At 66.3% G+C, this 706,688-nt stretch carries 617 protein-coding genes, 8 tRNA genes, 3 pseudogenes and 1 riboswitch (1 of these 629 cut by a window edge); of the genes and pseudogenes, 356 read left to right on the top strand and 272 right to left on the bottom strand.

Annotated features, from left to right (window positions below):
- Nucleotides 1-722: 722 nt before the first annotated feature.
- The 10 genes from metC to ACF8NF_RS05005 form a co-directional block, all read right to left on the bottom strand.
- Nucleotides 723-1,946, bottom strand: coding sequence for a cystathionine beta-lyase (gene metC, locus ACF8NF_RS05050; protein WP_392450186.1), 1,224 nt, complete (start codon nucleotides 1,944-1,946; stop codon nucleotides 723-725).
- Entirely contained in the window at nucleotides 1,943-2,614 is a 672-nt protein-coding gene (locus ACF8NF_RS05045; protein WP_046240582.1) for a cysteine dioxygenase family protein, read from the bottom strand. Before ACF8NF_RS05045 ends, metC begins: the two co-directional genes overlap by 4 nt.
- A gap of 26 nt (nucleotides 2,615-2,640) precedes the next feature.
- Nucleotides 2,641-3,519: an amino acid ABC transporter ATP-binding protein gene (locus tag ACF8NF_RS05040; protein WP_046240583.1), complete on the bottom strand. Its 879-nt coding sequence runs from the start codon at nucleotides 3,517-3,519 to the stop codon at nucleotides 2,641-2,643.
- Entirely contained in the window at nucleotides 3,506-4,327 is an 822-nt protein-coding gene (locus ACF8NF_RS05035) for an amino acid ABC transporter permease (RefSeq protein ID WP_016454423.1), read from the bottom strand. The genes ACF8NF_RS05040 and ACF8NF_RS05035 overlap by 14 nt, the downstream gene beginning before the upstream one ends.
- Nucleotides 4,317-5,066, bottom strand: a complete 750-nt coding sequence (locus ACF8NF_RS05030; protein ID WP_392450185.1) for an amino acid ABC transporter permease — start codon at nucleotides 5,064-5,066, stop codon at nucleotides 4,317-4,319. Before ACF8NF_RS05030 ends, ACF8NF_RS05035 begins: the two co-directional genes overlap by 11 nt.
- Complete coding sequence (locus ACF8NF_RS05025; protein WP_392450183.1) at nucleotides 5,063-6,334, bottom strand: aminotransferase class I/II-fold pyridoxal phosphate-dependent enzyme; 1,272 nt, start codon at nucleotides 6,332-6,334, stop codon at nucleotides 5,063-5,065. Before ACF8NF_RS05025 ends, ACF8NF_RS05030 begins: the two co-directional genes overlap by 4 nt.
- On the bottom strand, nucleotides 6,331-7,902 hold the full coding sequence (locus tag ACF8NF_RS05020) for an FAD-binding oxidoreductase (protein WP_392450181.1): 1,572 nt from the start codon (nucleotides 7,900-7,902) through the stop codon (nucleotides 6,331-6,333). The genes ACF8NF_RS05025 and ACF8NF_RS05020 overlap by 4 nt, the downstream gene beginning before the upstream one ends.
- On the bottom strand, nucleotides 7,899-8,717 hold the full coding sequence (locus tag ACF8NF_RS05015) for a transporter substrate-binding domain-containing protein (protein WP_012207564.1): 819 nt from the start codon (nucleotides 8,715-8,717) through the stop codon (nucleotides 7,899-7,901). The genes ACF8NF_RS05020 and ACF8NF_RS05015 overlap by 4 nt, the downstream gene beginning before the upstream one ends.
- Nucleotides 8,714-9,637 carry a transporter substrate-binding domain-containing protein gene (locus tag ACF8NF_RS05010; protein ID WP_126311005.1) on the bottom strand — a complete coding sequence of 308 codons (924 nt, stop codon included), beginning with the start codon at nucleotides 9,635-9,637 and terminating at the stop codon, nucleotides 8,714-8,716. The genes ACF8NF_RS05015 and ACF8NF_RS05010 overlap by 4 nt, the downstream gene beginning before the upstream one ends.
- A gap of 101 nt (nucleotides 9,638-9,738) precedes the next feature.
- Nucleotides 9,739-10,599 (bottom strand): transporter substrate-binding domain-containing protein, encoded by an 861-nt coding sequence (locus ACF8NF_RS05005; protein ID WP_392450180.1) that lies wholly within the window; start codon nucleotides 10,597-10,599, stop codon nucleotides 9,739-9,741.
- 224 nt (nucleotides 10,600-10,823) lie between these two features.
- On the opposite strand from ACF8NF_RS05005, the gene ACF8NF_RS05000 reads away from it, so the two are divergent.
- The gene (locus ACF8NF_RS05000; RefSeq protein WP_016454419.1) at nucleotides 10,824-11,237 is read left to right on the top strand and encodes a lysozyme inhibitor LprI family protein; all 414 of its coding nucleotides are present in this window, start codon (nucleotides 10,824-10,826) and stop codon (nucleotides 11,235-11,237) included.
- Between the two features lie 15 nt (nucleotides 11,238-11,252).
- On the opposite strand, the gene ACF8NF_RS04995 is transcribed toward ACF8NF_RS05000, so the two are convergent.
- The 6 genes from ACF8NF_RS04995 to ACF8NF_RS04970 all read right to left on the bottom strand — a co-directional run bounded on the left by ACF8NF_RS04995 (nucleotide 11,253) and on the right by ACF8NF_RS04970 (nucleotide 16,951).
- Nucleotides 11,253-12,359 carry a fimbrial protein gene (locus tag ACF8NF_RS04995; RefSeq protein ID WP_279494223.1) on the bottom strand — a complete coding sequence of 369 codons (1,107 nt, stop codon included), beginning with the start codon at nucleotides 12,357-12,359 and terminating at the stop codon, nucleotides 11,253-11,255.
- A gap of 319 nt (nucleotides 12,360-12,678) precedes the next feature.
- Nucleotides 12,679-13,647, bottom strand: a complete 969-nt coding sequence (locus tag ACF8NF_RS04990; protein ID WP_392450178.1) for an ADP-ribosylglycohydrolase family protein — start codon at nucleotides 13,645-13,647, stop codon at nucleotides 12,679-12,681.
- Complete coding sequence (locus ACF8NF_RS04985) at nucleotides 13,644-14,225, bottom strand: NADAR family protein (RefSeq protein ID WP_392450177.1); 582 nt, start codon at nucleotides 14,223-14,225, stop codon at nucleotides 13,644-13,646. Before ACF8NF_RS04985 ends, ACF8NF_RS04990 begins: the two co-directional genes overlap by 4 nt.
- Entirely contained in the window at nucleotides 14,222-14,941 is a 720-nt protein-coding gene (locus ACF8NF_RS04980) for a DUF4291 domain-containing protein (protein ID WP_392450176.1), read from the bottom strand. Before ACF8NF_RS04980 ends, ACF8NF_RS04985 begins: the two co-directional genes overlap by 4 nt.
- A 17-nt stretch (nucleotides 14,942-14,958) precedes the next feature.
- The gene (locus tag ACF8NF_RS04975; protein WP_088163604.1) at nucleotides 14,959-15,891 is read right to left on the bottom strand and encodes a sugar kinase; all 933 of its coding nucleotides are present in this window, start codon (nucleotides 15,889-15,891) and stop codon (nucleotides 14,959-14,961) included.
- Nucleotides 15,878-16,951, bottom strand: a complete 1,074-nt coding sequence (locus ACF8NF_RS04970; RefSeq protein ID WP_392450174.1) for an SPFH domain-containing protein — start codon at nucleotides 16,949-16,951, stop codon at nucleotides 15,878-15,880. The genes ACF8NF_RS04975 and ACF8NF_RS04970 overlap by 14 nt, the downstream gene beginning before the upstream one ends.
- Before the next feature lie 88 nt (nucleotides 16,952-17,039).
- Here ACF8NF_RS04970 and ACF8NF_RS04965 point away from each other — a divergent pair, with 88 nt between their 5' ends.
- A complete protein-coding gene (locus ACF8NF_RS04965) occupies nucleotides 17,040-17,774 on the top strand; it encodes an NUDIX domain-containing protein (RefSeq protein ID WP_016448794.1) in 735 nt (244 codons plus the stop codon).
- A gap of 31 nt (nucleotides 17,775-17,805) precedes the next feature.
- Here the strand turns inward: ACF8NF_RS04965 and ACF8NF_RS04960 are convergent, their stop codons facing one another.
- Together ACF8NF_RS04960 and ACF8NF_RS04955 are read right to left on the bottom strand one after the other, a co-directional pair.
- Nucleotides 17,806-18,768: a threo-3-hydroxy-L-aspartate ammonia-lyase gene (locus tag ACF8NF_RS04960; RefSeq protein ID WP_392450173.1), complete on the bottom strand. Its 963-nt coding sequence runs from the start codon at nucleotides 18,766-18,768 to the stop codon at nucleotides 17,806-17,808.
- 44 nt (nucleotides 18,769-18,812) lie between these two features.
- Nucleotides 18,813-19,466 (bottom strand): transcriptional regulator, encoded by a 654-nt coding sequence (locus tag ACF8NF_RS04955; protein ID WP_392450172.1) that lies wholly within the window; start codon nucleotides 19,464-19,466, stop codon nucleotides 18,813-18,815.
- Between the two features lie 81 nt (nucleotides 19,467-19,547).
- Between ACF8NF_RS04955 and ACF8NF_RS04950 the strand changes: the two genes are divergently transcribed.
- The 11 genes from ACF8NF_RS04950 (at nucleotide 19,548) to ACF8NF_RS04900 (ending at nucleotide 34,373) form a co-directional block, all read left to right on the top strand.
- On the top strand, nucleotides 19,548-20,039 hold the full coding sequence (locus ACF8NF_RS04950) for a YbaK/prolyl-tRNA synthetase associated domain-containing protein (protein ID WP_016448791.1): 492 nt from the start codon (nucleotides 19,548-19,550) through the stop codon (nucleotides 20,037-20,039).
- Between the two features lie 57 nt (nucleotides 20,040-20,096).
- A complete protein-coding gene (locus ACF8NF_RS04945; protein ID WP_392450171.1) occupies nucleotides 20,097-20,987 on the top strand; it encodes a CHAD domain-containing protein in 891 nt (296 codons plus the stop codon).
- 54 nt (nucleotides 20,988-21,041) lie between these two features.
- Nucleotides 21,042-21,326: riboswitch (cobalamin riboswitch) on the top strand.
- Nucleotides 21,327-21,454: 128 nt separating this feature from the next.
- The gene (locus ACF8NF_RS04940; protein ID WP_392450170.1) at nucleotides 21,455-23,686 is read left to right on the top strand and encodes a TonB-dependent receptor; all 2,232 of its coding nucleotides are present in this window, start codon (nucleotides 21,455-21,457) and stop codon (nucleotides 23,684-23,686) included.
- Nucleotides 23,687-23,875: 189 nt separating this feature from the next.
- Complete coding sequence (locus ACF8NF_RS04935) at nucleotides 23,876-24,817, top strand: ABC transporter substrate-binding protein (protein WP_392450169.1); 942 nt, start codon at nucleotides 23,876-23,878, stop codon at nucleotides 24,815-24,817.
- The gene (locus ACF8NF_RS04930; RefSeq protein WP_126310995.1) at nucleotides 24,814-25,836 is read left to right on the top strand and encodes an iron ABC transporter permease; all 1,023 of its coding nucleotides are present in this window, start codon (nucleotides 24,814-24,816) and stop codon (nucleotides 25,834-25,836) included. The genes ACF8NF_RS04935 and ACF8NF_RS04930 overlap by 4 nt, the downstream gene beginning before the upstream one ends.
- Entirely contained in the window at nucleotides 25,833-26,600 is a 768-nt protein-coding gene (locus ACF8NF_RS04925; RefSeq protein ID WP_392450167.1) for an ABC transporter ATP-binding protein, read from the top strand. The genes ACF8NF_RS04930 and ACF8NF_RS04925 overlap by 4 nt, the downstream gene beginning before the upstream one ends.
- 4 nt (nucleotides 26,601-26,604) lie before the next feature.
- Nucleotides 26,605-27,627: an LLM class flavin-dependent oxidoreductase gene (locus tag ACF8NF_RS04920; RefSeq protein ID WP_392450166.1), complete on the top strand. Its 1,023-nt coding sequence runs from the start codon at nucleotides 26,605-26,607 to the stop codon at nucleotides 27,625-27,627.
- Between the two features lie 26 nt (nucleotides 27,628-27,653).
- Nucleotides 27,654-28,703: a cobalamin biosynthesis protein CobW gene (gene cobW / locus ACF8NF_RS04915; protein ID WP_392450165.1), complete on the top strand. Its 1,050-nt coding sequence runs from the start codon at nucleotides 27,654-27,656 to the stop codon at nucleotides 28,701-28,703.
- A 29-nt stretch (nucleotides 28,704-28,732) separates the two neighbouring features.
- On the top strand, nucleotides 28,733-32,563 hold the full coding sequence (gene cobN / locus ACF8NF_RS04910; RefSeq protein WP_392450164.1) for a cobaltochelatase subunit CobN: 3,831 nt from the start codon (nucleotides 28,733-28,735) through the stop codon (nucleotides 32,561-32,563).
- Nucleotides 32,560-33,702 (top strand): ATP-binding protein, encoded by a 1,143-nt coding sequence (locus ACF8NF_RS04905; protein ID WP_392450162.1) that lies wholly within the window; start codon nucleotides 32,560-32,562, stop codon nucleotides 33,700-33,702. Before cobN ends, ACF8NF_RS04905 begins: the two co-directional genes overlap by 4 nt.
- Before the next feature lie 209 nt (nucleotides 33,703-33,911).
- The gene (locus tag ACF8NF_RS04900; RefSeq protein ID WP_227468489.1) at nucleotides 33,912-34,373 is read left to right on the top strand and encodes a VWA domain-containing protein; all 462 of its coding nucleotides are present in this window, start codon (nucleotides 33,912-33,914) and stop codon (nucleotides 34,371-34,373) included.
- An 18-nt stretch (nucleotides 34,374-34,391) separates the two neighbouring features.
- On the opposite strand, the gene ACF8NF_RS04895 is transcribed toward ACF8NF_RS04900, so the two are convergent.
- Complete coding sequence (locus ACF8NF_RS04895; protein WP_016448780.1) at nucleotides 34,392-35,465, bottom strand: ATP-binding protein; 1,074 nt, start codon at nucleotides 35,463-35,465, stop codon at nucleotides 34,392-34,394.
- Nucleotides 35,462-36,196, bottom strand: coding sequence for a response regulator (locus tag ACF8NF_RS04890; protein ID WP_016448779.1), 735 nt, complete (start codon nucleotides 36,194-36,196; stop codon nucleotides 35,462-35,464). The genes ACF8NF_RS04895 and ACF8NF_RS04890 overlap by 4 nt, the downstream gene beginning before the upstream one ends.
- 380 nt (nucleotides 36,197-36,576) lie before the next feature.
- Here ACF8NF_RS04890 and ACF8NF_RS04885 point away from each other — a divergent pair, with 380 nt between their 5' ends.
- Both ACF8NF_RS04885 and ACF8NF_RS04880 read left to right on the top strand, forming a co-directional pair.
- Nucleotides 36,577-39,717 carry an efflux RND transporter permease subunit gene (locus ACF8NF_RS04885; protein WP_016454400.1) on the top strand — a complete coding sequence of 1,047 codons (3,141 nt, stop codon included), beginning with the start codon at nucleotides 36,577-36,579 and terminating at the stop codon, nucleotides 39,715-39,717.
- A 375-nt stretch (nucleotides 39,718-40,092) separates the two neighbouring features.
- Nucleotides 40,093-41,712, top strand: a complete 1,620-nt coding sequence (locus ACF8NF_RS04880; protein ID WP_392450161.1) for an ABC-F family ATP-binding cassette domain-containing protein — start codon at nucleotides 40,093-40,095, stop codon at nucleotides 41,710-41,712.
- Here ACF8NF_RS04880 and ACF8NF_RS04875 read toward each other — a convergent pair.
- Nucleotides 41,709-42,416 (bottom strand): Crp/Fnr family transcriptional regulator, encoded by a 708-nt coding sequence (locus ACF8NF_RS04875; RefSeq protein ID WP_252653343.1) that lies wholly within the window; start codon nucleotides 42,414-42,416, stop codon nucleotides 41,709-41,711. The genes ACF8NF_RS04880 and ACF8NF_RS04875 overlap by 4 nt on opposite strands.
- Nucleotides 42,417-42,532: 116 nt before the next feature.
- On the opposite strand from ACF8NF_RS04875, the gene ACF8NF_RS04870 reads away from it, so the two are divergent.
- From ACF8NF_RS04870 to ACF8NF_RS04860, 3 genes are all read left to right on the top strand, one after another.
- Complete coding sequence (locus ACF8NF_RS04870) at nucleotides 42,533-44,185, top strand: adenylate/guanylate cyclase domain-containing protein (RefSeq protein WP_252653342.1); 1,653 nt, start codon at nucleotides 42,533-42,535, stop codon at nucleotides 44,183-44,185.
- A gap of 163 nt (nucleotides 44,186-44,348) precedes the next feature.
- Entirely contained in the window at nucleotides 44,349-44,720 is a 372-nt protein-coding gene (locus ACF8NF_RS04865; protein WP_016454396.1) for a DUF4148 domain-containing protein, read from the top strand.
- On the top strand, nucleotides 44,707-45,162 hold the full coding sequence (locus ACF8NF_RS04860) for a DoxX family protein (protein ID WP_337193890.1): 456 nt from the start codon (nucleotides 44,707-44,709) through the stop codon (nucleotides 45,160-45,162). The genes ACF8NF_RS04865 and ACF8NF_RS04860 overlap by 14 nt, the downstream gene beginning before the upstream one ends.
- Nucleotides 45,163-45,330: 168 nt before the next feature.
- On the opposite strand, the gene ACF8NF_RS04855 is transcribed toward ACF8NF_RS04860, so the two are convergent.
- The 4 genes from ACF8NF_RS04855 to ACF8NF_RS04840 all read right to left on the bottom strand — a co-directional run bounded on the left by ACF8NF_RS04855 (nucleotide 45,331) and on the right by ACF8NF_RS04840 (nucleotide 49,367).
- Entirely contained in the window at nucleotides 45,331-46,005 is a 675-nt protein-coding gene (locus ACF8NF_RS04855) for a GntR family transcriptional regulator (protein ID WP_016448773.1), read from the bottom strand.
- 70 nt (nucleotides 46,006-46,075) lie between these two features.
- Nucleotides 46,076-47,131, bottom strand: a complete 1,056-nt coding sequence (locus ACF8NF_RS04850; RefSeq protein ID WP_016454394.1) for a low specificity L-threonine aldolase — start codon at nucleotides 47,129-47,131, stop codon at nucleotides 46,076-46,078.
- Entirely contained in the window at nucleotides 47,131-48,132 is a 1,002-nt protein-coding gene (locus ACF8NF_RS04845) for a tripartite tricarboxylate transporter substrate binding protein (RefSeq protein WP_160852790.1), read from the bottom strand. The genes ACF8NF_RS04850 and ACF8NF_RS04845 overlap by 1 nt, the downstream gene beginning before the upstream one ends.
- Before the next feature lie 68 nt (nucleotides 48,133-48,200).
- Nucleotides 48,201-49,367, bottom strand: a complete 1,167-nt coding sequence (locus tag ACF8NF_RS04840) for an ABC transporter substrate-binding protein (RefSeq protein WP_016448770.1) — start codon at nucleotides 49,365-49,367, stop codon at nucleotides 48,201-48,203.
- 406 nt (nucleotides 49,368-49,773) lie between these two features.
- On the opposite strand from ACF8NF_RS04840, the gene ACF8NF_RS04835 reads away from it, so the two are divergent.
- The 6 genes from ACF8NF_RS04835 to ACF8NF_RS04810 are packed head-to-tail and all read left to right on the top strand — an operon-like array spanning nucleotide 49,774 to nucleotide 56,310.
- A complete protein-coding gene (locus ACF8NF_RS04835) occupies nucleotides 49,774-50,523 on the top strand; it encodes a DUF969 domain-containing protein (protein ID WP_016448769.1) in 750 nt (249 codons plus the stop codon).
- Between the two features lies 1 nt (nucleotide 50,524).
- A complete protein-coding gene (locus ACF8NF_RS04830; RefSeq protein ID WP_016454392.1) occupies nucleotides 50,525-51,478 on the top strand; it encodes a DUF979 domain-containing protein in 954 nt (317 codons plus the stop codon).
- A gap of 16 nt (nucleotides 51,479-51,494) precedes the next feature.
- Complete coding sequence (gene pcp / locus ACF8NF_RS04825) at nucleotides 51,495-52,163, top strand: pyroglutamyl-peptidase I (protein WP_016454391.1); 669 nt, start codon at nucleotides 51,495-51,497, stop codon at nucleotides 52,161-52,163.
- Nucleotides 52,164-52,196: 33 nt separating this feature from the next.
- A complete protein-coding gene (locus ACF8NF_RS04820) occupies nucleotides 52,197-52,955 on the top strand; it encodes a LamB/YcsF family protein (protein WP_016454390.1) in 759 nt (252 codons plus the stop codon).
- A gap of 9 nt (nucleotides 52,956-52,964) precedes the next feature.
- The gene (locus ACF8NF_RS04815; protein ID WP_392450159.1) at nucleotides 52,965-54,572 is read left to right on the top strand and encodes a carboxyltransferase domain-containing protein; all 1,608 of its coding nucleotides are present in this window, start codon (nucleotides 52,965-52,967) and stop codon (nucleotides 54,570-54,572) included.
- 10 nt (nucleotides 54,573-54,582) lie between these two features.
- Complete coding sequence (locus ACF8NF_RS04810; protein WP_013800623.1) at nucleotides 54,583-56,310, top strand: biotin carboxylase N-terminal domain-containing protein; 1,728 nt, start codon at nucleotides 54,583-54,585, stop codon at nucleotides 56,308-56,310.
- Nucleotides 56,311-56,421: 111 nt separating this feature from the next.
- Here ACF8NF_RS04810 and ACF8NF_RS04805 read toward each other — a convergent pair whose 3' ends face one another.
- Nucleotides 56,422-58,332 (bottom strand): bifunctional metallophosphatase/5'-nucleotidase, encoded by a 1,911-nt coding sequence (locus ACF8NF_RS04805; protein WP_392450156.1) that lies wholly within the window; start codon nucleotides 58,330-58,332, stop codon nucleotides 56,422-56,424.
- Nucleotides 58,333-58,481: 149 nt separating this feature from the next.
- Here ACF8NF_RS04805 and ACF8NF_RS04800 point away from each other — a divergent pair, with 149 nt between their 5' ends.
- On the top strand, nucleotides 58,482-61,001 hold the full coding sequence (locus ACF8NF_RS04800) for a heavy metal translocating P-type ATPase (protein WP_392450155.1): 2,520 nt from the start codon (nucleotides 58,482-58,484) through the stop codon (nucleotides 60,999-61,001).
- Nucleotides 61,002-61,014: 13 nt separating this feature from the next.
- On the opposite strand, the gene ACF8NF_RS04795 is transcribed toward ACF8NF_RS04800, so the two are convergent.
- From ACF8NF_RS04795 to ACF8NF_RS04785, 3 genes are all read right to left on the bottom strand, one after another.
- Nucleotides 61,015-61,719, bottom strand: a complete 705-nt coding sequence (locus ACF8NF_RS04795; RefSeq protein ID WP_012207520.1) for a riboflavin synthase — start codon at nucleotides 61,717-61,719, stop codon at nucleotides 61,015-61,017.
- Nucleotides 61,720-61,819: 100 nt separating this feature from the next.
- Nucleotides 61,820-62,695: a hypothetical protein gene (locus ACF8NF_RS04790; protein ID WP_026062924.1), complete on the bottom strand. Its 876-nt coding sequence runs from the start codon at nucleotides 62,693-62,695 to the stop codon at nucleotides 61,820-61,822.
- Between the two features lie 152 nt (nucleotides 62,696-62,847).
- Nucleotides 62,848-62,997: a hypothetical protein gene (locus ACF8NF_RS04785; RefSeq protein ID WP_164474686.1), complete on the bottom strand. Its 150-nt coding sequence runs from the start codon at nucleotides 62,995-62,997 to the stop codon at nucleotides 62,848-62,850.
- Between the two features lie 196 nt (nucleotides 62,998-63,193).
- Here ACF8NF_RS04785 and ACF8NF_RS04780 point away from each other — a divergent pair, with 196 nt between their 5' ends.
- From ACF8NF_RS04780 to ACF8NF_RS04770, 3 genes are read left to right on the top strand one after another with little or no spacing between them, the layout of a single operon-like run.
- Entirely contained in the window at nucleotides 63,194-63,829 is a 636-nt protein-coding gene (locus ACF8NF_RS04780; protein WP_392450153.1) for a DUF2760 domain-containing protein, read from the top strand.
- A 2-nt stretch (nucleotides 63,830-63,831) separates the two neighbouring features.
- Complete coding sequence (locus tag ACF8NF_RS04775) at nucleotides 63,832-65,697, top strand: Hsp70 family protein (protein WP_343739296.1); 1,866 nt, start codon at nucleotides 63,832-63,834, stop codon at nucleotides 65,695-65,697.
- Between the two features lie 58 nt (nucleotides 65,698-65,755).
- Complete coding sequence (locus ACF8NF_RS04770) at nucleotides 65,756-68,608, top strand: Hsp70 family protein (protein ID WP_392450152.1); 2,853 nt, start codon at nucleotides 65,756-65,758, stop codon at nucleotides 68,606-68,608.
- A gap of 81 nt (nucleotides 68,609-68,689) precedes the next feature.
- Here the strand turns inward: ACF8NF_RS04770 and ACF8NF_RS04765 are convergent, their stop codons facing one another.
- Entirely contained in the window at nucleotides 68,690-70,642 is a 1,953-nt protein-coding gene (locus tag ACF8NF_RS04765; RefSeq protein WP_074921550.1) for a trypsin-like serine protease, read from the bottom strand.
- A 203-nt stretch (nucleotides 70,643-70,845) separates the two neighbouring features.
- Here ACF8NF_RS04765 and ACF8NF_RS04760 point away from each other — a divergent pair, with 203 nt between their 5' ends.
- Entirely contained in the window at nucleotides 70,846-72,288 is a 1,443-nt protein-coding gene (locus ACF8NF_RS04760; protein ID WP_016448756.1) for an NAD-dependent succinate-semialdehyde dehydrogenase, read from the top strand.
- Nucleotides 72,289-72,332: 44 nt separating this feature from the next.
- Here ACF8NF_RS04760 and ACF8NF_RS04755 read toward each other — a convergent pair whose 3' ends face one another.
- The 4 genes from ACF8NF_RS04755 to ACF8NF_RS04740 form a co-directional block, all read right to left on the bottom strand.
- Complete coding sequence (locus tag ACF8NF_RS04755) at nucleotides 72,333-72,854, bottom strand: GNAT family N-acetyltransferase (protein WP_310044406.1); 522 nt, start codon at nucleotides 72,852-72,854, stop codon at nucleotides 72,333-72,335.
- Between the two features lie 81 nt (nucleotides 72,855-72,935).
- The gene (locus tag ACF8NF_RS04750) at nucleotides 72,936-74,921 is read right to left on the bottom strand and encodes an FUSC family protein (RefSeq protein ID WP_392450149.1); all 1,986 of its coding nucleotides are present in this window, start codon (nucleotides 74,919-74,921) and stop codon (nucleotides 72,936-72,938) included.
- Nucleotides 74,918-75,379, bottom strand: coding sequence for a MarR family winged helix-turn-helix transcriptional regulator (locus ACF8NF_RS04745; RefSeq protein WP_016448753.1), 462 nt, complete (start codon nucleotides 75,377-75,379; stop codon nucleotides 74,918-74,920). The genes ACF8NF_RS04750 and ACF8NF_RS04745 overlap by 4 nt, the downstream gene beginning before the upstream one ends.
- A 157-nt stretch (nucleotides 75,380-75,536) precedes the next feature.
- Complete coding sequence (locus ACF8NF_RS04740) at nucleotides 75,537-76,619, bottom strand: YeiH family protein (RefSeq protein WP_392450147.1); 1,083 nt, start codon at nucleotides 76,617-76,619, stop codon at nucleotides 75,537-75,539.
- A gap of 132 nt (nucleotides 76,620-76,751) precedes the next feature.
- On the opposite strand from ACF8NF_RS04740, the gene ACF8NF_RS04735 reads away from it, so the two are divergent.
- Nucleotides 76,752-77,657, top strand: coding sequence for a LysR family transcriptional regulator (locus ACF8NF_RS04735; RefSeq protein WP_043790029.1), 906 nt, complete (start codon nucleotides 76,752-76,754; stop codon nucleotides 77,655-77,657).
- Between the two features lie 7 nt (nucleotides 77,658-77,664).
- On the opposite strand, the gene ACF8NF_RS04730 is transcribed toward ACF8NF_RS04735, so the two are convergent.
- The 3 genes from ACF8NF_RS04730 to cphA (ACF8NF_RS04720) form a co-directional block, all read right to left on the bottom strand.
- Nucleotides 77,665-78,174, bottom strand: coding sequence for a CreA family protein (locus ACF8NF_RS04730; protein WP_392450145.1), 510 nt, complete (start codon nucleotides 78,172-78,174; stop codon nucleotides 77,665-77,667).
- Nucleotides 78,175-78,290: 116 nt separating this feature from the next.
- Nucleotides 78,291-80,870, bottom strand: coding sequence for a cyanophycin synthetase (gene cphA / locus ACF8NF_RS04725; RefSeq protein WP_017407310.1), 2,580 nt, complete (start codon nucleotides 80,868-80,870; stop codon nucleotides 78,291-78,293).
- 66 nt (nucleotides 80,871-80,936) lie between these two features.
- Entirely contained in the window at nucleotides 80,937-83,138 is a 2,202-nt protein-coding gene (cphA, locus tag ACF8NF_RS04720; protein ID WP_392450144.1) for a cyanophycin synthetase, read from the bottom strand.
- Nucleotides 83,139-83,356: 218 nt separating this feature from the next.
- Between cphA (ACF8NF_RS04720) and ACF8NF_RS04715 the strand changes: the two genes are divergently transcribed.
- From ACF8NF_RS04715 to ACF8NF_RS04705, 3 genes are all read left to right on the top strand, one after another.
- The gene (locus ACF8NF_RS04715) at nucleotides 83,357-85,651 is read left to right on the top strand and encodes an ABC transporter ATP-binding protein (RefSeq protein ID WP_016448747.1); all 2,295 of its coding nucleotides are present in this window, start codon (nucleotides 83,357-83,359) and stop codon (nucleotides 85,649-85,651) included.
- A 3-nt stretch (nucleotides 85,652-85,654) separates the two neighbouring features.
- Nucleotides 85,655-86,158, top strand: a complete 504-nt coding sequence (locus tag ACF8NF_RS04710) for a DUF1854 domain-containing protein (protein ID WP_016448746.1) — start codon at nucleotides 85,655-85,657, stop codon at nucleotides 86,156-86,158.
- Nucleotides 86,159-86,313: 155 nt separating this feature from the next.
- Nucleotides 86,314-86,748, top strand: a complete 435-nt coding sequence (locus tag ACF8NF_RS04705) for a hypothetical protein (protein WP_016450864.1) — start codon at nucleotides 86,314-86,316, stop codon at nucleotides 86,746-86,748.
- Between the two features lie 24 nt (nucleotides 86,749-86,772).
- Here the strand turns inward: ACF8NF_RS04705 and ACF8NF_RS04700 are convergent, their stop codons facing one another.
- The 17 genes from ACF8NF_RS04700 to gspG form a co-directional block, all read right to left on the bottom strand.
- Entirely contained in the window at nucleotides 86,773-87,246 is a 474-nt protein-coding gene (locus ACF8NF_RS04700; protein WP_016448744.1) for an EF-hand domain-containing protein, read from the bottom strand.
- Nucleotides 87,247-87,308: 62 nt separating this feature from the next.
- Entirely contained in the window at nucleotides 87,309-88,229 is a 921-nt protein-coding gene (locus ACF8NF_RS04695) for a 5'-nucleotidase (RefSeq protein WP_047218876.1), read from the bottom strand.
- A gap of 16 nt (nucleotides 88,230-88,245) precedes the next feature.
- Nucleotides 88,246-89,472, bottom strand: a complete 1,227-nt coding sequence (gspF, locus tag ACF8NF_RS04690; protein ID WP_016448742.1) for a type II secretion system inner membrane protein GspF — start codon at nucleotides 89,470-89,472, stop codon at nucleotides 88,246-88,248.
- Nucleotides 89,473-89,614: 142 nt separating this feature from the next.
- Nucleotides 89,615-90,259, bottom strand: coding sequence for a glutathione S-transferase family protein (locus tag ACF8NF_RS04685; protein WP_016448741.1), 645 nt, complete (start codon nucleotides 90,257-90,259; stop codon nucleotides 89,615-89,617).
- An 88-nt stretch (nucleotides 90,260-90,347) separates the two neighbouring features.
- The gene (locus ACF8NF_RS04680) at nucleotides 90,348-91,037 is read right to left on the bottom strand and encodes a YafY family protein (protein WP_016448740.1); all 690 of its coding nucleotides are present in this window, start codon (nucleotides 91,035-91,037) and stop codon (nucleotides 90,348-90,350) included.
- A 4-nt stretch (nucleotides 91,038-91,041) separates the two neighbouring features.
- A complete protein-coding gene (locus ACF8NF_RS04675; protein WP_016448739.1) occupies nucleotides 91,042-92,043 on the bottom strand; it encodes an LLM class flavin-dependent oxidoreductase in 1,002 nt (333 codons plus the stop codon).
- An 85-nt stretch (nucleotides 92,044-92,128) separates the two neighbouring features.
- Nucleotides 92,129-92,413, bottom strand: a complete 285-nt coding sequence (locus ACF8NF_RS04670; protein ID WP_223275171.1) for a hypothetical protein — start codon at nucleotides 92,411-92,413, stop codon at nucleotides 92,129-92,131.
- Between the two features lie 63 nt (nucleotides 92,414-92,476).
- Nucleotides 92,477-93,838 carry a GspE/PulE family protein gene (locus ACF8NF_RS04665; protein ID WP_016448738.1) on the bottom strand — a complete coding sequence of 454 codons (1,362 nt, stop codon included), beginning with the start codon at nucleotides 93,836-93,838 and terminating at the stop codon, nucleotides 92,477-92,479.
- A gap of 14 nt (nucleotides 93,839-93,852) precedes the next feature.
- Nucleotides 93,853-96,222, bottom strand: coding sequence for a type II secretion system secretin GspD (gene gspD / locus ACF8NF_RS04660; protein WP_126310979.1), 2,370 nt, complete (start codon nucleotides 96,220-96,222; stop codon nucleotides 93,853-93,855).
- A gap of 3 nt (nucleotides 96,223-96,225) precedes the next feature.
- A complete protein-coding gene (gspN, locus tag ACF8NF_RS04655) occupies nucleotides 96,226-97,029 on the bottom strand; it encodes a type II secretion system protein N (protein ID WP_016450868.1) in 804 nt (267 codons plus the stop codon).
- A gap of 2 nt (nucleotides 97,030-97,031) precedes the next feature.
- Complete coding sequence (gene gspM / locus ACF8NF_RS04650; RefSeq protein WP_016448735.1) at nucleotides 97,032-97,574, bottom strand: type II secretion system protein GspM; 543 nt, start codon at nucleotides 97,572-97,574, stop codon at nucleotides 97,032-97,034.
- On the bottom strand, nucleotides 97,571-98,815 hold the full coding sequence (gene gspL / locus ACF8NF_RS04645) for a type II secretion system protein GspL (protein ID WP_392450143.1): 1,245 nt from the start codon (nucleotides 98,813-98,815) through the stop codon (nucleotides 97,571-97,573). The genes gspM and gspL overlap by 4 nt, the downstream gene beginning before the upstream one ends.
- Before the next feature lie 44 nt (nucleotides 98,816-98,859).
- Complete coding sequence (gene gspK, locus ACF8NF_RS04640) at nucleotides 98,860-99,837, bottom strand: type II secretion system minor pseudopilin GspK (RefSeq protein WP_392450141.1); 978 nt, start codon at nucleotides 99,835-99,837, stop codon at nucleotides 98,860-98,862.
- Entirely contained in the window at nucleotides 99,834-100,541 is a 708-nt protein-coding gene (locus tag ACF8NF_RS04635; protein WP_016448732.1) for a prepilin-type N-terminal cleavage/methylation domain-containing protein, read from the bottom strand. The genes gspK and ACF8NF_RS04635 overlap by 4 nt, the downstream gene beginning before the upstream one ends.
- Nucleotides 100,542-100,940: a type II secretion system minor pseudopilin GspI gene (gene gspI / locus ACF8NF_RS04630; protein ID WP_016448731.1), complete on the bottom strand. Its 399-nt coding sequence runs from the start codon at nucleotides 100,938-100,940 to the stop codon at nucleotides 100,542-100,544.
- Nucleotides 100,937-101,392: a GspH/FimT family pseudopilin gene (locus ACF8NF_RS04625; RefSeq protein WP_034364466.1), complete on the bottom strand. Its 456-nt coding sequence runs from the start codon at nucleotides 101,390-101,392 to the stop codon at nucleotides 100,937-100,939. Before ACF8NF_RS04625 ends, gspI begins: the two co-directional genes overlap by 4 nt.
- 82 nt (nucleotides 101,393-101,474) lie before the next feature.
- Entirely contained in the window at nucleotides 101,475-101,951 is a 477-nt protein-coding gene (gene gspG, locus ACF8NF_RS04620) for a type II secretion system major pseudopilin GspG (protein ID WP_016448729.1), read from the bottom strand.
- Nucleotides 101,952-101,973: 22 nt separating this feature from the next.
- Here gspG and ACF8NF_RS04615 point away from each other — a divergent pair, with 22 nt between their 5' ends.
- Nucleotides 101,974-102,447, top strand: coding sequence for a type II secretion system protein N (locus ACF8NF_RS04615; protein ID WP_016448728.1), 474 nt, complete (start codon nucleotides 101,974-101,976; stop codon nucleotides 102,445-102,447).
- Nucleotides 102,448-102,453: 6 nt separating this feature from the next.
- Here the strand turns inward: ACF8NF_RS04615 and ACF8NF_RS04610 are convergent, their stop codons facing one another.
- From ACF8NF_RS04610 to ilvA, 3 genes are read right to left on the bottom strand one after another with little or no spacing between them, the layout of a single operon-like run.
- Nucleotides 102,454-103,047, bottom strand: a complete 594-nt coding sequence (locus tag ACF8NF_RS04610) for a histidine phosphatase family protein (protein WP_392450139.1) — start codon at nucleotides 103,045-103,047, stop codon at nucleotides 102,454-102,456.
- Nucleotides 103,044-103,856, bottom strand: a complete 813-nt coding sequence (locus ACF8NF_RS04605; RefSeq protein ID WP_392450138.1) for an adenosylcobinamide-GDP ribazoletransferase — start codon at nucleotides 103,854-103,856, stop codon at nucleotides 103,044-103,046. The genes ACF8NF_RS04610 and ACF8NF_RS04605 overlap by 4 nt, the downstream gene beginning before the upstream one ends.
- A 22-nt stretch (nucleotides 103,857-103,878) precedes the next feature.
- The gene (gene ilvA, locus ACF8NF_RS04600; protein WP_392450137.1) at nucleotides 103,879-105,432 is read right to left on the bottom strand and encodes a threonine ammonia-lyase, biosynthetic; all 1,554 of its coding nucleotides are present in this window, start codon (nucleotides 105,430-105,432) and stop codon (nucleotides 103,879-103,881) included.
- Between the two features lie 366 nt (nucleotides 105,433-105,798).
- On the opposite strand from ilvA, the gene ACF8NF_RS04595 reads away from it, so the two are divergent.
- Nucleotides 105,799-106,251, top strand: a complete 453-nt coding sequence (locus ACF8NF_RS04595; protein WP_016448724.1) for an OsmC family protein — start codon at nucleotides 105,799-105,801, stop codon at nucleotides 106,249-106,251.
- A 118-nt stretch (nucleotides 106,252-106,369) separates the two neighbouring features.
- Here the strand turns inward: ACF8NF_RS04595 and coq7 are convergent, their stop codons facing one another.
- Entirely contained in the window at nucleotides 106,370-106,987 is a 618-nt protein-coding gene (gene coq7 / locus ACF8NF_RS04590; protein ID WP_392450136.1) for a 2-polyprenyl-3-methyl-6-methoxy-1,4-benzoquinone monooxygenase, read from the bottom strand.
- Nucleotides 106,988-107,318: 331 nt separating this feature from the next.
- Here coq7 and ACF8NF_RS04585 point away from each other — a divergent pair, with 331 nt between their 5' ends.
- The 3 genes from ACF8NF_RS04585 (at nucleotide 107,319) to ACF8NF_RS04575 (ending at nucleotide 111,066) form a co-directional block, all read left to right on the top strand.
- Complete coding sequence (locus tag ACF8NF_RS04585; protein WP_016448722.1) at nucleotides 107,319-108,374, top strand: porin; 1,056 nt, start codon at nucleotides 107,319-107,321, stop codon at nucleotides 108,372-108,374.
- A 182-nt stretch (nucleotides 108,375-108,556) separates the two neighbouring features.
- Nucleotides 108,557-109,705, top strand: coding sequence for a porin (locus ACF8NF_RS04580; RefSeq protein ID WP_016448721.1), 1,149 nt, complete (start codon nucleotides 108,557-108,559; stop codon nucleotides 109,703-109,705).
- Nucleotides 109,706-109,839: 134 nt separating this feature from the next.
- Complete coding sequence (locus ACF8NF_RS04575; RefSeq protein WP_017404582.1) at nucleotides 109,840-111,066, top strand: M20 aminoacylase family protein; 1,227 nt, start codon at nucleotides 109,840-109,842, stop codon at nucleotides 111,064-111,066.
- Nucleotides 111,067-111,081: 15 nt separating this feature from the next.
- Here the strand turns inward: ACF8NF_RS04575 and ACF8NF_RS04570 are convergent, their stop codons facing one another.
- Nucleotides 111,082-111,684: a TetR/AcrR family transcriptional regulator gene (locus ACF8NF_RS04570; RefSeq protein ID WP_392450135.1), complete on the bottom strand. Its 603-nt coding sequence runs from the start codon at nucleotides 111,682-111,684 to the stop codon at nucleotides 111,082-111,084.
- A gap of 205 nt (nucleotides 111,685-111,889) precedes the next feature.
- Here ACF8NF_RS04570 and fabF (ACF8NF_RS04565) point away from each other — a divergent pair, with 205 nt between their 5' ends.
- Nucleotides 111,890-113,176 carry a beta-ketoacyl-ACP synthase II gene (gene fabF / locus ACF8NF_RS04565; protein ID WP_392450134.1) on the top strand — a complete coding sequence of 429 codons (1,287 nt, stop codon included), beginning with the start codon at nucleotides 111,890-111,892 and terminating at the stop codon, nucleotides 113,174-113,176.
- Nucleotides 113,177-113,204: 28 nt separating this feature from the next.
- On the opposite strand, the gene ACF8NF_RS04560 is transcribed toward fabF (ACF8NF_RS04565), so the two are convergent.
- Nucleotides 113,205-114,050, bottom strand: coding sequence for a MurR/RpiR family transcriptional regulator (locus tag ACF8NF_RS04560; protein ID WP_016448717.1), 846 nt, complete (start codon nucleotides 114,048-114,050; stop codon nucleotides 113,205-113,207).
- Nucleotides 114,051-114,258: 208 nt separating this feature from the next.
- Between ACF8NF_RS04560 and tal the strand changes: the two genes are divergently transcribed.
- The 3 genes from tal to ACF8NF_RS04545 all read left to right on the top strand — a co-directional run bounded on the left by tal (nucleotide 114,259) and on the right by ACF8NF_RS04545 (nucleotide 117,970).
- Nucleotides 114,259-115,212, top strand: coding sequence for a transaldolase (gene tal, locus ACF8NF_RS04555; RefSeq protein ID WP_343739305.1), 954 nt, complete (start codon nucleotides 114,259-114,261; stop codon nucleotides 115,210-115,212).
- Nucleotides 115,213-115,216: 4 nt separating this feature from the next.
- A complete protein-coding gene (gene pgi, locus ACF8NF_RS04550; RefSeq protein WP_343739306.1) occupies nucleotides 115,217-116,839 on the top strand; it encodes a glucose-6-phosphate isomerase in 1,623 nt (540 codons plus the stop codon).
- Between the two features lie 231 nt (nucleotides 116,840-117,070).
- Entirely contained in the window at nucleotides 117,071-117,970 is a 900-nt protein-coding gene (locus ACF8NF_RS04545; protein WP_016448714.1) for a transporter substrate-binding domain-containing protein, read from the top strand.
- 18 nt (nucleotides 117,971-117,988) lie between these two features.
- Here ACF8NF_RS04545 and ACF8NF_RS04540 read toward each other — a convergent pair whose 3' ends face one another.
- Nucleotides 117,989-119,500 carry a PLP-dependent aminotransferase family protein gene (locus ACF8NF_RS04540; protein WP_343739307.1) on the bottom strand — a complete coding sequence of 504 codons (1,512 nt, stop codon included), beginning with the start codon at nucleotides 119,498-119,500 and terminating at the stop codon, nucleotides 117,989-117,991.
- Between the two features lie 242 nt (nucleotides 119,501-119,742).
- On the opposite strand from ACF8NF_RS04540, the gene ACF8NF_RS04535 reads away from it, so the two are divergent.
- From ACF8NF_RS04535 to ACF8NF_RS04505, 7 genes are read left to right on the top strand one after another with little or no spacing between them, the layout of a single operon-like run.
- Complete coding sequence (locus ACF8NF_RS04535) at nucleotides 119,743-121,344, top strand: ABC transporter substrate-binding protein (protein ID WP_343739308.1); 1,602 nt, start codon at nucleotides 119,743-119,745, stop codon at nucleotides 121,342-121,344.
- Nucleotides 121,345-121,361: 17 nt separating this feature from the next.
- Nucleotides 121,362-122,339, top strand: a complete 978-nt coding sequence (locus tag ACF8NF_RS04530) for an ABC transporter permease (RefSeq protein WP_392450133.1) — start codon at nucleotides 121,362-121,364, stop codon at nucleotides 122,337-122,339.
- Nucleotides 122,340-122,343: 4 nt separating this feature from the next.
- Nucleotides 122,344-123,252, top strand: a complete 909-nt coding sequence (locus ACF8NF_RS04525; RefSeq protein WP_392450132.1) for an ABC transporter permease — start codon at nucleotides 122,344-122,346, stop codon at nucleotides 123,250-123,252.
- Nucleotides 123,252-124,280, top strand: coding sequence for an ABC transporter ATP-binding protein (locus ACF8NF_RS04520; RefSeq protein ID WP_065346774.1), 1,029 nt, complete (start codon nucleotides 123,252-123,254; stop codon nucleotides 124,278-124,280). Before ACF8NF_RS04525 ends, ACF8NF_RS04520 begins: the two co-directional genes overlap by 1 nt.
- On the top strand, nucleotides 124,277-125,299 hold the full coding sequence (locus ACF8NF_RS04515; RefSeq protein WP_013800674.1) for an ABC transporter ATP-binding protein: 1,023 nt from the start codon (nucleotides 124,277-124,279) through the stop codon (nucleotides 125,297-125,299). The genes ACF8NF_RS04520 and ACF8NF_RS04515 overlap by 4 nt, the downstream gene beginning before the upstream one ends.
- Nucleotides 125,300-125,318: 19 nt before the next feature.
- Nucleotides 125,319-126,983: an amidohydrolase gene (locus ACF8NF_RS04510; protein ID WP_312841147.1), complete on the top strand. Its 1,665-nt coding sequence runs from the start codon at nucleotides 125,319-125,321 to the stop codon at nucleotides 126,981-126,983.
- A gap of 1 nt (nucleotide 126,984) precedes the next feature.
- Nucleotides 126,985-127,944: a CobW family GTP-binding protein gene (locus ACF8NF_RS04505; protein ID WP_392450131.1), complete on the top strand. Its 960-nt coding sequence runs from the start codon at nucleotides 126,985-126,987 to the stop codon at nucleotides 127,942-127,944.
- Here the strand turns inward: ACF8NF_RS04505 and ACF8NF_RS04500 are convergent.
- Nucleotides 127,919-128,839 (bottom strand): LysR family transcriptional regulator, encoded by a 921-nt coding sequence (locus tag ACF8NF_RS04500; protein ID WP_012207461.1) that lies wholly within the window; start codon nucleotides 128,837-128,839, stop codon nucleotides 127,919-127,921. The two genes, ACF8NF_RS04505 and ACF8NF_RS04500, sit on opposite strands and share 26 nt — an antisense overlap.
- 165 nt (nucleotides 128,840-129,004) lie before the next feature.
- Here ACF8NF_RS04500 and ACF8NF_RS04495 point away from each other — a divergent pair, with 165 nt between their 5' ends.
- Nucleotides 129,005-130,420, top strand: coding sequence for a VOC family protein (locus ACF8NF_RS04495; RefSeq protein ID WP_160852860.1), 1,416 nt, complete (start codon nucleotides 129,005-129,007; stop codon nucleotides 130,418-130,420).
- A 123-nt stretch (nucleotides 130,421-130,543) separates the two neighbouring features.
- The gene (locus ACF8NF_RS04490; protein WP_016450889.1) at nucleotides 130,544-131,821 is read left to right on the top strand and encodes a PLP-dependent aminotransferase family protein; all 1,278 of its coding nucleotides are present in this window, start codon (nucleotides 130,544-130,546) and stop codon (nucleotides 131,819-131,821) included.
- Nucleotides 131,822-131,929: 108 nt separating this feature from the next.
- On the opposite strand, the gene groL is transcribed toward ACF8NF_RS04490, so the two are convergent.
- Together groL and groES are read right to left on the bottom strand one after the other, a co-directional pair.
- Nucleotides 131,930-133,573, bottom strand: coding sequence for a chaperonin GroEL (gene groL, locus ACF8NF_RS04485; protein WP_252652893.1), 1,644 nt, complete (start codon nucleotides 133,571-133,573; stop codon nucleotides 131,930-131,932).
- Between the two features lie 48 nt (nucleotides 133,574-133,621).
- Nucleotides 133,622-133,912, bottom strand: coding sequence for a co-chaperone GroES (gene groES / locus ACF8NF_RS04480; protein WP_016445456.1), 291 nt, complete (start codon nucleotides 133,910-133,912; stop codon nucleotides 133,622-133,624).
- A gap of 1,059 nt (nucleotides 133,913-134,971) precedes the next feature.
- Here groES and ACF8NF_RS04475 point away from each other — a divergent pair.
- From ACF8NF_RS04475 to arsC, 8 genes are all read left to right on the top strand, one after another.
- A complete protein-coding gene (locus ACF8NF_RS04475; protein WP_016445457.1) occupies nucleotides 134,972-135,493 on the top strand; it encodes a sigma-70 family RNA polymerase sigma factor in 522 nt (173 codons plus the stop codon).
- Nucleotides 135,490-136,491 (top strand): FecR domain-containing protein, encoded by a 1,002-nt coding sequence (locus tag ACF8NF_RS04470; protein ID WP_392450130.1) that lies wholly within the window; start codon nucleotides 135,490-135,492, stop codon nucleotides 136,489-136,491. Before ACF8NF_RS04475 ends, ACF8NF_RS04470 begins: the two co-directional genes overlap by 4 nt.
- Nucleotides 136,492-136,672: 181 nt before the next feature.
- A complete protein-coding gene (locus tag ACF8NF_RS04465; protein ID WP_392450129.1) occupies nucleotides 136,673-139,108 on the top strand; it encodes a TonB-dependent siderophore receptor in 2,436 nt (811 codons plus the stop codon).
- 677 nt (nucleotides 139,109-139,785) lie between these two features.
- Nucleotides 139,786-140,109, top strand: a complete 324-nt coding sequence (locus tag ACF8NF_RS04460) for an ArsR/SmtB family transcription factor (RefSeq protein WP_392450128.1) — start codon at nucleotides 139,786-139,788, stop codon at nucleotides 140,107-140,109.
- 12 nt (nucleotides 140,110-140,121) lie between these two features.
- A complete protein-coding gene (locus tag ACF8NF_RS04455; RefSeq protein ID WP_046988451.1) occupies nucleotides 140,122-140,622 on the top strand; it encodes an ArsI/CadI family heavy metal resistance metalloenzyme in 501 nt (166 codons plus the stop codon).
- A gap of 6 nt (nucleotides 140,623-140,628) precedes the next feature.
- Nucleotides 140,629-141,135 carry an arsenate reductase ArsC gene (locus ACF8NF_RS04450; RefSeq protein ID WP_016445462.1) on the top strand — a complete coding sequence of 169 codons (507 nt, stop codon included), beginning with the start codon at nucleotides 140,629-140,631 and terminating at the stop codon, nucleotides 141,133-141,135.
- Nucleotides 141,136-141,189: 54 nt separating this feature from the next.
- Entirely contained in the window at nucleotides 141,190-142,479 is a 1,290-nt protein-coding gene (locus tag ACF8NF_RS04445; RefSeq protein ID WP_016445463.1) for an arsenic transporter, read from the top strand.
- A 24-nt stretch (nucleotides 142,480-142,503) separates the two neighbouring features.
- The gene (gene arsC / locus ACF8NF_RS04440; protein WP_016450895.1) at nucleotides 142,504-142,935 is read left to right on the top strand and encodes an arsenate reductase (glutaredoxin); all 432 of its coding nucleotides are present in this window, start codon (nucleotides 142,504-142,506) and stop codon (nucleotides 142,933-142,935) included.
- Between the two features lie 101 nt (nucleotides 142,936-143,036).
- Here the strand turns inward: arsC and ACF8NF_RS04435 are convergent, their stop codons facing one another.
- Nucleotides 143,037-143,615, bottom strand: coding sequence for a TetR/AcrR family transcriptional regulator (locus ACF8NF_RS04435; protein WP_160852866.1), 579 nt, complete (start codon nucleotides 143,613-143,615; stop codon nucleotides 143,037-143,039).
- A gap of 84 nt (nucleotides 143,616-143,699) precedes the next feature.
- On the opposite strand from ACF8NF_RS04435, the gene ACF8NF_RS04430 reads away from it, so the two are divergent.
- The gene (locus tag ACF8NF_RS04430; RefSeq protein WP_392450126.1) at nucleotides 143,700-144,167 is read left to right on the top strand and encodes a DUF1348 family protein; all 468 of its coding nucleotides are present in this window, start codon (nucleotides 143,700-143,702) and stop codon (nucleotides 144,165-144,167) included.
- 71 nt (nucleotides 144,168-144,238) lie between these two features.
- Here the strand turns inward: ACF8NF_RS04430 and ACF8NF_RS04425 are convergent, their stop codons facing one another.
- Nucleotides 144,239-144,565, bottom strand: coding sequence for a DUF4148 domain-containing protein (locus ACF8NF_RS04425; protein ID WP_016450897.1), 327 nt, complete (start codon nucleotides 144,563-144,565; stop codon nucleotides 144,239-144,241).
- A gap of 140 nt (nucleotides 144,566-144,705) precedes the next feature.
- Complete coding sequence (locus tag ACF8NF_RS04420; RefSeq protein WP_392450125.1) at nucleotides 144,706-146,205, bottom strand: efflux transporter outer membrane subunit; 1,500 nt, start codon at nucleotides 146,203-146,205, stop codon at nucleotides 144,706-144,708.
- A gap of 89 nt (nucleotides 146,206-146,294) precedes the next feature.
- Between ACF8NF_RS04420 and ACF8NF_RS04415 the strand changes: the two genes are divergently transcribed.
- From ACF8NF_RS04415 to ACF8NF_RS04400, 4 genes are all read left to right on the top strand, one after another.
- On the top strand, nucleotides 146,295-146,912 hold the full coding sequence (locus ACF8NF_RS04415; protein ID WP_046240240.1) for a TetR/AcrR family transcriptional regulator: 618 nt from the start codon (nucleotides 146,295-146,297) through the stop codon (nucleotides 146,910-146,912).
- 77 nt (nucleotides 146,913-146,989) lie between these two features.
- Entirely contained in the window at nucleotides 146,990-148,177 is a 1,188-nt protein-coding gene (locus tag ACF8NF_RS04410; RefSeq protein WP_392450124.1) for an efflux RND transporter periplasmic adaptor subunit, read from the top strand.
- Nucleotides 148,170-151,238, top strand: coding sequence for an efflux RND transporter permease subunit (locus ACF8NF_RS04405; RefSeq protein WP_392450123.1), 3,069 nt, complete (start codon nucleotides 148,170-148,172; stop codon nucleotides 151,236-151,238). Before ACF8NF_RS04410 ends, ACF8NF_RS04405 begins: the two co-directional genes overlap by 8 nt.
- A 76-nt stretch (nucleotides 151,239-151,314) precedes the next feature.
- Nucleotides 151,315-151,902 carry a peroxiredoxin gene (locus ACF8NF_RS04400; RefSeq protein ID WP_392450121.1) on the top strand — a complete coding sequence of 196 codons (588 nt, stop codon included), beginning with the start codon at nucleotides 151,315-151,317 and terminating at the stop codon, nucleotides 151,900-151,902.
- A gap of 18 nt (nucleotides 151,903-151,920) precedes the next feature.
- On the opposite strand, the gene ACF8NF_RS04395 is transcribed toward ACF8NF_RS04400, so the two are convergent.
- A complete protein-coding gene (locus ACF8NF_RS04395) occupies nucleotides 151,921-152,295 on the bottom strand; it encodes a DUF779 domain-containing protein (protein ID WP_047326464.1) in 375 nt (124 codons plus the stop codon).
- A gap of 67 nt (nucleotides 152,296-152,362) precedes the next feature.
- Entirely contained in the window at nucleotides 152,363-153,886 is a 1,524-nt protein-coding gene (locus ACF8NF_RS04390) for an aldehyde dehydrogenase family protein (RefSeq protein ID WP_012207447.1), read from the bottom strand.
- A 322-nt stretch (nucleotides 153,887-154,208) separates the two neighbouring features.
- On the opposite strand from ACF8NF_RS04390, the gene ACF8NF_RS04385 reads away from it, so the two are divergent.
- The gene (locus ACF8NF_RS04385) at nucleotides 154,209-156,170 is read left to right on the top strand and encodes a sigma-54-dependent Fis family transcriptional regulator (protein WP_392450119.1); all 1,962 of its coding nucleotides are present in this window, start codon (nucleotides 154,209-154,211) and stop codon (nucleotides 156,168-156,170) included.
- A 15-nt stretch (nucleotides 156,171-156,185) separates the two neighbouring features.
- Here ACF8NF_RS04385 and ACF8NF_RS04380 read toward each other — a convergent pair whose 3' ends face one another.
- Entirely contained in the window at nucleotides 156,186-157,604 is a 1,419-nt protein-coding gene (locus ACF8NF_RS04380; protein ID WP_392450118.1) for an RtcB family protein, read from the bottom strand.
- 531 nt (nucleotides 157,605-158,135) lie between these two features.
- On the opposite strand from ACF8NF_RS04380, the gene ACF8NF_RS04375 reads away from it, so the two are divergent.
- A complete protein-coding gene (locus ACF8NF_RS04375) occupies nucleotides 158,136-161,966 on the top strand; it encodes a hypothetical protein (RefSeq protein ID WP_392450117.1) in 3,831 nt (1,276 codons plus the stop codon).
- Nucleotides 161,967-162,071: 105 nt separating this feature from the next.
- Here ACF8NF_RS04375 and ACF8NF_RS04370 read toward each other — a convergent pair whose 3' ends face one another.
- Complete coding sequence (locus tag ACF8NF_RS04370) at nucleotides 162,072-162,836, bottom strand: IclR family transcriptional regulator (RefSeq protein WP_392450116.1); 765 nt, start codon at nucleotides 162,834-162,836, stop codon at nucleotides 162,072-162,074.
- A 70-nt stretch (nucleotides 162,837-162,906) separates the two neighbouring features.
- Here ACF8NF_RS04370 and ACF8NF_RS04365 point away from each other — a divergent pair, with 70 nt between their 5' ends.
- Both ACF8NF_RS04365 and ACF8NF_RS04360 read left to right on the top strand, forming a co-directional pair.
- A complete protein-coding gene (locus ACF8NF_RS04365) occupies nucleotides 162,907-164,094 on the top strand; it encodes a M20 family metallopeptidase (RefSeq protein ID WP_016450904.1) in 1,188 nt (395 codons plus the stop codon).
- A 50-nt stretch (nucleotides 164,095-164,144) separates the two neighbouring features.
- Nucleotides 164,145-165,149 (top strand): tripartite tricarboxylate transporter substrate binding protein, encoded by a 1,005-nt coding sequence (locus ACF8NF_RS04360; protein ID WP_046240062.1) that lies wholly within the window; start codon nucleotides 164,145-164,147, stop codon nucleotides 165,147-165,149.
- Between the two features lie 16 nt (nucleotides 165,150-165,165).
- Here the strand turns inward: ACF8NF_RS04360 and ACF8NF_RS04355 are convergent, their stop codons facing one another.
- Entirely contained in the window at nucleotides 165,166-166,020 is an 855-nt protein-coding gene (locus ACF8NF_RS04355) for a LysR substrate-binding domain-containing protein (RefSeq protein WP_392450114.1), read from the bottom strand.
- Between the two features lie 131 nt (nucleotides 166,021-166,151).
- Here ACF8NF_RS04355 and ACF8NF_RS04350 point away from each other — a divergent pair, with 131 nt between their 5' ends.
- Nucleotides 166,152-166,565: a VOC family protein gene (locus tag ACF8NF_RS04350; protein ID WP_012207434.1), complete on the top strand. Its 414-nt coding sequence runs from the start codon at nucleotides 166,152-166,154 to the stop codon at nucleotides 166,563-166,565.
- Nucleotides 166,562-167,533, top strand: a complete 972-nt coding sequence (locus ACF8NF_RS04345) for a glyoxylate/hydroxypyruvate reductase A (protein WP_272206545.1) — start codon at nucleotides 166,562-166,564, stop codon at nucleotides 167,531-167,533. The genes ACF8NF_RS04350 and ACF8NF_RS04345 overlap by 4 nt, the downstream gene beginning before the upstream one ends.
- Nucleotides 167,534-167,550: 17 nt before the next feature.
- Here the strand turns inward: ACF8NF_RS04345 and ACF8NF_RS04340 are convergent, their stop codons facing one another.
- Nucleotides 167,551-168,441 (bottom strand): LysR substrate-binding domain-containing protein, encoded by an 891-nt coding sequence (locus ACF8NF_RS04340; protein WP_392450112.1) that lies wholly within the window; start codon nucleotides 168,439-168,441, stop codon nucleotides 167,551-167,553.
- Between the two features lie 156 nt (nucleotides 168,442-168,597).
- Here ACF8NF_RS04340 and ACF8NF_RS04335 point away from each other — a divergent pair, with 156 nt between their 5' ends.
- Nucleotides 168,598-168,993 (top strand): RidA family protein, encoded by a 396-nt coding sequence (locus ACF8NF_RS04335; RefSeq protein WP_016445482.1) that lies wholly within the window; start codon nucleotides 168,598-168,600, stop codon nucleotides 168,991-168,993.
- Between the two features lie 86 nt (nucleotides 168,994-169,079).
- On the opposite strand, the gene ACF8NF_RS04330 is transcribed toward ACF8NF_RS04335, so the two are convergent.
- Nucleotides 169,080-170,024, bottom strand: coding sequence for a LysR family transcriptional regulator (locus ACF8NF_RS04330; protein ID WP_017406769.1), 945 nt, complete (start codon nucleotides 170,022-170,024; stop codon nucleotides 169,080-169,082).
- 155 nt (nucleotides 170,025-170,179) lie between these two features.
- On the opposite strand from ACF8NF_RS04330, the gene ACF8NF_RS04325 reads away from it, so the two are divergent.
- The 11 genes and pseudogenes from ACF8NF_RS04325 (at nucleotide 170,180) to ACF8NF_RS04275 (ending at nucleotide 182,676) form a co-directional block, all read left to right on the top strand.
- Nucleotides 170,180-171,040 (top strand): fumarylacetoacetate hydrolase family protein, encoded by an 861-nt coding sequence (locus ACF8NF_RS04325; RefSeq protein ID WP_392450110.1) that lies wholly within the window; start codon nucleotides 170,180-170,182, stop codon nucleotides 171,038-171,040.
- Nucleotides 171,041-171,054: 14 nt separating this feature from the next.
- A complete protein-coding gene (locus tag ACF8NF_RS04320) occupies nucleotides 171,055-173,151 on the top strand; it encodes a hydantoinase/oxoprolinase family protein (RefSeq protein WP_016450909.1) in 2,097 nt (698 codons plus the stop codon).
- Nucleotides 173,148-174,938 carry a hydantoinase B/oxoprolinase family protein gene (locus ACF8NF_RS04315; RefSeq protein ID WP_392450109.1) on the top strand — a complete coding sequence of 597 codons (1,791 nt, stop codon included), beginning with the start codon at nucleotides 173,148-173,150 and terminating at the stop codon, nucleotides 174,936-174,938. The genes ACF8NF_RS04320 and ACF8NF_RS04315 overlap by 4 nt, the downstream gene beginning before the upstream one ends.
- Before the next feature lie 8 nt (nucleotides 174,939-174,946).
- On the top strand, nucleotides 174,947-175,312 hold the full coding sequence (locus ACF8NF_RS04310; protein ID WP_392450108.1) for a hypothetical protein: 366 nt from the start codon (nucleotides 174,947-174,949) through the stop codon (nucleotides 175,310-175,312).
- The gene (locus tag ACF8NF_RS04305; protein ID WP_392450107.1) at nucleotides 175,309-176,394 is read left to right on the top strand and encodes a CobW family GTP-binding protein; all 1,086 of its coding nucleotides are present in this window, start codon (nucleotides 175,309-175,311) and stop codon (nucleotides 176,392-176,394) included. Before ACF8NF_RS04310 ends, ACF8NF_RS04305 begins: the two co-directional genes overlap by 4 nt.
- 46 nt (nucleotides 176,395-176,440) lie before the next feature.
- On the top strand, nucleotides 176,441-177,439 hold the full coding sequence (locus ACF8NF_RS04300; RefSeq protein ID WP_392450105.1) for a tripartite tricarboxylate transporter substrate binding protein: 999 nt from the start codon (nucleotides 176,441-176,443) through the stop codon (nucleotides 177,437-177,439).
- 60 nt (nucleotides 177,440-177,499) lie between these two features.
- Entirely contained in the window at nucleotides 177,500-178,618 is a 1,119-nt protein-coding gene (locus ACF8NF_RS04295) for a porin (RefSeq protein ID WP_392450103.1), read from the top strand.
- 131 nt (nucleotides 178,619-178,749) lie between these two features.
- On the top strand, nucleotides 178,750-179,730 hold the full coding sequence (locus ACF8NF_RS04290) for a quinone oxidoreductase (protein WP_216293969.1): 981 nt from the start codon (nucleotides 178,750-178,752) through the stop codon (nucleotides 179,728-179,730).
- The gene (locus tag ACF8NF_RS04285) at nucleotides 179,727-180,734 is read left to right on the top strand and encodes a LysR family transcriptional regulator (RefSeq protein WP_192368425.1); all 1,008 of its coding nucleotides are present in this window, start codon (nucleotides 179,727-179,729) and stop codon (nucleotides 180,732-180,734) included. Before ACF8NF_RS04290 ends, ACF8NF_RS04285 begins: the two co-directional genes overlap by 4 nt.
- Nucleotides 180,731-181,620, top strand: a pseudogene (locus ACF8NF_RS04280) (DMT family transporter). Before ACF8NF_RS04285 ends, ACF8NF_RS04280 begins: the two are co-directional and overlap by 4 nt.
- A gap of 84 nt (nucleotides 181,621-181,704) precedes the next feature.
- Nucleotides 181,705-182,676 carry a LysR family transcriptional regulator gene (locus tag ACF8NF_RS04275; RefSeq protein ID WP_016450917.1) on the top strand — a complete coding sequence of 324 codons (972 nt, stop codon included), beginning with the start codon at nucleotides 181,705-181,707 and terminating at the stop codon, nucleotides 182,674-182,676.
- 48 nt (nucleotides 182,677-182,724) lie between these two features.
- On the opposite strand, the gene ACF8NF_RS04270 is transcribed toward ACF8NF_RS04275, so the two are convergent.
- Nucleotides 182,725-184,992 carry a molybdopterin cofactor-binding domain-containing protein gene (locus ACF8NF_RS04270; RefSeq protein ID WP_392450102.1) on the bottom strand — a complete coding sequence of 756 codons (2,268 nt, stop codon included), beginning with the start codon at nucleotides 184,990-184,992 and terminating at the stop codon, nucleotides 182,725-182,727.
- Between the two features lie 14 nt (nucleotides 184,993-185,006).
- Nucleotides 185,007-185,480, bottom strand: a complete 474-nt coding sequence (locus ACF8NF_RS04265; protein WP_012207419.1) for a (2Fe-2S)-binding protein — start codon at nucleotides 185,478-185,480, stop codon at nucleotides 185,007-185,009.
- Between the two features lie 252 nt (nucleotides 185,481-185,732).
- Between ACF8NF_RS04265 and ACF8NF_RS04260 the strand changes: the two genes are divergently transcribed.
- Both ACF8NF_RS04260 and ACF8NF_RS04255 read left to right on the top strand, forming a co-directional pair.
- A complete protein-coding gene (locus tag ACF8NF_RS04260) occupies nucleotides 185,733-186,014 on the top strand; it encodes a CopG family ribbon-helix-helix protein (RefSeq protein WP_043822143.1) in 282 nt (93 codons plus the stop codon).
- A complete protein-coding gene (locus ACF8NF_RS04255) occupies nucleotides 186,011-186,292 on the top strand; it encodes a type II toxin-antitoxin system RelE/ParE family toxin (RefSeq protein WP_133073906.1) in 282 nt (93 codons plus the stop codon). Before ACF8NF_RS04260 ends, ACF8NF_RS04255 begins: the two co-directional genes overlap by 4 nt.
- Nucleotides 186,293-186,337: 45 nt before the next feature.
- Here the strand turns inward: ACF8NF_RS04255 and ACF8NF_RS04250 are convergent, their stop codons facing one another.
- From ACF8NF_RS04250 to ACF8NF_RS04235, 4 genes are read right to left on the bottom strand one after another with little or no spacing between them, the layout of a single operon-like run.
- Entirely contained in the window at nucleotides 186,338-187,528 is a 1,191-nt protein-coding gene (locus ACF8NF_RS04250; protein ID WP_392450101.1) for a c-type cytochrome, read from the bottom strand.
- A 12-nt stretch (nucleotides 187,529-187,540) separates the two neighbouring features.
- Nucleotides 187,541-188,377, bottom strand: coding sequence for an ABC transporter ATP-binding protein (locus ACF8NF_RS04245; protein ID WP_392450100.1), 837 nt, complete (start codon nucleotides 188,375-188,377; stop codon nucleotides 187,541-187,543).
- Nucleotides 188,371-189,426 carry an ABC transporter permease gene (locus ACF8NF_RS04240; protein WP_392450099.1) on the bottom strand — a complete coding sequence of 352 codons (1,056 nt, stop codon included), beginning with the start codon at nucleotides 189,424-189,426 and terminating at the stop codon, nucleotides 188,371-188,373. Before ACF8NF_RS04240 ends, ACF8NF_RS04245 begins: the two co-directional genes overlap by 7 nt.
- Nucleotides 189,423-190,529: an ABC transporter substrate-binding protein gene (locus ACF8NF_RS04235; protein WP_392450097.1), complete on the bottom strand. Its 1,107-nt coding sequence runs from the start codon at nucleotides 190,527-190,529 to the stop codon at nucleotides 189,423-189,425. The genes ACF8NF_RS04240 and ACF8NF_RS04235 overlap by 4 nt, the downstream gene beginning before the upstream one ends.
- Nucleotides 190,530-190,747: 218 nt before the next feature.
- Between ACF8NF_RS04235 and ACF8NF_RS04230 the strand changes: the two genes are divergently transcribed.
- The 7 genes from ACF8NF_RS04230 to ACF8NF_RS04200 all read left to right on the top strand — a co-directional run bounded on the left by ACF8NF_RS04230 (nucleotide 190,748) and on the right by ACF8NF_RS04200 (nucleotide 197,573).
- On the top strand, nucleotides 190,748-192,163 hold the full coding sequence (locus tag ACF8NF_RS04230; RefSeq protein ID WP_392450096.1) for an O-acetylhomoserine aminocarboxypropyltransferase/cysteine synthase family protein: 1,416 nt from the start codon (nucleotides 190,748-190,750) through the stop codon (nucleotides 192,161-192,163).
- 35 nt (nucleotides 192,164-192,198) lie between these two features.
- Nucleotides 192,199-193,302: an isopenicillin N synthase family oxygenase gene (locus ACF8NF_RS04225; protein ID WP_043790067.1), complete on the top strand. Its 1,104-nt coding sequence runs from the start codon at nucleotides 192,199-192,201 to the stop codon at nucleotides 193,300-193,302.
- Nucleotides 193,303-193,335: 33 nt separating this feature from the next.
- Complete coding sequence (locus ACF8NF_RS04220) at nucleotides 193,336-194,148, top strand: MetQ/NlpA family ABC transporter substrate-binding protein (protein ID WP_199135822.1); 813 nt, start codon at nucleotides 193,336-193,338, stop codon at nucleotides 194,146-194,148.
- A 13-nt stretch (nucleotides 194,149-194,161) separates the two neighbouring features.
- Entirely contained in the window at nucleotides 194,162-195,304 is a 1,143-nt protein-coding gene (locus tag ACF8NF_RS04215) for a methionine ABC transporter ATP-binding protein (RefSeq protein WP_392450094.1), read from the top strand.
- Nucleotides 195,282-195,947, top strand: coding sequence for a methionine ABC transporter permease (locus ACF8NF_RS04210; protein WP_013800725.1), 666 nt, complete (start codon nucleotides 195,282-195,284; stop codon nucleotides 195,945-195,947). Before ACF8NF_RS04215 ends, ACF8NF_RS04210 begins: the two co-directional genes overlap by 23 nt.
- Before the next feature lie 111 nt (nucleotides 195,948-196,058).
- Nucleotides 196,059-196,547, top strand: a complete 489-nt coding sequence (locus ACF8NF_RS04205; RefSeq protein ID WP_198041259.1) for a VOC family protein — start codon at nucleotides 196,059-196,061, stop codon at nucleotides 196,545-196,547.
- An 87-nt stretch (nucleotides 196,548-196,634) separates the two neighbouring features.
- The gene (locus tag ACF8NF_RS04200) at nucleotides 196,635-197,573 is read left to right on the top strand and encodes a CysB family HTH-type transcriptional regulator (protein ID WP_013800726.1); all 939 of its coding nucleotides are present in this window, start codon (nucleotides 196,635-196,637) and stop codon (nucleotides 197,571-197,573) included.
- Between the two features lie 7 nt (nucleotides 197,574-197,580).
- Here ACF8NF_RS04200 and ACF8NF_RS04195 read toward each other — a convergent pair whose 3' ends face one another.
- From ACF8NF_RS04195 to ACF8NF_RS04175, 5 genes are all read right to left on the bottom strand, one after another.
- Entirely contained in the window at nucleotides 197,581-198,072 is a 492-nt protein-coding gene (locus ACF8NF_RS04195; protein WP_047326490.1) for a GNAT family N-acetyltransferase, read from the bottom strand.
- 64 nt (nucleotides 198,073-198,136) lie between these two features.
- Complete coding sequence (locus ACF8NF_RS04190; RefSeq protein ID WP_043782881.1) at nucleotides 198,137-199,255, bottom strand: bifunctional nicotinamide-nucleotide adenylyltransferase/Nudix hydroxylase; 1,119 nt, start codon at nucleotides 199,253-199,255, stop codon at nucleotides 198,137-198,139.
- 46 nt (nucleotides 199,256-199,301) lie between these two features.
- Nucleotides 199,302-201,002 (bottom strand): NAD+ synthase, encoded by a 1,701-nt coding sequence (locus ACF8NF_RS04185; protein ID WP_392450092.1) that lies wholly within the window; start codon nucleotides 201,000-201,002, stop codon nucleotides 199,302-199,304.
- A 39-nt stretch (nucleotides 201,003-201,041) separates the two neighbouring features.
- The gene (pncB, locus tag ACF8NF_RS04180; RefSeq protein ID WP_012207404.1) at nucleotides 201,042-202,241 is read right to left on the bottom strand and encodes a nicotinate phosphoribosyltransferase; all 1,200 of its coding nucleotides are present in this window, start codon (nucleotides 202,239-202,241) and stop codon (nucleotides 201,042-201,044) included.
- A 56-nt stretch (nucleotides 202,242-202,297) separates the two neighbouring features.
- Nucleotides 202,298-203,131: a cysteine hydrolase gene (locus ACF8NF_RS04175; RefSeq protein WP_392450091.1), complete on the bottom strand. Its 834-nt coding sequence runs from the start codon at nucleotides 203,129-203,131 to the stop codon at nucleotides 202,298-202,300.
- A 319-nt stretch (nucleotides 203,132-203,450) separates the two neighbouring features.
- On the opposite strand from ACF8NF_RS04175, the gene ACF8NF_RS04170 reads away from it, so the two are divergent.
- From ACF8NF_RS04170 to ACF8NF_RS04090, 17 genes and pseudogenes are all read left to right on the top strand, one after another.
- Nucleotides 203,451-203,819 (top strand): DUF2304 domain-containing protein, encoded by a 369-nt coding sequence (locus ACF8NF_RS04170; protein ID WP_034397028.1) that lies wholly within the window; start codon nucleotides 203,451-203,453, stop codon nucleotides 203,817-203,819.
- Complete coding sequence (locus ACF8NF_RS04165) at nucleotides 203,816-205,282, top strand: mannose-1-phosphate guanylyltransferase/mannose-6-phosphate isomerase (protein WP_392450090.1); 1,467 nt, start codon at nucleotides 203,816-203,818, stop codon at nucleotides 205,280-205,282. The genes ACF8NF_RS04170 and ACF8NF_RS04165 overlap by 4 nt, the downstream gene beginning before the upstream one ends.
- 2 nt (nucleotides 205,283-205,284) lie before the next feature.
- Nucleotides 205,285-206,088 (top strand): ABC transporter permease, encoded by an 804-nt coding sequence (locus ACF8NF_RS04160; protein WP_392450089.1) that lies wholly within the window; start codon nucleotides 205,285-205,287, stop codon nucleotides 206,086-206,088.
- On the top strand, nucleotides 206,088-207,395 hold the full coding sequence (locus tag ACF8NF_RS04155; RefSeq protein ID WP_392450088.1) for an ABC transporter ATP-binding protein: 1,308 nt from the start codon (nucleotides 206,088-206,090) through the stop codon (nucleotides 207,393-207,395). Before ACF8NF_RS04160 ends, ACF8NF_RS04155 begins: the two co-directional genes overlap by 1 nt.
- Nucleotides 207,392-209,578 (top strand): methyltransferase domain-containing protein, encoded by a 2,187-nt coding sequence (locus ACF8NF_RS04150; RefSeq protein ID WP_392450087.1) that lies wholly within the window; start codon nucleotides 207,392-207,394, stop codon nucleotides 209,576-209,578. The genes ACF8NF_RS04155 and ACF8NF_RS04150 overlap by 4 nt, the downstream gene beginning before the upstream one ends.
- Complete coding sequence (locus ACF8NF_RS04145; RefSeq protein WP_392450086.1) at nucleotides 209,562-213,221, top strand: glycosyltransferase family 4 protein; 3,660 nt, start codon at nucleotides 209,562-209,564, stop codon at nucleotides 213,219-213,221. Before ACF8NF_RS04150 ends, ACF8NF_RS04145 begins: the two co-directional genes overlap by 17 nt.
- Nucleotides 213,211-214,653, top strand: coding sequence for a hypothetical protein (locus ACF8NF_RS04140; protein ID WP_392450085.1), 1,443 nt, complete (start codon nucleotides 213,211-213,213; stop codon nucleotides 214,651-214,653). The genes ACF8NF_RS04145 and ACF8NF_RS04140 overlap by 11 nt, the downstream gene beginning before the upstream one ends.
- A gap of 26 nt (nucleotides 214,654-214,679) precedes the next feature.
- Nucleotides 214,680-215,774 carry a DegT/DnrJ/EryC1/StrS family aminotransferase gene (locus ACF8NF_RS04135; protein WP_392450083.1) on the top strand — a complete coding sequence of 365 codons (1,095 nt, stop codon included), beginning with the start codon at nucleotides 214,680-214,682 and terminating at the stop codon, nucleotides 215,772-215,774.
- Entirely contained in the window at nucleotides 215,771-216,700 is a 930-nt protein-coding gene (locus ACF8NF_RS04130) for a glycosyltransferase family 2 protein (protein WP_392450082.1), read from the top strand. The genes ACF8NF_RS04135 and ACF8NF_RS04130 overlap by 4 nt, the downstream gene beginning before the upstream one ends.
- Before the next feature lies 1 nt (nucleotide 216,701).
- Nucleotides 216,702-216,908: pseudogene (locus tag ACF8NF_RS04125) on the top strand (isomerase); the annotation flags it as partial.
- A 102-nt stretch (nucleotides 216,909-217,010) separates the two neighbouring features.
- Nucleotides 217,011-217,163 (top strand): annotated as a pseudogene (locus ACF8NF_RS04120) (DapH/DapD/GlmU-related protein); the annotation flags it as partial.
- Between the two features lie 60 nt (nucleotides 217,164-217,223).
- Entirely contained in the window at nucleotides 217,224-217,664 is a 441-nt protein-coding gene (locus tag ACF8NF_RS04115) for an FdtA/QdtA family cupin domain-containing protein (RefSeq protein ID WP_392450190.1), read from the top strand.
- Nucleotides 217,665-217,666: 2 nt separating this feature from the next.
- On the top strand, nucleotides 217,667-218,059 hold the full coding sequence (locus ACF8NF_RS04110) for a GtrA family protein (protein WP_392450081.1): 393 nt from the start codon (nucleotides 217,667-217,669) through the stop codon (nucleotides 218,057-218,059).
- A gap of 17 nt (nucleotides 218,060-218,076) precedes the next feature.
- Nucleotides 218,077-220,368: a DUF7024 domain-containing protein gene (locus tag ACF8NF_RS04105; protein WP_392450080.1), complete on the top strand. Its 2,292-nt coding sequence runs from the start codon at nucleotides 218,077-218,079 to the stop codon at nucleotides 220,366-220,368.
- Nucleotides 220,369-220,415: 47 nt separating this feature from the next.
- Nucleotides 220,416-221,450 (top strand): GDP-mannose 4,6-dehydratase, encoded by a 1,035-nt coding sequence (gene gmd, locus ACF8NF_RS04100; RefSeq protein WP_043822185.1) that lies wholly within the window; start codon nucleotides 220,416-220,418, stop codon nucleotides 221,448-221,450.
- 19 nt (nucleotides 221,451-221,469) lie between these two features.
- Complete coding sequence (locus ACF8NF_RS04095; protein WP_392450079.1) at nucleotides 221,470-222,384, top strand: NAD-dependent epimerase/dehydratase family protein; 915 nt, start codon at nucleotides 221,470-221,472, stop codon at nucleotides 222,382-222,384.
- Nucleotides 222,385-222,393: 9 nt separating this feature from the next.
- Nucleotides 222,394-223,542, top strand: coding sequence for a glycosyltransferase family 4 protein (locus tag ACF8NF_RS04090; RefSeq protein ID WP_392450077.1), 1,149 nt, complete (start codon nucleotides 222,394-222,396; stop codon nucleotides 223,540-223,542).
- Here the strand turns inward: ACF8NF_RS04090 and ACF8NF_RS04085 are convergent.
- The 3 genes from ACF8NF_RS04085 to metK form a co-directional block, all read right to left on the bottom strand.
- Nucleotides 223,539-225,395 carry a glycosyltransferase gene (locus ACF8NF_RS04085; RefSeq protein WP_392450076.1) on the bottom strand — a complete coding sequence of 619 codons (1,857 nt, stop codon included), beginning with the start codon at nucleotides 225,393-225,395 and terminating at the stop codon, nucleotides 223,539-223,541. The genes ACF8NF_RS04090 and ACF8NF_RS04085 overlap by 4 nt on opposite strands.
- A gap of 12 nt (nucleotides 225,396-225,407) precedes the next feature.
- Nucleotides 225,408-227,414, bottom strand: a complete 2,007-nt coding sequence (locus ACF8NF_RS04080; protein ID WP_392450075.1) for a tetratricopeptide repeat protein — start codon at nucleotides 227,412-227,414, stop codon at nucleotides 225,408-225,410.
- 235 nt (nucleotides 227,415-227,649) lie between these two features.
- Nucleotides 227,650-228,831 (bottom strand): methionine adenosyltransferase, encoded by a 1,182-nt coding sequence (gene metK / locus ACF8NF_RS04075; protein ID WP_392450073.1) that lies wholly within the window; start codon nucleotides 228,829-228,831, stop codon nucleotides 227,650-227,652.
- A gap of 135 nt (nucleotides 228,832-228,966) precedes the next feature.
- On the opposite strand from metK, the gene ACF8NF_RS04070 reads away from it, so the two are divergent.
- Together ACF8NF_RS04070 and ACF8NF_RS04065 are read left to right on the top strand one after the other, a co-directional pair.
- A complete protein-coding gene (locus ACF8NF_RS04070; RefSeq protein ID WP_392450072.1) occupies nucleotides 228,967-229,818 on the top strand; it encodes a lysophospholipid acyltransferase family protein in 852 nt (283 codons plus the stop codon).
- Nucleotides 229,815-230,681, top strand: a complete 867-nt coding sequence (locus ACF8NF_RS04065) for a lysophospholipid acyltransferase family protein (RefSeq protein WP_392450071.1) — start codon at nucleotides 229,815-229,817, stop codon at nucleotides 230,679-230,681. Before ACF8NF_RS04070 ends, ACF8NF_RS04065 begins: the two co-directional genes overlap by 4 nt.
- Here ACF8NF_RS04065 and ACF8NF_RS04060 read toward each other — a convergent pair.
- The 3 genes from ACF8NF_RS04060 to zwf form a co-directional block, all read right to left on the bottom strand.
- Nucleotides 230,675-231,586, bottom strand: a complete 912-nt coding sequence (locus ACF8NF_RS04060; RefSeq protein ID WP_392450070.1) for an alpha/beta fold hydrolase — start codon at nucleotides 231,584-231,586, stop codon at nucleotides 230,675-230,677. The two genes, ACF8NF_RS04065 and ACF8NF_RS04060, sit on opposite strands and share 7 nt — an antisense overlap.
- A gap of 45 nt (nucleotides 231,587-231,631) precedes the next feature.
- Nucleotides 231,632-232,393 (bottom strand): ribosome biogenesis GTP-binding protein YihA/YsxC, encoded by a 762-nt coding sequence (gene yihA / locus ACF8NF_RS04055; protein ID WP_017403957.1) that lies wholly within the window; start codon nucleotides 232,391-232,393, stop codon nucleotides 231,632-231,634.
- A gap of 218 nt (nucleotides 232,394-232,611) precedes the next feature.
- A complete protein-coding gene (gene zwf, locus ACF8NF_RS04050; protein ID WP_213757736.1) occupies nucleotides 232,612-234,066 on the bottom strand; it encodes a glucose-6-phosphate dehydrogenase in 1,455 nt (484 codons plus the stop codon).
- Nucleotides 234,067-234,220: 154 nt separating this feature from the next.
- On the opposite strand from zwf, the gene pgi (ACF8NF_RS04045) reads away from it, so the two are divergent.
- Nucleotides 234,221-235,765 carry a glucose-6-phosphate isomerase gene (pgi, locus tag ACF8NF_RS04045; protein WP_034364876.1) on the top strand — a complete coding sequence of 515 codons (1,545 nt, stop codon included), beginning with the start codon at nucleotides 234,221-234,223 and terminating at the stop codon, nucleotides 235,763-235,765.
- A gap of 23 nt (nucleotides 235,766-235,788) precedes the next feature.
- On the opposite strand, the gene ACF8NF_RS04040 is transcribed toward pgi (ACF8NF_RS04045), so the two are convergent.
- Entirely contained in the window at nucleotides 235,789-236,691 is a 903-nt protein-coding gene (locus tag ACF8NF_RS04040) for an SMP-30/gluconolactonase/LRE family protein (protein ID WP_203400987.1), read from the bottom strand.
- Nucleotides 236,692-236,922: 231 nt separating this feature from the next.
- Here ACF8NF_RS04040 and ACF8NF_RS04035 point away from each other — a divergent pair, with 231 nt between their 5' ends.
- From ACF8NF_RS04035 to ACF8NF_RS03980, 12 genes are all read left to right on the top strand, one after another.
- Nucleotides 236,923-238,233 carry a sugar ABC transporter substrate-binding protein gene (locus ACF8NF_RS04035; RefSeq protein ID WP_017403960.1) on the top strand — a complete coding sequence of 437 codons (1,311 nt, stop codon included), beginning with the start codon at nucleotides 236,923-236,925 and terminating at the stop codon, nucleotides 238,231-238,233.
- A 35-nt stretch (nucleotides 238,234-238,268) separates the two neighbouring features.
- A complete protein-coding gene (locus tag ACF8NF_RS04030) occupies nucleotides 238,269-239,126 on the top strand; it encodes a carbohydrate ABC transporter permease (RefSeq protein ID WP_016445524.1) in 858 nt (285 codons plus the stop codon).
- A 4-nt stretch (nucleotides 239,127-239,130) separates the two neighbouring features.
- A complete protein-coding gene (locus ACF8NF_RS04025; RefSeq protein ID WP_026062016.1) occupies nucleotides 239,131-239,952 on the top strand; it encodes a carbohydrate ABC transporter permease in 822 nt (273 codons plus the stop codon).
- 23 nt (nucleotides 239,953-239,975) lie between these two features.
- On the top strand, nucleotides 239,976-241,028 hold the full coding sequence (locus tag ACF8NF_RS04020; protein WP_047473565.1) for an ABC transporter ATP-binding protein: 1,053 nt from the start codon (nucleotides 239,976-239,978) through the stop codon (nucleotides 241,026-241,028).
- A 62-nt stretch (nucleotides 241,029-241,090) separates the two neighbouring features.
- Nucleotides 241,091-242,530, top strand: a complete 1,440-nt coding sequence (dalD, locus tag ACF8NF_RS04015) for a D-arabinitol 4-dehydrogenase (protein WP_212644819.1) — start codon at nucleotides 241,091-241,093, stop codon at nucleotides 242,528-242,530.
- Between the two features lies 1 nt (nucleotide 242,531).
- Complete coding sequence (locus ACF8NF_RS04010) at nucleotides 242,532-243,500, top strand: carbohydrate kinase (RefSeq protein ID WP_016445528.1); 969 nt, start codon at nucleotides 242,532-242,534, stop codon at nucleotides 243,498-243,500.
- Nucleotides 243,501-243,561: 61 nt separating this feature from the next.
- Nucleotides 243,562-244,494 carry an AraC family transcriptional regulator gene (locus tag ACF8NF_RS04005; protein ID WP_392450069.1) on the top strand — a complete coding sequence of 311 codons (933 nt, stop codon included), beginning with the start codon at nucleotides 243,562-243,564 and terminating at the stop codon, nucleotides 244,492-244,494.
- 279 nt (nucleotides 244,495-244,773) lie between these two features.
- Nucleotides 244,774-245,424 (top strand): cytochrome c, encoded by a 651-nt coding sequence (locus ACF8NF_RS04000; protein ID WP_016445530.1) that lies wholly within the window; start codon nucleotides 244,774-244,776, stop codon nucleotides 245,422-245,424.
- A 139-nt stretch (nucleotides 245,425-245,563) separates the two neighbouring features.
- Nucleotides 245,564-247,747 (top strand): cytochrome c biogenesis protein ResB, encoded by a 2,184-nt coding sequence (locus ACF8NF_RS03995; RefSeq protein WP_034364832.1) that lies wholly within the window; start codon nucleotides 245,564-245,566, stop codon nucleotides 247,745-247,747.
- Nucleotides 247,744-249,081 (top strand): c-type cytochrome biogenesis protein CcsB, encoded by a 1,338-nt coding sequence (ccsB, locus tag ACF8NF_RS03990; protein ID WP_209799732.1) that lies wholly within the window; start codon nucleotides 247,744-247,746, stop codon nucleotides 249,079-249,081. The genes ACF8NF_RS03995 and ccsB overlap by 4 nt, the downstream gene beginning before the upstream one ends.
- 192 nt (nucleotides 249,082-249,273) lie before the next feature.
- The gene (gene msrP, locus ACF8NF_RS03985; RefSeq protein ID WP_016445533.1) at nucleotides 249,274-250,254 is read left to right on the top strand and encodes a protein-methionine-sulfoxide reductase catalytic subunit MsrP; all 981 of its coding nucleotides are present in this window, start codon (nucleotides 249,274-249,276) and stop codon (nucleotides 250,252-250,254) included.
- A gap of 13 nt (nucleotides 250,255-250,267) precedes the next feature.
- Nucleotides 250,268-250,888 (top strand): sulfite oxidase heme-binding subunit YedZ, encoded by a 621-nt coding sequence (locus tag ACF8NF_RS03980; RefSeq protein WP_392450067.1) that lies wholly within the window; start codon nucleotides 250,268-250,270, stop codon nucleotides 250,886-250,888.
- On the opposite strand, the gene ACF8NF_RS03975 is transcribed toward ACF8NF_RS03980, so the two are convergent.
- Together ACF8NF_RS03975 and ACF8NF_RS03970 are read right to left on the bottom strand one after the other, a co-directional pair.
- Nucleotides 250,885-251,712 carry an MBL fold metallo-hydrolase gene (locus tag ACF8NF_RS03975; RefSeq protein ID WP_074921487.1) on the bottom strand — a complete coding sequence of 276 codons (828 nt, stop codon included), beginning with the start codon at nucleotides 251,710-251,712 and terminating at the stop codon, nucleotides 250,885-250,887. The two genes, ACF8NF_RS03980 and ACF8NF_RS03975, sit on opposite strands and share 4 nt — an antisense overlap.
- Before the next feature lie 91 nt (nucleotides 251,713-251,803).
- A complete protein-coding gene (locus ACF8NF_RS03970; RefSeq protein ID WP_082254145.1) occupies nucleotides 251,804-252,085 on the bottom strand; it encodes a lipoprotein in 282 nt (93 codons plus the stop codon).
- A gap of 12 nt (nucleotides 252,086-252,097) precedes the next feature.
- On the opposite strand from ACF8NF_RS03970, the gene cyaY reads away from it, so the two are divergent.
- Nucleotides 252,098-252,436, top strand: a complete 339-nt coding sequence (gene cyaY, locus ACF8NF_RS03965; protein ID WP_017406663.1) for an iron donor protein CyaY — start codon at nucleotides 252,098-252,100, stop codon at nucleotides 252,434-252,436.
- Nucleotides 252,437-252,506: 70 nt separating this feature from the next.
- Here cyaY and ACF8NF_RS03960 read toward each other — a convergent pair whose 3' ends face one another.
- Nucleotides 252,507-254,831, bottom strand: coding sequence for a penicillin-binding protein 1A (locus ACF8NF_RS03960; RefSeq protein ID WP_017406662.1), 2,325 nt, complete (start codon nucleotides 254,829-254,831; stop codon nucleotides 252,507-252,509).
- 371 nt (nucleotides 254,832-255,202) lie between these two features.
- Here ACF8NF_RS03960 and ACF8NF_RS03955 point away from each other — a divergent pair, with 371 nt between their 5' ends.
- The 11 genes from ACF8NF_RS03955 to ACF8NF_RS03905 all read left to right on the top strand — a co-directional run bounded on the left by ACF8NF_RS03955 (nucleotide 255,203) and on the right by ACF8NF_RS03905 (nucleotide 266,572).
- Nucleotides 255,203-256,282 carry a pilus assembly protein PilM gene (locus tag ACF8NF_RS03955; protein WP_026062715.1) on the top strand — a complete coding sequence of 360 codons (1,080 nt, stop codon included), beginning with the start codon at nucleotides 255,203-255,205 and terminating at the stop codon, nucleotides 256,280-256,282.
- The gene (locus tag ACF8NF_RS03950) at nucleotides 256,279-256,890 is read left to right on the top strand and encodes a PilN domain-containing protein (RefSeq protein WP_392450065.1); all 612 of its coding nucleotides are present in this window, start codon (nucleotides 256,279-256,281) and stop codon (nucleotides 256,888-256,890) included. The genes ACF8NF_RS03955 and ACF8NF_RS03950 overlap by 4 nt, the downstream gene beginning before the upstream one ends.
- Nucleotides 256,890-257,567, top strand: coding sequence for a type 4a pilus biogenesis protein PilO (locus ACF8NF_RS03945; protein ID WP_212644825.1), 678 nt, complete (start codon nucleotides 256,890-256,892; stop codon nucleotides 257,565-257,567). Before ACF8NF_RS03950 ends, ACF8NF_RS03945 begins: the two co-directional genes overlap by 1 nt.
- On the top strand, nucleotides 257,564-258,112 hold the full coding sequence (locus ACF8NF_RS03940) for a pilus assembly protein PilP (protein ID WP_026062714.1): 549 nt from the start codon (nucleotides 257,564-257,566) through the stop codon (nucleotides 258,110-258,112). Before ACF8NF_RS03945 ends, ACF8NF_RS03940 begins: the two co-directional genes overlap by 4 nt.
- Complete coding sequence (gene pilQ, locus ACF8NF_RS03935; RefSeq protein ID WP_212644826.1) at nucleotides 258,109-260,256, top strand: type IV pilus secretin PilQ; 2,148 nt, start codon at nucleotides 258,109-258,111, stop codon at nucleotides 260,254-260,256. The genes ACF8NF_RS03940 and pilQ overlap by 4 nt, the downstream gene beginning before the upstream one ends.
- A 23-nt stretch (nucleotides 260,257-260,279) precedes the next feature.
- Nucleotides 260,280-261,890: an Ig-like domain-containing protein gene (locus ACF8NF_RS03930; RefSeq protein ID WP_252651414.1), complete on the top strand. Its 1,611-nt coding sequence runs from the start codon at nucleotides 260,280-260,282 to the stop codon at nucleotides 261,888-261,890.
- An 8-nt stretch (nucleotides 261,891-261,898) separates the two neighbouring features.
- Nucleotides 261,899-262,444 carry a shikimate kinase gene (locus ACF8NF_RS03925; RefSeq protein WP_174538850.1) on the top strand — a complete coding sequence of 182 codons (546 nt, stop codon included), beginning with the start codon at nucleotides 261,899-261,901 and terminating at the stop codon, nucleotides 262,442-262,444.
- A 129-nt stretch (nucleotides 262,445-262,573) separates the two neighbouring features.
- Complete coding sequence (gene aroB / locus ACF8NF_RS03920; RefSeq protein ID WP_074921486.1) at nucleotides 262,574-263,692, top strand: 3-dehydroquinate synthase; 1,119 nt, start codon at nucleotides 262,574-262,576, stop codon at nucleotides 263,690-263,692.
- Nucleotides 263,693-263,756: 64 nt separating this feature from the next.
- Nucleotides 263,757-264,935, top strand: coding sequence for a deoxyguanosinetriphosphate triphosphohydrolase (locus tag ACF8NF_RS03915; protein ID WP_252651416.1), 1,179 nt, complete (start codon nucleotides 263,757-263,759; stop codon nucleotides 264,933-264,935).
- Between the two features lie 138 nt (nucleotides 264,936-265,073).
- On the top strand, nucleotides 265,074-265,694 hold the full coding sequence (locus ACF8NF_RS03910; protein ID WP_016445546.1) for a DUF1415 domain-containing protein: 621 nt from the start codon (nucleotides 265,074-265,076) through the stop codon (nucleotides 265,692-265,694).
- Nucleotides 265,691-266,572: an SAM-dependent methyltransferase gene (locus ACF8NF_RS03905; RefSeq protein ID WP_017406651.1), complete on the top strand. Its 882-nt coding sequence runs from the start codon at nucleotides 265,691-265,693 to the stop codon at nucleotides 266,570-266,572. The genes ACF8NF_RS03910 and ACF8NF_RS03905 overlap by 4 nt, the downstream gene beginning before the upstream one ends.
- A gap of 19 nt (nucleotides 266,573-266,591) precedes the next feature.
- On the opposite strand, the gene ACF8NF_RS03900 is transcribed toward ACF8NF_RS03905, so the two are convergent.
- Complete coding sequence (locus ACF8NF_RS03900) at nucleotides 266,592-267,689, bottom strand: MBL fold metallo-hydrolase (RefSeq protein ID WP_047326518.1); 1,098 nt, start codon at nucleotides 267,687-267,689, stop codon at nucleotides 266,592-266,594.
- A 194-nt stretch (nucleotides 267,690-267,883) separates the two neighbouring features.
- Here ACF8NF_RS03900 and ACF8NF_RS03895 point away from each other — a divergent pair, with 194 nt between their 5' ends.
- The 3 genes from ACF8NF_RS03895 to ACF8NF_RS03885 all read left to right on the top strand — a co-directional run bounded on the left by ACF8NF_RS03895 (nucleotide 267,884) and on the right by ACF8NF_RS03885 (nucleotide 271,901).
- The gene (locus tag ACF8NF_RS03895; RefSeq protein ID WP_034364801.1) at nucleotides 267,884-269,299 is read left to right on the top strand and encodes an alkaline phosphatase; all 1,416 of its coding nucleotides are present in this window, start codon (nucleotides 267,884-267,886) and stop codon (nucleotides 269,297-269,299) included.
- Nucleotides 269,300-269,490: 191 nt separating this feature from the next.
- The gene (locus ACF8NF_RS03890) at nucleotides 269,491-271,008 is read left to right on the top strand and encodes an alkaline phosphatase (RefSeq protein ID WP_016445550.1); all 1,518 of its coding nucleotides are present in this window, start codon (nucleotides 269,491-269,493) and stop codon (nucleotides 271,006-271,008) included.
- Nucleotides 271,009-271,103: 95 nt separating this feature from the next.
- Nucleotides 271,104-271,901 carry a hypothetical protein gene (locus tag ACF8NF_RS03885; protein WP_392450063.1) on the top strand — a complete coding sequence of 266 codons (798 nt, stop codon included), beginning with the start codon at nucleotides 271,104-271,106 and terminating at the stop codon, nucleotides 271,899-271,901.
- A gap of 226 nt (nucleotides 271,902-272,127) precedes the next feature.
- Here the strand turns inward: ACF8NF_RS03885 and ACF8NF_RS03880 are convergent, their stop codons facing one another.
- From ACF8NF_RS03880 to ACF8NF_RS03860, 5 genes are all read right to left on the bottom strand, one after another.
- Nucleotides 272,128-273,135, bottom strand: coding sequence for a tripartite tricarboxylate transporter substrate binding protein (locus ACF8NF_RS03880; protein ID WP_017407531.1), 1,008 nt, complete (start codon nucleotides 273,133-273,135; stop codon nucleotides 272,128-272,130).
- Nucleotides 273,136-273,310: 175 nt separating this feature from the next.
- Nucleotides 273,311-274,051 carry an SDR family NAD(P)-dependent oxidoreductase gene (locus tag ACF8NF_RS03875; RefSeq protein WP_126310916.1) on the bottom strand — a complete coding sequence of 247 codons (741 nt, stop codon included), beginning with the start codon at nucleotides 274,049-274,051 and terminating at the stop codon, nucleotides 273,311-273,313.
- Between the two features lie 7 nt (nucleotides 274,052-274,058).
- Nucleotides 274,059-275,270: a 3-oxoadipyl-CoA thiolase gene (pcaF, locus tag ACF8NF_RS03870; RefSeq protein WP_126310915.1), complete on the bottom strand. Its 1,212-nt coding sequence runs from the start codon at nucleotides 275,268-275,270 to the stop codon at nucleotides 274,059-274,061.
- A gap of 74 nt (nucleotides 275,271-275,344) precedes the next feature.
- Entirely contained in the window at nucleotides 275,345-276,004 is a 660-nt protein-coding gene (locus ACF8NF_RS03865) for a 3-oxoacid CoA-transferase subunit B (protein WP_026062883.1), read from the bottom strand.
- Between the two features lie 26 nt (nucleotides 276,005-276,030).
- Complete coding sequence (locus ACF8NF_RS03860) at nucleotides 276,031-276,732, bottom strand: 3-oxoacid CoA-transferase subunit A (RefSeq protein WP_012207359.1); 702 nt, start codon at nucleotides 276,730-276,732, stop codon at nucleotides 276,031-276,033.
- Between the two features lie 86 nt (nucleotides 276,733-276,818).
- Between ACF8NF_RS03860 and ACF8NF_RS03855 the strand changes: the two genes are divergently transcribed.
- The 4 genes from ACF8NF_RS03855 to ACF8NF_RS03840 all read left to right on the top strand — a co-directional run bounded on the left by ACF8NF_RS03855 (nucleotide 276,819) and on the right by ACF8NF_RS03840 (nucleotide 284,888).
- The gene (locus ACF8NF_RS03855; protein WP_392450062.1) at nucleotides 276,819-277,658 is read left to right on the top strand and encodes an IclR family transcriptional regulator C-terminal domain-containing protein; all 840 of its coding nucleotides are present in this window, start codon (nucleotides 276,819-276,821) and stop codon (nucleotides 277,656-277,658) included.
- A gap of 55 nt (nucleotides 277,659-277,713) precedes the next feature.
- Entirely contained in the window at nucleotides 277,714-278,424 is a 711-nt protein-coding gene (locus tag ACF8NF_RS03850) for a transposase (protein ID WP_392450060.1), read from the top strand.
- Nucleotides 278,425-278,612: 188 nt separating this feature from the next.
- Nucleotides 278,613-283,343 (top strand): glutamate synthase-related protein, encoded by a 4,731-nt coding sequence (locus ACF8NF_RS03845; RefSeq protein WP_016445556.1) that lies wholly within the window; start codon nucleotides 278,613-278,615, stop codon nucleotides 283,341-283,343.
- Between the two features lie 69 nt (nucleotides 283,344-283,412).
- Nucleotides 283,413-284,888, top strand: a complete 1,476-nt coding sequence (locus tag ACF8NF_RS03840; protein WP_016445557.1) for a glutamate synthase subunit beta — start codon at nucleotides 283,413-283,415, stop codon at nucleotides 284,886-284,888.
- Nucleotides 284,889-285,098: 210 nt separating this feature from the next.
- Here the strand turns inward: ACF8NF_RS03840 and tatC are convergent, their stop codons facing one another.
- The 10 genes from tatC to galE all read right to left on the bottom strand — a co-directional run bounded on the left by tatC (nucleotide 285,099) and on the right by galE (nucleotide 291,773).
- Complete coding sequence (gene tatC / locus ACF8NF_RS03835; protein WP_017406166.1) at nucleotides 285,099-285,923, bottom strand: twin-arginine translocase subunit TatC; 825 nt, start codon at nucleotides 285,921-285,923, stop codon at nucleotides 285,099-285,101.
- A 150-nt stretch (nucleotides 285,924-286,073) separates the two neighbouring features.
- A complete protein-coding gene (gene tatB, locus ACF8NF_RS03830) occupies nucleotides 286,074-286,571 on the bottom strand; it encodes a Sec-independent protein translocase protein TatB (protein WP_016445559.1) in 498 nt (165 codons plus the stop codon).
- A gap of 21 nt (nucleotides 286,572-286,592) precedes the next feature.
- Nucleotides 286,593-286,832, bottom strand: coding sequence for a Sec-independent protein translocase subunit TatA (gene tatA / locus ACF8NF_RS03825; RefSeq protein ID WP_016445560.1), 240 nt, complete (start codon nucleotides 286,830-286,832; stop codon nucleotides 286,593-286,595).
- A 155-nt stretch (nucleotides 286,833-286,987) separates the two neighbouring features.
- Entirely contained in the window at nucleotides 286,988-287,350 is a 363-nt protein-coding gene (locus ACF8NF_RS03820) for a histidine triad nucleotide-binding protein (protein WP_392450059.1), read from the bottom strand.
- 42 nt (nucleotides 287,351-287,392) lie between these two features.
- Entirely contained in the window at nucleotides 287,393-288,424 is a 1,032-nt protein-coding gene (locus tag ACF8NF_RS03815; RefSeq protein WP_016445562.1) for a patatin-like phospholipase family protein, read from the bottom strand.
- A 19-nt stretch (nucleotides 288,425-288,443) separates the two neighbouring features.
- Nucleotides 288,444-288,836 (bottom strand): membrane protein, encoded by a 393-nt coding sequence (locus tag ACF8NF_RS03810; RefSeq protein ID WP_013800783.1) that lies wholly within the window; start codon nucleotides 288,834-288,836, stop codon nucleotides 288,444-288,446.
- A complete protein-coding gene (locus ACF8NF_RS03805) occupies nucleotides 288,833-289,246 on the bottom strand; it encodes a phosphoribosyl-ATP diphosphatase (protein ID WP_016445563.1) in 414 nt (137 codons plus the stop codon). Before ACF8NF_RS03805 ends, ACF8NF_RS03810 begins: the two co-directional genes overlap by 4 nt.
- Nucleotides 289,243-289,641, bottom strand: a complete 399-nt coding sequence (gene hisI, locus ACF8NF_RS03800) for a phosphoribosyl-AMP cyclohydrolase (protein ID WP_174538852.1) — start codon at nucleotides 289,639-289,641, stop codon at nucleotides 289,243-289,245. The genes ACF8NF_RS03805 and hisI overlap by 4 nt, the downstream gene beginning before the upstream one ends.
- 244 nt (nucleotides 289,642-289,885) lie before the next feature.
- Complete coding sequence (hisF, locus tag ACF8NF_RS03795; protein ID WP_013800786.1) at nucleotides 289,886-290,686, bottom strand: imidazole glycerol phosphate synthase subunit HisF; 801 nt, start codon at nucleotides 290,684-290,686, stop codon at nucleotides 289,886-289,888.
- Nucleotides 290,687-290,762: 76 nt separating this feature from the next.
- On the bottom strand, nucleotides 290,763-291,773 hold the full coding sequence (gene galE / locus ACF8NF_RS03790) for a UDP-glucose 4-epimerase GalE (RefSeq protein WP_017406261.1): 1,011 nt from the start codon (nucleotides 291,771-291,773) through the stop codon (nucleotides 290,763-290,765).
- Between the two features lie 234 nt (nucleotides 291,774-292,007).
- Between galE and ACF8NF_RS03785 the strand changes: the two genes are divergently transcribed.
- The 28 genes from ACF8NF_RS03785 to hisA all read left to right on the top strand — a co-directional run bounded on the left by ACF8NF_RS03785 (nucleotide 292,008) and on the right by hisA (nucleotide 320,981).
- On the top strand, nucleotides 292,008-294,827 hold the full coding sequence (locus ACF8NF_RS03785) for a bifunctional glycoside hydrolase 114/ polysaccharide deacetylase family protein (protein WP_392450058.1): 2,820 nt from the start codon (nucleotides 292,008-292,010) through the stop codon (nucleotides 294,825-294,827).
- Entirely contained in the window at nucleotides 294,793-298,641 is a 3,849-nt protein-coding gene (locus ACF8NF_RS03780) for a tetratricopeptide repeat protein (RefSeq protein ID WP_392450056.1), read from the top strand. Before ACF8NF_RS03785 ends, ACF8NF_RS03780 begins: the two co-directional genes overlap by 35 nt.
- Before the next feature lie 25 nt (nucleotides 298,642-298,666).
- Complete coding sequence (locus ACF8NF_RS03775; protein ID WP_016445568.1) at nucleotides 298,667-299,218, top strand: hypothetical protein; 552 nt, start codon at nucleotides 298,667-298,669, stop codon at nucleotides 299,216-299,218.
- Nucleotides 299,219-299,240: 22 nt separating this feature from the next.
- Nucleotides 299,241-300,620, top strand: coding sequence for a PelD GGDEF domain-containing protein (locus ACF8NF_RS03770; RefSeq protein WP_016445569.1), 1,380 nt, complete (start codon nucleotides 299,241-299,243; stop codon nucleotides 300,618-300,620).
- On the top strand, nucleotides 300,613-301,635 hold the full coding sequence (locus ACF8NF_RS03765) for a hypothetical protein (protein ID WP_016445570.1): 1,023 nt from the start codon (nucleotides 300,613-300,615) through the stop codon (nucleotides 301,633-301,635). Before ACF8NF_RS03770 ends, ACF8NF_RS03765 begins: the two co-directional genes overlap by 8 nt.
- A complete protein-coding gene (pelF, locus tag ACF8NF_RS03760) occupies nucleotides 301,632-303,188 on the top strand; it encodes a GT4 family glycosyltransferase PelF (protein ID WP_392450055.1) in 1,557 nt (518 codons plus the stop codon). The genes ACF8NF_RS03765 and pelF overlap by 4 nt, the downstream gene beginning before the upstream one ends.
- A complete protein-coding gene (gene pelG / locus ACF8NF_RS03755) occupies nucleotides 303,188-304,561 on the top strand; it encodes an exopolysaccharide Pel transporter PelG (protein WP_016445572.1) in 1,374 nt (457 codons plus the stop codon). The genes pelF and pelG overlap by 1 nt, the downstream gene beginning before the upstream one ends.
- Before the next feature lie 208 nt (nucleotides 304,562-304,769).
- Nucleotides 304,770-305,576, top strand: a complete 807-nt coding sequence (locus ACF8NF_RS03750) for an amino acid ABC transporter substrate-binding protein (RefSeq protein WP_016445573.1) — start codon at nucleotides 304,770-304,772, stop codon at nucleotides 305,574-305,576.
- A 131-nt stretch (nucleotides 305,577-305,707) separates the two neighbouring features.
- On the top strand, nucleotides 305,708-306,361 hold the full coding sequence (locus ACF8NF_RS03745; RefSeq protein WP_012207336.1) for an amino acid ABC transporter permease: 654 nt from the start codon (nucleotides 305,708-305,710) through the stop codon (nucleotides 306,359-306,361).
- Nucleotides 306,342-307,130 (top strand): amino acid ABC transporter ATP-binding protein, encoded by a 789-nt coding sequence (locus tag ACF8NF_RS03740; RefSeq protein ID WP_275405950.1) that lies wholly within the window; start codon nucleotides 306,342-306,344, stop codon nucleotides 307,128-307,130. Before ACF8NF_RS03745 ends, ACF8NF_RS03740 begins: the two co-directional genes overlap by 20 nt.
- Nucleotides 307,131-307,348: 218 nt before the next feature.
- Nucleotides 307,349-308,188 carry an ABC transporter ATP-binding protein gene (locus tag ACF8NF_RS03735; RefSeq protein ID WP_154833601.1) on the top strand — a complete coding sequence of 280 codons (840 nt, stop codon included), beginning with the start codon at nucleotides 307,349-307,351 and terminating at the stop codon, nucleotides 308,186-308,188.
- Nucleotides 308,185-308,967 carry a lipid asymmetry maintenance ABC transporter permease subunit MlaE gene (gene mlaE / locus ACF8NF_RS03730; RefSeq protein ID WP_016445576.1) on the top strand — a complete coding sequence of 261 codons (783 nt, stop codon included), beginning with the start codon at nucleotides 308,185-308,187 and terminating at the stop codon, nucleotides 308,965-308,967. The genes ACF8NF_RS03735 and mlaE overlap by 4 nt, the downstream gene beginning before the upstream one ends.
- Before the next feature lie 43 nt (nucleotides 308,968-309,010).
- Nucleotides 309,011-309,496: an outer membrane lipid asymmetry maintenance protein MlaD gene (gene mlaD / locus ACF8NF_RS03725; protein WP_016445577.1), complete on the top strand. Its 486-nt coding sequence runs from the start codon at nucleotides 309,011-309,013 to the stop codon at nucleotides 309,494-309,496.
- On the top strand, nucleotides 309,493-310,293 hold the full coding sequence (locus ACF8NF_RS03720; protein WP_267178054.1) for a VacJ family lipoprotein: 801 nt from the start codon (nucleotides 309,493-309,495) through the stop codon (nucleotides 310,291-310,293). The genes mlaD and ACF8NF_RS03720 overlap by 4 nt, the downstream gene beginning before the upstream one ends.
- 115 nt (nucleotides 310,294-310,408) lie before the next feature.
- Nucleotides 310,409-311,050: a phospholipid-binding protein MlaC gene (locus ACF8NF_RS03715; protein ID WP_016445579.1), complete on the top strand. Its 642-nt coding sequence runs from the start codon at nucleotides 310,409-310,411 to the stop codon at nucleotides 311,048-311,050.
- A 20-nt stretch (nucleotides 311,051-311,070) separates the two neighbouring features.
- On the top strand, nucleotides 311,071-311,358 hold the full coding sequence (locus tag ACF8NF_RS03710; RefSeq protein ID WP_016445580.1) for a lipid asymmetry maintenance protein MlaB: 288 nt from the start codon (nucleotides 311,071-311,073) through the stop codon (nucleotides 311,356-311,358).
- Nucleotides 311,359-311,431: 73 nt separating this feature from the next.
- Entirely contained in the window at nucleotides 311,432-312,361 is a 930-nt protein-coding gene (locus ACF8NF_RS03705; RefSeq protein WP_013800798.1) for an ABC transporter ATP-binding protein, read from the top strand.
- The gene (locus ACF8NF_RS03700) at nucleotides 312,358-313,113 is read left to right on the top strand and encodes an ABC transporter permease (protein WP_016445581.1); all 756 of its coding nucleotides are present in this window, start codon (nucleotides 312,358-312,360) and stop codon (nucleotides 313,111-313,113) included. Before ACF8NF_RS03705 ends, ACF8NF_RS03700 begins: the two co-directional genes overlap by 4 nt.
- 126 nt (nucleotides 313,114-313,239) lie before the next feature.
- Nucleotides 313,240-313,488 carry a BolA family protein gene (locus ACF8NF_RS03695; protein WP_012207326.1) on the top strand — a complete coding sequence of 83 codons (249 nt, stop codon included), beginning with the start codon at nucleotides 313,240-313,242 and terminating at the stop codon, nucleotides 313,486-313,488.
- A 104-nt stretch (nucleotides 313,489-313,592) separates the two neighbouring features.
- Nucleotides 313,593-314,861: a UDP-N-acetylglucosamine 1-carboxyvinyltransferase gene (gene murA / locus ACF8NF_RS03690; RefSeq protein ID WP_016445582.1), complete on the top strand. Its 1,269-nt coding sequence runs from the start codon at nucleotides 313,593-313,595 to the stop codon at nucleotides 314,859-314,861.
- A complete protein-coding gene (gene hisG / locus ACF8NF_RS03685; RefSeq protein ID WP_016445583.1) occupies nucleotides 314,858-315,502 on the top strand; it encodes an ATP phosphoribosyltransferase in 645 nt (214 codons plus the stop codon). The genes murA and hisG overlap by 4 nt, the downstream gene beginning before the upstream one ends.
- Nucleotides 315,503-315,515: 13 nt before the next feature.
- Nucleotides 315,516-316,832 (top strand): histidinol dehydrogenase, encoded by a 1,317-nt coding sequence (hisD, locus tag ACF8NF_RS03680; protein ID WP_034364866.1) that lies wholly within the window; start codon nucleotides 315,516-315,518, stop codon nucleotides 316,830-316,832.
- Between the two features lie 77 nt (nucleotides 316,833-316,909).
- Entirely contained in the window at nucleotides 316,910-317,215 is a 306-nt protein-coding gene (locus ACF8NF_RS03675; RefSeq protein ID WP_174538854.1) for a hypothetical protein, read from the top strand.
- Nucleotides 317,212-317,649 carry a PIN domain-containing protein gene (locus tag ACF8NF_RS03670; RefSeq protein WP_133072255.1) on the top strand — a complete coding sequence of 146 codons (438 nt, stop codon included), beginning with the start codon at nucleotides 317,212-317,214 and terminating at the stop codon, nucleotides 317,647-317,649. Before ACF8NF_RS03675 ends, ACF8NF_RS03670 begins: the two co-directional genes overlap by 4 nt.
- Nucleotides 317,650-317,702: 53 nt before the next feature.
- The gene (gene hisC / locus ACF8NF_RS03665) at nucleotides 317,703-318,827 is read left to right on the top strand and encodes a histidinol-phosphate transaminase (RefSeq protein ID WP_017405474.1); all 1,125 of its coding nucleotides are present in this window, start codon (nucleotides 317,703-317,705) and stop codon (nucleotides 318,825-318,827) included.
- Nucleotides 318,824-319,429 (top strand): imidazoleglycerol-phosphate dehydratase HisB, encoded by a 606-nt coding sequence (gene hisB, locus ACF8NF_RS03660; RefSeq protein ID WP_016445588.1) that lies wholly within the window; start codon nucleotides 318,824-318,826, stop codon nucleotides 319,427-319,429. Before hisC ends, hisB begins: the two co-directional genes overlap by 4 nt.
- Before the next feature lie 81 nt (nucleotides 319,430-319,510).
- On the top strand, nucleotides 319,511-320,179 hold the full coding sequence (gene hisH, locus ACF8NF_RS03655) for an imidazole glycerol phosphate synthase subunit HisH (RefSeq protein ID WP_017405475.1): 669 nt from the start codon (nucleotides 319,511-319,513) through the stop codon (nucleotides 320,177-320,179).
- Nucleotides 320,180-320,240: 61 nt separating this feature from the next.
- Nucleotides 320,241-320,981, top strand: coding sequence for a 1-(5-phosphoribosyl)-5-[(5-phosphoribosylamino)methylideneamino]imidazole-4-carboxamide isomerase (gene hisA / locus ACF8NF_RS03650; protein ID WP_016445590.1), 741 nt, complete (start codon nucleotides 320,241-320,243; stop codon nucleotides 320,979-320,981).
- 85 nt (nucleotides 320,982-321,066) lie between these two features.
- Here the strand turns inward: hisA and ACF8NF_RS03645 are convergent, their stop codons facing one another.
- Nucleotides 321,067-322,251: a spherulation-specific family 4 protein gene (locus ACF8NF_RS03645; protein WP_043790009.1), complete on the bottom strand. Its 1,185-nt coding sequence runs from the start codon at nucleotides 322,249-322,251 to the stop codon at nucleotides 321,067-321,069.
- A gap of 85 nt (nucleotides 322,252-322,336) precedes the next feature.
- On the opposite strand from ACF8NF_RS03645, the gene ACF8NF_RS03640 reads away from it, so the two are divergent.
- Nucleotides 322,337-323,239, top strand: coding sequence for a D-hexose-6-phosphate mutarotase (locus ACF8NF_RS03640; protein ID WP_241150306.1), 903 nt, complete (start codon nucleotides 322,337-322,339; stop codon nucleotides 323,237-323,239).
- Between the two features lie 70 nt (nucleotides 323,240-323,309).
- On the opposite strand, the gene ACF8NF_RS03635 is transcribed toward ACF8NF_RS03640, so the two are convergent.
- Nucleotides 323,310-324,461, bottom strand: a complete 1,152-nt coding sequence (locus ACF8NF_RS03635) for a S1C family serine protease (RefSeq protein WP_016445593.1) — start codon at nucleotides 324,459-324,461, stop codon at nucleotides 323,310-323,312.
- Nucleotides 324,462-324,760: 299 nt separating this feature from the next.
- On the opposite strand from ACF8NF_RS03635, the gene ACF8NF_RS03630 reads away from it, so the two are divergent.
- The 3 genes from ACF8NF_RS03630 to pdxA all read left to right on the top strand — a co-directional run bounded on the left by ACF8NF_RS03630 (nucleotide 324,761) and on the right by pdxA (nucleotide 328,074).
- Nucleotides 324,761-326,086 carry an MFS transporter gene (locus tag ACF8NF_RS03630; RefSeq protein WP_046238480.1) on the top strand — a complete coding sequence of 442 codons (1,326 nt, stop codon included), beginning with the start codon at nucleotides 324,761-324,763 and terminating at the stop codon, nucleotides 326,084-326,086.
- Between the two features lie 74 nt (nucleotides 326,087-326,160).
- Nucleotides 326,161-326,922: a Nif3-like dinuclear metal center hexameric protein gene (locus ACF8NF_RS03625; RefSeq protein ID WP_016445595.1), complete on the top strand. Its 762-nt coding sequence runs from the start codon at nucleotides 326,161-326,163 to the stop codon at nucleotides 326,920-326,922.
- A 90-nt stretch (nucleotides 326,923-327,012) separates the two neighbouring features.
- Nucleotides 327,013-328,074, top strand: a complete 1,062-nt coding sequence (gene pdxA / locus ACF8NF_RS03620) for a 4-hydroxythreonine-4-phosphate dehydrogenase PdxA (protein ID WP_016445596.1) — start codon at nucleotides 327,013-327,015, stop codon at nucleotides 328,072-328,074.
- Between the two features lie 92 nt (nucleotides 328,075-328,166).
- Here pdxA and mscL read toward each other — a convergent pair whose 3' ends face one another.
- Nucleotides 328,167-328,595, bottom strand: a complete 429-nt coding sequence (gene mscL / locus ACF8NF_RS03615; protein WP_012207302.1) for a large conductance mechanosensitive channel protein MscL — start codon at nucleotides 328,593-328,595, stop codon at nucleotides 328,167-328,169.
- Between the two features lie 149 nt (nucleotides 328,596-328,744).
- Here mscL and petA point away from each other — a divergent pair, with 149 nt between their 5' ends.
- The 6 genes from petA to ACF8NF_RS03585 all read left to right on the top strand — a co-directional run bounded on the left by petA (nucleotide 328,745) and on the right by ACF8NF_RS03585 (nucleotide 333,076).
- The gene (petA, locus tag ACF8NF_RS03610) at nucleotides 328,745-329,341 is read left to right on the top strand and encodes a ubiquinol-cytochrome c reductase iron-sulfur subunit (RefSeq protein ID WP_016445597.1); all 597 of its coding nucleotides are present in this window, start codon (nucleotides 328,745-328,747) and stop codon (nucleotides 329,339-329,341) included.
- A gap of 14 nt (nucleotides 329,342-329,355) precedes the next feature.
- The gene (locus ACF8NF_RS03605; RefSeq protein WP_016451018.1) at nucleotides 329,356-330,771 is read left to right on the top strand and encodes a cytochrome bc complex cytochrome b subunit; all 1,416 of its coding nucleotides are present in this window, start codon (nucleotides 329,356-329,358) and stop codon (nucleotides 330,769-330,771) included.
- A 17-nt stretch (nucleotides 330,772-330,788) separates the two neighbouring features.
- Nucleotides 330,789-331,544 carry a cytochrome c1 gene (locus tag ACF8NF_RS03600; RefSeq protein WP_016445599.1) on the top strand — a complete coding sequence of 252 codons (756 nt, stop codon included), beginning with the start codon at nucleotides 330,789-330,791 and terminating at the stop codon, nucleotides 331,542-331,544.
- 104 nt (nucleotides 331,545-331,648) lie between these two features.
- On the top strand, nucleotides 331,649-332,260 hold the full coding sequence (locus ACF8NF_RS03595) for a glutathione S-transferase N-terminal domain-containing protein (protein ID WP_012207298.1): 612 nt from the start codon (nucleotides 331,649-331,651) through the stop codon (nucleotides 332,258-332,260).
- Nucleotides 332,261-332,370: 110 nt separating this feature from the next.
- The gene (locus ACF8NF_RS03590) at nucleotides 332,371-332,901 is read left to right on the top strand and encodes a ClpXP protease specificity-enhancing factor (RefSeq protein WP_016445600.1); all 531 of its coding nucleotides are present in this window, start codon (nucleotides 332,371-332,373) and stop codon (nucleotides 332,899-332,901) included.
- Between the two features lie 99 nt (nucleotides 332,902-333,000).
- Nucleotides 333,001-333,076, top strand: a tRNA-Thr gene (locus ACF8NF_RS03585).
- Nucleotides 333,077-333,145: 69 nt separating this feature from the next.
- Here the strand turns inward: ACF8NF_RS03585 and ACF8NF_RS03580 are convergent.
- Nucleotides 333,146-333,451 carry a hypothetical protein gene (locus ACF8NF_RS03580; RefSeq protein WP_016445601.1) on the bottom strand — a complete coding sequence of 102 codons (306 nt, stop codon included), beginning with the start codon at nucleotides 333,449-333,451 and terminating at the stop codon, nucleotides 333,146-333,148.
- A 310-nt stretch (nucleotides 333,452-333,761) separates the two neighbouring features.
- On the opposite strand from ACF8NF_RS03580, the gene secA reads away from it, so the two are divergent.
- The 4 genes from secA to ACF8NF_RS03560 all read left to right on the top strand — a co-directional run bounded on the left by secA (nucleotide 333,762) and on the right by ACF8NF_RS03560 (nucleotide 339,571).
- Nucleotides 333,762-336,509 (top strand): preprotein translocase subunit SecA, encoded by a 2,748-nt coding sequence (gene secA / locus ACF8NF_RS03575; RefSeq protein ID WP_154833618.1) that lies wholly within the window; start codon nucleotides 333,762-333,764, stop codon nucleotides 336,507-336,509.
- Nucleotides 336,510-336,659: 150 nt separating this feature from the next.
- Complete coding sequence (argJ, locus tag ACF8NF_RS03570) at nucleotides 336,660-337,892, top strand: bifunctional glutamate N-acetyltransferase/amino-acid acetyltransferase ArgJ (RefSeq protein WP_016445603.1); 1,233 nt, start codon at nucleotides 336,660-336,662, stop codon at nucleotides 337,890-337,892.
- 165 nt (nucleotides 337,893-338,057) lie between these two features.
- Nucleotides 338,058-339,014, top strand: a complete 957-nt coding sequence (locus tag ACF8NF_RS03565; RefSeq protein WP_154833619.1) for an ATP-binding protein — start codon at nucleotides 338,058-338,060, stop codon at nucleotides 339,012-339,014.
- 50 nt (nucleotides 339,015-339,064) lie between these two features.
- Nucleotides 339,065-339,571, top strand: a complete 507-nt coding sequence (locus tag ACF8NF_RS03560; protein WP_016445605.1) for a (deoxy)nucleoside triphosphate pyrophosphohydrolase — start codon at nucleotides 339,065-339,067, stop codon at nucleotides 339,569-339,571.
- Nucleotides 339,572-339,581: 10 nt separating this feature from the next.
- Here the strand turns inward: ACF8NF_RS03560 and ACF8NF_RS03555 are convergent, their stop codons facing one another.
- From ACF8NF_RS03555 to ACF8NF_RS03520, 8 genes are all read right to left on the bottom strand, one after another.
- Nucleotides 339,582-339,836, bottom strand: coding sequence for a DNA gyrase inhibitor YacG (locus tag ACF8NF_RS03555; protein WP_016451023.1), 255 nt, complete (start codon nucleotides 339,834-339,836; stop codon nucleotides 339,582-339,584).
- Complete coding sequence (zapD, locus tag ACF8NF_RS03550; RefSeq protein ID WP_016445607.1) at nucleotides 339,836-340,591, bottom strand: cell division protein ZapD; 756 nt, start codon at nucleotides 340,589-340,591, stop codon at nucleotides 339,836-339,838. Before zapD ends, ACF8NF_RS03555 begins: the two co-directional genes overlap by 1 nt.
- An 89-nt stretch (nucleotides 340,592-340,680) precedes the next feature.
- Entirely contained in the window at nucleotides 340,681-341,319 is a 639-nt protein-coding gene (gene coaE, locus ACF8NF_RS03545; protein ID WP_154833620.1) for a dephospho-CoA kinase, read from the bottom strand.
- A 14-nt stretch (nucleotides 341,320-341,333) separates the two neighbouring features.
- Nucleotides 341,334-342,227: an A24 family peptidase gene (locus tag ACF8NF_RS03540; protein WP_154833621.1), complete on the bottom strand. Its 894-nt coding sequence runs from the start codon at nucleotides 342,225-342,227 to the stop codon at nucleotides 341,334-341,336.
- Entirely contained in the window at nucleotides 342,227-343,444 is a 1,218-nt protein-coding gene (locus ACF8NF_RS03535) for a type II secretion system F family protein (RefSeq protein WP_017405526.1), read from the bottom strand. The genes ACF8NF_RS03540 and ACF8NF_RS03535 overlap by 1 nt, the downstream gene beginning before the upstream one ends.
- Nucleotides 343,445-343,482: 38 nt before the next feature.
- On the bottom strand, nucleotides 343,483-345,225 hold the full coding sequence (gene pilB, locus ACF8NF_RS03530) for a type IV-A pilus assembly ATPase PilB (RefSeq protein ID WP_034364744.1): 1,743 nt from the start codon (nucleotides 345,223-345,225) through the stop codon (nucleotides 343,483-343,485).
- A gap of 128 nt (nucleotides 345,226-345,353) precedes the next feature.
- A tRNA-Pro gene (locus ACF8NF_RS03525) sits at nucleotides 345,354-345,430 on the bottom strand.
- A gap of 31 nt (nucleotides 345,431-345,461) precedes the next feature.
- Nucleotides 345,462-346,391: a polyprenyl synthetase family protein gene (locus ACF8NF_RS03520; protein ID WP_043789750.1), complete on the bottom strand. Its 930-nt coding sequence runs from the start codon at nucleotides 346,389-346,391 to the stop codon at nucleotides 345,462-345,464.
- 230 nt (nucleotides 346,392-346,621) lie between these two features.
- Here ACF8NF_RS03520 and rplU point away from each other — a divergent pair, with 230 nt between their 5' ends.
- The 4 genes from rplU (at nucleotide 346,622) to proB (ending at nucleotide 349,703) form a co-directional block, all read left to right on the top strand.
- Nucleotides 346,622-346,933 (top strand): 50S ribosomal protein L21, encoded by a 312-nt coding sequence (gene rplU / locus ACF8NF_RS03515; protein WP_012207284.1) that lies wholly within the window; start codon nucleotides 346,622-346,624, stop codon nucleotides 346,931-346,933.
- A 15-nt stretch (nucleotides 346,934-346,948) separates the two neighbouring features.
- Nucleotides 346,949-347,206, top strand: a complete 258-nt coding sequence (gene rpmA / locus ACF8NF_RS03510) for a 50S ribosomal protein L27 (RefSeq protein ID WP_012207283.1) — start codon at nucleotides 346,949-346,951, stop codon at nucleotides 347,204-347,206.
- A 149-nt stretch (nucleotides 347,207-347,355) separates the two neighbouring features.
- Nucleotides 347,356-348,471, top strand: a complete 1,116-nt coding sequence (gene cgtA / locus ACF8NF_RS03505; protein WP_392450053.1) for an Obg family GTPase CgtA — start codon at nucleotides 347,356-347,358, stop codon at nucleotides 348,469-348,471.
- An 83-nt stretch (nucleotides 348,472-348,554) separates the two neighbouring features.
- Nucleotides 348,555-349,703 (top strand): glutamate 5-kinase, encoded by a 1,149-nt coding sequence (proB, locus tag ACF8NF_RS03500; RefSeq protein ID WP_016445651.1) that lies wholly within the window; start codon nucleotides 348,555-348,557, stop codon nucleotides 349,701-349,703.
- Between the two features lie 71 nt (nucleotides 349,704-349,774).
- Here proB and ACF8NF_RS03495 read toward each other — a convergent pair whose 3' ends face one another.
- The gene (locus ACF8NF_RS03495) at nucleotides 349,775-350,461 is read right to left on the bottom strand and encodes an RNA pyrophosphohydrolase (RefSeq protein ID WP_016445652.1); all 687 of its coding nucleotides are present in this window, start codon (nucleotides 350,459-350,461) and stop codon (nucleotides 349,775-349,777) included.
- A gap of 93 nt (nucleotides 350,462-350,554) precedes the next feature.
- Here ACF8NF_RS03495 and ACF8NF_RS03490 point away from each other — a divergent pair, with 93 nt between their 5' ends.
- Both ACF8NF_RS03490 and ACF8NF_RS03485 read left to right on the top strand, forming a co-directional pair.
- Nucleotides 350,555-352,300 carry a proline--tRNA ligase gene (locus tag ACF8NF_RS03490; RefSeq protein ID WP_392450052.1) on the top strand — a complete coding sequence of 582 codons (1,746 nt, stop codon included), beginning with the start codon at nucleotides 350,555-350,557 and terminating at the stop codon, nucleotides 352,298-352,300.
- Nucleotides 352,297-352,950, top strand: a complete 654-nt coding sequence (locus tag ACF8NF_RS03485; RefSeq protein WP_016451028.1) for a lytic transglycosylase domain-containing protein — start codon at nucleotides 352,297-352,299, stop codon at nucleotides 352,948-352,950. The genes ACF8NF_RS03490 and ACF8NF_RS03485 overlap by 4 nt, the downstream gene beginning before the upstream one ends.
- Nucleotides 352,951-353,002: 52 nt before the next feature.
- Here the strand turns inward: ACF8NF_RS03485 and ACF8NF_RS03480 are convergent, their stop codons facing one another.
- The 5 genes from ACF8NF_RS03480 to hemA all read right to left on the bottom strand — a co-directional run bounded on the left by ACF8NF_RS03480 (nucleotide 353,003) and on the right by hemA (nucleotide 358,430).
- Nucleotides 353,003-354,376, bottom strand: a complete 1,374-nt coding sequence (locus tag ACF8NF_RS03480) for a hemolysin family protein (RefSeq protein ID WP_016445655.1) — start codon at nucleotides 354,374-354,376, stop codon at nucleotides 353,003-353,005.
- A gap of 212 nt (nucleotides 354,377-354,588) precedes the next feature.
- Nucleotides 354,589-354,912 (bottom strand): Grx4 family monothiol glutaredoxin, encoded by a 324-nt coding sequence (gene grxD, locus ACF8NF_RS03475; RefSeq protein WP_012207276.1) that lies wholly within the window; start codon nucleotides 354,910-354,912, stop codon nucleotides 354,589-354,591.
- A 116-nt stretch (nucleotides 354,913-355,028) separates the two neighbouring features.
- A complete protein-coding gene (prmC, locus tag ACF8NF_RS03470; protein WP_016445656.1) occupies nucleotides 355,029-355,886 on the bottom strand; it encodes a peptide chain release factor N(5)-glutamine methyltransferase in 858 nt (285 codons plus the stop codon).
- 10 nt (nucleotides 355,887-355,896) lie between these two features.
- On the bottom strand, nucleotides 355,897-356,979 hold the full coding sequence (gene prfA / locus ACF8NF_RS03465) for a peptide chain release factor 1 (protein ID WP_016445657.1): 1,083 nt from the start codon (nucleotides 356,977-356,979) through the stop codon (nucleotides 355,897-355,899).
- Nucleotides 356,980-357,104: 125 nt separating this feature from the next.
- Nucleotides 357,105-358,430, bottom strand: coding sequence for a glutamyl-tRNA reductase (hemA, locus tag ACF8NF_RS03460; RefSeq protein WP_017405531.1), 1,326 nt, complete (start codon nucleotides 358,428-358,430; stop codon nucleotides 357,105-357,107).
- Nucleotides 358,431-358,502: 72 nt separating this feature from the next.
- Between hemA and ACF8NF_RS03455 the strand changes: the two genes are divergently transcribed.
- Nucleotides 358,503-358,778: a hypothetical protein gene (locus ACF8NF_RS03455; RefSeq protein WP_012207272.1), complete on the top strand. Its 276-nt coding sequence runs from the start codon at nucleotides 358,503-358,505 to the stop codon at nucleotides 358,776-358,778.
- A 55-nt stretch (nucleotides 358,779-358,833) separates the two neighbouring features.
- Here ACF8NF_RS03455 and ACF8NF_RS03450 read toward each other — a convergent pair whose 3' ends face one another.
- Nucleotides 358,834-359,757 (bottom strand): LysR substrate-binding domain-containing protein, encoded by a 924-nt coding sequence (locus tag ACF8NF_RS03450; RefSeq protein WP_012207271.1) that lies wholly within the window; start codon nucleotides 359,755-359,757, stop codon nucleotides 358,834-358,836.
- A 148-nt stretch (nucleotides 359,758-359,905) separates the two neighbouring features.
- On the opposite strand from ACF8NF_RS03450, the gene ACF8NF_RS03445 reads away from it, so the two are divergent.
- Together ACF8NF_RS03445 and ACF8NF_RS03440 are read left to right on the top strand one after the other, a co-directional pair.
- Entirely contained in the window at nucleotides 359,906-360,898 is a 993-nt protein-coding gene (locus ACF8NF_RS03445; protein ID WP_012207270.1) for a tripartite tricarboxylate transporter substrate binding protein BugE, read from the top strand.
- Complete coding sequence (locus tag ACF8NF_RS03440) at nucleotides 360,898-361,803, top strand: N-formylglutamate amidohydrolase (RefSeq protein ID WP_016451031.1); 906 nt, start codon at nucleotides 360,898-360,900, stop codon at nucleotides 361,801-361,803. Before ACF8NF_RS03445 ends, ACF8NF_RS03440 begins: the two co-directional genes overlap by 1 nt.
- On the opposite strand, the gene ACF8NF_RS03435 is transcribed toward ACF8NF_RS03440, so the two are convergent.
- The 6 genes from ACF8NF_RS03435 to ugpB form a co-directional block, all read right to left on the bottom strand.
- Nucleotides 361,800-364,226, bottom strand: a complete 2,427-nt coding sequence (locus ACF8NF_RS03435; RefSeq protein ID WP_310041519.1) for a DUF3772 domain-containing protein — start codon at nucleotides 364,224-364,226, stop codon at nucleotides 361,800-361,802. The two genes, ACF8NF_RS03440 and ACF8NF_RS03435, sit on opposite strands and share 4 nt — an antisense overlap.
- 150 nt (nucleotides 364,227-364,376) lie before the next feature.
- The gene (ugpQ, locus tag ACF8NF_RS03430) at nucleotides 364,377-365,141 is read right to left on the bottom strand and encodes a glycerophosphodiester phosphodiesterase (RefSeq protein WP_016445664.1); all 765 of its coding nucleotides are present in this window, start codon (nucleotides 365,139-365,141) and stop codon (nucleotides 364,377-364,379) included.
- Between the two features lie 90 nt (nucleotides 365,142-365,231).
- On the bottom strand, nucleotides 365,232-366,242 hold the full coding sequence (gene ugpC, locus ACF8NF_RS03425; RefSeq protein ID WP_016445665.1) for a sn-glycerol-3-phosphate ABC transporter ATP-binding protein UgpC: 1,011 nt from the start codon (nucleotides 366,240-366,242) through the stop codon (nucleotides 365,232-365,234).
- 86 nt (nucleotides 366,243-366,328) lie between these two features.
- A complete protein-coding gene (gene ugpE, locus ACF8NF_RS03420) occupies nucleotides 366,329-367,177 on the bottom strand; it encodes a sn-glycerol-3-phosphate ABC transporter permease UgpE (RefSeq protein ID WP_016445666.1) in 849 nt (282 codons plus the stop codon).
- Nucleotides 367,178-367,179: 2 nt separating this feature from the next.
- Entirely contained in the window at nucleotides 367,180-368,061 is an 882-nt protein-coding gene (ugpA, locus tag ACF8NF_RS03415; RefSeq protein WP_016445667.1) for a sn-glycerol-3-phosphate ABC transporter permease UgpA, read from the bottom strand.
- A 123-nt stretch (nucleotides 368,062-368,184) separates the two neighbouring features.
- Entirely contained in the window at nucleotides 368,185-369,489 is a 1,305-nt protein-coding gene (gene ugpB / locus ACF8NF_RS03410) for a sn-glycerol-3-phosphate ABC transporter substrate-binding protein UgpB (RefSeq protein WP_012207263.1), read from the bottom strand.
- Nucleotides 369,490-369,910: 421 nt separating this feature from the next.
- On the opposite strand from ugpB, the gene ACF8NF_RS03405 reads away from it, so the two are divergent.
- From ACF8NF_RS03405 to ACF8NF_RS03305, 21 genes are all read left to right on the top strand, one after another.
- Complete coding sequence (locus ACF8NF_RS03405; protein ID WP_016445668.1) at nucleotides 369,911-373,825, top strand: DUF3683 domain-containing protein; 3,915 nt, start codon at nucleotides 369,911-369,913, stop codon at nucleotides 373,823-373,825.
- Nucleotides 373,825-374,280: an HIT family protein gene (locus ACF8NF_RS03400; protein ID WP_016445669.1), complete on the top strand. Its 456-nt coding sequence runs from the start codon at nucleotides 373,825-373,827 to the stop codon at nucleotides 374,278-374,280. The genes ACF8NF_RS03405 and ACF8NF_RS03400 overlap by 1 nt, the downstream gene beginning before the upstream one ends.
- A gap of 10 nt (nucleotides 374,281-374,290) precedes the next feature.
- Nucleotides 374,291-374,713, top strand: coding sequence for a gamma-butyrobetaine hydroxylase-like domain-containing protein (locus ACF8NF_RS03395; RefSeq protein ID WP_392450050.1), 423 nt, complete (start codon nucleotides 374,291-374,293; stop codon nucleotides 374,711-374,713).
- A gap of 239 nt (nucleotides 374,714-374,952) precedes the next feature.
- Nucleotides 374,953-375,684 (top strand): bifunctional demethylmenaquinone methyltransferase/2-methoxy-6-polyprenyl-1,4-benzoquinol methylase UbiE, encoded by a 732-nt coding sequence (ubiE, locus tag ACF8NF_RS03390; RefSeq protein ID WP_012207259.1) that lies wholly within the window; start codon nucleotides 374,953-374,955, stop codon nucleotides 375,682-375,684.
- 53 nt (nucleotides 375,685-375,737) lie between these two features.
- Entirely contained in the window at nucleotides 375,738-376,760 is a 1,023-nt protein-coding gene (locus ACF8NF_RS03385) for a Tim44 domain-containing protein (RefSeq protein WP_016445672.1), read from the top strand.
- Between the two features lie 30 nt (nucleotides 376,761-376,790).
- Nucleotides 376,791-377,429: an SCP2 domain-containing protein gene (locus ACF8NF_RS03380; RefSeq protein WP_026062830.1), complete on the top strand. Its 639-nt coding sequence runs from the start codon at nucleotides 376,791-376,793 to the stop codon at nucleotides 377,427-377,429.
- The gene (gene ubiB, locus ACF8NF_RS03375) at nucleotides 377,426-378,991 is read left to right on the top strand and encodes a ubiquinone biosynthesis regulatory protein kinase UbiB (protein WP_392450048.1); all 1,566 of its coding nucleotides are present in this window, start codon (nucleotides 377,426-377,428) and stop codon (nucleotides 378,989-378,991) included. The genes ACF8NF_RS03380 and ubiB overlap by 4 nt, the downstream gene beginning before the upstream one ends.
- Before the next feature lie 58 nt (nucleotides 378,992-379,049).
- Nucleotides 379,050-380,498 (top strand): sodium:solute symporter family protein, encoded by a 1,449-nt coding sequence (locus ACF8NF_RS03370; protein WP_016445675.1) that lies wholly within the window; start codon nucleotides 379,050-379,052, stop codon nucleotides 380,496-380,498.
- Between the two features lie 176 nt (nucleotides 380,499-380,674).
- Nucleotides 380,675-383,026 (top strand): hypothetical protein, encoded by a 2,352-nt coding sequence (locus ACF8NF_RS03365; RefSeq protein ID WP_392450047.1) that lies wholly within the window; start codon nucleotides 380,675-380,677, stop codon nucleotides 383,024-383,026.
- Between the two features lie 219 nt (nucleotides 383,027-383,245).
- Entirely contained in the window at nucleotides 383,246-383,563 is a 318-nt protein-coding gene (locus ACF8NF_RS03360; RefSeq protein ID WP_016445677.1) for an FmdB family zinc ribbon protein, read from the top strand.
- 16 nt (nucleotides 383,564-383,579) lie between these two features.
- Nucleotides 383,580-384,203, top strand: coding sequence for a DUF502 domain-containing protein (locus ACF8NF_RS03355; RefSeq protein WP_016445678.1), 624 nt, complete (start codon nucleotides 383,580-383,582; stop codon nucleotides 384,201-384,203).
- A 41-nt stretch (nucleotides 384,204-384,244) separates the two neighbouring features.
- Nucleotides 384,245-386,047: an aspartate--tRNA ligase gene (aspS, locus tag ACF8NF_RS03350; RefSeq protein ID WP_392450046.1), complete on the top strand. Its 1,803-nt coding sequence runs from the start codon at nucleotides 384,245-384,247 to the stop codon at nucleotides 386,045-386,047.
- A 79-nt stretch (nucleotides 386,048-386,126) separates the two neighbouring features.
- Nucleotides 386,127-386,948 carry a CsgG/HfaB family protein gene (locus ACF8NF_RS03345; RefSeq protein ID WP_392450044.1) on the top strand — a complete coding sequence of 274 codons (822 nt, stop codon included), beginning with the start codon at nucleotides 386,127-386,129 and terminating at the stop codon, nucleotides 386,946-386,948.
- 8 nt (nucleotides 386,949-386,956) lie between these two features.
- A complete protein-coding gene (nudB, locus tag ACF8NF_RS03340) occupies nucleotides 386,957-387,433 on the top strand; it encodes a dihydroneopterin triphosphate diphosphatase (protein ID WP_250438420.1) in 477 nt (158 codons plus the stop codon).
- A gap of 27 nt (nucleotides 387,434-387,460) precedes the next feature.
- Nucleotides 387,461-388,231 carry an endonuclease/exonuclease/phosphatase family protein gene (locus ACF8NF_RS03335; RefSeq protein WP_016445682.1) on the top strand — a complete coding sequence of 257 codons (771 nt, stop codon included), beginning with the start codon at nucleotides 387,461-387,463 and terminating at the stop codon, nucleotides 388,229-388,231.
- Nucleotides 388,232-388,360: 129 nt separating this feature from the next.
- Nucleotides 388,361-389,083: a GTP cyclohydrolase I gene (gene folE, locus ACF8NF_RS03330; RefSeq protein ID WP_016445683.1), complete on the top strand. Its 723-nt coding sequence runs from the start codon at nucleotides 388,361-388,363 to the stop codon at nucleotides 389,081-389,083.
- Nucleotides 389,084-389,188: 105 nt separating this feature from the next.
- Entirely contained in the window at nucleotides 389,189-390,070 is an 882-nt protein-coding gene (locus tag ACF8NF_RS03325; protein WP_016451038.1) for an EamA family transporter, read from the top strand.
- 14 nt (nucleotides 390,071-390,084) lie between these two features.
- Entirely contained in the window at nucleotides 390,085-390,939 is an 855-nt protein-coding gene (locus ACF8NF_RS03320) for a DUF429 domain-containing protein (RefSeq protein ID WP_203400989.1), read from the top strand.
- A 42-nt stretch (nucleotides 390,940-390,981) separates the two neighbouring features.
- Nucleotides 390,982-391,626, top strand: coding sequence for a LysE family translocator (locus ACF8NF_RS03315; protein ID WP_016445686.1), 645 nt, complete (start codon nucleotides 390,982-390,984; stop codon nucleotides 391,624-391,626).
- Nucleotides 391,627-391,723: 97 nt separating this feature from the next.
- Nucleotides 391,724-392,749 (top strand): AraC family transcriptional regulator, encoded by a 1,026-nt coding sequence (locus ACF8NF_RS03310; RefSeq protein ID WP_223275108.1) that lies wholly within the window; start codon nucleotides 391,724-391,726, stop codon nucleotides 392,747-392,749.
- Nucleotides 392,750-392,891: 142 nt separating this feature from the next.
- On the top strand, nucleotides 392,892-393,905 hold the full coding sequence (locus tag ACF8NF_RS03305; RefSeq protein WP_034364067.1) for a tripartite tricarboxylate transporter substrate binding protein: 1,014 nt from the start codon (nucleotides 392,892-392,894) through the stop codon (nucleotides 393,903-393,905).
- Here ACF8NF_RS03305 and ACF8NF_RS03300 read toward each other — a convergent pair.
- The 6 genes from ACF8NF_RS03300 to ACF8NF_RS03275 all read right to left on the bottom strand — a co-directional run bounded on the left by ACF8NF_RS03300 (nucleotide 393,892) and on the right by ACF8NF_RS03275 (nucleotide 400,859).
- Nucleotides 393,892-395,343 carry an amidase gene (locus tag ACF8NF_RS03300; RefSeq protein WP_016445689.1) on the bottom strand — a complete coding sequence of 484 codons (1,452 nt, stop codon included), beginning with the start codon at nucleotides 395,341-395,343 and terminating at the stop codon, nucleotides 393,892-393,894. The genes ACF8NF_RS03305 and ACF8NF_RS03300 overlap by 14 nt on opposite strands.
- A 100-nt stretch (nucleotides 395,344-395,443) precedes the next feature.
- The gene (locus ACF8NF_RS03295; RefSeq protein ID WP_034364072.1) at nucleotides 395,444-396,937 is read right to left on the bottom strand and encodes an ABC transporter substrate-binding protein; all 1,494 of its coding nucleotides are present in this window, start codon (nucleotides 396,935-396,937) and stop codon (nucleotides 395,444-395,446) included.
- Nucleotides 396,938-397,073: 136 nt separating this feature from the next.
- A complete protein-coding gene (locus tag ACF8NF_RS03290) occupies nucleotides 397,074-397,916 on the bottom strand; it encodes an ATP-binding cassette domain-containing protein (RefSeq protein ID WP_034364074.1) in 843 nt (280 codons plus the stop codon).
- Nucleotides 397,913-398,968 (bottom strand): ABC transporter ATP-binding protein, encoded by a 1,056-nt coding sequence (locus tag ACF8NF_RS03285; protein ID WP_074921104.1) that lies wholly within the window; start codon nucleotides 398,966-398,968, stop codon nucleotides 397,913-397,915. The genes ACF8NF_RS03290 and ACF8NF_RS03285 overlap by 4 nt, the downstream gene beginning before the upstream one ends.
- Before the next feature lie 14 nt (nucleotides 398,969-398,982).
- A complete protein-coding gene (locus tag ACF8NF_RS03280) occupies nucleotides 398,983-399,900 on the bottom strand; it encodes an ABC transporter permease (protein ID WP_016445693.1) in 918 nt (305 codons plus the stop codon).
- Entirely contained in the window at nucleotides 399,897-400,859 is a 963-nt protein-coding gene (locus ACF8NF_RS03275) for an ABC transporter permease (protein WP_016445694.1), read from the bottom strand. Before ACF8NF_RS03275 ends, ACF8NF_RS03280 begins: the two co-directional genes overlap by 4 nt.
- Before the next feature lie 290 nt (nucleotides 400,860-401,149).
- On the opposite strand from ACF8NF_RS03275, the gene ACF8NF_RS03270 reads away from it, so the two are divergent.
- Entirely contained in the window at nucleotides 401,150-401,413 is a 264-nt protein-coding gene (locus tag ACF8NF_RS03270; protein WP_016445695.1) for a YfhL family 4Fe-4S dicluster ferredoxin, read from the top strand.
- Nucleotides 401,414-401,417: 4 nt separating this feature from the next.
- On the opposite strand, the gene pth is transcribed toward ACF8NF_RS03270, so the two are convergent.
- The 7 genes from pth to ACF8NF_RS03235 all read right to left on the bottom strand — a co-directional run bounded on the left by pth (nucleotide 401,418) and on the right by ACF8NF_RS03235 (nucleotide 407,357).
- Entirely contained in the window at nucleotides 401,418-402,041 is a 624-nt protein-coding gene (gene pth / locus ACF8NF_RS03265; protein WP_016445696.1) for an aminoacyl-tRNA hydrolase, read from the bottom strand.
- Between the two features lie 124 nt (nucleotides 402,042-402,165).
- Nucleotides 402,166-402,795 carry a 50S ribosomal protein L25/general stress protein Ctc gene (locus ACF8NF_RS03260; RefSeq protein WP_046240492.1) on the bottom strand — a complete coding sequence of 210 codons (630 nt, stop codon included), beginning with the start codon at nucleotides 402,793-402,795 and terminating at the stop codon, nucleotides 402,166-402,168.
- A gap of 172 nt (nucleotides 402,796-402,967) precedes the next feature.
- Nucleotides 402,968-403,927: a ribose-phosphate pyrophosphokinase gene (locus tag ACF8NF_RS03255; protein WP_026063011.1), complete on the bottom strand. Its 960-nt coding sequence runs from the start codon at nucleotides 403,925-403,927 to the stop codon at nucleotides 402,968-402,970.
- 44 nt (nucleotides 403,928-403,971) lie between these two features.
- Nucleotides 403,972-404,048 (bottom strand) — tRNA-Gln (locus ACF8NF_RS03250).
- Between the two features lie 29 nt (nucleotides 404,049-404,077).
- Nucleotides 404,078-404,941, bottom strand: coding sequence for a 4-(cytidine 5'-diphospho)-2-C-methyl-D-erythritol kinase (gene ispE, locus ACF8NF_RS03245; RefSeq protein ID WP_017405119.1), 864 nt, complete (start codon nucleotides 404,939-404,941; stop codon nucleotides 404,078-404,080).
- A 71-nt stretch (nucleotides 404,942-405,012) separates the two neighbouring features.
- Nucleotides 405,013-405,525 carry an outer membrane lipoprotein LolB gene (locus ACF8NF_RS03240; protein ID WP_047326560.1) on the bottom strand — a complete coding sequence of 171 codons (513 nt, stop codon included), beginning with the start codon at nucleotides 405,523-405,525 and terminating at the stop codon, nucleotides 405,013-405,015.
- 44 nt (nucleotides 405,526-405,569) lie between these two features.
- On the bottom strand, nucleotides 405,570-407,357 hold the full coding sequence (locus tag ACF8NF_RS03235) for a tetratricopeptide repeat protein (RefSeq protein ID WP_026062311.1): 1,788 nt from the start codon (nucleotides 407,355-407,357) through the stop codon (nucleotides 405,570-405,572).
- A 62-nt stretch (nucleotides 407,358-407,419) separates the two neighbouring features.
- Between ACF8NF_RS03235 and mutM the strand changes: the two genes are divergently transcribed.
- From mutM to mutY, 3 genes are all read left to right on the top strand, one after another.
- Nucleotides 407,420-408,247, top strand: a complete 828-nt coding sequence (mutM, locus tag ACF8NF_RS03230; RefSeq protein ID WP_016445702.1) for a bifunctional DNA-formamidopyrimidine glycosylase/DNA-(apurinic or apyrimidinic site) lyase — start codon at nucleotides 407,420-407,422, stop codon at nucleotides 408,245-408,247.
- A gap of 337 nt (nucleotides 408,248-408,584) precedes the next feature.
- Nucleotides 408,585-410,582 (top strand): dynamin family protein, encoded by a 1,998-nt coding sequence (locus ACF8NF_RS03225; RefSeq protein ID WP_017405122.1) that lies wholly within the window; start codon nucleotides 408,585-408,587, stop codon nucleotides 410,580-410,582.
- A 4-nt stretch (nucleotides 410,583-410,586) separates the two neighbouring features.
- A complete protein-coding gene (mutY, locus tag ACF8NF_RS03220) occupies nucleotides 410,587-411,657 on the top strand; it encodes an A/G-specific adenine glycosylase (protein ID WP_017405123.1) in 1,071 nt (356 codons plus the stop codon).
- Between the two features lie 22 nt (nucleotides 411,658-411,679).
- On the opposite strand, the gene ACF8NF_RS03215 is transcribed toward mutY, so the two are convergent.
- The 7 genes from ACF8NF_RS03215 to ACF8NF_RS03185 form a co-directional block, all read right to left on the bottom strand.
- On the bottom strand, nucleotides 411,680-411,940 hold the full coding sequence (locus ACF8NF_RS03215) for a hypothetical protein (protein ID WP_016445705.1): 261 nt from the start codon (nucleotides 411,938-411,940) through the stop codon (nucleotides 411,680-411,682).
- Nucleotides 411,937-413,370, bottom strand: a complete 1,434-nt coding sequence (gene creD, locus ACF8NF_RS03210; protein WP_016445706.1) for a cell envelope integrity protein CreD — start codon at nucleotides 413,368-413,370, stop codon at nucleotides 411,937-411,939. Before creD ends, ACF8NF_RS03215 begins: the two co-directional genes overlap by 4 nt.
- 124 nt (nucleotides 413,371-413,494) lie before the next feature.
- Entirely contained in the window at nucleotides 413,495-414,955 is a 1,461-nt protein-coding gene (gene creC, locus ACF8NF_RS03205; protein ID WP_016451046.1) for a two-component system sensor histidine kinase CreC, read from the bottom strand.
- 16 nt (nucleotides 414,956-414,971) lie between these two features.
- Entirely contained in the window at nucleotides 414,972-415,694 is a 723-nt protein-coding gene (gene creB, locus ACF8NF_RS03200; RefSeq protein ID WP_392450043.1) for a two-component system response regulator CreB, read from the bottom strand.
- Nucleotides 415,695-415,724: 30 nt separating this feature from the next.
- On the bottom strand, nucleotides 415,725-416,627 hold the full coding sequence (rapZ, locus tag ACF8NF_RS03195) for an RNase adapter RapZ (RefSeq protein ID WP_016445709.1): 903 nt from the start codon (nucleotides 416,625-416,627) through the stop codon (nucleotides 415,725-415,727).
- Nucleotides 416,628-416,631: 4 nt separating this feature from the next.
- Nucleotides 416,632-418,407, bottom strand: a complete 1,776-nt coding sequence (gene recN / locus ACF8NF_RS03190; RefSeq protein WP_046986090.1) for a DNA repair protein RecN — start codon at nucleotides 418,405-418,407, stop codon at nucleotides 416,632-416,634.
- Between the two features lie 2 nt (nucleotides 418,408-418,409).
- Nucleotides 418,410-419,306 (bottom strand): NAD kinase, encoded by an 897-nt coding sequence (locus ACF8NF_RS03185; protein WP_016451050.1) that lies wholly within the window; start codon nucleotides 419,304-419,306, stop codon nucleotides 418,410-418,412.
- A gap of 30 nt (nucleotides 419,307-419,336) precedes the next feature.
- Between ACF8NF_RS03185 and hrcA the strand changes: the two genes are divergently transcribed.
- The 3 genes from hrcA (at nucleotide 419,337) to ACF8NF_RS03170 (ending at nucleotide 420,742) form a co-directional block, all read left to right on the top strand.
- Nucleotides 419,337-420,341 carry a heat-inducible transcriptional repressor HrcA gene (hrcA, locus tag ACF8NF_RS03180; protein ID WP_016445711.1) on the top strand — a complete coding sequence of 335 codons (1,005 nt, stop codon included), beginning with the start codon at nucleotides 419,337-419,339 and terminating at the stop codon, nucleotides 420,339-420,341.
- 67 nt (nucleotides 420,342-420,408) lie between these two features.
- A tRNA-Ile gene (locus tag ACF8NF_RS03175) sits at nucleotides 420,409-420,487 on the top strand.
- A gap of 178 nt (nucleotides 420,488-420,665) precedes the next feature.
- Nucleotides 420,666-420,742, top strand: a tRNA-Arg gene (locus tag ACF8NF_RS03170).
- 79 nt (nucleotides 420,743-420,821) lie between these two features.
- Here ACF8NF_RS03170 and ACF8NF_RS03165 read toward each other — a convergent pair.
- The 5 genes from ACF8NF_RS03165 to ACF8NF_RS03145 all read right to left on the bottom strand — a co-directional run bounded on the left by ACF8NF_RS03165 (nucleotide 420,822) and on the right by ACF8NF_RS03145 (nucleotide 427,869).
- On the bottom strand, nucleotides 420,822-423,200 hold the full coding sequence (locus tag ACF8NF_RS03165) for a CHASE2 domain-containing protein (protein ID WP_392450042.1): 2,379 nt from the start codon (nucleotides 423,198-423,200) through the stop codon (nucleotides 420,822-420,824).
- A 27-nt stretch (nucleotides 423,201-423,227) separates the two neighbouring features.
- Nucleotides 423,228-425,018, bottom strand: coding sequence for a FecR domain-containing protein (locus tag ACF8NF_RS03160; RefSeq protein ID WP_392450041.1), 1,791 nt, complete (start codon nucleotides 425,016-425,018; stop codon nucleotides 423,228-423,230).
- A complete protein-coding gene (locus ACF8NF_RS03155) occupies nucleotides 425,015-425,728 on the bottom strand; it encodes a response regulator transcription factor (protein WP_016445714.1) in 714 nt (237 codons plus the stop codon). Before ACF8NF_RS03155 ends, ACF8NF_RS03160 begins: the two co-directional genes overlap by 4 nt.
- Nucleotides 425,729-425,823: 95 nt before the next feature.
- The gene (locus ACF8NF_RS03150) at nucleotides 425,824-427,116 is read right to left on the bottom strand and encodes a tryptophan--tRNA ligase (RefSeq protein WP_017404606.1); all 1,293 of its coding nucleotides are present in this window, start codon (nucleotides 427,114-427,116) and stop codon (nucleotides 425,824-425,826) included.
- A 75-nt stretch (nucleotides 427,117-427,191) separates the two neighbouring features.
- Nucleotides 427,192-427,869 carry a site-2 protease family protein gene (locus ACF8NF_RS03145; RefSeq protein WP_016445716.1) on the bottom strand — a complete coding sequence of 226 codons (678 nt, stop codon included), beginning with the start codon at nucleotides 427,867-427,869 and terminating at the stop codon, nucleotides 427,192-427,194.
- Nucleotides 427,870-428,045: 176 nt separating this feature from the next.
- Here ACF8NF_RS03145 and ACF8NF_RS03140 point away from each other — a divergent pair, with 176 nt between their 5' ends.
- The gene (locus ACF8NF_RS03140) at nucleotides 428,046-429,371 is read left to right on the top strand and encodes a methyl-accepting chemotaxis protein (RefSeq protein ID WP_046988665.1); all 1,326 of its coding nucleotides are present in this window, start codon (nucleotides 428,046-428,048) and stop codon (nucleotides 429,369-429,371) included.
- A 74-nt stretch (nucleotides 429,372-429,445) separates the two neighbouring features.
- Here the strand turns inward: ACF8NF_RS03140 and ACF8NF_RS03135 are convergent, their stop codons facing one another.
- Both ACF8NF_RS03135 and ACF8NF_RS03130 read right to left on the bottom strand, forming a co-directional pair.
- Nucleotides 429,446-430,090, bottom strand: coding sequence for an L-threonylcarbamoyladenylate synthase (locus tag ACF8NF_RS03135; protein WP_016445718.1), 645 nt, complete (start codon nucleotides 430,088-430,090; stop codon nucleotides 429,446-429,448).
- A gap of 25 nt (nucleotides 430,091-430,115) precedes the next feature.
- Nucleotides 430,116-430,979, bottom strand: coding sequence for a 3',5'-nucleoside bisphosphate phosphatase (locus tag ACF8NF_RS03130; protein ID WP_016445719.1), 864 nt, complete (start codon nucleotides 430,977-430,979; stop codon nucleotides 430,116-430,118).
- Nucleotides 430,980-431,190: 211 nt separating this feature from the next.
- Here ACF8NF_RS03130 and ACF8NF_RS03125 point away from each other — a divergent pair, with 211 nt between their 5' ends.
- Entirely contained in the window at nucleotides 431,191-432,963 is a 1,773-nt protein-coding gene (locus ACF8NF_RS03125) for a methyl-accepting chemotaxis protein (protein ID WP_046984442.1), read from the top strand.
- Nucleotides 432,964-433,020: 57 nt separating this feature from the next.
- Here the strand turns inward: ACF8NF_RS03125 and ACF8NF_RS03120 are convergent, their stop codons facing one another.
- The 7 genes from ACF8NF_RS03120 to ACF8NF_RS03090 all read right to left on the bottom strand — a co-directional run bounded on the left by ACF8NF_RS03120 (nucleotide 433,021) and on the right by ACF8NF_RS03090 (nucleotide 440,022).
- Nucleotides 433,021-433,683 carry a DUF799 domain-containing protein gene (locus ACF8NF_RS03120; protein WP_017407772.1) on the bottom strand — a complete coding sequence of 221 codons (663 nt, stop codon included), beginning with the start codon at nucleotides 433,681-433,683 and terminating at the stop codon, nucleotides 433,021-433,023.
- A 1-nt stretch (nucleotide 433,684) separates the two neighbouring features.
- Nucleotides 433,685-434,059 carry a DUF4810 domain-containing protein gene (locus ACF8NF_RS03115; RefSeq protein WP_016445722.1) on the bottom strand — a complete coding sequence of 125 codons (375 nt, stop codon included), beginning with the start codon at nucleotides 434,057-434,059 and terminating at the stop codon, nucleotides 433,685-433,687.
- Entirely contained in the window at nucleotides 434,056-434,736 is a 681-nt protein-coding gene (locus ACF8NF_RS03110) for a CsgG/HfaB family protein (RefSeq protein ID WP_016445723.1), read from the bottom strand. Before ACF8NF_RS03110 ends, ACF8NF_RS03115 begins: the two co-directional genes overlap by 4 nt.
- A 98-nt stretch (nucleotides 434,737-434,834) precedes the next feature.
- Nucleotides 434,835-436,553 carry a single-stranded-DNA-specific exonuclease RecJ gene (recJ, locus tag ACF8NF_RS03105; protein WP_016445724.1) on the bottom strand — a complete coding sequence of 573 codons (1,719 nt, stop codon included), beginning with the start codon at nucleotides 436,551-436,553 and terminating at the stop codon, nucleotides 434,835-434,837.
- Between the two features lie 10 nt (nucleotides 436,554-436,563).
- Nucleotides 436,564-437,562, bottom strand: coding sequence for a hypothetical protein (locus ACF8NF_RS03100; RefSeq protein ID WP_017406863.1), 999 nt, complete (start codon nucleotides 437,560-437,562; stop codon nucleotides 436,564-436,566).
- A gap of 67 nt (nucleotides 437,563-437,629) precedes the next feature.
- Nucleotides 437,630-438,955, bottom strand: a complete 1,326-nt coding sequence (locus tag ACF8NF_RS03095; protein ID WP_392450039.1) for a sulfatase — start codon at nucleotides 438,953-438,955, stop codon at nucleotides 437,630-437,632.
- A gap of 44 nt (nucleotides 438,956-438,999) precedes the next feature.
- Complete coding sequence (locus tag ACF8NF_RS03090; protein ID WP_392450038.1) at nucleotides 439,000-440,022, bottom strand: tripartite tricarboxylate transporter substrate binding protein; 1,023 nt, start codon at nucleotides 440,020-440,022, stop codon at nucleotides 439,000-439,002.
- Nucleotides 440,023-440,201: 179 nt separating this feature from the next.
- On the opposite strand from ACF8NF_RS03090, the gene ACF8NF_RS03085 reads away from it, so the two are divergent.
- From ACF8NF_RS03085 to lolD, 3 genes are all read left to right on the top strand, one after another.
- Entirely contained in the window at nucleotides 440,202-440,672 is a 471-nt protein-coding gene (locus ACF8NF_RS03085) for a MarR family winged helix-turn-helix transcriptional regulator (RefSeq protein ID WP_016445728.1), read from the top strand.
- Nucleotides 440,673-440,733: 61 nt separating this feature from the next.
- The gene (locus tag ACF8NF_RS03080) at nucleotides 440,734-441,987 is read left to right on the top strand and encodes a lipoprotein-releasing ABC transporter permease subunit (RefSeq protein WP_034347641.1); all 1,254 of its coding nucleotides are present in this window, start codon (nucleotides 440,734-440,736) and stop codon (nucleotides 441,985-441,987) included.
- Nucleotides 441,980-442,696 carry a lipoprotein-releasing ABC transporter ATP-binding protein LolD gene (gene lolD, locus ACF8NF_RS03075; protein ID WP_392450036.1) on the top strand — a complete coding sequence of 239 codons (717 nt, stop codon included), beginning with the start codon at nucleotides 441,980-441,982 and terminating at the stop codon, nucleotides 442,694-442,696. The genes ACF8NF_RS03080 and lolD overlap by 8 nt, the downstream gene beginning before the upstream one ends.
- Before the next feature lie 43 nt (nucleotides 442,697-442,739).
- Here lolD and ACF8NF_RS03070 read toward each other — a convergent pair whose 3' ends face one another.
- The gene (locus tag ACF8NF_RS03070; RefSeq protein WP_133072223.1) at nucleotides 442,740-444,206 is read right to left on the bottom strand and encodes a methyl-accepting chemotaxis protein; all 1,467 of its coding nucleotides are present in this window, start codon (nucleotides 444,204-444,206) and stop codon (nucleotides 442,740-442,742) included.
- Nucleotides 444,207-444,420: 214 nt separating this feature from the next.
- On the opposite strand from ACF8NF_RS03070, the gene ACF8NF_RS03065 reads away from it, so the two are divergent.
- The 9 genes from ACF8NF_RS03065 to ACF8NF_RS03025 all read left to right on the top strand — a co-directional run bounded on the left by ACF8NF_RS03065 (nucleotide 444,421) and on the right by ACF8NF_RS03025 (nucleotide 456,110).
- The gene (locus ACF8NF_RS03065) at nucleotides 444,421-445,242 is read left to right on the top strand and encodes a TatD family hydrolase (protein WP_043789797.1); all 822 of its coding nucleotides are present in this window, start codon (nucleotides 444,421-444,423) and stop codon (nucleotides 445,240-445,242) included.
- Between the two features lie 75 nt (nucleotides 445,243-445,317).
- A complete protein-coding gene (locus ACF8NF_RS03060; RefSeq protein WP_392450034.1) occupies nucleotides 445,318-445,863 on the top strand; it encodes a DNA-deoxyinosine glycosylase in 546 nt (181 codons plus the stop codon).
- A gap of 20 nt (nucleotides 445,864-445,883) precedes the next feature.
- Complete coding sequence (locus tag ACF8NF_RS03055) at nucleotides 445,884-446,684, top strand: hypothetical protein (protein WP_016445733.1); 801 nt, start codon at nucleotides 445,884-445,886, stop codon at nucleotides 446,682-446,684.
- 69 nt (nucleotides 446,685-446,753) lie between these two features.
- The gene (locus ACF8NF_RS03050; protein ID WP_016445734.1) at nucleotides 446,754-448,556 is read left to right on the top strand and encodes a GspE/PulE family protein; all 1,803 of its coding nucleotides are present in this window, start codon (nucleotides 446,754-446,756) and stop codon (nucleotides 448,554-448,556) included.
- A gap of 196 nt (nucleotides 448,557-448,752) precedes the next feature.
- On the top strand, nucleotides 448,753-449,241 hold the full coding sequence (locus ACF8NF_RS03045; RefSeq protein WP_016445735.1) for a tripartite tricarboxylate transporter TctB family protein: 489 nt from the start codon (nucleotides 448,753-448,755) through the stop codon (nucleotides 449,239-449,241).
- Between the two features lie 15 nt (nucleotides 449,242-449,256).
- Entirely contained in the window at nucleotides 449,257-450,768 is a 1,512-nt protein-coding gene (locus ACF8NF_RS03040) for a tripartite tricarboxylate transporter permease (protein ID WP_016445736.1), read from the top strand.
- Nucleotides 450,769-450,921: 153 nt separating this feature from the next.
- Complete coding sequence (locus ACF8NF_RS03035; protein WP_016445737.1) at nucleotides 450,922-452,238, top strand: DUF3422 family protein; 1,317 nt, start codon at nucleotides 450,922-450,924, stop codon at nucleotides 452,236-452,238.
- A gap of 140 nt (nucleotides 452,239-452,378) precedes the next feature.
- Complete coding sequence (locus ACF8NF_RS03030; RefSeq protein WP_016445738.1) at nucleotides 452,379-453,176, top strand: SDR family oxidoreductase; 798 nt, start codon at nucleotides 452,379-452,381, stop codon at nucleotides 453,174-453,176.
- 183 nt (nucleotides 453,177-453,359) lie between these two features.
- Nucleotides 453,360-456,110 (top strand): EAL domain-containing protein, encoded by a 2,751-nt coding sequence (locus tag ACF8NF_RS03025; RefSeq protein WP_016445739.1) that lies wholly within the window; start codon nucleotides 453,360-453,362, stop codon nucleotides 456,108-456,110.
- Here the strand turns inward: ACF8NF_RS03025 and ACF8NF_RS03020 are convergent.
- Nucleotides 456,085-456,996: a DMT family transporter gene (locus ACF8NF_RS03020; protein ID WP_016445740.1), complete on the bottom strand. Its 912-nt coding sequence runs from the start codon at nucleotides 456,994-456,996 to the stop codon at nucleotides 456,085-456,087. The genes ACF8NF_RS03025 and ACF8NF_RS03020 overlap by 26 nt on opposite strands.
- Before the next feature lie 141 nt (nucleotides 456,997-457,137).
- Between ACF8NF_RS03020 and ACF8NF_RS03015 the strand changes: the two genes are divergently transcribed.
- Together ACF8NF_RS03015 and ACF8NF_RS03010 are read left to right on the top strand one after the other, a co-directional pair.
- Nucleotides 457,138-458,118, top strand: coding sequence for a quinone oxidoreductase (locus ACF8NF_RS03015; RefSeq protein WP_016445741.1), 981 nt, complete (start codon nucleotides 457,138-457,140; stop codon nucleotides 458,116-458,118).
- Nucleotides 458,115-458,939, top strand: a complete 825-nt coding sequence (locus tag ACF8NF_RS03010) for an NUDIX domain-containing protein (protein WP_392450033.1) — start codon at nucleotides 458,115-458,117, stop codon at nucleotides 458,937-458,939. Before ACF8NF_RS03015 ends, ACF8NF_RS03010 begins: the two co-directional genes overlap by 4 nt.
- Before the next feature lie 21 nt (nucleotides 458,940-458,960).
- Here ACF8NF_RS03010 and ACF8NF_RS03005 read toward each other — a convergent pair whose 3' ends face one another.
- From ACF8NF_RS03005 to ACF8NF_RS02990, 4 genes are all read right to left on the bottom strand, one after another.
- Nucleotides 458,961-460,625 carry a Na/Pi cotransporter family protein gene (locus ACF8NF_RS03005; RefSeq protein WP_392450031.1) on the bottom strand — a complete coding sequence of 555 codons (1,665 nt, stop codon included), beginning with the start codon at nucleotides 460,623-460,625 and terminating at the stop codon, nucleotides 458,961-458,963.
- A gap of 253 nt (nucleotides 460,626-460,878) precedes the next feature.
- Nucleotides 460,879-461,394 carry a signal peptidase II gene (gene lspA / locus ACF8NF_RS03000; RefSeq protein ID WP_016445744.1) on the bottom strand — a complete coding sequence of 172 codons (516 nt, stop codon included), beginning with the start codon at nucleotides 461,392-461,394 and terminating at the stop codon, nucleotides 460,879-460,881.
- An 18-nt stretch (nucleotides 461,395-461,412) separates the two neighbouring features.
- Nucleotides 461,413-464,268: an isoleucine--tRNA ligase gene (gene ileS / locus ACF8NF_RS02995; protein WP_047217419.1), complete on the bottom strand. Its 2,856-nt coding sequence runs from the start codon at nucleotides 464,266-464,268 to the stop codon at nucleotides 461,413-461,415.
- Between the two features lie 105 nt (nucleotides 464,269-464,373).
- Nucleotides 464,374-465,423, bottom strand: coding sequence for a bifunctional riboflavin kinase/FAD synthetase (locus ACF8NF_RS02990; protein WP_392450029.1), 1,050 nt, complete (start codon nucleotides 465,421-465,423; stop codon nucleotides 464,374-464,376).
- A 157-nt stretch (nucleotides 465,424-465,580) separates the two neighbouring features.
- On the opposite strand from ACF8NF_RS02990, the gene ACF8NF_RS02985 reads away from it, so the two are divergent.
- Entirely contained in the window at nucleotides 465,581-466,189 is a 609-nt protein-coding gene (locus ACF8NF_RS02985) for an HNH endonuclease (protein ID WP_016445747.1), read from the top strand.
- Between the two features lie 9 nt (nucleotides 466,190-466,198).
- On the opposite strand, the gene ACF8NF_RS02980 is transcribed toward ACF8NF_RS02985, so the two are convergent.
- From ACF8NF_RS02980 to ACF8NF_RS02970, 3 genes are all read right to left on the bottom strand, one after another.
- The gene (locus ACF8NF_RS02980) at nucleotides 466,199-467,515 is read right to left on the bottom strand and encodes a methyltransferase domain-containing protein (RefSeq protein ID WP_392450028.1); all 1,317 of its coding nucleotides are present in this window, start codon (nucleotides 467,513-467,515) and stop codon (nucleotides 466,199-466,201) included.
- A 113-nt stretch (nucleotides 467,516-467,628) separates the two neighbouring features.
- Nucleotides 467,629-469,698 (bottom strand): ATP-binding protein, encoded by a 2,070-nt coding sequence (locus tag ACF8NF_RS02975; protein ID WP_017405185.1) that lies wholly within the window; start codon nucleotides 469,696-469,698, stop codon nucleotides 467,629-467,631.
- A complete protein-coding gene (locus tag ACF8NF_RS02970; RefSeq protein WP_392450027.1) occupies nucleotides 469,686-471,665 on the bottom strand; it encodes an ATP-binding protein in 1,980 nt (659 codons plus the stop codon). The genes ACF8NF_RS02975 and ACF8NF_RS02970 overlap by 13 nt, the downstream gene beginning before the upstream one ends.
- Nucleotides 471,666-471,833: 168 nt before the next feature.
- Here ACF8NF_RS02970 and ACF8NF_RS02965 point away from each other — a divergent pair, with 168 nt between their 5' ends.
- From ACF8NF_RS02965 to ACF8NF_RS02955, 3 genes are all read left to right on the top strand, one after another.
- Complete coding sequence (locus ACF8NF_RS02965) at nucleotides 471,834-472,535, top strand: response regulator transcription factor (protein WP_016445751.1); 702 nt, start codon at nucleotides 471,834-471,836, stop codon at nucleotides 472,533-472,535.
- A gap of 407 nt (nucleotides 472,536-472,942) precedes the next feature.
- Complete coding sequence (locus ACF8NF_RS02960) at nucleotides 472,943-475,198, top strand: IPTL-CTERM sorting domain-containing protein (RefSeq protein ID WP_392450025.1); 2,256 nt, start codon at nucleotides 472,943-472,945, stop codon at nucleotides 475,196-475,198.
- Between the two features lie 124 nt (nucleotides 475,199-475,322).
- On the top strand, nucleotides 475,323-476,270 hold the full coding sequence (locus ACF8NF_RS02955) for a bestrophin family protein (RefSeq protein WP_016445753.1): 948 nt from the start codon (nucleotides 475,323-475,325) through the stop codon (nucleotides 476,268-476,270).
- A gap of 102 nt (nucleotides 476,271-476,372) precedes the next feature.
- On the opposite strand, the gene ACF8NF_RS02950 is transcribed toward ACF8NF_RS02955, so the two are convergent.
- The 3 genes from ACF8NF_RS02950 to ACF8NF_RS02940 form a co-directional block, all read right to left on the bottom strand.
- On the bottom strand, nucleotides 476,373-477,488 hold the full coding sequence (locus ACF8NF_RS02950; RefSeq protein ID WP_392450024.1) for an acyl-CoA dehydrogenase family protein: 1,116 nt from the start codon (nucleotides 477,486-477,488) through the stop codon (nucleotides 476,373-476,375).
- Between the two features lie 69 nt (nucleotides 477,489-477,557).
- Nucleotides 477,558-478,739 (bottom strand): acyl-CoA dehydrogenase family protein, encoded by a 1,182-nt coding sequence (locus ACF8NF_RS02945; RefSeq protein WP_017405188.1) that lies wholly within the window; start codon nucleotides 478,737-478,739, stop codon nucleotides 477,558-477,560.
- A gap of 109 nt (nucleotides 478,740-478,848) precedes the next feature.
- The gene (locus tag ACF8NF_RS02940; RefSeq protein WP_392450023.1) at nucleotides 478,849-479,529 is read right to left on the bottom strand and encodes a YceH family protein; all 681 of its coding nucleotides are present in this window, start codon (nucleotides 479,527-479,529) and stop codon (nucleotides 478,849-478,851) included.
- 96 nt (nucleotides 479,530-479,625) lie between these two features.
- On the opposite strand from ACF8NF_RS02940, the gene purN reads away from it, so the two are divergent.
- Entirely contained in the window at nucleotides 479,626-480,204 is a 579-nt protein-coding gene (gene purN, locus ACF8NF_RS02935; RefSeq protein WP_016445757.1) for a phosphoribosylglycinamide formyltransferase, read from the top strand.
- Between the two features lie 7 nt (nucleotides 480,205-480,211).
- Here the strand turns inward: purN and ACF8NF_RS02930 are convergent, their stop codons facing one another.
- Entirely contained in the window at nucleotides 480,212-480,484 is a 273-nt protein-coding gene (locus ACF8NF_RS02930) for a DUF1653 domain-containing protein (RefSeq protein WP_016445758.1), read from the bottom strand.
- A 92-nt stretch (nucleotides 480,485-480,576) separates the two neighbouring features.
- Between ACF8NF_RS02930 and ACF8NF_RS02925 the strand changes: the two genes are divergently transcribed.
- Nucleotides 480,577-481,905: an RsmB/NOP family class I SAM-dependent RNA methyltransferase gene (locus ACF8NF_RS02925; RefSeq protein ID WP_017405190.1), complete on the top strand. Its 1,329-nt coding sequence runs from the start codon at nucleotides 480,577-480,579 to the stop codon at nucleotides 481,903-481,905.
- 116 nt (nucleotides 481,906-482,021) lie between these two features.
- The gene (locus ACF8NF_RS02920) at nucleotides 482,022-483,245 is read left to right on the top strand and encodes a fatty acid desaturase (protein ID WP_392450021.1); all 1,224 of its coding nucleotides are present in this window, start codon (nucleotides 482,022-482,024) and stop codon (nucleotides 483,243-483,245) included.
- Here the strand turns inward: ACF8NF_RS02920 and ACF8NF_RS02915 are convergent.
- Nucleotides 483,220-483,588 (bottom strand): hypothetical protein, encoded by a 369-nt coding sequence (locus ACF8NF_RS02915; RefSeq protein WP_312841382.1) that lies wholly within the window; start codon nucleotides 483,586-483,588, stop codon nucleotides 483,220-483,222. The two genes, ACF8NF_RS02920 and ACF8NF_RS02915, sit on opposite strands and share 26 nt — an antisense overlap.
- Nucleotides 483,589-483,799: 211 nt before the next feature.
- On the opposite strand from ACF8NF_RS02915, the gene ACF8NF_RS02910 reads away from it, so the two are divergent.
- Nucleotides 483,800-485,284, top strand: coding sequence for a PLP-dependent aminotransferase family protein (locus ACF8NF_RS02910; RefSeq protein ID WP_392450019.1), 1,485 nt, complete (start codon nucleotides 483,800-483,802; stop codon nucleotides 485,282-485,284).
- A gap of 66 nt (nucleotides 485,285-485,350) precedes the next feature.
- Here ACF8NF_RS02910 and rpmG read toward each other — a convergent pair whose 3' ends face one another.
- The 3 genes from rpmG to trxB form a co-directional block, all read right to left on the bottom strand.
- The gene (gene rpmG / locus ACF8NF_RS02905) at nucleotides 485,351-485,521 is read right to left on the bottom strand and encodes a 50S ribosomal protein L33 (RefSeq protein ID WP_012207164.1); all 171 of its coding nucleotides are present in this window, start codon (nucleotides 485,519-485,521) and stop codon (nucleotides 485,351-485,353) included.
- Between the two features lie 20 nt (nucleotides 485,522-485,541).
- Nucleotides 485,542-485,775: a 50S ribosomal protein L28 gene (gene rpmB, locus ACF8NF_RS02900; RefSeq protein ID WP_012207163.1), complete on the bottom strand. Its 234-nt coding sequence runs from the start codon at nucleotides 485,773-485,775 to the stop codon at nucleotides 485,542-485,544.
- A 268-nt stretch (nucleotides 485,776-486,043) separates the two neighbouring features.
- On the bottom strand, nucleotides 486,044-486,997 hold the full coding sequence (trxB, locus tag ACF8NF_RS02895; protein WP_016445763.1) for a thioredoxin-disulfide reductase: 954 nt from the start codon (nucleotides 486,995-486,997) through the stop codon (nucleotides 486,044-486,046).
- A gap of 260 nt (nucleotides 486,998-487,257) precedes the next feature.
- On the opposite strand from trxB, the gene ACF8NF_RS02890 reads away from it, so the two are divergent.
- The 3 genes from ACF8NF_RS02890 (at nucleotide 487,258) to ACF8NF_RS02880 (ending at nucleotide 491,979) form a co-directional block, all read left to right on the top strand.
- On the top strand, nucleotides 487,258-489,621 hold the full coding sequence (locus tag ACF8NF_RS02890) for a DNA translocase FtsK (RefSeq protein WP_016445764.1): 2,364 nt from the start codon (nucleotides 487,258-487,260) through the stop codon (nucleotides 489,619-489,621).
- Nucleotides 489,622-489,649: 28 nt separating this feature from the next.
- A complete protein-coding gene (gene lolA / locus ACF8NF_RS02885; RefSeq protein WP_203400474.1) occupies nucleotides 489,650-490,285 on the top strand; it encodes an outer membrane lipoprotein chaperone LolA in 636 nt (211 codons plus the stop codon).
- A gap of 167 nt (nucleotides 490,286-490,452) precedes the next feature.
- Entirely contained in the window at nucleotides 490,453-491,979 is a 1,527-nt protein-coding gene (locus tag ACF8NF_RS02880; RefSeq protein ID WP_154833652.1) for a methyl-accepting chemotaxis protein, read from the top strand.
- On the opposite strand, the gene brnQ is transcribed toward ACF8NF_RS02880, so the two are convergent.
- On the bottom strand, nucleotides 491,966-493,279 hold the full coding sequence (brnQ, locus tag ACF8NF_RS02875) for a branched-chain amino acid transport system II carrier protein (RefSeq protein ID WP_016451105.1): 1,314 nt from the start codon (nucleotides 493,277-493,279) through the stop codon (nucleotides 491,966-491,968). The genes ACF8NF_RS02880 and brnQ overlap by 14 nt on opposite strands.
- Nucleotides 493,280-493,720: 441 nt before the next feature.
- Here brnQ and ACF8NF_RS02870 point away from each other — a divergent pair, with 441 nt between their 5' ends.
- The gene (locus tag ACF8NF_RS02870) at nucleotides 493,721-495,031 is read left to right on the top strand and encodes a replication-associated recombination protein A (RefSeq protein ID WP_016445768.1); all 1,311 of its coding nucleotides are present in this window, start codon (nucleotides 493,721-493,723) and stop codon (nucleotides 495,029-495,031) included.
- Between the two features lie 38 nt (nucleotides 495,032-495,069).
- Here ACF8NF_RS02870 and ACF8NF_RS02865 read toward each other — a convergent pair whose 3' ends face one another.
- Entirely contained in the window at nucleotides 495,070-495,519 is a 450-nt protein-coding gene (locus ACF8NF_RS02865; RefSeq protein WP_016445769.1) for a helix-turn-helix domain-containing protein, read from the bottom strand.
- Nucleotides 495,520-495,610: 91 nt separating this feature from the next.
- On the opposite strand from ACF8NF_RS02865, the gene ACF8NF_RS02860 reads away from it, so the two are divergent.
- Nucleotides 495,611-496,339, top strand: a complete 729-nt coding sequence (locus tag ACF8NF_RS02860) for an SDR family oxidoreductase (protein ID WP_016445770.1) — start codon at nucleotides 495,611-495,613, stop codon at nucleotides 496,337-496,339.
- 52 nt (nucleotides 496,340-496,391) lie between these two features.
- Nucleotides 496,392-496,997 carry a 2-hydroxychromene-2-carboxylate isomerase gene (locus ACF8NF_RS02855; protein WP_392450017.1) on the top strand — a complete coding sequence of 202 codons (606 nt, stop codon included), beginning with the start codon at nucleotides 496,392-496,394 and terminating at the stop codon, nucleotides 496,995-496,997.
- An 8-nt stretch (nucleotides 496,998-497,005) separates the two neighbouring features.
- Here ACF8NF_RS02855 and ACF8NF_RS02850 read toward each other — a convergent pair whose 3' ends face one another.
- Nucleotides 497,006-497,353, bottom strand: coding sequence for a GFA family protein (locus tag ACF8NF_RS02850; protein ID WP_016445772.1), 348 nt, complete (start codon nucleotides 497,351-497,353; stop codon nucleotides 497,006-497,008).
- A gap of 305 nt (nucleotides 497,354-497,658) precedes the next feature.
- Here ACF8NF_RS02850 and ACF8NF_RS02845 point away from each other — a divergent pair, with 305 nt between their 5' ends.
- The 7 genes from ACF8NF_RS02845 (at nucleotide 497,659) to ACF8NF_RS02815 (ending at nucleotide 503,679) form a co-directional block, all read left to right on the top strand.
- The gene (locus tag ACF8NF_RS02845; protein WP_016445773.1) at nucleotides 497,659-498,588 is read left to right on the top strand and encodes a branched-chain amino acid ABC transporter permease; all 930 of its coding nucleotides are present in this window, start codon (nucleotides 497,659-497,661) and stop codon (nucleotides 498,586-498,588) included.
- Nucleotides 498,589-498,598: 10 nt separating this feature from the next.
- On the top strand, nucleotides 498,599-499,678 hold the full coding sequence (locus ACF8NF_RS02840; protein ID WP_277848896.1) for an ABC transporter ATP-binding protein: 1,080 nt from the start codon (nucleotides 498,599-498,601) through the stop codon (nucleotides 499,676-499,678).
- Between the two features lie 17 nt (nucleotides 499,679-499,695).
- Nucleotides 499,696-500,490, top strand: coding sequence for an ABC transporter ATP-binding protein (locus tag ACF8NF_RS02835; RefSeq protein ID WP_016445775.1), 795 nt, complete (start codon nucleotides 499,696-499,698; stop codon nucleotides 500,488-500,490).
- A gap of 3 nt (nucleotides 500,491-500,493) precedes the next feature.
- On the top strand, nucleotides 500,494-501,240 hold the full coding sequence (locus ACF8NF_RS02830) for an ABC transporter ATP-binding protein (protein WP_047326590.1): 747 nt from the start codon (nucleotides 500,494-500,496) through the stop codon (nucleotides 501,238-501,240).
- A 252-nt stretch (nucleotides 501,241-501,492) separates the two neighbouring features.
- Complete coding sequence (locus ACF8NF_RS02825; RefSeq protein WP_016445777.1) at nucleotides 501,493-501,855, top strand: DMT family protein; 363 nt, start codon at nucleotides 501,493-501,495, stop codon at nucleotides 501,853-501,855.
- Between the two features lie 143 nt (nucleotides 501,856-501,998).
- On the top strand, nucleotides 501,999-502,646 hold the full coding sequence (locus ACF8NF_RS02820; protein WP_016445778.1) for a DUF47 domain-containing protein: 648 nt from the start codon (nucleotides 501,999-502,001) through the stop codon (nucleotides 502,644-502,646).
- A 22-nt stretch (nucleotides 502,647-502,668) separates the two neighbouring features.
- Nucleotides 502,669-503,679, top strand: a complete 1,011-nt coding sequence (locus tag ACF8NF_RS02815; protein ID WP_016445779.1) for an inorganic phosphate transporter — start codon at nucleotides 502,669-502,671, stop codon at nucleotides 503,677-503,679.
- Between the two features lie 76 nt (nucleotides 503,680-503,755).
- Here the strand turns inward: ACF8NF_RS02815 and ACF8NF_RS02810 are convergent, their stop codons facing one another.
- Complete coding sequence (locus ACF8NF_RS02810) at nucleotides 503,756-504,259, bottom strand: NINE protein (RefSeq protein ID WP_016445780.1); 504 nt, start codon at nucleotides 504,257-504,259, stop codon at nucleotides 503,756-503,758.
- 7 nt (nucleotides 504,260-504,266) lie between these two features.
- A complete protein-coding gene (locus ACF8NF_RS02805) occupies nucleotides 504,267-504,791 on the bottom strand; it encodes a GNAT family N-acetyltransferase (RefSeq protein ID WP_016445781.1) in 525 nt (174 codons plus the stop codon).
- 145 nt (nucleotides 504,792-504,936) lie between these two features.
- Between ACF8NF_RS02805 and rpsP the strand changes: the two genes are divergently transcribed.
- The 6 genes from rpsP to ACF8NF_RS02775 all read left to right on the top strand — a co-directional run bounded on the left by rpsP (nucleotide 504,937) and on the right by ACF8NF_RS02775 (nucleotide 509,032).
- Nucleotides 504,937-505,191: a 30S ribosomal protein S16 gene (rpsP, locus tag ACF8NF_RS02800; protein WP_012207143.1), complete on the top strand. Its 255-nt coding sequence runs from the start codon at nucleotides 504,937-504,939 to the stop codon at nucleotides 505,189-505,191.
- Nucleotides 505,192-505,314: 123 nt separating this feature from the next.
- Nucleotides 505,315-505,884: a ribosome maturation factor RimM gene (gene rimM / locus ACF8NF_RS02795; protein WP_016445782.1), complete on the top strand. Its 570-nt coding sequence runs from the start codon at nucleotides 505,315-505,317 to the stop codon at nucleotides 505,882-505,884.
- 12 nt (nucleotides 505,885-505,896) lie between these two features.
- Nucleotides 505,897-506,667 carry a tRNA (guanosine(37)-N1)-methyltransferase TrmD gene (gene trmD, locus ACF8NF_RS02790; RefSeq protein ID WP_392450016.1) on the top strand — a complete coding sequence of 257 codons (771 nt, stop codon included), beginning with the start codon at nucleotides 505,897-505,899 and terminating at the stop codon, nucleotides 506,665-506,667.
- Nucleotides 506,668-506,777: 110 nt separating this feature from the next.
- Nucleotides 506,778-507,158, top strand: coding sequence for a 50S ribosomal protein L19 (gene rplS, locus ACF8NF_RS02785; RefSeq protein ID WP_016445784.1), 381 nt, complete (start codon nucleotides 506,778-506,780; stop codon nucleotides 507,156-507,158).
- Between the two features lie 87 nt (nucleotides 507,159-507,245).
- Entirely contained in the window at nucleotides 507,246-507,974 is a 729-nt protein-coding gene (locus tag ACF8NF_RS02780) for a CoA pyrophosphatase (protein ID WP_016445785.1), read from the top strand.
- Between the two features lie 68 nt (nucleotides 507,975-508,042).
- Entirely contained in the window at nucleotides 508,043-509,032 is a 990-nt protein-coding gene (locus ACF8NF_RS02775; RefSeq protein WP_026062341.1) for a CobD/CbiB family protein, read from the top strand.
- Between the two features lie 90 nt (nucleotides 509,033-509,122).
- Here the strand turns inward: ACF8NF_RS02775 and rsgA are convergent, their stop codons facing one another.
- Genes rsgA through ACF8NF_RS02760 form a run of 3 tightly spaced genes read right to left on the bottom strand, consistent with a single transcriptional unit; the run spans nucleotide 509,123 to nucleotide 511,760 of the window.
- A complete protein-coding gene (gene rsgA / locus ACF8NF_RS02770) occupies nucleotides 509,123-510,091 on the bottom strand; it encodes a ribosome small subunit-dependent GTPase A (protein WP_016451111.1) in 969 nt (322 codons plus the stop codon).
- Between the two features lie 18 nt (nucleotides 510,092-510,109).
- Nucleotides 510,110-510,442 carry a 4a-hydroxytetrahydrobiopterin dehydratase gene (locus ACF8NF_RS02765; RefSeq protein ID WP_016445788.1) on the bottom strand — a complete coding sequence of 111 codons (333 nt, stop codon included), beginning with the start codon at nucleotides 510,440-510,442 and terminating at the stop codon, nucleotides 510,110-510,112.
- 16 nt (nucleotides 510,443-510,458) lie between these two features.
- Nucleotides 510,459-511,760 carry a M48 family metallopeptidase gene (locus ACF8NF_RS02760; protein WP_209799598.1) on the bottom strand — a complete coding sequence of 434 codons (1,302 nt, stop codon included), beginning with the start codon at nucleotides 511,758-511,760 and terminating at the stop codon, nucleotides 510,459-510,461.
- Nucleotides 511,761-511,790: 30 nt separating this feature from the next.
- Between ACF8NF_RS02760 and orn the strand changes: the two genes are divergently transcribed.
- From orn to ACF8NF_RS02745, 3 genes are all read left to right on the top strand, one after another.
- Nucleotides 511,791-512,396: an oligoribonuclease gene (gene orn / locus ACF8NF_RS02755; RefSeq protein WP_016445790.1), complete on the top strand. Its 606-nt coding sequence runs from the start codon at nucleotides 511,791-511,793 to the stop codon at nucleotides 512,394-512,396.
- A gap of 330 nt (nucleotides 512,397-512,726) precedes the next feature.
- On the top strand, nucleotides 512,727-514,778 hold the full coding sequence (locus ACF8NF_RS02750) for a DEAD/DEAH box helicase (protein WP_047326592.1): 2,052 nt from the start codon (nucleotides 512,727-512,729) through the stop codon (nucleotides 514,776-514,778).
- Between the two features lie 150 nt (nucleotides 514,779-514,928).
- The gene (locus ACF8NF_RS02745) at nucleotides 514,929-516,398 is read left to right on the top strand and encodes a diguanylate cyclase domain-containing protein (protein WP_016451114.1); all 1,470 of its coding nucleotides are present in this window, start codon (nucleotides 514,929-514,931) and stop codon (nucleotides 516,396-516,398) included.
- A 28-nt stretch (nucleotides 516,399-516,426) separates the two neighbouring features.
- Here ACF8NF_RS02745 and ACF8NF_RS02740 read toward each other — a convergent pair whose 3' ends face one another.
- Nucleotides 516,427-517,659 carry a Bcr/CflA family efflux MFS transporter gene (locus tag ACF8NF_RS02740; protein ID WP_017405207.1) on the bottom strand — a complete coding sequence of 411 codons (1,233 nt, stop codon included), beginning with the start codon at nucleotides 517,657-517,659 and terminating at the stop codon, nucleotides 516,427-516,429.
- 267 nt (nucleotides 517,660-517,926) lie between these two features.
- Here ACF8NF_RS02740 and ACF8NF_RS02735 point away from each other — a divergent pair, with 267 nt between their 5' ends.
- A complete protein-coding gene (locus ACF8NF_RS02735) occupies nucleotides 517,927-518,925 on the top strand; it encodes a TRAP transporter substrate-binding protein (RefSeq protein ID WP_016451115.1) in 999 nt (332 codons plus the stop codon).
- A gap of 36 nt (nucleotides 518,926-518,961) precedes the next feature.
- Here the strand turns inward: ACF8NF_RS02735 and ACF8NF_RS02730 are convergent.
- The 4 genes from ACF8NF_RS02730 to ACF8NF_RS02715 all read right to left on the bottom strand — a co-directional run bounded on the left by ACF8NF_RS02730 (nucleotide 518,962) and on the right by ACF8NF_RS02715 (nucleotide 520,447).
- Nucleotides 518,962-519,037, bottom strand: a tRNA-Lys gene (locus tag ACF8NF_RS02730).
- A 47-nt stretch (nucleotides 519,038-519,084) separates the two neighbouring features.
- A tRNA-Lys gene (locus tag ACF8NF_RS02725) sits at nucleotides 519,085-519,160 on the bottom strand.
- Nucleotides 519,161-519,215: 55 nt separating this feature from the next.
- A tRNA-Lys gene (locus ACF8NF_RS02720) sits at nucleotides 519,216-519,291 on the bottom strand.
- A gap of 178 nt (nucleotides 519,292-519,469) precedes the next feature.
- Complete coding sequence (locus tag ACF8NF_RS02715) at nucleotides 519,470-520,447, bottom strand: GMP reductase (RefSeq protein ID WP_016445795.1); 978 nt, start codon at nucleotides 520,445-520,447, stop codon at nucleotides 519,470-519,472.
- A gap of 318 nt (nucleotides 520,448-520,765) precedes the next feature.
- Here ACF8NF_RS02715 and ACF8NF_RS02710 point away from each other — a divergent pair, with 318 nt between their 5' ends.
- The gene (locus ACF8NF_RS02710) at nucleotides 520,766-523,234 is read left to right on the top strand and encodes a UvrD-helicase domain-containing protein (RefSeq protein WP_034366354.1); all 2,469 of its coding nucleotides are present in this window, start codon (nucleotides 520,766-520,768) and stop codon (nucleotides 523,232-523,234) included.
- A gap of 24 nt (nucleotides 523,235-523,258) precedes the next feature.
- Here ACF8NF_RS02710 and ACF8NF_RS02705 read toward each other — a convergent pair whose 3' ends face one another.
- The 5 genes from ACF8NF_RS02705 to ACF8NF_RS02685 all read right to left on the bottom strand — a co-directional run bounded on the left by ACF8NF_RS02705 (nucleotide 523,259) and on the right by ACF8NF_RS02685 (nucleotide 528,790).
- A complete protein-coding gene (locus tag ACF8NF_RS02705) occupies nucleotides 523,259-523,894 on the bottom strand; it encodes a hypothetical protein (protein WP_016445797.1) in 636 nt (211 codons plus the stop codon).
- 259 nt (nucleotides 523,895-524,153) lie between these two features.
- Nucleotides 524,154-526,106 carry a PhoX family phosphatase gene (locus ACF8NF_RS02700; RefSeq protein WP_047326594.1) on the bottom strand — a complete coding sequence of 651 codons (1,953 nt, stop codon included), beginning with the start codon at nucleotides 526,104-526,106 and terminating at the stop codon, nucleotides 524,154-524,156.
- Nucleotides 526,107-526,352: 246 nt separating this feature from the next.
- Complete coding sequence (locus ACF8NF_RS02695; protein ID WP_016445799.1) at nucleotides 526,353-527,186, bottom strand: BPSS1780 family membrane protein; 834 nt, start codon at nucleotides 527,184-527,186, stop codon at nucleotides 526,353-526,355.
- Between the two features lie 146 nt (nucleotides 527,187-527,332).
- Complete coding sequence (locus ACF8NF_RS02690; RefSeq protein ID WP_016445800.1) at nucleotides 527,333-528,289, bottom strand: homoserine kinase; 957 nt, start codon at nucleotides 528,287-528,289, stop codon at nucleotides 527,333-527,335.
- A gap of 126 nt (nucleotides 528,290-528,415) precedes the next feature.
- Nucleotides 528,416-528,790, bottom strand: a complete 375-nt coding sequence (locus ACF8NF_RS02685) for a hypothetical protein (RefSeq protein WP_016451118.1) — start codon at nucleotides 528,788-528,790, stop codon at nucleotides 528,416-528,418.
- A 72-nt stretch (nucleotides 528,791-528,862) separates the two neighbouring features.
- On the opposite strand from ACF8NF_RS02685, the gene polA reads away from it, so the two are divergent.
- From polA to ACF8NF_RS02670, 3 genes are all read left to right on the top strand, one after another.
- On the top strand, nucleotides 528,863-531,706 hold the full coding sequence (polA, locus tag ACF8NF_RS02680) for a DNA polymerase I (protein ID WP_392450015.1): 2,844 nt from the start codon (nucleotides 528,863-528,865) through the stop codon (nucleotides 531,704-531,706).
- 57 nt (nucleotides 531,707-531,763) lie between these two features.
- Nucleotides 531,764-532,660, top strand: coding sequence for a dienelactone hydrolase family protein (locus ACF8NF_RS02675; RefSeq protein ID WP_392450014.1), 897 nt, complete (start codon nucleotides 531,764-531,766; stop codon nucleotides 532,658-532,660).
- Between the two features lie 303 nt (nucleotides 532,661-532,963).
- Nucleotides 532,964-533,797: a ZIP family metal transporter gene (locus ACF8NF_RS02670; RefSeq protein WP_016445804.1), complete on the top strand. Its 834-nt coding sequence runs from the start codon at nucleotides 532,964-532,966 to the stop codon at nucleotides 533,795-533,797.
- A gap of 17 nt (nucleotides 533,798-533,814) precedes the next feature.
- Here ACF8NF_RS02670 and ACF8NF_RS02665 read toward each other — a convergent pair whose 3' ends face one another.
- The gene (locus ACF8NF_RS02665; protein WP_034366318.1) at nucleotides 533,815-534,477 is read right to left on the bottom strand and encodes a response regulator transcription factor; all 663 of its coding nucleotides are present in this window, start codon (nucleotides 534,475-534,477) and stop codon (nucleotides 533,815-533,817) included.
- Nucleotides 534,474-535,886, bottom strand: coding sequence for a cache domain-containing protein (locus ACF8NF_RS02660; RefSeq protein ID WP_016445806.1), 1,413 nt, complete (start codon nucleotides 535,884-535,886; stop codon nucleotides 534,474-534,476). Before ACF8NF_RS02660 ends, ACF8NF_RS02665 begins: the two co-directional genes overlap by 4 nt.
- 638 nt (nucleotides 535,887-536,524) lie before the next feature.
- Between ACF8NF_RS02660 and ACF8NF_RS02655 the strand changes: the two genes are divergently transcribed.
- Together ACF8NF_RS02655 and ACF8NF_RS02650 are read left to right on the top strand one after the other, a co-directional pair.
- Nucleotides 536,525-536,995, top strand: a complete 471-nt coding sequence (locus ACF8NF_RS02655; protein ID WP_016445807.1) for a Rid family detoxifying hydrolase — start codon at nucleotides 536,525-536,527, stop codon at nucleotides 536,993-536,995.
- 27 nt (nucleotides 536,996-537,022) lie between these two features.
- Nucleotides 537,023-538,510 carry an aminotransferase class V-fold PLP-dependent enzyme gene (locus ACF8NF_RS02650; RefSeq protein WP_016451122.1) on the top strand — a complete coding sequence of 496 codons (1,488 nt, stop codon included), beginning with the start codon at nucleotides 537,023-537,025 and terminating at the stop codon, nucleotides 538,508-538,510.
- A gap of 157 nt (nucleotides 538,511-538,667) precedes the next feature.
- Here the strand turns inward: ACF8NF_RS02650 and ACF8NF_RS02645 are convergent, their stop codons facing one another.
- Together ACF8NF_RS02645 and ACF8NF_RS02640 are read right to left on the bottom strand one after the other, a co-directional pair.
- Nucleotides 538,668-539,429 (bottom strand): LytTR family DNA-binding domain-containing protein, encoded by a 762-nt coding sequence (locus ACF8NF_RS02645; RefSeq protein ID WP_047326600.1) that lies wholly within the window; start codon nucleotides 539,427-539,429, stop codon nucleotides 538,668-538,670.
- Nucleotides 539,410-540,564: a sensor histidine kinase gene (locus ACF8NF_RS02640; protein ID WP_016451124.1), complete on the bottom strand. Its 1,155-nt coding sequence runs from the start codon at nucleotides 540,562-540,564 to the stop codon at nucleotides 539,410-539,412. The genes ACF8NF_RS02645 and ACF8NF_RS02640 overlap by 20 nt, the downstream gene beginning before the upstream one ends.
- Nucleotides 540,565-540,805: 241 nt before the next feature.
- Between ACF8NF_RS02640 and argH the strand changes: the two genes are divergently transcribed.
- The 15 genes from argH to pbpC all read left to right on the top strand — a co-directional run bounded on the left by argH (nucleotide 540,806) and on the right by pbpC (nucleotide 563,953).
- Nucleotides 540,806-542,287 (top strand): argininosuccinate lyase, encoded by a 1,482-nt coding sequence (gene argH, locus ACF8NF_RS02635; RefSeq protein WP_012207114.1) that lies wholly within the window; start codon nucleotides 540,806-540,808, stop codon nucleotides 542,285-542,287.
- A gap of 25 nt (nucleotides 542,288-542,312) precedes the next feature.
- On the top strand, nucleotides 542,313-543,311 hold the full coding sequence (locus tag ACF8NF_RS02630) for a Bug family tripartite tricarboxylate transporter substrate binding protein (RefSeq protein ID WP_016451125.1): 999 nt from the start codon (nucleotides 542,313-542,315) through the stop codon (nucleotides 543,309-543,311).
- A gap of 450 nt (nucleotides 543,312-543,761) precedes the next feature.
- Nucleotides 543,762-549,824, top strand: a complete 6,063-nt coding sequence (locus tag ACF8NF_RS02625; RefSeq protein WP_392450012.1) for an alpha-2-macroglobulin — start codon at nucleotides 543,762-543,764, stop codon at nucleotides 549,822-549,824.
- 89 nt (nucleotides 549,825-549,913) lie between these two features.
- Nucleotides 549,914-550,441 (top strand): DUF2867 domain-containing protein, encoded by a 528-nt coding sequence (locus ACF8NF_RS02620; RefSeq protein ID WP_016445816.1) that lies wholly within the window; start codon nucleotides 549,914-549,916, stop codon nucleotides 550,439-550,441.
- A gap of 206 nt (nucleotides 550,442-550,647) precedes the next feature.
- Nucleotides 550,648-552,735, top strand: a complete 2,088-nt coding sequence (locus tag ACF8NF_RS02615; RefSeq protein WP_026062436.1) for a BCCT family transporter — start codon at nucleotides 550,648-550,650, stop codon at nucleotides 552,733-552,735.
- Nucleotides 552,736-552,830: 95 nt separating this feature from the next.
- Nucleotides 552,831-553,775, top strand: coding sequence for a helix-turn-helix domain-containing protein (locus ACF8NF_RS02610; RefSeq protein WP_061287404.1), 945 nt, complete (start codon nucleotides 552,831-552,833; stop codon nucleotides 553,773-553,775).
- Between the two features lie 131 nt (nucleotides 553,776-553,906).
- A complete protein-coding gene (locus tag ACF8NF_RS02605) occupies nucleotides 553,907-555,307 on the top strand; it encodes an amidase (RefSeq protein ID WP_034396725.1) in 1,401 nt (466 codons plus the stop codon).
- A 111-nt stretch (nucleotides 555,308-555,418) separates the two neighbouring features.
- Nucleotides 555,419-556,486: an ABC transporter ATP-binding protein gene (locus ACF8NF_RS02600; protein ID WP_047217398.1), complete on the top strand. Its 1,068-nt coding sequence runs from the start codon at nucleotides 555,419-555,421 to the stop codon at nucleotides 556,484-556,486.
- A gap of 91 nt (nucleotides 556,487-556,577) precedes the next feature.
- Nucleotides 556,578-557,873: an ABC transporter substrate-binding protein gene (locus tag ACF8NF_RS02595; RefSeq protein ID WP_160855509.1), complete on the top strand. Its 1,296-nt coding sequence runs from the start codon at nucleotides 556,578-556,580 to the stop codon at nucleotides 557,871-557,873.
- 21 nt (nucleotides 557,874-557,894) lie between these two features.
- Complete coding sequence (locus ACF8NF_RS02590; protein WP_392450010.1) at nucleotides 557,895-558,791, top strand: carbohydrate ABC transporter permease; 897 nt, start codon at nucleotides 557,895-557,897, stop codon at nucleotides 558,789-558,791.
- Nucleotides 558,788-559,636 carry a carbohydrate ABC transporter permease gene (locus ACF8NF_RS02585; protein WP_209799583.1) on the top strand — a complete coding sequence of 283 codons (849 nt, stop codon included), beginning with the start codon at nucleotides 558,788-558,790 and terminating at the stop codon, nucleotides 559,634-559,636. Before ACF8NF_RS02590 ends, ACF8NF_RS02585 begins: the two co-directional genes overlap by 4 nt.
- Before the next feature lie 48 nt (nucleotides 559,637-559,684).
- The gene (locus ACF8NF_RS02580) at nucleotides 559,685-560,074 is read left to right on the top strand and encodes a glyoxalase/bleomycin resistance/dioxygenase family protein (protein ID WP_016447842.1); all 390 of its coding nucleotides are present in this window, start codon (nucleotides 559,685-559,687) and stop codon (nucleotides 560,072-560,074) included.
- Nucleotides 560,071-560,940 carry an endonuclease/exonuclease/phosphatase family protein gene (locus ACF8NF_RS02575; protein ID WP_212644961.1) on the top strand — a complete coding sequence of 290 codons (870 nt, stop codon included), beginning with the start codon at nucleotides 560,071-560,073 and terminating at the stop codon, nucleotides 560,938-560,940. The genes ACF8NF_RS02580 and ACF8NF_RS02575 overlap by 4 nt, the downstream gene beginning before the upstream one ends.
- Nucleotides 560,941-561,034: 94 nt before the next feature.
- The gene (locus ACF8NF_RS02570) at nucleotides 561,035-561,595 is read left to right on the top strand and encodes an HdeD family acid-resistance protein (RefSeq protein ID WP_012207099.1); all 561 of its coding nucleotides are present in this window, start codon (nucleotides 561,035-561,037) and stop codon (nucleotides 561,593-561,595) included.
- Nucleotides 561,596-561,628: 33 nt separating this feature from the next.
- Nucleotides 561,629-563,953 carry a penicillin-binding protein 1C gene (gene pbpC / locus ACF8NF_RS02565; protein WP_070080912.1) on the top strand — a complete coding sequence of 775 codons (2,325 nt, stop codon included), beginning with the start codon at nucleotides 561,629-561,631 and terminating at the stop codon, nucleotides 563,951-563,953.
- 38 nt (nucleotides 563,954-563,991) lie between these two features.
- On the opposite strand, the gene ACF8NF_RS02560 is transcribed toward pbpC, so the two are convergent.
- Nucleotides 563,992-564,963 (bottom strand): GNAT family N-acetyltransferase, encoded by a 972-nt coding sequence (locus ACF8NF_RS02560; RefSeq protein ID WP_392450009.1) that lies wholly within the window; start codon nucleotides 564,961-564,963, stop codon nucleotides 563,992-563,994.
- A gap of 155 nt (nucleotides 564,964-565,118) precedes the next feature.
- Nucleotides 565,119-566,777: an L-lactate permease gene (locus tag ACF8NF_RS02555; RefSeq protein ID WP_046985630.1), complete on the bottom strand. Its 1,659-nt coding sequence runs from the start codon at nucleotides 566,775-566,777 to the stop codon at nucleotides 565,119-565,121.
- A gap of 219 nt (nucleotides 566,778-566,996) precedes the next feature.
- Here ACF8NF_RS02555 and ACF8NF_RS02550 point away from each other — a divergent pair, with 219 nt between their 5' ends.
- Nucleotides 566,997-568,172 carry an alpha-hydroxy acid oxidase gene (locus ACF8NF_RS02550; protein WP_016447837.1) on the top strand — a complete coding sequence of 392 codons (1,176 nt, stop codon included), beginning with the start codon at nucleotides 566,997-566,999 and terminating at the stop codon, nucleotides 568,170-568,172.
- 64 nt (nucleotides 568,173-568,236) lie between these two features.
- Here ACF8NF_RS02550 and ACF8NF_RS02545 read toward each other — a convergent pair whose 3' ends face one another.
- The gene (locus ACF8NF_RS02545; RefSeq protein WP_016451139.1) at nucleotides 568,237-569,937 is read right to left on the bottom strand and encodes a 2-isopropylmalate synthase; all 1,701 of its coding nucleotides are present in this window, start codon (nucleotides 569,935-569,937) and stop codon (nucleotides 568,237-568,239) included.
- Nucleotides 569,938-570,233: 296 nt separating this feature from the next.
- Here ACF8NF_RS02545 and ACF8NF_RS02540 point away from each other — a divergent pair, with 296 nt between their 5' ends.
- The gene (locus ACF8NF_RS02540; RefSeq protein WP_016451140.1) at nucleotides 570,234-571,091 is read left to right on the top strand and encodes a helix-turn-helix transcriptional regulator; all 858 of its coding nucleotides are present in this window, start codon (nucleotides 570,234-570,236) and stop codon (nucleotides 571,089-571,091) included.
- Nucleotides 571,092-571,110: 19 nt separating this feature from the next.
- On the opposite strand, the gene ACF8NF_RS02535 is transcribed toward ACF8NF_RS02540, so the two are convergent.
- Nucleotides 571,111-571,659, bottom strand: coding sequence for a DUF3455 domain-containing protein (locus ACF8NF_RS02535; protein ID WP_016447834.1), 549 nt, complete (start codon nucleotides 571,657-571,659; stop codon nucleotides 571,111-571,113).
- A 304-nt stretch (nucleotides 571,660-571,963) separates the two neighbouring features.
- On the opposite strand from ACF8NF_RS02535, the gene ACF8NF_RS02530 reads away from it, so the two are divergent.
- The 5 genes from ACF8NF_RS02530 (at nucleotide 571,964) to ACF8NF_RS02510 (ending at nucleotide 577,691) form a co-directional block, all read left to right on the top strand.
- Entirely contained in the window at nucleotides 571,964-572,548 is a 585-nt protein-coding gene (locus ACF8NF_RS02530) for an RNA polymerase sigma factor (RefSeq protein ID WP_016447833.1), read from the top strand.
- A 37-nt stretch (nucleotides 572,549-572,585) separates the two neighbouring features.
- Nucleotides 572,586-573,413: an anti-sigma factor domain-containing protein gene (locus tag ACF8NF_RS02525; RefSeq protein WP_016451141.1), complete on the top strand. Its 828-nt coding sequence runs from the start codon at nucleotides 572,586-572,588 to the stop codon at nucleotides 573,411-573,413.
- A 232-nt stretch (nucleotides 573,414-573,645) separates the two neighbouring features.
- Nucleotides 573,646-574,584, top strand: coding sequence for a DMT family transporter (locus tag ACF8NF_RS02520; RefSeq protein ID WP_017404187.1), 939 nt, complete (start codon nucleotides 573,646-573,648; stop codon nucleotides 574,582-574,584).
- Between the two features lie 42 nt (nucleotides 574,585-574,626).
- The gene (locus ACF8NF_RS02515; protein ID WP_016447830.1) at nucleotides 574,627-575,940 is read left to right on the top strand and encodes a DNA polymerase IV; all 1,314 of its coding nucleotides are present in this window, start codon (nucleotides 574,627-574,629) and stop codon (nucleotides 575,938-575,940) included.
- A 191-nt stretch (nucleotides 575,941-576,131) separates the two neighbouring features.
- Nucleotides 576,132-577,691 carry a PAS domain-containing methyl-accepting chemotaxis protein gene (locus tag ACF8NF_RS02510; protein ID WP_046239606.1) on the top strand — a complete coding sequence of 520 codons (1,560 nt, stop codon included), beginning with the start codon at nucleotides 576,132-576,134 and terminating at the stop codon, nucleotides 577,689-577,691.
- 85 nt (nucleotides 577,692-577,776) lie between these two features.
- Here the strand turns inward: ACF8NF_RS02510 and ACF8NF_RS02505 are convergent, their stop codons facing one another.
- From ACF8NF_RS02505 to ACF8NF_RS02410, 20 genes are all read right to left on the bottom strand, one after another.
- The gene (locus ACF8NF_RS02505; protein WP_217649255.1) at nucleotides 577,777-578,481 is read right to left on the bottom strand and encodes a hypothetical protein; all 705 of its coding nucleotides are present in this window, start codon (nucleotides 578,479-578,481) and stop codon (nucleotides 577,777-577,779) included.
- A gap of 595 nt (nucleotides 578,482-579,076) precedes the next feature.
- Nucleotides 579,077-579,622: a hypothetical protein gene (locus ACF8NF_RS02500; protein ID WP_254787892.1), complete on the bottom strand. Its 546-nt coding sequence runs from the start codon at nucleotides 579,620-579,622 to the stop codon at nucleotides 579,077-579,079.
- Nucleotides 579,580-584,871 carry an RHS repeat-associated core domain-containing protein gene (locus ACF8NF_RS02495; protein WP_392450007.1) on the bottom strand — a complete coding sequence of 1,764 codons (5,292 nt, stop codon included), beginning with the start codon at nucleotides 584,869-584,871 and terminating at the stop codon, nucleotides 579,580-579,582. The genes ACF8NF_RS02500 and ACF8NF_RS02495 overlap by 43 nt, the downstream gene beginning before the upstream one ends.
- Complete coding sequence (locus tag ACF8NF_RS02490; RefSeq protein ID WP_151019794.1) at nucleotides 584,871-585,803, bottom strand: TadE/TadG family type IV pilus assembly protein; 933 nt, start codon at nucleotides 585,801-585,803, stop codon at nucleotides 584,871-584,873. The genes ACF8NF_RS02495 and ACF8NF_RS02490 overlap by 1 nt, the downstream gene beginning before the upstream one ends.
- Before the next feature lie 59 nt (nucleotides 585,804-585,862).
- On the bottom strand, nucleotides 585,863-587,026 hold the full coding sequence (locus tag ACF8NF_RS02485; RefSeq protein WP_392450005.1) for a hypothetical protein: 1,164 nt from the start codon (nucleotides 587,024-587,026) through the stop codon (nucleotides 585,863-585,865).
- Nucleotides 587,027-587,183: 157 nt separating this feature from the next.
- Nucleotides 587,184-587,564 (bottom strand): DUF192 domain-containing protein, encoded by a 381-nt coding sequence (locus tag ACF8NF_RS02480; protein ID WP_227468440.1) that lies wholly within the window; start codon nucleotides 587,562-587,564, stop codon nucleotides 587,184-587,186.
- 5 nt (nucleotides 587,565-587,569) lie between these two features.
- Entirely contained in the window at nucleotides 587,570-588,502 is a 933-nt protein-coding gene (locus tag ACF8NF_RS02475; RefSeq protein ID WP_017407675.1) for a type II secretion system F family protein, read from the bottom strand.
- Between the two features lie 10 nt (nucleotides 588,503-588,512).
- A complete protein-coding gene (locus ACF8NF_RS02470) occupies nucleotides 588,513-589,382 on the bottom strand; it encodes a type II secretion system F family protein (protein WP_016451158.1) in 870 nt (289 codons plus the stop codon).
- The gene (locus tag ACF8NF_RS02465) at nucleotides 589,379-591,136 is read right to left on the bottom strand and encodes an ATPase, T2SS/T4P/T4SS family (RefSeq protein WP_392450004.1); all 1,758 of its coding nucleotides are present in this window, start codon (nucleotides 591,134-591,136) and stop codon (nucleotides 589,379-589,381) included. The genes ACF8NF_RS02470 and ACF8NF_RS02465 overlap by 4 nt, the downstream gene beginning before the upstream one ends.
- Nucleotides 591,133-593,376: a pilus assembly protein N-terminal domain-containing protein gene (locus tag ACF8NF_RS02460; protein WP_392450003.1), complete on the bottom strand. Its 2,244-nt coding sequence runs from the start codon at nucleotides 593,374-593,376 to the stop codon at nucleotides 591,133-591,135. Before ACF8NF_RS02460 ends, ACF8NF_RS02465 begins: the two co-directional genes overlap by 4 nt.
- Before the next feature lie 36 nt (nucleotides 593,377-593,412).
- Nucleotides 593,413-594,429: a Flp pilus assembly protein CpaB gene (cpaB, locus tag ACF8NF_RS02455; RefSeq protein WP_126310831.1), complete on the bottom strand. Its 1,017-nt coding sequence runs from the start codon at nucleotides 594,427-594,429 to the stop codon at nucleotides 593,413-593,415.
- A 10-nt stretch (nucleotides 594,430-594,439) separates the two neighbouring features.
- A complete protein-coding gene (locus tag ACF8NF_RS02450) occupies nucleotides 594,440-594,619 on the bottom strand; it encodes a hypothetical protein (RefSeq protein ID WP_016451162.1) in 180 nt (59 codons plus the stop codon).
- Nucleotides 594,616-595,347 carry a hypothetical protein gene (locus ACF8NF_RS02445; RefSeq protein ID WP_223275335.1) on the bottom strand — a complete coding sequence of 244 codons (732 nt, stop codon included), beginning with the start codon at nucleotides 595,345-595,347 and terminating at the stop codon, nucleotides 594,616-594,618. The genes ACF8NF_RS02450 and ACF8NF_RS02445 overlap by 4 nt, the downstream gene beginning before the upstream one ends.
- Nucleotides 595,348-595,361: 14 nt before the next feature.
- A complete protein-coding gene (locus ACF8NF_RS02440; RefSeq protein WP_392450002.1) occupies nucleotides 595,362-596,174 on the bottom strand; it encodes a hypothetical protein in 813 nt (270 codons plus the stop codon).
- Nucleotides 596,171-597,646 carry a pilus assembly protein TadG-related protein gene (locus tag ACF8NF_RS02435; protein WP_046987435.1) on the bottom strand — a complete coding sequence of 492 codons (1,476 nt, stop codon included), beginning with the start codon at nucleotides 597,644-597,646 and terminating at the stop codon, nucleotides 596,171-596,173. The genes ACF8NF_RS02440 and ACF8NF_RS02435 overlap by 4 nt, the downstream gene beginning before the upstream one ends.
- A 12-nt stretch (nucleotides 597,647-597,658) precedes the next feature.
- Complete coding sequence (locus ACF8NF_RS02430) at nucleotides 597,659-597,925, bottom strand: Flp family type IVb pilin (RefSeq protein ID WP_016447810.1); 267 nt, start codon at nucleotides 597,923-597,925, stop codon at nucleotides 597,659-597,661.
- Nucleotides 597,926-598,673: 748 nt separating this feature from the next.
- The gene (gene queF, locus ACF8NF_RS02425; protein WP_016447808.1) at nucleotides 598,674-599,522 is read right to left on the bottom strand and encodes an NADPH-dependent 7-cyano-7-deazaguanine reductase QueF; all 849 of its coding nucleotides are present in this window, start codon (nucleotides 599,520-599,522) and stop codon (nucleotides 598,674-598,676) included.
- Between the two features lie 155 nt (nucleotides 599,523-599,677).
- On the bottom strand, nucleotides 599,678-600,562 hold the full coding sequence (locus ACF8NF_RS02420; RefSeq protein ID WP_016451167.1) for a 2OG-Fe(II) oxygenase: 885 nt from the start codon (nucleotides 600,560-600,562) through the stop codon (nucleotides 599,678-599,680).
- A 78-nt stretch (nucleotides 600,563-600,640) separates the two neighbouring features.
- A complete protein-coding gene (gene yaaA, locus ACF8NF_RS02415) occupies nucleotides 600,641-601,426 on the bottom strand; it encodes a peroxide stress protein YaaA (protein ID WP_016447806.1) in 786 nt (261 codons plus the stop codon).
- Nucleotides 601,427-601,533: 107 nt separating this feature from the next.
- The gene (locus ACF8NF_RS02410) at nucleotides 601,534-604,647 is read right to left on the bottom strand and encodes an Rne/Rng family ribonuclease (RefSeq protein ID WP_392450001.1); all 3,114 of its coding nucleotides are present in this window, start codon (nucleotides 604,645-604,647) and stop codon (nucleotides 601,534-601,536) included.
- A 535-nt stretch (nucleotides 604,648-605,182) separates the two neighbouring features.
- On the opposite strand from ACF8NF_RS02410, the gene ACF8NF_RS02405 reads away from it, so the two are divergent.
- The 4 genes from ACF8NF_RS02405 to ACF8NF_RS02390 are packed head-to-tail and all read left to right on the top strand — an operon-like array spanning nucleotide 605,183 to nucleotide 608,421.
- Nucleotides 605,183-606,244, top strand: a complete 1,062-nt coding sequence (locus ACF8NF_RS02405; protein WP_016447804.1) for an RluA family pseudouridine synthase — start codon at nucleotides 605,183-605,185, stop codon at nucleotides 606,242-606,244.
- A 24-nt stretch (nucleotides 606,245-606,268) separates the two neighbouring features.
- On the top strand, nucleotides 606,269-606,955 hold the full coding sequence (locus tag ACF8NF_RS02400) for an HAD family hydrolase (RefSeq protein WP_016451169.1): 687 nt from the start codon (nucleotides 606,269-606,271) through the stop codon (nucleotides 606,953-606,955).
- A gap of 49 nt (nucleotides 606,956-607,004) precedes the next feature.
- Nucleotides 607,005-607,373, top strand: coding sequence for a Rieske 2Fe-2S domain-containing protein (locus ACF8NF_RS02395; RefSeq protein WP_016451170.1), 369 nt, complete (start codon nucleotides 607,005-607,007; stop codon nucleotides 607,371-607,373).
- Between the two features lies 1 nt (nucleotide 607,374).
- The gene (locus tag ACF8NF_RS02390; RefSeq protein ID WP_016451171.1) at nucleotides 607,375-608,421 is read left to right on the top strand and encodes a S49 family peptidase; all 1,047 of its coding nucleotides are present in this window, start codon (nucleotides 607,375-607,377) and stop codon (nucleotides 608,419-608,421) included.
- 81 nt (nucleotides 608,422-608,502) lie between these two features.
- Here the strand turns inward: ACF8NF_RS02390 and ACF8NF_RS02385 are convergent, their stop codons facing one another.
- A complete protein-coding gene (locus ACF8NF_RS02385) occupies nucleotides 608,503-609,294 on the bottom strand; it encodes an SAM-dependent methyltransferase (RefSeq protein ID WP_016447800.1) in 792 nt (263 codons plus the stop codon).
- Nucleotides 609,291-609,911 (bottom strand): Maf family nucleotide pyrophosphatase, encoded by a 621-nt coding sequence (locus ACF8NF_RS02380; RefSeq protein ID WP_046985931.1) that lies wholly within the window; start codon nucleotides 609,909-609,911, stop codon nucleotides 609,291-609,293. Before ACF8NF_RS02380 ends, ACF8NF_RS02385 begins: the two co-directional genes overlap by 4 nt.
- Nucleotides 609,912-609,936: 25 nt before the next feature.
- Here ACF8NF_RS02380 and ACF8NF_RS02375 point away from each other — a divergent pair, with 25 nt between their 5' ends.
- From ACF8NF_RS02375 to purT, 24 genes are all read left to right on the top strand, one after another.
- Nucleotides 609,937-610,494, top strand: a complete 558-nt coding sequence (locus ACF8NF_RS02375) for a DUF177 domain-containing protein (protein ID WP_034363818.1) — start codon at nucleotides 609,937-609,939, stop codon at nucleotides 610,492-610,494.
- Nucleotides 610,495-610,631: 137 nt separating this feature from the next.
- Nucleotides 610,632-610,814: a 50S ribosomal protein L32 gene (gene rpmF / locus ACF8NF_RS02370; RefSeq protein WP_012207072.1), complete on the top strand. Its 183-nt coding sequence runs from the start codon at nucleotides 610,632-610,634 to the stop codon at nucleotides 610,812-610,814.
- 113 nt (nucleotides 610,815-610,927) lie between these two features.
- Nucleotides 610,928-611,968, top strand: a complete 1,041-nt coding sequence (gene plsX, locus ACF8NF_RS02365; RefSeq protein ID WP_016451174.1) for a phosphate acyltransferase PlsX — start codon at nucleotides 610,928-610,930, stop codon at nucleotides 611,966-611,968.
- Nucleotides 611,969-611,973: 5 nt separating this feature from the next.
- Nucleotides 611,974-612,951, top strand: a complete 978-nt coding sequence (locus ACF8NF_RS02360) for a beta-ketoacyl-ACP synthase III (protein WP_016447796.1) — start codon at nucleotides 611,974-611,976, stop codon at nucleotides 612,949-612,951.
- 57 nt (nucleotides 612,952-613,008) lie between these two features.
- A complete protein-coding gene (gene fabD, locus ACF8NF_RS02355) occupies nucleotides 613,009-613,953 on the top strand; it encodes an ACP S-malonyltransferase (RefSeq protein ID WP_392449999.1) in 945 nt (314 codons plus the stop codon).
- Complete coding sequence (gene fabG / locus ACF8NF_RS02350; protein WP_016447794.1) at nucleotides 613,950-614,696, top strand: 3-oxoacyl-ACP reductase FabG; 747 nt, start codon at nucleotides 613,950-613,952, stop codon at nucleotides 614,694-614,696. Before fabD ends, fabG begins: the two co-directional genes overlap by 4 nt.
- 149 nt (nucleotides 614,697-614,845) lie before the next feature.
- Complete coding sequence (gene acpP, locus ACF8NF_RS02345; protein ID WP_003058049.1) at nucleotides 614,846-615,085, top strand: acyl carrier protein; 240 nt, start codon at nucleotides 614,846-614,848, stop codon at nucleotides 615,083-615,085.
- A 39-nt stretch (nucleotides 615,086-615,124) separates the two neighbouring features.
- Nucleotides 615,125-616,369 carry a beta-ketoacyl-ACP synthase II gene (gene fabF, locus ACF8NF_RS02340; RefSeq protein ID WP_016447793.1) on the top strand — a complete coding sequence of 415 codons (1,245 nt, stop codon included), beginning with the start codon at nucleotides 615,125-615,127 and terminating at the stop codon, nucleotides 616,367-616,369.
- A 644-nt stretch (nucleotides 616,370-617,013) separates the two neighbouring features.
- Complete coding sequence (rpoE, locus tag ACF8NF_RS02335; RefSeq protein WP_016447792.1) at nucleotides 617,014-617,643, top strand: RNA polymerase sigma factor RpoE; 630 nt, start codon at nucleotides 617,014-617,016, stop codon at nucleotides 617,641-617,643.
- Nucleotides 617,644-617,716: 73 nt separating this feature from the next.
- Nucleotides 617,717-618,430, top strand: coding sequence for a sigma-E factor negative regulatory protein (locus ACF8NF_RS02330; RefSeq protein ID WP_043791440.1), 714 nt, complete (start codon nucleotides 617,717-617,719; stop codon nucleotides 618,428-618,430).
- Between the two features lie 305 nt (nucleotides 618,431-618,735).
- The gene (locus tag ACF8NF_RS02325) at nucleotides 618,736-620,205 is read left to right on the top strand and encodes a DegQ family serine endoprotease (protein WP_026062374.1); all 1,470 of its coding nucleotides are present in this window, start codon (nucleotides 618,736-618,738) and stop codon (nucleotides 620,203-620,205) included.
- 429 nt (nucleotides 620,206-620,634) lie between these two features.
- On the top strand, nucleotides 620,635-622,443 hold the full coding sequence (gene lepA, locus ACF8NF_RS02320; protein ID WP_016447789.1) for a translation elongation factor 4: 1,809 nt from the start codon (nucleotides 620,635-620,637) through the stop codon (nucleotides 622,441-622,443).
- Complete coding sequence (gene lepB, locus ACF8NF_RS02315; protein ID WP_016451178.1) at nucleotides 622,443-623,420, top strand: signal peptidase I; 978 nt, start codon at nucleotides 622,443-622,445, stop codon at nucleotides 623,418-623,420. Before lepA ends, lepB begins: the two co-directional genes overlap by 1 nt.
- Before the next feature lie 70 nt (nucleotides 623,421-623,490).
- Nucleotides 623,491-623,844, top strand: coding sequence for a DUF4845 domain-containing protein (locus ACF8NF_RS02310; protein WP_212644970.1), 354 nt, complete (start codon nucleotides 623,491-623,493; stop codon nucleotides 623,842-623,844).
- A 9-nt stretch (nucleotides 623,845-623,853) separates the two neighbouring features.
- Nucleotides 623,854-624,537: a ribonuclease III gene (gene rnc / locus ACF8NF_RS02305; RefSeq protein ID WP_012207060.1), complete on the top strand. Its 684-nt coding sequence runs from the start codon at nucleotides 623,854-623,856 to the stop codon at nucleotides 624,535-624,537.
- Nucleotides 624,534-625,568, top strand: a complete 1,035-nt coding sequence (era, locus tag ACF8NF_RS02300; RefSeq protein WP_392449998.1) for a GTPase Era — start codon at nucleotides 624,534-624,536, stop codon at nucleotides 625,566-625,568. The genes rnc and era overlap by 4 nt, the downstream gene beginning before the upstream one ends.
- A 27-nt stretch (nucleotides 625,569-625,595) precedes the next feature.
- Entirely contained in the window at nucleotides 625,596-626,366 is a 771-nt protein-coding gene (gene recO / locus ACF8NF_RS02295) for a DNA repair protein RecO (RefSeq protein WP_016451180.1), read from the top strand.
- Nucleotides 626,363-627,136 (top strand): pyridoxine 5'-phosphate synthase, encoded by a 774-nt coding sequence (locus ACF8NF_RS02290; RefSeq protein WP_017405343.1) that lies wholly within the window; start codon nucleotides 626,363-626,365, stop codon nucleotides 627,134-627,136. The genes recO and ACF8NF_RS02290 overlap by 4 nt, the downstream gene beginning before the upstream one ends.
- A gap of 20 nt (nucleotides 627,137-627,156) precedes the next feature.
- A complete protein-coding gene (acpS, locus tag ACF8NF_RS02285; RefSeq protein ID WP_016447783.1) occupies nucleotides 627,157-627,552 on the top strand; it encodes a holo-ACP synthase in 396 nt (131 codons plus the stop codon).
- A gap of 49 nt (nucleotides 627,553-627,601) precedes the next feature.
- Complete coding sequence (gene nagZ, locus ACF8NF_RS02280; protein ID WP_016447782.1) at nucleotides 627,602-628,693, top strand: beta-N-acetylhexosaminidase; 1,092 nt, start codon at nucleotides 627,602-627,604, stop codon at nucleotides 628,691-628,693.
- Nucleotides 628,694-628,802: 109 nt separating this feature from the next.
- A complete protein-coding gene (locus tag ACF8NF_RS02275) occupies nucleotides 628,803-629,900 on the top strand; it encodes a 6-phosphofructokinase (RefSeq protein ID WP_252651906.1) in 1,098 nt (365 codons plus the stop codon).
- A 7-nt stretch (nucleotides 629,901-629,907) separates the two neighbouring features.
- Nucleotides 629,908-630,567, top strand: coding sequence for a cold shock and DUF1294 domain-containing protein (locus ACF8NF_RS02270; RefSeq protein ID WP_016447780.1), 660 nt, complete (start codon nucleotides 629,908-629,910; stop codon nucleotides 630,565-630,567).
- An 18-nt stretch (nucleotides 630,568-630,585) separates the two neighbouring features.
- Entirely contained in the window at nucleotides 630,586-631,248 is a 663-nt protein-coding gene (locus tag ACF8NF_RS02265) for a hypothetical protein (protein WP_016447779.1), read from the top strand.
- 110 nt (nucleotides 631,249-631,358) lie between these two features.
- On the top strand, nucleotides 631,359-632,576 hold the full coding sequence (purT, locus tag ACF8NF_RS02260; protein ID WP_392449995.1) for a formate-dependent phosphoribosylglycinamide formyltransferase: 1,218 nt from the start codon (nucleotides 631,359-631,361) through the stop codon (nucleotides 632,574-632,576).
- Nucleotides 632,577-632,643: 67 nt separating this feature from the next.
- Here the strand turns inward: purT and ACF8NF_RS02255 are convergent, their stop codons facing one another.
- The 5 genes from ACF8NF_RS02255 to ACF8NF_RS02235 all read right to left on the bottom strand — a co-directional run bounded on the left by ACF8NF_RS02255 (nucleotide 632,644) and on the right by ACF8NF_RS02235 (nucleotide 638,201).
- Complete coding sequence (locus ACF8NF_RS02255) at nucleotides 632,644-633,312, bottom strand: mechanosensitive ion channel family protein (protein WP_174538860.1); 669 nt, start codon at nucleotides 633,310-633,312, stop codon at nucleotides 632,644-632,646.
- 108 nt (nucleotides 633,313-633,420) lie between these two features.
- Nucleotides 633,421-634,494: a diguanylate cyclase domain-containing protein gene (locus tag ACF8NF_RS02250; protein ID WP_016447776.1), complete on the bottom strand. Its 1,074-nt coding sequence runs from the start codon at nucleotides 634,492-634,494 to the stop codon at nucleotides 633,421-633,423.
- A gap of 119 nt (nucleotides 634,495-634,613) precedes the next feature.
- On the bottom strand, nucleotides 634,614-635,630 hold the full coding sequence (locus ACF8NF_RS02245) for a hypothetical protein (RefSeq protein WP_046239858.1): 1,017 nt from the start codon (nucleotides 635,628-635,630) through the stop codon (nucleotides 634,614-634,616).
- A gap of 91 nt (nucleotides 635,631-635,721) precedes the next feature.
- Nucleotides 635,722-637,281, bottom strand: a complete 1,560-nt coding sequence (lysS, locus tag ACF8NF_RS02240; RefSeq protein WP_016447774.1) for a lysine--tRNA ligase — start codon at nucleotides 637,279-637,281, stop codon at nucleotides 635,722-635,724.
- A 245-nt stretch (nucleotides 637,282-637,526) separates the two neighbouring features.
- Nucleotides 637,527-638,201 carry an LON peptidase substrate-binding domain-containing protein gene (locus tag ACF8NF_RS02235; protein ID WP_043789834.1) on the bottom strand — a complete coding sequence of 225 codons (675 nt, stop codon included), beginning with the start codon at nucleotides 638,199-638,201 and terminating at the stop codon, nucleotides 637,527-637,529.
- Between the two features lie 90 nt (nucleotides 638,202-638,291).
- Here ACF8NF_RS02235 and ACF8NF_RS02230 point away from each other — a divergent pair, with 90 nt between their 5' ends.
- Complete coding sequence (locus ACF8NF_RS02230) at nucleotides 638,292-638,849, top strand: YggT family protein (protein ID WP_016447772.1); 558 nt, start codon at nucleotides 638,292-638,294, stop codon at nucleotides 638,847-638,849.
- Nucleotides 638,850-638,926: 77 nt separating this feature from the next.
- Here the strand turns inward: ACF8NF_RS02230 and accD are convergent, their stop codons facing one another.
- From accD to ACF8NF_RS02170, 12 genes are all read right to left on the bottom strand, one after another.
- On the bottom strand, nucleotides 638,927-639,802 hold the full coding sequence (gene accD / locus ACF8NF_RS02225) for an acetyl-CoA carboxylase, carboxyltransferase subunit beta (RefSeq protein ID WP_016447771.1): 876 nt from the start codon (nucleotides 639,800-639,802) through the stop codon (nucleotides 638,927-638,929).
- Between the two features lie 65 nt (nucleotides 639,803-639,867).
- The gene (gene trpA, locus ACF8NF_RS02220; protein WP_016447770.1) at nucleotides 639,868-640,677 is read right to left on the bottom strand and encodes a tryptophan synthase subunit alpha; all 810 of its coding nucleotides are present in this window, start codon (nucleotides 640,675-640,677) and stop codon (nucleotides 639,868-639,870) included.
- Complete coding sequence (gene trpB / locus ACF8NF_RS02215; RefSeq protein ID WP_016447769.1) at nucleotides 640,674-641,930, bottom strand: tryptophan synthase subunit beta; 1,257 nt, start codon at nucleotides 641,928-641,930, stop codon at nucleotides 640,674-640,676. Before trpB ends, trpA begins: the two co-directional genes overlap by 4 nt.
- Nucleotides 641,908-642,630, bottom strand: coding sequence for a phosphoribosylanthranilate isomerase (locus ACF8NF_RS02210; RefSeq protein ID WP_016447768.1), 723 nt, complete (start codon nucleotides 642,628-642,630; stop codon nucleotides 641,908-641,910). Before ACF8NF_RS02210 ends, trpB begins: the two co-directional genes overlap by 23 nt.
- A 32-nt stretch (nucleotides 642,631-642,662) precedes the next feature.
- On the bottom strand, nucleotides 642,663-643,511 hold the full coding sequence (truA, locus tag ACF8NF_RS02205; RefSeq protein ID WP_392449994.1) for a tRNA pseudouridine(38-40) synthase TruA: 849 nt from the start codon (nucleotides 643,509-643,511) through the stop codon (nucleotides 642,663-642,665).
- 115 nt (nucleotides 643,512-643,626) lie between these two features.
- Nucleotides 643,627-646,518 carry a FimV/HubP family polar landmark protein gene (locus ACF8NF_RS02200; protein ID WP_392449993.1) on the bottom strand — a complete coding sequence of 964 codons (2,892 nt, stop codon included), beginning with the start codon at nucleotides 646,516-646,518 and terminating at the stop codon, nucleotides 643,627-643,629.
- A gap of 367 nt (nucleotides 646,519-646,885) precedes the next feature.
- Nucleotides 646,886-647,998: an aspartate-semialdehyde dehydrogenase gene (gene asd / locus ACF8NF_RS02195; protein ID WP_012207038.1), complete on the bottom strand. Its 1,113-nt coding sequence runs from the start codon at nucleotides 647,996-647,998 to the stop codon at nucleotides 646,886-646,888.
- Nucleotides 647,999-648,373: 375 nt separating this feature from the next.
- Entirely contained in the window at nucleotides 648,374-649,444 is a 1,071-nt protein-coding gene (gene leuB, locus ACF8NF_RS02190; protein WP_016447764.1) for a 3-isopropylmalate dehydrogenase, read from the bottom strand.
- 96 nt (nucleotides 649,445-649,540) lie between these two features.
- Nucleotides 649,541-650,194, bottom strand: a complete 654-nt coding sequence (gene leuD / locus ACF8NF_RS02185) for a 3-isopropylmalate dehydratase small subunit (protein ID WP_016447763.1) — start codon at nucleotides 650,192-650,194, stop codon at nucleotides 649,541-649,543.
- A 20-nt stretch (nucleotides 650,195-650,214) separates the two neighbouring features.
- Complete coding sequence (locus ACF8NF_RS02180) at nucleotides 650,215-650,340, bottom strand: entericidin A/B family lipoprotein (RefSeq protein WP_012207035.1); 126 nt, start codon at nucleotides 650,338-650,340, stop codon at nucleotides 650,215-650,217.
- A 27-nt stretch (nucleotides 650,341-650,367) separates the two neighbouring features.
- Nucleotides 650,368-651,789: a 3-isopropylmalate dehydratase large subunit gene (gene leuC, locus ACF8NF_RS02175; RefSeq protein WP_016447762.1), complete on the bottom strand. Its 1,422-nt coding sequence runs from the start codon at nucleotides 651,787-651,789 to the stop codon at nucleotides 650,368-650,370.
- A gap of 65 nt (nucleotides 651,790-651,854) precedes the next feature.
- Entirely contained in the window at nucleotides 651,855-652,799 is a 945-nt protein-coding gene (locus ACF8NF_RS02170; RefSeq protein WP_016447761.1) for a LysR substrate-binding domain-containing protein, read from the bottom strand.
- Nucleotides 652,800-653,040: 241 nt separating this feature from the next.
- On the opposite strand from ACF8NF_RS02170, the gene ACF8NF_RS02165 reads away from it, so the two are divergent.
- Nucleotides 653,041-654,297 carry a tetratricopeptide repeat protein gene (locus ACF8NF_RS02165; RefSeq protein ID WP_223275145.1) on the top strand — a complete coding sequence of 419 codons (1,257 nt, stop codon included), beginning with the start codon at nucleotides 653,041-653,043 and terminating at the stop codon, nucleotides 654,295-654,297.
- 69 nt (nucleotides 654,298-654,366) lie between these two features.
- On the opposite strand, the gene dnaJ is transcribed toward ACF8NF_RS02165, so the two are convergent.
- The 3 genes from dnaJ to grpE form a co-directional block, all read right to left on the bottom strand.
- Nucleotides 654,367-655,506, bottom strand: a complete 1,140-nt coding sequence (gene dnaJ, locus ACF8NF_RS02160; RefSeq protein WP_016447759.1) for a molecular chaperone DnaJ — start codon at nucleotides 655,504-655,506, stop codon at nucleotides 654,367-654,369.
- Between the two features lie 100 nt (nucleotides 655,507-655,606).
- Nucleotides 655,607-657,556 carry a molecular chaperone DnaK gene (gene dnaK, locus ACF8NF_RS02155; protein ID WP_016447758.1) on the bottom strand — a complete coding sequence of 650 codons (1,950 nt, stop codon included), beginning with the start codon at nucleotides 657,554-657,556 and terminating at the stop codon, nucleotides 655,607-655,609.
- Between the two features lie 114 nt (nucleotides 657,557-657,670).
- On the bottom strand, nucleotides 657,671-658,216 hold the full coding sequence (grpE, locus tag ACF8NF_RS02150) for a nucleotide exchange factor GrpE (protein ID WP_016447757.1): 546 nt from the start codon (nucleotides 658,214-658,216) through the stop codon (nucleotides 657,671-657,673).
- Nucleotides 658,217-658,518: 302 nt separating this feature from the next.
- Between grpE and rpsF the strand changes: the two genes are divergently transcribed.
- The 5 genes from rpsF (at nucleotide 658,519) to dnaB (ending at nucleotide 661,532) form a co-directional block, all read left to right on the top strand.
- Nucleotides 658,519-658,881, top strand: coding sequence for a 30S ribosomal protein S6 (gene rpsF, locus ACF8NF_RS02145; protein ID WP_012207028.1), 363 nt, complete (start codon nucleotides 658,519-658,521; stop codon nucleotides 658,879-658,881).
- A 26-nt stretch (nucleotides 658,882-658,907) separates the two neighbouring features.
- Nucleotides 658,908-659,198, top strand: a complete 291-nt coding sequence (gene priB / locus ACF8NF_RS02140; protein ID WP_016451191.1) for a primosomal replication protein N — start codon at nucleotides 658,908-658,910, stop codon at nucleotides 659,196-659,198.
- 18 nt (nucleotides 659,199-659,216) lie between these two features.
- The gene (rpsR, locus tag ACF8NF_RS02135; protein ID WP_012207026.1) at nucleotides 659,217-659,498 is read left to right on the top strand and encodes a 30S ribosomal protein S18; all 282 of its coding nucleotides are present in this window, start codon (nucleotides 659,217-659,219) and stop codon (nucleotides 659,496-659,498) included.
- A gap of 12 nt (nucleotides 659,499-659,510) precedes the next feature.
- Complete coding sequence (gene rplI, locus ACF8NF_RS02130; protein ID WP_016447755.1) at nucleotides 659,511-659,963, top strand: 50S ribosomal protein L9; 453 nt, start codon at nucleotides 659,511-659,513, stop codon at nucleotides 659,961-659,963.
- Between the two features lie 132 nt (nucleotides 659,964-660,095).
- Entirely contained in the window at nucleotides 660,096-661,532 is a 1,437-nt protein-coding gene (gene dnaB / locus ACF8NF_RS02125) for a replicative DNA helicase (RefSeq protein ID WP_016447754.1), read from the top strand.
- Nucleotides 661,533-661,606: 74 nt separating this feature from the next.
- Here dnaB and ACF8NF_RS02120 read toward each other — a convergent pair whose 3' ends face one another.
- The 4 genes from ACF8NF_RS02120 to ACF8NF_RS02105 form a co-directional block, all read right to left on the bottom strand.
- Nucleotides 661,607-662,005, bottom strand: coding sequence for a hypothetical protein (locus ACF8NF_RS02120; protein ID WP_016447753.1), 399 nt, complete (start codon nucleotides 662,003-662,005; stop codon nucleotides 661,607-661,609).
- A gap of 3 nt (nucleotides 662,006-662,008) precedes the next feature.
- Complete coding sequence (locus ACF8NF_RS02115; protein WP_074921047.1) at nucleotides 662,009-663,820, bottom strand: PhoH family protein; 1,812 nt, start codon at nucleotides 663,818-663,820, stop codon at nucleotides 662,009-662,011.
- A gap of 176 nt (nucleotides 663,821-663,996) precedes the next feature.
- Nucleotides 663,997-664,482, bottom strand: a complete 486-nt coding sequence (locus ACF8NF_RS02110; protein ID WP_012207021.1) for a peroxiredoxin — start codon at nucleotides 664,480-664,482, stop codon at nucleotides 663,997-663,999.
- 138 nt (nucleotides 664,483-664,620) lie between these two features.
- Entirely contained in the window at nucleotides 664,621-664,989 is a 369-nt protein-coding gene (locus ACF8NF_RS02105; RefSeq protein WP_017407848.1) for an Mth938-like domain-containing protein, read from the bottom strand.
- Between the two features lie 171 nt (nucleotides 664,990-665,160).
- Between ACF8NF_RS02105 and ACF8NF_RS02100 the strand changes: the two genes are divergently transcribed.
- From ACF8NF_RS02100 to ACF8NF_RS02070, 7 genes are all read left to right on the top strand, one after another.
- Nucleotides 665,161-666,396: a pyridoxal phosphate-dependent aminotransferase gene (locus tag ACF8NF_RS02100; protein ID WP_016447750.1), complete on the top strand. Its 1,236-nt coding sequence runs from the start codon at nucleotides 665,161-665,163 to the stop codon at nucleotides 666,394-666,396.
- A 110-nt stretch (nucleotides 666,397-666,506) separates the two neighbouring features.
- Nucleotides 666,507-667,856, top strand: coding sequence for a homoserine dehydrogenase (locus ACF8NF_RS02095; protein ID WP_016447749.1), 1,350 nt, complete (start codon nucleotides 666,507-666,509; stop codon nucleotides 667,854-667,856).
- A gap of 140 nt (nucleotides 667,857-667,996) precedes the next feature.
- Complete coding sequence (gene thrC, locus ACF8NF_RS02090; protein ID WP_392449991.1) at nucleotides 667,997-669,424, top strand: threonine synthase; 1,428 nt, start codon at nucleotides 667,997-667,999, stop codon at nucleotides 669,422-669,424.
- Between the two features lie 46 nt (nucleotides 669,425-669,470).
- Nucleotides 669,471-670,031, top strand: a complete 561-nt coding sequence (mobB, locus tag ACF8NF_RS02085; protein ID WP_392450189.1) for a molybdopterin-guanine dinucleotide biosynthesis protein B — start codon at nucleotides 669,471-669,473, stop codon at nucleotides 670,029-670,031.
- Nucleotides 670,032-670,041: 10 nt separating this feature from the next.
- On the top strand, nucleotides 670,042-671,277 hold the full coding sequence (gene glp / locus ACF8NF_RS02080; protein ID WP_212644974.1) for a gephyrin-like molybdotransferase Glp: 1,236 nt from the start codon (nucleotides 670,042-670,044) through the stop codon (nucleotides 671,275-671,277).
- Nucleotides 671,274-671,549, top strand: coding sequence for a molybdopterin converting factor subunit 1 (moaD, locus tag ACF8NF_RS02075; protein WP_074921045.1), 276 nt, complete (start codon nucleotides 671,274-671,276; stop codon nucleotides 671,547-671,549). Before glp ends, moaD begins: the two co-directional genes overlap by 4 nt.
- Nucleotides 671,550-671,554: 5 nt before the next feature.
- Nucleotides 671,555-671,908, top strand: coding sequence for a recombinase family protein (locus tag ACF8NF_RS02070; protein ID WP_074921044.1), 354 nt, complete (start codon nucleotides 671,555-671,557; stop codon nucleotides 671,906-671,908).
- On the opposite strand, the gene dapA is transcribed toward ACF8NF_RS02070, so the two are convergent.
- The 3 genes from dapA to ACF8NF_RS02055 all read right to left on the bottom strand — a co-directional run bounded on the left by dapA (nucleotide 671,854) and on the right by ACF8NF_RS02055 (nucleotide 673,681).
- Complete coding sequence (dapA, locus tag ACF8NF_RS02065) at nucleotides 671,854-672,789, bottom strand: 4-hydroxy-tetrahydrodipicolinate synthase (RefSeq protein WP_392449989.1); 936 nt, start codon at nucleotides 672,787-672,789, stop codon at nucleotides 671,854-671,856. The two genes, ACF8NF_RS02070 and dapA, sit on opposite strands and share 55 nt — an antisense overlap.
- Nucleotides 672,790-673,073: 284 nt before the next feature.
- Nucleotides 673,074-673,418, bottom strand: a complete 345-nt coding sequence (locus ACF8NF_RS02060) for a hypothetical protein (protein ID WP_043789837.1) — start codon at nucleotides 673,416-673,418, stop codon at nucleotides 673,074-673,076.
- Between the two features lie 8 nt (nucleotides 673,419-673,426).
- Complete coding sequence (locus ACF8NF_RS02055) at nucleotides 673,427-673,681, bottom strand: hypothetical protein (RefSeq protein ID WP_016447741.1); 255 nt, start codon at nucleotides 673,679-673,681, stop codon at nucleotides 673,427-673,429.
- 99 nt (nucleotides 673,682-673,780) lie between these two features.
- On the opposite strand from ACF8NF_RS02055, the gene moaE reads away from it, so the two are divergent.
- Complete coding sequence (gene moaE / locus ACF8NF_RS02050) at nucleotides 673,781-674,242, top strand: molybdopterin synthase catalytic subunit MoaE (RefSeq protein ID WP_017404080.1); 462 nt, start codon at nucleotides 673,781-673,783, stop codon at nucleotides 674,240-674,242.
- A gap of 9 nt (nucleotides 674,243-674,251) precedes the next feature.
- Here the strand turns inward: moaE and ACF8NF_RS02045 are convergent, their stop codons facing one another.
- Nucleotides 674,252-675,145 (bottom strand): DMT family transporter, encoded by an 894-nt coding sequence (locus tag ACF8NF_RS02045; RefSeq protein ID WP_392449988.1) that lies wholly within the window; start codon nucleotides 675,143-675,145, stop codon nucleotides 674,252-674,254.
- 104 nt (nucleotides 675,146-675,249) lie between these two features.
- On the opposite strand from ACF8NF_RS02045, the gene ACF8NF_RS02040 reads away from it, so the two are divergent.
- The 6 genes from ACF8NF_RS02040 (at nucleotide 675,250) to ACF8NF_RS02015 (ending at nucleotide 682,981) form a co-directional block, all read left to right on the top strand.
- Complete coding sequence (locus tag ACF8NF_RS02040; protein WP_250438435.1) at nucleotides 675,250-676,158, top strand: AraC family transcriptional regulator; 909 nt, start codon at nucleotides 675,250-675,252, stop codon at nucleotides 676,156-676,158.
- 133 nt (nucleotides 676,159-676,291) lie between these two features.
- Nucleotides 676,292-678,904, top strand: a complete 2,613-nt coding sequence (gene clpB, locus ACF8NF_RS02035) for an ATP-dependent chaperone ClpB (RefSeq protein ID WP_392449987.1) — start codon at nucleotides 676,292-676,294, stop codon at nucleotides 678,902-678,904.
- A gap of 30 nt (nucleotides 678,905-678,934) precedes the next feature.
- Entirely contained in the window at nucleotides 678,935-679,294 is a 360-nt protein-coding gene (locus ACF8NF_RS02030; protein ID WP_016447736.1) for a hypothetical protein, read from the top strand.
- Nucleotides 679,295-679,504: 210 nt separating this feature from the next.
- The gene (locus ACF8NF_RS02025) at nucleotides 679,505-680,941 is read left to right on the top strand and encodes an aldehyde dehydrogenase family protein (protein ID WP_016447735.1); all 1,437 of its coding nucleotides are present in this window, start codon (nucleotides 679,505-679,507) and stop codon (nucleotides 680,939-680,941) included.
- 256 nt (nucleotides 680,942-681,197) lie between these two features.
- Nucleotides 681,198-681,719, top strand: a complete 522-nt coding sequence (locus tag ACF8NF_RS02020) for a GNAT family N-acetyltransferase (protein ID WP_026062042.1) — start codon at nucleotides 681,198-681,200, stop codon at nucleotides 681,717-681,719.
- 50 nt (nucleotides 681,720-681,769) lie between these two features.
- A complete protein-coding gene (locus ACF8NF_RS02015; RefSeq protein WP_047326630.1) occupies nucleotides 681,770-682,981 on the top strand; it encodes a class I SAM-dependent methyltransferase in 1,212 nt (403 codons plus the stop codon).
- Nucleotides 682,982-683,008: 27 nt separating this feature from the next.
- On the opposite strand, the gene ACF8NF_RS02010 is transcribed toward ACF8NF_RS02015, so the two are convergent.
- Entirely contained in the window at nucleotides 683,009-683,554 is a 546-nt protein-coding gene (locus tag ACF8NF_RS02010) for a hypothetical protein (protein WP_126310788.1), read from the bottom strand.
- A gap of 228 nt (nucleotides 683,555-683,782) precedes the next feature.
- Between ACF8NF_RS02010 and ACF8NF_RS02005 the strand changes: the two genes are divergently transcribed.
- Nucleotides 683,783-684,760, top strand: a complete 978-nt coding sequence (locus ACF8NF_RS02005; protein WP_016447731.1) for a tRNA-dihydrouridine synthase — start codon at nucleotides 683,783-683,785, stop codon at nucleotides 684,758-684,760.
- A gap of 13 nt (nucleotides 684,761-684,773) precedes the next feature.
- Here the strand turns inward: ACF8NF_RS02005 and ACF8NF_RS02000 are convergent, their stop codons facing one another.
- A complete protein-coding gene (locus ACF8NF_RS02000; RefSeq protein ID WP_392450188.1) occupies nucleotides 684,774-686,519 on the bottom strand; it encodes a phospholipase D-like domain-containing protein in 1,746 nt (581 codons plus the stop codon).
- A gap of 119 nt (nucleotides 686,520-686,638) precedes the next feature.
- Between ACF8NF_RS02000 and ACF8NF_RS01995 the strand changes: the two genes are divergently transcribed.
- The 7 genes from ACF8NF_RS01995 to ribD are packed head-to-tail and all read left to right on the top strand — an operon-like array spanning nucleotide 686,639 to nucleotide 696,338.
- Nucleotides 686,639-687,343 (top strand): GspH/FimT family pseudopilin, encoded by a 705-nt coding sequence (locus ACF8NF_RS01995; protein WP_392449986.1) that lies wholly within the window; start codon nucleotides 686,639-686,641, stop codon nucleotides 687,341-687,343.
- Between the two features lie 27 nt (nucleotides 687,344-687,370).
- Nucleotides 687,371-687,976 (top strand): type IV pilus modification protein PilV, encoded by a 606-nt coding sequence (gene pilV, locus ACF8NF_RS01990; RefSeq protein ID WP_167368397.1) that lies wholly within the window; start codon nucleotides 687,371-687,373, stop codon nucleotides 687,974-687,976.
- A gap of 3 nt (nucleotides 687,977-687,979) precedes the next feature.
- A complete protein-coding gene (locus ACF8NF_RS01985) occupies nucleotides 687,980-689,050 on the top strand; it encodes a PilW family protein (RefSeq protein ID WP_392449985.1) in 1,071 nt (356 codons plus the stop codon).
- An 11-nt stretch (nucleotides 689,051-689,061) separates the two neighbouring features.
- Nucleotides 689,062-689,772, top strand: a complete 711-nt coding sequence (locus ACF8NF_RS01980; protein WP_392449984.1) for a PilX N-terminal domain-containing pilus assembly protein — start codon at nucleotides 689,062-689,064, stop codon at nucleotides 689,770-689,772.
- A 12-nt stretch (nucleotides 689,773-689,784) separates the two neighbouring features.
- On the top strand, nucleotides 689,785-694,677 hold the full coding sequence (locus tag ACF8NF_RS01975) for a pilus assembly protein (RefSeq protein WP_074921035.1): 4,893 nt from the start codon (nucleotides 689,785-689,787) through the stop codon (nucleotides 694,675-694,677).
- On the top strand, nucleotides 694,674-695,165 hold the full coding sequence (locus ACF8NF_RS01970; protein ID WP_074921034.1) for a type IV pilin protein: 492 nt from the start codon (nucleotides 694,674-694,676) through the stop codon (nucleotides 695,163-695,165). Before ACF8NF_RS01975 ends, ACF8NF_RS01970 begins: the two co-directional genes overlap by 4 nt.
- Nucleotides 695,166-695,201: 36 nt before the next feature.
- Nucleotides 695,202-696,338 carry a bifunctional diaminohydroxyphosphoribosylaminopyrimidine deaminase/5-amino-6-(5-phosphoribosylamino)uracil reductase RibD gene (ribD, locus tag ACF8NF_RS01965; RefSeq protein ID WP_392449983.1) on the top strand — a complete coding sequence of 379 codons (1,137 nt, stop codon included), beginning with the start codon at nucleotides 695,202-695,204 and terminating at the stop codon, nucleotides 696,336-696,338.
- Between the two features lie 26 nt (nucleotides 696,339-696,364).
- Here the strand turns inward: ribD and ACF8NF_RS01960 are convergent, their stop codons facing one another.
- The 7 genes from ACF8NF_RS01960 to ACF8NF_RS01930 all read right to left on the bottom strand — a co-directional run bounded on the left by ACF8NF_RS01960 (nucleotide 696,365) and on the right by ACF8NF_RS01930 (nucleotide 702,694).
- Nucleotides 696,365-696,790 (bottom strand): type IV pilin protein, encoded by a 426-nt coding sequence (locus ACF8NF_RS01960; protein ID WP_074921032.1) that lies wholly within the window; start codon nucleotides 696,788-696,790, stop codon nucleotides 696,365-696,367.
- Nucleotides 696,791-696,798: 8 nt separating this feature from the next.
- Nucleotides 696,799-699,285, bottom strand: a complete 2,487-nt coding sequence (locus tag ACF8NF_RS01955) for a pilus assembly protein (protein ID WP_392449981.1) — start codon at nucleotides 699,283-699,285, stop codon at nucleotides 696,799-696,801.
- A gap of 15 nt (nucleotides 699,286-699,300) precedes the next feature.
- Nucleotides 699,301-700,065 (bottom strand): PilX N-terminal domain-containing pilus assembly protein, encoded by a 765-nt coding sequence (locus tag ACF8NF_RS01950; protein WP_016447720.1) that lies wholly within the window; start codon nucleotides 700,063-700,065, stop codon nucleotides 699,301-699,303.
- Nucleotides 700,062-700,937 (bottom strand): PilW family protein, encoded by an 876-nt coding sequence (locus ACF8NF_RS01945; RefSeq protein ID WP_392449980.1) that lies wholly within the window; start codon nucleotides 700,935-700,937, stop codon nucleotides 700,062-700,064. Before ACF8NF_RS01945 ends, ACF8NF_RS01950 begins: the two co-directional genes overlap by 4 nt.
- Nucleotides 700,934-701,572, bottom strand: a complete 639-nt coding sequence (pilV, locus tag ACF8NF_RS01940) for a type IV pilus modification protein PilV (RefSeq protein WP_392449979.1) — start codon at nucleotides 701,570-701,572, stop codon at nucleotides 700,934-700,936. Before pilV (ACF8NF_RS01940) ends, ACF8NF_RS01945 begins: the two co-directional genes overlap by 4 nt.
- A complete protein-coding gene (locus ACF8NF_RS01935) occupies nucleotides 701,563-702,126 on the bottom strand; it encodes a GspH/FimT family pseudopilin (RefSeq protein WP_016447717.1) in 564 nt (187 codons plus the stop codon). The genes pilV (ACF8NF_RS01940) and ACF8NF_RS01935 overlap by 10 nt, the downstream gene beginning before the upstream one ends.
- Before the next feature lie 253 nt (nucleotides 702,127-702,379).
- Nucleotides 702,380-702,694, bottom strand: a complete 315-nt coding sequence (locus ACF8NF_RS01930) for a hypothetical protein (protein WP_203400510.1) — start codon at nucleotides 702,692-702,694, stop codon at nucleotides 702,380-702,382.
- A 281-nt stretch (nucleotides 702,695-702,975) separates the two neighbouring features.
- On the opposite strand from ACF8NF_RS01930, the gene rpsO reads away from it, so the two are divergent.
- The 3 genes from rpsO to ACF8NF_RS01915 form a co-directional block, all read left to right on the top strand.
- Nucleotides 702,976-703,242 carry a 30S ribosomal protein S15 gene (rpsO, locus tag ACF8NF_RS01925; RefSeq protein ID WP_012206984.1) on the top strand — a complete coding sequence of 89 codons (267 nt, stop codon included), beginning with the start codon at nucleotides 702,976-702,978 and terminating at the stop codon, nucleotides 703,240-703,242.
- 206 nt (nucleotides 703,243-703,448) lie between these two features.
- A complete protein-coding gene (gene pnp, locus ACF8NF_RS01920) occupies nucleotides 703,449-705,710 on the top strand; it encodes a polyribonucleotide nucleotidyltransferase (RefSeq protein WP_016447715.1) in 2,262 nt (753 codons plus the stop codon).
- Between the two features lie 122 nt (nucleotides 705,711-705,832).
- Nucleotides 705,833-706,688 carry the 5' portion of an NAD(P)H-quinone oxidoreductase gene (locus ACF8NF_RS01915; RefSeq protein WP_016447714.1) on the top strand. It continues 146 nt past the right edge of the window, so 856 of the gene's 1,002 nt are visible here — the first part of the coding sequence; it begins with the start codon at nucleotides 705,833-705,835; the stop codon falls past the right edge of the window.

Below are 706,688 nucleotides of genomic sequence, written 5' to 3'. Positions count from 1 at the left end.
CCCAAACTGCCCACGACCCCTGCGCTGCGCTCCGGGGCGACCTGCGTTGGGCGGGATGCGGGGTGTGCCGCAGAACTCGCTTTGCGCTTCGCGCGCCGCTCAAACAACTGCGGCAAGTCAGATGACTAAGCAAGCCTGTCCTTCGGCAGGCTTGCCACCCCGCATCCCGCCCAACGCAGGCGTGGGCAGAAGGGGGGAGGCTTGGGAACAGCCAACAGCCAACAGCCAACAGCCAACAGCCAACAGCCAACAGCCAACAGCCGGCGCTATCGATTCGCTCGGCTTCAAACGGGGGCCGAGCGAAGCGAAGGCCCGCACCACCTCCCCGTATGTCAGCGCCTGCGGCGTGGTGGTTGCGGGGTTGCAGTCCTGCCGAAGGACAGGACTGCTTCGTGATCTGACTCGCCGTGATGTTTGAACGTAGCGCGCAGCGCGAAGAGAGTTTCACGGCGAACCCCGCAACCGCCACGACGCAGGTTGCCCCGCAGCGAAGCGAAGGGGTCGCGGACATTCGGGTCGCCTTTGCTTTGCCTACTTTCCTTTGGCGAAACAAAGGAAAGTAGGTCGGCCGCCGGGCCGAGACCCGGCCTCGAAAAGAAACCCCCCGGCAGGGCCAGAACCAGCAAGCGCAGCACCACGCAGCACCACGCAGCAAACGCAGCGCACGCAGCAAACGCAGCGCACGCAGCAAACGCAGCAAACGCAGCAGAGACCAAAAAATCTCAGGCAGCCAACCTGAACCGCTCCACCACCCCCCCAAACCCCCTCTCCAGATCCGCAATCAAATCCAAAGGATCCTCCAGCCCCACATGCAGCCGCACCACAGGCGCAGTCCCCGCCCACACACTGTGCTCCCGCAACCTCTCAGGCTGCGCCACCAGCGCCAGGCTCTCGTACCCGCCCCAGGAAGCCCCCTGCGCAAACTGCCGCAACGAGTCAACGAACACGGCGCCGGCACCGGCGTCCACCCCTTCGGCAAACGCAAACGAGACCAGCCCGCTGGCCCCGCTGAAGTCCCGCTTCCACAGCGCATGGCCGGGATCGGAGGGCAGGGCCGGGTAGAAGACGCGGCCGACCTGGGGCTGCTGCTCCAGCCACTGGGCGATTTCGGTGGCGTGGCGCTGGTGCTGGGCCAGGCGCACGGGCAGGGTGCGAAGGCCGCGCAGGGCCAGGTAGGCGTCGTCGGCGCCTATGGTCAGGCCCAGGGCCTCGTAGGCGGTGGATATCTTCTTCGACAGCGCGGGGCCGTCGGTGATGACGATGCCCTGCATCACGTCGGAGTGGCCGGCGATGTACTTGGTCGCGGCCTGGATGGAGAGGTTGGCGCCGTGTTCCAGGGGCTGGTAGAACCAGCCGCCGCTCCAGGTGTTGTCGGTAGCCACGGCAATGCCGTGCTGGCGTGCCACGGCGGCCAGGGCGGGCAGGTCCAGCACTTCGTAGAGCAGGGAGCTGGGCGATTCCAGGTAGACCAGGCGGGTGTTGGGGCGGATCTTGCCGGCCAGATCGTCGCGCGAGGGCGAGAAGTACTCCAGCGTGATGCCCAGGCGCTGCAGCAAGGTGGCGTCCACGCGGCGCACGGGAGAGTAGACGCTGTCGGCCACCAGGGCATGGTCGCCGGGCGAGAGCAGGGCGATGAGCACCAGGGTGATGGCGGACAGGCCCGAGGGCGTGAGAAATGCGCGGTGCCCGCCCTCCAGCGCGACCACGGCGTCTTCCAGCGCGCGGTGCGTGTCCAGGCCGTGGCGGCCGTAGGAGGCCACGCGCTCGCCGGCCTCGCGGCGGTGGTGCAGGTCGGCGTAGGCGGCGCTGTCGGCAAAGCGCACGGTGCTGGTGCGCACCACGGGCACGTTGACGGGGCCGGAGCCGCCCTGCAGCGGCGGCGTGCCTGCGTGCAGCAGGCGGGTCGACGGGCCCAGCGGCCGGTGCTTGTCTTGGGGGGTGCTCATGCCACGGCCTCGCTGGGACGGAAGTAGGCGGCGTTGTAGTTCTTGACTTCGCCGGTGTCGGGGTCGATGGCCACGCGGCCGCTCAGGGCTTCCAGCGGCTGGCCGTAGAGGTGGAAGTGCAGCGTGGGCTGCTCGCCCACGACGGCAATGCTGTGGATGTCATCGGGCAGGAAGGCGATGGAGGCGCCCGGCTGCACGGTGAATTCGCGCGCCAGGTGGATGCTGGCGCGTGCGGGGTTGCTGCGGTCGTCCGTGCGCTCGTAGAGGCGGTTGAGCTCCTGGCCTTCGACGGCAACGATCACGGCCCAGGTTGTGTGGTTGTGCGGGGCCGTGGTCTTGCCGGGGTTGATGGAGTTCAGGTACAGGGCCAGGCCCGCATCGCCATCGGCCGGGTTGAGGCGGTAGCGCGTGGAGGCACCCACGCCTTCGGTCTGCGCGGGCGGGGGAAAGTCCGCGCGGCTGAACAAGGCCTTGTGCGCGGCCAGCTGCTCCAGGCGTGCGGTGATGGCCGACAGGGTGCTGCGGTCGGGCGCGCCGGCCTGCAGCAGCTGGCGCACGTCGGCCAGGGCGGCGTCCACGGCCTGGCGGCGCCGGGCGACGGCGTCTGTATGGGTGCCTGTATCTGCGCCTGTGCCGGCCGGGGTTTCAGTCGTTGTTTCTGCGGTCATGGGGATGTGCTCCTGGAGGTGTGGGATCAAAGGGCAAAGCGCAGGCTGTTGAAGGGCAGCGGCGTTGTGGCCGGGGCGGCTGGCGCAGGCCTGGGCCGTGCACCATCGCCCAGGGCGCGCTGCAGGAATTCGCGCGTGCGCTCGCTGCGCGGGCTGCCGAAGATCTGGGCGGCCGGGCCGTGCTCGACGATGCGGCCGGCCTCGGTGAAATACACCTGGTCGCTGACCTCTTCGGCAAAGCGCATTTCGTGCGTGACCAGCACGCAGGTCATGCCGTCCCTGACCAGGTCGCGGATCACGGTCAGCACCTCGCCCACGGTCTCGGGGTCCAGGGCCGAGGTCACTTCGTCGAACAGGATCAGCTCGGGCCGCATGGCCAGGGCGCGCGCAATGGCCACGCGCTGCTGCTGGCCGCCGGACAGCTCGCCGGGGTAGGCGGATTCCTTGTGGTCCAGGCGCACCTTCTGCAGCAGGGCGCGGGCCTCGCGCTCGGCCGTGGCGCGGTCGCGGCCGACCACGCGCGTGGGGGCGATGACCAAGTTCTCCAGCACCGACAGATGGGGGAACAGGTTGTACTGCTGGAAGACGAAGCCCACGCGCTTGCGCAGGGCGATCAGCTCGGCCTCGGTGCGCAGCTGGTCCACGCGCGTGCCCGCCACCGAGATGGCGCCGCGCTGGGGCCGCAGCAGGCCGGTGATGCAGCGCAGGATGGTGGACTTGCCCGAGCCCGAGGGCCCGATGATGGTCACCGCCTCGCCGCGCCGCACCTGCACGTCGATGCCTTGGAGCACCTGGTTGTCGCCAAAGGACAGGTGCACATCCTGCAGGTGGACCAGTGCGGGCGCCGTGCCTGCGGGGGCATCGGCCGTGGCGAGTTGGGAGAGAAAGGAGTCAGTGGCGTTCATGGCGTCGCTCCAATGCCCGGGTTGCCCGGGCAATGGGATAGCAATAGGCAAAGAAAAGCGCGAGCAGCGTGAAGTACACAAGGATGGTGAAGTCCGTGCGTGCCACGGTGTTGCTGGCGATCTGGGCGGTGTCCACCACGTCGTGCACGCCCACCAGCGAGGCCAGCGAGGTGCTCATGGTGATGCTGGCGTAGAGGTTCATCCACGGCGGCAGCATGCGGCGCACGCACTGCGGCAGCACGATGAGGCGGAAGATCTCGCTGCGGCGAAAGGCCAGCGACTGGGCCGCCTCCCACTGCGCGCTGGGAATGGACTGGATGGCGCCCCGGAAGATCTCGGCCACGTTGGCGCTGGTGGGCAGGGCCAGGCCCAGCACCACCTTGACCCAGTCGGGGAACGGAAAGGTCCAGCCCACCAGCTTCAGCTCGAACGGGAACACATAGGTGGTGAAGTAGATGAGCACCAGGATGGGCGCATTGCGAAACAGCTGCACATACCAGCGCACGCCCATGCGCACGGCCGGCGTGGGCGACAGCGACAGGGCGCCCAGCACCAGGCCGGCTACGGTGCCGATGGCCACGGCCAGCACGCTGATCTCGATGTTGACCAGGAGGCCGCGCAGCAGCGCGGGCAGCCATTTCCACAGGTGCACGAAGGCGGGCGGGGCGCTGTCCGTGGCGGCCCAGCAGGCGCACAGGGCCAGCAGTGCGGCGCCCGCGATCAGCCAGGGGCTGCGCGCCGCGCGCAGCAGGGCGGCGGGCAGCGGGCGGGGCGCGGCGCCGGTGTTCAGGGTGGCTTCATTGGCCATAGCCGGGCATCCTCAGGTGTTGTTCCAGCCAGCGGCCCGCCAGGCTGACCAGCCAGGTCAGCAGGCCGAACCACAGCAGGATGAGCAGCAGCAGCTCCAGCACGTTGTCGCGCTGCGACCAGATCATGATGGACTCGTAGGTCACGTCGCCCACGGCGATGGCCGAGGCCACGGCCGTCATCTTCACCAGGTCCACCAGGTTGTTGGTCAGCGAGGGCAGGGCAAAGCGCACGGCCAGCGGCAGCTGCACGCGCACCAGCAGCTGGCGCTGCGAAAAGCCCAGCGAGCGTGCCGCCTCCAGCGTGGTGGCGGGCACGGCCTCGATGCCGGCGCGCAGCGCCTCGGCATGGAACACGCCCTTGTGCAGCGAGACCACGATCACCACCCAGACAAAGGGCGTGAGCGGGTTGTTGCCCGCGCCCCAGTCGCGCAGCTGCTGGGTGATCAGCATGTTGAGCACCAGGAAGGCGCAGTACAGCTGCACCAGCGTGGGCGTGTTGCGCGTGACCTCCACAAAGGCGCGCGCAGGCCGTGCCAGCCAGGCGCGGCCCGAGGTCAGGGCCGCCGCCAGCGCCACGCCGGCCGCCAGGCTGCCGGCAATGGTCAGCAGGGCCAGCTGCACGGTCACGATCATGCCGCGCACAAAGGCCTGGCGCTCGGCCACGTCCAGCACGAAGGCGTAGTTCAGGCCCAGGCCCTTGAGCGCTTGCACGCCCTGGGCAAGCAGGCTGTCGTTCATGGCACGGCCTCCAGGGCGGCCGGCTGTGCATGCGCTTGCGCTTGCGCAGCGGGGTCTTTCAGCGCGGCCACGGCGCGTGCGATGCGGGCCGTGGCCTCGGCCAGCACCTCGTCGCTGGCGGCGGTGGAGATGCGGAAGTACGGCGACAGGCCGTAGGCCCCGCCATCCACGGCAGCCACGCCTTCGGACTCCAGCAGCCATTCGGTCAGGTCGGTGTCGCTGGCGATGGGCTGGCCGTCCGGGCGCAGGTGGCCTATCAGCGCGCCGCAGTGCACAAAGGCAAAGAACGATCCGCCCGGTGGCAGCAGGGCCAGGCCCGGCACCTGGGCCAGCGCCTGGGTGACCTGTTGCGCGCGCCGCGCATAGGCGTTGCGGGCCTGCTGCACAAAGCTCTGGTCGGGCGACTGCAGCGCCGCCGTGGCTGCGGCCTGGGCCACGGAATTGGGGCCTGACGAGGCCTGCGACTGGATCACCACCATGGCCTGCACCAGCGCGGCCGGGCCTGCGCCCCAGCCGATGCGCCAGCCGGTCATGGCATAGGTCTTGGAGACGCCGTTGACCAGCAGCGTGCGCTCGCGCAGGTCGGGGGCCACGGCCAGCCAGTGCGCGGGGGCCTGGGGCGTGAACCAGATGTGCTCGTACAGCTCGTCCAGCAGCACCAGAACCTGCGGGTGCTGGCGCAGCACCTGGGCCAGCGCGGCCAGTTCCTCGCGGCTGTAGACGGCGCCCGAGGGGTTGCCCGGCGTGTTCAGCACCAGCCAGCGCGTGCGCGGCGTGATGGCGGCCTGCAGCGCGGCCGGCGTGAGCTTGAAGCCCTGCTCAATGCCGCAGTCCACGATGACCGGCGTGCCGTCGTTCACGCGCACGATGTCGGGAAACGAAGGCCAGTACGGCGCGGGCACGATGACCTCGTCGCCCGCGTCCAGCGTGGCCGCCATCGCGTTGTAGATCACCTGCTTGCCGCCGTTGCTGACGATGATCTGCCCGGCGTCGAAGTCCAGCCCGTTCTCGCGCCGGTACTTGGCGCTGATGGCCTGGCGCAGCGCGGCCGTGCCGGGCGTGGGCGTGTACTTGGTTTCGCCACGGGCCAGGGCCGCGATGGCGGCCTGCTTGATGGGCTCGGGCGTGTCGAAATCGGGCTCGCCCGTGGTCAGCGCAATGATGTCGCGGCCCTGGCGGGCCAGGGCCGTGGCCCGCGCGCTGGCCGCGGCATTGGGCGAGAGCCTGACGCGCTGCACGCGCTGCGAAAGGGGAAAGGGCGTGGTCATGGCGTGGGGCCTTCCTGGAATGCGGCGGCTGGCGTTGGAGAAACCTGCGGCAAGTCGTGCGGCAAGTCATGCGGCAAATCGTCCGGCAGGGCTTGCAGCACCTTGCCGGGATTGAGCAGGCCCAGCGGGTCGAAGGCCTGCTTGAGACGCCGCATGAGCTGCAGCTCCACGGCGCTCTTGTAGCGGGGCAGCAGGTCGCGCTTGGTCTGGCCCACGCCGTGCTCGGCGCTGATGGAGCCGCCGTGGGCGTGCACGCTGTCGTGCACCACCTCGTGGATGGCGTCTTCCTGGGCAAACAGCTGCGCGGGCGTGCTGTCCGGCGCGTGCGACACGTTGTAGTGCAGGTTGCCGTCGCCCAGGTGCCCGAAGGCCACGGGCCGCACGGCGCCAAAGCGCGCCTGCAGCAGCGCGGCCGTGGCCGCAAGAAAGTCGGGGATGCGCGAGATGGGCACCGACACGTCGTGCTTGATGTTGCGGCCGTCGCGCCGCTGGGCCTCGCCCAGGGCCTGGTCGCGCAGCCGCCACAGGGCCTGGCTTTGCTGCAGGCTCTCGGCAATGGCGGCATCGGTGACCAGGCCGTCCTCGAAGGCCTGGCCCACCACGCACTCGAAGCGCTGGCGCGCATGGTCCTCGCCCTCGCTGTCGGACAGCTCGATCAGCGCAAACCAGGGCGCCTTGAGCGCCAGCGGTATCGGCTGCTCGGGCACATGGCGGGCTATCAGGCCCAGGGCCGTGTCCGACATCAGCTCGAACGCCGTCAGGCTGGCGCCGAAGCCCGCCCGCGCCTGGCTGAGGAAGGCCACCGCACCGCGTATGCAGCCAAAGGCCAGCAGGGCCGTGTGCTGGGCGCGGGGCAGCGGATGCAGGCGCAGCGTGGCCGCCGTGATGATGCCCAGCGTGCCTTCGCTGCCCACGTACAGGTCGCGCAGCGCATAGCCGGTGTTGTCCTTGCGCAGCCCGCGCAGGCCGTCCCAGATGTCACCCTCGGCCGTCACCACTTCCAGGCCCAGCACCAGCTCGCGCGCGTTGCCGTAGCGCAGCACCTGGGTGCCGCCCGCGTTGGTGGACAGGTTGCCGCCAATGGTGCAGCTGCCCTCGGAGCCCAGGCTGAGGGGAAACAGCCGGTCCGCATCGCGCGCTGCCTGCTGCACATGGGCCAGCACGGCGCCGGCTTCCACGGTCAGGGTGTCGTTGTCGGTGTCGATGGCGCGCACGCGGTTCAGGCGCGCCAGCGACAGCAGCACGGCGCGGCCCGAGGCGTCGGGCGTGGCGCCGCCCATCAGCCCGGTGTTGCCGCCCTGGGCCACGATGGGCGTTCGGTGGGCGCGGCACAGGCGCACCAGCTGCGCCACCTGGGCCGTGTCGGCAGGCCGTGCCACGGCCAGGGCCTGGCCCGTGAGGCGGCCATGCTGGTCGGTCAGGTAGCCGGCCGCATCGGCACCCGTGAGCACATGGGCATCGCCCAGGGCGTGGCGCAGCGCGGTGACCAGGTCGGCGGGGCCGGTGATGTGGCCGCTGGTGCTGGTGCTGGTGTTGGTGCTGGTGTTGGTGCTGGTGTGGGTGCTCATGCGGGCGCCTTCCTGAACTTGTCGTGCAGCTGGTGCAGCAGCGGCGTGGGCGTCATGCCGTTGCGCTGCTCCACCTCGATCAGCCAGCCCGTGCGGTGCCAGTCCTGCACGATGCGGTCGATGGCCGCCTGCGTGTCGGACTCGCCCTTGCGCAGCCAGATCACCGAGGGCGAGGGAATGATGTCCGCGGGCGAGACGATCTCGTAGTCCTTCCAGTCCGCATTGCTGGCCACGAGTTCGCGCAGCGTGGGGCTGACATGCACGGCGGCCGCGCAGTTGCCGCCCTTGAGGGCCAGCAGCGACTCGGGCTGGCCCCGGAAGGCCTTGATCTGGGCGCCGTATTGATCGGCCAGCGGCTTGGTGAAATTGCTGCCCTGCGACACGCACACGGGCTTGCCGCGCAGGTCGTCCCACTGGCGCACGCCGCTGCTCTTCTTGGCGATGGCGGCGCCGCCGACTTCCTCGAACGGCGTGGGCACGAAGGACAGGATCTCGCTGCGCTCCTGTGTCCACTGCATGTTGGCGATCAGGATGTCCACCTTGCCCTGCTGCAGGAACTGCACGCGGTTGGACGGCTGGACCTGCACGGTCTCCACCCCCACGCCCAGGCCCTTGGCCACGCCTTCGGACAGCTGCACGTTGTAGCCCACGTGCCTTTGCGTGACGGGGTCGATGGTGCCGAACGGCGGCCCCGAAAGCATCACCCCCACCACGATCTTGCCGCGCTGCTTGATGCGGTCCAGCGTGGCGTCGGCATGGGCTGCCAGGGCCGTGAGGGCGAGCAGGGCCGCCAGTGCGGTGCGGGTCGGCTTCATGGCTTGGCTCCCTTGGCGGCGGGCTGGGTTGCCTGCGTCGCCTGCACTTGTGCCTGCGCTGCCGCATACACCGCGAAGTCGTAGGGCGCGCGGTCGAACTGGCCCTTCAGCGCGCGTTCGTGGCGCTCGGCGATCCAGGTGTCGGGCACGCCGCTGGCGCGGGCCACCTTGAGCAGAAAGCCCGTGCGGTGCCAGTCCTGTATGGCCTTGTCCACGAAGGCCTGGGTGTCGGCCTCTCCACGGCGCGTCCACACCACGGTGGGCGAGGGAATCAACTGGTCCTGCGTGCCCAGCTCGAAGTCCTTCCACTCGGCCGCATTCGGGCCGGTGAGCTTTTCATAGAGGGCGGGCTGGATATGGACCGAAGCCGCGCAGGTGCCGCCCTTGAGCGCCAGCAGCGACTCGGGAATGCCGCGCAGGCCCTTGACCACGGCGCCATAGCTCTCGGCCAGGGGCTTGGCGAAGTTGCTGCCCTGCGACACGCAGGCCACCTTGCCGCGCAGGTCTTCCCAGCGCTTGATGCCGCTGGCCTTGGCCACCAGGGCGCCGCCGCCGATCAGGTCATAGGGCGTGGGCGCGAACGAGAGGATCTCGCTGCGCTCCTGCGTCCACTGGATGTTGGCGATCAACAGGTCCACCTTGCCGCTTTGCAGGAACTGCACGCGCGTGGAGGCCGTCACGGGAACCGTCTCCAGCGGCACGCCCAGGCGGCGCGCGATGTCGGCGGCCAGCTCGGTCTGGTAGCCGCCGGTCTTGCCGGTGGCGGGATCCAGCACGCCGAACGGCGGGCTGGCGCCATCAATGCCCACGGACAGCTTGCCGCGTTGCTTGATCTTGTCCAGCGTGGCATCGGCGTGGGCGGCACCGGCGCCCAGCAGCAGGGCCAGGGCGGCGGCAAGGGGGGAAAGAAGGCGGGGCATGCGTGAATCCATCAGGGAACGGAAGGCCCGGCCCCGTCTTGCGGGGCCTGGGCCTGGGTGGTCGAAAAAAAGCAGGGGTGGACCGCCGTGGCGGTCGGCGGTCAGCTGGCGGACTTGAACCTGGCCTGCAGCTCGGGCAGCAGCGGGTTGGCCGGCTCGATGCCCACGCGCTTTTCGGCGGCGATCAGCCAGCCCGTGCGGTGCCAGTCCTGCACCACCTTGTCCACGGCGGCGATGGTGTCGACCTCGCCCTTGCGGGTCCAGACCACGGAAGGCGCGGGCAGCACCTCGCCGGCGATGGGGGCCGAGTACTGCGCCCATTCGGGGTTGCTGCGCAGCAGCGGGTAGATCAGCGTGCTGTCATGCACGGCGGCCACGCAGTTGCCGCCCTTGAGCGCCAGCAGCGAGTCCGACGAGCTCTTGTAGCCATGCACCTGGGCGCCGTACTCGCTGGCCAGCGGCTTGGCAAAGCTGCTGCCCTGGGACACGCACACGGGCTTGCCGCGCAGGTCTTCCCACTTGGCGATGCCGCTGCCCTTGCGCACGGCGGCAGTGCCGCCCACGCGGTAGAAGGGTGTGGGCGCGTAGCCCAGGGTCTCGGCACGGTCGGGGTTCAGCTCCATGGAGGCGATCAGCAGATCCACCTTGCCGGCCTGCAGAAACTGCACGCGCGTGGCGGTCTGCACCTGGACCAGCTCGGCCTCCACGCCCAGGCCCTTGGCCAGGGCGCGTGCCAGCTCGGGGTTCCAGCCCACGAGCTGCTGGGTGGACGGGTCGATGGAGCCGAAGGGGCCGCCATTGACCAGCACGCCAATGGTGACCTTGCCGCGCTGCTTGATCTTGTCCAGCGTGGCATCGGCCCGGGCCTGAGTGCAGGCCAGGGCCAGCGCGGCGGCGATGAAGGTCAGGGATGCGGAAAGGGTGGCGCGGGGCTGGCGGCGCAGGGTGGGGCTTGTGTGCATGGCGGGAGCGGGGCGGTCGGGACGAACGAAAGATGCGTACGCCTGCATCTTCTGGCCGCCCTTGACCCACGGCAACAAAGCTTTGGGAGCATGTTTATGCGCTTTGCGTCGCTGCATCAGGGTGATCACCAGGGAAATGTGGGCCCGAGGCAGGGCGGGTCGATGGTGTAATCGCGACGGCCGGGGTGCTGCGCCCACCGGCACCTCCCAGCGAGCCCTCTTCCATGCACCAAGCCCTAGCGTCCCTACTCGCCCCTCTCGCCTGCGCTGCCCTGTTGTGTGGCAGCCCCGCGGCCCGGGCCGCCAATCCCACGAGTTCTGGCAATTGCGAGGAAAGCTCCACCAACATGTCCGAGGTGCGTGCCTGCCTGCAGGAGCAGAACGTGGCCCTGGTCAATGCCGCCTACGTCTCGCTGTCGCTCAAGCTCAAGGCGCGCATGCCCCAGGCTTCGGAAGAGCTGGAAGTGGCGCAGAGAAACTGGGTGCAGTACGCGCGCAGTGCCTGCGAGTTCCTCTCTGAATTCAACTCGGCTAGCTTTGCCAAGGACGATGCGCGCACCAACTGCTGGAGCGACTTCGCCCGCGCCCGCGCCAAGCAGCTCAAGTCCTGGGAAATGCAGCTGGACAAGAAGCCCTGAGGGCGGGGACGCTGCTCACTGGTAGTTCAGCGTGAAGGTGGCCCTGCCGTTGGCCTGCCCCGTCGTGACTGCCGCAGCGGTCTGCACGTATTTGGCAGTCAGCGGGATCTTGAACTGGGCAACGCCCTGAACGATGGTTCCCGCACTCCATTGGTTGGTGTTGCCAGGCACGTTGGAGTCGGGGCCGTATGCGAGTGCGGTGCCATCCTTCAGTATCTGTATGCCTATTCCGGTGGCAACCGGTTTGCCGCCTGACGTGGCCTGGCTCAAGGTCAGGACGGTGCTCCGATTGCTGGTGTCGTTGGCATCGGTGAGCGTGACGTGGGGGTGCAGAACGCTTGCGGGCGCGCCGCCCTTGCATTCCAGCGTGATGTCGAAGTGCTGGGGGATGGAGGTGGATTGGAGGCCCGTGAATCGCAGGATGGGCACAGCGCCCATGGGTACGGAGATGGCCGAGGCGGCCACCGAGCAGGAGGGACCGACCACCACCCTGGTACGGCCGGACAGGTTGACGTATCCTGCGGTGCAGCCGGGGCACTGGAATCGCATCTCGACGTTCATCCCGGAGCCCGTTAGCGTGCCAGCGGAAACGTTGCCGGTTTTCACCAGCTCGATCCAGACATCCTGGCGGGATGAAGCATTCCAGAAATAACCCAGCGCGCCCGAATTATTTTCTGATTCGGTGGTAATGGGCATGGTTCTGCCACTGGGAGCGCCGGGGCCGCGCCATGTGGCCCACCAGCGGATTCCAATGCCGGGAATATTGGTGCTGTAGACATTATTGTATCCGGGCGTCTTGCTTCCGGATTGGACATTGGCAGCTACAACGGCTTTTTCAACATCGTACTCGAATGCCGTGTTCAGCACTGCTCGCAGATTAAATACGGTTACCGCAGACTTCCATAGCGTCGATCCGTTGGCGTAATTTCCGGGTACTGTTATTTCCTCGGGCAGTGAAATGTTGGAGCTGGTGGGGGAGAATACGCCGCCGGCAAAGGCATTGGTGTTCATCGTTGCCGCTGAAAAGGCGATGAGAAATGGAAGGGCGATCAATGCAAGGCGGCGTACTTGCGAAGGAAATGAGGGAATGAAAGAAAAATGCATGATACTGATTCGGTCCATTGTTGAAGTATGATTCTCGAAAATATCACGCAATAGTTTTATCGAACTTTTGAGTGACTAAGGAGGGGTGGAAATGAAAGCATCGAATCATTCGATGTGTGGCCTCTTAGGTATTTCACACTCTACGCCGAAGATATGAGTTGATGCAATCAGATTGTTCTGAAAATGGAGCGTGGCTCAGTCAAAAGCCGCCCATGCACGCCATTCGTAAAGAGCAAGGCCCGCGTGTCACGCAGCTCGGGCGTGTGGGTTGTCGCGCAGACAAGCCTGGTTCAGTCCGCTCGCGGCCCCGGCGACTGTCGTGAGCGCACCAGGCCGCTCAGGTGCTGAGAGGTGCGGTCGGAGAAGCGTCCCTGGCACCTCTGGCGGCTTGCCAGAGCGCATCGGCCAGGGCTGTGATCTCAGGGGCCAGGTGCAGGCGTTCCAGCCAGCGGCCCGCAATGCCGCTGGCGCCGTGGAAGGCTCCGGCCAACTGGCCCGTGATGGCTGCCGTGGTGTCGGCGTCATCGCCCAGGTTGGCGGCCTGCAGCACTGCGCCTGCAAAGCTGTCATGCCTCGCAAAGCACCACAGGGCCGCCTCCAGGCTGTCCACCACGTAGCCGCTGCCGCGAATCTGCGTGGCTGGCTTGTTCAGATAGCGGCCACGGGCAATCTCTTGCAGGCGCGGGCTGGCGCTGTCTTGCAGAACGCCGCCCAGGTCCAGAACCTGCGACCGGGGCAGTCCCTGCAGCGCCCGGCACAGCGCCACGGCGAACAGGCGGCAGGCCTGCAGGCATTCAGGTGCGGCGTGGGTGGTGCGTGAGCTGAGTTCAGCCATGCGCTGCACCAGGTCCTCGTCGGGGCCGAAGAACATGGGCACGGGCGCCAGCCGCATCAGGGAGCCGTTGCCGGCCTGGTCCGGGTCGGGCGATCCGGCCAGCGGATCGCCGGTGGCCAGGAAGCGCTGGATGGCCGCTCTGGTGGCCATGCCGATGTCAAAGCAGTTGCCGGTGGAACTCCAGTAGCCCCATTCGTACCAGTTGGCATAGCGCGCCATCTGGTCCTGCGGGTCGCAGCCTCCGCGCTGGAGCAGGCTTTCGGCCAGGCACAGGGCCATGGAGGTGTCGTCGGTCCACTTGCCTGCGGGCAGCGAGAAGGGGCCGCCGCCCACCATGTCGGTCAGCGGCGCAAAGCTGCCGCGCGGCTGGAATTCCAGCGTCGTTCCCACGGCGTCGCCACAGGCCAGGCCCAGCAGGGCGCCACGGTATCGGTCCAGCGTGTCCATGGCCATGCCCGTGCTCCCGCTCATGGTCGGTCAGGAGCGGTGCTGCGCAGCCGCGCGCGCACCTGCATGAGGGCAAAGCCCAGCAGGTTCAGGCCCTGCCAGCGCGCGGGGTCGGTGGCGCGCACATCGTCGGCGGCCAGGCCAATGCCCCAGATGGCGTCCACGGGGCTGGCTTCCACCAGCACGCGGTCGCCCGTGTTCAGCAGATAGCGGGCCAGGGCGGGGTTCTGGGAGAACTTGGCCTCGTTGGCGCGCACCACGATGTCCATGCGCGCGGCCACCCAGGCCGCTTCATCGAAGCCCTGGATGCCACGCCCCAGCTTCTTGGCCTGGCCCGGCGTGCGGCAGCGCACGATGGCCGCGTGCGCCGCCTCGTCGCCAAACAGCCGTGCCTTGCCCGCCATCATGAAATGCTCGGCCGTGGGGTAGTGCTGGCCATCGACCTCGAAGCCCGCCTCGAACCACTGGCTCATGCAGGTCTTGCCGATGGAGCCATCGGCCGCAGGCTGGTGGCCCCAGAACGGCAGGAAGCGCGGGGTGAGACCCTGGGCCATGGCGTGCTGGAGGTCTTGCAGGGAGGCGATGTGGCCTGTGGTGGTCATACGGAGTTCTCAGGTGCGCAATTCTTCCTGTCGAGCCGCACGTAGACGCGCTCCACGGGAGTCATGAGCATCGGATTTCCATCCTGGGCACGGGCCCGCTGCTCGATGACGAAGGATGTCATGTCAATGACCTCCAGCAGTTCCTCCGTGGCGAAACGGCGTAACAGCTTGCCACGCAAGCCCAGCTGGATGGCGCGCAACGGCAGCTTGGCGCCGCTGGGGGCATGGTCCGGATCCCATTGCTGGCGCACTTCGGAGGTGGCCACCGCTTGCTGCCACTCGGGCAGGCCAGCGTAGAGCCGGGGGTTGAAGGTGGAAGGTACGGCGGCATCCAGCAGGCTCTCGAAGAAAGTCCGGCGTATGCGCAGGCCGAGGATGACTTCCTGGCCGGCCTTGGTCGCCCAGCCGCAGCGATACATCATCCAGAGGAAATTGGGCTTGATCCAGCTCATGCGCGTGAAGCTGAAGTCCGGGCCGCCGAACCGGCCATGCTCCAGCGCGTGAAGGCCGATGGCCGGGCGATAGGCCTGGTAGACCACCACGGTGGAGTCGTCGTAGTGGGCGAGGATGTGCTCTCCCTCGGAAGGCCAGGTGGCAGATTGCTGCAGGTAGGGTGCTGTTGCGAGATTCATGGTCTGTTCGTTGTCGTTGTCGTTGTCGCTGTCGTTGTTGTTGTTGTTGTTGTTGTTGTAGGTGTTCTGAGGGCGCTGCGCCACGCTGCAGGGCCGGTCCTTCACACCACCAGGCAGCCCTGCCGGTCCGACAGGCCGATGGTGGCCTGCATGCCCGCCGTGAACTGCAGGTAGTCGGCCTCCATGCCGTCCGAGAAGATGACGCCATGGTCGGGCATGCGCGAGCGCAGGGTCAGCGGCTGGCCGGCGGTGACCTGGCCGTAGACCAGCTCGGCCGTGGAGGAGCGGCTGGGAAAGGGCTCGCGCACGGCGAAGTCCAGGCGTGGCGCATCCCAGGCGAAGGGCTGGTAGTCGAAGTCGGTGGATGCGCCGCGCACGGCGCGGGCAATGCCCATCGATCCCGTGACGATGCTCTTGATCCAGGCCGACGAGCCCAGCCCCGTGGCGACGATGAGGCCGGAGGACGACTGGGACTCCTGCCGCTCGCCCAGCGTGATGTCGTACAGGGCCGAGGTATGGCTGCGCGGGCCGATGAACAGGTCGTTGGCGGCGCGCAGCACCTGGCCGTCGCTCAGGCGCGCTTCGGCCAGGGTGACGGCGCGCGTGGGGCGGCGGTTGGCGGCCACGTCGCCCAGCAGGGCGGCCAGGTCGGCGGGGGCGAAGGGCAGCAGCAGGCCGTCCCAGCGCGCGGGCTCGGGGTTGACGCCGATGAGCGGCTGGCCGTCCAGGTATTTCATGGTGTTGGCCACCATGCCGTCCTGGCCCAGTGCCACCACGATGTCGTCGGCGCCGAAGACGAAGTTGGGCACCAGGGCGCGGTCCACGATCTGGTAGCGGCCGCGCGCCTCCAGCGCCTGCACCACGGCCTGCAGGGCGGCGGCGTAGGCGGCGCTTTCGCGCAGGTAGTCGCCGAAGTCTGCACCCAGGTGCTCGATGTAGAAGCGCGCCTGGGACAGCGTGTGGTACCTGGCCACCAGCTCATCGAGCCGCGTGCGCCGCACCACCAGCACGGTCTTGCGTTCATTGGCGTTCACGGCGGCTCCTTGCGGGTTCGGGATCGGCCACGGCAGCTGCATGGCCTGCACCGGCGCCCATGAGCGACTGCAGCAGCTCGGGCGAGACGTTGAGCTGGCCGATGCGCTCGGCCTTCTCGGCAATGCCGCCAAAGGCCTGGGCGATGAGCTGGCCCGGCTGCATGCCCACGGCGGCCAGCGATTGCACGATGCGCGGGTCGGCCTTTTCCAGGGCCTGCATGACGGCGCCCACGCGGTAGGCCTCGGCCTCGGCCAGGATGCGGCTGTTGGCGGCCTGGCCTTCGACGAAGTCGCGGCGGCTGGTCTCCAGCGCCACGTCGGCGGACATCTGTTCGGCGCGCAGCTCGTTTTCCTTGCGCATCTGGGCGGCCTTGGCTTCCAGCTGGGCCTCGCGGATCTGGCGCTTTTTCTTTTCCACGGCCACATCGGTATCGAGCTCGTTCTGGCGGATGGCGCGCTCGTTTTCCACGGCAGCCATGCGGCGGGCATAGACGGCGTCGTCCGCGGCCTTGAGGTTGGACTCGCGCGCCTCGGCTTCCAGGGCGCGGGCGATGTCGGGCGTGGGTTTGACGGCCATGACCGAGACACCCAGGATCTCCAGCCCCAGCGCCTCGATCTCGGGCTGGGCGGCCAGCTCCTGCTGGGCCGTGCGCGCAATGAGTGCCGAGGAGCGCAGCGCCTGCTTGAGCTCCAGCGCCTGCACGGCCTGCTGGATGATGACCTCGGCCTGCATGGTCACGCGGTCGCCCAGGCGCTGCGGGTCTTCGGACAGGTATTTCTGGCCGTCGCGCGCCAGGGAGAAGTCCATCAGCGTGGCGGTCTGGCGCGGTGTGCTGATGCGGTAGGTGACCTGGCCCTGCACGGTGACGCTCTGGAAGTCGGCCGTCACCAGCTCCAGCATGAAGTGGCAGTCCTGGCTGCCCACGGGCACCGCGACCAGGGTGGTGGTGGGCGCGTAGTAGAAGAAGGACTGGCCCGCACCCTCGCGCACCACCTTGCCGGCGCGGAACTGCATGAGGTGGACCGTGGGTTGGGACTTGATGAAACGGATGCCGAACATGGTGCTTCTCCTTTTAAGTTGTTCTGTACAACTCTTATGGGTTGCATAGTGCAACTTAAAATCCGGCACGTCAAGCACAATCCATCCCATGGCTGAAAAAAATTCCCCATCCCCGCAGGGCGCGCTGGACTTCCCGCGCCCGTTCACCACGGTGGACGTGGTCATCTTCACGGTCGCAGACGATGCCCTGCAGGTGCTGCTGGTGCAGCGCCCCACGGCGGGCAGCGAGCCGTTTCCGGGACTGTGGGCGCTGCCCGGCGGCTTTGTGGATGTGCGCCAGGACGCGGACCTGCTGGCCTGCGCGCGGCGCAAGCTGCTGGACAAGACGGGTGTGGACAGCCCCTACCTGGAGCAGCTGGGAAGCTGGGGCGGCGCGGCGCGCGACCCGCGTGGCTGGTCGGCCACGCATGTGTATTTCGCGCTGATCCCGGGGCACGACCTGATCCTGGCCAAGGGCGCGAATGCGGCCGATGTGTCGTGGTTTGCCGTCGATGAACTGCTGCGCGCGCCTGCGCTGGCCTTCGACCACGGCGAGATCCTGCGCGCAGCGGTGGAGCGGCTGCGGGGCAAGGTGGAATACACCTCGCTGCCGGCCTTTCTGCTGCCCGAGCCTTTCACACTGCCGCAGCTGCAGCAGGCCTACGAAGTGGTGCTGGGCCGCCCCGTGGACAAGAGCGGTTTTCGCACGCGCATGATGGCGGCCGGCTTTCTGGTGGAGGCCGGCCAGGTGGAGGGCACGTCACGCCGCCCCGCCATGGGCTACCGCCTGGCCGACCGCAGCGCGCCCGTGGTGTTTCCGCGCACCTTCAGCCCGCGCGGGTGAGGGCGGCCTTCGATCAGGGCCAGGATCAGGATCAGGCGCCCAGCAGGCTGCAAAAGCGCTGCATGTCCACGTTGCCGCCGCTGAGGATGATGCCTACGCGCCGTCCGCGCAGCTCCTCGCCTTTCTGGCGCGCGGCGGCCAGGCCCAGGCAGCCGGTGGGCTCGACCACGAGCTTCATGCGCGTGGCCAGGAAGCCCATGGCATCGACCAGCTCGGCATCGCTGGCGGTGAGGATGTCGGTCACGTCGCGCTGGATGATGGGGAAGGTGATGCCGCCCAGGTGCTGGGTCTGGGCGCCGTCGGCAATGGTCTTGGGGGTGTCTATGTGGACGATGCGGCCTGCGCGCAGCGACTGCTGGCCGTCGTTGCCGGCCTCGGGCTCCACGCCGTAGAGCGCGCACTCGGGGCTGAGCGCACGCGTGGACAGGGCGGTGCCCGACAGCAGGCCGCCGCCGCCCAGCGGCACGAAGAGGGCGTCCAGCGGGCCGGTTTCCTCGAACAGTTCCTTGGCGGCCGTGCCCTGGCCGGCCAGCACATCGGCATGGTCGTAGGGCGGGATCAGGGTCAGGCCGTGGCGCTCGGCCAGGTCGCGGCCGATCTGCTCGCGGTCTTCGGTATAGCGGTCGTAGACCACCACCTGGCCGCCATAGCCCTTGGTGGCCGCCACCTTGGCGGCGGGCGCGTCATGCGGCATGACGATGGTGGCGGGAATCTCCAGCAGCCTGGCAGCCAGTGCAATGGCCTGGGCGTGGTTGCCCGAGGAAAACGCCACCACGCCGGCCTTGCGCTGCGCGGCGCTGAAGCGAGACAGGGCGTTGAACGCGCCGCGGAACTTGAAGGCGCCCATGCGCTGCAGGTTCTCGCACTTCAGGAAGACACGTGCGCCCAGCGCCTCGTCCAGCGTACGCGAGGTGAGCACGGGCGTGCGGTGGGCATGGCCCTGGATGCGTTGGGCCGCTGCGGCCACGTCGTCATAGGTGGGAAGGCTTGTCATCGGTACGGGAGAGAAGGAGTTGCAGATCGGCGGGGTGCCGGGAGCTACTTGGCGTAGCTGTAGACCGTGGCGCGCGACACGCCCAGGTGGGCGGCAATGGTCTCCATGGAGCGGCGAAGGTCCAGCAGGCCGTCGCCCTTGAGTTCACGGACCAGGGCGCGCCTCTCCTCGGGCTTGAGGGCGCGCGGCGTGGTCGCCAGGCGCGCCGCGAACTGGTCGATGCGGGCGCGCACCGTGTCGGCACCGGCACCGGCCCCGGCCCCGGCGCCCATGGGCGCCAGCATTTCGCGGGCCGGCGTGTCGCCGCTGACGGCGGCAAAGCGGTTGAGCATGCTCTGGAAGCCCTGGAACATCGTCAGGTCCACATTCATGCACAGGGCGGCGATGTAGCGGCCCTCGGAGTCGCGGATGCCGATGGACGTGCTCTTGGCCTGGCGGCCATCGGCGAACTGGTTGGGGTAGTTGGCGATGACCTGCTCGTAGCCGGGGTCCTGGATGCGGGCCAGCCCCAGCTCCGTCGCGCCCTGGCCGACCTCGCGGCCCGAGAGATTGTTGTGGATGGCCAGCACCGCATGGGACGGGTCGAGCAGGTCATGCACCACCACCTCGCAGAACGGGGCAAGGGTCTGGCCCAGGCCTTCGGCGATCTTGGCCACCTGTTCCAGCAGTTGGCGCTGCTCGGGAGTGCGTTGTGTCATATTGGACATTTTGTTTTGAATTGGACAAAATGTCAAAACCCAGGCGACCTGCCTTCTTGTCCGTTTCTTGTGCTCCCTGCCATGTTCGACACCCTTGTTCACCTGCTGCAATCCCAGGACGCGCGCTTTCGCGTGATCGAGCACCCTGCCGAGGGCCGCTCCGACCTCGTCGCCGAAATCCGGGGCACGGCACCCGGCCAGGGTGCCAAGGCCATGCTCTGCAAGAGCCGCGATGCGGCCGGTGCGGGCGATCCCCAGCTGTTCCTGGCCGTGCTGCCCGGCGACCGCAAGCTGGACTTCAAGCGCCTGGCCCAGGCCGTGGGCGTGCGCAAGGCCACGCTGGCCTCGCCCGAGGAGGCCCAGGCCGCCACCGGCTGCGTGATGGGATCGGTGCCGCCGTTCTCCTTCAACCCGCAGGTGCGCCTGGTGGTGGACCCGGCACTGGTGGAGCGCTTTGCCGAGATCGCCTTCAATGCGGGCCGGCTGGACCGCTCCATCGTGCTGGACTCGGCCGACTATGTGCGCATTGCCCGGCCCGCGCTGCACAGCCTGAGCGGGGATGGCGCCGATTGACCCGGGGGCCGGGCGGTGCCCACAATCGCAGCAACGCCCGCACATCCTTTCCTGACCATGACCACCCCTGCCAGGCAGTTCCCCGACCGGCCCGATGCGGCCGGCTTTGTGCGTGCGACGCTGGCTGCCGCACTGGCCCAGGTGCAGTCGCATATGGATGCCGTGGATGCCGTGGACGCCGGCAGCGGCGAGGCCGAACGCATCCACCAGCTGCGCGTGGCCCTGCGGCGCCTGCGCACCCTGCTGCGCGAATGCGCAGGGCTGGCGCCCGGCATGCGCGCCGAATGGGATGCCCCGCTGGCCCTGGCCTTTGCGCGCCTGGGCACGCTGCGCGATGCCGGCACCCTGGCCGACGTGGTGCGGCCGCTGCTGCAGGACGCCGATGCGCCCTTGTGCGAATGGGCCGTGCCGGATGCCGGGCAGGCCGACGCGGACGCGGCCGCTGCGGTCCGCGAGCCGCAGTTCCTGCAAACGCTGGCCGAGATCCATGCGCTGGCGCAGGCGCCTGCAGGCAAGCGGCAGCCCGGCCTGGTCAGCCTGTCCGCCGCAGGCACGCGCAAGTACCTGGCACGGCGGCTGGCGCGCCTGCACCGCCAGGTGCTGCGCGACGGCCGGCACTTCGACCGCCTGCCGCTGGCGCAGCAGCACCGCGTGCGCAAGCGGCTCAAGCGTCTGCGCTACCTGGCGGACTTCGCGCGAGAATTCGCGCCTGGAATGTGGCCCGGCAAAAAGGGGCGGCGCTTTGCCGAGGCGCTGGTGCCCGCCCAGGACGCGCTGGGCCTGCACAACGACATGGCCGTGGCGGCCGCGCTTTTTCGTGACCAGGCCGGCACGGATCCGCGCGCCTGGTTTGCCGCCGGCTACCTGCAGGCCCGCCTGGCCACCAGCGCGCGCAGCAGCCGCCGCGCGCTGCGTGCGCTGGCCCGCGTGCCGGGCTTCTGGGCCTAGACCGCATCAGCGATAATCCGCCGCTGGCGCACCGCCGCAGCCCCTGGGCCGTGGCGGTGCGCTGTTGCTGAAGGTGCCCCATGCCGCTTGCCGGCCAGGGGTTCAACGGGAAGCAGGTGCGCGATGCCATCGAGGTGGCCGCTCGCAATGCCTGCGCTGCCCCCGCAACGGTCAGCGGAATACAACTCCCCACGCTGGCGCGCCACCCACCGGTTGCGCGCCGCAAGCCACTGTGTCTGGACGGACATGGGAAGGCGGGGATGCCTGCTGCAGCGCGCCCACGATGCGCGCCGCAGCGTTCCGCAAGCCCGGATACCGGCCTTCTGCATTGCTTTCGGACGCCGCGGGAGTGCGCCTGTCCGGTCCGGCCCCAGCCTGCGCTGGCGTGGCCGGCTCCGGCGTGCGCGCCGTGCGGCGTGGTTCAGACGATAGGCCCCACGGGTGACTGGGGCAGTTGGATTCAACGCATGCGCTTCGCTTCTTTGGCCGCCGATTGTTCCGGCCCCTTTCCCCTTCCTCCCTTCCTGCGCCCGGCCACCGCTGCGGCCGTGCTGGCCTGCTGCGCCGCGGCGGCCGGCGCCGCACAGGAACCGGCGGCCGGCAAAGCCGGTGCATCCGCCGACGATGCGCTGGACGCCGTCTTCGTGACCGCCACGGCGCGGCCCGAGGCGCGCAGCCGCATCGCGGGCACCACGCAGACCATCGACCGCGAGGCCATAGAGCGCTCCAGCGCGCGCTCGGTCACCGACCTGCTGGCCGAGAACGCCGTGGGCTTTCTCAGCGAATGGACGGCGGCCCAGACCTCGATGAACCTGCGCGGCGCCTCCACCGACGGCCAGGGGCGCGACTTCCGCAGCCAGGTGCTGGTGCTGGTCAACGGCCGGCGCGCGGGCACGGCCAACCTGTCCAAGCTCAGCCCCTCGGATGTGGAGCGCATCGAGATCGTGCGCGGCCCGTCCTCGGTGATCTACGGCAGCCAGGCCATGGGCGGGGTGGTCAACATCATCATGAAGACGGGAGCGACAGCGCCCGGCACGCGCGCCCAGGTCCAGGCCGGTTCATGGGACCTGTGGCGTACCGATGCGCAGACGGCCGGCGCCAATGACCGCTTCGACTGGTACTTCGGCGTGAGCGCAGGCGGGCGCGGCGACTACGAGTCGGGCGATGGCGGCACGCGCATGGAGAACACGGGCTGGAAGCGGCGCGGCGCCAGCGGCGCCCTGGGCTGGCAGCTGCACGAGCTGCACCGCGTGGAGCTGCAGCTGCGCACGGACGGCATCTACAACGCGGGCTTTCGCGGATCGGGCGCCAACATCTACAGCCGAGACAACCGCAGCAACCGCTCGCTGGACCTGACCTACGAAGGCGCACTGCCCGGCCAGCGCCTGAGCTGGACGACCCACCTCTACAGCCTGGTCGATACCGATGAGTTCAACTGGGCCTCGCCCGTGATCCGCTCGGGCAACAGTGCCGTGCCCGGCACGGCGCGCGACTACAACCACCGCCAGCTGGACGCCACGGGCCTGCGCTTTCAGCCGCGCCTGCGTGTCAGCCAGACCAATGACCTGCTGATGGGCTTCGACTGGGAGCGCAGCAAGCTGCGCTCCGACCGCCTGCGCGTGGCCATGCCGGGCGGCCCGGCGGGCCAGGTTGCGCCCTACGACAACAACCAGACCGAGCAGGTGCACGCGCTGTACGTCGAGGACGCGCAGACCCTGTTCGACGACCGCCTCACGCTGCGCGCCGGCCTGCGCAAGACCTGGGGCACGACACGCTTCGACGAGACGCCCAACCTGGCCCTGGCCCAGGCCAGCACGCGCGACTACGACAACCACACCTGGTCGGCCGGCGCCACCTGGAAGGCCACGGACCGGCTCACGCTGCGCGCTGCGGCCTCCACGGGCTTTCGCGCGCCCACGGCCACGGAGCTGGCCTCGGACTTCACGGCCGTCGGCGGTGGCCGCACCTTCGGCAACCCCAACCTCAAGCCCGAGACCAGCCGCCAGATCGAGGTCGGCGCCGCGCTGCAGCAGCCCGGCTGGCGCGTGGATGCGGCCCTGTTCCAGAACACCATCAGCGACCGCATCATCACCGTCTCGCGCGGGGCCACGACCAATACCTCGGACTACGCCAACAACGCGGCCGACATCGTGGCGCGCGGCCTGGAAATGCAGGCCGACATGGACCTGGCGCGGGCGCTGAACCTGACGGGCCACCAGCTCAAGGCCTGGGCTGGCGGCTACTACCACTTCAGCATGCGGGACAAGGGCTCGGCCGCCTCGGCCAATACCGACAAGGTGCAGCGCATGTACCGCTACGAGGCCTCGGCCGGCGTGCGCTACGGGCGCGGCAGCGGGCGGCTGCAGGGCGACTGGAGCCTGCAGCTGTCCACGCTGCTGCGCGGTCCCATGTGGTACGACACGGAAGAGGCGCTGCTCATCCCGCAGGGCGAGCCCCGCAGCACCTTCATCCACCGCAAGGGCGCCTTCACCATCTGGAACCTGCGAGCCGACTACCGCGTGTCGCCGGGCGTCAAGCTGTTCGCAGCCGTCAACAACCTGTTCGACCTGAACCGCCATCCCATCTTCATCGCGCTGGACCGTGCGCCCTGCATCGCCAACCCGGCGTACCAGAACGGCGGCTGCGGGACGTCGATGGCGGGCCGCGAACTCATGGTCGGCCTGCAGGCAGAGTTTTGATGAAGCACCCCCTGAGTCGCTTCGCGCCTTCCCCCGTGTGCACGGCGCCCTCTCTCGCTTCGCGGGAGGGGGACGACACCCTCGGGGCGGGGCGGCGCGGCCGGCATAGGCCCTTCCTCGGTGTCCCTCGCTTTGGACTGCGCCGGTTTCATAGGTCATGTACGGCGCCTTGCGTCATGGAACACTGAGATGAAGGCTGTCTGCACACCACGCCGCCAGTTGCTGCGCCAGGGCGCGGCGGCGGCCCTGGGCTGCGGCTTGCCCGCGGCCTGGGCCGACACCGTCGCTTCAGGCGGTCCGGTGGTGCTGCAGGATGCGCTGGGCCGGCGCGTGGAGATTGCCGCGCCGCCGCAGCGCATCGTCTCCATCTTTGCCTCCAACACCGAGCTGGTGGCCGCGCTGGGCCTGCTGGACCGCGTGGTGGGCGTGGAGGATTTCACGCGCTTTCCACCGGGCGTGGAGCGCATTCCCAAGGTGGGCGGGCGGCTGGGGTTCTCGGTGGACGCCGTGGTGGCGCGCCAGCCGGACCTGGTCATCGTCACGCCCGCGCGCCAGGCGGCGCACCAGCTGGTCGATCCCATGGAGCGCATCGGCGTGCCGGTGATGGTGCTGCTCAGCCGCTCGCTGGCCGAGGTGATGGACAACCTGCGCCTGGTGGCCCGCGCCACGGGCGTGCAGGCGCGCGGCCAGGCGCTGGCCACGGCCCAGGAAGCGCGGCTGCTGCGCGTGGACCGGCAGGTGGCCGGCCAGCCCCGGCCGCGTGCCCTCATGGTCACGGGCCGGCTGGGCAACGGCATGCTGCTGGCGGCCCGGCCGGGCACCTATACCGGCGAGGCCATGGTGCGCGCGGGCGCTTCGTTCGCGCTGGACGGCCTGGGCACCGTGCCCCAGGTCTCGCCCGAGGCCGTGCTGGCCGCCGACCCCGACGTGCTGCTGTTCGCTGGCACGCAGGAGGCCATGCAGGACCTGATCGGCCAGCGCGGCTGGCGCGACCTGCGTGCCGTGCGCGGGGGCCGGGCCACCACGGTGGCGCGTGCCGAGTTCCTGATTCCCGGGCCGCGCACCTTTGGCGGCGTGGAAAAGCTCTCGCGCTGGCTGCACCCTGCGGCCTGGGCCGGGGAGGCCGCATGAATTCCCTTTCACGGACACCCGCGTGGCGCCCCTGGGCCGGTGCGGTCCTGCTGCTGCTGGCCAGCCTGCTGATCGCCGCCTGCGCGGGCCACCAGTGGGCCAGCCCGGCCGACCTGCTGGCCGCGCTGGGCGGCGAAGACAGCCTGCGCAGCCGGCTGCTGCTGCAGTGGCGCGTGCCGCGCGTGCTGGCAGCCGCCCTGGTGGGCGCGCTGCTGGGCCTGTCGGGCGCCATCTTCCAGGGCGTGTTCCGCAATCCGCTGGCCGAGCCCTATCTGCTGGGCGCCTCGGGCGGCGCGGCGCTGGGGGCGACTGTCGCCCTGCTGGTTCCCATGCATTTATTGTTCGGCCTGCCCCAGGCATGGACGCTGCCCGTGCTGGCCTTTGCGGGCGCCTGGGGCTCGACCGTGCTGGTGCTGGCCGTCTCGCGCGTGGCCGGTGCCACCGATGCGGCCGGCATGCTGCTGGCCGGCGTGGCGCTGGCGGCCGTGCTGGGCGCGCTGCGCTCGTTCCTGATGCTGGCGCTGTCCGATGAGACGGTGAGCCTGCAGGTGGTGCTCAGCTGGGTGCTGGGCGGCATACAGACGCCGTCGTGGAGCGGGCTGGGCCTGCTGGCCGGTGCCTCCCTGGCCTGCCTGGCCGGGGCCATGGCGCTGGCGCGCGGGCTGGACCTGCTGGGCCTGGGGGCCGATGCGGCCCAGGGCTTCGGCCTGGACGTGGCGCGCTTCACGCCGCTGGCCGTGCTGGCCGGCTCGCTGGTGGTGGCCGTGGCCGTGGCCTATGGCGGGCTGGTGGCCTTCGTGGGGCTGGCTGCGCCGCACATCGCGCGCTGGATGGCGGGACCGCTGCACCGCGCGGCCCTGCCGGCGTCGGCGCTCACGGGCGCCATCATCGTCACGCTGGCCGATGCCATTGCGCGCAGCGTGCTGCCGCCGGCCGAGATCCCGCTGGGCCTGGTCACGGCCGTGGCCGGCGGGCCCTTCTTCATCGTGCTGCTCGCGCGCAGGCTGAGGTCCGCATGAACGATCAAGCCATGGACGGCGCCGTGCCACGCCTGCAAGCCCGGTCCCTCACGCTGCGCCATCGTGGCCGCAGCGTGCTGGACGCCGTCTCGCTGCAGCTGCCCGCCTGCGGCGCCGTGGCCCTGGTGGGACCCAATGGCGCGGGCAAGTCCAGCCTGCTGTCCCTGCTGGCGGGGCTGCAGGCGCCTGCATCCGGCAGCGTGCTGCTGGACGGGCAAGACATTGCAACCCTGCCCGTGGCCGAGCGCGCACGCCGCGTGGGCTACATGCCCCAGCGCTTTGCGCCGCACTGGGACCTGACGCTGGCCGAGCTCATGCACATGCGGCTGGCGGGCCGGGGTGATGTCGAGGCGGCCATTGCGAGCGCCGGGCTGCAGGATTTCACGCGCAGGCGCTGGTCCACGCTGTCGGGCGGCGAGCAGGCGCGTGCCCTGCTGGCCACCGTGCTGGCCACCGACCCGCCCGTGCTGCTGGCCGACGAGCCCGGCGCCGCGCTGGACGTGCGCCACCGCCTGGCCCTGGTGCAGGCGCTGGCGCAGCGTGGGCGCGAGCGGCTGGTGCTGGTGGTCATGCATGACCTGGACCTGGCGCTGGCGCACTTCGGGCGCGTCATCGTGCTGGACCAGGGGCGCATTGCGCTCGATGGGGCCCCTGCCGAGCTGCTGCATGCGCCGGGGCTGGATGCCGTGTTCGGCGTGGATTTCGAGCGCATCGACGCACCCCCGCAAACCTTGCTGCGCGCGCGGCTGAAACAGGAGAACTGACCCCATGCGCATCGATCTGGCCGGCTGGACGCGCGACGCCACGCGCGGCGGGCACCGTGAATTCCTGGCGCTGTTCGAGCGCGCCGAGCGCCTGGGTTTCGAGGGCGTGTGGTTCAACGAATTCCGCGTGCCCGATACCGCCTGGCCCTATCCCTCGCCCCTGCTGCTGGCCGCCGCCGTGCTGGCGCGCACCGAGCGGCTGCGCGTGGGCACCTCGGTGCTGGTGCTGCCGCTGCACCATCCGCTGATGCTGGCCGAGGAGATTGCCCAGCTGGACCTGCAAAGCGCGGGCCGCATCGACGTGGGCGTTGGCAGGGGCACGGAGCCGGCCGCGCTGCGCGCCCTGCAGATCGATGCGGACAGCACGCGCGAACGCTTCGAGCAGTCCTGCCGCATCCTGGTGGAGGCGCTGTCCGGCAAGCCCATCGCAGCGGGGCAGGGGCCGTGGCGCTTCGAGGACCGGCCCGCCCTGCCTTCGACCGTGCAGCGTCCGCATCCTCCCTTGTATGTGGCCGGCTCCACGGCTGAGACCCTGGGCTTTGCCGTCGATCAGAATCTGCCCCTGCTGCTGAGCCTGGAGCCGCCCGAAGGCATGCAGCTGGAGCGCCTGGAGGCCGCTGCCCGGGAGCGCGTGCGCGATGCCTCCGCGCTGCGTGCGCGTTCATCGCTGGCGCGCTATGTCTGCATCGGTGCCGATGAGGCCGCCGTGCAGGCCCAGCTGGCCACGCTGTGGCCGCAGCTGTACCAGCGGCGCGTGTACTTTGCGGGCAAGCGCGGCGTGCCGGCCGACCAGGTGCTGCCCATCGATGTGCCGCGCGTGCTGGCCGAGCAATTCATCCATGGCACGCCCGAACAGTGCCATGCGCAGATCACCGCCTTGCGCGAGCGCACGGGCATTGGCCAGCTGCGCTGCGTCTTCAACGCCAACGGCCTGTGGTGCGATGCCCAGGCCCTCGCCGGCATGGAACTGTTTGCGCAGGAGGTTCTCCCTTCATTGCGCAGCGCCGTGCCTTTCGCCACCGTCTGACTTCCTCTTTTTCTGGAGAACCTTCCATGCAAACCGCCAAGATTCCCGCCACCATCGTCACCGGCTTCCTGGGCAGCGGCAAGACCACGCTGCTGCGCCACATCCTGGACAACGCAGATGGCCGGCGCATTGCCGTCATCGTCAACGAGTTCGGCGAGCTGGGCATCGACGGCGAGATCCTCAAGGGCTGCGGCATCGGCTGCGACGACGAGGGCAACGAGCGCGAAGGCGCGCTGTACGAGCTGGCCAACGGCTGCATGTGCTGCACGGTGCAGGAAGAGTTCTTCCCCGTGATGCGCGCGCTGGCCGAGCGCCGCGACCAGATCGACGCCGTGATCATCGAGACCTCGGGCCTGGCCCTGCCCAAGCCCCTGGTCCAGGCCTTCCAGTGGCCCGAGATCGCCAACGTGTTCACCGTGGACGCGGTGGTCACCGTGGTGGACACGCCGGCGGCCGCCAGCGGCCAGTTCGCCGCCAATCCCCAGGCCGTGGACGAGCTGCGCCGCGCCGACCCCAACCTGGACCACGAATCGCCGCTGCACGAACTCTTCGAGGACCAGCTGGGCGCGGCCGACCTGGTGGTGCTCAACAAGACCGATCTGGCCGATGCCGATGCCCTGGCGCGCGTGACCGCCCTGGTGCGCGAGGAGCTGCCGCCCGAGGTCAAGATCGTGCAATCGTCCCAGGGCCGCCTGCCGCTGGACGTGGTGCTGGGCCTGGCCAAGGCGGCCGAGACCACCGTTGACCAGCGCGTGAGCCACCATGACCACGACGAGGACCATGACCACGACGACTTCGACTCCTACGTGATCGACCTGCCCGCCGTGGACCGCGACCGCCTGCTGGCCGCGCTGGAGACGCTGGTGGAGCAGCACAGCATCCTGCGCGTCAAGGGCTTTGCCGAGATCCCGGGCAAGCCCATGCGCTGGCTGCTGCAGGGCGTGGGCCGCCGCTTCGACCACCACTTCGACCGCGCCTGGCGCGAGGGCGAGGCACGCGGCACGCGCCTGGTGTTCATCGGGCAAGACCTTGACGAAGCAGCGCTGCGCAAGGGCCTGGAGAATGTGGCCGCCTGACCTTCCGATTCCGCACTGAAACCTGTTCCATGCACCTGCTGTCCACGCGCCCCGGCGGCTTCGTCGAGGACGAGAGCATCGTCACCCGCCTCGACCAGACGCCGGCCGACATCGTCATCCTGAGCTCGGCCGACACCACGCTGGCCCTGCTGTCCTCGGCCGTGGCCGCGCTGGCCGGGGCGTCGGCGGACTTTCCCTCGGTGCGGCTGGCCAATCTGCTGTACCTGCGCCAGCCGGCCTCGCTGGACCTGTATGTGGACGAGGTGCTGCGCCATGCGCGCGTGGTCATCGTGGACCACCTGGGCTCGGAATCGGCCTGGCCCTACGGCATCGAGCAGATCGGCTCTCTGGCGCGCCGCAAGGGGCAGCGCCTGGCCATGTTCTCGGGTGACCTGCAGGAGGACCCGCACCTGCTGGCGCGCAGCACGCTGCCGGCCGCCGCCTGCCGCCAGCTGTGGCAGTACCTGCGCTCGGGCGGCGCGGCCAATGCGCGCGAATTCCTCAAGGCCACCGTCTACCACGGGCTGGACCGGGGCGATGCGCCGCTGCCGCCGCGCACCCTGCCGCAGGCGGCTGTCCACGTTCCCCCGGCGCTGTTCGCTGCCAGGAGCCATGCCCAGATGCAGGCCCAGGTCCAGGCCCATGACGTGGCCGGCATCGACGACCTGCAGCGCGCCTGGACGCCGGGCGCGCCCACCGTGGCCCTGGTGTTCTACCGCTCCCACCTGCTGGCGGGCAATACGGCGGCCTTCGACGCCATGGCCCTGTCGCTGCAGCAGCGCGGCATGAACCCGCTGCCCGTGGCGCTGGACTCGCTCAAGGACCCGCTGTGCCTGGCCACGCTGCGCCAGCTCTGCGAAGACCATGCCGTGCAGCTGGTGCTCAACACCACGGCGTTCTCGGCGCTGGAATCGGGCACGGCCCTGGCCGGCGATGCGCCCGTGCTGCAGGTCATTGCCAGCGGCGGCAACCGCGAGGACTGGTGGGCCGACAGCCAGGGCCTGCGCCCGCGCGACATCGCCATGCAGGTGGTGCTGCCGGAGATGGATGGCCGCATCATCACGCGCGCCATCAGCTTCAAGGGCCTGTCCCACCGCTGCGCCTTCACCCAGGCCGACGTGGTGGCCTACCAGCCCGAGCCCGACCGCGTGGACTTCGTGGCCGACCTGGCCTGGCGCTGGTGCCGCCTGCGCAGCCTGCCCGCGCGCGACAAGCGCCTGGCCCTGGTGCTGGCCAACTATCCGGGCAGCGAAGGCCGCATCGGCAGCGGCGTGGGGCTGGATACGCCGGCCTCGGTGATCGCCATCCTGCAGCACCTGGCGGCCGAAGGCCATGAGCTGGGCGACCCCGCGCAGCTGCCCGCCGATGGCGAGGCGCTGATGCACACCCTGCAGCAGGGCATTGCCAACGACCCGGCCCAGTGGCCGCTGCGCCCGGCCTGGCAAAGCTATGCGCTGGACGAGTACCTGGCACGCCTGGCCGCGCTGCCGGACGGCATGGCCGACGCCATCACGGCGCGCTGGGGCGCGCCCGAGGCCGACCCGCTGCTGCGCCAGGGCCGCTTCATGATCGCGGGCCTGCGCCTGGGCCATGTCTTTGTCGGCATACAGCCGGCGCGTGCATTGGTCGGTAAAGGCATGGGCGCGCAGGACTATGCGAGCTACCACGATGCCGAGCTGGTGCCGCCCCACGGCTACCTGGCCTTCTACTTCTGGCTGCGCGACCGCTTTGCCGTGGACGCCATGGTCCACGTGGGCAAGCATGGCAACCTCGAATGGCTGCCGGGCAAGAGCCTGGCGCTGTCGGGCGCGTGCTGGCCCGATGCCATCCTGGGCCCGCTGCCGCACCTGTACCCCTTCATCGTCAACGATCCCGGCGAAGGCGCCCAGGCCAAGCGCCGCAGCCAGGCCGTGATCATCGACCACCTGATGCCGCCGCTGACGCGCGCCGAAAACCACGGCCCGCTGCAGGACCTGGAGCGCCTGGTGGACGAGTACTACGACGCCCTGCTGGTCGATGCGCGGCGCGGCGCGCTGCTGCGCCGCCAGATCCTGGACATCGTGCGCCGCCAGCACCTGGACCAGGAGCTGGACCTGGCGCCCGGTGCCGCGCAGGACGACGATGCCGTGCTCGAACGCATAGACGCCTACCTGTGCGAGCTCAAGGAAACCCAGATCCGCGACGGCCTGCATGTCTTCGGCGCCTCGCCGCAGGGCCGCCAGCGCCGCGACACGCTGCTGGCGCTGGCGCGCTTCCCGTCGGACGAAGGCCAGGGCCTGATCCAGGCGCTGGCCGCCGACCTGCTGGACAGCCCCGGGTTCGACCCGCTGCGCATGGAGCCTGCACGTCCCTGGACCGGCGCGCGCCCCGCCGCCCTGCAGGCCGTGAGCGACGAGCCCTGGCGCCATGAAGGCGACACGCGCGAGCGCCTGGAGCTGCTGGCGCAGCAACTGCTGGAAGGTGAGGCCCCGGCCGGTGACTGGCCGCAGACACGCGCCGCGCTGCAACAGGTGCATGCCGTGCTGGCGCCCGCGCTGGATGCCTGCGGCGGCGAGGAACTGCGCCAGCTGCTGCGCGGCCTGCAGGGCCGCTTCGTGCCGCCCGGGCCCAGCGGATCGCCCTCGCGCGGGCGGCCCGACGTGCTGCCCACGGGGCGCAATTTCTACACGCTGGACACGCGCGCCATTCCCACCCAGGCCGCCTGGGAGCTGGGCCAGCAGGCCACGCTCAGGCTGCTGGAGCGCTATCTGCAGGAGCATGGCGAGTACCCGCGCACCCTGGGCCTGTCGGTCTGGGGCACGGCCACCATGCGCACGGGCGGCGATGACATCGCCCAGGCCTTTGCGCTGATCGGGGTGCGCCCCAAATGGGCGCCCGGCAGCCAGCGCGTGGTGGACTTCGAGGTGGTGCCGCGCGTGGGCATGGGCCGGCCGCGTGTGGATGTGACGCTGCGCATCTCGGGCTTTTTCCGCGATGCCTTCCCGGGCGCCGTGCAGATGTTCGACGCGGCCGTGCAGGCCGTGGCCGCGCTGGACGAAGACGCCGAGGACAACCCCATACGCGCGCGCATCCTGGCCGAGGTCGAGCAGCTGCAGGCGCAGGGCATGGACGCCGTGCAGGCCCGCCTGCAGGCCGGCTGGCGCGTGTTCGGTGCGCCGCCCGGCCACTACGGCTCGGGCCTGGGCGGACTGTTCCAGAGCGGCGACTGGCAGGGCGATGCCGACCTGGCCCAGGCCTACCTGGGCTGGAGCCAGCATGCCTACGGCCAGGACGCCGAGGGCGTGCCCGCAGGCGATGCGCTGCGCCGCCGCCTGGGCGAGCTCGACGTGGTGGCCCACAACCAGGACAGCCGCGAGCACGACATCCTCGACTCGGGCGACTACTTCCAGTTCCAGGGCGGCATGGCCTCTGCCGTGCGCCACCTCTCGGGCCGCCAGCCCGCGCTCTACCACGGCGACCATGCCAACCCGGCCCAGCCGCGCGTGCGCTCGCTCAAGGAGGAGATTGCGCGCGTGGTGCGCTCGCGCGTCACCAATCCCAAGTGGATGGACGGCGCCAAGCGCCATGGCTACAAGGGGGCCTTCGAGATGGCGGCCACGGTGGACTATCTCTTCGGCTTCGACGCCACCACGCAGCAGGTGGGCGACCACCAGTACGCCCTGGTGGCCGACGCCTATGTGCTGGATGCGGCCACGCGCGACTTTCTCGTGCAGCACAATCCGCAGGCCCTGCGCGACATGCTGGAGCGCCTGCTCGAAGCCATGCAGCGCGGCCTGTGGGAGCAGCCCGGCGACTATCGCCAGCAGCTGGAAGACCTGCTGCTGGAACATGAAAACCACCTCGAAGGATTGCGCGCATGACCGCATCTCCTGACCTGGGCAGCGGCGCCCCGCCCGCGCTGCCGCCGCTGTTTCCCTTTGCCGCCATTGCCGGCCAGCCCCTGCTGTGCCAGGCGCTGCTGCTGGCCGCCATCGACCCGCAACTGGGCGGCGTGCTGATCGAGGGGCCGCGCGGCACGGCCAAGTCCACGGCCGCGCGCGCCCTGGCCGAGCTCATCGATGCCGCGCCCTTCGTCACGCTGCCGCTGGGCGCCTCGCTGGAGCATCTGGCCGGCTCGCTGGACCTGGGCCAGGCAATGGCCGGCCATGCGCTCAAATTCGCGCCCGGCCTGCTGGCACGCGCCCATGGCGGCGTGCTCTATGTGGACGAGATCAACCTGCTGCCCGATGCCCTGGTCGATGTGCTGCTGGATGCCGCCGCCAGCGGCGTCAACGTGGTCGAGCGCGACGGCATCTCCCACCGCCATGCGGCGCGCTTCGTGCTGGTGGGCACCATGAACCCCGAGGAAGGCCAGCTGCGCCCGCAGCTGCTGGACCGCCTGGGCCTGTGCGTGCGCCTGGCCAATGTGCAGGATGCGGCCCAGCGCCAGGCCATCGTGCGCGCGCGGCTGCTGTTCGATGCCGACCCCGCAGCCTTTCGCGCCCGCCATGCAGACGCCCAGGCCGCGCTGGCCGCGCAGCTGCGCACGGCACGCGAGCGCCTGCAGCCGGCCGGCGCGCTGCCCTGGTCCGACGCGGTGCTGCAGGCCGCCGGAGCGCTGTGCATTGCCGCCCAGGTGGACGGCCTGCGCGCCGACCTGGTGCTGCTGCGTGCTGCACGCGCCTGGGCCGCCTGGCTGGGCGATGCCGAGGCCACGCCCGACCATGTGCAGGCCGTGGCCGAGCTGGTACTGGTGCACCGCCGCAAGCCGGGGGCGCCGCAGCAGCAGCCACAGCAGCCATCCCCACAGCAGGCGCCATCGAATCCGCCTTCGCAGTCGTCGGCACAAAGCCGGCCGCCTGCGGAATCCACGGCCAACGGCGCAGGCGACAGCCCGCCCTCCGAGGCCGACTGGGGCGCCATGCCGCCCGAGCCCGTGGGCCTGCTGCGTGTCGCCGTGCCTTCGTTGCTGGCCCGCGAGGCCGCAAAGCCCGGAGCGCCCGCCGCAAAAAAAGCCTGAGCCCTCGCGGCCCCGCGCCACAGGCAAGGGATGCGAGGGCGGGCCAGCAGGCGGCCAGCCAGCCCCGGCTGGCCCAGGCGCAAGGCGGGCCGCCCACCGGCAGCTGGGACTGGCCGCGCACGCTGGCCGCGCGCGGCGCCCAGGCGCTGGCGCCCGAACATCTGCAGCGCCGCCGCGAGCCGCCCCAGGCCACGCGGCTGCATTGCTTTGTGCTCGATTGCTCGGCCTCCATGGCCGCCAGCGGCGCACTGGCGCGGGCCAAGGGCGTGCTGCTGTCGCTGATGGAAGAGGCCTACCGCCGCCGCGAGCAGATGGCGCTGATCTGCTTTGCGGGCACGCGCGTGGAATTGCGCCTGCCGCCGCGCAAGGCTGCGGCCTGGAATGACGACTGGATCGCGCCCATCGGCGGGGGCGGCGGCACGCCGCTGCAGGCGGCCGTGGAGCAGGCGGGCCAGTTGCTGCAGCGCCATTGCGGCGCAGAGGCCTCCTGCCAGGGCTGGCTGTGGCTGCTCACCGACGGCCGCACGCGCGAGCGGCCCGCGCGGCCTGCGGCGGCGCAGGAGGCAGGCATCGTGGACTTCGAATCAGGCCGCGTGCGCCTGGGCCGGGCGGCTGCGCTGGCCGCCGCCTGGGACGCACGCCATGTGCGGGCCGATGATTTCGCAGGCTGATCTGCGGCTTTGACGAGGTCAGGCCGGCCAGCTCAACTCGAACAGCGCGCCGCCGCGCTCGCCCGGCAGGCATTGCGCCCGCCCGCCATGGGCCTGGGCAATGGCCTGGACCACGGCCAGGCCCAGTCCGCTGCCCTTGCTGGCCCCCACGCCGGCGTTTTTGCGGCTGCGGGCGCCTTCGCCGCGCTGGAAGGCGTCGAAGATGCGCGGCGCAAGGTCCGCCGCCACGCCGGGGCCGCTGTCTTCCACGCGCACGGTGCACAGGCCCTGGCGCACGCGCGCGGCCACCAGCAGGGGGCCGGGCTGCGCATACAGCATGGCGTTCTCCAGCAGGGCCAGCAGGGCCTGGCGTATGCGCACGGGGTCGCAGACCACGGGCTGCTCGTCCAGCTCCAGCGCCAGTTGCAGGCCCGCCTGCTCCAGCGCCGGCCCCACGGCCAGGGTCACCGATCGCACCTCGCCGGCCAGGCAGGTCTGGCGCAGCTCCAGATGCAGGTGGCCGTTGTCCTGCAGGCCCAGCAGGCGCAGATCGTCGATCAGGCGGGTCAGCCCCTCGACCTGGGTCATCAGGCTGGCCAGCATGTCCTTGCTGGGCAGGAAGACGCCGTCGGACAGGCCTTGCAGCCGTCCGCTGAGGATGGTCACGGGCGTGCGCAGCTCATGGGCGATGGCCGCGCTCCAGAAGGCGCGCTCCTGCGCCATGCCTTCCAGGCGCTGGGCCAGGCTGTTGAAGTCGTGCACCAGCTGGGCGGCCTCGTGCAGCGCGCTGTCGTCGGTGTGCGCGCGCGCCGAGAGGTCGCCCTGGGCCAGCTGGCGCAGGCTGATGGCCACCGAGTCCAGCGAGGGCAGGATGCGCCGCGACAGCCGCGTGGCCACGAAGATGGCGATCAGCAGGGCGATGACCAGGGTCAGCAGCACCCAGGCCAGCTCCACGCTGGAGGGCATCCAGCCGTCGGAGACGCTGGCCGGGTGAAAGGTCAGCAGCAGTGCATAGAAGGCGTACGAACCCAGCACGCACAGCACGACCACGGCCAGCGTGACGGCCGACATGGTCAGCACCACCTGCCGGCGCAGGCCCGGCACTGCGCTCATGGGTCCATCCCCAGCCGGTAGCCCACGCTGCGCACGCTGTCGGGCATGCCCTGCAGGCCCAGGCCTTCGAGCTTCTTGCGCAGCTTGCTGATGTGGCTGTCCACGGTGCGTTCCAGCGTGTGGCCTTCGGGCAGGCAACTGAGCAGCAGCTCGGCGCGGCTGAACACGCGCCGGGGCGAACGCACCAGGCTGGCCAGCAGGTTGAATTCGGTCACGGTGAGTTCGGGCACATGCGTGGCGCCCTGCACCTGCACGCTGACCTCGCGGCTGTCCAGGTCCACGCGAAAGGGGCCGGCCTGCAGCAGCTTGGTATCGCGGAGCCGGCCCTGGCCGCAGCGGCGCAGCACGGCCTGCACGCGCGCCACGACCTCGGCCGCATTGAAGGGCTTGCCCACGTAGTCGTCCGCGCCAATCCGCAGGCCGATGAGCTTGTCCACGTCCTGGTTGAGGGCGGTGAGCATGATGACGGGCGTGTCGCCGCGCCGGCGGATTTCGGACAGCACCTGCCAGCCGTCGAGGCGTGGCATCTGCACGTCGAGAAGAACGAGATCGGGTTTCAAGTGGTGGTGCAGTTCAAGGGCCTGCTGGCCATCGGCGGCATGGACGGTGCGCAGGTCGCTGCGGGCCAGGTAGGCGCACAGGATGTCTGCGATCTCGGGCTCGTCCTCGGCAACGAGGATGAGCGATGTCGATGGCTGGAAAGGCAAGGGCTGGGCAATGATAGAAGCCATTTTGGGTCGCGGCGGCGGCTGTGTTCATCTCCATCGTTCTTCCACATTTCCCGGGCCGAAATGCCATCGAAAGAACGCAAGCTGTTTCCCTGTGCCGCCGCCATTGGCCGGCATGCGAAACAAAGCGATGAATATGAAGTCACAGCGGCAGTGCCGTATGAGCGGGTGGAGCGGTCAGCTTTTGCAGCGGCTCCCTGAGTGAATGGCCCTTGCGGCAACACGCCGCAGGCCGAAGCCGCACCGGCAGGAGTTTCCTTCATCCCCATGCCTCCTGGCAATCTGGATTTGCATCCGGATGGCCCCTCAGATGATTCGGCGCCAGGCGCCGTATTTTTTCCGCAGCGCGCCCTGGCGCGCATTGAAAACCAGACCTCGCGTCCATGCCACAGTTCTTCATTCACCGGCCCGTCTTTGCCTGGGTCATCGCGCTGTTCATCGTGCTGCTGGGCGTGCTCGCCATCCCGCAATTGCCGATATCGCGCTATCCCACGGTGGCGCCGCCCACGGTGAGCCTGTATGCCACCTATCCGGGCGCCACGCCCAAGACGCTCAATGATTCCGTGGTCTCGCTGATCGAGCGCGAGCTGTCCAGCGTCCGCCACCTGCTGTACTTCGAGTCCTCGGTGGACACCTCGGGCTCGGCCGAGATCAAGGCCACCTTCAAGCCCGGCACCAACCCGGAGCTGGCCCAGGTGGATGTGCAAAACCGCATCAAGGCCGTGGAGCCGCGCCTGCCGCAGGCCGTGCGCCAGAACGGGCTGCAGGTGGAGTCGGCCACGTCGAGCTTTCTGCTGCTGGTGGGCCTGATCTCGCCGGGCGGCGAGTTCGACGAGCTGGCACTCAATGACTACATGGCGCGCAACATCGTGGAGGAGCTGCGCCGCATCGAGGGCGTGGGCCGCGTGCAGCTGTTCGGTACCGAGCAGGCCATGCGCGTCTGGGTCGATCCGGCCAAGCTGATTTCCTACGGGCTGTCCATGGGCGACCTCACCCAGGCCATACAGCAGCAGAACATGCAGATCGCCCCGGGCCGCGTGGGCGATGCGCCGACCGCGCCGGGCCAGCGCGTGACCACGCCGCTGACGGTGCAGGGCCAGCTGACCTCGCCCGCGCAGTTCGCGGCCATCGTGCTGCGCGCCCATGCCGACGGCTCCCGCCTGGTGCTGGGCGACGTGGCGCGCGTGGAGCTGGGCGCGCAGTCCTATGCCTTCTCCAACCGCGAGGACGGCAAGCCCGCCACCAGCGCCGCCGTGCAGCTGTCGCCGGGCGCCAATGCCGTGCGCACGGCCGCTGCCGTGCAAAAGCGCATGGCCGAGCTGGCCTCCATCCTGCCGCAGGGCATGCAGCACACCATCTCGTTCAACACCGCGCCCTTCGTCAAGATCTCCATCGAGAAGGTGGTGCAGACCCTGGTCGAGGCCATGGTGCTGGTCTTCCTGGTGATGTACCTGTTCCTGCAGAACCTGCGCTACACGCTGATCCCGGCCATCGTGGCGCCCGTGGCGCTGCTGGGCACCTTCGCCGTGATGCTGGTGGCGGGCTTTTCCATCAACGTGCTGACCATGTTCGGCATGGTGCTGGCCATCGGCATCATCGTGGACGACGCCATCGTCGTGGTCGAGAACGTGGAGCGCCTCATGGCCGAGGAGGGCCTGTCGCCGCGCGATGCCACGCTCAAGGCCATGAAGGAGATCACGGGCGCCATCATCGGCATCACCCTGGTGCTGACGGCGGTGTTCATTCCCATGGCGTTCGCCAGCGGCTCGGTGGGCGTGATCTACCAGCAGTTCACGCTGTCCATGGCCGTGTCCATCCTGTTCTCGGCCTTCCTGGCCCTGAGCCTGACGCCGGCGCTGTGCGCCACCTTGCTCAAGCCGGTGGCGGCAGGCCACCATGAGAAGAAAGGCTTCTTCGGCTGGTTCAACCGCGGCTTCGAGCGGCTGACGAACCGCTACGAGGCCCATGTCACGGGCCTGGTCCGGCGCACGGGCCGCATGATGCTGCTGTTCGCGGCCATCGTGGCCATCCTGGTGTTTGCGCTGCGCCAGCTGCCCTCGGCCTTCCTGCCCGAGGAAGACCAGGGCTACTTCATGACCTCCATCCAGCTGCCGGCCGATGCCACGGCCGAGCGCACGCTGGACGTGGTCAAGCGCTATGAGGAGCATGTGGCGCAGCGCCCCGGCATCGCCTCCAGCATCTCGGTGCTGGGCTTCAGCTTCGCGGGCTCGGGCCCGAACGCGGCCATGGCCTTCACCACGCTCAAGGACTGGGACCAGCGCAACGGCGCCACGGCCGGCGAGGAAGTCTCGCTCGCGCAAAAGGCCATGGAACACGCGCCCGAGGGCGCCATCATGGTGCTGCAGCCCCCGGCCATCGACGAGCTGGGCACTTCCTCGGGCTTCACCATGTACCTGCAGGACCGCACGGGCCAGGGCCATGCCGCGCTCAAGTCGGCCACCGACCAGTTGCTGGCGCTGGCCGGCAGCAGCAGCGTGCTGGGCTCGGCCTACCAGGACAGCCTGCCTTCGGGCACCAGCGTGCGGCTGGAGATCGACCGCCAGAAGGCCCAGGCCCTGGGCGTGGGCTTTGCCGCCATCAGCGAGACGCTGTCCACGGCCATGGGCTCGCTGTACGTCAACGACTTCCCCAACGCGGGACGCATGCAGCAGGTCATCGTGCAGGCCGACGCGCCCGCGCGCATGCAGATCGATGATGTGCTCCGGCTGAACGTGCGCAACGCTGCGGGCGGCATGGTGCCGCTGGCCGAGTTCGCCACGCCCGTGTGGTCCGAGACGCCGCTGCAGCTGGTGCGCTACCAGGGCTTCCTGGCGTCGCGCATCTCGGGCACGCCTGCGCCCGGCACATCCAGCGGCGCGGCCATGGCCGAGATGGAGCGGCTGGTGGCCCAACTGCCGCCCGGCTTTGCCGTGGCCTGGACCGGCCAGTCGCTGCAGGAGCGCCAGTCGGCCGCGCAGGCGCCCCTGCTCATGGCCCTGTCCATGCTGGTGGTCTTCCTGGTGCTGGCCGCGCTGTACGAGAGCTGGTCCATCCCGCTGTCGGTGATGCTGGTCGTGCCCCTGGGCCTGCTGGGCGCGGTGGCCGCCGTGCTGCTGCGCGGCATGCCCAACGACGTGTTCTTCAAGGTGGGCCTGATCACCATCATCGGCCTGTCGGCCAAGAACGCCATCCTGATCGTGGAATTCGCCAAGCAGCTGCGCGAGGAAGGCCAGGACCTGCGCGAGGCCGCCATCAAGGCCGCGCGCCTTCGGCTGCGGCCCATCCTCATGACCTCGCTGGCCTTTGCGCTGGGCGTGGTGCCGCTGATGCTGGCATCGGGCGCCAGCGCCGAGACCCAGCACGCCATCGGCACGGGCGTGTTCGGCGGCATGGTCAGCGGCACGGTGCTGGCGGTGTTCTTCGTGCCCGTCTTCTTCGTCTTCGTCCTTGAATGGCAGCGGCGCATCGCCGGGCCGCGCGGCAGCGCGCGCCGGCCGCCGCCTGCTGCCGACCCCGGAACATAAACACATGCCCCTCTGGATCGCGCTCAACGCCCTGTGCTTTCAGGGCCGCCCGCCGGCACAGTCTTCGAACCCTTGCGCGCCATCGGCGCCTGCAGCCCCCGCGCGGCAGGCCGGGTCCACCGGACCCGAGCCGCCGCGTGCAAACGCAGGTGCGCATGCCGGCCCCCTTGGCCCCGACGGCGCCGATGGCGCCCCCTTCGGCACGGCCAGCACGTCCGTCCCATGATTTCTATAATGGCGGCTTCGTTCGCCATTGCAGGAGGTATTCGTCCCATGCGCCATTGATGCTGCCGCTGTCCCAGCGGCCCGCTTTTCCCGACCCTGCCCACGGCATGCGCAATGCATGCAAAGCGGCAAGGAACTGCGTTGGCATCCATGAACCGCGATATGACGAATACCACGATCACGCTCGACGGCGTTTCCTGCGTGCTGCCCGATGGCAGCCCCCTTTTCTCCGATCTTTCCGAAACCCTGGACCACCGCCGCACCGGCCTGGTGGGGCGCAACGGCGTGGGCAAGTCGCGGCTGGCGCGCATCCTGGCCGGGCTGGATGCGCCCTCGCAGGGCCGCTGCCTGCGCTCGGGGCAGGTGCTGTACCTGGCCCAGCGCACGGACTGGCACGGCCAGCCTTCGGTGGCGGCGCTGGCCGGGCTGCAGCCCGCGCTGGAGGCGCTGGCGCGCATCGAGGGCGGCAGTTGCGAGCCCCGCGACTTCGAGCTGCTGGCCGACCGCTGGGACCTGCGCCAGCGCCTGCAGGCCCAGCTGGAGCTGGCGGGCCTGGGCCATCTGCGTGCCGATACGCCGGGCCACGCCCTCAGCGGCGGCGAGGCCATGCGTGCGGCCCTGGCGGGCGCGCTGCTGTCGGGCGCCGACCACCTGGTGCTGGACGAGCCCAGCAACCACCTGGACCGCGAAAGCCGCCAGGCCCTGGCCGCGCAACTGCAGCGCTGGCCCGGTGGCCTGGTCGTGGTCAGTCATGACCGCAGTCTGCTGCAGGGCATGGAACGCATCGTGGAGCTGTCGCCGCAGGGGCTTCGCAGCTACGGCGGCGGCTACGCCTTCTATGCCGAAGCCAAGGCGCGCGAGATGGCCTCGACGGTGCAACTGCTGGAGCAGCGCAAGCTGGAGCGCCGCCGCGAAACGCAGCAGCTGCGCGAGCAGCAGGAGCGCCAGCAGCGCCGCGAGGCGCGCGGCCGCCGCCAGGGCCTGGAGGCCAACCAGGCGCGCATTCTGCTGGACCGGCAAAAGGAGCGCAGCCAGGCGTCGGCCGGCCGCCTGCGCCGCCAGCAGGCGGACACGCGCGAAGCGCTGGACCAGCGCGTGCGCGAGGCGGCGCGCCAGATCGACCTGCAGGCCGACATCCGCTTGCAGGCGCCGCCACCGGTAGGTGCTCCCTGCGACGTGGTGGCGCTGCTGGACGATGTGCTGCTGCCGTTTTCCCCGGGGCCGCGCCTGAACCTGTCTCTGTACGGCGGCCAGCGCCTGGCCGTGACCGGTCCCAACGGCTGCGGCAAGACGCGCCTGCTCGATGTGCTGGCGGGCCGCCTTGCGCCCCAGGCGGGCGAGGTGCGCCGCATGCAGGCCTGTGCCTACCTGGACCAGCGCCTGTCCCTGTTGCAGCCGCAGCGCACGGTGATGGAGCAGTTGCAGGACGCCTGCCCCGGTACCCCTGTGGATGTGTTGCGCACGCGCCTGGCCTGGCTCGGGCTGGCGGCCCGGCAGGTGGAGCAGCCCGCGGGCCGGCTCAGCGGCGGCGAGCAGCTCAAGGCCGCCCTGGCCTGTGCGCTGCATGCCGAGCCGCCCGCGCCCCTGCTCCTGCTGGACGAGCCCTGCAACCACCTGGACCTGCCTTCCCTGCAGGCGCTGGAGGCCATGCTGCGCGGCTACGCCGGCACGCTGGTCGTGGTCTCGCATGACGAGGATTTTCTGCAGGCCATCGGGCTGACCGAACGCCTGGTGTCGTCGCCGCAGGGCTGGCGAATGGAGCCCGCCTAGCTTTCCTGCGCTATCAGCGCCTGCAGTGCGCGCACATCGGTCACCAGCAGCGCCTGGCGCCCCTCCTTGCGCAGCAGGCCGCGCCGGGTGAGGGCGCCCAGCTCGCGCGTGACCTGCTCGCGGTTGGTGCTGATCTTGCTGGCCAGCACCGAGTGCGAAGGCACGGGGCTGATGAGGGCCGTGTGCTCGGGCGATACGCCCGCCTCCCGGGCCAGGCGCAGCAGCTCCCTGTGCAGGCGCGTGGGCACGCCCAGGGTGCTCAGTTCCATGACGCGGTCGGTCAGCCGCCGCACCAGGCCGGCCAGACCTTCCATCATGCGCAGGGCAACGGCGGGCTCGCGCGCCAGCAGGGCCAGGAAGTCCTGGCGCGAGAGGCTGGCCAGCAGCGAGGATTCCAGGGTGACCACATCGGTGGAGCGGGCCTGGCCGTCAATGGCCGCCAGGTCGCCGAAGTGCTCGCCGGGCCCGTAGTCGCGGAAGCTGACCTCGCGCCCGCCCGGCGAATAGGTGATGATGCGCACGCGCCCGCTGACCAGGAAGAACACGTCGCTGCCCGTGGAGCAGCGGCTGAACACGGGCTGGCGGGCCTGCAGCGGGCGCCATTCGCAGTCGGCGGCGATGCGGTCCAGGCTGGCGGTGCCCAGGCCCTCGAACAGGGTGATGCCGCGCAGGGCGAAGCTGGAAGGCTGGGTAGGGTGGGCCATGGAACCAATAACGGGCGGAATGTACAAAGATTCTGGATCGGGCTGCGCTGTCCCAAGTTCCTTCAAGCCGCCATTGTTCCTGTCTTGTCCTGCCGTCGGGCGCATCATCCGTTTCCATGGCCCGTGTCCTTCCTCCGTCCCTGCCGTCCCTGCGCAGTCTCCACTGGTCCACCGGCCTGGTGCTGTGGACCTATGCGGCGCTGCACCTGTCCAACCATGCCCTGGGCCTGGTCTCGCTGGCCACGGCCGAGGCCGTGCGCGAGGTGATCCACGGCGTGTGGCGATCCCTGCCCGGCAGCCTGCTGCTCTACGGCGCGCTGGCCGTGCACATGGGGCTGGCGCTGCAGGCGCTCGCGCGGCGGCGCAGCCTGCGCATGCCGGCGCTGGAGGCCGTGCGGCTGCTGCTGGGCCTGGGCCTGCCGCTGCTGCTGGCCCTGCATGTGCCGGCCACGCGGCTGGCGCAGGAGGCCTGGGGCGTGGACCCCTCGTATGCGCGCATCGTGCGTTCTTCCTGGAATCCGTCCAGCATGGCCATCCAGCTGCTGCTGATGGCGGCCGCGTGGACCCACGGCTGCATGGGCCTGCACATGGCCCTGCGTGCGCGCGGCTGGTGGCGGCGCTGGCAGCCGCTGCTGCTCACGGCCGCCGTGCTGCTGCCCGTGCTGGCGGCGCTGGGCATCGTCTCCATGGCGCGCGAGATCGCGGCGGCCGGTGTGCCCGCGCCGGCCGGGCCTTCGCCGCAGGCGGCGCAGCTGCTGCGCGATCTGACATCGGGGCTGCGTCAGGGCTGGCTGGCCGGCCTGGCTGCCTTGCTGGCCGGCCCCTGGCTGTGGCGGCGCATGCGCCTGCGCGGCGCCCGCCAGGTGCTGCTGCACTATCCGGGCCGCACGGTGCAGGTGCCCCAGGGCATGAGCGTGCTCGAAGCCAGCCGCGAGCATGGCATTGCCCATTTGTCGCTGTGCGGCGGCAGGGCGCGCTGCTCCACCTGCCGCGTGCGCGTGTCCGGCCCGGCGGCCCACCTGCCTGCGCCGGGGCGGGACGAGCGCCTCACGCTGGAGCGCGTGGGTGCGCCGCAGGACGTGCGGCTGGCCTGCCAGCTGCGGCCCACGGGCGATGTGCAGGTGGCGCCGCTGTTCCGCTCGCCGGCAGCCGCCCAGGCCGGGCGCGCGGGCCAGGAGCGCGAGGTCCGCGAAGTGCGCGAGGTGGCCATCCTGTTCGTGGACCTGCGCCGCTGGTCCGGCCTGGCCGAGCGGCAATGGCCCGTGGACCTGTCCTGGGTGCTGGACCAGTATTTCGAGCGCGTGGGCCAGGCCGTGCACGACAGCGGCGGCATGGCCAACCAGTTCATCGGCGACAGCGTGATGGCCATCTTCGGCCTGGACACCGACCTGGACACGGCCTGCCGCCAGGCCGTGCAGGCCAGTGCCCTGATAGACCGGCGCATGCAGGAGTGGAGCGCGAGCTTCGAGGCGCAGTTCGGCCAGCCGGTGGATTTCGGCATGGGCCTGCATGCGGGGCGCGCCGCCGTGGGGCGCGTGGGCTTCGAGCACACCACCACCTTCACGGCCGTGGGCGAGGTGGTCAACACGGCCAGCCGCCTGCAGGAATACACCAAGAGCGCCCAGGCGCGGCTGGTGCTGTCGCTGGAGGTGGCGCGCCGCGCGGGCGTGGCCGATGGCCTGGGCGAAGTCCGGCAGGTGCAGGTGCGCGGGCGCTCCGAGTCCTTGCAGGCCCTGCATGTGGCGCGGCCCGGCCTGCAGTGGCCGTGAGGGTGGATGGTGGGCGTGGACGATGAGTGTGGACAGTGAGCGCGGGAGCCGGAGAGTTTGCGCAAAGCTGTGCGTTTAGGCACTGACGTGCAGGCGGGCGAAGACGAGACTGCAGCCATGCAGAACGCAATCACGCGCTGCAGGATTTGACAAAGGATTCGCCATGAAGCACGCAAAGACCCTCTTCGCCATCACCGCCCTTTCTGCCGCACTTTCCTCCGCGTTGTGGCCGGGCATGGCCTCGGCCGCACCGGCTGCCACGGTATCTGCAGAAACCTGGTTCGGCGCCGAGCCCGCCAGCTCCGGCCCTGCGCTGTCGCGCGCCGAGGTTCAGGCCGACCTGGCCCTGTGGAACCGCGCCGGCCTCAACGTCTACCGCGAGTCCGATGTGAACCACTGGGATGCCGACTACCAGCAGCGCCTGGCCCAGTACCAGCGCATGCGCAGCGGCCCCGAGTACCTGGCCGAAGTGCAGCGCCTGGGTGGCTCGGTGAAGGCGGCCGAAGGCCAGGGTTCCGGCCGTGTCCCGGGCTGATGCGATGACGCGCGCCGCCACGCATTCCACTGCCCATGCCGCCGCATCGCCCTGGGCCGACTTCGCGCCGCTGCTGGCCCGGGTGCTGCTGAGCCTGCTGTTCATCTACAGCGGCATCGGCAAGCTGATGGGGCCGGAGGGCACCATGGCCTATATCGCCAAGGCGGGCCTGCCGCTGCCCATGCTGTCGTATGCCATGGCGCTGGTGGTGGAGCTGGGCGTGGCCACGGCCCTGCTGCTGGGCTGGCGCACCCGCGAGGCCGCGGCCGTGATGGCCGTGTTCAGCGTCATGTCGGCGCTGATGTTCCACAACCAGTTCGGCGACAAGGGCCAGCTGGTGCAGTTCCTGAAGAACCTGGCGATCGCCGGGGGATTCGTGCAACTGATGCTGGCGCCCGTGGCGCGCTGGAGCCTGGACGCACGGCGCAAGGCCTCGCGTTGAGCACGAGCCAGTGATTCCTGGCGCTGTGTGCAACACACAGCCCATGAAACCGGCGCTGCCCAAAGCGAGGGACACCGAGGAAGGGCCGCCCCGCACCGAGGGTGTCGTCCCCCTCCCGCGTAGCGAGAGAGGGGGAAGGCGCGAAGCGACTCAGGGGGTGTCTTTGTCTCACACCTTGATGCCCTTCTCAGCCAGGCGTCGGGCATAGGCGGCCAGGATCAGCCGCTCCGAATGCACCAGGTATTCATTGAGCGCGGCAGCGGCCTCGGCCGGCTTGCCGTCCTCGAACTGCTGCAGGATGCGCGCATTCATGTCCACATAGGGCGCATGCAGGAAGTGCGGGTCGCGCAGCAGGCCGAAGGCCAGGCGCAGCTCGGCCAGCAGGTGCTCGAACATGGTGTCCAGGCGCTCGCTGTCGGCCAGCTGCACCACGGCCTTGTGGAAACTCATGTTGGCCGTGCCCACGCCGGACCAGTCCTGGGCCTCGCGGTGGCGCTGTGCCGCTTCCACGGCTTCGCGCATCAGGCTGCGCGCCGGGTGCATGGGATAGGCCTGGGCCAGGGCCTGGCACTCCACCATGCGGCGCACGCGGTAGATGTCGATGATGGAGGCGATGCTGGGCGCCGCCACCGACACGCCCTTGTTGGGCTCGTGCACCAGCAGCCCCTCCTTGGTCAGCAGCCGGAAGGCCTCGCGCAGCGTGTTGCGCGAGATCTGCAGGCTTTCGCTGAGCGAGGCTTCCGACAGCTTCTGCCCGGGCTCCCAGGCACCATCGATGAGCTTGCTGCGCAGCTGCTCGGTCACGCGGTCGGTCAGGTTGAGGATGTCGGTGCTGCGGGTCATGGTGGTCGGGATGCAAGGGCCAGAGCGCAGTGTAGCCAGCGCCGGGCCGGTCGCCGGTTTCGTGCAGTGCTCAGGTGGGGTGTTGCAGCCGGGCGAAGGCCTGCAGCGTGCTGTCCACGGCGGCATCGTCGATATGGCGGTGCGTGACCAGGCGCAGCAGGCCGGCGCTGCCCGTGCGCACCAGCACGCCGGCCTGGGCCAGGCGTGCTTGCCACAGGCGCGCTTCGGCCGCGCTGGTGTCAACGCGAACCTGGACGATGTTGGTCTGCGGCAGTTCGGCCGCGCACCAAGCCGGGTCGATGGCGCGCAGGCCCTGGTGCAGGCGGCAGGCGCGCGCATGGTCGTCGGCCAGGCGCTCGACCATGTGCTCCAGTGCCACCAGCCCTGCCGCCGCAATCACGCCGGCCTGGCGCAGGGTGCCGCCGAGCATGCGCCGTATGGTGCGCGCCCGCGCGATGAAGTCGGCCGGCCCCATGAGCACCGAGCCCACGGGCGCGGACAGCCCCTTGGACAGGCAGACGGTGACCGAGTCCGTGTGCGCAGCCATCTCGCGGCAGGACAGGCCCAGGGCCACGGCGGCATTGAACAGGCGCGCGCCATCGGTGTGCACGGGCACGCCATGGCGGCAGGCCAGCGCATGCACGGCGGCCAGCGCCTGGGGCCCGGCGACGGTGCCGCCCCGCGCATTGTGCGTGTTCTCCACGGCCACCACCGCGCTGGGGCAGCGTGCGGAGATGGCGGTGTCCAGCGCCGCCTCCAGCGCGGGCAGGGCGATCAGGCCGCCGTCGCCGGCCAGGCTGCGGTAGTGCATGCCGGTCAGGCCCGCGGCGGCGCGCTCGGCGTTCAGCAGATGGCTGCCGGCCTCGGCCAGCACCTCGCCGGGCATGCGGCCATGGGCGAGCACGGCCACCAGATTGCCCATGGTGCCGCTGACCACGAACAGGCCCGCAGCCTTGCCGAAGCGCTGGGCTGCGGTCTCCTCGAGCGCGCGCACGGTCGGGTCGCCGTCCAGGCCGTCATCGCCCAGCGGGGCGCGGGCCATGGCTTCGAGCATCTGCGGCGTGGGGCGCGTGACGGTATCGCTGCGCAGGTCGATGGCGTCGGGAAGAGGGTGCAGGCTGGACATCAGTCGGCCTTGATGTTGCGTTCCTTGACGACGCGCGCCCAACGCGCCGCGTCGGTCTCCATCTGGGCGCCGAACTCTGCCGCAGTGCGGGGCGTCAGCTCCAGCCCCAGGGACTGCAGCTTGGCCTGCAGCGTGGGCGTGGCCATGGCGCGGGCCACGGCATCGTGCAGCGTGGTCTGGATGCCGGAGGGCAAACGGGCAGGCCCCAGCAGGCCGAACCAGTGCAGCACGGTCAGGCCGCGCACGCCGCTTTCGCCCAGCGTGGGAACCTGGGGGAGGGCCGGCGAGCGTTGGGCGCTGGTGGTGGCCAGGGCGCGCAGCGCACCGCTTCGGATATGCGGGATCACGGTGGGTGCCGAGGCGAACATGCTCTCGGTATGCCCGGCAACCACATCGGCAATGGCCTGCCCAGAGCCCTTGTAGGGGATGTGGGTGATGAAGGTGCCGGTCTGCTGCTTGAACAGCTCACCCGCCAGATGCGTGGCCGTGCCCGTGCCGCCCGATGCAAGGTTGAGCCGGCCCGGCTGCGCCTTGGCCAGGGCCACGAATTGCTTCACGCTCTGCGCCTTGAAATTCGGGTTGACGGCCAGCACCAGCGGCGATGATCCGATCAGGGCCACGGGCGTGAAGTCCTTGAGCGCGTCGTAGGGCGTCTTGTACAGGCTGGGCGTGATGGTGTGCGGCATGTCGGCCATCAGCAGCGTGTAGCCGTCAGGCGCGGCCCGCGCCACCATTTCTGCGCCCAGCATGGCCGAGGCCCCGGGCCTGTTGTCCACGACCACGGGCTGGCCCAGTTCACGCGACAGTTCCGTGCCCAGCGCGCGGGCGATGTTGTCCGAGCCGCCACCGGCCGTGTAGGGAACGATGATGCGCACGGGCTGCGCCGGCCATTTCTGCGCCGGCGCAAGGCCGGGCAGGGCAGCGGCGGCCAGGATGAGCAGGCGGCGTGGCACGCCGCGGTGGGAAGCGCAGGGCACAAGGCGGTGGCGTTCGGCAGGCATGGCGAGAACTCCTTGGTGCGGCGAGAGAAAGAGACCATCGCGGCCCGGCCCGCAAGCCGCCACCGGCATCAACCGATGAAGCGCCCCGCGTTGCCCAGTACGCCCAGGTCGATGAAGCTGGAGCCCACATGCGGCGGCTGGCCGCTGTAGTCGATCACAAAGCCGCCCATGTCCCAGTTGCGCATGCCGGCCAGCGCTGAGCGCAGCCTGGCCTGGGTGGGGTCGCGGCCGGCGCGTTCCAGGCCCTCGGCCAGCACGCGTGCATTCACATAGGCTTCCAGCGAGCCCATGGAGAACTCCTGCTGGCCGTGGGCGCGCAGGGCCGATTGGTAGTCGCGCACCAGTTGCAGCCGGGCCTGATGGGGCGCGGGGACGACCATGGTCATGGCAAGGCCCCGGGCATCGTCGCCCAGCGGCTTGAGGCTGTCGTTGGGCAAGGTCACGCTCAGGCCCGTGAGCAGCACGCCGGGCACGCTTTTGCGCAGGCCGCGCACCAGCGCGACCGACACCGTGCCGGCCGTGGCCAGCAACACGGCGGACGGACGGGCCGCATGCACTTTGTTCAACACTTCGGCCAGGTTCTTGCCATCGGTGGCAATGGCCGCCTGTACGGAGGGGGCCATCTTCCCGGCTTCCAGTGCGCGTGTGGCGTCTTCCAGTATTTCCCGGCCGTAGGCGTTGTCCAGGTAGACGATGCCGATGCCCTTGAGGCCCATGCCTGCAAGCCGCTGTATCAGTCGGTGGACCTCATTGGTGTAGCTGGCCCGGACATGGAAGACGTTGCGCGCGCCCTTGCGCAGCGACGAGGCGCCCGTGATCGGCGCCACGTAGGGAACGCCAGCCTCTTCGATCAGCGGAATGATGGCCGCATTGTTGGGCGTGCCGTTGCACGACAGCAGGGCGAAGGCCGTGCCCTTGGACAGCATCTGCCGCACGTTGTCGGCCGAGCGCTGGGGCACATAGCCATCGTCCACGATCTGCAGCTGCAGCGTGCGGCCGTGAATTCCGCCGCGGGCATTGATCTGCGCCATGGCCGCTTCCGTGCCCAGCTTGATGTCGGTGCCGTATGCGGCCAGCGGGCCGCTCAGGGACACCGTGGAGCCGATGGTGATGGCCTTGGCGGACAGGCCGGCCTCGTCGGCAAAGGCATTGCGCACGAAGGCCGGCGCCAGGGCCGGGACCGCTGCGATGGCCGCAGCGCGGGGAACCAGGGAAACAATCTGACGGCGTCGCATGGATTCAGGGCTCGGGCAAGGTGGGTTGGGAGCAGGAAGGGCCATTCACGACGCCTGCCGCGCATGCGCCCCGCGCTGGGAGCGCGGCCCATTGTAGGAGGCGGCCTTGCCGCAGGCGATACCGGCGCAGGGGCATTGTTGCATTCATGTCTTCTATCGGTATTCAATCATCGATAGTTTTCATGACTTTGGCAAGAACCCTGTCAGTGCACATTGCGTAGGCAGGTGTATGCGGGTTTGTACTATCAGTATGCGTTGATTGTCTTAATCACAATTCGTTTCTGTAAGACAAATTACTAGTTTTGTTGAACAAAACCAGGTCGGCAGCGCACTCCTTGCCACCGGGTTGGGCATGCGGGGTGGCTCGACGGCCGTCGCGCACCGGGGGTGTGAAGGGGGAATCAACATGCTGACTGACGTCAATCTCTGGCCGCTTATCGGGGTGGCCATCATCGTTGCGGGCTTCGTGCTGCGCTTCAATCCCATGCTGGTCGTGATCGTCACGGCCATCGGCACGGCACTGGCGGCGGGCTTTCCCGTCGACAAGGTGCTGGCCACCATCGGCACGGGCTTCATCAAGACGCGCAACCTGCCGCTGATCATCCTGCTGCCGCTGGCCGTGATCGGCTTGCTGGAGCGCCATGGCCTGCGCCAGCATGCGCAGAACTGGATCAGCTCCATCAAGTCGGCCACCGCTGGCCGCCTGCTCATCGTCTACCTGGCGGCGCGCCAGCTGACGGCCGCCGTGGGCCTGACCAGCCTGGGCGGGCATCCGCAGATGGTGCGTCCGCTGCTGGCGCCCATGGCCGAAGGCGCGACCCAGTCGCGCTTCGGCATCCTGCCCGCCAAGGTGCGTGACAAGCTGCGCGCCTACTCGGCCGCCACGGACAACGTGGGCCTGTTCTTCGGCGAGGACATCTTCGTGGCCTTCGGCGCCATCGTGCTGATGACCACCTTCCTGAAGGAAGCCGGCATCGAGGTCGAGCCCATCCACGTCGCGCTGTGGGGCATTCCCACGGCCATCTGCGCCTTCGTGATCCACGCCTGGCGCCTGGGTCGCCTGGACCGCATGCTCGAGCGCGAGCTGGCCCAGTACAAGGCGGGCGTCGCAGCCGACGCGGCCAATGCCAACGCCACCCAAGCCAAGGGAGCCTGAAATGACGCTGACCATCCAACACCTGTACTACCTGGTCGGCTTCGTCCTGGCCGTCACGGCCGTGATGACGCTGCGCGATGCCAGCAATCCCAAGCGCTGGTCCAGCGGCCTGTTCTGGGCGCTGTATGCGGCCGTCTTCCTGGTGGGTCATGAGCTGCCCCCCATGGTGGTGGGCGTGATCGCCGTGGCCATGGCGCTGATCGCCGGCTTCGGTGGCGTGGGCAGCGGCCGCCACGCGCCGCGCAGCGATGCCGAATACCTGGCCAGCGCCAAGCGCCTGGGCAACAAGCTGTTCGTGCCGGCCCTGGCGATTCCGCTGATCACCATGGTCGGCACGCTGAGCGCCTCGCACCTGGTCTTCGGCGGAACGCCCCTGCTGGACCCCAAGGCCACCACGCTGGTGAGCCTGGGCGTGGGCTGCGTGCTGGCGCTGGGCCTGGCCTGCTGGCTGACCCGCGAGACGCCGGCCCAGGGCATGCGCGAATCGCGCCGCCTGACCGATGCGCTGGGCTGGGCCCTGGTGCTGCCCCAGATGCTGGGCATGCTGGGCCTGGTGTTCTCGGACGCCGGCGTGGGCAAGGCCGTGGCCTATGTGACCACCACCTATATCAACATGGACATCCGCTTCGTGGCCGTGGCCGTCTACGTGCTCGGCATGGCGCTGTTCACGGTGGTGATGGGCAATGGCTTCGCGGCCTTCCCGGTGATGACGGGCGGCGTGGGCGTGCCCATTCTGGTGGGCGTCTACCATGGCGACCCGGCCGTGATGGCGGCCATCGGCATGCTCTCGGGCTACTGCGGCACCCTGCTGACGCCCATGGCGGCCAACTTCAACCTGGTGCCCGCCGCGCTGCTGGAGATCGACAAGAATGCCGTGATCCGCGCCCAGGTGCCCACGGCCCTGGCCCTGCTGACGGCCAACGTCTTCCTCATGTATTTCCTGATGTTCCGTTAAAGGACGGACTGTTGCCATGACCGATTCCACTTCCCCGCGCATCCTGGTGACCGGCTTCGAGCCGTTCGAGCAGGACCCTGTCAATCCCTCGTGGGAAGTGGCGCGTGCCCTGCATGGCGAGATCGTGGAGGGCGCCACCGTCCACGGCCTGCAGCTGCGCTGCGTGTTCGGCGAATCGCTGCGCCAGCTGCAGGAGGCGCTTGCGCAGCTGCAGCCGGTGCTGGTCATCAGCCTGGGCCTGGCCGGCGGCCGCAGCGAGTTCACGCCCGAGCGCGTGGCCATCAATATCGACGACGCCCGCATTCCCGACCATGCGGCGCGCCAGCCCGTGGACCAGGTGGTGATCCCGGGCGCGCCCGCCGCGTACTTTTCCACGCTGCCCATCAAGGCCGTGGTGCACAACCTGCGTGCGCGGGGCATTCCGTCTTCCGTGTCCAACACGGCGGGCACCTTTGTCTGCAACCACGTGTTTTTCGCGCTCATGCACTGGCTGGCCCAGGGCAAGGCTGCGCCGGGTGCGCGGGGCGGCTTCATCCATGTGCCGGCCCTGCCTGAGCAGGCAGCGCGCAAGCCGGGCATGCCCAGCATGTCGCTGGCCGACCAGGTGGCTGCCGTGCGCGAGACCATCCGCACGGCCCTGACCGTGTCCCAGGATCTGAAGGAAAACGCCGGCCAGCTGCACTGAACCCCGTGCACCGAGTCCGGTGAGGAGAGAACGATGAAAATTGACCTGAACAGTGATCTTGGCGAGAGCCTGGGTGGATGGCGCATGGGCGACGATGCCGCCATGCTCGATATCGTCAGCAGCGCCAACGTGGCCTGCGGATTCCATGCCGGCGACCCGGCAGGCATCCTGGAGACGCTCAAGGCCGCCCGCGCGCGCGGCGCCATCGTCGGCGCCCATGTGTCCTATCCCGACCTGGTCGGCTTCGGCCGGCGCAACATGGACGTGGCCAGCGCCGACCTGGTGGCCGGCGTCATCTACCAGATCGGCGCGCTGCAGGGCCTGGCCCGCGTGGCTGGCACCGAGGTGCGCTACGTCAAGCCGCACGGCGCGCTCTACAACACCATCGCCCACGACAGGCGCCAGGCCACCGACGTGATCACGGCCATGCGCGCCATCGACCCCAGCCTGGTGCTGGTGGCGCTGGCCGGCTCGCCCCTGATCGACTGGGCGCGCGACGCAGGCCTGACCGTGGTGGCCGAGGCCTTTGCCGACCGGGGCTACACGCCCGAGGGCACCCTGGTCTCGCGCCGCGATCCGGGCGCCGTGCTGCACGACGTGGACCAGATCGCCGCGCGCATGCTCATGCTGGTGCGCGAAGGGGTGGTCGAGGCCGTGGACGGCAGCCCCGTGCGCATTGCCGCCGACTCCATCTGCGTGCATGGCGACAGCCCGGGAGCCGTGGCCATCGCACGCCATCTGCGCGAGCGTTTCGAGCAGGAGGGCGTGCGCATTTCCTCCTTCGCAGGTTGAGGAGTGGCCATGCGCTTTCTACCTGTCAACCGCCAGGCCCTGCTGGTGGAGCTGGTCGACCTGGATGAAACCCTGGCCCTGCTGGGCTCGCTGCAGCGCGAGCCCATCGCCGGCGTGCAGGAGCTGGTGCCGGCCGCGCGCACCGTGCTTGTGCAGTTCACCCCCGCCCAGGTGGGCGTGGCCGAGCTGGTGAACCGCATCGCCGCGCGTGACCTGAGTCAGCGCGCCGAGCGCAGCGATGTGCTGGTCGAAATCCCCGTGCACTACGACGGCGAGGACCTGGCCGATGTGGCGCAGCTGCTGGGCATCACGCCCGAGGAAGTCGTGCGCCGCCACACGGGCAGCGAGTACGCCGTGGCCTTCACGGGCTTCGCGCCCGGCTTTGCCTACCTCAGCGGGGGCGATCCGATCTTCAACGTGCCGCGCCGCACCACGCCGCGCACGCGCGTGCCGGCCGGCTCCGTGGCGCTGGGCGGCACGTTCAGCGCCGTCTATCCCCAGGCCAGCCCGGGCGGCTGGCAACTGATAGGCCGCACCTCGGCGCGCATGTGGGACCTTGCGCGCGAGCTGCCTGCGCTGCTGCAGCCCGGCTACCGCGTGCGCTTTGTCGATGCCGCAGGCATGGAGCAGGCGGATGCCGAACCTGCACCCGCTGTCGTGCAGGCCGAACTGCCAGAGGGCAACGCGCTGCGCGTCAAGGCCACCGGGCTGATGACGCTGTTCCAGGACCGGGGCCGCCTGGGCCAGGCCGGGCAGGGCGTCTCGGCCTCGGGCGCCATGGACCAGGCAGCCTTCAAGGCCGCCAACCGCCTGGTCGGCAATGCCAGCGACCTGGCCGTGCTGGAGACCGTGGGCGGTGGCCTGTCGCTGCAAAGCCAGGGCGAGACCGTGGTCGCCATCACGGGCGCCGATGCGCCCCTGACCGTGACCACCGGGTCCGGCCAGCGCTGGAGCGTGCCGCGCTACCAGGCCGTGGCCCTGGCCGATGGCGACCTGCTGACCATTGCCCAGCCCGTGGCCGGCGCGCGCTGCTATGTGGCCGTGCGCGGCGGCTTTGCCGTCACGCCCGTGCTGGGCAGCGCCTGCACCGACACCCTGGCGAATGTCGGCCCAACCGCCCTGGCCGTGGGCCAGATCCTGCCCGTGCGGGCTGCGGACCGCACGGCCGTGTCCGCACCCGAGCTGCCGCCCGAGTCCCTGCCCATCGCCGGGCAGGACGTGGTGCTGGACGTGGAGCTGGGCCCGCGCACCGACTGGTTCACGCCCGAGGCCGTGGCCCTGCTGGCCGCGCAGCGCTGGCAGGTCACGCCGCAATCGAACCGCGTGGGCCTGCGCGTGGCGGGCGAGCGGCCCCTGGCGCGCGCCGTGGCCGGCGAGCTGCCCAGCGAAGGCACGCCGCTGGGCGCCATCCAGGTGCCTCCCAGCGGCCAGCCCGTGCTGTTCCTGGCCGACCATCCGCTGACGGGCGGCTACCCTGTCATCGGCTGCGTGGCGCCGCACCACCTCGATCTGGCCGGCCAGATTCCCGTGGGCGCCTGGATCCGCTTCAACCCCATCCGCGCCTTCGAGGAATATTCCCCCGGCGCGCAAGGCGCCCAGCGCCTGCAGAACAATTGAAGGTATTGCGATGAAAAAAGTCCTGATTGCCAACCGTGGCGAGATCGCCGTCCGCATCGCCCGCGCCTGCGCCGACTACGGCGTGAAATCCGTGGCCGTCTACGCCGATGCCGACATCGACGCCCTGCACGTGCGCATGGCCGACGAGGCCTATGGCCTGGACGGCGAGCGCCCGGCCGACACCTACCTGAACATCGCCAAGCTCATCGCCATCGCGCACAAGAGCGGCGCCGACGCCGTGCACCCCGGCTACGGCTTCCTGTCCGAAAGCGAAGCCTTCGCGCGCGCCGTGCTGGATGCGGGCCTGCGCTGGATCGGCCCCACGCCCGAGACCATCGCCAAGCTGGGCGACAAGGTCGAGGCGCGCAAGATCGCCCTGCAGGTCGGCGCTCCCCTGGTGGCCGGCACGCCCGACCCCGTCAAGGATGCCGGCGAAGTGCTGGCCTTTGCCCAGCAGCACGGCCTGCCCATCATCATCAAGGCCGCCTTCGGCGGCGGCGGGCGCGGCATGAAGATCGCGTGGCGCATGGACGAGGTCGAGGAGCTCTTTCACTCGGCCGTGCGCGAGGCCGTCACCGCCTTCGGCCGCGGCGAATGCTTTGTCGAGCAATTCCTGGACCGCCCCCGCCACATCGAGGCCCAGGTGCTGGCCGACACCCACGGCAACGTGGTCGTGCTGGGCACGCGCGACTGCTCGCTGCAGCGGCGCAACCAGAAGCTGGTGGAAGAGGCCCCGGCGCCCTTCCTCAGCGACGAGCAGCGCGCCCGCATCCACAGCTCCGCACGCGACATCTGCGCGGCGGCCGGCTACGTCAGCGCGGGCACGGTGGAATTCCTGTTGAGCCAGACGGGCGCCATCTCCTTCCTCGAAGTCAACACGCGCCTGCAGGTCGAGCACCCCGTGACCGAGCAGACCACGGGCGTGGACCTGGTGATCGAGCAGCTGCGCGTGGCCGACGGCCTGCCCCTGTCCATCACCGAAACCCCGGCGCCGCTGGGTCACTCCATCGAATTCCGCATCAACGCCGAAGACGTGGGCCGGGGCTTCCTGCCCACGCCCGGCCCCGTGGTGCGGTTCGACCCGCCCTCGGGCCCCGGCGTGCGCCTGGACACGGGCGTGCAGACCGGCTCGGTCGTGCCCGGCAGCTTCGACTCGCTGATGGCCAAGCTCATCGTCAGCGGCGCCACCCGTGAACAGGCCCTGGCCCGCGCACGCCGCGCCCTGGCCGAGTTCCGCATCGAAGGCCTGTCCTCCGTCCTGCCCTTCCACCGCGCCGTCATCGGCCATGCCGACTTCGTGGGCAACGACGGCTTCAAGGTCCACACGCGCTGGATCGAATCCGACTTCGCCGAACCCCTGGCCGCCGCCGTGCGCGCCGAGCCGCTGCCCGACGCCAGCCTGGTGCGCTGCGCGGTCGAGATCGACGGGCGACGGGTGTCGCTGGGCCTGCCTGCGGTGCTGCTGCAGGGGCTGGCATCGGCTGGCGGCGGTGTGGCTGCCGCGCCGGCTGCCGAATCTGCCGTGGACCCCGCTGCCGTCACCTCACCCATTGCAGGGAATCTGCATGCGTGGAAGGTGGCCGATGGCGACACCGTCCAGGAAGGCGATGTGATTGCCGTCATGGAGGCCATGAAGATGGAGATGCAGGTGACTGCGCATCGCAGCGGGGTGGTGGCTTTGGTGGCTGAGGCGGGGAAGGCGCAGGTGCTGGGGGCTGTGATTGCTCGGATTGGCTGATTTCTGGTTGACCTGTTTTTGATTGTGTTGTGCCTCTGGGGCAGAGGCCGGGCCGAGACCCGGCCTCGAAAAACACCCCCCGGCAGGGTCTCAAAAAAGAGCGTGAACTAATCAGCGCCCACCCTGAAAACTACGCGTACTGTACAGATCCGTCGCCAGCCGCGACAGCAGCGGCAGACCAGACACCGCATCCACCGGCTGCCTCTCGATGTAGTTGAAGAACACATCGGAATCGAGCACGCCAATGTCCAGACGGCGCGCATCAGGCACGGCCGCCAGCGTCTTGTAGCCATCGCCACCCGTGGCATTGAAGCTCAGCACGAACAGCTTGTATGTGCGCGCGGTATCCAGCGGCTTCCACGTCTTGCTCGCGTTGTCATACACCTCGATGCCCGACACGCGCTGGCCGGCCGCCGCTGCAGCGTTCACGTCAAAGCGCAGGCCGCCCGTGTAGGGGTAGGGGCCGGTCGTGCCGCTGGGGCCGTAGACGGCCTGCAGGCCGTCCTCGAGCATGCCCTTGACTTCCGTGCCGGTGATGTCGAGGCGGAACAGCTTGTTGCCGAAGGGCAGGACCTGGATGACCTGGGCGGCCGTGACCTGGCCCAGCAGCGGGATGCGCACGCCGCCGCCGCTTTGCAGGGTGATGTCGGCGCCGCCGTAGTGGCGGTTGGCTTCTTCCAGGTAGGCCTGGGCCACGAGCTGCTGGATGTCGCCGCCGCGCACGCTGACGCTGCCTTCGGCATTGCATGCGGCGCTGGACTGGCTGTAGTTCATGGTGCCGACGCCGCCGGGCACGCGGCGCGAGCACAGTTCCCGGGGCACGGTGGCGACCTGCTTGAGGTTGAACTGGGCGACCTTGTCCTTGAAGGGCTGCAGCGCGGCGGTGGCCTTGGCTGAGGGCGTGGTCACGCGCAGCACGCCGGTGGCGGCGGCGCTAGCCTTGAGGGCGGTCTTTTGCGCATCGGTGGCGGCCTTGCCGGCGATGGTGAAGCTGTCGCCGATCAGCACATGGGGCGTGCCCGTGCACTGGGTGACGCGGCCGTCGGCGTCGAACTGGACCTTGAGGTCGCCGACGACCTGGGCGTACTCCCAGGCCTGGACCACGCAGACGGGGCTGCCGTCCCTGTCGGTCAGGCGCGTGGGGTAGGCGCCGCCGGGCGTGCCCACGCCGGTGGTGTTGAGCACGTCGGGGCCGAGCAGGGTGTGCGAGTCGCCGCCCACGACCACGTCCACGCCGCTGAGCTTGGGCACGATCTGGCGGTCGTACTCATAGCCCACGTGGCTCATGACGATGATCTTGTTGATGCCCTTGGCGCGCAGCGCGTCGATTTCGCGCTGGGCTGCGGTGGCCTCGTCCTCGAAGGTGGTGTCGGTATCGGGGCTGGACGATGCCTTGGTCTTGCCCGCAATGGTCAGGCCGACGATGCCGATCTTCTGGCCGCCTCGCTCCACCACGGTGGAGGGGTTCACATAGCCGGGCGCCTTGGCCGCGTTCAGGGCCGAGTTGGCGCCAAAGCGCACGTTGGCGCTGAGCACGGGCGTCTTGCAGGTGCCGGCGCGCAGGCGGTCCAGGAAGGACTTGAGGCCGCTGTCGCCCTTGTCGAACTCGTGGTTGCCCAGCGTGAAGGCGTCAAAGCAGACGGTGTTCATGAGTGCGGCATCGGCCTCGCCGTCGGCGCCTGCGCGGTTGAAGTACAGCGTGCCGGTGAGCGCGTCGCCGGCGTGCAGCTTGAGCACGTTGGGCGACTGCGCGGACAGCTCCTCGATGGCCTGGGTCACGCGCGCAAAGCCTGCGGCGTCCACGGCCACGGCTTCGGCCTTGCCCGTGCCGGCGTCCAGCTGCAGGGTCTTGCTCTTGGACTCCAGCGTGGAGTGGTGGTCGTTGATGTGCAGAATGCGCAGCTCCAGCGGCTGGCCTGCGGGCGTGTCGTTGCCGGAGCCGCCGCAACCGGCGATCAGGGCGGAGGCAGCCAGGGCCACGGCCAGCGGGCGCAGGGCGGGGCGATGGGAGGTCAAGGACATGAACGGGTTCTCTCTGTATCGGTTTGTCACGGCCGCCGATGCTGGGCAAGGCAGATGACATGGCGATGAAAGCGCCCTGCAGGGGGCTTGACCTTGACATGGTGGCAATCTCTAAAGTGCCTCCAATGCGAGAACAAAGGAGTCAGGCAATGAATGCATCGACCAAGGCCGGCATGGCCATAGACCTGCCCGTTCAGGGCATGACCTGCGCCTCCTGCGTGGGGCGTGTGGAGCGCGCGCTCAAGAAGCTGCCGGGCGTGCAGGAGGCCGTGGTCAACCTGGCCACCGAAAAAGCCAGCATCCGCTTCGAGGGCGCGGCCGATCTGCCCGCCGCCATTTCCGCCATCGAGAAGGCCGGCTACGAGGTGCCCCAGTCCAGCGTGGAACTGGAAGTGGAGGGCATGACCTGCGCCTCCTGCGTGGGCCGCGTGGAGCGGGCGCTGAAAAAGGTGGAGGGCGTGCAATCGGCCAGCGTGAACCTGGCCACCGAACGCGCAGTGGTGACGCTGGCTGGCAGCGCAGATGTGGCGGCCCTTGTGGCAGCTGTGCACAAGGCCGGGTACGAGGTGCGTCCGCTGGGCGCCAGCGCGAACCCGGCCAGTGAAGGCGGCGCAGCGCAGTCGCCGGCCGAAGACGGCACGGAGCAGCGCCAGGCGCGCGAGCGGGCCTCGCTCAAACGCTCGCTGATCGTGGCCACGGTGTTTGCGCTGCCGGTGTTCGTGCTGGAGATGGGCGGCCACATGGTGCCGGCCTTCCACCACTGGGTGGGGCAGGCCATCGGCACCCAGAACAGCTGGTACCTGCAGTGCCTGCTGTCGGCCATCGTGCTGTTCGGGCCGGGCCTGCGTTTTTTCCAGAAAGGCATTCCCGCGCTGCTGCGCGGCGCGCCCGACATGAATTCGCTGGTGGCCGTGGGCACCTCGGCGGCGTTTGCCTATTCGCTGGTGGCCACCTTCGTGCCGCAGTGGCTGCCGGCCGGCACGGTGAATGTGTATTACGAGGCGGCGGCCGTGATCGTGGCGCTGATCCTGCTGGGCCGCTTCATGGAGGCGCGCGCCAAGGGCAATACCTCCGAAGCCATCCGCCGCCTGGTGCGACTGCAGGCCAAGACGGCGCGCGTGCGCAAGGACGGCGCCGTGCAGGAGGTGGACATTGCCGCCGTGCGTGCGGGCGACACCATCGAGGTGCGGCCCGGCGAGCGCATTCCCGTCGATGGCGAGGTCATCGAGGGCAGCAGCTTCGTCGATGAATCCATGATCAGCGGCGAGCCCGTGCCGGTCGAGAAAACCCCGGGTGCCGAACTGGTTGGCGGCACGGTGAACCAGAACGGCGCGCTGGCCTTTCGCGCCACCAAGGTCGGTGCGGACACGCTGCTGGCGCAGATCATCCGCATGGTCGAGCAGGCCCAGGGCTCCAAGCTGCCCATACAGGCGCTGGTGGACCAGGTCACCATGTGGTTCGTGCCGGCCGTGATGGCCGTGGCCCTGCTGACCTTCGGCGCCTGGCTGGCCTGGGGGCCGTCGCCCGCGCTGAGCTTTGCGCTGGTCAATGCCGTGGCCGTGCTCATCATCGCCTGCCCCTGCGCCATGGGCCTGGCCACGCCCACTTCCATCATGGTGGGCACGGGCCGGGCCGCGCAGATGGGCGTGCTGCTGCGCAAGGGCGAGGCGCTGCAGACCTTGAAAGACGCCCGCGTGGTGGCCGTGGACAAGACGGGCACGCTGACGCGCGGCCGCCCCGAGCTGACCGACCTGGTGCTGGCCCCGGGCTTCGAGGGCGAGCGCAGCCGCGTGCTGGCGCTGGTGGCGGCCGTGGAGGACCGCTCCGAGCACCCGATTGCGCGCGCCATCGTGGATGCTGCCAAGGCCGAGGATCTGCCGCTGGGTGCCGTGGATCGCTTTGAATCGGTGACAGGCTTTGGCGTGCGCGCCCAGGTGGACGGCGTGCGCGTGGAGATCGGTGCCGACCGCTTCATGCGCGAATTGGGCCTGCAGGTGGACACGCTGGCAGACGAGGCCGCGCGCCTGGGCGACGAAGGCAAGACGCCGCTGTATGCCGCCGTGGACGGTCGCCTGGCAGCCATGATCGCCGTGGCCGATCCCATCAAGGACAGCACGCCGGCCGCCATTGCCGCGCTGCACGCCTTGGGCCTGAAGGTGGCCATGATCACCGGCGACAACCGCCGCACGGCCGAGGCCATTGCGCGCCAGCTGGGCATCGACGAGGTGGTGGCCGAGGTGCTGCCCGGCGGCAAGGTCGATGCCGTCAAGCGCCTGAAGGCCGAGCACGGCACGCTGGCCTATGTGGGCGACGGCATCAACGACGCGCCGGCCCTGGCCGAGGCCGATGTGGGCCTGGCCATTGGCACGGGCACGGACATCGCCATCGAGGCGGCCGACGTGGTGCTGATGTCGGGCGACCTGGGCGGCGTGCCCAATGCGATTGCGCTGTCCAAGGCCACCATGGCCAACATCCGCCAGAACCTGTTCTGGGCCTTTGCCTACAACGTGGCCCTGATCCCCGTGGCCGCTGGCCTGCTGTACCCCGTCAACGGCACGCTGCTGTCGCCCGTGTTCGCGGCCGGGGCCATGGCGCTGTCCAGCGTCTTCGTGCTCAGCAACGCGCTGCGCCTGCGGCGTTTCAATCCGCCGCTGGCGGCGGGGCGTTGAACGACGAAGGCAGTCAGCCGGGCAGCTTGGGGACGTCTATGAAGTCGTCCAGGCTCAGGCCTTTTTCCTTGAGCAGGGCTTCTAGCACGGGCTGCAGGCGGCCCAGGCTTTGCTGCACGGTCTCGCGCACCGTGTCCACCACGACCTGGGTGCTGCGGTCGATCTCCACATTGAGCAGGTCGCCCACGCCCTTGGACTCGAACACGGTCATGCGGCGCGTCTCGGGGATCAGCCAGACCTCGAACCAGCCGGCCTGGCGGTCCACCTCGGACACCGTGAGGCTGGCGCCGTTGATGGCGATGTAGCCCTTGGCGAACACGTAGTGGCGAAAGCCCTCGGGAATGCCGAAGCGGATGCGGTGGTTGGTGTCGCTGGAGGCCACTTCCAGCACGGGCGAGGTGAAGTCCACGTGGCCCGACAGCGGATGGCCGCCGATCTCGGCGCCGTCCTTTGCCGCGCGCTCCACATTGACGCGCCCGCCCACGGCATAGCCGCCCAGCGTGGTGATGTTCAGGCTTTGCAGCATCACGTCGAAGGTGGCGCGCGTGGGCGAGAGGATCTCCGTCACCGTCAGGCACACGCCGTCGGTGGAGACGCTGGCGCCGATGGCCAGGTCCTGGCAGAAGCCTTCGGGAAAGTCGAGGGTGAAGGTGCGCAGGCCGTTCTGGTCGCGCAGCGCGGCAATGCTTGCCACGGCCTGGATGATGCCGGTGAACACGATGTGGGATTCCTTGGAGCCGCCCGGTCGGCGGCGAAGCGGGTATTTTGCATCGCGGCGCTGCGCTGCGGGGGCGCAGGCCGGCGTGTCCCTGCGGGCATCAGGCCGGTGCCGCGGCCTCTTCCCACCAGCCGCTGAGGAGGGCGGGCGGCCGCTGCGCCGCATGCACCCAGGCACAGGACGGCCAGGCATCCTGCTGCACGTTCATGCCCGCATAGATGCCGTAGCCGGGGCCGGCCGCGATCTCGCCTTCGGCATGCAGGGTCTCGCCCGCGCGGATGCTGCAGGCCGCACGGATGTCGCCCAGCGCGCGCATGCCCCAGTCCACCTCGATGTGGCTGCCGCCTTCCACGTCGGCGCCAGCGTACAGGCCGTGGCCCAGCTCGATCAGGCCGCTGGCGCGGATGCTGCCGCCCGCGCGCAGGCCCTTGCCGCAGCGGATGGCGCCCTGCACCTCGATGTCCTGGCCGGCCTGGGCCCCTCCGCCCAGGCGCAGGTCGGCGCCGCAGCGCAGCTCCCAGCCGGCGCGCACGTCTTCGGCGCGCAGTTCCTCGTGCACGTCCACGCTCCAGGCGGCCTTGACCAGGCCGCCGGCCTGCAGCGGGCCGCTGCAGAAGATGGCGCCGCCGCTGTGCAGGTCCTGGCCGGCCTCGATGCGGCCCGCGTGGATGCCGGCGCCGGCCTGCAGCGTGCGGCCCACGGCCAGCAGGCCGGGCACGCGCAGCTCGCCATGCACGACGACGCTGCCCGAGAACACCAGGGCATCGGCCTCCAGGTGATCGACCTCCAGCACGGCATCGGTGGGGCCGAACTGGTTCATGAGCCAGCGCGCGTCCTCGACGCGGCCATCGCCCACCAGGGCGTCGAGCACGCGCTGGTAGTCGTTGCCGTCATGGCGGTTGCGCACGAACCAGCGAAAGCCCGCCGCGCAAGGGCTTTTGGCGCGCAGAAAGTTTTGGGAGAGTTCCATGTCCATCGTCAGCTCCTGGGTCACAGCGGCTGTGCCATGCGGCGGCGCAGCCTGAAAGGCGTGCAGGCCAGGGCGATGCGGGCGTGGGCCGGCAGCTCCTGGCATGCGTTTGCATGCGGATTCGCTGCGGGGGCCGTGCGGGAAGCTGGGGTTGGACCTCAGGCTTTCCGCACGGCGGCGGAAAGCAGGGCCGTGAAGCCGCACAGGCTGATGAAGGCCGTGGGCACGCCGTGCACGCGCTGCGGCCGCTGCGCGCGCAAGGCGGTGCAGCGGGTCGGGGCGTGGCGGAAAAGGCGTGTAGGGGCCATGGACAGGGGGATGAGCAGCCGCGATTATGCCGCCAGGCCATTTGCGCACGGGGGCATGGGGGCGTGTACAGGACGGGGCTTCGTTGCTTTGGGTAACATCACGGACCCTGCGGGCGCCCGGTGGAGGACCATCGGCGCCCGGTTGCCCTGCTGCGCGGCGATCGGCCCGGCAGGGTCCTCTCGCCAAGAGAAGCCCATGAATTCCAAGACTCCCCCCTCGTTCCTGAGCCGCATCGCCATCGCGATCGGCAGTTTCTTCGCCATCCTCGGCAACGGCCGCCTGGCCGCCGATGTGTCCCGGCTGCGCGACGGCGAGCCGCTGGCCGCCGACGTGCCGCCGCCCGCACCCAAGGAGGTGCGCGTGGAGGTGCCCGTGGACCGGATCGTCGAGGTCCGCGTCGAGGTGCCGGTCGAGAAGATCGTCGAAAAGACCGTCGTGGAGCCGGCCGCACCCGCTGGCACCGCCGCGCTGCAGCTGCTGGGCCTGCTGCAGCGCGAGGCGCGCTTCGTGGACTTCGTGCAGGAAGACGTGGCCGGCTACGCCGACGCCGAGATCGGCGCCGCCGCCCGCGTGGTGCACGAAGGCTGCCGCAAGGTGCTGCGCGAGCATTTCAGCATCGCCCCCGTGCGGACGGAGGCCGAAGGCAGCCGCGTCACGCTGGCCGCAGGCTTTGATGCCGCCGCCGTGCGCCTGACGGGCAACGTGGTCGGCCAGGCACCCTTCACGGGCACGCTGGGCCACCGTGGCTGGCGCGTGGACGATGTCCGCCTGCCCCAGCTCACCGATCACAAGGCTGCCGCCATCGTGGCCCAGGCCGAGGTGGAGCTGTGAGCATGGACCAGTCCCGTCAATCCTCCCAGGCGCGCTACAGCATTGGCATCGACCTGGGCACCACGCATTGCGCGCTCTCCTATGTGGACCGCCAGGCCAGCGATGGCGAGAAGGTGGTGCAGGGCGTGCTGGACATTCCCCAGCTCACCGGCCCCTCCAGCGTGGAGGCACGCCCGCTGCTGCCGTCCTTCCTCTACCTGCCGCATGAAAGCGAGCTGACTGCGGCCGACATGGCCCTGCCCTGGGGCGCCAGCCAGGACTTCGTGGTGGGCGAGTTCGCGCGATCGCGCGGCGCGGCCACGCCGATACGGCTGGTCTCCAGCGCCAAGAGCTGGCTGTGCCATCCGGGCGTGGACCGCCGCTCGCCCCTGCTGCCGGCCGATGCGCCCGAGGAGGTGCACCGCGTCTCGCCGCTGACCGCCTCCATCCGCTACCTGTCGCACCTGCGCTGGGCCTGGGAACAGGCCCATCCCGAGGCGCCGTTCGACGCCCAGGACGTGACGGTGACCATTCCCGCCTCGTTCGACCCGGCCGCGCGCGAGCTGACGGCCGAGGCCTGCCGCGCCGCGGGCTTCCAGAGGCTCACGCTGCTGGAGGAACCCCAGGCTGCGCTGTACAGCTGGATCCAGGCCAGCGGCGGCCAGTGGCGCAAGCAGGTACAAAGCGGCGAGATCATCCTCGTCGTGGACGTGGGCGGCGGCACCACCGACCTGTCGCTGATCGCCGTGCTGGAAAAGGACGGCGGCCTGGAGCTGCAGCGCGTGGCCGTGGGCGAGCACATCCTGCTGGGCGGCGACAACATGGACCTGGCCCTGGCCTACGGCGTGGCCCGCAAGCTGGCCCAGGAGGGCAAGCAGCTCGACGCCTGGCAGACCCGCGCCCTGGCCCATGGCTGCCGCCAGGCCAAGGAGCAGCTGCTGGCCGACGCCTCGCTGCAGTCCGTGCCCGTGGTCGTGCCCAGCCGGGGCAGCAAGCTCATCGGCGGCAGCATCCGCACTGAGGTCACGCGTGACGAGGTGCTGCAGATGCTGGTGGAAGGCTTCTTCCCGCGCGCCGCCGTCGCCGACAAGCCCCAGACCCGCGCGCGCGCCGCGCTGACCCAGCTGGGCCTGCCCTATGCGCAGGACGCAGCTGTCACGCGCCACCTGGCGGCCTTCCTCTCGCGCCAGGCCGGCGCCACCGAGCAGATCGAAGGCCTCCAGGGCACGCAGCCCGAGGGCGCGTCCTTCCTGCATCCCTCGGCCATCCTGTTCAACGGCGGCGTGCTCAAGGCGCCGCAGATCGAGCAGCGCATCCTGGAAGTCGTCAACGGCTGGCTGGCCGGCGAAGGCGCGCAACCCGCGCGCCTGCTGGACGGCGCCAACCTCGACCTGGCCGTGGCGCGCGGCGCCGCCTACTTCGGCCATGTGGCGGCTGCGGGCCGTGGCGTGCGCATCCGTGGCGGCACGGCGCAGAGCTATTACGTGGGCGTGGAAAGCAACATGCCCGCCATCCCCGGCATGGAGCCGCCCATCTCGGCCCTGTGCCTGGCGCCCTTCGGCATGGAAGAGGGCACCGAGGTGGCGCTGGACACGCAGGAATTCGGCCTGGTCGTGGGCGAGCCCGTGCGCCTGCGCTTCTTCGGTTCCTCCGTGCGCCGCGCCGACCAGGTCGGCACCGTGCTGGACTTCTGGGGACCCGAGGAACTGGTCGAGCTGCAGGAAATCGAGGCCCACCTGCCCGCCGAAGGCCGTGCGCCCGGCGAGATCGTGCCCGTCACCCTGCATGCGCGCGTGACCGACATCGGCACGCTGGAACTCAACGCCGTGCCCGTGGGTGGTGACGAACGCTGGAAGGTGGAGTTCGACGTGCGGGCCGATGTAGCGTAGCCCGCCCCGGCGGCAGGCCCGGTCCGGGCCGCGCACCGTGCCCTGTATGACTGCCGATATGCCTGATACTGCCGCCCCCGCCTCCGCCACCCCCTTCGCTCCCGACGCCGCCCACATCGTGGGCATCGACCTGGGCACCAGCCACACCGTGGTGGCGCATGTGCCCGTGGGCGGCACGGCGGCCGACATCGCCTTGCTGCCCGTGGCGCAGCGTGTCTCGGCTGGCGAGGTCGCTGCCCAGGTGCTGCTGCCTTCTGCGCGCTACCAGGCGGCGCCCGGCGAACTGGGCGATGCCTGGCAGCAGCCCTGGGCGGCACTGGGCGCCGATGCGCAAGCGCCCGCTGTCAATGGCCGCTGGGCGCGTGATCTGGGCGCGGCCGTGCCGTCGCGCCTGGTGGCCAGTGCCAAGAGCTGGCTGTCGCACGCGGGCGTGGACCGCACGGCGGCCATCCTGCCCTGGGGCGCGCCCGAAGAGGTGGCCCGGCTGTCGCCGCTGCAGGCCTCGGCCAGTTACCTGGACCATGTGCGCCAGGCCTGGGACCGCACGCACCCCGGCGCGCCGCTGAGGGACCAGCTGGTCGTGCTGACCGTGCCGGCCTCATTCGACGAAGGCGCGCGCGCACTGACGCTGGAGGCCGCGCGGCTGGCCGGCCTGCCTGCGGTGCAATTGCTGGAGGAACCCAAGGCCGCCTTCCACGACTGGCTGGTGCTGCAGGGCGAACGCCTGGCGGCCGAGCTGGCGCACTGCCGCCTGGTGCTGGTGGTGGATGTGGGCGGCGGCACCACCGACCTGACCCTGATCCGCGTGCAGCCCGCTGAAGCTGGAGGCCTGCCCGTGCTGACACGCACGGCCGTGGGCGAGCACCTGATGCTGGGCGGCGACAACATGGACCTGGCGCTGGCCCATCGGCTGGAGCCGCAGTTCGCCCCGCCCGGCGAGCGTCTGCCCGCCGCACGCTTCGCCCAACTGGTGCAGCGCTGCCGCATGGCCAAGGAACAGTTGCTGGCCAGCGAGGCGCCCGAGTCCGTGGCCGTGACCCTGCTGGGCGGCGGATCGAAGCTGCTGGCGCAGACGCGCACGGCCATGCTGCGCCGCGACGAGGTGCGCGAGGCCGTGGTCGAAGGCTTCATGCCGCTGGCCGGCCTGCAGGATCTGCCCACCCGGCGCCAGGGCGCTTTGCGCGGCCTGGGGCTGCCCTATCCTGCCGATGCGGCGATCACACGGCACCTGGCGCAGTTCCTCGCGCAGCACGCGGCTGGGGAGTTGCCCGATGCGGTTCTGCTCAATGGCGGCGTCTTCCACGCCCATGCGCTGGCCCAGCGGCTGGTGGCGCAGCTGCAGGCCTGGCGCGGCCAGCCGCTGCGCCTGCTGCACAACCCGCATCCCGACTGGGCCGTTGCACGCGGCGCAGCGGCGCATGGCCTGGCCATGCATGTCCAGAGCCGTCCGTCTGAGGATCTGCCGGAATCGGAAGATGCCCGGACTGTGCCCGCCCCGGTACCGCGCATCGGCGGTGGCTCGCCGCGCAGCTACTGGCTGGTCCTGCCCGAGAAGGCGGGTGCCGCACCACAGGGCATCTGCCTGCTGCCGCGCGGCACGGAGGAGGGCGTGCGCATCGTGCTCTCCGGCCGGCGCTTTGCGTTGCGCCTGGGCCAGGCCGTGCGCTTTTCGCTGGTGGCCAACAGCCTGGCGGCGGCGCCTGCGCAGGCCGGCCGTATCGCGGCGCTCGACGGCGAGGGCTGGGTCGAGCTGCCCGCACTGTCCACCGTGCTGCCCGCGCCCGAAGGCCGGGACAAGGCCCAGGTCGAAGTGCAACTGCAGGCCTGCATGACCGAGGTCGGCACGCTGGAGGTGCGCTGCGTGGCCGCCGACGATGCGCAGCGCCAGTGGCTGCTGCCGTTCAGCGTGCGTGGTGCGCTGGCCGCAGATGCGCAGGACACCGGCGATCGTTCTGCCCGGCAGGGCCGGCTGGCGGACGCCGTGGCCCTGATCGAGCGCATCTTCGGCAGCCAGGCCCAGGAGGTGACGGCCAAGGAGGTCCGCCAGCTGCGCCAGTCGCTGGAGCGACGGCTGGGCCCGCGCGAGGACTGGGACCTGCCGCTGCTGCGCGCACTGTTCGACGCCTTGCTGGCCCGCGCCAGGCGCCGCCGCCGCACGGCCGAGCACGAGCGCGTCTGGCTGAACCTGGCAGGCTGGTGCCTGCGCCCCGGCGTGGGCGCCGAGCTGGACGGCTGGCGCATGCAGCAGGTCTGGCAACTGCATGGCCAGGGCCTGGGCCATGGCGGCGAGGCGGCCAACCGCACCGAATGGTGGGTGTTCTGGCGCCGCGTGGCCGCAGGCCTGGATGAGGCCCGGCAGATGGAGCTGCTGGAAGAGGTTGCCGGCCACATGCAAAAGGCCGTGCAGCAGTCCACGCAGCGCAGCCAGGGCAAGTCCGCCCATGGCAGCTACGACGACATGCTGCGCCTGTTCGCCGCCATGGAAGCTGTGCCCTGGCAGTACCGCCAGGAAATGGGCCAGTGGATGCTGCAGCGGCTGAAGCACCCCGGTGAATCCGTGCAGACCTGGTGGGCCATAGGCCGGCTGGCCGCGCGCATGCCGCTGGCCGCCAACGCCCACCGCGTCATGCCGCCCGAGGCTGCGCAGGAGTTCCTGGACGCCACCCTGGCCCAGGACTGGCGCCGCAATGAAACCGCCATGTTCGCTGCCGTGCAGATGGCCCGCATGACGGGCGACCGTGCGCTGGACCTGTCCGATGCCCAGCGCGCCCTGGTGCTGGAGCGGTTGCGCGGCGCCGGTGCACCGCAGCGCTGGATCGACCTGGTGGAACAGGTCCAGCAGATGGACGCCCATGATGCGAAGCGCAGCTTTGGGGATAGCCTGCCGCCGGGGCTGGTGCTGGTGGGGTGAGTGTGGTTGTTCAAAAAGAAGGCCCCGCACTGCGGGGCCTTCTTTTTGGGGAGGCACTGCAGCAGGTGCAGTGCGCTGTGCTTACTGCGAGTTCCAGACGTAGTAGGCGACACCTTCGTACTTGAAAACGGGATAGCTGGCGATCACGAAATCGCGTTCAGCCGCGTTGGCTGTGTAGAAGTGCGTGCCTGTCTGCACGTTGAAGAAGCGGAACATGGGAACGGTGCCATTGCCGGCGGCCGTCTGGGCATACCAGGACGTGCCCTCGCTCTTGAAGCTGGGATAGGTTGCGAGCACGTAGTCACGTTCAGGCTGGCTGATGGTGAAGAAGTGTGCGCCGGAGGCCGTGTTGAAGAAGCGGAACACCGGGTCCAGGCCCTGCTGCGGCTGGGTGGACGCATAGAAGGCCACGTTCTCGTACTGGAAGGCCGGGTAGGTGGCCACCACATAGTCGCGCTCGGAGGCGCTGGCGGTATAGAAGTGAGCGCCGGTCTGGCGGTTGAAGAAGCGGTAGATGGCGGTGCGGGCCTGTCCGGTGCCGGTGTCCACGCCGCCCGTGCCCGTGTCTGCAGCAAGCCACTTCTGCACATTGGGGAAGAGCAGGTCAAAGCGCCCATAGATCGAGTTGCCACCCGTGCGCGAACAGGTCTGGTCGTCGCCGCCGTAGAGCGTGCCGACCAGCAGGCCATTCAGGAACAGGCCCGAACCGCTGCTGCCCGGCTGCGTCAGGCCCTGGTCCCAATTCACGCTGAGGTAGCCGCCATCGCGGTACCGGCAGGTCATGGTGGCATCGCTGGAGGGTTCGCAGGCCAAGGAGCGGTCATAGGTGCCGAAGCTGATCTTCTGCAGGTCGCCGCGCGGGTGGTGTATGCCTACCACCTTGGCGCCACTGGTCAGGGCCTGGGTGGACCAGCCGGCAAAGACGGCGCCTGCAGGGGCGGCTTCGTTGAGCCGCAGCAAGCTGCCGTCATAGGTGGCGGTGGCGTACAGCAGGGTGGCGCCGTTGCGCAGCGTGCGCGAGGCCGACGACAGCGTGCGGCTGTTGCACGAGGGCGTGCGATAGAACCACGAAGTCTCCAGCGTGGAGGCCACGGTCTGGGTGCTGATGCAATGGTTGGCCGTGAGGAAGTAGGGCGTTCCGGAGCCTGCCTTGTCGTTGATCAGCGTGCCCGAGCACACATAGCCCTGGCCGTTCTGGACATAGAACATGCGCGCCACGGCGTTGCGCTGCGCGCTGTAGGCGTCATAGCAGGTGGAGTCCAGGTGGCATGACAGGGACTCGTTGAGCTGGGCCGAGAACACGTTCTCGCCCTCCAGCGGCAGCGACAGGTTCTCGTACACGTGCATGACGCGCGGAATGGCCAGTCGCAGCGCATCGGCAGGCGTGCCGGGCGGCAGGTCGATCTCCAGGGTGACCTCGTCGCCGCCGCTGTCGGGAGTCCACCAGGTGCGGCCGTCGGCGCTGGCATCGCCTGCGTCCTTGTTGGCCTGCAGCAGCTGCAGCACGCGCTGGCCCGAAATTTCATAGGCGCCGGCGCGGTCGCCCTGGGCATAGATGCGCAGCAGGGCGCTGCCGGGCAACTGCTCGATTTCCACACCCAGGCGAATGCCGTAGGCACCTTCGGAGCGCACGCTGACTGCGGCAATCAGCCCGCCGTCGGCCGAGGTCTGCCATTGCAGTTGCCCGCCCAGGGCCTGGGTGGTGGCGGTCTGGCTGCTGGGGCGCTGTGCGCCCACCTGCAGGGCGCCGCCCACAGTGGCCGAGGCGGCTCGCACATCCTTCCAGGTGCCCAGTTCCACGCGCAGCGGCGTGGGGGTGACGGCTGCGGGGGAAGACATGCTGCGCGAAGCCAGGAACTCCCGAGGCGTGTCCTGCGGCTGGACGCGCGAGTCCACGCTCATGCGGGGGATGAACTGAGGCACATCTGTGGCGCCCTCCTGCCCCCATGCCAGCCCCAGGCTGCCGGCCAAGGCGAGCGCCAGCGCGACGCTGCGCAAGCCCCTGCGCGCAGTGGTGTCGAAAAGATCGGTCATGAGCTCCCTCTCAACGGATTGGTGGATATTGCGAAACCCGGGCATTTTAGGTGTTGTGTGCGTGACAGCCCGGTGACGGCAGGGCCGTCCGGCGCTTCCTAGAATGGTCGCTGCGCTGCAGCGGCAGCCGGGTGCGTACACTGCGAGCGCCGTGCCTGCCCCACACATCTGCCCCCTGTCATCTACCAAGGATCTGATCCAGCATGAGCCACTCCTACTCCGACACCCAACTCCTGATCGACGGCCAATGGCAGGACGCCGCCAGCGGCAGGAAGATTCCCGTGCGCAATCCGGCCAGCGGCGAGGTCATCGGCCATGTGGCCCATGCCGACGTGGCCGACCTGGACCGTGCGCTGGCCGCCGCTCAACGCGGCTTCGAGACCTGGCGCAAGGTCTCCGCCCATGAGCGCGGAGCCGCCATGCGCCGTGCCGCAGCCCTGCTCAAGGACCGGGCCGACGAGATCGCCGCCCTGCTGACGCAGGAGCAGGGCAAGCCGCTGGCCGAGGCCAAGGGCGAGATCCTGGCCGGCGTGGGCATCATCGAATGGTTTGCCGACGAGGCGCTGCGCGTGTATGGCCGCATCGTGCCCTCGCGCCGTCCCGAGGTGCAGCAGCTGGTGATCAAGGAGCCCGTGGGTCCCGTGGCCGCCTTCACGCCCTGGAACTTCCCCGTCAACCAGATCGTGCGCAAGATCGGCGCGGCGCTGGCCACAGGCTGCTCCTTCCTGTGCAAGGCGCCCGAGGAAACGCCGGCCGCGCCTGCCGCCCTGTTCAAGTGCTTTGTCGATGCCGGCGTGCCCGCCGGGGTGGTGGGCCTGGTGTTCGGCGATCCGGCCCAGATTTCCTCCTACCTGATCGCCCATCCCGTGATCCGCAAGGTCACGTTCACGGGTTCCACGCCCGTGGGCAAGCAGCTGGCGGCGCTGGCCGGCCAGCACATGAAGCGCTCGACCATGGAGCTGGGCGGCCACGCGCCGGTCATCGTGGCCGAGGATGCCGATGTGGCGCTGGCCGTCAAGGCGGCGGGGGCGGCCAAGTTCCGCAATGCAGGCCAGGTCTGTATCTCGCCCACGCGCTTTCTTGTGCACAACAGCGTGCGCGAGGAGTTCACACGCGCCATGGTGGCGCATGCCGAAGGCCTCAAGGTCGGCGATGGCCTGGTGCAGGGCACGCAGATGGGCCCGCTGGCCAATCCGCGCCGCGTCACCGCACTGGCCCATTTCATCGAGGACGCGCAAAAGCAGGGCGCCAAGCTGCTCACGGGCGGCGGCTCCCTGGGCGACAAGGGCAACTACTTTGCACCCACGGTGCTGGGCGATGTGCCGCTGAGCGCCGAGATCTTCAACCAGGAGCCTTTCGGCCCCGTGGCTGCCATCCGCGGCTTCGACGATCTGGGCGATGCCATCGCCGAGGCCAACCGCCTGTCCTATGGCTTGGCCGCCTATGCGTTCACGCGCTCCATCAAGACCGCTCACCAGCTGGCGCAGCAGGTCGAGGCCGGCATGCTGTGGATCAACCAGCCGGCCGTGGCCTCGGCCGAGATGCCGTTCGGCGGCATCAAGGACTCGGGCTACGGCTCCGAAGGCGGCCCCGAGGCGCTGGAGGCCTACCTGGTCTCCAAGGCCGTGTCCATTGCCGCCGTGTGATCATGGCCGGCTGAACGATGAACGGCCCCTGAGGGGGCCGTTTTTCATGGGTGCGGCTTGCGCGCGGGAATGCGGTAGATGACGGCCGCGTACTTGGGCCGTTGCTGTTGCTCCACGACGACCCCGCCCAATCCTTCGGCGATGCGCCGGCTGGCCGTGTTGGCCTCGGCCACCGGGTAGCTGAAGGACTGTGGGGCGAAGGTTTCCGCGGCCCAGGCGGCCAGGGCGGCAACGGCTTCGCGGCCATGGCCCTGGCCATGCGCGTCCTCGCGTATCCAGATGCCGAGTTCGGGCTCGGCATCGCGCGCGCGGTGCAGGCCCAGCAGGCCGGTGAATCGGCCTGACGCGCGCTCGCGCAGCGTGAAGTTGAAGTCCGTGCCGGCTGCGATCTCCCGCAGCCATCCGCGCCAGACCGCCTCGAAATCGGCAGGCGCCGATGGCGGCTCGAACGACAGGTAGCGCGTCAACGTGGGCGTGATGCAGGCAAAGGCCTCATCGGCATCGACGGCAGTGAAGGGGCGCAGCGCCAGGCGCTGTGAGGTGATGGTGGTGTCGCTCCACGACATGGATGCTTTCCTTGCAACAGGGGGACAGGGAGCGTGGGGCGCTGTCGGCCTGGGCTGGCCATTCTGGCATGGGTCCGTGCTTCAGCCGGCATTGCGGAAGAAGGCTTCGTGCTGCGCGATCTCGTGCGCGGCATGGCGCAGCTGGCGGGCCTGGTCTGGATGGCGTTCGGCCACGCGCTGCGCCAGTGCGCGCAAAAGCGGCGGGCACTGGCCGGGCGCCTGCTGCAGCCGCTGCAGGCGCAGCAGCGCGGCGCGCACGGCGCGGGCGGTGCCGTCGCCCAGGGCCGCTTCCCCGGACAGTTGATGAAGCGCCTGGATGGCGCGGCCCACATGCAGTGCGGCCAGGCCGCACTCGGCCGCCTGCGCGCCCAGCTGCCCTCCAGCCTGCTCCGACATGCGCACCAGGCGCAGCAGCCGGTGGTACAGGCGGGCGCGCCAGATGCGGCCATCGCGCGCATGGCCCGGCGTGGCGGCCATGTCCTGCAGCTCGTGGACCATCATGGAGCGCAGGCCCTGCAGCCGTCCCTGCAGGGTGACCGGCAGGATGAATCGGTAGGCAGCCCAGCCGGCCAGCGGCCCGGACACCACCGCCAGCCCCAGGGCCAGCGCATGGCCGAAGCTGGCCGTCTGCGGGTAGTGGGGCTGCAGCAGGAGCAGCAGCACCATGTTGCAGTCATAGCCCGAGAGCGCGGTGCGCTGGTGCGAGAACAGCAGTGCGCCCACGTAGACAAAGGGCAGCATCAGCCACACCAGGCCCGCCTGGCTGCTGGCGAACGGCCAGACCAGCCACTGGCAGGCCAGGGCCACCAGCACGCCCATGGCCTGGCCCAGGGTCACATGGCGCATGGTGGCCGACGGGTTCTCGAAGCCCGAGAACACGGTCAGCATGATGGACATGCCCAGCAGCATGTAGGCACCGCCGCTCCAGCCCGTCACCACCCACAGCAGGCCCACGATGGCGATGGCCGCGCTGGCACGCAGCATGGCGCGGCGCGCGCCCAGCCAATCGCTGTGCAGCACCACGGGCCATTGGCGGGCGCGGTGGCCGGGCGGCAGGGCCACGTCATGGGTGGCGGCCAGGTGAGCCTGCAGCGCAAAGCCCATCGGGGCCAGCATGTCGGCTGCGCCGGGCCAGGCCACAGCGGCCTCGCGTGCGCGTACCAGGGCCGCCGCGGCCTCGTGCAACTGCACGCGCGTCTCCAGCGCCACGGCGGCTTCGCGCAGCGCCTGCGCGGCGGCCAGGGCCTGCGCCTCGCCAAAGGCCGCAGGCGGCTCCTGCGACGGTGCATCGCGCAGCCACAGCAGGGCCGAGATCTGGGCATTCATGAGCCGGCGCAGCGCGTGCACGGCCTCGCGCGAGCGCTGCGATCCTGCGGCGTGCGGGTCCAGCCCCTCCTCGATCACCGCCATGGCCAGCAGGCGGGCGGCGATCTCCTGCGAGCCCAGTGACGAACGGCCGCGCGCCTGCAGGCTGTCGGCCAGATCGCGCAACAGCCGGGCAAACAGCTGGCGTACCTCGGCATTGCCGGGAATGCCGCTGCCCTTGGGCGTGAACAGCCAACCCACGAGCAAGGCTGCGAATACGCCGGTCAGCGCGGTGAACAGCCGGTCCCAGCCCAGGGCGAAGACCTGCTCGGGATGGGCGAAGTCCAGCAGCGCGACCATGGCCGCCGAATAGCCGGCCAGCATGGTGCCGTAGGCCACGAAGCTGCGCTGCAGATTGCCCACGCCCGCACACAGGCCCAGCCAGACGGCCAGGCCCAGCACCAGCCACAGCAGGTTTCCCTGGGCCAGCAGCACCAGGCCCACGCCCACGGCCGTGCCGGCCACGGTGCCTGCGACCCGGAAAAAGCTTTTCTCGACCAGTTGCCCGCGCAGCGGCTGGGATGCGGCCCAGGTGGCCATGGCGGCCCACTGCGGATGCTCCAGCCCCAGCTGCCAGGCGGCCAGCAAGGCCAGGCAGGCGGCGAAGGCCGTGCGCAGGTGCTGGCGCAGGCGCACGGGGTCGAAACCCCAGCGGGCCGAGGCCTGCAGCAGGCGGCCATAGGCATCGTGGAGGGCGCTCATGGCGCGCCTTCCGTGCGCAGCGCGCCCATGCGCGCCTGGATCTTGGCCATGCCGGCCAGCATGGCCTCGACCTCGGCATCGTCCAGGTCCTGCAGCATGGCCAGCTCGGCCTGCAGCATGGTGGCGCGCACGCGGTCCACGGCGCCGTTGCCTTCATCGGTCAGGAAGATGCGCTTGCTGCGCCGGTCACCGGGGTCGGCGCGGCGCTCCACCCAGCCGTGGCCTTCCAGAATGTCGAGCAGGCGCACCAGGCTGGAGCCGTCCAGGCCCACACGCTCGGCCAGTTCCTTTTGCGTGACGCCATCGCCCCAGGCGCGCAGGTGGATCAGCGGCGCCCAGGTGGCGTCGGTCAGGCCGTCGGCCAGCAGTTGCTCCTCGACCTGGCGGCGCCATTGGCGTACCAGGGTGACCATGAGAAAGCCGAGACGGGCGCGGGGAGGGGCAGAGGCAAAGGACATGCCTCGATTATCTTTGTAGTTCAATTAATTTGCATTGCAAATTAATTGTGCCTGCATTTGATTTAAGGGTATTCCCTTGTTCTGGAAGGCAGGCCGTCCATGAAAAAGGCCCTGCGAGACGATGCCTCGCAGGGCCGGTCGATGGATGCTGGCAGCTTCAGAGCAGGCCGGGCACCCAGCGGTTGAAGAGCAGGCCCGCTACCAGCAGCCATGCGAAAAGCAAGGCGGCCAGCAGCAGAGGCTTCGTGCCTGCGGCACGCACGGCGCGGACATGGGTGGTCAGGCCCAGGGCCGCCATGGCCACGGCCAGCAGCGCGTTGTCCAGCTGCACGCCCACCTGCACCACGGCAGCAGGCAGCACGCCCAGCGAGTTCACGCCGGCCATGGCGACGAAGCCCAGCGCGAACCAGGGAATGGTGATGCGGCGCGGCTGGCCGTCGCTCACCTGGCTGCTGCGGTTGCCGCGCGCCACCGCCATGGACAGCAGCAGCAGGAAGGGGGCCAGCATCATCACGCGCACCATCTTGGAGATCACCGCCACGTCCGCAGCTTCGGGCGCAATGGCTTCGCCGGCGGCCACGACCTGGGCCACCTCGTGCACGGTGGAGCCCACGTACAGGCCGTACTGCGCGGGCGACATGTCCAGCCAGCCGTGGGAAGCGTTCCAGTGGAACAGCGCGGGGTAGAGAAAGGTGCCGACGGTGCCGAAGACCACCACGGTGGCCACGGCCACGGCCACGTCTTCGGCACGTCCCTTGATCACGGGTTCGGTGGCCAGCACGGCAGCGGCGCCGCAGATGGAGCTGCCCGCGCCGATCAGCACCGTGGTGCGCGCATCCAGCCCGAAGACGCGGCGGCCCAGCCACTGCGCCAGCAAAAAGGTGCTGCCCAGCACCAGGGCATCGACCACCACGCCGGCCATGCCCACATGGCCTATGTCCTGGAAGGTCAGCCGCAGGCCGTAGAGCACGATGCCCGCGCGCAGCAGGCGCTGCTTGGCCAGGCCCACGCCGGCATGGCAGCTGGGCGCCAGGCGCGGATAGACGGTGTTGCCGATGACCAGGCCGATGCAGATGGCCAGCGTGAGCGCGCTCAGGCCCGAGCCGGCCAGCAGGGGCTGGCGTGCGCCCCAGGTGGCGGCTGCGGCAATGGCGCCTGCCAGCAGCAGGCCGGGCGCAAGCTCGGTCAAATGGCGAAGCCAGCCAGGGAGGGAGGAGCGTGGGAGGGAAGTGGTGTTCATGGTGCCTGCGCGCCGCGTCAGGAGCGCGGTGCATGGGAGGCACTTTAGATTTCTTGGCTATATTCGTATAACGAATAGTTTTTGTAGCATCAACCGGGGAAACAGGTTGATGCCTCGTCCAGACTGCACGCCATGCTGCATCTCACCCTGCGCCAACTTGAAATCTTCTGCGCCGTTGCCCAGGCCGGCTCCACCGTGGCGGCGGCCGATGCCGTGGCCCTGTCGCAGTCGGCCACCAGCGCCGCGCTGCAGCAGCTGGAGCAGGCCATGGGCGCCCAGCTGTTCGAGCGCGTGGGCCGGCGGCTGGCGCTCAACGACGCGGGGCGCGCCCTGCTGCCCGAGGCGCTGGCGCTGCTGGAGCAGGCCAGGGGCATAGAGCAGGCGTTTTCGGTGCGGGCCGCCAGCCTGCCCGTGCGTCTGCGCGTGGCAGCCAGCACCACCATAGGCACCTATGCGCTGCCGGCTGTGCTCGCGCACCTGGCGCGCAGCCAACCGCACCTGAGCGTGGACCTGCAGATCGCCAACACGCGCGAGGTGGGCCAGGCCGTGGAATCGCTGGACGTGGACCTGGGCCTGATCGAGGGCACCAGCCACTGGCCCGGGCTGGAGGTCGAGCCCTGGATGCGCGACGAACTCGTCATCGTGGCTGCAGCACAGGACCCGCTGGTGCAGGCCGCGGGCCAGCGCCCGCTGGGCGTGGCCGCCTTGCGCGGTGCGCGCTGGCTGCTGCGCGAGCCGGGCTCGGGCACGCGCGAGATGGTGGAGCATGCCTTGCTGCCGCATCTGCACCAGCTGCCGGCCGCCGCCACGCTGGGCAGTTCGGAGGCGATTGCGCGCTGCGTGGCCCAGGGCCTGGGCATCAGCTGCCTGTCGCGCGTGCTGGTGCAGGCCCTGGTCGCCTCGGGAGAACTGGCCGTGCTGCCGACCACGCTGCCGCGCATGTGGCGCGATTTCTCGCTGGTGCAGCGGGCAGGCAAGCGCCGCTCGCCGGCGCTGGCGGCCTTCGTGCAGGCCTGCAGGTCCCAGGCGCAGGAATGAGCCCAGGCTACTTTTGCAGCGGTATCGGCGTGTTGCGCGGCACGGGCACGGCGGTGACGCTGTTCTGCGGCGAGCCTTCGATCACGCGGTCCGAGTAGGTCATGTAGACCAGGGTGTTGCGCTGCGCATCGACCATGCGCACCACGCGCAGACGCTTGAACAGCAGCGAGATGCGTTCGGTGAACACCTCGTCCTGCTGCTTGAGCGGCGCAGGGATCTGGATGGGTCCGGTATGCACGCAGCTGATCGAGGCTTCGGCGCGGTCCTCGGCCAGGCCCAGCCCGCCCTTGATGCCGCCGGTCTTGGCGCGCGAGACATAGCAGGTCACGCCCGCCACCTTGGGATCGTCATAGGCATCGACCACGATCTTGTGGTCCGGGCCTATGAACTTGAACACCGTGTCCACCGCGCCGACCTGCTCGGCGCGCGCACCGCAGGCGCCCAGCAGCAGCGTGGCCAGAGCGGCCGTGAGCAAGGCCCGGCCTCGCGGGAAATACTTCGCACTGGGTTTGATCATGGCGTTGCGTATGAGAGTGGCGCGGCCCAACTCAGGGACACCGAGGAAGGGCCGCCCCGCCCCGAGGGTGTCGTCCCCCTCCCGCGAAGCGAGAGAGGGGGAAGGCGCAAAGCGCCTCAGGGGGTGTTTTCACCCGCCACATGGCGGCGAAGATGCTCCAGGGCTTCCTCGACCTGATCCACCAGCACCAGGCACAGGTCGCCGGGCGTCAGCCGCGCCAGCGCGTGGTCGATGGCGTTGAACTCGCCCTGGATCTGGGTCACGTAGCCGGTGCGCGGTGCGCCTTGCAGGCCTTGCTGCAGCAGGGCCAGGACTTCACCGTCGGCGCGGCCGCGCTGGCAGGCATCCTGGTAGAGGATGACGTCGTCGAAGGCGCGGCCCAGGATCTGGGTCTGCTCGGTGATGTCCTGGTCGCGGCGGTCGCCCGCGCCGCTGATGACCACGCTGCGGCGCTGGGCCGGCATGGCATCCACGGCCTGCACCAGGGCGCGGATGGCGTCGGGGTTGTGGCCGTAGTCGGCGATCAGCGTGGCGCCACGGTAGTCCATGACGTTGAAGCGTCCGGGGGCGTTGTCGCTGTCGTTGACGAAGCCGGCCAGCCCGCGGCGGATGGTCTGCCACGGCAGGCCCACGCCCCAGGCGGCGGCGATGGCGGCCATGACGTTCTCCACCTGGAAGGTGATGGTGCCGTTGCGCGTGATGGGGATCTCGCGCAGGGCGATGGTCTCGCGCCACGAGCTTTCGGCCGCAACGATGCTGTCGCCGTCCACGTAGACCACGCGGTTGCCCTGGGCGCGGTGCGTGGCCATCACGGGGTGGTGGCGGTCGGCCGCGAAATAGATGACCTTGCCCGGCGAGGTGGAGGCCATGGCGGCCACCAGCGGGTCGGCGGCGTTGAGCACGGCATAGCCGTCGGCGGCCACGTTCTGCACGATGACGCGCTTGAGCACGGCCACGTCTTCCACCGTGGTGATGTAGTTCAGGCCCAGGTGGTCGCCCGCGCCCACGTTGGTGACCACGGCCACCTGGCAGCGGTCGAAGCCCAGGCCTTCGCGCAGGATGCCGCCGCGCGCGCATTCGAGCACGGCCGCATCGGTCTCGGGGTGGGCGAGGGCGTTGCGCGCGCTGCGCGGGCCCGAGCAGTCGCCGCTGTCGATCTGGCGGCCGTTGACGTAGACGCCGTCGGTATTGGTCATGGCCGTGCGCCAGCCATGCGAGGTGAACAGGTGGGCGATCAGGCGCGTGGTCGTGGTCTTGCCATTGGTGCCGGTGACGGCCACCAGCGGGATGCGGCCATCCTGGCCGGGTGCGAACAGCTCATCGACCATGGGCACGCCCACGTTGCGGGGCTTGCCGAAGGACGGCGCCAGGTGCATGCGCAGGCCCGGTGCGGCGTTGACTTCGACGATGCCGCCGTTTTGCTCCTCCAGCGGGCGCAGCATGGTCTCGCAGACCACGTCCACGCCGCAGATGTGCAGGCCGATGGTCTGGGCGGCCTCGACGGCGCGCGCGGCGATGTCGGGGTGCACGTCGTCCGTCACATCGGTGGCGCTGCCGCCGGTGGACAGGTTGGCGTTGTTGCGCAGCACCACGCGCTGGCCCTGGGCCGGCACGGATTCGGGCGTGAGCCCTTCGGTGGCGATGCGCGCGATGGCGATGTCGTCCAGGCGGATCTTGGTCAGCGCCGTGCCGTGGCCCGAGCCGCGGCGCGGGTCCTGGTTGACCAGCTCGACCAGTTCGCGGATGGTGTGCTGGCCGTCGCCCAGCACCTGGGGCGGCTCGCGGCGCGCAGCGGCCACCAGCTGGCCGCCGACCACCAGCAGGCGGAAGTCGTGGCCCGGCAGGAAGCGTTCGACCATGATGTCGTCGCCGAATTCCGAGGCGGTGGCGAAGGCGGCCTTGAGCTGCTCGTGCGTGGTGATGTTGACCACCACGCCCTTGCCCTGGTTGCCGTCCTGGGGCTTGACCACCACGGGCAGGCCCACTTCCTGGGCCACGAGCCAGGCTTCTTCCACGTCCTTGACGGGGCGGCCCAGCGGCACGGGCACGCCTGCGGCGTGCAGCAGGCGCTTGGTCAGGTCCTTGTCCTGGGCGATGGATTCGGCCACGGCGCTGGTCTGGTCCAGCTCGGCGGCCTGGATGCGGCGGGCCTTGGAGCCCCAGCCCAGTTGCACCAGCGAGCCCGAGGTCAGGCGGCGGATGGGAATGCCGCGCGCCACGGCCGCATCGACGATGGAGCCTGTGGAGGGGCCGATGCGCTCGTCCTCGTCGAGTTCACGCAGCTCGGCCACCACCTTGTCGGCGTCGAAGGGCGTGTCGGCCAGTGCCGACTGCAGCAGCGCACCGGCCTGTTCCATGGCCAGGCGGCCCACGGATTCCTCGGTGTACTCCACCACCACCTGGTAGGTGCCGGCTTCCACGGTCTCGTGCGTGCGGCTGAAGGTCACGGGGCAGCCGGCCTGGGCCTGCAGCGACAGGGCCGCCACTTCCAGCACATGGGCCAGCGACAGGCGCTGGTCGGCACCGTGCGGCTGCAGCGTGCCGATCTTGGGAAAGCGTGCGCGCAGCCGGTCCTCGAACCCTGCCAGGGCCGAGTAGTCACAGTCGCCGGGCTCGCATTGCACGATGGCTTCGATGGCGGTGCTGCGGGTCCAGAGATTGGGGCCGCGCAGGGCTCGGATGCGGGTGATCTGCATAGTGTCTTCTTTCGGAGGGCAGGCCCGCGTCGCCGGGCCTGCCTGCATGTCATCGTGTGGTCGGGCTCAGGCGGCGGCGGTGGAAACCGCAGCGGCGGCCGGCGTGTAGTCGAAGGTCTTGATGCCGGCGACGATGAGGTCGGGGGCAATGTCCATGGACCACGCCGCGGCAATGGCAGCGAGCAGGGCCGGCGTGTCCGGGCGCAGGCCGCCGGGCAGGCTCAGCGCGTCCAGCGTGCCCAGCACGCGCTCGGCGGCGCCCGTGGCCAGGATCAGCTGGTTGCCGCGCACGAAGACGGCACGGCCTTCGCTCTCGCAACGGTGGGCCGCTACCACGGGGCTGTCTGCCTGCATCGAATAGAACAGCACCTCGCCGTCGCACAGGCGGGCCAGGTCGGCCACCTGTTCGATGTCGGCATTGAGGACGCCCGCGCCTTCGTCCAGCACCACGTCGATCTGGGTGCGCATCACGCGCGTCATCTGCGACTGTTCATGCACGTCATGGTCGGGCAACTGCTCGAAGCCGTCCATGTCGGTGACCACGCCGACCAGGCAGCGGTCGTAGGCCAGGCCTTCCTCCAGGATGGAGCGGGCCGTGGTCTGGATGACGGCGGCCTGGGCCAGGCGGTTGGTCAGCAGGCGGTGGGCGCCGGCCCAGTTGGCGGTGTTGGTCTTCTGGGTCTGGCGGTTGGACAGGAACATGCCCTCGCTGCTGGCCACGCCCGTGAGCTTGCCCGACAACTGCAGCAGCCAGCCCACCAAGCGGGCCGTGAAACCGTTGTTGCGCGTGCCGGCAATGCCGACCAGGGGGATGCGGCCGGCGCCCGTGCCCTCTTCGGTGCGCGGGAACAGGTGGTCGGCGATGGCCATGCCCACGGGGCGCGGCGCGCCGCTGGTGGGCTTCAGATGCATCAGCAGGCCGGGGCCGGCGTTGACTTCGAGGATGGCGCCGCCCTGCTCCTTCATGGGGCGCGAGACGTCCTGCAGGATCATGTCCATGCCCGCGATGTCCAGGCCCACGATCTTGGCGGCCAGCGTGGCCATGTAGGCCACTTCGGGATGGACTTCGTCGGTGCAGTCGATGGCCATGTTGCCGTTGCGCTGCAGCAGCACGCTGGTGCCCTGGGCAGGAATGGTGTCGGGCGTGACGTTCTGGCGCTTGAGTTCCAGCTTCACGGCCGGGGCTTCGAGGTTGATCCAGTCCAGCGGGTATTCCTGCTCGGGGCCGCGACGCGGGTCCTGGTTGACCACGGCGACCAGTTCGCGAACCGTGGACTTGCCATTGCCGGCCACGCTCACGGTCTCGCCACGGCAGGCGGCAACCACCTTGCCGCCCACCACCAGGATGCGGTGCTCGGTGCCGTCGATGAAGCGTTCGACGATGACGTCCGAGCCTTCGGGCTGGGCCAGCGCGAAGGCGGCCTTGATGTCGGCCTCGTCGCGCAGGTCCAGCGTCACGCCGCGTGCGTGGTTGCCGTCCGAGGGCTTGACGGTGACGGGAAAGCCGATGTCCTGCGCCACTTCCCAGGCTTCCTCGGGGCTGTGGACGATCTGGCCTTCGGGCACGGGCACGCCGCAGGCGGCCAGCAGGCGCTTGGTGAAGTCCTTGTCCTGGGCAATGCCCTCGGCGATGGCGCTGGTCTGGTCGCTCTCGGCGGTCCAGATGCGGCGCTGCGCGGCGCCATAGCCCAGTTGCACGAGGTTGCCGTCATTGAGGCGGATGTGGGGGATGCGGCGCTCGCCGGCCGCATCGACGATGCAGCCCGTGCTCGGGCCCAGGTAGCGGTCGTTGATCTCGGTCTTGATGGCCTTGATGGCGGCCTTCAGGTCGAAGGGCTCGTCATTGATGGCGGCCATGATCAGCCTGTGGCCATGGGCCAGGGCCGTGCGCGCCACGGTTTCCTCGGGGCAGCGGAAGACCATGCGGTACACGCCGCGCTGCGAGATCTCGCGGGTCTGGCCGAACTCGGCAGGCATGCCCGCCAGGTTCAGCAGCTCGATGATGATGTGCTCCAGCACGTGGCCGCACCAGGTGCCGCCTTCCAGGCGCTGGATGAAGCCGCCGCGCTCGCCCACGCCGCAGTGGTGCTCGACCAGGTCGGGCAGCCAGGCCGTCAGGCGCTCGTTGAAACCGGGAAGCTTGTTCGAGGGATAGTCCTCCAGCTCGCCCAGATCCAGCCAGACCTCCAGCACGGGACGGTAGGTCCAGACGCTGGGTCCACGCAGGTAGGTGGTGCGCAAGAGTTGGATGTCTTTGAATTTCGCCATGTCGGTCAACGGGTAAGCGTGAACGACGACCCGGATTCGGATCGCCGGAGAATGGGAGAGGATTGTGCGCCCAGAAAACCCATGCGCAGTGTTGTCAGCCTAAACCAGGGTTGGCGCGTTGAGCAGGGTATGCCGTGCAACGCGCGGGATATCCACCGGGGAGCTGCGGTTGCCCGCATGACACCAGGAGCCGCCAGGGGCGGGAAAAACAACTCAACATGCAAGAACACCATTCTGTGGACGTTTCGGCCTTCCTTGCCAGCCCCCGCGGGGCTGAGCTGCGAGCCAGGCTCGCTTCCAATGAAAACGTGCTGGCCCTCGCCACGGTTGACCTGACCCTGGATATGCGCTTCGGCGAAGGCTGGGTTGTCCTGACCAACCAGCGCCTCATCGCCTGTGATCCTGAGGATCAGCGATGGAGTGAGTGGATACTCTCGGTCGATCAGAATTTGCGTACGCTGGACCACGGCGGCGTGGGCAACCTCGAATTGCATGGTCCTGCGGCTCGGCTGGCGCTGTGGCGCTTCACCCTGCGCCACCAGGCGGGCGTATTGCGCCTGCTGCAACAGTTCGATCACCAGCGTGAGCGCATGGCGCGTGGCGAGGACTTCGACGGGCCCGAGGACGATGTGCCCCGCTGCCCGGCCTGCCAGACCGAGCTGCCGCCTGAGGCCGACGAATGCCCGGCCTGCGCGCGCCAGCAGGGTCCGCAGACCTCCACCTGGGTGCTGCTGCGCCTGTGGCGCTTTGCCCATCCCTACCGGCACCAGCTGCTGCTGGGCTTTTTGCTGACCCTGGCCTCCACGGGCGCCACCCTGGTGGCGCCCTACCTGACGATTCCCATCGTGGACAAGATCCTGATCCCGTTCCAGAACGGGCAGCAGATCGACAGCAGCCTGGTGGTCTTCTACCTGAGCGGCCTGCTTGCGGCGGCGCTGGTGGCCTGGGGCCTGGGCTGGGCGCGCACCTTCGTGCTGGCCAAGGTCTCCGAGCGCATTGGCTCGGACCTGCGCACGACCACCTACAACCACCTGCTGACGCTGTCGCTGGACTACTACGGCAGCAAACGCACGGGCGACCTGATGGCGCGCATCGGGGCGGAAACAGATCGCATCAATTTGTTTCTATCCTTGAACGCGCTGGATTTTGCGACCGATGTGCTGATGATCGTGATGACCTCGGTCATCCTGTTCTCCATCAATCCATGGCTGGCCCTGGTCACCCTGGTGCCGCTGCCCTTCATCGCCTGGATGATCCACCTGGTGCGTGACCGCCTGCGCACGGGCTTCGAGAAGATCGACCGCGTCTGGTCCGAGGTGACCAATGTGCTGGCCGACACCATTCCCGGCATCCGTGTGGTCAAGGCCTTCGCCCAGGAAAAGCGCGAGGCCGACCGCTTCGCCCAGGCCAATCTGGTCAACCTGCAGGCCAACGACAAGGTCAACAAGACCTGGTCGCTGTTCACGCCCACGGTGACGCTGCTGACCGAGATCGGCCTGCTGGTGGTCTGGGGCTTCGGCATCTGGCTGGTGGCGGGCGGCCAGATCACGGTCGGTATCCTGACGGCCTTCATCGCCTACATCGGCCGCTTCTACAGCCGCCTGGATTCGATGAGCCGCATCGTCTCGGTCACACAGAAGGCGGCAGCCGGCGCCAAGCGCATCTTCGACATCCTGGACCACGTGAGCAACGTGCCCGACCCGGTCAACCCGGTCAAGCTGCCGCGCGTGCAGGGTGCCATCACGCTGGACAACCTGACCTTCCGCTACGGCAGCCGCGCCGTCATCAAGAACCTGGATCTGCAGATTCGCCCGGGTGAAATGATTGGCCTGGTCGGCCACAGCGGCTCGGGCAAGAGCACCCTGGTCAACCTGATCAGCCGCTTCTACGACGTGAGCGAAGGCTCCATCCAGCTCGACGGCGTGGATATCCGCCGGCTCAAGGTGTCGGACTTCCGCAGCAACATCGGCCTGGTGCTGCAGGAGCCCTTCCTGTTCTTCGGCACCATTGCCGAGAACATCGCCTACGGCAAGCCCGACGCCACGCGCGAGGAAATCGTGGCGGCCGCGCGTGCGGCCCATGCCCATGAATTCATCCTGCGCCTGCCGCACGGCTATGACTCCCTGGTCGGCGAACGCGGCCAGGGCCTGTCGGGCGGCGAGCGCCAGCGCATCTCCATCGCGCGCGCGCTGCTGATCGACCCGCGCATCCTGATCCTGGACGAGGCCACCTCGGCCGTGGACACCGAGACCGAGAAGGAAATCCAGAAGGCGCTGGACAACCTGGTGCAGGGCCGCACGACGATTGCCATCGCCCACCGTCTGTCCACGCTGCGCAAGGCAGACCGCCTCGTGGTCATGGACCGGGGCGAAATCGTGGAAGTGGGGCCGCACGACGAACTGATGGAAAAGCAGGGCGCCTACTGGCGCCTATACCAGGCCCAGGCGCGGCGCGCCGAAGAGGATGCCCAGGCCGCAGGCCTGACCCTGGTCGCAACCACCATCGAGGAATAAGCCATGTCCACTGCCCAACATTGCGCCGCCGGCGCCGATCTGAGCCGCGTACGCGTGGAGCGCAACGCCCATGGCCGCCTGGTGCTGATCCTGGCCGACGGCACGCGCCATGAATCCGTGGTGCCCGTGCGCGCCTTTCCCATTGCCGCGCCGCTGCAAGGCCTGTCCCTGGTCTGTGCCGATGGCAAGGAGGCGCTGTGGGTGGACCACATGGACCACCTGCCCGCGCAGGCCCGCACGCTGATCGAGCAGGATCTGGCCGTGCGCGAGTTCGTGCCCGTCATCCAGCGCATCCGCAAGGTGTCCAGCTATTCCACGCCCAGCACCTGGGACCTGGAGACCGACCGCGGTCCCGCGCAGCTCGTGCTCAAGGCCGAGGAGGATATCCGCCGCCTGTCGGGCCGCACGCACCTGATGATCACCAGCCAGGACGGCGTGCAGTTCAGCGTGCCGGACAGCACGGCGCTGGACCGTGCCTCGCGCAAGATGCTGGAGCGTTTCCTCTAGCGCCTGGTCAGGGTGGTTTCGGGGTTTACCCTTGGTTTGAGGCAGGCCTGGGCGTCTTTCAAAAAAAGCGCTTCAGTTCTTTCAGGTTCTGTCGATGATGAGGCGACGGCGGGAAATTCCCGCCCACAGCACACATCCAGCAAGAGGGTCGAGCCATGCCAATTCCACCTGTTGACCGATCGCCCATACCGTGGCGCCCGCAAAGCGCCGATCTGTACTCCACCGGCGCGTCGGGCGCGGTGCCCGTGCGTCCCGTGAACGCTGCCAATCCTGTCGAATCCACGGACCGCATCGGCGAAGGCCGTGTGATTCGCGATCCTGAAAAACCGTCCGTGGTGGACCAGGAAAACCGCGACTGGACGCTGGCCGAGGAGATCAAGCAGAAGGAAGAGGTCGAGGAGCCGCCCAAGGAGCCGATTTCCAAGCAGCTCATCGAGTTCATCCAGTCCATGTGGCGCGCCAGCGCCATGGCCGTGGAGCAGGCCCAGGAGGTCAGCAAGGCCGATGACGTGGCCCGCAACAAGCTGCAGGTGCGCGAGGAGCCGTTGACCTATTCGGAACCCAAGGTCAAGCGTACCGGCGGACTCTGAGTGTCAGTGGCTGAATGCGCAGGCTCAGTCCTTTGAGCCTTCGCCTTCCTTCGTGTCCCTGGCAGCGGACACGGCTGCGGCATGCTCGGCGGCCTTTGCCTCTTCGGCCTGCGCCTTGGCCTTCGCCTTGTCGCGCTCGGCGCGGTACTTGACGGCAAAGGCCTGCACTTCCGCATAGGAGACGTAGCCGTCCTTGTCGGTGTCGGCCTCGTCGAAGGCCGCCGCCAGGCGCGGGAACAGCGCCACTTCGGTGCGGCTGAGCTTGCCGTCCTTGTTGAAGTCCAGCATCTTGAATTCGCGCTGGGCCTTGATTTCCCCCTTGGTCAATGGCGCCGGGCTGGCCGAGGCCTGTCCGGTGGACGCCTTGTCGGCCGTCTCGGCCGCCTGCGCGCGCGCGGCGGGCAGCATGAAGGCGCTGGTCAGCAGGACGGCAGCGGCGGCCTGCAGCACAGGCGGCCGGCGCAGCAGGGCGGAGCGGTTCATGAGGGGAAAATGCATGGCACCTATTTGGGCATGGAACCGGTGTCTGCAAGCCAGGGCTGTGCGCCCTTTGCAATTGTTTACTTCAGCGGATCGGCGTCCGGATTGGAGACGCCGCTGTTCACATGGCCTGCGGGCACATGGCGGGCCGCCGAGCTGACATGGCCCGATTGGTCGTCGAAGAAGAAATCCGGCTCGAACTCGCGCAGGAAGGGGCCTTTTTCCAGGCCGCCGAGGAACATGGCCTCGTCCACGGTGATTCCCCAATCGAGCAATGTGCGGATGGCGCGCTCGTGCGCCGGCGCACTGCGCGCCGTCACCAGGGCCGTGCGAATGCGCATGGTCTGGGACGAGTCCGCCTGCTGCTGAAGCCGGTGAAGGGCTTGCAGCAGGGGTTTGAACGGCCCTTCTCCCAGGGGCGTGGCGGCATGGGAGACCTCATGGCGCAGAAAGGCCGGCAGCCCGCCTTGCTGGTAGATGCGCTCGGCCTCGTCGGAGAACAGCACGGCATCGCCGTCGAAGGCAATGCGCACTTCCTGCGGGTAGCGGTCGCCTGCGGGCGTGGAGTCGACCATCACGCGCGCCGCGGGAAAGCCGATGGACAGGGCCTTGCGCACATCGACCTCGTTGGCCGAGAGGAACAGGTGGGCGCCCAGCGGCCGCAGGTAGGAAAACGGATCGCGCCCGCGCGTGAACACGCCGCGCTCTATGTGCATGTCGGCCGCCTTGGCCGAGGCGAACACGCGCATGCCGCTGGCCGGGTCGTTGCGCGACAGCATCATCACCTCCACGCGCTGCACTTCGGGCGTATTGAAGGCCAGCAGCTTGCGCACCAGCGGGAAGGCGATGCCCGGGCGTGCCGGCTGGTGCACCAGGTCCAGCTGGCGGCGCATGTAGGCCTGCTCGTCGCCCGCATCGAACAGCCGGTTCTCTTCCTCGAAGTCGAACAGTGCGCGCGATGAGATGGCAACGACCAGCTTGTCTTGCAGGGTCACGGGCATGGCTTGGCGCTTGTCGCTATTTGACGAACTGGTTGAGCTGGATGATGGGCATTAGCACGGCCAGCACGATCAGGGCCACGACCATGCCCATGGCCACGATCAGCAGCGGCTCCAGGATGGTGGCCAGGTGCATGGCGCGGCGCTGCACCTCGGTGGACAGCTGGTTGGCCGCGCGCTGCAGCATCACGGGCAGCTGGCCGGTCTGCTCGCCCAGGCGGGCAAACATGGAGATCAGGCCCGGGAAGCGCTTTTTCTGCGCCAGGGCCGAGGCCAGCGGCGCGCCCTCGCGCACCAGGGCCAGCGCGTCCATGGCATCGGCGCGCAGCGCGCGGTTGCCCAGCGTTTCGGCGGCGGCCTGCAAGGCCTTGAGAATGGGCACGCCCGCGCCAGCCAGCATGGCCAGCGTGCCGGCAAAGCGTGCCGCGTTGTAGTTGCGCGCCAGCCGGCCGATCAGCGGCAGGCGCAGCCACCAGGCGTCGAAGCGCTCGCGCAGCACGGGGTTCTTCATGGACAGCCGGAATCCCACGGCGCCCAGCACCAGGGCGATCAGCGCGGCCCAGCCATAGCTGCGCACAAAGTCGCTGAGCGCCAGCATGGCCACGGTGAGCCAGGGCAGGGCGCGCTTGGTGCCCGCGAACACGCTGGCCACCTGGGGCACCACGTAGCTGACCAGGAACAACACGATGACGATGGCCACCAGGGTCACGATGGCCGGGTACAGGGCTGCGCCAATGAGCTTGGACTGCAGGGCCTGGCGCGATTCCAGGTCGTCGGCCAGCCGCTCCAGCACCGGGCCCAGGCTGCCGCTGGCCTCGCCGGCGCCGATCACGGCGCAGTAGATGTCGGAGAATTCGCGCGGGTGCTGGGCCAGTGCGCGGGCAAAGGTGGAGCCTGCGTTGACCTCGGCGCGCAGCGCGGCCACCAGGTGGTGCTGGCGCGGGTCGTCGGCTTCTTCGGACAGCGCGGCCAGTGCGCGCTCTATGGGCAGGCCTGATCCGACCAGCCCCGCCATCTGGCGCGTCCACACGGTGAGCCCTGTGGAGCCAAGGACGGGGCGGGTCAGCCAGCGCGAGGCGCCACCCTGCGGGCCGGACGCCGACCCCGAGGCCACGATCTCCACGGCCATGGGCACCAGGGCCTGGGCCCGCAGCTGGCTGCGCGCGGCGCGCGCGTTGTCGGCTTCGATCGTGCCCTTGCGGGTCTGACCTTGTGCATCCAGGGCTTCGAAGGAAAAGGCAGGCATGCGCGGCGGGAGTCGGGAGGGGCTTGGGAAGGATGGCGTTCAGGAAACGCCAGGCGGCGATCCAACCCCCGATGGTAGCCGCTGCCGGTGACGGCTGGATGGCGAGGCCGTCTCGGGCCTCGCCCCCAGGTCCCGGAGGTGCCTATGCCGGCTGGGCGGCCAGGTCCGCTTCGTTGAGCTGGATGGAGCGCAGCGAGGCCGGGCGTTCCATCAGCGGCTGGCCGTAGTCGCTGAACTCGGGCAGCGCGGGCAGCAGCTTCATCATCGTCCCCCAGCGCAGGTAGCTGGCCATGAGCACGTCGGCGGCGGTGAACTGGTCGCCGCACAGGTAGCGCCTGCCGGCCACGGCCTGGCGCAGCGTCTGCACCACGTCGTCATAGCGGCCATAGCCGGCGGACATGGCCTGGTCGGCCGTCTGCTGCTCCAGGTGGCCCTGGCTCTTGGCTGTCATCAAGGCGTCGACGGGGCCGGCCAGGAAGAACATCCAGCGGTGGTAGACGCCGCGCAGCGGGCTGTCCACGGCCGGCGCGAGCCTTCGTTCGGGGAAGATGTCGGCCAGATAGGCAAGGATGGCGGCCTGTTCGGTGATCACGGTCTCGCCGTGCACCAGGGCGGGGACCTTGCCCATGGGGTTGATGGCCAGGTAGTCGGCAGCCTTCATGGTGCTGCCGAATTCCAGCCGCACGGGCTCATAGCGGGCGCCGCATTCCTCCAGCATCCAGCGCGCGATGACGGCGCGCGAGCGGGGGTGGAAGTAAAAGCGCAGAGGCTTGATCGAGTCGTTCATGAAGGCTCCCAGTGGTTTGAATGCATGGCGAGAAGGCCATGGGAGCGACTGTAGGAGGCCATGCTGACAGTTTTTGTCAGCAGTGGTGTCAGCGGACCGTGTAGCCCAGTTGCCGCGACCAGCGTTCGATCAGGCCGCTGCGGTGGTCGGGATAGCGTTCCTGCAGATCGGTGACGGAGCGCACGCGGTCGGCGCGGAAATGGCGGAAGTCCTGGCGCAGTTCGCACCAGGCCGCAAGAATGCGCCGCTGGTCGAAGAAAGCCATGGCAAAAGGCCAGATCCGGCGCTCGGTCGGCTGGCCCTTCTCATCCGTGTAGTGCAGCAGCACCCGGTGCTGGCGCCGTATCGCCAGGCGCAGCGCGGTCTGCCAGGGCTCGGTCACGGATTCGTGGCAGATGGGCGGCACCAGCAGGCCGCTGGTGTCCACCTCGATGCGCAGCTCCAGCGGCAGCGCGCTGCGTATGCGGTCCAGCGCGGCGGTGGCGGCCTGGGCGAGCTCGGGGTCGGCCTGGCGGCTGGCCCAGCGCGCGCCCAGCAGCAGGGCTTCCAGCTCATCGGGCGTGAACATCAGCGGCGGCAGCAGAAAGCCGGGCCGCATCTCGTAGCCCACGCCCGGGTCGCCCGCAATCGCGGCACCCTGTTCGCGCAGGGTGGCGATGTCGCGGTAGAGGGTGCGCAGGCTCACGTCCAGCTGCCGGGCCAGCACCGGCCCGGCCTGGGGCAGGCGCGCGCGGCGCAGCAGGTCGATCAGCTGCAGCAGCCGGGCGGAGCGGCTCATGCCTTCAGCGGCCCATGACGCCGGCCGTGATCTCCAGCGAGCGCAGGCGCAGGTCGCGGTCATACACGTCGCTGACCAGGATCAGCTCGTCGGCCTCGGTGTCGGCCTGCAGCTTCTGCAGGCGCGTGCGCACCTTGTCCGGGCCGCCGATGGAGGCCACGGCCAGGAAGTCGCCGATGGCGCGGCGCTCCTGCTCGCCGAGCTGGGCCGCGTAGTTCTCGATGGGGCGCGGCAGCAGTCCGCGCCGGCCCGTGATGATGCCCAGCACGCGCTGGTAGGTGCTGCTGGCAAGGTACTCGGCCTCGTCATCGGTGGGCGCGGCGATCACGGGTGCGCCGACGATCACGTAGGGCTTGGCCAGTTGGGCCGACGGCTTGAACAGGCTGCGGTACAGCTGCACGGCCTGGTAGAGCATGCGCGGCGCGAAGTGCGAGGCAAAGGCGTAGGGCAGGCCCAGATGGGCTGCGAGCTGGGCCGAGAACAGGCTGGAGCCCAGCAGCCAGATCGGCACGTTGGTGCCCGCGCCGGGCGTGGCCACCAGCTTTTGATCCGGCGTGGCCGGGGCCAGCAGGCGCTGCAGCTCCATCACGTCGCGCGGGAAGTCTTCCTCGGTCTCGACGCGGTCGCGGCGCAGGGCGCGCATGGTGGCGCCATCGGTGCCGGGCGCACGGCCCAGGCCCAGGTCGATGCGGCCCGGGTACAGCTCGGCCAGCGTGCCGAAGGCTTCGGCCACCACCAGCGGGGCATGGTTGGGCAGCATGATGCCGCCCGAGCCCACGCGGATCTTCGAGGTGCCGCCTGCAATGTGGCCGATCAGCACGGCCGTGGCCGAGCTGGCGATGCCGGGCATGTTGTGGTGCTCGGCCAGCCAGTAGCGCTCGAATCCCAGTGCCTCGGCCTTGCGGGCCGTGGCCAGCGCGATGTCCAGGGCCTCGGCGACGGTGCCGCCTTCGCGCACGGCCACGAGGTCGAGCATGGACAGACGGACTTCATTGAATGATGTCATGGCAGGTTCCAACTTCCAGTTCACGGTGGGTGGGGGCGGCGCGGGCCTTGCCGCGCCAGGGCATTCCTGGTGCGCGTTCGCGCACTCAGTTTCTTCTGGACATTTCCCGCGCGCAGGTGATGCCCAGCACCACGCACCAGACCAGGGGGAGGATGGCTGCCGCCAGATGGTTCTCGCCCTGCTGGATGGCCAGCCAGGACAGCGGCAGCGCCACCAGCGCCGACAGGCGGATGACGCGGCGCAGCTGGCTGGTGGACAGCCGTGACTTGAACCACCACAGGGCGATGTAGCTGATCAGGCTCAGCGTGGCGACCCACAGGAACAGGTCGCCGCCATAGGGAGCGCTCCAGGCGCGTAGGGATTCCAACATGCCGACCATTGTGGCAAACAGGGATGCCCCGTGCTGCGCAGGGTCGGGCGTGGCCGCCTGCGCCTAGTCGCGCGTGACGCGCAGCACTTCCTCGGGCGTGGTGATGCCCTCGCGCACCAGGCGCTCGCCGTCGTCGCGCATCAGGCGCATGCCCGCGGCCAGCGCGGTGTCGCGGATCTCGGCCTCGCTGGCCTGGCGGTGGATCTGCGCGCGGATGGTGTCGTCCACCACCAGCATCTCGAAGATGCCGGTGCGCCCCCGGTAGCCGCTGGGCTCGGTGGTGTCGATCTTGCGCACCAGGCGCTGGGCCAGCACACCCAGCAGGGAGGACGACAGCAGGAAGGGTTCCACCCCCATGTCGATCAGGCGCGTGACGGCGCTGGAGGCATCGTTGGTGTGCAGCGTGGCCAGCACCAGGTGGCCGGTCAGCGAGGCCTGGATGGCGATCTGCGCGGTCTCGAAGTCGCGGATTTCGCCGATCATGATCACATCCGGGTCCTGGCGCAGGATGGCGCGCAGGGCCTTGGCGAAGGTCAGGTCGATCTTGGCGTTGACCTGGGTCTGCCCCACGCCGGCCAGCTCGTACTCGATGGGGTCCTCCACCGTCATGATGTTGCTGTGGCTGGCGTCCATGCGCGACAGTGCCGCATACAGCGTGGTGGTCTTGCCCGAGCCCGTGGGGCCGGTGACCAGCACGATGCCGTGCGGCTGGGCCGTCAAGTGGGTGAATCGCCTCAGCGTCTCGCCCTGCATGCCCACGGCCTCCAGGCTGAGCTTGCTCTCGCTCTTGTCCAGCAGGCGCAGCACGGCGCGCTCGCCGTGGGCGCTGGGCAGGGTGGAGACGCGCACGTCGATGGCGCGCGTGCCCAGGCGCAGGCTGATGCGGCCGTCCTGGGGCAGGCGCTTTTCGGCGATGTCCAGGTCGGCCATGATCTTCAGTCGCGAGATCAGCGCTGCATGCAGTGCGCGGTTGGGCTGCACGACTTCGCGCAGGTCGCCGTCCACGCGAAAGCGCACGCTGGAATGGCGCTCGTAGGGCTCGATGTGGATGTCGCTGGCGCCGTCGCGCGCGGCCTGCGTGAGCAGGGCGTTGAGCATGCGGATGATGGGCGCGTCGTCGGCCGTCTCCAGCAGGTCCTCGACCGCAGGCAGCTCCTGCATCATGCGCGAGAGGTCGGCGTCGGACTCGACCTCGCTGACCACCAGGGCCGCGCTGGACTCGCCCTGCGAGTAGGCGGCGCTGATGCGGTGGGCCAGCGTGCCCGCGTCCAGCATCTGCCAGCGCTGCACCGCATGCCTGCGCTGGACTTCGGACAGGGCCTGCCAGTCCGGCGAGGGGCCGTGCCAGAGCAGGGGCTCGTGGCCGTCGTCCTCGATCAGCAGCTGGCTGGTGCGCGCAAACGCATAGGGCAGGGGATAGCGCATGGGGCCTTCCTGCCTCAGAGCGCGCCGGGCGCGGCCGGCACGGGGGCGGGCGCGGCGGGCTGCGGCTGGGTGAAGTCGATCAGCTCGGGCCTGGCGCCCGGCACGTTGACGATGGCGGCCGGGTTGGTGAACGAGCCGGGGTCCGGCTGCGGCGTCAGCGTGGGCAGCACGGGCGCGGCATTGACCGAGCGCAGCAGGGCGCTGGGCTCGGGCTGCAGGCTCTGTTGCTGCGCGCGGATGGCTTCGTAGCGCTCGGAAGAGACCTGGTTGGTCGCAGTCGCATCGCGCATCACCACGGGGCGCAGGAAGACCATCAGGTTGGTCTTGTTGCGCTTGCGGTTGGTGTTGCGGAACAGGTTGCCCACGACGGGAATGTCGCCCAGCAGAGGCACCCGGTCCTCGGCCTGGGAGTAGTTGTCGTCGATCAGGCCGCCGAGCACGACGATGTTGCCGTCCTCGACCAGCACGTTGGACTCGATGGAGCGCTTGTTGGTGGTCAGGCCGTTGGTGTCCTTGCGCGTGGACTCGTCCACCGAGGAGACTTCCTGGAACACGGCCAGCTTCACCGTGCCGTTCTCGTTGATCTGCGGGCGCACGCGCAGCATCAGGCCCACGTCCTTGCGCTCCACGGTGGTGAAGGGGTTGACCGTGCCGCCCGTGGAGTTGCTGGCGTACGAGCCCGTGACCATGGGCACGTTCTGGCCCACGATGATGCGCGCCTCCTCGTTGTCCAGCGTCATCAGGTTGGGCGTGGACAGGATGTTGGCGTCACCGCTGTTTTGCAGGAAGTTGGCCAGAAAGCCCAGCGTGTCCTTGCCGTTGACGCGCTGCGTGAAGCCGAGGTTGGTGCCTCTCAGGCTGGACAACGTGTCTCCCGTGATGGCGCTGCCGTCCAGGCCTCCATCCTTGACCAGGCCGAGCAGGTTCAGGATGTTGGCGCCCGCCACATTGGAGTTCGTGCCCAGGGTGCCGATCACGCGGCCGTTGTTGCTGAGCATGGCCTGCCACTGGATGCCGAACTGGGCCAGCCGGTTGTCCTTGATTTCGACGATCAGGCTTTCGATCAGCACCTGGGCGCGGCGGCCGTCGAGCTTGTCGATCACGGCGCGCAGTTGGCGGTAGACGGGCGGCGGTGCCGTGATGATCAGCGAGTTGGTCGAAGGATCGGCCTGGATCATGCCGCCCGTGGAGGGCTGCTGGGCCACGCCCAGCGCGCCGCCCCCGCCGCCGCTGCCCAGGCCCGAGGACGAGCCCATGCCCATGGATGCCGTGCCGCTGGAGTCGCGCGATACCACGGGCTGCGATGTGGGGATGGAGGACATGCCGCCGCCCTGCGGCAGGGTGCCGCCCGCACCGGGCTGGCCGCTGGCCGTGCCGGCGGCCGTGGCCTGGGCGCCGATGGCGGCGCGCAAGGTGGCGGCCAGCGCCACGGCGTCGGCGTTCTTGAGATAGACCACGTGGATGTTGCCCTGGTCGCCGCCGCCGTTCATGGCGGGCTGGTCCAGCCGCGCGATCAGCGAGCGCACCTGGGCCAGGCGTGCCGGGTTGGCCGCGCGCAGCACGATGGAGTTGCTGCGCGGCTCGGCCATCAGCGAGGTCTTGAAGGCGTTGTCGCTCTGGCCCGGAATATTGGCGCCGCCTGCGGTCACGGTGAGGCCGCCGGGGCTGGCCGTGCCGCCTTCGATCAGGCGCGAGACCAGGGCCACCATGTCGGTGGCCACGGCATGGCGCAGCGGGATGATTTCGACATCGGTGGCGTTGGACACATCCATGGTCGCCACGATGCGCGAGATGCGCTGCAGGTTGTCAGCGTAGTCGGTGATGACCAGCGAGTTGTTGCCCGGGTTGACGTTGATGGTGTTGTTGGGGCTGATCAGGGGGCGCAGCACGGGCACCAGGTTGGCCGCGTTCTCGTAGTTGAGCTTGAAGATCTGGGTGACGATCTGGCTGCCCGCGCTGCTGCGGCTCGCGCCCACGGCCACTTCGCTGGCCTGCAGCTTGGCGTCGGCCTCGGGGATGACCTTGTACAGCCCGGCCGATTCGACGATGGTGAAGCCCTGCAGGCGCAACGCGGCCAGGAACTGCTGGTAGGCGGTGGCGGGCGGCACGGGCTTGTCGGTCAGCAGCGTGATCTGGCCCTTGACGCGGGGGTCGACCACCACGTTGCGGTTGGTGATGGCGCCGATGGCACGCGAGACGGCCTCGATGTCGGCACCCGAGAAATTCAGCGTCACAGGCTCGCCCGGACGCAGGCTGGGCGTGGCGCCGGCCGGTGCATTGGTCTGCTGGGCCTGGGCGGTGCCAGCGGTGCAGGCCAGCATGGCGCTGACGGCCAGCGTGTGCAGGGTGTTGCGCCAGAACGGGGTCGTGTGCTGCTGAGTCATGGATCAACCAAAGGAAATGATGGACCGGGGCCCCTGGCGCCGTCCCAGAATGTTGAGCAAGTTGGACAGCGCGGTTTCGCGCTCGGGGCTGGCCGAGGCCTCGCCCTGGAAGTGCAGCCGCTGGCCTACCCATTGGCCCTGGCCGCTCAGGCGCAGGTCGCCGGTCAGGGTACTGAGCTGCAGCTGCGGACTGTCGCCCCCGAGGATGTCGAGCCGGTAGCTGCCCAGCGGGCGCAGAGGGGACAGCCGCGAGGATACGGCCAGCGCCTCCAGCCGCGTGCTGCCGTCGCTGCGCCAGCGCCCCGATTGCCACAGCAATTGCAGTTGCAGGGCCTGCGTGGCCAGCCGCAGCTGGCCTTGCAGGTCCACCGTGTTCCAGGGCGTGCCCAGGCCGGACAGCAGCGAGGCAGGCCAGCGCGTGTCGCTGTCGTGCACCACGGCGCTCAGGCCCTGCCAGCGCGGCAGCAGGTCCAGCACCACGGGCGTGGGTGTGCAGCATTCGCTGCGCAGCTGAATGCGGGCACCGTCCAGGCGCGGGCGCAGCGTCCATTCCAGCCGCGTGGGCAGGGCCGTGCGGTCGCGGCTGCCGGCGCCTCCGGTGAAGGCCAGGGAGGCCGAGCCGTTCCACAGCGTGCCGCGCGGTTGCAGCAGCAGTACCTGGCCCTGTGTGGCGGAATCCACGCCGCGTGCCAGCCAGGCGGCGGGTGCCCAGACGACGGTGGTGGCCACCAGGCCGCACAGGGCGCCTGCCAGCGCCCACCCGCGCGGTGAGCGCAGGACAGGCTGGGAGCGGGGCTGGCGGCGCATGCTCAAGGTGCCCGCGACGGATCGACAGGCAGGTCCAGCACCAGGCTGCCATCCCAGCGCACGGCATCGGCAGCGCCTGCGGCGCTTGCAGATGCACTGCGGGCCAGCTTCATCTCGGCGGGAACGGCGTGCGTGTTGCTGCGGACCTGGGCCAGCCAGCGCGCCAGCGCGGCGGCGGGCGCGGCCTTGAGCGTGATCTGTGCGCGGTCGCCCATCCAGTTCAATTGGGCGGAGGCGCCCAGTTCGGCGGACAGCGAGCTTTGCAGCAGCGCCTTGGCATCGCCGACCACGGGGCGTGCGTTGCTGCGCAGCTGCTCGGCCTCGGCCTGCAGCAGCTGCATCTGGCGCAACTGGCGGTCTGCCTGGGCATGGCGTTCGGGCGCGGTGCGCAGGCTGTGCAGGGCGGGGGCCAGGGCCAGCCACCACAGCAGGGCCAGTGCCACCACACCACCGGCCAGCAGCGTCATGTTCTGTTCACGCGGCGCCAGGGCATTCCAGCGCGCGCGCAGTGGGGCCAGGCTTTGGCGGGATGCGCGCATGTTCATGGCCGGGCCTCCTGGGCAAGCAGCAGGTCGGCACCGTCGCGCTGCAGTCGCAGGCCGCTGCCGGCCAGATGTTGTTGTGCCTGCTCCAGTGCCTCGGCCTCCAGCGAGACGCCCTTGAGGCGCAGCTGACGGTCCTGGTAGTCCATGGCCTGCGGCAACTGGCCGGCAGGCAGGGCCCGGGATGCGGCGGCCAGCAGGGGTTCCAGGTCGCCCTGCGTCAGCGCGCCGGCGCTCTGGCGCAGCGTGGCGACTTCGCGCTGCATTTGAACGGGCGCATCGACGATGACGGGAACGCGCGGAAAGCTGGTGGCCAGCGTGGAGCGCACCTGGACCTGCTTGGCCGCGATGGCGCGGTTTTCGGTCCAGGCCCAGGCATTGAGGCCCACCACCTGGGCCAGCAGTGCGAGCGCGGTACCCCAGCGCGCGGCCTTCCATTGCGGCGCGCGCAGAAAGCTCTGCCAGCCGTCGAGCATGCGTCGGCGGGTGCGGCTGCCGCCGCCCAGGTCGAGGTCGAACTGCGCCAGGTCCCAGTTTTGTGCGCGGGCCGCCAGGCCGCGCTGGGCGTCCGTCAGCAGGCTGACGGGGCGCTGCAGGGCCTCGGCGGCGCGGGCCAGCGCCGGGTCCGCCTGGATCGGGGTGTCGGGGGGCAGGGCCTGCAGCAGGGCGGCCAGCATGGCGGGGTCGGCACTGTCGGTGCGCAGCGGCAGGCAGGCCAGCGAGTCCATGCCTTGCGGGGCCGTGCTCAGGCCGGTGGCCAGCAGCCAGGCCGATTCAGGCGTGCCCACGGCCCACAGCTGGGGCGTGGACTGGGGCGGGCATTCGGGCACGATGCGGCCCACGGGCCGGCCTGCGGACTCCAGGGCCTGCAGATGGGCATGGAGCCAGGCCTTGTCGCAGGCGGCAACCCAGCAGGGCTCGCCCGCGCGTGCCTGAGGCTGCAGCGCCAGATGCAGTTGGGAGGGGTCGTCGAGCAGGCGCTCTTCCAGCAGCCCGTCGAGCACGGCACGCAGGCGCACATGTCCACGCCGGCTCCCCGTAGGCACGCCATGGGGGAGGCTGACCAGATGCCAGGACAAGGCCTGGTGCGGCACCACGGCAACCGTCTGGCCGGTGCGGCCAGGATCGGGCAGCAGGCCTGCTGCGGCGTGGCCATGCCGGTCGGCGCGCAGGCCGTCGCTGCTGAGTGCGTAGGCGTATTCGCCAGCGGGGCCCGCAGGCAGATGAAGAATCAAGGTGCTCATGGACGGAAGCGGGCATTGTAGGGGCCGAGTGTGACAGGCATCTGTCACGGCGCGGGAGCTTCGGGCAATCCCCAGTCCCCCCTCTCGCGCCAGATGGTAGTGACTGTCATGTTGTTGCGCCGCAACATGGAGCGTTCGCTGGCCACGATCTCGCCCAGGCGCATGCGGCCACGCGCCTCGAAGAAGCTGCTGGCGACCGACAGGTTCTGTCCCTCGAATTTCTGCGGCAGGCCCAGCGCGTTGGAGGCATCGGCCAGGCTGCGCAGCGGGCGCGATGCGCGCAGCTGCACCAGCTGGCTGGCCTGGGACCAGGTCAGGTCCTCCACGCTGGCCCAGATGACTTCGGCGCTGGCGGTGTTGAGGTTGACGGGCGTGTTCTCGGGCAGCAGGGTGATGTAGGGCTCCAGGCGCGAGACGACCTCGGGCGGCAATCCCAGCCAGCCGAACTGGCTCAGCGTGCGCGGCATCAGGAACTGCGCGCCCTCGCCGGCGGTGGCCGCTGCGCGCAGGGCCTGGACGATCTGGGCGGCATAGGCAGGGGGCAGGTTCAGGCGTTCCAGCAGGCGTGCCAGCGGGCGCAGGGTTTCGGGCTTGTCGGGCGCGCCCAGCAGGTTGCGCAGGTTCAGGCGCGACTGCAGGTCGATGATCTGGCCTGAGAGAAAGGCGTCCTGCATGTCGGCCATGCCGTCATCGACCTGGCTGACGTTGTTCTGCGCCGCCAGGAAGGTGGACAGGCGCGCCTCCTGCAGCGGCACGGCCCAGGGTTCGGCCAGGTGGTCCACCTGCAGGCTGGTGCGCGCATCCTCGGCCAGCACCACGCGCGACCAGTCCAGCGCACCCAGCAAAATCCAGGCGGCCTGCATGCGGTTGCGCTCGGCGGTCTCGACCTCCACGCTGCGCCACTGCTGCCACAGCGCGGTGGCGGCAAAGGTGGCGACCAGCGTGACCGTGAGCATGGCGGCCAGCAGGGCCACGCCGCGATGGCGGCGGCGGACGGGCAGGGTGCGGGGTGCGCGCATCATGATCGGCTGTTGGATCGCAGGGGGTTGACCCAGTCCATGGTGACGCGGCCGGGGACGGCGCTGTCGGGCGGCAGGGTCAGTTCGACGCGTATGCCGTCAGGAATCGTGGGCAGCTGTGCGCTGCTGTTGGTGCCGCCGGATGGTGGATTGGGCGTGCCCGTGCCGTTGTCCGAGCCGCTGGACTGCGGGTTGCTCCAGGCGTTGTCGCGGTAGTAGTACAGGCGCCACTGGTCCAGGGGCAGCAGCACGGTTTCGCGGCGGCGCTGGTCGTCCGAAGGATTGCGTCCCCATTGCGCCCCCTGGTTCCAGGCCTCGCGCCACTGGGCGCGCGTGCGCAGCGGTGGCGACTGCCAGCGCAGCCACTGGTCGCGTCCGGCTGTCTGGCGGCGGGCCCAGGCCACGACCACGGCGCCATCGTCCACGGCGGCACTGCTCTTGCGGGTCATGCGCAGCACCTGGCCATCCCAGTCGATGACCTGGGCGTGCTCCAGCGGCATCAGGGCTTCGAGGTCGGCATTCCACTGGGCGATCACGGTCTGCAGCACGATCTGCTGCTCGTTGCGCGCGCGAATGGTCTCTTGCGAGCGCACCATGCTGTCCAGTCCGCGCCAGCTCACCAGGGCCAGCAGGGCCATGACGGCGATGGCCACCATCAGCTCCACCAGGGTGAAGCCTTGCGCGCGGGAGAAAGGGCGCAAACGCATCTAGAAGCGGCCCACAATGGTCGATACCCGCAGCACCGGATGCTCGGCCGTGACGACCAGGGCATCCACGCGGCGGAAGCTGGGGTTGGGCGTGGGGCGCACGCTGAGCTGGACCTGCAGCTGCCGGCTGCCCTGCTCGCAAGTGAAGCTGTTGTCGCCCACGGGCGGCATCTGGCGCGACAGGCGCAGGCGCACCAGTTCGTTTTGCGCGCACAGCTGGGCCAGCAGCACCTCGGACTGGCGCTCGGCATTGCGAGTCAGGGCCGATGTGGCCTGCAGGCCTGCCATCAGGGCAATGCCCACGATGCCCAGGGCCACCAGGACCTCGATCAGCGTGAAGCCGTGCGGCAGGCGCCTTGGCGCGCCGTGCCTGCGGCGTGGTCCGTGGATGCCTGTCATGGCAGGGATTGCACGGCAAAGGGCCGCAGTCCATCCGTGGCCACGCGCAGCGGCGGGCTGTTGGAGTCGCGCAGCGTCAGCGTGACGGACTGGGGAGGAATCAGTGGCTCGGGGCCGAGGATCAGCGGCGTCGCCGGCTGTGCCTGCACCCCGGGCTGCAGCCATTGCGAAGGCAATTGCGCGCTGGCCGGCAGGCCCTCGAAGCGAAAGCCCTGCGGCATGGGCCGCCAGCGCACGGGCACGCCGTTGGCTCGTGCCTGTGCGCGGGCCGATTCCAGCAGTGCGGCCAAGCGCTCGGCCTCGCGTTCCAGCTGGGCCTGCCCGCTGTCGCGCAGAGACAGGCTTGCGCCGGCAGCGGCAATCGCCATGATGCTGATGACCACCAGCAGTTCCAGCAGGGTGAAGCCGCGGGAAGGAATGGTCAGGGTGGGTGCAACCGTCTGGCGGGGCATGAGAGCAGGCAGGCCCGCTGGGAGTGCGGGCCTGTGGTGCGGTGCAGCGCGGCGCTTGCGGGCCATCGCCCGGGCCATCGACTTACTGCCAGCTGCCGATGTCGGCATCCTTGCCCTCTCCGCCGGCCTGGCCGTCGGCACCGAAGGACATGATGTCGATGGGGCCCTTGATGCCCGGATTCAGGTACTGGTACGGACGGCCCCAGGGATCATTGGGCAGCTTTTCCAGATAGGGCTTCCAGTTGTTGGGCAGCGGTCCGCTCGTGGGACGGATGATCAGCGCCTGCAGGCCCTGCTCGGCCGTGGGATAGCGCTGGTTGTCGAGGCGGTAGAGCTTGAGCGCCTGGGAGATGTTGGTGATGTCGGTGCGTGCAGCCGTGACGCGGGCATCGTCGGCGCGGTCCAGCACGTTGGGCACGATCAGGGCTGCTAGCACGCCGATGATGACCAGGACCACCATCAGCTCGATCAGCGTGAAGCCGCGCTGGACGGCGGTGCGCAGGGCAGGCAGCGGACGGCGGGGAAGGCTGGTCATGGAACGGTGCAGCAAATTGGACATATCGCTCCATCATAATCGCGCGATGGTGACACTTTCATTGAACCGGGGCCAGGCCCGGACCTGGCACGTCAAGGCGGCCACATTCGTGCTCTGGCTGCTGGCGGCTGGCATCGTGGCTTTCTGGGCCATGCGCCTGGGCAATGGCGGCGCGGGGGCGCCCGTGCCACCGGCTCCCCCCGAGGCACTGCAGGTCGATGCGCCCGCGCTGGCGCAGGCCCTGGGGGGCGTGGCCGCTGCTCAGGGTGTTGCTGTGCCCGTCGCGGCGCCTGTGGTCTCGCGCTATGCGCTGGTGGGTGTGCTGGCCGGTCGCGACAGCGGCGGCGGCGCGGCGGTCATCGCCGTGGGCAACCAGCCGGCCAAGCCGTTTCGCGTGGGGCGTGCCGTGGAAGAGGGCGTGGTGCTGCAGTCGGTCTCGGGCCGCGAGGCGCGCCTGGGGCCCAGCGTCGATGGCCCCGCCTCCATCACGCTGCAGCTGTCCCTGCCCGACAAGCGCTGAGTCCGGTCAGTGCGGCGGCTGCAGTTCCAATACCAGCCAGCCGCCAAAGTCAGGCGCCGGCAGCGACCACTGGGCCGCCTGAGGCAGGGCGTTCCCTTCACGCATCAGCCATTGCACGCAGCGCGTCACGCCGGCATGGGTGATCCAGACGATGTCGCGCCCGGCGCCGTCGTCCTTCGAGTACATCCTTGCCTGCTGCAAGGCCTCGTCCACCCTGCGCAGCATGGCGGCCAGGGACTCTCCCCGGCCCGGCGCGTGCCCGGCAAGGTCTGCCGCCCAGGCATCGATGGCGCTGCGGTCCAGCGCATCCCATGGCTGGCCTTCCCACTCGCCGAAGTCCATCTCCAGCAGGCGGCTGTCCGCCGCCGATGCCAGGCCGGGCCGCAGTGCCTGCAGGGCCTGTGCCAATTGATGGCATCGGCGCAGTGGCGAATGCGCCAGCAGACAATCCGCAGGCAGGGCGAGGTGCAGGGCCTGCGCCGCATCGGCCGTGGCCTGGGCGTCGGCCTCCATGTCGAGCCGGCCATAGCAGATGCCGGGCTCCACCAGGGGGCGGGCATGGCGTACCAGCCAAAGGCGCGGCGTTGGGAGAGCGTTCATTGCATGCGCATCAGCACAGCGGCGGCGCCCAGCAGCATGGCCAGTTCACAGACCTGCTGGGCGGCGCCCAGGCAATCGCCCGTCATGCCGCCCAGGCGACGGCGCAGCCAGCGCACCATGGCCGCCGTGACCAGGGCGCCGGGCAGGACCAGGCCGATGACGAGTGGCAGGCCCGCCAGCCACGCCGGCAGCGCCAAAGCGGGGAGACTCCAGAGCATTGCCGTGACCAGGCCTTTGGCGCTCAACGGCCTGCCAGCCGCATGCAAGGCCTTGGAGTGGGCGGCCTGGCCCAGATAGGGCAGGCATTGCATGAGGGCCAGCGGCGCCATGCGCGACAGCACATGGATGCTGCACAGCAGCAAGGCCGCCCATTGCACGCGAATGTCGACCAGCAGCGCGACCAGGGAGATCCTGGTCATCAGCGCCATCACCAGCGCCATGGCGCCGTAGGCTCCCAGGCGCGAATCCTTCATGATTTCCAGCGCGCGCTGGGGCGGGACAAAGCCGCCCAGGCCGTCGGCCACATCGGCCAATCCATCCTCGTGCAAGCCCCCTGTCATCCATAGCGTGGCCACGGTGGACAGCACGGCAGCCACCAGAGGCATCCAGGGGCTGGGTGCCAGCAGCCAGCCTGCGGCCAGCAGCCACGCCGCGCCCCAGGCGCCGACCAGCCAGCCCACGCCCGGCAGATGGGCCACGCTGGCGTGCTGCATTGCCGGACTCCAGCCGGCCCAGGCCGCAAGCCGCCCGGTGACCGGAATGCGGCTGAAGAACTGCAGGGCCAGCAGGAAATGGCGTATGGGCTGCATGTCTGGACAGCCGAGGCGGGGCCTACTTCAGGAAGAGCTGGTAGGCAGGGTTACCGGTTTCCTCGACCCAGGGGTAGCCCAGATTGCTCAGGAAGGCGTCGAATTTACGGCCATCCTTGGCGGGCACCTGCATGCCGACCAGGATGCGGCCGTAGTCCGCGCCCTGGTTGCGGTAATGGAACAGCGAGATGTTCCAGGTCGGCGCCATCAGGCTGAGGAACTTGAACAGTGCGCCGGGGCGCTCGGGGAAGACGAAGCGCAGCAGGCGCTCTTCCTGCGCCAGCGGCGAATGGCCGCCGACCATGTGGCGCAGATGCTCCTTGGCCATGTCGTCGAAGGTCAGGTCCAGCGCCTCGAAGCCCTGCTTCTCGAAGTTCCTGGCGATCTTCTCGGACTCGCCGCGCGCTGCCGTGGTCAGGCCCACGAAGACATGGGCCTTGTTCTCGTGGCTGATGCGGTAGTTGAACTCGGTCACGTTGCGCGGGCCGCCAGGCAGCTTGCCCACGACTTCGCAAAAGCGCTTGAAGCTGCCGCGTTCCTCGGGGATGGTCACGGCAAAAAGCGCCTCGCGCTCCTCGCCCACCTCGGCACGCTCGGCCACGAAGCGCAGCCGGTCGAAGTTCATGTTGGCGCCGCACAGGATGGCGGCATAGGTCTCGCCCCTGGTCTTGTTCTTCGCGACGTACTGCTTGATCGCCGCCACGGCCAGGGCGCCGGACGGCTCGACGATGGAGCGCGTGTCCACGAAGATGTCCTTGATCGCGGCGCAGACGGCATCGGTATCGACCACCACGTAGTCGTCCACCAGGCCCTGGGCGATGCGGAAGGTCTCCTCGCCCACCAGCTTGACGGCCGTGCCGTCGGCGAACAGGCCCACGTCGGCCAGCTCCACGCGGCGGCCAGCGCGCACGGACTGCAGCATGGCGTCCGAATCCTTGGTGTGCACGCCGATCACCTTCACGTCGGGGCGCACGGCCTTGATGTAGTTGGCCACGCCCGAGATCAGGCCGCCGCCGCCGATGGCGACAAATACGGCATCCAGGCGCGGGCTGCCCAGCTTTTGCAGCTGGCTCAGCATTTCCATGGCAATCGTGCCCTGGCCGGCGATCACATAGGGATCGTCGAAGGGGTGCACAAAGGTCAGGCCCTTTTCCTTTTGCAGCTTGACGGCGTGCTTGTAGGCGTCGGAATAGCTTTCCCCTGCCAGTTCCACCTCGCCGCCCAGCGCCTGTACCGCATCGATCTTGACCTGCGGCGTGGTGGTGGGCATCACGATCACGGCGCGGCAACCGAGCTTGCGTGCGCCCAGCGCCACGCCTTGCGCATGGTTGCCGGCCGAGGCGCAGATCACGCCCTTTTCCAGCTGCTCGGCGGACAGGTGTGCCATCTTGTTGTAGGCGCCTCGCAGCTTGAAACTGAACACCGGCTGCTGGTCCTCGCGCTTGAGCAGCACCTTGTTGTGCAGGCGGCGGCTCAGCGCCTTGGCGGGCTCCAGGTCCGACTCCACGGCCACGTCGTACACGCGCGCGGTAAGGATCTTGGTCAGGTAGTCGGCAGGGGTCAGGGGGTGGTTCATCGTCGGCGAAAGGCTGGAGAGCAGCAGGCCGGGAGGCGGCCCGTCGGTGTCAGGCGGCCATCATAGGCGCTTGTGACTCATGCTGCAGTGCAGCGTCCAGGCTGGGCCAGGGACGACAAAGGCAAAAAAAAGCCCCAGGCTGTAAAGCCGGGGGCTGAATCCACCAATAGAGGAGGTGGAGGAGACAACTGGTGCGATGCAGAGTGAAGTTGGTTCACAATCTGCAGTCCATCTGGAGGGCTGTCCGGGTTAACCCTTCAGATAACGCTTGGGTGCATTGTATGCACGGCAGGTGCTGCGTTGCAACAAAATCAGGGTTTTTGTGTAGTTGATGCAAAATAGCAACAGTTTTTTGAGGACGCAACAATGGAATGCACAGTGAGTTGGACAGGCGGCACGACCGGCATGCGCTCGGGCATGGGCTTCGTGGCGGAAACGGGCAGCGGCCATGTGGTCAATATGGACGGGGCGCCGGATGCGGCCAATCCTGCCAATGGAGGCCAGAACCAGGCACCCCGCCCCATGGAAATGCTGCTGGCAGGCGCAGGCGGCTGCACGGCCTACGACGTGGTGCTGATCCTCAAGCGCGGCAGGCACGCGGTCAAAGGCTGCAGCGTCAAGCTCACTTCGGAGCGCGCGGACACCGACCCCAAGGTGTTCACCAAGATCCACATGCAGTTCACCGTCAGCGGCACCGGCCTGCCAGCGGGCGCGGTGGAGCGGGCCATTGCCATGAGCCACGACAAATACTGCTCGGCCACCATCATGCTGGGCAAGACGGCCGAGATCACCACGGGGTTCGACATCGTCGAGGCCTGAGGTATCTGGTGCTTGGGTCCGTGCCTCGACAGGGACTCGGCAAGAATGAAGAAAGCGGGCCGGGCCCGCTTCTTTTTTTGGCTGGATGCAGCTCCCGTCGTTTCAGAAGCTTCGGATCTCAGATGCGGTGAGCGGTCGTCGTCATGACCTTGGCGGCCAGGCGCATCAAGGCGCGGGCGGGCGGCGGCAGCTCCAGCGCGCCGGCTTCACGCGCAGCGGCGGCATGGCGCTCCTCATCGTCCTTCATGCGGGCCACCACGGCCAGCGAAGGGCGGTCCTCCTCGGGCAGACGGCCCAGATGGGATTCCAGGTGGGCGGAAACCTGCTCCTCGGTCTCGACCACGAAGCCCAGGCTGGCGGCGTCACTGATCTTGGCGGCCACCACGCCGATGGCGAATGCCCCGGCAAACCACAGCGGGTTCAGCAGGCTGGGCCGGTCGCCCAGGGCGTTGAGCCGGTCGCGGGTCCATGCCAGGTGATCGGTTTCCTCGCGGGCCGCCTCCAGCAGATGCTCGCGCAGCACCATGTCGCGCGTCACCATGGCCTGGGCGTTGTACAGCGCCTGGGCGCAGACCTCTCCGACATGATTGACGCGCATCAAGGCGCCCGACAGGCGGCGCTGTGCCTCGGTCAGCTCTCCCTCCGCGATACCGGCGGCCGGGGAGCGTTCGGCGGCGGAAGGCTGTGCAAACAGGGTGCGAAGCGCCGCATCGGCGGCAGTCAGTATCTTGTCCATGGGCGGTCCCTAGAGCGGAAAATCTTGGCAAATTCAGGGTCTGAACGGTACACCAGGACGACATGCCCTCTCTTTGTGCAAGCGCAACAAGGCCGGCGCGATGTTCGGGTTGGGCCTGATTGTGTTGGTCTGCAGGTTTGTTGCGGCAGTGCAACGAAAAACGGGGGTTCAAGCCCGTTTGTGGGTGAATTTCTTTGCATGGGCAGCGGCGGTCTGGTGCAATAGGCCCTAACTTCCCCACCAGGAGGTTGGCGCGGGAAACCGGTGGAGCCTCAGGCCAAGCCTCTCTTCCTCACGACCGGCGCCCTTCTAAACCTTGGAGTAACTCGTAATGAAAAAATCTCTGATTGCCCTGGCAGTGCTGGCTGCTTCCGGCGCCGCAATGGCTCAATCCTCCGTGACCCTGTTCGGTATCGTGGACACCAACGTTGCCTACGTGAACAAGGACGCAGCTGGCGACAGCCGTTATGGTCTGGGCACCAGCGGCGCTTCCACGAGCCGTCTGGGCCTGCGCGGCACGGAAGACCTGGGTGGTGGTCTGAAGGCTGGCTTCTGGCTGGAAGGCGAAATCTTCGGTGACGATGGCAACGCCAGCGGCTTCAACTTCAAGCGTCGTTCCACCGTGAGCCTGTCGGGCAACTTCGGTGAAGTGCGCCTGGGCCGTGACCAAGTTCCGACCTTCCAAAAGCTGACCTCCTACGACCTGTTCAGCGCCACCGGTATCGGCCAGTTCATGGGCTTCCGTAACTGGGCTGCTGGCCAAGGCGCCGACGACAACGGCATCCGCGCTAACAACCTGATCTCGTACTACACCCCCAACTTCGGCGGTTTCAACGCCGGCTTTGGCTACGCTTTCGACGAAAAGCAAACCATCGGTACTGCTGACAGCGTCGGCCGTTACATCGGCGGTTACGTTGCATACGACAACGGCCCCCTGAGCGCCAGCCTGGGCGTTGCCCAGCAAAAGACTGCCGTTGGCGGCCTGGCTACCGACCGTGACGAAATCACCCTGGGTGCTTCGTACAACTTCGGCGTTGCCAAGCTGAGCGGCCTGCTGCAACAGACCAAGTTCAAGCGCGACATCGGCGGCGACATCAAGACCAACTCCTACATGCTGGGCGCTTCGGCTCCCGTGGGCGGCGTGGGCGAAGTCAAGCTGCAGTACGCTCTGTACGACCAGAAGGCCATCGACTCCAAGGCTCACCAGATCACTCTGGGCTACGTGCACAACCTGTCCAAGCGCACCTCTCTGTACGGCAACCTGGCATTCCTGAAGAACAAGGATGCTTCGACCCTGGGCCTGCAAGCCAAGGGCGTGTACGCTGGTGGCGTGCAAGCTGGCGAAAGCCAGACTGGCGTGCAAGTCGGTATCCGCCACGCTTTCTAATGAACGGCTGGCGTAAGCCAGTTGCCATTTGAAGCAAAAAAGAGCCAGTCTTCGGACTGGCTCTTTTGTTTTGTGCTAGGGAAAGACCTGTGTTGTGCTTGTGCCAACGGTGACGAGGCGGGAAAAGCGTTTCTAGAATGAAATTTCCACCAACCAATCGTTAACAAGAGAGAGACAACACAATGAATTCTTCATTCGTGAAAAAGAGCGTGGCACTGGCGGTGTTGGCAGCAACGGCACCCTTGGCAGCATTCGCCCAGCAAAGCAGCGTACAGCTGTACGGCATCGTCGATGCCGGCGTGCGCCACACCACCAATGAAGGCCCGACCAAGAGCGGCAAGACCCAGATGATCGGCGGCGGCATGTCGCAAAGCCGCTGGGGCATCAACATCACCGAGGACCTGGGCGGCGGTCTGGCAGCCATTGCCAACCTGGAAGCCCGTTTCCTCACCGACACCGGCGAGCAGGCTGCGGCAAGCTACTTCCAGCAATCCTGGGTGGGCCTGCGCAGCAAGAGCTTCGGCCAGATCACCCTGGGTCGCCAGTACAACATGCTGTTCGACCTGGTGACGTCCACCTATGCCTCCTTCCCGTATTCGCCGTACATGGAGGCCTACAAGCCTGAAATCGGCATGTCCATGGGCGCGCGCGCCAGCAACATGGTCAAGTACCTGGCCGAGTTCGGCCCCGTGCGCGGCGCATTGCAGTATTCGTTCGACGAGAACAACACCTTCGACAAGGTCGGCACTGGCGTGGTGCCCGGTGGCGCCATCAAGACGGCTGGCGGCTATCTGCGCTACTCGCAAAGCGGCATTTCCGCAGGCGCCGGCTACCTGGGTACGACGCTGCCGGCCGGCACCAAGGTCGATGCCTATACCCTGGGCGGCTCCTACCGCGTGGGTCCCTGGTACGTCAACCTGGGCTACGGCCTGAACAAGCGCAAGGACGCATTCCCGGCGGCAACCGCAGGCGGTGGATTCGACCAGGCCATCCTCAACTCCTTCTGGACGGGTTCGTCCAACGGCGGCTTCGTGGCCGGCGACGCCAACAAGCGCCAGATGTACAAGATGGGCTTCGGCTACCAGATCACGCCCCAGATCAATGTGGGCGCGCATTACTACCATGCCAAGCAGTCGGGCTCGGGCACGGGCAATTTCAATGGCAAGGCAGACTTCCTGGTGGCGGTGCTCGACTACGCCTTCTCCAAGCGTACGGATGCCTATGTGGCCCTGGACCACACCAAGACCAGTGGCGGCTCGGGCGTGATGCTCGACGCCAATGGCGCCACCAAGCGCACGGGCTTCACCGTCGGCCTGCGCCATCGCTTCTGAGCGCGCGGCGTTTGCGCAACGGATGGCCTCCTTCGGGAGGCCTTTTTGTTTCCTGTCGATGGGCTGACGGTGGGCGGGCGCGATTTCCTGCGTTAAGGTAATGCACAGGCCAATGAAGCGAAAGAACCAAGGCGATGGAAGCCACTCGATACAAGGCAGGCGGTCGGGTCTTTGCCCAGATCGCTCAGTACCACCCCGAGCTGACGGCGCTGCGCCGCGAGCTGCATGCGCATCCTGAGCTGGGGTTCGAGGAGCGCTTCACGGCTGCGCGCGTCAAGGAGGCCTTGCGGCAATGCGGCGTGGACGAGATCCACGAAGGCCTGGGCACCACGGGCCTGGTGGCCGTGATCCGTGGCCAGGGGCACAGCTCGGGAGCGATGGTGGGCCTGCGTGCCGACATGGATGCACTGCCCATGGTCGAGCACAACGAATTTCCCTGGAAATCGGGCAAGCAGGGGCTGATGCACGGCTGCGGGCATGACGGCCATACGGCCATGCTGGTGGGCGCCGCCCGCTACCTGGCTGCGACACGGCGTTTCGACGGCTCGGCCGTGCTGGTCTTTCAGCCTGCCGAGGAAGGGCGCGGCGGCGCGCGGGCCATGATTGCCGATGGTCTTTTCGACCGCTTTCCGATGCAGTCCGTGTACGCCATGCACAACTGGCCCGCCATGCGCGCCGGCACCGTCGGTATCAACATGGGCGCGATGATGGCGGCTGCCGACCGCATCACCATCGAGATCACGGGGCGCGGCGGCCATGGCGCCCATCCCTACCAGACGGTGGACGTGGTGCTGGCGGCCGCGCACATCACCACGGCGGTGCAGAGCATCGTCTCGCGCAATGTGCGCGCCATCGACAGCGCCGTCATCAGCCTGTGCGCCGTGCAGGCCGGGGACCTGGGCGCCTTCAGCGTGATGCCGGGCACGGCAACGCTGGTGGGAACCGTGCGGACCTTCGATCCCGCCGTGCAGGACCGTGTCGAGCAGCGACTGCAGGAGTTGTGCAGCGCGGTGGCGCTGGGGCTGGGTGCCACGGCCAAGGTCAACTACGAGCGCATCTATCCCGCCACCATCAATTCCCCCACGGAGGCCGCCTTTGCGGCCGACGTGGCCCAGGCGCTGGTGGGCGTGGAGAACCTGGACCGGCAGCTGGAGCCCAGCATGGGCGCGGAGGATTTTTCCTTCATGCTGCAGCACAAACCCGGCGCCTACCTGCGTCTGGGGCAATCCACGGGCGCCCAGCCCGGGGTGCCGCTGCACAGCAGCCGGTATGACTTCAACGACGAGGTGCTGCCGCTGGGCGCTGCCCTGCACGCCAGCCTGATCGAGCAGGCCATGCCGCTGCCTTCGCAGGACGTATAGCGCAGGCGGAGCCGGTCAGCGGGGCTGTCCCTCGGTCGCAAGAAGGTGGGCCTTTACCGTTTCCAGGATCTCGTCGGACAAGGCTGGATTGGCGGCGACCGTGGCACGTGCCAGGACCAGGGCGCCCACCATGCTGCTGAGCATGGCCATGGCCTGGGCGCGCTGTGCGGCATCGGGTGCCTCATCGTCGCCAAGTTTGCCGATCACGCGCGCAAACCTGCCGATGTTGCGTTCCACCCCTTCGGCGAACACCGCTGAAAGATCACCGCCTGCCCGGGCCACGTCCACGGCCAGCGCCGCAGCGGGGCAGCCCTCGCCGGGGCTGTCGCGGTGCTGCGGCGACAGATAGGACTGCACGCGCGCGGCAAGGCTGCCGGCCTGTTCACCCTGCAGGCCGTCCAGCGGCGCGATGGACCAGTCGAAGGCGCGTGCGCAGGCTTCGCGCACCAGCGCGTCCTTGGATTCGAAGTGGCGATAGAGCCCGCCGTGGGTGAGTCCCGCGCCGCGCGTCACCTCGGCCACGCCGACGCCGTCCAGCCCGTGCTCGCGGTACAGCCGCGCAGCGGCTTCGAGGATGTCCTGCCGGTTCTGCGCGGCCTGGGCTTTCGTGACTTTCATGTGCACTGTCCAATGATTATGGTTGTCATCAAAATGCGTTTATGATGACGACCATCATCATAAGTCCGTGCCTGCAGGCAATGCTCACCATCTGCGGCAGGGGCTGTGCACTCTACAGGGAAGAACCGATGAACGCCTCTTCAATCCCGAGCAGCCTGTGCCCCGTGCGCGCTGCAGTCTCTGCATGGTCCATCAGGGAGCGTTCATGAGCACGGGTCCTCTCGCACGCCGCGTGGTCATCACGGGCATGGGCATGGTCTCGCCGCTGGGGCGGGGCACTGAATTGGCCTGGCGGCGGCTGCTGTCCGGCGCATCGGGCCTGAGCCGGCTGCCCGAGGATCTGGCGCCCGATGTGCCGGGCCAGGTGGCAGGCCAGGTGCCCGACCTGGCCCGCGACCCGGAAGGCGGCTGGGACATTGATGCCGTGGTCTCGCCCAAGGACCAGCGCAAGATGGACCGCTTCATTCCGCTGGCACTGGACGCTTCGGACCAGGCCCTGGCCCAGGCCGGCTGGCAACCGGCCAGCGAGGACGAGCGCACGCGCACGGCCTGCATCATTGGCTCGGGCATCGGCGGCTTTGGCGCCATTGCCCAGGCCGTGCGCACCACGGACAGCCGGGGGGTGTCGCGCCTGTCGCCCTTCACCGTACCGTCTTTCCTGGTCAATCTCGCGGCCGGGCATGTGTCGATACGCCATGGGCTCAAGGGACCGCTGGGAGCCCCCGTCACCGCCTGCGCAGCCAGCGTGCAGGCCCTGGGCGACGGCCTGCGCATGATCCGTTCGGGCGAGGCCGACGTGGCGCTGTGCGGCGGCGCCGAGGCAGCCATCGACCGCGTGAGCCTGGGTGCGTTCGCGGCGGCCAAGGCCCTTTCCACGGGATACAACGACCGCCCCGAAGAGGCCTCGCGCCCCTTCGACACAGGCCGCGACGGCTTTGTGATGGGCGAGGGCGCGGGCGCCCTGGTGCTGGAGGGGCTGGACCACGCCCTGGCGCGCGGCGCCGTGCCGCTGGCGGAAGTCGTTGGCTACGGCACCAGTGCCGATGCCTATCACATCACCTCGGGCCCGGAAGATGGCGACGGCGCGCGCCGCAGCATGGCGCAGGCGCTGGCCATGGCCGGGCTGTCGCCGGATCAGCTGCAGTACCTCAATGCCCACGCCACCTCCACGCCCGTGGGCGACCGCGGCGAGCTGGCGGCCATGCGCTCCCTGTTTGGCGAGGGCAGCGGCGTGGCGATCAGCTCCACCAAGTCGGCCACGGGCCATCTGCTGGGCGCGGCGGGCGCGGTGGCGGCCATCTTCACGGTGCTGGCGCTGCGCGACCAGATGGCGCCGGCCACGCGCAATCTCGTGGAGCCCGATCCCCTGGCCCAGGGGCTGGACCTGATCGCCGGCGCGGCAAGGCCCTGGGCCATGGAGCATGCCCTGGTCAACGGTTTCGGCTTTGGCGGTGTCAACGCCTCGCTGGTGCTCAGGCGCTGGCAGGGCTGAGCGAGGCGGGTGGGCCTGGGGGCCGGTGCTACGTGTAGCGCTTGGCCCGCAGGTTGTTCTTCATCTGCTCCAGCGCAGGCTGCAGGGCCGGGCCGATGCGCAGCGCCACGCAGGTGGCCAGCACGTCGATGACCAGCAGGTGCAGCAGGCGCGACACCATGGGGCTGTAGCGGTCGTAGCCCTCGGGATGGTCGGCTGCCAGATGGATGTGGCAGGCCGAGGCCAGGGGCGAGCCGCTGGCGGTGATGGCAATCGTGGTGGCGCCGTTCTTGCGCGCGATGTCGGCCGCGTCCATCAGGTCGCGCGTGCGGCCCGAGTTGGAAATGATCACCGCGCAGTCGCCGGGTCCCAGCAGGGTGGCGCTCATCACCTGCATGTGGCCGTCGCTGGTGGCCAGGCTGGTCACGCCCAGGCGAAAGAACTTGTGCTGTGCATCCTGCGCCACGATGCCCGAATTGCCTGCGCCGTAGAACTCGATGCGCCGCCCCGTCTGCCAGGTCGAGGCGATGGCCTGCGCCGCCTGCTCTATGGCCGTGGTGCTGGCGGCATTGCGGTACTGCAGGAAGGCGGCCACGGCGTTGTCCACCACCTTGACCATCACGTCGCTGGTCTTGTCGTCGGTGTCCACGCTGCGGTGGATGAAGGGCACGCCCTCGCTGACGCTGCCGGCCAGCTTGAGCTTGAAGTCGGCCAGGCCGTCGTAGCCCATGCTGCGGCAAAAGCGCACCACCGTCGGCTTGCTGACATGGGCACGCTCGGCCAGTTCGCGCACCGGCTGCCGTGCGAAGGCCCGAGGATCGGCCAGCACCAGGCGGGCCACGCGTTGTTCGGCGGGAGCAAGCGAGGGCAGCGAGGCGGTGATGCGGTCCAGCATTAGGCGGTGGGCGTTGTTCTATGGGTAAAGGGAAGCGGTTGCCGCAAGGCAGGTCCAGCGCGCATTTTGCATGAGCGGCAGCCTTCGCTTACTTTCCTGACGCCAATGCAAACCATGCGGGCGCATACACTCGGAGGATTTGCCGGTACAACCGCACCGCCCTGGTGCGATGCCGCCCCTCGCCAGGCTCCCGCCCAAAGGATGTTCCATGAACCAGCTTGATGCGCTTCGACAGTACACGACCGTGGTGGCCGATACCGGCGACTTCCACCAATTGGCCCAGTTCCAGCCGCGGGATGCGACCACCAATCCCTCGCTCATCCTCAAGGCGGTGCAAAAGCCCGAGTACGCGCCGCTGATGCGCGCCACCGTGGCCCAGTACAAGGGCCGCCGCCTCGACGAGGTCATGGACCGCATGCTGGTGCGCTTCGGCTGCGAGATCCTGAACACCATTCCGGGCCGCGTCTCCACCGAAGTCGATGCGCGCCTGTCGTTCGATACCTCGGCCACCGTGGCGCGTGCCGAGCGCCTGATCGAGCTGTACCAGGCCGAAGGCGTGCACATCGACCGCGTGCTCATCAAGATCGCCTCCACCTGGGAAGGCATCGAGGCGGCGCGCCAGCTGGAGCTGCGCGGCATCCACACCAACCTCACCCTGCTGTTCTCGTTCTGCCAGGCCGTGGCCTGCGGCCAGGCCAAGGTGCAGCTGATCTCGCCCTTCGTGGGCCGCATCTACGACTGGTACAAGAAGCAGGCCGGCGCCCAGTGGGACGAGGCCGCCATGGCCGGCGCCAACGATCCCGGCGTGCGCTCCGTGCGCGCCATCTACGAGCACTACAAGCACTTCGGCATCGCCACCGAGGTCATGGGCGCGAGCTTTCGCAACACGGGCCAGATCGTGGCGCTGGCGGGCTGCGACCTGCTGACCATCGCCCCCGAACTGCTGGCCCAGTTGGGCGCCAGCGATGCGCCCCTGGCGCGCGCCCTGGACCCCGAGGCCGCGCGGACCCTGGAGCTCGATCCCGTGCACTACGACGAGGCCGGGTTCCGCCTGGCCCTCAACGAAGACGCCATGGCCACCGAGAAGCTGGCCGAAGGCATACGCGCCTTCGCTGCCGACACCCGCAAGCTCGAAGCATTGATGCAGCAGGCCGCAGACTGATTGGATGAAGATCTTGCCCGTTTTGTGCAACACCTTGCCGGCCTGGTCGGCACTTGAACGCCATTTCAACGAAGACATCCGGTCCCTGGATCTGCGCCAGGCCTTTGCCGCGGACGCGGGCCGGCTGGACGCGCTGAGCCAGCAGGCCCCGCATGTCTTCGCCGACCTGTCCAAGAACCTCTGGACCGAAGCCACCGAGACGCTGCTGCGCGAGCTGGCGCAGCAGGCCGGCGTGCTGGCCCAGCGCAACGCCATGCTGGCCGGCGAGCCCGTCAACTGCACCGAGGGCCGCGCCGTCATGCACTGGCTGCTGCGCATGCCGCGCGACGGCGGCCAGCTGCGTCACTGCGCCACCGTGCAGCAGTGGCAGCCGGCCATGCACGAGGCGCTGGCACAGGTGCACGAGACGCTGGATGCCATGCTGGCCCTGGCCGAGCAGGTGCGTGGCGACGGGGGCATCACCGACATCGTGAACATCGGCATCGGCGGCTCGCACCTGGGCCCCGAAGTGGTGGTCAATGCGCTGGAGGACTGGGTCGATGCGGGCAAGAATTTCCATTTCGTCTCCAACGTCGATGGCCATGAGCTCGGCCATGTGCTGCGCCGCGTGCGCCCGCACAGCACGCTGTTCCTGATCGCCTCCAAATCCTTCACCACGGCCGAGACCATGCTCAACGCGCACTCGGCGCGCCGGTGGTTTCTGGAGCAGGGCGGCAGCGAGGACCCGCAGGCCGCGTGCTCCATCGACCGGCACTTCGTGGCGCTCACCACCAATGTGCAGGCCGCAGCCGACTTCGGCATCCGCCGCACGCTGGGATTCTGGGACTGGGTGGGCGGGCGTTTTTCGCTGTGGTCGGCCATCGGCCTGCCGGTGGCCATCGCCATCGGGGCGGCGCAGTTCCGTGCGCTGCTGGACGGCGCCCATGCCATGGACGCGCATTTCTTTTCCTCCGGCGTGGAGGGCAACCTGCCGCTGCGCCTGGGCCTGCTGGATGTCTGGTACCGCGATTTCTGCGGCTTCTCCAGCCGCTGCATTGCCCCCTACAGCCATGGCCTGCGGCGGCTGACCGCCTATCTGCAGCAGCTGGAGATGGAGAGCAACGGCAAGGGCGTGACGCGCGACGGGCAGACACTGCCCGTGCGCACGGCGCCCGTGATATGGGGCGAGCCCGGCACCAATGGCCAGCATGCCTTCTTCCAGATGCTGCACCAGGGCCAGGACGTGATTCCCGTGGAATTCATCGCGCTGCGCGACGGCGGCAAATACCTGGGTGCCCATCACCAGAGCCTGGTCGTCAACGCCATTGCCCAGGCCCAGGCCCTGATGGAGGGGCGCCACTGCGAAGAAGGGGCAGAGCGCCATTGCGCGGGCAACCGGCCCAGCAGCTTCCTGCTGCTGCAGCAGCTGGACCCGGCATCGCTGGGCGCCCTGATCGCGCTGTACGAGCACCGTGTCTTCTCGGCCGGTGCGGTCTGGGGCATCAACAGCTTCGACCAGTGGGGCGTGGAGCTGGGCAAGCACCTGGCGCGCCAGCTGCATGCGCGCCAGGACAGCGGCGACTGGCAGGGCGTCGATGCCTCGACGCAGGGCCTCATGCACCGGCTTGCGGCAGGGTCGGCCGGCTGACCGGGCGCGGCGGGCCTGTGGCCCCCGCGGCGCACCAGCAGGGTGCCGGGTCATGTGGGTGGAGCATGACCTTCTTCCATTTCATCGTTATGCACAGGCGCCTGATTGCTCGATAGTTGATGCAATCGCCTTGACGGCGGCCCTGCTTGCATGCAGCCAGTGACGGCGGCTCGGCAGGGTGGAGGCGCAGCGCGCCTTCGGATCTGCAACAACTATCCAAGGAGACCCTCGATGCGATTCGTACTGGCCCATGTGGCGATGGCATGTGTGGTGGCGGCAACTGGCGCTGCCCATGCACAGGAAGCGGCCGGCACGCTGGACAAGATCCAGAGCACAGGCAAGGTGGTGATGGGCGTGCGCGAAAGCTCGGCGCCCATGGCCTATGCCTTCGGGACCACGCAGAAGTACGTGGGCTACCACGTCGAGCTGTGCGAGAAGGTGCTGGCCCAGATCGTGCCCAAGGCCAAGATCGAGTACATGGCCCTGACCTCGCAGAACACCATGCCCCTGGTGCAGAACGGCACCGTGGACATCGGCTGCGGCCCGACCACCAACAACCTCGCGCGCCAAAAGCAGGTGGCCTTTGCCGTGACCACCTACGTGAGCCAGGTGCGCATGGCCGTGCGTGCCGACTCGGGCATCACCTCCTTCAAGCAGCTCGACGGCAAGCCCGTGGCGGCCTCGGCCGGCACGACTGCCGTGCAGCTGCTGCGCAAGTACGGGCGCGACAATGGCGTGAACCTGCCCACCTCGCTGGGCAAGGACCATTTCGAGAGCTTTCTGATGCTCGAATCGGGCCGTGCCGATGCCTTCGTGCTGGACGACAACCTGCTGGCCGGCGTCATCGCCAACTCCAAGAACCCTGCAGGCTTCAAGATCGTGGGCGAGGTGCTGGGCTCCGAACCCATCGCCATCCTGTTTCGCCGCGACGATCCCGCCTTCAAGAAGGCCGTGGACGACGTGCTGGTGGGCATGATGGCCTCGGGCGAAGTGGCGAAGATCTACGACAAGTGGTTCGTGCAGCCCATTCCGCCCAAGAATGCCCCGTTGAACCTGCCCATGAGCGACATGCTCAAGCAGCTGCTGCAAAAGCCCAACGACAAGCCGCTGGAGTCCTACGCGCAGCAGTGACCACGGGCCCGGACCCGGTCATCGCGACCGGGCCAGTTCGGCCACCGCCTGTGCCAGTGCCGCAATGCCTGCATCGATCTGATCGATGGCAATGGAGGACAGGCGCAGCCGGAAAAAGGGGCAGGGCTGGCGCGGCGTCGCAAAGAACGCGCTGCCTGCCTCGATCAGCACGCCGTGGCGGCGCGCCACGGCGGCCAGCGCATCGGCGTCCAGCCACGCCGGTGCCTGCACCCACAGCGATGCGCCGCCCTGGGGCTGGCGGAAGATGAAATCCGGCAGGTGCGCGCGCAGCGAGCGGTCCACCTGCGCCACGCGTTCCAGCATGGCCTGGTTCACGCGGCGCGCATGGGCCTCATGGTGGCCCAGCGACAGGAACAGCGCATAGGCGTGCTGCAGAAAGGCGCTGGGGTGGCGCACCATGGCATGGCGCAGCACGCGCAACTCGTCGATCAGCGCGCGCGGCGCGACGATATAGCCCAGCCGCAGCGCGGGCGACAGGCTCTTGGACAGCGACCCCACATAGATTACGCGCCCACCCTTGTCCAGGCTCTTGAGCGCGGGCATGGGCGTGCCCTGGTAGAGGTTCTCGGCCTCGTAGTCGTCCTCGATGATCACGAAATCGCCCTGCTCGGCGCGGCGCAGCAGTTGCTCGCGCCGCTGCAGGCTCAGCGTCACGGTGGTGGGGCTCTGGTGCGAGGGCGTGACGAACAGATAGTCCAGCGGCGGCAGGCCCTCGACCACCACGCCTTCCTCGTCCACGGCCACGGGCACCCAGTGCGGGCGGCGCAGCGAAAAGGTGTTGCGCGCATGCGGGTGGCCCGGCTCCTCGAAGCCCAGCCGCTGCGAGGGGGCCAGCAGCGCGTCGGCCAGCAGGTAGAAGGCCTGCTGCGCGCCCACGGTGACCAGGATCTCTTCCTTGAGCGCGAACACGCCGCGCCGGGGCAGCAGGCGCAGGCGGATCTGCTCGATCAGGTCGGGCACATCGTCGGTCTCGAAGTCCGGCGTCCAGTGGGGCAACTGGGCGCGCGCCAGGCTGCGCGTGCAGCATTCCCGGAAGCCTTCGGTGGGAAACAGCGCGGGATCGTGCATGCCGTAGACGAAGGGGTAGGGGTACTCGCGCCACTGCAGCGGCTTGGACAGCGTGTGCCTGTCCGTCAGCGAGCGCAGCACGCGTGCAGACCAGTCCGGTGCGGGCTCCCCGGGACTTGCCGCAGGCAGGGCCAGGGCGCCGTCCACACCAGCCAGGCGCGAATCCCGGGCCACGAACACGCCGCTGCGCGGGCGGGCTTCCAGAAAGCCTTCATCCACCAGCTGCTCATAGACCGTGGTCACGGTATTGCGCGACACCTCCAGCAGGCGCGACAGCTCGCGCGAGGGCGGCATGGCCGCGCCGGGCGGCAGGCGGCCTTCGAGGATGGGCTGGACCAGGGCCAGGCGCAGGCGGTCCTTCAGGGGAAGGCCGGGCTGCTCGGGCAGCGCGAACAGGCGGGCCCACTGGTGGCGTGGGTCTGTGGCGGAAGGGGTGCTCATGGCGCAACGGAGGCAATCGGGGGGCGTTCTTGGCGCGGCCGGGCAGAGGGCGCGCGGTCGGCGCCATGTTGCGGTGCGGGTGCGGGCAAGTAAAGGTTTGGGCCGGCTGACGCGGGTAAACACCGGGCCTCTGGCTCCTACGTTTGGACGGCTGTGGCCCCCGCGGCCCGCGCCCTTGTTGCGTATTCTGGATTGAAGGCAGCGAGCCGCGCGGCCTGGCGATCCAACGAGGGAGACAGTCCATGCACACCATCACTTTCCGACGCTGCGCCCTGGCGGCCCTGGCCCTGGCCGGCGCGCTGGCGGGCCTGGCGGCCACGCCGCTGCAGGCCCAGGCCCAGGAGCCGCAGCGCGGCGGCACCCTGATCGTGGGCAGCACCCAGGTGCCACGGCACCTGAACGGCGCCGTGCAATCGGGCATTGCCACGGCCATGCCTTCCACCCAGCTGTTCGCCAGCCCGCTGCGCTTCGATGACCAGTGGAAGCCCCAGCCCTACCTGGCCGAGTCCTGGAAGCTGGCCGAGGACGGCAAGTCGCTGACCCTGAACCTGCGCAGGAATGCCGTGTTCCACGACGGCAAGCCCATCACCTCGGCCGACGTGGCCTTCTCCATCATGGCCATCAAGGCCAACCACCCGTTCCAGACCATGCTGGGGCCCGTGGAGAAGGTGGACACGCCCGACCCCTACACGGCCATCATCCGCATGAACGCGCCGCATCCGGCCATCCTGCTGGCCATGAGCCCGGCGCTGGCGCCCATACTGCCCAGGCACATCTATGGCGACGGTGCCGACCTCAAGACCCATGCGCGCAACAGCGCCGACGTGGTGGGCTCGGGGCCGTTCAAGCTGACCGAGTTCCGCGCGGGCCAGCGCATCGTGATGGAGCGCTTCGACAAGTTCTTCCTGCCCGGCCGCCCCTATCTGGACAAGCTGGTCTTCAACATCGTGCCCGACTCCTCCAGCCTGCTGCTGAGCCTGGAGCGCGGCGACGTGCAGATGGTGCCCTACCTGCAGGCCTCCATCGACCTGAAGCGCCTGTCCACCAATCCCCAGATCACGCTGACCGGCAAGGGCTTCGAGGGCATAGGCTCGATCAACTGGCTGGCCATCAACACCGACAGGAAGCCGCTGGACGATGTGCGCGTGCGCAAGGCCATTGCGCATGCCATCGACAAGAACTTCATCACCAAGGCGCTGATGGGCGGCTTCGCCAGCGTGGCCGACGGCCCCATCGTGGCGGCCAGCCCCTTTGCCTCGGCCGACCTGGTGCGCTATCCGCTGGACCTCAAGAAATCGGTGGCCCTGCTGGACGAGGCCGGCCTCAAGCCCGGGGCCAATGGCGAGCGCTTCAAGATCACCATCGACTACCTGCCGGGCACGGACGAGCAGCAAAAGAACGTGGCCGAGTACGTGCGCGCCCAGCTCAAGAAGGTGGGCATCGCCGTCGATGTAAGGGCCTCGGCCGATTTCCCGGCCTGGTCCCGGCGGCTGGCCACGCATGACTTCGACCTGTCCATGGACATCGTCTTCAACTGGGGCGACCCGGTCATCGGCGTGCACCGCAGCTACCTGTCCACCAACATCAAGCCCGTGGTCTGGACCAACACCCAGTCCTACCGCAATCCCAAGGTGGACGAGCTGCTGAACACGGCCAGCAGCACGCTGGACACGGCCGAGCGCAAGAAGCTCTATGCGGCCTTCCAGAAGACCGTGACCGACGAGCTGCCGGTGATCTTCATCAACAACTCGCCCTACCACACGGCTGCGCGCAAGAACGTGGGCAACCTGCCGACCACGGTCTGGGGGCCGGCCTCGCCCTACGACGAGATTTTCTTGAAGTAATCCAGGAGGACCCGGCCATGGCATTTCTCCGCACACTCCTCAAGCGGCTGCTGCAGGGCCTGGCGCTGGTGCTGGCCGTGGTGGTGCTGAACTTCATGCTGGTGCATGCGGCGCCCGGCGATCCCGTGGAGACCATTGCCGGCGCCAGCGGCGGCATGGAGCCCGAGCTCATGGCCGAGCTGCGCACACGCTACGGGCTGGACCGGCCGCTGCCCGTGCAGCTGGGCATCTACCTGGCGCGCGTGGCCAGTGGGGATCTGGGCTACTCCTACTTCTTTAACCTGCCGGTGGCGCAGATGATTGCCGAGCGCGTGCCCGCCACCTTGCTGCTGGTGCTGGCCGCCGTGCTCACGGCCTTCGTGGTGGGCACGCTGCTGGGCGTGCTGTCCTCGCGCCGGCCCAACGGCCTGCTGTCGCAGTGCATCACCGTGCTGTCCCTGGTGGGCTTTGCGGCGCCCGTGTTCTGGACCGGCATGCTGCTGGTGCTGGCGTTTGCCTCCTGGTGGCCGATCCTGCCGGTGTCGGGCATGCGCTCGGCCGATGCCGCAGGCGGCGCAGGCCTTGCCGACCTGCTGGACGTGGCCCGGCACCTGGTGCTGCCCGCGCTGACACTGGCCCTGGTCTACCTGGCGCAGTACAGCCGGCTGTCGCGCTCGTCCATGCTGGACGTGCTGGGCGCCGACTACATCCGCACGGCGCGCGCCAAGGGGCTGGCCGAGCATGTGGTGCTCTACCGCCATGCGCTGCGCAACGCGCTGCTGCCCGTGGTGACCATGCTGGGCCTGCAGTTCGGCAACGTCATGGCCGGCGCCATCATCGTGGAGACGGTCTTCAACTGGCCGGGCCTGGGCCGGCTGGCCTTCGACTCGGTGCTGCGGCGCGACTACCCGACCATCCTGGGCGTGCTGCTGTTCTCCTCCATCGTCGTGGTCGTGATGAACCTCGTCACCGACCTGTGCTACCGGCTGATCGATCCCCGCATCAAGGCGGCCTGAGACCATGAATGCCATCACACCACCTTCCGTGTCCGTGCCGACCGTCGCCGCGCCGCAGGCCGCAGCCCATGCCGAGCACCCGGCCCGTGAGGCGCTGCGCATGTTCGTGCGCAACCCCTCGGCCATTGCCGGCATGGCCATGCTGCTCATCGTGCTGCTGGTGGCCATCGCCGGCCCCTGGATCTGGCCTGCGGACCCGTTCGAGATCCGCACCATGCCGCTGAGCCCGCCGTTCAGCGAGGAGGCCTGGCTGGGCAGCGACCAGCTGGGGCGCGACGTGCTCACGGGCATCATCCACGGCGGCCGCGCCACGCTGATGGTGGGCGCCTTCGCGGCTTTGCTGTCGGTGTGCATCGGCGTGACGCTGGGGGCGATGGCCGGCTACTACGGCGGCCGCGTCGATGCGCTGCTGATGCGCGTGACCGAGTTCTTCCAGGTGCTGCCTGCGCTGCTGTTCGCCATGGTGGTGGTCACGCTGTTCTCGCCCTCGCTGGTGACGGTCACGCTGGCCATCGGCAGCGTGAGCTGGCCGGCCACTGCGCGGTTGACGCGGGCCGAGTTCATGCGCATCCGCCAGCTCGAATTCGTGCGCGCGGAGAGCGCCATCGGCGCGCGCCACGGCCGCATCATCTGGAAGGTGATCCTGCCCAATGCGCTGCCGCCGCTGGTGGTGTCGGCCACGCTGGCCGTGGGCGCCGCCATCCTGTTCGAGGCCGGCCTGTCCTTCCTGGGCCTGGGGGACCCCAACCAGATGAGCTGGGGCCTGATGATCGGGTCGGCCCGCCAGTACCTGCTGTCGTGCTGGTGGGCCGTGGCCTTTCCCGGTGCCGCCATCTTCGTCACCGTGCTGGCCGTCAGCCTGATCGGCGATGGCCTCAACGATGCACTCAACCCCAAGCTGAGGGAGCGCTGATGGATACCGACACCCCCCTGTTGCAAGTCAGCGGCCTGCGCGTGGCCTTCCAGGGCCGGCGCGGCCAGGCGACGGTGCTCAACGGCGTGGATTTCGATCTGCGCGCGGGCGAGACCCTGTGCGTGGTCGGCGAATCCGGCTGCGGCAAGAGCATGACGGCGCTGGCGCTGCTGCGCCTCATTCCCTCGCCTCCGGGCCGCATCACGGGCGGGCAGGTGCGCTTCCAGGGCGAGGACCTGGTGGCCGCCGGCGAGGCCCATATGCGCCAGGTACGCGGCAACCGCATCTCCATGATCTTCCAGGAGCCGATGACCTCGCTGAACCCGGTGCTCACCGTGGGCGAGCAGATCGCCGAGCCGCTGCGCCTGCACGCTGGCCTGGACGCGGGCGCCGCGCGCCAACGCGCCGTGGAAATGCTCCGGCAGGTCGGCATCCCAGCACCCGAGCGGCGCGTGCACGAGTACCCGCATCAGTTGTCGGGCGGCATGCGCCAGCGCGTGATGATCGCCATGGCCCTGGCCTGCCGGCCCGACATCCTGATCGCCGACGAGCCCACCACGGCGCTGGACGTGACCGTGCAGGCGCAGATCTTCGATCTGCTGCGCGAGCTGCAGCGCGACAAGGGCACGGCCATCGTGCTGATCACGCACGACATGGGGGCCGTGGCCGAGATGGCCGACCGCGTCATGGTCATGTACGCGGGCCGCGTGATCGAGCAGGGCCGCTGCGAACAGGTGCTTTCAGCGCCCGCCCATCCGTACACGCGCGGCCTGATCGCCTGCCTGCCCGAGCTGGGCAGCAGCCAGGCAGGCGGGCGCACCGAGCTGCCCGAGATCCCCGGCGTCGTGCCCTCGATCTGGGAGTTGGGCAGCGGCTGCGCCTTTCGTGCGCGCTGCCGCGAGGCCCAGCCGCGCTGCGCCAGCGAAGCTCCGCCGCTGACCGCGCTGGATGATCCATCCCACGGCGTGGCCTGCTGGCTGCACGCTCCCGCTTCCCGCATCCGCGCCCACACGGAGGCCCTGGCATGAACGCACGCATGGACGAAACCCTCTTGCAGGTGGACGATCTCCAGGTCCACTTTCCGCGCCCGGGCAAGGGCCTGTTCGGCAGGCCCGAGGTGGTCAAGGCCGTGGACGGCGTGTCCTTCAGCCTGCGGCGCGGCAGCACGCTGGCCGTGGTGGGCGAGTCGGGCTCGGGCAAGACCACCACGGCGCTGGCCGTGATGCGCCTGGCGCCCGTGACGGCAGGCCGCATGCAGCTGGGCGATACCGACCTGGGTGGCCTGTCGGGCGAGGCCCTGCGCCAGGCGAGGCGGCGCATGCAGATCGTGTTCCAGGACCCGTTTTCCTCGCTGAATCCGCGACAGCGCGCGGGCGATGCGGTGCGCGCTCCGCTGGACCTGATGGACGTGGGCACGCCGGCCGAGCGCGAGGCGCGCGTGGCCGAGCTGTTCACCCAGGTCGGCCTGCGGCCCGAACAGCGCCAGCTGTTCCCGCACCAGTTCTCGGGCGGCCAGCGCCAGCGCATCAACATCGCGCGCGCCCTGGCCACGCGGCCCGAACTCGTGGTCTGCGACGAACCCGTGTCGGCGCTGGACATCGCCATCCGCGCCCAGATCCTCAACCTGCTGGCGCGGCTGCAGCGCGAGCTGGGCCTGAGCTACCTGTTCATCTCGCACGACATGGCCGTGGTCGAGCACATCTGCGACGACATCGCCGTCATGTACCTGGGCCAGATCGTGGAGCGCGCACCGCGCCAGGCCTTCTTTGCGCGGCCGCTGCATCCCTACAGCGTGGCCCTGATGTCGGCCGTGCCCACGGTGCGCGGCGGGCGCGAGCGCGCGGCGCGGCGCATCCGGCTGGCCGGCGACCCGCCCAGTCCCATCGACCCGCCCGCGGGCTGCCGCTTCGCCGGGCGCTGCCCCGTGGCCGTGCCTGCGTGTTCGGCCGAGGCGCCACCGCTGCGCGAAGCCGCCCCCGGCCATTGGGTGCGCTGCATCCGCGTGGACCACATCGATGGCGTGCCGCGCGCGCCGCTGGCCCTGTGAACCCGGAGCACCCGCCACCATGAGCATCACCGTCTACGCCGCCCGCAAGATCATCACCATGAACCCCATGCAGCCCGAGGCCACGCACGTGGCCGTGCGCGACGGGCGCATCCTCGCTGTCGGGGACCTGGCGCGCTGCACGGCCTGGGGCGAGTGCCGCATCGACGAGCGCTTCGCCGACCAGGTGCTGCTGCCCGGGCTGGTGGAGGGCCACTGCCACCTCAAGGAGGGCAGCATGTGGGACTGGACATACACGGGCTGGTTCGACCGGCGAGACCCCGATGGCAAGACCTGGCCCGGCCTGCGCTCCATGGATGCCGTGGTGGACCGCCTGGCCGAGGTGGCGGCGCGCATGGATGCGCAGGGCCTGCCGCCCGGACAGCCGCTGATCGCCTGGGGGTTCGATCCCATCTACTTCGGCGGCGAGCGCATGACGGTGGAGCACCTGGACCGGGCCGCCGCAGGCCGTCCCGTCGTGATCTCGCATGCCAACGGCCATTTGATGAACGTCAACAGCGCCATGCTGCGCCTGGCCGAGATCACGCGCGACAACGAGGTCGAGGGCGTGGTGCGCTTTGCGCCCGGCCACGCCCTGGCCGGCGAGCCCACGGGCGAGCTGCAGGAGCCGGCCGCCATGTTCCTGGTGCTGCGCAAGATCGGCAACGCCGGGCTGCTGGCGCCCATGACCGAGGCTGGCGTGCGCTCCTTTGCCCGCCTGGCCTGCCGCCAGGGCGTGACCACGGCCACCGACCTGGTCAACAAACTGGGTGAGCAGGACTGCCGCGTGCTGGAGGCCGCGCTGGGCGACGACCAGGTGCCCATCCGCATCCTGCCCGCCTTCCAGGCCTTCCACGGCACGCATGGCGCCGAGGCCGGTGCCGAGCATGTGCGCACGCTCATGGCGCGCAACACCGACCGGCTGCGCTACGGCCTGGTCAAGATGATGCTGGACGGCTCCATCCAGGGCTTTTCGGCACGCCTGCGCTGGCCCGGTCACTACAACGGCGCGCCCAATGGCATCTGGGTCACCGCGCCCGCGCAGTACGAGGCCGATTTCGAGACCTACCACCGCGCAGGCCTGCTCATCCATACGCACACCAATGGCGACGAGGCCAGCGAGGCCGCCATCGACGCCATAGGCCGCGTGCTGGCCCGCGCCCCCCGGCCCGACCATCGCCACACGCTGCAGCATGGCCAGATGATCGATGCGCCGCTGTTTCGCCGCATGGCGGCGCTGGGCCTGTGCGCCAACCTGTTCGCCAACCACCTCTGGTACTGGGGCGACCAGCACTACGAGATGACCATGGGGCCGGACCGCGCCATGCGGCTCGATGCCTGCGCCAGCGCGCTGTCTGCCGGCGTGCCGCTGGCCATTCACTCGGATGCGCCCGTCACGCCGCTGGGGCCGCTGTTCACCGCCTGGTGCGCGGTCCACCGGATCACGCCCAAGGGCCGCGTGCTGGGCGCGGCCGAGCGCCTGACCGTGGCCCAGGCCCTGCATGCCGTCACGCTGGGCGCGGCCTGGACACTGAAGCTGGACCACGAGATCGGCAGCATCGAATGCGGCAAGCGCGCCGACTTCTGCGTGCTGGAGGACGATCCGCTGTCCCTGGACCCCATGGTGCTCAAGGACCTCCGGGTCTGGGGCACGGTGCTGTCGGGGCGCGTCTTCAAGGCGGCATGACATGGGACAGCGGTTGCCGTTCACGGTCATCGGCGGCTTCCTGGGCGCCGGCAAGACCACGCTGCTCAACCACTGGCTGCGCCATGCGGATGGCCAGCGGCTGTCCGTGCTGGTCAACGACTTCGGCGCGCTCAACATCGATGCAGGCCTGATCAAGGACCACAGCGGCGACACCATCGCGCTGACCAATGGCTGCGTGTGCTGCCAGATCGGCGATGACCTGTCCATGGCCCTGATCGGCGTGCTGCAGCAGCGCGAGCGCTTCGACGCCGTGGTGGTCGAGGCCAGCGGCGTCTCCGACCCCTGGCGCATTGCCCAACTGGGCCTGGCCGATCCCGCACTGGCGCTGGACGGCGTCATCGTGGTCGTCGATGCCGCTGCCCTGCCCGGGCAGGCGGCCGATCCGCTGCTGGCCGACACGCTGCAGCGCCAGGTGGCCCGGGCCGATCTGGTCATCGTCAACAAGACCGATCTGGCCGATACCCGGACCCTGGAGCGCGTGCACGGCTGGATAGCCAGCCACGCGCCAGCCGCGCAACGCTGCGATGTGCACGAAGCCCGGGTGCCCGTGCAACTGCTCAGCGGCGCAGCCCTCCTGCGTGGTGCGCGGGAGGTCTCATGGGGTACTGGCACTGCGCGCCCCATGCATGGCCGGCAGTTCGAGACCTGGTCCTGCCAGCCGCCCGGGGGGCTGTGCGAGACGGCCCTGCAGGCGTGGCTGCAGGCCATGCCGGCTGGCGTGCTGCGGCTCAAGGGCGTGGTGCAGACCGGGGCGGGCCAGTGGAGCGAGCTTCAGTTTGCCGGGCGCAGCGGCCGGCTGCGTGCCGCATCAGCGCCCGTGCAGCAGCAGCAGGTGCCCGCCATCGTGGCCATCGGCCTGGCCGGGCAGCTTCCGGTGGCCGCGCTGCAGGCGCTGGTGGCAGGCGCTGCGGGCGTCAGGGCTGCGGGCCGTCCCGCATGAAATCCTGGGCCGCCTGCTGCAGCCACTCGCGCAGGCTTTGCAGCGGCGGATAGTTGCCGCGGCTCGTGGGCCAGGCCAGGTAGTAGCGCTCGGCGCTTTCCATCTCGGGCAGATGGGGCAGGGCACGCACCAGATCGCCCTGTGCGAGTTCGCGCTCGATCAGAAAACGCGGCAGCAAGGCCACGCCCACGCCGGCGATGGCGGCCTGGGCGGCGGTGGCGAACTGGTCGAACAGCATGCCCTGGCCCTCGGCCATGGGCGCGTGGTGCACGGACAGCCAGCGCTGCCAGGCATCGGGGCGCGATGCCAGGTGCAGCAGCGGCGCCTGCAGCAGGTCCTGGGGCTGGGCAAAGCCATGCTGGGCCAGCAGGGCGGGGCTGCAGGCAGGCACCACGGTCTCGCTCATCAGAAAGGCCAACTCGGCGCCCGGCCAGTGCGGCAGGCCGAAATGGATGGCGGCGTCCACGGCTTCGAGCTGGAAGTCAAACTGGGACAGCCGCGTCGTCAGGTTGATGGTGATGCCCGGGTGGGCGCTGAAGAACTGCGGCAGGCGCGGCGCCAGCCAGCGCGTGCCGAAGGTGGGCAGGATGGCCAGGTTCAGGCTGCCGCCGCGCGGGTTGGCCCGAAAGCCCAGCGTGGCCGTGGAGATGCGCATCAGCGCGCCCCGGATTTCCTGCGCATAGGCCTGGCCGGCCGGGCTCAGGCGCACGGTCTGGCGCTCGCGCACAAAGAGCTCCGCCTCCAGCCGCTCCTCCAGCGCTCGGATCTGGCGGCTGACGGCGCTTTGCGTCAGGTGCAGCTCGGCCGCAGCTGCCGTGAAGCTCTGGTGCCGGGCCGCCGCCTCGAAGGCGCACAGCAGGGACATGGGGGGCAGGAAACGGCGGGACAGCAGCATGGCAGGGAGCGGTGGGGCAATCGTGGGAGGGGCATTCTGTTTGGGAATGACCTATGGGCCCGATTATCGTTTGACCAGGCTCAAGGCGCAGACCTAGCATGCGTGCCAGGAATTCACCATGCCGCAGGCTGATCTGCGGCCCCACCATCAGTCCCCACAAGCACCATGTCTTCTACGTCCGCCAACGCCTTCGTGCCTTCCGACGAGATCCGCGCGCGCTTTTCCAGCGCCATGTCCGAGATGTACCGCGATGAAGTGCCCCAGTACGGCACGCTGATCGAACTCGTGGCCGACATCAACCAGCGCACGCTGCAGGCCGAGCCTGAGCTGCTGGCCCGGATGCAGCGCAGTGGCGAGCTGGCCCGCCTGGGCGTGGAGCGCCACGGCGCCATCCGCGTGGGCACGGCTGCCGAGCTGTCCATGCTGCGCCGCCTGTTCGCCATCATGGGCATGGAGCCCGTGGGCTACTACGACCTGTCGGTGGCCGGCGTGCCTGTGCACTCCACGGCCTTCCGTCCCGTCAGCGATGCCGCGCTGCTGGCCAACCCTTTCCGCGTCTTCACCTCGCTGCTGCGCCTGGACCTGATCGCCGACGAGGCGCTGCGCGCCCAGGCCGCCGCCATCCTGGCGCGCCGCAACATCTTCACCGAGCGCGCGCTGGCGCTGATCGCCCAGTCCGAGGCCAACGGCGGCCTCACCGATGCCGAGGCCGATGAATTCGTCGGCGAGGCGCTGGAGACCTTCCGCTGGCACAGCGAATCCACCGTGGACGGCACCACCTACGACGCGCTGCACAAGGCCCACCGCCTGATCGCCGACGTGGTCTGCTTCAAGGGCCCGCACATCAACCACCTGACGCCGCGCACCCTGGACATCGATGCAGCCCAGGCCGCCATGCCCGCACGCGGCATGGACGCCAAGGACGTGGTCGAAGGCCCGCCGCGCCGTGCCTGCCCCATCCTGCTGCGCCAGACCAGCTTCAAGGCGCTCAAGGAGACCGTGCGTTTTGCCGGCGATGCCACGGGCGCAGGCTCGCACACGGCGCGCTTCGGCGAGATCGAGCAGCGCGGCGTGGCGCTCACGCGCAAGGGCCGCGCGCTCTACGACCAGCTGCTGGCCCAGGTGCGCGACATGGGCAGCGCGGGCAGTGCCGCACCCGACTACGGCAGCCGCCTGGCCCAGGTCTTCGAGGCTTTCCCCGACACCCATGAGCAACTGCGCCGCCAGGACCTGGCCTTCTACCGCTTCACGCTGAGCGACGAGGGAGCCGCCCTGGCCGCAGGCGAGGCCGCCGCGGCCGCCGCCTCGGACCTGGACGCCCTGATCGCCCGTGGCCTGGCCCAGGCCGAGCCCATCGTCTACGAGGACTTCCTGCCCGTGAGCGCGGCCGGCATCTTCCAGTCCAATCTGGGCGGCGAAGAGCAAAAGCAGTACGCGGCCCATGCGGCCCAGCAGGCCTTCGAGGCCGACCTGGGTGCGCGCGTGCATGACGAGATCGCGCTGTACGAGCAGGCGCAGCAGCGCTCCATCGACCAGCTGCGCAGCGCGCTGCGCACCCAGGCCGCCCAGGCTGTGGCCTGACCGGCTGCCTGGAGGCCGGCTTTGGCCGGCATCCACCCTGTATCCCCTTTCCCGGGGCGCATGCGCAGGCGCCAGGCCTGTGCACGCGCCCCTTTGTTTTTTGCAAAGCCGCAAGAGGCCTTCATGAGCACTGCAGACCTGGGCATTCAGTCGCCCACCGCCCATCTGTTCAACCCGCTGTTCGCGCACCCCGAAGGCTCGCCCATACGCGAGCTGTTTCCCTATCTGAGCCGCCCCGGCATGCTCTCGCTGGCGGGCGGCTATCCCTCGCCCAGCCTGTTCGATGCCGAAGGCCTGCAACAGGCCGCGATGGCCGCTTTGCAGCAGGACGCTGCCGCCAGCCTGCAGTACGGCGCCAGCGAAGGCCAGCTGCCGCTGCGCGAAGCCCTGGCCGCGCTGTGCGCCACGCGCGGCATTGCCTGCACGCCGGCCGACATGATCGTGACCACGGGCTCGCAACAGGCCTTCGACCTGCTGGTCAAGGTGCTGGTGGAGCCTGGCGATCCGGTGCTGGTCGAGGTGCCCGCCTACCCGGCCACGCTGCAGACGCTCAAGCTGGCCCAGGCACAGGTCGTGGCCGTGCCCACGGATGAACACGGCCTGGACACCGGTGCCCTGGCCAGCCTGCTGGCCCAGTGGCCCCATGCGCGCCGCCCCAAGCTGCTCTACACCGTGCCCAACTTCTCCAACCCGGGCGGCACGCTGCTGCCCGCGGCGCGGCGCGAGGCCCTGGTGGCGCTGGCGCGCCAGCACGGCTTTGTCATCGTCGAGGACGACCCCTATGGCGAGCTGCGCTTTACCGGCCAGCGCGAGCCGTCGATCTACGAAACGGGCCTGGCGCAGTGCGGTGCCCAGTCCAACCCCGTGGTCTACCTGTCCAGCCTGTCCAAGACCGTGGCGCCTGCGCTGCGCATCGGCTGGATGCTGGCCGACGCCCAATTGCTGCGCCGCTGCACCATCGCCAAGCAGACGGCCGACCTGTGCACCTCGCCGCTGGCGCAGATGATCGCCGCGCACTATCTGCGCTCGGGCCGCTATGCACCCCAGCTGGCCCAGGCCTGCGCCGAGTACGCGGCGCGCATGGATGCGCTGTGCTCGGGCATGCAGTCGGCCCTGGGCGAGCAGATCCGCTTCGTGCGGCCTGCGGGCGGCATGTTCGTCTGGGCGCAGTTGCTGCCGCCACAACGGCATGCGGGCGAGCCCGAGGCCCTGGCCCGGGCGCTGTTCACGGCCGCTGTGGAGCAGGGCGTGCTCTATGTGCCAGGCAAGGCCTTCTTCCCGGCCGAGGCGGCGCAGCAGGCCGGCCTGTGCATGCGCCTGTCGTATGCGGCGCCCACCGTGCCCCAGATCACCGAGGCCGTGGCGCGCCTGGGCCGGGCCTGGGGCCAGGCCGTGTCCTGAAGACATCGGCAACAGCGTTCATGCAATGAAAAAGGCCGCCCGAGGGCGGCCTTTTTCTTGCGGGGCAAACCGGGCATGGCGCAAGGCCTGCCCGGTTGCGGCGGGCAATTACATGCCCATGCCGCCCATGCCACCCATGCCGCCCATGTCGGGCATGGCGGGGGTGCCTTCAGCCTTGGGGGACTCGGCGATCATGGCTTCGGTCGTCAGCAGCAGCGATGCCACGGAAGCGGCATTCTGCAGGGCCGTACGCGTCACCTTGGTCGGGTCCAGGATACCCATTTCCAGCATGTCGCCGTAGGTGTCGTTGGCGGCGTTGAAGCCGTAGTTGCCCGAGCCGTTCAGCACGGCGTTGACCACCACCGAGGGCTCGCCACCGGCGTTGGCCACGATTTCGCGCAGGGGCGCTTCGATGGCCTTCATGATCAGCTTGATGCCGGCGTCCTGCTCGGCGTCGCCGGTCTTCAGTTCGCCCACGGCTTGCTTGGCACGCAGCAGAGCCACGCCGCCGCCGGCCACGATGCCTTCTTCCACAGCAGCGCGGGTAGCGTGCAGGGCGTCTTCAACGCGGGCCTTCTTTTCCTTCATCTCGACTTCGGTGGCAGCGCCGACCTTGATCACGGCCACGCCGCCGGCCAGCTTGGCCACGCGCTCTTGCAGCTTTTCGCGGTCGTAGTCGCTGGTGGCTTCTTCGATCTGGATGCGGATCTGCTTGACGCGGGCTTCGATTTCAGCAGCTTGGCCAGCACCGTCGATGATGGTGGTGTTTTCCTTGCCGATTTCGATGCGCACTGCCTGGCCCAGGTCTTCCAGGGTCACCTTGTCCAGCGCCAGGCCCACTTCTTCAGCGATGACCTTGCCGCCCGTCAGGATGGCGATGTCTTCCAGCATGGCCTTGCGGCGGTCGCCGAAGCCAGGAGCCTTGACAGCCACAACCTTCAGGATGCCGCGGATGGTGTTGACCACCAGCGTTGCCAGGGCTTCGCCTTCGACGTCTTCTGCAATGATCAGCAGGGGACGGCCGGCCTTTGCCACGGCTTCCAGCGTGGGCAGCAGGTCGCGGATGTTGCTGATCTTCTTGTCGAACAGCAGCACGAAGGGGTTGTCCAGCAGGGCAACCTGCTTTTCGGGGTTGTTGATGAAGTAGGGCGACAGGTAGCCGCGGTCGAACTGCATGCCCTCGACGACGTCGAGTTCGTTGGCCAGCGACTTGCCTTCTTCAACGGTGATCACGCCTTCCTTGCCGACCTTGTCCATGGCTTCGGCAATGATGCTGCCCACGGATTCGTCGGAGTTGGCGGAGATCGAGCCGACCTGGGCGATTTCCTTGGAGGTGGTGGTGGCCTTGGATTGCTTCTTCAGCTCTTCCACCAGGGCGGCGACAGCCTTGTCGATGCCGCGCTTGAGGTCCATGGGGTTCAGGCCGGCGGCCACGTACTTGATGCCTTCGCGGACGATGGCCTGTGCCAGCACGGTGGCGGTGGTCGTGCCGTCACCGGCGATGTCGTTGGTCTTGGAGGCCACTTCCTTCACGAGCTGGGCGCCCATGTTCTGCAGCTTGTCCTTGAGTTCCACTTCCTTGGCGACCGACACGCCGTCCTTGGTCACGGTGGGGGCGCCGAAGGAGCGCTCCAACACCACGTTGCGGCCCTTGGGGCCCAGCGTGACCTTGACCGCGTTGGCCAGGATGTTCACGCCTTCAACCATGCGGGCGCGTGCTTCGCCGCCGAAAACTACGTCTTTTGCTGCCATTTCAATTCTCCGGATTCAGTTGGAAAGTGCGGTTTCGAAGCGCGTGGATTACTTTTCGACGACCGCGAACAGGTCGTCTTCCTTCATCACCAGCAGTTCGTCGCCATGGACCTTGACGGTCTGGCCGCTGTACTTGCCGAACAGAACGCGGTCGCCGACCTTCACGTTCAGGGCGATCACTTCACCCTTGTCGTTCTTCTTGCCGGGACCCACTGCCAGCACTTCGCCCTGGTCGGGCTTCTCGGCGGCGTTGTCGGGGATCACGATGCCCGAAGCCGTCTTGGTTTCGTTTTCGAGGCGCTTGACGATCACGCGATCGTGCAGGGGACGCAGGTTCATACCAACTCCTAAATCATCAACAAAGTTGAAACAAAGACTTGCCGGCCCGGCGGGCCGGCATTCGAAGCAATGTGGGACAGAGGATTGTTAGCACTCATACCCAACGAGTGCTAATAATAAGGCAATTCGGCCAGGTTTCAAGGGGTAGGGCCGGATGTGCCGCAAGACGGCACATCCGGCGCGGAGTGCGGAACGCCACTGATCTTTAGTTTTTTCGGGGCGCGCCCGCGCTGGCCAGCGGCGAAGCGCGGCCTGCAGGAGCACACAGAACTTCCGGCGAAAGGCTGTCGCTGAATCACCATGCAGCCTTGCGGGCTGTGACCTAACGTCGCATCGAAGGCGCCCTGGCCGTGGTGCTGAGCGCACCCAAGATCAGCCAGCCGTGCAGACTGACTGCCCTTGATCAGGCGCGAACTAGACCGAGGCCTCGTCTGGTGACCTCTGTGGTCAGAGGGAGAAAAGCTCCGCCTTCGTGGCACGATGACGGGCCAGTCCTAAAGGGGAGCTTCACCAGGTCGGGTGCGGATGAGGAGCGAAGCATCTGGCGATGCCGCCAGCCCTGAAGCTTGGATGACCACCATGTGGCTGCAACTGATAGGTCACGAGGTGGCCGTGAGCAGCAGCAATCGCTGCGGAGCAGATGGCAACTGCAGACTTTCTAACGATGGCCTCAGGCTGATCTACGCCCTTCACTGTGCAAAGCGAGAGTGACAGGGACGACCAACACCGGCCGTTGAAGGCTTCCATTGTTGGACGACCGCTTCACCGTTTGGAAGTGGCCAGTCGATTCTTCGGTGCGCCGTGCCTCGCCTCGAAGGCCCCATTTCGCGCTGCACCGCTGATTCCTGTCGACTCAATGCCGTCGCTCCGACTGGTTTCAACGAAGTTGGAATCAGCCCACGATGGTGCTCGCGCCGAGCGTCCGCACTCAGGCGTTGGTGCGCAGGTTGGTGCAATGACGATGTAGGATTTGGATACAATGAAAATAAGAAGCATTCTTGTTTGCCGCTGCATATTGCCCCGGTGCCTTTCCTCCTGCTTCACTCGTGCCGCTTTCCCATGCCCGCCGCCGACCGCGCCCTTGTTCCCGATGTCGCCACTCTCTACTCCGACCACCACGGCTGGCTGCTGGGCTGGCTGCGCAAGCGCCTGGGCAATGCCTTTGATGCGGCCGATCTGACCCAGGACACCTATGTGCGCCTGCTGGGTCGCAGCGGCGCCGAGATCCAGGCCATTCGCGAACCGCGTGCCCTGCTGATGACCATTGCCCAGGGTCTGGCCGCCAACCTCTACCGCAAGCGCTGCGTGGAGCAGGCCTATCTGGACGCCCTGGCCCTCATGCCCGAGGCCGTGGCCCAGTCCCCCGAGCACCGCGCCATCGTGCTGCAGACCCTGGTCGAGGTGGACCGCCTGCTGGCCCTGCTTCCACTGCCCGTGCGCCAGGCCTTTTTGCTGTCGCAGATCGACGGCATGAGGCAGGCCGACATCGCGGCTGAACTGGGCCTTTCCGTGCCCACCGTGCGCCGCCATATCGCGCGGGCCGTGGTGCAAGTCTGCTTTCTGGACGACGACGGCGCATGAGCCTGCCCATTCCTCTTGCGGTGCGCGAGCAGGCCGCCGAATGGCTGGTGGAGCTGCAGTCCGATGATCACAGCGCCGGCACGCGCGAGATGCTGGTGCAGCGCCTGCAGCACTGGCGCGAATCCCATCCCGACCATGAGCGCGCCTGGTTGCGCATAGAGGCCATGGGCGCACGCCTGCAGCCGCTGTCCGGTACGCCGGCCAGCTTGGCCCTGGCCCAGGCCGCGCGCACGGCACGCGGGCGCGGGCGGCGCTTGGCGGTGCGCAGCCTGGCCGTGCTGCTGTTCACGGGCGCGGGTGCCTGTGCCGTGGCATGGAGAGGTCCGGCATCCTCGGGCGACTGGCTGGCCAGCCTGGGGGCGGACCTGCGCACGGGCACGGCCCAGCGGCGCAGCCTGCGCCTGCCGGACGGCACCCAGCTGCAGATGAATGCCGACAGCGCGGTCGACCTGGATTTCAGCCCGCAGCAGCGCCTGGTGCGCCTGCGCGGCGGCGACATCGAGGTGGCCACGGCCCAGGGCCTGAAGGATAGTGCGCCGCCCTTGCTCGTCGAAACCCGCCATGGCCGCATACGTGCCCTGGGCACGCGCTTCGTCGTGCGCCAGCGCGGCCAGGGGCCCAGCCGGGTTGCGGTCTTTGAAGGCGCCACGGAGATCGCGCCCCGCGAACGGCCCGGCCACCTCCATCTGCTGCAAACAGGCCTGCAGGCGCAGTTTGACGCTCAGGCCACCACGCCGGCCGGGCCCGCCGATCCGGCCCTGGCAGCCTGGACGCGCGGCATGCTGGTGGCCCAGGACATGCCGCTGGCCGAGTTCCTGGACCAGCTGTCGCGCTACCGGCCCGGCCACCTGGGCTGCGATGGCGCCGTGGCGCAGCTGCCCGTCAGCGGCACCTATCCGCTGGCCGACACCGACCAGGTGCTGGCCATGCTGCTGGCCACCCTGCCGGTGCGCCTGCGCACGGCCACGCGCTACTGGGTGGTGGTCGAGCCGGCCTGATTTCCTGGCTCTTGTCGATCCTGGCTGATCGCTTTTCGCGTCTCGCGGGGCAATGGAGATGAAGCGCTTTTTTCTGCGTCCGCATTCCATTGCCAACCATCCAGGACCGAGGGACACGCACACCATGGGCCATCACCCGACTTTTCGCGCCACACGACTGGCATTTCAACTGCGGCAGGCCTTGCGCCCCGCCGTTCTGGCACTGCCGCTGGTGGCGGTGCTTGCCCCGGCGCAGGCCCACGCACAGGCACAGCCCCACGCCCAGGCAGTGCAGCGCTACGACATTCCTGCCGGGCCGCTGACCGCCACGCTCAATCGCTTTGGCGCCCAGGCGGGCATCCTGCTGTCCTTCTCCACCGCCCAGACCGCAGACAGGACCAGCCCCGGCGTGCAGGGTGATCGAACCGTGGACCAGGCCCTGTCCGCGCTGCTGGCCGGCACGGGCCTGCAGGCCCTGCCGCGCGAGGGCGGCGGCTTTGTGGTGCGACCGTCCCTGGCCGTGGGAACGCCCACCGGCGCGGCCACGCTGGCCGAGGTGCGCGTCACCGCCCAGGCCGAGCGCAGCGCCGTCACCGAGGGCACGCAGTCCTACGCCGCCAGCGAATCGCGGGCCGCCACGGGCCTGTCCCTGTCGCTGCGCGAGACGCCGCAGTCGGTCAGCGTGATCACGCGCCAGCGCATGGACGACCAGGGCATCGTGCTGCAGGAAGACATCGCCCGCCAGACCACGGGCCTGAGCTATGCGCAGTACGGTCCCACGGGCGGCGACACCAACCAGTTCTTCGCGCGGGGCTTTCAGATCAAGAACTTCCAGGTCGATGGCGTCAACCGCCTGTTCAGCGACTACCCGGCCATCTTCCAGACCAGCGACATGGCCATGTTCGACCGCGTCGAAGTCGTGCGCGGCGCCTCGGGGCTGATGAGCGGCGCGGGCACGCCCGGCGCCACCATCAACCTGGTGCGCAAGCTGCCCACGGCCGAGTTCCAGGGCAGCGCCAGGCTCACGGCAGGCTCCTGGGATTTCGCACGTGCCGAGGTGGATCTGTCATCTCCGCTCAACGCCTCCGGATCGGTGCGCGGGCGCATCGTGGCCGTGTCGCAGAACCGCCATTCCAAGGTCGACTACGAGCAGGACCGCAGCCGCTCGCTGTACGGCGTGGTGGAGGCTGACCTGTCGCCGTCCACGCTGGCCACCGTGGGCTTTTCCGCGCAGGACTACGACGCTTCTGGCGTAGGCCGTGGGGGCCGGCCTTTCTTCTACACGGATGGCACGCGCATCGATTGGAGCCGCTCCGCGTCCTCGGGCGCGCGCTGGGCCTCGGCACGGCGGGACTACCGCAGCGTCTTCGCCTCGCTCGAACACCGCATGGCCAGCGACTGGCGCCTGAAGGCCATCTACACGCTCGACCGCAGCAGCTATGACGAGATTCCGGGCTGGACCAATGAACAGCCTGTGGACCGCACCACCGGCGCAGGTGCCGGCCTGTGGGCCGCCTGGTGGACGGGGCGGCCTCGGCAGGACACGCTGGACCTCACGGCTTCCGGTCCCTTCCAGCTGCTGGGACGCCAGCACCAGGCCGCCTTCGGCGCCAGTGTGGCACGCACGCGCAACGACAGCGGCTCGCATGGCCGCTGGGCCTTCCCCGGCTGGGACAACACCATAGACAACCTCTTCACCTGGGATGGCCGCACGCCGGTGCAGCCCGACAACCCGGTACTAGGCCGCAGCGCGGCCGTGGAACGCAGCAGCAGTGCTTACGGATCGCTGCAGCTGCGCCCCACGGACCGGCTGTCCGTCATCGCGGGGGCACGCATCACGAACTGGAAGCGTCGCGACAGCTACACCGATTTCGCCAGCGGCGAGACCAGCGGCAGCGCCATGGCCGAAAACGGCAAGCTCACGCCCTTCGCCGGCCTGGTGCTGGACGTGGGCCGCGATTGGTCGGCCTATGCCAGCTATACCGATATTTTCCAGGCGCAGAGCAGCCTGGACATCCACGGCAAAAAGCTCGATCCCCTACTGGGCCGCAGCTACGAGCTGGGCCTCAAGGGCGAGCTGCAGGACAAGCGCCTGCAGGTGGGCGCCGCCGTCTACCGCCTGCTGCAGGACAACGTGGCCCAGGCCATCACGGGCAGCTACGCGCCCAATGGCGAGCAGGCCTACCGTGCCGTCAAGGGCGCCGAAACGCGTGGCTTCGAGGTGGAGATGACCGGCGAAATCCGCCGCCACTGGAACGCCTCCGTCGGCTTTGCCCGCAACATCGCGCGCGACGCCGAGCGCAACCGCCTGAACCCCGAAATCCCGCGCAACACCCTCAAGCTGTTCACCACCTACCGCCTGCCTCACATAGGCCACGGCCTGACCGTGGGCGGCGGCGCGCGCTGGCAAAGCGGAACCTGGAGCGACCTCTCCTTCCTGGGCCTGCCCAACGTCAGCCGTGTCGAGCAGAAAAGCTATGCTGTGGCCGACCTGATGGTGCAATACGCCATCAATCCGAAGCTCACGGTCTCGGCCAACCTCTACAACGTCTTCGACCGCAAGTACCAAGGGGTTTCGACCTCGTCGTACTACGGGGAGGCGCGGAATATGCGCGTGGCGGTGTCTATGAAGTTCTGAAATGTTTTCAGCTGCGCCCCGTGTGAACGTCGTCAGCATCAGTGGATGTGCTGTCCGCCGTTGATGGCGATGTTTGCGAGGGTAGAGCTGTCAGGGTGTCATGGCGAGCCTGGCCGTCCATCCGTGTTTCGGGACTGCAAGTTTGAGTGGGGGTGAGACGATCACTGGCACGGGGCGAGCGCCCGGAGAATGTCCTAGCCTTCGAGTAGCCCCACCATTTGGGCCAGCGCTTGTCGCAGGGGCTAAGGACTGCTTGGCGCCATGCAGCGTGAGTTCGCCCGGCGGCGGGGGGCGGCAGCTGCCGAGGCAAAGCCGACACCGACAGGCCTGCGACAAACGACTGCAACGGGTAGCTGCCACACAAGAGCCCATGGCAACCCGCGACGCCGCCGCACATCGGCCCTGAGCCCTTGCGCCTCGGCCGATAGCTCGCTCCTCAGCCTTGCTGGCCAAAAAACTAAAGTGCAGTGGCGCGTTTTCCGTACAGACGAAAGTTCAGTGGCGCATCTCTCTAAGGATCGATGGCGCATGGCTTGCAAGGACGTGAGAAATCAACGAGTTATCTGCGTGACGCGCTGCGTGTTCAGTGGCGTTCCGCACGGAGCTTGCGCAATGGAGCCGCACGGCCGCCCTCATTTTTTTCAACAACAATTCAACAATAGTTGTATTATTGATGCATGCAAGAAACCCAAGTCATCCGATCGCTTTCGGCCCTGGCCCATGACGCGCGCCTGCGCGTTTTCCGCGCCCTGGTAGTCGCCGGCCCTGCGGGGCTTACGCCCAGCGCCTTGGCCGAACAGTTGGGTATCGCACCCAACGCGCTGTCGTTCCACCTCAAGGAGCTGTCCCATGCCGAGCTGGTCAGCCAGGAGCGCCTGGGCCGCAATGTGCTGTACCGGGCGTCCTTTGCGGCGATGAACGACCTGCTCGCCTACCTCACCGAAAACTGCTGCCAGGGCGCCGCATGCGCCACGGTGGATGCCTTGCCCTGCAACTGCTGAACGGAGTCCACGATGAAACGCTTCCATGTCCATATGCACGTCGACGATCTGGCCAAGAACATCGCGTTCTATTCCCAGCTGTTTGGTGCCGAGCCCGCCCGCGTGGAAAGCGACTACGCGAAGTGGATGCTGGACGAGCCCCGGGTGAACTTCGCCATTTCGACGCGAGGCGAGAAAGCCGGCCTGGACCACCTGGGCTTCCAAGTGGATGAGGCCGAGGAGCTGGATGCGCTCAAGGCACGCGCCAGGGCCGCCGACCTGGCGATGCTCGACGAAGGCGCCACCACCTGCTGCTATGCACGCAGCGACAAGCACTGGATCACCGATCCCCAGGGGATTGCCTGGGAGCACTTTCATTCGCTGGAGAACATTCCCGTGTTTCACGAGGCCCCTGATGCAGCCGTCGAAGCCAGCGGCGCGTGCTGCGCGCCGACGGCCCCGCGCCAGGCGGCCGCATCTGCCTGCTGCGCCCCAGGCACCGTAGCTGCCTCTTCCTCCAAGTCCTGCTGCTAAGCCACCATGTCTGATTCCATCACCCCCCTGAATGTCCTGTTCCTGTGCACTCACAACTCGGCACGCAGCATCCTGGCCGAAGCTTTGCTCAACGACATGGGCAATGGGCGCTTCAAAGCGTATTCGGCCGGCAGCAGCCCCCGCGCGAATCAGCAGCCCAATCCCTTGAGCTTGCAGGTGCTGCAACGTGCCGGCGTATCTGTGCAGGGGCTGCGCAGCAAGAGCTGGGATGAGTTCGCGGCCCCGCAGGCGCCGCAGATGGACCTGATCATCACCGTCTGCGACAACGCAGCTGGCGAGGTCTGCCCGATCTGGCCCGGCCACCCCGCCACCGCCCACTGGGGATACGCCGATCCCTCGCAGGGAGACGCATCTGAAGAGGTCAAGCTGGAAGCATTCCGACAGACTCTGCACATGATGCGTCGTCGTCTGGAGCTGCTGGTCAACCTGCCCGACGACAAGCTGGAAAAGGCAAGGCTACAGGGCACCGCCCGCGAACTGGCCTCCCACTGACGCCCCCCTTCGTCCACGAATGCGCGCCTTCTGAAACCCGAATCTCCCAGCACCATGCTCATGGCAGTCCTGATCTTCATCTCCACCCTTGTGCTGGTTATCTGGCAGCCGCGCGGCCTGGGCATTGGCTGGAGCGCCTCGCTGGGCGCGGTCGTTGCCCTGCTGGCCGGCGTGGTGCATCTTTCCGACATTCCAGTGGTCTGGGGCATCGTGTGGAATGCGACCGCCACCTTTGTAGCCGTCATCATCATCAGCCTGCTGCTTGACGAGGCCGGCTTCTTCGAATGGGCCGCGCTGCACTTCGCACGCTGGGGCGGCGGCCGGGGCAGCAAGCTGTTCGCGTTCATCGTGCTGCTGGGTGCGGCTGTGTCCGCCTTGTTCGCCAACGACGGCGCCGCCCTGATTCTCACGCCCATCGTGATGGCCATGCTCGTGGCGCTGGGCTTTTCGCCCTCCGCCACGCTGGCATTCGTCATGGCAGCAGGCTTCATCGCCGACACGGCCAGCCTGCCGCTGATCGTCTCCAACCTGGTCAACATCGTCTCGGCCGACTTTTTCAACATCGGCTTCAACGAATACGCCTCGGTAATGGTGCCGGTCAATCTCGCCTCGGTGCTGGCCAGCCTCGCCATGCTGATGCTGTTCTTTCGGCGCGGCATTCCCGCAACCTATGACCTGGCCCAGCTCAGGCGCCCGGCCGATGCGATCCGCGATCCGGCGACCTTTCGCGCGGGCTGGGTGGTTCTGGTCCTGCTGTTGGTCGGCTTCTTCGGGCTGGAGCCGCTGGGCGTGCCTGTCAGCGCGGTCGCGGCCGCAGGTGCCGCCCTGCTGCTGGCCGTGGCGGCACGCGGCTGCGTCATCAGCACCCGCAAGGTACTGCATGGCGCGCCGTGGCAGATCGTCGTGTTCTCGCTGGGCATGTATCTGGTGGTCTACGGATTGCGCAATGCCGGGCTGATCACCTCTATCGCATCCGTTCTGGACCGCTTTGCCCAAGGCGGCGTCTGGGGCGCAGCCATCGGCACGGGGGTGCTCTCGGCCCTGCTGTCGTCTGTGATGAACAACATGCCCACCGTGCTGGTGGGTGCGCTGTCGATCGATGCCTCCAGTGCCACCGGCGTGGTCAGGGATGCCATGGTCTATGCCAACGTGATCGGCTGCGACCTGGGCCCGAAGATTACGCCCATCGGTAGCCTGGCCACGCTGCTGTGGCTGCATGTGCTGGCCAGCAAAGGCATGACCATCGGATGGGGCTACTACTTCAGGGTCGGTACGGTTTTGACGGCCCCCGTGCTGCTCATCACGCTTGCCGCCCTTGCGCTGCGCCTGAGCGTGGCTGCCTGAATTCCCTCACAGAACCCATCTGCCATGAGCACCATCACGATCTATCACAACCCCGCCTGCGGCACATCGCGCAACGTGCTGGCCCTGATCCGCAACAGCGGCGAGGAGCCCGCCGTCATCGAATACCTCAAGACACCGCCCGACCGGGCCACGCTGGAGCGGCTGCTGGCGGACCTGGCCCTGCCTGTGCGGGAGGTTCTGCGGCAAAAAGGTACGCCGTATGACGAGATGGGCCTGGGCGACCCGGAATGGACCGATGCCCAGCTGATTGACGCCATGCTCCGGCACCCTATCCTCATCAATCGCCCCATTGTGGTGACGCCACTGGGCACGCGCCTGTGCCGGCCATCCGAGGTGGTGCTGGACATACTGCCGCGTCCCCAGCAAGGGGCATTCTCCAAGGAGGACGGCGAAGCCGTCATCGACGCGGCAGGACAGCGTGTGGCAAAGCACTGACTTGCCAGATCCGGCCCCTGCGTGGCCAAAGGTGGCGAGGCAGCAACGACCTGCCGCTGTGGCGCGCCGAAGCCTCAGCGGCGCCCCGCTCCTGAGCCTGCTCACCACCCGGGGCGGCTCACGATCCCTTCGGCCGCTGCCTTGAAGTTCGCCATGACTTCATCGATCGGCTGACCCATCTGCGCATGGACGATGGCGCCATCCGCCACCAGGGTGAGCGCAGCGCCCACGGACACGGAACGGCCACCGAACAGGCGATCCAGCACGGACGACATTTCCTGCTTGTGCCGCCGGACCGTCGCCAGGATCTCAGGGTCGGACGAGCCCAGTTCGGCAGCGGCATTGAGAAAGGCGCAGCCCCGAAAGTCGGGCTGGCCGAACCAGCTCCTGAGGGTGGTGGACAGGGCATCCAACGCTGACGAGCCCCCGGCGGCCTCTTGCGCCAGGCTGGCCTGGAACCAGGAAATCCACCGTTCATGGCGGTAGTCGAGGTACGCCCGGATCAGGTCGTCCTTGCTGGCGTACTGGCGGTAGAAGGTGACTTTGCTGACCGACGACCGCTCGATGATCCGGTCCACGCCCGTGGCCCGGATGCCCTCTGCGTAGAAAAGGCCATGGGCTGCCACCAGGATGCGCTCGCGGGGCGGCAGTGACTCGAGAGATGGCTGGGAAGTTTTCATGAAGACATTGTAGACAGATCGTTCCACCTCCGTTAGAGTGGCGCATGTAGACAGATCGTTCTACATCTTTTCAAAGGTCACATCATGGAAACTCGCCCACCCCTGCCCCCGTTCTCTCTCGCAAGCGCCGTCCAAAAGGTCCGTTTGGCCGAGGATGGATGGAACACACGCGATGCGGCCAAGGTCGCGATGGCCTATACCCACGACACGAAATGGCGCAACCGGGCGGAGTTCGCCAACAGCCGCGCCGAGGCCCAGGCCCTTCTTGAGAGGAAGTGGAAGAAGGAGCTGGACTACCGGCTGATCAAGGAGCTTTGGCTGTACGCGGAAAACCGGATCGCAGTCCGCTACGCCTATGAGTGGCACGACGATGCCGGGAACTGGTTCCGGTCGTACGGCAACGAGAACTGGGAATTCGAGGCCGACGGTCTCATGCGCCGGCGCTTCGCATGCATCAACGACATGCCCATCCAGGAATCGGAGCGCAAGTTCCACTGGCCGCTGGGGCGTCGCCCCGATGACCACCCCGGTCTGTCCGACCTGGGCCTGTAGGCAAAGCCCCGGGCCACGTCCCCAGGCAGCCAGCCGCTGCCGCGATGGCCTGGGCGGGAAGGCGCTCCGCCTTACCGACTCAGCGCCTTGCGGACCTCCGCCTGGAACGCCTCGCTGTTGCGAAGGCGCAGATACTCCTGGTATGCGGCCCGATATTCCTGCGTTTCGACTCCGTAGGAGATCGATATCTCCGCATGGCGGTCCAATCCGGCGCGGCGCCAGAGTGCGAGATCGGCGATGACTTCGGCGCGGGAAAGCGCTGCGTCCGATGTGGCTGCCGAGGCGTCTTGCGGCTGCGAATGGGCTGCGAAGCAGCTTGAGAAGGCGATGGCCGCAAGCGCCGGCTTCAGGATGCGTGCGGCTGCAGCAACGGTGGGGGAGGGGGTTGTGTTTGGCATGGTTTGACGGATGGGGGTGGGTGGAGCCGGGCCATGGCTTGGGCCGCCTGCTTGGGCAGGTCGCCTGGGCCGCATGTCCCGCAGGGGTGTTCGGTTGCTTTGCTGTGTGGAAAGGGGGCTCCTTTCGGGAAGTGGCAGGTTCAGGGGGCAACGCTGGCGGGCAGACCGTGGCTGGCGGCTGCCAATGCCCTGGAAGGCTCCGGCGTCCAGCCGCCGCCCAGCGCCTTGAAGATCGCCACCGTCGAGCGCGCCGACTCCATCCGGGCCTGCGCCTGTGCATCGAGCACGCCCAGCAGGCTTTCATCTGCCTGCAGCACCTCGATCAGGCTGACCACGCCCTTGTCGTAGGCGGCGCCTGCGGCCTGCCGGGCTCGCGTGAGCGCAACCGCGCCCCTGGCGAGCACGGCCATCAGCTCCTGCCGCTTGTCCTGAGACACCAGGGCGTTCTCCACTTCTTCCGTGGCGCGCAGTACCGACTGCCGGTAGGCGGCAAGGCTTTCCGCCTCCTGTGCCTGCGCCTGGTGGATCTGGGCGTTGATGCGACCGAAGTCGAACAGCCGCCAGCGCAGGCCGCCCACAACGCTGGCCTGCGATGCGCCGGCGCTGAAGAGATTGCCCGCGGAGATGGAGGTGGCGCTGCCGATCAGGCCGCTGATCGACAGCTTCGGGTAGTACTCGGCGATCGCCACGCCGATGCGTGCGTTCGACGCTGCCAGGCGCCGCTCCGCCGCGATGAGGTCCGGGCGTCGCCGCAGCAGATCGCCGGGCGCCTCCGCCAGGGAAAGGGTTGGCAGCACGGGGACCGGGCGGGGATCGGCCAGCTCTGCCCGGTGCGTGCCGGGTGCCGTGGCCAGCATCACGTCCATGGCGTTGAGCGCGGCTTCGAGCGCATTTTCCAGCGGCGGGACGGTGGCTTGCGCCCGCGCAAGTGCCCCCTCGACCTGGCGCAATTGAAGTTCTGATGCCAGTCCTTTGCTAAACCGCAGGTCGACGATGGAGCGCAGTTGCTGCTGGGTTTGCACTTGCGAGCGTGCCACTGCCAGCCGCGCCTGCAGGCCGCGAATCTGGATATAGATGTCCGCAGTCTGGGCGGCCACCGCGAGCCGCAGGGCAGTGGCGCCGGCTTCCGATGCCTGGTACTCGGCCAGGGAAGCCTGCCTGGCCCTGCGCAAACCACCGAAGAGATCAAGCTCCCAGCTGGCTCCGAGGTTGACCTCCTGGGCGCTGCCGTAGCGATCGAATCCCGGCATGGAGTCGAGCACCCGGCCCAGCGGAGTCTCGACCGACTGATAGCTCCTGGCCGTTTGCGCCGAGACCTGGGCCGACGGCAGCAACGCAGCTGCCGCCGCGTCGAGTCCGGCGCGTGCCTGAAGCACGCGGCCAGCGGCCTGGGCAACATCCAGGTTCTGCTGCAGTGCCGCCGTGACGAGGCGCGCCATTTGCGCATCGCCAAAGGCTGCCCACCAGGCTGCAAGGTCCGTGGGGGAGTCCGGCGATGGAGGCTTGCCCTCACCCAGAGCGCGGCCCCCCATGTAGGCCTGGGGCAGGGCCGTGGCGGGCGGCTGGTAGTCAGGGCCTACCGCACACCCTGCACAAAGGCTGGCGAGCATCAGAAAAACGGGGGCGGCAAGACGCGGCATGTTCAACAGTCAGAAGCGTGGTGACGCTGTGACTATATTCCAAAATGGTCACTTGCATAGTATTTTTTTGATGGAGTAAGCTAGGCCGCATGAGCACCACCAACGTCTATCCGACCTCTGCGCGCGGCCCGGTCGAACACGATGTCCGGCAACAGATCGTGACTGCGGCGAAAGCGCATTTCAGCCGCTACGGCTACGAGAAAACCACGGTGTCCGACCTTGCCAAGGCCATCGGCTTTTCCAAGGCCTACATCTACAAGTTCTTCGAGTCCAAGCAGGTCATCGGCGAGATGATCTGTTCCAACTGCCTGATGGAGATGGAGGCGGAGATCCGCCAGGCCGTCGCCAGCACGGATGCGCCTCCCGAGCAGCTGCGGCGCCTGTTCAAGGCGATCGTCGCTGCCACGCTGCGGCTTTTCTCCGAGGACCGCAAGCTGTACGAGATCGCCATTTCGGCGTCGGCCGAGCGCTGGCAGGCAGCGCAGGCCTATGAGGAACGCATGCATCAGCTGCTGCTGCAGGTGCTCGACGCCGGGCGCCAGCGGGGCGATTTCGAGCGCAAGACGCCGCTGGATGAAACCGGGCGCGCCATCTTCCTGGTCATGCTCCCCTATCTGAACCCGGTGATGCTGCAGCACAGCCTCGACCATGCGGACGAGGCGCCCGCACAACTGGCCGGATTGGTGCTGAGAAGCCTGTCGCCCTAAATCCTGCAATTGTGACCATTGACATAAATGGTCACTAATCACAGAATCGGGTCCTGCTCATTGATCGGGACCCCCTCATGCTTCGGCACCGCCATCTGTCCATCGCCGCTGTCGGCGCACTGTCACTTGCACTCGCAGCCTGCGGCAAAAGCCCGCCGCCGGATCCGCGCACCCAGCCACCCCTCGTTCGCACCACCCTGGTAGCGCCAGGCAATGCTTCCGAGCGCGTCTTCACCGGCACCATCGCGGCCAGGGTGCAGGGCGATCTTGGATTTCGCGTGGCCGGCAAGGTGCTCGAGCGCCTGGTGGATACAGGCCAGACGGTCAGGCGCGGCCAGGCATTGCTGCGCCTCGACCCGGTGGACCTGAAGCTGGCCGCCCATGCCCAGCAGGAGGCCGTCGCAGCCGCCAGGGCACGGGCTCAGCAGACCAGCGACGAGGAGCAGCGCTACCGTGACCTGCAGGGAACGGGTGCCGTTTCGGCCTTGGCCCATGAACAGATCAAGGCGGCCGCGGATGCTGCCCGCGCCCAGCTCAGGGCGGCCGAAGCGCAGGCCGCCGCAGCGCTGAACGCCAGCCGCTACGCCGAACTGCTGGCCGATGCCGATGGCATCGTGATGGAAACACTTGCCGAGCCTGGCCAGGTCGTCAGTGCCGGCCAGGTGGTCGTGCGCCTCGCCCATGCCGGCAGGCGCGAAGCAGTCGTCCAGTTGCCCGAGACACTGCGGCCCGCGCTGGGCTCGGCGGCCCAGGCCCGCCTGTTCGGCAGGGAGGAGGTGGTCATCCCCGCCAGACTGCGCCAGCTGTCCGATGTGGCCGACCGGGCCACCCGCACCTTTGAGGCCCGCTATGTGCTGGACGCCGGCGCGGCGGCCAGCGCCCCGCTGGGCAGCACGGTCACGCTCAGGATTGGCGGGACATCGACATCGACATCGACATCGACATCGACATCGACATCGACAGCGACGGCCGGCAAGTCAACCCTGCAGGTCCCCATCGGCGCCATCCTCGATGAGGGCAAGGGCGCCGCTGTCTGGGTGGTGCAGGGCGATCAGGTCAGGCGCCAGCCCGTCACCGTGGTTCAGGTGCAGGACGGCAATGCCCAGGTGGTGGGTGCGCTCGACCAGGGGGACCGGATCGTCGCGCTCGGCGCGCATTTGCTGAGCGAGGGTGCGCAGGTGCGGCTGGACAGCGAGGCGCCGGCGCCTTCAACGGCAACAACGTCCACGGCGTCCTCCGTGTCCAAGGGAGCGTCCCGTGAGTGAAGGCCGTTTCAACCTGTCGGCGCTTGCCGTCCGTGAGCGCTCCATCACGCTGTTCCTGATCCTGCTGATTTCGCTGACGGGTGTCTTTGCCTTCCTCAAGCTGGGCCGGGCGGAAGATCCGGCCTTCACCGTCAAGGTCATGACCATCATCACGGCCTGGCCTGGCGCCACCCCGCAGGAAATGCAGGACCAGGTGGCAGAGAAGCTGGAAAAGCGCCTGCAGGAGCTGCGCTGGTATGACCGCACCGAAACCTTCGTCAGACCGGGGCTGGCCTTCACCACGCTGACCCTGCTCGACTCCACGCCCCCCGGCGAGGTGCAGGAGGAGTTCTACCAGGCCCGCAAGAAGCTCGGTGACGAGGCCCGCAACCTGCCGGCGGGCGTGATCGGCCCGATGGTGAACGACGAGTACGCCGACGTGACCTTTGCGATCTACGCCCTCAAGGCGCGCGGCGAGGAGCCCCGGGCGCTGGTGCGCGATGCCGAAGCCTTGCGCCAGCGTCTTTTGCATGTGCCGGGCGTCAAGAAGGTCAACATCGTCGGCGAGCAATCCGAGCGGATCTACGTGGAGTTCTCGCACGAGCGCCTGGCCACGCTGGGCATCAGTCCGCAGGACGTCTTCGCGGCATTGAACAACCAGAACGCCCTCACGCCTGCCGGGTCGGTGGAGACCCAGGGTCCGCAGGTGTTCATCCGCATCGACGGGGCGTTCGACGCGCTGCAGAAGATCCGCGACACGCCCATCGTGGTCCAGGGCCGCACGGTCAAGCTGTCCGACATCGCCACCGTCCAGCGCGGCTACGAAGACCCCTCGACCTTCATCATCCGCAACGGTGCGGAGCCTGCCTTGCTGCTGGGCGTCGTCATGCGCGACGGCTGGAACGGGCTGGACCTGGGCAAGGCGCTGGACCGGGAGGTGGGCGCCATCAACGCAGACATGCCGCTGGGCATGGGCCTGACCAAGGTGACGGACCAGGCCGTGAACATCAGCGCCTCCGTCGACGAGTTCATGCTCAAGTTCCTGGCCGCGCTGCTGGTCGTGCTGGTGGTGTGCTTCGCCAGCATGGGCTGGCGCGTTGGCGTGGTGGTGGCTGCGGCCGTGCCGCTGACGCTGGCGGCCGTGTTCATCATCATGGCTGCCACGGGAAAGAATTTCGACCGCATCACGCTCGGCTCGCTGATCCTTGCGCTGGGCCTGCTGGTGGACGACGCCATCATCGCCATCGAGATGATGGTGGTGAAGATGGAAGAGGGCTACGACCGCGTGGCCGCGTCCGCCTACGCCTGGAGCCATACCGCGGCGCCCATGCTGTCCGGAACGCTGGTGACGGCGGTGGGCTTCATGCCCAACGGGTTCGCACGCTCCACGGCGGGCGAGTACACCAGCAACATGTTCTGGATCGTCGGCATCGCGCTCATCGTGTCCTGGGTGGTGGCCGTGGTGTTCACGCCCTATCTGGGCGTGAAGATGCTGCCCCCTCTCAAAAAGGTCGAAGGCGGACATGCGGCGATGTATGGCACGCCCCGCTACGAGCGCCTGCGGCGCGTGCTGGGCAAGGTGATCGCCCGCAAGGGCATGGTGGCCGCAGTCGTGGGCGGGCTCATGGTGGCTTCCGTGCTGGGCATGTCCATCGTGAAGAAGCAGTTCTTTCCCATCTCCGACCGGCCCGAGGTGATGGTCGAGGTGCAGATGCCCTACGGCACCTCCATCGGCCAGACGAGCGAGACCACCCGCACGGTGGAAGCCTGGCTGCTGCAGCAGCCCGAATCGGAGATCGTGACCGCCTATATCGGCCAGGGCGCACCGCGCTTTTTTCTGGCCATCTCCCCTGAGCTGCCCGACCCGTCGTTCGCCAAGATCGTCGTGCGCACCGCCAACCAGGCGCAGCGCGACGCACTCAAGCTCAGGTTGCGCGAGGCCATCGCCCAGGGACTGGCCCCGCAGGCGCAGGTGCGCGCATCGCAGATCGTGTTCGGGCCGTACTCCCCGTTCCCCGTGGCGTATCGCGTCTCCGGCCCCGACCCGCAGCGGCTGCGCGACATTGCCGGCCAGGTGCACCAGGTGCTGCACGACAGCCCGATGATGCGGACCGTGAACTCCGACTGGGGCGTGCGCACCCCCGTCATGCGCTTCACCCTGGACCAGGACCGGCTGCAGGCCATGGGCCTGACCTCCGCGGCAGTCGCGCAGCAGCTGCAATTCCTGCTCAGCGGCGTGCCCGTGACCACCGTGCGCGAGGACATCCGCACCGTGCAGGTGATGGCGCGTTCTGCGGGCGGCACCCGCCACGATGTGGCCAGGGTCGGCGACTTCACGCTCACCAACGCCACTGGCCAGCGCATACCGCTGTCGCAGCTGGGCGAGGTCACCGTGCAGATGGAGGAGCCCGTCATGCGCCGCCGCGACCGCATGCCCACCATCACGGTCCGCGGAGACATCGATGACAGCCTGCAGCCGCCCGATGTCTCGGCGGCCATCACCCGGCAGCTGGAGCCCATCAGGAAGGCGTTGCCTGCGGGCTACCGCATCGACGAGGCCGGCTCCATCGAGGAATCCGGCAAGGCCATGACGGCCATGCTGCCCCTGTTCCCGATCATGATCGCCATCACGCTGATCATCATCATCTTGCAGGTGCGGTCGATATCGGCCACGGTCATGGTGTTCCTGACCAGCCCCCTGGGATTGATCGGCGTGGTGCCGACGCTGATCGTCTTTCAGCAGCCCTTCGGCATCAATGCACTGGTGGGGCTGATCGCGCTGTCGGGCATCCTGATGCGCAACACGCTGATCCTGATCGGGCAGATCCAGCACAACGAGCAGGAGGGGCTTGCGCCGTTCCAGGCGGTGGTGGAGGCCACCGTCCAGCGCGCCCGGCCCGTGATCCTGACCGCGCTGGCGGCGATCCTGGCCTTCATCCCGCTGACCCAATCGGTGTTCTGGGGGACGCTGGCCTATACGCTGATCGGCGGCACGCTCGCCGGCACGGTGCTGACGCTGGTCTTCCTGCCCGCCATGTACTCGATCTGGTTCAGGATCAGGCCCGGCGAAGCACGGCGCTGATGCACGGCACACGCGCCCAGGGCTTTGGCCGATTGGCCACAATGGGGCATCCCGTTCCAGGCTCAGGAGGCCATGCATGTCCGATATCCGCTGCGGCGATTCCATCCACCCACGCGCATCCCTGGGCCGCCGCTGCGCGCGCGCCGCCGCTCCCCTGCTGGCGGCGCTGCTGCTGTCGCCGCTGGCCCAGGCAGCGCTCAAGGTGGGCGACACCGCGCCGCGCTTCACCACGCCGGCTGCGGTGGCGGGCAAGGCCTTCGATTTCGACATGGCCGCCACCCTCAGGAAGGGGCCGGTGGTGCTGTATTTCTTCCCCAAGGCCTTCACCCAGGGCTGCACCATGGAAGCCCACGCCTTTGCCGAGGCCACGCCGCGTTTCGCGGCCATGGGCGCCACGGTGGTGGGCATGTCGCATGACGACATCGATACGCTCAAGCGCTTTTCCACCGAGGCCTGCCGCGACCAGTTCGCCGTGGCATCGGACCCGCAGGCGCAGACCATCCGCGCCTACGACGCCTCGGCCGCCGCCAACCCCCAGCGCGCCGACCGCATCTCCTACGTGATCGGGCAGGACGGCAAGGTCCGCTTCGTGCACATGGGCTCGGACCCGGACGAGCATGTGCGCCAGACCGAGGCCGCGGTCAAGCGGCTGACCGGAAAGTAGCCCGCCGCGCGGCCCCTGTCAGGGGCCGTTGCCCTCGCCGGCCAGGATCTCGGCGTATTCCTCGTCCGTGAACAGCCTGGAGCGTGTGTGGAAGGCCTTGCCCGTGCTGCCCTCCAGCGAGAAGGTGCCGCCCTGGCCCTCGATCACGTCCAGGATGAGCTGGGTGTGCTTCCAGTATTCGTACTGCGACTTGCCGATGTAGAAGGGCGCGCCGCCCACCTGGCCCAGCAGCACGTCCTGGGCGCCTATCGTCAGCTCGCCGGGCAGGTAGCAGTTGGCGGCGCTGTTGTCGCAGCAGCCGCCGGACTGGTGGAAGAACACCGGCCCGTGCTGCGCCTGCAGGTCGGCGATCAGCGCCAGCGCGGCCTCGGTGGCAATCACTTTGTCAACCATGGGGTGGTCCTTTCCTGGACGGCCGGCCGCGCTGCGCGCCGCCGGCCGCATTCACCTGGGAAGAACTTCAGAAGAAGCCCAGCTTGTTCTCGCTGTAGCTGACCAGCAGGTTCTTGGTCTGCTGGTAGTGGTCCAGCATCATCTTGTGGGTCTCGCGGCCGATGCCCGATTCCTTGTAGCCTCCAAAGGCCGCGTGCGCCGGATAGGCGTGGTAGCAGTTGGTCCACACGCGCCCGGCCTTGATGGCGCGGCCCATGCGGTAGGCCACGTTGCCGTTGCGGCTCCACACGCCCGCGCCCAGGCCGTAGAGCGTGTCGTTGGCAATGGCCAGGGCCTCGGCCTCGTCCTTGAAGGTGGTCACGGCCAGCACGGGGCCGAAGATTTCCTCCTGGAAGATGCGCATCTTGTTGTGGCCCTTGAACAGCGTGGGCTGCACGTAGTAGCCGCCTTCCAGGTCGCCGCCCAGATGGGCCTGGCCGCCGCCGGCCAGCACCTCGGCGCCCTCCTGCTTGCCCAGGTCCAGGTACGACAGGATCTTGGTGAGCTGCTCCTTGGACGCCTGCGCGCCCATCATGCTGTCGGTGTCCAGCGGGTTGGCATGCCGGATGGCGGCCACGCGCTGGAGCACGCGCTCCATGAAGCGGTCGTAGATGCTTTCGTGGATCAGCGCGCGGCTGGGGCAGGTGCAGACCTCGCCCTGGTTGAAGGCGAACAGCACCAGCCCTTCGACGGCCTTGTCGAGGAAGGCATCGTCCTTGTCCATCACATCGGCGAAGAAGATGTTGGGCGACTTGCCGCCCAGCTCCAGCGTGGCCGGGATCAGGTTGTTGGCGGCGGCCTGGGCGATCACGCGGCCCGTGGAGGTGGAGCCCGTGAAGGCGATCTTGGCGATGCGCTTGCTGGTGGCCAGCGGCATGCCGGCCTCTCGGCCGAAGCCATTGACGATGTTGAGCACGCCGGGCGGCAGCAGGTCGGCAATGAGCTCGGCCAGGATCAGGATGCTGATGGGCGTGGACTCGGCCGGCTTGAGCACCACGCAGTTGCCTGCGCCCAGCGCGGGCGCCAGCTTCCAGGCCGCCATGAGGATGGGGAAGTTCCAGGGAATGATCTGGCCCACCACGCCCAGCGGCTCCTGGATGTGATAGGCCACCGTGGTCTCGTCGATATGGCTGAGCGCGCCTTCCTGGGCGCGCACGCAGCCCGCGAAATAGCGGAAATGGTCCACGGTCAGCGGGATGTCTGCATTCAGCGTCTCGCGGATGGCCTTGCCGTTGTCCACGGTCTCGGCATAGGCGAGCAGCTCCAGGTTGGCCTCGATGCGGTCGGCGATCTTCAGCAGAACGTTCGCACGCTCGGCCGCGCTGGTGCGGCCCCAGGCGTCGCTGGCGGCATGGGCGGCGTCCAGCGCCAGTTCGATGTCCTCGGCCGTGGAGCGCGCGGCGCGGGTGTAGACCTTGCCGCTGATGGGGGTGACCACGTCGAAGTACTGCTCCTTGACCGGAGGTACGAACCTGCCGCCGATGAAGTTGTCGTAGCGGGCCTTGTAGGCGATCTTGGCGCCAGCGGCGCCGGGTGCTGCGTAGACGGTCATGCTGCTTGTCTCCTGAGGATGCTTATGGGTCTGTTGTGATCGGGTGTGGATCGGGATATCCGGCCATGGCCGGACGGCAGACATGATTCAAAAGCCGTGCCAGCCCGCAGGCCGCAGGGCAGGTGCCCGCAAAGGCGCGCGGGACGTGGCTGCTGCGGGTATTCCCGTGCGCGTTCGCCCTGTGCCGTGACGTTGCGCAACAGGACAACTGTCCAGAAATGGAACAGTCGGGCGCCTGACCCGCCACTTGGCTTGCCCGGTGCCCGCCGGCCCCGCATACTGGCCCGCAACGCGGCGCAATGACGCCCGAGCAGGAGACAGCATGCAATCGAGAGCCTCCCTTGTGGCCTTGCGCCAGGCCCGTCACAGCCTGATGGAGTCGGGCCGCTGCCCCAGCGGCCTGGTGGACGAGCGCCTGGCGCGCTCGTGGCAGCGCTGCATCGAGCAGGGACTGCGTCCCACCGGGCGCCTGGGCGCCGCCGACAACCTGGAGCAGCATGCGCTGGGCGTGCTGCGCAGCCGCCACCATGCGCTGCTGGCGCATTCACGGCCCGTCATGGAATACCTGTCCGAGCAAGTGCGCGGCAGCCAGAGCGTGGTGGTGCTGGCCGGCCCCTGCGGCACCCTGGTGGATACCTGCGGCGACCCCTTCTTTCTGGGCAAGGCCGAGCGCGTGGCCCTGGCCAGCGGCGCGTCCTGGCATGAGGCGCAGCGCGGCACCAATGCCATCGGCACGGCACTGGCCGAGATGGACTCCATCGAAATCCAGGGCGGCGAGCATTTCCTGGAGCGCAACGGCTTTCTCACCTGCGCGGCCGCGCCCATCCTGTCGGGCACGGGCCAGCTGCTGGGCATCCTGGACATCTCCAGCGAACATGGCCGGGGCAGCCCGCACACGCTGGGCCTGGTCGGCACGGCGGCCCGCATGATCGAAAACCGCCTCATGGCCTGCGACGGCCAGCGCCACATCCGCCTGCACCTGCACGCGCGGCCCGAAGGCATTGGCACGGTGGCCGAAGGCATTGCGCTGATCTCCGCGGACGGATGGCTGGTGGGCGCCAACCGCGCCGCTCTGGCCTTGCTGCGCCTGTCGCACGCGCAGCTGGGCAGCGTGGCGCTGGACCAGGTGCTGGACGCCAGCCTGCAGGAGCTGCTGTCACGCCAGCACCGCCAGCCCGATGCGGCCCAGCCGCTGCGGCGCCATGACGGCACGGCGCTGTTCGGCCAGCTGGTGCCGGACCGGCGCACGGTCCGGTCCTCGGTCGTGGAGCGGGTTGCAGAACAACAGCAACGGCAACAGGCGCCGCAGCAGCCGGCGCGCGATGCGCTGGCGCGGCTGGACACGGGCGATGCGCGCTGGCGTGCGGCGGCCGACAAGGCCCGGCGCGTGCTGGGCAAGCCGATTGCGCTGCTCATCCAGGGCGAGTCCGGCGTGGGCAAGGAATGGTTTGCGCGCGCGGCCCACGACAGCGGGCCGCGCCGCGACGGCCCCTTCGTGGCCATCAACTGCGCGGCCATGCCCGAGTCGCTGATCGAGGCCGAGCTGTTCGGCTACCGCCAGGGCGCCTTCACGGGCGGGCGGCGCGAAGGACAGGCGGGCCTGCTGCGCCAGGCGCACGGCGGCACCCTGTTCCTGGACGAGATCGGCGACATGCCGCTGTCGCTGCAGACCCGGCTGCTGCGCGTGCTGCAGGAGCGGCAGGTGGTGCCGCTGGGCGGTGGCACGCCCGTTGCGGTCGATTTCGCGCTGGTCAGCGCCTCCAACCGCAGGCTGCGCGAGGATGCCGACCAGGGACGTTTTCGTGCCGACCTGTACTACCGCATCAACGGCCTGGCCGTGGAGCTGCCTCCGCTGCGCGAGCGCGGCGACTTCGAGGCGCTGGCCGCGCGCATGCTGGCCGACATCGAACCCGCGCGCCCGCTGCGCATGGCACCGGCCCTGCTGGCGCAGCTGGCCGGCCATGGCTGGCCCGGCAATCTGCGCCAGTGCGCCAGCGTGCTGAGAACGGCGTGCGCCATGCTCGATCCCCATGAGGACTGCCTGCAGTGGCAGCATCTGCCAGACGACTTCCAGGCCGAGCTGGCGCAGACCGCCCGCAGCGGCCCCCGGCTCGACGCTGCGCCGCAAAGCCTGGATGAACTCTCGCGCTCGGCCGTGCGGCAGGCGCTGGAGAACTGCCGGGGCAATGTCACCCAGGCCGCGCGCATGCTGGGCATCAGCCGCCAGACGCTGTACCGCAAGCTGGCCCAGGACCGTGCGGCGGACGGCTTGCGGCTGCAATGAGGCGCCTGCCGGTGCTCAGGCCTTGAAGGTGATCCAGGGCCTGAGCTTCACGGCGGCGTGGATCAGGCCGGCCGCCTCCTGCGACTCGATGACCGGGCCGATGGGCTTGTAGGCTTCGGGCGCCTCCTCGATGCGGCGCTCCTCGCGCAGCGTCACGCATTGCCAGCCCTGTTCGCCCGAATGGCCTGCACGGGCTTCGGGCCGGAGCGCGCGCACGGCCTGGCGGCGCATGCGCCGCCCCGCGCCATGACTGCAGGACCAGAGCCAGTCGGCCGCGCCCAGGCCCGTGACCAGGTAGGAGCCATCGCCCATGGACCCCGGGATCAGCGCGAAGTCGCCCACGTTGGCCGGTGTGGCGCCCTTGCGGTGGATGTTCATGCCGCCTTGCTGCAAGACCACGTTGTGCGGCACATCGACCACCAGGCGCGAATCCGCTGCGCCCACGATCTGCTCCAGGTCCTTGCGCACCAGCTCGGCCAGCACCACGCGGTTGGCCCAGGCATAGCGCGCCGCCACGCCCATGGCCTGCAGGTACTCGCCGGCCAGCGGACCCGACAGGCCGTACAGGCCGCTGGCCGGGTGCTTCACGCCTTGCGGCCACTCGGCCCGGGCGCGGTCCATCCAGGCCTGGCCCACGTAAAAGCCCAGGTCGCGCGATCCGCTGTGGATCATCACCACCACGTCGCCTGCGCGCAGGCCCGCGCGGTAGGCCGCGTGGCGGTCCAGCACCTCGTCGACCACCTGCAGTTCCACGAAATGGTTGCCCGATCCCACCGTGCCCAGGCACGGGTCGCGGAACACGGCATGGCGCTCCTGCAGATAGGCATGGGGCGCGTGGCGGGCGCTGCCAGCGAAGCTGTCCAGGCCGATGCAGGCGGCCAGTTCGCGGTGCAGGCGGTCCCTGTCGACATGGCCCCACAGGCCCTGGCCGTTCAGCCGGTCCACAAAGGCGGCCGGCCCGTGGTCGAACAGCGCGCGGAAGGCGGCCGTGGTCACGGGCACGTCGCGCCCGCTGCCCAGCAGGCTGGCGCTCAGCAGTTCCACCAGCCGGCCCTTGTGCGGCGCCAGCTGGTCCAGCCGGGCGCCCGTGGTCAGCAGGCGCACGCTGCAGTTGATGTCCGTGCCGATGGCGGCCGGAATGACGAAGTCCGATGGCGTGGCCACCACGCTGCCCACGGGCGCCACCGTGCCCGGATGGAAGTCGGGCGTGGCGCAGGCACGGCAGACGGCGCCGTGGCTGCCCTGGCCGTCATGCCGGCGCACGGCCGCAAAGGCCAGCAACTGGCGAACGGCCTTGTCCTCCAGGGGAAGGCTGTCGGGAAGAAGAATGTGGGCCTCGGCCTGGCCATCGCGCACGTGGTAGATGCCGTCGCGATAGTCGAGAGAGATGCCCGTGCGTGCAAAGGCACGCTGGAGTCGTTGAGGAGTGCTCATGGCTGCAGATCCGCGAGGCCTGGTTGGCGCTCGCCGCGTCCGGTGGGTGTACGGACGATGAAAGACACCCGGGCGGCAAAGGCCCGGAAAACGTCTTTCCTGCAGCAGCTCGTTCAAGAAAGAAGGGGCGCAGTATAGCGGCAGATTTTCGAATCGTCTGCAGTGTCGATGGTTATTAATAAATTTGTATTCATTTCAATAGAAAATAATAATGATTGCTATCCTGCCCGGAAATCCGCGTAAACACCCATGCGCGGACTACTGAATCAAAGGTATCCGCAGCATCTGAAAGAAGATGTAATTTAAATAATCAAAAACATCCTACAAGTTGTTTCGGCGCGTCCGGGATGATGTGGTTGATTGGCCCGGTGGTCAAGTCAATCCATTCATTTCATCTGTACTCCATGTATTCCTTTTAAGAGGGAGCGCGCCTTTATGGTTTCGGATCTCGGAATTGCCTATTCCCGGCGCCAGGGAAAATCATCTCCCGATTGGTGGAAACTGATTGGCATACTATCTCTGGCGGCGCTGATGCCCGTCGCGGTGCAGGCTGGGGTCATCTTCGACAATTTCCGTGGACAGGTTTCGGTGCCTGGTGGATCGCCGGCTCCCAACTACCTGAACTATTCCGGTGGAAATTCGGTGGTACAGCTGCAGAATCTGGTGAGCTTTGCCAGCTCCACCACCAACATCGCGTCTTCAGGCACTGCGCAGAATATCGATTGGAATATTGCCAGTGCCACGCTGTGCAACAGCGCGGCCGGCAGCGGCTGGCAGTCTTCCGCCGCATGCCAGCAGTGGCTGCAGGGCCGCGTGGTGTATGCGCTGGTTGTATTTCCCACGGCGGGAACCTATGGATTTTCCGCTGCGCACGATGATGAGGTGAAGGTGGAGTTCTCCACCAATTTCACCAAGGCCAACGCGGCGCATTACAGAACCTTCGACTACAACGTACCTGTGGGGCAATTGGGGTCGTTTACCTCGGGCGATACGCAGTTCGAGAACATTCCCGGCAGCTTCGTGGTGGCACAGAACAACACTTGTTATGCCATGCGCGTGCACTGGAACAACCAGGGCGGGCTCAACCACCTGCGCCTGCGCTGGACGCCGCCGGGGCAGTCCGCACAGATCATTCCCGCCGCCAACCTGCGCGATCCCAGCGATCCGGCATCCTATGACGGCTGTGCCAACTTCAATACGGACATCGGCATTTCCAAGACTGGGCCGGACACCTTCGACAATGCCACGCCGTTCGACTACGAGCTCAAGGTCTGGAACTACGGACCCAACGCGGCCGGCAATGTGACCGTCGCCGACCTGCTGCCGGACAACGTCAGCCTGACATCGCCCATTGCCTGCATCTCCTCCGGTGCCGCCGTGTGCGGGACGCAGGCGGCCAACGGCAGGGCACTGTCGATGAGGACCGGCGTGCTGCCGGTGAACAGCAGCGGCGGGGCGGCGCATGTGCCGCCCACCTCGGGCGACTACCTGGTCTACCGCTTCCAGGTGACGCCGGCATCGGGGACGAACAGCATCACCAACACGGCCGCCATCACCATCAACGACACCAATCCGGCCAACAACTCCAGCACATTCGTGAACCAGCGCCAGGGCCAGGTCGTGGTGGAAAAGTCAGGCCCGAACTCAGTCCTCGTAGGCCAGGGCTTTGCCTACCAACTCACGCTGACCAACTACCGCACGGGCGGCACCGCCGCGATCAGCAACCCCGTGGTGCAGGACCAGCTGCCGCCGGGCGTGGCGGCCACGACCTCCACCGCACCGGTCGCTTGCGCGCCGCTCAATGTGCCGGGTGCCCTGCTCACCTGCACGCTGCCGGGCACGCTGGCCGGTGGCGGCGCGAGCCAGACCTTCAGCATCCAGGTCAACGCGCCCGCTGTGGGCTCCATCGTCAACTACGCTGCAACGCATCCCGCGCCACCTGCGACCTCGGCCTTGCCGCCGTCGCCGCCCGGGCCGCAGTGCGACGCTGTCACCACCAGCTGCACCAGCGCCAAGACCACCGTCGTGGGCCAGCCCAGACTCAAGGTGGGCAAGTCGGCTTCCATGGATTCCTTCATCGTCGGCCTGCAGGCCAGCTATGCCATCACTGTCGAGAACGTGGGAACGGGTGCGACGCCGCAGGCCACCGTGGTGACTGATACGCTCGACAGCAGCCTGACCATCGGCAGCCTGCCGGCGGGCTGCACGCGCAGCGGCCAGGCGGTCAGCTGCACCATTGCCGCAGGGCTGGCGACCCACAGCCAGGTCAGCTTTGCCATTCCCGTGACGCCTACCGTGGCCAATATCCTGCTGACCAACACCGCAACGGCCACGGGCGGCGGCGATCCGCTGTGCCCCAGCGCCTGCAGCAGCCAAGTCCAGGTGCCCGTGAAGGCGCCCAGGCTGGCCATTGCCAAGTCGGCCTCCATGGAGTCCTTCGTCGTGGGCCTGAACGCCAGCTATGTGCTCACCGTGCGCAACACGGGTACGGCGGCAACCACGGCGCCCGCCACGGTCACCGACACGGTGGCGGCCAACCTGCTCATCAATTCCGTGTCTGCAGGCTGCTCGTTCGCGGGTCAGCTGGTCAGCTGCACAATTCCTGCGGGCATGGCGACCAGCAGCCAGGTGAGCTTTGCCATCTCGGTGACGCCCCAGCCGGCGGCGGCCAACACGGCGATCTCCAACGTGGCCCAGGTCGGTGGCGGCGGCGATCCTTCCTGTGCGGCTGGCTGCACCAGCAACGAGGTGCTGGTGCCCGTCAACGCCTCCAGGCTGCGGATCGTCAAGCGCGCTTCCGACGATGCCTTCATCGTCGGCCAGCCTGCGCGCTATGTGCTGACCGTGACGAACACGGGCATGGCGGACACCATTGCCGAGACCCGCATCACCGATGTGATCTCCACCACGCTGACCATCGGCACGCTGCCGGGCCCTTGCACGGCGGCGGGCCAGTTGGTCACCTGCACGATAGCGGCGGGCCTGGCTCCCGGCGGCCAGGTGAGCTTCACCATTCCCGTGACGCCCATGACGACCGCCGGCAACACCACCATCTCTAACACGGCGCGCGTTGACGGCGGGGGCGACCCGTCCTGCTTATCCGGATGCAGCAGCAACGAGGTGGTGGAGCCGGTGAACACACCGCAACTGCAGATCGCGAAGACGGCGTCCAGCCCGGTGTTTGTGGTGGGGCAGGCGGCCTACTACACCATCACCGTGAGGAACACAGGTACGGCGGCCACCACGGCGCCGACCCTTGTGCGCGATGTGATCGCCTCCACGCTGACCCTGGGCACCCTGCCGGCAGGGTGCTCGGTGATGGATCAGGTGCTCAGCTGCACCGTGCCCGCCGGGCTGGCGACGGGCGGGCAATGGAGTGCGGTGATCCCCGTCACGCCGCAGGCCGCAGCGGCCAACACCACGCTGGCCAATACGGCCAGTCTGACGGGCGGTGGCGACCCTTCCTGCGTGGCCCGTTGCGACAGTGGCACCGTGACCACGCCGGTGGAGTCACCCAGGTTGGAGGTGAGCAAGACGGCGTCGGCCGGAGCCTTCGCCGAGGGGCAGGCCGCCAGCTACGTGATCACGGTGCGCAATGTGGGCACGACGGCCACCACGCAGGACGCCGTGGTGCGCGACGAGATGGCGTCGGGCCTGATGGTGACGGGCGTCTCTGCCGGGTGCGCGTTCTCCGGCCAGACCGTCCTGTGCACGGTGCCTGCGGGGCTGGGCGTGGGCGCGTCCGCGACCTTCACGCTTTCGGTGGTGCCCAGGTCCGGCACGGCGGGCTCCTCCATCCTCAACACGGCCCATGTGACGGGGGGCGGCGATCCGCTGTGCCTGGCCAATTGCGACAGCCCCACGGTGGTGGTGCCGGTGAACGCGCCCAAACTCTCGCTCGCCAAGACCTTCTCGTCGGGCCATTTCCTGGCCGGGCAGTCCGCCAACTATGTTTTCACGGTGACCAACACCGGCACGACCGCCACCACGGCGCACGCCACGGTGCGCGACGTGCTGTCCACCAGCCTGGCGCTGGGTACCATGCCTGCCGGCTGCACGGCCAGCGGGCAGAGCGTTGCCTGCATCGTGCCGGCGGGCCTTGCTGTGGGGCAGTCGGCCAGCTTCACCATCCCGGTGACGGCCAAGGCGTCCGCAGGCAACACCACGCTCGTGAACACGGCCAACGTGACGGGGGGCGGGGACGCTTCCTGCGAGACCGGCTGCACCGGCACCGTCACCACGCCCATAGGCCCGTCGCCCTCGCCGGCCTCCATCCCCGTGGATTCGCCCTGGATGCTGGCCCTGCTGGGCGTTCTGCTGGCCGCAGGGGCCGCGCTGCAAGAGCGGCGCCTGCGCGGCTGATGCCCGCAGCGCGCTGGCATGGGCCATGTCGGCGCGCCTGTGGGAGCACTTTTAGGCGTCCCTTCAGCGTCCCTTCAGCGCCCCTTACAGCGCATCTTTGCGGCCTCAGGCGTTGCGCCGCTCGTACTGGGCGATGGCGTTGAGCAGCAGGGGCGAGAACTTCTTCGCGTAGTCGGCGCCGCTCCACTGGCTTGACGATCCGCTCAGGTGCAGGGCGCCCAGCGGCACGCCGTCGGCATCGACCACGGCGGCAGCCAGCGCGACCTCGCCCATGATGAATTCATCGACCACCATGGCGTAGCCGCGCTCGCGCACCTTCTTCAGTTCCGCCTGGACGGCCTTGGCGGTGGTCAGCGTCCGGGGCGTGCTGGCCACCAGGCGGCCGGGGGCCAGCAGCTGCTCCACCTGCGCCTCGTCCAGCCGTGCCATCACGGCGCGCCCGCCTGCCGTGCATTGCAGGGGCACGCGCCGCCCGACCAGGGAGGCATGGTAGTGCTCGGTGCTGGTCTGGTGGCGCAGCACATGCACCAGCCAGTCGCCGTCGCGCAGCGACAGGCTGATCTTCTGTTCCGTGTCCTTGGACAGCTGCAGCAGCAGGGGGTTGAGCGCCTCCGCCAGCGCATGGGTGCGCAGGAAGTGGAAGGTCAGGTCCAGCACGCCCGGGCCCAGCCGGTAGCGGCGGGTCTGGCTGTTTTGCTGCAGGTAGCCCTCGGCGCTGAGGGTGTAGGCGTAGCGCTGGGCGGCGCTCTTGTCCAGGCCGCTGCGCTCCATGATTTCCGTGAGGCTCAGGTCGCCCGCCGCGCACTTGAAGCAGTCCAGCACGCGGAATGCCTTGCCCACGGAACCCACATACAACGCGTTTTCGATCATCGTTTTACCTGATTGTGAATCTGAGGTATTAAATAACAATACCAAGTATTGAAAAATACGGAGGCAGCGGATGCCACAGCAAGCCATTGTCAGTGCGGACCGGGCGGTCGGCGCGTCGGAGTGGATCAAGGGCCAGCGGGAGAACATGCTTTCGCTGCTGGCGGACATCGTCAACATCGACTCGGGCAGTTTCGACAAGCCCGGCGTGGCGCGCGTGTTCCGGCGCCTGGAGGCCTTCTTCCTGGGCCAGGGGCTGCAGGTCAGCCCGCATTTCGTCGATGGCGTGGAGGCCGCGATCTCGGTCACCGTGAACGCGGGCAGCACCGTGGGCAGGCCCGTGCTGCTGATGGGGCACTGCGACACGGTCTTCCCTGAAGGCGAGGCCGCGCGCAGGCCGTTTCGCATCGAAGGCGGCAGGGCCTACGGCCCGGGCGTGGCCGACATGAAGTCGGGCATCGTCATGAACGCCTTCCTGCTGGCTGCGCTGGCCCACAGTGCGGAGCCTGCGCCCGAGGTCACGGGCCTGTTCACCTGCGACGAGGAAATCGGCTCGCCCCTGAGCAAGTCCGTCATCGAGCCCTTTGCGCGCAAGGCGGGCTTTGTCTTCAATGCGGAGCCGGGCCGGCCTTCGGGCAACGTGGTCACGGGCCGCAAGGGCGGCGTGTTCTTCGGCGTGGAGATCGAGGGCAAGGCGGCGCACTCGGGCGCCAACTTCGCCGAGGGCATCAGCGCCATCTCGGAGCTGGCGCACAAGGTGGTGGCGCTGGACGCGCTCACCGACCTGGACAAGGGCGTCACCGTCAACGTGGGCCTGGTGTCGGGCGGCCTGTCGGTGAACACGTCGGCGCCGTCGGCCAAGGCGGCCATCGACCTGCGCATCTTCGACCTGGACCAGCGCGAGTCCCTGGTGGGCCGCATCCGCTGCATCTGCGACAAGTCCTTCATCCAGGGCACGCGCTCCACGCTGAACATCACCGGCGAGTTCCGCCCCTTCGTTCCCACGCCACAGTCGCAGCAATTGTTCGAGCTGTACCAGGCCGAGCTGGGCGCGCTGGGCCACAAGGCCGAGGGCGAGTTCAGCGGCGGCTGCGCGGACTCGGGCGTGACCTCCAGCCTGGGCGCCATCACGCTGTGCGGCACCGGCCCCGTGGGCGGCAAGTTCCACACCACCGACGAGTACTGCGAGGTGGACACCATCGTCCCGCGCGGCCTGGCGGTGCTCCACACCATTGCGCGCCTGCCCCACGCCCGGTGGTAGGGCGCGCCTGATTCCCGCCTTCCCCTCAAGCCACTGCCTGGTGCACTTTCATGAATCCACTTGCCTTGCCCACACGCCGCTCGCTCCTGAAAATCGCCGCCGGCCTGCCGCTGGCGCCCCTGCTGCTGCAGCCTGCCGCGGCCTCGGCGCCCGGCCCGGTCAGCCTGATGGTGCCCTACCCGGCAGGCGGGCCCAGCGACGTCAGCGCCCGCATTTTGAGCAAGCCCATAGGCGAGGGACTGGCGGCCAAGGTGATCGTGGAAAACCTGGGCGGCGCCACGGGGACGATTGCTGCATCCAAAGTGCTGGGCGCCAGGGCCGACGGCAGCATGTTCTTCCAAGGCACGCAGAACGAACTCATCCTGCCGCCGCTCACCAACAAGGCCGTGCGCTACCAGCCCGATGCGTTCGAGAACCTGCAGTACATCACCGTCACCCACCTGGTGCTGCTGGTGCGCTCGGGCCTGCCGGCCCGGGACATGCAAGAGTTCCTGGCGCTGGCGCGCTCGCGCAACGAAAGCAATTCGCTCACCTATGGCTCGGTGGGCGTGGGCTCGCTCTACCACCTGATCACCGAGTACATGGGCAAGGTGGTGAAGGTGCCGTTCACGCACGCGCCCTATGCGGGCACGGCGCCCGTGATCCAGGACCTGGCCGGCGGCCAGATCGACTTCAGCATCATGCCGTTCCAGGCGTCCATGCTGGAGATGATCCGCACCGGCCGCTTCCGGGCGCTGGCCGTGCTGTCGCGCAACCGGCCTGCCGTGCTGTCGGCCGTGCCCAGCATCACCGAAGTGCCGGCGCTGCGCGATTTCGAGTACGCCAGCCTGGCGGGCTACTTCGTCAAGCGCGGCACGCCGCAGGACGTCAAGCAGCGCCTGAACCAGGCCATCGGCCAGGCCCTGCTGGACCCGCAGGTCATCGCCAAGCTGGAGGCCGACGGCCGTGATGTCGCCAAGCCCATGGGCCTGGACGATGCGGCGGCCGCCTATTCTCGCGAGATCGCCAAGTACCGCGAGATGATCCGCGTCACGGGCTACGTGCAGGCGGATTGAGAACGGAAGCCGCAACCTACGCGAGTGCGCCCTCCAGCAGCTCGGCCATGCGCGGCAGGTCGGGATCGGCGCTGGTCACCAGCCAGATGGCGCGCTCATAGGCGGCGCCCGCAATGGGCAGCATTCGGCAGTCGCCCATGAAGCGCTCCAGGCCTGTCCAGTGCGGCACCAGGCCCACGCCCATGCCGTCGGCGGCCAGCATGGCAATGGCCTCCAGCGCGTCCAGGTCGCACAGCACCGCAGGCTCCAGCCCCTGGTCGGCCAGCCAGTCGGCCGCATGGCGGCCTCCCCAGGCATCGGGGTCGTAGCGTATGTAGGGCAGGCTGCGCAGCAGCGCGGCAGGCCGGCCGCGTGCCTGGGGCGGGGCCAGCAGCACCAGCGGCTCGCGGCGCAGCTGCACGCTGCGCAGCGCCTTGGGCAGTTCAAAAGGGGGCGCCACGATGACGGCGGCATCGAGCTCGCCGGCCTGCAGCATCTGGAACAGCGCGCGCGAGGTACCCGGCACGATGACGGGCCGGCACTGTGGCGCCGCCTGCGTGAGCTTGCGCAGCGCGGCCGGCAGCATGCCGGTGAGCGCGGTCGAGATGGCGCCGATGCGCAGCGTGCCGGCCAGGCCATCGGCGCTGGCATCGCTGCCCAGCAGCGCGGCCTCGCGCACCAGGCGCCGCGCGCGCGGCAGCAGGGCCAGGCAGGCCTGGGTGGGGCGGGCCGCATGGCCGCTGCGCGAAAGCAGGGCAAAGCCCAGTTCGCGCTCCAGCGCCTGCACGCGCTGGCCCACGGCGGCGGCGGTCAGGTGCTCGGCGCGCGCCGCATCGGCGATGGAGCCGCTGTCCACCACGGCGATCAGGCTCTTGAGATAGCGGGTCTCCAAAAGATTTCCTTGGGGATTGCAAAGAAATCAACGCTATCACTTTTGAAAAGCCTCTGCTAGGCTCGCGCCACCCACGGCAGGCCACGGCCTGCGAACCTGCCTGCACCACAAGCACAACCAAAGGATCAGCCATGCGCACCAGCTTCCACCTTGCCTACCATGTCCGCGATCTGGACGAAGCGCGCGCCTTCTACGGCACGCTGCTCGGCTGCCAGGAAGGCCGCAGCACCGAGACCTGGGTGGACTTCGACTTCTTCGGCCACCAGATCTCGCTGCACCTGGGCGAGCCCTTCCCGGTCACGAACACCGGCCGCGTGGGCGACCACATGGTGCCCATGCCCCACCTGGGCCTGGTGATGGCCATGGACGACTGGAAGGCCCTGGCCGCGCGGCTGTCCGGCGGCGTGGTGGACTTCGTGCTGCAGCCCGGCATCCGCTTCGAGGGCGAGCCCGGCGAGCAGGCCACCATGTTCTTCCGCGACCCCAGCGGCAATCCCATCGAGGTCAAGGGCTTCGCCGACCTGGACAAGGTCTTCGCCAAATGAGCGGCTCGCTGTCTCCTCGCGCCTCGCTCCCCCCGCTTCCTTTCGTCTGCGCACCCGGCTATCCGGCCGCCCAGGCCTGGCTGCAGGCCCTGCAGGCGGCCCTGCCCGAGGAGCGCGTGGTGGCGCTCGATACGCTGGATGCCGACCAGCGCGCGGCCTGCGAGGTCGCCATCGTCGCCAACCCCCAGCCCGCTGACCTGCGCACGCTGCCGCGCCTGCAATGGGTGCACAGCGTCTGGGCCGGCGTGGAGCGCCTGGTGGCCGACCTGGGCGATACCGACCTGCGCATCGTCCGCCTGGTGGACCCGCAACTGGCCGCCACCATGGCCGAGGCCGTGCTGGCCTGGACCCTGTACCTGCACCGCGACATGCCGCGCTATGCCCGGCAGCAGGCCGCGCGCCAATGGCTGGCGCATGACGGCGTGCGCGCGCAGGACAGGACGGTATCGCTGCTGGGCCTGGGCGCACTGGGCAAGGCCGCCGCGCAGCGGCTGCTGTCGGCCGGCTTCCAGGTGCGCGGCTGGAGCCGCACGCCCAGGCAGATGGACGGCGTGCAATGCCATGCGGGTGATGCCGAGCTGCCCGCCATGCTGGCGCAGACCGACATCCTCGTATGCCTGCTGCCGCTCACGCCGCAGACGCGCGGCATCGTCGGCGCGCAGGCGCTGGCCGCGCTGCCTGCCCATGCCTCGCTGATCAACTTTGCGCGCGGCCCCATCGTGGACGATGCCGCGCTGCGCACCGCCCTGGACGGCGGCCGTCTGGCCCATGCCGTGCTGGACGTGTTCGACCAGGAGCCCCTGCCAGAATCGTCCTGGCAATGGGCGCACCCTGCCGTGACCGTTCTGCCCCACATCTCGGCACCCACGGACCGCGCGACGGCATCGGCCATCGTGGCGGGTAACATCCGGCGCTGGCGCGCCAGCGGCGAGCTGCCGCAGGCGGTGGACGCGGCACGGGGCTACTGAGGGCGGCTGCGGTTCGGCTACGGCAAGGCCATGGACTGGCTTCTGAGCCAGTCCATGACGGCGCGCACATGGGGACCCGGCTTCCGTTGCTCGCCCACGGCCAGATGGTAGGTATGGCCGGTGATCGAGGGGCCGAAGGGCTGCAGCAGGTGGCCGGCCGCAATGTCTTCGGCCACCAGGGCCAGGCTCACCAGGGCAATGCCATGACCGGCAATGGCCGCCTGGATGGCATGGCCCTCGTCGGAAAAGCGCAGTTGCCCCGCCGGTGAATTCCAGACCAGGCCTGCCTCGTCAAACCAGCGCTCCCAGGTGGGATTGCTGGCGTGCGCCGTCTTCCAGTCAAAGCGGATCAGCGGCAGGCGGGCCAGGTCGGCCGGACCCAGCACGCCCAGCCGGGGATTGGCCACGGGCGCAAAGCGGTCGCTGAACAGGGGCTCGGCCACCAGGCCCGGATAGGGGCCGCGCCCGTAGCGCACGGCGATATCGACGGCATGGGAGCGCAGGTCCACCACATCGTCCGAGGCCTGCAGTTGCAGGTCCACCTCAGGGTGCAGCGCGCGGAAGCTGGCCATGCGCGGCACCAGCCATTTCACGGTGAACGCATTGGTGGCCGAGATGCTGACCTGGGCGCGCAGGCGCTTTTGCAGCAGGCGCTCCAGCGTGGCGGCAAAGGCGTCGAAACCGTCGCGCAGCACCGGATAGAGCTGGGCGCCGGCCTCGGTCAGCACCACCTTGCGTACCTGGCGATCGAACAGCGCCAGGCCCAGCTGTTCCTCCAGCGCGCGGATCTGGTGGCTGATGGCCGTGGGGGTCACGGCCAGGTCGTCGGCGGCCTGCTTGAAGCTGCCCAGGCGGGCGGCGGCCTCGAAGGCGCGCAGTGCGGAAAGCGGCAGCTGGTTGCGTTGCATGAGGGCTGGAGGACGCAAGGGGCGGGTGAGGAATGGGGTGAGGAAAACTCATCTTATGCCTGACAAATGAACCTTTGTCGCAATCATCCGGCTTCCCTATCGTCCACCCATTCCCCAAGCGCGATCCTGCCGGGGATGGATGAAGGAAATGAAACCATGCTGCACCGTGTCACCACACAACCCGACCCCTACGAGCCGTTTTTGCTGTCGCAAGGCATTCGCTTTGGCGAGCTGCTGTTCATCTCCGGCCAGGCCGGCGCCGGAGACGATGGCCGCATCGTGCCGGGCGGCTTCCTGGCCCAGGGCCGGCAGGCGTTTGCCAATCTGCGCCGCGCGCTGGAGGCGGGCGGCTCCAGCCTGAAGGACGTGATCAAGGTCACCATCTTCGTCACCGACATGGGCCACTTCGACGAGGTGGTCGCCCTGCGCCGCGAGTTCTTCGGCGCCCCCTATCCGGCCGACACGATTGCCCAGATCCAGGCGCTGTACGACCCGGCGGCCATGATCGAGATCGAAGCCATTGCAGCCGTGCGTGATGGGCAGGCCCGCTGACATGGTTGCGGCCGTTCTGTTCCGATGGCCTGGCCACGGCGTGCATGGCCGACGACTGGAGCCGATGGGGCCGATATCTGATCCCTTCAACCGCCGAGCAGTCCCGAGGTGCTCAGCGGCCCCGGCGACAGCTGCTGTCCCCATGCCTGCGTCAATGCCTCGATGGCATCGCCCACCACGCGGCAGGCCTGGGTGAGCTTGCCGTGCCGGGGCAGGGCCAGCGTCACATGGCGCACCAGGCCGGGGTTGACCAGGCGGCTGGCCTGCAGCCGGCCCTGGCGCAGTTCGGCATCGATGGAGTACGGGCCGATCACCGAGTAGAGGCCGGTCGCATGGGCCACGAGTTCCTTTTGCACGGTCAGCGAGTCGGCCTCGGCCGCCGCCGCGAGCCGAAAGCCGTGGCTGTGCGCGGCCTCATCGAGCGCATCGCGCCAATGGCTGGGGCGTCGCGGCAGCACCAGTTGCAGGCCGTCGAGCGCGGCGAACTCCGTGGTGGGCGCCAGGGTCAAGGGATCGCCAGGGCGCGACACCAGATAGCTGTGCGCGGTGCTCAGCAGCCGCTCGTCGCCGCCGGCCGGGCGCGCGAAGCGAAAGAGGATGGCCAGGTCCACTGCGCCGCTGTCCAGCAGCGCGTCGAGCTCCGTGCCCTGGGCCTCGGTGATGTTCAGGCGTATGCCGGGGTGCTCGCGCTGCAGCCAGTCGAACACATGCGTCATCAGCGGGTGCGCGGCCGAGGGCACGATGCCCAGCCGCACCTCGCCCCATAGCTGGCCTGCGTCCGCACGCAGCGTTTCCTGCAATTGCTCGGTTTCCTGCAGCCAGCTGCGCAGCCGCAGCGCGGCCCGCGCCCCCAGCGGCGTCAGCGTGACGCCCCTGCCCGTGCGCCGCAGCAAGGGGCCGCCCAGAGACGCTTCGAATTCGCTGATCTGCCGGCTGATGTGCGACTGCACGGTGTGCCGCCGTGCCGCGACCTTGCTGATGCTGCCGGCTTCGGAGACCTCGAGGAAGAGCTTGACGCTGGGCAGGTGCATGGTGGTTACCCGGTTGAGGTATGCCTGATGAGGCAATTCTGAAAGCCTGAAATTCTATCTATTCAGATATCAACGGGATTTCTACAGTGCAGTCATGCCTTGCCAGCGGCCTTGCCGTGGCAGGTTTTCCAGACACCGAACCTAAGGAAAATCCGTTGAAACTCGCCAGCTTCATCCATGCCGGACAGCCCCGCTACGGGCAGGTTCTGGCCGAGCGCTTCCTGCTGCCGCCCGCCGACTTTCTCGCCCGCCATCCCGACCTGCTGTCCGTGCTGCGCGCACAGGCGCTGGGCGAGCTGAAGCAGGCCCTGCAGGCCGGCGCCGTGCCCGTCGATGCGGCGCAGACCCAGGCGCTGCCCGTCATCCCCAACCCCGGCAAGCTCATCTGCGTGGGCCTGAACTACAAGACCCATGTGGCCGAGACGCGGCGCGCCGACAGCGAGCACCCGTCGCTGTTCCTGCGCTTCAACGACAGCCTGGCCGCCGATGGCGACGAGCTGCTGCGCCCGGCCTTCTCGGAGCGTTTCGACTGGGAGGGCGAGCTGGCCTTCGTCATCGGCCGGGGCGGGCGCCACATTGCAAAGGAAGATGCCTTCGACCACATCGCCGGCTATGCCTGCTTCAACGATGTGAGCGTGCGCGACTGGCAGCGCCATACGCACCAGTTCACGCCCGGCAAGAACTTTCCCGGCACGGCGCCCTTCGGCCCCTGGCTGGTCACGCGCGACGAGGTGGCCGACGTGCGCAGCCTGGCGCTGCAGACCCGCCTGAACGGCAGCGTGATGCAGCAGGCCAGCCTGGGCGACCTGATCTTCGACATCCCCACCATCGTGGCCTATGTGTCGCGCTTCACGCCGCTGTCGCCCGGCGACGTGATCGCCACGGGCACGCCGGGCGGCGTGGGCGACCGCCGCGAGCCGCCTCTGTACATGAAGCATGGCGATGTGGTCGAGGTCGAGATCACGGGCCTGGGCGTGCTGCGCAACCGTATCGGCACTGATAGCGCTGCCGTCTGACTCCGGAGAAATTCATGGACAACCAACAAGCGATTTCGCAGCGGCCCCGGCTGCGCATTGCCGTCGATATCGGCGGCACCTTCACCGACATGGCGGCGTTCGACGAGGCCAGCGGCCGGCTGCTGTTCGGCAAGGCCCTGTCCACGCATGGCGAGCTGGTCAACGGCATCCAGGCCACGATAGACAGCGCGGGCATCGACTGGCGCGACGGCCATCTGTTCCTGCACGGCTCCACCATTGCCATCAACACGCTGCTGGAGCGCAATGGCGCCCACACCGCGCTGCTGATCACCGAGGGCTTCCGCGACATCTACGAGATCGGCCGCGTGAACCGGCCCGATGCCTACAACCTGTTCTTCAACAAGCACCAGCCGCTGGTGCGGCGCTCGCTGCGCCATGAGGTGTCCGAGCGCCTGCGCGCCGACGGCAGCCTGCACAAGCCGCTGGACGAGGCAGCCGTGCGCGAGCTGGCCCGCGAGCTGGCAGGGCAGGGCGTGGAGGCCGTGGCCGTGCTGCTGCTGCACTCCTACCGCAACCCGGCGCACGAGCAGCGCGTCAAGCAGATCCTGCAGGAAGAGATGCCGGGCGCCTTTGTCTGCGCCTCGCACGAGCTGTCGCAGGAGTACCGCGAGTTCGAGCGCGTGTCCACCGCCGTGGCCAATGCCTATGTGGGGCCGCGCGTGTCGCAGTACCTGGGCCAGCTGGAGAACCACCTGGGCGGCAAGGGCTTCGAGGGCGACTTCTACATCGTGCAGTCCACGGGCGGCCTGTTCCCGGTCGAGCATGCCAAGGTGGGCTGCGTGCGCATGCTCGAATCGGGGCCGGCGGCCGGCGTGATCGGCGCCCAGGCCATCTGTGCGCAGCTGGGCATGGGCGACGCCATCGCCTTCGACATGGGTGGCACCACGGCCAAGGCCGGCGTGATCAGCGAGGGCCGGCCGCTGACCACGGGCTCGGCGCTGATCGGCGGCTATGAGCAGGCCCTGCCGATACAGATCCCGATGATGGATATCCACGAAGTGGGCACGGGCGGCGGCTCCATCGCCCGCGTGGAGACGGGCAACGCGCTGCGCGTGGGCCCGCAAAGCGCCGGCTCCATCCCCGGCCCCGTGGCCTATGGCCGTGGCGGGCTGGAGCCCACGGTGACCGACGCCAACCTGGTGCTGGGCCGGCTGGACGCGGAGCATTTCCTGGGCGGCGAGCTGCAGCTGGACATGGACGCCTGCCAGCGCCAGATGGCCGAGCGCGTGGCGACCCCGCTGGGCCTGGAGCCCACCGAGGCGGCCGACGGCATCCTGCGCATCGCCGTGACGCAGATGTCGCATGCCGTCAAGGCCGTGACCACCGAGCGCGGCCTGGATGCGGGCAGCTTCACCATGGTCGTCTACGGCGGCGCGGGGCCGCTGCACGCCTCGGCCATTGCGCGCGAGATCGGCATCCGCAAGGTGCTGATCCCCTATGCGCCCGGCTATTTCTCGGCCTACGGAATGCTGTTCTCCGACCTGCGCTACGACTACGTGCGCTCGGTGTTCCGCAAGCTGGGCGAGGTGTCCTTCGAGGAGATCGAGGCCGCCTACCAGAGCATGGAGGACGAGGGCCGCGCCGCGCTGGCGCAGTCCGGCATCGCGCCGGACGGCATCGTGATCGAGCGCGCCGCCGACATGCGCTACGTGGGCCAGGAGCATGCGGTGACCGTGGACCTGCCCATGGCCTTCTTCGAGGGCCGGGACCGCTCGGCCATCAAGCGCCAGTTCGACGAGCTGCACAAGGTGCGCTACGGCACCTCGGCCCCGCAGGAGCCGGCCGACCTCGTGAGCCTGCGCGTCACGGTGCTGGGCACGATGAAGAAACCGCCCAGGCACAGCGTGGAGCGCGGCAGTGCCGAGCCCAGCCGTGCCTCCGTGCGCACGGTCAAGCCCGTCTATTTCCGCTCCAGCGGCTGGGTGGACACGCCGGTGCATCTGCGCGAGCGCCTGCTGGCGGGCAACGAGATCGCGGGGCCCGCGCTGATCGAGGAACACGCATCCACCACCGTCGTGCAGCCCGGAGACCGGCTGCGCGTGGACGAACTGGGCAATCTGCAAATCGACATCGGGAGCGACCGCACATGAACCACCCCACTGACTCCAGGCCCGTCGATCCGGTCACCGTCGAGATCATCCGCAACGGCCTGTACGCCGTCACGGAGGAGATGAAGACCAACCTGACGCGCACGGCCTACAACCTCATCATCTACGAGGCGCTGGACTTCACGGTCGGCCTGTTCACGCGCGAGGGCGATACGGTGTCCATCGGCCTGGGCCTGCCCATGTTCATCCGCGGCATGTCGGAGACGGTCAAGGCCAAGATCCGCCACTTCGGCTACGAGAACATCCTGCCCGGCGACATCCTGGTCACCAACGATGCCTACACCACCGGCAGCCACCTGAACCACTTCACGTTCACCATGCCGGTGTTCCATGAGGGCCGGCTCGAAGGCTTCACCTGCTGCATGGCCCACTGGCTGGACGTGGGCGGCACGCTGGGCAACGTCACCACGGACATCTTCAGCGAGGGGATACAGATCCCCATCATGAAGTACCAGCGCCAGGGCGAGGTCAACCAGGACCTGATCGACATCATCGCGATGAACGTGCGCCTGGCCGAGCGGGCCCTGGGCGATCTGCGCGCGCAGATCACGGCCATCACCACGGGCGAGCGCCGCTATGTGGAACTGCTGCAGCGCTATGGCGTGGGTGCGGTCAACGGCGCCATCGCGCAGATCATGGATTCCAGCGAGGCCGTGGCGCGCAAGAACACGCTGTCGATTCCCGATGGCGTGTACGAGGCCGAGTCCTTCATGGACGACGACGGGCTGGACATCGGCAAGCGCATTCCCATCCGCGTCAAGGTCACGGTGCAGGGAGACGAGATGACGGTGGACCTGTCGGATGTCTCCAAGCAGGTGCGCGGCTTCTACAACTCCGGCTTCACCACGGGCATCGCCTGCGCGCAGGTGGCCTACAAATGCCTCACCACGCCGACCGACTACCCGGTCAACGACGGCAGCTTCCGGCCGCTCAAGGTGATCATGCCCATGGGCACGGTGATCAGCGCCGAGAGGCCCTATCCCATGCGCGTGTGGATGACCTTCCCCATGACGGTGATCGACACCATCTTCAAGGCCCTGGCGCCGGCGATTCCCGATCGCTCCATCGCGGGCCACCATGCGGACCTGGTGTTTCCCAACATCCATGGCATCTCGCCCGAGGACGGGCGGCTGTTCATCGTCGGCATCGGCCCGCTGGGCGGCGGCTGGGGCGCCAAGAGCCGCGAGGACGGCGTGTCCGTCACCGTCTGCATCAATGACGGCGACACCCACAACAGCCCCACCGAGCAGCTCGAGGCCAAGTACCCGGTGCTGGTGGAGAAGTACGAGATCCGCCAGGACTCGGCCGGCGCGGGCCAGTACCGGGGCGGCCTGGGCGCGGAGATGGTGGTGCAGGCGCTGTCGCCCTTCACCGTCACCACGCGCATCGACCGCGTGCACTGCAAGCCCTGGGGCCTGGAGGGCGGCGGCGACGCCATGGGCAACGGCCTGGCCGTGCGCCACAAGGGCGAGTGGAAGACCGACCATGCCAACGCCAAGATCTTCAACGTGCGTCTGGAGCGCGGCGATGCCTACCGCATGCTGTCGGGCGGCGGCGGGGGCTTTGGCGACCCGCTGGCGCGCGAACTGGACAAGGTGGCCGAGGACGTGCGCGAAGGCTATGTGAGCGCCCAGGTGGCCCGCGAGGTCTACCGCGTGGCGCTGGATGGCCAGGGACAGGTGGACCACGAGGGCACGCAGGCGCTGCGCAGCGGCAGGTCTCCGTCGGCCGCAACGGCAACCTCAGCCGTTGCCTGGGACGGGCAGTGAGCACGGCCATGGCCTCCGACCACGCCCTGCAGGCCGAGCGGCTCTGGGACCTGTGGTGCGCCCTGGCGCTGCGCCATGTCGCCCTGGGCAGTGCCTGCGCCTGCGGGGCAGGCGGCATCAGCCTGCGGCTGGAGGACTTCGAGCTGGATATCGTGGACTACCTGCAGGACGGAGGCGAGCGCTGCGAGCAGCCCGAGGTGGCGGCCTGGTTCCGTGCCCGGCCCGCACCCGGGCAGGGCGCGCAGCCGCTGCGCGGCCTGCTCGATGCGCTGGGCTCGGACGAGGTGCCGCAGGCCGTGGCGCAGTGGGCGCTGGCGCGGCTGGAGCGCACGCTGCGCTCGTTCGCAGAGGTGCATGGTGGGGTGGCGTCATGAGCGGGCATTTCTCCAGCCTGCTGGCCCTGCCCGAAGCGGCGGGCCAGCGCATTCCGGTCACCGTGCTCACGGGCTTCCTGGGCAGCGGCAAGACCACGCTGCTCAACCGGCTGCTGGCGCTGCCGGACCTGCACGGGACGGCCGTCATCGTCAACGAGTTCGGTGCGGTCGGCATCGACCAGGACCTGACCAGCCTGGCCTGCGAGGACACGGTGCTGCTGGCCAATGGCTGCCTGTGCTGCAGCGTGCGCGGCGATCTGGTGGAGGCGCTGGAGCGCCTGGCCCTGCGCGGACAGGGCGCGCCGCTCCGCGTGCTGATCGAAACCAGCGGCCTGGCGGACCCGGGGCCGATACTGCGCTCCTTCCTGGGCGAGCCCGCCGTGCGCGCGCGCTATGCGCTGGCCGGCGTGGCCTGCACGGTCGATGCCGTGCTGGGCAGCGCCACGCTGGCAGGCTATCCCGAAGCCGTGCGGCAGCTGGCTGTGGCCGACCTGGTGCTGCTGACCAAGACAGATTTGCTGGGCGGCGCACAGCCCGCTGCGCAACTGCTGGCCCAGGTGCAGGCCATCAACGGCGAGGCGCCGCAAGGCATGGACCCCGCCCACCATGTGGCGCTGCTGCAGCGGCTGATGTCGGAAGGCGCGACGGGGCAGCAGGACGCCGCTGCGGGCATGCTCCAGGCACCCGGCTACCGGGCCATGGCTCCGGTGACAGCTCCGGTGACTGCGCCGGCAGGCACGCACCGCGACGGCATCTCGTCCTTTGTGCTGCAGCGCGACGAGCCCCTGCCCGCGCAGGCGTTCGGCGAATGGATGGACTGGGTCACGGCCATGCGCGGCGATGACCTGCTGCGCGTCAAAGGCATCGTGCACCTGCAGGAGCACCCGGACCAGCCCCTGGTCATCCATGGCGTGCAGCACCTGTTCGCCCCGCCGCAGACGCTGCCCCGCTGGCCGGGTGCCGACCGGCGCACGCGCATCGTTTTCATCACGCGGGGGCTGGATGCCCAGGCCCTGGACGACACGCTGAGCGTGCTGGTGCGCAGGCACAGGCGGCGCGCGCCGATTCAGGACCCGGGCTGAGCCACGCAACGGCCGGCCCATTTTCAAAAGAAACAGGAGACAAAGCATGAAAACTCTGACACGGCTGAAGGGGCCGGTGCTGGGCGCCTTACTGGGTGCGCTGGCTGCCTTGCCCATCGCCAGCATGGCCTCGTCCAGTGCGCCCGCCGCCTTTCCCGAGCCGGGCAAGATGGTCAAGGTCATCGTCCCGTTCGTGGCGGGCGGCGGCGTGGACAGCGCGGCGCGCCTGTTTGCCGAGCAGTTGCGCAAGCAGCTGGGCACGACGGTCATCGTCGAGAACCGTGTGGGCGGCAGCGGCGTGGTGGGCGGCCGTGCGGTGCTGGCGGCTGCCCCCGATGGCTACACCCTGCTGTTCTCGGCCGCCACGCATGTGCTGGCCAAGCAGGTATTGGCCCATCCGCCCTATGACCCGCAGACCGACTTTGTCCCCGTGGCGCGCGTGGGCGAGGCCCCGCTGATGCTGGTGATCTCGCCGCAGCTGCCCCACAGCAAGCTGGGCGAGGTGCGGGCCGCAGGCGCCAAGAGCACGTGGACGGCGGCCATTCCCGCCGTGGGCGCACCCAGCCACCTGGCCACGCTGCTGCTGGCCCAGCAGGGCCGCATGCGCCTCGAGTACGTACCCTACAAGGGCACGCAGCCCGCGCTGGTGGATGTGGGCGGCGGCCATGTGGACCTGCTGCTCGACTCCATGGTCTCCGTGCTGCCGCTGGCCAAGGCCGGCAAGGTGCGGCCGATTGCGATCACCTCCGGCAAGCGCAGCCCGCTGGCGCCCGAGGTGCCCACCATGCAGGAAAGCGGCCTGCCGCGGTTTGCCTACACCTCCTGGTACGGACTGTGGGCGCCCAAAGACACGCCTGCCGACCGGGTGCAGCGGCTGAACCAGGCCTCCAACGCGGCGGTGGCCGAGCTGGCCAGGTCCGGCGCCTTCGCGAGCCTGGGCATCGACACGGTTTCGGAGAGCACCGAGCAGTTCAAGCGCTTCATCGCCGCCGATGTGGCGCAGAGCGCCGCGCTGCTCAAGGGCGCGGGCTTCAAGCCTGAGTAGCCGGGCAGACCCCGGCAAACATCCGAGAAAAAGCAAAGCAAAAAACCACAAGGAGACAACATGCAGGTATTCATACGCCAGGCCCTGGCCGCCTCGCTGGGGCTGGCCGCCGCGCATGCGGGCGCGCAGTCCTCGGTATCGATCTCGGGCACCGTCGATGTGAGCGTCAGGCAGGTGCGCAACCAGGGCCTGGGCACGGTCACCTCGCAGGCCAGCGGCGCCAATTCCACCAGCAAGCTGGTATTGCGGGGGCAGGAGGACCTGGGCGACGGCCTGAGCGCGGGCTTCTACCTGGACGGCAGCCTGCTGGCCGACACCGGCGCCATGGGCGCCAGCGGCCCGTTCTGGGACCGGCGCTCCACGGTCAGCCTGGCCTCGCGCCAATGGGGCGAGCTGCGGCTGGGGCGGGACTGGGTGCCCACGCACCTGGTGTGGAGCGGCTTCGATCCGTTTGCCACGCTGGGCATCGGCAGCGCCAATGGCTTTCGCTCGTTCACGGCTTCCCGCGCGCTGGGCCAGGCCTTCGGCACGGCGCCGGAGTCGCAGGCGGCCAATCCCACGCTGCGCGTGAGCAATGCGGTGGAGTATTTCCTGCCGGCCGGCCTGGGCGGGCTGCAGGGCGTGTCCGGCAGCCTGATCGCCACCTTGGGCGAGAAGGGCGCCACGGCGGCAGGCCAGACGCGCGGCAACGGCTTTCGGCTGGGCTGGGCGGACGCGGGCTGGAACGTGGCGGGCGCGCAGTTCACCACGCGCAACACCCTGAGCGGCATCCATTTCAAGGACCAGAGCTACGGTGTCTCCTACGACTTCGGCTGGCTCAAGGCCAGCCTGGCCCAGCGCCGCTGGGTGCATGGCGTGGACCGCACGGTCAACACCCTGGTGGGCATGAGCCTTCCCGTGGGCAGCGGCGTGGTCAAGCTCAGCTATGTCAAGGCCGACCAGAAGGGCGCAACGGCGGCGCAAAGCGCCAGCGATGCCGACCTGTGGGCGCTGGGCTATGTGCACTCGCTGTCGCGGCGCACGGCGCTGTACGCGCATGCGGCCCGCATGTCCAACCGCAATGGGGCGACCTTCGCCATTGCCGGGGGTGCGGCTGTCAGCGGCAATCCGGCCGCGGCCAATTACTTTGGCGGGCGCGCTTCCACGGCCTTCGAGCTGGGCCTCCGGCACGACTTCTGACGGGCAGCGTGGGCGGCGTGCGCGCTGGTTCGTGGTCATTGCTGCACCCCATGCAGCAGTGAACTGCACGCCGGCCTATTGCTGCCCTCAATCGCTTCTTCTACGCTGCACCCATTTCACGGAGCAGCGAGATGAATCCATTGATCAAGGTCCGCATGGACGCCGCAGGCACCCCCGACGCCATGCGCCTGGAGCCGGTCGAGGTGCAGGCGCCCGGCCCCGGCCAGGTCTGGCTGGAGCAGACGGCCATCGGCGTGAACCCGCTGGACGTGAGCCAGCGCAAGGGCGCTGTCGCCATCGCCTTTCCCTCGGGCCTGGGGCTGGAGGGCGCGGGGCGGGTGGCCGCCGTGGGCGAGGGCGTGACGAATGTGGCCGTGGGCGAGCGCGTGGGCTACGCCACGGGGCCGCTGGGCGCCTATGCCAGCGCCCGCCTGTACCCGGCCGAGCGCCTGGTGAAGCTGCCCGATGCGCTGGCGGACGACGCGGCGGCGGCCGTGCTGTTCAAGGGCATCACGGCGCAGTACCTGCTCAAGACCACCCATGCCGTGGGCCCCGGCAGCCGCATCGTGATCTATGGCGCCGCCGGTGCGCTGGGCCAGTTGATGTGCGCCTGGGCCAGGCACCTGGGCGCCCTGGTGATCGGCGTGGTGTCCAAGGCAGCCAGCGTGGAGCGCGCGCGGGCGGCCGGCTGCGACGAGGTCTTCGTGTTCGATGCGGCCACGCTGCCGGGCCAGGTGCTGCAGGCCACCGGGGGCCTGAAGGCCGACGTGGTCTACGACCCCATCGGCCGCACGACGCTGGGCGCCTCGCTGGACTGCCTGCGCCCGCGCGGCCTGCTGGTGTCCTTCGGCGCGACCTCCGGCCTGCCCGATCCCATCTCGGTGGCCACGCTCAATGCCAAGGGCTCGCTGTTCCTCACGCGCCCCTCGCTGGCCGCGCACACGGCCACGGCGGCCGAGTACCAGGAGCGCGCACGGGATGTGCTGGCCGCCGTGGCGGCCGGCATCATCGTGCCCGGCGTCTGGCGCCGGTATGCGCTGGCGGAGGTGGCGCAGGCGCATGGCGATCTGGAGCAGGGACGCTCCCAAGGTGCGATCATCCTGACCCCATGAACCTTCTGGACAGCCAGCACGCCGATGAACTGGCGGCCCTGGTGGCGCTGCATGAACAAGGCTCCTTCGCTGCGGCGGGGCGGGCCTTGCTGCGCCATCCGTCCGTGCTGTCCAAACGCCTGAACGCGCTGGAGACCCGGCTGGGCGTGCGGCTGGTGGAGCGCAGCACACGCCATCTGCACCTGACCGACGAGGGCCTGCGCCTGGTGGACAAGGTGCGCCAGGCGGCCGGCCTGATTGCCGATGCCCAGAAGGAGGCCGCCCAGGGCGCCTCGCAGGCGCGGGGCCGGCTGCGGCTGTCGCTGCCGGCCGCCATGGGACGGCGCTGGCTCAGCCCGCTGCTGGCCGAGTTTGCGCTGGCCCATCCGCAGATCGTGCTGGAGGTGGAGTATGCGGACCGCTTCGTGGACATCGTGGGCGAGCGCTTCGACGCGGCGGTGCGCATAGGCCGGCTGGCGGACAGCCGGCTGGTGGCGCTGCGGCTGGGCGGGCACCAGCGCATCCTGGGCGCCGCGCCCGCCTATCTGCAGGCCCACGGCACGCCGGTGCACCCCGAGGACCTGGCGGCGCACCGCTGCCTGGGCTTCACGGGACTGCAGTCGTTTCCGCAATGGGAGCTGGTGCACGGAGGCGCATCGGGCGATGTGCCTCAGGGCCAGGCCCGGCACACCGTGCTGGTGCGCGGCCCCATGGTCAGCAATGACAGCGAGGCCCTGCTCACGGCCGCCGTCATGGGCGTGGGCATTCTGGCCGGCGGCGACTGGCTGATGAGCGAGCACATGGCCGCAGGCCGGCTGGTGCGGGTGCTGCCGCAATGGCGCCTGGATGGGGCCTCGGGCATCTACTTCGTGCGGCCCTCGGCGGCGTTCAGCAGCGCGGCCATGACGGCGCTGCGCGACTGCCTGGTGCGGTGGTTTGCCACGCGCAGCCCCTGGCGCACGGGGCATGACACACTGGCGCCGCCCCCACCCCTGCCCCCGCCCTTTTCCGCATCCGCTCCATGACCCAAAGACCCTCGCCGCCCGCCTTGGCGGCCGCCTTGCTTCCCTGGCTGTTCGTGCTGCTGTGGAGCACGGGCTTCATCGGCGCCAAGTTCGGCCTGCCCTATGTGGAGCCGCTGACCTTTCTGACGCTGCGCTATGCCATCGTCCTGGTGCTGATGGCGGCGGTAGCCCTGGTGCTGCGCGCGCCCTGGCCGCGGTCGGCACGGCAGTGGCTGCACATTGGCGTGTCAGGGCTGTTCGTGCATGGCGTGTACCTGGCCGGCGTGTTCACGGCCATCGCCCACGGCCTGCCTTCGGGCGTGACGGCCCTGGTGGTGGGGCTGCAGCCGCTGATCACGGCGCTGGTGGCCGGCACCTTGCTGGGCGAGTCCGTGCGGCCCCGGCAGTGGGCCGGGCTGGCGCTGGGCTTCACGGGCGTGGCCCTGGTGGTGGCGGGCAAGATCGCCTCGGTGCCGGTCCATGCCCTGCTGGCCATGCTGGTGCCGGCCGTGGTGGCGCTGGCCGGCATCACGGCCGGCACGCTGTACCAGAAGCGGTTCTGTCCCTCGTTTGATCTGCGCACGGGCTCGGTCATCCAGTACCTGCCCTGCCTGGTGGCGACGGGGCGCTGGCCCTGGCCACCGAAACCATGCAGGTGCGCTGGAGCGGCGAGTTCCTGTTCGCGCTGGGCTGGCTGGTGCTGGTGCTGTCCGTGGGCGCGGTCAGCCTGCTCAACCTGCTGATACGCCGGGGCGGCGCCGTGCACGTGGCCAGCCTGTTCTACCTGACGCCGCCGGCCACGGCCCTGATCGCCTGGGCCATGTTCGGCGAGACGCTGGGCGGCCTGGCGCTGGCGGGCATGGCCTTGACGGCAGCCGGCGTATGGCTGGCGCGCCAGGGGCGCTAGCTTGCCCCGCAAGCCGCGGGCAGGGCATGCGCAAAGGCGGGATACTGCGGCACTGTCAGCCCACGAATACCGGATTTCCGCACCATGCCCATCAATGAACTGCGCGCCATCGCCACCTTTGCCAAGGCGGTCGAGCTGGGCAGCCTGCGCCAGGCGGCGCTGTCCCAGGGCGTGAGCCCCCAGGCCGCCAGCCAGGCGGTGGCCCATCTGGAGCAGCACCTGGGCGTGCGCCTGCTGCACCGGACCACGCGCAGCCTGGCGCTGACCGAGGAGGGCCAGCGTTTCCTGCAGGACACCCAGCCGGCGCTGGCCGCGCTGGACCGCGCACTGAACCTGGCACGCGACAGCCGCGAGGGCATTGCGGGGCCGTTGCGCATCGTGGGCCCCAAGTCCTGCTTTGCGCCCGTGCTGATGCCGCTGCTCGATGAGTTCTGCCGCCTGCACCCGGGCATCGTCCCCGATGTGCGGCTGGACGACGGCATAGGCAACTGGGTGCTGGACCGGGTCGATGCGGGGTTTCGCATCGGCGCCTCGCCCGATGAAAGCGTGATCGGGCGGCGGCTGTTTCCCGTGCAGCTCATCGTCTGCGCGGCGCCGCAGTACCTGCAGCGCCATGGCGTGCCCCGGTCGCTGGACGAGCTGGCCGCGCACCGCTGCAGCATGTTCCGCCATGCGGCCACGGACACGGTGATGCCCTGGTACCTGCCGGTCGATGGCGAGCTCACGCACCGCTACCTGCAGCCGGCCCTGTCCACCAACGATGCCGAGCTGGAGCTGCATGCCGTGCTGGCCGGCCAGGTGCTGGGCCAGCTGTCCAACATCTGCGCGGCCGCGCACATCCGCGCGGGGCGCCTGGTGCCCGTGCTGCTGGCGCATGTCAGCGAGCACATCGGCCTGCATGTCTACTACGGCAGCCGCGACGCGCTGCCCCGGCGCGTGCGTGCCTTCATCGACCTGGCCGTGCAGCGGCTGCAGGACTGCCCGGACTATCTGCTGACCATGGAAGAACTGGAAAGGGCGGCGGCCGCAGGTGCCGCCGCCCTTTCGGGGGGCTGACCGGGATCAGGTCCGGCCGTTCAGGCCAGATCGATCACGCCAGATCGATCACGCCAGGTCGAACGGCAGCTTGCGCACGGGCTTGCCCGTGAGCTGCGCCACGGCGTTGGCGAAGGCCGGGGCCAGCGGCGGCAGGCCGGGCTCGCCCATGCCCGTCGGCGGCTCGGCGCTGGGCACGACGTGGACGGCGATCTCGGGCATGTCGGTGATGCGCGGCACGGCGAAGTCGCCGAAGTTGCTCTGCTCCACCACGCCGTCCTTGAGCGTGATCGCCGCGCCGGGCAGGCACATGGACAGGCCCATCAGCGCCGCGCCCTGCACCTGCGCCTCGATGGTGCGCGGGTTCACGGCCAGGTTGCAGTGCACGCCGGCTGTGGCCTTGTGCAGCACCGGGCGGCCGTCCTTGACCGAGGCCTCCACCACATAGGCCACCACCGTGTCGAAGGACTCGTGCACGGCCACGCCCCACGCCCGGCCCGCGCGCAGCTGGCGCTTGCCGTAGCCGCTCTTGTCCACGGCCAGCTGCAGGGCCAGGCGATGGCGCGGGTGCTTGTCGCCGAACATCTGCATGCGGTAGGCCACGGGGTCCTGGCGGCTGCTGCGCGCGATCTCGTCGATCAGCGTTTCCATGACGAAGGCCGTGTGGGTCGATCCCACGCTGCGCCACCACAGCACGGGCACGTTGACCTTGGGGTGGTGCACGGTCAGGCGCATGGGCAGCGGATAGGGCTCGCGCATGCCCTCCACGGCCGTGGCGTCGATGCCGTTCTTGATCATGCCGCCCTCGAACATGGTGCCCGCCGTGATGGACTGGCCCACGATGGCGTGGTCCCAGCCCAGCACCTTGCCGCGTTCGTCGAAGCCGATCCTGGCGCGGTGCAGGTGCATGGGGCGGTAGTAGCCGCCCTTGATGTCGTCCTCGCGGCTCCAGACCATGCGCACGGGGGCGCTCAGGCCGGCGCGGCGCGCGGCCAGCGCCACCTGGCAGGCCTCGACCACATAGTCGCTGGTGCCCACGCCCCGGCGGCCAAAGCCGCCGCCGGCCATCTGCACGTGCACGCGCACCTGCTCGGGCTTGAGGCCCAGCACGCGCGCGGCGGCCATGCCGTCCACGCCCGCGAACTGCGTGCCCAGGTAGAGGTCGGCTCCGGCCTCGCCGGTCTCGCCCATCTGCACCGTGCAGTTGAGCGGCTCCATGGGCGCATGGGCCAGGTAGGGGAAGCTGAACTCGGCCTCGATATGGCGCGGCGCCTTGTCCAGCGCCGAGATATCGGCGTCGAAGTGGCGCGCGCCGGGCTGCGCGGCCAGTTCGCGGTACTGGGCCAGCTGGCGTTCGCTGTCCACCTTCTCCACGGCGTCGGTGTTCCATTGCGCCTTCAGCGCTTCGCGGCCCTTGCGCGCAGGCCAGTAGCCGGTGGCGATCACGGCCACGCCTTCGCCGCCGCCGTCCACGGGCACGCGCAGCACGGCCTTGACGCCGGGCACGGCACGCGCCGCAGCGTCGTCCAGCGAGGCCAGCTGTGCCTTGAACACGGGCGGGTGTGCAATCACCGCCGTCAGCTGGCCCGGCAGGTGCATGTCGATGCCGAAGCTCTGCTGGCCGCTGCTCTTGGCCCGGGCGTCGATGCGGCCCGTGGGCTTGCCGATCAGGCGGAAGTCCTTGGGATTCTTCAGCACGACGGTGGCCGGCACGGGCTGGGCCATGGCGGCCTGGGCCAGCTCGCCATACGACAGCTTCTTGCCGTTGGGGCCGAGCACGAAGCCCTCGCGCGTGCGCAGCGTGGCGGCGTCCACCTTCCACTGCGCGGCGGCGGCGGCCACCAGCATGGCGCGCGCACGGGCGCCCAGCTCGCGGTACTGGGTGTAGCTGTGCTTGAGGGCGGTGGAGCCGCCCGTCATCTGGATTCCGTAGCGCGGATCGGCATAGGCCGCATCGTTGCCGCCCAGGCGGGCGCGGACCTTGCTCCAGTCGGCGTCCAACTCCTCGGCCAGCACCAGGGGCAGGGCGGTGTGCACGCCCTGGCCGAACTCCAGGCGGTTGATGGCCACGGTGACTTCGCCGCTGGGCGAGATCTCCACGAAGGAGGCGGGCTGCTCGGTGGGCTTGAGGCCGGCGGCCTCGCCCTTGCCCGGCGCCTGCGCCATGGCGGGAAACACGCCCAGGGCCAGCGAACCGGCCCCGGCGATCTTGAGGAAGCTGCGGCGGGGGATCTGTGCAAGGGTGGGCGCGTCGGCGATGGCAGCAGCGGCCTCGTCACGGTCCAGGATGTGCTGCAGGGCGCGCGGCAGTTCGGCGGGGTTGAAGGTGGTCAGCATGCGGCGTTCTCCATTCAGCCCAGGGTGCGCGCGGCATCGGCCACGGCCGTGCGGATGCGCGCATAGGTTCCACAGCGGCAGATGTTGCCGGCCATGGCCGCGTCTATCTCCTCGCCGCTGGGCTTCTTGCCCTTGGGCAGCGACTTGAGGAAGGCCGTGGCGCTCATGATCTGCCCGCTCTGGCAGTAGCCGCACTGGGCCACGTCGTGGCGCACCCAGGCATCGCGCACGGCGGTGCCCACGCGGTCGGAGCCCGAGGTCATGGCCTCGATGGTGGTGATCTTCTGGCCCGCGGCCGCCGAGATCGGCGTCACGCAGGAACGTATGGCCTGGCCGTTCATGTGCACCGTGCAGGCGCCGCACAGCGCCGCGCCGCAGCCGAACTTGGTGCCGGTCATCTCCAGCGTGTCGCGCAGGGCCCACAGAATGGGCGTCTCGGGGTCCAGGTCCATGGAAACGGTCTTGCCGTTGATGGTGAGATCGGTCATCGCAGTCTCTCCTTGTTGTGGGTCAGTCAGGCAGGGGTGGGGTCCCCGCAGTAGTGTCGTGCGCAGCGGCGGCCCATGGAAGCCGGGCGCCGTCGAGGCGCGAATATAGAAAGAGGCCTTGCTTGCAACTAGTCCTGATTTGCTTGATGCATTGGCAAGTGCAAGTTGCGAATGGGGTGAAGCGGTTGAGTCTCTGGAGTGTTTGGTACTGACGATGTATATACTTTGTTGGTATCTTCACAGGAGTCAATCATGCCCAAGGAAGCCGTTTTCACCATGAAACTGGAAGCCGAGCTGCGCGAAGACTTCATGGCCGAAGCCGCAGGCGAGGACCGGCCCGCATCCCAGGTCATGCGGGAGTTGATGCGCGACTACATTGAGCAGCGCCGCAAGGCCCGCGAATATGACGGCTATCTTCAGCGCAAGGTCGAGGAGGGACGTGCCTCCATGCGCGCTGGACTTGGCCGCTCGAATGAGGAAGTCGAGGCCGAGTTCGCTGCCCGGCGCCGTCAGGTTGCGGCAGACCGTGCGTGAAAGTCATCTGGACGCCGCAGGCGCAGCAGGATCGCGCCGATATCTGGGACTACATCGCAGCTGACAATCCTCGCGCAGCCTTGCGCATGGACCTGCTTTTCAGCGACGCAGCGGCTCGGTTGGCCGCGTATCCCAAGATGGGCAAAACGGGCAGGATTGCCGGCACGCGCGAGCTGATTCCCCATGGAAGCTACCGCCTTGTCTATGAGATCAATGGCACGACGGTCTGGGTGCTGTCCCTGGTGCACACCGCGCGCCAGTGGCCGCCAGCGCGGTGACGATAACTGCATGCCAGGCCGGGATGGCCCTGATCAATGCACAACTCAATGCACAAACCCACCCTTGATGAACCGCACGGGCTCGGCGTCCATGCGTGCAATCAGCGCGCCCAGGCCGTCGGCCACGGGGCCAGCGCCGGAGGTGGTCTTGGCCGCCGTGTCCGTGCGGCAGACCAGGTCGTCCTCCGACCAGCCCTGGGCGCCCGGACGCGATAGCGCGCGCAGCCAGCCGCTGCGGTCGCCCAGCCATTGCATGCCCTGCAGCTGCTCCGAGCCGCTGAGCAGGGCCATGGCCTGCCAGGCGCGCGGGTCGTTGACGGTGCAGTCCAGGGCGCTGGCGGCGCGGTTGCCGCCATCGGGCGACAGCTGAAGGCTGACCAGGCGCGGGTCTTCCTGCACCGGGCCGCTGCCTGCCACCACCCTCAGCCGCTGCTGGCGGCTTTGCCATGTGCTCAGGCGGCGTGCGGGCTGGCCTGCGCACTGCACGGCCATGTCGGGAAGTCCCACGGGATAGGGCCAGCTGCCGGCGATCTGCAGCATCTGGCCTGCGGCGCGGGCCTTCATGAAGTCGATCAGGGCCCAGGCGTCGTCGCTGGACAGCCGGTCGGCTTGGCCGTGTGCCCGTGCGCCGTCGCCAGACTCCACGGGGCGGCGGTCATGAAGAATGGCCCAGAGCAATTCCCCATCGGCGCGGCGCCACAGCAGCGGGCTGGTGAAGTTGGGGGGCCAGACCGGCTGGCTGGCGGCCAGCGGGCCGTGGCCCCGGCCATCGGCACCGTGGCAGGCCGTGCAGTGCTGGGCATAGACCGCGCCGCCGCGCGCAATGCTCTCCACGCTGAAGCCCGTGGGCGAGGCATGGAAGCTGGTGGCATGCGCGGGCACCAGGATCAGGTCGGCACGCGGCCAGGGGGCCAGCAGCAGGGCGAGCGCGGCCAGCGCGGTCAGCACCAGGGCCGGCAGGCGGATGCGGCGCAGAACCAGGACCAGCACCAGGGCCAGCAACAGCAAAACGATGGCGGTGGCCACGGCCGCCAGCGACCACAGCAGGCCCCGGGCCTGGCCCAGGTCGATCAGCAGGTTTTCGCCGGACAGGCGCACGGCCCAGGGCCAGGCGGGCTGCCCATCCACCGTGCCGGCCAGGCCCAGGCCATGCAGCAGCTGCAGCAGGCCGACCTGGGCCTGCTGCATGGCGCCGATCAAGGGGTTGAGCCAGTCGGGGGAGTCGCTGCGTTGCATCGGAGGCGGGCGCTACCAGGTCTGGTCCAGGCCCAGGTGGCGCAGGGCCTTGTGGCGCAGCTCGGACAGGCGGGCGTGGCCGCGCTGGCGCGGGTAGGGCAGGTCCACATCGATCTCGGCCACGATGCGGGCGGGCCGCTGGCTGAAGACCAGCACGCGGTGGGCCAGGAAGAGGGCCTCTTCCACATCGTGGGTGACCAGCAGCACGGAAAAGCCTGCGCGCTGCCAGATCTTGAGGATCTCGCTTTGCATGGCCAGCCGCGTCAGCGAGTCGAGCTTGCCCAGCGGCTCGTCCAGGATCAGCAGGCGCGGGTCGTTGACCAGGGCGCGCGCCAGGGCCGCGCGCTGGGCCATGCCGCCCGACAGCTGGTGGGGATGGCTGTCCGCGAAATCCTCCAGCCCCACCAGGCGCAGGGCCTCATCAATGCGGTGGGACTGGCTGTCCAGCAGGCCGCGTGCCTGCAGGCCCAGGGCCACGTTGCCGCGCACCGTGCGCCAGGGAAACAGCGTGGGGTCCTGGAAGACGACGATGCGCGAGGGATCGGGCTCGGTGATGGCCGTGCCGTCCTGCGCCACGGCGCCGGCCGTGGGGGCCTCCAGCCCGGCCACCAGGCGCAGCAGCGTGGACTTGCCGCAGCCGCTGGGGCCCAGCAGGGCGACGAACTCGCCGGGCCGCACCTGCAGGCTGACCTCGTCGAGCACCTGCAGCGCGCCCTGCCCCTGGCCGAACCAGTGGCTGACGGCCTGCACATCGATGGCCGCGCCGGCTAGGGCCGCCCCGGCTAGGGCCGCCCCGGCGATGGCGGGCGTGGCTGCGGCGTTGGCGGCGTGTTCTGCGGCAATCACCATTTGACGGTTCCCTTCTGCCACGACAGCGTGCGGTCGCGCACGGTGAACAGGAGTGTGATCAGGCCCGAGCACAGCACGGCCATGACCAGCAGCGCCGTGTACATGTTGGCGTAGGCTGCCCAGCCCTGGGCCCACTGCAGATACCAGCCCAGGCCGGCCTTCACGCCCATCATCTCGGCCGTGATCAGCACCGAGAACGAGGCGCCCAGCCCCATGAACAGGCCCACGAAGACCTGGGGCAGGGCGGCCGGGATGGCCACGCGCAGCACCAGGAACCAGGGCGATGCGCCCAGCGTGCGCGCCACGTCGTAGTAGCTCTTGCTGACCGAGGCCACGCCCGACCAGGTCAGCACGGCCACCGGGAAGAACGTGGCCAGCGCCACCAGGAACACGGCTGCCGAGTAGCTCGACGGCGCGAAGAAAAAGGCCAGCGGCAGCAGGGCCGAGGCCGGCACCGGCCCCAGGAAGCGCAGCAGCGGATGCACCCAGTAGCCTGCGATGCGCGACCAGCCTATCCACACGCCCGTGAGAAAGCCGATCACCGCGCCGAACACGATGCCGTTGAGCAGCAGCCGCAGCGAATACAGCGTGGACAGGCCCAGGCGCTGCCAGTCCTCGTGCACCACGTCGATCAGGCTTTGCGGTGGCGCGAAGAACGGCGGCGGCAGCGCGCCGAGCTTGGCCGTCAGCGTCTCCCACAGCGCCAGCAGCAGCGGCGCCGCCACCAGCCAGGCACCGGCCGGGCGCAGCCAGAGGTCGATGCGCCGTGCTGCCCGTATGGGGCGCACAGGCAGCGCTGCCGATGCCAGCAGCAAAAGGGCCACGGCCAGGGCGGCAATGCCGAATTCCTGCGTGAATGCCCATTCGCTGAAGCCGATCTCCTTGTTGGGCCACAGCAGGGTCAGCATGCCCAGGCCGGCCCAGGCGGCGGCGGCCAGCAGGCCGGTGCGCCAGGGGCCTGGCTTGCGCGAGTCCTGCGCCTGTTCCCGTTCCAGGCCGGGTGCGGCATCCGTGGCGCCCAGGCGCCAGCGTGGTCTTGCGGTGCTCATGCGAGGACGTCCAGCGTGATGTGGCTGGCAAAGCGGCCAGGGTCGGTCTGCTTCTTGAGCACGCCGGCCGTGCGGAAGTCGGCCGCAAAGGCCTGGACTTCGTCGCGCAGCGGCTTGCCGTGCGGATGGTGTTTGAAGGTCAGCTCGGCCAGCAGGCGCTGCAGGTCCTCGACGGGAACCTTGGGCGAGTACCTGGCAAAGATCTTCGCCGTTTCGTTGGGGTTCTCGGCGATGTAGTCCGAGGCCTGGGTCAGCGCGCGCACCACGCTGGCCGCTGCGGGCTTGTTGGCCCGGGCGAACTTTGCGCCTGCGCCGATCACGCAGCAAATGCTTTCGGCGTATTCGTTCTTGGCGCTGTTGCCCAGTTCGAGGAAGGTGCCGGGGTTGCGTTTCTCGATCAGGTAGAGATTGGGGTCGCCGTCGGCAATGGCCTGGATTTCGCCCTTCTTGGCGGCCACATCCAGCAGGTCGGCCGGGTAGACGCGCCATTCGATGTCCTTGTCCACATCCAGGCCGCGCTTGGCCAGGTGGATGGAATAGAACTGCTTGGCCGGGCTGTTGAGATCGGCCACGCCGATGGTCTTGCCCTTGAGCGTGCTGGGGTCCAGCGTGACGCCGGCCGACTTCAGGCCCACCAGGCGCAGGCAGCCGCCATGCACGCTGCCGATGAGCTTGACATCCAGCCCCGCCTCCAGCGGCTTGATCCAGCGGTGGATCAGGCCCGCGCCCGCATCGGCCTTGCCCGTGGCCAGCGCCTCCAGCAACTGGTCGGCCGAGCCGCCCCAGTTCAGCAGTTCCACGTCCAGGCCGTTGCGCTCGAAAAAGCCGCGCTCCAGCGCCACGGGAATGGGCGAATGGCAGAAGCTGGCCTGGCTCCAGGCAAAGGTGATCTTCTGGCGCGGCTGCGCCCCGGCGCGGCCGCTGAACCAGGCGGCCGATCCCAGCGCGCCGGCTGCGGCGCCGGCGCGGATCAGGGCGCGGCGCGAGAGCGAGGGCTCGGTCGCCTCGGGAGCATCGAGCACCCCGAAAGCACCGCAATCGGCGCCATGGGCGCAGCGGCTGTCCTGGGTCCTGTCGATCTCGGTCTGGGTCTTGCGGGTCATGGAACTCCCTCCAAAGCAGTTTCGGGACTGCCGATGCTGTCCGCTGGGTGCCGTGTTTCCAACGACGCAAAACGCGCATCCATATGTGCGTGGCAACTAGGAAGGGCGCGGCCCGGCGACATGCGCAAACCGAATAAGCGAACGCGTTTTTCTTCGTAGTGCGCAGGGCGCGGGCTTCGAATAATGGGCTGCATCGACCACTCATACGGAGTCCATGCATGACCTCAGCGACCGGCACCGAGTCCGCCCCGCACGACGCAGCCAGCGATGCGCTGTGGCAGCAGGACACCCAGGCCTTGCACGCCGGCTACCGGGGGCGCGAGCAGCAGCGCAGCGCGGCCGTGCCCATCTACCAGAGCACCTCCTTCGTGTTCGACAGCGCCCAGCACGGCGCCAACCTGTTCGGCCTGGTGGAGGAGGGCGATGTGTACTCGCGCACGGCCAACCCCACGCTGGCGGTGCTGGAGCAGCGCATTGCGGCTCTCGAAGGCGGCGTGGCCGCGCTGGCCCTGGCCTCGGGCATGGCCGCCATCGATGTGGCGCTGGCCACGCTGGCCAGTGCGGGCGACCATGTGGTCGTGGCCTCGCAGCTGTATGGCGGCACGCACAACTTCATCGCCCATGTGCTGGCCTCGCGCGGCGTGCAGAGCACGGCCGTGGCCAAGGATGATTTCCAGGCGTTGCGCCGGGCGATAGGGCCACGCACCAAGGCCGTGTTCGTGGAGTCCGTGGGCAATCCATCGGGCGGCATTGCCGACCTGCGCCAGCTGGCCGATATCAGCCATGCGGCGGGCGTGGCCCTGGTGGTGGACAACACCGTGGCTTCGCCGCTGCTGCTGCGGCCCTTCGACTGGGACGCCGACATCGTCGTGCATTCGGCCACCAAGGCCATTGGCGGACACGGCAATGTGCTGGGCGGGCTGATCGTGGACAGCGGCCGCTTCGACTGGGTGGCGCACGCGGGGCGCTACCCGCAGTTCAGCGCGCCCGAGCCGGCCTACCAGGGCTTTGTCTTTACCGAGAAATTTCCCGACCGCGCCTTCATCGCGCGGGCCCGTGCCGTGCTGCTGCGCAACTGCGGCGCGGCGCTGGCGCCGCACAGCGCCTTCCTGCTGCTGCAGGGCCTGGAGACGCTGGGCCTGCGCCAGGAGCGCGCCAGCCGCAACACGCTGGCCGTGATCGATTTCCTGCAGCGCCATCCGCTGGTGGAGCGCATACACCACGCCAGCCAGAGCGGCCACGCCGACCACGCGCTGGCCCTGCGCCAGCTGCGCGGCGGGCATGTGCCGGCGCTGCTGGGCTTCGAGCTGCGCGGCGGCCGGCAGGCGGCGCGCGCCTTCTATGACGCGCTGCGCCTGTTCCTGCGCCTGGTCAACATCGGCGACAGCAAGTCGCTGGCCGCCATTCCTGCCGAGACCACGCACAGCCTGCTCAGCGACGAGGAGCTGGCACGCGTGGGCATTGCGCCCGGGCTGGTGCGCCTGTCCATCGGCATAGAGCATCCGCAGGACCTGCTGGCCGACCTGGCGCAGGCGCTGGAGCAGGCGCAGGGCCATGCGGTGTTGGCTGCCGAACGCGAACAAGACCGCGAACAAAACCGCGAGCAAGACCGCGATCAGCGCCTGGCGGCCTGAGCGCCCCTTCCTTCCCCCTTCCCTGGCAGCACAGCATGAGCACCTTGACAGCATCCACTCTCGAAGCGCCCGCCGCCACAGCGGCAACCCCGGCCCTGCCCGTCATCGATCTGCAGGCCCTGCGCGACCCGGCCACGCAGGCCCAGGCGCTGCGCCAGCTGGCGCGCACGGCACGCGACACCGGCTTCTTCTACCTGGAAGGGCATGGCATAGGCCGGGACGCATGGCAGGGCATACAGCGGCGCGCGCGCGAATTCTTTGCGCTGCCGCTGGCGGACAAGCAGGCGCTGGCCATTGCCAACACGCGGCACTTCCGGGGCTATACGGCCGTGGGCATGGAGATCACGCGCCAGCGGCCCGACCAGCGCGAGCAGATCGACCTGGGCGAGGAATCGCCCGAGATTCCCGCAGGCCCCGGCGTGCCGGACTGGAAGGGGCTGCAAGGCCCCAACCAGTGGCCGCAGGCCCTGCCCGGGTTCCGCGAGGAGGTGCTGGCCTGGCAGGCGGCAGCGCATGGCGTGGCGCTGGAGCTGCTGCGCCACTTCGTGGCCGCGCTGCAGCTGCCCGAGGGCGCGCTGGACGCCCTGGTCAGCGGCCTGCCTGCGCACCGCATCAAGATCATCCACTACCCGGGCAGCGAGCTGGGCGCAGCAGGCCAGGGCGTGGGCGCACACAAGGACGGCGGCCTGCTGACCCTGCTGCTGCAGGACGAGGTGGGCGGGCTGCAGGTGGAGACGCCGGCTGGCTGGGTCGATGTGCCGCCGCGCGACGGGGCCTTCGTCATCAACATCGGCGAGATGCTGGAGCTGGCCACCAACGGCTATCTGCGCGCCAACGTGCATCGCGTGCTGGTGCCGCGCGCGGGCGTGCAGCGCTACTCCATCGCCTACTTCCTGGCGCCGCGCCTGGACCTTGGCCAGGTGCCGCTGCTGACCCTGCCGCCCGAGCTGGCCGTGCTGGCCACGGGGCCGCAGAGCGACCCGGACAACCCGCTGTTCAGCCATGTGGGCGAGAACGCGCTCAAGGGCCGCGTGCGCTCCCACCTGGATGTGGCCCAGCGCTTCTATCCCGAGCATTTCGCCCGCCTGCAGGCCCAGGCCCGCGCCGCTGGCCGTGAGTTGCACCCCGGTGCCTATTGATCGACTCCTGTTGATTCTTGAAAGGACTGTGCGATGGACAAGCGAGTATTTCTGCGGAGACTGGCGGCGGGGGCCTCGGTGGCGGCGATGTCAGGCGCCATCCGGGCCGCGCAGGCCGGCCCGCTGCGCGTGGGCGTGCGCGGCGGCGTGGACGAGGAAATCTGGGAGGTGGTGACCCGCGTGGCGCGCGAGCAGGGGCTGCAGGTCAAGCCCGTGGTCATCAGCGGCGCGGCCAGCCCCAACGAGGCGCTGAACAACGGCGACATCGAGGCCAACTCCTTCCAGCATGTGCCGTTCCTGCGCGACCAGAACCAGCAGCGCGGCTACCGGCTGGTGGCGGCCGGCGACACCTACATCTCGCCCATCGCCTTCTATTCGAAAAAGCACAAACGCCTGGCCGACCTGCCCGCTGGCGCGCGCCTGGGCATTCCCAACGATCCCAGCAACCAGACGCGCGCGCTGGTGGTGCTGCAGGACCAGGGCATCCTGAAGCTGCGCGAAGGCTTCGACCCCTTCAAGGGCACGGCGGGCCTGGCCGACATCGCCAGCTACCAGAAGAAGGTGCAGCTGGTGGAGGCCGCTTCGGTGGTGCTGGCGCGCTCGCTGGACGATCTCGATGCCTCGGCCATCGTCAACAGCTTTGCCTACCAGGCCGGGCTGATCGCCACGCGCGATGGCATTGCCGTCGAAAGGCGCGAGCGCAATCCCTACGTGAACATCATTGCCGTGCACGAGCGCGACCGCGCTGCACCCTGGGTCGCGGCCCTGCTGCGCGCCTACCAGTCCGAGCCCGTGCGCCAGTTCATCGTGAGCAGGTACCAGGGCTCGGTGCTGCCGGCCTTCTGAGGCGTGTAAGGCAATGAAGGTGGAACAGGCGGCGGCCGGCGAGCCCCATGCAAGCGATGCGCTGCAGCGGCCGCACATCGTCTTCGAGGGCGTGCGCAAGCAATACCCGGGCACGGGCACGGGAAGGAGCGCGGGCGAGCCCGTGCACGCGCTGCAGGCGCTGAGCTTCGAGGTGGCGCGTGCCGAGGTGTTCGGCATCATCGGCCGCAGCGGCGCCGGCAAATCCACGCTGCTGCGCACCATCAATGCGCTGGAGCGGCCCAGCAGCGGCCGCGTGCTGGTGGACGGCACCGATGTCGCCACGCTGGACGAGGACGCGCTGGTGGCGCTGCGCCGGCGCATCGGCATGATCTTCCAGCACTTCAACCTCCTGTCCTCGCGCACGGTGTACGAGAACGTGGCCCTGCCGCTGCAGGCCGCGGGCTGGCGGCCCGCGCTCGTGCGCGCGCGGGTGGACGAGTTGCTGGCCCTGGTGGGGCTGGCGGACAAGAGCGGCGCCTATCCGGCCCAGCTCTCGGGCGGGCAAAAGCAGCGCGTGGGCATTGCGCGCGCGCTGGTGCACGAGCCCGAAATCCTGCTGTGCGACGAGGCCACCTCGGCCCTGGACCCCGAGACCACGCAGTCCATCCTGGAGCTGCTGCGCGAGATCAACCGCAAGCTGCAGCTGACCATCGTGCTCATCACGCACGACATGGCCGTGATCCGCGAGGTCTGCGACCGCGTGCTGGTGCTGGACCAGGGCCGGCTGCAGGAGATCGGCGAGGTCTGGAAGCTGTTTGCGGCACCGCGCTCGGAGGCGGCGCGTGCGCTGCTGCGGCCGCTGCGGCAGGCCTTGGCGGCGGACCTGGAACTGGTGGCGGCGGCCGATGGTCCGGAGGCCGTCGCCGTGCTGGCCATCGGATGGGCCGACGGCGGCAGCCAGCAGGGCCTGCCGCTGGCGCAGCTTCAGGTGCTGGGCCCGCGTGCCCGTTTGTTGCAGGGGGGCCTGGACTGCATGCGCGGGCGTTCGCAGGGCCGCCTGCTGGTGGGCGTGCCGGTGCAGGATCTGCCGTCGGCACCCTCGCCGCTTTCACCGGCCGCGCTGTCCTCCCTTCAACAGGCGCTGGGCGCCGATTCACTGCAACTGCTTGGCCATGTCCCTGCCCCCGCTCGATAAATACCTGCAGGCCTTTCTGGAAACCCTGCTGATGGCGGGCGCGTCCTCGCTGATCGCCATCGTTGCCGGGCTGGCGCTGGCCATCGTTCTGCACACCACGGCGCCGGGCGGGCTCTACGCCAGGCCGCGCCTGTACCGGGGGCTGTCGGCGGCGGTGAACATCGGCCGGGCCATTCCCTTCATCATCCTGTTGGTGGCCCTGCTGCCGGTGACGCGCGCCATCGTGGGCACCACGCTGGGCACCTGGGCGGCGGTGGTGCCGCTGTCGGCCAACCTGATCCCGTTCTTTGCGCGCATCGCCCAGGTCAGCCTGGGCGAAGTGGACGGCGGCCTGGTGGAGGCGGCGCGCGCCATGGGCCTGCGCCGCCCGCAGATCGTGCGCCAGGTGCTGCTGCCTGAGGCGCTGCCGGGCCTGATCGGCGGCATGACCGTGAGCGTGATCGCCATGGTCAATGCCTCGGCCATGGCGGGCGCCGTGGGGGCGGGCGGCCTGGGCGACCTGGCCATCCGCTACGGCTACGAGCGCTATGAGACGCGCGTGATGTTCGAGGTCATCGTCATCCTGGTGGCCCTGGTGTCGGTGCTGCAGTTCGGCGGCGAATGGCTGGCGCGCCGTGCCGACCACCGGCGTTCGATCTCTTGAGATGATTTGGAAATAACAGACTGAATTTTTATTATTTTTGGTTTTTTCGACTTGTCTCGACAATGGCCTGCAGCAGCATTCGGGCTGCTGATTCTTTTTCGAGACGCTTCGATGACCCACACCACACGCCCCGCCTGGCCTTCCCCTCTTGCCGGCCGCACTGCCATGAAGCCGGGCGTGGCCATCGTCTGTGGCGTCCACCATGTCCAGCTGTCCTTCCCGGCGCGTGCCCAGGCGGCCATGGAGCGCTTTTATGGCGAAGTGCTGGGCCTGTCTGCCCTGACCGTTGCCGGGCGTCCGGGCCTGAGCTTTCTGGCCGGCGGGCAGCGCATCGATCTGGTGCCCTACAAGGGGCAGTCCGGCGGCACCGAGCGCGCGGCGGGCAACCTGGTGCACCTGGCGCTGACGGTCAGCGACGTGGATGCGCTGCGCCAGCAGTTGCTGGTGCACGGCGGCCTTGCGCTGGAGGTGGCGCCCGTGAGCGAGGGCCGGCGCTGCTATGCGCGCGACCCCGCAGGCAATCTGATCGAGCTGCTGGAGCTGCCCCGCGAGGCAGCGGCCGATGCCCCGGATGAGCCGGCCGTGGCCTGCCCGGCCTGAAGCCTCTCGCCGTCCCCCTCTCTCTTTCCTTCCTGCTTTTGCCTTTCACAGGCCCGGGCCGCACCGGCCCCGGGCGGAGCCTTGCCCATGAACTTCCAGCAACTGCGCTATGTGCGCGAAACCGTGCGCCGCGGCTACAGCCTGACCGAGGTGGCCCACACGCTGCACACCTCCCAGCCCGGCGTGAGCCGTCAGATCCGCGAGCTGGAGGAAGAACTGGGCGTGGAGATCTTCATCCGCGCGGGCAAGCGGCTGACCGGGCTGACGCCGCCCGGCGAGGCGCTGCTGCCCATCGTCGAGCGCCTGATGCTGGAGGCCGACAACCTGCGCCGCGTGGGCGCCGACTTCAGCGCCAGCGAGCAGGGCCGGCTGTCGATTGCCGCCACCCACTCCCAGGCTCGCTATGCGCTGCCCCATGTGGTGCGCGACTTCCGCCAGCGCTATCCGCAGGTGCGCCTGCACCTGCACCAGGGATCGCCCGAGCAGGTGGCGCAGATGCTGCGCAGCGGCGAGGCCGACATCGGCGTGGCCACCGAGGCGCTGGCCGGCTATGAAGGCCTGGTCGCGCTGCCCTGCTACCGCTGGACGCACGGCGTGGTCGTGCCGCCGGGCCACCCGCTGCTGCAGTCGCAGCAGGCGCTGACGCTGGAGGCGCTGTCGCGCTTTCCCATCATCACCTACGAGCAGGGCTATACGGGCCGCGCCCACATCGACGAGGCCTTTGCGCGCGAAGGCCTGGAGCCCGACGTGGTGCTCACGGCCATGGACGCCGACGTGATCAAGACCTATGTGGAGCTGGACATGGGCGTGGGCATCGTCGCCTCGGTGGCGCTGGATGCCGAGCGAGACCAGGGCCTGCGCACGCTGGACGCCGGCCACCTGTTCGAGGTCAACACCACGCGGCTGGGCCTGCGCAAGGGCGCCTGGCTGCGCGGCTATGCCTATGCCTTCATCGAGACCTTCGTGCCCACGCTGACGCGCGAGGTGGTCGAGCAGGCCGTGCGCCAGGGCGTGGAGCCAGAGTAGGCCGGCCTCAGCCCGGCTCGCGCGCCATCTCCAGCAGGGTGTCGCCGGTCACGCGGTAGCGGATCCACTCGGTCTGGGGCAGGGCGCCCAGGCGGTCGTAGAACTCGATGGAGGGCAGGTTCCAGTCGAGCACGCTCCACTCGAAGCGGCCGCAGTCCTTCTCGACGGCGATCTGCGCCAGCCGGCGCAGCAGCGCCGTGCCCGCGCCCAGGCCGCGCGCCTCGGGCGTGACGTAGAGGTCTTCGAGGTACAGGCCGTGGCGGCCCTGCCAGGTCGAGTAATTGAAGAAGTAGACCGCAAAGCCCACGGGCTGGTCGCCATGCAGGCAGATCAGGCCGAAGACGGCGGGGTTGTCGCTGAACAGGGTGCGCTTCACATGCTCTGGCGTGGCCAGGACTTCATGCTCGGCTTTTTCATAGACGGCGAGTTCGCGCACGAAGCGGACGATGAGCTCGGCGTCATCGGGGGTGGCGGGTCGGATCTGTAGGGTGGTAGTCATTCAAACGCGGGGGAACACGGGAAACACGGTATTGCGGCGCAAGATGGCGCCGCAATCTCCGGTTTTAGCCGATTTTCGCGCCCGTGTCCGCCAGGGGCTGTTGCACCGGAAGGGGCAGGAACTGGCGCAGGATCTGGAAGTGGTCCTCGAAGAACGCGCTTTCCATGGCGGGCAGGTCGCAGACGGCCACCCAGCGCGCCAGTGCCGCATCGTCGCCGCCCTGCACGGGCGGCAGCGAGGGCAGCACGCCCAGGTCCAGATAGTGCACATGGGTGATGGTGCGCCCGCGCAGGCTGCGGTCGGGATGGTCGAAGACCTGCACGGACTGCAGGGCCGCCTGCAGGTCGGCCTCGCTGAGCGTGGAGCAGGTCTCCTCGCGCAACTCGCGCAGGCAGGACTGCCACAGCGTGTCGCGCGGCTCCAGGAAGCCGCCCGGCAGCGCCCACAGGCCCAGGCCCGGGGCATGGCCGCGGCGTATCAGCAGGATGTGGTCCTGTTGCGCGCCTTCGTGCGGCACGCGGCAGCGCAGCAGTGCGTCCACGGTCACGAAGACGGGCGGGTAGGGCGCCGCAGCCCAGGCCTGGCGGTACCGGGCCAGCATGCGCCATTCCTCGCACATCTGCGCATGGACGGGCGTGGTGGCCCATTGGCGCAGGAACTGCAGGGTGGCGGGCGGCACCTGGGCGGCCAGGGCCTCGAAGTCCACGCCGGATTCGCCGAAGTAGATGTCGCGCAGCGGCGTGGCGTCGAACTGGCCCAGGCGCGGCAGGCTGATCAGTTGCCAGCGCGGAAAGCGCGCCAGGTAGCCGCTGGTCGCGTCCTTGAAATGGCCGACCAGGGCCACGCTGGCGCCTTCGGGCACGCAGGACTGCACGGCCTGCTGCACTGCCTGTACCCACAGCGGCTCGTTGTAGTAGTCGCGCACGGGCACGCAGTGCAGGCGGGCTGCGTCCGCGGGCGGCAGCGCCTCGCGCAGCATCTGCGCGCGCTCCTGCCAGCTGAAGGGGTTCTTGGGATTGGGCGCCTGCCAGGCGCTGCCCAGCACGACGACGATCTGCTCGGCACGCTCCAGCGCCGCGCGCAGCAGGGCCATGTGGCCGTTGTGCAGCGGCTGGAAGCGCCCGATCAGCACGGCGGTGTGCACGCGCTCGCTGGTGGCCGGGGTTTCGGTGGGGGCGTCCATGGCGGCAGTCTCTTGCATAAACAGGCTCGGTGGCTTCACTCTGGCTTCATTCGTAGTGGGCGGCAATGGGCATCTGGCGGCCCGTGCCGAAGGCGCGCGGGCGCACGCGCAGTATGGGCGGGGCCTGGCGGCGCTTGTACTCGCTGCGGAAGATCATGCGCTTGACGCGGTCAACCAGCTCGGCACCGCCGGGTTGGCCCAGCAGCTGGGTCACAAAGCGCTCGGCCGTGCCGTATTCGGCGGTGGACAGGTGCCGGCCTTCGATGGCGTATTTGAGGATTTCGTCCAGCACCGCATAGGGCGGCAGGCTGTCCTCGTCCTTCTGGTCGGGCGCCAGCTCGGCCGAGGGCGGCTTGTCGATGATGGCCTGGGGAATCAGCTCGCGGCCGGCACTGCGGTTGATGTGGCGCGACAGCTCGAAGACCTCGGTCTTGTACAGATCGCCCAGCAGGCCCAGGCCGCCGTTGGTGTCGCCATACAGCGTGCAGTAGCCCACCGAGATCTCGGACTTGTTGCCCGTGGTCAGCAGCAGGTGGCCGAAGGCGTTGGAGTACTCCATCAGCGTGGTGCCGCGGATGCGTGCCTGCAGGTTCTCCAGCGGCAGGCCCTGCAGCGGCTGGCCGAAGCTGGCCTCGAACTGGCGCGCATAGCCGTCGACCAGCTCGCGGATCGGGTGCTCGTGCAGCGTGATGCCCAGGTTGCGGCACAGGATCACCGAGTCATCGACCGAGCCGCTCGACGAAAAGCGCGAGGGCATGGTGACGGCCACCACGTTGTCCGCGCCCAGGGCCTCGGCCGCCAGGGCCAGTGTCAGCGCGCTGTCTATGCCGCCCGAGCTGCCGACCACCGCGCGCGTGAAGCCGCAGCGGCGCGCATAGTCGCGAAGGCCCAGCACGATCTGGCGGCGGTAGAACTCCATGGTGGGCAGGCCTTCGGCCGGCACGCTCATGCAGGGCTGGCCGGCTGCGTCGAGGAAGCGTCCGTCGTCGAACTGCAGCGTGCGCAGGTCTTCGACAAAGCGCTCGGCCTCGAAGACCACGCCGCGCCCGGGCTCCACCGCGAACGAGGCGCCGTCGAACACGATCTGGTCCTGGCCGCCGATCTGATTCACATAGAGGATGGGCAGGCCGTGGCGCGTGGCCGCCTGGCCGAAGATCTCGTGGCGCTGCTCGCGCTTGCCCAGGTGGCTGGGGCTGGCGTTGATGCTGACCACCAGGTCGGGCGCGGCGTCGGCCATGCGCGCGAAGGGGTTGGTGGCGTAGTCGGCACCGGCGTCGTTCCAGCCGTCCTCGCACACCAGAAAGCCCACCTGGGCCTGGCCTATGCGCAGCACCTTGGCCGCGTCGGGGCCGGGCTCGAAGTGGCGGCGCTCGTCGAAGATGTTGTAGGTGGGCAGCAGCTGCTTGTCGTAGCGCAGGCGCACGGCGCCGTCCTTGAGCACCAGCAGGCTGTTGTGCAGCGGCTTGCCGGGCCCGCTGGCACGCGTGGGCGCGCCGATGACCCAGTGCAATTGCGGCCACTGGCGCGTGGCCTGCAGCAGTTGCTGCAAGCCTTGCTCCAGGCGCTCGCGAAAGGCAGGCTCGTCCAGCAGGTCGCCAGGGTAGTAGCCGCACAGCGACAGCTCGGGAAAGACCAGCAGGTCGGCCTGCTCGTGCGCGGCGCGGGCAGCGGCCTCGGCCATACGGGCCACGTTGCCGGCGATGTCGCCGACGGTGGGGTTGAGTTGGGCAATGGTGATGCGCAGCATGAATGGAGCTTTGGCGGTGTCAGGCGGTGTCGGGCGGTGTCAGACGGCGACAGGCTGGGCCAGGCCGAAGACCTGGCGCAGATAGGCCAGATAGGTTTCGTCGTTGCACAGCGTCTTGCCCGGCGAGTCCGAGATCTTGGCCACGGGCTGGCCGTTGGCGTGGGTGAGCTTCATCACGATGTTGATGGTTTCCAGCCCCATGTCGTTGGTCAGCCGCGTGCCGATGCCGAAGCCCAGCTGTATGCGGTCGGCAAAGCGCTGGTACAGGGCCAGGGCCGTGTCCAGGTCCAGCCCGTCGGAGAACACCAGGCGCTTGGCCTGGGGGTCTATGCGCAGCTTCTGGTAGTGGGCGATGGCCTTCTCGCCCCAGGCATACGGGTCGCCCGAGTCGTGGCGCAGCCCGTCGAAGAGCTTGGCGAAGTACATGTCGAAATCGGCCAGGAAGGCATCCATGCCCACGGTGTCGGTCAGGGCCACGCCCAGGTCGCCCCGGTACTCCTGTACCCAGTCCTCCAGCGCGGCGATCTGGAAGTCGCGCAGGCGCACGCCCTGGGCCTGGTAGCTCTGCAGGTACTCATGGGCCATGGTGCCGATGGGCACGATGCCAAAGTCGCGCGCTAGCAGCACGTTGGACGTGCCCTTGAACCACTGCGCCGTCTGCGTGGCAAAGGCCTGGACCACCTCGCGCTGCCAGGCGCCCGAGAAGCGCCGGCGCACGCCGAAGTCGAACAGCTCGAAGGGATTGCGCAGCCTGGCCTCGCAGGCCAGGTGGCGCAGGCGCTCGATCTTGCCGGCCAGGCGCCTGCGGCCTTCGGCCAGCGCCGCCTCGGCGTCGAAGCGCCGGAAATACAGCTCGTTGACGATGGCCAGCACATAGATCTCGAAGCCCATCACATGGACCTGGGGGCCCTTGGCCTCGATGTGCAGGGTGTCGCCATCGGCCCAGGCACGGATGAAGGCGCGCTGGAACTGGAAGATGCGCAGAAAGTCGATGAAGTCGCTCTTCATGAAGCGCAGCCCGCCCAGGTAGGCCAGGTCTTCGGGCGTGAAGCGCAGCGCGCACAGGGCGTCCAGCTCGCGCTCCACCTCGGGCAGCAGCTCGGCCAGCGGGAAGGCCGTCTTCGTGCGGCAGACGAATTCGTATTCGGCCTCGGTCTGGGGATTGCGGTGCAGCATGGCCTGCCACATCGTGAATTTGTAGAGATCGGTGTCGAGCAGGCTGGTGATGATGGGAGCCATGGTGCGATGCTGGGGAAACAGGAAAGGGGGCTGCGTGCGGGAAGGCGGTCCGGCCCCTACAGGTGGAGTTCTTGGCTGGAGGCCAGCCGCAATCCGCGGGCCTGCATGGCTGCCAGGAAATCATGGTGCGCAGACTCGAAGCCCGGCACCGGGCTCATGGCGTCGTGCATCAGCACGATGCGCTCAGGATGGGGAAGGTGCTCGACCAGATGCTCGACCGTGGAGCGCACGCAGTGGCTGCTGGCCTCGCCAGCAACGACCAGCAAGTCGGCCCGGTCCAGCCGCTCCAGCAAGGCAGTGTTCAGCAAGGTCGCCGGATCGGCCGGGTCCGGCACCTCGGCCTGCAGGGCGCTGTAATGCTCGGTCCAGGGATTGAGCCCCTTGAAGACGTTGTACACGGCGCGCTGGCGCTGCTGCTGCCAGTCGCCGCAGGCCGCCAGCACATCGGCATGGATACCGTGGCCCCAGCTGCCCACCTCGCAGTGCACGGGCCAGACCATCAGCGTGTAGCGGCTATTGGCTTCGAGTGCATCCAGATAGTCCAGGCTGCGCTGCAGCGCCTCGGCGTTGCGCGGCCGGAACACCCCCGCCCGCACCTGCGCCGCCGTGATCGCGGTGAACGGCGCTACATCGCCGCTGTCGTCGCCATTGCCCTGTTGCCAGAAAGCCGGATGGGCGATGTCGTAGCGCTGGTGCGAGTCCAGCGTCACCGTAATCGCATCGAGTTTCAGTCCCTCGCGCCGTATCCAGCCGGCCAGCCGCTGCATGTCGGCATGTGCGCCCGCCACGGGAAGGCTGGGACGTTGCCCGCCAGGACACCAGTCCTCAGGCAGATCGCAGAAGTCGTTCTGGGGGTCTATGACCAGGAGCTGGGTGGTGGAAGATGGCATATATGAAGGTGCACGCAAGCAACAGTGCGTGGTCGGTGCATCAGGTCAATGCTTCAGTGTAGTGCTGCAGGAGCGTCGCCTGTCACCAAGGCTTGATCCTTCCGCTTCTGCAGGGGCTGTGAAATACGGCGCCACATCCCTGTCAAGGCCAGGGCGAAACGAGAGGGGGAAGCGACTTCGGAACATGATGCGGAACCTACAATGGGAGGTTTTACGTATTTCGTTGGCGGCTTGGCCTGTTTCAGACCGCCATTGCGCTGTTTTCAGGCGTGCCCTGCATCAACCGAATGGGTTCATTCGGTAGCTTTTGATTATCAATATGGCATCCCTTCAGGTAACAACGACTTTCATGGGCATAGGGTTGGCCGCGCTGATCCTGTACCTGATCCGGCGCGACCATCTCTACCTTATGCACGGCCTGTTCTGGGTGGTCGTTGCCGTGGCTGCCGTCGTGCTGGGCGTCTGGCCCGGGATGATCAACCGCCTGGCAGCGGTGCTGGGCATCAGCTATCCACCGGCCATGCTGCTGCTGCTGGCCAGCATCGTCCTGCTCATCAAGGCCTTGCATGCCGACATGGTCAACACCCGCATCGAGCGTGATGTGCGGCGGCTGAACCAGCGATTGGCAATGCTGGAGGCCGATGCTGAGAATCTTCGTCACGCTTCTTCTGACTCCTCGTCCTCATGACCTCTCCTCTGCTTCCCGTTATTTTGTGTGGGGGCTCCGGCACCCGGTTGTGGCCGCTCTCGCGTGAAACCTATCCAAAGCAGTTCCTGGCACTTAGCGGGGACGGGGTATCCATGCTGCAAGACACAGCGAAGCGATTGGATGGTGTGGCCTCCCATATCCCGAAGGCCCCTCCTATCGTGATCTGCAATGGCGAGCATCGCTTTCTGGCTGCTCAACAGTTGCATGAAGCAGGTATCGAAGGAGCCAGGCTGGTGCTGGAACCTGTGGGCCGCAATACGGCTCCCGCGTTGACGCTTGCCGCCCTTGTGGCAGAGCCGCACGCGGTAATGCTCGCCATGCCCGCCGACCATGTTATGAACAATCTGACCCAGTTGCATGAAGCTGTGCAGACAGCCTGGCAACTGGCCAAGGACGGGGCCATGGTGACCTTCGGCATCGTGGCCAATCGCCCGGAAACAGGTTACGGCTACATCCAGAAGGCTCAGGCGATTGAAGGCCACGCAGCCTTTGCCATCAAGAGCTTTGCTGAGAAGCCCAGCCTGGAGGTGGCACAAACCTACCTTGAAAGCGGCAACTACCTGTGGAACAGCGGACTGTTCATGGTCCGCGCAGACCAGTGGCTGAAGGCCATGGCCGCACTGCAGCCTCAGATGCTGCAGGCCTGCCAGGCTGCCATCGAAAAAAGCAGCCAGGATCTGGACTTCATCCGTCCCCACAGCGAAATCTTCGCCAGTTGCCCCGCCGACTCGATCGACTATGCGGTCATGGAGCACTTGCCTAGCAATCAGGACCTGGGAATTCCCGCTCGCGTGGTGCCCCTGGATGCCGGCTGGTCCGACCTTGGCGCCTGGGATGCCTTGTGGGACGTGCTGCCGCGCGATGCCCAAGGCAACGCCCACACCGGTCAGACATTGGCGATCGATACGCAGAACAGCCTGCTGTTTTCCGAGACATGCCTTGTGGCTACTGTGGGTGTGGACAACATCGTCGTGGTGGAAACCGCCGATGCCATCCTGGTGGCGGACAAGCGCCGGACACAGGATGTCAAGAAGATCGTGGCGGAACTGAAGGCGCAAAAGCGCAAGCTGGCCTCCTCGCATCGCAAGGTACACCGTCCCTGGGGCTGGTACGACAGCATTGACAGCGGCGAGCGCTTCCAAGTCAAGCGCATCGTGGTCAACCCGGGTGCGCAGCTCAGTCTGCAGATGCACCATCACCGGGCCGAGCACTGGGTGGTGGTCAAGGGCACGGCGGAGGTGACCAATGGGGACAAGACCTTCCTGCTGGCGGAAAACGAATCCACCTTCATCCCGTTGGGCCATACGCATCGCCTGGCCAACCCCGGCAAGGTTCCGCTGGAAATCATTGAAGTCCAGTCGGGCAGTTATCTGGGGGAAGACGATATCGTTCGATTCGAGGATACCTATGGCCGATTAGCGACGGCATTGGAGAGTAATTGAGTATGCCAAGCCTTGCCATGCTACGAGCCCTATGGGCGTATCGCGGCTTTGTATGGAGCAGCGTCATGCGGGAATTTCATGGGAAATATCGTGAGTCGCTGCTGGGTGCGTTCTGGTCAGTGGCCAATCCACTGACCATGATCATCATCTATACCGTGGTGTTTGGTCAGCTCATGCGTCCGACGCTTCCCGGGCATGAGCAGATGCCCTTTGCTTTCAGTATTTATTTATGTGCAGGAGTGGTCACCTGGAATCTGTTTGCGGAAATGCTTGGTCGCTTGAATGGCGTATTTCTTGAAAATGGAAATCTGATCAAAAAATCTAATTTCCCGAGAGTTTGCCTACCTGTCATTGTTACGATTTCCGCACTTATAAATTTTGGAATTGTCTTCGGATTTTATTTAATATTTTTGATGATTATTGGGCATTGGCCAGGTTGGGTCATATTGGCATTCTTACCCTTGCTTTTGCTTCAGTTGTTGTTTACCTTGGGATTGGGGATATTTCTTGGTACGCTCAATGTTTTCTTTCGTGATGTAGGACAATTCACCGCCGTGATCTTGCAGTTTTGGTTCTGGCTTACACCAATAGTTTATACATTGCCAGCATTGCCTGAAAAATTCCGCAGATTGATTCAATACAATCCCATGCAGGCGCTGATATCAGCATATCAGGATATTTTCCTTGCCAAAGCTATGCCAAATCTGCTTTCATTGCTTCCGTTGGTAGGCTTTACGGTGATATTTCTGCTGCTCGGATCGTATTTTTTTCTCACCCGCTCAGGTGAACTCGTGGATGAACTCTGATGGAAATCTTAGTCGTTTCCAATGTGGGAAAAGCATACAAGCGTTATGCAAGAAAATGGTCTCGTGTGCGTGAATGGTTGACCGATAAGCCAAATCATGAGAAAAATTGGGTTTTGCGCGATCTCAATTTCAGCATTAATCCCGGAGAGTCTGTAGGTATTTTGGGTGTCAATGGTGCTGGTAAAAGCACTTTGTTGAAAATCATAACAGGAACCACTCAACCAACAACGGGCACCGTCACTATTCATGGCCGGGTTGCCGCATTGCTTGAGCTTGGCATGGGTTTTCATCCTGATTTTACTGGGCGGCAGAATGTATTCATAGCTGGTCAATTGCTGGGTCTGCGTTCCGATGAAATTACAGCAAATATGAATAATATAGAAGCATTTGCCGAAATTGGTGACTATATTGATCGACCAGTAAGAACATATTCCAGTGGAATGCAGATGCGATTGGCGTTCAGTGTTGCGACTGCTGTAAGACCTGATGTGCTTATCGTAGATGAAGCGCTGTCCGTGGGAGATGCATACTTTCAGGCAAAGTGTTTCCAGCGCATTGCGTCTTTCAAGGAGCAAGGCATGACATTGCTCCTCGTATCCCACAGTCCGGGTGATGTTGTCAAACACTGTGAGCGCGCCATTCTTCTCAAAGATGGTCGCATAGAACAGGATGGCTCCTCCCGGTCGGTAACAAATGCGTATCTCGATGAGCTATTTGGTAGAAAAAAAGACATCGGGATGCAATCATCGGTGGTGGCTGAGGATTCTGCACAGAAATTGGTGAGCGGTGAAAATCTTGACGTTTTTCATACACGTCCTGGATACCATAAACAAGAACATCGCTGGGGGCACGGTGGTGCCGTTATTCTGGATTATTTATTTTCATCTAATGGGGAAGATTATTCTTCAAGGTTAGAAAGTAATTCTGTCACTGACTTTTATTTTAAGGTTAGATTTGAATCGGATTTTGATAGTGTCGTTCCTGGGTTCCTGATAAAGACCTTGGAGGGAATTTTCCTGTATGGGACCAATTCCTTTGTTTCCACTGGAGGAGAAGAGAGTATTTCCGTTTCTGCTGGTGAGATCAGGATATTTCAATTCTCACTGCCGTTGTCGCTCAATGAAGGACACTATATGGTGTCCTTTGGTATTTCATCTGGCCTCCCTTTGCAAGAATTGACTCCCCTTGACCGTCGCTATGACGCGCTGATGATCAACATTGGGCGGCCACTGAAGTTCTGGGGAATTGTTGATTTGAAAGCCTCGTTCCATTGCCATGAATCGAAATCGGAGGCATTTGTCGCATGATTGAGCAGCTTGTATCGCGACTCCCAGAAATTTATCAGCCTATATTTGGGCACCCAGAATTATCAGGGCAGGTGTCTCGTCCTTGCATAGATAGACTGGCCAAGATAGTGCAAATCCATGATGGATTGTGCCATGTACTTGGTAGACAGCTAAATGTACTTGATCTTGGGTGTGCGCAAGGTTATTTCAGTCTTAGTTTGGCCAAACAAGGCGCTAATGTCTGTGGCATTGATTTTCTTGATAAAAATATAGATGTCTGCAACGCCTTGGTAAAAGAGAACCCAGGGTTGCAGGCTAGATTTGAAACTGGCCGTGTGGAAGATGTTGTGGACCGGCTGGAATCAGGTCAGTATGACTTGGTTCTGGGTCTTAGTGTCTTTCATCATATTGTTCATGAAAAGGGAATTCCTACAGTTAAAGCCCTATTGGAGCGTATTGCAGCTCAAAGCGGGGCTTTGATTGTTGAGCTGGCATTGCGGGAAGAGCCGCTGTATTGGGCGTCGACGCAGCCGGATGACCCATATGAGCTAATAGAGGGGATAGCATTTGTGCATGAAGTGGCTCGTTATGCCACTCATCTCGCTCCAATCCCACGGCCACTATTCGTTGCCAGCAGTCAATATTGGATTCTTGGCGACAAGGTAGAAAAATTTGAAGATTGGGCCTGCGATCCACACGCTTTGGCGAATGGAACCCACCAAGGTAGTCGCCGCTATTTCTTTGGTAAGAATAACTTCTTGAAAACATATCGGATTAATCATTCGAGAGGCGAATTCAATAGATCTGAATTCAACAAAGAGGTTAAATTCATAAGTAGTCCCCCTTCAGGGTTTCTTGTTCCGAAATGCCTATATGTAGGGGAGAATGAGAGCGCCGCATGGATTGTCACGGAGCGGCTCCAGGGTGAGTTACTGTTGGATCTTTTGCGCAAAAACGTAGATTTTGATCGAAAAGCTCTGTTGATGGCGGTACTTGAGCAACTATCGATATTGGAAAACTCTGGGCTTTATCATAATGACGTGCGCGCCTGGAACATAATGAGAAGAGAAGACGGTGTTGTCTATTTAATCGATTGTGGCTCTATAACTTCCGAAGCGCGGGATTGCGTATGGCCAAGCAATATTTTTCTTTCCTTCTTTATTTTTGTGAAAGAAGTTGCTACGGGGTTAGTAGAAAATCCGAATGACAGTTTGCGGGAAATTTCCATTAGCCCATTTGGTCTGCCGCAGCCCTACCGTACCTGGGCTGAGGGAATATGGAGATTGCCGCCATCCGAGTGGTCCTTTGGAAAGATGTCTGAAACACTGTCGGATTTGAAAATAGATAATCTGCAAGTCCTTGCCTTGCAAGATTCTATGAGTATATGGATGAAGGCTATCGAAGATGCGATACAGGAACAAAAGGTATTAAATAAGCGTATTGCATCCAGATCGGATGACGACAAGCAGCGGCTATATGATGAAATTAAAAAGCTCATCGACGCCCAAGCGGCAGAGATAAAAGGTGTAAGTGATTCCTTAGCAAAGTTCGAGATATTTTTAAGAGGCCAAATTCCGGAGATAGGTATTCTTCAACAGCGTATGGCCGTTACGCAGCAGCGATTTGAAGATGCTGAGGTAAAGCTTAGTGCCATAAAGCAAGAATCTGGCGAATTTGAGCGACGTGCCATTTTTGCGGAAAAAAGTGTCCAAGAACAAGCCGAAAAAATCGATGAACTTGCGGTAAGTTCCCATTATTGGTGGGAGCAATGCAATGTTTTAAAAGAGAGTTGGTCTTGGCGTATTACAGCACCCTTGCGATGGATGGCTTCCGGTCGTATTTCCGTCGTGATTAATCAGGCGTTTCGTAAGGTTGCAAACGGTTTTGTCCGAAAATCAATTATTCTCTTCCGCAAGCCTATATCCTGGTTGATGGCACTTGTACTGCGCCATCCTCAATTGAGCTATCGCATAAATCGTTGGTTGCTGAATGAATATCCGGCACTACACCAGCAATTGCTTGGTGTGGCAAGACGCGATGGTGTAGTTTCTCCAGCTTCTGACCATCCTTCTCTGCCAAGGATGGTTGCAAGTCCTAGTGGCGAGCATCTGGTGAACGTCTCTCCATATGCCTGTCAGATATATATGGATCTTCAAACGGAAATTAAAAAAACAAAAGGGACGATTGATGCGAATTGTAATTGATATGCAGGGGGCTCAGACTGAGAGCCGATTTCGCGGTATTGGCCGTTATACGCTTGCATTCTCGCTGGCAATCGCAAGAAATCGCGGAAAAAACGAAGTAATTTTGGCGCTGAATGGCATTTTTCAGGAGTCAATAAATACTATACGTGCAGCATTTGAGGGCGTACTGCCCCAAGAGAATATCCGTATCTGGAATGCGCCTGGACCGGTTCGAGACGACTCTGATGAAAATCAGAATCGTCGTGAAGTCGCTCAAATAATTCGTGAAGAATTTTTGCTTTCATTGCGGCCTGATATTATCCATGTGTGCAGCCTCTTTGAGGGATATGGAGATGACGCGGTTACTAGCATAGGGCTCTTCGACAAAAAAACAAAAATTAGTGTAACTGTTTTTGATTTTATTCCGCTACTGCACTCTGATCAATACCTTTTGCCGAATCAGAGCTATAAGAGTCATTATTTTAGGAAAATTGACTCCTTACGCAAGGCTGCGTTATTTCTCGCTATCTCGGAATCTTCAAAAGAAGAAGCATTGACTAATATGAATTTGCGAGAGGCCGTGGTGTTTAACGCCAGTCTCGGAGCCGATGCTATTTTTCAAGTCAGAGAAATCAATACTCTTGACGCGAAGTCATTGCAAGAAAAAATCGGAATCACTCGACCTTTTGTTTTGTACACAGGTGGGGCTGATGAACGAAAGAATTTAAAGCGTTTGATTGAAGCTTGGTCTTTACTTCCCACTGAATTGAGACAGCATCATCAGCTGCTTTTTGCAGGACGTATGCCAAGTGGTTTGATGCTCGAACTACGGGATGCTGCAAAGACATATGGATTGGCTTCAGATGAATTGCTATTCAGTGGGTATGTGGATGATGAAGAGTTAGTCAAACTTTATAATCTTTGCAAATTATTCGTCTTTCCCTCTCTGCATGAAGGATTTGGTCTTCCTCCACTAGAGGCCATGGCATGTGGAGCTGCTGTAATTGGATCTAATAGCACAAGTATTCCAGAAGTCATTGGACTAGAAGCAGCCCTATTTGACGCGTCTGATGTCATGGATATACAGCGTAAGATCAGTGAAGTGCTTGTGGATGAAAATTTTTTAAAGAGTTTGCGCCAGCATGGATTGATTCAATCCAAGAAATTCACCTGGGATCGTTCCGCCGAATGTGCTATGAAAGCCTGGCAGGATGAATTGAATAAAAAAGACAGCCAACCAGAATATCCGTATACACGCGTTGATCTTCTGAGTTCGATTGCCCCCTTTCTGGGCGCGGCAAAAAATGAAGAGTTGCTGCGTTTGGCAACACAGATTGCAGAGAATCGGGCTGCTGGAGATGAGCGTCAGCTATTCTTGGATATTTCCGAACTTTGTAAAAATGATGCGGCTACTGGTGTTCAGCGCGTTGTACGAAGCTATCTGCTTCATCTCTTGAATAACCCTCCACCGGGATTTCGGGTGGAGCCTGTTTATGCCGTGATCGGAGAGAATTATCGCTACGCGTATTCCTATACTGCAAACGTTCTGGATCGACCTGCACCAATTGAGCAAGATCCACTTTTGAGATGGCAGCGTGGAGATATTTTTTTTGGTTTGGACATGCAACACCATGTTCAGCTCGAGCAAGCCGATTTCTATTCTCAACTAAGGAGAAATGGGGTCGTTGTAAAATTTCTTGTTTATGACTTGCTTCCAATTCAGTTGGCAGATTTGTTTCAGGCAAACGAATTGAAAATATTGCATGAGCAATGGCTGGAGATGATTGCGTCTCAGGATATGGCGATATGCATTTCCAAGGCTACAGCCAATGCCTATAAAAACTGGATAAAAGAAAAAAATATCCTATGTAATCCCGCACTTGTCATTGACTGGGTACACATGGGGGCAGATATTGATGGCTCTCTTCCTTCCAAAGGAATTCCAAAAGATGCCCAAAGTGTTTTGCAAAAACTGAAAACTCGCCCAACTTTCCTTTCTGTATCCACACTTGAGCCACGTAAGGGGCAAGCGCAGATTTTGGATGCAGTGGAAAAATTATGGGCTGAAGGTGAAGATGTCAATTTGGTCTTTGTTGGTCAACTGGGATGGAAGGTTGAATCACTTGCTTCGCGCCTTAAATGTCATCCACAGAATGGTCAGCGACTTTTCTGGCTTAAAGGCATTAGTGATGAGTATTTGGATCAAATATATGCATGCAGTACTTGCTTAGTTGCAGCTAGCCTCAACGAGGGTTTTGGTCTACCACTTATTGAGGCCGCACGCCATGGTATTTCCATTGTTGCAAGAGACATCCCTATTTTCAGAGAGGTTGCAGGAGAAAATGCTCATTATTTTGAAGGTCTGACTGGTGATCATCTTGCTTCTTCTTTGAAGATATGGTTGAGAGATCATAAAAATGATGACGTCCCGAAATCTACGGCTATAGAGTGGCTGTCTTGGAGTGACAGTACAGCGGTACTCAAGAATAAACTCGTTCACGAAAACTACAAGCGAAAGCAGTTGTTAGTAGATATTTCCGAGCTAGTTCAGCATGACGCCAGAACAGGCATTCAACGAGTTGTCCGAGCCATTCTTGGTGAGTGGCTACGCAATCCACCAGAAGATTACCGAATCGAGCCGGTGTATGCAACATCGGAGCAGGGGTACCGCTATGCTCGCATATTCACCTCGAAATTTACCGGTCAATCGGATAGGAAATTGGTAGATGAGGTTATAGATTATTCGCCAGGAGACATATTTTTCTCACTTGATCTTAATCATCATATTCCTAGAATACATCAGCCTTATTTGGAAAAGTTATATGCATCTGGGGTTGATGTTCGTTTCATGGTCTATGACTTGCTGCCAATTCAATTTCCACAATTCTGGGATCAAAAAAACAGCATCTATGAAATCGTAGAAGATTGGATGCTATCAATTGCGGGTTTTGGCGGAGTGGTCTGTATATCCAGAACCGTTGCCGAAGAAATGAGTGAATGGATTCGCAAGAAAGCAATTAGCCGTAGCCGCTCATTCAAAATTGACTGGTTCCATTTGGGGGCGGACGTGAGTTGTTCATTGCCAACTAAAGGTTTGCCAACGGATGCCGAAGCAACTCTAGAGTTAATTCGCTGTCGTACCAGCTTTTTAATGGTTGGAACATTGGAGCCTCGAAAAGGACATGTTGAGATAATTGATGCATTCGATGCGATATGGAAATCCGGTCTTGCGGTGAATTTAGTCATTGTCGGAAAAGAGGGGTGGATGGTTAGCTCTCTGATAAGTCGATTAAAAAATCATCCGCAACGCGGTAGGCAATTGTTCTGGTTGGAAGAGGTGAGCGATGAGTATTTGGAAAATATTTACGATAGCAGCAGCTGTTTAATCGCAGCTTCCTACGGAGAGGGGTTCGGTCTCCCTTTGATTGAGGCTGCTCAGCATGGCTTGCCGATCCTTGCTCGCGATATAAAGGTTTTTCGTGAAGTTGCCGGAGACTATGCTTCTTATTTCGAATCTGGAAATACTCAAGAACTGAGTAATACTATTGTTCGGTGGATGGATTTGTTTAGTAAAAAATTACATGTCAGCTCTGAAAATATGCCATGGCTGACATGGCATAAAAGCGCGAAGCAATTGATGGAGATTTTAAAAAATGCGGGCTAATAACAAGATATTCGCATTTTTTATTTTTCTATGCTCGTTAGCTTTTTATTATTTGGTTTATTTTTTTGTTGGCTTTATTCCTATAGCGGGGGGCTCTGGATTTGATGGATCTGTGTATGTTGACTATATATTAAAGATTGCATCTGGGACGCAAATTTCTAATGACCCCTATCGGTTGATACGAGTTTCTGGATTTTTACCAGCCATCCTTGGTGCATATTTAGGATTGGGTGCAAGCGGAATTGTGGTATTTCAAGCCGTGGTAAATGCATTAATGCTATCTGTCGCTGCGGCGATGTTTTATAGCACCATGCATGAATTGACTGGGCGAAAATCAGTTGCAATTACTGCCACGGGGATAATGGTGTTCAGTTGGCCATATTTGGTCATGCCAATATATTATCCAGTGTTGAGTGACCATGTTGCACTGTTTATGTCTGTGATATCCATTTGGGCATGGGAAAAGTCGCGAAACTTGTTGCTTTGCGTCGTGACAATTATTTCTGTATGGATCATGCCTGGAATTTTCTTGATTCCATTGATGTTGTCGATATTTCCGCATCAAAAAGGAGATCAAGCATACAGGCTTGGCGCTAGACATAAATTTATCTTCGCATTCCTTGCTTGCGTGATGCTATTTTTTATCGGCTATATTCTATATCGAATGCTTTCCATGACGGATGCTGAGGTTGTTCAGCATCCACCAGGATTGAGTATAGGAATGGCCGATTTACGCAGTTGGTCGACTTTTTTTGTTTCGATTTTTTTGTTGTGCATTGGTTGTGTCATCTCCTGGGTAGTGGCAATGCCTGTTGTATGGGAGAGATTTTCTATGAGGAATATGCTCTCAAGTTCTATTGCATTGATTGTTGGCGTTTTATCAGTTAATTGGGCTATTGACTGGACATCCGGAAATCATGGGCCACCATTAATTCACTTCCTACTATCTCAGGCAATTTCTGCGCCAATTAAACCAATAGTTTCTCATTTTCTTTATTTTGGACCTGTACTTGTAGTTGCATTAATTTCGTGTGTTTCAATAAAAGATAATTTAACACGAAAAGAATATTTTCCACTATTTTTCATTATTTTGGCTTATTCCCCAATATTGATTTTGGGTTCTGAGAGTAGACAGTGGGTTTCAGTATTTCCAATTGCGGTTGCATTTGTTGCTGCAAGAGAGGATAATCTAAAGATTTGTTTAGTGTTGTTATTTTTTGCTATGATGCTTTGCTTGCCCATGATATTCCTGCAATCAGAAACTAGCCTGGCAGTAAAAAATGGATTTGCTTATATCAGCAAAGAGTGGCAGCTATATTTTGGCCGACAAGGTCCATGGATGTCTCATCGAACCTACACCATAGGACTTGTCTCCATGTTGGCTTTTTTTATCCTGTATTCCGTTATGCAGAGAAAAAGAATACCAGATTAAATTTACTTACTGACGTTGGAGATTTTATGCAAATCAATAATTTGGCTGATAAAATTAATGCCTATAAAGAGCAGATAAAATCTGCTACGGACCGTGTTATAGATAGTGGTTGGCTTGTTCTAGGTCCGGAAGTCAAAAATTTTGAGCATGTTTTTGCCAGATATCTTGGCGCAAATCATTGTATTAGTTTGGCCAACGGTACAGATGCAATTGAGCTCGCTCTAAAAGCGCTTGGAATTCAGCAGGGCGATACTGTAGCTACGGTCGCAAACGCTGGAATGTACACAACGACCGCAATGCTTGCGATCGGAGCAAATCCATTTTTTATGGATGTTGACTTGATAACAAGAAATACAACACTTAGCGAAGTGGCGCGTGCAATTAATGCGGGCGTCAAAGCAGTTGTTGTGACGCATCTTTATGGTTTGGCCGCACCAGAAATAAGAGAAATTTCCCAGCTTTGCAAAAAGTCAGGTGTTCCATTGTTGGAAGATTGCGCCCAATCGCATGGTGCATTGGTCGATTCTCAGCGGACTGGTACATTCGGCGATGCAAGTAGCTTTAGTTTCTATCCAACGAAAAATCTAGGGGCTCTTGGAGACGGTGGTGCCGTCGTTACTAACCGCCAAGACATTGCAGAAAAAGTTAAGCGCTTACGCCAGTATGGTTGGTCATCCAAATACCGCGTTGAGGATGGTGGCGCTCGCAATAGTCGATTGGATGAAATGCAAGCCGCTATACTGACTGTTTTTTTAGCGGATCTTGATGCAGCTAACTCTCGCCGGCGCGATATCGCAAATAGATATTCCTCAGAAATAAAGCACGATGCAATCGTTGTGCCAGATCGAGGAGGAGAAGACTACGTGGCACATTTGTATGTTGTCCGTAGTATTCAGCGAGATTCGTTGAAAATGCATTTGCAGAAATCTAATATATCCTCAGATATTCATTATCCTATACCCGACTATAGACAGCCGGTGTTTGGTGAAAGATTCTCCGAGATTAGATTGGAAAACACAGAAGTTTTGAGCCAGGAAATATTAACACTCCCATGTTATCCTGAAATGTCCGATGCACAATTGAATGAAGTGATATCTGCCGTGAATGCATGGGAATTATGAAGTACTCTGTTGTTATTCCTGTGTATAAAAACGAAGCCTCTATACCCAGGTTAATTGAAGCTTTGTCAAAAATGAATAATGAACTCGGCCGAGATATTGAAGCCGTGTTTGTCGTTGATGGGAGCCCTGATCGATCATTCGAAATATTGCGTGAAGCGATTGAGGAGATGGATTTTCCTGCTCAATTATTACTGCATTCTCGTAATTTTGGCTCATTTCCCGCGATTCGTAGCGGACTTGCAGCTGCGCGTGGTGAATACTTTGGGGTAATGGCTGCAGATTTGCAAGAGCCACCTGAGTTGCTCGTGAATTTCTTTCTTTCGTTAGAAAATAAAGAATGTGATGTGGCTATTGGTACGCGCAGCGGGCGTAGAGATCCTTATTTTTCAAGAATAGCGTCCAACATATTTTGGACGTTATATAGGAAAATGGTCGTTCCAGACATGCCTGAAGGTGGTGTGGATGTATTTGGATGCAATCGTATCTTTAGGGATCAATTGTTAATGCTTGAAGAGTCTCGTTCCTCGTTGATTGCATTAATTTTTTGGTTAGGATTTCGAAGGAAATTTGTTAGCTATGAACGACTAGAACGGCAAGAGGGAAAATCAAGCTGGACATTTCGTAAGAAAATAGACTATATGTTGGACAGTGTATTTGCGTTTACTGACTATCCTATTAGACTTTTAATAAAAATTGGGATGTTTGGATGTCTTTTCTCTGTCTTTCTCGGCGGGGCTGTCTTTATTGCGCATTTTCTTGGCCGGATTCAAGTTCCCGGATATGCTGCAACAATACTGGTTGTCTTGTTTTTTGGGATGCTTAATTTATTCGGCTTGGGACTGGTTGGAACATATGCTTGGCGTGGGTATGAAAACAGCAAAGCTAGACCACTTGCCGTACTGGCCTTGAAGATTGAAAGAGACTAAAATGATTTCTACTCAGAAATTTCACGAAACTGCGGATGTACAGAGTAAAAATGTTGGAGCTGGCACAACAGTATGGCAATCTTCGGTGGTATTGCCTGGTGCAAGAATAGGGGCAGATGTCAATATTTGCGCACACTGCTTTATTGAGAATGATGTAGTAATCGGTGACAGATCGACTATCAAGTCCGGCGTTTATCTTTGGGATGGAGTTAGATTAGGCGATGATGTTTTTGTTGGGCCTAATGTAACCTTTACTAATGATAAGTTCCCCCGTTCCAAACAGCACCCCAAAGCTTTTTTAGAGACGTATATAGAGCAAAACGCATCAATTGGTGGTGGAGCAGTCATTCTTCCTGGTTTGATTATTGGCCGAGGTGCAATGGTTGGTGCCGGTGCCGTAGTAACAAAATCTGTTCCACCCTATGCGATAGTTGTGGGAGCTCCAGCTCGAATTGTTGGATATGTAGAAAACTCATCAGGAGCGCTTGATCAAACGGGTTTTTCCAAATTCGAAAGCTCACCATTGCCGGAAGATGCGGTTGTCCGAATTGGGGTTGGTGATGTCTCATTGCATCGTCTGAAAATGGCACGGGATATACGAGGTGACCTTTCTGTTGGGGAGTTCCCTAGGGATATACCATTCTCTCCCAAGCGCTACTTCTTGGTTTTCAATGTTCCTAGTGAAAAGACGCGAGGGGAGCATGCTCACCATCAATGCCACCAGTTTCTAATTTGCGTAAAAGGAAGCTGTGCGGTGGTCGCGGATGACGGAAAATCGAGACGTGAGGTTTTGTTAGACTCTCCAGAAAAGGGGATTTATCTACCGCCAATGACTTGGGGCATACAATACAAATATTCGAGCGATGCTGTACTGCTTGTTTTTGCGTCTCATCTCTATGATTCCGAAGACTATATTCGAGACTATTCAATTTTTTTGGAAGTGGTAAATAAAAAAGGTAAATAAAAATGCGCTGGACAAAAAATAAAGACGTCCAGCGTTTGCTCCTTTTTGTCATTGGAGGGGCTATAAATACTGGATTGACTTATGCGCTGTATTTGCTACTAAAGCTGTTGATTAATTACCAAGTGGCATATGCAATTGCTTATGCGTCGGGTATCGTCTTCTCTTACTGGTTTAACTCGGTTTTTGTTTTTCGAGTGTCACTTTCATGGCAGGGAATTTTTACTTATCCATTGGTTTATATTGTTCAATACTTGGTCGCCGCTTTTTTTCTTGGCGGGCTAGTTGAGTATTTCGATGTTGATGAGAATATCGCGCCGATTATGGTCATGGTTGTGATGTTTCCCGTTACATATTTAATGTCTAAATTTTTCTTGATAAGAAAAGTTTCCCGGTAAAAAATGAATCTTTTTTCATGATGAAAATAGTTGAAGCCAATGGTTTCGAAGTGCGAATTTCGCCATGGCGAATTCTTGCTTCAGAATGGAAATGGTGGGTTTTTGGCGCTATTTTTTCTTTTGTTTTGGCCAGCCTTCTGATGACGGGATGGCCCGAGGGAGTTTTGCCCAATCTGTCTTATCCCTATACATATTCCGGCGATGGCTTGAGCCATTCCTGGATGACCCTGAGAGTGATAGAGGGATGGGTCTTTGAAAATGCTCGAAGCGGCTATCCGTTCGGTTCTTCTTTTTTTGACTACCCTGGCTCGGATTTCGGGAATTTGGTGATTTTGAAGATTCTTGGATGGATTACTGGAGAGTATCACTCTGCAATCAATCTATTCTTCCTGTTCAGTTTTTCCATAGTATTTGTCTCTTCATTTTGCGTTTTGCGTGCTTTTGGCTTGCGTCAGCTATTGGCAGTATGCGCCTCTCTGTTGTTTTCTTTTTTGCCATTTCATTTTCTCAGGTTGGGTCATTTATTTTACCTCTGGTATTTTGTTGTTCCTTGTTTTTTTTATATTTGCTTTGTCTTGTTTTTTCGTGCCGATGAAACATTTGCTTCCTCGACGTTAATCAGAAAAAAATTATTCTTATGGTCGATCATAATAGTGTTGGCCAGCTTTGGCGTCTACTACGCACTCTTCGGTGTTCTGATGCTGGGCATCGTTGCACTTTCCGTTGGAATAAGAACGAGTAGCATGCGAAAAATGGCCCCAGCCCTGTTGGCCGCGGTTATTATCACAGTGGGCGTCATCATAAATGTGGCTCCTAATATAGTCTATAAGAAGCAAAATGGAACGAATACCGAGGTGGCTGTGCGCTCTCCGTCGGAAGCAGAGGTATATGGATTCAAGCTGATGCAGCTTCTTATGCCACGACCCGGGCATCGCAGCGAATATCTTGCAAGTTTATCGGCTACTTACGGCCGTGACTATCCATTGGTTAATGAGAATTCAACGGCATCTCTGGGACTCGTTGGTTCTTTAGGTTTTATTTTTGTATTTTTTATCATGCTTGCCAGATTCTCTGGAAAAGCGGTGGACATCAGACTGTCATTTTTATCATTGATCGTCATTTTTCTTTTTCTTTTGGGGACGATTGGTGGGCTTGGTGCGTTTTTTTCTGCATTTTTATCATCCTCCATTCGTGGGTGGAACAGGATTAGTGTTTTCATTAGTTTTGGGGTGATTACAGTTTTTTTTCTGGTTGTTCAGAATTTTATAGAAAGAAATTTTTCTCCTAGACGTTCAAGTTTTGTAATATCTATTTTGGCTTTTGGTCTATTGATTTTGGGTATGTTCGATCAGACAACGCCAGCGTGCCATTCCTGTAATGAGAAAACAAAATTAGCTTTTGACGCTGATAGGAATTTCATTGAGAAAATAGAAGGTATGCTTCCTGTCGGCGCTGCTGTTTATCAATTACCATATATGCCATTTCCAGAAGTCGCTCCGAAAAATAGGCTGCACACCTATGATCTGGCTGCTGGCTTTCTGCATTCCAAGAGCTTGCGTTGGAGCTATGCCGGCATGAAAGGTCGAGAGGGAGATCTTTTTTACAGAGCTCTCGCTCAGGAGTCTATTGAGAAGCAGATTGATGTGATTAGTCGACTGGGATTTTCCGGCGTGTATATAGATCGGCGCGGCTTTGAGGACAACGGAGACTCTTTGATAGCTCGACTGACTGTGTTGTTGGGCGGAGCACCTTCTCTGCAACGAGCGGATGGAGAGATAGTTTTTTTTAAGCTGAAATCTAATATAATAAAAAATACTCAGGGACTGAGTGCGGCAGCGATTTATAAAATCGCTGGATTCACTGTGGATCATTTGGGGGCCCGCTATGCGGCCAGTTTATCCGAGGGAATAAATTTCACCAAGAATAATTGGCCTGAATTTCTGCGTGATGTTAAAGGTGTTTCTGGATCGGAGCCTTGGGGGCGTTGGTCGGATGCGAATTTACATTCGAGTGTGGAATTCCATTTTCTTGATCCTCTCCCGAATCAATTTGATTTGATTTTATATGCCAAGCCTTTCGGGCGATCGGGTTCGCAAGAGATTACTGTCCGAGTTGGAAAAAAAGAATATCATATAATTCTTAAACCAGAAGGTGGAGAGATACGTGTTCCTGTGAACTTGTTTGGAGAGCGGGTGGATTTGTTGGAATTCATTCCCAACAATCCCGTTTCACCGTATGAGTTAGGGATGAGTGCAGACTCGCGAAAATTGGGTATAGGCTTTGTTTATTTGAAATTTCAATATAATTAGAGAAATTTCTGACGATTATTCGAAATCTAGTCGAGGAGAGTTTTTCAATGAAACGTGCAATTGTTACAGGAATTACAGGGCAGGATGGCGCATATCTTGCTCAGTTACTTCTAGAAAAAGGGTACAAGGTTTTCGGCACCTTTCGTCGTACCAGTTCCGTTAACTTCTGGCGTATTGAGGAGTTGGGGATACAGAACCATCCCAACCTGAATTTGGTTGAGTACGATCTGACGGATCTGTCTTCCAATATTCGTTTGCTGCAAGCGACTGAAGCCTCCGAGGTCTACAATTTGGCCGCTCAAAGCTTTGTTGGCGTCTCTTTTGAGCAGCCAGTGACAACGGCGGAGATCACCGGACTAGGTGCTGTGAATTTGCTGGAAGCTATTCGTATCGTCAATCCAAAGGTACGCTTCTACCAAGCCTCTACTTCCGAGATGTTTGGCAAAGTTCAAACCATTCCTCAACATGAGTCCACCCCGTTCTATCCACGCAGCCCCTACGGCGTAGCCAAGCTGTATGCGCACTGGATGACGGTGAATTACCGTGAGAGCTACGGTATCTTCGGCTCCAGTGGTATTTTGTTCAACCATGAGAGCCCTCTGCGCGGTCGCGAGTTCGTCACCCGCAAGATCACCGATTCCGTGGCCAAGATCAAGTTGGGCAAGCTGGATGTTCTGGAGCTGGGCAACCTGGATGCCAAGCGCGATTGGGGATTCGCCAAGGAGTATGTGGAGGGCATGTGGCGCATGCTTCAGGCCGATGAACCCGACACCTTTGTTCTCGCTACAAATCGTACCGAGACTGTGCGCGATTTCGTCAGTATGGCTTTCAAGGGTGCTGGAATTACCGTGGATTTCAAGGGAGAGACCGAGAATGAAACGGCCGTGGACGTGGCAACGGGAAAGACGGTGATGCGTGTCAATCCTAAGTTCTATCGTCCCGCGGAAGTGGAGCTTTTGATTGGTGATCCTGCCAGGGCTAAGGAAAAATTGGGCTGGGCGCCAACCACAACCCTTGAAGAGTTGTGCCAGATGATGGTTGAGGCTGATTTGCGCCGTAATCAAGCCGGATTTTCTTTCTGACAGATTGGACCGGTAATTTATGAATCAACAGCAAAGCGGCGCAAACAAGCGGGCCCTGGTGACCGGAGCTGCCGGCTTCACTGGACGTTATCTTGTTCAAGAGCTTGAGCAACACGGTTGGGAGGTTTGGGGGGTGGGGCACGCTCCTCAACAAGGCATTGCCAATTATCGGGTTGCCGATCTTGATGACTATGCTCAGTTGCATTTGGCCGTGCAGGAAATTGCACCGCACGCTGTTTTCCATTTGGCGGCCATCGCCTTCGTGGGTCATGGTTCGCCGCTGGATTTTTATCGCGTCAATGTGGGGGGATCCCGCAACCTGCTTCAGGCGCTTGCGAGCCTGCCGAAAGTGCCGGAGAGCGTATTGCTCGCCAGTAGTGCCAACGTCTACGGCAATACGGCAGAAGGAAAGCTGAGTGAGGCAACGCCCCTGAATCCAGCCAATGACTATGCAGTAAGCAAGTCGGCGATGGAGATGATGGCCCGGCTGTGGATGGATAAATTGCCCATTGTGATAACAAGGCCGTTTAACTACACCGGTGTTGGGCAATCCAGGGATTTCCTTATCCCCAAGATCGTGGATCATTTCCGTCGCAAGTCACTCCAGATCGAGCTGGGCAACCTTCAGGTCTGGCGTGATTTTTCCGATGTGCGCGATGTGGTGCGCGCCTATCGTTTGCTGGCCGACAGACGGGTGACTGGCACCGTGGTAAATGTGGGTTCGCAACAACTCAATTCTCTGCAAGAGGTGCTGGAAAAATGTGTTCGACTGACGGGGCACGAGATGCAAGTCCAGGTTAATCCAGCCTTTGTAAGGGCGAATGAAGTCAAGACCTTGTGTGCAGACACATCAAGACTTGAGGCTTTGATAGGAGACAGGCCGCTGACACCTTGGGATGAAACGCTGGACTGGATGCTTCATGACGGTTTGTGAGGCGTTGTGATGGGTTTGGACGTGATTCTGGCCACCGATGTTCTCAGCCCGCCGCTGACTGGTATTGGTCGATACAGTTATGAACTGGCAAAGCGCCTCGCTAGCCATTCGGACGTGGAACGCTTGCGTTACTTTGCAATGGGGCGTTGGGTTGCTGATCCGTTGTCGGGTCTCGACCAGCCTGTCCATGAGCGGGCGACCTTGCGTACGCGCCTTGCTGCCAACCGCTTAGCGGTCCGTGCCTATCAAGCCCTGACGCCAGGCATTTATGGCTGGCGTCTACGGGGGAACAGGCACGCGGTATATCACTCTCCGAATTACGTCGTGCCTCCATTCGATGGCGCGGCCGTTAGCACCGTTCACGATCTCTCGCATGTGCTGCACCCTCAGTTCCATCCAGCAGCACGTGTCGATTTCCTTAATCTTGCATTTGGTGCCAGCATGAAGCGCACGCACCATGTGATCACTGATTCGGAGACGGTCCGACAAGAGTTTCTTGAGCGCTATGACTGGGCTCCCGAAAATGTGACTGCAATAGGTCTGGGCGTCGATCCGGTGTACCGCCCCAGATCACGAGAAGAGGTTGAACATGCGCTGGCGCAATGGAATCTGCGATATCGCGGATATTCGCTTTATGTCGGGACGATCGAGCCCCGTAAGAACCTGGAGCGGCTACTGAGAGCATATGGCAGCTTGCCTCTTGAACTACGGCGCGGTTTTCCCTTGGTAGTGGCTGGGTCGAAGGGCTGGAACTCCGACGAGATGCATCGGCAGATGGCCGTAGCCCACGACGAGGGGTGGATGCACTATCTGCGCTTTGTGGACCAAGCTCAGTTGCCCTTGCTGTATGCCGGAGCGCTATTGTTTGCCTATCCATCGTTGTATGAAGGATTTGGCCTGCCGTTGGTTGAGGCGATGGCCAGCGGAGTGCCGGTTCTGACCTCCAGCTCGTCGTGCATGCCGGAAATTACGGCAGGAGCAGCCCGTCTGGCCGATCCGATGCAGGTGGAAGATATCGCGTATCAGCTAAGGGCTTGCCTGAGCGATACCCAGTGGCAGGATTCAGCACGGGCCAAGGGGCTGGTTCGGGCCGCACAGTTTTCCTGGGATCAGTGCACGGAGCAGACTGTGGGCGTGTACACGCGAGTACGCCGCTAAATCGAGGGAGGGCAAGCAGAGCCGCTTCGGGTTTTGCCATGGGCGATGCTCAACAGCGAAGACACTGCCACGTAGCGCACCGCGTTACCCCATGACTGGAAGATCTTCGATCTGTTGACCCTGGCCGTGTGCAGAGGTAGTGCCACCTCTGCAACATTCAAGCCTTGGCGGCGCATGAGCAGCAAAGTCCCGATGTCCTGGTAGTCGAGCATGGTGGCTTCGGTGGAGGTCGCAACCTCCAGCGCCTGCCGGTTGTACAGCCTGAATCCAGAAACGAAATCCCGCAGGCCAAAACCTGTCAACCAGCGGAACCATTGCCACGCGATGCGGCGCACCAGGCTGTTGCGCTCGGCGAAGTAGGCTACGACCATGTCCGCCTGCTGGCGTTGTGCCAGCAGCGTGGGCAGCTCCTCCACCTCATAGCGACCTTCAGCGTCGATGGTGACGACGGTCTGGAACCCATGGGTCTGCGCGTAGCGCAGGCCGGTCTGCAGGCTGCCCCAATTGGTCATTGCCAGCAAGGGGCGCAGTACCCTGGCGCCGCATTGCTCGGCTTCATGGCAGGTGGCATCCGTGCTTCTGTTGTCCACGACGAGCACGCTGGCCTCGACCAATGCATGCACGCGACGTATCAGGTGCGCAATCTCGGCTTCGTTATTGCGCGTGGAAATGACAACCAGCAAGTCCTGGCGTGCTCTTGCCGGGCGGGTGTCGGGTGCCAGGCTGCGGTAGTGGCGTGCCACGCTGCGTTCGCAGGGACCGATGCTGAAAAACCGATGCAAGGCCTTGTGGCCCGATTGGCCCAGTCGTTGCCTGAGGGCCGTGTCGTGCTGCAGGCGAGCAATGCTGCTGCGCCAGGCATCAATGTCTTCAAACGGTACATGCAGGCCGGCGTGTGAGTGGGCGACCACCCAGGGCATGCCCGAACCGGGAAGGTCGGTGACCAGGCAGGGCCTGCCGTGCAGCATGGCCTCCAGCAATACGATGCCGAAAGCTTCCGTGCGTTCGCGCGAGGCAAGGCAGAAGATGTCGCACCCTGCGAACAAGGCATGTTTTTCCTCGTCCGAGACCGAGCCCACCAGTCGCACGCAGGCCTGTCTGCCCTCTGGAGTGCATTGGCGTATCAGCTCTTGCAGGGATGCTCGCAGCTCGCCTTCTCCCGCAATCAGCAACTCCACGCCAGGCATGGCCGAGACGGCTCGGATCAAGGTCTCGAAGCCTTTGTAGTAGGTAAGCCGCCCGATGGACAACAGGCGCAGCCGGGTGTCGGGGCGCCAGCCTTGGCCGTGCTGCAGCGATGCTGGTGCAGGAATGGTTTCGAGGTTCAGGCCCAGCGGAACGATCTCGCATTTGCTGCGCCAGGTGCGCAGGGCATTGCTGGCCTCAAGATAGGGCGGCGACGTTGCGAATACCTGTTGGGCGCGCTCCAGCAAGGCCTGCTCGAACGGCCGATAAAGCATGTAGGCCAATGCCACGGACCACTTGATGTTGGATACCACCACATCGGAGTGCCAGTGGATGACCCAGGGCACGCGCCGCGCGATGGGCAGGGTCAGTGCCCAAAGCGCCGAGTTGTTGGGCAGGTGCAGGTGCAGTACGTCGGGCTGAATGCGTTCGATGGCGCGGCCCAGTGCGCGCCGGAATCCCATGGCCATGGGGGCATAGACCAGATTGAATTGAACGGGTACGCGTTCCAGCCAGGCGGGATCATCCGGCTCCGGATCACCATGGACCAGGGCATGGGCATCGACACCCTGGCGTCGTTGCTCGTGTATCAGGTCGGCCAGAAAGACTTCCATGCCGCCCCGGTAGGGAGGGAAGAATTTACCGACGTGAAGTATGCGCAGGGCCATGGCGGACAGCGCCTACTTCGTCGTCTGAGGCTTTGCGGTAGCCGGGCTCAGCTGATTGCGGACCTGCCGGTACTGCGGATTCTGTGGCTCCAGGCGTATTGCCTGATCCAGACTCTTCAGTGCTTCCGGCAGGTTGCCCAGGCCGTGATAGGCCATTGCACGCCCGTAGAAAGCGGGCGCGCTGGGGCTGCGAGCAACCAGTGGTTCCAGCAGCTCTTTGGCTTGAGCGCTATCACCCTGGCCAACAAGGGCCAGCCCCAATCCGACGATCAGGCGAGGGGCGTTTGGCGAGGTCTGCAGCAGAGTTCGGAAGTCGTCGGCTGCAACTTTGTATTGCTGCGCACCTATGGCCGCCTCTGCGCGTTTCAGGCGCAGGGTCTGCTCCATTTGCTCGGCGTTGGCACTGTCTCCAGTGGGCTCGCCCAGGGCGCGCGAGTATTCCTCGAATGCTGCGCGCAACTGGCCTGTGGCCATCAACGCTTCGGCTTTCTGGTAGTACAGGGCTTGGCCGTTGAAGCCTTTGGCCTGGGCTGCGGCAAAGGCATTGAGGGCTTCGGGGAATTTCTTTTGCTGGGACAGAACGGAACCCATATTGAACAGCGCATTACCGCCCAAGTCTCCAAGTGCGTTGGCCGTGGCGAAGTCTTGCAGCGCTTGGTCGAGCATGCCCTTGTCTGCGTGTGCTGTTCCTACGTTCAGGAAGGCACGGCCACGTCCCACGGCATTGGCGGCGGCTTTTTTGTCGATTTTTTCAGCGGCATCGGCCCAGGATGTGCCTACATCCTGAAGAGAGAGCACGCGTTCGAAAGCGAGGGCCCCGAACACCATGCCGATGACGATGCCGACGATGTAGATGGTGCGTGGCTTGACCCCCGTCAGCGCAATGGCCGCCAATCCCGGGATGGCCACGGCCCACAGATAGCTGCGATACAGAACGAAGGGGTCCTGCAGCCAGACCGTGGCGAATTCGGTCGCATACCAGAGCAGGGGAAACAGGAGGCAGAGCGCGACCAGGCCGATGACACCGGGGCGCTTGAGCAAGGCCCAGATGGAGCAGGCCAGCAGGGCCAGGTAGCCCAGCGCGCCGGCCAGATGCCAGATCGATCCGAAGCCGAGAGGGAATGCCGGTCGCAGATCGATGGACATCCAGCCCACATAGGGAACGATCCACAGGAAACCATAGGCAAAGAAAAGGGCTGCCTCGTTAAGGATGCTCAGGGGATAGATCCGAGAGGTGATCCCGGGCTGAAGGGCTTCCAATTGCCTTGCATAGCCCTGGGATTGCTCATCGAAAATCTGGCCCATCAGACTGCCGAAGAAATGAAAGACGGCAGCCGAGGCAACGGCCAGCAGCAGCAGGGCCATGCCCACAATGACCATGGCAGCCTTCAGGCCGGGGCGCTTCACAAAAATGTAAAGCGGCACCACCATGGCGACTGTCAGAAAAGCATGTTCCTTGGACAGTACGGCAAGCACATAGCAGATCAATGCCGCGACATGCCAGAGGGCTCGCCCGCCCTGAAGCCCGCGCACAAAGGCCCAGCATGCCAGAACGGCAAAGAGGGTTGCCATGACGATGGATCGCTGCACCAGGTATCCAACGGCGTAGACCGCGACAGGGTTGAGCGCGAAAAGGACCAGGCCCAGTTGCAGGGCTGCATCGCGCGACGCGTGGAAGTGGGGTTGCTCCTCGATGTCGTGCGGAAAGCGCGTCTGTGTCAGCAGTGCCTTGAACAAGGCATAGAGAGCCGCCACGGTCGCGAGATGCAAGGCGATATTGAAGACGCGCTGCTTCCACCAGCCGTCTCCGAAAATCTGTTCGATCCAGACGAAGCTGCCATACGACAGCGTGCGCTGCTTGAAGTCCAACAGGCTGCCATAGTTGCCGAAAATCGTTCCATCCGTCAGACGCATATCGTCGAACAGCAGCCCGTTGTTCAGGCCGGGCAGATACACCCCCAATATGGCCAGCAAAAGAAGGGCACTGAACCAGTAAATCGCTTTGGAGGGGGCAGCCATTGCTTCTTGTCTTGTCTCGGATGTGGCGGAACTTGGAATGGTGGGCCGGGAAATGGCCGCTCTTGGGAAGAGCGCAGGCAGTTTACCAGCCGAGCAACCCGCTACCGCAGCCTGCTGCGCCGGTTGGACGTGAGTGTTGTGAGAAGGCTCGAGATGAAAAAAGCCCCATGCTGCGTCAGGCGCGGCATGGGGCCGGGAGGCCATCAGATGGGCGTGAACGCCCCTGGCATTTTGCTTACAGGCCGGCCGCAGCGCGCAGTACGGCTGCCTTGTCCGTCCGCTCCCAGGTGAACTCGGGCTCTTCACGGCCGAAGTGGCCGTAGGCGGCGGTCTTGCTGTAGATCGGGCGCAGCAGGTCCAGCATCTGGATGATGCCCTTGGGACGCAGGTCGAAATGTGCGGCCACCAGCTTGGCAATCTGGGCGTCGGGGATGACGCCCGTGCCTTCGGTGTAGACCGTGATGTTCATCGGGCGTGCCACGCCGATGGCGTAGGCCACCTGGATCTGGCACTGGCGCGCCAGGCCGGCGGCCACGATGTTCTTGGCCACGTAGCGCGCGGCGTAGGCGGCGCTGCGGTCCACCTTGGTCGGGTCCTTGCCGCTGAAGGCGCCGCCGCCATGGGGGCAGGCACCGCCGTAGGTGTCGACGATGATCTTGCGGCCGGTCAGGCCGCAGTCACCCTGGGGGCCGCCCACGACGAAGCGGCCCGTGGGGTTGATCAGGTACTTGGTGTCCTGCAGCCACTCGGAGGGCAGCACGGGCTTGATGATTTCCTCGATGATGGCTTCGGTGAAGCTGGACTTCATCCTGGTGGCCGATTCCGACTGGTCGGGGCTGTGCTGGGTGGACAGCACCACGGTGTCGATGCTGTGGGGCTTGCCGTCCACGTAGCGCATGGTCACCTGGCTCTTGGCGTCAGGACGCAGGAAGGGCAGGCGGCCGTCCTTGCGCAGCTGGGCCTGGCGCTCGACGAGGCGGTGCGCGTAGTAGATGGGCGCGGGCATCAGCTCGGGTGTCTCGTCGCAGGCGTAGCCGAACATCAGGCCCTGGTCGCCGGCGCCGGTGTTGAGCTCGTCATCGCTGGCCTTGTCCACGCCCTGGGCGATGTCCTGGCTCTGCTTGTCGTAGGCCACGAGCACGGCGCAGCCCTTGTAGTCGATGCCGTAGTCGGTGTTGTCGTAGCCGATGCGCTTGATGGTGTCGCGTGCGACCTGGATGTAGTCGACGTTGGCGCCCGTGGTGATCTCACCTGCCAAAACCACCAGGCCCGTGTTGGTCAGTGTCTCGGCCGCCACGCGGCTGTACGGGTCTTGGGCGAAAATGGCGTCCAGGATCGCGTCAGAGATCTGGTCGGCCACCTTGTCCGGATGGCCTTCAGAGACGGATTCCGAGGTGAAAAGAAAATCGTTCGCCATGTGAATAAACTCCTTGGTTGCAGCTTTTTTTGATGGGCGTTGCCCAAGCTGCAGGAGCCCTGGCGAACGCTTTAGCAGACTTGTTTTACGTCGCTCTGCAAGTTGCTCAGTTAACTCAGCGACCCGCACATTTTAATGCCTTCCTTGTTCCGACTGTTTGCTGCACTGCCTTTGTGGCTATTGCACCCCCTTGGCGCGCTCATGGGCTGGATGGCTTTCGTGGCCTCCGGCACGTACCGGCGCCGCTTTCTGGCCAATGCCCGCCAGGCCGGCTACGGCTTCGGCTCAGTGGCGCCGGCCGTGGGGCACGCGGGGCGCATGGTGGCGGAGCTGCCGCGCATGTGGATGGGCAGGCAGCCGAGCTGCCAGATGCACAACGAGGAATGCGTGCGCCGGGCCTACGCCGCCGGGCGCGGCATCATCTTTCTGACGCCCCACCTGGGCTGCTTCGAGCTGTCGGTGCAGCATGCGGCACGGCAATGGTCGGCCGAGCATGGCGAGATCACCATTCTCTATCGCCCCGCGCGCCAGCCCTGGCTGGCCCGCGTCATGGAGACGGCGCGCAACCGCCCCGGCGTGCAGGCCGTGCCGACCACGCTGGCCGGCGTGCGCCAGATGATCAAGGCGCTGCGCAAGGGCGCGGCTGTGGGGCTGCTGCCAGACCAGGTTCCGCCCGAGGGGCAGGGTGTCTGGTCGCCGTTCTTCGGCCGTGATGCCTATACGATGACGCTGGCGGCGCGCCTGGCGTTGCAGACGGGGGCCGCTGTGATCGTGGCCCGTTGTGAGCGCTTGTCCTGGGGGCGGGGCTATGCGCTGTATCTTGAGGAGTTGCCCGTGCCCTTGTCCGAGAATCTGGAAGCTGCGGTGCAGCAGATCAACGAGGCGATGGAACACACCATCCGCCAATGCCCGCAGCAGTACCTGTGGGGCTATGCGCGCTACAAGCAGCCGCGCCGTGAAGCAGCTGCCAACGAGGTGCATGCATGAGCGGGCGCATCGGCGTGTGGCTGATGCGGTCGCTGGCTTGGATGCCGCTGCCGTGGCTGCGGGGTCTGGGTGCGTTTCTGGGGCGTGTGATGTTCGTGCTGGCCGCGCCGCGCCGCAAGGTGGCGCTGCGCAATCTTGCGCTGTGCTTTCCCGAGCTGACCGAGGCGCAGCGCGTGGATCTGGCGCGCCGCAACTTCATCGTCTTTTGCCAGACCTGGCTGGACCGCAGCTGGCTGTGGGCGGCGCCGCGCGAGGTGGTGGCCGAGCGCGTGAAGCTGCAGGGTGCCGTGCATGAGCTCGATGGCGACACCCCGACCATCCTGTTCGCGCCGCATTTCTACAGCATGGACGCGGGCGGGCTGGCCTTGCCGCTGCACACCACGCGGCCCTTCACCTCGATCTTCTCCACCCATCCGGACCCGGCGGTCGATGAGTGGTTCATGTCGGGGCGCCAGCGCTTTGGCGACGTGCGCATGCTCAACCGCGCCGACGGGGTCAAGCCCATCATCTCCAGCCTGCGCAAGGGCGGTTTGCTGTACCTTTTGCCCGACATGGACTTCGGTCGCAACGACTCGGTCTTCGTGCCTTTCTTCGGCGTGAACGCGGCCACCATTCCCTCGCTGTCGCGCTTCGCGCGCCTGGGCCGGGCCAAGGTGCTGGGCATGTACACGCGCATGACGCCCACGGGCTATGTGGCCGAGATCACGCCGGCCTGGACGGATTTCCCCACCGACGATGTCGAGGCCGATACGGCCCGCATGAACCATGAGCTGGAGGCGGCCATCCGCACCATGCCCGACCAGTACTACTGGGTGCACAGGCGCTTCAAGACCCGGCCCGAGGGCGAGCCCTCGGTCTACTGAAGGGGGCGGGACAGGAACTGCTCCAGCGCTTGCCGCACCGCATCGGGCTGCTCGTGCACGACCCAGTGCGAGGTGCCGGCTAGGTGCTGCACCGTCAGGCGCGGCACCCACGGCTCCAGACCTTCGACCAGTGCAGGCTGCAGCGCCGGGTCGCTGTCGCCCCAGAGCACATGCGTGGGCACGCCGATGTCCAGCATCTCGGGCGGCAGCCTCAGGTTGCGCAGTGCGTCGGCTGAGTCCGGATCTTCGGGCCGGGGCGGCACCAGGGGACTGGCGCCGTAGTAGTGGCAGGAGCCTTGCACGCCCAGGTCCCAGTGCTCGCGGTAGCGCTGCTGCAACTGCGGCGTGAGCCATCCGGGCAACTCGCCCTGCGGTGTGCGGAAAAATCCCAGCATGCGCTGCCAGTCGTTGTCGGCCAGCAAGGCGGGCGCGTCGGGGCGGCGCAGAAAATGCATGTACTGGCTTGCGGCCTGCTGCACGGGGTTGTGCAGCAGTTCGCGCAGAAAGGCGCCCGGATGCGGGGCGTTGAGGATCATCAGCCGCTGCATCAGCCCGGGATGGCGGTTGGCCAGGCCCCAGGCCAGGGCACCGCCCCAGTCGTGGGCGATCACGCAGGCTGCGGGTGCGCCAGGGCTTTCGATGGCGATCAGCGCCGCCAGATCCTGCAGCAGGTGCTTGGCCTTGTACTGCTCCACGCCGGCCGGCTGGCTGGAACGGCCAAAGCCCCGCAGATCGGGGGCGACGCAACGCCATTGCGTGCCGAACTGCTCCAGCATGCCTTCCCAGATGAAGCTGCCTTCAGGAAAGCCGTGCAGGAACAGCAGCAGTGGCTGGCCGGGTTCGCCGCTGACGCGGCAGTGCAGATGGATGCCGTGAGGCAGCTCGCGAATGCAGGTGTTCACCATGTTGCGCTCCTTGCGGGGCGCTGGCTACACGAGCGCCTCCAGGCGCTAATCTTGGGGGCTGTCGGTCGCGGCGGGCGTCGCAGTTGCGACGTTCGCGACGTCGGCGGGTCCGTCCGTGGCCGCCGGCGGATTCAGGCCTTCGGGATGACTCCAGTGCCACAGCAGCTGGGCCACCTCGTCCACGCCCTGCTTCTTGAGCGCGGAGAACATGCGCACTTCGCCACCACCGGCGTTGAGCCGCGTGATGGACAGCACCTTGGCCTGCTCGGCACGCGTGAGCTTGTCGGCCTTGGTCAGCAGCACGAGGAATTTCAGGCCTTCCTGCACGCGCGGGCGCATGGCGTCGAGCAGGGCTTCGTCCAGCTCCGTCAGGCCCAGGCGCGGATCGCACAGCAGCACGATGGCCGACAGGCTCTCGCGGCTGACCAGATAGTTCAGCATCACGCGCTGCCAGCGCTGCTTGTCCGTGCGCGAGACGGCGGCATAGCCGTAGCCGGGCAGGTCGGCCAGCACGGCGTCGGTCACGCCCTGCTTGCCCAGGGAAAACAGGTTGATGTGCTGTGTGCGGCCAGGCTTCTTGGAGGCGAAGGCCAGCTGCTTTTGTTGCGTCAGCGTGTTGATGCAGGTGGACTTGCCGGCGTTGGAGCGGCCCACGAACGCGATCTCGGGCACATCGACCTTGGGAAGATGGTGCAACTGCGCAGCCGTCGTCAAAAAGCGCGCCGTGTGCATCCAGCCCATGGCCAGCTTGGGATCGATCAGGGAGGAAGTGGGGGCGGCATCGCCAGCCGGCGCAGCAGGATTCATGGTGTGGTCAGTTTCTCGGGGCCTCATTGTAGGTTCCCCCATGGAACCGGCGCGCCCAGCGGGCTATAGGCAACGGTGCTGACAAAGCGTGGCGCATGAAACTGGCGCACTCCAAAGTCGGAGACAGCGAGCAAGGGCCGCCCCGCCGCGAAGCTGTCGTCCCCCTCCCCCGCGAAGCGGGCAGAGAGGGGGAAGGCGCGCAGCGCCTCAGGGGGAGCCTAAACCTCTTCGCTCCAGCAAAAGCCATCCCTCGCAATCATGGCGCTGGCTGCGCTGGGCCCCCAGCTGCCCGCCGCATAGCCGCGCGGCCCCGAGGTGTCGCTGCGCCAGTGCTGAAGGATGGGTTCCACCCAGCGCCAGGCCTGCTCCTGCTCGTCGCTGCGCACAAAGAGGTTCAGCCTGCCGGCGATCACGTCCAGCAGCAGGCGCTCGTAGGCGCCCACGCGCTTGGCACCGAAGCGCTGGTCGAAGTCCAGGTTCAGGTGCACGGGGGCCAGCGAAGGCTCGGCCTGCTGCTGGGTGGCGCCCTGTGCCAGCAGGTGCAGCTCCAGCCCGTCCTTGGGCTGCAGATTGATCACCAGGCGATTGGCTTCGGACAGGGGTGAGCGGAAGATCGGGTGGGGCACGGGCCGGAAGTTCACGACGATGCGCGCGTCCCTTCCTGCCAGCCGCTTGCCGGTGCGGATGTAGAAGGGCACGCCGGCCCAGCGCCAGTTGCAGATCTCGGTGCGCAGGGCGACGAAGGTCTCGGTCTGGCTGCCCGCCGCCACGCCTTTTTCCTGCTGGTAGGCGGATACGGGCTGGCCCTGGCTGGCGCCGGCCAGGTACTGGCCGCGCACCACGTGCTGGCTCAGGGTTTCCGGCGTCCAGGGCCTGAGCGACTGCAGCACCTTGAGCTTTTCGTCGCGGATGGCATGGGCCGATGCGTTGATCGGCGGCTCCATGCCGATGGCGCACAGCAGCTGCAGCGCATGGTTTTGCACCATGTCGCGCAGCGCGCCGGTCTGGTCGTAGAACGCGCCCCGGCTTTCCACGCCCAGTTCCTCGGCGATGGTGATCTGGATGTTGGCAATGGTCTCGCGCCGCCACAGCGGCTCGAACAGCGCATTGCCAAAGCGCAGCGCCAGAAGGTTCTGCACAGAGGGCTTGCCCAGGTAGTGGTCTATGCGGAACACCTGCTCTTCGCGCAGCACCTTGCGCAGCGTGGCATTGATGGCCTGGTTGGAGGCCAGGTCGTGGCCCAGCGGCTTTTCCAGCACCACGCGGGTGCGCGGGCCGTTCAGGCCCACGGCGGCGATCTGCTCGCAGACCGTGGTGAACAGGCTGGGGGCGGTGGCCACGTACATCACCACCGTTTCTGCGTCGCGCGCGGCCAGCGCCTGTGCCAGCTTCCCGTAGTCGGCGGGCTGCGACAGGTCCATGCGCAGGTAGTGCAGCAGGTCTGCGAAGCGGGCGAATTCCTCGGGGCTGGGGCGCTTGGACAGCTCGACGCCGTCAAAGCGCGACTGGATGAGGGCGCGGTACTGGTCGTCGCTCAGGTCATCGCGGGCCACGCACAGGATGCGGCCGCCCTCGGGCAGGGTGCCGTGGCGAAACGCCTGGAACAGCGCCGGCATGAGCTTGCGCCATGCCAGATCGCCCGTGCCGCCAAACAAGACCAGATCGAAACCCATGTTGCCTCCCGAGGTGAATATTTTGGTAACTGAGTTACCAATTTTTGAGGAAATCGAATAAATTATAGAGGCACCACGTCATTTGATTGAAGCTTCAGATGATGATTGTTGTAATTTGATTACTTCTCTGCAAGCAGCCCTGTCGGTGAACCCCATGCTTATCCGTTGCGATCACGCCCTCGCCTGGCCTCTTTTGCAAAACCACGCCCGGGCCGTGATGCCCGATTTCGACCTGCGCGGTGCCTTCGCCTCTGACCCCGCCCGGTTCGCGCGCTTCAGCCAGGAGGCTCCGCACTGCTTTGCGGACCTGTCCAAGAATCTGTGGGACGCGCAGGCCGAAGACCTGCTGCTGCAGCTGGCCCGCGATTGCGAGGTGGAGCGCCAGCGCGACGCCATGTTCGCGGGCGAGGCCGTCAACTCCACCGAGGGGCGTGCGGCGCTGCACACGCTGCTGCGCCATCCGCCCGGCAATGCGCCGCCGGGCCTGGCCTGGGCGCTGGCCCAGGTGCACGAGACGCTGGATGCCATGCTGGCCTATGCCGAGCGCGTGCGTGCGGATGCGGACATCACCGACGTGGTGTGCATGGGCATAGGCGGATCGGGTCTGGGGCCGCAGATGGCGGTCCAGGCGCTGCAAGGCCTGGGCGATGCGCGCCGGCGCATGCACTTCGTCTCGAACGTGGATGGCCACGCGCTGCAGGCCGTGCTCGTGGGCCTGCAGCCGCGCAGCACGCTGTTCATCGTGGCCTCCAAGGTGTTCAACACGCAGGAGACGCTGACCAATGCGCGCAGCGCACTCGACTGGTTCCACGCAAACGGCGGCAGCGAGGTGTCCCGCCATTTCGTCGCGCTGACCACCCATGCCGCTGCGGCGGCGCAGATGGGCATCACCACCACCTTCGGCTTCTGGGACTGGGTGGGCGGGCGCTATTCGCTGTGGTCGTCCATCGGACTGCCGGTGGCCGTTGCCGTAGGCGCTGCCGCGTTTCGCGCCATGCTGGCCGGTGCGCACGCCATGGACATGCATTTCCGCACGTCGCCGCTGCAGGCCAATCTGCCCGTGCGCCTGGGCCTGCTCGACGTCTGGTACCGCAATCTGCTGGGCTTTGGCAGCCGCTGCATCGCGCCCTACCACGCAGGCCTGCGGCGCCTGCCGGCCTATCTGCAGCAACTGGAGATGGAGAGCAACGGCAAGCGCGTGGACCGGCAGGGCCGGCCGCTGGCGCTGGGCTCGGCACCCGTGCTCTGGGGTGAGCCCGGCACGGATGGGCAGCATGCCTTCTTCCAGATGCTGCACCAGGGCAGCGACATCGTGCCGCTGGAGATCATTGCGGTGAAGCAGGCTTCGCACACCTTGCCAGGCCACCAGGAACAGTTGCTGGCCAACGCGCTGGCCCAGGCCCAGGCCCTGATGCAGGGGCGCGCCAGCGAGGACGGGCACCGCCATTTCCCCGGCAACCGTCCCAGCAGCTTCCTGCTGCTGGACGCGCTCACGCCTGCGGCGCTGGGCGCGCTGGTTGCGCTGCAGGAGCACCGCGTGTTCGTGGCCGGCGCGCTGTGGGGCATCAACAGCTTCGACCAATGGGGGGTGGAGCTGGGCAAGCTGCTGGCGCGTGACCTTCAGCTGCGCCTGGGCAATGGCGACATGGCGGGGCTGGACGCCTCCACCGCCGGCCTGCTGCAGCGGCTGCGGGCCTGATGGCCTGAGGGCCTGGCCCCGCTCTACGCCTCCCGGAAACAGTTGACCGGCAGCCCTGGCACCTCGACGCGGCAATGCATCAGCGCCCCGGCAGGCACGGCGGCCCGGCGTTCTTCCTCGGGGCGGCCGTGCGAGGCGGAGGTGATGTAGAGCGTGCGCAGGTCTTCTCCGCCCAGGCAGACCATGGTGGGGCAGCGCACGGGCGTCTCGATGCGCTGCACGACTTCGCCCTGCGGGTCCAGCCGCAGCACGCAGCCGCCTTCGTACATGGCCACCCAGTAGTGGCCCCGGGTGTCGACGCAGGCACCATCGGGCCGGCCGCCGTACAGGCGCCCTTGCGTGCGGGGCGCGAAGGCCTTCCACAGTGCGCGGGCCCCCAGCGTGCCGGTGTCCAGGTCGAAGGCAAAGCGGTCTATGCGGTGTGCGGGCGTGTCGGCCCAGTACAGCCATGCGTCGTCGGGGCTGAAGGCCAGCCCGTTGGCCGTGGTGCAGTCGCCTGCCATGCGCTGGACCGCGTAGCCGCCGTTGTCCACCGCGCGCAGGCACCACAGTGCCGCCTCGGGCGCGGTCTTGGGCGCGAACAGGGAGCCCGCCCAGAAGCGGCCGGCTCGGTCGCAGCGGCCGTCGTTGAGGCGGAACTGGCGTGGATCGTGGTCCAGGCCGGCCAGCATGGTGATGTGGCCGGTGGCCGGCTCCAGCAGGCCGAAGCCGTCTCGCAGGCCGATGACGATGCGGCCCTGGTCCGTGGGCGCGCAGCAGCCGGGCTCGCTGGGCGTGGCCCAGCTTTGCTGCTGGCCGCTGGCCGGGTCCCAGGCATGGATGCGCAGGCCCTGGATATCGCACCAGTAGAGCCGGCGATCAGCGGGGTGCCAGAAGGGCGATTCGCCCAGGGCGCTGGGAGGAACCGGGGCGATCTGCATGGCCATGGTCTGCTCGCTGGAAGTCATGGCCAGCATTCTAGGAGCGGCTCCCGCCAGACCGCTGCTCGCAGATAGTGTGTTGCGCAGATCAGGGATATCTCTAGCCAGGCATGTGCATAGAAGTATCAGCGGCCGGGCTGCCCGTACCAATGCACCCGCAGGCCTGTCCCCACAATCGGTCACCAGCGGCAGGGATGGACCGCGAAGACCACAGCATTCATTGCGAAGGAGACAGACATGCACAGCTTGCTCAGGGCGGGCGCGGCGCTGGCGGTGGCCGCATCGGCCGCCGGCGCACAGGCCGACACCGAACTCGTGATTGCGACCGTGAACAACGGCCACATGATCGAGATGCAGAAACTCTCTGCCCGCTTCGAGCAGGCCCATCCCGGCATCACGCTCAAATGGGTCACGCTGGAAGAGGGCATGCTGCGCCAGCGCGTGACCACCGACATCGCCACCAAGGGCGGCCAGTTCGACGTGATGACGGTGGGCCTGTACGAGGTGCCGATCTGGTCGAGGAATGGCTGGCTGCTGCCGATTGCCACCGATGCCGCCTATGACGCAGACGACTTGCTGCCTTCCATCCGCAAGGGCCTGTCGCACGAAGGCAGGCTCCACGCCCTGCCGTTCTATGGCGAGGCATCGATGCTCATGTACCGCCGTGATCTGGCCGAAAAGGCGGGTTTCACCATGCCCGCGCAGCCGAGCTGGGAGCAGGTGCGGGAATTTGCCGCCAAGGCCCATGATCCCAAGGCTGGCGTCTACGGCATCTGCCTGCGCGGCAAGCCGGGCTGGGGTGACAACATGGCCCTGGTCACCACCATGGTCAACACCCACGGCGGCCAGTGGTTCGACATGCAATGGAAGCCGCAGCTGGACACACCGGCCTGGAAGAAGGCGGTGGGTTTCTATGTGGAGCTGCTGAAGGCCTACGGGCCGCCCGGCGCATCGGCCAACAGCTTCAACGAGAACCTGGCGCTGTTCAACGAGGGCAAGTGCGCGGCCTGGGTCGATGCCAGCATTGCGGCTTCGTTCGTGGGCGATCCACGGCAGTCCAAGGTGGCCGGCAAGGTGGCGTATGCGGCCGCTCCCGTGGCCTCCACGCCCAAGGGGGCGACGTGGCTGTGGACCTGGAACCTGGCCATTCCCGCCAGCTCCAGGAAGGTGGATGCGGCCCAGGCCTTCATCAAATGGGCCACTTCCAAGGAGTATGTGCAGCTGGTGGCGCGCGAGCATGGCTGGCGCGCCGTTCCCACGGGCACGCGGCAGTCCACCTATGCGAGCGCCGAGTTCCAGAAGGTCGCGGACTTTGCCGGCGCCGAGAAAAGCGCCATCGACAGCGTGAGCCTGAGCGATGCGACCGAGCCGCGCTCACCCTACATCGGCGTGCAGTACGTGGCCATCCCCGAGTTCCAGGCCATAGGCATTGCCGTGGGGCAGCAAGTCAGTGCGGCGCTGTCGGGCAAGGCCACGGTGGAGCAGGCGCTCAAGACCTCGCAGACCCTGGCGGACCGCGAGATGAGGAAAAGCGGCTACTACAAGTGATGGCTGCCTCGATGCTTCGACCAAGCCCCGCGCCCATGACGCGCCTGCTGCCCCGCGCGCTCATGGCTCCCGCCGTGGCCGTGCTGCTGTGCTGGATGCTGGTGCCGCTGCTGATGACGGTGTATTTCTCGTTCGTCGACTACAACCTCATGCAGCCGGGCGGCCACCCCTTCGTGGGCCTGCGCAACTACGAGTTCTTCGTCACCGACCCGGACTTCATGCCCGCCGTGCGCCAGACCCTGGTGTTCCTGGCCAGCGTGGTGTCGATCACCGTGGTGCTGGGCGTGCTGCTGGCGCTGCTGGTCAACGAGCCATTTCCGGGCCGCGGCATGGTGCGCGTGCTGCTGATCTCGCCCTTCTTCGTGATGCCCGCCGTCAACGCGCTGCTGTGGAAGCACATGATGATGAATCCCATCTACGGCGTGCTGGCCAGCCTGTGCAGGGCGCTGGGCCTGGAGCCTGTGGACTGGCTGACCGAGGTGCCGCTGCTGTCCGTGGTCATCATGGTGTCCTGGCAGTGGCTGCCTTTTGCCTGCCTGATCTTCATCACCTCGCTGCAGTCGCTGGACCGCGAGCAGATGGAGGCGGCGCGCATGGACGGCGCCAATGCCCTGCAACGTTTCCACCACCTCACGCTGCCCCATCTGGCCCGCCCGATGGCGGTGGTGGTGATGATCGAGATGATCTTCCTGCTGGGCGTGTTTGCGGAGATCGCCATCACCACGGCGGGCGGCCCGGGCAACGAGAGCACCAACCTCACCTATCTCATCTACAAGCAGTCGCTGATGCATTTCGACGTGGGCGTGGCCTCTGCGGGGGCATTGTTCGCCGTGGTGCTGGCCAACATCGTTGCCGTCTTCCTGATCCGCATCGTCGGCAAGAGCCTGGACTGAGCGCATGACGGCCCCTTCACTTTCCACCGCCTTGCGTGCCGCCGCGGCCTGGGCGCTGGCGCTGCTGCTGTTCTTTCCGCTGGGCTGGCTGTTCCTGACCGCGTTCAAGACCGAGCTGCAGGCCATTGCCGTGCCGCCGCTGTTCGTGTTCGAGCCCACGCTGGCCAACTTCGGCGAGGTGCAGCAGCGCAGCAACTACCTGCTGCACGCACGCAACTCCTTGGTCACCAGCCTGGGGTCCACCCTGGCGGGCCTGGCCATCGCCGTGCCCGCAGCCTATTCGATGGCCTTCTTTCGCACGCGGCGCACACGCGATGTGCTGATGTGGATGCTGTCCACCAAGATGATGCCCGCCGTGGGCGCATTGCTGCCCATCTACGTGCTGGCCCAGGGCGCCGGCCTGCTGGACACGCTCACGGTGCTGACCGTGGTCTTCACGCTGTCCAACCTGCCCATCATGGTGTGGATGCTCTACAGCGCGTTCAAGGACATCCCGCACGAGATCCTCGAAGCCGCGCGCATGGATGGCGCCGGCCTGTGGGCCGAGTTCCGCCATGTGGTGCTGCCGCTGGCGCTGGGCGGCATTGCCTCCACGGGCCTGCTGTGTCTGGTGCTGAGCTGGAACGAGGCCTTCTGGTCGCTCAACCTCAGCAGCGCGCGCGCCGGCACGCTGGCCACGCTGATCGCCTCCTACTCCAGCCCCGAGGGGCTGTTCTGGGCCCGTCTTTCGGCCGCCTCGCTTTTGGCCATCGCGCCCATCGTGGTGTTCGGCTGGTTCAGCCAGAAGCAACTGGTGCAGGGCATGACCTTCGGCGCCGTCAAGTAGCCGCTCTTCCAACCAAGAAAACCATGGCCTATCTGCAACTGCAAGACATGCGCAAGAGCTTTGGCGAGGCGCACATCATCCGTGGCGTGGACCTCGCCATCGAGCGCGGCGAGTTCATCGTCTTCGTCGGCCCCTCGGGCTGCGGAAAATCCACGCTGCTGCGCCTGATCGCGGGGCTGGAGTCCGTCAGCGCGGGCCATCTGCTGCTCGATGGGCGCGACATCACGCACGCGCCCTCGGGCCGGCGCGATCTGGCCATGGTGTTCCAGAGCTATGCGCTGTACCCGCACATGAGCGTGTACGACAACATGTCCTTTGCGCTGCGCCTGGCGGGCGTGCCGCGCAAGGAGATACTGCGCAAGGTCGGCCGGGCGGCAGAAACGCTCAATCTCACGGCCTGCCTGGAGCGCCGCCCGGGCGAGCTGTCGGGCGGGCAGCGCCAGCGCGTGGCCATCGGACGCGCCATCGTGCGCGAGCCCAAGGTCTTCCTGTTCGACGAGCCGCTGTCCAATCTGGATGCGGCGCTGCGCGGCAACACGCGCGTGGAAATCCTCAAGCTGCACCGTGCATTGGGCGCCACCACCATCTATGTGACGCACGACCAGGTGGAGGCCATGACCCTGGCCGACCGCGTGGTGGTGATGCGCGACGGCGCCATCGAGCAGGTGGGCTCTCCTCTGGAGCTCTATGACCGCCCGGCCAACCGCTTTGTCGCGCAGTTCATCGGCATGCCGCCGATGAACCTGCTGGCGGCCCATGCCGTGCCGGGCCTGTCGGCCAGCACGCAGGGGCGCTTGCCGCGGGACGGCACGCTGGGCATACGCCCCGAGGCGCTGCGCCTGTCCCGGGCAGATGCAGGTCCCGGTGATGGGGCTGGCGTCCAGGGGCGCGTGGACCTGATCGAAGCCTTGGGTGCCGACACGCTGGTCCATGTGGATGTGGCCGGCGTGCCGCTGGTGGCGCGCCAGACCGAGCGCATGCCGCTGGCCGTGGGCGATGGGGTGAGGGTGTCCCTCGACCCGGGCTGCATGCTCCATCTGTTCGACCGCGATGGCCGTGCGCTGGCGGCCTGCTGAGCCTGGCGGCCGAGCCCTGCCTTCTTCTTTCCGTCTCTTCCCATCCCTTTGTCCGGGACACCATGAACGCGACTGCCCCCTCCCTTTCCCGCCCCACGGTGCTGCACCTGGGGCTGGGCTCTTTCCATCGCGCGCACCAGGCTGCCTACCAGCAGCGATTGATGGATGCGGGCGACACGCAGTGGGCGCTGGTGGGCGCCAACCTGCGCCCTGACATGGCGCAGACGCTGGACGCCCTGGTGCGACAAGGCGGTGCCTACACGCTGGAGACGATTGCGCCCAACGGCACGGTGCATTACCAGTGGATGGATGCCTTGAGCGAGGTGATTCCGTACGCGCCCGGGCTGGCCGCCGTCGTGCAGCGGGGCGCCTGGCCGGCCACCCGCATCATCTCCTTCACGGTCACCGAGGCCGGTTACTGCCTGGATGGTCAGGGAGCGCTCGACGCCGCGCATCCCGATCTGGCGCAGGACCTGGAGCGCGCACGCCGGGGCGAGGCGGGGACCACCCTCTATGGCGTGCTCTGCGCCATCCTGCAGGCGCGCCGCGCCACCGATGCCGGCCCCGTCACGCTGCTGAGCTGCGACAACCTGCGCCACAACGGCGACCGCCTGCGCGCCGGCCTGCTGGCCTTCATGCGCCAGGCACAGCTGCATGGGCTGGCCGACTGGGCACAGCGGCATACCAGCTGCCCCAACGCCATGGTCGATCGCATCACTCCCCGCCCGCCACCGGAGCTGCGCGCGCGCGTGCTGGCCGCCACTGGCCGCGACGACGAGGCCGCGGTGATGGCCGAGCGCTTCACGCAATGGGTGATCGAGGACCGCTTCATTGCCGGGCGCCCCGCCTGGCAGACCGTGGGCGTGGAGCTGGTGCCCTCGGTGGCGCCTTACGAAGAGGCCAAGATCCGCATCCTCAACGCCAGCCACAGCTGCATCGCCTGGGCCGGGACGCTGGCGGGCCTGGAGCATATCCACGAAGGCTGCGCCGTGCCCGCGATACGCCAGATGGCCTGGGACTACGTGACCCGGGATGTGATCGCCTGCCTTTGCGCACCGGGCCGGCCCAGCCCGCTGGACCTGCCGGCCTACCGTGACACGGTGCTGGAGCGCTTTGGCAATGCGGCCCTGCGCGACACCAACCAGCGCGTGGCGGCCGATGGGTTTGCCAAGATCCCCGGCTTCATCGCGCCCACGCTGCGCGAGCGGCTGGCGGACAACGCCGCCATCGATGCCGCGGCCATGCTGCCAGCGCTGTTCCTGGCCTTCCTGCAGCGCTGGCACCAGGGCACACTGCCCTATGCGTACCAGGACCAGGCCATGGACCCGGCGGTGGCGCATGCCATCTGCGCGGCGCCCGATCCCGTGGCCTCGCTGTGCGCCGAGCCGCTGCTGTGGGGCGAGGTGGCAGGCCATCCGCAGTTGGTGGAGTCGGTGCGCCGGGCCTCGGAGCGGGTACGGGCATTTGTGGACAGAACCGAAACATGCACAAGGCGGAGCTGACATGCGCATAGCCATCGTGGGCGAGGCCCTGATCGATTTCACCGCCACGGGCGGCCTGGCCTTCCAGGGCCATGAGGGCGGGGCGCCCGCCAATGGCGCCATCGCGGCGGCGCGGCTGGGGCAGGCCACGGGCCTTGTCTCGCAGCTCTCGGAGGACCTCTTTGGCGAGCGCCTGTTCGCGCACCTGCAGCGCAACGGCGTGGACATGCGCCTGGTGCAGCGCTGCAGCGCGCCCAGTACGCTGGCCTTTGTGGAGCGTGGCGAACACACCAACCGCTATGCCTTCTACATGCAGGGCACGGCCGACACGCTGTGGGCGCCTGCCGAGCTGCCGAAGTTGCCGGACGAATGCCGCATCCTGCAGTTCGGCTCCATCGCGCTGCTGCATGCGCCGGCGGGGCCGCGCATCCTGGATCTGGTGGCCGCGCAGCGCGGTCGGCGCCTCATCGTCTTCGACCCCAATGTGCGTCCCACGCTGATCCGCGATGCGCAGGCCTTCCGGCGCGACTGCCTGGCCTGGCTGGCCCTGGCCGACCTGGTCAAGCTCAGCGACGAGGATGCGGCCTTCATCGCGCCCGGTCAGCCGGTGCTGGAGGCTGCCGGGAGCTGGCTGTCGCGCGGGCCCAGGGCCGTGGTGCTCACGCAGGGGGCCGAGGGCGCCACCTTGCTGCGCGCAGGCCGCGCTCCGCTGTCGGTGCGCCCGCCTGCAGTGCCGCTGGCGGACACCATCGGCGCGGGCGACACCTTTGGCGCGGCACTGTCCGTGGCGTTGCTCGAGCGCGGCGTGGAGCAGGCGCAGCAGTTGCAGTCCCTGCCAGATGCCGCGTGGCGCGAGGTGCTGCGCTTTGCGGCCACGGCTGCCGCGCTCAACTGCACGCGCGCCGGCGCCCAGCCGCCCTGGCGTGCGGAGCTGGATGCCGCGCTTGCGGGCCTGGATGCTGCGCAGGCGCAGCAGCACCACAGGGCGTAGCGGCCGCCGGTGTTACCGTGCGCCCTGTGCCCGTCTCATCGTCCCTGATTGACCGACTGCCATGCCCAGCACACGCCGCCGCCCGCCGCGCCAGCGCCATCCCGAACTGGAGCGCGACTTTGTCCGCACGCCCGCCCTCGGCTATGAAGACGTGGAGGGCAGTGGCCTGGTGCGCTGCCTGGCGCATGGTTTCCCGAGTCCGCTGGTGCGCTGGCATTTCCATGACGAGTACGAGCTGCATCTCATCACCCACACCTCGGGCCGTGCCTTCGTGGGTGACTGGATAGGGCCGTTCGAGCCGGGTCACCTCGTGCTGTGCGGGCCGCGCCTGCCGCACAACTGGATATCGTTCGACGTGCCCGAGGCCGGCGCGCCCGAACGCGATCTCGTCATCCTGTTCAACCACGATCCCATTGCCCGTGCGGCCGAGCAGATCCCCGAGATGCGCGAGGTGCTGCAGCTGCTGGACCGCGCGCGCCACGGCATCGAGTTCTTCGGCATGGCCGAGGCAGCGCGCGCGCACTGGGAGGCGGTCCGGGGTGCGCGCGGCATGCGCCGCTTCGCGGCCTTTTGTGATCTGCTGTCCGATCTTTCCGAATGCACCGACTACCGGCTGCTGTCGGCCGTGCAGATGCAGGGCGTGCAGGCCGAGGCCCAGGTGGACCAGATCAACGAGGTGGTCAACCGCATCATGGCGCGCGTGAACGAGCCGCTGAGCCTGGCGGACGTGGCGGCCGAACTGGGCATGAGCGAAAGCCGCTTCAGCCGTTTCTTTCGCCGTGCCACAGGCAACAGCTTCACCGACTTTGTCAGCCGCGTGCGCATCAACAGTGCCTGCCATCTGCTCATGCAGACCGATTGCTTCATCGCCGATATCTGTTTTCAGGTCGGCTTCAGCAATCTGGCCAACTTCAACCGGCGCTTCCTTGAAATCAAGGGGATGACGCCCTCGGAATTCCGCAGGCAGGCCGAAAGCCGCTTCGGCGCGGGCTGAGGCGGGCGAGGGACCTGGAATCCGGGAAAGAAGGGGTGTGGTATTGCGCGCCACATGGGTAGAGCCCTTATTGCCGCGCTGGCACAGATCGATATGCTGGGTTGCGAAAAACACATGTTCCGCATCGGATCCGTGGCCAGTTTGTGACCACGATCAAGGAATGTGTCTTCCTCTGCGCGCAGGGGCGAAAGCAGGGTTCCTGACGATATCAATCACAGGGGGCCCCATTGTAGAATCCGCCGAATTTTGCGCTTTCAACAACAGAACCACGCCCTCGATATGAAGTTGCTTGCCTCTTTGCTGACGGCTGCCATTCTTGCTGCAGCCCCCGCCTTTCCCGCTTTCTCCGCTGGCGAGGCACCTGCTGCCCCGGCTCAGCCGAAGGCGGCCAAGGCCGATCTGGCGAAGGGCGAGGCCAGCTACACCGCCGTCTGCGCGGCATGCCATGCGGCCGACGGCAATTCGACGGTGCCCATCCAGCCCAAGCTGGCCGGCCAGCATCCCGAGTACCTGGTCAAGCAGTTGCTGGAGTTCAAGGACGACAAGCGCAAGGACCCGGTGATGAAGGGCTTTGCCAGCATGCTCAGCGAGCCTGACATGAAGAACATCGCCGCCTGGCTGCATGCGCAAAAGCCCAAGGACGGCTTTGCCAAGGACAAGGACCTGGTGGCCATGGGCGAGCGCATCTACCGTGGTGGCATCCAGGAGCGCAACATCGCCGCCTGCGCAGGCTGCCACAGCCCCAACGGTGCCGGCATCCCGGCCCAGTACCCGCGTCTGGCCGGCCAGCACGCCGACTACACCACCACCCAGCTCACGGCCTTCCGTGACGGCAAGCGCGGCAATAGCATTCAGATGACGCAGGTTGCTGCCAAGCTTAACGATCGCGAAATCAAGGCCGTGGCAGACTACATCGCTGGCCTGCGTTGATGTGCTCCCGGAACCGATGCGGTTCCCAGGGTAATCACCGGGAACCTATTGCCCTATAGACGCCCCAAGCCAAGCGGGTCCATCGCATGAATGCAGATGGTCCCGCTTTTTTCATTCGGGTTTTGGTTTTTCGCTCTTCATGTCAGACAACTCTTCCGGTGCCGCTCTTGCCTCTCCCCGCCCGCAGGCCGCGCGCGCGATGCTGGAGCTGCTGGCATCGATGCGCTTTGCGATCTCGCTGCTGACGGTCATCTGCATTGCCTCGGTGATCGGCACCGTGCTCAAGCAGCATGAGCCGGTGGGCAACTACGTCAACCAGTTCGGACCGTTCTGGGCCCAGCTGTTTCTTGCGCTCAAGCTCAATGCGGTCTACAGCGCCTGGTGGTTCCTGCTGATCCTGGCCTTTCTGGTGATCAGCACCTCGCTGTGCGTGGCACGCCATGCGCCCAAGTACCTGGCCGATCTGCGCAGCTACAAGGAAAACGTTCGCGAACAAAGCCTCAAGGCCTTCGGCCACCGTGCGCAGAACGTGGTGCCCGGCAGCACCGAGGAAGCCGCCAGGCGCCTGGGCCAGCAGCTGGTGTCGGGCGGCTGGAAGGTGCGGCTGCAGCAGCGCGATACGGCGGCCGGTCCCGGCACGGGCTGGATGCTGGCGGCCAAGGCGGGCGCGGCCCACAAGCTGGGCTACATCGCCGCCCATGGCGCCATCGTGCTGATCTGCCTGGGGGGGCTGTTCGACGGTGACCTCATCGTGCGTGCGCAGATGTGGCTGGGAGGCAAAACACCTTATACCGGCGGTGGCCTGATCTCCGAGGTGTCCGAGCAGCACCGGCTGAGCGAACGCAACCCCACCTTCCGCGGCAACCTGCTGGTGACCGAGGGCGGCACGGCGGGCACGGCCATCCTGTCGCAGTCCGATGGCGTGCTGCTGCAGGAGCTGCCCTTTGCGGTGGAGCTCAAGAAGTTCATCGTCGAGTACTACTCCACGGGCATGCCCAAGCTGTTTGCCAGCGAGGTCGTCATCCACGACAAGGCCACGGGCGAGAAGCTGGAAAAGCGCATCGAGGTCAACCACCCGGCCAGCTACCGCGGCATCGAGATCTACCAGTCCAGCTTTGATGACGGCGGCTCGTCGGTGAAGCTGCATGCCGTGCCGCTGGAGGCCGGGACCAAGCCCTTCGATGTCGAAGGCGTGATTGGCGGCTCCAGCCAGTTCACGCGCAAGCTCGCCGACGGCAAGGACGAGGCGCTGACGCTGGAGTTTGCCGAGCTGCGCACCATCAACGTCGAGAACTTCGGCGGTGCGGGCGGCGCCAGTGGCAGCGCCACCGATGTGCGCAAGGTGGACCTGAAGCAGGCCATCGACGAGCGCCTGGGCGCGGCCCACAAGACCGTGACCAAGAAGGAACTGCGCAACATCGGCCCCAGCATCCGCTACAAGCTGCGCGATGCCGCGGGCCAGGCGCGCGAGTTCCAGAACTACATGCTGCCCGTGGACACGGGCGACGGCCAGCGCGTGTTCCTGCTGGGCGTGCGCGACAACCAGGCCGACGCCATGCGCTATCTGCGCATTCCCGCCGACCCCGAAAGCGAAATGGACACCTTCCTGCGCCTGCGCAGCGCGCTGCAGGATCCCAAACTGCGCGAGCAGGCGGCCCGGGCCTATGTGGCCAAGGCCATCGATTCCTCGCGCTCCGAGCTGAGCGGTGCGCTGGCGCAGTCGGCCACCAAGGCGCTGGAGCTGTTCGCGGGACAGACCGACAAGAAGGGTCCCGATGGCAAGCCGCTGGGCGGGCTGCAGGCCATCTCCGATTTCATGGAAAGCAATGTGCCCGCGGCCGAGCGTGAACGCGCGGGCGAGGTGCTGGTGCGCATTCTCAATGGCGTGCTGTTCGAGATGGCCCAGATCGTGCGGGCCCAGGCCGGCCAGGCACCGCTGGAGCCCAGCGAGCAGACGCAGTCCTTCATGACACAGGCCGTGTTCTCGCTCAGCGACGCGCAGTTCTACCCCGTGCCCATGGTCTTCATGCTGCAGGACTTCAAGCAGGTGCAGGCCAGCGTGTTCCAGGTGGCGCGTGCACCGGGCAAGAACGTGGTGTATCTGGGCTGCCTGTTCCTCATCATCGGCGTGTTCTGCATGCTGTACGTGCGCGACCGCCGCATCTGGATCTGGCTCACGCCCCGCGATGGCCAAAGCCATGCCGAAATGGCCTTGTCCACCAATCGCAAAACGCTCGATGGTGATAGAGAATTCGCCATGCTGGCCGGCAAGCTGATAGGCGCCGAGCCCATCCACAAGAAACCCCCCGGAGGTTCCGCATGAACACCGCCACCACGACGACTTTGACGCTCAACGAGGGCTTCTTCGCCCGCCGCAACTGGTTCGACTGGGTGTTTGCGGCCCTCGTGGCGGCGGGGCTGCTCTATGCGCTGCAGCGCTATGGCGAGTACATGGATGTCTACGAGAAGTGCATCCTGGTCGGCACCATTCCCGCGGCCATCTGGCTGGGCTGGTTCTGGCGCTCGCTGCGGGCGCTGATGCTGGTGGTGGCCGGGCTGTCGCTGCTGGCCATCGGGCTGTACCAGGGGCCGGAGGGGGCGCAGCTGGCGCGCTCGGACACGGTGTTCGGCCTCAAGTACTTCCTGTCCAGCCAGTCGGCCATCCTCTGGATGAGCATGGTGTTCTTCATCAGCACCGTCTTCTACTGGATCGGCATGTTTGCGCGGGGCGAGGGCACGGCGCTGTCGCTGCTGGGCTCGCGCCTGGCCTGGCTGGCCGTGACGCTGGCGCTGGTGGGCACCATGGTGCGCTGGTACGAGAGCTATCTGATCGGCCCTGACGTGGGGCACATCCCGGTCAGCAACCTCTATGAAGTGTTCGTCATGTTCTGCTGGATGACGGCGCTGTTCTATCTGTACTACGAACAGCACTACGACACGCGCGCCCTGGGTGGCTTCGTGATGCTGGTGGTCAGCGCGGCCGTGGGCTTTTTGCTGTGGTACACGCTGGTGCGCGAGGCGCACGAGATCCAGCCCCTGGTGCCGGCGCTCAAGAGCTGGTGGATGAAGCTGCATGTGCCGGCCAACTTCATCGGCTACGGCACCTTCGCGCTGGCGGCCATGGTCTCCTTCGCCTACCTGATCAAGCAGCAGGCCACGGAGACGCGCTGGTACAAGCTCGCCCCGCTGTGGATGCTGGGCGTGGTGCTGTGCTTCGAGCCCATCGTTTTCCGCAAGGGTGCGACCGACAACGGCGGCAGCTACTGGATGGTGTACTTCGGCGTCTCGGCGCTGATCGTGGCCGGCATCCTGCTGGCGCGCAAGCGCATCGCCGAGCGGCTGCCCAGCTTCGAGCTGCTGGACGATGTGATGTACAAGTCCATCGCCGTGGGCTTTGCCTTCTTCACCATCGCCACCGTGCTGGGCGCGCTGTGGGCGGCCGAGGCCTGGGGCGGCTACTGGAGCTGGGACCCCAAGGAAACCTGGGCGCTGATCGTCTGGCTCAACTACGCGGCCTGGCTGCACATGCGCCTGGTCAAGGGCCTGCGCGGCACCGTGTCCGCCTGGTGGGCGCTGGGCGGGCTGGCCATCACCACCTTCGCCTTCCTGGGCGTGAACATGTTCCTGTCGGGACTGCACAGCTACGGCGAGCTGTGATCCGCTGCTGATTCGGACTGCCGCCGAACAAAGGGCTGCATGCGCCGGCGCGCATGCAGCCCTTTTTGTATCCGGCTCTTTTTCATGGCAGTTGAGGCTGGGGCGTAGCATGGAACTTGCGCGGGCCTGCAAGGCTCCCAATCGTCATGCCGCCCGGCACCCATGCCTCAGCAGGCACTTTCGGAGATTCCCATGCTGATCCGCTCCCACGACAACGGCTTCCAACATCCGCAAGGCAGCGAAATCACGCCCCGGGCGAGCTACCTGCAGCGCCGGGCCTGGCTGCAGTACCTGGCCGCAGGTTCGGCCGGTGCCGCCTTGCCGGGCTGGGCGGCAGGCGTGCAGCGCCCCGGCAAGCTGGCGGCGCTGGCTTCCGTGCCTTCGCAGGTGCCGGGCGCGAACTCCATGGAGCGCGTCACCGCCTATGCCGATGCGTCGCAGTACAACAACTTCTACGAATTCGGCCTGGACAAGGACGATCCTGCCAAGAACGCCCACACGCTCAAGACGCGGCCGTGGACAGTGAAGATCGAAGGCCTGGTCCAGCAGCCGCAGACACTGGACCTGGATGCGCTGCTCAAGCTCGCACCGCTGGAAGAGCGCATCTACCGGCTGCGCTGCGTGGAAGGCTGGTCCATGGTGATTCCCTGGGTCGGCTATTCCCTGGCCGAGCTGCTGCGCAAGGTGCAGCCGCTGGGCAGTGCCAAGTACGTGGAATTCGTGACCCTGGCCGACAAGGCGCAGATGCCGGGCCTGCGCAGCGGCGTGCTGGACTGGCCTTACACCGAGGGGCTGCGCCTTGATGAAGCCATGCACCCGCTGACGCTGCTGGCCTTCGGCATGTATGGCGAAGTGCTGCCCAACCAGAATGGCGCGCCCGTGCGGCTGGTCGTGCCGTGGAAATACGGCTTCAAGAGCGCCAAGAGCATCGTTGCCATCCGCCTGACCGACAAGGAGCCGGGCACGGCCTGGAACAAGGCGGCGCGCAACGAGTACGGCTTTTATTCCAATGTGAATCCGGACGTGCCGCACCCGCGCTGGAGCCAGGCCACGGAGCGGCGCATTGGCGAGGATGGCCTGTTCGCCAAGAAGCGCAAGACGCTGCTGTTCAACGGCTACGAAGCCCAGGTCGGCCAGCTCTACACGGGCATGGATCTGAAGAAGTTCTATTGATGCGGCCCATGCAATGACGGTGTTACAGCGCCTTTTGCTGCACCGGGCGGCCAAGCCGCTGGTGTTTCTTGTGTGCCTGCTGCCGTTTGCGTGGCTGCTGGCCGGAGCCATCCTGAACACTCTCGGCGCCAATCCGGCCGAGGCCCTGCTGCGCTCCACGGGGGACTGGACGCTGCGCTTTCTGTGCGTGGTGCTGGCCGTGACACCGCTGCGCCAGGCGCTGGGGCTGACGGCGCTGGCGCGCTTTCGGCGCATGCTGGGCCTGTATGTGTTCTTCTACGCCGTGCTGCACCTGCTGTGCTATGCGTGGTTCGACATGGGGCTGGACTGGGGCGAGATCGTGCTCGACATCCCCAAGCGCCCGTTCATCCTCGTGGGCTTTGCGGCCCTGCTCTTGCTGACCGCGCTTGCCGCCACATCGCCGCACCGTGTGCTCCGGGCCATGGGCGCAAAGCGCTGGCAATGGCTGCACCGCTGCATTTATGCGGTGGCGCCGCTGGCCCTGCTGCATTTCTTCTGGATGCGCGCGGGCAAGAACAACTTCGCCGAGGTCGGCGTATACGCCGCCATTCTTGCGCTGCTGCTGGGCTGGCGTGTGGCCCATGCACTGCGCCGCCGGCGCGCCAGAGGCTAGCCGGCGACGGCGCGCAGGGCAGGGCGCAGCTGGCGGGTGACGGGGTCGATGTCCGCCATGGGCAACTGGTAGTTGCGCTGGTCGAACAGATCAATGCCGCACTGCAGGCCTTCCAGCCAGTTGAACAGGTCGGCAATCGCCTTGGCGCCCATGATGGGCGCGCCGTGCTGGGGCACGATCATGTCGATGGGCAGCTGGCGCGCCATCTGCACCCACAGCCGCAGGATCTTGTTGGAGACCATGTAGCGGCGGTGAAAGCCTTCCATGCGCACGATGTGCGGCACCAGATCGGTCACCGGCACCTGTGCCTCGATGCCGTTCATCAGGGACACGCCCAGGTCGCCCGTAAACAGGATGCGGCTGACGGGATCGTAGAAGTGGAAGTTGCCCTCGGCATGCAGGAAGTGGGCGGGCAGCAGGTGCAGCTCATGGCGGCCCAGCGGCAGCCGGCCGCCGGCGTCCGGCACGCCGATCACGCGGTTCTCGGTCTTGCCGACCTTGGTGAAGTGGGGCGCGAAGCGCTCCCAGATGCGCGAGATCACCAGCTGGGCCTTGGTGCTGGTCATCCAGCGATCCAGCGAGGCAATGATGTCGGGATCGGCGTGGGAGGCAATCAGATAGGAAAGCTTGTGCGGCGCGAAATGCCGAGACATGCCCATGAACAGCTCGTTGAACGCGAGATTGCCGCCCGGATCGATGATGGCGCCCGTGTCGTCATCGACGATGAGGAACTGGTTGGCCTGGATGGCCTGTCCATCTTCCTCGATGAGGTCGGTGAACATCAGGCAGGCGTGGTTTTTGTCTCGGTAAAGCTCTACGGGCATGGCGGGTTGTCGAGGGACAAGATGCGGTCACTCTAAGCGCCATGCCATGCAGCGGGGTTGACGTGCATCAAGCCGCAGTGCGGCTGCCGCGTCAGTCGGCCTGTGGCCTGCGGGAGTCCGAGGCGCCCGTGGGCGTGGAGCTTTCCTCGACGGCTGCATTGGAGGGGCCGGTCGGCAAGGTGGTGGGCGCCGGTGCGGGCGTTGCCCGCTCGGCCGGGCTGGAGATGCCCAGGGTCTGCGGCAGCGTGGCGCGGTGGCTGGCGGCTGGCGAGCTGGGCAGGAACAGAGGCCCCTTCTGCCCACAGGCCGCAAGGGACGCCGCACAGGCCCCAAGGGCAATGCACCTGACTAGAATTTGCGAGGCTTTCAACATAAGCGAATTGTAATGACCGACCAAGAATTTCTGGACCTTGCCGAACGACTGCTGCTGGCGGTGGAGCAAGACTGCGATCGCATCAACGATGAAACCGATGCCGACCTCGATGCCCAGCGCGTGGGAGGCATGGTGACCCTGGTCTTTGCCAACCGCAGCCAGATCGTGATCAACCAGCAAAAGCCGCTGCACGAGATCTGGCTGGCCGCCAAGGCCGGCGGCTTCCACTACCGCTACGACGCGTCGCAGGGCGCCTGGCTCGATACCAAGGGCGCGGGCGAGTTCTTCGCCAACCTGAGCCGCTACGCCACCGAGCAATCGGGCCTGGCGCTGCAGTTCTCGGCGCGCTGAGACCCCGGCTTTCGGCTGGCTCCAAAAGAAAAGCCCGGCATGGCCGGGCTTTCTTGCGTGGTCGACCGCCTCAGTTGCGGAACAGGTCGAGGATGCGGTTGCGCTCCTCGGTGGCGGGCGGGGGCGTGGCGCCTGCGGCGCTGCCCGTGGATGCACTGTCCATGCCCAGGCTGCTGACGCCGCCGTTGCGCGCGTTTTCCTCGTAGTACCACTCGCCGCCCATGTTCACGACGCCGGGCGGCACGGGCATCTCGGCCACGGGAACGCCCTTGAGCGCGTGCTGCATGAAGCTGATCCAGATCGGCAGGCTCAGGCCGCCGCCGGTCTCGCGGCTGCCCAGGTTGCGCGGCGTGTCGTAGCCGATCCAGGATACGGCGGCCAGCGTGGGCTGGAAGCCCGCAAACCAGGCATCCACCGAATCGTTGGTCGTGCCGGTCTTGCCATACAGGTCGGGGCGCTTGAGCGTGGACTGCGCGCGCGCTGCCGTGCCCACGCGCGCCACGTCCTGCAGCAGGCTGTCCATGATGAAGGCGTTGCGCGCGTCGATGGCCTGGGGCAGTTCCTGCACCGGGGGCGGTGTGAATTCGGACAGGATGCGGCCCTTGTGATCGGTGACGCGGGAAATCAGCCAGGGATTGACGCGGTGGCCGCCGTTGGCGAACACGGAGTAGCCGGCCGCCAGCTGCAGCGGCGTGACGGCACCTGCGCCCAAAGCCATGGTCAGGTAGGCCGGGTGCTTGGCGGCGTCAAAGCCGAAGCGCGTGACCCACTCCTGGCCCTGCTTGGGGCCCACGGCCTGCAGCAGCCGGATGGAGATCATGTTCTTGGACTTGTTCAGGCCCGTGCGCATGGTCATCGGCCCGTCGTAGCGGCTGTCGTAGTTCTTGGGCTCCCAGGGCTGCCCCCCCGTCACGCCCGCACTGAAGAACAGCGGCGCGTCATTGATCATGGTGGAGGGCGAGAAGCCCTTTTCCAGCGCCGCGGAGTAGATGAAGGGCTTGAAGGCCGAGCCGGGCTGGCGCCAGGCCTGGGTCACATGATTGAACTTGTTCTTCTGGAAGTCGAAGCCGCCGATCAGGGCGCGCAAGGCGCCCGTCTGGGGAACCAGGGCCACGAAGGCGCCTTCCACCTCGGGCAGCTGCGTGATTTCCCAGGTGTTCTTGGGCGTCTTGACCACGCGGATCACGGCGCCGGGACGTATCTTGATGTTGGGCGGTGCCTTGGGGTTCAGGCCCGATTCGGCAGGCTTGAGGCCTTCGCCCGTGATCTCGATCTGCTCGCCGTCGGCACGGGCCGCCAGGATCTTGCGCGGGTTGGCATCCAGCACCACGGCGGCGAGCACGTCTCCGTTGTCGGGGTGGTTGGCCAGGGTGTCGTCGATGGCGTCTTCACGGTCCTCGGCGTCGGCGGGCAGGGCCACGAACTTCTCGGGGCCGCGGTACTTCTGGCGGCGCTCGTAGTCCATGATGCCGCGGCGCAGCGCGGCGTAGGCGGCTTCCTGTTCGCCGGCATTGATGGTGGTGTAGACGTTCAGGCCGCGCGTGTAGGCCTCGTTGCCGTACTGGGCAAAGATCAGCTGGCGCGCCATTTCGGCCACGTACTCGGCATGCACCCGGGTGTTGAAGGAGCCTGTGCGGATCTTCAGCGGCTCGGCCTTGGCTTCAGTGGCCTGGGCCGCCGTGATGAAGCCGTTTTCCTCCATGCGCTCGATGATGTAGAGCTGGCGCGAGCGGGCGCGCTTGGGGTTGCTGATCGGGTTGTAGGCCGACGGCGCCTTGGGCAGGCCGGCCAGCATGGCCGCTTCGGCGACGGTGATGTCCTTCAGTGGCTTGCCGAAATAGGCTTCACAGGCGGCGGCAAAGCCATAGGCCCGATTTCCCAGATAAATCTGGTTCATGTAGATCTCGAGAATCTGGTTTTTGCTCAGCAGATGCTCTAGCTTGAAAGTCAGTAAGACTTCGTAAATTTTGCGTGTAAAAGTTTTCTCGGAAGACAGATAGACATTGCGTGCCACCTGCATGGTGATGGTCGATGCGCCCTGGCTTTTCACGCGGCCCAGATTGGCCAGCGCGGCGCGGGCCATGCCCTTGTAGTCGACGCCACCGTGCTCGAAAAAGCGGGTGTCTTCAATGGCCAGCACCGCGTCGGTCATCACTTTGGGGATGTCCTGAATGGGCGTCAGCGTGCGCCGCTCCTCGCCGAACTCGCCCAGCAGGGCGCCTTCGCTGGAGTACACGCGCAGCGGCAGCTTGGGTCGGTAGTCGGCCAGCTCGGACACGTCGGGCAGGTTGGGGTAGGCCATGGCCAGGGCCACGGCCACCGTCAGCATCAGGGCCAGCGCGCCGGCGACGGCGATGCCCGCCAGCCATAGCAAGGCCTTGGGAAACCAATGCATGGGCTTGGACGGAGCGGAGCGAGGCTTTCCAGCCTGGGGTTCTCGGGAGTCTGAGGACGGCATGTCGCAGGGAGTGCTGAGGAGTGCCGCATTATAAAAATGCGTTCCCCAGGGGGTCGGTAGGAGGCGGCTGCACACGGTTGCCAGCATGGCCGCAAGCCTCGCATCCTAAGCCAGGCGTACAGGCCGACATGCAAGCAGGGGTGCATTCCTGTCGCATTTGATGGCCCGCAACAATGTCTGTTTTTGGCCACTACCGTCAACCATGCTCCGGCAGGCATGGTGAGTTGCGCGCAGTCTTGCTGATAGCATTCAACCTATATGTGAAGGTTTGTTGCGTTCTTTACATACACAAGAAGAGGGAGGGCAAGTTGATTGCTATGGGATCCTTATTCAGTCGCCAGCCCGCACCTTTGCTAGGCATCGACATCAGTTCTTCGAGCGCCAAGCTCGTTGAGCTGTCTCGTGCCAGGTCGGGCGAACTGTTGCTGGAGCGCTGTGCCATCGAGCCGCTGGAGCGGGGATGGATTACGGATGGCAACATCGAAAAGTTCGACGAAGTGGCAGAGGCTGTACGGCGGCTGGTCAAAAAAAGCGGCACGCGGACCAAGAACGTGGCCATGGCATTGCCGGCTTCGGCCGTGATCACCAAGAAGATTTCGCTGCCCGACGGCATGAGCGAGCAGGAACTGGAGGTCCAGGTCGAATCCGAGGCCAATCAGTACATTCCTTTTTCGCTCGACGAAGTGAGTCTGGACTTCTGTGTCATAGGCCCGTCATCGAATTCGCCTGGCGACGTGGATGTGCTCATTGCCGCCTCCCGCCGCGAAAAGGTGCAGGACCGCCAGGGTCTGGCCGAGGCGGCCGGCCTCAAGCCGATGGTCATCGACATCGAGCCCCATGCCTCCCGCATGGCCGCCGGACGGTTGATCGAGCGCCTGCCCAATCAGGGCAACAACGCTTTGGTGGCGCTGTTCGAGGTAGGCGCCATGACGACCAGCATGCAGATCCTGCGTGACGACGAGGTGCTGTATGACCGTGACCAGGCCTTTGGTGGCGCCCAGCTGACGCAGCTGATCGCGCGCCAATATGGTTTCTCCCTCGAAGAGGCCGAGTCCAAGAAGCGCAACGGCGAACTGCCGGAGGACTACGCCTCCGCCGTGCTCAAGCCCTTCGTGCAGAGCATGACGCAGGAAGTGTCGCGTGCACTGCAGTTCTTTTTCACCAGCACGCCCCACAACCGCATAGACCACATCCTGCTGGCTGGCGGCTCGGCACCGCTTTCCGGCCTGTCGGAGGCCATCACGCAGCAGACCGGATTTGCCTGCAGCCTTGCCAATCCCTTCGATGGCATGGAAGTCGGCAGCGGCGTGCGCCTCAAGCGCATGTCGCGCGAGGCCCCCGCCTATCTGACCGCCTGCGGTCTGGCCATGCGGAGGTTTGTGTCGTGATCCTGATCAATCTGCTTCCTCACAGAGAAGCCACACGCAAGCGACGCAAGGAAGCATTCCAGGCCACCATGGTTCTTTCGGCCCTGATAGGGGTTTTGATCATTGGTGCTGTCTACTGGTGGTACCAGATGATGATCGAAGCCCAGCAGGCAAAGAACAGCATGCTGCGCACCGAGATCACGGTGCTGGAGTCCCAGATCAAGGAAATCGCCGGGCTGGAGGATGAAATCACGGCCCTGCGCGCCCGGCAAAAGGCCGTGGAAGACCTGCAGTCCGATCGCAATCTGCCGGTGCACATGCTCAACGAGCTGGTGGCCCAGCTGCCCGATGGCGTCTACATCACCAGTATCAGGCAGGAAGGTCTGGCCGTGACCATGCTGGGCACGGCACAGTCCAATGAGCGGGTGTCCGAGATGCTGCGCAATCTGTCCGAGGGAACGCCCTGGATCTCCAAGCCGGAACTGGTGGAGATCGTGGCCAGGACGGTCAACGTCACGCCCAAGGACCAGCGCCGTGCTGCAGCGTTCAATCTGCGCTTCCAGCTCACGCGCGCCAGCGTTGCAGAGAAAGGCCTTCCGACGGCAGCCAACCCAGGAAAGTCCCAGTGATGGCCAAGAAGAAAAAGAACGACATCGACTTCTCCGCACTGCAGGAGAACATCCAGCGCCAATTCCGTGGTCTTGATCCCAATGATCCTTCGCGGTGGCCCTTGCTGCCGCGTTTTCTGTTGTGCGTTGCCATTGCGTTGGGCGTCGCCGCCTTGCTCTGGTACGTACTGATCAAGGACTATGAGGACACGCTGGAGCAGGAGCGCAACACCGAAGTCACGCTGCGCCAGGACTTCAGCCAGAAGCTGTCCAAGGCGGTCAGCCTGGATGGCCTGAAGAAGCAGCGTGAACAGGTGCAGCAATATGTGACACAGCTGGAAAAGCAGTTGCCCAGCAAGGCGGAAATGGCTGCGCTGCTCTCGGATATCAACCAGGCCGGATTGGGGCGCAGCCTTCAGTTTGAAACGTTCCGCCCCGGGGCAATGGTGGTCAAGGAGTACTACGCCGAGCTGCCCATTGCTTTGAAGGTCACAGGGCGATTTCATGACATCGGTTCATTCGCTTCCGACGTGGCCTACCTGTCGCGCATCGTGACCTTGAACAACTTGTCGATTGTCCCTGTGGGCAAGGAGGGCAGCGAGGTCTTGAGCATGGAGGCGACGGCGCGAACCTTCCGCTACCTGGATGCCGAGGAAGTGCAGGCGCAACGTGCGGCCGCCGGGAAGGGCAAGAAATGAGGCAAATGCGTTTTCGCGGCTGGCTTGTGCTGGCCGCCTGTCTGTCGCTGGTGGCGTGCACTTCATCCGAGCATGAGGAATTGCAGACCTGGATGGCGCAGGAGCGTGCCAATGCAAAGCCTCGCGTCAAACCATTGGAAGAGCCGAAGTTATTCACGCCTCAGGCCTACCTGGGTTCGGAGGGGATGGATCCCTTCAACCCTTTGAAGCTGATGCAGGTGTTGCGCAGAGAGTCCGTGCAGTCCAACGCGAATACCAGCTTGATGGCTGCAGAGCTCAACCGCCGCAAGGAGCCGCTGGAAGCAGAGCCCCTGGATGCAATGACCATGGTGGGCAGCCTGGACAAGAAGGGTGTGCCCACGGCCTTGATCAGAGTCGGAACATTGCTGTATCAGGTCCGTGCAGGAAATTACCTGGGCCAGAACTACGGAAAGATCACCCGGATCACGGAGACTTCCATCCAGTTGCGCGAAATCGTCCAGGATGGCAGCGGCGACTGGATAGAAAGAAATAGCACACTGGAGTTGCAGGAGGGAAGGAAATGATGGGCACACATCGCAGCATGTCTCACAAAGCTCGCTGGGGAATCGCCTTGGGCGGTTGGTTGCTGGGCTCCTTTGCATGGGCGCAGTCCGCGATAGAGTCGGTCTCCGGTTCCATCCAGGGGGGCACTGAGGTGGTGCGCATCGAGCTTTCCGAAGCGCTGGCTGCGGACCCGACCGGATTTGCGATCCAGTCGCCTGCGCGGATCGCACTGGATTTTCCTGGCGCAACCAATGCCACGGGCAAATCGATGGTCGAACTCAACCAGGGCAACCTGCGTTCCATCAATATCGTGGAAGCCTCTGGCCGTTCCCGGCTGGTGCTGAATTTGAAATCGGCGACTTCCTACCGCACTGAACGCCAAGGCAAGGCGTTGCTGATCCTGCTGGATCCTGTGGCTGCATCTGCTGCGGTGAAGCCTTCTGCACAGCAGGGTGTGTTTGAAGCCAAGACAGCCGTCGGTAGCGATGTCCAACCCATTAGGGATGTTGATTTCCGTCGTGGCAGCGATGGCTCGGGCCGCATCGTCGTGGGATTGAGCAATAGCCAGGTTGGCGTGGATCTGCGCCGCGAAGGCAAGGAACTTGTCGTCGATTTTCTGCGTTCTTCCCTGCCTGAAGGCTTGCGCCGCAAGCTGGATGTTGCGGATTTCGGAACCCCGGTGCAGACAATCTCTTCGGTGCAGCAGGGGGAATCCGTGCGCATGCGTATCGCTCCCGTCGGCGACTGGGAGCACAGCGCCTACCAAAGCGACAGCCAGTTTGTGATCGAGGTCCGCCAGAAAAAGGTGGATGTGAGCAAGCTCACGCAGGGTCCCGGCTACAGCGGTGAAAAGCTGTCCCTGAATTTCCAGAACATCGAAGTGCGGTCCCTGCTGCAGGTGATTGCCGACTTCACGAACTTCAACATCGTGACCTCGGATACGGTTTCCGGGGCGCTGACCCTGCGTCTGAAGGATGTTCCCTGGGACCAGGCGCTGCAGATCATCATGGATGCCAAGGGCCTGGGCATGCGCAAGTCGGGCTCGGTGCTCTGGATTGCGCCCAAGGATGAGATCGATGCGCGCACCAAGCGTGACTATGAAGCCGCGATGGAAATCCAGAAACTGGAGCCGCTGCGCACCCAGGGCTTTCAGCTGAACTATGCGAAGGCGGCCGATATCCTGTTGCAAATTACGACGAACACCAGCTCTGCCGGGGCTGGCGGAACTGCGACGAGATTTCTGTCCGAGCGCGGGTCCGCAATCTCCGAGCCTCGAACCAACCAACTCTTTGTGACGGACACCCCTGCAAAGCTTGAGGCGATGAAGGCATTGCTGGCCACGCTGGATGTGCCAGTGCGGCAAGTGCTCATTGAAGCGCGTATTGTGGAAGCCCGTGACACGTTCGGTCGTGCCCTGGGGGTACGCCTCGGCGGCGGGGACTTGCGTGCCCAGCGTGGTGGTGATGGTGGCTACAGCATCGGCGGTGACAATCGTGTTGTCTTCGGTACGGGGTTCGATAACGCAAATGCTTCCGCCGGTGCTGGAGGCACGGTCAACACTTCGGGCAGCTTCGTGAATCTTCCTGCCTCTGTGGCAGGTGTTGCAGGGTCTGGCACGTTTGCCATGTCCATCTTCAATGCTGCAGCCAATCGCTTCCTTACGCTGGAGCTTTCGGCAATGGAGGCCGATGGACAAGGCAAGATCATTTCAAGCCCTCGTCTCATGACCGCTGACCAGACCAAGGCGCTGATCGAGCAGGGTACTGAATACCCATATTCAGTCACTGCACCCAACGGAGCGACCACCATAGCCTTCAAGAAGGCGGTGTTGAAACTGGAAGTTACGCCGCAAATAACTCCTGAAGGCGATATCATCCTGGATCTGGATATCAACAAGGATTCTCGCGGTGAAACAACGACCCAGGGGGTTGCTATTGATACCAAGCATATCAAGACGCAGATCCTGGTGCAAAACGGTGGCACTGTGGTGATTGGCGGTATTTTTGAGTTGGAAGAAACCAATCAGGAAAACAAGATTCCTTTGTTGGGTGATGTACCTGTTCTGGGTAATCTTTTCAAGAGCCGCTCCAGGGCCTCTTCCAAGAGAGAAATGCTGGTATTCATTACACCAAAAATGATTTCTGATAGCGCTGCAAAACGCTGAGTGAAAATTTAGGGAGATATTTGATGAAGAAAATATGGTTGGCTACTTTGACGGCCTTTGCTCTGGTTGGGTGCGGGGGGGGAGGAGGGAACCCGGGGACACCTGGAGGAGGTACGGGGGGCGGTACGACACCGGATGTAGCCAGTGTCGAGTTCCTTCTCGACAAGACTGTTGTCGCCAATTCGGGAAGCGACTCCGCTACCTTGACGGTCACAGCATTGTCCGCGAGCAGGAATCCTGTAGCCAATGCGCCTGTCTCCGTTGTGCTGGATTCGGGTGTTTTTACACCCAACGCCAATGTGACGGATGCCTCTGGCCGTGTTACTGGAAAGATAGAGATCGGTGGTGATCGTTCCAACCGGGATATCCGCTTCAACCTGAAGGCTGGTAATCAGTCGGGGACAGGTGTTGTGGCTGTCACCGGCAGCCAGATCGCCTTGACTGTGGTTCCCTCTGCTCCTTCGCCGGGACAACCAGTGGAGGTCACGGCAAAAATCTCGGATGCGAATGGCGCAGGAATTTCTGGCATTCCTGTTGTGCTTTCCGGATCGGTTCTCAGTGCTGCGGTGACGGCCCAGACGGACACATCTGGCGTGGCGAAGTTTGCAGCATTCAATGCACCAGGCACTGCCCAGATCTACTCTCTGCAAGCCAAGGCTTCAGGAGTGGTCTCGAACGAGCAGATCACTGTGGCAGGCGGCGCTGCCCAAGTTCCTGACGCGGTGGGCGTGGTCAGTGCGGCGAGCCTGTCCATTGTGCCGAATACCGTCAAGCCAAATCTGGATGGCGGTCGCACCAATATGGCGCAATTGCGAGCCCTGTTCCTGGATAAGGACAATCGCGCGATTCCAAATATGCGAGTCCGCTTTGAGATCGTTCCGCCTGGACTGGGCTCTGGGGAAGCTATCTCGACAGGTAGTCAATCCGTGATATCCAATGCCAGCGGAGTTGCCTTGGCGCAATATATTCCTGGCGCGCGTATCAGCCCGACAGATGGGGTCAGCATCCGCATGTGCTATGGCAGTTCTGACGCAGCTGTGTCCAATGGGAAATGCCCCAATTCGCGTATCAGTACGCTGACTGTTGCCAGCGAACCTGTCTCCATCACTATCGGCGACAACAATGAGTTGGAAAAAGGTGCCAATAACCTCACCTATATCAAGAAGTTTGATGTGGCCGTTGCCAATGCTGCTGGTGAGGCCGTTGCGGATGCGGATGTTTCAGTAAGCGTGGATATTCTGCGATACGGATTTGGTAGCTATGACAACGTCAAGAATTCACACGTCGCTGGATCCGGTTTTTGCTTGAATGAGGACATCAATCGCAATGGAAATCTGGACAGCGGTGAAGACGCCAATGGCGATGGCCGCTTGACGCCGCCCAAGGCAGACATCGTGGTTTCCTATTTCAATGGCCGCAAAACGGGAGCCAATGGCCGCGTGATCGTGCAGACGGAATATCCGCAGAACGTAGCCACCTGGCTGATCTACAAGCTGACGGTGAGCTCCAATGCGGCTGGTTCCGAAGGTCGTGCCGAGCGCCTCTTTGTGACCTCGTTCGTCGAGGGCGACCAGAAGAACGGCTCCTTCCTGACCTCGCCTTACGGAGTGACATCCGTCTGCCTGCCCGAGTGAACAAGTCGGTGAATCCCGATCAAGGTCCTGCCTCGCTCCGTGCACCGGTGGTGGCCCTGATCGGCCTGCCCGGCTCCGGCAAATCGACCATAGGGCGCCAGCTGGCGCGCCTGTGGTCGATGCGTTTTGTGGATTCGGACCATGTGATCGAGCAGCGCCTGGGCTGCAGCATCCGGGAGTTTTTCGAGCGTGAGGGCGAGCAGGCTTTTCGCGACATGGAGTCGCAGGTCATTGATGAGCTGTCGGCCTCCACATCCAGCCTGCTGTTGTCCACGGGCGGCGGCGTGGTGCTGCGCGAGCAAAACCGCCGCCATCTGCATGAGCGCACCCAGGTCTTCTACCTGGATTGCACGCCAGAGGATATCGCCGCACGGCTGCGCAACGATGTGACGCGGCCCTTGCTGCAGGTGGAGGATCCGGCGTTGCGCCTGCGCGAGTTGCTGTTGCAGCGCGAGCCCCTGTATCTGGAGACGGCGCACTTCGTGATCCAGACATCCGGCCTGTCTGTGGCGCAGGCCGCCCAGCGCATACGCATGCAGGCGGAACTGGCCTGAACGCTGCCTGCTGGAACACCAAAGGCCTCGGCACTTGCCGGGGCCTTTTTCTTTAAGATCGGCAGTTGCCGGGCGCGCTGCCGTGTCGCGGAAACCTTTTCATTCTTTCTCCCCTGGAGCGACATCATCTTGCCCCACGCCTCCTCCTCGCCTGCTGCCCAGGTCGTGACCATTGACCTGGGTGAGCGCTCCTATCCGATTGCCATCGGCACCAGCCTGCTGGACCAGGCAGCCACCTATGCCGCGCTGCCTTCTGCGGCACAGGCCGTCATCGTCAGCAACGATGTGGTCGCACCGCTCTATGAGCCCGCACTGCGCCGCGTGCTGGAGCAGCGCTACCGCAGCGTGCGGACCGTGGTGCTGCCCGATGGCGAGGCCCACAAGGACTGGCAGACGCTGAATCTGATCTTCGATGACCTGCTGTCCGGTGGCTGCGACCGCAAGACCGTGCTGTTCGCGCTGGGCGGCGGCGTCATTGGCGACATGACGGGCTTTGCTGCCGCCAGCTACATGCGCGGCGTGCCCTTCGTGCAAGTGCCCACCACGCTGTTGTCGCAGGTGGACTCGTCGGTGGGCGGCAAGACTGCCATCAACCATCCGCTGGGCAAGAACATGATCGGCGCCTTCTACCAGCCGCAGCTGGTGGTTTGCGACCTGGCCTCGCTGGACACGCTGCCCGCGCGCGAGCTGAGCGCCGGCCTGGCCGAGGTCATCAAGTACGGGCCCATCGCCGACATGGACTTCCTGGCCTGGCTGGAGGAGAACATGGACGCCTTGCTTGCCCGCGACCGCACTGCACTGGCGCACGCGATCAAGCGCAGCGTGGAGATCAAGGCCTGGGTCGTGGGGCAGGACGAGAAAGAGGCTGGGCTGCGCGCCATTCTCAATTTCGGCCACACCTTCGGGCATGCGATCGAAGCCGGCATGGGCTACGGCAACTGGCTGCACGGCGAAGGCGTGGGCGCCGGCATGGTCATGGCGGCCGAGCTGTCGCAGCGCCTTGGCCTGGTGGATGCCGCCTTTGTGCAAAGGCTGCGCGTGCTGATCGAACGTGCGGGCCTGCCGGTGCGCGGCGCCGTGCTGGATGAGCGTGACAACGCTGACCGCTATCTGGAGCTGATGCGCGTGGACAAGAAGTCCGAGGCGGGCGAGATCCGCTTCGTTCTCATTGACGGGCCGGGAAAGGCCGTCATGCGCTCGGCGCCCGATGCCTTGGTGCGCGAAGTCATAGACGCCTGCTGCGCCTGACGCGCGGCGCTGTGGGCAAGCCGGAACTGCTAGAGTGCCCTTGTCAGCATGATGAGGCGATCGAATGCAGAAACAGGCCCTGGCCCCCTATGCCTGCAACCCGGCGTTCAGCCGGGGGCGGCGTTTCCCGGAGGCGCCTGCGCCCACGCGCAGCGACTTCCAGCGCGACCGGGACCGCATCGTCCATTCCTCGGCCTTCCGGCGCCTGGTCTACAAGACCCAGGTCTTCGTCAACCATGAGGGCGACCTGTTCCGCACCCGCCTGACGCACTCGCTGGAAGTGGCCCAACTGGGCCGCTCGGTGGCCCGGTCGCTGCAACTGGACGAGGATCTGGTCGAGGCCATCTGTCTGGCCCACGACCTGGGCCACACCCCCTTCGGCCATGCGGGCCAGGACGCGCTCAATGCCTGCATGAAGCCGCATGGCGGCTTCGAGCACAACCTGCAAAGCCTGCGCGTGGTGGACCGGCTGGAAGAGCGCTATCCAGCCTTTGACGGCCTGAACCTGAGCTTCGAGACGCGCGAGGGCGTTCTCAAGCATTGCTCGCGCACCAATGCCGAGCACCTGGAGGCGCGCGAGCCCGGCGGGGTGGCGCAGCGTTTTCTGCTGGGCCGGCAGCCTTCGCTGGAGGCCCAGCTGTGCAACCTGGCCGATGCCATTGCCTACAACGCCCATGACGTGGACGATGGCGTGCGCTCCGGCCTGATCACCATGCCCCAGCTGTGCGAGGCTGTTCCCCTGTTCGCGCGCTATCACGACGCAACACTGGCCGAGCATCCTCAACTGGGCATGCCCCTGGCCGAGCGGCGCCTGCTGTACGAAAGCATCCGCCGCATGCTCAGCGATCAGGTCTATGACGTGATCGCCGCCACGCAGCAGCGCATTGCGCAGGCGCGGCCCTGTTCGGTGGACGAGGTGCGCGCCCAGCCTGGCCCTCTGGTGGGCTTCAGCGATACCATGAGGCAGCAGTCGCAGCAGCTCAAGCAGTTCCTGTTCCGCAATCTCTACCGCCATGAGCAGGTGGTGAAGACCATGGAAGGCGCGCAGCAGGTGGTGGCCGAGCTGTTTGCGGCCTACATGGTCGAGCCCGACCGCATGAAGCCGCGCTTCGTGCAGCGGGCCATGCTGGCCGAGGACGTATCGGCGCGTGCGCGGGTGGTGGCCGACTTCATCGCCGGGATGACGGACCGCTACGCGGCCCGCGAGCATGAGCTGCTGACAGGCCTGCGCCTGCTGGGCTGAGAAATCCGAGCAACGGCGTCGCCGGGGCGGCGCGGCTAGAATGCGGACCCTGCGTGACAGGGCAGGGAAGGGTTCCTGGACGGTTTCGCAATGTCTGGGGGCGCAGTGCCCCCGTTCGCATTTTTGAAGGGCACAGCCATGACCGATACCAACCACGAGATTCGCGCGGCCGAGTTTCCGCCTGTCACCGTGATCGAGGATACGGTGCACTGGCTCGAAAAGGCCGTGATCGGCCTGAACCTGTGCCCCTTCGCCAAGGGCGTGCACATCAAGGGCCAGATCCACTACACGGTCAGCCAGGCCACCGACGCCGAAGGCGTGGCGGCAGACCTGCACCGCGAGCTGGAAGCCCTGGCCGAGGCCTCCCCGGACAAGCGCGACACCACGCTGCTGATCCTGCCGCACGCATTGCAGGACTTCCTGGACTTCAACGACTTTCTCGAAGTGGCCGACGCCATGGTCGAGGAGCTGGACCTGGGCGGCATACTGCAGGTGGCCTCGTTCCACCCGCAGTTCCAGTTCGAGGGCACCGAAGCCGACGACGTCACCAACTGCACCAACCGCTCTCCCTATCCCACGCTGCACCTGCTGCGCGAGGACAGCATAGACAAGGCGGTCGAGGTGTTCCCCGAAGCCGAATCCATCTACGAGCGCAACATGGAGACGCTGGAGAAGATCGGCATCGAAGGCTGGCTGGACCTGGGTGTGGGCGCGCGCTGCCCTATGGCGCACGCAGCCAAGCCGGGCGCTGCCGAATGAAGGCGCGCCAGGGCAAGCCTGCCGCAAAGCCCGAGCAGGATGTGACCGCGCAGCTGGGCCTCAAGCCCGGCCAGTCCATTGAACTGCTCAAGGCACTGCACATCCTCACGCGCGAAGGCAAGATCAACCAGGATTCGCGCCGCAAGCTCAAGCAGGTCTACCACCTCTACCAGTTCATCGCGCCCATCCTCGAAGAACTGTCGGCCGACGGCCATGCGGTCACCCTGGCCGACCACGGCGCCGGCAAGTCCTACCTGGGATTCATCCTCTACGACCTGTATTTCAAGCCGCTGGGGCGCGGCCATATCTACGGCATAGAAACGCGCGCGCCGCTGGTGGAGGCTTCGCAGAAGCTGGCTGCCGAGCTGGGCTTCGAGCGCATGGGCTTCCTCAACATGTCGGTGGCCGAGTCCACGCATGCCGACTTCATGCCTGCGCAATTCGACGTGGTCACGGCCCTGCACGCCTGCGACACCGCCACCGACGACGCCATCGCCTTCGGCCTGGAGAAGAAGGCCAAGGCCATGGTGCTGGTGCCCTGCTGCCAGGCCGAGGTCGCAGCCTGCCTGCGCCAGACCAAGGCGCTGAGCCTGACGCGCACGCCGCTGGCCGAACTGTGGCGCCATCCCATACACACCCGCGAAATGGGCAGCCAGCTCACCAACGTGCTGCGCTGCCTGTACCTGGAGGCCTGCGGCTACCAGGTCACCGTGACCGAGCTGGTGGGCTGGGAGCACAGCATGAAAAACGAACTGATCATTGCGCGCTACACGGGGCAGAAAAAGCGCAGTGCGGTCGAGCGCATGCGCGCCATCCTGGCGGAGTTCGGCCTGCAGGATGCGATGGCACAGCGCTATCCGCTGCTGCAGGCAGCCTGAGCCGGCTGCCGCTGCAGTCTCAGGCCCCCGCCACGGCGCGGTACCAGGCGATGCCATCGGCATCGATGCTGCGCTTCACCTGCCCCGCATGCATCAAATGATTCAGGCAGGCCAGGCTTTCGCCCGTGGCCATGCCCAGCAGGGCGGGGCTGGATTCGCTGATCGGGCGTGAGAAGAGGGCGCCGAAGACATCGACGGCGCGACGCGGCTCGGCCAGGGCGGCCAGCAGCCGGTCGCTGGCACGCTCCTGGCCTGCCACCAGCGAATCGATGCGCGCATGCAGGCCGCGAAAGCAATCGCCGTGCGCGGGCAGGACGAGCACATCGTCGGGCACTTCGCGCCTGACCTTTTCCAGAGACTCCATCCAGTCGGCCATGGGGTTGGCGTCGGGTTCCATGGGGTGGACCGAGACGTTGGACGAGATGCGCGGCAGCACCTGGTCGCCCGAGATCAGCAGCTTGAGATCGGGGCAGTACAGGCTGGCGTGCTCGGGCGAGTGGCCGCTGCCGACCACCACGCGCCACAGGTGTTTTCCTATGCGCAGTTCCTCTCCATCGTGCAGGCGGCGGTAGCTGTCGGGCAGGGCATGGATGTGCTTGCCGAAGTTGCCGAAGCGGGCGCGGTAGGACTCCAGTGCGCTGTCGCTCCAGCCTGCGCGGCGGTAGAAGGCGATGGCGTCGGGCGGGGCCTCGCGGCTGCAGTCCGAGACCACGACGCGGCAGTTGAGGTACTCCAGGCGCGTCATGTACAGGGGCACATGGAACTTGCGCGTCAGCCATCCGGCCAGGCCCACATGGTCGGGGTGCATGTGGGTGACGAAGACGCGCGTCAGCGAGCGGCCATCGGTGGATTGGGAGAACAGCGCGCGCCAGGTGGCCACGCCTTCGTCGGTGCGCGCACCCGTATCGACGATGGCCCAGCCCTGGCCGTCATCGATGGCCCAGAGATTGATGTGGTCCAGCGCATAGGGCAGGGGCATGCGCAGCCAGAGCACGCCGGGCGCCACCTCCAGCGTCTGCCCGCGCTGCGGCGGCGCCTCGAACGGGTAGTCGAGCACCGGCCTGGGCGGCGCTTCCGGGGCCTGCGAGGCGTTCGGGTCTTGGGCTGTCTGGTTCATGGGGTTCCTTGTTCCGTCGCTGGGTTGGCCGCAATGCTATCCGGCCCTCAGCGCCTTGCCTGCAACGATACGCCTGCCGGCCTGGGCTGACTGTCACTGGCTCGTCACGGGCTGTTCCTACAGTGCACAAATCAATCAACAGGGGGAGGGCGCGGCCTTGCCGCGGGGTCCCCTGCCTACAGAGGGATATCCGCATGAAACTGAAGATGTTGTGCAGCGCGCTGGCCGGTGCGTCGCTGCTGTTGAGCGCCTGTGGCGGCAGCGATGGATCGTCCGCTGCCACCCCGACCAAGAACGTGCTGTTCTTCCTGGGTGACGGCATGGGCATCACCACCATGACCGCCGCGCGCATCTACAGCGTGGGCGAAGACGGTGAGCTGACCATGGACAAGCTGCCCGAGACGGCCTTCGTCCACACCTTCTCGAACGACGCCCAGGTGACGGACAGCGCACCCTCGATGGCCGCCTACATGACCGGCGTGAAGATGAACAACGAAGTCATCTCCATGACGCCCGACACCAAGGCCACGGATGCCAGCGGCAAGGCCTATCACACCAACTACGACAGCACCTGCCCCAGCGGCAACGGCCAGGCCGTTCCCACGCTGCTCGAGCAGATGAAGTCCGCCGGCTACGGCACGGGCGTGGTCTCCACCGCGCGCATTACGCATGCCACGCCGGCAACCACCTATTCGCATGTCTGCCACCGCGATGCGGAGAACACCATCGCCGCGGCCCTGGTGCCCGGCGGATCCGGCTACAACAGCAAGCTCGGCGACGGCGTGGACGTGATCCTGGGCGGTGGCTCGTACTACTTCACGCCCAAGGCCGACGGCGGCCGCCGCAACGACAGCCGCAACCTGATCGCCGAGTTCAAGACGCAAAAGTACAGCTACGCCGCCAACAAGAGCGAGTTCGACAAGCTGCCCGTGGACGGCAGCAAGATCGCCGGCCTGTTCACCAAGGACCACATGGCCTATGACCTGGACCGCGACGCGACCAAGGAACCGAGCCTGGCCGAGATGACGGGCAAGGCCATCGACGCGCTGTCGGCCAAGAAGAAGGGCTTCTTCCTGATGGTGGAAGGCGGCCGCATCGACCATGCGCTGCACGCCACCAACGCGCGCCGCGCGCTGCAGGATACCGTGGCCTTCGACAACGCCATCCAGACCGCGCTGGACAAGATGGCCAAGCTCGATCCGGGCCTGAAGAACACGCTGATCGTCGTCACAGCCGACCATGACCACACGCTGCACCTGAACGGCTATGCCGCGCGCACCGGCAAGACCGAGGCCGGCAAGCCCGGCGTGCTGGGCCTGGTCAAGAACTACGTGGACGGCAAGGCCTCCACCGATGTGGATGGCAATCCCTACACCATCCTGGGCTTCGGCAACGGTCCCAAGCGCCTGGCCACGCGCGGCCCCATCGACGCGGCTTCGCTGGAGAGCCCCGACTACCTGCAGGAGGCCGTGGTGCCCCTGGCCTCCGAAACCCACGGCGGCGGCGACGTGTTCCTGGGGGCTCAAGGCATGGGTGCCGATACGTTCTCGGGCGTGATCGACAACACGGCCGTGTTCAACCTGATCAAGAAGAGCATCGGCTTGCAATGAAACACCCCCTGAGCGACTGCGTCGCTTCCCCCTCTCTCGCTTCGCGGGAGGGGGACGACGCCCTCGCTGCGGGGCGGCCCTTGCTCGGCGTCCGCCGCCTGGGCCACGCCGGTTTCATGCGGTCCTAGCACGCTGTACGACCAGGGTCTTGTACCGCAATCAAGGCATTCAAAGTATTCAAGGAATTCCACATGCATCCGATCCTCCAAAAGACCTCCCTCGCCCTGGCGGCGGCCGGCGCGCTGGCGCTGCTGGCGCCTGCAGCCCATGCGGCTGGCGAGGCCAAGAACGTCATCTTCTTCCTTGGCGACGGCATGGGCCCGGTCACCGTGACCGCCGCGCGCATCTACAAGGGTGAAAAGCAGCTGGCCGAAAAGGCCGGCTCCCTGGCCAGCAGCGAACGCGCCACGCTGACCATGCAGTCCCTGCCCTACGCCAGCCGCATCAAGACCTTCTCGCGCGATGGCCAGACCACGGACAGCGCGCCCTCGATGGCCGCCTACATGACCGGCGTGAAGATGAACAACGAAGTCATCTCCATGTCGGCCGAGACCATGGCCTACGCGGCCAACGGCCAGCAGTACATCAACGGCGAGGACACCACCTGCCCGGCCGGCAACGGCCAACCCGCGCAGACCCTGCTGGAACTGTCCAAGGCCAAGGGCCGCGCCGTGGGCGCCATCTCCACCACGCGCGTGGGCCATGCCACGCCTGCGGCCACCTATGCCCATATCTGCAACCGCAATGGCTACAACAGCATTGCCGAGCAGTCCGTGCCCGGGCATGCCAACTACAACGCCAGGCTGGGCGACGGCATCGACGTGCTCATGGGTGGCGGCCAGCGCAACTACCTGCCCAAGTCGGTCAACCCCAGCAGCAAGCGCACGGACACGGCCAACCTCGTGGACATGATGAAGGCCAAGGGCTACGCCTATGTCGCCAAGGGCAGCGAGCTGGCGGCCCTGGACGCGACCAAGGCGCCCAAGCTGCTGGGCCTGTTCACGCAAAGCGAAATGGCCTACGAGCTGGATCGCGTCAAGCAAAGGCTGGACGAGCCCAGCCTGTCCGACATGACCGGCAAGGCGCTGGATGTGCTCAGCCGCAACGACAAGGGCTTCTTCCTGATGGTGGAAGGCGGCCGCATCGACCACGCACTGCACGGCACCAATGCCAAGCGCGCGCTGGAAGACACGCTGGCCTTCGACCGCGCCATCGAGACCGCCATGGCCTACATGGAAAAGAAGGATCCGGGCCTGAAGAACACGCTGATCGTCGTCACCGCCGATCACGACCACAACATGGTGTTCAACGGCTACTCCAGGATCGGCAACCCCATCCTGGGCAAGGTGCAGGACTACCAGAGCGGCCAGATGGCCAAGGCCCAGGACGGCAAACCCTACACCACGCTGGCCTTCGGCAATGGCGGACGTCCCAACGCCACGGCCTCCAGCCAGGTCAATGCCGAAGATGGCAACAAGCCCTGGATCGCGCCCACGCGCGGCGCTGAGCGCCAGGACCTCAGCGGCGTGGACACCACGGACGACAACTACCTGCAGGAGGTGGGCCTGAACCTGGGCACGCCGGGCTCCGAGACCCATGGCGGTGGCGACGTGATGCTGTTCGCCGGCGGCGCGGGAGCCAGGATCTTCAAGGGCACGATGGACAACACCAAGGTGTTCTCCAAGGTCCGCGAAGCCGCTGGCCTGTAATTGTTTTCTCCTTCGTTGGCTGCTTGCCAACCCCTGGCCGGAGCCGTGGCGCATGCGTGTGCCCGGCCCCGGTTTTTTCGCATTGGCTGGATTCCATGACGCTCTCCCTTCCGGCGCCGCGCGCGGCGCGCCACATCTACGCGGCCGCGCTGCTGGCCTGTTCCGTCTCCGCAGCATGGGCCGCCGAGCCAGCCAAGGCGGCGGCACCCGTACCCACGGCCGCAGTCCCCGCGGATTCCGTGGCGCGCACCACGGCCGCCGTACAGGCCACGCCCGAGGCCGACCTGCGCATCACCTACGAAGCCATGAGCGTGGGCAGCGACGGCGTGCAGCGCAGCAGCGTCTATACCAACCGCGTCTACCGCCGCAAGGCCCAGCTATGGATAGAGCGCGAAATGCCCGCCGCCCTGCGCCAGAGCCAGGAGCACGGCCATGACCACGCCCACGGCCCGCACGCCGGCCACGCCCATGACGAAGCCCGCGCCGCACCCCTGTCCATCCGCCGCGCCGATGACGGCAAGGTGGGCGTGGAAGTCATCCTGGCCAAGCTGCGCCGCGTCATCAGCGTGGACCTGGCCCACCACGGCAACGTGGGCTACGGCGGCTCCTTCGACAACGTCTACTGGATCGTGCCACCCACCGCGCTGCAGGGCATGGAGCGCGTGGGCAAACCGCACAACGGCGTGCAGCGCTACCGCGGCACGGCCAATGAACAGACCACCGTCATCGACTGGGACGTGGCCAACCAGTTCGCCCGCCGCGTGGAGCGCAGCGACTCCCACGGCACCGAGCGCATCGTCGTCACCGCCACCAAGCTGCCCGCACCGCTGGCCCAGCCCTGGAAGGCCATCGAAGGCTACGACAAGGGTGACTACTCCGATCTGCTGGATTGAAATGATTACCCCCTGAGTCGCTTCGCGCCTTCCCCGTTGCACGGCGCCCCTGAAGGGGGACGACACCCTCGGTGCGGTGCGGTGCGGCGCGGCCGGCTCAGGCCCTTCCTCGGTGTCCCTGAGTTGGGCCGCGCTCGTTCGTGCGATGTGGGCGGTGCTTCGCAACAGGTCGGTGCTCCAATGAAAAAGAGCTGCACGCAGCAGCTCTTTTATACGGAAACGAGGGTCAGACTTGCGCCCCGGAATCCTTGACGACCTTGCTCCACTTCGTCGATTCGGCCTTGATGTAGGCGAGGAATTCGGCCGGCGTGTCGATCACGACATCACCGCCCTGGTCGTTGATCTTCTTGACCACGGCCGGGTCCTTGAGCACCTTGGCAATGGCCGTGTACAGGCGCTGCTGCACGGCGGCGGGCGTCTTGGCCTGGGTCCACAGGCCGAACCAGGAGGTGGCCTCGTAGCCTGGCACACCGGCTTCGGCCACGGTGGGCACATCGGGCAGTTCCGGCGAGCGCTTGGCCGTGGTCACGGCGATGGGACGCAGCTTGCCCGAGCGCACATGCTGGATGGCCGAGGGCATGTTGTCGAACATGATGGCGATCTGGTTGCCCAGCAGGTCGGTGATGGCCGGGGCGCTGCCCTTGTAGGGCACGTGCACCATGTCCAGGCCCGTCATGGAGCGGAACAGCTCGCCCGACAGGTGGATGGAGCTGCCGCTGCCCGAGGAGCCGTAGTTCAGCTTGCCGGGGTTGGCACGCGCATAGGCGATCATTTCCTTGACGGTCTTGAACGGCTGGCTGGGGTGGGCTACCAGCAGGTTGGGCACGTTGGCCACGCGCGTCAGGGGCGAGAAGTCCTTGATGGGGTCGAAGCCGGGCTTGGCGTAGAGCGCGGCATTGATGGCATGCGTGCCCACGGTGCCCATGAACAGCGTGTAGCCGTCGGCCGGCGCACGTGCGGCGGCCACGGCGCCGATGTTGCCGCCCGCGCCGGGCTTGTTGTCCACGATCACGGTCTGGCCCAGCTCCTGCTGCAGCGCCTGGGCGACGATGCGCGCCAGGATGTCGGTGGTGCCGCCAGCGGCGAAGGGCACGAGGATGGTGATGGGCTTGCTGGGGAAGCCGTCCTGGGCCAGGGCGGCGGTGCCGGACAGGGCGCCGAGCGCGGTCAGGGATGCGGCGGCCAGCGCCTGCAGGCCACGGCGGCGGGTGAAACGGGTGGTTTGATCAAACATCGAGAGGTCTCCTGATTCGGCAATAAGGTGGATGGCCGGGCCCGGCAACGCCGGGCTGGGCCAGGGCAATGCCCTGTGTGGCGCACGCCTGTGCAGGCGGGCGCTTCCAGTGGTTCTTCTTGAAGGGGGTTGTGCCTGGGAAGGCGTTCGGTCAAACGGTTGGTCCGACGTTCGTTCAGACGGGCGCCACGCCCAGCGTGGTGCCGCCACAGATGTAGAGCACCTGGCCGGTGACGAAGCCGTTGTCGGGCGACAGGAAGAACAGCGCGGCGCGCGCCACGTCTTCCGGTGTGCCCATGCGGCCCACGGCAATGCTGTTGAGGATGCGCTGGGTCTGCGGCGCGCCTTCGGGGTTGCTCTTGGTGAACAGCTCGGTGGCGATGGGGCCGGGGCCCAGGGCATTGACCGTGATGCGGTCGCGGCCCAGCTCCATGGCCAGGGTGCGCGTCAGGCCGATCAGGCCGGCCTTGGTCGCCGAGTAGACGATGCGGTCGGGCTTGCCCAGCGCGGCGCGCGAGGACATGTTCACGATACGGCCCTCGCCGCAGGCACGCAGCGTGGGCAGGAAGGCCTGCACCAGCAGCATGGGCGCGCGCAAGTGCAGTCCCACCACATCGTCCAGATGCCGGGTGCTGGCGTTGTCGATGGTGCCGGGACGCGTGGCGCCCGCGTTGTTGACCAGGGCCACCACGTTGTGCGCGGCGGCAATGCGGGCCGCCGCCTCGGCGGTGGCCTGCTCGCTGGTCAGGTCGGCCTGGTAGCTCACCAGCAGCGGATGGCTCCATTCGGGCAGCACGTAGTCGAGGTTGACCACGGTGCGGCCCTGGGCCAGCAGGGCCTCGGCGATGGCGCGGCCGATGCCGTTGCTGGCGCCGCTGACCACGGTGACGGGTGTCTTGTTGTCCACGGTGCTCATCGCTGTCTCAGACCTTTTCCAGGATCACGGCAATGCCCTGGCCCACGCCGATGCACATGGTGCACAGCGCGTAGCGGCCGCCCAGCGTGTGCAGCTGGTTCACGGCCGTGGTAGCCAGGCGGGCACCGGAGGCGCCCAGCGGATGGCCCAGCGCAATGGCGCCGCCCCATTGGTTGACGCGGCGGTCATCGTCGGCAATACCCAGATCGCGCAGCACGGCCAGGCCCTGCGCGGCGAAGGCTTCGTTCAGCTCGATCACGTCCATCTGCTCCAGCGTCAGGCCGGTCAGGGCCAGCACCTTGCGCACGGCAGGCGCGGGGCCGAAGCCCATGATGCGCGGGGCCACGCCGGCCACGGCCATGCCGACCACGCGGGCGCGGGGCACCAGGTTGTATTGCCTGGCGGCTTCCTCGTTGGCCAGCAGCAGGGCGCAGGCGCCGTCGTTCACGCCGCTGGCATTGCCGGCCGTCACCGTGCCATCCGGGCGCACCACGCCCTTGAGCTTGGCCAGCGCCTCGATGGTGGTGGCGCGCGGATGTTCGTCCTGGCTCACCACGATGGCGTCGCCCTTCTTCTGGGCAATGGACACGGACACGATTTCCTTGGCCAGGTAGCCGGCCGCGATGGCGGCGGCCGCCTTTTGCTGGCTGGCCAGGGCCATGCGGTCCTGGGCTTCGCGCTCGATCCTGAAGTCGTCGGCCACGTTCTCGGCCGTCTCGGGCATGGAGTCCACGCCGTACTGCTGCTTCATCAGCTTGTTGACGAAGCGCCAGCCGATGGTGGTGTCGTACACGGCGTTGCTGCGGCTGAAGGCGCTTTCGGCCTTGGGCATGACGAAGGGGGCGCGGCTCATGCTTTCCACGCCGCCCGCGATCATCAGGCGGGCCTCGCCCGCCTTGATGGCGCGCGCGGCCGTGCCCACGGCGTCCAGGCCCGAACCGCACAGGCGGTTGATGGTGGCGCCCGGCACATCGATGGGCAGGCCGGCCAGCAGGGCGGACATGCGCGCCACGTTGCGGTTGTCTTCGCCGGCCTGGTTGGCGCAGCCGTAGAGCACGTCGGCCACGGCCGTCCAGTCCACGCCGGGGTTGCGCTCCATCAGCGCCTTGATCGGCACGGCGCCGAGGTCATCGGCACGCACCGGGGACAGGGCGCCGCCGTAGCGGCCGAAGGGGGTGCGGATGGCGTCGCAGATGAAGGCCTGGTTGGACTGGCTCATGGTGTCTCCTGGAAAAAGAATGAAGAGGTGCCGGGGTGCGCCGCAGCGCACCCACTGGGTGGGGAGCTGAGGGATCAGGCCGTGGCCGTCGCGTCCTTGATGGGCAGGCCCACGATGGACTGCAGCTCGGCGTGCGAGAGGCCGGGCACGGTGTCGATCAGGCGCAGGCCCTCGGGCGTGCATTCCAGCGTGCACAGGTCGGTGTAGATGCGCTTGACGCAGGACAGGCCCGTGAGCGGATAGCTGCAGGCCTCGACGACCTTGCATTCGCCGGTCTTGGTCAGCAGGTCCATCATCACCCAGGTCTGGCGTGCACCCACGGCCAGGTCCATGGCGCCGCCCACGGCGGGAATGGCACCGGCCTCGCCCGTGCTCCAGTTGGCCAGGTCGCCCGTGGCCGAGACCTGGAAGGCGCCCAGCACGCAGATGTCAAGGTGGCCGCCGCGCATCATGGCGAAGCTGTCGGCATGGTGGAAGTAGCAGCCGCCCGGCAGCAGGGTGACGGGCTGCTTGCCGGCATTGGTCAGGTCATAGTCCTCCTGGCCTTCGGCGGGCGCCGGGCCCATGCCCAGGATGCCGTTCTCGCTTTGCAGGATGACCTCGCGGCCGGCCGGGATGTGGTTGGCCACCTGGGTGGGCATGCCGATGCCCAGGTTGACGTAGGCGCCGTCGAAGATGTCTTCGGCCACGCGCCGGGCCAGCTCTTGCTTGCTGCGTTTCTGGTAGCTGCTCATGCTCTTGCTTTCGGCGGTTGGGGCGCTCATGCGGTTTTCTTGAAGCCGCCGGCCTGGGTGGCCACGCGGTCGATCTTCACGATCTGGCTCACGTAGATGCCGGGCGTGACCACGGCCTCGGGGTCCAGCGCGCCCAGCTCCACGATCTCGTGCACGGTGGCGATCGTGTGCTTGGCCGCCGTGGCCATCACGGGCCCGAAGTTGCGGGCCGACATGCGGTAGGTGAGGTTGCCCCAGCGGTCGCCCTTCTCGGCCTTGACCAGTGCCACGTCGCCGTGGATGGGATGCTCCAGCACATAGTGCTTGCCGTTGATCTCGCGCGTTTCCTTGCCGTTGGCCAGCTCCGTGCCATAGGCCGTGGGACAGAAGAAGCCGCCGATGCCGGCGCCGGCGGCGCGCAGGCGCTCGGCCAGGTTGCCCTGGGGCACGAGTTCCAGCTCGATCTTGCCGCTGCGGTACAGGTCGTCGAACACCCAGCTGTCCACCTGGCGGGGGAAGCTGCAGATGATCTTGCGCACCTGGCCGCTCTTGAGCAGGGCGGCCAGGCCCTGGTCTCCGTTGCCCGCGTTGTTGTTGACCACGGTCAGCTCGCGTGCGCCCTGGGCGATCAGGCCGTCGATGAGTTCGGTGGGATTGCCCGAGGTGCCGAAGCCCCCGATCAGCACGGTGGAGCCGTCCTGGACGCCCGACAACGCCTCGGCGATGGTGTCGGTGATTTTGTTGATCACTTGCTTGTCTCCGGTATGCAGGCCGCTGGCGCTGCGCTAAAATGTTCGTATGTAGAACAAAAGTTCGCAGAAAGAATTATAGGGCCATGGAAAAAAAAGCCGCTTCCGTAATTTCCACAGGTGGGGTTGAAGAAGAGGGCGGCACGCCGCGCCCCGGCGACAGCTATGTGCAGTCCTTCGCGCGCGGCCTGGGCGTGATCCGCTCGTTCAGCGCCGAGGCGCCTGCGCAGACGCTCAGCGAGGTGGCGGCGCGCACGGGGCTCACGCGCGCCGGGGCCCGGCGCATCCTGCTGACGCTGCAGACGCTGGGCTATGTGAAGAGCGACGGCAAGCTGTTCCAGCTCACGCCGCGCATCATGGAACTGGGCTTTGCCTACCTCAGTTCCACCCCGGTCTGGAACCTGGCCGAGCCCGTGATGGAGAACCTGGTCGACGAGGTCAAGGAGTCCTGCTCGGCCGCCGTGCTCGATGGGGGTGACATCGTCTATGTGCTGCGCGTGCATACCCACAAGATCATGAGCACCAACCTCAGCGTGGGCTCGCGCCTGCCGGCCTGCTGGACTTCGATGGGGCGCGTGCTGCTGGCCGGCGAGAGCGATGAATCCCTGCAGGCCCTGCTGGATGCACGCGAGCGCCGGCAGTTCACGGCCCTGACCGAGCAGGATGATGACCGCCTTCGCCAGCGCATTCTGGAGGTGCGCGTCCAGGGCTGGGCCCTGGTGGACCAGGAACTGGCCGAAGGCCTGATCTCCATCGCGGCGCCCGTGAAGAACGCGGCCGGGCGCACCGTGGCCGCGCTCAACATCAGCGGCCAGGCCAACCGCAACAGCGCCGAGATGATGCGCGGGCAACTCCTGCCCCGGCTGCTGGCCGCCACGCAGCTGGTAAGCCAATTGCTCAGGGCCTCATCGCGGCTTTCCCTGTAGGGCGGCGGGCGGCGCGGCGCTCCATAATTGCCGATCCACGCCCCGCACTCGCACCATGGCCCGCCTGCCCCGACTCACCCTTGCGGATCTGCCGCACCACATCATCCAGCTCGGCAACAACGGCGGGGACATCTTCATCGATGCCCAGGACCGGGAAACCATGCTGGGGCTGCTGCGCGAGATGGCGCGCAGCTGCGAGCTGGCCGTGCATGCCTACGTGCTGCTGCCCAGCCAGTTCCACCTGCTGGCCACGCCCCGCACCGGCGATGGCCTGCCCAGGTTCATGCAGGCCGTGGGCCGGCGCTATGTGCGCTACTTCAACGACCGACACGGCCGCAGCGGCACGCTGTGGGAAGGCCGCTATCGCGGCACGGTGCTGCAGCCCAGCTGGCTGCTGCCCACCATGGTCTTCATGGACGACAGCCCCGTGCGCGCCGGCCTGGTCCAGCGGCCGGCCGACTGGCCCTGGTCCAGCTACGCGCACAACGCCGGACTGCGCAGCGACGCGCTGATCCAGCCGCATGCCGTGTTCTGGGAGCTGGGCAACACCCCGTTTGCGCGGGATGCGGCCTATGTGGAAGCCGTGGAAAAGGGGGTTGGCACCGATGACGGCGAACGCATCAGCCAGTCGGCGCTGAGGGGCTGGGCGCTGGGCGATGAGCAATTCATTGCCGATTTACAACAGCGCACCGAGCGCCGCGTGACCCGCCAGCGCGCCGGCCGTCCGCCAGGACGGACCAATGAGCGCACCACAACAGTGCGTTAGTACCCACTGATGGACTGCAAGTGCTTGATTCCTCATCGCAGGCCTCTGTGAAATAAATATGTCCCTTATTAATTTCCGATTTTTTTGTTCTGGAATTAATTGGGATCTGACCCTTATATAAATTTATTGCATGAGGTGATGCATTGCCTTAATCTTGCGTTCCCTGCGAAAAATTTGAGGATTCCGCCATGACGACGGCTGCCGAGATCAAGCATCTCCAAGACCACGGTCTGTACTCCAAGAGCAACGAGCACGACGCCTGCGGCCTCGGCTTTGTTGCACATATCAAGGGCGTCAAGCGCCATGACATCGTCACCGGCGCGCTCAAGATCCTCGAAAACATCGACCATCGCGGTGCCGTGGGTGCCGACAAGCTCATGGGCGATGGCGCGGGCATTCTGATCCAGATTCCCGACCAGCTCTACCGCGAAGAGATGGCAAAGCAGGGCGTGGCCCTGCCGCCCGCGGGCGAGTACGGCGTGGGCATGATCTTCCTGCCCAAGGAACACGCCTCGCGCCTGGCCTGCGAGCAGGAGATGGAACGCGCCATCAAGGCCGAAGGCCAGGTCCTGCTGGGCTGGCGCGATGTGCCCGTGAACCGCGACATGCCCATGTCGCCCACGGTCCAGGAAAAGGAACCCATCCTGCGCCAGGTCTTCATCGGCCGCGGCGCGGACGTGATCGTGCAGGACGCGCTGGAGCGCAAGCTGTACGTGATCCGCAAGACGGCCAGCGCCGCCATCCAGAACCTCAAGCTCAAGCACAGCAAGGAATACTACGTTCCCAGCATGAGCAGCCGCACCGTGGTCTACAAGGGCCTGCTGCTGGCCGACCAGGTGGGCGTGTACTACAACGACCTGTCCGACGAGCGCTGCGTCTCGGCCATCGGCCTGGTGCACCAGCGCTTTTCCACCAACACCTTCCCCGAGTGGCCGCTGGCCCACCCCTACCGCTACGTGGCCCACAACGGTGAAATCAACACCGTGCGCGGCAACTACAACTGGATGCTGGCGCGCGAGGGCGTGATGGCCTCGCCCGTGCTGGCCGAGGACCTCAAGAAGCTCTATCCCATCAGCTTCGCCGGCCAGTCCGACACGGCAACGTTCGACAACTGCCTGGAACTGCTGACCATGGCCGGCTACCCCATCAGCCAGGCCGTGATGATGATGATTCCCGAGCCCTGGGAACAGCACGAGTCCATGGACGAGCGCCGCCGCGCCTTCTATGAATACCACGCCGCCATGATGGAGCCCTGGGACGGCCCGGCCTCCATCGTGTTCACCGACGGCCGCCAGATCGGCGCCACGCTGGACCGCAACGGCCTGCGCCCCTCGCGCTACGTGATCACCGATGACGACCTGGTCATCCTGGCGTCCGAAGCCGGCGTGCTGCCCGTGCCCGACAGCGCCATCGTGCGCAAGTGGCGCCTGCAGCCCGGCAAGATGCTGCTGATCGACCTGGAGCAGGGCCGCCTGATCGAGGACGACGAGCTCAAGGCCAACATCGTCAACACCAAGCCCTACAAGCAGTGGATCGAGAACCTGCGCATCAAGCTGGGCAGCGTGGGCGGTGACACCCATGCCGGCCCCGAGGCCGCCAGCCTGCCGCTGCTCGAGCGCCAGCAGGCCTTCGGCTTCACGCAGGAAGACATCAAGTTCCTGCTGGCCCCCATGGCCAAGAACGGCGAGGAAGGCATCGGCTCCATGGGCAACGACAGCCCGCTGGCCGTGCTGTCGGACAAGAACAAGCCGCTGTACAACTACTTCCGCCAGATGTTCGCGCAGGTGACCAACCCGCCGATCGACCCCATCCGCGAAGCCATCGTGATGTCGCTGGTGTCCTTCATCGGACCCAAGCCCAACCTGCTGGACATCAACCAGGTCAACCCGCCCATGCGCCTGGAAGTGCACCAGCCCGTGCTGGACTTCGCCGACATGGCCAAGCTGCGCGACATCGAACGCCACACGCAGGGCAAGTTCAAGAGCGCAACGATCGACATCACCTACCCGCTGTCCTGGGGCAAGCAGGGCGTGGAAGCCAAGCTGGCATCGCTGTGCGCGCAGGCCGTGGACGCCATCAAGGGCGGCGCCAACATCCTGATCATCAGCGACCGCCATGTGAGCGCCACCCAGGTGGCCATCCCCGCGCTGCTGGCGCTGTCGGCCATCCACCAGCACCTGGTGCGCGAGGGCCTGCGCACCACGGCCGGCCTGGTCGTGGAGACGGGCACGGCGCGCGAAGTGCACCACTTCGCCGTGCTGGCAGGCTACGGCGCCGAGGCCGTGCACCCCTACCTGGCCATGGAAACCCTGGCCGACATGCACAAGGAGCTGGGCGGCGACCTGTCGGCCGACAAGGCCATCTACAACTACGTCAAGGCCATCGGCAAGGGCCTGTCCAAGATCATGTCCAAGATGGGCGTGTCCACCTACATGTCCTATTGCGGCGCCCAGCTGTTCGAGGTGATCGGCCTGAACAGCGACACCGTGGACAAGTACTTCACCGGCACGGCCAGCCGCGTCGAGGGCATCGGCGTGTTCGAGATCGCCGAGGAAACCATCCGCAACCACCGCGCGGCCTTCGGTGACGATCCCGTGCTGGAGACCATGCTGGACGCCGGTGGCGAATACGCCTGGCGCGCCCGTGGCGAAGAGCACATGTGGTCGCCCGACGCCATCGCCAAGCTGCAGCATTCCACGCGCTCCAACAACTGGAGCACGTACAAGGAATACGCCCAGCTGATCAACGACCAGAGCAAGCGCCACATGACGCTGCGCGGCCTGTTCGAGTTCAAGTTCGACCCGGCCAAGGCCATCCCGCTGGACCAGGTCGAGTCGGCCAAGGAGATCGTCAAGCGCTTTGCCACGGGCGCCATGTCGCTGGGCTCCATCAGCACCGAGGCCCATGCCACGCTGGCAGTGGCCATGAACCGCATCGGCGGCAAGAGCAACACCGGCGAAGGCGGGGAAGATCCCCAGCGCTACCGCAACGAGCTCAAGGGCATCCCGATCAGGAAGGGCGAGACCCTGGGCTCCATCATCGGCGCCGACAAGGTCGAGGCCGACATCGAGCTGCAGGACGGCGACTCGCTGCGCTCCAGGATCAAGCAGGTGGCATCGGGCCGCTTCGGCGTCACGGCCGAGTACCTGTCGTCCTCGGACCAGGTGCAGATCAAGATGGCCCAGGGCGCCAAGCCCGGCGAGGGCGGCCAGCTGCCCGGCGGCAAGGTGTCCGACTACATCGGCAAGCTGCGCCACTCCGTGCCCGGCGTCGGTCTGATCTCGCCCCCGCCCCACCACGACATCTACTCCATCGAGGATCTGGCCCAGCTGATCCACGACCTGAAGAACGTGGCGCCGCACGCCGACATCTCGGTCAAGCTCGTGTCCGAAGTGGGCGTGGGCACCATCGCGGCCGGCGTGGCCAAGTGCAAGAGCGACCACGTGGTCATCGCAGGCCATGACGGCGGCACGGGCGCATCGCCCTGGTCGTCCATCAAGCATGCGGGCTCGCCCTGGGAAATCGGCCTGGCCGAGACCCAGCAGACCCTGGTGCTCAACCGCCTGCGCGGCCGCATCCGCGTGCAGGCCGACGGCCAGATGAAGACCGGCCGCGACGTCGTCATCGGCGCGCTGCTGGGCGCCGACGAGTTCGGCTTCGCCACGGCGCCCCTGGTCGTCGAGGGCTGCATCATGATGCGCAAGTGCCACCTGAACACCTGCCCCGTGGGCGTGGCCACGCAGGACCCGGTGCTGCGCGCCAAGTTCTCGGGCAAGCCCGAGCATGTGGTGAACTACTTCTTCTTCATCGCCGAGGAAGTGCGCCAGATCATGGCCCAGCTCGGCGTGGCGAAGTTCGACGACCTGATCGGCCGCTCCGACCTGCTGGACACCCGCAAGGGCCTGCAGCACTGGAAGGCCCAGGGCCTGGACTTCTCGCGCCTGTTCGCCCAGCCCGAAGTGCCCGCAGACGTGGCGCGCTTCCATGTCGAAAAGCAGGACCACCTGCTGGACAAGGCGCTGGACGTGAAGCTCATCGAGCGCTGCAAGCCCGCCATCGAGAACGGCGAGCGCGTGCGCATCATGGAAGTGGCGCGCAACGTCAACCGCTCCGTGGGCGCCATGCTCTCCGGTGCCGTGACGCGCGTGCATCCCGAAGGACTGCCCGATGACACCATCCGCATCCACTTCGAGGGAACTGGCGGCCAGTCCTTCGGCGCCTTCCTGTGCAACGGCATCACGCTGAACCTGCGCGGTGACGCCAACGACTACACGGGCAAGGGCCTGTCCGGCGGCCGCGTGGTGGTGCACGCCAGCCATGAGTTCCGTGGCGATACCACCAGCAACACCATCGTGGGCAACACCGTGATGTTCGGTGCCACCAGCGGCGAGGCCTTCTTCGGCGGCGTGGCCGGCGAGCGTTTCGCGGTCCGCCTGTCTGGCGCCACCGCCGTGGTCGAAGGCGTGGGCGACCACGGCTGCGAATACATGACCGGCGGCACCGTGGTGGTGCTGGGCAAGACCGGCCGCAACTTCGCCGCCGGCATGAGCGGCGGCGTGGCCTATGTCTACGACGAGGATGGCCGCTTCGCCGAGCGCTGCAACAAGGCGTCTGTCTCGCTGGACCAGGTGTTGCCCCACGACGAGCACCTGGCCCAGGTCTCGCCCGCCGTCTGGCACCGCCGCGAAACCGACGAGCGCCAGCTGCGCGCGCTGATCGAGGCGCACAGCCGCTGGACGGGCTCCAAGCGCGCCCGCGATCTGCTGGACAACTGGGCGGCAGCCCGCTCCAAGTTCGTCAAGGTCTTCCCCAGCGAGTACAAGCGTGCCCTGTCCGAGATGTACGAGCGCCAGGTGATGGAAGAGCCCGCCACGCCCGAGGTCGAGGAACACGCCAAGGAGGCGGTGGCCGCCAAATAACAAGGAAGCGAAGGATGCGGGCAGCAGCCCGCATCCATCCCTGCACCCCACACATCAGGACAACGAATCATGGGAAAGACCACCGGCTTCATGGAATATGAGCGCCTCGAGGAGGGCTATGCGCCCGTCGCCGAGCGCGTGAAGCACTACAAGGAATTCGTCATCGGCCTCGATGACAGCCAGGCCAAGATCCAGGGCGCGCGCTGCATGGACTGCGGCACGCCGTTCTGCAACAACGGCTGCCCGGTCAACAACATCATTCCGGACTTCAACGACCTGGTCTTCCACGGCGGCTGGAAGAGCGCCAGCGCCGTGCTGCACAGCACCAACAACTTCCCCGAGTTCACCGGCCGCATCTGCCCCGCCCCCTGCGAGGCCGCCTGCACCCTGAACATCAACGACGACGCCGTGGGCATCAAGTCCATCGAGCACGCCATCATCGACCGTGCCTGGGCCGAAGGCTGGGTCAAGCCGCTGCCCAGCAGCCGCAAGACCGGCAAGAAGGTGGCCGTGGTCGGCGCCGGCCCCGCAGGCCTGGCGGCCTCGCAGCAGCTGGCCCGCGCCGGCCACGATGTGACGCTGTTCGAGAAGAACGACCGCGTCGGCGGCCTGCTGCGCTACGGCATTCCCGACTTCAAGATGGAGAAGTCGCACATCGACCGCCGCGTCGAGCAGCTCGTGGCCGAAGGCGTCAAGATCCGTACCGGCGTGCTGGTGGCGGGCAAGGACGGCCTGGGCGAAGACTCCAAGGTCACCAACTGGGCCAAGGAAACCGTCAGCCCCGAGCAGCTCATGGCCGAGTTCGATGCCGTGCTGCTGACCGGCGGTGCCGAGCAGTCGCGCGACCTGCCCGTGCCCGGCCGCGAACTCAAGGGCATCCATTTCGCCATGGAGTTCCTGCCGCAGCAAAACAAGGTCAACGCCGGCGACAAGCTCAAGGGCCAACTGCGTGCCGATGGCAAGCATGTCATCGTCATCGGTGGCGGCGACACGGGCTCCGACTGCGTGGGCACCAGCAACCGCCACGGCGCCGTCAGCGTGACCCAGTTCGAGCTGATGCCCATGCCGCCCGAGCAGGAGAACAAGCCCCTGGTCTGGCCCTACTGGCCGATCAAGCTGCGCACCAGCTCCAGCCACGAGGAAGGCTGCGAGCGCGAGTTCGCCATCGCCACCAAGGAGTTCATCGGCGAGAAGGGCCAGGTCACGGCCGTCAAGACCGTGCGCATCGAAATGAAGGATGGCAAGATGGTCGAGGTGCCCGGCAGCGAGCAGGTGCTCAAGGCCGACCTGGTGCTGCTGGCCATGGGCTTCGTCAGCCCCGTGCAGGCCGTGCTCGATGCCTTTGGCGTGGACAAGGACGCACGCGGCAACGCCAAGGCCACCACCGACTTCACGGGCGGCTACGCCACCAGCGTGCCCAAGCTCTTCGCCGCCGGCGACGTGCGCCGCGGCCAGTCCCTGGTGGTCTGGGCCATCCGCGAAGGCCGCCAGGCCGCTCGCTCCATTGACGAGTTCCTCATGGGCACGTCCGACCTGCCTCGGTGAGATGCCAACCCCGGAAGGGGCTTGGCCATAGACAAAGAAAAAGCCCTTGGTTATGAACCAAGGGCTTTTTATTACAAATTCCTCGTGTTTCAGCGTAGGCCCTTGGAACTGGCGCGCCCTAAAGCGAGGGACACCGAGGAAGGGCCTGGGCCGGCCGCGCCGCCCCGCACCGAGGGTGTCGTCCCCCTCTGGGGGAAGGCGCGAAGCGACTCAGGGGGAGGGTTTATCCTCTGCGGGCTTGTCCACTGCGGTGCCGGGCTCGGCTTCTTCTTCCGGCGCCTTGGAGACGCGGCTGAACCAGCCGGCACCCAGGATGCCGATCTCGTAAAGAATGCACATGGGCACGGCCAGGGCCAGCTGGGAGATCACGTCGGGCGGCGTGACCACGGCGGCGATGATGAAGGCCACCACGATGAAATAGCCGCGGAAGGACTTGAGCTTGGCGATGTCCACCAGGCCGAAGCGCACCAGCAGCATGACCACGATGGGCACCTGGAAGGCCAGGCCAAAGGCCAGGTACAGCGACAGGATGGCCTCCACATACGATGCAATGTCCGGCGTGGCCGCCACGCTGTCCGGGGTGAAGCCCTGGATGAAGGCGAACATCTTGTCGAGCACGAAGAACTGCACGAAGGCGATGCCGATATAGGCCAGCAGGCTGCCGAAGATGATCAGCGGCAGCGCAAAGCGCTTTTCATGGCTGTACAGGCCGGGCGCCACGAAGGCCCACATCTGGTACATGATCCAGGGCAGCACGGCCAAGATGCCCACCATCATCAGTACCTTGAGCGGCACGAAGAAGGGGGTGAACACGCCGACTGCGATGAGCTTGGCATCGGGCGGCATGTGGGCCTTGATCGGGTGGGCGATGAAGTCGATGAGCCCGTTGGGGCCAGGCCATATGGCCAGCACGGCGATCGCCAGACCGATGCCGTAGATGCAGTAGAGCAGGCGGTCGCGCAGCTCCATCAGGTGCTGGACGAAAGGCTGCTCGGTGCCTGCCAGCTCGTCGTCTTTAGGTGGAATGTCGGACATGGTGCGAAACCGCGGCGGGCCGCAAGGGCGTCCACGGACCTGGTATGAAAAGCAGAAAGCCCGACGGATCGGGCAGGGTGGGGCGATGGCGGGTGCCCGGGTGGCAGAGGCTGGGCCGGTTGCCTCGTGGCCCGCTGCGCGCCAGCATCTTCAGCGGGACTTCTGGGGACGAAAGCGCGCCACGCGCGCCGCGCCCGACTGCGCCTTGGTGCGCACGCCGGCACGGGCCTTGTACCACTGGGGCACGGCAGCACGCTTGAGGCGCCAGTTCTTGCCCGGGTGGCGGTAGGCCGGCGCCACGGCGCTGTACGTATCGCTGCCTGAATCGTAGGAAGAGGAGTCGTACGAGGAAGACGTGCCGTTGAGCGATGCCGTGGACTCGTTCCAGTCCTTCTCGAAATTGGCGGCCGAAGTGTGGATGGACTGCTCGACGTCACGCGCCGCGCCTTCCACCGTGTCCTTCATCTTGCGCAACTCGTCGAGTTCCATCGAACGGTTGACCTCGGCCTTCACATCGGAGACGTAGCGCTGGGCCTTGCCCAGCAGGGTACCGACGGTGCGCGCCACGCGCGGCAGCTTCTCGGGGCCGATGACCACGAGAGCCACGGCGCCGATCAGCGCCATCTTGGACAGACCGATATCAAACATGGAGGCTTGGCGTGCGGAGCATCAGCTCTTTTGCTTGGCTTCGACGTCGATGGTGGCCTTGTCGGTGGCTGTCTGGCCTGCAACCTGGCCAGGGGCAGCTGCGGGGGTGTCGGTGGAGGTCGAGCCGTCCTTCACACCGTCCTTGAAGCCCTTGACTGCACCGCCAAGGTCGGAACCGATGTTCTTCAGCTTCTTGGTTCCGAACACCAGAACCACGATGGCCAGGACGATCAGCCAATGCCAGATGGAAAACGAGCCCATGAGAATCTCTCCTAAGAATTGCAGATCATTTTAGACGCCGGGCCATGGCGGCAGTTCGCAAGGCCCCACAAAAGCCGTTCGGCCGGCGCATGTACGCAGAAGTCGCAAGCAAGAGGCGGGCCATCTTGCGCGCAAGCCTGCGTCCAGCAAAGGCTTCAGCCCTTCAGCCAGGGGCGGGGGCCGCCCATGACATGGATGTGCAGGTGGTGGACGTCCTGTCCGCCCTCGGTGCCCGTGTTGACCACCAGACGGAAACCGCCGTCGGGATACGGATTGCAGCCTTGCTCGGCGGCCAGACGGGGCGCCAGCACCATCATGCGGCCCAGCAGCGCAGCGTCGTCGGCCTGGACCTGGGCCATGGAGGGGATGTGCTTCTTGGGCACCATCAGAAAGTGGATGGGCGCGCCGGGATGGATGTCGTGGAAGGCGAAGACTTCATCGTCTTCATAGACCTTGCGGGAAGGGATCTCGCCTTTGATGATGCGGCAAAACAGGCAGTTCGGGTCGTGATCGTGCATGGCGCTACGGGAGTCCTGGGAAGCTGGCGGTGGATCGAAAAATCAGGGTGAATTGTCGTTGATGTGCAGTGTCTGGCGCACGCCGATGTCGCTGCGGTGCTGCTGGAGCCAGTGCTGCCCCTGCTCGCGCCCCAGCTCGAACAGCTCGCGCACGAAACGCATGTCCGAGCGCGTCTTGGTCGAGGCGCCGTAGCCCTTGAGCACCGCGCCGCCGTCCACGCGGTGCAGCAGCACCTTTTTGTAGCGTGCCGGGTCCAGCTTGCCCTGCTCCAGCAGGCGCTTGACGAACTCGATGGCGCGCAGCTCGGACAGCAGGCCGGCGTTGAAGGTGACCTCGTTCATGCGGTCCATGATGTCGGCCGCCGTGTTGGGCAGGTCGGTGTGCTCGATGGGATTGATCTGCACCAGCAGGATGTCGCTGGACGCCGTGCCGTAGATCAGGGGATACAGGGCGGGATTGCCCGAGAAACCGCCGTCCCAGTAAGGCTCGCCATCGATTTCCACGGCCTTGAACAGCTGGGGCAGGCAGGCCGAGGCCATGACCGCGTCGGCACTGAGCCTTCTGCCCGAGAAGATGCTTCCCCGGCCCGTGCGCACATTGGTGGCGCAGACAAAGACCTTGGGCACCACGCCCTCCACGGGCGGACGCGTCAGCGCCTCGAAATCCACGACCCGTTCGAGCAGCTTGCGCAGCGGGTTGATGTCCAGCGGGTTGGTCTGGTAGGGCGAGAAGAACTGGTTGAGCACGCCCATGAAGGGGCTGCCCGGCAATGGCGCGCCCCACATCAGGCTGCCCATGGTGCCCACGCCTTCCCACAGTTCGGTCAGCGAGGCGCGGGCCAATTGGGCGCCCAGCGCCTGGGCGGCCACAGGGTCGCTTTCCTGGCGCGCGGCCTGGGCAAAGCCCTGTGCCAGGGCCACGGCATTCATGGCGCCGGCGCTGGTGCCGCTGATGCCGTCGAAGACAAGGCTGCCGTCTTCCAGCAGTGCGTCCAGCACGCCCCAGGTCAGGGCGCCGTGCGAGCCCCCGCCCTGCAGGGCGAGGTTGATCTTGCAGGTCGGGGTGGAGGACATGGCGGGCGGGCCGGCGGCTTCAGCGGTCCACGGCCTGGTTGCGGTTCATGGCGACCATGCCGCGCACGATGCGGTACAGGAACCAGATGGAGATCACCGTCCAGGCGATCCAGCCGGGCACGAAGAACAGCAGCCACAGAGGTGCCGTGACCAGGTACAGGATGCCGGCCCAGATCACGCTGCGGATGCGCCACGAGAAATGGTTGGCCATCCAGCTGCCTTCGGCGTCGCCGCGCTTGACCAGGTCGATGATCAGGGCGATCACCAGCAGCGCGATGCTGGGCTGGGCGCCGGGCACGACGGCGGCCACGGCCACCACCAGGTGCAGCAGGTAGCTGACCCAGCCCCAGGCCTTGAGGCCTTCGATGCGGGACTGGTCCAGGGCACGGACTTCGATGTAATCGTCATTCATGGCAGCGGTCCTTTCTCGTTCACATCACGTTCCTGGGCCTTGCGCAGCGCCTTTTCCTCGATGCCGCTGGTGCCTTCGCGGCGCTCCAGCTCGGCGACGACCTGGGCGGGCGTCAGGCCATAGTGGGCCAGGGCGATCATGCTATGGAACCACAGATCGGCCACTTCGTAGAGGATTTTGCCGGCGTCCCCGCCATGGTCTGCGTCCTTGGCGGCCATGACGACTTCGGTGGCCTCTTCGCCGATCTTCTTCAAAAAGGCATCCGGGCCCTTGTGCAGCAGGCGGGCGACGTAGCTCTTGTCGGGGTCGCCGCCGTTGGCGGGCTTGCGGCTTTCGATGACGGCGGCCAGGCGCGCCAGGGCGTCCTGCGAGGAAGTGCTTGCGGTGTCGTTCATGTTCGTGGAATTCATTTGTAGATCGATTCGGGGTCTTTCAAGACCGGATCGACGGCCTGCCACTGGCCATCGCGCAGCACGCTGTAGAAGCAGCTGTGGCGCCCCGTGTGGCAGGCAATGCCGGGCTCGTGGCCGGTCTGGGTGATCTTGAGCAGGACCACGTCGTTGTCGCAGTCGATGCGCACCTCGTGCACGGTCTGCACGTGGCCCGATTCCTCGCCCTTGAACCACAGCTTGTTGCGCGAGCGGCTGAAATAGACGGCGCGGCCCAGCTCGGCCGTCTTGGCCAGGGCCTCGCGGTTCATCCAGGCGAACATCAGCACGTCGCCCGTGTCCTTTTCCTGCGCGATCACGGGCACCAGGCCCTGCGCATCCCATTTGACTTGATCTAGCCAGTTCATTGCCTGCATTGTGAATATCCTGGGTTGGAATCCCTGTGACAGCATTGTCAGGAATTGCCTGGATTGAAAATACACCCCCTGAGTCGCTTCGCGCCTTCCCCCTCTCTCGCTGCGCGGGAGGGAGACGACAGCCTTGCTGCGGGGCGGCCCTTGCTCGCTGTCCCTGGTCCCTTGGGCCGCGCCGGTTTCATGGGTTGTGGGCGGCGCGAGCGCCATGGAAAACTGAAATGAAGGAGTCCGCCGAAGCGCCGTATCAGAGGCGCACGGGCACGCCGCGCTCGGCCATGCGCTGCTTGGCCTGGCCCACGGTGAATTCGCCATAGTGGAAGATGCTGGCGGCCAGCACGGCGTCGGCGCCGCCCAGGGTCACGCCATCGGCCAGGTCGTCCAGCGAGCCCACGCCGCCGGAGGCGATCACGGGCACGGGCACGGCGTCGCTGACGGCGCGCGTGAGCTTCAGGTCGAACCCGGACTTGGTGCCGTCGCGGTCCATGCTGGTCAGCAGGATCTCGCCCGCGCCGCGGCGCGCCATTTCGGCGGCCCACTGCACGGCGTCCAGGCCGGTGTTCTTGCGTCCGCCGTGGCTGTAGACATCCCAGCCGGGGCCGGCGGCGCGGCCGTCGGCGCCGATGCGCTGCTCGTCTTCGGCGGTGCGGCGCTTGGCGTCGATGGCCACGACGATGCACTGCGCGCCGTACTTGTCGGAGGCGGCATTGATCACATCGGGATTGGCGATGGCGGCCGAGTTGAAGCTGGTCTTGTCGGCGCCCGCGTTGAGCAGGCGGCGCACGTCCTCGACGGTGCGCACGCCACCGCCCACGGTCAGCGGAATGAAGACCTGGCTGGCCACCGATTCGATGATGGGCAGGATCAGGTCTCGGCCATCGCTGGTGGCCGTGATGTCCAGGAAGGTCAGCTCGTCCGCGCCCTGGGCGTTGTAGCGCGCGGCGATCTCCACCGGGTCGCCCGCATCGCGCAGCTCCACGAAGTTCACGCCTTTGACGACGCGCCCTCCCGTGACGTCAAGACAGGGGATGATGCGTTTGGCAAGCATGGGCAGACTCGTGGCTAGGGCGTGAAACAAGGGCGAAAAGATACCACGCCCTCGGCGCCCGCAGGTGCTGCGGGGTTCAGCGCTTGAGACCTGCGGCCTGGCTTTGCCAGCGCCATGCGTCCTCGCACATGCGGTCCAGGTCCAGCATGGCCTTCCAGCCCAGCAGGCGCTCGGCCTCGGCGGGGTCGGCCCAGCACTGGGCCACGTCGCCGGGGCGGCGCGCCACGATCTGGTAGGGCACGGGGCGGCCGCTGGCGCGCTCGAAGGCCTTGACCATCTCCAGCACCGAGACCGGGCGCCCCGTGCCCAGGTTCACGGTCAGCAGGCCCTGCTGCTCGCGCAGATAGCGCAGCGCCGCCAGGTGGCCGCGCGCCAGGTCGGTGACGTGGATGTAGTCACGCACGCCTGTGCCGTCCGGCGTGGCGTAGTCATCCCCATAGACACTGAGCTGCTGGCGCTGGCCGATGGCGACCTGCGACACATAGGGCATGAGGTTGTTGGGGATGTCGCGCGGGTCCTCGCCGATCAGGCCGCTTTCATGGGCGCCCACGGGATTGAAGTAGCGCAGCCGTGCCAGGCGCCACTGGCCGGGCTCGGCGCGGTCCAGGTCGGCCAGCATTTCCTCGATCCACAGCTTGCTGCGGCCGTAGGGGTTGGTGGCAGACAGCGGGAAATCCTCGCGGATCGGCAGGCTGGCCGGGTCGCCGTAGACCGTGGCCGAGGAGGAGAACACCAGGCTGTGCACGCCCGCCGCCTGCATGGCTTGCAGCAGGGCGACCGTGCCGCCCACGTTGTGTTCGTAGTAGCGCAGTGGCTGGGCCACGGATTCGCCCACGGCCTTGAGTGCGGCGAAGTGGATCACCTCGCGGATGGAGTGCTCGGCAAACAGCCGGTCCAGCGCGGCGCGGTCGCGCACATCGCCTTCCACGCACAGCGGGCGCCGGCCCGTGATGCGTTCCATGCGGTCGAGCACGTCGGCGCTGCTGTTGCTGAAGTTGTCGTAGATCAGGTAGGGCTCGCCTGCGGCGGCCAGCTCCACGCAGGTGTGGGAGCCGATGAAGCCGGCGCCGCCTGTGACCAGGATCATGAATACCTCTCATTGGTGATTTTTTGGCGTGCCTAGTATCGCAATAACCCAGCTTTTCCCCGGGTTCAAGTGGGCTGAGCACAAAAGTAGGGAGAAAACACATTTGTAGACAAACAACGTTATGCTCGGCCCGCTTTTCGTCGGATTGACGATAGCTTTCATCAAATTGTTAAGAAATTTGATGCATAAAAACTATGAATTGATGGGGCATCACCACGCCCTGAGGAGAAGGCCATGAACGGTTTCCTGCGAAGCTGCCTGGTCTGCTGGGGGTTGCTGTGCGGCTGGGTGGTGCAGGCTGCCGAACCCGCGGTGGCTGTCTATTACGGGAACAAGGCATCGCTCAGTGAATTGAGCCTCTACGACATTGCCGTCGTGGAGCCGGGCCATGGCTATGACCCGGTCCGGTTCCGCAAGCAGGCCCCGGGCAGCGAGCTGTATGCCTACGCTTCCGTGGCCGAGGTGCTGCCCGAGCGCGCCTACTTCGGCAAGATTCCCGAGGCCTGGAAGATGGCGCGCAACGGCGCCTGGCAGTCCATCGTCCTGGACCAGACACCCGCGCAGTGGCCCGCCTTCTTTGCCGACGAGGTGATCGCGCCGCTGTGGAAGCAGGGCTTTCGCGGCTTCTTCCTGGACACGCTGGACTCCTACCGCCTGGCCACGAATTTCGACGAAAAGGCCCAGCAGGACGGCCTGGTGCGCGTCATCGAGACGCTGCACCAGCGCTATCCCGGCATCCGCCTGATCCTGAACCGGGGCTTCGAGATCGTGCCGCGCGTGAGGGACAAGGTACAGATGGTGGCGGCCGAGTCGCTGTTGCGGGGCTGGGATGCCAGCCTCAAGCGCTATGTGAACGTGCCCGAGAAAGACCGCGAATGGCTGCTGCAGCAACTGCAGACCATCCGCGAGCGCGACCGCCTGCCGGTGCTGTCCATCGACTACGTGGCCCCGCATGACCGCGACGCCACGCGCGAGACCGCCCGCCGCATTGCGCAGCTGGGCATCATCCCCTGGGTTTCCGATGCCGGGCTGCAGACCCTGGGCATAGGCCAGGTGGAGGCGGTGGCGCGCAGGGTGTTGATTCTCTACAACGGTGCCGACTATCCGTCCATCAACGGCGCATCGGCGCACCGCTTCCTGGAAATGCCCCTGAACTACATGGGCTACGTCGCCGACTACGCCGATGTGCGCGAGCCCCTGCCCGAAGGCGTGTCGCGCGACCGCTATGCCGGCGTGGTGAGCTGGTTCGGCGGCGCGGTGCCCGAGATGCGGGCCAAAAGCGTGCGGCAGTGGCTGGCCAACCAGGTGCAGCAGGGCATGCCGCTGCTGGTGCTCAATACGCTGGGCCTGTCACAGGACCGCACCATGTCGGCCGCCCTGGGCACGCGCAGCACGGAAGCGGCACCCGTGTTCCCGCTGCGGCGCGCCGAAAAGGCGCCGGTCATGGGTTTCGAGATACAGCCGGCCGAGCCAGCGCACGATTACGAAGGCTGGGAGTTCACGCCGCAGATGGCCAGGGGCAGCCGCGAGTTGCTGTCCTTCGACGACAAGCGGGGGCGCCGCTTCGTGTCGGCCGCCATCACGCCCTGGGGCGGCTTTGCACTCATGCCCTATGTGGTGGTGGGCATGCCGGGCACCGACCAGTCGCGCTGGGTGATCGACCCCTTCGCGCTGTTGCGCGAGGCGCTGCGCCTGCAGGACTTTCCGGTGCCCGACGTCACCACCGAGAACGGCCGCCGCCTGCTGCTGGCCCATGTGGACGGGGACGGCTTTCCTTCCAAGGCCGAGCTGCCGGGCACGCCCTTCGCGGGCGAGGTGCTGCGCCGCGAGATCCTGGAGCGCTACAGGATTCCGCACACCATCTCGGTCATCGAGGCCGAAGTCTCGCCGCAGGGCCTGTATCCGCAATGGGCCGACCAGCTGGAGGGCATTGCCAAGCGCATCTTCGCCATGCCCCATGTCGAGATCGCCAGCCATTCCTATTCCCATCCCTTCTTCTGGGAGCCCGGGGCAGCGCCCGACGGGGATGACAGCAAGGAAGTGAACCTCAACCTCCACATCCCCGGCTACCAGATGGACATGAACCGGGAGATCAATGGCTCGGTCGACTACATCCGCAAGCGCCTGGCGCCGCCCGGCAAGCCGGTGGACGTGTTCCTGTGGACCGGCAACACGGCGCCCAGCGCCGAGGCCCTGGCCATCTCCGACGCGGCGGGACTGCTCAACATGAATGGCGGCGACACGGCCATCACGCGCAGCAATCCCTCGCTGACGGAGGTGCGCAGCTGGGGCCTGCGCAAGGGCGGCCATCTGCAGATCTATGCGCCCGTCACCAACGAGAACATCTACACCAACCTCTGGCACGGGCCGTTCTACGGCTTCGAGCGCGTCATCGAAACCTTCGAGATGACCGACGCGCCCCGGCGCATGAAGGCCGTGGACATCTACTACCACTCCTACTCCGCCAGCAAGCAGGCCAGCATCAAGGCCCTGCACAAGGTCTACCAGTGGGCGCTGGCGCAGCGGCTGAACCCGGTCTACAGCTCCGAGTACATCCGCAAGGTGCAGGATTTCTACGAATTCGCCATCGGCCGCGACGCGCAGGGCTGGCGCCTGCGGGGCCCGGGCCAGTTGCGCACGCTGCGCATGCCGCCCGGCATGGCCCTGCCGTCCATGGCTGCCAGCCGCGGCATCGCCGGCTATGCCAAGGGCACGGACGGAAACTACCTTCACCTGGCCGGCGGCGCCGGATACCTGGTGCCGCAGGATGCCGCAGGCGCGGCCGCCTCCGCGGCGCGCCCCTATCTGGTGGATGCCAATGCCCGGCTCACGCAATGGCTGCCCCAGGCCGATGGCGGCGTGCGCTTGACCCTGCAGGGCCATGTGCCGCTGGAGCTGCGCATGCACCTGCCGTCCGGCTGTGCGCTGAGTTCCCTGAACGCCGCCAATCCCCTCATTGCCGTGGCGGGTGCCGATACGGGCAGCTCCAACCTCCGTTCCTTCAGAAGTACCCATCACAGTGTTGAACTCCAAGCGCAATGCCGGGGGCTCTGAGCGCCCCGTCACGGTTCCCTTCTGGCTGATCGTGCTGCTGGCGGTACTGATCGGCGGCGCCCTGTGGATGCTGTTTCCCAAGCAGGATCTGGAGCGCCGGCTCTCCGTCACCGGAGATGATTCCGAGCTGTCCTACAACTACCTGAGCAACCTGCTCAAGAGCGACCCGGGCAATGAAAACCTGCGCGCCCTGCTCAAGGCCAAGGAGGAGCGCCTGAAAGCCATCAAGCTGGCGCGCGAAGAGGCAGCCAAGCAGGCGCTGCCCAGCGCCGCCGTCCAGGCCTGGGAGCGCTGGCAGGCCGCCTACCAGAACTATCTGGAGGCGCAAAAGCAGGACCATCGCGCCGGAGGGCAGGCCGATGCCCTGGCGCTCCAGGTGATGCAGGCGCTCAAGGAGGTCCCGCTGGCGGGTCTGACCCAGGAGCAGGCGCTGTACCTGGCCTCTTCGGCGCTGGTACTCAAGGACGCACCGCTGGCCCTGGGCATCTACGACGACGTGGCAGAGCGCCAGGCCGATCCCGCGCGCAAGGCGCAGGTCTATGAGTCCGCTGCGCGGCAGGCGCTGGGCATGTCCCTGTACGAGGAATCGGCCCGGCTGCTGCGTCAGGCCAGCGCCACGACCGAGGACGTCCAGCAGTCGCGCGCCTATCTCTGGCAGGCCCTGCAGGTGCTGCAGTCCGGCAACCGTGCCAGCGAAGCGCTGGCGCTGGCGCGCCAGCAGGAAGAACTGTTGGGCAGCGACCCGGAAACGCTGCGAAGGCTCATCGGCCTGGCGCGTGCGGCTGGCAACCGGGCCGAGGCCGAGCGCTATGCCAAGCGGCTGCTGCAGCTGTCCCTGCTGCAGCAATGGCAGGTGCAGGTGGCAGGCGCTTCGGGAGCAGGCCCGGCCTTAGCGTCCACAGTGGCCGACGACGGCGCCTGGGCACTGCAGCCCGTGGCCTGGACCGCCCCGGGCTGGCGCATGCTGCGCACGGCCGACCCCGCACGCAAGCCGCCGCCGGGCCTGCCCTTTGACGACAAGACCTACCAGCTGGGCTACGAGGTGTTCCTCGAAAACCGCAACCTGCAAGATGCCTGGCGCGTGGCCACGGCCGCCGTGCGCCAGGCGCCGCAGGACATGGCCTGGCGCGAGCGCCTGGCCCAGGTGTCCGAATGGATGGGGCAGCAGCAGCAGGCCCTGGACAACTGGCTGGTCATTGCGCAGAACACGGGCCGTGAAGATGCCTGGAAGACGGTGATGCGCCTGGCGCCGGGCCTGTTCGACGACCGCGCCCTGATTGCCGGCCTGCGCCACCAGTTGAGCCGCCGTCCCCAGGATGCCGCGCTGCTGCAGGCGCTGGTCCAGGCCTATGAGCGCCAGGCCGAGCCGGGCGCGGCCATCGACTATCTGCAAAAGCACGGCAGCACGCCGCAGTCGCAGATTCTGCTGGCCCAGCTGGCCGAGCGCGCAGGCCGTTCGCCGCTGGCGCTGCAGGCATGGAAGCGCGTGCTCAGCGATCCCGAGCAGCGCACGCCGGCCCATGTCATGCCCGCCGCCGTGCTCGCGCTGCTGCAGGGCGAGCCGGCGCTGGGCCTGCGCTGGCTGGAAGACGCACAGACGCGCGTTCCGGCCGGCATGCAGGACGAAGGCGAGTACTGGCGCCTGCTGGGCGACCTGGCCCAGGACCAGCGCCAGGAGGCGCTGACGCTCAAGGCCTACCGCCGCCTGCTGCAGACGCCGCACGCCGGCATCAGCGACTACGACGAAGTGATCCGCCTGCTGCAGCGCACCGACCGGCGCGAGGCGGCCCAGATGTCCCTGCATGCCTGGGAGCAGTTCCAGGACGTGCGCCATCTGACACAGGCCTTCTACCTGCTGGAGGACCAGGAGGACTGGACGCAGATCGGCCGCCAGGTCGAGCGCATCATGGCCGACCCGGCCTTGCTCAAGCGCCTGATGGGCCAGCCCACCTTCTTCCAGATCCTGGGCGCCTACTACCAGCGCACTGCGCAGCCGAAAAAGGCCATGGAAGCCTTCGAGAAGGGCCTGGCGCTGGACCCCGGCTCCACGCCGCTGCGCCAGGGCCTGATGTGGCTGCTGATCGACACGCAGAACGCGGCGGCCCTCAAGCTGCTGCTGGCGGCGGCCGAGCCCGTGTGGGCACGTGATGCCGACATGCACGGCGCCCTGGCGGCGGCCTACATGACGCTGTCGCGCCCGGCCGTTGCGCTGGAGCGGTATCTGAAGCCGCACCGCACGGAGCATGCCGACGACTTCCTGTGGATGATGCAGTACGCGGATGCGCTGGAGCAGAACCAGCAGGCGGACCAGGCCTGGAACCTGAGGCAGCAGCTGTGGCAGCGCGAGAAGGCGCGCACGCGTGCGCAGCAGGGCCCTTCGGCCGATGCGGCCCGCCGCTGGCTGACCGCCGAGGGCCTGGACGAGGTCCAGCGCCAGGCACGCAGCCGGCTCATGCTCTTTCATACCCAGGGCGATGCCGAATTCGCCCTGATGCGCGAGCTGCTGCGCATGGACCTGGAAGGCGGGCGCCGCGAGCATTCCGCCGCTGCGGCCGAGCTGGCCATCGCCTGGCTGCAGGAGCGCGGCGAATACCAGGCCGAGCGCGGCTACCTTTGGCAGCAGTACGCGCGCAGCCGCAGCAAGAGTGCCAGCGCACCGCTGTGGGCCGAGATCACGGTGGCCCTGGCGGAAAAGGATGTGGCCCAGGCCGGGCAGCTGCTGCAGCGCCATGACGAGGCACTGCCGCGCTACGACCGCATCAACGCGGCGGCCATGGTGGGCGATGTGCGGCTGGCGCAGACCGCGGGCTTCGAGAGCATGGCCTACCAGCCCGACGACGATCCCCTGCACCTGGGGCTGACCGAGCAGTTGCTGGCCTTCAGCGACTACGGCGGCCTGCAGTTGCGCAATCGCCGCATGGACGCCATCGACGAGCAGGTCTCGCGGCTGCGCTGGCATGTGGGTCTCAACCCCCGCTGGGCGCTGGACCTGGATGCCGAGGACGTGCGCCGCACGGTCAACAAAAGCACCCTGGTGCGCGGACCCTCCCAGGAGCGTGGCATCGGCCTGCGCCTGACGCGCAAGACGCAGTCGGCCTCCAGCGAGTTCATGCTGGGCCGGCGCGAAAGCCTGGAGAGCTACACGCCGATGCAGTTCACGCAGACCTACAACGTGGACAGCCGCTGGAGCCTGCAGGCATCGCTGGGCCGGCACCTGGCCACGCAGGAAACGCTGGCCATGCGCATGGGCGGCATGAAGGACCGCGTGTCGCTGGGCAGCAGCTACCAGCTCTCGCGCCTGGACCAGATCACACTGGAGCTGGCATCGGAGCGCTACCGCGTGCAAAGCGGCGCCCGCGTGGGCTCCGGCAACCATGCGATGCTGCAATACCTGCACACCTATCGCAGCGAGGCACCCACCCTGCAGTTCGGCGCCTTCACCTCCTGGCACCGCTACAGCCGCACCGACCCGGCGCTGCTGCAGGGCAGGGATGCGGCCATCCTGGGCTACCTGCCTGCGTTCAACGATCCCACCATCGACTATCTGTTGCCGCGCAGCTTCCGCTTCTCGGGCCTGCAGATGATGTTCAACACGGGCTACGAGCAGCAATACACGCGCGCGCTGCGGCCCTATGCCAGCCTGGCCCTGACGCACCACAGCATCAACGGCGCGGGCTACGAGCTGGGCATGGGCCTGGCCACCAGCCTGTTCGGCGCGGACCACCTCGCGCTGGGCTTGAACCTGTCCAAGTCGGGCATCAACACCGTGGGCAATACCCGCGAGCTGTTGCTCACCTACCGCCTCCACTACTGATCCGAAGACTTCAAGGAGCCTTTCCATGACACACCGCACTTCTTTTGCCTCCCGCCTTCGCGTGCTCACGGGTATGGCCCTTGTCGGCCTGCTGTCTGCCTGCTCGACCATCGACCGGGGCACGGCGCCCGCTCTGGAGACGAACGCCAGCTGGGCCGTGCTGCCCTTCGAGAACCACACCGAGACACCCATGGCCGGCAACCGCGCCGCCGCCATCGCCACGGCGCTGATCAATGCGCGCGGCGTGGGCCAGGTCAAGCGCTACACGGGCGATGCGCTGCAGGAGACGCTGTTCGACGGCCGCGACGCCAAGCGCCGCGAGGACGCCCTGGCCTGGGCGCGCGGCGAAGGCGTGCGCTATGCGCTGACGGGCGCGGTGGACGAATGGCGCTACAAGGTCGGAGTGGATGGCGAACCGGCCGTGGGCGTGACGCTGGAGATCGTGGACGTGGGCACCGGCGCCACCGTGTGGAGCGGCGCGGGCGCGCAAAGCGGCTGGAGCCGCGAGGCCCTGGCCGCCGTGGGCCAGAAGCTGATCCGCAATCTGCTGGGCACGGGCCTGGCCAACGCCCGATAAGCGCATCGAGGAACGATTTTCCATGCCAGACCAAGCCACCACGCCCAAGGCGGCACCGCATCCCGATGCACCGCGCCGAGCCGGCATTGCCGCGGAATTCAGGGGTTCGCCCCTGGGCCTGCTTGTGCAGACAAGCGCCAAGCCCTGGGTGGTGGTGGGAGAGACGCTGCTTTTGCCGTTGCTGGCCCTGTTGGTCGGCATGTGGGCCAACCCCGCCAATCCCCTGTGGGTGGAGGCGGAGTTTCCCTGGGCCTGGCTGGCGCCCGTGGTCGTGGCCCTGCGCTACGGGCCCGTTGCCGGCCTGTCGGCGTCCGGTGTGCTGCTGCTGGCATGGCTGGGCGTCAACCAGCGGGATCTGTCGCTGTTTCCCGAACAGTATTTCCTGGGCGGCCTGATCCTGGTCATGGTCGTGGGCGAAATCTCCAGCCTGTGGCGCGCGCGCATACGCCGTGCGCGCACGGCGCAGAACTACATGGACCAGCGCACCGAGCAGCTGATCCGCCAGCATTACCTGCTGCGCTTGTCGCATGACCGCCTCGAGCAGGAGCTCATAGGCCGTCCCGTGTCCATGCGCGACGCCATCAACGTGCTCAGCGGCCTCAGCGGCGCCGAGGGCGATGCGCAAAGCCTGCTCAACCTGCTGGCGCGCTTCAGCCAGATCAGCGTGGCCAGCCTGGTGCCCGTGCGCAACGATGTGCTGGACCCCACGCCCATTGCCCAGCTGGGCGGCGAGCGGCCCATCCATGTCCATGACCCGCTGGTGCGCCAGGCGCTGGACAGCCATGTGCTGTGCCATATCTCGCAAAGCATGGCGCAAGGCCAGCAGACGCAGTACATCGTCGTGGCGCCCATGCTGGACCTGGAAGGCGAGATCTACGGCCTGCTGCTGGTCGAGGAAATGCCTTTCTTCGCACTGCAGGAAGAAGCGCTGCAGACCATCAACCTGCTGCTGGGCTACTACACCGACAGCGTGGCCGCCAACAGCCTGGCCGCACCGCTGCTGCAGGCCTATCCCGACTGCCCGCCGCACTTCGCCTTCGAGGTGCAGCGCATGGAGCATGTGAACCGCAGCGCGCGCCTGAGCAGCGTGGTGGTGGCGCTGGAGCTGTCGCCATCGGCCGTCCAGGCGCAGATGGCCCAGCAGATCATGCGGCTGGAGCGCATGCTGGACCGCTCCTGGCTGCAGGAGCGCGATGGCCGGCAGCTGCTGGCCATCTTCATGCCGCTGGGCACCAACGCCACGGCCGAGGGCTACCTGAACCGCATCGAGGCCTGGCTGGCCCAGCGCGGCGTGGCCTCGCTGGCCGATGCGGGCATCTTCCCGCGCACCATCTTGCTGGACCGCTGCTCGGCCATCAGCGTGCTGGAGCGGCTGCACCAGATGGGGCAGGGCCATGCTTAACCTCAAGCTGGCCCTGGGCGCGCTGGCCGCGGAAATCGCCTCCTGGAGCAGCCTGTGGCTGCTGCGCAGCCAGTCGGATGCCGCCCTGCTGGGCTATCTCATGGCCCATGGATTGGCCAGCGGCCTGCTGGCGCTGTGCCTGGCGCCGTTCCTGGCCACCTCGGCCAGGTCGGTGCGCCAGCGCCTGGCCCTGGTGGCGCTGATGGGGCTGTTTGCCTATGCCGTGCCGGTGGCCGGCATCCTGGGCGCCGTCGTGGCCACCATTGCGCTGCACACGCAGCGCGGCCCGCGCGGTGGCCAGCGCTTTCCGGTGATGCCCCTGCCCGATTTCGACCCGCACCAGCAGTCCGGCACCAGCCGCCGCCAGGCGGGCCTGCAGTCCTTCCTGGCCAATCCCAATGTGCCCGTCGCCTCGCGCATGCGGGCCATGGTGGCGCTGGGCAGCGTGCCGGGGCGCATTGCCTCGCCCATGCTGCGCACGGCGCTGGGCGATTCCAGCGAGGACCTGCGCCTGCTGGCCTACAGCATGCTGGACGCCAAGGAGCGCGAGATCAGCAAGACCATCCACCAGGAGCTTCAGCTGTTCGAGCATGCCCGCCAGTCCGAGGGCGATGCGCCCTGCGGGCCGCGCGGACTGCAGGCGGCTCGGGCGCTCACCGACCTGTATGCGGAGCTGGTCTACCAGGGCGTGGCGCAGGGCGATGTGCGTGACCACGCCATCCAGCAATCCCTGCACTACTGCGACCTGGTGCTGGCCCAGCGGCCCGACAACGCGCTGCTGCTGTTGCGCCGTGGCCGGCTGTTGCATCTGCAGGGCAGGCAGGTGGAGTCGCTGGCCTGCTACGAGCGCTCGCTGGCGCTGGGCATGGAGCCCGCGCGCGTCGTGCCCTACCAGGCCGAGCTGCTGTTCGAGCGGCGCGAGTTCGCCAAGGCGCAGGCGCTGATGCGATCGCTGGACATCGAGCATGCCCTGCCGCGCCTGAAGCCCAGCATCCGCTACTGGAGTGCCTCATGAGCCGTGCGAGCCAGTTCCCCACGGCTGCCAGTGCGGACATCGCGCTGCTGCTGGAGGGCACGTTTCCCTATGTCAGCGGCGGCGTGTCCAGCTGGGTCAACCAGATCCTGCAGGCCTATCCCGAGCACCGCTTCGCCATCGTCTTCCTGGGAAGCCGGCGCGAGGACTATGGCGATTTCCGCTACGCGCTGCCGCCCAACGTGGTGCACTTCGAGCAGCATTTCCTTTTTGACGCCCTGCACTCCAACATCCAGCCCGCGCCCTCGCGCGGCCATCCCGAAGCCCTGGCCAAGGCCCGGGAGTTCCTGCAAGCGCTGGAGGCGCATGACGGCAGTGACGAAAGCCGGGCCAAGGTGCTGGCGGCCATGCGCTCGATTGCGCTGGAACTGCAGCCCGGCGGCAGCCTGCCGCTGGAGGATTTCCTGCACAGCGAATTCGCCTGGGACCTGATCCGCGACAGCTACCGGCGCCACTGCACCGATCCATCGTTCGTGGACTTCTTCTGGACCGTGCGCATCATGCTGCAGCCGCTGTGGCTGATGGCGCGCATCGCCCACGGGCTGATTCCGGTGCGCGTGCTGCATACGGTCTCCACGGGCTATGCGGGGTTTCTGGGGGGGCTGCTGCACCATTCGCGCGGCCTGCCGCTGGTGCTGTCCGAGCATGGCATCTATACCAAGGAGCGGCAGATCGACCTGCTGCAGAGCACCTGGATCCGCGACAACCGCAACATCTTCCAGCGCGACCCCATGGAGGTGTCGTTCTTCCGGCAGATGTGGATACGGTTTTTCGACTGGATGGGGCGCTTTTGCTATGGCGCGGCCGATCCCATCATTGCGCTGTACGAGAACAACCGCCTGCGCCAGGTGGCCGATGGCGCGGCGGCAGAGCGCACGGTCAGCATTCCCAACGGCATCCGCATAGAGCGCTTTGCGCCGCTGCGCGCCCAGCGGCCGGCCGAGACGCCGCCCGTGCTGTGCCTGATCGGCCGCGTTGTGCCCATCAAGGACATCAAGACCTTCATCCGCGCCATGCGCCGCGTGGTCAACCGGATGCCCCAGGCCCAGGCCTGGGTGGCCGGCCCCACGGCCGAAGACCCGGCCTATGCCGATGAATGCCAGAACCTCGTGGACAGCCTGGGCCTGCAGGCCAACGTCCGCTTTCTGGGCATGCAGAAGGTGGAGGAGTTGCTGCCCACGGTGGGCGTGGTCGTGCTGTCGTCCATCAGCGAGGCGTTGCCCCTGGTGATTCTCGAAGCACAGGCCGCCGGCGTGCCCGTGGTCAGCACCGACGTGGGCTCGTGCCGCCAGCTCATCGACGGGCTGGGGCCCGAGGACCAGGCCCTGGGCTCGTGCGGGCGCGTGGTCGGCATTGCCAACCCCGAGGCACTGGCCGATGCCTGCCTGGAGCTGCTGGCATCGCCCGGGCAATGGCAGGCCGCCAGCGCGGCCGGGATTGCGCGCGTGGAGCGCTACTACTCCGACCGGCTGCTGTTCGAGCGCTACAGGCAGGTCTATGACAGGGCGCTGCAACAGTCCGAGGAAAAACACTGATGGCCGGCATTGGATTCGAACTGCGCCACCTGCTGCGCAAGAACACGCTGACCAGCGTGCTCCAGGCCTACGCCTATGCGGGCGTCATCGGCTCGGGGCCGTGGGTGTTCTCCATCATCGGCATCCTGCTGGTGGGGGTGTTCAGCGTCAGCGTGGTGGCGCCGCCGCTGCTGGTCACGCAGTTCCAGACCTCGGTTACCTACCTGGTGGCCAGCAGCCTGATCCTGACCGGGGCGGCGCAGCTGGCATTCACGCGCTTTGTCTCGGACCAGCTGTTCCTCAAGAAGGACGAGAGCATCCTGCCCAACCTGCATGGCCTGCTGCTGGTCGTGGTGGCCACTGCCAGCGCGCTGGGCACGCTGGCGCTTTTCGTGGTGCTGCCGGGCCAGGGCCTGCTGTACCGCGTGCTGATGCTGGCGGGCTTCACGCTGATGTGCGTGGTCTGGGTCATGACCGTGCTGCTGTCGGGCCTCAAGCACTACCGGGCCATTGCCGGGCTGTTCGGCGCCACCTACCTGCTCATCGTGCTGCTGGCGCTGCCGCTGCGGTACTGGGGGCTGGAAGGGCTGCTGGCCAGCTTCGTGATCGGCCACGTGCTGCTGCTGGCCGGCATGTGGCTGATCGTGCTGCGCAGCTTTCCGCTGCAAAAGCGCTGGATCGCCTTTGACTTCACGCAGCGCTCGCTGATCTTTCCGGCGCTGATCGCCATCGGCGTGCTCTACAACCTGGGCATCTGGATCGACAAGTTCATGTTCTGGTACTACCCGCCGACCTCGCAGCAGATCATCGGCGGGCTCAGGGCCTCGCTGATCTACGACCTGCCGGTGTTCCTGTCGTACCTGTCCATCATTCCGGGCATGGCGGTCTTTCTGGTGCGCATCGAGACCGACTTCGTCGAGTACTACGACAAGTTCTTCGATGCCGTGCGCGGCGGTGGATCGCTCGAGTACATCGAGTCCATGCGCAACGAAATGGTCTACGCCATCCAGGCGGGCCTGGGCGAGATCGCCAAGGTGCAGACGCTGGCCGTTCTCGTCACCCTGGTGGCCGGACCGGCCATCCTGCAGTTGCTGGGCATCTCCCAGCTGTACCTGCCGCTGCTGCATGTGCAGGTGGTCGGCGCCGGGCTGCAGGTGGGCGTGATGGCCGTGCTCAACGTGTTCTTCTATCTGGACGAGCGGCGCATCGTCTTCATGCTGTGCCTGCTGCTGGTGGTGCTGAACATCGCCTTCACGGGCATTTCGCTGGCGCTGGGCGCCGCGTTCTATGGCTACGGCTTTTGCCTGGCCATGCTGGTGACGCTGTGCGTGGGCCTGTTCATGCTCTCGCGCGAACTCAACCGGCTCGAGTACAAGACCTTCATGCTGCAGTGACCGGCAGGCATCTCTCGCCCTTTGCCGATTTGCACGGTCTTGATCCAGCGTGTTGGCGGGGGGCGCCGGTCTGCGCGACAATACGGGATTCGGCGCCGGCACCCAACCGAGACAAAGGTTCCGCCAAGGAACCATTCATTACAACGATTGCGCACCTTGCGTGCAGCGGCCGCCGCCTTTCGCTTTTTCCACTCCAAAGCTTTAAGCCATGAAAAAACGCACCCTCTTGGCCATGGTGGCCCTGTCTGCACTGCTGGCAGCCTGCGGCAAGAACGAGTCCGCATCGACCGCCGCCGCGCCGGTTGCCGCCCCCGTGCCGGCAGCCATGACCAAGTTGGTGATCGGCCTGGACGACAACTTCCCGCCCATGGGCTTTCGTGACGACAAGAACGAGATCGTCGGCTTCGACATCGACATGGCGCGTGAAGCCGCCAAGCGCATGAACGTGGAGGTGGACTTCAAGCCCATCGACTGGAGCGCCAAGGAGGCCGAGCTGGTCGGCAAGCGCGTCGACGCGCTGTGGAACGGCCTGACCATCACCGAAGAGCGCAAGAAGAACATCGCCTTCACCGCGCCCTACATGGAGAACCACCAGATCATCATCGTGCGCGCCGACTCCGACATCAAGGACAAGGCTGGCCTGGCCGGCAAGGTCGTGGGCGCGCAGGATGGCAGCTCGGCCGTGGACGCCATCAAGAAGGACGCCGCCGTGGCCGCCAGCTTCAAGGACCTGAAGACCTTCGGCGACAACATCACCGCGCTGATGGACCTGTCGGCCGGCCGCCTGGACGCCGTCGTGGTCGACGAGGTCGTGGGGCGCTTCCACGTGGCCAAGAAGGCTGGCGAGTACCTGGTGCTCGAGGACAACTTCGGCACCGAGGACTACGGCGTGGGCCTGCGCAAGGAAGACACTGAAGTTCTGGGCAAGCTCGAAGCCGCGCTGGCCGAGATGAAGAAGGACGGCAAGGCCGCCGAAATCGCCTCCAAGTGGTTCGGCAAGGACATCATCAAGTAAATCCGGCACACCATGCGACCGGCAAGGCCAGCCTGGCATTGCCGGTCTTTTGCGTTCTGGGACGCACGCGCCCGTGGCTGCCCGGATCCTGCCGATGCCGGCGGGGCCGCGCACCGCACTGAGGCCATTCGATGGAATATGTAATCTCGCTCATGGGGCCGCTGTCCGCCGGCGCCCTGGTCACCCTCAAGCTCTTCGTCATCACCCTGGCGCTGTCCATTCCCCTGGGACTGTCGCTGGCGCTGATGCGCATCTCCCGCTTTCCCGCCCTGAGCCGGCTGGTCGGCGGCTACATCTGGCTGATGCGCGGCACGCCGCTGATGCTGCAGATGCTGTTCATCTACTTCGCGCTGCCCTTCGTGCCCGTGATCGGCGTGCGCCTGCCCGATTTCCCGGCCGCCGTGGTCGCCTTCGCGCTGAACTACGCCGCCTACTTCGCCGAAATCTTCCGCGCGGGCATCCAGTCCGTGGACCGCGGCCAGTACGAGGGCGCCAAGGTGCTGGGCATGAGCTACGGCCAGACCATGCGCCGCATCATCCTGCCGCAGATGTGGGCGCGCATCATCCCGCCTGTGAGCAACGAGACCATCACCCTGGTCAAGGACACCTCGCTCATCTACGTGCTGGCCCTGAACGATCTGCTGCGCGCGGCGCGCGGCATCGTGCAGCGCGATTTCACCATCACGCCCTTCGTGGTGGCCGCAGGCTTCTATCTGGTCATGACTCTCGTGTTGACCTGGATCTTCCAATACCTAGAAAAACGCCATGCCAAATACGACGCGTGATAACGCGCCCGAGACCATGATCTCGGCGCAGAACATCTGCAAGGGCTTTGGCGGCGTGCCGGTGCTGCGCGGCGTTTCGCTGGAGCTGGCGCGTGGCGAGGTGGTGGCCATCATCGGTCCCTCGGGATCGGGCAAGAGCACCTTTTTGCGCTGCCTCAACCACCTGGAGACCATTGACAGCGGCCGTGTCGCCGTTGAAGGCGAAGTGCTGGTGGACAGTGGCGCCGACGGCCGCGCCCACTACGTGCCCGAGGCGCAGATCCGCCAGATCGGCCGCAAGATGGGCATGGTGTTCCAGTCCTTCAACCTGTTCCCGCACCTCACGGTGCTGGAGAACGTCATCGAGGCGCCCATCATCGTCAAGGGCCTCAGGCGCGAGCAGATCGTGCCCAAGGCCGAGGCGCTGCTGCACAAGGTGGGCCTGCTGGAAAAGCGCGATGCCTATCCCAACCGTCTGTCGGGCGGGCAAAAGCAGCGCGTGGCCATTGCCCGGGCCCTGGCCATGGAGCCCGACATCCTGCTGTTCGACGAGCCCACCTCCGCGCTGGACCCCGAGCTGACCGGCGAGGTGCTGCGCACCATGCGCGAGCTGGCGCAGGAGCACATGACCATGCTGGTCGTGACCCACGAGATGGGCTTTGCCCGTGAAGTGGCCAATCGCGTGATCTTCATGGACAAGGGGGAGATCGTCGAGCAAGGCCCTGCGGAAGCATTCTTTGCGGCGCCGCAGCACACGCGGACCCAGGCATTCCTGCAGAACATGTTGTAAAAAAACATCTGTCCAGTCCGGATTTTCCCCAGGTCCAGAGAGCGTGCAACGCTTGTGTAGCAAGCAAAGCATGCTCTTTTTTTTATGGCGGTTTCTGCCATGACTTTTTGAGAAACATACACGGATGTATGTTTATCTCGGGCGGTGGTGAGCAAGCAGCGGCACCTGTCTGCACAATAGCGGGCTTGCCTGCGAACATTTATCGACCGCACCACAGCATGATCCCAACCGCCTCTTTCGTGGAGTTGCGCAACGTCACCTTCGGCTATGGCGAGCGTGTGATCCTGCGCGACCTGTCGCTGCAGGTGCCGCGCGGCAAAGTCACGGCCCTGATGGGCGCATCGGGCGGGGGCAAGACCACCGTGCTGCGCCTGATCGGCGGCCAGCAGCATGCCCAGCAGGGGCAGGTGCTGTTCGATGGCAAGGACGTCACCACCATGGACGCCGCGGGCCTGTACGCTGCGCGCCGGCGCATGGGCATGCTGTTCCAGTTCGGCGCCCTGTTCACCGACATGAGCGTGTTCGACAACGTGGCCTTCCCGCTGCGCGAGCACACCGACCTTCCCGACGAACTGGTGCGCGACATCGTGCTCATGAAGCTGCATGCCGTGGGTCTGCGCGGTGCGCGCGACCTCATGCCCAGCGAGATATCGGGCGGCATGGCCCGCCGCGTGGCGCTGGCGCGGGCCATTGCACTGGACCCCGAACTGGTCATGTACGACGAGCCCTTCGCCGGGCTGGACCCCATTTCCCTGGGCACCGCTGCCCAACTGATCCGAGAACTCAACGACGCCATGGGCCTGACCTCCATCCTGGTGTCCCATGACGTGGAGGAAACCTTCCATGTGGCCGACCATGTCGTCATCCTGGGCAACGGCGGTGTCGCCGCCCAGGGCTCGCCCGAGGAAGTCAAGGCCAATCCCGATCCGCTGGTGCAGCAGTTCATCCACGCACGCGCCACCGGCCCCGTACCCTTCCATTACCCCGGCGTGAGTGCCGAAGAGGATTTCGGCACGCCTGAAAGCCCGGTCAAGGCCAGCGGCCGGAGGCGCGCATGAACCGGCTGCATCCCGCTCGCATAGGCGCGGCCGTGCGCCACCAGTTGACCCAGCTGGGCATGGGCACCCGCCTGTTCGGCCGCCTGCTCGCGCTGATGGGGCCGGCGCTGGGCAGGCCGCGGCTGATTGGCGACCAGATCCATTTCCTGGGCAACTATTCGCTGGCCATCATCGGCGTGTCCGGCCTGTTCGTCGGTTTCGTGCTGGGCCTGCAGGGCTACTACACCCTGCAGCGCTACGGCTCGGCCGAGGCGCTGGGCCTGCTGGTGGCGCTGTCCCTGGTGCGCGAGCTCGGCCCCGTCGTCACGGCGCTGCTGTTTGCCGGCCGTGCCGGCACGGCGCTGACGGCCGAGATCGGCCTCATGAAGGCCGGCGAGCAGTTGTCGGCCATGGAAATGATGGCTGTGGACCCCGTGCGCCGCATCCTGGCGCCGCGCTTCGTGGCCGGCCTGATCGCCATGCCGCTGCTGGCCGCTGTCTTCAGCGCCGTCGGCGTGATCGGCGGCTGGCTGGTGGGCGTGGTCATGATCGGCGTCGATGGCGGTGCCTTCTGGGGCCAGATGCAAAACGGCGTGGACTGGTGGTATGACCTGGGCAACGGCGTTCTCAAGAGCCTGGTGTTCGGCGTGGCGGTGACCTTCATCGCGCTGCTGCAGGGCTATGCAGCCAAGCCCACGCCCGAAGGCGTGTCCCGCGCGACCACGCGCACGGTGGTGATGGCCTCGCTGGCCGTGCTGGGGCTGGACTTCCTGCTCACGGCCACGATGTTCAGCCTTTGACCCGGCACCGAAGCCACCCCCGCAAAACAAGGAAAAACAAACCATGCAGCAATCCAAGAGTGATGTCTGGGTCGGACTGTTCGTGCTGATCGGCGCTGCGGCGCTGGTGTTCCTGGCGCTGCAGTCGGCCAACCTGCTGAGCCTGAGCTTCCAGAAAACCTACACGCTGACCGCGCGCTTCGACAACATCGGCGGACTCAAGCCCAAGGCGGCCGTGCGCAGCGCGGGCGTCGTCGTGGGCCGCGTGGAATCCATCACCTTCGACGATCAGGTCTTTCAGGCCAGCGTGACCATGGCCATGGAAAACCGCTACGCGTTTCCCAAGGACAGTTCCCTGAAGATCCTGACCAGCGGCCTGCTCGGCGACCAGTACATCGGCATCGAAGCCGGCGCAGATGACCACAACCTCAAGGATGGCGACCGCGTCGTCGCAACCCAGTCGGCCGTTGTGCTGGAAAATCTGATCGGACAGTTCCTCTACGGCAAGGCCGAGCAGGGTGGCAGCTCCGGTGCAGGAGGCAAAGAATGACAACCAACCATGAACAGGCGACCGCGGGTCGCCCTGCAGTCCAGGCAGCATCCTGGCAGCGCGCAGCCATGCTGGGCACATTGGCCGCCGCTTCGCTGCTCGCCGGCTGCGCCACCGCGCCGGGCGAGGCCCGCAATCCCCAGGACCCGTTCGAGCCGTTCAACCGCAGCGTCTACTCGTTCAACGACGGCCTGGACCGTGCCGTCCTGAAGCCGGTGGCCACGGTCTACCGCGACGTCACTCCGCGTCTGGCCCGCGATGGCGTGAGCAATTTCTTCTCCAACCTCAGCGATGTCTGGTCCTTCGTGAACAACGCGCTGCAGGGCCAGGCCGAAGGCGCCTACAACTCCGTCGTGCGGTTCTCGGTGAATACGGTCTTCGGCCTGGGCGGCTTGCTCGACATCGCCAGCGAGGCCGGCATCGAGCGCCAAAAGCAGGACTTCGGCCAGACCCTGGGTCGCTGGGGCGTGCCCACCGGGCCGTACCTGGTGCTGCCGCTGCTGGGCCCGTCCACGGTGCGTGACACTGCGGCTCTTCCGGTGGATGCCTGGGGCAACCCCATGTCGGCGATCAACGACATCCCGGTTCGCAACAGCCTGTATGTGCTGCGACTGGTGGATACACGTGCCCGCCTGCTCAATGCCTCCGACACGCTGGACTCCGTCGCGCTCGACCGCTACAGCCTGACGCGCGATGTCTACCTGAACCTGCGGCGTGGCAAGTCGGGTGATGACGGTCGCATCGAGGATTACGACGACGATGCCGGCAAGCTGCCACCCGAAGACGGCGCGAAGTAAGCAGTTCGTAACATCCCGAGATGAAAAACGGCCGCTGCCTGACATGGCGCGGCCGGAAAAATGTGCAATATCAACCCGGTCCGGGGCATGAGGCCCTGCTGGGAAAGGAAGAGTGATGATCAATCGACGTGCCTGGAGCGCTGCCGCTGCAGCCATGCTGGCCATGGGAACCCTTGGCGCGGCACTGCCGGCCCGCGCAGCCGGCGAGACCCCCGATGCGCTGATCAAGCGTGTCTCCACCGACGTGCTGGAAACCATCAAGAAGGACCCCTCGCTGCGCGAGGGCGATGTCTCCAAGGTCAATGCGCTGGTCAATGACAAGGTCATGCCGTATGTGAATTTCCGCCGCATGACCTCCGCCTCGGTGGGGCCGGCCTGGCGCCAGGCCACGCCTGCGCAGCGCGAGAAGCTGGAGACCGAGTTCAAGGCCCTGCTGATCCGCACCTATTCGGGCGCGCTGACGCAGGTCAGCAACCAGACCATCAACGTCAAGCCCCTGCGCGCGGCAGCCGGCGACACCGATGTGCTGGTGCGCACCGAAGTGCTGGGCCGCGGCGAGCCCGTGCAGCTGGACTACCGGCTCGAGAAGTCCGGCGACGGCTGGAAGATCTACAACCTGAACGTGCTGGGCGTGTGGCTGGTGGAAACCTACCGCAACCAGTTCAGCCAGGAAATCAATGCCCGCGGCATCGACGGCCTGATCGAGACCCTGGCCACGCGCAGCAAGATGCCGGCCACGCCGCCCTCCAAGGGCTGACAGCCGCGGACGCACGCGCCATGCTGCAGCTCCCCCGTGAACTGACCTACCGCCAGGCGCGCAGCTGTCTCGTGCAGCTGCGGCCCCAGGTGCAGGCCTTCGATGGCGCCCAGGTGCGTGTCGATGCCAGCGGTGTCGAGGTCTTCGACTCGTCCGCACTGGCCGTGCTGCTGGCCTGCCGCCGCACCGCGAAGGCGGCAGACAAGCAATTGGTGGTCGTGGGCCTGCCGCAGGGCCTGCAGTCCATGGCAGCGCTGTATGGCGTCGACGGGCTGCTGGCCGACACGGCCGCATCCTCCCCCTCCTGAGCCGGCGCAGCGCGCCGCTGCAAAGAGCCCTGCAAGGCAGGTTTGGCTGCAAGGGCCTAGAATCGCGCCTCGCATGTCTGCCGTCTCATTCCAATCCATCTCCAAGACCTACCAGACCCCCAAGGGGGCCTTCCAGGCGCTCAACCACGTGAGTCTGGACATCGAGGAGGGCGAGTTCTTCGGCCTGCTCGGTCCCAATGGCGCTGGCAAGACCACGATGATCAGCATCCTGGCCGGCCTGTCGCGCGCCACCAGCGGCCGCGTGCTGGTCCAGGGCAGCGACGTGCATGCCGACTACTCGGCTGCCCGGCGCAAGCTGGGCATCGTGCCGCAGGAGCTGGTCTTCGATCCCTTCTTCAATGTGCGCGAGGCGCTGCGCTTTCAGTCCGGCTATTTCGGCGTCAGGAACAATGACGACTGGATCGACGAACTGCTGCACAGCCTGGGGCTGACCGACAAGGCCAATTCCAACATGCGCCAGCTGTCCGGCGGCATGAAGCGCCGCGTGCTGGTGGCCCAGGCGCTGGTGCACAAGCCGCCCATCATCGTGCTCGACGAGCCCACGGCCGGCGTGGACGTGGAGCTGCGCCAGACGCTGTGGCACTTCATCGCGCGCCTGAACCGCGAAGGCCATACCGTGCTGCTCACCACCCACTACCTGGAAGAGGCCGAGGCGCTGTGCAGCCGCGTGGCCATGCTCAAGCAGGGCAACATCGTCAAGCTCTCGACCATGTCGGATCTGCTCAAGTCCGCCTCCTCCAACGTGCTGCAGTTCAAGACCGATACCGCCTTGCCGCCGGCCCTGGCCGCGCGTGCCCGGGTGACCGGCCGCATCGTGCAGATACCCGCCAACGACGCCAGCGATGTGGAGCGCCTGCTCGCCGCGCTGCGCGAGGGCTCCGTCGTGCCCGAGGACGTGGAAATCCGCCGTGCCGATCTGGAGGATGTCTTCATCCATGTGATGAATGAGCAGGGACAGACTTCGCAGGGAGCTTCGGCATGAACGGCTGGCAGACCCTGCTCAAGAAGGAAGTGCTGCGTTTCTGGAAGGTCAGCTTCCAGACCGTGGCCGCACCCGTGCTCACGGCCGTGCTCTATCTGCTGATCTTCGGCCATGTGCTCGAAGGCCGGGTGCTGGTGTACGACCGCATCAGCTACACGGCCTTCCTGATCCCTGGCCTGGTGATGATGAGCGTGCTGCAGAACGCCTTCGCCAACAGCTCCTCCAGCCTGGTACAGAGCAAGATCATGGGCTCCATGGTCTTCGTGCTGCTCACGCCGCTGTCGCACTGGGCCTGGTTCGGGGCCTATGTGGGAGCGTCGGTGCTGCGCGGGCTGCTGGTGGGCGCGGGCGTGTTCGTCGTCACGCTGTACTTCGCCATTCCCGAATTCACGGCGCCGCTGTGGATTCTGGTCTTCGGCCTGCTGGGCGCGGCGCTGCTGGGCACGCTGGGCGTGATCGCCGGCCTGTGGGCCGACAAGTTCGACCAGATGGCGGCCTTTCAGAACTTCCTGATCATGCCCATGACGTTCCTGTCGGGCGTGTTCTATTCGATCCAGTCCCTGCCGCCTTTTTGGCAAAAAGTCAGCCATCTGAACCCGTTTTTCTACATGATCGACGGTTTCCGCTACGGCTTCTTCGGCCAGAGCGACGTATCGCCCTGGGTCAGCCTGGCCATCGTCGGCTCGGCCTGGCTGGCAGTGAGTGCCCTGGCCGTGCATCTGCTGCGCATCGGCTACAAGATCCGCGGCTGAGGTTTTTCCTCAGGCTGCGGCGGGCGCTGTGCCGGCATTTTCGAACCCACCCATGAACAGGCGGCCGGCGCCCGGCGCCGCCGCCAACCAAGGCCATGCCGCGATGCATGGCAGGAAAGCTTCCCCATGACTGCAGACCAACTCAAGGAACTGATCGCCACCGGCCTGCCTTGCGAACACATTGCGCTGGAAGGCGACGGACGGCACTGGTTTGCCACCATCGTCTCGGCCCAATTCGAGGGCCAGCGCCTGCTGCAGCGCCAGCGCCTGGTCTACGCCACGCTGGGCCAGCGCATGCATACCGACGAGGTCCATGCGCTGTCCATGAAGACCTACACGCCCGCCGAGTGGGCTGCCCAGGCCGGCCAGGCCTGAGCGCACAGCCCGGTCACGACGCCTCAGACTTTCTGCCGCAACTGGTCGATACGGCCCGTGCGGCATCTCCTTTTTCCCGATTTCCAGATTCAAGTCTGTCAGCCATGGACAAACTCCTGATTCGCGGTGGCCGAGCGCTGCATGGCGAGGTGACGGTCTCCGGCGCCAAGAATGCCGCCCTGCCCGAGCTGTGCGCCGCGCTGCTGTCGTCCGAGCCCGTCACCCTGCGCAATGTGCCGCGCCTGCAGGACGTGGCCACCATGCTCAAGCTCATCCGCAACATGGGTGTCGGCGCCGAGCACGATGACAGCGGCACCGTGCGCATCCACGCCGGCTCGCTGTCCAACCCCGAGGCACCCTACGAACTGGTCAAGACCATGCGCGCCTCGGTCCTGGCCCTGGGCCCGCTGCTGGCCCGATTCGGCCAGGCCCGCGTGTCGCTGCCCGGCGGCTGCGCCATCGGCTCGCGCCCCGTGGACCAGCACATCAAGGGCCTGCAGGCCATGGGTGCCGAGATCGTTGTCGAGAACGGCTACATGCACGCGTGCCTGCCCGGGCATCTCAAGCGCCTGCAGGGCGCCCGCATCACCACCGACATGGTGACGGTCACGGGCACCGAGAACTTCCTGATGGCCGCCGTGCTGGCCGAAGGCGAGACGGTGCTGGAAAACGCCGCCATGGAGCCCGAGATCGGCGACCTGGCCGAAATGCTCATCAAGATGGGCGCAAGGATCGAAGGGCACGGCACCAGCCGCATCGTCATCCAGGGCGTGGAGCGGCTGAGCGGCTGCGAGCACCAGGTGGTGGCCGACCGCATCGAGGCCGGCACCTTCCTGTGCGCCGTGGCGGCCACGGGCGGCGAGGCGCTGCTGCGCAATGGCCGTGCCGACCACCTGGGCGCGGTCATCGACAAGCTCAAGGACGCTGGGGCCGAAGTGTCCGCCGAGGAGGGCGGCATCCGCGTGCGCGCTGCCGGCAAGCTCAAGGCCCAGAGTTTCCGCACCACCGAGTACCCGGGTTTTCCCACCGACATGCAGGCGCAGTTCATGGCGCTGAACCTGGTGGCCGAAGGCTGCAGCATGGTCACCGAGACCATCTTCGAGAACCGCTTCATGCACGTCGACGAGATGCTGCGCCTGGGCGCGCAGATCACCACCGACGGACGCGTGGCCACCATCACCGGCAGCCAGTCGCTGTCGGGCGCGGCCGTCATGGCCACCGACCTGCGCGCTTCGGCCAGCCTGGTCATCGCCGGCCTCGTGGCCAAGGGCGAGACCCTGGTCGATCGCATCTATCATCTGGACCGCGGCTACGATCGCATGGAAGACAAGCTGCGCGGCCTGGGTGCCGACATCGAAAGAGTTTCCCAATGACCATCACGATTGCCCTGTCCAAGGGCCGCATCTACGACGAAACCGTGCCGCTGCTGGCCGCTGCCGGCATCTCGGTCACCGAAGACATTGAAAAGTCGCGCAAGCTGATCTTCGAGACCAACCAGAGCCACGTGCGCGTGGTGCTGGTGCGCGCCTCCGACGTGCCGGTCTACGTGCAGTACGGCGGCGCCGACCTCGGCGTGGCCGGCCTGGACTCGCTGATCGAGCATGGTGCCCAGGGCCTGTACCAGCCCCTGGACCTGAAGATCGCGCGCTGCCGCGTCAGCGTCGCCGTGCGCAACGGCTTCGACTACGCGCTGGCCGTCAAGCAGGGCGCCCGTCTGCGCATCGCCACCAAGTATCCCGAGATCGCGCGCAACTTCTTCGCCACCAAGGGCGTGCACGTGGACATGGTCAAGCTCTACGGCTCCATGGAACTGGCCCCGCTGACCGGCATGGCCGACGCCATCGTCGACTTGGTGTCCACCGGCAACACGCTCAAGGCCAATGACCTGGTCGAGGTCGAGCCCATCATGGAGATCAGCTCGCGCCTGGTGGTCAACCAGGCCTCGCTCAAGCTCAAGCAGGCCCCTCTGCGCAAGATCATCGATGCCTTCGCATCGGCCATTCCCCAAGACTGAAGCCCTCTGCACCATGGAATACCAAGCCGCTCCCGCCCGCCTGTCCACGCTTGACGCCAACTTCGAACACGATTTTGCGCAGCGCCTGCATTGGTCGGCGGACACGGACGCGGCCATCGAGCAGCGCGTGGCCGACATCCTGGCCGATGTGCAAAAGCGCGGCGATGCGGCCGTGCTGGAGTACACGGCGCGTTTTGACGGATTGCAGGTGGACGGCATGGCAGCGCTGGAGCTGACGCAGGCCGAGCTCAAGGCCGCCTTCGACAGCCTGGGCGACGAGCAGCGCGATGCGCTGACGGCCGCTGCCCAGCGCGTGCGCACCTACCACGAGGCACAAAAGCGCGCCAGCGGCGAGAGCTGGAGCTACCGCGACGCCGATGGAACCCTGCTGGGCCAGAAGGTCACGCCGCTGGATCGCGTGGGCATCTATGTGCCCGGCGGCAAGGCCGCCTATCCGTCCAGCGTGCTGATGAATGCCATTCCCGCCCATGTGGCTGGCGTGCAGGAAATCATCATGGTCGTGCCCACGCCGCGCGGCGAGAAGAACGCCCTGGTGCTGGCGGCTGCCTATGTGGCGGGCGTCACGCGCGGCTTCACCATCGGCGGTGCCCAGGCCGTGGCGGCCCTGGCCTACGGCACGGCCACCATCCCCAAGGTGGACAAGATCACCGGCCCCGGCAATGCCTATGTGGCCAGCGCCAAGAAGCGGGTGTTCGGCACCGTGGGCATCGACATGATTGCCGGCCCCAGTGAAATCCTGGTGCTGGCCGACGGCAGCACGCCGCCCGACTGGGTGGCCATGGACCTGTTCAGCCAGGCCGAGCATGACGAGCTGGCGCAAAGCATTCTGCTGTGCCCCGATGCCGACTACATCGCCGCCGTCCAGCGCGAGATCGACCGCCTGCTGCCCGAGATGCCGCGGCGCGCCATCATCGCCAAGAGCCTGAGCGACCGGGGTGCCCTCATCCTCACGCGCGACATGCAGGAGGCCTGCGCCATCAGCAACCGCATCGCGCCCGAGCACCTGGAAGTCTCCAGCAACGATCCCCACCAGTGGGAGCCGCTGCTGCGCCATGCAGGCGCCATCTTCCTGGGGGCCTACACCAGCGAGAGCCTGGGCGACTACTGTGCCGGCCCCAACCATGTGCTGCCCACCAGCGGCACGGCGCGCTTTTCCTCGCCGCTGGGGGTCTATGACTTCCAGAAGCGGTCCAGCCTCATCGAGGTCAGCGAGCAGGGCGCCCAGACCCTGGGCCGCATCGCCTCGGTGCTGGCGCATGGCGAAGGCCTGCAAGGCCATGCGCGCGCTGCCGAAATGCGCCTGAAGTAGACACTCGCTTCCTGCTGGACGAAGGCGCCGTCACCGAAAGGGGCGGCGCTTTTTGCTGCCTGAACGCTAGAGCAAGTATGTCAAGAATCGACACGAAATCAGTGGAGCACGAATTTCGTGTAGACTTGCACCCTGTGAAGAACCTCACCATCACCGTCGAAGACAGCGTGCTCGAATGGGCACGCATCGAGGCCGCGCGCCGCGGCACCAGCGTCTCGCGCATGGTGGGCGACTTCATGGCCGAGATGCAGCGCCGCGAGGACGCCTACGAGCGCGCCTACCTGGCCTGGCGCACCGACGAGCGCGGCTGGGACGGCGGCCAGCCGTCATCCACGCAGCCCGCCCAGCGCAGTGCCGCGCTGCGCCGCGAGGGCCAGGCATGAACACCGTCTTCGTCGATACCTCCGTGCTGGTCGCTGCCGAAGACACGGGGCAGGGCGCCTTGCATGCCGCCGTGCTGCAGTGGCTGGACCTGCTGTGGCGCACGCGCAGCGGGCGCACCGGCAGTCAGTCGCTGTGCGAGTTCTATGAACAGGTCACCACGGCCGCCCAGCCTTTGCCGCAGGGCGATGCGCGCGCCGCCATCCGCCGCTACCAGACCTGGACGCCCTGGAAGACCGATGCCGCCACGCTGGAGACCGCCTGGGCCGTGCAATCGCGCCACCAGCTGGCCTTTGGCGACTGCCTGGCCGTGGCCTGCGCCCAGCACAGCGGCTGCGAGCAGATGCTGACCCTGCACCTGCCGCACGGCGCCCAGTTCGGCGGCGTCGCCATGGTGCACCCGCTGCACCAGGCGCCGCAGCAGCAGCAGGCCTGAGCGGCTTCGCTGATGGATTTCTTCCCCCACTGACTCGTGAAAGTGTGCATGCCATGACAGCTTCCATTCCGCAGGTTCAGGCCCTCGCCCTGGAGCGCATCCGCGCCGATGTCCGCTCCATGCATGCCTACCATGTGCAGCCCTCACAAGGCCTGCTCAAGATGGACACGATGGAGAACCCCTTCCGCCTGCCGCCCGAGCTGCAGGCCGCGCTGGGCGAGCGCCTGGGCCGGCTGGAGATCAACCGCTACCCTGGCGAGCGCCAGGAAGTGCTCAAGGACATGCTGGCCCGCTACGCGCAGGCGCCGGCCGGCAGCGCCGTACTGCTGGGCAATGGCTCGGACGAGATCATCACGCTGCTGGCCCTGGCCTGTGCCCAGCCCCACGCCGAGGGCCGCGCCACCATGCTGGCGCCCATGCCGGGCTTCGTCATGTATCCCATGAGCGCCAGGCTGCAGGGCCTGGACTTTGTGGGGGTCGACCTGACGGCCGACTTCGAGCTGGACGTGCCCGCCATGCGCGCCGCCATTGCCGAGCACCGCCCCGCCATCACCTATATCGCCTATCCCAACAATCCCACGGCCACGCTCTGGGCCGAGGCCGATGTGCAGGCCGTGATCGACGCGGTCGGCGCCATCGGCGGCCTGGTCGTCATGGACGAGGCCTACCAGCCCTTCGCCCGCCGCAGCTGGGCAGAGAACATGCGCGCCGACCCGGCCCGCAACGCCCATGTGCTGCTGATGCGCACGCTCAGCAAGTTCGGCCTGGCCGGTGCGCGCCTGGGCTACCTGATCGGCCCGGCCGCCATCGTCGGCGAGATCGACAAGGTGCGCCCGCCCTACAACATCAGCGTGCTCAACTGCGAGACGGCCATCTTCGCGCTGGAGCACGAGGCGCTGTATGCGCAGCAGGCCGTGGCCATCCGCGCCGAGCGCCAGCCGCTGATCGACGCGCTGACCGCGCTGCCGGGTGTGGAAAAGATCTGGCCATCCGAGGCCAACATGGTCTTGCTGCGCGTGCGCGATGCCGCGCGTGCCCAGGCCGAGATGAAGGCCCGGGGCGTGCTGGTGAAGAACGTCAGTGCCATGCACCCGCTGCTGGCCAATTGCCTGCGCCTGACCGTGGGCACCCACGAAGAAAACGCCCAGATGCTGGCGGCCCTGAAGGAATCCCTATGAGCAATGCAGTCCCCGCACGCACCGCCGAAGTGCAGCGCAACACCGCCGAGACCCGGATCAAGGTCGCCATCAACCTGGACGGCACGGGCAAGGCCAGCCTGCACTCGGGCATCGGCTTTCTGGACCACATGCTCGACCAGATCGCGCGCCATGGCCTGATCGACCTGGACATCGAGTGCGAGGGCGACCTGCACATCGACGGCCACCACACGGTGGAGGACATCGGCATCACCCTGGGCCAGGCCTTTGCCAAGGCCGTGGGCGACAAGAAGGGCATCCGCCGCTACGGCCACGCCTATGTGCCGCTGGACGAGGCCCTGAGCCGCGTGGTCATCGATTTCTCGGGCCGTCCCGGGCTGCATATGGACGTGAAATTCACGGCCGGCAGCATCGGTCAGCTCGACACCCAGCTGGTCTACGAATTCTTCCAGGGCTTCGTCAACCATGCGGGCGTGACCCTGCACATCGACAACCTCAAGGGCTTCAATGCCCACCACCAGTGCGAGACCATCTTCAAGGCCTTCGCACGCGCCCTGCGCTTTGCGCTGGAGCATGACGAGCGCATGGCCGGCGTCATCCCCTCGACCAAGGGCGCTCTGTAAAGAGAAGCGATTGGCATCGGCCAGAACTTGATCTGACCGGGCAATCCCGCCGAAAATCCGACAGAACACGCGCCACACGCTATGAGTTTGACTGACAACACCGTCGCCGTCGTCGATTACGGCATGGGCAATCTGCGCTCGGTTTCACAGGCCGTGCGCACGGCCGCCGCCGATTCCGGCTGGCAGGTCGTTGTGACCTCCGATCCCGAGGTGGTCCTGGCCGCCGACCGCGTCGTGCTGCCGGGCCAGGGCGCCATGCCCGACTGCATGCGCGAGCTGCGCGAATCCGGCCTGCAGGAAGCCGTGCTGCATGCCGCTGCCAACAAGCCCCTGTTCGGCGTCTGCGTGGGCATGCAGATGCTGCTGGACCACAGCGACGAAGGTGACGTGCCCGGCCTGGGCCTCATCCCCGGCAACGTGCGCAAGTTCGATCTGGCGGGCCGCACCCAGGCCGATGGCAGCCGCTTCAAGGTTCCGCAGATGGGCTGGAACCGCGTGCACCAGACGCACAACGCCGGCCATGCCCACCCGCTGTGGCGTGGAATTCCCGAAGACAGCTTCTACTACTTCGTGCACAGTTTCTATGCCGTGGTGCAGCAGCCGCAGCATTGCGCTGCGCAGGCCGACTACGGCGGGCGCTTTGCCTGCGCCATCGCGCGCGATAATATTTTCGCCACGCAGTTTCACCCCGAAAAAAGCGCTGACCAGGGCCTGGCCCTGTTCCGCAACTTTCTGGGCTGGAAGCCCTGAATCCCCTTTTCTTCCCCGCACCGGCCGCTGAATCCCAGGCCTTCATTGCTCGCAAACCATCATGCTGCTCATTCCTGCCATCGACCTCAAGGACGGCCACTGCGTACGCCTCATCCAGGGTGATATGGACCAGTCGACCACGTTCGGCGAAGACCCGGCCATCATCGCCCGCCGCTGGCTCGACGCCGGCGCGCGCCGCCTGCACCTGGTGGACCTCAATGGCGCGTTTGCGGGCCAGCCCAAGAACCTTGCGGCCATCAAGGCCATCCTCAAAGAGGTGGACGGCCGGATTCCGGTGCAGCTCGGCGGAGGCATCCGTGACCTGGATACCATCGAGAAATACATAGATGCCGGCATCAGCTACGTGATCATCGGCACCGCTGCCGTGAAGAACCCCGGCTTTCTGCAGGACGCCTGCAGCGCCTTCGGCGGCCATGTGATCGTCGGGCTCGACGCCAAGGACGGCAAGGTCGCCATCGACGGCTGGAGCAAGCTCACGGGCCAGGACGTGCATTCGGTGGCCAAGCGCTTCGAGGACTGGGGCGTGGAGTCCATCATCTACACCGACATCGGCCGCGACGGCATGCTCACGGGCATCAACATCGATGCCACCGTCAATCTTGCCCAATCGCTGAAGATCCCCGTCATCGCCTCGGGTGGCCTGGCGGGCATGGCCGACATCGAGGCGCTGTGCAAGGTCGAGGACGAAGGCATCGAGGGCGTGATCTGCGGTCGCGCCATCTACTCGGGCGATCTCGACTTCGCCGCAGCGCAGGCTCGCGCCGACGAACTCACGGCCTGAGCGGCCTGCGCCTTCTCGATATTCGCGGGCGCCTGTCCCTGACAGGCGCCCGCGCTGCATTCAGCGCCGGGGTTTCAAGCGGCCTCTACGAGCAGGCGGGAAGGGCTTGCCCGGCATTGGTGGCGCGCACGGTCTGCACAAAGGCATCCCAGTAATTCGGCAGCCCGGCCCAGGGGTTGCCCACGCCGGTGCTGGGCTCGAACTCCAGCTGGGTCACATAGATCCATCCCGCCTGGTAGCGTGCCGAGGCGGCCGACTGCACGGCCGTCTGCATGGCCGCGCAGCCCGACACGTTGTGCACCAGCGAGGCCTGGTGGCTATTGGCCAGCCCGTACAGCCAATCGAAACTGGTCGTGCGCGGATCGTAGGTGGCGTACGTGGAGCCCTTGCCCTCGAACGTGGTCAGCACATCGGCCACATCGGCATAGCCGGCCACGGGCACGAGGCCCGGATTGCCGATCACGATCAGGTCGGGATTCTTGGCCTTGATGTACTGGTAGATGCTGCGGTAGAAGTCCAGCCGGTTGGCGGTGGCCGCCATCTCGTCAATGAAGAAGCCCTTGACCAGGCCTGCGCCGTAGTGCGTGAAATAGTTGTCGATATTGGCCTGGATGCTGGCCAGCGATCGCGTGCCCGTGCCATAGCTGGAGCTCACATAGCCCACCAACTGCCCGCCCGCGTTGGCAAAAGCGGTTGCGGCGCGCGTGATGTTCGCATCCGGGCCACTGAAAATGCCGTTGGCCGGGTTCAGGATGGCCGTCATCTGCACGGTCGGATTTGCCTGGGCGCTGGCTGCCAGCGCATTCCAGGCCGTGGCCCCCGCGCCCGTGGGATAGAAATACGCAGGCACCAGCACCCGCAGCGGCGCAGGAGCCGGGCGCAGATAGAAGGTCTGCGAAGCGCTGCCCGTGCGGCTTCCCACGGTGGCGCTGGCCTGCACCTGCTGGCGGCCCGGCGTGGCGCCGGTCAGGGAGGCAGTTGCCACGCCGGAGCTGGTCAGCGCCGAGGTGCTGACGCCTGTGGCTGCGCTGAAGCTCACCACGGTTCCATCGGCGGCATTCACGCCATCTGCGAGAACACCTGCGCGCAGGGTCAGTGCCGAGCCTGCAGTCACCACATCCCTGGCGGCAGGGGCCGTCCATTGCACGGTGACCGAGGTCACTCCGGGCTGGCCGGTGCCGCCGCCATCGCCCCCGGTGCCGCCGCCAGCGCTGCTGTCACCACCACCGCCTCCGCCGCAGGAAGCCAAGGAGGCGGCCAGGGCGAGCATGCCGAGTCGCAGGACAAGAGGAGAGGGAGCGTGGGAGCGTTGCATGACAGAGGAAGGCTGGGCGGGGGAAAGGCTATATTCAAGCATGAAAGTTACATCTTCCTTTCCCGCAGTAACAGCTTTACCTGCGGCCGCGCAAGCTCCCGGCGCCTGCGCTGATGCATGGCAGGGCCTGCCCGCCATCCGCCTGCGCCTGGCCTGCGGCGATGCTGCCCTGGTGGCCTTGCAGGGGGCGCAACTGCTGTCCTGGCAGGCAGGTGGCGAGGAGCAACTGTTCCTGAGCCCTCATGCCGCCCATGACGGCCACACACCCATACGCGGCGGCATTCCGGTCTGCTTTCCCCAGTTCAACCAACGCGGCCCGCTGGTCAAGCACGGCTTTGCGCGCACCCTGCCGTGGCAGGCTGATGCAGCACAGGCCGAGGTTCTTGCCGGCGATGGCTTGTTCCTGCGGCTCAGGCTCGCCGACACGCCGCAGACGCGCGCCGTCTGGCCGCATTCCTTCGAGACCTGGCTGGAGGTGACGCTGTTGCCCGGCCGGCTTGACGTGGAGCTGGTAGTGCACAACCGGGGCGACACGCCTTTGGCTTTCACTGCCGCCTTGCACAGCTACCTGCGCGTGGCGGACGTGGAGCAATGCCGGCTGCAAGGCCTTGACGGCCTGCCTTACTGGGATGCCGTGGCCGACACCCATCCCACGCAGCACGGTGACGTGCGCTTTGGCGAAGAGCTCGATCGCGTCTACCCCCGGCCCGGGAACGCCATGGAGCTGGCCGCACTTGGCGGCGGCTTGCGGATCTCGCAGGATGCCGCCTGGACCGAGACCGTGGTCTGGAACCCCGGCCCCGCGCTGTGTGAACGTCTGCCCGACATGCCGCCGCAGGGGTGGCGGCAGATGCTGTGCGTGGAGGCCGCCGCCATCGATGCGCCCGTGCATGTGGCGCCCGGCGCGCAATGGCGCGCGGCCCAGCGCCTGCACAAGCTGTAGCTCAGCACCGGCCCTGCAATGAAAAAGCGCCTGTGAACAGGCGCTTTTTTCGTTGGGGCGGGGGGCCGGGTCAGCGGCGCTGCATGCGCTGTGCCGACTGCGCAGGGCGCAGGCCCGGGGTGATCTGCAGCTCCACGGGGCCTTCGCCACGGCGCACATCGAATTTCGCGGCCTCGCCGGGCTTGAGCGCGGCCACGGCGGTCAGCAGTTCGGACACATTGCGGATGGGCTTGTCGCCCACCTGCACGATCACATCGCCCGGGCGCATGCCGGCCTGGGCAGCGGGGCCTGCCTGCAGCACGCCGGTGATGATCACGCCGGAGTCGGCCTTCACGCCAAAGGTCTCTGCCAGCTCCGGCGACAGCTCATTGGGCTCCACGCCGATCCAGCCGCGCACCACGCGGCCGTCCTTGACGATGCCGTCCAGCACCAGCTTGGCCGTGGACACGGGAATCGCAAAGCCGATGCCCATGCTGCCACCCGAGCGTGAATAAATGGCGGTATTGATGCCCAGCAGATTGCCGCTGGCATCCACCAGCGCGCCGCCCGAATTGCCGGGGTTGATGGCGGCGTCGGTCTGGATGAAGTTCTCGAAGGTATTGATGCCCAGCTGACTGCGGCCCAGTGCACTGACGATGCCGCTGGTCACCGTCTGGCCCACGCCGAAGGGATTGCCGATGGCCAGCACGCGGTCGCCCACGTCGATCTGGTCGGAATTGCCCAGAACGATGACGGGCAGCTTGTCCAGGGCGATCTTGAGCACGGCCAGGTCGGTCTCGGGATCGGTACCGATCACCTGGGCCTTGGCCTGGCGGCTGTCGGTCAGCGTGACCTCGATGTCATCGGCGCCCTCGACCACATGGTTGTTGGTCAGGATGTAGCCGTCCGGGCTGATGATCACGCCGCTGCCCAGGCCTGCCTGCTCCTGCGTGCCCTGGTCGCCGAAGAAGAACTGGAACCACGGATCGTTGCTGCGCGGATGCCGTACCGCCTTGCTGGTGTTGATGCTCACCACGGCCGGCGCTGCCTTCTTGGCCGCAGGTGCAAAGCTGCCCGGGCTGACTTCTCCGACGGGCGTGGCCGGCGCCTCCAGCAACGCAATGCCCGCGTTGCTGCGCACGGCGCCGCGGCGCAGCCAGTCCGGCTGCAGGGTGGCAACGACGAAGTAGGCAGCCACCAGGATGGTGACCGCCTGCGAAAACAGCAGCCAAGTGCGTTTCATGAAGTGTGGTGTTCTGTGCGGGAGGACAAGGCCCCATTGTGAGGCATGTCGTGAGCGGGGCGGTGGGCCGGCGGGCGAGCACCAAAGCCGCGCTCCCCACACAGCTACAGTACAAACCCTAGAATCCCCCGACGACTGCGCCACGCCGCGTTCGCTGTTGCGCCGGCTCACAAGCCGGCCCCAAGAGAGAGCCAAGTCCTCCGATCCCGAAGTCTTGCAGAACGATCTGCCGCCGCACGCCCATCCGTTGCCGTGGCATCCACCGCGCCGTCCTGCTGTTCGATCCCTGGAAAAAAACCATGACTACGCTTGACCAAGCGCAGCCGGGCATGGCCCCTGCTGTTGCGACCGCACGTCCTCTCAACCGACAGGACTACAAGACCCTGGGCCTGTCGGCCCTGGGGGGCACCCTGGAGTTCTACGACTTTGTCGTTTTCGTTTTCTTCGCCAACGTCATCGGCAAGCTGTTCTTCCCGGCAGAGATGCCGGACTGGCTGCGCCAGCTGCAGACGCTGGGCATTTTTGCGGCGGGCTACCTTGCCCGGCCCATCGGCGGCATTCTGATTGCGCACTTTGGCGACATCCTGGGCCGCAAGAAGATGTTCACGCTGTCCATCTTCCTGATGGCCGTGCCCACGCTGGTGATCGGCCTGCTGCCCACCTATGCCTCCATCGGCATTGCCGCGCCGATTTTGCTGCTGGCCATGCGCGTGCTGCAGGGCGCGGCCATTGGCGGCGAGATGCCGGGCGCCTGGGTCTTCGTGGCCGAGCATGCGCCGGCGCGCCACTACGGCTTTGCCATCGGCTCGCTGACTTCGGGCATCACGGGCGGCATTTTCCTGGGCTCCATCATCGGTGTCTGGCTCAACAGCACCTACAGCGCCGAGGAGATCCACGACTGGGCCTGGCGCATGCCCTTCATCCTGGGCGGCGTGTTCGGCCTGGTGTCGGTCTATCTGCGCAAGTTCCTGCACGAGACACCCATTTTCCAGGAGCTGATGGCGCGCAAGCAGGCCGACCGCGAACTGCCGCTCAAGACCATCGTGCGCGACCACCGCCAGGCCTGTGTGCTGGTGGCGCTGATGACCTGGGTGCTGTCCACGGCCATCGTGGTGGTGGTGCTGTTCACACCGGCCTATCTGCAGAAGGTCTTCCACATCGACGCGGCCCTGACCATGAAGGCCAATGCTGTGGCCACGGTGACGCTGACGCTGGGCTGCGTGTTCTGGGGCTGGCTGTCCGACCGGATGGGCACGCGTGTGGCCATGGTCACGGGCTGGCTGGGCATGACAGTGACGGCCTATGCGTTCTATCTGAACCTGCCGGGCACGGCGTCCTCGCTGGTGTGGAGCTATGCGCTGGTGGGCTTTTTCGTGGGCAGCATTGCGCTGCTGCCGGTGGTGGGCGTGCGCGCCTTCCCGGCCGAGGTGCGTTTCACGGGCCTGTCCTTTGCCTACAACATGGCCTATGCGGTGTTCGGCGGCATGACGCCCATGCTGGTGTCCGTGTGGCAGCAGGTGGATGTGATGGCGCCTGCGCACTATGTGGCGGCCATGGGCATCCTGGGCGCGGCCATCGGCTTCTGGCCCCTGGCCTGCCGTGGTTGGCAACCCAGGCGCGGCTGAGCTTGGCAGTGGAATGAAGGGCAGCATGGCTGCCCTTTTTCCTGGGCGCCGCATGGATCGCTGACAATCCTTTCATGAGCACCACGCGACAAGAACTCCTGGCCCACTTCGACGGTTTGCTGCAGCCCGAGCGCTTCAAGGACTATGGTCCCAACGGCCTGCAGGTGGAGGGGCGCGGCGAGATCCGCCGCATCGTCAGCGGGGTGACGGCCAGCCGCGCGCTGATCGAGGCGGCCATCGAGGCGCAGGCCGATGCCATCTTCGTGCACCACGGCCTGTTCTGGCGCGGCATGGATGGCCGCATCACGGGCTGGCTCAAGGAGCGCATCCGCCTGCTGCTGGCCCACGACATCAATCTCTTTGCCTACCATCTGCCGCTGGATGCCCATCCGCAATGGGGCAACAACGCGCAGTTGGGCGTGCAGCTGGGGCTTGAGGGCCAGGCAACGTTTGGCGAGCAGAACCTGGGCTGGATGGCGGCAGCGGATTTTGCCGATGCGGCTGCGTTGGGCAGGCATGTGGAGCAGGCGCTGGGGCGCACGCCTGTCTGCGTGGGGGGAGAGCGCCTGCGCCCCAATCACCCCATTCGCCGCATTGCCTGGTGCACGGGCGGCGCGCAAGGTTTCTTCGAGGCCGCGATTGCCGCTGGGGCCGATGCCTTCATCACGGGCGAGATTTCCGAGCCGCAGGCGCATCTGGCCCGGGAAACGGGCGTGGCCTTCCTGGCGGCAGGCCACCATGCCACGGAGCGCTACGGCGCGCCGGCCCTGGCGGGTCAGGTGGCATTGGAGCTGGGGCTGGAGCACCGTTTCATCGAGATCGACAATCCGGCCTGATGCAGTTCCATCCTTGGCGCATCCCTTTGGCGGAGCCTTTTGCCGCAAGCGTGGTGCGAATAACCGGCTTGCCTGATCCGGATACTGAAAATGCCTGATTCCACACAGTCCACGGCCTTGATGGCCATCACCCAGGGCGACTCTGCCGGGGTGGGGCCCGAGACCATTGCCAAGGCGTTCATGGACGCGCCCGAGCAGATGCGCGGCTGCTTCGTTGTCGGCGAGTTGCAGACGCTGCGCCGGGCAGCCGCCGTGGCGGCGCGTGCGCGCGATGGCGACAACGCCATTCCCATGCCCGTGGCCGTCATCGAGTCGGCCGAGCAACTGTGGCAGGTGCCGCCCCATTGCGTCCCTTTGCTGGAGCTGCCCGGGCTGCCCGGTCCTGCGCCCTGGGGGCAGGTGAGCGCCAGCGCCGGTGACGCGGCCGCGCGCTGCGTGGTCTGGGCTGCGCGGGCTGCCTTGCGAGGCGAGATCGCGGCTCTGGTCACGGCGCCCCTGCACAAGGAGGCGTTGCATGCTGCGGGCGTGGACTTTCCTGGTCATACCGAGCTGCTGCAGTTCGAGGCTGCGCAGTATGCGGGTGTGGGCCTGGACCGCATGCCGGTGCGCATGATGCTGGCCAACGATGAGCTGCGCACGGTGCTGGTCAGCATCCATACCTCGCTGCGCAAGGCGATCGATGCGGTAACGAAGGACAACCTGCTGCAGACCTTGCGCATCACGCATGAGGCCCTGTCTCGCAGCCTGGGCCGCCCGCCGCGGATCGGTGTGGCAGGGCTGAACCCGCATGCGGGCGAGGGCGGCCTGTTCGGCAGCGAGGAGGTGGAGATCATTGCCCCGGCCATCGCCCAGGCGCGCGCCGAGGGCCTGGACGCCCACGGACCTTTTGCGCCCGATACGGTGTTCATGCGCGCCCGCAATGCTCCCGGCCATCCCGGCGAGTTCGACGCGGTGCTGGCCATGTACCACGACCAGGGACTGATTCCCGTGAAGTACCTGGGCGTGGAAAAAGGCGTGAATGTCACATTGGGGCTGCCGCTGGTACGCACCAGTCCGGACCACGGCACGGCTTTCGATATTGCGGGGCAGGGTGTTGCAGAGGCCGGAAGCCTGATTGAGGCCGTGCGAATGGCGCGCAAATTGGCGGCTTGAATGGCTAGCCCAAGCATCGGGAATCTGCAGTAATGGAAAACGCCCGTGGCAACCATGCCACGGGCGTTTTGATTTGCGTCAAAACACGGATTTCAGCGCTTGAGGCTGTCGCGAATCTCGCGCAGCAGCACGATGTCTTCGGGGGTGACGGGCGCGGGAGCGGGGGCTGCCGGTGCCTCGCGGCGCAGGCGGTTGATCTGCTTGACCATCATGAAAATGATGAAGGCCAGGATGATGAAGTTCACTGCCACCGTGATGAAGTTTCCATAGGCAAATACGGGGACGCCGGCCTTCTTGAGCGCATCGAGCGTCATCGCCGTTCCGGGGGGTACGCTGCCCAGCACGACGAACAGATTGGAGAAGTCCAGCTTGCCGAAAACCAGGCCCACGACCGGCATGATCAGGTCGTTTACCACGGAATCGACGATTTTGCCAAACGCTCCACCAATGATGACGCCCACGGCGAGATCTACCACGTTTCCCTTAACTGCGAACTCACGAAATTCCTGCATCATGCCCATGGCTGGCTCCATCTGGAAAGAGTTTGAGATAGCGCAGTATTGCGCGGCTTTGGAGCCTGTCAACGGCACAAGCAGCATGGAATAACCATACTCGCCCCGCTACAATTTATTGTTGACCCCAACTCAAGCGACGTAGTTCGAGGAACCCCATGAGTGACACTCCAATCGACTCCAGCAAGCGGACGTGGATCATCACGTCGGCGTGCGCTGGTGCGGTGGGCGGCGTGGCGACAGCCGTCCCGTTCGTGAGCACCTTCCAGCCATCCGAGAAGGCCAAAGCCGCCGGGGCTGCAGTGGAGGTCGATATCTCCGCCCTCAAGGACGGCGAGAAGCTCACGGTCGAGTGGCGCGGCAAGCCCGTCTGGATCATCAAGCGCACGCCTGACCAGATCAAGGAGCTGCCCGAACTGGACAGCCAGTTGGCCGATCCCCAATCCAAGCGCCACCCTGAAGAGTTCACGCCGCCCTATGCGATGAACGAGGCCCGCTCGATCAAGCCCGAAGTGCTGGTCGTCGTCGGCATCTGCACGCATCTGGGCTGCTCGCCTTCCGACAAGTTCCAGCCGGGCGCCCAGCCCTCGCTGCCCAGCGACTGGAAGGGCGGCTTCCTGTGCCCCTGCCATGGCTCGACCTTCGACATGGCTGGCCGTGTCTTCAAGAACAAGCCGGCTCCCGACAACCTGCAGGTGCCGCCGCACATGTACCTGTCGGAGACCAAGCTCCTCATTGGTGAAGACAAGGCTTGAGGGAGACAAGAACAATGGCCCACGAATTCAAGGACATCGATCCGAATGCGCCCGCCGGCGCCAAGCTCACGAACTGGTTCGAGAACCGTTTTCCCACGGCTTTCGACGCCTATCGCGTGCACATGTCGGAGTACTACGCTCCGAAGAATTTCAACTTCTGGTACATCTTCGGCTCGCTGGCGCTGCTGGTGCTGGTGATCCAGATCGTCACCGGCATCTTCCTGGTGATGCACTACAAGCCCGACGCCGAAAAGGCGTTCGCCTCGGTGGAGTACATCATGCGCGATGTGCCCTGGGGCTGGCTGATCCGCTACATGCACTCCACGGGTGCGTCGGCCTTCTTCGTCGTGGTCTATCTGCACATGTTCCGCGGTCTTCTGTACGGTTCGTACCGCAAGCCGCGCGAACTGGTCTGGATCTTCGGCTGCGCCATCTTCCTGGTGCTGATGGCCGAGGCCTTCATGGGCTACCTGCTGCCCTGGGGCCAGATGTCGTACTGGGGCGCCCAGGTGATCGTGAACCTGTTCTCGGCGATTCCCTTCATCGGCCCTGACCTGGCGCTGCTGATCCGTGGCGACTACGTGGTGGGCGATGCCACGCTCAACCGCTTCTTCAGCTTCCACGTGATCGCCGTGCCCCTGGTGCTGCTGGGCTTGGTCGTGGCCCACTTGCTGGCGCTGCACGATGTGGGCTCCAACAACCCGGATGGCATCGAGATCAAGGGCCCCAACGCGCCCAAGGACGCCAAGGGCCATCCGCTGGACGGCATTCCCTTCCATCCCTACTACACGGTGCACGACATCTTCGGCGTGACGGTGTTCCTGTTCCTGTTCTCGGCCGTGGTGTTCTTCGCGCCCGAGTTCGGCGGCTACTTCCTGGAGTACAACAACTTCATCCCGGCCGATCCGCTGAAGACGCCTTCGCACATTGCGCCGGTCTGGTACTTCACGCCGTTCTACTCGATGCTGCGTGCCATCACCAGCGAGATGATGTACGTGCTCATCGCCTGCGTGGTGCTGGGTGCGGGCTTTGGCGTGCTCAAGTCGCGCCTGCCGGCCGCCGTCAAGGGCGTGGTCGCCATCGTGGCCCTGGGCGTCATCGCCATGATGCTGTCCATCGATGCCAAGTTCTGGGGTGTGGTGGTGATGGGCGGTGCCGTGATCATCCTGTTCGCGCTGCCCTGGCTCGATTGCAGCCCGGTCAAGTCCATCCGCTACCGCCCGAGCTGGCACAAGTATCTCTACGGCATCTTCGTGATCAACTTCGTGATCCTGGCCTATCTCGGCGTGCAGCCGCCTTCGCCCATCGGCGAGCGCGTGTCCCAGGTCGGAACGCTGTTCTACTTCGGCTTCTTCCTGCTGATGCCCTGGTGGAGCCGTCTGGGCAAGACAAAACCCGTTCCCGATCGTGTGACGTTCAAGCCGCACTGAAGCTGGAGAGAACAACAATGAAGAAACTGATTCTCACGTTGATCGCGGCCCTGGGCATCGTGACCGGTGCACAGGCTGCCGAAGGCGGCATCGCCTGGGACAAGGCCCCGGGCAAGACGAATGACACGGCATCGCTGCAAAACGGCGCCAAGCTGTTCGTCAACTACTGCCTGAGCTGCCACTCGGCCGCATTCATGCGCTTCAACCGGCTGCAGGACATCGGGCTGACCGAGCAGGAAATCAAGGACAACCTGCTTTTCACCACCGATAAGGTCGGCGAGACCATGAAGGCGGCCATCAACCCCAAGGAAGCCAAGGAGTGGTTCGGCGCCAATCCTCCGGACCTGACGGTGATCGCACGTTCGCGTGCCGGCCACAACGGCACGGGCGCCGACTACCTCTACACCTTCCTGCGCACCTTCTACCGCGACGACACCAAGGCCACGGGCTGGAACAATCTGGCCTTCCCCAGCGTGGGCATGCCCCATGCGCTGTGGCAACTGCAGGGCGAGCGCCGCGCTATCTTCGAAGAAGCCGAGGAGCACGGTGTGAAGACCCAGGTTTTCAAGGGGTGGGAGCAGGTCTCTCCTGGCAGCATGAGCGCAGTGCAGTACGATCAGGCAGTTGGCGATCTGGTGAACTACCTGCAATGGATGGGTGAGCCGGCACAGAACAGCCGCACCCGCATTGGCGTGGGTGTGCTGCTTTTCCTGGCGGTCTTCATCTTCATCGCATGGCGCCTCAACGCCGCGTTCTGGAAAGACGTCAAATAAAACCGTGACTGCAGAAGGCCGTGCAAGCAATTGCTGCGGCTGAACTGTGTGCAGAGTGGGCGCCGCGAGCGACCCACTCTTTTTGATTTTTAGGAGCCTCCACCATGATGGTGCTTTATTCGGGAACGACCTGCCCCTTTTCACACCGTTGCCGCTTCGTCCTGTTCGAAAAAGGCATGGACTTCGAGATCCGCGATGTGGACCTGTTCAGCAAGCCTGAAGACATCAGCGTGATGAATCCGTACGGCCAGGTGCCCATCCTGGTCGAGCGCGACCTGATCCTGTACGAATCGAACATCATCAACGAGTACATCGACGAGCGCTTCCCGCATCCCCAGCTGATGCCCGGCGACCCGGTGGACCGCGCCCGCGTGCGCCTGTTCCTGCTGAATTTCGAAAAGGAACTGTTCGTCCACGTGAGCACGCTCGAGGAGCGCAACGTCAAGGGCAACGAAAAGGCCATCGAGAAGGCCCGCGCCCACATCCGCGACCGCCTGACGCAGCTGGCTCCCGTGTTCCTCAAGAACAAGTACATGCTGGGCGAGAACTTCTCCATGCTGGACGTGGCCATCGCCCCGCTGCTGTGGCGCCTGGACTACTACGGCATCGAGGTGTCCAAGAACGCCGCCCCGCTGCTCAAGTACGCCGAGCGCATCTTCTCGCGCCCTGCCTACATCGAAGCGCTGACGCCTTCCGAGAAGGTGATGCGCAAGTAATTCGCATCGGTTGACGACTGATTGCGCGGGCAGGGAAGGCGGTCAACCGGTCGCCATCCTGCCCGTTTTCGTGTTCCGACCACTCAGACCACTCATTTCCTGGGATCGTCATGACTGCCCCCGAAGCAACTTCCACCCGCCCCTACCTGATCCGGGCACTGTACGAGTGGTGCACCGACAACGGCTTCACGCCCCACATCGCCGTGCGTGTGGACCGCAATGTGCAGGTGCCGCGCGAGTTCGTGCGCGACGGCGAGATCGTGCTCAACGTCAGCTACGACGCCACCAGCGGCCTGCAGATGGGCAATGACTTCATCAGCTTCACGGCCCGCTTTGGCGGCAAGCCCCGCGAAATCATGGTGCCCGTGGAGCAGGTGATGGCCATCTACGCACGCGAGACCGGGCAAGGCATGGCTTTCCCGGCGCCGGAGCCCGAGGCCGAAGCCGACAACGATGTTTCGCCCGGGCAGGAGTCCGATGAGCCTGTGCCACAGGACGCCGCCGCTGAGGTGCCGGCCGAGCCTGCATCCGACGAGCGCGTGGTGCAGCTGGTGAGCATCCACAGCGAAGGTGATGACGAAGAGCCCCCGCGCACGCCGCCGCCTTCGGGCACGCGGCCTTCGCTGAAGCTGGTCAAGTAGGTTTTTCGCATCGGCGCGCATGCCGTTGCTCCCGCAAGCGTGCTTGGCTCCATCGGGAAAGTCCGAAGCAGCATTTTTCTGCGCTAGAATGCGTGCTTCGCCGGTTTAGCTCAGTTGGTAGAGCACCCGCCTTGTAAGCGGTAGGTCGTCAGTTCGAATCCGACAACCGGCACCAGAAGGTCTCCTCAGGAGGCCTTTTTTCATTTCCGTGCCCCGATTCCGGCAGCCGCTCTTCAGTGGCCGGTCAGGCCTGGACCTTGAGGCGGATCTCGGCCACATCCCAGCCCTTGGTGCGCAAGTGGGCGGCCATGGCCGGCAGCAGCTGGCGTATCTTGGCCGCTGCCGCGTTGTTGCGCACCAGCAGGCACCAGGTGCTGCCCTCGATGGGGCCTGCCTGCAGGCTGTCGCGCAGCAGCGGTGGCACCAGGGGCAGGATGGCCGTCAGGCGATTGCTGGAGTCGCGTGTGAGCTGGGCGAGCCGGGCCAGTGTCGGCGAGTTCTCGACAGCGTGCAGGGCGGTGACGGCGTGATTGCGGCGTGTGAAGGTCATGGGCTTGAAGGCTGGTCAGGCAGCGTAGGCATGCGCCAGCCGGGACCCTCGTTATAGCAGCATCTGCAGGGCGGCGCGGGTCCGGGAATTCGGGTTCAGGGCTCTGCGGCCGCATGCGTCGGCCTGCCTGGAAGAGGGTTGGACAGAGACAGTTAGAATCAATTGTTCGGTTCTCGCTTCAGCCCGGCCGCATGTGTTCTCCAGCAGGGTACTTGCAGGCAGGTGGAGCGGCCCCATCTGAAATCCAACAATCTAGGGATTCCAGGCACACCGCAGTCCGCTTCAGCGGGTGGCGGTGTGTCTTTTTCGCATGGCCACCAACTTCCTCACCAAACTATTCGGCAGCCGAAACGATCGGCTTCTCAAGCAATACCGCAAGACGGTCGTTCGCATCAATGCGATGGAGCCCGACTACGAGAAGCTCAGCGACGAGGATCTGCGCGCAAAGACGCAGGAATTCAAGGAGCGTGTGGCCAAGGGAGAGTCGCTGGACGACCTGCTGCCCGAAGCCTTCGCCGTGGTGCGCGAAGGGTCCAAGCGTGTCATGAAGATGCGCCACTTCGACGTCCAGTTGCTGGGCGGCATGGCACTGCACTACGGCAAGATCGCGGAAATGCGCACCGGCGAAGGCAAGACGCTGACCGCCACGCTGCCGGTCTACCTGAACGCACTGTCGGGCAATGGCGTGCACGTGGTGACGGTGAACGACTATCTGGCCAACCGCGATGCCACCTGGATGGCCAAGCTGTACAACTTCCTCGGCCTGTCGGTGGGCATCAACCTGCCCAACATGCCGCGCGAGGAAAAGCAGGCCGCCTACAACAGCGACATCACCTACGGTACGAACAACGAATACGGCTTCGACTACCTGCGCGACAACATGGTCTACGAGTCGGGCGACCGCGTTCAGCGCGTGCTCAACTACGCCATCGTCGACGAGGTGGACTCCATCCTGATCGATGAGGCCCGCACGCCGCTGATCATCAGCGGTCAGGCCGAGGACCACACGGCCATGTACGTGGCCATGAACAAGATCGTGCCCAACCTGGTGCGCCAGGAAGGCGAGGCTGATCCCCGCACGGGCGAAGGCGTGACCAAGCCCGGCGACTTCACGGTGGACGAAAAGAGCCACCAGGTATTCCTGACCGACCAGGGCTACGAAGCCGCCGAGCGCCTGCTGGGCCATGCCGGCATGATTGCCGAGGGCGCCTCGCTCTACGACCCGGCCAACATCACCCTGGTCCACCATCTGTATGCGGCGCTGCGCGCCAACAATCTCTACCACCGTGACCAGCACTACGTGGTGCAGAACGGCGAGATCGTCATCGTTGACGAGTTCACGGGCCGCCTGATGGCGGGCCGGCGCTGGAGCGATGGCCTGCACCAGGCTGTCGAGGCCAAGGAAGGCGTGACCATCCAGGCCGAGAACCAGACCATGGCCTCGATCACCTTCCAGAACTACTTCCGTCTCTACGGCAAGCTGGCGGGCATGACGGGTACGGCCGATACCGAAGCCTACGAATTCCAGGAAATCTACGGCCTCGAAACCGTGGTGATTCCGCCCAACCGTCCCAGCAAGCGCGACGACCAGCTCGACCGCGTCTACAAGACCACGCGCGAGAAGTACGAGGCGGCGATCCGCGACATCCGCGAATGCCATGAGCGCGGCCAGCCCGTGCTGGTGGGTACGACCTCGATCGAGAACTCGGAAATCATCGACGAGCTGCTCAACAAGGAAAACCTGCCCCACCAGGTGCTCAACGCCAAGCAGCACGAGCGCGAGGCCGACATCGTGGCCCAGGCCGGCCGTCCCGGCATGATCACCATCGCCACCAACATGGCCGGTCGTGGTACCGACATCGTGCTGGGCGGCAACATCGAAAAGCAGGTTGCGGCTGTCGAGGCCGATGAATCCCTGTCCGAAGCCGAACGCCAGCAGCGCATCGAACAGATGCGCGCCGACTGGAAGATCGAGCATGACAAGGTTTCGGCCCTGGGTGGCCTGCGCATCATCGCCACGGAGCGCCACGAATCTCGCCGTATCGACAACCAGCTGCGTGGCCGTTCGGGCCGCCAGGGCGACCCCGGCTCCTCGCGCTTTTACCTGAGCCTGGACGATGCGCTGATGCGCATCTTCGCGGGCGACCGTGTGCGCGCCATCATGGACCGCCTGAAGATGCCCGATGGCGAAGCCATCGAAGCCGGCATCGTGACCCGCTCCATCGAAGGCGCTCAGCGCAAGGTCGAGGCCCGCAACTTCGACATCCGCAAGCAGCTGCTCGAATACGACGACGTGTCCAACGACCAGCGCAAGGTGATCTACCAGCAGCGCAACGAGATCCTCGACGCCTCGGACCTGCACGAGATGATCACGGTGATGCGCGATGACGTGGTGTCCGACCTGGTGCGCCAGTACGTGCCCGCCGAGTCCATGGAAGAGCAATGGGATCTGGCCGGCCTGGAAAAGGCGCTGGAAAGCGAATGGCGCATCCAGCTGCCGCTGCAATCGCAAGTGCAGTCCGCGCATGCCATCACCGACGAGGAGATCCTCGAGAAGGTGCTGCAGGCTGCCCGTGAAGTGTTCGAGGCCAAGGTCGAGCTGATCGGACGCGAGAACTTCACTCAATTCCAGCGCGCCGTGCTGCTGCAAAGCTTTGATACCAACTGGCGTGACCACCTGTCCGCGCTGGACTATCTGCGCCAGGGCATCCACCTGCGTGGCTATGCCCAGAAGCAGCCCAAGCAGGAATACAAGCGCGAGGCTTTCGAGCTGTTCCGCCAGCTCATCGACCAGGTCAAGACCGAAGTCACGCGCGTGCTGATGACCGTGCAGGTGCAGTCGCGCGAACAGGTGGAGCAGGCCACCGAGGCCATGGAGCAGCGCAGCGCCCACAGCCTGGAGCACATGACCTATGGCGCTCCCTCGGATGGCGACATCGGTGGCTCCCTCGAAGACGAGCCGCTGGAGTTGCCCGAAGGCGCTCGCGTGGGCCGCAATGATCCCTGCCCCTGCGGCAGCGGCAAGAAGTACAAGCAGTGCCACGGCAAGCTGTCGTGATGCGGCCGGCGTCGTAAGACGCCGCAAGACACGGAAAACGGCACGGATGCACTCCGTGCCGTTTTCTTTTTTAAGGTCGATGAAATACGTGCCGCCCCGGTTTGTTCCGATAATGGAGCGCGTTTTTCTTTCACTGTAGGAAGCCCCTCAATGCCTGTGAATCTCTCCGCTCCCGTGCACGCCGACCTGTTGGCGATCAACGGCGTTCGCATCGGCGTCACCGAAGCCGGTGTGCGCAAGGCCAACCGCAAGGACCTGTCCGTGTTCCTGCTCGACGAGGGCGCTTCGGTGGCGGGTGTGTTCACGCAGAACCGTTTCTGCGCAGCGCCCGTGCAGGTCAGCCGCGAGCACCTGGCCCAGACGTCCGGCGCCATCCGTGCCATGGTCATCAACACAGGCAATGCCAATGCCGGCACCGGCGCTGACGGACTGGCGCGCGCGCGCCGCACCTGTGCGGATCTGGCTGCGCTGCTGCAGCTCAAGCCCGAGCAGATCCTGCCGTTCTCCACTGGCGTGATCATGGAAGAGCTGCCCGTGGATCGCATCGCCGCCGGCCTGCCAGCTGCCATCGCAGCAGCCAAGGCCGACAACTGGGGCACGGCCGCCGAAGGCATCATGACCACCGACACCCTGCCCAAGGCCTTCAGCCGCGCCGTGGACATTGGCGGCAAGCGCGTGAGCATTACCGGCATCAGCAAGGGTGCGGGCATGATTCGCCCCAACATGGCGACCATGCTGGGCTTTCTGGCCACCGACGCCGCCATCGCACCTGAACTGTTGCAGCCTCTGGTCAAGGAGCTGGCCGACGGATCGTTCAACCGCGTGACCATCGACGGCGACACATCGACCAACGATTCCTTTGTGTTGGTCGCCACGCACAAGGCCGGCAATGCGCAGATCACTTCGCTGACCAGTGCCGAAGGCCAGGCCCTGAAGGCTGCATTGCTGGATGTGTCGCGCCTGCTGGCCCAGGCCATCGTGCGCGACGGCGAAGGCGCCACCAAGTTCATCACCGTCAAGGTGGAGGGCGGCAAGACCGAGGCTGAGTGCCGCCTCGTGGCCTATTCCATCGCGCATTCACCCCTGGTCAAGACGGCGTTCTTTGCCAGCGATCCGAACCTGGGCCGCATCCTTGCGGCGGTGGGCTATGCTAGCATCGACGATCTGGACCAGACCAAGATCGACCTGTACCTGAACGATGTGCATGTCGCAGTCAATGGCGGCCGCAACCCTGCCTATCAGGAGGAAGACGGCCAGCGCGTGATGAAGCAGCAGGAGATCATCGTGCGCGTGCTACTGGGCCGAGGGCAGGCCGAGCAGACCGTGTGGACCTGCGATCTGAGCCACGACTACGTGAGCATCAACGCCGACTACCGCTCCTGACTCTCCACCCACCGTGCCGCCGGCAGCCGCAGGCCTTGTGCCTGGCTGCTGCCAGCTTTCAATGGCGGCCGGCGCGCAAAAGCTCTGGCGTTGGCATGAGATCCATCTCGATTCCCGGGCATATCCAGCGTCGGTGGCCGTGAGATCCGTATTCGAGAGACATCCATGACATTGCCCACAGAAGCCGTCGCCGCCCCCTTGCTGCAACTCGTGCAGCGCGCCGAGCAACTGATGCAGCGCATCGAGGCCATCCTGCCCCAGCCGCTGCAATCCCCCGCAGACTGGAATACCGCCATCGCCTGGCGCTATCGCAAGCGCGCCAACGGCTGCGGTTTGCTGGAGCCCGTGCGCCATGTCGGCGCCATGCAGCTGTCCGACCTGCAGAACATCGATGTGCAAAAGGACAAGATCGCGCGCAACACCGAGCAGTTCGTGACCGGCCGCACGGCCAACAACGTGCTGCTCACCGGCGCGCGCGGCACGGGCAAATCCTCGCTGATCCGTGCCTGCCTGCATGCTTTTGCTTCGCAGGGCCTGCGCCTGATCGAGGTGGACAAGGCCGATCTGACCGACCTGCCCGACATCGTCGATGTGGTGGCCGGCCGGCCCGAGAAGTTCGTCATCTATTGCGACGATCTGAGCTTTGAGGAAGGCGAGCCTGGCTACAAGGCCATGAAGTCCATTCTGGATGGATCGGTCAGCGCCGCCAGCCCGAACGTGCTGGTCTATGCGACCAGCAATCGCCGCCATCTGCTGCCGGAGTACCAGTCCGAGAATCTGACCTACCAGCGCGGCGAGGATGGGGAGCTGCATCCCGGAGAGGTGATCGAGGAAAAAATCTCGCTGTCCGAGCGTTTCGGCCTGTGGGTGAGCTTCTACCCGTTCAGCCAGGACGAGTACCTGCGCGTGGTGGCACAGTGGCTGGAGGCCCTGGGCCTGGACCAGGCCACGATCGAGGCGGCACGCCCGGAGGCCCTGGTCTGGGCGCTGGAGCGCGGTTCACGCAGCGGTCGCGTGGCCCACCAGTTTGCGCGCGACTATGCGGGCCGTGCCGAGCGCCCGAGTCAGCGCCAGACCGGCATCGCCGATGTCCAGGGGTTGGCTGAAGAGGCTGAACTCTGAGCACCTGCTGCCTGGCCCTGGGCTGGGCAGACTTTTTTGCGAAAGATCAAGTGACTGAAAAAGAAATCTCCCCCAAGGCCCGCGCTGAGGCGGCCGAGTCGCAGGCGCCAGTGCGGCGCAAGCACACCGAAGTCGCCGTTGGCGTGCTGCTTCGCGAGTCCGATGGCGCGTTGCTGATCACCAGCCGTCCGCCGGGCAAGCCGTATGCAGGCTACTGGGAGTTTCCGGGCGGCAAGATCGAAGCCGGTGAGACCGTGGAGCAGGCCTTGCGCCGCGAGATGCAAGAGGAACTGGGCGTAGAGATCGCGGCCGCTGAAGTCTGGAAGGTGACCGAGCATGACTATCCGCATGCCCTGGTGCGCCTGCACTGGTGCAAGGTCACGCGCTGGAGCGGGGAGTTCGAGATGCGTGAAGGCCAGCAGATGGCCTGGCAGCAACTTCCGCTGCAGGTGCATCCGGTGCTGCCAGGTGCCTATCCGGTGCTGCAGTGGCTGAGCGAGGAACGCGGGCTGCCTTTCGATGCCGGGTTCTACGAGGCAGGCCAGCCGAAAGCCTGATCGGGCCTGATCAAGGCTCGGTGCGAGGATCGCCGAAGGGCGCATCCTCGGGCGGCATCGGTGCAGGCACGCGGAATTCCTCATTGGCCCATGCGCCCAGGTCGATCTGGCGGCAGCGTTCGCTGCAGAAGGGGCGGAAACGGTTGGCTGGTGCGAACAGGCTGGGGCCTGCACAGGTCGGGCAGCGCACCGTGGGGCCGGCAGAAGAGAGGCTGGCGGGCTGGGGGGCGGGGGCGCTCGAGGGCATGTCGGCCGTCTTGTCCATCAGCTGCAAAGCGTGACCTCGAACGAGGCATCTTCGCTGCAGGGTTGAGGCTTGGCGCCGTTCTCGGGGCGGAGCAGGCGCACCGAAACCAGTAGGCGGTTGCCGCTGATCTCCGGAACCAGATTCAACGACGGGTCTATGCGCAGGCGCAGCAGCTGAAAGCTGCGGCCGGGCGGCATGGCCTGCTGGAACACGCCTTTTTCGGCAGCCACCCATTGCGGCACGCCGGTTTCGCGCAGCAGCTTGAGCAGCAATTGCAGCGACTGACCCAGCGGGGTCAGGGTGCTGGCCCAGTCCTCCAGATCGCGCAGGCGTATCTGGGGATCATGGAACTGCCAGGCGTGATAGGCCGGAAGGTCGAAGCCGCAGGTGCCGCCGGGGATGCCGATGCGGCTGCGCACGGCCATCAGCCACTCGTTTTCAGTCAGGGTCTGGCCGGCCTTGCCGTTCTGGGCATTGAGCTGGGCAAAGCACTGCTCCACATGGCGTGAGACCTGGTCAAGCATGTGCTCGGCAATGTCGGGATTGCCGCGCAGGCTGTCGAGCAGGCTTTTGTGGCGCTCAAGGTCCTTGAGCACGTCCGTCTTCAGGTCGGTACGTGCCGCCACGTCCATGATCTCGAAGATGGTGACCAGCGCAAAATGGTGATCGATGGAATGAGCGCGCGACAGCAACTCGCTCAGGCGGCGATATAGCTGTTCCAACCGGAGGTAGGTCCTCAGGCGCTCATTGAAAGGATATTCGTACAGGATCACGCTTGCTGGGCTCCTCGGGGTGCACAGGAATCAGCTGTCTACGTCGTGCACATGCTGAATTACACGCACAGGCCAAGCCATGGCGTGCATCATAGCCCGAACCATGCAGAGATTCGATCGGTGCATGCGCGCAAAGCCTCTATCGTCATGGCCTCGTCGTTGTAGAGCACCCAGTCGGCGGCTGCCAGCCGTGCCGCACGTGTGGCCTGGGCCGAGATGATGGCCTGCACCGCCTCGCGTGGCAATCCGTTGCGCGCGATCACGCGAGCGATCTGCGTTTCGGTGCGGCAGTCAACGACCAGCACCGCATCAAGCATGGCAGGCCAGCGGCCGGACTCCACGAGCAAGGGAATGTCATGCACGATGAGTCGGCACCCAGCCACTGTGGCCTGCTCCACTTGCCGGGCCGTCTGCTGCGCCACGAGGGGATGGACGATGGCCTCCAGCTGCTGTCGTGCCGAGGGCTGCTGAAAGACCAGTTCGCGCATGCGCGTGCGGTCCAGGGCGCCGCTGGCATCAATCAGTTCGGGCCCGAAGACGCGCGCTATCTCGGGCAGAGCAGCACCTTCGGGGGCGGTGAGGCTGCGAGAGATCTGGTCGGCATCGATCACGGCCGCTCCGCGCAAGCCCAGTTGCGCTGCGACGGTGCTCTTGCCGCTGCCAATGCCGCCCGTCAGGCCCAGCCGAAACGGGCGTGCAAGCAAGGGCGGGGCGATGCTGGGGGCCATGCCGCAGTGTTGAATCAAAGGCCCAAGGCCGCCAATAGGGATTGCAGCATCTGCTGCGGTCCGAACACCATGGCTGCAAAGCCGGCGCCCGCCAGAAAGGGGCCGAAGGGAACATAGCCGCCCTCACGCAGGCGGCTGTTGATCTTCAACGCGATGCCCACGATGGCGCCAATCACCGACGAGATCAGGATGATGGGCACGAGTGCCTGCCAGCCGAACCAGGCGCCCAGCGCGGCAAACAGCTTGAAGTCGCCGTAGCCCATGCCTTCCTTGCCGGTGGCCAGCTTGAAGGCCCAGTAAACCAGCCACAGCGAGAGATAGCCCGCTGCAGCGCCCCATACCGCGTCGGCCAGAGGCACGGCGGTCCAGTGCAGCGCCGACGACAGCAGTCCGGCCCACAGCAAGGGCAGGGTGATGTCGTCGGGAAGCAGTGTGGTGTCCCAGTCGATCAATGCCAGGCTCAGCAAGGCCGCACTGAAAAGGCACCAGGCAGCGCCTGTGGGCGTGATGCCCCATTGCGCCGCACAGTAGGCAAACAGCGCGGCGCAGGCCAATTCCACCAGCGGATAGCGGATGCTGATCGACGCCTTGCATTCGGAGCACCGGCCTCGCAGCGCCAGATAACTGAGCACGGGAATATTCTCGTACCAGTGGATGGCATGGCCGCAATGCGGGCAGCGCGAGCGGGGGCGGCTCAGGCTCAGGGGCGCCTCGGCAGGCGGCGGCGCTGTGGCGGGCGATGGCGTGGCGGAGGATGAAGATTTCTCTTGCGCCCATTGGGCGCATTCCGCATTCCATTGCTGTTCCATCATGCGGGGCAGCCTATGCACCACCACGTTGAGAAAGCTGCCAACCAACAGGCCCAGCAGGCCGCCCAATGCAGCCTGCATCCAGAGTTCCAAAACCATCAGACCACCTGGCCCAGCTTGAAGATGGGCAGATACATCGAAACCACGATGCCGCCGATGAGGGTGCCCAGGAAAACAATGATGATGGGCTCCATCAGGCTGGACAGGCCAGCCACCATGTCATCGACCTCTTCTTCATAGAAATCGGCCGCCTTGCCCAGCATATGGTCGATGGAGCCGGATTCCTCGCCGATGGCGCACATCTGCAGCACCATGGACGGAAAGACATTGGCATTGGTCATGGCCACGGTGAGACTGGTGCCGGTGGAGACTTCCTGCTGGATCTTTTCCGTGGCATTGGCATACACGGCATTGCCGGATGCGCCGCCGACAGAATCCAGTGCCTCGACCAATGGGACGCCCGCGGCAAACATGGTCGACAGCGTGCGCGTCCAGCGTGCGACGCAGGATTTCTCGATCAGCACGCCAAAGACCGGCACCTTCAGCAGCGTACGGTCCATGAATTGCTGCATGCGCTCGTTGCGCTTCCAGGCCTGCATGAAGAAGTAGAGACCGCCGCCAATCACGCCGAAGATCAACCACCACCATTGGACAAAGACATCGCTGATGCCCATAACGAACAGCGTCGGCGCCGGCAGGTCGGCGCCGAACGAACTGAACACTTCCTTGAAGGCCGGGATCACGAAAATCATGATGATGGTCACGACGATGAAGGCCACGACGATGACCGAGATCGGGTACATCAGCGCCGATTTGATCTTGGACTTGATGGCCTCGGTCTTCTCCATGTACGTGGCCAGGCGGTCCAGCAGGGCTTCCAGGATACCGGCCGCTTCGCCCGCCTCCACCAGATTGCAGTAGAGGCTATCGAAGTACATGGGGTGCTTGCGATAGGCCGCGTTCAGCGAGGTGCCGGTCTCCACGTCGGCGCGAATATCGGCCAGAAGGCGCGTCACGCTGGGGTTGGTGTTGCCCCGTCCGACAATGTCGAAGGCCTGAAGCAGCGGGACGCCCGCCTTCATCATCGTTGCCATCTGGCGGGTGAACAGCGCAATGTCCTTGGGCTTGATCCTCTTGCCCCCGCGTGTGCGGCGCTTCTTGATCTTGCTGGGCAGCACGCCCTGGCGGCGCAGCATGGCCTGGACCTGGTTGATGCCCCCGGCCCGGGTCTCGCCTCGGATGATCTTGCCGTTGCGATCCTTGCCTTCCCATTCGAAGACAAATTCCTTGATTCCCTTGGACGCGGCTGTGGCCATCGTGCTCCCTCGTTTGTTGTCTGCGCTGTCCGCGCTATTTACTCATTGGTGACTGCCAGCACTTCTTCGAGCGAGGTCAGTCCCTGTCTGGCCTTGTGCAAACCCGAGCCACGCAGCGACCGCACGCCTTCGCGCTTGGCCTGTGCGGCGATCTCCAGCGCACTGCCGTCCTGCAGGATGATGCGCTGGATTTCCTCGCTGATAGGCATCACCTGATAGATGCCTACGCGGCCCTTGTAGCCGTTGTTGCATGCCGGACAGCCGACGGGCCTGTAGGTGACCCAGCTGCCGTCAATGTCCGCATCGTCGTAGCCTGCATCGATCAGGGCCTCCCGCGGAATGTCAGCCGGCTCCTTGCATTGAGGGCACAGGCGCCTGGCCAGGCGCTGGGCGGTGATCAGGATCACGCTCGATGCGATGTTGAAGGGCGCAATGCCCATGTTGCGCATGCGCGTCAACGTGGTCGGTGCGTCATTGGTGTGCAGCGTTGACAGCACCAAGTGGCCGGTTTGCGCTGCCTTGATCGAGATGTCGGCGGTTTCCAGATCGCGGATTTCACCGACCATGATGATGTCGGGATCCTGGCGTAGAAAAGCCTTGAGCGCAGTGGCAAAGGTGAGGCCGGCCTTTTCGTTCACATTGACCTGGTTGACGCCGGGCAGGTTGATTTCCGAAGGATCTTCCGCCGTGGCGATGTTCACGCCGGCCTTGTTCAGCAGGTTCAGGCAGGTGTACAGCGACACTGTCTTGCCAGAGCCGGTGGGGCCTGTGACCAGAATCATTCCGTAGGGGCGGCTGATGGCTTCAAGCAGGCGTGCCTTCTCCTCGGGTTCATAGCCCAGGGCGTCGATGCCCATCCTGGCCGAGCTCGGGTCCAGGATACGGATCACGATCTTCTCGCCGAAAAGCGTGGGCAGCGTGCTGACGCGAAAGTCGATGACGCGGTCCGGGCCGACCTTGAGCTTCATGCGCCCGTCCTGCGGGACACGCTTTTCCGAGATGTCCATGCGCGAGATCACCTTGATGCGCGAGGCCAGCTTCTCCTTGATGGCAATGGGCGGCGATGCAATTTCACGCAACTCGCCGTCAATGCGAAAGCGCACGCGGTACTGGTGCTCGTAGGGTTCGAAATGCAAGTCCGACGCGCGCATGTTGAAGGCGTCGAGCAGCATTTTGTGCAGGAACTTGACGATGGGCGCATCTTCGACGTCTGCTGCGGCCGAGTTGTCCTTTTCCTCTGCCACCTCATCAGGCTTGAGGTCGCCGAACTCGAAGTCGCCGCTGCCGCCATAGCTGTCCATGGCCTCGCTGGCGCTTTTGTTCTGCTGCGCGATCAGCCGCTCCAGCTTGTCGGCCTCGACGATGATCCAGTCCACGCCCAACTGGGTGGTGAACTTGATCTGCTCGGCGGCTTCCTGCTGCGTCGGGTCGGCGGTGGCCACCGTGAGGCGGTTGCCGCGCTTGCTCAGAGGCAGGACGCGATAGGTGCTGATGATCTTGGCGTCCAGCAGATCCTGCGGCAGGCGCATGGCGTCGACCGCATCAAGATCGAGCAGCGGCGCGCTGAACATGGTGGAAACCGTCTCCGCCACTTCCAGGGCAGAGAGGGTGCCGGCGACGCTCAGTTCTGCAATGAACGAGGTGCGATTGGTGGCGGCCTTGCCGGCAGCCGCTTCCGCTGCCTGTTGCGATACCTTGCCTGCTGAAATCAAGGCCCGCCCGATGCCGGGAAGCGATGCGACAGCGGATGCATTCTTGAGCGAGGAGTCAGCAACAGCCATGTAGCAAGACGTGTGAGAGGAAAGGACATTTATCCTATCATCACTGAGCACTTGGAATGCCAGACACACTGTTACACGCCTGGGTCTTGAACCTGGCGCAATGGTGTGATGGAGATGGAATGACCAGATGGTCGGGGTGAGAGGATTCGAACCTCCGGCCTCTACGTCCCGAACGTAGCGCTCTACCAGGCTAAGCTACACCCCGTTGCTTTTGTAGAAAAAGCGAGCAGCCTGAATCAGGTGCGTCGCTCCAAAAGCTGAGACGCCAATTGTAGCAAACTTGCCGTATGCAAATTGCTTGGGAGCACATTTATTGCGTCGATGGCGCGGCGTGCCTCGGCATGTGCGGCCTCGCGTGCCACGTCCAGCGCACCTGTGCTGCGCACGATATCCACTACAGCGGTCAGTTGCTCGGTGGAGCCCTGTTCGATGGCGGCGCGCACGATGGCGGCCTGCTCAGGCGTGCCGCGTTGCATGGCGGCAATCAGGGGGAGGGTGCATTTGCCTTCGCGCAGGTCATCGCCCAGGTTCTTGCCCATTTCCTGGGCATCGCCTGCGTAGTCGAGTACGTCGTCAATGATCTGGAAGGCCGTGCCCAGCGCCTGGCCATAGCTGGCGCAGGCCTGCTCGATTTCGCGGGGCGCGTCGGCCAGCACGGCGCCCAGCTGGGCGCTGGCCTCGAAGAGCTGGGCGGTCTTGGAGCGGATGACGTGCAGGTAGCCGGCTTCGTCCAGCGAGGCATCGTGCGTGTTGATCAGCTGCTGGACCTCGCCCTCGGCGATCACGTTGGTGGCATCCGAGAGGATCTTGAGCACGCGCATGCTGCCGACTTCCACCATCATCTGGAAGGAGCGCGAGTGCAGGAAGTCGCCGACCAGCACGCTGGCCGGATTGCCGAAGGTCTCGTTGGCCGTCGGGCGGCCGCGACGCAGCGTGGATTCATCCACGACGTCGTCGTGCAGCAGGGTGGCTGTATGAATCAGTTCGACCACGGCAGCCAGGACATGCCTGTCCTTGCCTTCGTATCCCAATGCATTGCAGACCATGAGCAGCAGGGCGGGCCGCAGGCGCTTGCCGCCTGCAGCGATGATGTACTGGGAGATCTGGGCAATCAGCGGGACGGTGGTCGTCAGGCGCTGGGCAATCACATGATCCACCTCGCGCATGTCGTCAGTGATCAGGGCAAGCGGATTGGGGGTGGAGAGAGCTGTGGTCAAGGTACTGCGGGCGCCAAGTGGAGCGTCAATTATAGGAAGAGCGACCCTGCCTGCGACCCGCTCTGGCGGTTGTTTGGGCGAAGGAGGGGAGCGCTTCATGCAAGGAATGTGAGTGCGTGCTAGAATCTCCGGCTTCCGTGGAAATTCGTTCGCGGAACTCTCAAATTCAAGAGGTTTAAATGTACGCAGTCATAAAAACCGGCGGCAAGCAGTATCGCGTTGCAGCTGGCGAAAAGATCAAGGTAGAACAGATTGCTGCGGACGTAGGCCAAGAAGTTGTGATCGATCAGGTTCTGGCAGTCGGCAACGGCGCTGAAATCAAGGTCGGCACACCTCTGGTGTCCGGTGCGTCTGTCAAGGCAACCGTGGTTGCTCACGGCAAGCACGACAAAGTGCACATCTTCAAGATGCGCCGTCGTAAGCATTATCAGAAGCGCCAAGGCCATCGCCAGCAGTTCACCGAGCTGCAGATCGTGGCGATCGCTGCTTAATCCAGGAGCTGAGTCATGGCACAGAAAAAAGGCGGCGGCTCTACGCGAAACGGGCGCGATTCCAAGCCCAAAATGCTCGGCGTGAAGGCTTTTGGTGGTGAGTTGATCACCGCCGGCTCGATCATCGTGCGCCAACGTGGCACCAAGTTCCACCCCGGCGACAACGTCGGCGTGGGCAAGGACCACACCCTGTACGCTCTGGTGGACGGCCACGTGTCGTTTGCTGTCAAGGGTGCACTGTCCAAGCACACGGTCAACGTGACGGCTGCCTAAGCTCTGTCACTTCGACGCTCGAAGCCCCGACCTGTCGGGGCTTTGTCGTTTCAGGAGGGCGGTGCATCGTGCGCTCGTCCCCTTTTCCGTCTCTGAGGTGTGGCCTGGGGCTGTCTGGTGCACACTGCTTTTTGTAAACTGGATGCCTCATGAAGTTCGTCGACGAAGCTTATATCGACATTGCTGCCGGTGATGGCGGCAATGGCTGCGTGTCATTCCGGCACGAAAAATACAAGGAATTCGGTGGTCCCGATGGAGGAGATGGCGGCCGTGGAGGCCATGTCTACGCGGTGGCCGACGTCAATCTCAACACCCTGGTGGACTACCGCTTCTCGCGTCGCCACGATGCCACGCGCGGCGAGCACGGCAAGGGCTCGGACATGTTCGGTGCCGCAGGCAACGACATCACGCTGCGCATGCCGGTTGGCACCATCATCAGCGATGCCGAAACCGGGGAGGTGCTCTACGAACTGTTGACGCCCGGCGAGGTGGTGACCATTGCCAAGGGCGGGGATGGCGGCTACGGCAACCTGCGCTTCAAGAGCGCCATCAACCGCGCGCCACGGCAAAAGACGCCTGGCTGGCCCGGTGAGCGCAAGAACCTCAAGCTGGAGCTCAAGGTTCTGGCCGACGTGGGTCTGCTGGGCATGCCCAATGCGGGCAAATCCACCTTCATCGCCGCAGTCTCCAATGCGCGTCCCAAGATTGCCGACTATCCGTTCACCACGCTGCATCCCAATCTGGGCGTGGTTCGTGTTGCCGCCGAGCAAAGCTTTGTGGTGGCCGATATCCCCGGGCTGATCGAAGGCGCGTCGGAAGGTGCCGGCCTGGGCCACCAGTTCCTGCGTCACCTGCAGCGCACCCGATTGCTGCTGCATGTGGTGGACCTGGCGCCGTTCGATGACAGCGTGGATCCTGTGGCCCAGGCCAAGGCCATCGTGGGCGAGTTGCAGAAGTACGATGCCGAGCTGTACAACAAGCCGCGCTGGCTGGTGCTCAACAAGCTGGACATGGTGCCGGCCGAGGAGCGCGCCGCACGCGTCAAGGACTTCGTCAAGCGCTTCAAGTGGAAGGGTCCGGTGTTCGAGATTTCCGCCCTGACGCGCGAAGGCTGCGAAGTGCTGATCCGCACCATCTACAAGCATGTGCATGAACAGCAGCAGATCGAGGCCGGTCCCAAGGAAATCGACCCACGCTTCGTCGAACTCGAGGGTGATGGCGTGGATCTCACCGACCCGCGTTTTGCTCCCCGCGATTCCGAGTAAGAGCGGCCTGTCCCACCCATTGCCTTGATCACAACAGCGGCGGGGTCTGCCTCGACCTGCGCTGCAAGAATCACTATCCATCCATGTCTTCCAACTTGTTGCGTGATGCCCATCGCATCGTGGTCAAGGTCGGCTCCAGCCTGGTGACCAATGAAGGTCGCGGTCTTGATGAGGCCGCGATCCAGGAATGGAGCCGCCAGCTGGCGGCCCTGGTGCGCGGGGATGAAAGCCATGGAGGCCGGCGGCGCGAGGTAATCATGGTCTCCAGCGGCGCGGTGGCCGAAGGCATGAAGCGTCTGGGCTGGATTGCACGGCCCAAGGAGATTCATGAACTGCAGGCCGCTGCGGCCGTGGGGCAGATGGGCCTGATACAGATGTACGAGTCCAAGTTGCGCGAACAGGGCATGGGCAGTGCGCAGGTGCTGCTCACGCATGCCGACCTCGCGGACCGCGAGCGCTATCTCAACGCGCGCAACACTTTGCTGACGCTGCTGGAGCTGGGCATCGTGCCGGTGATCAACGAGAACGACACCGTGGTCAACGACGAGATCAAGTTCGGTGACAACGATACCTTGGGCGCTTTGGTTGCCAATCTGATCGAGGCCGATGCCCTGGTCATCCTGACCGATCAGCGAGGCCTTTACAGCGCCGACCCGCGCAGCAATCCCGATGCGCGTTTCATCGATGTGGCCAATGCCGGCGACCCGGCGCTGGAGGAGATGGCCGGAGGCGCGGGCTCGTCCATTGGCAAGGGCGGGATGATCACCAAGATCCTCGCGGCCAAGCGCGCGGCGGGCTCGGGTGCTTCAACCGTCATCGCCTGGGGGCGTGAGCAGGACGTGCTGGTGCGTCTGGCGGCAGGCGAGTCCATCGGCACGCTGCTCCTGGCGCAGACGCACAAGAACCAGGCGCGCAAACAGTGGATTGCAGACCATCTGCAACTGCGCGGCTCCGTGTCCGTGGATGCTGGCGCCGTGGCCAAGCTGCGCGACGAAGGCAAGAGCCTGCTGCCCATCGGCATGGTGAATGTGGATGGCGAGTTCGCCCGTGGCGATGTGATCGCGGTGCGCGATGCCCTGGGTATTGAGGTGGCGCGTGGGCTGGCCAACTATGCAAGTGCCGAGGCGCGGCTGCTGTGTCGCAAAAGCTCGGTGGAGATCGAGCGCCTGCTGGGCTATTCCGCAGGCCCGGAGATGGTGCACCGCGACAACATGGTGATTGCGGGGCACTGAGGCGCCAGACCCTCAAGGCCAAGAAAAAGCGCACCCTCGGGTGCGCTTTTGCGTATGGCTCTGGCCCGGTTTCAGGCCTTGCCTGGATCGGGTTGCAGGGCTTGCTGCCCCGACTGTGGATCAGGATCGAAACAGGCGCCAGGCGGCAACTCCATGCCGGGATTGACGCGAAAGCTGCCTGAGCGTGCTGGATGCAAACCCGGCGCAGTGTATGTCTCAGGACCCTGTTCATGGGCTTCCCTGGGGCGCATGCCGCTGCGCAGATAACGGTTGCGTTGCTGTTCGCCGCGCGGCAGGAACCGGGCCAGCTCGGTCAGGGCCATCTCATAGACGCCGCGCTTGAACTCCACCACCACGTCCAATGGCACCCAGTAGTCATTCCAGCGCCAGGCGTCGAATTCGGGGTGGTCGGTGGCACGCAGGTTCAGATCCCAGTCGTGACCCATGAGCTGCAGCAAATACCAGATCTGCTTCTGGCCTTTGTAGTGTCCGCGCGCATCGCGGCGGATGTACCGGTCTGGCACCTCGTAGCGCAACCAGTCCCGGGTGCGGGCGACCACGCGAACGTGGTTGGGCATCAACCCCACTTCCTCATGCAGTTCCCGGAACATGGCCTGTTCGGGTGTCTCCCCCCGGTCAATGCCGCCCTGTGGAAACTGCCAGCTGTGGGTGCGGATGCGTTTGCCCCAGAACACCTGGTTCTTTTGGTTGAGCAGGATGATGCCGACGTTCGGGCGAAATCCGTCCCGGTCAAGCATAATCGAACCCCAATTTTCTGAATTGTGTCCATTATGCACGGTGCCTTGCCAGCGGCAAGCACGCTGCCCCGATTCCCGCGAAGCCCCTGATCCATGAAAGCCTCCCAATTTTTCATCTCCACCCTCAAGGAAGCTCCGGCCGACGCCGAAGTGGTCAGCCACAAGCTCATGACGCGGGCCGGCCTGATCAAGAAGCTGGGTGCAGGCATCTACAACTACATGCCCATGGGGCTGCGCGTGATCCGCAAGGTCGAGGCCATCGTGCGCGAGGAAATGAACCGTGCCGGTGCAGTGGAAGTGACCATGCCCGTGGTCCAGCCTGCAGAGATGTGGGAGGAGACCGGCCGCTTCGAGAAGATGGGCCCCGAGCTGCTGCGCATCAAGGACCGCCATGGCCGCGACTTCGTGATCCAGCCCACCAGCGAAGAGGTGGTGACGGACATTGCGCGCCAGGAGCTCAAGAGCTACAAGCAGCTGCCCAAGAATTTCTACCAGATCCAGACCAAGTTCCGCGACGAGCGCCGCCCGCGCTTTGGCCTGATGCGTGGCCGCGAGTTCATCATGAAGGACGCCTATTCCTTCGACAAGGACCGTGATGCGGCCCAGGTCAGCTACCAGACCATGCGCGCGGCCTACAAGCGCATCTTCGACCGCTTCGGCCTGCAGTACCGTGCCGTGCGTGCAGACAGCGGTGCCATCGGCGGCGATCTGAGCGAGGAATTCCAGGTCATCGCTTCCACGGGCGAGGACGCCATCGTCTACTGCCCAAGCAGCGACTATGCCGCCAATATCGAAAAGGCCGAGGCCCTGGCGCCTGCGGGCCCCCGTCCCGCTGCGGCCCAGGCGATGACCAAGGTGGCGACGCCCGGCAACAGCACCTGCGAATCTGTCGCAGCCCAGCTGGGCCTGCCGCTGTCGCAGACGGTGAAGTCCCTGGTGCTGGCCACCGACAAGCTCGACGACAAGGGCGAGGTGGCAGGCAGCCAGATCTGGCTGCTGCTGCTGCGCGGTGATCATGAAATGAACGAGATCAAGGTGGCCAAGGTGCCGGGCCTGGACGTGGGCTTCCGCTTTGCCACTGTGGCCGAAATCGAGGAGCACTTCGGCTGCCAGCCCGGCTATCTGGGGCCCATCGGCCTGAAGCAGCCCGTGAAGCTGGTCGTGGACCGCGAGGTGGCCGTGATGGCCGACTGGGTCTGCGGCGCGAACGAGGCCGACTTCCACATCACCGGCGTGAACTTCGGCCGCGACCTGCCCGAGCCTGATGTGGTGGCCGACCTGCGCAACGTGGTGGCTGGCGACAAGTCTCCTGATGGTGCGGGCGAGCTGGCCATCGAGCGTGGCATCGAAGTGGGCCATGTGTTCTACCTGGGTACCAAGTACTCCCAGGCCATGAACGCCACCTTCCTGGCCGAGAACGGCAAGCCCTCGCTGTTTGAAATGGGCTGCTACGGCATTGGCGTGACGCGCCTGCCCGCTGCAGCCATCGAGCAGAACCATGACGAGCGCGGCATCATCTGGCCCGACGCGATTGCGCCCTTCACCGTGGTGGTCTGCCCCATCGGCATGGACCGCAGCGAACCCGTGAAGGAAGCTGCCGAGAAGCTGCATGCCGAATTGCTGGCACTGGGTGTGGACGTGATCCTGGACGATCGTGGCGAACGTCCGGGCGCCATGTTTGCCGACTGGGAGCTGATTGGCGTGCCGCACCGCGTGGTGCTGTCCGACCGGGGCCTCAAGGAAGGCCAGGTCGAGTACCAGCATCGCCGCGACACGGAAGCGACCAAGATGGCCGCTGCCGATGTGCTGGGCCATCTCAAGCAGAGGCTGGGTCTGTGAGCCAGGCCCCCGTGATAGCGCGCCGCGATTGCCTGCGCCTGGCGGCTTCGCTGGGTGCTGCGCCCTTGCTGGGCGCGGTGGCCGCGCCCGCCTGGGCCGGTGGCCAGCTGGAGGAGCCGCTGGCCGATTCGGTGCGCACTGCGCTGAGTTCCGCCGTCACGGGATCGGCGCCGCCCGAGCTGCGCTTTGCCTCCACCGAGGCCCGGCTGGACTACCTTCGCTGGCTCACGGCCAGCAGCGAGCGCCTGCGTTCGCGCAAGCCGGAGCTGGCGACGAGGCTGGAGTTCCTGCAAACCGTCTGGTACGAGTCCAAGCGTGCCGGCCTGGAAGTCTCTCTGGTGATGGGGCTGGTGCAGGTGGAGAGCGCGTTCCGCAAGTTCGCCATCTCCAGCGTGGGTGCACGCGGCTACATGCAGATCATGCCGTTCTGGATGCGGCTGATCGGCGATGGAGACATCGGCAAGCTGTTTCACATGCAGACCAATCTGCGCTTTGGCTGCGTGATCCTGCGCCACTATCTGGACCGCGAAAAAGGCGATGCCTACATGGCGCTGGGCCGCTACAACGGCAGCCGGGGACAGCCCCAGTACCCGAATGCGGTGTTCGCTGCGCAGCGGCGCTGGGAGATAGAGCCCTCGCGCTCGGCTTGAGGGCCGCGCAGCGCCGCCGAGCGGCTTCGCGGCTGCTGTTCTGCGTTGTCCGTCAGGACGACGTCTCCGACGACATGCTGGACACCTTGGCCACGGCCGCTGCCGTGTCGCCGGCGTTGGGCGGCGCGGCCGGGCTGCTGGCGGACATGCGCGTGACCAGCACCTGGTCGATGCGGTAGCTGTCCACGTCCATGACCTCGAAACGGTAGCCGCCCCATTGCACGGTGTCGGTGCGCCTGGGAATGCGGCGCAGCATCACCATGAGGAAGCCGCCCAGGGTCTCGTAGTCCTCGGCGTGGGGCAGCTCGTCGAGTTCCAGGGCCTGCATCACATCCTCGACCGGCGTGACGCCGTCGATCAGCCAGGAGTTCTCGTCGCGGCGCAGGATCTGCTCCTCGTCGCCCGGGCTGACCAGGCCGCCCATCACCGTGCTCATCACGTCATTGAGCGTGACCACGCCGACCACCAGGCTGTATTCGTTGACGATGACGGCAAAGTCCTCATGCACCTGGCGAAACTGCTCCAGCACCTCGGCCAGCGTCAGGCGGTCCGGCACGACCAGCACCTTGTGGACCAGGGAGTCGTCCATGAGCGACAGGGGCTGGTTGTTCAGCGCGCGCTGGAACAGGTCCTTGGCATCGACATAGCCGACGATGTGGTCGATGTCGCCATCGCAGACGGGGTAGGTGGAAAAAGGTTCTTCGGCAATGCGGACCCGGATCAGTTCGTCGGGGTCGTCACGGTGGAAGTAGGCGATGCGGTCGCGCTGCGTCATGGCCGAGCCGATGGTGCGCGAGTCCAGCTCGAACAGGTTGGCGATCACCTGCTGCTCCTTCGCGGCCAGCACGCCGGCGCGCGCGCCAGCTTCGGTCATGGCCAGGATGTCTTCGTGCGTGATGCGGTCGTCGCGCACCGTGGGCAGGCCTAAGAGCTTGGCAACGGCGTCCGCCAGGTGGTTGAAGCACCAGACCAGGGGCTTGAGCACGGCCATGCACCAGAGCATGGGGCGCAGCACGCGGATGGCCAGGGCTTCGGGCTCGGCCATGCTCAGGCGCTTGGGCAGCAGGTCGGCAAAGAGGATGAACAGCGAGGTGACGGTGGCGAACGAGAGCAGAAAGCCCACGGTCTGTGCCCGGCTCTCGGGCAGCCAGAGCATGAGCAATTCGGCCAGATAGGGCGTCAATGCCCCTTCGCCCACCACGCCGCCCAGGATGGCGACGGCATTCAGCCCAATCTGCGTGACCGTGAAGTACTCGCCCGGCTGGGCCTGCATCTTCATGACCTGTTCGGCGCGTGGCTCCCCGTCCTCCGCCATCTGCCGAAGCCGCAGGCGCCGCGAGGCGGCCAGCGAGATCTCGGCCACGGAAAAGAAGGCACTGGTCAGTATCAGTGCGACGATCAACAGCAGACTTTGGGACAGACTCATAGGCAAGGCGGAGAAGCGGGCGCAGGCGCGGTTTTCCGGATGTGAAAGATGTGTCCATTCGACCACACATCACATGCCCCTGGCCTTGTGGCATGCCCGGGCAGTGCGCTGGCAGTCCGGCACGGGCGAAAAAAAGCCACCCGAAGGTGGCTTGATTTTGCGCAGCAGCGGGCGCAGGCGGGTTGCTGCGCGCGAGTCGCAAGCCTTCGAACTCAGGCCTTGGGTGCCAGCAACTGCTGCAACTCGCCGGATTCGTACATCTCCATCATGATGTCCGAGCCGCCGATGAACTCGCCCTGCACGTAGAGCTGGGGGATCGTGGGCCAGTTGCTGTAGTCCTTGATGCCCTGGCGGATTTCCTGGTCCTCGAGCACGTTGACGGTGGAGATGTCCTTGGTCTCCACGCCGCAGGCCTTGAGAATCTGGATGGCGCGGCCCGAGAAACCGCACATGGGAAAGCTGGCGCTGCCCTTCATGAACAGCAGGATGTTGTTGCTTTTGACCAGTTGGTCGATGCGTTGCTGGGTGTCGCTCATCTGTGTGGTGCTCCGGGGTCGTGGTGGGCGCCGCAGGCGCGGCGGCATGGTTGGGATTATTTCACTCTCGGCGCGGACTTTGAAAGCATGCGGGAATGCTGCGCCCGGACCCGAGCTCAGGCTTGCGCTGTCCATTGCCCGCCCGTGCAGCGGGCGATGCCGCCCAGGTCGTGGCGGTGTTGCACGCTCTCAAAGCCGGCGCTGCGCAGCAGGGTGGCCACGGCATCGGCCTGGTCCCAGCCATGCTCGAGCAGCAGCCAGCCGCCGCTGGCCAGCAGCGCAGGCGCCTGCGCGACGATGGCGCGGATGTCGGACAGGCCATCGGCGCCGCTGGCCAGAGCCGACAGCGGCTCATGCTCCAACGCCAGCAAGTGCGGATCGTCGTCGCGGATATAGGGCGGATTGCTGACGATGAGGTTGAACGGCGCCTGGCCTGCCAGCGGCTCCAGCCAGCTGCCATGCGCAAACCGCACGCCCAGCTGCAGGCGCGTGGCATTGGCGCTGGCCACGGCCAGCGCGTCGGCACTGGCATCCACGGCCCACACGGTGGCGCCGGGGCGCTGGCTCTGCAGGGCCAGGGCAATCGCTCCGCTGCCGGTGCCCAGATCCGCCACACGGCATGCGGGGCCGCTCGGGGCCTGGGCGGGTATCAGCTCCAGCGCCCAGTCCACCAGGGTTTCGGTATCGGGGCGAGGGTCGAGCACGCGTGCGTCCACGGCCAGATCCAGCCCGTAGAACTCCTTGTGGCCCACCAGGTAGGCGACGGGCTCCCCGCTCAGTCGGCGTGTGCACAGCGCGGCATAGACGCCGGCCTGGGGCGCGGTCAGCGCGTCCCCGTCGTGGGTGAGCAGCCAGGCGCGGCCGCCGGCCTGGCGTCCGAGCACATGCAGCAGCAGCATTTGCGCGTCGATGCGCGCAAGCCCCTGGGCCTGGGAGTGCTGCAGAGCCTCTTTGATGGTGGGTAGGTTGGCCATGGCCCGCGCCTCAGCTGTTGACCTGCAGCTCGGCCAGCAGTTCGGCCTCGCGTGCGGCCTGCAGCGCGTCGAGCACGTCGCCCAGGTCGCCTTCCATCACGGCCAGCAGCTTGTAGATGGTGAGGTTGATGCGGTGGTCGGTGAGCCGGCCCTGGGGGAAGTTGTAGGTGCGGATGCGGTCGCTGCGGTCGCCGCTGCCGATCAGGCCCTTGCGCAGCGCGGCCTCCTTGGCCTCGCGCTCGCTGCGCTCCTTTTCCTGCAGGCGCGCCTGCAGCACCTGCAGGGCCTTGGCCTTGTTGCTGTGCTGGCTGCGGCCGTCCTGGCACTCGGCGACGATGCCCGTGGGCAGGTGGACCACACGCACGGCCGAGTCGGTCTTGTTGATGTGCTGGCCTCCGGCGCCGCTGGCACGGAAGGTGTCGATGCGCAGGTCGGCCGGGTTGAGCGTGATGGCCTGGGTTTCGTCGGGCTCGGGCATGACGGCCACGGTGCAGGCACTGGTGTGGATGCGGCCCTGGGTCTCGGTGGCAGGCACGCGCTGCACGCGGTGGCCACCGGATTCGAAGCGCAGGCGGCCATAGACGTCGGTGCCTTCCACGCGCAGCACCACTTCCTTGTAGCCGCCCAGCTCGCTTTCGTTGGCGCTCATGATCTCGACCTTCCAGCCCACGGCGTCGCAGTGGCGCGTGTACATGCGTGCCAGATCGCCTGCGAACAGGGCAGATTCATCGCCACCCGTGCCCGCGCGGATTTCCAGGTAGGCGTTGCGCGCGTCATCGGGGTCCTTGGGCAGGAGCAGGCGCTGCAGTTCATCTTCCAGCTGCACCAGCTCGATCTCTGCGCCGGAGATTTCCTCGCGCGCCATTTCCTCCATGTCGGGATCATCCAGCATGTCCCTGGCAGAGGCCAGATCGGCCTCGCGCTGGCGGTAGCGTGCATAGCGGCCGGCAATGGCCGTCACATCGGCATGCTCGCGCGAGATGGCACGGTACTGCTTCATGTCGCCCATGATGTCTTCGCGCGAGAGCAGGAAGTCGAGTTCTTCAAGGCGCTGGGCGTAGCGCTCCAGTTGTTGGCGCAGAAAGTCTTGCATGGTGTGAGGCGATGGTGCGAAGGGCTGCGCGGGGCAGCGCTGCGGCGGGGGAACGAGGTGGCCGGAAGTGGGCCGAGGCGCCAGAGACCCGCGGGCGCGCGGCTCTCTGAAGGGGGCGAGCGCCGCTAGAGCGCCTTGTCGGGAGTCGTGCCGCGCGGACCGCCTGGCGCGGAGCGCAGGAACAGGCGCGAGACCGTGTCCATGGTCTGGGTGCGCTGGTCGGCGTCACCCTTGTGCAGCTCGGCCAGGGTGCCGTGCAGCATTTTCTGCGTGAGGCCGCGCGACAGGGCCTCCAGCACGGTGTCTATGTCCTCGCCCTTGGCCAGCAGCTTCTTGGCCCGTGCAATCTCCAGCGCACGCCATTCATCGGTCTGGGTGTTGAGCTGGCGGATCAGCGGCACCACACCGGCCTGCGGGCGGCGCTGGTCCAGCCAGTGCATGAAGCTCTGCACGCCGTGGTCGATGATGACTTCTGCCTGCTCGACCGCTGCCTGGCGCTGGGCCTGGCCCGTGCGCACCACCGTGGCCAGATCGTCCACGGTGTAGAGGTAGACGTCGCGCAGGTCCTTGACCTCGGATTCGATATCGCGGGGCACGGCCAGATCGACCATGAACATGGGCCGGTGCTTGCGCTTCTTGAGCGCGCTTTCGACGGCGCCCAGGCCGATGATGGGCAGGCTGGAGGCCGTGCAACTGATCACGGCATCGTATTCATGCAGATGCTCGGGCAAGTCGGCCAGCCGCATGGTGCCGGCGCCAAACTGGGCGGCCAGCTTTTCGCCGCGCTCCAGCGTGCGGTTGGCGATCATGATCTGCTTGGGGTGGCGGGCCGCGAAATGGGTGGAGACCAGCTCGATCATCTCGCCCGCGCCCACGAACAGCACGCGGATCTGGGACAGGTCTTCGAACAGCTGGCCGGCCAGCCGCACGGCGGCAGCGGCCATGCTGATGCTGTGGGCGCCGATCTCGGTGGAGCTGCGCACTTCCTTGGCCACCGCGAAGCTGCGCTGGAACAGCTGGTTCAGCGTGCTGCCCAGGGCGCCTGCGTTCTCTGCGGCGCGCACGGCGTTCTTCATCTGGCCCAGGATCTGGGCCTCGCCCAGCACCATGGAATCGAGCCCGCTGGCCACGCGGAAGGCATGGCGCGCCACATGGCCGTCTTCCAGCAGATAGGAGTGCGAGCGCAGCAGTTCGGACGAGATGCCGCCGCTGTTGGCCAGCCAGTGCAGGGTGTGGTCCATGGCCGGCATCTCGGCCGCGCAGTAGATCTCGGTACGGTTGCAGGTGGAGAGAATGGCGGTCTCGACGGCGCTGTGCTGGCGGCCGGGGCCGGTCAGCGATTCGCGCAGGCCCTGCAGCGTGGGCACGATCTGGTCAAGCGCGAACGCGAAACGTCCCCGCATATCAAGCGGAGCCGTGTGGTGGTTGATGCCGAGTGCCCAGACTGCCATAACCCGGGATTATAAAATTTCGCGCAGTTTCAGGCATCCCTGATCACAACACCCTGGAATCGGAGCCCGCACATGGGATGGATTGCGAGTACGAATCATTGGCTGAACTTCCTGGCGCCTGCACTTTTCCTGTCGCCGGCCCTGACGTTGTGCGCGCTTTTGATCTATGGAAAATCGCAGCAATCCCTTGCCTGGTGGTTGCAGGTTGCTATCAATTTGGTTGTTGGTGCGCTGGTGCTGCTGGCCGGTTTGTGGTGGTTCGGGCGCGATGCAAAGATGGCCACCTACATCGCGCTGGTCGTGGTGATGGCGCTTTGCCAGTGGGTGCTTTCGCGCGGCTGGCGCTGATGGCCGACAGCAAAGATTGATGCAGATCAACGGAAGAGGGCGTTTCTCCCGGCGATCAGGGGCCTGAGGCTGCGGCTGGAGGCACGGCACCCGGCGCGGCCTGCTCAAGCAGCCATGCGCGGAACTGCACAAAGGCTTCGGAAGGCGCCCGCGCGGCCGGCCGGCACAGAAAGTAGCCGCGTTCGATGTGGACGGGTGCAGGCAAGGCAAGGGCCACGCGGCCGGCGGCCAGGTCTTCCTCCACCAGGCAGCGCTGCACCAGGGCCACGCCCATGCCGGCGGCCACGGCCTGGACCAGCAGGGCCACCAGTTCGAAGTCCGCCGCAGGCGCGGGGCAGGGCCCGGGCAGGCCGAGGTGGCTCATCCAGCGCGCCCAGTTGCCCGGATAGTTGGTGTGAAACAGCAAGGGGCGCGCAAGCACATCCGCTGCGCTGCGAATGGCTTGCGGGCCCTGCAATTCGCGCGGATGGCAGATGGGCACCAGATCGCGGCCCACCACATAGTCGGCCACCACATGGGCGGGCCAGGGCTCGCTGCCCACGCGCAGCCAGCCGTCTATCTCGGCGGCGGACAGCGGGTCATCGCGCCGATAGGGGGCAAACGAAAGGACGATGCCCGGATGCAGGGCATTGAATCGCGGCAGGCGTGGAATCAGCCAGTGGCTGAACAGCGTGGGCACCACCGACAACCGCAGTTGCGGGCCGAAGTGGCGCCTGCGTGCGGCGGCCGAGGCCGATTCGATGGACTGGACGGCAGGCTCGACGGCCTGCAGATATTCACGGCCAGCCTCGGTCAGCACGCTGCGCCGGCCCTGGCGCTCGAAAAGGGCAAAGCCCAGGTGCTCTTCCAGCCGGGCGATGGCGCGGCTGATGCCGCCCTGGGTGACATACAGCTCCTGGGCTGCCAGCGAGTAGCTGCCCAGGCGCGCCGCCGCCGCAAAGGCGTGCAGCTCGGAAAGCGAGGGAGAGTGCATGCGCATGACGGGCGCAATTATGACGGTTTGTCATAGTTGCTTGCCGTCTTGTCTCTTTTCGCGCGTGCGGCGGCTGTCCAGAATCGGCGCCTGTTCCGCGAAGCCCTGCCCTGCCGCAGGCCGCTCTTTCATCCATCACGAGAGGAAACACACCATGGCAATGCGCCGCACCCTGTTGTCCAGCCTGGCCGCCTGCGCCGCCACTGCTCTTTTGGCTCCCGTCGCCTGGGCCCAGGGCCCGGCTGCCGACTATCCCAGCCGGCCGATCCGCCTGGTCGTGCCGTTTGGTGCGGGCGGCTCCACCGACATGGTGGCGCGTCTGCTGGCCGAGAAGATGAGCGTGATCCTGGGCAAGTCCGTGGTGGTGGACAACCGGGGCGGGGCGGGCGGCTCCATTGGCGCCTCCGAAATTGCGCGTGCTGCGGCCGATGGCTACACCATCGGCATGGCCACGGTGAGCACGCATGGCTCCAACCCGGCCATCTTCCGCAAGCTGCCCTACGACCCGATCAAGGATTTCGCGCCCATCACCAATGTGATGTCCGTGCCCAGCGTGTTCGTGATCAACGCCAGCGTGCCCGCCAAGACCATGAAGGAGTTCATCGCCCTGGCCAAGGCCAACCCGGGCAAGTACAGCTTTGCCTCGCCGGGCACAGGTTCCCTGGGCCACGCCAACATCGAGAATTTCATGAACCTGGCCGGTATCGACCTGCTGCACATCCCCTACAAGGGTGCGGGCCAGGCCATCACCGACGCGCTGGGCGGCCAGGTCAATGCCATGACGGACAACCTGCCCTCCACGCTGCCCCACATCAAGGACGGCAAGCTGCGCCCGCTGGCCGTGCTGGCCTTCAAGCGCGCCGACGTGCTGCCCGACGTGCCCACCTACACCGAGCTGGGCTTCCCGCAGATGGGCGACGGCGGCTGGTTCGGCCTGGTCGCACCTGCCGGCACGCCGCGCCCCATCATCGACAAGCTCAATGCGGCTGCGCACAAGGCCATGGCCATGCCTGACTACCTGGAAAAGCAAAAATCCATCTCGGGCGAGTCCATGGGCAACACGCCCGAGGAATTTGCCAAGCAGATCAAGGCCGCCATCGAGCGCTACACGGCCGTGGCCAAGCGCGCCAACATCAAGCTCGACTGATGGACCGCATGGCACAGACCGATTTCCTGCGCCCCCGGCCGGACACCCCGGTCGTGGTGCATCCCGCCACCGGCGAGGTGCTGCCCATCGTCTGCGACTCGCCGCACAGCGGCACGTCCTATCCCGAGGATTTCGGCCATGCCGTGCCCATGTCCCTGCTGCGCCGTGGCGAGGACACGCATGTGGCCGCGCTCTGGGACCGGTGGCCCGCGCATGGCGCGACGCTGATCGAGGCCACCTTTCCGCGCACCTACATCGACCCCAACCGCAGCGAGGCCGACCTGGACCCGGCCCAGATCGACGGCCAGTGGCCCGTGCCCCTGGCGCCCAGCGTCAAGACGCGCCAGGGCCTGGGCCTGATCTGGCAGCGCATCAGCCGCGACGGCGTGGCAACGCCGCTGTATGACCGTCCGCGCACGGTGGCCGAGGTGGAGCACCGCATCGCGCGCTACTGGCGCCCCTACCATGCGGCGCTGGCGCAGGCCATCGATGGCAGCGTGCAGCGCTTTGGCGGCGTCTGGCACCTGAACCTGCACTCCATGCCCAACGATGTCTACAAGCGCCTGGGCCGTACCGACGCGCCGCCGCTGGCCGACTTCGTGCTGGGCGACCGCGACGGCACGACCTGCGCGCCCGAGTTCATCCAGCTGGTGGGCGAGACGCTGGCGGGCTTTGGCTACAGCGTGGCCTACAACGAGCCCTACAAGGGCGTGGAGCTGATCGGGCGCATAGGCCAGCCGCACCTGGGCCGGCACAGCCTGCAGATCGAGATCCGCCGCCCGGTCTACATGGACGAGGACACGCGCGAGCCCAATGCGGGATTCGAGCCGCTGCGCGGCCATCTGCGTGAGCTGATGGCCGTGGTCGCGGCGCATGTGCGATCGGAAATGGCAAGGCGCGGCTAGGCCTGGCTGGCCGGATCACCGGGCACGGTCGGCGTGCCCGGCGTGCCCGGCGTACCTGTCACCACGGGTGCCGCCACCGAGGTGGTGGCCGGTGGCGACAGGTACAGGCCTGCGCCTTTGAGCGAGGCCAGGATGCTGAACAGCACATCGCTGCGCACGCCACCCGCATTGCGCGGATTGCCGACGTAGCCGATGGCCAGGAAGGTCAGCGTGCCGTTGGCGATGCCTTCGAGCTGCACCAGGGGCTCGGGCGTGTCCAGGATGCCTTCATGCGCGCGAAAGGCTTCCAGGATCAGGGTGCGCATGCGCTCGGCATCGGTGTCCAGCGGTGCGGGAAGGCGCAGCAGCACCCGCCCGGGCGCGCCGGCCAGCGTCATGTTGCGCACGGTCTTGGTGATGAATTCCGAGTTGGGCACGATGACGGTGGAGCGGTCGCCCAGCTGGATCTCGGTCGCGCGCACGTTGACGCGGCGCACGTCGCCCTCGGTATCGCCCAGCACCACCCAGTCGCCCACCTTGACGGGCCGCTCGGCCAGCAGGATCAGGCCCGAGATGAAGTTCTGCACGATGGCCTGCAGGCCGAAGCCAATGCCCACCGACAGCGCGCTGGCCACCCAGGCGATGCGCTCCACGCTGATGCCCAGCCCCGCCAGCGCCACGGCCACCACGAAGATGCCGCCCACATAGCCCAGCAGCGTGGTGATGGAGCTGCGCATGCCAGGCTCCAGCGAGGTGTTGGGGAAGTAGCGGTCCGTCAGCCAGCGCTTGATCACGCGGATCACGATCAGGCCCGTGACGATCACCGCAAACGCGGTGAACAGGGCCTGGGGCGCCATGGTGAAGTCGCCCACCTTGAGGCTGTGATTGACCGTGCTGCCGCGGCGGAACACCTCGTCGGGCCCCGTGCCCAGCGGGGCCAGCAGGGCGATCACCATGTAGAACAGCAGGGCCACGCGCAGCAGGCCCGAGACCAGGACCGAGGCCTGGTCCAGCAGCCGGCCCTCAATGCCCAGGCCCTGGTTCAGCCGGGTGCCGAAGCTGCCCTTGGACGACAGAAGGGCCTCGCACAGATCGTCGCCGAGCTGGAACAGCAGGTAGGTGGTGGCAAAGACCACGCCGGTCCACACCATCTGGCGTGCCAGCGTGCCGGCCAGCGCCACATAGCCGGTCACGGCCAGTGCAATGGTGGCAATGCTGGCCACCGCCGCGCAGGCCACGAGCAGTCCCACCCACAAGGGCCGGGGCGGCGCGGGCTCCGCCTGGGCGCCGTCTTCCTGCGCTACTGGCGCCGGCGCGCGCAGATGCCGCAGGGCCAGCATGACCACGGCCGAAATCAGCAGGGCCGACAGGGCGTGCACCGTGACCTCGGCGGCCAGGCTGGCGCCGATGATGGCGTTGACCTCGGTCACCAGGCCGTTGATCGCGGCACCTGCCGCAATCCACCAGGGGTAGGGGCTGAGCCGCTCGGCCAGCTCGTCCGACACGCCGGGCAGGCGCCATGAGCTGCGCTTGCGCGACAGCAGGGTCTGGCCCAGCGACACCACGAAGGCGCCGAACAGCGTGACCTGCACGCTGGCCTTGGCCAGCGCGTCCAGCGACTCGCCGAAGCCATCGCTGGCCTTGAGCACGCTCCAGGCCAACTGCGCCGCCAGGCCGATCAGCAGCGTGTTGATCACCACCGTGGCTGCCGCGCGCAGCGAGCGGCGCAGGCGGCCGCTGGGCAGGCGTGCGGGCGCGGCGCGCACCAGCAGGCGCTCGGCCAGCCAGGGGCCGAGCAGGGCGATCAGCAAGGCAGCGGCCAGGCTGGCGATAAAGCCGCCCCGGCGATCGGAGGCCAAGGTAGAGCTCACCGATTGGCGCAGCTCGCGCCCCAGCCCCTGCAGGCGCGCCGCGTCCAGGGGCGCGGCGGTGCTCAGATTGCGCCAGAAGGGGCGGCCCAGCGGTGAATCGGTGCGGGCCGTCAGCGCGGCCTGGAATTGCTCGCGGCGCTGGCGTATCAGCTCGTTGCCGCGCTGGTCGGCATCGACCGACACCAGCCGCGCGAGTTTGAGTTCGGAATCCACGGCACTGCGTTGCTTGGCCAGGCTGGCGCGCTGCTCGGCCACATCGGGCGCATCGGCGGGGGCGCCTTTTTCGGGTGCTGGTCCCAGGCCGGCCAGGCGCGAATCGATATCGGCCAGTTCCTCGGTGCGGCGGGCCGCCACCTGGTCGGCTGCCGTGCCAATGGCTGCAGCCTCGTCCAGCAGCTTGCGGCCGTCATCGTCCTCGGCCAGCTTGCGGGGAATGGCGTCCAGCTGCTTGCGCAGATCGTCTACGCTGGGCAGGGCGGGCCGGCCGTCTTCTGCGGTCGCGCCCGCGGCTGTGGCGCCGTCCTGGGCCAGGGCCGGGCCGGGTGCAGACAGGAGCAGCATCGCCAGAGCCATCAGCCAGATGGCCAGGCATGGGCGAAGGGCCTGTGCCCACGTGGGGCGCTGCGGAAGAGGGCTGCAGGGCGGTGTCATGGACGCACATTGTGCGGCGGGCCGCTGCAGCGGTTGTTTCCAAAGGTCCGGCCCCGCCAGCCGGCAGCCGTCTCAGCGCGATGCGGGACTGAACATATCGACACGGTCGGTGATGACGCCGTCCGTGCCCAGGTCGATCAGGCGCTGTGCGGCCCATTCGTCGTTGACCGTGTAGCTGCTGCAGCGCAGGCCCGCGCCATGCACCTTGGCGACCAGGGCTGCATCCCACAGCGCGTGGTTGAGCACCATGGCTGCGCAGCCCAATTCCAGCGCGGTGCGCAGGTCGGCGTCGCCCGTGGCGTCTGCCAGCCTGTCCACCAGCAGGCCGCGCGGAATGTGGGGCGCCGTGTCGCGTGCGCCCTTGAGGGCATCGGTCTTGAACGAGGTGAACAGCGGCGGGACCCGGTCCTGGGGCCAGATGCGGTTCATCAGCTCGCCCGTGGCGCGGCCCGTGGCCTCTTCCTGGCCGGGCGTGGGCTTGATCTCCACGTTCAGGAAAAAGTGGTTGGCCAGGCACCAGCGCGCCAGGGCTTCCAGCGTGGGCAGGGCCTCGCCCGCGTAGGCGCGCGAATGCCAGCTGCCGGCGTCGAGCTGGGCGATCTCGCCCATGGACAGGTCGCCACCCGTGCCGTGGCCGTTGGTGGTGCGCTCCAGCGTGGCGTCGTGCATCAGGAACAGCACGCCGTCGGCAGACAGCTTGGCATCGCACTCGAACATGCGATAGCCGTGCGCGGCGCCCAGGCGGAAAGCGGCCATGGTGTTTTCGGGCGCCAGCTTGCCGGCGCCACGGTGGGCCACCCACAGGGGGTAGGGCCAGGATTTCAGGTTCTCGGTCATGGCGAGTCCGTCAAAAGAAGGGAGCTTGGATGGAAAAAGAGAGCCTCTGGGGCTCTCTTGGAAAAGGTCGGAGAGCCGGCCTTCAGGGGATCAGATCCGCTTGCCGCTTTCTGCGTCGAACCAGTGCAGGCGACGCTCTTCGGAAGGACGCACGCGCATGGTCTCGCCGGACTTGGGGAAGGGCGCGCCTTCGTCGATGCGTACCGTCATCGTCTCGCCATTGAGCGAACCATAGACCAGGCGCTCGGCGCCCAGCATTTCCACGGTGTCCACCTTGATTTCCCAGCCGCCTTCGTTGACGACGACCAGGTGCTCGGGGCGGATGCCCAGGATGCGGCCGGCCGTGCCGCCGGGCGCGTTCTTGAGCAGGTTCATCGGGGGCGAGCCGATGAAGCTGGCCACGAAGGTGGAGGCAGGCGTGTGGTAGACCTCTTCGGGCGTGCCGAACTGTTCCATCACGCCGCCGTTCATGACGATCATGCGCTGGGCCAGGGTCATGGCCTCGACCTGGTCGTGGGTCACGAACAGGCTGGTGATGCCCAGCTCGGCGTGCAGCTTCTGGATCTCGATGCGGGTCTGGCCGCGCAGCTTGGCGTCCAGGTTGGACAGCGGTTCGTCGAACAGGAAGACCTTGGGCTGGCGCACGATGGCGCGGCCCATGGCCACGCGCTGGCGCTGGCCGCCCGACAGCTGGCGCGGCTTGCGGTCCAGCAGGTGCGACAGCTCCAGGATCTTGGCGGCCTTGTCCACGCGGCGCTTGATCTCCTCGGGCGGCACCTTGGCGATCTTCAGGCCGTAGGCCATGTTCTCGTAGTTCGACATATGCGGGTACAGCGCATAGTTCTGGAACACCATGGCGATGTCGCGCTTGGCCGGTTCCACGTCGTTGACGACCTTGTCGCCGATCAGCAACTGGCCGTCGGAGATCTCTTCCAGGCCCGCCACCATTCGCAGCAGGGTGGACTTGCCGCAGCCCGAAGGGCCGACGATGACGACGAACTCGCCGTCCTGGATTTCGGCGTTGACGCCGTGCAGTACCTGGTTGGCCGACGGGCCGTGGCCGTAGCGCTTGATCAGGTTGCGAAAGGAAATGGATGCCATACGAAGATTCTGGTTGAGTCGCAGAGCGAAGGGCGCTGGCGCTTGCTCTGCGGGGTTCTATACGGTGGGTGAGGGCGGTGGACGGCTTACTTTTCGGTGTCCACCAGGCCCTTGACGAACCAGCGCTGCATCAGGATCACCACGGCAGCGGGCGGCAGCATGGCCAGCAGGGCCGTCGCCATCACCACGTTCCAGTCGTTGCCGGTATCGCCGCTGGCCACCATGCGCTTGATGCCGATGACCACGGGGTACATGTCTTCCGAGGTGGTCACGAGCAGCGGCCACAGGTACTGGTTCCAGCCGTAGATGAACTGGATCACGAACAGCGCCGCGATCGAGGTCTTGGACAGAGGCACCAGCACATCCTTGAAGAAGCGCATGGGGCCGGCGCCATCGATGCGGGCGGCCTCCACCAGCTCGTCCGGCACCGTCAGGAAGAACTGGCGGAACAGGAAGGTGGCCGTGGCCGAGGCGATCAGCGGAATCGTCAGGCCGGCGTAGCTGTTGAGCATGCCCAGCGTGGAGACGACTTCGTAGGTGGGGCCGATGCGCACTTCCACGGGCAGCATCAGGGTCACGAAGATCAGCCAGAAGCAGATCTTCTTGAACGGGAAGCGGAAGTACACCAGTGCGAAGGCCGACAGCAGCGAGATCGCGATCTTGCCCACGGTGATCACCATGGCCGAGACGAAGCTGATCCACATCATGCGTGCCACGGGCGCGCTGGAGCCAGGGCCCGAGCCGCCGAACAGCGCGGCCTTGTAGGTTTCCCAGAAGTTGCTGCCGGGCACCAGGGGCATGGGCACCTGGATGATGTCCTGCGGCGTGTGCGTGGAGGCCACGAAGGCCAGGTACAGCGGAAAGCCGACAATCAACACGCCCAGCACCATGATCAGGTGCGAGAAAAAGGTCAGAAGAGGACTGCGTTCAACCATGATCAGTACTGCACTTTCTTCTCAACATAGCGGAACTGGATCACGGTGAGTGCAACCACGATCACCATCAGCACGACGGATTGGGCGGCCGAGCCGCTCATGTCCATGGCCTTGAAGCCATCGTGATAGACCTTGTAGACCAGGATGGAGGTGTCCTGGCCCGGACCGCCCTGGGTCGTGGCGTCCACGATGCCGAAGGTGTCGAAGAAGGCATAGACCACGTTCATCACCAGCAGGAAGAACGTGGTGGGCGACAGCAGCGGGAACTGGATGTCCCAGAAGCGGCGCATGGGGCCCGCGCCGTCGATGGCGGCGGCCTCGATCAGCGACTTGGGGATGGACTGCAGGCCCGCAAGGAAGAACAGGAAGTTGTAGGAGATCTGCTTCCAGATCGCGGCGATGACGATGAGCGTCATGGCGTTGCCGGAGTTCAGCAGGTGGTTCCAGTCATAGCCGATCATGCGCAGCGCATAGGCCACGACGCCGATGGACGGCGAGAACATGAACACCCACAGCACGCCTGCCACGGCGGGCGCCACCGCATAGGGCAGCAGCAAGGCGGTCTTGTAGGCGAGCGCACCCTTGATCACGCGGTCCGCAAAAATGGCCAGCATCAGCGACAGCGCGATGCCGAACACCGCCACCAGCAGGGAAAAGATGGCCGTGGTCTTGAACGAGGCCAGGTAGGCAGGGTCATCCAGCAGATGCTGGAAGTTGGCGAAGCCCACCCATTCGGTGGAAAAGCCAAACGTATCCTGCGCCTGGAAAGACTGCACGATGGCCTGGCCTGCGGGCCAGAAAAAGAAGACCAGCACGATGACCATCTGTGGTGCTATCAGCAGCCACGGCAGCCAGGCGGATCGAAAAAGAACGCGTTTTTCCATGACGGAACTCGGTAGAACAAAACAGCCCGCAAACCGGATGGCCGTGGGGCCGCCGGTTGCGGGCCTGTGATGCACGGTGCGGGCTGCCTGCGCAGCGGCCACGCCGCAGATCACATGGGAGGATTACTTGTTGGCCCGGGCGAAGCGGCCCAGTTGCTCGTTGCCACGGGTGACAGCGGTGTCCAGTGCCTGCTGGGGAGTCTTCTTGCCGGTCCAGATCTGTTCGGTTTCCTCATCGATGATGGTGCGGATCTGAACGAAGTTGCCCAGGCGGATGCCGCGCGACTTGTCGGTGGTCTTGCGGATCATCTGCGTCACGGCGGTGTCGGTGCCGGGATGCTTTTCGTAGAAGCCCGAAGCCTCGGTCAGCTTGTACGCAGCGGTGGTCACGGGCAGATAGCCGGTGCGCTGGTGGCTGGCGGCCTGGATCTTGGTGTTGTTCAGGAAGTTGAAGAAGTCAGCCACGCCCTTGTAGCGTTCGGCGCTCTTGCCAGCCATCACCCACAGGGAAGCACCGCCGATGGCCGTGTTCTGGGGGGCGCCCTTCACATCGGCGTAGTAGGGCAGCTGCGACTGGCCGAAGGCGAACTTGCCTTCCTTGACCACGCGGGCGTACAGGCCGGAGGAGCCCGTGATCATCGCGCACTCGCCGGAAGCGAAGGCGGCGTCGGGCACGTTGCCGCGGCCCTTGTAGACGAAGCTGCCGTCCTTGGCGGCCTTGGCCAGGTTCTCGAAGTGCTTGACGTGCAGCGGCGAGTTGAACACCAGCTTGGCATCGGTGCCGTCAAAGCCGTTGTTCTTGGTTGCGTACAGGGTGTTGTGCCACAGCGAGAAGCTCTCCAGCTGGGTCCAGCTCATCCAGCTCGTGGTCAGTGCGCAGCGGTGGCCGGAGGCCTTGAGCTTTTCAGCGGCGGCGAACACTTCGGGCCAGGTCTTGGGCGGCTTGTTCTCGTCCAGGCCAGCCTTCTTGAAGGCGTCCTTGTTGTAGTAGAAGATGGTGGTCGAGCTGTTGAGCGGGTAGCTCATCATCTGGCCGTTGGGGGCGGTGTAGTAGCCGGCCACGGCGGAGATGTACTCGCCCTGGTCGAACTTGAAGCCGCCGTCGTTCATGACCTTGGTGACCGGAACCACGGCACCCTTGGAGGCCATCATGGTGGCCGTGCCCACTTCGAAGACCTGCAGGATGTCAGGTGCATTGCCGGCGCGGAACGCGGCGATGGCAGCTGTCATGGACTCGTCATACTGGCCCTTGTAGGTCGGCACGATCTTGTACTGGGTCTGGCTGGCGTTGTACTCCTTGGCCAGGTCGTTCACCCAGTCGCCCAGGGCCGCGCTCATCGAGTGCCACCACTGGATTTCGGTTTGGGCTTGTGCCGAGATGGTGGTGGCCGCGATCGCGGCCGCCATGGCCAGTTGCTTCAGTTGCATGAGGACTCCTCTAGTTCGGTGACGGTTTCAGACCGCTGCCACGGTAAGGCAGGGGCATGACATGTCTGTGTCATTGTTTTCGGATGCTTCTTACCGCACTACAGGCCAAACCCGGTGAGCCGCTGGTCCCGTATGTCAGTCGTGTGACAAAAAATGACACGCGAAGCGGCGCTATTTTAGGTCAATACCATTTCGTTTCAAAAGCACGGGTTGTTCGTATTGGCTCGTTTGTGCTCTTTCTGTATAAGGCCGGTTCGCCGGGGCGTGTCTGCCCCGTGGTGTTGGCGAGGGCTGGCGTCTCAGGGCAAGACGGCGAGCCGCCCAGAGCCCCGTAGGAAGCGGGCCTTCGAGGGGCTCGCTTAAAATTGCGCTCCCACTTGGCTTAGCGGCGCCCCTAGAGCGCCAGACACGGTCTACCCCCATGAATGTACCGATTGCGTTGGCGGCCCTGCAGGCACAGGCAGCCGAACCTGCACGTCTGCGAGAGATTCCCTACAACTACACCTCGTTTTCCGATCGCGAGATCGTGATCCGCCTGCTGGGTACTTCCATGTGGGATGTGCTCAACCAGCTGCGCCAGGAGCGGCGCACGGGCCGCTCCGCCCGCATGCTCTACGAGGTGCTGGGGGACATCTGGGTCGTCCAGCGCAATCCCTACCTGCAGGACGACCTGCTGCACAGCCCCGATCGCCGCAAGGCGCTGGTGGAAGCACTGGAGCACCGCCTGGGCGAGATCGACAAGCGCCGTGCTCCGCAGCAGGACCCCGTGCGCGATGCGCTGGTGGGCCAGCTGGTGGATGCGGCGCGCCGCGCCGTGCATGAGTTCAACGCCACCTTCGTCGAGGCCGAGCAACTGCGCCGCCGGGTGCAAAAGAGCCTGGGCCGCCACACGGCCAAGGACAACATCAAGTTCGACGGCCTGTCGCGCGTGGCCCATGTGACGGACGCCACCGACTGGCGCGTCGAGTACCCCTTCGTCGTGCTCACCCCCGATACCGAAGCCGAGATGGCCGCCCTGGTGCGTGCCTGCATCGAGCTGCGCCTGACCATCATTCCGCGCGGCGGCGGCACGGGCTACACGGGCGGCGCGATCCCGCTGACCTGGCGCAGCGTGGTGATCAACACCGAAAAGCTCGAGGCCATGACGGAGGTGGAGATGCGCCGCATCCCCGGCGTGGACCACGAGGTGCCCACCATCTTCACCGAGGCCGGAGTGGTCACGCAGCGCGTGGCCGATGCGGCCGAGCGCGCGGGCTTCGTCTTCGCCGTGGACCCCACATCGGCCGAGGCCTCGTGCATCGGCGGCAACGTCGCCATGAATGCGGGCGGCAAAAAGGCCGTGCTCTGGGGCACGGCGCTGGACAACCTGGTGTCCTGGCGCATGGTCACGCCCGATGCGCAGTGGCTGGAAGTCACGCGCGTGGGCCACAACCTCGGCAAGATCCATGACGCCGAGATGGCCAGCTTCGAGCTGCAGTACTTCGAGGCCGACGGCAAGACCCCCATCCGCAGCGAGCGGCTGGACATTCCCGGCCAGAAATTCCGCAAGGAAGGCCTGGGCAAGGACGTGACCGACAAGTTCCTGTCGGGCCTGCCCGGCATCCAGAAGGAAGGCTGCGACGGCCTGATCACCAGCGCGCGCTGGGTGGTGCACCGCATGCCCGAGCACACGCGCACGGTCTGCATGGAGTTCTTCGGCAACGCCAAGGACGCCGTGCCCAGTATCGTCGAGATCAAGGACTTCATGTTCGCCGAGCAAAAGCGCTCGGGCGTGCTGCTGGCCGGCCTGGAGCACCTGGACGACCGCTACCTGAAGGCCGTGGGCTACGCCACCAAGAGCAAGAAGGGCAACGGCCATCTGCCCAAGATGGTGCTGCTGGGCGACATTGCCGGCGACAACGCCGACGATGTGGCCCGCGTGGCCGCCGAGGTGGTGCGCATCGCCAACTCGCGCAACGGTGAGGGCTTCACCGCCGTCAGCGCCGAGGCGCGCAAGAAATTCTGGCTGGACCGCAAGCGCACGGCCGCCATCTCGCGCCACACCAACGCCTTCAAGATCAACGAAGACGTGGTGATCCCGCTGCCCCGCATGTGGGAGTACACGGACGGCATCGAGCGCATCAACATCGAGCTGTCGCTGCGCAACAAGCTCAAGCTGTGCGACGCGTTGACGGACTTCTTCCAGCACGGCGACCTGCCCCTGGGCAAGCAGGACGATGCGGGCGACATCCCTTCGGCCGAACTGCTGGAGGACCGCGTGCAGCAGGCCCTGGCCCTGGTGGCCGACGTGCGCACGCTGTGGCAGGGCTGGCTGGACAACGTGGAAAACCTCTTCCAGCAACTGCAGGATCACACGCTGCGCGCGAGCTGGAAGACCCAGCTGAAGGCGCCCATGGCCCAGATCTTCGCGGGCGCGGCCTTCCAGCCGCTGCTGGCCGAAGTCAACGCCATTCACCAGCGCGTGCTCAAGGGCCGTGTCTGGGTGGCGCTGCACATGCACGCCGGCGACGGCAACGTGCACACCAACATTCCGGTCAACAGCGACGACTACGAGATGCTGCAGACCGCCCATGAGGCCGTGGCGCGCATCATGGTGCTGGCCCGCCATCTGGACGGGGTGATCTCGGGCGAGCACGGCATCGGCATCACCAAGCTGGAATTCCTCAGCGACGACGAACTGGCGCCCTTTGCCGCCTACAAGCAGCGCGTGGACCCCGAAGGCCGCTTCAACAAGGGCAAGCTGATCCGCAACGAGAAGCTGCAGGCCGTGGTGGGCCAGAGTCATGACGGCCGCTCGCCGCGCGAATCGCTGATGTTCGCCGACCTGACCAACGCCTACACGCCCAGCTTCGGCCTGATGGGGCACGAGTCGCTGATCATGCAGCAAAGCGACATTGGCGCCATTGCCGACTCGGTCAAGGACTGCCTGCGCTGCGGCAAGTGCAAGCCCGTGTGCGCCACCCATGTGCCGCGCGCCAACCTGCTGTACAGCCCGCGCAACAAGATCCTGGCGACCTCGCTGCTGGTCGAAGCCTTTCTGTACGAGGAGCAGACGCGCCGCGGCGTGTCGCTGCGCCACTGGCAGGAGTTCGAGGACGTGTCGGACCACTGCACGGTCTGCCACAAGTGCTTCAACCCCTGCCCGGTGAAGATCGACTTCGGCGACGTGACCATGAACATGCGCAATCTGCTGCGCAAGATGGACAAGAAGAGCTTCCGGCCCGGCAACAAGCTGGCCATGGCCATGCTCAACGCCACCAATCCGGACACCATCAAGTTCATGCGCTCGGCCATGGTCGGCGTGGGCTTCAAGGCCCAGCGCCTGGCCTCCGACGTGCTCCACAGCCTGGCCAGGAAGCAGACCCAGCATCCGCCGGCCTCGGTGGGGCGTGCGCCGCTCAAGGAGCAGGTGATCCACTTCGTCAACAAGAAGCTGCCGGGCGGCCTGCCCAACAAGACGGCGCGTGCCCTGCTGGACATCGAGGACAAGGACTACGTGCCCATCATCCGCAGCCCGCAGACCACGAACGCGGACACCGAGGCGGTGTTCTACTTCCCCGGCTGCGGCTCCGAGCGCCTGTTCAGCCAGGTGGGCCTGGCCACCCAGGCCATGCTCTGGCATGCCGGCGTGCAGACCGTGCTGCCACCGGGCTACCTGTGCTGCGGCTATCCCCAGCGCGGCAGCGGCCAGTTCGACAAGGCCGAGAAGATGATCACGGACAACCGCGTGCTCTTCCACCGCGTCGCCACCACGCTCAACTACCTGGACATCAAGACCGTGGTGGTCAGCTGCGGCACCTGCTACGACCAATTGCAGGGCTACGAGTTCGGCAAGATTTTCCCGGGCAGCCGCATCATCGACATCCACGAGTACCTGCTGGAAAAGGGCGTGACGCTGCAGGGCAAGGAGGGCTACCTCTACCACGACCCCTGCCACTCGCCCATGAAGCTGCAGGACCCCATGAAAACCGTCAAGGCCTTGGTCGGCGATGGCGTGATCAAGAGCGAGCGCTGCTGCGGCGAATCGGGCACGCTGGGCGTCACGCGCCCCGACATCTCCACGCAGATCCGCTTCCGCAAGGAAGAGGAACTCAAAAAGGGCGAGGCCGCGCTGCGCGCCAGCGGCGCCCTGGCCGAGAAGGACAACGTGAAGATCCTCACCAGCTGCCCCAGCTGCCTGCAGGGCCTGTCGCGCTACGGCGGCGACATGAACAACGGCCTGCTGGAGGCCGACTACATCGTGGTCGAGATGGCGCGCCAGATCCTGGGCGAGAACTGGATGGCCGAATATGTTCAGCGCGCCAACGCCGGCGGCATCGAACGGGTTCTGGTCTGATGGCTGCTTCCGCTTCCTGCCCCCTGTGCGCCACAGAAGGCGGCCTGCCCGTCTGGCGCGGCCGGCGCCTGCGAGTGATCCGCGCCCAGGAAGAGGGCTTCCCGGCCTTCTACCGCGTGGTCTGGAATGCGCATGTGGCCGAGTTCTCCGACCTGGATGCCGCCGACCGCCAGCACTGCATGGATGCCGTGGTCGTGGTCGAGCGCGTCTTGCGTGAGCGCCTTGCGCCGGCCAAGATCAACCTGGCGGCGCTGGGCAACATGGTGCCGCACCTGCACTGGCATGTGGTTGCGCGCTTCGAATGGGACAGCCATTTCCCGGGCTCGGTCTGGGCTGCTGCCCAGCGCCCGCGCAATGGCGAGCGCGAGGCCGAGGTGGCAGCGCGCTTGCCAGCCATAGAAACGGCGCTGTCGCAGGCATTGGATGCCTGGCAGCAGCACCCCGCCACTGAATGAGGAGCACCGCATGGCCGGCCTGACCCCTGACACCCCAACTCCCGAAGCCCTGACCGTGCACGGCGCATCGCGCGTGCTGGAAGTGGCCTATTCCGATGGCGCAAGCTTTCGCATTCCCTTCGAGCTGCTGCGCGTGTACTCCCCCTCGGCCGAGGTGCAAGGCCATGGCCCGGGCCAGGAAGTGCTGCAGACCGGCAAGCGCGACGTGGCCATCACGGCCATCGAGCCCGTGGGCAACTACGCCATCAAGCCCTTCTTCAGCGACGGGCATGAAAGCGGCCTGTACACCTGGGAATACCTCTACGAACTGGGTCGCCGCCAGGACGAGTTCTGGGCGCGGTACCTGGACCGGCTACAGGAGTCCGGCATGGACCGCGACACGCCCATGCCCGGCAAGGCCGGCGGCGGCGGGCACGGCTGCGGCAGCCACTGACGCAGTACGCACGCAGGGGCAGGGGCGCGGCGTCTGCCGCGCCGTTCCCACAGCGCCACATTCAGGACCTTTGCACAGCACAGGGTTATTGGGGGTGGTGCTATATTAAAAATAGCTTGAAAGTCTTTGTTTGAAGGCGTTTCAAGCTGTTTGTTCTTGATAACCCTTGCCCGGCAAAGCCCGTGGCCACACGGGGTTGTCGCTGTACGCATTACTACTGCTTGCTTAGCATCGTTGTTATGAGCACCACACATTTCGGATTCCAGTCGGTGGACGAGCGCGAGAAGGCCAGCCGCGTGCGCGGCGTGTTCGACTCGGTCGCTTCGCGCTACGACGTCATGAACGACCTGATGTCGGGTGGTCTGCACCGTGCCTGGAAGGCCTATACGGTGATGGTGGCCAATCTCAAGGAAGGCGACAAGGCGCTGGACATCGCGGGCGGCACGGGCGATCTGGCCCTGGCCTTCGCCAAGAAGGTCGGCTCCACCGGCCAGGTGGTGCACACCGACATCAACGAAGCCATGCTGCGCGTAGGCCGGGACCGGCTGATCAACAAGGGCGTGATCCTGCCCACCATGGTCTGCGATGCCGAGGCCCTGCCGTTTCCGGACAACCATTTCGATCTGGTCAGCGTGGCCTTCGGCCTGCGCAACATGACGCACAAGGATGCGGCGCTCAAGGAAATGAACCGCGTCCTGCGCCCCGGCGGCAAGCTGCTGGTGCTGGAATTCTCCAAGGTGGCCAAGCCCCTGGAGAAAGCCTACGACTGGTACTCCTTCAAGATTCTTCCGGCCATGGGCAAGCTCGTGGCGGGCGATGACGCCAGCTACCGCTATCTGGCCGAGTCCATCCGCATGCACCCCGGCCAGGAAGATCTCAAGCGCCTGATGCAGGAATGCGGCTTCGGCCATGTGGACTATCACAACATGACGGGCGGCATTGCCGCGCTGCATGTGGGAATCAAGTGCTGAGCGCGTGAGGTGCTCGGTGAGGTGACGGCAACACGATTATTCGAGGAGATGACATGAAAAAGCTATGGTCTATGGTCTTGGTTGCGATGCTGGTGGTGGTCCACGGCACGGCCGACGCCAAGCGCATGGGCGGTGGCGGATCGGTGGGCAAGCAGTCGAGCAACGTGACGCAGCGTGAAGCCGCGCGCGCGCCGACACAGAACACGCCGCCGCAGAACGCCGCCACACAGAACGCTGCAGGCAAGCCGGCCACTGCACCGGCAGCTGCTCCCGCCAAGAAGCCCTGGGGCGCCATGCTTGGCGGCCTGGCCGCTGGCCTGGGCCTGGCCTGGCTGGCGAGCTCGTTGGGCCTGGGCGCCGCCTTCGGCCAGTTCCTGCTGATCGGCCTGCTGGCCCTGGTCATCATGGTGGTGGTGGGTATGGTCATGCGTTCGCGCCGTGCAGCGGCTGGCGCGCAGCAGGCATCGTCCAGCCCCTTTGCCTTCCAGAACGCAGCGCCTGCCGGTGCCGGCAATATCGGTGGCAACGTGGACAGCGCACCGCTGGCACGCCAGTACAACCCCGAGAAGGTCGGCAACGACGCATCGGCCCGTCCCTGGGAGCAGAACCATCAGCCGGCCGCCCTGGCTGCAGGCTCGGGCTCCGGCGTGCAGATCGGCTCGGCCCTGGCAGGCTCGCAGAACTGGGGTGTGCCTGAAGGCTTCGATACCGAGGGCTTCCTCACCGCTGCCAAGCGCAACTTCGTCACGCTGCAATCGGCCTGGGACCGCTCCGACATCGCGTCGCTGCGCGCCATGATGACCGACGAGATGCTGACCGAGATCCGTGGCCAGCTCAGCGAACGCGAGGCCCAGCGTCCCGGCCAGCCCAACCAGACCGACGTGGTCATGATCGACGCCCAGCTGCTGGGCATCGAGGACCTGGGCAATGACTACATGGCCAGCGTGGAATTCTCGGGCATGATCCGCGAAGACGCCTCGGCAGGTCCCACACCCTTCCGCGAAGTCTGGAACATGACCAAGCCCAAGAGCGGCAGCAGCGGATGGCTGGTCGCCGGAGTCCAGGCATTGCAGTAATTCCTCTCACTTCGGGAATAATCGGGGACTATGGCAACACAGTCCCCTTTTTCTTTCCTGAACGGCCTCATGGAACGCGTGATGGCCGGCCCGCAACCGCCGCAATGGCTGGTCAGCGAGGTGCATCAGCGCATCGTGCTGTTCCTCAACCATGTGCTGATGCAGGAAAAGGAGGCCACCGAGCGCCTGGTGCGGCAAAAGGGCCGCGTGGCGCGCGTGCAGTGGCGCGGCTACTCCATGGCCCTGCAGATCACGCCGGCCGGCCTGTTCAACGTGGCGCCTGAAGACGCGCAGCCCGATCTGCTGCTCGAAGTGACCGAGACCTCCGCACTGGCCCTGGCCCAGGTGGCCCTGCGCGGCGACAAGCCCTCCATCCGCATCGAAGGCGACGTGCAACTGGCCGCCGACATCAACTGGCTGGTGGACCACGTCGAATGGGATGTGGAGGAAGACCTCGCCCGCATCATCGGCGATGCGCCCGCGCACACCGTGGCCAAGGTGGCCCGCAGCGCTGCCCAGGCACTGCGCCAGTTCGTGGGCGCCCGCATGGCCGGCAAGCCCGATGCCGATGCCCCCGCCCCTGAAGCCGCACGTTCGGCAGCGCCCGCCAGCGCGCCCGTTGGTTCCCCCGTGGTGTCCCTGCCCGGTTTCGAGAACGACAAGCCATGAGCCGGTTTCTTCGCGGGCTGACCATCCTCTGGGTGGTGTTCCGCTACGGACTCGACGAGCTGGTGCTGTCGAGCTTCGAGCATCCCTGGATGCGCCGCGCACGCGCGGTGCTCACCCTGGGCCGCCGGCTGGACAAGCCGCGCGGCCAGCGCCTGCGCGAGGCGCTGGAGGAGCTGGGCCCCATCTTCGTGAAGTTCGGTCAGGTGCTGTCCACGCGCAGCGACCTGATGCCGCCCGACGTGGCCGAGGAGCTGGCCCGGTTGCAGGACCGCGTGCCGCCCTTCGATTCGCAGATTGCGGTGGACACCATAGAGCGTGCCTTCCGCAAGAAGCTGGGCCAGATCTTCGTGAGCTTCGAGCGCGAGCCGGTGGCCAGTGCCTCCATCGCGCAGGTGCACTTTGCCGTGATCAGCGACCGCAACGGCGTGCAGCGCGATGTGGCCGTCAAGGTGCTGCGCCCGGGCATGAAGGCCGTGATCGACAAGGACCTGGCGCTCATGCACATGATGGCGCGCTGGGTCGAGCGCCTGTCGGCCGACGGCAAGCGCCTCAAGCCCCGCCAGGTCGTGGCCGAATTCGACAACTACCTGCACGACGAGCTGGACCTGATCCGCGAAGCCTCCAACGCCGCGCAGCTGCGCCGCAACATGGAAGGCCTGGACCTGGTGCTGATCCCCGAGGTGTACTGGGATTTCTGCCGCAACGACGTGATGGTCATGCAGCGCATGAAGGGCGTGCCCATCAGCCAGGTCGAGCGCCTGCGCGAGGCCGGGGTCGACATCCCCAAGCTCGCACGCGACGGCGTGACCATCTTCTTCACTCAGGTGTTCCGCGACGGTTTCTTTCACGCCGACATGCACCCGGGCAACATCATGGTCAGCCTGGAGCCCGAGACCTTCGGGCGCTATATCTCGCTGGACTTCGGCATCGTCGGCACGCTGACCGAGTACGACAAGGAATACCTGGCGCAGAACTTCACGGCGTTCTTCCGCCGCGACTACAAGCGCGTTGCCGAGCTGCACATCGAAAGCGGCTGGGTGCCGCCGAGCACGCGCGTGGACGAGCTGGAAGCCGCCATCCGCGCGGTGTGCGAGCCGTATTTCGACCGTCCGTTGGCAGAGATCTCGCTGGGCATGGTGCTGATGCGCCTGTTCCAGACCTCGCGCCGCTTCCATGTCGAGATCCAGCCGCAGCTGGTGCTGCTGCAAAAGACGCTGCTCAACATCGAAGGCCTGGGCCGCCAGCTGGACCCCAATCTGGACCTGTGGAGCACCGCCAAGCCCTTCCTCGAAAAATGGATGCTGGACCAGATGGGCCCGCAGCGGCTGTGGCGCGAGCTGCAGGCCGAGGCGCCGCGCTACGCCAAGCTCATTCCCGAGCTGCCGCGCCTGATCCATCGCCGGCTCACGCGCAACTCCGGCGAGCACGACGAACTGCTCAAGGAACTGCTGCAGCAGCAAAAGCTCACCAACCGCCTGCTTCAGGCCATCGTCAGCGCGGGCATAGGCTTTGTGATCGCGCTGATCCTGCTGCAACTGGTGGTGCGCCTGCGCTGGTACTGAGAACACCGACGGGTTTCAAGCCCTCTGACTTTTCCCACTTTGAATCAGGAGTGCCAGCGTGCTGCTCTCAATGGTGATCGCCTACCTGTTCGTGACCATAGCCATTGGCCTGTGGGCGGCCAGGCGGGTCAAGAACACGGCCGACTTTGCAATTGCCGGGCGCCATCTGCCCATGTACATGATCATCACCACCACGTTTGCCACGTGGTTCGGCTCGGAGATCGTGCTGGGCGTGCCCGCCAAGTTCATCGAGGGCGGCCTGCGCGGCGTGGTCGAGGACCCGTTCGGCGCGGGCATGTGCCTGATCCTGGTGGGCCTGTTCTTCGCGGGCAAGCTGTACCGCATGACGCTGCTGACCATCAGCGACTACTACCGCCACCGCTATGGGCGCTCCATCGAGATCGTCTGCTCGCTGATCATCATGCTCAGCTACCTGGGTTGGGTCTCGGCCCAGGTCACGGCGCTGGGCCTGGTTTTCAACCTGCTGTCGGGCGGTACGGTCAGCATTCCCGTGGGCATGGCCATCGGCGTGGTGTCCATCCTGGCCTACACGCTGTTCGGCGGCATGTGGTCGGTGGCCGTGACCGATTTCCTGCAGATGATCATCCTCGTGGTCGGACTCGTGGTACTGGCCTGGTTTGCGGGCGACATGGCCGGTGGTGCCGACAAGGTCATCGACCTGGCCGTGAGCCGCGACCTGTTCCAGTTCTGGCCCGAACCCAGCTGGCATGACATCCTCTTCTTCTTTGGCGCGGCCATCACCATGATGCTGGGCTCCATCCCCCAGCAGGACGTGTTCCAGCGCGTGATGTCGGCCAACAGCGAAAAGGCCGCCACGCGCGGTACCGTCATCGGCGGCACGGCCTATATCTTCTTTGCCTTCGTGCCCATGTTCCTGGTGACCAGCGCGCTGATCATCATGCCGCAGGAGGCGGCGGAACTGCTCGGGCAGGACCCGCAGAAGGTGTTGCCCACCCTGGTCATGGACAAGATGCCCTTCGTCATGCAGGTGCTGTTCTTCGGCGCGCTGCTGTCGGCCATCAAGTCCTGTGCCTCGGCCACGTTGCTGGCACCCAGCGTGACTTTCACCGAGAACATCTGGCGCCAGTTCCGCACCCAGGCCAGCGACCGGGAAATGCTGCTGGCCATGCGCATCAGCGTGCTCGTCTTCAGCATCTGCGTGCTGGCCTACTCGATCAAGATGGAAGGAACGCCCATCTATGAGTTGGTCTCCAGCGCCTACCAGGTGCCGCTGGTCGGTGCTTTCGTACCCCTGGTCTTCGGGCTGTACTGGAAGCGCGCCACCACGCAGGGCGCCATTTGCGCCGTGGCACTGGGCATTGGCGTGTGGGTGGTCTTCATGGCCACGCCGGCTTTGCACGAGGCATTTCCGCAGCAATTGGCGGGACTGCTGGCGGCTGTGACGGGGATGTTGGCCGGGTCACTGGCACCCCAGTGGCTGGCCAATCGCAGCGCAGACATTCTTGAGTTCAGGCCCGAAAGGTAAACGCATGCCTGAATGTGACCTGGAAAACAATTGATCACAATTATCGATAGTTATTTTCTATAAAGTTGGCGCTTGGGATCATGGAGGTCCCAAGATGCTGACATGTGCGGTATGAAGCACAGATCCTGACAGTACGGCGGACCTCCGAAATCAAACGCTTGGGAGGAAGCACTGTCATGAGAACACTGGAACTGATTGCGAAGACTTGCCGGCTGAGGCTGCGGACTGCTGCCGGCGTCCGATTGCGATGGGGAGGGCTTGGAGGCGCCTTGCTTGTGCCAGCCCTGTGCGGCCAGGTGGCAATGGCTGCACCGAGGATCCCGGTCGCGCCGGTCATTGTCTGGAGCGAGGATTTCGAAAACTCGCAGACACCCCCCATCGACACGGAGGGGCGGGATCTGCTGGCCTACCAGGGCGCGGCCCCTGCGGGGCAGATGTATACCGCCGACTCGCTGTACCAGATGAGTGCCAACCAGTGCAATGGCATAGTCACGTCCTTCAACCAGGATCCAACTTCGGCGACGATGAGTGCGGCCTGCGGTTCACAAGGCAATTGGAACAGCCTGCAGCAGATGGCGGAGGTCGCAGGGCGCTATCAGGGCCAGAGTGCGGCGGATGCGGTCAAAAATCACGTCATGGCGATGCTTACAGCGAATGGGACCTATCCTGCTGGCGCAATTGCCTTTCGCACCAAGGCCAATATTCCGCAAAGTTCCGACAGCAGGTTCCTCACGGCCCGTGCCGATGTGGTGGCGAACTTCTGCTCGTCAGGATTCGTCGCTCCGTTGCTGCGTTTTTCTCTTGTCAATGACGCTAATGCGGAACTGCCCATCTCCATGAACGCTGTCGACCCATGCGTGGATGGTGTGTCGTTCAATACGATACCTATCGGTATTGGGATCATCCAAACGGCCAAGGCCCAGACAGTTACCTCTCCCGGAGCCCTGCTCTTCAGCGGGAACTCTGTCGGGTTTGTTCTCCGCAATGAACAGACCAGCTCCATGGGCAACGATTCGTCGATCGACAACGCGCAGATCATCGACGTGACGCCGCAGCTGGACAAGGACTTCTCGCCTGCCAACATCCAACTCGGGCAGGTCTCCCGGTTGACCATGACCATCACCAATACGACCGATCTGCTGCGCAAGCAAGGCTGGTCGTTTACCGACAACCTGCCTGCAGGACTGGTTGTCGAGGGCAATGCCAGCACCACCTGCCCCGGCACGAACGTGCAGGCAGCAGCAGGTGGTAGTACCGTGACTGTGTCCAACGGAGACCTGCCCCAGGGCGCCGCCTTTTGCGAGGTGAGCCTCGACGTGCGTCCGACCGCGACAGGCAGCTTCACCAACGGTCCTTCCAACCTCTCCCTGATCGGCCTGAACCAGCCGGCCACACTGGTTGTGCTGGCGGTTGAGCCAACGGCAGACATGCAGGCCACCTCCATCACGCTTCCCACGGCCATGACGGTGGGCGCACCAGTATCCGGCAGCTTCAGCTGCACCAATGCCGGTCCCAGTGATGCCACGGCGGCCTCGTGCGTGATCTCCGGCCTGCCCGCCGGGGCGACCACGTCCTGCACACCCAGCGTTCCCACAGGATCGCCGCTGGCTTCGGGCTCCGTCATTGACTGCACGGTGGCCTTCACACCCACAGCGGGCGGAATATTCACGGCCCTGGTCACTGCCGGCAGCGGCACGCCGGATCCGATGCCTGCCAACAATACGACCTCGCGCTCCTACAGCGTCGGGGAGCGGGCCGACATGCAGGCCACCTCCATCACGCTTCCCACGACCATGACGGTGGGCGCACCAGTATCCGGCAGCTTCAGCTGCACCAATGCCGGCCCCAGTGAGGCCACGGCGGCCTCGTGCGTGATCTCCGGCCTGCCCGCCGGGGCGACCACGTCCTGCACACCCAGCGTTCCCACGGCCTCGCCATTGGCATCGGGCGGCAGCATTGCCTGCACGGTGCAGTTCACGCCCACCACAACGGGCACCATCGCGGCCTTGGTGACGGCGAGCAGCAGCACCGTGGATCCGGTGCCGGCCAACAACACCAAGGCACACCCCTTCAATCCCGTGGAGCGGGCCGACATGCAGGCCACCAGCGTCACGCTGCCGGCCACCGCCAACGTGGGTGTTCCCGTGAAGGGCTCTTTCGTCTGCACGAATGCCGGCCCCAATGCGGCGGCCTTTGCCAATTGTTCCATCGCAGGGCTGCCGGCAGATGCCAGCACCTCATGCATGCCTGCGGTGCCGACAGGCACGCCGCTGGCCTCTGGCGCAAGCATTGCCTGCACGGTGAGCTTCACGCCCACCACGCAGGGCAGCCTCACAGCCACCGTGACGGCGGTCAGTGGAACCACGGACCCGGAGCCGGCCAACAATTCGCGTGACCAGGAGTTGGTGGTTGCTGCCGCGTTGGCGCCGGAGCCGGTCCCCGCCACCGGGGTGCCTGCCCTGGTGCTGATGGGCCTGGCCGTCATGCTGGCGGGCCTGGGAACGCAGCGAGGCCGGGTACGGCGCTGAGCACGGATGCGGCAAGCCCCCGGCAGCGGGGGCGGTCGGGCCTGATGGAATGCCAGTCTCCGCGACTGGCATTTCTCATTGGAGGCCACCAGTTGCCGGCCCTGTACGCGCGCCTTGTGGCCTACCCCGCCTGGGCCATTGGGCTTGAGACAGCCGCAGTATCGGACGGATGCCTATAATCGAAAGTTTTGCATCTTCCCTCGTATTAGCATTAGCGCCATGCCTATTTATGCATACAAGTGTGGCTCCTGCGGTCATGCCAAGGACGTGCTGCGGAAAATCTCGGATGCCCCGCTGACGACCTGTCCGGCCTGCGGGGCCGAGACCTTCTCCAAGCAGCTGACAGCTGCCGGCTTCCAGCTCAAGGGCTCGGGCTGGTATGCGACCGACTTCAAGAACAGCGGTGGCAAGAGCGCCGCCGCACCGGCTCCCGCAGCCGATGCTCCTGCCTCGGATACTTCTGCCGCACCAGCGGCAACTGCGTCCGCGCCCGCTGCGGCCCCTGCATCTGCCTCCGCGCCCGCAACGGCCCATTGATCAAGGCTTGCATTTCATGTCCGCTCTGCGCAAATGGCTGTTCGCCGGCCTGCTGGTGATCGTTCCGCTGGTGATCACGCTGGGCGTGCTCAACTGGATCATCGGCACGCTCGACCAGACGCTGACCATCCTGCCCGAGGCCTGGCATCCGGATCGGTTGCTGGGCTTCCATATCCCCGGCTTCGGTGTCGTGCTGACGCTGCTGATCCTGCTCGTGGTCGGTGCGGCGGCCAGCAACTTCATCGGCCGCAAGCTCGTGTCCTGGGGCGATGCGGTGGTCAGCCGCATTCCTGTGGTGCGCTCCATCTATTCCAGCGTCAAGCAGGTGTCCGATACCGTGTTCTCGGACAGCGGCAATGCGTTTCGCACCGCCGTGCTGGTGCAGTGGCCTCGTGAAGGCGTCTGGACCGTGGCCTTCGTCACTGGCTCGCCCAGCGGGGAGGTTGCCGCCTACCTGCGCGACGAATACCTGAGCGTCTTCGTGCCGACCACGCCCAACCCGACGGGCGGCTATTTCGTCATCGTTCGCAAGAGCGATTGCATCGAACTGGAAATGAGCGTGGATGCCGCGCTCAAGTACATTGTTTCCATGGGCGTGGTGACTCCACCGGATCTCGCAGTGCCCGCGGAACCCAAATAACAAACTGTCGCGCCCTTGCCGGGCGCAGGAAGCTTTTCATCATGGCCATGCGCTCCCACTACTGCGGTCTCGTGACCGAAGCCCTGATGGGCGAAACCGTTACCCTGTGCGGCTGGGTGAACCGTCGCCGCGACCATGGCGGTGTGATCTTCATCGACCTGCGCGACCGCGAAGGCTATGTGCAGGTGGTCTGCGATCCTGATCGCGCCGAGATGTTCAAGACCGCCGAAGGCCTGCGCAACGAGTTCTGCGTGCAGGTCAAGGGCCTGGTGCGCGCACGTCCCGAAGGCACGACCAACGACAAGCTCAAGAGCGGCCAGATCGAAGTGCTGTGCCATGAGCTGAACGTGCTCAACGCCTCGGTCACCCCGCCGTTCCAGCTGGACGACGAGAACCTGTCCGAGACCGTGCGCCTGACCAACCGCGTGCTGGACCTGCGCCGCCCCTACATGCAGCGCAACATGATGCTGCGCTACCGCACGGCCATCCAGGTGCGCAACTTCCTGGACAAGGAAGGCTTCATCGATATCGAAACGCCCATGCTGGGCAAGAGCACGCCCGAAGGCGCGCGCGACTACCTGGTGCCCAGCCGCGTGCACGACGGCGAGTTCTTCGCTCTTCCGCAGTCGCCCCAGCTGTACAAGCAGATGCTGATGGTGGCCGGCTACGACCGCTACTACCAGATCACCAAGTGCTTCCGCGACGAAGACCTGCGCGCCGACCGCCAGCCCGAGTTCACGCAGATCGACTGCGAGACCTCGTTCCTGGGCGAAGAGGAAATCCGCGCCATCTTCCAGCGCATGATCACCGAGGTCTTCAAGACCCAGCTGAACGTGGATCTGGGCGACTTCCCGATGATGACGTACCAGGAAGCGGCCTTCCGCTTCGGCTCGGACAAGCCCGACCTGCGCGTCAAGCTCGAGTTCACCGAACTGACCGAGGTCATGAAGGACGTGGACTTCAAGGTGTTCTCCACGCCCGCCACGACCAAGGGCGGCCGCGTGGTGGCACTGCGCGTGCCCGGCGGCTCGCAGATCTCGCGCGGCGAGATCGACCAGTACACCGAATTCGTCAAGATCTACGGCGCCAAGGGCCTGGCCTGGATCAAGGTCAACGAAGTGGCCAAGGGCCGCGATGGCCTGCAGTCGCCCATCGTCAAGAACCTGCATGACGCGGCCCTTGCCGAAATCCTCAAGCGCACGGGTGCACAGGACGGCGACCTCATCTTCTTCGGCGCCGACAAGGAAAAGATCGTCAACGACTCCATCGGCGCGCTGCGCCTGAAGGTGGGCCACAGCGATTTCGGCAAGGCCAACGGCCTGTTCGAGGACCGCTGGGCGCCGCTGTGGGTGGTGGACTTCCCCATGTTCGAGCACGACGAGGAAAACGACCGCTGGGCGGCCGTGCACCACCCGTTCACCTCGCCCAAGGACGGCCACGAGGAACTCATGGTCACCGATCCGGGCAACTGCCTGGCCAAGGCCTACGACATGGTCCTGAACGGCTGGGAGCTGGGCGGCGGCTCGGTGCGTATCCACCGCGCCGACGTGCAGAGCAAGGTGTTTGACGCGCTCAAGATCTCGCCCGAAGACGCACGCGCCAAGTTCGGCTACCTGCTGGACGCGCTGCAGTACGGCGCCCCCCCGCACGGCGGCCTGGCCTTCGGCCTGGACCGCCTGATCACGCTGATGACGGGCGCCGACTCCATCCGCGACGTGATTGCCTTCCCCAAGACCCAGCGCGCCCAGGACCTGCTGACGCAGGCACCTTCGCCCGTGGACGAAAAGCAGCTGCGCGAGCTGCACATCCGCCTGCGCAATCCGCTGGCGGCCACGCAGGGCTGAGGAGCAGGCTTCACGGCTTGACAGGAACGGCAGGAGCTGGCGCAGCTTCTGCCGTTTTTCTTTTTTGCGGAGAGCTTTCATGCGTTTTCAAGGCATTGCATCGGTGGCGCTGGCGTTGGCGGTGTCGGCAGGGCTGGGCCTGTCCGGTTGCGGCGAGAAGAAGACCGAGCTGGGGCAGGGCGGTTCGGAGATCACGGGCTCTGCCGGGCCGCTGGGGGCGAACAACGGGTCGCGCGAACTCGTGCGCTGCGATGCGCCCGTGGCCACGCTGGCCCTGGCCGAGAATCCCAACGGCTACGTCATGGGCTCGGGCTATCAGCTGCCGGCCTCGCCCGTTCCGCTGGTCAAGCTGCTGGCCCAGCAAAGCGGGTGCTTTCGCGTGGTGGACCGGGGAGCGGGCCTGCGCGGCACGGTGCAGGAGCAGGACCTGAAGAATTCCGGCGTGCTGCGCGAGAACTCCACGGTGCGCAAGGGCCGGGGCTACGAGGCCCAGTACACGCTGACGCCCAGCCTGACCTTCAGCGAGCAGGACGCGGGCCGCGGGCTGGCCGGCGTGGTCGCCATGATCCCGGTGCTGCGAGACATTGCAGGGCTGGCCGGCCTGGTCGAGCAGGTCAAGTTCAAGGAGGCGCAGACCGCGCTGCTGCTGTCGGACAACGAAACCACCGAGCAGGTGGCCGCTGCCACGGGTGCAGCCCGCACCACCGATCTGGGCGTGGGCGGCATGGTGCTGGGCCGCCTGGGCGCTGCGGGCGCGGGCTGGAGCAATACCAACGAGGGCAAGGTCATCGCCGCTGCCTTTCTGGATGCGCACAACCAGCTGGTCTTCCAGGTGCGCGCGCTGCAGGCCAAGGAGCTGCCACCGCCGGTGGCCACCAAGGCCGGGCAGGGCACGAGCTGAGGCCAGCCATGGCCGGCCACAAGATCCCCGAGTCGGTGCTGGTCGTCATCTACCGTGATGACGGGCAGGTGCTGCTGATGCGTCGCACGGCACCGGCGCCTGAGGGCGGGGAGTTCTGGCAGTCGGTGACGGGCAGCAAGGACCATGAGGGCGAGTCCTGGCGCGAGACCGCGGTGCGCGAGGTGCGGGAAGAAACCGGCATCGATGCCGAGGCGCCCGGCTGCCTGCTGCAGGACTGGGCGCTGGAGAACATCTACACCATCTACCCTGCCTGGCAGCACCGCTATGCGCCCGGTGTATGGCACAACCGCGAGAGGGTTTTCGGGCTGCGGATTCCGTCCTACACCCCTGTGTTCTTGAATCCGAGGGAACATACCGCATCTGCTTGGCATCATTGGCGTGAGGCTGCCCAGCGCTGCTATTCACCGTCCAATGCGGAGGCCATCTTGCTGCTTCCACGTTTTTCCCCAACGAAGCCGGACTGAACCCCTCACCTGCGTTCCCGAACCGCCATGACTGAAAACGCGAATTCCCATCAGGTGGACCCCGGCCCGTCGATACTGCGCGTCGCGACCTACAACATCCACAAGGGCGTGCAGGGCATGGGTCCCGCGCGCCGCCTTGAAATCCACAACCTGGGCCACGCCGTGGAGCAGCTCGATGCCGACATCGTCTGCCTGCAGGAAGTGCGCAAGATGAACCACAAGGAGGCCGCGTACTTCGAGCGCTGGCCCCAGGTCTCGCAGGCGGAGTATCTGGCTCCCCTGGGCTATGAGGCCGTCTACCGCACCAACGCCTACACCCGCCACGGCGAGCACGGCAACGCGCTGCTGACGCGCTGGCCCGTGGTGGGCCACCAGCACGAGGACATCTCCGACCACCGCTTCGAGCAGCGTGGCCTGCTGCATGTGGAGGTGGAAGTGCAGAACCGGCGCGTGCACACCATCGTGGTGCACCTGGGGCTGATCCCCGGCAGCCGCGTGCGCCAGGTCTCCCAGCTCAAGCGCTTCATCGAGCGAGAGGTGCCGCCGGGCGCGCCCGTGGTGGTGGCTGGCGACTTCAACGACTGGGGTGGCCAGATCAAGCGCATGCTGGGCGGTTTCGGCCTGTACGAATACGACGAATTGCCCAGCGTGCCCACCTATCCCTCGCGCCTGCCGCTGGCCCAGCTGGACCACGTCTATGTGCGCGGCCTCACGCCGCTGGGCCTGCATGTGCCCAAGGGGCGCATCTGGTGGCGCATGTCGGACCATCTGCCGCTGATTGCGGAATTCCGCCTCTAGCCCTGGCCGCTCTGACACACGCCACTCTTTTGCTATTGTATTGATAGCTTTCGGGGCGGGCAGAACCTGCGTTTGGGTGGAAAATCCCTTGCGTGCCATGCTGCGGGTTTCGCTGTTACCATGCCAGCCATGTTCAGAGAACTCGTCGACATGAAACAAGACAGCCAGGCCGAGGGCACCCCCGTCTCGGTCAAGATCCGCGAACGACTGAAGCAGGCGCAAAAGCGCTTTCATGCGAACGACAACATCTCCGAATTCATCGAGCCCGGTGAACTCGAGCAGCTGCTCGACGAAGTCCAGGAAAAGATGCAGGGCGTGCTCGACAGCATGGTCATCGACACCACGCACGACCACAACACGCGCGCCACGGCGCGCCGCGTGGCCAAGATGTATGTCAACGAGGTGTTCCGGGGCCGCTATGTGGCGCAGCCCGCCATCACCGAATTCCCCAACGCCGAGCACCTCAACGAGCTGATGATCGTCGGCCCGATCACGGTGCGCAGCGCCTGCAGCCACCATCTGTGCCCGGTGATCGGCAAGATCTGGATCGGCGTGCTGCCCAACAAGAACACCAATGTCATCGGCCTGTCGAAGTACGCGCGGCTGGTGGACTGGATCATGGGCCGTCCCCAGATCCAGGAAGAGGCCATCATCCAGCTGGCCGACCTGATCCTCGACAAGACCCGCCCCGACGGCCTGGCCGTGGTCATGGAGGCTTCGCACTTTTGCATGTCCTGGCGCGGTGTGCGCGAGATGGACAGCAAGATGCTGAACTCCGTCATGCGCGGCGCCTTCCTCACCAACCCGGAACTGCGCCGCGAGTTCCTCTCGCTGGTGTCCAGCCGCAAGTAAATCCCCGGGGTGGCGTCCCCGGACGCCTCACACAACACCCCAGGCTGCGCAGTGCGCGGCCTTTTTTCTTTCCCGCGCCACGCCCCGCTTTCCCCGGACCTGCCCATGTCGCTGCAAGCCTTTGCCCTGATCATCATTGCCGGCCTCATCCATGCCGGCTGGAACATCGTGGCCAAGAAGGCGGGCGGTGATTCGCGCTTTGCCTTCTTCACCTCGGTCATCATGATGGTGATCTGGGCGCCGCTAGGCTGGTGGGTGGGGCGCGATGTGGTGCCCACATGGGGCCGCAACGAATGGCTGGTGGTGCTGGCCAGCGGCCTGCTGCACGTGGCCTACTACGTGACCTTGCTGCGTGGCTACCGCAGCGCGGACCTCACCGTGGTCTATCCGCTGGCGCGCGGCTCGGGGCCGCTGCTGTCGTCCATGGTGGCCATCCTCTTTCTGGGTGAGCGGATTTCCTCGTTGGGCGTGCTGGGCATTGCCGGCGTGGTGGTCGGCGTCTTCCTGATCGCGGGAGGCCCCGGCCTGCTGCGCGCGCGCCATGATCCCGAAGCCCGCGAACGGCTCAGGATGGGCCTGTGGTACGGCCTGCTGACGGGCGCCTTCATCGCCAGCTACACCGTGGTGGACGGCTATGGCGTGAAGCTGCTGCTGATGTCGCCCATCCTCATCGACTACATGGGCAACTTCGTGCGCGTGTTCCTGCTGGCGCCCGTGGTGCTGCGCGACCTGCCCACGGCCCGGCATCTGTGGCGCGCGCAGTGGCGCTTCGCGGCCCTGGTGGCGCTGATCAGCCCCATCGCCTACGTGCTGGTGCTCTACGCCATGCAGGATGCGCCCATGTCGCACGTGGCGCCTGCGCGCGAAGTCTCCATGCTGTTCGCGGCGCTGATCGGCGGGCACATGCTGCGCGAAGGCGATCGCCTGGCACGCATTGCGGGCGCCGTGTGCATTGCCGTCGGTGTGACGGCGCTGGGCCTGGGCTGAGCACCATGGCGGCAATGCGGGTACTGGGCTGCGATTTCAGCAGCCGACCTACGGCGCGCAAGCCCATCACCATGGCCCTGGGCCGCCTGCTGGCTGGGGACACGGTGGTCCTGCAGGATTTGCTGGAGTTCGCCTCGCTGGACGCATGGGCCGCCTGGCTGGCCCGGCCTGCCGATTCGGCGCAGTCGGCCTGGGTGGGCGGTTTCGACCTGCCTTTTGCCCTGCCGCGCGAACTGGTGGAGCAGCTGGGCTGGCCCACGGAATGGGCGGCCTGCATGGACCACTACGCCGGCCTCACGCGCCAGGCCATACGCGAGCAGTTCAAGGCCTTTTGCGCGGCGCGGCCCGCAGGCGGAAAGTTCGCGCACCGGGCCACGGAAGGGCCTGCCGGTGCCAGCCCTTCCATGAAATGGGTGAACCCGCCCGTGGCCTACATGCTGCATGCCGGGCTGCCCTTGCTGCGCGCGGCCGGCGTGCACCTGCCAGGCCTGCAGCCTCCCGGCAAAGGCGATGCGCGCCGCGTGGCGCTGGAAGCCTACCCGGGCATGCTGGCGCGCGCCGTGATCGGCCGCCTCAGCTACAAAAGCGACGAACCCGCACGGCAAACGCCCGAACGCCATCAGGCGCGCGTGCAATTGCTGGCGGCGCTGGAGCGCGGCGACAACCCGCTGGCGTTGCGCCTGCGTATCGACGCCGAAGAAACCCGCAACCAGTTGCTGGCGGACGGCAGCGGAGACCGGCTGGACGCCGCAATCTGCATGCTGCAGGCCGCCTGGGCCGCGGCCCGCCATGCGCAGGGCGATGCGCTCTACGGGTTGCCGCACGACCTGGACCCGCTGGAAGGCTGGATCGTCACGGCCCAGGCCTGATCTGCGCCGCACTGAAATACTCGAATCGGGAAGAGACAAGCGATGCCCACCTTTGAAACCTTGCTGGCCTTTTTCGGCGTGGCCGTGCTGCTGGGCCTGAGCCCGGGGCCTGACAACCTGTTCGTGCTCATGCAATCGGCCCAGCGCGGCTGGCGCGTGGGCCTGTGCGTGGTACTGGGCCTGTGCCTGGGGCTGGTGGTGCATACGGCGGCGGTTGCGCTGGGTTTGGCGGCACTGGTGGCTGCGTCGCCCCTGCTGTTCACCGCCATCAAGCTGTGCGGCGCCGCCTACCTGGCCTGGCTGGCCTGGGGTGCGCTGCGCGCCGTGGCCCGGCCGGGCGAGATGCCGCAGGCCGGCGCAGCCGACCCGCTGACCCCCGCACGGGCGCTGCGCTGGGTGGGGCGTGGCGTGGTGATGAACCTCACCAACCCCAAGGTGCTGATCTTCTTCCTGGCCTTTCTGCCGCAGTTCGCGGACCCCGCGCGCGGCGGCGTGGCCACGCAGGTGATGGTGCTGGGCTGCGTGTTCATGCTGGCGGCGCTGCTGGTGTTCGGTGCCATCGCATGCTGCTCGGGCTGGTTCGGCGTGCTGCTGCAGCGATCCGTGCGTGCGCAGAACTGGCTCAACCGCGTGGCCGGGCTGGTGTTCCTGGGCATGGCGGTGCGGCTGGCGCTGGTGCAGCGCTAGGGCCTGTTCACACTAATGCGGGGCCGTGGCACAGTCCCTCCATGCTTTTTCGCTCACGCCCCTTGGCGCCATGAGCAGCGGCGTCCTCATCCAACCCATGCCACAGACCACGGCCCACACCATTGCCATTGCCCAGGTCCTGCAGATCGTGCAGGGCGTGCAGCGCAATGGCATGGATGTGCCAGCCATCCTGCGCCGCGCCGGCATTGCGCCTGCCCTGCTGGATGCGCCGCTGTCGCGCGTGACCCAGGCGCAGTACGCGGCGCTGATCCGCGTGCTGCGCCGCGTCTGCCGCGACGAGCTGTGGGGCCTGTGCCGCCATCCGCTGCCCGTGGGCAGTTTTGCCCAGGCCTGCCGCACCATGCTGCCCTGCCGCACGCTGGGCGAGGCATTGCAGGCCGGGCTGCGTTTCTACCGCCTGGTGCTGCGCGACTTCGCGCCCCGGCTGCAGGTCGTGGACGGCGTGGCCCGCATCGCCATGGTGTCGCTGCGCGAGCGCGATGCGCCGCTGGCCTATGCCGAGCGGTCCTTCTGCTTTCTGGGCTATGGCGTCATGTCGTGGCTGGTGTCGCGCAGGATAGAGCTGACGGGCGTGTGCGCGCCTGCCGGCGCCAGCATGCCGTATGGCACGGAGGCGCAGCGCCTGTTCCTGGCGCCGCTGCAGCGCGACCGCGACTTCACGGGGCTGGAGTTCGATGCGCGCTGGCTGGAGCTGCCCGTGGTGCAGACCCCTGAGAGCCTGGCCGAATTCCTGGACCAGGCGGCCATGGGCCTGGTCATCCGCTACCGCGACCGCACGCGCCTGGGCGAGCGCATCCGCCGCCTGCTGCGCCGCGATCTGGCGGGCGAGCTGCCTTCGCTGGAGCAGGTCGGCGCCGCGCTGTCCATGACGCCGCAGACGCTGCGCCGCCGCCTGCGCGACGAAGGCCTGGGCTTCCAATCTCTCAAGGACGACCTGCGCCGCGACGCGGCCATCGAGCTGCTGAACCGGCCGGAGCTGACGCTGGCCGATATCGCCGCGCGCGTGGGGTTTGCCGAGGCCAGCACCTTCCACCGCGCCTTCAAGGGCTGGACCGGCCTGCCGCCGGGCGCCTACCGGCAGGCCCAGCATCGCGGCCGCTGATCTTTTTTGCCAATCATTTTGAGACGATCGGCGATTGGTGGCTGAAGGCCTGGTGGCCACACTGTCCATGGACCCTGCCACTGCGGCAGGGCACACCGCCCCGCCAACGAGGGCGGAGCACCGAAGGACAAGGAGACAAGCCATGGAATCGAGCCGACGCGGCTGCCTGCGGGCGGCGCTGGCATGCGCTGCCAGCGCCTCACTGGGTGCCGCCCTGGGAACGGCATCGCCGATCGCCTTTGCACAGCCGGCAGGCGGTGCCTACCCGTCCAAGCCGCTGCGCATGGTGATTCCCTACCCGGCAGGCGGCGGCACCGACATCATCGGGCGCATCATTGCCCAGCAACTGAGCCAGGCCTGGGGCCAGCCCGTGGTGGTGGAGAACCGGCCGGGCTCCAGCGGCATCATCGGCGGCGACGTGGTGGCCAAGTCGCCGCCAGACGGCTACACGCTGCTGCTGGGGATCACGGCCATGATCCAGTCGCCTGCGCTGTACGCCAGGATGCCCTATGACGTGCTCAAGGACTTTGCCCCCGTATCGCAGGTGGCCCTGTCCTCGGACCTGTTCGTGGTGCCGCGCGACGTGCCGGCCACGACGCTGCAGGAGTTCATCGCCCTGGTCAAGGCCCATCCGGGCAAGTACAGCAACGGCAACTACGGCAACGGCACCTCCTCGCACATGCATGGTGAGCTGCTGCGCGCCCGGGCCGGGCTGGACCTGGCGCTGATTCCCTACAAGGGCGCGGCGCCGCTGGTCAACGACGTGCTGGGCGGGCAGCTGTCGTCGGGCTTCATCGATGTGTCCTCGGCCAATGCGCACCTGAAGTCGGACAAGATCCGCATCCTGGCCATCACCGGTATGCAGCGCCACCCGGCGCTGCCCGAGGTGCCCACGTTTGCCGAGCTGGGCCTGGCCGGCTTCGAGGCCAATGGCTGGTTCGCCACCTTCGTGGCGGCGGGAACGCCCCGGCCCATCGTGGACCGGCTCTCGGCGGAGGTGCGGCGCATCGTGGCCACGCCCGAACTCAGCGGCCGCCTGGCCTCCATGGGCCTGCGCCCGGTGGGCAGCACGCCCGAGGAATTGGCCTCCGTCATGGCGCGCGACATGCCGCGCTGGGCGCGCATCGTGAAGGAGGCGGGAATCAGGCTGGAGTAGCCGATGCAGTCTGCGCCCGGTCCTGGCCCGACTGAACGGGCTGTGGCCAGGCAGGCTGGGGTGGGCGCAACTGCTCCAGCACCCGGCTGAGCCGGAGCACGCCCAGGTCGTCGAACCGGCGGCCTGCGATCTGCACGCCTATGGGCAGCTGCCCGTCATGCCCGCAGGGCACGGATGCGGCGGGCTGTTCGGACATGTTGTAGGGCACGGTAAAGGCAATGTGCTCCAGCGGCCGCAGCGGGTCGTTGGTGGGGCTGGGCAGGTGGGCCGGGAAAGCCGTGATCGGCGCCACGGGCGACAGCACATAGTCGTAGGCCGCCGTGGCCCGCACCGTGGCCGTGCGCAGAAGGTGCGACTGCTGGCTGGCCACGAACAGCTGCGTGGCTGTCAGTGGCGCGGCACTGTCGGCCCATTCGCGGATGAAGGGCAGGATCACGCGGCGCTGCGCATCCGTCAGCGACTGGATTTCCACATGCGATCGCATGCGCCAGAAATGGTCGAGGCCGTCGAGCATGTCGCGGGTGAGCCAGGGCTCGATGCGCTCGATGTGCGCGCCGGCCGATTCCAGCCAAGCCGCAGCCTGCTCCACCACGGCGCGCACGCGGGGCTGCAGGGGCAGGCCGCAGCCGGCATCCAGCAGCAGGCCTATGCGCAGGCCGCGCACCTGGGCAGGGTCCATGTCGAAGCTGTGCCATGCAATCTCCTGGTGCGGCAGGCCCATGCTGTCGCGTGCATCGGGCAGGGACAGCACCTGCATCATCAGCGCGGCGTCGGCCACGCTGCGGGTCATGGGACCTGCGCAGCGGCCGGTGTATGGCGGGTCGATGGGCACGCGGCCCAGGCTGGGCTTGAGGCCGAAGATGCCGCACCAGCCCGCCGGCAGGCGGATGGAGCCGCCGATGTCCGTGCCCACGTGCAGCGGCCCGTAGCCGGCCGCCGCAGCGGCGCCCGCACCGGCGCTGGAGCCGCCCGGCGTCTTGTCCGGATCCCAGGGATTGAAGGTGTTGCCGTGCAGCGAGGACAGGCCGGACGACAGCATGCCGTAGTCAGGCATGGTGGTCTTGGCGAAAAGGATGGCGCCTGCCTCGCGCAGGCGCGCTGCGGGTGGGGCATCCAGCGGGGCCGCGACCTGCGGCATGGCGGCCGTGCCCACGGGCGTGGGATCGCCGCGCGTGGCGATGTTGTCCTTGACCGTGGCGGGAACGCCGTCGAGCAGGCCGGCCGGCTCGCCGCGCAGCCAGCGGGCCTCGCTCTCGCGGGCCCGGGCCAGGGCGGCCTCGGGGCGCAGCAGGTAGGTGGCGTGCAGGGCCGGCTCCCAGCGCTGCACATGGGCCAGCAGGTCGTGCATGACCTCGACGGGCGAGAGGCTGCGGTCCCGGTAGGCGCGCAGCAGCGCATGGGCGGGCAGGTCGTGCAGGGCCTGTGTCGTTCCAGTCATCGCGGCTTCCTCGAAGATGGCGGTTCTTGCGGCAGATCTGGCGCAGTGTGGCCCGGTGCCACCGGCGCGCCTGTCGCCTGTGGCTCAGCCTGTGCGCGGTTCAGGTGGCCCAGGACAGTGCGGAGAGATCGTTGACGAAGACGGGCATGTCCTTCCACAGTCCGCGCAGGTTCTTGTTGGCCACGGTGACCCATTGGGGCGTGTAGAGGAAGGCGTGCACGCAATCCTGGGCCAGCAGGCGCTGCGCATCGCCCAGCAGGCGCGAGCGGTCGGCGGGGCGCGAGGCGTTCTTGATCTTGTCGTACAGCTCGTTGAACTGGGACGACTGGTAGCCCCAGTAGTAGTCGGGCTTGGCGAAGTTGCCCAGGTCGAAGGGCTCGACATGGGAGATCAGCGTCAGGTCGTAGTTCTTGAGCGTGTAGGTGCCCGACAGCCACTGCGCCCATTCGACGTTCTGCAGCTTGGCTCGGATGCCGATCTTGGCCAGCTGCGCGGCAATCACCTCGCCGCCCTGGCGCGCGTAGGGCGTGGGCGGCAGGGTCATGGTCAGCTCCAGCGGCGTCTTGACGCCGGCCTCGGCCAGCAGCGCCTTGGCCTTTTCCACGTCGAAGGGGTTGATGCCCGTGGTGTCCACGTAGCCGAAGGCCGTGGGCACGTAGTAGCTGCCAATGGGCAGGCCGTAGCCGTCGCCCGCGCCGTCGATGACGGCCTTGCGGTCGATGGCGGCGGCGATGGCGCGGCGCACCCGCGCATCGTTCAAGGGCTTGCGCGCGTTGTTCATGGCCAGGATGGTCTTGGCCCGCGAGCCGCTGACCACGACCTGGAAGCGCCCGTTGGCCTTGAACTGGGCCACGCTGCGCGGCGTGACGCGCGGGAAGGCGTCGACATCGCCGGCCAGCAGTGCGGCCACCTGGGCTGCAGGGTCGGAGATGAAGCGGAAGGTGGCACGGCGAATGCGCAGGCCGGGGGCCGTGCGGTACCGGGGCCAGGCCGTGAGCGTGACCGAGGCGCCCTTGTTCCAGTTGCCCAGCTGGTAGGGGCCCGTGCCCACGGGGCGCGTGGCGTTGGTGGCAGCGCTCTTGGGCTCCACGATGATGGAGGTCGCCTGCCCCAGCACGAAGAGGAAGTCGGGGTCGATGTCCTTGTTGGTGACGACCACCGTGTGGTCATCCACCACGCGCGTGGACAGGGCGGCGAAGGTGCGCTTGTCCTTGTTGGTGCTCTTGTCGTCGCCCGCGCGGTCGAAGGAGTACTTCACGCTGTGGGCGTTGCAGGGCTCGCCGTTCTGGAAACTCACACCCTTGCGCAGGCGGAAGGTGTAGGTCTTGAGGTCGGGCGAGACCTCCCAGCTTTCGGCCAGCAGCGGGGAGACGCTGCCGTCCGGATTGATCTTGGTCAGCGTCTCGAACAGGTTGTAGAGCACGATCTCGCCAATGGACGATGCGGCGCCGGCCGTGGGGTCCAGCCCCGGCGGCTCCAGCGTCATCGCCAGCGTGACACTGTCCTTGCGGCCCTGGGCCAGCGCAGGCCAGGGCATCAGCAGGGGCAGGCCGGCAGCAGCGGAGCTGGCCAGCAGGGAACGGCGATTGAACATGAACAGGTCTCCGGAAATTCTTGCAGATGGGTCATGGGCCGCTGGCTGCGGCCTGCAGCAGTGTTTTTACACCAGGGCGCGCGTGCGCGTGGCCATGAGGACCCGGTCCGCTCCGGTAGTTGTCAGCTTTCGGCTTTCAGGCGCGGTGCTGCAGGGCGATGCGTGGCACGGCCCGTACCAGGGCCTGGGTGTAGGGATGCTGCGGGGCGTGGAACAGTTGCTGCGGAGCCCCGCGCTCGACGATGCGGCCTTCGCTCAGCACGATGGCGTCGTCGCACAGGTGCTGGACCACGGCCAGGTCGTGGCTGATGAACAGGTAGGACAGGCCCAGCTGCTGCTGCAGATCGCGCAGCAGGTTCAGTACCTGGGCCTGCACCGAGACGTCGAGGGCGCTCACGGGCTCATCGGCCACGATGAGGCGGGGCCGCGTGACCAGGGCGCGTGCAATGGCGATGCGCTGGCGCTGGCCGCCCGAGAATTCATGCGGGTACTTGTCCAGGTCCTGCACGCGCAGCCCGACCTGCTCCAGCGTGGCGCGGGCCAGGTCGCGCCGGGCTGCGCGCTCGGGCGGTGCAGGCTGGGCGGTCAGGGGCTCGCAGACGATGTGTTCCACCGTCATGCGCGGGTCCAGCGAACCGTAAGGATCCTGGAACACCATCTGGAAATCGCGGCGCGCCATGCGCAGTGCCTGGTTGCCGAGCCGGTGCAGATCCTGGCCCAGCAGCTGCACGCTGCCGGCGCTGGGCGTGTCCAGCGCCATGACCAGGCGTGCCAGCGTGGACTTGCCGGAGCCCGACTCGCCCACCACGCCCAGGCTGCGCCCCGCCGTCAGCGTGAAATCCACGCCGCGCAGCGCATGCACCTGCTCCGGCGCGCGCCACAACGAGCGGCGTGGCAGCCGGTAGCTGCGGGCCAGGTCCGTCACCTGCAGCAGGGGCGGCTCGGCAGCGGCCGGTGCCTGGCGGTCGTGCTCCGTCATGTGCTGCGGCCCTGCGTATGCATGCCCGGCGCAATGGCCTCGGAGCGCAGGCAGCGCACCACATGCGGCTGTGCCCAGGCCTGCAGGGCAGTGGGCGTGGGCCGCTGCGGGCGCTCCAGCACCAGGGCGCGCGGGCGCTCGCTGTGGCAGGTGGGCTCGGTATAGCTGCAGCGGCCCGCGAAGGCGCATCCGGCTGGCAGGTCCACCAGCTCGGGCACGGTGCCGGCAATGGTGGGCAACCGCGCCGGCGGCTGGTGGCCTGGTCCCGAAGGCTCCAGCTGCGGCCTGGCGGCGAACAGGCCGCGCGTGTAGGGATGGGCGCGGCGCGCGAAGATGGCCTCGGTCATGCCGCTTTCGACCACGGTGCCGCCGTACATCACCTGCAGCTGCTCCACGTTTTGCGCGATCACTCCCAGATCGTGCGAGATCAGCAGCAAGGCCATGGAGTGCTCTGCCACCAGTTCCTGCAGCAGATCGAGAATTTGCTGCTGCACGGTCACGTCCAGCGCCGTGGTAGGTTCGTCGGCGATCAGCAGGTCGGGCCCGCAGGCCAGGGCCATGGCGATGGTGATGCGCTGGCGCTGGCCGCCCGAGAACTGGTGCGGATAGTCATCAAAGCGCTGGGCTGCGCGGGCAATGCCCACGCGCTCCAACAGGGCCACTGCGCGCTCGCGCGCGGCCTGGCGGCCCAGGCGCTGGTGGTGGCGCAGCGGCTCGGCCACCTGGCGGCCGATGCCGTGCACGGGGTTGAGGGCCGTCATGGGCTCCTGAAACACCATGGCCATGCGGTTGCCGCGCAGGCGGCACAGCGCGCGCTCGTCCATGTCCAGCAGCTCCTGGCCGTTGAGCCGGATGCTGCCGTCCACCTGCGCATGCTCCGGCAGCAGGCCCATCAGCGCCAGGGCGGTCAGCGACTTGCCGCAGCCCGACTCGCCGATCAGGCCCAGCGTGGCGCCGCGCTCCAGGATGAATTCCAGGTTCTGCACGGCACGCGCGCGGCCGCGCGGGGTCTGCAAGGTGATGGTGAGGCCGGAGACTTCGAGCAGGGGCATGGCGCGTGTCTTCCTCAGCGCTGGCGCGACAGGCGCGGGTCGAGCAGATCGCGCAGCCCGTCGCCCAGCAGGTTGAGCCCGAGCACGGACAGTGCAATGGCCAGGCCCGGCCACACGGCCAGCAGCGGGGCCTGGAACATGAGGGTCTGGGCCTCGCTGAGCATGCGGCCCCAGGAGGCCTGCGGCGGCTGCGTGCCCAGGCCCAGATAGGACAGGGCGGCTTCCGCCAGAATGGCCAGCGCGAACTGTATGGTGGCCTGCACCACCAGCACGGGCAGGATGTTGGGCAGCACATGGCGCCAGGTGATGCTGGCGCGGCCATGGCCGCAGGCGCGTGCAGCCAGCACGTATTCACGTGCCCAGACCGCCTTGGCCGATGCCCGCGTGATGCGCGCAAAGGTGGGAATGTTGAAGATGCCGATGGCAATGATGGCGTTGACGATGCCCGCGCCGAACACGGCCGTGAGCATGATGGCCGATAGCAGCGCAGGAAAGGCGAAACTGAAATCGGCCAGCCGCATGATGGCCTCTTCCACCCAGCCCCGGCAGGCCGCGGCGACCAGTCCCAGCACCACGCCCATCGACAGCCCGATGCCCACGGCGATCACGCCGACCAGGATGGAACTGCGCGCGCCCAGGAACAGCAGCGAGGCCACATCGCGCCCATAGGCATCGGTGCCCAGCCAGTGCAGGCTGCCGGGTGCGGCCAGCTTGGCATCCAGGTCCATGTCGTAGGCCGAGCCCGGCGTCCACCACAAGGACAGCAGCGCGGTGAGCAGCAGCAGCGCGGTCAGCATGGCACCCAGCATGAAGCTGCGGTGGCCCAGCATGCGCCGGCCCAGGCTGGCCGGCCTGCTGAGGGTGACCGCCCGCGTGGGCCGATGGCCCGGTGGCGCAGCGGTCGGCGAAACAGGGTTGCCTGGCTGGCTCATATGTCGCTGGCCTCGATGCGTGGATCAATGGCTGCGTACAGCACATCCACGATGAAGTTGATGACCACCACCATGGCCGCCAGCAGCAGCACGCAGTTGCGCACGACGATGAGGTCGCGGTTGGCGATGGACTGGAAGATCAGCCGGCCCAGGCCCGGCAGGTAGAACACGTTCTCCACCACGATGGTGCCGGCCAGCAACTGGGCAAACTGCAGCCCCATGACCGTGAGCACGGGAATCATGGCATTGCGCAGCACGTGGCCCCAGAGCACGGCGCGGCGCGGCAGGCCCTTGGCGCGGGCCGTGCGAACGAAGTCCTCGCGCAGCACTTCCAGCACGGCCGAGCGCGTGATGCGCGCCAGGATGGCCGCCTGCACCACGGCCAGCGAGATCGCCGGCAGCAGCAGGGCCTGCAGTGCGGGCAGGACGCCGCCGCCATCGGCCTCGCTCCAGCCTGGAAAGCCGCCTGCGGAAAACCATTGCAGCTTCACCGAGAACACCAGGATCAGCAGGATGGCGAACCAGAAATTCGGGATGGCAATGCCGATCTGCGCCAGGCCCATGACGCCCAGGTCGCCCCATCGGTTGTGGCGCGAGGCAGCATAGATGCCCGCTGCCAGGGCCAGCACGGTGGTGATGAGCATGGCCATCACGGCCAGCGGGGCGGTCACTGCCAGGCGCTCCAGCACCAGATCGCTGACCGGTGTGCTGTAGGCGTAGCTCAGTCCCATGTCGCCATGCAGCAGCCCCTGCAGCCACTGCAGGTAGCGCTGCCAGGCTGGCTGGTCCAGTCCCAGCTGCTCGGCCAGCGCCTGCACGGCCTCGGGGGCGGCATCGGGCCCCATCAGCGTCTGGGCCGCATTGCCGGGCAGCACTTCCAGCACGCCGAACACCACGGCCGAGGCGCCCAGCAGCGTGGCTGCCAGCATCAGCAGGCGCTTGAGCAGGAAGACGCTCATGGGCAGTCGGCCTTGGCACGGTGTTGGGCTGTCACGTCGGCGGAATGTGTGTGGGTGGTTCTTGGCGGGCCCGAATGGTACTGCGCACGGCCCATGCGCGCAGCATAGCGGCCTTTGAAGGTGCATCGCTCCGTGCCGATCCGGCGCGTATGCTTGCCCGTGCAGCCTTCATGCGTATGAAGGGGGCAGGATAATGGCGCAATGACTGATGCCACCTTGCTGCAAGGCCCGTTCGGGATGCAAGGGCCTGCCCGGCCCGGAGCGTGGCGTGCGCTTGCGAGGGACCTGCCATGGCTTTGATGATCACCGACGAATGCATCAACTGCGATGTCTGCGAACCTGAGTGCCCCAACGATGCAATCTCCATGGGCGAGGAGTACTACGAGATCGAGCACAGCAAGTGCACGGAATGCGTGGGGCATTTCGATGAACCCCAGTGCGTGCAGATCTGCCCCGTGGCCTGCATTCCCGTGAATCCCGCCCACGTGGAAGACCGCGAGACGCTGATGCAGAAATACCTGCGTCTGCAATCCCAGGCTCCCGCCGCTTCCTGATCGCTCAGCCCTTGTCGCTCTCGGCTGTGGCCGGGCGCACGGGCTTGGGGCGTGGAGGCTTGGTGGTGTGGATCAGCAAGGTCGCCTTGTCCATGTCGCCCGCCTGCAGCTCGGGCCAGGCCTTGAGCGAATGGGCAATGCTGTCCTCGATCAGCTGGCGCTGGTCGGGCGCGGGCTTCTTGAGCACCCAGTTGGCGACTTCGGCCTTGTGCCCCGGGTGGCCTATGCCGATGCGCAGCCGCCAGTAGTCGGCCGAGCCCAGCTGGGCATGGATATCGCGCAGGCCGTTGTGGCCGCCGTGGCTGCCGCCGCGCTTGAGCTTGACTTGGCCTGGGGCGAAGTCCAGTTCGTCATGGACCACGAGGACCTCCTCGGGCTGGATCTTGAAAAAGCGCGCCAGCGCGCCCACCGATTTGCCGGACAGGTTCATGAAGGTCTGCGGCTCGAGCAGCCAGACACTCTCGCCACGCACGCTGGCGCGGGCCATGAGGCCGAAGTAGCTGCGCTCGGGCACCAGGTGGACCTTGAGTTCGCGCGCCAGCGCATCTATCCACCAAAAACCCGCGTTGTGGCGGGTGTCCTCATACTCCGGCCCGGGATTGCCCAGGCCGACAAACAATTTGATCATCGGGCGATTATCTCCATGGCGGCCGCAGCAGGCAGGCGATGGTGTTCACCATGCAAAAGGCCCACGCGAGGTGGGCCTTTTGCAGGTTGCGGCAGCCGCAGCCGCCGCAAGGGAAAGCCAAGAATTACTTCTTGCCCTTCTTTGCCGGAGCGGCCGGAGCCGCTGCGGGAGCTGCGGATGCATCAGGAGCCACTTCGGGCAGCTTGATGGAGATCAGGGCCGGGTTCTTGTTGGAGCCGCGCACCACAGCCTTCACGCCGTTGGGCAGCTTGACGTTCTGCAGGCCCAGGGTCGACTTGGAGGTCAGGCCGCTCAGGTCCACCTTGATGAACTCGGGCAGTTGGGAGGGCATGCACACCACGTCCAGTTCATGGATCAGGGGAGTGATGGTGCAGTTCTCGACCTTGACGGCCTGGGACTGTTCCATGCCTTCGAAGTGCAGCGGCACCTTCAGGTGAACCTTGGTCTTGTCGTCAACGCGCTGGAAGTCCACGTGCAGGATCAGCTGCTTGTAGGGGTGGAATTGCACGTCGCGCAGCACGACCTTGGAGGTCTGGCCGTTGACTTCCATATCCAGAACGCTGGAATGGAACACTTCCTTCTTCAGGGCGTGCCACAGGGCGTTGTGATCGATCTCGATCAGTTGGGCTTCGGCAGCACCGCCGTAGACGATGCCAGGGGCCTTGCCCGAATTGCGCAGACGGCGGCTCGCACCCGTACCTTGCTTGGCGCGCTCAAAAGCGACGAATTGCATAACTAACTCCTAGATGGATGGACCGCGACCAGCCTCATCCGTTGATAAAAGAACGCCTGCCCCGTGCGGAACAGGCTGCTCTTGCGGTGTCCCGGGATGGTCCTGAAACCATCCCGGAACGCGCAAACCTCCCGAAGGAGGTTTGCTGGTTCAGACCACAGGGGCCGATATTTTATTCGGAGAACAGGCTCAGCACCGAATCGCCGGTGGAAATCCGCTGGATTGTCTGGGCAATCAGGGGGGCCACGGACAGTTGGCGGATCTTGCCGCAAGCCTGGGCTTCGGCGCTCAGAGGAATGGTGTTGGTCACCACGACCTCGTCCAGTGCACTGCCGTTGCCGATGCGCTCGATGGCCGGACCCGAGAAGATCGGGTGCGTGCAATAGGCGTAGACGCTCTTGGCACCACGCTGCTTGAGCACTTCGGCTGCCTTCACCAGGGTGCCGGCGGTGTCGATCATGTCATCCATGATCACGCAGTTGCGGCCGTCGATGTCGCCGATCACGTGCATGACTTCGGAGACGTTGGCCTTGGGGCGGCGCTTGTCGATGATGGCCAGGTCGCAGCCCAGCTGCTTGGCCAGCGCACGGGCACGGACCACGCCACCCACGTCGGGCGAGACAACGATCAGGTCTTCGTAGTTCTTCTGGCGCAGATCGCCCAGCAGCACCGGCGTGGCATAGATGTTGTCCACGGGGATGTCGAAGAAACCCTGGATCTGGTCTGCGTGCAAGTCCATGGTCAGCACGCGCTCGACACCCACGGCCTGCAGCATGTTGGCCACGACCTTGGCCGTGATCGGCACGCGGGTGGAGCGCGGGCGGCGGTCCTGGCGGGCATAGCCGAAGTAGGGAATCACCGCGCAGATGCGCTCGGCCGATGCACGCTTGAGGGCGTCCACCATGACCAGCAGTTCCATCAGGTTGTCGTTGGTCGGTGCGCAGGTCGATTGCACGACGAAGACGTCGCGCGTACGCACGTTCTGCTTGATCTCGACGGCGACTTCTCCATCGGAGAAGCGACCCACGTCGGCTGCACCCAGCGTGGTGCCGAGGTGCTGAACGATTTCAGCGGCCATGCCAGGATTGGCATTGCCGGTGAAGACCATGATGTCAGGATGATGTGAATGCATTGAGCGCCCCAGTACGATGGGTTTGCCTTGACGCGAAAGACGTTTGGCAGGGGAGGAAGGACTCGAACCCTCGCATGCCGGAATCAAAATCCGGTGCCTTTACCAACTTGGCGACTCCCCTACACAGGCCCTCTGCCGCAGGCAGACAGCCTATAAACTCTCATCTTTGAGCCAATCCTTGAGGGGATGGGCCTGCAGATTCCTGCAAACTCTGACATTCCAGATGCCTGGGGCATTCTCGAAGTCGATTGTTTGCGTCAGTGGTGCAAATACTGCACTTCCCGAGCCCGTCATTCTAGCACGCAGTTTGAAGGACTTGAGCCAATCAATGGCTTTTTTCACTTCAGGCTGCAGCCTTTCGGCGACGGGCTGCAAGTCGTTCTGGCCAAAGCCATAGTGATCTGCAGCAAAGTCGGCGATTGTAGCATGGGCATGATCGCGCTTGAGGTCGGGGGCGCGGAAGATGGACAGGGTTTCCAGTCCCGCCTCGGGCTTGACCACCACGAACCGCTGGGGCGGCAGGGCATGGCTGTGCTCCAGCGGCGTGATGTGCTCGCCTATGCCCTCCACCCAGGCGGAGCTGCCGCACAGAAAGAAGGGCACATCTGCGCCCAGACCCAGTCCAATGCGCTGCAGTTCGCGCCGGGTCAGGTTCAGTTGCCACAGGCGGTTCAGCGCCATGAGGGTGGATGCCGCATCCGACGATCCTCCGCCCATCCCGGCCTGTGCCGGCAGGCGCTTTTCCACGCCTATGTGCACGCCCTGGCTGCAGCCGGTGGCCTGTTGCAGCGCGCGTGCGGCCCGCATGATGAGGTCGTCGGCAGGAAGGGCCATGCCCGAGAGGTCCTCGCGGCTGACGTTGCCGTCGCCGCGCTTGTCGAAGTGCAGCGTGTCGTGCCAGTCCAGCAGCATGAAGACCGATTGCAGCAGGTGGTAGCCATCGTCTCGGCGGCCCGTGATATGGAGGAACAGGTTGAGCTTGGCCGGAGCCGGCACGTCGTGGAGCGAGCGCATGGGCTGGAGAGGATGAGAGGGATGGAGGCGGGTGCGGCGGGATGGGGTGCAGAGGGCGCGCCCGGCGCAAATCAGGGTGTGTCGAGCACGATGCGCAGCGCTGCCGGCGGCTGCGGGTCATGGCGCCGGGCGGACAGGCGGCCCTGTTCCATGCGGGAGAGGTCGACCTGCCAGCCTGCGGCTGCGGTGGCCCGGCCCTGCAGCCAGTCGAACAGGGCGGCGATGGGCAGGTCGCTGCCCGTCAGCTCTTGCACCAGCGTGGGCAGCGAGTCCGAGGTCTTGCGGTCCTCGCCTTGCTGCAGGCTGGCCTGTCCTGGCGCCCAGAGCAGGCGTGCCAGCGTCGATCCCAGGGGGGTGAACAGCAGCAACTCGCCGCGCTGGGGTGTGCCCAGCAGCTCGAAGCCTGCGCTGAAGGATTGGTTCTGCGCATCTTCCACCTGCAGCGCCAGTCGGCCCGACCAGTGCCCGGCGGCGGCCGGTGCTGCTGCATCGGCCTGGAGCTGGCGGGGTGGCAGGGCGCAGCCGGCCAGAGTCAGCAGCGCCGTGGCAGCAGCCGTGGCGCACAGCTGCCGGCGGATGAGCATGGGGCGCAAACGATGGGGCACGGGGTGGGGCACGGCGCGGCGGCTCAAAGCGAGACGCCCAGGCGGCGCAGGGTGTCGCGCAGCGTGGTGTTGTCGGGGCTGGAGGCCAAGCCCTGGCGCCAGATCTTCTGCGCGCGTTCGCGATCGCCCTTGACCCAGAGCACCTCGCCCAGGTGCGCCGCGATCTCCACGTCGGGGCGGGAGGCGTAGGCGCTTTCAAGCAGCTTGAGCGCTTCGTCCAGGTTGCCTTGGCGGAATTTCACCCAGGCCAGGCTGTCGGTGATGAAGGGGTCGCCTGGCGACATCTCCAGCGCCTTGCCCACGAGCTTTTCTGCTTCGTCCAGATGGATGCCGCGCTCGGCGAAGGAGTAGCCCAGCGCGTTGTAGGCATGCTGGAAGTCGGGCCGGCGCGCGATGATGCCGCGCAGCAGCCGCTCCATTTCGTCATGCTTGCCGATGCGCTCCGCGAGCAGGGCCGTGTCGTAGGCCAGTTCGGCGTCTTCGGGGTCCTGTTTTTGCAGCTCGGCCTGCAGCGCATAGGCCTGGGCATTCTGATTGGCGTCGCGCAACAACTGCACTTCGGCCAGGCGCTTGAGCCGTTGCTGGCTGGGGCCGCTGGCAGGCACGGCTTCGATCAGGGCGCGCGCTTCCTTGAGCTTGCCCTGGCGTGCAAGCAGGCTCGCTCGGCGCGCCTGCACGCTCAGCAGGTTGGGGGCATCGTCGATGCGGCGCAGCAGGGCGTCGGCCTCGTCGAACCTGCCTTGCTTTTCAGCGATCTGTGATTGCAGCAGGTAGTACTGGGACTGGCCGGCGCTGCGCGCCACGCCGGCAGGAATCTGCGGCACGAGCTTGCCGAAGCGCTCGGTGGACGCCTGCGCCGCACCCACATCGTTCGTTTGCAGCTGCAGGGCGGCCAGCGTGGCCCAGGCTTCGGCGTAGTCGGGCGAATCCATGGTGATGGAGACCAGTTGCTGCCGGGCCTCGTCCAGGCGCTGCTGACCCAGCAGCACGCGGGCATAGGCCATGCGCATCTGTGCCGAAGGGTTCTTGGCCAGGTAGCGCTTGACGATGGGTTCCGCCTCCGGCATGCCGGCTTCCAGCAGCTCCATGGACAGCAGGGCCACGGGGCCTGTGTCGGGCGTCAGCGCCTGGGCCTTTTGCACGGCCTGCATGGCTGCGGCCTTTTGCCCGGCGCCCAGGCGCATGTGGCCGATGGTGGCCCAAGCCAGCGGGCCGCTGGCCGGATTGTCGGTTTCGCCGGCCATAGCCTGCTCGACCACATCGGCAGCAAGGGCCTTGTCGCTGGCGTTGTTGTAGAGCTGGGTGATGCCCAGATAGGTGGCAGGCTTGGACGGAGCGGGCGTGGCCTCGATCTCGCGCTTGAGATAGCTGCCGGTATCGGCGATGCGGTTCAGCGCAACGAGGATCTGGAGCACGAAGCGGTTGGCATCGCGTGACTGGGGAAAGGCGTCCAGCCAGGCGCGGGCATTGGCCAGTGCGCGCTCACCGGAGCGCGACTGCAGCGCCAGTTCCGTGCCACGGCGGTACAGCTGCTCGCTGCCGCTGGTGCGCGCAGCCTCCATCATCATGGCCTGGGCATCGCCCAGCGCGCCTTCGCTGGCAGCGATTTCGCCGACCAGGATCTCGTAGAACAGTTCGGCGTTGAGCGCTGCGCGCTCCTCTTCGGCAGACGCGGCGGCGGACGATGGAGGTTCCGGGGATTCCGTCTCGATGGTGGCTGCGGTCTTGCCAGGCAGTGCCCAGGCAGTGGCGGAACCCATGGCCAGGGCTGCTGCCACGGCGAGTCCCTGAAGGCGAAGGCGATGATCCATCGAATCATAATAATCGAAGCCTCGGCCCGCATTTCGCACAACCTCAGTACAACCCGGATCGCATGCCCGAATTGCCAGAAGTAGAAGTCACGCGGCGTGCGTTCGCCTCGCAGATCGCCGGAGCGCGCATTGAATCCGTGGCGCTGGGCAAGCCATTGCGCTGGCCTCTGGGCATTGCCCCCGAGCTTCTGACCGGGCGCGAGGTGCACAGCGTGCGCCGGCGCGGCAAGTACCTGCTGATGCAACTGAGCGAAGGCCTGCTCATGCTGCATCTGGGCATGTCGGGCAGCCTGCGTTTCGTGGCGCCGCACGAGTTGCCGCTGGGTCCGGCGGGTGCGCATGACCATTTCGATCTGCACACCAGCAAGGGCCAGCTGCGCCTGCACGATCCGCGCCGGTTCGGTGCGGTGATGTATGTGCCGGCCGAGAACGATCCCTGGGCGCGCAGGCTGCTGGACCATCTGGGAATGGAGCCGCTGGATGACAGCTTCCTGTTCGAGACCTTCAAGGCCGGTCTGAAGGCCAGCCGTACGCCCATCAAGCAATTGCTGCTGAGCGGCAGCGTGGTGGTGGGCGTGGGCAATATCTATGCGTCCGAAGTGCTGTTCATGGCACGCATTGCGCCCACGCAGCCGGCCTGCGAGGTGGGGCCGCGCAAGGTGCGCCGGCTGTTCGAGGAGATTCGCCGCGTGCTGGAACTGGCGGTGGAGCAAGGAGGCACGACGCTGCGTGATTTCTCGGCGCCCGACGGCATGGCAGGCCACTTCCAGCTGCAGGCCAAGGTGTATGGCCGCGAGGGCCAGCCCTGCACGCATTGCGGCTCGCCCATACAGCTGCTGCGCCAGGGCCAGCGCAGCACCTACTTTTGCGCGCGGTGTCAGAAAGCGTGAGATGGCCTCAAAAAGAGGAGCGGATTCTCAACGTCTCGTAACGTTTGTGGAGGCCAATCTGCGCGAGATTCATATCGGGTCTGTGCGGGAGGCTCACATTTCTGAAAAATCACCCTCAGCCGCGCTGGATTGATGGTGAAATATTGTTTCATTTGTAAATAAACGCTGTTTTGCCCTGAATCCCCCCGTTCCAGGGGCCGGCCTTGGGGCGCAGCTGCGGGCAAAACGGGGCGACGGTGCTATATTTTGATGAGAAAAGGCATCACGCTTGCGGCGCAATGTCGAGGCGATCACTAAGCATCGGCAGGCATTGGCGATGCAATGGCGGGGGAAACACGTGGGACCATCATTCAACGAGCAATTCGACCAGCACGGCGCATGGCGCCGTGGCTTTGCGCAGCAATTGCATGCGCTGCGCGAATGGTTGCAGTCCCAGGAGCTGCTGGATGTCGCTGTGCAGGAGCGGCTGCAGCGGCTGGAAGCCCAGGTGCGCGGCGACAAGGTCATGGTGGCCTTCGTGGCCGAGTTCTCCCGCGGCAAGTCCGAGCTGATCAACGCAGTCTTCTTCGCCCACTACGGCCGCCGCCTCATGCCGGCCAGCGCAGGTCGCACCACCATGTGCCCGGCCGAGCTGGGCTGGGAAGCCGAACTGCAGCCCAGCCTGCGCCTGCTGCCCATCGATACGCGCGAATCGCTGGAAAGCCTGGGCCAGTGGCGCGCCCGGCCCGAGGCCTGGCTGCAGCTGCCGCTGGATGTGAACAATGCCCAGCAGATTGCCGACACGCTGGCCAAGGTGGCCGAGGTGCGCAAGGTGTCGGTGGATCTGGCGCGAACCTGGGGCTTCTGGCATGACGATGACCAGGGCGGCAATCCCTTCGTGGATGAGCAGGGCCTGGTGGAGGTGCCCATGTGGCGCCACGCGCTGATCAACATGCCCCATCCCCTGCTCAAGCAGGGGCTGGTCATTCTGGATACGCCCGGCCTGAATGCCGTGGGTGCCGAGCCCGAGCTGACCGTCAACCTCATCCCCCAGGCCCATGCCGTGGTCTTCGTGCTGGCGGCCGATACCGGCGTGACCAAGTCCGACCTGGCCATCTGGCGCGACCATGTGCTGCCGCCCGATGCGGCGTCGGGCCAGCAGGCACTGGCCGATTCGCGACTGGTGGTGCTCAACAAGATAGATACGCTGTGGGATAGCCTCAGCTCCGCGACGCAGGTGCAGGCCCAGCTGCAGCGCCAGCGCCAGGAATCGGCCCAGATGCTGGGCCTGCCTGTGGAGCGGGTGTTGCCCGTGTCGGCACAAAAGGGCCTGGTGGCCAAGGTCTCCGGCAACGAGGCGCTGCTGCAGGCCAGCGGGCTGCCCATGTTCGAGAACATGCTGGCCGAGGGCATCATGGGCCAGCGCCAGAAGGTGCTGCAGACGGCTGTCAGGGCCAATGTGCAGCAGTTGCAGGTCGAGGTGGAGCGCGTGCTCAATATCCGCCGCCGCGACCTGGACGACCAGATGGCCGAGCTGCGCAGCCTGCGCGGCAAGAACGCCAGCGTGATTGCCTCCATGCGCAACCGCATCGAGAGCGAGCAGCGCGATTTCGATGCCAGCGCCGCCAGGATCCAGGCCGTGCGCCTGGTGCACATGCGCATGCTGCGCGACATCTTCCGGCAGCTCGGTTCCAGCGCGCTCAAGCAGGAACTGGTCGATCTCAAGGAGGCGCTGGAGCAGCGCGGCCTGAAGCTGGGCGCGCGCAAGGTCTACGCGGAAACCTTCGAACGCCTGCGCACCGTGGCGACCCGGGCCCAGGCGCAGGCCGGCGAGATCCAGTCCATGCTGGGCGCGACCTTCAAGGAACTCAATGCCGAGTTCGGCTTCTCGCTGCAGGCTCCTGCGCAGCTGGAGCTGACCGAGTTCGGCGGCGACCTGCAGCGCATCGAGGCCAGCTACACCCAGTACCTGGGCCTGGGCCACGCGCTCAGGCGCAGCAATCCCGCGTTTGCCCAGCGGCTGATCAAGGCCCTTGCCATGCGTCTGCGCACGGTCTTCGAGTCTGCGGCCAACGACGTGGATATGTGGAGCAAGTCCGCCACGGCCCAGCTGGATGCCCAATTGAAAGAGCGCAAGCGCAGCTTTGCCCGCCGCATCGAAGCGGTGGACCGCATCCAGAATGCGGCTTCGGGCCTGGTCGAGCGCATTGCCGAAATCGAGGCCGCCGACGAACAGCTCACGGCCTTGCAGCTGCAGCTGGGACAGGCCACCATGGAACTGCTGCAACCCCTGTCGCCCACTCCCGCCTTCCCCGGCCTGGCAAAGGCTGCACAGGAAACTTCACTGACTGCTTGATATCTTGACCTTTCCCTCGATTGCCACGCCCGTCGTGCAGTGGCAGGCGTCGCATGGACGCAATCACCTGCCCTGGCAGCAGACGCGCGATCCCTACCGCGTCTGGCTCTCTGAAATCATGCTGCAGCAGACCCAGGTGAGCACCGTGCTGGGCTACTACCAGCGCTTCCTTGATGCCTTTCCCGATGTCGCCAGCCTCGCGGCCGCGCCGCAGGATGCCGTGCTGGCGCTGTGGAGCGGCCTGGGCTACTACAGCCGTGCGCGCAACCTGCACCGCTGCGCCCAGGCCGTGGTCCAGGAGTGGGGTGGTGCCTTTCCACGCAGGGCCGAGGATCTGGCCACGCTGCCCGGCATAGGCCGGTCCACGGCGGGCGCCATCGCGTCCTTTTGCTTTTCCGAGCGCGTACCCATCCTCGATGCCAATGTGCGGCGCGTGCTCACGCGCGTGCTGGCTTTCGATGCCGATCTGGCCGTGGCCAGGAACGAGCGCGAACTGTGGGACCTGGCCCAGCAGCTGTGCCCCACCGAGGACCTGCAGCAGGCCATGCCCCGCTATACCCAGGGCCTGATGGACCTGGGTGCCACCATCTGCACGCCGCGCAAGCCCAGCTGCCTGGTCTGTCCTCTGCAGCCGCAGTGCCGGGCGGCCCGCTTCGGCAATCCCGAAAACTACCCCGTGCGCACGCGCAAGCTCAAGCGCAGTTCCGAGGCCTGGTGGCTGCTGATCGCCGTGGACGGGCAAGGCCGCGTCTGGCTGGAGCGCCGCCCGCAGCAGGGCATCTGGGCGGGCCTTTATGCGCCTCCCGTGTTCAATGAACGCGAGGCGCTGGAGCAGGCCGCCGCACGGCACTGGCCCGCCGCACGATCCGCCGACTGGACCGAGCTGCCGGCTTTCCTGCATGTGCTCACCCACCGTGATTTGCATCTGCATCCGGTGCGCGTGCCTGTCCATGGCAGCGGCCCGGATGCTGCCATGGCAGACGGCCAGGGCTGCTGGGCCGATGCCAGGGCCTGGGCCGACATGGGCCTGCCGGCCCCGGTGCGCAAGCTGCTGGATGCGCAGTTTGCGGGCTGAAGCCCAAGGCCGCCGCGTCTTCCTAGAACGTGCGGCGCGGCAGGAGCAGGGCGCAGCGCAGCAGCATCCACGCCAGCCATTGTTCACGTGCGCCCGGCTTGCGCCGTGCGCGTGCGGCGGCCTCGGCAATGTGCAGACGCAGGCTGAACAGGGCCTGGCGGTCGCCCCTTTGCACCGCCTGGTGCCAGGCCTGCTCGCAGCGCTGGCGTTCCAGCGCCTGATCGAGCGGGCTGCGCACGCCGGGCACATCGGCCGTGCCAGGGGTGTCGGTGAGGACGTTCATGGCTGCAGCGCTCCCACGGTTGGGCGGGTGCCTGCGTCTGCATCGCCGCGGTCGCCATCCTGCCGGCCAAAGGCATACCAGTCCACATGCCGTGTGCAGACCATGATCAGGGCCAGCACGGCGAACAGCGCGATGGAGCCCACGATGAGCGCGCTTTGCTCCAGCTGCAGCAGCACATACAGCAGGCCGTAGAGCGAGGCGATTCCCGCAGCAAACGGCAGGCCGCGCTGCAGGCTGCCCAGGATGTGGCTGGCGTAGTAGGCCAGCAGCAGCACGCAGGCCGAGGCAGCAATGCCGTATGCGCTGGCAAATCCCATGTGCTCCGACAGGCTGATCAGCAGCAGGAAGAAGCTGCACAGCGCCGATCCCACCAGCAGGTACTGGATGGGGTGCACGCGCAATTGCTTGAGCACCTCGAACAGGCCGACGGCCACAAAGGTCAGCACCACGAAGAGCAGGCCGTACTTGGTGGCCCGGTCGCTCAGCGAGTAGGCGTTGATGGGATCCACGAAGTCGGTGTCCAGCGACTCCAGGCAGGGGCCGCTGCTGGGCGCATGCGCCGTGGCGGCGTATTCCTCCATGTCGCGGCGGCCTGGCTGGCACAGCGGCTGCTGGTCGGTGAAGGCCTGGCGCGCGGAAGAGGCCAGTGCCGAGAGATTCCAGCTGGCGTTGAATCCCTTGTCGCTGACTTCACGCCGGTTGGGCAGGAAGCTGCCGCCAAACGAGGGGTGGGGCCAATCGGCCGACAGCTGGACCTGGCTGTGGCTGCCCAGCGGCACGAAGGCCAGCTTTTCGGTGCCCACCAGTTCCAGGGCAATCTTCAGCTCAAGGGGCTCGTCCTTCTTGAGCAGGGCAGGCGCCAGCTCCGCCTGCAGGCCTTGCGAGTAGCGTTCCAGCGAGGTGCCGGGTCCCACGTCCAGGCTCTTGCCGCCGGCCTCGATGGTGGCCGAGCGTATGCCGCGCGGATCGGTCAGCGACAGCGCCACGCGCAGTGCGCCGCAGCGCACGGCCTGGTTGGCTGTCGCTTCGATGGACGGCTTTTCCAGGTACTGCGCGGCATGGGTGAAGCTGGCGCTGATGCTGTCCTGCATGGCGTAGGTGCTGACCTGGTGCAGGCCGCGCGAGCGCTCTTCCATGCGTGCCGTTGCCTCATGGCGCAGTTGGTCGGGCAGCAGCATGCGCTGGAACTGGCGCGTGGTCCATTCCGTCTTGCTGCCCTTTTCTATGCCAGTGGTCTCGGTGCAGTTTTGCACCAGCACCGGTCCCATCAGCGTCTGGCGTCCGGCCAGGCTGGCGACCACGCCCTGCACGGCGTTGTCGCGGTTGCGTATGCGGTCGCGCACCACGTCATGTACCAGGCCCAGGCCCAGCATCAAAAGGCCCAGCATGACCAGCAGGGCCACGCCTTTGGCAAGAAGTCGGTTCTTCATTCCACATCCCGTTCGTTGATCGTGGACGCAGTCTGGGCGGGGGCTGTGTGGCCGGAATGAAGTCTGTGAAGTGAAGGTGAAGTCGGGTTCGCGCCTCCAAATCCGAGTGAACAGGCCCTGGCGGTCAGGGTGCCCGCAGTGGCCAGTTCAGCGTGACACGCAGCCCGGGCTGGGCGTTGGTGGCCTGCATGCTGCCGCCGTGCAGCAGCATGATGCGCAGCACGATGGACAGGCCCAGTCCCGTGCCGCTGCGCTCCCCGTTGGGGCGGGGGGTGGTGAAAAAGCGTTCGCCCAGCCGGCCGAGTAGCGCCTCGGGCACACCGGGGCCGTGGTCGCGCACGCTGACGCGGCCGGGCTCCAGGTCCACGTGGATGCTGCTGCCTTCGGGGGCGAAGTCGATGGCGTTGCTCAGCAGGTTGCTGAGGGCCAGCACCACCAGGTCCTGCTCCCAGGGGCCGCTGCTGTCCTGGCCTTGCAGCACCAGCTGGATGCGGCGCTGGTGCGCAGCGCTGTGCACTTGCGCCATGGCCTGTTCGGCACAGGCCTGCAGGCTGCAGGCCGTGTGCGCGTGCAGGGCGCGGCGCTGCTCCAGCTGGCTCAGGCGCAGCAACTGGTCCACGAGGTTTTGCAGGCGCTGGCACTGGTCCACCACCTGGCGCGCGAACAGCTCGCGGTCGGCGGCGGGCAGGTCTTCCTGCAGCAGCTCGCCTGCGCCACGGATGGCGGCCACGGGGCTCTTGAGTTCGTGCGTGAGGGCGCGCACATAGCCCTCGATGTAGTCGCGCCCCTCCAGGCGGCTGCGCATGTTCTCCATGGCACGGGCCAGTTCGCCCAGCTCGCCGGGCATGCGTGGCGCCTCGGGCATGGGCGGGGCGGTGGTGGGGGAGGCGGCCTCGTTGAGCGTGGGCGCCTGTACCTGCTGGGCATAGCTGCGCAGGCGCCGCACATGGATGACCAGCCACCAGGTCACGGCAAAGCCCACGCCGGCCGACAGCACGAGGAACAGCAGGCCGCCGCGCAGCATCTTGCTTTCCGCGCTGTCCACGATCTTCTGCACCGAGTGCGCGGGCTTGGAGGCCGTGAGCACGCCCGCAATGCGGCCTTCCACCATGATGGGTGCCGACACATACATGACGCTGCTGGCCTCGTCGTTCTGCACCTCGCGCGTGGTGCGTGCGCCGTATTCGCCGCGCAGCGTGCGGTACACGTCGCGCCAGCGCGAGTAGTCGGCGCCCTGGTCCAGGCCGGCCGAGTCGAACAGCACCAGGCCTTGCTGGTCGGTGATGGTGACGCGCATGTCCAGGCTGGTCTTGCGCGTGTCCCAGATCCAGACCTTGACGGTCTGGTTGGCATAGGCCTGCATGTGGTGCGCGAAGCGGCTGTCCGCGGGGCTTTGCTGCAGCACGCCGCTGGCCATGTCGTCGCTGGCCAGCGCGGCCAGGGCGTAGGCGGTTTCGACCAGCGTGTCCTCGGTCACCTTGCGCACGCTGGGCTTGACCTCGACCATGAAGACGCGCAGCACGAAGAATGCGGCCAGGCCGTTGATGACGAAAAAGGCGAAGAACAGCCGCAGTCCGAGGCGCATGGCGTGCGGCGGCGTGTCAGCCCGGCAGCGTCAGGCTGTAGCCCATGCCGCGGTGGGTGGTGATGAAGTCCTGCTGCGGCACCTGGGCACGCAGCTTGGCGCGCAGGGTCTTGACGTGGGTGTCCACGGTGCGGTCCGTGCTGTCGCTGTCCTGGCCCCAGATGCTGTCGAGCAGGAACTCGCGGCTCAGGATGCGCCCGGGGCGCTCCAGCAGGCAGCGCAGCAGCTGGTACTCGCGCCGCGTCAGCTCCAGGGGCACGCCCTGCATGCGCACGCGCTGGCCTTGCGTATCGATGCTGAACAGGGCATCTGCCGGCGGCGCTGTGCTGGCTGTGGGCGCGGGCTGCAGGCGCTGCGCACGGCGCAGCAGGGCGCGGGTGCGGGCCACCAGCTCGCGCGGGCTGAAGGGCTTGGTCAGGTAGTCGTCGGCGCCCAGCTCCAGGCCCAGCACGCGGTCCATTTCCTCGCCGCGTGCGCTGAGCACCAGCAGCGGCACGGCGGCGCCGGCCTGGCGCAGCTCGCGGCACCAGTCCAGGCCGTTGCCATCGGGCAGGCCCACGTCCAGCAGCAGGGCATCGGGCGGCTGCGCCTGCCATTGCGCGCGTGCGTCTGTCAGCTGCAGGCAGTGGCGCACGGCGATGCCGTCACGCTCCAGCGCATAGCAGACGGTGCGCGCGATGGCGGGGTCGTCCTCCACCAGCAACACGCGCGGGGCGTTCGTCATCGGCATGCCTTGCATCGCAGTACTCCGGCAGCGGACCCTGGCGCTTCATATGTCGTGCGCAAGCAGGTCGGCAGGCTTGGGGGTGGGCCGGCTGTCCAGCGAGCGGTGCCGGCACAGCGTGGGCCAGCGCGGGGCGAAGTGCCGCGCCAGTTCCTCGACCAGGAAGACCGAGCGGTGCTGGCCCCCCGTGCAGCCGATGGCCACGGTGACATAGCTGCGGTGGTTGCTGGCCATCATGTCCAGCCAGGACTCCAGGAACTGCTGGATGTCTCGGCGCATCTGGTCCACGCCGGGCTGCTGGCGCAGGAACTCGGCCACGGGCGCATCCATGCCGGTCAGCGGGCGCAGCTGGGGTTCGTAGTGCGGATTGGGCAGCATGCGCACATCGAATACATAGTCGGAATCCGAGGGCAGGCCGTGCTTGAAGCCGAAGGACTGGAAGACCAGGGTCATCTGGCCCACCGGGGCCGCAATCAGCTCCTTGATATAGCTTTGCAGCTGGGACGAGCGCAGGTGGCTGGTGTCGATGACATGCGATTTCTCGCGCAATTCGCCCAGCAGTTCGCGCTCGGTTTCTATGTCCTGCACCAGGGCGCGGCGGCCCTCGGCGACAGGCCCTTGCGACAGAGGATGGCGGCGCCGCGTTTCGGAGAAGCGCCGCACCAGGGTGCCCGTGGTGGCGTCCAGAAAGACCAGGTGGGGCACGACACCCTGGCGCTGCAGCCGCTCCAGCTGCCCGGGCAGGTGGGGCAATCCCCCGGCGCTGCGCGCATCCATGGCGATGGCCACCTTGTTGCTGTGGCGGCCGTGCTCCAGTTCGACGAAGGCGGACAGCAGCTCGGGAGGCAGGTTGTCCACGCAGTAGTAGCCGGCATCCTCCAGCGCATGCAGGGCGACGGATTTGCCCGATCCGGACATCCCGGTGATCAGCACGATCTCAAGCGACATGGCATCAGCCTCCATTGGTGTTGCGCGCGCCGTTGGCCGCACGGCCCGGCTTGGGCCGGGTACGCTGCGCGTCGGCCTGCGGCCGCTGCCGGCCGGGCCTGCGCGGCGCCGGGCGGGGCGGGGGTGCCTGGCGCGCCATGGCCAGCATTTCGCGGGCATGGGCCATCGTGGTTTCGGACTGGCGCTCGCCGCCCAGCATGCGGGCCAGCTCTGCCTCGCGCGCGGTGCTGTCCAGCGGCTGCACGGTGCTGAGCGTGCCCTGCCTTGCGCGCTGCTTGGCCACCAGATAGTGATGGTCGGCACAGGCAGCGACCTGCGGCAGATGGGTGACGGACAGCACCTGGCGCGATCGGCCCAGCGCATGCATGAGGCGGCCCACGGTCTCGGCGACGGCGCCGCCCACGCCCGAGTCCACCTCGTCGAAGATCAGCGTGCCGGCCTCGCCCAGCTCGCTGGTGGTCACGGCAATGGCCAGCGAAATGCGCGACAGCTCACCGCCCGACGCCACCTTGGCAATCGGCTTGGGGCTGGCTCCAGGATGGCCGGCGACCAGGAAGGCCACGCTGTCCACGCCAAAGGCACCGGGAGAATCGGCTGTGGACAGGGCGGCCTCGAACAGGCCGCCTTCCATGCCCAGGCCCTGCATGGCCTGGGTGATGGCGCGCGACAGGCGCGGCGCAGCCAGGGCGCGTTGCTGCGACAGCACCCGGGCGCTGGCCTGGTAGTGCTGCTGCGCGGATTGCTCTGCAGCGTGCAGGGCCTCGATGTCCACGGCGGCATCCAGCTGCTGCAGCTCCTGGCGCCAGCCGGCCAGCAGTGCCGGCAGCTCATCGGGCGTGCGGCGGTAGCGGCGCGCCAGCTGCATCCACAGCGACAGGCGTGCATCCAGCTCGGCCAGGCGTTCGGGGTCCAGGTCGGCGCGGCGCAGATAGGCCTGCAGCGAATGGCGCGCATCCTGCACCTGGGCCGTGCACGAGGCCAGCACGTCGGCGATGTTCTGGAACTCGGGCTCCAGGTGTTCCTGGTTCTGTATCAGATGGCTGGCGCGGCCCAGCGGAGTGATCACGCCGGCCTCGTCGTCCTCCAGCATCTGCAGCGTGGTCTGGGCGGTGTCTATCAGGGTCTGGGCATGCGACAGGCGCGTGTGCTGGGCATTGAGCTCGTCCCACTCGTCGGCCTGCGGGGCCAGCTTGTCGAGTTCGGTGATCTGCCACTGCAGCCGTTCGCGTTCGCGCTGCAGGCTGTCCTGGGCGGATTGCGCATGCTGCAGGGCTTGTCGTGCCTGGCTCCAGCGGCTCCAGCAGGCCTGGACCTCGCGGCTGTCTATGCCCGCATAGGCGTCCAGCAGCGCGCGTGCTGCGTCGGGCCGCGTGAGGCTTTGCCAGGCATGCTGGCCGTGGATGTCGATCAGCTGCTCGCCCAGTGCGCGCAGCTGCGTGGCCGTGGCCGGTGTGCCGTTGATCCAGGCGCGGCTGCGGCCCTGGGTGTCCACTGTGCGCCGCAGCAGCAGGCTGTTGTCCTCGCAGGCCAGGCCTGCCGCCTCCAGCCAGGGGCGCAGCCGCGCGCAGCCGTCGAACTCCACGCAGATATCGGCCTGGGGGCAGCCTTCGCGCACCACGTCGGCGTCGGCGCGGGCGCCCAGGGCCAGCTGCAATGCATCGATCAGGATGGATTTGCCGGCGCCGGTCTCGCCCGTCAGCACGGTGAAGCCCGCATGCCAGTCCAGATCCAGGGCCTGCACGATCACGAAGTCGCGCAGCACGATGCGCTTGAGCGCCATGGTCAGGCGCCTCCCTCGTTCCAGCCCAGTTTCTTGCGCAGCGTGGCGAAGTAGTTCCAGCCCTTGGGGTGCAGAAAGCGCACGCTGTGGTGGGCGCGGCTCACGAGGATGCGGTCGCCGTGCTGCAGCGAGGCCAGCGACTGCATGTCGAAATTGGCGCTGACATCGCGCCCGGCCACGACTTCGATCGTGACCTCGTTGGCATCGGACAGCACGATGGGGCGATTGGACAGGTTGTGCGGCGCAATGGGTGCCATCACCCAGGCGGGGATGGACGGATGCATCATCGGCCCGCCGGCGGACAGCGCATAGGCCGTGGAGCCCGTGGGCGTGGCCACGATCAGGCCGTCGGCGCGCTGGTTGGAGACAAAGCGGCCGCCGACCTCGATGCGCAACTCCACCATGCCGGAGGTGCCGCCGCGGTTGACCACCACGTCGTTCATGGCCAGGGCCTCGAACACGCATTCGCCCTCGCGGATCACGCGGGCGCACATCAGGGGACGCAGGTCCTCTTCGTACTCGCCCTGCAGCATGGGCGTGAGCGTGGCCTCGAAGTCCTCCAGCGCGATGTCGGTGACAAAGCCCAGGCGGCCCTGGTTCACCCCGATCAGGGGCGTTCCGTATTGCGCCAGGTGCCGGCTCACGCCGAGCATGGTGCCGTCGCCGCCGACGACCAGGCCCAGGTCGCAATGCCTGCCCAGGCCATCGACATCGAGGGTGGGGTAGTCTGTGAGCCCTGCGTGCAGGGCCGATTGGGTATCGAGCACGACTTCGCAGCCCTGGCGCCTGAGGAAGTCCGCAATGCGCTCGAGCGCGTTGCTGGCATTCTCGGACGGGGCGCTTGCGCTGGGAGCGTGGTACTTCCCGATCAAGGCAACGTGGCGAAACGTGGACGTCATTTCTGGAAATTACATCATTAAAATCATCACATGCTCGACGAACGTGCCAAGTTGTTGCTCAAAGCGCTGATCGAGCGTTACATCGCTGACGGCCAGCCTGTGGGCTCGCGAACCCTGTCGCGTGCGTCGGGGCTTGAATTGTCGCCTGCCACGATACGCAATGTGATGGCTGACCTCGAAGACCTGGGGTTGATCATCAGTCCGCACACCTCGGCCGGCCGCATTCCGACCGCCCGGGGCTACCGGCTGTTCGTGGACACCATGCTCACGGCGGACCGTGCAGATATCGTGACGCCCGAGCTCGTGCCCGAGCAGCCGCAGAAAGTCATCGCCAACGCCGCCAATCTGCTGTCCAGCCTTTCCCAGTTCGTGGGCGTGGTTCTGGTGCCTCGCCGCACCTCGGTGTTCAAGCACATCGAATTCGTGCGACTGTCGGAGCGGCGCTTTCTGGTCATCATCGTCTCGCCCGACGGTGACGTGCAAAACCGCGTCATCTTCACCGACGTGGATTACTCGGCCTCTCAGCTGATCGAGGCATCGAACTTTCTCAACAGCCACTACGCAGGCCTGGCCATGGAAGAGGTGCGCGAGCGCCTCAAGGGCGAGGTCGAGCTTTTGCGCGGCGAGGTGGCCACCCTCATGCAGGCAGCCGTCAATGTGGGCACGGAGGCCATGACCAGTGCCCAGGAGGACGTGGTCATCGCGGGCGAGCGCAACCTGCTGTCGGTCAGCGATTTCTCCAGCGACATGGGCAATCTGCGCCGCGCCTTCGACCTGTTCGAGCAAAAGACCCAGATCCTCAGGCTGCTGGATTTCTCCAGCCAGGCCGAAGGCGTGCGCATCTACATCGGGGGCGAAAGCCAGGTCGTGCCCTTCGAGGAGCTGTCCGTGGTCAGCGCGCCCTACGAGCTCGATGGCAAGGTGGTGGGCACGCTGGGCGTGATCGGGCCCACCCGCATGCACTACGACCGCATGATCCAGATCGTGGACATCACCTCCAAGCTGGTCAGCAACGCGCTGAGCCACAAGCGCTGAGCCGCGCAGGTTAGGATCTACAATAGCCGTTTGCCATGGCGTGCATCCGCGCTGCCCTGGTGAATCAGGGGCCTTAGCTCATGCTTGGTTAGAGCAGCGGACTCATAATCCGTTGGTGCCCAGTTCGACTCTGGGAGGCCCTACCATCCATTGGTATGAAAAAGCCTGCCGCCTTTCCGGGCGGCAGGCTTTTTTGCTGGGAGCGACGCTGCCGGCTGGCATGGCTGCGCCCGGCTGCCGTTGAATGCGACTTCCAGGTTTTTTGCAGAAATATGGCGCTTTTGCCTGGAAGCTCCAAAACCCGCTGCTACAATGCGAAGCGTTGCGGCTGTAGCTCAGCTGGATAGAGTACTTGGCTACGAACCAAGGGGTCGTGGGTTCGATTCCTGCCAGCCGCACCAAAAAACGCAAAGCCCTGAAGTTGAAAGACTTCAGGGCTTTTTCGTTTTCACGGGCCATCCGCCGGGATGACACCCCCGGTCAGGCTTGCTGCGCCTTCGGCAGCACGATGCTGAAGGTGCTTCCCTGGCCTGGCGCGCTTTCTATCTGCAGCTGCCCGCCATGGCGGGCAGCCACGGTGCGGACAAAGGCCAGCCCAAGGCCTGCGCCGTCCAGGTGCTGATGATGGTCCAGGCGCTCGAAGGGCTGGCTCAGGCGGGCGACGGCCTGCGCATCCATGCCGGGTCCGTGGTCCCGGATGGCGATGCGGCAATGGCCGGCGTCCTGCAGCAGCAGGCATTGCACCGTGGCGCCGCTTGCCGGTTGCCCGTGCGCTCCGTACTTGATGGCGTTGCCGATCAGGTTGACGGCTGCGCGGTGGAGCATGCCCGGGTCGCCCAGCACGGGGCATTCCTGCTCGGGCAGGCTGAATTCCAGCTGCACATGGGCGGCGCTGGCCTGGGCCCAGCAGCTTTCCACGGCCTGGTCCAGCACCAGGCCCAGGTCCAGCTGCTGCCGGCGCAGCGCCTGCTGCTGGGCACGAGCCAGGTGCACGAAATCGTCGGCCAGCTGCAGGGAGGCCTGGGCATAGCCTTCGATGCGCGGGAGCAGCATGCCCAGGTCGGGCGTTTGTACGGAACCACGCTGCATCTCCAGCAAGGTGATGATGGATGCCACGGGCGCCCGGATGTCGTGCGAGATGAACTGCATGGCCTGGTCGCGCTGGGCCTGGGCGCTGCGCAGATCGCTGATATCGACCAGGGTGATCAGCCAGCCCGTGGTGGGCGGAGCCTCGAAGGCCTGGACCAGCAGCATCAGGCTGCGGCCGCGGCCGTCGCGCCCCTCGCTGCTGAGCGGCAGGCCGCCGGCGGCAAGCGCCCTGGCCGTGAGCAGCGGGCTGCCGGCTTGCGGGCCGGGCGCCGTGTCCAGCGCCCGCAGGCTATCGAGCAGCCTGGGAAGGGAGTCGCCAGCGCGCAGGTCGTGATCCAGGCTGCGCGCATAGGCATGGGCCGCGGCATTGGCCAGCAGCACATGGCCCTGGCGGTCGCAGACAAAGGTGGGCGAGGGCAGCTGGCGCAGGCTTTCGCTGACGAAATGGTGCAGGGCGCGCAGTTGGCGCGAAGCCTGCTCGACGGCGGCAATGCGCTGGTCCAGCAGGTCGCCGCCCAGGCGCAGCGCGGTGGGCAGGCCCTGGCCCTGCAGGTCTCGCAGTTCCAGCGCCAGAAAGCGGGCGGCGGCGCGCAGGCGCAGCCAGCTCCACAGCGGATAGGCCAGGGCCAGGCCCAGCAGGGCTGCGGCAGGGGCCGTCTGCACCTGCAAGATGCGTGGTGCCAGCCCGGCCAGCGACAGGCAGGCCAGGGCCAGCAGCGCGCAGGCCAGCATGCCGCCCGAAGGGCCCAGCCAGGCCAGGGCCAGCAGGGCCAGCAGCACGGCTGCGGTGTTGAGCGCACGGTCCAGCCCCGCCGAAGCGCGGTGTACGTGCGAGCCCTGCAGGCTGCCGTTGAGCACATGGGCCAGCATTTCCACGCTGGAGATGGGGCGCGCGCTGGCACCCAGCGGTGCGGTGAACTGCGCTCCCAGTCCGGCGGCCGTCGTTCCTATGAGCACGTATTTGCCGCGAAATGCCGCAGCAGGAATGCGGCCGCGCAGCACGTCGATGTACGAATAGGTGGTGAAGGGCGAGCGGTCACGCGCGCCCTGCTCGGGCCTGGCCTGTGCGAAGGCAATGATCTCCCGCTGGCGGCGCTGCCATGCGGGTGTGCCGGGGTCCAGCGGCGGCACGGGTTCGGGGCGGGCGCATGGGCGGCCGTGCTGGCCCACGCAGTGCAGGGCCAGCGCCATGTGCCACCAGGGCTGCTGCGCGCTGCCTTCAATGGCATGGAAGCTGCGCACGGCGCCGTCGGAATCCACGGGCAGCTGGGTGTGGCCCAGCGCTGCCGCAGCCTGAGCAAAGGCCGGCAGCGGATCCGTGCCCGGCGCCACGGGCAAGGCGGTGCGGCCGCTGCGCTGCAGGACGCGCGCCAGCAGCAGGTCATCGCCGGGATAGTCCAGATCTTCTTCGCTGAGCATCACGTCCAGGCCGATGGCGCGCGGCGGGGCCTGGCTGATGCGCTCCAGCAGGCCCGCGTGCAGGGCACGCCGCCAGGGCCAGCGGCCTATGGCGTCGATGCTGGCATCGTCGATGGCCACGATGACGATGTCCTGAGATGCCTTGGGGCGGTGCAGCCAGCTGGCCGTGTCCTGCACCAGTCCGTTGATGCGCTCCAGCTGCCCGTCACCGCTGAGCCAGAACACCAGGGACAGCAATCCCGCCGCCAGCAGCAGCCAGTCCCGCCGCAGCCCCCGGCCACGCGCGGGCGCCGGCTGCACCTGCTGCGCCGGCGTGGCGGGACTGTCAGGCGAAGGCGGCAGGGTGGACAAGCGCGGTCAAGGATTGAACGGGTGCGGTTACTGGCGCTGCAGGCGCTCTCCGCTGCCCGATTGCATCATCTCGCCGCTGGCATCGACGATCCAGCTGCCGGTGCGGAACTGGCGTGCGGCCGAGAAATCGCTGCGCAGGCCGTTGGCGTCCTCGATCTGCAGCCGCAGGTAGTAGCTGCCTGCGGGCAGGTCCTCGGTGTTCCATTGCGGCTGGTCGGTCCAGAGGTCCACCAGCGGCGCGGTGAACTCCTGGTCGCGCGCCACCATCACGTGGTAGCGCTGGCCGGGCTCGCCACTCCAGCGGATCTGGCGGCTGCCCTCGGCGGGGCCGTCGCCCATCTGCAGTGCGCTGGCCGAGGGCTGGGGCGGCACGGCCGCCAGCTGCATGGCCTGGGCTGCGGCGAACGGGCCCTGGTCGGGCTTGCCGTCGGCCAGCGTGCGGATGCTGGCGGCGCGCCAGAGATAGCGGCCGGCCGGCAGCCGGGCCAGCGCGGCTGCGGGCAATGTGCAGTCGTTCAGGTCGCGCGCGTCGATGGCGGGTTCGGCAAAGCCGGCCTGGGCATCGGCAGAAGCGACCTGGATGCGGTAGCGCGCGGCGCCCACCACCTTGGTGCACTGCAGGCCGGCGCGGCCCAGGCCCACGGTGGCGTCGGCCTGCGGTGATTCGTACAGCGGCGGCACGGGATGGGCCTTGACGCGCAGGGCGCGCCGGCTGGCTGCACCCGGAATGCCCTGGGCGTCGATGCCGCGCAGGGACAGTACATAGTCGCCATCGTCCACGCCTGCCAGGCGCAGCGGTGAGGCCGTGGCCTGGAAGCTGGCGCTGCGCAGCACCTGGGTCATGTCCGCGTCGCGCGACAGCTGCAGCTGGTAACGCACGGCGCCGGGCAAGGCCGGCAGGGGCAGGCTGATCCAGTTGGCGTCTTCCGCCAAGGCGGGCCAGGCGGTGATGTCGGGCGCACCCAGCATGGGGCGGGGTTGGCCGACGCGGCCGTCTGCCGCCACGGCCACGCCCTGGCCGGGGTGCAGCAGCGCATCGCCGGAAGGTGCGCCAGAGGCGTCCGAGCCCACGGCGACCGTGCCTTCATCGACGGCGGCCGCTGTCCTGCCTGCCGCATCGGTCTGCACCAGGAAACGCGTGCCCCGCACGCTGGTCGATGCCGCAGGCGTGCGCACTTCGAAGCGGCGCTGGGCATTGCCCTGCTCGGGGGGGACCGAGGCCTCCACGCTGCCTTCTCGCAGGTCGATCACGGACTGCAGGCTGCCGGCCCGGCCCTTGCGGCGCATCTGGCGCAGCAGGACATCGGACTGCGACTGCACGCGCACCAAAGAGCCATCGGCCAGGCGCACGGCCACAAAGGCGTCCGGCGCAAGCTGCAGTCGATCGCCTTCCTGCAGCGTCTGTCCCTTGCGCAGGACCTGGCCTGCGTCTTCGGCCGAGCCGCTTTGCGTGTCGGCCAGATGGTCGAGCGCGCGTGTGCTGCGCGCATCGCCCTGCACGAATTCCACGGAGGCCACGGCGGCGCGCAGCAGGCGCACGGGAATCTCCAGCACGGAGCCGGGCCGCAGGCGATACGGGTTGGTCACGCCGTTGTGCTGCTGCAGCTGGGTCCACTGGCGTGCATCGCCCAGGTAGCGGCTGGCCAGCTGTTCCAGGGTGTCGCCTGTGGCCACGCGGTGGGCGAGCATGTCGCCGCCGCTGGCGGCGGGTTTGATCTGGGCCTGTGTGGCGGCAGCGCCCAGCAGTGCCAGGCTTGCCAGCAGGCAGGCCCGCGCGACGGGCCCGCGCAGGCTGGCGGCGAGCAAGAGTCTGTTCATGGTGTTTGAGGTGCCGCCTGCAATGCCTCGTCAGGCACGTCCAGGCGGTAGCCGTAGCCGTACACGGCGCTGATGGCGTAGGGCTGACCGGCGCGCAGGTTCAGCAGCGCGCGCAGGCGCGAGATATGTGTGTCCAGCGAGCGCGACTGCACTTCGGCGTTGTGGCCCCACACGGCTTCGCGCAGGTGTTCGCGCGACAGCAGGCGGCCCTGGTTCTGGAACAGCGTCAGGGCCAGCGTGTACTCGCGGTGCGTCACCTCGATGGGCTGGCCATTCATTTCCAGGCTGTTGGTGGTGGTGAGGAACCGGAAGGGGCCGAACTCCAGCACGCTTTGCGTATTCACCGGATAGGCGCGGCGCAGCAGGGCGGCCATGCGCGCGCGCAGCTCGCCGTGGCGCACGGGCTTGACCATGAAATCGTCTGCGCCGCAGGACAGGCCTTCGACGATGTCGGCCTCTTCGCTGCGGTGGGTGATGATGAGGATGGGCAGCTCGCGGCTCACATGGCCGCGCGTCCACCGCACCAGGTCCGTTCCTTCCATGTCCGGAAGGTGCCAGTCCACGATCAGAAGGTCGAAGCTCTCGCGGCGCAGTTCCAACTGCAGGGCCGAGCCCGTCTGGTAGGTGTGGCAGCTGTGGCCCGTCTCCAGCGCAACCTGACGCAGCATCTCCAGTTGCAGCGGATCATCGTCCAGAGCAGCGATACGCATCCCAATGTCCTTTCACGCAAGCGCCAGAATCCCGGGCGCAGGGCTTGCGGGCAAGACTGCCCGCAAATATGCGGTTTCTCAAGCGAAGCTTACCCTTACTCCGAAGCATCGCGCAGTTGCTGCAGGGCGGCCAGCACCAACTGCGCGTCGGCGGGCTGCAGCCGGGACTGCAGTGCGGACAGGGCCGCCTCGCCTTCCCTTTGCAGTTGGCCGATGGCCTGGCCGGCTTCCTTGGGGGCGTCGAAGCCCAGGCTTTGCAGCAGCAGCTGGCCGTCGGCAGCCACGAGCTTGAAGTAGAACTTGCCGTCGGCTTCGCGGTATTGCTTGAACTGGGGCAGGGCCTGCTTCGCGGCCTTGGCCTTGGCGGCCACGGGGGCCTGGGCCAGGCTGCGCAGGCCGACGGCCGAGCGCAGTTCTCGGATCAGGGGCAGGGTCTCGCGGCGGGCCTTGGTGGCGCCGGCCTGCAGGATGTCCTCCAGTTCGCCCGGATGGGCCACCAGGTGCTCGTAGCGCTCGCGCATGGGGGCCAGCTCGCGGTCGATGCGCTCGAACAGCTGCTGCTTGGCGTCGCCCCAGGCAATGCCTTCGGCGTACTGGCGGCGCAGCGCCTCGGTTTCTTCCTCGCTGGCAAAGCCCTGGTAGATCTGGAACAGGGCCGAGCCCTCGACTTCCTTGGGCTCGCCGGGCGTGCGCGAATCGGTGGTGATGCTGCCGATGAGCTTGCGCAGCTGCTCGCGCGTGGAGAACAGCGGGATGGTGTTGTTGTAGCTCTTGCTCATCTTGCGGCCGTCCAGGCCGGGCAGCGTGGCCACGTTGTCCTCGACCTGTGCCTCGGGCAGCGTGAAGAACTCGCCGCCATAGATGTGGTTGAAGCTGGAGGCCATGTCGCGCGCCATCTCGATGTGCTGGACCTGGTCGCGGCCCACGGGCACCTTGTGGGCGTTGAAGGCCAGGATGTCGGCAGCCATCAGCACGGGGTACATGAACAGGCCGGCAGTCACGCCGTCATCGGTCTCGGCGCCGTCCGCGTGGTTCTTGTCCACGGCCGCCTTGTAGGCGTGGGCGCGGTTGAGCAGGCCCTTGCCGGTCACGCAGGTCAGCAGCCAGCACAGCTCGGGGATCTCGGGGATGTCGGACTGGCGGTAGAAGGTCACATGCTCGGGGTCCAGCCCCGCCGCCAGCCAGCTGGCCGCGATCTCGATGGTGGAGCGCTGCACGCGCGCCGGGTCCTGGCACTTGATCAGTGCGTGGTAGTCGGCCAGGAAGTAGAAGTTCTCCACCTCGCGCGAGCGGCTGGCCGCGATGGCCGGGCGCAGCATGCCGGCATAGTTGCCGAGGTGCGGGGTTCCGCTGGGAGTGATGCCGGTGAGGAAACGGATGGTGCTCATGACGGGAGACTGCGACAGGCAATAGAGAGAAAAGAAGGGAATCTGACGGGCAGGCTGGGCGGGTCTGCCGCGCGTTCAGCGCAGCAGCGCGATCAGCGGCGTCAACGCGAGATCGATCACGGCATAGCCGAGATCCATCAGCGGCCGCAGCCACAGGCTGCCGACCACGCCGGCGATGACCAGTCCCATGACGATGAAGAATCCCCAGGGTTCGATCCGCGCCACCCATTGCGCCTGGCGCCAGGGCAGCAGGCCGACGAGGATGCGCCCGCCGTCCAGCGGCGGCAGCGGGAAGAGGTTGAAGGCCCACATCACCAGATTGACCAGGATGCCGGCGCGGCACATTTCAATGAAGAAGCGCTCGCCCACTCCCGATCCGACCAGAACCACGAGCAGCACGCCCCACATCAGCGCCTGCACGAAATTGGAGGCCGGGCCCGCCAGGGCCACCCAGATCATGTCGCGCTTGGGGTTGCGCAACTGGTCGAAGCGCACGGGCACGGGCTTGGCGTAGCCGAACAGGAAGGCGCCCGAGGTGGCGAAATACAGCAGCAGCGGCATCAGGATGGTGCCGATGGGGTCGATGTGCTTGATGGGGTTGAGCGTGATGCGTCCCATCATGGCGGCCGTGTTGTCGCCGAAGTGGCGTGCGGCATAGCCGTGGGCAGCCTCGTGCACCGTGATCGCGAAGAGCACGGGCAGGGCATAGATGAGTACGGTCTGGATGAGGTTGGAGATGTCCACGGCGGGCATTGTCTCAGACGGCGGCCACCCTTGCCGCTGGGCACCGCCAGAGCCCGTGCGCAGCGCTGCGGCCGACCGGATATGGTGGTTTCCCGCGGATTGGCAACAGCCGCCTCTGTGTTGCAAAATGAAACAGCAATGCGATGGGCGAATCAACAGGTTTTTCACCAAGGCCCTCGGGCCATATGGACAAGAGGTGGCACGTGGGCGTACTGGGCTTGGGCAGGCTGCCGATAGGCTGGCGGCTGGTGATTGCGTTCGGCGGTATCAATCTGCTGGTGTTCACGATGATGGCGGTCACGGTGCTCTCGCTGGGGCAGGCCGAGCAGGCGCTGGCGGCCGGCGGGGCGACCACGGTGGCCGAACAGGCGCTGGTGCACACGCGCTGGTGGGTGCTGGGCCTGGGGGCGGCCGTCTGCACACTGGCCCTGGTGGCCTGGTTCAGCCTGCGGCGCGGCATCGTGCAGCCGCTGGGCCAGGCCATCCTGATTGCCGAAACGGTGGCCGCCGGCGACCTGAGCCAGGAGTTTTCGACCGAACTGCAGGGCGACTTCGGCCGCCTGCTGGGCGCGCTGGGCACCATGGAAGACACGCTGACCGAACTGGTCGGCCGCATCAAGCAGTCCACGGATTCCATCGGCCTGTCGGCCGGTGAGATCGACGCCGGCAACACCGACCTGTCGCGCCGCACCGAGGCCCAGGTCTCGGCGCTGGCCCAGACGGCGGCCAGCATGGAGCAGCTCACGGCCACCGTGCGCCAGAACGCGGAGCGCGCGCATTCGGCCAGCGGCCTGGCCGTCGATGCATCGTCCACGGCCAGGCGCGGGGGGGCCGTGGTGGGCGAGGTGGTGCAGACCATGGAGGCCATCAGCGGCAGCTCGCGCAAGATCGTGGACATCATCCAGGTCATCGAAGGCATTGCCTTCCAGACCAATATCCTTGCGCTGAACGCGGCCGTGGAGGCGGCACGCGCGGGCGAACAGGGCCGGGGCTTCGCCGTGGTGGCCAGTGAGGTGCGCAGCCTGGCCGGCCGTTCGGCCGAGGCTGCCAAGCAGATCAAGGAACTGATCACCACCAGCGTGCGCCAGGTGGAAAGCGGCGCGGGCCTGGTCAACCAGGCGGGCGCCACCATGCAGGAGATTGTCGGCGCCGTGGGCCAGGTCTCGGGCCTGCTCGGCGAAATGTCGCAGGCCCTGCGCGAGCAAAGCGAAGGCATTGCCCAGGTCAACGCCGCCGTGGGCCACATGGACAGCGCCACCCAGGAGAACGCGGCCCTGGTGCATCAGGCCTCGCGTGCGGCCTCGGCGCTGAGCGAGCGCGCCCAGGAGCTGGAGCAGGCCGTGGGCGCCTTCAAGCTCGATGACGAGCCGCAGGACGCTGGCGCTGGCGTGCGGGTGCAGCCGCAGAAGCCGTCGATGGCTCCCGCTGCAGTCTTGTCCGCCGCTGTGACGAGGCCGTTGCAGCGCGCGCCGGCTGCTGCACCCCCGCCCCTGGAGTGGGCGCAGCACTGAACGCCTTTCAGGATCAAGCTGCAAAAACAGACGCCGGGCATGCCCGGCGTTGATGCTTGTGCGGGGGGGGTGATTCAGGTCATTTCCAGGCCCAGGGCCTCCAGGCTGCCCCGGCCTTGCCGCACCACGGTGGGCGGATTGCCCAGGGCCATGGGCACCAGGTCGATCACCGTGGTCGGCTCCGAGGGGCAGGCACCTGCATCGACGATGGCATCGAGCTCGTGGGGAAAGCGCTCCAGGATGGCATCCGCGTCATGCAGGGCCTCGGTCTCTCCGGGCGGGATCAGCGTGGTGGCGATCAGCGGCTCGCCCAGCTGCTCCAGCAGCAGCTGCGTGCCCTTGCGGTCCGGCACGCGCAGGCCGATGGTCTTGCGCGAGGGGTGGCTCAGGCGCTTGGGCACTTCCTTGGAGGCTTCCAGGATGAAGGTGTACGGCCCCGGTGTGGCCAGCTTCAACAGCCGGTACTGGCGGTTGTCCACGCGCGCATGGCTGGACAGCTCCGACAGGTCGCGGCACAGCAGCGTGAGGTGGTGCTTGTCGTTGATCTGGCGGATGCGGCGCAGCCGCTCCACCGCAGGGCGGTCGTCCAGATGGCAGACCAGTGCATAGCTGGAGTCCGTGGGAATGGCCAGGATGGCGCCCTGGCGCAGCATGTCGGCGGCCTGCTTGATGAGACGGGGCTGGGGATTGTCGGGGTGGGCTTCGAAGCGTAGGACCATGGTGTGCGTTGTTTGCGGGAAGGGCTCAGGCCGGCTGAATGCGCTCGCCCAGCAGTTCCCATACCGGCGTCAGCTGGCCCGGCAGGTAGGGCAGGTCGCCCAGGTCGGTATGCGACTCCTCGGGGCTGTGGAAGTCGCTGCCGCGCGAGGCGGCCAGGCCGAACTCGCGGGCCATGTCGGCATAGACGGCGTACTCGCTGGGGCGGTGGCTGCCGGTGACGACCTCCACGCCCTGGCCCCCATGGGCCTTGAATTCGGAAAACAGCGCGTACTCCTCGTTGGCCGTCAGCGCATAGCGGGCCGGGTGGGCGATCACCGCCACGCCGCCGGCCTGCGTGATCCAGCGCACGGCGTCGGCCAGGCGCGCCCAGGTATGGGGCACGTAGCCGGGATGGCCTTCGGTCAGGTAGTGGCGGAACACCTCGCCGGTGTCGCGGCAGCGGCCGGATTCCACGAGAAAGCGCGCGAAATGCGTGCGCGAGATCAGCGCGGGATTGCCGGCAAAGCGCAGCGCGCCTTCGTAGCTGCCTTCAATGCCGGCCAGCTCCAGCTGGCGGGCCATCTCGCGGGCGCGGGGACCGCGTCCGTCGCGCGTGGCATGCAGGCCTTCGACCAGGGCCGGGTCGTCTGCGTCAAAGCCCAGGCCCACGATGTGCACCGTGGTGCCTGCAAAGCTCACCGAGATCTCTGCGCCCGTCAGGTAGTCCAGGCCGCAGGCGCGCGCTGCGGCGGCTGCGCGGTGCTGGCCGCCGACCTCGTCGTGGTCGGTCAGCGCCCACAGCTGCACGCCGCGGGCCGCGGCACGTTCGGCCAGTTGTTCAGGCGTCAGCGTTCCATCCGAGACCACGGAGTGGCTGTGCAGATCGGCATTCAGATAGGACTTGGGCACCGGCCCATTGTAGGTGTCGGTCCTTTTCCGAGCCTGGCGCTGCGGCTGGGGACTTCCCTGAGTGCGGGTTTACCGCCCTCAATAGTGACAGCGGCATGACGATGATCAGCCAGGCGCCGTCAAGGGTGGACAAGAATGATTGCCCGGAGCGAAGGTCGGCGGGGCGCCATGGCCAGGCTCCGGCATTGTTAGAAAAAAGATCGGTTTTTCCATGAATCTGAATCAAATCACCGTCGCCCAGAAACTCTGGGCCCTGGTGCTGGGACTGCTGGTGAGCATGCTGGCGGTCAACGGCGGCATCCTGTTCTATCTGCACGGAGTCAACGAGAAGATCAACACCGACGTGATGACCGCGCAGCGCGGCGCCACGCTGGCGCGCGAGTGGCGGCATCTGACCCAGATGAGCGTGGAGCGCTCCATCGTCGCGGCCATGTCACCCGACGAGACGCTGGCCGCGCAGCAGCGCGCGCTGATGAGCAAGGGCATAGAACGCATCAACGTGCTGCAAAAGCAGGTGGGCGAGCTGCAGCTCGATGCCAAGGGCAAACAGGCGCTGGAGGCCGTGGCGGCCGAGCGCCGGGAAACGCTCAAGGCCAACTCGGCGGCCCAGGATGCGCGCAAGGCCAGCGACTTCGCCTCCACCTTCGACATCGTGGAAAAGCAGCTGCGCCCGGCGGCCGAGCGCTACAACACGGCGCAGGAAGCCTTTGTGCAGCAGCAGGAGCGCCAAAGCGAGCTGGCGCGCGAGGAGGGCGTCGCCCACCGCACCCGGGCCTACTGGATCGGCGCCCTGGCCAGCGCGCTCATCGTGGCCCTGGGCCTGTTCATGGGCATGGCCATCATGCGTTCCATCACACGGCCGCTGGACCAGGCCGTGGCGCTGGCCGACGGCATTGCCGCAGGCGATCTCACGGGGTCGGTGCAAAGCAACCGGGGCGATGAGCTGGGCCATCTGCTGCAGGCGCTCAACGGCATGGCCCAGCGGCTGCGCGGCGTGGTGGGCGAGGTGCGTTCGGGCGTGGAGTCCGTGTCCACGGCTTCCAACCAGATCGCCAGCGGCAACCAGGACCTGTCCTCGCGTACCGAGCAGACGGCGGCGAATCTGGAGGAGACGGCGGCCAGCATGGAGGAGCTGACGGCCACCGTCACCCAGTCGGCCGATACGGCGCGCCAGGCCAACCAGCTGGCCGCCACGGCCGCGCAGGCGGCCGAGCAGGGCGGCGCCGTGGTGGCCCAGGTGGTCACCAGCATGCAGCAGATCACGGACAGCAGCCGCAAGATCGCCGACATCATCGGCGTGATCGACGGCATTGCCTTCCAGACCAACATCCTGGCGCTCAACGCCGCCGTGGAAGCGGCCCGCGCCGGCGAGCAGGGCCGGGGCTTTGCCGTGGTGGCCGGCGAGGTGCGTTCGCTGGCGCAGCGCAGTGCCGAGGCCGCCAAGGAGATCAAGCTGCTGATCACCACCAGCGTGGACAACGTGCAGTCGGGCTCGCAGCAGGTGGAGCAGGCGGGGCGCTCCATGGAGGAAATCGTCTCCAGCGTGCGCCGCGTCAGCGACCTCATCGGCGAGATCACCGCCTCGTCCACCGAGCAGCGCGACGGCATTGGCCAGGTCAACCAGGCCGTGAGCCAGCTCGACCAGATGACGCAGCAGAATGCGGCCCTGGTCGAGGAATCCAGCGCGGCTGCGCTGGCCATGCAGGACCAGGCGCGGCGCCTGTCCGAGGTGGTGGCGGTGTTCAAGCTGGGGCAGGAAGGCAGTGCGCTGGCACCGGCCCGGGCGCAGGCGCCCGCCAGTTCAGCCGCCGTGGCGCGCCGACCGGCAGCAGCCCCTGCAGCGGCGGCGCGCCCCGCGCCCGCGGCACGCCCGGCTGCCGCCGTGCGCAATGCACCGGCGCCCCAGATCCAGCCGCCTGTGGCCAAGGCGCCCGCCCGGGCACCTGCCAAGGCCGGCGCGGACGACGACTGGGAGACCTTCTAGCGGGAGGAGCGGGGATGCAGGCCGGCGCGTGCATGTGCGCCGGCCTGCAGGCCTTCGTCAGTTGCGCGGTTTGCCGTAGTCGGGCGAGCGCGGGCCCGGCAGCAGTCCGCGCTGCGCCATGGGCGACAGCAGGCGCTGGTTGGCGATGGAGGCGATCTGCACGCTGCGGTCGTTCATGGTGTCCAGGATCTGGTTGAGCAGTGCCGTCACCAGAATGCCGACCAGTCCGCCGCCCGAGCTTTGGCCTTCGGCACTGGAGGCCGTGGCGCTGCCGTCCCACAGCTGTGTGCCGGTACGCAGGTCCACCAGTTTGGCGTCCAGCGTGACCACCGAGGCGCTGCTGATCACCGCATAGCTGGTGCCGTAGTTGCGGATGTTCAGGTACAGGGCCGCATCGGCGCCAAAGATTTCACGGAGCTTGGCCACGGGCAGTTCCTGCGCATCGTCGGCGCTGACGATGCCGTTCTGGCGGAACATTTCCTCGGTGACCGCCACGGGCAGGACGTAGTAGCCAGCCTCGGCCAGCGGCAGCGTGATCTGCGACAGCACGCCCGCCGGCGCATTCACTTCCGGCGACTGGTTCAGCGCGGGCATGACCAGGATGGATGCAGGCTTGGATGCCCGCAGTGCCGAATAGTCATAGGGCGCAGTGGTGGCGCACCCGGTCAGTGCGACGGTCATGGCCAGGGCCAGGGTCTTGATGTGTGTGCTCAGGCGCATCTCAATCCTTGCGGGCCGTGAAGGTTTGCAGCAGCGTGTCCATGAACTTGGCGGATTCGGGGAAATGCTGCTTTTCCTCTGCCAATTGCTGCACCGTCTTTTCGTTGTTGCCGGTCCGGGAATACAGCATGGCCATATGGGCGCGATAGCCGGGGGGCAAAGCCTTTCCCTCGGCCTGCACCTTCAGGCGGGTTTCTTCCAGCTTGAGCAATTGGTCCTCGGCGCCTGTGCTTCCGTCATCCTTGAGGTATTGATAGACCTGGGGCTGGTAATCGTTCCAGGCATACAGCGGCTGGCGCGGTGCGGCGCAGCCGGCCAACGAGGCGCAAATGGCCAGTGCAGCCAGGGTTGCGGCCGAATGGGGAATCTGCTTCATTGCGCGGGCTTCCATGCACCGCTGTCCATGCCGGCCGCCAGCTTGTCCACGGCTTCGCGGATGGCCAGATCCAGCACCTTGCCATTGAGTGTGGAGTCATAGCCGGCCGTGCTGCCGAATCCCACGATTTCGCGGTTCGACAGGCTGTATTCGCCTGCGCCCTGCACCGAATAGACGACTTCGGAGGTCTGCACCCGGACGATGTTCAGGCTGACCTTGGCATAGGCCACCTGCTCCTTGCCACGGCCGAGCACGCCGAAGAACTGGCGGTCCCCGACCACCTTGCGGCCGAACTCGCTCACGTCGCCGGTCACGACGTAGGTGGCGCCCTTGATCGCCTGCTCCTGCCGGTTGAAGCCCGCTTCCTGGCGGGTCTCGGACATGTTGTCGCGGTCCAGCACGCTGAATCGGCCGCTTTGCTGCAGGTGGGTTACCAAGATGGTTCTGGCCTGGCCACCGAGGCGGTCGACTCCGTCCGAGAAAATGCCGCGCTGGAAGCTGGAGCGGTTGTCGAACTTGCCCACGGAAATGGGGCTGCGCGGGCCTTGATAGGCGCTGTATGCAGAAGCGGGTTTGGCCGTTTCAAGCGTGCGCGATTGCTCGGTGGTGGCGCAGCCGGAAAGGCCGGCGGCCAGGGTGATGGCAATGGCCGTGCAAGGCCACAGGCGAGAAGTCATGAGTTTTTCCCCGGTTTTCTTGGAATGAATTTGCAATAAATTGTTGCAAAAAACCGGGGATATTAACCGAGCGGCGCCGTGAAGGGCCGGTGGAATCTCTAGGAAACGTCCGAATGAACGCCCTCGATCAGGAATTGCACCTTGCGCTCTCCGCGCCATTCATTGATGTCCATGCGAAATGCAATGCAGGCCGATGACGGCAGCGGGTCGGTATGGCCGAACCAGATGCCGTCCACGGTTTCGCCCTGATGGCGCAATTGCAGTTTCAGGTGCTTTTCCCCGACCAGGCGCTGTGACAGCACTTCCAGCTGTTCACTGAAGGTGGGAGGCGCAAAGCCCTGGCCCCAGACCGCGAGATTGAGCTGCTCGACCATTTCCGGCTTGCGGAAATCCGGGTCCAGAGGCCCGTCGGTTTCTATGCGCCGCGTCAGCGTGGCCGCGTCCAGCCATTCCTGGGCCACCTGGGCCAGGGCCTTCTCGAACACGGCGAATCCGGCTTCGGCAATGGTGCAGCCGGCCGCCATGGCGTGGCCGCCGAAGCGCAGCAGCAGGCCAGGGTGGCGCTTGGATACCAGGTCCAGCGCGTCGCGCAGGTGAAAGCCGGGAATGGAGCGGCCCGAGCCCTTGAGTTCATGCTCGTGCCCCGGCGCGCCGCTGGCTGCGAAGACGAAGCTGGGCCGGTGCATGCGGTCCTTGATGCGCGAGGCCACGATGCCGACCACGCCTTCGTGGAAATCGGGGTCGAACACGCTGATGGCGGCCGGCGGCGTCATGCCGTCCGTGCACAGGCCCTCGGCCATGAGCAGGGCCTGCTCGCGCATGCCGCCTTCCAGCTCGCGGCGCTCGCGGTTGATGGCGTCCAGCATCTGGGCCAGGTTGGCGGCGCGGCCCGCATCGTCTGTGGTCAGGCACTCGATGCCGATGGTCATGTCGGACAGCCGGCCTGCTGCATTGATGCGCGGGCCCAGGGCAAAGCCGAAGTCGAACGTGGTGGCCGCAAAGGCCTTGCGGCCGGCCGCGTCGAACAAGGCCTGCAGGCCCGGCTGCATCTGGCCCCGGCGTATCTGCTTGAGGCCCAGGGCGACCAGGCGGCGGTTGTTGGCGTCCAGCCGGACCACGTCGGCCACCGTGCCCAGGGCGACCAGGGGCAGCAGGGCCTCCAGCCGGGGTTGGCTGGCCTTGTCGAAGCGGCCGCGCGCGCGCAGTTCGGCTCGCAGGGCCAGCAGCACGTAGAACATCACGCCGACACCGGCCATGGACTTGCTCTCGAAGCTGCAGCCGGGCTGGTTGGGGTTGACGATGGCATCGGCCAGCGGCAGGTGGTTGCCGGGCAGGTGGTGGTCGGTGACGACCACCTGCAGGCCCAGGGACTTGGCCTCGGCCACGCCTTCGACGCTGGCAATGCCGTTGTCCACGGTGACCATCACGTCGGCGCCGGTTTCCTTGACACGGCGCGCGATGGGGGGTGTCAGGCCGTAGCCGTCCACCACGCGGTCGGGCACCAGGTAGCCGACCTCGGTCGCGCCCAGCATGCGCAGGCCGCGCCAGCCCACGGCGCAGGCGGTGGCACCGTCGCAGTCGTAGTCGGCCACGATGCACAGGCGCAGGCCGCGCTCTATGGCATCGGCCAGCAGCCGCACGGCGGCGTCCATGCCCAGCAGGCCCGAGGGGGCCAGCAGGCGCGCGGGCGTGTCGTCCAGTTCGTCGGCGGAGCACACGCCGCGTGCGGCGTAGAGCTGGGCCAGCAGCGGGTGGACACCGGCCTGGCGCAGTGCCCAGGCCTGCTGCGCAGGGATCTCGCGGGGAATGATTTTCATGGGCAGTGTGTCAGAGCATGCGGCCCAGGTCGGGCAGGGCGCGGGGGCCGAAAAGGCCCGTCAGCCTGTCCAGCCAGCGCGGCGGGCGGCTGCTCCATGCGATGGCATGGCGTTCGCCGCACAGCGTCAGCGTGAGCGGGTGGCCTGCGCGCACGCGCTCCAGCAGGCGGGCGATGAGCCCGGCGTCCAGCGCCTTCCAGGCCTCGCGCCACGCAGCGGGGTTGCCCTGCAGGGCTGCGGCGTGAAGGTCGTCCAGGCATTGCACGGCGGCCTTGGCGCCGGTGGCCGTGCCGGGCTGCAGGCGCCCGGCGCCGTGGACCCAGAAGGCGTTGATGGGCACCTGGCCGCGCGCGGCGCGGGCGTCGTTGAAGACATGGGTGTAGAGCAGCATCTGCACCTCGCTTTGCAGGCGGTGCAGGGCGCGCGCCTGCTGCGCGTCGGGCAGCCAGGGCCGCACGTCGCGGCCGATGACGCGGTCCATGGAGGCCGTGGCCAGGTCATCGAACAGCGCACCGCGCGCCAGCCAGCGCTGCGGCTGCTGGTACTCCAGCACGATGCCGTCGTCGGCGAACCAGGGCGCCAGCAGGGCCAGCAGCTGGCGGGATTCCTCATCGCTGAGGGGTGTGGTGGCGGGATCGCTCTGGTGCACCTGGTCTGCGCCTATGTGCCAGTGGCAGGGCGTGACATAGGCGCAGGCCTGTGCCGTCTCACCGGCCTGCCAGGCGGCCCAGGCAATCAGGCCCGGTGTATCGGGCAGGCCCAGCGAGTGCGCCAGGGCGCGTTCGTGGGGGGGAGAAAAATCCATCTCCGTGCCGGTCTGTGCGGGCGCGGGCTGCATCAGCGCCAGCAGCGATTGGAGATGGGGCAGCTCCAGTCCACCCCAGACGGCCGCGACGGCAGCGTCATCCGCCGCATCCGAGGACGGACCGCCGGCATAGGGAATGATCCATTCGGTTGTTTCCTCCAGCGGGGCTTGGGTGGAGGACACCAGGGGAGCGGTCAAAAGCATGGCCGCTATTGTCGGGCATGGGGTGCCGCAGTGCCTGCGCCTTCGTTTTTTCCCCTTGGAGCGCGGTTCAGCGCTGGGGCATGTCGCGGGCCGAAGAGACCAGGCTGACCGTGGCGTCCTCGGGGATGGGCGGCATGCCCTGGTTCCAGTCTTCCCAGGCGCTGCGCATGGCGGCCAGTCTCTCGGGCGCGCGCACTGCCTGGTTGGCGCGCTCGCGCTCGTCGGCGGCAAGGTCGAACAGGTAGTCGATGCCGTCCACGCGCAGGTACTTCCAGTCGCCATCGCGCAGGGCACGTTGGCCGCGGTGCTTCATGCGCCAGTGCAGGGTGCGTGGGAATTCGGCATCTTCGGCGCGCAGCACGGGCAGCAGGGAGACGCCGTCCAGCGCATGGCCCTTTGGCGCCTGCACGCCGGCGGCATCCAGCACCGTGGCCGACCAGTCCATGCTCATGCAGTGCTGGCGGCTGCTGCGGCCCGGCGCGATGACGGCCGGCCAGTGCGCAATCCAGGGCACGCGTATGCCGCCTTCGGTCAGGTCCATCTTGCCGCCGACCAGGGGCCAGTTGTCGGAGAAGCGTTCGCCGCCGTTGTCGCTGGTGAAGACGATGAGGGTGTTGTCCAGCTGCCCCTTGGCGCGCAGCGCCTCGACGATCCAGCCTATGCCTTCGTCCATGTGGTGGATCATGCGGCGGTACTGGTGGATGTTGCCGCCGTCCAGGTGGGCAATGCCTGCGCCCAGGGCCTCGGCCGTGCTGCGGTCATCGCGCGTTTCCCAGGGCCAGTGCGGCGCCGTGTAGTGCAGGCTCAGGAAGAAGGGCGCATCGCCCTGGGCCATGCGGTGGACGAAGTCCACGCTGCGCTGCGACAGCAGGTCGGTCAGGTAGCCCTCGTCATGGTGTTCCTCCTCGCCCACCCACAGGTCGTGCTGGCCCGAGCTGCTCAGGTGGGTGAAGTAGTCCACGCCGCCCGACATGGGGCCGAAGTATTCCTCGTAGCCCGAGCGCAGCGGGCCGAAGTGCGGCGGGTAGCCCAGGTGCCACTTGCCGATCAGCGCCGTGCGGTAGCCGGCATCCCTGAGCATCGATGCGACGGTGGGCATGTCCGGCGGCAGGCCCAGCTTCTCGCCCAGCGGCGTGCCGCGTGTCCTGCTGTTGATGGGCTCCTCGGCCGCACCGCGCAGGCGGTACTGGTAGCGCGCCGTGGCCAGGGCAAAGCGCGTGGGAGAGCACACGGGCGAGTTGGCATAGCCCTGGGTGAGCCTGAGGCCGCCGGCGGCCAGGCGGTCGAGCACCGGGGACACCGGGCCGAAGTCGGCCGCGCGGCCGCCGTAGCAGCCGAGGTCGGCATAGCCGAGGTCATCGGCCACGATGAAGAGGATATTGGGACGGGACATGGAAATGCGTTCTGTGCAGGGTCGTGGGCGGGAAGCGGCGGCGCTCATTCCATCTTCATTCCGGTGGACTGGATCACGGTCCGGTAGCGGTCGGCCAGCGCCTGTATGCGTTCGGCGGCGGCCGGACCGGTCAGGCCTTCATAGAACAGGTCGTTGGCGCGCATGCGCTCGCGCAGCGCCGGATCCTTCATGGCCTTTTCCAGCGCGGACTGGATCCTGGCGACCAGCGGCTCGGGCGTGGCGGCCGGCACCCACAGGGCGAACAGCACTTCCTGCTCCAGGTCCTTGTGGCCCAGCTCGCCCACGGTGGGCACGCCGGGCACCAGCGGGTTGCGCTGGCGCGTGGTCACGGCCAGCGGCACGACCTTGCCGGCCGCCACCTGGCCCAGCATGGCCGAGGAGCTGATGATGCCGCCGTCCACCTCGCCGGCCAGCACGGCCGTGCTGGCCGGGGCGTTGCCCTTGTAGGGCACGTGGCTGACCTTGGCGCCCGTGGCATGGGTGAGGATGGCCGAGGCCAGATGGCCCGGCGTGCCGTAGCCGGCCGAGCCCAGCGTCAGGCCGCTTCTCTTGCCCTGGGCGATGAACTGGTCCAGGGTCCTGAGGCCTGTGCGGGGATTCACGGCCACCATCATTCCCTGCGAGGCGATCATCATCACGGGACGCAGGTCCGTGCCCTTGAAGGGCATGCTCTTGTAGATGAAGGGATTGACGGTGAAGGTCGTGTCGATGCCGACCAGCAGCGTATAGCCGTCGCCGGGCGCCTTGGCCGCGTTGTCGGTGCCGATGTTGCCGCCCGCGCCGGGCCGGTTGTCCACGACGAAGGGCTGTTTGAGTTCACGCTGCAGTACCTCGCCCAGGCTGCGCGCCAGGATGTCGGCAGCGCCGGCGGGCGCGAAGGCGACGACGATGCGCACGGGTTTGGCGGGCCAGGCCGCGGCATCGGCGGCCGCATCGGCTCGGGCGCCAGCGCCGGAGCCCAGGCCCAGCAGAAGGGCCAGGCCGGCCCGCAGCAGCGGGCTGCGCAAGGCATGGGGGGCATGGGTGGCTTGGAACAGGGAAAACATGGTGGCGAACTTTCTGCGCTGCGGGGGCGCCGGGCTTTGCGAGAATCCCCAGGCCGGCTCCGGACGGTGGCTCCCGTTGTCTCCTTTCCGGACGGGGCCACTGTAGAAGTCCCCGCAGCAATTGATCTAATCAACTGTTCCCCGTGAATACCCGTCCCGCTCCCACCTCCATCCAGCAGATGCTGCTGTTTCGCATCAACCGCTACTTCGGTGCAGCGGGCGGCGTGGCCATGCGCATGTGCGAGGCGCATTTCGGCATCACGCGCCGCGAGTGGGGCGTGATGGCCACGGTGGCTGCCAACGAGGGCCTGCTGTCGTCGGAGCTGGCCGAACGCGCGCAGCTGGACCGCGCACGCACCTCGCGCGCCCTCAGCGGGCTGGAGGAAAAGGGCTGGGTGCAGCGCAGCCCCCTGCCCGGCGACCGCCGCCGCGTGGCCGTGTCGCTGACCGCCGAGGGGCGGCGCATGTACGGCCTGATCCTGCCGCGCATGGCCCAGATCCACCTGGACCTGGTGTCCGTGCTCAGCGACGAGGAACTTGAACAATTCGACACCTTGCTGGCCAGGCTGCAGCGCCATGCGCTGACGCTGGAGGCAGAGGGCCGCTACGACGCCCTGCCGCGCGTGGACCGCGGACGGCACCGGCGCTGACACGCCGACGGCAAAGCCTGCCGCCATGCAGGGCCTGCGGGCGATGACACAATGCATGCCCATGCAATTTCCCTACGAACTGGCCGTCGGCTGGCGCTACACCCGGGCCGGGCGCGCCACGCGCCGCAACGGCTTCATCTCGTTCATCTCCGGCGTCTCCATGCTGGGCATCGCCCTCGGTGTCGCGGCGCTGATCATCGTGCTCAGCGTGATGAACGGCTTCCAGAAGGAAGTGCGCGACCGCATGCTCAGCGTGGTCTCGCACATCGAGATCTTCGCGCCCCAGGGCGCGGCGCTGCCCGATCTGGAGCGCACCATGCGCGAGGCGCGCGCCAACCCCGACGTGCTGGGCGCCGCCCCCTTCGTCGCGGCCCAGGCGCTGCTGGCGCGTGGCGAGGACATGAAGGGCACCCTGGTGCGCGGCATCGATCCGGCGCGCGAGGGCGAGGTCACCGACGTGGCCGCCACCAATGCCGAGGTGCTCCAGCGCCTGGTGCCTGGCGAGTTCAACGTGGTGCTGGGCGTGGAGCTGGCGCGCTCGCTGGGCGTGCGCCAGGGCGACATGGTCACGCTGATCGCCCCGGGCGGCCAGGTCACGCCGGCCGGCGTGGTGCCGCGCCTCAAGCAGATGCATGTGGCAGGCACCTTCGACTCCGGCCACTACGAATACGACTCGGCCCTGGTGATGATGCATTACGAGGACGCGCAGCGCCTGTTCCGCCTGGAAGGGCCGACTGGCATCCGCCTGAAGCTCAAGGACCTGCATGAGGCACCGCGCGTGGCCATGGAGCTGGCCCACACCATCACCGACCGCCTGCTGATCCGCGACTGGACCCAGCAGAACCGCACCTGGTTCGCGGCCGTGCAGCTGGAAAAACGCATGATGTTCATCATCCTCACGCTCATCGTGGCCGTGGCTGCGTTCAACCTCGTGTCCACGCTGGTGATGACGGTGACCGACAAGCGCGCCGACATCGCCATCCTGCGCACGCTGGGCGCCTCGCCGTCCAGCATCATGGGAATCTTCATGGTGCAGGGCGCCATGGTCGGCGTCATCGGCACCTTCGCGGGCCTGCTGCTGGGCCTGGGCATCGCCTTCAACATCGATGTCATCGTGCCGGCCATCGAGCGCCTGCTGCATGCCAACTTCCTGCCCAAGGACATCTACCTGATCAGCAAGATGCCCAGCGATCCGCAGTACAGCGACATCATGCCCATCGCCGTGATCTCCCTGGTCCTGGCCTTTGTCGCCACCATCTACCCGAGCTGGCGCGCCAGCCGCGTGAACCCCGCCGAGGCGCTGCGCTATGAATGAAGTGAATGTGATGCCCGGTTTCGAAGTGTCCCAGCAGGGCGCCGTGGTCCTCGATGCGCGCGGCCTGACCAAGCGCTTCGCCGAAGGACGGCTCAACGTGCAGGTGCTGGCAGGTGTCGACCTGCAGGTGCGTGCGGGCGAGACGCTGGCCATTGTCGGCGCCTCGGGCTCGGGCAAGAGCACGCTGCTGCACCTGCTGGGCGGGCTGGATGCCCCCACCAGCGGCAGCGTCACCCTCAAGGGCGAGCCCCTGCATGAACTCAGCGCCCAGAAGCAGGGTGCGCTGCGCAACAGGCACCTGGGATTCATCTACCAGTTCCACCATCTGCTGCCCGAATTCAGCGCCCAGGACAACGTGGCCATGCCGCTGCGCATACGCCGCGACGACCGGGCCGAGTGCATGGAGCGCGCCGCACGCATGCTGGCGGCCGTGGGCCTGGGCGAACGCATGCTGCACCGGCCGGCCGAGCTGTCGGGGGGCGAGCGCCAGCGCGTGGCCATTGCCCGCGCCCTGGTCACGCAGCCTGCCTGCGTGCTGGCCGACGAGCCCACCGGCAACCTGGACCGCAGCACGGCCGACACCGTGTTCCGCCTGATGCTGGAGCTGGCGCGCAGCAATGGCACGGCCTTTGTGATGGTCACGCACGACGAGCAGCTCGCGGCGCGCTGCGACCGCATGGTGCGCCTGGTGCAGGGACAGCTGGCCTGACCCTGTAATGGGTCCTGCATGCGCCGTCCTGCGCGCTCCGGCGTCAGGCCATGCGCAGCAGCTTGCCGCCCATGTGCGGCGTGCGCACAGGCACCACGGTGGGCGCTGGCGCCGCCTTGATCTGCGGGGCCTCGGGAACCATGGCCGCCGGCAGCGACTTGCGCACGGGTTGCGCGCGGGGCGTGTCGCCGATGTTTACGCTCTGGGCCGTCAGGTCGGCCGTGACCTCGCGCAGCCGCGCAGACTGCGCCATGGAGGCCTGCACCACGTCGCCCATGATGGCCGTGACCTGGTGGGAGGAATCCACGATTTCCTGCATGGTCCCGCCGGCCTGTCGCACCTGCTCGGCGCCCAGAGCCACCTGCTCCACCGAGGTGTGGATGAGCTGCTTGATCTCCTTGGCGGCGGCAGCACTGTTCTGCGCCAGTGCCCGCACCTCGCCGGCCACCACGGCAAAGCCCCGGCCCTGCTCGCCGGCGCGGGCCGCCTCCACGGCGGCGTTCAGCGCCAGGATATTGGTCTGGAAGGCGATGCCGTCCATCACGCCGATGATGTCGTTGATCTTGCGCGAGCTGGCGCTGATGGACTCCATGGTGCCCATGACCTCGTGCACCGTGCGCCCGCCCTGCTCGGCCACCCGGCAGGCCTGGCGGGCCAGTTCATTGGCCTGGCCTGCGTGCTCGGCGCTTTCGCTCAGGCCCTGCATGGCCTCGCCCAGGGTCTGCGCGGCCGTGAAGCGGCGCGTGATATCGCGGGCGTACTTGACTACCTTGAAGGGCCGGCCGTCGGCATCGAGGATGGGGTTGTAGCTGGCCTCGATCCAGACCTGGCGGCCGTGCTTGCCGATGCGCAGGTACTGGCCTGCATCGTGCTGGCCGCTGCCCAGCTTGCGCCAGAACTGCGCGTATTCGGCGCTTTGGCGCTCATGGGGCTGGACGAACATGCTGTGGTGCCGCCCGACAACCTCGTCCAGCGTGTAGCCCATGGCCTGCAGGAACAGGCGGTTGGCATGGAGGATGTTGCCGTCCAGGTCGAACTCGATGATGGCCTGCACCTTGGAGATGGCCGCCAGCTGGCCTTCGGCATCGGCGTTGCGGCGCTGCTGCTCGGTGATGTCGGTGGCGTACTTCACCACCTTGAAGGGCCGGCCATGCCGGTCGAAGATGGGGTTGTAGCTGGCCTGCAGCCAGACATCGCGCCCATCCCTGGCGATGCGCCGGTAGCGCCCCGCATCGTGGATGCCGCTGCCCAGGCGCTGCCAGAACCGGGCGTATTCGGGGGATTCGCTGACCTGGCTGTCCACGAACATGCGGTGGTGCTGGCCGATGACCTCGTGCTCCTCGTAGCCCATGGTGTCCAGGAAGTTCTGGTTGGCAGCCAGCACATGGCCTTGCAGGTCGAACTCGATCACCGCCTGGGACTTGTGTATGGCGGCCAATTGCCCGTCAAGCTCCGCCTTGCGGCGTGCGCCACCGAGGTCCAGGATTCGACTCCATGCTGAGCGCTTCATGGGAATTCCTCTCTCCAAAGCATGCCGGCCGGTGATGCGGGAGCCCGATGCGGGGTGTAAGTGTTACTTTATGTATTTTTATGGAGGCGCAAGCCATTCGTGTATTGATTTTGTCAAACGGAGCCGACTCGCAATAAGCCAAGGGTTTGCCCTTGCTCCGGGCCTCGTCTGCCCCTTGGACGGGCGCTGCCCGGGCCGGTGGCATGATGCGGCCATGCCCGCCTGGATAGACACCCACTGCCACCTCGATGCCCCTGAATTCGATGCCGACCGCGATGCCGTGCGCGCGCAGGCGGCCGAGACAGGCGTTGCGCATCTGGTGATTCCGGCCGTGGCGCGCGAGCACTGGGACACGGTAGTGGCGCTGGCGCGGCGCCATGGCGACAGCTATGCGCTGGGCATCCATCCGCTGTACACGCCCAATGCCCGCGAGCAGGACATTGCCGCATTGCGCGAGACGCTGGACCGGCTGCGTGGCGATCCCCAACTGGTGGCCGTGGGCGAGATCGGGCTGGACTTCTTCGTGCCGGGGCTGGACGCACAGCGGCAGGTCTGGTTCTACGAGCAGCAGATCGCGCTGGCGCGCGAGTTCGATCTCCCGGTCATCCTGCATGTGCGCAAGTCCAGCGACCGGCTGCTCAAGACCCTGCGTGCACGGCCCGTGGCGGGCGGCATTGCCCATGCCTTCAACGGCAGCGGGCAGCAGGCCCAGGCCTTCATCGACCTGGGTTTCAAGCTGGGCTTCGGCGGCGCCGTGACCTATGACCGCGCGCTCAGGCTGCGCGAGCTGGCAGCCAGCTTGCCGCTGGACGCGCTGGTGCTGGAAACCGACGCTCCCGACATTCCGCCGCACTGGCTCTACACCACGGCCGGGCAGCGCGCCCAGGGCCAGGCCCAGGGCCGCAACACGCCGGCCGAGCTGGCACGCATTGCGGACGTGATTGCGCAACTGCGCGGCATCACGCCCCAGGCCCTGGCCGAGGCCACGGGCCGCAACGCGCGTGCCGCGCTGCGAGGCCTGCCCGCCATGGCCTGAACCAGGCTTGAGCGGAACCTGAACCTGAGCGGTCTTGCCGCCCGCTGCCAGCAGCCCGGCGACCGCTGGGCGACAATGCCGGCCATGTCCTTGACCGTTCCCGACCTGCCGCCCCCCGGCACCCCGCGCTGGCAGGGCCTGGCGCCGGTGGCCGATGCGCGGACCCGGGCCCTGGTGCTGGGCAGCTTTCCGGGCCTGCGATCGCTGCAATTGCAGCAGTACTATGCCCATCCGCACAACCAGTTCTGGCCCCTGCTCCAGGCCTTGTGGCCCGAGTATCCGCAGCCCGGCCGCGATGACTATGCGGGCCGCTGCGAATGGCTGCTGGCCCGGGGCCTGGGGCTGTGGGATGTGTACGCCAGCTGCGAGCGCGAAGGCAGCCTGGACAGCGCCATCCGCGCTGCCGAGGTGAACGACTTCGCTGGGCTGCGCACGCACTGCCCGCAGTTGACGCTGGCCTTGCACAACGGTGGCGAGAGCTACAAGCACGCCGGCCGCACGCAGGCCCTGGGCCTGGCTGCCGTGAAGCTGCCATCGACCAGCCCGGCCAACGCGAGCTGGCGTTTCGAACGCAAGGTCCAGGCCTGGCGCGAGGCGCTGGCTCTCCATCAACTGCTCTGAATCTTTCCATTTTTCCCGACGTGATACGCAAGACCCGTGGCGCCGCCAAGGCCGCCCCTTCCTCTCCCGCCAACGCCGCAGATGCCGAGCTGCCCGAAGTCAGCGTCTCCGACGATGGCGATGTGCGCCACCTGCACCTGGGCACGCCCTGGATACAGGGCTCCATGCGCATACGCGAGCCCTTCGAGATCGAGCTGGAGTACGTGCAGCGCATGATGGGCTGGCTGCTGTTCATGGAACCCGCCAGCGTGGCCGGCCGCCATGCCATGCAGCTGGGCCTGGGCGCCGCGGCCATCACCAAGTTCTGCCACAAGAAGCTGCGCATGCGCACCACGGCCATCGAGCTGAACCCGCAGGTGCTGGCCGTGTGCCGCAGCTGGTTCAAGCTGCCGCCCGACAGCGACACGCTGCGCGTGGTGCTGGCCGATGCGGCCCAGGAAATCCGCAAGAGCCAGTGGCTGGGCACGGTCGATGCGCTGGCCGTTGATCTCTATGACCACGATGCGGCCGCGCCCGTGCTGGACAGCGCCGAGTTCTATGCCGATTGCCGCAATCTGCTGACCGAGGACGGCATCATGACCGTCAACCTGTTCGGCCGCACCTCCAGCTACGAGCGCAGCCTGGCACGCATGGCCGAAGCCTTTGGCGAAGAGGCCATGTGGGCCTTCCGCCCCACGCGCGAAGGCAACACCGTGGTGCTGGCCCAGCGCACCCCGCGCGCGCTCGACCCCGCAGCGCTGCAGGCCGCCAGCGCCCAGGTGCAGGCCCGCTGGGACCTGCCCACCACGCGCTGGCCCAAGATCTTCGTGCGGCCCTGGTAGAGCGGGCTGGCCGGGCAGGGAGGCCGGCAGGCTTACCATAGGGCGCAGTTCAGCTTCCGGCCCAACGCCATGTCCGACCCGACCTCCACCGCACAGCCCACAACCGCCGTCGCTCCGCGCAATCCTTCGGGGCCCCTGGACTGGCGCAGGCTGGTGCAGTGGCTGCAGGCCGACGGCGTGATCACGGCCGAAGAGGCCCAGCGCACCGTGGCGCGCTGCTCGCAGGCCGAGAGCACCCAGCACCCGCTGGTCCGGCTGGCCAACGTGGGCGTGGCCCGGGCCGGTGACGGGCGCGCGCTGGACATCGAGGAGCTGACCCAGTACCTGGCGAGCCGCAGCGGCCTGGCCTACCTGCGCATCGACCCTCTGCGCGTGGATGCGGGCCGCGTGGGCGAAATCATGAGCGCCAGCTATGCCGAGCGCCACAAGGTGCTGCCCGTGCAGGTGTCGCCGCAGGAAGTGGTGGTGGCCACGGCCGAGCCGTTCATCGACGACTGGGTGGCCGAGGTCGAGCGCCAGGCGCGCCGCAAGGTGCGCCGCGTGCTGGCCAGTCCGGTGGACCTCAAGCGCTACACGGGCGAGTTCTTCGCCTTGGCCAAGTCGGTGCGCGCTGCCGAGAAGGCCGGCGGTGCGGCCAGCGCGGCCAGCTTCGAGCAGCTGGTGGAGCTGGGCAACAGCAGCAAGCAGCTCGATGCCAACGACCAGGGCGTGGTGCGCGTGGTGGACTGGCTGTGGCAATACGCCTTCGACCAGCGCGCCAGCGACATCCACATGGAGCCCCGGCGCGACCAGGGCGTGATCCGCTTTCGCATCGACGGCGTGCTGCATCCGGTCTACCAGGTGCCCATGGGCGTTCTCAATGCCATGGTCTCGCGCGTGAAGCTGCTCGGGCGCATGGACGTGGTGGAAAAGCGCCGTCCCCAGGATGGGCGCATCAAGACCCGCAACCCGCGCGGCGACGAGGTGGAAATGCGCCTGTCCACGCTGCCCACGGCTTTTGGCGAAAAGCTGGTGATGCGGATCTTCGACCCCGACAACACGGTCAAGGACCTGGACGCCCTGGGCTTCACCAGCCATGACGCCCAGCGCTGGAACGAGCTGGTGCGCCGCCCGCACGGCATCATCCTCGTGACCGGTCCCACGGGCTCGGGCAAGACCACCACGCTGTACTCCACGCTCAAGCGCGTGGCCACGGAGGAGGTCAACGTCAGCACCGTGGAGGACCCGATCGAAATGATCGAGCCCAGCTTCAACCAGACCCAGGTGCAGACGCAGCTGGACTTCGGCTTCACCGAGGGACTGCGCTCGCTGATGCGGCAGGACCCGGACATCATCATGGTGGGCGAAATCCGTGACCTGGCCACGGCCGAGATGGCCGTGCAGGCCGCGCTGACCGGCCACCTGGTGTTCTCCACGCTGCACACCAACGATGCGCCCAGCGCCGTGAGCCGGCTGATGGAGCTGGGCGTGCCGCCCTACCTGATCAACGCCACGCTGCTGGGCGTGCTGGCCCAGCGCCTGGTGCGCACGCTGTGCCCGCAATGCAAGCAGCGCGACGAGGAGACTTCGGCCGCCACGCTGGCCGAGGCCGTGCGGCCCTGGAAACTGTCAGGCAGCTACCAGCCCTACAAGCCCGTGGGTTGCGTGGATTGCCGCATGACGGGCTTTCGCGGGCGCATGGGCCTGTACGAGCTGCTGACCGTGAGCGAGGCGCTCAAGCAGCAGATCCACACCTCGCCGTCCATGGATGCGCTGCGCCGCCAGGCCGTGCAGGACGGCATGCGTCCGCTGCGCCTGGCCGGAGCCCTGCGCGTGGCCGAAGGCGTGACCACGCTGCAAGAGGTCATGGCCAGCACGCCCCTGCTGGGCTGACTGGCGGATAAAAACGTAAGTGCCTGCTCTTGCGCAGGCCGTTGCCAATGATGGATGGGGTGCCTGGCATGGGCACCCTTTTTTCCTCATGCGGGTAGGACATGAGGGTATGCCCTTTGTAGGTGGAATCCACATTCGGACACAGTTTTTCTGAACGCAAAATCGCCGGGTCGTGATTCCGTAAGGAGACATTCTCGTGAAAATCAAGAGTCAGAAAGACTTTTTTTCCGGCGTGATGTTTTTGGTTGTCGGCCTCGCTTTTGCGATCGGCGCAACCAACTACACCGTCGGCACCGGTGCCCGCATGGGCCCGGGCTACTTCCCGCTGATCCTGGGTGTGCTGATGTCCATTCTGGGCACGGCCATCTGCTTCTCCGGCCTGACCAAGGGACCCTCCGGCGGTGACAAGATCGGCAAGTGGGCGTGGAAGCAGGTGTTCTTCATCCTGGCCGCGAACTTTGCCTTCGGCATCCTGCTGGTCGGCGTTCCCAATCTGGGCATTCCCCAGTTCGGTCTGATCGTCGCCATCTACGCGCTGGTGTTCATCGCCAGCCTGGGCGGCCATAGCTTCAACTTCAAGGAAGTGGCAATTCTGGCCACCGTTCTTGCCGTAGGCAGCTATGTGGCCTTCGTGTGGGCACTGAATCTGCAGTTCCCCGTCTGGCCCAGCTTCATCACCGGCTAAGCAGGAGCATCGTCCGTGGAACTTTTTCAGAACCTGGCGACCGGCTTCGGCGTCGCCTTCACTTTCCAGAACCTGATCTACTGCTTCGTCGGCTGTCTGCTCGGTACGCTCATCGGCGTGCTCCCAGGCATCGGCCCCGTGGCAACGATCGCCATGCTGCTGCCAGCGACCTACGCCCTGCCTCCGGTGGCGGCGCTGATCATGCTGGCCGGTATCTACTACGGTGCGCAGTACGGTGGCTCGACCACCGCCATTTTGGTGAACCTGCCGGGTGAATCCTCGTCCGTGGTGACCGTGATCGACGGCTACCAGATGGCCAGAAAGGGGCGAGCGGGACCCGCTCTCGCTGCTGCAGGACTCGGCTCGTTCTTCGCAGGCTGCGTGGGCACCGTGATCCTGGCCGCCTTCGCGCCTCCGCTGACGGAAGTGGCCTTCAAGTTCGGCCCTGCCGAGTACTTCTCGCTGATGACCCTGGGCCTGATCGGCGCCGTGGTGCTGGCTTCGGGCTCGCTGCTCAAGGCCATTGCGATGATCGTGCTGGGCCTGCTGCTGGGCATGGTCGGTACCGACGTGAACTCCGGTGTGGCCCGCTACAGCTTCGACATTCCCGAACTGACCGACGGTATCGACTTCGTCGTGATCGCCATGGGCGTGTTCGGCTACGGCGAAATCATTGCCAACCTGTCCAAGCCCGAGGACGAGCGCGAAGTGTTCGCCGCCAAGGTGACGGGCCTGATGCCCACCGCCGAGGACTTCAAGCGCATGCTGCCTGCCATGCTGCGCGGCACGGCCCTGGGTTCTGCCCTGGGTATCCTGCCCGGTGGCGGTGCCATGCTGTCGGCCTTTGCTGCCTACACCATCGAGAAGAAGACCAAGCTCAAGCCGGGCGAAGTCCCCTTCGGCCAAGGCAACATCCGTGGCGTGTGCGCGCCCGAGTCGGCCAACAACGCAGGTTCGCAGACCTCCTTCATCCCGCTGCTGACGCTGGGCATTCCGCCCAACGCCGTGATGGCACTGATGGTGGGCGCGATGACCATCCACAACATCCAGCCGGGCCCGCAGGTGATGACCAGCAACCCCGAGCTGTTCTGGGGCCTGATCGCCTCGATGTGGATCGGCAACCTGATGCTGATCGTCCTGAACCTGCCGCTGATCGGCGTCTGGATCAAGCTGCTGACCGTGCCCTACCGCTGGCTGTTCCCGTCCATCGTGCTGTTCTGCGCGATCGGCGTGTACGGTACCAACAACAACACCTGGGACGTGTGGATGGTGGGTATCTTCGGCTTCGTGGGCTATGTGTTCCACAAGCTGGGCACCGAACCGGCTCCCTTGCTGCTGGGCTTCATCCTGGGCCCGATGATGGAAGAAAACCTGCGCCGTGCGCTGCTGCTGTCGCGTGGCGACTGGAGCGTGTTCGTGACCCGTCCGATCTCGGCCGGCCTGCTGCTCGCCGCCGTGGTGCTGCTGGTGGTGGTGCTCATGCCCGCAGTGAAGAACAAGCGCGAAGAAGCATTCGTCGAGGATTGATCGCCTCAGCGCTGCAACCATGTTGCTTGACGGCCCTTCGGGGCCGTTTTTTTTTGCGTCGACGAGAAATGCACGTGAAAGCTGTTGATCCCGGATGGCGGGAGGACGCAGCGCCCGTGCCTGCACAATAGCGCGCAGTCTTTCGAGGTCACGATGTCCCCACTTCTGTCATCCCAGCACCCGCTGCGCGTGCTGCTGCACAACGAGATCCATGCGCGTCCCGCCGAGGAAATGCAGGCGCCGCTGGCCATCACCCATGTGGTGATGCTCACCGACGCGGCCCAGCGCGAGGCCAGCCGCGCCCATGTGGCCACCCTGCTGCGCAACCACCACCTGCCCCCGCCCGATGCGGCGACCACGCATGTGCTCATCGATCTGGGCGCCTTTCACCTGCGCTGGGAGCTGCACACGGAATTCGTCTGCTGGACCTTCAGCAAGCCCATGTCGCAGGCCGGCATGGACGATGTGCGCGAGCCCGAGGCCGCCATCGACTACGTGCCGCGCGACTGGCTGGCTGCATTGCCTGGCCAGTGCCTGAGCGGCCTGCACCTGTGGGCCTTGCAGGAACAGGCGATCAACGAGCCGCACCTGGTGCGCCACCTGCTGCAGGAAGACACGCTGGTGGGCGCACGCGTGGCCGGCGATGCGGGCAAGGTCTACACGGACTTCGCCATCCATGCCGATGGCTTCTCGCGCATGCTGCTGCTGGCCGGCGAATCGCTGTCGCCGCGCCGCCTGGGGCGGCTGGTGCAGCGCCTGCTGGAGATCGAGACCTACCGCATGGCGGCCTTGCTGGGCCTGCCTGCCGCCCGCCAGGCCGCTGCCGTTCTGGCCACGGCCGAGCGGGACCTGGCGGCCCTGGCCCATTCCATCCGCCTGGCGGACCGCGATGCCGAGCCGGCGCTGCTGGACCGGCTCACGCGCCTGGCCGGGCAGGTGGAGAGCGAGTACGCCACCACGCACTCGCGCTTTTCCGCCAGTGCGGCCTATTTCGAGCTGGTGGACAAGCGCATTCAGGACATCCAGGAATCACGCATCGACGGCATACAGACCATCCGCGAGTTCATGGACCGGCGCCTGACGCCGGCGCGCAGCACCTGCGAATGGGCGGCGCGGCGGCAGAACGCGCTGTCCGAGCGCGTCTCGCGCGTCAGCAGCCTGCTGCGCACGCGCGTGGAGATCGAGCAGCAGCAAAGCAGCCAGCAACTGCTGGGCGCCATGAACCAGCGCCAGGACATGCAGCTCAAGCTGCAGTCCACGGTGGAAGGCCTGTCCGTGGCCGCCATCACCTACTACTTCACGGGCCTGATCAGCTATCTGGCCAAGGGCGCCAAGGCCCTGGGCTGGCCCTGGTCGCCGGAGAGCACGGCCGCCGTCGCCATTCCCGTGGTGGCGCTGGGTGTGTGGTGGTCCTTGCGCAGGCTGCACCACAGGCTGTTCCGTGGCCAGCACGGCGGCGGCGCGCATTGAAGGCAGCGCCAGGGGCTCGCCGGTGTGCCGGCGAGTTCACGTTTTCTCACGTTTGGCGTGAAAGCGTCGAAGCCTCGCGCACAATGTGCGCTGCCGTTCTGCAAGGATCGAGCAAGGTTTTGTTTGTTCAGGAGTGAGACATGGATCTGGGAATCGCGGGCAAGTGGGCCCTGGTATGTGGCGCCAGCAAGGGCCTGGGCTTTGGCTGTGCCAAGGCGCTGGCGCAAGAGGGTGTGAACCTGGTGATCAATGCGCGCAATCCCGAGGCCCTGCAGGAGGCCGCGGCCAGCCTTGCGGCCCTCGCGCCGCAGGTGAAGGTGCTGGCCGTTGCCGCCGACATCACCACCGAGGAAGGCCGTGCCGCCGTGCTGTCGGCCGCCGGCGGCCCGGGCGTGGATTTCGATATCGTCATCACCAATGCGGGCGGCCCGCCTCCCGGCGATTTCCGTGACTGGGACCGCGCGGCCTGGCTCAAGGCCGTGGACGCCAACATGCTCACGCCCATCGAGCTGATCAAGGCCACGGTGGACGGCATGGCGGCACGCGGCTTCGGCCGCATCGTCAACATCACGTCCAGCGCCGTGAAGGCGCCCATCGACATCCTGGGCCTGTCCAACGGCGCGCGCAGCGGCCTCACGGGCTTTGTGGCGGGCCTGGCGCGCAGCGGCATCGCGGCCAAGGGCGTGACCATCAACAACCTGCTGCCCGGCAAGTTCGACACCGACCGCCTGCGCACTACCTTCACGGCCGCCGCCAACAAGAGCGGCAAGAGCCTGGACGATGTGCGCCTGGTGCAGCAATCCCAGGTGCCGGCGCGCCGCTTCGGCACGCCCGATGAATTCGGCGCCATCTGCGCCTTCCTGTGCAGCGCCCACGCAGGCTACATGACGGGCCAGAACATCCTGCCCGACGGCGGCCTGTACGCAGGAACCTTCTGATGCGCCAGGGCACTGCGACCATGACCGCCTCCGGAGCCCGCAAGTCCCGGACAGTGCCAGGCATGGCCGCGCAGTTGCAAACGGGCGGCGGACAGGGGCGGTCTTGAAAACCCCGGCCCTGCATCGCGGCCAGCGGCCTCGCCGCAGCCTGCCCATGTCGCATGCCATGCAGGGAGCCGGGAGATGAGCGAACTGTCCCACCAGACGGACTGGTCGCAGGCGATTGCAGGCCCCTCCGCGCGCCCGGCGGCTGCGCTCAGTCCCCCAGGCATGCGCCATACCCTGGGCCTGATGCTCGTGCTGCTGACGGTGGCCCTGGCGGCCGCCGTCGTCTGGCTGCTCAGCGGCATGCGCACCACCGCGCAGGAAGAGGCATCGCTGCGCCTGGTGCGCTTTGTGCTCGGTACCGAGGCGGCCATCAGCCGCAGCCTTGAATCCCTGGACGCACTGGCCATGGGGGTGGATGAATGGCTGGGTTCGCGCGATCCCGCATCGGCCTCGCAGCCGCAACTGCAGGAGATGCTGCACGCCATGGAGCGGCAGAACACGCTGGCGCGCCGCGCCTCCGTGCACGACTCCAAGGGCCGCGAGCTGGCGGCTTCGGGCGATGGCCCGGCCATTGATCTGCCGGCCCAGGCCTGGGAGCGCCTTGCGGCCCAAAGCCGCTCAGAATTGCTGGCCAGCCCGCCCTCCGTGGCGCCGCAGCCGCCGGGCGGCGAGCGCATGCTCTATCTGGTGCGCCCGCTGAGTCGTGCACAGCAGGGTGGCTATGTGCTGATGCAGGTGCCGGTGGCGGCGCTGGGCGCGGTGCTGGCCCAGGGCGGCGTGCTGGACGGACTGGAAGTCACGCTGGAGCAGGGCAGCGGCGAGCTGCTGCTGTCCATGCCCCCCTACGGCGAGGCCTCGGCTGCGCGGTTGCTGCCGGCGACATCGCAGTTGGCGTCCAGCGGCGTCATGCCCATGGCCGCACGCCTGAGCCGCGTGCCCGCCCTGGTGGCCGCGCATCCGCTGCCCAAGGGCAATCTGTGGGTCACGGCCAGCCTGCCCATGTCCTCCGTGCTGGCGGGCTGGCGTGTGGCGGCCTGGCTGATGGTGCTGGCCGTGATGATCTTCGGCGTGCTGCTGGCCATACTGGGCTGGACGGTCCACCGCTACATGGATCGCCTGCATGCCGCGCGCCGTCAGGCACAGCGCTCCGAGCAATGGCTGGACCAGGCGCTGGACAGCATGGTCAGCGGCTTTTTGCTGCTGGATTCACAGCAGCGCGTGCTTCGCTGGAATCGCTGCTACGAGGAGATGTTTCCATGGCATGCGGATCAGCTGGAGCCCGGCCGGCCCCTGCAATCCCTGCTGGATGCCAGCCCCAGCGCGGTGGGTCTGGTGGCGGCGCCGGAGCAGATCGATGAGGCGAAGGACCTGCACCGGCAACTGGTGCTGCGTCCTGGCGTCCCCATGGAGCAGCAACTGGCCAGCGGCCGTTTCGTGCAGATGACGGCGCGCCCGGCTGCCGAGGGCGGCGTGGTCATCACCTACAACGATGTCACCGATATCCGGCTGGCCACGGCCGAGATCGAAAGCCTGGCCTTCTACGATCCGCTGACCAGCCTGCCCAATCGCCGCCTGCTGCTGGATCGCCTGGCCCAGGCCACGGTGCTGGCTGCGCGCGAAGGCTGGACCGGGGCGCTGCTGTTCCTGGACCTGGACCAGTTCAAGATGCTCAACGACACGCTCGGCCATGAAGTGGGCGACCAGTTGCTGCAGCAGGTGGCGCACCGGCTGCGCAGCGCCGTGCGCTCTTCGGACACGGTGGCGCGCCTGGGGGGCGATGAATTCGTGGTCATGCTCTGCGAGCTGTCGCACGAGCCTGCCGAGGCGGCCACGCTGGCCCAGCGCATTGGCGAGAAGATCCTGGCTCGGCTCAACCAGTCCTATGTGCTGGGTGCCCACCTGCACCGCAGCGCCTGCAGCATTGGCGCCACGCTGTTCGGCCGCCAGCCGCAGTCGGCGGCCGAGCTGCTCAAGCAGGCGGACATCGCCATGTACCAGATCAAGGCGCGCAACGGCAGCGGCCTGTGCTTCTTCGATCCGCAGATGCAGGTGGAGATCCACCAGCGCGTGCGCATGGAGGGCGACCTGCGCCAGGCCCTGGCGCAGTCCCAGTTCGAGCTGCACTACCAGCCCCAGTTCACGCTGGCAGGCGAGGTCATCGGTGCCGAAGCCCTGCTGCGCTGGCGCCACCCCGAGCGTGGCCTGGTGCCGCCCGGCATGTTCATCGCCGTGGCTGAGGAAAGCGAGATCATCGTGCCGCTGGGCATGTGGGTGGTGCGCACGGCCTGCGAGCAGCTGGCCGCCTGGCAAAAGGATGCGCGGCTGCGCCATCTGCAGGTGGCCGTGAATGTCAGCGCCCGCCAGTTCCGCCACCAGGACTTTGCCTCCCAGGTCATCGAGCAGGTGCGCAGCGCAGGCATCGCCCCCCATCTGCTCAAGCTGGAGCTGACCGAGTCGCTGGTGATCGAGAACGTGCAGGAGTCCATCGCCAAGATGAAGCAGCTGCGCAGCCATGGCGTGTGCTTTTCCATGGACGACTTCGGCACCGGCCATTCCTCGCTGACCTACCTCACCCAGCTGCCGCTGAACCAGCTCAAGATCGACCAGTCCTTCGTGCGCCACCTGGGCATGCGCCATACCGACGATGTGATCGTGCAGACCATCATCGGCATGGCTCGCAACCTCAACCTGGATGTGATCGCCGAAGGCGTGGAAACGCTGGAGCAGCGCGCCCTGCTGGCGCACTACGGCTGCGAGTACTTCCAGGGCTATCTGTTCAGCCCGCCCGTTCCCATCCGCGCGTTCGAACAGCTGCTGGCCAAGGTGCCCGTGCGCACCGCGGCACACGGCCTGCCCAAGGCTATCCCCGGCGCGAAGACACCATGATGCCGCCCACGATGAGTACGAACGCCAGGCCGTGGTACAGGCGCGGCGCTTCGCCCAGCAGCGCGATCGACAGCAGGGCGGTGAACAGCGGGATCAGATTGCCGAAAAAGCCCGCCACGGCCGGGCTGCTGCGCTGCACGCCCAGCCCCCAGAAACGGTAGGCCAGGATGGCCGGGCCCAGGGCGATGAACAGCAGTGCCCCGCCCAGAGGCCAGCCCCACTGAATGTGGAACTGGCCCATGGCCATCTCGCCGCCCGTGAACAGGCCGGACCAGACCAGGCCGAAGACCATCTGGGCCAGCAAAAAGCCTGCCCAGTCCGAGCGCAGCCGCTGCGGGACTTGCGCCTTGGACAGCAGCCAGGTGTAGAGGGCCCAGACCATGGTGGCCAGCACCATGAACAGATCGCCGGGCACGAGCTGCAGATGCAGCAGCAGCTCGGGATCTCCGCGCGACAGCACCACGGCCACGCCCAGCATCGACAGCAGTGCGCCCAGCAGTTGGCGCCGGCTGACGGGAATGCCCCAGACGATGCGGCCCAGGGCCAGCATCCACACCGGCATGCTGGAGCTGACCAGGGTGACGTTCAGCGGCGTCGAGGTCTTGAGCGCCAGATACAGCAGCGCGTTGTAGCAGCCGATGCCCAGCAGGCCCAGCACGGCGAACTGCCGCCAGTGGCTCCAGGTGCCGCTGCTGCGGCCCAGTGCCCATCCTGCCAGCGGCACAAGCAGGACAAAGGCAATGGCCCAGCGCAGGAAGTTCAGCGCAAACGGCGAGATCAGGTCATGGACCAGGCGGCCCACGATGGCGTTGCCGGCCCACAGCAGGGGCGGCAGCGTCAGGATGGCGGCGGTGGACAGCTTCAGCGGCGGGCTCGTGTGGCTCATAGGCCCGCCACTATAGGTGCTGCGAACGCTCTTTGCCGGCCTTGCGCCAGTCCTGTGCGGGCCCGGTACAGCGTCTTGCGCGTGGCCTCCCGAAACATGGCACGATGCCGCTCTTGTTGGTTTTTTGCAGGAGTGCATCCCATGGGTATTGCAGTGCAGATCCGCCACAACGGCGGCCCCGAAGTCCTGGAGCTGGTGCAGGTCGCCGTGGGCGAGCCCGGGCCGGGCCAGGTGCGCATACGCCACCATGCGGTGGGCCTGAACTTCATCGATGTCTACCAGCGTTCGGGCCTGTACTCGCTGCCCATGCCCTTGAGCCTGGGCATGGAGGGCGCAGGCGTGGTCGAGGCCGTGGGAGAGGGCGTGCAGCACCTGGGCGTGGGCGACCGCGTGGCCTATGCCAGCAATCCGCCGGGCAGCTACAGCGAAGTGCGTGTCATGCCCGCCATGTGCGTGTGCCGCCTGCCCGACGCCATCGCGTTCGAGACGGCTGCCGCCATGATGCTCAAGGGCCTGACCGCCCAGTACCTGCTCAAGAAATGCATTCCGGTGGAGGGCCTGGCACCGGGTGATGCCGTGCTGTTCCATGCGGCGGCCGGTGGCGTGGGCCTGATTGCCTGCCAATGGGCCAGGGCCATGGGCCTGCAGCTCATCGCCACGGCAGGCTCGGACGAGAAGTGCGCGCTGGCCCTGGCCAACGGCGCGGCCCATGCCATCAACTACCGCAGCGAGAACTTCGCCGAACGCGTGCAGGAAATCACGGGCGGCCAGGGCGTGAAGGTGGTCTACGACAGCGTGGGCAAGGACACCTGGGAAGGCTCGCTGGCCTGCCTGCGGCGCTTTGGGCTGATGGTCAGCTTCGGCAACGCATCCGGTCCCGTGGCGCCTTTCGCACCCGCCGTGCTGGCCGCCAAGTCGTTGTATGTGACGCGCCAGACCCTGTTCTCCCACATCACCAGCCGCGAGGCCACCCAGGCCATGGCCGACGATTTGTTCGCCGTGGTGGAAAGCGGTGCCGTGAAGATCCACATCGACCAGCGCTATCCGCTGGCCGAGGTGCGCCAGGCCCATCTGGACCTGGAGGCACGCAGGACCACGGGCTCCACCATCTTGCTGCCATGAACGGGGAAAAGAGCTCAGCCGACCCAGGCGTGCAGGCATGGCTGAACCGGGTGCGCGCCGCAACCCGCCAGCCTGCGCTGCAGCCGCGCCGGCCGCTTCAGGTGGTGGCAGAGGAAATCGGTTCGCTGGAAGATGGGCTGGCTGCGCAGTTGCCGGACGGGGTGATGCAGGCCCATGGCGTGGCGCTGCGGCAGCAGGCCGGCCACTGGCACCTGCAGGGCGAAGGTGATGCCACGGCCCTGCTCAACGCCCTGGCACGCGTGCTGCGAGCCTGCGGCCACAGCGGCCCCTGGCGCGATGAGCAACTGGCCGTGTGCAACGTGCAGGGTCAGCGCATTGGCACCGTGGAGCGTGGCGCCGTGCGTCCGCTGGGCATTGCCACCCTGGCCGTGCACCTGGTGGGCGAGACGGCCGACGGCCGCATCTGGGTGCAGCAGCGCGCCGACAGCAAGCCCACCAACCCCGGCATGTGGGACACGCTGATGGGCGGCATGGTGGCCGCGCACGATACCCTGGAACAAGCCGTGCAGCGTGAAACCTGGGAAGAGGCCGGCCTGCGCGTGGGCGAGCTGCAGGGCCTGCGCCATGGCGGCCACGTACTGTTCGAGCGCCCCAGCGACGAGGCCGAGGGCCGTGGCTTCATGCGCGAACGCATCGACTGGTTCAGCGCCACCGTGCCGGCTGCGCTGGAGCCCAGCAACCAGGATGGCGAGGTGCAGGCCTTTGCACTGATAGAGCGCGACCAGCTCGTGCAATGGCTGCTGCAGGACCGCTTCACGCCCGAGGCCGCCCAGGTGCTGGCGGCCTGGCTGGGCTGGTGAACGGGCAAGGCTTGCGGCGCCTCAGCGCGCCGCCTTGTCCAGCGCCGATTCCTTGAGCCGGCTGGGCGCCAGGGCGCCGGCCGATTCCAGGATGGGATAGGCCACAGAGCAAAGCAGCGAGTTGATGCGCTTGAGGTCGCTGATGAGGTCGATGTGCAGCGAGCTGGTCTCTATGCTGGAGACGGTGTTGTCGGACAGGCGGGCCAGGTGGGTGGCCGAGTAGGCCAGTTCCAGATCGCGAAAGCGCGCCTTTTCCTCCAGCAGCTTCTGGGCCTCGCGCACATTGCCGTTGAGAAAGACGCTCATGGCCAGGCGCAGATTGTCCAGCAGGTGGTGCAGCAGCTCGCGGATCTCCTGCGTGCCGGCCTCGGAAAACTGGCGGCCCTTCTTGATCTTCTTGTCCTCGATGTCCAGCAGCACGCGCTCGATGATGTCCCCGATCTGCTCCATGTTGATGGTGAAGCTGATGATTTCGGTCCAGCGCTGGCCCTCGCGTTCGTCGAGTTCGGCGCGCGAGATCTTGGTCATGTAGTACTTGATGGCCGAGTACAGGTCGTCCACCGTGCCTTCGAGTTCGCGCAGCTCCTGGGACAGCTTGAGGTCGTCGGTCTCCAGCACGCGCTGCATGCCGATCAGCATGGACTCGACCATGTCGGCCTGGTGCAGGGCCTCGCGCGCGGCGCAGGAAATGGCCAGCGACGGCGTGCTCAGCGCCGACGGGTCCAGGTGGCGCGGGCGCAGCAGGCTGGTGGAACTGGCCTCGGGCTTGGGCAGCAGGGCCGTCACCCAGCGCGCCACGGTCTGCGTCAGGCCGATGAAGCACAGGCTGTTGAAGATGTTGAAGGCCAGGTGGAACAGCACGATGTTCCGGCCCTTGCCGTCGATCAGCGGCATCACATAGGTGGCCCACAGCCCCAGGAAGGGCGCCACGATGGCCACGCCCATGATCTTGAACAGCATGTTGCCGATGGTGACCTGGCGCACCTCCACGCTGGACTTGGCCGTGGTCAGCACGGCCACCAGGCCGCTGCCGATGTTGGCACCCAGCGTCAGGCCCAGCGCCACTTCCATGGGAATCGCGCCCGAGCTGGCCATGGCCGCGATCAGCAGCACGATGGCCAGGCTGGAATAGGCCATCACGGCCAGCAGTGCACCCAGCAGCAGCTCCATGAAGATGTCGCTGGTGACAGAGGCCAGCAGGGTGCGCACGGCGGGGGCTTCCAGCAGCGGCTCGGTGGCATCGACCACCAGGCGCAGGGCCAGCAGCATCACGCCCAGGCCGATGAGCACGCGGCCTATGCGCCCGGCCGTGGTGTCCTGGCGCGTGATGAACAGCACCACGCCGACAAAGATGAACAGCGGCGACAGCCAGGACAGGTCGGTGGAGAACAGCACGGCCATCAGCGCCGTGCCCACGTCGGCGCCGCGCATCACGGCCAGCGCGGCCGGCAGCGAGATCAGGCCCTGGCCCACGAAGGCCGAGGTCATCAGCGAGGTCGCCGTGCTCGACTGCACCAGCGCAGTCACGCCCAGGCCGGACAGCGCGGCCGAGAAGCGGTTGCTCATGCTGTGGGCGAGCAGGTTGCGCAGGTTGGCGCCGAACACCCGCAGCACGCCGGTGCGGACCATGTGCGTGCCCCAGACCAGCAGGGCGATGGCGGCCAGTAGATTGAGTAAGTGCTTCATGTGCTGTGAGCGGAGAAGCGGACCAATATAACCCCGGTCCCGGCTTGCGCGCAGGAGAGTCGGCCGCATGAGCGCACAGTTTGGTGCGAAATAAGGAAAATTGTAGAAATAAAACGAATCGAAAAGAATTTCGGTTGACCCAAAACGCACTCAGGAAAACCCGAGGAAAACCCGCCGGCATGCAGCCGGTGGCCCCCTCAATGAAAAAGCCCCTCGCAAGAGGGGCTGGCGGCGGCTCCGGCTGCGGCAGGGATCAGGCGCCCTTGGCCCGCCGTGCGCGCAGCACCTCGTCCAGGATCAGCAGGGCCGCGCCCACGCTGATGGCGATGTCGGCCGCATTGAAGGCCGGAAAGTGCGAACGGCCCCAGTAGAAGTCCAGGAAGTCCACCACGTAGCCGTGCTGCAGGCGGTCCACCACGTTGCCGATGGCACCGCCCAGGATGCTGGCCAGCGAGAAGCAAAACAGCTTCTGCCCCGGATGCTTGCGCAACTGCCAGACGATGAGCAGCGTGGCCGCCGCGCCGATGCCCACGAACAGCCAGCGCTGCCAGCCACCGGCTCCAGCCAGGAACGAGAAGGCCGCCCCCGTGTTGTGGGCCCGCACGATATTGAAAAAGCCCGTGATCGGCGTCCAGTCGCCCAGCTGGTAGGCATCAAGGATCCACTGCTTGGTGAGCTGGTCGATGGCGATGATCGCCAGCGACCAGGCCAGCCAGGGCCAGATGCGGCGGCTGCGGGATTCGGGGACTGCGGCAAAGCTAGGGGTCATGGCAGCGCCTCGGTGGGATTACGCCTTGCGGCGCTCTTCGCCGGCACCGTGCAGGTTGCTGTCGCAACGGCCGCACAGGCTGGGGTGCTCGGGGTTGATGCCCACGTCGGCACGGTAATGCCAGCAGCGGTCGCACTTGGCATGGCTGCTGGGTGTGACGGCGGCCTGCAGCGTCTCGCCCGCCAGGGCCTCGGCGGCCGAGGTGATGAAGACGAACTTCAGGTCGTCGCCCAGGCTTTGCAGCAGGGCCAGGTCTTCGGGCTGCGCCGAGACACGGACTTCGGCCTGCAGCGAGGAGCCGACCCGGCCCTCGGCGCGCACGGCCTCGATGTCCTTGTTCACCACGTCGCGGATCTCGCGCAGGCGGGCCCACTTGGCCAGCAGGGCCTCGTCGCCGGCCGGCAGGTCGGTGTAGGTCTCCAGGAAGATGGACTCGCTGTTGCCGAAGACCTTCCAGGCCTCTTCGGCCGTGAAGGACAGGAAGGGCGCCATCCAGCGCAGCATGGCGTGCGTGATCTGGTGCAGGGCGGTCTGGGCGCTGCGGCGGGCCAGGCTCTTGGGCGCGCTGGTATACAGGCGGTCCTTGAGCACGTCCAGGTAGAAGCCGCCCAGGTCTTCCGAGCAGAACAGCTGCAGCTTGGCCACCACGGGGTGGAATTCATAGACCTTGTAGTGGGCCAGCACCTCGGCCTGGAACTGGGCCGCGCGGGCCAGGGCCCAGCGGTCGATCTCCAGCAGCTCTTCGGTGGCAACCGAGTCTTTCGCCGCGTCGAAGTCGCTGACGTTGGCCAGCAGGAAGCGCAGCGTGTTGCGGATGCGGCGGTAGGCGTCCACCACGCGGGCCAGGATCTTGTCGTCGATGCCCAGGTCGCCCGAGTAGTCGGTCGAGGCCACCCACAGGCGGATGATCTCGGCGCCCATCTTGTTGCTCACGTCCTGCGGGGCGACGGTGTTGCCCAGCGACTTGGACATCTTCTTGCCCTGGCCGTCCACGGTGAAGCCGTGGGTCAGCAGGCCGCGGTAGGGCGCGCGCCCGAAGATGGCCGAGGCCAGCAGCAGCGACGAATGGAACCAGCCGCGGTGCTGGTCATGGCCTTCCAGGTAAAGGTCGGCCTCGGGGCCCTGGTCGTGGTGCATGTCGGCGTGCGTGCCGCGCATCACATGCCAGAAGGTGGAGCCGGAGTCGAACCAGACTTCGAGGATGTCGGTGCTCTTGGTGTAGTGCACGGCTTCCTCGGCGCCCAGGATGTCCTCGGCCGTCACGCGGCTCCAGGCCTCGATGCCGCCTTGCTCGACCATGGCGGCGGCCTGGTCGATGATCTCCATGGTGCGCGGATGCAGTTCGCCGCTGTCCTTGTGCAGGAAGAAGGGCAGGGGCACGCCCCAGCTGCGCTGGCGCGAGATGCACCAGTCGGGCCGGCCGGCGATCATGTCGCGCAGGCGGGTCTTGCCGTTCTCCGGGTAGAACTGGGTGTGCTCGATGGCTTCCAGCGCGATCTGGCGCAGCGTCTGCGCGGGCTTGTCACCGGGCTTGGTGAACACGCCCTCGCCCTCATCCATGCGGATAAACCACTGGGCGGCGGCGCGGTAGATCACCGGCGTCTTGTGGCGCCAGCAGTGCGGGTAGCTGTGGGTGATGGTCGTGGTATCCAGCAGGCGGTCGCCCAGCTTGAGCGCATCGATGATGACGGGGACGGCCTTCCAGATGTGCTGGCCGCCGAACAGCGGCAGCTCGGGTGCGTAGACGCCGTTGCCCTGCACGGGGCTCAGGATGTCATCGCGCGTCATGCCGTTGTTCATGCAGCTGTTGAAGTCGTCCACGCCGTAGGCGGGGGCCGAGTGCACGATGCCGGTGCCGTCATCGGCCGTGGCGTAGTCGGCCAGGAACACGGGCGAGACGCGGTCAAAGCCCTTGTCCACGTGGGCCAGCGGGTGCTTGAACTGCAGGTGGTCCAGCTTCCTTCCCACGGCGGTGGCAAGGACCTGGCCTTCGAGCTTCCAGCGTGCCAGGCATTTGTCGACCAGGGCGGAGGCCACGATCAGCAGGCCGCGCTCGGTATCCACCAGGCTGTATTCCAGCTCGGGGTTGACGTTGAGCGCCTGGTTGGCGGGGATGGTCCAGGCCGTCGTCGTCCAGATGACGATGAAGGCGGGCTTGGCCAGCGAGGTCAGCCCGAAGGCGGCCGCCAGCCTGTCGGGCTCGGCCGTGGGGAACATCACGTCCAGCGTCTGGCTTTGCTTGTCGGCGTACTCGATCTCGAACTCGGCCAGCGAGGAGCCGCAGTCAAAGCACCAGTACACCGGCTTGAGGCCGCGGTAGACGAAGCCGCGCTCCATGACGCGCTTCAAGGCGCGCAGCTCGGCGGCCTCGTTGGCGTAGTTCATGGTCTTGTAGGGATGGTCCCAGTCGCCGAGCACGCCCAGGCGCTTGAAGTCCACCATCTGCTGGGCGATCTGCTCGGTGGCGAATGCACGGCTCTTGGCCTGCATCTCGTCGCGCGGCAGATTGCGGCCATGCAGCTTCTCGATGGCGTTCTCGATGGGCAGGCCGTGGCAGTCCCAGCCCGGCACGTACATGGCGTCGAAGCCCTCGAGCTGGCGGCTCTTGACGATCATGTCCTTGAGCGCCTTGTTCACCGCATGGCCGATGTGGATCTTGCCGTTGGCGTAGGGCGGGCCGTCGTGCAGGATGAACTTGGGCGCACCGTGGCGCGCATCGCGCAGCTTCTTGTAGATGCCCTTGTCCTCCCATTCCTGGACCCAGCCCGGCTCGCGCTTGGGCAGATCGCCGCGCATGGGGAAGGGCGTGTCGGGCATGTTCAGCGTGGCGCGATAGCCCGCATTGGCGTTGGGAGAGACTTTCGAATCAGACATGGAGAACCTTGAAAGCAGGCCAGAGCCCGGACCGTCTGGTCCAGGCACGGGAAAAAGGGGAGGAAGCCTGGTGCGCACCCGCGCCCGGGCAGGTGACGGAGATCGTCAAATTCGGTCGCGCGTGGTCTGGCGACGGGTCTCGGTGTAGATGGGTGTGTGGATGGTGGCGAAGAACGCGCGCGCGTCATCGCAGTCCTTGGCGATGCCGGCGGTGAGGGCGTCGAGACTGTCGTACTTCAGCTCGTCGTGCAGTTTGTGCAGAAGTTCCACGCGGATGATTTTACCGTAGGCCTCTTCGCCACCCGGCGCGCCGGGCCAATCGAGGCAGTGGGTTTCCAGCAGGACGCGCCCGCCGTTGACATCCTTCGGGTCCAGGGAAGGGCGCACACCGAGGTTGGCCACGCCGCGCAGAGGACGCTCATGCAGTCCGTGGACCAGTACCGCGAAGATGCCGCTGGCCGCGGGCTTCCAATGGTTGAAGCGCAGGTTCAGCGTTCGAAAGCCGTCGCCCGCGCCCTGGCGGCTTTCGGCCAGGCTGCGGCCCAGCTTGCGCCCGTGGACCACATGGCCGGAGATGGTGTAGGGATGACCCAGCAGCCGCGCCGCATCCTGCATGCGCCCCTCGGCCAGGGCGCAGCGCACATGGGTGCTGGACACGCGCAGGCCATGCACTTCGTAGCTGTTCATGCGGGCTACGTCAAAGCCCTGGCGCTGGCCTGCCGCGTCCAGCATGGCGTAGTCGCCCGCGCGCTGGGCGCCGAAGCGGAAATCGTCGCCGACCAGCACGTATTTCGCGCCCAGGCCGGCCACCAGCACCTCATCGATGAAGGCCTGGGGCGCATGGCTGGCCAGCGCCCGGTTGAAGGGCAGCACCACGGTCTGGTCCACGCCGCAGCGCTGCAGCTCCGACAGCTTGTCGCGCAGCGTGCCTATGCGCGCCGGCGCGATCTCGGGCCGGCCCAGGGCCTGGGCGAAGTAGTCGCGCGGATGGGGCTCGAAGGTCAGCACGCAGGTGGGCACGCCACGCTGGGCAGCTTCAGCCGACAGCAGGGCCAGCATGGCCTGGTGACCCCGGTGAACACCATCGAAATTGCCGATGGTGACGGCGCAGGCCGGTTCTCGCCCTGGATGGTTGAAGCCTCGAAAAATCTTCATGGGACGCTTTGTTTTCAATAGCGGCTGGCACGCGCGCAGCCAGCGCAGGCTGTCAATCCGACACGGAAACAGAGTATATTGCCTCGATAAGGCCTGCCTTGCAGGCCCTGTGCACTGGCTGCATTCCCGTTCACCTTGGTGTCAGAGGAGGCGTGTCGTGAAGGTCTTGAAGCTGTCGGCCCAAGGGCTGCCCCAATCCTGGATTACGCTGGAGCAGGCGGCGCTGCATTACGCGGCGGACGATGTGCGCTGGGAGTCCGGCGGGGAAGTCGCCTGTTTCCGCGGTGGCCACAATGCCGTCACGGGCTGCCAGTCGGTCATCCACATCAACAGCATCATCGGCACGCGCGGTGCGCCCTCCATCAATCCGCACAGCCTGCAGCCGGGCCTGACCAACGGCAAGCTGTTCGCACGCGACCGCTGCATCTGCGCCTACTGCGGCCGGGTCTTCCATGAAAACGACCTCACGCGCGAACACATCGTGCCCATCTCCGCAGGCGGCGGCCATCACTGGATGAATCTGGTGACTGCCTGCCGTTCCTGCAACCACCGCAAGGGCGCCCGCACGCCTGAACAGGCGCGCATGCCCCTGCTCTACACGCCCTATGTACCCAGCCTCTGGGAAGACTTCATCCTGCGCAACCGGCGGATTCTGGCGGACCAGATGGAGTTTCTGCTTCTGCATGTGCCCAGAAGCTCGCGCTGGGCGCGCGATAGCCTCGTCGGGGACGGTGGGGCGCCCACGCACGAGGTGGCGTGGGCTTGATGAGAACTGTCAGGCAGCGGTCTTGGTTGCGGTCACGACGAAGCCCTGAACCGGTTGCCCGCCTTCCTGCCGCAGCACCAGTTCCTCGGTCGATACGCTGAAGCCCGCTTGCTTGCACCGTGCTTCGATATGGCTGCGCTTGTGGGCGTAGCGCTCGCTGGGCTGAAGAATGAGGTCCGGGCCATCTTCCGGAGCTGTTTCGCATGAGAAGATGAACTCGCCGCCGGTCTTGAGAATGCGTGCCGCATTGGGGATGACCGGCTGAGAGTCACCGATGTAGACCAGCACATCCAGGCAGGTGATCACATCGTATTCCTGGTCTGGTGTATTGCTCAACGCATCCAGCAGGTTGACATGGTGAAAACGGTCATAGACGCCATGCTTGGCTGCCTGCTCGATCATCTTGAGAGAGCTGTCCACACCAATCAGATAACCTTGCATGGGGCCAAGGCAAAGCCCCAGCAAGCCCGTGCCACATCCCAGGTCGAGCACATTGACATCTTTTTCCGGATGACGTGCAGTCAATTGCTGCGCAACAAGTTTGGGCAGTTGGTAGCCCAATCCCTGGACCAGATGCTGGTCAAACTTGTCCGCCATATTGTCGAACAAGGTCCGGTGCATTTCCTCTGGCAGATGCGCCGGAGTCGTTCCCTTTGCCAATGCCGCGTAATATGCCAGGGTGGCATCTTCCGGGAATTGCTCTTCCAGTATCCGGATGTCACCCAGGGCATCCGAGGCCTGACCGTGCGCCACGATGTGCTTGATCCGCCCCATTCTGAATTGCGGCTGCTGAGGATGCTCTTCCACCAATGCATTCCACATCTGCAATGCTTGCGCATGCTCCCCAAGGTTGCCCAGATCGCTGGCCAGATGCTGGCGCAGCGTGGCATCACCCGCATGCATTTCTAGGCCTCGACGCAGGTGCCTGACGGCCATCTGCAGATTCCCGGCACGGTGCGCAATATCGATCACGCCAGCGAGCACCTGGGAATTTTGGGGCTCAATGCGGGACACCTTTTCTGCCAGTTCAATGGCTGAATCGAACTGACCATGCCTTGCGCGAAAGAGTGCTGTCTCCAGCAGGCCCGGCCCCCACATGGGTGCCAGCTCAAGGCATCTTGCGAAGGCTTCTTCGGCCTTGGCGTGGTTCCCGGCCTTTTCAGCCATCAGTCCGCCCAACATGAAGACGCGAGCGTCACCAGGCACTTGGCGGTGAGCCTTGTTCAGAGTCTGGGCGGCTTTTTGCAGGTCGCCTTTCGCGATCTGCTGGCGAGCCATTTCCAGGTGCTTGCGGTTGATATCGGCGGGGATGGAAGTAGCGCTCATGGACAGGTGTGTGTTTATGGCCAGGATGAGGCGGGCCTTGATGGCGGCAAATGCCGACAGGCCACGCCAGTGGCGAACTTTTCATTATCGTGGATTCTTCGCCGCATCATGTTTCAAGCCGCTGTCTGCAAGGTTTTGGACTGCGCAGCGGGAGCGGGATGCGGCGGCAGCGTGAGCGTGAAGCTCGTGCCGCCCTCCGGTGAAGGTGCCGCCTGTATGTCGCCGCCATGCAGTCGCGCAATGCGTCGGGCGACCCACAGGCCCAGGCCGAAGCCGCGGGCCTGGTCGGAGCGGTGGCCGCGCTCGAAGCGCTCGAAGATGCGCAGCGCCAGCTCGGGCGCCAGGCCTGGGCCCTGGTCGCTGACGGTGAGTTCCAGCTGACCACGGTCGTCGGTGCGCGCACGCACGGTGATTTCTCCGGCCTTGGCGTACTTCACGGCGTTGTCCACGAGGTTGGACAGTGCGATGCGGATGAGCGTGGAGTCGCACTCCCAGATGGCGGGCGCCTGCGCGCTGTCCAGGCGCAGACGGTGGCGGCGAGACCAGTGCACGAGCTGCGCGGCATCATCGACCAGCTCCATGACGGGAGCGCGGTGCAACTGCAGCCTGAAGGCGGGAGCGTCCAGGCGGTCGCTGATCAGGCAGTTGTCCACCAGGGCCGTGAGGCGTCTGCAGGCGCGCCGGATCTGGGCGGCGCGTTCGAGCTGGGAGTCGATGTCGGGGGAGGGAAAGGAAAGTTGCTCGGTGGCGGCACTGTCCACCACGGCCAGCGGCGTGCGGAACTCATGGTTGACCATGTTGAAGAACTGCCGCTGCTCCAGTCGCAGCGTGCGTTCGCTGTGCAGCGCCGCCTGCAGCGCGTTCTGCGCCCGCAGCAGCTCGGCCGTGCGCAGCCGCACGCGCTCTTCCAGCGCATGCTCGGATTTGGCCAGGGATTCGAGCAGTTGTGCCTGGCGTGCCATGGAGTCCCGGAATTTCTGGATCAGGCTGGCGCCGACGGCCACGGTGATCACGATGTTGACCAGCAAGGTGTTGAGCTGCCAGAAAACGCTGGTCTCTATGGTGGGCAGGCTGGCAAGGCCCACATAGGCTGCCGTCACATACAGTCCCATGAGCCCGTACATGGTGCTGGGAACGACCATCAGCACATGGACCAGGCTGGCACGATCGCGCAGCAGATTGCTCCATGCGACCACCGCAAACAGCGCGCTGATGGCCCAGGGCGCGCCGACCCCTATCCAGGCCCAGTCCTGGTAGCGGCCGAGCGGGATGCTTGGCAGGCACAGCAACGGGATGATTCCCAGGGCGAGCAGGGCCCGGTCCATGCGCCGCCAGCGTGTGTCGCGGGTCAGCAGCTCGCGCATCTGCCAGGCCAGGGCGGCGGGAAGCATCAGGGTGCCAAGGCTGACGCACAGATGGCCCCAGTGCGCCAGATGGTCGGGCAGCCAGATCTGCAGGTAGCCCCGGTCGCTGGCGCCATGGATCAGTACGGCGATGGCTGCCACGGCCATGGCGGCCAGTTTGCGCAACCGCAAGGCCAGGGCTGCCCCGATGATCAGCAGGGCCAGCATGAGGTTGATGCCCTGGTGGATGCCCGATGCCCATTCCACGGCCGAGAACTGCGTCATCAGACCGCTGCTGCGCCAGATCGTGGCGTCCAGCTGCATGGGGCTTGAGGTCTGCACGCGCAGGATGAAGGGCTGGTCCGTGTACAGCGGAAACACGAGCTGGCGCACATGGACCCGTGGTTCGCCGGTTGCCGTATCGCCGCTGCTGCGCATGCGCCAGGCGCCGTCCATGTACTGGTACAGCGCGACCTGGTCCAGGTAGCTGGGCAGGATCTCCAGCCACAGAGGGTCCTGCTCGGGGTCGATCTTCCCGGCCGCGATATAGGGAGCCTGCACCTTGAGCCAATACACATCGCGCGTGTAGCCCTTGTTCAGCGGTGTGTCGAGCGCGGTGAAGTCCGTATCGGGCAGGGCTGCCACCTGGTCGATGGTGAGGCTGCCCTGCGCATCGACAAGCGCCAGCATGGGCAGGTCCGTGCCCAGCTGCAGGCGCTTGGCTGGAAGGGACTGCCAGGCCGGACTGAGGATGAAGCAGACCACCAGCACCAGCGAAAACACCAGCCAGCCCGGCAGCGCCAGACGGTTCAGGACACGCAGCAGGTTCAGGATACGCATGGCGAGGCGGGCTGTGTTGCAGCTGTGGCAAGGCCGCTGTCTTCGGGAATGCTGCAGGGCAGCGTCAGCGTGAAGCAGGTGCCTCCGCCCGCAGCTGGCGTGACCTGCACATCGCCGCCATGCATCTGGGCCACGCGCCGGGCCACCCACAGGCCCAGGCCGAAGCCTCGGGTCTGGTCCGAGCGCTCTCCGCGCTCGTGCAGCTCGAAGATGCGCTGCGCCAACTCGGGCGCCAGGCCAGGGCCCTCGTCGCTGACGGTGAGCTCCAGCCGGCCCTGCCTGTCCAGGCGGGCACACACGGCGATTTCGCCGGCCTGGGCGTATTTCACGGCGTTGTCCACGAGGTTGGACAGGGCGATGCGCACCAGCGTGGGATCGCACTGCCAGGAGGCGGGGATGCCGGCAGTCTCCAGCCTCAGATGATGGCGGCGCGACCAGTGCACGAGCTGTACGGCATCGTCGATCAGGTCCGTCACCGGAACCCGGTCGAGCTGCAGCCGGAACGCAGGCGCGTCCAGGCGGTCGCTGACCAGGCAGTTGTCCACCAGGGCCGTGAGGCGCCTGCAGGCACGCCGGATCTGGGCGGCCCGCTCCAGTTGGGAGTCGATGTCGGTGGACGGAAAGGTCAACTGCTCCGTGGCCGCGCTGTCCACCACGGCCAGCGGCGTGCGGAATTCATGGTTGACCATGTTGAAGAACTGGCGCTGCTCTAGCCGCAGGGTGCGTTCGCCGTGCAGCGCGGCCTGCAGCGCGTTCTGTGCATGCAGCAGCTCGGCCGTGCGTGTGCGTACCCGGCCTTCGAGCGCGTGCTCGGAGCGGGCCAATGACTCCACCAGTTGCGCCTGCCTGTCCATGGAGTTCTGGAATTTCTCGACCAGGCTGGCGCCCACGGCAATGATGATGAGGATGTACAGCAGCAGCGATTCCAGTTGCCAGTACATGCCGGCTTCGATGTCGGAGGACACCAGCCCCGTGAACGCTGCAGCCACGTGGATGCCCATGACCGCATGCAGCGTGTAGGGAATCAGCACCAGCAGGTTGACGATGCTGGGGCCCTGGCGGAGCAGGTTCTTCCAGGCCACCAGAGCGCTCAGCATGCTGGCCATCCAGGGGACGCTGACTCCGAGCCAGGCCCATTGCGTGTAGTGCCCCATGGGAATGCTGAGCAAGGCCAGCAGCGGCGCCAAGGTCAGCAGCACCAGCATGCGGTCGATGCGGCGCCAGATCGTGCCGCGCGTCAAGGTCTCGCGTGCCTGCCAGGCAAAGGCGGCAGGCAGCAGGAAGACGCCCACGCTCACCCAGATATCCGCATGCGGCGCCCAGGGCTCGGGCAGCCACAGCTGGGCATAGCCGCGCACATTGGCGTTGTGGGTCAGAACCACGAACGCCAGCAGCGTCATGGCCATCAGGCTGCGCATGCGAAGGGCCAGGGCTGCGCCGGCGATCAGCAAGGTCAGCACCAGGTTCACGCCCTGGTGCACCCCCGAGGCCCACTCCACGCTGGACAGCCAGGCCATCAGCCCCGTGCTGCGCCAGACCGTGGCGTACAGCTGCATGGCGCTGCTGGTCTCGATGCGCAGCACAAAGGGCTGGCCGGCGCGCAGTGGAAACACCAGCTGGCGCACATGGATGCGCTGGGCCATGGGCACCGTGTCGCCGCTTTCGCGTGCCTGCCACAGGCCATTCGCCTGCTGGTAGAGCGTGACCCTGTCCAGATAGGTGGGCGTGATCTCCAGCCACAGCGGATCATTGCCGGCCAGCGCACTGGCGGGTGCGAGGGCAGGCATGGCAACCCTCACCCAGTAAGCCTGGCGGGTATAGCCCTCGTTCAGAGGCGTGCGCCGGGTTTCGAAGGCATCATCGGGCAGGGCCGCGACCTGTTCAATGGTCATGCTGCGGCCCGCATCGGCAAGCACCTGCATCGGCAGGTCCTTGCCCAGACGCAGTCCCTTGTCAGGGGGAGACATGGTTGCCGGGCTCAGCACGAAAAATGCGAGCAGCCCGAGCGATACCGTGATCCATGCAATAAAAGTAAATTTTTGTGTGTTTCTCTGAACTGTGAGCATTCGAGAGTGTTCGTGCATGGCGGCGGACGTTCACCCCAATGAAAATCCGCGCACCAATAGGCAAACATCATGCAGCAGACACTAGAGCCATCGATCGAGTTCACCGTCGCCGTCGTAGAGGACGACGAGGATATTCGTATCAATGTGTGTCGATTTTTAACAAAGTCTGGCCTGCATGCCTGGGGCACGGATTCTGCAGAAGACTTCTACATAAAGCTACTGCGCGAGAAGGCAGATCTGGTCGTCGTCGACCTGGGTCTGCCCGGCGAGGACGGGCTGAGCCTGGTCAAGCGCCTGGCCGAGCAGGAGATCCCCGTGGTGGTGCTCACGGCACGCGGCGATCTGGACAGCCGCATTGCCGGCCTCAATGCTGGCGCCCTGCAGTACTTCGTCAAGCCCACCGACATGAACGAGCTGGTGGCCGGCATCCGCTCCCAGCTGCGCCGCAACACCGGTCAGCCGGGCAGGGCGTCCGCCCCATTCCTGACCTGGCGCCTTGACCCCCTGTCGGCCTGCATGGTCGCACCCAACCACCAGATCATTGCCCTGACCAGCCGCGAGCTGGAATTGCTCGGCTGCCTGATGGCCACCCCCGGGACCATGGTGTCCAAGCAGACCCTGATCGAGGCCATGGGCTATGCCGATGTGGATGACGGTTTTCACCGCATCGAATCGCAGCTGACGCGGCTTCGCCGCAAGACCCTGGATATCTCCGGGCTGGCCCTGCCGGTGAGGGCCGTGTTCGGCCGAGGGCTGGTGTTCGTGCCTTAGGCGCCTTTTTCTTCTCCATTTCAGCTTTTTGAACCGCAGCCGTCCGGGCATGCGGAAGGGATTCGTTCGCCCATTTTTTTGCTGCAAAAGCGCGTGCGCGTGCTTGGGCGGCTTGGTGCGGGCGGCGTGCGCAGGCGGGCGGCGTGGGCCGTCGGAGTTTTCAACCGTGATCAAACACACATGAAGAGAGGAATGGTATGGCGAGACAGAGTTTGCATATCCGGCCCACAGGGCCGCGCATGAAGGCCTGGAGGCAGGCCAGAAGTCTGGTTGCAGCCGGCACCCTGGCAATGGTGGGTGCAGTTGCGCAGGCGGCATTTCTGAATGGGGACTTCGAGGCAGGGGACCTGACTGGCTGGACCCCCCAGGCATGGACCAACAATGGCACCCAGGCCAATCCGAAGCGCTTGAGCGAGTTGCGCCTACAGCCACCTGGCACCAAGTCCCATCTGGTCGAAATCGCCAGCGGCTCGGAAGGCGCTGCAGACGAAGTCCTGTTCCGGGGTGACGCCGGCCAGTCCGCCCTCAAACTGACTTTGGCAGGCTCCCACTCTGCCCGCATCAACCTCAAGGCGAACAGCGCCACCCCAGCCAGCAACGTGATACCTCGGTCCAGCAAGGTCACGGGGGGACTCACCGGCTGGACCCAGCAGGTCAATACGGCAAGTTCCATCACCCAGGAAGTGACGCTGACTGCAGATGACATCGACCAGGACGGCAAGATCCACATCCGATTTGTCGCGGCGCCCGTGCTTGAGTACGCCAGCAATCACGGAGGCGAGGATCGCCCCTACTTTGCCATCTCGCTGGTCAAGACCTATGACGCCCAGACCTCCACGGATCTGACGGGCTCACCCCAGGAGTTGTTCTTCAAATACCACTACGGCGGCGAGCCGGGAGCACCCTGGAAGACCTTTACCGACAAGGGCGGTGCCATCCAGAACTACACCGACCCCCAGGCCTACGATGTCGCTCCTGGCAATGCCTACCTGCGGGTAGGCGACAAGGTCAGGCTGCAGGCCGTGGCCTCGGCCTGCAGTGCCGGTGGCCACGCAGGCCATCTGTACGTTGACAACTTCGGCACGACCCTGCCCAAGACCCTGTGGATCAGCGCGTCCGGGCCTGTCAGCGCGCCCAAGGCGGACGGCACGGAGATCACCTACACCTATACCTATACGAACAACGGCAGCACCCCGGTGAACAACGTGAAGGTCACGCCCGCCATGCCCGTGGGCACGGATGCGGGCGTCAGTCCGACCACGTTCGTGTCGCTGGCCGGCGACGGCGGCGCTTGCACGGCCCCGGCCGTGGGCAGTTCAGACCCTGCCCAGTGCAACTTTGGGACCCTGGCTCCCGGGCAGTCGGGCACGTTCACGATGACCGTGAAGGTTCCTGCGGGCACGCCGTCAGACCAGATCAACAACGGCAACTACACCATCGGAGGCGACCTGACCTCGACCCTGCTCGGTGCCATGGTGCAGACCCAATTGCTGGCTCCCGCGGCGAGCAGCGACATGGTGCCTGATGTCTCCGGACTCCCGCCCACCGCCGTGGTCGGCGTCCCCTACACCGGCAGCTTCTCCTGCAAGAACGATGGTGCAGCCAGCGCAGGCCAGGCTATCTGCGATGCCTCCGGTCTGCCCCCTGGCGTGACGGCAGGCCAATGCACGATAGACGGCGCGGCCTGGATGCAGCCCGCCGTGGTGCCTGTGGGCAAGACGGTGGTCTGCCTGGTCTCCGGCACACCGACGGGTCCAGGCGGCAGCACGACGGTCACGGTGACCACGGGCGGCGACAACGACCTGACCCCGGGCAACAACACGGCCACATCGAACATCACGGTCACCACAGCGCCGGACATGCAGGTCAATCTGAGCGGACTGCCCTCCACCTCGCCGCTGAACATTCCCTATAGTGGCAGCTTCACCTGCAGCAACCAGGGCCTGGCCAACGCCGTGAGCGGCACCTCCTGCGCCGTCACCGGCCTGCCGGCTGGCGTGACGCAAGGCGCATGCTCCATCAGCCCCGGCAATGCCGCGTGGGTGGCGGGCAATGCGGTGCCGGTGGGAGCCACGGTCACCTGCCAGGTGAGCGGTACGCCCACGGCCGCAGGTTCGTCCACGGTCACGGGCACCACGGGCGCAACGGATGATTCGAATGCGGCAAACAACACCGCGACCATGAATGTGTCCACCGTTGCAGTGCCCGACATGGGCGTCGATCTGAGCGGCCTGCCGACCGCGTTCACTGCCGGCACGCCCTACAGCGGCCGTTTTGTCTGCAAGAACCAGGGCTCGGCCGATGCATCGGCAGGCACCTCGTGCGCAGTCACGGGACTGCCGCCTGGCGTCAGCCAGGGCGCTTGCCGCATCAGCCCCTCCAATGCAGCCTGGTCCGCAGGGGATGCCGTGCCTGCGGGCGCCAGCGTGACCTGCACGGTCAGCGGAACGCCCAGCTCCGTGGGGGCGGTGGCACTGACGGGCAGCACCGGTGCGACCGGAGATGCCAACCCGGCCAACAACACGGCTTCACGCGCGGTGGCCGTGGCCGTATCGCCCGCCTCCATCCCCACCCTCTCCGAATGGGGCCTGATCCTGATGTCCGGCTTGATGGGCATCATGGGCTGGGGCATGGTGCGCCGCCGCCGCTTCAACGCGCTGTGACCGGCAACCGGTCGTGACGCAGGGCGCCCTTCGGGGCGCCTTTTTTTTGGTTCGGAGCATGGCCGCAGCCCATTGACATGCTCAATATGTGATCGAATAAGGGTTTATACCTAGCATTCGCCCCATGATCGTCCGTGATCGCCCCGCCGGCCTCAGGCTGTTTCTGATTTTGCGGGGCTCGGTGCTCCAGCGCATCCAGGTCACGCTGCTCGTGAACATCGTGTTTGCCGCCATCATCACCCTGGTGCACGGCAATCTCTTCGACGTGAAGATCACGGTGACGCCCATCCCCTTCACGCTGATCGGCCTGCCGCTGGCCATCTTCCTGGGGTTTCGCAACAACACCGCCTACGACCGCTACTGGGAAGGGCGCAAGCTCTGGGGAGAGATGGTGATCTGCGCGCGCACGCTGGCGCGCCAGTGCCAGAGCCTGATTGCGCTGGACACGGTGCCCGATCCCCGGCGCCGCGACAGCGACGTGCGCGTGCGCATGGTGCACCGGGCTGTTGCCTTCGCGCATTCGCTGCGGTCCCAGCTGCGGGGCCTGCACGACGATGCCGAAGCCGGCCGCTGGCTCGTGGACAGGGAATGGCGCCAAATCCAGGCCCTGCCGCTGGAGCAGCGCTGCGACGCACTGATGATGTCCATGGGGCATGACCTGGCGCAGTGTGTGCGCCGTGGCGAGATGGAACCCTGCCTGGCCGCGTCCATGGACAAGACCTTCACACGCATGACGGCCGCTGCCGCCTCGTGCGAGCGCATACGCAACACGCCCATGCCGTTCTCGTATGCGCTGCTGCTGCACCGCACGGCCTATATGTACTGCTTTCTGCTGCCGTTCGGCCTGGTGGACACGACCGGGTTCATGACGCCCTTTGTCGTGGCCATCGTGGCCTACACCTTCTATGGGCTCGACGCCCTTGGCGATGAACTCGAAGAGCCCTTTGGCCTGGAGAGCAACGACCTGCCGCTGGACACCATCTGTCGCTCCATCGAGATCAGCCTGGGCCGCACGCTGGGCGAGACGGATCTGCCCGCGCCGCTCAGGCCCGAGGGCTACAGGCTGACCTGAGGCGGCGGGCAAGCATGGGAAAAAGCAAAGGCCCATGAAAAGCCCATGAAAAAGCCCCGCAGTTTCCTGCGGGGCCTGGTGGTCTGAAGCGGGACCCGAGGCTCAGGCAAACACGCCGGCCGTGTCCTGCATCTTCCCGGACACGATGCCCAGATGGTGCAGCGTGTCCCCACCCGTCATCTCCATCTGCGTCAGGCGCTTGAAGTAGTGGCTGCCTGCGTACTCGTCGGTCACGCCGATGCCGCCGTGCAGCTGCACCGACTGCTGGCCCACATAGCGCAGCGACTGGCCCAGCTGGACCTTGGCGCGCGCGATGGCCACGTGGCGCTCCGCCTCGGGCGTGTTCATCTTGAGGCTGGCGTAGTAGCTCATGGAGCGGGCCAGCTCCAGCTGCATCTTCATGTCCGCCACGCGGTGGCGCAGGGCCTGGAAGCTGGCGATCACCGTGTTGAACTGCTTGCGCTGGTTCATGTACTCGGTGGTGAGCTTCAGTGTCTGCTCCATGGCGCCCACGCCTTCGGCGCACAGGGCGGCGTTGGCCACGTCCTGGGCCAGTGTCAGGGCGGCCAGGCCATCGGTCGTCACCAGCGTGGCGGGGGCCGCCTGGCAGCGCAGCTCGGCGGCGCGGCTGCCATCCTGGGTCCGGTAGCCCTGGGTGCTGACGCCGCTGGCGCCGCGCTCCACCAGGAAGAGGGCGATCATGCCGTCCAGCTGGGCCGGCACCAGGAAGGCATCGGCCGCGTCGCCTGCGGGCACCACGCTCTTGGTGGCATCCACCGTGTAGCCGCTGCCGCTCTTGCCGGCCGTGGCCGCGCAGACGTCGAGCCGGTAACGGGCCTGGCGCTCCTGGTGTGCCAGCACGACCAGGGCCTCGCCGCTGGCCACGCGCGGCAGCCACTGGCCGGCCACGGAGGCGTCGGCATGCTGGCCGAGCACGCTGGATGCCACGAAGGCCTGTGCCAGCGGCTCCATCACCAGGCCGCGGCCCAGCTCTTCCATCACCACCATCACGTCGGTGGCGCCCTGGCCCAGGCCGCCGTGCTCCTCGGGCACGGTCAGTGCCGTCAGGCCCAGTTCGGCCAGCTCGCCCCAGGCCTCGCGCGAGAAGCCGCCCGCCTCGACGATGGAGCGGCGGCGCTCGAAGGTGTAGCCCTTGTCCACCCAGCGGCGCACCGCGTCGCGCAGTTGCTGCTGGTCATCCGAAAAATCAAAGTCCATTTTCTGTCTCCCGAAGCTGATCGAAGCGCGTCCGGCGCACTTCTGGGGTCAGCGAAACTCCAGCCAAAATCAGCCCAGCACCGTCTGAGCGACGATGTTTCTCTGGACCTCGTTGGAGCCGCCGTAGATCGTCGTCTTGCGCATGTTGAAATAGGTCGATGCCAGCGGCGCGTTGTCCGCCACGCCGCCGGGGAAGTCGCCCTGCCAGCCGGCTTCCATGGCTTCTTCGATGAAGGGCAGGCTGAAGGGGCCTGCGGCCAGCATCATCAGCTCGGAGTAGCGCTGCTGGATTTCACTGCCCTTGATCTTGAGCAGGCCGGCGATGTCCAGCGGGTTCTTGCCCGATTTCTCGGCCGACAGCACGCGCAGCACCAGCATCTCCAGCGCCACGACGTCGACTTCGAGCTTGGCGATCTCGTCGCGGAAACGCTGGTCCTCATAGACGCCTTCGGCCTTGGCGATGCGCTTGAGGCGTTCCAGCTCGCGCTTGGCGCGGTTCACGTCGGCGATGTTGGTACGCTCGTGGCTGAGCAGGTGCTTGGCGTAGGTCCAGCCCTTGTTCTCCTCGCCGATCAGGTTCTCGGCCGGCACTTCCACATTGTCGAAGAAGACCTCGTTGACCTCGCACTCGCCGTCCAGCAGCTTGATCGGGCGCACGGTCACGCCAGGGCTCTTCATGTCCACCAGCAGGAAGCTGATGCCGGTCTGGGGCTTGCCCTCGTTGCTGGTGCGCACCAGGCAGAAGATCCATTCGCCGTACTGGCCCAGCGTGGTCCAGGTCTTCTGGCCGTTGACGATGTACTTGTCGCCCACGCGCTCGGCGCGGGTCTTGACGCTGGCCAGGTCCGAGCCCGAGCCCGGCTCCGAGTAGCCCTGGCTCCACCACACTTCGCCGCTGGCAATGCCGGGCAGAAAGCGCTGCTGCTGCTCGGGCGTGCCGTAGGCCATGATCACGGGCGCCACCATCACGGGGCCGAAGGGAATGATGCGCGGCGCGCAGGCCAGGGCACATTCCTCCTCGAACAGGTGCTTTTGCACGGCGTTCCAGCCGGGTCCGCCGAACTGCTTGGGCCAGCCGTAGCCCAGCCAGCCTTTCTTGCCAAGAATCTTGGCCCAGTTCTGCAGGTCGTCGCGCGTCAGGCGCAGCGAATGGCGCACCTTGTGCGCGATGTCCTGGGGCAGGTTGGCCCGCACCCAGGCGCGGACTTCCTCGCGAAAGGACTGTTCTTCAGGGGTAAATGCCAGGTCCATGGACTGTGTCTCCTTCAATCCCGGCTTTTGTAGCACGCGCGTTCTTTTTTGAACTGTCCAGGGCGTGACAACCTATGGCAATCCCTGATGGCTTCACGGCCGCCGGATATCAGGCACGCTGATCGGGTTCTTCCAGACCCAGCTGGGCGTAGACATGTGCCAGACGTGCCTGCAGCTGGCGTACCTGGGCTTCCAGATCGACCACGCGCTGGGCCAGGGCATCGCCGCGTGCGCCTGCTGCCGCAGGGGCCGAGGCGATCGCGTTCACGTCCACGGGGCCGCACAGCAGGTGGGCCCAGCGTTGTTCGCGCGCGCCGGGCGCGCGGGGCAGCAGGACGACCAGCGGGCCGCCTTTTTCCTCGCTGCGCTCGCGCAGCTCTTCCAGGAAGGCTTCGACCGAGGAGATGTCGGCAAAGCGGTGCCAGCGCTCGGAGTTGATGCGCAGCTCGCCAGCCGTCTGCGGGCCGCGCAGCATCAGCAGGGACAGCAGCACGGCACTCTGGTCGGGCACCCCCACGCCGCGCGGGAAGTTGTGCTCCCAGCGCGTGGCGCGCGCGCTGCTGATCTGCACGGACATGGTGCGCAGGCGCAGGCTGTCCAGCGCTTCCTGGGCTTCGCCCTCGCTGACTTCCATCACCGGATCGCGGCTGCTTTTCTGGTTGCAGCCCGTCACCAGTGCGTTGAGCGTGAGCGGGTAGCTGTCGGGCACGGTACGCGCCTTCTCCATCAGGGTGGCCAGCACGCGGGCTTCGACGGCGGTCAAGGGGGTGGAGCGGGGATCGAATGGCATGGGTCTGAGGGCAAGAGGTGACAAGGCCCGGCAGGGCCATGGGCCTTGCCGGGGCTGGCGCAGGCCGCGCGGCCCGCGGTGCGACAATCGCCGCCCATGAAAAATATCGTGATCCTGATCTCGGGCGGCGGCTCGAACATGGCTGCCATTGTGCGTGCTTCGCAGCAACAGGACTGGGCGCGGCGTTATGGCGCCCGCGTGGCCGCCGTGGTCAGCAACAAGGCCGAGGCTTCGGGCCTCGTTTTCGCGCGCGAGCAGGGCATTGCCACCGAGGTGCTGGACCACCGCCCGTTCCCCAGCCGCGAGGCCTTCGACGCCGAGCTGGCCCAGGTGATCGACCGGCACGCGCCCGCGCTGGTCGTGCTTGCCGGCTTCATGCGCATCCTCACGCCGGGCTTCGTTGCGCATTACGAAGGTCGCATGATCAACATCCACCCCTCGCTGCTGCCCGCCTTCACGGGCCTGCACACGCACCAGCGGGCCATCGATGCAGGCTGCCGCTTCGCCGGCTGCACCGTGCACCGCGTGACGGCCGAGCTGGATGTGGGCCCCATCTTGGAGCAGGCCGTGGTGCCCGTGCTGCCCGGCGACACGGCCCAGGCACTGGCCGCGCGCGTGCTGGTGCAGGAGCACATCATCTACCCGCGCGCCGTGGCGCAGTTGATGCGGGGCTAGGGTCTGCTCACAGGCCTTCGCTCTGAAAGGCCTGCTGCTCCACTTCGGGGCAGCGTGCAAAGCGGGGCTGCTCCACGCCGTTGATGACCACGGTTTCGTTGAACATGGCGGCCGGCCGCACCCACAGGCCGCGCTCGCCGTAGAGCGCGCGGTACAGGGTCATGGACTCGCGCGTTTCGCTGTGGCGCACGGTGGCAAGCACCTCGTAGGGAGCGCCCTTGTAGTGGCGGTACAGGCCCGGGGGCGTGGCAATCAGAGGGGGCAGGTCGTCATCGGTCATGGGGCGCCATGGTAGCCGTGCCAGCCCGGCGTTGCTCCGGGTTCCGACCTGCGCCCCTCTCGGATTTGCAAGGCAGTGGGACAATCGCGGCCATGCATCCCAAACAGCTTCTCGACGCCTGCGCCGAACTGGTCAAGCGCACCCTGACTTTCGAACATCCGGCCGACGCCGTGGTGTCACGCTTTTTCCGTGAAAACCGCAACCTGGGCCCGCGCGAGCGCGCTGCGCTGGCCGAGACCGCCTACACCGTGCTGCGCAAGAAGCTGCTTTTTGAGAGCCTGGCGCGTTCTGGCAGCGGCTCGCGTGAGCGCAGGCTGGCCATTTTGGGCTTTGCCCACAGCCAGGAGGCACTGGCCCGCGTGGCTGGCAAGACCGAGCAAGGTGTCAAGGACGCACGCAGCTTCGTGCGCGCCGCGCTGTCGCCGCAGGAGCTGCAATGGCTGGACGCCTGCGAGGCCGTGCGTCCCGACGAACTGATGGAGCCGCACCGCCACAACCTTCCCGAATGGCTGGTCGCGCCGCTACAGCAGCAACTGGGCGATGACTTCTGGGCCTTTGCCCAGAGCATGGAGCAGGCCGCGCCGCTGGATCTGCGCGTCAATGCGCTGAACGCCAAGCGTGCCGATGTGCAAAAGGAACTGGCCGATGCCGGCATCGCCGCCGAAGCCACGCCTTACTCGCCCTGGGGCCTGCGTGTGCAGGGCAAGCCGGCGCTGGCCCGGATGGACGCTTTCACGCGCGGTGCCATCGAGGTGCAGGACGAAGGCTCGCAACTGCTGGCGCTGATGCTCGATGCCAAGCGCGGCGAAATGGTGGTCGATTTCTGTGCAGGCGCAGGCGGCAAGACCCTGGCCATTGGTGCTTCGATGCGCAGCACGGGGCGTCTGTACGCCTTCGATGTCTCGGGCCACCGGCTCGAGGCCCTGAAGCCGCGCCTGGCGCGCTCGGGCCTGTCGAACGTGCACCCCGCGGCCATCGCCCATGAGCGCGACGACCGCGTCAAGCGCCTGGCCGGAAAGATCGACCGCGTGCTGGTTGATGCCCCCTGCTCGGGCCTGGGCACGCTGCGCCGCAATCCCGACCTCAAGTGGCGCCAGTCGGCCAAGGCCATCGAGGAACTCACGCAAAAGCAGGCGGCCATCCTGGCCAGTGCTGCGCGGCTGGTCAAGCCGGGCGGGCGCCTGGTCTATGCCACCTGTTCGGTCCTGCCCCAGGAAAACGAAGCCATCGCCGACGCCTTTGCAGCGGAGCACTCTGACTTCGTGGCCATGGATGCCGGAGAACTTCTGGCCCAGCTCAAGGTGGAGCGGGGCGATGTGCTGTGCAGCGGCGGCGAGACCGGCACGCAGTACCTGCGCCTGTGGCCCCAGCGCCATGAGACGGACGGGTTTTTCGCCGCCGTTTGGACCCGGAAGCCGTAACTTGCAGACGCAATAAGCTGTAAATCGCGGGAGATTGCCGAACGCCTTCACGGGGGGCTCGCCTAAAATTGAGGCATCGGTGCCACTGGGCGCCGGCTTTGGCAAAGGCTTGGGTCATGTCTGTGGATTTCGCGTCGGTTTGGAATATTGCCCTGGACTGGATGGCCCATGGCCTGTGGCAGCTGTCGTGGTGGCAGCTGCTGCTGTATGCCCTGGTCACCACCCACGTCACGATTGCGGGCGTCACCATCTTCCTGCACCGCTGCCAGGCCCATCGTTCTCTGGACCTGGGGCCGGTGCCCTCGCATTTCTTCCGGTTGTGGTTGTGGTTGGGCACGGGCATGGTTACCAAGGAGTGGGTGGCCATCCACCGCAAGCACCACGCCAAGTGCGAAACCGAGGACGATCCCCACAGCCCGCAAACGCGCGGGCTGGATACCGTGATGCGCCAGGGCGCGGAGCTGTACCGCGAAGAGGCCAAGAACGCCGAGACGCTCAGGAAGTTCGGCCACGGCACGCCCGACGACTGGATCGAGCGCCATCTCTACAGCCGGCATTCGATCTGGGGTCCTTCTCTGATGCTGGTCATCAACGTGCTGCTGTTCGGCGCCATCGGACTGACCATCTGGGCCGTGCAGATGGCCTGGATTCCGTTCTGGGCTGCCGGCGTGGTCAACGGCCTGGGCCATTTCTGGGGCTACCGCAACTTCGAGGCCCAGGACGCCAGCACCAACCTCGTGCCCTGGGGCCTGGTCATCGGCGGTGAGGAGCTGCACAACAACCACCACACCTATCCGACCTCGGCCAAGTTCTCGGTCAAGCGCTATGAGTTCGATGTGGGCTGGGCCTACATCCGGGCGATGCAAGCGGTCGGCTGGGCCAAGGTCAAGAAAACGCCGCCCAGGCTGGTCATGGGCGCCATCAAGCCTGTGGCCGACGAAAAGACGCTGGAGGCCGTGATCGCCAACCGCTACGAGGTCATGGCCCGCTATGCGCGCGGCGTGCGTGCCGCCGTGCAGTTCGAACTCGATGCGCTCAAGCAGCGCAAGGCGCAGCAGGCCGACCTGTCCTTGCTCAGGACGGCGCGCCGCTGGCTGCACCGCGATGCCGACAAGGTGCCCGCCCAGGCGCAGGACCAGCTGGCCCAGGCGCGCGCCGCCCATCCCGTGCTGGACCAGATGCTGGTCATGCGCGAGGAGCTGCGCCAGCTGTGGCTCAACACCTCGCTGTCGCGCGAGCAGCTGACGGCCCATCTGCAGGCCTGGTGCCATCGCGCCGAGGCCAGCGGCATTGCCGCGCTCAAGGAGTTCTCGGTCAAGCTGCGCGCTGCCCACGCCTGAAGCTGCGAAGCCAGCCGGCAAGCGTCCATTCCCGGGGCCGCATCTTCTCTTCGGAGGCGATGTGGCTTTTTGCTGCGGGGTTCGGCTGCAGTTCCAGACCTGCCGTGGCCTGGGACACGGAGCGGACTCTTATCCGCAGGTCCGCGCCTGCGCGCCAGCCCTGGCCCGGCTGCAGCCTGAGGGTCAGCCCCGGCGCTGCATCGGCCCAGGCCTGCTGCGGGACGCTGATTTCCAGGCTGCCCTGGCGGCAGAACAGCTCGCAGCCCTCCTGCATGGACAGATACAGGTCGTTTCCGGGGGCGAGATGGCGCAGTTCGAAAGAGCGGGTGTGGGCGTTGTGCATGGGTCGGTGTCCTGTAGTTCCAGGCCCCAAGCGTAGGCATTCGGCCCTCTTTGGCACAGGCACAGCCTATGGTTTGTTGCGCCGCAGCAGTGCAGGCAGTCCATGTTCTGTTCTGCTGCATGGCTTGATGATCTGTATCTGTTGCGTAACAGGGCCTTGAGGCAAGATCTCGGTCAAGCACTTCCATCCCCAGCCGTTTTCCATCCTGCCCATGACCGCCGCAAGCGCCGCCCCCACCCTGTACCGCCGCCTGGCGGCCGACTACAGCCTGGCCATGGAGATGGGCACGCTCAAGGCGGGCGAGCGCATGCCTTCCGTGCGCGAGCTGATGCGCCGCCACGAGGTCAGCCTGTCCACGGCGCTGCAGACGCTGCGGCATCTGGAGGATCTGGGCCAGCTCGAGGCCCGCCCGCGCGTGGGCTACTTCGTGCGCGATGCCCGGCCTGCAGGGCTGGCGCCTGCCAGCGAACCGGATCTGAGCCAGCCCGTGCAGCCGTTGCCACAACAGCACTTTGCGGGCATCAATGAGCACATCTCGCTCATGCTGGAGCGCGGTCGCCAGGCCGATGTGCAGGTGGACCTGGGCGGTGCCACGCCGCCGCCGGAACTGTTCGATCGCGGCTACCTGAACCAGGCGGCTGCCCGGCTGCTGCGCGAGCAGCCCGATCTGCTGGTGCTGGGGCGTTCCATGATGGGCAGCCACCCTGATTTCCAGCGGGCCATGGCGCGGCGCGCGCTGGCGGCGGGCATCCATGTCGCACCGGCCGATGTGCTGGCGACCACGGGCAATTCCGAGGCCGTGAGCCTGGCGCTGGCCGCCGTGGCCTCGCCCGGCGATGTGGTGGCCGTGGAGTCGCCGACCTACTACGGCCTGCTGCAGGTGGTGGAGTCCTTGCAGATGCAGGCGCTGGAGATTCCCTGCAGCCCGCGCACCGGCCTGTCCATCGAGGCGCTGGAGCTGGCCCTGCAGACCCAGCCCCGGCTGAAGGCCGTGGTGGTCGTGCCCGAGCTGCAGATGCCGCTGGGCACGCGCATTCCCGATGAACACAAGGCCAGACTGGTCGAGCTGTGCGCCGCCCACGGCGTGGCGCTGATCGAGGACGACTCCTACGGCCTGTTCGTGGAAAGCAGCCAGCCCGTGCGCCCCATCAAGGCCTGGGACCGCCTGCCGGGACATGTGATCTATTGCGAGGCCTTCAACAAGAGCATGGCGCCAGGCCTGCGCCAGGGCTGGATGAACGCCGGCCAGTGGCATGGCCGTGTGCAGATGCTCAAGTTCGCGCGCAGCCGGGGGACCCAGACCCTGGCCCAGTTGCTGGCGGCCGCCTGCGTGGGCTCGCCCGCGCATCTGCGCAATCTGCAGCGCCTGAAGCAGCAGCTGCGGCGCCAGCGCGAGGGCATGGCGCAGCTGGTGGCGCGCTTTTTCCCGTTGGGAACGCGGCTGAGCCTGCCGCCCGGCGGACTCAGCCTGTGGCTGGAGCTTCCGGCTGGCGTGTCCACGTCCGCGCTGTTCACGCAGGCGCTGGCGCGCGGCATACGCACGGCGCCGGGCAGCATGTTCTCCAACTCGGGCCGCTACGAGCACTGCATGCGCCTGGGCTGCACCCTGCCCGTGGATGGCGTGGTCGAGCAGGCCTGCCGCGATCTCGGCGCCATGGCCTGCGCGCAGCTGGGCCAGGCCGCGCGCCACGGGTGAGGGACGCAAAAAAACCGCCGGGCTTGCGCCGGGCGGTTTCTTTGTCGGTACCAGGGACAGGCTGAATTACTTCAGCTTGATTTCCTTGTACGTGACGTGCTTGCGAGCCTTGGGATCAAACTTCATGATCGCCATCTTCTCGGGCATTGTCTTCTTGTTCTTGGTCGTGGTGTAGAAGTGGCCGGTTCCTGCAGTGGATTCCAGCTTGATCTTTTCGCGTCCGCCTTTAGCAGCCATGGTGTTTCTCCTTGAGGGATTTAGGCTTGGCCACGGGCACGCAGGTCTGCGAGCACGGAGTCGATACCGTTCTTGTCGATCAGGCGCAGAGCAGCGCTGGAAACGCGCAGGCGCACCCAACGGTTTTCGCTCTCAACCCAGAAACGGCGGTATTGCAGGTTGGGCAGGAAACGACGCTTGGTCTTGTTGTTGGCGTGGGAAACGTTGTTTCCCACCATGGGCTTCTTGCCCGTTACTTCACATACGCGTGCCATGAGGACACTCCGATAGTTGTACAGCCGCCGACGCTGATGCCCTGCATTTGCTGCAGGGCCTGCCGGCAACCTCACCTCGCCATAAAGGGTGGCGGTAACCCCATCGCTGAAAGTGTCCTGGCCATGCAAGCAAGGCGCGCTTCAAATTCAGCAAAGCCACGGATTATAGCGTCTTCATGAGAAAAGCCCCTGGGCCAGCCAATCACGGCGGCAGCCAGGGGCTTTTGCCGCCCTGCACGAGGGCAGGGCGGGCGGGATGGCATCCCGCTTATTCCTGCTCGAGGAAGCGCTGGGCGTCCAGCGCGGCCATGCAGCCTGTGCCGGCGCTGGTGATGGCCTGGCGGTAGACATGGTCCTGCACGTCGCCGGCCGCGAACACGCCGGGCACGCTGGTCTGGGTGGCGAAGCCCTTGAGGCCGCCCTGGGTGATGATGTAGCCGGTCTCGTCCATCTCCAGGTGGCCCTTGAAGATCTCGGTGTTGGGCGCGTGGCCGATGGCGATGAAGCAGCCCTGCAGCTGGATGTCCTCGGCATGGCCATCCTGGGTGCTCTTGATGCGGATGCCGGTCACGCCGGACTGGTCGCCCAGCACCTCGTCGAGCACGAAGTGGGTCTTGAGTTCGATCTTGCCGGCACGGACCTTGTCCATGAGCTTGTCCACGAGGATGGGCTCGGCCTTGAACTTGTCGCGGCGGTGCACCAGGGTGACCTTGCTGGCGATGTTGGACAGGTACAGGGCTTCCTCGACGGCGGTGTTGCCGCCGCCGACCACGCACACGGGCTGCTCGCGGTAGAAGAAACCATCGCAGGTGGCGCAGCCCGAGACGCCGCGGCCCATGAAGGCCTCTTCGGAGGGCAGGCCCAGGTACTTGGCCGAGGCGCCCGTGGCGATGATCAGGCTGTCGCAGGTATAGGTGCCGGAGTCGCCGGTCAGCGTGAAGGGGCGCTTGGAGAAATCGACGCTGTGGATGTGGTCGAACACCACCTGGGTCTTGAAGCGCTCTGCGTGCTCCAGGAAGCGCTGCATCAGTTCGGGGCCCTGTACGCCGTTCACGTCCGCAGGCCAGTTGTCCACTTCCGTCGTCGTCATCAGCTGGCCACCCTGGGCCATGCCGGTCACCAGCAGCGGGTTGAGGTTGGCGCGCGCGGCGTAGATGGCGGCCGTGTAGCCGGCAGGGCCGGAGCCGAGGATCAGGACTTTGGCGTGTTGCGTAGAAGACATGGATGCAGTTCTTGAAAAAGGCGCACGCCGGCAGTCGGCGTGCAGAAAAAAGATACATCGGGCACAGCCATGGAGTATCGCTCCGCAGCCGGGTTCCCGTTGCCATGCGGATCAATGGCCCGGATTGTCAAAAATGATCGACATGGCGCCGTCATGCAGCGGCGTCATGTTCTGTTGCAAGTGCTTGCATTACGCTAGCAGGCCGTCCTGGCTGTTTTTGCGGCCAGCCCGAGGGGGCTGGGGTAAGCTCCCGCCTGCGTATGACCTACTCATTGAACGCTCTGAACGCTTCCACATCCGCCAAGGGCAAATCCAAGTCTGCGGCGCGCCCCGGCATGGTGGCGCGCTTCGGCCATGAAATGCTGCTGTTGGCGGGGCTGCTGGCCCTGGTGTTCTGGCTTGCCTCCATGCTCAGCTACTCGCCCCAGGATCCAGCGTGGTCCACCTCCGGGGCGGGACACGCGCGCCTGGTCGCCAACTGGATGGGCCGCGTCGGAGCCTGGCTGGCCGACGCCTGCTATTTCGGCTTCGGCATGTCGGTCTGGTGGCTGGTGCTGGCCTCGGTGCAGACCTGGATGTCTTCCTTCGCCCGCTGGTTGCGGGGCGGCGTGCCCCGCGATGGCGTGCAACTGCCGCCGCTGTGGCGCCGGCGCCTGCGTTTCTGGGGTGGCCTGCTGCTGCTGCTGGGCGCAAGCTGCGCGCTGGAATGGACGCGGCTGTACCGCTTCGAGAGCGTGCTGCCAGGCCCTGCCGGCGGCGTCTTTGGCTACATGCTGGGCTACCACAGCCTGCAATGGCTGGGCTTCATGGGTTCGGGCCTGATCGGCATCTGCGTGGCCGTGATCGGCCTGGCCATGGTGTTCCGCTTTTCCTGGGGGCATCTGGCCGAATCCATGGGCGCACGCCTGGATGGATGGGTGCATTTCCTCTTCGCGCGCCGCGAGAAGGCCCGGGACGAGGCCGCAGGCCGCCGTGCCGCGCGCGAGCGCGAAGAGGTGTTGCAGGAAGAGCGCACGGAAAGCGCCGTGCAGCACCCGCAGCCCGTGCAGATCATCGAGCCCGTGTTGCAGGAGGCGGCGGCCCCCAGCGTGCGCGTGGTCAAGGAGCGCCAGAAGCCGCTGTTCTCCGAATTGCCCGACAGCAAGCTGCCCCAGGTGGACCTGCTCGATGCGGCGCAGCAGCGCCAGGAAAGCGTCTCGCCCGAGACGCTGGAGATGACCAGCCGGCTGATCGAAAAGCGCCTCAAGGACTTTGGCGTGGAAGTGCATGTGGTGGCCGCCATGCCCGGCCCCGTGATCACGCGCTACGAGATCGAACCGGCCACGGGTGTCAAGGGCTCGCAGATCGTGAACCTGGCCAAGGATCTGGCGCGCTCGCTGTCCCTGGTGTCCATCCGAGTGATCGAGACGATCCCCGGCAAGAACTTCATGGCGCTGGAGCTGCCCAATGCCAAGCGCCAGTCCATCCGCCTGTCCGAGGTGCTGGGCTCGCAGGTCTACCACGATGCCAAGAGCATGCTGACCATGGGCCTGGGCAAGGACATCGTGGGCAACCCGGTGGTGGCCGATCTGGCCAAGATGCCGCACGTGCTGGTCGCCGGCACCACGGGTTCGGGCAAGTCGGTGGGGATCAACGCCATGATCCTGTCGCTGCTGTACAAGGCCGAGGCGCGCGATGTGCGCCTGCTGATGATCGACCCCAAGATGCTGGAAATGTCGGTCTACGAAGGCATTCCTCACCTGCTGTGCCCCGTGGTCACCGACATGAAGCAGGCCGCCAACGGCCTGAACTGGTGCGTGGCCGAGATGGAGCGCCGCTACAAGCTCATGAGCAAGCTGGGCGTGCGCAATCTGGCGGGCTACAACACCAAGATCGACGAGGCCAAGGCGCGCGAGGAATCGATTCCCAACCCCTTCAGCCTCACGCCCGAGGAGCCCGAGCCGCTGCAGCGCCTGCCGCACATCGTCATCGTCATCGACGAGCTGGCCGACCTGATGATGGTGGTCGGCAAGAAGATCGAGGAGCTGATCGCGCGCCTGGCCCAGAAGGCCCGCGCGGCCGGCATCCACCTGATCCTGGCCACCCAGCGCCCCAGCGTGGACGTGATCACCGGCCTGATCAAGGCCAACATTCCCACGCGCATCGCCTTCCAGGTCAGCAGCAAGATCGACAGCCGCACCGTGCTCGACCAGATGGGTGCCGAGTCCCTGCTGGGCATGGGCGACATGCTCTACATGGCCAGCGGCACGGGCCTGCCCGTGCGCGTGCACGGCGCCTTTGTGTCCGACGAGGAAGTGCACCGCGTCGTGGGCTACCTCAAGGAGCAGGGCGAGGCCGACTATATCGAGGGTGTGCTCGAAGGCGGCACGGCCGAGGGCGACAGCGAGTTCGGCGCGGAGTCCGGCGACGGTGGCAACGGCGAGAAGGATCCCATGTACGACCAGGCCGTGGAAGTGGTGCTCAAGGACCGCAAGGCCAGCATCTCGTATGTGCAGCGCAAGCTCAGGATTGGTTACAACCGCTCGGCCCGCCTGCTGGAAGATATGGAAAAGGCGGGCCTGGTCAGCGGTCTCACGGCCAGCGGGCAGCGCGAAGTGCTGGTGCCGGCGCGCGCCGGGGAATGAGCCCGCATTTCGCAATCATGGAGAAAGAATGAAACGTCTGTTGACTGCAGTTGTGATCGCGGCAAGCGCGACGGTCTCGTGGGCCGATGGCCTCAAGAGCCTGGAAGCCTTCATGAAGAATTCCCAGGCCGGCCGCGCCGAATTCACCCAGGCCGTCACGGCCCCGTCCAAGGATGGCCAGCCGCCGCGCACCAAGAACTCCAGCGGCCAATTCGAATTCCAGCGTCCCGGCAAGTTCAGGTTCGTCTACACCAAGCCGTTCGAGCAGACCATCGTGGCCGACGGCAAGACACTGTGGCTCTATGACGCCGACCTCAACCAGGTCACGCAGCGCGCGCAGGCCCAGGCCCTGGGCAGCACGCCTGCCGCCATCCTGGCGTCGGCCAGCGATCTCAAGGCGTTGAGCGCCGATTTCGATCTGCAGTCCGCGCCCGAGCAGGATGGCCTGCAATGGGTCCAGGCCAGCCCCAAGGACAGGAACGGCCAGCTCAAGAGCGTGCGCGTAGGCTTTGCAGCCGATGGGCAGCTTTCGGCGCTGGACATCCTCGACAGCTTTGGCCAGCGTTCGCTGATCCGCTTCAGCAAGCTGCAGACCCAGGCATCCCTGCCGGCCTCGACCTTCGAGTTCAAGGTGCCTGCGGGCGCCGACGTGCTCAAGCAGTAATCCACCGCTGCACAGGGCGGCCCTTCAAGAACCTCACACGCTGCGGTGCGCAGTTTGTGAGGTTTTGTAATGGTTTTGCCTAATATCGCCGGGACAATAGCGGCCTGCGGCCAGCGACTGTTTCGACGTCCCTTCGAGGACATGCTGGCCGGCTCTCGCATGTCTTTATGAACCTCAGTCGCAAGTTGCCGCTCGCCATTGCCATGGCGCTGCTATTCACCCTGGCCGCCGGATTCTTCGGCCTCTGGTCGGCCCATCAATCCCTTGGCGTCTTTCACGGCGACGTACAGCGCCACATGGCCGCAGAGCGCCTTGCCGCAGAAGTGGAAGGCCACTTCAAGACCCAGGTCCAGGAATGGAAGAACGTGCTGCTGCGCGGCTCGGACAACGCGCTGCGCGAGCGGCACTGGAAGGGCTTTCTGTCCGATGAGCGCGCCGTGCAGGACAAGACCACCGCCTTGCTGGCCCTGGTGGAAGACACCGCCCTGCGCGAGATGGCCCAGCGCTTTGTGGCACAGCACCGCAAGATGGCCGAGGGCTATCGCGTGGGCCTGGACAAGTTCGAGGCCACGGGCTTCGACCCCTCCGTGGGCGACATGGCCGTGCGCGGCGTGGACCGCGAGCCGGCCGAGCTGCTGTCCCAACTCAAGGCAGGCATCGCTGCCCAGAGCAAGTCCGTGGCCGACGATGCGTACAGCAGCGGCAGGCGCGCCACGGAATTGAGCCTGGCGCTGATGCTGGTGGCGGCCGTGGCCGGCGTGGCCATTGGCTGGCTCATCACCCGCGCCGTGGTGGCACCGCTGCGCAGCGCGGTCCGGCTGGCCGAGAACGTGGCCCGTGGCCATCTGACCAATGCCATAGCGAGCGGCGGCCGCGACGAGCTGGGCCAGCTGCTGCGGGCGCTGGGCGCCATGCAGGAACAGCTGCGCAGCATCGTCGTGGAAGTGCGCGGCAATGCGGAGCAGGTGGCATCCGCCAGCTCGCAGATCGCAGCGGGCAACAGCGACCTGGCCCAGCGCACCGAGCAGCAGGCGTCGGCCCTGCAGATGACGGCATCCTCCATGGACCAGCTCGACTCCACCGTGCGCGGCAATGCCGATCACGCAGAGAAGGCCAACCTGCTGGCTTCGTCCGCCAGCGACATTGCCACGCGCGGCGGCGATGCCATCTCGGCCGTCGTGGGCACCATGCGCAGCATCCAGGATGCGTCCGAACGCGTGGTCAGCATCATCGAGGTGATCGACGGCATTGCCTTCCAGACCAACATTCTTGCGCTCAACGCGGCCGTGGAGGCCGCACGGGCCGGCGAGCAGGGCCGGGGCTTTGCGGTGGTGGCCGCCGAGGTGCGCACGCTGGCCCAGCGCAGCTCGGGTGCGGCGCGGGAGATCCGCGACCTGATCCAGGCCAACGCCCAGCGCGTGGCCCTGGGCGCCCAGGAGGTGGACAGTGCGGGCGCGACCATGGCCTCGGTGCAGGAGGCGATTGCCAAGGTCTCGCGCATGATCGGCGCCATCAGCCATTCCAGCGGCGAACAGAGCGCGGGCGTGAGCCATGTCAACAGCGCCATCGTCCGCATCGAGGAAGGCACCCAGCAGAACGCCGCGCTGGTGGAGCAGACCAGTTCGGCCGCCGAGAGCCTGCGCAAGCAGGCCCATCAGCTGGTCGAACTCATGTCAAGGTTCAGGACGGCTTGAACGCAGCGGCGGGCGCAGGGCGCAGCCGGTCGTGGAGGGCGGCCAGCACCAGGGTCGCGGCCACGGGCAGGGCCCAGCCCATGCCGTTGCCCGGCAGGCTGTTCAGGAACGCGGGCAGCCAGTCCTGCCAGCCGGCAGCCCTGGCTGCATCGATGAGACCAAACAACAGGGCCACGGCCAGCACCGGTGCGAACACCCGCTGCGCATTGCGCCACAGGCCCGACAGCAGGCTCAGCACCACCAGGGCGATGGCCAGCGGGTAGATGCCCACGAGCACGGGTCCGGATACGGCGATCAATTGGGCCAGGCCCTGGTTGGACACCAGAATGCAGGCCAGGCCGATGGCCACCACCACTGCACGGTAGGGCAGGCGCAGCATTTGGCTGAAGTAGGCGCCGCAGGCACTGACCAGGCCCACGGCCGTGGTCAGGCAGGCCAGGGAGATCACCACGGCCAGCAGCAGGCTGCCGATGGGGCCGAAGGTGTGATCCACATAGCGCGTGAGGATGAGCACGCCGGTCTGTGCCTGCGGGGCGATGGACTGGCTGGTGGCGCCCAGATGGATCAGCGACAGATACACCATGCCCAGTCCGACGGCGGCGATCACGCCCGCGACGATGGCGTAGCGCGTCTGCAGGCCGGTATCGGAGATGCCGCGGTCACGGATGGCGTTGACGATGACGATGCCGAAGGCCAGCGCCCCCAGCGCGTCCATGGTCTGGTAGCCCTCCAGGAAACCTTCGGTCAGCGGCGACACCAGGTAGTCGCCACTGGCCCTGGTGGCCTCCCCGGCCGGCAGCAGCACGGCGGCGGCGCCCAGCACCACCAGCGCCAGGATCAACACGGGCGTGATCAGCTTGCCGATGTTGTCGATCAGCTTGCCCGGGAACAGGGACAGGCCCATGACCAGGGCGAAGTACACGGCAGAGTAGATGAACAGGGCTGTGCTGCTGTGGCCCATGAAGGGCGCAAAGCCCATCTCGAACGACACCGTCGCCGTGCGCGGCGTGGCGAACAGCGGCCCCAGGATGAGATAGATCAGCAAGCCCAGCACCATTCCGGCCTTGCGGCCCACGGGCGAGGTCAGTGCGTCCATGCCGCCGCCCACGCGCGCCAGTGCGACCACCGTGAGCAGGGGCAGGCCCACGCCCGTCAGCAGGAAGCCGGTGGCCGCGGCGGCCGCGTGTTCGCCGGCGCCCTGGCCGACCATGGGCGGAAAGATGATGTTGCCCGCGCCGAGGAACAGCGCAAAGGTCATGAAGCCTAGGGCGATCAGGTCCCTGGTCTTGAGTGTTTGCATGGATGCAGAAATGAAAAGGCACCGCATTGCCGCATGGCAGGCGGTTCCGTAAACGGAGGTAGGCGCGGGTTGGAAGGCTGCGATGACGCAGGCCCGAAGGTCGCGCGTGGATCGCGCGGCCGGCTCCGCAAAGGGCAGCATTTTAGGGCTGCGGCCCGAAGCAGGTGTGAAATGTCAGTGATTGCTCTTGATGGGGTGCATGCAAACAATCCATGTCGTTTCAGTGACATGCCTGGAGGCGATGGCCATATTCCCGTCTGAAGATCAGGAGTTTCAGTCCACGGCCGACATCAGGCATCAAGGCCTGGCGCACCTGCGCCAGCCATGGCGTGGACAATGGCGCCATGGTTCTGCAACTGCATCTGTTCCCCTTGGCGAAGAATCCGCAACACGGGCTGCCGCACCTCGCGTGCGGGGAGCGGCCTTCGAGAGAGCTGCCCCATGGCTGATCTGTTCACCCAGGAGCCCTCCGCACCACTGGCCGAAGCCCTGCGGCCCAAGACCCTGGACGAGGTCGTGGGCCAGTCCCACCTGCTGGGCGAAGGCAAGCCGCTGCGCCTGGCCTTCCAGTCGGGCAAGCCGCATTCCATGATCTTCTGGGGGCCACCCGGCGTGGGCAAGACCACGCTGGCCCGGCTCACGGCCACGGCCTTCAAGTGCGAGTTCATTGCGCTGTCTGCGGTGTTCTCCGGGGTCAAGGACATCCGTGCGGCCATGGAGCAGGCGCAGCAGAACCTGGCCATGGGCCGGCACACCATCCTCTTCGTGGACGAGATCCACCGCTTCAACAAATCCCAGCAGGATGCGCTGCTGCCCTATGCGGAAAGCGGCCTGGTGACCTTCATCGGCGCCACCACGGAGAATCCGTCCTTCGAGGTGAACTCGGCCCTGCTGTCGCGCGCACAGGTCTATGTGCTGCAGTCCCTGACCGACGAAGAGCTCAGGCAGCTGCTGCAGCGTGCGCAGGAAAAGGCCCTGGGCGGCCTGCAGTTCGACGACCTGGCGCGGGACACCATCATCGGCTATGCCGATGGCGACGCCCGGCGGTTCCTTAACCTGCTGGAGCAATGCCAGACTGCGGCGGGCGCTGCAGGCGTCACCCGGATCGATGCCGAATTCGTGCAGAACGCGCTGACCCTGAATGCCAGGCGCTTCGACAAGGGGGGCGACAACTTCTACGACCAGATCTCGGCCCTGCACAAGTCCGTGCGCGGCTCCCATCCGGATGCAGCGCTCTACTGGCTCACCCGCATGCTCGACGGCGGCGCCGATGCGCGCTACCTGTCGCGGCGCATCGTGCGCATGGCCTGGGAAGACATAGGCCTGGCCGATCCGCGCGCCATGCAGATCGCCAACGATGCGGCCCTGACCTACGAGCGCCTGGGCAGCCCCGAAGGCGAGCTGGCCCTGGGCCAGGCCGTCATCTACCTGGCCATGGCTCCCAAGAGCAACGCCGGCTACAACGCCTACAACAAGGCCCGGGCCTTCGTGAAGCAGGACAGGAGCCGCGAGGTGCCCGTGCACCTGCGCAACGCGCCCACCAAGCTCATGAAGGAGCTGGGCTACGGCCATGAATACCGCTACGCGCACGACGAGCCCAACGCCTACGCGGCCGGCGAGACCTATCTGCCCGAGGGCATTGCGGAGCCGGGCTGGTACCAGCCCGTGCCACGGGGCCTGGAGATCAAGATCGGCGAGAAGCTGGCCGTGCTGCGCAAGTGGGATGAAGAGGCTGGCGGCGGCGGCGCATAGCCGAATCCCGTGAGAGCAGGCCGGGGCTGGAGCCAGGGCTAGGCGCCCGGGCCGGGCTCCACCGTCACATCCCGCGCGTGCAAGGGAGCGTGGCAGTGCGAGCAGACGATCAGGGGATCGAACGTGTGGCCGCACACCGAATGCCGGTGCAGCAGGGGCCGGCCTTCCTCGCCGGACATGTGCACATCGCCCCAGTGCACGATGGCCATGACCACGGGATGCAGGTCCAGTCCCTTGGACGTGAGGCGGTACTCGTGCCGCACCGGCGCCTCCTGGTAGGCCACCTTCTTGAGCACGCCGGCCTCGACCAGCCTGGCCAGCCTGTCCGACAGCATAGGGCGTGAAATGCCCAGGCGCCCCAGGAATTCATCGAAGCGGCGCACTCCCAGAAAGCAGTCGCGCAGCACCAGCAGCGTCCAGCGGTCACCGATGACCGAGACCGTGCGTGCGATGGAGCAGCGCTCCTCTTCCAGTTCGTTCCATTTCATTGGGCAGTTCCCCGCTTGACGGGTTCAGATTTTAAACCTACCGTGCATAAAGTTCAAAAAATGAACTGACTTCTTCATCCACGGAGATTCCATGACCGACAAGAAAGCTATCCTCGTCATCGGTGCCGGTGACGCCACGGGCGGGGCGATTGCCCGGCGCTTTGCGCGCGAAGGCTATATCGCCTGCGTCACCCGCCGCGATGCCGACAAACTCCAGCCGCTGGTCGAGCAGATCCGCGCCGCAGGGGGTGAAGCCCATGGTTTTGGCAGCGACGCGCGCAAGGAAGAGGAAATGGTGGCCCTGGTGCAGAAGATCGAGGCCGAGATCGCACCCATCGAGGTCGCCGTCTTCAACATCGGCGCCAACGTGCGCTTCGGCATCACCGAAACCACGGCGCGCGTCTACTTCAAGGTCTGGGAGATGGCCTGCTTCGCCGGCTTTCTGATGGGGCGGGAGGCGGCCAGGGTGATGCTGCCGCGCGGCCGGGGCACCATCATCTTCACGGGTGCCACGGCCAGCCTGCGCGGGCGCGAGGGCTTTGCCGCGTTTGCCGGTGCCAAGCATGGCCTGCGCGCCCTGGCGCAGAGCATGGCGCGCGAACTCTGGCCCAAGGGCATCCATGTGGCCCATCCCGTGATCGACGGCGCCATAGACACCGAATTCATCCGCAGCAATTTCCCCGAGCGCTATGCCCTCAAGGAGCAGGGCGGCATCCTCAATCCCGAGCACATTGCCGACCTCTACTGGCAACTGCACCAGCAGCCGCGCGACGCCTGGACGCACGAGACCGAGATCCGTCCCTGGATGGAGCCGTGGTGAGCCGCCTTGCCTTATCGCATCGTCACTTCCTCCCACTCCCGCAGGCCACGCCATGAACACCAAGGTGCAATTTCTCTTCGACTTCGGCAGCCCCAACGCCTATCTCTGCCACCAGATCATTCCCCGGATCGAGGCGCGCAGCGGCATCCGCTTCGAATATGTGCCTGTCCTGCTGGGAGGCCTGTTCAAGCTGGCCAACAACCGCTCCCCGGCCGAGGCCAATGCCGACATTCCCAACAAGCGCGCCTATGAGGCGCTGGAGCTGCAGCGCTTCGTGCACAGGCACAGCCTCACGCGCTTCCGGATGAATCCGCACTTTCCCGTGAACACCCTGCAGATCATGCGTGGGGCCGTGGCCGCCCAGGACATGGGCTGCTTCGAGCGCTATGTCGATGCGGTGTTCTCCAGCATGTGGGAGAAGGGCTGCAAGATGGACGATGCCCAGGTGATCGGCACCGAGCTGTCCGAGGCGGGTCTGGACGCCCCAGCCCTGATCGCCGCAAGCCAGACGCCCGAAGTCAAGGCCCGGCTGCTGGCAAATACCGAGCAGGCCTTCCACCGTGGCGCTTTCGGATCGCCCACCTTTTTTGTTGGCGACGAGATCTACTTCGGCAAGGACCGCCTGCGCGATGTGGAGGAAGAAGCGCTGCGGGCCTGAAGCCAGCCTCAGGCCGACCGTCCGTCGTAGCGCGTGATGCGCAAGGCTTCGGCATCCACGCCTTCCAGGCAGCGCACGTTGACGGCCGCCATGTGCCGGCCCTTGGGATCGGTGGCTTCGCCGAAAGGGTGGATGCCGCAGGTCGGGCAGAAGCGGTGCTGGATCAGATGCCGGTGGAAGGTGTAGGAGCGCATCTGCTCCTCGGGCGTGCTCAGCTGCAGCTGTTCGCGGGGCACGAACCACATGAGGGCGCCCTTGCGCGCGCAGATGGAGCAGTTGCAGGCCATGACCTGGGTGAGTTCGCCTTCCACATCGAAAGCGATGCCGCCGCAGTGGCAGCTGCCGTGGTATTTCATCGGGGTTCTCCGTGGCCGCCGCTTGCTGGCGGCACTGCCGTTGATGGTAGGAGTTCATGCTGGCTGCGGCAAATTGCTGCAGTGCTACATAAGAGCGCGTGGCTTGTAAAGCCTCGGGAAACCCCGCTGCAACAAGGCGTTGCAGGCCACCGGGGGGTGCCTAGAATCGCCCATCCCCTGCGGCTTCCTGATCACAAGCCGGGATGCGGCAGGAGAGCTTCCACCACCATGGCATTGCTGGCTCCGTTCGTTTGGATGCGAGGCACGCTGAATGTCTCCATCCTGAGCAAAAGGGGAGAGCGCATATGGACATACTGCTTCAGCAGGTCATCAACGGATTGGTCCTGGGCAGCATGTATGCCCTGATCGCCCTGGGCTACACCATGGTGTACGGCATCATCCAGCTCATCAACTTCGCCCATGGCGAGGTGCTCATGGTCGGGGCGCTGACCAGCTGGAGCTGCATAGGCCTGATGCAGGAGGCCATGCCGGGCGCACCGGGCTGGCTGATCCTGCTGCTGGCGACGGTGATCGCCTGCGTGGTGGCCGCCGCACTGAATTTCGTGATCGAGAAAGTGGCCTACCGGCGCCTGCGCAGCAGCCCGCGCCTGGCGCCCCTGATCACGGCCATCGGCGTCTCGCTGCTGCTGCAGACGCTGGCCATGATCATCTGGAAGCCCAACTACAAGGCCTATCCCACGCTGCTGCCGAGCACGCCCTTCGAGATCGGCACGGCGGTGATCACGCCCACCCAGATCCTGGTGCTGGTGGTCACGGCGATTGCGCTGGCTGCGCTGACCTACCTGGTCAACTACACCAAGCTCGGGCGCGCCATGCGGGCCACGGCCGAGAATCCGCGCGTGGCGGCCTTGATGGGCGTCAAGCCTGACATGGTGATCTCTGCCACCTTCATCATCGGCGCCGTGCTGGCGGCCATCGCGGGCATCATGTACGCCTCCAACTACGGTACGGCCCACCACACCATGGGCTTTCTGCCGGGGCTCAAGGCCTTCACGGCGGCCGTGTTCGGCGGCATCGGCAACCTGGCGGGCGCCGTGGTCGGCGCCATGCTGCTGGGGCTGATCGAGTCCATTGGCTCGGGCTACATCGGTGATCTCACGGGCGGCGTGCTGGGCAGCCACTACACCGACATCTTCGCCTTCATCGTGCTCATCATCATCCTGACGCTGCGCCCCTCGGGCCTGCTGGGTGAGCGAGTGGCCGACCGCGCCTGAGGAGAGACGCATGAACAGCAAGAAGACCGTGCAATGGATCCTGGGTGGCCTGGCGCTGCTGGCGCTGCCGCTGGTGCTGCAGTATTTCGGCAATGCCTGGGTGCGCATCGCCGACCTGGCGCTGCTCTATGTGCTGCTGGCACTGGGCCTGAACGTGGTGGTGGGCTACGCGGGCCTGCTGGACCTGGGCTATGTGGCGTTCTACGCCGTGGGCGCCTACATGTTCGCGCTGATGGCCTCGCCGCATCTGGCGGAGACCTTCGAGGGCTTTGCCGCCATGTTCCCGGACGGGCTGCATACCTCCATCTGGCTGGTGATACCGCTGGCGGCGCTGCTGGCGGCCATCACGGGGATTTTGCTGGGCATTCCGGTGCTCAAGCTGCGCGGGGACTACCTGGCCATCGTCACGCTGGGCTTCGGCGAGATCATCCGCATCTTCATGAACAACCTGGACCAGCCGGTCAACATCACCAATGGCCCCAAAGGCATAGGCCAGATCGACTCGGTCAAGATCCTGGGACTGGACCTGGCCAAGCGCCAGGAGATCTTCGGCTACGACATCAGCTCGGTCACGCTGTACTACTACCTGTTCCTCTTCCTGGTGCTGGTCAGCATCGTGATCTGCTGGCGCCTGCAGGACTCGCGCATAGGCCGCGCCTGGATGGCCATCCGCGAGGATGAGATCGCCGCCAAGGCCATGGGCATCAACACGCGCAACATGAAGCTGCTGGCCTTCGGCATGGGCGCCTCTTTTGGCGGTGTCTCGGGCGCCATGTTCGCGGCCTTCCAGGGCTTCGTCTCGCCCGAGTCGTTCAGCCTCATGGAGTCCATCATGATCGTGGCAATGGTGGTGCTCGGCGGCCTGGGCCATCTGCCCGGCGTGATCCTGGGCGCGGTGCTGCTGTCGGCGTTGCCCGAGGTGCTGCGCTATGTGGCCGGTCCCCTGCAGCAGATGACCGATGGGCGGCTCGATGCCTCCATCCTGCGCCAGCTGCTGATCGCGCTGGCCATGATCGTCATCATGCTGATGCGTCCGCGCGGCCTGTGGCCGTCGCCCGAGCATGGCAAGAACCTGCCGCACCAGTCCTGAGCATGGAGAAACCGCAGATGGCGAATACGGCAGACAACAGCTCCAGCGCTCCGGTGCTCAGGGTTTCGGGCATTTCCAAACGCTTCGGCGGGCTGCAGGCGCTGTCCGATGTGGGCATGACCATTGGCCGGGGCCAGGTCTACGGACTGATCGGACCCAATGGCGCGGGCAAGACCACCTTCTTCAACGTGATCACGGGCCTGTACACGCCCGACAGCGGCAGTTTCGAGCTGGCCGGCAAGGCCTACGAGCCCACGGCCGTGCACAAGGTGGCCAAGGCCGGCATTGCGCGCACCTTCCAGAACATCCGGCTGTTTGCCGAGATGACGGCGCTGGAGAACGTGATGGTCGGGCGCCATGTGCGCACGCACTCGGGCCTGATCGGCGCGGTGCTGCGCACGCGCGGCTTCAAGGCCGAGGAGGCCGCCATCCGCGCGCGCGCCCGTGAATTGCTGGACTACGTGGGCATCTCCAAGTACGCGGACTTCAAGGCCCGCACGCTGAGCTACGGCGACCAGCGGCGCCTGGAAATCGCCCGCGCCCTGGCCACCGACCCGCAGCTGATCGCGCTGGACGAGCCTGCCGCCGGCATGAATGCCACCGAGAAAGTGCAGCTGCGCGAGCTGATCGACCGCATCCGCCGCGACCAGCGCACCATCTTGCTGATCGAGCACGACGTGAAGCTGGTCATGGGCCTGTGCGACCGCGTCACCGTGCTCGACTATGGCAAGCCCATTGCCGAAGGCACGCCGGCCGAGGTGCAGAAGAACGACAAGGTGATCGAAGCCTATCTGGGCACGGGAGGACACTGAACCATGGGCGAGCAAGAGCAAGACAAGGGCGCGTCCCCTCCGGTGCTGCTGAAGGTCGAGGGCCTGAAGGTGGCCTATGGCGGCATTCAGGCCGTCAAGGGCGTGGACTTCGAGGTGCGCCAGGGCGAGCTGGTCTCGCTGATCGGCTCCAACGGTGCCGGCAAGACCACCACCATGAAGGCCGTCACGCGCAGCCTGCAGATGGCGGACGGCGACGTGCACTACCTGGGCCGCAGCATCCGGGGCGTGGGCGCCTGGGATCTGGTGGCCCAGGGCCTGGTCATGGTGCCCGAAGGGCGCGGCGTGTTTGCGCGCATGACCATCACCGAGAACCTGCTCATGGGCGCCTACACGCGCAACGACAAGGCCGGCATTGCCGCCGACATCGAGCGCATGTTCGGCATCTTCCCGCGGCTGAAGGAGCGCCGCGACCAGCTGGCCGGCACCATGTCGGGTGGCGAGCAGCAGATGCTGGCCATGGCGCGCGCGCTGATGAGCCAGCCCAAGGTGCTGCTGCTGGACGAGCCCTCCATGGGCCTGTCGCCCATCATGGTGGACAAGATCTTCGAGGTGGTGAGCGACGTGCACGGCCTGGGCGTGACCCTTGTGCTGGTCGAGCAAAATGCCAGCCGTGCGCTGGCGCTGGCCGATCGCGGCTATGTGATGGAGTCCGGCCTGATCACCATGACGGGGCCCGGCCAGACCCTGCTCAGCGACCCGCGCGTGCGGGCTGCCTATCTGGGCGAGTGAGCGCCACGGCTGCCGTGAGCGCGGGGATGGATGGAATGCCCCGTGCCACTGACGGGATATGGCAAAAATATGACGATTTGATGAAGATTCATCAAGCGTCGATCGATGCGAGACTTTGCGTATTTGTGCGATGGAATGGGTTATTCGAGGAAATTCGCGCAAAAAGGCAATTTTTGGAAAGAAATCGAAAATCCGCCCTGCCCAGTGCCGGACGCGATAATTTGGGTTTCCCCGCGTCGGGCTGCACATCACATGAACTGGCTCCAACACATCCCCGTCGGGCTGCAGACCGTGGTCCTGCTGGCCATGAGCAATGTCTTCATGACCTTCGCCTGGTATGGCCACCTGAAGAACCACGCCTCGTCGCCCTGGTACGTGGCAGCCCTTGTCAGCTGGGGCATCGCGCTGTTCGAGTACCTGCTGCAGGTGCCCGCCAACCGCATAGGCCACACGCAGTTCAGCGTGGCGCAGCTCAAGATCATCCAGGAGGTGATCACGCTGGCGGTGTTCGCGCCCTTTGCCGTGCTCTACCTGAACCAGCCGCTCAAATGGGACTTCCTCTGGGCCGGGCTGTGCATGGTGGGCGCGGTGTACTTTATTTTTCGCAGCGGCTGACAGGGCGGCGCGCCGGCGCGCAAAAACGCGCCTGGGACTCAAGAGTACACTTCGCCCCGTTCAAGCCGGGAAGCCATGCCAAGCATCCGCAATGTGACGCAGTGAGTCGCCTGGTTCCCCCTGTTTCCCGGTAAGGAGCATTCATGCTTTTTGGCAAGTTATTGCCGCGCGAAGGCAATTTTTTCGAGATGTTCAACCAGCATGCCGATCGCATCGTCGAAGCCGCGCATGCCTTCTCGCAGCTTGTCGCCAACTACAACGATCCTCATCTTCGCGAGAAGTACAACGAGGACGTGAACAACGCCGAGCGTGCCGCAGACCGCGTGACGCACGACGTCACCAAGGCGCTGCACAAGACCTTCATCACGCCGCTGGACCGCGAGCACATCCACTCGCTGATCAACACCATGGACGACGTGGCCGACCTGATCCAGGACTCGGCCGAGACCATGGCGCTGTACGACGTGCGCCACATGACGGAAGAGATCACGCGCCTGACGGACCTGTGCGTGCGCTGCTGCGAGCGGCTGCGCGATGCGGTCAAGCTGCTGTCGCGCATCTCCGATCCCTCGGTGGTGGACGCGGCGATGAAGACCTGCGAGGAAATCGACCGTCTCGAATCGGACGCCGACCGCGTGATGCGCTCGGCCATGAGCAAGCTGTTCCGCGAAGAGCCCGATGTGCGCGAAGTCATCAAGCTCAAGGCCATCTACGAGCTGCTGGAGACGGTGACCGACCGCTGCGAGGACGTGGCCAACCTGATCGAGGGCATCGTCCTCGAGAATTCCTGAGCCCTCGCGGAGTCGTTTCTCTATGGAATCCGTACAAGCGGCCCTGTGGGTCGTGATCCTGCTGGTGGTGCTGGCCCTGCTGTTCGACTTCATGAACGGCTTCCACGATGCTGCCAACTCGATCGCCACCGTGGTCTCCACGGGCGTGCTCAAGCCCACGCAGGCCGTGGCCTTCGCGGCCTTCTTCAACGTGGTGGCGGTCTTTGTCTTTCACCTGAGCGTGGCAGCCACCGTGGGCAAGGGGATCGTGCAGCCCGGCATCGTCGACACGCATGTGGTCTTCGGTGCCCTGGTCGGTGCCATTGCCTGGAACGTGATCACCTGGCACTACGGCATCCCCAGCAGTTCCTCGCATGCGCTGATCGGCGGCATCGTGGGTGCGGTGATGGCCAAGGCCGGCGCAGGCGCGCTGATTGCCAGCGGCATCGGGAAGACCGTGGCTTTCATCTTCGTCTCGCCGCTGCTGGGCTACCTGCTGGGCTCGCTGATGATGGTGCTGGTGGCCTGGGTCTGCCGGCGCGCCGCGCCCAACAGGGTGGACCGCTGGTTCCGCAGGCTGCAGCTGGTCTCCGCCGGTGCCTATAGCCTGGGCCACGGCGGCAATGATGCGCAAAAGACCATCGGCATCATCTGGCTGCTGCTGATCGCCACCGGCTATGCCAATGCCGGCGACGCCGAGCCGCCGCTGTGGACCATCGTCAGCTGCTACCTGGCCATCGGCCTGGGAACCATGTTCGGCGGCTGGCGCATCGTCAAGACCATGGGCCAGAAGATCACCAAGCTCAAGCCCGTGGGCGGCTTCTGCGCCGAAAGCGGTGGTGCACTGACGCTGTTCTTTGCAACCTTCCTGGGCGTGCCGGTCTCGACCACGCACACCATCACCGGTGCCATCGTCGGCGTGGGCTCCACCCAGCGCGCCAGCGCCGTGCGCTGGGGCGTGGCAGGCAACATCGTCTGGGCCTGGGTGCTGACGATCCCTGCCAGCGCCTTCGTGGCATCGATTGCCTACTGGATCAGCCTGCAGCTGTATTGAGCCGGGGCTGCTGCCGCCAAAAAGAAAGACCGCCCATGGCGGTCTTTCTTTTTTCGGGGGAAGCGTTGGCTGCGCCTCACTGCGAAATCTTGCGCGCCTCCTCCACCTGGTGCTCGAAGTAGTGCTGGAAGCTGTAGGCAATGCTGGCCATGAGCACGGCGGCGCCCAGCATCAGCGACAGCGCAATGGCAAAGATGGTTGACCAGCCCGTGCGTCCGGCCTGCGCCTGCACGTCAATGCCGGGGTTGTGGCGCCGGTTCCAGGCTTCGGTATCGGTCAGCCCGTAGAGGATGGCGCGCAGCGCGCAGCCGGCGATGGTGAAGCCCAGCAGCGGAATCAGCAGCCAGCTGAGCTGGTCGTCCTGTCCCAGTTGCTGCACGCGTTCGATGCCGTACACGCCCAGCGCCGTGGGCACGGGCAGCAGCCAGCCCAGCCAGTCGCCGAGCCCATGCAGGTAAAAGCGATGCAGCCCCAGCGGCCCGCCCACAAAGGCCAGCCAGGCGGCCAGTGTCTTGTTCCTGGGGCGGGGAGCCCGGTCGGCGCCGGTGGTCTGGGGCAGGGGCGTGCTGGGTCGGTTCATGCGCCCATTATTCGGGCGAACTGCGGTCGCCGTCTCCCAGGGTCTTCTCCATGAGCACGATGTCCAGCCAGCGGCCGAACTTCCATCCCATGGAGCGCAGCGTGCCCGCAGGGGTGAAGCCTGCAGCGCGGTGCACCCCGATGGAGCCGGCATTGGCCGAGTCGCCGATCACCGCCAGCAGCTTGCGCACGCCGGCCGCCTCGCAGTCGTGCGACAGCGCATCGATCAACAGGCGGCCCACGCCCTGGCCGCGTGCCGCGTCATGCACATAGATGGAATCCTCGGCAGAAAAACGATAGGCCGGGCGCGGCTTGAACCAGTTGGCGTAGGCAAAGCCCAGCACCTGGCCCTGTGCGTCCACGGCGACCAGATAGGGCAGGCCCTTGGCCAGCACATCCGCGCGGCGCGTGGCCATGTCGGCTTCGGAAGGGGGATCGGTCTCGAACGTTCCTGTGCCATGCAGCACGTGGTGGCGGTAGATGGCGGTGATGGCAGCGAGATCGCTGTCCTGGCTTGGGCGGATGGTAGGCATGAGAAAAGAAGTTCGATATAATCGCTGGTTTTACGGCGTGTCGCTGGCCGGGTGGCCATGTCGCGTGTCTCAAACGCCGCAAAACTCTGTGCAGCCATTTATTGTGTGTTAATTACGTGGTGGCTGCGCCACCCGAAGGAAAATCATGGTCGTCATTCGACTCTCTCGCGGCGGTTCCAAGGCCCGTCCGTTCTACAACATCGTTGCTGCTGACAAGCGCGTTCGCCGCGATGGTTCGTTCATCGAACGTCTGGGCTTCTACAACCCCAACGCCCGTGGTGGCGAAGAGGGTCTGCGCGTTGCTCTGGACCGCGTGAACTACTGGAAGGGCGTTGGCGCGCAGGCTTCCGAGACCGCAGAGCGCCTGATCAAGCAGGCCACCCAGAAGACTGCTGCTTAATCCAGCACCCCTTCTGAAATCGGGTTCCGTTGGCTTGTCTGACGGGGCCCGTTTTTGTTTTCCCCCTCCGGATCGCCTTGCACCGATCTGCATTGACCGTCCACCTACTGCCTACCGACTGCCATGAGCCACATGCCTGAACTCGAAGCCAGCGTCCTGCCTGCCGATGCCGTGGAGGTCGGGCGCATCGCCGATGCCTGGGGCATCAAGGGCTGGTTCAAGGTGGCGGCCTTCAGTTCCGACCCCGAGGCCCTGTTCACGGCCAAGCAGTGGTATCTGCAGCCCGCCGAAAAAGGCGCCCGGCAGTTCACCGGAACCGTGCTGCTGCCGGTCAAGCAGGCGCGCGTGCACTCCGACTCCGTCGTCGCCACCTCGCCCGCCGTGAACGACCGCAACGCTGCCGAGGCCCTGCGCGGTGCACGCATCTTCGTGGCGCGCAGCGATTTTCCGCAGCCCGAGGATGGCGAGTATTACTGGGTCGACCTGCTGGGCCTGTCCGTGGTCAACCGCGAAGGCGTGGCCCTGGGCATCGTCCGAGACCTGCTGTCCACCGGCCCGCAGACCGTGCTGGTGCTGGCCTATGAAGAGGATGGCAAGGAGCGCGAGCGCATGATTCCCTTTGTCGACGCCTATGTGGACAAGGTGGATCTGCCGGGCAAGACCATCGTTGCCGACTGGCAGCCCGACTACTGATCGCCCACATCCATGCGCTTCGACATCCTCACGCTGTTTCCCGAGCTGTTCACGCCGTTTCTCGAAAGCGGCGTGACGCGCCGGGCCTATGCCTCGGGCCAGGTCGGCGTGCACCTGTGGAATCCGCGCGACCATGCCCAGGGCAACTACCGGCGCGTGGACGACCGGCCCTTCGGCGGCGGGCCGGGCATGGTGATGATGGCCGAGCCGCTGCAGCGCTGCCTGGAGGCGGTGCAGCAGGCGCGCCGCGACGCGGGCGAGACCGAGCCGGCGCCGGTGGTGCTGTTTTCGCCGATAGGCACGACGCTGCGCCACTGCGTGGTCGCCGACTGGGCGCAGGGGCAGGGTGCCATCTTGCTGTGCGGCCGCTACGAGGGGTTGGACCAGCGCTTCATCGATGCCCATGTCACGCACCAGCTGAGCCTGGGCGACTTCGTGCTCTCCGGTGGCGAGATTGCCGCCATGGCCTTGCTCGATGCCGTGGCCCGGTTGCAGCCCGGCGTGCTCAACGACGAGGGCAGCTTCCAGCAGGACAGCTTCAATCCCGCGCTCGATGGTCTGCTCGATTGCCCGCACTACACGCGCCCCGAAGTCTGGGAAGGGCGCGAAGTGCCGGCGCCGCTGTTGTCTGGGCACCACGCGCAGATCGAGCGCTGGCGCCGCGACCAGCGCCTGTCCATCACGGCCAGGCACCGGCCCGAGCTGATAGAGCAGGCACGCGCCCAGGGCCTGCTCAATGCCAAGGACGAGGGGTTTTTGGCAAAAAACGCCGCCGGGCTATAATCCGCGATTCTTCGATCCTCTATCCGGCCGCTGCTACGAACAAAGCAGCCATGGCGCCAATCCCGGCGCTTGCCAATCCTGGCGCGGACAAGATCGATTGGATGTTGACCATGAATCTGATCCAGACCCTCGAGCAAGAGGAAATCGCCCGTCTGAACAAGACCATCCCCCAGTTCGCCCCCGGTGACACCGTCATCGTGAGCGTGAACGTGGTCGAAGGCAGCCGCAAGCGCGTGCAGGCCTACGAAGGCGTCGTGATCGCCAAGCGCAACCGTGGCCTGAACAGCGGCTTCACCGTGCGCAAGATCTCCAGTGGTGAAGGCGTGGAGCGTACGTTCCAGACCTACTCGCCCCTGATCGCCGGCATCGAAGTCAAGCGTCGCGGTGATGTGCGTCGTGCCAAGCTGTACTACCTGCGCGAGCGCAGCGGCAAGTCGGCCCGCATCAAGGAAAAGCTGCCGTCGCGTGTCAAGGTTTCTGCCGAAGCCTGAGCACCTGCGTCACAGCTGGAAAGCCGCTACAGTCGCCTGTAGCGGCTTTTTTGTTGCCCGGTCGTTTCTCACCACATTCCTTCATTCGTGTCCTCTCTGCCCGATACCGCCATACCCGTGCCGACCGGCGGCCCGACGCCAGCGGCCGTCGCCTCGGTCGCCGACCCGCGCATGGCGCAACTGGTGGGCAGGGACAGCCACCTGCCCGCCGTGCCTCTGGAGGCCCGCGCGCCGGATGCCCTGCGCCAGCGCTTTGCGCGGCCGCCCCGCTGGGCTCCCGAGGTGGTGCGCGAGAAACGCTTCAGTGATCGCCAGCCCACCGATGCCGCCGTGCTCGTGCCCATCGTGCTGCGCTCCGAGCCCACGGTGCTGCTGACCGAACGCACGGCCCATCTGTCCACGCATTCGGGCCAGGTGGCCTTTCCGGGTGGCAAGCGCGATCCTGAGGATGTGTCTGCCCAGGCCACGGCCCTGCGCGAGGCGCAGGAGGAAGTCGGGCTTGCTGCCGGCGATGTGGAAGTGTTGGGCACCCTGCCCATCTACACCACGGGCACGGCCTTTCTGATCACGCCGGTGGTGGCCCTGGTCGATCCCCGGGCGCGCCTGCATCCCAATCCCTACGAGGTGGCGGACGTGTTCGAGGTGCCGCTGTCCTTTTTGCTCGATCCTGCCAACCATGAGCGCCACGCCATGGTCTGGAACGGCGTGCCGCGCGAATGGTTTGCCATGCCCTACCAGGATGGAGACCGCCAGCGCTACATCTGGGGCGCCACGGCCGGCATGCTGCGCAATCTTTACCGATTCCTGTCGGCCTGATGCCCGGATGGGGTGCCGTGCCACCCCGGGGTCACGGGCCTGCCCGCATGCGCCAGTATGATGGCCGGATGAGTTTCTTTGCCATTCTGATCGCCTTGCTGATCGAGCAGGCGCGCCCCCTGACGCCGGCCAACCTGGTGCACACAGGCTACAGGGCCTGGACGGTTTCGGTGCGCCGCAACTTCGATGCCGGCCAGGCGCACCACGGCTGGCTGGCCTGGACCGTGGCGGTGGCGCTGCCCTGCGTGCTGGTGACAGGCATCTATCTGCTGCTGCTGTGGGGCGTGGGCTGGCCGCTGGCCATGGTCTGGAATGTGGCCGTGCTCTACGTCACGCTGGGCTTTCGCCAGTTCAGCCACCACTTCACGCGCATCCGCGATGCGCTGGATGCAGGTGACGAGTACGCGGCGCGCGAAGCCCTCGCCCACTGGCAGCAGGTGGACGCCAGCGAAGTGCCCCGCAGCGAGGTGGTGCGCCATGTGATCGAGTATTCGGTGCTGGCAGCGCATCGCCATGTGTTTGGCGTGCTGTTCTGGTTCTCTGCACTGGCGGCGCTGGGCCTGGGCCCGCTGGGCGCCGTGTTCTACCGCATGACCGAGCACCTGTCGCGCTCCTGGTCGCGCAAGGGCCTGCTGGGTGGCAGCCAGGTCAGTGTCCAGTTGCAGCACGCCTCACGGTTGGCCTGGACCGTGATCGACTGGCTGCCCGCACGGCTGACGGCTCTTTCCTTTGCCGTGGTCGGCAGTTTCGAGGAGGCCATCGAGGGCTGGCGCTTCCATGCCCAGCGCTTTCCCAACGACAACGACGGCGTGATCCTGGCCGCCACCTCGGGCGCCATCAACGTGCGCCTGGGCGGCGAGGCACTCAAGCGCCGCGAGGGCATCTCGGTGACCCGTGACGACGGCGAGGAGATCGACCTCGACGTGGACAGCGAAGCCACGCCGGGCCGTGAGCCCGAGATCGGCCACCTGCGCAGCGTGGTCGGCCTGGTCTGGCGCTCGGTCGTGGTCTGGCTGCTGTTGCTGGCCCTGCTGTCGCTGGCGCGCCTGTTGGGCTGAGTGCGGAGCCTGCGGGCGAGTCCTGGATGACGCCCCTTTGGAGGCGTCGTTTCTTCCTCCCGGAGCGGCCCGGTGGCGTTTGGGGGAGGCTCAATACTTCGTGGCCTGACTCAACTCATCAAACAGCTCGGCATAGATGCAGTACCGGTTGGCACTGATGTCATGGTCGGCGTCCATGCCGTGTTCCTCATCCTCCACGCGCGGCATGACCGCGCATCCGGGCTCGTGCAGGTGGGTGCAGTTGTAGAACTTGCATTCCTGCGCATGGGCGCCGATGTCGGGCATGCAGCGGGGCAGGTCGGTGGGTTCGATGTGGCGCAGGCCGAACTCCTGGAAGCCCGGCGAGTCGATCAGGGCTGTCGTGCGCTCCGCGTCCATCCAGTACCAGCTGGTCGTGGTGGTCGTGTGCTTGCCGGAGTTCAGTGCCTGCGAGATCTCGTTGGTGGCCGCGCGTGCGCCGGGGACCAGCAGGTTGATCAGGGTGCTCTTTCCCGAGCCGGAAGGGCCCAACACCAGCGTGGCCTTGCCCTTGAGGTGCTTCATCAGCAGCTGCCGATCGGCCTCGCCCTCATTGGCCAGCGACAGCGACAGTACCTCGTAGTGCGGCTTTTCCTGGCCCAGGTACATCTCGCGATAAGGCTCCAGGCGCTCCCAGGCGTCGGCAAAGGGCTCGGCCAGGTCACGCTTGTTGAGGGCAATCAGGGGCTTGATGTGGGTGGCTTCGGCAGTGATCAGGGCGCGGGCCAACTGGCTTTCGGAGAAGACCGGCTCGGCGGCGATCAGGATCAGCACCTGGTCGATGTTGGCTGCAAAGGACTTGGTGCGTATCTCGTCCTGCCGGTAGAACAGGTTGCGCCGCTCCAGCACCTTTTCTATGGTGCCTTCCTCCCCCTGGCCTGGGGGCGGAAGTTGCCAGCGCACGCGGTCGCCCACCACGGTCTGGCTCTTCTTGCCGCGCGGGTGGCAGATGTGGCGCGAGCCGTCTTCGGTCTCGACCACGCAATGGCGGCCATGGCTGGAGACGACCAGGCCTTCGTGCAGTGCGGAGCGCTCAGCCATGGGTCAGCGGGGTGCGATTCATGGGCGCGCCAGCAACGCATCGATACGCCTTGCGCACTCGATGTCGGTGGACGAGATGCCGTTCACGTCATGCGTGTTCAGGCGTACACCGCAGCGGCCGTAGCTGACGGTCAGGTCGGGATGGTGGTCCTGCTGGTGGGCGATCAGGGCCAGCGCATTCACGAAGGCCATGGTCTCGTAGTAGTTGGCGAAGGCGTAGCTCTTGGCGATGGCATCGCCATCGAGCTGCCAGCCCGGCAGGGCGGCCAGTGCGGTGTGCAGTTCGTCGGAAGTCAGCGCGCGGCGCTGCTGGTTGGACCAGTCCTGTTGTTGCAAGCGTTGTGTGCTCATGGTGAGTGCGTATGGTTCAGGTCGGAGAGGGCATGCGCGCCAGCCGGGCGAGGGCGGGCGGATGCGAGTAGTAAAAGCTCACGTACCAGGGATCGGGCGTGAGCGTTGAAGCATTGTCCTCGTACAGCTTGAGCAGTGCCGAGGCCAGGTGGGCGCCGCTGGCCTGTTGCATGGCGTAGGCATCGGCTTCGAACTCGTCGCGGCGCGACAGGGCCGAGAACAGTGGGGTGACAAAGAAGCTGAACACCGGCACGGCCAGCAGGAACAGCAGCAGCGCCACGGCCTCGTTGCCGGCGCCGATGCCGCTGTGTCCCAGCGCAAGGTCCAGACCCGGACGCACGCCCAGGCCCAGGTAGAACCACAGCTGCTGCGACAGCCAGCCCAGCAGCGCAAAGCCCGCCAGGCTGGCGGCAAACATCAGCAGCATGCGCTTGAGGATGTGGCGGTGGTTGAAATGGCCCAGCTCATGCGCGAGCACGGCCTCCACCTCGTCGGCGTCCAGCTGCTTGAGCAAGGTGTCGAAGAACACCACGCGCTTGGAGTGGCCGAAGCCCGTGAAATAGGCATTGGCATGTGCCGAGCGGCGGCTGCCGTCCATCACGAACAGGCCCTTGGCCGTGAAGCCGCAGCGCTGCATCAGTGCGCTCACGCGCTCCTTGAGCGGGCCGTCCTCCAGCGGATCGAACTTGTTGAACAGCGGTGCGATGAAGGTCGGGAAGATCCACATCAGCAGCAGGTTGAAGCCCGTCCAGACGGCCCATGCCCAGAGCCACCACAGGTCGCCGGCCGAACCCATGAGCCACAGGATCAGCGCCGCAATCGGAAGGCCGATGGCTGCGCCCATGGCCGTGGACTTGGCGGCATCGGCCAGCCACAGCCGCAGCGTCATCTGGTTGAAGCCGAAGCGCTGCTCCAGCACAAAGGTCTGGTAGAGCGACAGCGGCAGCTCCACCAGGCCGGAGATCAGTGCAAAGCTGGCCAGCAGCGCCAATTGCTGCCACAGGCCGGCGCCCATCCATTCCAGCAACTGCTGGTTGAGTGCATCCAGCCCGCCCAGCAGCGTCCATGCGAGCAGCACCACGGCGCCCAGCGTCATGTCGATCAGGGCAACGCGTGCCTTCGCCAGTGTGTAGTCGGCGGCCTTCTGGTGGGCGGCCAGGCTGATGCGCTGCGCAAAGGCCTCGGGCACCTGCGCTCTGTGGCCTGCCACATGGCGAACCTGGCGCGAGGCCAGCCAGGCGCGCAGCAGCCACTGGGCCAGCACGGCTGCGGCAAACAGCAGGGAAAGCGTCGAGGAAAAATCGGGGTTGAAGACCATGTGGCCGCAGTGTAGGCGACAATTTGGGCCATGTCCGAAGCCTCCAGCGCCTGCATTCCCGTCCCCGCCGAATCCGGCACGCCCGTCACCCTGAGCAAATCCGACCTCAATCTCGTCTGGCTCGACTGCGAGATGACCGGGCTGCAGCCCGACACCGATCGCATCATCGAGATCGCCGTGGTCGTCACCAGCCCGGACCTTGCCACGCGCATCGAGGGTCCTGTGTTCGCCATCCATCAAAGCGATGCCCTGCTCGACGGCATGGACGCCTGGAACAAGGGCACGCACGGCAGGAGCGGCCTGATCGAGCGCGTCAAGGCATCGACCACCACCGAGGCCGATGCGGAAGCCGCGCTGATCAAGTTCCTGGCGCAGTACGTTCCCAAGGGCAAGGCGCCGCTGTGCGGCAACAGCATTGGCCAGGACCGGCGCTTCATGGAGCGCTACATGCCCAAGCTCAACGACTTCTTTCACTACCGCAACGTTGATGTCAGCACCCTCAAGGAACTGGCCAGGCGCTGGAAGCCCGATGCCTACGCATCCTTCAAGAAGGCCCAGCGCCACACGGCGCTGGCCGATGTGCATGAATCCATCGATGAGCTGGCGCACTATCGCGCACGCCTGCTGAGCGTCTAGCGCCCGGAGCCGGGCCCTCCGGCCATTTTTGTGCAGGGGGCTTGCGGGAAAACCCCAGGAGTGCGACAATCTACAGCTTGCCTCCATCAACAAGGGGCAATTTGCACATCTCCATCACACAAGGGCTCCTGCGCTGTGTGTCTGAGGTCGATGTCCACAGACCTCCATGAAGGCTTTCATGGATGGCGGGACCATCGGTTTCGGACCAGCCGAAAACGCCCATCCGCCCTTTTGCGAAGGGCCGGTCAAGTCTGACGGTGGATGTTGACCCAACCGTCGAGAAAAGCGTGGCAGATCGCTGACTGCGCGTGCTTTTCGTTAGAGCCATTCATGAACGACATCTCTCAAGAGCAGGGCATCATTGCCGCTGCCGATTCCTCTTTTGCTTGCGCTGCCCAAGCCTCTTCCGTGCTGGACGCCGCCGTTGCCGGTGCCGAGCAGGCCGCCGAGTCGCAGGCCGCTGCTGAAACCGTCGAGGGCGCCGAAGCCGCTCAGGCAGCTCCCGAACTCCCCAACGCCTTCGTCGAGCTGGGCCTGGCTGAAGAGCTGGTCCGCGCCGTTGCCGATCTGGGCTACACCCAGCCCACGGCCGTGCAGGCGCAAGCCATTCCCCTGGCCATGGGCAGTGGTGATCAGGCCTTCATCGACCTGATGGTTTCCAGCCAGACCGGCTCGGGCAAGACCGCCGCCTTCCTGCTGCCCGTGCTGCACACGCTGATCCAGCAAAAGGCTGACGAGGAAGCCGCCATCCGCGCCGAATATGACCGCCAGTGCGCCGAGGCCACTGCCAGCGGCCAGCCCACGCCCAAGCGCAACAAGCGCAAGGACCCCACCAATCCCCGCAACTTCAAGGCGGCCGTTCCCGGCGCCCTGATCCTGTGCCCCACGCGCGAGCTGGCTCAGCAGGTGGCGCATGACGCCATCGAACTGGTCAAGCACTGCCGTGGCATCCGCATTGCCAATGTGGTGGGCGGCATGCCCTACCAGCTGCAGATTGCCAAGCTGCAGAACGCCAACCTCGTGGTGGCCACGCCTGGCCGTCTGCTGGACCTGCAGCGCTCGATGCAGATCAAGCTCGACCAGGTGCAGTTCCTGGTGGTCGACGAGGCCGACCGCATGCTGGACCTGGGCTTCTCGGACGATCTGGCCGAAGTCAACGACCTGACGGCCCAGCGCAAGCAGACCATGATGTTCAGCGCCACCTTCGCGCCCCGCATCCAGCAACTGGCCATGCGCGTGATGCATGACGGCGGATCGGGCGTGAAGAAGGTCACCATCGACACGCCCCAGGAAAAGCATGCCAACATCAAGCAAGTGCTGTTCTGGGCCGACAACTCCCAGCACAAGCGCAAGCTGCTGGACCACTGGCTGCGCGACACCACCATCAACCAGGCCATCGTCTTCGCATCGACCCAGGTCGAGTGCGACGGCCTGGCCAACGACCTGCAGCAGGACGGCTTCTCGGCCGTGGCGCTGCACGGCGCCCTGAGCCAGGGCCTGCGCAACCGCCGCCTGATGGCGCTGCGCAGCGGCCAGGTGCAGGTGCTGGTGGCGACCGATGTGGCGGCACGCGGCATTGACGTGCCCTCCATCACCCACGTCTTCAACTACGGCCTGCCCATGAAGGCCGAGGACTACACCCACCGCATCGGCCGCACGGGTCGTGCCGGTCGCGAAGGCGTGGCCGTGACGTTCGCGGAATTCCGTGACCGCCGCCGCATTTTCGATATCGAAGGCTACAGCCGTCAGCAATTCAAGGCCGAGGTGATTCCTGGTCTCGAGCCTGCACAGCGCGCACCCAGCAGCAACGAAGGCCGTGGCGGCCGTCGTGGCGGCGGCTTTGAAGGCCGTGGTGGTGATCGCCGAGGCTCCGCCGGCGGTGGTCGTGGTGGTTTCGGTGGCGACCGCGGCTTCGGCGGTGGTGACCGCGAGCGCAGCTTTGGTGATCGCGGTGGCGACCGTGGCTTCGGCCCCCGCCGTGATTCGGAAGGCTATGGCCGCAAGGCCGGCTTCGGCAGCTTCGGTGGCGGCCAGCGTGAAGGCGGCTTCGGCCAGGGTCAGCGCGAAGGCGGCTTTGGCCAGGGCCAGCGTGAAGGTGGCTACAGCCAGGCTCCGCGTGAAGGCGGCTTTGGCCGTGGCGGCGAAGGCCGTGGCTTTGGCGGCGACCGTGGCGCTGCGCGCGGCGGCGACCGTCGTGAGGGTGCTCCCCGCGATGGCGGCCACCGCGATGGCGGTTTCCGTGGTGCATCCGGTGAGTCGCGTGGCTTCGGCGGTGAATCCCGCGGCGGCTTCGGCGGTGGTGAGCGCCGTCCGGCCTTTGGCAAGAGCGCTCCCAAGCCTTACTCGCCCCAGGGCGGCGATCGCAAGCGCGCCGTGCGCTGATCGATTCCGGCTTTGCATGCAGACCGGCCCTTCGGGGCCGGTTTTTTTTGGGCAATCCGCCTGCCTGCCTGGCGCTGCCTGTGTTCGTGGCGCAGAACCTGCTGTCTGGCGGGCTCTGCGACTGCCATAATCGCGGCGCGGAGGTGCCCTGTGGAGTCTTTGATCGCGTCCAGTGTGGATTTTGAGCACATGTTCGAACTGGCCCCCGTCTCGCTATGGCTGGAGGACTACAGCGCGCTCAAGCGCCTGCTCGACCAGTGGCGAGCACAGGGCGTGACCGATCTGCAGGCGCATTTTTCTGCCCATCCGCAGGCACTGCAGCAGTGCAGTGCCGCGCTCAGGGTGGTTCGCGTCAACCAGCGCACGCTGGACCTGTTCGGCGCCGCGGACCAACAGACCTTTCTCGACAGCCTGGGCCAGGTGTTCCGTGACGACATGCATGCCGGCCTGGCCTGCGAGCTGCAGGAGCTTTGGAAGGGCTCGCCGACTTTTGCCAACCGCACCGCCAACTACACGCTGGACGGGCGCCGGCTGGACGTGCAGATCCGTGGCCGCATCCTGCCCGGCCATGAGGAGCTTTGGGACTGCGTGCTGGTGTCGCTGGAAGACGTGACGGCCGAGATGCGCAGCACGCGGCAGCTGCACCGCAGCGAGCAGTACTCGCGCGACCTGTTCGAGTACTCGCCCGTGTCGCTGTGGGTCGAGGACTTCAGCTCCATCAAGCGCCTGCTCGACGATGTGCGCGCCCAGGGCATCAGCGATTTCGCCACCTTCCTCAAGGTGCATCCGGAATTCATCTCGCGCTGCATGCAGGAGATTCGCGTCATCGACGTGAACCGCCAGACGCTGCGCATGTTCGGTGCCACCGACAAGCTGCAGCTGCTGAGCCGGCTGGGCCGCATCTTCCGCGATGAAATGATCGACTCCTTTGCCGATCAACTGCAGGACCTGTGGAACGGCAAGCTCGTGCAGCACCGCGAAGTGGTGAACTACGCGCTGTCGGGCGACACGCTGCACATCCACATGCAGCTGGCCGTGCTGGACGGCCATGCGGACGACTGGGGGCTGGTGCTGCTGTCCCTGGTGGATATCACGGCACGCAAGAAGGCCGAGGCCTATCTGGAATACCTGGGCAAGCACGACGTGCTCACCCAACTGCGCAACCGCGCCTTCTATATCGAGGAATTGAACCGCCTGGCGCGCAAGGGGCCGTGGCCGCTGGCCGTGATCGCCATCGACATGAATGGTCTCAAGGAGGCCAATGACGAGCATGGCCATGCCGCAGGCGACGACATGCTTCGCCGCGTGGGCGAAGTGCTGACCAAGGCCGTGGATGCGCCCGCTTGTGCGGCACGCGTGGGCGGCGACGAATTCATGGTGCTGCTGCCAGCCTCGGACGAGCGCGGCGCCGAAGCCGTCAAGGAGCGCATCCTGTCCCTGCTGGAGCTCAACAACCAGTTCTATCCGGGTCAGCTGGTCAGCCTGTCCATGGGCGTGGCCTGTTGCAACGAGGGCAGCCAGCTGGAGGCCACCGTGTCACGCGCGGACCAGGCCATGTATGCCGAAAAGGCGCGCTACTACAAGGAAAAAATGCTGGACCGCCGCGCGGGCCGGGCATAGACGCCCGGGATCCCGGGAGCAGTGGCCTTCAGACCTCCGAGGCATGCCGCCCGATTTCGGGCCAGCGGTGATGCAGGCAGATCCACGACGCCAGCCCGATCAGCATCATGCTGATCGAGCCCAGGGCCAGCAGCACCGTCGAATGCATCACCAGAGGCGCCAGCACGCCGGCCACGATGCCATTGGCCGTGGAGCCCACCACGGCCTGCAGCGATGAGGCCAGGCCGCGCCGCTCGGGATGGATGTCCAGCACCAGCAATGTCACGACGGGCACCATCATGGCCCAGCCGAAGGCGAACACACCCACGGGAATCAACGCCCAGCTCACATGGGCAGGCCAGATCAGGTTGGCAACCAGGTTGACGATGGACACCACGAACATGATCACGAAGCCGTGGCGGATCTGGTGCTTGGGTGGAATGCGCCCGGCCAGCCGGCCGCTCACCCAGGCGCCGCCCATGATGCCCGAGATCGAAATCACGAAGAACCAGAAGAACTGCTGCGGCTGCAGGTGCAGCAGGTCGCCCAGGAAGGCGGGGGCCGACAGCACGTACAAAAACATGCCGTTGAACGGCACGCCGCTGGCAAAGGCCAGCAGCACAAAGCGCGGATCGCTGCACAGCGCCTTGTAGCCCTGCATCAGTGGCTTGAACCGGAAGGGCTGGCGCTGCGCCTGCGGCAGAGACTCGGGCAGAAAGCGCCAGTTGATGCTCCACAGCAGCACGCCCACCAGCGTCAGGAACCAGAATACGGCCGCCCAGCCCAGGTGCACGAACAGCCAGCCGCCCAGCACCGGCGCCAGCGCCGGGGCAATGCCGAAGAAGATGGTGATCTGGGCCATCACGCGCTGGGCCTGGGCAGGCGGAAACAGGTCGCGCACCACGGCGCGCGACACCACGATGCCGGCGCCCGTGGACAGGCCCTGCAGCGCCCGGAACAGCACCAGTTGCGTGATGTTCTGCGACAGCGCGCAGCCTGCCGAGGCCAGCGTGAACACGGCCAGTCCCCATAGCACCACGGGGCGGCGGCCAAAGCTGTCGGCCATGGCGCCATGGAAAAGGTTCATGAAGGCAAAGCCGAACAGATAGGCCGACAGCGTCTGCTGCATCTGCAGCGGCGTGGCGTTCAAGGCCTGGGCGATGCCCGAGAAGGCCGGGATGTAGGTATCGATCGAGAACGGCCCCAGCATGCCCAGGATGGCAAGCAGGACGGCCAGGGCCCAGCGCGGGCCCTGCCAGAGCGGGGAAACATTTTGTGGCATGCAGGCGAGGCGGTTGTGCGCTGCAGGCGGGCCACAGGCGCAGAAGAGGGCCGCACACTCATGCGTCTGCGGCAGGGTGACACTGTAGCGGCTTGGCTGGAATCCGGTGTGACGGATGGCTTGGCGAATGACCTGGGCGATGGAATGAATCGATAGTTTGTATCTAAATGATATAAATTTCGATAGAATTTATCTTTTCCGCCCGCATGCACAGGTCCGCCGTCGGGTGGATGGCATGGTTCTGGGCGCTTTCGCCAAGGATCTTTCATGACTGTTTCTCGCCGCACGTTGATATCAGGCCTGGCTCCGGCCGCGTTGCAGCTGACCGCCGGCGCTGCCTGGTCCAAGGGCCACCGGCTGCAGCTGTCGGCGGCCTATGGCGATGGCATCTTCCACACGCAGAACCTGCGCAATTTCGCGGCACGCGTGGGTGCCGACACCCGGCAGTCGCTGGAGATCGAGGTGGTGTCCGGCTCGGCGCTCAAGCCCATGGCGCAGGTGCTGCCTGCGCTCAAGCGCAATGACCTCCAGTTCGGCGAGGTGCTCATGTCGTCCTGTGCGGATATCCACCCGCTGCTGGCCATGGACTCGCTGCCTTTCATGGTGCGTGGCTTTGACGAGGCCGCGCGCCTGTGGCAGTTGACCCGCCCCGTGCTGCAGGAGTTCTTGCTGGCCCAGCAGGGCGCGCGCCTGCTGTTTGCCGTGCCCTGGCCGGCGCAGGGTCTCCTGAGCCGGCGCCCGGTCCACAGCATCGCGGATCTCAAGGGCCTCAGGCTGCGTGTGCAAAGCGATGCGACCAAGCGGTTGGCCGAGCTCTGGGGGGCGCAGCCGGTGGTGATTGCCGCAGGCGATCTGGGTGCCGTTGTGGAGCAAGGTGGCATCGATGCCATGATTACCTCCAGCGCCACGGGCGCCGACATCCAGGCCTGGAAGGCCATGAAGGTGTTTCTGGATATCAAGGCCTGGATTCCCAAGAACATGCTTTGCGTCAGCGAACTTGCCTGGAGGGGCTTCACCGAGCCCGAGCGCCAGGCCATCGGCCGCGCTGCCGAGTCGGCTGAAAAAGAGGGCTGGGCGCTGGCCCAGCAGGCCGATGAGCTGGGCAAGAAGATCCTTGCCGACAACAAGGTGTCCGTGGCCGCGCCGTCGGCGGATCTGCGCCACATGCTGGATTTGGTGGGCGAGCGCTTTGGTCGCGAGTGGGTGGCCAAGGCCGGCAGCAGCAATATGTCGGTGCTGATGGAGTACAACAAGAAAAGGCACTGAGCGCCGGTGCGCTGAGTGCCTTTTTCGGGGTGTTGGTGGTGGGCCCTGAGTGATTCGAACACTCGACCAACGGATTAAGAGTCCGCTGCTCTACCAGCTGAGCTAAGAGCCCCACGTATTTCTGCGTGGCTGCCTGAAGAGATCAGGCAAAGGAATTCTTGGTGGGCCCTGAGTGATTCGAACACTCGACCAACGGATTAAGAGTCCGCTGCTCTACCAGCTGAGCTAAGAGCCCCCTCGGGTATTCCGAAGGAATCAGCCTGGATGAATCCAGGCTGAAAAGGAATTTTTGGTGGGCCCTGAGTGATTCGAACACTCGACCAACGGATTAAGAGTCCGCTGCTCTACCAGCTGAGCTAAGAGCCCCAAAAACAAGTCTGCGCTGCAAACGAGACCGCAATTATGCGGCATTTTTGGCGTGCTTGCAGGAAGATACGCCAATTTTTTGGTTCATGGCGCGATCTCGGCGTGCGCGGCCTGCGTGACGTCGGGAACGCAGGCACAAAAAAAGGCGGCCGAAGCCGCCTTGCCTTGGCGTCTGCGCTTACATCAGCAGATGTTCGCCTGCGTTGTCACCGCCCAGGATCACGTAGTTGACCTTGCGGATGTCCATCAGCTTCTTGCCGCCCGAGTAGCTGATGGAGCTTTGCACATCCTGCTCCATCTCGATCAGGGTGTCGGCCAGAAGTCCCTTGACGGGCTCGAGGATGCGCTTGCCTTCGACGTGCTTGTACTCGCCCTTATTGAAGTCCGAGGCCGAGCCGTAGTACTCCTTGAAGCGCTGGCCGTTTTCCTCGACCGTCTGGCCCGGCGATTCCTCATGGCCCGCGAACAGCGAGCCGATCATCACCATGGTGGCGCCAAAGCGCACGCTCTTGGCGATGTCGCCGTGGCTGCGGATGCCGCCGTCGGCAATGATGGGCTTGGTGGCCACGCGCGCGCACCACTTGAGCGCCGACAGCTGCCAGCCGCCCGTGCCGAAGCCCGTCTTGAGCTTGGTGATGCAGACCTTGCCGGGGCCGATGCCGACCTTGGTCGCGTCGGCGCCCCAGTTCTCCAGGTCGATCACGGCTTCGGGCGTGCCCACGTTGCCGGCGATCACGAAGGACTTGGGCAGCTTTTCCTTGAGGTAGCCGATCATGTTCTTCACGCTGTCGGCATGGCCGTGGGCGATGTCGATGGTGATGTATTCGGGGCACAGGCCTTCGGCGACGAAGCGGTCCACGGTGTCGTAGTCGGGCTTCTTGACACCCAGCGAGATGGAGGCGAAGCAGCCCTTGCCCTGCATCTCGCGCACGAACTGCACGTTGTCCAGGTCGAAGCGGTGCATCACGTAGAAGTAGCCGTTGCGGGCCAGCCAGGTGCAGATGCTTTCATCCACCACCGTCTTCATGTTGGCCGGCACGGCCGGGATGCGGAAGGACCGACCGCCCAGCTCCACGCTGGCATCACACTCCGAGCGGCTTTCCACGCGGCACTTGCGCGGCAGCAGCAGGATGTTGTCGTAGTCGAAGATTTCCATTTGATTCCAAGCTCCATGAAAGGTCGCGGCAGGAACATCCCTCCGCGATGGGGCGCTTGGCTTGGAGGCCGGTCTTGCGGGCGGCGCGGGCGGGCCGCGTCGCCAGGGCGGCTGTGGCCCGGGCACAAAAAACCGGACCGCAAGAAACTTGGGCCCGGTGATTGATTCTATACGTTGCCGGCGGCGGGCCCGGGCGCCCTGTCGATATAGCGGTTATAGCAATGGCGTTATGGACCGGGAAGATGCGCTGCATGTGTCGAATGCGGGAAATGCAGCATGGCTTTCCCCGCAGGCCGGGGCGCTTCCTACAATGCCGGGATGTTCCCGATCGATCTGCTCGACGGCGCCTCCGGTGCCGCACCCGCCTCCAACTCCCCTTTGCTGGCCAACCTCAACGAGGAGCAGCTCGCTGCCGTCACGCTGCCGGCCGGCCATGCGCTGATCCTGGCCGGTGCCGGCTCGGGCAAGACGCGGGTGCTGACCACGCGCATCGCCTGGCTGCTGCAGACGGGCCAGGCCACGCCGGGCTCCATCCTGGCCGTGACCTTCACCAACAAGGCGGCCAAGGAAATGCTGGCGCGCCTGTCGACCATGCTGCCCTATAACGTGCGCGGCATGTGGATAGGCACCTTCCACGGCCTGTGCAACCGGCTGCTGCGTGCCCACCACCAGGCGGCAGGGCTGTCGTCCACCTTCCAGATCCTGGACACGCAGGACCAGCTGTCGGCCGTCAAGCGCCTGTGCAAGCAGTTCAACGTGGACGACGAGCGCTTCCCGCCCAAGCAGCTGCAGTACTTCATTGCCGGCTGCAAGGAAGAGGGCATGCGCCCCGGCGACGTGGTGGCCAATGACCCGGACACGCGCAAGAAGGTCGAGATCTACCAGCTCTACGAGGAGCAGTGCCAGCGCGAAGGCGTGGTCGATTTCGGCGAGCTGATGCTGCGCTCCTTCGAGCTGCTGCGCGACGATGCCGCGCTGCGCGCCCACTATCAGCGGCGCTTTCGCCACATCATGGTCGATGAGTTCCAGGACACGAACAAGCTGCAATACCAGTGGCTCAAGCAATTGGCGGGCGACGTGGTGGATGGCCGCCTGCAGGCCCTGGGCAGCGTGATCGCCGTGGGCGACGACGACCAGAGCATCTACGCCTTTCGCGGTGCGCGCGTGGGCAACATGCAGGACTTCGTGCGCGAGTTCGATGTGCGCCAGCAGATCAAGCTGGAGCAGAACTACCGCTCCTACAGCAACATCCTGGACTGCGCCAACGCGCTCATCAGCCACAACAGCCAGCGCCTGGGCAAGAACCTGCGCACCACCCAGGGCCCGGGCGAGCCCGTGCGCATCTACGAGGCGCCCACCGATATGGCCGAGGCGCAGTGGATGGTCGAGGAAATCCAGCAGCTCGTGAAAAAGGACGGCTGGCAGCGCCAGGAAATCGCCGTGCTCTACCGCAGCAATGCGCAAAGCCGGGTGATCGAATCGCAGCTGTTCAATGCCGCCATTCCCTACCGCGTGTACGGCGGGCTGCGCTTTTTCGAGCGCGCCGAAATCAAGCATGCGCTGGCCTACCTGCGCCTGCTGGAGAACCCGCACGACGACACCAGCTTTTTGCGCGTGGTGAACTTCCCACCGCGCGGCATCGGCGCGCGCAGCGTGGAGACGCTGCAGGACGCGGCGCGCAGCGCGGGCTGCTCGCTGCACGATGCCGTCTCGGCGGTGCCGGGCGCGCCGGGCGCCAAGCTCGCAGGCTTTGTCGCCAAGATCGACGTGCTGCGCGAGCAGACCCAGGGCCGCACGCTGCGCGAGATCATCGAGGCCATCGAGGAAGAAAGCGGCCTGCTCGAGCACTACCGCAACGAAAAGGAGGGCGCCGACCGCATCGAGAACCTGCAGGAACTCGTGAACGCGGCCGAGAGCTTTGTCACCCAGGAAGGCTTTGGCCGCGATGCCGTGGCCCTGCCGCTGGACGAGCACGACGGCGCCAGGGCGCTGACGCAAAGCCCTGCCAGCCAGGGCCTGGACCCTGCGCTGCCGCTGTTGGACACGCCGCTCACGCCGCCGGCCGGCACCGTGGCCGGCATGGTCGATGCCGATACCGGCGAGACCCTGTCGCCGCTGGCCGCCTTCCTGACGCACGCGGCGCTGGAGGCTGGCGACAACCAGGCCCAGGCAGGCCAGGACGCCGTGCAGCTGATGACCGTGCATGCCTCCAAGGGCCTGGAGTTCGACGCCGTCTTCATCGGCGGCGTGGAAGAGGGCCTGTTCCCGCACGAGAACGCCATGATGGACCGAGGCGGCCTGGAGGAAGAACGCCGCCTGGCCTATGTGGCCATCACCCGCGCGCGCAAGCGCCTGTACCTGAGCCATTCGCAGACGCGCATGCTGCACGGGCAGACGCGCTACAACGTCAAGAGCCGCTTCTTCGACGAGCTGCCTGAAGAGGCGCTCAAGTGGATCACGCCGAAGCAGGGCGGCTTTGGCAGCTACGCGCCCCGCCCCGGTGGCGGCGGTGGTAGCGGCTATGGCTCACGCGATCGCGGCGGCTTCGGCAGCAAGGCCGAAGGCTGGCGCAGCGAGGTCTTCGCCAGCCCGCCCGTGCCGCCGCAAAAGGCCGACCCGGGCCACGGCCTGCGCGTGGGCCTGAACGTGTTCCACAACAAGTTCGGCGAAGGCAAGGTGCTGGCCCTGGAAGGCACGGGCGACGACGCGCGTGCCCAGGTCAGCTTTGGGCGCCACGGCACGAAGTGGCTGGCGCTGTCCATTGCCAAGCTCACGGTCGTGGAGTGAGGGCCGGGCCGTCGTGTCCGGCGGTCAGGGCTTGACTTCGAAGCTCAGCGTGGTGGTGTGGCGCACGTCGGTGTATTTCTTGCCGTCCAGCGTGACCGAGCCGTTGTCCACGCGCGCCGTCACCTCCAGCACGTACAGGCCCGGGAAGTAGGGCTTGAAGCTCACCGTGCCGTCCTGCGATGGCGTGAGCGTGCGGTACCAGCCCTCGCTGGTCTGCACATTGACCTGGCTGGCCGCGACCTTGCGGCCCTTGAACACCAGCTGGAACGTATCGCCGCCCGCCGTGGTGGGCACCAGCTCCAGGTCGTTCACGGCCTTGGTGTCGTTGCGGCCGAAACGGGCCTGGTAATAGGTCAGCACGCCATTGGCGCCGGGGCGCGTGGCGGCGATGCGCACATCGCCCTGGCCTGCGTCCGCGGTGAAATGATTGGCCTCGGCCTTCAGGGGAAGGCTCTTGCCGTCGGGCAGGACCTGCTTGGCGTCCTCCAGGGCCGGCAGCTGTTGCAGCGGCTTGCGCAGTTCTCCGGCATAGGCCCGGGCCTGTCCTGCGTCCTGCTGCAGCCAGAGATAGTCGGCATGTGCAGCCGGCACCGCCAGGGTGGCAGCGGCCGCCAGCCATGCGGAGGCCGTGCTGCGAAGGATGCGGGAAGCTGGGGTCATGGAGTCTCTCCTGTGGTGTGGCTCTGCGTGCGCCTGCCGGGCCTTGAGGGGCGTGATCCGGCGGGGCTGAAGATGGTGCGATGGCGGGCTAGCGACGCCGCAATGCATCAGAAATTATAGCGAACAGGTGAGAATGACTCTTGTTTTGCACGCTAAGAGTCGGGTTCATGACATCCATGCAGTTGCGGCGCAGGCATGCAAAAAGGCCATGGAAATCCATGGCCTTCTTGTTGTGGCGCCACGCGCCGCAGGGCGGCGGTCAGGCCGACAGCTTGGGCTGGGAAGCGGTGCCGGTCAGGTAGCCGACGGCGGCGCCGAACTTGCCGCGATAGTTGGTGCTGATCAGCGGGTCCAGCGTGGACTTGACCACGTTGTGGATGCTGCCCCAGTCACCGGCGTGCTGGAAGTTGCTCATGATGTAGGTCCAGCCGTTGATCTCGTCCACGGCGTGCAGGCCCGTGGATTCGCCGCCTGCGGGAATCGACATCAGGCGCGACAGCTGCTTGGTGTCGATGTTGTAGGCCCACAGGAAGTTGTTGACGTGCTGGCCGCTGTCCTCGCCGATGAACAGGGTGCGCATCTTCTCCGAGAACTTGAGGTTGTCGGGGTTGCAGATCTTGTTCGGGTTGCCGGTGTTGCCCAGCGCGTCGGCGCTGATGTCCTCGCCGGCCAGCAGGGCCTTGGTGTCCACGGGCATCCACTCGCTGTTGATGGCGGCGCCGGCCGTGTCCTTCTGGCCACCGCGCAGGTTCAGTGCCATCACGGCGCCGGCCTTGAGCTGCTTGGGGATGGACACGCCATTGCCTGCCACGTTCAGCGCATCGCCGGCCACCATGGACTTTTCGCAGTTCTGCAGGGCCGAGTAGGCCACCTTGTCCTTGGCGTTGACGGTCGTGCCTTCCATCTTGGTGAAGCCCATGCTCGCGCCCTTGAAGGCGGCGTAGCGGTGGGTTTCCAGGAAGGCGGCGGCCTTTTCCATGCCGGGGTTGATCTTGATCCACTCCACCTTGCCGTTGGCGGTGATCTTGGTGTAGCTGGCGTCGCCCGGATCGGTCTTGGCCACGGTCATGATGTCCGTGGGCTTGAGCGTGTTGGCCAACTGCTCGATCTCGGCGCTGGTGGCCGAGCCCAGCTTGATCCAGGTCAGCGCGGCGGCGCTGCCCGATGCGGGGTCGATGGAGAAGCCTGCACCTACCTTGGCCACGTACAGCGAACCCGAGGACAGGTCCTTTTCCTTGTCGGCCACGAAGACGAAGTAGCCGCTGTTGGTGGCGTCGTCGCCCATCAGCGCCGTGCGCTGGTCGGGCATGACCTGGACCAGCTCGTGCGAGATGCGGCCCATGCAGAAATGCTTCTTGATGCTGGCCGTGCCGTCCACGTTGACAGTCACTTCGGGCATGTGGCCGTAGTGGTAGGGGTTGGCCTTGGTCTGGTCGCCATACAGGTTCTGGCTGAAGGCCTGCAACTGCGCATTGCCGGTGGCGAAGGCGTCGGGCTCGTACTCTTCGCTGGACAGATGGGTGCCCCAGGGCGACAGGCTGGCGCCGCAGGTGATCCACAGGCCGTGCACCTTGGAGGTGTCCACGTTGTGGTACTTGACCAGGCTGAGCTTGCCCGTGGTCTGGTCCTGGTCCAGCGTCAGCACGGCGATGGGCGAGGGCAGCTTGCCGTACATGTCGGTCTTGCCATCCTGCGCCCAGGTCGTGTATTCGAACTGCACCACGGCGAACACGGGCTTGCCCTTGACGCCATCCACCTTGGCATTGGGCACGGTCAGCAGCGAGGTGCCGTCGGGCGCATCGGAGAAGAAGTGGCGCTCGCTGCCGGCCACGGTGCGGTCGATGATCTTGTTGTTGTTGATGTCGTAGTAGCCGCCGGCCAGGATCTTGCCGCCCTTGCCGTCCGGCACTTCGTCGCCGGTCACGAAGAAGGGCTGGTAGCCCAGGTCGAAGCTCTGCTCGCTGTTGTCGCTGTACTGCACCTTGAGCTGCGAGGCCACGGTCATCCGGGCCATGGCCTGGGGGTTGGCCAGCGTGGGCGCGGCCATGGAGGTGAAGCTGGCCGCCACATAGTTCTTCGCGGGACCGTCATCGCCACCGCCGCAGGCGGTCAGCAGGCCGGCGGCGGACACGGCGGAGCCGAGCGGCAGCAGGGGGGCGCCGGTCAGGAATTGCAGCGCCTTGCGGCGGGAGAGCATCGTGGATTGGGACATGGGGCTTCCGTTGTGGGGTTGTCTGCATCAGCCCATCGGGGGCGGGATGGGCCGGGATGCCGCTGCGCACTCGCTGGCTATGCATCCGCACGGCATGCTAGGCAGGCACTGTGACAAAGCGATGGCATCCGCATGACACAACAGTGACTGCGTCATGTGGACGCCCGGGTGGCCGCTGGAACGACAGAGAAACGGCAAAGAAAAAGCCCCTCGAAAGGGGCCTGGTGATCTGGTGCCGTGCAGGCGTCAGCCGGACAGTCCGGGCGGCTGCGGCGGTTCGGTGCCGATGGCGTCGCTGCCATCGCTTTCATCGGGCGCCGCAAAGCAGTCACGGAAGGTGAAGACGATGGAGGTGAAGAACATGGCGGCCAGCAGCATGGCCGTGGCAATCATCAGGCCGTTGGCAATGCCGCCCAGCACCTGGGCCAGCACGGCCGAGATCAGTGCCATCACGATGCCGGCCACGATGAACACACCCATCCAGCTCAGGCCGAAGACCACCAGTGCGCCGATGTTGCGCACGCACGCCACCAGGCTGAAGAACACGGCCTTGACCGGCGGCACGTTGTGCCAGTGCACCAGGCCCGGCGCATGCCAGAACAGCAGCGAAAGCGGCAGGTACAGGCCCATGCTCAGCCACATGGCGGCCTGGAAGTCGGGCGATTCGGCGATCTCGCGCGTCAGCGGTTCGCCGCCCAGGTAGACGTTGGCGAACTGGCCATCGTCCACCAGCATGGACAGGCCCATGATCAGCAAGAAGCCTGCCGCATACATGGCGCCCAGCGTGAGCATGGAATTCAGGCGCTGGCGCCCGGTGCGAAAGGCCACCAGCAGCAGGGCCGGCGTGGGCGCGCGCCCGTGCGAGGCTTCGGCCGCCGCCACCATCATGGCCAGCGATGTGGCCGGCAGCAGGCCCAGCGCGATCACGGGGCCGATCAGCGGCAGCACCGTGACCAGCGACATGGCCGCCATCGACAGAAAGAACAGTGCCGCCAGCGCCAGCGGCTGCTGGCGGAAGGTGCGGATGCCCTGCTGCACCCATTGCAGGCCGGTACGGGCGGGAACGATGAGAAGTTTCATGGGGTGAGGAAGTCGGGGCGCCTGGATGGGGCATGGCCTCTGGCATGGGCCGCGCCGCTGGCGCCCGAACGGGGACTGTACCCGAGGAAGCGCGGCCCGTGGACCGCAAAGCCCTCCGGCAGCCGCGTCGTGGCCGGCCTGGGACGTCAGTCCAGCGCCACGGGGCGGGCCAGGCGCTGGCGCAGCACGCGCTCGAAATGCGTGGGATCGTGGGGAACGAGCATGGAGGCCTCGCGCGGCAGGTGGAAATCCCACAGGCGGGAGATCCAAAAGCGCAGCGCGCCCGCGCGCAGCATGGGGTTGAACAGTTCTCGCTCGGCGGCGGTCAGGGGGCGCACGGACTGGTAGGCATCGATCATGGCCTTGGCCTTGGCCGCGTCATGGGCGCCTGTGGCGTGTTCGATGCACCAGTCGTTGAGGCACACCGCCAGGTCGAACAGCCAGCTGTCCACGCCTGCGAAGTAGAAATCGAAGAAGCCGGTCAGGCGCTCGCCATCGAACATCACGTTGTCGCGGAACAGGTCGGCGTGCACGGGGCCGCGCGGCAGCGCCGCATAGGCGGGCGAGGCGGCCACATGGTTCTGGAAGGCCAGTTCGGAGCGCAGCAGGTCGGCGGTGGGTGCGTCGATGTGCGGGATCACCGTGGGCACGGTCTCGTTCCACCAGGGCAGGCCGCGCAGATTGGGCTGCTGGCGATCGTAGTCTCGGCCGGCCAGGTGCATGCGCGCCAGCATCTCGCCCACGGCGGCGCAGTGTGCGGGCTGGGGGGTCAGCTCGCTCCTGCCGGGAAGGCGGTTGACGATGGAGGCGGGCTTGCCGCACACGCGCAGCAGGATGTCGCCGCTGCGCGTCTCGGCCTGAGGGTCGGGCACGGGAATGCCGGCCTGCGCCAGATGCTTCATCAGGTACAGGTAGAAGGGCAGTTGCTCGGCCGTCAGGCGCTCGAACAGCGTCAGCACCCACTCGCCCTGCTCGGTGGTGAGAAAGTAATTGGTGTTCTCTATGCCGCCCTGGATGCCGCGCAGCTCCTTGAAGGAACCCAGAGACATGCGGCGCAGCAGCTCGCGCGCATCTTTGTCGGAGACTTCGGTGAAAACGGCCATGTTTGCATTGCCGGCCAGCGCGGCTCGGCGGAAATCGTTGTCGTCAGATATGGAAAGAGGGCAGCGCCGTCAGGTGCTGCCCCCTGGGATGCCGCCGGGCCCGGGGCCCGGACAGTCCGGTGAGGATCAGAACTTCTTGAGGTTCCAGACGCGCGTGCCGTTGGTGCCGTCGCCATCGCCGCGGTTGCGCGAGGAGCGGGCGCCGTCGTTGGACTGCACCTCATAGGAGGGCATGTCGCCGACCTTGGGCTGCACGGTGATGCTTCGGGTCTGGCCGCCCACGCGCAGTTCGTCAACGCGGCTGCCTTCGTCTTCCACATGGATGCGTTCCACGCGCTGGTTGCTTCGGTCGCGGGCCTCGGGCCTGGCCGTGTCCGGCGCGGTCTGCCCGGCGGTCGCCGCCGCGGGGGCGGTGGAGGCAGCCGGGGCAGGCGTGGGGTTCTGGGCCAGCACGGGGCTGGCGGCCAGGCTCAGGAGGATGAGAAGTGGAGCGGCGCGCATGGGCTCCATTGTAGGTCTTGCGGCGGGCCCTGTCCCGCCCTGTCCCCCTGCCGGCGCGTGCACAATCGGCGCATGAGCAATTCCAAGACCCTGGTGCTGATCGACGGCTCCAGCTACCTCTACCGCGCCTACCACGCCATGCCGGATCTGCGCGCCGAGCCCGGCAACCCGGAAAGCCCCGCCACGGGCGCCATCCGCGGCATGATCAACATGCTCCAGGCGATCCGCAAGGAAGTGGCGGCCGACTACGCGGTCTGCGTGTTCGACGCCAGCGGCCCCACCTTCCGCGATGCGCTCTATCCCGAATACAAGGCGCACCGCTCGCCCATGCCCGACGATCTGCGCTCGCAGATCGAGCCCATCCACGAAGTGGTCCGCCTGATGGGCTGGCCCGTGCTGGCCATCCAGGGCGTGGAGGCCGACGACGTGATCGGCACCCTGGCCAAGACGGCCGCCGCCCAGGGCGTGAACGTGGTCATCTCCAGTGGAGACAAGGACCTGTCCCAGCTGGTGGATCCCCACATCATGGTGATGGACACCATGAGCGGCAAGCGCCGCGACGTGGCCGGCGTGACGGCCGAGTTCGGCGTGCCGCCTGCGCAGATGATCGACTACCAGGCGCTGGTCGGCGATGCCGTGGACAACGTGCCCGGCGTTGCCAAGGTCGGCCCCAAGACGGCCGTCAAGTGGCTGGCCGAGCACGGCTCGCTCGACGGCCTGATCGCTGCAGCCGACGGCATCAAGGGCGTGGCCGGCCAGAACCTGCGCGATGCCATCGCCTCGGGCCAGCTGGCGCTGAGCCGCCAGCTGGTCACCATGAAGACCGACTGCGACCTGAGCGCCGAAGTGCCCACCCTGCCCGTGCTCGACGCGCTGGCTCCGCGCGAGCCCGATACCGCGCCGCTGCGCGAGTTCTATGAGCGCTACGGCTTCAAGGGGCTGGCACGCATGCTCGGCGGTGCCGCGCCCGAGCCCGATGCGCTGCAAGCCGTCAAGGCCGGCCGCAAGCCCGCGGCCAAGCCGCGTGCCGACCAGTCCACGGGCGACATGTTTGCCCAGGAGCAGGCCGAATCCGACGACGCCACCGCCGAGGCCGAGACCGCCCAGCAGCGTGCGCTGGACTACGACGTGGTGCTGACCTGGGAAGCGTTCGACCAGTGGCTGGCCAAGATCAACGCCGCCGAACTCACGGCCCTGGATACCGAAACCACCTCGCTGGACGAGATGCGTGCCGAGATCGTCGGCATCTCGCTGAGCGTGGAGCCCGGCGCCGCTGCCTACATCCCGCTGCGCCATGCCGGCCCCGACGCGCCCGAGCAACTGCCGGCCGACGAAGTGCTGCAGCGCCTCAAGCCCTGGCTGGAGGATGCGGCCCGGCACAAGCTGGGCCAGCACGTCAAGTACGACCGCCATGTCTTCGCCAATGCCGGCATCGAGGTGCACGGTTATGTGCACGACACCATGCTGCAAAGCTATGTGCTGGAAGTGCACCGCCCGCACGGCCTGGCCAGCCTGGCGCTGCGCCACACCAACCGCACGGGCATCAGCTATGAAGACCTGTGCGGCAAGGGCGCCCACCAGATCCCCTTTGCCCAGGTGCCCGTGGACAAGGCTGCCGCCTACGCCTGCGAGGATGCGGACCAGACCCTGGACGTCCACCGCGTGCTGTGGCCGCAGCTGCAGGCGCACGACGGCCTGCGCGGCATCTACGAGCTGGAGATCGCCACCAGCGAGGCCCTGTTCCGCATAGAGCGCAACGGCGTGCTCATCGATGCCGCCACGCTGGCCAGGCAGAGCAACGATCTGGGCCAGCGCATCGTGCAGCTGGAGCAGGAGGCCTACGACATCGCGGGCCAGCCCTTCAACCTGGCCAGCCCCAAGCAGCTGGGCGAGATCTTCTTCGACAAGCTGGGCATGCCCGTGGTCAAGAAGACGGCCACCGGCGCACGCAGCACCGATGAAGAGGTGCTGGAGAAGCTGGCCGAGGACTATCCGCTGCCCGCCAAGCTGCTGGAGCACCGCAGCCTGTCCAAGCTCAAGGGCACCTATACCGACAAGCTGGCCCAGCTGGCGCTGCCGCGCACGGGCCGGGTGCACACGCACTACGCCCAGGCCGTGGCCGTGACGGGGCGCCTGTCCAGCAACGACCCCAACCTGCAGAACATCCCTATCCGCACGCCCGAAGGCCGGCGCGTGCGCGAGGCCTTCATTGCCGCGCCCGGCCATGTGATCGCCAGCGCCGACTACTCGCAGATCGAGCTGCGCATCATGGCTCACCTGTCGGGCGACGAGTCGCTGCTGCGCGCCTTCCACGAAGGCCGCGACGTGCACCGGGCCACGGCATCGGAAGTCTTCAACGTGGAGCTGGAGCAGGTCAGCAGCGAGCAGCGCCGCTATGCCAAGGTCATCAACTTCGGGCTGATCTACGGCATGAGCAGCTTTGGCCTGGCCAAGAACCTGGGCATAGAGACCAAGGCCGCGGCCGCCTACATCGACCGCTATTTCCAGCGCTATCCAGGCGTCAAGCGCTACATGGACGAGACGGTGGAATTCGCGCGCGACCACGGCTACGTGGAAACCGTCTTCGGCCGCCGCCTGTACCTGGTGGACATCAACGGCGGCAGCGGCCCGCGCAAGAAGGCGGCCGAACGGCAGGCCATCAACGCGCCCATGCAGGGCACGGCGGCCGACCTGATCAAGAAGGCCATGGTGGCGGTGCAGGCCGAGCTCGATGCCAGGCAGTCCGAGGTCCGCGTCATCATGCAGGTGCACGACGAACTGGTGTTCGAGCTGCCCGAAGGCGAGTCGGACTGGGTGCGCACCGAGATCCCGCGCCTGATGGCCGGCGTGGCGGAACTGAAGGTTCCCTTGCTCGCCGAAGTGGGCGTCGGCCCCAACTGGGACAAGGCACATTGAGCTTCACGCGCGCATCGTAGACTTGGCCGGTTCTCAACCACCACCAAGGAGAGATGCATGCGTGACGATCAGCAGCAAGACCTGAAGGCCCTGGTTCCGGGGCGCAGCAGCGAAGAGGGGCCCACGCGGCGCCTGGCATTGCAGACGGCCCTGGGCCTGGGCTATGCCGCCGCGGCCACGCCGCTGATGGCGCAGACCGCCATCTCCACGCCGGCCGACGGCCTGACGGCCGGCGAGGTGTATTTCACCGTGAACGGCTTCAAGGTGCCGGCCTACCGCGCCGCGCCCGCCGGCAAGAAGAATGTGCCCGTGGTGCTGGTGATCTCCGAGATCTTCGGCGTGCACGAATACATTGCCGACACCTGCCGCCGCCTGGCGCGTGCCGGCTACCTGGCCATCGCCCCCGATCTGTATGCGCGCCAGGGCGATCCCAAGACCTATACCGAGATCGCCAAGCTCATGAGCGAGCTGGTCTCCAAGGTGCCCGACGAACAGGTCATGGCCGACCTGGACGGCGCCGTGCAATGGGCGGGCACCCAGGGCGGCGATACGGCGCGCGTGGCCATCACGGGCTTTTGCTGGGGCGGGCGCATCACCTGGCTGTATGCGGCCCATGGCCCGGTCAAGGCCGGCGTGGCCTGGTACGGCCGGCTGGAAGGCGCCAAGACCGCGCTGCAGCCACGCCATCCGCTGGAGCTGGTCTCCAGCCTCAAGGCGCCGGTGCTGGGCCTGTATGGCGGGCAGGACACGGGCATTCCGCTGGAATCCGTGGAGCGCATGCGCGAGGCGCTCAAGCAGGGCTCGGCAGCGGCCAAGGCCTCGGAGTTCGTGATCTACCCGGAGGCGCCACACGCCTTCCATGCCGACTACCGGCCCAGCTACCGCGAGCAGGCTGCGCGCGACGGTTGGCAAAAAATGCTGGCCTGGTTCAATAAGCATGGGGTGACCCCCTGAGCGGCTGCGCCGCTTCCCCCTCTCTCGCTTCGCGGGAGGGGGACGACACCCTCGGTGCGGGGCGGCCCTTCCTCGGTGTCCCTGGTGTGAGGACGCGCCAGTTTTTAAGGTCTTGCTGACTAGCTTTCAACTTTATTCGCGCAGGGGGGGCTTGACAGCTTCTGTAGGCTGAAACCGAGGGCGCCCGACACCGTGGCCTGCTTCCTTCATGGGATCGCAGGCCACGGCTGCGATGGGGCCGGTCTTTCTGCGAGAATTCGCGGGTTTCGCCTGCAAGGGCATACGGTTGAAGCACAAATCGCTATGACATTGGTAGCAATCATTCTGGCCACCCTGGCCGCCGGTATTGGCAGCGTCTGGGTGGCCGCGTTGTTGATGGGGCTGGGAGGCAACCGCTCGCCGGGCATGATGCCGCAGCGGCTGTTGAGCCTGGCGGCGGGCGCGCTGCTGGCCACGGCCTTCATGCACCTCTTGCCCGAAGCCTTCGAGAGCGAGGCCGGCGCGCACGACCTGTTCGTCACGCTGCTGGTGGGCCTGGTGTTCTTTTTCCTGCTGTCCAAGGCCGAGCTGTGGCACCACGGGCATGAGCACGGCGCGCCGCCGGCCCATGAGCACGATCACCACGAGCATCACGATCACCAGGGCCACGCCCATGACCATTCCCATGGCCACCATCATGGCCACCGCCACGGCGGCTGGGCGGTGCTGACCGGCGACAGCGTGCACTGCTTCGGCGATGGCGTGCTGATCGCCTCCGCCTTCATGGCCGACATGCGCCTGGGGTTGATCGCGGCGGTGTCGGTGCTGGCCCACGAGGTGCCACACCACATGGGTGACATCGTGGTGCTGCGCCAGTCCAGCTCCAACCGGCGCGTGGCCCTGATCAAGGTGTCCATGGCCGGGGCCGTGACCACGCTGGGCGGCATTGGCGGCTATTTCCTGGTCGGCCAGCTGCAGGAGCTGCTGCCGTACTTCCTGGCCGTGGCCTCCAGCAGCTTCATCTACGTGGCGCTGGCCGACCTGATTCCCCAGCTGCAAAAGCGCCTGAGCGCACGCGAGACCGTGGCCCAGGTGGGCTGGCTGATGCTGGGCATCGTGCTGGTCACCGTGGTCAGCCGCGCGGCCCACGCGCACTGAGCGGGCGGCGTTTCAGGCTATCCCGCACCGGCCTGCACGGGCGTGCTGCCCAGCAGGTCGGCATAGTCCACGGCGTACTTGATGAAGGCCGCATGGCCGTCGATGCGCAGCTTGCGGCGCAGGTGCAGCCGGTGGGTTTCCACGGTGCGCACCGAGGTGCCCATCAGCGCTGCAATCTCCTTGTTGGAGCGGCCCTCCGAGATCCACTGCAGCACGCTGGCCTCGCGCGGCGTGAGGGCGCGCCGGGGGCCGGCACCGGCGCCGTCGTCCTCGACCACGGGCTGCAGGCCGGGGCTGAAATACAGGCCGCCCGCGTAGACCCGGTCTATGGCCTCGATGAGCTGCTGCGCCGGCGCATCCTTGAGCACATAGCCGCGTGCGCCCAGTGCCACGGCGCGCCGCACGTACTCGGGGTCCTCGTGCATGGACAGCACCAGCACGCGCACCAGGGGGAACTGATCGCGGAACAGCGCGGCCAGGTCGATGCCGCTGGCGCCCGGCATGCGGATGTCGGTCACCACCAGGTCGGGCGACAGCTCGCGCGCCAGCGGCACGGCCTGGTCCACGCTGGCGGCCTCGCCCACGACACGGATATGGTCGGTGGCCTGCAGGCGCATGGACACGCCGTCGCGCACAAGAGGGTGGTCGTCCACCAGGAGGATGCGGATCATGGGGTTCATGCAGCGGCCTGTGGGAGTTCGAATTCCGGTGAGGGAGACAGCGGCATGCCGCCGCTGCGGTAGAGCACGGCGACCAGCCGGGTGCCCCGGGCGCCCGAGCTGATGCTCAGATGGCCGCCCAGGCCCTCGATGCGCTCGCGCATGTTGCGCAGGCCGATGCCGCCCTGGCGGTCGCGCTGCACGCGGCGCATGTCGAAGCCCTGGCCGTCGTCGCTGACCTGCAGCACCACGCGGCGGCGCTGAAAGTGCAGGCTGACGTCGATGCGCGTGGCCTGCGCATGGTTTTGCGCATTCGTCACGGCCTCCTGGGCCACGCGGAACAGGGCCGTGGCGTGGCTGGGCGGCAGAAAGCGGGTCTCGCCCCGGCAGCCGAACTGCATGCGCAGGCCGTCCTCGGCCTGCATCTGCTGGCTCATCAGTGCCAGGGCCGGGGCCAGGCCCAGGTCGTCCAGCAGGGCGGGGCGCAGGCCGTGGGAGACGCGCCGTATCTCCACCAGCGCGTGGTTGAGCTGCTCCAGTCCCTGGTCCACCATGCGCTGGGCCGTGGCCGGGTCCTGTGCGGCCAGGCGCCTGAGCTGGGCCTGGGCCGTCTCCAGCAGGAACTTGGACGAGACCAGCACCTGGACCACCCCGTCATGCAGGTCGCGCGCCACGCGCGTGCGTTCTTCCTCCTGCGAATGCACCACGCGCTGGGCCAGGCGCTGCAGCTTGGTGCTGGACACGCGGTGGTCGCTGAGATTGAACGCCAGCCCCGCCACGCCGATGAGCACGATGCACAGCGCCGCAATGCCGAAGATGCGCCAGCGCGTGGCCGCGATATTGGCCTGGGCGCTTTCGTCGATCTGGCGCAGCGCCTGCTCCACATCGTCCAGGTACAGGCCCGTGCCCAGCGACCAGCCCCATTCGGGGACCGTGGCCACGTAGGCGAGCTTGGCCTCGGTACGCAGCGAGGACGGCTTTTGCCATTGGTAGCGCACCAGGCCGCCGCCGCTGCGCGCGGCATCCAGGATGATCCTGGCGGGCCCTGCGCCGCCCGGGCTGTTGGGATCGCACAGGTCCACGCCCGACAGGCCCATCTGCCGCGCATCCAGCAGCACGTTGCCGTGTTCGTCGTAGACAAAGAAGTAGCCGTCCTCGCCGAACTGCATGCGCGCCAGCGTATCCAGCGCCTGGCGCCGCTGCACGGATGGCTCCTCGCCGCTGGACTGGATGCGCGCCAGCGCCGTGGTCGCCAGCTGCACGTAGTGCCGCAGCTCGGTCTCCTTGCTGTGCAGGTAGGCGGTCTCGACCAGCTCTCGTTCCTGGCGGGCCAGCTCCAGTGTCTGGTGTTGCACGGTCACCGCGACCAGGCCCAGGGCCAGCGCGATGGCGGCAATCGACAGAAGCGCAAGTTTCAGCGGAAGTTGCATGGGAGCCTGTGTGGGGTGCACCGACGATCTTTTCCGCCCAGTGCACGGACCTTGTCAACAGGGCTTGCGCGCATGGCGCCGGGGCCCGGCAGCGGACCTTGAATGGCGGGCGTCGTATCTGCCAATGGCCTGTGCGCGCTGCATATCCACGCGCGCAGGAAAAGGAATTTGAATATCCCAAGGAAAATGCCATGGATAATATATTTCGCGCACGAAAGAATATCCCATTGACATAGGGAATCCGATATGCATTTTCTTGGTGCGTTGTCCCCTTTTTGGGGTCTTGAATAATGGTTTTGCCGTATTGTGGTGCGCCGTCCCTCATCTGTCTGACATGCCTGGCTACGGTTGAGCAGGTTCCGTGCCAAGCCGTTGTTTCAGAAGAGAGTTATCCTGCTGCGTAGCACTGCGCAAGCGGTCCTGCGTAGTGGTGCGTAGGGGAAAATTCATTATCGAATGCTCCAGATCCCTGCCTAGAATTTCTCCGTGAAATCACTGATTCGAATCATTTTGTGTCAATGATTCATGTCGCCTTCGATGACCCAATTAAATGGTGACGAAGTGTTTCCGGGGCGCCGTTGCAGTAATGCGCGGCACGGCAGTGGCAGTTTGTATTCTTGTTTCAGAAAGGCAATACCATGGATATTCGATCGAACCTGCGGCGCGTGGCGCTGGCATGCGGTGTGGCGGCGGCGGTAGCGACGCTGGCGGGCTGCGCCGCGCCCCACAAGCGCGAGGTGCTGTCCACCACGCAGATCTATCCGGCCATCGGCCCGTATTCGCAGATGGTGGCGCATGGCAACACGATCTACTTCTCGGGCGTGCTGCCGCTGAACGCGCAGGGCACGGCCATCCAGGGCACGACCATCGAGGAGCAGACGCGCGCCGTGCTGGACCACATCGGCGCCAAGCTCAAGTCCCAGGGACTGGGCTATGAGGATGTGCTGTCCACCTCGGTCTTCATGAAGGACCTCAACGAGTTCGCCGCCATGAACAAGGTCTATGGCGAGTACTTCAAGACCGGCGCCCCCGCTCGGGCCACGGTGGAGGTGGCGCGCCTGCCGCGCGATGTGAAGATCGAAATCTCGGCCATCGTCGGCCGCCGCTGACCGCTTGCGCAACGACAGGAGGACCGCATGAACGCACGACACCCCCAGATCGCGGCCGAGCAGGCCACATCCCTGACCGCCACTGCGGCCGCCGGCGAATCCGGCTATCCCGCGCGCTGGACTTCCAAGCGCCGCGACTTCCTGCGCATGCTGGGCTACGGCACCGGCGCAGCCACGCTGGGGCCGCTGCTGGCTGCCTGCGGCAGCGGCAATGCGCAGACCTCGGCCGCTGCGCTGCGCGAGCAGCTCATGCGTGACGAGGCCTTCTGGACCGACGTGCAGAGCATGTTCATCCTCAAGCCCGAGAAGACCTACATGAACATCGGCACGGCGGGCTCCATGCCCAAGCTGGTGCTCGATGTGTTCGATACCGAAAACCGCAAGAAGGCCGCCGACTCGGGCAACGGCTACAGCAACCTGCTGGACCTGCGCAAGCAGGTGGCGCCGGGCTTTGGCGTGGATGCCGACGAGCTGGCCTTCTCGGCCAACACCTCCTCGGGCATGTGCCACGCCATCCTGGGCATCGACTGGCAGCGTGGCGACGTGGTGGTGACCACCAACCACGAGCACGGCGGCGGCGACACGCCGCTGAAGATCGCCCAGGACCGCTACGGCATCGAGGTCTCGCGCATTGCGCTGCCCGTGGGCAACAACCAGACGGCCGCCACCTACGTGAACCTGTTCGACGAGCGCATCCGCGCGCTCAAGGCCCAGGGCAAGCGCGTGCGCGCCATGATGTGGTCTTCTCCCACCTACAAGACCGGCACCATGCTGCCCATCGCCGACCTGATGGGCGTGGTCAAGGCGCACGGCCTGATCAGCATCGTGGACGGCGCCCACCTGCCGGGCATGATGGCCTACAACTATGCGGAGCTGGGCATGGACTTCATGTCGGGCGCGGGCCACAAGTGGCAGTGCGGCCCGGGCTCCACGGGCATCCTCATCATCCGCAACAAGATCCGCGCCTCCAACCCGCTGCCCCTGCCCAAGTGGTACCCGGTGCACACCAGCGCCTACCCGGCGCTGGAGCGCACGACCACGGCCAAGGAGACCTACGACATCGCCGCCTCGGTCACTTCCTGCGGCAGCGTGCACACGCCCATGTTCATGGCGCTGGCCCAGGCCTGCGCGCAGTGGGACAGCATCGGCCGCAAGAAGATCGAGACCTATGACCTGACGCTGTCGTCCTACCTCAAGGAAAAGATCGTCGAGCGCTGGGGCGTGGACTCGCTGTACTCGCCCAAGGACGATCCCAAGCTGCTGTCGGCGCTGACCTGCTTCAACCCGTTCCAGAACAAGGACGACGTGATGAACGGGACCAAGTCCTCGACCTTCGTGGCGCGCATGCTCAGCGACTATCCGCAGGGCTTCGTGATCCGCAACTCCAACTTCCCCGTGATCGGCGCGGCGGCAGACCACTACGGCGTGCGCGTGTCCACGCACCTGTGGCATGACGCGCGGGACATCGATCTGCTGGTGGATGCGATGTGGGATCTGTCTAGAAAGATGGCTTGACCCCCTGAGCCGCTTCGCGGCTTCCCCCTTCTCGCTTCGCGGAGGGGGACGACACCCTCGCTGCGGGGCGGCCCTTGCTCGGTGTCCCTCGCGTTGGGCCATGCTTGTGTTGGGGGCGCGCTTTTAGGCGCGGAGCGCTGTCCTCCGCCTTTCATCGTCAGCCGGGCTGTCCTTCGTCGCGGATGGCGGCGCGGACCTGGGGGAGCTGGCGGCGCGAGACCATGAGCAGTTCGGGGATGCCGTGCAGGCGCAGGGCCCAGCCTTCGCCTTCGGTGGGGTCGTCGTGGCGCTCCAGGCTGCGCAGGGCGCTGCGTGCCACGAGGGCGTTGCGGTGCACGCGCAGCAGGTGGTCGGCGTGGCGGGCCTCCAGGTCGGCCAGTGCACCGTCGAGGATGTAGCTGCGGCCCACGGTGCGCACGGTCACGTATTTCTGTTCGGCCTTGAGGTAGAGCACCTCCGACAGGGGCAGGCGCACGGTGGCGCCCCGGTCCTGTATCAGCAGCACGGGGCCGCCGTCGCGTTCGGCCGTCTGGTGCGCGGCCGTGCGCGCGGCCTTGGCCAGGGCCTGCTGCAGGCGTTCGCGGCGCACGGGCTTGGTCAGGTAGTCGGCAGCATCCAGGTCGAAGGCCTCGACCGCGTGGCCGGCATGGGCGGTGACGAAGACCACGGCAGGCGGCAGCGGCAGGCGGCGCAGCATATGGGCCAGGGCCAGGCCGTCCTGGCCGGGCATGTGGATGTCCAGCAGTGCCAGCTCCACGGGGCGCGGGCCCGGCGCCTGCAGCACGGCCATGGCCTGGCGGGCGTCCGCCGCCTCGCTGACCTGGTGCGGGCCGCTGCCCGTGCATGCCTGCACGTCGGCCAGCAGGGTGCGCAGCCGCGCGCGGGCCAGGGCTTCGTCGTCAACGATCAGGATGTGCATGGTGCTTCTTCTTCGATAAAGCCTTCGTGGGTTGGCTGGCAGGCGGTGCCAGCGGCAGGCTGATGCGCACCACGAAATGCCCGTTGAGCGTGCGCGCCGTGAGGTGGGCCTGCAGGTCGTGCAGCAGCGACAGCCGGGCGCGCACATTGGCCAGCGCAATGCCGTTGCCGCGCGTGCCGGCTGCGCTGGCGGAATCGATCTCGGAGGGCAGGGTGTTGGTGATGCGCACCTCCACCAGATCGCCACGGCGCTCGGTGCGCACCTGCAGCTTGCCGCCGCGTGCGCTGGGCTCCACGCCATGGCGTATGGCGTTTTCCACCAGCGGCTGCAGCAGCAGCGGCGGCAGCAGGGCGCCGTGGGCGGCAGGGTCCAGTTGCCAGCGCACCTGCAGCCGTTCGCCAAAGCGCACCTGCTCGATGGCCAGGTAGCGCTGGGCCAGCTCGATCTCCTCGGCCAGCGTGGTCGTGCTGTGCGGCTCGGCCAGCGCATAGCGGAACAGGTCGCTGAGGTCCTCCAGCAGGGCCTCGGCCTTGGCGGGCTCGGCGCGCACCAGGGCGATGGCGCTGTTGAGCGTGTTGAACAGGAAATGCGGGCGTATGCGCGACTGCAGCTCGGCCAGCCGCGCCTGCGTGTCGGCGGGTGCGTGGCCGCGTGCGCGCAGCACCAGGGCTGCGACCAGCAGGGCTGCCAACAGTCCGCCGGACACGGCGCTGGCCAGCCAGGGGGCGCTGGTGCCGCCGGCCAGGTGCAGCATGGCGCAGGCATACAGCCCGGCCGCCATGCCCAGCAGCACACCGGCCGCGTACTGGCCGGAGGCGGGCAGCCGCTGCAGCGGGTGCTTGAGCAGGCAGGCGGCCACCAGCCAGACCAGCGTGCCGGGCAGGCAGGCGCCGGTCAGCAGGGCCATGCCCTGCAGCCACTGCAGGGGCGAGTCGGCGCCGAACATCGAGGCCGTTGCCACCACGGCCTGCACAAACAGCACGGCGCGCAGCACCACGCCTACGTTGCAGGCGTCAAAGACCAGCGCCGCAGGCAGGGGCGGGGGGGCAGTGGTGGGGGGCGGCTGGGTCGGCAAGGGGCGGCAGGTAGTGTTTCGGCGGGTGGGGTTCGCGCCGCATGCCCGGATTATGGTCATGCCGGGCGGGCCTGCACAGCGGTCACACCGCCCATGCACACCCATGCAGGCCCATGCAGGCCCATGCAGGCCCATGCAGGCCCATGCAGGCCCATGCAGGCCCGTGCAGGCCCGTGTAGGCCCCTGCACGGGCGTGGCGCCGCCCAGGTCGATAGAATCTTCGCTTCCTGCCTGCGCCGGGGGGCGATGCCGCCCGCCGCCTGCGCTGCCTGCACAGCCCCATCGAAGATCGCGTCCTCACATGTCTGCCAATCAACCAACGTCCGCCTCGCACAACCAGCTCGACACCAAGGCCCAGGCCTGGTCCGCTCTCTTTGAAGAGCCGATGAGCGATCTGGTCAAGCGCTATACCTCCAGCGTGTTCTTCGACAAGCGCCTGTGGCAGGCCGACATCACGGGCAGCCTGGCGCATGCCGAGATGCTGGCGGCCCAGGGCATCATCGCCGCCGCCGACCACGAGTCCATCCGCAAGGGCATGGCGCAGATCACGCAGGAAATCGAGTCCGGCCAGTTCGAGTGGAAGCTCGACCTGGAAGACGTGCACCTGAACATCGAGGCCCGCCTGACCCAGCTGGTCGGCGACGCCGGCAAGCGCCTGCACACGGGCCGCAGCCGCAACGACCAGGTGGCCACCGACGTGCGCCTGTGGCTGCGCGGCGAGATCGACCTGATCGAAGGACTGCTGGGCGAGCTGCAGCTGTCCCTGGTCGAAGTGGCCGAGAAGAATGTGGACGTGATCCTGCCCGGCTTCACCCACCTGCAGGTGGCCCAGCCCGTGAGCTTTGCCCACCACCTGCTGGCCTATGTGGAAATGTTCAAGCGCGACGCCGAGCGCATGCTGGACCTGCGCCGCCGCGTCAACGTGCTGCCGCTGGGCAGCGCCGCCCTGGCCGGCACCACCTACCCGCTGGACCGCGAGCGCGTGGCCCGCACGCTGGGCATGGAAGGCGTCTGCCAGAACTCGCTGGACGGCGTCAGCGACCGCGACTTCGCCATCGAATTCACCTCGGCCGCCAGCCTGTGCATGGTGCACGTGAGCCGCCTGTCCGAAGAGCTGATCATCTGGATGAGCCAGAACTTCGGCTTCATCCGCATCGCCGACCGCTTCACCACGGGCTCGTCGATCATGCCGCAGAAGAAGAACCCCGACGTGCCCGAACTGGCGCGCGGCAAGACCGGCCGCGTGGTCGGCCACCTGATGGGCCTGATCACCCTGATGAAGGGCCAGCCCCTGGCCTACAACAAGGACAACCAGGAAGACAAGGAGCCGCTGTTCGACACGGTGGACACCCTGAAGGACACGCTGCGCATCTTCGCCGAGATGATCGGCGGCCAGGCCGACCCGGCCACGGGCGGCAAGAAGGGCGGCATCACCGTCAACGCCGAAGCCATGCGCGCCGCCGCGCTCAAGGGCTACGCCACGGCCACCGACCTGGCCGACTACCTGGTCAAGAAGGGCCTGCCCTTCCGCGACGCGCACGAGACCGTGGCCCATGCCGTCAAGCTGGCCTCGCAAAAGGGCGTGGACCTGACCGAGCTGCCGCTGGCCGAACTGCAGGCCTTCAATCCCGGCATCGAGGCCGATGTCTTCGAGGCACTCAGCCTGGAAGGCTCGCTCAATGCGCGCAACACCCTGGGCGGCACGGCGCCGGCCCAGGTGCGCAAGCAGCTGGCAGGCCACCAGGCGCGCTTGAACGCACGCCTGAACGCGCGCCTGGGCTGATCCCCCCGTTCGCCGGAGCCACGCCATGACATCCTCCCGCCGCCAACTGCTGACGGGGGCGCTGCGCGCCGCCGGCGCAGTGACCGCCGTTGCCGCCTCGTCCGCCCTGGCCCCGCTGGCCTGGGCCCAGCCGGGGCAGGCCATTCGCATCCTCGTGGGCTTTCCGCCGGGCGGCGGCACCGATGCCATCGCGCGCCTGCTGGCCGACCGTCTCAAGGACGTGCTGGGCACCACGGTGCTGGTGGACAACCGCCCCGGCGCGGGCGGCCAGATCGCGGCGCAGCAGCTCAAGGCGGCTGCGGCCGATGGCCACACGCTGTTCCTCACGCATGACCACACCATCTCCATCCTGCCCCAGGTGGTGAAGAAGCCGGGCTTCGACCCGGCCCATGACTTCGTTCCCGTGGCCGGCTTTGCCACCTTCGTGAACGCGCTGGCGGTCTCCGCCAGCACGCCTGCGCGCAACCTCGCCGAGTATGTGGAGTGGGTGCGCCAGGGCGCAAAGCGCGGCAGCATCGGCATACCCGCGCCCGCGTCCACGCCGGAATTCCTGGTCAGGCTGCTGGGCGAGCACTACAGGCTGGACCTGGTGGCCGCGCCCTACCGGGGCAGCGCGCCCATGCTGGCCGACATGCTGGGCAACCAGATCCCGGCCGGCATCGCCTCGGTGCAGGACTTCATGGAAAACCACAAGGCCGGCAAGCTGCGCGTGATCGGCGTGCTGGGCACGCGCCGCCAGGCCACCATGCCCGAAGTGCCCACGCTGGCCGAGCAGGGCGTCAAGGGCTTCGAGGACACGCCCTACTACGGCATCTACGCGCCGCGCGGCACGCCCCAGGCCTTCATCGACCGCTTCTCCGCCGCCGTGGCCACCGTGCTCAAGCAGCCCGATGTGCACGAGCAGCTCACCGCCCTGGGCCTGACCGTGGGCCACATGCCGCCCGCCCAACTGGCCGAGCGCGAGCAGGCCTATACCCAGGTCTGGAAACGCATCATCCAGACCAGCGGCTTCCAGCCGCAGTAAGACAGGCGGACTGCGGGGCGACAGCCTCCGCGGCCGGCAGGCGCTGTGAACCGGCAAGCGCTGTGTCTTGGTGCTGCCATCGCCGGGGTTGGCAGCGCAGCGTGTGGCGCGAATCCTTGTGATCAGACATATATGACGCCCTTGTGCGCCGATGTCTTACAGATGGATACACCGCAGACCCGGTTCCGGGCACCCGCAGCAGGGCCTGCAGCGGATGCGGCCCGGTATCATCCCGCGCAGTGGTTTTCAGCCGCAGCGGATGCGGCCCTGCATTCGGCGCATGCGGGCGGCGGGCATCTGCCTCGTTGCAGCCCTTGCCGCCGAGCCCTGCCGCAGCGCAGGGCTTTTCATTTGCAGCCTGTGCACCGTGCACGGCGCGCGCCGCAGCGCTGAAAGCCTGCTCATTCCAAGAAAACACCGGGCCATCTGAGCCCGACAGAAGGGATTGCCATGGGGGTGCTTCGCACGACAGCGATCAAGGGGTTCCAGAGTCCGCCGGCGCACGGCAGGCCCTGGGGCCGGTGGGGTTTGGGCCTGCTGCTGGGATCGGCGGCGCTGGCGGCGCAGGCCGTGGGCGTGCGCCAGTTCAGCCCGCAGGGAGAGGTGGCCAAGGTCGAGCAGGTGGTGGTGCAGTTCGATGGCACGGCCGTGCGCTTTGGCGACCCCAAGGCGGCCGCGCCGGTCACGCTCAGCTGCAGCGATGCGGCGGCCACCCAGGGCACGGGCCGCTGGAACAGCGACCGCGAATGGGTGTTCGACTTCAAGCAGGCCCTGCCGCCCGGCGTGCGCTGCACGGCCCAGCTCGTGGCCGGCTACAAGTCGCCTGCGGGCACGGCCGTGACGGGCGCTGCCAGCTACCAGTTCCAGACCGGCGGCCCGGCCGTGCTGGACATGGCACCCGACACCTATGAACAGATCGACGAGGAGCAGTACTTCGCGCTGCGCCTGTCGGGCCCGGCCACCGTGCAAAGCCTGCAGCAGCACATGTGGTGCACGGCCGAAGGCGTGGGCGAGCGCATTCCCGTGCGCCTGATCGAAGGCAAGGAGCGCGACGAGCTGCTCAAGCACCGCGGCTGGGACAAGGCCGCTGCCAAGAACCCGCTGCAGTACGCCACGCTGGCCTGCAACCGCCGCCTGACGGCGGGCACGACCATGAAGCTGGTCTTCGGCGCCGGCATTGCCACGCCCAACGGCGTGGCCAGCCGCCAGGACAAGCGCTTCGAGTACCGCGTGCGCGAGCCCTTCGCCGCCGAGTTCAGCTGCGAGCGCGAGAACGCCCAGGCCGCCTGCCTGCCGATCCGTCCCATGCGCCTGCGCTTCAACGCCCCCGTGCCGCGCAAGCTGGCCGAGGGCATCCGCCTGAGCAGCGGCGCCTCCAAGGTGGCGCCCGTGATCGACAGCGAATACGGCGAAAAGCTCAGCGAGGATTCGCTGGTGCAGAACCTGAGCTTCCCGGCCACCATGCAGGCCCAGGCGCGCTACACGGTGGAGCTGCCTCCGCAGTTCAAGGACGCGGCAGGCCGCAGCCTGAGCAATGCCGACATGTTCCCGCTGCAGGTGGCTACGGGCGCGCTGCCGCCGCTGGCCAAGTTCGCGGCCTCGCCCTTCGGCATCGTCGAGCGCTACGCCGAAGGCCCGGACGGCCCGGCCCTGCTGCCCGTGACGCTGCGCAATGTGGAGTCCGAGCTGGCCACCAGGTCCCTGGATGCCAGCCGCGTGAGCACCAAGCAGCCCGGCAGCGATGCCGAGATCATCGCCTGGATGCGCCGCGTGGCCGACTACGAGTCCTCCGACATGGACCGCAAGCGCGCCTCGCGCGACATCAAGGGCCCGCTGCCGCCCGTGATTGACAACGAAAACCGCGACTATGTGCAGACGCGCATGCTGTCGCTGCTGGCCGGCCAGGGCGATGTCAAGACGCTGGAGCTGCCCAAGCCCGTCAAGGGCGATCCGCGCCCCTTCGAGGTGGTGGGCATTCCGCTCACGCCGGGCTTTCACGTGGTCGAGATCGCCTCGCCGCTGCTGGGGCAGTCGCTGCTCGATGAGCGCTACGGCTCGGCGCGCAGCATGTATGTGCGCACCTCGGCCCTGGTGACCAACCTGTCCGTGCACTTCAAGCTCGGCCGCGAGAACGCGGCCGCCTGGGTGACCACGCTGGACAAGGGCCAGGCCGTGGCCAATGCCAGGATCCAGGTCTCCGACTGCAATGGCAAGGTGCTGACCTCGGCCACCACCGATGCCAGTGGCGTGGCGCGCCTGGAAGGCCTGTCGCCCGAGCCGCCCCAGTGCACGGGCGGTGTCGGCTACCGCTCGCCGGCCTACTTCGTCAGCGCGCGCGCCCAGGGCAAGGACGGCCAGCAGGAGCTGGCCTTCACCTGGAGCGACTGGCAGCGCGGCATCGAGTCCTGGCGCTTCAACGTGCCCACCAGCCGCAGCGCCCAGCGCGACGAAGTGGCCCACACCATCTTCGACCGCACGCTGCTGCGCGCCGGCGAGACCGTGTCCATGAAGCACCTGATGCGCACCCAGACCGGCATCGGCCAGGGGCAGGGCGGCTTTGCGCTGCCCGAGCAGCGGCCCACGCAACTGGTCATCACCCATGAAGGCAGCGGCCAGCAGTACACGCAGCCGCTGCAGTGGCGTTCCACGGGCACCGGCGGCCTGAGTGCGGAAAACAGCTTCTCCGTGCCCAAGGGCGCCAAGCTGGGTTCGTACTCCGTGGAGCTGCGCGGCGAGGGCAACGGCTCGCGCGGGCGCAACAACCGCTTTGGCACGGGCAGCTTCCGTGTCGAGGAATTCCGCCTGCCCGTGCTCGAAGGCCGCGTGGGCCCCGAGGGCAAGCAGGCCCTGGTCGGCGTCTCCAGCCTGCCGGTGCAGGTGCAGGTGAACTACGTCTCCGGCGGCCCGGCCGCCAATTTGCCGGTGCGCGTGTCCGCCCTGGTGCGCTCCACCTGGATGGACCGCAGCGACTGGCAGGGCTTCAGCTTCTCGGCACCGCGAAGCGCCCAGGACACGGGCCAGAGCGATGACGAGGAGGCCACGGCCGCCCAGGACAGCAAGGTGGTGGCCGACAAGCTGCCCGTGACGCTGGACCGTGAAGGACTGGGCAAGCTCAAGATCGAGAACCTGCCCAAGCTGCGCGAGCCGCGCGAACTGCTGATCGAGGCCACCTATGCCGACCCCAATGGCGAGGTGCAGACCCTGCGCAGCACGCAGATGCTGTGGCCCGCGGCCATCGTGGCCGGCGTGCGCGCCGAAAGCTGGATCACCACGGGCCGCAAGCTCCAGTTCCAGGCGCTGGCCCTGGGCGTGGACGGCAAGCCCCAGGCCGGCGTGCCGGTCAAGGTGGAGGCCATCTCCCGCGTCACCACCAGCAGCCGCAAGCGCCTGGTGGGGGGCTTTTACAGCTACGACAACCAGACCGCGCTCCAATCCATGGGCACGGTGTGCACGGGCAACAGCGATGCCCAAGGCATGGTGCAGTGCGAGGCCCAGCTGTCGCAGCCCGGCGAGGTCGAGCTGATCGTCACCGCCTCCGACAAGGATGGCCGGCCCGCCCAGGCCGCCTCCAGCGTCTGGGTCACGCGCCAGGGCGAACTGTGGTTCGGCGGCGAGGACCATGACCGCATGGACGTGCTGCCCGAAAAGCGCAGCTACGAGCCCGGCGAGACCGCGCGCTTTCAGGTGCGCATGCCCTTCCGCTATGCGACGGCCCTGGTCGCCGTGGAGCGCGAAGGCATCGTCAGCACCCAGGTCATGCAGCTCAATGGCCAGAACCCCACAGTGGAGCTGAAGGTCCAGCCCGACTGGGGGCCCAACGTCTACGTGAGCGTGCTGGCCCTGCGCGGGCGGCTGCGCGAGGTGCCCTGGTACAGCTTCTTCACCTGGGGCTTCAAGGCGCCGCGCGAGTGGTGGAATGCCTTCTGGCATGAGGGCAAGGAATACATCGCGCCCACGGCCCTGGTCGATCTGTCCAAGCCCGCCTACCGCCTGGGCATGGCCGAGATCCGCGTGGGCACCAAGGCCCATCGCATCGACGTCAAGGTCACGGCCGACCAGGCCAGCTACCAGGTGCGCGGCACCGCCAAGGTCACCATCAGCGCCACGCTGCCCGACGGCAAGCCCGCCGCTGGCGCCGAGGTGGCCCTGGCGGTCGTGGACCAGGCCCTGCTGGAGCTCATGCCCAACACCAGCTGGCAGCTGGCCGACGCCATGCTGCGCCGCCGCGAGTGGGGCGTGCAGACCTCGACCGCGCAGATGGAGGTGATCGGCAGGCGCCACTACGGCCGCAAGGCCGTGGCCGCTGGCGGCGGCGGTGGCCGCAGCCAGACGCGCGAGCTGTTCGAGACGCTGCTGCTGTGGAATCCGAGCGTGGTGCTGGACGCCCAGGGCAAGGCCCAGGTCAGCGTGCCGCTCAACGACTCGCTGACCACCTTCCAGGTGGTGGCGGTGGCCGACTATGGCGTGTCGATGTTCGGCACGGGCCAGGCGCCCATCCGCACGGCCCAGGACCTGCAGATCATCAGCGGCCTGCCGCCGCTGGTGCGCGAGGAGGACCAGTTCCGTGCCATGGTCACGCTGCGCAACACCTCGGCCAAGGCCATGAAGGTGCAGGTCACGCCGCGCGCCACGCTGCTGGAGCTGGCAGCGCAGACCGTGGAGATTCCCGCGGGCGAGGCGCGCGAGGTGGGCTGGAACGTCACCGCCCCGGCCCAGCTGGGCCAGACCCGCGCCGAGTCGCTGATCTGGGAGATCGAGGCCCGCGACACCGCAGGCGGTGACAAGCCGGCCAGCGACAGGCTGAAGGTCAGCCAGCGCATCATCCCGGCCGTGCCGCTGACGGTGCAGCAGGGCACGCTGATGCAGGTCGATGGCAGCATCAACCTGCCCGTGCAGCTGCCGGCCGACGCGCTGGCCGGCCGCGGCGGCCTGCGCATGTCGCTGGCGCCCAAGCTGGCCGAAGGCCTGCCGGGCGTGCGCGACTGGTGGGCGCGCTATCCCTACAGCTGCCTGGAGCAGGTCACCAGCAAGGCCGTGGGCATGAGTGACGCCACGCTGTGGCAGTCCACCATGGGACAGCTGCCCAGCTACCTGGACAGCGACGGCCTGGCCAGCTACTTCCCGCTGGCCGGCGACGGCTCGGGCCGTGCGGCCCGCGGCAGCGATACGCTGACGGCCCACCTGCTCAACCTCTCGGCACTGGCACAGGGCGTGGACAAGCGCTTCGTGCTGCCGGCGGCCGAGCGCGAGCGCATGGAAAACGGCCTGATCGCCTTCGTCGAAGGCCGCATCCAGCGCAGCTTCTGGAGCCCGCGCAAGGACCTGGACATGCGCAAGCTGGCCGCCATCCAGGCGCTGGCGCTGACGGGCCGCGCCAATCCGCGCATGCTCGACAGCATCACCATCGCGCCCAACGACTGGCCCACGCATGCCGTCATCGACTGGGTGGCCCTGCTCAAGCACATGCGCGAGCTGCCCCAGCGCGAACAGCAGCTGGCCCAGGCCCAGCAGATCCTGCGCGCCCGCCTGAGCTACCAGGGCACGCGCGTGGCCTTCAGCAACGAGCAGGACGACCAGTGGTGGTGGCTGATGCAGGGCCCCGAGGTCAACCTGGCCCGCCTGATGCTGGTCAACATGGACGACCCGACGTGGAAGGAAGAGCTGCCGCGCCTGGCCAACGGCTTCATCTCGCGCCAGAGCAATGGCGCCTGGGGCACGACCACGGCCAACCTGTGGGGGGCGCTGGCACTGCAGCGCTTCTCGCAGCAGTTCGAGGCCACGCCCGTGACGGGCGCCACCCAGGCGGCTTTGGGCGCGTCCCAGGCCCGCGTGGAGTGGAGCCAGGTCACGCGCATGCGCGCCAGCGACAGCGAGGGCGCGGCGCACCAGGCGTCCAGCTTCGGCGCGACCACGGTGGTCGGCGGCCTGCGCAACAACACCATGTTCCTGCCCTGGAGCGCGGTGGGCGAGGCCCGCAAGGGCCAGCTGACGGTGACCCAGCAGGGCACCGGCAAGCCCTGGCTCACGCTGCAGTCTGTGGCGGCCGTGCAGCTGAAGGCGCCGTTCAGTGCCGGCTACACCGTCACGCGCACGGTCAAGCCCGTGGAGCAGGCCGACAAGAGCCTGCCCGCAGGCCAGTACTCGCGCGGCGACGTGCTGCGCGTCACGCTGGAGGTGCAGGCCCGCACCGACATGACCTGGGTGGCCATCACCGACCCCGTGCCCACGGGCGCCACCATCCTGGGCGGCGGTCTGGGGCGCGACTCGGAGATCGCCTCGGGCGGCGAGCGCGCAGAAGGCGCGGGCTGGCTGGCCTATGAGGAGCGCAGCTTCGAGGCCTACCGCGCCTACTACCAGTACCTGCCCAAGGGCAATACGCGCGTGGAGTACACCGTGCGGCTGAACAATGCCGGCGACTTCGCGCTGCCGCCCACGCGGGTGGAGGCGCTGTATGCGCCCGAGATGTTCGGCGAGGTTCCCAACGCCCGCATCAAGGTGGGCGACAAGCGCTGATGCAGCGTTGATGGCGCCCTGACAAGGGGGCGGCCCTGCGGCCTATGATGGCTGCAGGACCGCCCCCTTTTTTCATCACCCTCCGCTCCATGGCACAAGTCATCCTCTCCCCGGTTCCCGCGGGCAGCGCCCTGCAGGACCGCCTCAAGACCGCCTATTTCCACGACAGCTACCAGCTGCAATTGCCGGACGACGGCAGCAGCCCCATGGCGCTGTACCTGCGCTGCGTGGGCCGCACGCCGGGCTGGATCGACTTTCTGATGCGCCTGCGCAACCGCGTGGTGGCGCCCTTCGGCATCAAGGACCTGGGCACGCTCAGCGGCGTCGATGCGCAGCGCCAGCCATCGAGCTACCGCGTGGGCGACCGCGCCGGCATCTTTCGCATCCATGCGCTGAGCGATGGCGAGGTGGTGCTGGGCGACAGCGACCGGCACCTGGACGTGCAGGTCTCCCTCATGCGGCTGCCCGGCCCCGAGGGCGCGCCGTCCGCCACCTTCACCGCCGCCATGTCCACCGTGGTCCATGTGCACAATGCCCTGGGCCGTATCTACATGCTGGGCGTGGCGCCGGCCCACCGCGTCATCGCCCCGGCCGTGGTGGCCAGGCTGGCCGGCTGACCTGGCCTGAAGGCATCACGTCAGCAAAACGGAAGCCTTCAGGGCCTGCGTCCGACGCGGGCAGACGCGAAGAGTCACGATACTTGCGGCCTTTGCCCGGCGGACATACCCCGAGCAGGGAACGCGGCCCGCCCCACAAGGGCAAGGCCGCCACCATTGCGAATCGGTTCCCGGGCACACCATTGATCACAAGAGAGAGAGGGTCTATGCCAGACATGAACACCGATCCCCGCACGGCGCCACCGGCAGCTCCGCCACCGGATGCGCCGCAGGCGGCCACGCCATCGCCTGCAGAGCCTGCACCGCGCATCACGTTCTCGGGCCCCGTCGTCATTCCTTCCCTGCTGGTGCTGGGCCTGCTGCTGCTGTACTGCGGCTTCATGCCCGACAGCGCCGACCGGCTGTTCTCCAGCGCCCAGGCCTGGGTGGTGGGGCACATGGACTGGTTCTATGCCGTCTCGGTCACGCTGTTCCTGGTCTTTCTGATCTTCGTCGCGTCCAGCCGCTTCGGCGACATCCGCCTGGGTCCCGATGATGCGGAGCCCGAGTTCAGCTTCATCTCCTGGACCGCCATGCTGTTCGCCGCCGGCATGGGCATCGGCCTGATGTACTTCGGCGTGGGCGAGCCGCTGCAGCACTTCCTCAAGCCGCCCACGGCCGTGCCTTCCACGCCGGCCGCCGCACGCGAGGCGCTGCAGTCCACCTTCTTCCACTGGGGCTTCCATGCCTGGGCCGTCTACGGGACCATGGGCCTGGTGCTGGCCTACTTCGGCTTTCGCTACAACCTGCCGCTGACCATGCGCTCGGGCCTGTACCCGCTGCTGGGCAAGCGCATCAACGGCCCCATCGGCCACAGCGTAGATGCCTTCGCGCTGGTGGGCACCATCGCGGGTATCGCCACCACGCTGGGCTACGGCGCGCTGCAGCTGGCCGCCGGCCTGCACACCCTCACGGGCTGGGACACCTCTGCGGCGGCTTTCCGCATCGCGGTCATCGTCATCGTGGTCTGCCTGGCCGGGCTGTCGGCCGTCTCGGGCCTGGACAAAGGGGTGCGGCGCCTGAGCGAGTTCAACCTCATGCTGGCCTTCATCCTGCTGGCCTTCGTCATCGTCGCCGGGCCCACGGTCTTCCTGTTCGAGGCGCTGAGCGAGAACATCGGCAACTACGTGTCTGGCCTGGTGCAGCTGTCGTTCCGCACCTTTGCCTACGAGCCGCCCAGCCAGGAAGGCTGGTTCGGCGGCTGGACCATCCTCTACTGGGCCTGGTGGATCTCCTGGTCGCCCTTCGTGGGCATGTTCATCGCACGCATCTCCCGCGGGCGCACCATCCGCCAGTTCGTGACCGGCGTGCTGCTGGTGCCCACGGCCTTCAACCTGCTGTGGATGACGGCCTTCGGCAACAGCGCCATCTGGATAGACACCCACGTGGCCATGGGCGCGTTGGGGCAGACGGCCTCGAACGTGGATGCGCTGCTGTTCCGCTTCTTCGAGTACCTGCCCTGGTTCAAGCCCGTGGCCTGGCTCACCATCGTGCTCATCGCGGTGTTCTTCGTCACCTCGGCGGACTCCGGGGCCTTCGTGGTGGACAACATCGCCTCGCGCGGCCATGCGCGTTCGCCGGTCTGGCAGCGGCTGTTCTGGGCTGCCGTGCTGGGTGCGACGGCCATGGTGCTGATGCTGGCCGGCGGCCTCAAGGCGCTGCAGGCCATGACCCTGGTGGCGGCCCTGCCGGTGGCCGTCATCATGCTGGCGCTGTGCTACGGGCTGTGGCGCGGCCTGCTGGCCGACCGCGCGCACTTCTCGCCCGACCTGGCTCCGGCCACCAGCTTCTGGAGCGGCCAGCACTGGCGCAAGCGCCTGGAGCAGATCGTGCACCAGCCCTCGCGCGCCGATGTGCGCAGGTTCCTGGCCGGCGTGGTGCTGCCCGCCATGAACGAGGTGGCAGCCGAAATGCACAAGCGCGGCGTCGAGGCGGTGGTCACCGAGGACCTGGACGGCGAGGGCGCCGTGCGCCTGACCGTGCCCGATCCCTCGCTGCGCGACTTCGTCTACGGCGTGCGCGCCACGCGCCGCACGGTGCCCACCTTCCTGGTGAGCGAGGCGGCCAACGAGCAGGAGCGCCGCCATGTCTACGAGCCCATCACGTTCTTCGAGGACGGACGCCTGGGCCACGACATCCAGTACCTGCGCAGCGAGGAAGTCATCGCCGACATCCTGCGCCACTACGAGCGCTACCTGTCGCTGAGCGCCGACCAGCGCACGCATCTGCTGAACCGGGCGCCGGGCCACAGCTGAGCCGTGCCTGGCAGCGCCGCCGTCGCGGCACCCCGGGCCTTTGGGTAAACACCGGGGTGCCAGCCGGCGGCCGCCTGCGGATACTGGGCGCTGCCATGCAGCTCGAATACTCCACCCATTCGCAGGAGCCACGCCATCGTTTCGACTACTGGCACGAGGTGGTCTGCCGCCACTGCATCCCGGCCGACAGCCACCGCGCGCAGGGGGATGGTGCCGGTCCCGGCGGCTTCGGGGCCACGCTGTCCGTGCGGTCCCTGGGACTGCTGGAGATCAGTGCCATGTCGGCGCCCAGCCACCGCTGGGTGCGCAACGCAGCCCACCTGCGCCTGCATGCCCGCGACGAGCTGTGGCTGGGCTATCTGCTCCAGGGCCAGGCCGAGGTGCGCCAGGGCGGGCAAGTGGCCCGGCTGAGTGGGGGCAATCTGGTGCTTTATGACGCTGCGCAGCCTTTCGAATTCTCGGTGGCGCCCCGCGATATCCTGCTGATGCGCATTCCGCGCAGCGAATTGTTGAATCGATTTGCCCGTGCACCCTTGCACGCGGGACGGGCGCTGCATGGCCATGCCCCGGCCGTGGCGCCGCTGCGGGCCATGCTCGGCGAGGCCATGGCCATGCCGCCTGCGCCGCACGGTGATGCCTTGGCGCAGCGCTTTGGCATGGCGCTGCTCGACGTGCTGGCCCTGGCGCTGGAGATGCAGGAAATGGCCGTGCAGCCCCGCGCGGAAAGGGACCTGCATGGCCGCATCCAGGCGTTCATCCAGGACAACCTGGGCTCGCCCGAGCTGTCGCTGCAATGGCTGGCGCAGCAGCACAACGTCTCGCCCCGTACCGTGACGCGGGCCTTTGCGCGGCACAACCAGACGCCCATGGGCCTGGTATGGCAGCTGCGGTTGCAGGCCAGCCGCCAGGCCCTGATGCAGGGGCGCTGCTCCAGCGTGACCGAGGCGGCCTTCGCGCATGGGTTCTCCGATGCGGCGCACTTCAGCCGAGCCTTTCGCAAGGCGTTCGGCTGCACGCCCCGCAGCCTGCTGGCCGCCTGAGCAAGGTCGCTGACCCTCCCGAACAAGCGTGGGTGCCGCCGGCTCCCTAGCATGGGGCTGCCGCGCGTCCCGTGCGGCTTTTCCAGTGCAACAACGGTGGCGCCCCGGAGCCGGGCGCCGGGAGACATGCCATGAACGACAGCGAACTGCACCATCTCGAACTGCTGGAGGTGGGGCGCGAGATCCAGTCCCGCCGCATTTCGTCGGAAGAGGTGACCCGCCACATGCTGGCGCGCATCGAGGCCGTGGACGCGCGGCTGCACAGCTACGTGACGGTGATGGCGCAGCAGGCGCTGGAGGACGCCCGCCGCGCCGACGCCGAGATCGCGCAGGGCCGCCGCCGCGGTGCGCTGCACGGCGTGCCGCTGGCGCTCAAGGACCTGCTGTGGACCCGGGGCGTCCCCACCACGCATGGAATGACGCTGCACCGCGACCATCGCCCCACGGAAGATGCCACCGTGGTGCGCAGGCTGCGCGAGGCCGGCGCCGTCATCCTGGGCAAGCTGCAGCAGACCGAAGGCGCCTTCGCCGACCACCATCCCGAGATCACTGCCCCCGTCAACCCCTGGGGCGCCCAGCTATGGCCCGGGGCCTCGTCCAGCGGCTCGGGCGTGGCCACGGCGGCGGGGCTGTGCTTCGGATCGCTGGGCACGGACACCGGGGGCTCCATCCGCTTTCCATCGGCCGCCAACGGCATCACGGGGCTCAAGCCCACCTGGGGCAGGGTGAGCCGCCACGGCGCCTTCGAACTGGCCGCGTCCCTGGACCACATAGGCCCGATGGCGCGCAGTGCCGCCGATGCCGCAGCCATGCTCGCGGCCATCGCCGGGGCGGACCCGCTGGACCCTACGGCCAGCCAGTGCAGCGTGCCCGACTATCTGGCCATGATGACGCGCGGATTCTCCGGCCTGCGCCTGGGCATGGACCGGCAATGGGCACTGGACGGCGTGGATGCCCCCTCCCGCCAGGCGGTGGAGCAGGCCCTGGCGGTGGCGCAGCGCCTGGGTGCCAGCGTGCAGGAGGTCCGCTTTCCCGATGCCACCCAGGCGGTGGAGGACTGGCCGGCGCTGTGCGCGGTGGAGACCGCCGTGGCGCACGGCGCCACGTTCCCTGCACGGCGCGAGGCCTATGGCCCCGGGCTCGCCGGGCTGATCGACCTGGGGCTGGGCCTGTCCGCCACCGACTACCAGCGGCTGCTGCTGCGCCGCGCGGACTTCACGGGCCGGGTACGCGCACTCTTCGCGCAGGTGGACCTGCTGCTGGTCCCCGCCACGGCCTTTGCGGCCCCCACGCTGCAGCGCATGGCGCATTTCGGCTCCGATGCCGAGCTGTTCTCGGGCATGCTGCGCTACACCTGCCCGTTCGACCTGACGGGCAGCCCCACGATCACGCTGCCCGGCGGACGCACTCCCGAGGGCGCGCCCGTGGCCTTCCAGTTCGTGGCCCCCGACTTCCGCGAAGACCTGCTGGTGCGCGCGGGCTGGGCGTTCCAGCAGGCCACGGACTGGCACAGACGGCACCCTGCTGCCTGAGCTGCCTGAGCTGCCTGAGCTGCCTGAGCTGCCTGAGCTGCCTGAGCTGCGCGGGGCGCCAGTCCGGTGGCGCGACACGGGCCTGTCACACAGCCTTCCTAGACTGGCGTGATGTCCTTGATCGAGATGGAAGGTGTCGCCAAGTCCTGGGGCGGCACCACGGCACTGCAGGCGCTGGATCTGCGCATTGAACCCGGATCCTTTTGCGTGCTGCTCGGTCCCTCGGGCTGCGGCAAGTCCACTACGCTGCGCATCATCGCGGGCCTGGAAAGCGCCACCTCGGGCCGCGTGCGCATCGATGGGCAGGATGTCACCCAACTGCCGCCCGCTCGGCGCGGCATTGCCATGGTGTTCCAGAACTACGCGCTGTTCCCGCACCTGACGGTGGCGCAGAACATCGGCTTCGGCCTGTCCGTGCGCAAGGTCCCGGCGGCCGAGGCGCGCCGGCGCATCGACGAGGCCGCCGCGCTGCTGGGCCTGGACGCGCTGCTGGCGCGCCGGCCCGGCCAGCTGTCGGGCGGCCAGCAGCAGCGCGTGGCGCTGGGCCGCGCCCTGGTGGCCCGCGCCCGGGTCTGCCTGATGGATGAGCCCCTGTCCAACCTCGACGCCCAGCTGCGCCAGGAAATGCGCACCGAGCTGCGCGAGCTGCAGCGGCGCCTGGGCCTGACCGTGGTCTATGTCACGCACGACCAGGCCGAGGCCATGGGCATGGCCGACCAGGTGGTGCTGCTCAGCCAGGGGCGCGTGGAGCAATGCGCCGCGCCCCAGGAGATCTACCGCCGGCCCGCCACCACCTTTGCCGCGCGCTTCATCGGCACGCCGGCCATGAACATCGCGCGCCTCGACGGCCTGCACATCGCGGGCAGCCATGCCAGCGCCGCGCCCGCCGGCCTGCAGCAGCCGGGCCAGGCGCGCTGGCTGGGCGTCAGGCCCGAGGACATGCGCCTGTCGCTCCATGGCGATGTCGGCAGCGGCCCCGTGGTGGCTGCCGACATCGAGAGCCTCGAATACCTGGGCGCCGACCTGGTGCTGCGCTGCCGCGTGGGCAGCGAACAACTGATGGTGCGCACCGCTGGCAGCCAGCTCGGCGGCCTGCAGCCGGGCCAGCTCGTGGGCCTGCGCTGGGCGCGCGAGGCCACGCATTTCTTTGACGAACAGGGGCGGCGCTGCACGGCCTGAGGCCGTGGCACCGCTCCTATCTTCCTCCGCAGTTCCACCGTTTCAGCCGTTCCGGCTTTCGCACCCGAAGCACCTTCCAGGAGAGTCCGCCATGCAACGCCATGCCTTCCTCAAAACCCTCGCAGCCGCTGCCGCCCTGGCCGCCACGGGCCTGCTGCACACCGCCAGCGCGCAAACGCCGCTGGAGGTGCCGTTCTACTTTCCCGTGGCCGTGGGCGGCCCCATCACCAAGGTGATCGACGGCTATGCGGCCGAGTTCAACAAGGCCCATCCGCAGTACCGGATCACGCCCGTCTATGCGGGCACCTACCAGGAGACCATCGTCAAGGCGCTGACGGCCCACAAGTCGGGCAAGCCGCCGGCCACCTCGGTGCTGCTGTCCACCGACATGTTCACGCTGATCGACGAGGACGCCATCGCCCCCATCGACGACTTCGTGAAGACCGATGCCGACCGGGCCTGGCTCAAGGGCTTCTACCCGGCCTTCATGGCCAACAGCCAGGCGGGCGGTAAGACCTGGGGCGTGCCCTTCCAGCGTTCCACCGTGGTCATGTACTACAACAAGGAAGCCTTCAAGGAAGCCGGCCTGGACCCGAACAAGGCGCCGCAGAACTGGAAGGAACTCAAGGAAGCCGCCCACAGGCTGACGAAGAAGGACGCCAGCGGCAAGGTCGTGCAGTACGGCATACAGATCCCGTCCACCGGCTTTGCCTACTGGATGCTGCAGACGCTGACCACGCCCAACGACGTGCTGCTGGCCAACGAGGCCGGCACCCAGGTCACGCTGGACAGCCCCAAGGTAGTGGAGGCGCTGGACTTCTGGGTGGGCCTGGTCAAGGAAGGCGTGCACCCTGCCGGCGTGGTGGAGTGGGGCACGACGCCCAAGGACTTCATGGAAAGGAAGGCCGCCATCATCGTCACCACCACGGGCAACCTGACCAATATCCGCGCCAATGCCAAATTCGACTTCGGCGTGGGCCAGATCGCAGGCAACGTGCGCAAGGGCTCGCCCACGGGCGGCGGCAACTTCTACCTGTTCAAGAAGGCGCCCAGGGAGCAGCAGGAGGCGGCCTTCCAGTTCATGAAGTGGGTCACCCAGCCCCCGCTGGCCGCGCAGTGGAGCATGGACAGCGGCTACGTGGCCGTCTCGCCCGCCGCCTATGACACGCCCGCGCTCAAGAAGTACGGCCAGGACTTCCCGCAGGCCCTTGTGGCGCGCGACCAGCTGCCCGTGTCGGTGGCCGAGTTCTCCACGCATGAGAACCAGCGCGTGACCAAGGTGCTCAACGACGCCGTGCAGGCCGCCCTCAACGGCAGCAAGACCTCGGCCCAGGCCCTGCAGGATGCGCAAAGGGAGGCCGACCGCATCCTGCGCCGCTACAAGTGATGGCCTCGCGCCGTTGACCGCATGAGCCACGCTTCCTCCTCTTTTGCGAGCGGCCGCCAGGCCGTCCATGCCTGGCTGATGCTGCTGCCGGCGCTGGTGCTGCTGGTGGCCTTCACGCACTGGCCGGCCGTGGCCACGCTGATCGACAGCCTGCGTGCCACGCCGCGCGGCGGCCAGCCGGGGCCGTGGGTGGGGCTGGAGAACTACGCCGTGATGTTGGACGACCCGGTGTTCTGGCAGGCCGTGCGCAACAACCTGTGGTTTGCGGCGGCCACGATTCCGCTGTCCATGGCGCTGGCGCTGGCCATGGCGCTGTGGGTCAACGAGAGGCTGGCCGGCCGCGCCTTCGTGCGCATGGCGTACTTCACGCCCACGGTGTTGCCCATGATTGCCGTGGCCAACATCTGGCTGTTCTTCTACACACCGCAGTACGGGCTGCTGGAGCAACTGCGAGGCGCAGTGGGCCTTCCCGCGCACAACTGGCTGGGCGACCCGTCCACGGCGCTGGCCTGCGTGACCGTGGTGGCGGTGTGGAAGGAGGCGGGCTTTTTCATGATCTTCTACCTGGCCGCGCTGCAGACGCTCAATCCCAGCCTCAGGGAAGCTGCGGCCATCGAGGGGGCCTCGCGCTGGTACTTCCTGCGCCGCGTGCAGTGGCCGCTGCTGATGCCGACCACGCTGTTCGTGCTGGTCAATGCGGTGATCAATGCCTTCCGCCTGGTGGACCATCTCTTCATCCTCACGCGCGGCGGGCCGGACAACGCCTCCACGCTGCTGCTCTATCACCTGTACGAAGTGGGCTTCAAGTTCTGGGACACGGGCTATGCGGCGGCCATCACCGTGGTGCTGGTCGTGGTGCTTGCGGCCGTGGCGCTGCTGCAGTTCTTCGTGCTCGACAAGAAGGTGCACTACCAATGAGCGCCGCACCCGTTGCCCCGCGCCATGCGCCGCCCGCGCTGTACGGCGCCACCTGGCTGGACACGCTGGCCGCCTGGCTGCTGGCCCTGCTGTGGATACTGCCGCTGGCCTATGCGTTCTGGACGGCCTTTCATCCGCCCGAATACTCGGCACGCTTCGACCTGGCCGCGCCCTGGACGCTGGAGAACTTTCGCCGTGCCTGGCAGGCCGCGCCCTTTGCGCGCTATTTCCTGAACACGGCCGTGCTGGTGGCCATGATCCTGGCGGCCCAGCTGGTGCTGGGCACGCTGGCCGCCTATGCCTTTGCACGCTACCGCTTTCGCGGCCAGGGCCTGGCCTTTGCGCTGGTGCTGGTGCAGCTGATGATCATGCCGGACATCCTGCTGGTGGCGAACTACCAGACCGTGTCGCGACTGGGCGCCGTCGATACGCTGCTGGGCATAGGCCTGCCGTACTTCGCATCGGCCTTTGCGATCTTTTTGCTGCGCCAGACCTTTCTGGGCATTCCCCGGGAACTGGACGAGGCCGCGCGGGTGGAGGGTGCCAGCACCCTGCAGATCCTGTGGCGCGTCTACGTGCCGCTGGCGCGGCCCGTGTACCTGGCGTTTGCGCTGGTGTCGGTGAGCTTTCACTGGAACAACTTCCTGTGGCCGCTGATCATCACCAACAGCGTGCAGGCGCGCCCGCTCACCGTGGGGCTGCAGGTGTTCTCCAGCGTGGAGTCGGGCGTGGAATGGGCCACCATCACGGCCGCCACGCTGATGAGCTCGGGCCCGCTGCTGGTGGCCTTCGTGCTGTTCCAGCGCCAGTTCGTGCAGAGCTTCATGCGTGCGGGGATCAAGTGAGGGCGGTGCTAAAGTTCCTTGTCCCAGCCTTTCACCCCGAGGTCCACCATGTCCGGTCCCGCATCCGCAGGTCTGTTCATCTACGCCAAGCAGCCCGACAGGCTGGCGCTGTTCTACATGGAGGTGCTGGCCATGCGCATGCTGCACCACACGAGCGAGCTCATGGTGCTGCAGTCGCCGGACCTGCAACTGGTGCTGCACGCCATTCCCGAGGCGATTGCGCGGCACATCACCATCACCGAGCCACCCCAGCCGCGCGAGAACGTGGCCATCAAGTTCTTTGCCACCGTGAAAAGCTTTGCGGCCGTGCGCCCCCTGGTCATCGCCCATGGCGGCCAGCTGTGGGAGCAGTCCTGGCTGGGCCCGGGCTTTCGCGTCTGCAACGCCATGGACCCCGAAGGCAACCTGTTCCAGCTGCGCGAGCCGCTGTCCGCATGATGCAGATCCTCACCTGGAACACCCAATGGTGCCTGGGCCTGGACGGCCGCATGGACCCGGAGCGCATCGTGGCGCATGCGCTGTCCATGGCCGATATCGACGTGCTGTGCCTGCAGGAAATCGCCGTCCACTATCCGGGCCTGCAGGGCGCGCCCGGCGACCAGGTGGAGCAGGTGCGCGCGGCCCTGCCCGAAGGCTGGAAGGTCTTCTTCGGCGCGGCCGTGGACGAATTCACGGCCGTGGGCCGGCAGCGCTTCGGCAACCTGGTGGCCACGCGCCTGCCTGCTCTGCAGGTGGCCCATCACCGCCTGCCGTATCCGCACGATGGCGGCGTGCGCAGCATGCCGCGCTGCTGCACGGCAGTGACCGTGATGGATGCCGCACTGGGCCCCGTGCGCGTGATGAGCACCCACCTCGAATATTTCTCGCGCCGCCAGCGCATGGCCCAGGCGCTGGCGCTGCGTTCCCTGCAGATCGAGGCCCTGGGCCAGGCCGAGGCGCCGCCCCAGCCAGCCAGCGACGGCTCGCCCCAGCAGACCAAGCCGCACACGCCGCATGCCGTGCTCTGCGGCGACTTCAACTTCGAGCCGCACGAGGATGAATACGCCGGCCTGTCCGCCCCCTGGGCGGCCGGCGAGCAGGGCGCCCTGAGCGCAGGCCAATGGCACAACAGCTGGAGCGTGCTGCACCCGGACCAGCCCCAGCCGCCCACCTTCCGGTTGTTCGACCGCCAGTGGGGCCCCGAGCCCGGCGCCTGCGACTTCGCCTGGGTCAGCGACAGCCTGCGCGGCCATGTGCGCGGCTGGGCCGTGGACAGCGACACAAGGCTCTCCGACCACCAGCCCGTGCTGCTGCAGCTGGATTGATCCAGGTCACGGACCGCCGCCAAGCCGGCCTTGGCCTACAGACAGTGCCGCAGGCCTGCTCCAAGGTCATGGGGACTGTTTTGAAGGAGCATCCATGAGCCCCAATCCGCTGTCCACGATTCTTCACCGCACCTGGTGGGTGCTGCTGCTGCGCGGCCTGGTCGCCATCGCCTTCGGCGTGCTGACCTGGGCGCAGCCGGCGGTATCGCTGGCGGCGCTGGTGCTGACCTTCGGCGCCTTCACCTTCGTCGATGGCCTGCTGGGCGTGTATTCGGCCATCCAGGGGCGCGACCAGATGCGCCATTGGTGGGTGCTGCTGCTGTGGGGTCTGGCCGGCGTGGTGGTGGGCGTGCTCACCGTGGTCGCGCCCGGCGTCACGGCCCTGGTGATGACGCTGTACATCGGCGCCTGGGCCCTGGTCACGGGCCTGCTGCAGATCGTGGCGGCCGTGCGGCTGCGCAAGGAGATCACGGGCGAGTGGCTGCTGATCCTGGGCGGCGTGCTGTCTGTGCTGTTCGGCGCCTTCGTGCTGGCCCAGCCGGGCGCGGGCATGATGGCCATGCTCTGGGTGCTGGCCACGTATGCGGTGGTCTTCGGCGTGCTCATGGTGCTGCTGTCCTTCAAGCTCAAGAAGGGCATACGCCATTCTTCCTGAGCCGCTGGCTCAAAGGCGGACAATGCCGGCTCCATGATCGAATCCCGGCGACCTTCCCCCTTCATGCGTCTTCCCCGCGCGGCCCTGGCGGCCGCGCTGCTGTTCGCGGCGGCCGGTGCCGCCCAGGCGCTGCCCAGCTTTTCCGAAGTCCGCGAAGGCCACCGCTCCTCCGAGACCGAACTGCTCTCGCGCGAGGGCGAGGTGCTGCAGCGCCAGCGCACCGACGCCAGCGTGCGCCGTGGCGACTGGGTGGCCCTGGCCGACATCTCTCCCGCGCTGCGCACGGCCCTGGTGCTCAGCGAGGACAAGCGCTTCTACGAGCACAGCGGCGTGGACTGGGCGGCCGTGTCCGCCGCCGCCTGGGGCAACCTCTGGAACCAGCGCACGCGCGGCGCCAGCACCATCACCATGCAGTTGGCGGGCCTGCTGGACGGCGACTGGCGCCAGGGCCCGGGCGGGCGCAGCGTGGTGCAGAAACTGGGCCAGACCGTCTCTGCCCAGGTGCTGGACCGGCGCTGGCGCAAGGACCAGATCCTGGAGGCCTACCTGAACCTGGTGCCCTTCCGGGGCGAGATCGTGGGCATCGATGCGCTGTCGCGCACCCTGTTCGGCAAGGCCGCGCACGGGCTGGACGCGCGAGAGGCCGCCATTGCCGCCGCCCTGGTGCGTGCCCCCAACGCCTCGCCCGAGCGCGTGGGCCGGCGCGCCTGCGGCGTGCTGCAGTCGCTGGCGCCCGAGGATGCGGCGGCGCGCGACTGCACGGCCATGGAACTGCTCACCGCCAGCGTGCTGCTGCGCCGGCAATGGGCGGCCAGCGAAGGCCAGGCCCCCCACCTGGCGCGCCGCCTGCTGGCCGAGCCGCAGTCCAAAGGCCAGGCCCGCGTGCGCTCCACGCTGAGCGCGCCCGTGCAGCGTTTTGCCGTGCAAAGCCTGCAGCAGCAACTGCGTGAGCTGCAGGGCCGCAACGTGGAGGACGGCGCCATCGTCGTGCTGGACAACGCCACGGGCGAGGTGCTGGCCTGGGTGGGCTCGTCGGGCGAATTGAGCCAGGCGGCCGAGGTGGATGGCGTCACGGCCATGCGCCAGCCCGGCTCCACCTTCAAGCCCTTTCTCTATGCCCAGGCGATTGCCGAGCGGCGGCTGACGGCGGCCTCGCTGATCGAGGATTCATCGGCCCACATTCCCACGCAGAACGGGCTCTACATCCCTCAGAACTACGACCGGCGCTTCAAGGGCTGGGTCTCGGCGCGCACGGCGCTGGCGTCGTCGCTCAACGTGCCGGCCGTGCGCACCCTGGTCATGGTCACGCCCGATGCCTTCTTCTCGCAACTGCAGCGCCTGGGCCTGCCGCTGCGCGAAAGCGGCGGCTACCACGGCTTCAGCCTGGCGCTGGGCAGTGCCGAGGTGCCGCTGCTGCAGCTCACCAACGCCTACCGCGCCCTGGCCAACGGCGGGCAGCTGACGCCCGTGCGCTGGGCGGCGCAGCCCACGGGCGCGGGGTCCGCAGCGCAAAAGCCGGCTGCGCCCGTGCAGGCCATCGACGCACGCGCGGCCTTCATCGTGGGCGACATCCTGTCCGATCCCATGGCGCGCGCGCCCACCTTCGGCACCGACAGCGTGCTGGCCACGCGCTTCTGGTCGGCCGTCAAGACCGGCACCAGCAAGGACATGCGCGACAACTGGGCCGTGGGCTGGTCGCAGCGCTACACCGTGGGCGTGTGGGTGGGCAATGCGCGCGGCGAGGCCATGCACTCGGTCAGCGGCACCAGCGGCGCGGCACCTGTCTGGGCCGCCGTGATGGGCTTCCTGCATGCCCGCACACCCAGCCGCGCGCCCAAGGCGCCGGCGGGCGTGCTGCAGCAGGCCGTGCGTTTCGGCCCCGATGCGTCGGGCCTGCCGCTGGAGAGCGCGCGCAGCGAATGGTTCGTGGCGGGCACGCAGCAGAGCCTGTTCGCCATGGCGGGCAGCGGCCTGCCTGCCGCATCCGCATCGACACGCGGGACTTCGGCCGCCTCGCCCGTGCGCATTGCGCGCCCGGCCAACGGCACCATCCTCGCGCTGGACCCCGACATTCCGCCGGACCGCCAGCGCGTGCAGCTGTCGGCCCGCCCCGCAGGCACGGCCGCCACGCAGGAATGGCAGGACGCCAGCCTGCGCTGGCGCATGGTCAGTGCTGCCGCGCCCGGCGCGGCCGAGCCGCCGCCCAAGGAGATCGGCCGGGGGGCTGCCGCCGCCTGGATGCCCTGGCCCGGCCGCCACCGGCTGGAACTGGTCGATGCCAAGGGGCAGGTGCTGGACAGCGTGCAGGTGGAGGTGCGCGGCGCCGGCGTGGTGGCTTCGCGCGCGGGCGGGCGCTGAACGCCGCAGTGCGGCCCCAGGGCAGCCTCAGGGCAGCATCAGGGCCGAGCCCGCACGAAGCGCTGCTCGGTCACGGTCTCGCCCCATTGCTGGCCCGGCCATTCCTCGGCCAGGGTGAAGCCAGACGATTCGTAGAGCCGGCGTGCCGCATCCAGGCCGCTGAACGTCCACAGCTGGGTGGCCTCGAAGGCCTGCTGGTCGCAGAACGCCAGGGCCTGCTGCAGCAGCTGGCGCCCCGTGCCGGCGCCGCGCAGGCCGTCGTCCAGGATGAACCAGCGCAGGTGCGCCTGGCGGTCCTCGGGGTGCTTGGCCAGGTCCTCGCCATCGATGGCCACGGAGCCCACGACGCGGTCGCCGTCCAGCGCCGTCCACAGCTGGTTGCAGGGTTTGTCCAGCCGGCTAGCGAACTCGGCCAGGCCGCTGGCCACGCGGCTTTCGAAGAAGACGCCGAAACCTGCGTGGCGTGCATAGAAGCGCGCATGCATTTCCACGATGCGGCCGATGCAGCCGGGCCGGTATCCGGGCAGGACCTGTATCTGCGCGGGTGCGGGCGCGGGCAGGGGCTCCTCCTGCCGATGCGCCTGCAGTGCCTGGGCGTAGAGGGCCAGCCCGCGCGAGACCGCCTGTTGCTGCGGCGGCTGCATGCGGTCCAGCGCGGCCGTCACCTGCTGGCGCCCGAAGGCCTCGATGGCGGCCAGCGTGCGCCGGCCCTTGGCGGTGAGGGCCAGCCGCTTGACGCGGCCGTCCTCGCCATCGGCGGTTTCCTTCAGCTCGCCGGCCTCCACCAGCTTGCACACCATGCGGCTGACGCTGGATTTCTCCAGCCCCAGCGCCTGGGCCAGCTGCGAGGCCGCCATGGACCCCTGCGCGCCGATCTCCAGGATGGCGTGCACGGCCGAGGGCGGATAGTCCGTGGCCGCCAGCGTGGCCTGCATGAAGCCCAGCTCGCGCACCATCTGGCGCGAGGCGGCGCGGATGTCGTCCACCAGGGAAAGATCGTGCTGCGGCATGGGTGCTCCTTGGGGCCGTGCAGGGTTTGAATATGGTTGCATGGTACAACCATAAATGCCGCTGCGCATCTGTTGATGCAGCGATGCGTACCCCAGGCGCAAAAAAGCCGCCCGGCGCATGCGGGCGGCTGGGGCCTGGCGCAGATGCGCAAGGCTCAATTGACCATCAGGCGGAACGGCCAGACATAGGCCTGCAGCGTCACGAAGATGCCCATCAGGCAGGCCAGGGCGACGGAGTGGAAGAACACGTAGCGCAGGATGTCGCCCTCATGGTTGAACCAGCGCGTGGCCGTGGAGGCGACGACGATGGACTGCGCATCGATCATCTTGCCCATCACGCCACCCGAGCTGTTGGCCGCGCCCATGAGGTTGGGCGACAGGCCCAGCTGCTCGGCCGCCACCTTCTGCATGCCGCCGAACAGCACGTTCGATGCCGTGTCCGAACCCGTGAGCGCCACGCCCAGCCAGCCCATCAGCGTGCCGAAGAAGGGGTAGAACACGCCGGTGTTGGCGAAGGCCAGGCCCAGCGTGGTGTCGGTGCCCGAGTAGCGCGTCAGCGTGCCCAGCGCCAGCATCAGCACGATGGTGATGAGCGAATAACGCACCAGCCAGAGGGTGCGCACGAACTGGCTGACCAGTTGCACGGGGTTGTACTTCATGACCAGGCCGCCCACGATGGCCGACAGCAGGATGCCCGTGCCCGTGGCCGACAGCAGGTTCAGCGTGTAGATGGCGCCTTCCTTGGTGGGCTGGCGCACCACGGGCGGCACCTTCTCGACCATGTTGTGCAAGCCTTCCATGGGAAAGGCCGGTGCGAACAGGCCATTGAGCGCCGCCTTGACCGAGGGCAGGCCCCAGATGAAGACGAAGACCGTGAGGATGGCCCAGGGCGTCCAGGCGCGGATCACGTCGGCGCGCGGGTGCTGGGTCACGGCGCGGGGCGCCTGGGCTTCGCCGCCGCTGTTCTCATGGCCCTTGAGCGAGGTCGAGCGCCAGATGGTCCTGGGCTGCCATACGCGCAGGAAGCCGACCGTGCAGACCATGGAGACGATGGCCGCGATGATGTCCACCAGCTCGGGGCCGATGAAGTTGGACACCAGGTACTGCGGAATGGCGAAGGACACGCCGGTCACCAGGATGATGGGCCAGATCTCCATCATGGCCTTGCGCCCGGCAAAGGCCCAGATCAGCCAGAACGGCACCAGCACCGAGAAGAACGGCAGCTGGCGGCCGACCATGGCCGTGACCTCCATCAGGTCGTAGCCATGGACCTTGGCCAGCGTGATCACCGGCGTGCCCAGCGCGCCGAAGGCCACGGGCGCGGTATTGGCGATCAGCGACAGGCCCGAGGCGGCCAGCGGCGAAAAGCCCAGGCCGATGAGGATGGCCGCCGTCACGGCCACGGGCGTGCCGAAGCCGGCCGCGCCCTCGAAGAAGGCGCCGAAGGCGAAGGCGATCAGCAGCAGCTGGATGCGCCTGTCCTCGGTGATGCCGGCAATGGAGTCCTGCAGGATCTTGAAGCTGCCGTTCTTCTCGGTCAGCTGGTGCAGGAAGATGATGTTCAGAACGATCCAGCCGATGGGCAGCAGCCCCGTGAAGCCGCCGAACAGCGCCGCGCGCCCGGCCATGCCGGCCGGCATGTTGTAGACGAAGACCGCGATCACCAGCGCGGCAACCAGCCCGGCGCCGGCCGCCAGATGGGCCTTCATGTGCAAAAAGCCCAGTCCCACCAGCATGACCACGACCGGAATGGCCGCAAGCAGTGTGGACAGCCACATGTTGGAAAGAGGGTCGTAGACCTGTTGCCAAACCATAGGAGCTTCTCCTGAAGAGTTTTTAGGATGTTGTGCGGGGCGGATCGTTACTCCCATGGCGGTTTGGCGCACTAGCGTTAGCCCTGGGTTGGGCTGCGAGAGAGAAAATTTCAATCGGCGCACAAATCACTTCAAACCCGAACGGGTGGCCGGAGCCCGCGCACGGCACTACCATGCTCGGCAGTCCCGCGGCATGCGGGTTCCAGAAAGCCAGAAAACGTGTCCACCGACCTTTCCAAAATCACCTGCATCGAAGACCTGCGCGTCGTGGCCCAGCGCCGCGTGCCGCGCATGTTCTATGACTACGCCGATTCGGGTTCCTACACCCAGGGCACCTACCGCGCCAACGAGGACGACTTCCACCGGATCAAGCTGCGCCAGCGCGTGGCCGTGAACATGGAGGGGCGCAGCACGCGCACCACCATGATCGGCGAGCAGGTCGCCATGCCCGTGGCCATCGCGCCCACGGGCCTGACCGGCATGCAGCATGCCGACGGCGAGATCCTGGGCGCGCGCGCGGCCAAGGCCTTCGGCATTCCGTTCACTCTGTCCACCATGAGCATCTGCTCCATCGAGGACATTGCCGAGCACACGGGCCGCCATCCGTTCTGGTTCCAGCTCTATGTGATGCGCGACCGCCGGTTCATGGAGCGCCTGATCGAGCGTGCCCGCGCGGCCAACTGCTCGGCCCTGGTGCTGACGCTGGACCTGCAGATCCTGGGCCAGCGCCACAAGGACATCAAGAACGGCCTGTCCACGCCACCGAAGCCCACGCTGCGCAACCTGGCCAACCTGGCGACCAAGCCGCACTGGTGCCTGGGCATGCTGGGCACCAAGCGCCGCACCTTCGGCAACATCGTCGGACATGTGGATGGCGTGGCCGACATGAGTTCGCTGTCGTCGTGGACCGCCAGCCAGTTCGATCCCAGCCTGAACTGGGGCGACGTGGAGCGCATCAAGAAGCTCTGGGGCGGCAAGCTCATCCTCAAGGGCATCATGGACGCCGAGGACGCGCGCCTGGCGGCCGACAGCGGCGCCGACGCGCTCGTCGTCAGCAACCACGGCGGGCGCCAGCTCGACGGCGCACCCTCGTCCATCGAGGCGCTGCCGGGCATTGCCGAGGCGGCGGGCAAGGACATCGAGGTCTGGATGGACGGCGGCATCCGCAGCGGGCAGGACGTGCTCAAGGCGCGTGCCCTGGGCGCCCAGGGCACCATGATCGGCCGCAGCTTCCTCTACGGCCTGGGTGCCTACGGCGAGCATGGCGTGACGCGCGCCCTGCAGATCATCCAGAAGGAGCTGGAGACCACCATGGCCTTCTGCGGCCACACGCAGATCGATACCGTGGACCGCAGCATCCTGCTGCCCGGAACCTATCCGGGCGCCGTGCGCTGAACCGGCAAAAGCTGCACGAGAAAAGGACCGCCTCGGCGGTCCTTTTCTCCTTTCAGGCTGCGCCTCAGGCTTGGGCAGGTACGCGCCGGTTTTCCGGCTGCGCCGCCACCAGCCGGCCCGCCGCATGCAGCACGGCCAGGATGGACGCGGTCACGATGTTGGCATGGCGCCCCGCACCGAAGCGTGTGCCCGCCACGCCGGGCAGGGCGGCCTCGACGATGGCCAGCGCCGTGGCGCCGGCGCCCTGGCCCAGGCTGCGCTCCTCGTAGTGGTCTATGCGCAGCGCCACGCCCAGGTGCTGGCCGATGGCAGCGGCCACGGCGTCGATGGGACCGCTGCCATCGCCATGCAGCTGCATTCGAAGCCCGTCCGTCCGCACCACTTCCAGCGCAATGCCCTGGCCCTTGGCGCTGTCGAACAGATGGTGGCTGTGGTAGCGCCAGGGAAGCTGCCGGGGTGCGAGGTAGGTGGACTCGAACAGCTCCCACAGGTCTTCACTGGCCAGCTCGGCCTCGCTGGCGTCGGCCTGGCGCTGCACCACGGCGCTGAATTCCACCTGCATGCGCCGGGGCATGGTCACGCCATGGTCGCGCTGCAGCAGGAAGGCGATGCCGCCCTTGCCCGACTGGCTGTTGACGCGCACGATGCTGTCGTAGGTGCGACCCAGGTCCTGCGGGTCGATGGGCAGGTAGGGGACGCGCCAGGGCGCATCGGGCCGTTGCGCCGCAAAGCCCTTGGCGATGGCGTCCTGGTGCGAGCCCGAGAACGCCGTGAACACCAGGTCGCCCACATAGGGGTGGCGCGGGTGGATGGGCAGGGCCGTGCATTCCTCCGCAATGCGCGCCACGGCGGCGATGTCCGAGAAGTCCAGTCCCGGCGCGATGCCTTGCGTGTACAGGTTGAGCGCCAGCGTCACCACATCGAGGTTGCCGCTGCGCTCGCCATTGCCGAACAGGCAGCCTTCCACGCGCTGGGCGCCGGCCAGCAGCGCCTGCTCGGCGCAGGCCACGCCCGTGCCCCGGTCGTTGTGCGGGTGCACGGACAGCACGATGTGCTCGCGCCGCTCCAGGCGGCGGTGCATCCACTCGATCTGGTCGGCGAAGACATTGGCCGTGCTCACCTCCACCGTGGTCGGCAGGTTGATGATCATGGGCCGCGCGGGGCCTGCATCCCAGGCGCGGATGGCCGCGTTGCACACGGCCAGCGATACCTCCAGCTCGGCCATGCAGAACGTCTCGGGCGAGTACTGCAGCACCCACTCGGTCTCGGGGTGGGCATCGGTCAGTTCGCGCAGCAGGGCGATGTGGTGCTCCACCATGGCGATGATCTCGGGCACCTGCATGCCGAAGACGATCTCGCGCCAGGCCGGTGCCACGGCGTTGTAGAAGTGCACGATGGCGCGCCGCGCGCCGGCCACGCTGTCCACCGTGGCGCGGATCAGGTCCTCGCGCAGCTGGGTGATGACCATGGGCGTCACGTCGGCGGGGATCAGCCCTTCGTCGATCAGGTGGCGCACGATGGCGTAGTCGGTCTGCGAGGCAGAGGGAAAGCCCACCTCGATCTCCTTGAAGCCTATGCGCACCAGCTCGTGGAACAGGCGCAGCTTGCGCTCGCGGTTCATGGGCTCGAACAGGGCCTGGTTGCCGTCGCGCAGGTCGGTGGACAGCCACACGGGCGCCTGGCTCAGCTGGCGCGAAGGCCATTGGCGGTCGGGCAGGTCGACGGCGGGGAAGGGAAGGTATCTGGACGCGGGATTCTTCAGCATGCGGGCCTCGCAGGAAACGCTGGGTATGCAGCCACCGGATCGGCCGGCAGCCCCGCTCTCCTGGCTTCCCGGTGTGGGGAAGCTGCGCCAGGCCGGGATCAGGGAGAGTCGGTGCGAAATGCGGCGCCTGCGCAGGCGCCCGGACCCCGGCCATGGGCCAGGGATGGTAGGGAGGGCGAGGGCAGGCGGTGCATGGTGCGATGGCGGTGAATCACAGGGAACGGTTGCCAGTTTGCGGGCAGGGCGTTTGTCTGTCTTTATAGAATTTCTCATTTTCTCCATGGATCTGGACAAACATGCGCACTGCCGCCGACCTTCCCGCCGTGCCCTGTGGCCATGCCGGCCTGCCTGAGCTGCAGGCTGCCGCGCCCTTGCCCGTCACGGGCGTGGCCGGCGACTACCCGGCCGGGATGGAAGTGCAGGAGCACTCCCACGAATGCTGCCAACTGCTCTATGCCGTTCAGGGCGTGCTGGAGGTGCGTGCGCGCAGCGGGCGCTGGGTGGTGCCACCCACGCGCGGCGTCTGGCTGTGCTCGGGCGTGCCGCACAGCCTGCGCATGCGTGGTGCCGTGCAGGTGCGCAGCCTGTTCGTGGATGCCCAGGCGGCGCAGGGGCTGCCGGTGGCGGACTGCGTGATCGAGGTCTCGCCGCTATTGCGCGAGCTGATCAGCGAGGTCGCGCGCTGGCCGGCGGCGCCGCAGCGCGGACAGGATGAAACGAGAAACCGGCTGGTCGTCGAACTGCTGCTGCAGGAATTGCGCCAGCCGCCTGTCGTGCCATTTCACCTGCCCTGGCCGCAGGATGCGCGCATGGCGGCTGTCTGCCGCGCGCTGGCCGAAGAAGGCCAGGCCGTGGGCCAGGGCGGTGAACGGGCTGAAAACCTGGCCGCCACGGCCGCCGACTGGGCCGCACGGCTGGCCATGGGCGAGAAGACCTTCCACCGCCATTTCCTGCAGGCCACCGGCCTGAGTTTCGGCCGCTGGCGGCAGCGCGCGCGGCTGCTGTCGTCCATGCAGGCCCTGCTGGCCGGCCGGCCCATCGTGCAGGTGGCGCTGGAGGCCGGCTATGAAAGCCACAGCGCCTATTCGCTGGCCTTCAGGCGCCAGTTCGGCATGCCGCCCTCGGCCTTCGGGGCAGGGGGCGGGCAGCCGTAGCGGCACCGGTGGCGGCGGATCAGGAAGCCTTCCAGATGATGTAGTCGGCCTGGTACTGCACCACCTGCTTTTGGCCCAGCGTGGAGCTGTTGCAGGCCATGGCCGGCGCCACGCCGCCGCGCGTGGCCACGCGCTGGATATAGGTCACGCCCTGCATGGCGCCCATGCCGGTGGCAGGTTCGGCCTTGACCAGTTGCAGGGGGATGTTGCCTGCGCTGGACGGAGCCACCGCGACCTGGGTGGCCGTGACCTTGGAGCCGTCCTGGTGCGCCCAGGTGGCGGGCGGGCCGAAGTAGCGGCCGATGACGCGGCCCTGGCGGTCCGTCAGGCGGGCATCGGGGCCGACGAAGGCCCACTCCTGCTCCATCGCCTGGTCCTTCTTGGCGCGGCACTCGTAGGTGATCTGACCGATGCCGACGGTTTCCATGGCGACCTTGTGGCCTGCGGGCACCTGCACGGCGGCCGGCAGGCCGGACTGGGAATAGCTCTTGCTCATGTCCATGGAGGAGCAGGCGCCAAGCGTCAGTGCAGCCATGGTGGCCAGGCCGAGGGGGAGGATGTAGCTCATGAGGTTCTCCAGGTCGAGGGGTTGAGGGATGTCGCCTTGGACCGCTGTCCGGGGCGCGACACACGGAATACGCAGCATGGGTGAGGTTGGATTCACCTGGGTGCAAAAAAAATTTATCCGCATCCGGTTCGCAATGTGCTGCGTATTGCCCAGTGAGAGCCGGCGCAGGCCGGCAGACCGGTACCAGACCCCCTGCAGGCCACCGATATGACCCCTGCAGCCGATTGAAGGACACGACAAGCCCCCCGGGGCGGCGACGCAACAGTGCGGGCCACGGGGCCGCCCGCTCGCCCACAATGCGTGCATGGGCACCACACCAACCGACCAAGAGCTGATGGACCTTCTGGACCGCATCGCAGCGCAGGACGAGCCCGCGCTCCGCAGCCTGTACGAGGCCACCTCGTCCCGGCTGTACGGGCTTGCGCTGCGCATCCTGCGGCACAAGGACTGGGCCGAAGACGTGCTGCAGGACAGCTACCTGCACATCTGGCGCAGCGCCTCGGGCTACCGGGGCTCGCTGAGCCCGCCGCTGGCCTGGATGGGCCTGGTGGTGCGCAGCAGGGCGCTGGACTTCCTGCGCCGGCGCCGCGCCGAACGCCTGCACCTGAACGAGGAGTTCGATGAGGCGCAACTGGCGGCCCATGGCGGCGGTAGCGATGAAAGCCAGGGCCCGCTGCAACTGGCCGAGGCCAGCGAGCAGGCGGTGGCGCTGTACCAGTGCCTGGAGCGGCTGGAAGGCCGCCAGCGCGAGGTGGTCAGCCTGGCCTACCTGCGTGACCTCAGCCACGGCGAACTGGCCGGCCAGCTGCAGTTGCCGCTGGGCACGGTCAAAACCTGGATCCGGCGCGGCCTGGAGCAGTTGCGCCGCTGCCTCTCGCGCCATGCGTGATGCAGATGACATGCTCTGAGCGGCCCAAGGATTTGCCATGAATATTTCCCGACACCCCGAACTGCTGGACCGGCTGGCCGCCGCATACGCCCTGGGCACGCTGCGCGGTGCGGCACGCCGCCGCTTCGAGCAACTGGCCCGTGACCAGGCCCCGGTGCGCGCCGCCGCCCTGCTGTGGCAGGGCCGCTGGTCGGCCCTGTCCGAAATGCAGGCTCCCGTGCGCCCCGACGATGCGGTCTGGGTCCGCATCGACAACCTGCTGCAGGCCGAAAAAGCCCGCGCCGCCCAGCCGCACCGGCGGCGCGCCGTTGATGGGCAAGGCCTGGACGAACGCGCGAAATCCGGCGTGGGCCGTGCCCTGGCCTGGTGGCGCGGCGCGGCCCTGCTGGGCGCCTGCGCCACCGTGGCGGCCGTGGCCGTGGGGCTGTGGTCGCACCAGGACCTGCGCCAAAGCGGTGAGCGCCAGCTGGCCGTGCTGCGCAACCAGCTGCAGGCCGCCCAGGTCGCGCTGCAGGCAACGCCCCAGATCCAGTACGTGGCCGTGCTGGCCGACGACAAGGCCGATGCCTCCATGCTCGTGACCTTCGACCCCGGCAAGAACAGCCTGGTGCTGCAGCGCGTGGGCGACTTCCACGAGGCCGCAGACAAATCGCTGCAGCTGTGGGCCCTGCCGCCCCAGGGCGGCCCGCAATCGCTGGGCGTGCTGGGACGCGACAAGCTCGTGAAGCTGACGGCAGCGGCCGCCGAAGTCCAGGGCGTGCCTGCCTTGGCCATCAGCCTGGAGCCCAAGGGCGGCGTGCCCAGCCAGACCGGGCCCACGGGACCGGTGCTGTTCAAGGGCGCGCTGATCCGGCGCGACCTGTAGCGCGCCGCGCAGGCCCGCTCGCCATTGGCGACGGCCGTGCTGCTGCACAACGCAGCCTGCTTGCCCTGGCCAGAGCAGGGCGCGCGTGCAGCGTTGGCTGGCCGGCCTCTGTTTCGCTGCCGGGCGCGGCAGCCTTCTCCAAGTGCGTGCGCCTGGTGCCCGACCGGCGGCTATGCTGGCCGGCACTCAGTCGCCCGCGCCATGCCGGCGGTGCCTTCCCTTTTTTGCCGACATGCTTTCTTCCCTCCAAGACCTGACCTGGCTGTGGGTGCCCGTGGTGCTGTTCGCCGCAGCCGCCCAGACTGTGCGCAATACGGCCCAGCGCTCGCTGACCTCCGAACTCGGCACCCTGCCGGCCACCCTGGTGCGCTTTCTCTACGGCCTGCCGTTTGCCGGCATCTACCTGCTGGCGCTGTACCTGGGAGGGGACGGGGCCTGGGCGCTGCCCCGGTTCTCCTGGGCCTACCTGGGCTGGATCGCGCTGGGCGCCTTCTTCCAGGTAGCGGCCACGGCGGCCTTGCTGCTGGCCATGAAGGAGCGCAACTTCGCCGTGGCCGTCACCCTGTCCAAGACCGAGGTGCTGCAGGTCGCCCTGTTCGCAGGCCTCTTCCTGCACGAGCTGCCCACGGCCGTGGCCCTGCTGGCCATGGCGCTGGCCACCTTGGGCGTGCTCATCCTGTCGCTGCCGCCGCGCGGCCAGATGCTGTCGCTGTCGGCCTGGGCCAGCCGCTCGGCGCTCTACGGCCTGGCCTGCGGTGCCTGCTTTGCCATCGCCACCGTGGGCTACCGGGGCGGCGCCGTGGAACTGGCGCGCCTGGGCGAGATATCTCCCTGGCTGTCGGGCGCCTGGGGCGTGCTGATTGCCCAGCTCATGCAGACCCTGGGCCTGGGCGCTTGGATTGCGCGCACCCACGCGCAGGGCCTGCGCCCCATCTTCCGCGCCTGGCGCGTGTCGCTGCTGGCCGGCGGCATGGGCGCGGCCGCCTCGCTGGCCTGGTTCACCGCCTACGCCCTGCAAGGCGCCGCGCCCGTGCGCACGCTGGGCATGGTCGAGGTGGTGTTCAGCTACATCGTCTCGCGCCGCGTGCTCAGCGAAAGCCTGAGCCGCCAGGAGAAGATCGGCATGGCTCTGATGGTGCTGGGACTGGTCCTCATCTGCCTGCAGGGATGAATGGTCCAGGGCCTGTGGGAACAAGCCCTGCAGGCTGTATGAATGCACAGTTGCCGCAATAATGGCGGCGTGCCTGAAACGACACCCACGACACCCGCAAGCCCTGCCGATGCTGCGCCTGCGCGCCGCATCGCCCACCTGGACATGGACGCCTTCTATGCCTCGGTGGAGCTGCTGCGCTATCCGCAGCTCAAGGGACTGCCCGTGGTCATCGGCGGCGGGCGCCGCGCGCATGACGAGGCGCTGGATGCGCGCTACGCCGGGCGGCTGCACGAGATTCCGGTGGACGAGTTCTCGCGCCTCAAGGACTACGTCGGCCGGGGCGTGATCACCACGGCCACCTACCCGGCGCGCCAGTTCGGCGTGGGGTCGGCCATGGGCATGATGAAGGCCGCGCGCCTGTGCCCCCAGGCCATCATGCTGCCCGTGGACTTTGCCGAGGTGCGGCGCTTCTCGCGCATGTTCAAGGAGATCATCGTCTCCATCGCCCCGCTGATGGAGGACCGCGGCGTGGACGAGGTCTACATCGACTTCACCGACGTGCCTGGCGGCCAGCGCGAAGGCGGGCGCGTGCTGGCTCGGCTGATCCAGAAAACCATCACCGACGCCACGGGCCTGACCTGCTCCATCGGCGTGGCCCCCAACAAGCTGCTGGCCAAGATGGCCAGCGAATTCAACAAGCCCAACGGCATCTCCATCGTCCAGCCCGAGGACCTGCAGACCGTCATCTGGCCGCTGGCCTGCCGCAAGATCAATGGCATAGGCCCCAAGGCCGACGCCAAGCTGCAGGCGCTGGGCATACGGACCATCGGCGAGCTGGCCGCGCAAAGCCTGCCCCAGCTCGTGCAATGGTTTGGCCGCGCCTACGGCAACTGGCTGCATGGTGCCTCCTGGGGCCGTGACGACCGGCCCGTGGTCACGCACAGCGAGCCCGTCTCCATGAGCCGCGAGACCACCTTCGAGCGCGACCTGCACGCCGTGCGCGACCGGGCCGAACTGAGCGCCATCTTCACCGACCTGTGCGAACGCCTGGCCCAGGACCTGCAGCGCAAGGGCTACATGGGCCGCACCGTGGGCATCAAGCTGCGCTACGACGACTTCAAGACCGCCACGCGCGACCACACGCTGGAGCTGCCCATGGCCGATGCCGCCACCCTGCGCCGCGCCGCAGGCCAATGCCTCAAGCGCGTGCCCCTGGCCAAGCGGCTGCGCCTGCTGGGCGTGCGCGTGGGCAACCTCGTTCGCACGGCCGACTGGAACGCCACCGCCCACGACCCGCTGGCGCGCGAGCAACTCCTCAGGGGACCGGCCCAGCCCGCGCCGGACAGCGATCCCTTTACACCTCAACTGTTCTGAATCATCACCACAAATCTGGCGCACACGCTGTAAAACCATGCACCAGTTCCGAGCATGGGACTGAGGTTGCCGTGCTGTGAGATGATTTGGAAATGTGAATTTGTGTTTCCGTTTGATGGATTCCGGTGGCTTCAGAGCGCTTCGCCTTGCCATTTCACAAGAACAAGAGACATCCCAAAGGAGTGGTACCCATGCGCGTGAATTTGCCCGTCAGCCAGCTCAACTACGACTTTCCGGGCGATGAGCTGCTGGTATCCGTCACCAACACCAAGGGCGAGATCACCCATTGCAACCCTGCCTTCGTGCGGGTCAGCGGCTATACCTACGAGGAACTGATCGACCAGCCGCACAACCTCATCCGCCACCCGGACATGCCGGCCGCCGCCTTCAAGGACATGTGGCGCACCATCGCCCACGGCTACCCGTGGACTGCCCTGGTCAAGAACCGGCGCAAGAACGGCGACCACTACTGGGTGCGCGCCAACGTCACGCCCATCATGGAAGGCGGCCGGCCGCGCGGCTACCTGTCGGTGCGAACCAAGCCCCGGCCGGACGAGATCGAGGCCGCCGAAGCCCTCTATGCCCGCATGCGCGCCGAAGCCGATGCCGGCCAGGAAACCCTGCGACTGCGCGGCGGCGAACTGCGCCGCCTGGGCCTGGCCGGGCTGTGGGACCGCCGCAGCGACCTGGGCCTGACAGCCCGCATGGCACTGATGCTGGGCGGCGTGGGCCTGGCGGCCATGCTGCCCGACCTGCTGGGCTGGCAGGGCGCCGCAGCCTGGGGCACGCGCCTGGCCGCCTTGTTGGCGGGTGGCAGCTTTGTGCTGTGGCGCTTCCAGCAGCGCTGCGTGGCGGGCCTGGAGCAGGCCAGCGGCTTTGCCGCCGACATTGCCAGCTGCCAGCTGGGCACTGACATGCAGCACGACTACAGCGGCCCCATGGGCGCCCTGATGCAGCGGCTGCAGCAGATCCAGATCAACCTGCGCGCCGTGGTCGGCGACGTGCGCACCGAAATGCGCGGCTTTGCCACGACGGCCCACGAGATCGCCCAGGGCAGCTTCGACCTCGCGCAGCGCACAGAATCCCAGGCCACCAGCCTGCAGCAGACGGCGGCCTCGATGGAAGAGATATCGGGCACCGTCGCACAGACCGCCGACACGGCCCAGCTCATGGCCCATGAAAGCGACCAGAGCCGCCAGGTCGCCGGCAAGAGCGGCGCCGCCATCCAGGAAGTGGGCGCTGCCATGGAGCACATCCGCGGCTCCTCGCGCCGCATGGGCGAGATCATCGGCGTGATCGAGAGCATTGCCTTCCAGACCAACCTGCTGGCCCTGAATGCCGCCGTCGAAGCGGCACGCGCAGGCGAGCAGGGCCGCGGCTTTGCCGTCGTGGCCGGCGAAGTGCGGGCCCTCGCCCAGCGCAGCGCCTCGGCCGCCAAGGAAATCAGCGGCCTCATCAACCGCACCGTGGACGGCATCAACGATGGCAACGCCCGCATGGACGCCGCAGGCCGCACCATCGACGGCATGGTCGACGCCGTGGGCCGCGTCAGCGACTTGGTCCACCAGATCAGCATCGCCACGCGCGAACAATCCGTAGGCATCGCCCAGGTCAACGACGCCGTGGCCCAGCTCGACTCCGTCACCCAGCAAAACGCCGCCCTGGTAGAGCAATCGGCCGGCGCGGCGGGCTCGCTGCGCGCCAGCGCTCAGTCGCTGGAGCGGTCGCTGGAGGTGTTTACGTTGAGGTGAGGGGAAGGGCCGGTTGGAGGGGGTCTGCTTGGGGCAGGCCACAGTCAGGCCATGGGCTGTGACTGCCTTGAAATGCCGGGACAGTTCAGAAATCCCGGCTTTCGATAAAACAGAATTCGGTGCGGTTCGCGCCTGAGTCGGTTTTGAGGCGAGAGTCCGCGCTGACGATATGCAGCTCGTTGCCATAAGCATGCACGTAGTTGAAATCATTGCCGGATGCCACTACACCTGATTCTGTATCTATGCTTGTATGGACTGATTGGTCTTGCTGACTGATGCGGTGCACTAGGAGCTTCCTATCATTTACGCCAACCCAGGCAATGTCTTTGCCCACCTCTACCATCTTCCCAAAAATGGAAGCGATGTTCTGGCGTTGATGAAGCTTGGTTCTCCATAGAAATCCAAAATTCTCCGAACGTTTTTCTACATAGAGCTGCTCGCCGATCCAGTAGCTGATGGCCAGGCCTCCATCTTTGAGTGCAATGCCTGTGGTTGCAGTTGAATTCAAAGGGATTTCAATCAACAGATTTCCTGTGGCACCATAGACTCTCAGTGCCGATCCGATAGATTGCTGAGAGATTTTTTCTACGTAATAGTTGAGAATTCCGATGATGCGCCCCTGGCTTTCGAACAGCGCCGTTATCTCCCCTTGGCGATTACCTTGTATTTTTAGTGGCTTGCTTTTCTGTAGGTCATGGCTGAGATACTGTAGGGATGGCATATCTTTTTCTGTTATTCCTCCTATGAAATAGCCCTTGGCACTTGCGGCGATGCTGAGGACAAGTGTCATTTCGCTCAATGGTCTGGTGCGCGATACCATTGACAAGTCTTTCTTCAATTGCAGAATTGTCGAATCACCTTTGTGGCCCATGTGAATTAGTAATGGACGGTATTGGGTGGTTTCTGCAAATGACGGTAGAATATAGAGGCTGATCGGTGAATTTATTATCTCGGTGGATTTTTCTGAGCCACATCTCATCTCCTGGGTATATAGAGTTGGGGTGTTTTCAGATGAGTGTGTTCTTAATATTGACTTGACTAGATGCGAGGTGCCATTTCGTGAGATTAATTGTACATACGGAGGATGTGCTGGCTTTGTATTTGTAGTGGATAAATTTAACTTTGCGTACGCTTGAGTGATGCTGGTCGCAAAATATATGATCAATAATCGGAATATTTTCATGAAATATTCCGAATGGTTTGATGAATGATTGTCTGGCGTACGACATGTTGTGGAATGTGTTCTGGATTGTTCATGCATCGGCATAAAGTACAACATGAAAGAACACAGGCTTACGGGGTTTGCATCCATATCATCATGGATGGGCTGGAGTTTATTTTCCTGCATATGCCCCTTATTGAATGTTCTGAGTAATTGCTTCTGTCTAGCGCCACTTATAAGGTTTAGCGGTGATTTCCACTTTGTCATCTCGAAATATGACAATCATCTTCAATTGGGTATTTGGGCGGTCTGCTCGGACTTTTGAAATAAGCTCTGGAGTCAGTATGGGAGTCAGGTCCACACGCTGTACGTAATGGGGGTTGGTGGCCCAGAGTTTCTCATAAATTTCATCGCTTTTGCTCGAGTACTTTATTTCTTGCGGAGTGTTTTTTGACCAATCGAGAAATTCATTGCTATAAATAAACCACTCTATTTCTACAGATCTTGGTATTCCTCCTTGTGTATCTCCTGGCATAAAACTCATATGTGATCCTCCTCCTCCTGGGCCAAGTGGACCAGGAAATGGTCCTCGTCGTCCGTCAAAATCAAAACGCTTTGCTAATAATGAGCTTATTCCTTTGTTGTAAAAAGACAATGACAAGCCAATGCCTTGCTTTCTATTTGCGCAACTGGCTAATGGTAATAAAAATGATGAGGAAAAATAAACTATCGCAGTGCGACGGTTAGTCCATAATTTTCTTGTAGCCATTTTGCATATTCCCTTATATCTATATCTCCAGTAATAGCTGATACACCATCTCTATCAAATCCCGGCCTGTCTCTATATTTGATGAATTTTTGGCTCTCGGCGTGCGTCAGTCCTTCTATCTCTGCAACACGTCGATAGATACAATCACCTTTCTTTTCATTGTTCTTTTTTAAACAAAAAAGGCTGTCTTCTGGAATTCCGCCGGGAGGTGTAGTGCTTTTGTCGTGAAGAACGGGCTCGGTTACTGTGCCCCATTTTTTGTCACCAGCCTCCTCCCAGCTTCTCATTGCTAAACCACTCTCCTTTGCCTTCTCTGTAATCCAGTTCAGCGCCACATTGGACAAGTCGCCCGTCCCAAAGCTGCCGCCAATATCGGAATGGCTTCCAATAAAGCCTAACTGGATGCCTCGATCAATAGCTTCGCCAGGGAATATTGAGCGATGCTCATTCAGCGCCACGGCCTGGAATACATGTTGAATTTCAGCAGGAATAGCGAGTTGCCATTCGTCATTGCTGGCTCCAAGGGCACCAAACTGTGCTACGGTATCCCACAGCCCCAGGAAACGCATTTCCACACAGTCGGATTTTTCCTTCCATCGACGCTCCTTGGTACGAGTGATCACCCGGTTTGCAAAGTCCCTGGCCATGGCGGCACCACGGCTGAAACCTACAATATCTATACTTACTCTCTTTCCGTCCGCAAACTGATGAGACTCCATGTACTTATCCAGCTGTCCCAGCATGTAGTCCACACGTTCGCGGGCTGTGACACCCCTGGAATAGTCTCCCATTCGTGTGCGGATACCTTTATCCAAGTCATTACGGCCCACACCATTGATATGCAGGCGCGGTCCATTAGCTGTCTCGTCATACGCTAGAAAAAACTTGTAGACATTGGATAACGTGTCATTTTCGGGTGGTGGATTGGAATTACCTGTTCCATCAAACGCAAACAGAATCAACCCCTCCGGATCCACATACCGCAGCGGATTGCCCCGCACATAGCTGTAGGGATTGGGTCCATCCGGCATGCCCAACGGATCGGGTGTGAGGTATTGGCCCCGGTCCGGGTCGTAGTAGCGGTGCAGGTTGTAGTGCAGCCCGGTTTCGGCATCGTGGTACTGGCCCGGCAGGCGCAGCGGCATTTCAAAGCCCAGGGCTGAAGGTTGGGACATCACCTGCTGCCGGCCAAACGCCGTGTAGCGGGCGCGCCAGATCAACTGGCCCTGCGTGTCGGTGGCCGCTTCCACGGCGCCCAGGTGGTTGGTGTGCAGCCAGGCCAGGCGTTCGCCGCCGCCCACCCAGCAGCCCGCGATGGTGCCCAGGTCCTGCACGATGCGCCCCAGCGTGCCGGCGCCATCCGCAGGCTTGCGGCCTTGGGGCGTGTCGATGACGGCCAGGGGCCACTGGCCCAGGTGGATGTACTGGCGCGTGATGCGGCCCTGGGCATCGAGTTCGGCGCTGAGTTGGCCAGATTCGTAGAGGTACGCCCGGCTGTCTCCTTGGGCCTTGCCGGTGTGTTTGGCAATGCGCTCGCCCCGGTGGTTGTAGCGGTAGCGGGCCAGCGGGGCGCCCTGTTCGCTGACCTGTTCCAGCCGTCCCAATGCGTCCCAGCGGTAGCTGTGCGGGCCTGCCTGCAGGGGCTGGCCGTTGGCGTTGTACTGGGTGCGCTGGATGGTTGTGTCTTTCTGGTCCGCTGCACGCTCGGCACTCCAGCGGTGGCTGCCTGGCAGGTAGGCGATGGCCCGCGTGCCCGCCTTCAGATTGCCGGAGGACACGTTCTGCTGGTCCAGGGTGCGCCTGCCGGCCTCGTCATAGTGGTAGCGGCTGGAGCGCAGTTCCTGGCCAGTGCGCTGGACCTGGACGATCAGGCGGTCGTGCATGTCGTAGGCATGGCTGTCCTGGTGCAAAGTCTGCGGGGCTTGGCTGTAGTGGTCCTGGCGCAGCAGCAGGTTGCCTTGGCTGTCCCACAGGTAGCGCATGTCCAGCAGGGCTTGGGGGTCGGTGGGCTGGCCCAGGGCTCCGGGCTGGTCGGGCGCCGGTTCGGCTGTCGTTTGCGCGGCAGTTGCTGCAGTGGCCTGTGCCTTGGCTTGCATGGGCTCGGCCGCATGGGCCGGGGTCAGGCCTAGCAGTTGCTCTGCAATGTCGGTGGGCCGGGCACCCAGCATCCAGTCATGGGATGTGCCAGAGGCAGTGCGTGTGTTGTTCTTGCCGGTCTGGCGGTAGACGATGCGCGCCAGCAGACCTTCGCGGCTGCGCTGATAGCGGGCCTCGATGCCGTTGCCTGCCTGCCAGCTGCGCAGTCCCACCAGGTCGCGCTCGAATCCGGTGGCAATGGTTTGCGCCGGGCTGAGCCAGCGCAGCCAGGGAGTGCGCACGCGCTGCCGCTGCAGGCCGGTGATCTGGCCATGGCCGTCGCGCAGGTAGTGCAGCCAGCTGCCGTCGGGAAGGCTGGCGGCGGAGAGTCTGCCGTGGCTGTCGTATTCGTAGTGGAGGGTGTGGTGCTGGCTGCTCTCCCCGCTTTCACCGTTTGCACCGCTTTCTTCATGGCGGGTGATGCGCTTGCGCACGCGCAGGCCCCTGTCGTTGTATTCGTAGGCCTCGCTTTGCTCGGGATGCTCCAGCGCCACCAGCCTGGGGCCCTGGTAGCGCCAGCGGGTGGTGGTGGTGCGTGGCCGCGCGCCATCTTGCGGCAGTTGCGTGATGGTTTGGCGCAGGATGCGGCCGCGCAGGTCGTATTCGTAGCGCGCCTGCTGGCCCAGGGCGTCGCGGCCCGAGACCAACCGGTCGGTGGCGTCGTAGCCGCGAATGCTCAGGCCGCTGTCGGGGCTGAGGGTGGCGACGCTGCGGCCGAAGTCGTCGTAGAACTGGCGTGCCTGCGGTGCAGTTTCAGTGCCGGCCTTGTCTGCGGCGGATGGCGGCTGCTCTGGCGCGCCGGGCTGGTAGGTCTGCACCTGGGCCATGAGGCGGCTGCCGTCATCGGCGCGGCCACCGTAGCGACCGGACTGCAGCAGGCGGCTTTCCGTGTCGTAGCGGTGCTGTGTGAAGCTGCCTCGGACATCGGCGCTCCACAGCAGGCGGCCCAGGGCGTCATGGTGCTGGCGGGTCTGGGCCGCATAGGCGGCATTGCCCGTCTTGTCCCCGTTGCCGGGCCAGCCGCCGGTGCCGGTTTCCGTGAGGTGGCCCAGCGCGTCGTAGCGCCAGCTTTGCTCTTGCAGCACGCTGGCGTCGGGGGCCAGGCTGCGCATGGCCACCAGTCGGGCCTGGGCGTCGTGGCGCAGTTCGGTGCGCCAGCCCGTTTCGTCCTCCTTGGCCGAGGGATCCCGGCTGTGCATCTGGATGATGCGCCCGGCCTTGTCATGCTCCAGCGCCACGGCGGTGCCATCGGGCTGCAGCACGCGCGTGACGTGGCTGCCGCTGCGGTCCCAGCGCAGCCGCGTGAGGTCGTTCTGCGCCGGGCTTCCATCGTCATAGCCTGCCAGCGAGGTGGGCAGCGGCCCGTCGATGTCCACCAGCACGCTGCGGCCGTTGATCTCGGTGTAGCGGTAGCGCGTGCTGCGTTCGATGGGCATGGCGCCGTCCGCATTGCCTGCGGGCTGGCCCTGGGCATCCAATGGGCTGAAGCCCGTCTCGGTGATCTGCAGCGGCTGGCGGCTGCTGTTGTAGCGGATGCGGATCTGGTGTTCGCGCCCGGGCACGACGCTGGGCCGGGCGATGAGTTCGGGCGCGTATTGCTTCCAGGGGTCCTTGCCGTAGCCGTAGCGCACCTGCAGCTGCGGGGCCCGGGCTTGGCCTTGTGTGTAGGGAATGCGGTACACGGCCAGCGGGCGGCCGAAGGGGTCCAGCTCGGTGCGCGTGCCTTCCAGCGGGCGGCCTGCGGGATCGAGCCGCGTGGCGTCGGTCAGGCGCCCTTGCGCGTCGTACCGGTAGCGCATGTCGCCGGGGCCGCAGCTGGCGCAGCCCGGGCCGCGCACTTCAAGCAATCGCCATTGCCCGCCGATGGTGTCGTAGTGGTAGGTGGTTGCTTGCCCAAGGCTGTTGGTGAGGGTGTTCTTCCAGGGCTGGCTGAGGTCCAGGGTGACTTTTTCCTGCTGGCTGTCCGGCGGGCCGCGCACGCTCAAGATAGCGCGGCCGGTGTCGCCGTAGGCGTAGCTGGCGATGCGCTCGTCCATGGGCTTGCCGTCGCTGCCCTGGCCCTGGACGCTGATGCCCGTGAGCAAGGTGGGGTGGCGCGGGTCCTCATAGTGGTAGTGGCGCTGGACCGGGGCTTGGCCATCGGCCGACGGGAGGCTGACCTGCACGAGGCTGGCGTTCAGCTTGGCCTGGGGCTGGGTGCTGCCGGGCAACGGTGCGCTGCCGTGGCGGTAGCCGATGCGGCCCAGCGGGGTGTCAATGGCCTGCACGCCGGTGAAGCTGTCCTCGCCCGAAGATTGGGCGTAGTGCAGGCGCAGGCTGCGCCCCTGCGGGTCGGTGACCTTGAGCAGGCGGTTGCCCTTGGCGTTGTAGTCCAGGCGGACCTGTTCGCCCGAGGGCAGGCTGATGCGGGTCAGGCGCCCCCGGTGGTTGAAGCGCAGCTCGCGCCCGTCCATCCACTGCCAGGTGTAGTGCCGTTCCTGGCCGGGCGTGGTTTCCTTGGTGCCCTTTGTATCCGTGCCTTCGATGCGCACGATGCCGTTGCCCGGCTGCTCGCTGGCGCACAGGCTGGGGTGCTCGCGCAGCTTGCTGAAGATGATGCGGGTGCCGTCGGCCTGCACGATCTGCAGGTTGGTGGGGTGGTCGTACAGGCGGGCCTCGTAGCTGAGCAGCCAGCCGCGGCCGAGCAGGCCTGGCGGCACGTAGGCCCGGCTGTAGCTGCTGTTGTAGTGGCGCACGACTTCCAGGCCGAGCACGCCGGGCAAGGCGGGCATGTCCACTTCGCGCTGGTATTTGTTGCCGTTGATGAGGTGGATGGGGTTGCCTGCGCCCTGGTGGGTGCTGCTGGAGTTGCCCTGGGTGGCGGGGCCGGCGCCGCCGCAGGGGCTGCCGCCGGGCGTGGGGGTGCAGGTGCCGCCGCCCGAGCCGCCACCGCCACCGCCGAGGTCGATGCCGCCGCCCGTGCCGGGGGCGCAGCTTTGCACGGTGGGGTCGCATTTGCTGGAGCCGCCGCCCAGGTTGGGGGCGGCGGCTGCGGGGGAGGCCTGGGCCAGCAGTGAGGCGATGCACAGCAGGGCGCTGCCCAGCAGGGGGGTGAGATGGGGTCTATTCAACATCATGCGTCTCCCGTGCAGTTGGGGCAGTCAGCCCCTTTACAGTCGTTGTCGTTTCCATCTCCATTGCCTCCATCTCCATTTCCATCTCCTCCATCTCCGGTGCCATCGCCGCCGTCGTCTTCATCGCCCTCATCGCCCGGCCCCGGCGGCCCGACCGTGGTGCAGCCCACGGTTTCGCAATCGGGCGGTTCACCGGGTTCCGATGTATCGGGCTGGCCTGGGTCCTGCGGATTGCCCTTGTTGCCTGTGTCGGGGATGGATACCGTGGCATCGCTTTGCATGGCGTCGCTTTGCATGTGCAAGGTGGCCTGCGCGACGATGGGCAGTCGACCGTGCTGGATGAGTTCGGTGTGGAAGGGGTCGCTGCCGTCGTCCAGCCAGCGCAGGTAGTGCTGGTAGATGCCGCGCACCAGCGGGATCTTGAGTTCGTAGCCGTGGGTGACGCGGATCTTGAGCAGGTTGGCGTCCTGCACGCTCTGGCCCGACTTGCTGCCAATGTCTTTTTTGTCCCGGTGCGCCAGGCCGGCGTTGGGGATGGCGGGCACGCCATATTTCTCTTTCAGGTGGGGCTCGCTCCAGTCCTCGAAGCTCTCGCGCGTGGGGTTGATGAGGTCGATGCGCAGGTGGTCTTTAAGGTCGGCCTTGGCCTTGGCCTTGGCATCCGCCAGTTCGGTGCTGTTGCTGCCACCGCCATACAGCGGAACCATGGCGCGCAGATAGGCGTCACGGATATCGTCCATGCGCGCATGGGCCATGGTGCCCGCGCGGGCGGCCATGAAGCTGGCGTGATTGATCTGGTTCTTGTTGAAGAAAACCAGGCCGTACTGCAGCAGGGCCAGCCCCAGCAGGGTGATGATGGGGCCGACCACGGTGAACTCGACCATGGCGCTGCCGCGCTGGCGCGGCCTGCGGAATGAGGTGCTCTGGCGCATGAGGATGCCTGCAGGTTTGCGGCCAGCGGACGGGCTTGTATCCACCCGCTGGCCATGCTTCAGGGCCTGTTTGGGTGTGGCAGGGGGATGTGGATGGGCACGTCCGGTCCGGCCTTGTCCTTGCGCATCAGCATCAATTGCATGGTGCCCTGGGGGCCGGCGCCGAGGATGTGGATGATCTCGGCCTGCTTGCCGGTGATTTCGCCTTCGAGGCCATCGAGGGTGTAGTCCTGCCGGGTGAGGGGTGTGTCGGGCCGTGGAGCATCTGCGCGGACGTCGCTCGCAGGGCCTTCCAGCACGACGTTGATGCGTTGGCTGCGCGAGTCAGGGATCAACTGCGAGTTCACAAACGTCAGCTCTGGCACTTCCATCACTGTGCGCCTCTGGCTTTTGGGGTCTGTGTAGTCGATCTTTACGCCAGTGAGCTTGCCCGTGGCCGTATTGAATTCCGCCTCGTAGTTGACGCCGGTGTCCAGTATGTCGGTGGTGTACGGGTCCAGCCGTTGTGCCGTGCCGGCCAGCGTGCTGACACTGCCGATATAGGTCACGGTCGGCTCGCTCGGCGCCTGGCTCTGGTCGGTGAGCAGTCTGATGGCGGAAATCCAGTTGGTGTTTTCGCTGCGCATGTTGGGCATGCGGCCGACCATGCTGAGGTTCTGGCCTTCCGAGAAGGTGGTGCCCCAGATGCCTTCCTCGTGCTGGTCCGGTGGTCCTACGAGGAAGATGACGCCTGCATCGCCGCTGATGTTCTTGTAGTGGCTCTGGCCCGCCTCCGGGTAGTGCGTGACTTGCGGGTACTGCCTGCCCTGCACGATGAAGGTGTTGCGCCCTACCTGGAAGTCGCGCCTTGCCATGCCGTAGGAGCTGTAGATGAAACTGCTTTCGATGGCCTGGCCCGGCTGCTGGCTATAGGTGAGTGTGGTGTTGTGGATCACACCCATGCCGCTGAAATCGATCAACGACGTTTGTGCATCGGGATCGGTGATGAGTTTGATCAGGTCAGACTCCTCAATGGCCGATGAGGTGGGTTGCAGACAGCTGCCCGTGCTGCTGAGTTTGGTGCACAGCGGGCCTGAGGGGGCGATGAAGACGCCGGAACTGGCGGTGCCTCCGGGGCCTGGGTCTCCCGCGCCGCCTTCGTTGCCGGAGCTGCCACCGCAGGCGGTCAGGGCCAGGCCAGCGGCGCAGGCCAGTAGCCAGGATGAAGGGTGTGTCAGCCGCATGTGCGTGGCACCGTGGTCTGTGGGAGAGGTGATGGATGGATGGTGCATGTCCGTCGGTTTTTCAATGCGTAGTGGAGGAAGGCCGGCAGGGCCGGCTGGCAATTCACTTTGGTGTGTTCTGGGCAATGCGTTGTGTGGGCACCTCCGCGGCGTTGCATTAGGAGTTGGACCCGTCAGGGGTGAAGGCGCAGACGTTCAGCGCAGCCCCGGCACCTTCGATGGGCCAGGGCTGCAACTGCATGCCCGGCACCAGGCCCTGGCAGGCGATGGCACCTGCACGCATCTCCAGCACATGCCTGCTGCCGCGTTCGCCCCGGCTGAGGCGCCAGGGCGCAACGCCTGGACGCAGGCCGGTGATGCGGCCCTGCCGATCGAGGTAGACGATGTCGATGGCCTGCCGCATGAAGCAGGTGTGCACGCTGGTGCAGCGCGCGATGAGCAATGCGCAGCGGGCGGCGGGTTGGGCCTGGCCCATGAGGCCGGCAAGGCGCTGCCAGAAGCCGCAGGCCTGGCGCACCAGGAAGGGGGAGGGCGGCATCTGCATCACAGTCCCGAGTTCAGCAGCTTCATCGCTATGGGGAACAGCAAGACGATGAAGGTGCAGGGAAAGATGAAGGCGATCAGCGGAAACAGCATCTTCACGGGCGCTTCCATCGCGAGTTTTTCCGCGCGCATGAAGCGTTCGGAGCGGCGCTGATCGGCCTGTGCCCGCAGCACGGGGCCGAGGTTCATGCCCATGCTCTCTGCCTGGATCACGGCGGAGGTGAAGTTGGCGACGCTCGGTTCGTTCAGGCGCTCGGCCATGCCGCGCAGTGCTTCGGCACGCGCCTTGCCGGCGCGTATATCGCGCAGCACGCGCTGGAATTCGTCGCGCACCAGTCCCTGGGGGCCTTTGGCCACGGCCTGGGTCATGGCGCCCTGCATGTTCAGGCCGGCTTCCACGCACAGCGTGATGATGTCCAGGAAGAAGGGCAGCATGCGCAGCAGTTCGCGCCGGCGCACGGCGATGCGATCCCTGAGCCAGATGGCGGGGTAGGCCCAGCCCAGCAGTGCGCCTGCGGCCATGGCCTGCAGATAGATGGGCAGGGCGATGTGGCGTACACCGCCATCGGCGCCCCGGGGCAGGCCGTCGAAGCTGGAGACCAGCCACCAGGCCGCCAGCGCGGCCACCCCGGCGCCGACGATGCGGCTGGCGATGAACTGCGCAGGACTGAGCGCGTAGTCCAGTCCCGCCTGTCGCAGCCGCAGTTGCACGGCTTGCGCGGTTCTGCCCGTTCCGAGCCGGGGCGACAGGTGGTGGCTGGTCCACTGGATGGGCCACCAGACCATGCGCAGTGCCAGTGGCGGCGGATCCTTGTAGCTGCGGTCCTCGGCGGGAACGCTGCTCATCGAGTGGCCCAGGAGCCAGGCCACCAGGGCAGCACTGAGTCCGGCTGCCACAGCGATCAGGGCGAGTATCACGGTGTTGGAGTCCATGGCGCGGCCTTCAGACGTCGATGGCGACGATCTTTCGGATGACATAGATGCCCATGGCCTCGAAGCAGGCGATCACGGCCAGCGCCCCCCAGCCCACGCGGGAGTGCCAGAGCATGGACATGGCTTCAGGCTCCATCCGGTCGAGGATGAGCATGAGGACGAGGGGCAGGGCGCCAACGACCCAGGCCTGCAGTTTTCCCTGGGCGGTGAGGGAGCCGATCTTGGCTTCCATTTGCAGCCGGCTGCGCACCGTGGAGGCCGTGCGTTCCATGGTCTCGGCCAGGCCGCCTCCGGTTTCGCTGGCGATGCGCATGGCCGAGGTGATGAGCACGGTGCTTTGGGTGGGCACGCGCAGGCTCAGGTGATTGAGTGCCTGTTCCAGGGATACGCCCAGGCGCTGCTCGCGCAGCATCAGCGAGAACTCCTGGCTCAGCGGCGGGCGGGACTCGGCCACAAGCTGGGCGATGGCGCTGCTCAGGCCAATGCCGGCGCGCAGGCCGCCGCTGAGCATCATCAGCGCATCGGGCAACTGCTCTTCAAACTTGCGCAGCCGGCGCTTGCGCATGTGCCGGTACAGCAGCCGGGGCAGCAGCCCCAGCGCGAAGAAGGCGGGCACAGCCAGCAGATGGCTGCCGCTGACCAGCCACACCAGCACGCCGCCCAGCGACATGACTGCCAGGTTGGCCAGGAAGAGTTTGCGCGGGTCGATGAAGAGGAAGAATTCCGCGGCCTGAAAGCCGGCGCGCTCCGTGAAGCCGGCCCGGTAGCGCCTGAGCGTGGAGCCTCCCAGGTCCAAGGCCAGCCATGTCAGCAGACCGACGCAGAGGGCGACCACGGCCGTGATCAGGGCCAGGACGGTGTCTGGCGAGAGCCCGCTCATGGCCGCTCTCCGGCATGCAGGTCCGCGCTCTCGGAGCCCGGACGGAAGATATCCAGGTCCAGCGCATGGCCGCTGGCGCGCAGGTCGTCGTAGAAGTGGGGAACGACGTCGCAGCCGGTGAACAGGCCCTGCACCTTGGCCAGGCCGTTGGCCTGGGCGGCGTAGCCTTTGTTGGCAAAGCGGAACAGCTCCTGCAGCTGGATCTTTCCGCTTTCCATGCCGCTGACTTCGCAGATGTGGGTGACCAGGCGTGTGCCGCAGGCAAAGCGGGTCTGCTGCACGATGATGTCCACGGCGCTGGCGATCTGCTCGCGTATGGCCGCCAAGGGCAGTTCCATGCCGGCCATCAGCACCATGGTCTCCAGCCGGGCGAGCCCGTCTCGCGGGGTGTTGGCGTGCAGCGTGGTCAGAGATCCCTCATGGCCCGTGTTCATGGCCTGGAGCATGTCCAGCGCCTCGGCGCCGCGGCATTCGCCGACCACGATGCGGTCCGGGCGCATGCGCAGGGTGTTGCGCACCAGTTCTCGGATGGGCACGCCGCCCTTGCCTTCGACATTCGCGGGGCGCGACTCCAGGCTGATCAAATGCTCGTGGGCCAGCTTGAGTTCGGCGGCGTCCTCGACGGTGATCACGCGTTCGCCGGACGGGATGAAGTTGGACAGGATGTTGAGCAGCGTGGTCTTGCCAGACCCCGTGCCGCCCGAGACGATGATGTTCTTGCGGGCCTCCACGCAGATGCGCAGGAAGTCGGCCATGGCCGGGCTGAGCGCGCCGAACTGCACAAGGTCGGCGGCATTGAGCTTGCGCCTGGCGAACTTGCGGATGGTCAGCGTGGAGCCCTTGAGCGCCAGCGGCGCGATGATGGCGTTGACGCGCGAGCCGTCCTTGAGCCGTGCATCGACCATGGGCGAGGATTCGTCGATGCGCCGGCCCAGCGGTGCCACGATGCGCTCGATCACGCCCATGACGGCGCGATCGCTGGTGAAGCTCAGGGCATGCTTTTGCAGGCGCCCCGCGCGCTCGACATAGATTTCGTCGAAGCGGTTGACCATGATTTCGCTGACCGTTTCGTCGGCCAGCAATTCCTCCAGCGGCCCCAGCCCCACGGCCTCGTCCAGAACCTGCCTGCGCAGCGCGTTGCGGTCAAGCTGGGCCGGTATCTCGTCGTCCATGTCCTGCAGCGTTCTGGCGATGAGCCGGTCCGCCTCGGCGCGCAGGTGTTCGTCGGACATGCTGGAGACGTCATGGCGGCGCAGGTCCATGGTGTCGATGAGCTTGGTGTGCAGGCGCTTGCGCCATTCGAATTGCAGCGCCTGAAAGTGGGCTTCCCCGGGCTCGGCTGCCGCAGGCTCGGGCGCGTCGGCAGGCACTGCCAGCGCCGTGTCCTGTGTGCTCTGCATGGGCGCTGTGGTGGCGGCATGCGCTGCGGCCGGTACAGGAAAAGGCGCGGCTTGCGGCTCTTCACCGCTGTTCAGGATGCGCAACTGGAACGGGCCAATGCCGATGAGGTCGCCGTTTTGCAGCGGGCCGTATTGGGCGGTGATGCGCTGACCGTTGACCAGCACGCCGCCGAAGCTGCCTGCGTCGTCGATCAGCACGCCCGAGGGGCTGGTGAAAAGGCGTGCATGCTCCTTGGCAAGGCGCCAGTTGTCCAGGCGGACTTCGCACTGGGAGCCTTTGCCGATGGAGCACATATCGGGCACGCTCAACGGCTGGTGCCGGCCGTCGGGGTGGATGATTTCAAGGTCGATCATGGGGGGCTGCCGGTTGCGGAGGTCAGGGGAGAAAGCCACTGGGTCTCGGCCCAGCCCAGCCGGTCATTGATGCGCACGGCCGAGAACTGGGCCTGCGGGGCCTGGGGCAGCACTTGCACAAGGCTGCCCACGGGCAGGTTCTGGAGGACGGGGGCGTTGATGTCGGGGGACACGCGAAGGGCAAGCCCATCAAGGCCCACGCGGTAGAAGCCTGGTGCGGAGTGGCCCGTGGTGGTGCCGGATTCATGGGGCGTGAGAGCCCGGCCTTGCCGCGCCTGGCGCGCATGGGGTCCGTCGGGTGCGGGCTTCATGCCGGGAACGTGCGCGACGGGCTGCAGGCTTTCATCGCGCACCCAGCCCGTCAGGGCTGCGACCGCCACCGCGCGCCAGCCGGAGTGCGGGTTGTGGGCGGCAGATGAACCGGGTGCGGCACGCACGAAACTGCCTTGGCCCAGTTGCAGCAGGGTGTCGCTTTGCGCCCGAGGTTCGGCATGCAAGGCCAGCCCGTCATGCACCACGCGCCAGTGGTTGACCAGCGGCTGGTCCGCTGCTGCCGCGGAGGCCAGCGGGTTGCCGGTGTGCGGCAGGGCGGGCCAGTGTTCGGGCAGGGTCGCGGTGGCCGGTGCGGGCAGGGGCCGCACTGGCGCGGGGAGTTCCTGCACAGGCGCCGCGATGCTGGCGCTTGCGCTGGCCACAGGCAGGGGCGCCAGCCGGGGAGGATGCTCGGGCGCAGGGCCGGGTTCGGTCAGGTAGGGCTGGGGACCGTAGCGCTGGCCCAGGCGCGCACCGGCGTCTTCCACGCGCTGCAGCAGGCCCGGCGATCGGCTGTTGATCACCGTGGGCGTGACGAAGACCACCAATTCGGTCTCTTCGTTCTGGAATCGCTGGGACCGGAACAGGGCACCCAGCACGGGCAGGTCTCCCAGGAAGGGAACCTTGTCGACGTTGTCGCCACCCTTGCGCGACAGCAAGCCGGCCAGCACCATGGTCTCGCCGTCCTGGACGTTGAATTCGGTGAAGGTGCGCCGAGTGCTCAACCCGGGCCCCGAGGGCGTGGAGAACGATGGGTCGATGTTGCTGACCTCGCTGTCGATCTCGGCCCTGATGACGCCGTTGCGGTCCACGCGCGGCGTGATGCGCAGCTTGACGCCGTAGGGCTTGAACATGACCACGGGGCCGTAGATCGTGGCCACGGAGTACGGATATTCGCCACCGGCCAGGAACTCGGCCTTGGAGCCATTGCGCGCCGACAGCTGGGGCTGGGCAAGAATGCTGGCCTTTCCGTCGCGGGCCAGCAGGTCCAGCCTGGCTGTCAGGCCCATGTTGACGGCGGTGAGGACGTTCAGGCCTCGGGGCAGCGGGCCTTTGTCACCGCTTTCCGGGGTGATCGGTGGGTTCTGGACGCCGATGACCAGACCGGGCTGATGGCCGCGCCGCGCCGGCGCCCAGATGCCTCCCACGCTGGCCCCGCCCTGGGAGGTCCAGCGCAAGCCGAATTCGCGCAGCTCATTGACCGGGAATTCGACCACCTTCACGTCCATGAGCACCATCTGCTCCCAGCCGATCTGGTTGGTGAAGTTGATGATCTGCGGGTAGTGCTTGCGCAGGTCTTCGATCTTCTTGAGATCGACATCGCTGAGATGGTCCCCTTCGACCACGACCTTGTCACCGATGATGGAGGCCCGCGCGTTGGGGATGGTGCTGAGAAAGGCTGCGATCTCGCGCGCATGGCGGCTTGTGTCGCCGCGCACCACATGGATCTTGACGCGCTGGTAGCGGCCATCGGCGTTCCACACGAACAGCGAGGAGGTGCCGATCTCATTGGCGAAGATGATGACCTCGCGCTCGTCCAGCGCGGCGGCCGTCAGCACCCGGCCATTGCCCACGGCAATGCGCGCCACGCCGGGGCTGGGGAAGACGCGCGATTCGCCCACGAACATTTCTATTTCCGGCACCTGAGCCTGGTCGTCCGGTTTCTGTATGGGGCGGTACGGCTGGCCCGCCGCTGCCTCGCGGCTGGGCACGCCCTGCAGCATGGGCGCGAATCCACCCGGCATGCCTAGGGACTGCGCAGAGCTTGTTGCATCCTCTGGTATCTGGGCTGTTGCCGGGCCGGCCAGGCTCCAGCCCAGGGTCAGCACGAAGCCGCAGCGCAAGGCATGCAGAAAGGGCGTTGGACTGGAGCGGGCGGACAGGGATGCAGTGTGGGCTGAACGGATGGACATTGGGATCAGGCGCATGGAGCGATGAAAAAGGCAGGAGCGGGTGAGATGCCTTCAGCGAGGCAACGCGCTTGGCTGGATCGGGAAGGACGCAGGGAAAAGAGGAGCCTGGCCTGGTTGCAGTGCGGCTTGCGGAGCCGGTTGAACAGGCGTGGGGGCTGCGGCTGCCTCAGGCGGGCCTTCGCCGGCATCGTTGGCCTTGTCCTGGCGCAGCAGCAGGTCTTCGGGCTTGAAGTCCAGGCGGCGCCCGCCATAGAGCACGGGAACGGTTCGGCCCGGCGATTGCGCTGCGCCCGCTGTCTGAATCAGGGACTGCACGTCGCCTGCCAGGCCCAGCAGGGCGGCCATGGCCGCGCTGTCTTCTTCGACAACCTCCGAGTCCTTGGGATTGCGCAGCAAGGCGGTGATCTTTCCCGCCTCGCGCGCGATGATCACGCTGCGGGCCTGCGCCTTGGAGGTGTCCAGCGTGACCGTGGAGTACTGGCGCCGCTCACCGCTTCTGGGGTCATCCACGGACCGCTGGCCGGTGGCCATGACCTGGACGTTCTGCAGCAGTGGAAAGGTGGTCTTGCGGCCTTTCTGATCCAGGGTGAGCATCAGGTCGATGGCATCCCCCGGCTCCAGCAGGCCGGAGATGGAGTTGATCTCGTCCACATGCACGGTGATGGCGCGCCGCCCTACCTCGATGCGGGCCGAGAAGGTCGGCACCTTGTCGCCTTCGAGCAGGTTCCACAGCAGGATGTCGCCGTGCTGCATGCCATGCTCCAGCGCGCGGCCTGCAATGCGGGAAAAATCCTCGGGGCCGATGGCCAGCGAGTGCGCGTAGTCGTGGGGAACGTCGCGCACGGCAATGGTCTCCTTGGAGATGGGCTCGCCTTTGCTGAGATTGCGCTTGGCAACGATCAGCTGCCGGGTTTTGCTTTTTCCGCGCGCTTCTATGGCCTCCATCTGGCGATGCAGGTAACTGCGTGCAATGACGGCTGCGCCCAGGCCGATGGCCAGGGCCATGGCAAGAGCGACCCAGGTTTTGTTGGGACGCAGGGCGGTGATTCGGGCGAGTGCGGAGTTCATGGCTGACGGGTCAAATGGGCAGGGAGAGGGCGAAGCTGAACTTCTGGTAGGCAGCCTGCAGGGCGTGCAGCAACTGGTGCAGCACGCTGTTGCTGTCCACCATGCCGACGCCCAGCGCGAAGGCCAGGGCCGCGCAGACCACGGCGTACTCCACCGAGGACTGGCCGCGCAGGCGATGGGCAAGCTTCATGGCGTGGTCTCCACCGCCACGCTGGTGACGAGAACGATGCTGGTGAGGCCCAGCGCATTGCGGGAAATGACGGCCGTCGCCTCTTTGCCCGGGCCGCGCATCAGCACCGTGATGGCGCCGGTCTCAGAGCCGAACGCGTGGGCCTTGGTGTCTGTGGCGGCGTCGAAGCGGCGTTCCAGCGCATAGCCCTGCTCCTGCAGCGCCGCAGTGAGGCGTTGCGCATTGAGCGCTTCGCCGTGCCTGTTCGTGGCAACGAGATGGGTGGACAGCTGGCCACCGTCCTGGGTGTTCAGCAGGCTGGCGATCTCGGTTCCCGCTGGCAGCAGGCGCCGCCATCGGGCTCTTTCCTCCTGGCTGCGGGCCTTACTGCGCAAGGCTGCGCGCAGGTGGGTGACAGCGACAAGGCCGCGCGTGCCGCCGTCGGGGGTGGGTTCCAGTCGGATGGTGAGGTAGTGCTCGCCCTGGGCGCGGCCCAGAATGCGCTGGCCATCGCGCTGGTCGTCCATCAGGGGCTGGCCCAGGGTGCGAACAAACCAGTCGCCGGTCTGCCGGGGTGTGCTGCGGGTGGCGAAGCCGGTCAGCCGCATGGGCAGGCCGTCCAGGTCCATCTGCTGGCCGATGTGGTAGCTCCTGGCGTGTTCGGGCAGCGGGATCTCGGGCCAGTTGGCCTGGGCCAAGGCATGGGTGAGCCCTGGCGTCAGCAGGCCCAGGCAGATGGAGCGGAGCATGCGGGCCGTTGTCATCATTCGGCCCTCAGCCTGTCTGCCGGAACGATGTCCTGCCACCGGTCCAGGCGTCCGAACTTGGGGGCCGGCACTTCCATCAACTCGAAGACCGGTATGGCCACATCCAGCAGCGTCTCCACCGGGGAGAACAGGCTGTTGAGCGGCGCCAGCCGGCCGAACCGATCCATGGTCTGCTCCACGGAGCGCGAGGCCCAGGGCTCGATAAGCACGCTGGTGTGGCGTGTGACGCGCAGGTTCAGTTGGTCGAAGGGGGTGTAGCTTTGGATGCCTGCGGGCAGGTTGGCCAGGGGCACGGAGATGTTGGCGCGGTATATGCCCTGGGCGCGCAGGTCAAGCTGTGTGTGGCTGGCCAGGGGGACTATGCGAAATGGCACGCCGTCCCTGCTGGCCTTGAAGGCATTGCTGTGCGCTGTGGACTGGCTTTCGCCAAAGCTGACCGAGATGGTTGAAAAACGCGGGATCAGCGGATTGCCTGCAGGGTCCGTCCACAGCGGATTGCGGTGCGCGTCGAAATCACCTGCCGTGTCGCCCGTCTTGATGGGGGCATCGGGGCGGCTGAAGTAGCGCCTGCGCACTTCGGCTGCCAGTTGGGCAGGCGGCTTGGAGCTGCCTGCCGCGTCGTTGTGCACCGTGGCATCGAAGGCCGCATAGCGGCTGGCCATCTGGGTGGCATGGGCAATGTCCTGGTACTTGCCGATCATGGGCATCAGCAGGAACGGGCCCAGCAGGGGCGCTGCCATGGCCAGGAATTCGACCAGGGCCTGGCCTGCCTGCCGCCTTGGGTAGCGGGCGCGGTTCAGGAGGTTCATGGGATCAGCCCTCGCTGGCGCATCTGCTGGCCAAGTACATCGGGTTGGGAGTGGATCAGGCGCACCTGCCAATACGGGTTGAACAGGCTGGGCAGCTCCAGGGGGAGACCCTGGCTTGCGCCATAGCGGTTCTGACGCTGTGCCAGAGGGCGTTCGAAGAACACTTCGGACGTGGCAACGGCCACCATTTCGCCTTGGGCGACCTGGCTCTGATAGGCGTTGATGCGGCTGTCTGAAGTGCTGGTTATCTGGCTGGCGCTATCGGAGGTGCGCAATTGGCTGTGCGCCCGCGACAGGCGCACGCTGAACCGCAGCGTGGGGTCGTTCTTGTCCAGTTGCGGCTGGCTCAGGTCGTAGTAGCTGGGCAGGCCGGTGTATTGGCGCCACTTGTTGGATGAGGCCTGGCTGGACGCCTTTGCGTTGGTGCGCGCACCTCCCAACCAGGCGCCTGAATCATCCTGATCCTCGGGATGGGCCTGCTGTTCGCCCCAGGCAATGGGCTCCTCCCTGAGCCGGCAGCGTGGGATGAGTCCACCCCTTCGCTGGGCGCGCCAGAAGGACTCGGTGTCTTCGGCGATCCACTCGTCGTAGTTGACCAGTTCGGTGCCGCCGCGTCGGCGCACCTCGCTTTTGCGCTCTCTCGCAATGCAGATCTCGTCTGGGCCGGGCACTTCTGCCTCGGCCGTCCAGACGCGTTCCTTGGTGAATCTGTCGCTGTGGGCCGCATACACGGCCAGCTCTGCCATGCGGCCCCGGTCCTTGCCGGTATAGCTTTGGGTAAATCCATCCAGGTCGTCAGTCAGCGCCACGGCGATGCCAGGGCCCAGGGGCAGCACCTTCACGCTGCCGTCGCCCGCGTAGTTGGCTTGGGCCACGTCCTGCATAACGCTGCGGCGAATGCTCTGCAGGTAGGAGCGGGCGTGCAGCAGGTTGTGCGCCTTCTGTATTGCCTGTTTGTTGGCCTCCACGGCTGTGACCGTATCGAATGCCAGCGACGGCACCATCTTGGCCATCTGCTGGATGTACTGGCCCGCGTACTGCACGGTGGCGTAGCACATGATCGCGTACATCTCGTTGTAGTGGAATGCAGCACCGATCAATGCGCCCCAACCGGTGTAGTCAGCACATTCGGGGAACTGCGTGGGCAGGTTCTCCGCGTGGGTCTGTGCGTATTGCGCCCACGAGGACAGGCTCACCATCTGCGCCACCAGCACCTCGTTGGCGATCAGGGCGCGATTGCCGTAGGCCTTGAAATTCATCGCCCGCGCGTGCATCACGCCGGCGCTGTAGGCCACGGCATCGGCCGTGCTGACGAGCTTGGTTTTTTCCTGGGAGAGCTGGCCGGTGTTGAACAGAAAGAACAGCGAGGCCAGTGCACCGATCAGGACAAAGATGCCGTAGATCAGTGCCTGCCCGCGTTGCCCGTCCCGCCTCCGTATCCGACCGCCGCGCAGGGTGGTGATGGTGCACATGGGCAGGCCCGCTTACTTGTTCTCGTAGGCGTCGAGGCCCTTTTCCTTGCGCTCTCCATCAGCCTTGCCGGCGGCAGCTTCTGCCGCCTGGATGGCCTTCTTGGCTGACTTGCCGGCCACTTCATTGGCAATGCCGGAAGTCTGGGCGCGGATGGTTTCGCCAAAGTACTGGTAGACGGCAATGGCGGCCACGCCAATCAGGGCCACGATGATGATGTACTCGGTCATGCCCTGGCCGCGTTGCTTGCGAGATTGAAGTGAGGTATTGAAGGTGGTCATGCAAAAGCTCCTGTGCTGGTGGAAGAATCTGTAGGGACGTAAGCAGGCGGACGCAGGGCTGCAGCCGTGCATCACGGAAACGGGAAAAAGGGAAAACGCAATTCAGGAATAAGCGGGCACCAGGGCGGTGGCTGGCGGTTCTTCCGAATTGCGCATGTGCAGGGAATCAGCCGTGCCCAGGCACAGGGCCTTGGCGTCAGCGCACTGCGTCAAGGCGCTGAATGAAAGCGATGCATGGATGGTCTCTCCCTCAAGGTTGGCGGTGGACTGCCGCTTTGGCGCTGCGCGCCAGGACAGTTCTGCGTGGGGCATTGGCAGGAAAAAGGCGCCTGCCTATGCCTGACTTTCCGGCGGCGATTCATTGCTGCCTGAAGTCATTTCTTGTGCCGCCAAGCCTATGAACTTTTTTCTCGCTTGTCTCTAAGACAACTCCTGACGATGTTTCTGAATGCATCGACGGAGATTTTTGCTGTCATTTCAATAGCAAGCTATTTAGTGAATTCCGTGTTTTCGACGATCCATCCGTGGCAGATAAATCGAGGCGAAATAGGCTCAAATTGGGTGATCTGAAAAGTCAATCTGAATCGATGCAGGACGATTCCTATTTTTCAGAATTCAGGTGCGGGCCGCCGACAGGAGCCTGGGCGCGGGGCTCGATGGGCAGGAGTGCGGGCATGCCGCTGCGGCGTCGGCATGCCGGTGAAAAGCTTGAAATGACGGCCGGCCTGAGGATGGCCGGCCGCCTCTTTTACTGCCGTGCAGAGCGCACGTTGGCCGGCAGCGCGCCAGGATGGCTGGTGCGGAATGGGTTGATGTCCAGGCCGCCACGGCGCGTGTAGCGTGCGTACACCGAGAGCTTGATGGGGCGGCAGCGGGTCCAGATGTCCATGAAGATGCGTTCCACGCATTGCTCATGGAATTCGTTGTGGTTGCGGAAGCTCACCAGGTATTGCAGCAGGCCTTCCTGGTCGATCTGCGCGCCGCTGTAGCGGATCTGCACGCTGCCCCAGTCGGGCTGGCCCGTGACCAGGCAGTTGCTCTTGAGCAGGTGGCTGACGAGGGTCTCGGTGACGGGCGCTTCCTCGTGGTTGGCGTGCAGCAGCTCTGGGGCGGGCTGGTACTGCGTGCATTCCACGTCCAGGCGGTCCAGCAGCAGGCCGTCCAGTTCCTGCACCATTTCCTGGTCGAAGCGGTCCAGGCCGATGATCTTCACGCCGATGCTGCCCTTTTGCTCGCTGCCTCGCCATAGTGCTTCGGCCAGGTCGGTGCGAAGGCGTGCCTGGACTTCGGCCGCGTCGGCCAGGCGGGTGTTGTTGAAGCTGTTGAGGTAGAGCTTGAACGACTTGCTTTCGATGAGATTGGGGGTCTCGCAGGGAATCGTGAAATGCACGAGCGCCACCTGCGGCTTGCCGCGCAGGTTGAGCCAGGACAGTTCGAACGCCGTCCACAGGTCGGCGCCGAAGAAGGGCATCTGGCTTCCCTGAATGCCGATTTCCTCGCGCTTGGGCGCGCGGGGCAGGGGGAACAGCAGCGAGGGGGCGTACTGGTCGATGTAGGCAGAGCTTTTGCCCAGCTGGGATTGTTCGGGAGTGTTCATGGAAAAAGGGCCGGCCGTGCCGGCGCTGGTCAGGCCTGGACGGTCCGCGCGGAGCGCGTGGACCCAGGCTTTGAAGCTAACTGAATTTCCATGCCCGCAGGCATGGGCGGCCATATAAGGTCAATAAGGGTTGGTGCGCCCGGGTTCGATGGTGCTCAGTGGAATTCGCGTTCGCGCAGCCATTTGGTGGCGATCCATTTTTCGCCGGCCAGCACGGGCGCGCCGCCGTGCAGGGTGCGCGTGGAGGGATCGGGGCGTTCGTAGCTGAAGAAGACGGCGTTGCCCCGGCGCGGCACCACTTGCAGCGGCACTTCTGGGAAGATGGTTGCGCCGCCTCGCTCGGGCTCGTTCAGGTAGATGACCAGCGTGCCCACGCGCTGGCCGCCGCGCTTGAGGATGGTGGGCGTGCCGGGTTCGCCGGGCGCGAAGTAGTCGTGGTGGGGCTTGTACTCGGCGCCCGGGCCGTAGTGCAGCACCTGCAGGCCTTCGCCGTGGTCCAGCGGCCAGCGCAGCAGGCGGGCGATGCGTTCTTCCAGCTGGCGGACGATGCCGGTTTCCCCGCGCTGGAAGAACATGCCGTTGCTGGTGCGGTCGTCATTGATCTCTTCACCGCCGCTTTGCGTGGCCACGGTGAGCGAGCGCGCCATGCGCGGACGCGCGGCGGCGATGATGGCGTCGCACTCCTCATGCGAGAGCAGGTTGCCGAAGACCACGATGCGCGGGTTGCGCATGCTGACCAGTACCTGGACCTTGCGGTCGCCGACATCGATGCTGGTGGGGGCCTGGGAGAGGTCCGGCTCCGGCAGCGAGGAGGCTGAGACGACGACGGCCGGTGGCGCCGCTTCGCCTTGGTGGGGCAGGTCCAACGCCCGCCGGGCCAGTTCTTCGCTCCAGCCCACGTCGCGCATGGAGCGCAGCAGGGCCGCAGGCCCTATGCCAGATGCGCGCTGGTCGCGTACCCATTGCATGAGTTCAGGCGTGAGACCCGCCGGCAGGTCCTGCGCGGTGCTCGGGGAATCTGGTGAGGATTTGAGGCTCATGGCGTGCAGTGCGGCCCTTGCCGCAGTGAATGGACTCCAAAGGCATCGAGGCCGGGGCCGGCCGGTGGCCGGCGAGGCTCAGTCAGCGGTCTTGCGGCGGAACACCAGGCGCGCAGGCGTCGAGGAAGCTGGCGCCAGTGCGTAGCCTTCCAGATCGAAGGCTTCGAGTTCAGCCGCGCTGCGAGCGCGTTGCTGTATGGCAAATCGTGCCATCAGCCCGCGCGCGCGTTTGGCATGGAAGCTGATGATCTTGTAGGCGCCGTTCTTGTAATCCTCGAACGCGCATTCCACCACCGGGGGCTTGAGGTGCTTCAAGTCTACCGATTTGAAGTATTCCTGCGAAGCCAGGTTGACGACGACGCGCTCGCCCGCCGGCTGCCGGGCCGCGCGCTGGTTCAGGTACTCGGCAATGCGGCTGCCCCAGAACTGGTAGAGGTTGCTGCCATGCGCGGTCTCCAGCCGGGTGCCCATTTCCAGGCGGTAGGGCTGCATGCGGTCCAGCGGACGCAGCACGCCGTACAGGCCGCTGAGGATGGCGATGTGCTGCTGCGCCCAGTCCAGGTCTTCGGCGTCCAGGCTGCGCGCCTGCAGGCCTTCATAGACATCACCGTTGAAGGCCAGCAGCGCCTGGCGGGCATTGGTGGCCGTGAAGCGAGGGCTGAAGGCCTCGTAGCGCGCCACGTTGAGCGCAGCCAGCTTGTCGCTGATGCCCATGAGTTCCGACAGTTGCTGCGGCGATTGGCGGCGCAGCACTTCGATCAGCTCCAGCGGCTGTTCGGAGAAGACGGGAAGCGTGTGTGGCAGCTTCGGCGGCAGCGGTGTGTCGTAGTCCAGCGATTTGGCGGGGGAGAGCAGCAACAGCATGGCGGGACGCAAGCTCCAGGATAGAGAGGGAGGAAAGACAGATGGACGGGGGGGGCGGCAGAAACAAACAGGGGCCGCGAGGGCCCCTGTGTCGTCACTGTCTGTGGTCAGACATGGGCCACGCCCTGCGGTTGCTGCTCGAATGGCAGCTGCAGGTCGCTCAGGTCCTTGCGTGTTTCCACGAGGATCAGAGGACCGTCATCCAGCACGACAATGGGCGGGCGCTCGCGCACGACGCGCTCGGGCTGCGGTTCGGCCGCGATGGCTGCCTGCGCAGCGGCCACCTTGTCGGCATCGGAGCCCACCCATTGCAGGCCCGAGGCGGCGGCCAGCGCCTGCAGCTCGGACACGGGCAACTGGTAGGCCTGGACCTTGGGCAGGCCGCGTTCTGCGGTTGCCTCAGCGGCCTTGGCTGCAGCGGGCTCGGCTGCGGCAGAAGCAGCAGAAGCGGCAGGTGCAGCAGGTGCTGGCACGTCTGCCGTCACGGCAGGGGCCGCCACAGGGGCCGGTGCGACCGGCGCGAAGGCCGCGCTCTGCTGCTCGGGCACCGCGACGGGTTGCTGCACTTCCACAACTGCCGCAGGCTGTGCGGCCACTGGGGCTTCGGCCACGGCTTCGGGGGCCTGGACTTCGGCAGCAGAGTTGGCAGCGTTGAAGTAGCTGCGACGGGCTGGCTGCTGGTCCTGCTCGGGCACGGAGGCCTCGAAGGACTGCACGGCTTCGCCTTCGGCTTCACGCGGTGCGCGCTCTGCACGGTCACCGCGATCGCCACGCTCGCGGCGGTCACGGCCGTAGCGGTCGCGCGAACGACGCTGGCGCGGCTGCTCTTCGCCGGAGGCGGGAGCAGCGTTGTCCAGGGACTGGTCCTGCTGCTGGGCCTGGTTGTCCAGCTTTTCTTCGGACTCGGGCGCGACTTCGAACTGACGGGGCTGGCGCTCGCTGCGTTCACCGCGTTCGGCGCGATCTCCACGCTCGCCTCGTTCACCGCGCTCGCGGCGGCCTTCGCTGCGTTCCTGGCGGTCGCCACGCGGCGCGCGCTCGGGACGCTGCTCGAGGGCGCTGCCATCTGCCGCCAGGGCTGCGGAGGCGTTCACGGCCTCCAGCGGCTGGCGGTTTTCGCCGTCGCGGCTGCGCTCGCCACGGCCGCGGCGTTCGCCGCGGTCGGTGCGTTCACCGCGCTCGCCACGATCCGGGCGCTCACCACGTTCACCGCGTTCCATGCGCTCGCCACGCTCGGCATTGCGGCGGTTGCGATCGCCTCCGCCAGCCTGGCGCTCGGCGTTGGGGGCGCCTGCGCGCTCACCGCTGCGCTCGGTGCGCTCACCACCACGCTCGCCATTGCGTTCGTTGCGGCGGCCACGGCTGTCGTTGCGGCCGTCACGGCGACCTTCGCGTGCGGGGGCTTCGGCAGCCGGCACGGGCGCTGCGACCGGCGCAGGTGCCGCGCCAAAGCCGAACAGGCTCTTGAGCCAGGCAAAGAAGCCTTGTTCGCGGACCACGACGGGGGCGGCGGCCGGTGCGGGCGCTGCCGCCGTGGCTGCAGGCTTGGCGTCGCGCTGCTGGCCGTTGGCCGGGCGGTTGCGGCTGCCTTCGGGGCGAGGCTCGGCAATGGGAGCCGGCATGTCCGGCAGCACACCCTTGATCATGGGTGTCTGCTTGTTGGTGGGCTCCTGCGAGCGGCGTGTCACCGTGGTTTCGGTGTCCAGCTCTTCGGCCAGCTTGTAGCTGGCTTCCATGCTTTCCAGGCGCGCATCGTCGTGCTTGAGGCGCTCGAGCTTGTAGTGCGGCGTGTCCATGGACTTGTTGGGGACCATGATCACGTTGACGCGCTGCTTGAGTTCGATCTTGGTGATCTCGCCGCGCTTTTCGTTGAGCAGGAAGCTGGCCACTTCCACGGGCACCTGGCAGTGCACGGCGGCCGTGTTGTCCTTCATGGACTCTTCCTGGATGATGCGCAGGATCTGCAGCGCAGAGCTTTCCGTATCGCGGATATGACCGGAGCCGCCGCAGCGCGGGCAGTTGATGTGCGCGCCTTCGGACAGGGCGGGCTTGAGGCGCTGGCGGCTCATTTCCATGAGACCGAACTTGCTGATGGTGCCGAACTGCACGCGCGCACGGTCCTGGCGCAGCGCGTCGCGCAGGCGATTCTCGACTTCGCGGCGGTTCTTGCTCTCCTCCATGTCGATGAAGTCGATGACGATCAGGCCGCCCAGGTCGCGCAGGCGCATCTGGCGCGCGACTTCGTCGGCGGCTTCCAGATTGGTGCGGGTGGCGGTTTCCTCGATGTCGCCGCCCTTGATGGCGCGGGCCGAGTTCACGTCGATGGAGACCAGGGCCTCGGTGTGATCGATGACGATGGCGCCGCCCGAGGGCAGGGTCACGGTGCGCGCGTAGGCCGATTCGATCTGGTGCTCGATCTGGAAACGGCTGAACAGGGGGGCATCGTCACGGTAGCGTTTGACGCGGGCGGCATGCTCGGGCATGACGTGCTGCATGAACTGCTGCGCCTGCTCGTAGATGTCGTCGGTGTCGATGAGGATGTCGCCGATGTCGCCGTTGAAGTAGTCGCGGATGGCGCGGATTACCAGGCTCGATTCCTGGTAGATCAGGAAGGCGCCCTTGGCCGACTTGGCTGCGCCGTCGATGGCGTTCCACAGCTTGAGCAGGTAGTTCAGGTCCCACTGCAGCTCGGGCGCGGTGCGGCCGATGCCGGCGGTGCGCGCAATGATGGACATGCCCTTGGGGTACTCGAGTTGGTCCATCGCCTCCTTGAGTTCGGCGCGGTCCTCGCCCTCGATGCGGCGCGAGACGCCACCGCCGCGCGGGTTGTTGGGCATCAGCACCACATAGCGGCCGGCCAGCGAGATGAAGGTGGTCAGGGCCGCGCCCTTGTTGCCGCGCTCTTCCTTCTCGACCTGGACGATCAGTTCCTGGCCTTCACGGATGACTTCGTTGATGCGGGCCTGGCTGGGCGAGACGCCTTCGGCGAAATACTGCTTGGAGATTTCCTTGAAGGGCAGGAAGCCGTGGCGGTCTTCGCCGTAGTCGACGAAGCAGGCCTCAAGGCTGGGCTCCACGCGCGTGACCACGGCCTTGTAGATGTTGCCCTTGCGCTGCTCGCGTCCTTCGATCTCGATCTCGTAGTCGAGGAGCTTTTGTCCATCGACGATGGCAAGGCGCCGCTCTTCCGACTGCGTGGCGTTGATGAGCATCCGTTTCATGATGCGTTTCCTTTATTCGTTTTCTCTGGGGCGCGCCGGGGTGCAGCCTCTGCTGCCAGACCGTCACGCCTTTGACTTGTAATCAAAGACAGGCTCGCGAGGGAGCCGAGATGCCGGACTGACGCATTGAAACGAAAGGAATCGCCGAATGCCTTGCTTCTTGAGACCTGGCTCAAGTCAGCAATGGGGGCAAGGGCAGGGGGACGAGAGCGATGAGAGAGGCACGCCGTCCAGCTTCAAGCGAAGCTGCTGCACGTGCAGGGCAGGCGGGAGGCTTGGGGGCGGCAATGATCCTGGGCGCAGGCGTTTTCCTGCTCCACAGCGTGACCATCCATGCCCAAAAGATCCACATGCTCGCTTTTGATCCGCTGGCAGCGGCGGACGCCGGGTCCGACCCCTTCTGCCAGCTTGAGATTCCGTATCAGTGTTTCAATTCGTCAGCCACAACCGATGCAACGACGAACTTCGCAGGCCATCTTTTCCTGCTGTTTCGCGTGCATGACACCGGATGGCATCGACCTGCCTGTGCGGGGAAATGGTTGTTTGGACTAAACTCCATGAGAATCAACCACTTATAAATAGTTCGGCACAGGTGAAACACATTATAGAGGGCAAACCGGCAGACGACCGTTCCCTGAACGCAGCCACTGCCGCAGTGCGGCTGATCGAAGTCGATGACGATTCGGCAGGACAGCGGTTGGACAACTTTCTCATACGCCATCTCAAGGGCGTTCCCAAAACCCATGTCTATCGCATCATCCGCAGTGGAGAAGTGCGCATCAACAAGGGGCGCGTCAGTGCGGAAACCCGCGTCTCGACCGGCGATGTCGTTCGCGTGCCGCCCGTGCGAATTTCCGAAAAAGTCGCCGAAAAGGCCGAGCGGCCTGCGCCCGCCAGGGATTTCCCCAGTCTGCTGGAAGACGAGCATCTGATTGCCATCGACAAGCCTGCCGGTGTGGCCGTGCACGGGGGCTCGGGCGTGAGTTTTGGCGTCATCGAGCAATTGCGCCAGGCGCGGCCGCAAAGCCGCTTTCTGGAGCTGGTGCATCGGCTCGACCGCGAGACATCCGGCATCTTGCTGGTGGCCAAGAAGCGCTCGGCGCTGACGCATCTGCAGGACCAGTTCCGCGAGCGCGAAACCGGCAAGACCTATCTGGCGCTGGTCCAGGGCACCTGGCCTGCCAACCGCAAGGTGATTGATCTGCCGCTGCACAAATACCTGCAGGCCGACGGCGAGCGCCGCGTGCGGGTGACCACAGCCGATGATCCTGACGGTATGCGCTCCGTCACGCTGGTGCGCGTTCGCAGCACGCTGGCGCCCCAGCCCCTGCTGGGTCTGCCGGCCATGAGCCTGCTGGAGGTGACCATCAAGACCGGGCGCACGCACCAGATCCGCGTGCACCTGTCCAGCCAGGGGCACCCGATTGCGGGGGATGACAAGTACGGGGACTTCGACCTGAACCGCCGGTTGCAGAAACAGGGGCTCAAACGCATGTTCCTGCACGCATGGCGGCTACAGTTCACACACCCGTCCAGTGGTGAGCGGGTGGAATTGCGCGCCGAGCTTCCCGAGGAGCTGGCCCGTTTCGCCGGCTGACGCCGGATTTGACTCCTTGCAGACATGACAACTCCTGGTTCTTCCGAGATATACCGTGCGCGCCGCTTCGACCTCATCGCCTTCGACTGGGATGGGACGCTGTCGGATTCCACCGCGGTGATCGTCAAGTGCATTCAGGCGGCCGTGGCCGATGTGGGAGGCACGCCCCCCAGCAATGAGGCGGCCTCCTATGTGATCGGCATGGCGCTGATGCCGGCATTGGCGCGTGCGGCGCCCGATGTGTCGCCCGAGAAATACCCGGAGTTGGGCAACCGCTATCGCCACCATTTCATCAAGCATCAGGACGACATCAGCCTGTTCGCCGGCGTGCTGCCCATGCTGGCGGCGCTGCGCGAGCGCGGCCACCTGCTGGCCGTGGCCACGGGCAAGAGCCGGCGCGGTCTGAACGATGCGCTGCAGGACCCGCAACTGCGCGGCATGTTCGACAGCTCGCGCACGGCGGACGAAACCGCCGGCAAGCCCAACCCGCTGATGCTGCAGGAGCTGATGGCCGAATTCGGCGTGGAGCCTGGCCGCGTGCTGATGATCGGCGACACCACGCACGACCTGGAACTGGCCCGCAATGCTGGCTGTGCCAGCGTGGGCGTGGGCTATGGCGCGCATCCCACCGACGGCTTTGGCGTGCTGCAGCCGTTGCATGTGGCGCAGAGTGTTGCGGATTTGCATCAGTGGCTGCTGGCCCATGGTTGAGTCGTCATGCCCGCGTCAGCGCGGGAATCCATGCTTGTGAGGTGCGCTGGTGACCGTTGATCGCATCGTTTTGTGTGCCAGCGAGGCCTTGCAGGAAGGTGCGAATGCCGTGCCTTTCGACGTGGTCTACGCGGGGCATGCCTGCCGCGCATTCGCCATCCGCTTCGAGGGACAGGCGCATGCCTATCTGAACCGCTGCACGCACGTGGCCATGGAGATGGACTACCAGCCAGACCGCTTTTTCGATGATTCCGGGCGTTGGTTGCTGTGCGCAACCCATGGTGCGGTCTATGCGCCGGACAGCGGCGCCTGCGCTGGCGGCCCCTGCCGTGGCGGCCTGGTGAAAATCTCCCTGAGCGAAAGCGCGGGGGTGGTGCACTGGCATACTGCCGATAACCTGAAACCCGTCGAGTTCTGACATGACTTCCCCCATACCCCCGGAAAATCCTGGCTCCGCATCGCACCCTTCCCCGGGTGCGGACCTGTGGGCCCGGGCCACGCCCGCCGCGGCGGCTGCCGATGCGCGAACGGCGGCATCGAGCGGCTGGGAGCGGGACGTGCTGGAAAAGCTGGTCTTCGCCACCATCAACGAGCAGCGCGCCTCGCGCCGCTGGCGCCTCTTCGGCCGCCTGCTGTGGACGGCACTCATCCTGGTGGTCCTGTGGGTGCTGTTTGCCAAGGACACGGCGACCACGACCAGCTCCTCTCCGCATACCGCAGTGGTCGAGGTCAAGGGCGAGATCGCTGCAGGCGCCGACGCCAGCGCGGAATTCGTGGTGGCCGCCATGCGCAGCGCCTTCGAGGACTCGGGCTCGCGTGCCGTCGTGCTGCTGATCAACTCGCCAGGCGGCAGCCCGGTGCAGGCCGGCATCATCAATGACGAAATCGTGCGGCTCAAGGGCAAGTACGACAAGCCCCTGTATGCCGTGGTGGAGGAAACCTGCGCTTCGGCTGCTTATTACATTGCTGCGGCGGCCGACGAGATCTTTGTCGACAAGGCCAGCATCGTGGGCAGCATCGGCGTGCTCATGGATGGCTTCGGCTTCACGGGCGCCATGGAAAAGCTGGGCGTGGAGCGCCGCCTGCTGACGGCTGGCGAGAACAAGGGCTTCCTGGACCCGTTCAGTCCCATGTCCGAAGCACAGCGCGCCCATGCCCATCAGATGCTGGGCCAGATCCACTCGCAGTTCATCAATGTGGTCAAGGCCGGCCGTGGCGATCGCCTGCACGAGACGCCCGAGACGTTCAGCGGCCTGTTCTGGACGGGTCAGCAGGCCGTGGAGATGGGCCTGGCCGACAAGCTGGGCAGTCTTGACTATGTGGCCCGTGAAGTGGTCAAGGCGGAAGAGGTGGTGGATTACACGCGCCGCGACAACGTGGCCGAGCGCCTGGCCAAGCGTTTTGGCGCGGCCTTCGGTGGAGGTGCCGTTCAGGCGCTGCGCTCCAGCCTTCCGTCTCTGCGCTGATTTCCCTGGCGTCTGCCAAGATGCAAAAAGCCCGCCTTCTTGTGGAAGGCGGGCTTTTTTTGCTCATCGAGGAAGACAGTCTCAGCGACCGATGGAAAATACCACCGGTGTGCGGTTGTCCGGCACTTCCTTGTGCTGGCGCCATTCGCGCACCAGACGGCTTTCGATGCGGGCGCTCTCCAGTGTCAGGCCGCAGGCCAGCGCCAGGCGCGTATGGGGTTGCAGCGTCTGCAGCAGGGCCTGCCACAGCGCGGCGTTGCGGTAGGGCGTCTCTATGAACTGCTGGGTCTGGCCTTGGCGCAATGCCAGGGCTTCAAGCTCCTTGATGCGCTGAACCCGCCCGCCAGCGTCCTGCGGCAGGTACCCCACAAAGGCATAGTTCTGTCCGTTGAGTCCGCTGGCGGCCAGGGCCAGCAGCAACGACACCGGACCGATCAGGGGCACGACCCGTATGCCCAGATCATGCGCGGCGCGCACGATGGAGCTGCCGGGGTCGGCCACGGCGGGCATTCCGGCCTCGCTGACCAGTCCCATGTCGTGGCCCAGCAGCAAGGGGGCGAGCAGTGGCTTGGCATCGAAGACCGCTGCGCCCTTGTCGCCGTGGTCGCCCTTCTTGTGGGCCTCGCGCGGCAGTTCTGTGATCTGCTGGGCTTGCAAGGGTTGGGCCAGGGCGTGCAGTGCGTCAATGCGCTTCAGGTAGGCGCGCGTGCTTTTGGCGTTTTCGCAGATCCAGTGGGTCAGGCGTGCAGCGGTGCGCAGTGTTCCATCGGGCAGGACCTGCGTCAGCGGCGTTTGCTCGTCGCAGCCGAAGTCCAGCGGCGCGGGCACCAGATAGAGCGTTCCTCTGGTGGGTTGGGTTGCAGCATCGTTCATGGCAGCACGGCTCCTGCGGCGCGCAGCAGCTGGCATGTGCGGATCAGCGGCAGGCCGATCAGCGCCGTGGGGTCGTCGCTGACGATGGCATCCAGCAGCGCGATGCCCAGTCCTTCGCTCTTGGCGCTGCCTGCGCAGTCATAGGGCTGCTCGGCGCGCAGGTAGCGTTCGATCTCCGCGTCGTTGAGATCACGAAACCGGACCTGGACGGTGACCGCATCGGTCTCGGCAAAGCCGCTTTCCCGGCAGACCACGCTCACCGCGGTGTGGAAATTCATCTGGCGCCCGCTCATCTGGCGCAGTTGTTCGGTGGCGCGCTCGTGGGTGCCGGGCTTGGACAGCGGCATGCCATCCAGCTCGGGTACCTGATCGGAGCCGATGACGACGGCGCCCGGGTGCAGCGCCGCCACGGCCTGTGCCTTGGCCAGGGCCAGTCGCAACGAAAGTGCATGCGGTGTTTCGCCGGTCAGTGGTGTCTCATCGACTTCCGGGGACACGGTCTGGAATGGTAGTTGCAGCCGCTCCAGAAGTTCGCGGCGGTAGCGTGAGGTGGAGCCAAGGATCAGGGGGCGTGCCAGGCCGGGAGCCTGGGCTAAGGCGAGGTGGGAAGCTTGCATGCCCGGATTCTCTTACACTGCCCGCATGAGCAAGGAATTTTCTGCGGCCCGCCTCGATGTTCGCGCTTTTGCGCAATCGGCGGGCCATCTCCAGGGTCAGTCGGCGCTTTCGGCCTTTCCTCGTCTGGCCGAGGATGCGCAGCCGGATGCCGCTGATGGGCACGGCGAGGTGCACTGGCAGGCTGACGGCGAACTGGTCGAGCAAACCGGCGGCTCGGGTCAGGTCTGGCTGCATCTGCAGGCCGATGCTGTCGTTCCGATGGTGTGCCAACGCTGCCTCACTGTGGCACCCATCTCCCTCCAGGTCGATAGGTCTTTCCGCTTTGTTGCGGACGAGACCACGGCCGAGTCCGAGGATGACGAGAGCGACGAGGACCTGCTGGTGCTCAGCCGCGAATTCAACCTGCTTGAACTCATAGAGGATGAGCTGCTCATGGAGTTGCCCGTGGTGCCACGCCACGACAGCTGCCCCGAGCCGGTGAGCATGCAGTCCAGCGACGCAGACTTCGAGCAGGCCATCGAGGACAAGCCCAATCCATTTGCCGTGCTGCGCGGGCTGGATGTGGGCAAGTCAGCCGACTGATTGCGATGTCCGGAAAAAAGGCCGAGGCCGGGAAAAGCGATTGCGCTATAATCAAGGGCTTCGCGCGAAACCCCCTCGTGTCTTTAATGGGCTGATCGCGTTTTTTACCAACCCTTTTCAGATACACAGGAGCCATCATGGCTGTTCAGCAGAACAAGAAGTCCCCCTCCAAGCGCGGTATGCACCGTTCGCACAACGCACTGAATGTGCCTGGCATTGCCGTGGAACCCACCACCGGTGAAACCCATCTGCGTCACCACATCAGCCCCAACGGCGTGTACCGCGGCCGTCAAGTGCTGAAGAACAAGTCCGAAGCCTGATCTTCGACCGTTCCCGCAGGGCCCGCGGCTACAGTTTTCGTAGCGCGGGCTTTTGTTTTTTCTGATGGTTGCTCCTATCTTTCCAGGCCTTGCAACAGGCTTGCCAGTCGCACATGATCACTTTGGCCGTTGACTGCATGGGGGGTGATCACGGCCCCCGCGTCACGCTTGCGGCGTGCCGCCAGTTCCTCGATTCCCACCCCGATGCCCGGCTGCTGCTGGTCGGCCAGCCCGATGCGCTGGCTGGCTTTGCGCATGAGCGCGCCAGTGTGGTGCCGGCCTCGGAAGTGGTCGGCATGGATGATCCGATCGAGATGGCGCTGCGCAGGAAGAAGGATTCCTCCATGCGCATCGCCATCCAGCAAGTCAAGGATGGCGCGGCTGCCGCTGCTGTGTCGGCTGGAAACACGGGTGCGCTGATGGCCATCTCGCGCTACCTGCTCAAGACACTCGATGGCATTGATCGCCCTGCCATCGCGCCCCAGTTGCCCAATGCCAAGGGCGAGGCCACCACGGTGCTGGACCTGGGTGCCAATGTGGACTGCTCGGCCGAGCATCTGCTGCAGTTCGCCGTCATGGGCTCGGCCCTGGTGTCTGCCCTGAACAACGAAGAGGCGCCCTCGGTGGGTCTGCTCAACATTGGCGAGGAGCAGATCAAGGGCAGCGAGGTCATCAAGCGCGCTGGCGAACTGCTGCGCGCGGCCGGCAAGGCCGGTCATCTGAATTTCTACGGCAACGTCGAAGGCAACGACATCTTCAAGGGCACGACCCAGGTCGTGGTCTGTGATGGCTTTGTGGGCAACGTGGCTCTCAAGTCTTCCGAGGGGGTGGCGTCCATGATCTCCAATGCCCTCAAGCAGGAGTTCAAGCGCAACATCTTCACCAAAATGGCGGCCATCGTTGCCTATCCGGTGCTAACTGCTTTGATGAGGCGCGTGGATCATCGCCGCTACAACGGCGCGGCGCTGCTGGGCCTTCGCGGGCTGGTCTTCAAAAGCCATGGATCGGCCGATGCCTTGGCTTTCGAGCACGCGCTGAAGCGCGCGTATGATGCGGCCCGCAACAACCTGCTCGACCGTGTCCGTACCCGTATCTCCGCAGCCCTGCCTCTGTTGCTGGCTGCGCAGTCGGAATCGGGACCGTCGGCGCCCTAATACAGATGAGACGCTACGCACGCATCACCGGCACGGGCAGTTACCTGCCACCCCGCCGACTCACCAATCACGATCTGGCAGCCGAACTGGCCCAGCGCGGCATCGAGACCTCGGACGAGTGGATCGTCGAGCGCACCGGCATCCATGCCCGACACTTTGCCGCGCCAGAAGTGGCCAGCAGCGATCTGGCCTTGGAGGCATCGAAGAAGGCGCTGGAAGCCGCCGGCTGCCAGCCGCAGGATATCGATCTGATCATCGTCGCCACATCGACGCCGGACATGGTCTTCCCGTCCACGGCATGCATCCTGCAAAACAAGCTCGGCGCCAATGGCTGTGCGGCCTTTGATGTGCAAGCCGTATGCAGCGGCTTTGTCTACGCCCTCACCGTGGCCGACGCCATGATCCAGTCCGGCGCTGCGAGCCGCGCGCTGGTGGTGGGCTCCGAAGTATTCAGCCGCATCCTGGACTTCAACGACCGGACGACCTGCGTGCTGTTCGGTGACGGTGCCGGAGCCGTGGTGCTGGAGGCGTCCGAGCAGCCAGGCATCCTGGCTTCCGACCTGCATGCCGACGGCAAGCATGTCGGCATCCTGTGCGTGCCAGGCAATGTCTCCGGTGGCCAAATCCTCGGTGATCCGCTGCTGAAGATGGATGGGCAGGCCGTGTTCAAGCTGGCGGTCGGCGTGCTGGAGAAGGCTGCTCGCGCCACGCTGGACAAGGCAGGGCTCACCGATGCCGACATCGACTGGCTGATCCCCCACCAGGCCAATATCCGCATCATGCAAAGCACGGCGCGCAAGCTCAAGCTGTCCATGGACAAGGTGGTGGTGACGGTGGACCAGCATGGCAACACGTCGGCTGCCTCGATCCCCCTGGCGCTGGACCACGGCGTGCGCAGTGGCCAGGTCAAGCCCGGTCAGACCGTGCTGCTGGAAGGTGTTGGCGGCGGCTTCACCTGGGGCGCGGTACTTCTCAAGATGTGATGCGGGATGCCTGCCTGAGGGCAGGCGCCCATGGCGCGGCCTTTTTTTTTGAAAATCATGAAGAAGTTTGCATTCGTTTTTCCTGGTCAGGGTTCGCAATCGGTAGGCATGCTCGACGGATGGGGTGACCATCCCGTCGTGGCCCAGACCTTGGTCGAAGCCTCCGATGCCCTCGGCGAAAACATCGGCCAGCTGATCCAGCAGGGGCCGAAGGAAGCTCTGGCGCTCACCACCAATACCCAGCCTGTGATGCTGGTGGCCGGTGTGGCTGCCTGGCGCGTCTGGCAGGCCGAAGGCGGCGCGCTGCCCGACGTTGTGGCGGGCCACTCGCTGGGTGAGTACTCGGCCCTGGTCGCGTCAGGTGTGCTGACCCTGGCCCAGGCTGCGCCGCTGGTGCGGCTGCGCGCGGCTGCCATGCAGGAGGCCGTTCCCGTGGGAACCGGTGCCATGGCTGCCATCCTGGGGCTGGATGCCGACAAGGTGCGCGCAGGCTGCGCAGAAGTCACGGCGGCATTGGGTGGTGCGGAAGTCGTCGAGGCCGTGAATTTCAACGACCCCTCGCAGACCGTGATTGCCGGCAGCAAGGCGGCTGTCGAGAAGGCCTGCGAGGCCCTCAAGGCCGCAGGCGCCAAGCGCGCGCTGCCGCTGCCGGTGTCGGCGCCTTTCCATTCCAGCCTGATGAAGCCTGCGGCCGAAAAGCTCAAGGCGGCGCTGGCTGCCACCGTGCTGGCTGCACCGCGCATCCCAGTGCTCAACAACATCGACGTGACTGTGCAGCAGGATGCCGATGCCATTCGCGATGCGCTGTATCGCCAGGCCTTCGGCCCGGTGCGCTGGGTGGAATGCGTTCAGGCCATGAAGGCCCGCGGCGTCCTCCACCTCGTCGAGTGCGGTCCCGGCAAGGTGCTGATGGGCCTGACCAAGCGGATTGACGCGGACCTGACGGCCGCTGCCCTCTATGACCCGGCCACGCTGGCCGACGTGAAAGAATCCCTCGCATGACTGACAACCAGAACAAGCCCCAGGTTGCCCTGGTGACGGGTGCCTCGCGCGGCATCGGTGCCGCCATTGCCCAGGAGCTGGCAGCACGCGGCTACCGCGTGATCGGCACGGCCACCACCGATGGTGGTGCCGAGAAGATCAGCCAGGCCCTGTCGGCCCATGAAGGCTGCCGTGGCGTGAACCTCAATGTCACGGACGTGACCGCCGTCGATGCCCTGATCGACAGCATCGTCAAGAATGACGGTGGCCTGCATGTGCTGGTCAACAATGCCGGCATCACGCGCGACACCCTGGCCATGCGCATGAAGGACGATGACTGGGATGCGGTGATCGACACCAATCTCAAGGCGGTTTTCCGAGTCAGCCGTACGGCCATTCGGCCCATGATGAAGCAGCGCTTCGGACGCATCATCAACATCACCAGCGTCGTTGGTGCCTCCGGAAACCCCGGTCAAGCCAACTATGCAGCTGCCAAGGCCGGCGTTGCCGGCATGACGCGTGCGCTGGCCCGTGAACTGGGCAGCCGCGGCATCACGGTCAATTGCGTGGCTCCGGGCTTCATCGCCACCGACATGACGGCGGAGCTGCCTGAAGAGCAGAAAAATGCCCTGAAATCGCAGATCGCCATGGGTGATCTGGGCCAGCCCAGCGACATCGCCCATGCCGTGGCCTATCTCGCATCGGCGGGCGCAGGCTACGTCACCGGCCAGGAATTGCACGTCAACGGCGGCATGTACATGTAAGCGCTGCGGCGGCTGCGGGCAGATCCCTGCCAGAAGCCGCCGTTGCTTGCAACCGAAGAGGCCGTTTCCTCGCGACGGCCGGCTGAAGAGGGCGTAAGGTCCGAAACGGCTAGAATCGCGGGTTCATTCACAACCCCCAGAGGGAAACCATGAGCGATATCGAAGCACGTGTCAAAAAAATCATTGCCGAACAACTCGGCGTTGAAGAGTCTCAAGTCACCAACGAAAAGGCCTTCGTGGCTGATCTGGGTGCTGACTCCCTGGACACGGTGGAGCTGGTGATGGCCCTGGAAGATGAATTCGGCATCGAGATCCCCGACGAAGACGCGGAAAAGATCACGACGGTGCAAAACGCCATCGACTACGCCAACACCCACCAGAAGGCCTGACAGGGCCCTGACCCGAGCGATCAGCAGAAGGTTTTACGCATGAGCCGTCGTCGCGTTGTCGTGACCGGCCTGGGTTGCATCTCCCCCGTGGGTAACACGGTGGGCGACGCCTGGGCCAATCTTTTGGCCGGCCAGTCCGGCATTGACCTCATCACCAAGTTCGATGCCTCGAACTTTGCCTGCAAGATTGCGGGCGAGGTCAAGGGATTCGATGTGGAGTCGTACATGAGCGCCAAGGATGCGCGCTCCATGGACACCTTCATCCATTACGGCATCGCTGCTGCGGCGCAAGCCGTGCAGGACTCAGGTCTGCCCACGGGCGAGGCCTTGTCGGATGATCTGGCTACGCGCATCGGCTGTGTGATCGGTTCGGGCATCGGCGGCTTGCCGCTGATCGAGAACACCCACGCAGAACTGGCTGCGCGCGGACCGCGCCGCATCACGCCGTTCTTCGTGCCTGCCTCCATCATCAACATGGTGGCTGGCCATGTGTCCATGCGGTTTGGCTTCAAGGGGCCGAATCTCGCCGTGGTGACTGCCTGCACGACCGGGCTGCACTGCATAGGCGAAGCAGGACGCATGATCGAATACGGCGATGCCGATGTGGTGGTGGCTGGTGGCACGGAAGCCACGGTCTCCCCGCTGGGCGTCGGCGGCTTTGCCGCCATGCGCGCACTGTCCACGCGCAATGATGATCCCAAGGCCGCCTCGCGTCCCTGGGACAAGGACCGCGACGGCTTTGTGCTGGGTGAAGGTGCAGGCGTGCTGGTGCTGGAAGAGTACGAGCATGCCAAGGCCCGCGGTGCCAAGATCTATGCTGAACTGTGCGGCTACGGCATGAGTGCCGATGCCGGCCACATGACGGCGCCCAACATGGACGGCCCGCGCCGCGCCATGCTGTCAGCTTTGCGCAACGCCGGCATCAACGCCGACCAGATCGATTATCTGAATGCGCACGGCACATCCACGCCGCTGGGCGACCTCAACGAGACCAATGCCATCAAGGCGGCTCTGGGCGATCACGCCAAGAAAATCGTTGTCAGCTCGACCAAGTCCATGACCGGTCACCTGCTGGGTGGCGCTGGCGGCATCGAGAGCGTCTTCACCGTGCTGGCACTGCACGAGCAGAAGATTCCCCCGACCATCAATCTGGACAACCAGGATCCCGAGTGCGATCTCGACTACTGCGCCAACACGGCACGGGATGCGAAGATCGAAGTGGCAGTGAAAAACAACTTCGGGTTCGGCGGCACCAACGGAACGCTGGTGTTCAAGCGAATCTGAGGCCTGCACACCTCACCATGAAAAGCCCGCCCCGCAAGGGAGCGGGCTTTTTTATTTCTCCCATGGGTCAGGGCGCGTCCGGCTGGGGTGGGATGCATGTCAGACATGCTGCGGTTTTGCGACACTGCAGGCATGACGTCACGCCATGCCCCGCCCGCAGTCCGCCATCCGCTGAATCCACCGCGTGGGTCGGTCGCATGCCTGTGCGCGCTTTGGCTGCTGGCGGCCATGCTTTTGCTGGCGTGGGCGCTTGATCTACAGTCCGGATGGGGGCCTGCCGTCGTGGCTGTCACGGGTTCTCTGGTTGCAGCTGCAGGCATGTGGCATGGATGGCGCGCCCTGGGCAGAGGCTTTGTTGCATGGGATGGCGCGCAGTGGTGGCTTGGTGAGGCAGCCGCTGCCTACGATGCGCAGCCGGTGCTGCTGCAGGTGCGCGCTGACGGTGGTCAATGGCTATGGGCGCAGGCCAGACCCGTTTCGACGGGGTCTTTGCGCTGGCGAAGCTCCCGCTGGCTGCTGCTGTCTTACAGGCAGAGTCCTGAAACCTGGGGTGATTTGCGGCGTGCTGTATATTTCCCGCCCAGACCTACAGAACGCGCGCAGTGACTGCGCCAGGGCCGCCACGGCCCGTCTTCACCGATTTCATGACGCCTCCCGAATTCCCGCCTTCTTCTGCCGACAGCGACCTGGCTCTGGTCGAGCGCACCAACGCAGGAGACATGCGGGCCTTCGAGCTGCTGGTCATCAAGTACCAGCGCCGCATCGAGCGCCTCATTGGCCGCATGGTGCGCGACGTGGACCTGGTGCCTGACATTGCGCAGGAAACCTTCATCCGGGCCTATCGGGCGCTGCACCAGTTCCGGGGTGATGCCCAGTTCTACACCTGGCTGTATCGCATCGCCGTGAATACCGCCAAGAAGGCGCTGCTGGACATGAAGCGCTCGCCGCTGATCACCGAAAGCGCGTTACACAACGGGGATGACGATGATGAAACTTCCCGGCTCAGCCAGGAACTAACCACCGAAGAAACACCCGAAACGATCCTGGCGGCCCAGGAAATTGCCCAGGCAGTCAACGCCGCCATGGAGGCCTTGCCCGAAGATCTCCGTCAAGCCGTCACGTTGCGGGAAATCGAAGGCCTGAGCTACGAGGAAATCTCGAACGCCATGGGTTGTCCCATAGGCACCGTGCGTTCACGCATCTTCCGTGCACGCGAAGCGATTTCAGCGAGAGTCAAGCCTTTGCTGGAGCGCCAGTCTGGCAAGCGGTGGTAGCAACGGGTGATGGCCATCGGGTGGCGCATTTTTTGGGTACAGGGTCTCAGAGCAGACAGGCAGGTGATTGATCATGAATGACGATCTGACGAAGCGCGAACAATTGTCGGCATTGGCTGATGGCGAACTCTCTGCCGCGGAGCTGCAGGCCGCGCTGGCCTATGCGCAAAGCGATGCAGGCCAGCAGGAATGGCGCATGTACCACCTGGTGGGCGATGTGCTGCGCTCCCCTGAGCTGGCGCACCACAGCCGGCACGATCTGCTTTCCGGAATCCGCTCCCAGTTGGCCAATGAGCCGCGCCGCCCCCTGGTTCCCGTCGCCGTAGACGAGCTGGAGCAGGTCGCGCGCCCGGCGCACGGCAGGGCCGTCGTCAATGGCGCGCCGCTGCACGACGCAGCCAATGCGTCGGTATTCCGCTGGAAGATGGCTGCGGGTTTTGCTTCCGTGGCGGCCGTGGCTGCCATTGGCTGGAGCGTGATGCTCGGCGCGCCTGCAGGCCCCGGCGCGGCGCCGGGCCGGGCATTGGCCGCCCTTGAAACGGGGGCGCCTGCAGCGGCTGCTGTCGCTGGAAATGCCCAGGACTTCCCTCTCGGAGATACGGCCCAATCCTCTTCGGTGGTGGCTGTGGCAGGCCCTTACGGCCAAAGCGTCATGCTGCGTGATCCGCGCCTGGATGCGCTGCTGGCCTCCCATCCGCAATACAGTGGTCCGGCCACGTTGCAGATGCCGGCCAGCTTCCTGCGCAATGCCAACTTCGCCTCGGCACCGCGCGCGAACCAGCGCTGAATCCCGCAGGAGAGCATGACTCTCCTGCCTTCTTTTGCACCCGCGTCCAGCCGTTCGGCATTGAAATGGACGCGGGTGCAGTCATTTGTGGCCCATGCACGGCGGTTCGCGCCGCATGCATGCTGCCGATTCGGGAACTAACAGCGTCTTTCAGGCTTCTGAGCCATCGTCTGGCCGGTGCATGCCGGGACTGCGCCAGAATGTGGCGTTCGTCCGAGATGCAAGTCGGCACCGCGTATCTGAACAGGCCGCCCGGGCGCAATGGGCACGGGGGCAACACAATGATTGAGAAGGAAAGGATCACCATGACCACAGTTCGATGGAAGACGCTGCAGTCCTGCACACTGGCAGGCGTTCTGGCGCTGGCTGCTGGCAGCGCCTCAATGCTGGTGCCGGTGAGTGCCGCTCATGCGCAAAGCGGTGCCGTGGTGCGGGGTCTGCCGGACTTCACCGACCTGGTCGAGCAGGTAGGGCCTTCCGTGGTCAACATCCGCACGTTGGAGAAGGCGTCGGCCAACTCTGCCGAGGCGCTGGGCATGGATGAGGACATGCTCGAGTTCTTCCGCCGCTTCGGCCTGCCCGTGCCCAATGTGCCGCGCCAACGCCCCCAGCCGCGTTCACAGCCTGACGAGGAACAGCCGCGTGGCGTGGGGTCGGGCTTCATCCTGACGGCGGACGGCTTTGTGATGACCAATGCCCACGTGGTCGAAGGTGCTGACGAGGTCATCGTCACGCTGACCGACAAGCGTGAGTTCAAGGCCAAGATCGTGGGCAGCGACAAGCGCACCGACGTGGCTGTGGTCAAGATCGATGCCACCGGACTGCCCGCCGTGAAGATCGGCGACGTGAACCGTCTCAAGGTCGGTGAGTGGGTGATGGCCATCGGATCGCCCTTCGGCCTCGACAACTCGGTCACCGCAGGCATCGTCAGCGCCAAGCAGCGCGACACGGGAGACTATCTGCCCTTCATCCAGACCGATGTGGCCATCAATCCCGGCAACTCGGGCGGCCCGTTGCTGAACATGCGCGGCGAGGTCGTGGGCATCAACAGCCAGATCTATTCGCGTTCCGGCGGTTTCATGGGGATCAGCTTCGCGATTCCGATCGACGAGGCCGTGCGCGTCAGCGACCAGCTGCGCGCCACCGGCAAGGTCACGCGAGGGCGCATCGGCGTGCAAATCGGGCAGGTCACCAAGGACATTGCTGAATCCATCGGCCTGGGCAAGGCTCAGGGTGCGCTGGTCTCTGCCGTGGAACCCGATTCCCCAGCCGCCAAGGCCGGCGTCGAGGCGGGTGACGTGATCATCAAGTTCGATGGGAAGGCCATTGAGAAGGTCGCCGACCTGCCGCGTCTGGTGGGCAATACCAAGCCCGGAACGCGCAGCACCATCACCGTATTCCGCCGTGGAGCCGCCAAGGATCTGACCATGGTGATCGCCGAAGTCGAGCCCGATGGCGCTCCCCAGGCAAAGGCTGCAGGCAAGGGCAGCACCCTGGTCTCCCAGTCGCTGGGCCTGACGCTGGCCGAACTCACGGATGCCCAGAAAAGGGAATTGGGCATCAAGGGCGGTGTCCGCGTGACGGCCGCTGTCGAGGCAGCAGCACGCGCAGGCCTGCGCGAAGGTGATGTGATCCTGCAACTGGCCAATGTCGAGATCACGGGGCTCAAGAGCTTCGAGGCCACGCTGGCCAAGGTGGACAAGAGCAAGCCGGTGAACCTTCTGGTGCGCCGCGGCGAATGGGCTCAGTACGTGCTTATCCGTCCTGCCCGCTGAGGGGCTGGGGCAGGCCGGTTTTTCGGGGTCCTGGGGAATACCCTCGGAATCCGGACCAAGGCCTGCCCATGCCCCTTGGGGCATTGGGTAAAATGCCCCACCAAAGCGTGACGGCTCAAGGCGTCAGAAACCTGTTTTCAAAGAGGATTGTTGCGGTGCAAAAGCACCGCACTATCCGGTGATCGACGGGCTAGAAATGGCTTGTTGGGTCTGTTGATAAACTGTTGATAAATAATTGTGACAGATCAAGCCCGGAGCTTTGCAGGCCTTGTCAGGGCTTGGTTTCCAGCCCTTTTTGCCTACAATAAAGTCCCAACTATCGCAGTTGCCAGAGATTGTTGGTTCGGGGCGCGTCGTTCATGGACGCGCCCTTTTTTCTTGCGCGCCGACCCTGTCGTTTTCCACTTTCACTAGCAGTCCTTCTCGTTGATGAACCACATCAGAAATTTTTCCATCATTGCGCACATCGACCATGGCAAGTCGACGCTGGCCGACCGCCTGATCCAGCGTTGCGGAGGCCTGGCTGACCGTGACATGGAAGCCCAGGTGCTGGACTCGATGGATATCGAGAAAGAGCGCGGCATCACCATCAAGGCGCAGACGGCTGCCCTGCAGTACAAGGCCAAGGATGGTCAGGTCTACAACCTCAACCTCATCGACACGCCCGGCCACGTGGACTTCTCGTACGAAGTCTCGCGTTCCCTGTCGGCCTGCGAGGGAGCGCTGCTGGTGGTGGACGCCTCTCAGGGCGTAGAGGCACAGACCGTGGCCAACTGCTATACCGCGCTGGATCTCGGCGTGGAAGTGACGGCCGTTCTCAACAAGATGGATCTGCCGCAGGCCGACCCCGACAACGCCAAGGCCGAGATCGAGGACGTCATCGGCATCGATGCCAGCGATGCCATTCCCTGCTCGGCCAAGACCGGCATGGGCATCGACGAGATCCTGGAGGCCGTGGTTGCCAAGGTGCCGCCGCCCAAGGGCAATCCCAATGGCCAACTGCGCGCCATGATCATCGACAGCTGGTTCGACACTTACGTGGGCGTCGTGATGCTGGTGCGCGTGGTCGATGGTGAACTCAAGCGTGGCGAGCGCTTCAAGATGATGGCTTCGGGCGCTGCCTACGAAGCCAACAACCTGGGCGTGTTCACTCCGGCCGACGTGCCGCGCGACGCGCTGCGCGCCGGCGAGGTGGGTTACATCATCGCCGGCATCAAGGAACTCAAGGCAGCCAAGGTGGGCGACACCATCACGCTGGAAAAGAAGCTTCCCAACAATCTGGGCCCTGCCACCGAGGCCCTGCCCGGCTTCAAGGAAATCAAGCCCCAGGTGTTCGCGGGTCTGTACCCCACCGAAGCCAGCGAATATGACCAGCTGCGCGATGCGCTGGAAAAGCTGCAGCTCAACGATTCGTCCCTGCAGTTCGAGCCTGAAGTCTCGCAGGCGCTGGGCTTCGGCTTTCGCTGCGGCTTCCTGGGCCTGCTGCACATGGAAATCGTGCAGGAGCGCCTGGAGCGCGAATTCGACCAGGATCTGATCACCACCGCGCCCAGCGTGGTCTACGAAGTGGTCAAGGGCGATGGCGAGGTCATCCAGGTCGAGAACCCGTCCAAGATGCCCGATGCCGGCCGTATCGAGGAGGTGCGCGAGCCCATCGTGACCGTGCACCTGTACATGCCGCAGGACTATGTGGGTCCGGTGATGACGCTGGCCAACCAGAAGCGCGGCGTGCAGATCAACATGCAGTACCACGGTCGCCAGGTGATGCTCACCTATGAGATGCCGCTGGGCGAGATCGTGCTGGACTTCTTCGACAAGCTCAAGTCGGTCTCGCGCGGCTATGCCTCCATGGACTACGAGTTCAAGGAGTACCGCGCCTCCGACGTGGTCAAGGTGGACATCCTGCTCAACGGCGAGAAGGTCGATGCGCTGTCCATCATCGTGCACCGCTCCCAGGCCACGTACCGCGGCCGGGCCGTGGTGGCCAAGATGCGCGAGATCATCAGCCGCCAGATGTTCGACGTGGCCATCCAGGCCGCCATCGGCGCCAACATCATTGCTCGGGAAACCGTCAAGGCCATGCGCAAGAACGTGCTGGCCAAGTGCTATGGCGGCGACATCACCCGCAAGCGCAAGCTGCTGGAGAAGCAAAAGGCCGGCAAGAAGCGCATGAAGCAGATCGGTTCGGTGGAAGTGCCTCAGGAGGCCTTCCTGGCCATCTTGCAAGTGGAGGATTGATGCAAGCCATGCAATGGATTACGGCCGTCGTGCTGGCGGCTTTCGTGGGCTATATCGGCGCCTGGTACACGGGCTTCATCGAGGGCAACTTCGCGTTGCTGCTGTTCCTGGCCACCGTGGTCACTGGCCTGTACTGGGTGGCCGAACGGCTGTATTTCCTGCCCCGCCGCCGCCGCGCCGCCGTGGCCATCGAGGAGGCTGCTGTGGCGCGCCGCGCAGAACTCGACCGCATGGGCATCGCCAAGACCGACATCGAGGTGTCGGAAGAGGCCAAGGGCCGCATCCTCATGCAGCCCTGGTGGCTGGACTGGACCGCGGGCCTGTTCCCCGTGATCGCCATCGTCTTTGTCCTGCGCTCGTTCCTGTTCGAGCCGTTCAAGATTCCCTCGGGCTCCATGATTCCCACGCTGCTCGTGGGCGACCTGATCCTGGTGAACAAGTTCACCTACGGCGTGCGCCTGCCGGTGATCAACACCAAGATCACCCAGGGCCAGCCGCTGCAGCGCGGCGATGTGGTGGTGTTCCGCTATCCTCCGCAACCCAGCCTGGACTACATCAAGCGCGTGGTGGGCCTGCCGGGTGACGAGATCTCCTATCTGAACAAGCGGCTGACGGTCAATGGCAAGGAAGTCCCGGTCAGCGAACTGCCGGACTTCTTCGACAAGGACGCGATGCGCTACTTCAAGCAGTACGAGGAGTCGCTGGGCGACAAGCCGCACCGCATGATCGTGAACCAGGACGTGCCCGCCTTCATCCAGGGTGCCAGCGGCTTCGAGTTCCGCGAGAACTGCCGCTACAGCGTCGAAGGCATCACCTGCAAGGTGCCCGAGGGCCAGTACTTCATGATGGGCGACAACCGCGACAATTCGCTGGATTCCCGATACTGGGGCTTTGTGCCCGACAAGAACATCGTTGGCCGGGCCTTTTTCGTTTGGATGAACTTCGGGGATTTCAAGCGCATCGGCGGCTTCCATTGATCACATGCATGCCTGAGGGCCGGATGCCCCCAGGCATGCGCGAGGGATTCACATCGGAGGAGGAAAAAGCATGTTGACATCGAACAACCGGCGTTCGCGCCAGCGCGGTCTGTCCTTTCTGGGACTGGTGTTTGTGATTGCCCTGGGCGTCGGTGTGGTGGCCGTGGGCGCACAATCCGTGCCGGTCTTCCTGGAGTACCAGGCCATCGTCAAGGCCGCCAACAAGGCGGCCCGCGAAGGCAATTCCGTGGCTGAAGTGAGGGCCAGCTTTGAGCGTTCCGCCGCCATCGATGACTTCACTTCCGTGAAGCCGGCTGACCTCGAAGTGACCAAAATCAACGACCGTGTGGTCGTTGGGTTCGAGTACTCACGCGAGATACATCTCGTGGGGCCCGCCTACCTGACCTATCGTTTTAAGAAGTAGACCCAATAGGTGCCACCCTTACTGAATGCGCTGCAGCTGAGGCTGCAGCATCAATTTGCCGAGCCTGCATTGCTGCAGCGTGCCGTCACGCACCGCAGTTTCTCGGCAGACAACAACGAGCGCCTGGAATTCCTCGGTGACTCGGTGCTGAATCTTGCCATTTCCAGCCTGCTCTACCAGCGGCTCAGTTCCATGCCCGAGGGCGATCTGTCCCGCGTGCGCGCCAACCTGGTCAAGGAAGGCACGCTGCACCAGATCGCGCTGAGGCTGCAGTTGCCCGATCTGCTGCGCCTGGGCGAAGGCGAATCCAAGTCGGGCGGCAAGCAACGCCCCTCCATCCTGGCCGATGCGGTCGAGGCCCTGATCGGCGCAGTGTATCTGGACGCCGGCTACGCTGCGGGCGAGAAGGTGGTACACCATCTCTTCGAGGGCGTGGACATCAACCCCCACATGCGCGCAGCCGAAAAGGATGCGAAGACGGCCCTGCAGGAATGGCTGCAGGGGCGGCGCATGAAGCTGCCGCAGTACGAAGTGGTTGCCACCACGGGCGCCGCCCATCGCCAGACCTTCGAGGTGGCCTGCGCGATTGCCGAGTTGCAACTGCAGGCCCGGGGAACGGGTGCCTCGCGCAGGGCCGCCGAGCAGACGGCTGCCACAGCCATGCTGGAACTATTGAAAGCAAGACACGCATGAACCAAGACAAACCCCCGGCGCCGGCACAGACCGCCGCCGAACTCGATGCCCTGCTGGCTGCGGCCAAGCCCGGCGCTGGCGCAGCTCGCACGGCATCCGCTGCTGATGACACCCCGGCACCCGAGGTGCCGACCGGCCCGCAGCGCTGCGGCCTGATCGCCATCGTCGGCAAGCCCAATGTGGGCAAGTCCACGCTGATGAATGCGCTGGTGGGCCAGAAAATCAGCATCACCTCGCGCAAGGCGCAGACCACGCGCCACCGCATCACGGGCATTCGCACGCGCGCCGCGACGCAGTTCATCTTTGTCGATACGCCGGGTTTCCAGACCAAGCACAGCACGGCACTGAACAAGTCGCTCAACAAGACCGTGATGGGCGCCATCGGCGACGTGGACCTGATCCTGTTCGTCGTGGAAGCCGGCCAGTTCACGCTGGCCGATGCCAAGGTGCTGTCGCTGTTCAAGCCTGGCATCCCCATGCTGCTGATTGCCAACAAGCTGGACACCGTGGGCCGCCGTGCCGAGATCGCACCCTGGCTCAAGGGCATGCAGGAGCGCCATCCGTTTGCCGAATTCGTGCCCATGTCGGCCAAGAACAAGGGAGACATCGAACGCCTGTTCGGCATCTGCGAGAAGTACCTGCCCGAGCAGGACTGGATGTACGCCGCCGACGAGCTGACCGACCGCAGCGAGAAGTTCCTCGCCTCGGAGACCGTGCGCGAGAAGCTGTTCCGATTCACGGGCGACGAGCTGCCCTACACCTCCACGGTGGTCATCGACAAGTTCGAGGAAGAGGCCAGCAAGCAGCACAAGCGTTTCATCCGCGTGGCGGCCACCATCGTGGTCGAACGCGACGGCCACAAGGCCATGATCATCGGAGAGAAGGGCGAGCGCCTCAAGCGCATCAGCACCGAGGCGCGCCAGGAGCTGGAGAAGCTCATGGATGCCAAGGTCTTCCTCGAAGTCTGGGTCAAGGTCCGCTCCGGCTGGGCCGACGACGAAGCCCGCGTGCGTTCGTTCGGCTACGAGTGAGCACCCTTACCGCAAGGCCCTGCGTCCATGGCTAGCGCCAAGCGTGTCTCGGACGAGCCGGCCTTCGTCCTGCACAGCTACGACTGGAGCGAGTCCAGCCTGATCCTTGAGGTCTTCACGCGTCACCGGGGCCGCGTGGCGCTGGCGGCCAAGGGCGTCAAGCGGCCGACCTCGAACTTTCGCCCCGTGCTGCTGCCGCTGCAGCCGCTGAGCCTGAGCTACAGCCTGGGCGGCGAGGGCAATGGCGAGATCCATACCCTCAAGGGCGCAGAGTGGGTGGGCGGGCATGTCATGCCCCAGGGTGACGCCCTGCTGTCGGGCCTGTACCTCAACGAGCTGCTGATGCGCCTGCTGGCGCGCGACGATCCCTACGCGGCGCTGTTCGACATCTATGCCGGCGTGGTGCGCGTGCTGGCAGGCCAGCATGGCGATGCCATCGAGCCCGTGCTGCGCACCTTCGAGCTGCTGCTGCTGCGCGAACTGGGCCATCTGCCTGCCTTGAATGAGGAAAGCGCCACGCTGGCTCCGCTGGCCGAGGGGCGTCGCTATGCGCTGGTGGCCGAAGGCGGCCTGCGCCCGGCGCTGCAGGGCGAGCGCGCCGTGCTGGGCGCTGCGCAATGGCAGGCCATTGAAAGCGCGCTGCAGGCACGGCAGGCCTTCAACGCCACACTGCATGTGGTGGCCCAGCCCGAGGCGGCGCTGGCCCTCAAGCCCCAACTGAGGGCCTTGCTGCAATACCATTGCGGCAGTCCCATGCTGCGCACCCGCCAGCTGATGATGGATCTGCAATCGCTATGAATCTTTCCCACGCTTCGCAGCGCACGGCGCTGTCGGTCAATGTCAACAAGGTTGCGCTGCTGCGCAACACGCGCCATCTGGGCATTCCCAGCGTGACGCGCGCCGCGCGCATCTGCCTGGAGGCCGGTGCCCAGGGCATCACCATCCATCCGCGTCCCGACCAGCGCCATATCCGCAGCGAAGATGTCTATGAACTGCATGCGCTGATGAAGCAGTGGCCGCAGGCGGAGTTCAACATCGAGGGCAACCCGACGCAGAACCTGATGGACTTCATCCGGGCCACGCGCCCGCACCAGGCCACCTTCGTGCCCGACAGCGAGGACCAATTCACCAGCGACCATGGCTGGAACTTCCCGCAGGACGCCGAGCGCCTGAAGCCGCTGATCGCCGAATGCCGCCAACTCGGCGTGCGCGTCAGCCTGTTCATGGACCCGGTTCCCGCACAGATGGCCGCTGCGCGCGCCGTGGGCGCCGACCGGGTCGAGCTGTACACCGAGCCCTATGCGGCCGCCTGGGGCACGGCAGACCAGGAAGTTCAACTGCAGGCCTACGCGGCGGCGGCCCAGGCTGCGCTGGACGCCGGGCTGGGCATCAATGCCGGCCATGACCTCAGCCGCGACAACCTGGCCGCCTTCGTGGCGCGCGTGCCGGGCCTGCTCGAAGTCTCCATCGGCCATGCGCTGATCGCCGACGCGCTGGAGTTGGGCTACGCCCAAACCGTGCGCGCCTACCAGCAGTGCATAGACCAGGGCATGGCGGCGCGCGCCTGAAGCTTTCGCGGAGCGAATCCATGATCTACGGCATCGGTACCGACATCTGCGACGTGCGCCGCATCCGCGCCAGCCTGGAGCGCCATGGCGACCGTTTCGCCGAGAAGGTGCTGGCCGAAGGCGAACTGTCTACCTGGCGAGCCCGCCGCGCGCGCTGGCCCGAGCGCGGCATCCGCTTCGTCGCCACGCGCTTTTCCGCCAAGGAGGCCTTTTCCAAGGCCATAGGCATGGGCATGGTCATGCCCATGACCTGGCGCAGCTGCGAGGTCGTCAAGCTGCCCAGTGGCCAGCCAGCCATCGTGCTGCACGGCGCGCTCAAGGAATGGTTCGAGGCACGGAACCTGCAGGTGCATCTGTCCGTGACCGACGAGAGCGACTACGCGGCCAGCTTCTGCGTGGTCGAGCGCCGCGCCTGACACCCGGCCGGCGCAGCGCTGGCTTTTTTGACTCCACAGGATTCATAGCATGACCGAGCACGCACCCCTGATCATCGACATCGCCGGCAAGGCGCTCACCGACGCGGACCGCCGGCGTCTTGCGCATCCGCTGGTCGGCGGCATCATCCTCTTCGCCCGCAACTGGGAAAGCCGCGAGCAACTGGTGCAGCTGTGCGCCGATATCAAGGGCGTCAAAGCCGACCTGCTGATCTGCGTGGACCACGAGGGCGGGCGCGTGCAGCGTTTTCGTGCCGACGGATTCACGCATCTGCCGCCCATGCGCGCCTTCGGCCAGATGTGGATGGACGACGGCAAGGGCAGCAAGCAGCGCGAAGGCAGTGGCGCCCTGGCCGCCATGAACGCCGCCACGGCGGCCGGCTACGTGCTGGGCACCGAGCTGCGTGCCTGCGGCGTGGATTTCAGCTTCACCCCGGTGCTGGACCTTGACTACGGTGCCAGCAGCGTCATCGGCGACCGCAGCTTCCACCGCGACCCGCGCGTGGTGGCGGCGCTGGCCCGCAGCCTCATGCACGGCCTGCTGCAGGCCGGCATGGGCAACTGCGGCAAACACTTTCCCGGCCACGGCTTCGTCAAGGCCGACTCGCATGTGGACATTCCGGTCGATGGCCGCAGCCTCACCGCCATCCTGGGCGAGGACGCCGCGCCCTATCCCTGGCTGTCCAGCGTGCTCACGGCCGTGATGCCGGCCCATGTGATCTACCCCAAGGTCGACAGGCGCCCGGCCGGTTTTTCCGCCAAGTGGCTCAAGGACATCCTGCGCAGCCGCCTGCGCTACGACGGCGCCATCTTCAGCGATGACCTGAGCATGGAGGGCGCGCGCCGCATCGACGGGCAACTCATCGGCTACACCGACGCAGCCCTGGCCGCGCTGGAGGCCGGCTGCGACATGGTGCTGCTGTGCAACCAGAGCCTGGGCCTGGGCGAGCATGTGGACGAGCTGCTGGCCGGCATGGAGGCCGCGCAGCGCAGTGGCCGCTGGCAGCCCGATGCCGACAGCGAATCGCGCCGCCTGGCCCTGCTGCCGGAGACCGTGCCCCAGCCCTGGGACGACCTCATGCGCCAGCCGGCCTACCTCCAGGCGCTGGACCTGCTGCCTTGATGGATTGACGAGCGCAGCGGCTGGCCGGCTGAGGCCTGGCGGGCTTTGCAAAGGCTGTGCGGGCCATGGAGGACGCGCACGCCAAGTGTTTTCACAGGAGAGTTTTCCCATGCGCGTTGGCGTGCTGACCGGAGGTGGCGACTGCCCCGGCCTGAATGCGGTGATCCGTGCGGTCACCAAGTCCCTGATCAACCACGGCCAGTGCGAGGTGCTGGGCATTGCCGATGGCTTCGAGGGCCTGATGCTCGACCCGCCCGGCGTCAAGCCCCTGGGCTGGGATGAGGTCTCGGGCATCCTGCATGTGGGGGGCACCATCCTGGGCACCAGCAACAGCGCCAATCCCCTGCGCGACGAAGCCACGCTGGAGCACGTGGGCCGCAATGTCCGGGCGCTGGGACTGGACGTGGTGGTGGCCATCGGCGGTGACGGCACCATGAGCCTGGCGCATGGCCTGGCCGGACAGGTGGGCCTGACCTGCGTGGGCGTGCCCAAGACCATAGACAACGACATTGCCAATTGCGAGCGCAGCTTTGGCTTCGACACCGCCGTGGCCACGGCCACCGAGGCGCTGCGCCGCATCGAGAGCACAGCCAACAGCCACCACCGCGTGATGATCGTCGAGACCATGGGGCGCCATGCCGGATGGCTGGCGCTGGAGGCCGGCATTGCCGGTGCGGCCGACGTCATCCTGCTGCCCGAGATCGACTACGACCTGCAGGCCATCGTGGATTTCTGCCGCATGCGCGAGCAGCGCCAGCGCTACACCATCATCTGCATCGGCGAGGGCGCCAAGGAAAGCGGCGCCAGCCTCACGGTGCGTGAGCGCATAGAGCAAAGCCCGGACCCCGTACGCCTGGGCGGCGTCGGCCATGTGCTGCGCGAGCGCCTGCAGCCCCATCTCAGGAGCGAGGTGCGCACCACGGTGCTGGGCCATGTGCAACGCGGCGGCGACCCCACTCCCTTTGACCGCGTGCTGGCCACCCAGTACGGCCACCATGCGGCGCAACTGGTGCTGTCCGGCGGCTTTGGGCGCATGGTCACTCTGCAGGGCGGGCAGATCGGCAGCGTGGAAATCTCACGCGTGGCCAACACCCAGCGCACCGTGCCGCTGGACCACGGCCTGCTCACCATGGCGCGCGACATAGGCATTTGCCTGGGCGAGCCCCGCAAGCCTGCTGCGTCGCCGGCCGCCGCTGGCCGCCACTGAGCCCGCCATGCGGCAACAGGGGCGCATCACCGGCTGGAAGGACGAGCAGGGCTTCGGCTTCATCGAGCCCGATGGCGGCGGGGCGCCGGTCTTTGTCCACATCAAGTCCTTCACCGATCGCCGCCGCAGGCCCGAGGGGGGCGAGCGCGTCAGCTACGTGCCCGGCCGCAACGCCCAGGGGAAATGGCGCGCCCAGGATGTCGCCTTCATTGGCGAGTCCAGTAGCGGCCATCCGCAGCCTGCGCGGCGACGCCGTGCCGGCATGTCCTCGCGGCCTCAGTCAACTGTGCGAGGCCAGGTGGCAGTGGGGCTGGCCGCTGCCTTCTTCTGCGTGCTGATGGCCGTTGCCTGGATTGGCCGCATGCCCTGGGCACTGTTCGGCCTGTATGCGGCGGCAAGCCTGGTGACCTTCATGGTCTACGGATTCGACAAGTCCGCCGCCGTGCACGACCGCTGGCGTACCAGTGAAGGCCGTCTGCACCTGCTGGCGCTGCTGGGCGGCTGGCCTGGCGCGCTGCTCGCGCAAGGGCTGCTGCGGCACAAGTCCAGCAAGGCCTCGTTCCAGTTGGTGTTCTGGATCACCGTGGGGATCAACTGCGGCCTGCTGGCCTGGCTGCTGTCACCGGCGGGTGCGCCGTTGCGGGCTCTGGCACCCGGCATCTTCTGAACACCCAAGGAGCAGGCGATGACCCAGGCTGGACCAGGGGCCGAAATGCCCAGCGCAAACGATGCATCGCTGCAGACCTGGCAGGCGTCTTGGGATAGCGCCTGGTCCGCACTGGGTGCCAGCGCACCGCAGCCTGTGCTGGCCGAGCTGCTGCAAAGCTACAGCGAGCCCCAGCGCCACTACCACACGCTGCAGCATCTGGGCGAGGCCCTGGGCCTGCTGCAGCCGGCGCTGGGCCTGGCCGAGCGTCCCGGCGAGGTGGCGCTGGCGCTGTGGTTCCATGATGCCGTCTACGAAACCCAGGCCAAGGACAACGAGGCGCGCAGCGCCGACTGGGCCGTGGCCGTGGTTCGCGGGCAGGGCCTGCCTGCAGATATAGCTGAGCGCGTGCACGGCCTGATCATGGCGACCTGCCACGCTGCACAGCCGTCCGGGATCGACGCCCAACTGCTGGTGGATGCCGACCTGGGCATTCTCGCGGCCGACCCCCTGCGGTTTGCCGAGTACGAAGTGCAGGTGCGGGCCGAGTACGAATGGGTGCCCTTGCCGCTGTACCGCGCCAGGCGCCGCGAGGTGTTGCTGGGCTTCATGCAGCGCGAGGCCATCTACTGCACCGACTGGTTCGGGCAACGGCTGGAGGCGCGGGCGCGGTGCAACCTCGCGCAGGCGCTGGGTTTGTAGGCGGCGCCTGTGTCGGCACCCTATGATCGGGGGCTGCTGCGGGCCGTGCAGGCCTGCCTCCCTCTCTTTCTTATCTTGCCCAGGCTCTGCCTGGCTCACCGGACGCGCAGATGACCACCCTTGGAACCCCTTACTCCCCCCATGCCACCAAAGTCATGCTGCTGGGCAGCGGCGAACTCGGCAAGGAAGTGCTGATCGCGCTGCAGCGCCTGGGCGTGGAAACCATTGCCGTGGACCGCTACGAGAACGCGCCCGGTCAGCAGGTGGCCCACCACGCGCGCACCATCACCATGAGCGATCCGGCCCAGCTCAAGGCCTTGATCGAGGCCGAGAAACCCCACCTGGTCGTGCCCGAGATCGAGGCCATTGCCACGCCCATGCTCGAAGAGCTGGAAGCGGCAGGCGTGGTCACCGTGATCCCCACGGCCCGCGCCGCGCGCCTGACCATGGACCGCGAAGGCATTCGCCGCCTGGCCGCCGAGACGCTGGGCATGGCCACAAGTCCTTACCGCTTCTGTGATTCGCAGCAGGAACTGCAGGCTGCCATCGACGGCACGGATGGCCAGCCCGCCATCGGCTTTCCCTGCGTGGTCAAGCCCGTGATGAGCAGCTCGGGCAAGGGCCAGAGCAAGCTGGACGGCCCGGACGACGTGGCCAAGGCCTGGGACTACGCCATGGCCGGCGGCCGCGTGAGCCATGGCCGTGTGATCGTCGAAGGCTTCATCGACTTCGACTACGAAATCACCCAGCTCACGGTGCGCGCCAAGGGTGCGGACGGCCAGGTGCAGACGCATTTCTGCGATCCCATCGGCCACATCCAGCAGTCCGGCGACTATGTGGAAAGCTGGCAGCCCCATCCCATGCACCCGGCGGCGCTGCAGAAGTCGCGCGACATCGCCAAGGCGGTGACCGACGACCTGGGCGGCCTGGGCCTGTTTGGCGTGGAGCTGTTCGTCAAGGGCGAGCAGGTCTGGTTCAGCGAAGTCTCGCCACGCCCGCACGACACGGGGCTGGTCACGCTGGCCACGCAGTGGCAAAGCGAGTTCGAGCTGCATGCGCGCGCCATCCTGGGCCTGCCCGTGGATGCCTCGCTGCGCAATCCCGGCGCCAGCGCCGTGATCTATGGCTGGCAGGATGCCGAAGGCCTGGTGTTCGACGGCGTGGACGAGGCCCTGGCCGTGCCGGGCACGGACCTGCGCCTGTTTGGCAAGCCAGAGAGCTTCGTCAAGCGCCGCATGGGCGTGGCCCTGGCGCGCGCCCAGGATGTGGAGCAGGCGCGCACCAACGCCAAGCTGGCCGCCAGCAAGGTCCGGCCGCGCAAGCCCTGAGGCGCTGCCCAATGACAAAGCCGCCGTCCCTTTGCCGGGCGGCGGCTTTTTTCATGGGGTACCGGCCTTAGTTGGTGGTGTGCATGGGAGGCTGCGAGGGCTGGGCATCATGCGGCGTGGTCAGCCGGATGGCGCGCTCCTCCTCGCCATGGCTGGCATGCTCGCCATCCGCGCCCAGGCCCCCCTTCCAGCGCCGGACCACGCGCTGGAAGATCAGCGAGTTGGGGATCTGCAGCAGATTGGGTGAGCCATCGGGCGCATGGGCATCCTGCAAGGTGGTGTAGAGCATGTTGATGTCGATCACGCGGCCCTTGGCACCGGGCTTTTCGGCCGTGTCCAGCACCTCGATGTAGTCGCCCAGGCGAAAGGGCCCGACGATGACGATGAGCAGGGCGCAGAACAGGTTGGACAGCACGCTCCAGGCCGCAAAGAAGGCCACGGCGCCCACGGTGGCAAAGCCGGTGAAGGCCGTCCACAGCACGGTGGCCGAGACGCCCAGGCGCTCCAGTACCAGCGGCACGGTGGCGGCAATCAGAATCCAGCGGAACACGCCGCGCAGCGGCACCAGCAGCTCCGGCGGCAGGCCGTAGTGCCTGCCCGCGCGTGCGATCAGCCGGCGAACCAGGCGATTGAGCAGCCAGGCCGCACCGATGATCAGCAGGATCTGGGCGCCGGGGATGATGAACTCCAGCCAATCCTGCATCCAGGCGGGCAGGTGCGCTTGAAAACGACGCATAACTTCAAACATTCAGGAAACAGCAATCCGCATTCAGGACCCGGATGCGCGGCTTGCGCGCGCCCGGCATTGAGCTGCGATCGTAAGCGCAGGCGCAAGGCCCGGCAGTCAGGTGCGGCGCTGCTCCACCGTGTCCATCTGCATCTCGAAGCTGAAGAAGCGGTCGCGCCCCTGCGCCTTGGCCGCGTACAGGGCCTGGTCGGCGCGCATGAGCATGGCTTCGGCGCTGGTGTATTCGTCGGGGACGCAGGTGGTGATGCCGCCCGACAGCGTGAGGCCCGATTCATGGGGTGAGTCGGGGTGGCGTATGCGCAGCACGCGCAGCATCTGGCCCACGGCACGCGCGAACGTCATGGCCCCCGAGCGTGGCGTGCGCGGCAGGATGAGCGCGAATTCCTCGCCGCCATAGCGCGCCGCCACGTCACGCGGGCGCACGCAGACCTCGCGCAGCAGGCGGCCTATCTGTTTCAGGCATTCATCGCCATGCACATGGCCATAGGTGTCGTTGTAGCGCTTGAAATGGTCCAGGTCGCAGAGCATCAGCGTCAGCGGCTGGCCCTCGCGGCGGGCCGAGGCGATCTCGGCATGCAGGATGCGGTCGAAGCCTCGGCGGTTGACCAGGCCCGTGAGCTGGTCGAGCTCGACCATTTCGTTGAGCTTCTGGTTGGCCTCATGCAGCTCGGCCGACAGCGATACCAAGCGCCGGCGCATGTCCAGCAGGCGGCGCATGGCGCGCAGCTTGGCCACGAGCACGATGGGCTTGACGGGCTTGACCAGGTAGTCGTCGCCTCCGGCCTCGATGCCGCGCCACACGTCCAGGTCATTGTCCAGTCCGGACAGGAAGATGACGGGCGTCCACTCGCCGGGCTCGGCCTCGCGCAGCTGGCGGGCCACCCAGTAGCCGTCCTCGCCCGGCAGACGGATGTCGAGCAGCACGAGGTCGGGGCGCTGCTCGCGGAACAGTGCCAGGGCGCTGGGGCCATCGGCAGCCTCCAGCACGCGGGTCACGCCCGCATGCAGCAGCTCGCTGACCAGACTGGTGCGTACCGAGGCCTGGTCTTCCACGACCAGCACGCAAAACGGCGATGCCTCGTCCGTCGGCTTGGCGAAGCGCGCTCCGGTGGGCTCGATGGCGGGAGAGTCGGTGCTGTCGGTGGGCGAAGGTGGTGGGGCAGCGGGCATGGCCTTCAGGGTTGTGAGACCAGAAATGGGTCAGGGGGCTGCGCAGTACGCGGCATGGGGGTGGCGCCAGTGTAAGTCGGTCGTTGTATTCGTGTGCGATTGTGGATGCCCGGCTTTCGTCAGGCCAGGGGCAGGTCCGTGCGGGCCCGGCTGGCTTCGTCGTGCCATTGCACGAAGGCGTCGGCGGCCGCACACAGGCGTGGGTTGCCCAGTTGCTGCAGCAGCCTGCAAGCTGCAAAGCCCTGGGCTTTTTCGTCATAGGCAAGCGCCCACTGGCGGCGCTCTTGCCGCGTCTGCTCGGGCTGGGGCCAGCGGCGCAGCGAGGTGGACAGTCCGGTCAGGCCCATGCGCCAGGGCTTGCCCGATACGCGGGCGCGAAAGCACTGCTGGCGCTCGCACAGCAGGGCATAGAGCGGGTCCACCTGCAAGGCGTCGAACAACTGCGCGACGGCAGGGTCGTCGGGTGCGAAATCGGTATGCGTGACGATGACACGCAGGCCCTTGGGCGTTTCATAGACGCGCAGCCCCCAGTCGGCATGGCTTTGGTGGAAGGCCTGTACGCGTTCCATGGCGCGTGCGGACGGCGAGTCCGTGGCCGCGCGCCGGCGCGCCTGCCGCGCCTCCCACCAGCGCTGCACGCGCCGCATGGCCAGGAACAGCAGCAGCACGACCAGCGCCGTGGCCACCATCCTCGAATTGTTCTTGTGCGGTGCCAGCCGGGCCAGCCAGGTGGCGGCCGAAGCCAACAAAAGCAGGGTCACGACGGGAAAGCGCACAGCGCTGGGCGGCTCGGGCAGGTCGATATCGGCGATGGCCACGCGCTCGGTGTTCAGGCAGTGGGCGCCGTAGCTGTTGCGTGTCATCACCGTGCCGTCGCGCCGCTGCAGGACTTCTTCGCGTATGGGGGTGCTGAAGCCGTCGAGCGCGTACTCGTTCTTCCATTCCATGCGCGGCTCGCCTGGGGGCAGCGCCGCATTGCGGGCGTCTTGCAGGGCCTTGGCGGCACGCTCCTGGGCGTGGGCCTGGGCAGCCTCCTGGCTGGTGTCGGACCATCCCCAGCGCTGGACGGTGATGCCGTGGGTGGGGCGGCTTTCATGCCGCAGGCGCGCCTGCGCCCAGTAGGTGGGGATGTGCATGGCGAGCCAGTATAGGGAAAAGCCGCCTGGCTCCCAAGGGAACGCAGGCGGCTTCAGTTGGCCATGCGCGCAGGCGCTGTATGCCGGGGGTTTACTGTTCGCGGCGCAGGGCGGGGAACAGGATCACGTCGCGGATGCTGGCGCTGTCGGTCAGCAGCATCATCAGGCGGTCGATGCCGATGCCGCAGCCGCCCGTGGGGGGCATGCCGTACTCGAGGGCACGCACGAAGTCGTGGTCGAAGTACATGGCTTCGTCGTCGCCGCCGTCCTTGGCCTGGACCTGGGCGTTGAAGCGCGCGGCCTGGTCCTCGGCGTCGTTGAGTTCGGAGAAGCCGTTGCCGAATTCACGGCCCGTGATGTACAGCTCGAAGCGCTCGGTGACTTCGGGGCGCTCGTCATTAGCGCGTGCCAGCGGCGAGATCTCGGTGGGGTGCTCCATGATGAAGGTTGGCTGCCAGAGCTTTTCCTCGACCACTTCCTCGAAGTACAGCACCTGCAGGCTGGCCAGGGTACGGGTGGACAGGCGGTCCTTTTCTTCCGTCATGCCCAGCTTGCGCAGGGCATTGGTCAGCCATTCGCGGTCGGCCACCTTGTCACCGGCTTCGGTGAACTTGACGATGGCCTCGGGAATGGTCAGGCGCTGGAAGGGCTGGGACAGGTCCACGGGCTTGCCTCCGTAGGTCAGCTGCAGCGTGCCCACGGCCTTTTGCGCGGCGTCGCGCACCAGTGCCTCGGTGTAGTCCATCAGGTCGCGGTAGTTCCAGTAGGCCGCGTAGAACTCCATCATGGTGAACTCGGGGTTGTGGCGCACCGAGATGCCTTCGTTGCGGAAGTTGCGGTTGATTTCGAACACGCGCTCGAAGCCGCCGACCACCAGGCGCTTGAGGTACAGCTCGGGCGCGATGCGCAGGTACATCTCCTGGTCCAGCGCGTTGTGGTGGGTGACGAAGGGCTTGGCGTTGGCGCCGCCGGGAATGGGATGCAGCATGGGCGTCTCCACTTCCAGGAAGCCATGCTCCACCATGAATTCGCGGATGCCCGAGACGGCCTTGCTGCGCGCGATGAAGCGGCGGCGGGCCTGCTCGTCCATCATCAGGTCCACGTAGCGCTGGCGCACCTTCTGCTCCAGATCGGCCATGCCGTGGAACTTGTCGGGCATGGGGCGCAGGCTCTTGGTGAGCAGGCGCAGCGTCTGCACCTTGACCGACAGCTCGCCGGTCTTGGTCTTCATCAGCGTGCCTTCGGCGCCCAGGATGTCGCCCAGGTCCCAGCGCTTGAAGGCCGCATAGACCTCCTCGCCCACGGTGTCGCGCGTGATGTACAGCTGGATGCGGCCGTGCGTGGGGCCCAGCGATCCGTCCTGGATGGTGGCGAAGCTGGCCTTGCCCATGACGCGCTTGAGCATCATGCGGCCGCCCAGGCTGACCTGCACGGATTCGGCGTCGAGCTGCTCGGCGCTCTTGTCGGCATGGGCCTGCTGCAGGGCCTCGGCGCGGTCGGCCGGCTTGAAGTCGTTGGGGAAGGCCACGCCGCCCTGTTCACGCACCTGTTCGCGCAGGGCCTTGAGTTTTTCGCGGCGCTCGGCGATGAGTTGGTTTTCGTCCTGGGGAGCGGTCTGGTCCGCTGCAGATGGTGTGTTGTGTTCGGTCATGACAATGAGCGCCAGCGCAAAACGCCGAGGGGCCGGAAAAAAGCCGGAGGGGAAATCGGGGAAAGCCGAAAAAAAGCCAGGCGGGAAGGGCTGGAAAATGCAGCGGCAGCAGCAAATACCACCGGCAGGCCCCGCAGCTGGCGGGCTGAATCCGCGATTTTAAGTTTTTTGCCGCGCTTTCGGTGCGTGGTGCCGTCAATGTGCCGGACCTTGCTGCGGTATGACGCCGCAGGACCGCCAATTCGTCAGTGCGCAGCGGGCGGGGAGCCGGGCGCCGTCCCCTGTGAATTGCCTATGCCGCTGCGTTCCAGCACATCCGCCACCAGCTCCAGCCGCACCAGCGGGCTGTCCAAGGCCATCAGTTGCTGCTTGATGGACACGGGCAGGGGCAGCAGCTCGGTCCAGCGGTTGGCCACCCAGCCGCAGTCGCCCATCTGTTCGGCGCTGGGCAGCCGGGCATGGTCGGCGTCGGTGGATCGTGCGTGCAGCTGCATCAGCACCTGGGCCAGGGCCTGGGCCGTGGCGAGCAGGTGATCGGGGACGGGGACGGCGGCGTCGGCAGGCAGCAACTGCACATCGGCCACCCACAGGCCGTGGGGCAGCTGCCGGTGATCCTGCATGCGAAAGCGCTGCGTGCCCTCGCACTGCAGGTGCAGCAGGCCGGGCTGGGGCTGCTGCAGCTGGACGATGCGTGCCAGCGTGCCCACGGCATGCAGCTGCTCGGCGGCCGCACCGGCCTTGCGCACTTCGCTGCCGGCCTGCAATGCCACCACGCCGAAGGGGGCTCCCGTGCGCTCGCACTTGCGGATCATGTCGAGGTAGCGGACCTCGAAGACGCGAAGGCTCAGCAGGCCTTGGGGAAAAAGGACGCTGCCCAGGGGGAAAAGCGGCAGGGAGTGCAGTGCGGTATGGGCGGTCATGTGATGGGCGGGATGCGGCAGCTATCATCCCATGCTGTGCCAAGGCCGGCTGGCCGTGGTCCGATCTTCCTCTCGCAGTCCTACAACGCCATGCTTTTTCAGATCGTTTCCTTTTTGCTCGATGTGGTCGTTGGCCTGCTGACCGGCGTCTGCCTGTTGCGCATGTACATGCAGGCCCAGCGCATTCCCTTCGGCAACCCGGTCGGCCAACTGGTGTTTGCGCTGTCCGACTGGATCGTGATGCCGCTGCGCCGCGTCATCAAGCCGGCCGGGCGCTGGGACATGTCCAGCCTGATCGCGGCCTTCCTGCTGCAGATGCTGCAGTTCGTGCTGCTGTGGCTGCTGATGGGCGGGCAGTCCAATGTGCTCGCCCTGCCGTGGCTGGCCCTGTGCGGCCTGGCGCGCGTGGCGCTGTCGGGCATGGTGGGCGTGCTGCTGATCTATGTCATCTTGTCGTGGGTGCAGCCGCAGTCGCCGATGTACGGCGTGCTGCAGCGCCTGTCCGAGCCCATGCTGCGGCCCATTCGCCGCATCGTGCCCCTGATCGGCGGTATCGATCTGTCGGCACTGGTGGCCCTGGTGCTGCTGCAGATTGCGCTGATGGTGCTGGGCTATATCCAGGGCTCGGGCCTGATGCTGCTGGCCTGATTTCCCCAGTTTCCCGGACGTGAAAAAGCCGCCGCAGGCACCCACCTGCGGCGGCTTTTTTGTGTCTGCGCGAGGCTTTACTGAACAGCGTCGGCCGGCAGGCGCTGCAGCATGGCAAGCGATGCGGCGATGCGGTCGCGCAGTTCGCGGCGGTCCACGATCATGTCCACGGCGCCCTTGTCCTGCAGGAACTCGGCGCGCTGGAAGCCTTCGGGCAGCTTCACGCGCACCGTGGTTTCGATCACGCGCGGGCCGGCGAAGCCGACCAGGGTCTTGGGCTCGGCAATGACGATGTCTCCCACGAAGGCGAAGCTGGCGGAGACGCCGCCGAAGGTGGGGTCGGTCAGCACCGAGACGTAGGGCAGGCCCTTCTTGGCCAGGCGTGTGAGCGCGGCGTTGGCCTTGGCCATCTGCATCAGGCTCAGCAGGCCTTCCTGCATGCGCGCGCCGCCGGTGGCGGTGAAGCAGATGAAGGGGACCTTCTGCTCGATGGCGGTCTCGACGCCACGCACGAAGCGCTCGCCGACCACGGAGCCCATGGAGCCGCCCATGAATTCGAACTCGAAGCAGGCTGCGACCACGTTGACGCTCTTGATGGCGCCGCCCATGACGACCAGGGCATCGGTCTCGCCGGTGTTCTCCAGCGCTTCCTTGAGGCGCTCGGGGTACTTGCGGCTGTCCTTGAACTTCAGGGCGTCGACAGGAATGACTTCCTGGCCGATCTCATAGCGGCCTTCGGCATCCAGGAAATGGTTCAGGCGGGCGCGCGCGCCGATGCGGTGATGGTGGCTGCAGCTGGGGCAGACGTTCTGGTTTTTCTCCAGATCGGCCTTGTAGAGCACGGTCTCGCAGCTCGGGCACTTGATCCACAGACCTTCGGGGATCTGCTGGAGGCGATCCGTAGGATTGGTTTGCTGGATTTTGGCAGGCAGGAGTTTTTCAAGCCAGGACATGGTGTTTCCTTTTCAGGCGCAGGGCATGCGGCAGCGGGCCGCATGCAAGGGCTGCATTATGCGACCTACGCGTCGAGTGCCTTGCGCACGCCGCGCAGGAAGTCGATGGTCAGGGGGACGATCTTTTCGTGGGGCTGGCCGTCCAGCATCTCGATGATGCGGCTGCCGATCACCACCGCATCGGCCACGCGGCCGATGGCCTGTGCCGTGGCCGCGTCGCGGATGCCGAAGCCCACGCCCACGGGAATGCTCACGTGCTCGCGGATGCGCGGCAGCATGGCTTCCACGGCTGCCGTGTCGAGCGCGCCCGAGCCGGTCACGCCCTTGAGCGAGACGTAGTAGACATAGCCGCTGGCCACGCGCGCCACCTGCTGCATGCGCTCGGTGGTGGACGTGGGTGCCAGCAGGAAGATGAGGTCCATGTCGCGCGCACGCAGTTGCGCGGCGAATGCCTCGCACTCCTCGGGCGGGTAGTCCACGATGAGCAGGCCGTCGACGCCGGCTTCGGCCGCATCGTCCACGAAGCGGTCCTTGCCGTGGATCTGGTCGTAGCGCTCCACCGGGTTGGCATAGCCCATCAGCACCACGGGCGTGGTCTGGTTTTTCTGGCGGAACTCGCGCACATAGGCCAGCACCTGCACCAGGCCCACGCCGTTGGCGATGGCACGGTCGCCAGCCTTCTGGATGGTGGGGCCGTCGGCCATGGGGTCCGAGAAGGGCACGCCCAGCTCGATCACATCGGCGCCAGCCTCCACCATGCCGTGCATCAGCGACGGCGTGATGGCCGCGAACGGGAAGCCCGCGGTGATGTAGGGGATCAGGGCCTTGCGGCCATCTTCCTGAAGTTTGGTGAAAGTCGTGGTGATGCGGCTCATTGAGCTGCTCCTCCCTTGACCGTGAGCCCGCGCATGGAGGGACGGTCGTAATAGTCGGCGCCCGAGAGATCGGCCACGGTGCCGATGTCCTTGTCGCCGCGACCGGACAGGTTCACGAGGATGGACTGGTCGGCGCGCATGGTCTTGGCCAGTTGCATGGCATAGGCCACGGCATGGCTGGACTCCAGGGCGGGAATGATGCCTTCGGTGCGGCACAGGTAGTGGAAGGCGTCCAAGGCCTCCTGGTCCGTGATGCCCACGTATTGGGCGCGGCCCAGTTCCTGCAGCCAGGCGTGCTCGGGGCCGACGCCGGGATAGTCAAGGCCGGCGCTGATGCTGTGCGTCTCGGTGATCTGGCCGTTCTCGTCCTGCAGGATGAAGGTACGGTTGCCGTGCAGCACGCCGCTGCTGCCGCGCTGCAGCGAGGCCGAGTGCTTGCCGCTGTCCAGGCCCTCGCCCGCAGCCTCGACGCCGATCAGGCGCGTGTTCTCGAACGGGATATAGGGGTGGAAGATGCCCATGGCATTGCTGCCGCCGCCTACGCAGGCGACCACGGCGTCGGGCTGGCGGTCGGCGCCCAGGAACTCGGGCATCTGCGTGAGGCATTCCTCGCCGATGACCTTCTGGAAGTCGCGCACCATCGCGGGATAGGGGTGGGGGCCGGCCACGGTGCCGATGATGTAGAAGGTGTTGTCCACGTTGGCCACCCAGTCGCGCATGGCCTCGTTGAGCGCATCCTTGAGCGTGCGGCTGCCCGATTCCACTGGCACCACGGTGGCGCCCAGCAGGCGCATGCGGTAGACGTTGGGGCTTTGGCGCTTCACGTCCTCGGAGCCCATGTAGACGATGCACTCGAGGCCGTAGCGCGCGCAGATGGTGGCCGTGGCCACGCCGTGCTGGCCGGCGCCCGTCTCGGCAATGATGCGGGGCTTGCCCATGCGCCGGGCGAGCATGGCCTGGCCGATCACGTTGTTGATCTTGTGCGCGCCCGTGTGGTTGAGGTCTTCGCGCTTGAGGTAGATCTGCGCGCCGCCCATCTCGCGCGACATGCGTGCCGCGTGGTAGACGGGCGAGGGGCGGCCGACGAAATGGGCCAGCTCGGACTGGAATTCGGCAACGAATTCCGGGTCGTTCTGGTACTTGGCGTAGGCGTCGCGCAGCTCGGTCAGAGCGTGGGTCAGGGTTTCGCTGGCAAAGCTGCCGCCGAAGCGGCCAAAGTGGCCAGATGCGTCAGGGTACTGGTATTCGAACATGGCTTGTCTGCAAAAGTTGGTCATCGGCCGCGCGCACGGCGGCGATGAATCGGTGTATCTTGCCGGCGTCCTTGATGCCCCTGAGGGGCTTGCCGTCGGGACCATCGGCCTCGACGCCGGAACTGACATCAACGGCCAGCGAGAGTCCTCGCGGGCGCACTTGCAAGATGCCATCGGTCACGTTTGCAGGCGTGAGTCCACCAGACAAAACGAGGTGAGAGGCGACGTTTGGTGGAAGGAGTGACCAATTGAATGCTTTTCCGCCACCACCATAGCCGTCGACATGGGCGTCGAGCAGTATGGCCTGGGCTTTCGAGTAACGCTGGGCATATTCTACGAGGTCGAAGCGCGCGGCATCGGGACCAAGGGGAATGCGCGCGGCGCGCAGGAAGGCGCGGGTGCCGCCCGATGTGGCGGCAAGGCAGTCCTCGGGCGACTCGTCGCCGTGGAACTGCACGCAGGCGCCCGGGATGGCGGCGCAGGCGGCCATCACGTTGGCGGCGCTTTCATTGACGAACAGCAGCACCGGTGTCACGAAGGGCGGCAGGCGCCGCGCCAGCTCGGCGGCACGCTGCACCGTCACGGCGCGCGGGCTGGGGGCGTAGAGAACAAAGCCCACGGCGTCGGCGCCGGCGGCCACGGCTGCGTCCACATCCTGTTCGCGGGTGAGTCCGCAGATCTTGATTCGGGTGCGCTGCATGGGGGCTGAAGAATGGGGGAAGGCCTGCTCGTTCACGGGAGCCAATCATAGGCCGGGCTGCGCGAAGGAAGGCCCCATGAAGGATCGTATACGGGACCCAGAAAGTACAGGCCGTCCGGCGTGAAGGTGGGCGCGGCGGCATCGCGGGAGCGCGCCTCCAGCACCTGTTGCATCCACTGCGGCGCGTGTGTGCCCTGGCCTACGGCGAGCAGGCAGCCCATGATGTTGCGCACCATGTGGTGGAGGAAGGCGCTGCCCTCGAACTCGAATCGCCAGTAGCAGCATTCCATGGCTGCATCCCCGGGACGCATGGAGCTGGCCGCGGCCATCTGGGCGCCGTCGCCTGCCATGCGGCGGGTGATGGACAGGCGGTGCAGTGTCTTGACGGGGGATTTGGCCTGGCAACCCGATGCGCGGAACGAGCTGAAATCGTGCTCTCCCAGCAGGTGCTGGGCGGCGGCCTGCATGGCGTCACCGTTGAGTGCATGGAACACCCAGCCCACACGCCCGGCCTCCACGCTGGGCCGCACGGGCGACTGCAGCAGCACATAGGCATAGCGCCTGGCTGTGGCGCAGGCCCGTGAATGGAAGGAGTCGGGCACGGGCTGGGCCCATTGCACGGCGATGTCCGGCGGCAGGAAGGTGTTGGTGCCACGGACCCAGGAGAACGGGGCCCTGTCCAGCGGCGTGTCGAAGTGGACGACCTGCATGAGGCCGTGCACGCCGGCATCGGTGCGGCCCGCGCAGAGGGTGTGCACCTCCTGAGCGGCAAAGCGGCCCAGGGCCGCTTCGAGATGGTCTTGAATGGTGTTGCCAGACAGCTGGCTTTGCCAGCCGCTGTAGCGCTGGCCGTTGTAGGCGACGCCGAGGGCTACGCGCATGGCGAGGCCTCCGGCATGGGTTGGGTGTGCATCAAGTTGTCAGTTTTCCATGGTGGCATGTACCACCCTGTCACGCGAAACCGGCACGCGGCGCCTGGGCAGGCGCCGTCGGGCTTCAGTCTATCTCGGCAAGGAGGCGCTGGGCTTTGGCCTTGAGATCGCCGTGGGCCTCGGAGATCACTTCCTCGATGAGTGTACGGGCTCCGTCGCTGTCGCCGATGGCATTGAATTCCTGGGCCAGGGCGAGCTTGGTGGCCAGCGGGTCCTCGGGCGCCGAAGGCGGCGTTGCGGCCGTGGGAGTGTCATTGCCCAGGTCCAGGGACAGGCTGCCCAGGTCGAATTCCAGCGATTCGGCCGGTTCCGGCTTGGCCTTGGCCGCCGTTTCCAGCACGCCGCCCGAATGCGCTGCTGCCGGCGCTTGGGCTGGCGCCTCGGTGCCCAGGTCTTCCAGGTTGAACTCCATGGCGTCCAGCGACAGCAGATCGGTACTGGCGTGGCTGTCGTCCGTGGTGGAACCGGTCAGGGGCGAGGGTTCGGTGGCCGGGAAGCTGTCCGTGACCTGCCGTGTGACGGGCATGTCCAGCGGCAGCATCTCGGTCGGCTGCATGTCGCTCATGGCGCTGCTGTGGTTCAGGGCATCCGTCAGCGAGGCATGGGCCGTGGGCTGGAAGCCGGGCATGTCCAGCGATGCAGCAGGCGGCTCCACGCGGGGATCCATGCGAGGCGCCTCGCTTGCTGCGGGCTGCATGGGCTCCAGCGGCGCGCGCAGCGTGGGCTCCAGCGCGGCAAAGTCCTGTTCGCTGGGCATGGGGGCCGGTGCGGGCAGCGGGCTGGCGTGCTGCGCGGGCAGGCTGGCATCGGCCAGGCCGCCGGGCAGGTCCATGTTGAGGTCCATGTCCAGGTCCATGGGCAGGGTGGCAGGGCCTTCGCGGTGCGCCTCCATGTCCAGGGGGCGGCTGGCCAGCGAGGCGGCCGCCAGTCCGGCAGCTGCCGCTGCGGCGCCGCCGGCAACGGCGGCAGCAGACAGGGGCGCGGCGCCGGCAGGCTGGTAGAGGGCGTTTTCCGGGTCCAGGATGCGGCCCTGGTCGGCCAGGCGCTGCCAGTCCACGCCCTTGCCCTGGGTCAGGCCGTGCAGGGTCTGCGCGACGGCCTCGAAGGCCTTGCGGTCATGGCGCTTGGCGTAGATGTCGGCCAGCTTCTGGTGCAGTGCGGTGCGGCTGGGATCGGTGCGCAGGGCTTCCTTGAGGATTTCCTCTGCCTGCAGGTCGCGGCCATAGGCCAGGTAGACATCGGCCTCGGCCACGGGGTCCACATCGCCGGCATCGAGCTGACTGGGCGAGTAGTGCATGGAGGTGCCCGACAGCTGGCTCGATGTGCCGGTATCCACGCGTTGGCCGCCACTGGCTCCAAAGAAGGAATCGGCCGCGAGCTGGCTGTCGCCAAAGGCGCTTTCGCTGGAGGCTGCGGCAGCGCGGCGGCGCTGCATGACGCGGTAGCCACCATAGCCCAGCAGCAGGGCCAGCAAGGCGGCGCCGGCCAGCGGGATGGTGGGATCTTCCATCAGCGTATCGATGAAGCTGGGCTCGGCGATCGGTGCGACGGGGGCGGGCGCCGGCTTGGGCTTCGGCGGCTCGGCAGGAGCGGGCGTGGCGGGCACGGCTTCTGCCGCGGGCGCTGCCGGGCCGGCAGCATTGGCTGCGGCGTCTGGAGCAGCGGCCGCAGCAGCTGCATCGGCAGGCGCTGCCGGGGCCGCGGGAGTTGTCTGGGGTGCTGCAGCTTCAGGCGCTGCAGGCACGGTCGGCGCGCCGGGCACGGCCACGCCAGCTGCCGTGCTGCCAGCGGCAGCCGCCGGTGCTGCCGCACCACCTTCGGCGGGCTTGGTGGCGGCGGCGATCTGGCTCAGCTCGGACATGTTGCGCTGCAACTCTGCCGTGCGCGATGCCTGGTCGTCGGACTGCTTTTGCTTGGCCAGGCGCTCGTCTGCCTCCACGCCCTTGACAGCACCTTTGGACAGGGTGAGCTTGTCGGGTGCGGCGGTGGAGGGCTTGCGGTCTTCGACCTGGGCCTGGACGCTGCCCGATGCTTCACGATTGGCCGATGCCACGGGCGCGGCCGGTGCGGCGCTGGCCAGCTGGCGGCGGAACTGGTTGAAATCCCGGGACTGGGCTGCAACGATCTGGCGCGCCTCGCGCGGCGAGGTGGCCTGTGCCGTGGCCTCGTCAGGCACGGTGAGCACGGCGCCGGAGCGCATGCGGTTCACATTGCCGTTGATGAAGGCCTTGGGGTTGGAGCGCAGCATGGCCACCAGCATCTGGTCCAGCGAAACGCCTGCGGGCAGGTGGGCGGCGGCAATGCGGCCAGCCGTGTCTCCGGTCTTGATGCGGACCTCGGATGCTTCGGACGGTGCCGGCGCTGCAGCAGCGCGCTCGCGGGCTGACGCGGTGCTCCGGCGCGGGGCTGCCGGAGCAGGGGCTGGACGGCTTTCCTCGGTGTTGCCTGCGGCAGCTGGCGAGGGTGCCGGCGCGGCGCGGCGCGGTGCGGCGCCCGGTTCGGGGGCGGAGGCCTGGGCCGCAGCCGTCACGGCAGGCGGCAGCTTTTGCAGGGTGGGCGGATCCAGCAGCAGGGTGTAGTTGCGCTGCAGGTTGCCCGAGGCCCAGCTGGCGTCGATCACCAGATCGACAAAGGGCTCGTTGACGGGCTGGGTGCTTGTGAGTCGCAGCACGGCCGATCCGTCCGCGCGACGCTGCACGCTGACGCGCACCTGGCTGGCCGTGGCGTTGTACTCCATGCCCTGGGTGCGGAAGACGCCGGGAGAGGCCACGCCCACGCGCAGGCCTTCGGCTTCAGCCGCCGTGATCTGGGGGATTTCGACTTCGGCACGCAGGGGCTCGCCCAGGGCCGATTGCACGTTCACCCGGCCCAGAGCCAGTGCCCAGGCCTCGGAGGCGGGCAGTGCGACCGAGACGACGGCCGCAGCGGCCAGCACAGAGAGTTTCCAACGATGCATAAAGCGTCAAACCTGTGTGGATGCAATTGGGCGGGCACTATTGTTATTGTGAGGATGCCCGCGTTTGCACATGTAATTGAAATTTACCCGGGGATAGATGGCACGCCATATACCAAGGTGCTTGGGTCGCATTGTCGGCCACGCTATAGGATCGCAAGCGTCTGGTTGCCGGTGAACGCTGCCAGTTGTTGTCGAACGGCAACGAGAAGAAACACAATGTATCTTCGGTGATTGTAGGCAACCGCCTACAGTCAGGGGACAAGAGACTTGGGCATTGTGCCCAATCGCACAGGGTTTAAAGCCGAAAAAAGCGCCATGTCCCGGGCCAGGACATGGCGCTTTTTGTGTTGGCTCAAGCCGGCGGTGCTCAGGCGGCCAGCAGGATGCGCAGCATGCGGCGCAGCGGCTCGGCGGCGCCCCACAGCAGTTGGTCGCCGATCACGAAGGCCGACAGGTATTCGGGGCCCATGTTCAGCTTGCGCACGCGGCCCACGCCGACTTCCAGGCCACCGGTGATGGCGGCAGGGGTCAGTTCCTTGACGGTGATGGCGCGGTCGTTGGGAACCCACTTCACCCAGGGATTGCCGGACTTGATGATGGCTTCCAGCTCTTGCAGGGGCAGGTCCTTCTTGAGCTTGAGGGTCAGCGCCAGGCTGTGGCAGCGCATGGCGCCGATGCGCACGCACAGGCCGTCGACGGGAATGGTCTGCTCCGTGCCCAGGATCTTGTTGACCTCGGCTTGGCCCTTCCACTCTTCCTTGGACTGGCCGTTGTCCAGCTGTGCGTCGATCCAGGGGATCAGGCCGCCAGCCAGAGGCGCGCCGAAGAATTCGGTGGGCACATCGGTGCGGATGGTCTGAGCCACCTTGCGGTCGATATCCAGGATTGCGGAGGCGGGCGTGGCCAGCTCGTCGGCCACGGCCGCATGCACCACGCCCATGCCCTTGAGCAGTTCGCGCATGTGGTTGGCGCCGCCACCGGAGGCTGCCTGGTAGGTCATGGAGCTGACCCATTCCACGAGACCGGCCTTGAACAGGCCGCCCAGCCCCATCAGCAGGATGGAGTTGGTGCAGTTGCCGCCAATCCAGTTCTTGCCGCCCGCGGCGAGCTTGGACTGGATCAGGCCTTCATTGACGGGGTCGAGCACGATGACGGCATCGCCTTCCATGCGCAGCGACGATGCGGCATCGATCCAGTGGCCGTTCCAGCCCGAGGCGCGCAGCTGGGGGAAGACTTCCTTGGTGTAGTCACCGCCCTGGCAGGTGATGATGATGTCGCACTTGGACAGCTCGGCAATGTCGTTGGCATTGCGCAGCTCCGTGTGGGTCTTCGCCATGGCCGGGGCCTTGCCGCCGGCGTTGGAGGTGGAGAAGAAAACGGGCTCGATCAGGTCGAAATCGCCCTCTGCCTGCATGCGGTCCATCAGCACGGAGCCGACCATGCCGCGCCAGCCCACCAGGCCTACCAATTGCTTGCTCATTTTTGAAACGCCCTTTCAGTGTGAAAACAGTGCTGGATCAAGACTGTTGTCGCCCGGCTCGTCTGGGCCAGGTGAGGGCGCACGACGAACCGGGCTGGGTCAGCCTTTGATTGTCGTAATGGTTGTGGATGTGATTGCGCGCACGGCCACGCCAGCCTGGGCGGCGGGTGCAATGTTCAGCAGGAGGAACGGGCGGGCGGCAAACATAAGAGCAGTCATTCTAGCGAATACGCCAGGAAAGAGAATGTCTGTTTGATGAATATCTTCGTCGAAATGGCGAAAAGCAGACGTCTGTTTTGACGCTTTGCCTAGTTTTGGAAAATCCTGGCCAGGCAGGGCAGCCGCAAGCCCGGAGGCTCGCGGCTGTCGTGGACGTCAGGCCAGCGCGGCCACCACGGCATCGCCCATCTCGCGGGTGGAGACCTTGGTCGTGCCTTCGCTGTGGATGTCGGCCGTGCGCAGGCCCTGGGCCAGGACCTTTTGCACGGCGGCTTCGATACGCTGTGCAGCAGCCTCCTGGTTCAGCGAGAAGCGCAGCATCATCGCAGCCGACAGGATGGTGGCCAGCGGATTGGCAATGCCCTTGCCCGCAATGTCGGGGGCCGAGCCATGGCTGGGCTCGTACAGACCCTGGCCCTTGGCGTTGAGCGAGGCGGAGGGCAGCATGCCGATGGAGCCGGTGAGCATGGAGGCTTCATCGGACAGGATGTCGCCAAACATATTGCCCGTGACCACCACGTCGAAGCGCTTGGGCTCCTTGACCAGTTGCATGGCGGCGTTGTCCACGTACATGTGGTCCAGTTGCACGTCGGGGTACTGCTGGCCCACCTCGGTGACCACGTCCTTCCAGAACTGGAAGGTTTCCAGCACGTTGGCCTTGTCCACGCTGGTCACGCGCTTGCTGCGCTTTTGCGCGGCCTGGAAGGCCACGTGGGCGATGCGCTCGATCTCGGGCTTGGAGTAGCGCATGGTGTCGAAGGCTTCCTCGGCGCCGGGGAAGTGGCCGTCGGTGGCCACGCGGCGGCCGCGCGGCTGGCCGAAGTAGATGTCGCCGGTCAGCTCGCGGATGATGAGGATGTCCAGGCCTGCGACCAGTTCGGGCTTGAGGCTGGAGGCATGGGTCAGCTCCGCATAGCAGATGGCCGGGCGGAAGTTGGCAAACAGACCCATGTGCTTGCGCAGGCCCAGGATGGCCTGCTCGGGGCGCAGCGGGCGGTCCAGCGTGTCGTACTTCCAGTCGCCCACGGCGCCGAACAGCACGGCGTCGGACTCCATGGCCAGCTTCAGCGTGGATTCGGGCAGCGGGTGGCCGGCAGCTTCGTAGGCAGCGCCGCCCACGGGGGCGGTCTGCATGTCGAAGTCCAGGCCCAGGGCGCCCAGCACCTTCACGGCTTCCGCAACGATTTCGGGGCCGATGCCATCACCGGGCAAGACTGCGATTTTCATGGTGTTCCTTTTGAGAGACTGTTCGGATGGTGGAAGGCCGCCGGCGGCTGGTTCAGCAACGCCTGCGGCCCATTGATGCGCGCAAGTGGAGATCGATCAGCGCTGCACCAGCGTGTGGGCCAGCCAGGGCTTGGTGGCCAGGCGCTCGGCCTCGTAGGCGCGGATCTTGTCGGCATGGCGCAGGGTCAGGCCGATGTCGTCAAAACCGTTGAGCAGGCAGTACTTGCGGAAGGCAATGACGTCGAAGGGGATCTCCTCGCCCTGCGGGCGCACGATCACCTGGCGGTCCAGGTCGATGGTCAGCTCGTAGCCGGGGAAGGCCGCGATCTCGTTGAACAGCATGTCGATCGTGGCTTCGGGCAGCACGATGGGCAGCAGGCCGTTCTTGAAGCAGTTGTTGAAGAAGATGTCGGCGAAGCTGGGTGCCAGGATGGCGCGAAAGCCGTACTGGTCCAGGGCCCAGGGCGCGTGCTCGCGGCTGGAGCCGCAGCCGAAGTTCTTGCGTGCGACCAGGATGGAGGCGCCCGCATAGCGCGGCTGATTGAGCACGAAGTCGGGGTTGGGCTTGCGCGAGGCCGGGTCCTGGCCGGGTTCGCCATGGTCCAGGTAGCGCCACTCGTCGAACAGGTTCACACCGAAGCCGGTCTTCTTGATCGACTTGAGGAACTGCTTGGGAATGATGGCGTCGGTGTCGACGTTCTCGCGGTCCATGGGGGCGACAAGGCCCTTGTGCACGGTGAATTGTTGCATGGCAGTATCGAATTCAGGGTTCAGCGGGCGGCGCGTTCGATGGCGCTGCCCGCGCTTTGCACGTCCTGGCCAATGCCCTTGACGGTATTGCAGGCGGCCAGGGTGAAGGCCAGGCCGATCAGGAGGATCGAGAAGGAAGGCTTCATGGTGTGCTGGCGGGGGCAGTTGCGGGTTCAGGAGAATCTGCGGATGTCCACGAAGTGGCCGTGGATGGCCGCGGCAGCGGCCATGGCGGGGCTCACCAGGTGGGTGCGTCCGCCCGCGCCCTGGCGGCCTTCGAAGTTGCGGTTGCTGGTGGAGGCGCAGCGCTCGCCGGGCTCCAGGCGGTCGGCATTCATGGCCAGGCACATGGAGCAGCCGGGTTCGCGCCATTCAAAGCCTGCCGCCTTGAAGATCTGGTCCAGGCCTTCGCGCTCGGCCTGCTCCTTGACCAGGCCCGATCCGGGCACCACCATGGCCAGCTTGATGTTGCGTGCCACCTTCTGGCCCAGCTTCTTGACCACGGCGGCGGCTTCGCGCATGTCTTCGATGCGGCTGTTGGTGCACGAGCCGATGAAGACCTTGTCCACGAAGATGTCGTCGATGGCCTTGCCGGGTTCCAGCGCCATGTAGGTCAGCGCGCGCTCGATGGCGCCGCGCTTGCTGGCATCCTTTTCCTTGTCGGGATCGGGCACGCGGGCATCCACGCCCAGCACCATTTCGGGCGAGGTGCCCCAGGTGACCTGCGGCACGATCTCGCTGGCCTGCAGCTCGACCACGCGGTCGAACTTCGCATCGGCATCGGAGTGCAGCGTCTTCCAGTAGGCGACGGCGGCGTCCCATTCGGCGCCCGTGGGCGCCAGCGGGCGGCCCTTGACGTACTGGATGGTCTTATCGTCCACGGCCACCAGGCCGGCGCGCGCGCCGCCTTCGATGGCCATGTTGCAGACCGTCATGCGGCCTTCCATGCTCAGGTCGCGGATGGCCTCGCCTGCGAACTCGATGGTGTAGCCCGTGCCGCCGGCCGTGCCGATCTTGCCGATGATGGCCAGCACGATGTCCTTGGCCGTGATACCGGGCGCCGCCTTGCCGCTGACGTTGATCAGCATGTTCTTGGCCTTCTTGGCCAGCAGGGTCTGGGTGGCCATCACGTGCTCGACCTCGGAGGTGCCGATGCCGTGGGCCAGTGCGCCGAAGGCGCCATGCGTGGACGTGTGGCTGTCGCCGCAGACCACGGTCATGCCGGGCAGGGTGGCGCCTTGCTCGGGACCCATGACGTGGACGATGCCCTGGCCCTTGTCCATGAAGGGAAAGAAGGCCGCAGAGCCGAACTCGCCGATGTTGGTGTTCAGCGTGGTGATCTGTTCCTTGCTGATGGGGTCGGCAATGCCGTCATAGCCGCGCTCCCAGCCGTCGGTGGGTGTGTTGTGGTCGGCCGTGGCCACCACCGAGCTGATGCGCCACAGCTTGCGGCCGGCCATGCGCAGGCCTTCGAAGGCCTGGGGGCTGGTGACTTCGTGCACCAGGTGGCGGTCGATGTAGAGGACGGCGGTGCCGTCATCCTCGGTGTGGATGACATGCTCGTCGAAGATCTTGTCGTAGAGGGTGCGTCCCATGGCGTTCTCGAATGGTTGGTGTCGTGGGGAAATTCTTGGATGTGCATCCGGGGGCCAAGGGGCCTTCAGGATGCGCTGGCCGGCGGGCTCAGGTGCTCGACCAGCAGGCGGGCCGTAACGGGTAGCGCGTCGAAGTCGCGCGCCACGATGCTCAGCTCGCGCCGTGCCCAGTCGTCGCTGAGCTCCAGGGCGCGCAGATGGCCCACGCCGTGCATGAGCTCGAAGGCGCGGTCGGGGATCAGTCCCACGCCCAGGCCGTTGTCGATCATGCGGCACATGGCATCCAGGCTGGTGACCTGGATGCGCTGGTGCAGCGCATGCCCGGCCTGGGCCGCAGCCGCACGCATGGCCAGGCTGATGGAGGAGCCGGCCTGCAGGCTGACGATGTCCCATTCGAGCACATCGGCAAAGGCCACGCTGTCGCTGTGCGCCAGCGCGTGCTGCTCGGGCACCACGACGACCAGCCGGTCCTCGCGGTAGGGGCGGTGCTGCAGCGCGGGAGTGGCCTGGCCATTGCCCAGCGGCATGTATGCCATGGAGCAGATGCCGATGTCGGCCGTGCCTTCCTGCACCGCCGCCAGCACGGCGGGGCTGAGCTGCTCCTGCAGGTCGATCTTGACCTGGCCATGCTTGCGCGCGAAGACGCCCAGGTCTTCCGGCAGGAACTGCACGATGGCCGACATATTGGCGTGGATGCGTACATGGCCGCGCACGCCATCGGCGTACTCGGACAGCTCGCCCTGCATGCGCTCCAGGCCATACAGCACGTTGCGCGCGTGGTGCAGCAGGCTTTCGCCGGCAGGAGTGAGTGTCACGCCACGGCTGTGGCGATACAGCAGGGCCGTGTCCACGGTGGCCTCGAGGTCGGACAGGCGCTTGCTCACCGCCGAAGCGGCGATGAACTCGCGTTCTGCCGCTCGTCCGATGCTGCCAAGTTCGCAGACAGCCACGAACAGCTGCAAGGAGGTAAGGTCTATGCGCCGTGCAAAACTGCGCTCTGAATTCTTCATGTGGTGGGGTTCAGGCTTCTCATTAGGAGAAGTTGAATGGATTTTCTCGCACAAGTCATCGATCTGTCATCTTCAATCGCGATGTCTTTGGTGATGTCGTGCGATTTCATGGAGATGGGGGTCATGCCTCATGGCGATGGCTGCGGGCAACCATGCCCGCCGGAACGCCGGTTGCATACTGAAAGAATTTGTCAATCTTTGCGCCAGTCGCCTGCATGGATTGCTGCAAAAATAAGAGCATATGAACGATCGATACCCGACGGGCCTGCGAGCCCTGCCTGCAGGCCTGTCATTGCTGCTGGCCGCAGCCCTGTCCTGCATGGCCGTCCCGGCGTCTGCCAAGCCGCAGCCACCGGCGAAGAACACGGCCAAGAGCGGCGCGAAGGCTCCGGCCAAGCCTGCGGCCAAGGCAGCTGCGAGGCCGACAGGCAAGACCGCCGTCAAATCCAAGGGCAAGCCGGCACCTGCCACCACCCGCAGCGCACCTGCCAAGGCGGCCGCCGCTGCAGGCGTGGTGGGCGGCGCTGCCGCAGCGGGGGCTGCAGCTGCAGCCGCAGGTGGCGGCGCGTCCAAGGGTGAGTCCGGCCTGAGCGCTGCCGAGCTTGCAGCGCTGCAGCAGCATGCCGAGCAGGGCGAGGCCAGCGCCCAGTACGCGCTGGGCTCGCTGTACAAGCGCGGCCAGGGCGTTGCCCTGGATGCGGAGACTGCCGCCCGGTGGTATGAGAAATCGGCCCAGCAAGGCTATGCGCCGGCTCAGTCCGACCTGGGTTTGATGTACGCCAATGGCCGTGGCGTGGTGCGCGACGATGCGCAGGCCGTGCAGTGGTATCGCAAGGCGGCCGAGCAGGGTGACGCCGTGGCACAGAACAACCTGGGCCTGATGCTTGCCGAAGGGCGCGGAGCCGCCAAGGATCCCGTCCAGGCCGTGCAATGGTTCCAGCGCTCGGCCGAACAGGGGGAGGCGGCCGGCCAGTACAGCCTGGGCGTGATGTATGCCACGGGCCGGGGCGTGGCCGAGGATGTGGCGCAGGCGCTGCGCTGGTTCGTGGCGGCGGCAGGCCAGGGCCATGTCGATGCGCAATTCAACGCCGGCATGCTCTATGCCGAGGGTGGCGTGGTCGATCGCGACATGGCGCAGGCCGCACACTGGCTGGAGAAGGCGGCCGAGCAGGGCAGTGCCGCAGCCCAGTCCAACCTGGGCGTTCTGTATGCCAATGGCCAGGGCGTGCCTGCCAGCGACAAGCAGGCCGCGCGCTGGCTGGAGCGTGCCGCCCAGCAGGGCGACGCGCTGGCGCAGTCCAATCTGGCCAGCCTCTATTCCTCGGGCAAGGGCGTGGAGCGCAGCCCGTCGCAGGCCTATTTCTGGATGCTGCTGGCAGCGGGCAAGGACAGCTCTCTGGCGGCCAAGCGCGACAGCATGGCCCAGCCGCTGAGCGCGGCAGAGCGCGCACGTGCCGAGCGGCAGGCGGCGGCCTGGAAGGCCAAACCCGCTCCCTGAGTCCTGTTGAGGATGCACCAATGAAAAACGCCTCGGAAGAGGCGTTTTTGTTGGGGGCTCAGTGCTGCATCAGCTGAAGAAGCTCTTGAGCCTGTCGGTCCAGCTCTCGCCGCTGGGCGAATGCTTGGCGCCGCCCTTCTTGAGCGATTCCTCCAGCTCGCGCAGCAGCTTGCGCTGGTACTCGGTCAGCTTGACGGGCGTCTCGACCACGATGTGGCAGTACAGGTCACCGGGGTAGCTGGAGCGCACGCCCTTGATGCCCTTGCCGCGCAGGCGGAACTGCTTGCCGGCCTGGGTGCCTTCGGGGATGTCGATGGCCGCCTTGCCCGAGAGGGTGGGTACCTCGATCTCGCCACCCAGCGCTGCCGTGATGAAGCTCACGGGCACGTTGCAGTGCAGATCGTCGCCATCGCGCTCGAAGATGTCGTGGTCCTTGATGCGGATCTCGATGTAGAGATCGCCTGCAGGCCCGCCATTGGTGCCGGGTTCGCCATTGCCCGAGGAGCGGATGCGCATGCCGTCGTCGATGCCTGCGGGAATCTTCACCTCCAGCGTCTTCTGGCGCTTGACCTTGCCCTGGCCGCCGCAGCTGGTGCAGGGTTCGGGAATGATCTTGCCGGTGCCTCGGCAGTGCGGGCAGGTCTGCTGCACGCTGAAGAAGCCCTGGCGCATCTGCACGCTGCCCATGCCGTTGCAGGTGGTGCAGGTCTTGGCGCTGGTGCCGGGCTTGGCGCCGCTGCCGTGGCAGATGTCGCAGCTGTCCCAGCTGGGGATGCGTATCTGCGCATCCTTGCCGTGGGCAGCCTCTTCCAGCGTGATCTCCATGGCATAGCTGAGGTCGTTGCCACGGTAGACCTGGCGGCCGCCACCTGCGCCGCCGCGCCGCCCGCCCTGGTTGAACATGTCGCCGAAGATGTCGCCAAAGGCCTCGGCAAAGCCGCCAAAGCCTTCTGCGCCGCCGCCCATGCCGCGGTTGGGGTCCACGCCTGCGTGGCCGTACTGATCGTAGGCCGCGCGTTTGTTGCTGTCGGAGAGCATCTCGTAGGCCTCCTTGGCCTCCTTGAATTTCTCTTCCGCCTCGCGTGCGGCATCCCCCTGGTTGCGGTCAGGGTGGTACTTCATCGCCAGCTTGCGATAAGCCTTCTTGATGTCGTCGTCCGAGGCGTTCTTGGCAACGCCGAGGACCTCGTAAAAATCGCGTTTGGACATGGTGTTTGCTAGCCAGTCAGTGAGAACAGGAACGCCGCGTCAGCCCCTTGGCAGGGCCGAGCGCGGCGGCAAGCGGTCGTCAAGGGACCACGCGCTGGGTTCAGTCCTTCTTGACTTCCTTGACTTCGGCGTCGACGACGTTGTCGTCAGCGGCTGCAGCACCGGCCGAGGCGCCTGCAGCACCGGCGGCTGCTGCGGCGGCGGCTGCCTCGGGGGCGCCCGCTGCCTGTGCATCGGCGTACATCTTCTCGCCGAGCTTCTGGCTGACCGTCATCAGCGCCGTGGTCTTGGCGTCGATGGCGTCCTTGTCCTCGCCCTTGAGCGCTTCTTCCAGGTCCTTGACGGCGCTCTCGATGGCGGTCTTCTCGCCAGCGTCGAGCTTGTCGCCATGCTCGCCCAGGCTCTTCTTGACGCTGTGCACGGCAGCTTCGCCCTGGTTGCGGGCCTGGACCAGTTCCAGCTTCTTCTTGTCGTCGGCGGCGTTCAGCTCGGCGTCCTTGACCATCTTCTGGATCTCTTCCTCGGACAGGCCGGAGTTCGCCTTGATGGTGATCTTGTTTTCCTTGCCCGATGCCTTGTCCTTGGCGGACACGTTCAGGATGCCGTTGGCGTCGATGTCAAAGGCCACTTCGATCTGGGGCACGCCACGCGCGGCCGGCGGGATGCCTTCGAGGTTGAACTCGCCCAGCATCTTGTTGCCCGAAGCCATTTCGCGCTCGCCCTGGAACACCTTGATCGTCACGGCAGGCTGGTTGTCGTCGGCCGTCGAGAAGGTCTGTGCGAACTTCGTCGGGATGGTGGTGTTCTTGGTGATCATCTTGGTCATCACGCCACCCAGCGTCTCGATGCCCAGTGACAGCGGTGTCACGTCCAGCAGCAGCACGTCCTTGCGGTCACCCGACAGAACCTGGCCCTGCACGGCGGCGCCCACGGCCACGGCTTCGTCGGGGTTCACGTCCTTGCGGGGATCCTTGCCGAAGAATTCCTTGACCTTTTCCTGCACCTTGGGCATGCGGGTCATGCCGCCGACCAGGATGACGTCATCGATGTCGGACACGGACACGCCTGCGTCCTTGATGGCCGTGCGGCAGGGCGCAATGGTGCGCTCGATCAGGTCCTCGACCAGGCTTTCCAGCTTGGCGCGGGTCAGCTTGATGTTCAGGTGCTTGGGACCCGAGGCATCGGCCGTGATGTAGGGCAGGTTGATGTCGGTCTGGGCCGAGTTCGACAGCTCGATCTTGGCCTTCTCGGCGGCTTCCTTCAGGCGCTGCAGCGCCAGCACGTCCTTGGACAGATCGACGCCCTGTTCCTTCTTGAACTCGGTGATGATGTAGTCGATGATGCGCTGGTCGAAGTCTTCGCCGCCCAGGAAGGTGTCGCCGTTGGTCGACAGCACTTCGAACTGCTTTTCGCCGTCCACATCGGCGATTTCGATGATGGACACGTCGAAGGTGCCGCCGCCCAGGTCATACACGGCGATCTTGCGGTCGCCCTTGTCGGTCTTGTCCAGGCCGAAGGCCAGGGCCGCCGCCGTGGGTTCGTTGATGATGCGTTTGACTTCCAGGCCGGCGATGCGGCCGGCGTCCTTGGTGGCCTGGCGCTGGGCGTCGTTGAAGTAAGCGGGCACGGTGATCACGGCCTCTGTCACGGGCTCGCCCAGGTAGTCCTCGGCGGTCTTCTTCATCTTGCGCAGCACTTCGGCGGAAATCTGCGGCGGGGCCAGCTTCTGGCCGCGCACTTCCACCCAGGCGTCGCCGTTGTCGGCACGCGAGATGGTGTAGGGCATCAGGTCGATGTCCTTTTGCACTTCCTTCTCGTCGAACTTGCGGCCGATCAGGCGCTTGGCGGCATAGATGGTGTTGCGGGGGTTGGTGACCGCCTGGCGCTTGGCCGAGGCGCCGACGAGGATCTCGCCGTCTTCCTGGTACGCAATGATAGACGGCGTGGTGCGCGCACCTTCGCTGTTCTCGATCACGCGCGTGGTGTTGCCGTCCATGATGGCCACGCAGCTATTGGTGGTGCCCAGGTCAATACCGATGATTTTTCCCATTTTGAGTTCTCTCCGCGTTCTGTGAAATGTTTGAATGACTGCTAACTTGTGGCCGGCTCGCGCAGCTTCAAGGGGCTTGTCCCCTTTTTTGTCAGTGCTGCCGTGAGTGCCCGCTTACTGGGGCTGGGCCACGGTCACGAGGGCCGGGCGCAGTATGCGGTCGGCGATCAGGTAGCCCTTTTGCAGCACCGACACCACGGTGTTGGCTTCCTGCTGTGCAGGCACCATGCTGATCGCCTGGTGCAGGTTGGGGTCAAATTTCTCGCCGGCAGCCGGATTGATGGTCACGACCTTGTTGCGCTCAAGGGCCGAGGTCAGCTGGCGCAGCGTGGCGTCGGCGCCTTCGCGCAGCTGTTCCGGCGTGGCCTGTTGAATGGCCAGGGCGGCATCCAGGCTGTCGCAGACAGGTAGAAGGCTTTCGGCAAAGCTCTCGATGCCGAATTTGCGCGCCTTGGAGACTTCGTCTTCCGCACGGCGGCGCACATTCTCGGCCTCGGCCTTGGCGCGCAGGAACTGGTCTGCCAGCTCGGCGCTCTTGGCCTTGAGTTCGGCCAGCTCGGCCTGCAGGCGCTGCAGCTCGTCGGCTGCATTGGCCGCCATGGCGGCTTCGATTTCTTCCGGGGCTGCGTCTTGCAAGGGGTTGGAGTTTTGTTCAGACATGGATAGAGACTTCAGCTACAAAACAAAGCGGTCGCCAGACTGGAGGCCAGGCGATTGCACGATCTTGAATCGAGATGCGAGCGGATCGGTGTATTTTCAAGGGCTTTGTGCATGTGCATCCGCGCGGCAGAGGTACACGGTGAGGGCAAAAGCCGGGCGACGGGGCAAAAGCCCCACACAGATCCGGGGTCTCGGGCAGTGCGAAGTGTACAGATGGAAGAGGGCTGCGCTAGAATCCAATGCTTTGCCTTGCCGCACCGCTACAAGACGCAGTGGGCGGCGTTTTCCCAAAAGGAGTCGATATGCGTCATTACGAAATCGTTTTGTTGATCCACCCGGATCAGAGCGAGCAGGTTCCCGCCATGCTGGAACGCTACAAGGGCATGATCACCGCTGGCGGTGGCAAGGTCCATCGCGAAGAAGACTGGGGCCGTCGCCAACTGGCTTACATGATCAACAAGCTCGCCAAGGCCCACTACCTGTGCCTGAACATCGAAGCCGACCAGGCTGTGATGGCTGAGCTGGAGCATGCCTTCAAGTTCAACGATGCCGTGCTGCGTCACCTGACGGTTCAGAAGAAGAAGGCCGACACTGCGCCTTCCTCGATGATGAAGACCGTCGAGCGTGAAGAGGCCCGCAAGGCCAGCCAGACCGAACAGGCCTGAGCCCAGCCCTGTCAGAACCTGAAGGAGTGGAGAACCACGTTGTACTGACGGCCGCCATCGCAGAGCTTCAAGCACTGCGCTACACGCCGGCAGGGCTGCCAGCCCTTGAACTGCGACTCGAGCATGCGTCGCGGCAGAAAGAGGCAGGAAGCGAGCGCAGCGTGACGGCATCTGTCAAGGCGGTGGCCTTTGGCGCGCTGGCTGAAAAGCTGGCCCGCCAGGCGCTCGGCAGCCAGTGGAAGTTCCAAGGCTTCCTGGCAACGCCCCGCAACGGCAAATTGCTGGTTCTTCACATCCAGGACATTCAACAAAACTAATTTTCAAGAGGTCCAGAAATGGCCACGTTCAAGAAATTCAACAAGGACAAGCGCCCCAAGCGCAACACGCAGTCGCTGCTGTTCAAGCGCAAGCGCTTCTGCCGCTTCACCGTCGCCGGCGTCGAAGAAATCGACTACAAGGATGTGGACACCCTGCGTGACTTCATCGGTGAAAACGGCAAGATCGTCCCCGCTCGCCTGACCGGCACGCGCGCCATCTACCAGCGTCAGTTGAACACTGCCATCAAGCGCGCCCGCTTCCTGGCTCTGGTTCCTTACTCTGACCAGCACAAGATCTAAGGAATACAACCCATGCAAGTCATTCTGCTCGACAAGGTTGTGAACCTCGGTGGCCTCGGCGATATCGTCAAGGTCAAGGACGGCTACGCCCGCAACTTCCTGATCCCCACGGGCGCTGCCCGTCGCGCCACGGCTTCCGCCAAGGCCGAGTTCGAAGCCAAGCGCGCCGAACTGGAAAAGCAAGCGGCTGAAAAGCTGGCTGCTGCCCAGCAACTGGGCGAAAAGCTCAACGGCGTGAACGTCAAGCTGACCCAGAAGGCTGGCGTTGACGGCCGCCTGTTCGGTTCGGTGACCAATGCCGACATCGCCGAAGAACTGACCAAGGCCGGCTTCGCCGTTGCCAAGTCGCAAGTTCGCCTGGTCAACGGTCCCATCAAGACCGTGGGCGACGCCACCGTGGTCGTGGCACTGCACACCGACGTCAGCGTCGAAGTGTCGGTGTCGGTCTACGGCGACCACTCCTGATCCGAGGCTTGTCCCGTATCACCAAAAAGCCGCCTTCGGGCGGCTTTTTGCTTTGCCGCGCCCGGGTGATGACGCCGGGTGGCGCGGCCTTTTGCCAGCCGCTACGATGGCGGGCTCATCTCCAGGAATTCCATGTCGTCCGTAATGCCCCCGCTCGATCTCGATGATGCGTTCGCACCGCTGCTGCCCGCTGGCGACCAGCAGGTCGCGCAGTTGCGCGTGCCGCCGCATTCGATGGAGTCCGAGTCCAGCGTGCTGGGTGGCCTGCTTCTGGACAACAGTGCCTGGGACCGCGTGGGCGATCTGCTGGTGGATGGTGATTTCTACCGCCATGAGCACAAGCTGATTTACGAGGCCATCGGCAAGCTGATCAATGCCAGCAAGCCGGCCGACGTGATCACGGTGTACGAGCATTTGCAGGGCATGGGCAAGGCCGAGGAAATTGGCGGCCTGCTGTACCTGAACCAGCTGGCGCAGTACGTGCCCAGTGCCACCAACATCCGGCGCTACGCGGAGATCGTGCGCGAGCGCTCCATCCTGCGCAAGCTGGTGACGGCCAGTGATGACATCGCCACCAATGCCTTCAATCCGCAGGGCAAGACGGTGGACCGCATCCTTGACGAGGCCGAGCAGAAGATCCTGGCCATCGGTGAGGAGGGGGCGCGCAACAAGCAGGGCTTCCAGTCGCTCGACACGCTGGTGGTGGACCTGCTGGACCGTGTCCAGGAGATGGCCGACAACCCCATGGACGTGACCGGCGTGCCCACGGGCTTCGTCGATCTGGACCGCATGACCAGTGGCCTGCAGGCTGGCGACTTGGTGGTGCTGGCCGCACGCCCCTCGATGGGCAAGACCTCGTTTGCGGTGAATATCGCCGAGCACGTGGCGCTCAACGAAGGCCTGCCGGTCGCCATTTTCTCCATGGAAATGGGCGCAGCCCAGCTGGCGGTGCGTATCGTCGGCTCCATCGGCCGCGTCAACCAGGGCAATCTGCGCACGGGCAAGCTCAACGATGACGAGTGGCCGCGCCTGACGGAGGCCATCGAGCGGCTGCGCACGGTGTCCCTGCACATCGACGAGACGCCCGGCCTGTCGCCTACGGAGCTGCGCGCCAATGCGCGGCGCCTGGCGCGTACCTGCGGCAAGCTGGGCCTGATCGTGGTCGACTATCTGCAGCTGATGAGCGGCTCGGGTTCGGCCGCCAGTTCCGACAACCGTGCGACCGAGCTGGGCGAGATTTCGCGGGGCTTGAAGATGCTGGCCAAGGAGTTGCAGTGCCCGGTGATTGCCCTGTCCCAGCTCAACCGTTCGGTGGAGCAGCGCACCGACAAGCGCCCCATGATGTCCGACCTGCGCGAATCGGGCGCCATCGAGCAGGATGCCGACATCATCATGTTCATCTACCGCGATGACTACTACAACAAGGACAGCAAGGAGCCCAACATCGCCGAAGTCATCATCGGCAAGCAGCGTAACGGCCCGACCGGCACGGTCAAGCTGTTCTTCCAGAAAAACCAGACGCGCTTCGAGAACCTGGCCGTGGGCTACGGTGGTGGCGACGAGTACTGATTGCAGCGCTTGGCTTTCAGGCTTTCCATGAAAAACGGCCCCGAGGGGCCGTTTGGTTTTTTGCAGTGGGCGGTCTATGTACGCCAGGCATGGATCAGCAGACCTGCCACGCAGGCGCCGAGGATGGCGCAGGCCCAGGCCAGTCGCTGGGCGCCCGTGCGCAGCGCACCCACGGTGGCCACGATCTGGGCATTCTGCTCGGCCAGCTTCTCGATCAGTTCCAGCGACTGGCGCTGTGACTGCTCCAGCTGCGTGATGCGGGCTTCCTGGGCCTGGATCAGCAGCAGAGCCTGTTCGCCAGCCGAGCGCGGAGCTGCCAGCGGCTCGCCGGCCGCAGCCGGCTGCGCGCCGACCGCCTGCTCCGCATCCTTTTTGCGCAGCAGGCTCTTGGCTGCCTTGACGACCTGGGGGGTGGCCTCGATGACATCGCCCCAGGGCACCAGCTTCAGCGCCGTGATCCAGCTGATCGCCATGGCTTACAGCACCTCGCTGGCGAAGTCGGCCAGGCGCGAGCGTTCGCCGCGCGCCAGCGTGATGTGGCCGCTGTGGGGCCAGCCCTTGAAGCGGTCCACGGCGTAGGTCAGTCCTGACGATCCCTCGGTCAGGTAGGGTGTGTCGATCTGCGCCAGATTGCCCATGCAGATGATCTTGGTGCCGGGGCCGGCGCGCGTGATCAGGGTCTTCATCTGCTTGGGCGTCAGGTTCTGGGCCTCGTCGATGATGACGTACTTGTTCAGGAAGGTGCGGCCGCGCATGAAGTTCATGCTCTTGATCTTGATGCGGCTGCGGATCAGCTCGTTGGTGGCGGCGCGGCCCCATTCGCCGGCATTGCCGCCATCGCCCTTGGCCAGGAATTCGAGGTTGTCGTCGAGGGCGCCCATCCAGGGGCCCATCTTCTCTTCTTCGGTGCCGGGCAGGAAGCCGATGTCCTCGCCCACGCTGACCGTGGCGCGCGTCATGATGATCTCGGTGTAGCGGCGGTCGTCCAGCACCTGGGACAGGCCGGCGGCCAGGGCCAGCAGGGTCTTGCCCGTGCCGGCCGTGCCGGTCAGCGTGACCAGGTCGATGTCCGGGTTCATCAACAGGTTCATCGCGAAGTTCTGTTCGCGGTTGCGCGCCGTGACGCCCCAGACGGCGTACTTGGGATTGCCGAAGTCCTTGAGCGTCTTGAGCACGGCCGTCTTGTCGCGGATCTCGGTCACGCGCATGAACAGGCTGGGCTCGCCCGGTGCCTCGTGGTAGACGAACTGGTTGATCATCAGCTGGTCGACGATGGCGCCGCTGATGCGGTAGTAGGTGATGGCGCCTTCCTGCCAGCTTTCGACGTTCTTGCCGGCCTTGGCCCAGAAGTCCTGGGGCAGGGCCAGGGCGCCTGCGTACAGCAGGTCGCCGTCGTCCAGTACCTTGTCGTTCTGGTAGTCCTCGGCCGCAAGGCCCAGGGCGCGTGCCTTGACGCGCATGTTGATGTCCTTGGACACCAGCACGACTTCACGCTCGCTGAACTTCTTGCGCAGCGCGGCGACCACGCCCAGGATCTGGTTGTCCGCCTTGCCCTGGGGCAGGCTGTCGGGCAGCGAGGTCTCCAGCGGTTCTGTCTGGAAATACAGCATGCCGGTGGCGCTGCGCTGGCCCGTGGCATTCAGCGGCAGGCCCTTGTCCAGCGTCTCGGAGGGCTGGGAGGCGACCAGTGAATCCAGCGTGCGGCTGACCTGGCGACCGTTGCGCGCCACTTCGGTCATTCCCTTCTTGTGGCCGTCGAGCTCTTCCAGCACCACCATGGGCAGGAAGATGTCGTGCTCCTCGAAGCGGAACAGGCTGGTCGGGTCGTGCAGCAGCACGTTGGTGTCGAGCACGAACAGCGTCTTCGGGCCTGTGCGCGTGCGGCGTGGGCGAACCGGCGCTGCCAGCAGTGCTGCCGGCTTGGCTTCCGTGGCCGACCTGTTGGTCGACCGGGCGCTGGACGGCGCTGCCGTTGCGTTGGATTTGTCGGTTGCGCGGCGCTGCCGATTGGCAGGGGCTGCAGTCGCGGGCGCAGGAGCCGGTGATGCGGCCTTGGTGTTGCGGCCGCGCGCCGGTGCGGGCTTTGCAGCTGTGGTGGTGGTGGTGGTGGTTGTGGCGGAGGCCGGGGCCGGCTTGCGCTTGCGTGGCGCGGCGGCAGCTACGGCCTCGACTGCATCGGGAAGATCGTCAGCGGGCAGGGGGTCTGCGTGCTGGGCACCGCGCACGGGAAGAAAGGCTTCGGGGGAGAGCTTGGCGGCACGGCGGCCGGGTGCGGGGGGCAGGGGCATGGTGGACGAACCGTTCCTCAACAAGGATCAAAAAGCACAAAGCCGCCTGGAAACCGAGGCGGCTTTGGAGGGGTGACAGGGAAAAGCGTCTTTGCTAAGAGGCATTGCCCCATTATGCATAGGCGGACGGCCTGAATATGTCGGCCGGCACTCTGTCACCTGTCGGATTGTTGCTATCAGGCAGCCTGCTTCAATGCCTTCAGGGTCTTGACAGCCTTGAGCACCTCGTCAACGTGGCCGGGAACCTTCAGGCCGCGCCATTCCTGCACCAGCAGGCCATCGGCTCCGACCAGGAAGGTGGAGCGCTCGATGCCTTTCACCTTCTTGCCGTACATGATCTTGTTCTTGACCACGCCGAACATGTGGCACATCTTCTCTTCCGTATCGGCGATCAGCTCGAACGGCAGTTCCAGCTTTTCCTTGAAGTCGTCGTGCGACTTCATGTTGTCGCGCGAGACGCCAAACACGGTGGCGCCAGCTTTCACGAAGTCCTTGTACTTGTCGCGGAACTGCATGGCTTCGGTGGTGCAGCCAGGCGTATTGTCCTTGGGGTAGAAATACAGGATCAGAATCTGGCCCGTGTGGGAGGTGTTGGTCACCTTGATCCCGCCGGTAGCGTTGGCTTCAAATTCGGGAAGGGGTTTGTTGACAACGATCGCCATGCGCTTATATCTCTCGGGTGTAGTCGTTGAAATGCCGAGGGCCGTGTTTGTGTTTTTGCTTTTATCGGAAATGCCCCCAACCGCAACCTGCAATTTTACCCTGAAAACGGAATTTCTCCCAATCAGGGGGGCAGGAGTCTACTCCAAGAGTAGGGCCGCGACGACGTTACGGCCTTCGCTGGCAAGGATGTTGTAGGTGCGACACGCGGCCTGCGTATCCATGCTTTCCAGGCCGATGCGTCGGGCCATGAGCGGGCGCAGCCAGGCCGCTGGCGGGAAGCGGTTGCGCTGGCCGCTGCCCAGGATGATGACCTCTGCATCCAGCTGGGACAGGGCCTCGAAATGCTCAGGCGTCAGGTCTTCGAAGCGGGCACAGTCCCAGGCCTGGCGCAGGCCTTTGGCACCGACAAGCAGGCTGTGTTCGAACTTTTCCCGGTCCACGGCGACCCAGCCGGGGCCATAGCCCGTGATGCTCTGTGCTTCGGATTTGTCGGCGTGGAATTTCATGGATGAGGGTGGCGCGGTCTGCGCGATGGGGGTGGCCGCCACATGGGTCGGGGCCAGGGCGATGCTGCATTGCGGAACTGTGGTCAAATTATAGGTTTCACCAGGGTGCATGGGGCACTTTGGCGTGCATGAAGGCCGCAAGCCCGCGCCGGCCACTTTCATATTCTCAGCATGAAAACCGTTCTCAAATCCGCAAAACTAGCCAACGTCTGTTATGACATCCGCGGGCCCATCATGGACGCGGCCAAGAAGATGGAAGAGGACGGCCAGAAGATCATCAAGCTCAATATCGGCAATCTGGCCGTGTTCGGCTTCGACGCTCCTGAGGAAGTGCAGCAGGACATGATCCGCAACCTGCCCAATTCGGCAGGCTACTCGGACAGCAAGGGCATCTTCGCGGCGCGCAAGGCCGTGATGCACGAAACCCAGCGCCAGGGCATCCTGGGCGTGACGCTGGACGATATCTACCTGGGCAATGGCGCATCCGAGCTGATCAGCTTGGCCACGAACGCGCTGCTGGACGACGGCGACGAGATGCTGCTGCCGGCGCCCGACTATCCGCTGTGGACCGCCGTGACCAGCCTGTCCGGCGGCACGCCCGTGCACTATATGTGCGACGAGTCCAACGGCTGGATGCCCGACCTGGACGACATCCGCGCCAAGATCACGCCGCGCACCAAGGGCATCGTCGTCATCAACCCCAACAATCCGACAGGTGCCCTGTACAGCAAGCAGCTGCTGCAAAGCATCGTGGCGCTGGCCCGCGAGCATGGCTTGGTGATCTTCGCCGACGAGGTCTATGACAAGGTGCTCTACGACGACGTCGTGCATACGCCGCTGGCCAGCCTGTCCACCGATGTGCTGACGCTGACCTTCAACTCGCTGTCCAAGGCCTATCGCAGCTGCGGCTACCGCGCCGGCTGGATGGTGGTCTCGGGCGACAAGAAGGCGGCCAAGGACTATATCGAGGGCCTGAACATGCTCTCCAACATGCGCCTGTGCGCCAATGTGCCCGGCCAATGGGCCGTGCAGACGGCGCTGGGCGGGCATCAGAGCATCGACGAGCTGGTGCAGGAAGGCGGCCGGCTGCGCGTGCAGCGCGACCTGGCCTACCAACTGATCACCGAAATCCCCGGCGTGAGCTGCGTCAAGCCGCAGGCCGCGCTGTACATGTTCCCGCGCCTGGACCCCGAGATCTACCCGATCAAGGATGACCAGGCGTTCTTCCTGGAAGTGCTGCAGGAGACCAAGGTCATGCTGGTGCAGGGAACAGGCTTCAACTGGCCGCACCCCGACCATTTCCGCATCGTCTTCCTGCCGCACGACACCGACCTGCGCGAGGCCATCCGCCGCCTGGCCGTGTTCCTCGAGAAGTACCGCAAGCGCCACGGCACGGACCGCGGCTGAGCTGTGCGGGGGCCGGCGGGGGAGAGGGCCTTGCGCCGACCATCGCTTTTTACCGGCTGCCGGCGCGCACCCTCTGGGCGCCGCAGCATTTTTTGACTGGCAAGTAGTTTATGAAACCGATCCAAGTAGGCCTTCTGGGCATTGGCACCGTGGGCAGCGGCACCTTCAACGTGCTGCAGCGCAACCAGGAAGAGATCCGCCGCCGCGCGGGCCGCGGTATTGAGATTGCCATGGTGGCCGACCTGGATACGGAACGCGCACGCTCCGTCGTGGGCGACACGGCCAAGGTGGTCGGCGATGCGCGCGAGATCATCGCCAACCCCGAGATCGACGTGGTGATCGAGCTGATCGGCGGCTACGGCATTGCCAAGGCCCTGGTGCTGGAGGCCATTGCCGCCGGCAAGCATGTGGTCACGGCCAACAAGGCCCTGCTGGCCGTGCATGGCAGCGAAATCTTCAAGGCCGCCGCCGAGAAGGGCGTGATGGTGGCCTACGAAGCGGCGGTGGCCGGTGGCATTCCCATCATCAAGGCGCTGCGCGAAGGCCTGACGGCCAACCAGATCCAGTGGGTGGCCGGCATCATCAACGGCACGACCAACTTCATCCTGTCCGAGATGCGCGACAAGGGCCTGGACTTCGACGTGGTGCTCAAGGAGGCCCAGCGCCTGGGCTATGCCGAAGCCGATCCGACCTTCGACATCGAAGGCGTGGACGCCGCCCACAAGGTCACGCTGATGAGCGCCATCGCCTTCGGCATTCCCGTGCAGTTCGACAAGGCGCATGTGGAAGGCATCACCAAGCTGTCTGCGGCCGACATCAAGTACGCCGAGCAACTGGGCTACCGCATCAAGCTGCTGGGCATCACCAAGCGCACGGACAAGGGCATCGAGCTGCGCGTGCACCCCAGCCTGGTGCCGACCAAGCGCCTGATCGCCAACGTGGAAGGCGCGATGAACGCCGTCGTCGTCCATGGCGACGCCGTGGGCACGACGCTGTACTACGGCAAGGGTGCGGGCTCCGAGCCCACGGCCAGCGCCGTGATTGCCGACCTGGTGGACATTGCCCGCCTGCACACGGCCGACCCCGAGCACCGCGTGCCCCCGCTGGCCTTCCAGTCGAACACGCTGGTCGCCGCAGGTGGCGAGCTGCCCGTGCTGCCCATGAGCGAGGTGGTCACCAGCTACTACCTGCGCATCCGCGTGGCCGACGAAGCCGGTGTGCTGGCCAAGATCACCAGCATCCTCGCCGGTGCCGGCATCAGCATCGATGCCCTGCTGCAGCGCGAGGCTGGCGAGGTGAGCGGCGACAGCGAAGGCAGCCAGGGCGTGCCGCAGACCGACCTGATCATCCTGACCCACGCCACGCGCGAAGGCGACATGGATGCTGCCCTGGCGCAGATCCAGCAGTTGCCCACGGTGCTGGCCCCTATCAACCGCATCCGCAAGGAAGAGTTGAACTAAGACACCCCCTGAGCGGCTGCGCCGCTTCCCCCTCTCTCGCACGCGGGAGGGGGACGACGCCCTCGCTGCGGGGCGGCCCTTGCTCGGCATCCCTGGCATCGGCCGCGCCCCGTCTCACAGAATACTGACGAGGAAGCGACATGCTTTATCTTTCCACGCGCGGCCACGCGGACCGCAAGCGCTTTTGCGACATCCTGCTCGAGGGCCTGGCGCCCGATGGCGGGCTGTACCTGCCCGAGCACTATCCGCAGATCGATGCCGCCCGCCTGGGCGAGCTGCGCAGCATCTACAAGGAGCAGGGCTATGCGGCCCTGGCCTTCGAGATCCTGAGCCTGTACATCGACGACATTCCGGCCGAGGATCTGCGCGCCCTGTGCGCCAAGACCTATACGCAGCAGGTGTTCGGCACGGCCGAGATCACGCCGCTGCGCCCGCTGGAAGACGGCCTGTGGCTCGAAGCCCTGTCCAACGGCCCCACGCTGGCCTTCAAGGACATGGCCATGCAGCTGCTGGGCAACCTGTTCGAGTACGAACTGGGCCGCCGTGGCGAGGAGCTGAACATCCTGGGCGCCACCAGCGGCGACACCGGCAGCGCCGCCGAGTACGCCATGCGCGGCAAAAAAGGCGTGCGCGTGTTCATGACCAGCCCGCGCGGCCGCATGAGCCCCTTCCAGCAGGCCCAGATGTTCAGCCTGCAGGATGCCAACATCCACAACATCGCCATCGAAGGCGTGTTCGACGACTGCCAGGACATCGTCAAGGCCGTCTCCAACGACCACGCCTTCAAGGCGAAGTACAAGATCGGCACGGTCAACTCGATCAACTGGGCCCGCCTGCTGGCCCAGGTCGTCTACTACTTCGCCGGCTACCTGCAGGCCACGCAGAGCAATGACCAGAAGGTCAGCTTCACGGTGCCCAGCGGCAACTTCGGCAACATCTGCGCCGGCCATGTGGCGCGCCAGATGGGCCTGCCGATCGAACGCCTGGTGGTGGCGACCAACGAGAACGACGTGCTCGACGAGTTCTTCCGCACGGGCGCCTACGTGGTGCGCGGCAGCGAGCACACCTACGAGACATCGAGCCCCTCGATGGACATCTCCAAGGCCAGCAACTTCGAACGCTTCGTGTTCGACCTGCTGGGTCGCGATGGACAGGCCACGCGCGAATTGTTCGCCGAGGGCGTGGCACGCCAGGGCCGCTTCGACCTGGGCGGCAACCCGCTGTTCCAGGAAGCTGCTGCCCGATACGGCTTCGTCAGCGGCAAGAGCACGCATGCCGACCGCCTGGCCACCATCCGGGATACCTTCGAGCGCTTCGGCACCATGATCGACACGCACACGGCCGACGGCGTCAAGGTGGCGCGCGAGCAGCTGCAGGTCGGCGTGCCCATGATCGTGCTGGAGACGGCACTGCCCATCAAGTTCGCCGCCACCATCGAGGAGGCCCTGGGCCGCCTGCCCGATCGCCCGGCCAAGTTCGAAGGCATCGAGGACCTGCCCAAGCGCGTGACCGACTTGCCGGCCGACGCCGAGCAGGTCAAGGCCTACATCGCCCGGCATTGCGACTGATGCCACGGCCGGGCTGTCCGCAGGTCCGCAGCTGGAGTGCATGGCGATGAAGGTCATCGGCTTTGCCGGCTACTCCGGCTCGGGCAAGACCAGCCTGGTGGAGCCCCTGATCACGCTGATGCGTGCGCAGGGGCTCAGCGTTTCGGTGGTCAAGCATGCCCACCACCATTTCGATGTCGATCACGAGGGCAAGGACAGCTGGCGCCACCGCAAGGCGGGTGCCTATGAGGTGGTGCTGGCTTCCGATCGCCGTCTGGCGCTGATGCGCGAATTCCCCCGGCCCACGGAGCTGTCGGTGCACGACATGCTGGCCGAGCTGGACCCCCTCGTGGACTGGGTGCTGGTAGAGGGTTTCAAGCACGCCGACCTGCCCAAGATAGAAATCTGGCGCGAGCAGCCCGAGCGCATCAGCGCCGGCAAGACCCAGGCGCCTTTGTTCCCGCACGATCCCCATGTGCTGGCCGTGGCAACCGATGCGCCGGCCCGCCTGCCCGAGCCGCCGCGCCAGCCCGTGCTGGACCTCAACGCGCCAGCGCAGATACTGCAATGGCTGCTGGATCAGGGGGAGCGCCTGCGCTACCGTGCACCTGACAGCGGCCAAGACTAGGAGAAAAACCATGCGAGCCCCGCTCAAGCCCCTCGATGAAGCGCTGGCCGAACTGCTGGCCCAGGCACTACCGCTGGCTGGCGATGACACCGTGGACTGCTTTGACGCCGATGGCCGCGTGCTGCGGGCCGACGCCGTCTCGCCGCTGCAGGTGCCGCCCCAGGACAACAGCGCCATGGACGGCTACGCCGTGCGCAGCGCCGAATGCACGCAGGGCAATGCCGAGCTGCCCGTCTCGCAGCGCATCCCCGCAGGCGCCGTGGGCCAGCCGCTGGCCGTGGGTACGGTGGCGCGCATCTTCACGGGGGCGCCGGTGCCCGAAGGTGCCGATGCCATCGTCATGCAGGAAGACTGCGAAGTCCTGGAAGACGGTCGCGTGCGCATCAAGGCGCGGCCCGAGGCCGGGCAATGGATACGCCGCTCGGGCGAAGACATCCGGCGCGGCGCCACCGTCATCGCGGCCGGTACGCGCCTGTCGCCGGCCGAGCTGGGCCTGGCCGCCAGCATCGGCCTGGCCTCTTTGCGCGTGGCACGCAAGCCGCGCGTGGCCCTGTTCTCCACAGGTGACGAACTGGTCATGCCGGGCACCGTGGCGCCCGAGCAGATGCCGCCCGGCAGCATCTACAACAGCAACCGATTCTTCCTTCGCGCCCTGCTGCAGCGCATGGGCTGCGAGGTCACCGACTTCGGCATCGTCCCCGACCGGCGCGAGGCCACTGTGGATGCTTTGCGCGAGGCGGCCCGCGCGCATGACCTGATCCTGACCAGCGGCGGGGTGTCTGTCGGCGAAGAGGACCATGTCAAGCCCGCCGTGCAGGCGCTGGGCCAGCTCGACCTCTGGCAGATCGCCGTCAAGCCCGGCAAGCCCTTCGCCTATGGCCGCGTGAACCGCGAAGGTGAAGGCTTTGCCCACTTCATCGGCCTGCCCGGCAACCCGGTCTCCAGCTTCGTCACCTTCCTTTTGCTGGTGCGCCCCTTCGTGCTGCGCCTGCAGGGCGTGCAGCAGGCGCTGCCGCGCTCGGTCGAGGTGCGCGCCGACTTCCATTGGCCGCGCGGGGACAAGCGCCGCGAATTCCTGCGCGTGCGCTACAACGAGGGCGGTGGCCTGGAGCTGTTCCGCAACCAGAGTTCGGGCGTGCTGACCTCGGCAGCCTGGGGAGATGGCGTGGTGGACAACCCGCCAGGCCAGGCCATAGCGCCGGGCGACCGGGTGCGCTTCATCGCCTTTTCGGAGCTGCTGTCATGAGCCAGGCCGTCCCCATCGCCATCACCATCACCGTGCGCTATTTCGCCTCCATCCGCGAAGCCCTGGGCACGGGCAGCGAAACCCTGTCCACCGAGGCCGCCACCGTGGGCGCGCTGCGTGAGGAACTGATTGCGCGTGGCGGTGCCGCCGCCGAAGCGCTGGCCCCTGGCAAGGCCGTGCGCATGGCGCTGAACCAGGTCCTGTGCGATGCCGGTGCCGCCGTTCGACAGGGGGACGAGGTGGCTTTCTTCCCCCCCGTGACCGGAGGTTGACCCAAATGACCACCGACAAGCCCGTGGACCAGGCCATCAGCGCACGCACGCGCAAGGCCCTGTCCGAAGCCAAGGCGCGCGGCGTGCAGCTGGGCCGCGCAGGCGCAGACAACCTGCGCGCCACCGTGGAAAAGCGCAAATCCACGGCCGATGCCTTCGCCCAGCAGCATGAGGCGCTGTTCGCCGAACTGCAGGCGCGCGGCCTGACGCACCGCGCCATGGCCGCCGAACTCAATGCGCGCGGCGTTGCCGCGGCCCGGGGCGGCGAGTGGACGCACGGTCAGGTGCAGCGCATCCTGAACCGCTACGCCGACCTGCGTTCGGCAACACTGTCTGCGGACGGCAGCAGCGGCAGCTGAATCCCGGCCAGCCGCTGCGCCAGCGCGGCCGATGCCGGCTGCATGGGCGCCCGCAGCGTTGCTCGCATTCGGCCCTGCTGCGCCAGCAAGGCCTTGATGGGGGCGGGGTTGGGCTCGGCAAAGCAGGCGGCGATGTGCGGCTGCAGCGGCTGCCACAGCGCACGGGCAGCGGGCAGGTCGCCGCGCTCCAGGCATTGCATCAGCTCGACGAAGTGCCCTGTATGCGCGTGCGCGCTGGCAGCAATCGCTCCCGCGCCGCCCAGGGCCAGCGTGAAAAAGATCTGCGCGTCTTCGCCGGCCAGCACCTGCAGTTGCCCATCGGCGATCAGTGCCTGGGTCTTGGCGGCATCGCCCCCGCAATCCTTGATGGCCACGATGCGCTCATGTGCGGCCAGCGCACGCAGCGTGGCCAGCTCCAGCACCACGCCGGTGCGGTAGGGAATGTCGTAGACGATGACCGGATGGGCGCTGCGCTCGGCAATCGCCGTGAACCACTGCAGCAGGCCTGCCTGCGACGGGCGTATGTAATGCGGCGCGGGCACCAGAATGCCGGCCAGCGGCAGGGCGTTCAGTGCCTGAACGCGGGCCAGCGCATGCCCCAGGTGGCAGTCCGAAACGCCCATGACCACGGGCATGCCATGGGCCGCTGAGAGGATGGTGGACAGGGCGGCATCGTGCTCCGCTTCGCTCAGCGCGGCGGCCTCGGCGGTCGAGCCGCAGGCCACGTAGCCGGCGATGCCGGTGGCGTTGTAGTGCTGCACCAGGGCGCGCAGCGCCCCGTGGTCCACCGCCGCCTCATCTCCAGGAAGAAAGGGCGTGACCAGCGGAAGCCACAGCCCCTGGAATCGGGCCTGCGGCGAGGTGGTGGAAGGCAAAGACATGGAAGATCCCTTCGGGTGATTCAAACAATGAACGACCGGACGCAGCCACCGGCCAGACCGAGGGCGGAAAGGCAGGCGCCTGAAGGGATGCGGGAAGGGGAGATGGAGGCTGCCGGGCCGGTTCCGTCGCTCATCTGGACGGAACCTCAGCTCCGGTCAGACGAGCTGGGGTTTGCAGGCTTTGCCCAGGCACAGGCACACGGCATCGCCGTGGCATGTGGGGAAGGCAAAGATTGCAGGCATGGCGCGCAGTGTAGCGCGCCTGAGCGCCTGGGTGGTGGCCTTCAGGCTGCGCCTTCGGCGCCGGTAGGGGGTGATGCATCGGGCAGCAGCGGTGCCTGCCACTCCAGCAGCTCGGCCAGGCGCTGCACGATCCAGCGTGCCTCGCCGGGGCTGACGATGGAGCCTTCGGCAGCCAGGCCGGCGTGCATGCCCAGCAGCACGCCTTGCTCCGAAGAATTGCCCGAGTGGTAAAGCGTCTGTGCCTGCTCGACCAGGTGGCTGGCCAGGTCCTCGCACAGTTCATAGCGCCCGACCACGTCTGCAATGGATGCTTTGAGCCGGCCGTGCCGGTCGGCATACAGGGCGGCAAAGCTCGGCGGCGGCTGTATCTGGCTGGTCTCGTCCATGGCGCGCCTCAATCGGGTTCGAACAGGCGTTCGAAGCGTGCGATGTCTTCGGCCAGCTCGCAGCTCACCAGCTGGCCCATCTTGCCGTCGCCCAGCCGGTGGGCTGCAAACAGCGTGGCCTTGCCGCGAAAGCCGTAGTCGGGCAGGTGGATGATGGTGTAGGGATGGGGCACGAACAGCTGGTGCTCGTAGACCACGCGCTGCTCGTTGCGCGGCGAGGGATAGAGCGTGTATTCGGGGGTGGTGATCGTGAGTGTGGCCATGCGTGGCCCGCCGCAGCAAAAAAGCGCTGGGGGCGGGGGAGGGCAATGCTACCGCGTTCATCGCCTTCTGGCGCGCCACCGGCCTGCGACAATGCGGGCATGCAAGCAGCCCGTGTATCCATCCAGACCGAGGATTTCGACGTATCGGCCGAACTCGCCGCCCTGCGCTCCGGCGACGCCCGCGTGGGGGCGGTCTGCAGCTTCATAGGCACCGTGCGCGACCGCAACGAGGGCGCCACCGTGGCCAGCATGGAGCTGGAGCACTATCCGGGCATGACCGAGAAATCCATCGAGGCCATCATCGACGAGGCCGTGCAGCGCTTCGGCATCCATGGCGCGCGCGTCATCCACCGCATCGGCCCGCTGCAGCCCATGGACCAGATCGTGCTCGTGGCCGTCACCGCATCGCACCGGGGCATGGCTTTCCAGGCCTGCGAATACATCATGGACTACCTCAAGTCGCTGGCGCCTTTCTGGAAGAAGGAACAGACGCCCGAGGGCGCGCGCTGGGTGGATGCGCGCGTCAGCGACGAAGAGGCGCTGGCGCGCTGGCGCCAGTGAGCTGACGCTTCAGGCCCTGCGCAGTGCGGCACCCCGCAACCATTGCGGCGGCCGGAACACCAGCAGGTTGCCGAACATCACCAGCAGCAGGCCACCCACGGCCAGCGGCGTCCACACATAGCCTTCGAAAAGTGCCGAGATACTGAGCGCAACGATGGGGAACAGCACCGTCGCATACGCCGCCTTCTCGGGGCCCAGGCGTCCGACCAGGGTCAGGTAGGCCGTGAACGCGATCACCGAGCCCGGAATGGCCAGGTACAGCCAGGAGCCCACATAGGTCCAGCTGGCATCGAAGCGCCAGGGCAGGCCTGCCACCAGCGCATAGCCGGTCAGCAGCAGCGTGCCGGCCAGCATGCCCCAGGCATTGGTCTGTGCGGGCCGCCAGCCCATGGACTGCAGCGAGGCCGACAGCATGTTCCCGCAGGAAAAGCACAGCGTGCCCAGCACCGCCCAGGCCAGGCCGGGCAGGCTGGCATGCCGGCCTTCTCGCAGCTCGGGCCAGAACAGCGCCACCAGGCCTGCAAGGCCGAAGAGGCTGCCGGCCAGCACATGGGGCACCAGCCTGCGGCCGTGGATGATGCGCGCCAGCAGCGCGTTCCAGAGATTGGCGCTGGAGAACACCACGGCGGCCAGGCCGCTGGCCAGCGTCTCGCTGGCATGCATGAAGCACACGAAGTTGAAGCTGAACAGGCACAGGCCCTGGGCCAGCACGCGCGGCAGCGCCGGGCCGCGTGGCACGCGCAGCTGGCGCGACCAGGCCAGCCAGGCGAACATCAGCACGGCGGCCAGCGCAAAGCGGTAGGCAATGGACAGCTCCACGGGCACGGTGCCCAGCTGCAGCTTCAGGGCGATCCAGGTCGAACCCCAGATCAGCACGACCAGGGCATAGAGGGTGGCAGTCATGGCCGGTGATGATGGCGCCGCAGGCTGGGCGGGCATGGCAGATTCCTGCGGTTTGATGGCCTGGCGCCATGCGTCGGTATGGCTGCGGGACCACAATCGCTGCCATGACGCCCACGCCGCTGCCCGAGCTGCCCTCCAGCCACCTGTGCCAGGTGCTGTCACGCTCCAAGGCCCGGCTGCAGCGGCGCGTGCGCCTGAGCGAGGGGGTGGAGCTGGCCGTCTGGGCCAATGTGGACGACGAGGTGCGCTACTGCCAGCCAGGCCACCACACCCTGTCGGTCTACCTGGCCGGCGGCGAGGGCTCGCAACTCAAGGCGCGGCCCGAGGCCATGGGGGCGCCGGGGCGCATCTGCATCTTCACGCCAGAGGATGAATCGCACTGGCTGGTGCGATCGCCCGTGCAGTTCCTGCACCTGTATGTGTCCGACCTGGCCTGGGCGGGGCGCGTGGTCCGCATGCTGGATGCCGAGCCCCGCTCGCGCACCTTGCGTGCGCAGATCTACGGGGACGATCAGGCCTTCCACGCCGGTGCCCGTGCGCTGATGCAACTGGACTGGCAGGACCCGCAGCAGCAACTGGCGGCCGATGCCATTGGCCAGCAGCTGGTGGACCGGCTGGTGCTGCAGTCCGCCACGCCGCGCCAGCTGCAGGCGCTGCAGCGGCCGCTGGGCGGGCTTTCTGCGGCCGTGCGGCGCAGGGTGCTTGCCCATATCGAGGCGCATCTGCATGACTCCAAGGCCGTGTCGCTGCCGGCACTGGCGAGACAGGCCTGCCTTTCCGAATTCCATTTCGCGCGCATGTTCCGCCAGAGCATGGGCTGCACGGTGCACGAATGGGTGCTGCAGCAGCGCCTGGCACGGGCACGGCGCGCCCTGTCTGCGCGCAACGTGCCGCCGCTGGCCGAGCTGGCGCTGGATTGCGGTTTTTCCAGCGCCAGCCACCTGGTGCGCAGCTTCCGGGCGCATTTGGGCGTTACGCCTACGCAGTTCTCGATCTTTCAGCGCAATGCTTGAAAAGGATGGCCGGCCTCGCCGGCCTTGATCTGGCGCAAGCGTCTGTCCTTGCGGGCCGGGCATGGCTTGAAATTTGCCCTGCCGGTATCAGATAAATCGCAATGACCCTGTTTCAGGAGCGAAAAGAAACACCATGCGAATCGACAAACTGACAACCAAGTTCCAGGAAGCCCTGGCCGACGCGCAAACGCTGGCCCTGGGCGGTGACCAATCTAATATCGAACCCCTGCACCTGCTCGTGGCGCTGCTGCGCCAGGACGACGGTCCGCGCTCGCTCTTGCAGCGCGCCGGCGCCAACGTGGGCCAGCTGCAGGCCGCGGCCGAGAAGGCTCTGGCCGATCTGCCGCGCGTGCAGCACCAGGACCAGGTGCAGGTCGGCTCCGAGCTGGGCCGGCTGCTGCAGGTGACCGAGAAGGAAGCCCTCAAGCGCGGCGACCAGTTCATTGCCAGCGAGCTGTTCCTGCTGGCGCTGACCGACAGCAGCGGCGCCTCCACGCGTGCGGGCCAACTGCTCAAGGAAAGCGGCGTGACGCGCTCCAGCCTGGAGTCGGCCATCAACGCCGTGCGCGGCGGCCAGACCATGGACAGCGCCGAAGGCGAAGGCCAGCGCGAGGCCCTCAAAAAATACACCATGGACCTGACCGAGCGCGCGCGCATCGGCAAGCTCGATCCGGTGATCGGTCGCGACGACGAAATCCGCCGCTCCATCCAGGTGCTGCAGCGCCGCAGCAAGAACAACCCCGTGCTCATCGGCGAGCCCGGCGTGGGCAAGACCGCCATCGTCGAGGGCCTGGCCCAGCGCATCGTGGCCGGCGAGGTGCCCGAAAGCCTCAAGAACAAGCGCGTGCTGTCGCTGGACATGGCGGGCCTGCTGGCCGGCGCCAAGTACCGCGGCGACTTCGAGGAACGCCTGAAGTCCGTGCTCAAGGAAGTGGCCCAGGAAGAGGGGCGCATCATCCTGTTCATCGACGAGATCCACACCATGGTCGGCGCCGGCAAGGCCGACGGCGCCATGGATGCGGGCAACATGCTCAAGCCTGCGCTGGCGCGCGGCGAGCTGCACTGCATCGGCGCGACCACGCTCGATGAATACCGCAAGTACATCGAAAAGGATGCGGCGCTGGAGCGGCGCTTCCAGAAGGTGCTGGTCGAGGAGCCCTCGGTCGAGGACACCATCGCCATCCTGCGCGGCCTGCAGGTGCGCTACGAGGCCCACCACGGCGTGGACATCACCGACCCGGCCATTGTGGCCGCGGCCGAGCTGAGCCACCGCTACATCACCGACCGCTTCCTGCCCGACAAGGCCATCGACCTGATCGACGAGGCTGCGGCCAAGATCAAGATCGAGATCGACTCCAAGCCCGAGGTCATGGACAAGCTCGAGCGCCGCATGATCCAGCTCAAGATCGAGCGCGAGGCCATGAAGAAGGAAAAGGACGAGGCCTCGCAAAAGCGCCTGCAGCTGATCGAGGAGGAACTCGGCAGCCTGGAGCGCGAGTACGCCGACCTCGAAGACGTGTGGAAGAGCGAGAAGGCCAGCGCCCAGGGCTCCGAGCAGATCCGCAAGGAGATCGACCAGATCCGCATCCAGATCGAGGAGCTCAAGCGCAAGGGCGACTTCAACAAGGTGGCCGAGCTGCAGTACGGCAAGCTGCCCTCGCTGGAAAAGCAGCTCAACGAAGCCCAGGCCAGCGAGCAGGGGCAGGGCGGTGCGCCCGCCCACAGATTGCTGCGCACCCATGTGGGCGCCGAGGAGATTGCCGAGGTGGTCAGCCGTGCCACGGGCATTCCCGTGGCCAAGATGATGCAGGGCGAGAAGGACAAGCTGCTGCGCATGGAAGACCGGCTGCATGACCGCGTCGTCGGCCAGGACGAGGCCATCTCGGCTGTGGCCAACGCCATCCGCCGTTCGCGCTCGGGCCTATCCGATCCCAACCGGCCCACCGGTTCCTTCCTGTTCCTGGGCCCCACGGGCGTGGGCAAGACCGAGCTGTGCAAGGCGCTGGCCGGCTTCCTGTTCGACAGCGAAGACCATCTGGTGCGCATCGACATGAGCGAGTTCATGGAAAAGCATTCCGTGGCCCGCCTGATCGGCGCGCCGCCCGGCTACGTGGGCTACGAGGAAGGCGGCTACCTGACCGAGGCCGTTCGCCGCAAGCCCTACAGCGTGCTGCTGCTCGACGAGGTGGAGAAGGCCCATCCCGACGTCTTCAACGTGCTGCTGCAGGTACTGGACGACGGCCGGCTGACCGACGGCCAGGGCCGCACCGTGGACTTCAAGAATACGGTCATCGTGATGACGAGCAACATAGGCTCTTTGCTGATCCAGGCCATGGTCGGCGAGGATTACGATGATGTGAAAGACGCGGTCTGGGGGGAACTCAAGAACCATTTCCGACCCGAATTCCTCAACCGTATCGACGAGACCGTGGTGTTCCACGCGCTCGACGCGAAGAATATCGAGTCGATCGCAAGGATTCAGCTCAAGCTGCTGGAGCGGCGTTTGGAGAAAATGGACCTTGCGCTGCAGGTGTCCGACCAGGCACTGGCCGAACTGGCCAAGGTGGGCTTCGATCCCGTTTTCGGGGCCCGGCCGCTCAAGCGCGCGATACAGCAGCGGATCGAGAATCCGTTGTCGAAACTGCTGCTTGAAGGGCGCTTCCCGCCCAAGAGCACGATTGCGGTGCATGTGGACCCGGTACAGGAACCGGGCGTATTCCGGTTCGATGCGGCAGACTCCGCCTGACGCACCGGGCCAGCCAAGAAAGGCTTTGCTTTGAACGATTTCGTCGCCACCCTGACCCGCTGGGCCGTTCGCATCCTGCTGATGCTTGTGGGCCTGGTCTTCTTTGTCAGCCTGCTCACCGCGGCAGCGCTGCTGGCCCTGGTCTGGGCCGTGCGGGCGCTGTGGGCCAGGCTCACCGGCCAGCCGGTCATGCCCTGGGCCATGCGCATGAGCCCGCGGGCTGGCTGGCAGACCGTCTACCGCTCCGGCTCCGAGTGGATGGCCCAGCGCCCGCAGCGCGCCTACGGCGCGGCTGAAGGCGGTGGCCGTCGCGCAGGTGCAGGCGCAGGCGTGCTGCCGGGAGCGGGCGAGGTGACCGACGTTCAGCCCCGTGAAGTGCGCGAGCCCTGAAGCGTCTTGCTGCAGCCTTTACGCGGCCTGCGCATCTTCGCGCCCAGGCCGCGCATATCGGCCCGTATAGTCTGTAACCCTCGGGAGCCCGTGCAAGGCTCCCTTTTTTTTCTCCGAGCCGTTCTGGCTGCTTGCCGCCGTATCCAGCCAACCCGCAGGCGGCCTGTGCAGCATGAGAGCGTCTGCCGCGTCTTCTTACCATTGAGCCCTATGACCCAGATGGATCTTCATCGCGTCTTCGAACTTCAGTACCAGGCCAGCCGGGCGCAGGTGGACGTGCCGCTGCTGGTGCGCCGCGAGAGGCTGCTGCGCATGCAAAAGCTGCTGGACGAGCACGGCCCCGTGCTGGCTGCCGCAGTGCAGGCCGACTTCGGCATGCGCTCGCCACGGTTGACCGAGATGGTGGAGCTGTTCGTGCTGCGGAACCTGCTCAAGCACACGCTGCGCCATCTGGCGCGCTGGTCGGGGCGCCAGCGGGTGCGCACGCCGCTGATGCTCATGCCGGGCCGTGGGTGGATAGAGCGCCAGCCGCTGGGCGTGGTGGGGGTGATCTCTCCGTGGAACTATCCGGTGCAGCTGGCGCTGGGGCCTGCCATCACGGCCCTGGCAGCGGGCAACCGCGTCATGCTCAAGCCCAGCGAACTCACGCCGCACACGTCGGCGCAACTGGCCGCGCTGGTGGGGCAGTTCTTTGCGCCCGAGGAGTTCGCCGTGATCGAAGGCGATGTGAGCGTGGCCACGCAGTTTTCGGGCCTGCACTTCGACCATCTGCTGTTCACCGGATCGACGGCCGTGGGCCGGCGCGTGGCCCAGGCGGCCGCAGCGCACCTGACGCCGACCACGCTGGAGCTGGGCGGCAAGTCGCCCTGCATCGTCTCCACCGACTGCGACCTGAAGGAGGCGGCGCTCAAGATCGCACATGGCAAGCTCGTCAACGCCGGCCAGACCTGCATTGCCCCCGACTACGTGCTGCTGCCGCGTGGACAGGAGGCCGAATTCGCCGAGGCCTTTCGCGCCGCCGCGCAGCGGCTGTTCCCGCGCTTTGCCGGCAACCCGGACTATGCCGCCATCCTCACCAAGCGCCACCTGGCCCGCCTGCGGCAGATGCTGCGCCAGGCCCAGGGCATGGGCGCCCATGTCGAATGGATGGAGGACGGTGGCGCCAGCCAGGAGGGGGCGGACATGGCCTGGGGTGATGCCGTGGAGCGCCAGATGGCACCGGCCCTGGTCTTCAATGCCACCAGCCAGATGCAGCTCATGCAGGAGGAGATCTTCGGCCCCATCCTGCCCGTGATCAGCTACGACAGGCTGGACGACGTGGTCTCGGCCATCAATGCCGGGCCCAGGCCGCTGGCGCTGTACTGGTTCGGCCGCGACGAGAAGGTGCGTGATGCGGTGCTGTCACGCACCATCAGCGGCGGGGTGACGGTCAATGACACCCTGCTGCACTTCGCGCACGAGAACCTGCCCTTCGGTGGCGTGGGCGACAGCGGTTGGGGTGCCTATCATTCGGAGCAGGGCTTTGCGCGGCTGAGCCATCAGAAGGCGGTGTTCGTGCAGTCGCGCTGGTCAGGGGCCGCCATGCTGTATCCGCCCTATGGTGCGAAGTTCGATCGCATCATGGAACTGATGCGCCGCTGGCTGTGAGCAAGGGCTCGATCGGGCGTGCTGCCGGGCATGCCTGCATCGTGAGGAATTGTCAACTGATTCCTTGGCGAGCCTTGTGTTGCATGCACTAGCTGCTCTTTTTTGAAGAGCACATAGCACATCCGATAGCCGAGGGCAAGAAAACGAGCACAGCCGTACTTGCGTGCATGGCTAAGGGGCTCGATGCACGCAAAAAGCGCGATTCCGGTGAAAATCACGCCCTTCTATTTTCACCTGTTTTCGTTTCGGTTTTTCCATGTCTAGTATCCAGGTTCGTCCAGCCACTCTCCGCGATGCAAAAGCGATTGCCCAGATCCATACTGCTTCCGCCATGGAGGCTTACCGAGGTCTGGTTCCCGATGACCAGCTCAAGAGCATGTCGTCGGTAGAAAAACGCCAGGCCTATTGGCGCGAAGCCATTGAATTTTGCGAGCCCCAGGTTCAGGTCGCCATCGATGGCGACAAGATCGTCGGCTTCGTCGGCTTCGACCGCTCGCGCGATGAGAAGTCGCGCCAGACCACCGGTGAAATCTGGGCCATCTATGCTGCACCTACCCACTGGAATCAGGGTGTGGGCGTGGCCCTGTGGGACGCCGCACGCGACGGCCTGCTTGAAGAAGGCTGCACCAATGTCACGTCGTGGGTGCCGCTGCGCAATGAACGCGCGCTGCGCTTTCACGAGCTCGCCGGCTTCAAGCGCGAAATGTCCACCGCCAAGACGGCCCAGGTGGGTGGTCTCAAGATCGAGGAAGTGCGGCTCAAGCGCGCACTGAACTGATCGGGTCTCCGACCCGCTTTCCCCCTAAATCACTCACGGAGCAGCAGGCCTTGTCCTCTTCCCAGAACTGGTCCCTGCTGCAATGGCAGGAGAACGAGGCCACGCAGGCAGCGCTGTGGCGCGCGGACAGCACCATGACCGCACCGCGCCGCATCGTCATCGCCGACGACAGCCTGTCTGCCGACAGCGCCTACCGCCTGGCCTGCGAAGGCCAGGCGATGCTGTGGCGCGGCGATTTCCAGAATGCCAGGCAATTGCTGTCGGCGCTGGGCCGCCGCCTGGACAAGCCTGCACGTGAGACGTCCGCCAAGGCTCGCCATCGGCGGGCCGGCAAGGAAGACGCCAAGCCTGTCTTTCCCCATGCCTTCCACCTGCACCGCCAGGCGCTGGCGCAGCGGGCACGCATTCTGTCCAGCGTGATGATCGAGCTCGATGCCAGCTGGCATTGCGCCCTGCGCCGCGCACCGGACTGGAGCGAGGCCTGCCGCGAGGCCTGGGGCGACATTCCCGCCGATCAGGGTGCGCGCAGCGTCATCGTTCCCTTGCGTGAACTGCTGGGCGCGCTGGGCGCGCATGAGTGGCGCAAGAAGGGCGTGGCCCTGGCTGTGCCGGGCATGCCGGAGTTCAGCATTCATCCGCACTACGGCGTGTTCTCCCCGGTGCGCGGCGAGTACCTGGATCTGGTGGCGCAGGCGCCCCTGCCGGCCGCAGCCCAGCAGGCCGATGCCGCAGTCTGGGATATCGGCACGGGCACGGGTGTGCTTTCCGCTCTCTTGCTGCACCGTGGCGTGCGGCAGGTGGTGGCCACCGACCTGAGCGACCGGGCCCTGGCCTGTGCGCAAGACAACCTGCAGCGACTGGGATTGGCGCAGCGCGTGAGCCTGCGCAAGGCAGACCTGTTCCCCGAAGGCCGGGCCGCCCTGGTGGTCTGCAATCCACCGTGGTTGCCGGGCAAGGCCAGCTCCCTGCTGGAGCAGGCCGTCTACGACGAAGGCAGCCGCATGCTGCGCGGCTTTGTGCAAGGCCTTGCAGCGCATCTGCTGCCGGGCGGCGAAGGCTGGCTGATCCTGTCGGATCTGGCCGAGCATCTGCAACTGCGCTCGCGCGAGCAATTGCTGGAGTGGATCGAGGCCGCTGGCCTGCAGGTCCTGGGCCGAGAGGACATCCGCCCACGCCATGGGAAGGCTGCGGACGCTGCCGATCCGCTGCACGCCGCACGCGCTGCCGAAGTCACCTCGCTGTGGCGCCTGGCGCCTCGCTGATCGCCGGCACCCACGCTTTCATCCCGGTCAGGCGCCTTGCGCTGCCATTGACTCGTTTGCCTCCTGGGGCAGCAGATGCTGCAGCCGCTCGCGCAGCGCATCCGCGCGCTCGTTGCCGGCATGCTCCTGCACGGTCTGCAGCAGCTGCAAGGCGGCGGCCTGCAGAGCCGCCAGGTCGCGCGCTTCGCGCAGCAGATGGCGCAGCACCTGGGCCTTGTCCTCATGGCGGTTGGCGAACATGCGCTCGCACAGGTCGAACAGATACATGCGTGTGCCGGCCAGATTCAGCGTGGCGGCAGGGCCTGGTGAAGCGGGTTCCCTGGCAGCGGCTGGCGCCATCGCGGGGCCATGCGGCTGGGGCGATGTTTCGATGGCATTGCCGGCCAGGCGCTGAAGATGGCCGCTGTCTATCAGTTGCTGTACCAGCTCCCTGGCCTGGGCACCCAGCACCTGCTGCAGCTGCTCCTCGGTGCGGCCATCGGCCATCAGCAGCACCGAGCGCTCGCGCAGCGGCAGGCTGCGCCGGCCGGGCTGCAGCTCTTCAAGGGCCTTGGCGGTTTTTTGCAGCAGCATGGTTAGGGCAGGGGAGTCCGACAAGCCCCGATTGCACGTTACATGAATGACCGTGGCGTGAAAAAGCCATGACAACTGGTCCGGTGCAACTTGCTGCGGCAAGGGCACAATCGCCTGCCGCCGCCTTGATGAGGGGCGATTCGAAGGGGCAGGCGGCCAATACGGGCCGCAGGAATATTGTTTGATCTGTAACAGGAAGACGGGGCTGCAGGCCCCGGAACACAGCTGATGAGACTGTTGCTGGCGCCCATGGAGGGCTTGCTTGATTTCGTGCTGCGCGATGTGCTCACGCGCGTGGGCGGTGCGGACCGCTGCGTCTCTGAGTTCATCCGCGTCACGGGGACGCTGCTGCCCGACAAGGTATTCCTGCGCACCATGCCGGAATTGAACAATGGCAGCCGGACGCTGGCGGGGGTGCCCGTGCGGGCCCAGTTGCTGGGATCGGACCCGGACAGTATGGCGGCCAACGCGGCCAATCTGGCGCGCCTGGGGCCGGAGGGCATCGACCTGAACTTCGGCTGCCCGGCCAAGGTCGTCAACCGCCACGGCGGCGGCGCTGCGCTGCTGCAGGACCCGGAACAGATTGCGCGCGTGGTGGGCGCCGTGCGTGCCGCCGTGCCAGCGGCCATGCCCGTGTCGGCCAAGATGCGGCTGGGCTTCAACGACACCGCCCTGATGACCGAATGCGCCCAGGCCATGCAGGCCGGCGGTGCCTGCGAAATCGTCGTTCATGCCCGCACCAAGCTCGATGGCTACCGCCCGCCCGCCTACTGGGAGATGATCCCGCGCATCCGCGAATCCGTGACCGTGCCCGTGGTGGCCAACGGCGAGATATGGACGGTGCAGGAGGCGCTGCGCTGCCGCGAGCAATCGGGTTGCAGCGACCTGATGCTGGGGCGGGGAATCGTTGCCGACCCGGGCCTGGCGCTGGCCATTCGCGCCGCCGTTGAAGGTGAGCAGACCCCGGCCGCCGAGGTGTGCTGGAGCGACCTCGTGCCCCAGGTTCAGCGCTTCTGGGACATGGTCTGCGAGGACTTGGAGCCGCGCCAGCGCGCAGGCCGTCTCAAGCAATGGCTGAACCTGCTGCGCCGCCGCTTTCCCGAGGCTGAGCAGGCCTATCAGGAGGTGCGCACCCAGACCGATCAGCGCGAGATCACCCTCTGGGTCCAGGCGCTGGCTCGGCGCCAGGAGTGGGCGGGGTTGTAGCGCTGTCGCCCGCCTACAGCAGGTGGTCCGGCGCCAGCGGGCCCAGGAGCTTGAGCATCAGGCGCAGGCCCCAGCTGGCATCGGGCTCGCTGTGCTCGTCGGCGCGGTCGCTGTCTTCCGAGGCCCGCCAGACCAGTCCTCCATCCTTGTCGATCTCCACGCGCCAGCTGCCGTCCTGCAGGCCCTCGTCAATACTTTGCGTGGCCAGCCTGCCGAACTCGCGGCTGGCGATGAGCAGGGCGATCTCGGTGTTCTGCAGTTGCGAGCGCAGGTCCAGATTCATCGAGCCGACTGCCACCAGGTGACCATCCACCACCAGCAGCTTGGAATGCAGCATGGCGCGCGAGGCACCCGTGGCGCCTGAAGGACCGCCACCGCCACTGCTGCCCGAGCCAAACGCAGAGCGGACACTGGCCGCCGTGCTGCGCATCTCATAGAGTTCAACGCCCATCTCCAGCAGCGCCTTGCGGTGGCGTGCATAGCCGGCATGGGCCAGGGGCGCGTCATTGGAGGCCAGTGAATTGGTCAGGATGCGCACGCGCACCCCGCGTTGCCGCGCGCCGCGAAACGCCTCCATCATGTCCGGACCGGGCACGAAATAGGGCGAGACCACCAGCAGATCGCGCCGCGTCTTGCGGACCAGGGCCAGCAGGCCGTCCACTACCGAATCGGCCTCCAGCACTGGGCGCGCCGCCTGGCGCAAGGCCGGAGTTGGCTGGCCCATGGGCAGCGTGCCAGCAGGCTTGGCCTGCGGGCTGTTCGGGGCGGGTGTGGCTGGCGCAGACGCGTCCGCACTGGTGCTCGGGCTGTCATCCCTGTCCAGCGGGATCTTGGCCGGCTGGTCCACCAGCACGGCGGCCGAGGCCCAGGTCCATGGCGCCTTGCGCAAATCCATGGGCTGCTGGTCCCAGATGATGCGGCTGTGTGCGGCGGCCTGCTCAGCCGTCTTTGCCTCTTTGGCGGCAACGGCAGGCGTAGGGTCCTCGTCCTGCGCCTGATCGCCATCATCGGCAAAGCGCTCGCGCAGCTGCTTGAGCTCCTTGAGACTGATGAGCGACTGAACCGGATAGGCGCGCGGGTTGTTCCAATAGCTGTCGAAGCTGCGTGACAGATCGCCGACCACCGGCCCCGCAGCCAGCACGTCGAGGTCCACGAAATTGCTGGCGCTGTCCGCGTCGAAATACGCATCGCCCAGATTGCGCCCCCCGATCACGCCCATGGCGTTGTCGGCAATGAAGAGCTTGTTGTGCATGCGCTGCTGCGCCCGCTGGAAATCCGTCAACAGCGTATAGGCCCGCCCCAGCACGGAACTGCGTGCGCCCGCCAGCGGGTTGAACATGCGCATCTCTATGCCCGGCACAAAGGCCAGCCGCATGACCTGCGCATTCGCACCCGTGCTGTGGAAGTCGTCCAGCAACACCCGCACCCGCACGCCACGCCGCGCCGCCTCCACCACGCCGCGCAGCAGGCGCTGCGTGCTCTCGTCGGCATGGATGGCGTAGTACTGCAGGTCCAGCGTCTGCTGCGCTCCCTCGACCAGGGCCAGCCGTGCGCCGTAGGCGGCCTGGGCGCCGGACAGGAGGGTGAAGGCGGAGGTGGACTGTTTTGCGCCCGTTTCGGCACGTTGCAGCTCCAGCAAGCGGCCTAAAGGCGTTGACTGAGGGGGCGCGACCAGCGCATGGGTCACGGGTCTTTCCACGTCGTTCGGCAGCCCCGCGCATCCTGTGGATGCCAGAAGTGCAAGCAATGCCATGCCCATGAGCGACTTGCGCAACCGGTTCAAGGGTAAGGACGAGTCGCTCATGGTGATGAAGGCTGGGGAAGAGTCTGTAAGGGGACGGCGCCTGTGGATTTTTGCATGTTCCATCTGTAGCAGATGTGGCCGAAAACGCGTCAAGCCTGCCAGACCAGTCTGGCGCCAAGACAGGCGGTGGCCTGTGCCCGCTGAACGGTCCACTGCGCTGCGAAGTGGAAAGTAATAATCAAAATATGTCTTTTTGCAAGCTTCTGTTACCGCCGCCAACGCAGGCAAAAGGCTTCACCTTGATCGAGTTGATGGTGACGCTAAGCATTGCCGCTGTGCTGGCGATGCTGGCAGCACCTTCCATTGGCGACTACATCGTCAAAAGCAAGATGAACGGCGTGGGTGGAGAGTTCTCGGGGAGCATCCTTCGGGCCAGGAATGAATCTGTAAGCCGCAACACCTGCGTCACCATGTGCATGAGCAGCAAGGCGGGCGATGCGGCACCTGTCTGCACGACTACGGGCAGTGACTGGCAGGTTGGCTGGATTGCCTTTTTGAATACCAGTTGCGATGCCTCTGCTACCAAGCCTGCTGTGGATGGTGATTTGATCTTCGCGCGGGTGGCCAACGGCAGCGACGTACTTCTTTCTGCCGCAGGCACTAAGCCGCTCAGAACCATCATGTTCAACTCATCCGGCTCTCCGTCCTTGCCGAGCTCTTCCCAGTTTGGCTTGTTCTATCAGGACAAAGACAGTGCCTACACCAAGAGATACGGCTCCAATATCTGCATAGATGCCCAGGGGCGTTCCAGGAGCATCCCGGGCAACAAGTCCTGCTGAGGGCCAAGAATGAAATTTGCTCATTCAATGACGCGCCGCACCGATGAAGGCGTGACTCTGATCGAGATGATGGTCGCGCTGATCATTCTGTCTATTGGCTTGCTGGGCTTGGCGGGGCTGCAGGCTGCCACGACGAAGTACCGAATCACCACCATGTCCCGCACAGCAGGGACCGGTCTTGTGTTCGATCTGTCCGAACGCATTCGCATCAACGCCGATGCCGCAGGCCCGAGCTTCATGCAGGAGGGCAGTAGCACGACCTCTCTGTACACGATTACCGCGGACTGGGCCACGCAGCAAAAGAACAGCAACTTTACCGTGACCAAGAATTGCAATTCCGCGGCCTGCAGTTCCAGTGAACGTGCCACCTTTGATCTACTGAGTTGGCGTCAGAAAGTTCGCGAAAGCATGCCGCAGGGATCCGCCATGCTTTCGGGCAACAAGCGTGACGGTATTGCCGTGACCCTCATGTGGTTCGACAAGGAGTTCACCGACGGCAGCTCGGATGCCACATTGCAGAAGGCACCCACCTGCAATGCCGACCAGAGCGGCATGGCTCGGCAGACCTGTTGTCCGGCAGAGGCCAAGGCGGTCGAAGGGGTGCGCTGCTCCCGTTTTTCTTTCGTGCCCTGAGCTATGAAAACGCACATCCAGCCACAGCGTGGCATGACTCTTGTGGAGCTGATGGTGGCACTGGCCATCAGCATGGTCATCATTCTTGCCGCCGTTTTTGTGTACATGGCATCAGTGGATTCCCAGCGCGCCCAGGACCGCAGTACTGTCAGCACCGAGACGGGGGCATTTGCCATGCAGATGATGGGGCGCGCAATTATGAATGCCGGCTTTTATCCGGCGCCAGCGATGCCCATCCCGGTGGATGTAAGCCAGACCGGTATGTATGACACCTATCCGCCCATCCCTGCTGCTTCGCGGGTGTCTACCGATTGGGCGGATCCGGCCAGCGGCTGGCCTCCCACCGCCTTTCAGACCGGGATCTATGGCTGCGATGGTGCAAAGCTTGACGTTGCCACCAGCCTCTGCGGGACGGAGACCGCCAATGACCCTGATACCCTCGTGATCAACTACTTCACCAGCGATTCGATGGGAGGTGCAACGGGTTCGCGTTTCGATTGCACGGGTCGGGACGTGGCTTCCGACCCCAGCAACAGCGAGCGCAACAAGGACGCCGAGGGCGTGACCATCGCTGATGGAAAGCCTCCACGCCTGCCCCTGTTCGGCTCCAACCGCTATGCGCTCAGCGCAGGCACTGTATACGTGGGACAGACCGAAGTGAACACCAAGAGCCTGGTTTGCAGCGGCAATGGCAAAAGTCCGCATGGCACCGCTGACAGCACCGCCTATCAGCCGCTGCTGGCGGGTATCGAGGACCTGCAATTCACCTATGGCGTGTATTCGTCGGAGCAGACGCTTTCACCGGACCGCTTCTATACGGCTGCACAGGTCAATGGTCTGTCGAATGCCAGCATCAACGGTGTCACCATGACGGGCTGGCAGCGTGTTGTCTCCATCCGGGTCTGCATCCTTACCAAGACGCTCAATGGAAAAACCCGAATCGCGGACAAGTCTGGCAGTGAACGGAAGTATGTGGATTGCCAGGAAGTGGAAAAAAACCAGCCGACAGGAGAGACCTATACCCGGCTTGTCCAGGTTTTCGGTGCCCGCAATGGCCTGAAGCAAAGTTACTAGGTCGCGTGATCATGTCGTCGCAACAAAAAATCAATCATCAACGTGGCGTGGCGCTGGTTGTCGTGATGCTGCTGCTGGTTGCCATCACGGGCATCACGCTGTGGATGGTCAAGCAATCGACCTTGTCCGAGGGGTTGGCACGCAATCAGCAGGATCAGGAGGCTGCACGCCAGGCGGCCGAATCGGCATTGCGGGACGCGGAGCGGGACATCCTGAATGTCGAGACCGCGTTGCGCACCAATGCCTCCTGCTCTCGTGGAGTTCAGGAGCTCAATCCCAACGACTTTTCTTCCACCTGCAAGGGCGGGCTTTGCTACATGGCTGATGCCAGCTATACGACCACGGACTGGGCTACCGCCGCCAAGGACAACGCCACAGTTGCCGAGCCCTGGTGGCCTACCGGAAAAGGGGGGCTGTGGAATGACGATTTTGACTCCAAGCCCAGTCGAACACCGGTCAAGGCAACCAACTGCAATTTTACGGGAGGCGTGCCGCTTGGAACATATACAGGCGTTGCAGCCATTACGGGTGTGGCCGTGCAGCCCGAGTACCTGATAGAGATTTTCCGCAGAAAGCATGTACGGATGAATCTTGATGAAACCCTGGTCACATCGCGGGGCGAGAACGCAAATCAGTGGTCGTATATGTACAGGATTACAGCCCGTGGCTTTGGCTACTCGCAACGCACGCAGGTGGTGCTCCAGACCATCTACTTTCCTTGAGGTGAGGGAAAAATGAATACAAGAAAATCATTGTTGGCCTTTGTGGGTGGCTTGGTGGCTGCGTTCGCCTGCACTGCCGTTGGCGCGAGTCCGCTGGAAGTGTCCAGGCCACGTCAAGGCGTTCCGCCGAACATCGTCACATCGGCCAACAAGCCGATGATCATGCTCACGGCTTCGAAGGACCACACCTTGTTCGGGCCGGTTTACACGGACTTTGAAGACCTCGATGGCGATGGAGTGATCGACACCACCTTCAAGCCCGACTTCAAGTACTACGGCTATTTCGATGCCACGAAGTGCTATGCCTATGAAAGCGGCATCTTCGTGCCCAAGGTGCTTGCAACCAAAACAGAGGTCACCACCGGGTCCGTCAAATCCACCAAGTTCAGTTGCCCGGCAACGCAGTCGTACTGGAGCGGTAATTTCCTCAACTGGGCGACGATGACGCGCCTGGATACTGTGCGCAAGATGCTTTATGGAGGTTTTCGCAGCGAGGACAAGAACGAATCCACGGTGCTGATGGGCTCCAGGCTGGTGCAGGATGCGCACTCCTTCGTCAAATACTACCGTGGCACGGATATCCGTGATTACACGCCATTCTCGACCACTGATCTGATAAAGACGACGGGCGCCAATGCCAATGTTTATGCAGGCCTGAGCATGTGTGTCACGGGCAGCAGTGAAAATCCTGCCTTGTCGGAACCCAATATCCGGCTGGTCAAGGGCAATGTCAGATTCTGGTCCACCGTGGAGGTCAAGCTCTGCCGCTGGAGAGATGACACGGACAACTACAACCTGGGCACCTTTGGCCCCAAGCTGGCGCGCTTTTATTCCGATACAGACAAGGGCAACGGTGGGGTCAAGCATGAAGAGAAGATTCCTTCGAAGACTGCGGACGGAGCCACCTATTCCGGCGTAGGCCCTGACCTGACGGTGAAGGTGAAGGCCTGTGTTCCCAGCCTGCTGGGCGATGAGCGTTGCCAGGCCTATCCGGCGGACTCCACATCCAACTACAAGCCTTATGGCCTGTTGCAGGAGTTCGGCTATCCGAGCACCAGCAACGCTGCGGCGCGCGTGGAATTCGGCCTGATCACGGGCAGCTACGACAACAACCATACGGCGGGTGCATTGCGCAAGAACATCCGCGATCTGGACGACGAGATCAACCGCACCACCGGTGTCTTCTGCCACAGCGAATCCTCGAAATGTGCAAAGAAGCTGGACGACCTTCGAGAAACGGGCAAGGGTGCCATAAAGACCTTCGACTCCATCATCCTGTTCGGACGCAATGGCACCTCGTATGGAAACGGCAAGACGCCCAGCAATTCTCCCGACGGGGATTTGCCGGCCTGGGGCAACCCCATAGGCGAGATGGTGGTGCAGGCCCTGCAGTACTACGCCTACAACGGCAGCAGTCCTACGCCCAACAATCCGTCATCCAGCAACAACGACACGACGGCGGGCATGCCCGTGGCGACATGGGCCGACCCGCTGGCCACGACGGATGCGCGTGCAAAATATGGCAATGCCATCTGCAGGCCCCTCAATATCCTTGCGTTCTCGTCCAATGCGCTGAGTTTTGACGGCCAGGCAGGAACGGCCTTTGGCACCTTGTCGAATACCACTGGAAATCTGGATTCCTACGTCAACAAGATCGGGGATGCCGAAGGGTTGACAGGCACATCGCGCTCCGTAGGCTCGGTGGGCGGCAAGGGGCTGACAGCGGCGGACGACAAGAATGCCTGCTCGGCCAAGACCGTGGGCACGCTGTCGGACGTCAATGGCATCTGTCCCGAAGCGCCCGCTATGGGCGGAACCTACCAGGTGGCAGGCGCCGCGCTCTATGGCAACACCGCCAAGATTCGCACTATCTCCAATCCGCCCTCGGATCTGGGCACGGTGGAGAACGCACTCAAGGTCCGGACCATGGCCGCCTCGCTGACCGGTGGCTCTCCGCGAATCGACGTACTGATCCCTGGCAGCAATCCCAAGAAATATGTCTATATCACGCCTGAGAGCGTGCAGGACGGCGGAAATGTCAGTGCGCCGTTGACCTTTGCCTCCATCAGTTCCGGCGAGTTCTATGGTTCCTTCATCGTCACCTGGAATGACATTCTGATGGGCGGCGACTACGACATGGATATCACCGGCTTCCTGCGCTACGACTTGATTGCAAATGCCAGTTCGCCTTCTGGCTGGGATATCAAAATCACCACCGACATCCCGGGTGTCTGCGGGGGCAGTCCGGGAACCCATGGCTTCAGTATCATTGGGGTGCAAACGGGCGGCAAATCCGCCAATGGGCGATACCTGACCCACCAGCACTACAGCAGTGGCAAGCTCAAGGGCATGCCCGATACCTCCCAGTATCTCTGCGGTGATGACAGCTACCGCAAGCGGCTGATTGGCACCAAGACGTATGACGGCACGGTCTGCAATGTCACCGGCAATGGCACGGTCTCGTTCAGCGACGGCAGCAGCAGCAAATTCTCCGCCTACTGCACGGTCAAGAACGAGGACTATCTGGTGCCCATGACCTTCAACATGGTTGGCGAGACGGATGCACTGATCAAGGACCCGCTGTGGTACGCAGCGAAATACGGCTACTTCCGCTCCAGCGAAAAGCTGTCAAACGGCACCTACAGCACACTGACCATGCCGCCCAACCAGGCCAGTTGGGACAGCCTGAGCAGCGATGGAAACTCTGGCTCGGATGGTGTTCCGGACGGCTACTTTCTCGCACGCCGTCCTGAAATTCTCGAGGCCCAGTTGCGCCGGGTGCTGGATGCCGTGGCGAAGGACTCGAATGCGGCTCCAGCCATCTCGTCCTCTCAGTTCGTGTCAGGCAGCTACAAGTACGTGGCCAAATTCGACAACGCGACCTATTCGGGCGCGCTGGAGGCCTACAAGATCGATGCAGACGGCAATGTCGGCGCCAATTACTCGTGGGAAGCCGGGCTGATGCTCAAGACCGCTGCGGCGGGTGGCACGCGCGCCATCATCACCAACAGCGGCAATGGCAGCAATGCGGGTATCGCCTTGCGCTGGGACTCCCTGACCGACGCATATAAAGAGCAGATGACCACGGCTTCAGCCAACAAGCTCAGCGTGGACAACGCCAAGCTGGCCTTGAACTATGTGCGCGGCGACCAATCTCTGGAGGGCGCCTCCGCTCTGCGCCAGCGTGGCAATAGTCTGCTGGGCTCCATCGTGAACGGCACACCCTGGATACAGGATCGCCCTCAGGCGCTGATTCAGGGCAATGCCGACTACACCAAGTTCTATGGCGACAACCGTAGCCGCAAGAAGCTGCTGTGGGTGGCTGCCAATGACGGCATGCTGCACGCCTTCGATGCGGAAAATGGCAATGAGCTGCTGGCCTATGTGCCGGGGGTGCTGGCCAATCGCCTGCCCGAGCTGCCGCTGCAGCGCGACACTTCCAGTCGCACCAAACTCAACAACGCCAATTTCACACTGGATTCCACCGAGACCTTGCCGCAGGGCACGATCTGGCCCTATGTGGACGGCAATCCTTTTACGGCGGACGTCTTGGTGACATCGGGCTCCAAGTCGGTGTGGCGGTCTTATGTCTTCGCATCGCTGGGTCGCGGTGGACGCGCCGTGTTTGCTCTCGATGCGACCGACCCTTCGAGCTTCTCGGAGTCCAATGCGTCCAGCATCTTCAAATGGCAATTCACGTCGGACGATGATGCGGATCTCGGCTATATCACCGGCGATGTGGGTATCCATACCACCAGCAATCAGGCCACACCCGTGGCGAAGATGAACAACGGCCAGTATGCGCTGCTGCTGGGCAACGGCAACAGGTCTCCCGGTGGCAAGGCGGTGCTCTATATCCTCTACATGGATGGCCCTTCGAGCGGCAGTTGGAGCGGGCGCTATACCAAGATCGTCGCCGATGCTGGCACCGGCAATGGCATGGCCATGCCACGCTGGGAGGACTACAACGGCGACGGTACGGCCGATGTGATCTACGCAGGGGATCTCAAGGGCAATCTGTGGAAGTTCGATGTGTCCAGCACGACGGCAGACAACTGGGGCGTAGCCTACAAATCCACGTCGTCCGCCAACCTTCCCTTGTTCCGAGCCCAGTACACCACGGGCACCGGAGCCTCGGCTGTCACGACGCAACTGCCCATCACAACAGCGCCGCAGACCTTGTTCATGGGGCGTGGCGGCATGCTGGTCACCTTCGGTACTGGCAATGCATTTGAAACCGGGGACTTCCCTGCGACGGGCACCACGCAACGCGTCTATGGCATCTGGGATCGCCCTGGTATGCCCACGTCAAGGGCGTTACCGGCCTGGTCGGGCAGCACGCTGGTGTCCCGTGCATATACGCGCGATAGTGCGGGCAATGTCTACCTATCTTCCGATGGAACGGCGCTGGACTGGTCACAGCACGATGGCTGGTACATCGCCCTGCCTGGCTCGGCCGAGGCCGTGCTCGCCGATCCGTCGCTGGATGCGGGCGTGCTTTCTCTGGTGGGGGTCCGGCCCAAATCGGATTCCAACCAGTGCTCGGATACGCCCAACACGACCCTTTACACTATCGATCCTATTTCCGGACGTGCCGAGCGCAATGTGCAAGGCACGATGGTGGTGAACTCCAAGACGGTCATCATCGCCGGCAAGGACATTGGCGGTGACCAGCGCGTGCGCGTGGTGAATGACCGCTCCAAGAAGCCCTTCACCAAAAACTGCAAGGCGGGCGAACCTGGATGTACTTGCACGGGCAGTACCTGCGAGAAGGCCTCACCCACCTGCGGCCCTGGCATGGGTGCCAAGCGTGTGGTGGGCCGCAATGCGGACGCCATCATGTGCTTCAGTTCTTCTCCCCGCATGCAGTGGCGTGATGTCCCCGGCCTGAGGACCAATCAATGAAAAGAGATTCTCGATTGATGGCGGGTTTCACGCTGATCGAACTGATGATTACCGTGGCCATCGTCGCCATCTTGGCCTCTGTGGCCTACCCCTCCTACAAGGAATATGTGGCCAAGAGCCGCAGGTCCGAGGCCAGAACCGTTCTTTCGTCTGCTCAGCAGTGGATGGAACGGTTCTATTCGGAGAATTTCCGCTATGACAAGAACAGCGCTGGAACCGCCGTGACCAATTCTGCGCTGTTCCCTGCATATTTCTCGGTATCTCCCCCCAAGGGGCAGGGCACAGCGGTCTATGACATTTCGGTTGTGGTGACTGAGGATGTGCGGGATGCCTACTCCATCAAGGCCGTGCGAAAGGCATCTGCCGGCATGGCCTCGGATCGCTGCGGCGATTACTACCTGGACCAATATGGCCGCAAGGACTTGAAAGAGTACAGTGACAAGTATTTCGCCAACAAGCAGGCGGCCATGGACTACTGCTGGCGATAGTTGGCAGAGGGCCTAGGCTACCGCTGACCTCCTAAAATGGTCTCCAAATTGTCCTCGCAATGGATGGCTCAGGCCATCGAGCTTGCCACGCAAGCGCTGTTCAGAACCTCCCCCAATCCTCGGGTCGGCTGCGTCATCGTCGACTCCCGGGGGGTGTTGCTGGGTCAAGGCGCCACCCAGCGCGCGGGAGGTCCGCATGCCGAAATCATGGCCTTGCGCGATGCCCAGTCCCGAGGGCACTCCGTGCGAGGCGCCACTGCCTATGTGACCCTGGAGCCCTGCGCTCACCATGGCCGCACAGGGCCGTGCTGCGATGCGCTGGTGGAGGCCGGCATCGGCAAGGTCGTGGCGTCGTTGACGGATCCCAATCCCCGCGTGGGTGGCCAGGGCTTTGAGAGGCTGCGCGCCGCAGGGGTCGAGGTTGAGATTGGTGATGGCGCAGATCAGGCGTGGGAGCTGAATCTGGGTTTTTTCAGCCGCATGCTTCGTGCCAGGCCCTGGGTGCGCGCCAAAGTGGCGGCTTCTCTGGATGGCATCACTGCATTGAGCAATGGGCAGAGTCAGTGGATCACCTCTGCCGAAGCCCGGCATGATGGCCATGCCTGGCGCGCCCGTTCCTGTGCGATCCTGACGGGCATAGGCACGGTGCTTGCCGACAATCCTCGCCTGGATGTCAGAGAGGTAGAAACGTCCCGGCAGCCCATGCTCATCGTGGTGGATAGCCAGCTCCAGACACCTCCGGATGCACTCTTGTTTGCTGCGCAACGCAAGGTCGTCATCTACACGGCAGTCAGTGATTTGGCATCAAACCGCGCGCTTGCGCTGCTGGAGCGTGGAGCGCAGTTGCAGTATGTGCCTGATGGTCTGGGGCGTGTGGATGTGCCCGCCATGATCCATGATCTGGCCAGGCTGGAAGTGAATGAGCTGCACGTCGAGGCCGGCCATCGGCTCAATGCTGCGCTTGCCGAAGCAGGGCTGGTAGACGAATGGTTGGCCTATCTGGCGCCCAAGCTTCTATGGAACGGAGCCGGTTGGGCCGATATGCCCTCTTTGAGCAGACTGGCCGATGCTCAGGCCATGTCATTCCATTCAGTCTCAAGTGTGGGAGGCGACCTGCGGGTGCTTCTCCGCAAGGTAGGGGCGGATCGGCTTGGGTTGAGCTGCGCAACCTGAGGCGTCATGCGCAGCCGCAGCTACTGCTACCGCCCCCAGCACTCCACCGCAGTGGTATTCACACCCAGGCCGAGCGCATCACGCTCGCCCGTATGGGTCAGCGTGAAATCGCCACATCGGTCACCGAACTGGGAGCCGCGGCGTGTGGCGATCAGGGTGTAGGTGTCGTCGTCGTGGCCGCTGGTTGACAGGAAGTCGATGGTGTAGCGCTTGCTGGAGTCGTGGGCCCAGGTCAGATCTGCTGGCAACTCGGTGGGGTAGGTGCCGTTGGCGGTGGCGGCGCGCTCCAGCCATTGCTGGGCCTGGAGCAGGCCGGCGCGGGCGTCGGCGCGGTGGACTGCGCGGATGTACTCGTTGTAGCTGGGCACGGCGACCGTGCCGAGGATGACGATGACGGCCACGACGATCATGAGTTCGATGAGCGTGAATCCTGGGGATTGAGGGCGGCGCATGTGGTGCCTCATTTCATTTGGCGCCAGCTGGGGCGCAGGGATTGCTCCGGCATGCGGGCGAGTACATTGCGGCGGTCTTCGGCGTCGTAGCCGATGGCGTGATGGCCCTTGTGGAGCAAGGCCTGGGATCCCCTGGCGACGCTTGCGCGCGAGACCTCCTCATCTGCCGTGCCGTAGACCCCATCGCCGTTGCTGTCCATCAACGGAACGCCGGGTCGCTTGCCATCCATGATGTTCATGAATGTCAGGAATTGGCGCTCCTCGCTCGCATTGCAGGCGTCGGGCGGGCTTGCGCTTTCGCCGGGGCGTTTGGGGGATCCGGCAGGTATCTGGCTGTAGATCGCGAGGATGTTGCTGCCGTCGTAGAAGCCCATTGGCTTGAGCAGGCGCTCGCCCGGCAGGGGCAGGTCCATGTACCAGCCTTTGTGCCGCGTCCAGTCGAGGTCGGTCGTGGAGTCAACGCGCCAGAAGCCTTGGCCGGCCGCCGCTACCGGCTGATGGTTCACCGAGCGCCTGGCCAGTTCTCCGATGCCTGAAACGGGTGCCGCTCGCTGTCCGTCAGGCTGCCTGCAGTCCGAATCCTTGCCATCGAGGCAAGCTTGCACTCTGCCGTCCGCGAGCAGCCTGTAGCGGGTGCTGTCGAGGATGGAATAGATGCTCTGGACCGCTGTGTTGCCAGAATCCTGCCGCGTGATGTGGCGTCCGGTACCGAATGCCACCAGCATGCCGCCTGCCGTCAAGCGCTCGCGCCCTTCTTTGGCATTTTTGCTGGCCCTGCGCCGGTCATTGGCGCGTACGGAAGGAGGGGCGGTGATGGCTTGACGCAGGTTGCGAGTGGCCGATGGAGAACTGCCACCCCAGGCTGTGTACAGCGGCCGGCCGTCGAAGGCCACGCCCCAGCGGGAGGAGGCACCGCTGGCGATGAGGAATTTCCACAGATTGCCCTGGATGTCACCTGCGTAGACCACATCGGGCCGGCCGTCTCCATTGATGTCCACAAGGCGCGGGGCGGAGAGTCCGTTGCGGGTAGTCTCGGGGGTGGTGCCGGTTGGGGTATTGCCCGTGGCAACGAGGCGCAACAGCTCCTGGTTGCCATCGAGGTACTGGATCAGCAACACGGGCCGCTGGTTGGTGCTGTGGTAGCCGTTGCCCGTCACCAGTGCCCAGCGGTTGTTGTTCAACTGCGTGATCTGAGTGCTGCGTTGCGGGTTGGCATCGTCCAGCACGGGCGCCGCCAAAATATGGCCCAGGTCCTTGTTTTCCTGGCAAGTGGCGCGCTGGCGCACGTCATCCAGGCTGGTGCAGTCGCCGGGATCGCTGTTGCGTGTCTGGGTTCGGTCAAGCAGGACCAGCGAGCTGGCACCGGACTCGCTGAAAGCCTCCGGATGGGTGATGTCCAGCACGAAGTAGCCCTTGGCTCCGGCGCCCGCCATGCCAGCCAGCACAGTGCGCCACTGCGAGGACGCAACGCTGCCCGAGGGGATGTCGCCGCTCATGACTGAGCCGTCCACAAAGTAGCGATGCCGGGCGTCATAGTCGGGGTCGGAAAGTCTTGCCAGTCCGGAGATCACGCCTCGTGGGATGTAGGCGATCTTTTCCCTGCCGTCGGTGGCCGAAAAGCCATGCAGCATGCCGTCATTGCCGCCTGCATAGATCATGGGCTGGCGTTTCTGCTGGGCGAGGGTATAGGCGGCATAGCCCGGCAGGGGCCAGTTGTCCACGGGATGACCGGTATGCCAGATCTGGGAGTTGACGATGTCGCCCTGGCGCGAGCTGCGCTGGCGAAAAGGACGGGTGGGGCCAACGCGCGGCGGTTGTCCCGGCGCTTCCATGCGGCGGTCGCCGCGTATGAAGTTGAGCCTGTGCTTGCCCAGGTTGTCTGCTCTTCCTTCGACATCGATGCCCAGGGAGGCTTTCTGCAGGTGGTCGAGTTCATTCCACTTGAAGGACACGCCTCTTTGCAGTCTGTCGCTCCAGGTCAGGATCAGACGGTCATTGATTGCCTGTTCGTCGCTGAGTGCATCCAGGTGGCCGGCCGTGGTTTTGCCTTGCCAGCCGGCTGTTGCGGTGAGGCTGCCATCGGCCTGGACGGTTTCTGCGCTGATCCAGCCGCTCCAGGCCGCTTTTGCGCTGTAGCGGGCGCTGAATATGTCCACGCCGGCCCGCGTAATCACGCTGCCGCTGGAGGCCATGGAGCTGCTGCGGCCCTTGGCATCTGCCTGTTGTCCGGCCGGGCAGTCTTCAATGGGCGCGGCGAATTCGGTGCCATCTGCCTGAACCCTGGCAATTGGAGTGTCTGCCTCCAAGACCTGCTGGACCTGGATGGGTGCCGGCAGGCCAGGCTTTATCGTGACCTTGACTCGGGGCCCAAGCGACGACTGGATCATATCCATTGCCTGGCTGTTTTGCGCGGCCAGGACTGCAGCGGCCATGGCTGCGGCTGTCGGCGCTGGCAGCAGGATGCGCCGGAGCCAGGGATGGCAGAGGTGGGGCATGTCAGGTGTCCTGAGTCAGTCGCGGCGTTTCTGCCGGGCGTAGGTCTGCTGCATCACCACCTGGGTGTTGCTCTTGCGGCCATGGGCAATGGCCGTGATGCGATAGATCACCTGGGGCTGCATGTAAAGGGCCAGTCGGGGTGAGCCGTTGGCGATGACGCCCGAGTTCCCTGCGTTGACGTCATAGGGCAGGATCTCTATCCAGTACCAGCCTCCCTTTCCTGCCTCACGATTTGCCAGGATGGAGTCGCTCTTTCCGCCAGCGATGGCGCCCGTGAACTGGCCGTAGCGTGCGCCGACGTCAGCGGCCGTCATCTGGCCCAGCGTGATCCCTTGGCCTTCGTCCGCGTTGTTCCAGAAGTCCTGAGGTCCCGTGCGCTTGGTGCACAGGCCATCGCGGCATCCAGTGGGTGTGGCCTCAGCGAGGCTGGCCAGCAGCAGGCCGACTTCCCCGGTTTCCCGGGGGAACTGTGCGATGCCTGCACCGCTGCGGCAGACGGATGGCTGGCTGCTGCTGGCGGCGCAGGCGGCGCCGCTGGCCTGTTCGCCCCGAATATCCAGTTCGGCATCCTGCAGCAAGGCCTGTGCAGCCTCCAGGGCACGCTGGTAGTCGGCATCGTTGCCCACGAACATTTCGTTGAACAGTGCGCTGCGCGACGCCCACAGGGCGAGCAGCATGGACAGCATGACCAGGACCACCACGATGAACAGGGCGATGCCTTTTTGGCGCTGCGCTGCGCAGGTGTGGGCATGTCGCATGCCTGCAGCCTTGTGCGTCATCCGGCCAACCCCTGGCTGCGCAACTGGTACACGCTGCGAAAGACCATGTGCAGGCGCCGCGTCCTGGGCGCAGGCAGCGTGGCCATGTGGATGGATTCGGCCGTACCGTCGCTGTCGGCGCAGTCGGTATAGCTGCTGTTGGCGGGCATGTCGATGGCCTCGTTGCCGAAGAGCACCAGGCAGACCTCGGCGCCGACGACGCGAGGCCAGTCCTGGCCTACGGCGGCTGCGTTGACATACTGGATGCGGGCGGCGCCCCCCGGCGCCTGGATCAGGTAGCGCACCTGGAAGTTGGCGACGTTCCTGGCAAGGGGCTGGGCACCCGCGGAGGGCGCTCCGGCGCAGCGCAGGGTGTTTTTACTGGCGTCCAGGACAAAGCGGCTCAGGATGAGGCTGTCGCTGTTGGTCTGCCCCAGGCAATTGCGCTGCAGTGAGGTCTCGATGGCCGATGTGTGCAGCGGCTGCGTGTAGTTGCTGTAGCCCACGGCGAGCTTGTATTGGGAGCGCCCGGGTGCATCGAGGCCCTGGATGGTGTCGTGCACGGGGTTGAAGTCCAGTGCGCCCGCCTCGAATGCAACGGGGTCTGCCACGTCAATGGCTTCTGTTGCCCTCTTGTGTGATGCAAGAAGCAGCCGCAGGGACCCCGCCTGCCGGATCTGCCGGCCCATGACACGGAAGAGATGGGAAGCCTGCTGTTGCAACTGACTGGCATCGCTGACGGTGGCGGACACGGCGCGTGACGCCATGAGTGCGCCCATGGCCACGCCGATGATCAGCAGTCCCAGGAAAAGTCCTACCAGCAGTTCGACGAGGCTCAGGCCGCGTTGGCGCGGTCTGGCCGCAATGGCGGTGGCGATGCGATGGGGATTCATGGGCCTGCGCAGAAGAGCTGGACTGCGTTGTTTGCAAGGTAGGGAGCGCAGCGAGCGCTGAGTGCGATGTATTGCAGGTGGCAGGTTCTGCCTGCAGGACAGGCCATGGCCTGGTCTCCGTGCATGAGATCGCCATCGCCATCAAGCCCGATGGGGTCCTTGTAGTCTGCCTTGCCGGACTTTTCGTTCTCGCGCCAACTGATCATGATCCCCAGCTGGCGCCCATTGCCGGCGCTGGCGGCTGCCTCGTCTCCTGCGAGGAAGACCTTGGCGGCCCCGCCTGGCAGCAGTTGGCGAACGGATGCCTTCCATCGTGCGAGGTGGTAGCTGGCCATTGCGTCCGGGCCGCATGCGGCGGCACTGCAGTCGGCGACGGATTCGGGGGCGTGATTCCAGTCGGAAACGTAGCGGTCGATCTGTCCGAGGGAGTTTGGGTTGGCGTGCGTGCGCTCGCTGAGGTCCTCGATCAGCCGGATGGCCTGGGCGCGGCGCACGCCGCTTTGGTTGTCGGCCAGGGTGCGCATCTGCAGTCCCAGGATTCCCAGAACACCCAGGGCCGTGATGACGGTGGCGACCAGGGTTTCGATCAGGGTAAAGCCATTGGGATGCCGATTGCGGGTACGTGTCAGGCGCATGGAATACCCTCCTGGCCGACCACCCGGATGCGTCCGCCGGACGAGACGCAAATGCCTTGGGTTGCGGCGGAAGTGATTCCGGCCGGAGATGGCGCAATGGCGAAGCCCATGGCGGTGAGTCCGCCCAACTGACCCCAGCGGTCCACACTGATGATGGAGGCAGACCGGGAGCGGGTGACGAGGGTGCGGGCGGGCGTGTCGAAGCGCTGCAGCTCCTCCTTGGGATCCCAGTGCCTGTTGCCATTGCGGTCGGCGAACACCACCCAGCCGCAGCCCCAGTCGGCGTGCTGCGCCGCCAGGGTGCAGCCCTTGGTGCCTTGGGGCAGTTTCTGGATGAAAACGCCGCCACCCCGACGCACGGCTTCGGAGCGCGCGTACTGCAGCGTCGATTGCAGGGCCTCGACGGTCTGGCGAACACGCCAGCGCTCGATGATGAGGTTGAAGCTGGGAGCTGCCAGCGTGGTGAGCACGGCGAGGATGGCGACGACCACCATCAACTCGATGGCAGTGAAGCCTTCGGCGCCCGGGCGAGCCTGAGGCCTGGTCGATGACATGTCTTGAATCCCTCCCCGTCGATTGGCTTGCGCAACGCTGGTTGTTGCTGCTTGTTTCGTGCGCCGCTCAATCTATTGGGGTTGTTCGTGCATGTCTTTCAGACCAATCTGTTTCTTTGGTCAAAAAATAGGAGTTGTGCCGTGAATTGGGCTGAATTCAGGCGTGCAGAGGTGCGAAAAAATCCAATGATGGCAAGGCTTTGCCGGATTTTTGGGTATTCGAGGCCGGCCTAGGACTGTTTCTGGGAGCGTGTCAACGCTGGCGTCTGCCCGGCGGCTGCCCGGTGTATCCGGCGCATGCTCCGGCGTTGTGCCTGCCCTGGCATTCGCGGTAAAGCCGCTTGTCGCGTTGCTCGGGCGACTCGTCGGAGCTGCTGCGCTGCGTCGGCACCCGGACCCGCTGCCCGCCCTTTTTGCGCGTGGAGCCTTGCGCAGCCGATGCGTCGGCGCGGTGGGACGCAGCCTGGGCAGGCAGGGCCAGGCCCAGGGCCGCGACCAGGCAGAGCAGGGCGCATTGCCGCCACTGCGCTTGTCGGGTCGATGGAATGAATGAAAAACGCACTGCCATGGCGTGGCCCTCCCTTGGTGTATGGAATGCCTGCGCACCACATATCCGTGCTTCGTGACCGCATGCCTGTGGCGCGGGCTTTGCGGGATTCTGGGCGGGCAGCAGGCCGAAGTGGCAAAGGGCTGCAAATCAGGTGTGGATACCGGTCCGGGCGTGCTTGTTATAATCCCAGGGTTTTGCATGGTGCAAGACGCACGTCGGGGCCTTTCCAGTCCCGGCGCAAGTAACCAAGGCTGCCTCCTTGCTTTTGTCTTTGAGGCGCCAATTTCCAAGGAAAAAAAATGATCGCATCTTCCGTGAAGGCTGAAGTCGTCAAGTCCAACGCACGCTCTGCCAACGACACTGGTAGCCCAGAAGTGCAAGTGGCCCTGCTGACCGCACGCATCAACGAGCTGACCCCTCACTTCAAGCAACACGCCAAGGACCACCACGGTCGCCGTGGCCTGCTGCGCATGGTGAGCCGCCGTCGCAAGCTGCTGGACTACCTCAAGTCCAAGGACGCTGATCGCTACACCGCACTGATCGCCAAGCTGGGCCTGCGCAAGTAAGCACGGTGGGAGATCGAAACGCCTGAGTTAGCCTGTCTAGCTCAGGCGTTTTTTACTTCGGAGAAAGCAAGACAGAGCGAAGCTGTGTCATTCCATTGCTGCGGATTTGATAGCAAGAAATCCAGCAATGGAATGGCATCGTGTTCTGAATTGCTCTCCATCATGGCCGGATGAGTGCATCTGGCCAACATTCCCTAGGAGCAACAATGTCCATCTTCAACAAAGTCACCAAGACCTTCCAGTGGGGCCAGCACACGGTCACCATGGAAACCGGCGAGATCGCCCGCCAGGCTTCCGGCGCCGTGCTGGTCAACATCGATGACACCGTGGTGCTGGCCACCGTGGTGGCGTCCAAGCAGGCCAAGTCCGGCCAGGACTTCTTCCCGCTGACCGTCGATTACATCGAGAAGACCTACGCCGCAGGCAAGATCCCCGGCAGCTTCTTCAAGCGCGAAGCCAAGCCCAGCGAACTCGAAACCCTGACCAGCCGCCTGATCGACCGCCCGATCCGCCCGCTGTTCCCCGAAGGCTTCTACAACGACGTGCATGTGGTCATCCACACCGTGTCGCTGAACCCCGAAGTCGATGCCGACATCGCCGCCCTGATCGCCACGTCGGCCGCCCTGTCCGTGTCGGGCATTCCGTTCAACGGGCCCATCGGTGCAGCCCGCGTGGGCTACATCAATGGCGAGTACGTGCTCAACCCCGGCCAGACCCAGCGCAAGGATTCGCAGATGGATCTGGTCGTGGCCGGTACTGAAGCTGCCGTGCTGATGGTGGAGTCCGAGGCGCAGCAACTGCCTGAAGACGTGATGCTGGGCGCCGTGGTCTTCGGCCACGAGCAAGGTCGCATCGCCATTGACGCCATCCATGAACTGGTGCGCGAAGCCGGCAAGCCCGTCTGGGACTGGGTCGCTCCCGCCAAGGATGAAGAGCTGATCGCCAAGGTGGCCGCACTGGGTGACGAAGCCCTGCGCGCGGCCTACCAGATCCGCAACAAGCAAAGCCGCACGCAGGCCTGCCGCGAAGCCTACGCCGCCGTGAAGGCCGGCCTGACGGCCCAGGGCGTGGAGTTCGACGGCGTCAAGGTCGAAGGCATGCTGTTCGACATCGAGGCACGCATCGTTCGCAGCCAGATCCTGGCCGGCGAGCCGCGCATCGACGGCCGCGACACGCGCACCGTGCGTCCCATCGAAATCCGCAACTCCGTGCTGCCCCGCACGCACGGCTCGGCCCTGTTCACGCGCGGCGAGACGCAGGCCCTGGTCGTGTCCACGCTGGGCACCGAGCGCGACGCGCAGCGCATCGACGCGCTGGCCGGCGAGTTCGAGGACCGCTTCCTGTTCCACTACAACATGCCTCCCTTTGCCACTGGCGAAGTGGGCCGCATGGGCTCGACCAAGCGCCGCGAAATCGGCCACGGCCGTCTGGCCAAGCGCGCCCTGGCGGCCTGCCTGCCCAGCAAGGAAGAATTCCCCTACACCATCCGCGTGGTGTCGGAAATCACCGAGTCCAACGGCTCCTCGTCCATGGCCTCGGTCTGCGGCGGCTGCCTGTCGATGATGGATGCGGGCGTTCCGATGAAGGCCCACGTGGCCGGTATCGCCATGGGCCTGATCAAGGAAGACAACCGCTTCGCCGTGCTGACCGACATCCTGGGTGATGAAGATCATCTGGGCGACATGGACTTCAAGGTGGCTGGCACCACCAGCGGCATCACTGCGCTGCAGATGGACATCAAGATCCAGGGCATCACCAAGGAAATCATGCAGGTCGCCCTGGCCCAGGCCAAGGAAGCGCGCATGCACATCCTGGGCAAGATGCAGGAAGCCATGGGTGAAGCCAAGGCCGAGATCTCGTCCTTCGCTCCCAAGCTGTACACGATGAAGATCAACCCCGAGAAGATCCGTGACGTGATCGGCAAGGGCGGCTCCACCATCCGTGCACTGACCGAAGAGACCGGCACGCAGATCGACATCGGCGAAGACGGCACCATCACCATCGCTTCCAGCGATGCCGCCAAGGCCGACGAAGCCAAGCGCCGCATCGAAGAGATCACGGCCGAAGTCGAAATCGGCAAGATCTACGAAGGCCCGGTCACCAAGATCCTGGACTTCGGTGCTCTCGTGAACCTGCTGCCCGGCAAGGACGGTCTGCTGCACATCAGCCAGATTGCCCACGAGCGCGTGGAGCGCGTCGCCGACTACCTGCAGGAAGGCCAGATCATCAAGGTCAAGGTCATGGAGACCGACGAAAAGGGTCGTGTCAAGCTGTCGCTGAAGGCGTTGACCGAGCGTCCTGCCGGCATGGAGCGCAGCGAGCGCCCCGCGCCTGCCGAGCGTGAGTTCCGCCAGCCGCGTGAGCCCCGCCAGCAACGCGAGTACCGCGAGCCGCGTGAACCTCGCGAGCCCCGTGACGGCGGCCGTCCGGCTGCCGAGGGCGAGCAGCAACAGCAACAGCAGCAGTAATGCCCGGCAAGGCCGTTCCCCAAAAAGGGGGGGGTGGCCTTGCAGGTGCATGCGGTGACTGGAAAAAGCGCTGACCTGTTCAGCGCTTGTGGCATTTTTGACAGGGATTGCGAGGTCGAAAAATGGAAAAGCAAATCATGCGTGCCGTGGAACTCACGGACTTTGGTGGTCCCGAGGTCTTGCGCCTGGGCGAGCGTCCGCTGCCCGTGGCCGGCGCGCAGGAGTTGCTGATCCAGGTCTCGGCCAGCGGTGTCAATCGTCCTGATGTGTTGCAGCGCAAGGGGCACTACGCCCCGCCGCCCGGTGCCTCGGATCTGCCCGGGCTGGAAGTGGCCGGGGTGATCGTGTCGGGTGACGACGACGCCATGCGGCTGGCAGGCCTGCGCGTGGGCGACCGCGTGTGCGCGCTGCTGGCCGGTGGTGGCTATGCGGAGTACTGCGTTGCGCCAGTGGCCCAGTGCCTGCCCATCCCGGCGGGGCTCAGCGAGGTGGAGGCTTCGGCATTGCCTGAAACCTTCTTCACCGTCTGGAGCAATGTGTTCGATCGCGGCGCCTTGCAGGCGGGCGAAACCCTGCTGGTGCAGGGCGGCAGCAGCGGCATTGGCGTGACGGCCATCCAGTTGGCCAAGGCGCGTGGCGCCACGGTCATCGTGACGGCTGGCTCCGATGCCAAATGCGCCGACTGCCTGAAGCTGGGCGCCGACCATGCCATCAACTACCGTACCCAGGACTTTGCCGCGGAGGTGCAGCGCATCACCGACGGCAAGGGCGTGGACGTGATCCTGGACATGGTGGCGGGCAGCTATGTGGCGCGCGAAGTGCAGAGCCTGGCCGAGGATGGCCGTCTGGTCATCATTGCGGTGCAGGGCGGCATCAAGGCGGAGTTCGATGCGGGCCTGGTCCTGCGCCGTCGCCTGCTGGTGACGGGCTCCACGCTGCGTCCGCGTCCTGTCGCCTTCAAGGCGGCCATCGCCCAGG

This window comes from Delftia sp. WSY_22 (assembly GCF_043104185.1).
GTDB classification, from domain to species: Bacteria; Pseudomonadota; Gammaproteobacteria; order Burkholderiales; family Burkholderiaceae_C; genus Comamonas; species Comamonas tsuruhatensis.
This window is presented reverse-complemented; position numbering and strand designations above follow the sequence as displayed.

Excerpts from the sequence above, each read along its gene's own strand:
- metC (WP_392450186.1), bottom strand. The coding sequence starts at position 1,946 with ATGAGCACCCCCCAAGACAAGCACCGGCCGCTGGGCCCGTCGACCCGC.
- ACF8NF_RS05045 (WP_046240582.1), bottom strand. The coding sequence starts at position 2,614 with ATGACCGCAGAAACAACGACTGAAACCCCGGCCGGCACAGGCGCAGAT.
- ACF8NF_RS05040 (WP_046240583.1), bottom strand. The coding sequence starts at position 3,519 with ATGAACGCCACTGACTCCTTTCTCTCCCAACTCGCCACGGCCGATGCC.
- ACF8NF_RS05035 (WP_016454423.1), bottom strand. The coding sequence starts at position 4,327 with ATGGCCAATGAAGCCACCCTGAACACCGGCGCCGCGCCCCGCCCGCTG.
- ACF8NF_RS05030 (WP_392450185.1), bottom strand. The coding sequence starts at position 5,066 with ATGAACGACAGCCTGCTTGCCCAGGGCGTGCAAGCGCTCAAGGGCCTG.
- ACF8NF_RS05025 (WP_392450183.1), bottom strand. The coding sequence starts at position 6,334 with ATGACCACGCCCTTTCCCCTTTCGCAGCGCGTGCAGCGCGTCAGGCTC.
- ACF8NF_RS05020 (WP_392450181.1), bottom strand. The coding sequence starts at position 7,902 with ATGAGCACCCACACCAGCACCAACACCAGCACCAACACCAGCACCAGC.
- ACF8NF_RS05015 (WP_012207564.1), bottom strand. The coding sequence starts at position 8,717 with ATGAAGCCGACCCGCACCGCACTGGCGGCCCTGCTCGCCCTCACGGCC.
- ACF8NF_RS05010 (WP_126311005.1), bottom strand. The coding sequence starts at position 9,637 with ATGCCCCGCCTTCTTTCCCCCCTTGCCGCCGCCCTGGCCCTGCTGCTG.
- ACF8NF_RS05005 (WP_392450180.1), bottom strand. The coding sequence starts at position 10,599 with ATGCACACAAGCCCCACCCTGCGCCGCCAGCCCCGCGCCACCCTTTCC.
- ACF8NF_RS05000 (WP_016454419.1), top strand. The coding sequence starts at position 10,824 with ATGCACCAAGCCCTAGCGTCCCTACTCGCCCCTCTCGCCTGCGCTGCC.
- ACF8NF_RS04995 (WP_279494223.1), bottom strand. The coding sequence starts at position 12,359 with ATGGACCGAATCAGTATCATGCATTTTTCTTTCATTCCCTCATTTCCT.
- ACF8NF_RS04990 (WP_392450178.1), bottom strand. The coding sequence starts at position 13,647 with ATGAGCGGGAGCACGGGCATGGCCATGGACACGCTGGACCGATACCGT.
- ACF8NF_RS04985 (WP_392450177.1), bottom strand. The coding sequence starts at position 14,225 with ATGACCACCACAGGCCACATCGCCTCCCTGCAAGACCTCCAGCACGCC.
- ACF8NF_RS04970 (WP_392450174.1), bottom strand. The coding sequence starts at position 16,951 with ATGTTCGGCATCCGTTTCATCAAGTCCCAACCCACGGTCCACCTCATG.
- ACF8NF_RS04965 (WP_016448794.1), top strand. The coding sequence starts at position 17,040 with ATGGCTGAAAAAAATTCCCCATCCCCGCAGGGCGCGCTGGACTTCCCG.
- ACF8NF_RS04960 (WP_392450173.1), bottom strand. The coding sequence starts at position 18,768 with ATGACAAGCCTTCCCACCTATGACGACGTGGCCGCAGCGGCCCAACGC.
- ACF8NF_RS04955 (WP_392450172.1), bottom strand. The coding sequence starts at position 19,466 with ATGACACAACGCACTCCCGAGCAGCGCCAACTGCTGGAACAGGTGGCC.
- ACF8NF_RS04950 (WP_016448791.1), top strand. The coding sequence starts at position 19,548 with ATGTTCGACACCCTTGTTCACCTGCTGCAATCCCAGGACGCGCGCTTT.
- ACF8NF_RS04945 (WP_392450171.1), top strand. The coding sequence starts at position 20,097 with ATGACCACCCCTGCCAGGCAGTTCCCCGACCGGCCCGATGCGGCCGGC.
- ACF8NF_RS04940 (WP_392450170.1), top strand. The coding sequence starts at position 21,455 with ATGCGCTTCGCTTCTTTGGCCGCCGATTGTTCCGGCCCCTTTCCCCTT.
- ACF8NF_RS04935 (WP_392450169.1), top strand. The coding sequence starts at position 23,876 with ATGAAGGCTGTCTGCACACCACGCCGCCAGTTGCTGCGCCAGGGCGCG.
- ACF8NF_RS04930 (WP_126310995.1), top strand. The coding sequence starts at position 24,814 with ATGAATTCCCTTTCACGGACACCCGCGTGGCGCCCCTGGGCCGGTGCG.
- ACF8NF_RS04925 (WP_392450167.1), top strand. The coding sequence starts at position 25,833 with ATGAACGATCAAGCCATGGACGGCGCCGTGCCACGCCTGCAAGCCCGG.
- ACF8NF_RS04920 (WP_392450166.1), top strand. The coding sequence starts at position 26,605 with ATGCGCATCGATCTGGCCGGCTGGACGCGCGACGCCACGCGCGGCGGG.
- cobW (WP_392450165.1), top strand. The coding sequence starts at position 27,654 with ATGCAAACCGCCAAGATTCCCGCCACCATCGTCACCGGCTTCCTGGGC.
- cobN (WP_392450164.1), top strand. The coding sequence starts at position 28,733 with ATGCACCTGCTGTCCACGCGCCCCGGCGGCTTCGTCGAGGACGAGAGC.
- ACF8NF_RS04905 (WP_392450162.1), top strand. The coding sequence starts at position 32,560 with ATGACCGCATCTCCTGACCTGGGCAGCGGCGCCCCGCCCGCGCTGCCG.
- ACF8NF_RS04895 (WP_016448780.1), bottom strand. The coding sequence starts at position 35,465 with ATGAGCGCAGTGCCGGGCCTGCGCCGGCAGGTGGTGCTGACCATGTCG.
- ACF8NF_RS04890 (WP_016448779.1), bottom strand. The coding sequence starts at position 36,196 with ATGGCTTCTATCATTGCCCAGCCCTTGCCTTTCCAGCCATCGACATCG.
- ACF8NF_RS04885 (WP_016454400.1), top strand. The coding sequence starts at position 36,577 with ATGCCACAGTTCTTCATTCACCGGCCCGTCTTTGCCTGGGTCATCGCG.
- ACF8NF_RS04880 (WP_392450161.1), top strand. The coding sequence starts at position 40,093 with ATGAACCGCGATATGACGAATACCACGATCACGCTCGACGGCGTTTCC.
- ACF8NF_RS04875 (WP_252653343.1), bottom strand. The coding sequence starts at position 42,416 with ATGGCCCACCCTACCCAGCCTTCCAGCTTCGCCCTGCGCGGCATCACC.
- ACF8NF_RS04870 (WP_252653342.1), top strand. The coding sequence starts at position 42,533 with ATGGCCCGTGTCCTTCCTCCGTCCCTGCCGTCCCTGCGCAGTCTCCAC.
- ACF8NF_RS04865 (WP_016454396.1), top strand. The coding sequence starts at position 44,349 with ATGAAGCACGCAAAGACCCTCTTCGCCATCACCGCCCTTTCTGCCGCA.
- ACF8NF_RS04855 (WP_016448773.1), bottom strand. The coding sequence starts at position 46,005 with ATGACCCGCAGCACCGACATCCTCAACCTGACCGACCGCGTGACCGAG.
- ACF8NF_RS04850 (WP_016454394.1), bottom strand. The coding sequence starts at position 47,131 with ATGTCCAGCCTGCACCCTCTTCCCGACGCCATCGACCTGCGCAGCGAT.
- ACF8NF_RS04845 (WP_160852790.1), bottom strand. The coding sequence starts at position 48,132 with ATGCCTGCCGAACGCCACCGCCTTGTGCCCTGCGCTTCCCACCGCGGC.
- ACF8NF_RS04840 (WP_016448770.1), bottom strand. The coding sequence starts at position 49,367 with ATGCGACGCCGTCAGATTGTTTCCCTGGTTCCCCGCGCTGCGGCCATC.
- ACF8NF_RS04835 (WP_016448769.1), top strand. The coding sequence starts at position 49,774 with ATGCTGACTGACGTCAATCTCTGGCCGCTTATCGGGGTGGCCATCATC.
- ACF8NF_RS04830 (WP_016454392.1), top strand. The coding sequence starts at position 50,525 with ATGACGCTGACCATCCAACACCTGTACTACCTGGTCGGCTTCGTCCTG.
- pcp (WP_016454391.1), top strand. The coding sequence starts at position 51,495 with ATGACCGATTCCACTTCCCCGCGCATCCTGGTGACCGGCTTCGAGCCG.
- ACF8NF_RS04820 (WP_016454390.1), top strand. The coding sequence starts at position 52,197 with ATGAAAATTGACCTGAACAGTGATCTTGGCGAGAGCCTGGGTGGATGG.
- ACF8NF_RS04815 (WP_392450159.1), top strand. The coding sequence starts at position 52,965 with ATGCGCTTTCTACCTGTCAACCGCCAGGCCCTGCTGGTGGAGCTGGTC.
- ACF8NF_RS04810 (WP_013800623.1), top strand. The coding sequence starts at position 54,583 with ATGAAAAAAGTCCTGATTGCCAACCGTGGCGAGATCGCCGTCCGCATC.
- ACF8NF_RS04805 (WP_392450156.1), bottom strand. The coding sequence starts at position 58,332 with ATGTCCTTGACCTCCCATCGCCCCGCCCTGCGCCCGCTGGCCGTGGCC.
- ACF8NF_RS04800 (WP_392450155.1), top strand. The coding sequence starts at position 58,482 with ATGAATGCATCGACCAAGGCCGGCATGGCCATAGACCTGCCCGTTCAG.
- ACF8NF_RS04790 (WP_026062924.1), bottom strand. The coding sequence starts at position 62,695 with ATGGACATGGAACTCTCCCAAAACTTTCTGCGCGCCAAAAGCCCTTGC.
- ACF8NF_RS04785 (WP_164474686.1), bottom strand. The coding sequence starts at position 62,997 with ATGGCCCCTACACGCCTTTTCCGCCACGCCCCGACCCGCTGCACCGCC.
- ACF8NF_RS04780 (WP_392450153.1), top strand. The coding sequence starts at position 63,194 with ATGAATTCCAAGACTCCCCCCTCGTTCCTGAGCCGCATCGCCATCGCG.
- ACF8NF_RS04775 (WP_343739296.1), top strand. The coding sequence starts at position 63,832 with ATGGACCAGTCCCGTCAATCCTCCCAGGCGCGCTACAGCATTGGCATC.
- ACF8NF_RS04770 (WP_392450152.1), top strand. The coding sequence starts at position 65,756 with ATGCCTGATACTGCCGCCCCCGCCTCCGCCACCCCCTTCGCTCCCGAC.
- ACF8NF_RS04765 (WP_074921550.1), bottom strand. The coding sequence starts at position 70,642 with ATGACCGATCTTTTCGACACCACTGCGCGCAGGGGCTTGCGCAGCGTC.
- ACF8NF_RS04760 (WP_016448756.1), top strand. The coding sequence starts at position 70,846 with ATGAGCCACTCCTACTCCGACACCCAACTCCTGATCGACGGCCAATGG.
- ACF8NF_RS04755 (WP_310044406.1), bottom strand. The coding sequence starts at position 72,854 with ATGTCGTGGAGCGACACCACCATCACCTCACAGCGCCTGGCGCTGCGC.
- ACF8NF_RS04750 (WP_392450149.1), bottom strand. The coding sequence starts at position 74,921 with ATGAGCGCCCTCCACGATGCCTATGGCCGCCTGCTGCAGGCCTCGGCC.
- ACF8NF_RS04745 (WP_016448753.1), bottom strand. The coding sequence starts at position 75,379 with ATGTCCTTTGCCTCTGCCCCTCCCCGCGCCCGTCTCGGCTTTCTCATG.
- ACF8NF_RS04740 (WP_392450147.1), bottom strand. The coding sequence starts at position 76,619 with ATGAACACCACTTCCCTCCCACGCTCCTCCCTCCCTGGCTGGCTTCGC.
- ACF8NF_RS04735 (WP_043790029.1), top strand. The coding sequence starts at position 76,752 with ATGCTGCATCTCACCCTGCGCCAACTTGAAATCTTCTGCGCCGTTGCC.
- ACF8NF_RS04730 (WP_392450145.1), bottom strand. The coding sequence starts at position 78,174 with ATGATCAAACCCAGTGCGAAGTATTTCCCGCGAGGCCGGGCCTTGCTC.
- cphA (WP_017407310.1), bottom strand. The coding sequence starts at position 80,870 with ATGCAGATCACCCGCATCCGAGCCCTGCGCGGCCCCAATCTCTGGACC.
- cphA (WP_392450144.1), bottom strand. The coding sequence starts at position 83,138 with ATGGCGAAATTCAAAGACATCCAACTCTTGCGCACCACCTACCTGCGT.
- ACF8NF_RS04715 (WP_016448747.1), top strand. The coding sequence starts at position 83,357 with ATGCAAGAACACCATTCTGTGGACGTTTCGGCCTTCCTTGCCAGCCCC.
- ACF8NF_RS04710 (WP_016448746.1), top strand. The coding sequence starts at position 85,655 with ATGTCCACTGCCCAACATTGCGCCGCCGGCGCCGATCTGAGCCGCGTA.
- ACF8NF_RS04705 (WP_016450864.1), top strand. The coding sequence starts at position 86,314 with ATGCCAATTCCACCTGTTGACCGATCGCCCATACCGTGGCGCCCGCAA.
- ACF8NF_RS04700 (WP_016448744.1), bottom strand. The coding sequence starts at position 87,246 with ATGCATTTTCCCCTCATGAACCGCTCCGCCCTGCTGCGCCGGCCGCCT.
- ACF8NF_RS04695 (WP_047218876.1), bottom strand. The coding sequence starts at position 88,229 with ATGCCCGTGACCCTGCAAGACAAGCTGGTCGTTGCCATCTCATCGCGC.
- gspF (WP_016448742.1), bottom strand. The coding sequence starts at position 89,472 with ATGCCTGCCTTTTCCTTCGAAGCCCTGGATGCACAAGGTCAGACCCGC.
- ACF8NF_RS04685 (WP_016448741.1), bottom strand. The coding sequence starts at position 90,259 with ATGAACGACTCGATCAAGCCTCTGCGCTTTTACTTCCACCCCCGCTCG.
- ACF8NF_RS04680 (WP_016448740.1), bottom strand. The coding sequence starts at position 91,037 with ATGAGCCGCTCCGCCCGGCTGCTGCAGCTGATCGACCTGCTGCGCCGC.
- ACF8NF_RS04675 (WP_016448739.1), bottom strand. The coding sequence starts at position 92,043 with ATGACATCATTCAATGAAGTCCGTCTGTCCATGCTCGACCTCGTGGCC.
- ACF8NF_RS04670 (WP_223275171.1), bottom strand. The coding sequence starts at position 92,413 with ATGTTGGAATCCCTACGCGCCTGGAGCGCTCCCTATGGCGGCGACCTG.
- ACF8NF_RS04665 (WP_016448738.1), bottom strand. The coding sequence starts at position 93,838 with ATGCGCTATCCCCTGCCCTATGCGTTTGCGCGCACCAGCCAGCTGCTG.
- gspD (WP_126310979.1), bottom strand. The coding sequence starts at position 96,222 with ATGACTCAGCAGCACACGACCCCGTTCTGGCGCAACACCCTGCACACG.
- gspN (WP_016450868.1), bottom strand. The coding sequence starts at position 97,029 with ATGCGCCGCCAGCCCCGCTCCCAGCCTGTCCTGCGCTCACCGCGCGGG.
- gspM (WP_016448735.1), bottom strand. The coding sequence starts at position 97,574 with ATGAACATGCGCGCATCCCGCCAAAGCCTGGCCCCACTGCGCGCGCGC.
- gspL (WP_392450143.1), bottom strand. The coding sequence starts at position 98,815 with ATGAGCACCTTGATTCTTCATCTGCCTGCGGGCCCCGCTGGCGAATAC.
- gspK (WP_392450141.1), bottom strand. The coding sequence starts at position 99,837 with ATGATGCGCGCACCCCGCACCCTGCCCGTCCGCCGCCGCCATCGCGGC.
- ACF8NF_RS04635 (WP_016448732.1), bottom strand. The coding sequence starts at position 100,541 with ATGCGTTTGCGCCCTTTCTCCCGCGCGCAAGGCTTCACCCTGGTGGAG.
- gspI (WP_016448731.1), bottom strand. The coding sequence starts at position 100,940 with ATGACAGGCATCCACGGACCACGCCGCAGGCACGGCGCGCCAAGGCGC.
- ACF8NF_RS04625 (WP_034364466.1), bottom strand. The coding sequence starts at position 101,392 with ATGCCCCGCCAGACGGTTGCACCCACCCTGACCATTCCTTCCCGCGGC.
- gspG (WP_016448729.1), bottom strand. The coding sequence starts at position 101,951 with ATGTCCAATTTGCTGCACCGTTCCATGACCAGCCTTCCCCGCCGTCCG.
- ACF8NF_RS04615 (WP_016448728.1), top strand. The coding sequence starts at position 101,974 with ATGGTGACACTTTCATTGAACCGGGGCCAGGCCCGGACCTGGCACGTC.
- ACF8NF_RS04610 (WP_392450139.1), bottom strand. The coding sequence starts at position 103,047 with ATGAACGCTCTCCCAACGCCGCGCCTTTGGCTGGTACGCCATGCCCGC.
- ACF8NF_RS04605 (WP_392450138.1), bottom strand. The coding sequence starts at position 103,856 with ATGCAGCCCATACGCCATTTCCTGCTGGCCCTGCAGTTCTTCAGCCGC.
- ilvA (WP_392450137.1), bottom strand. The coding sequence starts at position 105,432 with ATGAACCACCCCCTGACCCCTGCCGACTACCTGACCAAGATCCTTACC.
- ACF8NF_RS04595 (WP_016448724.1), top strand. The coding sequence starts at position 105,799 with ATGGAATGCACAGTGAGTTGGACAGGCGGCACGACCGGCATGCGCTCG.
- coq7 (WP_392450136.1), bottom strand. The coding sequence starts at position 106,987 with ATGGACAAGATACTGACTGCCGCCGATGCGGCGCTTCGCACCCTGTTT.
- ACF8NF_RS04585 (WP_016448722.1), top strand. The coding sequence starts at position 107,319 with ATGAAAAAATCTCTGATTGCCCTGGCAGTGCTGGCTGCTTCCGGCGCC.
- ACF8NF_RS04580 (WP_016448721.1), top strand. The coding sequence starts at position 108,557 with ATGAATTCTTCATTCGTGAAAAAGAGCGTGGCACTGGCGGTGTTGGCA.
- ACF8NF_RS04575 (WP_017404582.1), top strand. The coding sequence starts at position 109,840 with ATGGAAGCCACTCGATACAAGGCAGGCGGTCGGGTCTTTGCCCAGATC.
- ACF8NF_RS04570 (WP_392450135.1), bottom strand. The coding sequence starts at position 111,684 with ATGAAAGTCACGAAAGCCCAGGCCGCGCAGAACCGGCAGGACATCCTC.
- fabF (WP_392450134.1), top strand. The coding sequence starts at position 111,890 with ATGAGCACGGGTCCTCTCGCACGCCGCGTGGTCATCACGGGCATGGGC.
- ACF8NF_RS04560 (WP_016448717.1), bottom strand. The coding sequence starts at position 114,050 with ATGCTGGACCGCATCACCGCCTCGCTGCCCTCGCTTGCTCCCGCCGAA.
- tal (WP_343739305.1), top strand. The coding sequence starts at position 114,259 with ATGAACCAGCTTGATGCGCTTCGACAGTACACGACCGTGGTGGCCGAT.
- pgi (WP_343739306.1), top strand. The coding sequence starts at position 115,217 with ATGAAGATCTTGCCCGTTTTGTGCAACACCTTGCCGGCCTGGTCGGCA.
- ACF8NF_RS04545 (WP_016448714.1), top strand. The coding sequence starts at position 117,071 with ATGCGATTCGTACTGGCCCATGTGGCGATGGCATGTGTGGTGGCGGCA.
- ACF8NF_RS04540 (WP_343739307.1), bottom strand. The coding sequence starts at position 119,500 with ATGAGCACCCCTTCCGCCACAGACCCACGCCACCAGTGGGCCCGCCTG.
- ACF8NF_RS04535 (WP_343739308.1), top strand. The coding sequence starts at position 119,743 with ATGCACACCATCACTTTCCGACGCTGCGCCCTGGCGGCCCTGGCCCTG.
- ACF8NF_RS04530 (WP_392450133.1), top strand. The coding sequence starts at position 121,362 with ATGGCATTTCTCCGCACACTCCTCAAGCGGCTGCTGCAGGGCCTGGCG.
- ACF8NF_RS04525 (WP_392450132.1), top strand. The coding sequence starts at position 122,344 with ATGAATGCCATCACACCACCTTCCGTGTCCGTGCCGACCGTCGCCGCG.
- ACF8NF_RS04520 (WP_065346774.1), top strand. The coding sequence starts at position 123,252 with ATGGATACCGACACCCCCCTGTTGCAAGTCAGCGGCCTGCGCGTGGCC.
- ACF8NF_RS04515 (WP_013800674.1), top strand. The coding sequence starts at position 124,277 with ATGAACGCACGCATGGACGAAACCCTCTTGCAGGTGGACGATCTCCAG.
- ACF8NF_RS04510 (WP_312841147.1), top strand. The coding sequence starts at position 125,319 with ATGAGCATCACCGTCTACGCCGCCCGCAAGATCATCACCATGAACCCC.
- ACF8NF_RS04505 (WP_392450131.1), top strand. The coding sequence starts at position 126,985 with ATGGGACAGCGGTTGCCGTTCACGGTCATCGGCGGCTTCCTGGGCGCC.
- ACF8NF_RS04500 (WP_012207461.1), bottom strand. The coding sequence starts at position 128,839 with ATGCTGCTGTCCCGCCGTTTCCTGCCCCCCATGTCCCTGCTGTGCGCC.
- ACF8NF_RS04495 (WP_160852860.1), top strand. The coding sequence starts at position 129,005 with ATGTCTTCTACGTCCGCCAACGCCTTCGTGCCTTCCGACGAGATCCGC.
- ACF8NF_RS04490 (WP_016450889.1), top strand. The coding sequence starts at position 130,544 with ATGAGCACTGCAGACCTGGGCATTCAGTCGCCCACCGCCCATCTGTTC.
- groL (WP_252652893.1), bottom strand. The coding sequence starts at position 133,573 with ATGGCAGCAAAAGACGTAGTTTTCGGCGGCGAAGCACGCGCCCGCATG.
- groES (WP_016445456.1), bottom strand. The coding sequence starts at position 133,912 with ATGAACCTGCGTCCCCTGCACGATCGCGTGATCGTCAAGCGCCTCGAA.
- ACF8NF_RS04475 (WP_016445457.1), top strand. The coding sequence starts at position 134,972 with ATGCCCGCCGCCGACCGCGCCCTTGTTCCCGATGTCGCCACTCTCTAC.
- ACF8NF_RS04470 (WP_392450130.1), top strand. The coding sequence starts at position 135,490 with ATGAGCCTGCCCATTCCTCTTGCGGTGCGCGAGCAGGCCGCCGAATGG.
- ACF8NF_RS04460 (WP_392450128.1), top strand. The coding sequence starts at position 139,786 with ATGCAAGAAACCCAAGTCATCCGATCGCTTTCGGCCCTGGCCCATGAC.
- ACF8NF_RS04455 (WP_046988451.1), top strand. The coding sequence starts at position 140,122 with ATGAAACGCTTCCATGTCCATATGCACGTCGACGATCTGGCCAAGAAC.
- ACF8NF_RS04450 (WP_016445462.1), top strand. The coding sequence starts at position 140,629 with ATGTCTGATTCCATCACCCCCCTGAATGTCCTGTTCCTGTGCACTCAC.
- ACF8NF_RS04445 (WP_016445463.1), top strand. The coding sequence starts at position 141,190 with ATGCTCATGGCAGTCCTGATCTTCATCTCCACCCTTGTGCTGGTTATC.
- arsC (WP_016450895.1), top strand. The coding sequence starts at position 142,504 with ATGAGCACCATCACGATCTATCACAACCCCGCCTGCGGCACATCGCGC.
- ACF8NF_RS04435 (WP_160852866.1), bottom strand. The coding sequence starts at position 143,615 with ATGAAAACTTCCCAGCCATCTCTCGAGTCACTGCCGCCCCGCGAGCGC.
- ACF8NF_RS04430 (WP_392450126.1), top strand. The coding sequence starts at position 143,700 with ATGGAAACTCGCCCACCCCTGCCCCCGTTCTCTCTCGCAAGCGCCGTC.
- ACF8NF_RS04425 (WP_016450897.1), bottom strand. The coding sequence starts at position 144,565 with ATGCCAAACACAACCCCCTCCCCCACCGTTGCTGCAGCCGCACGCATC.
- ACF8NF_RS04420 (WP_392450125.1), bottom strand. The coding sequence starts at position 146,205 with ATGCCGCGTCTTGCCGCCCCCGTTTTTCTGATGCTCGCCAGCCTTTGT.
- ACF8NF_RS04415 (WP_046240240.1), top strand. The coding sequence starts at position 146,295 with ATGAGCACCACCAACGTCTATCCGACCTCTGCGCGCGGCCCGGTCGAA.
- ACF8NF_RS04410 (WP_392450124.1), top strand. The coding sequence starts at position 146,990 with ATGCTTCGGCACCGCCATCTGTCCATCGCCGCTGTCGGCGCACTGTCA.
- ACF8NF_RS04400 (WP_392450121.1), top strand. The coding sequence starts at position 151,315 with ATGTCCGATATCCGCTGCGGCGATTCCATCCACCCACGCGCATCCCTG.
- ACF8NF_RS04395 (WP_047326464.1), bottom strand. The coding sequence starts at position 152,295 with ATGGTTGACAAAGTGATTGCCACCGAGGCCGCGCTGGCGCTGATCGCC.
- ACF8NF_RS04390 (WP_012207447.1), bottom strand. The coding sequence starts at position 153,886 with ATGACCGTCTACGCAGCACCCGGCGCCGCTGGCGCCAAGATCGCCTAC.
- ACF8NF_RS04385 (WP_392450119.1), top strand. The coding sequence starts at position 154,209 with ATGCAATCGAGAGCCTCCCTTGTGGCCTTGCGCCAGGCCCGTCACAGC.
- ACF8NF_RS04380 (WP_392450118.1), bottom strand. The coding sequence starts at position 157,604 with ATGAGCACTCCTCAACGACTCCAGCGTGCCTTTGCACGCACGGGCATC.
- ACF8NF_RS04375 (WP_392450117.1), top strand. The coding sequence starts at position 158,136 with ATGCCCGTCGCGGTGCAGGCTGGGGTCATCTTCGACAATTTCCGTGGA.
- ACF8NF_RS04370 (WP_392450116.1), bottom strand. The coding sequence starts at position 162,836 with ATGATCGAAAACGCGTTGTATGTGGGTTCCGTGGGCAAGGCATTCCGC.
- ACF8NF_RS04365 (WP_016450904.1), top strand. The coding sequence starts at position 162,907 with ATGCCACAGCAAGCCATTGTCAGTGCGGACCGGGCGGTCGGCGCGTCG.
- ACF8NF_RS04360 (WP_046240062.1), top strand. The coding sequence starts at position 164,145 with ATGAATCCACTTGCCTTGCCCACACGCCGCTCGCTCCTGAAAATCGCC.
- ACF8NF_RS04350 (WP_012207434.1), top strand. The coding sequence starts at position 166,152 with ATGCGCACCAGCTTCCACCTTGCCTACCATGTCCGCGATCTGGACGAA.
- ACF8NF_RS04345 (WP_272206545.1), top strand. The coding sequence starts at position 166,562 with ATGAGCGGCTCGCTGTCTCCTCGCGCCTCGCTCCCCCCGCTTCCTTTC.
- ACF8NF_RS04340 (WP_392450112.1), bottom strand. The coding sequence starts at position 168,441 with ATGCAACGCAACCAGCTGCCGCTTTCCGCACTGCGCGCCTTCGAGGCC.
- ACF8NF_RS04335 (WP_016445482.1), top strand. The coding sequence starts at position 168,598 with ATGCTGCACCGTGTCACCACACAACCCGACCCCTACGAGCCGTTTTTG.
- ACF8NF_RS04330 (WP_017406769.1), bottom strand. The coding sequence starts at position 170,024 with ATGCACCTGCCCAGCGTCAAGCTCTTCCTCGAGGTCTCCGAAGCCGGC.
- ACF8NF_RS04320 (WP_016450909.1), top strand. The coding sequence starts at position 171,055 with ATGGACAACCAACAAGCGATTTCGCAGCGGCCCCGGCTGCGCATTGCC.
- ACF8NF_RS04315 (WP_392450109.1), top strand. The coding sequence starts at position 173,148 with ATGAACCACCCCACTGACTCCAGGCCCGTCGATCCGGTCACCGTCGAG.
- ACF8NF_RS04310 (WP_392450108.1), top strand. The coding sequence starts at position 174,947 with ATGGCCTCCGACCACGCCCTGCAGGCCGAGCGGCTCTGGGACCTGTGG.
- ACF8NF_RS04305 (WP_392450107.1), top strand. The coding sequence starts at position 175,309 with ATGAGCGGGCATTTCTCCAGCCTGCTGGCCCTGCCCGAAGCGGCGGGC.
- ACF8NF_RS04300 (WP_392450105.1), top strand. The coding sequence starts at position 176,441 with ATGAAAACTCTGACACGGCTGAAGGGGCCGGTGCTGGGCGCCTTACTG.
- ACF8NF_RS04295 (WP_392450103.1), top strand. The coding sequence starts at position 177,500 with ATGCAGGTATTCATACGCCAGGCCCTGGCCGCCTCGCTGGGGCTGGCC.
- ACF8NF_RS04290 (WP_216293969.1), top strand. The coding sequence starts at position 178,750 with ATGAATCCATTGATCAAGGTCCGCATGGACGCCGCAGGCACCCCCGAC.
- ACF8NF_RS04285 (WP_192368425.1), top strand. The coding sequence starts at position 179,727 with ATGAACCTTCTGGACAGCCAGCACGCCGATGAACTGGCGGCCCTGGTG.
- ACF8NF_RS04275 (WP_016450917.1), top strand. The coding sequence starts at position 181,705 with ATGCCCATCAATGAACTGCGCGCCATCGCCACCTTTGCCAAGGCGGTC.
- ACF8NF_RS04270 (WP_392450102.1), bottom strand. The coding sequence starts at position 184,992 with ATGCTGACCACCTTCAACCCCGCCGAACTGCCGCGCGCCCTGCAGCAC.
- ACF8NF_RS04265 (WP_012207419.1), bottom strand. The coding sequence starts at position 185,480 with ATGACCGATCTCACCATCAACGGCAAGACCGTTTCCATGGACCTGGAC.
- ACF8NF_RS04260 (WP_043822143.1), top strand. The coding sequence starts at position 185,733 with ATGCCCAAGGAAGCCGTTTTCACCATGAAACTGGAAGCCGAGCTGCGC.
- ACF8NF_RS04250 (WP_392450101.1), bottom strand. The coding sequence starts at position 187,528 with ATGCAACGCAGCGACTCCCCCGACTGGCTCAACCCCTTGATCGGCGCC.
- ACF8NF_RS04245 (WP_392450100.1), bottom strand. The coding sequence starts at position 188,377 with ATGGTGATTGCCGCAGAACACGCCGCCAACGCCGCAGCCACGCCCGCC.
- ACF8NF_RS04240 (WP_392450099.1), bottom strand. The coding sequence starts at position 189,426 with ATGAGCACCGCAAGACCACGCTGGCGCCTGGGCGCCACGGATGCCGCA.
- ACF8NF_RS04235 (WP_392450097.1), bottom strand. The coding sequence starts at position 190,529 with ATGACCCGCAAGACCCAGACCGAGATCGACAGGACCCAGGACAGCCGC.
- ACF8NF_RS04230 (WP_392450096.1), top strand. The coding sequence starts at position 190,748 with ATGACCTCAGCGACCGGCACCGAGTCCGCCCCGCACGACGCAGCCAGC.
- ACF8NF_RS04225 (WP_043790067.1), top strand. The coding sequence starts at position 192,199 with ATGAGCACCTTGACAGCATCCACTCTCGAAGCGCCCGCCGCCACAGCG.
- ACF8NF_RS04220 (WP_199135822.1), top strand. The coding sequence starts at position 193,336 with ATGGACAAGCGAGTATTTCTGCGGAGACTGGCGGCGGGGGCCTCGGTG.
- ACF8NF_RS04215 (WP_392450094.1), top strand. The coding sequence starts at position 194,162 with ATGAAGGTGGAACAGGCGGCGGCCGGCGAGCCCCATGCAAGCGATGCG.
- ACF8NF_RS04210 (WP_013800725.1), top strand. The coding sequence starts at position 195,282 with ATGTCCCTGCCCCCGCTCGATAAATACCTGCAGGCCTTTCTGGAAACC.
- ACF8NF_RS04205 (WP_198041259.1), top strand. The coding sequence starts at position 196,059 with ATGACCCACACCACACGCCCCGCCTGGCCTTCCCCTCTTGCCGGCCGC.
- ACF8NF_RS04200 (WP_013800726.1), top strand. The coding sequence starts at position 196,635 with ATGAACTTCCAGCAACTGCGCTATGTGCGCGAAACCGTGCGCCGCGGC.
- ACF8NF_RS04195 (WP_047326490.1), bottom strand. The coding sequence starts at position 198,072 with ATGACTACCACCCTACAGATCCGACCCGCCACCCCCGATGACGCCGAG.
- ACF8NF_RS04190 (WP_043782881.1), bottom strand. The coding sequence starts at position 199,255 with ATGGACGCCCCCACCGAAACCCCGGCCACCAGCGAGCGCGTGCACACC.
- ACF8NF_RS04185 (WP_392450092.1), bottom strand. The coding sequence starts at position 201,002 with ATGCTGCGCATCACCATTGCCCAACTCAACCCCACCGTCGGCGACATC.
- pncB (WP_012207404.1), bottom strand. The coding sequence starts at position 202,241 with ATGGCTCCCATCATCACCAGCCTGCTCGACACCGATCTCTACAAATTC.
- ACF8NF_RS04175 (WP_392450091.1), bottom strand. The coding sequence starts at position 203,131 with ATGCCATCTTCCACCACCCAGCTCCTGGTCATAGACCCCCAGAACGAC.
- ACF8NF_RS04170 (WP_034397028.1), top strand. The coding sequence starts at position 203,451 with ATGGCATCCCTTCAGGTAACAACGACTTTCATGGGCATAGGGTTGGCC.
- ACF8NF_RS04165 (WP_392450090.1), top strand. The coding sequence starts at position 203,816 with ATGACCTCTCCTCTGCTTCCCGTTATTTTGTGTGGGGGCTCCGGCACC.
- ACF8NF_RS04160 (WP_392450089.1), top strand. The coding sequence starts at position 205,285 with ATGCCAAGCCTTGCCATGCTACGAGCCCTATGGGCGTATCGCGGCTTT.
- ACF8NF_RS04155 (WP_392450088.1), top strand. The coding sequence starts at position 206,088 with ATGGAAATCTTAGTCGTTTCCAATGTGGGAAAAGCATACAAGCGTTAT.
- ACF8NF_RS04150 (WP_392450087.1), top strand. The coding sequence starts at position 207,392 with ATGATTGAGCAGCTTGTATCGCGACTCCCAGAAATTTATCAGCCTATA.
- ACF8NF_RS04145 (WP_392450086.1), top strand. The coding sequence starts at position 209,562 with ATGCGAATTGTAATTGATATGCAGGGGGCTCAGACTGAGAGCCGATTT.
- ACF8NF_RS04140 (WP_392450085.1), top strand. The coding sequence starts at position 213,211 with ATGCGGGCTAATAACAAGATATTCGCATTTTTTATTTTTCTATGCTCG.
- ACF8NF_RS04135 (WP_392450083.1), top strand. The coding sequence starts at position 214,680 with ATGCAAATCAATAATTTGGCTGATAAAATTAATGCCTATAAAGAGCAG.
- ACF8NF_RS04130 (WP_392450082.1), top strand. The coding sequence starts at position 215,771 with ATGAAGTACTCTGTTGTTATTCCTGTGTATAAAAACGAAGCCTCTATA.
- ACF8NF_RS04110 (WP_392450081.1), top strand. The coding sequence starts at position 217,667 with ATGCGCTGGACAAAAAATAAAGACGTCCAGCGTTTGCTCCTTTTTGTC.
- ACF8NF_RS04105 (WP_392450080.1), top strand. The coding sequence starts at position 218,077 with ATGATGAAAATAGTTGAAGCCAATGGTTTCGAAGTGCGAATTTCGCCA.
- gmd (WP_043822185.1), top strand. The coding sequence starts at position 220,416 with ATGAAACGTGCAATTGTTACAGGAATTACAGGGCAGGATGGCGCATAT.
- ACF8NF_RS04095 (WP_392450079.1), top strand. The coding sequence starts at position 221,470 with ATGAATCAACAGCAAAGCGGCGCAAACAAGCGGGCCCTGGTGACCGGA.
- ACF8NF_RS04090 (WP_392450077.1), top strand. The coding sequence starts at position 222,394 with ATGGGTTTGGACGTGATTCTGGCCACCGATGTTCTCAGCCCGCCGCTG.
- ACF8NF_RS04085 (WP_392450076.1), bottom strand. The coding sequence starts at position 225,395 with ATGGCCCTGCGCATACTTCACGTCGGTAAATTCTTCCCTCCCTACCGG.
- ACF8NF_RS04080 (WP_392450075.1), bottom strand. The coding sequence starts at position 227,414 with ATGGCTGCCCCCTCCAAAGCGATTTACTGGTTCAGTGCCCTTCTTTTG.
- metK (WP_392450073.1), bottom strand. The coding sequence starts at position 228,831 with ATGGCGAACGATTTTCTTTTCACCTCGGAATCCGTCTCTGAAGGCCAT.
- ACF8NF_RS04070 (WP_392450072.1), top strand. The coding sequence starts at position 228,967 with ATGCCTTCCTTGTTCCGACTGTTTGCTGCACTGCCTTTGTGGCTATTG.
- ACF8NF_RS04065 (WP_392450071.1), top strand. The coding sequence starts at position 229,815 with ATGAGCGGGCGCATCGGCGTGTGGCTGATGCGGTCGCTGGCTTGGATG.
- ACF8NF_RS04060 (WP_392450070.1), bottom strand. The coding sequence starts at position 231,586 with ATGGTGAACACCTGCATTCGCGAGCTGCCTCACGGCATCCATCTGCAC.
- yihA (WP_017403957.1), bottom strand. The coding sequence starts at position 232,393 with ATGAATCCTGCTGCGCCGGCTGGCGATGCCGCCCCCACTTCCTCCCTG.
- zwf (WP_213757736.1), bottom strand. The coding sequence starts at position 234,066 with ATGGGTTTCGATCTGGTCTTGTTTGGCGGCACGGGCGATCTGGCATGG.
- pgi (WP_034364876.1), top strand. The coding sequence starts at position 234,221 with ATGCTTATCCGTTGCGATCACGCCCTCGCCTGGCCTCTTTTGCAAAAC.
- ACF8NF_RS04040 (WP_203400987.1), bottom strand. The coding sequence starts at position 236,691 with ATGGCCATGCAGATCGCCCCGGTTCCTCCCAGCGCCCTGGGCGAATCG.
- ACF8NF_RS04035 (WP_017403960.1), top strand. The coding sequence starts at position 236,923 with ATGCACAGCTTGCTCAGGGCGGGCGCGGCGCTGGCGGTGGCCGCATCG.
- ACF8NF_RS04030 (WP_016445524.1), top strand. The coding sequence starts at position 238,269 with ATGACGCGCCTGCTGCCCCGCGCGCTCATGGCTCCCGCCGTGGCCGTG.
- ACF8NF_RS04025 (WP_026062016.1), top strand. The coding sequence starts at position 239,131 with ATGACGGCCCCTTCACTTTCCACCGCCTTGCGTGCCGCCGCGGCCTGG.
- ACF8NF_RS04020 (WP_047473565.1), top strand. The coding sequence starts at position 239,976 with ATGGCCTATCTGCAACTGCAAGACATGCGCAAGAGCTTTGGCGAGGCG.
- dalD (WP_212644819.1), top strand. The coding sequence starts at position 241,091 with ATGAACGCGACTGCCCCCTCCCTTTCCCGCCCCACGGTGCTGCACCTG.
- ACF8NF_RS04010 (WP_016445528.1), top strand. The coding sequence starts at position 242,532 with ATGCGCATAGCCATCGTGGGCGAGGCCCTGATCGATTTCACCGCCACG.
- ACF8NF_RS04005 (WP_392450069.1), top strand. The coding sequence starts at position 243,562 with ATGCCCAGCACACGCCGCCGCCCGCCGCGCCAGCGCCATCCCGAACTG.
- ACF8NF_RS04000 (WP_016445530.1), top strand. The coding sequence starts at position 244,774 with ATGAAGTTGCTTGCCTCTTTGCTGACGGCTGCCATTCTTGCTGCAGCC.
- ACF8NF_RS03995 (WP_034364832.1), top strand. The coding sequence starts at position 245,564 with ATGTCAGACAACTCTTCCGGTGCCGCTCTTGCCTCTCCCCGCCCGCAG.
- ccsB (WP_209799732.1), top strand. The coding sequence starts at position 247,744 with ATGAACACCGCCACCACGACGACTTTGACGCTCAACGAGGGCTTCTTC.
- msrP (WP_016445533.1), top strand. The coding sequence starts at position 249,274 with ATGCTGATCCGCTCCCACGACAACGGCTTCCAACATCCGCAAGGCAGC.
- ACF8NF_RS03980 (WP_392450067.1), top strand. The coding sequence starts at position 250,268 with ATGACGGTGTTACAGCGCCTTTTGCTGCACCGGGCGGCCAAGCCGCTG.
- ACF8NF_RS03975 (WP_074921487.1), bottom strand. The coding sequence starts at position 251,712 with ATGCCCGTAGAGCTTTACCGAGACAAAAACCACGCCTGCCTGATGTTC.
- ACF8NF_RS03970 (WP_082254145.1), bottom strand. The coding sequence starts at position 252,085 with ATGTTGAAAGCCTCGCAAATTCTAGTCAGGTGCATTGCCCTTGGGGCC.
- cyaY (WP_017406663.1), top strand. The coding sequence starts at position 252,098 with ATGACCGACCAAGAATTTCTGGACCTTGCCGAACGACTGCTGCTGGCG.
- ACF8NF_RS03960 (WP_017406662.1), bottom strand. The coding sequence starts at position 254,831 with ATGCATTGGTTTCCCAAGGCCTTGCTATGGCTGGCGGGCATCGCCGTC.
- ACF8NF_RS03945 (WP_212644825.1), top strand. The coding sequence starts at position 256,890 with ATGGCCAAGAAGAAAAAGAACGACATCGACTTCTCCGCACTGCAGGAG.
- ACF8NF_RS03940 (WP_026062714.1), top strand. The coding sequence starts at position 257,564 with ATGAGGCAAATGCGTTTTCGCGGCTGGCTTGTGCTGGCCGCCTGTCTG.
- pilQ (WP_212644826.1), top strand. The coding sequence starts at position 258,109 with ATGATGGGCACACATCGCAGCATGTCTCACAAAGCTCGCTGGGGAATC.
- ACF8NF_RS03930 (WP_252651414.1), top strand. The coding sequence starts at position 260,280 with ATGAAGAAAATATGGTTGGCTACTTTGACGGCCTTTGCTCTGGTTGGG.
- ACF8NF_RS03915 (WP_252651416.1), top strand. The coding sequence starts at position 263,757 with ATGCAGAAACAGGCCCTGGCCCCCTATGCCTGCAACCCGGCGTTCAGC.
- ACF8NF_RS03910 (WP_016445546.1), top strand. The coding sequence starts at position 265,074 with ATGACCGATACCAACCACGAGATTCGCGCGGCCGAGTTTCCGCCTGTC.
- ACF8NF_RS03905 (WP_017406651.1), top strand. The coding sequence starts at position 265,691 with ATGAAGGCGCGCCAGGGCAAGCCTGCCGCAAAGCCCGAGCAGGATGTG.
- ACF8NF_RS03900 (WP_047326518.1), bottom strand. The coding sequence starts at position 267,689 with ATGAACCAGACAGCCCAAGACCCGAACGCCTCGCAGGCCCCGGAAGCG.
- ACF8NF_RS03895 (WP_034364801.1), top strand. The coding sequence starts at position 267,884 with ATGAAACTGAAGATGTTGTGCAGCGCGCTGGCCGGTGCGTCGCTGCTG.
- ACF8NF_RS03890 (WP_016445550.1), top strand. The coding sequence starts at position 269,491 with ATGCATCCGATCCTCCAAAAGACCTCCCTCGCCCTGGCGGCGGCCGGC.
- ACF8NF_RS03885 (WP_392450063.1), top strand. The coding sequence starts at position 271,104 with ATGACGCTCTCCCTTCCGGCGCCGCGCGCGGCGCGCCACATCTACGCG.
- ACF8NF_RS03880 (WP_017407531.1), bottom strand. The coding sequence starts at position 273,135 with ATGTTTGATCAAACCACCCGTTTCACCCGCCGCCGTGGCCTGCAGGCG.
- ACF8NF_RS03875 (WP_126310916.1), bottom strand. The coding sequence starts at position 274,051 with ATGAGCACCGTGGACAACAAGACACCCGTCACCGTGGTCAGCGGCGCC.
- pcaF (WP_126310915.1), bottom strand. The coding sequence starts at position 275,270 with ATGAGCCAGTCCAACCAGGCCTTCATCTGCGACGCCATCCGCACCCCC.
- ACF8NF_RS03865 (WP_026062883.1), bottom strand. The coding sequence starts at position 276,004 with ATGAGCAGCTACCAGAAACGCAGCAAGCAAGAGCTGGCCCGGCGCGTG.
- ACF8NF_RS03855 (WP_392450062.1), top strand. The coding sequence starts at position 276,819 with ATGGAAAAAAAAGCCGCTTCCGTAATTTCCACAGGTGGGGTTGAAGAA.
- ACF8NF_RS03850 (WP_392450060.1), top strand. The coding sequence starts at position 277,714 with ATGGCCCGCCTGCCCCGACTCACCCTTGCGGATCTGCCGCACCACATC.
- ACF8NF_RS03845 (WP_016445556.1), top strand. The coding sequence starts at position 278,613 with ATGACGACGGCTGCCGAGATCAAGCATCTCCAAGACCACGGTCTGTAC.
- ACF8NF_RS03840 (WP_016445557.1), top strand. The coding sequence starts at position 283,413 with ATGGGAAAGACCACCGGCTTCATGGAATATGAGCGCCTCGAGGAGGGC.
- tatC (WP_017406166.1), bottom strand. The coding sequence starts at position 285,923 with ATGTCCGACATTCCACCTAAAGACGACGAGCTGGCAGGCACCGAGCAG.
- tatB (WP_016445559.1), bottom strand. The coding sequence starts at position 286,571 with ATGTTTGATATCGGTCTGTCCAAGATGGCGCTGATCGGCGCCGTGGCT.
- tatA (WP_016445560.1), bottom strand. The coding sequence starts at position 286,832 with ATGGGCTCGTTTTCCATCTGGCATTGGCTGATCGTCCTGGCCATCGTG.
- ACF8NF_RS03820 (WP_392450059.1), bottom strand. The coding sequence starts at position 287,350 with ATGCACGATCACGACCCGAACTGCCTGTTTTGCCGCATCATCAAAGGC.
- ACF8NF_RS03815 (WP_016445562.1), bottom strand. The coding sequence starts at position 288,424 with ATGTCCTCCACCCCGACCTGCAAGATCAACCTCGCCCTGCAGGGCGGG.
- ACF8NF_RS03810 (WP_013800783.1), bottom strand. The coding sequence starts at position 288,836 with ATGAATGACGATTACATCGAAGTCCGTGCCCTGGACCAGTCCCGCATC.
- ACF8NF_RS03805 (WP_016445563.1), bottom strand. The coding sequence starts at position 289,246 with ATGAATTCCACGAACATGAACGACACCGCAAGCACTTCCTCGCAGGAC.
- hisI (WP_174538852.1), bottom strand. The coding sequence starts at position 289,641 with ATGCAGGCAATGAACTGGCTAGATCAAGTCAAATGGGATGCGCAGGGC.
- hisF (WP_013800786.1), bottom strand. The coding sequence starts at position 290,686 with ATGCTTGCCAAACGCATCATCCCCTGTCTTGACGTCACGGGAGGGCGC.
- galE (WP_017406261.1), bottom strand. The coding sequence starts at position 291,773 with ATGATCCTGGTCACAGGCGGCGCCGGCTTCATCGGCTCCCACACCTGC.
- ACF8NF_RS03785 (WP_392450058.1), top strand. The coding sequence starts at position 292,008 with ATGAACGGTTTCCTGCGAAGCTGCCTGGTCTGCTGGGGGTTGCTGTGC.
- ACF8NF_RS03775 (WP_016445568.1), top strand. The coding sequence starts at position 298,667 with ATGACACACCGCACTTCTTTTGCCTCCCGCCTTCGCGTGCTCACGGGT.
- ACF8NF_RS03770 (WP_016445569.1), top strand. The coding sequence starts at position 299,241 with ATGCCAGACCAAGCCACCACGCCCAAGGCGGCACCGCATCCCGATGCA.
- ACF8NF_RS03765 (WP_016445570.1), top strand. The coding sequence starts at position 300,613 with ATGCTTAACCTCAAGCTGGCCCTGGGCGCGCTGGCCGCGGAAATCGCC.
- pelF (WP_392450055.1), top strand. The coding sequence starts at position 301,632 with ATGAGCCGTGCGAGCCAGTTCCCCACGGCTGCCAGTGCGGACATCGCG.
- pelG (WP_016445572.1), top strand. The coding sequence starts at position 303,188 with ATGGCCGGCATTGGATTCGAACTGCGCCACCTGCTGCGCAAGAACACG.
- ACF8NF_RS03750 (WP_016445573.1), top strand. The coding sequence starts at position 304,770 with ATGAAAAAACGCACCCTCTTGGCCATGGTGGCCCTGTCTGCACTGCTG.
- ACF8NF_RS03745 (WP_012207336.1), top strand. The coding sequence starts at position 305,708 with ATGGAATATGTAATCTCGCTCATGGGGCCGCTGTCCGCCGGCGCCCTG.
- ACF8NF_RS03740 (WP_275405950.1), top strand. The coding sequence starts at position 306,342 with ATGCCAAATACGACGCGTGATAACGCGCCCGAGACCATGATCTCGGCG.
- ACF8NF_RS03735 (WP_154833601.1), top strand. The coding sequence starts at position 307,349 with ATGATCCCAACCGCCTCTTTCGTGGAGTTGCGCAACGTCACCTTCGGC.
- mlaE (WP_016445576.1), top strand. The coding sequence starts at position 308,185 with ATGAACCGGCTGCATCCCGCTCGCATAGGCGCGGCCGTGCGCCACCAG.
- mlaD (WP_016445577.1), top strand. The coding sequence starts at position 309,011 with ATGCAGCAATCCAAGAGTGATGTCTGGGTCGGACTGTTCGTGCTGATC.
- ACF8NF_RS03720 (WP_267178054.1), top strand. The coding sequence starts at position 309,493 with ATGACAACCAACCATGAACAGGCGACCGCGGGTCGCCCTGCAGTCCAG.
- ACF8NF_RS03715 (WP_016445579.1), top strand. The coding sequence starts at position 310,409 with ATGATCAATCGACGTGCCTGGAGCGCTGCCGCTGCAGCCATGCTGGCC.
- ACF8NF_RS03710 (WP_016445580.1), top strand. The coding sequence starts at position 311,071 with ATGCTGCAGCTCCCCCGTGAACTGACCTACCGCCAGGCGCGCAGCTGT.
- ACF8NF_RS03705 (WP_013800798.1), top strand. The coding sequence starts at position 311,432 with ATGTCTGCCGTCTCATTCCAATCCATCTCCAAGACCTACCAGACCCCC.
- ACF8NF_RS03700 (WP_016445581.1), top strand. The coding sequence starts at position 312,358 with ATGAACGGCTGGCAGACCCTGCTCAAGAAGGAAGTGCTGCGTTTCTGG.
- ACF8NF_RS03695 (WP_012207326.1), top strand. The coding sequence starts at position 313,240 with ATGACTGCAGACCAACTCAAGGAACTGATCGCCACCGGCCTGCCTTGC.
- murA (WP_016445582.1), top strand. The coding sequence starts at position 313,593 with ATGGACAAACTCCTGATTCGCGGTGGCCGAGCGCTGCATGGCGAGGTG.
- hisG (WP_016445583.1), top strand. The coding sequence starts at position 314,858 with ATGACCATCACGATTGCCCTGTCCAAGGGCCGCATCTACGACGAAACC.
- hisD (WP_034364866.1), top strand. The coding sequence starts at position 315,516 with ATGGAATACCAAGCCGCTCCCGCCCGCCTGTCCACGCTTGACGCCAAC.
- ACF8NF_RS03675 (WP_174538854.1), top strand. The coding sequence starts at position 316,910 with ATGTCAAGAATCGACACGAAATCAGTGGAGCACGAATTTCGTGTAGAC.
- ACF8NF_RS03670 (WP_133072255.1), top strand. The coding sequence starts at position 317,212 with ATGAACACCGTCTTCGTCGATACCTCCGTGCTGGTCGCTGCCGAAGAC.
- hisC (WP_017405474.1), top strand. The coding sequence starts at position 317,703 with ATGACAGCTTCCATTCCGCAGGTTCAGGCCCTCGCCCTGGAGCGCATC.
- hisB (WP_016445588.1), top strand. The coding sequence starts at position 318,824 with ATGAGCAATGCAGTCCCCGCACGCACCGCCGAAGTGCAGCGCAACACC.
- hisH (WP_017405475.1), top strand. The coding sequence starts at position 319,511 with ATGAGTTTGACTGACAACACCGTCGCCGTCGTCGATTACGGCATGGGC.
- hisA (WP_016445590.1), top strand. The coding sequence starts at position 320,241 with ATGCTGCTCATTCCTGCCATCGACCTCAAGGACGGCCACTGCGTACGC.
- ACF8NF_RS03645 (WP_043790009.1), bottom strand. The coding sequence starts at position 322,251 with ATGCTCGCCCTGGCCGCCTCCTTGGCTTCCTGCGGCGGAGGCGGTGGT.
- ACF8NF_RS03640 (WP_241150306.1), top strand. The coding sequence starts at position 322,337 with ATGAAAGTTACATCTTCCTTTCCCGCAGTAACAGCTTTACCTGCGGCC.
- ACF8NF_RS03635 (WP_016445593.1), bottom strand. The coding sequence starts at position 324,461 with ATGAAACGCACTTGGCTGCTGTTTTCGCAGGCGGTCACCATCCTGGTG.
- ACF8NF_RS03630 (WP_046238480.1), top strand. The coding sequence starts at position 324,761 with ATGACTACGCTTGACCAAGCGCAGCCGGGCATGGCCCCTGCTGTTGCG.
- ACF8NF_RS03625 (WP_016445595.1), top strand. The coding sequence starts at position 326,161 with ATGAGCACCACGCGACAAGAACTCCTGGCCCACTTCGACGGTTTGCTG.
- pdxA (WP_016445596.1), top strand. The coding sequence starts at position 327,013 with ATGCCTGATTCCACACAGTCCACGGCCTTGATGGCCATCACCCAGGGC.
- mscL (WP_012207302.1), bottom strand. The coding sequence starts at position 328,595 with ATGGGCATGATGCAGGAATTTCGTGAGTTCGCAGTTAAGGGAAACGTG.
- petA (WP_016445597.1), top strand. The coding sequence starts at position 328,745 with ATGAGTGACACTCCAATCGACTCCAGCAAGCGGACGTGGATCATCACG.
- ACF8NF_RS03605 (WP_016451018.1), top strand. The coding sequence starts at position 329,356 with ATGGCCCACGAATTCAAGGACATCGATCCGAATGCGCCCGCCGGCGCC.
- ACF8NF_RS03600 (WP_016445599.1), top strand. The coding sequence starts at position 330,789 with ATGAAGAAACTGATTCTCACGTTGATCGCGGCCCTGGGCATCGTGACC.
- ACF8NF_RS03595 (WP_012207298.1), top strand. The coding sequence starts at position 331,649 with ATGATGGTGCTTTATTCGGGAACGACCTGCCCCTTTTCACACCGTTGC.
- ACF8NF_RS03590 (WP_016445600.1), top strand. The coding sequence starts at position 332,371 with ATGACTGCCCCCGAAGCAACTTCCACCCGCCCCTACCTGATCCGGGCA.
- ACF8NF_RS03580 (WP_016445601.1), bottom strand. The coding sequence starts at position 333,451 with ATGACCTTCACACGCCGCAATCACGCCGTCACCGCCCTGCACGCTGTC.
- secA (WP_154833618.1), top strand. The coding sequence starts at position 333,762 with ATGGCCACCAACTTCCTCACCAAACTATTCGGCAGCCGAAACGATCGG.
- argJ (WP_016445603.1), top strand. The coding sequence starts at position 336,660 with ATGCCTGTGAATCTCTCCGCTCCCGTGCACGCCGACCTGTTGGCGATC.
- ACF8NF_RS03565 (WP_154833619.1), top strand. The coding sequence starts at position 338,058 with ATGACATTGCCCACAGAAGCCGTCGCCGCCCCCTTGCTGCAACTCGTG.
- ACF8NF_RS03555 (WP_016451023.1), bottom strand. The coding sequence starts at position 339,836 with ATGGACAAGACGGCCGACATGCCCTCGAGCGCCCCCGCCCCCCAGCCC.
- coaE (WP_154833620.1), bottom strand. The coding sequence starts at position 341,319 with ATGGCCCCCAGCATCGCCCCGCCCTTGCTTGCACGCCCGTTTCGGCTG.
- ACF8NF_RS03540 (WP_154833621.1), bottom strand. The coding sequence starts at position 342,227 with ATGGTTTTGGAACTCTGGATGCAGGCTGCATTGGGCGGCCTGCTGGGC.
- ACF8NF_RS03535 (WP_017405526.1), bottom strand. The coding sequence starts at position 343,444 with ATGGCCACAGCCGCGTCCAAGGGAATCAAGGAATTTGTCTTCGAATGG.
- pilB (WP_034364744.1), bottom strand. The coding sequence starts at position 345,225 with ATGGCTGTTGCTGACTCCTCGCTCAAGAATGCATCCGCTGTCGCATCG.
- ACF8NF_RS03520 (WP_043789750.1), bottom strand. The coding sequence starts at position 346,391 with ATGCGCGAGGTGGATCATGTGATTGCCCAGCGCCTGACGACCACCGTC.
- rplU (WP_012207284.1), top strand. The coding sequence starts at position 346,622 with ATGTACGCAGTCATAAAAACCGGCGGCAAGCAGTATCGCGTTGCAGCT.
- rpmA (WP_012207283.1), top strand. The coding sequence starts at position 346,949 with ATGGCACAGAAAAAAGGCGGCGGCTCTACGCGAAACGGGCGCGATTCC.
- cgtA (WP_392450053.1), top strand. The coding sequence starts at position 347,356 with ATGAAGTTCGTCGACGAAGCTTATATCGACATTGCTGCCGGTGATGGC.
- proB (WP_016445651.1), top strand. The coding sequence starts at position 348,555 with ATGTCTTCCAACTTGTTGCGTGATGCCCATCGCATCGTGGTCAAGGTC.
- ACF8NF_RS03495 (WP_016445652.1), bottom strand. The coding sequence starts at position 350,461 with ATGCTTGACCGGGACGGATTTCGCCCGAACGTCGGCATCATCCTGCTC.
- ACF8NF_RS03490 (WP_392450052.1), top strand. The coding sequence starts at position 350,555 with ATGAAAGCCTCCCAATTTTTCATCTCCACCCTCAAGGAAGCTCCGGCC.
- ACF8NF_RS03480 (WP_016445655.1), bottom strand. The coding sequence starts at position 354,376 with ATGAGTCTGTCCCAAAGTCTGCTGTTGATCGTCGCACTGATACTGACC.
- grxD (WP_012207276.1), bottom strand. The coding sequence starts at position 354,912 with ATGAGCGACACCCAGCAACGCATCGACCAACTGGTCAAAAGCAACAAC.
- prmC (WP_016445656.1), bottom strand. The coding sequence starts at position 355,886 with ATGGCCAACCTACCCACCATCAAAGAGGCTCTGCAGCACTCCCAGGCC.
- prfA (WP_016445657.1), bottom strand. The coding sequence starts at position 356,979 with ATGCAAGACTTTCTGCGCCAACAACTGGAGCGCTACGCCCAGCGCCTT.
- hemA (WP_017405531.1), bottom strand. The coding sequence starts at position 358,430 with ATGGCAGTCTGGGCACTCGGCATCAACCACCACACGGCTCCGCTTGAT.
- ACF8NF_RS03455 (WP_012207272.1), top strand. The coding sequence starts at position 358,503 with ATGGGATGGATTGCGAGTACGAATCATTGGCTGAACTTCCTGGCGCCT.
- ACF8NF_RS03450 (WP_012207271.1), bottom strand. The coding sequence starts at position 359,757 with ATGCGCATGCACTCTCCCTCGCTTTCCGAGCTGCACGCCTTTGCGGCG.
- ACF8NF_RS03445 (WP_012207270.1), top strand. The coding sequence starts at position 359,906 with ATGGCAATGCGCCGCACCCTGTTGTCCAGCCTGGCCGCCTGCGCCGCC.
- ACF8NF_RS03440 (WP_016451031.1), top strand. The coding sequence starts at position 360,898 with ATGGACCGCATGGCACAGACCGATTTCCTGCGCCCCCGGCCGGACACC.
- ACF8NF_RS03435 (WP_310041519.1), bottom strand. The coding sequence starts at position 364,226 with ATGGCTCTGGCGATGCTGCTCCTGTCTGCACCCGGCCCGGCCCTGGCC.
- ugpQ (WP_016445664.1), bottom strand. The coding sequence starts at position 365,141 with ATGACCGAGAACCTGAAATCCTGGCCCTACCCCCTGTGGGTGGCCCAC.
- ugpC (WP_016445665.1), bottom strand. The coding sequence starts at position 366,242 with ATGGCATCCATTTCCTTTCGCAACCTGATCAAGCGCTACGGCCACGGC.
- ugpE (WP_016445666.1), bottom strand. The coding sequence starts at position 367,177 with ATGGTTGAACGCAGTCCTCTTCTGACCTTTTTCTCGCACCTGATCATG.
- ugpA (WP_016445667.1), bottom strand. The coding sequence starts at position 368,061 with ATGGAAAAACGCGTTCTTTTTCGATCCGCCTGGCTGCCGTGGCTGCTG.
- ugpB (WP_012207263.1), bottom strand. The coding sequence starts at position 369,489 with ATGCAACTGAAGCAACTGGCCATGGCGGCCGCGATCGCGGCCACCACC.
- ACF8NF_RS03405 (WP_016445668.1), top strand. The coding sequence starts at position 369,911 with ATGAATGTACCGATTGCGTTGGCGGCCCTGCAGGCACAGGCAGCCGAA.
- ACF8NF_RS03400 (WP_016445669.1), top strand. The coding sequence starts at position 373,825 with ATGGCTGCTTCCGCTTCCTGCCCCCTGTGCGCCACAGAAGGCGGCCTG.
- ACF8NF_RS03395 (WP_392450050.1), top strand. The coding sequence starts at position 374,291 with ATGGCCGGCCTGACCCCTGACACCCCAACTCCCGAAGCCCTGACCGTG.
- ubiE (WP_012207259.1), top strand. The coding sequence starts at position 374,953 with ATGAGCACCACACATTTCGGATTCCAGTCGGTGGACGAGCGCGAGAAG.
- ACF8NF_RS03385 (WP_016445672.1), top strand. The coding sequence starts at position 375,738 with ATGAAAAAGCTATGGTCTATGGTCTTGGTTGCGATGCTGGTGGTGGTC.
- ACF8NF_RS03380 (WP_026062830.1), top strand. The coding sequence starts at position 376,791 with ATGGCAACACAGTCCCCTTTTTCTTTCCTGAACGGCCTCATGGAACGC.
- ubiB (WP_392450048.1), top strand. The coding sequence starts at position 377,426 with ATGAGCCGGTTTCTTCGCGGGCTGACCATCCTCTGGGTGGTGTTCCGC.
- ACF8NF_RS03365 (WP_392450047.1), top strand. The coding sequence starts at position 380,675 with ATGAGAACACTGGAACTGATTGCGAAGACTTGCCGGCTGAGGCTGCGG.
- ACF8NF_RS03360 (WP_016445677.1), top strand. The coding sequence starts at position 383,246 with ATGCCTATTTATGCATACAAGTGTGGCTCCTGCGGTCATGCCAAGGAC.
- ACF8NF_RS03355 (WP_016445678.1), top strand. The coding sequence starts at position 383,580 with ATGTCCGCTCTGCGCAAATGGCTGTTCGCCGGCCTGCTGGTGATCGTT.
- aspS (WP_392450046.1), top strand. The coding sequence starts at position 384,245 with ATGGCCATGCGCTCCCACTACTGCGGTCTCGTGACCGAAGCCCTGATG.
- ACF8NF_RS03345 (WP_392450044.1), top strand. The coding sequence starts at position 386,127 with ATGCGTTTTCAAGGCATTGCATCGGTGGCGCTGGCGTTGGCGGTGTCG.
- nudB (WP_250438420.1), top strand. The coding sequence starts at position 386,957 with ATGGCCGGCCACAAGATCCCCGAGTCGGTGCTGGTCGTCATCTACCGT.
- ACF8NF_RS03335 (WP_016445682.1), top strand. The coding sequence starts at position 387,461 with ATGACTGAAAACGCGAATTCCCATCAGGTGGACCCCGGCCCGTCGATA.
- folE (WP_016445683.1), top strand. The coding sequence starts at position 388,361 with ATGTTCAGAGAACTCGTCGACATGAAACAAGACAGCCAGGCCGAGGGC.
- ACF8NF_RS03325 (WP_016451038.1), top strand. The coding sequence starts at position 389,189 with ATGTCGCTGCAAGCCTTTGCCCTGATCATCATTGCCGGCCTCATCCAT.
- ACF8NF_RS03320 (WP_203400989.1), top strand. The coding sequence starts at position 390,085 with ATGCGGGTACTGGGCTGCGATTTCAGCAGCCGACCTACGGCGCGCAAG.
- ACF8NF_RS03315 (WP_016445686.1), top strand. The coding sequence starts at position 390,982 with ATGCCCACCTTTGAAACCTTGCTGGCCTTTTTCGGCGTGGCCGTGCTG.
- ACF8NF_RS03310 (WP_223275108.1), top strand. The coding sequence starts at position 391,724 with ATGCCACAGACCACGGCCCACACCATTGCCATTGCCCAGGTCCTGCAG.
- ACF8NF_RS03305 (WP_034364067.1), top strand. The coding sequence starts at position 392,892 with ATGGAATCGAGCCGACGCGGCTGCCTGCGGGCGGCGCTGGCATGCGCT.
- ACF8NF_RS03300 (WP_016445689.1), bottom strand. The coding sequence starts at position 395,343 with ATGACTGGAACGACACAGGCCCTGCACGACCTGCCCGCCCATGCGCTG.
- ACF8NF_RS03295 (WP_034364072.1), bottom strand. The coding sequence starts at position 396,937 with ATGTTCAATCGCCGTTCCCTGCTGGCCAGCTCCGCTGCTGCCGGCCTG.
- ACF8NF_RS03290 (WP_034364074.1), bottom strand. The coding sequence starts at position 397,916 with ATGACGGAGCACGACCGCCAGGCACCGGCCGCTGCCGAGCCGCCCCTG.
- ACF8NF_RS03285 (WP_074921104.1), bottom strand. The coding sequence starts at position 398,968 with ATGCCCCTGCTCGAAGTCTCCGGCCTCACCATCACCTTGCAGACCCCG.
- ACF8NF_RS03280 (WP_016445693.1), bottom strand. The coding sequence starts at position 399,900 with ATGAGCCAGCCAGGCAACCCTGTTTCGCCGACCGCTGCGCCACCGGGC.
- ACF8NF_RS03275 (WP_016445694.1), bottom strand. The coding sequence starts at position 400,859 with ATGAGCGTCTTCCTGCTCAAGCGCCTGCTGATGCTGGCAGCCACGCTG.
- ACF8NF_RS03270 (WP_016445695.1), top strand. The coding sequence starts at position 401,150 with ATGGCTTTGATGATCACCGACGAATGCATCAACTGCGATGTCTGCGAA.
- pth (WP_016445696.1), bottom strand. The coding sequence starts at position 402,041 with ATGATCAAATTGTTTGTCGGCCTGGGCAATCCCGGGCCGGAGTATGAG.
- ACF8NF_RS03260 (WP_046240492.1), bottom strand. The coding sequence starts at position 402,795 with ATGCAATTCGTCGCTTTTGAGCGCGCCAAGCAAGGTACGGGTGCGAGC.
- ACF8NF_RS03255 (WP_026063011.1), bottom strand. The coding sequence starts at position 403,927 with ATGCATTCACATCATCCTGACATCATGGTCTTCACCGGCAATGCCAAT.
- ispE (WP_017405119.1), bottom strand. The coding sequence starts at position 404,941 with ATGCGCTCGCTCCACGACGTGCCGGCTCCGGCCAAGCTCAACCTGTTC.
- ACF8NF_RS03240 (WP_047326560.1), bottom strand. The coding sequence starts at position 405,525 with ATGCTCATCCGCCGGCAGCTGTGCGCCACGGCTGCTGCCACGGCGCTG.
- ACF8NF_RS03235 (WP_026062311.1), bottom strand. The coding sequence starts at position 407,357 with ATGGATCATCGCCTTCGCCTTCAGGGACTCGCCGTGGCAGCAGCCCTG.
- mutM (WP_016445702.1), top strand. The coding sequence starts at position 407,420 with ATGCCCGAATTGCCAGAAGTAGAAGTCACGCGGCGTGCGTTCGCCTCG.
- ACF8NF_RS03215 (WP_016445705.1), bottom strand. The coding sequence starts at position 411,940 with ATGAACGTCCTCACCGACACCCCTGGCACGGCCGATGTGCCCGGCGTG.
- creD (WP_016445706.1), bottom strand. The coding sequence starts at position 413,370 with ATGAAGAACCGACTTCTTGCCAAAGGCGTGGCCCTGCTGGTCATGCTG.
- creC (WP_016451046.1), bottom strand. The coding sequence starts at position 414,955 with ATGCGCCTCGGACTGCGGCTGTTCTTCGCCTTTTTCGTCATCAACGGC.
- creB (WP_392450043.1), bottom strand. The coding sequence starts at position 415,694 with ATGCAAGGCATGCCGATGACGAACGCCCCGCGCGTGTTGCTGGTGGAG.
- rapZ (WP_016445709.1), bottom strand. The coding sequence starts at position 416,627 with ATGTCGCTTGAGATCGTGCTGATCACCGGGATGTCCGGATCGGGCAAA.
- recN (WP_046986090.1), bottom strand. The coding sequence starts at position 418,407 with ATGGCGCTCAAGCGCATCGTGCTGCGCGACTTCGTGATCGTGCAGGCC.
- ACF8NF_RS03185 (WP_016451050.1), bottom strand. The coding sequence starts at position 419,306 with ATGACGTCCACGTTTCGCCACGTTGCCTTGATCGGGAAGTACCACGCT.
- hrcA (WP_016445711.1), top strand. The coding sequence starts at position 419,337 with ATGCTCGACGAACGTGCCAAGTTGTTGCTCAAAGCGCTGATCGAGCGT.
- ACF8NF_RS03160 (WP_392450041.1), bottom strand. The coding sequence starts at position 425,018 with ATGAACAGACTCTTGCTCGCCGCCAGCCTGCGCGGGCCCGTCGCGCGG.
- ACF8NF_RS03155 (WP_016445714.1), bottom strand. The coding sequence starts at position 425,728 with ATGCGTATCGCTGCTCTGGACGATGATCCGCTGCAACTGGAGATGCTG.
- ACF8NF_RS03150 (WP_017404606.1), bottom strand. The coding sequence starts at position 427,116 with ATGAGCACCATCCGTTTCCTCACCGGCATCACTCCCAGCGGAACCCCG.
- ACF8NF_RS03145 (WP_016445716.1), bottom strand. The coding sequence starts at position 427,869 with ATGCCCGCCGTGGACATCTCCAACCTCATCCAGACCGTACTCATCTAT.
- ACF8NF_RS03140 (WP_046988665.1), top strand. The coding sequence starts at position 428,046 with ATGGACAAGAGGTGGCACGTGGGCGTACTGGGCTTGGGCAGGCTGCCG.
- ACF8NF_RS03135 (WP_016445718.1), bottom strand. The coding sequence starts at position 430,090 with ATGGTCCTACGCTTCGAAGCCCACCCCGACAATCCCCAGCCCCGTCTC.
- ACF8NF_RS03125 (WP_046984442.1), top strand. The coding sequence starts at position 431,191 with ATGAATCTGAATCAAATCACCGTCGCCCAGAAACTCTGGGCCCTGGTG.
- ACF8NF_RS03120 (WP_017407772.1), bottom strand. The coding sequence starts at position 433,683 with ATGCGCCTGAGCACACACATCAAGACCCTGGCCCTGGCCATGACCGTC.
- ACF8NF_RS03115 (WP_016445722.1), bottom strand. The coding sequence starts at position 434,059 with ATGAAGCAGATTCCCCATTCGGCCGCAACCCTGGCTGCACTGGCCATT.
- ACF8NF_RS03110 (WP_016445723.1), bottom strand. The coding sequence starts at position 434,736 with ATGACTTCTCGCCTGTGGCCTTGCACGGCCATTGCCATCACCCTGGCC.
- recJ (WP_016445724.1), bottom strand. The coding sequence starts at position 436,553 with ATGAAAATCATTCCCCGCGAGATCCCTGCGCAGCAGGCCTGGGCACTG.
- ACF8NF_RS03100 (WP_017406863.1), bottom strand. The coding sequence starts at position 437,562 with ATGCTTTTGACCGCTCCCCTGGTGTCCTCCACCCAAGCCCCGCTGGAG.
- ACF8NF_RS03095 (WP_392450039.1), bottom strand. The coding sequence starts at position 438,955 with ATGTCCCGTCCCAATATCCTCTTCATCGTGGCCGATGACCTCGGCTAT.
- ACF8NF_RS03090 (WP_392450038.1), bottom strand. The coding sequence starts at position 440,022 with ATGTTTTCCCTGTTCCAAGCCACCCATGCCCCCCATGCCTTGCGCAGC.
- ACF8NF_RS03085 (WP_016445728.1), top strand. The coding sequence starts at position 440,202 with ATGCTGCTGTTTCGCATCAACCGCTACTTCGGTGCAGCGGGCGGCGTG.
- ACF8NF_RS03080 (WP_034347641.1), top strand. The coding sequence starts at position 440,734 with ATGCAATTTCCCTACGAACTGGCCGTCGGCTGGCGCTACACCCGGGCC.
- lolD (WP_392450036.1), top strand. The coding sequence starts at position 441,980 with ATGAATGAAGTGAATGTGATGCCCGGTTTCGAAGTGTCCCAGCAGGGC.
- ACF8NF_RS03070 (WP_133072223.1), bottom strand. The coding sequence starts at position 444,206 with ATGAAGCGCTCAGCATGGAGTCGAATCCTGGACCTCGGTGGCGCACGC.
- ACF8NF_RS03065 (WP_043789797.1), top strand. The coding sequence starts at position 444,421 with ATGCCCGCCTGGATAGACACCCACTGCCACCTCGATGCCCCTGAATTC.
- ACF8NF_RS03060 (WP_392450034.1), top strand. The coding sequence starts at position 445,318 with ATGCCGGCCATGTCCTTGACCGTTCCCGACCTGCCGCCCCCCGGCACC.
- ACF8NF_RS03050 (WP_016445734.1), top strand. The coding sequence starts at position 446,754 with ATGTCCGACCCGACCTCCACCGCACAGCCCACAACCGCCGTCGCTCCG.
- ACF8NF_RS03035 (WP_016445737.1), top strand. The coding sequence starts at position 450,922 with ATGTCCCCACTTCTGTCATCCCAGCACCCGCTGCGCGTGCTGCTGCAC.
- ACF8NF_RS03030 (WP_016445738.1), top strand. The coding sequence starts at position 452,379 with ATGGATCTGGGAATCGCGGGCAAGTGGGCCCTGGTATGTGGCGCCAGC.
- ACF8NF_RS03025 (WP_016445739.1), top strand. The coding sequence starts at position 453,360 with ATGAGCGAACTGTCCCACCAGACGGACTGGTCGCAGGCGATTGCAGGC.
- ACF8NF_RS03020 (WP_016445740.1), bottom strand. The coding sequence starts at position 456,996 with ATGAGCCACACGAGCCCGCCGCTGAAGCTGTCCACCGCCGCCATCCTG.
- ACF8NF_RS03015 (WP_016445741.1), top strand. The coding sequence starts at position 457,138 with ATGGGTATTGCAGTGCAGATCCGCCACAACGGCGGCCCCGAAGTCCTG.
- ACF8NF_RS03010 (WP_392450033.1), top strand. The coding sequence starts at position 458,115 with ATGAACGGGGAAAAGAGCTCAGCCGACCCAGGCGTGCAGGCATGGCTG.
- ACF8NF_RS03005 (WP_392450031.1), bottom strand. The coding sequence starts at position 460,625 with ATGAAGCACTTACTCAATCTACTGGCCGCCATCGCCCTGCTGGTCTGG.
- lspA (WP_016445744.1), bottom strand. The coding sequence starts at position 461,394 with ATGACCCCTAGCTTTGCCGCAGTCCCCGAATCCCGCAGCCGCCGCATC.
- ileS (WP_047217419.1), bottom strand. The coding sequence starts at position 464,268 with ATGTCTGATTCGAAAGTCTCTCCCAACGCCAATGCGGGCTATCGCGCC.
- ACF8NF_RS02990 (WP_392450029.1), bottom strand. The coding sequence starts at position 465,423 with ATGAAGATTTTTCGAGGCTTCAACCATCCAGGGCGAGAACCGGCCTGC.
- ACF8NF_RS02980 (WP_392450028.1), bottom strand. The coding sequence starts at position 467,515 with ATGAGCGCTACTTCCATCCCCGCCGATATCAACCGCAAGCACCTGGAA.
- ACF8NF_RS02975 (WP_017405185.1), bottom strand. The coding sequence starts at position 469,698 with ATGCGTATCCTGAACCTGCTGCGTGTCCTGAACCGTCTGGCGCTGCCG.
- ACF8NF_RS02970 (WP_392450027.1), bottom strand. The coding sequence starts at position 471,665 with ATGTCTCCCCCTGACAAGGGACTGCGTCTGGGCAAGGACCTGCCGATG.
- ACF8NF_RS02965 (WP_016445751.1), top strand. The coding sequence starts at position 471,834 with ATGCAGCAGACACTAGAGCCATCGATCGAGTTCACCGTCGCCGTCGTA.
- ACF8NF_RS02955 (WP_016445753.1), top strand. The coding sequence starts at position 475,323 with ATGATCGTCCGTGATCGCCCCGCCGGCCTCAGGCTGTTTCTGATTTTG.
- ACF8NF_RS02950 (WP_392450024.1), bottom strand. The coding sequence starts at position 477,488 with ATGGACTTTGATTTTTCGGATGACCAGCAGCAACTGCGCGACGCGGTG.
- ACF8NF_RS02945 (WP_017405188.1), bottom strand. The coding sequence starts at position 478,739 with ATGGACCTGGCATTTACCCCTGAAGAACAGTCCTTTCGCGAGGAAGTC.
- ACF8NF_RS02940 (WP_392450023.1), bottom strand. The coding sequence starts at position 479,529 with ATGCCATTCGATCCCCGCTCCACCCCCTTGACCGCCGTCGAAGCCCGC.
- purN (WP_016445757.1), top strand. The coding sequence starts at position 479,626 with ATGAAAAATATCGTGATCCTGATCTCGGGCGGCGGCTCGAACATGGCT.
- ACF8NF_RS02930 (WP_016445758.1), bottom strand. The coding sequence starts at position 480,484 with ATGACCGATGACGACCTGCCCCCTCTGATTGCCACGCCCCCGGGCCTG.
- ACF8NF_RS02925 (WP_017405190.1), top strand. The coding sequence starts at position 480,577 with ATGCATCCCAAACAGCTTCTCGACGCCTGCGCCGAACTGGTCAAGCGC.
- ACF8NF_RS02920 (WP_392450021.1), top strand. The coding sequence starts at position 482,022 with ATGTCTGTGGATTTCGCGTCGGTTTGGAATATTGCCCTGGACTGGATG.
- ACF8NF_RS02915 (WP_312841382.1), bottom strand. The coding sequence starts at position 483,588 with ATGCACAACGCCCACACCCGCTCTTTCGAACTGCGCCATCTCGCCCCC.
- ACF8NF_RS02910 (WP_392450019.1), top strand. The coding sequence starts at position 483,800 with ATGACCGCCGCAAGCGCCGCCCCCACCCTGTACCGCCGCCTGGCGGCC.
- rpmG (WP_012207164.1), bottom strand. The coding sequence starts at position 485,521 with ATGGCTGCTAAAGGCGGACGCGAAAAGATCAAGCTGGAATCCACTGCA.
- rpmB (WP_012207163.1), bottom strand. The coding sequence starts at position 485,775 with ATGGCACGCGTATGTGAAGTAACGGGCAAGAAGCCCATGGTGGGAAAC.
- trxB (WP_016445763.1), bottom strand. The coding sequence starts at position 486,997 with ATGTCTTCTACGCAACACGCCAAAGTCCTGATCCTCGGCTCCGGCCCT.
- ACF8NF_RS02890 (WP_016445764.1), top strand. The coding sequence starts at position 487,258 with ATGACCTACTCATTGAACGCTCTGAACGCTTCCACATCCGCCAAGGGC.
- lolA (WP_203400474.1), top strand. The coding sequence starts at position 489,650 with ATGAAACGTCTGTTGACTGCAGTTGTGATCGCGGCAAGCGCGACGGTC.
- ACF8NF_RS02880 (WP_154833652.1), top strand. The coding sequence starts at position 490,453 with ATGAACCTCAGTCGCAAGTTGCCGCTCGCCATTGCCATGGCGCTGCTA.
- brnQ (WP_016451105.1), bottom strand. The coding sequence starts at position 493,279 with ATGCAAACACTCAAGACCAGGGACCTGATCGCCCTAGGCTTCATGACC.
- ACF8NF_RS02870 (WP_016445768.1), top strand. The coding sequence starts at position 493,721 with ATGGCTGATCTGTTCACCCAGGAGCCCTCCGCACCACTGGCCGAAGCC.
- ACF8NF_RS02865 (WP_016445769.1), bottom strand. The coding sequence starts at position 495,519 with ATGAAATGGAACGAACTGGAAGAGGAGCGCTGCTCCATCGCACGCACG.
- ACF8NF_RS02860 (WP_016445770.1), top strand. The coding sequence starts at position 495,611 with ATGACCGACAAGAAAGCTATCCTCGTCATCGGTGCCGGTGACGCCACG.
- ACF8NF_RS02855 (WP_392450017.1), top strand. The coding sequence starts at position 496,392 with ATGAACACCAAGGTGCAATTTCTCTTCGACTTCGGCAGCCCCAACGCC.
- ACF8NF_RS02850 (WP_016445772.1), bottom strand. The coding sequence starts at position 497,353 with ATGAAATACCACGGCAGCTGCCACTGCGGCGGCATCGCTTTCGATGTG.
- ACF8NF_RS02845 (WP_016445773.1), top strand. The coding sequence starts at position 497,659 with ATGGACATACTGCTTCAGCAGGTCATCAACGGATTGGTCCTGGGCAGC.
- ACF8NF_RS02840 (WP_277848896.1), top strand. The coding sequence starts at position 498,599 with ATGAACAGCAAGAAGACCGTGCAATGGATCCTGGGTGGCCTGGCGCTG.
- ACF8NF_RS02835 (WP_016445775.1), top strand. The coding sequence starts at position 499,696 with ATGGCGAATACGGCAGACAACAGCTCCAGCGCTCCGGTGCTCAGGGTT.
- ACF8NF_RS02830 (WP_047326590.1), top strand. The coding sequence starts at position 500,494 with ATGGGCGAGCAAGAGCAAGACAAGGGCGCGTCCCCTCCGGTGCTGCTG.
- ACF8NF_RS02825 (WP_016445777.1), top strand. The coding sequence starts at position 501,493 with ATGAACTGGCTCCAACACATCCCCGTCGGGCTGCAGACCGTGGTCCTG.
- ACF8NF_RS02820 (WP_016445778.1), top strand. The coding sequence starts at position 501,999 with ATGCTTTTTGGCAAGTTATTGCCGCGCGAAGGCAATTTTTTCGAGATG.
- ACF8NF_RS02815 (WP_016445779.1), top strand. The coding sequence starts at position 502,669 with ATGGAATCCGTACAAGCGGCCCTGTGGGTCGTGATCCTGCTGGTGGTG.
- ACF8NF_RS02810 (WP_016445780.1), bottom strand. The coding sequence starts at position 504,259 with ATGAACCGACCCAGCACGCCCCTGCCCCAGACCACCGGCGCCGACCGG.
- ACF8NF_RS02805 (WP_016445781.1), bottom strand. The coding sequence starts at position 504,791 with ATGCCTACCATCCGCCCAAGCCAGGACAGCGATCTCGCTGCCATCACC.
- rpsP (WP_012207143.1), top strand. The coding sequence starts at position 504,937 with ATGGTCGTCATTCGACTCTCTCGCGGCGGTTCCAAGGCCCGTCCGTTC.
- rimM (WP_016445782.1), top strand. The coding sequence starts at position 505,315 with ATGAGCCACATGCCTGAACTCGAAGCCAGCGTCCTGCCTGCCGATGCC.
- trmD (WP_392450016.1), top strand. The coding sequence starts at position 505,897 with ATGCGCTTCGACATCCTCACGCTGTTTCCCGAGCTGTTCACGCCGTTT.
- rplS (WP_016445784.1), top strand. The coding sequence starts at position 506,778 with ATGAATCTGATCCAGACCCTCGAGCAAGAGGAAATCGCCCGTCTGAAC.
- ACF8NF_RS02775 (WP_026062341.1), top strand. The coding sequence starts at position 508,043 with ATGAGTTTCTTTGCCATTCTGATCGCCTTGCTGATCGAGCAGGCGCGC.
- rsgA (WP_016451111.1), bottom strand. The coding sequence starts at position 510,091 with ATGGCTGAGCGCTCCGCACTGCACGAAGGCCTGGTCGTCTCCAGCCAT.
- ACF8NF_RS02765 (WP_016445788.1), bottom strand. The coding sequence starts at position 510,442 with ATGAGCACACAACGCTTGCAACAACAGGACTGGTCCAACCAGCAGCGC.
- ACF8NF_RS02760 (WP_209799598.1), bottom strand. The coding sequence starts at position 511,760 with ATGGTCTTCAACCCCGATTTTTCCTCGACGCTTTCCCTGCTGTTTGCC.
- orn (WP_016445790.1), top strand. The coding sequence starts at position 511,791 with ATGTCCGAAGCCTCCAGCGCCTGCATTCCCGTCCCCGCCGAATCCGGC.
- ACF8NF_RS02750 (WP_047326592.1), top strand. The coding sequence starts at position 512,727 with ATGAACGACATCTCTCAAGAGCAGGGCATCATTGCCGCTGCCGATTCC.
- ACF8NF_RS02740 (WP_017405207.1), bottom strand. The coding sequence starts at position 517,659 with ATGCCACAAAATGTTTCCCCGCTCTGGCAGGGCCCGCGCTGGGCCCTG.
- ACF8NF_RS02735 (WP_016451115.1), top strand. The coding sequence starts at position 517,927 with ATGACTGTTTCTCGCCGCACGTTGATATCAGGCCTGGCTCCGGCCGCG.
- ACF8NF_RS02715 (WP_016445795.1), bottom strand. The coding sequence starts at position 520,447 with ATGGAAATCTTCGACTACGACAACATCCTGCTGCTGCCGCGCAAGTGC.
- ACF8NF_RS02710 (WP_034366354.1), top strand. The coding sequence starts at position 520,766 with ATGTTCCCGATCGATCTGCTCGACGGCGCCTCCGGTGCCGCACCCGCC.
- ACF8NF_RS02705 (WP_016445797.1), bottom strand. The coding sequence starts at position 523,894 with ATGACCCCAGCTTCCCGCATCCTTCGCAGCACGGCCTCCGCATGGCTG.
- ACF8NF_RS02700 (WP_047326594.1), bottom strand. The coding sequence starts at position 526,106 with ATGTCCCAATCCACGATGCTCTCCCGCCGCAAGGCGCTGCAATTCCTG.
- ACF8NF_RS02695 (WP_016445799.1), bottom strand. The coding sequence starts at position 527,186 with ATGAAACTTCTCATCGTTCCCGCCCGTACCGGCCTGCAATGGGTGCAG.
- ACF8NF_RS02690 (WP_016445800.1), bottom strand. The coding sequence starts at position 528,289 with ATGGCCGTTTTCACCGAAGTCTCCGACAAAGATGCGCGCGAGCTGCTG.
- ACF8NF_RS02685 (WP_016451118.1), bottom strand. The coding sequence starts at position 528,790 with ATGCGCGCCGCTCCACTTCTCATCCTCCTGAGCCTGGCCGCCAGCCCC.
- polA (WP_392450015.1), top strand. The coding sequence starts at position 528,863 with ATGAGCAATTCCAAGACCCTGGTGCTGATCGACGGCTCCAGCTACCTC.
- ACF8NF_RS02675 (WP_392450014.1), top strand. The coding sequence starts at position 531,764 with ATGCGTGACGATCAGCAGCAAGACCTGAAGGCCCTGGTTCCGGGGCGC.
- ACF8NF_RS02670 (WP_016445804.1), top strand. The coding sequence starts at position 532,964 with ATGACATTGGTAGCAATCATTCTGGCCACCCTGGCCGCCGGTATTGGC.
- ACF8NF_RS02665 (WP_034366318.1), bottom strand. The coding sequence starts at position 534,477 with ATGAACCCCATGATCCGCATCCTCCTGGTGGACGACCACCCTCTTGTG.
- ACF8NF_RS02660 (WP_016445806.1), bottom strand. The coding sequence starts at position 535,886 with ATGCAACTTCCGCTGAAACTTGCGCTTCTGTCGATTGCCGCCATCGCG.
- ACF8NF_RS02655 (WP_016445807.1), top strand. The coding sequence starts at position 536,525 with ATGGATATTCGATCGAACCTGCGGCGCGTGGCGCTGGCATGCGGTGTG.
- ACF8NF_RS02650 (WP_016451122.1), top strand. The coding sequence starts at position 537,023 with ATGAACGCACGACACCCCCAGATCGCGGCCGAGCAGGCCACATCCCTG.
- ACF8NF_RS02645 (WP_047326600.1), bottom strand. The coding sequence starts at position 539,429 with ATGCACATCCTGATCGTTGACGACGAAGCCCTGGCCCGCGCGCGGCTG.
- ACF8NF_RS02640 (WP_016451124.1), bottom strand. The coding sequence starts at position 540,564 with ATGACCATAATCCGGGCATGCGGCGCGAACCCCACCCGCCGAAACACT.
- argH (WP_012207114.1), top strand. The coding sequence starts at position 540,806 with ATGTCTGCCAATCAACCAACGTCCGCCTCGCACAACCAGCTCGACACC.
- ACF8NF_RS02630 (WP_016451125.1), top strand. The coding sequence starts at position 542,313 with ATGACATCCTCCCGCCGCCAACTGCTGACGGGGGCGCTGCGCGCCGCC.
- ACF8NF_RS02625 (WP_392450012.1), top strand. The coding sequence starts at position 543,762 with ATGGGGGTGCTTCGCACGACAGCGATCAAGGGGTTCCAGAGTCCGCCG.
- ACF8NF_RS02620 (WP_016445816.1), top strand. The coding sequence starts at position 549,914 with ATGGCACAAGTCATCCTCTCCCCGGTTCCCGCGGGCAGCGCCCTGCAG.
- ACF8NF_RS02615 (WP_026062436.1), top strand. The coding sequence starts at position 550,648 with ATGCCAGACATGAACACCGATCCCCGCACGGCGCCACCGGCAGCTCCG.
- ACF8NF_RS02610 (WP_061287404.1), top strand. The coding sequence starts at position 552,831 with ATGCAGCTCGAATACTCCACCCATTCGCAGGAGCCACGCCATCGTTTC.
- ACF8NF_RS02605 (WP_034396725.1), top strand. The coding sequence starts at position 553,907 with ATGAACGACAGCGAACTGCACCATCTCGAACTGCTGGAGGTGGGGCGC.
- ACF8NF_RS02600 (WP_047217398.1), top strand. The coding sequence starts at position 555,419 with ATGTCCTTGATCGAGATGGAAGGTGTCGCCAAGTCCTGGGGCGGCACC.
- ACF8NF_RS02595 (WP_160855509.1), top strand. The coding sequence starts at position 556,578 with ATGCAACGCCATGCCTTCCTCAAAACCCTCGCAGCCGCTGCCGCCCTG.
- ACF8NF_RS02590 (WP_392450010.1), top strand. The coding sequence starts at position 557,895 with ATGAGCCACGCTTCCTCCTCTTTTGCGAGCGGCCGCCAGGCCGTCCAT.
- ACF8NF_RS02585 (WP_209799583.1), top strand. The coding sequence starts at position 558,788 with ATGAGCGCCGCACCCGTTGCCCCGCGCCATGCGCCGCCCGCGCTGTAC.
- ACF8NF_RS02580 (WP_016447842.1), top strand. The coding sequence starts at position 559,685 with ATGTCCGGTCCCGCATCCGCAGGTCTGTTCATCTACGCCAAGCAGCCC.
- ACF8NF_RS02575 (WP_212644961.1), top strand. The coding sequence starts at position 560,071 with ATGATGCAGATCCTCACCTGGAACACCCAATGGTGCCTGGGCCTGGAC.
- ACF8NF_RS02570 (WP_012207099.1), top strand. The coding sequence starts at position 561,035 with ATGAGCCCCAATCCGCTGTCCACGATTCTTCACCGCACCTGGTGGGTG.
- pbpC (WP_070080912.1), top strand. The coding sequence starts at position 561,629 with ATGATCGAATCCCGGCGACCTTCCCCCTTCATGCGTCTTCCCCGCGCG.
- ACF8NF_RS02560 (WP_392450009.1), bottom strand. The coding sequence starts at position 564,963 with ATGCCGCAGCACGATCTTTCCCTGGTGGACGACATCCGCGCCGCCTCG.
- ACF8NF_RS02555 (WP_046985630.1), bottom strand. The coding sequence starts at position 566,777 with ATGGTTTGGCAACAGGTCTACGACCCTCTTTCCAACATGTGGCTGTCC.
- ACF8NF_RS02545 (WP_016451139.1), bottom strand. The coding sequence starts at position 569,937 with ATGCTGAAGAATCCCGCGTCCAGATACCTTCCCTTCCCCGCCGTCGAC.
- ACF8NF_RS02540 (WP_016451140.1), top strand. The coding sequence starts at position 570,234 with ATGCGCACTGCCGCCGACCTTCCCGCCGTGCCCTGTGGCCATGCCGGC.
- ACF8NF_RS02535 (WP_016447834.1), bottom strand. The coding sequence starts at position 571,659 with ATGAGCTACATCCTCCCCCTCGGCCTGGCCACCATGGCTGCACTGACG.
- ACF8NF_RS02530 (WP_016447833.1), top strand. The coding sequence starts at position 571,964 with ATGGGCACCACACCAACCGACCAAGAGCTGATGGACCTTCTGGACCGC.
- ACF8NF_RS02525 (WP_016451141.1), top strand. The coding sequence starts at position 572,586 with ATGAATATTTCCCGACACCCCGAACTGCTGGACCGGCTGGCCGCCGCA.
- ACF8NF_RS02520 (WP_017404187.1), top strand. The coding sequence starts at position 573,646 with ATGCTTTCTTCCCTCCAAGACCTGACCTGGCTGTGGGTGCCCGTGGTG.
- ACF8NF_RS02515 (WP_016447830.1), top strand. The coding sequence starts at position 574,627 with ATGCACAGTTGCCGCAATAATGGCGGCGTGCCTGAAACGACACCCACG.
- ACF8NF_RS02510 (WP_046239606.1), top strand. The coding sequence starts at position 576,132 with ATGCGCGTGAATTTGCCCGTCAGCCAGCTCAACTACGACTTTCCGGGC.
- ACF8NF_RS02505 (WP_217649255.1), bottom strand. The coding sequence starts at position 578,481 with ATGACACTTGTCCTCAGCATCGCCGCAAGTGCCAAGGGCTATTTCATA.
- ACF8NF_RS02500 (WP_254787892.1), bottom strand. The coding sequence starts at position 579,622 with ATGGCTACAAGAAAATTATGGACTAACCGTCGCACTGCGATAGTTTAT.
- ACF8NF_RS02495 (WP_392450007.1), bottom strand. The coding sequence starts at position 584,871 with ATGTTGAATAGACCCCATCTCACCCCCCTGCTGGGCAGCGCCCTGCTG.
- ACF8NF_RS02490 (WP_151019794.1), bottom strand. The coding sequence starts at position 585,803 with ATGCGCCAGAGCACCTCATTCCGCAGGCCGCGCCAGCGCGGCAGCGCC.
- ACF8NF_RS02485 (WP_392450005.1), bottom strand. The coding sequence starts at position 587,026 with ATGCGGCTGACACACCCTTCATCCTGGCTACTGGCCTGCGCCGCTGGC.
- ACF8NF_RS02480 (WP_227468440.1), bottom strand. The coding sequence starts at position 587,564 with ATGCCGCCCTCCCCCTTCCTGGTGCGCCAGGCCTGCGGCTTCTGGCAG.
- ACF8NF_RS02475 (WP_017407675.1), bottom strand. The coding sequence starts at position 588,502 with ATGGACTCCAACACCGTGATACTCGCCCTGATCGCTGTGGCAGCCGGA.
- ACF8NF_RS02470 (WP_016451158.1), bottom strand. The coding sequence starts at position 589,382 with ATGAGCGGGCTCTCGCCAGACACCGTCCTGGCCCTGATCACGGCCGTG.
- ACF8NF_RS02465 (WP_392450004.1), bottom strand. The coding sequence starts at position 591,136 with ATGATCGACCTTGAAATCATCCACCCCGACGGCCGGCACCAGCCGTTG.
- ACF8NF_RS02460 (WP_392450003.1), bottom strand. The coding sequence starts at position 593,376 with ATGCGCCTGATCCCAATGTCCATCCGTTCAGCCCACACTGCATCCCTG.
- cpaB (WP_126310831.1), bottom strand. The coding sequence starts at position 594,429 with ATGAACTCCGCACTCGCCCGAATCACCGCCCTGCGTCCCAACAAAACC.
- ACF8NF_RS02450 (WP_016451162.1), bottom strand. The coding sequence starts at position 594,619 with ATGAAGCTTGCCCATCGCCTGCGCGGCCAGTCCTCGGTGGAGTACGCC.
- ACF8NF_RS02445 (WP_223275335.1), bottom strand. The coding sequence starts at position 595,347 with ATGCTCCGCTCCATCTGCCTGGGCCTGCTGACGCCAGGGCTCACCCAT.
- ACF8NF_RS02440 (WP_392450002.1), bottom strand. The coding sequence starts at position 596,174 with ATGAACCTCCTGAACCGCGCCCGCTACCCAAGGCGGCAGGCAGGCCAG.
- ACF8NF_RS02435 (WP_046987435.1), bottom strand. The coding sequence starts at position 597,646 with ATGTGCACCATCACCACCCTGCGCGGCGGTCGGATACGGAGGCGGGAC.
- ACF8NF_RS02430 (WP_016447810.1), bottom strand. The coding sequence starts at position 597,925 with ATGACCACCTTCAATACCTCACTTCAATCTCGCAAGCAACGCGGCCAG.
- queF (WP_016447808.1), bottom strand. The coding sequence starts at position 599,522 with ATGAACACTCCCGAACAATCCCAGCTGGGCAAAAGCTCTGCCTACATC.
- ACF8NF_RS02420 (WP_016451167.1), bottom strand. The coding sequence starts at position 600,562 with ATGAGCCTCAAATCCTCACCAGATTCCCCGAGCACCGCGCAGGACCTG.
- yaaA (WP_016447806.1), bottom strand. The coding sequence starts at position 601,426 with ATGCTGTTGCTGCTCTCCCCCGCCAAATCGCTGGACTACGACACACCG.
- ACF8NF_RS02410 (WP_392450001.1), bottom strand. The coding sequence starts at position 604,647 with ATGAAACGGATGCTCATCAACGCCACGCAGTCGGAAGAGCGGCGCCTT.
- ACF8NF_RS02405 (WP_016447804.1), top strand. The coding sequence starts at position 605,183 with ATGGTTGTTTGGACTAAACTCCATGAGAATCAACCACTTATAAATAGT.
- ACF8NF_RS02400 (WP_016451169.1), top strand. The coding sequence starts at position 606,269 with ATGACAACTCCTGGTTCTTCCGAGATATACCGTGCGCGCCGCTTCGAC.
- ACF8NF_RS02390 (WP_016451171.1), top strand. The coding sequence starts at position 607,375 with ATGACTTCCCCCATACCCCCGGAAAATCCTGGCTCCGCATCGCACCCT.
- ACF8NF_RS02385 (WP_016447800.1), bottom strand. The coding sequence starts at position 609,294 with ATGAACGATGCTGCAACCCAACCCACCAGAGGAACGCTCTATCTGGTG.
- ACF8NF_RS02380 (WP_046985931.1), bottom strand. The coding sequence starts at position 609,911 with ATGCAAGCTTCCCACCTCGCCTTAGCCCAGGCTCCCGGCCTGGCACGC.
- ACF8NF_RS02375 (WP_034363818.1), top strand. The coding sequence starts at position 609,937 with ATGAGCAAGGAATTTTCTGCGGCCCGCCTCGATGTTCGCGCTTTTGCG.
- rpmF (WP_012207072.1), top strand. The coding sequence starts at position 610,632 with ATGGCTGTTCAGCAGAACAAGAAGTCCCCCTCCAAGCGCGGTATGCAC.
- plsX (WP_016451174.1), top strand. The coding sequence starts at position 610,928 with ATGATCACTTTGGCCGTTGACTGCATGGGGGGTGATCACGGCCCCCGC.
- ACF8NF_RS02360 (WP_016447796.1), top strand. The coding sequence starts at position 611,974 with ATGAGACGCTACGCACGCATCACCGGCACGGGCAGTTACCTGCCACCC.
- fabD (WP_392449999.1), top strand. The coding sequence starts at position 613,009 with ATGAAGAAGTTTGCATTCGTTTTTCCTGGTCAGGGTTCGCAATCGGTA.
- fabG (WP_016447794.1), top strand. The coding sequence starts at position 613,950 with ATGACTGACAACCAGAACAAGCCCCAGGTTGCCCTGGTGACGGGTGCC.
- acpP (WP_003058049.1), top strand. The coding sequence starts at position 614,846 with ATGAGCGATATCGAAGCACGTGTCAAAAAAATCATTGCCGAACAACTC.
- fabF (WP_016447793.1), top strand. The coding sequence starts at position 615,125 with ATGAGCCGTCGTCGCGTTGTCGTGACCGGCCTGGGTTGCATCTCCCCC.
- rpoE (WP_016447792.1), top strand. The coding sequence starts at position 617,014 with ATGACGCCTCCCGAATTCCCGCCTTCTTCTGCCGACAGCGACCTGGCT.
- ACF8NF_RS02330 (WP_043791440.1), top strand. The coding sequence starts at position 617,717 with ATGAATGACGATCTGACGAAGCGCGAACAATTGTCGGCATTGGCTGAT.
- ACF8NF_RS02325 (WP_026062374.1), top strand. The coding sequence starts at position 618,736 with ATGACCACAGTTCGATGGAAGACGCTGCAGTCCTGCACACTGGCAGGC.
- lepA (WP_016447789.1), top strand. The coding sequence starts at position 620,635 with ATGAACCACATCAGAAATTTTTCCATCATTGCGCACATCGACCATGGC.
- lepB (WP_016451178.1), top strand. The coding sequence starts at position 622,443 with ATGCAAGCCATGCAATGGATTACGGCCGTCGTGCTGGCGGCTTTCGTG.
- ACF8NF_RS02310 (WP_212644970.1), top strand. The coding sequence starts at position 623,491 with ATGTTGACATCGAACAACCGGCGTTCGCGCCAGCGCGGTCTGTCCTTT.
- era (WP_392449998.1), top strand. The coding sequence starts at position 624,534 with ATGAACCAAGACAAACCCCCGGCGCCGGCACAGACCGCCGCCGAACTC.
- recO (WP_016451180.1), top strand. The coding sequence starts at position 625,596 with ATGGCTAGCGCCAAGCGTGTCTCGGACGAGCCGGCCTTCGTCCTGCAC.
- ACF8NF_RS02290 (WP_017405343.1), top strand. The coding sequence starts at position 626,363 with ATGAATCTTTCCCACGCTTCGCAGCGCACGGCGCTGTCGGTCAATGTC.
- acpS (WP_016447783.1), top strand. The coding sequence starts at position 627,157 with ATGATCTACGGCATCGGTACCGACATCTGCGACGTGCGCCGCATCCGC.
- nagZ (WP_016447782.1), top strand. The coding sequence starts at position 627,602 with ATGACCGAGCACGCACCCCTGATCATCGACATCGCCGGCAAGGCGCTC.
- ACF8NF_RS02275 (WP_252651906.1), top strand. The coding sequence starts at position 628,803 with ATGCGCGTTGGCGTGCTGACCGGAGGTGGCGACTGCCCCGGCCTGAAT.
- ACF8NF_RS02270 (WP_016447780.1), top strand. The coding sequence starts at position 629,908 with ATGCGGCAACAGGGGCGCATCACCGGCTGGAAGGACGAGCAGGGCTTC.
- ACF8NF_RS02265 (WP_016447779.1), top strand. The coding sequence starts at position 630,586 with ATGACCCAGGCTGGACCAGGGGCCGAAATGCCCAGCGCAAACGATGCA.
- purT (WP_392449995.1), top strand. The coding sequence starts at position 631,359 with ATGACCACCCTTGGAACCCCTTACTCCCCCCATGCCACCAAAGTCATG.
- ACF8NF_RS02255 (WP_174538860.1), bottom strand. The coding sequence starts at position 633,312 with ATGCGTCGTTTTCAAGCGCACCTGCCCGCCTGGATGCAGGATTGGCTG.
- ACF8NF_RS02250 (WP_016447776.1), bottom strand. The coding sequence starts at position 634,494 with ATGCCCGCTGCCCCACCACCTTCGCCCACCGACAGCACCGACTCTCCC.
- ACF8NF_RS02245 (WP_046239858.1), bottom strand. The coding sequence starts at position 635,630 with ATGCACATCCCCACCTACTGGGCGCAGGCGCGCCTGCGGCATGAAAGC.
- lysS (WP_016447774.1), bottom strand. The coding sequence starts at position 637,281 with ATGACCGAACACAACACACCATCTGCAGCGGACCAGACCGCTCCCCAG.
- ACF8NF_RS02235 (WP_043789834.1), bottom strand. The coding sequence starts at position 638,201 with ATGACCGCCCATACCGCACTGCACTCCCTGCCGCTTTTCCCCCTGGGC.
- ACF8NF_RS02230 (WP_016447772.1), top strand. The coding sequence starts at position 638,292 with ATGCTTTTTCAGATCGTTTCCTTTTTGCTCGATGTGGTCGTTGGCCTG.
- accD (WP_016447771.1), bottom strand. The coding sequence starts at position 639,802 with ATGTCCTGGCTTGAAAAACTCCTGCCTGCCAAAATCCAGCAAACCAAT.
- trpA (WP_016447770.1), bottom strand. The coding sequence starts at position 640,677 with ATGAGCCGCATCACCACGACTTTCACCAAACTTCAGGAAGATGGCCGC.
- trpB (WP_016447769.1), bottom strand. The coding sequence starts at position 641,930 with ATGTTCGAATACCAGTACCCTGACGCATCTGGCCACTTTGGCCGCTTC.
- ACF8NF_RS02210 (WP_016447768.1), bottom strand. The coding sequence starts at position 642,630 with ATGCAGCGCACCCGAATCAAGATCTGCGGACTCACCCGCGAACAGGAT.
- truA (WP_392449994.1), bottom strand. The coding sequence starts at position 643,511 with ATGCGCGTAGCCCTCGGCGTCGCCTACAACGGCCAGCGCTACAGCGGC.
- ACF8NF_RS02200 (WP_392449993.1), bottom strand. The coding sequence starts at position 646,518 with ATGCATCGTTGGAAACTCTCTGTGCTGGCCGCTGCGGCCGTCGTCTCG.
- asd (WP_012207038.1), bottom strand. The coding sequence starts at position 647,998 with ATGAGCAAGCAATTGGTAGGCCTGGTGGGCTGGCGCGGCATGGTCGGC.
- leuB (WP_016447764.1), bottom strand. The coding sequence starts at position 649,444 with ATGAAAATCGCAGTCTTGCCCGGTGATGGCATCGGCCCCGAAATCGTT.
- leuD (WP_016447763.1), bottom strand. The coding sequence starts at position 650,194 with ATGCAACAATTCACCGTGCACAAGGGCCTTGTCGCCCCCATGGACCGC.
- ACF8NF_RS02180 (WP_012207035.1), bottom strand. The coding sequence starts at position 650,340 with ATGAAGCCTTCCTTCTCGATCCTCCTGATCGGCCTGGCCTTCACCCTG.
- leuC (WP_016447762.1), bottom strand. The coding sequence starts at position 651,789 with ATGGGACGCACCCTCTACGACAAGATCTTCGACGAGCATGTCATCCAC.
- ACF8NF_RS02170 (WP_016447761.1), bottom strand. The coding sequence starts at position 652,799 with ATGAAGAATTCAGAGCGCAGTTTTGCACGGCGCATAGACCTTACCTCC.
- ACF8NF_RS02165 (WP_223275145.1), top strand. The coding sequence starts at position 653,041 with ATGAACGATCGATACCCGACGGGCCTGCGAGCCCTGCCTGCAGGCCTG.
- dnaJ (WP_016447759.1), bottom strand. The coding sequence starts at position 655,506 with ATGTCCAAACGCGATTTTTACGAGGTCCTCGGCGTTGCCAAGAACGCC.
- dnaK (WP_016447758.1), bottom strand. The coding sequence starts at position 657,556 with ATGGGAAAAATCATCGGTATTGACCTGGGCACCACCAATAGCTGCGTG.
- grpE (WP_016447757.1), bottom strand. The coding sequence starts at position 658,216 with ATGTCTGAACAAAACTCCAACCCCTTGCAAGACGCAGCCCCGGAAGAA.
- rpsF (WP_012207028.1), top strand. The coding sequence starts at position 658,519 with ATGCGTCATTACGAAATCGTTTTGTTGATCCACCCGGATCAGAGCGAG.
- rpsR (WP_012207026.1), top strand. The coding sequence starts at position 659,217 with ATGGCCACGTTCAAGAAATTCAACAAGGACAAGCGCCCCAAGCGCAAC.
- rplI (WP_016447755.1), top strand. The coding sequence starts at position 659,511 with ATGCAAGTCATTCTGCTCGACAAGGTTGTGAACCTCGGTGGCCTCGGC.
- dnaB (WP_016447754.1), top strand. The coding sequence starts at position 660,096 with ATGTCGTCCGTAATGCCCCCGCTCGATCTCGATGATGCGTTCGCACCG.
- ACF8NF_RS02120 (WP_016447753.1), bottom strand. The coding sequence starts at position 662,005 with ATGGCGATCAGCTGGATCACGGCGCTGAAGCTGGTGCCCTGGGGCGAT.
- ACF8NF_RS02115 (WP_074921047.1), bottom strand. The coding sequence starts at position 663,820 with ATGCCCCTGCCCCCCGCACCCGGCCGCCGTGCCGCCAAGCTCTCCCCC.
- ACF8NF_RS02110 (WP_012207021.1), bottom strand. The coding sequence starts at position 664,482 with ATGGCGATCGTTGTCAACAAACCCCTTCCCGAATTTGAAGCCAACGCT.
- ACF8NF_RS02105 (WP_017407848.1), bottom strand. The coding sequence starts at position 664,989 with ATGAAATTCCACGCCGACAAATCCGAAGCACAGAGCATCACGGGCTAT.
- ACF8NF_RS02100 (WP_016447750.1), top strand. The coding sequence starts at position 665,161 with ATGAAAACCGTTCTCAAATCCGCAAAACTAGCCAACGTCTGTTATGAC.
- ACF8NF_RS02095 (WP_016447749.1), top strand. The coding sequence starts at position 666,507 with ATGAAACCGATCCAAGTAGGCCTTCTGGGCATTGGCACCGTGGGCAGC.
- thrC (WP_392449991.1), top strand. The coding sequence starts at position 667,997 with ATGCTTTATCTTTCCACGCGCGGCCACGCGGACCGCAAGCGCTTTTGC.
- mobB (WP_392450189.1), top strand. The coding sequence starts at position 669,471 with ATGAAGGTCATCGGCTTTGCCGGCTACTCCGGCTCGGGCAAGACCAGC.
- glp (WP_212644974.1), top strand. The coding sequence starts at position 670,042 with ATGCGAGCCCCGCTCAAGCCCCTCGATGAAGCGCTGGCCGAACTGCTG.
- moaD (WP_074921045.1), top strand. The coding sequence starts at position 671,274 with ATGAGCCAGGCCGTCCCCATCGCCATCACCATCACCGTGCGCTATTTC.
- ACF8NF_RS02070 (WP_074921044.1), top strand. The coding sequence starts at position 671,555 with ATGACCACCGACAAGCCCGTGGACCAGGCCATCAGCGCACGCACGCGC.
- dapA (WP_392449989.1), bottom strand. The coding sequence starts at position 672,789 with ATGTCTTTGCCTTCCACCACCTCGCCGCAGGCCCGATTCCAGGGGCTG.
- ACF8NF_RS02060 (WP_043789837.1), bottom strand. The coding sequence starts at position 673,418 with ATGGACGAGACCAGCCAGATACAGCCGCCGCCGAGCTTTGCCGCCCTG.
- ACF8NF_RS02055 (WP_016447741.1), bottom strand. The coding sequence starts at position 673,681 with ATGGCCACACTCACGATCACCACCCCCGAATACACGCTCTATCCCTCG.
- moaE (WP_017404080.1), top strand. The coding sequence starts at position 673,781 with ATGCAAGCAGCCCGTGTATCCATCCAGACCGAGGATTTCGACGTATCG.
- ACF8NF_RS02045 (WP_392449988.1), bottom strand. The coding sequence starts at position 675,145 with ATGACTGCCACCCTCTATGCCCTGGTCGTGCTGATCTGGGGTTCGACC.
- ACF8NF_RS02040 (WP_250438435.1), top strand. The coding sequence starts at position 675,250 with ATGACGCCCACGCCGCTGCCCGAGCTGCCCTCCAGCCACCTGTGCCAG.
- clpB (WP_392449987.1), top strand. The coding sequence starts at position 676,292 with ATGCGAATCGACAAACTGACAACCAAGTTCCAGGAAGCCCTGGCCGAC.
- ACF8NF_RS02025 (WP_016447735.1), top strand. The coding sequence starts at position 679,505 with ATGACCCAGATGGATCTTCATCGCGTCTTCGAACTTCAGTACCAGGCC.
- ACF8NF_RS02020 (WP_026062042.1), top strand. The coding sequence starts at position 681,198 with ATGTCTAGTATCCAGGTTCGTCCAGCCACTCTCCGCGATGCAAAAGCG.
- ACF8NF_RS02010 (WP_126310788.1), bottom strand. The coding sequence starts at position 683,554 with ATGCTGCTGCAAAAAACCGCCAAGGCCCTTGAAGAGCTGCAGCCCGGC.
- ACF8NF_RS02005 (WP_016447731.1), top strand. The coding sequence starts at position 683,783 with ATGAGACTGTTGCTGGCGCCCATGGAGGGCTTGCTTGATTTCGTGCTG.
- ACF8NF_RS02000 (WP_392450188.1), bottom strand. The coding sequence starts at position 686,519 with ATGGGCATGGCATTGCTTGCACTTCTGGCATCCACAGGATGCGCGGGG.
- pilV (WP_167368397.1), top strand. The coding sequence starts at position 687,371 with ATGACGCGCCGCACCGATGAAGGCGTGACTCTGATCGAGATGATGGTC.
- ACF8NF_RS01985 (WP_392449985.1), top strand. The coding sequence starts at position 687,980 with ATGAAAACGCACATCCAGCCACAGCGTGGCATGACTCTTGTGGAGCTG.
- ACF8NF_RS01980 (WP_392449984.1), top strand. The coding sequence starts at position 689,062 with ATGTCGTCGCAACAAAAAATCAATCATCAACGTGGCGTGGCGCTGGTT.
- ACF8NF_RS01975 (WP_074921035.1), top strand. The coding sequence starts at position 689,785 with ATGAATACAAGAAAATCATTGTTGGCCTTTGTGGGTGGCTTGGTGGCT.
- ACF8NF_RS01970 (WP_074921034.1), top strand. The coding sequence starts at position 694,674 with ATGAAAAGAGATTCTCGATTGATGGCGGGTTTCACGCTGATCGAACTG.
- ribD (WP_392449983.1), top strand. The coding sequence starts at position 695,202 with ATGGTCTCCAAATTGTCCTCGCAATGGATGGCTCAGGCCATCGAGCTT.
- ACF8NF_RS01960 (WP_074921032.1), bottom strand. The coding sequence starts at position 696,790 with ATGCGCCGCCCTCAATCCCCAGGATTCACGCTCATCGAACTCATGATC.
- ACF8NF_RS01955 (WP_392449981.1), bottom strand. The coding sequence starts at position 699,285 with ATGCCCCACCTCTGCCATCCCTGGCTCCGGCGCATCCTGCTGCCAGCG.
- ACF8NF_RS01950 (WP_016447720.1), bottom strand. The coding sequence starts at position 700,065 with ATGACGCACAAGGCTGCAGGCATGCGACATGCCCACACCTGCGCAGCG.
- ACF8NF_RS01945 (WP_392449980.1), bottom strand. The coding sequence starts at position 700,937 with ATGAATCCCCATCGCATCGCCACCGCCATTGCGGCCAGACCGCGCCAA.
- pilV (WP_392449979.1), bottom strand. The coding sequence starts at position 701,572 with ATGCGCCTGACACGTACCCGCAATCGGCATCCCAATGGCTTTACCCTG.
- ACF8NF_RS01935 (WP_016447717.1), bottom strand. The coding sequence starts at position 702,126 with ATGTCATCGACCAGGCCTCAGGCTCGCCCGGGCGCCGAAGGCTTCACT.
- ACF8NF_RS01930 (WP_203400510.1), bottom strand. The coding sequence starts at position 702,694 with ATGGCAGTGCGTTTTTCATTCATTCCATCGACCCGACAAGCGCAGTGG.
- rpsO (WP_012206984.1), top strand. The coding sequence starts at position 702,976 with ATGATCGCATCTTCCGTGAAGGCTGAAGTCGTCAAGTCCAACGCACGC.
- pnp (WP_016447715.1), top strand. The coding sequence starts at position 703,449 with ATGTCCATCTTCAACAAAGTCACCAAGACCTTCCAGTGGGGCCAGCAC.